Origin of the sequence: Chitinophaga flava (genome assembly GCF_003308995.1) — a bacterium.
GTDB lineage: Bacteria > Bacteroidota > Bacteroidia > Chitinophagales > Chitinophagaceae > Chitinophaga > Chitinophaga flava.
Genome location: NZ_QFFJ01000002.1, coordinates 634,387 through 1,557,132 on the forward strand (window position 1 = coordinate 634,387; position 922,746 = coordinate 1,557,132).

Annotated in this window: 702 protein-coding genes, 8 tRNA genes and 1 CRISPR repeat array (2 of these 711 cut by a window edge); of the genes, 390 read left to right on the top strand and 320 right to left on the bottom strand. The window is 47.2% G+C overall.

All coding sequences use genetic code 11. The annotated features are described in order from the left end of the window. From DF182_RS18990 to DF182_RS19010, 5 genes are all read left to right on the top strand, one after another. Window positions 1-599, top strand: the 3' portion of a protein-coding gene (locus DF182_RS18990; RefSeq protein WP_113617403.1) for a hypothetical protein. 124 nt of this gene lie to the left of the window's left edge; only the last 599 of its 723 coding nucleotides appear in the window; its start codon lies off the left edge, out of view; its stop codon occupies window positions 597-599. 634 nt (window positions 600-1,233) lie between these two features. Next, complete coding sequence (locus DF182_RS18995; protein WP_113617404.1) at window positions 1,234-4,485, top strand: SusC/RagA family TonB-linked outer membrane protein; 3,252 nt, start codon at window positions 1,234-1,236, stop codon at window positions 4,483-4,485. 24 nt (window positions 4,486-4,509) lie between these two features. Continuing rightward, entirely contained in the window at window positions 4,510-6,228 is a 1,719-nt protein-coding gene (locus DF182_RS19000) for a SusD/RagB family nutrient-binding outer membrane lipoprotein (RefSeq protein WP_113617405.1), read from the top strand. Between the two features lie 152 nt (window positions 6,229-6,380). After that, window positions 6,381-9,098, top strand: a complete 2,718-nt coding sequence (locus DF182_RS19005; protein ID WP_113617406.1) for a GH116 family glycosyl hydrolase — start codon at window positions 6,381-6,383, stop codon at window positions 9,096-9,098. Between the two features lie 127 nt (window positions 9,099-9,225). Next, window positions 9,226-12,219 carry a sensor histidine kinase gene (locus DF182_RS19010; RefSeq protein ID WP_113617407.1) on the top strand — a complete coding sequence of 998 codons (2,994 nt, stop codon included), beginning with the start codon at window positions 9,226-9,228 and terminating at the stop codon, window positions 12,217-12,219. Here DF182_RS19010 and DF182_RS19015 read toward each other — a convergent pair. After that, window positions 12,137-12,832, bottom strand: a complete 696-nt coding sequence (locus tag DF182_RS19015; protein ID WP_113617408.1) for a response regulator transcription factor — start codon at window positions 12,830-12,832, stop codon at window positions 12,137-12,139. The two genes, DF182_RS19010 and DF182_RS19015, sit on opposite strands and share 83 nt — an antisense overlap. 295 nt (window positions 12,833-13,127) lie before the next feature. Between DF182_RS19015 and DF182_RS19020 the strand changes: the two genes are divergently transcribed. From DF182_RS19020 to DF182_RS19030, 3 genes are read left to right on the top strand one after another with little or no spacing between them, the layout of a single operon-like run. Then, complete coding sequence (locus DF182_RS19020; protein ID WP_113617409.1) at window positions 13,128-21,815, top strand: Ig-like domain-containing protein; 8,688 nt, start codon at window positions 13,128-13,130, stop codon at window positions 21,813-21,815. 37 nt (window positions 21,816-21,852) lie between these two features. Next, window positions 21,853-22,863, top strand: coding sequence for a PorP/SprF family type IX secretion system membrane protein (locus DF182_RS19025; protein ID WP_161964185.1), 1,011 nt, complete (start codon window positions 21,853-21,855; stop codon window positions 22,861-22,863). 11 nt (window positions 22,864-22,874) lie between these two features. Beyond that, the gene (locus DF182_RS19030) at window positions 22,875-24,854 is read left to right on the top strand and encodes an OmpA family protein (protein WP_113617411.1); all 1,980 of its coding nucleotides are present in this window, start codon (window positions 22,875-22,877) and stop codon (window positions 24,852-24,854) included. A 68-nt stretch (window positions 24,855-24,922) separates the two neighbouring features. Here DF182_RS19030 and mutS read toward each other — a convergent pair whose 3' ends face one another. Beyond that, window positions 24,923-27,532, bottom strand: coding sequence for a DNA mismatch repair protein MutS (gene mutS / locus DF182_RS19035; RefSeq protein WP_113617412.1), 2,610 nt, complete (start codon window positions 27,530-27,532; stop codon window positions 24,923-24,925). Window positions 27,533-27,578: 46 nt separating this feature from the next. Here mutS and DF182_RS19040 point away from each other — a divergent pair, with 46 nt between their 5' ends. The 9 genes from DF182_RS19040 (at window position 27,579) to DF182_RS19080 (ending at window position 34,414) form a co-directional block, all read left to right on the top strand. Further along, window positions 27,579-28,124 (top strand): RNA methyltransferase, encoded by a 546-nt coding sequence (locus DF182_RS19040; protein WP_245957488.1) that lies wholly within the window; start codon window positions 27,579-27,581, stop codon window positions 28,122-28,124. Window positions 28,125-28,171: 47 nt separating this feature from the next. Further along, window positions 28,172-29,038 carry a UbiA-like polyprenyltransferase gene (locus DF182_RS19045; protein ID WP_113617414.1) on the top strand — a complete coding sequence of 289 codons (867 nt, stop codon included), beginning with the start codon at window positions 28,172-28,174 and terminating at the stop codon, window positions 29,036-29,038. A gap of 21 nt (window positions 29,039-29,059) precedes the next feature. Beyond that, window positions 29,060-29,473 carry a Holliday junction resolvase RuvX gene (gene ruvX, locus DF182_RS19050; RefSeq protein ID WP_113617415.1) on the top strand — a complete coding sequence of 138 codons (414 nt, stop codon included), beginning with the start codon at window positions 29,060-29,062 and terminating at the stop codon, window positions 29,471-29,473. A 114-nt stretch (window positions 29,474-29,587) separates the two neighbouring features. Beyond that, window positions 29,588-30,166, top strand: coding sequence for a peptide deformylase (gene def / locus DF182_RS19055; protein WP_113617416.1), 579 nt, complete (start codon window positions 29,588-29,590; stop codon window positions 30,164-30,166). Window positions 30,167-30,236: 70 nt separating this feature from the next. After that, the gene (locus DF182_RS19060; protein ID WP_113617417.1) at window positions 30,237-30,788 is read left to right on the top strand and encodes an RNA polymerase sigma factor; all 552 of its coding nucleotides are present in this window, start codon (window positions 30,237-30,239) and stop codon (window positions 30,786-30,788) included. Window positions 30,789-30,794: 6 nt separating this feature from the next. Further along, window positions 30,795-31,670 (top strand): anti-sigma factor, encoded by an 876-nt coding sequence (locus tag DF182_RS19065; protein ID WP_113617418.1) that lies wholly within the window; start codon window positions 30,795-30,797, stop codon window positions 31,668-31,670. Window positions 31,671-31,865: 195 nt separating this feature from the next. After that, window positions 31,866-32,423 (top strand): RNA polymerase sigma factor, encoded by a 558-nt coding sequence (locus DF182_RS19070; protein ID WP_245957489.1) that lies wholly within the window; start codon window positions 31,866-31,868, stop codon window positions 32,421-32,423. Window positions 32,424-32,437: 14 nt separating this feature from the next. Next, the gene (locus DF182_RS19075; RefSeq protein ID WP_113617420.1) at window positions 32,438-33,310 is read left to right on the top strand and encodes an anti-sigma factor; all 873 of its coding nucleotides are present in this window, start codon (window positions 32,438-32,440) and stop codon (window positions 33,308-33,310) included. A gap of 153 nt (window positions 33,311-33,463) precedes the next feature. Further along, entirely contained in the window at window positions 33,464-34,414 is a 951-nt protein-coding gene (locus tag DF182_RS19080) for a hypothetical protein (protein WP_113617421.1), read from the top strand. Here the strand turns inward: DF182_RS19080 and DF182_RS19085 are convergent, their stop codons facing one another. Together DF182_RS19085 and DF182_RS19090 are read right to left on the bottom strand one after the other, a co-directional pair. Continuing rightward, the gene (locus DF182_RS19085) at window positions 34,415-36,088 is read right to left on the bottom strand and encodes a gliding motility-associated C-terminal domain-containing protein (protein WP_113617422.1); all 1,674 of its coding nucleotides are present in this window, start codon (window positions 36,086-36,088) and stop codon (window positions 34,415-34,417) included. It abuts the gene before it with no gap. A 250-nt stretch (window positions 36,089-36,338) separates the two neighbouring features. Then, window positions 36,339-37,406, bottom strand: a complete 1,068-nt coding sequence (locus DF182_RS19090; protein ID WP_113617423.1) for an RluA family pseudouridine synthase — start codon at window positions 37,404-37,406, stop codon at window positions 36,339-36,341. 216 nt (window positions 37,407-37,622) lie between these two features. On the opposite strand from DF182_RS19090, the gene lipB reads away from it, so the two are divergent. Next, window positions 37,623-38,321 (top strand): lipoyl(octanoyl) transferase LipB, encoded by a 699-nt coding sequence (lipB, locus tag DF182_RS19095; protein ID WP_113617424.1) that lies wholly within the window; start codon window positions 37,623-37,625, stop codon window positions 38,319-38,321. A gap of 79 nt (window positions 38,322-38,400) precedes the next feature. Here the strand turns inward: lipB and DF182_RS19100 are convergent, their stop codons facing one another. From DF182_RS19100 to DF182_RS19115, 3 genes are all read right to left on the bottom strand, one after another. Continuing rightward, on the bottom strand, window positions 38,401-39,078 hold the full coding sequence (locus DF182_RS19100) for a hypothetical protein (RefSeq protein ID WP_113617425.1): 678 nt from the start codon (window positions 39,076-39,078) through the stop codon (window positions 38,401-38,403). 141 nt (window positions 39,079-39,219) lie between these two features. Then, window positions 39,220-40,101: a 1-aminocyclopropane-1-carboxylate deaminase/D-cysteine desulfhydrase gene (locus DF182_RS19105; protein ID WP_113617426.1), complete on the bottom strand. Its 882-nt coding sequence runs from the start codon at window positions 40,099-40,101 to the stop codon at window positions 39,220-39,222. A 339-nt stretch (window positions 40,102-40,440) separates the two neighbouring features. Further along, window positions 40,441-41,781, bottom strand: a complete 1,341-nt coding sequence (locus DF182_RS19115; RefSeq protein ID WP_113617428.1) for an alpha-L-fucosidase — start codon at window positions 41,779-41,781, stop codon at window positions 40,441-40,443. Between the two features lie 131 nt (window positions 41,782-41,912). Between DF182_RS19115 and DF182_RS19120 the strand changes: the two genes are divergently transcribed. The 8 genes from DF182_RS19120 (at window position 41,913) to ilvA (ending at window position 52,047) form a co-directional block, all read left to right on the top strand. Further along, window positions 41,913-42,815 carry a nucleotidyltransferase family protein gene (locus DF182_RS19120; RefSeq protein WP_113617429.1) on the top strand — a complete coding sequence of 301 codons (903 nt, stop codon included), beginning with the start codon at window positions 41,913-41,915 and terminating at the stop codon, window positions 42,813-42,815. Beyond that, the gene (locus DF182_RS19125) at window positions 42,806-43,897 is read left to right on the top strand and encodes a phosphotransferase enzyme family protein (RefSeq protein WP_113617430.1); all 1,092 of its coding nucleotides are present in this window, start codon (window positions 42,806-42,808) and stop codon (window positions 43,895-43,897) included. Before DF182_RS19120 ends, DF182_RS19125 begins: the two co-directional genes overlap by 10 nt. Window positions 43,898-44,395: 498 nt before the next feature. After that, window positions 44,396-45,298 (top strand): branched-chain amino acid transaminase, encoded by a 903-nt coding sequence (locus DF182_RS19130; protein WP_113617431.1) that lies wholly within the window; start codon window positions 44,396-44,398, stop codon window positions 45,296-45,298. 248 nt (window positions 45,299-45,546) lie between these two features. After that, on the top strand, window positions 45,547-47,226 hold the full coding sequence (gene ilvD / locus DF182_RS19135) for a dihydroxy-acid dehydratase (protein WP_113617432.1): 1,680 nt from the start codon (window positions 45,547-45,549) through the stop codon (window positions 47,224-47,226). Continuing rightward, the gene (gene ilvB, locus DF182_RS19140; RefSeq protein ID WP_317048428.1) at window positions 47,192-48,940 is read left to right on the top strand and encodes a biosynthetic-type acetolactate synthase large subunit; all 1,749 of its coding nucleotides are present in this window, start codon (window positions 47,192-47,194) and stop codon (window positions 48,938-48,940) included. Before ilvD ends, ilvB begins: the two co-directional genes overlap by 35 nt. A 108-nt stretch (window positions 48,941-49,048) precedes the next feature. Continuing rightward, window positions 49,049-49,579: an acetolactate synthase small subunit gene (ilvN, locus tag DF182_RS19145; RefSeq protein WP_113619639.1), complete on the top strand. Its 531-nt coding sequence runs from the start codon at window positions 49,049-49,051 to the stop codon at window positions 49,577-49,579. 95 nt (window positions 49,580-49,674) lie between these two features. After that, window positions 49,675-50,718, top strand: coding sequence for a ketol-acid reductoisomerase (ilvC, locus tag DF182_RS19150; RefSeq protein WP_113617434.1), 1,044 nt, complete (start codon window positions 49,675-49,677; stop codon window positions 50,716-50,718). A gap of 69 nt (window positions 50,719-50,787) precedes the next feature. Then, window positions 50,788-52,047, top strand: coding sequence for a threonine ammonia-lyase IlvA (gene ilvA / locus DF182_RS19155; protein ID WP_113617435.1), 1,260 nt, complete (start codon window positions 50,788-50,790; stop codon window positions 52,045-52,047). A 474-nt stretch (window positions 52,048-52,521) separates the two neighbouring features. On the opposite strand, the gene DF182_RS19165 is transcribed toward ilvA, so the two are convergent. From DF182_RS19165 to DF182_RS19175, 3 genes are all read right to left on the bottom strand, one after another. After that, window positions 52,522-53,454, bottom strand: coding sequence for a hypothetical protein (locus tag DF182_RS19165; RefSeq protein WP_113617437.1), 933 nt, complete (start codon window positions 53,452-53,454; stop codon window positions 52,522-52,524). A gap of 8 nt (window positions 53,455-53,462) precedes the next feature. Next, on the bottom strand, window positions 53,463-57,554 hold the full coding sequence (locus tag DF182_RS19170) for an RHS repeat-associated core domain-containing protein (RefSeq protein ID WP_113617438.1): 4,092 nt from the start codon (window positions 57,552-57,554) through the stop codon (window positions 53,463-53,465). Between the two features lie 185 nt (window positions 57,555-57,739). After that, window positions 57,740-58,789 (bottom strand): NAD(P)-dependent alcohol dehydrogenase, encoded by a 1,050-nt coding sequence (locus DF182_RS19175; RefSeq protein ID WP_113617439.1) that lies wholly within the window; start codon window positions 58,787-58,789, stop codon window positions 57,740-57,742. Window positions 58,790-58,862: 73 nt separating this feature from the next. Between DF182_RS19175 and DF182_RS19180 the strand changes: the two genes are divergently transcribed. The 6 genes from DF182_RS19180 (at window position 58,863) to DF182_RS19205 (ending at window position 66,656) form a co-directional block, all read left to right on the top strand. Further along, window positions 58,863-60,005: an NAD(P)/FAD-dependent oxidoreductase gene (locus tag DF182_RS19180; RefSeq protein ID WP_113617440.1), complete on the top strand. Its 1,143-nt coding sequence runs from the start codon at window positions 58,863-58,865 to the stop codon at window positions 60,003-60,005. A 194-nt stretch (window positions 60,006-60,199) separates the two neighbouring features. After that, entirely contained in the window at window positions 60,200-61,876 is a 1,677-nt protein-coding gene (locus DF182_RS19185; protein ID WP_113617441.1) for a sodium/sugar symporter, read from the top strand. Between the two features lie 20 nt (window positions 61,877-61,896). Next, entirely contained in the window at window positions 61,897-63,387 is a 1,491-nt protein-coding gene (locus DF182_RS19190; RefSeq protein WP_113617442.1) for a xylulokinase, read from the top strand. A gap of 23 nt (window positions 63,388-63,410) precedes the next feature. Continuing rightward, window positions 63,411-64,739: a xylose isomerase gene (xylA, locus tag DF182_RS19195; RefSeq protein ID WP_113617443.1), complete on the top strand. Its 1,329-nt coding sequence runs from the start codon at window positions 63,411-63,413 to the stop codon at window positions 64,737-64,739. Window positions 64,740-64,818: 79 nt separating this feature from the next. Beyond that, window positions 64,819-65,763: an aldose 1-epimerase gene (locus DF182_RS19200; protein WP_113617444.1), complete on the top strand. Its 945-nt coding sequence runs from the start codon at window positions 64,819-64,821 to the stop codon at window positions 65,761-65,763. 176 nt (window positions 65,764-65,939) lie between these two features. Continuing rightward, window positions 65,940-66,656 (top strand): carboxypeptidase-like regulatory domain-containing protein, encoded by a 717-nt coding sequence (locus DF182_RS19205; protein WP_113617445.1) that lies wholly within the window; start codon window positions 65,940-65,942, stop codon window positions 66,654-66,656. A 75-nt stretch (window positions 66,657-66,731) separates the two neighbouring features. On the opposite strand, the gene DF182_RS19210 is transcribed toward DF182_RS19205, so the two are convergent. Together DF182_RS19210 and DF182_RS19215 are read right to left on the bottom strand one after the other, a co-directional pair. Further along, window positions 66,732-67,826: a S1C family serine protease gene (locus DF182_RS19210; RefSeq protein ID WP_113617446.1), complete on the bottom strand. Its 1,095-nt coding sequence runs from the start codon at window positions 67,824-67,826 to the stop codon at window positions 66,732-66,734. A 12-nt stretch (window positions 67,827-67,838) separates the two neighbouring features. Further along, on the bottom strand, window positions 67,839-68,414 hold the full coding sequence (locus DF182_RS19215; protein ID WP_113617447.1) for an RNA polymerase sigma factor: 576 nt from the start codon (window positions 68,412-68,414) through the stop codon (window positions 67,839-67,841). A 135-nt stretch (window positions 68,415-68,549) separates the two neighbouring features. On the opposite strand from DF182_RS19215, the gene DF182_RS19220 reads away from it, so the two are divergent. From DF182_RS19220 to DF182_RS19255, 8 genes are all read left to right on the top strand, one after another. Next, window positions 68,550-68,789 (top strand): hypothetical protein, encoded by a 240-nt coding sequence (locus DF182_RS19220; RefSeq protein ID WP_113617448.1) that lies wholly within the window; start codon window positions 68,550-68,552, stop codon window positions 68,787-68,789. A 638-nt stretch (window positions 68,790-69,427) separates the two neighbouring features. After that, complete coding sequence (locus tag DF182_RS19225) at window positions 69,428-70,252, top strand: prephenate dehydratase (RefSeq protein ID WP_113617449.1); 825 nt, start codon at window positions 69,428-69,430, stop codon at window positions 70,250-70,252. Between the two features lie 21 nt (window positions 70,253-70,273). After that, window positions 70,274-71,437, top strand: coding sequence for a pyridoxal phosphate-dependent aminotransferase (locus tag DF182_RS19230; protein WP_113617450.1), 1,164 nt, complete (start codon window positions 70,274-70,276; stop codon window positions 71,435-71,437). Continuing rightward, window positions 71,434-72,276 carry a prephenate dehydrogenase gene (locus DF182_RS19235; protein ID WP_113617451.1) on the top strand — a complete coding sequence of 281 codons (843 nt, stop codon included), beginning with the start codon at window positions 71,434-71,436 and terminating at the stop codon, window positions 72,274-72,276. Before DF182_RS19230 ends, DF182_RS19235 begins: the two co-directional genes overlap by 4 nt. 35 nt (window positions 72,277-72,311) lie before the next feature. Next, window positions 72,312-73,415, top strand: a complete 1,104-nt coding sequence (locus DF182_RS19240) for a chorismate mutase (protein ID WP_245957490.1) — start codon at window positions 72,312-72,314, stop codon at window positions 73,413-73,415. A gap of 29 nt (window positions 73,416-73,444) precedes the next feature. Next, window positions 73,445-74,470 carry a 3-dehydroquinate synthase gene (gene aroB, locus DF182_RS19245; protein WP_113617452.1) on the top strand — a complete coding sequence of 342 codons (1,026 nt, stop codon included), beginning with the start codon at window positions 73,445-73,447 and terminating at the stop codon, window positions 74,468-74,470. 39 nt (window positions 74,471-74,509) lie between these two features. Then, window positions 74,510-75,778 carry a 3-phosphoshikimate 1-carboxyvinyltransferase gene (aroA, locus tag DF182_RS19250; RefSeq protein WP_113617453.1) on the top strand — a complete coding sequence of 423 codons (1,269 nt, stop codon included), beginning with the start codon at window positions 74,510-74,512 and terminating at the stop codon, window positions 75,776-75,778. A gap of 36 nt (window positions 75,779-75,814) precedes the next feature. Next, a complete protein-coding gene (locus tag DF182_RS19255) occupies window positions 75,815-76,840 on the top strand; it encodes a chorismate synthase (protein ID WP_113617454.1) in 1,026 nt (341 codons plus the stop codon). A gap of 162 nt (window positions 76,841-77,002) precedes the next feature. Here the strand turns inward: DF182_RS19255 and DF182_RS19260 are convergent, their stop codons facing one another. After that, window positions 77,003-77,719: an FKBP-type peptidyl-prolyl cis-trans isomerase gene (locus DF182_RS19260; protein ID WP_113617455.1), complete on the bottom strand. Its 717-nt coding sequence runs from the start codon at window positions 77,717-77,719 to the stop codon at window positions 77,003-77,005. A 165-nt stretch (window positions 77,720-77,884) separates the two neighbouring features. On the opposite strand from DF182_RS19260, the gene DF182_RS19265 reads away from it, so the two are divergent. Next, window positions 77,885-79,069: an acyloxyacyl hydrolase gene (locus tag DF182_RS19265; RefSeq protein ID WP_113617456.1), complete on the top strand. Its 1,185-nt coding sequence runs from the start codon at window positions 77,885-77,887 to the stop codon at window positions 79,067-79,069. Between the two features lie 156 nt (window positions 79,070-79,225). Here the strand turns inward: DF182_RS19265 and DF182_RS19270 are convergent, their stop codons facing one another. The 4 genes from DF182_RS19270 to DF182_RS19285 all read right to left on the bottom strand — a co-directional run bounded on the left by DF182_RS19270 (window position 79,226) and on the right by DF182_RS19285 (window position 83,193). After that, window positions 79,226-81,118, bottom strand: a complete 1,893-nt coding sequence (locus DF182_RS19270; protein WP_113617457.1) for a CocE/NonD family hydrolase — start codon at window positions 81,116-81,118, stop codon at window positions 79,226-79,228. A gap of 74 nt (window positions 81,119-81,192) precedes the next feature. Then, entirely contained in the window at window positions 81,193-81,543 is a 351-nt protein-coding gene (locus tag DF182_RS19275; RefSeq protein ID WP_113617458.1) for an MmcQ/YjbR family DNA-binding protein, read from the bottom strand. A gap of 118 nt (window positions 81,544-81,661) precedes the next feature. Continuing rightward, window positions 81,662-82,546 (bottom strand): hypothetical protein, encoded by an 885-nt coding sequence (locus DF182_RS19280; protein ID WP_113617459.1) that lies wholly within the window; start codon window positions 82,544-82,546, stop codon window positions 81,662-81,664. Between the two features lie 134 nt (window positions 82,547-82,680). After that, window positions 82,681-83,193 (bottom strand): hypothetical protein, encoded by a 513-nt coding sequence (locus tag DF182_RS19285; RefSeq protein WP_113617460.1) that lies wholly within the window; start codon window positions 83,191-83,193, stop codon window positions 82,681-82,683. Window positions 83,194-83,468: 275 nt separating this feature from the next. Between DF182_RS19285 and DF182_RS19290 the strand changes: the two genes are divergently transcribed. Together DF182_RS19290 and DF182_RS19295 are read left to right on the top strand one after the other, a co-directional pair. Further along, entirely contained in the window at window positions 83,469-84,728 is a 1,260-nt protein-coding gene (locus tag DF182_RS19290; RefSeq protein WP_211327165.1) for an alkaline phosphatase family protein, read from the top strand. A gap of 258 nt (window positions 84,729-84,986) precedes the next feature. Further along, window positions 84,987-85,388, top strand: coding sequence for a RidA family protein (locus DF182_RS19295; RefSeq protein WP_113617462.1), 402 nt, complete (start codon window positions 84,987-84,989; stop codon window positions 85,386-85,388). Window positions 85,389-85,452: 64 nt separating this feature from the next. Here DF182_RS19295 and gcvP read toward each other — a convergent pair whose 3' ends face one another. Beyond that, window positions 85,453-88,317 (bottom strand): aminomethyl-transferring glycine dehydrogenase, encoded by a 2,865-nt coding sequence (gene gcvP, locus DF182_RS19300; RefSeq protein ID WP_113619641.1) that lies wholly within the window; start codon window positions 88,315-88,317, stop codon window positions 85,453-85,455. A gap of 162 nt (window positions 88,318-88,479) precedes the next feature. Between gcvP and DF182_RS19305 the strand changes: the two genes are divergently transcribed. Further along, the gene (locus DF182_RS19305; RefSeq protein WP_113619642.1) at window positions 88,480-88,974 is read left to right on the top strand and encodes a YkgJ family cysteine cluster protein; all 495 of its coding nucleotides are present in this window, start codon (window positions 88,480-88,482) and stop codon (window positions 88,972-88,974) included. Here the strand turns inward: DF182_RS19305 and DF182_RS19310 are convergent, their stop codons facing one another. Further along, a complete protein-coding gene (locus tag DF182_RS19310; RefSeq protein WP_113617463.1) occupies window positions 88,975-90,231 on the bottom strand; it encodes an MFS transporter in 1,257 nt (418 codons plus the stop codon). 108 nt (window positions 90,232-90,339) lie between these two features. Between DF182_RS19310 and DF182_RS19315 the strand changes: the two genes are divergently transcribed. After that, the gene (locus DF182_RS19315; protein ID WP_147243482.1) at window positions 90,340-91,566 is read left to right on the top strand and encodes a PQQ-dependent sugar dehydrogenase; all 1,227 of its coding nucleotides are present in this window, start codon (window positions 90,340-90,342) and stop codon (window positions 91,564-91,566) included. A gap of 227 nt (window positions 91,567-91,793) precedes the next feature. After that, window positions 91,794-93,917: a carboxy terminal-processing peptidase gene (locus tag DF182_RS19320; protein WP_113617465.1), complete on the top strand. Its 2,124-nt coding sequence runs from the start codon at window positions 91,794-91,796 to the stop codon at window positions 93,915-93,917. Window positions 93,918-94,108: 191 nt separating this feature from the next. Here DF182_RS19320 and DF182_RS19325 read toward each other — a convergent pair whose 3' ends face one another. Further along, window positions 94,109-95,716 (bottom strand): S41 family peptidase, encoded by a 1,608-nt coding sequence (locus tag DF182_RS19325; RefSeq protein ID WP_113617466.1) that lies wholly within the window; start codon window positions 95,714-95,716, stop codon window positions 94,109-94,111. Between the two features lie 212 nt (window positions 95,717-95,928). Here DF182_RS19325 and DF182_RS19330 point away from each other — a divergent pair, with 212 nt between their 5' ends. From DF182_RS19330 to DF182_RS19355, 6 genes are all read left to right on the top strand, one after another. Further along, the gene (locus DF182_RS19330; RefSeq protein ID WP_113617467.1) at window positions 95,929-96,780 is read left to right on the top strand and encodes an N-acetylglucosamine kinase; all 852 of its coding nucleotides are present in this window, start codon (window positions 95,929-95,931) and stop codon (window positions 96,778-96,780) included. A gap of 22 nt (window positions 96,781-96,802) precedes the next feature. Beyond that, window positions 96,803-97,621, top strand: coding sequence for an N-acetylmuramic acid 6-phosphate etherase (gene murQ, locus DF182_RS19335; protein WP_113617468.1), 819 nt, complete (start codon window positions 96,803-96,805; stop codon window positions 97,619-97,621). Between the two features lie 32 nt (window positions 97,622-97,653). Beyond that, on the top strand, window positions 97,654-98,217 hold the full coding sequence (locus DF182_RS19340; protein ID WP_113617469.1) for a hypothetical protein: 564 nt from the start codon (window positions 97,654-97,656) through the stop codon (window positions 98,215-98,217). A 194-nt stretch (window positions 98,218-98,411) separates the two neighbouring features. Then, window positions 98,412-99,095: a succinate dehydrogenase cytochrome b subunit gene (locus DF182_RS19345; protein ID WP_113617470.1), complete on the top strand. Its 684-nt coding sequence runs from the start codon at window positions 98,412-98,414 to the stop codon at window positions 99,093-99,095. A 19-nt stretch (window positions 99,096-99,114) separates the two neighbouring features. Continuing rightward, window positions 99,115-101,088, top strand: coding sequence for a fumarate reductase/succinate dehydrogenase flavoprotein subunit (locus tag DF182_RS19350; RefSeq protein WP_113617471.1), 1,974 nt, complete (start codon window positions 99,115-99,117; stop codon window positions 101,086-101,088). 63 nt (window positions 101,089-101,151) lie between these two features. Beyond that, on the top strand, window positions 101,152-101,916 hold the full coding sequence (locus DF182_RS19355) for a succinate dehydrogenase/fumarate reductase iron-sulfur subunit (RefSeq protein WP_113617472.1): 765 nt from the start codon (window positions 101,152-101,154) through the stop codon (window positions 101,914-101,916). A 109-nt stretch (window positions 101,917-102,025) separates the two neighbouring features. Here DF182_RS19355 and DF182_RS19360 read toward each other — a convergent pair whose 3' ends face one another. The 3 genes from DF182_RS19360 to DF182_RS19370 all read right to left on the bottom strand — a co-directional run bounded on the left by DF182_RS19360 (window position 102,026) and on the right by DF182_RS19370 (window position 107,264). Then, complete coding sequence (locus DF182_RS19360) at window positions 102,026-103,042, bottom strand: phytase (RefSeq protein WP_245957492.1); 1,017 nt, start codon at window positions 103,040-103,042, stop codon at window positions 102,026-102,028. Between the two features lie 67 nt (window positions 103,043-103,109). Further along, the gene (locus DF182_RS19365; protein ID WP_113617473.1) at window positions 103,110-104,477 is read right to left on the bottom strand and encodes a hypothetical protein; all 1,368 of its coding nucleotides are present in this window, start codon (window positions 104,475-104,477) and stop codon (window positions 103,110-103,112) included. A gap of 12 nt (window positions 104,478-104,489) precedes the next feature. Next, window positions 104,490-107,264 carry a TonB-dependent receptor gene (locus tag DF182_RS19370; RefSeq protein WP_113617474.1) on the bottom strand — a complete coding sequence of 925 codons (2,775 nt, stop codon included), beginning with the start codon at window positions 107,262-107,264 and terminating at the stop codon, window positions 104,490-104,492. 226 nt (window positions 107,265-107,490) lie between these two features. Here DF182_RS19370 and DF182_RS19375 point away from each other — a divergent pair, with 226 nt between their 5' ends. Both DF182_RS19375 and DF182_RS19380 read left to right on the top strand, forming a co-directional pair. Then, complete coding sequence (locus DF182_RS19375; protein ID WP_113617475.1) at window positions 107,491-108,879, top strand: Gfo/Idh/MocA family protein; 1,389 nt, start codon at window positions 107,491-107,493, stop codon at window positions 108,877-108,879. A 143-nt stretch (window positions 108,880-109,022) separates the two neighbouring features. Continuing rightward, window positions 109,023-111,065, top strand: coding sequence for a S9 family peptidase (locus tag DF182_RS19380; protein ID WP_245957493.1), 2,043 nt, complete (start codon window positions 109,023-109,025; stop codon window positions 111,063-111,065). A 183-nt stretch (window positions 111,066-111,248) separates the two neighbouring features. Here DF182_RS19380 and bioB read toward each other — a convergent pair whose 3' ends face one another. Together bioB and DF182_RS19390 are read right to left on the bottom strand one after the other, a co-directional pair. Then, window positions 111,249-112,229, bottom strand: a complete 981-nt coding sequence (gene bioB / locus DF182_RS19385) for a biotin synthase BioB (RefSeq protein ID WP_245957494.1) — start codon at window positions 112,227-112,229, stop codon at window positions 111,249-111,251. Window positions 112,230-112,270: 41 nt separating this feature from the next. Then, on the bottom strand, window positions 112,271-112,882 hold the full coding sequence (locus tag DF182_RS19390; RefSeq protein WP_113617478.1) for a hypothetical protein: 612 nt from the start codon (window positions 112,880-112,882) through the stop codon (window positions 112,271-112,273). A gap of 142 nt (window positions 112,883-113,024) precedes the next feature. Here DF182_RS19390 and DF182_RS19395 point away from each other — a divergent pair, with 142 nt between their 5' ends. Next, window positions 113,025-114,506, top strand: coding sequence for an aminotransferase-like domain-containing protein (locus DF182_RS19395; RefSeq protein WP_113617479.1), 1,482 nt, complete (start codon window positions 113,025-113,027; stop codon window positions 114,504-114,506). An 11-nt stretch (window positions 114,507-114,517) separates the two neighbouring features. On the opposite strand, the gene murI is transcribed toward DF182_RS19395, so the two are convergent. Next, window positions 114,518-115,345, bottom strand: a complete 828-nt coding sequence (gene murI / locus DF182_RS19400) for a glutamate racemase (RefSeq protein WP_113617480.1) — start codon at window positions 115,343-115,345, stop codon at window positions 114,518-114,520. An 11-nt stretch (window positions 115,346-115,356) separates the two neighbouring features. Then, window positions 115,357-116,022, bottom strand: coding sequence for a carbonic anhydrase (locus DF182_RS19405; RefSeq protein ID WP_113617481.1), 666 nt, complete (start codon window positions 116,020-116,022; stop codon window positions 115,357-115,359). Between the two features lie 159 nt (window positions 116,023-116,181). Between DF182_RS19405 and DF182_RS19410 the strand changes: the two genes are divergently transcribed. Then, window positions 116,182-117,825: an ABC-F family ATP-binding cassette domain-containing protein gene (locus DF182_RS19410; protein WP_113617482.1), complete on the top strand. Its 1,644-nt coding sequence runs from the start codon at window positions 116,182-116,184 to the stop codon at window positions 117,823-117,825. Window positions 117,826-117,975: 150 nt separating this feature from the next. On the opposite strand, the gene DF182_RS19415 is transcribed toward DF182_RS19410, so the two are convergent. Next, window positions 117,976-118,374 (bottom strand): response regulator, encoded by a 399-nt coding sequence (locus DF182_RS19415; protein ID WP_113617483.1) that lies wholly within the window; start codon window positions 118,372-118,374, stop codon window positions 117,976-117,978. Window positions 118,375-118,951: 577 nt separating this feature from the next. Further along, window positions 118,952-119,914, bottom strand: a complete 963-nt coding sequence (locus tag DF182_RS19420) for a coiled-coil domain-containing protein (protein ID WP_113617484.1) — start codon at window positions 119,912-119,914, stop codon at window positions 118,952-118,954. Between the two features lie 103 nt (window positions 119,915-120,017). Between DF182_RS19420 and DF182_RS19425 the strand changes: the two genes are divergently transcribed. The 3 genes from DF182_RS19425 to DF182_RS19435 are packed head-to-tail and all read left to right on the top strand — an operon-like array spanning window position 120,018 to window position 122,063. Further along, window positions 120,018-120,743: a ribonuclease H-like domain-containing protein gene (locus tag DF182_RS19425; RefSeq protein ID WP_113617485.1), complete on the top strand. Its 726-nt coding sequence runs from the start codon at window positions 120,018-120,020 to the stop codon at window positions 120,741-120,743. Between the two features lie 25 nt (window positions 120,744-120,768). Further along, window positions 120,769-121,764 carry a DNA polymerase III subunit delta gene (gene holA / locus DF182_RS19430; RefSeq protein WP_113617486.1) on the top strand — a complete coding sequence of 332 codons (996 nt, stop codon included), beginning with the start codon at window positions 120,769-120,771 and terminating at the stop codon, window positions 121,762-121,764. Between the two features lie 8 nt (window positions 121,765-121,772). Further along, on the top strand, window positions 121,773-122,063 hold the full coding sequence (locus DF182_RS19435) for a hypothetical protein (protein WP_147243483.1): 291 nt from the start codon (window positions 121,773-121,775) through the stop codon (window positions 122,061-122,063). Here the strand turns inward: DF182_RS19435 and DF182_RS19440 are convergent. Continuing rightward, entirely contained in the window at window positions 122,060-123,001 is a 942-nt protein-coding gene (locus tag DF182_RS19440; RefSeq protein WP_113619644.1) for a bifunctional riboflavin kinase/FAD synthetase, read from the bottom strand. The two genes, DF182_RS19435 and DF182_RS19440, sit on opposite strands and share 4 nt — an antisense overlap. Window positions 123,002-123,138: 137 nt before the next feature. Between DF182_RS19440 and DF182_RS19445 the strand changes: the two genes are divergently transcribed. Then, window positions 123,139-124,317: an AIR synthase related protein gene (locus DF182_RS19445; RefSeq protein ID WP_113619645.1), complete on the top strand. Its 1,179-nt coding sequence runs from the start codon at window positions 123,139-123,141 to the stop codon at window positions 124,315-124,317. Window positions 124,318-124,392: 75 nt separating this feature from the next. On the opposite strand, the gene DF182_RS19450 is transcribed toward DF182_RS19445, so the two are convergent. Next, complete coding sequence (locus tag DF182_RS19450; protein ID WP_113617488.1) at window positions 124,393-126,033, bottom strand: M56 family metallopeptidase; 1,641 nt, start codon at window positions 126,031-126,033, stop codon at window positions 124,393-124,395. 3 nt (window positions 126,034-126,036) lie between these two features. Next, window positions 126,037-126,402 carry a BlaI/MecI/CopY family transcriptional regulator gene (locus tag DF182_RS19455; protein ID WP_113619646.1) on the bottom strand — a complete coding sequence of 122 codons (366 nt, stop codon included), beginning with the start codon at window positions 126,400-126,402 and terminating at the stop codon, window positions 126,037-126,039. A 190-nt stretch (window positions 126,403-126,592) separates the two neighbouring features. On the opposite strand from DF182_RS19455, the gene DF182_RS19460 reads away from it, so the two are divergent. The 3 genes from DF182_RS19460 (at window position 126,593) to DF182_RS19470 (ending at window position 130,177) form a co-directional block, all read left to right on the top strand. Beyond that, window positions 126,593-127,288, top strand: coding sequence for a cell division ATP-binding protein FtsE (locus DF182_RS19460; protein ID WP_113617489.1), 696 nt, complete (start codon window positions 126,593-126,595; stop codon window positions 127,286-127,288). A gap of 142 nt (window positions 127,289-127,430) precedes the next feature. After that, window positions 127,431-127,703, top strand: a complete 273-nt coding sequence (gene rpsO, locus DF182_RS19465) for a 30S ribosomal protein S15 (RefSeq protein WP_113617490.1) — start codon at window positions 127,431-127,433, stop codon at window positions 127,701-127,703. Between the two features lie 128 nt (window positions 127,704-127,831). Further along, window positions 127,832-130,177 carry a polyribonucleotide nucleotidyltransferase gene (locus DF182_RS19470; RefSeq protein WP_113617491.1) on the top strand — a complete coding sequence of 782 codons (2,346 nt, stop codon included), beginning with the start codon at window positions 127,832-127,834 and terminating at the stop codon, window positions 130,175-130,177. A 93-nt stretch (window positions 130,178-130,270) separates the two neighbouring features. Here the strand turns inward: DF182_RS19470 and DF182_RS19475 are convergent, their stop codons facing one another. Then, complete coding sequence (locus DF182_RS19475; protein ID WP_113617492.1) at window positions 130,271-130,846, bottom strand: hypothetical protein; 576 nt, start codon at window positions 130,844-130,846, stop codon at window positions 130,271-130,273. Between the two features lie 138 nt (window positions 130,847-130,984). Between DF182_RS19475 and prmA the strand changes: the two genes are divergently transcribed. From prmA to DF182_RS19490, 3 genes are all read left to right on the top strand, one after another. Then, the gene (gene prmA / locus DF182_RS19480; protein WP_113617493.1) at window positions 130,985-131,806 is read left to right on the top strand and encodes a 50S ribosomal protein L11 methyltransferase; all 822 of its coding nucleotides are present in this window, start codon (window positions 130,985-130,987) and stop codon (window positions 131,804-131,806) included. Window positions 131,807-131,926: 120 nt separating this feature from the next. Then, on the top strand, window positions 131,927-132,568 hold the full coding sequence (plsY, locus tag DF182_RS19485) for a glycerol-3-phosphate 1-O-acyltransferase PlsY (RefSeq protein ID WP_113617494.1): 642 nt from the start codon (window positions 131,927-131,929) through the stop codon (window positions 132,566-132,568). A 108-nt stretch (window positions 132,569-132,676) separates the two neighbouring features. Continuing rightward, window positions 132,677-133,477, top strand: a complete 801-nt coding sequence (locus DF182_RS19490) for a M48 family metallopeptidase (protein ID WP_113619647.1) — start codon at window positions 132,677-132,679, stop codon at window positions 133,475-133,477. A 94-nt stretch (window positions 133,478-133,571) separates the two neighbouring features. Here DF182_RS19490 and DF182_RS19495 read toward each other — a convergent pair whose 3' ends face one another. Then, window positions 133,572-134,513: a hydrogen peroxide-inducible genes activator gene (locus tag DF182_RS19495; RefSeq protein WP_113617495.1), complete on the bottom strand. Its 942-nt coding sequence runs from the start codon at window positions 134,511-134,513 to the stop codon at window positions 133,572-133,574. Window positions 134,514-134,636: 123 nt separating this feature from the next. Then, on the bottom strand, window positions 134,637-135,965 hold the full coding sequence (locus DF182_RS19500) for a hypothetical protein (RefSeq protein ID WP_147243484.1): 1,329 nt from the start codon (window positions 135,963-135,965) through the stop codon (window positions 134,637-134,639). A gap of 185 nt (window positions 135,966-136,150) precedes the next feature. Between DF182_RS19500 and DF182_RS19505 the strand changes: the two genes are divergently transcribed. The 3 genes from DF182_RS19505 to DF182_RS19515 are packed head-to-tail and all read left to right on the top strand — an operon-like array spanning window position 136,151 to window position 138,547. Further along, window positions 136,151-136,888, top strand: coding sequence for a glycosyltransferase family 2 protein (locus tag DF182_RS19505; protein WP_113617497.1), 738 nt, complete (start codon window positions 136,151-136,153; stop codon window positions 136,886-136,888). Window positions 136,889-136,903: 15 nt separating this feature from the next. Next, window positions 136,904-137,701, top strand: coding sequence for an O-methyltransferase (locus tag DF182_RS19510; protein ID WP_113617498.1), 798 nt, complete (start codon window positions 136,904-136,906; stop codon window positions 137,699-137,701). A 33-nt stretch (window positions 137,702-137,734) separates the two neighbouring features. After that, window positions 137,735-138,547, top strand: a complete 813-nt coding sequence (locus tag DF182_RS19515; RefSeq protein ID WP_113617499.1) for a carboxylesterase family protein — start codon at window positions 137,735-137,737, stop codon at window positions 138,545-138,547. A 208-nt stretch (window positions 138,548-138,755) separates the two neighbouring features. Here DF182_RS19515 and DF182_RS19520 read toward each other — a convergent pair whose 3' ends face one another. The 11 genes from DF182_RS19520 to hemA all read right to left on the bottom strand — a co-directional run bounded on the left by DF182_RS19520 (window position 138,756) and on the right by hemA (window position 152,415). Then, complete coding sequence (locus DF182_RS19520) at window positions 138,756-140,189, bottom strand: TolC family protein (RefSeq protein WP_113617500.1); 1,434 nt, start codon at window positions 140,187-140,189, stop codon at window positions 138,756-138,758. Further along, window positions 140,182-143,322 carry an efflux RND transporter permease subunit gene (locus DF182_RS19525; RefSeq protein ID WP_113617501.1) on the bottom strand — a complete coding sequence of 1,047 codons (3,141 nt, stop codon included), beginning with the start codon at window positions 143,320-143,322 and terminating at the stop codon, window positions 140,182-140,184. Before DF182_RS19525 ends, DF182_RS19520 begins: the two co-directional genes overlap by 8 nt. 27 nt (window positions 143,323-143,349) lie before the next feature. Continuing rightward, entirely contained in the window at window positions 143,350-144,468 is a 1,119-nt protein-coding gene (locus DF182_RS19530) for an efflux RND transporter periplasmic adaptor subunit (protein ID WP_113617502.1), read from the bottom strand. A gap of 145 nt (window positions 144,469-144,613) precedes the next feature. Continuing rightward, a complete protein-coding gene (locus tag DF182_RS19535; protein ID WP_113617503.1) occupies window positions 144,614-145,042 on the bottom strand; it encodes a hypothetical protein in 429 nt (142 codons plus the stop codon). A 138-nt stretch (window positions 145,043-145,180) separates the two neighbouring features. After that, entirely contained in the window at window positions 145,181-146,476 is a 1,296-nt protein-coding gene (gene hemL / locus DF182_RS19540; RefSeq protein ID WP_113617504.1) for a glutamate-1-semialdehyde 2,1-aminomutase, read from the bottom strand. Between the two features lie 54 nt (window positions 146,477-146,530). Next, on the bottom strand, window positions 146,531-147,502 hold the full coding sequence (gene hemB / locus DF182_RS19545; RefSeq protein WP_113617505.1) for a porphobilinogen synthase: 972 nt from the start codon (window positions 147,500-147,502) through the stop codon (window positions 146,531-146,533). 44 nt (window positions 147,503-147,546) lie between these two features. Beyond that, window positions 147,547-148,473 (bottom strand): oxygen-dependent coproporphyrinogen oxidase, encoded by a 927-nt coding sequence (gene hemF, locus DF182_RS19550; protein ID WP_113617506.1) that lies wholly within the window; start codon window positions 148,471-148,473, stop codon window positions 147,547-147,549. Window positions 148,474-148,477: 4 nt separating this feature from the next. Next, the gene (hemE, locus tag DF182_RS19555; RefSeq protein WP_113617507.1) at window positions 148,478-149,506 is read right to left on the bottom strand and encodes a uroporphyrinogen decarboxylase; all 1,029 of its coding nucleotides are present in this window, start codon (window positions 149,504-149,506) and stop codon (window positions 148,478-148,480) included. Continuing rightward, entirely contained in the window at window positions 149,503-150,246 is a 744-nt protein-coding gene (locus tag DF182_RS19560) for a uroporphyrinogen-III synthase (protein WP_113617508.1), read from the bottom strand. The genes hemE and DF182_RS19560 overlap by 4 nt, the downstream gene beginning before the upstream one ends. Beyond that, entirely contained in the window at window positions 150,236-151,156 is a 921-nt protein-coding gene (gene hemC / locus DF182_RS19565) for a hydroxymethylbilane synthase (RefSeq protein WP_113617509.1), read from the bottom strand. The genes DF182_RS19560 and hemC overlap by 11 nt, the downstream gene beginning before the upstream one ends. Before the next feature lie 5 nt (window positions 151,157-151,161). Then, entirely contained in the window at window positions 151,162-152,415 is a 1,254-nt protein-coding gene (gene hemA / locus DF182_RS19570) for a glutamyl-tRNA reductase (RefSeq protein ID WP_161964186.1), read from the bottom strand. A gap of 298 nt (window positions 152,416-152,713) precedes the next feature. On the opposite strand from hemA, the gene hemH reads away from it, so the two are divergent. The 7 genes from hemH to DF182_RS19605 all read left to right on the top strand — a co-directional run bounded on the left by hemH (window position 152,714) and on the right by DF182_RS19605 (window position 160,971). Next, the gene (hemH, locus tag DF182_RS19575) at window positions 152,714-153,757 is read left to right on the top strand and encodes a ferrochelatase (protein ID WP_113619648.1); all 1,044 of its coding nucleotides are present in this window, start codon (window positions 152,714-152,716) and stop codon (window positions 153,755-153,757) included. An 11-nt stretch (window positions 153,758-153,768) separates the two neighbouring features. After that, window positions 153,769-155,118: a protoporphyrinogen oxidase gene (gene hemG, locus DF182_RS19580; RefSeq protein ID WP_113617511.1), complete on the top strand. Its 1,350-nt coding sequence runs from the start codon at window positions 153,769-153,771 to the stop codon at window positions 155,116-155,118. A 62-nt stretch (window positions 155,119-155,180) separates the two neighbouring features. Continuing rightward, on the top strand, window positions 155,181-156,320 hold the full coding sequence (locus tag DF182_RS19585; protein WP_113617512.1) for a Re/Si-specific NAD(P)(+) transhydrogenase subunit alpha: 1,140 nt from the start codon (window positions 155,181-155,183) through the stop codon (window positions 156,318-156,320). A 43-nt stretch (window positions 156,321-156,363) separates the two neighbouring features. Continuing rightward, window positions 156,364-156,675 (top strand): NAD(P) transhydrogenase subunit alpha, encoded by a 312-nt coding sequence (locus DF182_RS19590; protein WP_113617513.1) that lies wholly within the window; start codon window positions 156,364-156,366, stop codon window positions 156,673-156,675. Between the two features lie 19 nt (window positions 156,676-156,694). Beyond that, window positions 156,695-158,260 carry an NAD(P)(+) transhydrogenase (Re/Si-specific) subunit beta gene (locus tag DF182_RS19595; RefSeq protein ID WP_113617514.1) on the top strand — a complete coding sequence of 522 codons (1,566 nt, stop codon included), beginning with the start codon at window positions 156,695-156,697 and terminating at the stop codon, window positions 158,258-158,260. A gap of 134 nt (window positions 158,261-158,394) precedes the next feature. Then, window positions 158,395-159,798, top strand: a complete 1,404-nt coding sequence (locus tag DF182_RS19600) for a methyltransferase RsmF C-terminal domain-like protein (RefSeq protein ID WP_113617515.1) — start codon at window positions 158,395-158,397, stop codon at window positions 159,796-159,798. A 210-nt stretch (window positions 159,799-160,008) separates the two neighbouring features. Next, the gene (locus DF182_RS19605; protein WP_113617516.1) at window positions 160,009-160,971 is read left to right on the top strand and encodes a LysM peptidoglycan-binding domain-containing protein; all 963 of its coding nucleotides are present in this window, start codon (window positions 160,009-160,011) and stop codon (window positions 160,969-160,971) included. A 72-nt stretch (window positions 160,972-161,043) separates the two neighbouring features. Here the strand turns inward: DF182_RS19605 and fmt are convergent, their stop codons facing one another. Both fmt and DF182_RS19615 read right to left on the bottom strand, forming a co-directional pair. Further along, window positions 161,044-161,970: a methionyl-tRNA formyltransferase gene (gene fmt, locus DF182_RS19610; protein WP_245957495.1), complete on the bottom strand. Its 927-nt coding sequence runs from the start codon at window positions 161,968-161,970 to the stop codon at window positions 161,044-161,046. A 20-nt stretch (window positions 161,971-161,990) separates the two neighbouring features. Continuing rightward, on the bottom strand, window positions 161,991-163,163 hold the full coding sequence (locus DF182_RS19615; protein WP_113617518.1) for an exo-beta-N-acetylmuramidase NamZ family protein: 1,173 nt from the start codon (window positions 163,161-163,163) through the stop codon (window positions 161,991-161,993). Between the two features lie 101 nt (window positions 163,164-163,264). Here DF182_RS19615 and DF182_RS19620 point away from each other — a divergent pair, with 101 nt between their 5' ends. Further along, window positions 163,265-163,693, top strand: coding sequence for an FKBP-type peptidyl-prolyl cis-trans isomerase (locus tag DF182_RS19620; protein ID WP_113617519.1), 429 nt, complete (start codon window positions 163,265-163,267; stop codon window positions 163,691-163,693). A 75-nt stretch (window positions 163,694-163,768) separates the two neighbouring features. On the opposite strand, the gene DF182_RS32710 is transcribed toward DF182_RS19620, so the two are convergent. Both DF182_RS32710 and metE read right to left on the bottom strand, forming a co-directional pair. Beyond that, window positions 163,769-164,374 carry a cysteine-rich CWC family protein gene (locus DF182_RS32710; protein WP_113617520.1) on the bottom strand — a complete coding sequence of 202 codons (606 nt, stop codon included), beginning with the start codon at window positions 164,372-164,374 and terminating at the stop codon, window positions 163,769-163,771. 28 nt (window positions 164,375-164,402) lie between these two features. Beyond that, a complete protein-coding gene (gene metE, locus DF182_RS19630; protein WP_113617521.1) occupies window positions 164,403-166,691 on the bottom strand; it encodes a 5-methyltetrahydropteroyltriglutamate--homocysteine S-methyltransferase in 2,289 nt (762 codons plus the stop codon). Window positions 166,692-166,887: 196 nt separating this feature from the next. Here metE and pepT point away from each other — a divergent pair, with 196 nt between their 5' ends. The 3 genes from pepT (at window position 166,888) to DF182_RS19645 (ending at window position 169,374) form a co-directional block, all read left to right on the top strand. Then, on the top strand, window positions 166,888-168,135 hold the full coding sequence (pepT, locus tag DF182_RS19635; RefSeq protein ID WP_113617522.1) for a peptidase T: 1,248 nt from the start codon (window positions 166,888-166,890) through the stop codon (window positions 168,133-168,135). 115 nt (window positions 168,136-168,250) lie between these two features. After that, complete coding sequence (locus tag DF182_RS19640; RefSeq protein ID WP_113617523.1) at window positions 168,251-168,967, top strand: MotA/TolQ/ExbB proton channel family protein; 717 nt, start codon at window positions 168,251-168,253, stop codon at window positions 168,965-168,967. Between the two features lie 11 nt (window positions 168,968-168,978). Beyond that, window positions 168,979-169,374 carry an ExbD/TolR family protein gene (locus DF182_RS19645; RefSeq protein WP_113617524.1) on the top strand — a complete coding sequence of 132 codons (396 nt, stop codon included), beginning with the start codon at window positions 168,979-168,981 and terminating at the stop codon, window positions 169,372-169,374. A 72-nt stretch (window positions 169,375-169,446) separates the two neighbouring features. On the opposite strand, the gene prmC is transcribed toward DF182_RS19645, so the two are convergent. Next, window positions 169,447-170,304, bottom strand: coding sequence for a peptide chain release factor N(5)-glutamine methyltransferase (gene prmC, locus DF182_RS19650; protein WP_161964187.1), 858 nt, complete (start codon window positions 170,302-170,304; stop codon window positions 169,447-169,449). Window positions 170,305-170,410: 106 nt separating this feature from the next. Between prmC and ribD the strand changes: the two genes are divergently transcribed. Together ribD and DF182_RS19660 are read left to right on the top strand one after the other, a co-directional pair. Continuing rightward, on the top strand, window positions 170,411-171,463 hold the full coding sequence (gene ribD / locus DF182_RS19655) for a bifunctional diaminohydroxyphosphoribosylaminopyrimidine deaminase/5-amino-6-(5-phosphoribosylamino)uracil reductase RibD (RefSeq protein WP_113617526.1): 1,053 nt from the start codon (window positions 170,411-170,413) through the stop codon (window positions 171,461-171,463). A gap of 25 nt (window positions 171,464-171,488) precedes the next feature. Continuing rightward, window positions 171,489-172,088, top strand: a complete 600-nt coding sequence (locus DF182_RS19660; protein ID WP_113617527.1) for an IMPACT family protein — start codon at window positions 171,489-171,491, stop codon at window positions 172,086-172,088. Between the two features lie 380 nt (window positions 172,089-172,468). On the opposite strand, the gene DF182_RS19665 is transcribed toward DF182_RS19660, so the two are convergent. Both DF182_RS19665 and DF182_RS19670 read right to left on the bottom strand, forming a co-directional pair. Continuing rightward, a complete protein-coding gene (locus tag DF182_RS19665; RefSeq protein ID WP_113617528.1) occupies window positions 172,469-173,365 on the bottom strand; it encodes a 3-hydroxyacyl-CoA dehydrogenase family protein in 897 nt (298 codons plus the stop codon). A gap of 117 nt (window positions 173,366-173,482) precedes the next feature. Next, a complete protein-coding gene (locus DF182_RS19670) occupies window positions 173,483-174,139 on the bottom strand; it encodes a carboxypeptidase-like regulatory domain-containing protein (protein WP_113617529.1) in 657 nt (218 codons plus the stop codon). Between the two features lie 126 nt (window positions 174,140-174,265). Between DF182_RS19670 and DF182_RS19675 the strand changes: the two genes are divergently transcribed. Both DF182_RS19675 and pyrF read left to right on the top strand, forming a co-directional pair. Then, window positions 174,266-175,363, top strand: coding sequence for an Mrp/NBP35 family ATP-binding protein (locus DF182_RS19675; protein ID WP_113617530.1), 1,098 nt, complete (start codon window positions 174,266-174,268; stop codon window positions 175,361-175,363). A gap of 280 nt (window positions 175,364-175,643) precedes the next feature. Next, entirely contained in the window at window positions 175,644-176,465 is an 822-nt protein-coding gene (gene pyrF, locus DF182_RS19680; RefSeq protein ID WP_113617531.1) for an orotidine-5'-phosphate decarboxylase, read from the top strand. A gap of 147 nt (window positions 176,466-176,612) precedes the next feature. Here pyrF and DF182_RS19685 read toward each other — a convergent pair whose 3' ends face one another. Continuing rightward, complete coding sequence (locus DF182_RS19685; protein WP_113617532.1) at window positions 176,613-177,050, bottom strand: YciI family protein; 438 nt, start codon at window positions 177,048-177,050, stop codon at window positions 176,613-176,615. 167 nt (window positions 177,051-177,217) lie between these two features. On the opposite strand from DF182_RS19685, the gene DF182_RS19690 reads away from it, so the two are divergent. Beyond that, window positions 177,218-178,396, top strand: a complete 1,179-nt coding sequence (locus DF182_RS19690; RefSeq protein ID WP_113617533.1) for an acyl-CoA dehydrogenase family protein — start codon at window positions 177,218-177,220, stop codon at window positions 178,394-178,396. Between the two features lie 246 nt (window positions 178,397-178,642). Beyond that, entirely contained in the window at window positions 178,643-179,653 is a 1,011-nt protein-coding gene (locus tag DF182_RS19695) for an FAD:protein FMN transferase (RefSeq protein ID WP_113617534.1), read from the top strand. An 83-nt stretch (window positions 179,654-179,736) separates the two neighbouring features. On the opposite strand, the gene DF182_RS19700 is transcribed toward DF182_RS19695, so the two are convergent. The 4 genes from DF182_RS19700 to DF182_RS19715 all read right to left on the bottom strand — a co-directional run bounded on the left by DF182_RS19700 (window position 179,737) and on the right by DF182_RS19715 (window position 183,181). Further along, the gene (locus DF182_RS19700) at window positions 179,737-180,357 is read right to left on the bottom strand and encodes an outer membrane beta-barrel protein (protein WP_113617535.1); all 621 of its coding nucleotides are present in this window, start codon (window positions 180,355-180,357) and stop codon (window positions 179,737-179,739) included. A 31-nt stretch (window positions 180,358-180,388) separates the two neighbouring features. Further along, a complete protein-coding gene (locus DF182_RS19705) occupies window positions 180,389-181,030 on the bottom strand; it encodes a DUF4136 domain-containing protein (RefSeq protein ID WP_113617536.1) in 642 nt (213 codons plus the stop codon). Between the two features lie 234 nt (window positions 181,031-181,264). Further along, window positions 181,265-181,894 (bottom strand): HAD family hydrolase, encoded by a 630-nt coding sequence (locus tag DF182_RS19710; RefSeq protein ID WP_113617537.1) that lies wholly within the window; start codon window positions 181,892-181,894, stop codon window positions 181,265-181,267. 39 nt (window positions 181,895-181,933) lie between these two features. After that, the gene (locus DF182_RS19715; protein ID WP_245957496.1) at window positions 181,934-183,181 is read right to left on the bottom strand and encodes a DUF2130 domain-containing protein; all 1,248 of its coding nucleotides are present in this window, start codon (window positions 183,179-183,181) and stop codon (window positions 181,934-181,936) included. A gap of 318 nt (window positions 183,182-183,499) precedes the next feature. Here DF182_RS19715 and DF182_RS19720 point away from each other — a divergent pair, with 318 nt between their 5' ends. Continuing rightward, on the top strand, window positions 183,500-184,081 hold the full coding sequence (locus DF182_RS19720) for a TetR/AcrR family transcriptional regulator (protein WP_113617539.1): 582 nt from the start codon (window positions 183,500-183,502) through the stop codon (window positions 184,079-184,081). Window positions 184,082-184,155: 74 nt separating this feature from the next. Further along, the gene (locus DF182_RS19725; RefSeq protein WP_113617540.1) at window positions 184,156-185,169 is read left to right on the top strand and encodes a cyclase family protein; all 1,014 of its coding nucleotides are present in this window, start codon (window positions 184,156-184,158) and stop codon (window positions 185,167-185,169) included. A 54-nt stretch (window positions 185,170-185,223) separates the two neighbouring features. Here DF182_RS19725 and DF182_RS19730 read toward each other — a convergent pair. Beyond that, window positions 185,224-185,310: transfer RNA gene (locus DF182_RS19730), tRNA-Leu, on the bottom strand. Window positions 185,311-185,417: 107 nt separating this feature from the next. Then, window positions 185,418-186,566: a sensor histidine kinase gene (locus tag DF182_RS19735; protein ID WP_113617541.1), complete on the bottom strand. Its 1,149-nt coding sequence runs from the start codon at window positions 186,564-186,566 to the stop codon at window positions 185,418-185,420. Between the two features lie 127 nt (window positions 186,567-186,693). Between DF182_RS19735 and DF182_RS19740 the strand changes: the two genes are divergently transcribed. From DF182_RS19740 to DF182_RS19765, 6 genes are all read left to right on the top strand, one after another. Continuing rightward, the gene (locus tag DF182_RS19740) at window positions 186,694-187,704 is read left to right on the top strand and encodes a glycosyltransferase family 2 protein (protein WP_245957497.1); all 1,011 of its coding nucleotides are present in this window, start codon (window positions 186,694-186,696) and stop codon (window positions 187,702-187,704) included. Between the two features lie 76 nt (window positions 187,705-187,780). Beyond that, window positions 187,781-187,981, top strand: a complete 201-nt coding sequence (locus DF182_RS19745) for a hypothetical protein (RefSeq protein WP_113617543.1) — start codon at window positions 187,781-187,783, stop codon at window positions 187,979-187,981. A 286-nt stretch (window positions 187,982-188,267) separates the two neighbouring features. Then, window positions 188,268-189,500 (top strand): PepSY-associated TM helix domain-containing protein, encoded by a 1,233-nt coding sequence (locus DF182_RS19750; RefSeq protein WP_245957498.1) that lies wholly within the window; start codon window positions 188,268-188,270, stop codon window positions 189,498-189,500. A gap of 214 nt (window positions 189,501-189,714) precedes the next feature. Further along, window positions 189,715-189,790, top strand: a tRNA-Gly gene (locus DF182_RS19755). A 51-nt stretch (window positions 189,791-189,841) separates the two neighbouring features. After that, window positions 189,842-189,917: transfer RNA gene (locus DF182_RS19760), tRNA-Gly, on the top strand. A 51-nt stretch (window positions 189,918-189,968) separates the two neighbouring features. Further along, window positions 189,969-190,041: transfer RNA gene (locus DF182_RS19765), tRNA-Gly, on the top strand. Window positions 190,042-190,423: 382 nt separating this feature from the next. Here DF182_RS19765 and DF182_RS19770 read toward each other — a convergent pair. Together DF182_RS19770 and DF182_RS19775 are read right to left on the bottom strand one after the other, a co-directional pair. Next, window positions 190,424-191,593 carry a hypothetical protein gene (locus DF182_RS19770; RefSeq protein WP_113617545.1) on the bottom strand — a complete coding sequence of 390 codons (1,170 nt, stop codon included), beginning with the start codon at window positions 191,591-191,593 and terminating at the stop codon, window positions 190,424-190,426. After that, a complete protein-coding gene (locus DF182_RS19775) occupies window positions 191,590-192,564 on the bottom strand; it encodes a DUF2157 domain-containing protein (RefSeq protein ID WP_113617546.1) in 975 nt (324 codons plus the stop codon). The genes DF182_RS19770 and DF182_RS19775 overlap by 4 nt, the downstream gene beginning before the upstream one ends. A gap of 88 nt (window positions 192,565-192,652) precedes the next feature. Here DF182_RS19775 and DF182_RS19780 point away from each other — a divergent pair, with 88 nt between their 5' ends. Together DF182_RS19780 and DF182_RS19785 are read left to right on the top strand one after the other, a co-directional pair. Beyond that, window positions 192,653-193,525 carry an SMP-30/gluconolactonase/LRE family protein gene (locus tag DF182_RS19780; RefSeq protein ID WP_113617547.1) on the top strand — a complete coding sequence of 291 codons (873 nt, stop codon included), beginning with the start codon at window positions 192,653-192,655 and terminating at the stop codon, window positions 193,523-193,525. Between the two features lie 183 nt (window positions 193,526-193,708). After that, on the top strand, window positions 193,709-194,002 hold the full coding sequence (locus tag DF182_RS19785; protein ID WP_161964188.1) for a GNAT family N-acetyltransferase: 294 nt from the start codon (window positions 193,709-193,711) through the stop codon (window positions 194,000-194,002). 124 nt (window positions 194,003-194,126) lie between these two features. Here DF182_RS19785 and DF182_RS19790 read toward each other — a convergent pair whose 3' ends face one another. Then, window positions 194,127-194,624 (bottom strand): OmpH family outer membrane protein, encoded by a 498-nt coding sequence (locus tag DF182_RS19790; protein WP_161964189.1) that lies wholly within the window; start codon window positions 194,622-194,624, stop codon window positions 194,127-194,129. 277 nt (window positions 194,625-194,901) lie between these two features. Between DF182_RS19790 and DF182_RS19795 the strand changes: the two genes are divergently transcribed. The 4 genes from DF182_RS19795 (at window position 194,902) to DF182_RS19810 (ending at window position 199,492) form a co-directional block, all read left to right on the top strand. Next, window positions 194,902-195,477 carry an RNA polymerase sigma-70 factor gene (locus DF182_RS19795; RefSeq protein WP_113619649.1) on the top strand — a complete coding sequence of 192 codons (576 nt, stop codon included), beginning with the start codon at window positions 194,902-194,904 and terminating at the stop codon, window positions 195,475-195,477. Between the two features lie 10 nt (window positions 195,478-195,487). Continuing rightward, complete coding sequence (locus DF182_RS19800; protein ID WP_113617550.1) at window positions 195,488-196,465, top strand: FecR domain-containing protein; 978 nt, start codon at window positions 195,488-195,490, stop codon at window positions 196,463-196,465. 14 nt (window positions 196,466-196,479) lie between these two features. Next, window positions 196,480-198,282: an LA_2272 family surface repeat-containing protein gene (locus DF182_RS19805; RefSeq protein WP_113617551.1), complete on the top strand. Its 1,803-nt coding sequence runs from the start codon at window positions 196,480-196,482 to the stop codon at window positions 198,280-198,282. Between the two features lie 73 nt (window positions 198,283-198,355). Beyond that, on the top strand, window positions 198,356-199,492 hold the full coding sequence (locus DF182_RS19810; protein ID WP_147243485.1) for a hypothetical protein: 1,137 nt from the start codon (window positions 198,356-198,358) through the stop codon (window positions 199,490-199,492). A gap of 69 nt (window positions 199,493-199,561) precedes the next feature. Here the strand turns inward: DF182_RS19810 and DF182_RS19815 are convergent, their stop codons facing one another. Together DF182_RS19815 and DF182_RS19820 are read right to left on the bottom strand one after the other, a co-directional pair. Then, window positions 199,562-200,449 carry a hypothetical protein gene (locus DF182_RS19815; RefSeq protein WP_113617553.1) on the bottom strand — a complete coding sequence of 296 codons (888 nt, stop codon included), beginning with the start codon at window positions 200,447-200,449 and terminating at the stop codon, window positions 199,562-199,564. Window positions 200,450-200,510: 61 nt separating this feature from the next. Further along, window positions 200,511-201,404: a helix-turn-helix transcriptional regulator gene (locus DF182_RS19820; protein WP_147243486.1), complete on the bottom strand. Its 894-nt coding sequence runs from the start codon at window positions 201,402-201,404 to the stop codon at window positions 200,511-200,513. 78 nt (window positions 201,405-201,482) lie between these two features. On the opposite strand from DF182_RS19820, the gene DF182_RS19825 reads away from it, so the two are divergent. The 3 genes from DF182_RS19825 (at window position 201,483) to DF182_RS19835 (ending at window position 206,412) form a co-directional block, all read left to right on the top strand. Next, on the top strand, window positions 201,483-201,890 hold the full coding sequence (locus tag DF182_RS19825) for a hypothetical protein (RefSeq protein ID WP_113617555.1): 408 nt from the start codon (window positions 201,483-201,485) through the stop codon (window positions 201,888-201,890). 185 nt (window positions 201,891-202,075) lie between these two features. After that, window positions 202,076-204,613: a phosphocholine-specific phospholipase C gene (locus tag DF182_RS19830; protein WP_113617556.1), complete on the top strand. Its 2,538-nt coding sequence runs from the start codon at window positions 202,076-202,078 to the stop codon at window positions 204,611-204,613. Between the two features lie 218 nt (window positions 204,614-204,831). Next, window positions 204,832-206,412, top strand: coding sequence for a L,D-transpeptidase family protein (locus tag DF182_RS19835; protein ID WP_113617557.1), 1,581 nt, complete (start codon window positions 204,832-204,834; stop codon window positions 206,410-206,412). On the opposite strand, the gene DF182_RS19840 is transcribed toward DF182_RS19835, so the two are convergent. Then, complete coding sequence (locus tag DF182_RS19840; RefSeq protein ID WP_245957499.1) at window positions 206,409-207,167, bottom strand: murein L,D-transpeptidase catalytic domain family protein; 759 nt, start codon at window positions 207,165-207,167, stop codon at window positions 206,409-206,411. The genes DF182_RS19835 and DF182_RS19840 overlap by 4 nt on opposite strands. A gap of 242 nt (window positions 207,168-207,409) precedes the next feature. Between DF182_RS19840 and DF182_RS19845 the strand changes: the two genes are divergently transcribed. After that, complete coding sequence (locus DF182_RS19845; protein ID WP_113617558.1) at window positions 207,410-209,122, top strand: DUF885 family protein; 1,713 nt, start codon at window positions 207,410-207,412, stop codon at window positions 209,120-209,122. A gap of 28 nt (window positions 209,123-209,150) precedes the next feature. Next, complete coding sequence (locus tag DF182_RS19850) at window positions 209,151-209,927, top strand: DNA-formamidopyrimidine glycosylase family protein (protein ID WP_113617559.1); 777 nt, start codon at window positions 209,151-209,153, stop codon at window positions 209,925-209,927. Between the two features lie 67 nt (window positions 209,928-209,994). Here the strand turns inward: DF182_RS19850 and DF182_RS19855 are convergent, their stop codons facing one another. The 13 genes from DF182_RS19855 to DF182_RS19915 all read right to left on the bottom strand — a co-directional run bounded on the left by DF182_RS19855 (window position 209,995) and on the right by DF182_RS19915 (window position 226,740). Further along, window positions 209,995-210,807, bottom strand: coding sequence for an SDR family NAD(P)-dependent oxidoreductase (locus DF182_RS19855; protein WP_113617560.1), 813 nt, complete (start codon window positions 210,805-210,807; stop codon window positions 209,995-209,997). A gap of 10 nt (window positions 210,808-210,817) precedes the next feature. Continuing rightward, window positions 210,818-211,711: a phytanoyl-CoA dioxygenase family protein gene (locus tag DF182_RS19860; protein WP_113617561.1), complete on the bottom strand. Its 894-nt coding sequence runs from the start codon at window positions 211,709-211,711 to the stop codon at window positions 210,818-210,820. A gap of 290 nt (window positions 211,712-212,001) precedes the next feature. After that, the gene (locus DF182_RS19865; RefSeq protein WP_113617562.1) at window positions 212,002-212,586 is read right to left on the bottom strand and encodes a nucleotidyltransferase family protein; all 585 of its coding nucleotides are present in this window, start codon (window positions 212,584-212,586) and stop codon (window positions 212,002-212,004) included. Continuing rightward, the gene (locus tag DF182_RS19870; RefSeq protein WP_113617563.1) at window positions 212,586-213,743 is read right to left on the bottom strand and encodes an XdhC family protein; all 1,158 of its coding nucleotides are present in this window, start codon (window positions 213,741-213,743) and stop codon (window positions 212,586-212,588) included. Before DF182_RS19870 ends, DF182_RS19865 begins: the two co-directional genes overlap by 1 nt. 40 nt (window positions 213,744-213,783) lie before the next feature. Then, complete coding sequence (locus tag DF182_RS19875; protein WP_113617564.1) at window positions 213,784-215,967, bottom strand: xanthine dehydrogenase family protein molybdopterin-binding subunit; 2,184 nt, start codon at window positions 215,965-215,967, stop codon at window positions 213,784-213,786. Next, on the bottom strand, window positions 215,964-216,944 hold the full coding sequence (locus DF182_RS19880) for an FAD binding domain-containing protein (RefSeq protein WP_113617565.1): 981 nt from the start codon (window positions 216,942-216,944) through the stop codon (window positions 215,964-215,966). Before DF182_RS19880 ends, DF182_RS19875 begins: the two co-directional genes overlap by 4 nt. Then, window positions 216,941-217,570, bottom strand: coding sequence for a (2Fe-2S)-binding protein (locus tag DF182_RS19885; RefSeq protein ID WP_113619651.1), 630 nt, complete (start codon window positions 217,568-217,570; stop codon window positions 216,941-216,943). Before DF182_RS19885 ends, DF182_RS19880 begins: the two co-directional genes overlap by 4 nt. A 161-nt stretch (window positions 217,571-217,731) precedes the next feature. Then, a complete protein-coding gene (locus DF182_RS19890) occupies window positions 217,732-219,315 on the bottom strand; it encodes a RagB/SusD family nutrient uptake outer membrane protein (protein ID WP_113617566.1) in 1,584 nt (527 codons plus the stop codon). A 19-nt stretch (window positions 219,316-219,334) separates the two neighbouring features. Then, the gene (locus tag DF182_RS19895; RefSeq protein ID WP_113617567.1) at window positions 219,335-222,751 is read right to left on the bottom strand and encodes a TonB-dependent receptor; all 3,417 of its coding nucleotides are present in this window, start codon (window positions 222,749-222,751) and stop codon (window positions 219,335-219,337) included. A gap of 170 nt (window positions 222,752-222,921) precedes the next feature. Beyond that, on the bottom strand, window positions 222,922-224,097 hold the full coding sequence (locus DF182_RS19900; RefSeq protein WP_113617568.1) for a FecR family protein: 1,176 nt from the start codon (window positions 224,095-224,097) through the stop codon (window positions 222,922-222,924). A 119-nt stretch (window positions 224,098-224,216) separates the two neighbouring features. Beyond that, window positions 224,217-224,816 carry an RNA polymerase sigma factor gene (locus tag DF182_RS19905; protein ID WP_113617569.1) on the bottom strand — a complete coding sequence of 200 codons (600 nt, stop codon included), beginning with the start codon at window positions 224,814-224,816 and terminating at the stop codon, window positions 224,217-224,219. Between the two features lie 153 nt (window positions 224,817-224,969). Further along, window positions 224,970-225,533, bottom strand: coding sequence for an SMI1/KNR4 family protein (locus DF182_RS19910; RefSeq protein ID WP_113617570.1), 564 nt, complete (start codon window positions 225,531-225,533; stop codon window positions 224,970-224,972). Next, window positions 225,526-226,740, bottom strand: a complete 1,215-nt coding sequence (locus DF182_RS19915; RefSeq protein WP_113617571.1) for a tetratricopeptide repeat protein — start codon at window positions 226,738-226,740, stop codon at window positions 225,526-225,528. Before DF182_RS19915 ends, DF182_RS19910 begins: the two co-directional genes overlap by 8 nt. A 102-nt stretch (window positions 226,741-226,842) precedes the next feature. On the opposite strand from DF182_RS19915, the gene DF182_RS19920 reads away from it, so the two are divergent. Beyond that, window positions 226,843-227,226, top strand: coding sequence for a hypothetical protein (locus DF182_RS19920; protein WP_113617572.1), 384 nt, complete (start codon window positions 226,843-226,845; stop codon window positions 227,224-227,226). Between the two features lie 5 nt (window positions 227,227-227,231). On the opposite strand, the gene DF182_RS19925 is transcribed toward DF182_RS19920, so the two are convergent. Continuing rightward, complete coding sequence (locus tag DF182_RS19925; protein WP_113617573.1) at window positions 227,232-228,209, bottom strand: sugar phosphate isomerase/epimerase family protein; 978 nt, start codon at window positions 228,207-228,209, stop codon at window positions 227,232-227,234. Between the two features lie 205 nt (window positions 228,210-228,414). Here DF182_RS19925 and lepB point away from each other — a divergent pair, with 205 nt between their 5' ends. Beyond that, window positions 228,415-229,623: a signal peptidase I gene (gene lepB, locus DF182_RS19930; protein ID WP_113617574.1), complete on the top strand. Its 1,209-nt coding sequence runs from the start codon at window positions 228,415-228,417 to the stop codon at window positions 229,621-229,623. Window positions 229,624-229,753: 130 nt separating this feature from the next. Here the strand turns inward: lepB and DF182_RS19935 are convergent, their stop codons facing one another. Then, complete coding sequence (locus DF182_RS19935) at window positions 229,754-230,947, bottom strand: MFS transporter (RefSeq protein WP_245957500.1); 1,194 nt, start codon at window positions 230,945-230,947, stop codon at window positions 229,754-229,756. Window positions 230,948-231,034: 87 nt separating this feature from the next. Next, window positions 231,035-231,853: a helix-turn-helix domain-containing protein gene (locus tag DF182_RS19940; protein WP_161964190.1), complete on the bottom strand. Its 819-nt coding sequence runs from the start codon at window positions 231,851-231,853 to the stop codon at window positions 231,035-231,037. A gap of 156 nt (window positions 231,854-232,009) precedes the next feature. On the opposite strand from DF182_RS19940, the gene DF182_RS19945 reads away from it, so the two are divergent. The 5 genes from DF182_RS19945 (at window position 232,010) to DF182_RS19965 (ending at window position 237,696) form a co-directional block, all read left to right on the top strand. Continuing rightward, entirely contained in the window at window positions 232,010-232,975 is a 966-nt protein-coding gene (locus DF182_RS19945) for a YheT family hydrolase (RefSeq protein ID WP_113617576.1), read from the top strand. Between the two features lie 181 nt (window positions 232,976-233,156). Then, the gene (locus DF182_RS19950; RefSeq protein WP_113617577.1) at window positions 233,157-234,302 is read left to right on the top strand and encodes a FecR family protein; all 1,146 of its coding nucleotides are present in this window, start codon (window positions 233,157-233,159) and stop codon (window positions 234,300-234,302) included. A gap of 81 nt (window positions 234,303-234,383) precedes the next feature. After that, on the top strand, window positions 234,384-234,971 hold the full coding sequence (locus DF182_RS19955; RefSeq protein WP_113617578.1) for a TetR/AcrR family transcriptional regulator: 588 nt from the start codon (window positions 234,384-234,386) through the stop codon (window positions 234,969-234,971). A gap of 51 nt (window positions 234,972-235,022) precedes the next feature. After that, the gene (locus DF182_RS19960) at window positions 235,023-237,071 is read left to right on the top strand and encodes a HelD family protein (RefSeq protein WP_113617579.1); all 2,049 of its coding nucleotides are present in this window, start codon (window positions 235,023-235,025) and stop codon (window positions 237,069-237,071) included. 67 nt (window positions 237,072-237,138) lie between these two features. Further along, the gene (locus DF182_RS19965) at window positions 237,139-237,696 is read left to right on the top strand and encodes a DUF1543 domain-containing protein (RefSeq protein WP_211327166.1); all 558 of its coding nucleotides are present in this window, start codon (window positions 237,139-237,141) and stop codon (window positions 237,694-237,696) included. A 41-nt stretch (window positions 237,697-237,737) separates the two neighbouring features. On the opposite strand, the gene DF182_RS32545 is transcribed toward DF182_RS19965, so the two are convergent. Beyond that, complete coding sequence (locus DF182_RS32545; protein ID WP_147243487.1) at window positions 237,738-237,974, bottom strand: hypothetical protein; 237 nt, start codon at window positions 237,972-237,974, stop codon at window positions 237,738-237,740. 128 nt (window positions 237,975-238,102) lie between these two features. Here DF182_RS32545 and DF182_RS19970 point away from each other — a divergent pair, with 128 nt between their 5' ends. Further along, on the top strand, window positions 238,103-239,263 hold the full coding sequence (locus tag DF182_RS19970; protein ID WP_113617580.1) for a TlpA disulfide reductase family protein: 1,161 nt from the start codon (window positions 238,103-238,105) through the stop codon (window positions 239,261-239,263). Between the two features lie 5 nt (window positions 239,264-239,268). Here DF182_RS19970 and DF182_RS19975 read toward each other — a convergent pair whose 3' ends face one another. The 3 genes from DF182_RS19975 to DF182_RS19985 form a co-directional block, all read right to left on the bottom strand. Then, window positions 239,269-240,531, bottom strand: coding sequence for an acetyl-CoA C-acetyltransferase (locus DF182_RS19975; RefSeq protein WP_113617581.1), 1,263 nt, complete (start codon window positions 240,529-240,531; stop codon window positions 239,269-239,271). 129 nt (window positions 240,532-240,660) lie between these two features. After that, entirely contained in the window at window positions 240,661-241,626 is a 966-nt protein-coding gene (locus DF182_RS19980) for a 2-hydroxyacid dehydrogenase (RefSeq protein ID WP_113619654.1), read from the bottom strand. 31 nt (window positions 241,627-241,657) lie between these two features. Continuing rightward, window positions 241,658-244,165, bottom strand: a complete 2,508-nt coding sequence (locus tag DF182_RS19985) for a cation-translocating P-type ATPase (protein WP_113617582.1) — start codon at window positions 244,163-244,165, stop codon at window positions 241,658-241,660. Between the two features lie 187 nt (window positions 244,166-244,352). On the opposite strand from DF182_RS19985, the gene DF182_RS19990 reads away from it, so the two are divergent. From DF182_RS19990 to DF182_RS20000, 3 genes are all read left to right on the top strand, one after another. Then, entirely contained in the window at window positions 244,353-245,858 is a 1,506-nt protein-coding gene (locus DF182_RS19990) for an ArnT family glycosyltransferase (protein ID WP_113617583.1), read from the top strand. A 297-nt stretch (window positions 245,859-246,155) separates the two neighbouring features. Next, window positions 246,156-246,710 (top strand): hypothetical protein, encoded by a 555-nt coding sequence (locus DF182_RS19995; RefSeq protein WP_147243488.1) that lies wholly within the window; start codon window positions 246,156-246,158, stop codon window positions 246,708-246,710. Between the two features lie 11 nt (window positions 246,711-246,721). After that, window positions 246,722-247,108 carry a hypothetical protein gene (locus DF182_RS20000; protein WP_113617585.1) on the top strand — a complete coding sequence of 129 codons (387 nt, stop codon included), beginning with the start codon at window positions 246,722-246,724 and terminating at the stop codon, window positions 247,106-247,108. A gap of 229 nt (window positions 247,109-247,337) precedes the next feature. Here DF182_RS20000 and DF182_RS20005 read toward each other — a convergent pair whose 3' ends face one another. The 4 genes from DF182_RS20005 to DF182_RS20020 form a co-directional block, all read right to left on the bottom strand. Next, a complete protein-coding gene (locus DF182_RS20005; protein WP_113619655.1) occupies window positions 247,338-248,396 on the bottom strand; it encodes a response regulator in 1,059 nt (352 codons plus the stop codon). A gap of 5 nt (window positions 248,397-248,401) precedes the next feature. Next, window positions 248,402-249,922, bottom strand: a complete 1,521-nt coding sequence (locus tag DF182_RS20010; RefSeq protein ID WP_113617586.1) for a sensor histidine kinase — start codon at window positions 249,920-249,922, stop codon at window positions 248,402-248,404. Window positions 249,923-250,100: 178 nt separating this feature from the next. Beyond that, window positions 250,101-250,814: a pirin family protein gene (locus DF182_RS20015; protein WP_113617587.1), complete on the bottom strand. Its 714-nt coding sequence runs from the start codon at window positions 250,812-250,814 to the stop codon at window positions 250,101-250,103. An 89-nt stretch (window positions 250,815-250,903) separates the two neighbouring features. Continuing rightward, window positions 250,904-251,860, bottom strand: a complete 957-nt coding sequence (locus tag DF182_RS20020; protein ID WP_113617588.1) for a hypothetical protein — start codon at window positions 251,858-251,860, stop codon at window positions 250,904-250,906. Between the two features lie 218 nt (window positions 251,861-252,078). Between DF182_RS20020 and DF182_RS20025 the strand changes: the two genes are divergently transcribed. Then, window positions 252,079-254,190, top strand: a complete 2,112-nt coding sequence (locus DF182_RS20025; RefSeq protein WP_113617589.1) for a catalase — start codon at window positions 252,079-252,081, stop codon at window positions 254,188-254,190. A gap of 34 nt (window positions 254,191-254,224) precedes the next feature. Next, window positions 254,225-255,775: a sulfatase gene (locus DF182_RS20030; protein WP_113617590.1), complete on the top strand. Its 1,551-nt coding sequence runs from the start codon at window positions 254,225-254,227 to the stop codon at window positions 255,773-255,775. A gap of 180 nt (window positions 255,776-255,955) precedes the next feature. Here DF182_RS20030 and DF182_RS20035 read toward each other — a convergent pair whose 3' ends face one another. Then, complete coding sequence (locus DF182_RS20035) at window positions 255,956-256,381, bottom strand: hypothetical protein (protein ID WP_113617591.1); 426 nt, start codon at window positions 256,379-256,381, stop codon at window positions 255,956-255,958. Between the two features lie 104 nt (window positions 256,382-256,485). Next, window positions 256,486-257,370 (bottom strand): helix-turn-helix domain-containing protein, encoded by an 885-nt coding sequence (locus DF182_RS20040; RefSeq protein ID WP_113619656.1) that lies wholly within the window; start codon window positions 257,368-257,370, stop codon window positions 256,486-256,488. A 90-nt stretch (window positions 257,371-257,460) separates the two neighbouring features. Here DF182_RS20040 and DF182_RS20045 point away from each other — a divergent pair, with 90 nt between their 5' ends. From DF182_RS20045 to DF182_RS20095, 11 genes are all read left to right on the top strand, one after another. Next, window positions 257,461-257,865 carry a hypothetical protein gene (locus tag DF182_RS20045; protein WP_113617592.1) on the top strand — a complete coding sequence of 135 codons (405 nt, stop codon included), beginning with the start codon at window positions 257,461-257,463 and terminating at the stop codon, window positions 257,863-257,865. A 173-nt stretch (window positions 257,866-258,038) separates the two neighbouring features. Then, window positions 258,039-258,341 carry an urease subunit gamma gene (gene ureA, locus DF182_RS20050; protein ID WP_113617593.1) on the top strand — a complete coding sequence of 101 codons (303 nt, stop codon included), beginning with the start codon at window positions 258,039-258,041 and terminating at the stop codon, window positions 258,339-258,341. An 18-nt stretch (window positions 258,342-258,359) separates the two neighbouring features. After that, entirely contained in the window at window positions 258,360-258,734 is a 375-nt protein-coding gene (gene ureB / locus DF182_RS20055) for an urease subunit beta (protein ID WP_113617594.1), read from the top strand. Further along, window positions 258,731-260,452, top strand: a complete 1,722-nt coding sequence (ureC, locus tag DF182_RS20060; protein WP_113617595.1) for an urease subunit alpha — start codon at window positions 258,731-258,733, stop codon at window positions 260,450-260,452. Before ureB ends, ureC begins: the two co-directional genes overlap by 4 nt. A 14-nt stretch (window positions 260,453-260,466) precedes the next feature. Beyond that, window positions 260,467-260,979 carry an urease accessory protein UreE gene (gene ureE, locus DF182_RS20065; RefSeq protein WP_113617596.1) on the top strand — a complete coding sequence of 171 codons (513 nt, stop codon included), beginning with the start codon at window positions 260,467-260,469 and terminating at the stop codon, window positions 260,977-260,979. A gap of 14 nt (window positions 260,980-260,993) precedes the next feature. Continuing rightward, entirely contained in the window at window positions 260,994-261,683 is a 690-nt protein-coding gene (locus DF182_RS20070) for an urease accessory protein UreF (RefSeq protein WP_113617597.1), read from the top strand. 25 nt (window positions 261,684-261,708) lie between these two features. Next, a complete protein-coding gene (ureG, locus tag DF182_RS20075) occupies window positions 261,709-262,347 on the top strand; it encodes an urease accessory protein UreG (RefSeq protein WP_113617598.1) in 639 nt (212 codons plus the stop codon). A 69-nt stretch (window positions 262,348-262,416) separates the two neighbouring features. Further along, the gene (locus tag DF182_RS20080; RefSeq protein WP_113617599.1) at window positions 262,417-263,241 is read left to right on the top strand and encodes an urease accessory protein UreD; all 825 of its coding nucleotides are present in this window, start codon (window positions 262,417-262,419) and stop codon (window positions 263,239-263,241) included. After that, a complete protein-coding gene (locus DF182_RS20085; protein ID WP_113617600.1) occupies window positions 263,238-263,939 on the top strand; it encodes a hypothetical protein in 702 nt (233 codons plus the stop codon). Before DF182_RS20080 ends, DF182_RS20085 begins: the two co-directional genes overlap by 4 nt. A gap of 37 nt (window positions 263,940-263,976) precedes the next feature. Next, complete coding sequence (locus DF182_RS20090) at window positions 263,977-264,846, top strand: urea transporter (RefSeq protein ID WP_245957501.1); 870 nt, start codon at window positions 263,977-263,979, stop codon at window positions 264,844-264,846. A 4-nt stretch (window positions 264,847-264,850) separates the two neighbouring features. Next, entirely contained in the window at window positions 264,851-266,869 is a 2,019-nt protein-coding gene (locus tag DF182_RS20095) for a TonB-dependent receptor (RefSeq protein ID WP_113617602.1), read from the top strand. Here the strand turns inward: DF182_RS20095 and DF182_RS20100 are convergent, their stop codons facing one another. From DF182_RS20100 to DF182_RS20120, 5 genes are all read right to left on the bottom strand, one after another. Further along, entirely contained in the window at window positions 266,870-267,766 is an 897-nt protein-coding gene (locus DF182_RS20100) for a PorP/SprF family type IX secretion system membrane protein (RefSeq protein WP_113617603.1), read from the bottom strand. It abuts the gene before it with no gap. 8 nt (window positions 267,767-267,774) lie between these two features. Then, the gene (locus DF182_RS20105; protein WP_113617604.1) at window positions 267,775-273,183 is read right to left on the bottom strand and encodes an Ig-like domain-containing protein; all 5,409 of its coding nucleotides are present in this window, start codon (window positions 273,181-273,183) and stop codon (window positions 267,775-267,777) included. 87 nt (window positions 273,184-273,270) lie between these two features. Next, the gene (locus DF182_RS20110; protein ID WP_113617605.1) at window positions 273,271-274,167 is read right to left on the bottom strand and encodes a PorP/SprF family type IX secretion system membrane protein; all 897 of its coding nucleotides are present in this window, start codon (window positions 274,165-274,167) and stop codon (window positions 273,271-273,273) included. An 8-nt stretch (window positions 274,168-274,175) separates the two neighbouring features. Beyond that, a complete protein-coding gene (locus DF182_RS20115; RefSeq protein WP_113617606.1) occupies window positions 274,176-279,608 on the bottom strand; it encodes an Ig-like domain-containing protein in 5,433 nt (1,810 codons plus the stop codon). Between the two features lie 95 nt (window positions 279,609-279,703). After that, window positions 279,704-280,741, bottom strand: a complete 1,038-nt coding sequence (locus DF182_RS20120; protein WP_113617607.1) for a helix-turn-helix domain-containing protein — start codon at window positions 280,739-280,741, stop codon at window positions 279,704-279,706. Between the two features lie 100 nt (window positions 280,742-280,841). Here DF182_RS20120 and DF182_RS20125 point away from each other — a divergent pair, with 100 nt between their 5' ends. Genes DF182_RS20125 through DF182_RS20140 form a run of 4 tightly spaced genes read left to right on the top strand, consistent with a single transcriptional unit; the run spans window position 280,842 to window position 283,047 of the window. Next, complete coding sequence (locus DF182_RS20125) at window positions 280,842-281,528, top strand: NUDIX hydrolase (protein WP_161964191.1); 687 nt, start codon at window positions 280,842-280,844, stop codon at window positions 281,526-281,528. Then, window positions 281,525-281,728: a hypothetical protein gene (locus DF182_RS20130; RefSeq protein ID WP_113617609.1), complete on the top strand. Its 204-nt coding sequence runs from the start codon at window positions 281,525-281,527 to the stop codon at window positions 281,726-281,728. The genes DF182_RS20125 and DF182_RS20130 overlap by 4 nt, the downstream gene beginning before the upstream one ends. 36 nt (window positions 281,729-281,764) lie before the next feature. Further along, on the top strand, window positions 281,765-282,310 hold the full coding sequence (locus DF182_RS20135; RefSeq protein WP_113619657.1) for a 2OG-Fe(II) oxygenase: 546 nt from the start codon (window positions 281,765-281,767) through the stop codon (window positions 282,308-282,310). A gap of 8 nt (window positions 282,311-282,318) precedes the next feature. Further along, window positions 282,319-283,047 (top strand): metallophosphoesterase, encoded by a 729-nt coding sequence (locus DF182_RS20140; RefSeq protein WP_113617610.1) that lies wholly within the window; start codon window positions 282,319-282,321, stop codon window positions 283,045-283,047. Window positions 283,048-283,419: 372 nt separating this feature from the next. On the opposite strand, the gene DF182_RS20145 is transcribed toward DF182_RS20140, so the two are convergent. From DF182_RS20145 to DF182_RS20165, 5 genes are all read right to left on the bottom strand, one after another. Beyond that, the gene (locus DF182_RS20145; protein ID WP_113619658.1) at window positions 283,420-285,984 is read right to left on the bottom strand and encodes an outer membrane beta-barrel family protein; all 2,565 of its coding nucleotides are present in this window, start codon (window positions 285,982-285,984) and stop codon (window positions 283,420-283,422) included. A gap of 97 nt (window positions 285,985-286,081) precedes the next feature. Next, window positions 286,082-286,789, bottom strand: coding sequence for a LytR/AlgR family response regulator transcription factor (locus DF182_RS20150; RefSeq protein ID WP_113617611.1), 708 nt, complete (start codon window positions 286,787-286,789; stop codon window positions 286,082-286,084). A 38-nt stretch (window positions 286,790-286,827) separates the two neighbouring features. After that, entirely contained in the window at window positions 286,828-287,871 is a 1,044-nt protein-coding gene (locus DF182_RS20155; RefSeq protein WP_113617612.1) for a sensor histidine kinase, read from the bottom strand. 94 nt (window positions 287,872-287,965) lie between these two features. Further along, window positions 287,966-289,279: an ABC1 kinase family protein gene (locus tag DF182_RS20160; RefSeq protein WP_113617613.1), complete on the bottom strand. Its 1,314-nt coding sequence runs from the start codon at window positions 289,277-289,279 to the stop codon at window positions 287,966-287,968. A gap of 5 nt (window positions 289,280-289,284) precedes the next feature. Further along, window positions 289,285-289,911, bottom strand: a complete 627-nt coding sequence (locus DF182_RS20165; RefSeq protein ID WP_113617614.1) for a TetR/AcrR family transcriptional regulator — start codon at window positions 289,909-289,911, stop codon at window positions 289,285-289,287. A 504-nt stretch (window positions 289,912-290,415) separates the two neighbouring features. Here DF182_RS20165 and DF182_RS20170 point away from each other — a divergent pair. The 3 genes from DF182_RS20170 (at window position 290,416) to DF182_RS20180 (ending at window position 293,775) form a co-directional block, all read left to right on the top strand. Next, on the top strand, window positions 290,416-291,816 hold the full coding sequence (locus DF182_RS20170) for an RtcB family protein (RefSeq protein ID WP_113617615.1): 1,401 nt from the start codon (window positions 290,416-290,418) through the stop codon (window positions 291,814-291,816). Window positions 291,817-292,047: 231 nt separating this feature from the next. After that, window positions 292,048-292,389, top strand: a complete 342-nt coding sequence (locus DF182_RS20175; protein WP_211327167.1) for a ubiquitin-like protein — start codon at window positions 292,048-292,050, stop codon at window positions 292,387-292,389. A 294-nt stretch (window positions 292,390-292,683) separates the two neighbouring features. Next, the gene (locus DF182_RS20180; RefSeq protein WP_113617616.1) at window positions 292,684-293,775 is read left to right on the top strand and encodes an acyltransferase family protein; all 1,092 of its coding nucleotides are present in this window, start codon (window positions 292,684-292,686) and stop codon (window positions 293,773-293,775) included. 72 nt (window positions 293,776-293,847) lie between these two features. Here DF182_RS20180 and DF182_RS20185 read toward each other — a convergent pair whose 3' ends face one another. Then, a complete protein-coding gene (locus tag DF182_RS20185; protein ID WP_113617617.1) occupies window positions 293,848-295,005 on the bottom strand; it encodes an MFS transporter in 1,158 nt (385 codons plus the stop codon). Window positions 295,006-295,076: 71 nt separating this feature from the next. Beyond that, on the bottom strand, window positions 295,077-295,964 hold the full coding sequence (locus DF182_RS20190) for a cyclase family protein (RefSeq protein WP_113617618.1): 888 nt from the start codon (window positions 295,962-295,964) through the stop codon (window positions 295,077-295,079). 51 nt (window positions 295,965-296,015) lie between these two features. On the opposite strand from DF182_RS20190, the gene DF182_RS20195 reads away from it, so the two are divergent. Beyond that, window positions 296,016-297,320, top strand: a complete 1,305-nt coding sequence (locus DF182_RS20195) for a bactofilin family protein (RefSeq protein WP_113617619.1) — start codon at window positions 296,016-296,018, stop codon at window positions 297,318-297,320. Here DF182_RS20195 and DF182_RS20200 read toward each other — a convergent pair. Beyond that, the gene (locus DF182_RS20200) at window positions 297,304-298,305 is read right to left on the bottom strand and encodes a quinone oxidoreductase family protein (RefSeq protein ID WP_113617620.1); all 1,002 of its coding nucleotides are present in this window, start codon (window positions 298,303-298,305) and stop codon (window positions 297,304-297,306) included. The two genes, DF182_RS20195 and DF182_RS20200, sit on opposite strands and share 17 nt — an antisense overlap. 87 nt (window positions 298,306-298,392) lie before the next feature. On the opposite strand from DF182_RS20200, the gene DF182_RS20205 reads away from it, so the two are divergent. After that, complete coding sequence (locus DF182_RS20205) at window positions 298,393-298,749, top strand: winged helix-turn-helix transcriptional regulator (protein ID WP_113617621.1); 357 nt, start codon at window positions 298,393-298,395, stop codon at window positions 298,747-298,749. On the opposite strand, the gene DF182_RS20210 is transcribed toward DF182_RS20205, so the two are convergent. Beyond that, window positions 298,733-299,410 carry a Crp/Fnr family transcriptional regulator gene (locus DF182_RS20210; RefSeq protein WP_113617622.1) on the bottom strand — a complete coding sequence of 226 codons (678 nt, stop codon included), beginning with the start codon at window positions 299,408-299,410 and terminating at the stop codon, window positions 298,733-298,735. The two genes, DF182_RS20205 and DF182_RS20210, sit on opposite strands and share 17 nt — an antisense overlap. 111 nt (window positions 299,411-299,521) lie before the next feature. On the opposite strand from DF182_RS20210, the gene DF182_RS20215 reads away from it, so the two are divergent. Together DF182_RS20215 and DF182_RS20220 are read left to right on the top strand one after the other, a co-directional pair. Next, the gene (locus DF182_RS20215; protein ID WP_211327168.1) at window positions 299,522-301,315 is read left to right on the top strand and encodes a chloride channel protein; all 1,794 of its coding nucleotides are present in this window, start codon (window positions 299,522-299,524) and stop codon (window positions 301,313-301,315) included. 18 nt (window positions 301,316-301,333) lie between these two features. Continuing rightward, window positions 301,334-302,389: an MBL fold metallo-hydrolase gene (locus DF182_RS20220; protein ID WP_245957502.1), complete on the top strand. Its 1,056-nt coding sequence runs from the start codon at window positions 301,334-301,336 to the stop codon at window positions 302,387-302,389. Window positions 302,390-302,480: 91 nt separating this feature from the next. On the opposite strand, the gene DF182_RS20225 is transcribed toward DF182_RS20220, so the two are convergent. After that, the gene (locus DF182_RS20225; protein ID WP_113617624.1) at window positions 302,481-303,311 is read right to left on the bottom strand and encodes a class I SAM-dependent methyltransferase; all 831 of its coding nucleotides are present in this window, start codon (window positions 303,309-303,311) and stop codon (window positions 302,481-302,483) included. A 147-nt stretch (window positions 303,312-303,458) separates the two neighbouring features. Here DF182_RS20225 and acnA point away from each other — a divergent pair, with 147 nt between their 5' ends. Then, on the top strand, window positions 303,459-306,185 hold the full coding sequence (gene acnA, locus DF182_RS20230; RefSeq protein ID WP_113617625.1) for an aconitate hydratase AcnA: 2,727 nt from the start codon (window positions 303,459-303,461) through the stop codon (window positions 306,183-306,185). A gap of 69 nt (window positions 306,186-306,254) precedes the next feature. On the opposite strand, the gene DF182_RS20235 is transcribed toward acnA, so the two are convergent. Next, the gene (locus tag DF182_RS20235) at window positions 306,255-308,492 is read right to left on the bottom strand and encodes a cation:proton antiporter (protein WP_113617626.1); all 2,238 of its coding nucleotides are present in this window, start codon (window positions 308,490-308,492) and stop codon (window positions 306,255-306,257) included. 282 nt (window positions 308,493-308,774) lie between these two features. On the opposite strand from DF182_RS20235, the gene DF182_RS20240 reads away from it, so the two are divergent. Further along, on the top strand, window positions 308,775-309,518 hold the full coding sequence (locus DF182_RS20240) for a class I SAM-dependent methyltransferase (RefSeq protein ID WP_113617627.1): 744 nt from the start codon (window positions 308,775-308,777) through the stop codon (window positions 309,516-309,518). 7 nt (window positions 309,519-309,525) lie between these two features. On the opposite strand, the gene DF182_RS20245 is transcribed toward DF182_RS20240, so the two are convergent. Next, window positions 309,526-310,305 (bottom strand): response regulator transcription factor, encoded by a 780-nt coding sequence (locus DF182_RS20245; RefSeq protein ID WP_113617628.1) that lies wholly within the window; start codon window positions 310,303-310,305, stop codon window positions 309,526-309,528. Next, the gene (locus DF182_RS20250) at window positions 310,287-313,433 is read right to left on the bottom strand and encodes a ligand-binding sensor domain-containing protein (RefSeq protein ID WP_113617629.1); all 3,147 of its coding nucleotides are present in this window, start codon (window positions 313,431-313,433) and stop codon (window positions 310,287-310,289) included. Before DF182_RS20250 ends, DF182_RS20245 begins: the two co-directional genes overlap by 19 nt. A gap of 187 nt (window positions 313,434-313,620) precedes the next feature. Between DF182_RS20250 and DF182_RS20255 the strand changes: the two genes are divergently transcribed. Next, window positions 313,621-315,465 (top strand): glycoside hydrolase family 2 protein, encoded by a 1,845-nt coding sequence (locus DF182_RS20255; RefSeq protein ID WP_113617630.1) that lies wholly within the window; start codon window positions 313,621-313,623, stop codon window positions 315,463-315,465. Between the two features lie 10 nt (window positions 315,466-315,475). Next, the gene (locus tag DF182_RS20260) at window positions 315,476-317,521 is read left to right on the top strand and encodes a beta-L-arabinofuranosidase domain-containing protein (RefSeq protein WP_113617631.1); all 2,046 of its coding nucleotides are present in this window, start codon (window positions 315,476-315,478) and stop codon (window positions 317,519-317,521) included. 31 nt (window positions 317,522-317,552) lie between these two features. On the opposite strand, the gene DF182_RS20265 is transcribed toward DF182_RS20260, so the two are convergent. Both DF182_RS20265 and DF182_RS20270 read right to left on the bottom strand, forming a co-directional pair. After that, on the bottom strand, window positions 317,553-318,077 hold the full coding sequence (locus DF182_RS20265; protein WP_113617632.1) for a dihydrofolate reductase family protein: 525 nt from the start codon (window positions 318,075-318,077) through the stop codon (window positions 317,553-317,555). Between the two features lie 154 nt (window positions 318,078-318,231). Continuing rightward, window positions 318,232-319,050, bottom strand: coding sequence for a helix-turn-helix domain-containing protein (locus tag DF182_RS20270; protein ID WP_113617633.1), 819 nt, complete (start codon window positions 319,048-319,050; stop codon window positions 318,232-318,234). A 120-nt stretch (window positions 319,051-319,170) separates the two neighbouring features. Here DF182_RS20270 and DF182_RS20275 point away from each other — a divergent pair, with 120 nt between their 5' ends. From DF182_RS20275 to DF182_RS20295, 5 genes are all read left to right on the top strand, one after another. Beyond that, window positions 319,171-320,106 carry a YihY/virulence factor BrkB family protein gene (locus tag DF182_RS20275; RefSeq protein WP_113617634.1) on the top strand — a complete coding sequence of 312 codons (936 nt, stop codon included), beginning with the start codon at window positions 319,171-319,173 and terminating at the stop codon, window positions 320,104-320,106. A gap of 64 nt (window positions 320,107-320,170) precedes the next feature. Beyond that, window positions 320,171-321,562 (top strand): MFS transporter, encoded by a 1,392-nt coding sequence (locus tag DF182_RS20280; protein WP_113617635.1) that lies wholly within the window; start codon window positions 320,171-320,173, stop codon window positions 321,560-321,562. Between the two features lies 1 nt (window position 321,563). Next, window positions 321,564-322,739, top strand: a complete 1,176-nt coding sequence (locus tag DF182_RS20285; protein ID WP_113617636.1) for an AGE family epimerase/isomerase — start codon at window positions 321,564-321,566, stop codon at window positions 322,737-322,739. A gap of 150 nt (window positions 322,740-322,889) precedes the next feature. Beyond that, the gene (locus DF182_RS20290; protein ID WP_211327169.1) at window positions 322,890-324,983 is read left to right on the top strand and encodes a TonB-dependent siderophore receptor; all 2,094 of its coding nucleotides are present in this window, start codon (window positions 322,890-322,892) and stop codon (window positions 324,981-324,983) included. Between the two features lie 2 nt (window positions 324,984-324,985). Continuing rightward, complete coding sequence (locus tag DF182_RS20295) at window positions 324,986-325,780, top strand: DUF4198 domain-containing protein (RefSeq protein WP_113617637.1); 795 nt, start codon at window positions 324,986-324,988, stop codon at window positions 325,778-325,780. A gap of 69 nt (window positions 325,781-325,849) precedes the next feature. Here the strand turns inward: DF182_RS20295 and DF182_RS20300 are convergent, their stop codons facing one another. Beyond that, entirely contained in the window at window positions 325,850-327,217 is a 1,368-nt protein-coding gene (locus DF182_RS20300; RefSeq protein ID WP_113617638.1) for a polysaccharide lyase 6 family protein, read from the bottom strand. A 281-nt stretch (window positions 327,218-327,498) separates the two neighbouring features. Between DF182_RS20300 and rpiA the strand changes: the two genes are divergently transcribed. The 3 genes from rpiA to ligD all read left to right on the top strand — a co-directional run bounded on the left by rpiA (window position 327,499) and on the right by ligD (window position 331,263). After that, window positions 327,499-328,209, top strand: coding sequence for a ribose 5-phosphate isomerase A (gene rpiA / locus DF182_RS20305; RefSeq protein WP_113617639.1), 711 nt, complete (start codon window positions 327,499-327,501; stop codon window positions 328,207-328,209). Window positions 328,210-328,344: 135 nt separating this feature from the next. Then, window positions 328,345-329,292, top strand: a complete 948-nt coding sequence (locus DF182_RS20310) for an MBL fold metallo-hydrolase (RefSeq protein WP_113617640.1) — start codon at window positions 328,345-328,347, stop codon at window positions 329,290-329,292. 12 nt (window positions 329,293-329,304) lie between these two features. Then, window positions 329,305-331,263 (top strand): DNA ligase D, encoded by a 1,959-nt coding sequence (gene ligD, locus DF182_RS20315; RefSeq protein WP_245957503.1) that lies wholly within the window; start codon window positions 329,305-329,307, stop codon window positions 331,261-331,263. 58 nt (window positions 331,264-331,321) lie between these two features. Here the strand turns inward: ligD and DF182_RS20320 are convergent, their stop codons facing one another. The 4 genes from DF182_RS20320 to DF182_RS20335 all read right to left on the bottom strand — a co-directional run bounded on the left by DF182_RS20320 (window position 331,322) and on the right by DF182_RS20335 (window position 336,659). Continuing rightward, window positions 331,322-332,332 carry a hypothetical protein gene (locus DF182_RS20320; protein ID WP_113617641.1) on the bottom strand — a complete coding sequence of 337 codons (1,011 nt, stop codon included), beginning with the start codon at window positions 332,330-332,332 and terminating at the stop codon, window positions 331,322-331,324. Window positions 332,333-332,388: 56 nt separating this feature from the next. Further along, window positions 332,389-333,405 (bottom strand): hypothetical protein, encoded by a 1,017-nt coding sequence (locus DF182_RS20325; protein ID WP_147243489.1) that lies wholly within the window; start codon window positions 333,403-333,405, stop codon window positions 332,389-332,391. Window positions 333,406-333,419: 14 nt separating this feature from the next. Next, entirely contained in the window at window positions 333,420-334,460 is a 1,041-nt protein-coding gene (locus tag DF182_RS20330) for a hypothetical protein (RefSeq protein WP_147243490.1), read from the bottom strand. Between the two features lie 132 nt (window positions 334,461-334,592). Then, entirely contained in the window at window positions 334,593-336,659 is a 2,067-nt protein-coding gene (locus DF182_RS20335) for a type IA DNA topoisomerase (protein WP_113617644.1), read from the bottom strand. 213 nt (window positions 336,660-336,872) lie between these two features. Between DF182_RS20335 and DF182_RS20340 the strand changes: the two genes are divergently transcribed. Then, the gene (locus tag DF182_RS20340) at window positions 336,873-337,460 is read left to right on the top strand and encodes a TIGR04282 family arsenosugar biosynthesis glycosyltransferase (RefSeq protein WP_113617645.1); all 588 of its coding nucleotides are present in this window, start codon (window positions 336,873-336,875) and stop codon (window positions 337,458-337,460) included. Between the two features lie 148 nt (window positions 337,461-337,608). Here DF182_RS20340 and DF182_RS20345 read toward each other — a convergent pair whose 3' ends face one another. The 4 genes from DF182_RS20345 to DF182_RS20360 form a co-directional block, all read right to left on the bottom strand. After that, a complete protein-coding gene (locus tag DF182_RS20345) occupies window positions 337,609-337,962 on the bottom strand; it encodes a hypothetical protein (protein ID WP_113617646.1) in 354 nt (117 codons plus the stop codon). 1 nt (window position 337,963) lies between these two features. Beyond that, window positions 337,964-340,603, bottom strand: a complete 2,640-nt coding sequence (locus DF182_RS20350) for a sugar-binding domain-containing protein (RefSeq protein ID WP_113617647.1) — start codon at window positions 340,601-340,603, stop codon at window positions 337,964-337,966. Between the two features lie 101 nt (window positions 340,604-340,704). Then, entirely contained in the window at window positions 340,705-341,829 is a 1,125-nt protein-coding gene (locus DF182_RS20355) for a FecR family protein (RefSeq protein ID WP_113617648.1), read from the bottom strand. Between the two features lie 46 nt (window positions 341,830-341,875). After that, the gene (locus DF182_RS20360) at window positions 341,876-342,424 is read right to left on the bottom strand and encodes an RNA polymerase sigma-70 factor (protein ID WP_113617649.1); all 549 of its coding nucleotides are present in this window, start codon (window positions 342,422-342,424) and stop codon (window positions 341,876-341,878) included. Between the two features lie 380 nt (window positions 342,425-342,804). Between DF182_RS20360 and DF182_RS20365 the strand changes: the two genes are divergently transcribed. The 12 genes from DF182_RS20365 (at window position 342,805) to DF182_RS20420 (ending at window position 354,707) form a co-directional block, all read left to right on the top strand. Continuing rightward, window positions 342,805-343,218 (top strand): STN domain-containing protein, encoded by a 414-nt coding sequence (locus tag DF182_RS20365; RefSeq protein WP_147243491.1) that lies wholly within the window; start codon window positions 342,805-342,807, stop codon window positions 343,216-343,218. 84 nt (window positions 343,219-343,302) lie between these two features. Beyond that, window positions 343,303-344,544, top strand: a complete 1,242-nt coding sequence (locus DF182_RS20370) for a TolC family protein (RefSeq protein ID WP_113617651.1) — start codon at window positions 343,303-343,305, stop codon at window positions 344,542-344,544. Between the two features lie 6 nt (window positions 344,545-344,550). Further along, window positions 344,551-345,465 (top strand): efflux RND transporter periplasmic adaptor subunit, encoded by a 915-nt coding sequence (locus DF182_RS20375; protein ID WP_113617652.1) that lies wholly within the window; start codon window positions 344,551-344,553, stop codon window positions 345,463-345,465. A 3-nt stretch (window positions 345,466-345,468) separates the two neighbouring features. Further along, window positions 345,469-348,486 carry an efflux RND transporter permease subunit gene (locus DF182_RS20380; protein ID WP_113617653.1) on the top strand — a complete coding sequence of 1,006 codons (3,018 nt, stop codon included), beginning with the start codon at window positions 345,469-345,471 and terminating at the stop codon, window positions 348,484-348,486. 41 nt (window positions 348,487-348,527) lie between these two features. Beyond that, on the top strand, window positions 348,528-349,664 hold the full coding sequence (locus tag DF182_RS20385) for an NAD(P)/FAD-dependent oxidoreductase (protein ID WP_113617654.1): 1,137 nt from the start codon (window positions 348,528-348,530) through the stop codon (window positions 349,662-349,664). Further along, window positions 349,661-350,374 (top strand): methyltransferase domain-containing protein, encoded by a 714-nt coding sequence (locus tag DF182_RS20390; RefSeq protein WP_113617655.1) that lies wholly within the window; start codon window positions 349,661-349,663, stop codon window positions 350,372-350,374. The genes DF182_RS20385 and DF182_RS20390 overlap by 4 nt, the downstream gene beginning before the upstream one ends. Continuing rightward, window positions 350,371-351,423 carry a type III polyketide synthase gene (locus tag DF182_RS20395; RefSeq protein ID WP_113619663.1) on the top strand — a complete coding sequence of 351 codons (1,053 nt, stop codon included), beginning with the start codon at window positions 350,371-350,373 and terminating at the stop codon, window positions 351,421-351,423. Before DF182_RS20390 ends, DF182_RS20395 begins: the two co-directional genes overlap by 4 nt. Then, window positions 351,417-352,208 (top strand): enoyl-ACP reductase FabI, encoded by a 792-nt coding sequence (locus DF182_RS20400; protein WP_113617656.1) that lies wholly within the window; start codon window positions 351,417-351,419, stop codon window positions 352,206-352,208. Before DF182_RS20395 ends, DF182_RS20400 begins: the two co-directional genes overlap by 7 nt. Before the next feature lie 3 nt (window positions 352,209-352,211). Beyond that, complete coding sequence (locus DF182_RS20405) at window positions 352,212-352,646, top strand: 3-hydroxyacyl-ACP dehydratase FabZ family protein (protein ID WP_113617657.1); 435 nt, start codon at window positions 352,212-352,214, stop codon at window positions 352,644-352,646. A 27-nt stretch (window positions 352,647-352,673) separates the two neighbouring features. Then, entirely contained in the window at window positions 352,674-353,951 is a 1,278-nt protein-coding gene (locus tag DF182_RS20410; protein WP_113617658.1) for a beta-ketoacyl-[acyl-carrier-protein] synthase family protein, read from the top strand. Window positions 353,952-353,955: 4 nt separating this feature from the next. Continuing rightward, window positions 353,956-354,213, top strand: a complete 258-nt coding sequence (locus DF182_RS20415; protein ID WP_113617659.1) for an acyl carrier protein — start codon at window positions 353,956-353,958, stop codon at window positions 354,211-354,213. Next, window positions 354,210-354,707, top strand: coding sequence for a 4'-phosphopantetheinyl transferase family protein (locus tag DF182_RS20420; RefSeq protein WP_113617660.1), 498 nt, complete (start codon window positions 354,210-354,212; stop codon window positions 354,705-354,707). The genes DF182_RS20415 and DF182_RS20420 overlap by 4 nt, the downstream gene beginning before the upstream one ends. 27 nt (window positions 354,708-354,734) lie before the next feature. Here the strand turns inward: DF182_RS20420 and DF182_RS20425 are convergent, their stop codons facing one another. Genes DF182_RS20425 through DF182_RS20435 form a run of 3 tightly spaced genes read right to left on the bottom strand, consistent with a single transcriptional unit; the run spans window position 354,735 to window position 355,727 of the window. After that, complete coding sequence (locus tag DF182_RS20425; protein WP_113617661.1) at window positions 354,735-355,031, bottom strand: helix-turn-helix domain-containing protein; 297 nt, start codon at window positions 355,029-355,031, stop codon at window positions 354,735-354,737. 4 nt (window positions 355,032-355,035) lie between these two features. Further along, on the bottom strand, window positions 355,036-355,251 hold the full coding sequence (locus DF182_RS20430; RefSeq protein WP_113617662.1) for a hypothetical protein: 216 nt from the start codon (window positions 355,249-355,251) through the stop codon (window positions 355,036-355,038). Window positions 355,252-355,283: 32 nt separating this feature from the next. Then, window positions 355,284-355,727 carry a hypothetical protein gene (locus DF182_RS20435; protein WP_113617663.1) on the bottom strand — a complete coding sequence of 148 codons (444 nt, stop codon included), beginning with the start codon at window positions 355,725-355,727 and terminating at the stop codon, window positions 355,284-355,286. A gap of 303 nt (window positions 355,728-356,030) precedes the next feature. On the opposite strand from DF182_RS20435, the gene DF182_RS20440 reads away from it, so the two are divergent. Genes DF182_RS20440 through DF182_RS20450 form a run of 3 tightly spaced genes read left to right on the top strand, consistent with a single transcriptional unit; the run spans window position 356,031 to window position 359,064 of the window. After that, the gene (locus DF182_RS20440) at window positions 356,031-356,738 is read left to right on the top strand and encodes a PIG-L deacetylase family protein (protein ID WP_211327170.1); all 708 of its coding nucleotides are present in this window, start codon (window positions 356,031-356,033) and stop codon (window positions 356,736-356,738) included. After that, window positions 356,735-357,877, top strand: a complete 1,143-nt coding sequence (locus DF182_RS20445) for a glycosyltransferase family 4 protein (protein ID WP_113617664.1) — start codon at window positions 356,735-356,737, stop codon at window positions 357,875-357,877. The genes DF182_RS20440 and DF182_RS20445 overlap by 4 nt, the downstream gene beginning before the upstream one ends. Beyond that, entirely contained in the window at window positions 357,874-359,064 is a 1,191-nt protein-coding gene (locus tag DF182_RS20450; RefSeq protein WP_113617665.1) for a glycoside hydrolase 100 family protein, read from the top strand. Before DF182_RS20445 ends, DF182_RS20450 begins: the two co-directional genes overlap by 4 nt. Window positions 359,065-359,068: 4 nt before the next feature. Here DF182_RS20450 and DF182_RS20455 read toward each other — a convergent pair whose 3' ends face one another. The 3 genes from DF182_RS20455 to DF182_RS20465 are packed head-to-tail and all read right to left on the bottom strand — an operon-like array spanning window position 359,069 to window position 361,193. Next, window positions 359,069-360,337, bottom strand: a complete 1,269-nt coding sequence (locus tag DF182_RS20455; protein WP_113617666.1) for a serine aminopeptidase domain-containing protein — start codon at window positions 360,335-360,337, stop codon at window positions 359,069-359,071. A gap of 11 nt (window positions 360,338-360,348) precedes the next feature. Continuing rightward, window positions 360,349-360,897 (bottom strand): YIP1 family protein, encoded by a 549-nt coding sequence (locus DF182_RS20460; RefSeq protein WP_113617667.1) that lies wholly within the window; start codon window positions 360,895-360,897, stop codon window positions 360,349-360,351. Continuing rightward, window positions 360,894-361,193 (bottom strand): DUF2089 family protein, encoded by a 300-nt coding sequence (locus tag DF182_RS20465; protein ID WP_113617668.1) that lies wholly within the window; start codon window positions 361,191-361,193, stop codon window positions 360,894-360,896. The genes DF182_RS20460 and DF182_RS20465 overlap by 4 nt, the downstream gene beginning before the upstream one ends. Before the next feature lie 131 nt (window positions 361,194-361,324). Between DF182_RS20465 and DF182_RS20470 the strand changes: the two genes are divergently transcribed. The 6 genes from DF182_RS20470 (at window position 361,325) to DF182_RS20495 (ending at window position 370,809) form a co-directional block, all read left to right on the top strand. Next, window positions 361,325-362,338 carry a cyclic nucleotide-binding domain-containing protein gene (locus tag DF182_RS20470; protein WP_211327171.1) on the top strand — a complete coding sequence of 338 codons (1,014 nt, stop codon included), beginning with the start codon at window positions 361,325-361,327 and terminating at the stop codon, window positions 362,336-362,338. Between the two features lie 97 nt (window positions 362,339-362,435). Beyond that, entirely contained in the window at window positions 362,436-365,657 is a 3,222-nt protein-coding gene (locus tag DF182_RS20475; RefSeq protein ID WP_113617670.1) for a S41 family peptidase, read from the top strand. A 118-nt stretch (window positions 365,658-365,775) separates the two neighbouring features. After that, entirely contained in the window at window positions 365,776-369,000 is a 3,225-nt protein-coding gene (locus DF182_RS20480) for a S41 family peptidase (RefSeq protein ID WP_113617671.1), read from the top strand. Between the two features lie 62 nt (window positions 369,001-369,062). Beyond that, window positions 369,063-369,632 carry a Crp/Fnr family transcriptional regulator gene (locus tag DF182_RS20485; protein ID WP_113617672.1) on the top strand — a complete coding sequence of 190 codons (570 nt, stop codon included), beginning with the start codon at window positions 369,063-369,065 and terminating at the stop codon, window positions 369,630-369,632. Window positions 369,633-369,691: 59 nt separating this feature from the next. Next, window positions 369,692-370,384, top strand: coding sequence for a class I SAM-dependent methyltransferase (locus DF182_RS20490; RefSeq protein WP_113617673.1), 693 nt, complete (start codon window positions 369,692-369,694; stop codon window positions 370,382-370,384). 2 nt (window positions 370,385-370,386) lie between these two features. After that, window positions 370,387-370,809 (top strand): LIC_13387 family protein, encoded by a 423-nt coding sequence (locus tag DF182_RS20495; protein ID WP_113617674.1) that lies wholly within the window; start codon window positions 370,387-370,389, stop codon window positions 370,807-370,809. A gap of 41 nt (window positions 370,810-370,850) precedes the next feature. On the opposite strand, the gene DF182_RS20500 is transcribed toward DF182_RS20495, so the two are convergent. Further along, window positions 370,851-371,375: a hypothetical protein gene (locus DF182_RS20500; RefSeq protein ID WP_147243493.1), complete on the bottom strand. Its 525-nt coding sequence runs from the start codon at window positions 371,373-371,375 to the stop codon at window positions 370,851-370,853. Window positions 371,376-371,527: 152 nt separating this feature from the next. Then, entirely contained in the window at window positions 371,528-372,937 is a 1,410-nt protein-coding gene (gene aspA, locus DF182_RS20505; RefSeq protein WP_113617676.1) for an aspartate ammonia-lyase, read from the bottom strand. Window positions 372,938-373,120: 183 nt separating this feature from the next. Between aspA and tkt the strand changes: the two genes are divergently transcribed. The 3 genes from tkt to DF182_RS20520 all read left to right on the top strand — a co-directional run bounded on the left by tkt (window position 373,121) and on the right by DF182_RS20520 (window position 376,780). Continuing rightward, window positions 373,121-375,151 carry a transketolase gene (gene tkt / locus DF182_RS20510; protein WP_113617677.1) on the top strand — a complete coding sequence of 677 codons (2,031 nt, stop codon included), beginning with the start codon at window positions 373,121-373,123 and terminating at the stop codon, window positions 375,149-375,151. Continuing rightward, window positions 375,129-375,875 (top strand): HAD-IIB family hydrolase, encoded by a 747-nt coding sequence (locus tag DF182_RS20515; protein ID WP_113617678.1) that lies wholly within the window; start codon window positions 375,129-375,131, stop codon window positions 375,873-375,875. Before tkt ends, DF182_RS20515 begins: the two co-directional genes overlap by 23 nt. 125 nt (window positions 375,876-376,000) lie before the next feature. After that, a complete protein-coding gene (locus tag DF182_RS20520) occupies window positions 376,001-376,780 on the top strand; it encodes a porin family protein (protein WP_113617679.1) in 780 nt (259 codons plus the stop codon). A 4-nt stretch (window positions 376,781-376,784) separates the two neighbouring features. On the opposite strand, the gene DF182_RS20525 is transcribed toward DF182_RS20520, so the two are convergent. Continuing rightward, window positions 376,785-377,090: a hypothetical protein gene (locus tag DF182_RS20525; RefSeq protein ID WP_113617680.1), complete on the bottom strand. Its 306-nt coding sequence runs from the start codon at window positions 377,088-377,090 to the stop codon at window positions 376,785-376,787. Window positions 377,091-377,256: 166 nt separating this feature from the next. On the opposite strand from DF182_RS20525, the gene DF182_RS20530 reads away from it, so the two are divergent. Continuing rightward, the gene (locus DF182_RS20530) at window positions 377,257-379,638 is read left to right on the top strand and encodes a glycoside hydrolase family 95 protein (protein WP_211327172.1); all 2,382 of its coding nucleotides are present in this window, start codon (window positions 377,257-377,259) and stop codon (window positions 379,636-379,638) included. 75 nt (window positions 379,639-379,713) lie between these two features. On the opposite strand, the gene DF182_RS20535 is transcribed toward DF182_RS20530, so the two are convergent. The 3 genes from DF182_RS20535 to DF182_RS20545 form a co-directional block, all read right to left on the bottom strand. Further along, a complete protein-coding gene (locus tag DF182_RS20535) occupies window positions 379,714-380,856 on the bottom strand; it encodes an efflux RND transporter periplasmic adaptor subunit (protein WP_113617681.1) in 1,143 nt (380 codons plus the stop codon). A 1-nt stretch (window position 380,857) separates the two neighbouring features. Beyond that, window positions 380,858-385,222 carry a CusA/CzcA family heavy metal efflux RND transporter gene (locus tag DF182_RS20540; protein WP_113617682.1) on the bottom strand — a complete coding sequence of 1,455 codons (4,365 nt, stop codon included), beginning with the start codon at window positions 385,220-385,222 and terminating at the stop codon, window positions 380,858-380,860. 222 nt (window positions 385,223-385,444) lie between these two features. Beyond that, a complete protein-coding gene (locus tag DF182_RS20545; RefSeq protein ID WP_113617683.1) occupies window positions 385,445-385,840 on the bottom strand; it encodes a hypothetical protein in 396 nt (131 codons plus the stop codon). Between the two features lie 134 nt (window positions 385,841-385,974). Between DF182_RS20545 and DF182_RS20550 the strand changes: the two genes are divergently transcribed. Beyond that, entirely contained in the window at window positions 385,975-386,664 is a 690-nt protein-coding gene (locus DF182_RS20550) for a VIT1/CCC1 transporter family protein (protein ID WP_113617684.1), read from the top strand. Window positions 386,665-386,669: 5 nt separating this feature from the next. Here the strand turns inward: DF182_RS20550 and DF182_RS20555 are convergent, their stop codons facing one another. Continuing rightward, the gene (locus tag DF182_RS20555) at window positions 386,670-388,178 is read right to left on the bottom strand and encodes an ADP-ribosylglycohydrolase family protein (protein ID WP_113617685.1); all 1,509 of its coding nucleotides are present in this window, start codon (window positions 388,176-388,178) and stop codon (window positions 386,670-386,672) included. A 65-nt stretch (window positions 388,179-388,243) separates the two neighbouring features. Here DF182_RS20555 and DF182_RS20560 point away from each other — a divergent pair, with 65 nt between their 5' ends. The 6 genes from DF182_RS20560 (at window position 388,244) to DF182_RS20585 (ending at window position 397,316) form a co-directional block, all read left to right on the top strand. Then, window positions 388,244-388,816, top strand: coding sequence for an RNA polymerase sigma factor (locus tag DF182_RS20560; RefSeq protein ID WP_113617686.1), 573 nt, complete (start codon window positions 388,244-388,246; stop codon window positions 388,814-388,816). Between the two features lie 69 nt (window positions 388,817-388,885). Further along, the gene (locus DF182_RS20565) at window positions 388,886-390,037 is read left to right on the top strand and encodes a FecR family protein (protein WP_113617687.1); all 1,152 of its coding nucleotides are present in this window, start codon (window positions 388,886-388,888) and stop codon (window positions 390,035-390,037) included. A 205-nt stretch (window positions 390,038-390,242) separates the two neighbouring features. After that, on the top strand, window positions 390,243-393,680 hold the full coding sequence (locus tag DF182_RS20570) for a SusC/RagA family TonB-linked outer membrane protein (protein ID WP_161964192.1): 3,438 nt from the start codon (window positions 390,243-390,245) through the stop codon (window positions 393,678-393,680). 22 nt (window positions 393,681-393,702) lie between these two features. Further along, the gene (locus DF182_RS20575; protein WP_113617689.1) at window positions 393,703-395,133 is read left to right on the top strand and encodes a RagB/SusD family nutrient uptake outer membrane protein; all 1,431 of its coding nucleotides are present in this window, start codon (window positions 393,703-393,705) and stop codon (window positions 395,131-395,133) included. Window positions 395,134-395,152: 19 nt separating this feature from the next. Then, window positions 395,153-395,878 carry a DUF4843 domain-containing protein gene (locus tag DF182_RS20580; RefSeq protein ID WP_161964193.1) on the top strand — a complete coding sequence of 242 codons (726 nt, stop codon included), beginning with the start codon at window positions 395,153-395,155 and terminating at the stop codon, window positions 395,876-395,878. A 19-nt stretch (window positions 395,879-395,897) separates the two neighbouring features. Beyond that, entirely contained in the window at window positions 395,898-397,316 is a 1,419-nt protein-coding gene (locus tag DF182_RS20585) for a PKD-like family lipoprotein (RefSeq protein WP_113617691.1), read from the top strand. Window positions 397,317-397,390: 74 nt separating this feature from the next. Here DF182_RS20585 and DF182_RS20590 read toward each other — a convergent pair whose 3' ends face one another. After that, window positions 397,391-398,470, bottom strand: coding sequence for a serine hydrolase domain-containing protein (locus tag DF182_RS20590; RefSeq protein WP_113617692.1), 1,080 nt, complete (start codon window positions 398,468-398,470; stop codon window positions 397,391-397,393). Window positions 398,471-398,628: 158 nt separating this feature from the next. Between DF182_RS20590 and DF182_RS20595 the strand changes: the two genes are divergently transcribed. Then, complete coding sequence (locus DF182_RS20595) at window positions 398,629-399,804, top strand: TlpA family protein disulfide reductase (RefSeq protein WP_161964194.1); 1,176 nt, start codon at window positions 398,629-398,631, stop codon at window positions 399,802-399,804. Here DF182_RS20595 and DF182_RS20600 read toward each other — a convergent pair. Further along, window positions 399,799-400,137, bottom strand: coding sequence for a winged helix-turn-helix transcriptional regulator (locus DF182_RS20600; protein ID WP_113617694.1), 339 nt, complete (start codon window positions 400,135-400,137; stop codon window positions 399,799-399,801). The two genes, DF182_RS20595 and DF182_RS20600, sit on opposite strands and share 6 nt — an antisense overlap. Window positions 400,138-400,252: 115 nt before the next feature. Between DF182_RS20600 and DF182_RS20605 the strand changes: the two genes are divergently transcribed. Beyond that, complete coding sequence (locus tag DF182_RS20605; protein ID WP_113617695.1) at window positions 400,253-400,702, top strand: hypothetical protein; 450 nt, start codon at window positions 400,253-400,255, stop codon at window positions 400,700-400,702. Between the two features lie 54 nt (window positions 400,703-400,756). On the opposite strand, the gene DF182_RS20610 is transcribed toward DF182_RS20605, so the two are convergent. Further along, window positions 400,757-402,364: a hypothetical protein gene (locus DF182_RS20610; RefSeq protein WP_113617696.1), complete on the bottom strand. Its 1,608-nt coding sequence runs from the start codon at window positions 402,362-402,364 to the stop codon at window positions 400,757-400,759. 104 nt (window positions 402,365-402,468) lie between these two features. On the opposite strand from DF182_RS20610, the gene uvrA reads away from it, so the two are divergent. Both uvrA and DF182_RS20620 read left to right on the top strand, forming a co-directional pair. Continuing rightward, window positions 402,469-405,006: an excinuclease ABC subunit UvrA gene (uvrA, locus tag DF182_RS20615; protein ID WP_113617697.1), complete on the top strand. Its 2,538-nt coding sequence runs from the start codon at window positions 402,469-402,471 to the stop codon at window positions 405,004-405,006. A 60-nt stretch (window positions 405,007-405,066) separates the two neighbouring features. Continuing rightward, window positions 405,067-406,380, top strand: coding sequence for a sulfatase-like hydrolase/transferase (locus DF182_RS20620; RefSeq protein ID WP_113617698.1), 1,314 nt, complete (start codon window positions 405,067-405,069; stop codon window positions 406,378-406,380). On the opposite strand, the gene DF182_RS20625 is transcribed toward DF182_RS20620, so the two are convergent. Further along, complete coding sequence (locus DF182_RS20625) at window positions 406,381-407,046, bottom strand: Crp/Fnr family transcriptional regulator (protein WP_161964195.1); 666 nt, start codon at window positions 407,044-407,046, stop codon at window positions 406,381-406,383. A gap of 67 nt (window positions 407,047-407,113) precedes the next feature. Here DF182_RS20625 and DF182_RS20630 point away from each other — a divergent pair, with 67 nt between their 5' ends. Together DF182_RS20630 and DF182_RS20635 are read left to right on the top strand one after the other, a co-directional pair. After that, entirely contained in the window at window positions 407,114-407,806 is a 693-nt protein-coding gene (locus DF182_RS20630; RefSeq protein WP_113617700.1) for an HAD family hydrolase, read from the top strand. Next, the gene (locus DF182_RS20635) at window positions 407,803-408,426 is read left to right on the top strand and encodes a chloramphenicol acetyltransferase (protein WP_113617701.1); all 624 of its coding nucleotides are present in this window, start codon (window positions 407,803-407,805) and stop codon (window positions 408,424-408,426) included. The genes DF182_RS20630 and DF182_RS20635 overlap by 4 nt, the downstream gene beginning before the upstream one ends. Window positions 408,427-408,444: 18 nt before the next feature. On the opposite strand, the gene DF182_RS20640 is transcribed toward DF182_RS20635, so the two are convergent. From DF182_RS20640 to DF182_RS20660, 5 genes are all read right to left on the bottom strand, one after another. Continuing rightward, window positions 408,445-408,837: a VOC family protein gene (locus DF182_RS20640; RefSeq protein WP_113617702.1), complete on the bottom strand. Its 393-nt coding sequence runs from the start codon at window positions 408,835-408,837 to the stop codon at window positions 408,445-408,447. Window positions 408,838-408,855: 18 nt separating this feature from the next. Further along, a complete protein-coding gene (locus DF182_RS20645) occupies window positions 408,856-410,232 on the bottom strand; it encodes an efflux transporter outer membrane subunit (protein ID WP_113617703.1) in 1,377 nt (458 codons plus the stop codon). A gap of 39 nt (window positions 410,233-410,271) precedes the next feature. Further along, a complete protein-coding gene (locus DF182_RS20650; RefSeq protein ID WP_113617704.1) occupies window positions 410,272-413,403 on the bottom strand; it encodes an efflux RND transporter permease subunit in 3,132 nt (1,043 codons plus the stop codon). An 18-nt stretch (window positions 413,404-413,421) separates the two neighbouring features. Then, on the bottom strand, window positions 413,422-414,597 hold the full coding sequence (locus DF182_RS20655) for an efflux RND transporter periplasmic adaptor subunit (protein ID WP_113617705.1): 1,176 nt from the start codon (window positions 414,595-414,597) through the stop codon (window positions 413,422-413,424). A gap of 191 nt (window positions 414,598-414,788) precedes the next feature. Then, window positions 414,789-415,130 (bottom strand): hypothetical protein, encoded by a 342-nt coding sequence (locus DF182_RS20660; RefSeq protein ID WP_113617706.1) that lies wholly within the window; start codon window positions 415,128-415,130, stop codon window positions 414,789-414,791. Window positions 415,131-415,270: 140 nt separating this feature from the next. Between DF182_RS20660 and DF182_RS20665 the strand changes: the two genes are divergently transcribed. Then, a complete protein-coding gene (locus tag DF182_RS20665) occupies window positions 415,271-418,336 on the top strand; it encodes an endopygalactorunase (RefSeq protein ID WP_211327173.1) in 3,066 nt (1,021 codons plus the stop codon). Here the strand turns inward: DF182_RS20665 and DF182_RS20670 are convergent. The 3 genes from DF182_RS20670 to DF182_RS20680 are packed head-to-tail and all read right to left on the bottom strand — an operon-like array spanning window position 418,285 to window position 420,743. Continuing rightward, window positions 418,285-419,580 (bottom strand): hypothetical protein, encoded by a 1,296-nt coding sequence (locus tag DF182_RS20670; RefSeq protein ID WP_113617707.1) that lies wholly within the window; start codon window positions 419,578-419,580, stop codon window positions 418,285-418,287. The two genes, DF182_RS20665 and DF182_RS20670, sit on opposite strands and share 52 nt — an antisense overlap. A gap of 7 nt (window positions 419,581-419,587) precedes the next feature. Beyond that, window positions 419,588-420,343, bottom strand: coding sequence for an ABC transporter ATP-binding protein (locus DF182_RS20675; RefSeq protein ID WP_113617708.1), 756 nt, complete (start codon window positions 420,341-420,343; stop codon window positions 419,588-419,590). 7 nt (window positions 420,344-420,350) lie between these two features. Then, the gene (locus DF182_RS20680; RefSeq protein ID WP_113617709.1) at window positions 420,351-420,743 is read right to left on the bottom strand and encodes a hypothetical protein; all 393 of its coding nucleotides are present in this window, start codon (window positions 420,741-420,743) and stop codon (window positions 420,351-420,353) included. 127 nt (window positions 420,744-420,870) lie between these two features. Here DF182_RS20680 and DF182_RS20685 point away from each other — a divergent pair, with 127 nt between their 5' ends. Continuing rightward, window positions 420,871-422,634, top strand: a complete 1,764-nt coding sequence (locus DF182_RS20685) for an ATP-binding response regulator (RefSeq protein WP_161964196.1) — start codon at window positions 420,871-420,873, stop codon at window positions 422,632-422,634. A gap of 47 nt (window positions 422,635-422,681) precedes the next feature. On the opposite strand, the gene DF182_RS20690 is transcribed toward DF182_RS20685, so the two are convergent. Beyond that, on the bottom strand, window positions 422,682-423,641 hold the full coding sequence (locus DF182_RS20690) for a terpene synthase family protein (RefSeq protein WP_113617711.1): 960 nt from the start codon (window positions 423,639-423,641) through the stop codon (window positions 422,682-422,684). A 209-nt stretch (window positions 423,642-423,850) separates the two neighbouring features. Next, window positions 423,851-423,973, bottom strand: a complete 123-nt coding sequence (locus DF182_RS32775; protein WP_262511103.1) for a hypothetical protein — start codon at window positions 423,971-423,973, stop codon at window positions 423,851-423,853. 129 nt (window positions 423,974-424,102) lie between these two features. On the opposite strand from DF182_RS32775, the gene cas6 reads away from it, so the two are divergent. Genes cas6 through cas3 form a run of 5 tightly spaced genes read left to right on the top strand, consistent with a single transcriptional unit; the run spans window position 424,103 to window position 430,866 of the window. Further along, window positions 424,103-424,903 carry a CRISPR-associated endoribonuclease Cas6 gene (cas6, locus tag DF182_RS20695; protein WP_113617712.1) on the top strand — a complete coding sequence of 267 codons (801 nt, stop codon included), beginning with the start codon at window positions 424,103-424,105 and terminating at the stop codon, window positions 424,901-424,903. 22 nt (window positions 424,904-424,925) lie between these two features. Continuing rightward, the gene (locus tag DF182_RS20700) at window positions 424,926-426,908 is read left to right on the top strand and encodes a hypothetical protein (RefSeq protein WP_113617713.1); all 1,983 of its coding nucleotides are present in this window, start codon (window positions 424,926-424,928) and stop codon (window positions 426,906-426,908) included. 11 nt (window positions 426,909-426,919) lie between these two features. Beyond that, window positions 426,920-427,942: a type I-B CRISPR-associated protein Cas7/Cst2/DevR gene (cas7i, locus tag DF182_RS20705; RefSeq protein ID WP_113617714.1), complete on the top strand. Its 1,023-nt coding sequence runs from the start codon at window positions 426,920-426,922 to the stop codon at window positions 427,940-427,942. Further along, a complete protein-coding gene (locus tag DF182_RS20710) occupies window positions 427,935-428,627 on the top strand; it encodes a hypothetical protein (protein WP_113617715.1) in 693 nt (230 codons plus the stop codon). Before cas7i ends, DF182_RS20710 begins: the two co-directional genes overlap by 8 nt. Then, on the top strand, window positions 428,617-430,866 hold the full coding sequence (gene cas3 / locus DF182_RS20715; protein ID WP_113617716.1) for a CRISPR-associated helicase Cas3': 2,250 nt from the start codon (window positions 428,617-428,619) through the stop codon (window positions 430,864-430,866). Before DF182_RS20710 ends, cas3 begins: the two co-directional genes overlap by 11 nt. A 157-nt stretch (window positions 430,867-431,023) precedes the next feature. Here the strand turns inward: cas3 and DF182_RS20720 are convergent, their stop codons facing one another. Beyond that, on the bottom strand, window positions 431,024-433,852 hold the full coding sequence (locus DF182_RS20720; RefSeq protein ID WP_113617717.1) for an FAD-binding and (Fe-S)-binding domain-containing protein: 2,829 nt from the start codon (window positions 433,850-433,852) through the stop codon (window positions 431,024-431,026). Window positions 433,853-434,022: 170 nt separating this feature from the next. Here DF182_RS20720 and DF182_RS20725 point away from each other — a divergent pair, with 170 nt between their 5' ends. The 8 genes from DF182_RS20725 to DF182_RS20760 all read left to right on the top strand — a co-directional run bounded on the left by DF182_RS20725 (window position 434,023) and on the right by DF182_RS20760 (window position 443,269). Next, complete coding sequence (locus DF182_RS20725) at window positions 434,023-436,191, top strand: outer membrane beta-barrel protein (protein WP_161964197.1); 2,169 nt, start codon at window positions 434,023-434,025, stop codon at window positions 436,189-436,191. Window positions 436,192-436,436: 245 nt separating this feature from the next. After that, a complete protein-coding gene (locus tag DF182_RS20730; RefSeq protein ID WP_113617719.1) occupies window positions 436,437-437,051 on the top strand; it encodes a TetR/AcrR family transcriptional regulator in 615 nt (204 codons plus the stop codon). 68 nt (window positions 437,052-437,119) lie between these two features. Beyond that, a complete protein-coding gene (locus DF182_RS20735; protein WP_113617720.1) occupies window positions 437,120-438,388 on the top strand; it encodes a TolC family protein in 1,269 nt (422 codons plus the stop codon). A gap of 14 nt (window positions 438,389-438,402) precedes the next feature. Then, window positions 438,403-439,347, top strand: coding sequence for an HlyD family secretion protein (locus tag DF182_RS20740; protein ID WP_113619667.1), 945 nt, complete (start codon window positions 438,403-438,405; stop codon window positions 439,345-439,347). 4 nt (window positions 439,348-439,351) lie between these two features. Further along, the gene (locus tag DF182_RS20745; protein WP_113617721.1) at window positions 439,352-440,320 is read left to right on the top strand and encodes an ABC transporter ATP-binding protein; all 969 of its coding nucleotides are present in this window, start codon (window positions 439,352-439,354) and stop codon (window positions 440,318-440,320) included. Continuing rightward, the gene (locus DF182_RS20750; RefSeq protein WP_113617722.1) at window positions 440,295-441,038 is read left to right on the top strand and encodes an ABC transporter ATP-binding protein; all 744 of its coding nucleotides are present in this window, start codon (window positions 440,295-440,297) and stop codon (window positions 441,036-441,038) included. Before DF182_RS20745 ends, DF182_RS20750 begins: the two co-directional genes overlap by 26 nt. Window positions 441,039-441,047: 9 nt before the next feature. Beyond that, window positions 441,048-442,154: an ABC transporter permease gene (locus DF182_RS20755; protein ID WP_113617723.1), complete on the top strand. Its 1,107-nt coding sequence runs from the start codon at window positions 441,048-441,050 to the stop codon at window positions 442,152-442,154. Further along, window positions 442,151-443,269, top strand: a complete 1,119-nt coding sequence (locus DF182_RS20760) for an ABC transporter permease (RefSeq protein WP_113617724.1) — start codon at window positions 442,151-442,153, stop codon at window positions 443,267-443,269. The genes DF182_RS20755 and DF182_RS20760 overlap by 4 nt, the downstream gene beginning before the upstream one ends. Here the strand turns inward: DF182_RS20760 and DF182_RS20765 are convergent. Both DF182_RS20765 and DF182_RS20770 read right to left on the bottom strand, forming a co-directional pair. Then, complete coding sequence (locus tag DF182_RS20765; protein WP_245957504.1) at window positions 443,266-443,535, bottom strand: Ada metal-binding domain-containing protein; 270 nt, start codon at window positions 443,533-443,535, stop codon at window positions 443,266-443,268. The genes DF182_RS20760 and DF182_RS20765 overlap by 4 nt on opposite strands. Then, the gene (locus DF182_RS20770; protein ID WP_211327174.1) at window positions 443,535-444,248 is read right to left on the bottom strand and encodes a 2OG-Fe(II) oxygenase; all 714 of its coding nucleotides are present in this window, start codon (window positions 444,246-444,248) and stop codon (window positions 443,535-443,537) included. Before DF182_RS20770 ends, DF182_RS20765 begins: the two co-directional genes overlap by 1 nt. A 182-nt stretch (window positions 444,249-444,430) precedes the next feature. Here DF182_RS20770 and DF182_RS20775 point away from each other — a divergent pair, with 182 nt between their 5' ends. From DF182_RS20775 to DF182_RS20825, 11 genes are all read left to right on the top strand, one after another. Beyond that, complete coding sequence (locus DF182_RS20775) at window positions 444,431-445,438, top strand: c-type cytochrome (RefSeq protein ID WP_113617725.1); 1,008 nt, start codon at window positions 444,431-444,433, stop codon at window positions 445,436-445,438. Between the two features lie 10 nt (window positions 445,439-445,448). Next, window positions 445,449-445,913, top strand: coding sequence for a DsrE family protein (locus DF182_RS20780; protein ID WP_113619670.1), 465 nt, complete (start codon window positions 445,449-445,451; stop codon window positions 445,911-445,913). 4 nt (window positions 445,914-445,917) lie between these two features. After that, window positions 445,918-446,838, top strand: coding sequence for a molybdate ABC transporter substrate-binding protein (locus DF182_RS20785; RefSeq protein ID WP_113617726.1), 921 nt, complete (start codon window positions 445,918-445,920; stop codon window positions 446,836-446,838). A 185-nt stretch (window positions 446,839-447,023) separates the two neighbouring features. Then, on the top strand, window positions 447,024-447,947 hold the full coding sequence (locus tag DF182_RS20790; RefSeq protein ID WP_113617727.1) for a leucine-rich repeat domain-containing protein: 924 nt from the start codon (window positions 447,024-447,026) through the stop codon (window positions 447,945-447,947). Window positions 447,948-448,033: 86 nt separating this feature from the next. Continuing rightward, the gene (locus DF182_RS20795) at window positions 448,034-448,627 is read left to right on the top strand and encodes an RNA polymerase sigma factor (RefSeq protein ID WP_113617728.1); all 594 of its coding nucleotides are present in this window, start codon (window positions 448,034-448,036) and stop codon (window positions 448,625-448,627) included. Between the two features lie 130 nt (window positions 448,628-448,757). After that, entirely contained in the window at window positions 448,758-449,948 is a 1,191-nt protein-coding gene (locus DF182_RS20800) for a FecR family protein (RefSeq protein WP_113617729.1), read from the top strand. Between the two features lie 129 nt (window positions 449,949-450,077). Further along, a complete protein-coding gene (locus tag DF182_RS20805) occupies window positions 450,078-453,461 on the top strand; it encodes a SusC/RagA family TonB-linked outer membrane protein (protein ID WP_113617730.1) in 3,384 nt (1,127 codons plus the stop codon). Between the two features lie 17 nt (window positions 453,462-453,478). Then, window positions 453,479-454,942, top strand: coding sequence for a RagB/SusD family nutrient uptake outer membrane protein (locus DF182_RS20810; protein WP_113617731.1), 1,464 nt, complete (start codon window positions 453,479-453,481; stop codon window positions 454,940-454,942). 14 nt (window positions 454,943-454,956) lie between these two features. Then, window positions 454,957-455,724: a DUF4843 domain-containing protein gene (locus DF182_RS20815; RefSeq protein WP_113617732.1), complete on the top strand. Its 768-nt coding sequence runs from the start codon at window positions 454,957-454,959 to the stop codon at window positions 455,722-455,724. An 18-nt stretch (window positions 455,725-455,742) separates the two neighbouring features. Next, the gene (locus tag DF182_RS20820) at window positions 455,743-457,278 is read left to right on the top strand and encodes a PKD-like family lipoprotein (protein WP_113617733.1); all 1,536 of its coding nucleotides are present in this window, start codon (window positions 455,743-455,745) and stop codon (window positions 457,276-457,278) included. Between the two features lie 21 nt (window positions 457,279-457,299). Beyond that, window positions 457,300-458,664: a TlpA family protein disulfide reductase gene (locus tag DF182_RS20825; RefSeq protein ID WP_113617734.1), complete on the top strand. Its 1,365-nt coding sequence runs from the start codon at window positions 457,300-457,302 to the stop codon at window positions 458,662-458,664. 54 nt (window positions 458,665-458,718) lie between these two features. Here DF182_RS20825 and DF182_RS20830 read toward each other — a convergent pair whose 3' ends face one another. Next, window positions 458,719-459,594, bottom strand: coding sequence for an NAD(P)-dependent oxidoreductase (locus tag DF182_RS20830; RefSeq protein ID WP_113617735.1), 876 nt, complete (start codon window positions 459,592-459,594; stop codon window positions 458,719-458,721). Between the two features lie 390 nt (window positions 459,595-459,984). Here DF182_RS20830 and DF182_RS20840 point away from each other — a divergent pair, with 390 nt between their 5' ends. From DF182_RS20840 to DF182_RS20850, 3 genes are read left to right on the top strand one after another with little or no spacing between them, the layout of a single operon-like run. Continuing rightward, window positions 459,985-462,351, top strand: coding sequence for a TonB-dependent receptor (locus DF182_RS20840; protein ID WP_113617737.1), 2,367 nt, complete (start codon window positions 459,985-459,987; stop codon window positions 462,349-462,351). Window positions 462,352-462,377: 26 nt separating this feature from the next. Beyond that, window positions 462,378-463,619 carry a DUF4374 domain-containing protein gene (locus DF182_RS20845; protein ID WP_113617738.1) on the top strand — a complete coding sequence of 414 codons (1,242 nt, stop codon included), beginning with the start codon at window positions 462,378-462,380 and terminating at the stop codon, window positions 463,617-463,619. An 8-nt stretch (window positions 463,620-463,627) separates the two neighbouring features. Next, window positions 463,628-464,842, top strand: a complete 1,215-nt coding sequence (locus DF182_RS20850; RefSeq protein WP_113617739.1) for a PepSY-associated TM helix domain-containing protein — start codon at window positions 463,628-463,630, stop codon at window positions 464,840-464,842. Window positions 464,843-464,927: 85 nt separating this feature from the next. On the opposite strand, the gene DF182_RS20855 is transcribed toward DF182_RS20850, so the two are convergent. After that, window positions 464,928-466,547: a DUF6345 domain-containing protein gene (locus tag DF182_RS20855; protein WP_113617740.1), complete on the bottom strand. Its 1,620-nt coding sequence runs from the start codon at window positions 466,545-466,547 to the stop codon at window positions 464,928-464,930. Window positions 466,548-467,000: 453 nt separating this feature from the next. Between DF182_RS20855 and DF182_RS20860 the strand changes: the two genes are divergently transcribed. Continuing rightward, entirely contained in the window at window positions 467,001-467,954 is a 954-nt protein-coding gene (locus DF182_RS20860) for a hypothetical protein (RefSeq protein WP_113617741.1), read from the top strand. Between the two features lie 87 nt (window positions 467,955-468,041). Here DF182_RS20860 and DF182_RS20865 read toward each other — a convergent pair whose 3' ends face one another. From DF182_RS20865 to DF182_RS20895, 7 genes are all read right to left on the bottom strand, one after another. Then, window positions 468,042-469,151, bottom strand: a complete 1,110-nt coding sequence (locus DF182_RS20865) for a DUF4855 domain-containing protein (RefSeq protein WP_113617742.1) — start codon at window positions 469,149-469,151, stop codon at window positions 468,042-468,044. Window positions 469,152-469,172: 21 nt separating this feature from the next. After that, window positions 469,173-469,850 (bottom strand): DUF4998 domain-containing protein, encoded by a 678-nt coding sequence (locus tag DF182_RS20870; RefSeq protein ID WP_113617743.1) that lies wholly within the window; start codon window positions 469,848-469,850, stop codon window positions 469,173-469,175. Between the two features lie 20 nt (window positions 469,851-469,870). Continuing rightward, window positions 469,871-471,076, bottom strand: a complete 1,206-nt coding sequence (locus tag DF182_RS20875; RefSeq protein ID WP_113617744.1) for a DUF5000 domain-containing lipoprotein — start codon at window positions 471,074-471,076, stop codon at window positions 469,871-469,873. Window positions 471,077-471,111: 35 nt separating this feature from the next. Continuing rightward, on the bottom strand, window positions 471,112-473,037 hold the full coding sequence (locus DF182_RS20880) for a RagB/SusD family nutrient uptake outer membrane protein (RefSeq protein ID WP_113617745.1): 1,926 nt from the start codon (window positions 473,035-473,037) through the stop codon (window positions 471,112-471,114). Between the two features lie 16 nt (window positions 473,038-473,053). Then, on the bottom strand, window positions 473,054-476,530 hold the full coding sequence (locus DF182_RS20885) for a SusC/RagA family TonB-linked outer membrane protein (protein ID WP_211327175.1): 3,477 nt from the start codon (window positions 476,528-476,530) through the stop codon (window positions 473,054-473,056). Between the two features lie 175 nt (window positions 476,531-476,705). Next, a complete protein-coding gene (locus DF182_RS20890) occupies window positions 476,706-477,845 on the bottom strand; it encodes a FecR family protein (RefSeq protein ID WP_113617746.1) in 1,140 nt (379 codons plus the stop codon). 80 nt (window positions 477,846-477,925) lie between these two features. Beyond that, complete coding sequence (locus DF182_RS20895) at window positions 477,926-478,519, bottom strand: RNA polymerase sigma factor (RefSeq protein WP_113617747.1); 594 nt, start codon at window positions 478,517-478,519, stop codon at window positions 477,926-477,928. A 336-nt stretch (window positions 478,520-478,855) separates the two neighbouring features. On the opposite strand from DF182_RS20895, the gene DF182_RS20900 reads away from it, so the two are divergent. Next, window positions 478,856-479,224 carry a hypothetical protein gene (locus DF182_RS20900; protein WP_113617748.1) on the top strand — a complete coding sequence of 123 codons (369 nt, stop codon included), beginning with the start codon at window positions 478,856-478,858 and terminating at the stop codon, window positions 479,222-479,224. A gap of 34 nt (window positions 479,225-479,258) precedes the next feature. Here the strand turns inward: DF182_RS20900 and DF182_RS20905 are convergent, their stop codons facing one another. The 7 genes from DF182_RS20905 to DF182_RS20935 form a co-directional block, all read right to left on the bottom strand. Continuing rightward, entirely contained in the window at window positions 479,259-480,545 is a 1,287-nt protein-coding gene (locus DF182_RS20905) for an erythromycin esterase family protein (RefSeq protein ID WP_113617749.1), read from the bottom strand. 30 nt (window positions 480,546-480,575) lie between these two features. Further along, the gene (locus tag DF182_RS20910; RefSeq protein ID WP_113617750.1) at window positions 480,576-481,379 is read right to left on the bottom strand and encodes a hypothetical protein; all 804 of its coding nucleotides are present in this window, start codon (window positions 481,377-481,379) and stop codon (window positions 480,576-480,578) included. A gap of 88 nt (window positions 481,380-481,467) precedes the next feature. Continuing rightward, on the bottom strand, window positions 481,468-482,283 hold the full coding sequence (locus DF182_RS20915) for a hypothetical protein (RefSeq protein ID WP_113617751.1): 816 nt from the start codon (window positions 482,281-482,283) through the stop codon (window positions 481,468-481,470). 147 nt (window positions 482,284-482,430) lie between these two features. Further along, a complete protein-coding gene (locus tag DF182_RS20920; RefSeq protein ID WP_211327176.1) occupies window positions 482,431-484,671 on the bottom strand; it encodes a CocE/NonD family hydrolase in 2,241 nt (746 codons plus the stop codon). Between the two features lie 25 nt (window positions 484,672-484,696). Then, window positions 484,697-485,416 (bottom strand): LytR/AlgR family response regulator transcription factor, encoded by a 720-nt coding sequence (locus DF182_RS20925; RefSeq protein WP_113617752.1) that lies wholly within the window; start codon window positions 485,414-485,416, stop codon window positions 484,697-484,699. Further along, a complete protein-coding gene (locus DF182_RS20930; protein WP_113617753.1) occupies window positions 485,413-486,471 on the bottom strand; it encodes a sensor histidine kinase in 1,059 nt (352 codons plus the stop codon). Before DF182_RS20930 ends, DF182_RS20925 begins: the two co-directional genes overlap by 4 nt. An 83-nt stretch (window positions 486,472-486,554) precedes the next feature. Further along, entirely contained in the window at window positions 486,555-487,739 is a 1,185-nt protein-coding gene (locus tag DF182_RS20935; RefSeq protein ID WP_147243494.1) for a glycosyltransferase family 87 protein, read from the bottom strand. A gap of 222 nt (window positions 487,740-487,961) precedes the next feature. On the opposite strand from DF182_RS20935, the gene DF182_RS20940 reads away from it, so the two are divergent. The 11 genes from DF182_RS20940 to eco all read left to right on the top strand — a co-directional run bounded on the left by DF182_RS20940 (window position 487,962) and on the right by eco (window position 505,710). Next, entirely contained in the window at window positions 487,962-488,528 is a 567-nt protein-coding gene (locus DF182_RS20940) for an RNA polymerase sigma factor (protein WP_161964198.1), read from the top strand. 115 nt (window positions 488,529-488,643) lie between these two features. After that, window positions 488,644-489,609, top strand: coding sequence for a FecR family protein (locus DF182_RS20945; RefSeq protein WP_113617756.1), 966 nt, complete (start codon window positions 488,644-488,646; stop codon window positions 489,607-489,609). Window positions 489,610-489,695: 86 nt separating this feature from the next. Next, window positions 489,696-493,178, top strand: coding sequence for a TonB-dependent receptor domain-containing protein (locus DF182_RS20950; protein WP_113617757.1), 3,483 nt, complete (start codon window positions 489,696-489,698; stop codon window positions 493,176-493,178). A gap of 27 nt (window positions 493,179-493,205) precedes the next feature. Next, window positions 493,206-494,909 (top strand): DUF4397 domain-containing protein, encoded by a 1,704-nt coding sequence (locus DF182_RS20955; RefSeq protein WP_113617758.1) that lies wholly within the window; start codon window positions 493,206-493,208, stop codon window positions 494,907-494,909. Window positions 494,910-494,920: 11 nt separating this feature from the next. Then, window positions 494,921-496,087, top strand: a complete 1,167-nt coding sequence (locus tag DF182_RS20960) for a hypothetical protein (protein ID WP_147243495.1) — start codon at window positions 494,921-494,923, stop codon at window positions 496,085-496,087. 23 nt (window positions 496,088-496,110) lie between these two features. Next, window positions 496,111-497,190 carry a fasciclin domain-containing protein gene (locus tag DF182_RS20965; RefSeq protein WP_161964199.1) on the top strand — a complete coding sequence of 360 codons (1,080 nt, stop codon included), beginning with the start codon at window positions 496,111-496,113 and terminating at the stop codon, window positions 497,188-497,190. Window positions 497,191-497,215: 25 nt separating this feature from the next. Next, window positions 497,216-498,439 carry a fasciclin domain-containing protein gene (locus tag DF182_RS20970; protein WP_113617761.1) on the top strand — a complete coding sequence of 408 codons (1,224 nt, stop codon included), beginning with the start codon at window positions 497,216-497,218 and terminating at the stop codon, window positions 498,437-498,439. 30 nt (window positions 498,440-498,469) lie between these two features. Continuing rightward, a complete protein-coding gene (locus DF182_RS20975; RefSeq protein ID WP_113617762.1) occupies window positions 498,470-499,447 on the top strand; it encodes a fasciclin domain-containing protein in 978 nt (325 codons plus the stop codon). Window positions 499,448-499,477: 30 nt separating this feature from the next. After that, complete coding sequence (locus DF182_RS20980) at window positions 499,478-502,750, top strand: TonB-dependent receptor (RefSeq protein ID WP_113617763.1); 3,273 nt, start codon at window positions 499,478-499,480, stop codon at window positions 502,748-502,750. 10 nt (window positions 502,751-502,760) lie between these two features. Next, the gene (locus DF182_RS20985) at window positions 502,761-504,947 is read left to right on the top strand and encodes an IPT/TIG domain-containing protein (protein WP_161964200.1); all 2,187 of its coding nucleotides are present in this window, start codon (window positions 502,761-502,763) and stop codon (window positions 504,945-504,947) included. 298 nt (window positions 504,948-505,245) lie between these two features. After that, window positions 505,246-505,710, top strand: coding sequence for a serine protease inhibitor ecotin (gene eco, locus DF182_RS20995; RefSeq protein ID WP_113617766.1), 465 nt, complete (start codon window positions 505,246-505,248; stop codon window positions 505,708-505,710). A 35-nt stretch (window positions 505,711-505,745) separates the two neighbouring features. On the opposite strand, the gene DF182_RS21000 is transcribed toward eco, so the two are convergent. The 7 genes from DF182_RS21000 to DF182_RS21030 all read right to left on the bottom strand — a co-directional run bounded on the left by DF182_RS21000 (window position 505,746) and on the right by DF182_RS21030 (window position 516,246). Beyond that, window positions 505,746-507,497 carry a family 43 glycosylhydrolase gene (locus tag DF182_RS21000; protein ID WP_211327177.1) on the bottom strand — a complete coding sequence of 584 codons (1,752 nt, stop codon included), beginning with the start codon at window positions 507,495-507,497 and terminating at the stop codon, window positions 505,746-505,748. Window positions 507,498-507,503: 6 nt separating this feature from the next. Continuing rightward, window positions 507,504-508,841 (bottom strand): glucoamylase family protein, encoded by a 1,338-nt coding sequence (locus DF182_RS21005; RefSeq protein ID WP_113617767.1) that lies wholly within the window; start codon window positions 508,839-508,841, stop codon window positions 507,504-507,506. Between the two features lie 10 nt (window positions 508,842-508,851). Beyond that, a complete protein-coding gene (locus DF182_RS21010) occupies window positions 508,852-510,336 on the bottom strand; it encodes a RagB/SusD family nutrient uptake outer membrane protein (protein ID WP_113619674.1) in 1,485 nt (494 codons plus the stop codon). 16 nt (window positions 510,337-510,352) lie between these two features. After that, a complete protein-coding gene (locus DF182_RS21015) occupies window positions 510,353-513,583 on the bottom strand; it encodes a TonB-dependent receptor (protein ID WP_161964201.1) in 3,231 nt (1,076 codons plus the stop codon). Window positions 513,584-513,811: 228 nt separating this feature from the next. After that, window positions 513,812-514,876, bottom strand: coding sequence for a FecR family protein (locus DF182_RS21020; RefSeq protein ID WP_113617769.1), 1,065 nt, complete (start codon window positions 514,874-514,876; stop codon window positions 513,812-513,814). Between the two features lie 73 nt (window positions 514,877-514,949). After that, window positions 514,950-515,528: an RNA polymerase sigma-70 factor gene (locus tag DF182_RS21025; RefSeq protein WP_113617770.1), complete on the bottom strand. Its 579-nt coding sequence runs from the start codon at window positions 515,526-515,528 to the stop codon at window positions 514,950-514,952. 67 nt (window positions 515,529-515,595) lie between these two features. After that, on the bottom strand, window positions 515,596-516,246 hold the full coding sequence (locus DF182_RS21030; protein WP_113617771.1) for a helix-turn-helix transcriptional regulator: 651 nt from the start codon (window positions 516,244-516,246) through the stop codon (window positions 515,596-515,598). Between the two features lie 221 nt (window positions 516,247-516,467). Here DF182_RS21030 and DF182_RS21035 point away from each other — a divergent pair, with 221 nt between their 5' ends. The 3 genes from DF182_RS21035 to DF182_RS21045 all read left to right on the top strand — a co-directional run bounded on the left by DF182_RS21035 (window position 516,468) and on the right by DF182_RS21045 (window position 522,265). Further along, complete coding sequence (locus DF182_RS21035) at window positions 516,468-517,613, top strand: efflux RND transporter periplasmic adaptor subunit (protein ID WP_113617772.1); 1,146 nt, start codon at window positions 516,468-516,470, stop codon at window positions 517,611-517,613. A gap of 84 nt (window positions 517,614-517,697) precedes the next feature. Next, a complete protein-coding gene (locus tag DF182_RS21040; protein WP_113617773.1) occupies window positions 517,698-520,859 on the top strand; it encodes an efflux RND transporter permease subunit in 3,162 nt (1,053 codons plus the stop codon). Between the two features lie 26 nt (window positions 520,860-520,885). Next, a complete protein-coding gene (locus DF182_RS21045) occupies window positions 520,886-522,265 on the top strand; it encodes an efflux transporter outer membrane subunit (protein WP_113617774.1) in 1,380 nt (459 codons plus the stop codon). A 163-nt stretch (window positions 522,266-522,428) separates the two neighbouring features. Here DF182_RS21045 and DF182_RS21050 read toward each other — a convergent pair whose 3' ends face one another. Continuing rightward, on the bottom strand, window positions 522,429-524,102 hold the full coding sequence (locus DF182_RS21050) for a DUF6138 family protein (RefSeq protein ID WP_113617775.1): 1,674 nt from the start codon (window positions 524,100-524,102) through the stop codon (window positions 522,429-522,431). A 143-nt stretch (window positions 524,103-524,245) separates the two neighbouring features. Here DF182_RS21050 and DF182_RS21055 point away from each other — a divergent pair, with 143 nt between their 5' ends. After that, a complete protein-coding gene (locus DF182_RS21055; RefSeq protein WP_161964202.1) occupies window positions 524,246-524,665 on the top strand; it encodes a DUF3995 domain-containing protein in 420 nt (139 codons plus the stop codon). Between the two features lie 116 nt (window positions 524,666-524,781). On the opposite strand, the gene DF182_RS21060 is transcribed toward DF182_RS21055, so the two are convergent. After that, window positions 524,782-525,291 carry a hypothetical protein gene (locus DF182_RS21060; protein WP_113617777.1) on the bottom strand — a complete coding sequence of 170 codons (510 nt, stop codon included), beginning with the start codon at window positions 525,289-525,291 and terminating at the stop codon, window positions 524,782-524,784. A gap of 106 nt (window positions 525,292-525,397) precedes the next feature. Between DF182_RS21060 and DF182_RS21065 the strand changes: the two genes are divergently transcribed. The 6 genes from DF182_RS21065 (at window position 525,398) to DF182_RS21105 (ending at window position 542,593) form a co-directional block, all read left to right on the top strand. After that, on the top strand, window positions 525,398-526,135 hold the full coding sequence (locus tag DF182_RS21065; RefSeq protein ID WP_113617778.1) for a MarR family winged helix-turn-helix transcriptional regulator: 738 nt from the start codon (window positions 525,398-525,400) through the stop codon (window positions 526,133-526,135). A 4-nt stretch (window positions 526,136-526,139) separates the two neighbouring features. Continuing rightward, a complete protein-coding gene (locus tag DF182_RS21070; protein WP_113617779.1) occupies window positions 526,140-527,081 on the top strand; it encodes a helix-turn-helix domain-containing protein in 942 nt (313 codons plus the stop codon). Window positions 527,082-527,152: 71 nt separating this feature from the next. Continuing rightward, window positions 527,153-527,869 carry an SDR family oxidoreductase gene (locus DF182_RS21075; protein WP_113617780.1) on the top strand — a complete coding sequence of 239 codons (717 nt, stop codon included), beginning with the start codon at window positions 527,153-527,155 and terminating at the stop codon, window positions 527,867-527,869. A gap of 417 nt (window positions 527,870-528,286) precedes the next feature. Continuing rightward, window positions 528,287-539,224: a T9SS type B sorting domain-containing protein gene (locus tag DF182_RS21085; RefSeq protein WP_113617782.1), complete on the top strand. Its 10,938-nt coding sequence runs from the start codon at window positions 528,287-528,289 to the stop codon at window positions 539,222-539,224. A 535-nt stretch (window positions 539,225-539,759) separates the two neighbouring features. Then, on the top strand, window positions 539,760-541,919 hold the full coding sequence (locus DF182_RS21100; protein WP_113617785.1) for a TonB-dependent receptor: 2,160 nt from the start codon (window positions 539,760-539,762) through the stop codon (window positions 541,917-541,919). Between the two features lie 20 nt (window positions 541,920-541,939). Beyond that, window positions 541,940-542,593 (top strand): hypothetical protein, encoded by a 654-nt coding sequence (locus DF182_RS21105; protein WP_113617786.1) that lies wholly within the window; start codon window positions 541,940-541,942, stop codon window positions 542,591-542,593. On the opposite strand, the gene DF182_RS21110 is transcribed toward DF182_RS21105, so the two are convergent. Then, a complete protein-coding gene (locus tag DF182_RS21110) occupies window positions 542,590-543,462 on the bottom strand; it encodes a LytR/AlgR family response regulator transcription factor (protein ID WP_161964203.1) in 873 nt (290 codons plus the stop codon). The two genes, DF182_RS21105 and DF182_RS21110, sit on opposite strands and share 4 nt — an antisense overlap. Window positions 543,463-543,693: 231 nt before the next feature. Between DF182_RS21110 and DF182_RS21115 the strand changes: the two genes are divergently transcribed. Further along, window positions 543,694-544,779, top strand: coding sequence for a serine hydrolase domain-containing protein (locus DF182_RS21115; RefSeq protein WP_113617788.1), 1,086 nt, complete (start codon window positions 543,694-543,696; stop codon window positions 544,777-544,779). Between the two features lie 58 nt (window positions 544,780-544,837). Here DF182_RS21115 and DF182_RS21120 read toward each other — a convergent pair whose 3' ends face one another. Beyond that, on the bottom strand, window positions 544,838-545,986 hold the full coding sequence (locus tag DF182_RS21120) for a serine hydrolase domain-containing protein (RefSeq protein ID WP_161964204.1): 1,149 nt from the start codon (window positions 545,984-545,986) through the stop codon (window positions 544,838-544,840). Between the two features lie 288 nt (window positions 545,987-546,274). Continuing rightward, window positions 546,275-547,420, bottom strand: a complete 1,146-nt coding sequence (locus DF182_RS21125; protein ID WP_113617790.1) for a serine hydrolase domain-containing protein — start codon at window positions 547,418-547,420, stop codon at window positions 546,275-546,277. 210 nt (window positions 547,421-547,630) lie between these two features. Between DF182_RS21125 and DF182_RS21130 the strand changes: the two genes are divergently transcribed. Continuing rightward, window positions 547,631-548,659 carry a sensor histidine kinase gene (locus tag DF182_RS21130; protein ID WP_113617791.1) on the top strand — a complete coding sequence of 343 codons (1,029 nt, stop codon included), beginning with the start codon at window positions 547,631-547,633 and terminating at the stop codon, window positions 548,657-548,659. After that, window positions 548,656-549,381, top strand: a complete 726-nt coding sequence (locus DF182_RS21135; RefSeq protein WP_113617792.1) for a LytR/AlgR family response regulator transcription factor — start codon at window positions 548,656-548,658, stop codon at window positions 549,379-549,381. Before DF182_RS21130 ends, DF182_RS21135 begins: the two co-directional genes overlap by 4 nt. Here the strand turns inward: DF182_RS21135 and DF182_RS21140 are convergent. The 3 genes from DF182_RS21140 to DF182_RS21150 form a co-directional block, all read right to left on the bottom strand. Then, entirely contained in the window at window positions 549,363-550,595 is a 1,233-nt protein-coding gene (locus tag DF182_RS21140) for an RNA polymerase sigma factor (RefSeq protein WP_113617793.1), read from the bottom strand. The genes DF182_RS21135 and DF182_RS21140 overlap by 19 nt on opposite strands. 47 nt (window positions 550,596-550,642) lie before the next feature. Then, complete coding sequence (locus tag DF182_RS21145) at window positions 550,643-550,996, bottom strand: YciI family protein (protein WP_113617794.1); 354 nt, start codon at window positions 550,994-550,996, stop codon at window positions 550,643-550,645. Window positions 550,997-551,134: 138 nt separating this feature from the next. Then, window positions 551,135-552,472 (bottom strand): TIGR00341 family protein, encoded by a 1,338-nt coding sequence (locus DF182_RS21150; RefSeq protein WP_113617795.1) that lies wholly within the window; start codon window positions 552,470-552,472, stop codon window positions 551,135-551,137. A gap of 139 nt (window positions 552,473-552,611) precedes the next feature. Here DF182_RS21150 and DF182_RS21155 point away from each other — a divergent pair, with 139 nt between their 5' ends. Continuing rightward, window positions 552,612-553,529, top strand: a complete 918-nt coding sequence (locus tag DF182_RS21155) for a sugar phosphate isomerase/epimerase family protein (RefSeq protein ID WP_113617796.1) — start codon at window positions 552,612-552,614, stop codon at window positions 553,527-553,529. 163 nt (window positions 553,530-553,692) lie between these two features. Beyond that, window positions 553,693-554,775 (top strand): DegT/DnrJ/EryC1/StrS family aminotransferase, encoded by a 1,083-nt coding sequence (locus tag DF182_RS21165; protein ID WP_113617798.1) that lies wholly within the window; start codon window positions 553,693-553,695, stop codon window positions 554,773-554,775. Window positions 554,776-554,842: 67 nt separating this feature from the next. Here the strand turns inward: DF182_RS21165 and DF182_RS21170 are convergent, their stop codons facing one another. Further along, on the bottom strand, window positions 554,843-555,274 hold the full coding sequence (locus tag DF182_RS21170; RefSeq protein ID WP_113617799.1) for a VOC family protein: 432 nt from the start codon (window positions 555,272-555,274) through the stop codon (window positions 554,843-554,845). A 116-nt stretch (window positions 555,275-555,390) separates the two neighbouring features. Next, on the bottom strand, window positions 555,391-555,960 hold the full coding sequence (locus DF182_RS21175) for an RNA polymerase sigma factor (protein ID WP_161964205.1): 570 nt from the start codon (window positions 555,958-555,960) through the stop codon (window positions 555,391-555,393). 190 nt (window positions 555,961-556,150) lie between these two features. On the opposite strand from DF182_RS21175, the gene DF182_RS21180 reads away from it, so the two are divergent. From DF182_RS21180 to DF182_RS21200, 5 genes are all read left to right on the top strand, one after another. Continuing rightward, on the top strand, window positions 556,151-557,137 hold the full coding sequence (locus tag DF182_RS21180) for a FecR family protein (RefSeq protein WP_113617801.1): 987 nt from the start codon (window positions 556,151-556,153) through the stop codon (window positions 557,135-557,137). Window positions 557,138-557,181: 44 nt separating this feature from the next. Further along, entirely contained in the window at window positions 557,182-560,631 is a 3,450-nt protein-coding gene (locus DF182_RS21185) for a SusC/RagA family TonB-linked outer membrane protein (protein ID WP_113617802.1), read from the top strand. Between the two features lie 18 nt (window positions 560,632-560,649). Next, complete coding sequence (locus DF182_RS21190; RefSeq protein WP_113617803.1) at window positions 560,650-562,008, top strand: RagB/SusD family nutrient uptake outer membrane protein; 1,359 nt, start codon at window positions 560,650-560,652, stop codon at window positions 562,006-562,008. A gap of 20 nt (window positions 562,009-562,028) precedes the next feature. Further along, window positions 562,029-563,219, top strand: a complete 1,191-nt coding sequence (locus DF182_RS21195) for a TlpA disulfide reductase family protein (RefSeq protein ID WP_113617804.1) — start codon at window positions 562,029-562,031, stop codon at window positions 563,217-563,219. Window positions 563,220-563,349: 130 nt separating this feature from the next. Then, window positions 563,350-564,609 (top strand): hypothetical protein, encoded by a 1,260-nt coding sequence (locus tag DF182_RS21200; protein WP_147243496.1) that lies wholly within the window; start codon window positions 563,350-563,352, stop codon window positions 564,607-564,609. Here DF182_RS21200 and DF182_RS21205 read toward each other — a convergent pair. The 14 genes from DF182_RS21205 to DF182_RS21270 all read right to left on the bottom strand — a co-directional run bounded on the left by DF182_RS21205 (window position 564,560) and on the right by DF182_RS21270 (window position 580,034). Further along, window positions 564,560-565,327, bottom strand: a complete 768-nt coding sequence (locus DF182_RS21205) for an ABC transporter permease subunit (protein ID WP_113617806.1) — start codon at window positions 565,325-565,327, stop codon at window positions 564,560-564,562. The genes DF182_RS21200 and DF182_RS21205 overlap by 50 nt on opposite strands. Continuing rightward, on the bottom strand, window positions 565,311-566,033 hold the full coding sequence (locus DF182_RS21210) for an ABC transporter ATP-binding protein (protein ID WP_113617807.1): 723 nt from the start codon (window positions 566,031-566,033) through the stop codon (window positions 565,311-565,313). The genes DF182_RS21205 and DF182_RS21210 overlap by 17 nt, the downstream gene beginning before the upstream one ends. Next, entirely contained in the window at window positions 566,030-567,262 is a 1,233-nt protein-coding gene (gene nosD / locus DF182_RS21215; protein ID WP_245957505.1) for a nitrous oxide reductase family maturation protein NosD, read from the bottom strand. The genes DF182_RS21210 and nosD overlap by 4 nt, the downstream gene beginning before the upstream one ends. A gap of 1 nt (window position 567,263) precedes the next feature. Next, window positions 567,264-567,701: a nitrous oxide reductase accessory protein NosL gene (locus DF182_RS21220; RefSeq protein WP_161964206.1), complete on the bottom strand. Its 438-nt coding sequence runs from the start codon at window positions 567,699-567,701 to the stop codon at window positions 567,264-567,266. A gap of 1 nt (window position 567,702) precedes the next feature. Further along, on the bottom strand, window positions 567,703-568,272 hold the full coding sequence (locus DF182_RS21225; protein WP_147243497.1) for a hypothetical protein: 570 nt from the start codon (window positions 568,270-568,272) through the stop codon (window positions 567,703-567,705). Window positions 568,273-568,325: 53 nt separating this feature from the next. Next, window positions 568,326-570,296, bottom strand: a complete 1,971-nt coding sequence (gene nosZ / locus DF182_RS21230; RefSeq protein ID WP_113617810.1) for a Sec-dependent nitrous-oxide reductase — start codon at window positions 570,294-570,296, stop codon at window positions 568,326-568,328. A gap of 24 nt (window positions 570,297-570,320) precedes the next feature. Then, window positions 570,321-570,818 carry a c-type cytochrome gene (locus DF182_RS21235; RefSeq protein WP_113617811.1) on the bottom strand — a complete coding sequence of 166 codons (498 nt, stop codon included), beginning with the start codon at window positions 570,816-570,818 and terminating at the stop codon, window positions 570,321-570,323. A gap of 119 nt (window positions 570,819-570,937) precedes the next feature. Next, on the bottom strand, window positions 570,938-571,456 hold the full coding sequence (locus DF182_RS21240; protein WP_113617812.1) for a flavodoxin domain-containing protein: 519 nt from the start codon (window positions 571,454-571,456) through the stop codon (window positions 570,938-570,940). Window positions 571,457-571,757: 301 nt separating this feature from the next. After that, entirely contained in the window at window positions 571,758-572,216 is a 459-nt protein-coding gene (locus DF182_RS21245; protein ID WP_113617813.1) for an RrF2 family transcriptional regulator, read from the bottom strand. A gap of 45 nt (window positions 572,217-572,261) precedes the next feature. Then, entirely contained in the window at window positions 572,262-572,693 is a 432-nt protein-coding gene (locus tag DF182_RS21250) for a 6-pyruvoyl trahydropterin synthase family protein (protein ID WP_113617814.1), read from the bottom strand. A gap of 194 nt (window positions 572,694-572,887) precedes the next feature. Continuing rightward, complete coding sequence (locus DF182_RS21255) at window positions 572,888-573,595, bottom strand: basic secretory protein-like protein (protein ID WP_113617815.1); 708 nt, start codon at window positions 573,593-573,595, stop codon at window positions 572,888-572,890. A 15-nt stretch (window positions 573,596-573,610) separates the two neighbouring features. Beyond that, entirely contained in the window at window positions 573,611-575,320 is a 1,710-nt protein-coding gene (locus DF182_RS21260) for a RagB/SusD family nutrient uptake outer membrane protein (protein WP_113617816.1), read from the bottom strand. 28 nt (window positions 575,321-575,348) lie between these two features. Further along, window positions 575,349-578,747, bottom strand: coding sequence for a SusC/RagA family TonB-linked outer membrane protein (locus DF182_RS21265; RefSeq protein WP_113617817.1), 3,399 nt, complete (start codon window positions 578,745-578,747; stop codon window positions 575,349-575,351). A gap of 288 nt (window positions 578,748-579,035) precedes the next feature. Next, window positions 579,036-580,034 carry a FecR family protein gene (locus DF182_RS21270; RefSeq protein ID WP_147243498.1) on the bottom strand — a complete coding sequence of 333 codons (999 nt, stop codon included), beginning with the start codon at window positions 580,032-580,034 and terminating at the stop codon, window positions 579,036-579,038. 184 nt (window positions 580,035-580,218) lie between these two features. On the opposite strand from DF182_RS21270, the gene DF182_RS21275 reads away from it, so the two are divergent. Next, window positions 580,219-580,782, top strand: a complete 564-nt coding sequence (locus tag DF182_RS21275; RefSeq protein ID WP_262511117.1) for an RNA polymerase sigma-70 factor — start codon at window positions 580,219-580,221, stop codon at window positions 580,780-580,782. A gap of 129 nt (window positions 580,783-580,911) precedes the next feature. On the opposite strand, the gene DF182_RS21280 is transcribed toward DF182_RS21275, so the two are convergent. Then, window positions 580,912-581,223: a helix-turn-helix domain-containing protein gene (locus DF182_RS21280; protein WP_113617820.1), complete on the bottom strand. Its 312-nt coding sequence runs from the start codon at window positions 581,221-581,223 to the stop codon at window positions 580,912-580,914. 177 nt (window positions 581,224-581,400) lie between these two features. Beyond that, a complete protein-coding gene (locus DF182_RS21285; protein ID WP_113617821.1) occupies window positions 581,401-581,670 on the bottom strand; it encodes a hypothetical protein in 270 nt (89 codons plus the stop codon). Window positions 581,671-582,054: 384 nt separating this feature from the next. Between DF182_RS21285 and DF182_RS32350 the strand changes: the two genes are divergently transcribed. Further along, window positions 582,055-582,204: a hypothetical protein gene (locus DF182_RS32350; RefSeq protein ID WP_153260009.1), complete on the top strand. Its 150-nt coding sequence runs from the start codon at window positions 582,055-582,057 to the stop codon at window positions 582,202-582,204. Window positions 582,205-582,571: 367 nt separating this feature from the next. Here DF182_RS32350 and DF182_RS21290 read toward each other — a convergent pair whose 3' ends face one another. The 10 genes from DF182_RS21290 to DF182_RS21335 all read right to left on the bottom strand — a co-directional run bounded on the left by DF182_RS21290 (window position 582,572) and on the right by DF182_RS21335 (window position 595,214). Beyond that, entirely contained in the window at window positions 582,572-585,061 is a 2,490-nt protein-coding gene (locus DF182_RS21290) for a YfhO family protein (protein ID WP_161964207.1), read from the bottom strand. A gap of 87 nt (window positions 585,062-585,148) precedes the next feature. Continuing rightward, entirely contained in the window at window positions 585,149-586,681 is a 1,533-nt protein-coding gene (locus DF182_RS21295) for a DHA2 family efflux MFS transporter permease subunit (protein WP_113617823.1), read from the bottom strand. Window positions 586,682-586,710: 29 nt separating this feature from the next. Beyond that, window positions 586,711-587,451: an SDR family oxidoreductase gene (locus tag DF182_RS21300; protein ID WP_113617824.1), complete on the bottom strand. Its 741-nt coding sequence runs from the start codon at window positions 587,449-587,451 to the stop codon at window positions 586,711-586,713. A 45-nt stretch (window positions 587,452-587,496) separates the two neighbouring features. Continuing rightward, on the bottom strand, window positions 587,497-588,081 hold the full coding sequence (locus DF182_RS21305; protein WP_113617825.1) for a TetR/AcrR family transcriptional regulator: 585 nt from the start codon (window positions 588,079-588,081) through the stop codon (window positions 587,497-587,499). Window positions 588,082-588,137: 56 nt separating this feature from the next. Then, window positions 588,138-588,719 carry a hypothetical protein gene (locus tag DF182_RS21310; RefSeq protein WP_113617826.1) on the bottom strand — a complete coding sequence of 194 codons (582 nt, stop codon included), beginning with the start codon at window positions 588,717-588,719 and terminating at the stop codon, window positions 588,138-588,140. A gap of 98 nt (window positions 588,720-588,817) precedes the next feature. Continuing rightward, window positions 588,818-589,390 (bottom strand): hypothetical protein, encoded by a 573-nt coding sequence (locus tag DF182_RS21315; protein WP_113617827.1) that lies wholly within the window; start codon window positions 589,388-589,390, stop codon window positions 588,818-588,820. 70 nt (window positions 589,391-589,460) lie between these two features. Beyond that, window positions 589,461-592,583, bottom strand: a complete 3,123-nt coding sequence (locus tag DF182_RS21320) for an efflux RND transporter permease subunit (protein WP_113617828.1) — start codon at window positions 592,581-592,583, stop codon at window positions 589,461-589,463. Next, a complete protein-coding gene (locus DF182_RS21325) occupies window positions 592,580-592,885 on the bottom strand; it encodes a DUF190 domain-containing protein (RefSeq protein WP_113617829.1) in 306 nt (101 codons plus the stop codon). Before DF182_RS21325 ends, DF182_RS21320 begins: the two co-directional genes overlap by 4 nt. An 11-nt stretch (window positions 592,886-592,896) precedes the next feature. Further along, window positions 592,897-593,955 carry an efflux RND transporter periplasmic adaptor subunit gene (locus DF182_RS21330; RefSeq protein ID WP_113617830.1) on the bottom strand — a complete coding sequence of 353 codons (1,059 nt, stop codon included), beginning with the start codon at window positions 593,953-593,955 and terminating at the stop codon, window positions 592,897-592,899. An 8-nt stretch (window positions 593,956-593,963) separates the two neighbouring features. Next, complete coding sequence (locus DF182_RS21335; RefSeq protein WP_113617831.1) at window positions 593,964-595,214, bottom strand: TolC family protein; 1,251 nt, start codon at window positions 595,212-595,214, stop codon at window positions 593,964-593,966. Between the two features lie 489 nt (window positions 595,215-595,703). On the opposite strand from DF182_RS21335, the gene DF182_RS32885 reads away from it, so the two are divergent. Genes DF182_RS32885 through DF182_RS21350 form a run of 3 tightly spaced genes read left to right on the top strand, consistent with a single transcriptional unit; the run spans window position 595,704 to window position 597,172 of the window. Further along, a complete protein-coding gene (locus DF182_RS32885) occupies window positions 595,704-595,913 on the top strand; it encodes a helix-turn-helix transcriptional regulator (RefSeq protein ID WP_113617832.1) in 210 nt (69 codons plus the stop codon). Then, entirely contained in the window at window positions 595,906-596,244 is a 339-nt protein-coding gene (locus DF182_RS21345; protein WP_113617833.1) for a HipA N-terminal domain-containing protein, read from the top strand. Before DF182_RS32885 ends, DF182_RS21345 begins: the two co-directional genes overlap by 8 nt. Continuing rightward, window positions 596,219-597,172 (top strand): HipA domain-containing protein, encoded by a 954-nt coding sequence (locus DF182_RS21350; RefSeq protein ID WP_245957507.1) that lies wholly within the window; start codon window positions 596,219-596,221, stop codon window positions 597,170-597,172. Before DF182_RS21345 ends, DF182_RS21350 begins: the two co-directional genes overlap by 26 nt. Window positions 597,173-597,234: 62 nt before the next feature. Here the strand turns inward: DF182_RS21350 and DF182_RS21355 are convergent, their stop codons facing one another. From DF182_RS21355 to DF182_RS21380, 6 genes are all read right to left on the bottom strand, one after another. After that, window positions 597,235-597,834 (bottom strand): TetR/AcrR family transcriptional regulator, encoded by a 600-nt coding sequence (locus DF182_RS21355; protein ID WP_113617835.1) that lies wholly within the window; start codon window positions 597,832-597,834, stop codon window positions 597,235-597,237. Between the two features lie 20 nt (window positions 597,835-597,854). Continuing rightward, complete coding sequence (locus DF182_RS21360) at window positions 597,855-599,138, bottom strand: TolC family protein (protein WP_113617836.1); 1,284 nt, start codon at window positions 599,136-599,138, stop codon at window positions 597,855-597,857. Between the two features lie 52 nt (window positions 599,139-599,190). Next, window positions 599,191-602,310, bottom strand: a complete 3,120-nt coding sequence (locus tag DF182_RS21365; protein ID WP_211327178.1) for an efflux RND transporter permease subunit — start codon at window positions 602,308-602,310, stop codon at window positions 599,191-599,193. 31 nt (window positions 602,311-602,341) lie between these two features. Then, window positions 602,342-603,364 carry an efflux RND transporter periplasmic adaptor subunit gene (locus tag DF182_RS21370; protein ID WP_161964208.1) on the bottom strand — a complete coding sequence of 341 codons (1,023 nt, stop codon included), beginning with the start codon at window positions 603,362-603,364 and terminating at the stop codon, window positions 602,342-602,344. Between the two features lie 244 nt (window positions 603,365-603,608). Next, window positions 603,609-604,517 carry an AraC family transcriptional regulator gene (locus DF182_RS21375; RefSeq protein WP_113617838.1) on the bottom strand — a complete coding sequence of 303 codons (909 nt, stop codon included), beginning with the start codon at window positions 604,515-604,517 and terminating at the stop codon, window positions 603,609-603,611. Window positions 604,518-604,697: 180 nt separating this feature from the next. Then, window positions 604,698-605,777, bottom strand: coding sequence for a linear amide C-N hydrolase (locus DF182_RS21380; RefSeq protein WP_113617839.1), 1,080 nt, complete (start codon window positions 605,775-605,777; stop codon window positions 604,698-604,700). A gap of 217 nt (window positions 605,778-605,994) precedes the next feature. Between DF182_RS21380 and DF182_RS21385 the strand changes: the two genes are divergently transcribed. After that, window positions 605,995-606,783 carry a PepSY domain-containing protein gene (locus DF182_RS21385; RefSeq protein ID WP_113619677.1) on the top strand — a complete coding sequence of 263 codons (789 nt, stop codon included), beginning with the start codon at window positions 605,995-605,997 and terminating at the stop codon, window positions 606,781-606,783. A 59-nt stretch (window positions 606,784-606,842) separates the two neighbouring features. Here the strand turns inward: DF182_RS21385 and DF182_RS21390 are convergent, their stop codons facing one another. Further along, entirely contained in the window at window positions 606,843-607,547 is a 705-nt protein-coding gene (locus DF182_RS21390) for a hypothetical protein (protein WP_113617840.1), read from the bottom strand. 13 nt (window positions 607,548-607,560) lie between these two features. Beyond that, entirely contained in the window at window positions 607,561-609,192 is a 1,632-nt protein-coding gene (locus DF182_RS21395) for a hypothetical protein (protein ID WP_113617841.1), read from the bottom strand. A gap of 130 nt (window positions 609,193-609,322) precedes the next feature. On the opposite strand from DF182_RS21395, the gene DF182_RS21400 reads away from it, so the two are divergent. Then, a complete protein-coding gene (locus DF182_RS21400; RefSeq protein WP_113617842.1) occupies window positions 609,323-610,819 on the top strand; it encodes a LamG-like jellyroll fold domain-containing protein in 1,497 nt (498 codons plus the stop codon). Window positions 610,820-610,891: 72 nt separating this feature from the next. Here the strand turns inward: DF182_RS21400 and DF182_RS21405 are convergent, their stop codons facing one another. The 3 genes from DF182_RS21405 to DF182_RS21415 all read right to left on the bottom strand — a co-directional run bounded on the left by DF182_RS21405 (window position 610,892) and on the right by DF182_RS21415 (window position 613,921). Continuing rightward, entirely contained in the window at window positions 610,892-612,379 is a 1,488-nt protein-coding gene (locus DF182_RS21405) for an amino acid permease (RefSeq protein ID WP_211327179.1), read from the bottom strand. A gap of 69 nt (window positions 612,380-612,448) precedes the next feature. Then, window positions 612,449-613,651: a lanthionine synthetase LanC family protein gene (locus DF182_RS21410; protein WP_161964209.1), complete on the bottom strand. Its 1,203-nt coding sequence runs from the start codon at window positions 613,649-613,651 to the stop codon at window positions 612,449-612,451. A gap of 66 nt (window positions 613,652-613,717) precedes the next feature. After that, entirely contained in the window at window positions 613,718-613,921 is a 204-nt protein-coding gene (locus DF182_RS21415; protein ID WP_113617844.1) for a hypothetical protein, read from the bottom strand. Between the two features lie 179 nt (window positions 613,922-614,100). Between DF182_RS21415 and DF182_RS21420 the strand changes: the two genes are divergently transcribed. Continuing rightward, window positions 614,101-614,751, top strand: a complete 651-nt coding sequence (locus DF182_RS21420) for a hypothetical protein (protein WP_147243499.1) — start codon at window positions 614,101-614,103, stop codon at window positions 614,749-614,751. A gap of 5 nt (window positions 614,752-614,756) precedes the next feature. Here DF182_RS21420 and DF182_RS21425 read toward each other — a convergent pair whose 3' ends face one another. Next, complete coding sequence (locus DF182_RS21425; protein WP_113617846.1) at window positions 614,757-615,803, bottom strand: glycoside hydrolase 5 family protein; 1,047 nt, start codon at window positions 615,801-615,803, stop codon at window positions 614,757-614,759. A 63-nt stretch (window positions 615,804-615,866) separates the two neighbouring features. After that, window positions 615,867-617,333: a hypothetical protein gene (locus DF182_RS21430; RefSeq protein ID WP_113617847.1), complete on the bottom strand. Its 1,467-nt coding sequence runs from the start codon at window positions 617,331-617,333 to the stop codon at window positions 615,867-615,869. A 372-nt stretch (window positions 617,334-617,705) separates the two neighbouring features. On the opposite strand from DF182_RS21430, the gene DF182_RS21440 reads away from it, so the two are divergent. The 10 genes from DF182_RS21440 (at window position 617,706) to DF182_RS21485 (ending at window position 644,452) form a co-directional block, all read left to right on the top strand. Next, complete coding sequence (locus DF182_RS21440) at window positions 617,706-620,069, top strand: hypothetical protein (protein WP_147243500.1); 2,364 nt, start codon at window positions 617,706-617,708, stop codon at window positions 620,067-620,069. Between the two features lie 9 nt (window positions 620,070-620,078). Then, the gene (locus DF182_RS21445; protein ID WP_113617850.1) at window positions 620,079-621,161 is read left to right on the top strand and encodes a hypothetical protein; all 1,083 of its coding nucleotides are present in this window, start codon (window positions 620,079-620,081) and stop codon (window positions 621,159-621,161) included. After that, window positions 621,151-621,669: a hypothetical protein gene (locus DF182_RS21450; protein ID WP_113617851.1), complete on the top strand. Its 519-nt coding sequence runs from the start codon at window positions 621,151-621,153 to the stop codon at window positions 621,667-621,669. Before DF182_RS21445 ends, DF182_RS21450 begins: the two co-directional genes overlap by 11 nt. A gap of 13 nt (window positions 621,670-621,682) precedes the next feature. Then, window positions 621,683-628,372 (top strand): hypothetical protein, encoded by a 6,690-nt coding sequence (locus DF182_RS21455; RefSeq protein ID WP_113617852.1) that lies wholly within the window; start codon window positions 621,683-621,685, stop codon window positions 628,370-628,372. Window positions 628,373-628,394: 22 nt separating this feature from the next. Further along, a complete protein-coding gene (locus tag DF182_RS21460) occupies window positions 628,395-629,093 on the top strand; it encodes a hypothetical protein (RefSeq protein ID WP_147243501.1) in 699 nt (232 codons plus the stop codon). Window positions 629,094-629,103: 10 nt separating this feature from the next. After that, complete coding sequence (locus tag DF182_RS21465) at window positions 629,104-637,773, top strand: RHS repeat-associated core domain-containing protein (protein WP_113617854.1); 8,670 nt, start codon at window positions 629,104-629,106, stop codon at window positions 637,771-637,773. Between the two features lie 17 nt (window positions 637,774-637,790). Next, on the top strand, window positions 637,791-638,576 hold the full coding sequence (locus DF182_RS21470) for a hypothetical protein (protein ID WP_147243502.1): 786 nt from the start codon (window positions 637,791-637,793) through the stop codon (window positions 638,574-638,576). Between the two features lie 93 nt (window positions 638,577-638,669). Beyond that, window positions 638,670-641,555 carry a carboxylesterase family protein gene (locus DF182_RS21475; RefSeq protein WP_113617856.1) on the top strand — a complete coding sequence of 962 codons (2,886 nt, stop codon included), beginning with the start codon at window positions 638,670-638,672 and terminating at the stop codon, window positions 641,553-641,555. A 2-nt stretch (window positions 641,556-641,557) separates the two neighbouring features. Next, the gene (locus DF182_RS21480; RefSeq protein WP_113617857.1) at window positions 641,558-642,166 is read left to right on the top strand and encodes a hypothetical protein; all 609 of its coding nucleotides are present in this window, start codon (window positions 641,558-641,560) and stop codon (window positions 642,164-642,166) included. 225 nt (window positions 642,167-642,391) lie between these two features. Then, the gene (locus DF182_RS21485; protein ID WP_113617858.1) at window positions 642,392-644,452 is read left to right on the top strand and encodes a TonB-dependent receptor family protein; all 2,061 of its coding nucleotides are present in this window, start codon (window positions 642,392-642,394) and stop codon (window positions 644,450-644,452) included. Between the two features lie 69 nt (window positions 644,453-644,521). Here DF182_RS21485 and DF182_RS21490 read toward each other — a convergent pair whose 3' ends face one another. Next, entirely contained in the window at window positions 644,522-645,421 is a 900-nt protein-coding gene (locus tag DF182_RS21490; RefSeq protein WP_113617859.1) for a helix-turn-helix domain-containing protein, read from the bottom strand. A 10-nt stretch (window positions 645,422-645,431) separates the two neighbouring features. Between DF182_RS21490 and DF182_RS21495 the strand changes: the two genes are divergently transcribed. The 11 genes from DF182_RS21495 (at window position 645,432) to DF182_RS21545 (ending at window position 663,593) form a co-directional block, all read left to right on the top strand. Beyond that, window positions 645,432-645,767: a hypothetical protein gene (locus DF182_RS21495; protein WP_113617860.1), complete on the top strand. Its 336-nt coding sequence runs from the start codon at window positions 645,432-645,434 to the stop codon at window positions 645,765-645,767. Window positions 645,768-645,787: 20 nt separating this feature from the next. Then, window positions 645,788-646,978 (top strand): (R)-mandelonitrile lyase, encoded by a 1,191-nt coding sequence (locus tag DF182_RS21500; protein ID WP_113617861.1) that lies wholly within the window; start codon window positions 645,788-645,790, stop codon window positions 646,976-646,978. A gap of 11 nt (window positions 646,979-646,989) precedes the next feature. Further along, window positions 646,990-648,048, top strand: coding sequence for an NAD(P)-dependent alcohol dehydrogenase (locus DF182_RS21505; RefSeq protein ID WP_113617862.1), 1,059 nt, complete (start codon window positions 646,990-646,992; stop codon window positions 648,046-648,048). 642 nt (window positions 648,049-648,690) lie between these two features. After that, window positions 648,691-649,632 (top strand): hypothetical protein, encoded by a 942-nt coding sequence (locus DF182_RS32550; protein WP_170148843.1) that lies wholly within the window; start codon window positions 648,691-648,693, stop codon window positions 649,630-649,632. Window positions 649,633-650,104: 472 nt separating this feature from the next. Further along, window positions 650,105-653,155 (top strand): SusC/RagA family TonB-linked outer membrane protein, encoded by a 3,051-nt coding sequence (locus DF182_RS21515; protein ID WP_113617863.1) that lies wholly within the window; start codon window positions 650,105-650,107, stop codon window positions 653,153-653,155. A gap of 21 nt (window positions 653,156-653,176) precedes the next feature. Then, a complete protein-coding gene (locus DF182_RS21520) occupies window positions 653,177-654,580 on the top strand; it encodes a SusD/RagB family nutrient-binding outer membrane lipoprotein (RefSeq protein WP_113617864.1) in 1,404 nt (467 codons plus the stop codon). A 101-nt stretch (window positions 654,581-654,681) separates the two neighbouring features. After that, complete coding sequence (locus DF182_RS21525; RefSeq protein WP_113617865.1) at window positions 654,682-655,944, top strand: outer membrane protein assembly factor BamB family protein; 1,263 nt, start codon at window positions 654,682-654,684, stop codon at window positions 655,942-655,944. Between the two features lie 123 nt (window positions 655,945-656,067). Then, a complete protein-coding gene (locus DF182_RS21530; protein WP_113617866.1) occupies window positions 656,068-658,278 on the top strand; it encodes a peptidase domain-containing ABC transporter in 2,211 nt (736 codons plus the stop codon). Window positions 658,279-658,288: 10 nt separating this feature from the next. Then, window positions 658,289-660,880 carry a lantibiotic dehydratase gene (locus DF182_RS21535; protein WP_113617867.1) on the top strand — a complete coding sequence of 864 codons (2,592 nt, stop codon included), beginning with the start codon at window positions 658,289-658,291 and terminating at the stop codon, window positions 660,878-660,880. Between the two features lie 3 nt (window positions 660,881-660,883). Next, complete coding sequence (locus tag DF182_RS21540) at window positions 660,884-661,762, top strand: thiopeptide-type bacteriocin biosynthesis protein (protein ID WP_113617868.1); 879 nt, start codon at window positions 660,884-660,886, stop codon at window positions 661,760-661,762. Next, complete coding sequence (locus DF182_RS21545) at window positions 661,746-663,593, top strand: lanthionine synthetase LanC family protein (protein ID WP_161964210.1); 1,848 nt, start codon at window positions 661,746-661,748, stop codon at window positions 663,591-663,593. Before DF182_RS21540 ends, DF182_RS21545 begins: the two co-directional genes overlap by 17 nt. Window positions 663,594-664,098: 505 nt before the next feature. Here the strand turns inward: DF182_RS21545 and DF182_RS21550 are convergent. The 9 genes from DF182_RS21550 to DF182_RS21590 all read right to left on the bottom strand — a co-directional run bounded on the left by DF182_RS21550 (window position 664,099) and on the right by DF182_RS21590 (window position 672,957). Continuing rightward, the gene (locus DF182_RS21550) at window positions 664,099-664,284 is read right to left on the bottom strand and encodes a pinensin family lanthipeptide (RefSeq protein WP_113617870.1); all 186 of its coding nucleotides are present in this window, start codon (window positions 664,282-664,284) and stop codon (window positions 664,099-664,101) included. 78 nt (window positions 664,285-664,362) lie between these two features. Then, window positions 664,363-666,495 carry a TonB-dependent siderophore receptor gene (locus DF182_RS21555; protein ID WP_113617871.1) on the bottom strand — a complete coding sequence of 711 codons (2,133 nt, stop codon included), beginning with the start codon at window positions 666,493-666,495 and terminating at the stop codon, window positions 664,363-664,365. A 21-nt stretch (window positions 666,496-666,516) separates the two neighbouring features. Further along, window positions 666,517-667,968 carry a DUF3526 domain-containing protein gene (locus DF182_RS21560; protein WP_113617872.1) on the bottom strand — a complete coding sequence of 484 codons (1,452 nt, stop codon included), beginning with the start codon at window positions 667,966-667,968 and terminating at the stop codon, window positions 666,517-666,519. Further along, a complete protein-coding gene (locus DF182_RS21565) occupies window positions 667,952-669,331 on the bottom strand; it encodes a DUF3526 domain-containing protein (protein ID WP_161964211.1) in 1,380 nt (459 codons plus the stop codon). The genes DF182_RS21560 and DF182_RS21565 overlap by 17 nt, the downstream gene beginning before the upstream one ends. 16 nt (window positions 669,332-669,347) lie before the next feature. Next, on the bottom strand, window positions 669,348-670,055 hold the full coding sequence (locus DF182_RS21570; RefSeq protein ID WP_113617874.1) for an ABC transporter ATP-binding protein: 708 nt from the start codon (window positions 670,053-670,055) through the stop codon (window positions 669,348-669,350). Between the two features lie 53 nt (window positions 670,056-670,108). Next, the gene (locus DF182_RS21575; protein WP_113617875.1) at window positions 670,109-670,429 is read right to left on the bottom strand and encodes a hypothetical protein; all 321 of its coding nucleotides are present in this window, start codon (window positions 670,427-670,429) and stop codon (window positions 670,109-670,111) included. A 209-nt stretch (window positions 670,430-670,638) separates the two neighbouring features. Further along, entirely contained in the window at window positions 670,639-671,724 is a 1,086-nt protein-coding gene (locus DF182_RS21580) for an NAD(P)H-dependent flavin oxidoreductase (RefSeq protein WP_113617876.1), read from the bottom strand. Between the two features lie 10 nt (window positions 671,725-671,734). Next, complete coding sequence (locus DF182_RS21585) at window positions 671,735-672,187, bottom strand: nuclear transport factor 2 family protein (protein WP_113617877.1); 453 nt, start codon at window positions 672,185-672,187, stop codon at window positions 671,735-671,737. A 170-nt stretch (window positions 672,188-672,357) separates the two neighbouring features. Further along, window positions 672,358-672,957, bottom strand: a complete 600-nt coding sequence (locus tag DF182_RS21590) for a Crp/Fnr family transcriptional regulator (RefSeq protein WP_245957508.1) — start codon at window positions 672,955-672,957, stop codon at window positions 672,358-672,360. Between the two features lie 64 nt (window positions 672,958-673,021). Here DF182_RS21590 and DF182_RS21595 point away from each other — a divergent pair, with 64 nt between their 5' ends. From DF182_RS21595 to DF182_RS21615, 5 genes are all read left to right on the top strand, one after another. Next, on the top strand, window positions 673,022-673,711 hold the full coding sequence (locus tag DF182_RS21595; protein ID WP_113617878.1) for a DUF4304 domain-containing protein: 690 nt from the start codon (window positions 673,022-673,024) through the stop codon (window positions 673,709-673,711). 62 nt (window positions 673,712-673,773) lie between these two features. Then, on the top strand, window positions 673,774-674,013 hold the full coding sequence (locus DF182_RS32610; protein WP_262511105.1) for a TlpA disulfide reductase family protein: 240 nt from the start codon (window positions 673,774-673,776) through the stop codon (window positions 674,011-674,013). A gap of 273 nt (window positions 674,014-674,286) precedes the next feature. Next, on the top strand, window positions 674,287-674,679 hold the full coding sequence (locus tag DF182_RS21605) for a VOC family protein (RefSeq protein ID WP_113617879.1): 393 nt from the start codon (window positions 674,287-674,289) through the stop codon (window positions 674,677-674,679). A gap of 352 nt (window positions 674,680-675,031) precedes the next feature. Beyond that, complete coding sequence (locus tag DF182_RS21610) at window positions 675,032-675,835, top strand: helix-turn-helix domain-containing protein (RefSeq protein WP_211327181.1); 804 nt, start codon at window positions 675,032-675,034, stop codon at window positions 675,833-675,835. Between the two features lie 65 nt (window positions 675,836-675,900). Continuing rightward, complete coding sequence (locus DF182_RS21615) at window positions 675,901-676,749, top strand: DUF5694 domain-containing protein (RefSeq protein WP_113617880.1); 849 nt, start codon at window positions 675,901-675,903, stop codon at window positions 676,747-676,749. Between the two features lie 73 nt (window positions 676,750-676,822). On the opposite strand, the gene DF182_RS21620 is transcribed toward DF182_RS21615, so the two are convergent. Then, window positions 676,823-677,158, bottom strand: coding sequence for a DHCW motif cupin fold protein (locus tag DF182_RS21620; protein WP_113617881.1), 336 nt, complete (start codon window positions 677,156-677,158; stop codon window positions 676,823-676,825). 155 nt (window positions 677,159-677,313) lie between these two features. On the opposite strand from DF182_RS21620, the gene DF182_RS21625 reads away from it, so the two are divergent. From DF182_RS21625 to DF182_RS21640, 4 genes are all read left to right on the top strand, one after another. Continuing rightward, on the top strand, window positions 677,314-677,874 hold the full coding sequence (locus DF182_RS21625; protein WP_147243503.1) for a sigma-70 family RNA polymerase sigma factor: 561 nt from the start codon (window positions 677,314-677,316) through the stop codon (window positions 677,872-677,874). A gap of 100 nt (window positions 677,875-677,974) precedes the next feature. Beyond that, entirely contained in the window at window positions 677,975-679,138 is a 1,164-nt protein-coding gene (locus tag DF182_RS21630; RefSeq protein ID WP_113617883.1) for a FecR family protein, read from the top strand. A 132-nt stretch (window positions 679,139-679,270) separates the two neighbouring features. Beyond that, the gene (locus DF182_RS21635; protein ID WP_113617884.1) at window positions 679,271-682,681 is read left to right on the top strand and encodes a TonB-dependent receptor; all 3,411 of its coding nucleotides are present in this window, start codon (window positions 679,271-679,273) and stop codon (window positions 682,679-682,681) included. A gap of 40 nt (window positions 682,682-682,721) precedes the next feature. Then, window positions 682,722-684,356: a RagB/SusD family nutrient uptake outer membrane protein gene (locus DF182_RS21640; RefSeq protein WP_113617885.1), complete on the top strand. Its 1,635-nt coding sequence runs from the start codon at window positions 682,722-682,724 to the stop codon at window positions 684,354-684,356. Between the two features lie 96 nt (window positions 684,357-684,452). Here the strand turns inward: DF182_RS21640 and DF182_RS21645 are convergent, their stop codons facing one another. Beyond that, on the bottom strand, window positions 684,453-684,818 hold the full coding sequence (locus DF182_RS21645) for a winged helix-turn-helix transcriptional regulator (RefSeq protein ID WP_113619680.1): 366 nt from the start codon (window positions 684,816-684,818) through the stop codon (window positions 684,453-684,455). A 113-nt stretch (window positions 684,819-684,931) separates the two neighbouring features. Between DF182_RS21645 and DF182_RS21650 the strand changes: the two genes are divergently transcribed. Further along, the gene (locus DF182_RS21650) at window positions 684,932-685,540 is read left to right on the top strand and encodes an FMN-dependent NADH-azoreductase (protein WP_113617886.1); all 609 of its coding nucleotides are present in this window, start codon (window positions 684,932-684,934) and stop codon (window positions 685,538-685,540) included. An 85-nt stretch (window positions 685,541-685,625) separates the two neighbouring features. On the opposite strand, the gene DF182_RS21655 is transcribed toward DF182_RS21650, so the two are convergent. Both DF182_RS21655 and DF182_RS21660 read right to left on the bottom strand, forming a co-directional pair. Continuing rightward, window positions 685,626-686,579 (bottom strand): amidohydrolase family protein, encoded by a 954-nt coding sequence (locus tag DF182_RS21655; RefSeq protein WP_113617887.1) that lies wholly within the window; start codon window positions 686,577-686,579, stop codon window positions 685,626-685,628. Window positions 686,580-687,116: 537 nt separating this feature from the next. Continuing rightward, a complete protein-coding gene (locus DF182_RS21660; RefSeq protein ID WP_113617888.1) occupies window positions 687,117-688,481 on the bottom strand; it encodes a Fic family protein in 1,365 nt (454 codons plus the stop codon). Between the two features lie 210 nt (window positions 688,482-688,691). On the opposite strand from DF182_RS21660, the gene DF182_RS21665 reads away from it, so the two are divergent. The 5 genes from DF182_RS21665 to DF182_RS21685 are packed head-to-tail and all read left to right on the top strand — an operon-like array spanning window position 688,692 to window position 696,495. Continuing rightward, window positions 688,692-690,254, top strand: a complete 1,563-nt coding sequence (locus tag DF182_RS21665; protein WP_113617889.1) for a type I restriction-modification system subunit M — start codon at window positions 688,692-688,694, stop codon at window positions 690,252-690,254. Between the two features lie 46 nt (window positions 690,255-690,300). Beyond that, on the top strand, window positions 690,301-691,551 hold the full coding sequence (locus DF182_RS21670; protein WP_113617890.1) for a restriction endonuclease subunit S: 1,251 nt from the start codon (window positions 690,301-690,303) through the stop codon (window positions 691,549-691,551). A gap of 33 nt (window positions 691,552-691,584) precedes the next feature. Further along, entirely contained in the window at window positions 691,585-694,776 is a 3,192-nt protein-coding gene (locus DF182_RS21675; RefSeq protein ID WP_113617891.1) for a type I restriction endonuclease subunit R, read from the top strand. Next, a complete protein-coding gene (locus tag DF182_RS21680) occupies window positions 694,769-695,464 on the top strand; it encodes a M48 family metallopeptidase (RefSeq protein ID WP_113617892.1) in 696 nt (231 codons plus the stop codon). The genes DF182_RS21675 and DF182_RS21680 overlap by 8 nt, the downstream gene beginning before the upstream one ends. A gap of 26 nt (window positions 695,465-695,490) precedes the next feature. Further along, window positions 695,491-696,495, top strand: a complete 1,005-nt coding sequence (locus tag DF182_RS21685) for a hypothetical protein (protein ID WP_211327182.1) — start codon at window positions 695,491-695,493, stop codon at window positions 696,493-696,495. A gap of 121 nt (window positions 696,496-696,616) precedes the next feature. Here DF182_RS21685 and DF182_RS21690 read toward each other — a convergent pair. The 3 genes from DF182_RS21690 to DF182_RS21700 form a co-directional block, all read right to left on the bottom strand. Then, window positions 696,617-696,702 (bottom strand) — tRNA-Leu (locus DF182_RS21690). 16 nt (window positions 696,703-696,718) lie between these two features. After that, a tRNA-Gly gene (locus DF182_RS21695) sits at window positions 696,719-696,791 on the bottom strand. A 148-nt stretch (window positions 696,792-696,939) separates the two neighbouring features. Continuing rightward, window positions 696,940-697,788, bottom strand: coding sequence for a hypothetical protein (locus tag DF182_RS21700; protein WP_113617893.1), 849 nt, complete (start codon window positions 697,786-697,788; stop codon window positions 696,940-696,942). Window positions 697,789-697,937: 149 nt separating this feature from the next. Between DF182_RS21700 and DF182_RS21705 the strand changes: the two genes are divergently transcribed. The 3 genes from DF182_RS21705 (at window position 697,938) to DF182_RS21715 (ending at window position 700,381) form a co-directional block, all read left to right on the top strand. Beyond that, window positions 697,938-698,861 (top strand): DUF3667 domain-containing protein, encoded by a 924-nt coding sequence (locus tag DF182_RS21705; RefSeq protein WP_161964212.1) that lies wholly within the window; start codon window positions 697,938-697,940, stop codon window positions 698,859-698,861. 45 nt (window positions 698,862-698,906) lie between these two features. Further along, the gene (locus DF182_RS21710; protein ID WP_113617895.1) at window positions 698,907-699,686 is read left to right on the top strand and encodes an enoyl-CoA hydratase-related protein; all 780 of its coding nucleotides are present in this window, start codon (window positions 698,907-698,909) and stop codon (window positions 699,684-699,686) included. 146 nt (window positions 699,687-699,832) lie between these two features. Beyond that, entirely contained in the window at window positions 699,833-700,381 is a 549-nt protein-coding gene (locus DF182_RS21715; RefSeq protein ID WP_211327183.1) for a hypothetical protein, read from the top strand. Window positions 700,382-700,532: 151 nt separating this feature from the next. Here DF182_RS21715 and DF182_RS21720 read toward each other — a convergent pair whose 3' ends face one another. Next, on the bottom strand, window positions 700,533-702,827 hold the full coding sequence (locus tag DF182_RS21720; RefSeq protein WP_113617897.1) for a Tex family protein: 2,295 nt from the start codon (window positions 702,825-702,827) through the stop codon (window positions 700,533-700,535). A gap of 214 nt (window positions 702,828-703,041) precedes the next feature. Between DF182_RS21720 and mazG the strand changes: the two genes are divergently transcribed. Next, complete coding sequence (gene mazG, locus DF182_RS21725) at window positions 703,042-703,809, top strand: nucleoside triphosphate pyrophosphohydrolase (protein ID WP_113617898.1); 768 nt, start codon at window positions 703,042-703,044, stop codon at window positions 703,807-703,809. 286 nt (window positions 703,810-704,095) lie between these two features. Next, the gene (locus DF182_RS21730) at window positions 704,096-707,902 is read left to right on the top strand and encodes a sensor histidine kinase (protein WP_113617899.1); all 3,807 of its coding nucleotides are present in this window, start codon (window positions 704,096-704,098) and stop codon (window positions 707,900-707,902) included. Between the two features lie 149 nt (window positions 707,903-708,051). Here the strand turns inward: DF182_RS21730 and plsX are convergent, their stop codons facing one another. The 3 genes from plsX to DF182_RS21745 are packed head-to-tail and all read right to left on the bottom strand — an operon-like array spanning window position 708,052 to window position 709,796. Continuing rightward, the gene (gene plsX / locus DF182_RS21735; RefSeq protein WP_113617900.1) at window positions 708,052-708,999 is read right to left on the bottom strand and encodes a phosphate acyltransferase PlsX; all 948 of its coding nucleotides are present in this window, start codon (window positions 708,997-708,999) and stop codon (window positions 708,052-708,054) included. 47 nt (window positions 709,000-709,046) lie between these two features. Continuing rightward, a complete protein-coding gene (rpmF, locus tag DF182_RS21740) occupies window positions 709,047-709,241 on the bottom strand; it encodes a 50S ribosomal protein L32 (protein ID WP_106528459.1) in 195 nt (64 codons plus the stop codon). 12 nt (window positions 709,242-709,253) lie between these two features. Further along, on the bottom strand, window positions 709,254-709,796 hold the full coding sequence (locus tag DF182_RS21745; RefSeq protein WP_113617901.1) for a YceD family protein: 543 nt from the start codon (window positions 709,794-709,796) through the stop codon (window positions 709,254-709,256). 251 nt (window positions 709,797-710,047) lie between these two features. On the opposite strand from DF182_RS21745, the gene DF182_RS21750 reads away from it, so the two are divergent. Next, the gene (locus DF182_RS21750) at window positions 710,048-712,465 is read left to right on the top strand and encodes a PAS domain-containing hybrid sensor histidine kinase/response regulator (RefSeq protein ID WP_113617902.1); all 2,418 of its coding nucleotides are present in this window, start codon (window positions 710,048-710,050) and stop codon (window positions 712,463-712,465) included. Here the strand turns inward: DF182_RS21750 and DF182_RS21755 are convergent. Then, window positions 712,459-713,337 (bottom strand): fructosamine kinase family protein, encoded by an 879-nt coding sequence (locus DF182_RS21755; RefSeq protein ID WP_113617903.1) that lies wholly within the window; start codon window positions 713,335-713,337, stop codon window positions 712,459-712,461. The genes DF182_RS21750 and DF182_RS21755 overlap by 7 nt on opposite strands. A 14-nt stretch (window positions 713,338-713,351) precedes the next feature. Here DF182_RS21755 and DF182_RS21760 point away from each other — a divergent pair, with 14 nt between their 5' ends. After that, entirely contained in the window at window positions 713,352-714,434 is a 1,083-nt protein-coding gene (locus DF182_RS21760; protein ID WP_113617904.1) for a DUF3810 domain-containing protein, read from the top strand. Here the strand turns inward: DF182_RS21760 and DF182_RS21765 are convergent, their stop codons facing one another. Then, the gene (locus DF182_RS21765) at window positions 714,435-715,382 is read right to left on the bottom strand and encodes an arginase (protein WP_113617905.1); all 948 of its coding nucleotides are present in this window, start codon (window positions 715,380-715,382) and stop codon (window positions 714,435-714,437) included. A gap of 246 nt (window positions 715,383-715,628) precedes the next feature. Between DF182_RS21765 and DF182_RS21770 the strand changes: the two genes are divergently transcribed. The 4 genes from DF182_RS21770 to DF182_RS32460 all read left to right on the top strand — a co-directional run bounded on the left by DF182_RS21770 (window position 715,629) and on the right by DF182_RS32460 (window position 719,490). Further along, window positions 715,629-716,768 (top strand): acyl-CoA dehydrogenase, encoded by a 1,140-nt coding sequence (locus DF182_RS21770; protein ID WP_113617906.1) that lies wholly within the window; start codon window positions 715,629-715,631, stop codon window positions 716,766-716,768. Between the two features lie 92 nt (window positions 716,769-716,860). Beyond that, a complete protein-coding gene (locus tag DF182_RS21775; RefSeq protein ID WP_113617907.1) occupies window positions 716,861-717,547 on the top strand; it encodes a YggS family pyridoxal phosphate-dependent enzyme in 687 nt (228 codons plus the stop codon). A 13-nt stretch (window positions 717,548-717,560) separates the two neighbouring features. Further along, window positions 717,561-718,796 (top strand): TlpA disulfide reductase family protein, encoded by a 1,236-nt coding sequence (locus DF182_RS21780; RefSeq protein ID WP_113617908.1) that lies wholly within the window; start codon window positions 717,561-717,563, stop codon window positions 718,794-718,796. A 391-nt stretch (window positions 718,797-719,187) separates the two neighbouring features. After that, window positions 719,188-719,490, top strand: coding sequence for a YtxH domain-containing protein (locus DF182_RS32460; RefSeq protein WP_161964213.1), 303 nt, complete (start codon window positions 719,188-719,190; stop codon window positions 719,488-719,490). Between the two features lie 72 nt (window positions 719,491-719,562). Here the strand turns inward: DF182_RS32460 and DF182_RS21790 are convergent, their stop codons facing one another. Together DF182_RS21790 and DF182_RS21795 are read right to left on the bottom strand one after the other, a co-directional pair. Beyond that, entirely contained in the window at window positions 719,563-720,282 is a 720-nt protein-coding gene (locus DF182_RS21790; protein ID WP_113617910.1) for an SRPBCC family protein, read from the bottom strand. 153 nt (window positions 720,283-720,435) lie between these two features. Next, window positions 720,436-721,032, bottom strand: coding sequence for a hypothetical protein (locus tag DF182_RS21795; protein WP_113617911.1), 597 nt, complete (start codon window positions 721,030-721,032; stop codon window positions 720,436-720,438). Window positions 721,033-721,180: 148 nt separating this feature from the next. Between DF182_RS21795 and DF182_RS21800 the strand changes: the two genes are divergently transcribed. Together DF182_RS21800 and DF182_RS21805 are read left to right on the top strand one after the other, a co-directional pair. After that, a complete protein-coding gene (locus DF182_RS21800; RefSeq protein WP_113617912.1) occupies window positions 721,181-722,029 on the top strand; it encodes a 3-keto-disaccharide hydrolase in 849 nt (282 codons plus the stop codon). Between the two features lie 258 nt (window positions 722,030-722,287). Then, window positions 722,288-723,508 (top strand): DUF4272 domain-containing protein, encoded by a 1,221-nt coding sequence (locus DF182_RS21805; protein ID WP_161964214.1) that lies wholly within the window; start codon window positions 722,288-722,290, stop codon window positions 723,506-723,508. Between the two features lie 57 nt (window positions 723,509-723,565). On the opposite strand, the gene DF182_RS21810 is transcribed toward DF182_RS21805, so the two are convergent. Continuing rightward, window positions 723,566-725,317 (bottom strand): DUF885 domain-containing protein, encoded by a 1,752-nt coding sequence (locus tag DF182_RS21810; protein ID WP_211327184.1) that lies wholly within the window; start codon window positions 725,315-725,317, stop codon window positions 723,566-723,568. Between the two features lie 309 nt (window positions 725,318-725,626). Between DF182_RS21810 and DF182_RS21815 the strand changes: the two genes are divergently transcribed. From DF182_RS21815 to DF182_RS21850, 8 genes are all read left to right on the top strand, one after another. After that, window positions 725,627-726,340, top strand: a complete 714-nt coding sequence (locus DF182_RS21815; RefSeq protein ID WP_113617914.1) for an RNA ligase family protein — start codon at window positions 725,627-725,629, stop codon at window positions 726,338-726,340. Then, window positions 726,306-727,427 (top strand): ATP-binding protein, encoded by a 1,122-nt coding sequence (locus DF182_RS21820; protein ID WP_245957509.1) that lies wholly within the window; start codon window positions 726,306-726,308, stop codon window positions 727,425-727,427. The genes DF182_RS21815 and DF182_RS21820 overlap by 35 nt, the downstream gene beginning before the upstream one ends. Window positions 727,428-727,544: 117 nt before the next feature. After that, the gene (locus DF182_RS21825; protein ID WP_113617915.1) at window positions 727,545-728,090 is read left to right on the top strand and encodes an RNA polymerase sigma-70 factor; all 546 of its coding nucleotides are present in this window, start codon (window positions 727,545-727,547) and stop codon (window positions 728,088-728,090) included. A gap of 59 nt (window positions 728,091-728,149) precedes the next feature. Continuing rightward, window positions 728,150-729,280, top strand: a complete 1,131-nt coding sequence (locus tag DF182_RS21830; RefSeq protein WP_113617916.1) for a FecR family protein — start codon at window positions 728,150-728,152, stop codon at window positions 729,278-729,280. A gap of 91 nt (window positions 729,281-729,371) precedes the next feature. Beyond that, complete coding sequence (locus tag DF182_RS21835) at window positions 729,372-732,716, top strand: SusC/RagA family TonB-linked outer membrane protein (RefSeq protein WP_113617917.1); 3,345 nt, start codon at window positions 729,372-729,374, stop codon at window positions 732,714-732,716. 18 nt (window positions 732,717-732,734) lie between these two features. Then, window positions 732,735-734,156 carry a RagB/SusD family nutrient uptake outer membrane protein gene (locus DF182_RS21840; RefSeq protein WP_113617918.1) on the top strand — a complete coding sequence of 474 codons (1,422 nt, stop codon included), beginning with the start codon at window positions 732,735-732,737 and terminating at the stop codon, window positions 734,154-734,156. 14 nt (window positions 734,157-734,170) lie between these two features. Continuing rightward, complete coding sequence (locus DF182_RS21845; RefSeq protein WP_113617919.1) at window positions 734,171-734,935, top strand: DUF4843 domain-containing protein; 765 nt, start codon at window positions 734,171-734,173, stop codon at window positions 734,933-734,935. A 68-nt stretch (window positions 734,936-735,003) separates the two neighbouring features. Beyond that, window positions 735,004-736,407, top strand: coding sequence for a PKD-like family lipoprotein (locus tag DF182_RS21850; protein ID WP_161964215.1), 1,404 nt, complete (start codon window positions 735,004-735,006; stop codon window positions 736,405-736,407). A gap of 90 nt (window positions 736,408-736,497) precedes the next feature. Here DF182_RS21850 and dcd read toward each other — a convergent pair whose 3' ends face one another. Further along, window positions 736,498-737,034: a dCTP deaminase gene (gene dcd, locus DF182_RS21855; RefSeq protein WP_113617921.1), complete on the bottom strand. Its 537-nt coding sequence runs from the start codon at window positions 737,032-737,034 to the stop codon at window positions 736,498-736,500. A gap of 107 nt (window positions 737,035-737,141) precedes the next feature. On the opposite strand from dcd, the gene DF182_RS21860 reads away from it, so the two are divergent. The 7 genes from DF182_RS21860 (at window position 737,142) to lpdA (ending at window position 745,156) form a co-directional block, all read left to right on the top strand. After that, window positions 737,142-737,762, top strand: coding sequence for a 4'-phosphopantetheinyl transferase family protein (locus DF182_RS21860; RefSeq protein ID WP_113617922.1), 621 nt, complete (start codon window positions 737,142-737,144; stop codon window positions 737,760-737,762). Window positions 737,763-737,800: 38 nt separating this feature from the next. Then, the gene (locus tag DF182_RS21865; protein WP_113617923.1) at window positions 737,801-738,304 is read left to right on the top strand and encodes a shikimate kinase; all 504 of its coding nucleotides are present in this window, start codon (window positions 737,801-737,803) and stop codon (window positions 738,302-738,304) included. Then, window positions 738,297-738,689, top strand: coding sequence for a DUF423 domain-containing protein (locus DF182_RS21870; RefSeq protein WP_113617924.1), 393 nt, complete (start codon window positions 738,297-738,299; stop codon window positions 738,687-738,689). The genes DF182_RS21865 and DF182_RS21870 overlap by 8 nt, the downstream gene beginning before the upstream one ends. 12 nt (window positions 738,690-738,701) lie before the next feature. After that, window positions 738,702-740,117, top strand: a complete 1,416-nt coding sequence (locus DF182_RS21875; protein WP_113617925.1) for an alpha/beta hydrolase family protein — start codon at window positions 738,702-738,704, stop codon at window positions 740,115-740,117. 21 nt (window positions 740,118-740,138) lie between these two features. Next, window positions 740,139-742,802 (top strand): FtsK/SpoIIIE family DNA translocase, encoded by a 2,664-nt coding sequence (locus DF182_RS21880; RefSeq protein ID WP_113617926.1) that lies wholly within the window; start codon window positions 740,139-740,141, stop codon window positions 742,800-742,802. A 131-nt stretch (window positions 742,803-742,933) separates the two neighbouring features. Continuing rightward, window positions 742,934-743,593, top strand: a complete 660-nt coding sequence (locus DF182_RS21885; protein WP_113617927.1) for a LolA family protein — start codon at window positions 742,934-742,936, stop codon at window positions 743,591-743,593. A gap of 156 nt (window positions 743,594-743,749) precedes the next feature. Then, a complete protein-coding gene (gene lpdA / locus DF182_RS21890) occupies window positions 743,750-745,156 on the top strand; it encodes a dihydrolipoyl dehydrogenase (protein WP_113617928.1) in 1,407 nt (468 codons plus the stop codon). A 64-nt stretch (window positions 745,157-745,220) separates the two neighbouring features. On the opposite strand, the gene DF182_RS21895 is transcribed toward lpdA, so the two are convergent. Continuing rightward, window positions 745,221-748,031: a S8 family serine peptidase gene (locus DF182_RS21895; RefSeq protein WP_113617929.1), complete on the bottom strand. Its 2,811-nt coding sequence runs from the start codon at window positions 748,029-748,031 to the stop codon at window positions 745,221-745,223. 518 nt (window positions 748,032-748,549) lie between these two features. On the opposite strand from DF182_RS21895, the gene DF182_RS21905 reads away from it, so the two are divergent. After that, window positions 748,550-749,374, top strand: coding sequence for a M57 family metalloprotease (locus tag DF182_RS21905; RefSeq protein ID WP_113617931.1), 825 nt, complete (start codon window positions 748,550-748,552; stop codon window positions 749,372-749,374). Between the two features lie 142 nt (window positions 749,375-749,516). Here DF182_RS21905 and DF182_RS21910 read toward each other — a convergent pair whose 3' ends face one another. Continuing rightward, a complete protein-coding gene (locus tag DF182_RS21910; protein ID WP_161964216.1) occupies window positions 749,517-750,266 on the bottom strand; it encodes a sensor histidine kinase in 750 nt (249 codons plus the stop codon). Window positions 750,267-750,465: 199 nt separating this feature from the next. Between DF182_RS21910 and DF182_RS21915 the strand changes: the two genes are divergently transcribed. Beyond that, window positions 750,466-752,631, top strand: a complete 2,166-nt coding sequence (locus DF182_RS21915) for a S46 family peptidase (protein WP_113617933.1) — start codon at window positions 750,466-750,468, stop codon at window positions 752,629-752,631. A 176-nt stretch (window positions 752,632-752,807) separates the two neighbouring features. On the opposite strand, the gene DF182_RS21920 is transcribed toward DF182_RS21915, so the two are convergent. Then, on the bottom strand, window positions 752,808-753,698 hold the full coding sequence (locus tag DF182_RS21920) for a class I SAM-dependent methyltransferase (RefSeq protein ID WP_245957510.1): 891 nt from the start codon (window positions 753,696-753,698) through the stop codon (window positions 752,808-752,810). Window positions 753,699-753,814: 116 nt separating this feature from the next. Further along, a complete protein-coding gene (locus DF182_RS21925) occupies window positions 753,815-755,365 on the bottom strand; it encodes an acyl-CoA mutase large subunit family protein (protein WP_113617935.1) in 1,551 nt (516 codons plus the stop codon). Window positions 755,366-755,459: 94 nt separating this feature from the next. Between DF182_RS21925 and DF182_RS21930 the strand changes: the two genes are divergently transcribed. Then, a complete protein-coding gene (locus DF182_RS21930; protein WP_113617936.1) occupies window positions 755,460-756,368 on the top strand; it encodes a M23 family metallopeptidase in 909 nt (302 codons plus the stop codon). Here DF182_RS21930 and DF182_RS21935 read toward each other — a convergent pair whose 3' ends face one another. From DF182_RS21935 to DF182_RS21950, 4 genes are all read right to left on the bottom strand, one after another. After that, the gene (locus DF182_RS21935; protein WP_113617937.1) at window positions 756,369-756,887 is read right to left on the bottom strand and encodes a DUF7935 family protein; all 519 of its coding nucleotides are present in this window, start codon (window positions 756,885-756,887) and stop codon (window positions 756,369-756,371) included. A 110-nt stretch (window positions 756,888-756,997) separates the two neighbouring features. After that, window positions 756,998-758,191, bottom strand: coding sequence for a pyridoxal phosphate-dependent aminotransferase (locus tag DF182_RS21940; protein WP_113617938.1), 1,194 nt, complete (start codon window positions 758,189-758,191; stop codon window positions 756,998-757,000). A 179-nt stretch (window positions 758,192-758,370) separates the two neighbouring features. Continuing rightward, window positions 758,371-759,102, bottom strand: coding sequence for a DUF4397 domain-containing protein (locus DF182_RS21945; RefSeq protein WP_113617939.1), 732 nt, complete (start codon window positions 759,100-759,102; stop codon window positions 758,371-758,373). 26 nt (window positions 759,103-759,128) lie between these two features. Continuing rightward, the gene (locus tag DF182_RS21950; protein ID WP_113617940.1) at window positions 759,129-760,343 is read right to left on the bottom strand and encodes a serine hydrolase; all 1,215 of its coding nucleotides are present in this window, start codon (window positions 760,341-760,343) and stop codon (window positions 759,129-759,131) included. A 215-nt stretch (window positions 760,344-760,558) separates the two neighbouring features. On the opposite strand from DF182_RS21950, the gene secDF reads away from it, so the two are divergent. Beyond that, window positions 760,559-763,723, top strand: a complete 3,165-nt coding sequence (secDF, locus tag DF182_RS21955) for a protein translocase subunit SecDF (RefSeq protein WP_113617941.1) — start codon at window positions 760,559-760,561, stop codon at window positions 763,721-763,723. Window positions 763,724-763,844: 121 nt separating this feature from the next. On the opposite strand, the gene DF182_RS21960 is transcribed toward secDF, so the two are convergent. From DF182_RS21960 to nusB, 5 genes are all read right to left on the bottom strand, one after another. Beyond that, window positions 763,845-764,144 (bottom strand): HesB/IscA family protein, encoded by a 300-nt coding sequence (locus tag DF182_RS21960; protein ID WP_113617942.1) that lies wholly within the window; start codon window positions 764,142-764,144, stop codon window positions 763,845-763,847. A gap of 70 nt (window positions 764,145-764,214) precedes the next feature. Then, on the bottom strand, window positions 764,215-764,814 hold the full coding sequence (gene coaE / locus DF182_RS21965; RefSeq protein WP_113617943.1) for a dephospho-CoA kinase: 600 nt from the start codon (window positions 764,812-764,814) through the stop codon (window positions 764,215-764,217). A 92-nt stretch (window positions 764,815-764,906) separates the two neighbouring features. Next, window positions 764,907-765,251 (bottom strand): preprotein translocase subunit YajC, encoded by a 345-nt coding sequence (yajC, locus tag DF182_RS21970; RefSeq protein ID WP_245957511.1) that lies wholly within the window; start codon window positions 765,249-765,251, stop codon window positions 764,907-764,909. A gap of 36 nt (window positions 765,252-765,287) precedes the next feature. Continuing rightward, window positions 765,288-765,737 (bottom strand): DUF1573 domain-containing protein, encoded by a 450-nt coding sequence (locus tag DF182_RS21975; RefSeq protein WP_211327185.1) that lies wholly within the window; start codon window positions 765,735-765,737, stop codon window positions 765,288-765,290. Between the two features lie 36 nt (window positions 765,738-765,773). Beyond that, window positions 765,774-766,670 carry a transcription antitermination factor NusB gene (gene nusB, locus DF182_RS21980; protein WP_245957512.1) on the bottom strand — a complete coding sequence of 299 codons (897 nt, stop codon included), beginning with the start codon at window positions 766,668-766,670 and terminating at the stop codon, window positions 765,774-765,776. A gap of 354 nt (window positions 766,671-767,024) precedes the next feature. On the opposite strand from nusB, the gene DF182_RS21985 reads away from it, so the two are divergent. The 6 genes from DF182_RS21985 to DF182_RS22010 all read left to right on the top strand — a co-directional run bounded on the left by DF182_RS21985 (window position 767,025) and on the right by DF182_RS22010 (window position 774,660). Beyond that, complete coding sequence (locus DF182_RS21985) at window positions 767,025-767,306, top strand: co-chaperone GroES (RefSeq protein WP_113617945.1); 282 nt, start codon at window positions 767,025-767,027, stop codon at window positions 767,304-767,306. A 50-nt stretch (window positions 767,307-767,356) separates the two neighbouring features. Beyond that, window positions 767,357-768,994 (top strand): chaperonin GroEL, encoded by a 1,638-nt coding sequence (gene groL / locus DF182_RS21990; RefSeq protein ID WP_113617946.1) that lies wholly within the window; start codon window positions 767,357-767,359, stop codon window positions 768,992-768,994. A gap of 143 nt (window positions 768,995-769,137) precedes the next feature. Beyond that, window positions 769,138-769,620 carry an FKBP-type peptidyl-prolyl cis-trans isomerase gene (locus DF182_RS21995; RefSeq protein WP_113617947.1) on the top strand — a complete coding sequence of 161 codons (483 nt, stop codon included), beginning with the start codon at window positions 769,138-769,140 and terminating at the stop codon, window positions 769,618-769,620. A gap of 37 nt (window positions 769,621-769,657) precedes the next feature. Next, complete coding sequence (locus DF182_RS22000; protein WP_113617948.1) at window positions 769,658-770,137, top strand: FKBP-type peptidyl-prolyl cis-trans isomerase; 480 nt, start codon at window positions 769,658-769,660, stop codon at window positions 770,135-770,137. A 163-nt stretch (window positions 770,138-770,300) separates the two neighbouring features. After that, on the top strand, window positions 770,301-771,728 hold the full coding sequence (locus DF182_RS22005) for an L-serine ammonia-lyase (RefSeq protein ID WP_113617949.1): 1,428 nt from the start codon (window positions 770,301-770,303) through the stop codon (window positions 771,726-771,728). Window positions 771,729-771,855: 127 nt separating this feature from the next. After that, window positions 771,856-774,660 carry a TolB-like translocation protein gene (locus DF182_RS22010; RefSeq protein ID WP_147243504.1) on the top strand — a complete coding sequence of 935 codons (2,805 nt, stop codon included), beginning with the start codon at window positions 771,856-771,858 and terminating at the stop codon, window positions 774,658-774,660. A 567-nt stretch (window positions 774,661-775,227) separates the two neighbouring features. Continuing rightward, window positions 775,228-777,031: direct repeats of the CRISPR family, unit length 30 nt; unit sequence ATTTCAATTCCTCAATGGTCCAATTAAAGC. Window positions 777,032-777,264: 233 nt separating this feature from the next. Here the strand turns inward: DF182_RS22010 and DF182_RS22020 are convergent. Beyond that, window positions 777,265-777,744, bottom strand: a complete 480-nt coding sequence (locus tag DF182_RS22020) for a hypothetical protein (RefSeq protein ID WP_113617952.1) — start codon at window positions 777,742-777,744, stop codon at window positions 777,265-777,267. A gap of 55 nt (window positions 777,745-777,799) precedes the next feature. Then, window positions 777,800-780,445, bottom strand: a complete 2,646-nt coding sequence (locus tag DF182_RS22025; protein ID WP_113619686.1) for a valine--tRNA ligase — start codon at window positions 780,443-780,445, stop codon at window positions 777,800-777,802. 193 nt (window positions 780,446-780,638) lie between these two features. Between DF182_RS22025 and DF182_RS22030 the strand changes: the two genes are divergently transcribed. Next, window positions 780,639-781,244, top strand: coding sequence for a hypothetical protein (locus DF182_RS22030; RefSeq protein WP_113617953.1), 606 nt, complete (start codon window positions 780,639-780,641; stop codon window positions 781,242-781,244). A gap of 75 nt (window positions 781,245-781,319) precedes the next feature. On the opposite strand, the gene DF182_RS22035 is transcribed toward DF182_RS22030, so the two are convergent. After that, on the bottom strand, window positions 781,320-782,333 hold the full coding sequence (locus tag DF182_RS22035; protein WP_113617954.1) for a threonine aldolase family protein: 1,014 nt from the start codon (window positions 782,331-782,333) through the stop codon (window positions 781,320-781,322). A gap of 328 nt (window positions 782,334-782,661) precedes the next feature. Between DF182_RS22035 and DF182_RS22040 the strand changes: the two genes are divergently transcribed. The 5 genes from DF182_RS22040 to DF182_RS22060 all read left to right on the top strand — a co-directional run bounded on the left by DF182_RS22040 (window position 782,662) and on the right by DF182_RS22060 (window position 786,827). Further along, window positions 782,662-783,519, top strand: coding sequence for a sigma-70 family RNA polymerase sigma factor (locus DF182_RS22040; protein WP_012793808.1), 858 nt, complete (start codon window positions 782,662-782,664; stop codon window positions 783,517-783,519). Window positions 783,520-783,677: 158 nt separating this feature from the next. Beyond that, window positions 783,678-784,562 (top strand): DUF4249 domain-containing protein, encoded by an 885-nt coding sequence (locus tag DF182_RS22045; RefSeq protein ID WP_113617955.1) that lies wholly within the window; start codon window positions 783,678-783,680, stop codon window positions 784,560-784,562. An 18-nt stretch (window positions 784,563-784,580) separates the two neighbouring features. Then, window positions 784,581-785,528, top strand: coding sequence for a thioredoxin-disulfide reductase (gene trxB / locus DF182_RS22050; RefSeq protein WP_113617956.1), 948 nt, complete (start codon window positions 784,581-784,583; stop codon window positions 785,526-785,528). 93 nt (window positions 785,529-785,621) lie between these two features. Then, entirely contained in the window at window positions 785,622-785,972 is a 351-nt protein-coding gene (locus DF182_RS22055; protein WP_113617957.1) for a dihydroneopterin aldolase, read from the top strand. Window positions 785,973-786,071: 99 nt separating this feature from the next. Further along, window positions 786,072-786,827: a hypothetical protein gene (locus DF182_RS22060; protein ID WP_113617958.1), complete on the top strand. Its 756-nt coding sequence runs from the start codon at window positions 786,072-786,074 to the stop codon at window positions 786,825-786,827. Here the strand turns inward: DF182_RS22060 and DF182_RS22065 are convergent, their stop codons facing one another. Further along, on the bottom strand, window positions 786,828-788,159 hold the full coding sequence (locus DF182_RS22065) for an MATE family efflux transporter (protein ID WP_113617959.1): 1,332 nt from the start codon (window positions 788,157-788,159) through the stop codon (window positions 786,828-786,830). Window positions 788,160-788,299: 140 nt separating this feature from the next. Here DF182_RS22065 and DF182_RS22070 point away from each other — a divergent pair, with 140 nt between their 5' ends. Genes DF182_RS22070 through DF182_RS22085 form a run of 4 tightly spaced genes read left to right on the top strand, consistent with a single transcriptional unit; the run spans window position 788,300 to window position 790,677 of the window. Beyond that, the gene (locus tag DF182_RS22070) at window positions 788,300-789,175 is read left to right on the top strand and encodes a DUF3822 family protein (RefSeq protein ID WP_113617960.1); all 876 of its coding nucleotides are present in this window, start codon (window positions 788,300-788,302) and stop codon (window positions 789,173-789,175) included. 44 nt (window positions 789,176-789,219) lie between these two features. Continuing rightward, window positions 789,220-789,720, top strand: coding sequence for an RsmD family RNA methyltransferase (locus DF182_RS22075; protein ID WP_245957513.1), 501 nt, complete (start codon window positions 789,220-789,222; stop codon window positions 789,718-789,720). Window positions 789,721-789,750: 30 nt separating this feature from the next. Then, window positions 789,751-790,227, top strand: coding sequence for a pantetheine-phosphate adenylyltransferase (gene coaD / locus DF182_RS22080; protein ID WP_113617962.1), 477 nt, complete (start codon window positions 789,751-789,753; stop codon window positions 790,225-790,227). 18 nt (window positions 790,228-790,245) lie between these two features. Next, window positions 790,246-790,677, top strand: coding sequence for a hotdog fold thioesterase (locus DF182_RS22085; protein ID WP_113617963.1), 432 nt, complete (start codon window positions 790,246-790,248; stop codon window positions 790,675-790,677). 54 nt (window positions 790,678-790,731) lie between these two features. On the opposite strand, the gene DF182_RS22090 is transcribed toward DF182_RS22085, so the two are convergent. Next, window positions 790,732-791,355 carry an NUDIX hydrolase gene (locus DF182_RS22090; RefSeq protein WP_161964217.1) on the bottom strand — a complete coding sequence of 208 codons (624 nt, stop codon included), beginning with the start codon at window positions 791,353-791,355 and terminating at the stop codon, window positions 790,732-790,734. Window positions 791,356-791,442: 87 nt separating this feature from the next. Here DF182_RS22090 and pyrE point away from each other — a divergent pair, with 87 nt between their 5' ends. The 3 genes from pyrE (at window position 791,443) to DF182_RS22105 (ending at window position 793,151) form a co-directional block, all read left to right on the top strand. After that, on the top strand, window positions 791,443-792,078 hold the full coding sequence (gene pyrE / locus DF182_RS22095) for an orotate phosphoribosyltransferase (RefSeq protein WP_113617965.1): 636 nt from the start codon (window positions 791,443-791,445) through the stop codon (window positions 792,076-792,078). A gap of 48 nt (window positions 792,079-792,126) precedes the next feature. After that, on the top strand, window positions 792,127-792,501 hold the full coding sequence (locus DF182_RS22100) for a heavy-metal-associated domain-containing protein (RefSeq protein ID WP_113619687.1): 375 nt from the start codon (window positions 792,127-792,129) through the stop codon (window positions 792,499-792,501). Window positions 792,502-792,563: 62 nt separating this feature from the next. Next, the gene (locus tag DF182_RS22105; RefSeq protein WP_113617966.1) at window positions 792,564-793,151 is read left to right on the top strand and encodes a hypothetical protein; all 588 of its coding nucleotides are present in this window, start codon (window positions 792,564-792,566) and stop codon (window positions 793,149-793,151) included. On the opposite strand, the gene DF182_RS22110 is transcribed toward DF182_RS22105, so the two are convergent. Further along, on the bottom strand, window positions 793,137-793,592 hold the full coding sequence (locus DF182_RS22110; RefSeq protein WP_113617967.1) for an LEA type 2 family protein: 456 nt from the start codon (window positions 793,590-793,592) through the stop codon (window positions 793,137-793,139). The genes DF182_RS22105 and DF182_RS22110 overlap by 15 nt on opposite strands. 247 nt (window positions 793,593-793,839) lie before the next feature. Between DF182_RS22110 and DF182_RS22115 the strand changes: the two genes are divergently transcribed. Together DF182_RS22115 and DF182_RS22120 are read left to right on the top strand one after the other, a co-directional pair. Then, window positions 793,840-794,472 carry a WbqC family protein gene (locus DF182_RS22115; RefSeq protein WP_113617968.1) on the top strand — a complete coding sequence of 211 codons (633 nt, stop codon included), beginning with the start codon at window positions 793,840-793,842 and terminating at the stop codon, window positions 794,470-794,472. A gap of 243 nt (window positions 794,473-794,715) precedes the next feature. After that, a complete protein-coding gene (locus tag DF182_RS22120) occupies window positions 794,716-796,116 on the top strand; it encodes a type III PLP-dependent enzyme domain-containing protein (protein ID WP_113617969.1) in 1,401 nt (466 codons plus the stop codon). 384 nt (window positions 796,117-796,500) lie between these two features. Here the strand turns inward: DF182_RS22120 and DF182_RS22125 are convergent, their stop codons facing one another. Beyond that, entirely contained in the window at window positions 796,501-797,334 is an 834-nt protein-coding gene (locus tag DF182_RS22125) for a hypothetical protein (protein WP_113617970.1), read from the bottom strand. Between the two features lie 158 nt (window positions 797,335-797,492). Continuing rightward, window positions 797,493-797,933, bottom strand: a complete 441-nt coding sequence (locus DF182_RS22130; protein ID WP_113617971.1) for an Hsp20/alpha crystallin family protein — start codon at window positions 797,931-797,933, stop codon at window positions 797,493-797,495. A gap of 240 nt (window positions 797,934-798,173) precedes the next feature. Between DF182_RS22130 and DF182_RS22135 the strand changes: the two genes are divergently transcribed. The 15 genes from DF182_RS22135 to DF182_RS22210 all read left to right on the top strand — a co-directional run bounded on the left by DF182_RS22135 (window position 798,174) and on the right by DF182_RS22210 (window position 812,440). Further along, the gene (locus DF182_RS22135; protein WP_113617972.1) at window positions 798,174-798,587 is read left to right on the top strand and encodes a BrxA/BrxB family bacilliredoxin; all 414 of its coding nucleotides are present in this window, start codon (window positions 798,174-798,176) and stop codon (window positions 798,585-798,587) included. Window positions 798,588-798,711: 124 nt separating this feature from the next. Then, window positions 798,712-800,010, top strand: coding sequence for a prolipoprotein diacylglyceryl transferase (locus DF182_RS22140; protein WP_113617973.1), 1,299 nt, complete (start codon window positions 798,712-798,714; stop codon window positions 800,008-800,010). A gap of 9 nt (window positions 800,011-800,019) precedes the next feature. Next, window positions 800,020-800,448 carry a hemerythrin domain-containing protein gene (locus DF182_RS22145; protein WP_113617974.1) on the top strand — a complete coding sequence of 143 codons (429 nt, stop codon included), beginning with the start codon at window positions 800,020-800,022 and terminating at the stop codon, window positions 800,446-800,448. Window positions 800,449-800,700: 252 nt separating this feature from the next. Continuing rightward, on the top strand, window positions 800,701-801,588 hold the full coding sequence (locus DF182_RS22150; protein ID WP_211327186.1) for a DUF2167 domain-containing protein: 888 nt from the start codon (window positions 800,701-800,703) through the stop codon (window positions 801,586-801,588). Between the two features lie 592 nt (window positions 801,589-802,180). Next, window positions 802,181-804,655, top strand: a complete 2,475-nt coding sequence (locus tag DF182_RS22155; protein ID WP_113617976.1) for an outer membrane beta-barrel family protein — start codon at window positions 802,181-802,183, stop codon at window positions 804,653-804,655. Between the two features lie 351 nt (window positions 804,656-805,006). Next, complete coding sequence (locus DF182_RS22160; protein WP_161964219.1) at window positions 805,007-805,552, top strand: RNA polymerase sigma factor; 546 nt, start codon at window positions 805,007-805,009, stop codon at window positions 805,550-805,552. Further along, window positions 805,552-806,106, top strand: coding sequence for a hypothetical protein (locus DF182_RS22165; RefSeq protein ID WP_113617978.1), 555 nt, complete (start codon window positions 805,552-805,554; stop codon window positions 806,104-806,106). Before DF182_RS22160 ends, DF182_RS22165 begins: the two co-directional genes overlap by 1 nt. Continuing rightward, a complete protein-coding gene (locus tag DF182_RS22170; RefSeq protein WP_113617979.1) occupies window positions 806,090-807,169 on the top strand; it encodes a hypothetical protein in 1,080 nt (359 codons plus the stop codon). The genes DF182_RS22165 and DF182_RS22170 overlap by 17 nt, the downstream gene beginning before the upstream one ends. A gap of 53 nt (window positions 807,170-807,222) precedes the next feature. Next, window positions 807,223-807,954, top strand: coding sequence for a head GIN domain-containing protein (locus DF182_RS22175; protein ID WP_113617980.1), 732 nt, complete (start codon window positions 807,223-807,225; stop codon window positions 807,952-807,954). A gap of 94 nt (window positions 807,955-808,048) precedes the next feature. Then, window positions 808,049-808,540, top strand: coding sequence for a YajQ family cyclic di-GMP-binding protein (locus DF182_RS22180; RefSeq protein ID WP_113617981.1), 492 nt, complete (start codon window positions 808,049-808,051; stop codon window positions 808,538-808,540). Between the two features lie 74 nt (window positions 808,541-808,614). After that, the gene (locus DF182_RS22185) at window positions 808,615-808,866 is read left to right on the top strand and encodes a type B 50S ribosomal protein L31 (RefSeq protein WP_113617982.1); all 252 of its coding nucleotides are present in this window, start codon (window positions 808,615-808,617) and stop codon (window positions 808,864-808,866) included. A 68-nt stretch (window positions 808,867-808,934) separates the two neighbouring features. After that, window positions 808,935-810,116 carry a putative sugar nucleotidyl transferase gene (locus tag DF182_RS22190; protein ID WP_113617983.1) on the top strand — a complete coding sequence of 394 codons (1,182 nt, stop codon included), beginning with the start codon at window positions 808,935-808,937 and terminating at the stop codon, window positions 810,114-810,116. 21 nt (window positions 810,117-810,137) lie between these two features. Beyond that, a complete protein-coding gene (tpiA, locus tag DF182_RS22195) occupies window positions 810,138-810,899 on the top strand; it encodes a triose-phosphate isomerase (protein ID WP_113617984.1) in 762 nt (253 codons plus the stop codon). 196 nt (window positions 810,900-811,095) lie between these two features. Then, window positions 811,096-811,692, top strand: coding sequence for a 2'-5' RNA ligase family protein (locus DF182_RS22200; RefSeq protein ID WP_113617985.1), 597 nt, complete (start codon window positions 811,096-811,098; stop codon window positions 811,690-811,692). Between the two features lie 454 nt (window positions 811,693-812,146). Beyond that, on the top strand, window positions 812,147-812,440 hold the full coding sequence (locus tag DF182_RS22210) for an acylphosphatase (RefSeq protein ID WP_113617987.1): 294 nt from the start codon (window positions 812,147-812,149) through the stop codon (window positions 812,438-812,440). Window positions 812,441-812,846: 406 nt separating this feature from the next. Here DF182_RS22210 and DF182_RS22215 read toward each other — a convergent pair whose 3' ends face one another. Together DF182_RS22215 and DF182_RS22220 are read right to left on the bottom strand one after the other, a co-directional pair. Continuing rightward, on the bottom strand, window positions 812,847-814,988 hold the full coding sequence (locus DF182_RS22215; protein WP_113617988.1) for a M56 family metallopeptidase: 2,142 nt from the start codon (window positions 814,986-814,988) through the stop codon (window positions 812,847-812,849). Window positions 814,989-815,006: 18 nt separating this feature from the next. Further along, window positions 815,007-815,396, bottom strand: a complete 390-nt coding sequence (locus DF182_RS22220; protein ID WP_113617989.1) for a BlaI/MecI/CopY family transcriptional regulator — start codon at window positions 815,394-815,396, stop codon at window positions 815,007-815,009. 264 nt (window positions 815,397-815,660) lie between these two features. Between DF182_RS22220 and DF182_RS22225 the strand changes: the two genes are divergently transcribed. Next, the gene (locus DF182_RS22225; RefSeq protein ID WP_113617990.1) at window positions 815,661-818,036 is read left to right on the top strand and encodes an ABC transporter permease; all 2,376 of its coding nucleotides are present in this window, start codon (window positions 815,661-815,663) and stop codon (window positions 818,034-818,036) included. Here DF182_RS22225 and DF182_RS22230 read toward each other — a convergent pair. The 4 genes from DF182_RS22230 to DF182_RS22245 all read right to left on the bottom strand — a co-directional run bounded on the left by DF182_RS22230 (window position 818,022) and on the right by DF182_RS22245 (window position 822,651). Further along, window positions 818,022-818,879 carry a sterol desaturase family protein gene (locus DF182_RS22230; RefSeq protein ID WP_113617991.1) on the bottom strand — a complete coding sequence of 286 codons (858 nt, stop codon included), beginning with the start codon at window positions 818,877-818,879 and terminating at the stop codon, window positions 818,022-818,024. The two genes, DF182_RS22225 and DF182_RS22230, sit on opposite strands and share 15 nt — an antisense overlap. Window positions 818,880-818,963: 84 nt before the next feature. Continuing rightward, the gene (locus tag DF182_RS22235) at window positions 818,964-819,824 is read right to left on the bottom strand and encodes a DUF4249 domain-containing protein (protein ID WP_113617992.1); all 861 of its coding nucleotides are present in this window, start codon (window positions 819,822-819,824) and stop codon (window positions 818,964-818,966) included. 20 nt (window positions 819,825-819,844) lie between these two features. Continuing rightward, the gene (locus DF182_RS22240; RefSeq protein WP_113617993.1) at window positions 819,845-822,223 is read right to left on the bottom strand and encodes a TonB-dependent receptor; all 2,379 of its coding nucleotides are present in this window, start codon (window positions 822,221-822,223) and stop codon (window positions 819,845-819,847) included. Window positions 822,224-822,438: 215 nt separating this feature from the next. Further along, window positions 822,439-822,651 (bottom strand): hypothetical protein, encoded by a 213-nt coding sequence (locus DF182_RS22245; RefSeq protein ID WP_113617994.1) that lies wholly within the window; start codon window positions 822,649-822,651, stop codon window positions 822,439-822,441. Window positions 822,652-822,760: 109 nt separating this feature from the next. Here DF182_RS22245 and DF182_RS22250 point away from each other — a divergent pair, with 109 nt between their 5' ends. Further along, entirely contained in the window at window positions 822,761-823,756 is a 996-nt protein-coding gene (locus DF182_RS22250) for a helix-turn-helix transcriptional regulator (protein WP_113617995.1), read from the top strand. A gap of 189 nt (window positions 823,757-823,945) precedes the next feature. Here the strand turns inward: DF182_RS22250 and DF182_RS22255 are convergent, their stop codons facing one another. The 8 genes from DF182_RS22255 to DF182_RS22290 all read right to left on the bottom strand — a co-directional run bounded on the left by DF182_RS22255 (window position 823,946) and on the right by DF182_RS22290 (window position 834,963). Further along, the gene (locus tag DF182_RS22255) at window positions 823,946-824,575 is read right to left on the bottom strand and encodes an NAD(P)-dependent oxidoreductase (RefSeq protein WP_113617996.1); all 630 of its coding nucleotides are present in this window, start codon (window positions 824,573-824,575) and stop codon (window positions 823,946-823,948) included. A 219-nt stretch (window positions 824,576-824,794) separates the two neighbouring features. Continuing rightward, window positions 824,795-826,984 (bottom strand): sodium-translocating pyrophosphatase, encoded by a 2,190-nt coding sequence (locus DF182_RS22260; RefSeq protein ID WP_113617997.1) that lies wholly within the window; start codon window positions 826,982-826,984, stop codon window positions 824,795-824,797. Between the two features lie 169 nt (window positions 826,985-827,153). After that, window positions 827,154-828,671, bottom strand: a complete 1,518-nt coding sequence (locus DF182_RS22265) for an NAD(P)H-hydrate dehydratase (RefSeq protein WP_113617998.1) — start codon at window positions 828,669-828,671, stop codon at window positions 827,154-827,156. A gap of 103 nt (window positions 828,672-828,774) precedes the next feature. Continuing rightward, window positions 828,775-829,299, bottom strand: a complete 525-nt coding sequence (locus tag DF182_RS22270) for a hypothetical protein (protein WP_113617999.1) — start codon at window positions 829,297-829,299, stop codon at window positions 828,775-828,777. 126 nt (window positions 829,300-829,425) lie between these two features. Beyond that, a complete protein-coding gene (gene nhaA, locus DF182_RS22275; protein WP_245957514.1) occupies window positions 829,426-830,622 on the bottom strand; it encodes a Na+/H+ antiporter NhaA in 1,197 nt (398 codons plus the stop codon). Between the two features lie 102 nt (window positions 830,623-830,724). Further along, entirely contained in the window at window positions 830,725-832,605 is a 1,881-nt protein-coding gene (locus DF182_RS22280) for an OstA-like protein (RefSeq protein ID WP_113618000.1), read from the bottom strand. 6 nt (window positions 832,606-832,611) lie between these two features. Next, window positions 832,612-833,616 carry an MlaD family protein gene (locus DF182_RS22285; protein WP_113618001.1) on the bottom strand — a complete coding sequence of 335 codons (1,005 nt, stop codon included), beginning with the start codon at window positions 833,614-833,616 and terminating at the stop codon, window positions 832,612-832,614. A 126-nt stretch (window positions 833,617-833,742) separates the two neighbouring features. Continuing rightward, window positions 833,743-834,963, bottom strand: a complete 1,221-nt coding sequence (locus DF182_RS22290; RefSeq protein ID WP_161964220.1) for an N-acetylmuramoyl-L-alanine amidase family protein — start codon at window positions 834,961-834,963, stop codon at window positions 833,743-833,745. A gap of 184 nt (window positions 834,964-835,147) precedes the next feature. Here DF182_RS22290 and DF182_RS22295 point away from each other — a divergent pair, with 184 nt between their 5' ends. Beyond that, window positions 835,148-837,922, top strand: coding sequence for a putative LPS assembly protein LptD (locus tag DF182_RS22295; protein ID WP_113618003.1), 2,775 nt, complete (start codon window positions 835,148-835,150; stop codon window positions 837,920-837,922). 314 nt (window positions 837,923-838,236) lie between these two features. Here DF182_RS22295 and DF182_RS22300 read toward each other — a convergent pair whose 3' ends face one another. Continuing rightward, window positions 838,237-838,980, bottom strand: a complete 744-nt coding sequence (locus DF182_RS22300) for a lysophospholipid acyltransferase family protein (protein ID WP_113618004.1) — start codon at window positions 838,978-838,980, stop codon at window positions 838,237-838,239. A 36-nt stretch (window positions 838,981-839,016) separates the two neighbouring features. Further along, window positions 839,017-839,688, bottom strand: coding sequence for a uracil-DNA glycosylase (ung, locus tag DF182_RS22305; protein WP_113618005.1), 672 nt, complete (start codon window positions 839,686-839,688; stop codon window positions 839,017-839,019). A gap of 133 nt (window positions 839,689-839,821) precedes the next feature. On the opposite strand from ung, the gene DF182_RS22310 reads away from it, so the two are divergent. Next, a tRNA-Arg gene (locus DF182_RS22310) sits at window positions 839,822-839,895 on the top strand. A 131-nt stretch (window positions 839,896-840,026) separates the two neighbouring features. Here the strand turns inward: DF182_RS22310 and DF182_RS22315 are convergent. After that, window positions 840,027-841,511, bottom strand: a complete 1,485-nt coding sequence (locus tag DF182_RS22315) for a caspase family protein (RefSeq protein ID WP_113618006.1) — start codon at window positions 841,509-841,511, stop codon at window positions 840,027-840,029. 112 nt (window positions 841,512-841,623) lie between these two features. On the opposite strand from DF182_RS22315, the gene DF182_RS22320 reads away from it, so the two are divergent. The 3 genes from DF182_RS22320 to DF182_RS22330 all read left to right on the top strand — a co-directional run bounded on the left by DF182_RS22320 (window position 841,624) and on the right by DF182_RS22330 (window position 845,176). Then, the gene (locus tag DF182_RS22320) at window positions 841,624-842,076 is read left to right on the top strand and encodes a protein-disulfide reductase DsbD domain-containing protein (RefSeq protein WP_113618007.1); all 453 of its coding nucleotides are present in this window, start codon (window positions 841,624-841,626) and stop codon (window positions 842,074-842,076) included. A 163-nt stretch (window positions 842,077-842,239) separates the two neighbouring features. Then, window positions 842,240-843,319, top strand: coding sequence for an AI-2E family transporter (locus DF182_RS22325; RefSeq protein WP_113618008.1), 1,080 nt, complete (start codon window positions 842,240-842,242; stop codon window positions 843,317-843,319). A 63-nt stretch (window positions 843,320-843,382) separates the two neighbouring features. Next, window positions 843,383-845,176: an outer membrane protein assembly factor BamB family protein gene (locus DF182_RS22330; RefSeq protein ID WP_245957515.1), complete on the top strand. Its 1,794-nt coding sequence runs from the start codon at window positions 843,383-843,385 to the stop codon at window positions 845,174-845,176. Window positions 845,177-845,240: 64 nt separating this feature from the next. Here the strand turns inward: DF182_RS22330 and DF182_RS22335 are convergent, their stop codons facing one another. From DF182_RS22335 to DF182_RS22345, 3 genes are read right to left on the bottom strand one after another with little or no spacing between them, the layout of a single operon-like run. Then, entirely contained in the window at window positions 845,241-847,721 is a 2,481-nt protein-coding gene (locus tag DF182_RS22335) for a leucine-rich repeat domain-containing protein (protein WP_113618009.1), read from the bottom strand. Window positions 847,722-847,725: 4 nt separating this feature from the next. Next, entirely contained in the window at window positions 847,726-848,859 is a 1,134-nt protein-coding gene (locus DF182_RS22340; RefSeq protein WP_113618010.1) for an AAA family ATPase, read from the bottom strand. Between the two features lie 20 nt (window positions 848,860-848,879). Further along, window positions 848,880-850,127, bottom strand: coding sequence for a vWA domain-containing protein (locus DF182_RS22345; protein ID WP_113618011.1), 1,248 nt, complete (start codon window positions 850,125-850,127; stop codon window positions 848,880-848,882). Window positions 850,128-850,312: 185 nt separating this feature from the next. Between DF182_RS22345 and DF182_RS22350 the strand changes: the two genes are divergently transcribed. The 3 genes from DF182_RS22350 (at window position 850,313) to DF182_RS22360 (ending at window position 863,369) form a co-directional block, all read left to right on the top strand. Next, on the top strand, window positions 850,313-854,956 hold the full coding sequence (locus DF182_RS22350; protein ID WP_113618012.1) for a DUF3320 domain-containing protein: 4,644 nt from the start codon (window positions 850,313-850,315) through the stop codon (window positions 854,954-854,956). Window positions 854,957-855,119: 163 nt separating this feature from the next. Continuing rightward, on the top strand, window positions 855,120-857,519 hold the full coding sequence (locus DF182_RS22355) for an ABC transporter permease (RefSeq protein ID WP_113618013.1): 2,400 nt from the start codon (window positions 855,120-855,122) through the stop codon (window positions 857,517-857,519). A 165-nt stretch (window positions 857,520-857,684) separates the two neighbouring features. After that, the gene (locus DF182_RS22360; protein ID WP_113618014.1) at window positions 857,685-863,369 is read left to right on the top strand and encodes a YCF48-related protein; all 5,685 of its coding nucleotides are present in this window, start codon (window positions 857,685-857,687) and stop codon (window positions 863,367-863,369) included. 65 nt (window positions 863,370-863,434) lie between these two features. On the opposite strand, the gene ygiD is transcribed toward DF182_RS22360, so the two are convergent. The 4 genes from ygiD to msrA form a co-directional block, all read right to left on the bottom strand. Further along, window positions 863,435-864,259 carry a 4,5-DOPA-extradiol-dioxygenase gene (ygiD, locus tag DF182_RS22365; protein ID WP_113619690.1) on the bottom strand — a complete coding sequence of 275 codons (825 nt, stop codon included), beginning with the start codon at window positions 864,257-864,259 and terminating at the stop codon, window positions 863,435-863,437. Between the two features lie 16 nt (window positions 864,260-864,275). Beyond that, entirely contained in the window at window positions 864,276-864,686 is a 411-nt protein-coding gene (locus DF182_RS22370) for an Rrf2 family transcriptional regulator (RefSeq protein ID WP_113618015.1), read from the bottom strand. Window positions 864,687-864,769: 83 nt separating this feature from the next. Next, window positions 864,770-865,204 (bottom strand): hypothetical protein, encoded by a 435-nt coding sequence (locus DF182_RS22375; RefSeq protein WP_147243505.1) that lies wholly within the window; start codon window positions 865,202-865,204, stop codon window positions 864,770-864,772. A 121-nt stretch (window positions 865,205-865,325) separates the two neighbouring features. Further along, window positions 865,326-865,970 (bottom strand): peptide-methionine (S)-S-oxide reductase MsrA, encoded by a 645-nt coding sequence (gene msrA / locus DF182_RS22380; protein WP_113619691.1) that lies wholly within the window; start codon window positions 865,968-865,970, stop codon window positions 865,326-865,328. 461 nt (window positions 865,971-866,431) lie between these two features. Here msrA and DF182_RS22385 point away from each other — a divergent pair, with 461 nt between their 5' ends. From DF182_RS22385 to DF182_RS22420, 8 genes are all read left to right on the top strand, one after another. Beyond that, complete coding sequence (locus DF182_RS22385) at window positions 866,432-868,552, top strand: endonuclease MutS2 (protein ID WP_113618017.1); 2,121 nt, start codon at window positions 866,432-866,434, stop codon at window positions 868,550-868,552. Window positions 868,553-868,574: 22 nt separating this feature from the next. Then, window positions 868,575-869,459: a helix-turn-helix domain-containing protein gene (locus DF182_RS22390; protein WP_113618018.1), complete on the top strand. Its 885-nt coding sequence runs from the start codon at window positions 868,575-868,577 to the stop codon at window positions 869,457-869,459. 345 nt (window positions 869,460-869,804) lie between these two features. After that, on the top strand, window positions 869,805-870,986 hold the full coding sequence (locus tag DF182_RS22395; protein WP_113618019.1) for an efflux RND transporter periplasmic adaptor subunit: 1,182 nt from the start codon (window positions 869,805-869,807) through the stop codon (window positions 870,984-870,986). A 111-nt stretch (window positions 870,987-871,097) separates the two neighbouring features. Then, window positions 871,098-874,292, top strand: coding sequence for an efflux RND transporter permease subunit (locus tag DF182_RS22400; RefSeq protein WP_113618020.1), 3,195 nt, complete (start codon window positions 871,098-871,100; stop codon window positions 874,290-874,292). A 41-nt stretch (window positions 874,293-874,333) separates the two neighbouring features. Further along, complete coding sequence (locus DF182_RS22405; protein WP_113618021.1) at window positions 874,334-875,749, top strand: efflux transporter outer membrane subunit; 1,416 nt, start codon at window positions 874,334-874,336, stop codon at window positions 875,747-875,749. 283 nt (window positions 875,750-876,032) lie between these two features. Beyond that, the gene (locus DF182_RS22410; protein ID WP_147243506.1) at window positions 876,033-877,826 is read left to right on the top strand and encodes a hypothetical protein; all 1,794 of its coding nucleotides are present in this window, start codon (window positions 876,033-876,035) and stop codon (window positions 877,824-877,826) included. Between the two features lie 13 nt (window positions 877,827-877,839). Further along, complete coding sequence (locus DF182_RS22415) at window positions 877,840-883,239, top strand: T9SS type A sorting domain-containing protein (protein ID WP_113618023.1); 5,400 nt, start codon at window positions 877,840-877,842, stop codon at window positions 883,237-883,239. Between the two features lie 59 nt (window positions 883,240-883,298). Then, window positions 883,299-883,383, top strand: a tRNA-Ser gene (locus DF182_RS22420). 535 nt (window positions 883,384-883,918) lie between these two features. Here DF182_RS22420 and DF182_RS22430 read toward each other — a convergent pair. Then, the gene (locus DF182_RS22430) at window positions 883,919-884,605 is read right to left on the bottom strand and encodes a hypothetical protein (protein WP_113618025.1); all 687 of its coding nucleotides are present in this window, start codon (window positions 884,603-884,605) and stop codon (window positions 883,919-883,921) included. 536 nt (window positions 884,606-885,141) lie between these two features. Here DF182_RS22430 and DF182_RS22435 point away from each other — a divergent pair. Beyond that, window positions 885,142-885,954: an alpha/beta fold hydrolase gene (locus DF182_RS22435; RefSeq protein WP_245957517.1), complete on the top strand. Its 813-nt coding sequence runs from the start codon at window positions 885,142-885,144 to the stop codon at window positions 885,952-885,954. A gap of 71 nt (window positions 885,955-886,025) precedes the next feature. Here the strand turns inward: DF182_RS22435 and DF182_RS22440 are convergent, their stop codons facing one another. Both DF182_RS22440 and DF182_RS22445 read right to left on the bottom strand, forming a co-directional pair. After that, the gene (locus DF182_RS22440; RefSeq protein ID WP_147243507.1) at window positions 886,026-886,400 is read right to left on the bottom strand and encodes a hypothetical protein; all 375 of its coding nucleotides are present in this window, start codon (window positions 886,398-886,400) and stop codon (window positions 886,026-886,028) included. 17 nt (window positions 886,401-886,417) lie between these two features. Further along, a complete protein-coding gene (locus DF182_RS22445; protein ID WP_113618028.1) occupies window positions 886,418-887,986 on the bottom strand; it encodes a DHA2 family efflux MFS transporter permease subunit in 1,569 nt (522 codons plus the stop codon). A gap of 49 nt (window positions 887,987-888,035) precedes the next feature. On the opposite strand from DF182_RS22445, the gene DF182_RS22450 reads away from it, so the two are divergent. Continuing rightward, on the top strand, window positions 888,036-889,091 hold the full coding sequence (locus DF182_RS22450) for a helix-turn-helix domain-containing protein (protein WP_161964221.1): 1,056 nt from the start codon (window positions 888,036-888,038) through the stop codon (window positions 889,089-889,091). Between the two features lie 11 nt (window positions 889,092-889,102). Here the strand turns inward: DF182_RS22450 and DF182_RS22455 are convergent, their stop codons facing one another. The 8 genes from DF182_RS22455 to DF182_RS22495 all read right to left on the bottom strand — a co-directional run bounded on the left by DF182_RS22455 (window position 889,103) and on the right by DF182_RS22495 (window position 897,651). Continuing rightward, window positions 889,103-890,038: a hypothetical protein gene (locus DF182_RS22455; RefSeq protein ID WP_113618030.1), complete on the bottom strand. Its 936-nt coding sequence runs from the start codon at window positions 890,036-890,038 to the stop codon at window positions 889,103-889,105. 126 nt (window positions 890,039-890,164) lie between these two features. Next, a complete protein-coding gene (locus tag DF182_RS22460) occupies window positions 890,165-891,310 on the bottom strand; it encodes a hypothetical protein (RefSeq protein ID WP_113618031.1) in 1,146 nt (381 codons plus the stop codon). 1 nt (window position 891,311) lies between these two features. Beyond that, window positions 891,312-892,613, bottom strand: a complete 1,302-nt coding sequence (locus DF182_RS22465; protein WP_113618032.1) for an HlyD family secretion protein — start codon at window positions 892,611-892,613, stop codon at window positions 891,312-891,314. Further along, complete coding sequence (locus DF182_RS22470) at window positions 892,603-894,828, bottom strand: peptidase domain-containing ABC transporter (RefSeq protein WP_211327187.1); 2,226 nt, start codon at window positions 894,826-894,828, stop codon at window positions 892,603-892,605. Before DF182_RS22470 ends, DF182_RS22465 begins: the two co-directional genes overlap by 11 nt. A 13-nt stretch (window positions 894,829-894,841) precedes the next feature. Then, window positions 894,842-895,861 carry a grasp-with-spasm system SPASM domain peptide maturase gene (gene gwsS / locus DF182_RS22475; RefSeq protein WP_113618033.1) on the bottom strand — a complete coding sequence of 340 codons (1,020 nt, stop codon included), beginning with the start codon at window positions 895,859-895,861 and terminating at the stop codon, window positions 894,842-894,844. Between the two features lie 191 nt (window positions 895,862-896,052). After that, the gene (gwsG, locus tag DF182_RS22485; protein WP_113618035.1) at window positions 896,053-897,045 is read right to left on the bottom strand and encodes a grasp-with-spasm system ATP-grasp peptide maturase; all 993 of its coding nucleotides are present in this window, start codon (window positions 897,043-897,045) and stop codon (window positions 896,053-896,055) included. Between the two features lie 76 nt (window positions 897,046-897,121). Beyond that, the gene (locus DF182_RS22490; protein ID WP_113618036.1) at window positions 897,122-897,331 is read right to left on the bottom strand and encodes a hypothetical protein; all 210 of its coding nucleotides are present in this window, start codon (window positions 897,329-897,331) and stop codon (window positions 897,122-897,124) included. A 98-nt stretch (window positions 897,332-897,429) separates the two neighbouring features. Further along, window positions 897,430-897,651 (bottom strand): hypothetical protein, encoded by a 222-nt coding sequence (locus DF182_RS22495; RefSeq protein WP_113618037.1) that lies wholly within the window; start codon window positions 897,649-897,651, stop codon window positions 897,430-897,432. Window positions 897,652-898,038: 387 nt separating this feature from the next. Here DF182_RS22495 and DF182_RS22500 point away from each other — a divergent pair, with 387 nt between their 5' ends. Beyond that, complete coding sequence (locus DF182_RS22500) at window positions 898,039-899,322, top strand: aldo/keto reductase (protein WP_113618038.1); 1,284 nt, start codon at window positions 898,039-898,041, stop codon at window positions 899,320-899,322. On the opposite strand, the gene DF182_RS22505 is transcribed toward DF182_RS22500, so the two are convergent. The 9 genes from DF182_RS22505 to DF182_RS22545 form a co-directional block, all read right to left on the bottom strand. Beyond that, window positions 899,319-900,005 (bottom strand): DUF6624 domain-containing protein, encoded by a 687-nt coding sequence (locus tag DF182_RS22505; protein ID WP_113618039.1) that lies wholly within the window; start codon window positions 900,003-900,005, stop codon window positions 899,319-899,321. The genes DF182_RS22500 and DF182_RS22505 overlap by 4 nt on opposite strands. Window positions 900,006-900,085: 80 nt before the next feature. Then, on the bottom strand, window positions 900,086-900,313 hold the full coding sequence (locus tag DF182_RS22510; RefSeq protein WP_113618040.1) for a hypothetical protein: 228 nt from the start codon (window positions 900,311-900,313) through the stop codon (window positions 900,086-900,088). A gap of 232 nt (window positions 900,314-900,545) precedes the next feature. Further along, window positions 900,546-901,379, bottom strand: coding sequence for a tetratricopeptide repeat protein (locus tag DF182_RS22515; RefSeq protein ID WP_113618041.1), 834 nt, complete (start codon window positions 901,377-901,379; stop codon window positions 900,546-900,548). Window positions 901,380-901,559: 180 nt separating this feature from the next. Beyond that, window positions 901,560-903,266: a hypothetical protein gene (locus DF182_RS22520; RefSeq protein WP_113618042.1), complete on the bottom strand. Its 1,707-nt coding sequence runs from the start codon at window positions 903,264-903,266 to the stop codon at window positions 901,560-901,562. Window positions 903,267-903,277: 11 nt separating this feature from the next. Then, a complete protein-coding gene (locus DF182_RS22525) occupies window positions 903,278-904,120 on the bottom strand; it encodes a hypothetical protein (protein ID WP_113618043.1) in 843 nt (280 codons plus the stop codon). Between the two features lie 12 nt (window positions 904,121-904,132). Continuing rightward, window positions 904,133-907,507 (bottom strand): TonB-dependent receptor, encoded by a 3,375-nt coding sequence (locus tag DF182_RS22530; protein ID WP_113618044.1) that lies wholly within the window; start codon window positions 907,505-907,507, stop codon window positions 904,133-904,135. Window positions 907,508-907,649: 142 nt separating this feature from the next. Continuing rightward, window positions 907,650-908,624 carry a FecR family protein gene (locus DF182_RS22535; protein ID WP_113618045.1) on the bottom strand — a complete coding sequence of 325 codons (975 nt, stop codon included), beginning with the start codon at window positions 908,622-908,624 and terminating at the stop codon, window positions 907,650-907,652. A gap of 101 nt (window positions 908,625-908,725) precedes the next feature. Continuing rightward, window positions 908,726-909,304: an RNA polymerase sigma-70 factor gene (locus DF182_RS22540; protein WP_113618046.1), complete on the bottom strand. Its 579-nt coding sequence runs from the start codon at window positions 909,302-909,304 to the stop codon at window positions 908,726-908,728. A 130-nt stretch (window positions 909,305-909,434) separates the two neighbouring features. After that, a complete protein-coding gene (locus DF182_RS22545) occupies window positions 909,435-909,839 on the bottom strand; it encodes a hypothetical protein (RefSeq protein ID WP_113618047.1) in 405 nt (134 codons plus the stop codon). Between the two features lie 261 nt (window positions 909,840-910,100). Between DF182_RS22545 and DF182_RS22550 the strand changes: the two genes are divergently transcribed. Continuing rightward, entirely contained in the window at window positions 910,101-911,864 is a 1,764-nt protein-coding gene (locus DF182_RS22550; RefSeq protein WP_113618048.1) for a M57 family metalloprotease, read from the top strand. A gap of 100 nt (window positions 911,865-911,964) precedes the next feature. Here the strand turns inward: DF182_RS22550 and DF182_RS32465 are convergent, their stop codons facing one another. Then, entirely contained in the window at window positions 911,965-913,257 is a 1,293-nt protein-coding gene (locus DF182_RS32465; protein WP_161964223.1) for a DUF748 domain-containing protein, read from the bottom strand. A 1,018-nt stretch (window positions 913,258-914,275) separates the two neighbouring features. Here DF182_RS32465 and DF182_RS22560 point away from each other — a divergent pair. Then, window positions 914,276-915,394 carry a transglutaminase domain-containing protein gene (locus tag DF182_RS22560; protein WP_113618050.1) on the top strand — a complete coding sequence of 373 codons (1,119 nt, stop codon included), beginning with the start codon at window positions 914,276-914,278 and terminating at the stop codon, window positions 915,392-915,394. A 47-nt stretch (window positions 915,395-915,441) separates the two neighbouring features. Here the strand turns inward: DF182_RS22560 and DF182_RS22565 are convergent, their stop codons facing one another. From DF182_RS22565 to DF182_RS22575, 3 genes are all read right to left on the bottom strand, one after another. Further along, a complete protein-coding gene (locus DF182_RS22565) occupies window positions 915,442-917,166 on the bottom strand; it encodes a GH25 family lysozyme (protein WP_113618051.1) in 1,725 nt (574 codons plus the stop codon). A gap of 11 nt (window positions 917,167-917,177) precedes the next feature. Beyond that, the gene (locus DF182_RS22570) at window positions 917,178-918,674 is read right to left on the bottom strand and encodes a hypothetical protein (protein ID WP_113618052.1); all 1,497 of its coding nucleotides are present in this window, start codon (window positions 918,672-918,674) and stop codon (window positions 917,178-917,180) included. A gap of 72 nt (window positions 918,675-918,746) precedes the next feature. Next, on the bottom strand, window positions 918,747-919,208 hold the full coding sequence (locus DF182_RS22575) for a hypothetical protein (protein WP_113618053.1): 462 nt from the start codon (window positions 919,206-919,208) through the stop codon (window positions 918,747-918,749). A gap of 209 nt (window positions 919,209-919,417) precedes the next feature. Between DF182_RS22575 and DF182_RS22580 the strand changes: the two genes are divergently transcribed. Together DF182_RS22580 and DF182_RS22585 are read left to right on the top strand one after the other, a co-directional pair. Further along, on the top strand, window positions 919,418-920,308 hold the full coding sequence (locus DF182_RS22580; RefSeq protein WP_113618054.1) for a helix-turn-helix domain-containing protein: 891 nt from the start codon (window positions 919,418-919,420) through the stop codon (window positions 920,306-920,308). 74 nt (window positions 920,309-920,382) lie between these two features. Then, the gene (locus tag DF182_RS22585) at window positions 920,383-921,105 is read left to right on the top strand and encodes an SDR family NAD(P)-dependent oxidoreductase (protein WP_113618055.1); all 723 of its coding nucleotides are present in this window, start codon (window positions 920,383-920,385) and stop codon (window positions 921,103-921,105) included. Between the two features lie 74 nt (window positions 921,106-921,179). Here DF182_RS22585 and DF182_RS22590 read toward each other — a convergent pair whose 3' ends face one another. Beyond that, window positions 921,180-922,746, bottom strand: the 3' portion of a protein-coding gene (locus DF182_RS22590) for a LysM peptidoglycan-binding domain-containing protein (protein ID WP_113618056.1). The gene runs 10,484 nt beyond the window's last position; the window shows 1,567 of its 12,051 coding nt (coding positions 10,485-12,051); its start codon lies beyond the right edge, outside the window — the gene reads right to left on this strand; the stop codon is at window positions 921,180-921,182.

Sequence of the window (922,746 nt, forward strand, 5' to 3'; positions counted from 1 at the left end):
TAAGATTTGCGACCGCACTTACATTCAACCCGAAAGAGAATACAGTTGGCACTCCTTATCTGTACGCTGATTGGGGCCGCATGTGGCTCGACTCTCTGGAGCATAAAAGGGTAGGCCGCTCTATAGTATATGATGCTAATATAGACCTGGAAAAAAACATGCTGATCGTAAAAGGTGGCGACGGCAAAGCTTATGCACCGGAAACCAAAGACATACAGGCTTTCCATCTTAAAAAAGGAGATGTGGAAACAGCTTTTGTAGCGATCAACCTGAATGGTGCGCCCCGGTTTGTGGAACAGCTGGCTGGTGGCAAATACGGGCTGGTACGGGATGTGAAGGTCGTCTTCAAACAGGCCGACTTTGTAAATAAAGGAATGGTGCAGTCCGGCAAAAACTATGATGAATATAAAAAAGAATATACCTACTATCTGGTGAAAGACCAGGTGCCGGTAAAGATTTCTCTTCGTAAAAAAGCATTTCTGGAGGCACTGAATCAGGATCCGCAGGCCTATGCAGCCGCTAAAGGATTTCTGGACAGTTATAAGGAGTCCTTCGATGAAACTGCTGCCAGGCTCGCACTGGAAGCGGTAAATAAATAAAAGTTCTTTTAATGGGAAAGCCCGTCTGACTTACTCAGACGGGCTTTCAATACATCAAACATTTCCGGACTGGCCTTTCATTTCGTCCTATCGTTGCGTATACTATCTCTATTTGGATATTTAGATATTTAAATATTTCTGCTTCAATCTCTTCCCACTCTTCGCTCTATTTATATCTCCGATTTAATCTCCGCCCATCAGGAACATCACAGATATCATCCTTCATCACAGTTCTGATAGTATTTTCTTCGTGAGCTATATTATTTTAATACTTTTAACGAGTTGTTAACCAAACATCAAAAAATTGTTAAATCTTTTTTGCACTTCTCATAATTATACCTAAGTTTGAAACCATTATTTCTGTAGAGGAAAACTTGTTGGTGAAAATGAAAAGACGATGTGAGGCCGAACAGGTTTTTTTTATAGTGGCTTGCTAAAACGTTTTACTACTGTAGCAAAGCAGAACAGTGAACAATGAAATTGTCAGTGGAGTAATTCCATGATTTATTACGGGAACGGAAACTATGTCTTACCTGCCTCTGGCTGCCTCATGCAGCGATGCCTCGGTAAAGGCCTTGCCGTGCATTTTTTATCATGTGACTGATCACTAGTTATAATTTAAACCTAAGGAAGTATGCGAAGATCATTTCTTCTCACCACGTTGCTTTTCTTATGCTGCTGCATCGCTGTATGGGCGCAGGATAGGAAAGCTGTTACGGGAACTGTAAAAGATGAAAAGGGAACGCCTTTGCCAGGTGTTACGGTAAAAGAAAAAGGAACTGCCAACGGCGGCATGTCCGGTGCTGATGGTACCTTTAAAGTACAGGTAGCTCCTAATGCTACACTGGTACTGTCTTATATCGGTTTTATCAATCAGGAAGTACCTGTAAACGGACAAACCACCATAACAGTAGTTCTGAAAGAAGATAACAAAAACCTGAACGAAGTAGTGGTTACCGCCATGGGCATGAAGCGTGAACAGCGTAAGCTGGGTTATGCGGTAACAGAACTGAAGGGTGCGGATGTAGCTAAAACGAACTCCATCAACCCGGTATCTGCATTGCAGGGTAAAGTAGCTGGTCTGGATATCTCCGCCGCTGCCGGTGGTCCTGCTGCTGCTCCCCGTATCGTACTGCGTGGTGCTAAATCACTGAATGGTAAAGACCAGCCTATCTTCATCGTAGATGGTGTGATCTTCGAAAATGACGAGAGTGCCGCAGACGTTAACTTCGGTAACGTACTGAAAAACCTCAACCCTGATGACTACGAATCTGTAACAGTACTGAAAGGTGCTGCTGCTACTGCATTGTACGGCTCCCGCGCTATCAATGGCGCCATCCTCATTACCACCAAAAAAGGTAATGCAAGAAAAGGTATAGGCGTTACCGTTAGTCAGACTGCCCAGATAGAAAAAGTATACCGCGGTGCGATCGACCTGCAGAATTCCTACGGTCAGGGTACTGATGGTGTTTATGCCAACAACGTGGGTGGTTATAGCTTCGGTTCCAAAATGGACGGTAGCATGGTAGAACTGGCCAACGGCATGAAAGTACCCTATACTGCTAAACCTAACAACGCTAAAGATCTTTACCAGACCGGTAAATACTTCAATACCAACGTATCCACGGAAGGTGGTAGCGATAAAGGAACTTTCCGTCTCTCTTACTCCCACCTGGACAATAACAGCGTTTCTCCCAACAACACCTTCGGCAGAAATACCTTCGCTTTCCGTGGATCTTCCCAGATCTCCAAAGTGTTGAGTGCTGATGCGGGTGTAACCTATGCCACTTCTAAAACACTCAACCCAGACCGTCAGGGTGGTGACTACACCAACTATAACATCGGTCGTAAATGGGTATATGTGTTCCCACGTAACTACGATCCTTCCATCTGGAGCAAACCAGAAAACTATCTCGGACCCAATGGTGGCAGGGCTAACCTGAGTACCAATCCGGGTGCTGACTATTTCTACCAGCAGGCTTACAACAGCTGGACCCGTAAAGAATCTCTCATCACCGGTAACTTCTCCCTCACAGCAGTTGCTACCGACTGGCTGAAATTCATTGGTAAAGCCAACTTTAGTAACGAACAATCTACCGACGAACGTAAAGAAGTAGCTACCAGCGCCTTCTTTAAAGGTTCCGATGGTTTCTACTCTGTTGCAGGTATTAACAAATCACAGTATACCTTCACGGGTATGGCTCAGATCACGCCTAAGCTGGGTAAAAAATTTGAGGGTACTCTGAACCTGGGTGCTGAAACCTGGAACAGCGGCATCGGTAAACAATACAACAACTCCACAGATGGTGGTCTGCGTATTCCTTTCCTCTACGATATCAGCAACAGTATCAATGCGCCTATCGTAAAAAATGATCCGCTGCTGCGTAAAGTAATTAACTCTGTATTCTTCGCTGCCAGTGTTTCCTATAACAACGAGTTGTTCCTGGATGTAACCGGCCGTAACGACTGGTCTTCCGCACTCACCTATCCTAAAGGTAGCCTCGGACACACCACCAACTCTTACTTCTATCCTTCTGTAAGTACTGCCTGGGAATTCACCCGCACACTGAAAAATGATTTGCCTGAATGGATCAGTTATGGTAAACTGCGCGCTTCCTACGCAATGGTAGGTGGTGACCTCGATCCATATCAGATCAATACCGGATACTATACCTCCGGCCTGTTCCAGGGTTCTTCCACTGGTGCCAACCTGCCGCTGGTAAATATCTTCAACTCAGATATCCTGCCGAACATGAACCTGAAACCTTCCATCTCCAAAAGCTGGGAACTGGGTGCTAATGTTCGTTTCTTCAATAACCGTTTAGGATTTGACTTTGCCTGGTACCGCACCAACATCACCAACCAGATCATCAATCTGCCCACGCCGATTGAATCCGGTGTTACCTCCCGTTATATCAACGCTGGTAGCATGATTAACAGAGGTATCGAGCTGTCTATTAACGGTACTCCTATCCAGAACAAAAACTTCACCTGGGATATTAACCTCAACGGTAGCCGCAACAAAAACAAAATCGTTAGCCTCACACCTGGTGTAGACCAGCTGCAGCTCAACGAAGACCAGGGTGTTAGGGCGATCGCTTCTGTAGGCGGTAGTTATGGTGATCTGGTAACTGACTACGGTTATACCCGCGATGCCAACGGTAAACCTGTTATCACCCTCGGTGGTAGCGATTACCCTTACAAATTTGTACGCGGAAAAGCTGTAGTAGGTAACATTATGCCTGACTTCAACCTGGGTCTGCAGAATACGTTCAATTATAAAAACTGGAGCCTCGGTGTACTGATTCAAGCCCGCATCGGTGGTGACTTCTTCTCTGCTTCTCACCAGTATGGTACCGGCAGAGGTACTACTGCCAACACTATGTATGGCCGTGATACAGAACATGGTGGTATCACCTTCAAAGACGGTTCCGGTGTTACCCGCAACGATGGTATGATCCCAGATGCCGTATTCCAGAAAGGTACTACCATCTCCAAAGATGGTCTGGATATTGTACTGGATGGCCTCACTTACCAACAGGCTTATGAAAAAGGTTATGTAAGCCCGCTCACTCCATATCAGTACTATAGCATGGTCGGTGACTGGAACATCGGTATCCGTGAAGCATCTGTATTCGACGCTTCTTATATCGCCCTGCGTGAAGTAGCACTCGGATACTCCCTCCCAACTGAAATGGTACAACGCTGGAGACTCAACAGCCTCCGCGTATCACTGGTAGGCCGTAACCTGGGTTACCTGTTCAACAACCTGCCGGACCATATCAACCCGGAAGCAGTACGTAACAACAAAACATCTGCCTTCTCCGAATATGGCGCCGTTCCATTTGTTCGTAACATAGGTCTGACAGTACAGGTAGGATTCTAATAACCGTTTAACAAAAAATTGAACATGAAAGCTATTAATAAATGGAGTATAGGCGTTGCCGTAGCAGGTATGATGCTCAGCTCCTGTACAAAAAACTTTGAGGATATCAACAAAAGCCCGGTCATCAGCGATAATGCACCTCCTGAGCTGCTGATTACACAAGCTGTTAAAGGAATTGTGGACCGCGATTTTGACTGGTTTTATGATGCCTATACCTACCAGATGCAGTGGATGCAGTTTGGGGTAGCATCACCGGGATCTTCTTCCACAGGACTTTTCAGCCCTACCAATACCAATGATTTTTATAACGCTTTTTATAAAAACATTGGCCGTAACCTGGTTGAAATTGAGAACGTAGTAGCTAAAAAGCCTGCTGCTGAACAGGGACAGTATGCCAATGTAGTGGCTGTTGCCAAAATCCTGAAAGCATACAGTGCCTGGAGAGTGTCTGATGCCAACGGTAGCATTCCTTACAGCGAAGCCTTCGCTGCCCGTTCGGATGCTAACTACACACCGGTTTATGATGGCCAGGAAAAACTGTTCGGTTTGTGGGAAGCGGAGCTGAAAGCTGCGATCACCACCCTGCAGAGCGGTCTCTCTGGTCAGGCTGCGCTGGGCAACAACGACATCTTTTACACCGGCGACGTGTCCAAATGGGTAAAAGCTGCCAACGTGCTGCGTATCAAACTGGCTATGCGCCAGCTGAAAAGAGCACCTGAAAAAGCTACCGCTATCATTAAAGATGCGATGGCCGTTAATGATGGACTGTTTAAGAATAATAGTGAAGAATGGAAATTCCTCTCTGCTGATAACAGTTTCGCCCGTAGCAACAACTGGTCTATGAACGGCAGCCCGCTGTCTGCAGGCAAAAATATGGTGGATTACATGTACAATAACGCAGATCCCCGTATTGGCATCTTCTATGAAAAAACCAGCTATACAAAAGCACTGGTAGACAGCCTCATCAAAGGTGGTGTTTTCCCTGCCGATTACCAGTATGATGAGCGTCGTTATTATGGACTGCCATCCAACCCCGACAGAAGAAGCGTTGCGGCGGATAGTATCATCTTTAAGGTGAAACGCTATGAAATGGTCTTCACCGATGCTAATGGTAAAAAGGTAGTTGTCAGAAGAGAAGTAGATACCGTATCAGCTGTACAACGTCGTCTGTTCGACCTGGATGCTGAAAATGGCAACAATAACGGTGCCCGCTATACGCAGCCGATCCTGTCTTATGCTGAACAATGTTTCATGCTGGCAGAACTGAGCGTAAGAGGCATTATCAGCGGAGACGCGGCTACCTATTATAAAAACGGGGTAGAAGCTTCCATCAATGCTTATGATGCAATGGGCCGCGAAGCTAAAATCCAGGACTACACGCCGCTGGACCAGGCTACTGTAGTTGCCTACCTGGCTAAACCAGATATCGCTTTCACTGGTAGCACTGATGTACTCCTGGAAAAAATCAATATCCAGAACTTCCTCAACCTGCTCAAATCCCCCTGGGAAGCATGGGGAGCCTGGAAACGCAGTGGTATTCCTAAAGTAGGTGGTATCCTGGCTTTTGAACGTATGCAGGTGTCCGGCCAGTACGTAGCAGTTCCACGCCGTTGGGCTTTACCTCAGCCATCCCTCGCTAACCAGGTTAACTGGAGAAATGCGATCATCGAAATGGGGCTATCCGGCGAATACGGCAATGAGGACAACGATTTCACCGGACGTGTATGGTGGGATAAAAAATAGGTTTTGTAACCAGTAACCATATATAGCAACCTTTGCTAAACAAGAGGCCGTCTCCTGCTGGGGACGGCCTCTTGTCTTATATGTTTTTCTCCTTTTGCATTTCTCTGGTATATTTTTTATTTTGGTTAAACCACGTGTTTAACGGATCAACAATGAAAAATAATCTACCCAGAAGGCATTTTCTGAAAAATGCCGGTATACTCACTGCAGGCCTCTCCCTTGTACGTTTCCCTGTTTTAGGAAAATCACTGTGGCAGCACCAGACCCCCTGGCATAATATCCCACTAAATAAAAACATTGATAAAAACTGGCTGGAGTCACTGTATGAGCGGGGAGAACCGGGCCGTTATCTTAAAAGCAGGAACGAGCTGAAATATATTGGCATGCCGGCAGGAGGGCTTCATACTGGTACTGTTTATGTCGGTGGAGATGGCCGTTTATGGCTTTGGCAGGTGTACAACGAAACGATGGAATCTGTACATGAAGGTATTTCTCCGCAGACTGTTGATTGGAATGACGGCACGAGGCTGCAAAAAATACGTTCCCGCGATGGCGCCGCCTATGTAGAACCGGTTATCGCAGATAATATGCGGGTACTGGAACAGGGCTTTGCTATCAGCGTTAAGCATGGAGAAAAGATATGGATCAAAGAACTCAAGGAGAGTGATTGGGATGAAATTGTTTTTGAACCTTCTTATCCTACCGCACTCGTAAGATATAGCAGTAAAGACTTTCCGGTAGAAGTATTATTGAAGATATATACCCCTTACATACCATTGGATGCAGCCAATTCCTCCCTTCCTGCTACCATACTACGGGTAGAAGTAAAAAATACCATGGATGTCACGTTGGATATCGCCCTGACAGGATGGCTGGAGAATGGGGCCAATAAGTTGTCAGCCCTGCCGGGAAAGGGTAAAAAACGGTGCAGGACATTTGCTAAAGAAGGACATACAGCCTTGTTCTTTGATTACCTCACACAAGATCCTATCCTGCAAACAGCAACAGATGCAGGCAGCATGTGTTTATCCTTTCATGGAGATTATGCAACGGTGAATACCTCACTGACGCCCTGGCCGGTTACAGCGGTCTGCTTTGAGAAAGAAGATACTGCAGTAGCAGAACTGGATGCCCCACAAAATCAGGTGGGCGGTATTACCATAAAAAAACAGATAGCAGCCGGAACGTCCCTGCAGGCGGACTTTTCCATTGCCTGGCATTTTAACAATCCTCATCCAAAGTTGAAGCAGCTGGTAAAAGAGGCAGCAGGTGGTTATTATTATGGCGCACGTTTTAAAGACGCTCTGGCCGTCGGTGAATATCTTGCCTCACATTTCCGGCAGCTCACTACTGCCACAGAATTGTGGCAACAAACCTGGAATGATGCTTCCCTTCCGCATTGGCTGCTGGAGCGGACTTTCATCAATATCGGTACTCTGGCCACTGCCAATACCTATCGTTTTGCAGATGGTCGTTTCTGGGCATGGGAAGGAGTAGGGGCCTGTGCGGGCACCTGTACACATGTATGGCAATACGCCCAGGCCATGGCCCGTATTTTCCCAGAACTGGAAAGAGAGCTGCGGGAACGGGTAGACCTGGGAGCCGGATTTGAAGCGGATACCGGCGCCATTATTTTTCGCGCTGAAAATGAAAACAGACCAGCCATCGATGGGCAGGCCGGAACCATTCTGCGGTTTTACCGGGAGCATCAGATGAGTGCGAACCATTCTTTCCTTAAAAGAAACTGGCCCCGCATCAAAAAGGCGACACAGTTTCTGCTGGCCCAGGACAAAAACGGTGATGGGATGACTGATACACCCATGGAAAATACACTCGATGCTGTATGGGATGGGGAAATATCCTGGATCGTAGGGCTCTGTATCGCCGCTGCCTGCGCAGCGCAGGCCATGGCGGAAGAACTGGGCGATCATGCTTTTGCTGCCACCTGTGCGAACTACGTGCAAAAGGGAAGCCGCAATATGGAAACACAGCTCTTTAACGGTGAATACTTCATTCATAAGCCAGACCCGGTGAAAGGCCGGAAAAATCTGGGTTCATACAATACCTGTCACATAGACCAGGTGTACGGACAAAGCTGGGCTTTCCAGGTAGGACTGCCCCGGATACTGGCAAAGGAGAAAACAGTATCGGCTTTAAGAGCATTGTGGAAGTACAATTTTACGATGGATGTAGGACCCTATATTAAAACACATACCGGCGGACGTCCCTATGCTGTAGCGGGAGAAGGAGGGATGATCATGAATACTAATCCTTTAAACGAGCCTAAACCCTATGGTGAAAATGTTACCTGGCAACTGGGCTATTTCCATGAATGTATGACGGGATTTGAGCATCAGGTAGCGGCTCATATGATGGCAGAAGGTTTGGTGGATGAAAGTCTGGTGCTTACCCGTGTTATTCACGATCGTTATCATCCTTCCAAAAGAAATCCTTTTAATGAAATTGAATGCAGTGACCACTACGCACGTGCCATGGCCAGTTACGGGACTTTTATCAATGCCTGTGGATTCCAGTATCACGGACCCAGAGGGTATATTGGTTTTGCACCCCGCCTTCAACCGGAAAATTTTAAATGTGCTTTTACGGCTGCCGAAGGATGGGGAAGTTATCAACAGGTAAAAAATACTAACGGTCAGGAACATACGCTGCAGGTGTTATTCGGAAAGTTGAAATTGCAGGAAATACAAATGGAACAAATAAAAGGGGTATCGGCATCTTCCGTAAAAGTAATGCTCAACGGCGTCACTGTACCCGCCAGATATGCGATAGCAGAAGGAAATATCCATATTTCACTAAAAAAAGAAACCCAGATTCAGACAGCAGGAAAGCTCGAAATCATCATTGTATAGTTGTTTGTTGCAACTAATTTTTAAGTTGCCGCGCCAAACCTGGCACAAACTTCGTATATAGGTTAACGTTGAATGTTATTTTATCTGTCTTTTACCTATGTGCACGCACTGGAAACCCTGTCTTGTTATGTTACTCATGCTGTCTGCGATGGCGAATGTCTGTCTGGCCGGGACAGATACGCTTCCTTCAGGCTATTACATGCAGCATTTTGATAATACAAATGGATTGCCTCAGAACACTGTTATGGCCATCGCCGCTGATCCCTGCGGCTTTATATGGCTCAGTACACAAGATGGGCTGGCCCGCTTTGATGGCCTGCGGTTTATCACCTTTGGCATGAATAGCCTCCCGGTTGCTTCTAACCGTTTCCTGGCTTTTTACAGAAATATGCAGGGAGGGCTGTCGGTATACAATGAATGGAAGGAACATGTACGCATTGTTGATGGCTGGCCTCACCGTGATACGGTGGCAGCCAATTATCCTGGCAGTTACCTGCAATGGCATGCCATCAATGACAGACTGGATTCCGGAACAACGGGCCTCCTGGGACTTCCGGAGAACATACAGGTGATGGGAGGGGTCATCAAAAGACTGGTGTTGTACGACAATATTAAAGGTGTTTATAACATTGTCCAGGGGAAGATGAGTTTTTATGAGAAAGGTGTACTCCGTTATGAAGTGCCTTTTCACCACGGAAAAAAATGCAACTTTTTTTTATTATACAACCGGTTATACTATTTACATGATAATGGTACCTATTCTGCCATAACTTCAAAAATCCATACTGGTTTCCTGGAAGGGGATATCCGTGCTGATCCGGCATTTCCCGGAGCTATGCATAACAGTACCTTCTTCTGGAATGTATATACTGCTGACCAGGCGATACTGTATTTCAACCAGTCATTTTACCTTGTGAAAGCCACCAGCCAGGGCCGGCTCACCACTACTCGCATCATTTCCGGCTTTAATACCGCTGATCTGGGCATCCAAATTGCCTGGTACAACGAACAGCAGGGAAAGCTTTACCTGGGCAGTAATACTAAAGGGCTGTTTATCCTTTCCAAACAACGTTTTTACGCGCTGAAAACTTTGACTGGTGGTGATTCCTATTATGGCCAGACGGCTTATACAAAAGATAAAATACTGACGGCGCAGGGAGATATGATCAGCACACATGGGGAAGTTCACAGTATACCCGCCATCAGACAGCGGATGTCCTCAGACTGGTATAGCGTGTTCACCGATAGTCTGCATCACATCTGGCTAAAATGGGGCCCCTGGGTGCACAAACATGATGGTAAGTCTTTTCAACTACTCAACAGATGGCGCTTTCCTGCCAAAATAAGTATAATCTACGATGGAGGAGACGGAAAAATGTGGATCGGCTTAAGAGGAAAAGGGATCGCTCTCATGGACCTATACCAGAAGAATGCGCAGCCGGAGTTGTTTCTGCCATTGAAAGAGGATGTGAGCTACTTCGCCCGCTATCATAATACGATGTTCATGAGTACCGACAAAGGTTTCTACCGTATTGACATTCCCTCGCGGCGTATAGATACCATAGCTCCCCTACAAAAAATATACGTGCGCAGTCTGTATGTTTCAGGGCCGGATGACGTATGGCTTACTACCTATGGCAAAGGCTTCTACCGCTATTACAAAGGGAAGGTAACAGCCTTCCCGCTGGATGCTAACAAAGCACTCGCCACCGCCCATTGTATCATCCCCGACAATAAAGGTTTCTTCTGGATCACTACCAACAACGGCCTTTTCCAGGTGAGTCAAGCCGATCTCAGAGCTTATTCAGCCGATACCACCAATACCCTGTATTATCACTACTATGATAAAAAAGAAGGTTTTCTGACCAATGAATTTAACGGCGGATGTCAGCCCTGCGCTATAAAGCTCGATAATGGCACCATTTCACTGCCTTCGCTGAATGGTCTGGTGTTATTTAATCCGGATAGCATCCATCCTCTGTTGCCCAACAATGATCTTTTTATTGACAAAATTCTGGCAGATAAGCAGGAAATGCCTGCCGCCGGGCATTTGGACCTGCCTCGCAAACTCAGTCAGCTCAATATTACCGTTAGTTCCCCTTATATGGGTGACCAGAAAAATCTTCAGATGAGTTATGTACTGGAAGAAAGTGGGCATCAGTCTATGTGGCTGCCGGTACCGGAAGATGGTACCATTTCGCTGTCTATGCCCTCTCATGGCGACTATACGCTGCTGATACGTAAACAAAACGGTTTCGGAAAAGATAATTACCAGGAAAAAAGAATCACTTTCAGTATTGCGGCCGCATGGTACCAAACCTACTGGTTTATGGTATGTGCGCTGGGATGCATTGTCGGTGGCTGTTTTCTGCTGATGCGGCTACGCCTGCGTTACATCAGAAAACGTAATACCCAGCTGGAAGCCGCGGTGGCCCTCAAAACCCGGGAACTGCAACAACGTACCGATGTACAGGAAAGGATTATTCGTTCCGTCAGTCACGATATTCAAACACCACTCAAATATCAGCAGTTCCTGTCGAAAAAAATCTATGAAGGACTGGTCGCGGAAAATAATCCTACCCTCACAGACATCGCCAAGGTAATGCATGAACATACCTATCGTCTGCACTACATGACAGAAAACCTCCTGAATTATCTGAAGGTACAGGTGGCAGAACAACCTTGCCGTACAGAAAGATTTTCCCTGAAGGAAGTAGTGGATGAAACGCTGCTTATTTTTAAAGATATCGCACGCGAGAAAGGAACAGCTATCGATAATCATATCCCGGCAGATCTGGAATGGGTAGGCAACAGACAGTTGTTGTCTGTAGTGCTGCACAATCTGGTGGACAATGCAGTGAAGGTAACCCGCAACGGCACTATTATGATTGCCGCCCGGGCACAACATGGCAAAACCGCTATCTTCATAAAAGACACTGGCCCCGGCATGAAACGGGAGCTGGTGGAGTGGTTGAATACAGGAGAATCTCCTATACCATTAAGGAACGGCATCGGATTGATGATCGTCAGGGAACTGATCACCCTTCTTCAACTGGATTTGTTTGTTTCATCCTTGCCAAATGATGGTTGTTGCTTTTGTATACAGGACCGGCCATCTTGATTTTTTCCGCCAGCTCAATCACATTGGTTACCTGCATCTTTTCAAAGATCCGGGTTTTGTAGGTGCTGATAGTAGAGTCGTGGATGTTGAGCGCCTGCTTGATTTCCTTGGCACTAGCGCCTTTTATCAGCAGGTTCATGACCTCTGTTTCCCGCTGAGACAAAGGCGCCGGTTCGCCGGTCAGCACGTTTTTGGGCTTCAGGAGTTCACTCACCAGCTTGTCCTGTAAGGCTTCGCTGATATATTTCTTACCCCTGAATATTTTCTGGATGGCAGACTTAAACTCCTCCGGAGGAGCGGATTTTGAAAGATATCCATCTGCACCGGCTTTTAAATATTCCGGCGCATATACCACTTCATTGTAACTGGAAAAAATCAGAATAGCAGTCTGTGGCTGTCTGAGTTTTACAGAGGGTACCATCAGAATCGTATCGCCGCCGGGAATATGTATATCCAGCAACAGCATATCAAAAAACTGCTTCTCCAGCTTTTTAATGGCTTCATCAAAAGTTTCTGCTTCTTCAATTTCTGCGTGCGGATAGAGCTCTTTGATCATGAGCATAGCGCCCATTCGGACTACACCGTGGTCTTCAGCTATAAGGAACGATGGCATGGTAAATAGGTATGGTTACGGCAAAAGTCTCCTTCTTTTCTGATACTTTCTGTAGTAATATTTCTACAAAATAGTAATATTCTGATAGTGGTTTTAGAATTCTTGTTACAAAAGTCCCCGGCCAACACTGCTAATTTTGATTGGCGCTATTGCTTTTCAACCATTTCCTGTAAAACGAATGTTCTGTCATAGAGAGGGTCTATGAAAATACCTGAATTCTGTTGAATGCTGTTGATACCGGACGTTTATCGCCTTCCGTCAGGAGGCTCAAAGGAAATGCAAAACCAATCCCCCAATGATGAAAAAACTTTTACTGTCATGTTTATTTGTACTGGCTGCATTATTGTCGCAGGCACAGAGTACCTACTATTGGGTAAAAGGCTCCGGCGCCTGGGAAGATATTAACCACTGGTCTTCTACCTCTGGCGGAACCCCTAATAAGTCGATCATACCTGGCCCGGACGATGACATTTACTTTGATGCCAACAGTGGTTTGGTAAACGGTACTGTAGTAACCCTGCCGGTAGGCAGTCATGCTTACTGCCGGAATATGTCATGGGTGGGGGTTACAGGTAATGCAACCTTCAGAACTACATCTACCGCCTCCAAGTACACGCTTTATATTTCAGGAAGTGTTGAATTGGCTTCCAGTGTTGCTTATGGTATGATGTCGATAGTGTTTAACGGGCCAACTCCGGCAACCTTCAAGGCGAATGGGGCCGCCCGTGTGAATGCGGCCGGATGGTACAACCCCTTAACGGTTGATAAGCCAGGAAGTTCCCTGAAGATATTGGGGGATATTCCTGGGTCTTTTGCTCTGCGTAATCTTTACCTGACCAATGGAAAGCTCGACTTGTCCGGTGGTACACACACTTTTGGCAGCTTTATCAGCAATAACAATAATGTCAGGGAGGTGGATATTACCAATGCCACGATGATTTTGTCCACTGTGTCGCAGCCAAGTACCTGGGATCTGGAGGGTACCAATTATACGCTTTATGCTACGGGCTCCTATATCCAGACCGTTAATTTCGGGTCGAATGGGGGCAATTACCCCAAGGTCGACATTACCGGTACGGACAATGGTATGGTCATTAATGGTACCACTTTCAGCACGCTGACGTTTACCAGTACCGCCTCCACGCCGGGGATGGTGAGGATCGGAATGAATAACATCATTGATCAGCTGGAGTTTAAAAGCCATGGTAATATCCGGGCTGGCGGTAACCAGATTGCACGCCTGCTGATGGCGCCAGGCAAACAGCTGCTCGTGTGGGGAGCAAGTACGATTACAGCATTGCTGCGAATGAACGCACAGGACTGTGCTGGTCTGAGCGAATTATTGGGCGCTGATTCCCAGGCAGCCCTCAATTTTGGTGCTGGTGCAACAACGGATCTGCGCAATGTTTATGCAAAAGATGTGACCTTTGGTGGAAGTATTGTTTTGCCAGTGTCTTTCCAGGGGCTTGATGGGGGCGGTAATACGGGTATGGATATACAACCACTCAGCGGTGGAACGACCATGTATTGGGTCGGTGGTGCCGGCGACTGGAATGATCAGAACCACTGGAGTGCCACCAGTGGCGGCACCGGTGGCTATTGCGTTCCGCTTTCCGCCGATAATGTAATATTTGATGCCAACAGTGGTTTTGCTGCGGGTAACAATACTGTGAGTACCACAACTAATACCTGGTGTCACAATATGACCTGGACCAACCTGTCCACGCCAGTCACTTTTACTACCAGTGCGGGTTATACAGCAGAAGTTTGGGGCTCCCTGAGCCTGGATCCCAATGTGACCATGACTGCAACCCTGACAATGAAAGGGGCGGAAGATGTTACCCTCACTACCAATGGCTCTTCTCAGGGAAAACTTACACTTACCATCACGAAACCGGTAGGTTCTGTCACCCTCACGGATAATTTCACCAACCCTCAGGCATCGATTGTGTTGAACAGTGGCAAGCTCTATATGGCTAGCCGTAAATTGGATATTTACCAATTTAAGAGTAACACTAACAATGCACGAACAATAGATATTACCAATGCAACCATCACTACTAGTTACAACTGGGAGCTGACTGGTACCGGACGCACGTGGGTCAATAATGGTGCAGGTTCTTTTATTACCAGTAATGACTATTTTTTGGTATCTGGTCTTACTTATCCCAAAGTATATTGTACCAGCGATCTGGACCATTTCAACATCTCCGGTGCTACAATTGATGAACTGATATTTACCAATCCTAATCCTCTCTCCAAAGCAGATATCAGCGGCAATAATATTATCGGTACCCTGGAGTTTAAAGGGGCAGGAGACATACGAGGGGGCGGTAATCAGATCGCACGGCTGTTGATGTCCCCATCCTCTATTAACAAGTTTGCAGGAAATAATACCATTAAAGAGCGGATACGACTGAACAGTGCTACCTGTTCCGGATTGGGAGAGATGAGGGGGCCTGGTACCTTAAATTTTTCTCCAGGTGTCACTTTTGATCTGGCCAACGTGTATATACAAAACATGACAGCTACTGGTAGTGGTATACCTATACCTGTAACAGGCGTAGATGCCGGCGGAAATACAGGGTTCTCGATTACCGCCACAGCCGGAGGTAATCGTTATTGGATAGGTGGTAGTGGCGACTGGAATGATCCTTCACATTGGTCTGCTTCTAGTGGAGGACCAGGCGGGGCTTGTGTTCCTACCGCTATTGATAATGTATTTTTTGATGCCAACAGTTTTACCAATGGTAGCAGTACGGTGAGTGTTGCGGCAGGAAACGCTTATTGCCGTAACATGGACTGGACCGGTGCAGGCTTTAATCCGGAATTTAACCATACCACCAGTTTTAGTATGGAAATCTGGGGCAATCTGGTCATGAATCCGGTAGTGACGATGAACGCCTCACCAGTCTTTAAAGGACCTTCCGATGTTACGATTACCACCAATGGCAGTGGTAAGGGCTCCTTGGTGATATCAATTGATAAACCTGCTACCAATACGGTACGTTTCCTTGATAATTTTATCAATCCCGCGGGAGGAACCATTTCACCAAAAAGTGGAATAGTAGACCTGACTGGCCTTACTATAAAGCTGTCCTCGATTTCTGATTATTATTCAACAGGACCGACTACCATTAAGATTACAAATGCCACTATTAATGTTACGGAGTGGTATTATGCCAAAAGTACCTCCAGAACATTGGAGGCTAGTGGATCTTCTATTACAGCGATCAGTTTCTATACCAGTGGTAGTGTTTACAACAAGGTGGACGTTCAGACGAGTGATGGTAACAAAATAGCCATTAGCGGGGCCACCATTACAGACCTGTTGTTTAGTAATACCACAAATCCATCAGGTGCTTTTATAAATGCGAACAATACCATTGGCAGGCTGGAATTCAAGAGCAGTGGAAGGATAACTGGTATCAATAATACGATCGGTACCTTGATTTTTACGCCAGGTAAAATATATACATTCACAGCCAACACAAATACCACGATTACCGGAGACTGGTTTGGGAACGGAACGCCCTGTCGCCTTACTGAAATTAACACTGGCGGCCCAGGTAATGCTACGGTTACTAAAACAACCGGTACTGTAAATTTCGATTATGTAAGGGTAAAAGGTATCACCGCTGCTGGTATTACACCATTTAAAGCCGGCGAACATAGCCTGGACCAAGGTAGTAATGTGAACTGGAGCTTTAAACCCTACAACAGTTCTGCGCCTATCACCGGTCTGGGACCTGATCTCATCCTGTGCTCTGATAAATTTCCCTATACACTCACCACAGACGGCTTTTTTGGCTCGCCGATGTGCCAGTATAAATGGAATGATGGTAGCACCGATCCCACGCTGGTGGTTACCAAAGGCGGAACTTATAGTGTGTCCGTAACTTTCCCGGATGGATGCTCCTCTTCCGGTACCATCAAGATTACAGAGAGCAAGGTAGTGGTGCCTGCTATTACTGGTAATTTAAATGTCTGCGAACAGGTTACCACTTTACTCGCCAATACTACTCCCGGTGGTATCTGGAGCAGCAATGCCACTACTGTGGCCTCTATTGATGCCACCGGCCTGGTAACTGGTATCAAAGCCGGTACAGCAGATATGATGTATGAAGTAACCAATGCAGATGGTTGTAAAGCCAGTCAAACCGCTACCGTTACTGTAAATGCTTTACCGGTCGTATCCCCGATTGCTGGTACTACCAGTGTATGCGTTGGCGTTACCACTGCTTTAAATAGCACCACTACCGGTGGCGTATGGAGCAGCAACAACAACGCTATCGCTACAGTCAATGCATCCGGCGTGGTAACCGGTGTTGCCGCAGGTACTGCAGATATTATATATGAAGTGACCAATGCCAATGGTTGTAAAGCACAACAAAAGGCCACTGTAACCGTAAAAGCCCTGCCGGTAGTATCTCCCATTACCGGTACAACCAATGTGTGTGTCGGTTCTACTACTACCTTAAACAACGCCACCACCGGCGGTACATGGAGCAGCAGCAATACAGCTGTCGCTACAGTAGATGCCAATGGTCTGGTAATGGGTGTTGCCGTAGGATCTGCCAATATTAAATATGAAGTGACTAACGCAGATGGTTGTAAAGCGCAACAAATCGCTACTGTAACGGTGAACGCACTGCCGGTCGTATCTCCGATCACCGGTACTACCAGTGTATGCGTAGGTGTTACCACTACTTTAAACAGCACCACTACGGGTGGTATATGGGGTAGCAGCAACACGGCTGTTGCTACAATAGACGCCAATGGCTTGGTAACAGGCGTTTCTGCTGGTACCGCAACGATTACGTATGAAGTAACAAACGCTAACGGCTGTAAATCAAAACAAGCTGCCACAATAACTGTAAATGCCCTGCCGGTAGTATCTCCGATTACAGGCACAACCAGTGTATGCGTTGGGGTTACAACTACCTTAAATAACACCACTCCCGGCGGTGTCTGGAGCTGCAGCAACGCGGCTGTCGCTACAATAGACGCCAATGGCTTGGTAACAGGTGTTTCCGCCGGCACTGCAACGATTACTTATGAAGTAACCAATGCCAACGGCTGCAAATCAAAACAAACTACTACCGTAACTGTAAATGCACTGCCAGTAGTATCTCCAATTACAGGAACTACCAATGTATGCACCAGTTTCACTACAACCTTAAGTAACACCACTCCAGGCGGTATATGGAGCAGCAGCAACACTGCTGTCGCTACGATAGATGCCAATGGTCTGGTAACAGGCGTTTCCGCTGGTACTTCAACGATTACTTATGAAGTAACCAATGCCAACGGCTGTAAAGTGCAACAAACTACTACCGTAACCGTAAATGCACTGCCGGTAGTATCTCCAATCACCGGTACTAATAGTGTATGCGTTGGAGTTACAATCACCTTGAATAGCACTACGCCAGGCGGTATATGGAGCAGCAGCAACACTGCTGTCGCTACGATAGATGCCAATGGTCTGGTAACAGGCGTTTCTGCTGGTACCGCAACGATTACGTATGAAGTAACAAACGCTAACGGCTGTAAATCAAAACAAGCTGCCACAATAACTGTAAATGCCCTGCCGGTAGTATCTCCGATTACAGGCACAACCAGTGTATGCGTTGGGGTTACAACTACCTTAAATAGTACCACTCCAGGCGGTGTATGGAGTAGCAGCAACACCGCTGTCGCTACAATAGACGCCACAGGCGTTGTGACTTGTGTTTCTGCTGGTACCGCAACGATTACGTATGAAGTAACAAACGCCAACGGCTGTAAAGCACAACAAACTACTACCGTAACCGTAAACGCCCTGCCGGTAGTAACTCCAATCACTGGTGCCAATAGTGTATGCGTTGAGGTTACCACTAGCTTAAATAGCACCACTCCGGGCGGAGTATGGAGCAGCAGCAATACTGCTGTCGCTACAATAGACGCCAGTGGTGTTGTGACAGGTATTTCCGCCGGTACATCAATAATTACTTATGAAGTAACCAATGCTAACGGCTGTAAATCGAAACAAACTGCCACTATAACTGTAAACGCTTTACCGGTAGTATCTCCAATCACCGGAACCAATAGTGTATGCGTTGGAGTTACAACCACCTTAAATAGTACCACCCCAGGCGGCATATGGGGCAGCAGTAACACGGCTGTCGCTACAATAGACGCTAGTGGCCAGGTAACCGGTGTTTCCGCAGGTACTTCAACGATTACTTATGAAGTAACCAATGCCAACGGCTGTAAATCAAAACAAACTACTACCGTAACTGTAAATGCACTGCCAGTAGTATCTCCAATTACAGGAACTACCAATGTATGCACCAGTTTCACTACAACCTTAAGTAACACCACTCCAGGCGGTATATGGAGCAGCAGCAACACTGCTGTCGCTACGATAGATGCCAATGGTCTGGTAACAGGCGTTTCCGCTGGTACTTCAACGATTACTTATGAAGTAACCAATGCCAACGGCTGTAAAACACAACAAACTACTACCGTAACCGTAAACGCCCTGCCGGTAGTATCTCCGATTACAGGCACAACCAGTGTATGCGTTGGGGTTACAACTGCCTTAAATAGCACCACTCCAGGCGGTGTATGGAGTAGCAGTAACACCGCTGTCGCTACAATAGACGCCAGTGGCCTGGTAACTGGTGTTTCCGCTGGCACATCAACGATTACCTACGAGGTAACCAACGCCAGCGGTTGTAAATCACAACAAACTGCAACCGTAACCGTAAACGCATTACCAGTAGTATCTCCGATCACCGGTACCAATAATGTGTGCATCGGCCTTACGACTAATTTGACTAACACCACCCCAGGCGGTATATGGAGCAGCAGCAATACTGCTGTCGCTACAATAGACGCCAGTGGTGTTGTGACAGGCATTTCCGCTGGTACTTCAACGATTACTTATGAAGTAACCAATGCCAACGGTTGTAAAGCACAACAAACAACAATAGTAACTGTAAACGCTTTACCAGTAGTATCGCCTATTACAGGTGCCACTAGTGTATGCGTTGGTGTTACCACTAGCTTAAATAGCACCACCCCAGGCGGTATATGGAGCAGCAGCAACACTGCTGTCGCTACGATAGATGCCAATGGTCTGGTAACAGGCGTTTCCGCTGGTACATCAACGATTACGTATGAAGTAACAAACGCCAACGGCTGTAAAACACAACAAACTACTATCGTAGCTGTAAACGCATTACCAGTAGTATCTCCGATCACAGGCACTACCAATGTGTGCACCGGTTTCACTACTAGCTTAAATAATACCACCCCAGGTGGAGTATGGAGCAGTAGTAACACGGCTGTCGCTACAATAGATGCTAACGGCCTGGTAACGGGCGTTTCCGCTGGAACAACAACGATTACTTATGAAGTAACCAACGCCAACGGCTGTAAAGCACAACAGTCATTAGCTATAACCGTATATGCGTTACCGGTTGTATCACCCATCACTGGTACTACTAATGTATGCGCCGGTTCTTCTACTACTTTGAGCAACACTACTGCCGGTGGCATATGGAGCAGCAGCAATACCGCTGTCGCTACAATAGATGCCAGTGGCCTGGTAACAGGTATTTCCGCCGGCACTGCAACAATTACTTATGAAGTAACAAACGCCAGCAACTGCAAATCACAACAAACAGTAACCATAACCGTATATGCACTGCCGGTAGTATCTCCGATTACTGGTACTACCAGCTTGTGCAACGGTACCACCACAGCCTTAAGTAATGCTACCCCGGGTGGCCTATGGAGCAGCAGCAACACAGCTGTCGCTACCATAGACGCTAATGGCCTGGTGACTGGCGTTTCAGCCGGTACAGCAACGATTGTTTATGAAGTAACAAATGCTAACGGCTGTAAAACACAACAAACCGCTATCGTGACTGTAAAAGCACTGCCGGTCGTTTCACCTATTACAGGCGCAACCACCGTATGCTTAGGCGGTACAACAACTTTAAGTAACAACACTCCGGGTGGAACCTGGAGCAGTAATAACCCCAATTTGGCAAGCATAGGATCCGATGGAACAGTGAACGGAGTGGTAGCCGGGACTGTTATCATCACTTATCAATTAACAGCGGCTGGCTGTTTCAACAGTACCAGCATTACCTTGACTGTCTCCGACTGCACCAACACTGCACCGCCGGTAGCACAGAATGATGTGGCAGAAACCTATGCAGATACGCCAGTTGATATTAACGTACTGAATAATGATTCCCAGCAGAATGGTACTATCAATCCGGCTTCCGTACAGATTGTACGACAACCGGCACACGGCAGCGTGACCATTAAACTGGATGGCACTGTAACGTACACACCGGCAGCGGGTTATAACGGTACAGACAACTTCGTGTATACCGTGAAAAACATGGCCGGAATGGAATCCAATCAGGCTACCGTTCAGATTACCATCCTGGAAGGGCCTGTAGCGGTAGACGATGATGCTACTACCAGCTCCGATAAGCCTGTCTCCATACCGGTGCTGGCTAACGATCGCGGTAAAATTGATCCTTCAACTGTCGTAGTAACATTGCAGCCTAAGCAGGGCAGTGTTACCGTAAATGCAGACGGTACAATAACGTACACGCCTGCACGTAAATATGCCGGAAAGGATAATTTCCGCTACCAGTTTAAAGATAAAAACGGGAAGGTGTCCAATGAAGCGACTGTTAATATTGAGGTAGAAGCAGAAGAACTTTACATTCCAAATGCTATCACACCTAATAATGACGGTAAGAATGACCGCTTCGTGATCCCTGGTATTTCAAAATATCCGGGCACTACACTCACCATCTTCAACCGTTGGGGCAATGAGGTGTATTATTCTCCCAACTATGATAACCGCTGGGATGGTACAGGTCTGAGTGGCGGCACTTATTACTATATCCTTAAACTGAATACCGGACAGGATAGTAAAGTATATAAAGGTTGGATTCAATTATTACGTTAATCAGGCATCGTACAGCATGCACAAAATATTCAGCAATATGTATTCGAAAATATTGATCTTTTTCATCCTGTTAAGTTGCCTGGGCCAGATGGCTCAGGCCCAACAGGAGGTACAGTTTAGCCAGTATGTGTTCAACGGATTAGCGGTCAATCCGGCATACGCAGGCTATCGTGGAGATACCCACCTGGGTGCCAGCTTCCGTAAGCAATGGACCAGCCTGCCCGGTGCTCCGCAAACAGGTGCCGTTTCTATTGATGGCGCTCCTTCCTGGGCCAACGATGAAACAGTAGGATTGGGCGCCCAGGTACTCTGGGATAAACAAGGCCCGCAGGAATATCTTTCCTTCACCGGTTCCTACGCCTACCGTATACGCCTCGACGAAGAAGGTGTCAGCCGCCTGTGTCTGGGTATTGGCGCCAGCCTTTCCCAGTATGCTGTAAAGGGAGATATGATATCAGTACTGGATGAAAATGATCCCAATGTACCGGTAGGTAAAGTCAGCACATTCCAACCAGATGCCAGCTTCGGTGTCTACTACTATAACCCTCATTTTTATGCCGGTGTTTCCGTGATGCAACTGTTTACCCGGGAACTGAACAACAGGATCATTATTGCGGGTGTAGATAAAGAATTTCTGACCATCCGTAAAACGAAACACATGTATTTCACAGCGGGCGGTTTGTTAAACCTCTCCGGTGATGTTAAACTGAAGCCTTCCATTATGATCAAGGATGACTTCAACGGTCCTACCAGCCTGGATTTTAACCTCTTTGCCCTGTTGTCCGAAAAACTATGGATCGGTGGTTCTTACCGTACTGCCGTGAATATATGGGACCACAATAACCTGAAGTCCGGCCTCACTAAAACCAATGCAGCCAGTGCTATGATAGAATATTTTGCAACCGACCGGCTCAGAATCGGATATGCCTACGACGTGATGACCAACAGGTTAAGCGGCTACCAGGGCGGTTCGCATGAAATATCCATCGGCTTCCTGATCCCTAACAGAAAGATGAAGGAAAGAATCATCAGTCCAAGGTATTTCTAAATCATACAACAATGGCAATAAAACATTTCACTATAGGAAGCCTGTTGTTATTGATGGCAGCAGGAATAAAAGCACAGGAGCAGAAATCGGTGCTGGCAATCGCCGATGAACATTATACCCGCTATGAATATAAACCTGCAGCCGTATTGTATAGCAGACTGGCGGCGAAAAAGAATGTACAGCCGGAGGTGCTGAAAAAGCTGGCGCAGTGTTATCGTAAGATCAATGCTTATCAGGAGTCTGTTGACATCTTTCAAAGGATTGCGAGTCTCCCCGATGCACAGCCGGAAGACTTTCTTCACTATGCAGATGCCCTGAAGAGTATGGAACAATACGAAGCAGCCAAAACACAATATACCCGCTATGCGGAGCTGTCAAAACACGATGTTGGCTTGCAACTGGCAGGATGTGACTCCGCATTGCTGTGGAAAGCTTTACCGGCCGCTTTTAAAGTAGTAAACAGAACAGAACTCAACACCGCCTCTTCTGATTGGGGCGCGGTCTGGTATGGAAATAAACTGGTGTTCAGCTCCGACAGTCTGCGATATACGATGCTGGATCCGGGTACCAAACCTGGTCATAAAAAGTTTCCGGCAACAGACCGCCCATACCAGAAACTGTATTTTGTAGACACAGTTCAGGGCCAGCCAGCTGTGGCGCTGATACGGGGCATCGAAACTACGTTTAACCGATACCGTTTTCATATCGGCCCGGTTGCTTTTTCTGCCAGCCTGGATACAGCGTATCTAACGGTTACCAACCCTGATCAGATCACGCATAAAAAGGAAAAATCAAAAACTTTATACGGTACCCGCAGGCTGCAATTGTTTATCAGCATAAAAAAAGATGGCAAATGGCAAACTCCTGAACCATTTACTTACAACAACCCTGAGGCATATTCGCTCGGACATGCCACACTGAGCAGGGATGGCCGTTATCTCTACTTTGCCAGCGATATGCCGGGAGGTATTGGTAAAACAGATATCTGGTACAGCGAAAAACAACAGGACGGTTCATGGGGCACACCGGCCAACTGTGGCCCTGTAATCAACACCCCGGAAGAAGAAGCGTTTCCGGTAGTGAACGGACAACAGGAATTGCACTTCTCCAGCAAAGGCCATGTCGGTATGGGAAGTCTCGACATCTTCCTCACAAAAGGTGCCGCCGGCAACTGGACGGCTCCTGTTAATATGCATTCCCCGGTTAATTCCGCCGGTGATGATTTCCTGCTGGAGCAGAAAGGTCCACAGTGGTTCTTTGCTTCCAACCGCCAGGGTGGGAAAGGAGAAGATGATATTTATTCTCTGGAGCAGTTAACTATTCCCGAGCCATACCAGGCAGCCAGCAAGCCAGTGAAGATATTGCAGACACTGGTGATGGACGCCCAAACCCGGAAACCACTGGAAGACGCGGTAGTAACGTTGTTCCATAAACGAAAAGAAATAAGTTGGACGCAACAGGTGAATTCTGGCGGAAGAAATTATAATGTGCTGGAAGAAGCTGCGCCCTATATGGTGTTTGCTGCCAAGGATCGTTATGCTTCTTCAGCGATGTATGTTTTCTCTTCTGATACGTTGTCTGCAGATACCCTTCGCGTAACACTTTATCTCACCAAAGAAACGCCATCAGTCAACGATGTGATAACACTACAAAACATCTATTACGACCGCGATAAATACGATATCCGTCCTGAGGCTTACCCAGTGCTGGATTCACTGGTAGCATTCATGTTACGTTATCCCAATATGAAAGTAGAAGTTGGTGCCCATACCGATAGCCGTGCCACAACTGCCTATAACCTGGAGTTATCCAACAACAGAGCTGCTGCAGTTGTCAACTATCTCATCAAACATGGGATAGCGGAAGAACGAATGCAGGCCAAAGGCTACGGTGAGTCAAAACTGGTGAACCGATGTGCAGATGGGGTAGAATGTTCTGAAGAAGAACATCAGGTGAATAGAAGAACAGAAATCCGGATATTGCGCAGATAACATGTTTGTATAAAAAAATAAAGGAGCAAAGATTATTCTTTGCTCCTTTGTTTTTTATAATCGTTTCATTAGTTAATCATCTCCTTGATTTCACTCAGTTTAAGCAAGGCCTCCACCGGTGTCAGACGGTTGATGTCAACAGCGCCCAGTTTATCCCGGATCTGCTGGAAGGTATCACTGTGTGCATCAAAAATATTGAGCTGCAGCTTTTGTGTAGGAGTCGCAATATTCTTGATGTTTTTCTGCAGGGAAGTATCGATATGTTTTTCTTCCAGGTTGGCCAGTACTTCGTTGGCTCTTTCTATCAGTTCGGGTGGCATGCCGGCCATGCGGGCCACATGAATACCGAAACTGTGACGGCTGCCGCCTGGTGCCAGTTTACGCAGGAAGATGATTTTATTGCCGGATTCCATATTGGTGATATGGAAGTTCTTCACTCTTTCATGTTTATTCTCCAGTTCATTCAACTCATGATAGTGGGTGGCGAACAGTGTTTTCGGACGATGGGTAGTCATATCATGCAGATATTCTACAATACTCCATGCAATGGAGATACCATCGTAGGTGCTGGTACCACGGCCTATTTCATCGAGTATGACCAGGCTGCGTGAGGTGATGGTATTGATGATGCTGGCTGTTTCATTCATCTCAACCATGAAGGTGGATTCGCCGCCACTCAGGTTATCAGAAGCGCCTACGCGGGTGAAGATCTTGTCGGTAAGCCCGATCTCTGCACTGGTGGCGGGTACAAAGCTACCCATATGTGCCATGAGGGTGATGAGGGCGGTTTGCCGCAGCAGGGCCGATTTACCGCTCATGTTGGGACCTGTCAGGATGATGATCTGCTGATTGTCTTTGTTGAGCTGTATATCATTGGCTACATAAGCTTCTCCGGCAGGCAGTCCTTTTTCGATAACAGGGTGCCGGCCTTCACGGATGTCGAGCTGGTAACCGTCGGTGATGACCGGACGACGGTATTTGTATTGTACGGCGTTCTGGGCAAAGCAGAGCAGACAGTCGAGTTGTGCGAAAGCCTGTGCATTGCGTTGTACCGGTTCAATAAATGGTTGCAGGGCAGCCAGCAGTTCGTCAAACAGTCTTGTTTCCAGCGTCAGGATTTTGTCTTCGGCGCCGGTGATTTTTTCTTCGTATTCTTTCAGCTCCGGTGTGATATATCTTTCAGCGTTGGCTAAGGTCTGTTTGCGTATCCACGTATCGGGCACCTTGTTTTTGTGGGTGTTGGTCACTTCCAGGTAGTAGCCGAAAACGTTGTTGAAGGCTATCTTCAGGGAAGGGATGCCGGTGGCTTCGGATTCTTTCTGCTGTATTTGCAGCAGGAAGTCTTTGCCTTTGGTGGCGATGCCGCGCAGTTCGTCCAGTTCGGCGTTCACGCCTTCGCGGATCACACCGCCCTTGTTAACCAGTACCGGCGGGTTTTCCATCACCTCATTCAGTATCTTGTTGAGGATAGGAGCGCAGGGATCCAGTTTTTCGTTGAGGCGTAACAGGTAGTCATTGTCGCTTTTGGAAAGCAGCTCCTGTACGGCCTGTACTTGTTCGAGAGAGTGGGCCAGCTGCATCACTTCCCGGGGATTGATCTTACGGAGTGGTATTTTGGATACCAGCCTTTCCAGGTCGCCGGTGAGTTTGAGGTGATGTGTCAGTGTTTTGGACAGTTCCGCTTCCTTGATGAAGAAGGCTACGGTGTCCAGCCGCTCATTGATCGGAGCGATGTCACGCAGGGGGAATACCAGCCAGCGTTTCAGCAGGCGGGCGCCCATCGGGGTGACGGTATTGTCGAGGACTTTGAGCAGGGTATGGCCGTTTTCCACGCTGCTGTTGAGCAGTTCCAGGTTGCGCACGGTAAAGCGGTCCATCCAGAGGAAGTCTTCCTGGCTGATACGTTGCAGACGGGTGATATGCTGCAGGTTCGGATGTTCTGTGTCCTTCAGGTAGTGAAGGGTGGCGCCGGCCGCTATGATGGCTGTGTCCATGCCGTCTACACCGAAACCTTTCAGCGAGTGGGTTTGAAAATGTTTCAGTAGTATCTCTTCTGCATAAGTAGAAGTAAAGATCCACTCATCCAGGTTATAGGTATAAAAGCGGGAGCCGAAGGTGGCTTTAAAATGTTTCTGTTGCTGACGGGCAAACACTACTTCAGCCGGACGGAAGCTCTGCAGGAGTTTATCCACATATTCGGTACTGCCTTCGGCGATGATAAATTCGCCGGTGGAGATATCGAGGAAGGAAACGCCGGTAATGTCTGCTCCGAAATGTACGGCGGCCAGGAAGTTGTTGCTGGTATTCTCCAGCAGTTTATCATTAACGGCCACGCCGGGGGTTACCATCTCCGTAACGCCGCGTTTGACAATGCCTTTTACTGTTTTCGGGTCTTCCAGCTGATCACAAACGGCCACACGGTGACCTGCTTTTACCAGCTTGTGAAGGTAGGTGTCGAGTGAATGATGGGGAAAGCCTGCCAGGTCTACATATGAAGCAGAGCCATTGGCCCTTTTGGTTAACACAATGCCCAGCACTCTGGACGCTATCACAGCGTCTTCATTAAAGGTTTCGTAAAAATCGCCTACACGGAACAATAGTACTGCATCCGGGTACTTATCCTTGATAGCCTTATGCTGTAGCATCAGTGGCGTTTCTTCTGATTTACTTTTTGCCATGGCGCAAATATATAAAACTCATCCGATCCGGTTATCTTTGCAGATCATGAGAAAGTTAAGCATGGATGAACTGGGCCGTAAAACGGTGGACGAGTTCAAGGCAGCAGATAAAACACCGCTGGTGCTGGTGTTGGATAATGTGCGCAGTATGCACAACGTTGGGTCGGTGTTCCGTACCGCAGATGCCTTCCTGTTACAGGGCATCGTTTTATGTGGTTATACGCCCGTGCCACCCCACCGGGATATCAATAAAACTGCCCTCGGCGCCACCGAAACGGTGGAATGGCAATATTTCCCCACTACTATGGAGGCTGTCAATGCCCTCAAATCCGCCGGATATCTTATAATAACTATAGAACAGGCCGCCGGTAGTGTGATGCTGGATGCTTTTGTTCCTCCTGTCAATCAGCCTGTGGCGCTCGTTTTCGGGAATGAAGTGAGCGGTGTGGATGCAGAAGTAATGAAGATGGCAGATGGCTGTATCGAGATACCACAGTCCGGAATGAAACACTCCCTGAATATTTCTGTCAGCACTGGTATTGTGGTTTGGGATATCTTTGTAAAACTGCGGGCCGTTACAAACCGTGGTTGATTTAAAAGAAAATAATTTATAAGAGCTGTTAGCTCAACTGCTTACATATGATTACTGCTATTAACAAGTATCTGTCACTGGTAAAGTTCAGCCATACCATCTTTGCCATGCCTTTTGCCCTGACGGGTTATTTTATGGCCACCACCAAAGGTGGGGGCAGCTTCAGCTGGACTACCTTCGGACTGGTGGTGCTTTGTATGGTGTTTGCCCGTAGTGCGGCCATGGCGTTCAACCGCTGGCTGGATACGGACATCGACAAACTCAACCCACGTACGGCCAAACGGGAAATACCCGCCGGCGTGATCTCTCCGCAGAACGCCATGTTTTTCATCCTGATCAACGTGATGCTGTTCGTACTGACTACCTGGTTCATCAACCGTATCTGTTTTTTCCTGTCACCCGTTGCACTGCTGGTAGTGCTGGGATATAGTTATACCAAACGTTTTACAGCCTTGTGCCATATGGTGCTGGGGGTAGGGCTTTCACTGGCGCCAATCGGGGCTTATCTGGCCGTTACAGGTGAATTTGCCGTGCTGCCGGTACTGGTATCGGTGCTGGTACTTTGCTGGGTATCTGGTTTCGATATTATTTATTCCCTGCAGGATGAGGACTTCGACAAGTCACAGCAGCTGAATTCAATTCCGGCCTGGCTGGGTCTTTCCGGAGCCCTGCGTTTCTCCGAGCTGCTGCATGTGGTGGCTGCTGCACTGGTGATCACCATCGGTATCACCGGTCATTATCACTGGCTGTTCTGGATAGGAGCCGCTGCATTCATATCCATGCTGGTGTCTCAGCACCTGCTGGTAAAGCCACACGACCTCAGCAAGGTGAATGTGATGTTTATGACGACTAACGGTATCGCCAGCGTGGTGTTTGCCATTTTTGTAATAGCAGATATGCTGCTGTTCTCCTAACCAAACAAACCACTCTATATTATGGCACGTGTGATGGCAATAGATTATGGAAAAAAACGAACCGGACTGGCCGTGACAGATCCGCTGCAGCTGATTGCCAGCGGACTCACCACTGTCCCTACCCATGAACTGGTCCCTTTCCTGAAAAAATATTTTGCCACTGAAGAAGTGGAGATGATGATCATCGGAGAGCCCAAAAATCTGGATGGTAATGATACCCACGCCACCCCACTGGTGGCAGAATGTATCCGGGTACTCCAGAAGAACTTCCCTCATATTCCTGTCAAAAAAGTAGACGAACGCTTTACCTCCCGTATGGCTTTTCAGAGTATGATCGATAGCGGACTGAAGAAAAAGGACCGCCAGAATAAAGGCCTGGTCGATGAAATCAGCGCCACTATTATTCTACAGGAATATTTACAGAATAAAATGTAAATACTTTTTCATTTAAATAATTTATAATTTGATAAGAGGAGAACCCTTGCTGCCATGACCCTTTGGGGCAAATGTTGTACCTTTGCAGATTAAATAAAAACTAAGAACTACATCATGATATTGCCAATAGTAGCTTATGGGCACCCGGTGCTGAGGAAAGTAGCAGATGATATCACGCCCGACTATCCCAATCTGAAAGAGTTGATCGCAAATATGTGGGAAACCATGTATGGCTCCAATGGAGTAGGTGTTGCAGCTCCACAGATAAATAAGTCTATCCGCTTGTTTGTGGTAGACAGCAAACAAATCATCGACAATCTGGAAGATGATGAAAAGAACGATTATCCTGGAGATAATGGTATAAAGGAAGTGTTTATCAACGCACAAATCGTTGAAACCGGCGGAAAGGAATGGGCTTATAACGAAGGCTGTCTGAGCATTCCCAAAGTAAGGGAAGATGTGAACAGGGCAGAGACAGTGACTCTTTCTTATGTGAACGAAAATTTTGAGCCACAGCAAAAAACGTTTACCGGTGTTACCGCCCGTGTGATCCTGCACGAATACGACCACATCGATGGTAAGCTGTTCATCGACCACCTGAAGCCGCTGAAACGCAGAATGTTAAAGAGTAAGCTCGAAGATATAACCAAAGGAAAAGTAAGGGTAGACTACAAAATGACGTTTCCTAAATAGGAAATAATTTTGTAATGTAAAGAAAACCCATTATTTTGGTATTGTAAAGATTAACGCATCCGTATCCATTTTGGGAACTACCGTATCATATACTGAAATAGAGCTCATTCAAGGACTTCAGGCCAGGGATGAAAAATTATTCAGTTATTTATATGACCATTATTCACCCGCGTTATATGGGGTAGCGCTCAAAATAGTTACGGATGATGCTTCCGCAGGAGATGTACTCCAGGAAGTGTTCATCAAGATCTGGAAAAATATTGACCGATACGATCCCACCAAAGGCCGCCTATTTACCTGGATGCTTAATATTGCCAGGAACACCGCTATCGATAGTCTGCGATCTAAAGCGCACAAACTTGATCAGAAAGTACAGGATGTAACCAGCACCAATCTGATGTATGAACCGCAACTGGCCGTACACCTCTCCGTAGACCACCTTGGATTAACGAAAGTAATTGAAGGTCTTCCCAAAGACCAGCGTATTATTATCGATCTCGCCTACTTCAAAGGTTGTACACAGGAAGAAATAGCCAAAACACTGGACATACCGCTGGGTACAGTGAAAACCAGAATGCGCAATGCGATTATGCAGTTGAGAATCCTACTAAAACAATTATAACATAAAGTGGATGTACAACGTTACATATCATCCGGTATTCTAGAGAGTTATGTGTTTGGCCTTCTGCCTGAATCAGAACAGGGAGAAGTGGAAACCATTGCTGAACAGTACCCTCAGGTGAAAGCTGCCGTACAGGCTTTGCTGTTTGACCGGGAGAAGTTTGTGCAGTTGTATGCCATCGCGCCTCCTCCCGGAATAAAAGACCGGCTCCTCAACATTCTGCAGGAAGAAGATACACCGGAAGGAAATATCATCCTTCCCCAGGAACTGCGCGACCCCGCTCTCCCTTCTTCCAAAGAAACACCGGTAAAAAAAATGTCCGGTCGTAAAACAGCAACAGACCGCATCTGGAAATATGTCGCCGCTGCCATCATCGCATTATTTATCGGTAGTTTAATCCTGAACTTTATCTTCTTCCAGGGATCTACTGATTATAAAAGCCGCTATGAATCGCTGATCGCTGCCAAACAAAAACTGGACGGCGAAAAGGAAAACCAGTCACTGACCGCTCACGCAGAGCTGCAGAAAGAACTGGACATGCTCAAAGATCCCGCTTTCAAATGGATTAAAATAGAAGGCGCTGGCGCCAATGCAGGACAAGTAATTACCGTATGCTGGAACCCCGTTTCCCATGCGCTTTTCCTGATAGCACAGGTAATGCCTTTACCTCCTGTCGGAAAACAATATCAGTTGTGGGTTATCCGCAATAAAAAACTGGTGGATGCTGGTATCTTCCAGAGTGGTGCTCCGCTTGCTCAGAAAATACAACATATGAAGCCGGTGGAATCAGCCGAAGGCTTTGCTGTTACCCTGGAAAAGGCCGGTGGCAGCACCGATCCCAGTATGGACCAGGTACAGCTGTCAGTTAAAATACAGAAATAGTAAGGACTTGTAACTTGTTATAAACTTTATCCGTAACTTACCGGAATTACCGAAAATACCCCGTTAGACCATTAGGAACACGCTCGATACGATTTAACCTTACCAGTCATGTAGCCTTTTGATTACTCAGAAGCAGGATACGTTTGTCTGTGGATATCATCGTACAATTAAAAAACAAATATCAACCATACTTATTTGTCTGTTTTGGAATACCCTGTAACATATACAGAAGCTGAACTGATTGATGGGTTGCGTGCCCGTGATCAGAAAGTCTTCGCATACCTGTATGATCATTATTCTCCCGCTCTCTTCGGCGTGATCGTAAAGGTATTGAATGACAACCACTCGGCCGGAGATGTGCTCCAGGATGTATTTATGAAGATTTGGCGTCATGCCGACCAATACAGAAACGATAAAGGCCGTCTGTTTACCTGGATGCTGAATATTGCCCGGAACACAGCGATAGATATACTTCGGTCCAAAGCCTGGAAACTCGGACAAAAAATCCAAAACATCTCGGAGGACGTACGTTTAAACGATGGTAAGTTAGCCGTGTACCAGTCCGTCGATCATCTTGGTTTTTCCAAAGTCCTGGAAAAACTAACTAAAGAACAACGTGTCCTTATCGATCTGGCTTATTATAAAGGTTGTACCCAGGAAGAAATTTCCAGGTTACTGGGTATACCCCTGGGAACTGTTAAGACCAGATTACGCAATGCCATTATTCAGTTGAGGAACATATTGAACAAATAAACTTTCTTTTTCTCGTGGACGCCCAGTATTTCATATCGTGCGGACTCATTGAGCTGTATGCCGCAGGCATGACTTCTGAAGAAGAAGCACATGACCTGGAAGCCGCTATGCGCCGGTTTCCAGAAGTCGCCGCTGCCGTTGCAGAGTGCCAGCGCGATATGGAAGAGTATGTGCAGCTACAGTCCATCATCCCACCTTCTGCTATCAAATCGCATTTACTTCACCTGATCAATAACGATTCCTTCATGCAGGAAAATTCAGAACCACCTGCACACCCCTTACTACAAACTAAAATCTTATCCATGGAACAAACCAATGTCCTGGCCGTTCCGGAAACCAAAAGCGTTTCCTGGAAGTGGATTGCGGCCGTCGCCTTTGTACTGCTGATTGGCAGTATTATTCTCAATTTCCTGTACTTCAACCGATGGAAGGAATTCCGGGAGTACAAAGACAAGTATCAGTCATTACTACTTTCTCAAAACTCCATCATCTCCAAAACCAATGAGTACAAAACAAGGTTAGAACAACTGCAGGAATCCATGCAGGTTATGGAAGATCCTAAAGTGATGAAAGTGGCCATGCCAGGTACTCAATCCTTCCCGACAGCAGTAGCTACTGTGTTCTGGAATCAGGATAACAAACAGGTATACCTGAAAGTCAACAACCTGCCAGAACCCACTGCCGACAAACAATACCAGCTCTGGGCTATCGTAGATGGCAAACCAGTGGACATGGGCGTGTTTGAAATGGGCGATACAGCAAGCCTGCTGCAGAAAATGAAAGTCACCGGCAAAGCACAAATGTTTGCCGTAACTCTGGAAAAGAAAGGTGGTGCCGCTTCTCCAACCATGGAGCAGATGTACGTAGCCGGAAAAATACCAGGTTGATAACATAATCCGCCGGCAACCACGGTTGCCGGCCCTCTCCCAAAGCTTACCACAGCGGAGATAACAGAGAACACCCGCGTCCCTGTTGTCTCCGCTGTTTTTTTAACGAATTCCTAACAGCTGAAAGCTTACAGCTTTTCCCTAAATTGCAGCATGTCACATTTTTGGAAATGTATAGCCGCAACCGTTGTTGCGGGATGCCTGCAACTATCTAACCTGGCGGCCCAGGACACTGCCCGGTACAAAGGAATGACCGTAAACCTGGACGAAGTAATCGTGGAAGCAAAACGTATAGGCTTCGACGTTAATAGTTTTATTAAAAGAGTAGAAGAGGATACTACCTTCTACCGCGCATTTAAAAACCTTCATATCGTAGGCTTCAACGCCGACAATGATATCCGCATACTGGATAAAAAAGGAGAAACACAGGCTTCTCTCAAAAGTATCACCCGCCAGCATATCAATGGCCGCTGCCGCAATATGGAAGTCACCAGTCAACAGGTGACCGGCGATTTCTTCACCCGCAAAGGCAACTATAACTACTATACCGCCGAATTATATGGCAACCTGTTCTTTACCAACGGCACCGTATGTGTGGACGGCAACGGCGAAACACCTGAAAATGCCGGCGGTAGCATGGCTCGCCATAAAGCACAGCTTAAACAACTCATCTTCAACCCCGGCAAACCCGTTAAAGGAGTGCCCATCGTGGGTGGCAAAGTGGCCATCTTCGACAGAGATGTGATGCGGTTTTATAACTTCTCCATCAGCGCCGAAAACTATGTAGACGGTACCCCTTGTTATGTGTTTACCGCCAAAGCCAAACCGGACCTGAACCGCATCGACCGCGGAGACGTTGTGATCGATGAACTGATCACCTGGTTTAACAAGGATAACTTTGAGATTGTAGGCCGCAAATACGCCCTGTCCTATAAAACGATGCTGTTTGATTTTAACGTGAAGATGAATGTACAGATGACCAAACAGTTTGGTCTGCTTATACCCGCACTGGTTACCTACAACGGTACCTGGAATGTACCGTTCAAAAAACGGGAAACAGCCATTTTTACCGCTAAATTCTTTGATTTTAAGGCGAGTGAATAACTAATACAACAACGTGACTGTGCCGGTCTTATGTACCGGTATCCTGGTATATACTTCCCGGTAATCAACAATCCATACGTAGGTAGCCATATCTGCCTGCAGGCCCTTTACACGCCCTGTCCAGCCTATCTGCGGGTCGTTGGTGAAAAACACCCGTTCACCCCAGCGGTTGTAAATACTGAGCGTATACTGTTCTATCGGACATCGGTACCGGGGCCGGAAGTAGTCGTTACGCCCGTCCCCGTTGGGGGTGAAGGCATTGGGGAAATGCACGGTACATTCACAGTCATGGAAGTCCACCACTACTGAATCCACACTCTTGCCACAGGTGTTCCAGGCCGTTAACGAGTAGATGCCGGGCTGCCGCACAATATACTGTGGGATGCTGGTACTGTCCTGCCATTTGAAAGGAGCCCCGCCGGCACCAAGGACTGTCAGCGGGTATACCTCGTTGCGGCACAACAGGGTATCCGGTCCGAGATTCACCCGCAGCGTATCATCATAAGACACACGGATGGTATCGGAAGATTCGCAGCGGCCTATCTGGGCATGTACAAAGTAGTTGCCGGGTTTGACCACATAATAAGTAGCCTGGTCCGAACCATCCTGCCAACGGTATTGCCCGTTGCCGAAATCGGCCGTCAGTACCAGAAAATTACCTTTACAAATTGTAGTATCGTTACCCAGGTTGAGTTTGCGCAACCGGTTGTAGTTCACAAAGATGGTATCTACCACATTACAGATGTGATTGATCTCTACCAGCGCCCATATATTCGCTTGCGAACTGACGGTGATAGCCGGTGTAGTGGCGCCTGTACTCCATTTCCAGGCGGTGGCTTCCGGCACTACAGGTGCTAGCCGGATTGATTCGCCGGGGCATAACAGTGTATCGGGGCCCAGGCTGAAAGGGTAGGGCGGACCGGTAAACGTGATAGTGATCTGGGCGTCTATTTCTGCACAACCTTTAGGAAACACCCTTACCTGGTAGGTGCCAGATGTTCGTACGTCCTGCGTGGGCTCTGTATTGCCGGTATTCCACAGATAGGTACAGTTCTGGGCGGTGGCATCGAGGGCCAGCTGTTCACCTGTACATAATACCAGGTCTGGCCCCAGATCTATCTTGGGAACAGGCGTATAAAATACATTCACTGAATCCGGTATCAGACAACCATTGATCTTGACTTTATACGTAGCAGAAGTGTCCACCAGGATGTCGGGTGCGGTAGAACCATTCTGCCATTCGTAGGTGGCGCCGGGTATCACCGGTGCACTGAGGGTCATGGTGCTGCCTTCGCAGAGCGTGATATCCTGTGGCCCCAGGTCGTAGATTACAGGCGTTACAATGGTAATAGGCAGGGTGGAGATATCGGGCTGCCCGCCGCGCCAGGCTACCAGGGTAACGGTGTAGGTGCCGGTAAGCTGGTATGCATGGAAAGCCCCTTTTATTTTATCAGAAGAATCTTTTTCAGCAGAAGCAGGGTCCCCAAAGTACCATTTGACGGAATCTATCCCGGTAGTATTGCCAATTACGAAGAAAACGCTGTCCTGCACACAGGTAGAGGAAGCCTTAAAAGGGGTAGCTCTCCATACCCCGGCATTTGCCCGGGTATGGCCTGGCAGCATGGCCAGAAACAGTAAAATCAGAAAAGAACAGTGTATATAAAGGGTCCTCATGTGTTGACATGGTAATAGACGCTAAGATAATGAAATATATAAAATATTGTTAATAATAACTGTGATTTAACAGTAACTGTGATTAATGCTGATGATGTTGATGATGATGATAGATAGGATGAATGACAGACCAGGTGCATAAAAAAGAGCATCCGGATAAAATCACGAATGCTCTTTTAAAATCTTTCAAAACGCTCAAAACACTGTTATCATACCCATCAGTATCATCAGTATTCATCACAGTTCAGTATTAATCCTCCGTGTTCGGGCGGGCAGTAGAATATCTCCGCCATTTTTCCAGCACCTGGGAGAAATCGTCCGGCAGCTGGCTTTCGAAGCGCATCTGCTTGCGGGTGCGGGGGTGGATAAAGCCGAGTTGCTGGGCATGCAGGGCATGACGGGGCATAATATCAAAGCAGTTGTCCACAAACTGTTGGTATTTGGTGAAGATGGTCCCTTTCCGGATGCGGTTACCGCCGTAGGTATCGTCATTAAAAAGGGAATGGCCGATATGCTGCATGTGTACGCGGATCTGGTGGGTACGGCCTGTTTCGAGGCGGCACTCAATTTTGGTAACGTAGTTAAAACGTTCCAGTACGCGGTAATGGGTGATGGCTTCTTTGCCATACTCGCCGTCGGGATAGGCGTCCATGATTTTTCGCAGGCGCTGGTGGCGGCCTACGTGTGCTACTACGGTGCCTTCTTCTTCTTCAAAATCACCCCATACGAGGGCTATATAGCGACGGTGAACGGTGTGGTCAAAAAACTGTTTGGCCAGGTCGGTCATGGCTTTTTCTGATTTAGCCACTACCAGCAGGCCGGAGGTGTTTTTATCGATACGGTGTACCAGCCCAAAGCGTGGGATGACAGGCGTAGTAGCCTGGGTTTTGTCGCCCAGATACCAGGAGAGGCCGTTGACCAGTGTGCCGGTGTAGTTGCCACAGCCGGGGTGTACTACCATACCGGCAGGTTTATCTATTATCAGCACGTCATCATCCTCATAAACGATATTGAGCGGGAGTTCTTCCGGCAGCACTTCTGTGCTTTCCGGGTTTTTATTGGAAAAAACAACGATTTTGTCCAGCGGTCTGATCTTGTAATTGGCCTTGACAGGTTTGTCGTTGACCAGCACCATCTCAGTATCCAGCGCGTTCTGTACCTTGTTACGGGTGGCTCCTTCGATACGGGCGGTGAGGAATTTATCGATGCGGACAGGCTCCTGGCCTTTGTCTACCACCATGTTGATCTTCTCATACAGTTCCTCGCTGCCTTCTCCGTTTTCCAGCTCGTCTTCCAGTTCCAGCAATTCTTCAGCCATTAATATATAAATTTTGGCAAAGGTAAAATAAATTACCCGTAGCACGTAAAGCCACGTGTAAAGCACCGGAGTGGACAGTGGAAGGTATGGCTGAGCTTTCCGGATAAAGCCTTCATACTGGCTTCCGGAGCGTTGGTCCGGTTCTTACCGGAAGTCAAAAGATTCAACTACCTTTGTGTCTTTGAAAAAATACGCGTTAACGCGCCACAGTTCAGTATGGATAAGCAGGAGATCATCATCAGAGACCTTGGAAAAATCGATTACCAGGAAGCCTGGGATTACCAGGAACAGTTGTTGAAGGAAAATGTACAGCTGAAAGCTCAAACGCCCAACCTGTGGCCCAAGCCCACCACCAATTACCTTCTTTTCTGCGAGCATCCGCCGGTATATACCCTTGGTAAAAGCGGACACATGGAGAATCTGTTGCTGAGCAGGGAAGAACTGGATGAACAGGGAATTGGCTTTGTACCTACCAACAGAGGCGGTGATATTACCTTTCACGGCCCGGGGCAGATAGTAGGATATCCGATTCTAGACCTTGAAAATTTCTTTACAGATATTGGAAAATACCTTCGTTGTCTGGAGGAAGTAGTGATCCGTACAATCGCGGAATACGGTGTTATTGGCGACCGTTCCCCCGGAGAGACCGGCGTATGGCTGGACCCGACGGACAAAACAAAAGCCCGCAAAATATGTGCAATGGGGGTTCGTTGCAGCCGCTGGGTGACCATGCATGGTTTTGCCCTCAACGTCAATACACCAATGAACTATTTTGATAACATTATTGCCTGCGGAATTGCAGATAAACAGGTGGCTACACTTGACAAAGAAGTAGGTAGGGAAGTGGATCTCGACGAGGTGAAGGCCAAACTCAGCAAACACTTTGCGGAGGTATTTGGTGCTACTATGATTTAAGCTGCTTTAGCATATAAACGATAAAAAGAAAAGCGGAGACCACCTGGTCTCCGCTTTTCTTTTTATCATCTTTTTCAGATTACATTCTGTAGTTGAGTGGGATGAAGAAGTTCCATTTCTCCTTGAGTTTCCCATCTTCAAACAGTTCAAAGTTAAACCAGCCGGCATGCAGGAAAATGGCTTTTTCCAGGATGAGGGAAGCTGCTTTCACATGTTCTATTTCAAAGAGGAAAGAACCGTTGGGTTCGTAAAACTTAACTGAATATTTTTTATGCTGGGCATCTGCCAGTTTGATATTGACATTACCATCCGCAGTGGTATAGATGTAGTTGGAGGGGCGCCACATTACTTTCTCCGGCTCCTTGTTTTCCTGTTCAGTAGTGGTGGGTTTTCCTGTTCCTGTTGTTGGTTTCAGGGCACGGGAAGCTTCCTTGATATCAGCATATTGCAGCTTCATATCGGCTTTAATAGTACTGTCAGGCAGGGCGAGCATGACTTTGCTGTATACATACCGGCCGTTGTTGAACAGGATGAAAAGGCGGTAATAGTTGCTGCCTGGAAGTGGTTTGCTGTCGATGTAGGCATTCCGGGTTTGCGTGGGATAACTGGCGTAACCAATGGTGTTAAAATTGAGTACGCTGTCCAATGAGCGCTGAACCCCGATCTCCTTAACTTCCATAAATCCGGTGATCCAGTCCAGCTGAATTTTACCGGTTTTAATGGTAGCTGTGAAGTTCGGCAATACAGGAGGCAACATTTCCTGCGCTTTTCCTGTGAATGCTATCGATAAAAAAATTCCTGTTGCGAATATTAAACGCACGACCTGCTTCATACAAAAAATCCCTAAGCTCTTAAAGTTGGCAAAAATACGCTTCGGTTCAAATATAATGAACTGTTTTTACAGTGTAAGAACGCCGGGAGGTAGGGAAAGATTGCCCTGTAGTCCGCCAGTATGTATTAATAAAATTTTGCTTTTGTCCGGAAAGTAGCCCTGATGGATTAATTCATGGAAAGCCTTGATAAGTTTGCCGGTATAAATAATATCAGTGGGAATACCGGTTTCTTGGTAAAAAGTATTGATAAAATCTATAAGTTCCGGTTTTACTTTAGCATAGCCTCCTCCATGGAAGTCATGTAACAGTTGCCACTGGTGGGGCTTGCCCGGATGTAGCAAGGCTCTTACTTCTTCTTCGAGATAAGCAGCGCCTTTTAATACTGGTATGCCAAGGATAGTCTGATGAGGTGCGGCACTATTGATAAGGCCGGCGAGGGTAGTTCCGGTGCCGGTGGCGCATAACACATGCGTGAAATGGTGGGTGGGGAAGAGGGAGAGTATCTCTTCGCAGCCTCTGGCGCCGGCCGCATTATGTCCCCCTTCCGGGATGACATAGGTATCCGGTGCTGCGTTGTATTGCTGGCGGCTGTTGCGATAATCTTCCCTGCTGATAAACTCCAGCAGCATCCCCTTGTCCATGGCCTGTTGCAGTGTATGGCCATATACAGGAGGGCGTTCACCCCGGATCACGCCGGTACACGTTAAGCCGGCCAGCTGGCAGGCTGCTGCAGTAGCAGCAATATGGTTGGAATACGCACCCCCAAAAGTCAGGATATGTTTTTTTCCCTGCTCCTTTGCCGCCTCCAGATTGTATTTGAGCTTGAACCACTTATTGCCGGAAATTTCAGGGTCCAGTTTATCCAGCCGCAGCATAGCCGCTTCCATCTGAGATGGCAGCCAGGAGAGTGTTAAAGTATCCAGCGTAATATGATCCGTAGGCAGCATAAGCCGCAAAGTTAAGCAGGATAAAATAAATCAGCCCGGCGCTAAAGCATCTGATTTCCCAGGGCTGAAGCCCTGGGCTATAATTGATTGCTGTGTTAAAATAGGCTGCAATACCGCCTGATGGATCCTTGCCGCTTTCATGCTCCAAAAAACAGATCCACAAAAAGCAGGTCCATAATACGATTCTCCGGCTAAAAAACCGGCCCCAATTTCTGCTAGCCCCCGATCTTCACTCATCAAAATTAGCCCAGGGCTTTAGCCCTGGGACTTGTTAAAATTCGCTTCAATCTTGCTAATTATCATCAGCTTAATCGGCTCATATTGTGCGTTATTTGCGGTTTATTCGTTTGTCAGAAATCCGCCTTTGCCGCGATAGAGTTTAACGGTTTTATCCAGTTTTACTTTCAATACGGTTACGTATTTATCCTGTACGTTTTCGGGTACATCGATGTAAACGAGGCCTGGTACGGGGCTCCAGGAAATTTTGCCAACAACTTTATGAGTCAGTGGTGTTCCGTTGCCTACTACGCTGATGGATTCAATTTTATTGCTCAACCCTTTGATCGCAACCTGGCCGCTGGTTTTACCGGGCAGGAAGAGGTAAAGGGTGGTGGAGTCTTTGGAGAGGGTGGTAGGGCCATAGAAGTGGCCTTGTGGTAAACCGGCGATGGTGTTGAAGATGGCTTCACCATTCTTTTGGTTCCAGGCGCCGAGTTCTTTGAGCATATGTACTTCTTCTGCGGGGATGGAGCCATCGGCTTTGGGGCCTATGTCGAGCAGGAGGTTACCACCGTTGCTGACAGCGTCCACGAAGATGGTGATGATTTCAAAAGGTGTTTTCCAGTTGGTATCTTGTGGTTGCCAGCCCCAGTTGTTATTGATGGTCATGCACAGTTCCCACCAGTGATAGTGAGGACGGGTAACCGGAAAGTTTTGTTCAGGAGTATCGTAATCGCCATAACCCTGGAGACGGCCGTTGATAATGGTGTTAGGGTTGTGGGTGGTGAGCATTTTGCGCATTTTGGCAGCTTCCCATTCGTCGGCGGAGTGTTCCCAGTCGCCGTCAAACCACCAGAGGTCTGGATTAAATTTGGTCATGACTTCTTCCATCTGTCCTTCGTAGAACTTGAGGAAACGCTGCCACCTGGCGGGTTGGGCTTTGATGTCGTAGCGGTTACTGTCTTTCAGAAACTGTGGATAGTCGGGATAACTCCAATCTATCAACGAAAAATAGGCACCACATTTGATACTGTCGCGCCGCAATGCCGCATAGAAGGGGGTGAGCACGTCTTTTTTAGCGGGTGTACTGTTGACAACATCCAGTTTACTGTATTTACTGTCCCACAGGGCTACGCCATCGTGGTGTTTGGTGGTCATAACTGCATATCGCGCGCCGGATTCTTTGATAAGATCAGCCCAGGCTTGCGGGTCGTAATTACTGGCAGTAAAGCCTTTCAGCTGCTGCATGTAATCGGGATAGGAGATTTTTTTGTTGTGGAAAGACCAGGATTCGTCGACTCCTTTTACAGAATAGATGCCCCAGTGAATGAAGATGCCGAGTTTGGCGTCGGCAAACCACTGCATTTTTTCTTTAATGTCTTCCGGTTTGGTCTGCTGCTGAGCATTGGCAGTTGTAAAAAGCTGCATGGCACAGGCTCCCAGCACAAGTAATCTTTTCATCGTTCCGATTAAATTAGTTCTTAAAATATGTGTTGTCCACAAAAAGAAAGCGTGAAAATAGGTTTAATGATTATATTTAGCGCCGATATTTTCAGGTAAATCATTGAAAATTATAAAATAATATCAGAAAAATGCAACCGACTTTATTGATTTTAGCGGCCGGTATGGCCAGTCGATACGGCAGTTTAAAGCAAATCCAGTCTTTTGGGCCAAGCGGTGAGACTATCATTGACTACTCTATTTATGATGCTATCCGTGCAGGATTTGGCAAGATCGTATTTATTATCCGTGAGAACTTTGCTGAAGAGTTCAAGGAAATCTTTGAGCCCAAGCTGAAAGGCCGTGTAGCGACTGATTATGTATTTCAGGATATGGATTCCTTTACTGGTGATTACCAGATCCCGGCTGACAGGACTAAACCCTGGGGTACTGCACATGCGATCCTTTGTGCTAAAAACGCCATCAATGAACCATTTGCAGTGATCAACGCAGATGACTTCTATGGAGCGGATGCTTTTGTGAAAATGGCTGCTTTCCTGAATGGTGAAACCAAAGCTGATATCTACAGTGTTGTAGGTTATGAGCTGGGTAAAACAGTGAGCGAGCACGGTTCTGTGTCCCGTGGTGTTTGTGCTGTGAATGGTACTGGTTTCCTGTCTGCTATCAACGAGAGAACAAAAATTTATACTGACAATGGTCAGATCGTTTATGAAGAAGCTGATGGCAGCAAACATCCGCTGTCTGCTGATACACCGGTGTCTATGAACTTCTGGGGTTTCCATCCCAGCGTATTTGACCTGAGCCAGACGCTGTTTAACGAGTTCCTGCAGAAAAGCGGCACCAACCCTAAATCGGAGTTCTTTATTCCGATTGTGGCTGACGAGTTTATCCGCCGGGATATCGGTAAGGTAAAAGTACTGCCTACCACAGCGAAATGGTTTGGTGTTACTTACAAAGAAGATGCACCGGGTGTGCAGGCCAGCTTGTCGGCATTGGTTAAAAATGGAGAATATCCCGACAATTTATGGAAATAATACCCAACAAATTAATCCTTCAGGCTTTCGGACTGGAGCCTGAAGGATTAAACGTCCGAAAGTTCGGATCAGGACACATCAACAACACTTTTCTGCTCGAAAAGAAAGAGGACGGCAGCAAATATGTTTTACAGAAAATCAATGTAAACGTATTTAAGGAACCTGGAGTAATTGCCGCCAACCAAAGAATGGCAGCCGATTATCTCGCAGCACATCATCCGGAGTATCTGTTCATTACGCCCATACCCACTGTTACCGGGGAAGAGCTTTTTGTAATGGACAACGAGTACTGGCGAATGATTCCGTTTATTGCCGGATCCGTGACGGTAGATCAGGCCGACAACCCAAAGCAGGCATTTGAAGCAGCCAGACAATTCGGCCGCCTTGCTAATTACCTTTCGGGCATCGACCTGAAGCCGTTTAAAGCTTCGATTCCAAACTTTCACAATCTTACCTTGCGCTACAGTGCTTTTCAGGAAGCTATCCGCAACGCCAGGGAAGACAGGAAAGCAGCAGCAGAAGAGATGATTGAAGAATTCCTCCGCTACTCCGATATCGCAGTCACGTATGAACAGCTGAAAACAAATCCCGAATTCAGAGACCACCTGATGCACCATGATACCAAAATCAATAATGTGCTGCTCAACAAAGACACATATGAAGGTATCTGCGTCTGCGATCTGGATACACTGATGCCGGGAAAAATCATCTCAGACCTCGGAGACATGGTACGCACTTATGTTTGCCCCGTTTCTGAAGAAGAGCCGGATGTCAGCCAGATCATTATCCGCGAAGAATATTTCGAAGCACTCATGCAGGGATATCTCGGAGAAATAGGCAGCACTTTAACCAAAGTGGAAAAAGAACAACTCTTTTTTGCAGGAAAGTTCATGATCTACATGCAGGGGATACGATTCCTCACCGATTATCTCAACGGCGATGTCTACTACCCGATTAAGTACGACACCCACAACTACGACCGCGCACATAACCAGCTGGTACTGCTGCAGCGGCTCATCGAAAAACAAGAAACATTGCAGGCTATCATCGATAAATGCCTCCTTGTCAGTGAACAGGTTTAGACTAGTGAACAATCAAATGAAATCATTCTGAAATCCCGATGCGCTCCTGCATCGGGATTTTTTTTACACCTTCCACCACCTCTCCCTGCTTTATGCTCTCACCAGACCTTTAGTATTTGGTGACCGGTTTTGGTCGTTTGTTAGAAATGAATTAATAATCGACTTCTTTTTTTGAATATTTTCAAAAACACATAAAGGGATTAATTTTTGACGAAAAATTTTATGCTTTGTTGTTTTTTATTTTTTTCACGAATACATTTGTACTGATACAATAACAATCACCTCCTATGTGGGAAAATAAAGACAACATAAAACTTAATCACATCGTACCTCAGCTCAACTGGGCTATCACGAAGGTCGTGATTATCGTCGTTGTCATTATTAGCCACCATTATGGAGGATAGGTCCACGTGTATAATCAAAACGATATAACGCCTTCCTCCGCAACGAGGAAGGCTTTTTTTTTGACTACTATTTTGACGCTAATAATTCAATTTTATGTATAGCTATTACAACAACGACACCATTCTCTATCTCAACGGCGAGTATCTGAAAGCAACTGCGGCCACCACTGATCTGTTCGGCCAATCATTACACTACGGTTACGCCGTATTCGAAGGAATCCGCGCTTATAAAACAGCAAACGGACAAGTGAAGGTCTTCAAGGCCAAAGAACACTTTGATCGTTTGAAGCGTTCCTGCGAATTGATCCACATCCCCTACGACTTCAACAACGACGAGCTGATCGCCGCATGCTACAAAGTGCTGGAGATGAACAATATGGAAGAAGCCTACATCAGACCGCTGGTATTCTGTCCACCCAACATGACCCTGAAAGCAGCGAGTGAATCCAACATCCTCATCTGCGCCTGGGAATGGGGTGCTTACCTCGGTGAAAAACTGCTGCGCATCATGACTTCCTCCTTCGAGCGACCGAATCCTAAAGCATTCAAGATAGAATCCAAATCGGCCGGCCTGTATGTAAACTCGATACTGGCATCACAGGAAGCCAAACAAAAAGGATACGATGAAGCACTGTTAATGGACATGAATGGTTATGTGGCAGAAGGTCCGGGCGCCAACATCTTCTTCGAAAAAGACGGCAAACTCTTCACTCCTCCAGCCGGTAATATTCTTGCAGGCATCACTCGCGCCACTGTTATCGAACTTTGCCAGGAACTGCAAATCCCTCTCGAAGAAAAACTCTTTACCATCGATGAATTAAAACAAGCCGACGCTGCTTTCTTCTGCGGTACTGCTGCAGAAGTGGTAGGCCTCGAATCCATCGACGGACAGCCTTTCGCCAAAACATGGGCCTCTTCTCTCGGAAAAGTATTACAACAAGCCTACAAAGCAAGAGTGCTCGAAAAATCCTTTCAACGCGAAGCACAATTAGCATAGCCTTTAGCTGTTAGTATTTTAGCTGTCAGTGCTAAATGCTGACAGCTAAAAGCTAAAAGCTCCCTTGGACTCTGTAAAACGAAAAATGCAGAATCCTCTGTAGTAAAGGGTTTGAAAGACCTTGGGGCAGATTTGAAGACCGGTTTATTAAAAATTCTTGGTTTGAATTTGCCAGCCTCACCGGGTAATTTGTGACGGATTTTAAAATAGGATTACTATCAACCGTAATCCGGGAAACATCAACTGCAATGGAATTAAATAAATACAGCAAAACGATTACACAGGACCCTACGCAGCCAGCTGCGCAGGCGCAACTATACGGTATCGGCCTTACAGAAGAAGACCTGAAAAAAGCCCAGGTAGGTATTGCCAGCATGGGTTATGATGGTAACACCTGTAACATGCACCTCAATGACCTCGCACAGGATGTGAAAAAAGGCGTCTGGGCCAATGATCTGGTCGGACTCACTTTCCACACCATCGGCGTCAGTGACGGTATGAGCAATGGTACGCCTGGTATGCGTTACTCCCTGGTAAGCCGCGATCTGATTGCAGATTCCATTGAAACTGTTTGTGGTGCTCAATACTATGATGCACTCATCACCGTACCTGGCTGCGATAAAAACATGCCCGGTTCACTGATGGCTATGGGGCGCCTCAATCGCCCGTCCATCATGGTTTACGGCGGTACCATCGCACCCGGTAAATACAAAGGCCAGGACCTCAACATCATCTCTGCTTTCGAAGCACTCGGTCAGAAAATGGCCGGTACACTGGACGAAGGTGATTTCAAAGGTATCGTAATGAATTCCTGCCCCGGCGCCGGCGCCTGCGGTGGAATGTACACTGCCAATACCATGTCTTCCGCTATCGAAGCATTGGGTATGAGCCTGCCTTACAGCTCATCCAGCCCCGCCCTGAGCAAGGAAAAAAAGGAAGAATGTGCCAACGCCGGCAAATACATCCGCCTGCTCCTGGAAAAAGATATCAAACCCAGAGATATCATGACGAAAGAGGCATTTGAAAATGCACTCACCGTGATCATGGCACTGGGTGGTAGTACCAACGCAGTACTGCACTTCATCGCTATCGCAAAATCAGTAGGCGTGTCCGTTACACTGGAAGATTTTCAGCGTTCCAGCGACAAAACCCCGCTGATAGCCGATCTTAAACCCAGCGGTAAATACCTGATGGAAGACCTGCACAATATCGGCGGTGTTCCGTTAGTGATGAAATACCTGCTGAAACAAGGCCGCCTGCATGGTCATTGCATGACCGTGACTGGCAAAACCATCGCTGAAAATCTGGAGTCTGTTCCGGATATCGATTTCGGCACACAGGATATTATCGTTCCCGTGGAGAAGGCGCTGAAAGCCAACGGCCATATCCAGATATTATATGGCAACCTCGCCGAACAAGGCTCTGTTGCTAAAATCACCGGTAAGGAAGGCGAACAGTTCAAAGGACCTGCCCGCGTATTTGACGGTGAATTTGAACTCATCGCTGGTATTCAATCCGGCAGAGTGAAAAAAGGCGATGTAGTGGTAATCCGCCAGGTAGGCCCTAAAGGAGCACCTGGTATGCCGGAAATGCTGAAACCTACCAGTGCCATCATGGGCGTAGGACTGGGTAAAAATGTGGCGCTGATTACTGACGGCCGTTTCTCCGGTGGTACGCATGGTTTCGTGGTAGGACATATCACACCGGAAGCTTTCGAAGGTGGTAACATCGCCCTCGTACAAGACGACGACATTATCGAAATAGATGCAGTGAACAATACAATCAATATGGAAGTTAGCGCGGAAGAACTGGCTGCCCGCAGGGCCCGGTGGACCGCTCCGGCATTGAAGGTATCCAATGGAATCTTATTTAAGTACGCAAAACTTGTTAAAAATGCAACAGAAGGATGTGTTACCGATGAAGGCTGAGGAAGCTGATAAACGGTTGGCCGCTAAACCTGTTATCTCCGGCGCAGAAGCCGTAATCCGTTCCCTCATCGCTGAAGGAGTAGATACCATCTTCGGATACCCCGGCGGTGCCATCATGCCAATCTATGATGCACTGTATGATTTCCAGGACCAGGTCCATCATATACTGGTGAGGCATGAACAGGGTGCTACACACGCGGCCCAGGGTTATGCCCGCAGCTCCGGCAGAACAGGAGTGGCCTTCGCCACTTCCGGTCCGGGCGCCACCAACCTGGTCACCGGGCTGGCAGATGCTTATATGGATAGTACACCGATGGTGTGCATCACCGGTCAGGTAGGTGCAGCCCTGCTGGGTACAGACGCTTTCCAGGAAACAGACGTGATTGGTATCACCATGCCTATCACCAAATGGAATATTCAGGTGACCCGCCAGGAAGATATTCCGGGCGCTATCGCCAAAGCTTTTTATATCGCCCGCAGCGGCCGCCCAGGCCCTGTACTGGTGGATATCACTAAAAATGCACAGTTCGGCGAATTCGAATATGAATATATACCGTGTACGGCTATACGTAGTTATCAACCGGTACCGCAACTGAATCTGGATGCTGTAACAGCTGCTGCTGCACTGATCAACGAAGCGAAAAAACCTTTCCTGCTCGTAGGCCATGGCGTACTGTTGTCAGGCGCTGAAAAAGCCCTGATAGCACTGGCAGAAAAAGCACAGATACCGATGGCTTCTACATTGCTGGGTCTCTCTGCTGTTCCGGTAGACCACCCGCTGTATGTAGGTATGCTGGGCATGCACGGCAACTACGGCCCCAATGTGCTCACTGGCGAATGTGATGCCCTCATCGCCGTCGGCATGCGCTTCGATGACCGTGTAACCGGCGACGTGGAAACCTATGCCAACAAAGCAAAAGTTATTCACATCGAAATAGACGCTGCCGAGATCAACAAAATCATCAAGGCTGATGTGGCCGTGTATGCAGATGCTAAAACAGCCCTGGAAGCGCTGCTGGAAGAAGTAAACCCTGCCAGCCATGAACAATGGATCGCAGAATTCCAGGCTGCACATCAGAAAGAATACGATAAAGTACAACACCGCGAACTGTATCCGGAAGCAGGTGAACTGAAAATGGCGGAGGTAATACGGCTCATCTCCGAAAAAACAAAAGGAGAAGCAGTCTTGGTTACAGACGTTGGTCAGCATCAGATGGTAGCTTCCCGTTACTATCGTTTCAAAAACCCGAACACCAACATCACCTCCGGTGGTATGGGTACGATGGGCTTCTCCCTGCCGGCGGCCATGGGCGCTAAAATGGGTACACCCGAAAAAGAAGTGGTAGCCATTATCGGTGATGGTTGTTTCCAGATGACCTTACAGGAACTGGGTACTATCTATCAGTCCAAAATAGGTGTGAAAATCGTGATCCTGAACAACAACTTCCTTGGCATGGTTCGCCAGTGGCAGCAACTGTTCTTCGACAAACGTTATTCCTCTACCGAAATGGTCAACCCGGATTTCGTTCAGATCGCCAAAGGATTTTATATTCCTGGCAAAAAAATTACCGCGCGCGAAGATATTTCAGCAGCTATCGATGAAATGCTGGCCCACGACGGCGCTTACCTGCTGGAAGTTGTGGTGGAAAAAGAAGACAACGTATTCCCTATGGTACCGGCTGGTGCCCCTGTTGCCAATATCCGACTGGAGTAGTACCATCAGATTATAACAGACAAGCAATTAATTTTTTTATAAGACATGCCTCTCCCTTTTGGCCCGCTGCAAGCAGGATTCGAGGGAGGGGACGCCCAAGCTGTTTTTATGCAAAAAGAATATACAGTTACGGTTTATACGGAAGACCGTATAGGTATTACCAACCGTATCACCATAATCTTTACCCGCAGAGGGATCAATATCACCAGTCTTACCACTGCTGAAACCGAGATCCCTGGCGTGTATAAGTTCATTATAACGGTGATGTCTACACGTGAAAAACTGGATAAGGTGGTTGGTCAGATTGAAAGACTGATTGAAATTCACCGTGCCTTTGTACACGAGGAAGAGGAAGTGGTGTACCAGGAACTGGCATTGTATAAAATTTCTACACGGTCACTGGATACCGGTGATATCGAAAGACTGATCCGTGAAAATCAGGCACGTATCCTGACTATCACGGCAGACTATTTCGTGATCGAGAAAACCGGCCACCAGCAGGAGCTGACAGACTTCATCAAAAAGCTGGAACCCTATGGTCTGATCGAATATTCCAAAAGCGGAAGAGTAGCGATCGTCAAATGGAGCCGCCGCTTCCACGAACATCTGAAAGAACTGCAGGCAGTACCGGAATCATAACCAGCTGCTGCAAACATTAATAAGCCTTTATTCATTTACTTAAAATTTACAGCTAATAGCTAATGGCTAGTAGCTAAAAGCTAAAAACACAAAACATGGCAACCATCAATTTTGGAGGTGTACTCGAAGAAGTAGTAACCAGGGAAGAATTTCCAATGGAAAAAGCAAGGGAAGTCCTGAAAAACGAAGTGATCGCAGTTATCGGCTATGGTGTACAAGGCCCCGGCCAGGCACTGAACCTGAAAGATAACGGCTTCAATGTTATCGTTGGTCAGCGTAAAAATTCCAAAACCTGGGATAAAGCGGTAGCTGATGGCTGGGTTCCGGGCGAAACTTTATTCGATATCGAAGAAGCTGCTGCTAAAGGTACTATCATTCAGTTCCTGTTGTCTGATGCAGGTCAGATCACCCTGTGGCCTACACTGAAACAACACCTGGCTCCTGGTAAAGCGCTGTACTTCTCCCATGGATTTGGTATTACCTATAAAGAGCAGACTGGTATTATTCCTCCTGCTGATGTAGACGTAATCCTGGTGGCTCCCAAAGGTTCCGGTACTTCTCTGCGCCGCCTGTTCCTGGCTGGTCAGGGTCTGAACTCCAGCTTCGCTATCTTCCAGGATGCTACCGGCCGTGCTAAAGAACGCGCAGTAGCACTGGGTATCGGCGTAGGCTCCGGTTACCTGTTCGAAACAGATTTCAAAAAAGAAGTATTCTCCGACCTCACCGGCGAACGTGGTTCACTGATGGGCTGTATCCAGGGTATCTTCGCTGCTCAATACGAAACACTGCGCAGAAATGGTCACTCCCCTTCTGAAGCATTCAACGAAACAGTAGAAGAGCTGACTCAGTCTCTGATGCCACTCGTTGCTGAAAACGGTATGGACTGGATGTACGCTAACTGCTCCACTACTGCACAACGTGGTGCACTCGACTGGTGGAAGAAATTTAAAGATGCTACCCAGCCTGTATTTGACGAGCTGTATGCCAGCGTTGCCGCTGGTAAAGAAGCTGCCCGTTCTATCGCTTCCAACAGTACTCCTGACTATCGCGAGAAACTGAACGAAGAACTGAAAGAACTGCGCGAAAGCGAAATGTGGCAGGCTGGTGCAGCTGTTCGCAAGCTCAGACCTAATGCATAATATTTTATGATTTGGTTATTTGATTATTGAACAAATAATCAAATAACCAAATCTCCCAAATGAATTAATATGTCCTCTAATCTAATAGCTGGTGTTAACCCGCTCAATATCCTCGATGCATCGGTGAAATTGAAGCCTGTGGTTAATCGCACTCCGTTGACTTATAGCGCTACGCTTTCCCGCCGCTATAACTGTGATGTATATCTGAAAAGAGAGGATATGCAGATTGTACGCTCTTATAAACTGCGCGGAGCCTACAACCTGATCAGCAGTCTGCCTGCCGATCTGCTGGCAAAAGGCGTAACCTGCGCCAGCGCCGGAAATCACGCACAGGGCTTTGCCTATGCCTGCAAAGCCTTAAATATCAAAGGCGTGGTTTTTATGCCCATCATCACACCAAAACAAAAAGTAAATCAGGTGAATATGTTCGGCGGTGACAATATCGAAATACGCCTCATCGGCGATACCTTCGATGATTGTTCTGCTGAAGCCCAGGCTTTCACTGCAGCCAGCGGCATGACTTTCATCCCTCCCTTCGACAACGCTAAAATCATCGAAGGCCAGGGGACCGTAGCCGTAGAAATTCTGGAAGATCAAACCAATATCGACTATCTCTTTGTACCCGTAGGCGGTGGCGGACTGGCCGCAGGCGTAGGCACCTACTTCAGGACCTATAGCCCCAAAACCCGCATCATCGGCGTAGAGCCCGAAGGGGCTGCTTCCATGCAACGTGCCCTCGAAAATGGCGGCCCTGTTACCCTCGAAGAAATTGAACGTTTCGTTGATGGCGCAGCTGTAAAAAGAGTAGGTGCCCTCAACTACGAGATCTGCCGGGAAGTGCTGGACCAGATGCACCCCGTGCCGGAAGGCATGGTATGCTCTACCATCCTGAAATTATACAATGAAGACGCCATCGTGGTAGAACCCGCCGGCGCCCTCTCTATCACTGCCCTCCAGGATTTTGCAGCAGAAATCAAAGGAAAGAAAGTAGTCTGCATCATCAGCGGCAGCAACAACGATATCGACCGTATGCAGGAAATAAAAGAACGTTCCCTGCTCTACGAAGGACTCAAGCATTACTTTATTGTACGTTTTGCACAACGTCCCGGCGCACTCAGAGAATTCCTCAACCATATTCTCGGGCCCAACGATGATATCACCCGCTTCGAATTTATTCAGAAACATAATAAGGAAACAGGCCCTGCACTCGTAGGTATAGAACTGAAGTGCAGAGAGGATTATGATACTCTCATCGCCAATTTCCGGAAATATAATTTTCAGTTCACCGAACTGAATAAAGACGATAACCTGTTTGGTTATCTGGTTTAACGTTTGACAAATAGTTGTTTTAAGAGTAATACAAGCCTGATCATTTTTATGAGCGGGCTTTTTTATTGGTTAACCACCGCGTGCAATGTGGCCAGATATTCCTCCTTTAAATAGGGATGCAACTCTTCATCCTCCAATCGGAACTGATTTTTTTGATGATAGCCTGTTTTATCTCCAGTGGTACCATGTCAGATCGCTCCTGCTGCCGTTTTACAGTGTCATAAAAAACAACAAAAGATTTTTTCTTTGGTGCGATGTCCGGAACAGACAGCAGATACTCCCATTTTTTGCTCCACGACTGATACTGTGGGAAAACAGGCATATGCAGGGCAGCATAAAAGTCCGCTTTTTTATTACCAGTAGCAGTTACCAGAAAATCTCTGGCTTAATTGCTTTCTCTGTTTAAGCTGCTCTTGAATATTTTCAATCTGCTTGTTGTCAGTTTTCATGTTTTTATTTACCGCAATGGGTGAGCTAGTAAAAAAACTCGCCACTATCGCCATATTCCTGGCGTATGAAATGTTCTATATCTGTATAAGTATATTGTTTCTGTGTTTTCGCTGTCTGCATGATCAGTTGATATTTAACATCAAAACGCTGGTCATAACCGGTAGGAATCTGTGGTTCAACGGCCATAGGGGTGTCAAAAAGCGGGTGGCTGATAACCGGTACATCCAAGCCTAGTTTTCGGCGCACCTTAAACAGATTGATAAACTCCATCGGAATTAATCCGGGGCCCAGAAACTCCTCGTATTCCCATTTTTCTCCACGCTGTATACCTACGCTGTTCAGATGATGATCACACAATTCATTCCAGTAGGAGGTTGGAAGGTTGCTATAGTCATCCCAATGATCAATCAGGTTTTGATAGATGCCATACCCTTTCCCGAAGGCAAGCACTCTTTCTTTAACAGGGTTGTGTCCCAGCCATTTTTCCACCAGGAAATGCAGCAGTTGGGTACTGGGATAAACCTTTTGTGTTTTATGTTCCTTGCTGGTTTTGTACTCATCCATGTTGAGATAGTCCACAGATTTTCCGATCAATATTTCCAGCAGGTTGTTTCTTTCCGTGTATAGCGCATATTGAAACTCATCGCGGATATGATCAATATATTCGTCAGCCATTTGGGACATAGTAAAGAAAAGGGCGGTCCGCTCCATGTACTTCCAGCAAATGGGATTACCCTGAAAGAGCAGCTTTTTTGCAGCAATATGATGGGAGTCATTTGACATGACATTGGTTAGTACACTAATAAACAGGCGGAAGTCGTACTTATTTTTTTTAAAGTTTTTGAAGGAAAATATATAACCTTCCATAAAGTCCCTGTTGGCTTGGTCAAGGTCAAAAGGCTGATTATATCCGTAATGGTCAATAATTTTCTGAATCACTTTGTTGTATACATGCATTATAGGAACTATTTACATTTTATTCTGATGGAACGCTGGTCTACATTAATTTGTACCAATTTGTTTTCAAGTGTGCCTGCCAGTCTTGCTTGAGCGATTGCCATCATCAAGCGGTTCTGATAGGCTGGCATGCCTCCCCAGTGGCCATTGCTGTTCCTGGTTATTTTGCGGATATTGTTGTTGGTCCAGGTGGACATATTGCTTTTGCTCCTCCAGTAGCTTTGACTGCTTTTTACCTCTATCACATTGATATTACCATTGGGCCCTTTGGTGACAAGATCAAAGCCATGTCCCGAAATGTTCTGGACTGACCCCAGGATGGTATGGCCCTGTTGGGCCAGGTATCTGGCCGCAACTTTTTCACCCCATGCACCCAGTACTCCATTGAGTCCGAATGGATCAATCCATAAGTTAGGGTCTCTAATATAAGCATAAAAATTAAGCTCTTCAGAAGCCAGCCCTATAGGGTCCTGGCTGATGTATATACCTGTTTCGGCATCATAATAGCGGAAACGGTTATATGCTAGCCCTGTTTCCGGGTCTTCATATTGTCCTGGATACCGGAAGGGAATGAAATTCTTTTCTCCATGTACTAAATTTATTTTGCCGTAAATATCCAGATTAGCGGCCCATACTTTATTTCCTGCTTCATTATAGGCTTCGCAGGGAGTTCCCAGGTAATCTGTGATAATCGAATAGCGCTGATCACCGGTGATCCTGGCAGAGAGTCTGAAATTGCCATCCTCAAATACCCACGTGGTAAGGCTGTTCGGAGGTACCGGCTCTATATGGCTCCATCCCATTTCACCGTATTCATTGATCGTTATCTGCGGCCGTTCTGCTTCCGGATAGGTCCATTCATGAAGTGGTACATCAGCATCCCATACAAACCGGGTAATATGGCCTCTCATTGTTTTTTCCGTCCTTCGGCCGAGCGCATCATAGCGGAAGGAGACGATGGAGTTGTCCGGACGGGTTACAGCTTTTAAAAGGCCGTTGGCATACCAGCTATATTCCCATGTGGCGGGAAAAGTGTCAGTGGTCACCATTTTACGGATAAGGTTACCTTCATCGTCATACACATAGCGGGCCTGGTCTGTTTCCGCAAGCCGGCCACCCTGGTTATACTTTCTATCCTGACGGGCAGGCGATTGGAAGAGGTTACCGGTACGATCGGGGTTACGGTGACTGGTTGGACCGTTTTCATACTGTGCCCAGGATAGCTGGTCCTGTATATTGTAACCAAACTTTGTTAATCCCCCGTTGAGGATATTCAGTATCTGTTTCAACCGGTTCTGGCTGTCCCACAGATACTGTTGGTTGCGGCTTATCTTACCATTAACGGATATTTTATGTTCGGATGGCATTCCATTGCCACTACGATATTGCCAATAGCTACAGATATTACCCGGAAGATGACGTGTAGTTTCCAGCCCCAGCAAATTTCGCTGTATGCGCATAGTCCAGTAGTCTTCCTGGTGGCTGGTACGAGCGGAGATACCAGTTAGGTCGCCGGTATGGCTCCAGTCAAAACATATGTCAGCACCCAGGCTACTGGTGATGGATGTTCGCTGGCCTGCGGAATTGAAGTTACTGCTAACACGGTACCCATCCTGCCATTCCTCCATCACCCGTCCTAGTTTATCGCGTAGGAACTGAACAGTAGCATGCTGGTTGATGGCTTCTGTCAGGTTCCCATTGCGGTCGTAACTAAATACCTCCCAGCTGCCATCGTATTGCTCTACGCGGATAATTTTTCCGTTATTATCATATTCCAGCCGCGTCCATTTGTTACCTGGCCGGAGTATCCGGATGATTTTTCCGGAACTGTCTCTTTCATAATACCTGACAAGACCATCAAAACCGCTATCGCTGGTGATGTTGCCATTGGCGTCCCGAATGATACGGTATGTTTCACCCCGTTCATTCACTACGCTGGTGAGCTCTTCTTCCCGATCGTAGAGGAAATGAATACTGCTACCGTCTTCTTCCCGTTGTTGTATATTTCCCATAGGAGTATAGGAAAAGCGTATCTGGCGATCTTTATCCTTTATAGAGATTACATCTTCATAAGCGTTGTATTGCAGTTGAATGTGATTGCCTTCTGTTAGCCACACATCAGTAACTCTGCTCAACGGATCATAACGGAGCTGTTGTTGTTCTTTTATTGGATTAACTGTTTCCACGCACCTGCCCCAGATGTCATAAACCCAGGAGGTCATGCTTTCATCTGGCATACGGATACTGCTAAGATTAAAATCTTCATCATAGCTCAGGACAGTAACTTGTTCTTCTTCTGTTTCGATTTTATGCAGCAGCTGCAGTTCGTCATACCGGTAGATACTGATGCGTCCATCGGCTTCTGTGATAGTATGTACCTGACCATTATTTTCGTAATACGTATAGGTACGTCCGTTCCCGGTACCATCTTCTTCCAGTACCGGTCTGCCGGCTTCATCAAACAGATTTGTACGTGTAGTCCCATCCGGCAATACCACACTGGTCTTGTTCCCCAACTCATCATACGTATACCCGGTAACGTTACCTTCCGGGTCTATCACCCGGTACAACTCCATATCTTCCGTATATTCCAGGAAAGTGGAATTACCCAGTGCGTCTGTTATCTGCGATACCACAAAATCCGGTGTATAGTGGTAGGTGGTAGTACCTTTGGTATTGGTGATACGATTAAAACCCTCTGCCGGCTGATATTCCAGCCATCCTTCCAGTAGTCCGTCATCACCGGTGGTATGGATGCATCTTCCTTTCTTATCATATTCCCAGTAGAAGGAATTACCATTGCGGTCTGTTTTCTTTACCATCAGATGGTCCTGGTACTGGATATAGGTGGTCTGACCAAGCGGGTCTATGAGTTCACAAAGGTCGCCGGCCTCATTATAAGCATACCGTACCAGTTCTCTTTTCTCTCCTTTGTGGTGAGCCGTAACACAGGTGATGCGGCCGGAACCATCATTGTCGATAGCCAGGTATCTGCCGGCGCTGTCAATAACCCGCAGCAGGTGCCCGGCACTGTTGTAATGAAAGCTGATCATAAATCCTCTTTCATCTGTGATGCTGATCAGGCGGTATTGCTTGTCTGCAGGATGTAGCTTACGGAAAGTACTGGTTTGCCTGTTTTCATAACTGAAAAGCGTGTATTCTTCTATGTTAGCTCTGGTAAGTAATAACTGTTCATGTCTGTTATATTCACTGTTGCCGGAGTACGGCAATGCATCAAATACTGCGCTGCGGCCATCTCCCAGCAGTACCACTGTAGCATCTTCTTCAGGAAATTCCTGTATACGAAGATCATAACTCAGATGAGTGCCATGTCCCAGCAGCCCTTCAAAAGGACTGTCACTGTTCCAGGACCGTTCCCATTTCAGTGGAATAGGACCAGGCAATTCAAAGTCGCAACCATCATAAATAACAATGCCTTGTACCAGGTCTACTGGTTCAAAACCTTTCTTGCAGAGCGCTTTGCTGAGTTTATTGCTGCCGATCTTATTTTTCAGGGCATGATTGAATTTTGTAAGAGCCTTCTTGCCAGCTTTTCCCAGTCCCTTCATCAGTGCACCGAAGCCATATGACATCAGCAGGTTTAGTAACACACCTGCCCAGTCCGGAACGTAAGGGCCCCCAACCATCACAGGCTTTCCGAAAGAAAGCGGTATGGAATAGGAAGTAGGCAGATACAGGCTGGGAATAGGAATGAATTTTTTACCGGGAGAAAGCGACAAAGGCATGCCGATATCATTGCAGGTCATCAGCATATGTCCGGAAGGGCTCATGAGGTTACCCTCCACTTTTACTTTTTTACTGCCGTAGAAATTCACTGAATCATGTCCTATCATCGGGGCCATCAGGAAAGGGCCTCCCATGGGGATATGGACCAGAAATACCAGCTTTCCGCTGGTATCACTTTTGCCGCGGGGCACATGGTTTATTTTAGTGCTGGCGCCAATGAAAGGCACATAATCCATCGGATCTATCACCAGTCCGATGTAGGGGTGAGGCAGCGGAACAGGAAAACCCAGCAGGATGACAATATGGATGTCGAGTCCAATCACCGGGGTAAAGTGTTTATTACTGACAAGCATGTTGAGATGGTTTACATGCCATGGGGCAAGGGTCTAATAATAAAGAAACGGTAGAATAAATATAAGAAATGCCCGGCGCTTAAAAAATTAAAACCAATGATTTTTCATGAACTCAAAAATGTGGAAAAACAAAAGGAGGCAGGCTATTCACCTGCCTCCGTATAGGCGCTGTAGTATTTTGAAGATTATTTTTTCAGACTCGCGATATCGATCACAAACCGGTATTTCACATCTCCTTTCAGCATTCTCTCGTAAGCTTCATTAATATCTTTGATATCAATCACTTCCACATCACTGGTGATATTATGTTCCGCACAATAGTCCAGCATCTCCTGTGTTTCGCGGATACCACCAATCAGAGATCCTGCAATACTACGGCGGCCCATGATCAGGTGGAAAGCCGGTACGGCAGAAGGTTCTGGCGGCACGCCCAGGCAGATCATCACGCCGTTCAGGGTCAGCAGGTTGAGGAAGGGGCTGTAATCATGCGGCGCAGACACAGTGTTGATGATGAAATCAAATGTGTTGCGCAGCTGTTTCATCTGTTCTTTATCCTTTATCAGGGCAAAGTGATGAGCGCCCAGTCTTTTGGCATCTGCTTCCTTGGAGGGAGAGGTGCTCAGCATAGTAACTTCGGCGCCGAGGGAAGCGGCCAGTTTTACAGCCATATGTCCCAATCCGCCAAGGCCCAGTACAGCTACTTTATGGCCTGGGCCTACTTTCCAGTGACGCAGTGGAGAATACGTGGTGATACCCGCGCAGAGGAGGGGAGCTACTCCTTCCAGTGGCAATTTATCAGAAACTTTCAGGGTATATTTTTCATCTACTACGATCTCGGTGGAATATCCGCCGTAGGTAGGTGTCTGACGGTCCATCTCGGTACCATTATAAGTGCTGGCGTTACCCTTGTGGCAATACTGTTCCTCACCAGCTACGCAGGGGTCGCATTCCCGGCAGGAATCCACAAAACAACCGATACCGGCCAGGTCCCCTACTTTAAACCGTGTCACGTGTTCGCCTGTTTTTACGATCCTTCCTACGATCTCATGGCCGGGTACCATCGGATAGATGGAGCCGCCCCATTCATCTTTTACCTGATGTATATCTGAATGACAAACGCCACAATACAGGATCTCGATTTGTACATCATGCGGACCTACTGCTCTTCTTTGGAAATTCCAGGGTCCCAGCGGGGTGGTAGCACTCTGTGCCGCGTAAGCTTTGGTTTCAATCATGGTCAAATTGATTTTTGTGTTTCTAAGCTACTGCTTTTTAAGGAGGATTATGATGATTGATTAACTTAGTAGTATGTTAAGTTATTGGGAAAAGCAAAGTCTGCTTCAATACGACTACATCATCGCCGGAAGCGGTGTTGTCGGGCTGTCGGCCGCTATCAGCCTGAAAGAGCGTCAGCCCGCGGCCCGTGTGCTGGTACTGGAGCGGGAGGTGCTGCCTACCGGCGCCAGTACTAAAAATGCAGGTTTCGCCTGTATCGGCAGCCTCACGGAAATACTGGCCGATCTGCAAGCGATGCCGCCGGAGACGGTGCTTAATCTGGTAGCTATGCGCCTGGCGGGTCTGCGGCTGTTACGCCACCGCCTGGGTGATGAACGTATCGGCTACCGGGAAAACGGCAGTTATGAGTTGATAGGCACCAGGGAAGAATGGGCACTGGGCCAGCTGGAGGTGGTCAACCAACTGCTGGCTGGTATACTGGATGAGGCCCCCGCTTTTTCTCCTGCCAATGAAAAGATCAGCGGCTTCGGCTTTGCCACCGGCCATGTAAAAGCCATGGTCCGCAACAACTACGAGGGAGAAATCCACACCGGTAGCATGATGCGGGCGCTGATAGACAAAACTATCGCCATGGGCGTGGAGATAAAGACCGGCTGCCGGATTGAACGCATGGAAGATCTGCATACAGGCGTCAACGTGATAGTGACCAACCATACCCTGAAAGAAGATATTATCTTTCAGGCCCATAAGTTACTGGTATGCACCAACGCTTTTACCGGACAGCTGCTGCCGCAGCTGGAGGTAACACCCGGAAGAGGGCAGGTGCTCATCACCGAACCCGTACCCGGACTACCTTTCAAAGGAATTTTCCACCTGGAGGAAGGGTATTTTTATTTCAGGGAGCTGGATGGACGGGTATTACTGGGCGGTGGCCGCCAGCTGGACTTCTCCGGGGAAACATCCACCGATTTCAGGTTCAACGACCGCATTCAGCACGAACTGGAAGAAATGCTCCGCCATATTATCCTGCCGGGACGGCCTTTTATCATCGCCGACCGCTGGACCGGCATCATGGCCTTCGGCAATACCAAACAACCTATCGTCCGCGCCTATACGGACAATATCATCCTCGGCGTCCGCATGGGCGGCATGGGCGTGGCTATTGGCTCCATTATCGGGGATAAAATTGCCACCATGGCCCTCGAACAAAAATAAAAACCCTTTGCCCCCCGTTTTTTTGTTAATGGACTTTGATAGGAAATTTAAATGTATAGATTTGATTTTCGGGAACCGCGGTAAATGGCTGCGGTTTTTAGTTTTAGCATTTTTATAGTGTCATAAGCGTAATAAATACATTTATTTCACTATATTGATCCGCTAAATTTATTTAAAACCACGTTTGAACGTTTATGCAACCAAACTTACTTCACTACGTTGATTACCTGGTATTCCTGGTATATTTTGTAATAGTGGCCGGCTACGGGTATTATATCTATCAAAAGAAAAAGAAGGCAACAACAGATTCCAAAGACTTTTTCCTGGCTGAAGGCTCGCTCACCTGGTGGGCTATCGGTGCTTCGCTGATCGCTTCCAACATCTCGGCAGAACAGTTCATCGGTATGTCCGGTTCCGGTTTTTCTATGGGTCTGGCTATCTCCACCTATGAATGGATGGCTGCTGCCACGCTCATTGTGGTGGCGGTGTTTTTCCTGCCCATCTACCTGAAAAACAAGATCTATACCATGCCTCAGTTTTTGGAGCGCAGGTATAATCAAACAGTAAGTACTATCATGGCAGTGTTCTGGTTGCTCCTCTATGTGGTGGTGAACCTGACTTCTATCCTGTACCTGGGTGCGCTGGCTATCAACAAAATTTCAGGCATCAACTTCTACGCCTGTATGGTGGCATTGTCCTTCTTTGCAGTGCTGATTACACTGGGTGGTATGAAGGTGATTGGTTATACAGACGTTATTCAGGTGTTTTTCCTCATTCTGGGCGGTCTGGCCACTACTTATCTGGCACTGGACCTGGTGGCACAGCATTTCGGCCAGAGCGGTGTGCTCAAAGGTTTCAGTCTCCTGCATCAGCATGCCGATGATCATTTCCACATGATCTTTAAGAAAGACCAGCCACATTATCTCGACCTACCGGGACTCAGTATACTCGTTGGCGGTATGTGGATCGTCAACCTGAACTACTGGGGCTGTAACCAATACATTACACAACGCGCACTGGGCGCCGATCTCAAGACTGCCCGCAGTGGTCTGCTGTTTGCCGGTTTCCTGAAACTGCTGATGCCCGTGATCGTGGTATTACCGGGTATTGCTGCTTATGTGCTGTACCAACAGGGATTGTATCATGGTGAAATGCTGAAGGATGGCTCCCTGAATCCGGACAATGCTTACCCTGTATTGCTCAACCTCCTGCCCATGGGCCTGAAAGGTCTGGCTTTTGCTGCCCTGACCGCCGCTGTGGTGGCCTCTCTCGCAGGTAAAGCCAACAGTATTTCCACCATTTTTTCATTGGATATTTATAAGAAGATATACAACAAAGACGCTGACGAAAAGAAAATCGTAAGTGTAGGGCGTACAACTGTTATCATCGCTATGGTAATCGCTATCGTATTGTCCAACTTCCTGGGTATCGATAAAAAAGGCGGTTTCCAGTTCATTCAGGAATATACCGGTTTCGTATCTCCTGGTGTTTTCGCCATGTTTGTGATGGGTTTCTTCTGGAAACGCACAACTTCCAATGCGGCCCTGTTTGCGATGATAGCTGGCCTGGTGATGTCTTTTGTGTTGAAATTCCTGCCGATGTGGGTAAACCTGGAGCCACTGTATCAGTTTGGCTGGGCTGCCCCCAATGCGGCCGGTGTATATGAAATGGCCTTCATCGACCGTATGGGCGTAGTGTTTGTTATTTGTGTGGTAGGTATGATCATCATCTCCCTGGCTGATCCTTCCAGCAAAAACAATCCAAAAGGACTGGCAATAGACGGCAGCATGTTTAAAACAGCGATGCCCTTTACCATTGGTGCATTGTTTATTATAGGTATCCTGATTGCCTTGTATACCGTATACTGGTAATCGCAAATCCCGTAGTTCCCATGTATTTCATCGGTTATGATATTGGTTCCTCTTCTATAAAAGCAGCTTTATTGGACGCCGATAGTGGCAGATGCCTGGCATCTGCCACCAGCCCTTCCAGGGAAATGCCCATACAGGTGCTGCATCCGCAGTGGGCAGAGCAGGACCCTGACAGCTGGTGGCTGGAAGTTATACATGCCACACAGCTGTTACAACGCCAGTATACATTTGATCCGGCCATGGTAAAAGGAATAGGCATCGCCTACCAGATGCATGGCCTGGTTTGTGTAGACAAAGACCTGCAGGTGCTACGCCCGGCCATCATCTGGTGCGACAGCCGCGCCGTAGATATCGGCAACAGCGCTTTCACCGCATTGGGCAAAGAGTATTGTCTCTCGCATCTGCTCAACTCCCCCGGCAATTTTACCGCTTCCAAACTGCGCTGGATACACGAAAAAGAGCCTCATATCTATGAACGGATACATAAAATAATGCTGCCCGGCGATTTTATCGCCATGAAGCTTACCGGAGAAGCCTGTACCACCGTGTCGGGCCTCTCCGAAGGCACTTTCTGGGATTTTCCGGGCAATACCGTCAATACCAGGCTGCTCGAATATTACGGCATAGACAGGCAACTGCTCTCCGATCTTGTACCCACCTTCGGAATACAGGGAGAACTGACTACCGCCGCCGCCACAGTCCTGCAGCTGAAGGCTGGTACTCCGGTCACCTACCGCGCCGGAGACCAGCCCAACAATGCCTTTGCGCTCAACGTGCTCCAGCCCGGCGAAGCCGCCACCACGGCCGGTACCTCCGGTGTGGTATACGCTGTGCATGATAAACATACCTTCGACCCTAAAAGCAGGGTCAACACTTTTGTACACGTGAACAACGATGTACACCATACCAGAGACGGCGTACTCATGTGCCTCAACGGTACCGGTATTGCCAACAGCTGGCTGCGCAACATGATCGGAGAGATCAGTTATCCCGATATGAATACCATCGCCCTTCAGGCGCCGGTAGGATCAGATGGACTGCTGGTATTCCCTTTTGGAAACGGCGCAGAAAGGATTCTGGGGAATAAAAGTACAGGCGCTACCGTTAGCCATCTCGATTTCAACCGGCATAGCCAGGCGCATATGATGAGAGCCGTACAGGAAGGGATCGTATTCGGACTGAACTATGGCCTGGATATTATGACTGAAATGGATCTCACTATCCATCGGGTAAGAGCCGGCAACGCTAATATGTTTCTCAGCCCGCTGTTCCGCGAGGCGTTTGCTAATACGGCCAATGTGGTCATCGAACTGTATGATACAGACGGAGCACAGGGTGCTGCCCGCGGTGCCGCCGTTGGAGCGGGTTATGTGCCCCTCAAAGAAGCACACCGGGGCATGCGCTGCCTGGCGGTAATAGAACCAGATGACCAGCTGCTGTCACAGTACCGTGATGCATATGGTCACTGGCTGGCAGGACTGCGGGCACTCATGTGTAACGGTGATCTGTGAACGATATTTTAAAATCCACTTTTATGAGCATTACACTTGGAAACCACGAGTATTTTAAAAACATCGGGAAAATAAGTTACGAAGGGCTGCAGTCAGACAATCCGCTGGCTTATCGCTGGTACGACGAAAACCGCCTCATAGCAGGTAAAACCATGAAGGAACTGTTCCGCTTCGCGGTATCCTACTGGCATACCTTCTGTGGCACCGGCGGCGATCCTTTCGGACCCGGCACCAAACACTTCCCCTGGCTGGTATCGCAGGACCCTGTGCAGAGCGCCTTTGATAAAATGGATGCTGCTTTTGAATTCATCACCAAAATGGGCCTGCCTTATTATTGTTTCCATGATATAGACCTCGTGGATGAAGGCGCTACCATCGCTGAATATGAAAGCAGAATGCAGCAGATCGTTGACTACGCCAAACAAAAACAGGATGTCAGCGGTGTGAAACTCCTTTGGGGTACCGCTAATGTGTTTAGCCATCCCCGTTATATGAACGGCGCAGCTACCAACCCCGATTTCGCCGCACTGGCCCATGCCGGCACGCAGGTGAAAAACGCGCTGGATGCTACCATCGCTCTGGGCGGTGAAAACTACGTGTTCTGGGGGGGTAGAGAAGGATATATGACCCTGCTCAATACCAATATGAAACGCGAACAGGAACACCTGGCCCGCTTCCTCTCCATGGCCCGTGACTACGCCCGTAAACAAGGCTTCAAAGGAACGTTCTTCATTGAACCCAAACCTTGTGAGCCTACCAAACACCAATACGACTACGACAGCGCCACAGTGATCGGCTTCCTCCGCCACTATGGACTTGACAAAGACTTCAAGCTGAATATTGAAGTTAATCACGCTACACTGGCGGGTCATACCTTCCAACATGAACTGCAGGTGGCTGCCGATGCCGGCATGTTAGGCAGCATCGATGCCAACCGTGGCGATTACCAGAACGGTTGGGATACCGACCAGTTCCCCATCAACCTCAATGAGCTGGTGGAAAGCATGCTTGTTATCCTCGAGGCTGGCGGATTTGCCGGCGGTGGTGTTAACTTTGATGCCAAAACACGCCGCAACTCCACCGATCTGGAAGATATCTTCCATGCACATATCGGTGGTATCGATACTTTTGCCAGAGCGGCGATCATCGCAGAAAAGGTACTGACGCAAACAGCCTATAAAAAATTCCGTGCCGACCGTTACGCTTCCTTCGATTCCGGCAAAGGAAAAGCTTTTGAAGAAGGCCAGCTGACACTGGAAGATCTTCGCAGCTTCGCTATCTCCAACGGAGAGCCGGCACAGACCAGCGGTAAACAGGAATGGCTGGAGAATATTATCAACGGATGTATATAATCTCATAAAGCCCCGGCACAGCAATAGAACGCAGCTACGGGGCTTTACAAGGAAACCTTACGCAACAAAACAATGAACAATGACAATTAAAAATTTTCACGAAGCAGGATTTGACATCATTGCACTCACAGATGACAACACCGGTACCCAGGTAGAAATTGTGCCGGCCCATGGTGCATTGTTACATGCTTTTAAAGTACAGCGTGAAGGCAAAACCATCAACCTGATAGATAGTTATAGCAGCCTGCAGGACCTGGAGGATAACCTCCGTGTCAGCTTCAAAAGTGTAAAACTGAGCCCTTTTGCATGCCGCATAAAAGATGCTGCCTATCAATGGGAAGGCAGCTCCTATAGTATCGAAAAAACAATTGCTCCCGGCAATGCCATCCATGGACTGCTATACGATGCAAAGTTTACGGTGGCTGCACAGCAGGCTTCCGAACAGCAGGCTTCTGTAACGCTGACTTATAGTTTTAAGGAAGAAGATACAGGTTATCCCTTCAGCTACGACTGCCTGGCCACTTATACACTGCATGCCGGCAATGAGCTGGAGATCAGCACGAAGGTGATCAACCGAAGCCAGACATCCATTCCGGTAATGGACGGATGGCATCCGTATTTTACCACCGGTACTCCAGTAGATGAGCTGACGCTGACATTCGCTTCCAAAGAAATTGTGGAGTTCGACGCTAAATTGATTCCTACCGGCAGAGTGCTTCCCTTTACGGAATATGTGAATGGTAAAAAGCTGGCCGGTGTAGAACTGGATAACTCTTTTGTGCTGGATTTTTCTCATGCCCAGCCATTGGCTTCACTTCATGATTCGGTGAAAAATATTCGCATCGACTTTTTCCCGGGTAACAGCTATCCGATTCTGCAGATATACACTCCACCACACCGCAACAGTATTGCGGTAGAAAACCTGAGCGGAGCACCGAATGCCTTTAATAATGGTCTCGGGCTCGTAACACTCGCCGCTGACGAAAGCAAGGCTTTTGATACCAGAATTAAGGTAACTGTCTGATGTTTAACCTGAAATAAAAATAAATCAGTCCTCCGGTAAATAGCCGGAGGATTTTTGTTTTCACAACCCATCAATTTATTTAATTTGTGGGCTGGAAAGGATATGAACAATGTATACACTGTAATGGTTGTTCAGGTAGAGGAAGGATAGTCAGGAATAAAAACATTTTCAATTTTATGAAGGTTCTCTTACGTACACTGGTGCTGGGCTGTATCGCAGGCTTTTTGTTTCCCTCTCTGGCAAAGGCGCAGGTGATTGTAACCGGGCAGATCGCAGACAGTAATAAGCTGGTGCTGCCGTTTGCTACCGTTACCAATCTCACTACCGGCAAACATTCATTATCTGACCAGGGTGGTTTTTACAGGATTGAAGCTTCCCGGAACGATAAAATAGCTTTCTCATTTGTAGGGTATCTCTCAGATACTGTCAAGGTTACCCTGGCCACCGGTACACAAACGATCAATGTCAAACTGGTAGTAGCCAGCCGTTTTCTGAAAGGGGTGGAGATATCATCGCAGTATACACCGTATCAGATGGACTCCGTCGAACGCCGCCGGCAGTACGGTTATCTGCTGGACCAGCCTAACAAGCCGCTTGCTGGTGGAAGTACTCCACAGGGAGCTGGTATTGTGTTCAGCCCCATTACCCGTTTCTCTAAAGGAGAAAGACAAAAACGGCAGTTCAAGAAAAATTACGAGGATATGGAGCGGGAAAAATATATAGACTCCCGTTTTACACCGGTGCTGGTAAACCAGGTGACCGGCCTCAAAGGTGATTCGCTCCAGCTGTTTATGCGGGATAATTATCCGGACTACAATACCCTGAGGGCCCTGGGTCACAATGACCTCCTGTATTGGATCACAGACAGGTATAAGGCATGGGGCAAAAAATAAATGCAAAGAAAAAGGGTGAAGAACAAGCCGAAGTCTTCACCCTTTTGATTGATATATGCTATTGTGTTGAAAACCTTAGTTATACACCTTCACCATATACACAAAGTCTTCCAGTTTCTTGATCTGGTCTACTCTGTTTAAGCCTTCCAGATGGCTTTTATGGCCCCATTCCTTTTTAACGCCTTTCTCTTTGGGCATTTCATCCAGGAGGCGTTTCAGATGAGCTGATTTTACTGCAAACGCGATACCATCGGAAGTGGTTTGTTTGCCTGTAACGATACCTACCACATCGCCGGCATTGTCTAACAGCGGTGCGCCACTGTTGCCGGGATTAACCGGGATAGATACCTGATAGGCAGTTGTGTCGCCGTTGAAACCGGTTTTGGCGCTGATATATCCTTTGCCGTAAACGATTTCATCGCGGGGGAAGCCCATGGTGAATACTTCTTCACCCAGCTTTACACTTTGGGGTTTTAAAGCGTAGGGGAGAGGCTGGCTTTTGAAGCTGGAATCTGCGATTTTGAGAACGGCCAGGTCGCTGGAGATATCTTCAAAGACGCTGACTGCTTTAAAAGCTTCACCTTTATTGTTTTGTACGTATACGGAATCCGCGCCGGATACTACATGGTAGTTGGTTACGATATAACCATTGCCGGATACAGCGAAGCCGGTACCGCCATAAGTGCCGGGATTTACCGGTGCTTTATTCTTATTATTAATATCGTTGATGAGTGCATTCTGGGAACGCTGAATATTGTTCAGGACCCTTCTTACATCTTCATATTGGGCAGTAGATTTGTTTTTGGCTGCGTTCTGCAGTACGGCAATGGTAGACAAGGATGTCACCAGGGCGATGCAGGCTGCGGCAGCCAGATTGGTGATAGTTCTGCGACGGATAGATATCCTTTTGGCAGTAAGGGTAGCCTCCTGTGCCTGTTTACGCAGGGTAGGCATATCCAGTTGTTCATGTATTTTATTCATTTTAGCCTGGAGCGACTGGCGCTGGCCAAAATGTTGCAGCTGCTGCATAAAAAACTGCTGCTCTTCTACCTGACGGTTGATTTGCGGATTGTTTTTACGCAGTTCATCGAAAACGGCTTTCTCCTGTCCGCTCATCTCCCCTTCGAGGTAACGTTCAATTTCACGTAGTAGATTCATATCTTCTTTCATGGCCGTTGCTGCTTATAATGATGTATTGTACTTTTCAAAAAATAACTTCTTCAGTCGCATCAGACATTTATACTTCTGGTTTTTGGCATTTTCGGCATTGGTATATCCGAATTTGTCTGCTATTTCCTGCATGGATTTCTTACGCAGATAATAATCTTCCAGAATTGTTTTGCAAGGCTCTCCGATACTTTCCATCGCACCTTCCATAATACGGAACTGTTCGTCTTTGGCGGAGTGATCGTCTAATGCTTCTGTAGCCGGAATAACTTCTTCCATTTCCGGAGGGATGGAATAAAGCCCATATGTGCTTTGTACCTTCTTTAACCAGATATGGCGGCAAACGGAGTAAAGAAAAGTTTTTAACCGGCTGGTCAGATTAAAACCACCTTCGCAAGCCTTTTCATATAAAACGATAATCGCTTCCTGGAAAACATCCTTTGCATCATCTTCGCTGCCATTATGTTGTAAAATCATGCGCAGCACAGCCGGAAAATTCTCTGAATAGATGGTTTCCAATGACTTATCATCGCTCCTTGCCAGTCCCAGCAATAATTCCCTGTCTCTTGTTATGTCTTGATGTTGCTTCACTCTTAATACTATTATTAGGCATTTGGTAACCCAAAGTACCGAAAAAAAAATTTTTTAAAAGTTTGGGTTACCTTTTGGGTGATCCCGGTATAAAGGTTAAATCATTCAAAAAAAACACCTTAAATTATTTGTACGATGAAGAACGTAATTAAACTCGGTTTCCTGGCTCTCTCTTTCGGTCTGTTCGCTGTAGCTTGCGGTGGTGGCGAAACTAAAACTGCTACTGACTCTACTGCTACTAACGCTGCTGCTATCGATTCAGCTGCTGCAAAAGTTGACACTGCTGCTGCAAAAGTTGACTCCGCTGCTGCTAAAGTTGACTCCGCTGCTGCTGCTGCTGCAACTAAAGTTGACTCTGCTGCTGCTCACCACTAATCAGACAATTCTGACTTAAAAACCGCGAGGTTTTATATAAACCGCTATGGTTCAAGCCATAGCGGTTTTTTTATGCCTTTTATTTTGTACTGATGAGCTAGCTATTTTGTTTTTTTCAGAATAATGCTCTTTCTCCCGTTTTTATAGAACCACTGCCCCTGCTTTTCAGTGAAATTAGAATTATTTTAATAAATGGCCCCTATTATTTAAAAATATGTATTTTTTGTGTCTGCCGCTTGGATAATTAAAACCGTGATGTATTTTTGTAAGGCATTCAAAGCAACATCAAATCAGATCATGACTACACAAACGACTTTTGGATTTTTTGGCTTTTATTATTTCTGGTACCAGGAATAGGGAGGTCGTTTGTAAGTAGAAAACATAAAGAAACTACAAAAAGGCCTCCCGAAAGTCGGGAGGCCTTTTTAATTACTCAATAATCGTATATGTTAAATCGCAACTTTAGTACTTATTATTTTTATTACTTCTTTTATGCGAAGAAGACAGGGACTCGTTTGCAATAAACATACTTTATATAAAAAGTTTACCAGGCAAAGGGTCCCGCAAACGGGACCCTTTCTGTTTTAAATAGCTAGTTGCTACAGCAACTATAAATAAATAAAATCAATTCAATACACATGAAAATTGCCATACAAGGGTTTGAAGGTGCTTTTCACCAGATCGCAGCACAGAGCTTCTACGGAAAGAATACCAGCATTGAAGCTTGTGCTACTTTTAGCGAGCTGGTACGTAAGGTTAAACAGGACCCGGGCGTGGATGCCGGTATCATGGCCATCGAAAACTCTATCGCAGGCAGCATTTTACCCAATTACAGCCTCCTCAAAAACTCAGGCCTGCACGTAACCGGTGAAGTGTACCTGCAGATCAACCAGCACCTGATGGTGCTGCCTGGTCAGACTATGGAAGATATCCGTGAGGTACATTCCCATCCCATGGCTCTTTTACAGTGTATCGACTTTCTGGAAAAACACCCGCATATCAAACTGGTGGAAACCGAAGATACCGCCCTCAGCGCCAAACACATCCGTCAGAAAAAACTGAAAAGTGTAGCTGCCATCGCTGGCAAACTGGCTGCTGAAATCTACGAACTGGATATCATCGAGCCCAACATCCAGACCAACAAAAACAATTATACCCGTTTCCTGGCGCTGTCCCGTACTGCTGTACCCACCGCGCCGGATGCCAATAAAGCCTCTGTTTATTTTCATACCAGCCATGAGCGCGGCTGCCTGGCAAAAGTGCTGACCAAAATAGCCGACGCCGGTATTAACTTATCCAAGCTGCAATCCTTTCCCATCCCGGCAAAAGAATGGAACTATTACTTCCATGCCGATATGGAATTTGATTCTCCGGCACACTTCGAAAAAGCGCTCGAAAAAATAGCGCCACTCACAGAAAATCTGAAAGTGCTGGGCATCTACAAAAAAGGAAAAACACATTAATCAGTTTCAGAAATCAGGATTATGCAGATACAGGTTGCTAAAAGATTACAGGGAACAGAAGAATACTACTTCTCCAAAAAACTGCGGGAAATAGATGAGATGAACCAGAACGGTACCAGGGTCATTAATCTCGGTATCGGAAGTCCGGACCTGCCTCCACACCCTTCTGTGGTGGCGGCTCTCCACGAACAGGCTGCTTTGCCCAATACCCACGCATATCAGGGCTACAAAGGCATCCCCGCCTTACGCAAAGCCATGGCCGACTGGTATCAGCACTATTATCAGGTGACATTAAATCCCGATACGGAAGTGCTCCCGCTCATCGGCTCCAAAGAAGGTATCATGCACATCTGCATGACCTATCTCCAGGCCGGCGATGAAGCACTGATCCCCAACCCGGGATACCCCACCTACCGCTCTGCTGTCAACCTCAGCGGCGCTACCGTGGTGGATTACGACCTGGTAGAAGCCAACGGCTGGCTCCCTGATCTGGACGCCCTGGCGCAAAAAGACCTCAGCCGCGTAAAACTGATGTGGGTCAACTACCCGCATATGCCCACCGGCGCCAAGGTCAACAAGGCTTTCGCAGCAAAACTGATTGCCTTCGCCAAACAGCATAATATCCTGATCTGCCACGATAACCCGTACAGCTTCATCCTCAACGAACAGCCTGAAAGCCTGTTGCAGTTTGAAGGTGCACGCGATGTGGTACTGGAACTCAACTCACTCAGCAAATCCTCCAATATGGCCGGCTGGCGAGTAGGAATGCTGGTAGGCAAAGCCGAATGGATCGCTGAAGTGCTCCGCTTTAAAAGCAATATGGACTCCGGTATGTTCCAACCTTTACAGATGGCTGCTGTTAAAGCACTGCAACTGGGTAAGGACTGGTACGATGGTCTTAATAATATCTACCGCGCACGCCGCGAAAAAGTATTCCAGCTGCTGGACCTGCTGCAATGCATCTACGATAAAAACCAGGTGGGCATGTTTGTGTGGGCCAAAATACCGGATACTTACGATAACGGCTACACGCTCAGTGATGAAGTGTTGCACAAAGCCCGGGTATTTATCACACCAGGCGGCATTTTCGGAAGTAACGGCAACGGCTATATCAGAGTAAGTCTCTGTCAGGATGAAAAAGTTTTCCAGGAAGCCATTGACCGTATTAAAACAGCAATAAAATGATTGTAACAATAATAGGAACAGGTTTAATAGGCGGCTCGCTGGCCATCACCCTTCGGGAAAAAGGAGTGGCAGAGCGGATCATCGGGGTAGATCAGCACGAATCACATCTGCAAAGGGCTAAAGAGCTGAACATCATCGATGAAGGTATGACGCTCGACGATGCCATGCAATGCTCTGACCTGATCATACTGGCTATCCCTGTAGATGGTGTGTTGCAGGTGCTGCCCACCCTCATGGACAAGGTACGGCCCAACCAGGTGATTATGGACGTAGGTTCCACCAAACAAAAAATACTGCAACTCGTTGCCGGTCATCCTAATCGTGGCCGTTTTGTAGCAGCCCACCCGATGGCCGGCACCGAGTATTCCGGCCCCGATGCTGCTGTACGCAACCTGTTCGTAAATAAAACTATGGTGCTCTGTGATGTTAAAAACAGTGATGAAGATGCCCTCGAAATGGTAGAGGATATGGTCGACAAACTGCAGATGCGCACGGTATATATGAATGGAGAAGAACATGATCTGCATACTGCTTACGTGTCGCATATCTCCCACATCACCTCTTTTGCACTGGCACTCACCGTGCTCAAGAAAGAAAAAGAGTCAGGCCGCATTTTTGAACTGGCCAGCGGTGGTTTCGAATCCACTGTACGTCTCGCTAAAAGTTCACCGGACATGTGGGTGCCCATCTTCAAACACAACCGTGGCAATGTGCTCGACGTATTAGACGAACATATTCATCAGCTGCAGCAGATGAAAGCATTGCTGGAAGCAGAAGACTACGACACCTTTTACAAACTGATTCAGAAATCCAATAAAATCAGGAAAATCCTGAAATAAACATAAATTCTAACAATCTACTTAACTTCAATACTATGGTACAGACAATGGAAGAAATATTATCCAAAACCAAATTCTCAGATCCTTCATCTGACAAAAAGCCGCTGATCATCTCCGGTCCCTGCAGCGCTGAAACAGAAGAGCAGGTACTGGCTACCGCGCTGGAATTGCAAAAAACCGGTAAAGTAGACGTACTGCGCGCCGGCATCTGGAAACCCCGCACCCGTCCGGGCTCTTTCGAAGGTATCGGTACCAAAGGCCTCGCATGGCTGCAGAAAGCCCGCGAACTCACTGGTCTGCCGCTGGCCGTAGAAGTAGCTACCGCTAAACAGGTGGAAGATGCACTGCACTTTGGTGTGGATATCCTGTGGGTAGGAGCCCGAACCACAGTAAACCCCTTCTCTGTACAGGAAGTTGCTGATGCGCTCAAAGGGGTGGACACTACCGTGCTGATCAAAAACCCGATCAACCCTGATCTGGAACTGTGGATCGGTGCTGTGGAAAGAATCCAGAAAGCCGGTGTTAACAAAGTTGGTCTTATCCACCGCGGTTTCTCCAGCTATGGCAATACCCAATACCGTAATGCTCCCATGTGGCACCTCGCTATCGAACTAAAACGTCGTATGCCGGAACTGCCGATGATCTGCGACCCCAGCCACATCTCCGGCCGCCGCGATATCCTGCAGGAAGTATCTCAGGAAGCAATCGATCTGGATTACGATGGTCTCATGCTCGAAACACACGTAGATCCGGACAACGCATGGAGCGACGCCAAACAACAGGTAACTCCTTCCAAACTGGCTGAACTGCTCGATGGCATCGTTTGGAGAAGAGAACATACAGATAAAAAAGACTTCAATACCGCTCTGGAAAAACTGCGCGCTCAGATCAACCAGGTAGACGATGAAATCATGCTGTTGCTGGGCAACCGTATGAAAATCGCCGAAAAAATCGGTATGTACAAAAAGGAAAACAACATCACCATCCTGCAAACTAACCGCTGGAATGAGATCCTGGACCGCAACATCGCAAAAGGTGAAAAACTGGGTCTGACCAAAGAATTCATCCTGAAATATTTCGATGCTGTGCACCTGGAATCCATCAACCGCCAGAACAGGGTGATGAACGAAGAAAAATAACAGCGTACGCTGACAGCTAAATTCAATGAATGAAAAAGCTTACCAATAACTTTCAGCAGCAGGCCACTACCTATCTCATGGGCGAGAGCCTGCTGCAGTTGGGAAACCATGTAGACCGCAACCGGTCAGTACTGGTGATAGATGAAAATGTGGAAAGACTGCATGGTCATCACTTGCACGACTGGAAAAAAATTGTGGTGCCCGCAGGCGAAGAAGTGAAAAACATGGCTACTGTGGAAAAGGTCATCGACGGACTGATTGCCCATGAGGCAGACCGTAAGACCACCCTGGTAGGCATCGGCGGCGGCATGATCACCGACGTGGCCGGCTTCGCTGCCAGCATCTACATGAGGGGCATCCCCTTCGGGTTCGTGCCCTCCACCTTACTGGCACAGGTAGATGCCTCTATCGGCGGTAAAAACGGCGTAAGTCATGGTAAACATAAAAACCTGCTCGGCACTATCCGCCAGCCGGAATTTATCCTCTTTGACTATGCACTGCCGCTGACCATGCCCGATGCGGAATGGCACAATGGCTTCGCGGAAATCATCAAATATGCCTGCATCATGGATGCCGGACTGTTTGACTATCTCGAAGTGAACCGCGAAAAGGCACTCGCCAGAGATGTGGCAGTACTTGAATACCTCGTGGAGAAATCAGTAGAGGCTAAAACCAAAGTGGTGCTGGAAGATGAGTTTGAGACAGGCCCACGCCGCTGGCTCAACTTCGGGCATACCCTCGGACATGCGGTTGAAAAGCTGGAACATATGGACCATGGTAAAGCAGTGGCTATCGGCATGGTAGCAGCTGCGCGCTTTTCTGAAAAACTGATGGATTTCCCCAACGAACAAACCCTGCGGCTGATAGAGCTCATCAGCGCTTACCAGCTGCCAGTGGCGTTTACTTCTGATAAAGAAGCTGTGTTTGACATCTTCAAGCTGGACAAAAAGCGGGAAAAAGACGCCATCCATTTTGTACTGCTGGAGAAAATAGGTAAGGCTACTACCATGCCTGTTCCTATTGCAGACCTGAAACTGCTGCTGCAGGAGTTGTAATTATTTTTCTAAACATTTAAAGGCGGACTACATATACATATGCAAGTTACTGTATCACCAGGCATCATTAAAGGCACGGTTACGGCCAACCCTTCCAAAAGTGCGATGCAGCGTGCTGTTGCGGCAGCGCTGCTGGCAAATGGCACCAGTATCATCCGTAATCCCGGCCTGAGCAACGATTGCCTGGCAGCACTCGAAGTAGCGGAAAACCTCGGTGCCCGAATAAAAAGAACAGACGATCATTTCGAAATCACCAGCAACGGCATAAAACCGTTTTATGATGAAATCAACTGCGGAGAGTCCGGTCTTGGTATCCGTATGTTTACGCCAATAGCCGCCCTGGCTGCTATTCCCATCACCATTGTCGGACATGGTAGTCTCACTACCCGGCCTATGCATTTCTTTGAAGAAGTGCTGCCACAGCTGGATGTAAAATGTACTACCCAGGAAGGTAAATTGCCGCTGCATATAAAGGGTCCGTTACAACCTAAAAATATTACCATCGACGGTTCCCTGAGCTCTCAGTTCCTCACCGGCCTGCTGATGGCCTATGGCGCTGCTGCAGAAGATGTGACCATCACCGTTAAAGATCTTAAAAGTAAACCATACATTGCGTTGACCCTGCAATTGATGGCACACTTCGGCGTACAGGTGAAGGAAGAGAACTTCGAAACATTCAGTTTTGGTAAAAAACAGTCCTATAACGCTACCGACTATACGGTGGAAGGTGACTGGAGCGGTGCCGCCTTTTTGCTGGTGGCAGCTGCTGTAGCCGGAAAAGCGGAAGTACAGCATCTGAATACCGCTTCTGCCCAGTCAGATAAGGCTATCCTGGAAGCGCTGGAAAAGGCTGGCACTTCTATACTGCCAGGTATGTTTACAGTGAATATTCAGAAAAACGGCCTCAAAGCCTTTGAAATAGATGCTACAGACTGTCCCGACCTGTTCCCGCCACTGGTAGCACTGGCGGCTAACTGTAACGGTACTACGAAAATAAAAGGCGTGAGCCGCCTCGCACATAAAGAGAGTGACCGCGGTCTTACCCTGCAGCAGGAGTTTGGTAAAATGGGCATCCGGATAGATCTTCAGGGCGACGACATGCTGGTGCATGGCGGTACCGGCATCAAAGGTGCACAGGTACATTCCCACAACGACCACCGCATTGCCATGGCCTGCGCCGTAGCGGCTCTTACCGCAGACGGTCCCGTAGTCATCGAAAATGCAGAAGCTGTCAACAAATCCTATCCGGAATTTTACGACCATCTGCAACTGCTGGGCGGCAAAATAGCTGTGGAAGCTAACAGCTAACGGGTACTTTTTTCATTCAATTTAAATCATCAGCGTGTGAACAGTTTTGGCAGAATATTCAGGGTTAATGTTTTTGGAGAATCTCATGGTGCCAGCGTAGGTGTCAATATCGATGGCATACCTGCCGGCATACCGCTCAGGCAGGAAGACTTTTTACCTGACCTGGAACGGCGTAAAGGCGGCTCCAGAGGCACTACACCCCGTAAAGAGGAAGACCTGCCCTTTATCAAATCCGGTGTTTTCAACGATCATACTACAGGCGCTCCGGTGACCATCCTCTTCGAAAATAATAATACCCGCAGCACCGATTATGAGAAGCTGCGCGAGTTTCCCCGTCCCGGCCACGCCGATTTTGTGGCAACACAAAAATTCGGGGGCTTCGAAGACTACCGTGGTGGCGGCCACTTCAGTGGAAGACTGACACTTAACCTGGTAGCAGCCGGTGTGATCGCTAAAAAAATATTGGGTGACAGCATTCAGATAAAGGCTGTTATCACGGAAGTAGGTGGATATACCAACCCCGAAGAAGGCCTGGAAGCAGCCATTGCAGCCAAAGACTCCGTAGGCGGTATTGTAGAATGTGTGGTAGATGGTCTGCCGATAGGATTGGGCGAACCTTTCTTTGATTCGTTGGAATCCTCACTAGCTCACGCTGTGTTTGCCATCCCGGCTGTGAAAGGAATTGAATTCGGCGCTGGTTTCGCTGCCGCTAAAATGAAAGGACTGGAGCATAACGATCCGATCATAGACACAACCGGTAAAACGGCCACCAACAACGCCGGCGGCGTGGTAGGCGGTATCAGCAACGGCAATCCGCTGGTTTTCCGTATCGCTGTCAAACCTACTTCCAGCACACCTAAAGAACAAAAAACCCTTAATATCACTACCGGTCAGGTAGAAACTTTCAGTGTTAAAGGTCGTCATGATCTTTGTATCGCCCTGCGTGTGCCTGTAGTACTGGAAGCCGTAACAGCCATGGTGCTGGCGGATTTCATGCTGCTGGAGCAACGTAGACCAACTGTGATGCATGTGATAAATGCTGATGCTCCTGATGAAGCGTAACTGTGATGTATGTGATGTTACTGATGCTCCTGATGACAGGTGTGATAATATGAATAAAAGCAAAAAGCCCATTGATTACATCAATGGGCTTTTTGCTTTTATTTTAATTCGCTGTGATCTTCGCTCCTTCAGGAGCATCAGCATTTATCACATGCATCACAGTTATGGTACGATTTCGAGCAGCTCTACATCAAAAACGAGTGCGCTGGCAGGTCCGATTTTCGGGCCGGCTCCGCGGTCACCGTAAGCAAGATCAGCAGGAATGAAGAGGCGCCATTTGGAGCCTACAGGCATTAACTGCAGGGCTTCTGTCCAGCCTTTGATCACACCGCTGACAGGGAAGGAGATGGGTTCACCTCTTTCTACAGAGCTATCGAATACAGTACCATCGATGAGGGTACCGTGATAGTGTGTTTTTACTTTATCGTTGAGGGTAGGTTTAGTACCAGTACCGGCTTTCAGGATGAGGTACTGCAGCCCGCTGGGCAGTGTTACCACACCTGGTTTAACTTTATTTTCTGCCAGGAATTTCTCGCCGGCTTCGCGGTTTTTGGCAGATTTTTCAGCTTTCAGCTGCTGGAGATAGTTGCTTATGCTCATTTCACTCTGTTCTTTAGATAATGTTAACGATTTATTGGTCAGCGCGTCCTGGATAGCTTTAGCCAGCACGACGGTGTTCACGTTGCTTAATCCCTGTGCTTTCAGGTTTTCAGCGATGCTGACGCCGATACCGTAGCTTACTGAGTCCATACGGTTTTTTAAAGCGGCCTTCGCTGCTGTCTGGGCTGCTGGTTTGGCTTTGGCAGCGGGTTTAGCCTGGCTGAAACCCTGGATGGCCAACAGGCCCAATACACCTGTAAAGAAATATTTTTTGTACATAATTTTGTGGTTGTCAATAATATTGAAACAAATAAGGTTTTATTAAGCCCCTGCAAGTTAAGGAATTAACTACTTACAGCAGAAGCCTTTTGCTTTGGTACAACAAAAGGAACCCCTGCTTTGTTGGGCGTATAATAATTCCGGTATGTAACCCGTTTGGCGATTATGAAAGCAAGTATTATAACAATGGCATTGTCCCTGTTGGCAATAGGTCTGCAGGCTCAGGATTCAACAGATTTATGGACAAAAGCAAAAGCTAACCCCAACCTCGGCCGGCATAAGTTTATAGAGCTTAAACTACATACTGGCGGGCACATCTACAACGGTGAGGATATGGCCAGTGTCCTCGAACATGGTTATCAGGCATTGGAAGTAAGGATGGCATGGATGTCTACCGGTAAACAGGTGTGGCAGCGTGCGCTCAACTATCCCAGTTATGGTATTGGATTTTATACTGGTAATATCGGTAACTCCACTATCCTCGGTAATCCCAGCGGGATATACGGCTTTTTTTATGCACCCTTTCATCGTCGTAAAAGACATCATTTTGAAGCAGGCCTCGCACTCGGTTTAACCTACGATCTGAATACCTACAACCCCGAAACCAACCCGCTCAACAATGCCATCAGTTCCAAGCTGGATGTATATTTTAACGCGAGTGCGACTGGTGTGCTGCGATTATCGGAACTGTTCGATTTTGTATATGGTGTAGACCTTACCCATTTTTCCAATGGCCGTACACACACGCCCAACCTGGGCCTCAACATGGCTGGCGTACATGCCGGACTGCGTGTGCATTACAATACGATACGAAATATTGTCGTACAACAGATAGACCCCAACTACGAAGCGCCCATCAGACCTACCTTACTCAGAGATCCGTTGCCCAAAGTAAAACATACCAATGAGCTGAGTATTTATGGTGCATTCGGAGTGGTGCAGATTGATAACTCTTCCGGTGTGGATGCTTACTATGGTACAGCATCTCTTGTGCTGGACTGGAATCATAAATACACCCATGTATGCAGCTTTGGTGCTGGTCTTGACGGTTTTTATGATGGTTCCCTCGGCTGGGGCTATGCCCGTCAGTACGGTAAAGTGACCTCCTTAGATAAAATGCTGATGGGCGCACATATCGGACATGCGGTTCATCTTCAGCGCTTCGATCTTGTTACACAGGTGGGTACTTATCTATGGCGCCGTGATGGTACAAAAGGGGATTGGTTTCTTCGCCTGGGCATCCGTTATAATATCAATAAGTACGGCTTTGTTCAGGTGGGCCTGAAAACCCAGAATGGTGCGGCAGCGGACTGGATTGAATGGGGAGGCGGGGGCCGCTTGGAACTGTGATGGATGTGATGAATGTTGATGTTCCTGATGAGCGAAGATAAAAGTGTATAAAAAGCGGAAACCCATTGATTTTATGTCAATGGGTTTCCGCTTTTATATTATTCGCTCTTGTCTTCATTCCATCAGGAGCATCAGCATTCATCACATAAATCACAGTTACAGTTCTATTGGTAGTACAACACTGGAAGTATGGCTGGCATCGTGATAGATACGGATATCGGCTTTTTTGAAGTCTTTATCGGTAGCTTTATAGATGTCCATAAACTGTTGCGGGTTGCGGTCTACCAGTGGGAACCAGCTGCTCTGGATCTGTATCATGATACGGTGGCCTTTCTGGAAGGTATGTGCTACATCGGGAAGTGTAAACTTCACCGGAGTAGGTTGGCCAGGTACAAAGGCTTCCGGTTTCTCGAAGCTGTTACGGAATTTGCCGCGCATTACTTCGCCACGTACCAGCATCTGGTATCCACCCATAGGATAAGTAGAAGAAGGAACACGGCGGTGCTCTGAAGGTGCATCTTCTTCATACTTGAAATCATCCGGGAAAACATCGATCAGTTTAACAACAAAATCGGCATCAGTACCGGTGGTGCTGGCAATGATATCTGCGATCACCGGACCTGCAAGGGTAATGTCTTTATCGAGTACTGCGGATTCAAACGCCACCACATCAGGTCTGCGGGAAGCAAAGCGCTGATCATCTGTCATGTAGTTGATGGTGCGGCTGAAGTGCACATCTTCTGTATAAGGTACTGGTTTGGCAGGATCACTGATATATTCGCTGAAGCTGTTGGCTGCAGTGGGTTTGTCGAAGGACAGTTTGCCATCAGGTTGCAGGAAGATAGCCTGCCCTTTTGTATCAGCAGGAGGCCATTGCGGAAGGCGTTTCCATTTATTTTCACCGGTGAAGAAGATGGTAGCTTCTGCAATATCCGGTGCCTGACCTTTACCTTTCAGGTAATAGTTGAAGAAAGGAACTTCGATATTGTTGGCATAATATTCAGAAGTGTTGCTTCCAAAGCGCACATTACCCAGGTGTGTACCATCGTTGGAAGCCCATTGTCCATGGTACCAGGGGCCCATTACGAGGCGGTTGTTGGTATTGGGACTTTGTTTTTCTATAGTCTGATAGGTGTTCCATGCACCGAAGCAGTCTTCTGCATCAAATACACCACCTACTACCAGCATGGCTGGTTTTATGTTCTTCAGGCTGTTGCGTACGTTACGCGCCTGCCAGAAGCTGTCGTAGGTAGGGTGTGCATACATCTCCTGCCAGAAGGTAACGCTGTCGCCAACGATTTTGGCAAAGTTGGGCAGGGCACCGGTTTCGAGATAATATTTGTAGTTGTCGCGGGTATAGTAGTCGATACCTTTAGGCCCAACTGTAGTAGGTTTGGGATGAGGATGATCAAATACAGTATAGAAGGAGAAAGCGTCAGACAGCATAAAGGCGCCGTTGTGATGGAAGTCATCTCCGATGAACCAGTCTGTTACGGGTGCCTGCGGGCTTACCGCTTTCAGTGCGGGATGGCCACTCAGTGCGCTCATAGAGGAATAGAAGCCGGGGTAGGAGATACCGAATACGCCTACATTGCCGTTGTTGCCACTGAGGTTTTTAACCAGCCAGTCTATGGTGTCATAGGTGTCGCTGGCTTCGTCGATCTCGTTTTTGCCCTTTTTGCTGGCATTGAAAGGACGTACGTTTACGAACTTACCTTCGCTCATCCAGGTACCTCTGACATCCTGTATAACCATGATGTAGCCTTCGTGCAGGTACTGGTTGTAATGGTTTTTGTAGAGCGGACGGAATACCTTTTCTCCATAAGGAGCGCAGGAATACGGCGTGCGGGACATCAGAATGGGATGTTTCTCAGACTGATCCTTAGGCAGATAGATGGAAGTAAACAGTTTTACACCATCCCGCATAGGGATATACACTTCTTTTTTAGTATAGTTGGTGTACATCCAGAGGGAATCCTGGTTTACCGCTTTGGTAACTGCAGGAAAGACGAACAGTGCGGCATAGGCCAACAACAGCCATTTTCTCATAAACGGTTATTTTATTAATGGGGGCTAAAGTAGCAAAAAAATCAGGTAACGCAGGCATAGAAATGGGTGAGCGGTTATTGAGACAGCTTTTCCCTTTCTTTTTTGGGTAAACTGGCTACCACCAGATCATAGGAGTTTTTGATCCACTGCAGTAATAGTTTATTGGGAATGTTGGAATGTATGTCTACAGTATTCCAGTGTTTTTTGTTCATATGATAACCCGGGGTCACACCTTCATAACGCTCGCGTAATTCCACAGCCTCCTCAGGATCACATTTCAGATTGATACTGTTAAACTCTTCCAGGCCGCTAAGGGCAAACATTTTCCCGGCTACTTTATACACCAGCGTTTCTTCTCCGAAAGGGAACTCTTCTGTGACGCCCGGAAGGGAAAGGCAGTATTCGCGATATTGTTCGATGTCCATATACAGATTTTAACAGACAGCAAATATAATAAAAAGCATGAGCCACCGGATCATGCTTGCAGTGTAGTATCTGTTCTTTATCGTTGTGTATAGGAGGGGATTTTTAAGCTGAACATTCTTATGGTGCTTTGATGATTTTGTATCGATAGCTTATTTTATTGGAAGAAGGCAGTATTTGTTCCAGCGGGTATTTCAGTGTGTCTGGTGTGTAGTAGGTGACAGGCATGTCTGCAGCAGCAGAACGGATGCTGGTCACATAATGTTCGCTGGCGAGGAAGGGATATCCTCTGCGGACAATGTCCTGAAGATCTGCCGTTACTTTGCGGAGCAGGATAGGATTTTTAGCCAGATAGCGGAATAGTGGATTGATCTGACTGTTGTAGCGCATATCATAACTGTATGCATCCTTTACAAGCTGGCCGCCGCGGATGTTGATATAATTGAGTCCGGTGAAATGACTGATATCCTGCTGCTGGTAAAGGTATTCTTCATATTCGACCTTCTCTCCGAAGACACCGATATTAAGGTAAAAAGTGTCTTTGGAACCGGCGAGGGAAAGCAAACGGCTATTGTTTATTTGCAGGGTGCTGGTGTCATAACCGGATACAGCTTCGCCCAGCTCCCGGTAATAGGTGGTATAGATGGTGACTCTGCCTGCAGTCCATGCCAGCGAGTCTTTTTGACTGCGGCTCTTCAGTGAGTTATCATTTTCATTATAATACAAAGCTGTTTTCAGATAGCCATCAGCTGCATAAATGAAGGAAATATAATTCTGCCATTGATGGAAAGAGGTGTTGTAATCCCATCTTTCTATCAGCTGTTGCTGATTATTGTATACAAGACTGTCTTTGGGAATACCATTGATGCGGATGGATGTTACAAGATAAGTATCCTGTGGTGGAGCTGGAGGGGCCGGTGGGTCAACGTTTTCTTTTTTACATTGACAGGCAGATACTGTAAACAACAGTGCTATCAGCACATACTTTTTAAGGGTGCCATACATGGACAGCCGGTTTATCTGAAGGTAATTATTAATGCGGAAAAGCTGCCGGAATGATCAGGGTTGATAAGTTGGGGCTGATATATACCTGTACGCCGACAGTGGCCAGCGTACAGGGTTTTGTGATAGGTTAAAGCTTATTTTTTGTTGATGGAGATGATCACACGGGAATAACGGGCATAGGTAATTTCTACCTCCTGGCCGGCACGGTAACCTTCGAGTGCTCCGCGCATCCAGTAAAAGAGCCGTTTTTTCCTGTTTTCCAGCAATATCATGATATTTGTCTGTGTATCGTTGTTTTCAAGATACACGGCTTCCATAGGAGCCTGTAAGGTGCCTTTCTGCAGGGCTACCAGGTCTTTTTTTAATGCCCAGTAACGGATATCAGTCACTTTGATCAGCGCAAAAACCAGGGCAATCACAAAACTGACCATCCATACCCAGAACCAGATGTTCTTGTAGGATAACAGGGAATCATCAGCATCTCCCAGGGTATTATGTGTATACAAATAAACCTGCGGTATGATGGCCGCCACTAATAACACGATAAAACCTATTAACGCAAATTTCCTTAACTGCTGTTTGTTCCGCTTCAGTGCTTGTTGTAATAAAAAGTTCTCCTCGGTTGTAATAAAGGTGTAGTCGGACATAGTTCGATGGTTTTTCAGTTGGCTAATATATAGATAAACAGTCAATTAATTAAATTTATATATATAATTTTTAAATTAATGATTGTTATTTTGCCAGAATGATAATTAAATGATAATTTTTATGAGAAAATATTATCATATGTTTATATGGTCTTAACGAATATATAATTACCCGCACATCTTCCGGAATGGAAATAGTTTTCTAATTTGCGCATCCTGACCCATCCTGCTGTTATCTTTCCCCATCAAAAAATGTAAATCTTAAAACAACAATAGTGAAGCGGATTATTATTTTATTGGCAGCGATAGTCCTGACAGGAACAGGCCTGCACGCACAAGACACGGCTCAGCTGATAGTGGAAGGACGTAAAAACACCGCCTCCCAGCAATCCAAGCCGTATGTGATCATGATCTCGATTGATGGTTTCCGTTATGATTATGCTGAAAAATATCATGCAGAGAACCTGCTCAGACTCTCCGGCCAGGGTGTAAGGGCTACCGCCATGCAACCATCCTTTCCCTCACTGACGTTCCCCAATCACTATTCACTGGCGACTGGTATGTACCCGGCCCATCACGGTCTGGTAGACAACACCTTCTATGATCGTAAACGCGATGCTATTTATAAAGTGGGCAACCGCGATGCAGTGGAAGACGGCACCTGGTATGGCGGCATACCTCTGTGGGTACTGGCCGAAAAACAACACATGATCAGCGCCAGTTACTTCTGGGTAGGCTCTGAAAGTGCTATCCAGAACATCCGTCCAACCTATTACTTTAAATACCAGGAAAAAACCGGCATAGACCAGCGTATCCAGCAGGTGGTGGACTGGCTCCGGTTGCCGGAAGACCAGCGTCCTCACATCATTACCTTCTACTTCCCTGAAGTAGATCATATGGGCCATAGCTACGGTCCGGAAAGCGACAGTGTACGCAAGGCCGTACAATTTGTGGATGCCGCCATTGGCCGTATGCAGGCTGCTGTCAGCAAATTAAATCTGCCGGTCAACTTCATCGTTGTATCAGATCATGGTATGCTCCGGGTAGATACGGAACGTACGCTGTCATTACCAGACAGCCCGGTGTTAAAACCACTGCGTATTGTACCGGGAGGCGAAAAAATAATGCTTTACGGCAACAACGAAGCTGAGATCAAAGCAGCCTACGACTTCCTCAAACAGCATGAAGACCATTACACCGTTTACCTGAAAAAGGAAACACCGGAAAGATGGCACTACGGACAGGAAGATGTGTACAGCCGTATCGGGGATATTATCGTGCTGGCGGAAGCCAACTATGCTTTTGGCAGCCCTAACAAAAAAATGCATCCTGGTCATCATGGTTTCGACAACAATCTCACCGACATGAATGCGATCTTTATGGCCTGGGGACCTGCGTTTAAAACCAATACCCGTATTGCTACCTTCGAAAACGTACATGTGTTTCCGTTAGTAGCCCGCATTCTCGGTCTGGATATCACCCAGCCGATAGATGGTAAGCTGGAAGTACTCGAACCGATACTAAACCAGCGATAATGAATTTATAACAGATGCAGGAGCTGCTGCTGCAACATGTGGCAGACATATTCAGCTCACCGCTGCAGAACGTTATGATGCTTTCGTTCAGAAATATCCGGCCATTGCAGCCCGCGTACCGCAAAAACACCTGTTTTTGTGAGCCAGCTCCGCAACCGGCAAGCGAAAAAGTTAAAATAGTTTAACGGCATTTATTCAGTTAGTTGAATTTTCAACCCAATGGAGTGGAGTAGTTTTGCAGGGTAAATATCAAACATCATGAAAGTATCCAGCATCAACATCCATCCCGATCCTTATAAGGCTTTTCATCTTTCACAAGGTTACCGTGCCGGTGATCTGTTGTTTATCAGCGGGCAGACTGCCATCGGTGACGATGGTATACTGACAAGCATCGGCGACTTTGATATACAGGCAGAGAAAGCCTTTCAGAACCTGGAAAAAGTACTGAAGGCAGGTGGCTCCAGCCTGGGCAACGTTATCAAGGTAACTATCCTACTGCGTGATATGGCCAACTTCTCCAAAATAGTGGAACTGCGCAAACGTTATTTCACGCCGCCTTATCCGGCAGATACCATTATGGAAGTGTCTTCCCTGTATTCGCCGGACGCTTTGATAGAGATTGAAGCGGTAGCAGTGGTAGACGAAGCCGTGGAAAAGTAATCTCCATCTGCATAAAAAAAGGGTGTACCGTCCGGTACACCCTTTTTTATATTGAGTTGATCAGTTATGCAACGGATTCCTCATAAGCACTTACTGGTTCGCAGGTGCAGATCAGGTTTCTGTCGCCATGAGTATTGTTAACACGGCTTACAGAAGGCCAGAATTTATTGGCTTTCACGTACTCCAGCGGATAAGCTGCCTGTTGACGGCCGTATGGACGGGTCCATTCGTCGGCAGTGATTACAAACTGTGTATGCGGTGCATTTTTCAGTACGTTGTTCTGTTTGTCGGTCTTACCTTCTTCAATAGAACGGATCTCTTCGCGGATAGACAGCAGGGCATCGCAGAAGCGGTCCAGTTCACCTTTGTCTTCACTTTCAGTAGGCTCGATCATGATGGTACCAGCTACCGGGAAGCTCATGGTAGGAGCGTGGAAACCGTAGTCCATCAGACGTTTGGCCACATCTTCCGCTTCAATGCCGGCAGTAGCTTTGAACGGACGCAGGTCCACGATGAATTCGTGAGCGCAGGTGCCGTTTACGCCGGTGTAGAGGATGTCATAAGCTTTTTCCAGTCTTGCCTTCATGTAGTTGGCATTCAGGATAGCATATTGAGAAGCCAGTTTAACGCCGTTGTCACCGAGCATGCGGATATAAGCGTAAGAGATCAGCAGGATGCTGGCAGAGCCAAACGGTGCTGCAGATACAGCGTTGGAAGGTTTACCATCATTCAGTTCTACGTGACCAGGCAGGAATGGAGCCAGGTGTTTTGCTACGCAGATGGGGCCCATGCCGGGACCACCGCCACCGTGAGGGATAGCGAAGGTTTTGTGCAGGTTCAGGTGGCAAACGTCAGCTCCGATGATACCGGGAGCAGTCAGGCCTACCTGGGCATTCATATTGGCACCGTCCATATATACCTGGCCACCGTGTTCGTGGATGGTAGCGCAGATTTCTTTCACTGACTCTTCATAAACACCGTAGGTGGAAGGATAAGTGATCATGATACCGGCGAGGTCTTTAGCATGTAAAGCAGCTTTGGCTTTCAGGTCAGCTACATCGATGTAACCGTTTTCCAGTGCTTTTACTACTACTACCTTGAAACCAGCCATTACCGCAGATGCAGGGTTGGTACCGTGAGCGCTGATTGGGATCAGCATGATGTTACGATGTCCTTCGCCTCTGCTTTCGTGGTATTCGCGGATCACCAGCAGACCGGCATATTCACCCTGTGCACCGCTGTTAGGCTGCAGGCTGCAGGCGTCGAAACCAGTGATTTTGCTGAGGTATTCGCCCAGTTCGTTGGTCATCTGTAAGTAACCGCCAGCCTGTTCTTTAGGCGCAAAGGGGTGCATTTTGCTCCAGTGTGCCCAGCTCAACGGAATCATTTCGGTAGCTGCATTCAGTTTCATGGTGCAGGAACCGAGGGATATCATGGAGGTGTTCAGGGAAAGATCTTTGTTTTCCAGCATTTTCAGGTAGCGCATCATCAGCGATTCGCTGTGGTGGCTGTTGAATACCGGGTGCTGCAGATAAGGAGAAGTACGCTCCAGATTTGCAGGGATAGCAACTTTACCATTGGAAATACCAGCTGCATCTACTTTACCGGCACCGAATACCTGGAGTACATCGTTCACGTCGGCAATAGTTACGGTCTCATCGAGGGAGATACCTACATGGCCATTGGCAAAGTAACGCAGGTTGATACCAGCTGCTTCTGCAGCGGCTTTGATGTCGGCGGCGCCTTCTACTACGATAGTATCGAAGAAGGAAGTGGCGCTCAGTTTCAGGCCTTTGGCCTGTAATTTATCTGCCAGTGTGGCGCTGAGCAGGGCTACGCGGGTAGCGATGTCTTTCAGTCCGGCAGGACCGTGGAACACAGCATACATAGCAGCCATATTGGCCAGCAGGGCCTGAGCTGTACAGATATTGGAAGTGGCTTTTTCACGTTTGATGTGCTGCTCGCGGGTTTGCAGCGCCATACGCAGTGCGCGCTGTCCTTGTGCGTCAATGCTCACACCGATGATACGGCCAGGGATGGAACGTTTGAAGTCGTCTTTCACGGCAAAGAATGCAGCGTGAGGACCACCAAAGCCCAAAGGAACACCAAAACGCTGTGCGGAACCGAAGGCTGCATCGGCACCCAGTTCACCCGGAGAAGCCAGCAGGGTTAATGCCAGCAGGTCAGTAGCTACACCTACAAAGGCACCTGCAGCATGCACTGCATTGATGAATTCGTGGTAATCTTCTACCGCACCAACATTGTTGGGATACTGTATGAGCGCACCGAAATAAGACTCATCAAACTGGGCAGTTTTGTAATCGCCCACTACTACTTCGATTTGCAGCGGAGTAGCACGGGTATAGATAACATCCAGCGTTTGTGGGTAAACGTTAGTGTCTACAAAAAACTTAGGCCTGGTTACGTGGTCGTGGTCTTTGTTCAGCGCATTGAAGAACATGGTCATGGCTTCAGCGGCTGCAGTGGCTTCGTCCAGCAGGGATGCGTTGGCAATCGGTAAACCTGTCAAGTCACTTACCATGGTCTGGTAGTTCAGCAGGCTTTCCAGTCTACCCTGTGAAATCTCAGCCTGATAGGGCGTATACTGCGTATACCATCCTGGATTCTCAAACACATTGCGCAGGATCACACTCGGTGTGATGGTGTCAAAATAACCCTGACCAATGTAGTTACGCATAACCTTGTTTTTCAGAGAAACCTCCTTGAGATGGCGCAGGTAGTCGTTTTCGCCCATGGCTGCCGGGATGGCCAGCGGGTGCTGCATGCGGATGGCACCGGGAACGGTTTTGTTAATCAGCTCGTCCAGATTGGAAGTCCCAATAGTCTCCAGCATCTGGTTCGTCTCAGCTTCATTCGGCCCTATGTGACGGTGCACGAATTCAATTTGTTGAATATCAAAAAGATTCATGATGTAAGCAGGTAGTTTGAAATAGATGCGCAAAGCTATGCAGATTTTAAGCAATCGCCAAACAGCCGGTGGTGGACAAGGAAAACAGTGATAAATGACTGATACCTGTTACTTGTTTATGTCATGGTTTTGTCCAACTGGTATTTGCTTATCTTTGCGCCAATGAGCAAGATATTAGAAGACTGGGAACAGAAGGCCAAAGACAAACAAAAGGCCAATAAACAATTTCTGCAGAAGTTGCAGACGCGCCGTGGGAAAGGAGTGGAGAAGCTGCTGCCCGACCTGCATGAAGAAGCATTCACCCATGTAGATTGTATGGACTGTGCCCGCTGCTGCAAATCTATCAGCCCACGCTTTAAAGCACCCGATATCAAACGTATCTCCAAATATATGGGTATGAAGGAAGGCGCCTTCATTGATACCTACCTGCGGATAGACAAAGACGAAGACTATGTGGTAAAGTCAAGCCCATGCCCGTTCCTGGGAGACGACAATGCCTGCGGCATCTACGATGTGCGTCCCGGAGACTGTGCCAACTACCCGTATACAGACAGTTACGACTTCTTTAAACGTCCTAATATCACCTACGAAAACAGTGTGGTCTGCCCCGCAGTGTTTTATGTACTGGAAAAGTTGAAGGATAAGATGGATTTGTAATCAGGGTTTGAGATCCAGTTTACGCATGGCCGGGCTGACAATGTAAGTGGTGATTACCACTCCTAGTGTCACACAACCACCAAATACCACGGAAGTGACCAGCCCCAGCTGCCTGGCCATGAAGCCACTTTCAAAAGCACCCAGCTCATTGGATGAACCCACAAACATCGAACTTACGGAAGCTACACGGCCTCTCATATCGTCCGGTGTTTTTAATTGCAGGATGGTCTGACGGACGATCACACTGATCCCGTCCAGCAAACCGCTCAACAGTAAGGCGCCCATCGACAGATAAAAGTTGCGGGATAATCCGAAAATAATAATGCATAGCCCGAAACCAAATATTGCGGCCAGCAGTTTAATCCCCGGTCTGTGTACCAGTGGGCGGTGTGCCAGTATAAACATCGTCACAAGAGAACCGATAGCAGGCGCAGAACGCAGCAGGCCATAACCCAGGGAGCCTGCATGCAGAATATCTGTAGCGTAAGCCGGCAACATGGCCACAGCACCGCCAAACAATACCGCAAACATATCCAGTGCCATCGCTCCCAACACCACCTTGGTGTCCCACACAAAACGCATCCCGCTGGTCAGCCCCTGGAAAAATGTTTCCTCCTTTTTCTGATAGTGAATAGGCTTGGGTTTTATCTGTATCAGACTGAAGAGCGGAGCCAGGAAAATGCAGACTACCAGCAGCATAGACCAGTGTACGCCAAACCAGTAAATACACAGTCCTCCCAATGCGGGCCCCACCACGCCACCTATCAGCCAGGCAGAGCTACTCCAGGTAGCGGCGTTGGCATACAATTCCCGGGGTACCAATAAGGATAACAGAGAAAAGTTGGATGGACTTACAAAAGCGCGGACTAGCCCTCCTACAAACACCAGTAGATAGATCATATTCAGCACCCACTGTGTGGAGATGCCCGTCACCGCCCGGTCCCAGGTAAGGAGGAAGAGCCCGGTGCTGATGAAAATATAGGCCGTCACGGATTTTAACAGAATACCTCTTTTCTCCCGTTTGTCTACCAGGTGCCCTGCAAAAGGCGCCAGCAGAACCGCCGGGATCACCTCAGCCAAACCAATAAGCCCTAATGAAAAAGGGTCATGTGATAAAGCATACACTTTCCACTCTATGATGGCAAACTGCATGGTCAGCGCAAACACTAAAGCAAAGCGGATGACCAGATAGTAGTTGAATTCCTTGAATCGTAACGAAGCGTATGGGTCGTTTTTGGGAGTAGCCGTCTTGTCCAACCTGATGTAATTTCCTGCTAAGGTAAAAAGCAGGAGGGAAAAAGCAAAAAGTCATCAGTACAGGTGGAAGAATCTATTATTTTTATTTTTGATAAATTCCACTCTATTATGAAAATACAAGGGTTGTTATGTGGGATGTTGTTCCCGCTTTTATTTGCCCAAACTACCTTGGCCGGCGAACCAGATGAAACGGCCGGTCAGCCTGCCCGGAAAGCCAGGCTGGTACTGGTAACAGACAAATTCATTTCCCCTGTTAACATGGCTGTGCCCCGCGATGGTACCGGCCGGCTGTTTTTCTGCCAGAAAGAAGGCAAGGTCTGGATCGTTAATAAAGATGGTAGTCAGCAGCCCCAGCCCTTCCTGGACGTGAGCGCCGATATGGTAAAAATAAACCCGGCCTATGATGAAAGAGGACTGCTGGGCATGGCTTTCCATCCCAATTTTAAAAAGAACCGCAAATTTTATGTCTACTATAGTGCACCCGTACTCAACCCGGTAAAAAAAGTGCTGGATCACAAAAGCCAGCTGGTGGAATTTATCGCCTCTGCCGCCAACCCCAACATGGCAGATCCGGCTTCCAAAAGGGTACTGATGGAAATAGATCAGCCTGAATCCAATCATAATGGGGGCCAGCTGGCCTTCGGTCCCGACGGATACCTGTATATAGGCCTCGGTGATGGCGGTGGTGGTGGCGACAAACACGGCACCATCGGCAATGCACAGAACATGGGCACCGTACTGGGCAAAATTCTCCGGATCGATGTAAACGCAACTCCCTATAAAGTCCCAGCAGACAACCCCTTCGTGAAAAAAGAAGGAGCAAAGCCTGAAATATGGGCCTATGGCCTGCGTAACCCATGGCGTTTTTCCTTCGACCGGAGTACAGGCAGAATCTTCGCCGGTGATGTAGGACAAAACAAATATGAGGAAGTAGATATCATCACCAAAGGAGGGAACTATGGCTGGCGTATCATGGAAGGTTATCATGATTTCAACGTGCCGGCTGATGAAGATAAGAACAAACTGGTGGCTCCCATACACGAATATGACCACGATCTGGGGATCAGTATCACCGGTGGTTACGTGTACAGGGGTAATGCGATTCCTTCTCTGAAAGGAATGTACGTATTTGGTGACTACAATGGAAAAACATTTGTGTTGGTACCTAAGGGTAATAAATGGGAACGCGCAGATCTGCAGTTATCCAACCGTCCCGCGGATAACCCATTCATTCTCAGTTGGGGAGAAGATGAACAGGGCGAACTGTATATGCTCACCAGCAGCTCCACCAAAAATGGTTTCAAAGGAGCTGTTTATAAGCTGGTAAAGGAATAGCACGCAAAGAGATACTGTAAAAGTGCAAAGTGGTAAAACACCAGGGATACACGTTTGATCCTTCCGGAGGCTTGCTATTTTGCACTTTTTTTTCCGCAGAAATTACCTTCTGCGCTGTAGCTTAACCGTTTGGCCCAATTTTTTGTTAAAAGGAAATAATTTCAAGTAGCAACGGACGATTTTATTTTATATTTGGTCAGACAACGTTTACGTTAATAGAGATATATATGAGACTGAAAGTGATAATCCCGGTTGTGCTTCTAAGCATCTCTGCCGGCGTGTTGGCTTTTAATAAGCTGGGACATTCGGAAGATCCTCCCGGCCGTTATGAGGTCATCATGAACCTGGTAGGCCAGATGCTGAAAGAAGGACATTACCAACCCAAACCCATCGACGATGCCTTCTCCAAAGAAGTTTTCAATAAATATGTGCGTAGCCTGGATGTGGAAAAGAAATTTTTCCTGAAATCCGATATAGACCGGCTGGCTCCTCTTGCCACACATATCGATGATGAATTAAAAGGAGCTCCGGTGGATTGTTTCCGCAATATCAACACCCTGATCAAACAAAGGGTGGCTGAAGCTGCCAGCATCTATCCCGAGATCCTGTCCAAACCCTTCGATTTCACAGCAGATGAAAAAGTAGTGCTGGACCCCGAGAAGGTTGACTATCCCGTTGACGAGACTGCCCGTAAGGAAGCCTGGCGTAAGGTGCTGAAATACCGCACACTCGAAAAGTTGACAGACCTGCAGGACCTCAGAGAGAAAGCCAAGGAAACAGACAGCATCAAAACCAAAACAGACGCCCAGCTGGAAAGCGATGCGCGTGTAAAGGTGAAACAGCTGTATGACCGCTACTTTGAAAGACTGAAAAACAGACAGAACGACAATGATCGTTTTAACTTATACGTGAATGCCATCACCACCACGATGGACCCGCATACAGACTACTTCCCGCCTGATGAAAAACGTGCCTTTGAAGAACAGATGGCCGGTAAATTCTTCGGCATCGGAGCTCAGCTTAAAGAAGAAGGCGACAGAATTAAAGTTGTCAGCATCGTTACAGGCAGCCCCAGCTGGAAACAAGGTCAGCTGAAAGCCAATGATGTAATCCAGAAAGTAGCTCAGGGCAACGGTGAATCGGTAGACATCACCGGTTACCCTGTGGAAGATGCAGTAAAACTGATCCGTGGTAAAAAAGGTTCTCCGGTAAAACTCACCGTGAAAAGTGTGGATGGTACCATCAAAGACATTACCATCGTAAGGGATGAAATCGTTACTGAAGAAACGTTCGCTAAATCTGCCATTATCAATGGTCAGCATAAGATTGGTTATATCTACCTGCCTGAGTTCTACGCCGACTTCAACGACCGTAACGGTGCACGCAGCGCCGAAGACGTTGCTAAGGAAGTAGCCAAACTCAAAGCAGAAAAAGTAGAAGGTATCATCCTCGATCTCCGCTTTAATGGCGGTGGCTCCCTGCAGGACGTGGTACAGATGGCCGGCCTGTTTATTCCGGAAGGTCCTATCGTTCAGGTACGTTCCAGAGGTGGTGATGCCGTAGTACTGCGCGACCGCGATAAAAATGTACAATACGACGGCCCGCTGGCCATTATGGTTAACGAATACAGTGCCTCTGCTTCCGAAATCATGGCAGCCGCCATGCAGGACTACAAACGCGCTGTTATCATCGGTAGCACACAAACCTTTGGTAAAGGTACCGTACAACGCCTCTTCAATCTGGACGATTTCTATCCGGTGAAAGACGGCGGCAGCCTCGGTGCCCTGAAACTCACCCAGCAGAAATTCTACCGCGCCAATGGCGGTTCTACCCAGCTGAAAGGAGTTGCCTCCGATGTAGTGCTTCCGGATCCATACTATGATGTAGCTGAACGTAAAGACACCGATGCACTGATATGGGACGAAATTCCCCGTGCTGCCTTCACACCATGGATCAACCCAGTGAATACAGAAGCCCTGAAAAAAAGCAGCGAGAAAAGAATGGCTAACAGCCCTGCTTTCAAACTGCTCAACGAGAACCTCAGCACACTGAAAAAACTCGAAAAACAGGAAACCTATTCACTCAATCTGCAGACCTTCAAATCTGAGCAGAAATCCAATACTGCCGCCCTTAAAAAGTATGACGCAGTAAACGATAAAGTGAAAGAACTCAGCATCGTCAACATTAAGTCTGATATGGACAAACTGGGCAACGACTCTTCTAAGATCGCCCGCAACAAAGACTGGCTCAAGGTAAGAACCAAAGATATTTACCTCGACGAAGCCGTAAATGTGATGAATGATCTGATTGTTATGTCGCTGCCTAAGATGGAACGCAAAACGAACCGCTGATAAATGCTGATGTTTTTGATGTTCCTGATAAGCGAAGATCATAGCGAGAAAATGATGTAGCTTAAAAGACAATATTATAAAAAGCGAATCGCCCATGATACAATATCATGGGCGATTCGCTTTTTATAATATAAGGTCAATCTTCGTTATAATCTCCACTCATCAGGAGCATCAAAAAACATCAGCAGTCATCAATGTTTGTTATTGTGCTCTAATGTTTCCAGCGCTTTCTTAATCACCGGATCGTTGGCATTGACGGTCTCATAGAAACCTTCCGTGCGGTACAGCTGACGGGCCAGTACAGCTTTCAGCCTTGTTTTGATTTCCTCTTCGTCATGGATGCTCAGGCGGTTGAGGCCAGGAACACTGTCTTTCTGGGCGAAGGTTTTGAATTCGCTGAACAGCTCAGGCGTGGTGTGGAAGTTTTTGGTGAAGTCTTCCGCATCCTTGTAGCGTTTGAAGGTTTCTCTGTTGCTGGTATAATACTGGTAGGCGAAGTTGCCCAGTGCATTACGTGTATAGATGGCCGTTAGTGCCGGTGAGAAACGGGAAGTATCAAACGGTACGAAGATATCAGGGGTGATACCACCGCCTCCGTATACGCGGCGGCCGGAGTTGGTTGTATATGGAACGGTATCAGTGATTTTGATACTGTCTTTATTGACCAGTTCGCCGTGATGGTAGCGTTCCAGGATATCATCATCGTAGGAAGTGCCATCGCCGTAAGGTTTCTGGATGCTTCTGCCGGAAGGGATGTAGTAGCGGGCAACGGTTAGGCGCAGCGCACCACCGTTGTCGAGGTCGTATTGTTCCTGTACCAGTCCTTTACCGAAGGTACGGCGTCCGATGATGGTACCGCGGTCCCAGTCCTGGATGGCGCCGGCGAGGATTTCACTGGCGGAAGCGGAGCCTTCATCAGTGAGGATAGCCAGTGCACCGGTTTCAAACATTCCCGGACGTTTGGTTTTATAGTCGGTGCGGGGATAGGCTTTTCCTTTTGTATAGAGTATGAGGCGGTTGTCGGGCAGCAGTTCGTCGGCGATGCGTACGGCAGCGTCCATAAATCCGCCTGGGTTCTGGCGTACATCGATGATGAGTTTTTGCATGCCTTGTTTTTCCAGCTTACGCATGGCTTTCATGAACTCATCAAAGGTGGTGGCTGCAAATTTGTTGATCTTGATATAACCTACGCCAGGAGCGGCCATATAACTTGCATCGATGCTGTACAGAGGAATAACACCTCTTTTAATAGGCACCTGTATTTTTTTCTGCTGGCGTAACAGCACAGTATTGACAACAGAGCCTGCCGGGCCGCGCAGCAGTTTGCGTACTCTTTCGGGGGTGATACCATTACCTGCAACGAGCGTATCGTTTACCCGGAGGATTTTATCACCGGTTTGTAAGCCGGCTGCTTCGGAAGGGCCTCCGCTGAGTACAGACACTACGTTAACGGTATCTGCAGTGATATTAAACTCTACGCCGATACCTTCAAAGTTGCCTTCCAGGTCTTCATTAACCGATTGCAGCTGAGAAGGGGGGATATAGATGGAGTGCGGGTCCAGATGTGCCAGCAGGCCTTCTATGGCTTCCTGTTGTACTTTATCGGCATCGAGTGTATCTACATATTTAGTTTTAATAAGATCCATTACCTCCTGCAGAGCGCCTTTGCTGGGCTTGGTAAAGAAGACCGTGGTGCCGCCGGTATTGGAACCAGGCATTTTATGGCCGAGGAACATTCCGATGGCCAGCACTACTGCAAAGAGAAGAGGTAAGAAAACATTCAGCTTCCTGTTTGACATAATTTGTTTGTTAACCCGCTAATTTATGACCAATCTTTTAACCATGTAATATAAGCCGCAGGCGGAAGGAAATCTGCTGCGCGCATGCATCATCATAGCCTAAACTCAGGGGTGGCATTTGTTTTTATGAAACCCTTTTGTTTAAATTGTGACAAAAATAGCATAAATCAGGAGCAAACGCTTACGATTCTTTAATTTCATAATTTACAGGGATGGCTGCAAGAACAAAGCTGATAGCTGACAGCGGATCTACAAAAACAGAATGGGCCCTGTTGGGAAACCATGAGCCAGGGATCTACAACACACAGGGTGTGAGCCCGTATTTTCAAACCGCTGACCAGATCCGGCAGATTCTGGAAGTGGAGCTGATACCACAGCTGCCGGCCAACACAACGATAGACGAGGTGTATTTCTATGGTACCGGCCTTTCCCAGCAGAAGAATATTCAACTGGTAACAGACAGCCTGAAAGCAGTATGGCCACAGGCGCTGATAGATGTGAACCACGACCTGATGGGCGCGGCCCGTGCATTGTGCGGCCGTGGACCTGGGATTGCCAGTATTCTGGGCACCGGTTCCAACTCCTGTTATTTCGATGGAGAAAAAATTGTTAAAAATAATCCGGGCCTGGGATATATCCTCGGTGATGAAGGCAGTGGTGCCTACCTGGGCAGAAAGGTGCTGCAGTACTATCTGTACAACACTTTCGATGAAGAACTGATGGCCCGGTTTGACCTGAAGTATAATACCAATAAAGACGAAATACTGGAAAACGTATATAGGAAACCCCTTGCCAACCGTTATCTGTCAAAATACTCGACCTTTCTTTCAGAAAACAGAGGCCATTTCCTGATTGAGAATATCCTGGAAGACGGCCTGAATGATTTCTTCTTTAATCATCTTTACAAGTACCGGGAAAGCTGGACCACCGCCCTGCACTTTACCGGTGGCATCGCCTGGCATTTTCAGGATATCCTGAAAGAGCTGTGCGAGCTCTATGAGCTGCCTATTGGCAAAATATTACGTACGCCAATGGAAGGACTCATCGTATATCATAATAGTTAAAAACATCTACAACAGATCATATATGGCATTTGAAAAAGTAACTGAACAGACTTCTCACTATCGTCATCTCGAAAAGATGAGCCTGACGGAATTGTTGACCAATATCAATAAAGAAGATCGCTCAGTTCCCTTAGCAGTGGAAAAATCTATTCCTCAGATTGAAAAACTCGTAGCAGCAATAGCAGACAAAATGCTGGCAGGAGGACGTTTGTTTTATATCGGCGCCGGTACCAGTGGCCGATTAGGTATTGTAGACGCCTCTGAATGCCCGCCTACTTTTGGTGTGCCGCAAGGTCTGGTAATAGGCCTGATTGCCGGTGGTGACAACGCTATCCGTAAAGCAGTGGAGTTTGCGGAAGATGATCGCGAACAAGGCTGGAAAGACCTGCAGGAGTTTAATATCTCCGATAAAGATGTGGTGGTAGGTATCGCTGCCAGCGGTACTACACCTTATGTTATCGGTGCGCTGGATAAATGCCGCAGCAACGGCATCATTACCGGCAGCATCAGCTGTAATCCCGGTTCACCGGTGTCTGCGTCTGCCGATTTCCCGGTAGAAGTAGTGGTAGGGCCCGAATTTGTTACCGGTAGCACCCGCATGAAAAGCGGTACCGCACAGAAGCTGGTGCTCAACATGGTCTCTACTTCCGTGATGATCCAGCTCGGCAGAGTAGAAGATAACAAAATGGTAAACATGCAGCTGAGTAATGAAAAACTGGTGGACAGAGGCGTGAAAATGCTGATGGAGAAACTGTCTATCACTGATTACGAACAGGCACATCAGCTGCTGCTGAAAGCCGGTAGCGTGAAAAAGGCTGTTGATGATTTTGCCAAAGCCTGATTAAATCTGAAATTTGTAGCGAAGACTACAACATGCATACAATCGAACCATATTATAACTGGAGGCACCTGTACGCCGCTGAAGAAGATGAACTATCACCCTTCTATGGGAGGGAGTACAGTGAATTTGAATTTACCAATACAGTTTATAACTACTACGTTCACCCGCAGTGGGATGATTTCGGCTCCCGTAACCTGTACCTGAAAATCCTTTTCGCTGACTACCAGTACAATTTTGCTATCATAGAATTATTGGGAGAATGGAATGATGCCATCGACAATGATATCATGACCCTCAAGCGGGAAGTCATCGATGTGCTGATTGCTGAAGGGATCTACAAGTTTATCCTCATCACCGAAAATGTGATGAATTTCCATTCTTCAGATGATTGTTATTACGAAGAATGGTGGGAGGATATCAAAGATGAAGGCGGCTGGATAGTCAGTCTGAATATGCCCGAACAAACCAGACAGGAGTTCGAGAAAGCCCGGCTGCATCATTATATCCATCTGCTGGATGATGATAAATGGCGAACATATCAACCCCTGCATTTGTATAATATGATAGACAACATCATGTTGAAACGGTTGGAATAATTTATATTATATTTTCAGTACGAAATGAAAGATATTATGCATAAAATGATTGATTTTCAGTTGTTTTATGCATAATTTTTTATTGTAATGTTTAAGAAAACCTGATAAATATCATTTGGTTTTTATTTTTCCTGCCCTAAATTTGCGCGACATTTCAATCATCTTTTTATACAAGGAAGCTTAGAATTTTACTTATGAAGTGGTCACAGTTATTTAATACCTCTATCGGTAAGAAGTTATTGGTAGGTGCTACCGGTTTGTTTCTTTGCAGTTTTGTTATAGTGCACCTGGCAGGTAACGTCCAGCTGCTTTATAACGATGAAGGCAAGGCTTTTAACTCTTACGCCCAGTTCATGGGGCACAACAGTCTGGTCCAGTTCATTGCCTGGGGACTGAAAATATTGATCGTGATCCACGCGTTGGTCGCGCTGAAGCTCACGTTCGCTAACAGGGCTGCCCGTCCGGTGAAATATGCCGTTAATCCCGGCAACCAGACATCTTCCTGGTTCAGCCGCCAGATGGCTATCATGGGTAGCATTCTTTTTGTCTTCATTGTGATCCACCTGGTTAACTTCTGGGGCGCGTTCCACTATACCAACATGCCTACCCATACCTATCCCGGTGTGGAAGAACCGTTGAAAGACCTGTATGCGCTGACTTATGAAACCTTCAAAAACGGCTTGCTGGTTGTATTGTACGTAATCGGTATGATAGGCCTGTCTTTCCACCTGATCCACGGTTTCAAAAGCGCTTTCCAGACCTTCGGTTTAAATCACAAAAAATACAACGGCCTGATCAGTTTTGTAGGGGTATGGATCTTCGGTATCCTCATCCCGCTTGGTTTTGCTCTGATCCCGATTGTAATCTATTTCAAATAATTCTGTAAAGTAAGGATATATGTTGAACGCAAAAATTCCTGCCGGACCATTAAACAGTAAATGGGAAGACTATAAAGGACATTGTAAGCTGGTGAACCCTGCCAATAAGCGCAGCCTCGAAGTAATCGTGATTGGTACTGGTTTGGCCGGCGCTTCAGCAGCGGCTTCATTGGGTGAGTTGGGGTATAAAGTTAAAGCATTCTGCTTTCAGGATAGTCCGCGCCGTGCGCACAGTATTGCTGCCCAAGGTGGTATCAATGCGGCCAAAAACTACCAGAACGACGGTGACTCCGTTTTCCGTTTGTTCTATGATACAGTAAAAGGTGGCGACTACCGCGCCCGCGAAGCTAACGTGCATCGCCTGGCAGAGGTAAGTGGCAATATTATAGACCAATGCGTGGCGCAAGGTGTGCCTTTCGCCCGTGAATATGGTGGCCTGTTAAGTAACCGCTCTTTCGGTGGTACACAGGTACAACGTACTTTCTACGCCGCCGGCCAGACTGGTCAGCAGCTCCTCCTCGGTGCCTACTCCGCCCTGGAACGCCAGGTAGCATTAGGCAACGTGAAAATGTACTCCCGCCACGAAATGCTCGAAATCGTGAAAATCGATGGTAAAGCACGCGGTATCATCGCCCGCGACCTCGTGACCGGTGAACTGGAACGCCACTTCGGCCATGCCGTGCTGATCTGCAGCGGCGGTTATGGTAACGTGTTCTTCCTCTCTACCAATGCGATGGGCTCTAACGTGACTGCAGCCTGGAAAGCTACCAAAAACGGTGCTTACTTCGCTAACCCTTGCTTCACACAGATCCACCCTACCTGCATCCCCGTATCCGGCGATCACCAGTCCAAACTGACCCTCATGTCAGAATCACTGCGTAACGACGGCCGTATCTGGGTGCCTAAAAAACAAAACGATACCCGCAAAGCCAGCGATATCCCTGAAGATGAAAGGGATTATTATCTGGAAAGAAGATATCCTGCATTCGGTAACCTCGTTCCCCGTGACGTGGCTTCCCGTGCAGCAAAAGAAAGATGCGATGCCGGCTATGGCGTAGGTACCTCCAAACAGGCGGTATACCTCGATTTCGCCGCTGCGATCGAACGCTATGGTAACACTGAAGTAGGTAAACGCCAGCTCTCCAACGTTTCCAAAGAAGAAATTATTAAACTCGGTAAGGAAGTAGTAGCAGAAAAATATGGTAACCTGTTCGATATGTACGCCAAAATCACCGGCGAAAACCCATACGAACAGCCAATGCGTATCTACCCTGCTGTACACTATACCATGGGTGGCCTGTGGGTAGATTACGAACTGCAAACAACTGTTCCCGGTCTGTACTCCCTCGGTGAAGCCAACTTCTCCGACCACGGAGCTAACCGCCTCGGTGCATCTGCACTGATGCAGGGCCTGGCAGATGGTTACTTCGTAATCCCTTACACACTGGGTAACTATCTCGCAGATGAAATCCGTACCAAAGCCATCCCTACCGATCACCCTGCCTTCGTAGAAGCCGAAAACAGCGTGAAAGGAACTATCAGCAAACTGATGTCTATCAAAGGCTCCAAATCTGTTGATCATTTCCACAAAAAACTCGGTAAGATCATGTGGGACAAGTGCGGTATGGCACGTAACGAACAAGGTCTGAAAGAAGCCATCGAAGAAATCAAAGCGCTCCGCACTGAATTCTGGAAAGAGGTACGCATACCAGGCGATGCAAATGAATTCAACCCTGAACTGGAAAAAGCTGGCCGTGTAGCCGACTTCCTCGAACTGGGTGAACTGATGTGTATCGACGCGCTGCAACGCCGCGAATCCTGTGGTGGTCACTTCCGCGAAGAATCTCAGACACCGGATGGTGAAGCACAACGTGATGATGAAAACTTCAGCTATGTGGCTGCATGGGAATACAAAGGCAATGGCCAGTATGAACTGCACAAGGAAGCACTGACATTTGAAGAAGTGAAACCTACTCAACGTAGCTACAAATAATGGTTATTGGTTGATTGTATAACGGTTAACCAGGATTATAAATCAAATAATTGTCCAGGGAATATGGAACATTATAACATGAACCTCACATTAAAAGTGTGGAGGCAGAAAAACAAAAACGATCAGGGTAGATTTGAAACCATCCAGGCAAAAAACATTTCTTCTGAAATGTCATTCCTGGAGATGTTCGACGTGGTAAATGAAGATCTGATCAATGAAGGCAAAGAGCCTATCGCATTCGACCACGATTGCCGTGAAGGTATCTGTGGTATGTGCTCTATGCATATTAATGGCCGTGCACACGGTCCATGGGAAGGTACCACTACCTGCCAGCTGCACATGCGCGCTTTCAAAGACGGTGAAACTGTCACTGTTGAACCCTGGAGAGCAGGCGCTTTCCCGGTACTGAAAGACCTGACAGTAGACAGATCTGCTTTCGATCGTATCATCGAAGCAGGTGGTTATGTCTCCGTTAACACCGGCAACGCTCAGGACGCCAACTGTCTCCCTGTAGATAAACACAATGCTGACCTCGCCTTCGCAGCTGCAGCCTGTATCGGTTGCGGTGCCTGCGTAGCAGCTTGTAAAAACTCTTCTGCGATGCTCTTCGTGTCTGCTAAAGTTTCTCAGCTGGCACTGTTACCACAAGGCCATCCTGAAAGAAAAACACGTGCACTCAACATGGTGGCACAGATGGACAAGGAAGGTTTTGGTAGCTGTACCAACACCGGCGCCTGCGAAGCAGAATGTCCGAAGGAAATCTCCCTGACCAACATCGCCCGCCTGAACAGAGAGTTCATCGGCGCAGGTTTTACTTCCGAAAAATAAATCAGAAGTTTTTCTTCATAAATAAACGAGGGTGTATCAACCGATACACCCTCGTTTTATTTTAGTGCCAGATAGCACGTTTAGATAGATTTTACTTCAGCATTATTACTTACAGCTTCTCTTTGATCCTGGCTGCAATATCACGCCAGTCGTAATAATGGAAAGTTTTGTCGGTGCTCATCACTACAAAAATCCCTTGCGGATATTGTGGACCCAGATTCACATTCACGATATCTGACCCGTCGCTGTTGATAGCAGAAACCGGTATCCTCGACAACAGTACAGGATTCGCAGCTTCTCTGCGATATACATTAAAACTGTTGGCATCCTGATCAGATACCAGAATATAACCTGTGCTGTCACTGGTTTTGTAAATACTGATACCTTCATTGTCTGCTTTAAAATCACCATGTCCAAACAGAGACAGCTCGCTGTCTCCTTTGGCCGGATCGGCATGGTAGCGGCGTATGCCGGTCTGCTCATCTGAATAATAAACATAACCCAGCTCATTGTCTACCGCCACACTTTCGATTTCTTTTTTACCGCTGTAGGCGCCAAATTTACGTACAACCATTCCCGTTACCTGGCCCTTACCGTTGTCGGTCAACTGGTACTGCCACAGGTAACCCTGTGCAGGACCTGATTTGCGGCTTACGATGGCAAATATAGCCTTGTCGGATGGACGGGTGTATAAGCTGATACCCATAGGACTACGCTCTTTTTCTCCGGCGAATACTTCGAGGCCGCCGTTGTCTATCGGCTCCATGTCGGGTAAACGATAAATACGGAGTTTGTTGGTTTCCCGCTCGGTGGTTACTGCAAAGTCTACAGGCTGGTTGTTGAGCAACAGCCCGTAAGCGATATCCACATTATTAGGCCTTTTAAGGCCTCCAATTTTCTTTACTATCTTACCTTCCAGGTTGTATACGTACAGGGCGCCATCGGTGTTTTTATCGGTACCAATGATCAGGCTTTTGGAACTGTCTGCCTTATTGATCCAGATGGCAGGATCATCGCTGTCGTATTGGGTGGCGGTAGTTATGGCTACCGGCTTTACGGCATCTGCTGCCGGCGCCGGAATGGTTTTGGTCTGTTTACCTTTACAGGCTGTTAATCCAGCTATCATAAGGGCAACAGGTATTATCTCCCTGTATCTCATCAAAAAAAAATTAAAATCAATATAATCGTTATCATCAATGCTGGTTGCCACTTCCGTCCAGCTGGTAAGCTCCCAGGTCTTTACCGGGTTTCATCACATCAGCAGCCGCTTCTGATCTTACGGTGGTGCGGTTTAATGGTTCAAAACCAGTGAAGCCTTTTCCTGCAGCTGGTGAAGTGCCACGGATACGGAAGTTGGAAGTGCCTTGCTGCAACAGCGCCAGTGGTTGTTGTTTCCAGGTTACCGGCGGTGTTTTGATAGTGCCGCCCAGTGTAGTGTAATCAAACTGGTCTACATCGTACGTGTAAAAAACGGGACTGTTTTGTTTTACGTCGCCGTGGATATCACTAGCACTAAAGGTAGATACACCATCGGTAGAATTGAACTGGCTGATTAGCGTAGGTGCGTTACCGTAGTAAAGGTTACTGCCATAGCTGAGGTTGGGAAGGTCGGCGCCGGTGCCGGCTCCGCCTACTACGCGCATGCTTACACGACAATTGATGAAGAGATTGTTGTAGGCTTTCCCTTTTGCAAATGCTTCGTAGTTGATACCACCACCGCGGCCTTCTTTCGTCTGGCGGAAACCGCAGTTAACCATGGTATTGTTGTAGATATATACATTGGCTTGTACAGTTTTGTCACCGGAGTTGGATACCTTGAAAGCGTTGGTAGCAGCGCCGATGGCCACATTGTAAGCTACGTCGCCGATAGTGCCGGATTTCATATTCAGGGCTTCACCACCTTTTTCACCACACAGTTCGAAGGTATTGCGCAAGATGCTGATACGGCCGCCGTCGGTGCGGATAGCATCGTCTTTGCTGCCTCTGATCCAGGAGTCTTCCAGGATAAAGTTTTTATCTACGTTGGCAAAATAAATCAGGTAGCGCGGATCGCCGGCTTTGTAGATATCATTACCGGCAGCTGCAGGACCACCGGCAAATTCAACATGCGTCCATTTCAGAATGAGATCGCCGCCTTGTTTGTCTTTGGCGGGTGTGCACTGAATACCGCCCCAGATGCCTTTAAAAGCATTATCAACGGTACGCTTGTCATCTGATACGGTGATGTAGTTGGGCGCTTCTTTGGTACCCAGGCTGATCAGGCTTCCGTTAACAGTGATCTGCGGGCTTTTCAACTGACTGCTGCCATCTCCCAGTGCAATCAGCTTTACACCACTCTGAAGGAACAGGGTATCACCATCATTGATAGTAATATCGGTAGCAAAATAATAGGTCTTGCCGGCCAGCAGCGTGCCTTGTATACTGCCGGACAAGGTGTCGGAGGTAATGGGTTTGCTGGGGGTTATTACTGGCTTTGAAACAAATACATCAGCTTCCTTGTGACAGGAACTGAACGTGATACCGGTACAGATGGCTGCGAATATATAGTGGTAAAATTTCATGATCGGTAGGTTTTAGAGTTTGAAACGAAGGCCCAGCAGGTAAGTCTGGCCATAGGTGTTTTTACGTACGGAAATGTTTTTGCCTACTTCCTGCTGTGGTACGCCGGCAGCAGATTTTTCCGTGTTGGCGCTCTTGATGAACAGCTCATAAGGAGTGTTCAGCAGGTTGCCGATTTTGGCATAGGCATACAGGTTTTTCCATATTCTTTTTTCAGTGGAGAAGTCCAGCTGAACGAAACCTTTCTGCCAGATATCGTTGTTGAGATACTGGGATACGATATCGATACGTTCACCGGTGTAAACCATGGCCAACTGTGCATCGAAGCCGGAGTGGGTGTCTTTGTACAGCAGAGAGAGATTGCCGATATGTTTGGACTGGCCCTGCAACGGACGTTGCTGTGTTACTGTGCGTTGAGTGATGTTACCATCATCTTCACGATACCACAACGCTTTGTTGCTGGTGATGGAAGAATTGGTGAAGGTATAGTTGAAACGGATACCAAATTTGCGGATGTATTTGGTGGCTTCCAGTTCAAAACCATAGTTGGTAGCGGTACCGAAGTTGCCGCTCATGAGATAGATATTACGGCCTGTTTGTACCAGGGCTGATTCAATCGGATCTTTGATACGTTTGTAGAATACGCCTGCCAACAACTGGTCCAGTGCTTTAGGGAAGTATTCATAACGCAGGTCGAAGTTATCGGAAGTAGCTCTTTTCAGGTAAGGGTTGCCTACTTCGGTATAGTCCTGGTCCGGATCTCCGCCATGGTGCGGGATCATTTCATAGAAGCCCGGACGGCTGATGGCAGAGTAGTAGGAGAGACGGATGTTTCTTTTGTTATCCGGCATGTATTTGAAGTGGATGCCAGGTAATACATCAATGTATTTAACCTTACCTGTTTTGCCTTCCACATTGGGTGTTACAGCGGATTCCCAGCTGGCGTTGGTATGTTCCACCCTTACGCCGGCCAGTGTCTGCAGGCGACCTATCTGGAATTTCACCTGACCATAATAAGCGATTACTTTTTCGGTGAAATCGTAGTTAAGAGCGTTGTCGGAGGTACCGATTTTATTGAAGAGCGTGAGCTTATGTGCGTCGATGTCACCGGTGAAAGCCTGTGTGGTAGAGTCAGGGCGCAGCGTGTATTCGTCATAGTAACTATGGCGTTGTTTATGCCGGTACATGCTACCTACAGAGATTTCTGTTTTAGTACCGAAGATTTTGGGAGAATAGATAAAGTTGAGATAACCGCTTTTGTCTTCGTCTGAGTTACGGGCCCATTCGTGGGTAACACCTTCCAGGGCGTCGAGTAGTACGGGTTCCTGTTTGAGGCTGTTGTCCTTCTGTGGTGTTACGCCGGTGTTGACATTGAGCTCAGTACGATTCGGTACATTGGCGCTGGCTTTGGAGTATACAGCAGACCAGTTCATATGCAGGTGGGAGGCCAGTTTATGATCACCTTGAAGGGTGAAGTTGCTGACTTCCTGTACACTGCGTTCGCTGCGGTAGTTGTTGCTCACCCTGCCGGAGCCGGGCACAGTACGGCCCAGCTCCAGGCTGGTGTCTGAGCTGAAGCGGAACAGGTTCTGGCCCAGGTTCATGTAGGCCGCATACAATGACACTTTTTGGTCATCGTTGAACTGATAGTCCACTTTGGCGTGCATGCCAGCACGTTGTTGCTGGATGGAGTACTGCCTGTTTTTGGCGGCAGTAAACGCCGGATTGTTGTTGGTCTTATCTACTTCAGTTTGTAGGTATAGGGATTGATTGGAGCGATAAGTATTTTGATAGCTGATACCTGCGATGGCACCGAGCTTACCATTTTTACTGCGACCACCGGCACTGATACCAAAAACGCTTGAAACAGGCGCTTTGCCAGTATTTAAATGCAGTGGGTTGTTGGTGAAATCCTGTCCGTTAGCTTCATAGTTATTGCCATTACGGAAACGGGGAGAGGTTTTAGCAGAACCGCTTTTATCGAAACGGGTGAAGTCGTTGTTAAAGAGCGTTTGTGCGTAACCGATAGCAGCATTGGCATTCAGCATAAAACGTGCTGGCGCATCTTTCATGACCATATTGGTGGCGCCGCCGATCGCATCGCCTTCCATATTGGGTGTAATAGCTTTATATACTTCCAGGCGGTCTACCAGGTCAGCAGGAAAGATGTCGAGTGGTACATACCTGTTTTTGTTATCCGGACTGGGTATTTTGATACCGTTGATCAACGTATATTGGTAACGTTTATCCATACCGCGGATGATGGCGTACTGGCCGTCTCCGTTGTTGCTACGCTCCAGGGAAACACCGGATACACGCTGCATTACGTTGGCGATAGTGATATCTGGAGATACCTGAATAGCATTGGCAGATACAGCATTCAACACCATATCCGCTTTCTGTACGGTTTTTATTGCCGTTTTTTCACTGCCTTTGTCACCTTTACCTGTAACAGTCAGTGTTTGCAGGGACACATCTTTGGATTCCATCGCGATCATCAGTGTTTTTACCTGGCCTTCGCAATGAATTTTCTGCTCTACTTCATGATGTCCTAAATCTTTGATCTTGATTTGATAGTCACCTGCAGGAACATTACGGAAGATGAAACTACCATCCAGGCCAGTGGTGCTGGTAGCACTGTAATGTTCGTTTTTCAGTTTCACCGATGCGCCGGTTAGTGGCTGCCCCGTTTGTTTATCTGTTACATTTCCTTTCACGCCGGTTGTCGTTTGCGCGATGGCTCCGATTCCCAACATGATAAAAATAAATAGTGGTAAAAATGTTTTCATGCTACAGTCTGAGTTTTACTGGCGAAATAACCGCTCTTCCAGCAGTAGTGCACTATAGAAGGCATTAAGTCTTTATGAAGGAATTATGAAGTTTGTATTAAGTCTTGTCATGCCTGCTGAAGTCTTTTTGCAGGCCATAAAAACACCCTATTAACCGTTCGTAACACGTTTAAGTAATTCCTGATTTTTTTTATTATCATGGAGTTCCTTTTAAAAACCTTTTAATATGTCAGATCAATCCCGTAGGAAATTTATCAAGCATATAGGCAGCACTGCAGCATTGCTGGGTGTGGGGCAACTGGCCGCTCTGGCCAAAGAACGTGAACAGGTAACCTTATTGCAGCCGGATAATCATTATTCAGCCAACGACAAGATCCGCATTGCCTGCGTAGGCATGGGTATCATGGGCTTTGGAGATGTAGACACCGCACTGAAAGTGCCAGGAGTAGAGTTGGTAGCAGCTGCTGATCTGTATAACGGACACCTGACCCGTGTAAAGGAAGTATATGGTCCTAACGTATACACTACCCGCGACTACCGCGAACTGTTACATCGTAAAGACATCGATGCCATCATCGTAGCTACTCCCGACCACTGGCATGATACCATCTCTATCGCTGCCATGGAAGCAGGTAAAGCAGTGTATTGCGAGAAACCAATGGTGCAGCAGATTGAAGAAGGACATAAAGTAATTGCTACCCAGCAACGTACCAAAGCTGTATTCCAGGTAGGTAGCCAGCGGGTGAGCAGTGTAATGCTGGCAGAAGCACGCAAACGTTACCAGGCAGGTGAAATAGGACAGCTCAATATCGTGGAGGCCCGCATGGACCGTCACAGTGCCCTCGGCGCCTGGCAATATTCCATACCAACCGATGCTTCGCCTGCCACCGTTGATTTTGACGCCTTCCTGAAAGACACCGCCAAAGTACCATTCGACGCTAAACGTTTCTTCCGCTGGCGTAACTATCAGGCTTATGGCACCGGCATCCCCGGCGATCTGTTCGTTCACCTGATCTCCGGATTACACTTCATCACCGGCTCTCTGGGGCCTACCAGCATCTATGCCAGCGGCAACCTGGTACAATGGAAAGATGGTCGTGATGTACCTGATGTAGTAGTAGCCATCTTCGACTACCCGGAAACCAAAGAACATCCTGCATTCCAGATGACGCTCCGCGTCAACTTCGCTGACGGCAGTGGTGGTGGCGAATACACCCGCCTCATCGGCACAGACGGTGTTATGGAACTGGGATGGAATGACTTTAAAATCAAAAAACATAAACTGCCGGAGGCACCCGGCTATGGCGGATGGGATACCTTCCGGACTTTCCCTGAAGCACAACAGGCCCAGTTTGTACAGAACTATAATGCACAATATGGCTCCGAAAAAGGTAAGGCTGTAGAAACATCCAGCTCCTTTGCGGCTCCTGCAGGCTACGACGACAGACTTGATCACTTTAAGAATTTCTTCGAGTCAATGCGTACAGGCAAGCCCGTAGTAGAAGATGCCACCTTCGGCCTCCGTGCCGCCGGCCCTGCACTCGTAACCAATCAGAGTTACTTCAGCAAAAAACTGCTGCGCTGGGACCCTATGAAAATGCGTGTAGTGAGTTGAGCCGTAAAAAAATCTCCGGTAATCACTAAAATCAGTCTAATCCTGGTATCAAATCCTTAAATTGGGTAAAACCTATTTCTATGCAAAGGGTATTTTTACTTTTAGGAATTGTGTTAATGTCTTGTCACGAAACGAAAAAAGAAATGAATAAGGAGAACATTCAACCTCCCGTAGCAGAAAAAATTGAGAAGAAACTGACGATACACGGGGATACCAGGATTGACAATTATTACTGGATGAACGAACGGGAAAACCCCAAAGTACTGGCATGGCTACACGCAGAGAATGCATATCTCGATACGGTAATGGCTCCCGAAAAGGAACTGCGGGAAAAACTGTTTGAAGAGATGAAAGGGCGTATCAAGGAAACAGACATGAGCGTACCTTACCTCAAAAACGGTTACTATTACTATTCCCGCTTTGAAAAAGGTAAGGAGTATCCGATATACTGCCGCAAAAAGGGAAGCCTGGAAGCAGATGAACAGATTATTCTGAATGTCAATGAACTGGCCGCCGGCCATGCCTATTGCCAGGTGGCCGGACTCAACATCAGCGAAGACACCAAACTGCTGGCTTATGGTATTGATACGGTTAGCCGTCGCCGTTATACTATCCATGTGAAAAACCTGGAAACGGGCGAAATGTTTTCCGATATCATCCCTGAAACAACCGGCAGCTCCTGCTGGGCCAGCGATAATAAAACCCTGTTCTATAGCCGCAAAGACACAGTAACACTGCGTCCCGACCGTGTTATGAAACATACGCTGGGTATTTCCGGTGAGAAGGAAGTATATCACGAGAAAGATGAAACCTTTAGCCTGGAAGTACATAAAACCAAATCCGGCAAATACATCGTTATCCACAGCGGTAGCACGCTCTCTTCTGAAAGCCGTATCCTGGATGCATCAAAGCCTGACGGAGAATTCAGCGTTTTCCAGCCCAGAACAAAGGATTTGCTGTATCATATCGATCATAAAGGTGATAAGTTTTACATCGTTACCAACCTGGATGCGTTGAACTTCCGGCTGATGGAAGCCCCGCTGCAGCAAACCGGCAAACAACACTGGAAAGAAGTGATCCCTCACCGCAGCGATGTACTGCTGAGTGGAATAGAGTTGTTCAAGGATTTTATGGTAGTGGAAGAACGTAAAAACGGTCTTACACAAATACGGGTCATCAATGATAAAACCCATCAGGACAAATACCTGTCTTTCTCAGAACCAGCTTATGATGCATACGTAGGCCATAATCCGGAGATGGACAGCAAAGAACTGCGCTATCATTATACTTCTATGATCACGCCTAATTCTGTGTATGATTATAACATGGAAACCGGTAAACAGGAGTTAAAACGACAGCAGGAAGTCCTGGGTGGATATGATCCTAAAGATTATACGACAGAACGTTTGTTTGCCACCGCTACAGATGGTACCAAAATACCCATCTCCATCGTCTATAAAAAAACGTTCCATAAAAACGGAAAAGGGCCGTTGTTGCTCTATGGCTACGGTTCTTACGGACATAGTCTGGATGCGACCTTCAGCTCCAACCGTATCAGCCTGCTGGACCGTGGTTTTGCATTTGCCATCGCTCATATCCGTGGTGGCCAGGAAATGGGCCGGCAGTGGTATGAAGATGGGAAAATGTTTAAGAAGAAGAATACCTTCACAGATTTCATTGATTGTGCTACCTATCTCATAAAAGAAAACTACACTAATCCCGGACAGTTATACGCTATGGGCGGTAGCGCCGGTGGTCTGCTGATGGGTGCGGTGGTTAATATGCGTCCTGATTTGTTCCACGGTGTAGTGGCACAGGTACCTTTCGTAGATGTGGTCACTACTATGCTCGATGAAAGTATTCCCCTCACAACCGGCGAATTTGATGAATGGGGTAATCCAAAAAATAAGGACGCCTACGAATATATGAAGTCCTATTCACCGTACGACAATGTAATAGCCAAAGCATATCCCAATATGCTGGTCACCACTGGGCTGCATGATTCACAGGTGCAATACTGGGAGCCGGCCAAATGGGTGGCTAAATTGCGGGAGTTGAAAACAGATCATAACCTCCTGCTATTGCATACTGACATGGAAACAGGCCATGGTGGTGCTTCCGGTCGCTTTTCGGCTTTAAAGGAAATAGCGTTGGAATATTCTTTTCTGCTGAAACTCGCTAAATAATAATCAAAAGCCCAGGACTAAAGTCCTGGGCTAATATAGTCTTGGGCATTAATCCATTGAGTGATTTAGCCCTTGCCTAATATATCTATAAGCCAGGGCACAACGAAGCTTTAATCCAGTCCATTAGCCTCGATATCAGCCCAGGACTAACCCAGGCCATCACATCGAATTTAGCCCAGGACTTTAGTCCTGGGCTTCCTTTTTAAGCTTGGGCTTTAACCCCAGATTTTGCAGCATCTGCATATCTTCTGACACGCCGGGATTCGGAGTTACCAGTAATGTCTGACGTTCGCCGGTGAAGATGGAATTGGCGCCGGCCATAAAGCACCAGGCCTGTTCGGATTCTGTCATTTCGATACGGCCTGCGGTGAGGCGTACGGTGGATGCAGGCATAACGATTCTGGCGGTGGCGATCATCCTGACCATATCCCAGGCATCTACTTTCGGATTGTTTTCCAATGGAGTGCCTTTTACTCTTGCCAGTGCATTGATGGGCACGGATTCCGGATGTTTGGGCATGGTAGCCAGTGTCAGCAACATAGACATACGGTCACGGTGGGTTTCTCCCAATCCGATGATACCGCCTGAACATACGGTGATGCCGGCTTTACGGACATTATTGATCGTATTGATCCTGTTGTCGAAATTCCGGGTGGAAATGATTTCGTTATAGTATTGTTCGGAGGTGTCGAGGTTGTGGTTATAGGCATGTAATCCGGCTTCCTGAAGACGGATGGCCTGTTCTTCGGTCAGCATGCCCAGTGTGCAACAAACTTCCATGCCCAGTTCATTTACGCCTTTTACCATATCGATTACACGGTCAAAATCGCGGTTGTCTCTTACTTCTCTCCAGGCTGCGGCCATACAAAAGCGGGTAGATCCTGTGTCCTTGGCTTTTTGAGCGTGTGCAATAACGGTTTCAGTGGGCAGTAACGCCTGTACTTTGATATCGGTATGGTATCTGGCTGCCTGACCGCAGTAGGAGCAGTCTTCAGGGCATCCGCCGGTTTTAATGGATAAGAGGGTACATACCTGTATTTCTTTGGCGGAATGCCATTGGCGGTGTACGGTGGCTGCCTGGTATACCAGTTCCAGCAAAGGCTGATCGTATATGGCCTGGATTTCTTCCAGGGTCCAGTCATTTCTGATAGCTGATGTCATCATTGCGGATTAAGTGGGTGATAAGTAGTATAGCGCTTCCTGTATTATGCAAAGACTTGTAATTCCTGTCCGATGGCGGCAAGCCATCCTTCAAACAGTTGTTGTTCCAGTAGCCGGACATGTTGAGCATGTTCCTCCCAGCGGGCATCGAATCCTTGTAGCTGGTGGATCATTTCTTCAAGATGACCTTCTTCTTCCACGATGATGGAACGTACCATCACCTTGCTGCCGGTTTGGTCCAGTACCTGCTGGTATACCGGATAAAGCTCATCGGCACGCACTTCTATGGCGTAAGTCACAAAGAGGTAGGCTGCATGTTTCAGCTGACTGCCTTCAAGTCCAAATGCTTTCTTCAGGTAACGGCAGGTCTGCATGTCCAGCTGGTGCAGATAATGCCTGGTCTGCTGTGCTGCCAGCAGTTCATGGAGCTGGTAGGTTTTGCAGGTATCGGTGCTGACTTTAGCAATCTGTTTTTTCAGGTAATAGGCATGCCGGTGTTCTTCTGCGGCATGTTTCAGCTGGATAAAGTCCACCAGGCTTGGATGTTCGCAGGCGGATATCTTTCTGGCTCCGGCGTTCTCCATAAAGGAAAGAGTGTTGAGCCATTTGGCATGCAGGTGGTCATGCCCAACAATATGTTGTAGTAAAGCTTCCATTTACGACTTTGTTTCCGGTCAAAAGTAACAGCTTGCCGGATTGGTGATATGGGCCGGTTTTGATATAGTTGCTGGTCCGGTTGGTGTTTTTGCTGACTTGTGTTAATTTGCCGGACTGTTTTTGTTGATTTATTTTTGATATATGAGTAGTCCGGTTCCTTACAAAAGCTTTGTCCAGATAGACCGACAGTCTGGTACGGCCATCTATCTGCAGATTGCCCACCAGCTGATCAACGCCATCCAGCGCGGGTTTCTGGTTACAGGGACCAAACTGCCGGGTACCCGCAGCTTCAGCGAACTGCTGGAAGTGAACCGTAATACCATCGTAGCGGTGTTTGAAGAACTGGACACACAGGGCTGGATAGAAACACGCCCCAATAAAGGCACTTTCATCATCGGGAAAATAGATGCCAGACCGCAGAAGATCAGGATCGAACAGGAAAACCAGCTGGCGCATTATCCCAAAGAGACCGGTTTCTCTTTTAAAAAGTCAAGTCTGCTCGATAATCCCTTCGAACACTCTTCCTGTGAATATGTATTCAATGATGGCACACCGGATATCCGGCTTACACAGGTAGACCACCTGTCGAGCCTGTACAGTGGTCATCTCAAAAGAAAGAGCAACCGCAGTAAGCTGGGTTATTATAATCACGATGGCAGCGAATTCTTTAAAAAACATCTGTCTAATTACCTCAATCAAACCCGTGGCCTGCATATATCAAAGGATAATATCCTGATCACCAGGAGCACGGAAATGAGCGTGTATATCACCTCCGAGATCCTCCTGTCTCCAGGGGATACTGTATTGGTCGGAGATCTGAGCTATTTCTCTGTCAATATGATTTTCCAGAAATCGGGTGCCCAAATCATGTCCGTGCCCATTGACGAAGAAGGGATCGATGTAGAAGCCATTCGCAGCATCTGCGAAAAACATACGATCCGCATGCTGTATATCACCCCGCATCACCACTATCCGACTACGGTTACGCTGGCGGCTCAACGAAGAATTGAGCTGCTCAACCTGGCTGCGGAATTCGGGTTTATCATTCTGGAAGATGATTATGATTATGATTTCCACTATGACAATGCGCCTGTACTGCCTCTGGCCAGTGCCGACAAAAGTGGGATGGTAGTGTATATCGGCGCATTTGGTAAATCACTGGTACCCGGGTTCAGGACTGGTTTTATCATAGCACCGGAAAACCTGATGACAGAGATGCGTAAATACCTGGGTATCATCGACCGGCAGGGGGATGTAATGATGGAGCAGGTACTGGGGGAGATGATTGAAACGGGAGAGATACACCGTTATCTGAAAAAGTCCCTTAAAATATATCGGGAAAGGCGGGACCATATTGTAGACTTGCTGCAAAGGGAGCTGCAGGAATTTATAGACTTCAGGAAACCTGCCGGAGGACTGGCCGTCTGGACCCGCTGGAAAGAGCCACTTAACCTGCTTCAATTGAGCAGGGCCTGTTCCAGAAATAATCTGTTTATTCCCAAAACACTGCTCTATCAGCATAAAAACCTCACCGCTATGCGGCTGGGTTTCGGGCATTTTACCCTCGATGAGGCGGAGGCCAGCATTCAGATTCTCCGGCAGGGCGTGTTGCAGCAGTTATAAGCTGCTGTGCACTATTCGTGTTGTTTCCAATCTATTTTTTCTGACGGTACTGCTTTCCCGAAGAAGATTTCAGCCATACGATCAAAGATGGCTGTGTCATCGGTGGTGAAGAAGCGGCGGCTGTCGTTCTGGCTAAGCCTTGACTCCATTTCAGGATGACGTTTCAGATAATCTTTCAGGCTGTGGGCCACAAGCTTACCTTGTGATAACACCGTGATGCCACCGGGCAGGTATTGTTTGATTTTTTTCATGAGCAACGGGTAGTGGGTGCATCCCAATACCAGTGTGTCAATACCGGGTGACTGCGAAAGGATCTTGTCAATATATTCCTTTACGAAGAAGTCGGCCCCGGCATTTTCATGTTCGTTGTTTTCCACCAGCGGCACCCACATGGGGCAGGCCAGCTGGTAGGTTTGTACATGAGGAAAAAACTTTTTGATCTCTATCGGGTATGACTCGGAGGCCACGGTACCATTGGTGGCCAGGATGGCCACTTCACCGGTCTGGGTGATGGTGCCAACCATTTCGGTGGTAGGGCGGATGACGCCCAGTACCCGTTTATCGGGTGCTATTTTGGGAAGGTCATGCTGCTGGATGGTACGCAATGCTTTGGCAGAGGCAGTATTACAGGCAAGTATGACCAGCGGGCATCCCATATCGAACAGTTTTTGTACACATTCCAGCGTATAGGCATGGATGGTGTCGAAACCGCGGTTACCATACGGGGCGCGGGCATTGTCGCCCAGATAGATATATTCGTATTGTGGTAATTCTGCAATAATTTCCTTGAGGACAGTCAGTCCTCCGTAGCCGGAGTCAAAAACACCGATTGGGCCCATAGTTGCTGACTTTATTGGTTATTATCTTTCTGCATCAGACCGGAGCCGGTGAGGTCGTAGATCTTCTGGATCTCGTGCAATACGCCTTCGAAGTCGATTTCCAGGTCTTTCAGCAGGCCGTTTTTAAGGTCATACACCCAGCCGTGTACGGTAGGGTAGCCTTTGGCCAGATATGATTTCTGTACGGCAGCAGTTTTGATGACGTTGATGGCCTGTTCCTGGGTGTTGAGCTCTACCAGTCTGTTATAGCGGTCATGCTCGTCAGTGATGGCGTTCAGTTCGTCCATATGAAGACGGTACACATCGCGGATGTTACGCAGCCAGGGGTTGAGGATACCCAGGTCTTTGGGTTGCATGGCAGCTTTAACCCCACCGCAGTTGTAGTGTCCGCAAACGATGATATGTTTTACCTCCAGGTGTACTACGGCATAGTTGATCACTGCCATGACATTGAGGTCAGTATTGGGTACCAGGTTGGCAATATTGCGGTGTACAAATACTTCACCGGCTCCCAAACCCATGATTTCGTTGGTAGGCACCCGGCTGTCACTACAGCCGATATAGAGGTAGGCAGGCGTCTGTGTGTCCGCCATCTTCTCAAAGAAGTCCGCATCGGTGGCTCGTTTGGATGCTACCCATTTGCGGTTGTTTTCAAATACCTGGTTATAGTCTGTCATGCCGTAATAAATTTTGCGCTAAAGATACGTATTGATTATTTACATGGATACAAGCCATTAAAAATCAATCGTTAAATGTTGAGCCAGCTAGCAATCTGTTAACTTGGAAAGCCCGTATAGTATTCGTACCTTTGCAGCTTCAAAATTTACATAGCCAGCATGATCAGTGTTAAAAACGTGACGCTCTCTTTTGGTAAGAGAGTTTTGTTTGACGAAGTAAACCTCAATTTCACGAAAGGGAACTGTTATGGTGTGATTGGGGCCAACGGGGCAGGTAAATCTACCTTCCTGAAAATATTGTCCGGAGAGATAGATCCGAACAAAGGTACCGTGGAAATCACTCCCGGCGAGCGTATGAGCGTACTGAAACAGAACCACTTTGAGTTTGATGAGGTTACGGTACTGAATGCAGTATTGATGGGTAACAAGAAGCTCTGGGAGATTGCGAAAGAAAGGGATGCCATCTATGCCAAAGAAGATTTTACTGAAGAAGATGGTATACGCGCAGGTGAACTGGAAGGAGAATACGGTGAGATGGGTGGTTACACCGCGGAAAGCGATGCTGGCGTACTGTTGGGCGACCTGGGTGTAAAAGAAGAGATGCATGGCATCCTGATGAAAGATATCGCCGGTAACCTGAAAGTAAGGGTACTGCTGGCTCAGGCACTGTTCGGTAACCCCGATATCCTGCTGCTGGATGAGCCCACGAACGACCTGGACGTGGAAACGATCGGCTGGCTGGAGAACTTCCTGGCCGACTACGAAAATATCGTGATCGTAGTATCCCACGACCGTCACTTCCTCGATGCTGTATGTACACACGTAGCCGACGTAGACCGCGCCAAAATCCAGATTTTCAGCGGTAACTACTCCTTCTGGTACGAGTCTTCCCAGTTGATGGCCCGCCAGATAGCCGATAAAAACAAGAAAATGGAAGATAAGCGTAAAGACCTCATGGACTTTATCGCCCGCTTTAGTGCCAACGCTTCCAAAAGTAAACAGGCTACTTCCCGTAAAAAAGCCCTCGAAAAACTGGTTATCGAAGATATTCAGCCTTCCAACCGTAAATACCCTGGTATCATCTTCAAACAACAACGTGAAGTGGGTAACCAGATCCTGAACCTGGAAAAACTGGAAAAATCAGTAGATGGCCGCAAACTCTTTACAGACGTGACTTTCTCTGTCAACAAAAACGACAAGATCGCCTTCCTGTCTAAAGACCACCTGGCCCTCACCACTTTCTTCCAGGTCATCAGCAATGAAATGGAAGCAGATAATGGTAAAATAGAATGGGGTACCACCGTTACCAGCGCTTACCTGCCTAACGATAACGCCACTTTCTTTACCGATGCCAGCGTAAACCTGATGGACTGGCTGCGTCAGTACGTGCCTGCGCATGTAACAGACGTAGACGAACCATTCCTGCGTGGATTCCTGGGTAAAATGCTGTTCAGCGGTGATGAAATCATGAAAAAGACCTCCGTACTGAGTGGTGGTGAAAAAGTACGCTGCATGATCAGCCGTATGATGCTCCAGGACCCTAACGTACTGATCCTGGATGAGCCTACCAACCACCTGGACCTCGAGTCTATCCAGTCTTTCAACGAAAGCATGATCAACTATAAAGGTATTGTACTGTTTACTACACATGACCATACCTTCATGCAGTCTGTGGCCAACCGTATCATCGAGCTGACACCGAAAGGTATCATCGATCGCATGATGACCTTCGATGAATACCTCGCTGATGAGCGTGTGAAAGCATTACGTGAAGAAATGTATGGCATAGCAGTACCAGCATAACTTTGATTTATGTGATTTTTCTGATGCTCCTGATGAGCGAATTATAAAAACAAAGCAGCCCATTGATCAATGGGCTGCTTTGTTTTTATAATTCGCTTTAATTTTCGCTTCTGTCTTCGCTCATCAGGAGCATCAGAAAAATCACATAAATCACAGTAGGTATTCCCCAATCACCTTCATCTTGTTTTTATCCAGTGGTTTGGTGATGTAAGCCATTAGTTCAGGTGTATGTTGTACTTTCTGCATATCCCGCACATCCACGGAGGAAGAACACATAATAATAGGAATAGTGTTTTTCAGGGATGGTTTAAGCCCGCGGTATGCTTCAATGAAGTCCCATCCGTTCATTCTTTGCATATTCATATCCAGGATAATAAGAGAGGGCAACGTCAGCTGGGGGGTGCTGGATAGCTGTTCAATGGCTTCTTCTGCACACAGGAAAGAGGTAATTACAAGATTATCGTCCTGTTGCCCCAACATTTTTTTGATAATGAAGTGAAAAATTTCATCATCATCTACAACGTACACTATTTTATTCATGTCTTCCATGCTTATGGTTTATTTGGGCTTCTGAACTACTGAACTTATCCGGTAAATAGCATCAGGCACGCGAAAGGAGGGGGATGAAATTCCATGTATCAGTGTTCCTGTTCACAATAAATGATCACGCTTCAGGGTTGAACAAAATACTGAAATCGCTGATCGTTTATGACTTTAAACGGGTTAAATCTGGTACAAAAATAATCTGGTCACATCCTCGTTCTCAAAGCATTAGTTTCCGATTACCCACCAGTACGGCTGGCCCTTAGGCTATTTGTAATTATAGGCGCAAAGAACGTTAATTTAATTTTATTTTTATATATAACTTTTTATCAATAACTAATCGTTAACAATTCTAATAAGCGAAAAAAACATCAGAAATGCGGCCTGTACAGCCTTTTCCGAAGCAATGAACGATAGGGGAGAAGGGGAGGGGTAATGGCACTGTTTTATCTTGATGGATATTGCGCGGTAAAGGAGTTTAAGGACCACAGGGCTGATAGTGATAATAGCTTATTTCAGCAGATACAAAAAAGGCTGATCAGATGATGATCAGCCTTTTAGGTTAATATTTTATCGGAATGGATTAAAACAGACCGCCTTTTCTGAGGGTTACTTTACCCTGGCCGATTTTAAAACCATTGTGGTAGATTTCAACTGTATAATCACCTACTTTATAGTCAGAGTTCTGTTTCCAGTCCATAGTAACAGACTGTTTCTGACCGGTTACATAAGCGACAGTCTTTTTGGTAGTATACAGTTTTTCTGTACCATCTTCCAGTGTAAATCTGCCGGAACCCAGTGCTTCTACTGCCAGTGGTGTATTGTCAGGGGCAGTGATGGCTACAAAGATTTCCTTGTCACCGGTAGGAGCAATTCTGTTGTCATCCAGGTCAAAGCTTACACGCATCATATCAGCACGTTTAGCTTTGGTAGTTTCGATTTCTTTGCCGTTGTGTTTGATACGGATAGGCTGTAACTGAATATTGGAGGCATGCAGTACAGAACCCAGGTCTACCTTTTTGTTCAGGCTGTCTTTTACAACTGAAACGGAATCCCTTTCTTTGCGGGCAAAATCACGTTCTCCGGCCAGCACAATTTTTTCACCTTCCAGGCGCTCGATGGTTTGTTGATAACCTTCAATGCTGGATTTCAGTTGTTCAATCAAACGACGGGCTTCAGCCAGCTGTGCCTGAGTGGCATTTTTATTAGTCAGGATGCTGGAAATACGGGCTTTCATATCCTGAATTTCCTTATCCTTGGTTTTTACCAGGCTGTCCATACGGGTGTTCTGAGAAATCAGATCGTCCAGACGAGCATTGGCTGCATTATATTCCTGCTGTAATGCGTCACGGGATGAAGAGATAGAATCTATCTGAGTGGTCTTTTGTACGATTTGTTCGCTGGTTTTATTTTTGTCATACAACATGTAAATCCATGTTCCTGCCAGCGCCGCAATTAAAATACCGTAAATTAGACCATTGCGGCTCCGTGGTTTTTCTGATCCGGGTGAGCCCGGTGCAGGTGTGTTAAAAGTGTTCTCAGTCATAGTCGTTTGTTTTATGTTTAATTGTTATATGGTTAAAAAACATTATTCAAAAATACTACAATAATATTTTTCTTTTATAAAATATATAAAACAGTTTTCACACGTGTTACCCACTATTGCATTAGATCAGTTATTGTTGTTGGACATAGAAACAACTCCGGCCACTGCGGCCCTGGAACAGTTACCGGCAGATATGCAACGGCTCTGGATCGAGAAAATGGCAAAAACTGCGCCAGAATCAGAAAATGAAGCAGAAGCCTATGAAGACAGAGCCGGTATCTACGCTGAATTTGGGAAAATAATATGTATATCTGCCGCTTTCTTCAGCCTGGAAAATAATGCCTATCATCTGAGGATGAAATCCTTTTATAATGATGATGAAGCAATTGTGCTCAATGGTTTTTTAGGATTGGTAAATAAATTTTATTCGAAGTATCCGGCCTTCCAGTTTGCCGGCCACAACATAAAAGAATTTGATATTCCTTTTATTTGCCGCCGGTCTGTTATTCATCAGTTATCTTTGCCCAAACCTTTACAGCTATATGGCTTCAAACCATGGGAAATGCCCATGCTTGATACCCTCCACCTCTGGCGTTTCGGGGATATCAGGCATTATACCTCCCTGAAACTGCTGACCGCCGTCCTGGGCATAGAAACGCCCAAAGATGATATAGACGGCAGCATGGTAGGCAAAGTATACTGGAAAGATCATAACCTGGAAAGGATAGCAGCCTACTGCCAGAAAGATGTGATCGCAGTAGCCCAGCTCCTGCTCCGCTTTAAAAGGATACCCCTGTTAAAAGAAGAACAGGTCATCCTGGTAAAATAAACCTTACCAAACACAAGCACAACAAATGGAATATCAGGATATTATACGCGATTGGAAACAAAAAAAATTCCGGTCCCTCTACTGGCTGGAAGGTGAAGAAGACTTTTTTATAGACCAGGTAACCAACTACGCCGAACACCACCTCCTCGACGAAGCCGAAAAAGGTTTTAACCTCACCATATTATATGGTAAAGATACCGACTGGACCGCCGTAGTCAACACCTGCCGCCGCTACCCCATGTTCGCCGAAAGGCAGGTAGTCGTACTCAAGGAAGCACAAGCCATGCGCGACCTGCTGAAACTGGAAGCCTATATCGAAAACCCTCTCGCCTCTACCGTATTTGTGGTGGCCCATAAACAGGGAAAAATCGACGGCCGCAGCAAACTCGCCAAACTGATCAAAGAAAAAGGCGTCCTGCTGTCTACTAAAAAAATGTACGACAACCAGCTGCCCGCCTGGGTTGAATCCTACGTGAGCAGCCGTGAACTGGCCATCTCCCAGAAAGCTGCCATCCTCCTCGTAGACCATATCGGTAACGACCTCTCCCGTATTGCCAATGAAATCGATAAACTGCTGGTCAATCTTCCCGCAGGAAAAAAAATCGATGAAGGCGATATCGAAAAATATGTAGGCATCAGCAAGGAATACAACGTATTTGAACTGCAAAATGCCATCGGACAGAAGAATACCGCTAAAGTATTCCGCATCATCTCCTACTTCGCGGCCAATCCCAAAGCAGCTCCCATCCAGATGACCCTGCCGGCTCTGTACAACTTCTTCGCCAAGGTGAACCTCATCTTCGGTGTAAAAGGCGGGGAAAAGGAAGTGGCTGCCGCATTGGGTGTACATCCGTTCTTCGTGAAAGATTATATGAACGCTGCCCGCCAATATGGCCCGGAAGGCACTGAAAAAGCCATCCTGCTGTTACATCAGTATAACCTGCGAAGCATCGGTATCAACGATAGCGGCGTGGAAGACGGGGAACTGATGAAGGAGCTGATGTATAAAATGATGAACTAATAACTACCGTGAAACGAATATTCTTAAACCCTATAGTCCGTGGTACCTGCGGCATTCTGTTGCTGATGTTCGGATTTGTGATGATATGCCTCAGTGCCGGAATTGTATATGCACTATATTATCTAAGCAAAGGGCCTATATGGGACGAGCCTGGTTATAAGTCGGCCTGGATCATTGGTTTTTTCATCATGGGATTTGTGGCCGTACTCACATGGCTGAGCCTCTACAAAGGATATAAGCTTTGCAGGCCGCCGGAAGAAAAAGAAAAAGTAATTGAATTGCTGGGAGAAAAGTTCTAGGCTTTTTCTCCCAATATTTCCCTGGACTGGGCAGAATCCTTGTCCATCTGCACAATCAGGTCTTTGATATCATCAAATTTCTGGTTGGCGCGGATATATTCTATGAAATAAACGGTCAGCTCCTGATTGTAGAGATCTGCATTAAAATCAAACAAGTGTACTTCCAGGCGTAGGTCTGTACCATTAAAGGTAGGCCGGAAGCCAATGCTCATCACGGCGGGTAACAGGCCCTCCTGATCGGGTATCTGTACCCGTACAGCATAGATGCCTTCTGCAGGAATAAGTTTTCTTTCGTCTTTCAGGTGGAGATTGGCAGTAGGATACCCCAGCTGTCTTCCCATTTTGTCGCCGTGCACAACGGTACCACTCAGGAAATAGGTGTAGCCCAGCAGCTCATTGGCTAGCAGTACTTCGCCTTCCTGCAGGCTCTTACGGATTTTGGTAGAGCTTACGGTAAGGTCGTTGACAACCTGTTGCGGGATTTCCAGCAGCCGGAAACCATACCGTTGTTGTTCCATTTCCAGCAGCTCCAGTCCGCCTTCGCGGTTGTGGCCGAAACGGTGATCGTAACCGATAATGATGGTATGAGGCTTGAAACGCGCTATCAGAAAGTCTTCCAGGTATTCCCGGGCTGATAGTTCAGAAAAGGCTTTGGTAAAAGGCACTACTACCAGATGGTCTACGCCGGCCTCTTCCAGTAGTGCGATTTTTTCCGGCAATGTGGTGAGCAGCCGGATATTATTGGGTTTGGGCATTAATACCTCTCTCGGATGCGGATCAAAAGTGATAATAACCGTTTCTCCGTTACACTCCGCAGCAGCCTGCTCCAGTTGTTGTATAATGAAGCGGTGTCCTTCATGTACGCCGTCAAAAGTGCCTATCGTGATAACAGCATTACGGATCTCCGGTAATTGCTTTAAGTCCCTGTGAACCTGCATATAATTCAATAACGTCAAAAATGCCATGCAAATCTAACACATTCGGCGGGCATTATGCAGGGAATCTGTTACTTTTGCAGCCAGAAGAAGCATATTTTATCTGATTATTTCTTTATTTAAATACTTATTTGTTTCCGGTGGATAATAATATTTACGCCAAGCGTGGTGTTTCAGCTGGTAAGGAAGATGTGCACAATGCCATTAAAAACATTGACAAAGGCCTGTTTCCAAAGGCATTCTGTAAAATAGTGCCGGATATCCTGGGCGGCGACGAAGCCTGGTGCAACATTATGCATGCCGATGGCGCGGGTACCAAGTCCTCCCTGGCATATATGTACTGGAAAGAAACCGATGATCTCAGCGTCTGGAAAGGAATTGCTCAGGATGCCATCATCATGAACATGGATGATCTCCTCTGCATAGGTGCCACCGATAACATCCTGTTGTCTTCTACTATCGGCCGTAATAAACAGCTCCTGCCTGGTGAAGTAATTGCTGCTATTATCAACGGTACCGAAGAGATCCTGGCTGAGCTGCGTAAACATGGTATCAGCATCTATTCCACCGGTGGTGAAACAGCAGATGTGGGTGACCTGGTTCGCACCATCATCGTAGATTCTACCGTGACTGCCCGCATGAAACGCAGCGATGTGATCTCCAACGATCGCATCCAGGCTGGTGATGTGGTAGTAGGCCTGGCTTCCTACGGACAAGCCTCCTACGAAACAGAATACAACGGCGGTATGGGCAGCAACGGTCTTACCAGCGCCCGCCACGACGTATTCAATAAGGCTATGGCCGAAAAATATCCGGAAAGTTTTGATCCCGGTATTCCTTATGAACTGGTGTTCAGCGGTAAAAAAGCCCTGACCGATAAAATTGATATTCCTGGCTTTGGCGCTGTAGATGCGGGTAAACTGGTACTGTCACCTACCCGTACCTATGCTCCGGTGATCAAAAAAGTGCTGGAACAGTTCCGTCCGCAGATTCATGGTATGGTGCATTGCAGCGGTGGTGCACAAACCAAGGTGTTGCATTTTATCGAGAACCTGCACGTGATCAAGGATAACCTGTTCCCTATCCCGCCGCTGTTTACCCTGATACAGGAACAGTCCGGCACATCCTGGAAGGAAATGTACCAGGTGTTCAATATGGGCCATCGTATGGAACTGTATGTTCCGGAAGCGATCGCGGCAGATATCATCAGCATCTCCAAAAGCTTTAATATCGATGCACAGATCATCGGAAGGGTAGAAGCAGCCGAACAAAAACAGGTAACTGTAAAAGCACCGGCAGGTACTTTTATCTATCAATAAAAATATTGTTCAAAAAGGAGCGGGCTGACTGTATTGCACAGTCAGCCCGCTCTTTTTTATGATGATGATGATAGCTTATAGCTGCTGTATGGTAAATCTGATTGGCAGATTAAACAGTACGTTAACTTTTTTATTGCGATGTGTGCCCGGATTCCATTGTGGCATAGCCATTACTACCCGGATGGCCTCTTCTTCCAGACCATAACCTTTTTTAGCCCCAACAGTTTTTGCCTCCTTCAAATGACCTTCAGTATCTATTACAAACTGAACGAAAATAGTGCCGCTAACGTTATTTGCCTGAGCTTCTTTTGGATACCGGATCGTTTTCGAAAGATAACGGGCCATGGCTTCTTCACCGCCAACAAAGGTAGGTGGGTGCTCTACAAAAGTGTATACTTCTGGTTGTACGATGCTGACTGGCTGGTCGCCGGTAATGGAAAACTTGATTGGGAGGGTTTGCATTACAGCTAGTTTTTTGCCCTTGTATTCAGCCGGAGTCCATCGGGGCATAGCTTTCACAACCCTAAGGGCTTCTTCTTCCAACCCATCGCCCAATAGTTTGTTCCCTCTTATTTTTGCGTCCTTCACCTGCCCCTGTTCATTTACCAGAAACACAATGGTCACCTGGCCTTGTGTGCCTTTTTGGGCAGCTACCTTAGGATAGCGGATGTTTTTGCTCAGGTAGACTGCCAGGGAATCTTCGCCACCCGGGAAAGTAGGGCCGGCAGTCAGTACCTGTACATCTCGTTTTTTCACAGGTATGCTGGTATCGGCTGTGGGAATATTGTTTGCCATCAATTCTGGGAGCGTGCCGGGTGGTACAAGCGCCCGAATGGCGGATGGGCGCTTGTCGGCCACAAAGGCAAGTGAGCAGAAGATAAAGGCTGCCAGCGGCAACACCAGTATCCTGCGCAAATAACTGAAACGGGGTTGCCGGAATTGGGTAAGCATCAGGATCCTGCGTTTGATGGGCGGATGAAAGAAGTTGTTGGTAATAGAGAACTGATTGCTTTCAAAGGTCATGCGGAGAATGTTTTCGGCATAACCAGCCACTTCTTCGCCAGCCGCTTTCTGATCGGCGATGAACTCATGTACCAGTGTCAGTTCTCTTTTGATAAGATGGAAAAAGGGATTAAACCAGCAGATGGCGGTGAGCACTTCCATCAGCATTTTGTCGGTACTGTGTTTTTCCCGGACATGTACCAGTTCGTGCTGCAGCATCTGTTTGCCGGAGGGACTGTCGAGGCTGGAGTTCGGGTCCCAGAAGATATACCGGAAAAAGGAGAAAGGAGCTGTCACTTTGTGGTGGCGGGCAAAGTGATAGGGAGGTATGGGCTGGATTTCGCTGCTGCGTACCAGTTGCCGGATGCGGTGAATGCTGACCATCAGCCTGCACAACAGGAAAAATGCGATCAGCGCGTAGATAACGATAACGCCTGTACGAAGATAAAAAGAAGGGTCGGCTGCAGGAGTGGCCACTGTTTCCCGCAGGGTGATCATTTTGCTGGTGTAGGTCACCATGGCGGTTGGAACGGTTTGTCCGCCTGCGGGAAGGGGTATTTTTACCAGGGGGGTGATCAGCGACACGATGGTGATCAGCAGCAGATAATAGCGGTTCCAGTGATGGAAGCGGTTGTTGCGCAGGGCCAGGTGGTAATAGGTATACAATAGGGCGCTGCACAGTATTACTTTCGCGGAATAGATCAGTAATAGCATAAACTATTTCTTTTGAGTGTCCTTGATTTTTTGCACCAGTTGTTCAAGGTCGGTCAGGCTGAGATCTTTTTCTTTTACAAAAAACGAAACCATATTGCTGAAGGAGCCACCGAAGTAGCTTTTGGCAAGGTTGTTCAGGGTTTTGTGGCTGTAGGCTTCTTTAGTGACCAACGGAAAATACTGGTGTGATTTGCCATATGCCTTGAAGTCGATAAATCCTTTCTCTATAAGTATTTTGACAAGGGTAGAAACGGTGTTGTAGTGAGGTTTGGGTTCTGGCAGGGCTTCAATAATGTCTTTTACAAAGGCGGGCCCGGTTTGCCAGAGTGCCTGCATGATCTGCTCTTCCGCTTTGGTGAGTTGTTTCATGTTGTTATTGTTTTCCAGTAACAAGTTATAACTAATTTTTTAGTTGAACAACTATTTTTTTAGTTTTATGGCGATGATGACCGGGTTTGAGAGGTGTGAAGATTTTGTTGCGGGAAGACGCAACGAATTATTTTTTAATTGGTTATTTTTGCCGCCGTAACGTAGTTTGCAATAAACAGAAACAAAGTACATGACGTCTGAACAACCGATCATCCAATTAACGAATGCCAGCATATATCAGGGAAACTCATTGATTTTATCGGATGTGAACATCACGGTAAACAAGGGGGAGTTTGTGTATCTTATTGGTAAAACGGGCACGGGTAAGTCCAGCCTGTTAAAAACCCTGTATGGCGATTTGCCGTTGAAGGATGGCACCGGCCAGGTAGTGGGTTTTGACCTGAAAAAGATGGACTGGAAGAAGGTGCCTTATCTGCGTCGTAATCTGGGCGTGGTATTCCAGGATTTTCAACTGCTGACAGACCGTAATGTGCACGACAACCTGAAGTTTGCGCTGCGGGCTACGGGCTGGCAGGACAACAAGCAGATGGAAGACAAGATTGCGGATGTACTGGACAAGGTAGGGCTGAGCACCAAAGGGTTTAAAATGCCCTATGAACTGTCTGGCGGAGAGCAACAGCGTATTGATATTGCGCGTGCTATGCTCAATTCACCCCGGCTGATCCTGGCAGATGAGCCTACCGGTAACCTGGATCCTGAAACTTCTGATGGCATTATGCAACTGTTGTTCCGTATCTGCCGGGAGGGTACTGCTATTGTGATGGCGACCCATGATTATATCGTATTACAGAAATTTCCGTCCCGTGTATTGCGTACTGAAAATGGGCATGTGACAGACAATGCAGCGCTTAATTTCTCTGCATAACTGATTTAGTGTAGTTTACAGATATGGATTATTCGGTATTAATTATAAATTAGGGCTTTATTGGTAATTCGTATTTTTTAAATTACCTTTGCCCCGGAAAAATAGCGACAAAAAAAATTATTATTACTTATTATTATTAAAGATGTCTTACTTAACTGTTGAAAAGAAAGCCAATATTTTTAAGGAATTTGGTGGAAGCGAGAAAAATACAGGCTCTGTAGAAGCGCAAATTGCCCTGCTGACTGAGCGTATCAACAGCATTTCCGGTCACCTGAAAGCAAATAAAAAAGATTTCTCTACCCACCGTGGTCTGATGAAAATGGTAGGTCAGAGAAAGCGTTTACTCGCTTATCTGTCTAAAACCAACCTCTCCGGCTACCGTGCCCTTATCGAGAAGTTAGGTCTCAGGAAGTAACCATGACTTAATTATAGCGCTATTCCCAACTTTTATGTTGGGAATAGTTTTTTTGTATGTATACGTTTTGTTATCCTTGTGATTGTAAATAAAATGGATAACATCATCTCATTAATCCTCACTTTATTATGAATCTGACACCTATCTCAGTGAAATTTGATATAGGAGACGGTCGTATGGTGACCATCGAAACCGGTAAATTGGCCCGTCAGGCTGATGGTGCGGTTACGGTGCGTTTAGGGAATGCAATTCTGCTGGCCACTGTGGTAGCGAATAAAGAACCCAAACCAGGCCAGTCCTTCTTCCCGCTTACTGTTGACTACCAGGAAAAATTTGCCTCCGCCGGCCGCATACCCGGTTCCTTCTTCAAACGTGAAGGCAGACTATCCGATTCTGAGGTCCTGATCTCCCGTCTGATAGACCGTGCATTACGCCCTCTGTTCCCCGATAACTATCTCTGCGAAGTACAGGTACTCGTAACCTTGATTTCCTCCGATCTCGAAGTAATGCCCGATGCACTGGCTTGTCTGGCAGCTTCTGCAGCACTCGCCGTTTCTGACGTTCCCATCCAGGAGATCATCTCTGAAGTAAGGGTAGCGCGCATCAATGGTCAATATGTAATCAACCCTAACCGTTCCGATCTGGCTAATGCCGATATGGACTTCATCATCGGTGCTACTGAAAAGAACATCATGATGGTGGAAGGGGAAAGTAAAGAATGCCAGGAAGAAGACCTGATCGCCGCAATCGAGGCTGCACACGCTGCCATCAGAATTCAGGTGAAAGCTCAGGAAGAACTGCGCGATCTGAAAGGTGTTAAAGGCAAACGTGAATACACCCTGCCACACCAGAACGAAGAACTCAAAGCAAAAGTGATTGCTTTTGCTAAAGATAAAATCTACCAGGTAGCTAAATCTGCTTCTGCCAAACATGACCGCAGCGATGCGTTCAAAAAGATCGGAGAAGAGCTGAAAGAGCACCTGGGCGAACTGCCGGAAGAAGATGCGCCACTGGTAGGCGAATACTTCCACGACCTGGAAAAAGAAGTGATCCGCAACATGATCCTGGACGAATCCATCCGCCTGGATGGCCGTTCCCTGGACCAGGTACGTCCGCTGGCAATGGAAACAGATATCCTGCCTTCTCCGCACGGATCTGCCCTGTTTACCCGTGGTGAAACACAGTCACTGACTACCGTTACCCTGGGTACTCCGGAAGATGAGCTGCTGATCGAAAGTGCTGCTGTCTCCAATTATACCAAATTCATCCTGCACTACAACTTCCCGCCTTTCTCTACTGGTGAAGTAAAAATGATGCGCGGCCCCGGCCGTCGCGAAGTAGGACACGGTAACCTGGCCATGCGTTCCCTGAAACAAATGATGCCAGGATCTGAATATCCTTACACTGTAAGGGTAGTGTCCGATATCCTCGAATCCAATGGTTCTTCCTCCATGGCTACCGTATGTGCTGGTTCACTGGCACTGATGGACGCCGGTGTTCCGCTGCCTAAGCACGTTTCCGGTGTGGCAATGGGTCTGATCTCCCGTGCCTCTGATGGTAAATGGGCAGTACTGACCGACATCCTGGGCGATGAAGACCACCTGGGTGATATGGACTTCAAAGTAACTGGTACCCGCGATGGTATCGTTGGTATCCAGATGGATATCAAAGTTGACGGTCTCAGCATGGACGTTATGCGCTCCGCACTGGCACAAGCCCAGAAAGGACGCCTGCACATCATCGAAGCGATGTATGCTGCCGTACCAACTGCCCGTCCTGAACCTAAACCACATGCACCACGTATGGAGAAGATCATCATCGACCGTGAATTTATCGGTGCGGTGATCGGACCAGGTGGTAAGATCATACAGGAAATCCAACGCGAAACCGGTACTACCATCAACATTGAAGAGGTAGGCGAAACCGGCGAAGTAAGCATCTTCTCTGCTCAGAAAGAAGGTCTGGATAAAGCCGTGAAATGGGTTAAAGGTATCGTGGCCGTTCCTGAAGTAGGAGAGGTGTACGAATCTGTGGTTAAATCCATCATGCCTTATGGCGCGTTCGTAGAGTTCATGCCTGGCAAACAAGGATTGCTGCATATCTCCGAAGTTTCCTGGAAACGTCTGGAAACGATGGAAGGTGTACTGTCTGAAGGTGAAGTGGTAAAAGTGAAACTCACTGGTACCGATCCTAAAACCGGTAAGTTCAAACTGAGCCGCAAAGTGCTGATTCCTAAACCAGAAGGTTATGTAGAAAGACCTGAAAGGGAAGAAGGTGACAGACGTGAACACCGTGGTGATCGCGATCGTGATCGTGGTGGTGACCGTGGACGTGACCGCGGTCCTCGCGATGACAGACGTGGTGGCGGCGACAGACGTGACCGTGGTCCTCGTGATGACCGTGGCGGAGACCGTGGCCCTCGTTTCCAGGACCGTCCTGAAAAACCACAGGAGCCTACCTTCGACGAAGAATAAACATTCCCTCAGTGTTTATAACTGAAATTAGATAAATGAAAAAGCAGCTATTTTCTAATAGCTGCTTTTTCACTTTATACACTTTGTATGTGCTTATCTGTGGGAGAGTTGTTGTTCTACACAAAAAGTGCTTTCGCGGAAAATCTCCTTACCATTATTCATCCGGAAAACACGGTAATTATTTCCATTGATCGGTTCAGCGATCAGTTTGTAGGCCGGTTGTGCGATTTTACTGCCTTTCTCCACTACTTTCAGATTGCCGGTGGCCAGCAGGTCAGGCAATATTTCTTCCACATAGGGCATCAGAACACCGCAGTCTTCCGCCCATAACAGGTTCATTTTATCAGTACGGAAGGTGATTTCCTTATTCAGCGTGTCTTCCAGAAAGCAGTAGGCTTTCCGGAAGTGGTTGGCCATGTCTACATTGTTCAGTTTAGAGAACTGGATATTACGGAATACCTTGTTGCTGTTTTTATTATTGCGGAGCGTGGTGTCCATGCCAATCATATAATCGAGCAGGTGCTGACGGTCGAAAATAAGAATGGCATTGTCGCCCTGGTAAATGATAGAATCCTTCAGGGGCTCGGCAGGCGGTTGTACTTTGATCACTTGTGCCATAGTGGCCAATGAGCAGGCTATGCCTGCCAGCAGGAGCACGAATGTTTTCATAGGTAATATTGGTTAATTTTTATATGTCAAATATAATGATATTGATATAATTTGTTATAAATTGGCCCCAGAGAAATATTTTGTTGTATCAGATGCGGCCTAATGGATGTTTACAGCAAATGATTATATTTGCCACATATGTCACATATTGCTATTACGCTGCAGGCGAGTGAAGAACAGACTGACCTGTTGATTGCACAGTTGTCCGAGATTGGTTTTGAGGGTTTTGAGGAGCAGCCGGCCCAGTTGGTTGCCTATATTCCGGAAGCAGATTTTGATGAAACAGCATTGCAGGCGGTAATACTACCTTACGGTATCACCTATACGAAAGAAACAATTCAGCAGACTAATTGGAATGCACTGTGGGAGAGCAATTTTGAACCTGTACAGGTAGACGCTTTTTGCGGTATCAGGGCCTCTTTTCATCCGCCGTTTACACCGGCGCCGGCCTATGAAATAGTGATTACACCCAAGATGTCGTTTGGTACAGGGCATCACGCGACTACTTCTTCCATGATCCGGCTGATGCAGGACATATCATTTGAAGGGAAACGTGTATTTGACTTTGGCACTGGCACCGGTATCCTGGCTATCCTGGCAGACATGATGGGCGCGGCTGAGGTAGATGCCATTGATTATGATGAATGGGCAGTGAACAATACCGTAGAGAATATAGCAACCAACCATACCCAACATACAAAGGTATGGCAGGCAGATAACCTGGATGCTGTGACTGGCCCTTATGATATTGTGCTCGCTAATATTAACCTGAATGTGTTGCTGCGGTTTATGAGTGATATGCGCCGGTTGCTGGTACCCGGTGGTATACTGTTACTGAGCGGTATTATGCCGTCTGATGAAGAACAGATCCTTGCATCAGCAATCCCCGCTGGCTTCTCCCTGAAAGAAAAAATAGAGAAGAACAACTGGCTGGCCCTGCAATTGGAAGCAAATCAGTAGAAATAGTTTTAAACTTTATATGAAAAGTACTGATAATCCAACTTTTGTGTTACAATCTTTTCTAATGTTTGCTTAATTTTAACACAGAAATTGTTATCTTAGCAATCCTAACTTATAGTGATGACAGAAATTTTATTGCTTCTTTGTGCTTATCTGATAGGTTCTGTGCCTACGGCGGTATGGGTAAGTAAAGGCGTTTTCGGAATGGACATCAGGGAATATGGCAGCGGCAACGCCGGTGCTACCAACACATTCCGGGTCTTAGGCCCTAAAGCAGGAACTTTTGTGATGGTGGTAGACATGTTGAAAGGTGTACTGGCTGTACGGTTAGCATATCTCGTTTCTTACTATCATGACCCCGAGCACTTAACCCAGCTGGTAAATCTTCAGATCGGACTGGGACTCACGGCCGTGGTTGGACATATCTTCCCTATCTGGGCAAACTTCAGAGGTGGTAAAGGCATCGCAACACTGTTTGGACTGGTACTGGCTATTCAGCCACTGGTAGCATTGTGCTGCGTAGGTGTATTTCTGATGATCCTGTTTCTTACCAGGTATGTATCACTGAGTTCGATTATCGCAAGTATCGCATTTCCTATTTTAATCCTCTATATCTTCAACGAGCCCGAAATATTTTATCGCATTTTTGCAATAGCCGTGGCCTTGATGGTAGTTTTAACGCACCAGAAAAACATTACCCGCCTGTTGAAAGGTAATGAAAGCAAAGTGCCGTTATTCAGGAATAGAAAAGAAAAGCATTAATTCAGCTTATCATTATAAACATCAAAGCATAAAGTAAAAAGCAGGGCCAGTATGAAATGTGCACGCTTTTTGCCTTATGCTTTTCTGCATTATAAATTAGATTCACCCATGAAAAAGATCGCACTTATCTTTACTGCCGGCATCGGACTGTTAGCCGCGTGTTCACGTGTGCCCATTACAGGTCGTAGTCAGTTAAACCTTCTCCCCGAAAGCACCATGCAATCCATGGCACTCCAGGAATATCAGTCTTTTCTTTCTTCTAACAAAGTCGTGTCACAAACCTCCAATAAAGATGCGGATATGGTGAAAAGGGTAGGGCAGCGTATCGCTGGTGCCGTTACTACCTACATGAACCAGCATAATATGGGTAATCAGATCGCCGATTACAAATGGGAGTTTAACCTGGTAGATAGTAAAGATGTGAACGCCTGGTGTATGCCGGGTGGAAAAGTAGTAGTATACACTGGTTTATTACCGGTAACACAAAACGAAACCGCACTGGCCTGTGTAATGGGACACGAGATTGCCCACGCTATCGCCCGTCATGGTAACGAACGTATGAGCCAGGGCCTGATTGCACAAGGTATCCAGGTAGCAGGTACAGTAGCGCTGGGTAAAAACCCTACCGCTGTCAATGTCTTTAACCAGGCCTTCGGTATAGGTGGCAACCTGGGCGTCCTGGCCTTCTCCCGCCAGAACGAGCTGGAAGCAGACCACCTCGGCGTTATCTTCATGGCTATGGCCGGATACAATCCACAGGAATCCATTCCTTTCTGGCAACGTATGGCTAATATGAGCAATGGTCAGAAACCACCTGAGTTCATGAGTACACACCCCAGCGATGCCAGACGTGTACAACAGCTGCAGCAACTGATGCCAGAGGCTATGCAATATTACAAACCGAGATAATCAGCATTCGTTGAATAAAAAAGGCCCAGGGCTTTAGCCCTGGGCCTTTTTAGATAAATACGTTGTTTGAAGCCCTTTTATCTTCTTATCTGATCTAGAGCTCTATTTCAATTACTTTTTTGTTCTTCTGTATTTTGGTTTTCTCTGGCACATGCGCCAGGATTTCTTTCTTAAAAGCCTCTATCAACGCCTGTTTGATAAAGTGACGATGGGTCACCAGGCTGATCTCCCGCACCGGTTCAGGTGCTTTGAAATACCTTACCATATTGAGCTGGCGCGTGGATAGGTCTTGCAGCGACAACTCCGGTAAAATCGTGTATCCTTCATTCAGGTCTACCATCCGCTTCAGCGTTTCCACACTACCGGTATTATATTCCAGATTTTTATGCTCACCCATGGTGAATTTATCCTTGCAGATATTAAGCACCTGATTACGCATACAATGTCCTTCGTTCAGCAACCATACATCTTTCAGCTCCAGCTCATCGGTACGGACTACTTTTTTATCGTAGAGCGGATTGCTTTTGGCTGCGTATACCACAAATGATTCATAAAACAGGGGATGTTCCTCCAGATGAGGATTGTGCAGGGGAGTGGCCAGCAGGCCGCAGTCCAGCAGTTCCTGTTTCAGTTGCTGAATAATCTGTTCGGTAGGATATTCCCAGATTTCAAGTTTTACTTTCGGGTATTTTTTCATGAAACCCGTGAGGATGCGTGGCAGCAGATAGGGCGCCAGGGTAGGGATGATACCTACTTTCAGGTTGCCCTGTACTTCTTTTTTCTGATCGGCAATGATTTCCCGGATACGGGCATTTTCCTTTATGATGATCCTTGCCTGTGCAATGACGGCAACTCCTATTTCGGTAGGTACTACGGGCAGTTTGCTGCGGTCAAACAATTTAACACCCAACTCATCTTCCAGCTTCTGAATCTGCATACTCAGGGTAGGCTGGGTTACAAAGCATTTTTCCGCTGCAATTACAAAACTCCGGTAAGTTTCTACCGCAACAATATACTCCAATTGAACCGTTGTCATGCTGCAAAGGTATTGATAAAATCTATAGGAAAAGTATCTGTGATTATAGATTCAGGGGCAGTAATAAGCGATTTAACATTGCTTACAACTGCCCCTGAAAACTTGTATTACGATGGTATCTTTTTAGAAGATTCTGTAACGGTATTTGATTTTTTCGGTGTTGGCATACAGCTCCCGGATATTGATGGAGGCCTGTATTTCCTGAACGGCATCTGTTTTCAGACTGCGGAACTCGGCCTGTTTGTTATCGATAATGCTTTTATCGGCCAGTCCGTTGTCCTGGGCTATCTTCAGGGAGTTGTTCACCTTATTGTAGTACGAATCCAGCAGGGTGAAGTATTCGTTGTAGAGGTTTTCGTACCGTTTGGTTTGCAGCACCAGGTCTTCCAGTTGGTTGTTAACCTCTTTCAGGTTGGGATTTTCCCGGAGCAGTGATTCGTAGTCGATACGTTTGTTTTTTGTGTACTTGGCTTCCAGCTGAGCGAAATAGTCTACTACTTTTTCTTTTTTGAAGTCGTAGAAATATTCGTTCATGGTTTGGCTCAGTGGTTTGTTTCCTTTCTGCGGAGCCGGGAACTTCAGGGAAGTAGCGGTAAAGGAAAGGTGGTCGTACAGATTGTCCTGTAGCAAGCTGAGCTGGTCTTTGTTGAAGTTGAGGCCATACTCAAATTTCTGGTTGGCATCATTCAATGCGGTATAATATACCACATATTTATTCAGCTCTTTTTCAAACTCCTGCAGGGATTTCTGATTGATCTGTTTATTGTTGACACTTACGCTGTGCAGGAAGTTCATCACTGAATTAGCGATGGCCAGTGGTGGCGTAAGTGAAGTAAAACTCTGGAAGATTGGGCTGTTGATAATGGATTTGGTGGACTCTACTATCTTGGAATTTTTTTCACCCTTATCTGATTTGTTTTTCAGGATGATTTTTTCCACCAGCTCCACGATGCGGTCACTCAGGGAAAACCCTAAAGCCTTGCTTTCAGGGTTGTTGAGCGAGGTAATAAATACATCGAGGTTGTTGGTGGTGGTACGCGATTTCAGGTCGATGATCTTCTTGTTGAGTAGATAATACGTTTCGCTGGCATTGATGATATTGTATTTAATGAGATCATATTTACTCATGTTATCGATCTCTTTACCCTGCAGCAAAGCCTGAATGGCGTTGGAATTTGTTTTGTCGTTGTCGGTGATGCGCTGCATCTCCTCCACGAGTTTCCGGATAGTAGTGTCTTGTGTTTTGATGACAGGAGACGAAATGGCTTTCAGTTCCGGGTCCTGGGCTTGTGCGGCCTGAAAGGTTAACAAAAAGATAAAGGGTGCAGGCAGCACTTTCATCCATTTTGAAATCCGGGATTTTTTCCCGGGCTGTACTAACGGTAATGAGTTGTTGCAAAGGGCATCCAAACCTTTGTAGTGCTGCATTTCCGTTGGTAAGTGTTTTAACATGTTCTTTTTGCTTTTTGTTAACAAAAATTTTAGAAAATATGATGCCAAAATCATCAAGCTACAAAGATAAATAATTAATAATAGTTAAAATTAAATCATGATAGATGGTACGAAGAGCATTTGCGCAATATATTTTGAATTATCAGCAGGTGACTTACCTTTGCACCCAAATTTGATCCACTTTCATGCTGAATAACAAAAAGATAGTGGTTGTACTACCAGCTTACAACGCAGCACTAACACTGGAAAAGACGTTCCGGGAAATCCCTTTTGACATCGTAGATGATGTGGTACTGGTGGACGATGCCAGTAAAGATGAAACCCTTGAGGTGGGGAGAAAATTGGGCATCAAACATCTGATCCGCCACGATCAGAACAAAGGTTATGGCGGTAACCAGAAGTCCTGCTACAACAAAGCGCTGGAGCTGGGAGCTGATGTGGTGGTGATGCTTCACCCCGACTATCAGTATACGCCCAAGCTGATTACGGCCATGTGCAGCATTATTGCGAATGAACTGTATCCGGTGGTTTTCGGCTCCCGTATCCTTGGAAAAGGTGCGCTGAAAGGTGGTATGCCGTTGTACAAATATGTTTTCAACCGTTGTCTCACACTTACACAGAATATACTGATCGGGCAGAAACTGAGCGAGTACCATACCGGTTACCGTACATTTTCTGCTGAGGTATTGCGGAATATCAACTACATGGCTAATAGCGATGACTTTGTATTTGATAATGAAATGATTTCGCAGATATTCATGAAAGGGTTCGATATTGCGGAAATAACCTGTCCGACCAAATATTTTGAGGAAGCGTCCAGTATTAACTTCAAACGGAGTGCTATCTACGGCCTCGGTGTACTTAGAGTATCCCTGCAGCATCGTCTGCATATGTGGGGTATGTTTAAAGGAAAAATCTATTAAAAAATCGTATAGTCAGTGAGTTTAGCGCAGCAGTATAAATTAGCCACCAAATATCTGCGGTATTATTTTACCGCCGGAAACCGTCATGATGTTCACTCTCCTTTTGTATTTTCTTTGGTAGAGGACGTATTACGGGATAAGACCCCGCATGCCGCATTCGGCGAAATTGAGCAGCTGCGCAAACAATTGCTGGCCAGCCAGGAAACCCTGCAGGTGACCGACCTGGGGGCTGGCTCCCTGATATCAGCCGGTAATGAACGAAAAGTCAGCGACATCACACGATATGCTGCCAAACAGCCCAAATTCGGGCGTTTGTTCTACCGGCTGGTACAATACCTCCAACCGAAGGTATTGCTTGAATTAGGCACTTCTATGGGCCTTTCCACGGCTTATATGGCCAAGGCAGCACCGGATGCCAAAGTGTATACCATTGAAGGCTGTCCGAATATCGCGGCCAGAGCCCGTAAAAACTTCGAAACCCTTCATCTGGATAATATTGTTCAGGTGACAGGTAACTTTGATACAGTATTGCCTGATGTGCTCCGCGAGATAAAACAGCCAGACTGGGTGTACATAGATGGTAATCACCGCAAAGAGCCTACCCTGGCCTATTTTGAGCAGTGCTTGCAGCATGTGCACGAATACTCCCTCCTGATCTTCGATGATATCCACTGGACACCGGATATGGAAGCCGCCTGGCACACCATACAGCAGCATCCGCAGGTGACCATGACCATCGACCTGTTCTTCATCGGCCTGGTATTTTTCCGGAAGGATTTTAAAATCAAACAGCATTTCACCTTGAAATACTAGTCTTCACGTAGTATATTGGTACAAATTCCCAATATGAACTACCTCAGACTACTATTTTATTGCTGCCTGCTGGCAGTAGGGTTACCTATGTCTGCCCAACAAGCCCAGGCCCAGGATCTCAGCGCTTACAGTTCCCAAACTTATTATTACAAAGGTGATACCCTGCGTTATCGTTTGTTGCTGCCGGCCAACTACGACCGCCACAAAAAATATCCGCTGATTGTGTTTCTGCATGGTATAGGAGAAAGAGGATATGATAACAATGCCCAGCTTTTGCATGGTGGGACCATGTTCCTGCGCGACAGCCTGCGTAACAAATACCCCGCCTTTGTACTGGTACCTCAATGCCCGTCGACTGCCACCTGGGCACCCATGATCCTGAAAACGGACAGCAATCACAGAATCGTCAGCGGCACCTACCCGGTAGATGGAGAGATGCCGACACCCACTGCATTGTTGAATAGAGTGCTGGACAGCCTGCTGGCCTCCGGCAAAATAGACACCAAAAGAGTATATATCGGTGGCCTTTCTATGGGTGGTATGGGCACTTATTACCTGATCACCAGAAGGCCGGAACTGTTTGCTGCCGCTTTTCCCATCTGTGGTGCCGGCAACGTAGATGCCGCCAACCGCTTCGCCGGTAAAGTCCCCATCTGGATCTTCCATGGCGCCGCCGACGCAATAGTACCTGCAGAAGCCTCTCGTGCCTATGAAACAAAACTGAAAGCCCTCGGTGCTGATGTTAAATACACCGAATATCCTGGTGTAGGCCATAACAGCTGGGATAATGTTTTTGTGGAACCGGAGCTGTTTCAGTGGCTGTTCACACACAAACGGAACCGCTGATTTGTTTGATGCTTCTGATGCTGCTGATAAGCGATGACAGAAGCGAGTGATTAAATGCTTTGGAACAATAAACAGATTAAAGGAGAAGCCCCTGGCAACTTAATTGTTTGCCAGGGGCTTCTCCTTTAAATTTTCCAATATCTATCTCTGGTATTTTCCGTCCTCTCTAAATCTTCGCTTATCAGCAGCATCAGAAACATCAAAAATATCATCGGTTACCGCCAAGGGCTCTATACAACGACACCAATCCCTGGTATACGTTCCTGCGGGTGGTCACCAGGGCCAGTTCTGCCTCCAGCACGTTTTTCTGGGCGGTGATTACTTCGAGGTAGTTGGCGTAACCGGTGGTAAACAGAATATTGGCGGTGGATACGGCCTGCTGCAACACCTGTACTTCTTTGGTTTTAAGCGCAAAGGTTTGTTGCTGGTTCTCTACTTTGTTGAGGGCTGTGGCCACTTCCTGGTAACCGTTTACGATGGCCTGCTGGTAATCGTAAAAAGCCGTATAGGCGCTGGCGGTAGAGATGTTGTATTGTGCTTTCAGTTGTTTTTTGTTGAAGACGGGCGCTGTGAGGCTTCCCAGGGCTCCCCAGGCCATAGAGGCAGGTGTTTTAAAAAGTAATCCTGCTTTGAAGGCATTAAAGCCAGCGTAGGGGGTGATGGTGAGTCCCGGGAGAAAGGCGGCCCTGGCGGCTTTAACATCTGCCTGGGCGGCGCTCAGCTCCAGTTCTGCCCGTTGTACATCGGGCCGGAGCAGCAATAAGTTGCCGGGTATGGCAGTGGGCACTGAGGGTGGGAGTGTTACGGAATCCCGCGTGGTGCTGCGTGTGATCGGCTGCGGCAGGCGTCCCATCAGTGCATTAAGTTGATTTTCGAGGGAAGTGATTTCCTGTTTGACACCGTATTCCAGTGCCTGTGTGCTCAACAGCTGCGCGGTGAACTGCTGAACGGCCAGTTCGGTGGCGCGTCCGGCTTCTTTCTGTATGTTGACCGTAGCCACGGCAGCTTCCTGCAGGCGGATATTTCGCCGGATGATGGTCAGTTCGCTGTCCATGGCCAGCAGTTCATAATAGAGTCCTGTTACGCCGGCTGTGATTTGTGTGGTGAGCAGGCGTCGTCCTTCCTGGCTGGCGAGGAAGCGCGCGTAGGTGGCTTTACGCTGTTGTTTCAATTTACCCCAGAGGTCTATCTCCCAGGAGCTGCGGATACCCGCGAAATATTCCGGGGTGGGGTCCGGAGCCCGCTGATCGTTGTTGATATTGGGCGATTTGTTGGTGTCGAAGTTACCGACGCCGGTCATGGTATAATCGGCGAAGTGATCTACGCCTGCTGTCAGCGACAGGTTGACGGAAGGTAGCCAGGCATTTCTGGCCATCATCAGATTGGCCTGAGCGGCGGCCACACGGCGGGAGGCGGAGAGCAGGTCGTAGTTGTGGAGCAGGGCACTGTCTACCAGGGTCTTCAGATGAGGGTCCCGGAATACCTGGTCAAAGCTCTGCAGTGACAAGGTATCGGTGCCAGGCGCAGAGGTAACGGGAACGGACACACGCTCCGGCATCTGCAACTCCTTTTGTGTGGTACAGGCGCCGGCCCCTGTGAGTAAACAGGTAGCCAGCGCGTAATGATATATTCGTTTATTCATTGGTGTAAGCTTTTAGTTCAACTTTCTTTTTCGGGATCATGGAGGCAAACAGCACATAGAGTCCGGGTATGATGAGTACGCCGAAAACAGTTCCTATCAGCATACCGCCTGCAGCGGCTGTACCAATGGAACGGTTGCCCATGGCGCCGGCCCCGGAGGCGATACACAACGGTATAAGACCAGCGATGAAGGCAAAGGAAGTCATGAGGATGGGCCTTAACCTTGATACAGCTCCTTCTCTGGCGGCGGCAAGTACGGAGGCGCCGTGTTTATTCCGCAGGATGGCAAATTCCACGATGAGGATGGCGTTTTTGCCCAGCAAACCTACCAGCATGACCAAGGCCACCTGGGCATAGATATTGTTCTCCAGCCCAAACAATTTGAGGGAAATGAAAGCGCCGAAGATACCTACCGGGAGCGACAGCAATACCGGTAATGGCAGCAGGAAACTCTCGTATTGAGCAGCCAGCAGCAGGTATACAAATATCAATACGATGATGAAGATGTATACGGCCTGGTTGCCGGAAAGGATCTGTTCGCGGGTCATACCGCTCCATTCGTAACTGTAGCCTCTGGGCAGTTCTTTGGCTGCTACCTCCTGTACGGCCTGGATGGCCTGGCTGCTACTGTAGCCGGATGCTGCGTCGCCGTTGATCATAGCGGCGGTATACATGTTGTAGCGGGTGAGCTGTTCAGGTCCGTATACCCGTTCCAGTTTGACGAAGTCAGCGTAGGACACCATTTCTCCGCGGTCATTTTTTACGTGTAGCCGCAGGAGATCGTCGGGTTTGGCCCTGAAGGCAGGATCTGCCTGTACCATCACTTTATACATCTGTCCGAAGCGGATAAAGTTAGAGGCGTAGAAGCTACCCATCAGTGTTTGCAGATTACTCATTGCATTCTCGATGCTCACGCCCTTTTTGGCGGCCATGGCCTGATCTACATGGATGAGATATTGAGGGAATTCGGCGTCGAAGCTGGTGAAGGCGCTGCCTATCTCCGGCCGTTTTTTAAGTGCGTCGATGAAATTGTTGGTGATTTGGGCTGTCTGGCGCAGATCACCACTACCGCTACGATCCAGTAACCGCAATTCGAAACCGCTGGAGTTACCGAAGCCGGGTACGGTAGGTGGCGGGAAAAATTCGATGCTGGCGTCTGCGATGCCTGCGGTGAGCTTCTGAAGGCTTGCGATGATATCTTTTACAGATGCTTTACGATCATCCCATGGTTTCAGGTTGACCATGCCCATGCCGTAGGAAGCACCAGCCACCTCGTTTACCAGGCTGTAGCCGGCGAGGGTAGATACGGATTCTACTTCCTCCAGCTTTGCGGCGATGGCCTGTATCTGGTCCAGCACTTCTTCTGTACGCTCTACAGTGGCGCCGGGAGGTGTGGTTACGTTTACATAAATCATACCCTGGTCTTCTGTGGGGATAAAGCCGGAAGGCAGGATAGCACTGGCTCCCCAGGTGGCTACGAAGAAGAAGGCCAGTGCCGCGAGGGTGATGATCCTTCTGCTGGCGATAAAGCTCACCAGTTTGGCATATTTATTTTCAGTAGCGGTATAACCTTTGTTGAAACCGTTGAAAAACCGCTGTAGCAAGCTCTTTTTGCCGGTCTGGCCATGGGTGTTTTTCAGCATGATGGCACAGAGTGCAGGCGTTAACGTTACTGCGTTGATACCGGAGATCACGATGGAGATGGCCAGTGTGAGGGAGAACTGCCGGTAGAACACGCCCACAGGGCCGGAGAGGAAGGCTACCGGAATAAATACGGCAGACATCACCAGCGTAATGGCTACCAGTGCCCCGCTGATTTCACGCATGGCGGCAATCGTAGCTTCGAGTGGAGGCAGATGATCTTCGCTCATCTTCACGTGTACTGCTTCTACCACTACAATAGCATTATCTACCACAATACCAATGGCCAGTACCAGCGCGAAGAGGGTAAGCAGGTTGATGGAGAAGCCCATCATCTGCATAAAGGCCAGTGTGCCGATCAGGGCTACCGGTACGGCCAGCGCGGGTATCAGGGTAGAACGGAAGTCCTGCAAAAAGATAAACACCACAATAAACACGAGGATAAACGCTTCGAAGAGTGTCCTCACCACTTCATGGATGGAGGCGTCGAGAAAGCGCGATACGTCGTAGTTGAAGTTGTAGGTCATACCTGGAGGGAAAGAGGCGTTTTTCATCTCTTCCATCTTTTGCTTCACATTGTTGATAACCTCGCGGGCATTGGAACCGGGTCTTTGTTTGAGCATGATGGAGGCAGAGGGTTTGCCATCTGTTTTAGACACCATGCTATAGGTGAGTGCGCCAAATTCCACGTCTGCCACGTCTTTGAGGTGTAGCACGGAACCGTCGGCGCCGGCTCTCAGGACGATCTGTTTGTATTGTTCGGGCTCGAAGAACTTACCGGTATAACGGAGCACGTATTGCAGCAACAGGGGATTTTTATCAGAGCTTTCGCCGGTTTTACCGGGAGCTGCTTCTATGTTCTGTTTGCGGATGGCGGCGATGACTTCGTCTGAAGACACGTTGTAGGCCAGCATACGGTCGGGCTTGAGCCAAATACGCATGGCGTACTCCTTGGCGCCCATAATTTCGGCGCGGCCTACACCGTCAATACGTTTCAGTTCCTGCAGCACGTTGATATCGGCAAAGTTGTAGATGAACTGCTCGTTCAGCGTGGTGTCTTCACTCATCACGTTGAGGTACAACAGCATACTGTTTACTTCCTTTTCGGTGGTAACACCGGCCTTGATAACCTCTTCCGGCAGTTCATCGAGGATGGTGGCCACCCTGTTCTGAACGTTAACGGCGGCCTGGTCCGGGTCGGTACCTACCTGAAAGAATATCTGAATAACGGTGATACCGTCGTTACTGGAAACAGACGACATGTATGTCATGCCAGGAACCCCGTTGATAGCGCGTTCCAGTGGTGTAGACACTGCCTTGGCAGATACTTCTGCGTTAGCACCGGTATACTTGGCTGTTACCGTAACTGAAGGAGGTACGATATCGGGAAACTGGGTGACCGGCAGCGTGAATAGCGCCAGCAGGCCTACCAGTGTGATAATAAGCGATATGACCAGTGACAGCACCGGTCTTTTTATGAATGTTTCAAACATTGATCTCGTTTTCTGCTATAAGCGTGATTATAATATCAGTAAACTGTCCATGGGCACGGTCCGTGGTGCTATCTGCACACCATCGCGAATATTGCGTACTCCTTCACATACGATGCGTTCTCCGGGTTGCAGGCCGGATTTCACAATGTAGAAATGGGAGAAACGGGCCTTGGGAACGAAGTTTCTCATCTTCACCTTATTGGATGCATCTACCACAAAAACATAGTTTTTGTCCTGCATTTCGAAGACAGCTTTCTGCGGAATGATGATAGCGCTGTCCATTTCGCTGGTGAGCCGCACCTTGCCGCTGGCGCCGTGTTTGAGCAGTTTGGCAGGATTGGCGAAGCGGGCGCGGAAAGCGATGGAACCGGTGTTTTCTTCAAACTCGCTTTCCATGGTTTCTATCTGCCCTGTCTGATTATAATCACTACCATCGGCGAGTACGAGATGTACCTGGCGGTAGCTGTTGTCTCCTTTAGCAATCGCTTTACTGTATTGGAGATATTCTGTTTCTGATACGTTGAAGTAAGCATATACTTCGCGGGTGTCTGACACGGTGGTCAGCAGGGTTCCTTCACTGATAAGGCTTCCGGTTTTCAGTGGTATACGGTCGATGATGCCGTCAAAAGGAGCTCTGATACTGGTGTAAGAGAGATGCATGGCAGCGTTGCTTTCTGCGGAACGGGCTTCATCAATTTTGGCCTGTGCGGCGGAGAGGCGGGCGGTAGCCACTTCCAGCTCGGAGGCAGCCACTACTTTTTTCTCTACCAGCATTTTCACACGCTCCAGTTCCAGCGAGGCTGATTTGGCTTCTGCCACCATATTGCTCAGCACTGCTTTGGCTTTGGCCAGCTCGGAACGGTATTCCGCATCGTTGATGCCAAACAGCAGTTGTCCTTTTTTGACCTCCTGTCCTTCATCTACATATACTTTATCCAGGAATCCGTTTACGCGGGCGCGTATTTCCACATTCTGAACAGCCTGTATGTCGGTCACGTAGGTACGATGCAGCAAAGTATCTTTTGCTACCAGACTGGTGACAGGCAATGATTTCAGTTCCTCGTTCTGAGTACTTTCTCCTTTGGTAACGCAGCCGGCTACAAACAATGTGAGTAGCGACGCGTAAATCCCTGTATTTTGACGCATATATATAACGATATTGTTCCGGTATCGCACCGGAAAAGTGAGTGTAACACATAGGAAGGCTCATTCCGCGATAGTGGCGGTTATGGTTGTCATCTTCCTGAAAAAAGTGAAAAGAAAAAAAGCAATAACTAAAGGAGAACTATACTCAGAAGGGAGTAAACCGGAATAGAAAACTATAGTAAGCGGGTAAAAAGGCTTTTTGCCGGACATATTCGCCGGTTTTGCCTTCGTTGATATGACAACTTTGGGAGAGGTAGTCGCTATCGATATAGGCTACACGGGTGGCAATACTGAACTGTTGTGAAGATGCACTGAGATAGTACCGTGTTTTACGGCGGTGTTTGGTGGCATGAATTACTTCGTCAACATCTTCAGGTTCATCTGTATTTAGCTGGGGTGGTAATTTGGCCAGCAGGCTCTCGAGGTAATCTTCACGGGCAGCCTGTATTTTGATTTCCTGCAATAACAGGCGCTGATGGGCAGCAAGCGAGGGTATGACGCCTGTTGTAAGCTGCAGTAGCAGCAGAAAACAGACATACATCCATCGTTTCAGTATGTGCCTTTGTGTGACCATGAGGCACAAAAATAATTTTATTTTTTGATTTGGCTCTCTGCTTATTTGATGGCCGGTTTGAAGGGATGAATAACCACAGCATAAAAAAAGGGTTGGCATATGCCAACCCTACCACTCCGCACAGGATTTAATTGTTAACTATTGTTTGATAGCTTGCATAGCAGCTTTGGCGGCAGCTATGGTAGCATCGAGTTCTTCAGTTGTGAGCGCCTGGGACATGAACCAGCTTTCGAAGGCTGATGGCGGCAGGTATACGCCGCGTTCGAGCATGGCATGGAAGAAACGTTTGAACAGTTCATTGTTGGCAGCGGAAGCGCCGGCAAAGTCAATGATCGGGTATTCGGTGAAGTGTACGCTGAGCATAGAACCCAGGTTGTTGATCTGGTACACAACTCCGGATGCGCCGAATGCTTCGCGCAGGCCGTTTACCAGGTATTCTGCTTTTTCCCGCAGCTGTTCGTAGATGACAGGGTTGTCATTCAGCGTTTGCAGCAGCGTATAACCGGCGATCATTGCGATCGGGTTGCCGCTGAGGGTACCAGCCTGGTATACTTTTCCGGCGGGAGCGAGGTTTTCCATGATGGACTTAGGTCCTGCTACTGCACCTACCGGCATACCGGCGCCGATGATTTTTCCGAAGGTAACGAGGTCGGCACGGATACCGAACAGTTCCTGTGCACCACCACGTGCGAGACGGAAACCGGTCATCACCTCATCAAAGATGAGCAGGATGCCGTTGGCATCGCAGAGCTGGCGCAGTCCTTCCAGGAAGCCTGGCTGGGGCAGGATACAGCCCATATTACCGGCCACCGGTTCTACGATGATGGCGGCGATCTGGTCCGGATTGTCTGCTATCAGCTGTTCTACAGCGGGCAGGTTATTGTAGGGGGCTGTGAGGGTATCATCTGCCACGGTAGCAGTAACACCGGGTACAGACTGGATGCCGAGGGTGGCTACACCACTGCCGGCACTCACGAGAAATGCGTCTGCATGCCCATGGTAACAGCCTTCAAATTTGATGAACTTATTACGTCCGGTATAGCCTCTGGCCAGCCTGATGGCGGTCATACAGGCTTCGGTGCCGGAGTTGACCATACGGACCATATCGATGTTAGGCACCATGCCTACGATGAGTTCCGCGATTTTTATTTCCAGTTCTGTAGGCGCACCAAAGGAAGTAGAGAAAGCAGCATATTCCTGAATGGCCTTTACTACCGGTTCATAAGCGTGTCCCATGATCATGGGGCCCCAGGAGTTGATATAATCGATATACCTGTTGCCATCCACATCGTACATGAAGGGGCCTTTGGCGTGTTGCATAAATACCGGAGTGCCTCCTACGCTTTTGAATGCACGCACGGGAGAGTTAACACCGCCAGGGATGACGTGCTTTGCTTTCCCGAATAACATTTCACTTTTGCTGTAGCTGTACATGAAAGGAAATTATTTAAAATTTACTGAGATAGATATGGGTTGCAAGATACTGAATTAAGCATTCAGCAGTCTTACAGCGTCTTTTGCGAAATAAGTAGCGATCAGGTCGGCGCCGGCACGTTTGATGCTGGTCATGCTTTCCAGGATAGCCTTGTTTTCGTCGAGCCAGCCGTTTTGTGCAGCAGCTTTGATCATGGCATATTCGCCACTCACATGGTAAGCACTCACGGGAACGGTTGTACTGTCTTTGATGATACGCATGATATCGAGGTAGGCCATCGCTGGTTTTACCATCACAATGTCTGCTCCTTCTTCAATGTCCATCAGTGTTTCCTTGATGGCTTCGCGGGAATTGGCGTAGTCCATCTGATAGGTTTTTTTGTCACCGAAACCGGGGGCGGAGTCGAGTGCATCACGGAACGGACCATAGAAGCAGGATGCATATTTGGCGCTGTAAGACATGATACCGGTTTTATCGAAACCATGTTGTTCGAGGATGTTCCGGATAGCGAGGATACGGCCGTCCATCATATCGCTGGGGGCTACGAAATCGGCGCCGGCTTGTGCATGGCTGAGGCTCATACGGGCCAGTACTTCCACGGTAGGGTCGTTAACGATTTCCGTGCCTTCCACGATACCGTCGTGACCGTAGGAGGAATAAGGATCGAGGGCTACGTCTGTCATCACCACCATTTCAGGAATGGCGTTTTTGATGCCACGGATAGCGCGCTGCATCAGTCCCTCAGGGTTTACAGCCTCGGTGCCTTTATTGTCTTTCACGCTGTCGGGTGCTTTCACAAAAAGCAATACACTTTTGATGCCCATGCTCCACAGTTCTTTGGCCTCTTTGATGGTGAGGTCCAACGAATACCGGAAATAGCCGGGCATTGAGCTGATCTCTTCCTTCACATTTTCTCCTTCAGTTACAAACAGGGGAGCGATAAAATCGCTGGGCCTCAAAATTGTTTCTGCTACCATCGCGCGAATGGCGGGGGATACTCTTAAAATTCTGTTTCTTCTGATCATCTGATGTAAGTTTTTGTGTTAGTTATCTTGAGATGATGTTTTGATCATCCTTTATCCTGAACATTGATCCAGTCGCGGGGTTTGAGCCATTCCACCAGCTGAGCCTCAGGGCTGCCGGGCTCCGGATGGAAGTCGTATTCCCAGCGGGCTACCGGCGGGAGGCTCATGAGGATAGACTCGGTGCGGCCGTTGGTTTTGAGTCCGAACAAAGTACCTCTGTCGTGGATCAGGTTAAACTCCACATAACGTCCGCGTCTATACGCCTGCCAGCTGCGATGGGCTTCTGTATAGGGGATGTCTTTTGTTTTCTCCACGATGGGCAGGTAGGCTTTCAGGAAAGCTTTACCATTGGCCTGGGAGAAAGCAAAGAGTTCTTCCGCTGTTTTTTCTGCATTGGGACGGAGGTAGTCATAGAAGATACCGCCGATGCCCCTTGCTTCGTTGTCACGATGTTTGTTGACGAAATATTCGTCGCAATGTTTTTTGTATTTCGGATAGAGGTCTGTTCCGAAAGGATCACTGGCCTCTTTAAAGGTGCGGTGGAAGTGGCTGCCATCCTGTTCTTCGAGGTAGTAGGGCGTGAGGTCTGCGCCGCCGCCAAACCAGCTGTCTTTCAGGTTACCGTCCTGATCATACAGTTCAAAGTAACGGAAGTTGGCATGTACAGTAGGAACAAAAGGATTGAGCGGGTGTATCACGAGGGAGATGCCACAGGCCATGAATTTGCTGTTGGTAACACCAAACTGCTGGGCCATTACTTCGGGCAGGTCGCCGTGTACGACAGAGGTGCTGACACCGCCTTTTTCGAAGACGTTACCGTCGGCGATCACACGGGAGCGGCCACCGCCGCCACCGGGGCGTTCCCAGTGGTCTTCACGGAAAGTGGCTTTGCCGTCTATTTTTTCCAGGGCGCTGCATATTTCATCCTGCAGGTCCCGTATAAAAGTGATAAAATTATTTTTGATGCTCATGGTATTAGCCGTGTGCTTTAACTGTTTCAACAAATGCTTTGGCATGATCTACCGGTACGTTCGGCAGGATACCATGGCCGAGGTTGGCGATATAACGCTGGCGGCCGAAGCCTTTCAGCATTTCCTTCACAGATTTTTCAATTTCAGGGATAGGAGCCAGCAGTTTAGCCGGGTCGAAGTTGCCCTGCAGGGTAATGTTGCTACCTGCAAACTGACGGGCCAGTTCCGGTTTGATACACCAGTCGATACCCAGGCCATGAGCGCCGGTAGCGGCCATATCTTCAAGGGCGAACCAGGCACCTTTGGCGAATACGATTGTAGGGCATATCTCTTTCATGGCAGCCACGATCTGACGGATATACTGGAGGGAGAACACTTCAAAGTCCTGTGGACTGAGCAGGCCGCCCCAGGAATCAAATATCTGTACGGTATCGGCACCGGCAGCCACCTGTGCTTTCAGGTAAGCGATGGAGGTATCGGTGATCATCTGCAGCAGCTGATGGGCTACTGCGGGTTGCTGGTAACAGAAAGCTTTGGCTTCATCAAAAGTTTTGGAGCCTTTGCCCTGTACCATATAGCAGAGCAATGTCCAGGGTGCACCGGCAAAACCGATCAGCGGCACACGGCCAGCCAGGGTTTGTTTGGTGAGCTTCAGGGCATCGAATACATAATGCAGTCTTTCGTGTACATCGGGAACGCATAAACGTTGCAGGTCCTGTGCACTTTTCACCGGCTGTGGCAGCAGCGGGCCTACTTTCTCAATCAGCTGTACTTCCATGCCCATGGCCTGTGGTACTACCAGGATGTCGGAGAAAATGATGGCAGCGTCTACACCTACCTGGTCTACCGGCATAACGGTGATTTCGGTGGCCAGCTCAGGATTTTCGCAGCGTTCAAAGAAACTATATTTATCACGCAGTTTGATGTAATCCGGTAAATAGCGGCCTGCCTGACGCATCATCCATACTGGTGTGCGGGAAACAGTTTCGCCTCTAAGGGCCTTCAGCAATAAATCGTTCTTCAAAGCGCTCATTCGTAGCAGTTAATATTGTTAAAGTAAAATATAGCTGTTTGTACCATGGACTCCTCTCTTGTAAGAGGGCTCATGATGATTTTATTGTTTGTGTAGTCTTCCAGTATGGAAGCAGTGGTGGTGCCGATGGCAAAACAAACGGTTTTGGATGGCAGCTTGTTGACGGAGAAAAAACTTTTCACCGCGCTGGGACTGAAAAACAGTATGCCGTCGTAATCATCGGTTATCACAGCGGGTGTAGACACGTTTTCGTAGATTACAAATTCATGTACGGTGATACCCGCTTTGCGTAAGCCTTCGGGGAGATCGTCCCGACGTTGGTTACCGCAGAAAAAGATCACTTCGGATATATTGCCCAGTGCTATGATAGCTGCTGCAAGGTCTTTACCATAGGAGGCTTCCGCCACTATGGGATTGTCGGGCAGCAGTTGTTGTACCGTCTTTTTGGTGTTTCCGTCGATACAACATATCGGATGAGGGATTATATAATAATCAGCACTCTGGTGAAGGTAATCAGCAAAAGCTTTTACGGCATGTGCGCTGGTGAATACCAGGGCTGTTGCCGGTTTGCCGAATACCTTTATCATGTTTTCTTCTCCCAGCAGGTCTTTATTGACCAGTGGTTTTATCTGAATGAAGTCCAGTACGTCGATGGCAATACCGTTGTCACCAGCTGCAGCGATTAAGCTGTCTGTAAGTGGCCTGGTGCATAATATGCGGTATTTGACATTATCCGGCATTTCTGATCGCTGCTACAATTTCATCACCACCGCGGGCCATGATGTCCTCGGCGGCGGCTTTGCCCAGGTGTTGTGCCTGTGCTACGGTTACTTCGCGGGAGATATCGAGGAACTGAGTGCCATCGAGGCTGCAGAGTTCACCGCGGAAGTGTACGGTATCATTGGTTATCTGAGCGTAAGCGCTGATAGGGGTGGTGCATCCGCCCATCAGGGTACGTAGGAATTCACGTTCTATATGTGTGGAGAGGGCTGTTTCCGCATGGTTAAAAGCGGCACAGGCTTCACGACAGAAGGCATCGTCTTCACGGCATACGGCTACTACGGCGCCTTGTGCAGGTGCCGGCAGCATCCAGTCGAGGTCGATGGAGTTAGCCGGACGTATGTTGATCCTTTCCAGGCCGGCAACGGCGAAGATGGCGCCATCCCAGTTTTCAGCGGCCAGTTTCTGCAGGCGGGTGTTGACATTGCCACGCAGGTTGTGTAACTGGTGCTGTGGGTATTTCCTTAACCACTGTGCTTTGCGGCGTACGCTGCTGGTGGCGATATTGGCCACATAACCAGGCTCGCCGAGGAAGGCAGTACTGTTTTTGTATACCAGCAGATCCTTCACCGGACCGCGTTGCAGCACAGCGGCCTGCACAATTTGTTGAGGCAGCTGGGTGGGCACGTCCTTAAAGGAGTGTACAGCGATATCAATACGGTTGTTGAGCAGTGCGAGGTCAAGGCTTTTGGTGAAGATGCCCTGTACACCTATCTCGTACAGTGGAGTAACGAGATCGATGTCGCCTTCGCTTTTAATGGGCACCAGCGTGGTTTTATAACCCTGTGCGGTGAGCAGGTCGTTGACCTGATGTGCCTGCCAGAGTGCCAGCTGGCTTTCTCTTGTACCTATCCTGATAATTTTGTCCATGATAATTAGTCCTGCTTAACTCCGGTCTCGAAAATATCGTTGATCATAGCGATGTACAGGTCACTCTTATCGGTTTCCTTGCGTACTTTTCCTGCCATGAGGTTGATCATTTTCTGGATGATACGGGAAGACACTTCTTCCATATCTTCCACTTTATAGCCGGAGCCGTTTTTCTGTTGTTGTATTTCGCGGGTGTGGATCTCCTGAAGTTTGTCTTTAACGGCTTTGAGTACAACGGCATGTTTGCGCATTTTGTACCAGTACAGGAATTCAGCCATGTGCTCATCGATGATGGCAAGGGCTTTAGGTACTTCACCCAGCCTGTTTTGCAGGGTTTCGTCCTGTACTTTTGAGAGCTCGTCTACATTCACGAGGGTGACGTGCTCCAGATCACCGACAGCCGATTCCACGTTGAAAGGGATGGAGAGGTCGATGATCAGCTTGGGAGATGATTGATGGAAGTGGGAGGCCAGTACAGTAGGTTCCGGTGCATTGGAAGCTACCAGTACCACATCGGCGGCCTGCATTTCACTTACCATGTTTTCGTAGGGCGCATAACGCAGGCCATGCTGGCCGGCGAAATCAGCGGCTACCTGAAGGGTACGGTTAATGAGGGTGACCTCTTTCACGCCCAGGTATTCAATCATATTCTTGCAGGTGTTGCGGCCTATTTTGCCTACACCCAGTAATACGATTTTTTTATGACGGATATCCGGGCAGTGGCGTTCGAGCATCCGTACGGTGGCGAAGGCCACGGAAACGGTACCTTTACTAAGGCCGGTTTCTGTTTTGATGAGTTTGGAAACCTGCAACACACTGTTGACAAGTCTTTCCAGGAAACTGCCCAGGCATTGCTGCGCTTTGGCAAACTTGGCTGCATTACGGATCTGGCCGATGATTTCATAGTCGCCCAATATCTGGGAGTCGAGGCCGGTACCTACCTGATATAGGTGGCGGATGGCTTCCTCGCCGGATTTGGAATAAGCCAGTTCTCCCAGCTGTGCCCTGTCACCGTGTGTTTCACGGGACAACAAGTCCAGCAGGTCCTGCGGGCTGTCCGCGAAACCGTATAATTCCGTTCTGTTACAAGTGGAGAGTACAAAGAGATCATCTAATTGCACAGTCCTGGCATGCTCCAGGAGTTGTTGGTATTGGGCCGGATTAATGGCGTATAATCCCCTGATAGCAGCGTCTGTTTTCTTATAGTTGATCCCAACGATATGAAAATTTGCTATTTCTTTTGAGTGACTGACCTGCATGTTTTTGTATAAGCTTCCGGCTGCAAAAATACTTGGATACGCCGCAAACAAACGGGATAAGGCTGTCATTAGTGTGTCATTTCTCCTACTGGTATCCAATACGACGAAAAAATGATTTTTATCAGTTTTTGCGGGTCCTCTGTTTTGTGGTTAGAGGATTACACGAATATACGAAATAATAGTGAACAATCATTACAAACACATGACAAAAGGCCCTGTGGAAGGGACAATAGCGGCCTTCCTGAAAAAGCACTTTGTGTGAATTTGTTATTTACTTTTGCAGCAATTTATTAAGCTCATGGTATCTAAATCTGATGTTGGCATTATTCTGATGAACCTGGGTTCGCCCGATTCTACGGCGGTCCCTGATGTGAAGCGTTATCTGTCGGAATTTCTGATGGATAAACGCGTGATCGACTACCCCTGGCTGTTCCGCAAGATACTGATTGAAGGGATCATCGTACCCCGCCGTGCAGAAAAATCGGCGGAAGCTTATGCTTCTATCTGGTGGAAGGAAGGGTCCCCGTTGATAGCACTCACCAAACAGCTGCAGACCGCTGTTCAGCATGATATGGACGTGCCGGTGGAGATTGCGATGCGTTACGGCAATCCACACCCGGAAGAGGCTTTCGACAACCTGCTGAAAAAAAATCCGGGACTGAAGGAAGTAATAGTATTGCCACTATATCCGCATTATGCCATGTCTTCCTATGAGACAGCGGCAGAATATGCGAAAGAGATCTACAAAAAGAAAAAATACAAGTTCAAACTTTCAGTAATACCTCCATTCTATGACGAGCCTGCATACATCGATGCTGTAGCAGAGAGCATGCGGCCCTATCTGCAACAGGAGCATGATTATGTGCTGTTTAGCTATCACGGTGTGCCTGAAAGGCATATCCGTAAGGGAGACATCACCGGACATCATTGTATGAAAGTAACCGACTGTTGTCATGTGCAATCACCGGCACATGAATACTGTTACCGGCATCAGGTGTTCATTACCGCAGAGCTGGTGGCGGCTAAACTGGGTCTGCCCCGCGAAAAATGGGGAATCTCCTTCCAGTCAAGGCTGGGCCGCGAAGAATGGTTGAAACCCTACACCGCCGGACTGCTGGAAACACTGCCAAGAGAAGGTAAGAAAAAACTGCTGGTGGTATGCCCGGCATTTGTTTCTGATTGCCTTGAAACACTGGAAGAAATTGCCGTAGAAGGAAAACATTCTTTCATGAACAACGGAGGGGACAGCTTTACCATGATCCCTTGTCTGAATATTCATCCTATGTGGGTAAAAGCGGTGGTTAAATACTGCCATCAGATCATGGAGGAGGAAACCGTATAACCTTGAACCATATGCCACAGAAACCCGTTTTGATCATCGGGGCCGGTATTTCCGGCCTGAGCATCGCCTACGAGCTGCAGAAAAGACAGGTGCCTTATCTGGTGCTGGAAGCAACCAGTCATAGCGGCGGTGTGATACACTCTTTCAACAAGGATGGTTATGAGCTCGATGCAGGGCCCAACACCATTGCGGCTACACCGGAAACCCTGGAGTTCCTACAGGAGCTGGGCCTGGAAAAGGAGATGCTGTATGCTTCCGCTGTCAGCAAAAACCGTTTCCTGGTAAGGAATAACCGGTTACATGCCATATCGCCTCATCCGTTGAAGATCATGGGCTCCGATTATATCAGCCGTGGCAGCAAATGGCGCCTGTTTACGGAACGTTTCCGTAAACCAGCACCAGCAGCGGGAGAAGAAACGGTTTCTCATTTTGTGGAGAGAAGGTTTAACAAGGAAATTGCGGATTATGTATTTGATCCGGTATTGTCTGGTATCTATGCCGGCAATCCCGATCTGATGAGCATCGCAGAAGTGTTGCCTGCCTTGCCGCGCTGGGAGCGTGAATACGGCAGTATCACCAAAGGACTGATGAAAGAAAAGGGTGGTATGGCCGGACGTAAGATCATCAGTCTGTCGGGCGGCAATCAAAGGCTTACCCGCCGTTTGCAGGAATTGTTACAAACACCGGTACGGTTCAACTGTTCCGTGAAACATATCAATAAAGCCGTTGATGGTGGTTATACACTGACTTGTGAAGAGCAAGGCGGAGAACATATCATCACGGCAGATCAGGTGGTGATCACTACGCCGGCCAATGTGGCGGCCAGACAACTGGCAGGCCTGGATGCCGGAGTAGCGGCCCTGCTACAAGAGGTATATTATCCGCGTATGGGCGTGTTGCATCTGGGATTTGAGGGCAGTGCGCTTCCTCAGCCACTGGAAGGTTTTGGGTTCCTGGTGCCGCATGCAGAAAAACTACATTTCCTGGGTGCTATCTGTAATTCAGCCATCTTCCCTCACAAAGCCCCGCAGGGCAAATTACTGCTCACAGTATTTGTGGGAGGCGCCCGTCAGGAGCAATATTTCGATGAGCTGGGAGCTGCAGGGCTGCAGGAGATCGTCATAAAGGAAGTACAATCGCTGCTGGGATTGAATGCAGCTCCGGTAATGCAGCATTTCAGTTATCTGGAGAAGGCCATTCCGCAGTTAAATGTAGGACATGCAAAGTTGCGGGATGCTGTTGCTGCCATGGAAAACCAGCACCCCGGCCTTTTGCTGAAAGCCAACTATGTGCAGGGCGTGGCATTGCCTGCGCTGATACAGCACGCGGCTACACTAGCTGATTCACTCATGAAAAATTAATCATCGGAATTGTTTTCTTTGTTGCCGTTTTTTCGTTAAATTCCATTATAAATTTCCACCAGATGATTGCAGGAATTTTAAAAGAAAAAAACGGCGAAACCCGGGTTTCACTCACGCCTGAAATAGTGAAGCAGCTGCAGCAGATGTCGGTAACCGTGTGGGTGGAGCAAGGGGCCGGAGAACAGGCGTTTTATAACGATGACGCCTATATGCAGGCAGGCGCGCTGATCAAAACAGCGGCCGAAGTGCTGTCGCAATCGGATATCATTTTTACTATACAGCCTCCGTCAAGGGAGCTGGCGGAGCAGATAGCTGCCGGGAAGATCCTCCTCGGCGTGCTGCAACCCTTATTTCGGCCTGAAGAGGTTGGTTACTGGGCCTCCCAAAATATCACCACTTTCAGCCTTGATTCCATCCCGCGTACCACCCGTGCGCAGGTGATGGACGTACTCAGTTCCCAGGCCAATATATCCGGTTATAAGGCTGTATTGCTGGCAGCGTATAGCTATTCCCGTTATTTTCCCATGTTTATGACAGCAGCGGGCAGTATAGCCCCCGCCAAAGTACTGATACTGGGTGCGGGCGTAGCCGGACTGCAGGCCATCGCCACCGCCAAAAGGCTGGGGGCCGTGGTAGAAGTATTTGACACCCGCCCTGCCGTAAAAGAAGAAGTGATGAGCCTCGGTGCCCGCTTTGTGGAAGTGGAAGGCGCTGCCGATGCTTCTGCCGGCGGCGGTTATGCAGTAGAACAGAATGAAGAATATCAAAAGAAACAACAGCAGAAGATCGCAGAAAGTATCGCCAAAGCAGATATTGTGATCACCACTGCACAGATACCGGGGAAACCCGCTCCGGTGCTTGTTACCCAGCCTATGCTGGACCAGATGCACAGTGGCGCCGTGATCGTAGACCTGGCTGCTGCTACCGGTGGTAATACCGCCCTTACCCGCAACAATGAAACCGTGCATTACCGCGGCATCACCATCATCGGTAATTCCAACCTCCCCGCAACCATGCCGGCTGATGCCAGCAAACTATACGCAAAAAACGTTTTCAATTTCCTGAAACTCATATTGACAAAAGAAGGAAACCTGCACTTGAATTTTGAGGATGATATTGTGAAAGGTGCCTGTATCACCCACAACGGAGAAATCGTCAATGAACGCCTGAAGAGCGCTAAACCAGCTACCAGCACTATCTAGCGCTGTAGATCATTGTTGTCCGACTAATCAAAATACCGCAAGCATGGAACATATTCTATCTTTTTTTCATCAACATACGGAGCTGATCTATATCGTGATTTTATCCGTTTTCCTGGGGGTGGAAGTTATCTCCCGTGTGCCTTCCGTACTGCATACGCCGCTGATGAGTGGCGCCAATGCTATTCACGGTGTAGTCATCATCGGTGCGATCATCGTCATGGGAAAAGCAGAACAGGACAACTATCTGGCGCTGATCCTCGGCTTCCTGGCCGTTATCCTGGGCACGGTCAATGTAGTAGGTGGTTTTGTGGTGACAGACCGTATGCTGGAGATGTTTAAAAAGAAAAAGCACTAATGGTTTAAAGCGCAATTTTATGGGATCCAGTGTACTATCAATCATTTATCTGATCGGCTCTGTTACGTTTATCCTGGGCCTGAAAATGCTCAGTAAACCGGATACTGCCCGCAAAGGCAACCTGGTGGCGGCCGCTGGTATGGCGCTGGCTATCCTGGGCACTATCTTCCTCTATAAATCCGATGATGGTCATCATTTACATAACTATGGATGGATCACTGCCGGTCTGCTGATAGGTACCGTCATCGGTGTGTTGTCTGCCAAAAAAGTGAAGATGACCGCCATGCCAGAAATGGTCAGCATGTTCAATGGTATGGGAGGCGCCTGTGCGGCCCTTATCTCCATAGTGGAATTCGACCACCTGATACATTCCCGTTTTAATGTTAATCAACTGCTCTCTACTGCAGGGGAACAACTGATCATAAAAATGCAGAAGCTGTTGCAGGCCCGGCTGGAAGACGGTGCCGGCTCACTCAACTTCAGCCTTGATACCAACATCGACATGCGGGGGCACCTGCTTATCATTCTGCTGGGACTGATCATCGGGGCCGTTTCTTTTGCCGGCAGCGTGATCGCCTGGGGAAAACTGAACGGACGCATCCGTGATTTCTCCTTCAAAGGCCAGCATTATGTAAACCTTGCGGTGATGGCCATGATCCTGATGGGTGCTATCGTACTGGTAGTGACAGTGAATAATCAGGTGGATGCTGCCGTTTCAGCCGGTACTCCCCATTCACTACTGAGCTTTCAACTGCTTTTTTACCTGGTACTGTTATGCTCCCTGTTATACGGCATATTGTTCGTATTGCCAATTGGCGGAGCGGATATGCCGGTAGTGATCTCCCTGCTGAACTCTTTTACCGGCGTAGCGGCCGCATGTGGCGGCTTCCTGTACGATAACCCGGTAATGCTGACCGGTGGTATCCTGGTAGGTTCTGCCGGTACCATCCTCACCATCCTGATGTGTAAGGCCATGAACCGCTCTCTTAAAAATGTACTGATCGGCTCCTTCGGCAATGGCACCACTGCTTCCGGTACTGTCAAAGATCATGGTACCTACAAGGAAGTGAGCCTGTCCGACGCTGCCGTAGTTATGGCATATGCCAGTAAAGTGATGATAGTACCGGGTTATGGCCTGGCTGTAGCCCAGGCTCAGCATGCTTGTCATGAACTGGAGAAGTTGTTGGAAGATAAAGGCGTAGTCGTAAAATATGCTATTCATCCGGTAGCCGGCCGTATGCCTGGTCATATGAACGTGTTGCTGGCTGAAGCTGATGTCCCCTATGAAAAATTACTGGAGATGGAGGGTGCCAACGCTGAGCTGCCCACCACAGACGCTGTGCTGGTGCTGGGTGCCAACGATGTGGTAAATCCTGCCGCCAAAAATGATCCTTCCAGCCCTATTTACGGAATGCCGATACTGGAAGTCGAAAATGCCAAACTGGTGATCGTGAACAAACGAAGCATGAAACCAGGTTATGCCGGCATTGAAAACGATTTGTTTTTTCAACCAAAGACTTCCATGTTGTTTGGTGATGCCAAACAGGTATTGCAGCAACTGGTGGCAGAAATCAAACAGGTATAAAACCACCTGTCAAGCACAGAAAAGAGCGCAGTGATTTTTTCAGGATTAGAAAAAATTACTGCGCTCTTTGCGTTCCCTGAAGCCTTTACAACAACTTTTCCACGATCCTCCTTATTTTTGCGAAAAAAAGAGCATTGTCCAATCATTTACCAGCGGCACTGATAGATTCTTTGGAAGGACTTTCCGGTTTTAACCGGACTTCATTTGAACAAGTGCACACAGCAGCAGAAAAAATTACTTCACTCCGGTTAAACCCAATGAAGGTGCGTACAGCAGCAGAACAGGAAAATATTCTATCCTCGCTGTCCGCTACCGGTGCTCAACGGGTACCCTGGAGTACTACAGGGTATTACCTCCCACAGCGTCCGTCTTTTACATTCGATCCATATTTTCATGCCGGTGCTTATTATGTACAGGAGGCTTCTTCCATGTTCCTCGAACATGCGGTTCGGTCTACTGTAGCGCTGGACCGTCCGTTGAAAGCGCTGGACCTCTGTGCTGCGCCAGGAGGGAAATCTACTTTGCTGCAATCGCTCCTCAATAGTAACAGCATGTTGGTGGCCAATGAAGTGATTAAGGCCCGTGCTGCATTACTGGCAGACAATATCAGCAAATGGGGCGCTGCAAACGTGGTGGTGAGTAATAACGATCCCCGCGATTTTGGTCGCCTGCCCGGATATTTCGATCTGGTAGTCATTGATGCACCCTGCTCCGGATCTGGTTTATTCCGTCGTGATCCTGAACTGGTAACAGAATGGTCGCCTGAAAATGTGATGCTCTGCAGCCAGCGCCAGCAGCGTATTCTGGCCGATGTGTTGCCTGCCCTGAAAGAAGATGGTGTACTGATCTATTCTACCTGCTCTTTTTCAAAAGAAGAAGATGAAGAAATTCTCGATTGGCTGGCAGATCATTTTGAACTGGAAAATATACCACTGGAAATTCCTGATGATTGGAATATTGTTACAACGGTAACGCATAAACGTAATTGCAGCGGATACCGTTTTTATCCTGACAGACTGAAGGGAGAAGGTTTTTTTATTGCCTGTTTCCGCAAGCGGAGTATGGCAGATACGGTGAAGCGTAAGGAAGCGAAAACTGCCGCCATTGGGGCAAAGGAGCGGGAGCTGTTATCGCAGTGGATACAATTGCCGGAAGGCTATACGTATCAGCCGCATCAGGAAGACATCCTGATTTTATCTTCCATGGTATCATCAGAAATAGCAATGCTGCAACAACATTTGTATATTCGCAAAGCTGGTGTGAAAGCAGGGCAGCTCGGAAAGAAAGAGCTGATACCAGATCATCAGCTGGCTTTGAGCAATCTGCTTGTGGACCAGGTGCCGGTGATAGATCTTGATCTTAAAGCTGCCTTACAGTATCTTCGCAAAGAAGATCCGGGTATAGACACTACCGTGAGAGGCTGGGCGCTGATGCGTTATGAGCAAATGGCGCTGGGCTGGGCAAAAATACTACCTAACCGGATGAATAATTATTATCCTAAAGAACTCCGTATTTTGAAAGATATCAGCGGGCTGTAAAAAGTTGCTGCGCTATTTGTTCCCTCTGTTACATATTTGTGAAATAAGCTGCCAACGGGAGTTTTATCTGCATGTCGAACTATGGCGTACATGCAGTGAATGACAACAAAAAGCATGTTTTTTCGTTTGTTTTATTAAATATTTTTGTCAATTTTATCGCATATATTCGTTGCCCTAAAAAGGACGGTAATTCACATAAAAAGAGTTAGTATGGTAAAATCGATTCTATCAATTGCCTTGTTTGGTTTAAGTGCAGGAGTGGTAAAAGCGCAGGACACGCTGCAGGTACAGGGTACCTCACCGGCTCTTTATATCTCCCACATCGTTAAAAAGGGAGAAAACTTCTATAGCCTCAGCCGTGCTTATGGTGTGCCCCCAAAAGAAATTGCCGCCGCCAATAAGATCACCATGGAACAGGGATTACAGCTTGGACACAACGTGCATATTCCTCTCTCCGCTTCCAACTTCTCCCAGCAAGCGGAAGCTACAGGAACACCGGTATATCACAAAGTAACGGAGAAAGAAACGTTGTACCGTGTGAGTGTTAACTACAACAAAGTACCGCTGGACAACATCCGTCAATGGAATAACTTCCAGGGTGATGGTCTGAAGAAAGACAGCTACGTTATCATTGGTTATCTGAAAACCGGTAACAGCCCTGCTCCTCAGCCCCGCACGGAAGTAGTGAAAAATGAACCTAAACAGGAAGCGCCTGCACCGGTGGTAACAGAAGCTCCCCGTAAGGAAGTAAAGAAAGAAAAGGAAAAAGAAAAGGAACCGGAAGCGCGTCCTGTGACCGAGTCTCCTGAAACAGCGCCAGCCACTGCACCTGCTACAAAACCAGCACCTGTGGCGTCTAGCGCTGATTTCGAAAAATTGTATGATCAGCAAACCGGTGGCGGTAAAAAAGTGGCTACCGAAAAAGGCCCTGGTACCTGGTTTAAGAGCAATGCTGTGGGTAAATACTATGCGCTGCACAACACCGCTGCCCGTGGTACTATCATCAAAGTTACCAACCCGCTCAACGGCAAAGCTATTTACGCCAAAGTGCTGGATGTGATTCCACAGATGAAGCCCAATGCAGGACTGATCGTTAAACTGAGCGATGGCGCCATGCAGGCATTAGGAATGACAGATGCGCGTTTCTATTGCGAACTGAGCTACGAGAACTAATCTACTGAAATAGTAAAAACAAAAAAGCGAAGATCACTATGATCTTCGCTTTTTTGTTTTTATCATCATTGGTTAAAACCGGTATCCTCTGAGGAAGGTGGTTATATCCATTCTTTTTTTCCCTTCGAGTTGTATTTCATCGAGGTAAAGATAACCATCAGGAGCAGCGATTCTGACATAGGTTTTTTGATCAGTATCGAATTCTCCAGGCGCTATGGAAGGTTGTGCATACTGTTTATGCGCCTTATAGATTTTAAGGCTTTTATCCTGTAAGGTGGTCCAGGCAGCAGGATAGGGGCTCAGGCCACGTACCAGGTTGTATATCTTATCCAGTGGCTCCTGCCAGTTGATCATGCAGGTGTCCTTGAATATTTTAGGCGCATGTTTAACATCTTCAGCGGCGATGCTGGCCTGTGGCGTTTCTTGGGTTGTACCGGCAGCGATGGCCTGTACTGTTTTGAGCAGCAGGCGGGCACCGGTTTGCATGAGTTCATCGTGTAGTTCGCCAGCGGTTTCATCTTCGCGGATAGTCACTGTATCATTGAAGAGTATATCACCTGTATCGATTTCGTGTTGCAGTTTGAAGGTGGTTACACCGGATTCTTTTTCTCCGTTGATGATAGCCCAGTTGATCGGTGCGGCGCCTCTGTAGTTGGGCAACAGGGACGCATGTACGTTGATGGTGCCTTGTGGCGGCATGTTCCATACGATCTCGGGCAACATACGGAAGGCTACTACCACCTGCAGATCTGCTTTCAGTGCAGCCAGCTGTGCAATGAAATCCGGATTCTTCAGTTTCTCCGGTTGCAGCAACGGCAGCCCTTTGCTGACAGCATATTTTTTGACAGCACTTTCCTGCAGCTGTAATCCTCTGCCGGCGGGCTTATCAGGCGCGGTGACTACCCCTACCACATTAAATCCGTTTTCAACAAGTATATCCAGTGACGCTACTGCAAAGTCAGGCGTCCCCATAAAAACGATACGAAGCTGTTTGTTCATAGTACGCAAAAGTAAAGCAATTATTCCTCGTACAACAGGTATTTCGCTCTGATAGCTTTGAACTGCTGCAGTCCGGGTTCCCAGCTTTTACGAATAGCTGCTTCAGAAAGACCGCTTTTGATCTGTTGTTGCAGTGTGGCATTACCGGCCAGTTTATTAAAGAAGTTACTAAAGAACTTATCTTTTTCCGGGTAGAGTGCATAAGCCTGTAACAGCCATTTGAGGGCTATTTTGCGGCCTTTTGCAGGTCTGGCTTCCGGTGCATTGCTCAGGTCGAAGCCATAGCAGCGCTGATCTTTCAGCGGTGGATTCTTAGCGCCAGGTACGCTGAGTGGCGTGAAAGAGAATCCTTTTTTCGGAAACAGCGGAGATCCGAAGAGCTGGAAAGGCTTGCTGGTACCGCGGCCCAGGCTGACAGGTGTGCCCTCAAAAAAACAAAGGGAGGTATACAGGTTTACTGCAGCCATATTTGGTAAGTTGGGTGATGGCGGTATCGGCAGCTGATAAAAAGTGTGGTGGGTATAGTTTTCACAGGTGATCACTTTCAGCTGGCATTGTACTCCTTTGCTGAGCCAGTGTTCACCGTTGAGCATTTGTGCGTATTCTCCTACAGTCATACCATGAACGATGGGGATAGGCTGCATGCCTACAAAAGAACGGAAGGCGGTGTCCAGGATGGGACCATCTACATAGTCTCCATTGGGGTTAGGCCTGTCCAGTACCAACAACAGTTTGTTGTTTTCGGCAGCGGATTCCATCAGCTCCTGCAGGGAAGAGATGTAGGTATAGAAGCGGGCGCCTACGTCCTGTACATCGAAGATGAGGACGTCTACATCCTGCAGGTCGGCGGCCGTAGCTTTGCGGTGCGAACCATAGAGCGATACTACAGGCAGTCCGGTATTAGGATCGGTGCTGTTGCCTACTTTTTCGCCTGCATCAGCGTTGCCGCGGAAACCGTGTTCAGGGCTGAAGATTTTGGAGATGTGTACCTGCAGTTTCAGCAGTGTGTCTACAAGATGTGTTTGGCCGATAGTGGCGGTTTGGTTGACCAGCAGGGCCACCCGCTTGTCTTTCAGCAGTGGAAGATATTTGCTGGTTTGCGCAGCTCCCGGTATTACGTGGGACGCATACTGTGCCTGTGCAGCAGCAAACAGGCCACAAAAAAATGTACAGATGATCAATATACGGTTCATGCCGGTAAGATACGGTAAAACCTGTATGGGAGGCAGAAAAAATGGTGAATACGTGCTGTTTTATTATCTTGCGCTTATTATTAACAATAAACAACTAAATTATGCAAGCTGTTAAAAACGGGGATACTGTGAAAGTGCACTACCAGGGCCGTTTAACCAACGGAACTATGTTTGATTCCTCAGAGGGCAGAGCACCCCTGGAATTCAAAGTAGGCGCACACATGGTTATCAAAGGTTTTGAGAATGGAGTGCTGGATATGAAGCCGGGTGAGAAAAAAACTATTCATATCCCTGTTGATCAGGCATATGGTCCCAAGAATGAAGAGATGATCATGGATTTTCCTAAAGCGAATATTCCTCCTGATCTGAATCCTGAAGTTGGTATGGAGCTGCAGATGAGCAATCCGGAAGGCCAGGTTTTCCAGGTGAAAGTAGCAGCTATTGGTACTGATTTCATCACCCTCGATGCTAACCACCCACTGGCTGGCGAAGATCTGGTGTTTGATCTGGAACTGGTGGAAATCCTCTAATATTTATACTCAGATTTATTGATTTACGGATTTCTGATGTGGAAGTAATTCTAACATTGGAAATCCGTAAACTTTTTAAGCCGGTATCCTGATAGGTATCGGTTTTTTGTTTTCATCTATTGCCACAAATGTAAAGGTCCCGCTGATCGCTTTCTCCCGGTGATCGAGGTACATCTGTTCTACAAACACGTCTACCTGCACTTTCAGGCTTGTGTTACCCACATGTACTACGGTTCCTACCAGTTCGATGATAGTACCATGGGGGATAGGTTTTTTAAAGTCGATTCTGTCTGATGATACAGTAACAGTACGCATTTTCGTAAAACGGGTGGCGGTGATAAAGGCCACTTCATCCATGAGATGCATGGCGGTGCCACCAAAGAGCGTATCGTAATGGTTTACTGTATTGGGAAATACTGCTTTAAAGATCCTGGTAACGGATCGTTCTATCTGTTCTTCGTATGCCATGGTTTTTGTATGTTGAAGCGCGGGCTGTTGCAGCGCCGTCTTCATTTCGTGTAAACAATCTGCACAGAGGCAGCCCTGATATTGTTCGCCTATCTGAAACCTTTCTTCCGTGGTGAGTAGCACCCCGCTGCACTGGCAGTTGCGGATATTGTTGACCCGGCATTCAAAAGGCCGTTGACAGCGGGGGCAGGAGATGGTTTCATGTTTTTGCATGAAACAAATATACGGAATAGGGGATGAATCACGCGAGCTCCTTCCTCACCTCGCGGGCAGCCTGCACCATGTTGCGCAGGGCCATTTCTGTTTCCGGCCATTTGCGGGTTTTCAGCCCGCAGTCAGGGTTTACCCACAAGTTGCGGACGGGTAATAGTGCAGCTGCTTTATGCAATAATTTGCTCATCTCTGTCACGCTGGGCACACGGGGAGAGTGGATATCATACACGCCGGGGCCGGTTTCATTCGGATAACGGAACTGTGCAAATGCCTCCAGCAGCTCCATCTGGGAACGCGAAGTTTCCATGGTGATCACATCGGCATCCATTGCTGCGATGTGTGCGATGATATCATTGAATTCTGCATAACACATGTGGGTATGTATCTGTGTGCTGTCCTGCACCTGGCTGACAGACAGTCTGAAGGCATTGACTGCCTGTTCCAGATAAATGCCCTGTTGTTTTTTGCGCAGTGGCAGCCCTTCCCGTAGTGCAGGCTCGTCTACCTGGATGATGGCGATGCCTGCTTCTTCGAGGTCTTTTACTTCGTCACCGATGGCCAGCGCTATCTGAAAAGCAGTGTCCATGCGGGGTTGGTCATTTCTGACAAAAGACCATTGCAGGATGGTGACAGGGCCGGTGAGCATGCCTTTGACTGGTTTGTCGGTAAGGGACTGTGCATAACGGCTCCAGTCAACGGTCATAGGGTACGGACGCCATACATCGCCATAGATCACTGGTGGCTTTACGCAGCGGGTACCGTAACTCTGTACCCATCCGTTTTGTGTGAATACAAATCCTTCCAGCTGTTCGCCGAAATATTCCACCATATCATTGCGCTCAAACTCTCCATGTACCAGTACATCCAGTCCCAGGGCTTCCTGCCAGGTGATGGCTTCCCGGATGGCAGTGCTGATGTCGTGGTCGTATTGTTCCTGGGTGATATGTCCTTTTTTGAGATTGGAGCGCAGCTGCCGTATTTCCACGGTTTGCGGGAAAGAGCCGATGGTGGTGGTAGGCAACAGTGGCAACTGCAGCTTTTCCTGTTGAAGGGCCTGGCGGGCGGCAAAGGCAAGCGGTCGTGAGAAGTCTGCTTCTGTAATGGCGGCCAGTCTTGCTTTTACAGCCGGTACATGGATGCCTGGCGCTGTACGGCGACTATCCATCACCTGCCGGTTAATGGTCAGCAGCGTTTCATCACCGGCGAGGATTTGTTTTAATGCGGCAACTTCTTCCACTTTCTGTTGTGCATAAGCCATCCATTGTTTGATCGCCGGGTCCAGAGCGGTTTCATCATCGAGATTGTAGGGGACGTGTAACAGTGAGCAGGAAGTGCCCAGCATAACACGCTGTTCGCCGATGGCGGCTGTTGCGCGCCGGATCAGCGCTGTGGATACGGTATAATCATTTTTCCAGATGTTGCGGCCATCTACTACTCCCAGTGATAACTGCATGTTTTCCGGTAATGCGGCCAGCACGTCATCGAGTTGCTCCGGAGCACGTACCAGGTCGATGTGCAGGGCGTCAACAGGCAGCTGTAATGCCAACTGGGTATTGTTTTCCAGTCCGCCGAAATAGGTGGTGAGTAGCAGTTGCTGATGGGGGAGTGCCTGGCGGATGGCTGTGTAAGCCTGTTGGAAAAGTGCTGTGTCAGCGGGTTCCAGGTCAGTTACCAGAGAGGGTTCATCCAGCTGTATCCATTCGGCGCCAGCTTCGCGGAGCGCTGTCAGTAGTTCGATATAGGCCGGCAGCAGGCGGGAAAGCAGTGCCTGACGAGTAATGCCTGCAGATTTTATTTTGCCGCAGAGGATATAGGTAACAGGGCCTATCAGCACGGGTTTGGTGCGGATGCCCAGCTGAAGGGCTTCCTTAAATTCATGAACGCTCTTGCGGCACTGCAGGCCATAGGTCTGGCTTTCATCAAATTCAGGTACCAGGTAATGATAGTTGGTGTCAAACCATTTGGTCATCTCCAGTGCTGTCAGATCAAATCCATTCTTCTGATAACCTCTGGCCATGGCGAAATACAGCTCCAGGCAATGCGGATTGGCAAAAGAACGTTGCAGTTCCTGAAAACGTGCAGGAATCACTCCAAGAGCCATGCTCATGTCGAGCATCTGATCATAAAAAGAAAAGTCGTTGGAAGGGATCAGGTCTATGCCCGCCTGATGGAGGGTTTCCCAGTGTTGTTTTCGTAGTTGCCTGGCCGTTAGCTCCAGTTTCTCCAGGGATATTTTCCCAGCCCAGTAGTTTTCACAGGCTTTCTTCAATTCTCGCTGGCTGCCTATTCGCAGGTAGCCTGGAATATTGGTAATCATATATAGGATGGTTTTTTGTTCCAGGCAAACCTATTATTATTGTGTGTTTGTTCGATCAATATTAATAAATTTGGTTTTTTGTATTAAAAAATGTGCTTTCTGTAGAATATTTTACTTTGAATGATATTGTGAGCGATGGTAAAACAGAATATTCTACGGCAAAAGGGGACACGGGTTTTTTCCTTACGTTTGCAATATGTTTACAAATTATCAATACACCGTTGACACGCGTTTTATTCGTTACGCGCAGATAGATACACAATCAGATCCTCAGAGTACCAGCTTTCCGACCACAGAAAAACAGAAAGACCTGTCCCGGTTGCTGGTAAAGGAATTACACGAGATGGGCATCACAGATGCTGAGATGGATGAACATGGTTATGTATATGCTACCATCCCTGCCAATACAGATAAACAGGTACCTGTAATCTGTTTCTGCTCTCATGTGGACACTTCTTCAGACAGTAGTGGCACTGGTGTAAAACCTATTGTTCACCGTAATTATGATGGTGGAGATATTGTATTGCCTGACGATCAAACGGTGGTGATCAGCTCCCGTGAGCATCCTTATCTGGCCAGCAAAAAAGGAGATGATATCATTACTGCCAGCGGTACTACACTGCTGGGTGCAGACGATAAAGCCGGCGTGGCAGAGATCATGGATGCGGCCAGCTACCTCATGACTCATCCGGAAGTAAAACATGGTGCTATCCGCATTCTGTTTACCCCTGATGAAGAAGTAGGCCGTGGTGTGGAAAAGGTAGACATGAAAAAGCTGGCTGCACAATTCGGCTATACTATGGATGGTGGTGAACTGGGCTCTCTGGAAGATGAGAACTTCTCTGCAGATGGCGCCAAGATCACTGTTTATGGTGTGAGTGCCCACCCTGGTGCTGCCAAAGGAAAGCTGATCAGCGCAATTAAAATTGCTGGTGAAATCGTAGATGCTTTACCGAAAGACGGCCTCTCTCCGGAAACAACCGAAGACAGGGACGGATTTATACATCCCGTTCGTATAAGCGGTACCGTGGAGAAAACGGAAATAGACTTTATCATCCGTGATTTTGATACGTCCAGCCTCGAAGCGCACGAAAGCTTCCTGCGCCGGGTAATGGACAAGGTGCTGGACCATCATCCCGGTGCCCGTGCCACTTTAAAGGTAACAGAACAATACCGCAATATGAAAGAGGTGCTGGACCAGTATCCTCAGGTAACGGCCAATGCAGCGGAAGCTATCCGCAGGGCCGGTGTACAGCCGCTGAAAATGAGTATCCGTGGCGGTACCGATGGTTCCCGTTTATCATTTATGGGTTTACCCTGCCCCAATATTTTTACCGGTGAAATGGCCCTCCACAGCAAACATGAGTATGTAAGTATACAGGATATGCAAAAAGCTGTTCAAACAATTGTATATCTGGCACAGGTTTGGGAGGAAAAGGCCTGAAAATGGAATTACGAATCAGGAATTACGAATGACGAATGAAAGATCGGATCGTAATTCCTAATTCGTAAATCGTAATTATTTTACTATTTTAACCGTTAATAGAAGAAAATCCATCATGCTACTAGGGCTCATTACACTCTTACAGGATCCATTATTAACACCGAAGGCCGACACGGTGGCGCAGGGCATTAGTGTTGCTGCCGCGCCACAGCAACAGATACACCTGATTGATATGCTCATGAAAGGGGGCGTGTTGATGATTCCGCTCGGTATCCTCTCTGTGGTTGCTGTATTTGTTTTTGTGGAACGGTGTCTCACAATTGCCAAAGCAGGCCGTCTGGAAGATAATTTTATGCCGATGATCCGTGATCAGATCACCACCGGTAATATCCAGGGTGCACGTTCACTGGCTAAAAACACACAGGGTCCTATTGCCCGTATGATCGATAAAGGCATCCAGCGTCTCGGTAAACCGATCGATTCCATCGAAAAATCTATGGAGAACGTTGGAAAACTGGAGATCTACCGGATGGAGAAAAATCTTGTTATCTTATCTATCATAGCCGGTATCGCGCCTATGTTCGGGTTTCTGGGTACTATCGCCGGGATGATCCAGACCTTCTTCAATATCTCCATTACTTCCGATATTACCCTGGGCACTATTGCTGGCGGTATCTATGTAAAGATGATCACTTCCGCTACTGGTCTGATCATTGGTATCGTGGCCTTCATTGGCTACAGCTTCCTGAATGCCCAGATAGATAAGGTTGTTAACAAGATGGAAGGTGCTGCTGCAGAATTTACCGATATCCTGCAGGAACCAACCCGATAAATCAACAGATAATGAATTTACGCAGGAGAAATAAGAAACATGTGGAAATGCACAACTCGGCATTGAACGATATCCTGTTCATTTTGCTGTTGTTCTTCCTCATTGTTTCCACACTGGCCAATCCCAACGTCATCAAACTGATGTTGCCGAAAGCTCAGAGTAATACCAAAGCCAAACAAACCGTGGTAGTCAGCATCAACGAAAAACATGAGTTTTTCGTGGGTACTACCAAAGTACCTTTTGAAGGCCTCAAACAGGCCCTGGCTCCGGCTATTGGCAATGAAAAAGTAGATCCTACCATTGTAATCAATGCTGAAAAGCTGGTGCCGATTGAAGAGGTGGTGAATGTGATGGAAGTTGCCAAACAACTGGGAGCGAAGGTAGTGCTGGCCACAGCAAAGAAATAATCATAGTTATAAAAGGCAGGGAGCAAAGATTACGTTGTAGTCTTTGCTCCCTGCCTTTTATGTGATAGTATATTACTTCGTGAATGTTCCTTTCACCATGCGGTCTTTGCCAAACATGTCTTGTTTGAGCACCACAGCTGTAAATCCCTGCTCTTCCAGCAGGGCTACTACCTCTTTCCCCAATGATTCATTGATTTCAAAATAGAGGGCGCCTCCGGCGTTTAGTTTGTGTTGTGCCAGCTGCGCGATATACCGGTAAAACAGCAGCGCATCGTTGTCTGGCACAAACAGGGCGAGCGAAGGTTCGAAGCCCCATACCTGTTGTTGCATTTCGGCCTTTTCACTTTGTGTGATATAAGGCGGATTGCTGACGATCACGTCAAACATAGGCAGGGTGTCGGTTTGCCGGGTGTTTAAGGTGTCCATATGCCAGAAACTGACATCCAGGCGTTGTTTGGTGGCATTGTCGCGTGCCACTGTCAGCGCATCTTCGCTGACATCTATGCCGGAAACCACTGCTGCCGGAATAGATTTTTTCAGGGCCAGCGGGATACATCCGCTGCCGGTGCCGATATCGAGCAGATGAGGGCGTGGTTTGCCAGCAAGTTCCTGTACAATCCATTCTACCAGTTCTTCCGTTTCCGGCCGGGGGATGAGCACACTTTTATTGACCAACAGCTCCATACCATAAAACCAGCTGGTGCCGGTAACATACTGCACCGGTTCCAGGCGTAACAACGCTTCTATGGCTGTTTTCAGGCGGGCGTTCTGATCAGGCGTCAGCAGTTTTGTTTTATGGACCAGGCGGTCCAGTTTATTCATGCCCGTGATATATTCAAGTACGATATGGGCGATATTGGCCGCTTCGCGCTCGTCATATAAGTCACCTATAGCACCTGTGATATAGGTAAAGGCTGTTTGTATTGTCAAAATTGATAATTTAAGAAATGACCGAAAAATGCAAACCGGGGGTTGATTGGCATTTTCCGTTGGCTAAAACCGTAATTTTGGCAAAAATATTACTTAACAGGGTATCATGAATAGCACGGACCATGAAATTTTTATGCGGCGGTGCCTGGAGCTGGCGGCCATGGGCCGCGGTAATGCGGCACCCAATCCGATGGTAGGCGCGGTGCTGGTGCATCAGGGCCGTATTATCGGCGAAGGTTACCATCAGCAGTATGGTCAGGCTCATGCTGAAGTAAATTGTGTCAATAGTGTGGTGGAAGAAGACAGACCGCTGATATCAAGGGCTACCATGTATGTAAGTCTGGAACCTTGTGCCCATCACGGTAAAACACCTCCCTGTGCCGACCTGATCGTATCGCAACAGATTCCCGAAGTTGTGATCGGTTGTATAGACACCTTCTCGGCGGTAGCCGGAAAAGGGATCGAAAAGCTGAAAAATGCCGGTATCAAAGTGCATACCGGCGTGCTGGAAGCAGCCTGCAGAGCTATCAACAGCCGTTTCTTTACTTTTCATGAGCAACAACGTCCTTATATAATTCTTAAATGGGCTCAGAGCGGCAACGGCTTTATGGCCGGTAGCGACGGCACACCCGTACGGATCTCCAATGCCTGGAGTAACCGTCTGGTACACCGCTGGCGTAGTGAGGAAATGGCCATTCTGGTGGGTACCCGCACCGCTATGCTCGACAACCCCCGCCTCAATACCCGCCTGTGGCCGGGAAAAGATCCTATCCGCCTGGTGATAGACAGGACCCTGTCTGTTCCCCGTACCCATCATTTGTGGGATGGCAGTATCCCTACCATCTTCCTGACAGCGGAAGAAAGCAGTCCTCATGGCCTTACACAGACCCTGCAGCTTGATTTTCAGCGGGAACTGCTGCCGCAGCTGATGGAAAGCCTCTACAGGCAACAGATACAGAGCGTACTGGTAGAAGGAGGCCCTTATGTATTACAGCGTTTCCTGGAAGCCGGTCTGTGGGACGAAGCCCGTATTATAACGGGAACGGTTACACTACCTGATGGGCTGTCAGCACCAGCCATATCTCATGCGGTGCCGGACAATACAGTATACCTGGAAGGCGATCGCATCGATTTTTACCATCGTAGCGGAGATAAATAGTATTTGGTTTTTCTAAAATATTTTGATGGAGGTTTATTTTACGATTGATAAAACAGCTGTCGCTGAGTTTAAAGACAGGGGCAGCAAGTTTCTGGCTTATGTATTTCCTGTCAAAACCCCGGAGGCGGTGAAGGAATGCCTGCTGGAAGTAAAAAAGGAGCATCCGAAAGCTACCCACCATTGTTATGCCTACCGGCTGGGAACAGACGGACTGCAGTTCAGGGCCAACGACGACGGAGAACCTTCCGGTTCTGCCGGCAAGCCTATCCTGGGGCAGATAGACAGTAAACAACTGACGGATGTACTGATAGTGGTGGTGCGTTATTTCGGGGGTACACTGCTGGGCGTACCGGGGCTGATCAATGCCTATAAGGCAAGTGCTTCCATGGTATTACAACTGGTGCCTGCCATCCAGAAAAACATAGAATCCAGGTACCATCTCAGTTTCGACTATACGATTATGAATGATGTCATGATCGTGGTAAAACAGCTCAGCTGTACAGTACTTTCCCAGGAGCTGCAGCTCTTCTGTGCTATGGACATAGGCGTGCCCAAATCGAATGAGGAGTTGTGCCTGCTGCGTCTCCGTGACATTCATGGGTTGGAGATAAAGCCGATGAAGTAGCCTGTTTCCCGATCAGCGGAAATTCAGCGATCAGTTCAAAACAGATATCAGGAGACCGGGAAGGTCCGGGATTGTCCATTTTAAGGCATTCTCTCTTTAAAATCATCAGCATAGCTACCACAACAGCCACAGTGATCAGAAAGATTTTATAACGCTTCAACATGGTAGTAAAGTTTCAGGGTGATACCGGAGAGTGATAAAGAATATGCCAGAAACAGGATGTTTGATAATGAGGAAGTTAGGATTTGCGGGAGAGGAAAAATTGTTCGGAAGTGGAGGGAAGTGTTCATTATCGGACACTGTAACCGTGATGATGTATGTTTTTTGCGGAAAGATATAAAATCAGAAGGCCCATTGCAAGTGCAATGGGCCTTCTGATTTTATCCGCGGTTCTGATGCAGAGGACTCACTACTAACTCCTTGCTTCCGGGTGTATACTGATAGAACCCTTCTCCGCTTTTCACGCCGAGATAGCCGGCGGTGACCATATTGACAAGAAGAGGACAGGGAGCGTATTTAGGATTACCGAATCCGTCGTGTAATACGTTGAGGATGGAAAGGCATACGTCGAGGCCGATGAAGTCTGCGAGTTGCAGAGGCCCCATAGGGTGTGCCATACCGAGTTTCATAACGGTATCGATTTCTGCTACGCCAGCTACGCCTTCAAAGAGGGAGTAGATTGCTTCGTTGATCATGGGCATGAGAATACGATTGGCGATGAAGCCGGGGTAGTCGTTCACTACGCAGGGTACTTTGCCCAGTTTTTCGGAGAGGGCAACGATTTGTTCGGTGACATTTTTGTCGGTAGCATAACCGTTGATGATCTCTACCAGTTTCATGACAGGCACGGGATTCATGAAGTGCATGCCGATCACTTTGGCCGGCCGTTTGGTGGCGGCGGCAATTTTGGTAATGGAGATGGAGGAGGTGTTGGTGGCCAGGATGGCATCGGGATGCGCATGCTGGTCCAGCTCCTGGAATATTTTCAGTTTGAGGGCTATGTTTTCAGTGGCTGCTTCTACTACAAGGGAGGCTTCTTTCACACCATCTGCCAGGGCAGTATGGGTGGTGATATTGGCCTGGGTTTGTGTTTTATCTGCTTCGGAGACAGTGCCTTTGGCAATTTGTCTGTCGATGTTTTTGGAGATGGTCTGTAATGCTTTCTGGAGGGCTGTTTCTGAGATATCTATCAGGTTTACGCTGAAGCCATTCTGAGCAAATACGTGTGCGATACCGTTACCCATGGTACCTGCGCCTATTACCGCTATTTTTTGCATGGAGATTATTTTGGTTCTGATAATAGGGCAATATAAGCTGAAATTATGAATTGTATAAAAAGACAAAGACCTGAGCAGGTGATGATTGCCCAGGTCTTTGTCTTTTTATCGTGATAACTAGTAGTCGTCTTTTCGTTTGAAATCGCCTCTTTTCCAGGCCTGGATGAACTGTGCCCAGGCGAGGGGGTTGAAGATATTTTGTGGCGGTGGTTGCCCTGCATAATAGAGCGACTGCGCCTGTTTATTGAGATAATGATTTACGCCTTCTGCGCCATCAACGGGGGTGAAGCGTGACATGGCCCGTATGCGGGCATTTTCCGTGTTTTTACGGGCAATCTCGTAGGCATCGTCGGGGACGTCCATAGAGGCGAAAGCCCTTTCAAACTCCTGCCGGGAAAGGTAGGGTTTGATAATAGTGACGGGGAGATAGGTGGTATCTTCCACCATTAGTTGTATCAGCGAGAAATTGTTACCTTTAAGGGTGGTCGGAATCTTATAATCCTTGCGTTTAAAGCCAACCGCACTGAAGGTGAGGGTATCACCTTTGAATACAACGATCGAAAAAACACCGGCGGTGTTGGAAATAGTACCTCTGCCTTGTCCTCTTACAATAATACTTACTGCCGGGATGGCTCTGAGACTGTCAGCTGTCATGGTTACACCTGAAATCTGAATAACGCTGTCGCGGAAATCTGCAATCTGAGCCTTCAATAGGAAAGGTGATAACAGGAACGCAAGTATGAGTGACAGTATGTAGGATCTTTTGTGATGCATGCCGGCCCTAAGATATAGAAATTTAGTTTACTTGTTCCCTTACAATGGATGACCGCAAAGGAGTTTGTAAAATAACTTGCAATTGGGTTAACTTTGCAGGCAGCATTCAAATTTTAACAACAATTTATGATGACGAAAGAGCAGATTTTACAGGCCCTGAGCAACGTCGAAGAGCCCGATCTGGGAAAGGATCTGGTGACGTTGAACATGGTAAAAGATATAGAGATAGACGGTAATAAAGTGAAGTTTACGGTGGTATTGACGACACCAGCCTGTCCTTTGAAAGATCTTATCAGAAATGCGTGTGTAAACGCTATTCACATGATGGTCAGCAAAGACGCGGTAGTGGAAGTGGTGATGACGGCTAACGTAAGCTCCAGACGTAAAGATGGCGGAGCTGTATTGTCGAATGTGAAGAACATCATCGTAGTGGCTTCCGGCAAGGGAGGTGTGGGTAAGTCTACCGTGGCTGCCAACCTGGCCCTGGCCCTTGGTCGTGATGGCGCCCGTGTAGGTCTGATGGATGCCGATATTTACGGCCCGTCTGTACCTATCATGTTTGGCCTTCGCGGAGAAAGACCACTGATGGTTAATGTAGATGGTAAAGGCATGATAGAGCCTATGGAGAGATACGGTATCAAAGTGATGTCTATCGGTTTGCTGATTGATGAAAGAGATGCTGTGGTTTGGCGCGGACCAATGGCCAGCAGTGCTTTGAAACAATTTGTTACAGATGTACATTGGGGTGAACTGGACTACCTGGTGATCGATATGCCTCCCGGAACCGGTGATATCCACCTGACACTGGTGCAGACCGTACCGGTTACCGGCGCTGTAATCGTGACCACTCCACAGGATGTGGCCCTGGTAGATGCCAAAAAAGGTATCGCTATGTTCAGCGGTAAACAGATCAATGTACCGATCCTCGGTCTGGTAGAAAATATGGCTTACTTCACGCCGGCAGAACTTCCGGAAAACAAATACTACATCTTCGGAAAAGAAGGTGGTAAAAAACTGGCTGAAGACCTGGAAATTCCGTTCCTGGGCCAGATTCCGCTGGTACAAAGCATCCGAGAAGGTGGCGATACCGGCGTACCGGCTATGGCCAGCGATGATAAAATCACCCGCAAAGCCTTCCTGGACGTGGCTGGTGCCGCCGCCAGAAGCATTGCTATGCGTAATGCCAATATAGCACCTACTAAAATCGTAGATATTATCGCCTGATCCGGGATACCGGAAAACAGCTACTCAGCGAAGACAATGTGGATGAAACCGCTTTGTCTTCGCTGTTTTTTTTAGAAAAAGCAGTGCTTTAATTTGAAATTCTTCATCCATTTTTTCCTTACCTTTAATCGAGTCATCCTCCGTATAGATTGTCGGTAAAAAAACATAACAACCACAACAAATACATCACAGTAATTAGATCATAAGTAATCATAATATGTGTAAAACAGCTGCAATGCTTAAGTTTTGCTTAACTTTGCGCCCCAAATAAAAACCGACTATGAATCGACAGGAATTGGTGAATCTTATCAAGGAAAAACAATCTTATCTCTGTATAGGATTGGACACTGACATACAAAAGATTCCGAAACACCTGCTGTCTCACGCAGATCCGGTGTTTGCCTTTAACAAGGCAATTATTGATGCTACCAAAGACCTTTGTGTAGCCTATAAAATCAATACCGCCTTTTACGAAAGTATGGGCATCCGTGGATGGGAAAGCCTGCAGCGTACGGTAGAATATATCCCTTCCGGTATTTTTACCATTGCTGACGCCAAACGAGGCGATATCGGCAATACCTCTACACAATACGCAAAAACTTTTTTTGATACGTATAAGTTTGATTCCGTTACGGTAGCACCTTATATGGGCAAAGACAGCGTGTTGCCATTCCTTCAGTTCCCTGAGAAGTGGACCATCCTGCTGGGACTCACATCCAATGAAGGCAGCCAGGATTTTCAGCTGCAGCAGGCAGGTGAAGAGCTGTTGTTTGAAAAAGTAATAAAAGCAGCGATGCAATGGGGTACACCTGATAATCTCATGTTTGTGGTAGGAGCCACTCAATCAGCCCAGCTGGCGCATATCCGTGAAATGGCGCCTGATCATTTCTTCCTGGTGCCAGGAGTAGGTGCACAAGGCGGCAGTCTGCAAGAGATCTCCACACATGCCATGAACAAAGATTGCGGACTGCTGGTAAATGCCAGCCGCGCTATTATCTATGCCGGTAACGGAGAAGATTTTGCTGTGGATGCCCGCAACGCGGCCCTGCAATATCAACAGGAAATGGCCACTTATCTGAACCAGGCAGCTGTAAGCCTCTAAACGCAGTTGCAGTTGGCGTTAGCTTTTAGTCGCAGCCCGGAAAAATTTCTACTGGGGCTAAAAGTTAACCGCTGACAGGTTTACAAAAAAATATCTGCACGAAAAGAAGAACATCTGTCTAAAAAATAAAAGTTAACCCCTCAGCAATTATTTAAACAGACAATTCCGCTCTGTCCACCAGGGAAGCACTTCAAAACACAGCCGTCCTGCTTTTATAGCAGGATCACTTTCCACCAGCTGCACCGCCTCCAGACTATCTTTACAATTGAGGATAAACATGCCTTTCAGATCACCATCGTTGCCGAAAGGACCGGCAGTGATCAGTTTGCCGGCTTTGGCCAGCCGGGTAATATTTTGCAGGTGGGCAGACTGAATTTTCGCGGCATCTTCCATATTTTGGTCCCGATGCGGGCCCGTTTTAAGAAAAACCATCCAGTAACACTTGATATCCGGGTTCGGTACCGTTTTTTTATGCGTCACCACTCCCGAAAGAGAAACAGATCGTAATGGCGTAGGATTGAAAGTTAGGATCACAAGGAACATAAACCCCATCAGCAGCAGTGCAGGAATAATTTTGCTTGCCATAACCCTGAATTTAAACCGAAGATAGGGAACTTGTTATGAATTGTGAATGACGAAATATGAATTACGAATTGAGAACGAATACTTTAGTAATATCCCTTCTGTTTACAGTTCGTAATTCGTATTTCGTAATTCGTAATTGGTTATATTGGGTTACTAAACCCAAATAGATGTCTAAAGATTTATTCCAGTCACCCGATTATTTTGCTGTAGATGGTTTGTTAACGGAAGAGCATCTGTTAATTCGTGATACAGTAAGGCAATGGGTAAAAAAAGAGATTTCACCTATTATTGAAGACTATTGCCAACGCGCGGCTTTCCCTTCGCAGATTCTGAAAGGCCTGGGTGACCTGGGCTGTTTTGGCCCTACCGTCCCGCAGGAATACGGAGGTGGCGGTATGGACCATATTGCCTATGGACTGATGATGCAGGAGCTGGAAAGAGGAGATAGCGGTATCCGCTCTACCGCATCAGTACAGGGTTCGCTGGTGATGTATCCGATCTTTACTTTTGGCAGCGAAGCCCAGAAAAGAAAATATCTGCCCAAACTGGCCACCGGTGAATGGATGGGCTGTTTCGGCCTCACAGAACCAGACCACGGTTCCAACCCTGCCGACATGATCACCAACTTTAAAGAAGATGGCGATCATGTGATCCTCAACGGCGCCAAGATGTGGATATCCAATGCACCTTTTGCACAGATTGCCGTAGTATGGGCCAAAGATGAAGAAGGTGTTATCCGTGGCATCATCGTGGAAAGAGGTATGGAAGGATTTACCACCCCCGAAACAAAAGGTAAATGGAGCCTGCGCGCCAGTGCTACAGGTGAACTGGTATTTGATAATGTAAGAGTTCCCAAAGAAAATATATTGCCCGGCGTAAAAGGGTTAAAAGGCCCCCTCAGCTGTCTTTCTTCCGCACGTTACGGCATTGCCTGGGGCGTGATCGGAGCAGCGATGGACTGTTATGATACCGCCCTCCGTTACTCTAAAGAACGTACGCAGTTTGGCCGCCCTATCGGTGGTTTTCAGCTCACCCAGAAGAAACTGGCAGAGATGATCACAGAAATCACCAAAGCACAGTTGCTCAACTGGCGCCTGGGCGTACTCAAAAACGAAGGCAAAGCCACACCGGCACAGATCTCCATGGCCAAACGTAATTCCTGTGAAGTGGCTACCAAAATTGCCCGCGATGCCCGCTCTATCCTGGGCGGTATGGGCATCACCGGAGAGTTCCCGGTTATGCGCCACATGATGAACCTGGAGAGTGTACTTACTTATGAAGGAACGCATGAAATTCATCTCTTAATCACCGGCATGGACGTGACGGGGATGGATGCTTTTAAATAATCCCCGGGCTGAAGCCCGGGGCTAAATTTGATATAAGCTTTCCCGGGTTGTATCCGGGACTAAAGCGCTGAACTTTGGTTTCAGACAAATTTAGTTATGGGCTTCAGCATCAAATAATCTTAGCTCTGGGCTTCAGTTTCCAACAAACTTAGCCCCGGGCTTTAGCCCGGGGACTTTCAAAGGCCATCACAAAATATTATCTTACTCGCTGGTTGTTATTTCCAATTAAAAAGGGACCAGCTTACCATGAGATTTTTATTACTGCTGACAGGTTTGTTCCTGGCTACTGTGGCCAGTGCGCAGGAGTTACCGCTTAAACTGGCCGCCTGCGAAGGAAAGGCGCAAGGCACTTATTACATTGTAAAATACCTGACAGCAGACACGACATCGCTGCAAAAGCGGATAGACTCCGTATTTGCGGTGATAGACCAGTCATTGTCGTTGTATAAGCCGGGTTCGCTGATCAATCAGTTTAATGCTACCGGCCAGGTGACCATGGATGAGCATATGCAGGCCGTGGTAGACAAGGCCCTGTTTGCCAGTAAAGCTACCCACGGTGTTTTTGATATTACCGTAAAGCCGCTGGTATATCTCTGGGGATTTGGTGTTACCAAACCAGGCTTCAAAGGTGTGCCACCAGCCGATAGCATTAAGAATGCATTATCGTATGTGGGTTACCGTTATCTGCGGGTAAAAGGGGAGCATCTTTCTACCACCAAAAAAGGAGTTCAGATCGACTGCAATGGTATTGCTCAGGGCTATACGGTAGATGTGCTGGGAAAATTCCTGGAACAGCAGGGAATTCACAATTACCTGGTGGATGTAGGCGGAGAGTTGTGTGCTAAAGGCGTGAATCAGCAGGGAAAAACATGGCGGGTAGGTATAGAACGACCAGCTCCCGGAGATACCACCTACGAACCGATTCAGGGGATGGTACAGCTGGAGAACAAGGGAATAGCTACCAGCGGTAATTACCGTCGTTTTTTTGACCAGGGACGCACCCGCTTTGCCCATACCATCGACCCTGCTACTGGTATTGCTCTACACAACAATATCATCAGTGTGACGGTGATCGCAAAAGATTGTTTTACCGCAGATGCATTTGATAATCCGCTTATTCTGATGGGAGTGGAAAGAGGACTCCGTTTTATTGCAGAGCATCCGGGGCTTGGATTGGAAGCATTATATATTTACAAGGCTGCGGATGGCAGTATTAAAGAGTCTTACAGTAAAGGATTTGCCGACTATTTTATTTGATGTAGATAAAAAAATCCCGCTCCGTTTAATACGAAGCGGGAGACATCCTCACTTTTCCTCTTTCATGAATATGGATAAAAAGCTTAGTGGATATGGATTCTAAGCCCAATGTTTGCCTGAATGGAACTGTAGTTGGTGATATCGTTGAACTTATACGGTGAGTAGTTGTAACGCACATTAGCGTTAAACATCACCGGAGAGTAGGCGCCAAAAGGCACGTTGATGCCTATTTCGGGGCTTACGATAAACTGCCAGCTGTTATTTTTCTCCACAAATTCACCCCAGTATTTTTCGTAGTTCATATTAGCGGCACCGATGCCGAGCAGGCCGTAAGGTATTACGGGGCTGGTGGCTTTGGTGAAAGCATAACCGACAGTGGCCTGGAGGGGAATCACCTGCAGGGTGCGGGACTGTACGGCAGAAATATCGCCTTGTTTGTCGGAGTATATGGCACGTGGCAGCCTTTCGTAATAGTCCTGGAAGCCGCTGCGGAAGCCTACTGACAGGCGGTCGTTCAGCATATATTGCAGGCCGGCACTCCATCCGCGGAAGCTGGTTTTATTGCTATAATCTTTCAGGGAGCCCAGTGGCTGGGCAATGGAATAGTTCAGGTCTAAAGAAAGCGGCGGACGGCTTTGTGCAGATACCACTTGAACAGCCACACATCCTGCCAGCACCAGCAGCCAGTTTTTTATCTTTTTCATCTTCTAATCAGTTTAAAGTTTTAGAATCAGCTTATTTGCTTTTGCTCAGATAGGCAGACTGGGCAAATGAAGCCTGAACCATTGCATCCACATTGTTGGTATTCCATACGCCGGAACCGCGCCAGAGCGAGTTCCAGATGACATTGAACTTGTCGTTCTGCGCATTTTTCAGATCGAAGAGATCGATAGCAGTTTGTTTTTCGTTTACCTGGAACACGTTATAGTAGGAAGGCCAGTACCAGCCACCACCGGGATATCCCCAGTAGCCGGCATCCCAGTAGCCGGGACCGCCCCACCATCCAGGGTTCCAGCTGATAGACGTATAAGAGTTGTCTATCCTGGTGAGGTTGATGCCAAGGTCTGGTTTGGCAGATTTATCTACCAGCGTGTAGCCACGTTGTTTCATGGCAGCGGTAACAGAAGCGATCAGTTGTTTGTCGTAGGTAGTCAGCGCTTTTTTAGCAGAGTCGCTGTTTCTGCTCAGCACCACCACTGAATCTACTATGCTGAAAGTGGAATAGGAGGTGAAGTCAGCTTTGGCGTCGTGGTTGGTGATATAAATCCGTGACTCCTCATCTGTCATATCTTTCAAGGGGTCTTTACGACAGCTGCTGAATGAAAGTATTGCCATCACAACGGCAACAGTACTTAGTAAATACATTGTTCTTTTCATATCCTCGCGTATTAATTTTTAAGGAATGGTCTCTTCCGTGTACAGGTTAACAGCGGAGTGCGTGTCAAATGTTAACAAATTTAACGCCGGTTGGCACGCGGCTGCAGGAAGTTTCCGTATCTCTTCTTGTTCAACGCTTTGGATGGGAAGATGTTACAAAAAGTTTAGTGAGGAATTGTTAAGGTAATCTTAAAATGGAATTGGGTTAACAAAATGAGCTTTTAACAAAGATGACTAATTTAATATGTTTTTTGTGATTAATGCATCTTTCAATTGCTCCGGGTGGATGAAGTGGATACTGTCAATACCTTGTTGCTCGGCTGCTTTCACGTTACGCAGGTTATCATCGATAAACAATGCTTTTTCGGGAGATACCTGGTATCTGTCGAGCAGCAGCTGGTAGAAAGTGGGAGAGGGTTTGCGCTGTTTTTCACGGCCTGATACCACAATACCATCAAACCATTGCAGGAAAGGGAATTCGACCAGTGCGAGCGGGAAAGTTTCGTTAGACCAGTTGGTGAGTGCATAGAGTTTGTATTTGCCACTCTCTTTCAGTTGGCGCAGCAGCGTTACAGAATCGGCGATTTCGCCAGCCAGCATTTCTTTCCAGCGGCCGTAAAATGCGCGTATATGCGCTTCATGTTGCGGATAAGTGGCTACCAGCATTTCGGTGCCTTCCTGCAGGCTTCTGCCCGCATCCTGTTCTTCGTTCCAGTCGGGTGTACAAATGTTTTGCAGGAAATCATCCATTTCTTCTTCAGTGGCAAATATCTTACGGTAAAGATAACGAGGATTCCAGTCTATCAATACAGACCCCAGATCAAAAATGATCGTGTTGTATTCGTTGTTTATACGGCTTTTCATAGGTTAGTGAGACGATTTGAAAACAATTTGGTTTAAAGGTTATTCCAGTATTTCATCAGCGGCGTCTTCCAGTAGTTTGAGATCTACGGAGTCGCTGCCGGCGATACCTTCGATAGAGCCTTTTATATGGGCAGCGTTGAGTAATACTTTTTCAAGTTGTTTTTCGCGGGCTTTCCAGAGTTTTTCCATGGCATCGCGTTCGCGCTGTATCGATAATTTCATCGACATAAAACCTTCTCTGATGGCTTTCCATTGTTCAGCAAATTCAATGCTGGTAAGGTAACCGTAGAGCATGTGCATTTTGTCGCCTTTATTTTCCTGGGTGCGTACACTGGCAGCGATCTTAATAATACTATCCCGCAGGATATAAGCCAGTGCTTTTACTTCGGAGAAGGTACAGATCCATACACCGTCTTTTTCTCCGAAACGTTCCATGTCTTTAGGCATTGTCTGTGTAACGAGAATGGCCACATCCACACCCTGGCTACGCATATCGGCTTTCAGTTTTTCCACCCAGTCGCGTGCAAATTCCTTGGTTCTTTTACTTTCGTAGATGATGCGGCCACATTCCTGACCCACGGAGTTGCGTACCAGCTGAACACAATCGGCTCCTCTTACGCCTTTGCCTACAGGTGTTACTTCGTCGAAAGGGAAAGTGCTGCGGAGCATTTCTTCCAGAACCAGCTCCTGTACTTCGCCTTGCAGCTGAGAAGAGCCTTGTTCGGCGCGGCGTTTCATCTCTTCGGCCAGTTTACGCTGGTCTTCCAGTTGTTTTTCCAGCTCGCGCATACGCAGCTGGTATTCGGTATCTTTAAGGCTGTTGCGTTCTGCTTCTTCCCGGCGGATTTTTTCTGCCAGTTCACTGCGTGATTCGAGCAGTTTTTTCTGAAGCTGGAGTTCCATTTCCTGTTCCTTGCTTTTCATTTCCTGTTCTTTCCGGAGAAATTCCAGTTCCTGTCTGCGGGCTTCTTTCAGCCTGGCTTCCTGTTCCTGGTTGGCTTCACGGAGCAGGGCCATCTGATTGTCAAAATCAGCGGAGATGGATTTGCGCAGGTCTTCCGCCAGGGTGTCCTGCAGATGTTTTTTCTCTGCCTGCACCCTTTTGCTGATCTCATCTTCCTGCTGAAGTCTGAGCGTTTCTATCTGCTGGCGTTCCTGCGCCATTTTTGTTTTTTCGGAAAGCAGGGAGTTTTTTTCGGCCTGCAGGGAATCCAGGCGCCTGCGCCATTCAGCTTCCATTTTCCCCCTCATCTCCTTTTCAATGTCTGCTGCAAAAGCATCCTCCATGACAAACTGGTGTTTGCAATTGGGACAGGTAATAGATGTTCCCATAATCTCAATACAAAAATTATGTAAAGATAGGGTTTAGAAAGTTTGCCCGGCGGGAATAAAAAAATGGAAGGAATACTACTTCCTTCCAGTATGTACGGTAAACAAACAATGGTAAAAGGGATAGTCTCTTTTTTTCTTGTCTGGGGTATAGCTAAATTCAGATTTTACTATTAGCCGGCTGTTAAGAAAAGATGAAGGAATTGTTAAGAAGCGGAGGATGGTTTTGCTAAAATATTTTGAATGATCGTTCAAGAATTATAACTTTGTGTTGATATGGCAAGAAATAAGGAATTCATACCCGCAGAAAGGCTGGAAAAGGCGATGGAAGTATTCTGGCAGAAAGGCTATTATGCAACATCCATGAAGGACCTTGTTAAAGCGATGTCGCTGAACCCAGGCAGTATTTACGGGGCTTATGGCGATAAACTCCAGCTGTTTCTGGCCGGGCTGAAAATGTACTGTGACATGAGTGAAAACGGCTACAGGGCGGCCGGAATATCCGCCACTTCTCCGCTGGCGGCTATTAAAGCAGTTATTCACAAAGCGGTGCAGCGTTCTTTTATCGAAGACAGAGCCTGCATGGTGGTACGGTCCAGTTTTGAGCTGGCGCAAACGGAGCCCGAAGTTCTTAAACTGCTGAAAGCACATAACCTGGTATTGGTGTCTATATTATCGGATTGGATAACAGAGGCCCAGGCCGAAGGTGCCATCTCCGGTACAAAGGATCCCCGGACCATGGCGGCGTTTATTACCGCAAACTTCGCCGGCATCTGGCAGCTGCAGCTGATCCACCACGACCGTAAGTTATTGGATGCCATGGAAAAGACGCTGACTGATACGCTGTTTTCTACATAAAATTTAATGCCCTTTAGTGGGCATTTTTTTATGTCTAGTTATTGAATGATCGTTCAAAAATAAAATCAAATACAATGGCAAAAGAAACAATTGAAGTATTAATCAAAAAGGCTGTTACCGGCATCACATTCGTATTATTCAGCAGCGTTACTGCGCTGGGGCAGGAAGTGGGCAAGAGTCCCTGGGGCCCGGCAGATGAAATCGGATCGCTGAATATGATGAGCGACAGTTTAAATGTCCGGCTGTTTTCAAACATCAGTTCAGGGAAAATATACGACCTGGGTGTGGAGTACTTTGTTGGCATGCCCGGTTTCACTGAGCTGGGAGACCCTGCGTATCAATACTGGCTCACACATACGCCACGCGGTACGGTAGTGGGCAATACCACGCATCAGGGTGAGGCGGTCAATAAAAAAGTCAGTTATACCGGTGATGCCATATCGATGTACACTCATACTGGTACCCATATCGATGCGTTGAATCATTTTGGTTTGAACGGCAAAATATGGAATGGCGTTGCTGCCGATGAACATCTGAGTGATCGTGGCTGGGATAAGTCGGGCTCGGAAAAAATACCACCGATCACTGGTAGGGGCGTATTAATTGATCTGGCAGGTTATAAAGGAGAAGATGTGCTGCCGGGCAATTACGTGTTTAGTTTGAAAGAGTTGAAGGAGCTGATCAGGAGTCAGCAGCTTCAGATCAACCGCGGTGATATTGTATTTTTCAGAACAGGGCTGATGAAATATTTCTACCACGACAAGGCGAAATTTATGAGTAACAGTCCGGGTCTCAGCGTGGAAGCGCTGCAGTGGCTGGTAGAGGAAAAAGGAGTGATGTTACTGGGTGCTGATAATCTGGGGCTCGAAGCTTTGCCTTCAGGGGATAGTAGCAACTGGCTTCCAGGGCACACTTATCTGCTGGCACAGAAAGGGATTGCTTTTATTGAGTTGCTTTATCTGGAGGAGCTGGCAGCCGCCCATGTAAATGAGTTTCTGTTTATCGGTCTTCCTTTGAAAATAAGAGGCGCCAGTGCTGCGCCTATGCGGCCGATTGCCATTCCGCTGAAAACGTATAGGCGGGGTTGATACATGAAGTGTATACGCAAAAAAAAAGTGGAAAAGTCTTATGACTTTTCCACTTGGTGCGAAGGAAGAGATTCGAACTCTCAAGCCCTTTCAGGCACTACCACCTCAAAGTAGCGCGTCTACCAATTTCGCCACCTTCGCATCGTTTCTGGTAGAATGGGCTGCAAAAATAAGGGCTTTTTAGAAATAAGCAAATTTATTTATGCTTTTTCTCAAAAATGTATTTTCTATAGTGTGGTAAAAATCGGCTACTTCCTAAGCAGGATGCGGAAAGTAGTGCCTTTATTTATTTCTGAAGATTTTACAAAAAGTCTTCCTTTATGGTATTCTTCGATGATTCTTTTGGCTAGAGAGAGGCCTAAACCCCAACCTCTTTTTTTGGTACTGAAGCCTGGCTTGAACACTTTTTCGAAGTTCATTTTAGGAATGCCCTTACCGGTGTCTGAGATATCTATGGTTACGAAAGTGGAATGATTTTCTATGTAGATATCTATTTTGCCGCTGCCTTCCATGGCGTCCAGCGCGTTTTTTAGGAGGTTCTCTACTACCCAGTCGAAGAGCGGGGGAGAGATCATCACTGGTAATTCCTTTTCGGTGGTATGTGTAGCGAAGAATACTTTCTGTGGTGCTCTTTTGCGGATATAGGCCACCATGTTTTCCAGTTGTTCGAGTACATCTCTTTCTTCCAGTTTAGGGACGCTGCCTATTTTGGAGAAGCGGTCGGTGATCAGTTTGAGGCGGTCTACGTCTTTGGCCAGTTCGGTGACCATCATCTGGTTGGCTTCATTTTCCCGGAGTATTTCCAGCCATGCTTCCATAGAGGACAGCGGGGTGCCCAGCTGGTGGGCTGTTTCCTTGGCAAGGCCTACCCACACCTGGTTTTGGGTGGCTCTGTTGGTGCTGGAGAGCGCAAATAATACGAGGGCGATGAAGAGCGTTACTACCAATAGCTGAACGTAGGGGTAGTACCGCACTTGTTTGAGAATAAGGGAGTCGCCGTAGTAGATGTAGTTGTACAGTTTATGGCGGGCATCCACTTCCATGATAAAGGGAGGATGTTGTTTTTTGAAGGCGATTAATTGTTCTTTCAGGTATTGAGGATTTTGTGCGATGCGGATGGAGTCGAGGTTACGGCTGTCGAGGATGGTGCCTTGTTCGTCGGTGAGGATCAGCGGGATGGTGGTGTTGGTGGTCACGATTTCCACGGCGAGGTTGAGATTGGCGTCCGGATCGGATTTGAGGAGTTCCCGGTTGGCTTCTACCCAGGTGGCTACTTTTTTTCGTTCTTCATCCTGAATTTTTCTCGACAGGCTGCTGACAAACCATATTGTGGTCACGATGATGAGCACTGCTATGGAGGCCAGTACGAACTTCCACCCGATATATTGTCTAAACATAAATCTAATTTAAGCCTTATTCCGCTTTGATGATTCTGTATGATTAGCAAATATTAAAATCCTTTGTTGCATATTTGCATCTCTTAAATTAATTGTTCACGCATAAACGTAATATCCGTTGCCCATATTGCCGTCAGTTGCAGTTGTTATTTTAAATTGGAACGGGAAGGCTTTCCTGGAGAAGTTCCTGCCCTCGGTGTGCCACTCTACGTATGGTAATCTGCAGCTGGTGCTGGCCGACAATGCTTCTACAGACGACAGTGTGGCGTTTGTACAGGAGCATTATCCTACGGTCAGTATTATCCGAAACCCTGCGAATGATGGTTTTGCTGGTGGTTATAATGAAGCCCTGGCCCATGTGAAGGCCGATATATATGTGTTGCTGAATCAGGATGTGGAAGTAGAGCCGGGATGGATAGAGCCGGTGGTGGCCCTGATGGAATCAGATCCGCGTATTGCTGCCTGTCAGCCTAAGATGCGGGCCTATCATCAGCCCGATGAGTTTGAGTACGCCGGTGCTGCTGGTGGCTGGATGGACGTGCTGGGCTATACTTTTTGCCGGGGACGTATTCTGTATACTACCGAAAAAGATAAAGGCCAGTACGACGATGTACAGGATATTTTCTGGGCTACCGGAGCGGCGTTGTTTATCCGTTCGGCCTGTTTTCATGAGGTAGGCGGATTTGACCGCGACTTCTTTGCTCATATGGAAGAGGTGGACCTGTGCTGGCGTCTGCAGCGGGCCGGTTACCGGATCTGCTACTGCCCCGGTTCCAAAGTATTCCACGTAGGTGGTGGCAGTCTGCCGCAAGGTAATCCCCGTAAACTATATCTCAACTTCCGCAACAATCTGATGATGCTGTGGAAGAACCTGCATAGTGAAGACCGCTGGATCGTGCTTTTTCAGCGTTTTTTCCTGGATATCCTGGCGGCTGTAAAAAGCCTGGTGTCCGGCAAACCCAGGGATATGACCGCCATCTACCGTGCCTACCGCGACTATTACCGGTGGCGGAAAAAATATGTTAAACAGGATAACCTGCCGGAAATGAAACTCATGCGGATGAAAGGAGTGTTCCATGGTATCATGATCTGGCGGTATTATTTCCTGAGACACAAAAAATTCTCCGAGCTGATATGATGTTGACAAAATATCTGTTTTGGCGAATAGATAAATCCAAAATATTTATTAGGTTTGCACCGGAAATAATCTGAATATGGAACATAACACTATAGAAAACAAGAATGACATCACCCGTAACAGGGTTTCCCGCTCCCGCTTCCTCTATTACGTGGGCCTGTTTTGTATCGTGGCATTCACACTGGGAGGTTGCTACAATCTTTACAAGCACAAATATCAGGGTAAACCTGAAGTGACCGTGCAGGAAAGTTCCTTGTACAATCCAAAATATAAATAAGCATACTGCTTTTACATAATTATCCGGGGCTGACCATTGGTCAGCCTTTTTTGTTGGTATCTCCCTATGATTGGGTGCCGGAAGCAAGGCACCTTTGGATTCATGAGAGCGGCAGAATAATCTGTATACTCCCGACAGCCGGGCTTTTAAAGACATGCCGGACTGTCTTCGTTACTCCCTTCCTTCGTTTCTTTTCCTCATTGCGCAAATAATATTCCCGATAAGAGCAGTTCCGGAGCTGATAACCTGTGATTTTTGTAACGCCGGATATTCCCGGCCAGCCTTTATGAAAACAATGACCCAACGGAAAAAGAAGGAAGCAGGGAAACCCGGCAAAAAAAAATCCATGGTACGAACGGTGGTAGACAAGCTGCATTTGTGGCTGGGACTGGCTTCCGGTCTCATCGTACTGATTATCAGCATTACCGGATGTCTGTTTGTTTTCCAGCGGGAAATCAATGAGCTGGTGTATCATCGGCAAATGCATGTGGTGCCGCAGGAGCAGACCTTGCCGCTGAGTGTGCTGCGTGACCATGCCCAGCAAGCCCTGGGAGCCGATAAACCGATACTTTCCATGACCACCTGGCGTCTTCCGGACCGGGCCTGGGAGTTTATGGCATATAAAGCTAATGATACGGCACTCACCTATTTTGGGGTGATGGAATACTATGAATCTGTATTGGTGAATCCTTACACAGGGCAGGTGACCGGAAGAATAGATTACAAGTATAATTTTTTCAGCATTGTGAAGTATATCCACTGGAGCCTGTTGCTAAACACAAAGTACGGGCAGCCTGTAGTGGGATGGAGCACTGTTATCTTTGTAGTGCTGCTGATTACGGGATTGATTATGTGGTGGCCCAAACGCTGGACCAAAGCAACGCGCGATCAGAGTTTCAAAATCAAATGGAAGGCTGGTTTCAAAAGGATTAATTACGACCTGCATAATGTACTGGGCTTCTATTCACTGCTGGTGGCCCTGGTAATTGCGCTCACAGGCATGGTATGGGCGTTTAAATGGTTTGAAACTGCCGTATATGTGGCTGCATCCGGTACTACTACCGCTCCGGTATCGCCTGTTTATACTTCCATCAAAACAACTGCAGGTGCCGGCAATCCGCCACTGGACATGGCTTTTGATGCAGCTCAGCCGATGCTTAAAAATGTGGACCGTGTTTTCGTATATCCGGCATCGTATCCGGAAGGTGTACATACGATTGGGGGATATAAAGGAAAGGATATTTATTTTGGTGCAGACGAACTGAAGTTTGACCAATATACCGGAAAGCTGCTGGGGCGCGAGGAATACAGGAAGAAGAACAGTGGAGAGAAACTGATTGCGATGAATTATGATATACATGTAGGCGCTATCGGCGGGCTGCCAGGCAAAATACTGGCTTTTATCATCAGTTTTATTTGTGCATCTCTGCCGGTTACCGGCTTTTACATATGGTGGGGTAAACAGCGAAAAGCCCGAAAAAAGGCAGCAAAGCCGGTGGCGAGATTGAATACGATATAAATTCTATAATATTTTTTGTTGCCTTGTGGGCGGCTGTGGTATTGTGTTTGAGCGTGTTGTGTACAATAGTGTGCAATAATTTTTTTAAAAAACGGGTGAAAAAAATTTTGTGTTTTCACTCTGTTTCCTATCTTTGCAACCCAATCAAAAACGATACAGGGTAAAACAACACGCTGGAATCGTTATCAGAAAGGGAAAAAGATCTTTATTATCAGCGGAAGTAGCTCATTTGGTAGAGCACGACCTTGCCAAGGTCGGGGTGGCCGGTTCGAGCCCGGTCTTCCGCTCCAGGCTGAAATGATCAATGATCGTTTTAGCAATTACAGTTCTTAGTCATTTTTGCGGAAGTAGCTCATTTGGTAGAGCACGACCTTGCCAAGGTCGGGGTGGCCGGTTCGAGCCCGGTCTTCCGCTCCAGGCTGAAATGATCAATGATCGTTTTAGCAATTACAGTTCTTAGTCATTTTTGCGGAAGTAGCTCATTTGGTAGAGCACGACCTTGCCAAGGTCGGGGTGGCCGGTTCGAGCCCGGTCTTCCGCTCAAAGCCTGATCCAACGATCAGGCTTTTTTTATGCCTTGTACTGAAGGTTTCTCCTCGATGGGCGTTGGATATGATACCCTTTCCTAACCACCTTTTTGTTTGTCAGATTGAAAAATAGAACCGGCCTGAGGCTGCGTTGTGTAGCATACAGCCGTATTTTCTCGTTTATCAGATTGTAATATAGATTAGCCTGAGGTGGGATTGTGTAGTATACATCTGCATTTTTCTTATTTATCAGATGGGATACAGACCTGTTTGGGGGTATTTTCTCGTATATGTTGACTAACCCGGAAGCCGCGTTATACCAGCTGTAGGGTAGCTGGAAGCCGCGTTGTGCAAGATGAAACAGCGTTACACAACGCGGCGTTAAGGAATGTTTTGCTAAAACTCGCCACTGGAGCCACCACCACCACCGGAGCCTCCGCCAAAGCCGTTCTGGGGAGGCTGGCTTTGGCCAGGTGTAAAGGTTTGAGCGATGATCAGCGATTCTATTCTCATACTGTCTGCCATGTTGGCTTCGTCGGCCTCTTTGTAGGTAAAGCCGTATTTAGGCGTATGGAGATATTTTATGAGTGCCCAGGCGCCGCCGGTGAGCATGATACCGGCCAATACCATGGCTATTTCCACCGGAGCGAGATGATGATAGTAGCGCACCGTGAATACAACGATAGAGACCAAAATAAGCCCGGTACGCAGCAGTACTGCATCTTTTTTCCGGATGCCGGAATAGAGATACAATAGTGGAATAGTCACTGTCAGTATCCAGAAAATCCATCCACCAGGAATGCCTTGCCCGGGAGGAAGTTGCAGGTCAAACATGGTGTTGCTGGTTTCACGTACTACATAGTAGTTGCCTGCCAGATACAGGGTGATTAGTGAAAGAATACGGAGGAGGGTCAGACTGTTCCGGTAATGCCGCAGGGCATGGCGTTTCATCTGTTTGGTCACAATCAGATAAATAACAAGGGAGACGCCCATGATCACAAAAGGCATGATCATTTTGCCGGTACTACCCAATTTCAGCACCTGTATGAAAATCAATGCCAGCAAGGAAATATAAGCACCTGTTGCAGATAACATGTCTGCAAAGCGGAGGGTGGCCAGTGTGGTGAGTAACAGCATCACCATCGCGATGGTGGTGGGACTGGGCATCGTAGAACTGAAATCAACGAGAAGACCGGTGCTGATTAAAGAGGTGGCCATCCATAACAGGGCTTCATTGATACCGGAATTGTAGCATTTTTTCTCACGAACAGCGAATTCGAGTATGCCATAACAGACGAGTCCACAGAATACCATACCACCGCGCAGTGCACCTTCGTTGTTGATACCGATAGTAAGCAATATAAATCCCATGCTGAAGTTGACGCAGATAACGGTGAGTATAAAGAGGCCGATCCGGATGATGGGATTGGGTGTATACAGATTGACCGGATGCGCCTGGCGGATTGTTTCCAGCGTTTCATTGCTGATACAGTGCTGACGGTGCGCTTTGGCCGCCTCTGTTTGTATGTCGAGATTGTCGAGCGTAGTGGAAGACCAGGCGATCATTGTTTGATTTTTTTGTTGAGATTGATTAACAGGAGGATGACAGCTATTGCTGAGCATACAGTATAAAACAGGGCCAGTATAAAGCCATCACCATTACGGATTGAAAAGAGTAATCTGAAGATCAGGATACTTAATCCGAAATACACATACAGTATTGCAAGCAATGCGAAGTAAAAGGAGCGGTCGCGGAAAGCCCAGGTGTAACAGCGGTATCCGGCGCCGGCTATCAGCAGGAACCATAACATATAGATAGGGCTGTCGAAGACGCACATGGCCGCAATGGCCGAGATGAAAAAGATATTAACCCCAAAGTTGTTGTACGTGAAGGCAAAATGGGCCTTGAAGTTTCTGCGGGCAGACAGTTCCGCCAGTAATATCAATGCCGCTCCCAATGCAATACCGGTGTAGATCAGCGTATGGTCGCTGAAATCATTTTTCGATAGTATCTGCATAGGTGTGATGGCAATACCAGCCCAGGCGGCCAGGTTGGTGATAGCCATAGACAGGATACCCAGATGATCAAAGTAGTAGGCTGTAAAAAACAACACCACCAGCGGAATGAAGGTAGCCAGGCCATAGGCGGTGCCAAATGCGGTGTACTGGAACTGCAGGTAACCGATGAAGGTAACGAAGGTGAGGCTGCCTAACAGCAACGCATAATCGTAGAATGTGTTGGGCGAGACTGTTTTTTCATGGGAAAACGGAGGGCGATGTTTGAAGCAGTATACATAGCTGCCGATACATACCAGTGCAATGAACAGTAGAATCACCTGGTGTCCGATAGTGTCTATGTTTTTGTAGATCAGGATGCCCAGGCCTCCACTGAGGAGTAATACGCCCAGATAGAGGATTGTTTTGATTTCCCAGTGCAGGGAAAAAAGCCGGTTGTTTTCTGCGGTGGTAATGCGTTGCATTTCCTCGTCGCTGATCAGTCCTTCTTTTTGGAGTTTGGATAAAGTGTTAATATTCATGTATGATAGTTACGAAGTACGAATTACGCTTATTTCTGCTTAAAACGCAATGTTTCCTTATTCATAATTTCTTTTCTATTTTGGAACTATGCAGATTTATCAATCAGAACTATTTTCCCAAGGGCCTTTTGAATTGGGGGAAGGCGCTTTCTGGTGGCCGGAGCGGTCATCCTGGTGTTGGGCGGACATCCTGGGACATTCCCTGTATATGATGGACAAAGAAGGACATCGCACAAAATATCATATAGGCGAGTACGTGAGTATGATGGTGCCGGTACAAGGCAGCCAGGAATTGTTGCTGGGCTTACAGGGCCGGGTGGTGCGTTTTTCGCCGGAGCAGGGGCTGGGCCGTACTTTGGCTGTCCTCGATGGTAATCCGGGTATCCGCTGTAATGATGGTAAATGTGATCCTGCAGGTCGTTTGTGGATAGGGACCATGCATCTGATCACGCAGAAAGACAACGGAGCGCTGTATTGTGTGGAGCGTAACCAACCGCCGCTGATCAAGATAGCGCAGGTAAGCATTTCCAATGGAATCGTTTGGTATGGTGATAAGATGTATTTTAATGATACTGCTACTGGCATGGTAAGGGAATATGCTTATGAGGTGAATTCGGGAGAGATCCGTTTTGTGAGGAATGCAGTGATAATACCCGGAGAGCTGGGTTGTCCGGATGGTATGACGATAGATGAGGAAGGTATGTTGTGGGTAGCACACTGGGGCGGTGGTGGCGTATATCGCTGGAATCCGGTCACTGGGGAGCTGCTGGGCAAGATTGAGGTGCCGGTATTACAGGTGTCTTCCTGTGTTTTTGGTGGCCCGGATATGCAGGAGATGCTAATTACTACCGCGCGGGAGCATATGACGGCTCAACAAATCGAGGCTTATCCATTGAGTGGGAGTGTGTTTCACGCAAGACTTCCTTTTAAAGGCCTGCCTGTCAATTATTTTAAATATTAATTATTTTTACATGTAAGTGTTCCACGGTTTTCTGCTACATTTTTAGTATCTTTGCGATTATGATTGAGCTTTCAAGGGTATTTTAATACCACACATGCTATCTTATTTCAACTTCCCTTATTGAGATACTTTCCCTTTAGTACGCTACGAGAACATCACAAGTGTAAAAACTAATGAATGATCATGAAGGATTTCAAAATTATTGACAACAAGGAGGCCAGGCAGTTTGAGGCGCATATTGCCGGACAGCTGGCCAAGGTTATTTATGAAAAAAATGGCAGCCGTATTTTCCTGACGGGCGCAGAAGTGCCGCCTACATTGGAAAAACAAGGTGTATTGCCGTTAATGCTGGGAAAAGTGATGGAGGAGATTTCTGCACAGAATATCCGTATGGTCCCTTCCAGCAAAAAAGTAGCGGAGTTTGTGCGTAGCAATCCGCAGTGGAAAACACTGCTGGCGCACGGTCTGCACATATAGTTTGAACGTTTTGATCTGGTGATGGATTATCCGGTTGTATGAAGATGCATACTTATCCTGAATGGCGAAAGGAGAGGTAGCAGTTGATATTACAGACAACCGGAAAAGCCCATCACCAGATTTTTTATTTCAGTCCCAGTTTGGCTTTTACAGGAGCCATCAGATCATCGGCATCCGAACCAATCAACACTTCATCTTTGGAATTATCGATTACCAGCGTGTAGCCTTTTTCGGTAGCTATCGCTTTCAGCGCCTTTTTAGCTTTGTCCATGATAGGAATCAGCAGCTGTTGATCTTTGGCGCCCAGTTTCTCCTCCATCCGCTGGCGGTAGTCCTGTATAGCGGCCTGCGCATCCTGCAATTCCTTCTCTTTCATCGCTTTAATCTGTTCGGTCCATTTAGCGCCCAGGCTGTCGTATTCCTGTAATTTGCGGGTATATTCCGCTACAAGATACTGACCATCCTTAGCCAACTCCTGCTGGTATTTCTGTAGGGTATCGGTGGCCTGTTTGGTTTCAGGCATGGCTGCGATCAGTTGCTGAAAATTGATGTACGCGGTCTTCTGCGAAAAAGCAGCAGTGCCCATAAACAGCAGTGCGACAGTGGTGTACCAAAATTTCATAATATTCTTTTGAACAATATTATGGAATAGTTGCATAAGATAATGTTAAATTGCATGTTCAAAGCGGCAAAACGCGCAAAAAAAAGAGACACAATAGCCGTCTGACAAGGGAAATTTGCGGAAACAAACGGAATCCAGGCACAGTGGGCCAGCTTTATTCTTTACTGGAAAATTTTATTCCTTCGCGTAGGGGTATCCTTTCCTAATGGTGTCGTTTAGAAAAGCATTTCAATTGGCAGAAGGAATTATCTTTGATTTAAGTTATCAAAACCTCAGCATGGAGTTGCAATATCCAGGTAATACCTCGTTACTGGAAAAAGAAGACACATTAACCTTTGAGCAGGCATTTAAAACTCATTTTAAAGGTCTGCATGCCTATGCCTGCACCATTTTGAAAGATGATGTAATGGCAGAAGAAATGGTTCAGAACGTATTCTGTAAACTGTGGGAGAAATCCGGAGAAATAAAGATCAAACAGTCCATCGCCGGATACCTCTACAGAGCAGTATATCATGAAAGCATCAATTATCTGCGACATCAGAAAGTTAAAGCCAACCACCAGGCGCATACACAGTATCAGATGAGCAACAACAGGGACACCGGCAATACCTCCGGTAAAGTTACCATGAGGGAACTGGAAGAAAAACTGGACAAAGCACTCCGCGAACTGCCGGAGAAATGCAGGACCGTATTTCAGTTGAGCCGTTTTGAGGAATTAAAATACCAGGAAATAGCAGACCGGCTGGACATCTCCATAAAAACAGTGGAAAATCAGATGGGAAAAGCATTACGGTTGCTCCGACTCAACCTGGTGGACTTCCTTCCCCTGTTACTTATATTGCTCCATCTCTAAACTTTTATCAGTGAATACAAACAAAGACCATATAAATGATGATCTCCTGGTAAAATATATGTTGGGCATCACCACCCCGGCAGAGCAGGAAGAGATAACAGCCTGGATAGCAGCAGATCCGGCCCACCAGCAGTATTATGAACATTTCCGGCTGATATGGGAACAAAGTAAAAAACTGGCCGCGGTAAGCACGGTAAATGAAGATGATGCCTGGCAACGTTTTCAGCAACGGGTAGGCGCCAGTGAACAACAGTCTGAAGCCCGCATCATCAAACCTAACTTCTCCTACTGGCGCCGTAACCTCAGCATTGCTGCCACACTCCTGGTATTGTTGGGAGCCACCGGTTTCTGGTATATGAAAACCCAACAGCAGCACGTGATATATGCCAACAACAGCGTAACACAGAACGTTCTGCCTGATGGTTCTCAGGTAACGCTCAACAAACAATCTTCCGTCTCCTATGCTGGCTCCTTTAACAAGGACAGACAGGTGAAACTGGAAGGAGAGGCTTTCTTCAATGTAGCCCAGGACCCCGGCCATCCTTTTGTGATCAGGGTAAACGATGTAACAGTAAAAGTATTGGGCACTTCCTTTAACATCAAAAGTGCCAATGGCAAAACAGAAGTGATTGTAGAATCCGGCTCTGTAGAAGTAAGCAAACACCAAAACAGCATACAGCTGCAGAAAAACGAAAAAGCCGTGGTGACCGATAATGACGCTGCTCCTGTAAAACAGCAGAACACCGATGATCTGTACAACTACTATCGTACAAAATCATTCGTATGCAACAATACACCGCTGTGGAAACTGGTGGCCATCCTCAACGAAGCCTACGGGGTGAATATCGTGATCGCCGATAACGACAAGCGTGAACAGCCCATCAGCGTGACTTTCAGCAACAGCTCACTCGATAGCACCCTTCAGATCATCGGTATTACCTATGGTATTACCATAGAGAAAAACGGGTCTAACATCACATTGAAATAACGCCACTATACAGTATGTTACTTAACAGAATATTTTTATCGATAGTATTGGCGTTTTTTCTTTCCGTGCAGGTACAGGCCCAGAGCCTGCTCAACAAAACCGTCACGGTAGAAGCCAGAAAACAGAAACTATCGGATGTGCTGAACATCATCTCCAAACAAGGGAATTTTTACTTTTCCTATATCAGTACCATCCTTCCGCAAGACAGCCTGGTCAGCATCTCTGCAAAAAATAAAACAGTCCGGCAAATACTCGATCAGTTGTTTGAAGGAGAGTATATGTATAAAGAGTCGGGCAACTATATCATTCTTTTCAAAAAAACATCGGGACAAACCTATTATCAGATAACGGGTGTCGTCACGGACACGAAGACAGGGCAGCGGGTACCCAATGCCAGCGTGTATGAACGACAGCAACTCATATCTACTTTAACAAACAACGACGGTTACTTCAGGCTGCGGTTACGGGACAAAAGTCCCACCGCAGCCATCAGCATTAGTAAGGAGCTGTATTCAGATACGTCTCTGCTGATTAATACCGGCCATGACCAGGAGTTGAGTATTACAATTTCACCGGCCAGTTATCAGTTGAAAACGGTGGAGGTCACCGGGCATATGCAGGTGGAAAGGACCTGGCTGGGCAAAATGATGTTATCTTCCCGTCAGAAGGTGCAGAGCCTTAACCTGGGCGCATTTCTGGCTGATAAGCCTTATCAGGCTTCACTGGCTCCGGGACTGGGCACCCATGGCAGAATGAGCGGACAGGTGATCAATAAGTTCTCCATCAATGTGATAGGTGGTTATACTGCTGGTGTAGACGGTTTTGAGCTGGGCACCGTGTTTAATATTGTGAAAGGTAATGTACAGTACGTACAGATCGCTGGTGTGACGAATATAGTGGGGGGGAAAACCAAAGGTGTACAGGTAGCCGGTATACACAACAATGTGCTTGACTCTATGAAAGGCGTACAGTTAGGAGGTGTCAGCAATGTAGTGGAAGGCAGTCTGCAAGGAGCACAGGTAAGCGGTGTTGTTGGGGAAGTAGGCGGTAATATGGACGGTGCGCAGGTGAATGGTGTGGTAGGTATTGTGAAAGGAAATACCCACGGTGTGCAAGTGGCCTCCATCGGCAGTTCTACCCACAAGGCATTGGAAGGCTGGCAGGTGAGCGGTGTCTATAACTACACCGCCCAGGACGTAAAAGGAGCACAGATTTCTACTGTCGGTAATATCAGCCATGGAACCGTGAGAGGGCTGCAACTGGGTACTGTCTTTAACTATGCCAGACATCTTAAAGGTGTACAGATAGGGCTGGTCAATATTGCCGATACCTCTTCCGGCTACAGCATAGGACTGGTGAACATCGTGAAACACGGTTATCATAAATTATCTGTTTACAGCAATGACCTGGTTAACTATAATGTTGCCTGGAAAACGGGATACAGAAAGTTCTACAGTATTTTGTTTGCAGGATTCAGTCCTGGCGATAAAAAAGTATTTACTGTCGGTTATGGCATAGGAAGAGAGATGAATTTTAATCAACATCTTTTTCTGACTGCAGAAGCAACCGGACAGACACTTTTTGTTGATGGTGGTGACTCACAGGTATATCGTTTACAACCATTACTGAACTATAGAATTACCCGTTGGCTCTCTGTATTTGCAGGACCATCACTGGCTTTCCATATTTATGATGATCTGTGGAAACCCAAAGAAGGTTATCTGTCTCAGATACCTGCAGCAGGTTATCCTTCCTTTAGGATTGCTGATGGAGCCACTGGATGGTTAGGATGGCAGGCTGGTATCAATATTTTCTGATTTTTAAAAAAATGGCATAGGGGTATCGGTTTATTGACGTGTCGTTATTCTATACGAATTAATATACACTGATATGAGAACAACGACCTTAGCCAGAATTATTATTTTATCCCTCATCGCCATTTCTAACCTTACCACAACAGTATTGGGACAATCTCCGTTGACAAGGCCCGCGCATGTGGGCCTGGTATATCCAATCAGTACCAATGGTAAGGATGCGCCTCTTTATACGAACCAGTTTTCGCTGCATATTATTGCCGGAGTATCCAAAGCAGAGACTGGTGCAGCGTTGGCCGGTATTTCAAACATTGTCAAAGAAAATGTTAGCGGTGCTGCGGTAGCCGGTTTCTCCAACCATATCGGCAATATCACCAAAGGAGCCAGTGTTGCGGGTTTTATGAATACCGTACATAACAAGGCCCAGGGTGTAATGGTAGCTGGTTTCATAAACTCAGCCAAAGAGTTGAAAGGCTATCAGGTATCCGGTTTTGCCAATTTTGCTACTAAAGGAGATACCAGTTCCGGACAGCTGGCAGGTTTCCTCAACAAAGGAGATACAGTGCAACTCAGTATTTCCGGATTTGGAAACATGCACCGCAATGCTAAAGTACAGCTCGCCGGTTTTATCAATACTAACGGCAATGCACATACGCAGGTGGCCGGTTTAATGAATGTGGCCAAAAAAGTAAAGGGTGTGCAGGTAGCGGCGTTTCTTAATATCGCCGACAGCAGCGATTATCCTATTGGTATCATCAACATTGTGAAGAAAGGTGAAAAACAGTTGAGCCTGAGTGTTGATGAAACTTCAACTACCATCCTGTCATTTAAATCCGGCGGCCGTGTGATGTATGGTATCATTGGCGTGGGTTATAATTTTAAAGATGCAGACACGCGATATGCCATTCAGGCGGGTATTGGAGCACATGTGTTTGAGCGGCCACGTTTCCGTATCAACGTAGAAGCTACTTCCACCGCACTTACTGATGTCAAGAAATGGGAATACCACAAACAAACACTGGCCATTCTTCCGGCCTGGCGCCTGGGTAGCAGGGTAGAAGTGTTTGCAGGCCCTACTTTCAATCATGTGAACACGAAAAATGGTATAGGAGAGGACTTGTCAGGATACTACCTCTGGTCTGGACACTATCGCAATAATAAATTCTGGGGTGACTATATTGGGGGAACAGCAGGTGTGCAGGTGAAACTGTAGTCCTGTTGATTCAGAAAGTTGCGAAAACAGCAAAGACGTATCATACATTACGTCTTTGCTGTTTTTTTATTAGTACTTCTTTGATAATGGTATCAGCAGTACATTGCCTTCCATCATGGCAGGTGTGATGATATTACCGTTGTTATCCAGCGTGAAGTCTGCCGGGCCTGCAATGAGTTCGTGGTTCAAGGTGGTGATCTCTTTGCTTTTCAGGTCCAGCTGGAGGATGACACCTTTCTTTTCGAAAGCAACCCAGTCGGATATCAGCAGCGCCGTTTTCTGGCGGTTTAATACGATGCCATCGTAATAACCGGTGCGGTTGGTGAGCGGCACAAATTTTTTATCGGCAGGTGTCAGGTCTATATAACCGATTTCTCCGTTGGGCTTGCCGGCAGCGCCGAAGCCGCAGGCATACAGCCGGTTTTGTTTGTTATCGTATATCACGCCATTGGCTCCTTTTACCGGGTTGGAGAAAACCAGCTCTTCATAGCGGGGAGACTTGCCCAGGTGAATGATAAATATTTTACTGATATCAGAAGCAGATACAAAGAGGGTAGAGTCGTCTTTGGCAGCCATATCGTTGAGCAGCACGGTACCGGTAGTGGCCATATCGAGTGTAAAGACCTGTTTGCCGTTGTTGAGATCGAAGCCTTTGATCTGGTCTACATCTGTTACATAGAAGATATTGTTCAGTACCCAGCTGCCTTTGGGGGCGTCCAGTCCGCTGGCAAACACGCTGATATTGCCCTGGCCATCCATTTTATAGATAAATCCGTCGCCATCTTTTTTGGAAGGATCTCCGCCGGTATCGCTGATGTAGTAGTTTTTACCACTGATATAAACACTTTCAGGGGCTTTCATCGGAGTGCGGTTGAGTTTAAACTGTTGTGCGAAACCTGCCGTAGCAGCTGTCAGCAAGGGGAACAGAAGGGCTACTGCCCTGTGGATTGTTTTCATGTATTTGTTTGTTTATGACAAAGGTAATAGGCATCGTTGCTGGCGTGATAACAGAAACCGCTCAGAAAATAGCACTTTTAGTCCGTTGGGTATTTTTAGGTGTATCACCAAAGCGGGCCTTATATTGTTTAATGAAATAGGAAGTGTTTTCAAATCCGCATTCATCGGCCACTTCATTTACATTTTTGGAAGTGTGTTGCAGCAGATACGCGGCGTGTTTCAGCTTTTCTTCGTTGATCCATTTTTTAGGTGGTGCGTTGTATAGTCTGGCAAACTCGCGTTTGAAGGCGGAGAGGCTTAGTCCGCATATTTTGGCGTATTCTTCCAGTGATAAGGGTTTGAGTAGATGTTCCCGTATGGTGAGTGTCAGGTTTTCGCTGCTGGTATCGAAGAGGTGATGGAGGAAAGCCAGTACCTGTGCACGATGCGGGCCTGCGAGCAACAACAGCAGTATCTCCCGGATTTTCAGTTCCAGTAGTTTGGGTGTGTTTGCATGCGGGTGCTGCATATAGTCGATGATGCTGTTGCGTATGTTGATCAGCTGATCATTACAGGGTAACACCATGGGGATATTCATACGCGCTTTTTTGATGTCATCCATTTCTTCCAGAAAAGCACGAAGGATATGATCATGTACGCAGAGCATCAATCCCTGAAAAGTACTCTCTTCAGTGAGGAAGGCAGACATGAAGTAAGTGCCTCTTTTAAGCATGATGAGATCGCCGGCATGTGCGATGATCTCTTCATCTGAAAGGTGAATATGTTTGCTGCCTGAAATGATGAATACCAGCGTGTTTTCAGTAAGAAACCCTTCTGCCTTGTCCTGATGCCTGAGCAGGCGGAACCAGGCCAGTGCACATTTTCCGGTGTGGCTGACTTGCATCTGAGGGTTGGGATGAAATTCCTGCGGTAAACGATACAACATATGAGAGCGATGTTGGATAATGGTTTTCACAAATATCAGCAATTCTTTATTTGTGATGAATAATATTTATGGCACCGTATTTGAATATCTTGGACAAACAGCTTCTTTATGAAAACATGGCTATACTTACCATTGTTACTGCTGGGTCTTGTTTTTTCCAGCTGTACCAAAACCACCAATGAGGTTATCCCCAACAATACGTTCCTTTTTGATGTTCAACCCAGCGGCTGGACATTGGATAATCAGGGGGTATATTTTGTGCAATTTAATATACCATCACTGGATCGTAATGCCAACCAGCTGGATGGTGTGATTGTATCGCTTGCACGTCAGCAGAATGGTAACTTTGAATTGTATGAGATGTTGCCTGAAGTTTTCAATAATGAAAACTACAACGTGATACATCAGACGGGTACGTTACTGGTAGAATTGCGTGGACCCAACAACACCAGGGCCAACGCACCGAATGTGCCGATGCGGTTTAAAATTGTAGTGATACCGTCCAATCAGCGTTAACAAGGGCTTACCATTTATTTCAACATAGAGGGCTTCTGCATTTTTGCGGAGGCCCTTTTTGCTGTGTTATTGTACCATTCTTCCATTGTTAATTGTGGCGTAACATACTTTTTGTTATTTTATGGCGCTTTAAGCATACCCACTGTTGGTGGGCATCATCAGCGAACAATAAAAAAAGTATTTACATGAATACCAGAAGAGACTTTATCAAAAAAGCAGCCCTGTTATCTGGTGCCGCCGGCGTAGCAGGGACCCTGCCGGGTTCCATCCAGCGGGCATTAGCCATAGATCCCCATCCCGGTACCACCTTTTATGATGCAGAACATGTTGTGATCCTGATGCAGGAAAACCGTTCATTTGACCACTGCTACGGTACCCTGAAAGGAGTAAGAGGATATAATGATCCCCGTGCCATCCGTTTGCCCAACAACAACCTGGTATGGCTGCAGACCAATGATAAAAACGAAACATACGCCCCTTTCCGGCTGAATATAAAAGATACCAAAGCTACCTGGATGAGCAGTCTGCCGCATTCCTGGAGTAATCAGGTTGATGCCCGCAACAATGGAAAGTATGATAAATGGTTGCAGGTAAAAGCCTCCGGCAATAAAGACTGGGCACCCATGCCACTCACACTGGGATATTATAACAGAGTAGATATCCCGTTTTATTATTCGCTGGCAGATGCTTTTACCGTATGTGACCAGAACTTCTGTTCTTCCCTCACCGGTACTACTCCTAACCGGCTTTACCTGTGGACCGGCACCCTGCGCGATGAACAGAAAGCAAGCGCCAAAGCCAATGTATGGAATGAAGATGTGGATTACGGCGCAGAAGCACATTGGACCACTTTCCCTGAAAGACTGGAAGACAATAACATCAGCTGGAAGATATACCAGAACGAAATCAGCGCCGCCGGCCTGGAAGGCGAAAAAGACGGCATGCTGGCCAACTTTACCGATAATCCGATCGAATGGTTCAGCGCCTTTAATGTACGTTTTGCCAAAGGACATATACAGTACCTGCAGCGTCGCATTGAACAGCTGCCTGCAGAGATAACCGCTGTGCAGGACAAACTCGCCAAAGAAACACCCGGTAGTGATAACGCCCGGAAGTTGCAACAGCAGCTGGACGAGAAAAAACAGGAACTGGAAAAGTGCAGGAAAGATGCCGTGACTTTTACCGATGCTAATTTTGCAAAGTTGCCGCAACGTGCGCAAAACCTCCACAACAAAGCATTTACTACCAACAGCAAAGACCCGGATTATCATGAACTGGAAACGCTGCGTTATAAAGATGGTGATGTTGAAAGGACCGTACAGGTACCTAAAGGCGATATCCTGCATCAGTTCCGCACAGATGTAAATAACGGTCAGTTGCCTACTGTATCCTGGCTGGTAGCACCGGGCGAATTCTCCGACCACCCTGGTTCTCCCTGGTATGGCGCCTGGTACGTATCTGAAGTACTGGACATCCTCACACAAAAAGAAGAAGTATGGAAGAAGACGATCTTCATCCTTTGTTATGATGAAAATGACGGTTACTTCGATCACGTACCGCCTTTTGTGGCTCCTTTCAAACCCGGTACAGGACTGGTGTCCAAAGGAATCGATACTGCGATGGAATATGTCTCCAGAGAGCAGGAAGCTGCCAAAGGTCATGTTGAAAAAGACTCCGTGCGTGAAAGTCCGATAGGGCTGGGATACCGTGTACCACTGGTGATCGCATCACCCTGGAGCCGCGGTGGTTATGTGAATTCACAGGTGTTTGACCATACTTCCATCATTCAGCTGATGGAAGATTTTCTGCAACACAAAACAGGCAAAAAAATTCAGGAAACCAATATTTCCGCATGGCGCCGTACCGTTTGCGGTGACCTGACTTCTGTATTCCGTCCGTTCAACGGCGAGAAGGTGAAAGTACCTTTCCAGGAAAGAAACGAGTTTATAGAAAGTGTGTATAATGCACGATTTAAGAAGCTGCCGGATGAATTTAAAAAGCTGACAGCCGCCGAAATAGAAAAGATCAATGCAAACCCTGCCAAGGCAGAATGGATGCCGCGTCAGGAGCCAGGTACCCGCGTTTCCTGTGCACTGCCTTATCAGCTGTATGTAAATGGCAAACTGGGCGCCGACCGCAAAAATTTTGAAATCAGCTTTGCTGCTTCCAACGAAGTATTTGGCAAAAAGGCTGCAGGATCTCCCTTCAATGTATATGCACCCGGCAAATACCTGCAGGCAGATACCCGGCAGATGGAACCTGTACGTACCTGGTCTTACGCCGTGACAGCAGGGGACCAGCTGAAAGACACCTGGCCGCTGCATGCCTTTGACAATAATCGTTATCACCTCTGCAGCTATGGCCCCAATGGCTTCTACCGCGAATTTGCCGGTGATGCCAATGATCCGCAGGTAGAAATCAGTTGTGAATACCAGCGCAGTCTGCGTAACCGCAAGAGCCTGACCGGCAATGTAGACCTGCATATCGTTAATCGCAGCAACAAAGCTATTACCCTTGTAGTAACCGACATGGCCTACGGTAAAGCCGCGATCCGGAAAACCATTGCTGCCAATACACAAGCAGTTATCATTGTGGACAACAGCAAGAGTCATCAGTGGTATGATTTCTCCGTAAAAGTGGAAGGTCATGGCCAGTTTGAGCAACGTTTTGCCGGCAGAGTGGAAACCGGGAATGAAAGCATCAGCGATCCGGCTATGGCTTAAATTAATCATAGAATTCCCAGGGCTAAAGCCCTGGGCTAAATTCGATTTAAGGTTGTTGATTATCAGGTCAGGGCTTAAGCTTAATGCTTTTAAGTTCTGACCTGATTCGTTGTAGCGCTATATGCACATTGTGTGACCTTGCAGCCACAAGCAAAATACCTATTTGTTCCCTGATGTCCTATTTCTGGCTCTGGTGCTTATTTTGATGGGATAAAAGTATGAGATACCTAATCCTGTTTGGCTTGTTGATGTACATCCTGGCAGGTTGCAGTTCACCCTCTGCCCCGGATGAGTCTAAAGAAAAAAAAGTGGTGGCCGCTGTTGTGATCACACCGAGAAACACAGCGATCACACAGAACAATGCCTATAACTACCTTTTCCTTGATAGTGCCGCCCTGGCAGATTTTATAGTCAAATACCAGCTGAATGATACTGTTGCCAACCAGATGCGGAGCTTTTATAACGCCCGTAATTATGAGTTTGCGTGGGTAGATAGTAGTGGGCTCACTGAAGAGGCAGCTGCTTTTCGCAGTCTGTTCAACTATAGTAAGGATACCAGTGGCGACAAGCCGCTGAATGCCAAGCTGGACCGTCTTCTGGAAGAAGATAGTATGCATGTGAAAGCTACCGACCCCGATATGATAAAAACAGAGCTGATGCTCACTTGGCGGCTGGTTCGTTATTTCAGAAAAATGGATGGTGATTTTTCGAAGCTCGAAAATATGGTGCCTATGCGCAAGTATGGGATCATGGAAATGACTGATTCTATGCTGCAGGCTGATGACAAGCTGTATCCTGTCGTTGCAGCTATGAAGCCGGCGCTGCAGAAGTACCGTGATATCGTCAAAAAGGGTGGGTGGCCTATGGTGGACACGTCGAACAAACATCTGAAAAAAGGGCAGTCATCTCCCGAAATTATTGGTATCAAAAACCGGCTGGCCCTCACAGGAGAACTATCTCAAAATGACAGCACTAAGGAGTTTACGGAAGAACTGGAAACAGCAGTCAACCGCTTTCGTAACGAACACGGCTATACGGAAAACGGTATCATCAATGATACGGTGATTCATGCTATGAACATACCGGCAAAAGACCGTCTGCAGCAGCTGCTGATCAATATGCAGCGGATGAAATGGATGCCGGCATCTCCTGAAGGAAAACTAATCCTGGTGAATATTCCCGCTTTTATGCTGCATGTTACCAATAACGGTAACAAAGTGTTTGATATGCCTATTGTGGTGGGGAAGGAAGGGCATAGCACAACCATGTTTTATGGTCAGTTAAATCAGGTGGTGTTCAGCCCATACTGGAATATCCCCCGCAGTATTGTGCGTAAGGAAATATTACCTGCTATCAGCCGAAATCCTAATTATCTGGCGCGGAAGAACATGGAGGTAACCGGCCATGTAAACGGGCTGCCGGTGATCCGGCAACGGCCGGGGGCGAAGAATGCGCTGGGACGGGTAAAATTCCTGTTTCCCAACAGCTTTAATATCTACTTCCATGATACGCCGGAAAAACGGCTGTTTAGCCGCGATAACCGCGCCTATAGCCATGGCTGTATCCGTTTGAAAGACCCTGTGACAATGGCACGCTTCATTCTGGAAGACTCGCCCGAATGGACCGATGAAAAAATAGATGCCGCCATGAATGCCGGCAAACAAAGGTATGTGGCGGTGAAACATCCGGTACCGGTGATCATTACTTATTTCACCGCCTGGGTAGATGATGATGGCACACTGCACATGGTGCCCGACGTATATGGCCACGACGCTATCATGAAACAGAAAATGTTTTAACTGTTGATACTGTCTTTGGCCACCATCTGGCTGTGCATGGAATAATATTTATCCGGGCTGTAGAAAAAGAGAACGGTGCCGTTGCGGATGCGTTCAATCACTTTACGGTGAACGTTCTCCGGGATAGCAGGGCATCCAAGGCTGCGGCCGATATATCCCTGGCTTTTGATCAGGGCTTCGTTGACATAAGCGGCACTATGCATCACAATACCTCTGCTGAGGGCGTTGTCGTTGATGCCGGCTTCTTCTCCGATCAGGCGCAGTGAGTAGCCATGCTCACCATTATAGGTGTCGCCGGTTACATAAAATCCGAGGCTGCTTTTATAGCTGTTGCTTTTGTTGGAGAAAGCATTGGCTACCAGGGTACCGGAGTTCCGGCCATGGGATACCAGTGTATTAAACAGCAGGAGTTTATTTTTCATGTCAATCACGAACAGCCGCTTTTTGCTGGATGGCAGCGAAAAGTCGATGATGGAAAGGATGTCCGGATTTTTGATGCGTCCTTTTTCTTCCAGCTGGTCGTAACCTTGTATGGCATTTTCAAATGCTTCCCTGGAGAGTCCTGTAGTATCCAGCCGCATACTGTCGTAAAGGCTTTCTTCCTGCAATGAATCACTAACTGCCGGTATAAGGGTGCGTTGGGCGCTGGCAGGATTTTTTTCCGCAGAGGTAAGAGTGGTAATCAGGAATACAAAAAGACTAATTGTTACAATAAAAATTAACGGTTTAAAAAACTTCTTCACTTTCAAATTCACTTCCGTAAAATATTTAACAGTTAGAAATAAAAACAGACTAGAACGAAAATAACGATTATACGCCTGAAATAGTATCCCGGAAAGTTGTCTGTGATCGCTTGTCAGACCGATTTAACATTATGTTTACATAGGAGAAAAATGTTGATATGGACCAATTTTGGTGAAAAACCAGACAATATCAGCATAGTATTACATTTCCTGGTGAGTATCTTTAAAGTCAGTCCAAAAGCTGTTTTTGCGTTATGAAAAAACAATATTTGATCATTATCCCTTTTTTTCTCCTTTTTCTGCGCGCCAGTGCCGGCACAGGAGAGCCTGTTAAAGAGTTGATACAGCAGGTTTCGGCCGATGTGGAAGATCTGAACAAGGTATATATCTTCCGGTACAGTCCGGAGTATTTCGGACGTTTGCGCAACTATTACGGGCAAACCCTGGATAAGTTGAAAGCCTTGCCCTTTGCGTCGCTGACAACAGGAGAACAGGTGGATTATATCCTGCTGAAAAGGAAAGTAGCGCAGGAGCTCCGGCAAATTGATGAAAATGAAGTGCTGTATAAGAGCTTGCAGCCAGTGATCCCGTTTGCGCCCGCTATTATGACAATGCAAGTCAACCGCCGCCGGGGCGATAATCCCGACGTACCCCGGATAGTGGCTGCGCTGGCTACTGTACAGCAGCAGATTGGTAACGCCAGGATTGCGCTGCAACAGAAAAACACCCTCACACCCACTGCCGCCCGCAGAGCCGCCGATATTGTAAACGACCTGCGCAGCGGCCTCAAAAACGTATATACTTTTTATTATGGCTATGAACCGGCTTTTACGAAACAGGTAAAACAACCATATCAGCAAACGGATTCAGTGCTGGAACAATATGCCCGTTTCCTTGAAAAAGAACTGGCAGATAAAAGTGATAAAATGCTGGATGCCTCCGGTATCAAAGGCACACCTATCGGAAGGGAAGCACTGATCGCACAGCTTCAGTATGAAATGATTCCCTATTCTCCCGAAGAACTGGTGGAGATGGCCAACAAGGAATTTGCCTGGTGTGATGCAGAGATGCTGAAAGCTTCTGCAGCACTGGGTTTTGGCAAAGACTGGAAAAAAGCGCTGGAGAAAGTGAAAGAGAATCATGTGGCGCCTGGTAAACAGCCTGAACTAATACATCGGCTGGCGGACGAGGCTATCAGATTTGTGGAAGACAGCAACCTGGTAACGGTGCCGCCACTGGCCAAAGAAGTATGGCGTATGTTTATGCTCACCAAGGAACAGCAGCGTTTTGCACCTTTTTTCCTGGGCGGGGAATCCATTCTGGTAGCTTATCCTACCGAAGATATGGATGAAGCCACCAAAGCCATGAGCCTGCGTAGCAATAACTATGCTTTCGCCCATGCCACTGTGTTTCATGAACTGATACCCGGCCACAACCTGCAGGGTTTTATGAACAAACGCAACAAACCTTATCGCCGTATGTTCAGTACACCTTTCTCCGTAGAGGGGTGGGCGTTATACTGGGAGATGCTGTTATGGAATAAAAATTTTCACAGCACGCCTGAAGAGAAAGTGGGGGCGTTGTTCTGGCGCATGCACCGTTGCGCCCGCATTATCTTCTCCCTGAATTATCACCTGGGAAAATGGACACCACAACAATGTATTGATTTCCTGGTAGACCGGGTAGGACATGAACGTTTCAGCGCTACTTCCGAAGTACGCCGTTCGTTTGAAGGTGACTACGGACCTTTGTATCAGATTGCCTATATGATGGGTGGCCTGCAGCTGCGTGCCCTGCATCACGAACTGATCGATAGTGGTAAGATGACCGAACTGCAGTTGCACGATGCTTTCCTGCAGGAGAACGCTATTCCGATAGAGATGTTCCGTGCCATCATCACCAGGCAGGCCCTGACACCGGATTTCAAGACCCAATGGCGTTTTGCGGACCAGTTGTTGCAGCAATAAGGAATCATTATTTTTATAAAAAAAAGCCATGCCTGAATTACCCGACCTGCAAGTATTTAGCCGCAATCTGGAGAAAGCCCTGCTGCATAAGGAACTGGAGTCCATTGATGTGTTTGTAAAAAAGAAACTGCATAACACAGAACAGGAATTGAAATCAGCCCTCGAGGGGCAGCGGCTGGAAGCCATACAGCGTGTAGGGAAAGAGCTGCATTTTACATTTAAAAACAAACATGTGCTGGGCATGCATTTGATGCTGCACGGCAAACTTTATTTGTTTAAGGACCAGAACGAGCAGAAGTACACCATCTGCACCTTGTTGTTTAAAGGTGGTACCGGGCTGGCACTGACGGACTTTCAGGGACAGGCCGCGCTCACACTGGACCCTGCTCCTAAAGAAGCTCCCGATGCTTTGTCTGATGAGATGACGCTTTCCTGGCTGAAGGCGGCACTGGCTAAAAAGAGGACGGCCATTAAAAAATTTCTGGTAGATCAGCATAATATGCTGGGCATTGGTAATGCTTATGCAGATGATATTCTGTGGGAGGCGCGTATATCTCCGTTTTCTGTATGCAACAAAATTCCGGAGCCGGCCGTGAAAGCCTTACACAAGGCCATCGGCAAAGTGCTGAAAGATGCAGAGACGAAGATATTAAAACATCATCCTGATATTATTCAGGGCGAAGTACGTGACTATATGCTGGTGCATCATGCCAAGCTGGAAGAAAGCCCTGGTGGTGCTGTTATACACCATGTTGCTTCGGGTGGAAAGACCTACTACACTGACGAACAAGTGGAATACAAATAAATAAGTAAATAAATAGAACAGCGGCCCTAAACAAGGCCGCTGTTTTTCCCCTGTTATTGCATGTCCTCTAACCCGGTGTGACAGCGACGACCGGCGTTTTCTCGCGCGGCTCGTAGATATTCCCCGCAATTTTTTCTACTAGTGATTTAGGGAAGAATTTGGGCAGAAACGCATTTAATTTATTGATGAACCCCGGGACGATTTCTGCTTTTCCTCTAAACAGCCCATTGATGGCTGTTCTGGCCACACTTTCTGGTGTCATGTTAAAACGGTCTGCTAATTTGCGGGTGCTGTCACCCATGCGGGCACGATTCACAAAATCGGTGTCTGTGCTGCCGGGACTGAGTGCGCTCACGGAGATGGGCGAGTGTCGCAGTTCGTAGCGCAGTCCTCTGGTAAATGACAAGGCAAACGCTTTGGTAGCAGCATAGATATTCAGATAGGGCACTGTCTGGTAGGCCGTTGTACTGGCAAGGTTGAGCAGATAAGCTTTTGGAAACCGGCGCAGCACCGGGATATAGGCATATGATAACCCTACCTGTGCTTTAATATTCACATCGATGATGTTGAACTGCTCTTCCAGGGAGATGTTTTCAAATGCGCCATTCAGGCCATATCCGGCATTGCTGACTACCACATTGAGCTGATCATGCCACTCACTTGTCCAGGTGGTTATTTTCTGTAATGCATCGGGGTGTGACAGGTCCTGATGGAGCGTGTGCACGTTGACGTGATACTGTGCAGCTATCGCTGCAGCGGTATCGTAGAGCGATGCTTCGTTGATATCGATCAGTAGCAGATGATAGTTTCTTTGCGCCAGTTCGGCTGCAATGGCTTTACCAATTCCTTTGGCTGCGCCGGTTACCAATGCGTAAGACATAGTATTGTATTTAAATGGATGAACTGTTGACTTCTGCCAGTTTGCCGGTAGTCCCTTTGGTGGCGGCCCATTGCGGTTTGCCACCGTAAAGGTGTTGTTTCAGTTGAGCCAGTTTGTGATAAAAAGGAGTAGGCGATTGTGCCGTTTTAGGTTGATAGGCACCCGTGATGACCGGAATGTACATCACTCTTCTCCGGCTTTTTTCGCCGATATAAGGTGATTGTTGTACGCGGTGCCATAACCGGCCATCATGTACGGTGAGGTCACCGGCTTCAATGTCGAAGCCTGTTTCCCGTTTGTCGGGAGTATGGTCTATGAAGTATTTTTTTCTGAACAGCAGCCGGAGAATGTTTTGGTGATGTGTGCCGGCGAGCACGCGGAGGCCGCCGTTTTCCAGCGGACAGTCATCAAGATGGATGCCTACATTGAGCATAGGCATGATCCTGGTGCCCAGGAACAGATCACGTGGGCTGTCGGTATGCCAGCCCAGTTGTCTGAACTGGCTGTCGTCGGTGTTAACGTAGTGGTTGATCACCAGTCCGTCTTTTTCATTTTCTCCGATGCGACCATCATAAGGAGCCAGGAGTTGCGTGAGCAACAGCAGGCGCTCATCTTTCAATATTTCCCGCAGGGTATTACTATAATGGGAGGCAAAGGCAATTCGTTGTATTAATGGTGTTCCGTCTGTATCCGTTCCAAACTTTAAAGGAATACCATTCACCTTCTGTACATGGTTGCGCAAGAGGAAATCCTGTACCTCGCTCACTTCCCCTAATACCTGGGAGAGTGTTCCTCTGTCGAAAAAGTTTTTAAACTGGATGATACCATGTTGATGAAAATAGTTCAGTTGTGGCGCTGTGAGCGTTTTCCCCAGTTGGAAAACGGGTTGGTTGTTCGTAGTCATGACGAGCAGTTTTGTGGGCAGTTTAAAAATGGTGGTTGATGAGTGCTAAGGTGTGCGGAAATTGGTGGGGTGACCGCAGCAGAAGAGTGGGAGATTAACAACAACAGGAGCAGGCCGCTGTATGGCTGGCAGTAAAGAAGCCGTGTTGGCGCAGGTTTAGATCTTGAAGACGACTTTCCATAATTATATGTTTTATTAGTCTACTAATTCTGTAGACAAATATAGGGGAAAAGATTTGATAAACGACCAGCATAGGAGATGAATTTTTTTGTTCATTGAAAATGATGGATTTACAGCAGTTTGCGGAGATCGTCGGGGGTATCGATATCGATAATCCCATTGGGAAAGGGGATGGTTGTCACCTCATCCGGGTGCTGCAGGATAATTTTTTTAGCGCCTTCCTGCCCCGAAAGTGCCATCAGTTGCGGGAAATACTTTTTATGGAAGAGCACGGGAGTGCCGGTGGTATTGCCATAGGCACAGGCCGTGATGTTGTCATGTTGCTGCTGATGAGTTGAAATCAGATCGCGAAGCAGGTGACTGGTTATAAAGGGTTGGTCACAGAGTAGTAATAATGCATCACTCGCGTTATCGTATACACGTAACAGGTGTGACAGTCCGGTTTGTATGGTACTGCCCATACCAGTATACCAGTTTGTATTCACAATAATATCTGCGCCGCTACCGTCGATATCGGGGCGGATATTGTCTGCATAAGCACCCAGCACCACCACAACAGGTGCAGCATCTATAGAGAGCGCGGTATCAGTGATCCTTTGCAGGAGGCTTTGTTGCTGATAGATGACCTGTTGCTTCGGTGTTCCCAGGCGCTGTGAAGCGCCGGCGGCGAGGATAATGATACCAGTGTGCAGCATTACAGTTGTTTTTGAATGATATGCTGCAGGGAACGCTGATGGATATACGTATCGCTGTTACGGAGAGAGAGGCCGGTGGCGCCGGTCATCACCGTTTTGATTTCACTGATGATGGACAGGGCTATTTCTTCCGGTGTATCTGCACCTATATCGAGGCCGGTGGGGCCGTATATACGTTCCAGTTGTTCCTGGGTGATATGGGCACCGGTGTCTTTTATTTCATCGAGCATGCGCTGCAGCTTTCTGGCCGGTCCCAGGATGCCCGTGTAGGGCAGGCAGTGGGGAAGCAAAGCTGTGAGTAGGGCAATATCATAATTGTAATTGTGGGTCATCAGCACAACGGCAGTATGTTCATCGGGTTGTATATGATCCAGTACATTGGCTGGTTTGGCAACAATCACCTGGTTGGCTTCCGGGAAACGCTGCGGCTGCGCATAGGCCGGGCGGCCATCTACAACGATGGTTTGCCAGCCCAGTGTGGAGGCTATTTTCACGACGGGCATCACATCATTGCCAGCGCCGGCGATGAGCAGCTGCAGTGCAGGCGGATGCCAGGCGATGAGCGCTGAAATCTGTTCCGTACCGGAATGATAGTTTTTAATAGCAGACCGTCTGTTGGTAAATGCTTCGCAAACGTCTGGCAGTACTGCTTTCCGCAGTGTATCATCGTTGAGATGTACCTGCCGTTCTCCGTTGTTGGTGACCAGTATACAGGTGCCAGGTTGGGGAGCGTTGCGCTGCTGCATATTAAACAGTGTAACCATCACCGTAGTTTCCCGGGTGCCGGTGTATTGTTGCAATAACGTCAACGGATTGAAGGCACAGTGCGGGCCCAACGGCTCCAGCAGTATATGTATGATGCCGTTGCAACCCAGGCCTACACCAATGGTAGCATCATCTTCATCTGTGGTATCGTAGGTAACGAGCATGGGCTGTTGTTGCAGCATGGCCAGCTGTGCTTTTCTAAGGGCATCGCCTTCCAGGCATCCACCGCTGATGGCGCCGGTGAGTGCGCCGTTTTCGGTTATCAGCATACGGGCGCCGGGTTGCCGGTAGGCAGAGCCGTCTACATGTACTACAGTGGCCAGGGCACAGTGAATGCCCTGCTCCTGGGCGGTATGATAGGCCTTCACAATATCTTCCAGTTCTTTCTGCATGGTCGTATATGGGTTTGCCGGTAGTGATACCAGTCTTACATCAAATCAGTTTATCGGGCGTGATGGGTAAGTCACGCACCCTTTTGCCGGTAGCGTTGAACACCGCGTTGGAAACGGCGGCGGCGAAGCCTATCAGCGAAATTTCACCCAGTCCTTTGGAGCCCATCGGGTTAATGACAGGATCTTTTTTATTGATGAACAGTACATCCGTAGGTGGTGTGTCTGCATTCACCGGTACGTGATAGTCTGCGTAGTTGTTGTTTACGAAACGGCCGAAGCGGTGGTCCAGTAGCGCTTCTTCCGTGAGTGCCATACCGATGCCACCCACTACGCCGCCGATCATCTGGCTGCGGGCTGTTTTAGTGTTGACGATAGTACCGGAATCGGCCACACTTACAATATGTTTGATTCGTACTACACCGGTAGCCGGGTGAACATGTACTTTGGCGAAATGGACGGAGAAAGAATACATCGCGTATTTTTTTCTTTCCTCACCACCCTGTGAGGTAGTGGTGACAACCACTTCGGGCAGCTGCTGTTGTTGCAGCAATTCCGTATAGCCGATCCTGGTAGTGCCGGCTACCAGTTGTCCGTCTTCATATTTTATATCAGCTATCTGCACGTTTTTAAAGGCCGGATGACCAGTGGTGGCCAGTTCTCCCAGTTTATGCTGCAAGGCCAGGCATACATCATTGACTGCACTGCCTACAGTAGACACGGTAGAAGATCCGCCCTGGCGGGGGGCTTCCGGATATGCAGATTCCCCCAGCAGGAATTTTATTTTTTTAACATCGATGCCGGTGGCATCTGCAGCTATCTGTACCATGGCGGTGGCGGTGCCCGGACCGATATCCGCAGCGGCACTGCGTACGATGAGGGAGCCATCTGCTTTGAACGTAGCGCTGGCAGTAGCTCTACCACGGCCGGCGCCGAATACGCCGCTACTCATACCATAACCTACGAGCCAGCCGTTTTCCTGCAGCTGACGCGGTGTATTGCTGCGTTGCTGCCAGCCTATTTTAGCGGCTCCCATCTCATAGGCCTCTTTGAGGTATTTGCTGGAATAAGGCAGATTTTTTTCCGGATCGATATCAGCATGATTGAGGATACGTAATTGCAGCGGGTCCATGTTAAGCTCATGGGCAAGCTCATCGAGGGCCGATTCGAGCGCGAAAGCGCCGGTAGCTTCTCCGGGGCCCCGCATCCATACCGGTGTGCTGAGGTTGAGTGGTACCAGCTGGTAATGTGTGTTGACATTCGGACAGGCATACATCATACGGCTCATGCTTACGATGGCCTCGGTGAAGTCTTCATAAGGCGAAGTAACTGCTACCGCTTCATGTGTGATGCCGGTGAGCTTTCCATCACTGGTAGCGCCGATACCTATTTTCTGCATGGCAGCAGGACGGTATCCTACCAGGGTAAACATTTCCTTGCGGTTGAGCACCAGCTTTACCGGTTTGCGTATTTTTTTTGCAGCCAGTATAGTGGCCACTTCCATGGGCCATACACGGAGTGCCATACCAAAGGCACCACCTACAAACTGCGAATGAACGGTAATATTTTCTTCCGGTAGTTGAAACAGATTTTTTAGTGTCTGTTGGACACTCTTTACGCCTTGTGTTTTAGCATAAAGGGTGAGTTTATCCGGTGTTTCCCAGTGGGCGATGATACCGGCCAGCTCCATGGGGTTGTGTACTTCGATGGGAATATTGTATGTTGCTTCAACAGACACCGGTGCTTTTTTCCAGGCATCAGCCTCACCACGGAGGTAGTCTTTCATGTTTTTATTCTGAAAGGCTTTGTCCATGTTGGCGGCCATGTCTGTTTGATGTACTTCCTGGTTGTAGCTTACTTTTACCAGGGAAGCGGCGTGTATAGCGCGTTCCAGGGTGTTGGCCACCACGATGGCCACCGGTTGGCCATTGGAATAAATACGATCGTCGTAGAATATTTTAAGGCCTTGTTTGGGATTGGGATTTTCCAGCTTGTATCCCGGAACGGGCGGCGCGTTGAGATGTGATACGACATCGGCCACACCAGGTGCGCGTAAAGCTTTGGTGGTGTCGATGGCGGCAATGCGGCCGCTGCTGATAGTGCTGCATACCAGCGCAGCATACAACATACCTTCGGGTTGATGATCGGCGAAATAACGGGCGGCCCCGGTCACTTTCAGCCGGCCGTCAACGCGGTCCATGGATTGTCCTACGGCTTGCTTTTTCATATGGCAGCTGCTTTTTGTAAGGCGGTGACGATACTGTTTTGTGCCAGCGGCACTTTGAATGCGTTATGTTTATACGGTCGGGCAGACTGGGTAGCAACGGTAGCGGCTATACGGAAATTTTCCGCTGTCGGTGCTTTTCCGATGAGTGTTTTCTCTGCTTCCTGCAAACGCCAGGGTTTGTGGGCTACACCGCCCATGGCCAGCCGGGCAGCACGGATGGTATTATTGCTGATATCCAGTGCTGCGGCCACAGACACCAATGCAAAAGCATAGGAGGCGCGGTCGCGTACTTTCAGGTAATATACATTTTTAGTGAAGGGACTGGCAGGTATCTCTATACCCGTGATCAGCTCATTTTTAGCGAGGTTGTTGTCTTTGTCGGGTGTATCTCCCGGCAGGCGGTGGAAGTCGCCGAAAGGTATACGGCGGTTGCCTTTAGGACCGGTTACCAGTACCGTTGCATCGAGGGCTACCAGCGCGATACACATATCGCTGGGATGTACAGCGATACATTGATCGCTGGCACCAAAAATGGCATGCATACGGTTGATACCACCAATTGCACCACAACCACTGCCGGGCGTTCTTTTGTTGCAGGGCATGGAAGTATCATAAAAATAACTGCAACGGGTACGCTGCATCATATTACCACCAATGGTGGCCATATTGCGCAGCTGCTGTGAAGCGCCGGCCAGCAGGGCCTGCGATAACAGCGGGTGATGTGTTTTCACGAGCTCGTGGGCGGCCACCTCACTGTTGAGTGCCATGGCGCCTATATGCAGGCTATTGTTTTGCAGGATGATGTCTTTGAACGGAAGCCTGTTGATATCTATCAGTCTTTCCGGTGCCAGCACGCCGCTTTTCATCAGGTCGAGCAGGTTAGTGCCACCGGCGATAAAACGGGCATTTTTGTCTTTGCTGATAGCATCGATGGCTGCTTTAGCAGTGGTAGCGCGTACGTAGGAGAACTGGTTCATACGGTATACCCTCCTTTTTTTACTTCCATAACAGCGTCCACGATATTATCATAAGCGCCGCAGCGGCAGATATTACCACTCATGAATTCCCTGATTTCCTCGGGTGAACCGGCATGTCCTTCGCGGATGCAGGCCACGGCCGACATGATCTGGCCAGGTGTACAGTAACCACACTGGAAGCCATCATGTTTGATGAATGCTTCCTGCATGGGATGCAGGGTGTCTCCCTGTGCCAGTCCTTCAATAGTGGTGATCTTTTTCCCTTCCTGCATCACAGCAAGCGTCAGGCAGGAATTGATCCGCTGCCCGTTGATATGTACTGTACAGGCGCCGCATTGTCCGTGGTCACAGCCTTTTTTGGTACCGGTAAGGGCCAGCTGTTCCCGCAGTAGATCGAGCAGGGTGACCCTGGGTTCTACGGAGAGATGGTAAGCTTTGCCATTGATATCCAGGTTGACTGGTATCTTTTCGAAGGCGCCGGCGATGGCTTCATCGTTTTCCCCTGCCTTTACTACCAGCGGAGGCGTGAGTGCCAGCGCCATAAGGGCGGAGGACTGTTTCAGAAATTCACGCCGGGATTCCTGTTTACCCGGACAAGAGGGTTGTTCTTTAGGTGCTTGTGACATGCTACACAAGGTTTTATTGGGCAAAAGGTATAGTTTTTCCGAGAGATGTGCAAACCTTTGGGAGCTTTGATGGATGAGCGGTACAAGGGTTTTACCTCGATTAAAATAAAAAGCCAGGGAGCGGAACTCCCTGGCTGTCATTACTCCATATCTTTTATCTGCTAGTATCCCGGGTTTTGCGCCAGGTTTTTATTGATATCTCTTTCTTTCTGTGGTACAGGCCACAGGTAATCGCGCAGCGGATTAAAGGTACGCTGGTCGGCCACTACGTGGTCGCCGGTGAAGACAGTGGCACCTGTAACGGCATCTACTGTGCCCAGGCGGGTACCATAAACAGTACCGGACCTTACGGTAGTGCCTATCTGCCAGCGCTGGATATCAAACCAGCGGAGACCTTCCAGTGCGAGCTCTGCTCTGCGTTCGCGCCTTATCAGGTTACGCAGGGAAGTAACATCGCTATACACAGTTCTGTCTACCAGCGGCATACCAGCGCGGGCCCTTACTGCATCGATGGCTGCATATACAGTATTATCGATTACACCGGATTCAATCTGTGCTTCTGCATAGGTGAGCAGGATTTCGGCATAGCGGATCACGATGATATTAAGACCAGTGTTCCACATATCCGGATAGTCAGACAGGAAAGCGGTGAATTTTTTCTCGATATAGCCGGTAGGAGAGTTGTTGCCTTCGCTGTAAAAGTCAGCAGCTTTAGGAGAAATCGGATCATAGAATTTATTTTCATATTTCAGTCCCGGGTACACGATACTGGCGGCCAGCCGTGGGTCTCTGTTGCTGAAAGGATTGCTGTCATTGTAACCGGAAGCTGGGTCGTCAATGGTTTTGCCATTGGTCATCTCATAGGCGTCTACCAATGATTGGGTAGGGCTGAGTGAAGCCCAGCCACCAAAGGAAGAAGAAGGCATGATCCCTACATCACCGTTATTGTTGTCTTTTTCATTGGCTTTGTACTGTACATCCAGGATTACTTCCTGATTGTTTTTAAAGGCCTGCCGGAAAAGGTCGGTGTAGCTGGGATACAGGCTGTAACCTAAAGCCATTACCTTTTTACAATCATCGATGCAGGCAGCATAATTTTTATCATACAGTTCCATTCTGGCTTTGAGCGAGAGGGCTGCGCCTTTGGTGATACGACCTACATCACTGCCTTCGTATTTTTCGGGCAGTATCTGAGCAACAGCGGTCAGCTCATCTGCTACAAACTTACGCACATCTGCTCTGGGCGTCCTACTTACGCTGTTGGCTTCCTGCACTGTGAGTGTTTTGATTACCAGGGGCACATCACCGTACAACTGCGACATGTTGAAATATTTGTATGCCCGCAGGAAACGTGCTTCTGCCTTAAAACGTGTTTTCAGTGCTTCATCCATCGGCACTTTATCCACATTCTCCAGAAAACTGTTGCATCGCTGGATGGTGGTATAATCCCATTTGTTCACGGTCTGCGGATCCGCAGGGGAGGAGGTACCATTACCGAGGTGCTGGTAGTTGTCCCATGGCCACTGGCTGTAGGAATTGTCGCTTACAGCATCCATATAAAAAATGTTGAAACTGGTTTCCCAGTCTTTGTAACAGCCGCTGAGTGCCGCGGTGGCTGCGGCCTGACTGGTCCATAGTGATTCATTAGTGTAGGCATCCAGCGGGCCTTTTTCCAGTAAGTCTTTCTGGCAGGCTGTCTGCAGCAATGCAGCAGCGATTAATATGTGGAGGAGGTTTCTTTTCATGATCTTGATTGCTTAATGGTTAAAAACTAACATTTACCCCAAATGTGTGCACTTTCACTTGTGGATAGTAATAGATGCTGCTTCTGATGGAAGCTTCAGGATCTATCCAACTGTAGAGGTGATCAAATGTGAGGATGTTTTGTCCGCTATAATAAAAACGCACTTTGCCAATTCCAGCCCTTTTGGTCAGCTTCTCTGGCAAAGTGTAACCTATCTGCAGGTTTTTCAGGCGCAGATAGGAGCCATCTTTCACCCAGAAAGAGGAAGGAGTATTGGAAGGATCGTTTTGTTTGTAGGTATACCAGATGCGGGGCATAGATGCATTAGGGTTGTCAGCTGTCCAGGTGTCGAGCAGAGCAGAGGTAGGTTTGTTAGCATCGCCACCCACAGCGCCGATTTTGCCGGCATCGATATAGGTTTTAACACCGGCAGCACCCTGAAGGAAAACGCTGATGTCAAAGTTTTTCCAGGAACCGCTGAGGTTGAGGCCGAAAGTCACTTTCGGGAAGTAGTTGCCCAGGTATTGTCTGTCGGCTGCATTGATGGTATCGTTACCGTCTCTGTCGCGGTATCTGATATCGCCGGGACCTGTTCTGGTAGATTGGAACGGACCCTTCTTCACTTCGTCTTTAGACTGGTAGATACCATCCGCGATATAGCCATAGAGGGCATTAACGGGATAGCCTACCTGTTGAAACGTATATCCGTCAATGATAGGACCAGCTCCATGGAGATCGGTGATCTCATTATGAATAAAGGCGGTGTTGAAAGATGCGCTGTAGCTGAAATCTCCCTTGCGGTTGTTGTATCCCAGCACAAATTCCCATCCGCTGTTGAGAACGGCACCTGCGTTCTGGATAGGCTGGTTAAGGCCATAGGTAGCAGCTACAGGTATGGCCAGCAGGATATCAGAGGTGAGTTTGTGGAAGTAGTCGGCGGTGAAGCTGAGTTTACCGTCCAGGAAGCCGGCATCGATACCAACGCCGGTTTCGGTGGTTGTTTCCCATTTGATGTCAGGGATAACGCCATTGATCTGTGCTACACCTGGAGAGACTACTGCAGCGGGGCCACCAAATACATAGTTCTGGTCTCCGTTATAGGTAGGGATGTAAGGGTAATAAGGGTAGGTGGGATATTTGGTATCGTCTTTCCCTTTTACATACTGGTTGCCCAGCTGGCCCCATGAAGCTCTCAGTTTAAGGTTAGACACTACCTGTTTCACCGGCTCGAAGAAAGCTTCCCTGTCGATGTTCCAGCCGGCAGAGAAGGAAGGGAATACGCCCCATCTGTTGCTGCTGGCGAAACGGGAAGCACCATCGTAGCGCAGGTTGGCTTCCAGCAGGTATTTGCCGTCGTAGTCGTAGTTCAATCTGCCGAAGAAAGATTCCAGCCCCAGTTCATAGGAGTAACCGCTGGCTGTTTGGCCGTCGGTGGAGCCGAGGTTGAGGTCTGTCAGCTGGTTGTTGAGATACCCTTTGCGATAGCCATCATTGAAGGTGTATTTCGTTTGTTCACGGGAGTAACCACCCAGTATTTTAAAATTATGTTTGCTGAAGGATTTGCTGTATTCCAGCAGGGCCTGTTGGGTGATGGTGTTACCGAAAGTGTTTTCATCGGTCACGGAGCTGGGGCCCTGATAGAAGGTTGGGTCACCATCAGCATTATAGTATTGCTGATCGGCCCTGAATTTTTTATTGTGGTTGATCTTCATCACATAGGCCAGGGATGGTTTGAAGTGGAGATCTTTAACGATTTCCCAGTCTACGCCCACATTGCCTACGAGGTCGTAATAGGCATACTGGTTGAGGCTGTTGCCTTCGAGCCATGCCATGGGGTTACCGTCGCCGATGGCGCCGTATTGCCCATTGGCATATTTATAGGGGATGCGTGGATTGATCCTGTTGATCTGTCTTACCAGCTGGGAAAAGTCGCCGGTATATGGGTTGGACGGCTCTTTCTGACCGGTGGAGGTAAAGCCGATGTTGGCATTTACTTTTACATGGTTGGCAACTTCGGAAGTCAGGTTGAGGCGCGTCGTATATCTTTTGGCGTTAGTTTTCTTTACCACACCGTTTTGATCGAAGAGGCCGAGTGAGAGGGCATATTGTGTTTTTTCAGTGCCTCCTGTCATGCTCAGGTAGTGGTTTTGCTGGATATCATTGCCTTTATAGAACAGGCCGAGCCAGTCGGTATTGGGGTAGTTGAAAGGATCAGAACCGTCTTTAAATTTTGCGATCTGGTCCGGGGTATATTTAGCCGTTTTACCTTCATTGAGCGCAGCCTGGTTTTCCAGGGTGGCTACCTGCCAGGAGGGCAGGAAATCGGGCAGGCCGGTAGGTTTCTGTTTACCTACGTAGGCGTTGTAGGAGAGCTGGGCTTTTCCCTTTTTACCTTGTTTGGTAGTGATGAGGATAACGCCGTTGGCTGCACGGGAACCATAGATGGAAGCGGAAGCTGCATCTTTCAGCACAGACATGGAAGCGATATCATCAGGGTTGATGTTATTAAGGTTGCTGACGTTGGTGATCACCCCGTCGATTACGATTACGGGATCAGCATTGTTGAGCGTACCGATACCACGGATGCGGATTTTAGCCTGGTCAGCACCTGGCTGGCCGCTGACAGCAGCGGTGACAGTCACGCCGGGCATGGTGCCCTGTAAGGCGCTACTGACGCTGGAGACAGGCCTGTTGGCCAGTTCTTTGCTGCCGACGCTGGCCACGGAACCGGTGAGGTTGGCTTTCTTCTGCGTGCCGTAACCTACGACAACCATCTGTTTCAGGGTGCTGACATCTGCAGCGAGAGAGATGCTGAGATGTGTTTTGCCATTGAGACTGATTTCTTTGGATATATAACCGATGCTGGTAACAGTTACTACAGCGTTGTCATCTACATTGGCCAGTTGAAATTCGCCGCTGGCGTTGGTGATAGCGCCTTTAGTGGTTCCTTTTACCATGATGGAAGCACCAGGTACGGGGGTACCATTTTCGTCCACTACCTTACCGCTGATGGTTACCGGCGGTGGTGGAGGGGTGCTAAGGGTGGTGATATGGGCCGGTTTATCATTACGGGTGATAAAAACGGTATTACCCTGTATTTCGTAGCTGAGGGTTTGTCTCTGCATTACCTGTTCCATAGCGGATTGCAGGGAGGCGTTTTTCAGTTCTACGGTTACAGGCTGTGTATTTTTCAGGTCTTCTTTGTCATAAAAGAAGGCGTAGCCTGTTTGTTGGCGGATAACGTTGAACACTTTCTGCAGGCTGGCAGATCTGGCAGACCAGGTAATGGTCTGGGCGCTGCTGTTGGCACTTACCTGTAATACTGCCATCAAAAGGAAAAAAGAAGTTAGTTTCATCACTAACAGGAGTTTGTTGGGTAGCCCCGCCTGCTTCCAGTGTCTGCGGGGACCGGAATTACCAATAGCTTTAAGTTGCATACTTTTGCAATGTTTGGTTGAATGAATAAATAGTGGTTTAACTGAACTAAGGCCGGGGTAGGACGCCAATCTTTATCCCCGGCTTATTTCATTATAGTACATGGGAATGCCTCTTGGTTAGCCTGAATTAATCATTGTTCCTGATTGTTTTTCATTGTTCATTTATAAAGTCATGGCTGGATGATAATCCTTCGGCCATCTTCAATCCTGTATTTAATTCTTGTTCTGGAAAGTCCTTTTAATACTTGTGAAAGGGAGAGGCTGCGGCCTATTTCCCCGCTGAATACGCGGTCGGGTATTTCGCCTTCGTATGTCACTTCTACATTATACCAGCGTGCGAGCTGCCGCATCACGGTGGGAAGGTCAGCATCATTAAAAGAGAAATAACCTTCTTTCCATGCCACGATGGAGGAGAGGTCTACATTATCAGCTACGTGTACATCGGTATTGAGTACGCTCACCCGGGCCTGCTGGCCGGGTTTGAGCAGCAGTTGCCGGTTGTGCGCATGCAGCCGTACAGCACCTTCCAGCAGCGTGGTGTTGATGCTGGTCTCGTCCTTATAAGCATTAATGTTGAAGTGGGTACCCAATACTTCCACAGTGGTATTATTAGCTGTTACGCGGAAGGGCATGTCCGGATTTTTTGTGACCTCAAAGTAGGCCTCACCGGTGACGGAAACTTTTCTTTCGGCGCCGGCAAAGGCGGTAGGGTAGGTGACAGAAGAACCTGCATTGAGCCATACGGTGGTGCCATCCGGTAGTACCAGCTTGTACTGGCCGCCGAGCGGAGTGCTCATGGTGTTGTACAGTATTTTACCCCGGCTGTTGCCGGAAGCATCATATACAAGCTGGCCGTTGGCCAGTTTGGTGATTTTACTGTTTCCCTGTTGTGCCAGCACGCCGTTGCCGGCGCTGTCCAGCGTGATCTGTGATCCATCGCCGAGGGTGAGCATGGCCTTGTTGCCACCGGGAGCTACATCCGGCGTGGTGCTAACTACCACCTGAGGAACAGGTGCAAGGGAGGGCCGTTGCCAGAGATAGATGGTGCCGGCAAGTAGTAGAACACATGCTGCTGCAGTCCATCTCCAGAACAGTGGAACCACACGGCCTGGCGCCGGCGCTGGTTTATCGGCAGCCAGTATAGCTGCGATAACGGGTTGCCATACAGCAGGGTCCTCATCTTCCGTTGACGGAATGGCCGGGCCATGGAATGCCTCCAGCCGGGCGTTGACAACGCCGGTATCATCCGCCTGGATCATGTCCAGCAGTTCAGTGTATTCCTCATCGGTAGCGAGGCGTTGCCGGGCTCTTGATAGTAAATATGTCAGTCTCTCAGTATCTGGCAATGACGTGGTTTTTGCGATAACGTGAAAAAACGATTCTGGTGGGGAAAGCCCGGTTGCAGGGGACCCCTGCCTATACGTACTGCGAGCGGGGCAGTAGTACCTATCTTCCTGAAAAAAAATTAAAAAAAGTTGCAAAGGCAGCAGGAGAGCACCAAAAGAGGAAGTATGATACCATGTTTGACAAGATATTCCCGGATCGTACGCAGTGATCTTACCAGGGAATTTTTGATGGTCTGGCTGGAGAGGTTTAGCTGTTCCGCTATTTCAGCGATTTTAAAACCGCCGTCACGGCTAAGGGTATATATTTTCCGGGCCTGGGGCGGCAGTTGAGCGATGGCTTCCTGAATCAGCCGGGCTGTTTCCGTGAGTGACAGGCTATCTTCGGTAATATTAGTGTATTCATCTTCTTCCCGGGACAGCAGATGGCGGGCCTTTTCGCGGACACCCTGTTTTTGCAGCCAGCTATAGGAGCGATGATAGGTCATTTTAAAGATCCAGTTACGAGGACTGGTGACCTCCGGGAGCTTATCACGGCCCATCCAGAGGCCCAGGAAAATCTCCTGGACGATGTCTTTTACGGGGGCTTCCTCCTGTATGATCTGGCGGATAACAGGACTGATCCGGGGCACATACAGGTGAAACAAAGCTTCAAAGGCAGCTTCATCTCCTTCTGCAATCCGGTTGAATAAAACAGTCTCCTGTGCTAAATCATGCTGCATTCTGAAAGGTCCAGATACTAAAACTAAAATTGGTTTATTGTCCCCCCTGGCATATGGTTTAACGGGTACAACAATGTAATGGAAGAATGGCAACCGGGGTTGTCAAAGATAACATGATAAATTAGAAAAAGGCAGCGAAATATTGACGGATGGCTATAAGCGGTAGCGCTTGCCGGCATGTTTTACTTCAAAGTCCTGCATTTCCTTTTGCAGATCACGTTTGCGGCGTAAGTAGGTTTTGAGGTCTATTTGAGGTCTTTCCGTTTCCAGGACGGAGAGGGCTTTGTGCAGCGCCATCCAGGAACTTCTGAGCCGAAAGGTTTCTGTTTCCCGGAAAGCAAGTACACCAGGGGATTCCCGGATAATGTTCAGTGAGTATCCTTGTCGTGTCCACTCGGTAAAATCGTCATTCAGTACCTCCATACAATCGGGGTCCAGCGCGCCATAGCCGGTGGTGTATACAGTGGCCTGTGTGGAAGAAGTGTCCAGAAAGATGCCCTGTCCGCCGCTGTCATCTCCGATGCTGATATAGGAAGGAAGATACTGTTGTACTGCATAGGTCTGGTTTCTTTCTATGAGATCGTCAGTACCGTATAGTGTTACCAGATCTGTTACCAGCAAGCTTTCAGAGCTTTGTTGTGTTTCCAGGAAACGGATATAAGCACCCGGCAGGGTAATGCCGAGTGCTGTTTCAATATGTTTAAGCTGCTTATCCATTACTTTTCAGGTGGGTGAGCCACTGTTGTGCAAACTCATTGCCGGGTTCCAGTTGCAGCACTTTCTCAAAGGAAGCGATGGCCTGGGGCATATCTTCCATATGATAAAAGAGGATGGCGCGGTTGAGATGTACGAAAGTATTGTCGGGCGCTATGGCCATGGCTTTATCGTAGCAGGCCAGTGCTTCCGGATAACTTTGTTGCAGCAGGTAAAGGGAACCTTTGTTGACCAGCATTCCCGGCTCATTGGGAGCCAGCTCTATTCCTTTCTGCGCATATTCCAGTCCCATTCTCAGTCGGCCTTCCACGCTCCGCTGGATATCGTCATTGTAACCGTTGTCTTCCATGAAGGTAATGCTGTGGTTGATACTTTCCAGCAGGGTCCTTACCTCATTATCGTACCAGGCGGCACTTTTATCTACCTGCTGAGTGAAGGGAACCGCTTCCAGGTCGATGTCAGCATCCAGCTCAGCAGTGGATTTCATTTTGTCCTTAGCAGGCGCATACCACCACTCGCAGAACTTGCCCAGTTCACCTCCTTCCGGCAGTTCGTCTGCAGGAGGAAGTCCTTCTTCAAAGATGGCATCATTGGTCACTACGAGCTCCAGTATCGTTTCCAGTGCTTTATAGTCAATGGGTTCTTCTTCCTGTTCGGCAGCCATCACCATGAAGGGCAATAGGAGATACCAGCTGTTGAGCAGGTCTTTGTTTTGTTGTTGTGCTGCGGCTTTAGCAATGCAGAGCGCAAGGGAGAAGACGTCCTTTTTTTCAGGTGCCACTGCATCGGCTCCCTGCAGGGTACCATTGGCTACCATGGCCTCCCATAAAGAAGAGCCTGCATCGCAGTACAGGATATAAGTCTGTTGCTGATGATCATAGTTGGCATATCCGGCTACCGGGTTGTTTTCTTCATCCCATTCTGCTTCGGGTTGTGTATAGATGAAGCTGAACTTCTGTGTGGCTGCCAGCGTATCAAAAAAAGCTTGATGCTGTGTATAGGCAGGGTGTGCTGTTATCGGGAAAGTATATACGAAATGGTGCTGAATCAGCAGGTCCATTACCCGGAAATGGGTAAAGCCGGTATCAAACTGTGATTGCAGATCATACAGGTTGTAAAAAAGGCTTCTGCGGTCCAGTGAATCATCCTGGCTTTCGTGCAGGCAATAAACGGACAACTCCACCAGGGATTCTATTTCATGCATCGACATATAACTGCGCTTTAATTTAAAGTGCGAAAATACGGGATATTGTTTATTGGGATGTATTTGTGGAAAATGGAATATAGGACATCTGATATAAAATGATTACCTATGAATAATGTGGTTCTTCCTATTGCCAAATTATGCTTTGTGCTGAGTAGTCTGATGATAGTTCACAACAATGGTTATGAACTATATTTATATGACCTGGAAAGATTATGGTTGTCGGCTTTAGTGAATGGGAAACTACAGGTGGAATGGTGGATAAATGCTGACATGGGCTTTTTAATCCTGGCACAGCTGTCTTTACTGTTAAGTATTTTTATCCGTGTACGCTCTCTTTGGATAATAGGGCTTGCCAGCGGAATAGTATTGTGTTTATCACTGATTAGCGTGACTGGTAGTTTTATGCTGAATCAATGGTGGATGGCACTGGCCATTGTATATGGTGTACTGCTGGCGGTTATGTTTCCCCGGGCCGGAGCCCGGGGATGACTGCTCTATTTCAGCAATACATTCTTCACATAATTATAACTCTTCGTAATACTTTCAAACGGATCAATAGTGATTTTATCCTGTTCTACGAAGATGTGCTGTACGCCGGCTTCGCGGGCTTTGGCGAATATCTGACGGAAGTTGATACTGCCGGTGCCTACTTCGGCGAAGCTAACGCCGGACAATAACTGCATGGATGTTTTATTTTCATTGCCGGGGGCTGTGAGGCTGGCAGTGTTCTTTTTATCCATGTCTTTCACATGCCAGGCCACAAATCTGCCGGGGGCCTTTGCAAACAGTTTCAGTGGATCTACTCCTGATTTAACGGCCCAGAAAAGATCCAGTTCAAACGATACCAGCGATGGGTCGGTGTTTTTGAGCATCACCTCATAACCGGTGGTATTGCTGCCAGCCAGTTTTTTAAACTCCCAGTGATGATTATGATAGCCGATTTGCAGGTTATGTTTTTTGCATATTTCACCGGCTTTGTTCAGCTGCTCTGCCATGAACTTGTAGTCATCAGCGGTGAGTTTTTTATCCCATAATGAAAGTGGCAGTACGGGTACGATAAAGTATTGTTGTCCGAGCTGGTTGGCAAGATCTATCTGTGGCTGCAGTGCGGCATCGTTGCCATTACCTGGAGTGAGAAAGTCATTGAGTTGATAGTGTCCGCTGGGTGTGGTAAGCTGATATTCCTGAAACAGGGCTTTGAGTTCAGCAGGAGTGAGGCCCCAGAAGGTTCCTTTGTCTTTGTCGCCCTGATAGCCGTAATAGGTTTCCACTTCCTGATAGCCGATCTGTGCTACCCGGGTGATAGTACCTTTTACATCGCGGTCCAGCAGGTCACGCAGGGTATATAGCTGGAGTCCTATTTTACGGGCGAACGCTTTTTTCTCTGTCTGAGCGAAAAGGCCGCCGGGAAGCATCATGCCTGCCGCGAGTAATCCGGCCTGCTGAATAAAGGAACGTCTTGAGTTCTGCATTTTATCGTAAAGTTTGTAACGTGGATAATGATCGGTATCCATTTAAGAACAGATGCCGGGGCATGAAAATAATAAATCAGATGCATCTGGTGAAGAAAATGTTGCTGCGGCTTTACTGCAGCGGATTTCAGCCAAATAAATTTTACTGGATGTGGTTTTATTTAGTTAAATTGTTAAGACAACTTTTTATCCTAAAGCCAACTCGATGAAGCTATTTTTCTGGAAGAGAAAAGGAGCTGGAGGCGTTCAGAAAAAAAAATCGAAGATAAGGGAGTGGGTGGATGCTGTTATATTTGCCGTAGTAGTGGCTACACTGCTCAGGACTTTTATCTTTGAGGCTTTTATGATCCCCAGCGGTTCTATGGAAAGGACCCTTTTAATCAATGATTATCTTTTTGTAAGTAAAATCAGCTATGGTCCTCGTATTCCCATGACCCCGCTGGCATGGCCTTTTACAAATCATACCCTGCCTTTCACCAAACGAACGAAAGCCTTTTCCACTGCGATACAATGGCCTTACATGCGATTGCCCGGTTTTAGTCATATCAGCCGTAATGATGTGATTGTGTTTAATTACCCTTGCGGCGATACGGTATTGTATAGCAAATTTGGTAATGACGAAGATTATTATCCTCAAAAGCGTAATCTTCATCCGGATTCCCTGAAGAAGTTTTATGGCGACCCTTTCTATCGTCCGGTAGATAAACGGGAAACCTGGATTAAACGCTGTGTAGGCATCAGCGGAGATACTATCCTGATAGCAGACGGGAAACTTTACGTGAATGGTAAGCCAGGATTCATTCCACCCAATTCACTTTCCGGCTACCAGGTAAAAACAAGGTCCGGTAAGCCTTTCGGCGATAAAGAAGAGCATGCCCTCAGCCTGGACCCCGGGCATGGTATGGGAATGGACTCTTCCACATGTTCCACCTATTTAACCTATAACCTAACGCTTGATAACGTAAAAACGATCCGTAAATGGGGAGACACGATCAACCCTGACAAGAAATTGCGTGTCCGCAACAGTATCTTCCCTGCAGATCCGGATAAATATCCCTGGAGTGAGGATGTCTTCGGGCCTGTGTATGTTCCTAAAAAAGGAGCGACCGTTCAACTGGATACCTGTGTGCTGCCATTTTACAGACGCGTCATTGAAACTTATGAAAACAACAAACTGGTAGTAAAAGGAGACAAAATATTCATCAACGGACAGGAAACTACATCTTATACTTTTAAGATGAATTATTACTGGATGATGGGCGATAACCGGCATGAGTCCATCGATTCCCGGTTCTGGGGATTTCTACCCGAAGACCATCTGATCGGCAAGGCCTGGATAATTTGGTTTAGTTATCATAAAGACTATAAGGAACGTTATATCCGATGGAACAGGTTTTTTTCGCTTATCAAATAAAAACTGTGATAGGCGCGATTTTGATGATTCTCCTGATGTGAGAAGATGGAAGCGAAGTTTGTCAGATGAGAAGAGATTGGAGCGAAGTGTTTGGCTTGAAAATATTGAAGCGAAGCGCAAAGCGCTTCGCTTATTTTTTTTGTTGTTGCAGATTGAGAAGAAGGGCGATCATTACAAAGGTTCCTCCCAGGAAACATACACCCGTCCAGTGCCAGTGGCTCCATACCTGGGCGCCCAGTAAAGATCCGATGGCGCCGCCAGAGAAGGCGCTCGACATATAAACCGTATTAAGCCGGCTGCGGGCTGCGGGCAATAAGGCAAATACTTTTGATTGATTGGAGATATGTGTCACCTGCATGCCTATATCGAGCAGTATAACACCTGCGATGAGTCCGGCGAGTGAAGTAGCAGATGCCCCCATGATCACAAACGATACCAGCGTAGCGATAATACCCAGTCTGATTGCAAACTGCGGTCCCTTGCGGTCGGCTGATTTTCCGGCCATGGGTGCTGCCAGCGCACCACAGGCACCTATCAGTCCAAACATGCCTACGGCATCGCTTTTATAAAAAAATGGAGCTCCTTCCAGCAAAAAAACAAGCGTTGTCCAGAATATGCTGAAGGCGCCAAACATCAAGAAACTGGTTATGGCAGCCTGCCGCAGCGGAGGAAAGTTTTTTATCAGCGAGAACAGTGACCGCATCAGGCTACCATAGCTGCCAGAGAAAACAGGTGGGTCCGGCGGCAGCTTACGATACAGTACCATTAATAAGATAATCATTATTGCAGCTCCGATCAGGAATACGGCCCTCCAGCCCAGGTGTGCTCCTATCAGGCCACTCAGGGTGCGCGACAACAAAATACCTATCAACAGGCCGCTCATCACCTTACCTACTATTTTTCCGCGGGCTTCATCCGGCGCCAGCGTAGCGGCCATAGGCAGCAACAGCTGCGGGACAGCAGAAAAAAATCCTATCAGCAGGCTGGCTGCTACCATCATGTAGTAGTTGACTGCAACAGCTGCCATCAACATACTGATTACTGCTCCTGCAAGCTTCCATAATATCAGTTTGCGTCTTTCTGTTTTATCGCCCAGCGGCACTACAAAAAACAATCCCAGCGTATAACCCACCTGTGTGATCGTGGCTATGACACTTACTTTTCCTTCACTCACGCGAAATGTTTCCGCGATCATCAGTAACAGTGGCTGATTGTAATAAATATTGGCTACTACCATTCCACAGGTGACTGCCATCAACAACACCAGGGTGCTGTTCATCAGGCCGTCCTTCCTTTTGATGGACGGCTGCATCACATTTTTCATACTATTATTTGTTTGCGGCAAAATTACACCTGTTGACAAGCAGGAGATGGTACTGATTATTAGATGGCAGGTACTTTTTATAAGTAGTTAGATCTGCCGACGGAAATTGACCGGTGTCTGTCCGGTATATTTCCGGAAGAAGCGCGAAAAATAGGAGGTATCGTTGAAGCCGAGGGAGAAAGCGATCTCCTTGATATCCATATCAGTGAGGGTAAGCAGGCGTTTAGCTTCCAGCAGCAGTCGTTCGCGGATGTATTCACCGGCGGTGGTGGAAGATTCTTTTTTGCATACCAGATTCAGGTAGCTGGCTGTTACATGTAGTTTGGCGGCATAGTAGCTGACTTCGCTATGCTGAGCGTAATGTTTTTCCAGGAGCTGCAGGAACCGGTTGATGAGCCGGTGGCCGGAGGCCGCTGTTTCCGATGGATAAGCACTGGCATACCAGCGTTGCAGGAGTAAGAGTATTATTTGTAACCGGTGTTGTGTAATATTGGCGGCGGTTTCAGCAGACATCAGCCGTAATTCGGTGGCCAGCTGTTCATACTGCGCAATGGTGAGTTTGAGCAATGGCGGCGCGGAAGGCGTGAAAAAAGGCCATAATGGCCCTTTATGCAGCATAAACCCACCTGCAAACATCACCTGATAACCAGTCGTATTCCTGGAGAGATGCCACTGATGGGCCTGCCCGGGTGCCAGAAAAAAAACGGTGTAGTTACTTACCTTATAATCATGGAAGTCGATAGTATGGGTACCACTACCTTTTTCCACCATCAGCAACATAAAAAAATCATGTTTGTGCGCTTCCTCAATCACAGGCTGGTTGATAGGCTGATGCTGTATCATTCTGAAATCTTCCTGTCTGTAGGGAAGATTAAATATTTTTTCTATGCCGAAAGTAGGTAACAATGATGAGTATGATTTTGCTGATGCTCCTGATATGCGAAGATAAGCGAGAAGATAGAAGCGATAAATATATATATTGAAATTAAATAAAATACTCATACTGGATCTTCACACTTATCTTCGCATATCAGGAGCATCATTAAAATCATAGAGATCACAGTGCCAGTAGCTAATCAGTCCGACTATAAGCCGCCTTTTTTATTACGAAACCGTCATATGGTGACGATCTATCCTTCTTTGTTCCGGAAGATCAGGCCGGCTGATTATCAGCGTCGGCGGATTACTACACGGGACGGGGATTTTCTGGATCTGGATTTCAGTGAAAAAGGAAGCGACCGGATAGTAGTGATATTGCATGGGCTGGAAGGGGACTCTACCCGGAAATATGTATTGGGAATGGTACATATTTTTAATGGGGCAGGCTTTGATACTGTATCCATGAATTTCAGAGGTTGCAGTGGGGAGCCTAACAAATTGCTGCGCTTTTATCATAGCGGGGAAACGGGCGATCTGCACAGTGTGGTGCAGTATCTTCTTTCACTGGGAAAATATAAATCCATTCATCTGGTGGGCTTTTCCCTGGGAGGAAATGTGACCCTCAAATACGTAGGAGAACAAGGGACTGGTATTGCTCCGGAAATCAGGTCGGCAGTAGCCATTTCAGTGCCGGTAGACCTGAAAAGCAGTTCTGCAGAGCTGGAGAAGCGGCATAATATCGTTTATATGCAGCGGTTCATTCGGAACCTGGAGGAGAAACTAAGGCTTAAACAACAGCAGTATCCCAACGACATCAACCTGGAGGGTTACAACAATATCCGGAGTTTCAGACAATTTGACGACCGCTATACCGGCCCTATGCATGGGTTCCGGGATGCACTGCATTACTGGGAGCAATGCAGCTCCCGGCGTTATCTGCACCAGATCAGTATTCCCACCCTGCTGATCAATGCTAAAGATGATCCGTTTCTGGGATCGGACTGTTTCCCTTACGAAATAGCTAACGCCAGCAATACGTTTTTTCTGGAAACTCCGTTATATGGCGGACATGTGGGCTTTGTCCGGTTCAATAAAGAATTTTACTGGTCAGAACAGCGGGCCCTGGACTTCATAAAGCAGTACATATAAGCAACGCCAGGAGGAAAGAATTCAGTGCGGCGCAGCTTATTTTTTACTATTTTTAAATCCAGTGCCGGAAAAGCTGATGCCAGCCAGTACACAAACTTATCTCGACCTGATAAAAATATCAGATTGAAAAACCACTAACCCGGTTCACCTGAAAGAACATTTTAATCGTATTATACCTGTAATGACCACCAACCGCGATCAAATACGGATATTGTTCAAAGAACAGCTTACGGGCGCCCTTTCGGAGTCTGCTGCACAGCAGCTGGAGCAGCTGCTTCAGGAGGACCCTGCTGCCCGTGAAGAGTGGGCTGCCCTGCAGGAACAGGAGACAACACTGACAACCATGGATACGCGGCGCAGAAGGAATGCTACGGAACTGACTCCAGATACGGGGACTGCCCGGCCGCATCGGATCATTTCCCGCCAGTGGTTTGCCTGGGCGGCAGCCGCATTACTGTTGCTGATCGCTGCCGGTAGTTATTTTATCTATCACACTCACCAGCATGTTCCGGGAGACAGGCAGATTTCCCGCAATTATGTGCCTGTCAAGGCCACTGTACAGCTGCTGATTCCGGGAAGGACTTCACTGGCCCTCACCGGAGATAGTGCCGTACAGATATGGCAGGAAAGAGAGGTACGCCTGTACAACGATGCCGGCTTACTCCGATACAGCGGCTTGTCCAGGGGTTATGGACTAAATACACTGTTGGTGCCCGCTGGTGCTGATTACCGTCTTATCTTGTCGGATAGCACGGAGATATGGCTGAATGCCTCTTCCCGCCTACGTTTCCCGTTCAATTTCTCCGGTAATAAAAGAGAGGTATATCTGGAAGGAGAAGCCTGGTTTAAAGTAAACGCCAACGCAGAACATCCTTTTGAAGTACATACGCCCAATACTACTGTTACCGTGCTGGGTACCACTTTAAATATCAATACCTACGACGATGAAAGAGTACGGGTGTCTCTGATAGAAGGTGCCGTCAATGTAAAAGGTACCACCGATGAAGTCGTGACGCTGAAAGCCGGTACTGAATCGGTATACGGCGATTACAACGGTATACGTACCGCCCCCTTCGATACTACGGAAGTGCTGAGCTGGATGAAAGGTGTCTCTGTTTATCAGGATAAAAAATTAAAAGAGCTGAAACCCATGCTGGAACGCTGGTTTGGCGTACAGATAATCTTTGATAAACCTGAAATAGCCCACATCACAACCTCCGGTCAACTGGAAAAAAATAAATTAACAGCTTTCCTGCACCATCTCGAAACAACCAGTCGTATCCGCTATTATTTCTCCGGTAACGAATTACACTTTAACCTGCCCTAAAATTCTGTTTGAAATTGACTGGTATTGTTGATTCCTTTGTAATAATTTTTAAATGAGCGACTGTTCATTTATATTTGTGCCATGAGACCAAGGGATGAAAACAAAGCTACCCAGTTAAAGCAGACAGCCATCAGCATGATTGTGCGGGATGGCATCGAGGAATTTGGTGTAAACAAACTCGCCAAAGCGGTAGGGGTATCGCCTGGTACCATCTATATCTATTTTAAAGATAAGGAAGCATTGTTGCTGACACTTTGTGAAGAAGTAAGTGCCACTATGCTGGAGTCAAGCCTGAAAGACCTGCATCCCGGAATGCCCTTTGAAGCTGGCATGCGGCTGCAGTGGAAAAACCGTTACCACTTTTCCCAAAAACATCCCGAACTGGTGGCGTTCATCGAAAAAGTACGCTATACCTATGTGTATGAATCTATTGAGGAAAAACTGACTGCCACCTATGGCAAGTTGCTGGGTGCTTTTATTAAAAAAGCGATAGCAGATAAAGCACTGGCGGAAATGCCATTTGAAGTCTACTGGTCACTGGCATTTGCACCTTTATACCAGCTGATTAGTTTCAGCCGGCAACAAGGTGATCGCAAACGGAAGTTTGTACTGACAGACACTGTGCTCGAAAAAGCGCTGGCGCGTGTGCTGAAGGGCCTGAAACCATAAAAATTTTTTGCTCTTTTAAATGAATGAGTGCTCACTAAATAATAAAAAAATATGTGTTTAATAACTGAACAAGAAGAAAGAGAACATCTGGAGGTTATTAAATCAGGAATAACCCAAACGATTCAGGCTGGTCAGCAGCTGGCTAAAAGGAAAGCGGCTGAACTGCTGGAACAGAAAACCTATTTGCGGGACAATAAAGAAGAAAAGGCCATCCTGCACCAATCAGTTACACAGATGGCTGGCAGCGGAGAAGCCGCTCTGGCGAAAGTAAAACAGTTACAGCGACTGTTGCAGACACCTTATTTTGGAAGAATAGATTTTAAAGAGAAGGAACATACGTCTGCACAACCGGTATATATCGGAGTTTGCGCGCTGAAAGACCCTGATTCCCATTCCAATCTTGTATATGACTGGAGAGCGCCGGTCAGCAGTATGTTCTATGATTTTGAGACCGGCACCGCATTTTATCAGGCACCTGCCGGTGAAAGAAAAGGTGAAATCACACTTAAAAGACAATACCGGATCAAAGACGGACAGCTGGAGTTTATGATAGACACTGCTGCCCATATTTATGATGAACTGTTGCAGCGGGAGCTGAGCAATCGTTCTGATGAGAAGATGAAAAACATCGTAGCTACCATCCAGAAAGACCAACATGCGGTCATCCGTGAAGAAGAAGCTCCGGTACTGGTGATCCAGGGTGTGGCTGGTTCCGGAAAAACCTCCATCGCGCTGCATCGTATCGCTTTCCTGCTCTATAAACACCGGGAAAACATCTCCTCAAATGATATCCTGATTTTATCTCCCAATAAAATATTTTCCGATTATATTTCTAATGTTCTTCCGGAGCTGGGTGAGGAAAATATTCCTGAAACAAGTATAGGCAGACTGGTGAATGAACTGTTGAATAATAAATATGTTTTTCAAACCCTTTTTGAACAAACCAGTACTCTGATGGAAAACAAGGATGCAGGTTTGAGTGAACGAACCAACTTCAAATCATCCTTTGACTTTCTTCATTCGCTAAATGAATATGCAGTATACCTGAATAATCATTTTTTTCAGCCGGAAGCCTTGCCAGTAGGGAGATATCTCATACCGTCAACAGTAGTGGCAGAACAATACGCATCTTATCACCGGCTTCCCTTATTGAAACGAATCCCGGAAACTGCCGGCGCAATCGTGCGGTATTTACAATATAAACATGGATATGAAGCAACAGCGGCCGACAAATCGCTGATTAAAAAAGCGCTTACCGCTATGTCGGGAAGTACCAACGTGTTGCAGTTATACAAAGCTTTTTTTACCTGGTGCGGAAAACCAGGCCTCTTTAAAATGTTGCCGGGGAAAGTATTAGAGCACCCCGATGCTTTTGGCCTGGCTTATCTCAGCATCTGCCTGGAAGGTGTCCGGCACAACCGGAAAGTAAAACACCTGCTGATAGATGAAATGCAGGATTATATACCGGTGCAATATGCGATCATATCCAAGCTGTTCAGCTGCAAACTCACGTTGCTGGGAGATATCAACCAGTCGCTGAATCCGGCTGGTAAAATGGGGCTTGATATCTTTAAGAAACTTTTTCCTCAATCACAGCAGGTGAAACTGAATAAAAGTTACCGCTCTACTTTTGAGATCATTTGTTTCGCGCAACAAATTGCCCCCAACAGTGAGCTGATCCCTGTAGAAAGGCATGGCAAGGTACCGGGGATTTACATCGAAAAAGACCCTGCTGCTGAAGTAACGCGCATCCATACACTGATAATGGAGTTTGCAAAAAACAATAGTTATAAGTCCCTGGCCATTATCTGCAAAACAGAAAAAGAAGCCGCTGCCATGATGGAGACCTTGACGCATTTACGAGTCCCGGTGTCCTTGTTGACTGCTGCCAGTAACAAATTCACAGACGGGGTGATGGTGATCAGCGCCCACCTGGCCAAAGGGCTTGAATTTGATAAGGTGATCATTCCCATGGTTACAGAAAAAAACTATCAAACAGATATGGACAGAAGTATGCTGTACATTGCCTGTACAAGGGCGATGCACGAGCTGGATATCACTTGTTCGGGCCGGATTGCAGCCTGTTTACAGGTTCTGTAAAATGAATGGCGGGAATTGCGCGCAGGAAATTTTATTTTTGTTGTTATGACCGCTAAACCGTTTTTTAATGGAAGATTTAAAACTTTATATGCTGTTGCTGGGCTGTGATTTGCCTGGCCGTCATACAGAACAACATGATGTATTTTTTGGTGTTGCACGCAAGGTGAGCGACCTGGTGCCGGACCTGAAGGCTTTCTGGCCGGAAGCCGGTGAAAAGCTGCATGTTGACGGATGGAGGGAAGTATCACATGTGAACAACTACCGCATCACCGTAGTGCCCAGAACAGAAACAGTGGACAATCCCGAACAACTGTACTTCCTGAATCTGGGAGGTTATAAACCGGGAGAAATGGAAGAGTTTCACTATAAGCTCCTGAGTGTTAACAAAGATATTGGTGCTGCCATCCGGGATGCCAAAGAAACCACTTTCTACAAACATACCGCCTTTGCTACCGCTACTTCCCATGTAGATGATAAGTACGGCGTAGACGTAGATGATATTATACCGGTGAAGGATATACTCCCTGCCCATGTGAGGGCACAGTATCAACTGAAACTAACACCTGTGGAAGATACCGTTACAGATGAATTGTATCTGGGGTATTTTCAGTTGCACAAATTATAATCCCATCAGTTACGAATTACGAATCCGTAATTCGTAACTGACTATGAGTTTTCTTCATCTTTGTCTTCATCTTCTTCATCACCCATATCTTCATCAAACTCCAGTTCTTCCTGGTCTTCCTCATCTTCCTGCTCTTCCTGTTTATCCAGTTGATCATCATCTTTGCTCACATCATAATTACTGGTCTCTTCCGTTTGTTTGAATTCACCGGTTTCTTCCCGTTCGGTATGATGTTGTTCTCCTTCCGGTTGCCCGGCGGGTTTGCGTTTTTCTGTCATAGTATCCGTTTTATAAAATGTTGCACAAAGACCAGGCCGCAGCACTTATAACCTTTTATCAAATATTTGTCAGCGCGCCGCTATTTTTTTGATACTTTGCCAGCCACAACCAACCAACCATTCATCAAATGAAAAAAGTTTTTCTTATTTGTGCTGCCCTGACAGCCATGAACCACCTGTATGCGCAGAAGGCCGGTGTGACCATTACCGGTAAAGTACCAGCTATCTTCAACGGTGAGTATATTTTTCTGAGCAAAGGCGCCGGTTTTAAGAGTAACGTACTGGATTCTGCTAAAGTAGAGAAGGGTTCTTTCGCCCTTGCATACCCGCTGGAAGACACCATCCAAGGCAGTATACGTGTAAGCAAAAAGACAGATGGTAAGTTTTACTATGGAAGCAGGACTTTATTCCTGAAGCCCGGTGACAACGTATCACTGACCGCGAAAGACACTTCTGTTGCCAATGTATTTGAAAGCATTGCGCTGAAAGGCACTCCGCTGACCCAGCAGTATGACCAGTTACAAGGCTCCCTTAAAAAAGTGAATGACAGCCTGCAGGTGGTAAGGGGCGCAGCGATGAGCCGGATGCGGGCATGGCAAGAAGGTAAACTGATTGACACCGCTGCGGAAATAGCTTCCAGACAGGTGATGGACAACCTGTTGAAACAAAAGTCTGATATCACCGATGTTTTTATTGATGCACATCCTGATTATTATATCAGTCTGCTGGCTTTCAAGGAAAGCCTGGGTTCCCGCGTAAAAGACGTTCCGGCAGCGCAGCAACGTCTGAGCAAGTTTACACCGGCACTGCGTAATTCCACTTTCGGTCTGGGTATTAAAGACTTACTGAATGCTTCTGCCAAACTGGGCATCAACCAGCAGGCGCCGGATTTTGCGTCTAAAACACCCGATGGGAAAACGCTGAAGCTGTCTGATCTGAAAGGTAAATATGTGCTGCTGGATTTCTGGGCCAGCTGGTGCGGACCTTGCCGGGCTGAGAACCCTAATGTGGCAAAGGCTTACAACCAATATAAAGACAAGAACTTTACCGTGCTGGGTGTTTCCCTCGACCGTGAAGGTGCACATGATAAATGGACAGAAGCTATTGAGAAAGATGGTCTTACCTGGCACCATGTGAGTGATCTGAAATGGTGGAATGCAGATGCGGCTAAACTGTATCTTATTCATTCCATTCCTCAGAACTTCCTGATAGACCCCAATGGCCGTATCATTGCGCAAAACCTGCGTGGAGAGGCTTTACAGCAGGAGCTGGAGAAATTAATCCACTAAAAATATTACCGCTCCAGGATCGCGACCACGCCCATTCCACCGGCGGTGCAGATCGATACCAACGCTCTGCCTTCACCGCGTTCCTGGAGTATTTTAGCTGCCTGGGCCACTATTCTGGCCCCGGTGGCTGCAAATGGATGTCCTATCGCTACACTGCCCCCTTTTGTATTCAGTTTGCTGCTGTCTATGCTTCCAAGTGGAGCGTCATATCCCAGTTTTTTACAGTAGGCTGCATCTTCCCATGCTTTCAGGGTACATAATACCTGTCCGCAGAAAGCTTCGTGTATTTCATATACATCAAAATCCTGCAAGCGCAGGTTGTTTCGTTTCAACAGGCGGGCTACTGCGTAGGTGGGTGCCATGAGGAGTCCTTCTCCGTGAACATAATCCACTGCAGCTGTTTCCGCATCTAACAGGTACGCCTGTACGGGCCATTGCCGGTGTTGTGCATATTCTTCGGAGGCCAGCAGCAGGGCGGCGGCGCCGTCGGTATAGATAGTGCTGTTGCCGGCGGTGAGCGTGCCTTTGCCGCTGAAGTCGAAGGCTGGTTTGAGGGTGGCTAACTTTTCGGGTGTAGTGTCTGAGCGGATGATGGTATCACGGCTCACATTTTTGAAGGGAAATACCAGTCCTTCGAAGAAGCCTGCAATATAGGCGCGGGTGGCGTTCATATGGCTGTTGTAGGCGAGGGCGTCCTGCTCTTGCCGGCTGATGCCCCATTCCTGTACCATACGTTCGGTATGTTGTCCCATAGACAGACCTGTGCGGGGTTCTACGATAGACGGAAATACAGGAGACAGATCGCGGAAGCGGAGGGAGGCCAGTATTTTAAGCCGCTCACCCAGTGTTTTGGCGCCTTTGAGGGCGGTGAGCTTCCAGGAAAGTTGCTGTTGCAGCTGGAGTGGCAGATCGCTGTTGGTATCGCTGCCCCCGGCGATGGCGGATTCTATCTGCCCTGCTGCGATGCGCAGTCCCAGCTGTATGATGGCGTCCAGGCTGGTACCGCAGGCTCGCTGTACGTTATAGGCCGGCGTATGCGGATCGAGGGAAGTACCCAGTACACATTCCCTGGCAAAGTTCCATTCGGTAGAACGGTTGAGTAATGCACCCAGGGCTACGTCGCCGATACGGACACCTTCCAGCTGATAGGCTTTGATAAGGGTATTTAAACAGGCTGTCAGCATTTCCTGGTTGGACACCCTGTTGTATTCCCGGAAGGATTTTACGAAGGGGATGCGTTTGCCGCCAATGATAGCCACCTTTCTCATAACTGTGATGCTTGTGATGGGTTATGATAATTATGATTGATTACGATGATGATGACTGAGGTAATGACTTTTTGTATTAACCCGGCTGTCTTACGGGACAGCCGGCTTGTAATGTAGACTGCGATGCTGTTACAGGCTGGTCACCTGGTTGGGCAGTGGCTGGCCGTTGAAGGCAGCTAATATATTTTTTGCGGCCATTACAGACATGGCGTTTCTGGTTTCTACGGTGGCAGAGCCAATATGTGGTAATACTGCCACAGTAGGCATGTTCAGCAGCGGGTTGTCAGGATGCATGGGCTCGGGATTGGTGACATCCAGCCCGGCGCCCCAGATGATGCCCTGTTCGATAGCTGCGGTGAGGTCGGGTTCGTTGTGTATGGCGCCCCTGGCGGTATTGATGAATATAGCCGAAGGTTTCATCCGTTTGAAGGCGGCCATATCAAAGGTGTCGGCTGTTTCCGGCGTGAGGGCCGTATGAACGGAGAGTACATCACTTTGGGCCAGCAGCTCATCGAAAGATACTTTCACTGCGCCGAGTTTTTTTTCTGCGGCTTCGTTGTGGCCACGGTTGTGATAGATCACCTTCATATTAAAAGCGCTGACACAACGGTGCGCCATTACATAACCGATATTGCCCAGTCCCCAGATGCCCAGGGTTTTGCCTTCCAGGTCCATGCCCAGGTTGGCTGTAGGCTCGGAGAAGTTCCAGTCGCCGCGCAATATTCTCTTGTGCTGATAAAAGGCTTTCCGGGCTGCAGACAGCATCAGCAGAAAGGCGGTGTCTGCAGTGGCTGCACTCAGCACACCGGGCGTATTGGTAACAGGCACACCCAGCTCATTGGCAGCGGCCACATCTACGTGATTATATCCCACAGATAACAGCGCCACTACTTTCAGATGCCGGCACTGCTCCAGGAAAGGTCGGTCAATTGGATTGTCGCTGGCCAGCAGCAAAGCATCATACTGACGGCAGTGGGCGATCAGTTCTTCTGCAGAAAGGGCACGTTTTTCAGTCCATTGGGTAACGCTGATGCCTGCACGTTCCAGTAATTCCAGTCCATTGGGAGGGATGACCCTTGTAGCAAAAACCTTCATATTGATGTATAATTTTTTATGTTTTGATGTATCAGACAATCCGTTTGTTTCTCCATCGTTTTCTCATCTTCCACAGTTCAAACCACCATACAGATATTGCGCCAACAGCAGCACAGGTGAGCAGTGAGCGTATATCCAATGCCGTTATACTAAAGAAACCAGCTACCGGCGGGATATAAAGCATGCATGCCAGCAGCACCAGGGTGAGCAGAATGACGCCTACCATCAGCCGGTTGTGGTTGCGCATGCTGGTGATGAATGAAAAATAAAAGGAGCGGTCTACCTGTGTCAGAAACACGTTGGCCAGCACCAGCGTGGTAAATACCATACTGCGGGTATATACTTCGGTATGGCCCAGGGATACGCTCCACTGGTATACACCCAGCACACCGGCGGTGATGGCCAGTCCCTGCAGGATGCTGATGTTCATCTCCCGGAAGGAGAGGAAGGTTTGACCGATAGGCCGTGGTGGCACCTGCATGGCATTGGGTTCCATCGGCTCGTTTTCATAAACGATGGAGCAGGTAGGCCCCATGATCAGCTCCAGGAAGATCACATGCACGGGCGTGAAAATAAAGGGATACACCCAGCCCAGGAATAAGGGAAGGGATACGGTGAGTATGATAGGTATATGAATGGAGATAATGTATTGTACTGCTTTTTTGATGTTGGTATAGATCCTTCTGCCCATGGCTACGGCGTCTACCATGCCGGAGAGATCGTCGTTGACAAGGATAAGGGCTGCGGCTTGTTTGGCGATCTCTGTGCCTTTTTTGCCCATGGCGATGCCGATATGTGCTGCTTTTAAAGCGGGGCCGTCGTTCACGCCGTCGCCGGTCATGGCCACTACCTGACTGTCGGCTTTCAGTGCATTGATGGCTGCCAGCTTGGCTTCAGGGAACATCCGTGTGAAGATGTTGACATTCAGCAGTTCGGACTGCATATTTTGCAGCGGCATCTTCATCAGTATTTCCCCATCGGTGGCTTTGTCGGGATGTCGCAGCCCTGCCTGCTGAGCAATCGCTTTGGTGGTGATGCTATTATCACCGGTGATAATTTTGATCTCAATACCGGCCCGATAAAACTGCTGGAAAATATGGCTGATATTGGATTTGGGAGGATCGTAAAAAGCTACCAGCCCGGAGAACTGAAAGGGCAGCTGCTGTTGTTGTGCCGGGAAATCGTTGCCGGTAAAGGGAGAGGTGGCCACACCCAGTATCCGGTAACCTTTGAGTGCCAGGGTATTGATCTGTTGCTGGAGAATGTTTTTTTCTGCCTCCGGCAGATGACAAACCTCCAGAATCGCTTCTGGTGCGCCTTTGGCGGCAATGATGCGTGACCCGTTTCCATTTTCGAAGATATGCGTCATCATGGGCGGCTTGCCATCCAGCGGATATTCATGGACCATCTTATACAGTGAACGTTCATCCGTTTCCGTTAGGCTGGTATATACTTGATGCAGTGTTTTCTCCATCGGATCGAAAGGCACCGGTTCGCTGGCCCACATCGCATCGCGGATGACGGCTGCGGGCCAATGATCGTTTTCATATAACGTATAGTCGGCGGCGTTATATACAGCTTGCAGGCTCATTCTGTTTTCGGTGATGGTACCGGTTTTGTCGGTGCAGATGATGGTAGCACTGCCCAGGGCTTCCACGGTACGTATTTTTTTGACGATGATACCCAGCTGCATCAGACGCCTGGAACCCAGCGCCATAAAGGTGGTGAAGGCTACCGGTATTTCTTCGGGCAGGATAGACATGGCGAGGGTAAGTCCTTTCAGCAGACTGTCGGTGAGGCTGCCGCTGCGGATGAAGTTGAAGAGCCATACGGCCAGGAAAACACCGATGCCGATAAAAGCCATCCACTTCACAAACTGTTGTATCTGCAGTTGCAATGGGGTAGCTTCTTCCCGGATATCGAGGATGGCCCTGCCCAGCTGACCGATCTTGGTGGACTCGCCTACCTGTTCTACCCGGCAGATAGCGAGGCCGGATACGACTACCGTGCCACTATATACGTAGTTATCCTCACTGTCGGCATCCTTAAAAACGGCAAAGGCCTCTCCTGTAAGGGCAGATTCATTGACAGAAAAATCATTGCTGTGTACAATCACGCCGTCGGCATTGATGGTATTACCTTCTGATACTACCAGCATATCACCTTTCACGATATCGGCTGTAGGGACAGACAACAGTGTCCCGTTGCGGATTACTTTGCTAAGGGGTTCGTTTATTTTTTGCAGGGCTTCGAGCGCTTTGCGGCTGCGGCTGTCCTGATAAAAGGAGATGCCCGATACCAGGGCGATGGCGGCCAGCATAAAGTAGGCTTCTCCCCATTCTCCCAGTATAAAATAGATGGCAGTGACCGCGATAAGCAACAACAGCATGGGTTCCTGCAGTATTTCCCTGAGCAATGCCAGCACCGGGTTAATAGAAGGCTCCGGCGGCACATTACGACCGTTTTCCAACCTCGATGCTTCCACTGCGGCATCATCGAGCCCCTTGATATTTTCCGGAAGATTGATTTTTACCGCCATAGGACCTGCTGTTTAGTGGATGCGCTGTTATGCATTGATTAACACCGCGATAAGGATAAAAGTTATGGGAAGACTATTGTCCCCAAGATAATAATAGTGCAGCAATGAACAAAAGTCTTATCTTTCAAACAGCCTTTCCAGCCGGAATGGTTCTTGCGGGCATATTTTATCCAACAGTCTACTACTCATGCGGAAACCTGGTGCGAACAATACTTTTATCGCTTATATCTCAGCAAATAAATGGTTGGCATTGGCCATCTGTGTGGTTACGGTATTAAGGTTGTCTTTTATTGAGTTGATGGGGCTGATGCCACAGGATGCCTATTATTATTTTTACGGGCAGCATCTGGCGTTGTCTTATTTTGATCATCCACCTGCTATTGCATATATATTACGTTTATTCACTACCGTATTAGGCAGGCATGCTTATGTTATCAAGCTGGCGGATACTGTAGTGACGGCCTGTATGTTACTGGCTTTTTACCGGCTGGCTACCTGTTTCCTTTCGCGGCGCCGTGCCTGGAATGCATGGCTGCTACTGTATTCCACGCTGATGGTTACTTTGCTATCGCTGGTGTCTACACCGGATGTGCCGCTGATGTTGTGCTGGTGTCTTTCGCTGATAGCGTTGTACAAGGCGTTGTTTGAAAGCAACCGTATGGCCTGGATATGGGCGGGCATCGCCATGGGACTGGCTTTTGACAGTAAGTATACGGGCATATTACTGCCTGCAGGCGGTGTTTTGTTTTTGTTGCTGTCGTCTCGTCACCGGCATTATCTCTGGTCACCGTGGTTGCTGCTGGCTGTTGCTTTCTTTTTCCTGACGATATCTCCTGTGGTGATCTGGAATGTAGAACATCAATTTGCTTCTTTCCGCTTTCAGTCATCTGGCAGGGTAAGCGGGGTGGAGGTGCATCTGCTGGATTTTTTCGGGGTAATAGGCCATCAGGCAGCGGTGCTGATACCGGTGTTGCTGGGAGCGTTGTTTTATTATCTGTACAAGGCTTTCCGGAAATACCGGTTACATATCGGACAGGTGCCGGTAAAACAACTCTTTCTGCACTGCTTTTTTCTGCCCTTGTTCCTGGTTTTTCTGTTGATATCTCCTATATATTGGGTAAAGATCAACTGGATGATGCCTGCCTATATCACGGGTATTATCTGGGTGAGCACATGGATGGGGATGAAGTTTATACGCTGGCAGTGGATGGTTTCGCTGGTGATACATCTGGTGCTGGCGGTGGAGATTATTTTTTACCCGGCCCCCATTCATTCTGATGATACGATGATTGGCTGGGAGGGACTGGGCAAAGCGGTGAAAACCTTGCACAAGGCTTATCCTGATGATTTTATTTTTTCTGCAGATGATTATAAGACCAGTGCTATGCTCAATTTTTATTTGGGGGAGATGGTATATTCGAGAAATGTCATTGGGCAACCGGCGCTGCAGTTTGATTATATAGGTACCGATTTACGGCGTCTGGAAGGCAGGAATGCCATCTTTATCAATTCGCTTACAGATGTGAATGACGATAGCGACGAGCGGCTTTTTGTGGCTGAGCTGCGTCCCTTTTTTGTGTCGGTGGAGCTGCTGCCACCGATAGTCGTAAAAATGCAGGGCCGGGTGGTGCGTAAATTCCTGGTTTACCGTTGTATGGATTACCGGCCACCGACCGCTGAAATAGCTAAATAAGCCACCGTATTGATTTTGGGCTCCCTGTTGACGGCCGTCATCGTTCTCGTTGATGACAATCATTAGATGTTACCACGGATATCATTGTCCAGAGATGGAGGTGGAGATACCTTTGTGATGTCGGGAATATTTAATGGTTTTCTTTTTTTAATATGAACGCATATGTTTACCGGTTTTTTTTCCTCATCGCTGCAACGGAGATTTTGTGAAGGTTTTCTGTTTTATCCGATCAGAAGGTTGCGTCAGTACGGAGGATTTATCTTTAAACAGTATAAAACAAAGTCTGGAATAAAAACTTTGCTGGATAATCAGCGTCAACTGTTTGACTTCAATGGTTATTATGCAGCGGAGCTGGCCCGGCAGATAAAGGACAGGGCAGTGCCTCATGCAGAGCGCCTTTCCCGTAAGCTGGAAGCGTTGTACGTGGCCAGCCGTCAGGAGATGAAGCAACATGCAGTAATCTTCATGGAGTTTAATGATGTGATCATCAGTTATTACAGGGAGTTGAGCACTTATCGGTCTGTAGTGCTGGAGAGCCTGGAGAAGGAACTGAAACCGGCCCTGAAAATTAAGGCGGATGAAACGATGCTGCAGGCTTTCAGGCCCGACTATCACGGTAATGTAAGAGAAGTAATGAAAGCATTTGTAAAAGAGAGCAATACTACTGCAAGATTTTTACAGAAATGCGTTGATAATGACAATAATATTAATGATATTTGTGCAGATAGGAAAATGCAGGACCTGATCAACTGCATCAAGGAGATGTCACTGATCCAGCGTGGTATGGTCACCTTGCTGCAACACTGGGAAGACCAGCAACGGCTGAACGGCCTGCAGATGTATTACAATTAGTTTCACTAACCATGAACAACCAGGAAGAAATCAGGGGTAAAAATCTGCAAGACCAGCAGATATGCAGAGGATGGCTGAGTATACTGGAAGCACTACGAAAAGAAAATACTGCCCTGTTGGACAGGCTGACAGACTCGCTGCGCTTTGTAAATTCCCGTGCCTTTCTGGACCAGGCGGAAGCCTTTCAGGAGAAAATGATCAGCAAAAATGAATCCCTGAAATTGCTGCGTCATGAAGTTATGGAACAGCTGGACTGGCTGGACATCGTACCACAGCCACGTGAAGAAGCACCACATGATTGGCCTGTATTAACGCATGATATGCGGAAAATGCAGGAGGAGTTTGAAAAAATGAAAACAGCATTTAATAACCTGTTGCGTAACTGGCAAATAGAGTAAACCTTGGATAATTGATAAATTTTGGAAGGAATTAATGTAAAAGATTGCGCAGAGAATCAAAAAAGAGGTACCGTGAAGAGAACAGTGGAGACTGTGAAGAGAACAAGTGGGGACTGTGAAAGTGGAATGTAGAGATTGTGCATGTGAAATGTGGGGAATGTGAAGATGGTAGTGTAGAAAAATTTTTGGCCCCGGGTATCTGCCCGGGGCCAAAAATTTTTACCAGTTGTTAGTTGCGCATGGCAGCAATCCTGTCTTTCTCTACGAGGATAATGGTGCCATCTTTCAGTGAAATCAGTTGTTCATCCCTGAAATCGCCCAGCGTACGGATCAGTGATTCTTTTGCTACGCCGGCCACAGCAGCCAGATTCTCACGGCTGATGTCTATTTCAAAATGTGGATTTTGTGTGGTATTGTATTTATGTTCCAGCGTGATGAGCGCTGAGGCTACTTTTTTGCGCAACGAGCTGTAAGCGAGTGCAATCAGCTGTTGTTCCTTCTCCGCGATATTTTTGGCGAGCAGCTGCACAAACCGGCTGAGTACTTCCGGATTGTTGCCTACCAGTTCTTCAAAATCCTGGTGCGGTATAATGGCCAGGGTCGTATCTTCGATGGCTTCTGCACTTTCCTGATAGGCGCCTGCTTCCAGCAGTGCGGTGTAACCCAGAAAATCCCCTTCATTGTACAGTCCAGTGATCAGCTCTTTCCCATCATCATTCCGCTGATAGGTTTTTACTTTCCCTTCCAGGATATAATACAGGCAATCGGGCCTGTTACCCGCTGCATATATCTTTTGTTTCTTTTTGTAGTGGTTGGTGTTACGATCTTCTTTCAGGGAAGATAACAGGTCTTTGCCGGAAGTGCTCGACAGCAGGGTATGAAGGCCATTGATGCCTATATTGTCCTGTTGCCGGATCTCCGCGCATCTTTTGAGACGGCTTTCGATGGCGCTGAGTAGCTCAGCACCTTCGAATGGTTTGGTGATGTAGTCATCAGCGCCCATTTCCATTCCTTTCCTGACATCGGTGCGCTCTGTTTTAGCGGTCAGGAAAATAAACGGAATAGGGCGCAGGCTTTCATTTTTATGCAACATATGCAATACGCCGTAGCCGTCCAGCACGGGCATCATGATGTCGCATACGATGAGGTCGGGCTGTTGTTCCAGCGCGATGGTCACACCTTCTTTGCCGTTGGCAGCTGTCAGTACATTGTAGTTGGCCAGTGCCAGGATCTCCGCCAGGTTATCGCGGATGTCTTTGTTGTCTTCGATTAGCAGGATTGTTTCCAAGATGGTCAAATTTTGGGGATAGGAATGTGAACGATGAATTCGGTGCCTTTGTCTGGTTCACTGTTGCACGTGACTTGTCCTTTCATCAGCTCTGCATATTTGGATACGATATGCAGCCCAAGCCCGGTGCCTTGTATACTTTCCACGTTGCTGCCGCGGAAAAATCTTTCATACAGATGTTGCTGGTCTTCGGCTGTGATGCCAATCCCCGTGTCCCGGACCGAGAGGTTAAAATAGCCGGGTGCCGACAGGGTATGTATATAAACGATACCGTTGTCCGGTGAAAACTTCAAGGCGTTGGAAACGAGGTTGGTGAGGATATGTCGTAGCAAAGTTCCGTCGAGTGTGCTTTCTATAGGTCCTTCATGAGTGTATATGAGTTGTTGTTGTCCCCGTTTTAGTCCTTCCGTTTCGGTCAGGATTTTTTCAACATATTTTTTGATTTCCACAAGGGAAGGTCTTACCAGTATTTTTCCTTCTTCAATTTTTCCCAGTGATAAAAAGTCATTCAGGATATCTGTCAGCATATGTACGGCCGAAGAGATCTTTTGTATATGTGCCATTCTCTTGGGCTGGTCTTCCGTGGTGGTATACTTTTCCAATAGATAGGTAGATGACAGTACGGTGCTGAGCGGTGTCCGGAATTCGTGTGAGGCGATCGATACGAATCTGGATTTGAGCACGTTCAGTTCTTTTTCCTTGTCCAGCGCCTGCCGTAGCTCTGACTCTGATTTACGGCGTGCGGAGATATCGAGGCCGATGGCGATATAACCGGTGATACGGTTGGCATCATCGCGTATGGCCGACACCGTTAATGCTACCGGGAAGCGGGTACCGTCTTTGCGGATAAAAGTCCATTCGTATTCATTAGACATATTGAGCCTGGCGCGGATGGTGAGGGCATCGATACCCGGGTCTACCGTTTGTTGCAGCTCTTTGGAGAGCATGGCAGCGCGGCGCACCAGTTCCTGGCGGTCGAGAAACTGCAGCAGGGACGCGGTGTCTGTCACTTCCCGGGCCGGATATCCCAGCATTTTTACCGCAGCCGGATTAAAAAAACGGATATGCCCCAACGGTTCTGTAACGATGAGTATCGCATCCAGGTTGGTCCAGATACTGTTGAGGAAATTGCTGACTCTTTTGTAGGCTGATTCTTTGCCCGCCATGATATGGGCTTCCAGCTTCTGCTCATTCACTCTTCTTTGCAGGGCATGAACAGCCTGTTGCTGCGCAGAAACGTCAGTCAGAAAATAAATCCTGCAGGAAGGGTTATAAGTAGTGCATCCTGCATTAACGGGCAACAGGCTTCCGTCTTTACAGTGCAGAAGTGCTTTTTCCTCACTGCCGGAGAGTAACCCGGCGATCGGCTTCCCCTGTAACTCTTCGGACTGGTGACCACTCCACTGCAGTAAACATGGATTGACAGCCAGTATTATACCGGCTTCATCTGCCAGCAGGATGCCCTGGGTAGCGTGATTAAAGATGATTTCGAAACCTGGTGTATGGACTGAATTCAGAATGGTCATGGATCAACGGTCTGTTATAAAAATAAGCATTCCCGTGTTATAAAAATAGTCCTTGCACGAAATGTGCTATTTCGATTTTTCAAAATGATAAAGTAAGGATGTTTTTAACAGGCAAATGATTATGCTAACATACCGCAGGAGCGGTTATGAGCTGCATATGCGGTAAGGCGGGGAGGGATTATTTCTGGTTGATAGGGGTTTCCAGGATCAGAAACTCCGTTTCTTCTCCATGTTGCAGGCTGATCTCGCTGGCTTCCCATATACCAAAGGCGTCGCGGGGATGTAATACCTGGTTGTTGACTTTAAGGGTACCAGAGATCAGGAAAATAAACAGGCATTTGTTGACCGGTTGGAGGGAATAGGGCACAGAGCCGGGGAGGTCGTAATATCCGAGGGAGATACGGGTATTCTGATTAATCCAGCAGTGGTTCAGGCCTTCCTCGGGAGAAACGATGGTAGTCAGGCGGTTTTTTCTTTTGGCCCGCGGAAAGCTGCGCTGCTGGTAACGAGGCGTGATATTCTGTAATTTGGGTGTTATCCATATCTGCAGGAAGTTCACATCACTATCACCGATATTGTGTTCTTCATGCCTTAATCCTTCGCCGGCACTCATGATCTGTACACCGTCGGCTTCTATTTTAGTACTGTAGCCCATGGAGTCTCTGTGGTTCATCTTCCCTTTGAGCAGTATGGAAATAATTTCCATGTTGACATGAGGATGGGTGCCGAAACCTTTGCCGGGCATTACATAGTCATCATTAAAAGCCACCAGCGTGCCAAAAGCACTGCGCAGGGGATTTTGGTAATCACTGAAACTGAAGAAGAAATTGCTTTTCAGCCATCCAATGTCTTTGACCCCTCTTTCACCGGCAGGGAAATACTCTGTTTTCATGGTTTATCGGATTAAGATTTTTCCCGCAAATACAAAGCCACAAAGCAGCAATATATTTTTTTCTGCTGCTTTGCGGCTTCACGTGAAAACTAGTTGTTGAAACTATTGTATCGTTCGATAAGGTAATCATAGTTGCGGCTCAGGTTTTCAACCTGATTTTCTGTCAACTTACCTTTTTCGGCACCGTCTCTCATGGTTTTTTTAGTTTCCAGGAGGATCTCATGAAAACGGTCGTAGAACAATTTGTAATAGCTGTCTTTGTGTTCTTTTTTAGCATTGTCGAGGCTCAGCTGGCTATGTTCGCCGTAGGCTTTTTCCAGGGCTGCATAGGCGGCGTCAGCTTTGTCTTTGATGCTGTTGTAATCGGCGCCGCCATTTTCCATCAGTCCTACAAATTCGCGGACAGATTTCAGATCGGCTTTCATGGCGATGATGTAGTCTTTCAGCGGGCTGTCTTTCAGTACGATGGCTTCGCTGGCATCAGCGATCTCATTTACTTTTTTTATCAGCACCGCTTTTTCGGCTATCAGCAGTTGGGTGCTGGAGCGGATGGAATCTACCAGGGCCAAACCTTTTACGCTTTTGTCGTCTTTGTAGTCTTCTGCTTTCAGGTAGTCCTGCAGTTGTTTGTAGTAGTCCTGAATTTTAGTGAAGGCTTTGGAGGAACTGGCAACTTTTTCCTTGAAGAATTTTTTATCGTCACTGCTCAGTTCATCTACGGGTTCATCCGCTTTTACTTTGCTGATCCCTCTGGATCTTTCAAAATAAGTAGCAGGGAAGATGCCGAAGAAGGCGAATCTGTCGGAAGGATTTTTCAATCCTTTTTCAATTTTGTCTGCATTCTCCATCACACGGGTGATATAGTCGTTTTGCTGATTGGCTATATCGATCAGGAGGTTAGTGTACTCAATGACATGGCTGGCCTTTTCGGCGGAGTTGTTTTCATAGGCTGCGGCCGGGCCTTTGCCGCTCTTGCTGTTGTCGCATGATACAGTGGCAGAAAGCATAGCCATACTGATGGCTGTGTAAAGGAACGTTTTGTTCATAATGAAATGGTGATTATATATCTGGATTAAACAAATGACCGGGGCAATTTGATTTGAACACCGCAAATATAATTACGAATTGCGAATTACAAGTTACGAATTGTATAAAATTTATATATTAAGAAGGGGTCTCTTCTTGCATTCATACTGCGTAATTGATCGGCATAATATCTGTGACCCGGATCTGTATTGTTGTTCATCATTAAATCAGCATCACCATGGCAAGAAAAAAAGCGGAACAGCTGAATAAAAAAGCGGAGCAGCTTGCACCGCATACCGAAGATGGAGCAGACCAGTTTCTCACCACCAACCAGGGCCTGCGGATCAATGATAATCAAAACTCACTCAAGGCGGGTGAAAGAGGACCTTCACTGCTGGAGGATTTTATACTGAGAGAGAAAATTACCCACTTTGATCATGAACGAATACCGGAGAGGATTGTACATGCCCGTGGAGCAGGGGCATACGGATATTTTCAGGTATATGAATCCCTGTCTGATTATACCAGGGCAGGTTTCCTGACAGACCCAGCGCGGCGTACACCGGTGTTTGTCCGCTTTTCCACGGTGGCAGGCTCCCGCGGCTCTACTGACCTGGCCCGGGATGTAAGGGGATTTGCTGTGAAGTTTTATACCGAAGAAGGTAACTACGACCTGGTAGGCAACAATGTGCCGGTGTTTTTTATTCAGGACGCCATGAAATTCCCCGATTTTGTACATGCTGTAAAACCGGAGCCACACAACGAAATACCTCAGGCTGCTTCTGCTCACGATACCTTCTGGGACTTCATTTCCCTGGCACCTGAATCCATGCATATGATTATGTGGGTGATGAGCGATCGCGCCATTCCCCGCAGTTACCGTATGATGGAAGGTTTCGGCGTTCATACTTTCCGGTTGATAAATGCTGCCGGCAAGGGCTGCTTCGTAAAGTTCCACTGGAAGCCTTTGTTAGGCGTGCATTCGGTAACCTGGGAAGAAGCCCAGCTGATCTCCGGAAAAGATCCCGACTTTCATCGCCGCGACCTGTGGAATGCCATTGAGAGCGGCAACTACCCCGAATATGAACTAGGTATACAGATCGTGCAGGAAGAAGATGAACATAATTTTCCCTTCGATCTGCTGGACCCTACCAAGATCATCCCGGAAGAAGTGGTGCCGGTGAAGCGTATTGGTAAAATGGTGCTGAATCGTAATCCGGACAATTTCTTTGCAGAAACGGAGCAGGTGGCTTTTCATCCTGGCCACCTCGTGCCAGGTATCGATTTTACCAACGACCCGCTGTTGCAGGGCCGGCTGTTTTCTTATCTCGACACCCAGCTGTCCAGACTCGGAAGCCCCAACTTCCACGAGATCCCCGTCAACCGCGCTATATCACCGGTACATAACAATCAGCGGGACGGACATATGCGGCAAACCATCAACCGGGGCGGTACTTCCTACGAGCCTAATACACTGGGTGCCGGTTGCCCGTTCCAGGCCGGCACAGCTGATCGCGGCTTCTCTTCTTATGCAGAAAAGATAGATGCACACAAGGTACGGGGCCGGAGCTCCGGTTTCTTCGATCATTTCAGCCAGGCTGCCCTGTTTTACTACAGCCAGTCGGAAGCCGAAAAGCGCCACCTGATCAATGCTCTGTGCTTTGAACTGGGCAAGGTAACGATCACGGATATACGGTTACGGATGCTGGGCTTGTTGTCACAGGTTAACAAAGACCTGGCCGCTGCCGTAGCGGAAGCGTTGGGCCTCGCTGTGCCTGCGCAGCCCGAACACCCCGTCAACCGTATCATCCCGGCAGATGGAGCTCCTGAACAATTTCAGCCACATACCGTAGAACAGCCGGTAGAAAAATCGGAAGCCCTCAGTATGGCCAATACCATAAAAGATACTGTGAGGTCCAGACAGGTTGCTTTTCTGGTGGCCGATGGTGTGCTTTCGATGGAGATAACAGAGATGAAAGAGGCGCTGCTGAGAGCTGGCGCACAGGTAGAACTGATCGCGCCGCATCTGGGTACCGTGAAAGCGTCTACCGGTAGCGGCTTTGAAGCCGATGAGAGTTTGCTGGGTGCTGCTTCCGTATTATTTGATGCTGTTTATATTCCGGGAGGTACCGATAGCACAAACACGTTGCAACAACATCCGGAGGCGCTGCGGTTTGTCAGCGAAGCTTACCGGCATTGTAAGGCGATAGCTGTTTCCGGTGATGGTGCAGCGGTGCTGAAAGCTGCCGGCGTGCCCGCCGCAGAAGCACCGGGCATCCTGCTCTCCGGTCCTCCGAAGGCCTTTATAACCGCCATCGCGCAGCACCGTTTCTGGGAGAGAGAACGATAGTACACCTTTGTACGATCGTGATTATATTAGCTGCATGAAACCAATACAACTTTCACGCTGGGGCTGTATATGCCTGATCATATGCAGTATCAGCAGTATGGCACAGTTCAGGGATCCACGCCCGGTGAAACCTCCACCTAACATTATTGTTTTCCTGGTAGATGATATGGGCTGGGAAGACACTTCGGTACCTTTCTGGGACCAGCTAACGGATAGGAATAAACGTTTCCGTACACCTAATATGGAGCGGCTGGCCAGAGAAGGGGTGAAGTTTACCAATGCCTACGCCACGCCGGTATGTACGCCTTCCAGGGTGAGCATGATCACCGGAATGAATGCGGCGCATCATGGGGTTACTAACTGGACCTCTCCCCGCAAGGATATAAATGCCGATGCACCCGACCCTGCGCTGGACACTGCGCCGTGGAACTGGAACGGTTTCAGTCCGGTACAGGGAGTGCCGCATACCGTATATGCCACACCGTTACCTGCGTTGCTGAAAACAGCCGGATATTATACCATTCACGCTGGTAAAGCACATTGGGGCGCAATGGGTACTCCGGGTGCCAATCCTTACAACATGGGCTTTCTGGTAAATATAGCCGGTCATGCTGCTGGTCATCCCCAGAGTTACCTGTCTGAAGAGAACTATGGTAATATGCCAGGCAAAGCCACGCCACAGGCGGTGCCCGACCTGGAAGAGTATTATGGTACTGGTACCTTCCTAACGGAAGCGCTTACACGGGAGGCGCTGAAAGCACTGGATGAGCCGGTGCGGCGCAAGCAGCCTTTTTATCTCTATCTGGCGCATTACGCCGTACACGTGCCGTTGCAGGCCGACAAAAAATATATACAGCACTATCAGGATATGGGCCTGGACGAGGCCGAAGCCAGGTATGCTTCCCTGATTGAAGGCATGGACGCGAGCCTTGGAGAAGTGATGGACTACCTTGCTGCCAGAAAAATAGCAGACAATACCATCATTATGTTCATGAGCGATAATGGAGGTTTGAGTCTGGTGCCGCCGCGTGGTGGCACACCACATACGCAGAACCTGCCGCTGCGCGCCGGTAAGGGATCGGTATATGAAGGTGGTATCCGTGAGCCGATGCTGGTAAAATGGCCGGGCGTGACAAAGGCAGGCAGCACGGTGGCGCAGTATATAATGATAGAAGATTTTTTCCCTACCATCCTGGAGATGGCGGGTATTCAGTTGTATGAGGCCGTGCAGACGGTAGACGGAAAGAGTTTTGTACCACTGTTAAAAAATCCGGGACAAACAGATTCCCTGCGAACACTGATATGGCATTATCCCAACAAATGGATTGCAGAGGGAGGCCCTGGTATCAATTACAGGAGTGCCTTGCGGCAAGGCCGCTGGAAGCTGGTTTACGACCAGCAACAAGGGTATACTGAACTGTATGACCTAGTAGCGGATATCGGCGAAAAGCAGAACCTGTCGGGCGTTTACCCGAAAAAGGTGAGTGCATTGTTATCGTTGTTGTCTGAGCAGCTGCAGCATTGGAATGCCCCGATGCCGGTACTGAAAGCGAGTGGGAAACCTCTGCCATGGCCGGGAAAGTAAGTGCTAACCTGGAGGAAAGCACACTGTCTTTTTTAGCAGATGGAGCTGTACCTTTGTGACTTGTTACTAACAGTGTAACAGTTGTAGGTTATATAGTGGCTGGAATAATCTTATCCGAGTCTCGATAGAAGAGGCTATCACCAAAAACACGGGATAGCCTCTTTTATTTATGTCAGCAGTTTATTGGTCACCTGCATCATCGGCTTCTTTGCCTTTTTTCTGCTGATGCGCGGCATTCAAATTTTTGAGTTGTGTTTGTTGATCCGGTGTAAGGATGGTTTGGAACTGTTGTTTGCGGTAGGCAGCTATTTCTTTGTGTCCCTGACCACCTTTTTGTCCGCTTGCACGCAGCGCGTCTTTGCGGCGGATACATTCCGTATTCACAGCCAGCACTTTTTTATACTGGTCGTCAGTAAGGTGCAGTTTTGTTTTTAATTCATCTGAATAGGCTTTTGCGCGTTCTTCCGGCGCAGGCAGTGTTTTCTGGACGTTTGCTTTTTGGGTAGCAGGCGCCTGTTGCTTGGCAGGAGCAGTAGTAGTTGCATTCTGTGCGAAAGCAGGAGATACGGCCAGCATAATGGCGAAAGCTGCGATTAACTTTTTCATGTGTTTTAAATGTTTTGTATGCCTGAGAATTCAATTACCTTGCCAGCACAAAAAAATATGGCTGGAAGGAGCTTAAAATTTCCTTAAAACAAAAAATACGGCAGTTAGTTCACTTTTATTTTTTTTCTGTAGGTAGAAGGAGAGAAGCCTGTCACCTGTTTGAACAGGCGGGTGAAATAAGAGGCAGATTGATAGTTAAGTTCTGCTGCAATGCCGGCAATGTCTCTTGCAGGGTCTCTCAACAGGATCTGGCTGTGGAGGATACTGATTTCATTGATCCATTGTTTGGGTGGTTTGCCCGTAGCTTCCTTCACACATTTATTAAGATAGTTTTCAGAGATGTTGAGTTGCCTGGCGTAGTATTCCACTGTTTTTTCACGGAGATGATGACGTTGTACCTTTTCCCGGAAAAGCAGGGATATTTCCAGGCTTCGGTTGAGTGGCACCGGATGCTGGTTTTCCTGTAACAGTATTTTATTCAGCAACGCCCTGAAAAGTGGTATACATATTTCCATGGAGCCGTTGATCATGCTCAGCTCTTCTTCCAGCAGCGCACTGAGATGGGCCAGCCATTTAACCGCTTTGGCAGGAAGGGATACAAAAGGTGCAGTGAAGAAAAAATTCAGCAGACTGTTATTAAGTGACAGCCCGTTGACGATTTCATTTTCATAGACGATGAAGAAGCCGGTGGCATCAGGTGATATTTCCAGTGTAGCGGTGATGCTGCCCTGTTTGATCAGCAGTACGGAATTGGCTTCCAGTTTAATGGGAGATATTTCCAGTTGTTGTACAATGGTGCCTTTGGTGACAAACAGGAGAAAGTTGAAGGAGGTGCGGTAGGGTGGCACTGGTATCACGATGTTGCGCAGGTAGTTTTCGATGCGGTATACCTGTAGTTTGGCATCGTTGAACAGTACCTGCCTGGACACGCCGGGAAGGAAAGATTTTTTATATTCGAAATTGGTAAATAGTTTAACAGATGATTTCATATACATCACTAAGGTAGCGTGATTTGTGAAGAAAAATGCGTGATTTGTGCTATTCCGGGTTTGTTTTAACATATACCTTGCACGCTGTAAATGAAAGCCATCGTTCGGTACATATTATTTCTTTTTTTCCTCATCGGATTCACTTTCACCGGTCACAACAAAACACCGTTATTGCCGGGAAGGGCCATCCATCCGTCTTTTGAGGCAGCGAAAGGTTGTTCGGATACCTTGCTGTCCACGAAGGATCTACTGGGTTTTCCGCAGTTGTTTTCTTTCATCAATAATGAAAATACCGACGACGAAAACGATATCTTTCATACCTCACAGTTTCAACGTTTTACTACTCTTTTCGCAGCCTATTATCAGGCATTGTTTCTCACTACAGAAAAAAACATACTGACCGGCAACCGGTTCAACCATCCGGATACTGCCGTGAAGCGGGTCCCGCGTTTTATCTTATTTCACACCCTTATTATTCCTTCGCACAACGCGTAATCAGCCGTGTTTTCTTTAACGATTAATGTGACAACGCCGGTTATACGGCTGTATAGGCACTCTGGTGTTTATATATGTTGTTAATTAATATGTGAAGAAGATTCGACTTTTTGCGCGATCAACTGTTTCTGTAAATAAAAGTTCTTGTTTTTATACATATTAAAATTTGTTATATGCATTTAACTCCGCGAGAAACGGAAAAGCTGTTGTTGCACCTGGCTGGTGAGCTGGCTGCCAAACGCAAGGCACGTGGCCTCAAACTCAACTATCCCGAGGCAATCGCCTTCATCAGCAGCGAGCTGCTGGAAGGCGCCAGGGACGGCAAATCGGTGGCAGAACTGATGCACTACGGCGCTACTATCCTTACACGGGAAGATGTAATGGAAGGGATACCCGAGATGATCCATGACGTACAGATCGAAGCCACCTTCCCGGATGGAACCAAACTGGTCACTGTCCACAACCCTATCCGTTAACATGTAAAACGATCCACCATGATTCCAGGAGAGTATTTTTTAGCAGCAGGAGACATCACCCTCAATGAAGGCCGCAACACCGTGACCATCAAGGCTGTCAACACAGGTGACCGCCCCGTACAGATAGGGTCACACTACCACTTCTTTGAAGTAAACCGCCTCATGAGCTTCGACAGAGCCAAAGCATTTGGCAAACGCCTTAACATCCCCGCCGGCACAGCCGTACGTTTTGAACCGGGAGAAGAAAAGGAAATCACCCTGGTAGAACTCGGCGGCGCCCGCCGCGCTTTCGGCCTCAACAACCTCGTAGATGGCGACACTTCCCTCGACGCCAGCAGAGAAAGAGCCATGGTCAAACTCGCTTCTTCCACCTTTAAAAACCAGCAATCATGAGCCTGAAAATAGACAGAGAGAGATACGTCAATATGTACGGCCCTACTGTAGGCGACAAAGTACGTTTAGGCGACACCGATATTATCGTAGAGATAGAACAGGATTTTAACCGTTATGGTGATGAAAGCAAATTCGGCGGCGGCAAAACCGTACGCGACGGCATGTCCCAGTCCAGCACCGCTACCCGCGATCAGGGCGTGCTCGACATGGTAATCACCAACGTGATCCTCATCGACCACTGGGGCATCGTAAAAGGTGACCTCGGTATCAAAGACGGCAAAATCGTAGGATTCGGCCGCGCCGGCAACCCCGACACTATGGACGATGTAGAACGTAACATGGTGATCGGCGCCTCTACCGAAGTACATGGCGGCAACGGCCTCATCGCCACTGCCGGCGGTATAGATACCCATATCCACTTCATCAGCCCGCAACAGATAGAAACAGCCCTCTTCAGCGGCGTTACCACCATGATCGGTGGCGGTACCGGTCCGGCTGATGGTACCAACGCTACCACCGTCACCCCCGGTAAATGGTTTATCGAAAAGATGCTGCAGGCTGCAGATGATTTCCCGATGAACCTCGGCTTCTTCGGCAAAGGCAACTGCTCTACCGAAGCTCCTATCTCAGAACAGGTGGAAGCCGGCGCGCTGGGCGTAAAAATACACGAAGACTGGGGCGCTACCCCTGCCGTTATCGATGCTGCCCTTAAAGTGGCCGATAAATACGATGTACAGGTAGCTATCCATACCGATACACTCAATGAAGCAGGTTTCCTGGAAGATACCATCAACGCCATCAACGGCAGAGTGATCCATACTTTCCATACAGAAGGTGCCGGCGGCGGCCACGCTCCCGACATCATCAAAGCTGCTATGTATCCCAATGTACTGCCTGCTTCCACCAACCCAACCAGACCGTATACTGTCAATACCATCGATGAACACCTGGATATGCTGATGGTATGCCATCACCTGAGCAAAAGTATTCCGGAAGACGTGGCGTTCGCGGACTCCCGCATCCGCCCGGAAACCATTGCTGCAGAAGATATCCTGCACGATATGGGTGTGTTCAGCATCATGAGCTCCGACTCTCAGGCTATGGGGCGTGTAGGCGAAGTCGTTACCCGCACCTGGCAAACCGCCGACAAGATGAAAAAACAACGCGGCTACCTGGAAGAAGACGGTAACAAACAAAGCGATAACTTCCGCGCTAAACGTTACGTTGCCAAATATACCATCAACCCGGCCATCGCACATGGCATCGCCCATTACGTAGGTTCCGTTGAACCCGGCAAAATGGCCGACATCGTGCTGTGGAAACCCGCACTGTTCGGAGCTAAACCGGAAATGATCATCAAAGGTGGTATGATCATCGCCAGCAAAATGGGTGACGCCAACGCCTCTATTCCCACACCACAGCCCATCATCATGCGTACCATGTTCGGCGCTCATGCCCGGGCCATGCATAAAACCTGCGCCACCTTTGTATCTAAGGTTTCGCTGGAAAAAGGCATCGTGGAAGAATATGGCCTGCAGAAAATGGTCCTTCCCGTTTCAGGTTGCCGTAACATCTCCAAAAAAGATCTCATACACAACGACAAAACACCGGAGATCACCGTGAATCCCGAAAACTATGAAGTACGGGTAGACGGACAGCACATCACCTGTGAACCGGTAGCAACGCTGCCTTTGGCACAACGTTACTTCCTGTTTTAAAAAAGAAACAGACAATGATTATCGATAAAATCATCGGCAATATTGACACCCTGCCTGTTGGCGGTCGTACCATCGATCCGCTGATGCTGGAGTGGTTTGAAACAACCAAACGTATTCAGCGCAAACATACACAGCAGGGCATGGAAATAGCCGTCCGCTTTCTGAAAGAGGGACAACGGCTCCATATCGGGGATATCCTGTATATGGACAATGAAAAAGCGGTTGTAGTAGATATTATCCCCAGCGATGCGATCGTGGTAACACCACGGTCGCTGCTGGAGATGGGAAGTGTATGTTATGAGATCGGCAACAAACACCTGCCTGTGTTTATACAAAACGATCAGGTGCTGTTGCCTTTTGAAGAACCCATCTTCCACTGGCTGCAAGCGGCCGGCTATCAAACCGTGAAAGAGCATACCAAACTCACCAATCTGCTGAATGCTAACGTACAGCCGCATTCACATGGTGGTGGCGGTGGTAGTTCCCTCTTTTCAAAAATTATGAACATCGCTTCCAAAGAACGATAAAGAACAGACAGATCATGGCATCAAATTTTTTGGGAAGTCTACTGCATCTCAGTGATCCTACTTTGCCGATAGGTGGCTACTCCCATTCCAACGGCCTTGAAACCTATGTGCAACAGGGACTGGTGAACAATACAGCTACTGCGGAAGAATTTGTCCGGCATATGCTGGCCAACAATCTGCACTACAACGATGCGGCTTTTGTATGCCTGGCTTACCAGGCCGCCGCAGCAGATGACCTTGGCACTTTGCTGGCATTGGACGAAGAAGTAGCGGCCCTCAAAATACCGAGGGAAATCAGGCAGGCCAGCCTCAAACTGGGCATCCGGCTGATGAAGATCTTCACCCGTCATGAGCCCTATACGCTGGCGAAAAAATTTGAGGCGGCCACTACTGCGAAAAATGCAGAAGGTCACTACTGCATCGCCTTCGGTATGTATGCCTGTCTGATGGGCATCCCACTACAGGAGGCATTGTACGCCTTTTATTATAATGCTGCCGTGGGGATGGTCACCAATGCCGTGAAACTGGTGCCTCTCAGCCAGCTCGACGGACAAGATATCCTGTTCCGTACACAACAACTTATACAAAGCCTTATTTCTACAACCATAGCGCTGGACCGTGAACTGGTGGGTGTATGCAACATTGGTTTTGATATCCGTTGCATGCAGCATGAACTGTTGTATTCCAGGCTATATATGTCATAATTATTTTTTTAAAACTGATTTTACCATGAGCGAAAGAAAATATGTAAAGATTGGTGTAGCCGGCCCTGTGGGCTCCGGCAAAACCGCCCTGATAGAAAGATTATCCCGTGCACTGATGAACACCTACAGCATGGGAGTGATCACCAATGATATCTACACTAAAGAAGATGCGGAGTTTTTAACCAAAAACAGCCTGTTGCCCAAAGAAAGAATCATTGGTGTGGAAACAGGTGGTTGCCCGCATACCGCCATCCGTGAAGATGCCAGTATGAACCTGGAAGCTGTGGATGAAATGGTGGCCCGTTTTCCGGAAGTGGAACTGGTACTCATCGAAAGTGGTGGTGATAATCTGTCTGCTACTTTCAGTCCTGATCTGGCAGATGTGACCATCTTCGTGATTGATGTAGCGGAAGGTGATAAGATTCCCCGCAAAGGCGGTCCTGGTATTACCCGCTCCGACCTGCTGGTGATCAATAAAATAGATCTCGCTCCTTATGTGCATGCAGACCTCGGTGTGATGGAAAGAGATGCCCGCAAAATGCGTCAGGGCAAGCCTTTTGTGTTTACCAACCTGATGTCGCTGGAAGGTCTTGATACCGTGATCGGATGGATTAAAAAATATGCATTACTGGAAGAAGCAACAGAGCCTGCGCTGGTAAGGTAGGATGTAATTCAATTGTAAAACACATATAGCCCAGGGCGTTAGCCCTGGAGGCAAAAAAGGCTGGCAAGGATGATCAACAAACTAACGTTAACAAGTGGGTATAAAAACGGACGTTCATGGCTCAAAGACACCTTTTATACAAGGCCGTTTAAAATAGCCAACGTTGGTATATACAAACAGGATCCTGCCTTATATCTGATGGTTATGAGTTCTTCACCCGGTATACTGGACGGAGATCATTATGAAATAGATATACGGCTGGAAAAAAACAGTCATCTGCAACTGCAGTCACAATCCTATCAGCGCCTGTTCAATATGAAGAGCGGAGCATTTCAGCAGCAACGTATTACCATGGAAGAACACAGTGTTTTCAGCTATGTTCAGCATCCGGTGGTGCCGCATGAAAATGCCATCTTCAAAACACATACGGTAGTGCAGATGGCAGACAACTGCCATCTGACGCTGGGAGAGATCATCACCTGTGGCCGTAAACACTCTGGTGAAGTATTCCGTTTTTCGAAATTTCACAGCATAACGGAAATATTTCAGCGGCAGAAACTGATCGTAAAAGATAACCTGCTGTTGCAACCACAGCTGTTGCCCATGTGGGCTGTCGGACAAATGGAGGGTTACACGCATCAGGCTACTTTGTTGCATGTGAATACCGGCGCGTATGATATGGAAGCACTGCCGGCGAAACTCCGGCTACTGCTGGAACACGAACAGGACATGGCTTTTGGTATATCTCTTTCAGGCACTAAGTGTGTGGTGGTGAGAATACTGGGCAATGGCGGAGAGCAGCTGTACAACTGTTTGCGCAGGGTACAGCGCTATCTGTGGGAAGAAGCCGGCAACGCAGTTGCAGCAGAAAAATTAAAAACAGTGATGGCATGAACATAGGATTAACAACATTGGCATTGTCGGCTGTAACCATCAGCTGTCTGCATACGGCCACCGGCCCGGATCATTATCTGCCCTTTATTGTGCTGTCCCGTTCCAAAAAATGGACGATGACCAAAACGGTGTTCTGGACAGTGTTGTGCGGCCTGGGCCATATTCTCAGCTCGGTGCTGATAGGCTTGCTGGGTGTATTGTTGGGCTGGCAGCTGTCTAAGCTTACCTGGTTCCAGGATATGAGAGGTAATATGTCGGGCTGGTGCCTGCTGGGCTTTGGGTTGGTATATCTCTTGTGGGGATTACGGCAGGCTTATCTCAACAAACCGCATAAACATTTTGATGTATACGAAGGCGGCGACATATACGTGTATGAACATCGCCATGGTGAAGTAGTGTATCCGCAAAACAGGGTGAAAGTAACTCCCTGGATATTGTTTGCCATTTTTGTGATGGGCCCCAGCGAGCCATTGGTGCCGCTGTTGTTTTACTCCGGCGCTCACCGTTCCGTGCTGGAAGTGGTGGTCCTTATCAGCGCTTTCACCATCACAACTGTATTGACCATGCTGGCCATGGTACTGATTGGTTGTTATGGTTACTCATTTCTGAAGACAGACAGACTGGAAAGATATGTACATGCCATCGGAGGCGCTGTAGTTACGATGTGTGGGATTGGTATGGTGTTTCTGGGGTGGTAAAAACATGATTTAATCATCTTCATTTAAATAACTAAAAGTGATACAAAAGAAATCATCGTATCTCCCCTTTCTGAGGGGAGTAGGGCAGATCATGCTCCAAAACAACGCCTGGACCGGCGTCCTTTTTCTGGCAGGGATCTTCTACGATTCCATCATTATGGGTGCAGCCGCGTTGCTGGCAGTAATTACCGGTACACTCACAGCCAAGGTGCTGAAGTATGATGAGGCTGATATAGATGCCGGGTTGTATGGTTTCAGTCCTACACTGGTAGGTGTCGCACTGACATTTTATTTTAACCCGGTGCCGGTGGTATGGATCGCAGTGGTGGTGGGCTCTGTGGCAGCCGCGATGTTGCAGCACTTTTTTATTAAAAGGAAGCTGCCGGGATTTACGTTTCCGTTTATCCTGGTAACCTGGATAGTGCTGTACTTATTTCACCATGTATTTGCACCGGGAGCTGCGGTGGACGTAGTGGGCAGTATGCCCGTGAAAGATGATTTTACACTGGCCACCCACGGATTTGGAGAAGTGATATTTCAGGGTAGTGTGATTGCCGGTATTATCTTTTTTATTGCCGTGTTTGTCAATTCACCAATAGCTGCCCTTTACGGCGTATGTGCGTCACTGTTAGGTGCCTTCATTTCACTGGAATGCTCAGAGCCAGCTCCGGATATACATATGGGCCTTTTCAGCTTTAACGCTGTACTCTGCGCCATCGCCTTTTCCGGCAACAAACCCCGTGATGGTATATGGGTACTTTTCTCTGTTGTATTGTCTGTGTTCATTGATGTATGGATGCTGCAGATGCATATGGCCGTTTTAACTTTTCCCTTTGTAGCCGCCTCCTGGATCACCTTGATTGTGCAGCATTTGCTGCAAAAAGCAGGATTGAAGATTAAAGAATGATAGCATGAAAAAAGAATCAGTACTGATAGCACTGCTGTGTAGTGCGCAGTCTCTGCTGGCACAACAGCCTGAAGATACAGCGCATACACAGCTGAAACAAATAGTAGTAAGCGCACCCCGCATAGAAACGGCGATGATGCGCATTGACCTGAAAAAGATACCGGTCAACACCGCTCAGGACCTCCTGAGAAAAGTGCCCGGATTGTTTATTGCCCAACATGCCGGTGGCGGTAAAGCCGAACAGATATTCCTGCGCGGCTTCGACTGCGATCATGGAACTGATGTGAATATTTCTGCTGATGGTATCCCGGTGAATATTGTTTCTCATGCACACGGACAGGGTTATTCCGATCTGCACTTCCTGATACCGGAAACCATTGAAGGTATTGACTTCGGGAAGGGTGCCTATTATGCCGATAAAGGTGATTTTAATACTGCGGGTTATGTTAACTTCTCCACTTTTGATCATCTGAATAACAGCATGATCAAACTGGAAGGAGGTGCTTTTAATACCATGCGCCTGGCTGGTATGTTTAATCTGCTGGCGGATAAAAGCGCTGCCAAACGCAATGCTTATATCGCTACGGAATACAATTATACCAATGGGCCTTTTGATGTACAGCAACAGTTCAGCCGCTTTAATATATTTGGTAAATACAATCAGTGGCTGAATGATAAAGACTATCTTTCCTTTCAGCTCTCTACTTTTACTTCGGGCTGGAATGCTTCGGGCCAGATTCCGGAAAGAGCCGTGGAGCAGGGATTGATCAGCCGCTGGGGATCTATTGATCCTACGGAAGGTGGCAATACTTCCCGCACCAATGCTGCACTGACTTTTATTCATCACTCCAATGCACAGGAATACTGGAAGAGTTTCTTCTTTTATAGTCGTTATAAATTCAACCTCTATTCCGATTTTACTTTTTTCCTGAAAGATCCTGTTAATGGAGATGAGATACAACAGAAAGATGACCGCAGCATCTACGGATTTGAGCAACAGTATATCCGTGATTTCACCATGGGTAACAGTCGCTTAACCTGGCAGTCTGGTGTGGGCCTGCGGCTGGATGATATATACGATCTGGAACTGAACCATGTATATCGCCGTGATTCGTTGTTGAACCGTGAAGCCTGGGGCAGCGGACGGGAGACTAACCTGCATGCCTATACGGGATTAACCTGGCATATTGGTAACTGGCGTATCAATCCGGCAGTAAGGATAGATCAGTTTATTTTCAATTATCAGGATAAACTTAAACCTGCTTCCGGAGAGCCGGGAGTGACGGCTGCGAGAGTAAGTCCCAAGCTGAATTTTGCCTATGCTTCCGGTGATGTTGCGCAGTGGTATCTTAAAACCGGTATGGGTTTCCACTCCAATGATATGCGCGTAGTAATAGCACAGAAAGGTAAAGACATATTACCTTTTTCGGCTGGCGCTGATTTGGGTGTGGTGTTGAAACCTACGCCCAACCTGCTGATACAGCCTGCGCTCTGGTACCTTTATCTGCAGCAGGAGTTTGTATATGTGGGAGATGACGCCGTAGTAGAACCTGCCGGAAAAACAAGAAGAATGGGTGTAGATGTGAGTGTGCGTTATCAGCCGTTAAAATGGCTGTATCTGGATGCGGACGTTAATTATGCGAATGCAAGGGAGATAGGCGCGCCCAAAGGAGAGAACTATATTCCGCTGGCGCCGGTACTGACCAGCACTGGTGGAATTGGGGTCAACCTGCCGATGGGTTTTTCTGCCAATCTGCGTTACCGCTATATGAAGGACAGGCCAGCCAATGAGGACAACAGCCTTGTTGCCAAGGGCTATTTTGTGAACGACCTCCTGCTGGCCTATACACATCATCAGTTTCAGTTTACGGTGCAGGCACAAAACGTGTTCAACACCAACTGGAACGAAGCACAGTTTGAAACAGAAACGAGGTTACAGCATGAATCCCAGTCTGTGACAGATCTGTGTTTTACACCGGGTACCCCGTTTTATCTCAAAGCGGGTATCTCCGTGCGTTTCTGATTATTGAAAGAGATTGATTTTCAGATGCAGCTCCATCCCTCCGTTGCTATAGTTGCGGAATCCTCCGGTCTGTGTGTTGTACATAAACTGTAGTGTACCGAGGGATGGATAGCTGAATCCTGCGCCGGTGCTGAAGGAGCCGCTGCTGTGATAGATGCCGGTGACATCAAGCCAGTTGCGCAGGAAAACTACTTTAACCCCTAAGTCAGCAATATCCTTCATACCCTGTATTCCCCGCCAGGCTACTTTAGGAATGATATAGGGAATAGCTTCGCTTACTTCAAATTTATACTCCGCTGCTGCGTAAAACGTCTGTGTGCCGGCCTCTTTATCTTCTGCATGGAGGTGGCTGATCATGTCGGGCAGGGCAGCTTGCAGGCCCAGGCGTTTATTGGTATAGGCCACTCCGAAATCACTTTCGAAGTAGTTGTCCCGCCTGTTGAAGGCGTTGGCAGCAGGGTCGTTCATATCCCCGTTGATATCTTTTAAGTTGAGCCTTTTGTTGTAAAGTACACCGGAGATACCGAAGTGCAACGTGTGTCCGTTGTCGTTAAGCGGCAGGTGGTAGGCATAGGTGAGGGCGATGCGGGTGTTGGAGATCAGCCCGGCCATGTCGTTGTAGACCTGCAGACCTACGCCTACCCGGCTACCCACAAAGTAGTCTGCTGTCAGCAGTTTTGTTTGCGGGGCGCCTGGTATGTCAGTCCATTGCTTGCGGTAGGCGAGGTTGATGTGCAGGCCGCTGTCCGCGCCTGCATAGGCGGGATTGGCTAGATAGGGATTCAGATAATATTGTGAACCCAACGGGTCGGTGACAGCGTTGGCATTGCCTGCTGTTTGTGCATAAGTGTATGCACAAAACAGCAGGCTGGCTATAGATAAAATACTTTTTTTCATATGATCTTTTAACGAACGATAGTGATATAACCCTTGAATGTTTTGATGTTCTGGCCTACGGTGATGATGTAGTAGTAGGTACCTTCACTGAGTGGCTGACCATTGACAGTGCCGTTCCAGGTGTTGTTATAGTTGCGGGCCTGGAATACGAGCCTGCCGGCGCGGTCAAACACTTTTACCTCATTGTCGGGGTACATATCTATATTTTTTACTACCCAGTTGTCGTTGATGCCATCACCATTAGGTGTGAGGATGTTGGTACCTGTCACTTTGAAATCGTCTTCCAATGTAATGTCGATCTGTTTACGTACGCTGCATCCTGCAAGGTTGGTGATCACCACTTCGTAGCGGATGCTGGCAGCAGGTCTGGCTACCGGTGTGGCACTGGAAGGGTTGTCCAGCCACTGGGCAGGTGTCCAGGCGTAGCTGTTGCCACCGGAAGCCTGCAATTGTATGGAGGCGCCTTTGCTGATAGTAGTACTACCGGCAGCGGCTACACGACCATCTGGCAGCGGATGAACAGTTACCGGAATGGTATTGGATGTTTTAGTGAAACCGTTGGCAAATGTTACAATGGCGTTGTAGTTGCCGGAAGCAGTGGGCCTGAAGTTTTGCTGGCTGGCGCCGTTGACAGGAGCGCCATTCAGGAACCATTGGTACCTGCCGGCGGTAATGCCCTGTAATGTCAGGTTTTCATTTTCGCAGATCGTGGTGTTACCATTGGCACTGATGGCTGCATCGGGCCATGCCAGCACTTTAACGGTAACGGTTACAGGTGTTGCCGCTGTATAGTTCACATCACCGGGTTGTGTGATGGTAATAACGGCAGTGCCGGGGACCCCGGGTGTGGCCTGGTTGCCATTCATTGCAACAACAGCCGGATTGTCGGACGTGAATTGCAATGGCAATCCTGCGTTGCTGCTGGCCTGCAGGGTGAAGGTGGCATCACCCTCGTACTTGTCGGCAACGGCTGGAGCCGTGATGCGCTGGTTACCCTGTAGGACGGTCACCGTGAAGGTGGTGGTAACGTCCATCCGGTTGTTAGTGTTGGCATCAGGCATCAGGCTGCCGCGCAGTACGTAGGTGCCTGGAGTGGAACTGTTGTAGGTAGAGGCATCCCATTGAACAGAGGTCTGGCCATTGGTATTGTCGGTATAAACGGCTGGTACGGTGGCGGGCAGGCCTATGTTGCCAAATGGCGTCAGATAGGCTACCTGTACCGCAGCAGGTGTGGTAACGGAAACGATACTACGTTTATTGACAATGATATTGGTGCTGATGATCATGCTCTGACCAGTTACATCGGTATTGTTATCGGCGGTGAGTATACCGGTGATGGTATAGGTACCCGCTACAGCAGGGTTGTAGTTGCCTGTCAGCCAGGTTACATTCAATGGGGCTGTGTTGGCAGTGGCTGGTGCATAGGTGGCTGCTACCTGTGATGGCAGGCCCACATCGACGAAGCTGGTGCCATAAGACACTGTTATAGAAGGTACTGGTGTAATGCTGGTGATGATACGTTTGCTAACGGTGACGCTTACACTGGTTGTCATCGGCTGGCCGGTGACATCTGTGTTGTTGTCTGCGGTCAGTGTGCCGGGAATGTTGTAAACGCCGGCTGTGAGCGGATCGTAACTGCTGTTGTTCCAGGTAACGTTCAGCGGTGTTTTGTTGCTGGTCACTGGTGCATAGTCCGCAACTATCTGCGATGGGAGACCTATCGCTGCAGGTGCAGTGCCATAAGGCACGGTGATGGCCGTTGCCGGGGTAATACCAGTGATGGTACGTTTGCTAACGGTAACGGTTACACTGGTTGTCATCGGCTGACTGCCCGGATCAGTATCAGTATCGGCAGAGAGTGTCCCGGTGAGGGTATAGGTGCCGGCTATGAGCGGATTATAGTTGTTGGTGTCCCAGAAAACGTTCAGCGCTGTTGTGTTGCTGGTGGCCGGAGTATAGGTCGCTGTTATTTGTGATGGGAGACCTATTGCTGCCGGAGCGGTGCCATAAGGTACGGTGATGGCCGTTGCTGGCGTGATACCTGAGATTGTACGTTTGCTAACGGTTACGGATATACTGGTTTCCATCGGTTGGCCGGTGATGTCCGTGTTGTTATCTGCTGTCAGTGTGCCGGAAAAATTATAGGTACCTGCTTTCAGCGGATCATAACTGCTGGTGTTCCAGGTAACGTTCAATGGTGTTGTATTGCTGGTGGCAGGCGAATAGATGGCTGCTATCTGCGATGGCAGGCCTATTGCTGCAAGAGTAGTGCCATAAGGCACCGTGATGGCCGTTGCCGGCGTAATACCAATAATGATACGTTTACTAACGATAACGGTTACACTGGTAGTCATCGGCTGGCCGGTGATATCGGTGTTGTTATCTGCTGTCAGTGTGCCGGGAATGTTATAGGTGCCTGCTTTCAGCGGATCGTAACTGCTGGTGTTCCAGGTAACATTCAGTGGTGTTGTGTTGCTGGTGGCAGGTGTATAGGTGGCTGCTATCTGCGATGGGAGGCCTATTGCTGCCGGAGCGGTACCATAAGACACGGTGATGGTTGTTGCCGGTGTTATACCTGCGATAGTACGTTTGCCTACGGTAACGGTTACACTGGTGGTCATGGGCTGACCGTTGGTGTCGGTATTACTATCTGCACTGAGTGTCCCGGTGATGGTCTGGGTACCGGCTTTCAACGGATCGTAACTGCTCAGGTCCCAGCTGATGTTCAGCGCGGGATTATCCGGGCTGCTCACTGCATAAGTGGGCATAATACTGGTGGGCAGGATGCTGCCCGGCGTACTGCCGTATGCAACAGAAACCGGATTGATGGCCGGTATGCTGCTGATGACACGTTTTTTCACCACTACGGTAATATTAACGGTTTGCAGATCGGCAGGCAGATCGGTGTTGGCATCTGGAACGATGGTACCGGTGAGTGTATAAGTGCCGGCTACAGCAGGGTTGTAGCTGCCGGTTTGCCAGGTGACGTCCACTGGGTTGGTATTGGTAGTAACCGGAAAATAGGTTGCTGGTAAAGTGGACGGCAGGCCCAGCGCGGCAAAGTCAGTTCCCAGCTCAGTGATGACCGTTGCAGAAGGGCTAACGCTGACAACTATACGTTTACTGACGTTGACGGTAGCATTCACTTTCTGCCCGGCGTTTATCCAGGTGGAATGCAGTACCGGAGCAGCCTGCAAGGCATAAGAGCCGGCGACAAGGGCATTGTAGGGGCTGTTGTCCCAGTTGAGTGCCACGCTGGTTTGGCCACCATCCTGCCAGTTAACAGTGGTGGTGGCAGGCAATAATCCTGTGAGGGCAGTTCCGTAAGGTACTGTGAAGGTCGCCGGACTTAGTGGCACCAGGCTGCTGACAGAACGATTGGCAAGAGTGACCGTGAAATTTTTGGTGGTAATATTTCCGGCTTTGTCGGTGGCTGTCAGGGTAAAGGTATTGTCTCCCATATTGGAGATGTTCAATGTACGCGGGGTAAAAGAGATCGTCACCAAATCATTGAGGGGAGGATCTGATACCAGGTAATTTAACATGCTCTGTGTGATGGTAGCGTTGCCATTTATATCAAGCCAGGTGGTGAGTGGCTGCACCGTCAGTTGGGGAGGTGTGTTGTCGATATAAACAGGCTGGCCTGCGGCGATATCAGCAGGGATGTTATAGACAGTGCTGTTCCCGGCCATGTCGGTCAATGTGACTTTTGCAGTCACTGGTCCATCCGGATCTGTATCGGCTACAGTGATCCATTGTTGGGGCCGGGTAGGAGGCAGAAGTGTTACTGTGGCTGTTTTGCCGGCAATGGTTGCAATGACAGTTTTGATATCCTCACTGGCAGTCAGGTTTAGTTGAATTTTGTCACCTGTTTTAGCGAGTGTAGGAACTGCATTGTTTGAGTAAAGATTAGCCGAGGTGATTTTCGGTGCCGTTTTGTCGATAGCATATCCGGGAGAGCTTGCCGGGATATTGAAAAGGTTCACCGGGAGGCCGGTCTGGTTATCCAGTTGTAAAGTGAAGTTATCACTTTCCACTGTTTTAACCGTTACTGTCCATTGCTGGTTGTTGGTGCCGGTAACGGGGGTGACAGACAGGATAGTACCTCCTCCGGGTAAGCTGAAATTGGCAGCCGTTAACCCGGGCACACTTTGGGCAAAGGAGACTGTAAAATGTACCTGGTCGTAGTTATTCAGTAATGGATCAGTAGTGGTTATACCCAGTACAGAAACAGTGCTGATGGCAGCCTGGTACTCGTAGGCGCCGATGTCAACGGTGCCGTTGTTATAGATGCGCGGATTACCGGCAATATCCGTGATGAAAGCCGAAAGGTCGGGATTATTACCTGCGCTGTAAAGTGTGTTGTTGCCTGTATTGATGGCAATGGAAGTGGGTTTTAGCGATAGATTTGAGGAACTGACAAAACCTGGGTCTTGTCCTACCGTATTATTAACCCCGGTCAATGGCAATGCCACGTCAGATATATTATTGGAGGAATTGCCGGTGACGCCCATTATCGCAAGGTCAGACGGAATACCTGCCAAAATATTATTGCGGAAAATACAGTTGTGAATGTTAACGTTTCCAAGCATGGCCTGATATCCTGTTCCCGTATTGTTGGCAATGGTACAGTTGATCAGGAACGTGGTGCCATCTCTTGTATAAATGGTAGTTCCGCCAACAGAGGTGTTATTTACAATAGCACTGCTGACAGCCAGGAAAGTCGATGATGCTGATGCCTGGTCTATTACAATGCCGCCGCCCATGGGGGCCCTGTTGTTTTTAACCCAGGTATTGTTCAGTGTGATGTTGCCTCCTAACAGGTAAATTCCACCACCCTTTTTTTCTGCTATGTTGTTAACAAGTATGACATTATTCAACCTGAGATTGGTGTAAAGACTTAAGATCCCCCCGCCATAGGCTTCGGGCTGGTTCGAGGAAGTAGGTAACACGGCATTGCCGTTGGTAATCGTCAGGCCATCCAGTGTAACAGTTCCCGCACTATTAGCAACTATCACATGTTGGGCATCGTCATCTGTCATCCCGGGAGTATGCGCATAGTCTCCATCCAGGATGGTGGGATAGAGGGCCGGATCGCGGACTTCCAGCGCTGAACTGGATCCCGGCTTGTACCCGCCTTTGATAGTGACCCCTTTTTTTATCCAAAAGGAGGTGGAAGTAATGATGCCATTGGTCGCTTCTAAAAAAGGGTTGTAAGTGCCGGCCAGCATTCTTATTTCATTGAATTTGCCCATATTCACAGCATCGATAGCCAGATCCAGGTCTGGAAAAGCATTTTCCCAGGAGGTGCCGTCAGCGTATGTTCCGCCGGGTTTCACGTAGCAGACCTGGCTGCTGGCCCTGAAGGTGATTAATAACAGAAAGGTACTGAGGATAAATAGGTAGAATTTTTTCATGCAGTAATTGGTTCAAGTACAGGGATGAGGTATAACGGATCTGAAAAATACGCAGGAGCACCTATATACATTATTGGTGCGTTCTGATTATTGAAAGAGGTTGATTTTAAGATGTAGCTCCATTTCTCCGTTGCTGTAGTTGCGGAGTCCGGCGGTCTGTGTATTGTACATGAACTGTATAGTGCCAAGGGATGGATAGCTGAACCCTGCGCCGGCACTGAAGGAGCCGGTACTATGATAGATGGCGGTGGCATCTAACCAGTTGCGCAGAAAAACTACTTTGGCCCCGGCGTCTATAATATTCTGCATTCTCTGTACCCCACGCAAGGCTACCTTAGGAATGATACAGGGAATAGCTTCGCTGACTTCAAACTTGTACTCTGCTGCTGCGTAAAATAACTGTGTGCCGGCTTCTTTGTCTTCTGCATGGAGGTGGCTGATCATGTCGGGCAGGGCAGCCTGCAGGCCCAGATGTTTGTTGGTATAGGCTACGCCGAAGTCGCTTTCGAAGTAGTTGTCCCTCCTGTTGAAGGCGTTGGTTGTAGGATCGTTCATATCCCCAAAGATATCTTTTATGTTGATTCTTTTGTTATACAGCACACCGGAAATACCGAAATGTAACGTATGTCCGTTGCCGTTAAGTGGCAAGTGGTAGGCATAGGTGAGGGCGATGCGGGTGTTGGAGATCAGTCCGGCTACGTCGTTGTAGACCTGCAAACCTGCGCCTACGCGGCTACCCACAAAATAGTCTGCTGTCAGCAGTTTGGTTTGTGGGGCGCCTGGCATGTCAGTCCATTGTTTACGATAGGCGAGGTTGATGTGCAGGCCGCTGTCCGCGCCTGCATAGGCGGGGTTGGCGAGATAGGGATTCAGATAATATTGTGAACCCAACGGGTCGGTAACAGCGTTGGGGTTGCCCGCTGTTTGTGCATAACTATATGCACAAAACAGCAGGCTGGCTATGGATAAGATATTTTTTTTCATGTGATTTGTTATCGAACGATAGTGATATAACCCTTGAATGTTTTAATCTGCTGGCCTACGGTGATGATGTAGTAGTAGGTACCTTCGGCGAGTGGCTGACCATTGATAGTGCCGTTCCAGGTGTTGTTATAGTGGCGGGTCTGGAATACGAGTCTGCCGGCGCGGTCAAACACTTTCACTTCATTGTCAGGGTACATGTCTATATTTTTTACTACCCAGTAGTCGTTGATACCATCGCCATTAGGCGTGAGGATGTTGGTTCCTGTCAGTTTGAAATCTTCTTCTACGGAAATATCGATCTGTTTACGCATGCTGCATCCGGCGGGGCTGGTGATCACCACTTCGTAGCGGGTGCTGGCAGCAGGTCTGGCTACAGGTGTGGCACTGGACGGATTGTCCAGCCACTGTGCAGGTGTCCAGGCGTAACTGCTGCCACCGGAAGCTTGCAGTTGAATGCTGGCGCCTTTGCTGATAGTGGTACTACCGGCAGCGGCTACACGACCATCCGGCAGCGGATGAATAGTCACCGGAATGGTATTGGATGTTTTAGTGAAACCGTTGGCAAAGGTTACAGCTGCATGGTAGTTGCCGGAGGCTGTGGGTCTGAAGTTTTGCTGGCTGGCACCGTTGACAGGAACGCCATTCAGAAACCATTGGTACTTGCCGGCGGTAATGCCTTGTAATGTCAGGTTTTCATTTTCGCAGATCGTGGTGTTACCATTGGCACTGATGGCTGCATCGGGCCATGCCAGTACTTTAACGGTAACGGTCACTGGTGTTGCGGCTGTATAGTTCACATCACCGGGCTGTGTGATGGTAATGACTGCAGTGCCGGGGACACCGGGTGTGGCCTGGTTGCCATTCATGGCAACAACAGCCGGATTATCGGACGTGAATTGCAATGGCAATCCTGCGTTGCTGTTGGCCTGCAGGGTGAAGGTGGCATCACCCTCGTACTTGTCGGCAACGGCTGCAGCCGTGATGCGCTGGTTACCCTGTAGGACGGTCACCGTGAAGGTGGTGGTAACGTCCATCCGGTTGTTAGTGTTGGCATCAGGTTGCAGGCTGCCGCGCAGTACGTAGGTGCCTGGGGTGGAACTGTTGTAGGTAGAGGCATCCCATTGAACAGGGATCTGGCCGTTGGTATTGTCGGTGTAAACGGCTGGTACGGTGGAAGGCTGGCCGATGTTGCCAAATGGCGTCAGATAGGCTACCTGTACCGCAGCAGGTGTGGTAACGGAAACGATACTACGTTTATCGACAATGATATTGGTAATGATGATCATGTTTCGTCCGCTCACATCAGTGTTATTATCAGCGGTAAGTATACCGATGATGGTATAGGTGCCAGCAACCGCAGGGTTGTAGTTGCCTGCCTGCCAGGTTACATTCAGCGGGGCCGTGTTGGTGGTAGCTGGTGCATAGGTGGCAGCTACTTGTGATGGCAGGCCCACATCGACGAAGCTAGTGCCATAAGACACTGTTATAGAAGGTACTGGTGTAATGCCGGTGATAGTGCGTTTGCTAACGGTGACGCTTACACTGGTAGTCATCGGCTGGCCGGTGACATCTGTGTTGTTGTCTGCCACCAAAGTGCCGGGAATGGTGTAAACGCCGGCTGTGAGCGGATCATAACTGCTGGTGTTCCAGGCAACGTTCAGCGGTGTTGTGTTGCTGGTCACAGGTGTATAGTCCGCAACTATCTGCGATGGGAGACCCATCGCTGCAGGTGCAGTGCCATAAGGTACCGTGATGGCCGTTGCCGGGGTAATGCCAGTGATGGTACGTTTGCTAACGGTAACGGTTACACTGGTTGTCATCGGCTGACTGCCCGGATCAGTATCAGTATCGGCGGTGAGTGTTCCGGTGAGGGTATAGGTGCCGGCTATGAGCGGATTATAGTTGTTGGTATCCCAGAAAACGTTCAGCGGTGCTGTGTTGCTGGTGGCCGGTGTATAGGTCGCTGTTATTTGTGGTGGGAGACCTATCGCAGCCACAGCGGTGCCATAAGGCACAGTGATGGCCGTTGCCGGCGTAATACCGGAGATGGTACGTTTACTAACGGTTACGGATATACTGGTTTCCATCGGTTGGCCGGTGATGTCCGTGTTGTTATCTGCTGTCAGTGTGCCGGAAAAATTATAGGTACCTGCTTTCAGCGGATCATAACTGCTGGTGTTCCAGGTAACGTTCAATGGTGTTGTATTGCTGGTGGCAGGCGAATAGATGGCTGCTATCTGCGATGGCAGGCCTATTGCTGCAAGAGTAGTGCCATAAGGCACCGTGATGGCCGTTGCCGGCGTAATACCAATAATGATACGTTTACTAACGATAACGGTTACACTGGTAGTCATCGGCTGGCCGGTGATATCGGTGTTGTTATCTGCTGTCAGTGTACCGGAGATGTTATAGGTACCTGCTGTAAGCGGATCGTAACTGCTGGTGTTCCAGGTAACATTCAGTGGTGTTGTGTTGCTGGTGGCAGGTATGTAGGTCGCTGCTATCTGCGATGGGAGGCCTATCGCTGCAGGGGTGGTGCCATAAGGCACGGTGATGGCTGTTGCCGGTGTTATACCTGCGATAGTACGTTTGCCTACGGTAACGGTTACACTGGTGGTCATAGACTGACCGTTTGTGTCGGTATTACTATCTGCACTGAGTGTCCCGGTGATGGTCTGGGGACCGGCTTTCAACGGATCGTAACTGCTCAGGTCCCAGCTGATGTTTAGTGCCGGATTATCCGGGCTGCTCACTGCATAAGTAGGCATAATACTGGTGGGCAGGATGCTGCCCAGTGTGCTGCCGTATACAACAGAAACAGGATTGATGGCCGGTATGCTGCTGATGACACGTTTTTTCACCACTACGGTGATATTAACGGTTTGCAGGGCGGCAGGCAAATCGGTGTTGGCATCCGGAATGATGCTACCGGTGAGTGTATAAGTGCCGGCTACAGCAGGGTTGTAGCTCCCGGCTTGCCAGGTGACGCCCACCGGATTAGTATCGGTGGTGGTTGGTGAATAAGTGACCGGCAAGGTGGATGGCAGACCGAGTGCAGCAAAGGCTGTTCCCAGCTCCGTGTTGATGGCGGAAGGAGTAGGAACGGTAACGACTATACGTTTACTTACGTTAATGGTAGCACTTACTTTCTGACCAGTACCTATCCAGGTGGAATGCAGTACAGGAACTGCCTGTACGGTATAGGAGCCGGCTACGAGCGGATTATAGGGGCTGCTGTCCCAGTTGAGTGCCACGCTGGTTTGACCACCATCCTGCCAGTTAACAGTGGTGGCAGCAGGTAATATTCCCGCGAAGGGAGTGCCATAAGCAACCGTGAAAGTGGCCGGGGTTAACGGTTGCAGGCTGCTGATATAACGATTGGCGATGGTAACAGTAAAGTTTTTGGTGGTAATGTTTCCAGCTTTATCTGTAGCCGTCAGTGTCAGGGTATTGGCGCCCATATTGGCGGCGCTCAGCGTACGGTCTGTGAAAGATACGGCTACAGGGGCCAGCAGCGGCGGGTCTGACGCCTGATAGTTTAACATGCTCTGTGTGATGGTGACGTTGCCGTTTATGTCAAGCCAGGTGGTCAGCGGATTCACCGTCAGCAGCGGTGGTGTATTATCTATGTAAACAGGCTGGCCTGCGGCGATATCAGCAGGGATGTTATAGGTAGCGCTATTGCCTGCCAGATCGGTGATAGTCACTTTTGCAGTCACCTGTCCATCCGCATCGGTACCGGCTACCAGTATCTTCAGTTCGGAGCGGTCGGGAGGAAACGGGGTTACAGTGGCTGTTTTGCCGGCGATAGTGCCGGTAGCATACTGGATGGCCTCATTGGCAGTGATGCTCAGCTGTATTTTGTCGCCTGCTTTAGCAAGTGTGGTGACAGGGTTGCTGGTGAAAAGACTGGCTGTACTGATTTGCGGGGCTGTTTTATCAATAACATATCCGGAAGAGGTATAGGGTATGTTGGTCAGGTTTACGGCGAGTCCTGTCTGGTTGTTTAATTGCAGGGTGAGGTTGTTGCTCTCAACAGTCGTAACGGTTACCAGCCATTGCTGGTCGTTGGAGCCTGCGATGGGCATCACATCCTGGATGGTGCCACCATTGGGTAAAGTGAAGTGGGAGGTGGTGAGCCCGGTGACAGGCTGGGAAAAGTTCACAGTAAAATTAACCACGTCACTGTTGGTGGGGGAGGCATCCGCTTTGTCGATGCTGTTGACAGTCGCATCAGGTGTATAATTCCCCTGGAATTCATAGGCGCCGATATCAACGGTGCCGTTGTTATAAAAGCGGGGATTGCCGGCCATGTCTGCCATAATACCAGAAAGTTCGGGATTGCCGCCGGGTTGGTAAGGGGCATTGGTGCCGGCATTAATGGCAGGAGAGCTACTTCGTAAGGATACATCTGAAACGCTGACCAAACGGGCGTCTGTATTAGTCTTATTATTGGCACCGGAAATAGAGAGAGCAGCGTCAGACAGATTGTTGGCGCTGGATACAGTGGCGAATGAGGTGACGTCGTTTTTTCTATTCGTCGCCACCGTGATATTATTCTGGAAGATACAGTTGTAAATATTGGCGCTGCCTGATTTTGCGAGGTATCCCGGACCGTAGTTGGATGCCTTGTTTCCGACAAAAGTATTGTTGACAAGCGTTATGTTGGAAGTGGATGATACCAGTGCTCCTCCATTATATTTACTCGAATTGTTCAGAAAAACGCAGTTGCTGGCTACAACGGTAGATGAAACTTCTGCGACAATACCGCCGCCTTCATCGGCAGTATTGGATTGGATGAGTACTCTATCCATTGTTAGCCGACTTTGGTATAGATAAACACCACCACCACTTCCCATGTTGCCGGTGCTATTATTGATCAGTTTTACATTGCGCAGTGTCACATTACAGTTGCTGGCCAGGATGGCTCCGCCGTATCGGGCCATGGTACCGGGATTGTCTGCGCTTTGTTCTGCATAGCCTCCGGTGATGGTAAGACCATCCAGCATAACAGTTGAGCCGTTATTTACATATACTACGTGACCGGCATTATCTGCGGCGTTTCCCGGTGTTCTCCGGTAGTCGCCATTAAGTACTGTGGAATAAAGCGCGGGGTTACGGATTTCATTGGAAGAGGTGGCATCAGCACGGTAGCCACCCAGTATGGTAACCTTGTAAGCCTGTATCCAGAAGGTGATGGTAGGGGCATCATCCCCAGCTAGCTCGGAAGGATACCAGGTACCTTCCGTTATTCTTATTTCGTTGAAGGAGCCTTGACTTACAGCTGTCAATGCATCATCAAGGGAATTGAAAGCCCTTTCCCAGGAGCGGCCGTCACCATTGGGAGCAGCATAGGCCCTTACATAGCAGACCTGGGCGGAAGCCCGGAAGGCTGTCAATAGCAAAAAGCTACTGAGGATAAACAGGTAGAATTTTTTCATGCAGTAATAATTCAAAGCGCAGGGATGAGATATAACGTATCAGGATATACGCAGATGCGCAAAATTACTGCAGGAGACTACTCTACTATGTCCAATCACTTATCATTCATGATCATTTTCTTTCGCATATCCGCCGGCGTTATACCATAATATTTCCGGAAAAGCCGGGTGAAATTGGCCGGATTACGGATGCCCAGGGAGTGGGCTACTTCCTTTACAGGAATTTTGCGTTGCAGCTGCTCTGTTGCAAAGTTCATCTGCCTGTGCTGAAAGTACGAGAAAGGGGTATATCCTATTTGTTGCTCAAACTGCCGCCGCATAGTGGTAATGCTCATATTACCGATGTCTGCGAGGGCAGACAGGCCCGGAAAGCCCTTCTGGAAATGTTCATCCAGGTAATCTGCGATCCGGTTGATACCATTTTGATGATGCGTGGGATAGTTTGCTGGTACTGACTCCGGAGCAAGGAATACATTTAAACCGTTACTGATCAGGCTATAGGAGATTTTTTTGAATTCCAGCAGGAACAAAGGAGAACGAAAACCGGCATCCATCAGCGTATCCAGTTCTTCCAGCAACTTTGATTGGAAAGGTCCGGTATTGATAGTCACTTTTTCTGTTTGTTTCTGCAGGATACGCATCAGAGGGCTGTCAGCTGGTAGCTGGGAAGTATCGAGGTGCTCCTGCAGCCACTCACGGGTGAAGGCAAAAAAACGCGTGCGGGCAACGGTGCCGGCAGACAAATGGCTCTCATCCCCATACAGGTTGTTGTAGAAGCTGCACACCTTTTGTCCACTGATATACTGCTCGGTGGAAACTCCCCGGTGCCTGAGCACGATACCTCTCTCATATTGCGTATAGGACAGGTAGAGGAAATCATTGCTGGTATTGGGTTCCAGATGGTAAATGGTATTTGTTTTGGCTTTGATGTACACATTTACCAGCGTACATCCTGGTTCCAGGCTTTCGTACTGGATGCGCTCATAGCGCTCGGGCGTATCAGAGATACGGGGCTGCAGCCGGGCATGGGAAGCAGAGAAATCTGCGGGTGCCGGTGCTGTTCGTTGCTCCGAAAGATGCTGGAGGTTCCCGACGTTCCAATCGTATCTGGACATCTGTGTTTCTGGAGGCATAGTATAATGTTGTGGTAGAGATCCACAAAGATAAGCATCCGTTTTTTTAGGCTATCTCAAAAAAAAACCGTTACTTCACGTTAAAATGACGCAAACGGACATGAAACAATTTCACGAATACAAAAATCCATCACTGGCAGTAGATCTGGTCATATTCGGCTATCATGACAACACCTTGTCTGTGCTCCTACTCAACAGAAAAGAAGAGCCCTTCAAAGACTGCTGGACCTTGCCTGGTGGCTTTCTGCAGATGGATGAAACGTTTCGTGATACCTGTTCCCGCATTCTTAAAACAAAAACAGGGATAGATGATGTATTCCTCGAACAGCTCTATTCTTTCGATGACCCGGCCCGTGATCCCCGTGGCCGAGTAATCGCCGTGGGGTACTACGCCCTCATCAACCCTGCCCGTTTTAATATCATTGTGGGTAGCATGGCCAATGATGTAAAATGGTTTAACGTCCTTAAAATGCCCAGACTGGGATTCGATCACCAAGACATCTTCCAGATAGCGCTGCAGCGGCTTCGTTCCAAGATCCTGTATTATCCGGTAGGCTTCGAATTGCTGGATGAACTGTTTACTATCACCGAGCTGCACGAACTGTACGAATGCATTCTGCAAACCACACTCGACAGACGTAATTTCAGGCGCAAAATCCTGGACGCCAATTATGTGATCAACACCGGTACCAAAAGGGAAGGGCTCCAAAACCGTCATCCCGACTTATATAAGTTCAATAAAAAACTGAAAAAGAACAGTTTTCAGATCAATGTTAACGCCTCATGAAACTAAAAATCGTTTCCTGGAAAAAATTACAGGAAACACTACCCACATCCGGCAAACATATAGTTGCCCAGCAAACAGATGATTCCCTGGTGGTATACCAGGCCTTCCAACCCGCCATTGCCAACTACGCCGTTGCTGGCCGGCTTGAAGACCTGCTGGTGCCGGAAGAAAGCCTTTATTTCTGCAAAACAGTGCATTAAAAAACAGTATTGATCTTCATTAAAAACCAGGTTATCATGGAAAAACATAACTATACCCCGCAGATTTTTACGATCAGCAATTTTCTCTCTGTTGCGGAATGTGAAGAATTGATCACCCGCAGTGAGGCCATGGGTTATGAAGAAGCCACGGTAGACGTGGGCAACGGCGTACAACGGATGATTAAAGGTGTCCGGAATAATGAAAGGGTCTTGTATAAAGATCCGGCTTATGCTACCTTTATGTGGGAAAGGCTGAAAGCCTTCGCGCCGGAAGGCACAGATAACCGCTCTGCCTGCGGATTGAACGAGCTGTTCCGGTTTTACAAGTACAGCCCGGGACAACGCTTTAAAATGCATAAGGACGGTAGTTTTGAACGCAACCGGTTTGAAGCCAGCCAGTATACTTTCATGATTTATCTGAATGAAGGTTACACCGGTGGCAGCACTGTGTTTAAATCAGGAGAAGAAATTCTCCCCGAAACGGGCATGGCGCTCGTATTTTATCATCCGTTGCTGCACGAAGGAACCTTGCTGACAGAAGGTACCAAATATGTGCTCCGGACGGATATCATGTATAAATAAAAGAAATCATGCCTGCCACATATGTTATTGGCGATATTCACGGTGCGTTAAAAGCGCTGCAGCAACTGATCACGCGGATCGCACCGGAAAAGGACGACCGGTTTATTTTTTTAGGGGATTATGTTGATGGCTGGTCTGAATCAGCAGAGCTGATCCGTTATCTGATGGAGCTGTCTGCACAGTATACTTGTATTTTTATCAAAGGCAACCATGATGCCTGGTGCGAGATGTGGCTGGCCGGCGAACAGCCTGTTGCCAGCTGGCTGCAGCATGGAGGCAGAGCTACTGTAGCCAGTTATCTTAAACTGTCTGATCATGAAAGGATTCACCATCTTGCTTTTTTCAACAGGATGCTGAATTATTATGAAGAAGATGACCGCCTGTTTATACATGCCGGATATGCTTCCATGCATGGCCCTGCATATGAACGTTTTGAAGCCATGTGTTACTGGGACCGCACCCTGTGGGAGCTGGCGCTGGCAATGGACAAACGGCTGAAAAAGGATTCACAGTGCTATCCCAAACGGTTACTACTATACGAAGAAATTTACATCGGTCATACACCTACGTTGAATTATGACGAAGAACTGCCGATGGTGAGGGTAAATGTGCATAACATCGACACCGGTGCTGCTTTCACCGGTAAACTCTCCGCCATGAATATTGATACAAAGGAAGTATGGCAGAGTGATCCCGCATATTTGTTGTACCCTGACGAAAAAGGCCGGAATCCCTGACCCGGCCTGCTCTCTAACCAAATATTCCTGAACGCTAATATTCTGATACTGATAAAATCAATTTCATTCACAACCCTTTTCACGGCCACCACGGCCTTCCCGTAGTCATCGGGTTTACCATTTACAGGACCACTATTGTCATCGGGTGTAGGCACTCTTTTTTCTGCTGGAAAAAAGTAGACACAATATTAACAGGGGCATTACTATCCTTTGTATATGACTGGTATTGTGACCGCAAAAGTAGTAGGGGAGAAGGGGCTGGAGATCGGTAGAAATATGGGAAGAAAAAAACAGGGGTAACTACGTAACTGATGGATTTATGATTTAGGGATTTTGAGTAACATAAATACTCAAAATCCCTAAATCATAAAATTATTGTACAACCTCTGACATGCCTTGCATGCCGCCGGCCATGTTCTTACGTTTGAACAGGGTGGCGTCAATTTTACCAAAGCGGTAAGCAAAGTTGAGGCGGATCATCTGCGGATCACGGAGACGATTGTAGTATTGTGTGAAATACTCACTGGTAGAGTACTGATCTGTTTTACGGCTTCTGAAGATATCGCTGAAGCTCAGTGTTACAGAGGCAGCATTGTTTTTCAGGAAGCTCTTCTTGATGGCTGCATCCACTGCATAGAAGGAAGCGATGTAACCCTGGGAAGCGTTCTGTGACTGCTGCATCGAAGGGCCGTCCTGTCTGCCTTTGTTATCGTTGACAGGCAGGTTGGTTTTAGACTGATAAAGACCGGAAAGCTGTACTTCGAAATTGAGCGGCAGCTTAAAGGTGTTGTTCAGTTTACCAAACCAGCTCCACATGGCATCCTGCGAAGGTTGTCCTACATTGTCTGTATTGATCTTCGAGTTATAGATGTTCACATTGGTAGACATGTTCCACCATTTGGTGATGGTATTCATGGCAGTGAGTTCTGCACCCATAGAGTAGCTGGAGTTGGCGTTGATATAGGTGTTTACCAGCATTTCGCTACCACTGACCGGATCGGATTCCTTGGTGAGGAAGCGGGTGATCAGGTTGTTGGTATGTTTGTAGTACACAGATCCCATGAAGGTGTTGTTGCCTTTGAATGTTTTCAGGTAAGACAGTTCCACAGACTGGGTGAATTCCGGTACCAGGCCGGGATTACCTTTGGTGATATTCAGTTTGTCAGTTGAATCGGTGAACGGAATCAGCTGGAAGAAATTGGGACGGTTGATCCTGCGTGTATAGCTAACCTGCAGTTCCTGTGCATTTTTCAGCTTCTGGCTGAGGAAGATGGACGGGAAGAGGCTCACCGGATAATTGTTTTTGAAATATTGTTTTACGTTGATCAGCTCACCGCTGTAGTCGGAGCTTTCAGCGCGCAGCCCTACTTTATAACCAAAGTCTTTGATGCTGTGGGAGATACTGGCGTAGGCAGCATATACGTTGTCCGTGTTTTTGAAATTGTTGGATGCGCCTTGAATCAGTTTATAACCGTCCTGTCCGAACATGTAGTTATCGAAATTGCTTTCAGTACGGCGGCTGGACATACGGAGACCGGTTTCCAATTTCAGCTTGGGAGTAAACGGTTTTACGTAGTCTGTCTGCACCGTGATAAAGGTGATTTTACCATTACCCAGTATCTGTTGTTTGCTGGTGTGGCCCACTGGGCTACCCTGTCCGTTGGTGTAGTAGTCGGTGGTATAATCTGCGTTGTTGTTGCTTTTGCCACCGAAGTAGTTCGCATCTACGGTGAGTTCTTCTCCTTCTTTAGGGAACAGGTGTTTCATACCGAGTACCAGACCATTCGCATCGAATTGCATGTGGCTGGCGGAGTTACGCTGGCTGTACATGCTGGTTGTGAGGTTTCTGATCGTGTCGGTATTGATATCGATGACTTCAGAAGGGTTGAATTCACCGTGTACTTTGATACCGGAGATGGATAATGTGGTACGGTTGGTAGCAAACCAGTCAACACCTACTTTGCCGAAAGCGAAGCCGCCATTGGTTTTGTTGCTATTGGACTGCAGAATGCGTGTTACGGGATTATCACCGAAGTTGTTACGGTCGGTGGTACCATTGGTGCGGCTTTTCATCTGGTTGCCCATAGCGCTGGCAGAGAAGTTGATTTTACCCTGACGCAGGTTGAAGTCGGCGCCGCCATTGAGTGCACCGCGTTTGTCTACACCAGCACGCAGATTACCGTTGTAGCCTGTTTTGCGGTTTTTCTTCAGAACGATGTTGAGGATGCCCGCGTTACCGCCGGAAGCGTCATATTTAGCGGAAGGGTTGGTGATTACTTCCACGCTTTCGATCGCATCGGCAGGAATCTGTTCGAGGGTGAGGGTAGTGGGGCGACCGTCGATAAACAGCTGGGGATTACCGTTACGTACGGATACATTACCATCGATGTCTACATTCACGGAAGGAACGTTTTTCACCACGTCGAGGGCAGTACCGCCTGCGCTGACAATATTTTTTTCCACGTTGAACACCTTTTTATCGATGTCCATCTGCATGAGGGGTTTGGAACCGGTAACGGTTACGCCTTGCAGCTCGGTGGTGCTGGTAGCCAGTTTGATATTGCCGAGATCTTTGTCTATCGGAGGGAATACTACGGCCTGGGTATATGTTTTATAACCGGTGCCGGAAGCCTGCAATTTGAGCGGGCCTCTGAGGGGTAGTTCATCGAGGCTGAATTCACCGTTGGTTTTGGTGAGCACACCTTTTACCAGTACGTCCTTCATTTTTTTGGTGGCTGTGTCCATACGGCCCTGCAGGATGATGACGGAGGCATAACCGATTGGTTTACCTTCGGAATCGATCAATTTCCCATATACATGTCCGATATTGCCTGGTCCTTTGCCGGCCATGCCGCCCGGTCCTTTGGCGCCCGGAGCTTGCGCACTGGCCTGCATTGCGAGCAGGAAGAGCATGATAAACGAGTAGATTTTTCGCATTGTAAATAGTTCTTGAAGATGCAAAAATAGATTTGCCGAATCGATTTTTTCGGCAAATGAGATGAGCGGTTGAAATTTTGATACAAAACCGGTTTTATCAGGGTTGACTTTTTCCGGCGATGGCATAGAGTGTGTCACGGTAGGTATCGCCTACGGGCAACTCGGTTTCCTCAAGGAACACGCTGTTCTTGCGGATGGCCGTGATAGCAGCCACGGATACGATATATGACTTATGTACCCGGATAAATTTCGCAGGCGGCAGCTGTTCTTCCAGTCCCTTGATGCTCATGCGCGTCACCACCGGTTTGGCTGAACCTTTCAGGTGGATTTTGACATAATCCTTCAGCCCTTCTATCCAGATGATATCGGAGAAGACAATTTTAAAAAGACTATAGTCCACATTCACAAAGAAAAAGTCGCTTTGCTCCTTACCGGTTTTGCCGGCGGCTTTGAGCTGAAACAGTTCATGGGCTTTGTTACAGGCTTTGATAAAACGTTCCAGGGATACCGGTTTTACCAGGTAGTCGGTCACATCAAGATTAAATCCTTCCAGTGCATATTTTTCGTAGGCAGTAATCAGGATCACCAGGGGTTTGCTGGACATAGACTGTAAAAACTGCAGCCCGGTAAGGCCGGGCATCTGAATATCCAGGAAAATAAGATCTACCTGCTGGGTACGCAGCACTTCCATAGCCTCAAAAGCATTGTTACATTTCGCTATCAGTTGTAGATATGGCACCATGCTGATGTTGTCTTCCAGAAGATCCAACGCCAGTGGTTCATCATCAATGGCAATACATCTCATCGATATCTCTTGATTTTAACAGTCTCAGATTTTGGCATTCAATGTAGGTTCAACTGCAATGTTACGTAAAACCAGTCATCTTTTGAATTTATCTGCAGCACATAATCATTTCCATAAAGCAGGTTGAGCCGGCGCTTTACGTTGGCCAGTCCTATTCCGCTGGTTTTGTCTTTCACTTCTTCCGAAAGATGATTGTATTTGTTTCTCACCGCAAAAAAAAGTTTATCGGCGGTGGTAAACAGGTTGATATCGATCTGGGCATGCATAATGAAACCGGTACCATGTTTAAAGGCATTTTCCACAAACGGGATCAGCAGCATGGGTTCAATTTCATAATGGTTATGCGGCACATTCATTTCTACATTGATTTCCACATTTTGACCAAAGCGCTGACGCTGGAGGTCGATATAACTCTGTAAGTACTCTACTTCCCGCTGCAGGGGCATTTTTTCCTCGTCGGCTTCGTACAACATGTAACGCATGAGGGAAGACAACTTGATCAGCGAAGGTTCCAGCAGATCAGATTTTTTCCGGGCCAGCGACACCATGTTATTGAGTACATTAAACATAAAATGCGGGCTTACCTGAGAACGTAGCAGCGATAGTTCCGTTTTCAGATTTTCATTTTCCCGGGCGCTGACTTTACGTTCCAGCATAATCCGCTCCCGTATCATCTGATAAGCCGTGCTGGCAGAGAGTATAAACAGAAAGGTGAAAAAGCTGAAGAGGATGGTGGGCTTCGGGTCTACCGTTGTCCGCTGGAGATAAAACCGCTCAAACGTATAACGGCTGACAAAATAAAACGTCAGCATCAGCATCAGCACGCCCACATATTCCACTATCCGTTTTTTCTGCACCAGGGCAGGTATCAGCAGAAAAGCATTGATATAAAAGAAAACTACCTGTATCAGGTAAAATCCCATCAGAAAATAAAACCAGGCTTCACGCTCTGCCTGTTCACTGGAAGAAACCGGCTTTTCATAAGTAGGTTTCAGCAGGAAAGGAAGGGAAAACAACAATGCCCACACCAATGCATGCGTAGCAACAATTGCCCATTTGCGGTTATACCATTCGTTAGCCATGCCGCAATTTAGGCATTAATGGGCATCCCGGGGATTTGTTGCGACCAACGGGCGTATTTGCACGATGATCACACAGTGCATTCTTGGCGTGATCTTAATGTTTGGGTGAAAAATAGCTGGCTCCTGTTGTGATATTAGCTTTCAGGTCACTGAGAATAGAATATAGCCCGAAGTAAGTACGGTTGATGTACAGGCTGTGCCTGGAACCTCTGGCTACCTTGGATTCCCTGATTTCCTTCATATTGTAAAGCTCATCCATGTACGCATAGATTTCATTGAAATAAACTTCATTGCCGAAATCAAAGTTATCTACGGTAAAAGGCAGGGTGAGCAGATCGATCATATGCTGGAAAAGCCCGCTGAAGAAAGCTATTTCTTTGGGCGTATCGCTGGGATGGATCATTTCCAGGTTGGTATATATTTCATGCCGGCGTTTTTCATCTTTCAAGACTTCCTTATCGGTGAGCAGGAAGTAGTTGTAATAGAAATCTTCCGGTATTTCTTTCACACAACCGAAGTCGAAGATACCTACGGTACCATCGGTCCGCATCAGGAAGTTGCCGGGATGAGGATCTGCATGTACCTGTTTAAGCTGGTGTACCTGGAACTGGTAAAAGTCCCACAGTGCCTGGCCTATTTTATTACGGGCTTCCTGGGATGGATTACTCTGCAGGAATTCCTTGAGATGCTGGCCGTCGAGCCAGTCCATGGTGATGATTCTTTCGGATGACAGTTCCGGATAATATTGCGGAAACTGCAGATGAGGAATATGGGCACATTGCTGTGAAAGGGCCATGGAACGGGATAGTTCCAGTTTGTAGTCTGTTTCTTCCAGCAGTTTGCTTTCTATCTCCTCAAAGTATTTATCCATATCCACTTCGTTCATGCCTACAATGCGGATGGCGAAGGGTTTTACGAGACGGAGGTCAGACTTGACACTGTTGGCCACGCCGGGGTATTGTATTTTCACGGCCAGCTGTTTTCCGTCTTTCCAGGCTTTATGTACCTGGCCGATGGAAGCAGCGTTGGAGGCGTGCATATCAAATTTATCATACAGCTGGGACGGAGATTTACCCAGTGTTTTAACAAAGGTGTTGACTACCAGCGGCCCGGACAGTGGCGGGGCGCTGTATTGTGACATAGCAAATTTTTCGGTGTAGGCTTTGGGCAGCATACCTTTATCCATACTGAGCATCTGCGCCACTTTGAGGGCGCTGCCTTTGAGGCTGCTCAGCGTATCGTAAATATCAGAAGCATTGTCCTGGTGCAATGCATCCTTGCTGACAGAAGGATCTATCAGTTTACGGGTATAATGTTTAATATAATTGGTGCCTACTTTAAGACCAGTGCTTACAAATTTTCCAGCCCTCTCCACTTTCGTGGTGGGGATATTGGATTGTTCTTTCATAAAACCTATTTCCGCGTAAAGATGAATTTCCCGAAGTCCAGCAAAGAGTCCAGTGTGTTGGATTTAATCAGCTGGAAGCTCAGGTTGACGGCTTTTTCGATAGCAGCGTCTGTCATTTCGAAATTGGCGCTGGAATCATTGAGCCAGTATTTCAATACAAAAAGAGCCTGTACCCAGAAGCCATGTACATATTGGTCGGAAATATATTTCCGTTCCTTGATTTCGTTGGAGGTATAACCTTCTTTAATAAGTTCTCTTACATAGGCATAAAAGGCCTGTTTAAAGGTCTCCAGTTTATTGCGATAGAGGTCGGGCAGTCTGAATTTTTCCCTCTGCAGGAGGAAGTAGCTGCGGTCGTCCTTTAATTTCTGTACCCAGAGGAAGTAGAAGGCCAGCAGTTTTTCCTGTGCGGAATATTGCTGATAGATTTCATCCTGGACCAACTGATCGAGTGTTACCTGGAATACAGACAACCAGATATCTTTTTCAATGGCTTCGAGAGAGCTGTAGTCTTCATAAAAAGCGGATTCGCTGATGTCGAGCTGTTTACACAGGCTAAATACAGAAACAGGGGCTTTACCGTTTTCCAGCCAGTAAAGTTTATAAGCGTTGCGGATAAGTTGTTTGTCCATACGTGCAAGGATTTACTATGTTGTAATACCCCGCCCGGAAAGGCCCGGAGGTTATCATGTGCGGGGAAAACCACTATCACAAATTTACGCTTTAGCTGATTATCAACGTTGATTTTAACACCACCTTTGCATTTAAATTTTATGCTTTTTATTATTTTTTTAGAGAGATGTGAATGCAATTGACTGATTTATAATGCAGATCTTTTTTGGCGAAAAACGGAACTATAAAAAAAATATATATCTTTGCGTCGTAATTCCTTTTTCTCATCTCTTTAAATACAAAGGAATCATGAAAGAACATACCTACATATCGCCTCTTGTAAGCGTTGCCTAACAGGCATCCGCCGGTTTATTCCCTGAACATTTCTGTAATACCCGGTCTATAGCATGCTGCGTTTTATAACGCCGTAATGTTGTGCCCTGCTGTATGCTGTGATATCGTCTCAGCGGATACCCCGTGCTTTTCACATTCATTTTTACTACAACATATTAAATACACATATTTTGTCTGGTTTAAAAACAAAAGAACTCAGTAAAATAGGCTATACAGATGACAGGGCGAGGAGCCTGGTGATCAATATTATTTCCCGGCATTTCAAACATCATCAGAAAGCCGATATTATACAACTGCTGACCGATATTAAAGCCCGTCCGGCAGATTATTTACAGGACGAGGTATTGGGTCCGATCGCTGCCGTTTTCGCGGAGCAGCCTAAGGAATGTAATTTCCAGTCTTATCAGTTGCTGGAAAAAAGCGGTCAACTTAAAATCTATGGTGCAAAGGAGATAGAGTCATCGGCGCGTCAGCAGATGGAACTGGCTATGTCTTTACCGGTGACAGTGCAGGGTGCGCTGATGCCTGACGCTCACATGGGTTATGGCCTTCCGGTAGGAGGGGTGCTGGCCACCGAACAGGCGGTGGTACCTTATGCGGTAGGAGTCGATATCGGCTGCCGCATGGCGCTCACACTTTTTGATGAAGGCGAAAGTTTCCTGAAGCGTTATAGTTATCAGCTGAAGGTAGCTTTAAAAGATTATACCCATTTTGGAATGGAAGGCGGCCTTGATTTTTATCAGGAGCATGCGGTGCTGGACAGTCCTGATTTCCGTGCTACCACGCTGCTGAAAAGTCTGCATGGCAAGGCAGTAAGACAGCTCGGATCTTCCGGCAGCGGCAACCACTTCGTAGAATTCGGGTTGCTCACCTTATCGGAAGACAACTCGTTGTCGTTGCCGCCCAAACAATACCTGGCGCTGTTGTCGCATTCCGGCAGCCGTGGTCTGGGGGCCACTATCGCGCAGCACTATACGAAAATAGCGATGGACACCTGTAAACTGCCCCGGTCCGCACAACAGCTGGCCTGGCTGGATATGAACAGCGAAGCAGGACAGGAATACTGGCTGAGTATGAACCTGGCCGGTGATTATGCCCGTGCCTGTCATCAGCGGATACATCACAACCTGGCCCGGGCTATGGGGCTGAAAGGGCTGGTGACGGTGGAAAACCATCATAACTTCGCCTGGGAGGAAACGCTAACGGATACACGTAAAGTGATCGTGCACCGTAAAGGCGCTACACCGGCTCATGCCGGCGAACTGGGCATCATCCCCGGCAGTATGACTACCGCGGCTTATCTGGTACGTGGCAAAGGTGTGGAAGAAGCGTTGTACTCCGCCTCCCATGGCGCCGGCAGAGCGATGAGCCGCTCCAGGGCACGGGAGAAAATGACTATGTCTGCCCTGAAAAAAATAGTGTCGGAAGCAGGTGTAACACTGATCGGTGGCAGCGTGGAAGAAAATCCGCTCGCATATAAGGATATCGAAAAAGTAATCGGCGCTCAGCAGGAGCTGGTAGATATCGAAGGACGGTTTATGCCGGTTATTGTACGGATGAACAAAGAGTAGCCGTTAAACGGCACATGATAAGTGAAGGCAGGCCTATGTGTAGTTTTCCCAAAAAGTATCCAACTTTTTTGGAGGACACTATACATAAAGGGTCTGCCTTTGTTTTCTGTAATTAAATATTAGGTAAAGTCTTCTAATTAATTATCTAGTAAATATTTATGTTGTTTTATATAAGTTGTTCAGTATATATTACAGCCATATTTAACCCATAACCCATAAAAACCTATAAGTATGAAGGTATTATCCTTTGCATGTATGTTCTCAGTGATGGCAATGACAACAGTATCATCATTTGCTAACTCAGTAGCACCAACAGCAACAAACACGATCAACAAACGTCCATACGCTCAATATTTCGTTAAGTACGCGACTCAAATTGGGACGATAACGCTTGAAGCAGATTTTTCTGATACTATTGAGAATATAAAGAGTAAGATATACGATAAAACGGGTATACTTCCGGAAAAGCAACGATTAATCTATGCTGGCAAACAGTTAGAGGATGGAAGGACGCTCAGTGATTATAATATTCTGCCCGGATCAACAATGCATTTAGCTATTCGTGAAATTTAAAAATATGGGCAATCTGATACAAATCAGATTGCCCATATTTTTTGAACCACCAACATCAGTTTAGGCTGCCCGAAACTAATCAAAACCCTGCCCCGTCCTCCATTCTCCATTCTCTCTGATAAAAGAAGCCCATTTATAAACTAGCCTTTTGATATCATCTATTTTTCAAACGCTGTCCGGATCTCTATTGCAAAATGAAACCGGTTATATTCAGTATGCTTAAATATTGGCCGCCTGGAAAATTACCGGACATTCTTAAAAAGAATGATTATTTTATGGGTATATCTTCTACCTATGAACCAACGACTCCTTTCGCTGGACGTTATGCGGGGTGTAATCATGATCCTGCTGGCAGCAGAAAGTGCTCATCTGTACTGGTCACTCGACAGTTTGTCATCCACGGGTTTCTTTCATGAAATCGTGCAACAATTTTTCCACCACCCCTGGAATGGTTTGCGGGCCTGGGACCTGGTGCAGCCTGCCTTTATGACCATGGCCGGCGCTGCCCTGTATATTTCCTGGCATTATAAGTCGTTACAGGGTGTCACCTGGCGGCAAAATTTTAAACATATTGCATTGCGTTGCGGGAAATTATTTATATTCGGTACCGCATTGCATTGCGTATATGCGGGCAGGTTAGTCTGGGAGTTGTGGAATGTGCTTACGCAGTTGTCTGTCACCACAATCATTGCATATCTTATTATCCGCCGTCCTATTGTTTTTCAGTTGGTAGTTAGCCTGTTGTTGCTGATTGCCACCGAGTGTATGTATCGTTGTTTCCTGTTACCGGGTTTTGAAGCCCCATTTGCCCAGGGACATAATTTTGGTGCCTACATGGATACTGTATTGATGGGAAAGATCAATCCGGATGGATGGGTAACGATCAACTTCATCCCAACGGCCGCACACACCATCTGGGGGGTACTGGCAGGCAGGCTTCTGATCAGTGGAGCATCCTGGCGCCGTAAGATCACCTGGCTGGTTATCGCAGGTATCATCGGCCTGATCGCCGGTTATGGCCTGGATGCTGCTGGTGTTACTCCCATCATCAAACGTATCAGCACATCTTCTTTTGTGCTGGTATCAGGAGGTTGGGTAATGCTGTTGCTGGCGCTGATATACTGGCTCACCGATGTCAGAGGACATGTGCGGTACGCCTGGATAGCCACAGCAGTAGGCATGAATGCGATCTTTATATACCTGTTTTTTGAAACCGTAGGCGTGCAATGGGTCAATCCCACCACCGGCATTTTTGTGAAAGGGTTTACTGCCATGATTGGCGTACCCGAAGAGATTAGAGAGGTGCTGTCTGCCCTTACCGTACTGGCCCTCGAATGGGGACTCTGTTACGGACTGTATAAAAAGAAGATGTTTTTCAAAATTTAATAGCTATCTGAGAAACCCTTGTGGACACAAAAAGCCGTCTTAAAAAGGCGGCTTTTTCTTTTGCCCTAATCGTTAATCCTGTTTCAAACCCTGTACCATCAGCACTATCAGCAAACCGCATATTGCCATGATGCCAAAGGAAACTCGCAGGCTGGTAGCCTGGGCTACAAAACCTACCAGTGGTGGTACTACCAGAAACCCCAGATATCCGATAGTGGAAATGGAGGCCAGTGTCTGGCCACTGTTGGTGGTTTTGGATTTTCCTGCCAGACTGAACACCAGTGGCACAATACAGGATACGCCCATACCGGTGCACATAAACCCAATGGTGGTGATCACCGGATGAGGCAGGAAGATGGCCAGCAGCAGCCCGATGAGGATGAGCCATCCACTGTAGAATAATATGTTTCTGATGCCAAGCCGGGCTACGAGCCGGTCGCCAACAAAACGGCCGGTGGTCATAGCGGCCATGTACAGCATAAAAATGGCGGTAGCCGCGATGGGCGTGCCACCGGCTACCTTATGAAAATAGATACTGCTCCAGTCGTACATCGTGTTTTCGGTGGCCATACAGGCAAAACAGATAAAGGAAAAACGCAGCAGTGATTTGTCGGGTAGCGAAAATGCCGGCTTACGGGTGGTTTGCGGGATGGGTTGATCAGGATAGGTCTTCGGCCCGTAATACAGTGTGAAGGCGAGCAACAACACACTGACGATCAGCATATGCCAGGAGGGAGCAACGTTCATAGACACCATCAGGTAACCGATACCTGCACCGGTAGAACCGGCGATGCTCCAGATACCGTGAAAGGTGGTCATGATGGATTTGGAATACTGATGTTGCACCTGCACGGCCTGTGCGTTCATAGAGAGGTTCATCAGGTTTCGGGCAGAACCGAAACAGAACAGGGTGAGCGCCAGCTGCCACAGGCTGGTGGTAAAGCCGGGCACACTCAGTACCAGGTTAAAGATCAGCGCACCTATCACCATGATCTTACGGCTGCTGAAACTGCCCAGCAGTTTGCCTGTCACCGGCATGGTCAGCATCAGCCCTATGGGCAGTGCCAGCAGCACCAGACCCAGCTGGGCTTCGTTGAGATGAAGCTGCTGTTGTATGGATGGTATCCGGGATGCCCAGGTGGAATAACCCAGGCCGGAGATAAAGAAGAATACTGAAACGGCAATCCTGTATTGCCTGGCATCGGTTGTCTGCGGGATCTCTATGAACATCTGCTATGAAACATACCTCTTTGAAGAGCCATGAGGAACGCAAAATTAGATAAATCCGGATACTTATGCTATCATTTTGACAACCTGGCCATAGCCCTGACAGGGAAAGTGCCGGCGCCTTTGAACTTAGGTGGCACTGCGCTGAAGGTGAAGCCGTCTTCCGGCAGCAGGCTCAGGTTGCAGAGATGTTCCACAATCAGGATCTCCGCGCCCAGCAGGATGCTATGTACCGGCCTCGTACGACCCTGGGTATTGTCAATGTTATGGGAATCGATGCCTACCAGCTGAACGGCACAGTCACGCAGATAGATGGCAGCATCTTCTGTGAGATAGGGATGGTTTTCGTAATACACAGGTGTGTTCCAGTGGGTGTCCCAGCCGGTATGTACCAGTACCGCGCGGTTGCGGATTTCATGGTTGCGCAGCATGTCGGCAGTTACGGCCAGTGACTGCGTATAAGGAACACGTATCACAACAGCGTCCAGGTCGGCAAAGCGTTCCAGCGGCACCTCCGACAGATCTTTGCCATCAGCATAACGATAGAAAGGGCAGTCAATGTACGTGCCGGTATTGGTAACCATTTCTATCTTTCCGATCTGGAAAGTGGTGTCACCATCATAAAATTTTGCGGAATCTTCCCGGCTCAGATAGTCGCAAATGATAGGAGCGGGCAGCCCTTTGTAGGTCACCAGTCCATCTTCTATGGTATGGCTCAGGTCTACCAGGTAACTTTGTCCGCCGGTATTAATAGGTTTACGTTTATGCGGTTCCGTGATAATTTCCTTGTTGAGGATATGGGTTTCGCCTACCATGAGCAAACGCATGTCAGCCACAATATAGTCTGCCAGCTCTTTGTCAGATATGTCATCACCGGCGATATCGAGCCGGAAATCCTCGCCCCGGATGCCTCCACCGTTGGTAAAACGGATATCGAAATCAAATTTTACTCTTTTGTTCATAGGTGAATAATTTCCTGTTTTGTGCGTTTATAAATGTACGATATTAGCGCCATGCATAGAGAATTTCAGCTTATCACCTGCGAGGATGCCATCAGCAGGTACCAGGTACATACGAAGATCTACGAGAGTGAAGCCGCTTTCCTGGATATAGAAAGTAAAGACAGCTACTTTTACCTCCATACCGGCGACCTGCACCTGCAGGGCGATTTTATGCTGGACACCGATACCCTGGAAGATGCGCCCGATGGTAAACCTATCCTGGGTTTTCTCGTAATCGGCAACTTGGAAGTGGAAGGCAGCATCCTCAATGAAACCGGCGATTATGGCCCTATCCTCTATGTAGCAGGCAATGTGTCCTGCCGGCATCTGCTCATTGGTGGCTCCCCTACAAGGGTGACCGGCAATATCATTGTTACCGAAGTGATCATACTGCATTATAATCATGGATGGATGCAGTGTGATGGTACTTTCATCGCTCCTGTGATGATTGTGGAAGATTATTACCTGATGCCTGCTGCCAAAAACATCAGCCTTTTCTATTACAACGACCGTGATCCCGAAAGCCCTGCAGACAATGCCTGCGAGGAATCGGAAGATGGTGATGATATCATCTCCCACAAACTGCGTGCACTGCTCAACAATACCCTTACCACCGACTTTGAAGAGCTGCGCCGTGATCTGGCTGCCGGAGAAAGTGTATTGCAACGGCAGGAACAGCCGGCCAGCTACTGGCAGCAGAAAGTCCGCAAAAGCTGGCGCGACCTGAAACGGGTGCCGCTGGAACTGCGTACGGCGGAGTTATGCCAGGAAGTGTTGCGTGAAAGCGTAGGTGCGTTGGCGTATTTTCCTGAGGATATGCTCACACCTGAACTGGCAGCTACAGCTGTTGCAAAAGACGGCAAAGCCCTGCGTTATCTGCCATCAGAGATGATCACACGCGAACTCTGTTATGCCGCCGCCCGCAACGGAGCTATCTTACGCACCGATATCCCGGAATCATTTTACGAACATGCCTTGTTATGTCTCATCATCAAAAGCGCCGACTGGCAAATGGAACAGGTACCCAGGGCTTTTATGACAGAAGACATGTTTGTGCTGTACGTGAAAGCCGGCCGTGGCGCCTGGCTGGACCGTTACTGTGAAGAGGCCGGCTTGTCCAAACAACGTATACTCGAGCGCGTGATAGCAGACGATATCGCATACCTGGAAAATATTTTCAACTGGCATCTGTCGACTGCTACCTACGCCTTTGCCCGGAAACGTTACGACTGTCCTGAATACGAGGAAGCCTGGAAAAATATCACCGAAAGGTTTGCCCGTAAAATAGCGCGGCTGAACGTTAGTCCATCGTCATAACCAGTTTACGGCCATAGGTCTGATTATTCTCCATCAGCAGGTGTGCCTGCTTCACAGTATCAGCGCTTAAACTGCCTACCACCTGTACGGCAGGAGGGGTGACTATCTGATCGTTGATCAGTGCGGTGAGCTGTTGCAGGTTTTGTCCGTACCATTCGACCTTGCCTGCTGCCATATACGCGTAGTTGGAGATGTTCAGGACATGGCAACCTTTGTCGAACAGCAGTTCCCGTGTGCGCTCAGTACCCAGAAAGGTGATGTCCGCATAGTTTTTGTTGAGCCCTAGCACTTCCGCCGCTGTTTCCGAAATACTTCCTCCTACGATATCCACGGCCCAATCGAAAAAACGCTGTCCGTTGGCGGCCAGTATCTGCTGTGTCAGATCGGGCTGCCGGTAATCGATGATCTGCGCGGGTTTCAGCCCCAGCTCCTGCAATGCAGCGCTGCTTTGTTCATTGCCTGCTGTGGTGAACAGCTGATCTATATGATGTGCTTTCAGCAGTTTTATCAGGAAACTGCCTACTGCGCCGGCACCACCGGTGATGAATATATGATCCTGCTGCTGTGGCTGCATACGCCGGAAGGTTTGCAAGGCGGTAAGACCGGAAGCCGGGATGGCAGTAGCTGTGCTGAAAGATAAGGATGCCGGCTTGTGCGCCACCATCCGGTAATCGAGGGCGATATGGGTGGCATAGGTACCGTTGGAACCTTTGCTGCCGGCAGCTGCGATCACTTCATCACCAGCCTGGAAGCCCTGAGTGTTTTTACCGGCTGCTATCACGATGCCGGCGAACTCCCGTCCGAGTATAGGAGAATGCATATGCAGACTTTCCCTGCGGCCCTGCCGCATCTGATAATCGATGGGATTAAAGGCAGCGGCTTTTATCGCTATCAACAGCTCATGTTCCTGAAAGGCAGGTATATCAAAGCTGTTCATGCTGAACTGGTCTACATTTCCAAATCCGTTCAATACAATTGCTTTCATCTCAGTAATTTTGGCAAAACTAACCCGATGAGTATCCCGCTACAATAACCGTGAATATTGGGAGTTACTCATTAAAAACTGAGTAGCATGATAAAAGAAACATCCTCCAATGCATCCAACCGGCAGTTCCTGCACAGCGTATGCCGGATCAACGGAGCGCTGGAAACCATTGCTGGCAGATGGAAAGCCCTTATCCTGATACATATTTCAGAACAGCAGAACCGTTTCAGTTTGTTGAAGCAGATGATGCCCACTGTGTCAGATCAGGTGCTGGGCAAACAACTGCGGGATCTGGAAATGGATGGGCTGATTAGCAAAACGATCATCCCGGAAGTGCCGGTACGCGTGGATTACAGCCTGACCCCCAAAGGAGAGGCGTTGTTACCGATACTCGAAGCATTGGCGCATTGGTATAATCCGCGTGGTGTTAGTGAGCAGCAGTAAGTAGTTGCTGTAATTTTTTTTCCTGAAGGATGGTGATGGATTTCCCTTCTGCCGTTATCAGCTGTTGCTGGATGAAGTCCTGCAGTATGCGATAGATGGTTTCATAGGTGGTGCCGGCAAAAGAGGCGAGGTCTTGCCGGTTGATGGTAAATTGTTTGTGCCCGTATACCCGGCTTATTTCCAGCAGAGCGTCCGCCAGTCTGCTTTTCACGTCCATGTGCACGAGGTTGCGCATTTTCTTTTCTGCCTCCTGTAATTCTGCCGCATAAAACTGCATCAGCCGGTAGGTGAGGTCGGGGTTTACTTTAAGAGAGGCTTCAAAAAAAGTATTGTCTATATAACAAACGGTGCAGTCTTCCAGGGCGGTGGCGGATACGGGATACAGGCGTTGTTCGCTGCCAAAGCCACGGTGGCCGAGGATGTCGCCCTTTTTGGCAAAACGGATGATCAGTTCTTTATCTGGTCCCCATTGTTTGTGCACTTTTACTTTCCCATCATACAAAAAATAAATGCCGGTGGCCGGAGCACCTTCCTGGAACAGTGTTTCCCCTTTTTTACAGGCAAGATGCTGACGATGGGCAGCTACCGCTGTCAGCCATTCCGGTATGGAATAGCGGCACAAAAAACATGTCTTCAGATCGCAGGCCCTGGCTTTTTTCATGGTTGCAATAGTAATACTTTTTTGATTTTTCCTGACCAAAAATGCTGTTTAATATGATTTGAATCATATTTTTGTGGTGATTTGAATAGTTTTGACGTTATTTTTTGTTTCATGGATCATATAAATAGGCCTAAAAAGGCTGGAAGTGTATCAAAGAGGGTTTTTTATCTGAGCATGCAGGCATTGCTCAATGCAGTACTGGTAGGTTGTGTAGCCAAAGGGCTGGTATTGCTGATCAGCCTGTTCACCAATCTCTCTTTTTACGGAAAGTTTTCATTTGAAGAGCGGGGTCCTGCAGGTAATCAGCTGGGTTGGGCGGTAGTGCTGGTGCCTATCATCGGTAGTATCATAGTAGGATTGATGGCTCGTTTCGGTAGCAAGGCCATCAGAGGGCATGGCATACCCGAAGCGATGGAAAACATTATTCTGAATGAGAGCCGGATACCGCCGGTGATCACTTTGCTGAAACCATTGTCGGCAGCTATTTCTATCGGTACCGGTGGGCCTTTCGGAGCAGAGGGTCCTATCATCGCCACGGGTGGTGCAATGGGATCTTTTACCGGGCAGGTGATTCATATTTCATCTGCAGAAAGGAAGGTGTTGCTGGCGGCAGGGGCCTGTGCCGGTATGTCGGCGATCTTCGGCAGCCCGCTGGCAGCGATACTGCTGGCGATAGAGTTGTTATTGTTTGAATTTTCTCCCCGTTCAGTCATTCCGGTGGCATTGTCCTGTATTACCGGAGCGGGCATGCACCTGTTGTTGTTTGGTAATGATCCGGTGTTTGCGATGCCGGAAATACCGGTGGTGTCTGACAGGGCGCTGGTGGTATATGTGTTGATGGGCGCCGGTATAGGTGTGGTGGCGGCTTTGGTGTCGCGTTCGGTTTATTGGGTAGAAGATCTTTTTGAGCGGCTGCCGCTGCACTGGATGTGGTGGCCGGCTATTGGCGCGGTGGCGGTAGGTGTGATCGGTTATTTTGCGCCGCATACGATGGGCGTGGGATATGATAATATTAAAACCCTGCTGACCGGTCAGGCTGCGCTGTCGCTGGTAGTTTCGCTTTGTGTACTGAAATATCTTTCCTGGGTAATGTCGCTGGGTAGCGGTACTTCCGGTGGTACACTGGCGCCGTTATTCACTATCGGCGGGGCTTTGGGCGCGCTGATAGGCATAGTGGTACTGCATTGGTTTCCCGGTAGTGATATCAACATAGCCACGGCTGCGCTGATAGGTATGGCAGCGATGTTTGCCGGAGCTTCCCGCGCATTGCTGACAGCGATTGTATTTGCGCTGGAGACAACCGGTCAGCCGCATGGGCTGTTACCGCTGATCGGCGCTTGTACTACTGCTTATTTTGTTTCTTTCTTCCTGATGAAAGGATCGATCATGACCGAGAAGATACGGCGCAGGGGCGTTACTGCACCGGATGAATATACGCCTGACGTATTACAGCAGCTCAATGCGTCAATGGTGCTGGTGCAACCATCGCTGATGGTGTCCGGATCGCTTACGGCTGCGCAGGTGAGCATGCTGCTGGATAATCATTCATATTATCACCGGCATCTGCTGGTAACGGATGCTGCGGGCCGTTTCACGGGTTACCTGGACCGTGAAAAACTCACGGGGCATGATAATACTACAGTAGACAAACTGATGCCTGCCGCTGCTCCTTTTGTATGGGAGGAAGATGATATTACAATGGCGGTGCAGCTGCTGGAGCGTTATCAGCTGAGTGTGCTGGCGGTGATGCGGAAGGAGGAGCTGAGCGGAATGATGACAGCGGATGCAGTATTGCGTGTTTATAGCAGCCGGCAGCGGGAAGCGGCGAGGTATCATTCTGCCTTTTTCGGCAATACCCGGCTGCTCCGGTTGATGGCGAGAGGAAAACGTTTGCTGGCGAGGTAGCCGGCCTGCGTTTTTCCTATGTTGAAATGTGGTATTTTTGCGGTGGAATATACCACCATGCAGCATAAATCATTGACTTCCAGAGAGCGTATTTTACGGTCCCGGAACTTTAAAGAAGGAGCGTTCCAGAATCTAACGCTCACCCCCATCAAAGCGGATGATGTCACTTATTTCACCATGTTGAAAGAGGCGATGAACAGACCGGGCAATGTAAAGCCGGAGGTGCCGTTGCCTGTTGTAAAAGCTCCGCTTCGTGCCGTGTCTGGTTATAAGCCGGTGGTTACCTGGTTTGGTCATTCTTCTTATCTGATACAGATCAAGGGCCTCAATATATTGGTAGATCCCGTTTTCAGCGGCAATGCTTCACCCATGCCTTTCACCGTGAAGGCTTTTCCTGGTAGTGATGCCTATACAGCCGCTGATATGCCGCCTATCGATATACTGATCATCACCCATAACCATTACGATCATCTGGATAAGAAAACGATTGCACAACTGTTGCCTTCCACCAAAGCGATATACACCGGACTAGGGGTAGGCAAGGATATACGTACCTGTGGTAGTTATCCGGCAGACCGCATCACGGAAATGGACTGGTGGGAAACCATACAGATATCTGATGAAGTGTCGCTAACAGCAACGCCTGCACGTCACTTTTCCGGCAGAGGGTTAAAAAGAGGCGGCAGCCTCTGGGCTTCTTTTGTATTACACCTTCACGGCTATACGCTTTTTCTGGGTGGTGATTCAGGATATGATACACATTTTAAGCAGATAGGAGCGGAATACGGTCCATTTGACCTGGCCATCCTGGAATGTGGGCAGTATAACTATGCATGGCCTTTTATTCACATGGCACCAGAGCAAACCGTACAGGCCGCCCTGGACCTGGACGCTAAAGTGCTGATGCCTGTACACTGGGCTAAATTTGTACTTTCTAATCACGCCTGGAATGAGCCACCAAAGCGGGTTACGGCTGCAGCTGCGGAAAAAGGACTGGCCGTCACCACTCCCATGATCGGCGAACAGGTAATCGTCGGCGAAAGTTACCCACACCAGCAGTGGTGGAACCTCTAGTTTACAACAGCCATCCGCTGGCGAAAATTATCAGCATCAGCAGAACCTTTAAGCTTATAACCGCCGCTCGCCGGCAGAAGCTCCCAGGAACCTATAAACTGAATACTGCCATTTCTACTGAACCATGCCCGGGCTGATGAAAAGCCCGGTTGGTACCAGTGAGTCTTTTCTCCGTTTCAAACAACGGCTCCAGATAATCCAGTTGCCCAAAACGGGCCACCAGGTCACTAATCTGCTGACGCGTATTCAGATTGACTGTAATGTTGAGCTGGGCTTCCATAGCCTTTAGCAGATTCCGGTGATACACGAGGTAATTGTCGGGTATGTCTGAATACGCCAGCGCATAATCCACGATACCCTGATTCTGACGGCCTGGTGAACTAAACAGCTGCATGACCAGCACAAATTCTTCATTACTGATATAAGGAATCACACCCTCCAAAATGATAATGGTAGGCTCATCAGCACTATAGCCATGTTGTTTCAGCAGGGCTTCCAGCAAAACAATATCCGTCAGGTCACAATGGACAAACTGCAGTCCCTTTATATGTAATATTTCTTCATAAATTTTTTTCTTCACATCGATATACCCGTTGTCTACCTCTATAATCCGGCTAAGACGCCCCGGATAGGTTTCCAGCAGGTAAAGCGACAGCGGGTCCAGCCCTGCGCCCAGTATCACCATCTGTTGAACGGGAAATTGTTCCATGCGTAACCGGATCGTCTCCCGGATAGCCTGTTTACGATAATATATCATATCTGCGCCAGGTGGATAAGCGCGCGTCATATCGCGCGAAGCCTGGCTTACCTCACTGAAATCTATCGCGTTGATATATGTCTGTTGCAGAGGGCTGCCATACAGGGGTATCGCTTTTTCCAGCACCAAGAGGGAAGTGGCGGGAACTTTTAACTTCTGCGTCATCAGAAATGGTTATTTTTATTAAATCTAAGCCTGATGTGTGCATTGGTCATGCAGTTGAATCCATTACATCTGGCGCGCCTGTAACAGGCCGCCATTAAACAAAAAGTATATACCATTGTTTCATTAGGAATGTCAACAATATAGCATATGCAACAACGTACAGCTTCTCTCAGCAAACTGGAAAAGGATGGAAAACAGATATCACGTTTACCTTTTTCCATCAGAATCTTACTGGAAAATGTATTGCGCAACCACGACAACTTTGCGATCACTGACGAACATGTGGACACGCTGGTTAACTGGCAGCCTAAGCCTGCCGATAAGGAAATACCTTTTAAGCCTGCCCGTGTACTGATGCAGGACTTTACCGGTGTGGCCGCCGTGGTGGACATTGCTTCCATCCGCGCCGAGGTGATCAGAAAAGGAAAAGACGGCGCCCGTATCAACCCGGCCATCCCTGTGGATCTGGTGGTGGACCACTCGGTGCAGGTTGATTTTTTTGCCACAGACTATGCCTACACCAAAAATGTGGCCTATGAATATGAGCGTAACAAAGAACGTTACCAGCTCCTGAAATGGGCGCAGCAGGCTTTTGATAATTTTACGGTCGTGCCGCCAGGTATGGGCATCTGCCACCAGGTTAACCTGGAATACCTCGCACAGGGCGTTATCTCCCGCGATGGCTGGCTGTTTCCGGACACACTGGTAGGTACTGACTCGCACACGCCGATGGTCAATGGTATTGGTGTGCTGGGTTGGGGTGTAGGTGGTATAGAAGCAGAAGCCGCTATCCTCGGACAACCTATTTATTTCTCCTGCCCGGAAGTGATAGGCCTCAAGCTCAGCGGCCAGCTGATGGAAGGTGTAACGGCAACGGATATGGTGCTGGCCATCACCCAGCTGTTGCGTAAATACGGTGTGGTAGACAAATTTGTGGAAGTATTCGGCGACGGCCTCGATCATCTTTCTGTGCCTGACCGTGCCACCATCTCCAATATGTCCCCTGAATTTGGTTGTACTGTCACTTATTTCCCTATCGATGCACAAACCCTTCAGTATATGCGGCGTACCAACCGCTCAGAAGAGCTGGTAGCCCAGGTGGAGAACTATTGCAAGGAAAACATGTTATGGCGTCATGGTAATGAAAGTATCAGCTATTCTGATATAATAGAACTGGACCTCTCTAAGGTGCAGTCTGCCGTGGCAGGCCCCAAACGCCCGCAGGACCGCATACTGGTGAAAGACCTGCATGCTGAGTTTCAGACACTGCTCAAGAAGGAATTTAAAAGGATGTACACGCCGGAAGGCAAACGCCGCGATACAGCCTGGTTGTACGAAGGAGGCTCCGGCACATCGTTTACCTACGAGATACAGAAACATGCGGAAGATGTGGCAGTGGAAGTGGACTACCTGAAATCGGTGCGCATCAAACTAAAAAATGAAGAATATGTGCTGAGCGATGGTGCTATTACTATTGCTGCGATCACTAGCTGTACCAATACTTCCAACCCCAGCGTGATGATAGGTGCGGGCCTGGTGGCTAAAAAAGCGATCAGCCGTGGCCTGTATGTGAAGCCCTGGGTGAAAACCAGTCTGGCGCCGGGTTCCAGGGTGGTAACGGAATACCTGCAACGTTCGGGGCTGCTGACCGAACTGGAAGCATTGCGTTTTCATGTGGTGGGTTATGGCTGTACTTCGTGTATTGGTAACAGTGGTCCGCTGCCGCCAGCTATCGCGGAAGCGGTGGATAAAGGCAGTCTGATTGTGGCTTCGGTGTTGTCGGGCAACCGCAACTTTGAAGCGCGCGTGCATCCGCAGGTGAAGATGAACTTTCTGGCATCGCCGCTGCTGGTAGTAGCTTATGCTATCACCGGCCGCGTAGACGTAGATCTGTTCAACGACCCGCTGGGTTATGATCCCAACGGAGAGCCGGTATATCTGCGTGACATCTGGCCCACACAGGATGAAATCAATGAAGCAATGGCCGCAGCTGTTAAACAGGAAGATTTCCGCGATACCTATGCGGTGATCTTTGATGGTGATGATCAGTGGAAAGGGCTGATAGCGCCTACCGGCAAGGATTATCACTGGAGTAATGATTCTACCTATATCAAGGAAGCACCCTTTTTCTATGATCTTCCGGATACACCTCCGGCAGTAGAAGATGTCCGGAATGCCCGTGTATTGCTGATGCTGGGTGATTCCGTGACAACAGACCATATCTCACCGGCGGGCTCTTTTAAAGCAGATACTCCTGCCGGCAAATACCTGCTGGACAGAGGCATTGATCCGAAGATGTTTAACTCTTACGGTTCCCGCAGAGGCAATCATGAGGTGATGATACGGGGTACTTTTGCCAATGTGCGCATCAAAAATGCATTGTCTCCGAAGGAAGGTGGTTTTACTACGCTGATGCCGCAGGGTATGGTATTACCAATTTACGATGCAGCCACGCAATATGCCGCTACTAAAACACCTTTGATTGTACTGGCAGGAAAAGAGTATGGCAGCGGTTCTTCCCGTGACTGGGCCGCCAAGGGTACCAATCTGCTGGGTGTAAAAGCGGTGATCGCGGAAAGTTATGAGCGGATTCACCGCAGCAACCTCGTTGGTATGGGTGTATTGCCACTGGAATATGTAAACGGAGATACAGCTTCCTCTTTAGGGTTGTATGGTACAGAAACATATACCATTACAGGTATTGCAGAAGATCTGACACCAGGCAAGATGGTAACGGTAACGGCTACCCCGGCCAGTGGGCCTGAAATTGTGTTCCAGGTTAAATGCCGCCTGAATTCAGCTATCGAAATAGAATACTATAAAAACGGTGGTATCCTGCAATATGTGCTGAGAGCATTCCTGAAAAAAGCATAAAACTGCTCATATCGTTGAAGGCTGACTATTACAGATGGTAATAGTCAGCCTTTTTCTTTTATACGAATACTAGGGTCTGTTAAATGCAGCGATCTTTTTGCGATCACCTACCAGCCATACCACATCTTCCCATTCAAAAGGCATATCAGAAGGGGGATTGAGGATACGGTTGCTGCCGCGTGCGATGCCTACTACAAGGGCACTGGTTTTTTCACGGATACCGGAGCTGCGGATGGTTTGTCCTTTCAGGCCATTGTGTTCGTCTACCACGATGCTGGTAAGACCTACATTATCGTTGGCCACATCATCACTTCTTTCCACATTGAGGGTATTGACTACCCGGTTAAACTCTTCCAGCTGTGCTTCTGTGCCGATGGCGGTGATGATATCGTGTGGGAATAGTTTTTCATCACGGGTAGGGGCATAGATGGTGACATTGCCTCTTTTGATAGCGCCTACATTGATGCCGTATTTTTCCCGCAGCTGCAGATCCGCCAGGGGCGTGTCTATCAGGGTAGACCATGGATTGATTTCCAGTTCGGATACCTGCGCATCCCAGGGAAGCAGATCGGCAGCCTGAGCTTTTTTAGCCGCGGCCACAGCCTCTTCACGGGCATTCAGGTTAGACAGAAAGCGATGTTCGATACGGCCGTAATATTTCTGCAGCTGTTGCCTTAATGCCAGTAATACCACCAGCATCACCAGCGATGTGCCCAGCAATGCGGGCCAGAAAGGGAAGAACTGTCTCAGCAGGAAACCGACCAGCAATACAGCGATCACGTTACGGATCACTTCCACCACTACCAGCGGGCCCCGGTTGTATTTGGAGTCGAGCCAGAGCGCTTTATAGGCGATGCTCTGCACCTTTTTGATGGTAAGTGCTGAAATAAAAGGCCCCATCATAGCAATGGCAATGACTACCGCTATCAGTTTGGCCAGCAGCTGGTTGTTCACATATTTGGCAACGAATGGCCATACATAGTAGGTATTCAACAGGATGATGGCGATGAGGATCACACTGTTGAGGATAATAACTTTCAGATAAGCATTGAGTACCGCACGCCAGTCACTTTCACCCTGCAGGGTTTGAGAACTGGCAGAGTAGCGGTTGATCGCTGTCAGCCATTTTCCCGGGATGATCTTTTCCAGCCAGTTGTACAGCGGTGTGGAAAACTTGATCATGTAAGGCGTGGTGAAGGTAGTGACAGCAGAAACACCTACAGCTACGGGGAACAGGAACTCGCTGGTAACGCCCAGCGTTACGCCCAGTGTGGCAATGATAAAGGCAAATTCGCCTACCTGTGCCATACTCATGCCCACCTGCACGGATTCTTTGAGTGGGCGGCCGGATACCAACGCACCGAAGGTCGTGCTGAAGAATTTACCGAAGATAGTCAGCAGCGTGATCCATAATACGGGCCAGCGGTATTCCACGATCATCTCCGGATTGATGAGCATACCTACAGACACAAAGAAGATAGCGCCAAAAAGGTCCTTTACAGGCTGAATAAGGTGCTCTACTTTTTCGGAGGAGGTAGTCTCCGCAATGATGGAACCCATGATAAATGCGCCCAGCTCTGCTGAAAATCCTACCTGTGTGGCCAGGATCACCATACCCAGGCAAAGGGCAATACTTAAAATGAGCAGTGTTTCACTGTTCATATATTTCTCCATCTTCTTCAAAAAGGTAGGCAGCAGGAAAATGCCTGCGAGGAACCATACCGCCAGGAAGAACATTAGTTTGGCGATGGTAAACAACATCTGAGTGCCTTCAAACTGTTTACTGACGGCCATTGTGGAAAGCAGCACCATCAGCAGGATTACCACAATATCTTCTATCACCAGTACCCCGAAAACAATTTTGGTAAAGGGTTTTTGTTTGATACCCAGTTCTTCAAAAGCCCTGATAATAATGGTGGTGGACGAACTGGCCAGCAAACCACCCAGGAACAGGCTGTCCATCGTACTCCAGCCCATCAGCTGCCCGGTGAAATAACCGGCCACTGTGATACAGGCAATTTCCACAAAGGCAGTAATAGCGGCCGTGCCTCCTACACGCATCAGCTTTTTAAAACTGAATTCCAGTCCCAGTGAGAACAACAGGAAGATCACACCGATCTCAGACCATATTTTAACACTCTCCCCGTCACTGATGGAGGGGAAAAGATGGAAGTTAGGCCCCACCAGAAAGCCGGCGATGATGTAACCTAATACCATAGGCTGCTTCAGTCGCCTGAATAATAAAGTAATAATACCCGCCGCTCCTAAGATCAATGCCAGGTCAATAATCAATTTCGGTAGATGCATACAGTAAAAATCGATTTATAGATTTGCGAAATGTACAGTTATGCCCAACGTGTAAACGCCCGGACATATGTGTTAAAGCCAGTTTCCTTGAATCGCTGAACGTCGCTAATATATTATTTTTTCAGGGTGTTGGCAAGAGAAATATTGAGAAATTTCGTCATCATAGGTGTCTGGTTTTAAAATTCGTATATACGACATCGTTAGAAATGACTGAAGTGGCCTACTGTGGCCACAGTGCAGCTATATAGGCTATATTCGGAGTATACCAACACATACCAGACCATGAGCCAGTATGATCATATTGCCAACTCCTACAGGGCTATTGCCGAGTCCATTCCCTACCGTGGCCCTGAATGGTATTCCCTGTATACAAGACTGGGCAGCCTGAGCGGAAAATCGGTACTGGACCTGGGTTGTGGCGATGGTATGAGCAGCCGCCGGCTTAAAAGCTGGGGCGCTGCGCGGGTAGTGGGGGTGGATGTTTCGGAAGAAATGATCCGGTTGGCACGCCTCACCGAACAGGAGCAGCACGATGGAGTAGAATATGTACTCGCAGATGTAGCCACCATGGGCCGTATCGGCACCTTCGATGTGGTAACCGCTTCTTACCTGCTGCATTATGCAACCAGCCGTACACAACTGGAACAAATAGCCCGGTCTGTTTATGAGAACCTCCGGCCAGGGCAAAGTTTTATCACCAGCAATTTAAATCCGCAGGAACCAGCTGTGCCTTCCCTGTTTCTGCCGGAACATAAACTGCATTTTAAGTTGATATCCGGACTATTGGTGGAAGGGGCCACTATTCGTTGTACCCTCCTCAGCGAGGGCCAGGAGGTCAGCTTTGATACCTACTGGTATAGCTGGAAAACCTACCAGGAAGTTTTTCGTGCCGCTGGTTTTGCATCCTGTGAACTGGAGCCCTACATCATTTCAGCCGAAGAAGAAAAAAAATATCCGCCGGGGTTCTGGGATGTTTACCGTGCCCGGCCCTGGGTGATACAACTGGTCTGCAGAAAAAACGGATAATCTTTTATTAACTATTATTTTTTGTGATATAGGCTGAAGGCAGCATCCCGAACTGCTTTTGGAAATTACGACTGAAATTATTGAGCGAGGCAAATCCTGTCATTTCTGCGGCCTCATTGACTTTATAGTAGCCACTGTCGAGCAGAACAGCTGCTTTTTTTAAGCGGGTGAGGTTGATCAGTTCATGAGGGGTGAGGTCGGAGATCACTTTTATTTTACGGTATAGCGTGGGGCGGCTCATATTCATTTTATCAGCCAGCACTTCCACGTCCAGGTTGACATCAGTGAGATGCTGAAGGATGATCTCCTGCAGCTTGTCGAGGAAAGCCTCATCGGCCTTGGAGATGGCCATACTGCGGATATGGACCGCCGGTGAACTGGCAAAGTAGTCTCTTATTTTTTTCCGGTTGTTCAGTAGGCTGGCGATCTGTGCTTCCAGATGTGCAGGGGAGAAAGGTTTTTCGATATAGGCGTCTGCACCCAGTTCCAGGCCTTCTATTTTGGATTGCAGGGTATTACGGGCTGTCAGCAGGACCACAGGAATATGACTGAGCGCCACGTCAGACTTGATGCGGCGGCAAAGTTCGAAACCATCCATCACCGGCATCATCACATCACTGACCACCAGTTGTATCACGGTATCCTGCAGGATACGCAGGGCAGCGGCGCCATCGGGCGCCGTAGTGATATGATACTGATCTCCCAGATCGTCGGCAATGAAGTCGAGTATCTCTTCGTTGTCATCTACCAGTAGCAGCGGTACTTTGGTTAGGGTTGTCTTTTCCATTTGCTGAGATTAAATTCTATTTCCTGATGTACTGGCAGGGTCAGTACAAATACATTATGTCCTGCATCGGTGTATTGCAGTTCCAGTGTGCCCTGGTGCAGCAGGGCGAGCGACCGCGCAATAGACAGTCCCAGGCCGGTGCCCGGCTGATTGGCTGTTGCTTTGCCCCTGAAAAAAGGTTCAAAGATCTTTTCTTTCATCTCCGGAGGAACAGGAATTCCATCATTACTAATCCTGATGATGAATGTTTCGGCGGTATCTGCTGCAGACAGCAAATCGATGTGTACCGCCTCTGCTGCGTATTTGAGAGCATTGCTGACAAGATTGCTCAGTATCTTGTTAAACGCTTCTATATCTACATAGGCAAAAAAGGATTGCACGGGAACGGCTATATGAAAATGGATGTCCTTTTGTTCGGCTGCGGGAATAAACTGCAGATGTATCTCCTGTAATAACGCAGGGATGGCCGCTTTCACGAAATTGAGCCGGTAGCCGTTGATTTCGGTGCTACGGAAATCGAGCAGCTGATTGGTGAGATCAAGCAGGCGATTGGTATTACGTTCCATAATCTGTAGGTTTTTTTGCACCTGCGGTACAGCGGCCGCTTGTCCGATAACCTTTTCCATAGGGCCTTTGATAAGGGTCAGTGGTGTCCGGATCTCGTGGGCGATATGGGTGAAGAATTCTATTTTAGCCTGATACAGTTCTTTTTCCTTCTCATGTTCAAACAGCTCCATCCTGCGCTGCTGCCGTTGTTTGGAACGACGGTGGAAATAAACAATGACACCGCAGATAAGACCGCATAGTGTAAGGAGATACAACGCATAGGCCGGGTAACTCGCCCAGAAGGGCGGCAGCACCCGGATAGTCAGCTGCCGGGGAGTAGTACTCCACTGTCCGTTGCTGGTAGCAGCTTTCACCAGAAAATGATAAGTGCCGGGCGCCAGTTTGGTAAAAACGGCCTTGCGATTGGTTTCCAGGTAGATCCAGTCCTGATCCAGCCCTTCCATTTTGTAAGCGTATTGTGTCATTTCGGGAGAAGTGAAACACAGTGCGGAAAAGTCGATGCTGAAGGAAGACTGATCGTAGGCCAGTGTGATAGTGTCGGTATAGTTGATGGCATGCAGCAGTATAGATCCTCCGGGCAGTAATGGTTTGTTGTATACCTGTATGCCGGTGATGTAAACTGGTGGCAGATAATCGCCTGTTTTTACACTGCCGGGATTAAAGCGGATCATACCTTTTACACTGCCGAAATACAGGTTGCCGCAGCTGTCTTTATAGGCGGAGTTATAGTTGAACTGATCGTTGAGTAATCCGTTAGCTTTGGTATATACTTTTATAGCGCCGGTGGTAGGAGTGAGGCGGGCAAGCCCTTTGGAAGTGGTAATCCACAGGTGGTGTTCATCATCTTCCAGAAGATTGTAAGTCATGTTGCTCAGCAGGCCGTTGCGGGTGGTATAGCGGGTAAAGTGGCCGGAGGTTTTGTTCAACCTGCAAAGGCCGGCTTCAGTGGTAAACCAGAGCTGGCGTTGGCTGTCTTCGAGTATATGGTCTACGCGGTTGTGAGCGAGACTGCTGGTATCCGTAGCATTAAACTGATAACTGCCTGTACGGCCAGTACGGGGATGAAAATAATACGCGCCATTGCGTACCGTGCCCGCCCAGAGCATGCCTTCGCTGTCTTCATACACACAGGTGTAGAAAAGATTTTCTGGTACAGCTGTTATCGGAGCAAAGCCATTTTGTGCACGATCATAACGGTAAAGTCCCCTCGAAGTACAGAGCAACACCTCTCCCTGCCTGGTTTGCATAATGCTGTAGATAAAATTGCTGTGCAGGTCCAGCGGGCCATTGCCGGCGGCGTAGTGTCGCAGGAATTTACCGGTGCGAACATTCATCAGGTCCAGTCCATGTTCGAAGGTGCCGATCCAGAGGGTGTCGCCGGTGACGAGCAGTCCGTGCAGGTTGTTATGCGACAACCCACCACCACCTGGTATTGGCTGAATGTGGGTGATATTGCCACTGCGGACATCCATTTTATTGAGACCTCCATCTTCTGTACCTATCCATAGTTGCCCATATCTGTCTGGGCATATCTCCCTCACTGCATTACCACCCAGAGAGTTTTCACCGGTACGGGGGAAAAATTTTTCAAAGGCGGTATAAGACTCTGTAAAATAGTTGACACCACCAAAGTAAGTACCCGCCCAGATACCGCCTTCACGGTCGCGGTAAAGCGTGTATACGGCGTTGTCTGAGAGGGAGTAGGGGTCGTTGTATTTTTTCCGGAGGTTGATATATTTTCCGTTGGATGGATGATAGATGTAGATACCGCTTTCGGTGGCCACCCAGTATTCATCGGCGCTGCGGCGAAGGAAATCACGTACATACGTGCCCGTGAGTATGTCCTGATAGGTATGGGTACGGGTGTTAAAGAGTTTAACACCCTGGCTGGTGGTACCCACCAGTATGGTATCGGCGCCGGTAGCGGTGATGGTAGTGATCCAGGTGGAGGTAGGTACCGGAGAATGGTCGAACAGGGAAAAGGAAATAAACCGATCGGTTTGATGATCGTATTGAGCGATCTGCCCTTGTGGAGTGGTGATCCATATGCGGCCATCAGCGGCCCTGCACAGGGAATTGGCCGAAGGGTAGTGAGATGGAGCTTCCAGCCCCCCGGTACGCGGATGGTAACGGTATAATTTCAGATCGTCGATGATCCAGATGTTGCCGTCCAGGTCTTTGTCTATCGCTATGATAATACCCTGTTGCAGGGGAAGCATCCGGAACTGCTCCGTAGCCGGATGATAAACATATAAGCCTTTATCGGTGCCTGCATACAGCAAACCATCATCATCTTCCCATATCACCGATATATAGTTGCTGCCGATACTACCCGGTTGTTGCGGATCGTGGCGGAATACCCGGAAAGTATATCCGTCAAACCTGTTGAGACCATCTTTGGTGCCAAACCACATAAAACCCTGCCTGTCCTGCCAGGAACAGATCACCGCATTGTTGGAAAGCCCGTTCTCCACCTGATAGTGGATGAAATTAACAGACTGACCAGATACATATAAGCCGGCAAATAACAGTAATAATAAGGCGATATAACGTGGCCGCAAGTACGAGGATTTTTATAAAGATAATAATCCAGTGTCCGAATTACACCCAATATGCGACGAACTGGAATAATGAGACGATTTATAAAAAGAATGAGACGATTTAGTGCACTATCAGCCCTGCTATTTGCTTTCTTTGAATAAGAATTTTAAGTGTTGACGATACGCTTAAAATTAAAATATTCAACCCATGATGAAAAACAACCTGTTACTGGCTTTATCCCTTGGATTGGTGTCAACAGTCTATGCACAACAAAACGAATGGAAAATCGCCGGCGGAAAAATTACCTCGCCCTGGAGTGAAAAAGTATCTCCGGCGGAAGTATTGCCTGAATACCCAAGGCCACAGCTGGTCCGCGACAATTGGAAAAATCTGAACGGCCTGTGGCAGTATGCTGTCAGCGAAAAAAATGCGGCTGTTCCGCAAAGCTGGCAGGGAAAGATACTGGTGCCTTTTGCGATAGAGTCTGCACTCTCCGGCGTAGGCCGTACGGTGGGCAAAGACAGCCTGCTGTGGTATCATACCAGCATCACGCTGCCGGCTGCCATGAAAGGCAAAAAAGTGCTGCTGCATTTTGGCGCCGTAGATTGGCGTGCAACCGTGTACGTGAATGGTAAAGAAGCAGGCAGCCATGAAGGCGGCTTCGATCCGTTTTCTTTCGATATCACATCTTTCCTGAAAAAAGGTGCGCAGGAAATCACGGTCCGTGTATGGGACCCTACTGATGATGGTCCGCAGCCCAGAGGCAAACAGGTGAAGAAGCCCGAGAGTATCTGGTACACGCCAGTTACCGGTATCTGGCAAACGGTGTGGGTGGAAGCGGTAGCAGATACCTATATCGCCGCTACCAGACAAACACCTGATATTGATCAGGAAGAGCTGATGGTAACAGCAGACATCGCCGGCCGTCAGCCGGGCGATATCGTGAAAGTGACTGCCCTCGATGGCAATAAGGAAATCGCTTCCGGTAATCTCGAAGGACAGGCTTTGAAACTGAAAGTGCCTGCACCCAGGCTGTGGTCACCGGAATCGCCTTTCCTGTATGATCTCCGCTTTACCATCACCCGTAAAGGCAAAGTAATCGATGAAGTGAAAAGTTACTTCGCTATGCGTAAATCATCGATCGGAAAAGACAATAATGGCGTGCAACGTATGTTGCTCAATAACCGCTTTGTATTTCAGTTTGGTCCGCTGGACCAGGGCTGGTGGCCCGACGGCCTGTATACCGCGCCTACAGATGAAGCGCTGCAATACGATATCGCACAAACCAAAGCTATGGGCTTTAACATGATCCGCAAACATATCAAAGTAGAGCCGGCCCGCTGGTATTATTACTGTGATAAACTGGGCATGCTGGTATGGCAGGATATGCCTAGCGGCGATCTGGGCAACGGCTGGGAAACCCGCCCCGGTATCATCGGCAGGGCTACCGATAAAGACCGCTCTCCTGCTTCAGAAGCTTATTACCGCAAGGAATGGAGCGCGATCATCAATACCCTGTACAATCATCCTTCCATCATCGTATGGACTCCATTCAACGAAGCCTGGGGCCAGTTTAAAACCATGGATATCGCAGCATGGACGATGCAGAAAGATCCTTCACGCCTCGTGAATACCGCCAGCGGTGGCAACTTTTTCCCCATCGGACCTATCATCGATCTGCATAACTATCCGGAACCTGCTATGCCGGATCCGGCCATCTACGGGCATGACAGAGCTATTGTACTGGGAGAATACGGAGGCCTGGGTTTAGCGGTAGATGGGCATGTATGGCAACAGAAAGATAACTGGGGGTACCAGTCCTTTAAAAATGCAGATGAGCTGTTTAAACGTTACACCGTTTTTACAGACCGGCTGGAAACATTGATCAGACAAGGACTCTCTGCTGCTGTATACACACAAACAACCGATGTGGAAGTAGAAATAAACGGCCTGATGACCTACGATCGTAAAATACAAAAAGTACCGGTAGAGAAATTGAGAGCAGTGAACAATAGGTTATACAACCCGGCATTGGTGACTCTTAAACCATAATCCGTAAACCATGCGATACTTACGTTTACTGGCGTTAATATCCATTATAGTTGGTTTTACCCCGGCGAATGTTCATTCGCCGGTTCCTTCCGTTTTTACGCCGCCGGTGTATCATGAATTACCACTGGGAGCTGTAAAACCCACCGGATGGCTGCTACATCAGCTGCAACTGATGCGTGATGGCAGTACCGGGCACCTGGATGAAATACACGATAAAATAAAAAAAGACAACGGCTGGCTCGGCGGCCAGGGCGACGGCTGGGAAGAAACACCGTACTGGCTGGATGGTGCTGTACCACTGGCTTATCTCCTGCAGGACGAAACCCTTACCCGTAAAGTATTGAAGTATATCAACTGGACATTGGACCATCAGCGTCCTTCCGGATACTTCGGCCCCATTACCCACGCCGAACGGGAGAAAAATATATCCATTACCGTTAGTAATCCGCAGGATGGTGAAGACTGGTGGCCCAAAATGGTGATGCTCAAAGTGCTGCAGCAGTACTATACCGCCACCGGTGATGCCCGTGTGGTGCCCTTTATGACACGCTATTTTAAGTATCAGTTACAGGTACTGAAAAAATGCCCGGTAGGCCACTGGACAGAATGGGCTACCTCCCGGGGCGCAGATAATGTGCTCGTCGTGCAATGGCTCTATAACAACACCAAAGAGCCGTTCCTGCTGGAACTGGCCAGCCTCCTGCATCAGCAAAGTTATCCATGGACTACCTGGCTTGGCAACCGCAGCTGGGTGATAGATGCAGCCACCCAGCAAAATGATGACCACTGGATGCGCCGCCATGGCGTAAATGTAGGCATGGCGCTAAAAGATCCTGCCATCAACTACCAGCGTTCCGGCAGTAAAAAATACCTGGACTCCCTGTATACCGGCTTCCATGACCTGATGACGCTGCACGGCCTGCCCATGGGCATCTTCTCTGCTGATGAAGATCTTCACGGTAACGCACCTACGCAGGGGACCGAACTATGTGCGATCGTGGAATCTATGTTTTCGCTGGAAGAAATTATCAGTATCACAGGAGATATCCGTTATATGGATGCACTGGAGAGAATGACGTTTAACGCGCTTCCTGCACAAACTACAGACGACTACAACAACAAACAGTATTTCCAGATCGCCAACCAGGTACAGGTGAAAAAAGGAGTGTTTAATTTTTCGCTGCCTTTTGAGAGGGAGATGAACAACGTGTTTGGATTACGCAGCGGATATACCTGTTGTACCGCCAATATGCATCAGGGATGGACCAAGTTTACTTCACACCTCTGGTACGGTACGGCTGGCAACGGCCTGGCTGCGCTCACTTACAGCCCCTGTGAAGTAAAGGCAAAGGTGGGAAAACAACAGACGCCTGTCATCATCCGGGAACTAACAGATTATCCTTTCGATGATCAGATCAGTTTTATTATTCAAACAGCAGGTGTTGCTGAATTTCCTTTACAGCTGCGTATTCCAGCCTGGTGCAGTGAGGCCGTTATCACCCTCAATGGGCAACCACTGCAAAAAGAAAAAGGAGGACAGGTGATTACCCTGCACCGCAGCTGGAAAAACAACGACCATCTTACACTGCAGTTGCCTATGGAAGTGCGGATATCCAGCTGGGGCCGTAACTCCAGGGCTGTGGAAAGAGGCCCGCTCGTATATGCGTTGAAGTTAAAGGAACGTTGGGTACAAGCAGTGGATGAGCGTGAAGGCCCTTATTACAGCATATTCCCCGAAGGTCCGTGGAATTATGGTCTGCTTGAAAAAGCGGTGAAAGCACCAGTACAATATTTTACCGTCAACAAAGAAAAGCCTGTCACGGCTGGTTTTGTATGGAACCTGGAACATGCGCCGTTGAGCATTACCACTACCGCCAAACAGCTACCAGCCTGGCAAATGGTGGATGATGTGGCTCCGCAGCCGGTCACCAGCAGGGAAGGCGTCTACAAAGGAAAAACCACCGATCAGGAAACAACCATTACCCTGGTTCCTTACGGCTGTACCAAGGTGAGGGTTGTTGCATTTCCGACTGTGATGGATGTGATAAAACCATGATGGGGATGATAGAAATATAATAGATATACAATTATCGTTCGTAGCGGGTTTCCACCACGCCGGTATCATACAGTTTGATATCCTTTACCTTAAATGTTTTTTGCACAGTACCTGCAAACAATGGTCTTCCGCTACCCAGTACTACCGGGATCGTATGAATGATCATTTCATCAATCAGGTCATGTTGCAGGAAAGCAGTGTTCAGTTCACCACCACCTACCAGCCAGATGTTTTTACCATCCTGCGCTTTCAGTCGCTGAATCAGTCCCGGAATATTGTCTCCATTTGTGAAAGTGACGTAAGGAGCCTCCGGTTTCGGACTGCGGCTGAATACATAATTGGTGGTATCAGGATAAGGAAAAGTATCTGCAAGGCGTAACACGTCCTGATAGGTTTTATAGCCCATCAGCGTGGTGTCTACGGTAGCAAAGAATCTGGCATAACCATAATCATTGTTTTCAGGATTGGGGTATCCATTGAGCCAGTCTATCCCGCCATCTTCAGCAGCAATATATCCATCGAGGCTTACGGCAATGTATACAATCAGTTTCCGCATATATATTTCTTTTTTACAAAGGTGAAAGAATGCAGAGAAGAAAAATTGTACAAAATTTTCCGATTGGTATTCAGAAGAATTTCCTATGCAACTTAAGCAATTAAAGGCATACTTATGGTAGTGCTGGCCAGTTGGCGGGGGCGAGGTCTTTTCATTAATGATGAAGAATAGTATTTGGAAAAGTAGTGGACACTTTTCCTGCCTGTACGGCTTTTTTGTATTGTAGTGGTGTAATGCCCGCGAAGGATTTGAATACGCGTATAAAATGCGCCTGATCATAAAACCCATGTTCATACGCCACTTCAGTCAGTGACAGATCGGGCTGTTGGGCAATTTGTGCCAGCGATGCGTTGATAAGATGCAGCTGTGCATATCTTTTGGGAGTGCTGCCCACAGTATGATGAAACTGTTGTATATATTTTTTGGCAGATACCTGCTGCGCATATTGTAATGACCGGATATGTCCTTTTTCCAGTGAGGTGTGCAGGCGGGTGTCGGTAATAATGGAAGGCACTTGTTGCGGCCGTGCATGGGCCAGCAGAAACCGTTCCAGCGTCTGCAGCTTTTGTATGGGAGAAGGTTGTTGTTCCAGCTGGTGTATAAGATCAGCGGTTTTGTTATCCCACAGCTGATCTGTTTGTATCAGGCCATCCCTGAACTGTGCGGCAGAAAAGCCAAACAGCCGGTATAGTCCGAAAGGCTTGAAGATAATACCGATCGCCTTGTACTGCCCGCTTACCCTTGTTATAACAGGCCCCGAAAAAATACCGGATATACTTCCTGCTGTGTCGTAGCCAAACATTTTCTGATGCTGATTAGTCACCGTAAAAGCATCACCGAAGTTGAAAACCAGTTCCTGATGCAGGAATGGAATATTATAGGAAGTCTGTTGCAGCTGGTCTGTTTCGTGATACCAGTAGTAATCGATTGCTTCCCTTAACTCCGCAGTTGGTATTTGGACAGTCGCATTCATATGGTTACTGGTGCATCAGATTTGATATTAGCTGCTAACCTGTTGCCTGTTATGCTGATATTTTATGCTTTATATTTGCAATGTTGGCGAAATTAAGCATTAAGCGGCGAATATTCAAACATGAGTCATTCTACAACAAAACAAAAGTTGCCACACTGGCAGCTCTTCCTGCTATCCTTTAAAGACGCCTATAAGTCTTTACAGGCTAACGATCCCCTACGCCTGGCGGGAGCCACCGCCTTTTTTACCACTTTCGCCCTTCCGGCTATCCTCGTTATTCTGATACAGTTGTTGCGCCTGATCTTCCGGATGAACCATCCGGGAAGGAGACTATCCATGCAGCTGGAATCGATGTTTGGTATTGAAACAGCCGAAGCGATTGTACAAACGCTGCGGGCCTTCCGGAGCATCGCACAAAACTGGGTGATCGGCATCGCCGGATTTCTGTTTCTGCTGTTTGTGGCCACCACGCTGTTTAAAATTATCAAAGGATCTATCAATGAGTTGTGGAGGATAAGACCGGTGCATAGTGCTGATTTCAGACAGATCATGTTATCACGGTTACGGGGTGTGCTGGTGATTGTTTTTGCGGGAATATTATTTTTGATAGATGTAGTGGCAGAAGCAGCCCAGGCTTTTCTGGGAAAATACATCAGCGCTTATCTGCCGGCCCTGGATGCATATTATAACAGCACGCTCAACTACGTGATGTCGGTAGCGCTGGTGACCATCTGGTTTTATCTGGTGTTTTACTTTATCCCGGATGGACGGCCACGGCTCAAACCAGGACTGGTGGGCGCACTGGTGACTGGTATCCTTTTTACCATCGGAAAAATTGTACTGAAAGTAATGCTCACCTACAGTAGTATCAATACGCTCTATGGTGCTTCCGCCTCTACGGTACTGTTGCTGCTCTTTATGTTTTATTCTTCCATCATTTTTTATTTCGGGGCTGCTTTTACCAATGAATGGTCTTCTCATATCGGACAACCTATCCGTACCATGCATCATGCGGTGAGGTATGAGTTGAAGACAACAGAAGAAGAAGCCAGATAAAAAAATAATCTGTACATTGTGTGGATAGTATTGCTGGCTGCCAACTGCCGGGCTAATTCCACGTATGCATAATTACATAACACTCAGGGAAAAAATCGGTTACGGTTTTGGAGACATGGCATCTTCTATGTTCTGGAAGCTCTTCGGCATGTACCTCCTCTTTTTTTACACAGATGTGATGGGTATTACAGCCGCAGCTGCTGGTACCATGTTGCTGGTTACACGTATATGGGACACTTTTTTTGATCCGGTAGTGGGTACTATGGCTGACAGAACGCAGTCCCGATGGGGGAAATTCCGGCCTTATATACTCTATATGGCAGCCCCTTTTGGTATCATCGGTGTACTCACTTTTACAACACCTGGTTATGGTACTTCCGGTAAACTGATATACGCCTATATTACCTACTCGGCCATGATGATGGTCTATTCTCTCATCAACGTACCTTATGCATCCTTACTGGGAGTGATGTCTGCGAATGCTAAGGAGAGAAATACGCTGGCTTCTTTCCGCATGTCGTTTGCATTTGGTGGAAGCCTGCTGGCGGTGACGCTTATAGAGCCGTTGGTATCCGCTTTCAGCGGAGGAAGTCTGCAGCCGGCTAATTTGCAAAGAGGCTGGCAGATGGGTGTTGCGGTGATTGCCCTGATTTGTGTACTGCTGTTTTTACTTTGTTTTGTTGGAGTGAAGGAGAGAGTGCAGCCTATACAGCAACAAAGTACCTCTCTGAAAGATGATCTGAAGGACCTCTGGGGAAACAGGCCCTGGTGGATACTTTTGGGAGCAGGCGTAGCGGCGCTTCTTTTTAATTCCATCCGTGATGGAGCTACCTTATACTACTTTAAATATTACATACAACAGGATACCGCTTTTCTGCTGGCAGGTACCAAAGTCTCCTATTCCATGTTATACCTGCTGGTTGGTCAGAGTGCCAATATGCTGGGAGTAATGCTTGCCTCTCCGGTGGGTAATCGCATCGGCAAAAAAAGCACCTACCTGTATGCTATGGTCCTGGCTTCGTTGTTCAGTATGCTGTTTTACTGGCTGGATAAGGAACAGCTGGTACTGATATATCTGTTTCAGTTTATCATCAGTATATGTGCCGGTATTATCTTTCCATTGTTGTGGTCTATGTATGCAGACATTGCAGATTATTCTGAATGGAAAAACAATCGTCGTGCTACAGGTCTTATTTTCTCTTCTTCTTCCATGGCACAGAAATTCGGCTGGACCATCGGTGGCGCGCTCACCGGCTGGCTGCTGGCTTGTTTCGGTTTCCAGGCCAACAGCATACAGGAACATTCTACCCGCCAGGGTATTGTACTGATGCTGAGTTTCCTGCCAGCAGCAGGTTCGCTGCTCTCCATTCTTTTTATTGCTTTGTATCCATTATCCGAAAACCGTATAGCTGCTATTACCCTCGAACTAGCGGCCCGCAAAAAACAAATTAACTGATATGCAACAGGAATTAAAACAAGCGCTTCATAGTGAGTTATTCCATATTCTTCACTATTGGATGAAGCATACAAAAGATGAACAGCATGGTGGTTTTTATGGCAGGTTGAACAATGCCAGCATACCGGATGTATTGGCTCCTAAAGGAGCCGTGCTCAATGCCCGTATCCTCTGGACTTTCTCTGCAGCGTATAACCTTACCCGTGATCTTTCTTGCCTGACCATGGCCCGCCGTGCACAGGACTATTTCAGAAACCATTTCCTGGATACGGCCCATGGCGGTGTTTACTGGACCGTGGATTATAAAGGGCAACCGCTGGAAACAAAAAAGCAGGTGTATGCCATCGCTTTTGCCATCTATGCTTATAGTGAATATTATAAGGTCACAAAAGAAGAACAGGCGAGAAATATTGCCGTAAAGTTGTACAACAGTTTACAACAACATAGTTATGATCCGCAGTACGGCGGCTACTTTGAAGCATTTACCCGCGAATGGAAACCACTGGCAGACCAGCGCCTCAGCGAAAAGGACGCAAATGAAAAAAAGACGATGAATACCCATCTGCATGTGCTGGAAGCATATACCAACCTGTATACCATCTGGCCGGAAAGCACGCTGAAAAAGAATATCCATGATCTGCTCCGTTTGTTCTGCGATAAGATCATCGATAAAAGAAGTGGTCATCTGCATCTCTTTTTCTCAGAACAATGGCAGGTGAAAGGTAACCTCGTTTCTTATGGTCATGATATAGAAGCCAGCTGGCTGCTGCTGGAAGCGGCTACTATTATACAGGACGAGGAGCTGATAACCACCTGCAAGGCGATGGCGCTGAAAATGGCGCTGGCCACACAGGAGGGGCTGGACCGCGATGGTGGTTTATGGCATGAATATGAGCCAACAGAACGGAATACGTTGCCTGAAAAACATTGGTGGCCACAGGCAGAAGCGATAGTAGGATTCCTGAATGCCTGGCAGTTGCAACCCGCTGGTAACTATCTGCAACGTGCCAGTGACTCCTGGCGATTCATAGAAAACAAACTCCGTGATCGTTCCCATGGTGAATGGTTCTGGGGTGTTCATGAAGATGATTCCATCATGCAGGAAGATAAAGCTGGTTTGTGGAAATGCCCCTATCACAGTGCCAGGGCCTGTATGGAGGCTGTCAAACGTCTGTAAAATGCCTGTTGTAATGGGCCTGCGCTGTTAACATTAAAATTAATTTCCTAGGTTTGTGCTTTCAATTGTGCTGTAGCAGGCCCTTATTTTATCATGTGTTTTAAGAGAAGATCAATTACAATAATGATCGCTATACTGCCGTGCGCAGTAATGGCGCAACATGCAACTCATTCCGATACGCTGCGCCACCGGCGCGAATTACAGGAAATCGTAGTGGCAGGAAAACAAAATGCCTACAAACAGGATATCTCTGCTTTATCTACCCGTATGCCAATGGCTCCGCTGGAAGTGCCGCAATCGGTACAGGTGGCCGGACAAGCGGTGATCAGAGACAGACAGGCATATACACTCAATGATCTGACACCGGTGCTCACTGGCGTAAAGGCCAACAATAGCATGGGCGCTTTCAGTATGCGCGGTTTTACCGGATATAATCCGTTTGACGGAAATTTTATTACGTATAATGGTGTCCGTGGTAACCTGTATTTGTGGAACCAGGCTCCCCTGTTATACAATGTAGATCGGGTGGAGGTGCTGCGTGGACCAGCTTCTGTGTTATTCAGTGAAGGTTCTCCGGGTGGACTGATTAATATCATCACTAAAAAACCACAGGCCGAAAAACAAGTGAGTGCAGATATTGCCTGGGGAAGCTGGAACTATGTAAGGACTGCGATAGATGCCACCGGTCCGCTATCGAAAAATAAAAAACTGTTGTATCGTGCTATCGGCGGATACGACCGTCGCAATAGCTTCCGTGATAACCAGTTTGCGGAAAATATTTTTCTAGCCCCATCGCTGACTTATCTTTTCTCATCAGCCACCAATCTTCATCTGGAACTGAACCACAGCCGTACCAATGCCGTCCAGACATACGACAGGGGCACTTTTGTGAAGAAGCGGGATGATGGTAGCTATGATTTCAACTTTTATCCAAATAACCTGACGGTGCAAAGCCCGGATGATTACGGCCATAATATCAATACGGCCGCCACGCTTACCTTTGATCACCGTTTTAGTGACCGTCTGTCATTGGCCGTGGTGCAACGTTACGTCCGCAGCCAGCTGGAATTTGCAGACCATTTTGTAAAAGGAGATATTACCAACGACGCTATTGATCGTACCTACCAAACCTGGGATTATGATCAGTTCAGTTATCAGACTACCGCTTATGTCAACTATCGTCTGAAAACGGGTGCACTACAGCATCATATCCTGGGAGGGATCGATTTTAACCACTATGGGTGGTCTAAAAATCTTTACCGCGATGCAGTAGGTACTCGTATCAATATTTTCCATCCTGACGATCGTAATGATGTGCCTGCACCAGATCCGGCTAATGATTATTACGATGACAATAAACAAACCAATCGCCTGCTGGGAGCTTATGTCCAGGACCAGATCAGTTTGCTGAAACAGTTAAAAGTACTGCTGTCTGTTAGGTATGACGACTATCATCTGTTACAAACGCCCTTATCCGCGAAAGACGATCTGCAGGGTGATACCTCCAATGCCAGTGCATGGGTTCCTCGTATAGGCGTAGTGTTTATGCCCACCACCAATATGTCTGTATATGCAAGTTATACTACATCCTTTAATCCGCAGTTATCCAACGCGGGTAGCCGTGGAGGCCCTTTCCCACCCAAAACAGCCAGGCAGTATGAGGTTGGCTTCAAAGGAGATTTGTTAGATAACCGCCTGTCTGCCATGGTAGCACTGTATCAGATAGATTACCGCAATGTGCTGGCACCCGCACCTACCCAGGAAAGCCCGAGGCAGCAGACTGTAGTGCCGGGAACCCGGAGCCGCGGCGCTGAATTCACCCTGCAGGGAAATCTGAAAAATCTGAATATCATCGCAGGATATGCTTACAATGATCATGTACTCGTCAGCAACAGTACCATCGGCAAGGATGGTGACCGGTATATGAACGCTCCCCGTCATAATGGCAATATATGGGCAAAATACACCTTTGCCCGTACTTGTGTGAAAGGGCTGGGGCTGGCCGCTGGTGGCCGGTATGTCAGTGATCAGGTAGGGAATATGAAGACGCAGGACTTTATCATTCCGGAAGCTGCGGTGCTGGATGCTGCGCTGAGTTACGATATCAGCCGCTACAGCTTTCGTTTTAATCTCAATAATCTGACTAATGCCCGTTATTTTAATGGCGGACTTTCACGGACAACGGTTGCCTCCCTGGGTGAACCGATTAATTTCAGGATAGGCGTTAACGTTATAATACTGTAGATATGAAAAAAATTGTTTTAGCCGTTGTTATACTTGGGAGCAGCATTATTGCCTTTAGTCATGAGTTCTGGCTGCAACCGGCGAAGTTTATGCTGAAAGTGAATGAGCCGGCAAGGGTGAATATTATGGTGGGAGAGAACTATAAGGGCGAACGCTCTGATGGTCGTCGTTATCAGGTATTGCAATTCAAACATTTTGCAGCAGGAAAGGAAGAGGTAGTACAACAGCCATTGACAGGGAAGAAAAAATCATCGTTGACGATGGCGTTTTCCACGGCCGGGAATCATATGCTGGCATTCAGCAATACCGGGAAATACATTGGTTTGGATGCGAAGAAATTTAATGAATACCTGGTGGAAGAAGGATTGAACAATGTAAAGGAATGGCGGGAGCAACATGAACTTACAGAGAAACCTGGCCGTGAGTTTTTTCAGCGTTGTGCCAAGACGCTGTTTCAGGTGGGAGAAGGGCAGGATGATACCTATGCACGCAATACTGGTATGCGGATAGAACTGATCCCGGCTGTCAATCCTTATGCGATCAGGAATGGAGACGCAGTTACCTTTAAAGTGCTGTTTGATAATCAACCGGTGAAAAATGCATTGGTACTGGCCTGGCAGGTAAAGAACGGAAAAACTACCGTCAGCAAAATCAGAAGTAATGAGGCTGGGGAGGTATCTTTCCCGCTGGAAAGAGCCGGCCGCTGGATGATCAGCAGTGTACACATGGTAGCTGATCCTACCGGCGAGAAAGCAGACTGGCAGAGTTTCTGGGGAAGTTATACTTTTGGATACTGATATTGTAATTTATAAAAGAAAAGGCCGGAATGATTCATCATTCCGGCCTTTTCTTTTATGCGTTTATACTCATGGTGCATTATGCCCAACCATAGCAGGACTGAGGATGACAGTCTTTACAGGAGCAGTAGACACCTGGTCTGCGCCCGCATCCAGCGGAGTGCTGCGGGGTTGTCCATCCATGTCTGTTTGCACACCCGGATAAGATGTAGTGATCATACCGACAGCAGGGCTTCCGGCCTGAATATGGTAGGTGCCGCTGCTATTGCGGGAGAGCATTGGATTGTTGGTTACATAGCCGCTGGAAGGAATGGCGCCGGCGCTGGCGTTATTCAGCATATTGTTTTTCCAGACAGGGTTGGGGTAGGGCCCTGCAATCTGAGCGGCGGTACCGCCTCCCTGAACGATGTTGGCGGCAACAGTGGTGGCGGTGGCGCCTAGTCCGTTGGTGCGTCCGGGTTGGGTGATATTGCTAACGTTGTTGACGAGGGTGTTGAATACGATCATGGTGCGGTCGGGCCGGTCGTGGCAGGTGAGTGGCGCGCCGTCGGCTACTTCTCCGTCACCGTTGCCGATAGTGATGGCCGGATCGCAGTTTTCAAAATAGTTGCTGTGGATAACATGATCGTCGCCGAAGATACGAATGCCGGGCGTGTTCACGAAGTAGTTGCCATATACCTGGCAACGATTGCCATGCCGCAGGGTAAACTGCGCGGGACAGTCACGGATGGTATTATAGCGTAGTACTACTGCAGATGATTTTACAGAGATCATTTCATTTTCTCCGTTGCATTGTTCAAAAAGATTGTATTCCACAATACTGTTGCTGGAAGAGAGGCTGAAGCCGCTCAGTCCGAACTGCAGTGTTTCAATGCCGTTGCCTGCCTGATGTTGCTGATCGAGGAAATAGTTGTGGTGTATCCACAGTCTTTCCGCTATCTGGCTGCCGGAGCCGCGGATGGCGAGGAAGCGGCCCATTGCATTTTTATGTTGAAAGGTGTTGTAGTCAATCTGATGGTCGCTGCCGGCGATGGTAAGGTTTTCACCGTCGCCCGGTGTTTCGAAGATATTGCGGGTAAACCGGCAGAAGCTGGTGCCACTGGCTGTTTTGGCTTTGCTGGCTTTGTGGGTGAACTTAAATCCGCGGATGACGATGTATTGAGCGGGGCTAACGATGTTGAAGCCGCCGTTGCCGCTGATTTCCGCACTGCCAGTGGATTGAGTGGTGATGGTGATAGGTTTGGCAGCAGTACCTTTTTGTTTGATGGTAATGTCGGTGGTGGCGTTGTATACGCCGTTGGCCAGGATGATGACAGCACCGGGTTGGGCGTTGTCGATCGCTGATTGCAGAGCAGACAAGGAGTTAACAGTTGTCTGGCCTGCTGATAACAATGCTGGCAACAGGTAGAGCAAAAACAGTGGTAGTAGCTTTTTCATGTGGATGTTTTAAAAGATGGATGTTTGATCGCTCCGGAAACTGCCTGTTAGTGCATGGATGAGTGCACCATATCTTCAGTGGTCCGGAAGATAGGGAATATTTATGCAAACGATTGCATATGCAAGAAAGAAAAAAATCGGGAATAAAAAAAGTACTTTTTTTCAACTGCTATAGGCTGTCAGTCCCAAACAGACGGGTGTTTATTCACTGTCATGATTTTTAATACTTATCCTGTGGTAATGAAGGAATTTGGTTTTACTTTTATCGTATAACTGTTTGTATGGAAACGATTGATTTTAAACTGGAGGCGGCGAAGGAAGCGCTGAAATATATCCGTGAAGGGGATACTGTAGGATTGGGTGCCGGAAGCACCATTGCTCACCTGGTACGTTTGATAGGGGAGATGCCTGCCTTGAAGCAGGGTGTTACGGTAGTGACATCTTCTTTTAACACCCGGCAGTTATTGCTGGAACAGGGTTTCTGGGTTACCGATACCGCATTGCTCTCAACCCTGGACATCTACTTCGATGGCTGTGATCAGTTTGACAGAGAATTGAACGCACTCAAGAGCGGAGGAGGCATTCATACCCAGGAGAAACTGCTAGCTGCCATGGCACAACGTTTTATACTGATCGGCGATGGCTCCAAGTATGTGGACCGTTTGCTGGTAACGGTTCCGGTAGTGATAGAACTGATACCGGCTTCCCTGTTGCTGGTACAACGCGAACTGCAACGGCTGTATCCTGATGCACGCCCGCAACTCCGGATCAGCAATAAAAAAGATGGCGCCGTCATCACTGAAAACGGTAACCTCCTGATAGATATCTGGTTTGCCGCATTTCCCCCGGTTGCAGAAATAAATCCACAGTTGAAGGCCATTCCGGGAGTACTGGAAACCTCCCTCTTTTATCAGATGGCCCAGGAAGCGATTATAGCCGGCAAAAACGGCGTAACAACTGTACGGCCAGCCAGAGAGCGCGCTGCCGGCTGAGCAGCGTTTTTACGTAGCCGTATGGCTGAACAAACATCAGGACCTGGTATGCACATGACTGCACTGTTTTTCAAGACAGGCTCATGCCTCAGGCGGGAACGGGAATTGTGGTAAGGATTTCCAAAAGTGTACACTATGGAAAAGGAGCACACATTGCAAAGCCTGAAAGGTAAGGGATGGTTTCAGGTAGCACCGGGTGTATGGGGCATCAGGGATGTTTTTGTGAACATGTATCTGATACAGAATGTCCGTACCCGGTCCTGGGTATTGGTAGATGCCGGGCTGCGCACGTCGGCCCGCAAAATTAAAAGGCTGGCGAAGGAGTTGTTTGCCCCGCATTTTGCCCCGGCAGCGATCGTATTAACACATGGTCATTTCGACCATGTAGGAGCTTTGCCTAAATTGCTGAGAGAGTGGGAAGTGCCTGTGTATGCACATTATCTGGAAGCACCCTATCTCACCGGAAGGTCTGCTTACCCGCCACCAGACCCCTACGCCGGCGGAGGACTCATCAGCATCATGTCATGGACTTTTCCCCAGGACCCCATCGACCTCAATGGTCATCTGTTATTGCTACCAGAAGATAAATCAGTCCCCGGTCTGGAAGGTTGGCGTTATATAGAAACGCCCGGCCATACGCCCGGTCATATCAGCTTGTACCGGGAATCAGACGGGCTGCTGCTGGCAGGCGATGCCTTCGCCACTACCAAAGCCGAAGCACTCACCTGTACCCTGGCTCAGGCTAGGCATATATCCGGACCTCCCCGCTATTTTACCACCGATTGGGTGGCTGCAGAAACCAGCGTGAAAAAACTCGCCGCACTGCAACCGTCTACCGTAGCCACCGGACATGGCCGCCCACTCCATGGCAAAACCATGCAACACCGCCTGCAATGGCTGGCAGATCATTTTAAATTAATAGCCAAACCCCATTTTGGAAGATATTCCAAAGAATCAGCTGTAGCAGGTATCAACGGTGTGGAATACGTACCATCCCCTCCTGCTTCCCGCTGGGTAATCCTGGCAGGCGTCATTGCACTGGTGGCTACTAGTGCGTTGATATACAACAGAAGAAAGTCCTAAAAACAACTATACATGCGCGCCCCGCATACTGCTGCCACTCAGGCCATGCCCCTGCCTAAAAACACCACCCCCATGCTGGCCACCCTGGCCACTACCGCCACCGACAAACCCGGATGGCTATACGAAATTAAATGGGACGGCTATCGGGCACTCGCCTTCCTCAATAAAGGAGAGGTAGAACTGCGGTCGCGCAACAATGCATCTTTCAACAAAAAATATTTTCCGGTATATCAGGCATTACAACAGTGGAAGGTAAACGCAGTAGTAGACGGTGAAATCGTTGTCATCAACGAAGAAGGAATGCCCATCTTCAGCGCCCTGCAAAACTGGCGCAACGAAGCAGACGGTATCCTCGTGTATTATCTCTTCGACATGTTGTGGCTCAATGGTAAAAACATCACCATGCTCCCATTGCTGCAACGAAAAAAACTGCTGGAACAGCTGATGCCCGTCGATGACAGCATCCTCCGCTTCAGCGAAGGATTCATTACTGAAGGCACCGATTTTTTTAAACAAGCACAGAAACTAAATCTGGAAGGTATCATCGCCAAAAAAACAGATAGCAGTTACTATCCCGGTACCCGCTCCGGAGAATGGCTCAAAATAAAAACCAGCTCCCGCCAGGAAGTAGTGATCGGTGGCTATACAAAAAATGAAGGTTCCTCCAAACCTTTCAGCTCCTTACTGGTAGGGGTATACGAAAAAGGTAAACTACAATATACCGGCAAAATAGGAACAGGTTTTTCTATTACACAGCAACGGGAACTGCTGCAACGTTTTAAACCACTGGAAATAAAAAAAACACCTTTTGCTGCAGAGCCGGATGTCAACAAAGCTTCTCTTTTCCGTCCTCATCCACCTAAAGCTACAGCGGTATGGTTAAAACCACAGCTGATCTGCGAAGTGAGCTTTCGTGAAATGACGCCCGATGGGGTGATGCGGCATCCTTCCTTTGAAGGAATGCGTAACGATAAATCTCCTGCACAGGTAGTAGCCGAAAAACCTGTAAAGGTATCCAATGTTAAAAAGACCGATATCCTGCTCAATCCCGGAGAAGAAACACAGGTCCGTACTATCAAAGGACACGCACTTAAATTTACCAACCTCAGCAAATTATACTGGCCCGAAGACCATATCACTAAAAGGGATATGATCAACTATTACTATGCGATAGCACCCTATATGGTACCTTATCTGAAAGACAGGCCACAATCGCTCAACCGTTTTCCCAACGGCATCCATGGTGCCAGCTTCTATCAGAAAGATGTTTCCGGCAAAGCACCTTCCTGGGCTTCTACCTTTCCTTATCGCAGTGATGATGATAACCGGGAAAAAGAATACCTGGTGGGAGATGATGAGGCCACGCTACTGTATATGGCTTCGCTGGGCTGTATTGAAATCAACCCCTGGAGCAGCCGTCGTCAGCAGCCGGACCATCCCGACTGGTGTATTATTGATCTCGATCCTGACCAGACAACCTTCGACCAGGTGATTGAAGCAGCCCGTGTTACCCACGATATCCTGCATGCAGCTGGTATTCCCGGTTATTGCAAAACATCGGGTTCTGCCGGTCTGCATATCTATATTCCGCTCGGCGCCCTTTATACTTATGAACAGTCCCGGGAATTCGCCCGCGTGATTGCTACCATGGTACATGCCCGTATACCGGATATTACCAGTATTGAAAGAGCTACCTCCAGGCGTAAACGAAAAATGTATATCGACTTTTTGCAAAACAGGCCCAAAGCTACTGTGGCGGCTCCTTATTCCCTTCGGCCCAAACCCGGTGCTACTGTGTCAATGCCACTGCATTGGGAAGAAGTGAAAAAGGGAATGAAGATGAAAGATTTTAACATACACAATGCGGTTGAACGGCTACTGAAGGAAGGAGATATCTTCAAACCCGTACTGGGAAAAGGAATTAACATGAGAGTCGCCGTCACAAAGCTGGAGAAACAATTGCGTGGTTAGCAATATACAAAAACTGAAACGTCCCGTTTAAAACAACGGGACGTCGGAAATATTCAAACTACAGATCTTCCGCCACAATTTCAGCAGACTGCCAGGAATCGTCTAACCGGAGCTCTGCTATATTCTCTGTGGACTGCTGGAACAGCTGTCCGTTTTTATATACTTTGAACAAAAAAGGAAGGGGAGGCTTTACATTGGGATACAGCGATGCTGAATAGGGTATTCCTCGCCGGTCTATCATTTGTTTTTGTACCCAGTAATAATACCATAGGTTAACAGAAGGTTTGTCGATCCTGCTGCCGGGTGGCAATACAGTTTCAGTATCTGTATTGGTATAGCCCAATTCCAGAAAATTTGTTTTACTATTATTTCTGATAGTAACCGGAATATATGGGTCACTCCAGGGCTGATCTGATAAATCCCGCAAGGCTAAATGAAACATATGGGAAAGGTTGCTGAAGTGGTAGCCGGCGGTACCGAGAGGAGGTACAAAGTCATTTACCGTTGGTCCTCCTGGCATTCTAAGCGTTTCCCTCCTATAGTTGCTGCAATACACTTGTAATAAATTGACGGAGTCACGATTGTTTACGGTGACCTTAACGTTAAACGGAGGTTTTCCCATAGCTATAAATTCCTGTAGTTTATCGTTACCTGGAATGATGGTGGTTACTACACGGTCGGCACTTAACACCTGGATACGTACATCATGCATTTTTGTGATATCGGATGCAACCTGTACAGTCAGGTATTGTTTGTTGACATAAAGCCAGTAATTGAGGTTCGGAAGTTTTACTCCGCCAAAAGGAACCATTGCAAACTCCTGGCGATTGTTAACTAACGTGAGTACGCTATCAGAACGGGTACCGCTGCCAGTATGCAACTTTGTGTTCGCGGTCCGGAGATAGGAAGATACCGCGGAATCCGTTATCAGTAGATTACCTCCGGCATCGGCAACAGTGTTACTGTTCAGGATACCGCGTAGCCAGGTATTCCCCAGTAGCAGGGAGTCCTGTACAATCAGCCTGCTGCTGATCGTATGGGTTTGAGCAGTACCTCTGAATAGGATCATTAACACGAAAATATTTAAGCACGAAATAAATTTCATAAAGTAGTATTTGAGGATAATTAGAACATGGGTTCAATAACAAGAAGAAGATCACCATTACCAGGAGGCAGTGGAATGTTCCAGGGACCGGGCGTCATCAAATACTGACCGGAATAAAAGGAATCAGCAATATATACGGTAAACTTTGCTGCAACCGGCTGGATGGACATCGGGTGGTACTCAAAGGAAAATGAATCGATTGTTCCTGATGTCGAAGTGATAAGCGTATCATTTGGACCGCAGGTCAAATATAGTCCATAGGGAACAACGGAGAGCCATCCGTCAGGGAGTTTGTTCACCATTGTAATTTTTCGTCTGGACTGATAGATGATATCATTTTCCAGCCTACAGCTAATTACAAAAGGTCCACTAAGCCCGGGCAGCATCATCGACAGGCTGTCCTGGTAAGAAATCCTGGTACTAAATGTATAGTTAGTATGTTTATCATTCTTAAAAAGATCATCATTCTGTTGCATCGATATCATATACCTGTATCCTGAATGACTATTATTAATAGCCAGCTTCAGGTCAAATGGCGATTTCCCCGGGATGGTTGTTTTACTAAACTGATTCGGATCGGTCCGGAATTCACTTCTTATTCCGTCTGCGCTCACAGCAATAACTGTCAAGGAATCGAATCCCTCAACCGGTATGTTCTGGATGGATGGTGACATGATTATCTCAAGTGGTGGCCGCGCAGATATGATACTATCTAAACTGCCCTCGCCTGTCTGGCCTGCAGGGTATGGAGTCATCGCCAGTTCACGGGTTTGCTCGTTGAGGGTTAGGATACTGTCGGCATTGGTAGAAGATGCTGTGTGACGAAAGTGGTACTTGTCAATATAGTCCTTCACCGCTTTTGCAGTAGGCAACGTAGTACCGGCTGCCGGAATATCAGATAAATGCTGCATTACACCTTTGACCCATACATTCTTTAAGCGTAAGGAATCTGTTTGCACACGTTTGGCGGTTATTATCTGAGCGTGTGCAATGTGCAACATCAAAGCAGAAATCAAGGTTAACAAAAATGTTCTCATAAAAATTAATAGGGTTAAATGTCTTCTAAGAGTAATAAAATATTAGTATCCTGTTCGCTGATAGGAATAGATGGCAATTGCATGCCCGGTTCAAATAATTTTACAGGTTCAGCAACACCGTTCCGGAAGAAGGTACATTTGATTTTTTTCCGGCGGGCCGACTTGAGGTATTCACCATTAAGTGTGGAAATGGGGTAGGATAATGATACAGTCACGGAGCCGGAAGTACCTGATGGAACGAAAGCCAGGAATTGTGCGTCAGGACCGTGATAAACCTCTTCAAGCTGTGTTTTTGCACCAATCACACGTATGGTCACCAGATTTTCGCTGGTAAGGTTACGAACAGTTACATTCACTTTTTTACCTGGATTATTTACCTGGGAATTGACAGTTGCTGAAAGATTGAGCATTCCTGCGAGGTTATTCATCCGGAGAATGATCGTGTCGTTGTAATTTGCATTCTTGTCAAAAAGAAAGCCGGTACTACATCCGTTTTTCCAGTATGGTTGGGCTTTTAATAAACAAATTTTGTCGGGATCTTTGTTTACCCAGGTAATGTAAGCGGTGAACGGTGGTTTGCCAAAAGCGAAGTCCATATCATTTTCCGTAGGCGTGAAATAGAATATGGTACGGATACTGTCGCTGCTGGTGATCTCCATTCTGATAGAATCTTCTGTAGACTGGGTGATGCCATAAAAGCTGCGAAAAGCTATCTGCAGGAATGGAGTGCGGGTGTTGGCGGCTCCTCCCTGCGCAACCGGTACCAGTATGGGCTGTCGGGTATTCGCGTCCAGCGTCAGCACACTATCCATTCTTGAAGAAGTAGTAACAGGTGGGATCGTGCTATGCTGGTCGATATACTGCTTCACTACAGCAGCAGTGGATACGGTCCGGTCATTGCCCGCCGGTGATGCGGGATTATCACGAATGGTGTTGATCCATTGTCCTTTCAGTGATAGCGAGTCTTTTACCTGTAAGCCTCCGGTGACAATCGTTTGCTGTGCCTGCAGGGCAGGGCAGCACAATAATAATGGTAGTAGGAAAATCAATTTCATATTCGGGTTAACGTTCAGTACACCACAAAATTGAAAACTTCCTACTCCCTTTCCAAATCCGCTACTGGCAACACTTTCACAGGAGAAGTATCATACCCCTCCTTATAGTGTATCATCTTGCAAAACCTAACCTTAGCTGATCTCAAAGCTGTCTGTCAGCTTTAGTTTGCCGGCTTTCCCTTTGGTCACTAGATCGTGGACCTGTTTATCAGTCAGTTTTTTGCCATTCACTTCAAAAGGCAGTTTAAATCCGCATACTTTGAAGTTGCTGCAGCCATAGGCGTTGTTACCTTTTAACAAAGCATGCTCTTTGCACTTGGGGCACTGCATGGTGGCCAGGTCCACCGGTGGCTTCTCTGCTTTGGGTTTACGTTCCTTTTTAGGTTTTTCCGGTGGCGGTGGTGGTGCATCCGGTGCGATGGTGATGGTTTTGTAGCTGGCGGTCTTTACTTCTTTGGTGAGCTCTACCACCATGGTGATCAGTTCTTCCTTGAAGGTGTCCATGGTATATTCGCCTTTTTCGATAAGCCGAAGTTTTCGTTCCCACTGGCCGGTGAGCTCGGCGCTTTTGAGTAGTTCGGATTGAATGGTATCAATCAGGTCCATGCCCGTTTGTGTGGCAAAGATGTTTTTTTTCTTTTTGTCGATGTATTTGCGGCGGAACAGGGTTTCTATGATATTGGCGCGGGTAGAAGGCCGGCCGATACCGTTGTCTTTCAGCAGCTCGCGCATTTCTTCGTCATCCACCTGTTTGCCGGCTGTTTCCATGGCCCTGAGCAGACTGGCTTCTGTAAATGCTTTGGGCGGACTGGTTTTGCCCTGATGTATGCGGGGTGTATGTGGCCCGCTTTCGCCAACTACAAAATCAGGAATGAACTTCTCTTCTTCTTCGCCTTCTTTTTTGATGCTGGTATCATTGGCATATACTTCCTTCCAGCCTGGTTCGATGATTTGTTTGCCTGTTACTTTAAAAGGTACCTGGCCTACTTTTCCCAGTACGGTGGTGTTGGAAATTTTACATTCCGGGTAAAACGCAGCGATGAAGCGGCGTGCAATGAGATCATATATTCTTTTTTCATCCAGCCCCAGGCCGCCGGGATGTACACCGGTGGGAATGATGGCATGGTGATCTGTTACTTTCTTATCGTCAAAAACGGTTTTCAGTTTAGGGATGGGGTTGGCCAATACGGGGGCAGTGAGGGCCGCGTACGGTGTCATGTCCTGTAAGATGCCAGCCACTTTGGGATGCAGGTCTTCTGAGAGGTAGGTAGTATCTACGCGGGGGTAGGTGACCAGTTTTTTCTCATAAAGATTCTGTACATATTTCAGCGTATCATCGGCGGAGTAGGCGTACTTCTTATTGGCGGCCACCTGCAGGGAGGTGAGGTCAAAGAGGCGGGGATTACCTTCTTTACCATCTTTTTTCTCAAAGGAGGTGACTTCAAACGGATGTTGCTGCAGATAGTCCAGCCCCTTCTGTGCTTTTTCCACACTGCCGAGACGATCTATGGCAGCTGTGAACTCTACATCACGATACAGGGTTTTTAACTCCCAGTAATCTTCCGACACAAAAGCATTGATTTCTTTCTGTCTGGCCACGATCATAGCCAGGGTAGGGGTTTGTACCCTGCCGATAGACAATACAGCCTTGCCCATACCAAATTTTTTGGTGAACAGGCGGGTGGCGTTCATGCCCAGGAGCCAGTCGCCGATGGCGCGGGCGCTGCCGGCAGCATATAGATTGTTGTACTGGTCTGCATCCTTGAGTTGCTGAAATCCATTACGTATAGCCTCTTCCGTGAGAGAAGATATCCACAGTCTTTTTACAGGGGCGGCGCATTTGGCTTTGAGCAGCACCCATCGTTGTATAAGCTCTCCTTCCTGCCCGGCATCCCCGCAGTTGATCACTTCGTCACATTGTTGTATCAGTCCTTCTATGACTTTGAACTGTTTCTGTACACCCTCATTCTCGATGAGTTTGATGCCAAAGCTGGGAGGGATCATGGGGAGGTCTTCCAACCGCCAGAACTTCCATTGTTCATAATAGTCGTGTGGTTCCTTCAGTGTACAAAAATGGCCGAAAGTCCAGGTTACCTGGTAGCCATTGCCTTCGTAGTAGCCATCCTTGCGTTGCTTCGCACCGATTATTTCTGCTATATCTCTGGCCACACTTGGTTTTTCTGCAATGCAAACTTTCATAAAAAGTTGAAATAGGGTAACAAATATCGGACAATTTACTGTTTTTACCGGATTTTAATAGGGAGATAGCAGACGGGTTAATAAGAAGTTATCCTGGAAAGATTAACAAAAATAATGAATGCTAAATGCTTTTATTAACAATCATCAGACAACCTTTACCCTCCAAAACGCGTAGATTGTTGGTACGCTAACCTCTAAAAAATCCTGGCCCATATGATAGAGTTCAACCAGGCACTGATCGTTCTTGCGAGAGACAAGGAATCCACTGTGGCTAATACCCGGCTCAAAGCCACTGTAGGTGATTTTAAAACACGCGAGATATTTCACCATTTGCTGATTCACACACAGGAAATAGCATCCTATACTACTATGGATAAATATGTGGTGCTGGAAGATAAAAGTGATTTCGGACTATGGGAAGAATATATCATTTTTCCCCGGCTGGCTCATAACCCCGGAGAGTCTATGTCCCTTGCCTTTAACCTGGCGTTCGCGACGGGCTATCAGGAAGTAGTGATGATTGGTATGGACTGCCCGCATCTTTCCCCGGAGCTGCTGAATGAAGCTTTTGCCATCCTGAAACGGAATGAGGTGGTCATAGGTCCTGCACAGCATGGGGGTTTTTATTTGCTGGGCATGCGGCGGTTTTATCCGGAATTGTTTGAGTTCATCGATTCCAGCTCGTCTCACTGGTTACGCCGACTGTTGACAGCCATCAACAACCTGCGGCTGCGTTTTACTTTTTTACCCACCCTGAATATTGTACAGGAACTGGCAGATGTGCCGGAGGAATGGCTATAACCAGGATGACCGAAGGGATTGTTTTGATTTATTTTGATTCCCCTTATGAGCGAAGAATAATTTGCATTTATCAGAAACAAGGCAAACATTGACTTCATTCATCAGGAGAATCATCAATAAATCAAAACAATCCCTTCGGTCATTGTGGTTACAGGCCCCAGTCTTTATACTGAGCTCTGATTTTGTTCAGGATGGGACCTTCAAAGGGGACGGAGCCACCGGCAAAGAATTCGGTCCAGGTGATATCGCTGTTGAAATGAGCGAGCGTATACCCGTTTTCGAAGCTGAGGTATAGTTGCCTGCGCTCGTCTGTCACCCGGAAGTGCCCCAGGGTGTTGAGTAACAACCTCCTGAGGGCACCTTTTTCCATATAATGTGCGGCGGTGTCATAACACAGCGGGAAAAGCGTGTGTACCATGACATAATCCGCCAGAAAGGGCTGGACGTTAAAATGAGCAGCGGCCAGTAATGACATCTCATAATATGCTGCTGCAGGTTTCATTTTATTTCCAGGTTTTTTCACCTTTTTTCATTTTATCCAGGACATCCTGATAGTTCTTTTTTTCATCGGAAGGAGCCAGCTGAACAGCTTTTTCTTCATTGGCGATCGCGTCTTCCTTTTTGCCGGCTTTATAGAGCACCTGGGCATATGTGTCGATGTAGGCCGGATTATCGCCTGCTTTCAGCAGATGCTGACACCAGTTGGCCGCATTGCTGAGATGAGTTGGATCAGAGAGATTTTCAAACACGGTCCATGCGTAGGTGTTGAGCTCATTGGCTGAAATGTATGCTGCACATTTCCCCACGTATCGGTCTGCTGTGGTAGCAAAGTTGTCGTAGTCTTTCTGATTTAGCAGATGAATGGTTTTGGCGCGCAGGAATATTTCTTCTCCGGGGGCGCCGTATTGTTTGGTCTTTGCTTCTATTTTGCTCCAGTCGGGTTTGGCGGCGGCATCCTGTACATATGGCTGAATTTCTTCGCCAAAGATGATGCCCATCAGTTTCCTGTCTGCCTGGCGTTGTCCCAGTGCCTTGTTGATTTGGTCACGATTGGCCAGGAGTAGTGGAAATCCTTTGTCACGGGTGCTGGTAGTGAATTTATTGATAAATGCCAGCTGGCTGTTGGTGTAAGGAGCTTTCAGCTGTGCGATGTAATCATTGGCGATTTTAACCGCATTGGATTTATCATTTACACTGGCAGCCATTTGTGCCAGTTGCTGCAGAAATGCCGGATCTTTTTTGCCTTTCTGGTATTCTTCGAGCAGGGCGGCGTAGTTATTGTTGGGGTTGGTGGTATCGATATCTTTTACGATAAAGGCAGCTGCCACGTCGCTGGTAGGAGGTACGATTGCACCATGTATCTGTCTTAACCGTGCCACGGGTATTTTAACTACCTCGCGGTCGTAGGAGATGAGACCGTTTTCTTCTGTTTCCACATCAAAGGGTTCTGTGTAGATAGAGCCGCTTAATCCTTCTTCTTCATATAGTTTCAGGTGTTTGTTCATGAGTTCGTATTTGCGGGTAAAGCCGGCTGCTGTGCTGGTGATATACCCCCATCCATCTGCGGCGTTCCATTGGTGGTTGGGTGTTCTTACCTGTACACCGCCCCATTCACCGAGTACTCTTGCTTTGCCGGGGAGGGCTGGTGAGATACCAGGGCCTGGATATTCATGAATGTCGGTGAGGTCGCTGCTTTTCCATTTTTCGTTGGGATCTTTAGGAGATTCCCGGTCGTAGTTTTCACCGGTGTGGCCGTCAATCAGACGGGAGGGGTCCATCTGTTTCATGGCTTCGGTGAGTCGTTGCTGATCGTAACGTGCCCAGCCTTCGTTGAACAGTACCCAGCATACAATGGAAGGGTGGTTATAGAGTTGGGTGACGGTAGCGATATTTTCCTTTTCAAAGTTTTTTCTGGCGCCAACGGTAGTATTGGGACAAGTGACCATATCCTGCCATACGAGGATCCCTTCGCGGTCGCAGTGATAGTACCAGCGGTCAGGCTCTACTTTTACGTGTTTACGGATGGTGTTGAAGCCCATGGACTTCACTGCGAGGACATCAAATTTGAGTGCTTCGTCAGTAGGGGCGGCATAGAGTCCGTCGGGCCAGAAGCCCTGGTCGAGTACGCCGAGGTTGTAGGTATATTTACCGTTCAGGAAGATGCGTTCCTGGCCGTTTTCATCTTTTTTGATTTCTATTTTGCGCATACCGAAGTAGGATGCTACTGTATCAACTACTTTATTGTTGTAGAGCAGTCTGACGGAGAGATCGTAAAGGAAGGGGGTGTTGGGAGACCAGAGTTGAGGATTGGGTACTGACAGTTGAAGGTCGGTGTTGGGTTTACCTTTTATGCTGCCGATGACGTTTCCTTTGCTGCTGGCGATAGCTTCCACCGTATAGCCGTTGGCGTTACCATCGGTGCTAACGCGGATATCGAGTCGTTGCTGATCTATCTGGGGCACCATTTTCAGGTCGGCTATATATACAGGGGGTACGGTTTCAAGCCATACGGTCTGCCAGATGCCGCTGCTGCCGGTGTAGAGGATATTGCGTGGTTGCAGTACCTGTTTGCCATGGGGGTTGTCACCCTGGTCGGTAGGGTCGAGTACAGACACTACCAGTTCATTATTTTTATCTTTCAGGTGTTCGGTGATATCGATGTTGAAGCCGGTATATCCGCCGTTATGTTCACCGATTTTTTTTCCGTTGAGGAATACGGTGGTGTTATAGTCTACTGCACCGAAGTGGAGTATGGTTTTGTCTTTTCCTTTGGAGGCTGGTTTGTTGAAAGTCCGTTTATACCAGAGGCGCTGGTCGGGCAGTAATGTTTTGCCGACACCAGAAAGGGCAGATTCCAGTGGGAAAGGGACGAGTATCTGGTTGCTGTAGGTGGTGGGAGGTGTTTGCTCAGCGGCGCTGGTGATGGTATAGTTCCAGAGGCCGTTAAGGTTCTCCCAGCCGGACCGCACCATTTGGGGGCGGGGATATTCAGGCAGGACGCTGGATGGTTTGACATCTTTGGCCCACCTTGTTTGCAGCGGGGAAGGTTTCATTTTCCAGGAATCGGACGTCTGGCCGGACGTGAGGATACTGAGGGTCGTGCATCCGATAACGAGGAATGCAGTGCTAATTTGTCGTAACATGTTTAAGGTCGGTTAAGGTCTTACATTAACGATGTATATAAAATATACGCTTTGCGGGGTGTTAAGAGGCCGCAGCAGGTTATTTTGGCTGGTATGGATATCTACTCAAAGTGGAGGATACCATTTTGATCATAATGGGATTTTACACCGTCTGCAGCTTCCAGGTTGTGGAGGAAAGCCTGCAGGGGCTGGTTCCTGTCTATGATTCCGAAGAAGCGTCTGCTACTAACTCTTTGGTTGTCCATCATTACGGTAATGCCGTACCACCGCAGTATGACAGGGGCTAGTTCCTGCAGGGAGGCATTTTCGAAAGTGTATACGCCTGTGCGCCAGCTCAATACTTTATCCGGGTCGAAAGCTGCTGTTGTCATACCCGTATGGCTGCTGGTGATTTCAAAGCCTGGTTTGAGTATTTCGTTCTGCCGGGAGGAGGCTACTTTCACGGCACCTTCAACCAGGGCTACTTTTATGGAGCCGGAGTCGTAGGTGTTGATATTAAAGGCTGTTCCCAACACACTAATCGTATTGCCTGGCAGATGCACGATAAAAGGCTGGTCTGCTTTGGCGGCGATCTGAAAGTAGGCTTCCCCGTTAACGGTCACTTCACGTTTGCTGCCGTTGAAGCTGAACGGGAAGCTGATGGTAGTACCTGCATTCAGTTGTACCTGGGTACCATCTGCCAGCAGGAGATTGTAGTCTTTTCCACGGGGAACGGTGAGTGTATTCATCCCGCTGCCGGTTTGGTGGCGGGCATCGAAGCTCAGCGTTTGATGAGTGTTGTTTAAAACGGTATGACCTATCTGTATGCCGGACGAGTCAGCACTGAGGTCTATGGTTTTACCATCTGCTGTTACCAGTCGGATGGTAGAATCCATGTTGTTCCCGAGTGCAGCAACAGGCTGGTGCTCATTGGTTGTGTTATGCCTGAGCAGATACCAGCTGCCGGTGATGGCCAGCAGGCAGGCGGCTGCAATACTGCAGGCTTTTCTGATATAACGAAGCCTGCTCCGTTGGTGGAGGTTGGTCAGGACCTCTTCAACGGGGTGTTGTGCAAAGCTTTCGCTTGCATCAGCCAGCAAACGGGACCTGTCCCCGTGTATGCTTTCCCAGATACTGCGTGCTTGGGAATCTGCTTCAATAGCGTTGTAAAGCAATGCCTTCTCTTCGTCGCTGATAGTGCCCAACAGCTCGTCAAAAGTCAGTTCCCGTATTTTTTCATAATCCATCTTGATCCGGATATTACCATATTAACGGAGTACACGACAAAAAGTACTATAGGTCGTGGGAAGATTTTAATTTTTTCCTGAGAATTCTGAGGGTAGTACTCATCTGGTTTTTGACAGTTTGCAGCGATAGGTGTTTTTCTGCTACAATTTCACGTTGGGTTTTATCTTCCAGGTAGGACATTTCAAATACTGTACGCTGCCCCACAGGCAACGCGTTAATGGCATTCGCCATCTGAAGCGACAGCTCCTTCCGCTCCATTGGATTGAAGTTGACCGTCATCTCCTTCAAATGCATATACATATGTACGTTCCGGTCCTTTACCGCATTACGCCGTATCCGGTCCATACACTTATTCTTAATACAAGTAATCAGATAACTCTTCAGGTGGAGATTGTCAGCCAGCTTATCCCTCCTGTTCCAGATGATAATCAGTACATCATGTACCACATCGGCCGCCTCCTCGGAATCTTTCAACAGGAAGTTGGCTTCCACATGCAAACGCCGGTAGTAACGGTTGTAAATCTGCGTAAATGCCCATTCGCTCCCGATCTTCAGATCAGTTACCAATTGCACATCAGTGTATGATTCCATCATTTCCCCCTTTAAAATGTAGTAGTTGTTTTACATAACATTCCGGTCAAATTAAGTCTCCACGTATCAGTAACGGTTATCCGGGAAGTTTTTCAGTCAAAAAGGTCAGGGGTTTCGCAGATAGCTGCTATATTATTTTTTTGTAAAATCCTGTTAGCAAGTTAAACTATTATCACAACCTCAAAACAGGCACTACCTCATCACGTTTGTTAAGCAATTGTAAAGCATTATTTAGTTACCCGAACTTGGGGACACAACAAAATCATCTCCCTTCATAGTACTTTTTACCGGTCAACTCGTTCAAAAGGATGTGATGAATTTCAGTCTGATTGTATAAAGATTATATTGAAACCCTTGCCGGTATTTTTCCAGCTCCTAACAATATGCTCAAATATTTACCTCACCAGACTTCCCTCCGCAAGACGACCTGGTTCGTCCTCATCTGGCTTCCCCTCGTAGCCTTCTCTCAACAACACTCCTCAGACCAGGCAGAAAAAATAAAAGTCCGTGTCAACGTCCATAATACACCCCTCAAAGATGTCTTTAAACTCATCAGCAGACAAACCGGCCTCACCTTCTTCGGTAGCAACTCCGGCTCATACGACATGAAGGTATCCCTCCACTCTGCCGATACCGAACTCACTAAACTGCTCGATGACCTCCTCAGCCCCCTCAATTTCTCCTGGGAAATATCAGGTAAAGTCATCATCATCAGAAAAAAAACAGATCCCCCCATCACTCCACAATCCATGGAAATAATCTCCAGCACCCCCACACGACCTGTCATGGCAGAATAACTGCCTCAATACCCATCTTCCATTAACCTTTAACCAATAACAGCGTTATTGTTATAGTCTCAACGTATTTCCCAATGCCGCGTCATGAAAAAAATCAGGACAACGCTCCTGCTACTGTTGATACTAACCCAGATACAGGCGCAGGAACGGAACATACAATACTTCCTGGAACAGGGGATGGTCAACAGCCCCCTGCTAAAAGACTATCAAAATCAACTGCTGTCTGCCGCTATAGACAGCATGCGCCTCCGTGCCAGCTACGGATTCCTGGTAAACGGTAACAGCATCAACACCTATGCTCCCGTTATCCACGGCTACGGCTATGACAACGCCATCAGCAACGGCGCCCAGGTAAGCGCCCTCGTTTCGGCCTCCCGCCTGTTCGTGGGAAAACGAAACATCGAAAACCAGTTCCGCGCCATCTCCCTGCAAAATGAAACGACCCGCAACACTGCCGCCATTACCAGCCAGGATCTGAAAAAAAATATCACCGCACAATATATTACCGCCTACGGCGACTGGGCCCAGTACCTGTTCAACCAGGACGTACTGAAACTCCTGCAGGAAGAATCTTCCCTGCTGATTCAGCTCACCAGAGCAGGGACCTACAAACAAACCGATTACCTCACCTTCCTCGTCACGCTGCAACAACAGGAATTACTGGTGAAACAACTGCAGGCACAGTATCAGAACAACTATGCCCTGCTCAATTACCTTTGCGGCCTTACCGATACCGCTTTTCATGAACTGCCGGACCCCGTCCTGCAGCCGGAAAATATACCTGGACCGGAATACACCATCTTCTTCCGGAAATTTCAACTCGATAGCCTGCAACTGAAAAACAGCGATGCACAAATCGATTATAACTACCACCCCAGAATCAGCCTTTTCGCAGACGGAGGATATAACAGCTCCCTGGCAGTGGACCCCTATAAAAATATAGGCGTCAGCGCCGGTGTCAGCCTTACTGTACCCATCTACGACGGTAAACAACGAAAAATGCAACACGATAAAATAACCCTCTCCGAACATACGCGGAGAGGATACCAGGATTTTTTTATGCAACAATACCGGCAACTGATACAGCAGTTAACGCAACAATTGCAGGCCGCCCAGCAACTGATAGATCAGGCAAGCGCCCGGATAAAATATGCAGAAGGGCTGATACAGGCCAATCGTAAACTGCTTATGAGTGGAGATGTTAGGATTGCAGATTATATCATCGCTATTAATAATTATCTCAATGCAAAAAATATCATCACCCTCAACACTATTAATAAATATCAGCTGATTAACCAGCTGAACTACTGGAATCGCATTAATTAGGCTGCTATGAATATCAAAACAGGACTGGGCATATGGATGATCATGATGGTTACTGCCTGCCACAGCAGGCTTCCGGAGGAAACACCGGCCAACACCGGTACGCCCGTTACCGTAGCGTCCCCCGTCACGGGTACCGTGGAGGATACCGTAGTCCTCAACGCTACCGCTACCTTTCTGCTTAAAACCTTTGTCAAGGCCGTGGCTAACGGTTTTCTGCAAACAGCCAATGTAAAACTCGGACAACATGTTTCCAGAGGGCAGGTGCTCTTCTCCCTCAAAACAAAAGAAGCAGTTAACCTGGGTAATACCATCAACCGGCTTGACTCCTCCTTCCGCTTTACAGGACTGATACCCATACGTGCCACTGGCAACGGGTATATCACCCAGCTGGCCTATCAGGCAGGCAACTACGTACAGGACGGCGAACAACTGGCCACTATTTCAGATGACAGAAGCTTCGTTTTTATACTGAACCTGCCCTATGAGCTCACACCTTACCTGCAGGATAACCGCATGATGCAGTTGCAGTTGCCGGATGGACAAAGGCTGGCAGGACGCCTGGGAGAAGCCTTGCCTAGTGTTGATTCAGTGGCACAAACACAACATTATGTAGTACGCATCACCTCCCGTAAACTGATACCGGAAAACCTGGTCGCCAAAGTAATACTGATCAAATCGAGGAAAACAGGTGCAGTACTGCTGCCTCGCGCAGCACTGCTCACCAATGAATCCCAAACAGACTACTGGATTATGAAACTGAAGGACAGTATAACAGCCGTGAAGGTACCGGTACAAAAAGGATTGGAAGCCGGCGACAGGGTAGAAGTGTTGTCACCCATCCTCACAGCGCAAGACAGGGTGCTGGTGAGTGGTAACTATGGACTGCCGGATACGGCCAGGGTCATCATCATTAATCACTAGCGCATGAAACAGTATTTTGTTGCTTACAGAAATCCGATAGCGGTGATGACAGCCATCATCATCCTGGGAGGTCTGTTTGCCTACGGCAAAATAAGGTCTGCGCTTTTTCCCGAAATCACTTTCCCAAAAATTAAAATCATTGCAGAGGCAGGACAGCAGCCGGTCAATAAAATGATGATCACCGTTACCCGGCCGCTGGAGCTGGCTATCAAACAGGTACCGGACCTGCAAACGATCAGAAGTGTTACCAGTCGCGGCAGTTGTGAAATAGCTGCTTTTATGGACTGGAGTGCGGATATCGATATCAGTCAGCAACGTATATCTTCCAGGATCGAAGAAATAAAAAACACGCTGCCACCTGATATCAGCATCCGTGTGGAAAGAATGAACCCTTCCATCCTTCCCGTCAGCGGCTATACGCTGGAAGGTACCGGTCTCTCGCCGATAGACCTTAAATACCTGGCCACCTATACGATAAAACCGTTTCTGTCGCAGGTGGAAGGGGTGGCTGAAATCCGTGTTATTGGTGGCAAGAACAAAGAATACTGGGTGGAACTGGACCGTGGCAAAATGAATACGCTGGGTATCACTCCGGAAATGATCGGCAATGCATTGAATCAGACCAATTTTATTAAGTCTAATGGTTACCTGACCGACTACCGTTTGTTGTACCTGACGGTCACCGATGCGCTGGTCAGCAACCGGCAGCAGCTGGAAAATATCGTGATCAGCAACAACGGCCAACGCATCGTTTTGCTGAAAGACATCGCAGCGGTGGGTATCCGCGAAGCCAAAGAATATATCAAGATTAACGCTAATGGCCATGAAGGGGTGCTGATAGCTGTGATCAAACAGCCCAATGCCAATCTGGTAGATGTGTCTGACAGAATGGAGCGGCAGCTTGCTGTACTGCGAAAGACTTTGCCTGCTCAGGTGAAGATAGCGCCCTACTATGTGCAGGCTGATTTTGTGCAGGACGCTATTCGCAGCGTGACAGACAGTTTATGGGTAGGGCTGTTGCTGGCTATCCTGGTGGCGGTAATATTTCTGCGTTCGGCCAAAGCGAGTTTCACCATTATGATCAGCATACCGGTCACCTTGTTGCTGACGCTGATTGTGTTGTATACAACGGGTCAGACTTTTAACATCATGACGTTGGGAGCCATAGCAGCAGCTATCGGCCTGATCATCGATGATGCGATTGTGGTAGTGGAACAGCTGCACCGGACACATGAAGAACATCCGGGAGAGCCTGGTAATATGGTGGTACATAAGGCTATTGATTATCTGCTGCCTGCGATGGTAGGATCATCCCTGAGTACCATTGTTATTTTCCTGCCTTTTGTGCTGATGACCGGCGTAGCTGGTGCTTATTTTAAGGTGATGACGAACACGATGATCGTTACGCTTATTTGTTCTTTTCTGGTCACCTGGCTGGTGTTGCCGGTCATCTATCTGTTGCTGGGCAAAAAGCATATACCACAAAAGCTGCCGCCAGGTCATACCTTAAAACGCCAGCGCTGGGTGACGTTTTTTATTACGCGTCCCTGGCTGAGTGTATTGCTGGTGCTGGTGCTGATTATTGCTGCAGTGCTGATATTACCAAGGCTGGAAACGGGATTCCTGCCGGAGATGGACGAAGGGAGTATTGTGATGGACTACAGTTCGCCGCCGGGAACTTCGCTGGAGGAGACAGACCGGATATTACGGGAGGTGGAAAAAATCATCACCGCCACGCCTGAAGTAGCCGCTTACTCGCGGCGTACCGGAACACAGATGGGCTTTTTTATCACGGAGCCTAACAGGGGAGACTATCTTATTCAGTTGAAGAAAGACCGGCGTGTTAGCACCAACGAAGTGATCGACAAGCTGCGTCAGAAGATAGAAGCTTCGCAGCCGGCATTGCGGGTGGATTTCGGGCAGGTGATCGGTGATATGCTGGGAGATCTGATGACTTCGGTGCAGCCGGTGGAGGTGAAGATATTCGGGAATGATCCGCAGGCTTTGCAGGTACTGGCCAGGCAGGTGGCAGCGGTGGTGAAGGGTGTGAAAGGTACTGCAGATGTGTTTGACGGAATCGTAATTGCGGGGCCGGGTATCAACATTACCCTGAATACCGTTGCCCTGGCACAATATGGTATTACACCTGCCAGCCTGCAGTATCAGCTGCAGGCGGCGCAGGAAGGTAATGTAGCGGGAAGTGTGTTTGAGAAGGAGCAGTTGTCGCCTATCCGGCTGGTATATCCTGGCAACAGCCGGTTGAAAGTAGCGGAGATAGGGCAGTTGCAGGTATTTCTTCCGGGAGGCAAGCTACGTCCGGTGACAGATTTTGCCCGTATCGAAATGCAGGGCGGCGATGCGGAAATCAACCGGGAGAACCTGCAGTCCATGGGGCTGGTGACTGCTAGACTGAACAACAGCGGGCTGGGTACGGTGATGAAGAAGGTTGACCAGGAGATACACGCCCGCATACAGCTGCCACAGGGTTACAGTATTATGTACGGCGGCGCATATGCTGAGCAGCAGCAATCATTCCGCGAGCTGTTGATGATATTGATAACTGCTTCCCTGCTGGTGTTTGGGGTGATCCTTTTTCTGTACCGCAGTGTTCAGGATGCGCTGATTATTCTGCTGGTGGCGGTATTGGGTATTACAGGCAGTTATATCGCCTTGTATATCACCGGTACTCCGCTGAATGTAGGGAGTTATACCGGTCTGATCATGATTGTGGGGATTATCGGGGAGAATGCCATTTTTACTTTTTTACAGTTCCATGAGTCGATGCTTCATACGGAAGATGCAGATGAGGCTATTGTGTACGCTATTTCCACGCGGCTGCGTCCCAAGCTGATGACAGCTCTTGGCGCTATTGTTGCGCTGATGCCTATTGCGCTGGGCATTGGTACCGGGGCGCAGTTGCACCAGCCGCTGGCGATTGCGGTGATAGGTGGTTTCCTGGTGGCGATGCCGTTGTTGCTGATTGTATTACCTGCGTTTATGCGCTGGCGGTATAAGCGATAGCACAACCGTACTTCCAAATATGTCGTATATTGCTAATGTACATGGGTTTACAGCATCACATTATCATTATCGGCGGGGGGCTCGCCGGACTGACAGGAGCTATCCACCTTTCCCGTGCGGGATTGCCGGTGACCCTGATCGAGAAAAACAGATTTCCGAAACATAAAGTCTGCGGGGAATATATCTCCAATGAAGTATTACCTTATTTGCAATGGCTGGGGGCAGACCCTGCAGAACTGAGGCCTGCAGACATTTCCCGGCTACTGCTTTCTGCGGCCAATGGAAAAACGCTTACCGCCTCCCTGCCGCTGGGTGGTTTTGGTATCAGCCGTTATGCTATAGATGCTTTCCTGATGAACAAAGCGCTGGCTGCCGGCGTTAGGTTGGTGACCGACACTGTTACCAGTGTGGATTATGAAGATAACCGTTTTACGGTGGAAACGCAGGGACACGGTAGTTTTGAAGGGACGGTAACGTTGGGTGCCTATGGAAAACGTTCTATACTCGACCAGCGTCTGTCGAGGAACTTTCTGCAGCAACGGGCGCCATGGCTGGCTGTCAAAGGACATTACGAAGGTGATTTCCCTGATGACCTGGTAGCCCTGCACAATTTTCCGGGTGGTTATTGCGGCGTTTCGAAAATTGAAACCGGACACCTGAATATCTGTTATCTGGTAAGTACAGACAGTTTCCGTCAGTATGGAGATATTCAGCAGCACCGGGAAGAAGTGATGTACCGGAATATACATCTCAGGGAAATTTTTTCACATAGCCGTGCGTTGTTTGAGCAACCGCTTTCTATCAGCCAGATATGTTTTGATGAAAAGACGAAGGTAGAACAGCATATGCTGATGACGGGGGATACCGCCGGACTCATTCATCCGCTTTGTGGCAATGGTATGGCGATGGCCATAGACAGTGCGCGGATGGCGGCAGAAGGAGTGTTGCGGTTTTGCAGGGAAACAGACTATTCCCGCCGGCAGCTGGAAGATGATTACAGCAAACGTTGGGAGCGGGCTTTCAGCAGACGTATGAAAACAGGGCGGCTGTTGAACAACCTTTTCCTGAAAGACAGGCTTTCCACCTGGCTGATACAGCAGATGGCATCTTTCCCGGCAGTATTGCCATTTATCATCCGGCAAACACATGGCCGGCCATTAAAAGTGATGAACACATGATACTCAATACCAGAGAACGTGTGCTGGCGCCTGAGATCATGGACGATTTTTCCATGGAAGGAGAACGCTTGCAAAGGGCATTGGACAAAATAGCAAAGATCAACCGGAAACTGGGAGGCAACAGGATTACACTGAAAGGCGTAGCGACACTGATGCGGCAACTGCCTCCCGAAAAAACAGTGACTATCATGGATATCGGGTGTGGTAACGGTGATATGCTGCGGGCACTGGCGGATGAAGGACGTCAACGTGGATGGAAGTTGCATCTGGTGGGAGTTGATGCCAATCGTTTTACAGTACATCATGCAGCAGCACTGTCGGTGGATTATCCGGAAATCAGTTATGACTGTATCGATGTGACACATGATTCTTTTGCGGAGATGGAATATGATATTGTGTTATTAACACTGACCCTGCATCATTTTACTGATGCAACCATATTGGCGCTGATGCAACATTTTTGCAGGTGTGCTACGGTTGGAATTGTGGTGAATGATCTGCATCGCAGCAGCATCGCCTACCGGTTGTTTCAGCTGTTGTGTTACGTGCTGGGACTAGAGGAAATGACCCGTTATGACGGGCTGACCTCTATTATGCGTGGGTTTAAAAAGCCGGAGCTGATAGAGCTTTGCCGGCAACTGAATATCAGGAATTACAGTCTGCGTTGGCGATGGGCTTTCCGTTACCAATGGGTTATATCAAATTTATGAGCGTAAAAATTCAATCAGTAGCAAAGGCATTACCAGCGTATACCAGGCCTACCAGCGAAATAATGCCATACCTTGACCTATGGCTTGCCGGACAGGAAGAACGGTTTGTAAAAAAGGTAAAGAAGATTTTTGAGAATGCAGCAGTAGATCAGCGGTATTCTATCATGAATGCAGAGGAAGTATTTAACAGTACCTCTTTTGAAGAGAAGAACAATATTTACATCCGGGAATGCACGGCGCTGGGGAAAAAATGTTTGCAGGGTGCACTGGAAAAGGCCGGTCTGAAAGGAGAGGAGATAGACTATATCATCACTGTCAGCTGTACCGGTTTTATGATCCCTTCTATGGATGCATATCTGATCAATGCGTTGCAGCTAAGGCAGGATATTGTTCGTTTACCCGTTACCGAGATGGGGTGTGCGGCAGGTGTTTCGGGGATGATCTACGCATATCAGTTTCTGAAGGCCAATCCCGGAAAAAGGGCTGCGGTAGTGGCGGTTGAATCACCCACGGCCACCTTTCAGCATAACGACTACTCCATGGCCAACATTGTCAGCGCCGCTATTTTCGGAGATGGTGCTGCCTGTGTGATATTATCCTCCCATGAAGATGATAAAGGACCTGCTATTGTGGGAACAGAGATGTATCATTTTTATGAGGCTACCCACCTGATGGGTTTCCATCTTTCCAATACCGGTTTGCAGATGGTGCTGGATATTGCGGTGCCGGAGCAGATCGCGAGTCATTTTTCTGATATCATTTATCCGTTCCTGGAGCGGCATGGTACTAGCATGGAAGAGGTGAACCAGCTGATTTTTCATCCCGGAGGAAGAAAAATTATTCAGACGGTGGAAGAGATTTTCAGTGGGTCCGGTAAAAATATTGATGATACCAAAGAAGTGTTAAGGTTATACGGTAATATGTCCAGCGCCACGGTGCTGTATGTTCTGGAGCGTGTACTGGACAAAGCCGTGCCGCCGGGAGATAAAGGGTTGATGCTGAGTTTTGGTCCTGGTTTTTCTGCACAAAGAATACTATTGCAATGGTAAGGGATTTTGCATCACAACAATACTGGGCACTCATTCTGGGCGGTAGCAGCGGGCTGGGACTGGCATCGGCCCGCAAGCTGGCGGAGAAGGGTATGCATCTCTGCATTGTACATCGAAATGCGGGTATGGAAATGGAGCAGGTGAATGCTGATTTTGAAGCGTTGCGGGCAACAGGTGTGCAGGTAATATCGTTTAATGTGAGTATTACGAACACAGAAAAACGGGCCTTTGTTTTACAGGAGCTGCAACAACAAATGGGAGCAGCAGGACGGGTGCGATGTTTGTTGCACAGCATAGCTAAAGGCACGTTAAAAGCGATGACCGGTGATCAGGCATTACAAACAGATGATATGATGATCACGCTGGAACATATGGCGGTGAGTTTGCATGACTGGACACAGTCGGTATGGCAACAGGGGCTTTTTGCCGGTGATGCGCGTGTATTGTCATTTACCAGTGAAGGCAGCAGCAAAGCATGGCAGCACTATGCGGCTGTATCGGCCGCCAAAGCCTCCCTGGAGGCTATTAGCCGTAGCATTGCACTGGAGTTCGGACCTTATGGTATCAGAGCCAACTGCCTGCAGGCGGGGGTAACAGATACCCGTTCCCTGCGTATGATCCCGGGGCATGAACAGCTGTTGGCCCACAGTATTGCCCGTACTCCTTTTCAACGGCTTACCACACCCGAAGATGTGGCAAATATGGTGTATCTTTTATGTAAAGATGAAGCGGCCTGGGTAACCGGCGCCGTGATCCCGGTAGACGGAGGTGCACATATACATTGACAGATGACGACAGCAGCTATATTAGCAAAACTACCATACAGCGAACCTTTTTTATTTGTAGATACGCTGGAATATATTGATGAAAAAAAAGTGACAGGCAGCTTTACTTTCCGGCCTGATATGGACTTTTACAAAGGGCATTTCAAACATTATGCTGTTACGCCGGGTGTATTGCTCACCGAAGTAATGGCACAGATAGGGCTGGTATGCCTGGGCATCTATCTGACCGGAGGCGCGGAAGATCTGGCATTTGGCCTGACTGCTACAAATGTGGAGTTTATGGCGCCTGTGCTGCCAGGTGAAAAAGTGACCGTCACGGGTGAAAAGGAATATTTTCGTTTTGGTAAACTGAAATGTAAAGTAGTAATGACCAATGAGCGGGGACAGGAAGTGAGCAGTGGTGTGATGGCCGGGATGATCATCCCCCGTAAATCGTAATCCATAATTTGTAATTCGTAATTGTCTATGTCTGTTCGGGTAGTTATAACAGGACTTGGTGTGATGGCGCCCAATGGAGCTGGTGTTCCTGCTTTCCGTGAGGCGGTCATCAATGGTGTTTCCGGTATCCGGTATGATCCGAAGCTGGCAGCACTGGATTTTTCCTGTCGCATTGCTGGGACGCCGGAAGTAACGGAAGCTATGAAGCTGCGTTATTTTGAGCCGCTGGAGCTGAAAGGCTTCAACAGCGAAGCTGTCCTTTACGGAGTGATGGCAGGTATCGAAGCCTGGCAGGACGCGGGGTTGCCGCTGGCCAACGGAGCAATGCAGCCTGACTGGGACAGCGGGGTTGTATTTGGCACCGGTTCTTCCGGAGTAGATAAATGGCGGGAAGCAATTTATCAGGTAGATGAAGGAAAAGTACGTCGTTTAGGCAGTACCGTTATTTCACAAACCATGGCCAGTAGTATCAGTGCCTGGCTGGGGGGAAAGCTGGCGCTGGGCAACCAGGTGACCACCAATTCGTCTGCCTGTACTACTGGTGCAGAGAGCGTGATGATGGCCTATGACAGGATACGGTCGGGTAAGGCTCTGCGTATGCTGGCTGGCAGTACTACCGATGGTGGTCCTTATGTATGGGCAGGGTTTGATGCTATGCGGGTATGTACTTTTAAAAATAACGACCGGCCGGAAGCGGGTTCCAGGCCTATGAGTGCCAGTGCCAGCGGTTTTGTGCCGGGGGCAGGTGCAGGTGCGCTGGTAGTGGAGTCGCTGGATAGTGCCCTGCAAAGAGGGGCTACTATTTATGCAGAAATCGCCGGCGGACATGTTAATTCCGGTGGTCAGCTGGGAGAAGGAAGTATGACGGCACCCAACAGTGAAGCGGTACAACGCTGCATCCGGGAAGCTGTCCGTGAAGCAGGTATTCATCCCGATGAGATTGATGTGATCAATGGTCACCTTACAGCTACCAGCAAAGATGCTACGGAGATCCTCAACTGGAGCCAGGCACTCAATAGAAAAGGAGCAGACTTCCCTTATGTAAATGCCCTGAAATGTATGGTGGGACACTGTTTGAGCGCTTCGGGCAGTATTGAACTGGTGTCCGCAGTGCTGCAGTTGAAAGAAGGTTTTCTTTTCCCCAATATAAATAGTGAAGACCTGCATCCGGAGATAGCGGCTATCGTACCACGGGAACGCATTCCTTTGCAGTTGATGAATAAAACGCTGCAGGTAGTGGCCAAAGCCAGTTTTGGTTTCGGCGATGTAAATGCCTGTATCATTCTTAAAAAATATAAACCCTGATATCATGGATAAAACAGCTTTGATGGCCACTATCAAGGAAGTGGTGCAGCCTTACACCAAAAATCCTGAGGCGCTGGCAACCCTCAATGAAGACACGGACTTTATCCGTGATCTGAAAATAAATTCCGCTAACCTGGTGGATGTGGTGCTGGACGTGGAAGAAAAATTCAACATCGTAATTGATAACGATTCCATGGAGAAAATGATCAATGTAAGATCCGCTATGGAAGTGGTGGAAAACAAATTGGCCGCTACCTCATGATTGGCAATGATGTGGTAGATCTGGAGTTGGCGGCTGCAGAAAACAACTGGCGGCGGGCAGGTTATCTGGAGAAGATATGTACGCCGGCAGAGCGGCAGCTGATACAGGATGCTGTTGATCCGGACCGTATGGTGTGGCTGTTGTGGAGCGCCAAGGAGGCTGCCTATAAGATGGTACACCGAACCACCAGAGAACGTATCTATGCGCCACATCGTTATGCTGTACAGCTTTCCGGCATGGATACAGGAACCATTTGTTATGAAAACATGGTTTTTCATTTTCGTACAACCGTTGACGGTAGTAAGTTACATACCATCGCTGTGCCTGCTCAGTATTTATGGTATCAGCTTTCCTGTGGTGTTGAAGCAGGTGAACTACTGCAGAAAGATGAACAGGGATTACCGTTTGTCAGGGAAGAAAGTAGTGGAAAACGACGGCCTGCGTCGGTCAGTCACCACGGAAAATATTACGAGGTGGTAAGCCTGAAGATATGAAGAGGAGCAGCGAGGGCTGCTCCTTTTTTATTTATGGAAAATGAGTGTCCATACATTTTCTTCAAAATCCGGGAATAGCTCTTTAAACAGTTTTCTTTTGCCGGGAGGAACGTCTTTCTCTACTTCGATGGCCGCCATGGTAATGATGGCTGTTCTTGTTTTGAATTTTTCAGCGATCCTGTTGAGGGTGGCATCTGTGGGTTTTGTTTTCCCGCTTTCAATGAGAGAAAGACTTGTCTGGCTGATGCCAATGTCATCAGCGAATTCCTGCTGACTCTGATTGCTGTGTTTGCGTAATGTTCTGATTGCTTTCCCGAAGTTCATGGTGTTATTCTTTGGAGAGGCCTAACCTTTCCAGAATGTCCCACATGAAACTTAGCCATAGATCGAATTCTTCTTCGGATTGGGATTCTTCAATGCCTTTGCCCAACACTACAAATGCCATATGCATTTGTTTTTCGAAGGGAGTTTTAGTTTTCTTGGCAGCTAATATCGCCGTAGGATGTTCCAGAATTTTTAAAAAGGCTGATTTTAAATTTATCATACTGATTGGTTTTAGATAGTTATGAATACATTTTAAACTTTTGTTCTTTCAGTTAAAAAATATTCCTGGTAACTATCCTTACCATCATCAGGATATATCTTCAATATACGAAATATAGCGCATAATTGTAATGTTATTTTGTTTTTTATGGGAAGTTTGATGTGGAGATTGACAGCAGAAATATATTGTGCGGCCTTTATAGTTTTTATGCGGAGGATATCGTTGGTATTTTTTTTCAGTGTTTTACGATGTCGGGAAATGATACCTCCACGTGACGGTTGAAGCGCAGGTGTTTTTTCCAGATGCTGTGTGGATACAGTGTGATAGTCGTTTTTTTCAGTTTCCTTCTGCCGTTCATAGATAAGTAAAACCAGCCCACCGTAGGAAACAGACGCGCTACAATTCTCCATAGCACAGGTACGCTCCTGTACTTCCTGAAAATGTACGTTTGTACAAACGGGTGAGTGTTGGGTCATTGCCCGGGTTAGGGCTTCCCAACCTTTTTTGGTTGAGTTTGTGTATCTCATAGTACACTGTCGATATTAAGGTATTACCTGGGTTCTAAAGGTTGAAATGTGTTGTAAAATTAGTATGAATCCCGGGAATGGATGAGGTAGTAGTATTAACCATTGGTTAATGAAATGTTATGTTGGTTATTTTAATAATAATAGTATTCGGATGATTTTTATTTCCTCCGGGAGTCTCTTCCGTATTGGTTTATAGCGGAGGTTGTTATATTGTTTTGTGGTTGGAATTCTTAATTATTTGTAAATGGGTCGATGTTTCTTTCAGGTACGTTTCTTGATGCCCACCTCAACGGTGCTGAAGCACCGGAAGATACCATGCAATATCCCCATAAAAAAAATGTAGCCATTATTGTGGCACATCCGGATGATGAAACCCTTTGGGCTGGCGGAACGATCATAAGCCATCCCGAATGGCGTTGTTTTGTAGCGTGTATCTGCAGAGCCGGAGATGAAGACAGGGCACCCCGTTTCGCTGCTGCACTCAAAGCATTGGGAGCAGCAGGCAGTATGGCAGATATGGACGATGGCCCTGAACAAACCCCGTTACCGATTCCGGCTGTGGAGGAACAGGTACTGCAACTGTTGCCACATACCCAGTTTGACCTGATCATTACCCATAATATAGCAGGAGAGTATACACGACATCGCCGGCATGAAGAAGTAAGCGAGGCTGTTTTCAGATTGTGGAAAGCTGATCTTCTTACAAGTCCTGAGTTATGGTTGTTTGCCTATGATGACGGCGGTCATACTCATTTTCCGGTAGCAGATCCCACAGCTGGTATTTACCTGTCTCTTCCGGCGCCTGTATTTCAACATAAAAAAGAACTGATCACCGGTATATATGGATTTAGTCAGGATAGTTGGGAAGCACAGATTACACCACCCGCGGAAGCATTCTGGACGTTCAGCACGGTGGCGGGAGCCGAGCAATGGCTGAACAGTAACCGTATTACACCATGAGAGTATTAGTATTATTTGATTATCCGGCAGGCCCCGGCGGCCTTGCCACACAAGGAGACCTGCTCTTCAAAGGGTTGCAGGAGCTGGGCGTAGATGTACACGCCGTACATTATGAATCCAATCAGGAAAAGGAATGGTATTACCGCTGGTTTAAGCCAGACGTGGTAACCGGTGTAGGGTATTGGGGATATGTTCCACACCTGGTATTACATGCGCAGCAATTTGGGGTTACGGCGGTGCCCTGGCTGGTAGCCGACGGTTACATCGCCAATTATCAGGAGGTGCTGAACACACTGCCACTGATCCTCGTTACCTCCAACTGGGTAAAAGAGATGTACGTGCGCGATGGTATCAGCGGACGTAATATCGAAGTGTTACCGGTGGGCTGTGATACAGACAGGTTCCGTCCTTTTGCGGCTGATGATCCCAAAGTGGCCGCTGTGCGCAATGCGCTGGGCATACATCCGGATGAACTGATGATCCTGACGGTAGGCGGTGATGCTGCTTCCAAAGGAGCTCAGGAAGTGATGCATGCACTGGCACGGCTCAACGGAAGAATGCCCCAATGGAAATATGTTTGCAAGGTATGGCCGCAGGAACGGACTGATAGTCAGAACCAGGCTGACTTCCAGCTGGCACACCAGCTGGGCATATCCGATCATGTGATCTATACCAAGTACAAGATATCCCGCAATTTTATGCCTTACCTGCTCAGCGCCTGTGATATCTATGCGGCGCCGTCCCGTCTGGAAGGCTTTGGAATGACACAGGTAGAAGCCAATGCCTGTGGAAAACCGGTGGTAAGCCTCCGGGCCATGGGTATGCTGGATACAATGGTACATGGAGAAACAGCCCTGCTGGCCAGTATCGCGGATGAAATTGTGTTGAAAGAAGTGGTGGTGGGCGCTGAATCCGGCTTTGATGGCCGTCGCACTGTGGTGTTTGATACACCCCGTACGGTAGACTATCGTGCCAGCTCGGAAGATATCGCCGCTCATCTGGGCGAACTGATGGTCAATGAAGACCTGCGCCTGCAGCTGGGCGCGGCAGGTCGCTCCAGAGTGATGCAACATTTCGACTACCGTGTAGTGGCTAAACGTTTTTTGAAGATTGTAGAAGAAAAACTGGGAATTATATGAAAGCCTATACCATCAGCGGGGAAGTTGAACAGGCTATGCAAGCGGCTATAGCAGTCCTGCAACACAACCGCCGCGGTCCTTACAACGGATTGCCCCGTACCGCCGGATGGGGATATCCGGAGCCCTATACCCGTGACCTCGTGTTTACCTTTTTCGGTATCGCCGTTTCCGGTGATGAACAGCTGATCGGCAGCATGCGCAAAGTACTGGAAACACTGGCCAGCAATCAGACCATTCATGGCCATATTCCTTCACTGGTACATGATGGGGAGAACCTCGGCGCCAGTGACACTACGCCCTTGTTTTTAGTAGGCATCAGTATTTATCGGCAGCTGACAGGAGAAAAGGATTTTTTGCAGGAGGCGGTGGTGAAATCACTGAGCTGGCTGGCTCATCAAAGTCCTTCCGACCGGCTGCTGGTGGCTCAGTTGCCTACTACCGACTGGCGTGATGAACAGTGGGTGCTGGGTTACGGTTTGTATGTTAATACCCTGGTTTATGCCTGCCTGCGCATGTTTGATGAACATGAAAGAGCCGACGATTTTTTGCAGGAAATGAGACATTTTACGATTACCAGCAATGTCATGAATCGTCATGTACATGAAGGTCTCACTGTAAAAAACAAACCCTATTACGCTTTCTGGTCTTTCAAAGTATACAGCAGTGAGCGGTTTGATCTGTTGGGCAATAGTCTGGCTATTCTTACCGGCATTGCCTCGCCATCGAGGGCTGAAAGAATGATAGCCTGGATTGAAGAGGAGTGTCGTGTGATGCGTGAAAAAGGAGAGCTGGCGGCTGATTTGCCTCCCAACTTTTTCCCGTTTGTCCAACCCGGTGATCCTGACTGGCGCTCACGGGATGAGCAGTTTAACAAACCTGGTGACTATCATAACGGAGGTATATGGCCATTCATTTGCGGTGTTTACGTTGCTGCGCTGGTAGCTGCCGGTAAATACCAGTTGGCCGAAAAAAAGCTGCTGGCACTGACTGCATTGGTGAAAGCTGTCAACGCACAGCAGCTGGATTATGGCTTCAATGAGTGGCTGCACGCACAGGATGCGCTTCCCAAAGGACAGAACTGGCAGTCCTGGTCTGCTGCGTTGTACATCTATGCCGTAAAATGTGTGGCGGAAAGGAGAACACCTTTTTTTGAAGAGATGCGTAAAAAAAGTTCCCGGGAAAAATAGCGGATTATTGCTGTCTGTAAACAATCACACCTTTTACAAATTCTTCTATATCCTTTACCAGTTGAAGGTTTAATGGTTGTGTAGGGTCTCTGTAACTGGGGCCATTTATGCTTTTATCACCGGTAGGATTTTTCAGCACATGGTTCATTCCATTTATCTCCTTCAGTATGGCGGGGGCTCCGGCCTGTTGTAACATACGGGCGTCGTTGAGGCTTACCTGTATATCTTCTGTTCCCTGAATGATGAGCTTCGGTATTTTCAGTTTGGGGATTTCTTCAGTGGGGGTGTATTTCATCCAGGAGATAAAATAAGGTTGAATGCCCGGATGGAATATTGTTTGCAGGGCTGGTTCTGTATTATGAATGGTTTGTCCTTGCCGGAGGCTGTCGAATAATAATTTAGCCTTTTGCGCTAATGGCGGAGACTGTACGGCCAACTGCCTTTCGATAATGAGATCAATCCGTTCTCCGGGCCCGGCGATGGAGATATACCGGTCTGCATGTTCTCGCTGAGCGGCCAGCATTCCTATCAGGGAGCCTTCGCTATGGCCCGCAACAACGATCGTGGAAAAACGCTGATCTTCCTTCAGCATTTTTAGTAAGCCGGATGCGTCATCCACCATCATGTCAAATGTAACTTCCGATTGTAGCTGGCTGGTCACACTGGCGCCTACACCGCGTTTGTCGTATCGCAGGCAGGCGATACCATCGGCCTGCAGGGCTTCTGCCAGCATTTTGAAAGCGTTGGTATTGAGGCCTAATTTACTGTTGCAATTACGGTCGGTAGGGCCGGAGCCTGCTATAAGCAGTACTACAGGCACCTTGTTGTTGTTAACGGGCATCGTGAGTGTGCCCACAATGTCGGCTCCCGCGGCATGTAAAACAAAATTGTCAGGGTCTTTCTCCGCTACCGCTTTCTCCTGGTAAGGCATAAAACGGAAACCTTCCAGCAGGTTGTCCTTATTGAGTGCGAGGATCATGGTCAGGGCGCCTTTGGAGAAGGTTGCTTTCCAGGTCTGATAAGTAGCGTCACCTCCGGAAGGCGTGAGCTGCTGTAGCTCTCCCAGCTGGCTATGCAGCTGACTGAGCATCGCACGCGTCTGATCTGCTGGCAATGCGGCTTTTATCGCAGGGCCAAACATGGCATATAAACTATCAGCCTGTTGCTGATTATAATACCGCTGCACCTTTGCGGCGGCAATGGGATAGTTGACCTGCGCCATCATGTACAATGAAAATGACAGCAACAGGGTCAGTAAACAGCTCTTTTTCATATCGGTATTTTTTAATGTAGAAGTGGAAGTGAAAGCGGGGGCAATATTTTGGACACTATCTCTGCCACCAGCAGCGCCGAAATAAAGATAATAACAGCCTTATTCCCTTTCAGGTTGGTGGAGATGCTGAAGGCTTGATACAGCAGGACCAGCATCCATCCTACGAATGGCGCTGCTATCAGTCCTATGGCCATTGCCTGTGGAGTGATGTCGGCGGGTGTTCTTACCACCGGCATGGCGAAGTTGACCAATGCAAGGATCAGCAGTGGAGCCCTTGCCAGGGCCAATGTGCCAGCCAGGTCTATGAGGCGGAATGATGACTTTGAAAAGATCTTTGCTGCCACATAACAGATGATAACCGTACAAAGCCATGCTATCAATGGTTCCAGCAGATAGTGATAATAAGGGGCGGGCCAGGTTGCATGTGCATCGATGGCGCCGTCAAAATGGGTACCGGAAAAATATGCTGCCACAGCGGTGATCAGCATGATAATCCATCCTGCCAGCAAGGCTTTGCCGCCGGCGATGTAGGTAAACGGTCGGAATAACCAGGTAGTCATCGGGAGGTTTTTATGTTTTTTTCAATCGTTTCTATGTTGCTGATAATATCATCGAGCCTATTGCGTACGGTGGGATAACTCAGCCCCAGCTGCTGTGCCATCACTTTCAGACTGCCGCTGCTCTTTACAAAATCGATCACAAACTGCAGGTCTTCTGCCGGCAATCGGGCCAGCAGGGGCAGCTCAAAGCTGCCGGAAACACTGGTGTCGCAGGCTTCACAAGCCAGAGATGTCACTTTCAGTGGAGAAGCACAGCTGGGACATGCCAGCGGAAGAGATTTTTTTATTATTTTCATTGTTCAATAAAGTTAATTCAATTTTCAATAAAATTAAATTTATGTTTAATAAAATTAAAGCAACAAAAACATTTAGTAACAATAATTGAGTCTCTTCTGTTAAATATTATATGTATAACATCCTGCTGATTATGACCAGAAAAGTAGCGGCAACGGCTACACGCGATATGCTCGCATTACATGGCTATGAAGTGATGATGGCATATGACGGAAAAACCGGTATTGAAACCGCCAGAATATACCTGCCAGACCTGATTCTTTGTGAAGAAGCCATGGCCGGCACCGACGGCCTGGCGGTGATGGAAATATTAAGGCAGGACCCCCGCTTTCAGCTGACCCCCTTTATTTTACTGGCAGACAAATACCGGCAGCACACATTTCGTACCGCTATGAACCAGGGCGCAGACGACTATCTGATAAAACCATATACCAGCCATGATCTTGTGGAAACGGTCCGCAACCGGATCAGGAAAAAAGAGGCCTATGCAGCGTTGCAGCCAGAAGCGGAGCGCGATTTTAAAACTATTGTGTCCCGTTTTCTGGAAGATCGTAACACCATCCGTGCCGCTGCACATGAAGAGATATATCACGAAGGAGGCATGCCGCGCTACCTGTATTATCTCCTTTCGGGAAAAGTGAAAACCGTCAAAACCCATGAAGACGGAAAAGATCTGGTGATAGGGCTGTATAATAAAGGTGATTTTTTCGGATATATTGCCCTGCTGGAGGAAGAGACCTACAAGGCTACCGCTATTGTGATGGAAGATGCAGAGATAGCCCTGATCCCCAAAGCAGATGCGGAAGAACTGTTCGACCGGAGTCCGATGATGATGCAGCGTTTTGTGCGGCTGCTGGCCCGTAATGTGACGGAAAAGGAAGAACGCCTGTTGGGCATCGCCTATAATACCCTGCGTAAAAAAGTGGCCAGCGCCCTGATACATCTGCGCAACAAATACCAGGTAGACCGCTCCACTCATTATACCATTGCCATCTCCCGTGATGAGCTGGCTGCATTGGCAGGCACAGCCACCGAATCCCTCATACGCACGCTGAGTGAATTCAGAAATGAAAACCTGATTACTGTGAAAAGCGGCAGTATTACATTGCAAAACCCCGGCCGACTGGAGGAGATAGCCTACCACTAGTCATCACCCGAATGTGCCATTTATCACTAATAGGGTTTGACAACGTCGGCTTTTTTATATTTTGGCATACTTACCACAACAAATCTGCTTTAGGCTTATGAAGAAATTTTTATTCAGCTGTGCAGCATGGCTGATGACCACTGCCTCCTATGCTCAGGAAAGTGCGCTATGGCTGCGTTATCCGGCTATTTCTCCGGATGGAAAGACCATCGCCTTTGGTTATAAAGGAGATATTTACCGTGTAGATGCCAATGGTGGCGTGGCGGTACCACTCACTATCCATGAAGCGCAGGACATGATGCCCGTGTGGAGCCATGATGGTAAATATATCGCTTTTGCCAGCGACCGCTATGGTAACTTCGATGTGTTTGTGATGCCTGCAGAAGGCGGCACACCTGTAAGGCTTACCAGCAACAGCGCTGCAGACTTTCCCTATGACTTCACACCAGACGATAAACAGGTACTGTTTGGCAGCGGACGCAATGCGCCTGCTTCCAGCATCCGCTTCAGCTCTCCCCGTTTGTTCAATAACCTGTACACGGTACCGGTCACCGGCGGACGCGCTGTACTGGTGAGTGCTGCCGGCGCCGAATCTGCACACTACAACAGTAAAGGTGACCAGATCATCTTCCAGGACCGCAAAGGCTACGAAGATCCCTGGCGTAAACATCACGTTTCTGCCGTTACCCGCGACATCTGGGTATATGACCTGGGTAAAAATACCTATCAGCAGGTGTCCGGCTATGAAGGCGAAGACCGTGAACCACTCTATGGTAATGATAACTCCATCTATTACCTGAGTGAAAAAGGCGGTATCACACAAAACCTCTTTAAAGCCTCTCTGACAGACAAAGGAAAGATGGAGCAGCTGACCCGGTTTGATAAACATCCGGTACGTCATCTTTCCCGTGCCACCAACAATACTTTCTGTTTTAGCTATAACGGAGAAGTATATACGTTGAAAGAAGGCGATAAACCACAGAAAATAAACATCCGCATCTTCAACGATGGCCGCGACGCTATACAGAAGCCGCTGGCGGTAAATGGCAACATCACTGAGTTTGCCATGAGCCCCGACGGAAAACAAATGGCTTTTGTGGCCAGAGGCGAAATATTTGTGTCCAGCGTGGAAGGTAATATGACCAAACGCATCACCAACACTCCTCAGCAGGAACGTATGGTGGGATGGTCTCCCGATGGCAAAAAACTGGTTTATGCTGCTGAACGCAACGGTAACTGGGACATCTATCAGTCTACCATCGTTCGCAAGGAAGAACCTTATTTCTTTGCAGCCACCATACTGAAAGAAGAACCCCTGATAGCTACCGCTGCTGAAGAGTTCCAGCCTGTGTTCTCTCCTGATGGCAAAGAAATCGCTTATGTGGAAGACCGTAACATCCTGAAAGTGTTTAACATCGCTTCCGGTAAAAGCAGAATGCTGTTGCCCAAAGGCCACAACCATTCCTACTCCGACGGCGACTGGCACTTCTCCTGGAGCCCCGACAGCAAATGGGTGGTAACCGGCGATGAGAAAGGTTATTTCTTCTCTGAGAATGCAGCTATTATCCCTGCTGATGGAAAAGGTGAAATCCTTTATCCTGTCAATAGCGGCTTCGGCGAAAACAATGTTAAATGGAGCGCTGATGGTAAAATGCTCACCTGGGAAAGCTCCCGCGAAGGCCGTAAGTCACTGGCTAACCAGGGCAGCCGTGAGACAGATATCTATGCTGTATTCTTCGACCAGGAAGCATTTGACAAATTCAAACTGTCAAAAGATGAATTTAATCTCCTGAAAGAACAGGAAGACAATAATAAAAAAGGCGCGAAGGATTCTACTAAAAAAGATACTACCGCTAAAAAAGATTTCCGTCCTGATTTCAGCAACCTGGACAACAGGCAACAGCGCCTGACCATCAACAGTGCTTCTATCGCTGACTATGTGCTCAGCAAAGATGCCAGCAAGCTGTATTACATGGCTGCCTTCGAAAAAGGTTACGACCTGTGGGTAACAGAACCTCGCACCGGCGAAACCAAAATACTCGCCAAACTGAGTGGCACCCCCGGTGATATTGAGCTGAGCAAAGATGGCAACAGCCTGTTTGTAAGCAACAAAGGCAGCGTTGTAAAAGTAGACGCCAGCTCCGGCAAAATTACACCTATCAGCATCAGCTCTGAAATGGTGCTCAATGCGGCCGCTGAACGTGCTTATATTCTTGATCACGCATGGAAACAGGTGAAAGAAAAATTCTACGATCCTACCATCCGCAACATGGACTGGAAAATGTATCGTGACAACTATGCCCGTTTCCTCCCGCATATCAGCAATAACTACGACTTTCAGGAACTGCTGAGCGAAATGCTGGGTGAACTGAATGGTTCACATACCGGTGGTCGCTATTCACCTTCACGCCCCGAAGGCGATAACACCGCTTCTCTGGGTCTGCTGTTTGATGAACGTTTCACCAAAGATGGTCTGAAAGTAGATGAAGTGATTGCAGGCGGACCTTTTGATAAAGCTGGCAGCAAAATGAAACAGGGCGCCATTATCAATAAAATTGATGGAGAACCGGTTACTGTTAAAATAGACTGGGCTGAACTGCTCAACCGCAAAGTTGGCCGTAATGTGTTGATCAGCTTTACAGACGCAGAAGGCAAAAGCTGGGAAGAAACCATGAAACCCATCTCCAGAGGAGAAGAAGGTGACCTGATGTACAAACGCTGGGTAAGCAGCATGCGCAAAATGGTAGATAAACTCAGTGGTGGTAAAGTTGGATATGTGCACGTACAGGGAATGAATGATGGCAGCTTCCGTACCGTATATGATGAAATACTGGGTAAAAACAGGGAGAAACAGGCGCTCATCGTAGACACCCGCTTCAACGGTGGTGGATGGCTGCACGACGATCTGTACAACCTTCTTAGCGGTAATAGATATCTGCAGTTTGCTCCGCAAGGCAACCTGTTGAAAGGTGGTGAGCCAACGACCAAATGGGCAGCCCCCAGCTGTGTGCTGATCAGTGAAGGTAACTACAGTGATGCCTTCATCTTCCCGTATGTATACAAACAAGGTAAACTGGGCAAACTGATTGGTATGCCTGTTCCTGGTACTGGTACTGCAGTATGGTGGGAAACACAGATCGATCCGACCCTGGTATTTGGTATTCCGATGGTAGCTACCATTGGTAAAGAAGGCCGTCCTACTGAGAATCTCCAGGTGGAGCCGGACGTCCGTGTACCATTACGTTATGAAGATTTCCTCGTAGGTAAGGACGATCAGCTGGAAGCGGCTGTGAAGGAAATGCTGAAAGAAATCAAATAAAGAATCAGGAAAATAGTTTTATTGCACGCAAAGGAACAGAGAGGAAGAACTCTGTTCCTTTGCGTTTTTTATAGGTGTATATTTGTGGACCGAAAAGACCAGATCTAAATTTTTGCTTATGAAAATGTTGCTTATGTCCTGTACTGCATGGCTGCTATCTGTTACTGCCTATGCACAGGAAAATGCGTTATGGATGCGGTATCCGGCCATATCGCCCGATGGTAAAACGATAGCCTTCGGATATAAAGGTGATATCTACCGGGTAGATGCCAATGGTGGGGTCGCTGTACCACTAACTGTTCACGAAGCACAGGATATGATGCCGGTATGGAGCCGTGATGGTAAGTCCATCGCTTTTGCGAGCGACCGTTATGGAAACTTCGATGTATTTGTAATGCCTGCACAGGGCGGAACACCGGTGAGACTCACCAGTAACAGCGCTCAGGACTATCCGTATGACTTCACGCCGGACAATAAAAAAGTACTGTTTGGCAGCGGGCGTACAGGACCGGCCTCCAGTGTGCGTTACCACGATGCCCGTCTGTTTTACAACCTGTACACGGTGCCGGTAAGCGGTGGCCGTGCGGTATTGCTCAGCGCAGCAGGCGCTGAATTTGCCCGCTACAACAGTAAAGGAGATCAGTTAGTATTCCAGGATAGGAAAGGACTTGAAGATGCCATGCGTAAACACCATGTGTCTGCTGTTACCCGCGACATCTGGACTTACGATATCGCCGCTAAAAGTTACCGGCAGCTGTCTACCTACGGCGGAGAAGATCTCAACCCTGTATTCGGCAATGGTAATGAAGTATACTTCCTCAGTGAACAAAATGGTACTTCCATCAATGTATACAAAACGTCGCTGACGGAGAAAGGGCAGGCACAACAGCTCACACGTTTTGACAAACACCCGGTGCGACACCTGTCAAAGGCTGCTGATAACACACTTTGTTTTACCTATAACGGAGAAGTATATACGCTGAAAGAAGGTGCAGAACCCCAAAAAGTCAAAATTACCGTTCTCAATAACGACAGAACCAATACCGTGAAAAATATGCCGGTAAATGGCAATATCACGGAGTTTGCCATGAGTCCCAATGGTAAGGAAATCGCCTTTGTGGCCAGAGGTGAAGTGTTTGTGTCCAGTACAGATGGTAACATGACCAAACGCATCACGAGCACACCGCAACAGGAACGGATGGTACGCTGGTCTCCCGATGGTAAACACCTGGTATACGCTGCAGAACGCAATGGAAGCTGGGATATTTATCAGTGTTCCCTGGCCCGCAAGGAAGAACCTTACTTTTTTGCTGCTACCGTGCTGAAAGAAGAAGCCCTGATTGCTACAGCTGCAGAGGAGTTTCAGCCACTGTATTCTCCGGATGGCAAAGAAGTCGCCTACCTCGAAGACCGGAATATTCTGAAAGTATTTAACCTTGCCTCCGGCCAGAGCAGGACCGTATTACCCAAGGGACATAATCATTCTTCCCTGGACGGTGACATCAATTTTAACTGGAGCCCCGATAGCAAATGGCTGGTGGCGGAAGATCAGCAGGGACATTTTTTTCCCACCAATGCTGCATTGATACCAGCAGATGGCAAAGGTGCTATTGTATATCCTGTCAACAGCGGTTTTGGTGAAACCAACCCCAAATGGGGCATGGGTGGCAAAGTGATGACCTGGTGCAGTATCCGCGAAGGACGCCGTTCCTGGGCCGCACAAGGCAGCAAGGAAGCAGATATCTTCGCCGTGTTCCTCGATCAGCAGACTTATGACGAATACAAACTTTCCCGCGATGAGTTTGCCCTGCTGCGTGAAACCAATAAACAGGCAGAAAAAGATGCCGATAAATCCAAAACGAAGGATACTGCTGCCTCAAAAGATTTCCATCCCGATTTTAAAAACCTCCGCAACAGGCGGCTGCGCCTCACCGTCAACAGTGCCTCTGTAGGCGATTATGTATTAAGTGAGGACGGTAGCAAGCTGTATTACATGGCTGCCTTTGAAAGTGGTTATGATCTGTGGATGACAGAGCCACGCACCGGCGAAACCAGAATACTGGCCAAACTGGGCGGTTCTCCAGGTAGTATGGCCCTCAGTAAAGATGGTAACACCCTGTTTGTAAGCAACAGAGGTGGAGTGGTAAAAGTAGATGCTGCCTCCGGAAAAGTTTCTCCCATCTCCATCAACAGTGAAATGCAGCTGGACCCTGCCGGTGAAAGGGCTTATATTTTAGACCATGCCTGGAAACAGGTGATCGGTAAATTTTATGACCCTACCATCCGCAACATGGACTGGAAGATGTACCACGACAACTATGCCCGCTTCCTGCCGCATATCAGCAACAACTACGACTTTCAGGAGCTACTCAGCGAAATGCTGGGAGAACTGAATGCTTCCCATACCGGTGGCCGTTATCGCCCTCAGCGTCCTGACGGGGATAACACTGCTTCGCTTGGGTTATTGTTTGACGAAACATGGCAACAGAACGGACTGAAGATTGATGAAGTGTTGGCTGGTGGCCCCTTCGACCGTGCTTTCAGCAAAGTGAAGAAAGGGAATATCATCGAAAAAGTAAATGGCGAAATCATTACCGATCAATTTGACTGGGCCATTTTGCTGAATCGCAAAGCCGCTCAGCCGGTGTTGGTAAGCATCTTCAACCCCGATACCAAAGCACGCTGGGATGAAGTGGTGAAGCCCATCCGCGCAGATGAAGAGAACCGCCTGATGTACAAACGCTGGGTGGACAGAATGCGCAGTATGGTGGATAAACTCAGTGATGGCAAAATAGGATATGTGCATGTGAAAGATATGAATGATGAAGATTATCGTAACGTGTTCGAAGAATTGATGGGTAGCTGCCGTGACAAGGAAGCGCTGATCGTAGATATCCGTTTTAATGGCGGCGGCTGGTTGCATGAAGACCTGCGTAACTTACTCAGCGGCAAACAGTACCTGGAGTTTGCTCCGCAGGGAGAAAAGGTGAAAGGCGGAGAAACGGTACAGCTGTGGTCTCGTCCACATTGTGTTCTGATCAATGAAGCAGACTACAGTGATGCCCATATCTTCCCCCTGATATATAAACAGGAAAAAATGGGTAAACTGATTGGGATGCCTGTGCCGGGCACTGGTACGGCTGTATGGTGGGAGCAGCAAATCGATCCGACCATTATATTCGGTATTCCGATGATCGCCAATATAGACAGGCAGGGTCGCATTGCAGAAAATATGCAGGTAGAGCCGGATATAAAGGTACCTTTGCGTTATGAAGATTTCCTGTCTGGTAAGGATGACCAGCTGGAAGCGGCTGTAAAAGAGATGTTGAAAACGATTCAATAAAAAATAAAACCCTGGAAACAGCTGGCAGTTGCCGCCTGTTTCCAGGGTAACTACGGTGTGTTATGGAGCTTATGCATCAATACCTGCGGAAGCAGGTAGATATCTCAGATGAAGACTGGCGCGTTTTTTCTTCGCGCTTCGAGCAGAAAATTTATCCCGCAAAAACATTTTATCTGAAAGCCGGCGAAACGGAAAACTATCTATCGTTTGTAGACCGTGGATTGTTGCGCTTTTATTTAGAAGACACGGAATGTAATGAAACCACTATTGGTTTTTCAATCCAAGGTTGGTTTATGTGTGTCTTCAGTTCCTTTTATACCCGAAGGCCATCCTTTTATTATGGTGAAACGCTGGCTGAAACAGTTCTCTGGCGTATTCATTATGATGATCTGCAGGAAATGTACAGCCGTTTAAGCATCGTGGAAAGAATAGGCCGGCTGGCCACAGAACAGATGCTGCTATGGAAATCTGAAAGGGAACTTTCCTTCCTCACCAAGTCTGCCGAAGAACGTTATCTCGACCTCTTTAATAAAGTCCCTCACTTACTACAGCAGGTTCCCCTCAAATATCTGGCTTCTTATATTGGTGTTACTCCCCAGGCGCTGAGCCGGATCAGGAAGCGCATTTCTTAACCCAGGTTCATTTATCGGAAGGAGTTTGTCCGCTAATTTTGCAGAGAACCGTACGCAAAATGAGCTATTCACACAAATTCAAAGCCATCGATCAGGGTATTTATTCATCTCTCGAAAATACCCGCGGAGCAGCATATGATAATAAGGCGAAGTACTATGAACGTCTTGTTGGTACTGAATCATTCAACCGGATTATCTGGGATTGCAGCCGGGATGATTTATGGCAGTTTGCCGCCAATGCGATTCTGCATTCACAGGGGCGTGTACTGGACATCGGTTGTGGCGGCCTTGCACAAACGGGCACCTTATATGCCGCTACCGCTAACGAATGTACGCTTTTCGACCGGTCTGCGGAGATGCTGAAAATAGCCAGATCCAGGCTGGTGAAACAAAGCGGTTATCTGCCTGCCAATATCAGCTTATTACAGGGTGATGCCTTTCATCTGCCTTTTGAAAACAATACTTTTGATATTGTGTGCAGCTTCGGCACCATTCATCTTTTCGATAACAAACAGGACTTTGTGAATGAAACGTTGAGGGCATTAAAACCTGGCGGAAGATTCTTCTTTTATACCATGACCGGCGAGAAGCTGATCAGCCGGTACTTCATGTCTGCGCTTCGTGTAATCAATGAATTCGGAGAGGTGTATTCCAGACAGCAAACCCTGTCGCTGTTTGACAGTGCAGTATTGCAGACGAGCAGCTATATGAAAGGCAGCGTATTGTTTATTTCCGGACAGAAAATATTATAATCATGATAGCCAGATATCTCTGGGAAGCCGGTTCGGCTATTATCGGGCTGATGGGACTTTCCCACTTCCGCGCAACGCTTTTTACCAATAAGCTGTTCCCCCGTAATGCAGCACTGATAGAGGAGATGAAAAAATCTTCTGTGGTGCTGACAGAAGAACTGACCATGTGGAAAGCCTGGATGGGATTCAATGCCACCCATAGCAGTGGTGCTATGTTTATCGGGATAACAAATTTTTATCTCGCCCAGACGAGTTTCGCGTTTTTACAGTCCAGTCAGTTTTTGCTGATATGTACACTGCTGGCCATGGGGTTTTATGTATGGGTGGCGGCAAAGTATTGGATGAAAATAGTGATGGGGATGCTGTCGGTGGCAACGGCCTGTTTTATCGTTGCCTATATTTTAATGATGATGAACAAAGGATGATAAATAATGAGCGCAACAGATATTACTGTTGCGCTCATCATTTATTGTTTCTTTATATAGGTTTTGTGACCGTTTTTGTTGATATAATATTGTCCGCCTTTAGGGCCCTGATAGATGGTCCTGCCTTTATCATCGGTGCCTACTGCCTTATCACCGCTTTGTACAGTGGGTTGAGCAGGAGTGGCAACTGGTGTTTTAACCTTAGAGACAGCCGGAGCGGGCGTTGGAGTGGGAGCTGGTGAAACTGGTGCAGCAGCTGGTGTTGTGGCTGTTTTAGTCTTGCTCTTTGGCGTATGGGCTGTGGCAGGGGCAGCAGCAGGAGCAGCTGATGGAGGAGCCGTGGTAGCCGCTGGTTCAGCAGCCTTGGCTTTTGATTTTTTCTCAGTGGCTGCGGGTTTTTTCTCTTTCATGGAAGTAGTATCGGCGGCAGATTTCTTTTTCTTTTTTTCTGCTTTGGGAGCTTTTTCAGTAGGTTGTTGTGCAGGATGTCCGGGCGCTTGTGCAAATCCTAATGTACTTCCGAATGAAAAAGCGCATACCAATAATAGCAGGATGATCCTTTTCATGGTAGAGTAGTTTTGGTGTACATTTAATTTAAGCATTTTCTGCGAAAACACCTAAAAACAGGATCGCGTTTCTTGTTATGGTTGTATCTGTTTGTGAGAAAAAATAAGGGCTAACCAGATCTGATTAGCCCTGTTATGTTCCCTTGTTTGTATTAATTGATGTATTGCGGATGAATCATGTTTTCGAATGAATATATTTCATTCCATTGTTCTTCTGTGATATATCCTTTTTCTGTTACCACGATCTGATGAATGGATTTGCCGGTGCTGAGTGCTTCTCTGGCGATGGTTGCACAGGTTTCATAACCCAGCAGTGGGTTGAGTGCTGTTACGATGCCGATGCTGTTCATGACCATTGCTTTGGAAGCTGCTTCATTGGCGGTGATACCGTCTACACATTTGAGGCGTAAGGTATCGAAGGCTCTCTGCAGATAAGTGATCATGGAGAAAAGACTGTAAGCGATCACAGGTTCCATTACGTTGAGTTGCAGTTGTCCGGCTTCTGCGGCCATGGTGATGGTAAGGTCGTTACCGATTACATAATAGGCGGTCTGGTTCACTACTTCCGGGATTACCGGATTTACTTTGCCGGGCATGATAGAAGAACCGGGCTGCAGCTGAGGCAGATTGATTTCGTTTAGTCCTACCCGTGGTCCGGAAGAAAGCAGGCGTAAGTCATTACATATCTTGGATATTTTTATGGCGGTACGTTTGAGCATGCCGGAGAGCAGCACGTATGCGCCGGTATCGGAAGTAGCTTCGATGAGGTCGGATGCGAGTACGATTGGCATGCCGGTGATCTGACCGAGATACTGAGTAACGAGTTCAGGGTAACCGGCAGGTGCGTTGATCGCGGTACCGATGGCGGTAGCGCCCATGTTGACTTCCGTCAGCAGCGCCTGCACTTCGCGGAGGCGTTGTACATCTTCCTTCAGTGTTGTAGAAAAAGCGTGAAACTCATCACCCAGGCTCATGGGTACTGCGTCCTGCAGCTGTGTACGGCCCATCTTCAACACACCGGCAAATTCTTTTCCTTTACGGGCAAAAGACTGCTGGAGTTTATCCAGGGCTATGAGCAGATCATTTACTTTAAGATATAGCGCGATGCGGAAAGCGGTAGGATAAGCATCATTGGTGCTTTGTGAACAATTGACGTGATTGTTGGGGTGCAGGTAAGTATAGGCTCCTTTTTCATGGCCCATGTATTCCAGCCCTATATTAGCGATGACTTCATTGGCGTTCATATTCACAGAAGTACCGGCGCCACCTTGTATCATATCTGTAGGGAACTGGTCGGTGAACTCACCGGCTATCAGCCGGTCGCTGGCTTTCATAATGGCAGCGGCGATATCAGGTTGTAATACGCCCAGTTCCATGTTAGCCATGGCAGCCGCTTTTTTCACATATCCCAGCGCTTTGATAAAAACGGGCTCCTGTGAAACAGGGGTACCGGTGATATAAAAGTTCTCTATGGCCCGCAGTGTCTGAATACCATAGTATACGCTGTTATCTATTTCTCTTTCTCCGAGGAAATCATGTTCTGTTCTGCATACTGGTTTCATATATAAAGCATTTTAATTGTTGTTGTATCAATATCGACAACACAAAAGTAGAAAGCCTGTAGAGGGCCATAAATGATACGTGTCAGACAGCGGATGATTTACGTCAGTTGGTACCTTATTTGTGGATCTGTTTACCTCACCGGGCCTGGCCCCGATACTTTCTCCAATTTCAAAAAGGCAATTATGAAAACAATGACCATCGAAGAAAAGTGTATAGACACCATTCGTTGCCTGGCAATGGATGCGGTACAGAAAGCCAACTCAGGGCATCCGGGTACGCCTATGGCGCTGGCACCGGCAGCTTTTGTACTATGGACAGAGCACCTGCGTTTTAATCCGCAGCATCCCGGATGGCTGAACCGCGACCGTTTTGTGTTGTCTAATGGCCACGCTTCGATGCTACAATATGCGGTATTACATCTCACCGGATATGATATATCCCTCGACGACCTGAAGCAATTCCGGCAATGGGGCAGTAATACTCCCGGACACCCGGAATACCGGCTGACACCAGGTATTGAAACCACCACAGGGCCGCTGGGACAGGGTATCATGACTGCCGTAGGTATGGCCATGGCAGAAGCACACCTGGCCGCGCTCTTTAACCGCGACGATGCAAAAATCATTGATCACTACACCTATGTTTTCTGTAGCGATGGAGACCTGATGGAAGGTGCTTCCCATGAAGCTGCCTCCATAGCCGGACACCAGGGATTAGGTAAGCTAATATGTTTGTATGATAACAACCATATCACGATAGAAGGGAACACATCCCTGACTTATTCCGATGATGTGGCCAAACGGTTTGAGGCTTACCACTGGCATGTACAGGACCTGGGCGACAATGCCAACGACCTGAAGGCCATCTCGGCAGCCTTCGAAGCAGCCAGGGCAGTGACAGACAAACCCTCTATGATCCTGTTGCGTAGCCATATCGGTTATGGTTCTCCTCACAAACAGGACACACCGGAAGCACATGGGTCTCCGCTGGGAGCGGATGAGATACGCCTTACCAAGGCTTTCTATGGATGGCCGGAGGATCAGGATTTTCTGGTGCCGGAAGATGTAAAAGCATATATGGGCAAGGCTGTTAATAAAGGAAAGGACACCGAACAGGCCTGGAATGCACTGCTACAGGAATACAAAACGAAATACCCCGACCTGTATCAGCAGCTGGAGCAGTTTATTACGCAGAAACTGCCTGCAGGCTGGGACCATGATGTACCGGTTTATAAACCCGAAGACGGCCCAAAAGCCACGAGGGAAATATCTTCTGCCTTTCTGAATGCAGTGGCCTCCAAAGTGCCCTGGTTGATAGGTGGCAGCGGAGACCTGGAGCCTTCTACCTTAACGCTGATCAAGTCTTCAGGGTATTTTGAAAAAGGGAATTATGCTAACCGGAATATTGCCTGGGGCATCCGTGAACATGTAATGTGTGCGGCCACCTCTGGTCTTCAGTTACATGGTGGTGTACGGGCATATGCTGCCACTTTTTTCATTTTTACAGACTATGCCCGTCCGGCCATCCGGCTGGCCTGTATTATGGAGCTGCCGGTGATTTATGTGATGACGCACGACAGTATCGGGCTGGGAGAAGATGGAACTACTCACCAGCCGGTGGAGCACCTGGCCTCTTTGCGGGCGATGCCGCATATGTGCGTGATCCGTCCGGGCGATGCCAATGAGGCTGCATGGGCCTGGCGTACAGCTATCACCCGTACAGGCGGCCCTACCATGCTGGTGCTTACCCGGCAGAAACTGCCGATAGCAGACAGAAGTCAGCTGGCGCCGGCCAGCGGATTACAGCAGGGCGCTTATATCCTGGCGAAAGAGAATGGTGACATGCCGGATATTATTTTGATCGCTACCGGCTCGGAAGTGTCACTGGTGCTGGAAGCCCGGGAACGGCTACAGCAGGAAGGTATCGATGCCAGGGTGGTGAGCATGCCCAGCTGGGAGCTGTTCAGGGAGCAGTCCGAAGATTACCGGCAACAGGTGTTGCCACCGGCGGTGAAAGCCAGGCTTGCAGTAGAGGCCGGGTCTCCTGAGGGCTGGGAACAATGGCTGGGAGAGAAGGGCACGATGATCGGTATTAGCCATTTTGGCTCCAGCGCACCGGCCAAAGAACTGTTTAAACATTATGGTTTTACGGTGGAAAATATACTGGACAAAGCCACTAAACTGGTAAAACATGAGAAAGCTCATCGTATTTGACCTCGACGGCACCCTCGCGGTAAGTAAGTCGCCTATCGATACGGAAATGGGGGCCCTGTTGGGGGGCCTGATAGAGACCGTACGTGTGGCGATCATCTCCGGCGGAAAATGGGAACAATTCGAAAAACAGGTAATCCGTTTGTTGCCCCAGGGTATACCACTATCCCGGCTTTTTATACTGCCTACCTGTGGTACACAGTTCTATCATTACAAACAGCAATGGGAACTGCTCTATGCAGAGAATTTTTCATCTTCAGAAAGGGAAAAAATTCTCCGCTCACTGAATACCGCCATTGCAGAGGCGGGGTTTACCATCACACAAACCTGGGGCGATCAGATAGAAGACCGCGGCAGTCAGATTACCTGGTCTGCACTCGGACAGGAAGCTCCCGTAGATGCCAAAAAAAACTGGGATCCTGACTTTTCCAAACGTAAGAAAATCCAGGCCCTGCTTGATAAATTGATTCCCGGATTTGCGGTGAACCTGGGCGGAATGACTTCCGTGGATATAACCAAAGATGGAATCGATAAAGGATATGGTATCCGTAAACTGAGGGATACGCTGGGCATAGCGATAGAAGAAATGTTGTTTGTGGGAGATGCCTTGTTTGAAGGAGGTAATGATTATCCTGCGAAAGAGGCCGGGGCACTGAGTATAGCAGTAAGAGATCCTGATGAAACCAAAAGGGTAATTGAAACAGCGCTGGCCTGTTTACATGCTTAACAAATCGCCGTTTGTAAAATTAGTAGTTTGCATTTAATGGTATAGTTGTAGCTTTACCGGATCAACCGGTATTAACCAAAATTTACTGGTGTCATTAAACTATTCTTTTTACAACACAAAACCTTATGAAAAGCAAATTACGTTTAGTCGTTGCCGTGGCGACGTTTTTTATGTGTCCGTTCGTGGTAAAGGCTCAGGTTGATCTCGGTATTAAAGCAGGTTTGAGTATCCCTAATTTAACTTCCGGTAATTCTTCCAATCCTATTAACAGTGGTTACAGCTCCAGACTGGGCCTCGATGCAGGTGTTCATGCTGAATTTCATCTTACCAAACGTTTTTCTATCCAGCCTGAACTGAGATACTCTTCTCAGGGTGGTAAAAAAGACAAAGGCCAGGCATTTCCTCCTACACCGGAATTGGCAGCAGGATTTCAGGCTCAGGGCATACCGGTACCTCAGTATGTATACGCTGACTACAAAAGCGTAGCTAAATTCAACTACCTGATGATTCCTGTGCTGGCCAAATATCACTTTGGATTCAGCCCTAAATGGGATCTTTATGTAGCTGCCGGTCCGTTCGTAAGTTTCCTGCTGAATGGAAAACAGGAGATGAGCGGTACCAGCCCTATTTTCCTGGACCCTGCACACACACAGCCGGTGACTCCTCCACAGGATTTTAACAGAACCCAGGATATTAAAAATGACCTGAAAAAGGCCAACTGGGGTATCGACGGTCATATCGGTCTGGCTTACCACCTCAACAGCAGAAGTGCGATCTTCGTTGAAGGTGGTGGTAACTACGGTTTCGTGAAAATCCAGAAAGACAAAACCAACGGTGAAAACAACACCGGCGCTGGTGTGGTAGTACTGGGTTACTCTTTCCGTATCTGCGATAAGAAAAAATAACTGCTCACGCTAGCAGATTAAATGAAACGATTATAATCGTTACACTAATGCATACCAGAGACAGGAGGAAGATGTAATCTGCAGCTTCCTCCAGTTTCTCACTCCTCCTTCGTTGTTTCGACCGCATCGACAGAAAAGACAGTATACAGCTTCCCATCAGCAATATCGCAGCAACCCCCGTAGAGTCATCGATAATCGTTACCTGGTTAAAATGTGCCACTTTAATAGATGTCAGCACAATCAGACAAAAGCCCAACAGATTGGTGGAAGTATTGAGAATATGTGGTGATTTGTTGCTCTCATTTGCCATAAGCCATCGTTTCAGAAGGTCAATTTAAATAATCAATCCTGCCGAAAAAAGTTAAAATACAATTACCCCGGATCAAAATTGAATTAACAAGCAGAATAACTGCCTGCAGGCATACGGATAGCCAATAATAATATTATCTTTCGAGTCATGTAAAACAGTAGAGCATATGAAATATATGATTACCTGTCTGCTGACCGTGGTAGTAGCTACCAGTGGTTTTTCGCAGGAGCAGTCATTAAAATTATGGTATACTTCCCCTGCCAGCGCTACCGCCAAAGATGGAACTTCTCCCTGGAAAGATGATCCTGCCTGGTTACAGGCTTTGCCGATTGGTAATGGTAATATCGGCGCCATGGTTTTTGGTGATGTCAACCAGGAGCGGATACAGCTCAATGAAAAAACATTATGGAACGGCAGCCGCGATGACAACGACAATCCGGAAGCTTCCCGCTACCTGCCGGAGATACGCAGCCTGTTGTTTCAGGGCCGGTTTAAGGAAGCTACCGCGCTGACCAATAAAACCCAGATCTGTAAAGGGGCCGGCTCTGGCACCGGTAATGGTTCTAATGTGCCATTCGGTACTTATCAGACGCTGGGCGACCTGCGCATCGATTTCGGTAAAAGCAGCCCCTACGAAGCTTATCAGCGCAGCCTGCAATTGGATGATGCTATTGTCAGGGTCAGCTATCAACAGGAAGGAGTACACTATACCCGTGAATATTTTATCAGCGCGCCAGCCAATGTGATGGCCGTGAAATTTTCTGCCGATAAAAAGGGGGCACTTAGCTTCACCGCCACACTGGACAGACCAGAACGTTTTACCACCAAAGCTGCCAATGGTGAGCTGGTCATGAGTGGTGCACTCAACAACGGCAAAGGTGGTGATGGCATGAAATATATCACCCGGCTACAGGCCCGCCACAAAGGCGGTCAGCTGAAATACAGCGGCAACCAGCTGATTGTAAAAGACGCGGACGAAGTGGTGTTATACCTTGCCGCTTCTACAGATTACCTGCCCAACTATCCCGTATACAAAGGAAGAGATTATGCAGGGCTGACAGCCGCCGCATTAAAAGCGGCTACCGCCATGTCCTATACACAATTAAAGCAGGCGCATGTAAAAGATTACCAGCGGCTGTTTAACCGGGTGTCTTTACAACTGGCTCCCATAGCAGACGATATCCCTACAGATGTCCGTTTGCAAAAAATGAAGGAAACTGGCAACGATAACCACCTGACACAGCTGTACTTCCAGTATGGCCGTTACCTGCTGATATCTTCGGCCAGAAAAAACACGCTGCCGGCTAATCTGCAGGGTATATGGGCCAATAAGGTACTCACCCCGTGGAACGGCGACTATCACACCAATATCAATGTACAGATGAACTATTGGTTGGCTGAAAATACCAACCTGGGAGAACTGCATCTGTCGTTGACCAATTTCATTCAGGGTATAGAGAAACCCGCCGCACATTCTGCCGCTGTACAGTTTGGCGGTTCGGGATGGTGTGTGAACCCTATCGTGAATGTATGGGGCTTTACATCACCAGGTGAAGATCCTTCCTGGGGGCTGACTACCGGTGCCAGTGGCTGGATCTGTGAGCATCTGTGGGAACATTATGCTTTTACGAAGGATACTGCATATCTGCATAAAGTATATCCGACGCTGAGAGAGGCCGCCCGTTTTTACCTGGGCTGGCTGGTAAAAGATCCGTCAACAGGTAAGTTGGTATCCGGACCAGCATCTTCTCCGGAAAATGCCTTCGAAGCACCTGATGGTAGCAATGGTACCATCAGTATGGGCCCTTCGCATGACCAGGAGGTGATACACGAATTGTTTACCAATGTGCTGCAGGCTGCGGGCATCTTACATCAGTCAGATCCCTTGCTGGACAAACTCCGCGAAGCCAAAGCCAATCTGCTGATGCCGCAGATAGGCGCTGATGGCCGTATTATGGAATGGGCACAGCCTTATCCGGAGAAAGAACCCGGGCATCGCCATATGTCGCATTTATATGCGCTCTATCCCGGTTATGCCTTTAACGAGGCCCAGGCCCCGCAATATGTACATGCTGCCCGTAAATCGCTCGAATACCGCCTGCAACACGGTGGCGGACATACCGGCTGGAGTGCGGCATGGTGCACCAATCTGTGGGCCCGGTTAAAAAATGGTCCTGAAGCCTTAAAAACCTTTAACGATATTCTCCTGCACAAATCAGCCGCGAATTTGTTTAACCTGCATCCGCCTTTCCAGATAGACGGTAACTTCGGCGCTACCGCCGGTATCGCTGAAATGCTGTTGCAGAGCCACGAAGGGATGGTGACATTATTGCCCGCCCTGCCACCGGAATGGAAAGACGGCGCTGTAAAAGGACTCTGCGCCCGTGGAGCTTTTGAAGTAAGTATGTCCTGGAAAGATGGAAAGCTGTCTGCCGCTACGCTGCGGGCCCTCAAAGGTGGTGGTTGTCAGGTGCGTTATGGCGACCAGATTGTGGTGATGAACACCGAAGCGGGAAAAGAGTATCCGCTGGACGCACTATTACGATGATGTAGCTATTGGGTTATTTAGACATTTAGTTATTAATCAAATGACTAAATGTCTAAATAACCAAATAACCCAATGTTATTCTTCTTCTCCTTTATTTTTCAGTTTGCCTAACAGTGAATAGGCGCCTTCCACTACAATTTTCTCATTCCGCAGATCTTTTCCACCAGGAAGCAGCTGTACCATTTTATTTTCTTTCAGGCCGGTGTTTACAGGCGTGAAGGTAAAGGTATGGCCATCCTGTGTGGTGAAGATATATTCCTTGCCCATATAGCGTACGACGGCATTTTCGGGCACTGCCAGCGCTTGCTGGTTATCCATCTCGAAAGTAGCGTTGAGGAACATGCCCGGCAGCAGATCGTGGCCGGGTTTTTCGAAGTGGCAGTGGATCAGGCCACTGCGGTTGTCGTTGATGTTTTTGGTGACGAGGATTGTTTCTATTTCATATTCCTGATCCGGTTTTTCTACCAGTGTCACTTTACCTTTTACGCCCTTCCGGAAGGAGGTGATATCTTTTTCAAACACGGTAACGGCTGCATGGATATCTTCCGGGTTGACCAGCTCAAACAACACATCGGAGGGCATTACATAACGGCCGATGTTGACATTGACTTTGGTCACATAACCGTTGATGGGAGAGTAGATGGGTGCTGTGCGGGAGATGCTGCCAACAGTGAGTTTATCCGGATTGATGTTGATGATACGCAGTTTTTCCCCGACAGATTTAAGGGTCACCTGAGCGGTTTTGTATTCATTGAGTACCTGTTGATATTTCTTTTTGCTGATGGCATCTGCTTCGCTGAGGGTCCGTTGTCTTTCCATATCGGCGGAGAGATATTCCATGTTGGCTTTGGCTGTGAGGTAGTCTTGCTGAAGCTGTATGTAGCTCTGATCTTCCATGATACCCAGTACTTCCCCTTTTGATACCTGGCTGCCTGGCAGCAGGCGGGTGCTTTTGAGATAACCGCCTAAAGGAGAACTGATGGAGATCAGGTTCTGCGGAGGTACGTCTACTACGCCGGTGGCTCTCAGGGTGGCGTGCATGTTGATGGTACGGGCAGTGTCGAGTACGATGGCTGCATTTTTCCGCTGCAGGCTGTCGAGTGTCACGATGTTTTCTGCTTCTCCTTTAGTGCTGGCGTTGGTGTTTTCTGTGGCCTGTTTGTTTTTGCAGGCAAATAATAATCCTGTGAAGGCGAGGTATATGAATATCTTCCGCATGCTATTGCTGATTGAATTGTAATAAATATTCCAGTTCTGTTTTCCGGATGTTGAGTTCCTTCAAAACATCGATATACTGGCTTTGCAGGGCGATGGCATTGCTGATGAGGGTACTCCATTCGATGTACCCTATTTCGCCGTTTTTATAGCTGATATTGGCCGTTTGTATGATGATATCTGATTCTTTCAGTGCCGAGCGATGATAGTAGCTGATGGCCTGTTGATATTTCAGATAGTCGTTCCAGTTTTGTTCGAGTTGGTTGTGCAGTTGTTCGGTGGCCAGTGCGGTGGCGGTGGCGGAGCTGGCCTGCATCTGTTGTGCGGCCTTTATCCTGGCTTTCTGCGCAGAAGCGAAGATAGGGATGCCGATACCTACCTGGGCAATGGAAAAACGATGGCCGGGGCCGTAGTAACGTTCTACATTGTTTTTATCCGGTTGCCACCCTACGATGGACTGGTTGGAGTAGCCCAGCATCCAGTCGGGCAGCAGCCTGGCTTTTTCGAGTTGTGTTTTGCTGCTGTTGAGTTGTTGCTGCTGCTGGTATACCTGCAGATAAGGATGTTGCTGCAGTTTAGTACTGTCGAATAAAATGGGGGAGCTACCCAGTGTGTCGGCAGGGTCTATGTCTGACGGTGTTTCATGCAGCAGCATGTTTAGTTGTGCGATGGCCGTTTTCTGATCGGACTGCAACAGTTCCAGCTGCATTTTAGCCTGGTGTTCCTGGTTTTCCAGCGTTGTTTTTTCCAGGAGGTTACTTTCTCCGTTGTCGTAGCGGAGTTTGGCCACTCTGGAGTAGCTGGAAACGATGCTGTCTGTTTTTTGCAACAGTACCTTTTTGGCTTTAAGGAATTGCAGCTGAAGATAGGCCAGCTTTACCAGTCTTGTTATCTCTGTCTGTTGCAGTGTGGTTTGCAGCTTTGCTTGTTGCCATTCCTGCTCATACAGTTGTTTTTGCCGTTTGTATACGGTAGGGAAGGCAAAGCCCTGGGTGAGCGTGAATTTGTTATCAAAAGAATTACTGTTGACATTTCCCAGTTCTGCCATCACCTGTGCTTTAGGCAGGTCGGTGCTGCTGCGGGTGAGCGCCTGATAATAGGCGGCCTGTTGCTGGCTGAGTTTCAGCTGCAGGTTTTGCTGCTGTGCTGTCTGCAGGGCTTGTTGTAAGGTGAGCGGTTTTGTGGTTTGTGCCTGCAGCAGGGAAGGAGCGCCCAGCAATAACAGGAGCATCAGTGCTGCCGGTTTGGGTTTTTTCCATCCTTCTTCAAACAACAGGAAAAGTGCAGGAAGTACTACCAGCGTGAGCAGGGTAGCGGTGATCAGACCTCCGATTACAACGGTGGCCAGCGGTCGTTGTACTTCCGCGCCAGCGCCATTACTGAGGGCCATCGGCAGGAAGCCGAGTGAAGCCACGGTGGCGGTCATCAGTACAGGCCTTAATCTGTCGTGTGTGGCCTGGATGATGATCTGCCGTATGTTTGTCATACCACTGTTTTTTAACTGATTCATTTCTCCGATTAATACAATACCGTTTAATACTGCCACGCCAAACAATGCGATAAAACCTATGCCTGCAGAGATACTGAAAGGCATGCCCCGCATCCACAGTGTGAATACCCCGCCAATAGCGGACAAGGGGATGGCGGAGAATATCAGCAGGCAATATTTTAATTTATGAAAAGCAAAGAACAACATCAGGAATATCAGCAGCAGTGCCACTGGCAGCGCAATACTTAATCTTTTGGTAGCATGTTGAAGGTTTTCGTATTGTCCACCATAGGTGATATAATATCCCGGAGGAAGTTTAAGGTGTTCGCTCACCTTGGTTTGCAACTCCGTCACGATGCTCTGCACATCGCGGCCACGTACGTTAAAACCAACGGTGATTCTGCGGCGGGCATCTTCCCTTTGTATCTGGTAAGGACCATCCTGAATCTCAACGTCGGCCAGAACCTGCAGAGGCACCTGCTGTCCGTTGGGTAGCCCTACCTGGAGGTTATTGATTTCGTTGATATCTTTTTTCTCATTTTCGTTCATGCGTACAACGAGATCATATCTTTTTTCGCCTTCGAATATCAGCCCCGAAGTAGCGCCGGCGTAGGCGGCCTGTATGGTGTTGTTGACATCGGTAACAGAAGCACCGTAACGGGCGATGGCCTCCCGTTTGTAAGATACTACCAGCTGGGGCACACCGGTGACGGTTTCGGTGTAGAGGTCTTTAGCACCCTGTACGGTCCTTACGATGGAGCCAATTTTATCGGCATAGGCAGCAAGGGTATCGAGGTCGTCGCCGAATATTTTACAAACCACATCCTGACGGGCACCAGTCATCAGTTCATTGAAGCGCATCTGAACGGGAAACTGAAAGCCGGTGGTGATACCAGGAATCTCTTCCAGGGCCTTGCTCATTTTGCCGGCCAGCTCAGGGAAACTGGCAGCGCTGGTCCATTCGTGTTTAGGTTTGAGGATCACCATCATGTCGGCAGCTTCCATCGGCATGGGGTCTGTTGGAATTTCACCGGAGCCTATTTTGGTCACTACTTTTTCTACTTCGGGAAACTGGCGTTTCAGTACGCCGGCCGCCTTTTCGGTGGTTTTGATAGTAGTGCTCAGCGAAGTGCCCGGCAGTAGCCGCGTATCTACGGCAAAGTCGCCTTCTTCCAGTTGCGGAATAAATTCCCCGCCCATGTTGGAAAGTACCAGCGCTGCCGCGCCAAATAATACAAAAGCAACGGCTACCACGAGTACGGGTATACGTAGTACCCGCTGTAAAAGCGGGTCGTACAGGCGTTTTATCCGCTCCATCATTTTATCCGCGAAGCTCTCTTTATGACTCAGTTTTTTGTTGAGGAAGAGTGCGCCCATCATCGGTACATAAGTAAGCGACAGCAGGCAGGCGCCGAGGATAGCGAAAGACACGGTTTGTGCCATCGGGCGGAACATCTTGCCTTCAATACCCTGCAGGGAGAGGATAGGCAGATATACGATGAGGATGATCACCTGGCCGAAGGCAGCACTGTTCATCATAGTTTTGGCGGATGATTCCACTTCCTCGTCCATCTGTTCCTGTGTGAGCTGTTTTACGCCGCTGAGGGTAGCGCCTTTGGTGAGTTTGTGCATCACCGCTTCGATGATGATCACGGCGCCATCTACCAGCAGGCCGAAGTCGAGTGCTCCTAGACTCATCAGGTTGCCGCTTACGCCGAAGAGATGCATCAGGATGATGGCAAAGAGCATAGACAGCGGTATCACAGAGGCTACGATCAGGCCGGCGCGGACATTGCCCATGAAGATAACCAGTACCAGGATCACGATCAGGGCGCCTTCCAGCAGGTTACGTTCTACAGTGGAGATGGCGTTGTCTACCATTTTTGTTCTGTCCAGAAATGCTTCTATGGCGATACCTTCCGGTAATGTTTTTTCTATGGCGGCTATTTTATCCTTGATATTGCGGATCACCTTGTTGCTATTTTCCCCTTTCAGCATCATCACTACAGCGCCGGCTACCTCTTGTTGATCATTGAGTACCATGGCACCATAACGTATAGCCGTTCCCGTTTTAACGGTGGCTACATCTCTTATCAATACCGGAATGCCGTTGTTGATCCTTTTGATGGCGATATTGCCGATGTCTTCGAGGTTTTTCACCAGCCCTTCACTGCGGATAAACAATACGCCGGGGCCTTTTTCTATATAGGCGCCGCCGGTGTTCTGGTTGTTTTCCTGAAGGCTGCGGTATACATCGGAGATGGTTACCTGGAAACTCTTGAGTTTCTCGGGGCTGATGGCCACCTCATATTGTTTGACGGTACCGCCAAAGGAGCTGACATCAGCCACCCCTTCGGTGCCCAGCAGCTGACGCCTTACGGTCCAGTCCTGTATGTCGCGCAGGGCGGTGAGATCATATTTGCCTTCATAGCCGGGTTTGGGTTTTACCACATACTGGAAAACCTCTCCCAGACCGGTTGTTACCGGCCCTAGTTCGGGCTCAGCCATACCGGCAGGTATCTGCTGGCGTACCTGTGCCAGCCGTTCGCTTACCTGTTGCCTGGCCCAGTAAACATCTGTCTGGTCATTGAAGACGATGGTCACCAGGCTTAGTCCGAAACGGGAAAAGCTACGTTGTTCGATGATCCCGGGAATATTGCGGGTGGCCAGTTCTATGGGTACGGTGATGAAACGTTCTACGTCGGGAGCGCCCAGGCTGGGCGCAGAAGAGATCACCAGCACCTGGTTGTTGGTGATGTCGGGCACTGCATCAATTGGGAGCTGGGTCACGGAATAACTACCCCAGCCTATCAGTGCCAGTACAAACAAGCCTATGATCAGCTTGTTTTTGATGGAAAAGCGGATAATACTGTTTAACAAAGCGGCAGACTTTAGAAAATAACGAATGGGGAATGATGGGCGGATGGCCTTTTCCCGGGATATACTGCCAGCCCGGGAAAAGGCGGCAATATGCCCGCATCCCCGTTTTTAAACCCGGGGAAAAGGAAAATGTTCATCACTGCCAGGAAAAGATAACGCCTGCAAACATGATGGCTCAATGTTGCATAAATTGTCTTTTCGTGACTACATCATTCTTGGATATCAGGACAGTTGTGCTGATACAGATTTGGGAGGCTGGAAAACGTTGTCGGGTAACCGGTAGGGAGGGGGACCGTCATTGAGAATAAAATAGTCTTCCTCTGGCAGCTCTATCACAGGCGTAAACAGGGTAACCGGCGCCGGTATTACTGTGGGGAGTGTCATGCAGATAATATCCACCGTTTTGAAAGGTAGCTGCATGTCTTGTTGATAATCCTTGTCAAAAGGTTGTTCATCTAAATAGTGCATTTTCAGGAAAGAGGCCAGGGTTATATGGATATTCTCCTGCTTGTGCTTCTTGAAATGCTCCACCAGCAAAGGGAATTTGAGCAACTGGCTGGCTTCTGTACTGCCAAACAGGTACACAAATAATAATAATATTGCAGTGGCCTTTTTCATATATGAATATCGGGGCCAAAGATAATCATATTTCATTATGAAGTCAGATAAAAATCCGAACGGCCGTTGCAATAATATTTACTTTTGTTGCATCATTCCCAGGAATCATCATTTTTCAAAACGCGACAAAAGTTATGACACATCAGGAAAAGCATTTTACCGGATCTGAATTATTACGTGATATCGTTATCGGAATGTCCGACGGCCTTACGGTACCTTTTGCCCTGGCTGCAGGCCTCAGCGGCACTGTGAAGGATGTAAACCTGATCGTTATTGCCGGACTGGCAGAAATAGCGGCCGGTTCCATTGCCATGGGATTGGGCGGTTACCTCGCTGGTAAAACGGAAGTAGACCACTATCAGAGTGAGTTGAAGAGAGAATATGAGGAGATAGAAACCGTGCCGGAAAGAGAAAGGGAGGAAGTGGAAACATTTTTTGCAGAACTGGGCCTGAGCCGGGACTTGCAGCAGAAGGCCGCAGCTGAACTGATAACAGACAAAGACCGCTGGGCCGACTTTATGATGAAATATGAGCTGGGCCTCGAAAAACCGGATGCTGCAAGGGCTACCAAAAGTGCGCTGAACATCGGTGTCTCCTATATCGTTGGCGGACTGATTCCGCTGTCTCCCTATTTCTTTGTGAGCGAAGGGCTTCAGGGCCTTAAAATATCGGCCCTGATCACCATCATCTGCTTATTTATATTTGGCTATTTCAAAAGCCGTATCACCGGACTTAATCCTGTTATGGGCGGAATTCGTGTAGCCGTTATCGGTACTATTGCCGCAGGTTGTGCGTTTGGTATCGCCAGGCTGATTGGCGGATAATCCTGTTATTGTTTACGGAAGGTAACGTAATAACCTGTTCGCAGTTCGTAATCCGGATGTGGATCGATGACCTGTATTTTTATGCTGTGTTTTCCTGCGGGAAGGTTAAGGTTATAGTAGATTTCATCTTTGCGTGTCAGATAATTAGTAGGCATCCTGATGGTATCTGTAAGGTGCCCGTCTATGCTGACGGTAGCGGTGATCACGCGGTCAGGTACTTCTCCTTTTTTGGCGGCATAGCCGCTTAGTACAAAACCATTGCCTTCTATCGTCAGTGTGATCTCATTGTCATTGATGTGAAAATCTTTTTTGCTCACCGGTACCAGACGGGGGAAGCTCTCTTCGAAGGCTACGGGCTCAGGTGATTGCAGTGGAATAACCACCATATTGCCCTGTTCACGTCCTCCGTGGCGTTTGATATTGGCCAGTGCATGACGGTAGCTGATATCATAGGCTTTGTTGAGGGAGATGCTGGTATATTTAAAATTGATATCTTCTGCTCCTGCTAGTCCGTCTTTCCATTTCTGCGGAATTTTTTTATATCCCAGCATAGTGCCTAGTATACCTCCGGCTGTAGATGGGTTGCAGTCTGCATCCTGGCCGGCGCGGGTGGATATCTCCAGTGTTTTTTCATAGTCGCCGTTACCATACAGCAGTCCGAGTATTACATAGGCGCAATTGATGGTGGCATCGATGTTCAGCGGATTAAAAATAGCGTCGGGGCAGCTGAGATCGGATGACCACTTTTTCTGCAGCTCAAACCAGGTCCGGTGCCAGTCGTTAGGATATTGTTGATGCCATTTGATCACATCGCTCATACACTGACGGAACTTGCTCTGTGTCGGAATGACACTTAATGCATTCACGACCACCTGTTTGATATCCGCGGTAATAAATGCCTGAGAGTACATAGCACCCACATATACGCCACCATACCATCCGTTGCCATAGTTCATGATATGACCAATCTTATGACTGATGGCGGAAGCAGCGTTGGGCAGGCCGGGGCTCATGAGCCCTGCATAGTCGGCTTCTATCTGATAGTCGATGCAGTCTGCATGCATATTGTGCTGCCAATGTCCGGAGGCAGGTGCTTTGAGACCATTGAGGATATTATAACGGGCGGCCTGATTGGCATGCCACAGTACATAACCGGCTTGTGCGAAAGCCTGTGCAAAGGAGTCTGCTGGTGCATCGAGGCCGTTGCGTTCCATCACGTCTACAAAGGTGAGGTCCATATAAAGATCATCGTAAAGGCCGGGAAAACTGTCCATCACTTCTTTTACATAACCTTTATGCCATTCGAGTGGCTGATAGTCCTGGATAAAAGTACCGTTGTACCGGAATTCATAAGGGCCGCCAAAAGTAACGCCGATGGTTTGTCCGGCCCATCCGCCTTTAATCTTATCCTGTAATACTTCTTTGGGGAGATGGACCACCGGGCCCGGAGATTGTGCAGTGGTGGCCATAGCAGCTGACAGTGCAGTCATTACCAGCAGCAAAAATGTTTTCATATCGTGTGCAAGTTGTTACAAGAGGATGAATATAGCTTTTAATTCAAAAAAACTATATTCACATCATGAATGATGATGTATCGCTTTTGGAGCGGTTGTCAACGGGCGACCGTCACGCGTTTACGGAGCTGTATCAACGCTATCAACCAAAACTATCCCGCTATCTGTTGCCTTTTACGGGTCATGCCAACGATACTGCTGATGAAATTGTGCAGGACGTATTTGTAAAGTTATGGTTAAAGAGAGAGACACTCGCCGGATTGCAGCGGCTGGAATATTATCTGTACCGGATGGCCCGGAACAGAATGGTGGATATTTTCCGCCATGAAAAAAGCCGGCGTCAGCATGATGCCCGCGCCATGGAAGCAGCAGGGGATATCTACCAGCTGGAAGATGAACTTAAATATCGTGAATATCATCAGCTGGCCCGTGAAGCTATTGCGCTGATGCCGGAAAGAAGAAGACAGATATTTGAACTGAGTACCCAGCGGGACCTCTCCTGGGCTGAAATAGCAGACAATATGAACTTGTCGGTGGCTGTTGTAAAAAAGCAGCTGCACCTGGCCAGCAGGTCTGTGAAGGAATATATAGCTCGTCATGGTGATATTATTCTCTTTCTGTTATTATGTTTTTTATAGGGAGAAAAAAAATTTTTCACCCACCGTCCCCTCCCTTTATTTTCATACGTTTATTTATACAGCAACGCGATGAACGACCACCAGGAATTATTACGCAAGATGGCCGCAGGCACCAGTACGGCGGAAGAAAGAACCGCTTTTCAGGCATGGCTGCAAACCTTGTCTGTACAGGGATACCGCCAGGTGATGATGGATTATGAAGAAATGATAGCCGAACAGGAAAGCGGGAATTATGATCCGGTGTTGCTGGAACGTGTTAATGAACGGATAGACGGGACCGCAACACCTTTGAAGAAATGGCGCAGCGGTTACCGGTACGCAGCGGCAGCTGCGGTATTGCTGGTTGCGATGCTGGCGGTATGGAGATGGATGCTTCCTTCTAAGTCCGTACAGCCACTGGCCCTGAAAACAGTACAGCCGGGCAGTACCCGGGCTACCCTGGTGCTGGGCAACGGACAAACCATTGTCCTCGACAGCCTGCAGTCTGGCTGGCAGGGACAACAAGGCGCTGCACAGGTCACTAAATCAGATAGTGGTCTGCTGTCCTATCGCGTCACAGGTAGTGGGGGAGCAGTGATGTATAATACGCTTACTACCCCACGTGGTGGTTATTTTAAAGTGTTGCTGCCGGATGGCTCACAGGTATGGCTAAACGCTGCTTCTTCGCTGCGGTATCCCAATACCTTCACCGGCAACGAACGGACCATATATCTCACCGGAGAAGCTTATTTCGATATATCATCCAATGTGCAACAGCCCTTTATTGTGAAAACCCGGCATAGTACAGTAGAGGTATTAGGTACCAGTTTTAATGTGATGGCCTATGAAGAAGAGAAGATGGAACAAACAACACTGGTGTCGGGGGCTATAAAGGCCGGCAGTGAAAACGGAATGCTGCTGTTGAAGCCCGGCCAGCAGGCAGTGATGGCAGATGGTGCAGCACAACCACAGCTGCTGTCTGCCAATATAGAAGCCGTGACTGCCTGGAAAAATGGTCAGTTCTTTTTTGAAGATACTGATATACATGCCATCATGCGCCAGGTGGCGCGCTGGTATGATGTGGAAATTGTTTACGAAAATAATCTGTCTGATATCCGGTTATCCGGCGTGGTGTCTCGAAAGGAATACATATCACAATTACTGGAGATACTGGAAGCCACGGGGAAAGTGCATTTCAACATCCAGGGAACAAAGCTTATTGTACATCTACGTAAAAACTAATATTGATAAATCAACAACCAACCAATGTAACATCAACCAATTGTCAACTGGAACAATGAAAGTTTAATTCAGTATCAACCAATCGTAAAGGCCTGAAATGAAAACCGGAAGTGCTTGGAACCACTTCCGGCGGACGTTTGGGCCTATACAAAAACAGGCATCCGTCAAAAATGCTGTGATTAACGTACCCAAACTATACGAAAGTATGAAAGAATTTCTATGTAACAAAGCCAGGTGCCGGCCCTGGCTGCCGTCAACCAAAACATTGCTGATAATGAAGTTGACTTCTGCCTTTTTACTGGTGCTGGCCATGCAGGTAAGCGCCAGTTCCTATTCGCAGTCTGTATCGCTCAGCGGTAGAAACCTACCGTTGAAAGAGGTGTTTAATACCATCCGTAATCAGACAGGCTTCGAATTCATTTATGATGCATCCCTGATCAGGTCTTCCCGTACAGTAAACGTACATGTGCATAATGCCTCTGTACAAACTGTGTTGGAGAGCTGTCTGCAAAATCTGCCACTGACCTATGAGATACGGTTCAATACCATCATCATCAAAGAAAGGCCTGCCGGCAGTAATATCATTAACCGCAGTGAAACGCAGCCTGTGGTGAATGCGCCGCCGGTAGCAGTGAAAGGTACGGTGCTCGATGAACGCACCGGTTTGCCGGTTGCGGGTGTGAGCGTAGGTGTGAAGGGTGCTTCTACCGGTACAGTCACGGACCTGGATGGGCAGTTTACCCTCATGGTCAGCGGTAATGCCGTAGTGTTGACTTTCCGTCACCTGAGCTATGAAACCGCGGAAGTAACCATCCTGCCCGGAAAAAACATAATGGTAAAACTGCAGGCCAAATCGGTACAACTCAGCAGTACCATGGTGACTACGGGTATGTTTAAACGTCCGAAGGAAAATTTCAACGGTGCTGCCACTACTATCACAGGTGATCAGCTGCGCAGCGTGAATGCACTCAACGTATTCCAAGCTGCTAAAATTTTTGATCCTTCTCTTCGTATACCCGATAACGTTCAATTTGGTAGTAATCCTAATCAGTTGCCAAGTATTAACCTACGTGGTGTTAATAATTTTCCGCAGCAAACCACCAGCCAGCTGAAAGCTGCCAGTGGGGCGGATTTTATGGCCAGCTACGCCTCTAATCCCAATCAGCCACTGTTGATACTCGATGGTTTTGAAACCAGTTTGCAGAAGCTGTATGACCTGGATATCAACCGTATCGCCAGCTTCACTATCCTGAAAGATGCGGCCGCTACCTCCCTCTACGGTTCCCGTGCAGCCAACGGCGTTATAGTTGTAGATACCCGTCAGCCACTACCAGGCAAGCTGAGAGTGAGCTACAGCGGCAACTTACAGGTAACTGCTCCGGACCTCAGCGTCTACCACCTGCTCAATGCCCGCGATAAACTGGAAACAGAAAGACTGGCTGGCCTGTACAACCAATACGCCAATGATGAGAACAATGCCAGTCTGGATGTTTTTTATAAACGGCTATACGCCCGGCGCCGCACCTGGGTGGAACAAGGCGTTAACACCGACTGGCTCGCGCAACCCGTACGTAGCGGTATCGGACAAAAACATTCCATCTACCTCGAGGGAGGCGATGATTATCTGCGTTATGGCCTCAATCTTAATTACAGCAATCTGGCTGGTGTCATGAAAAACAGCAACCGTAGCAACTATGGTCTGGAGATGAATCTCAGCTACCGTATTAAAAGATTCACTTTCCGCAATGTGCTGGCAGTTAACTATAACAAAGGCAAAAACTCCAACTACGGCAGTTTCGGTGACTATACCAAACAAAACAACTACTGGTCACCTTTCGACTCCTCTGGTAGAATGCAGCGGGTACTGGAAACGGTAGATGCTACCGTATATACGAACCCGTTATATAATACCACCCTGCATACAGTGGACCAGTCGGAGTATACGAACGTCACCAACCAGAGTGCCGTGGAATGGAATATGGGCAAAGGTTTCAAGCTGAGAGGACAGATAGCGCTGACCCGGCAGACAGACCAGGCAGATCTTTTCCTCCCGGCTATGCACACTTCCTTTGCAAAGGAAGCTGATATCGCCAAACGTGGCAGTTATACCCGCGACAACAGCAGCTTTTTTTCCTATGATGGTTCTCTTAACCTGGACTACAGTTTCCGCGCCGGACGCCACCTGTTATTTAACACTACCGGTGTTAGTGCCGCGGAAACTAACTCCAGTGGTATAGAAGTAGTAGTGACGGGGTTTCCGTCTGATAAACTGGACCAGCTGTTTTTCGGCAACGGCTATGGAGCTGATTCCAAGCCTGGTGGCAACGCAGCCACCACACGCCGTGTGTCCGGATTTACCAACGTGGGTTATAGTTATGATCAGCGTTATACGCTGGATGCGGGCATCAGTGCGGATGGTTCTTCACAGTTTGGTGCTGATAAAAGATTCGCACCATTCTGGAATATCGGCGCCGGCTGGAACGTAGCCAAAGAACATTTCCTGCCGGAAACCAACTGGCTGGACCAGCTGCGCATTCGCGCCACCATCGGTTCTACCGGTAGCAGTAATTTCCCACCCTATATGGGCATCACTACCTATCGTTATATCACCGACAAAAATTACAGAGGTCAGGTAGGCACTACCCTGCTGGCATTCGGTAATACCAATCTGCAATGGCAACAAACCCTCAAACGCAACCTGGGCGCTGATATCTCGCTGTTCCAAGGCAAGCTGACAGGTAAGTTTGAACTGTACCGCGAAAACACACAGAGCCTTATCCTCGATATTAATACACCACCTTCCAGTGGTGTGAGCAGTTATAAAGAAAACGTCGGAGAACTGCAGAATACCGGTTATGAAATCAACCTCACTGCTTTTGCGATTAAACAAGATAAAAAAAGTATCTACTGGAGCTTTTTTGTAAATGGCCTGCACAATAAATCCGTGATCAAACGTATTGCCAATTCCCTCAAAAAACAAAATGATCAAAACGATAAAAACAACCAGACACTCCCGCAGCTTCGTTTTGAAGAAGGACAGAGCCCTATGGCTGTATGGGCTGTACAGTCCAAAGGCATCGATCCTGCCAATGGCCGGGAACTGTTTGTTACCCGCTCCGGTGAACTGACCTATGAGTGGAATGCCAGAGATAAGGTGATCGTGGGCGATCAGATACCGGAAATACAGGGCCACTTTGGAACCACTGCCTCTTATAAAGGACTCACCCTGCAGATTGCGCTGGATTATCAGTACCATGCTGTTATGTACAACACTGCTCTTGCAGACCGCCTGGAGAACGGCAGTTTCTGGTATCAGATGGATGCCAGAGTGTTGTCCGGAAGATGGCAGAAACCGGGTGATGTGACACTCTTTAAAGGGCTTACCAAAGACAATGGCATCGCTGCTTCCGAGCCTACCAACGCTACCAGCCGTTTTGTACAAGATAATTCCTTTATCAACCTGGGCAGCATCTCCCTTTCTTATATAGTACCGGAAAGGTATACACGAAAATGGAAGATGAACAATACGCGGGTATCCTTCATCCTGAATGATGTGGCCAGATGGTCTTCTATACAGGCTGAGAGAGGTTTGGATTATCCTTTTGCCCGTAACATCTCCCTGAATATCGGTACAACTTTTTAATGATCCGAAAAACAATAGAATCATGAAATGGACAAATCTGTTATATACAGGACTGCTGGCCCTTATGCTGACTGTCACCGGTTGCAGCAAATGGCTGGACGTAAGCCCGAAAACAGATGTGCGGGCAAATGACCTGCTGAGTACAGAGCAGGGTTTTAAAGACGCACTCACCGGCATCTATATCAAACTGGCCGACGATGGTTTGTATGGCCGCGAACTGTCTATGGGCTTCATGGACGTCATCGCGCAGCGTTATAACAATACGGTCACCAGCAGTTATTATTATCAGGCCTCTGTTTTCAACTATATAGATGGTACCAATAAATCAGTGATCGCAGGCATATGGGGCGGATTATACACCGCTATTGCTAATGCCAATACTATCCTTGATAAAATTGATGACCGTCAGGATGTGTTTTCCTCCGGCAACTACGCGCGTATTAAGGGCGAAGCCCTGGCTATTCGCGCTTATCTGCATTTTGATCTGTTGAGAATGTTTGGTGCCGCACCGGTGGTAGATGCACAGCGTAAAGCCATTCCTTACCTGAAACACTTTGATGTAAAAGTAGCGCCGTTGCTTACCGTCAAAGCGGTGATGGATACCTGCCTCGCTGACCTGGCTGCAGCAGAAGTGTTGCTGGCCAACGATAAAAATATTCGTGAAAGACAGGCCGATGATGCTTTTCAAACCTATACCCGCAACCATATGAACTACTGGGCGGTGAAAGGATTACAGGCACGTATACAGTTGTATGCAGGCAATAAAACTGCTGCCATGGAAGCCGCCAGGGTAGTGATTGACAACCATATTGCCAACTTCCCCTGGGCAAAACCGGAAGATGTAAAACAGGTCAATTTTCCGGACCTCATCTTTTCAAAGGAACTGTTGTTTGGCGTATATAGCTATGGACAGCGGAAAGCCTCCGATTATCTGTTTACCTCCGCGCAGGGATCTCCCCGGCTTTGCCTTAGTAAAAGCAGTAACCGTCTGGAAACACTGTATGAAACCAGTGGCGTAGGAGCCACGGATATACGCCGGCTCAATCAGTTTGCGCTGCTCGGCACCAATTACGCCACCACCAAATATGCTGTCATGGATTCCACAGAGGGGTCGGCTCTTACCTATCGGTATCGTAATATTCCCATGATACGCCTCTCAGAGATGTATTATATCGCGGCGGAATGTGCGCCCTCTCCGCAGGATGGAGTGGTATACCTCGATAGCGTGCTGGTCAACCGTTCCCTGAAAGTATTACCGGGAAACATATCTGCTGCTACACTGACTGCTGAAATCAAAAAGGAATACCAGAAAGAGATGTATGCAGAAGGCCAGCTGTTCTATTATTTCAAACGCATGAACGCAGCGAAGATAGACGGCAGTACCAAAGCCACCGGCGATGCGGTGTATATCTTCCCATTACCTGATAATGAAATTGAATTTGGCAATCGTTGACCCCTTAAATCGAATCTTCATGAAACAACTGTATATATTCATCACCGGGCTGCTGGTCATCTTCAGCTCCTGTAAAAAAACTGAAGTGATGTCTTATGATGAACCGGCAAGGGCTTATTTTTTGATTCCCTACGAAGCTGATTCACCGGATACGCTGAACTATACCTTTGCCATCAAACCGGATATGCTCCTGATAGATACGGTACGCCTGCCGGTACGTATTATGGGCGCCGCTGCTACCACAGACCGGATTGTGGGTGTGCAGCCCGTTGCAGACAGTACCAGCGCTGTAGCCGGTCAGGACTATCTGTTGTTGCCAACGGTTGTTAAAGCAGGTGCTTTTACGGGCAATGTGCAGGTAGTATTAAAACGTAATGCCACGATGAAAACGAAGTTGCTTCGCTTGTCGCTGCAAATAGTGCCTTCGGCGGATTTTCAGCCGGGTGTTGATAAACTGGCGTTCAAAAACGGCTGGTCCGGCGCTAAGACTCGTTTTCGTATACGCTTCAGCGATATGCTCACCAAACCGGATATCTGGGACGCGGTAATGGCGTCTTTCTTCGGCAAATACAGCGCAACGAAATATAAGTTCATCATAGATGTCACCGGTGTCAGCGAGTTTTCACGGAGCATTCCCTATGGCGCTTTTTCTGTATACAAAACACTATGTCAGGAAAAACTGGCTGCCTACGAACTCACCAACGGACCGCTTGTCGATGAAAACGGTGAGCGGGTAAGCTTCTGATCATTTTCAAAACAGCTATATGTTACTGAAAAAATATATTCTTTTCCTGTGGGCAGCAACCATGTTGTTGCTGGCAGGCTGCTACAAAGACAAGGGTAATTACGATTATCATCCGATCAATAAAATATACTCCGGTATTGCGAAGGATACTTTTGTAGTATTTCAGTTCGATACCCTGAACATAAACACCGGCATTGTACAAACAGCGCCGGACAATGCGGGTGTTTCCTATCAGTGGCTCATGTACGCCAATTCCGGCGGTGGCAGGTATCTGCTGGATTCTACCGCAAACCTCAAACGCCTGATCACCATGACTCCTGCCTGGTATACACTTGTATTTATCATGAAGGATAACAAGACAGGTGTTACCTACGACAAGCAGCTGAGCATTAAAGTGATCTCTGCAACCAGTGAAGGATGGATGGTGCTGGAGAACAAAAACACCTACAGTGATATTTCCATGATCACACCACTGGATTCTGCGATCTATGGTATTTATTCAAAAGCCAATCCGAATGTGCCATTGTCTGCTGATGCGCACCAGTTGTATACGTATAGCCGTGGCTTCGGCCAACAGCGCATCCTGGCGCTTTCCAAAACCGGCGGAAAGGAGCTCAGCACCCTCACGTTCTCTGTGCTCACCGATATCAAGGACTGGTTCTTTGTAACGCCTGCTAGTCTTGCTCCGCAGATCTATTATGTATTCAGCACCGATGAACGGCTGATCAGCAATGGTAAACCATACGGGATATCTACTGTTATGCCGTCACCCTATAAGCTGGCCCTGCCTCCGGCAGGGAACTATTACATGGCGCCCTACAACCTGTCTTCGATATTAGGCCCTGTGTTTTATGATACCATCGGGCAACGTTTTTATATACAGGACCCCTATACCTATGAATTGATGGACTTCCGGAAGGAGGCCAACGCAGGTGCTTTTGAGTTCAATAAATCCACTGGTAAAAGCATGCTTTTTGCCGGCGCAGGCGTAGCAGACAATACCTGCTGCCTGATGCAGAAGAATAACAGTGATTCGCTGTTTGTGTATACATTTGTGTCCGCCGGACAACAGAATTCCTTTGGCCGGGATGTGAAGCCACTTCAAACAGCGCCCGGACTCAGCACTGCCAAAGCCCGGTTTTTCTCCCTGCTGCTGCCGCAGCTGTACTATGCTGTGAACAATGAACTATATCTGCTGAATTTATTGTCCGGCGTTTCCAGGCTGATCTATACTTTTCCTGCCGGTGCAGATGTTTCGAAAATAACCATGAGAATCAGTGAGCCCAATAAGCTGCTGGCGGGGGTTAATAACGGTAACGCCGGTACGGTTTATTATTTTACACTGGATGCTACCGGTGAGCCACAAGGAGGGAAATATACTACCCGCTTTGATGGATTCGGTAAAATAACGGATCTCAATTATAAGCCCGCCAGATAAGGCTTGCGAGGGAAGCACAAAAAAAGCGGTGGTCAATAGTTATATATTGACCACCGCTTTTTATATCATGTAGATTACTTTACTGCATTTCTAACAGCAGCTCTTATTTTCTGGCAGGTGGCGATGGTTCGCGGACCGTCTGTTTCCATATAGGTGAAGATAAAGCCGGTTATATTTTTAGGATGATTGATCCATGGGAAACTGCCATAGGTACCAGGGCTGCTGCTTTCTATCAGCACATCACCGGTGGCAATGATGTCGCGCCAGTGACCGATGCCATACATATTAGGCAGGTCCAGGTAGGTGGAGTAGGCTGTTTTGGTGATGGGCTGGGCCTGATTCATAGCGGTGACAGCGGCTTCGCTGAGCACCCTGTTGCCGTTGGTCGCTACGCCTTTGTTAGACAACATATCCAGGAATTTAATATAGTCGTTGGGGGTAGTACGGGCACTGCTGGCCGGAGTAGGATTACCACTGATTCCGTAATCTGTTTTTGTCATGCCACAGGGACCAAATATCTTTTGATTAGCCAGATCACTCCAGCTTTTACCGGTCACCACTTCACAGATACGGCCGGCGATATGCATGCTTACACGGCCGTAGTAGAAGGTGCCGGCGGGGTTGATCTGTTTCACGTTTTTAGCGATAGAGTCTACTGACTGCGCCATGGTGAGCAGAGGATTCAGCTCATAGTTTTTGTCTGAAGTGCCAGGGAAGCCTGAAGTAAGTGACATCAGCTCGGCGATGGTAATAGCTCCCTTGCCATAGGTAGTGAAGATCGGAAGGAAGGTACCTATCGTATCACTGAGCTTAAATTTACCTTCATCAACCAGGCTCATTACCACGGCACCTGCGAACCATTTGGAGCAGGAGGCCACGGGTTGCTGGGTTTCGCCGTCAAATCCGCCGTATCCTTTCGTATATACTTCCTTTCCATTAACATGAATAATGGCATAACATTTACCATTATACCTCACCGGAACAGAATCATTCAGAATCTGGGTCACAGCGCTGAGATCAATTGACTGCGTTGGCGTTGTCGGCTGCGTTGGTTGCGTCGGATTTACCGGCGTCGTTTCTTTTGGGTCTGATTTCGTACATGACACCATACCGATGCTCAAAAGGCATACAAACAGGTAGGGAAAATATCTCATATGAAGATGGGGATTGTGGAAACACAAGATATAGAAGATTTGAACAATTGTACTTGTCCGAAAGTGTTACTTTTTGAATAACCTTATGTGAATTAACAGTTTATTATGTTTGTGTGAATTTTTTGCATCATAATTTGGGGAGAATAATGAAAAACGCCATGACAACCCTTTTGCGAGCTATTGCCTGTCTGCTGCTGGTTTGCAGCCTACAGCGTTTTACCACCGTCCGCCATTTTCGGGTAACCGTTACCGTACCTCCCGGCACAGATTTTAAACAGCTGATTATTAGTTATCATAACGGTACTGAAACCGTCAAGGTGAAGCCCCGCCCCGAAGACAAAGTGATCATGCTGGAAGGGAGTTATAATGCGCGCTATGCCACCATTAATATCTTCTATGAGCAGCCCGGATTGGATACGATGCCTGGCGGCCGTTTTTGGGTAACAGAACAACCCGCTGCCATTCATTTTGATAACGGGTGGCAACATCCGGTTTTGACAAATGCGAAAAATATCGACAACGAAGGTGGCAACAATTATAAAAAGTGGATGGCACCGGTTATCCGGGAAAAAGATGCATACTGGGAAGCACATTCGGAAGCTATCATGGATATTAACAGCCCTGAACGTAAGGTTTTTTTTGAGAAGAAAAGGGCGGTGGAAGATAAACAGCTGGCCTTTGTAAAACAGTATAGGAGCACTTATTATGCTTTATGGCTGTTTCGTGAAGAACTGATGATAATGGGGAGTGTGGTACCATACGGATATCAGGGTACGACCGTGCCGCAGCTACGGGCTTTCCTGCAGGCTAATTTCCCTGAAAAGCCTGAAGATGCTTTTGAAAGGGCAACCATCCTGAAATGGCTGGCAGCCAGGGAAGTTAGAACAGGTGCGATGGCAAAAGATTTTACTACCCTTGATATTTACGGTAACAAAGTTACCCTGAAGGATTGCCGCGGGAAGTATGTACTGCTGAATTTCTGGGCATCGTGGTGTAAGCCCTGTGTAGCAGAGCTGCCGGCCATCAAAAAAATACACAGCAGCTATAGTGCAGATCATCTTGTCGTGATCGGTATTTCGGAGGATAAAGATTCCAGTGCTTTTCTGAAGGCAGTGGACCGGTACGGCATCAGCTGGACCAAAATATTCAACAAACCGGATATCAGCCGGGAATATGCAATACCAGGCCTCCCTTGTCTGTTTCTGATTGATCCTGACGGAAAAATTATCTACGACCGCGACGAGGAAACACCCGCACAAACCGATAGCCTGATCCTGTTGCAACAAACACTACAAAAACTGGCGGCAGATCAATGGAAACAGAAAAGCCTATAAATTGGCTTTTCCCCATTCCAGAATAGCCGCGGTAATACTCAGCATGCTGTCACCCTTTGGTGTGAGCGCATATTCCACCCGGGGTGGCATTTCTGCATACACGCTGCGGGATATAAGTCCATCTTGCTCCAGCTCCCGCAATTGTTGGGTGAGCATGTGTTTACTGATATCAGGCATACACTTTTTGAGCAGCCCGAAACGGTTCATCTCTGTACCAACAAGATGAAGTATCAGCGGCTTCCATTTGCCACCGATAATTTTCAGCGTTCTGGCTACCGGACAGATGGCCGGGTTGTAGGTAGGCGTAGTATGAAAAATATTTTCGTTTTCCATGATGATGTAATGATTTCATTGTCAGTAATGGTCTGGTTTTCCTGACCTGGTATGGCTTTGCTGACTACTTGTTTTACCGGCAATGTAAGTATAACCTTGCAGAAAATTATGGAAAATGATACCTGAAAATGTATTGAAAAAAATTACCTGGCTGGCTGTGTTGATGCTGATACTCACGGCTGTGCATCATGCATATGGTGCTGTGATTTATCATACACACTGGCGCCTGCATATGGTGTTTGTAGGCATTCCCGTGGCATTGCTGATAGGATGGCAATACCGGCTGCTGCAACGAAAGAAGTGGTATTGGTTGCGGTACACGTATCTGCTCCTGGTATGGCTGATCCCGGTGTTATTAGTGGGGCTGTATGAAGGGGTGTATAATCATCTGCTGAAAGATATCCTGTATTATGCAGGACTTTCTCCTGAAACCTTCGACAGCATGTTTCCACCGCCTGCCTACGAAAAACCCAATGACCTGATTTTTGAGATCACAGGAGTATTACAGGGCCTGCTGTATTTTCCTTTACAGCGACCATTATTATCGCTGTTATTCAAACGATAATAAAAAAGACCTGTTGAGATCTCAACAGGTCTTTTTTTATCAGTATCAAAAAAATCAGTTGCCACTATAATCCTTTGCCAGCTCTACATAACCTTTTTCGGTTTTAAAGTCATAGCTGTTGTTGGCAAGTTTACTCAACACTGCCGGAGAATCCTTAAAGTATTCTTTCATCATTTCATCTCTTTTCTTCTCCCAGTCTCTTCCCTGGTTGGCTACTTCGGTTTCACCAGGACGGATAAACAGAATCATATTCGTAGGTTCGTCACCGTAGTTTTCCTTCAGGATTTTGATTTTGGCAGATTGGTAAATCACCTGCAGCGGATAACTTTTGCTTTTCAGCAAATCGAATCCGAGGGACTTGCTTTGTCCAAAAGTGGGCTTAAACTTATGTACCTCATATGTTTTGTTGAGGTAGCCGAAAGCAAGGATATCATTGATCTTGTAGCTTTTTTCTACTGCTTTGCCTTTTTCGTTGGTGATCTCGTATTTGATATGCAGCGTAGTATTAAGGGAAACAATGGAGCCCATAAATTTCTCTTCAATATGTTTTCCTCTGATGGTATCACCCTCTGTCAGCAAAATCCAGCCGTCGGCTAGTTTCTGTCTGGACCACATCGTGGTTTTTACCGCACCGGTAGTGGAGTCCAGTGGATATTTACGCTGATTTAAGGTGGCATAATATCCGCTGAGGTTTTTCAACAGACCGCTACGTACTTCATAGTCTGTTCTTGCACCCAGGAATTTATAGGAGTTGGCATACAGGGAATCCAGGCTGGTCTTCAGGTTGGTGGTATCGCTGGTCAGATAATACAGATAAGCGAGCTGGGAATAAGCCGTGATTTTGATTGGCTTCATGTTGTAATCCTTAGGATATTCCTGTTGCAACAGCTGCTGATAAGTTTTTTCGTAAGGCTTTACCAGCTCGGAATAATCCTTTGTATTTTTTTTCTTCAGTTCATTGATGAGCGCTTCATTCAGTGAATCGATGGCTCCAAATTCAGGATATTTTTTCTTAGCCCTGTAGATAATAGGAAGAGAGATTTCTTCTTCATAAAAATCATCTACCAGTACTTTTTTTCTCTCTATGGCAACCTGTTTAATAATCTTCATCATCACACGGTACACGTCTCCTGATTTGGCATTCAGCACTTTGTTGAATGGTGTGGACACATTGTCGGCATCCGTGAGTGTGATCTGTGAAGGCAGCTTGATATCACGTTTTACATAAGGTTCGCCGCTTTTGTTGAAAACATATTCGATGACACTGCCGGTGACAGTATAAGTCATGCCGGTGTTAAAGCTGCCAAGGCCGGCAGCACCGGTATAAGCTGTCAGCGACAGATTGTCGAAAACAACGCCTACGCTCATATCCGGAGCATCTTTGCTGGTATTGAACTTCAGCTTATCAAGCTCGTCTGCGGTGGTGTTCTGAAAGAGTGTTCTGGCGGAATCCGGTTTGATGGCTCCATTGATCAGCTGACTGCAAAGTGCCGGATTGATGTCTGCCAGGAAGAAAATGTTGCGGTGGTTGCTGAAACGCTGGTCTGCAGCGGGTCTGAAAACGGGTGCCTTGTAGTTGACATAGGTGACATTCTGTGACAATCCTTGTTGTGTGACAAGTGCCAGGGCCCCTGCCGCCAGCATCATAAAGTGTTTTTTCATGGGATAAATAGTGCTTTTACGGAGTTAATATATTAATTAAAATCATATTGTATAGTTTTTTGTCAGGTGTCAACCGGCGGGCATAGTCTTTGTGCGCTCAGGGCATGCAAACAGATAAAGGGAAACCACTATCGCCGGAGAAGGCCGGCTTTATGCGTGTCCGCGGGGCACGTGAGCATAACCTCAAAAACATAGATCTGGATATCCCACGCGATGCGCTGGTAGTATTCACGGGCGTATCCGGCTCTGGTAAGTCATCACTGGCATTTGGAACACTCTATGCCGAAGCTCAGCGGCGTTATCTCGAATCAGTATCACCTTATGCAAGGCGGCTTTTTCATCAGATGTCGGTGCCGGAAGTGGATGAAATCAGTGGACTGCCACCGGCAGTAGCCCTGCAACAACAGCGTGGACTGCCAACCACCCGCTCATCTGTAGGCAGCGTAACTACTTTATCTAATCTGTTAAGGATGCTGTATTCCCGGGCCGGCGAATACCCGGAAGGGCAGCCCCACCTGGAAGCAGAAGCATTCTCCCCTAATACGCCATCAGGCGCCTGTCCGCAATGCCACGGCCTCGGAAGAGTATACGAAGTCACGGAACGTTCCCTGGTACCGGATGATACCCTTACCATCAGGGAAAGGGCCATCGCTGCATGGCCTACGGCATGGTATGGCCAGAACCTGCGCGACATCCTCATTACACTCGGTTATGATGTGGATAAGCCCTGGAAAGATCTTCCCAAAAAAGAACGGGACTGGATACTGTTTACTGAAGAACAGCCTGTAGTACCGGTATATCCTGGTTTCACCCATGAAGAGGTGAAGCGGGCTATCAAACAAAAAGTAGAACCCTCTTATATGGGCACCTTCTCCGGTGCACGCCGTTATGTATTGCACACCTTTGCCAATACAGAAAGTGCTTCCATGAAGAAGCGGGTATCACAATATATGGAAAGCACCGAATGCCCGGTGTGTAATGGAAAGCGCCTGCAACCGGCTTCTCTGTCGGTAACCTTCGCCGGTATGGATATCGGGGAGATAGCACGTTTGCCGCTCTCCAGGCTGGCCACATTAATGCGGCCTTATGCAGAAGGTAAGGCCGCTCAGTCCAAAAAGGAAAAGGCTCATCCGGAGCGGCAAATCGTAACACAGAGAATAGCAGCCGATCTGGTAGGAAGGCTGGAAGTATTGCTGGAACTGGGTTTGGGATACCTGCTCCTGGAACGCAGCACACCTACCTTGTCGCCGGGAGAGTTGCAACGTTTACGTTTAGCCACGCAGGTTAGGTCTAACCTCTTTGGGGTAGTGTATGTGCTCGACGAACCTTCTGCCGGCTTGCATCCTGCTGATACAGAGGCTTTGCTGTCGGCACTGGAAAAACTCAAAGCATCAGGTAACTCTTTGTTTGTGGTAGAACATGATCTGGATGTGATACGTTCTGCCGACTGGATCATAGATGTAGGGCCAGACGCCGGCGAACACGGTGGCCGTATCCTTTACAGCGGTCCCCCGGATGGACTGGCTGCTGTTGAGATATCCAAAACACGCCGTTTCCTTTTTGCAGAAAAAACAATCCTGCATCGTGAACCCCGCAAAGCCAGCGGCTGGCTGCAGCTGGAAGACGTTACCCGTAATAACCTCCATCAGCTGTCGGCTGCTTTCCCGCTGGGATGCATGACCACCGTAACCGGTATCTCCGGCTCCGGCAAATCGAGCCTGGTCAGCCAGGTACTGGTAGAACTGGTGGCAGCGCAGCTGGGCATGGACCTCAGCTCCGAACCGGAAGAAGGGGAGGCGCTGGAACAGGCCGCCCCAGTCACTTTGGGCGGACATATCACCGCCGGTATGGAACAGGTGAAACGATTGGTACAGGTAGATCAGCAGCCCATTGGCCGTACACCCCGCTCTAACCTGGCCACCTATACGGGATTGTTTGACCATGTCAGAAAACTATTTGCCGACACATCAACAGCCCGTGCCCGCAAATATGATGCTGGCCGTTTCTCCTTCAACGTAGCCAAAGGCCGTTGTGAAACCTGCCAGGGAGAAGGATTTGTGATGGTGGAACTATTATTTCTCCCCAGCGTATATGCGCCTTGTCCTACCTGTCATGGTGCGCGTTATAATGCACAGACACTGGAAATTACCTACCGGGATAAAAATATAGCCGAAGTGCTGGAACTCACTGTAGATGACGCCTGGACCTTTTTTGAAGACGAACCTAAAATACATCGTGCGCTGAGTGTACTACGGGAAGTAGGGCTGGGTTACCTCCGACTGGGACAGCCGGCCACACAACTGTCGGGTGGCGAAGCACAACGTATCAAACTGGCCACCGAGTTACAGCGCATGGGACGTGGTGATACCCTCTACGTGCTCGATGAGCCCACCACCGGCCTGCATCCTGCAGATATCGAAAAACTGGTGGTACAGCTGGAAGGGCTGGTGAATGCCGGTAATACCGTGATCGTAGTAGAACATGATATGCGTGTAGTAGCTGCCAGTGATTGGGTGATAGATATCGGTCCCGGTGCGGGAGAAGAAGGCGGTAAAGTAGTGGCTACCGGCACACCGACGGAAATGGCCAAAGCTAAAAACAGCCGTACAGCACCTTACCTGGCGCGATTTCTTCACACATAATTCCATTCAACTTTTACCATAAAATTTTGTAATTCGCAGTATATAAAACAGTACCCAACAATGAAAAAAACTTTTTGGTGGCTGCTGCCTGTGTTGATGGCGTTTCAGGTGTCGGCACAGCAACGGAAGCCCAATGTGATCTTTATCCTGTCCGACGATATGGGTTATGGTGATGCCAGCTGCTACGGTAGTCCGCTGATCCGTACGCCTGAGCTGGACCGCCTCGCCAGGGAAGGCTTTCGTAGCACCGGTTTTATGGTGTCTGCTCCTTCCTGCACACCCAGCAGGGCTTCCCTGCTCACTGGCCGTTACCCCGACAAGGTAAACATGCCATATGCCGTAGCTCCGGGCGATGCACATGCACTGTCCGACAGCATTTTCACCCTTGCCAGGATGTTTAAAGCCAATCATTACCAAACCATGATGATCGGTAAATGGCACCTGGGTGATAAAGCCAATAGCCGCCCGCTGTCGCATGGCTTTGATCATTTCTTTGGTATGCTGTACAGCCACGATTATCAGTCGCCTTTTGTGAATACAGACACTACGCTGGCTGTCTTTTATGATAATACCCGCGTTATCGAAAAACCAGACTACAGTAAACTGATGGGCTGGTATACTGATAGTGCCCTGGCCTATATCAAACGTGCTTCCCGCAGCCAGCAGCCCTTTTTCCTGTATCTGCCTTTCCCTATGCCACATGCGCCGCTGGCTGTGCCGTCAGAATGGAAAGGTAAATCACGGGGAGGGCTATACGGAGATGTGATAGAACAACAGGATGCCTGCATTGGTAAAATCATCGCCCTGCTGCGGCAGCTGAAGCTGGATCAACAGACCATCGTGATGTTTACCAGTGATAATGGCCCCTGGAATGATATGCCCGACAGAATGCTGCAACGTGATATCGTAAAACCCTGGGACCACGGATCTACAGGCCCTTTCAGAGGTGGCAAGGCCAATACTTATGAAGGTGGTCACCGTGAACCCTTCATCGCCTGGGCTCCCGGCCGTATTTCCGCCGGCACCGTGGCCGACCAGCCTTTTATCATCAACGATATATTACCTACACTGGCTGCAGCTACCAGCTACACACAGCCACTGCCGGCCAATGTAGAAGGAGTGAACGTGTGGCAGCATATAACAGGCCGTCAGGCTCAGCTGCCGGAAAGGCCGCTCTTTTACCTGAGTGCTATCGGTAAACTGGAAGCAGTACGCAAAGGCGACTGGAAACTGCGCATCGCCACTACTGAAAAAGGAAAAACGCCCGTGATGGAATTATATAATCTCCGCATGGATATCAGCGAAAAACATAATGTGGCCGCCAAATATGCGGAGATAGCCGCTTCGCTGAAACAGCTGATGGACAACTACTGATCACTGTTCGCCGTAGGTCTGTATCAGCCGCTCAAAAGATGCTCTGTCGAGGTATAGGTCAAAGCTGTCCGGATGGATGATACTTTTTTCCCGCAACTGCTTCAGCGTACGGTTAAAGCTACGTACAGATACTCCCAGGTAATCGGCCAGGTCTTTTTTGGAAAAAGCGGTCTGTTGCCTGGCGAGTACCGACAATAATTTAAGCATGGTATATTCAGCAGGGTACACCTGTTGATACGAAGCCCGTGCCGAAGTCTGCGCCAGCCTGTTCGCCAGCGATTCCATCAGCAATCGGTTCAACACCATGTTATGGCTGATGAGGTAGGTAAAATAATCGGTCGTAATGCACCAGGCCGTTACCGGCGTAAGCGCGGTAACAGTCGTCAGATTGCTGGATTGCTGGATCAGCTCCAGTTCTCCCAGCAGTTCCCCTTCTCCCAGAAACTGAATAATAAAATCCTTTCCGTTATCTTCCGTAATATAACATTTGGAAAGCCCCGTCTTTTGTACCAATACGTATTTGTTGCGCTGTCCTTGCGTTAACAGCCGGGTACCGGCAGGATAAGACTGTAGAAAGACCCTGTCTTTTTTTTCGGCTTCCGTAAGAGTATCTTCAATAAAGGATAATATAGCGCGATTGGTATGTATCATAGTGTGTTGGGACAAATGTCCCGTTTTTTCGCAGTTGAAGCTATTAATTTTACGGAAATTTAGAAACTTAATTACGATCACAATGACCGGTATACAAATCATTGCATTTGACGCAGATGATACATTATGGGTGAATGAGCCTTATTTCAGGGAGGTAGAACAGAAATTCTGCGGCCTCCTGGAAGACTATCTGCCCCACCATACTGTTGCCCAGGAATTGTTTAAAACAGAGATGGCCAACCTTTCCCTGTATGGTTACGGGGTGAAAGGATTTATGCTGGCCATGATTGAAACCATTCTGCGGGTAACCAACAACACCGCCAATCCGGTGCTGATAGAGAAAGTACTCGAATATGGAAAGGAACAGCTCAATAAAGACATCGAACTGCTGGACGGTGTGAAAGAGGTGCTGGAAGCCCTGAAAGGCAAATACCGCCTGGTAGTGGCCACCAAAGGAGATCTGCTCGACCAGGAAAGGAAACTCAATAAATCCGGCCTCGCACATTATTTCCATCACATAGAAATCATGAGCGATAAACAGGAGAAAGATTATCGTAAACTGCTTCGTCATCTGGACTGTCCGCCGGAAGCCTTTCTGATGATCGGCAATTCCATCAAATCAGATGTAATGCCGGTACTGGCTATCGGTGGCCATGCCATCCATATTCCGTATCATACCGTATGGGCCCATGAAGTGGTGAATGAAGAAGTGAAAGAGGAAAAATTCTATTCTTTTCAAACTATTTCGGACATTCTGCCGAAGCTATTGTCATGAAACAATTATTAGATATTAATACCTGGAAACGGAAAGATCATTTTCATTTTTTTAACCAGTTCGAGGAGCCGTTTTTCGGGGTATGTGTTAATGTAGACTGCACCAAAGCCTACGCTACTGCCAGGGAAAAAGGATATTCCTTTTTCCTGTATTACCTGCATAAAGCCATGGTGGCCATGAATGCGATAGAGCCTTTTCGTTACCGCATCGTCGGCGAACAGGTATGGATATACGATAAAATAGATCCTTCTCCTACGATTAACAGGCCCGATGGTACTTTTGGATTTGCTTATTTTGAATACCATGCGGATTTTGAAACATTTGAAGCCATAGCCCGTATTATAACAGAGCAGGTGCAAAACAGTACTGGCCTGGTACCTGCGGTGTCCGGCGAAAATGTGGTGCATTGTTCTTCGCTTCCCTGGATCAATTTTACCTCGCTCTCTCATGCACGTAGTTTTTCCTTTAAAGACAGTTGTCCTAAGGTCTCCTTCGGAAAAATGACTACCGCAGATGGTATCAGCACCATGCCGGTATCGCTGCATGTACATCATGCACTGATGGATGGTTACCATGCAGGACAGTTTTTTGAATATTTCCAGCAACAGCTGGATAGCTGATTATCCGGAGCCGGGAAGTTATTCTTCCGGCTCCAGATAGTTGCTTACTTCTATCAGGTTTTGGTCCGGGTCACGGAAATAGATGGATACAATAGGTCCGTTGGCACCGGTGCGTTTCACTTCAGATTCCAGCAGGGTGATGTTTTTGCGAAGCAGTTCTTCTTTGACTTCGCGTATAGGCGTTTCCGTTATAAAACACAGATCTGCGGAACCAGGCAGCGGATGTGCCGCTTTGGGTTCAAATTCTTTCCCTTTCTGATGAAGATTGATTTTCTGCTGTCCGAACTTTAATGCCTTTCTTCCATCTCCAAAAGTCTGTATCTCCATGCCCAGCACGTCGTAGTAAAACAAACAAGTGATATCGATATTGGCTACGGTGAGCACGAGGTGGTCCAGTCTGTTTATTTTCATAAGCGATGATTGTAAAGATTACTGCCAGCCGCCACCCAGGGCGCGGTAGAGGTTTACGATGGCCTGCAGCTGTTGCAGCCGGTCGTTAACCTGTCCCAGTTGTGCGGTCAGCAGGCTTTGTTGCGCGTTTAGTACTTCCGTATAATTGGCGGAGCTGTATCTTACCAGCTGCTGTGTGTAAGATACTGACTTCTCCAGATTATCCAGCTGGTTATCGCGGTCGCCTGTTTTGTCAACGGCCGTTTGATAGGAGAACAGGGCATCCGATACTTCCTGGCCTGCCGTGAGCAGAATGCTCTGGAAACTGTACAACGCCTGTTGTTGTTGTGCCTGTGCACTTTTCAGCCGGGCACGATTGATGCCCTGGTTGTAGATAGGCTGTGCCAAACCCGCTACGATATTACCCACCAGGGATCCTGGTTTAAATAGCTGTCCTAACGAAGCCCCTGCCAGTCCGCCGGAGGCAGTGATGGTGAGGGTGGGATAGAAGTAGGTCCGTGCCACATTAGTGAGTTCAAAAAAATACCGGAAGTTATATTCAGCTGCCTGTACATCTGGCCGGTTGGCCAGCAGCTGGGAAGGTACACCTGTTTTCAGCAAAGTAATAGGATGCTGGTCTGCCAGTTTGTTCCGGGGGATCGTATCGGGTGCCTGTCCCAGCAGGATGCTGAGTGCATTTTCTGTCTCCCTGATACGCAGACGCAGATCGTGTGTGGCCACGGCTGCTGCGTACTGGCTGGCGGCACTTTGTACAACCGCGGCACCTGTAACAATATTGGAAGCTTTCAGTGCTTTCATCACATTAACGGTGGCTTTCCAGCTTTCTACGGTTTGTTGGGTAATGACCAGCTGCTGGTCCAGCGCCAGCAGCTGATAGTAAAAATTGGCGATATTGGCTACCAGATTGGTTTGTACGGCTCTTGCTGCTGCCTGTCCCTGTAAGAGGTTGGCGAGGTTGGCCCGTTGACTGCTCCGTAGCTGGCCCCAGATATCCGCTTCCCACGAGGTGTTAAGCCCCAGTTGATAAGGGTGACTGTTACTGCTACTGCCGCTGGTGGTTTTGTTACCGCTGACAGACGCGCTGGCGCCGAGCGTGGGAAAATACGCCTGCCGGCTTTGTTCATAAGTAGCTTCGGCCTGTGTGATCCTGGCATAAGCTGTTTTCAGGTCCAGGTTTTGTTGAATACCGGTGCTGATAAGCTTTTGAAGCAGGGTGTCAGTGAATATTTCCCGCCAGTGTAGTGTGGCCAGTGTAGCCGTGTCCGTTAGCTGCTGGTTGCGGAATAAACCATTGGTATTGGCATCGGGTACTTTATAAGGATGTGTGACTGAGCAGGCCGTGATCAGCATCAGGGCCATCAGTAAACACATATAGAAATTCAATTTGTGATTCATGCTGTAAGCATTTAATTCTGTTGTTGAAAATCAGCGGTATTACTCGTCATCATCATCATCATCTGCTTTAGGTGGCCCGCTGACTTTTTCCTGTAATGTTTGAAAAAGGATAAAGAGAATAGGAGTGATGAACACGCCGAATATTGTACCGATCAACATACCACCAACGGCGCCGCTACCGATGGAACGGTTGCCATTGGCGCCTGCGCCGGTAGCAATCATCAATGGCACCAGTCCAAGGATGAAAGCGAAAGAAGTCATCAGGATGGGCCTTAACCTGGCGTTGGCGCCTTCCAGGGCTGCCTGCAGAATGTCCATGCCCCGCCGGCGCCTTTCCAGTGCAAACTCCACAATGAGAATGGCGTTTTTGGCCAGCAGGCCAATGAGCATAATGAGGGTGATCTGTACGTAGATATTATTGTTGATGCCCAGTATGCCGGTAACGATAAAAGCGCCTGCCAGCCCTATCGGCAGGGTTAGCAGGATAGCAAACGGCAGTATATAACTCTCATATTGAGCACATAAAAGAAAGTATACGAAGATGAGACAAAGCAGAAAGATGAAACCTGTTTGTCCACCGGCGGATATTTCCTGCCTTGACAGCCCCGAGAACTCATACCCATAGCCGGGAGGCAGCACCTGTGCCGCCACTTCACGGATAGCGGTGATAGCGCTGCCCGAACTGTATCCTGGCTTGGGGGTACCGCTGATCGCGATAGAGGTAAAAAGATTAAACCGCGAAATAGTCTGTGGGCCGTAGGTAGGCTGCAGCGTGGCAAAAGCGGTGATAGGCGCCATGGTGCCCGTAGTACTCCGTACATACACGGAGTTCAGGTTTTCGGGCTTGGCACGATAGCTGGGCTCCGCCTGTATCATCACCCTGAACTGCTGCCCGAACTGATTGAAGTTGGACGCATAGATACCACCAAAATAGCCCTGCATCACATTCAGGATCTGATCTACCTGAAACCCCGCATCTTTAGCCTTGGCCACATCCACGTTGAACATATACTGCGGATATCCCGGATCAAAAGGCGTGGAGGCAAACTGTATCTCCGGCCTCGCATTGAGCGCGTTGAGGAAGTCAGTACATACTTTGTTGAACTCTACGATATTGCCGCCGGTTTTATCCTGCAACTGCATAGAAAAACCGCCTACAGACCCAAAGCCCTGGATCGTGGGTGGGGCGAAGAAATTGATTTTGGCTTCGGTAATGCCGGCTGTTTTTTTGAACAGCTCATCGATGATGGCCTGTATGCTGCGTTTACGCTGGTTCCATAGTACCAGCCGCATGCTCACTTTTCCGTAGTTGCTGCCGGAACCGCCGGTGGCGCCCGAACCGGTGATAGCTACTACATTATTGATTTCAGGGATGGTTTTGGCGATATTTTCCAGTTGCCGGTTTACGGCAGCAGTACGTTCGAGCGATGCTGCTGCTGGCAGGGTCACATCGGCGGTGATCACGCCCAGGTCTTCATTAGGGACAAAGGCGGTGGAAGTGGTCTTCAGTAGTATACCCAGCGCCGCAGTGAAAAACAGGAGTATCAGGAGCGGTATCCATTTTTTGTGGGCGAGGAATGCTACAGACGACCGGTACCGGCGTGTCATAGTATCAAACGAAGTGTTGAACGCAGTATAAAAGCGTTGCAGCCAGCTGTGGTGCTGTGTTTTAGCATGTGGCTTCAGAAAGAGGGCGCACAACGCAGGGCTGAGCGTCAGCGCGTTGACAGCAGAAAGGATAATAGCGATGGCTAGTGTGAGACCAAACTGTTTGTAAAACACGCCGGCAGAACCACTGATAAAACTCACCGGCACAAATACGGCCGCCATCACCAGTGTGATGGAGATAATAGCGCCGGATATCTCGTCCATGGCGTCGATACTGGCTTTGCGGGCAGAAGTATAACCCTGGTCTATTTTGGCGTGTACCGCTTCCACTACCACGATGGCATCATCCACTACAATTCCGATAGCCAGTATCAGGGCGAAGAGTGTCAGCAGGTTGATGGTAAATCCAAATAGGTTGAGGAAGAAGAAGGTGCCTACAATAGCCACAGGCACTGCGATGGCGGGAATAAGCGTAGACCGGAGGTCCTGTAAAAATACAAACACCACAAAAAACACCAGAACAAAAGCTTCCACGAGGGTATGCAATACCTTGTCGATAGAGGCATTCAGAAAATCATTGGCGTTGGAGAGCACTACATATTTCACACCGGGCGGGAAGGATTTGGCTGCATTTTTTACCACCGCCAGTGTCTGATTGATGATATCACTGGCATTGGAGCCTGCGGCCTGCATGACGGTGATGGAAACAGCAGGGAGGCCGTTGGTGCGGGTGCCGGTAGCATAACTTTGTGCGCCCAGTTCCAGGCGGGCTACATCTTTCAGCCGCAGTACATGTTCTTTGGTGCCTACCGAGCGGATGATGATATTCCCGAATTCGGTGGTATCCGCCAGTGTGCCTTTGTATTTGATGATATACTGGAAGGATTGTTTGCCCTGTTCGCCAAACTGGCCGGGGGCGGCCTGCAGGTTCTGTTCTGCGAGGGCGGTGGTGATATCTGAGGGCACGAGGCCGTAGGAGGCCATCACGTCGGGCCTCAGCCAGATACGCATGGCATAGTCCATGGTACCGGCAGCGATGGCGTCGCCTACCCCGGAGATACGTTTTATTTCCGGTACCAGGTTGATGTCCGCATAGTTTTGCAGGAAAGTCTGGTCGTAAACCGGATTGTCACTGTAAATAGAAAAAACCAGCAGGTCGCTGGGCTGCCGCTTTCTAACGGTAATGCCTGAACGTACTACTTCCTGTGGGAGCTGGCTGGTAGCACGGCTCACGAGGTTTTGGGTGTTCACGGCATCGATATCCGGATTGGTACCGGTTTTAAACACCACCTGTATGGAGGCGGAGCCGTCGTTGCCGGAGGTGGAGGTCATATAGTCCATGTCCTGCACGCCATTGATCATCTGTTCGAGTGGTGTTACTACACTTTTAAGTACTACATCCGCATTGGCGCCGGTATAGTTGGCAGACACCTGAATTGTTGGCGGTGCTATTTCCGGATATTGTGACACCGGGAGTGCTGCAATACCCAGTATTCCCAGGGTAACGATGATGATGGAGATGACCGTTGACAGAACAGGACGTTTTATAAATCGCTTTAGCATAAATCCTGATTTAAATAATTATTGCCTGTACACACTATCTGCGCTAACACTTCTTGTTTTGATGGGCATACCATCGCGCAGACTGATAGTACCTTCTACCAGTATCTGGTCGCCGGTTTTAAGCCCGTCTTCCACTACGTAGTTGTTGCCCGAAGTGCCGGCATTCACGCTCACCGGAACGGATTTGGCTTTGAGCGTATCATGGGCGGAATGGTCTACTACGTATATAAAGAGTTTACCTTGTACCTGATAGGTGGCGCTTTGTGGTATCAGCAGGGCACTGTCGCGGGTGTAAGGCATCCTGACGATAGCACTGTTGCCACTGCGTAGCAGTCCGCCGGGATTGGAGAAGGTGGCACGCAGGGTGACGGAACCGGTTTGCTGATTCACGAGTCCGCCGATGGTTTCTATATCACCCGACTGCGCGAAGGTGGCGCCATTAGGGAGTAACAGTTTTACCGGCGGCAATGTCTTCAGTTTTTCCTGTACAGTATTGCCTTTGGCATGAGCAAAAAAGTTGAGCGACTCTTTTTCGTTGATGGAGAAGTAAGCGTAAATTTTTGTGATGTTGGATACGGTGGTGAGTGGCTGTGCGGTGGTGCTGCTCACGAGACTGCCTATTTTAAACGGCACCGCTCCGATGACGCCGTCAGCGGGACTGTAGATGGTGGTGTAGCTGAGGTTCACCCGGGCATTGACCAGATTGGCCTTTGCTTGTGCGAGGGCGGCCTTTTTAGCTTCAAGGGTGTAGCGGGCGGATTCCAGGCCGTATGGACTGATGATATCCTGGTCTACCAGTGGTTTAACCTTGTTGACTTCCATCTGGGCTGCGTTGACATCTGCTTCCGCTATTTTGATATTGGCTTCTGCCGTACGGACATTTTGTTCGTATTGTGGTGCATTGATGCGGAAGAGCAGCTGTCCTTTTTTTACTTCAGCGCCTTCGTCTACATACATGTCCTGCATATAGCCGTCTATTTTAGGCCGTATTTCTATGTTTTGTTGTCCCTGGATCGTAGCCGGGAAATCTGTGTTGATAATAGCGGTAATGGGGCGAAGGGTGATGTTGGCATATACTTTTGCCTGATTGTCGCGGCTACGGCCCTTTTTGGAAGGGTTGCCCGAACAGGCGGTCAACAGTAAGGCCAGGCTGAATATCAATGCCGGAGAGTAGTCACGGTGTGATACGTACATATGCATGTATTGAATGAACAGATAGTGATTGGATCGGTATGCCGCGCTACAGGTCTGAAACCATGTTGCTACGACAGGCTAACAGTAAATACACAGCGCAATACAATATGTTCATCATACCGGCAGGAAAGCGGTATGCTGTTTTTTTCTGCAGAAGAGAAAACTAGTGTCTGATGAGCGGAAGCGCTGTTTTATGCGATGGGAGGTGCCCGCAGGGGAAGGAGCAGGAGGCCGGGCATCGGGTAACAGACCACGGTGATGGCGCCGGTCTTTTTTTCACGAGGTGTGGTGTGTAGTGCCGGAACGGCTGCGGCCTCCGGTGGCAGTGCCAGTGGAACTATCTTCTCGGAGAAACACTGCAGTTTACAGCGGTAATACACCGATTTTATTTTGGTATCTACCTGCTGGGAGGTGGTAATGGCCGTTTTTTTGCTGAACCAGGTGGCATAACGCTCTATCGCCCTTCCCTGGAGGGCAAAGAAAATGATGACGATAAACGTTATGTTTAATATGTTGGTCAGCTTGTTGGGCACGGTGTAAAGGTAGCGGAGAAAACTGAAGCAAATCTGAATAGTGATAAATACATTGACAGCCTTGTTATTCCGTGGTTTTTCAATAGTAAATATGAAAATTTCAATCGATTGCGTATTTTGATGAAAGATTCCCTTTTGTTATGAAAAACAGGTGTACACTGATATTGACAGGTATGTTGATGGTAGCTGCTTCCATGGATGCGTTGGCTTCTCGGGCTTGTAAAAGACAACGCTCCGGCTCCGGTACTGTATCTCCCATGGATGCGCAAGTATCTTCTTCATCAATCCGCCCCGAACTCAGGCTGATAGCAGCCACTGTATCTCCTATAAATGCCTGGGCTTCTTCTTCATCAACAAGCCCGGGCCCCCGGCTGATAGCAGCCCCTGTATCTCCTCATATCGCCCGCATCAGCGGCGATACTATCCGGGTGGTGAACGGCATTACCCAGTCTTTCACCGTCGATAGCCCGGAAGACGAGGGACTGGTGCTTATCCGTCCTACAGTGGCTGATCTGCTGGCAGAAGTACAATCGGCCAGCCCTGGAAATATCAGCTACCAGATAAACACAGCCGATGGAGTCTTGAAAACCGCCGGCATTATTACTGCGGGTGACCGCCTCACCGTCACTAACGCCCAGGGGAGTACGATTTACCAGTTGTGGCCGGAAAATAAGGCGCTGACAGGGCAGCTGCAGTTACTACAACCTGCAATCAGCGCAGGAACCAGCAAAGACCTGATCCTTCAATACACCGCCGGACAAAGAACACCGGATGCTACCATCATGATTTATTTTCCCGCCGGTATCCGGATAACACCGGATAATACAACTGTCAACGTGATCGGCAGGGGAGATGTGTTGCTGAAGGACCTGGACAAGCAATCCATTGGACGCACCGGCACCCGCTATTCCTATTCCAAAGTAGGAAGCGTGGATATTCAGTCTGCGGCCGACGGAGGCAGTGTTGTCATCTTCCGTCACCTGGATCTGCGCCCGGCCAACGGCCCCGATCTGGTTCTGAAAGTCCGTAATGTAGTTCTGACAGCAACAGGGCAGTATCCCTTTAAAGCTATGTATACAACAGCAGCACCTGCTGTGCTGACCAGCTCCGGCGCCGGCACAGAAACAACCCTGCTGAATGTAGTGTCTGGCATCGCTGACTTTGAACGGATCATTGTAAACGATAAACCTTTTCATGCTCTGGAAAAGGCTACCCAGGCCCGGTTCCGCTGGACCTCCACTGCTGGTAACGTACAGTTGCTGCAATCATCGGACAGCGGTAAAACCTGGATACGGGCCAATGCCCGTATAGATGCCGCCAGCGGCACTGCCATCGTAACAGGACTGCAGCCCAACAAATTGTACCAGTTCAGGCTTTCCACCAAAGAAGGTTTTTCCAATATTGCTGCCTGTTACAGCGGCAAGCTGGATGTACAATATTTTGGTATCCATGGTGATGAGGAAACAGACCATACTGACCGGATCAACGCTGCCATCCGTTATCTGCACGATATCGGCGGTGGTACCTTATTCTTTGGCAAAGGCATCTACAACGTACGCACAGTACACCTGCAAAGTAACGTGTACCTGTATGTGGACAAAGGCGCTGTTGTCCGCGCCATTAAAGGGGCTGATGCACCGGAAGCCACCTGGTTTTCTGATAAGGCCTACCGTGCCGGCCTTTCACCAACAGATCCGGGGCCTTATCTCGATCCCGAAAACTATCTCACCAAACAGGATGTAGGGCATCATTATTTTCATAATGCGATGTTCTTCGGGGAAAGGCTGGACAACATCAGGATCATCGGTAATGGCCTCATCACCGGCAATGGTAATCTGGTGACCAGCGACAAGGTCATGAACAATCCGCCCGATAAACGCGCCGATAAAATGTTTTCACTGAAGTTGTGTACCAATGTGGAAATCGGCGGTATCGCCCGTGATAATGATCTGTGGTATGATCCGGAAAAAGATGCACCCTACTACGCCGGTAAAAACGGATCGAAAATAACAGATGATAGTAATATGCTGCAGATAGATCGTGCCGGCCACTTCGTACTGCTGGCCACCGGTACAGACACCATCTTTGTGCACGATACCTACTTCGGCAAAAACAATCAGAGCAATGTCCGCGATATCTACGACTTTATGGCCTGTAACCAGGTGACGGTCCGTAATATCTATTCCAGGGTCAGTTCCGATGATATCATCAAACCGGGATCTGATTGTGCACTGGGTTTTACACGTCCTGCACGCCATTATCGCGTGCGTAATGTGATTGGTGATACCAACTGCAACCTGTTTCAGATTGGTTCAGAAACGGCCGACGATATCATGGATGTCTGTGTGGACAATATCTATGTGCTGGGCGCCAACAAAGCGGGTTTCTCCATCTCCACCAATGATGGTGCACATGTAAAGGATATCCATCTCAACTGTGGTCATACCGGTCCGGTAAATCAACGTTCCAAAATGTTCCGTACTACTGCTCCTTTCTTTATCTCCATCTCCAACAGAGGACGTATCATCGGAGCTACAGTAGGTAAATACACGTTTACAGAAGAAGGCCATAAAAGAACAGAGCTGCTGGTGCAGAATGTGAACATCGGTCAGGTAGAAAACATTCTGATCAATGGTATTGATATCGCGGAAGTGTACAGTGGCAGCTCCTTTGGAGGAGATGTTCGCTGGAAGCCTTTTGATGGTTCGCAGAAGCGCGCCACATCCATTATAGCGGGGTATCAACTACCGGAACCGGCAGCCGTGGAGGGAGGGCTGAACTTTGCCCTGCCTGATGGACGGCATACCGGGTATATCAGAAACGTGATATTTCAGGATGTACATATTACCGACAAGGGCGGCAATCCCTTATCCGACACCAGTCAGCGACCACCGGAGCTGGGTGTTGGCCAATACAATGTCGGTAATCTGAAAGTGCAGCCGGCTTACGGGCTATGGGCCCGTCATGTGGAAGGACTTAGCATTCAGGAAAGTTCCTTCCGCTACGAAAAACGAGACAGCCGTTTTGTATTATATTTCGATGATGTAAAAAGTGCCGGCATTTCCAATATCAAAGTGGTAAAAGCTGCGGATGCTTTATCAATCATCGGACAAAACAGGTCTTTCGGCATTCAGCTGAAAAACATTGTCTGTTATCAGGACGAATGGGGCAAATCGCCGGCAATGGGGGCAGTAAGCAGCCGGTAGTAAACATAGGCGCAGATAAGGGCCGCTGCCGGAAATACGTACAAGCTGTATCCATAAAGGGTTACAAAGGCCATCGCCACACTAAGGGCCATGCTCAGCAGATTAAATCCCAGTGGTGTATTGGTCCGCAGGGTTTTGAAATTAATAGCCTGTGTAACTTCCTCCGGTTTGTCGTTGGACGCATGAAACCCCAGTATCGTCATCCATCCCAGCGTAATGAAATAAAAGATGATCATGTCCCGGAACTGAACAAGGCTTGTCGATAATGTCAGAAACAAAGGAACAGATACGATTAAATCAATACAGATCGGAATAATCAGCAGCGACAGATATATCCTGAACATCAACCGGGAATTTCTGGTCATCAGCAAATGTTGATAAGTACGATAAATATGTCCCCAGACATTGTTATGCACATACGTGAAGACCATCAGACTACTGAACAACATATAGACAATGTAACCATTGCCCGGCCTAAGTTCTTTATGTTTATGCTGTTTGGTCATCGCTATCACCAGAATCGATGTCTTAAATACCAGTCCCGCGATCAACGGAATGATGATGGGTCTGGTTTTGCAGTAAATCCTGATCACATAGCTGTAAACACTGGCTGTGCCGGAAGTTTTGTATAGTTTACTTCCTGTGTCAGCGGGTTCTTCTTTTACCTTGTTTTGCCAGGCAATCCATATCACTAAAGACAATGGCAATAAAAGGGGGGATAACGGAAAGGTATACACGATAAGTATACCAGCTAGTATAAAGATGATAAAAGCAATGCCAATATGTTTACGGGTGTAGAAGGCCGTTTGTAGCAAGAGGCAGAAAACACCCGATGCAGCCAGTACTCCGATAGTGTTGAGTGCATTTAATAAGGTGAATTGCTGGTTTATCACCGGGATGAGCAACAGGCAGAAGGTTATCAGTACATAAAACGGTGATACAAGGTGGTAGCCGGCTGCTATACAGGCCCGCTGCGTAAAACTCACCGGATCAGCAGGGCGGAATAAGTTTACCTTGGGCTGGTAGACAGGAAAAAAAAGATAACCAGGAGCGAATGCAAATATCACCAGGGTAAACCAGGTCAGTTTGGTCTGATTGAAATTCGCAAGCATCAGGCTGATGATAACAGTGTTTAATCCGGCCGCCAGTAGTATCACCAGGCGTACAACGAGGGTTGTGGCTTTGTCGCATTCACGGATAAAGTTGCCCCAATGGGCTTTCAGCAGATAAAGTAACAGTCTCATATGGAGTTCAGGTTAACCAGTTGAGCGAAGCGGTGTTGATACCGGCTGGATTGATCAGTTCAAGCAGTTGTTTGTCGAGGTCTTTGGCACCGCCATTGGTAAAGCTTTCCTTATCACCATCAAACGCTACTTTTTTGTCGTGCAGCACACAGAGACGGGTAGCAATTTTATCCACATACAACAGATCATGAGAGGAGATGAGTACCAGTTTGCCGGGAGCGGCCGCAAATTCTTGCAGGAAGCCAGCCAGCTTGTGACAGGTCACGGGGTCGAGGTTGGCAAAGGGTTCATCGAGCAACAAAATGTCAGGTTTGTGGAGAAGGGCTGCCATGATGTTGAGCTTCATGCGCATGCCGGAAGAATAACCCTTGATAAGTTGATGGATGTCGGTAGTGTTTTCAAAGAAGAAAAGGGACAGGCTGTTGATGCGTTCCTTAATATCGGCGGGAGCCATTTTGTAGAGCAGCCCGCTGAATTCCAGGTACTGGTAGCCGGTGAGCTGCTCTATCAGATAGTCGAACTGACTGACGAGGCCGATTTTTTCCTTGATAAGAATTTTGTTGTTGTCAAATACCTGGCCTTTAATCAATACTTCGCCTTTGTCCTGGGATATAAGGCGGGCAATGATGTTGATAAGGGTGCTTTTACCGGCACCGTTTTTGCCTAGCAGACAACAGATGTCATGGGGTTGAACTGTGAGATGGATGTCGTCCAGTACCAGTTTACGCTGGAAACTTTTCGAGATACCTTTTAATGTGATCATAGGCAGCTTATTTAGCCCCGCCTGCTCTTGTTGCTTTATCGATAGAGAAGACGAGATTTTTTTCGTTGATATCTTTCAGGGGAACTTCCTGGTCGTTATCAAGGCCGCGGGTGAAGTACACGTTTGTCTTCAGGGTTTGTCCTTTGTCAAGCCCTTCTTCAAACAGCGCTACACCATAGAGTTCCTTATCTTCTGAGGAAACAGCGGCGATACGCAGGATAGCAATATTGTAGAGACCGTTGTTTTTTACAGTAACAACGCCATTATGGTAGGTATAACTGAGCCCTTTGATCGTAGCAAGATAATATTGGTTCTGATTGGTTGGGGCCTTATAAGTCTGGCATCTGGCTGCAAGCGGGGAGGCCGCCAGCAGCAGGGCATAAAACAATCCTTTCTTCATGAATTAAGTTAAAAATATATTACAAAAATACATTTTATTTTTATACGACGATTTGTGTTTAATTTCGTAAAAAATAAGGATGTGATGTTTTCAGTGGAGAATGTTTTCTCAGCAAACCGATATCCCAATGACCTATTCTAGATTATTCCATCCTGTGCTTCTGGTACAGGAAATTATACATACGGGGACTGCTCAACTGGAAGGAGAAGAGAAGAAACGAGTCAGCATCATCAATACACTTAGTCTGGCTTCCATCGTATTATGTCTGATTTTTGGCACTGCGATTTATTATCTTACCGGCAACATCCGGATATTACTCCCCGCCTACGCTGAAGCCCTGTTGTTTGTGGTGGTGCTATTGTTTAACCACTTCCGGCTGCATAATACAGCAGCTATCCTCACCGCCTTGCTTCATAATACTTCCATCGTTTATTTCAGCATACTGATGGGGATGGTGGCGGAAGTTCATTTGCTGTTCTTTTTCCTCGTAGGCGCCGCTCTGACTGTTTTTCAGGGCAAACCACTGCTGATATCCGTCAGTATTGCCATCTCTGTAATATGTCTGGTACTCTGTGAACTCAATTATTATTACAACGTTATACCGCCGCTGGACCTGTCTCTTTCCGATCAGTTCCTGATCCGCTGGGTATCTATTCCTGCCATCCTGGTGCTGGACGTGATCACTATCTACATCTATGTGCGCGGGCTGCGGCGAAAAAATGTTTTATTGCAAAGGAAAGCGGCAGCCCTGGAAAAAGCAGACAAAGACAGCCGTCGTCAGGCGATGGAAACCTCTCATGAGATGAGGAATCCTTTTAACGCAGTATACGGTATCACGCAGGACCTGCTGATGAAGGTGCAGCAGAGTGATAAATATCCCGAATTAAAATCCTCTGTGGAGCATCTATATTCCGCCTCCCATAATGTGTTGCAGATTCTCAACAATAATCTTGAACATCACCGGTTAGAGGAAGGCGTTACTCCTCAACTCGAAACCAGTACTTTTAATTTGCGGGAATGGGCTGCGGAAACCACGAATATTTATCAGTATATCGCTAATGTGCGGGATGTGCAGATTGCGCTGGAGATTGAGCAGGGGATGCCCGCATTGATTGAAGGAGATAAAATTAAATTGACGCAGGTACTCAATAACCTGTTGTTTAACGCGATTAAGTTTACACATGCGGGCAGTACGGTAACCGTGCAGATCAACCAGGCGTTGCCTAACTGGCAGCTGCATGTAAAAGACAGTGGGGCCGGTATCCCGGAAGAAAGGCTCTCTACTATTTTTTCGCCGTATGTGTCTGAGCAGCATGCTTTTGGTGGCACCGGGCTGGGACTGCCTATTGTACAGCGTTTTGCGGAACTGATGGGAGGCACGGTGTCTGTAGCCAGCAAGGAAGGGGAAGGGTCTGTATTTACCTTGACATTACCGCTGGTGGCCGCAGAAGAAAAGGTGGCGGAGGCGTCTGTATCGAAACAGCTCACCATCCGTTCTTTCAAAGGGGTGAAAGCGCTGGTGATAGATGATAATGAAATGAGCAACATGATATTGTCCCGGTTTCTGGAACGAATGGAGTGTGAAGTAGTGTCGGCGCTGAGCGGGGAGGAAGGCGTGAAACTGGCGGACAGTATGCATCCGGACATTATTTTTCTTGACTCCCATATGCCGGACATGGATGGAAAGGATACGCTGGCTGTTCTGCAAAGTATGCCGGTGGTCCGCAATGCCATTGTTATCGCGGTTTCCGGCGATGCCGCCGAAACTTCCATTGGTGATTTACTGAAAGCAGGTGCCAATGGTTTCATGACCAAACCCATTGACCTGAAAGCCCTGAACGACCTCATGATAAAATACGAATCACGAATTGCGAACAAAAATGCGAAGTGAGAATTCGCAGCTTCGCCCGCAATTCGTTATTCATGATTTACTGTTTGTTATACCAACATGCCATAACGGCTGGTATCCCTGGTACTCCAGGAGATATTTCCCTCCATCATATGTTCCAGCATCAGTATATAACGGTCCAGCAGCGCGGCATCATGCCGGGAGCTGAGTGATAGCAGCATTTCCGCTGTTTGCAGAAACTGTTTCACTTCGTTGTCGTGAATGGCAGCGGCTTCGTGGACAGCGTTTTCCAGTGCCAGCTGTTTTTTGTTTTTGATCATCATCACGAGGTTGAGTTCGTCGCCCTGCTCCAGTTCCTTTGTATAGGAGAAGAGGTCGTTGGCCCAGCAGATGGTGCGGCTGCAGAGCAGGCCCAGTTCTTTGATGAGGGGATCGTGGTACCAGGCGGATGGCAGGTGTACGTTTTCCATAATTTCTGCCAGGTCGAGGAAGAAGTTGGCTCCGCCGATGCCCGGACGGTGCAGCATATAATCTTCCAGGGAGATGCCGCCGGTGGCCGTGACATTTTGCATACGCCAGCTGTTGGACATAAAAGCGGCCTGGAGGCTGGTGGTAAAGCGCTCCTGCCAGGTTACGGGGCCTATCTGCTGCATCCGCAGCCAGATGTCCTGCATGGCCAGTAACAGTGGCGGGTCCTGGTGAGGAGTGGCCACATATTTTCCTTTGAGGATACCGATCATACTGGCGGCCAGTGTTGCGAAACTGGTACCAGGGTCGTTGAGTGTGATACGGTCTATTTCATCATCCCACAAAAAGAGCAGGGTGTTAAAATCGGCTGCAATACAAAGACGGAAGAGGTCGGCATTGGGGAACATACGCGCCACCATCCAGGTAAATTTTTGTTCCTGGTAAAGATGCCATTGACCGGAGCCATTGTCCAGCCCGAATTTCCGGACCCAGGCAACGGTATGCCTGTCAGCTTTTGTTACCAATGGATTGAGTTTTCCCGGGAAAGGGCAGTAGAGCCCTGGAAGTGTTGTTGTTTCCATAAAACTGAATATTTAATTGTTATAAATGCGGGGATAGGTGCGTACGTTAGGTGCTTGGTTCCTGTACCGGTAGTAAATAGTCTTCACGGATCAATAAGCTCACACGTTGGCAGTTAAATTAAAAGCCGGGATAGTTGGCAGGGCAAAACGGGCGCACCTAAAATTAAGATTGCGCCGCAAAATAGCCGCAGTTATTCCGTTGCTGTTTTTTAAGGCTGGAAGAGGCCGCTGGTGGCTGCGGCAAAGGAACCGGCATCGGTCGGGATAGTGGTTTGCAAGTGGTAATATATGCCCGTCAGAGGGGGTAAATGACCGTTCTTTCTGAGGGTCATTGTATTGTATCACTAAATTTTTTTTGCTGACAGATAGTACTTAATGAGGGGAAACGTAGTTGGTAGAGCGTGAACTAATTGTTTAATCGTATTTGCTGTCATGGCAGCAAGCATTATTCATTTGTAAACATGCGTTTTAGAATCAAACTATTGGCAGTACACCAGGAAACAGTCATTCCCATTAACTACCCCTATGCCTTATCGGCAGTGATTTTTAAAATATTACATCAGGCTGATGAAGAATACGCCGCTTTTCTGCATGAGAAGGGCTATTCCCGGCCGGGTTCCCTCAAAGTATTCAAACTGTTTTCTTTTTCAGAGATCAGGACGGCTTTCCGGATAGAGGGCGACAGGTTTCGCCTTTTATCCAGGGAGGCGGTTTTTACGATCTCTTTTCATCTGCCGCAGGCAGCAGAGAATTTTATCCGGGGACTGTTTCTGAATGAGATCTTCGAGATTGGCGACCGGCGCAGCAAAGGCGTATTTAACGTAGCTGCGGTACAGGTGGTGCCTTCACAACTGGATGACATCCCGGATAGCGAAATCCGGGAAGTATTGCTGCAACCATTTTCTCCGTTGGTATGCGGCACTAAAAATGACCGGGGGTATTACGACTTTCTGTCGCCACACCATCCCGATTTTGTAAAACAACTGGTATACAACTGGCGGGAGAAATTTATCACCCTATATGGTGAAGAACAGGCTGATAGCGTATTTGGACCTGTCAGCGTGGAAGTGGTGATGATGGATAATCCTCCTAAATCCCGTTTGATCACCATCAAGGCAGATACACCACAGGAGACCAAAATCCGCGGTTATACCAACTTCCGGCTCAAAGTCAAGGCTGCCGGGCAGGCGCTGAGGCTCCTGGCGGATGCAGGAGCCGGCGTGTATAACAGCTCAGGTATGGGCAGTCTCCAGATAGTGTGATGCCGAAAAAATGTCTTTCGACATGAAACAAATATTCCAGACCTATACCGGGAATGCCATGCTCAATGCATCTTTGATGACCATCGAAGCCATGGCCCAGCTTTCTGCCGTAACGGACATTACCCCCGAACTGCTGTTGCAACTCTGCCAGGAAAAAAAACTCTGGCAGGTAAACAGTCGGCTGAAGAACTATTCCATGCTGTTTACCATCAACGGCCCACTGTATTACGAAGATGGAGGCGTGGTATACAATGCTTTGTTCCGGGAGATCATCAACACAATAGAGCTGGAAGGTGACAAGGTATGCGAACTATCGGGGCTTCGGTTCAACCGTTCTTTTGAAACGGTTTACCGGGATGCACTGCTACGTATAGGCCTTTCCGGTAGGGAGATAGAAAAAAGAGACTTATCCATCAACAGGGTATGGGTGCCACTGATCGGCAGCATAGGATCGGACGCACAGGCTTTGCCCCAGGCCAAGTTCATGCCGGCCATACATCCGGTATGTATTGTGCTGCTGCAGTTTCTGCCGCTTTCCTCACTGTTATACAGAGGAGGAATATTTTTGGTAGACTCTTCCGACTTTTATTTTGCACGCACTTATGTGCAGGAGAACTATAACATCCTGCTGAGGTCCATTGAAAGTACTTCTGTGGCCTCGCAGATAACTAACCAGTCCTTTTCCAAAGGACACTATCTGTTGATTGCGCTGAAGATCCTGTCTGAAAAAGAGGATGTCTCCGATGTATATGCAGACCTGAACCTGTGGAGTTTTACCAACTCCGGTACCGGCGCCGCCTGCGATATAGACCGTATCCCCTGCAGCCTGCTGCGTAAGCTATACTGGCTGAATGACACAGATATCAGGAAAGAACTGGAAAACATCCTGCGTACAGAAGCTATCAGCCATAAATTCCTCGACGCGCTGGAGGGCAATCAGGAGTGGAACCTGCTGTATCCCAATAAATTCAAGAAAGTGGTGCATAAAGGAGTATCGGTGCGCTTCTTTGAAACGTATATGCGCATCACCGGCAATGATGCGCTGCTGCCATATGCCCGTTATATAGCTACCCTGATCCGGGAATACAAAAGCATTTCATTTGACAGCTACCTGCGCAGCACCGCTGCCTGGCAGGAAAAAGACTATCGTGCAGATCTGCAGGCGGTGCTGGTGAAAGCAGCCAGGGATGGCCGCTGGAGCCTGGCCCATCATCTGCATATACTCGACAGTCAGCATCTGCCTGTCAGAAGCGGTAGTTATCAGTTGTACCGCTGCATCCATTTTTATTATCAGCGGAATGTTTCTGAAACAGTGATGCCGTCAGCCACAGCAACCACATCACCGGTAAAACAAGTCTGTGAATGGATGATAGCCCTCATACAACAGGATGAACTATCCTGGAAAATTACGGCTGATCTCACTGACCCGCAGCGGTATTTACAAGTGGTATATACAGAAATGCTGTGTCGTGCCTATGATCGGCCCGGCGTGGAACTGGAAACGATATTCCACGCTTTAATGGACCCCAAAAAATATGCGTTCAGAAGAGCCGGACTGAATGAGCTGTTAAGAGTCTTCTTCAGTCAGCCGGAACAACAGCAGTATACTGTCAGGGCGCCGGAACAACCGGCAGAATGGGAGCCTGCCACTGCTGTACAACAATGGTTCAGGGATATCCGCGCACTAGCTGCTGATTACCAGGCGTATTATTATGATGCTTATCGTCACCGGGAAACAGGAGTGCCTCCTTACGGAAAATTCTTCCGGATGGTCAACAGTATCCCACAGGAATCCGGACTTTTTTTATACCGGTTCAGGGAAATCCTGGACAACACCAACAATTATCTCAAGGAAAAGGGGCATTCGCAAAGCTGGTCTGACAGCATATTGTACAACCCCAATGGAGATTTGGCATTACTGTTTACCGGAATGGCCCTGAAGTTAAGTCTGCTTAAATTATACAAACATACACTGGAACATCAACCTGCAACTCCCATTCTTTAATCCATTACACGATGGCAATATTAAACAACATTACCGGCGCATTACTGATAGACGCCACAGCCGCCTTTTTGAACGGAGCCGGCTTAAGCAACGGAGAAGATAAGAACAAAGTCATACCCAAAACATTCTGGGAAAAAGTAAATAATCGCTCGGAAGAAGTGCCTTATGTGTCTGCCCAGGCCTGGCGCCGCTGGTTGCGTGATACCACCAACGAAGAAAATAACTGGTCTCCCAGTGAGCTGCGTGGTATCAAGGAATCTGAAAAGGGCAGTACCAATAAAATCGCTACTGAACTTAATCCTATAGATTTTCCGGAAGATGATCTGTTTGGTTATATGAGAAGCGGAAAAGGAAAAGAAGAAACACTGCAACGGACATCTCCCTTTAAATCTTCTGTTCTCAAAGGCCTTCGCAATATGCGTACTTTAAGTACAGACGAAGCTTTTGTACACCTGAAGGATGGAACACCTTTGCCTTATGCTACAAAATTCTATTCCACCCATCTGGAAGGTTTTTTTAACCTCGAATACTATCGTTTAGGCGTTTACGATAATATGGGTAGCCGGCAGGAATTATCTGCAGCATTATTGGAAAAATATAAGAGTAGTTTCCGGGAAACAACCCTGCATGGCAAGTTTAAGCGGTATGAGCTGAAAGATGCTGCCCTTACCAGAAAGGCCAGGGCTGCGGGATTACTGAAAGGGCTGGGGTATATGCGTGGTGGCGCCAAGCAGGCTGCTTTTGGTGCCGATGTATCACCTAAAGTGCTGATCCTTGCCGGTATGGAATCTGCCAACCCGGTATTCAACAATATTTTCACCGGTAGTGGTGAACGGCCGGGTATCAATCTGGATGCATTGAGAGAAATAGCAAGAGATTATCGGCATAAGTTATCGACTCCTGTATATGTTGGCATTCGGGCCGGTTACTTACAGGACGAAGAAAAAATAAAAAACCTGGGTGATGGTTTTGTGGTAGACTCGCCATTGGGTGTGGTACATCAGTTTACCGTCAAACATCTGCATAATGATTAATCTGCTGGAGGTGGAGTTTGCCGGCTGGACGGCCACACCACGGATGCCATTCGTGGTGTCTGGCAATGCTGTCTGTCTGCCGGCGCCATCCTATTCTTTGTTGCTGGGGCTGATAGGCTGTTGCCTGGGCCGGCTGGTGGAAGCAGGAGAGGTGGCTATAGGTTGTTACTACCGCTTCGACCATACTGCTAAGGATATGGAAACACGCCAGCGCCTTGCATTTGACGGCCGGCAGCTGAAACCACATCAGAAAGGCACCGATGTTCACCTGCGGGAGTTTCATGTGCAGCCCCGGCTCAGGCTGTGGCTGAACCGGCCGGAATGGGCAGACTATTTTCTGTATCCCGCCGGAACGCCTTCCCTGGGCCGTTCCCAGGACATCCTGAGGGTAACATCTGTGAAGACGGTGGTGGCCAGCAAAGTAGCCCAAGGGACCGTATCCGGCTGTATGCTGCCTTTCGGACCACAAATACAGGCAGGAGGCCAGCTGGTACAAATGGCGGAAGCCTACCAGGAAAATGACGGGATCGGTGCTGGCAGAACAGCCACCCACAGCGGCATATTCATCGCCATACCATGGGACAGCCTCTCCCCGGTGAGTATGCCAGACTTATATGAAATAGCGCAGGAAGGACAACAGGAGCCATTTTGTTTTTATCTGCATCCGTTTAAACATGAACGCTGATTTCTACCGGCAATTTATTGCCAAAGAGGATGGGACTACTTTACAGGAGCATACCCATCGCGTACGGACCGCAGGCGCCAACCTGCTGGTCCGCCTGCCACTTACACCTGAAGAAAGGAACTGGTTGGCGCCTAAACTGGATAACTGCTGTGTGTTGCACGATCTGGGTAAAATACACCTTGCTTTCCGAAACAGCTTTGTCACGCGTTTGCCTTTCCGTCATGAGATCATCTCTCTGTGGTTCTGTGAAAACTTCCTGCAATTGCCGCTGGATGAAAGGTTTGCTATCGCTACACATCATAAATCCGTCATCCCGCATCAAAAAATAAATATCTCTTCCGCACTCAATATTGATCAGCTCAAAAGAGACATGCAATACCATTATCACAGTAATGCGGAAATACTCACCGCCGATGTGCTGAAACAATGGCTGGAGCTGATGGAGCTGCCAATGGAGATCAAAACAGCGGAGATTAGTCTGGTGATCCCGAGAGAGATGCGTAGGACGTTACAGTTTAACGATCAGCCGAATGCCGTGCCAGACCTGAAGATGCGCCGGCAAATGTCGATGATGCGTGCGCTGCTGATGGCAGCAGATCATATCGGCTCTGCAAGACTGGAGGAACATATACCCACTTATACGCCTATACGAATACAGGATTTTCAGCCTCAGCGCAATGGCGTGTATTTTCCTTTCCGGCAGTTTCAACAGCGTTTGCAAAACACCTTCACAGATGCTATCGTACATGCGCCTACTGCCTCCGGTAAAACTGTGGCAGCGCAGAGCTGGGTATATGCTAATCAAACAACACATGCCCGCGTGTTTAATCTGTTGCCTACCACTGCCAGCTGCAACGCTGCGGCACTGCAATGGCAGCGTGTTTTCGGGAAAGAGAAGGTGACCGTATTACACTCCCGCACCTATAGCTTTTACTATGAACAACTGGAAACAGAAAACGGGGCAGACCGTCGCCAGGCTGCATGGTCAGCCAGCACTTTGTCTGCAGAATTGTTTTATCCTGTGAAAGTGGCTACCCTGCATCAATTACTGATGACCGCATTTAAAGATAAAGGATGGGAGTTTGCCCTGATCGACTATCGGAATGCTCTTTTTGTGATAGATGAATTTCACACCTATGATGCTTTGACGATGGGGCTGATGATAGCCACCGTTAAGCTTTTCAGGCGTGTGTTTAATGCCCGGTTTCTCTTTATGTCTGCCACTATTCCTGCTTTTATGATGAATTTTATGGTGAAGGAATTGTTTGATGGAAACGAAGACTGTATTGTTCGGCCAGACCCTGCTTTTGAATCAGACCGGCAGATACTGAACAGAAAACGGCATCAGCTCTATTGCAGGCCCGGAACGACCATCCTCAGCGATATTCCACTAATCAGGGAATATCTGCGCAGTCATACCGTGCTATTGATCCTTAATACTGTAAAGGCTGCACAGGATCTCTATGAAGTATTCAGTGATATTGCCACTGTTCAAATGCTTCATGGTGGCCTGCATGAAGCGGACAGGATAGACAGCGAAAAAAAGATCAGCCATCCTGATCCGGCCCAAAGACCAAGGCTGCTGATTGCGACACAGGCCGTGGAAGTCAGCCTGCAGCTGGATTACGATATCCTCTTCACAGAAAACGCACCCGCCGAAGATCTGATACAACGCCTGGGTCGTGCCAACCGGGAAGGTGAGAAAACAATCCATCCCATTGATTATATGACGCGGCTGAAACACCGCACAGTACCCGTTTATCTCTACGAACATTCCATTCGTAAAACACCGTTCTACGATAGCACCGTATTAGCAGATGCCTGGAAAACCTTGTACAACCTGGATACACAGGAGTTGTCAGAAGAGGACCTGGTAGAAGTATGTAACACCGTATACAGCAATGGCTACAACCCCATACAACAAGCCGATTTTGAACAGGGACTGAACAGCACCGTTATCCGTGACTTTGAAACTCAATGGGTGGCCGGCCATCACTACGACTGGATCAAATCATTTATTCAAAACGGCCATCAAAAGATAGAGGTGCTTTGCGGAAACCTGCTGGAATTATTCAATCAGAAACGCCTGGAGAAACGGTTTGTAGAAGCCAATCAGTTATTGGTGTCAGTATATTTTTATGAAGCCAAAAAGCAGGTGATGCATGATGATACTGCAGTGATCATTGCACCGGACCTGGAGTATGTGGAGGGAGTAGGGTATAAGGTGCGGGGAGCATAATCGGACCATGGTGGAATTGAAAGTTTATAGGTTAGTATTAGACACCTAATGGTATAATCGTATCACATGGAATTGAAACTTGTATTGTTTTACTGTCCCCCCTTTTATTCGTACCACAGGGATTTTTAGCCAGGGGCCTAAGCCCCTGGCTAATATGTTACAACCCTTCATCTACCAGATACAGCACAGATTCATAGTTTTTCTTCACAGCGGCAGACATGGCTATTTCGCATGTTTTGGTGGAAGAATAATAACCATCATGTTCCTCTGTTTTTATTTCTGTAGCTTCCGGACGTGTAGCCGATTCCGTTAGTTCCGGGAACAGGAATCCACGGTCACCGGCCATGCCGCAGCAACCGGCGTATTTAGGCACAATTACTTCTTCGGCGAAGTGGTTGGCCACACGAAGGAACTTGTGGCTGGTCTTCATTTTTTCCAGTGAACATACAGGATGCAGGGCGATGCTTTTTTTCTTGCGGACAGCGGTTACTTTAGGCAGTACGTAGTCATGCAGGAAGTCTACGCTGTCGAGTATACGAAGTTGATCGAATTTTTCCTTGTTCTCAGCAGTGAGGGTGGGTCTGATATGATGCAGGGTATAAGCGCAGGAGCTGACATCTATCACCACTGGCAGCGTGCCCTGGCGGGTATCGCCCCAGAGTTTTTCCACGATATGGTTAGCGGTATGCTGGTAAGCATCCTTATATCCTTTGGAAGAGAAGATCTGGCTGCAGCAGGTGCCGCCGAGATTATCGGGCACGACTACACTGATACCGGATTTCTGACATACGCTCATGAAGGTTTCCATGAGGTTTTTGGATTTCCCTTCGTAGGTGCCGAGCATACGGGAGATACAGGCCGGGAAATAAACGATGGTAGCGCTATCGCTGGTGCCAGCTGTTTGCTTTGATTTCAGGATATCCAGATTGGGAGCCTGTTGCAGCTGCTCAGACCACAGTGGCATGGCGGGCACTATTTTCCGCAGTCCTTTGGTGAGCTGCGACATAGTATGTTTGCCGAAGAGCTTATTGATACCGGTACCAGCCTGAATAGCGGTCCTGACGGCCCATTCTGTGGTTTTGAAATTTTTGGCTACATACAGTGCGACTTTATTGGCCGTGGGAGAGTGGTTTTCGCGGCGGAGTCTTTTGATAAGGTCTCCGGTGTTGATATCCACAGGGCAGGCGGTGGCGCAAAGGCCATCTACTGCACAGGTTTCCATGCCATCGTACTGGTATTGGTCGAGCAATAATTTATAGTGTTCTTTGTCGCCTGCGTTTTCGAGTTGTTTGAGTACTCTTCTGATAACGATCCTTCTGCGGGGTGTGGTGGTGATATCGCGACTGGGGCATTTGTGTTCACAATAGCCACATTCGATACAGCGGTCCACTTCTTCTTCCACGGAAGGCAGCTCTTTCAGGTTCTTCAGGTGTGCGCGGGCATCGCTGTTGATGATAACACCGGGATTGAGCAGGTTATGCGGATCTGTGGCCTCTTTGATACTTTTCATGATCTCGTAGGCTTCTCCACCCCATTCTGTTTCCACGAAGGGCGCCATGTTGCGGCCGGTGCCATGTTCGGCTTTCAGGGTGCCGTCATATTTATTCACCACAAGGGCCACTACGTCCTGCATGAAGAGGTCGTAACGGGTAATCTCATCGGGCGTGTTGAAAGACTGGGTCACCACAAAGTGTATGTTACCGTCTTTAGCATGGCCGAAGATGATGGCGTTGTCGTATTTGTATTGAACGAACAGTTGCTGTATATCGGAGATGGCGTCTCCCAGCTTGGCTACAGGGAAGGCGATATCTTCGAGGATAACGGTGGTGCCGCTGGCGCGTACGGCGCCTACGGCGGGGAACAGCCCTTTACGTATTTTCCAGAAGAAGGCTTGTTCGGCCGGATCGGTAGTGAATACCGGTGGTTCAGACATATCGAGGGAAGAGGCGGCGGCCATGAAACCGTTGACACGGGCGTCGAGAGCAGCCTGGCTTTCTTCCTGGAATTCTATCAGCAGCGCAGCGGCTGTTTCCGGCAAGGTTTTCACGATGGCGGGCATACCGTCCATATCTTCTACGGCGCGGAGGGAGGCACGGTCCATCAGTTCCACCATCAGAGCGCCTGCATTGGTAAGTGGCACGATGGCCTGGCAGGCGGCGTAGATAGTAGGGAAGTAGAGCAGTGCGGTGGATTTATAAGCGTAGTCCGGCACGGTGTCCATTACTGCCTCGGCGATGAAGGCAAGGGTACCTTCTGCTCCTATCAGCAGATGGGCCATGATATCCAGCGGATGGTGATAGTCGATGAAGGCATTCAGCGAATAACCCACTGTATTTTTAGTCTGGTATTTATACCGTATCCTGTCGTGCAAAGCAGGATTGGCGGCGATCTGGTCACGGAAGTTGGCGAGGCTCACAAACAGCGGCGCACATTCCATTTCAAAACGGGCATAGTCGCTTTTATGCTCTGTGTTGAAAGTATTGCCATCAGGCATTATGAACCGGATATAACGGGTGGTATGATAGGAGTTGAGCGCTACGCCGCAACACATACCACTGGAGTTGTTGGAGAGGATACCGCCCATCATGGCAGAGTTGATGCTGGACGGATCGGGTCCTATCTTGCGGCGGTATTTTTTCAGGTAGGTATTGACCATAGCACCGGTGATGCCGGGTTGTACCCTCACAGTATTGCCGTCTTCTTCTATCTGTATTTTGTTCCAGTACTGGCTCAGGTCTACAAGGATACCGTCGGTGATAGACTGTCCGGAGAGGCTGGTGCCTCCTGTCCGGAAAACGAGCGGTATCCGGTATTCCCGGGAAAAATGGAATAAGGCGATGATCTCTTGTTCACTCACCGGCTGTACAACGGCTTTAGGTACCAGGTGGTAAAAGCCTGCATCGGACGCAAAAGATATTACGTCTATATACCTGGACTTGATACGTTTATCAGGTAAGATCTTCTTCAGTTCATTTGCTATGTTCATGGCGAGTTTCCTTATTCCTTGACTGGTTGAATTCACTGTTACAGGAAGCAAGTTATATAATTTTATATCTTTTTATATCTTTAGCCACCGCTTTCTTAACAACCACTATTGAAACCATGTACCGTCTGCGTTATTTGTTGTCCTTTTTACACTTTACCGTTCCCTGTTTGATGATGGCAGCTACAGCCCATGCACAGCAGCCCCGGCCGGATAGTGTGCCTCCGCCAGCTGTGCGGCAGTTGTCTGAAATTTCCGTGATACAGCAAAAAGCGCTGGTGGAACGGAAAGCAGACCGTATCATTTATAATGTGAGCAGCAGTGTCAGCGCTGCCGGCGCCAATAGCCTGGAAGTGCTTGCCCGGGTACCAGGGCTGCGGGTAACGGATAATATGATAGGCCTTGCGGGAAGAGGGGCCATGAAGGTGATGGTAAATGGCCGTATGGTGCCACTGACAGGGGAAGACCTGCAACGTTATCTCAAGTCCATGTCGGCCGGAGAGATCGCCAGGGTGGAAGTGATCACCAACCCTTCTGCTGCTTATGATGCAGATGGAAATGCCGGTCTGATCAATATCGTCACACGACGCGACAGAAACCAGGGCCTCAGCGGAGAAGTGCAGGCGGGCCTGAAACGCGCTGACTACGGCGGCAAGCCGCTGTATGGTGTTTCCAACTATGGTACCGTCACCGCTGGTGGAAACTTCAGCTATAATACTAACAAATGGTCCTGGTATGGCAACCTCAATTACGACCACGGACGTTTCCTCGAAGGCTTTGGTATAGACCTGTCTTATCCGCGCCGTTACTGGACACAAACGGATACAGGCAATTACAAGGTGCGCAACCTCAACCTGGTATTAGGCACAGATTACAAGATCAGTCAGAAAACAACCATCGGCTTTAACTACAACGGCAGCCGCACAGCCTACATTGGTGATGATCATGTGAACAACCCGCTCTATAGTACAGGCCATCTGCCGGATTCTGTATTGAAGACATACGCCACCTATAAGCCCGTGGCCTGGAGCAATGGCCTGAATGTGCATCTGGTTACCCGCTTAGATTCCATCGGCCGCCAAATGTCAATAGATGCAGACTATTTCAACTACTACCGTACCGATAAATCCGATTTTGAAAGCCAGCGCTATAATCCTTACGGAGAGCTGCTTCCGGATGGCATCACCCGTTATTTTGATACCAACAAACAAGCGATCAATATCTACACACTGAAAGCGGATTTTCAATGGCCCACGCGGTTTGCGAATTACGCCTTCGGCGGAAAGCTGAGCTTTATTGATAACTACAGCAATGTATTTTATTATAACAATATAAAAGACCAGCTGATTTATAACAAAGCACTGAGTAACGAATACGACTATACGGAAAATACGCAGGCATTGTATGTCAGCGCAGCTAAGGAAATAGGTAAGTGGAAACTCAATGCCGGCCTGCGGATGGAAGCCACCCAAACCAAAGGAATTTCCCATATACAGGACCAGACCAACAGCAACGACTATGTGAAATTATTTCCTTCCTTCTCAGCTATCTGGAACTATACAACAGACAATCATCTGGCCTTTACCTTCGGCAAACGGATCAACCGTCCGGTATTCTGGGACCTGAACCCTTATAAATCGCTGACCACGGCGTATAGTTATCTCGAAGGAAACCCTTACCTGCAGCCGGAATACAATAGTAATTTTGAATTGTCGCATAGCTGGAAACAACGTTTTACCGTAGCCGCTTTTCTGAATATCACTAATAATGGTTTTAACCGGATCACCATCGCTACGGAAGATGATAACACCGTATTTACCACTCCGGTGAACTTCCTGAAGATTTACCGTTACGGCTTGTCGGCCAGCGCCACCGTGCAGCCCTGGTCCTGGCTGGAAAGCACCAATCAGCTGACTGCCTATAATACAGACGCTAATTCATCTCATCCTTTAATCGCTAATGTGAGAGGGCTGGGCATGTATCTGTCTACCAACAACAATATCTCCCTCAACAGTGATAAAACCTGGCAAGTAGCCGTGAATGGCTGGTATCAGTTCCCTGAAATAGATCATAACGGAAAATCAGATGCCTATTATAATGTAGACCTGGGCATAAAAACCCTGTGCCTGCAGAAACGTTTGAGCATAGCCCTCAATGCCGCCGATCTGCTTCGTTCCAGTGCCAGTGTAGTTCATTATACCTATGGTAATATCAAACAAACTTTCACCCACTTCCAGGTGAATCGTAATGTTCGCCTTACCCTGACTTACAAGCTGGGCCAGTCATCCCGCAAGCGTGAAGTAAGGAATACAGGGAATAATGAGGAAAGACAAAGACTATAACAACTGTGATAAATACTGATATTACTGATGTGCCTGATCTGCGAAGATGTGTGCGATCGGCTAGATAAGAATGGTTTTAAAGTAATTATTACCGATTCTTCGCTTATATCTTCGCCCATCAGAAATATCAGAGGTATCAGCATTTATCACAGTTGGTATCAGTATTTATCATCGTTGAACAAGTGTTTTAAAAAGTTGTTCAATTTCTAATTTTTCCCCTAACTTTATTGCTAAAACGTGGAATTATGGCAACCGGAAAGAAAGAAAAGGATACCAGCACGGAGGAGAAGATATTGGCGGCGGCCCGCATCGTATTCACTAAAAAGGGCTATGCTGCTACCAAAGTGCGGGATATAGCAGCGGAAGCGGATATTAACCTTTCGCTGGTGAACTACTATTTCCGCAGCAAAGAGAAGTTGTTTGAGGTGGTAATGGCGGAAGCTGTGCAGAAGCTGGTTTTTGAGATCGCGGGTGTTTTTAATGATGAACAGCTGAGCGTACTGGAAAAGGTTAGTAAAGCAGTGAATTATTATATCGATCTATTGCTGGAGAATCCTGATTTTCCGCTGTTCCTGGTGAATGAGATTATTGGAGGCGAAGATATGTTTTCACGGGCAGCGCAGCAGCATGTGTTGTTTAAATCGCATTTATTCCGGCAGTTGTTTGAGATGCAGAAGGAGGGTAGACTGAAAGTGCATCCGGTGCATATAATGATGAATGTGATAGGGATGGTAGTGATGCCCTTTCTTGCAAAGCCGCTGCTGGAGCGTAATGAATTGGTGAAGAACGAGGAGTTCAGAGCACTGATGAATGAAAGAAGAACACTTATTCCGCTTTGGCTGAAGGGAATGCTGGGGTAATACCCGGTTTTTTTTGACCCTGTATTGAACAAGTTTTTAAAACAATAATTCAAATTCATTGTTGCATCATGAAAGTATTAAGCATGCTTTGTTGTATCATGATGTTGGGCGGGCAGTTGAAAGCGCAGGAAGAAGCACTGACCATTGAAAGATGTTATACGCTGGCGAGGGATAATTATCCACTCATTAAGCAGTATGATCTGATAGTCCGCACCAATCAGTATACAGTTGCCAATGCAGGAAAGTTATACCTGCCACAGCTCACGGTTACGGGGCAGGCCAGTTATCAGTCGCAGGTGATCAACTTTTCGGATGTGTTTCCGCCTATTCCGGGTCTTCATCCGCCGGTGCTGAGTAAGGACCAGTACAAGGTACAAGCCGAAATAACACAACAGATCTATGATGGCGGGGTGACGAAGTTGCAGCAGGAAGCCAGCAGGGCCAACGAAAAAGTGCAGCAGCAGAACCTGGAGGTAAACCTGTACGCTGTGCGGGAAAGAGTGACCCAGTTATATTTTTCTATTCTGCTGATGGATGCTCAGTTGCAGCAGAATGCCCTCCGCAGGGCTGATCTGCAGACCGCTGCCGATAAAATGAAGGCAGCCCTGGCTAACGGTGTCGCCTATAGGAGTAATGTAGATGAGCTGCTGGCGGAAATTGTAAACGCGGACATGATGACCACCGAATTCAGGGCTAACCGTAAAGCCTATCTGAAAATGTTGTCCACCTTCATCAACCAACCGCTAAACGACAGTACGGTATTGACTTCTCCGGCGGCAACCAGTCCACAACAAAATATCAACCGCCCCGAACTGGCCTTATACGACTTCCAGAAAAAAACATATGATGTACAGGAGCGACAGTTGAAATCTGCTTATCTACCTCGTCTGTCTGCTTTTCTGCAGGGTGCTTATGGAAGACCGACGCTGAACATCGTGGAAAATAATTTCGGTACCTGGTGGATGGGCGGTGTGCGGCTCAACTGGTCATTGGGTAGTCTCTACTCCCTGAAGAACAATCGCCAGCTGATGGAAATCAACCGTCGTATCCTGGAGGTGAACAAACAAACCTTCCTCTTCAATACCACTCTCACTATGCAACAGCAACAGCAGGATATTGATAAGTACGTTGCATTGATGGAACAGGATGATGATGCCATCCGCCTGCGCTCATCAGTGCGCAAATCAGCACAGGCGCAGCTGGACAATGGTGTCGTTACCGTTCATGAATATATCTCCCAGCTCAATGCGGAAAATCTCGCAAAACAGTCCCGTATCCTGCACCAGCTGCAATGGCTGCAGGCACAGTATAACTATAAAAACACTTCCGGTAACTGATGAACGTATTCAATATGAAACACGCTTTAATATTAGCATTGGCCGCAACGCTGCTGACAAGTGCCTGCGGTAACAGCGGACCAGGATACGATGCCTCCGGCAATTTTGAGGCTGATGAAGTGATCGTGTCTGCACAGCAGAACGGAGAACTGTTGGCCTTCTCCGTTAATGAAGGCGATAAGCTCAGTGCTGGCCAGGTGGTAGGCCAGATTGATGTGACCATCCCCACGCTGCAAAAAGAACAGGTACAGGCCTCCATCCGCGCACTGAAAGAAAAGACCAGCAACCCGCAACCACAAACCATGCTGGTAGAACGGCAGCTGATAGTCCAGGAAGCACAGCTGCAACAACAATACCGCGAACGGAAAAGAACGGAGAATCTGGTGAAAAGCGATGCTGCCACACAAAAACAACTCGATGATATCAACGCGTTGATTGAGCAGCTGGAAAAACAACTGAATGTCACTCGTCAGCAGATGAAACTGAATAACTCCAACACCGCCACGCAAAACCGCTCTATCCTCAGTGAACAGGCTCCCCTGGAGAAATCGCTGGAACAATATTCAGAACAGGTCCGCAAAGGACAGATCGTTAATCCGATCAGTGGCGTGGTGCTGTCGCGTTATGCATTGAGGGGAGAAGTGACCGGCATCGGAAAACCACTCTATAAGATCGCCAATATTGATACGCTCAACCTGAAGGCATATGTTACCGGTGTCACACTCCCTAATATCAAACTGGGGCAGGACGTGCAGGTGCGCATCGATCAGGGAAAGAAGGACTACAAATATTATCCGGGCACCATTACCTGGATATCAGACAAGTCTGAATTCACGCCTAAAACCATCCAAACAAAAAATGAAAGGGCCAATCTCGTATATGCGATCAAGGTAAGAGTGAAGAATGATAGTTACCTGAAAATAGGCATGTATGGCGAAATGCTGATCCATAAACCCTGACGTTATGAATCCGGTTACCCTGGAACATATTACCAAAACATATGAAGCCGGCAAGGTACTGGCAGTAGACGACGTATCCCTGGAAGTGAAGGAAGGTGAACTGTTTGGACTGATAGGACCAGACGGCGCCGGTAAAACATCCATCTTCCGGATACTGACCACCTTGCTGCTGCCGGATAAGGGCACGGCCAGCGTGAAGGGATATGATTGTGTGAAAGACTATAAAGCCATCCGGCGTTCTGTGGGTTATATGCCGGGAAAATTTTCCCTGTACCAGGACCTCACCGTGTCGGAGAACCTGCATTTTTTTGCAACCCTCTTTGGTACTACTATAGACGCAAATTATAGTATGATCAAAGACATATATGAACAGATCAAACCATTCAGTGACCGTCGGGCCGGCAGATTGTCTGGTGGGATGAAACAGAAGCTGGCCTTGTGTTGCGCGCTGATCCATAAACCGGAAGTGTTGTTTCTGGATGAACCTACCACCGGTGTAGATGCCGTATCGCGTAAGGAGTTCTGGGACATGTTACAGACACTGAAACAGCAGGGAATTACTATTGTGGTGTCTACACCTTATATGGACGAAGCCGTGTTGTGCGAACGGATTGCACTGATCCAGAGCGGAAAGATCATGTCTGTAGATACACCTGAAACTATTATCAATGCTTTCCCGGTACAGCTGTATGCGATAAAAGCAGCAGACATCTACCGTTTGCTGACAACACTCCGGGAAGACCAGACTATAGACAGCTGTTATGCTTTCGGAGAATACGTGCACGTTACTTTCAGGGAAGGTACTGTTACAGACACCACCGGCCTGAAACAGCGCCTGGAACAGCAGGGGCACCGGCAGGTGGAAATAAAGGAGATCAGCCCTTCTATTGAAGACAGTTTCATCCGCCTTATGCAGGAAAAAAATCTTTCAGAAAAAAACAGCAGCGATGGACGAAAAGGTGATCATATGTAAAGACCTGACCAAACAGTTTGGCCACTTTACTGCGGTAGATCACATCACTTTTGATGTGTATAAAGGAGAGATATTCGGTTTTCTCGGTGCTAACGGCGCCGGTAAAACCACGGCCATGCGCATACTCTGTGGCTTGTCATATCCTACTTCCGGAAAGGCTACTGTAGCTGGTTTTGACGTATACAAACAGCAGGAGTCCATCAAGAGAAATATCGGCTATATGAGTCAGAAGTTTTCTCTTTATGAAAACCTGACCGTAGTAGAGAATATTGAATTTTTTGGTGGCGTATATGGACTATCGTCATCGGATATACGCAAACGGAGCGATCAGCTGGTGCAAAAATTAGGGCTGACCAATGAAGCCAAAAAGCTCGTAGGTGCCTTGCCGTTAGGATGGAAACAGAAGCTGGCTTTTTCGGTGGCCATCTTCCACAATCCTCATATTGTATTCCTGGATGAGCCTACCGGTGGCGTGGACCCTATTACCCGTCGTCAGTTCTGGGATATGATTTATGAAGCAGCTGCCAGTGGTATCACGGTATTTGTGACTACACACTATATGGATGAAGCAGAATACTGCAACCGGATCACCATCATGGTGGATGGCAAAGTGGAAGCGCTGGACACGCCATCCAGTTTGAAGGAGCGATACAAAGCAGCATCTATGGATGAAGTGTTTTACCAGCTGGCCAGGGGAGCCCAGAGGTCAGCCGACTAAAATTGTATTATGAAACAGCTTTTGGTATTTATCAGGAAAGAGTTTTTTCATGTGTTCAGGGACCAACGTACCCTGCTGATCATGTTTGGCTTGCCGGTAGTACAGATCGTGCTTTTCGGGTTTGCACTTACCAGTGAAGTGAAGAATATCACCCTCACGATTGTTGACAATGCCCGCGATGTCAACAGCACACAGATCATCCATAAAATAAAATCCTCTTCCTATTTCATCGTTAATGAATCCCATATCAACTACAAGGATATTGCCACAACTTTCAGAAACGGATCCGCCAAATGTGCGCTGATATTTCCTGCAGGCTTTGGCAATGATCTGCAGCATGTGGGCAACGCACAGGTGCAGATCATTACAGATGGCTCAGATCCCAATACCGCCAAAACAGTAGTCAATTATATTACTTCCATTCTCGCCGGTTATCAGCAGGAGATCAGTACTTCACCAGGTTTACCATACAAAATTATACCTGAGCAGCGGTTGTTGTATAATGAAGAAGGGAATGGATCGCTCAATTTTATTCCGGGTGTGATGGCGCTGGTGTTGATGATTGTATGTACTGCGCTGACATCTGTAGCAGTAGTACGGGAAAAGGAACAGGGAACGATGGAAATACTGTTGGTATCTCCCTTCAAACCCTTGCTGGTGTTGCTGGCGAAAGCGGTGCCTTATCTGGTGTTATCGCTCGCTAACTTTACCCTGATCGTGGTGCTGGCCGTATTTGTGCTTAATGTAGCTATCAAGGGCAGCATATTGTTGTTGTTTATGGAGAGTATACTGTTTATCATCACGTGTTTGTCTATCGGGCTGATGATTTCCAATACTACCAGTTCCCAGCAAACAGCTTTGTTGTTATCGATGATGGGCATGATGTTGCCAACGATCATTTTTACGGGATTTATGTTTCCATTGGAGAATATGCCCTGGATCTTTCAAATGATTTCAAACGTGATCCCTGCCAGGTGGTATTTTCTGATCATCAAGGCGGTGATGCTGAAGGGGCTTGGCCTGCGTTATATCTGGAAGGAAACACTGGTACTGCTGGGTATGGCACTGGTGGCGCTGACAATTGCATTAAAGAACTTTAAAATCAGGTTGTCATGAGGGTGTTGCGTTTTATTCTGAAAAAGGAGTTCAGGCTGATTTTCCGCGACAAGACCATTCTGGCCATGATGCTGGTGATGCCTACGATACAGCTGATCATTCTGCCGGTGGCGATGAACTTTGATGTGAAGAATGTGAATGTGGCCGTGGTAGATCATGATCATAGTACCTATTCACAACAGCTGATCAACAAAATCGGCGCATCAGGTTACTTTAGGATTATAGCAGCAACAGCTTCCTATGGAGAGGCTTTGCAATATATAGAAACGGAAAAGGCAGATGTAGTGCTGGAGGTGCCACCTGGATTTGAGCGTAATCTGGTACGGGAAGGCATGCAGAAAGTAGGAGTGTCGATAGATGCGATCAATGGTGTCAAAGCCGGGCTGGGAGGCAGTTATCTCCTGGCTGTCATTGCCGATTTTAATCAGAACATCCGTATCAACGATAGCGGCAATAATACCTTGCAAAACGATAGTAACATCGACATCACTTATTCCAACTGGTACAATCCTTTGGCAGAGTATCGTTTTTATATTGTGCCAGCGGTGATGGTGTTGTTACTGACGCTGATAGCGGGTTTCCTCACGGCGCTGAATATTGTGCGGGAGAAGGAAAGGGGCACCATAGAACAGATCAATGTAACACCAATAAAGAAATGGCAGTTTATCCTCGGGAAGATGATTCCTTTTTGGGTAGTGGGCATTGTTCTTTTTACACTGGCGTTGACGGTGGCCAAGGTCGTTTACGGCATCTGGCCGGTAGGAAGCTTTGCATTGCTGTATCTTTTCGCGGCCGTGTACCTGGTGGCTATGCTGGGATTTGGCCTGCTGGTGTCTACCTATACCAATAGCCAGTTGCAGGCCATGTTTGTAGCCTTCTTTTTTGTGATGATTTTTATATTGATGAGTGGATTGTTTACAGCGGTAGATAGTATGCCGGTTTGGGCCAGAACGATCGCTTTTTTTACGCCGCTGACACATTTCGTGAAAGTGGTGCGAATGATTATCCTGAAAGGCAGCGGGTTTGCAGATGTGCAGACAGAATTCCTGTATCTGGTGATATTCGCTGTGGTGCTCAATGGATGGGCCATCCTCAATTACCGGAAAACCAGTTAACCCTGTCCGGCTTTCCATTGTTTATATTTTTCGGGCATACAATGTCCGCAGGGACGGTAGCCCTGTGCCTGTGCCTCCGCTTCATCGGAGAAAAACACGCGGTTGTCTGTCAGCATCCTTTTGCCGGATTTACAGGAGAGGAGTCCGTATATTTTCAGTTTCCTGTTACCTCCCAGTTGTAATAGTCCGGCCTGCCGGAGCTGACAGATCCTGCGGTTGCGGGCGATAGATGTTCCGCCCAGTGCTGTATGGTAAAACATCGTCATCAGCTCAGTGCATCGTGAAAAATAATCCCCAGCGTATGCCTGTTACCGTTAGTTACCTCACTTACCCCATGTTTCATATTCACTCTGTAATAGCCTTTGCTGCCTTTTGTCGGGCGGAAGTTGGTAGTGAAGATGAGCATGTCGCCGCGGCGTGGCTTTAGCACCGTGGCTTTGGACTGTGCCCTCGGAATTTGTTCTGTGAGCACAAACTCGCCGCCGGTATAGTCTTCGCCGGGTTCATTGAGAAACAAAACGATCTGCATGGGAAAGAAGATATCGCCGTAGAGGTCCTGATGCAGTGTATTGAAGCCACCGGGGCCGTATTTCAGGATGAGGATGGTAGGCTTGTCCTGACCGGCAGCCTTACATTGCTGTAGTAGCGTTTCGTGGTTAGCAGGAAAGGTCTTGTCTATCTGCAACACTTCCATCCATTTGTTGGCTACTGGTGCTATATGGCTGTATACGGTTTGCCGGATAGCGGTGATCAGTGATGACAACGGATATTTAAAATACTTATATTCGCCGCTGCCAAAACGGTACCGCTCCATGGAGATGGTTTTGCGGTAGATGTCGGGAGTGGTGTAGTTACTGATAAGCTGTTTGCATTCTTCAGCTGATAATATATTTTCAACGATAGAAAAACCTTTGTCATGAAGGGATTCGGCGATTGTATGCCAGTCCTGCTGCTCCAGCCTGCTGATAATATTGTCCATATCACATGTATTTGATAACAAAAGTACAATGAGGGGCTTCTGCCATCAACCCGTTTCTTGCTACATTTCAGCCGTGTTATAGTGGTTATAACTTCTGGTTATCGCTCATAATTATTGGTGATTATAATACCAGTAAGGCTGATATTATCTTTGACCCATCGAATACGGAAACAACGATAGTTATGAAAACAGACTGGATTCCCGTTTTATTATTCGCCACCACGGGGCTTGTGGTGGCAAAGGAAAGTATCAGTGCCTACCGGCAGAAGAAAAAAGAGGATGCGGCTTTTTCTGTCTGGCTTGGTAACCACCGGCAGGAAGACGTGTGGAGAGGCTGGAGCAGCCTGCAGATACCCACCTCTACTGATAGTGGCCGCCTTATACAATATGGCCACGACCTCATCGCCAACACTGCCCAATATCTGGGGCCACAAGGTTCCGTCGCTCAAATCAGTAATGGCATGAACTGCCAGAACTGCCATCTGCAGGCAGGGACAGTACCTTATGGCAATAATTTCGGCAAGGTATATGCCACGTATCCATTGTTCCGCGCCCGCAACAATGGTATACAATCCATCTACGACCGCGTAACGGATTGTTTTGAAAGAAGTCTTAACGGACATGCGCCGGATACCAGTAGTCGCGAGATGCAGGCGATCTATGCTTATATTAAATGGCTCGGCGAGGATGTACCTAAAGGCTCTAAACCCAACGGTACCAGCATCATGAAAATAAAATATCTCGAAAGAAGTGCCGATCCCGGCGAAGGCATGCTGGTGTACAACAGTAAATGCAGCAGCTGCCACGGAAAAAATGGTGAAGGGCAGCCCAGTCCGGTAGGAGCGGGCTACAGCTACCCACCTTTATGGGGGCCGCATAGTTATAATGACGGCGCCGGCCTTTACCGCTTAAGTAATTTCGCCGGCTTCGTATATAACAACATGCCTTTTGGGGCAGACTATCACCAGCCACAGCTCACGGAAGAAGAAGCATGGGACGTAGCGGCCTTTGTCAACAGCCGGCCACGCCCACATCTGAATCAGGACAGGGACTGGCAGCTGATCGCTCAAAAGCCGGTCGATTTTCCTTTCAAACCATATGCAGATACTTTTTCAGAAGCACAACATAAATTTGGTCCTTTTCAACCAATAAAAGATGAACAACGAAGTCTACAAAATGTCACAAAATAAAAACCCATATATGAAGAAGCTCCTGGCAATTCCACTGATGATGTTTATGATGCAGGCAGGCTATGCACAAACCACCGATGCCCAGCTGCAGAAAAACCGCGCATTCACCGGCGCCGTAGCCAAACAACGGCAATACAACGCTATCTATCAACTGGACAAAAACGATCCTAAGGTGATTCAGAAAGCTATCCGTAATATTAATAATGCATTGAATGATCCCCGTCTGAAAGGTAAGCTGCAAATAGAGCTGGTGGCTTTTTCACAAGGCACCGATGCTTTGCTGAAAGGCAGTGAGTATGAAGAAGCCCTGAAAGCACTGATTGGCAGGGGCGTGATCGTAGCACAGTGTCGTAATACGCTGGAAGAAAGAAAGATTCCGATGGAACAGCTCTATGATTTTGTGGCCCTGGTACCTAGTGGTAATGGAGAATTGATCATCCGTCAGGCGGAAGGCTGGTCTGTTGTTAAACCGTAAAACCATGAGAAGAATATTTTTTTCCGCCCTGTTGCTCGCCGGCATCACCGGAGCGGCCAGTGCACAGGACTATCGTTTTGATCCGCCTTGGAACAAACCGCCGCAGAGCAAGGTGATGTTTACCGTGCCCGGTGTGGATAATGTGCCCGATCTGTACGGTGATATCAACGATCCGCAGCTGGTAGTATTTTTTGCAGGTAATCAGTTTATGTGCATTGATGAGCTGCTGGAAGCTTTTAAACAACAGTATCCTGCTTATCAGCGGGTATTTGCAGAAACGCTGCCGCCGGGCATTCTGGCGCAACAGATAGAAGGCGGTTCACTCACCATCGGTAATATGCGCATCACGCTGAAGCCAGACGTATATACCGCCGGTAAAACACGCATCACCGGTATGGCCGATCATTTCAGCAAGACCGTTACTTATGCCTACAACAAACTGGCGTTGATGGTCCCTTCCGGCAATCCGGCTAAAGTACATAGCCTGAAAGACCTGGCACGGCCTGGTGTAAGAGTGAGTATGCCTAATCCAGCCTGGGAAGGCATCGGCAAACGGATCGAAGAGGCTTATGTGAAAGCAGGCGGTGAACAGCTGAAACAACAGATCATGGAGAAAAAGGTAAAAGACGGCACTACCTTCCTTACCCAGATCCACCATCGCCAGACACCGATGCGTATCTTATACCATCAGAGCGATGCCGCACCGGTATGGTATTCTGAAGCTTATTACCAGCAAATGATTGGTCATCCCATATCACTGGTAAACATACCCGATCAGCACAATATAACGGCTACGTATATGGCAGGACAGCTTAAAAACGCGCCACACCAGCAGGCTGCAGCCGATTTTATGGATTTCCTTATCAGCGATACCGCCAAAAAAATATACCGGAAGTATGGTTTTAGTGTAGAGAAACCGGATTGATAACAACGATAGTGATCCTAATGGAAAGAGGCTGCCAAAGGCAGTCTCTTTTTATATTATGGATATTAAATGGCAGCCGGAGCCATCAATACTGCTCAGGATTTCTTATATTAGACGTACCACTTGCCCCAGTCAAACGCTGCCAGGGATGGCTTAGCATCATATTCATTATAAATAAATCAGGAATGTCTATCAGTTACACCGGTAAAATTATTCCTTCGGGCACCCCCCGCTGGCTTATGGGACAAACACTGCATACAGCGGAAAAGGAAAAGTTCAAAGGATATAAAGATAAGGGACTGGCCTGGGGTGCGGTGGATGAGAGTTTGCAGGCAGACATCGATTTTCTTGAACTATGGCCCGATGATACCAGCACTGCCACCATACCGCCTGTGGTAGCCACTTTACCCAATCTCAAAACACTGATCATTCCCTCCTGGTTTGTACCACACCTGAAGGCCGAAGATCTGCCAGACAGCCTTGAAGCCCTGCAGGTGGGCGTACTGAGCGATAACAAAGCCAAAGTCAACTGGAACAAGGCGCTGGTATTGCCACATATTAAAACCCTGGATCTCGGCAAAGTGATGTCTGACTTTTATGCAGCCAGCTTTCCCGGACTCACCAATACCCTCATCATCACCCTCGGTAATAAAAAGCTGGACCTTACTGAAGTCGGTAAATGCCAGCATACACAAAATCTGTTTCTTTATAAAGCAGATACCGTGGAAACACTCAGTCAGGCTGGTGCCGCTGCTTTTCACTTCGCCGGATGGATAGAAGGCAGACATGAAAACTTCAAAGGACTGAAAGGATATGAACAACTTCGCGATGCCGAAATCAGATGGAACAAAAAATTAACATCGCTCGAAGGGCTGGAACATCTGTCGGGGCTGGAACGCCTGGATATCTCCGATTGCCCTAAACTTGAACATCTGAGTCATCTGATGCAGATTAACAGCCTGCAATGGTTTCGTATTATGAACAGCGGTAAGGCATGGACCACTTATATAGAAGATGTGAAAACAAAATTTACAGAGGAGGGGTTTGAGAAAATCCGTTTTGAGCCGGACAGGCATCATGCGTTGCTGGAAATATCGCGTAAAGCTTAAATTATTCCTGATAACACCCACATTGCTTTTGTTAAAATGTTGAAAATACTAATTTTGCCAGCTGATTCCGTCAATGGCCTGTTTAAATGTCTCAAGCACTTACTGAAAATACTTTGTTGAAGGGGATCCGGGATGGAGAGGAAATAGCTGTCCGGCATTTATTTGATCTGTATTACCGTCCGCTTTGTTACTATGCCGAAAAGCTGACAGGAGATAAAGCAGAGGCGCAGGATGTCGCCGTGAATGTATTTCTGAAATTGCTTCAAAAGAAGGCAGATTTTGAGCATCTGTATGAAATCAGAGCGTTTCTTTATGTAGCTGCACGAAACGCCTGTATTGATATTTATCGTCAAAAGAAACGCCACGAACGTTCCCTGGAAGAGATACAATACCTGCTTCCCCCTGAAAATGATAAAGATGATCTCGACCTGATTGATACGAAGATCATGCAGCGGCTTTTCCAGGAGATAGAATCCCTTCCTCCTCAATGCAGTAAAGTATTCAAGCTGCTTTTCCTGAATAAGCTGGATACCAGGGAAATTGCCCGTCAAATGCGAATCAGCCCCAAAACAGTACTAAACCAAAAAGCCAAGGCCATTCGTCTGCTCCGCGTTGCCTTGTTAAAAGGGGGATCACTGGTCGCCATTCTACGGGCAGCCGTTGGTCATGTAATGAATTGATTTACACTAATATTTATTTTTTTAAAAAAAACTACCGAATGGCGTAGGCAAAATACGCGACTGTTCGTGTATATACCTGGATGCGCCCGAAGGACATCTTTCATTATTAATTTTTTGCAGCAATTGTATAATGAGTGAATTTATTAACCGAATAGCAGAACTGATCACCAGGCATCTCGAAGGGAAACTGACCGCAGAGGAGGAAGAAGAGCTACAGGCGTGGATTTCCAGGTCAGATGAGGCGCGTGCTTTTTTTGAGCGGGTGAATGAAGAAGCGTATCTGTCGCGGCAACTGGAACGGCTATACGCCTTTGATAATGAAGAGGGTTGGGAAAAGCTGAAAGAAAAATATCCTTTAAAAGAAATGCCGGTGGAGCCGGTGGTGAAAAGGTTGGTGCCCTGGTTGAGGCCTGCGGCAGCAGCGGCCATATTGCTGGCAGTGGTAGCTGGTGCCTGGTTTTGGGCACCACGGAGCAATAAAATGCAATCGGCGCAAACAATGGTAAAGAGCAACGGGATAAGTGCACCCGGTAAAAGCCGGGCCAGCATCATATTAGCCAACGGAGATATTGTTTACCTGGATAGTTTATCGCAGCGGGCCACAATACAGCAAGCCGGAACGGGCCTGGTTAAACTGGCCGATGACCAGTTGGCCTGTACAGCGGAAGCCAATGGCTCAACTTCAGCGTATACGTATAATACGCTGGTGAATCCGCGCGGCAGCAAGGTCATCAATCTTACGCTCAGCGATGGCACCAGGGTTTGGCTCAATAATGAATCGTCTATACGTTTTCCGGTCCGCTTTTCAAGCCAGGAACGAACCGTAGAAGTAACAGGAGAAGCCTATTTCGAAGTAGCACAACAAGCAACGAAACCTTTCAAAGTAAAACATGCCGATTGGGAAGTGCAGGTATTAGGTACCCACTTCAACATTAATAGTTATAGCGATGAATCAGCCGCTAAAGTAACGCTGCTGGAAGGCATGGTAAAAGTGACGAAAAAAGAGGCCTCCGGCATTATCAGGCCGGGCCAGCAGGCATGGGTTTCCTCAGCGATAACGGTGCAGCCTGCAGCAGATACCGAGGCGGTGATGGCCTGGAAGAATGGGGAATTTATACTGGATGGAATGGACCTGAAAAGCCTGATGCGGCAGGTTGCCCGCTGGTACGATGTGGAGGTTGTTTATACCGGAGCAGTGGAAAAAAGAGCGTTCGGAGGCTCGTTGGACCGGGACCTGGCACTTCCGAGAGTAGTGCAGGCCTTGCAGGAGAACGGGGTGAAATGTCGTCTGGAAGGGCGTCAGTTAATTATCGGAAACTAAGGAAGTACTGTTGTAGTAGCTCAAAAAAAACTGAGTCCCGTTGCGAGCGGGACCCAGCGGTAATTTGAGTTACATGATATAACAATTGTTGGAACTGCCATTTTATTAACTCAAAATCTACACAAAGGTATGCAAAAGAATCTTTGCGGTTTTCTGTTGCCCAAACAGAAGCTGTCAACCAAAATTCTTAGGGTAATGAAGCTTACTGTCACTCTTTTATTAGTTGCCTGTATGCAGGTAAGCGCTACGGTATACGCGCAAAAGATCACTTTGTCGGTCAAAAATGCCACGCTCAAACAGGTATTTAATCAGATCAAAAAACAAACGGGGTTTTCATTCCTTTGGGATGAAAAGATACTGAAAAGCTCTCCTATACTAAGTATAGACGTAAAAAACGTATCCATTGAAGAAGCGATGGATATGTGCCTGAAAGGTCAGCCGCTTACATACAGTATTGATCAGAACCTGGTGGTGGTAAAGACCAGGCCACCCGGAGTCGTCAAGCCACCGGAGGACACTTATATTTCCAGGCCTTTGGTAAAGCTCACTGGTCAGGTTCTTTCAGATGGTAACAAACCTTTGCCCGGAGCTACCGTAGGTATAAAGGGAACCGGGGTTGGTACTGCCACAGATGAGCATGGCCGGTTTTCGCTGGACGCTCCCGGGAGCAGCGGCGTGCTGGTAATCTCTTATCTTGGTTTTATTACGCAGGAGGTACCTTTTTCAAAAGCGGAAGACCTGCACATTGTATTGAAACAGGCAGAAAAAAAGATCAACGAAGTCGTGATCACCACTGGTATCTTCACCCGTAAGAAAGAAAGCTTTACCGGGGCGGCCACGACTGTTACAGCGGAACAACTGGCCACATTTGGCAACCGCAATCTCATCACTTCCCTGCGTAACATCGACCCTTCCTTTAACATCGTGGAAAGTAACGCTTTCGGCTCCAATCCCAACCGGATGCCGGAAATACAGATCCGCGGCAATTCCAGCCTCCCTAACGTAAATGAACTGCAGGACCAGACACGTGTAGGCATGAATACTCCGCTGGTGATCCTCGATGGCTTTGAGTCGACGCTGCAAAAAATGCTGGACATCAACCAGAATGAAGTAGAGTCCATCACCCTGCTGAAAGATGCCTCTGCTACAGCGATCTATGGTTCCCGCGGCGCCAACGGTGTCATCGTCATCAAGACCAGGGCGCCACAACCAGGCAAAATGCGCCTGTCTTACCGCGGAGACCTCAACGTGGAAATCCCCGATCTCACTGCTTATCACGTATTGAAGGCCCGGCAGAAACTGGACCTTGAATACAAAACCGGGTTGTATGATAATGTCCGCGCAGAATATGATGTACCACTAAAACAATATTACAATTATCTGATGAGTGAAATAAACCGCGGCGTGGAAACGGATTGGCTCTCCCAACCCCTGCGCACCGGTATCGGGCAACGCCACAATGTGCGCATGGAAGGAGGCGACAATACTTTCAGGTATTCTATGTCGGCCCAGCTGAACGATATACAGGGTGTGATGAAAGGCTCATCCCGCCGGACTTTCAACGGTACGATCAATCTGAGTTATTACTATAGGAATATACGTTTTACCAATAACCTGATCATTGGTCTCGGGGAAAGCCATGAATCACCTTATGGTGAATTCTCTGATTATGTGCAGATGAACCCTTACTGGGCGCCGTATGATGAAAAAGGCCGTGTCAGAAAGCTGTTGGGCGATCCAGGCTCCGACATTTATAAGAAGCGCTGGGATCCATTACCCGTTAACCCGCTGTACAACGCCACCCTGAACACTTTTCAGAAAAATAAAACCACAGACATCACCAATAATCTTTCTGTGGAATGGAACCTGCATCCGGATCTCGTATTCCGCGGGAGACTAGGACTGACGAAACTCAACTCAGACTCAGACTACTTCCGTCCGGCCGATCACACTGCTTTTGCAACCATGGAGAATATCCTCCGCAGAGGATCTTACCAGTATGGTGTGAATAAGGGGTTCAGGTATGATGCAAGCCTTAACCTCAGTTATACACACCAGTTTGACAAACATGCCGTGTTCATGGGACTGGACTATAACATTCGTGAAGCAAAAAGCTCCGGCTATAGTTTTCTGGCAGAGGGATTTACCAATCCTAATTTTGACTTTATCTCCATGGCGCTGCAATATGCACAAGGTGGTAAACCTGCCGGCGCAGAAAGTTTAACAAGAGCTGTTGGCATGACCGGAAGTATGAACTATACCTATGATGAGCGGTATTATGTAGACGCTTCGTTGCGCGCCGATGGCGCTTCCCAGTTCGGACGGCTCAACCGCTTTGCGCCCTTCTGGTCATTGGGGCTCGGCTGGAACCTGCATAAAGAGCGGTTCTTCAGTGATATACGTTTCATCAACCGCCTCAAACTGCGGGGATCTATGGGGATCACCGGTTCACAGAACTTCAATGCCTACCAGGCGCTGTCTACCTATCAGTATTACACAGACGACCGGTATTTCAGCTGGACAGGCGCTTACCTGATGGGACTTGGCAATGATGCGTTGAAATGGCAACAGAAAATGAATTATGATATCGGTCTGGAAGCAGAACTCTTTGACCGCCGGTTATCGCTCGTGGCCGACTATTATACCGAAACTACCAATGGCATGATATCTTCCGTAAATCTGCCCGCCTCCAATGGTTTCCCCAGTTATATCGAGAACATAGGGAAGCTGCAGAACCGTGGCGTAGAAATCAAAGCCACCGCTTCCCTTATCCGTAAGGCGAAAGAGAGATTTAGCTGGAGCGTAAGTGGTGCATTGGTACATAACGTGAACAAGATCGTACAGATATCTGATGCATTAAAAGCCGCGCAAAAAACAGCAGAGAATGCAGCCGGTGCAGTTCCGGGAGTCCTTTATAAAGAAGGTTATTCTTCCAATACTATCTGGGTAGTGCCTTCGCTGGGAATAGATCCCAGCACCGGCAAGGAGTTGTATATGGACAGAAACGGGCAACCGACATCTGCCTGGAACTCGTTGGACCTGCGCGCTTGTGGTATCAGCGAACCGGCTTACTTCGGCAATTTCAGCACCATGGTACGGTACAAGGATTTTTCCATGAACCTGGTATTCGGCTACCGCTTTGGGGGCCAGTTGTATAACCAAACGCTTATCAATAAAGTGGAAAATGCGGATTACCGCTATAACGTGGACACACGTGTATACGACAGCCGTTGGCAACAGCCGGGCGATATCGCCGCTTTCAAGGGCCTGATGGTCACCACGCCTACCAACAGAACTTCCCGCTTTGTGCAGAACGAAAGTACACTCACCATGCAGAATGTCAACTTCCAGTACGATTGGCGGAACGGGTTTGTAAAGAAACTGAAAATGTCCTCCCTCTCCCTCTCAGCAAATATGGCAGATGTTTTTTACCTGTCTACTGTTAGCCGCGAAAGAGGTACCAGTTATCCGTTCTCCAGACAAGCATCGTTAACCGTCACTGCATTGTTCTAATACAAAAACAACATCATATGTCAACGATAAAATATTGGGCCACGGGATTACTGGGGCTGACCCTTTGCTTCACTACTTCCTGTAAGAAATGGCTCACCGTACAACCTCGTACACAAATGCCGGCGGATATGCTTTTCACTACTGAGAGCGGCTTTCAGGATGCGCTGACCGGTGTGTATATCCAGATGAAGGCTGCTAGCGCATATGGTCAGCAAATGACCTTTGGCACCATCGAAAACCTGACCTCTTCGTGGGATGTAACCACCAATACCACTGAGCAGCGCCTCGGATTGTTCAATTACGCGGATGATGGCGCACAGCGTGCACTGGCAGCCATGTACGGACAGGAATACAAGATCATTGCCAGTATCAACGCTATTCTTGCACAGGTAGATGAGCACAGGGATGTATTTTCCGATGAAGGCGCCTACGCCATGATGAAAGGTGAATGCCTCGCCCTCCGCGCTTATTGCCATCTGGACTTACTACGGTTGTTTGGGCCGGTGCCGGGGAATATTCAAAGCGGTACCGTATTGCCTTATGTGAAAATACTTTCCAAGGCACCCAATCAGCAGATACCCTATGAACAGTACCGTACAGCATTACTGCAAGACCTCCAGGAAGCGGCCGCGCTGCAAAAGCAGGTAGATCCCTTTACACATTATTCCATAGCGGACTTGTCCAAACCCAACAATAGTTCCTCAAACTTCAGAACAGAAAATACTTACGCCGCTTATCGTTTCCTCCGTATGAACTACTATGCGGTGAAGGCGCTGCAAGCCCGCGCCTATCTGTGGTTCCAGGATAAAACATCTGCCTATGCCTGTGCAAAGGAAGTGATAACCGCGAAGGATGCTGACGGCGGTGCAAAATTCCGCCTGGGGACGTTTGCTGATATGTCTGCCGGTAACCTGAATCTCCCGGTAGAACAGATTTTCGGATTGTATGATTTTCAGCTGGGGAACAAATACCAGGATCAGTTTCTATCAGGCAATCTGAAAAAAGGTAGTAGCGCCACCACGGTAACCAGTCAGCTGTATGGTAATACGGGAACGGATATACGGGAATCCAGCCTGTGGGAAATGATTACCCTCGCGAGTAGCAGCAGGTGTTATATCCTGAAAAAATACAAAGGAAGCCTCAGCGCCGTAAGTGGCGCCATCGGACCTTTTCAGATCCCCATGCTACGGGTCAGCGAAATGTATCTGATAGCAGCGGAAACGGCTCCGGCGCAGGAGGCACAGCAGTATTGGAGCGATTTCCGTACCGCACGCAATATCACTGTAACTACATTGTCCGCCGATCCCGCACAGGTACAGCTGGAATTGGTGAAAGAATACAGGAAAGAATTTTTTGCGGAAGGACAGGCATTCTTCGCCTACAAACGTATCAATGCGCCCAAAGCCAGCTTCCTGTGGGCACCATCAGCTGCCACCGTCAACTACCTGATTCCGCTACCTCAAACAGAATTCATTCAATAATACAAGCGTAAAGCATGAAGCACCTTTTCACACTCACTTTATTGATTACTCTACTGGCTGCCTGCAAAAAAGACAGGTACTCTCTATATAATAATGGCGCACTCCTGCAGTTCGGCCCTACGCAGGACCGTTTCTACTCTGCCACCGAAGAGATGAAAGATACCATGAAGCCTTTTACTTTTTATTACCATCCAGCTACTATCACACAGGATACGGTATTCTTCGATATCTATGCCATTGGTGGTGTAAGTAGTAAAGACAGGCCTTTTACCCTGGAACAGGTAAATCTGCCAGGAGCAGGGAATGCTGTGCCTGGCGTACATTACAAGCCGTTCTCCGATCCCTCGCTGAGAGAGGTATATGTGATCAAAGCAGGAGCAGTACACGCGCTTGTACCGATAGTACTGCTTCGTGATGCCTCTTTGAAAACCCAAAATATAAAACTACAGCTGCAGATAAAAGCCAATGATCAGTTCCTGCTTGGAGAAACCCGGAAATTATGGAGGCGTGTGGAGCTGACTGATATGCTCAGCCGGCCGGCCGCCTGGAACGCTTCCGCAGCGCAGTCCTACTGGGGGGATTACAGCACGGTGAAACATGCTTTTATGATTGCACAAACAGGGGAGAAGTGGGACCAGGATTTTATGACCACCATCGGCCAGGAAACAGCCTCCCTGACTTTCTGGAGACTGAAACTCAAAACCCTGCTGGTAGATTATAACAACACGCATCCCGGTACACCGCTCATTGACGAAAATGGAAATTTCGTCGTATTCCCTTAATGCTTTAAACTGTTTACAATGAAATGGATATATACAGCGCCCGCTGTTTGTCTGCTATTGTTACTGAATGCCTGTTCAAAAGACCATGGTAACTACACCTATGATACACGGGAAAAAATCACCATCACCGGTATAGAAAATTCTTATGATAAAGTGTCACTGGTGGATAAGATCACTATCACGCCGCAGGTGAGTTCAACAGATTCCGACGCCCGGTTTTCTTACTGGTGGGGTATTTACGAGACCAATGTACTGGGAACTTCACCGAAAGTGGATACTATCGGTCACGAACAAACGCTGAACTACCTGGTAAAACAAAACGCCAAGGGCTGGGTATTGGTGTTCGGTGCAAAAAATGAACATACGGGTTACACGAAGATTGTTACCACCTCCCTTAATGTCATCACCCAATTTACCCGTGGCTGGTATGTCATGAAAGACGATGGTGGCAAAACTGATGTAGACCTCTTTCTGACACCTGCCGGGATTGCCCCTGCGTCTACGGTGGAAAATGTATTCTCGCTGATAAATAATAAAAAACTGGATGGGAAAGCCTGTCTGTTTGGTTATTTCACGAACTACAAATCCGCTGTGACCGGCACAATGGCCAATACCAATGCGTTGTTCATCCTGTCCGACAAAGACGCCAGCGTAGTGAATATCAGTACCTTTAAGGAGATACACAGCTTTGACAATCTGTTTTATGAAACACCAGCCGTGAAAAGTCCGGCTAGTATCAGCGGCGCAAATGGAAGCCTCTTATTGGTGAATGACGGTCATCTGCACGGTATTTATACCATGTCGTCCAATATGGGGTTATTTGGTGGTATCCGACTGAGAGACGACAATAACTCGCCTTACCGGTTGTCAAAATATTTTCTGTCATCGGTTTATTGGCCGAATCCTTTCTTTTTTGATGAGATGAGTTCCTCCTTTGTATCTGCCACTGGTACAGGTCCGGTGCTTTCGACAGTTACCAATGCCACAGGTTCGGATATGTCTGTCAACAAGAATAACAAGGAACTGTTGTTTATGGGGATCAAGTCATCTATCCCGTTTTCAGGTGTTGCCCTGTTCCGGGATAAAACAGATCCATCGTTAAAAATCCTTTCTTCGATTACGCCTAACAATTATGCGTTGCTCATCAAAAATGATACACTTAAAAACACCCAGCAGTTATATAATGCGCAGCGTTATGGGCTGATCGTGGCAGACGAGAATATCCTTTATTTTTCAGTAGGCAACGAAGTCTGGACCAGGAACCTGAGTAACGGGGCGGAGCAGCTGCAATTCACTGTTCCGGCAGGTGAGCATATTACGTTTATCCGTCACCGTGTGTACAGTGATGATATAGACGCAGAGAAACCTTTTTACTACAACTATATGTTTATTGGTACTACCAATGGCAGTCGCTACAAAATACGCACTTTCCGGAAATCGTCTGGTAACCTGGCAGCTAGTCCTGATTTTACGATGGAAGGACAAGGCAGTCCGGCCGATGTGATCTATATGGCGCCGCCAGTAGCCCATGAGACTTATGTTACCAGTTACTAACCCATATCTGTTGAATAAAATATGAAGAAACGATATCTGCCGGTAATAGCTCTACTCTGCCTGCCTGCTTTAGTGAAGGCGCAGGTAACAATTTCCGGCGAATGGCTGCGCCAGCATGATGGCAATATACACCTGTACCGCGTAGATCACGGAAGGTTGGAAGAAATAGCCACCTCCCGGCCGGACGCCGATTCCGCTTTTGGTTTTTATTTCCGCCCGGAGCGGGAGGCTTTCTATGTAATCGGAACAGGGATCAGACAGTCGCCGGTTGATAAATACTGCTTCTATCTCAGGAAACAGGACCAACTGAATGTCCGGGTAACGGATACCGCCTATACGCTGACAGGCAGGAACTCCAAAGAGAACCGGGCCATGGAGAAATGGCATCAGACCATATTGCCGCTGGAAAGAAAAGGTATTTACTTTAATGAGTCCCGAAGCACTTATGTAGATTTTTTCCCACAGCTGGAGTCAGTCCATCAGCAAATACAGCAAACGAAATTTGCCGCTACCGGCAATCAGCAGTTCGACAGCGAATTTGCGCTATTCAGGGAAATGAACCTGCTCAATTGTGCTACCGACATGTTGACCACACCTCGTGCTGCACATCCTGCCAAAACTGATTATACGCCGTATTTCAGGGACCTTGATGTGACGCATTTTACTACAGATACAAGGCTGCTCCGTTATCCATTCGGCATCCGCATAATGGGCACATTGCTGTCTATTCCTGCGCGTATGAACAATGGCAACTTAAAGGATTACAGCATAGCCACCCGTCTGAAAGGTATTGTTAATGATACGCTCAAAGGGGAAGTCGTACTTCAAATAATGCCGGGGCTAAAAACCTATGCCGCTTATACCGAGCTGCATAAGGAGTATGGTAAATACCTGCTCACCGCCGATCAACAGCGGCGAGCCAGACCTATTGAAATAGCGCTGGCACAAAAAGCTACCGTGAGCGGCAGTCCCGCCGTGGATTTCACTTATCCCGATATTGATGGCAAGCAGGTATCGCTCAGTGATTTTAAAGGGAAAGTCGTACTGGTGGATGTTTGGGCTACCTGGTGCAGCCCTTGTAAAGAAGAGATCCCCCATCTCAAACAACTGGAAGAGGAAATGCATGATCAGGATGTAACCTTCCTGAGCGTGTCAGTGGATGAAGCAAAAGACCACCAGAAATGGAAAAATTTCGTGAAGAAAGAGGAATTGGGGGGCATACAGCTGTTTGCCAGCGGCTGGAGCGATATCACCAGGATCTATAACATCAACGGTATCCCACGTTTCATGGTATTTGACCGGAAAGGAAACATTGTGAGCACCGACTCACCGCCGCCATCCTCTAAAGAACTGAAGCTATTGCTGGAGAATGAACTAAAAAAATAGCTACTTATTTACTAACTATTCCATAAAAAAAGGCTGCCGAAAGGCAGCCTTTTTTTAATAGGTTTTGTAGGCAGCCGCTACTTGTTCTGAGCCATAGCCTGCATCTTGTGCCCTTTTGAATATTTTTTTGATGGAAGAGGGAACTTCTGAGGAGATGCCTGCCTCTTCTGCATGTTTGATAAAGAGGTCTATGCTACCGGCACAGAGGTCCAGTGAGCTGTAAGGGACGTTGTAGCTGTCCGACTGGATGGTATCTCCCATATGTTTTAACATCTCACCCAAAGCCGGTGCTATCAGCGGTATCATGTTGCCCAGTGCACCTATCGTCAGTCCTTCTGCTTCAAATACTCTACCACCGTGGAAGAAGCCACTCATGGCTCCATAGAGGACGGCGAGGAAGCCCATGTCCCAGGTAGAAGCAGCGCCGGTATCTTCACCCATATACTGCAAAGCGCCAGCGATGGCTTTGAGCGGAGCCTCGCTGTTATCATAAGCTGTTTTGCTGCCGGATACAAATAACGATGTGTTGGGGAAGCCTATCTGGTCGGGAGTGGCTAGTATGGCGCCATCCAGATAGTGGATGTCATTTGCCTTGGCCCATGCTTCCTGATCACGGGCTTCTTTAGGTGTGCCGGAGCTCAGTTCTACCCATGTTTTACCTTTTAAGGCCGCTGCCGTGGCCTGTGTATGTATGATGCTGCGGCTGATATTATAATCTGTGATGCAGGTGATCACCACAGGACTGGCACTAATAGCTTCTGCTACCGTGGCGGCCACGATGGCACCTGCTGCTTGCAATGGTGCAGCTTTAGCGGCATTGCGGTTCCATACAGTTAGTTTAAATCCCTGTTGTAATAAAGCTTGACCCAGCGCCTGGCCCATAGCTCCCAAACCTATCAACGTAACGGCTTTTATCGTGCTTGTTGTCATAATGATATCATTTGATTTTTTGGAATGACACAAAGGTCTGCCGATGTACTACCATAAACAATAACGGAGAAAATGTTCGGATACGGAATTTTTTTTCCGGGTGGGATATATTGTTTCGTATGTTCCATCCCGTTATTGTCCGTCTGCGCAATGCGGAAAAAAAATACCTGTTTATTTTTCCTGATATCGAAAATGATTTCGTTTTGTCGTGGATATTTTTGCAGGCAGATATTACCTATATAGTATTGTACATTTCTCTCCGGCACTGTGTTGATGCCGGTTTCTGATGAATTGTGAATGTATCGTTGGTGGGCATGGTGGGGATTCCTGCCTGATACTGTATTGCCCATACCCAGGCAGCAAACTGAAACGAAATAATATATATAAACAATGCACATAAAAAAGATATTACTGACAGGCATTTTGAGTATCCTATCCCTATTTCTATATGCGCAGAGCAGCATCAGCGGTCAGCTGAAAGATGCCTCCGGCACTCCGGTGCCGGGCGCTTCCCTTAAACTACAGCATAGCGCGGCTTATGCTATCACCAACGATGAAGGTTTTTATCATTTTAAAAATATCCATCCCGGTAAACACATCCTGCTGATATCTGCCGTAGGCTATAAAAGCCAGCAGCAGGCCTTTACACTGAAAGGAGGCGAACAGCTGAAACTCAATATCAGCCTGCAAACCGCCATCAGCGAAATTAATGCGGTATCTGTGATTGGCCGTAGTACCAGCCAGGAAGTAAACAGACAGGCTTTTAATGTAACAGCCATTGATGCCAGGAAACTATACAATTCCACGCTCGACCTATCGCATGCGCTGGACCGCGTTTCCGGCGTAAGGGTGCGTGAAACAGGCGGCCTCGGCTCCCGGATGAACTTCTCCCTCAACGGATTCACCGGCAAACAGGTGAAATTTTTCCTGGATGGCGTGCCCATGGATAATTTCGGCTCTTCTTTCCAGCTCAATAATATTCCCATCAACCTCGCTGAAAGAGTAGAAGTGTATAAGGGCGTAGTACCCATCTGGCTGGGTGCTGACGCACTCGGTGGTGCTATCAACATCGTCACCAACAACAGCCGCCGTACCTATGTGGATGCATCGTATTCCTTCGGCTCTTTTAATACACACCGTTCGGCCCTGAACGCCGGTTATACCGCCAAATCCGGCTTCACTATCCAGCTGAACGCTTTTCAGAATTACTCCGACAACAACTATAAAGTATGGGTTAATGTAGCTGATATCAATACCGGTGACTATTATCCCAAACAACATATCCGGCGTTTTCATGATACCTATCATAATGAAACGGTGATTGCCAATGTGGGGGTAGTAGGAAAAAAGTATGCAGATAAACTGCTGGTAGGCATCACCCTGGGCCAGAACTATTCAGAAATACAGACCGGCGCCCGTATGGTCAGCGTTTTCGGTGACTGGCACCGCAGGGGCAGCATCGTGATGCCCAGCCTGAAATACCAGGTGAAAAACCTGTTTGTGAAAGGACTGGATTTCAGTCTCACCGGCAACTACAACTTCGGCTACGAACAAAACATTGATACGGTATACCGCCGCTACAACTGGTTTCAGCAGTATAAACAATACCCCGGCGCCGGCAGTGAAAGAGAACGTTCTATGTACAAATTCCGTAACAACAACGGCCTGGGTACTGCCAACCTCAGCTACCGCCTGAACGAGAGACACTCCTTTATCCTGAACAATGTATATAATACGTTTAGCCGTTCAGGTAAGGATGAATTGTTTCCCAATGATGAAAAATATGATCAGCCTAAAAAAGTGAGAAAAAATATCCTGGGCCTCGGTTATAAATTTGATTACAGCGAAAAATGGAACACTTCTGTATTCGTCAAAAATTATTCTCAGAAAAATAAATACGCTCAAAGCTATAACCCCAGCGGTAACTGGGGCGATGTTGCCTACAAAAACCAGGGAACCAGCTTTAGCAAACAGGGATACGGTATCGCCTCTACGTATTTTATCAAACCTTCGTTGCAGATAAAAGGTTCTTATGAAAAAAGCTACCGCCTGCCGGAAACCGAAGAGCTGTTTGGTGATCTGATCAACCTGGAAGGCAATGTGGACCTGAAGCCGGAGAGCAGCGATAATTTCAACCTCGGCATCAGCTATCAGACACATATTCAGGAGGCACATCGTTTCAGCTTTGATGGTAATGTATTGTACCGAAACGCCAAAGACTTCATCCGGCCCATGCTGAACCCCAACCAGACCAAACAAACGAATGGCAACCTGGCAGATGTGACCAACCTGGGCTTTGACGGTGAAATCCGTTACTCCTACAAACAACTGTTCACTGCCGGCGTTAATATGACTTATCAAAACCTGCGTAACAACACCCGCTTTGAAGACGGACAGAAAGAGCAAAGTCCGTTGTACCGTGACCGTATTCCCAATATGCCTTACCTCTTTGGTAACGCCGATGCTTCCCTGTTCTTTAAGGATGTGTTGAAAAAAGGCAATACTCTTTCGCTGGGGTACAATTTCCTGTATGTACATGCTTATTATCTGTCATGGCCCAGCCAGGGCGATGAGAAACTGGAGATTCCCCGGCAGTTCTGTCAGGACGTGAACCTGGTATACAGTCTGGCTAATGGAAAATACAATGTATCCGTAGAATGCAAGAACCTGGTGGATAACAGGCTATATGACAATTTCACCCTGCAGAAACCAGGAAGGGCCTTTTATGCCAAGGTGAGATATTTTTTCAGTAAATAATAAGGATAGCGGTTAAATAAATAATTATGAAGAAGATCAGCATACTTTTATTCCTTGCAGCCAGTATTACTGTTGGAATGTCTTCCTGCGATAAGGAGAACACACTGAGCGCGGAAGATTTTCAGGAATACGAACCCAAAGGATTGACAAAATATATTATAACAGCCACGCCTGTAGGAACAACCGGAATAGCCGACTACCTGCTTACTGCAGATGATATCAGCAGTGGCGCTGTTTCTACCAGTGGTAATGGTAAAGAACAGGACGGTTCTTATCGTTATTACCTCACCCATAAAGGAAGGTTCTTCAGCCTTTTATACGGACAGGGAAATCCCGGTGATGTGACGACCTATCGCCTTACCCAGGCTGGTAAACTGGTGCTCACCCGGTTTTTCCAGGCAGAAACGGTGCAGGTACTCACCAAGGTAAATGATGAACTGCTGCTGATGAAAGTGCCCCGCAGTGGTAATGAAAATGCTTCCTGCTATCGTATCGATGCGCTGAAGTCGAGAGTGAATGGTGAAAAACAGATCAACATTGTGAAACTGGCTGCCAATGGAGAACGGGCACATTTTACCTGGGCTACCCAGGTAGGCAATAAAGTATTTGCACCGTATATGAGTATCAAAGGTTGCTGTGGCGATGCTTTCGGTACCGCCTATCCCGATAGCAGCTGGATCGCTGTCTTCTCCTATCCGGACCTGAACCTGGAGAAGGTTATACGTGACAACAGGACCAGCTTTATCGGCAACTATTTTAACAACGGACTGGCTGTCACAGAAAACGGAGATGTATACGCCTATTCCCCGGCAGCTGCTAAAAACAGTTCCAAGCCTACTTCCAAAAATCCGTCTGCTATTATCAGGGTACCGCATGGTACTACTGAATTCGATCAAACCTATTTCTTTAATGTACAGGAGAAATCCGGTGGTCATCATATTGCTTCACAGCTGTACCTGGGCAATAATAAAATGTTGCTGATGATGTATGATACGCCCGGTGCGCTGAATGGTAACCTGAAAATGGCCATGGTGGATGTTGTTAACCAGTCTTTTGAATGGGTGAAAGGTGCTCCGCAGGAAATTATCAGCACTTCTGCTCCTTATAACAACAACACTTTATCAGATGATGGTAAAACCGGATATATAGGTCTGAACACTCCTTCCGGCAACTGGATCTACAAGATTGATATGGCAACGGCAACGGTTACACGTGGATTAAAAGTAGAAGGCGGCACCATCACCTCCATCACCAAAATGATTTACTAATCAGCGATATGAAAAATAAGCAGAAAAAGAAAAACGGACGGTCTTTGTTTTACCGTATCTCGGCCTGGCTGCATTTGTGGCTGGGGCTTATTTCAGGCATCATCCTGATCATCGTTTGTCTGACAGGTTGTATCTGGGTGTTTAACGAAGAGATCACCGGTTGGCTGGAACCCAAAACTGTCGTTGCCAAACAAGACAGGCCAGTGATTCAGCCTTCCACTATACTCGAAATTGCAGCACGGGAATATCCCGGCAAACAAGCAGCCTATGCTATCTATCGTGAAGGCAGGGTAGTGGAAGTGAATGTAGGAGCGCGACGCAGCGGTTCCACTCTGAAGCTGAATCCGTACACCGGCGAGGTGGTCAGCAAAGTCACCCGCAAGGAAGGAGATGTGGATTTTTTCCGCTGGATACTGAACGGACACCGCTTTCTCTGGATGCCCTACAAGATCGGCCGGCCTATCGTGAACTACAGCACGCTGGTATTTGTAATCACACTGGTAACCGGTGTGGTGCTGTGGTGGCCTAAGAAGTGGAATAAATCCACCAGGGAGCAGAGCTTCAAAATCAAATGGGGCGCCAGTTTTAAACGGGTCAACTACGACCTGCATAATGTACTCGGATTTTATTCCCTGCTTGTATTATTTGCTATAGGCGTTACCGGTATGGTATGGGGACTGGAATGGTGGAGCAATGGTTTGTATTGGGCTACCTCGGGAGGCCGCTCCCTGCCTGCTTATACAGAGTTGAAATCTGATTCCACGCAGGCGCCGCATAATAAATTCACCATGGCGGAGTCAATGGATATGATATGGCAGCGGGTAACCAACGGTAATCCACGTTCCACGGGTTTTTACATGAGTTTTCCGGATACGGCTAAAGCGGCATCGGTGATCAATATCAACGTATATCCGAGCAGAGGCCAGTATTACAACAATGTGCGTTATGTATTTGATCGGCATACGCTGGAGGAGTTGAAAGAAAATAGCGTATATGCGACCAGGTTTGAAGAAGCTGATTTTGGGACCAAACTACGGCGTATGAACTACGATATCCATGTGGGCAGTATCCTCGGGCTGCCGGGCAAGTTCATGGCCTTTTTCGCCAGCCTTATAGGCGCTACCTTACCCGTAACAGGTTTCCTGATATGGTGGGGACGGAAAAAGAAAAAGCCACAACAGACGCATGTTAAAAAGACTGCCGCTAAAGCGGCCGTTGAATAGATTTTTCAGCTGATAACCATACAGCAAAAGAAGCTGCCTCGAAAGTAATTTGAGGCAGCTTCTTAATTTATACTGTTAATTTGGATCATCCCATTACAGACACACGTAGTTTGTAACGTTTTTTAAATTGTTCGGTAAGGGCAATTTCAACGTCTTTCTGATGCGTAACCAGTCCCAGGTTTTCTGAAAAGTCATAACCAACGGCTTCACGCAATACAGTAGCCGCTTCTGCATTTGCTGTTTTTAAATGGCCGTTGTTGCTGTTGTTGGAAGCGTTTACAATACCTGAAATTTTATTCCTGAATACATCTTCAACTGAAACGGCATCTTTTTGGGGAGCTTTGGGTGATGTAATAATGGAGGAAGGCCTTTGTGCTTCGTCCAATACTTGTTTTGTTGAATTGTAGATATTAGTGATGTTTCCATCATTGTCAACAGATACCGTGATAAGGCCATGATCGGAATTAATACTTTCAATTCCTTTGTGGGCCTGCCTGAATTGTACAATAGTTTCTACCACTGACGTTTCATCTATTTTGCCAGAGCCTTTGGTAGTGCCGCCGCAAGTAAGCCGGTGGCGCATATTTCCTTCTATCAATTCAATGCCTTTGTCAAAGCCCAGGTCTTTAATTGCTTTTTGGGCAATGCTGGTTGCTTTGGATTCGGCAATAGCTTTTTTGTTTTCTGTATTGGGTGCTGCAAGATGAATGTTCAGCGCCCCTTCGCGGTTTACATTCAGATGGAGACCTTTGCCTTTTAGCATCCTGTTACCATCTGCGTCGAACAAAACAGTTTCTGCCTGGGACTTTGTAAGCCCAAGTTCGTTGGCTATTTTACTGATGCGTTTGTCGTCGAAGATATTTTTGTCGAGAATGATTGCATTTGCCTGCTTAGGCATGCTGAGTAGCGAGACTTTGGGTGCGCTTGAACGAAGAGTGCCTATCCATTGCCATTGATACCAGTTTTTTACAGCAGCAGCACGGGAAAATAGTCTTTCATTGTTAAGCATATTGATTGCTTCTGCCTGGTTGGCGCCACTAGCCATTACCGTTGCTACCTGGCCATGGCTTATACGCCAGCTGGCATCTAAAAATGCACGGGCAAACGATTTCCCCTTTTTCCATTCATCCCAAAAGTATTTACCGTAATTAGCATCATCCACACTTGTGGTTTCATAACCGAACAACATGCGAAGTCCGCCTTTATTCGGCCCCCACCATGTTTTCACCGGGTTATTGGTGCCGGATACTCTTAGCGAAAAACAGGTAGAGAAAAATAAGTAACGCAGTTCCTCATTGGCGAATGCCATTTGATTGCTAAATGCCCAATCCCTATTGTCCCATTTGGACCCAAGAGGCGCCTGAAATACGCCGTTGCCATCCATATTGCCATGTCCGGAGTGATAGAAAACAGTTACTGCATCCATGCCGTAAGTGTCTTGCCAGTTGTCATAGGTTTCTTCGTAACCCCATACCTGGACACCCGCGTCCCTGAACCAAAAATTAGCGGCTTTGCCGGCAAAGCTTGTGGGATATTCTAAAAAGCCATTTGCGTCTTCGTGAGTAAGTCCTAATGGACTTGCGCTACTGAATTTTTCCAGGCTGCATGCGCCATACCAATCATTTGATCCGCTAACAACAACTTTGAGATTTTTTAAAGATTGGGAATCGTGAGGGTCCGCATAATTTAATTTTTCGTATTTCATACGTGTTTAATTTTTTGCCTACTCTTTGGAAAATGGATTTTCGGCATACTCCATTTTAAGGGGTAAGATTTACTTTTGAAAAGTGTTTATTGATAGATGGATCTGCTTTATCCGGGGAATAGTACAGACATATATTAATAGTATGTTGGAACGAGAAATACTTACCGGGTTTACTGTATTAGTCGTAATGCTAGCGGAAAAGGGAAACAATATTCACTTTAATTTTTTATAGAAAAGCGGATCGGCTGCTATCAGGATATGATACGGCCTTTTTCTTTTTATACGACAGCTGCAACCTTTTCTATCTTCCGGCTGTTATAACAACTGCAAAATCTATTTACCATATTCAACACTATTCTTGACAGAACCCATCAACCCCAGTATGAGAAAGGGTTTGTTCCATACTATTAAACCAGTTTCCAATCTTTTAATCATTTTTAAAACCTCAACATTATGAGCATCAAACGAATCCTGTTAATCGGTAACAAATCATGGGAAGTAGAACCCATTCTGAATGCACTACTGAACGTTAGAATGCGCCCCAGCGGACTACCTGATCCTACTCATTTAAATTACCCCTGGACTTTCCTGCCTGGCTCTCCGCAGCCACGCGCTATCTGGGACTGCTTTCCGCAGGTGACCATAGAACTTTGGTGTATACAGGATATCATGGATACTCAATGGAACCCTTCCAGCTCACAGGGCAAACACGCCTGTCTGCCTAAGGCACTCTATTACAGACAGGAAAAGCCTGATCTGGTCGTTGCGCTGGGAACCGCCGCGCTGGGCCTTGACGGCGGAAATAACAATGGTTGTGTGGTGATGGGCAGCAATATCTTCATTCACAATTTTCATCCCAACGGAGAAAATATCCAAAGCCAGTGGGACGACCCCAAGGACTTTGAAAAAGTACTCCACTCCGCAGTATCCCCCGATTTCTTTCAGCTGATGGACAATACTACTGTGAAGGCTATTGAGTCCCGGTTACTGAAGCCTTATCTCCATCCTTCTGATAATATAGGGGTCATGTCTGATAAAGATTATATAGGCGTCAGCGTTGTAAATATCACTAACTATGCGGACTATAAAACCTCCGACCAGGAGGGCCTGAAAGCCCTGGCCGCTACCGGCAATACATTGCCGGTAGGTTCTGTGGAAACAACACACGGTGTTATTCGGCTGTTATGTGATGCCCCATTTGTTTTTATGTCCGGTATTACAGACAGGGAAGGGTATTTTGACGAAGATGTGAATGGCCAGGATGCAAATGGAAATGTTAAAACAGAAGCGCAGAATTTTACTGCTGCGTTTAATATCGGTGTTTGTTTAGGTCATATGATTCCTAAAATGGCATCATTTGTAACTGCCAAACAAACAAAACCAGCACAGGCCAGCGTAACGGCCTGATGCCAGCGATGTAATTGTCTTCAAAAAAACACCCGGTTCATGCAAGATGACCGGGTGTTGAATTTATAAGAGGGAAAAGACAGACCGTTATCGTTGGTCCGCTGCCGTTTGCCGCGTAACGATAATATCTGAGAGCCGTTTCACCAGACCTGTTATTACCGGGTCGGTGCTGAGTGACATGGTGAGCCATGCGCCACCGCCTTCGTAATAAGCTACCGGCAGGTTATTCCAGGCCCCAGCCTTGGTAAATTCATTGATGTAGTCTGTATACTTTTGACGGTATCCGGCCTGGTTCATCAGGCGGTCGTCGAACTCCATTTCCAGCGCCATTTTATTTTTCTGTGCGAAGTTGATCGCTCCGGTGAGGATAGAGTAAGGGGAGTTGAGATCAAAGAAATAATTGGGCTGTTGATAGGCGATATCGAAGCCCATGTTTTTCCAGTTGGCAGCTCCTGCTGCGCCATAGTAGGGTATCCAGTAAAACCGTTGTTGTTTGCTGTGGATATTGGCGGCCACGGTAGGGAGTATTTCCACAGCGCCGGTATTTTGTTCTGCTACCCAGTAAAAGCCCATCAGTTCAATATGTTTGAAATTGGCGGCCTGCCATTTGGCCAGAGCTGTTTCGATGTACCATTTACAGGCTGCTACTCTGTCGGCGGAGTCAGCGAAATTGAGGGTTTTGCCGTTGAGATCACCCCAGTTGCTCAGCGTCCGGATAGGTTCCGGTAACGTGAGCACTACTTTCCTTTTACGTTTAGGCGTTATGTTTAGTTGAGCCAGACTATCCAGCACATCATCCAATGCATGCAGGGCTTTCCCGTTTTCGAAGTTACGGTCCAGCAACCATTGCCATTCTGTTTTACCTGCTGGCAGTGGTTCGTATCCTTCAGCATATTCGTGCCCCATTCCATCTTTGAATTCGATGAACAGGAAACCATCAAAGAGCCAGTCGACGCCCGTATTGGTTTTGCGGTATATATAAGGGGTCAGCTGGTCTTTGGTCCAGGGAAGGCGCTGAATACCGCCCTGGTAGATAAGGGCCAGATCTGAGATATACCAGGCTGGCAGCGGTTGTGCGGTGGTAGTATCTTTTTTGGCAACAGCAGTTTCTGTATACACCTTCTGACAGGAGGTGCCTAAAAGTACGGTGCTGGTCATCAGCACCAGTGTGGTAAACAGCAATGAAAGCTTTTTCATATGGTATCAATTTTAAGTGAATTATTGTGGTTGACGGGTAACGGCATCTGCATAAAAAGTATCGATACAAAGTGTATCCGGGCGGAAAGAAGTCCGGTAGGAGAAAGAGCTGCCTGGTTGATAATTTTTAAGCCTAGTGCCGGCGGCGCTACGGGGCGCCTGCACCACCACGGATTGCCCGGTGTTGCTGGTATAGCTGATTTCCATTCCGGTGATGGTTTCTTCTGCGAGGCCCCAGCTGAGCTGTGCATCTGTATCTACGAGCGTAGCAGCAGTAAGGGCGCGGTTAAGCAGGCTGCTTTTATAAATAGGTCCGTAAGAACGGCCGGTGATATAGGCGGGCACGGAGCGTGAACCGCTGTTGTTCCAGGTATATACCTCGAAGCTGTAACTACCTTCCGGCATATTACTAAAGAGGTATGACATAGAGTCGATACCGGCGCTTCTTTTTACGGGCAGTATTACAGAGTCTTTCCGGCTGTTATAGTAAATGGTGACACCTGTGATTTTGGGATCAGATATGAGCAGCCAGGTCAGTTTGAGCCGGCCATCGCCGGGCAGTACTTTCAAAGAGTCTACTCTTCCGGTGTAGGCAATTTCCTGGCGGCCGGAGAGTTGCAGGTAATCGTCCATTTTGCTGCAACTGGCCAGCAATAGGATGCCCAGCAGTATATAAACAGGGATGAGTGTTTTTTTCATAGTGGAATTTTTTAAAACTGTTATTTGGTATCTCCCCAGAAAGTGATTTCAGCAAAAGACATGTTACCATTGCCCATCCAGTTCTCCAGGCATTTCACGCGGATATAACGGAAAGCGGGCAGCCCATCGGGGAAGTTGGCCATATCGCCGCGCAGCCATACTTCTGCATCTGCATCGTTGTATTGCTCGCCCTGCAGCCCGGAGGGCTTCTCCTGTTCGTAATACAGTATTTTGGTCCAGTTATCCCAGCTGCCATCTGCAGGCGGATTGTTACTGCCCCAGAGTTCATATTTACGTATAGCCTTATGCGTGAAACGATAATAATGGTTGATGCGGAAGCGGCTGATATGAGCGGTTTCTCCCAGGTCTATCGTGATATGGATAGGAGTGCCGTCGGTAGGGCCGTTGGTGGAAAGGTTCTGCCAGTTGTTGCCATTGCCGTCATAGGGATTGCTGAAAGAAGAGGAGTATTTACCATCCCAGAGGTAACGATAGGCGATGTTCCACTCAGTAGTATATACGGGGCCGTCGCCGGGAAGTTTGATCTCCCTGAACCTGGATTTGTCGAGCATCTTTTCGTATAGGGGTGTCAGTTCCTGGAAAAGGGTGTCGGAAGTATTGCCCCATTTGTCGCGGATGAAAACCCCGAACCTGGCTTTATTGGGTGGAAGCCCGCGGAAAGTATGGTTACCGTCTTTGGTAGCAGTGAAATAAGTATCGAGCAGGGAGATGTTTTTCTGCACGGAATCGGGGCCACAGAAGCCAATTTCCAGCTCCAGGCCGGTAGGATTAGTGAATTTAAGATTGACACCACCAAAGTCGGCATTCATCACAAATGATTTGAACACATCAGCAAAAGGAGGCTGCAACGGATGGATGGTGACGGTTACCGGAGCAGAGCGTACTTCGCTTTTGCTCACGGAATATAGTTTTACTTCGTAGGGAGAAGTGTCACCGAGACCTTCAATCTGCAGGGTGTTGGTATAGTGAGATGCTTTGAACTGCCGGACCACGCCTTGTTTGTTGGTCACCTCTGCCAGTATGTACAACAGGTTGTTGCTGGAGGGCAACACATAGGTCAGCCGGGAACCGCCAGGGATGGGCTCTTCGGTTATCTTGGTTATCAGGTCCGGTGCAGTAGCATCATTATAGGCAGGCTTCATCATTTCTTCCTTACAGGCGGTAAGCCATAAAACCGCCAGCAGCAAAGGGATGTATCGTTTCATAAGTTACATGCGTTTGAATGAAATAATGAATAGTATCACCATCCCGGATTTTGAACCAGGTTGGTATTAACGGTCAGGTCATATTCCCTGAGTGGCCACAGATAATCACGGGGAGCCACAAACGTTTGCTGGAAAAGGGTTCTGGGGCGATAGTATTCGCTGGCCACCCGTTGATTGACATCCCATCCCAGCACCGGTTTATTTTCGTATATCACAGCTTCTTTCCAGCGGCGCAGGTCCCAGTTGCGGGAACCTTCAAAAGCCATTTCAATCATACGTTCCTGGTGGATAATACTACGCAGACCCTCTTTGTTGGCGAATTTGCCGGGATTGTTGGAATAGTTGGTCCATGCGTTAACTACACCATCGAGGCCGGCGCGTTTACGGACTTTATCCAGCCATACGATGGCTTCGGTGCCTTTGCCTGTTTCATTGAGTGCTTCAGCGTAGAGCAGGTAGAGGTCTGCCAGACGCATTTCCGGCCAGGGATATACTTCGGTATTGAAGCCACTGTTGGTCTGCACAAATTTCCAGTTCACCAGTTTCTTGGGCCAGTAGCCTGTTTCGGAATAAAACTGGTCTGATACTTTTCCCTGTGGTTGTCCGAACTTGGCTTTGATGGTCCATGCTTTTTCATCGGTAGCGTTGCTTTGCATGAACCAGAGGCCACCATCGAAGCCCAGGCTGGCATAGAAGCGGTTTTCACGGTCGAAGTGCAGGCGTGCAGTTGTATAGCCCTGTTGTATGTTGAGGCGCTCATCATAGGTAGCGGTGCGCAACTCATAACGACGGCCATAGTCCCAGGTTTTATCTTCATTGATAGGTACGCCGTTGCTGCTGTAGAATGTTTCTGCTATACGCAGGGTGGGGGCCATGTAGGAGCTGAGATAGGTAGCGTTGGGGAAAGACGGATCTATCCTGTCTGCCATGGAATAGGTCTGTAAGGTAGCATCGGTGCGGGCAGAGAGGGCCCATATTATTTCTGTGTTCCAGCGTTCGGTAACGCTGCCGCGTATACTCATTTGTATGATGGAGGCGGGAGATAATTTGGCGAAAGGATCACTGAATTCAAACAGGCGGATACCGGCACCGGCGCAGGTTTGAATTGCAGCTTCACAGGCTGCTGCTGCTTTCTCCCATTTGGAAGCGTCGTAGCTGGTGCTAAAGAGTAACTGTCCATCTTTGTCTTTAAAGGAAGCATAGTCCGGGTTGCCATTAAACAAAGGACTGGCGGCCATTGTCAGCAGTCTGGCTTTCAGCATCTGTGCGGCTGGTTTAGTGATCCTGCCCAGCTCCGTGCCGCGATTGGGTACTTCGGCGGGCAACACAGCAATGGCTTCATCCAGCAGTCGCACAATGTAGTCTGCCACTTTGTCTACCGGGTCGCGCTTTACCTTTACCTGGTCAGGCGTAGCGGAAACAGGCAGACTTTTATCAGTAATGGGAATAGGTCCGTACATGCGTAACAGGTAGAAGTGATAATAGGCTTTGAGAAACTTCACTTCAGCGATCCATCGTTTCTGCATATCCGGACTGAGATAGGCGATATGTTTATAGGATTCCCCCTCCATCATATTTTCCAGGAAGATGTTACAGTCGCGGATAGCCCTGAAATACCCTTTACCGTGATTGCCGCCGTTCCAGAAATCCACATAGGGATTCACGATATTCTGCTCTCCCAGGGCTATTTTCCAGGGAGATTGATAGAAGTAGTTGTTGGCGCGATAGGTCCACATATCATCGGCTCCAAAAAAAAGAATGTTGGACACAGGACCCGCATCGGGCAGGTAGGAGTAACAGGTATAGAGATATTTTTCTGCTTCTGTTTTATTGGAGAAGGCATTGGCCAGTGTGACCACGTTGTCGGGCACTATATCCAGAAAAGGTTTTTTACAGGCCGAGAGCAGTAATCCGGATGCTAACGTTATTGTATATACGCTGTGTAGAAGAATTTTTTTCATGTGACAAATGTTAAGGTTAGAATCCAAGGTTGATGCCGGCGTTGAATACCCGCTGAACAGGGTAGCCGAGACCGTTACCCCCCATTTCTACATCCCAGAGTTTGAATTGGCTGAACATCAGCAGGTTGAAGCCGTTGAGATATACCCGCAGCTGGCTGAGGCCATAACGTTTAAGACCGCGCTGCGGCAGGGTATATCCGAGTTCTACGGTCTTTAGCCGGAGGAAGGCCCCGTTGCGCATCCACCAGGTGGAGGTTTGCAGATTGTTATTACGCTGGTCTACACTGAGTCGTGGCCAGAAGGCGTACAGATCGCGGTTATTTTCTGACCAGTGGTTGTCAGCAACTACCTGCAGAAGGCCATGCTGGTCTACAGTTGGAGAAACGCCGCCATCAGGATATGAATAATGTCCGGTAATAAAAGGGGCAATATCACCCGGACTGATAAAAATGGATGATCGGCCGGACCCCTGGAAAAACGCGCTGATATCGAAAGCGCGGTAACCAAAGGTGAAGCCAAAGCCGTAGTTGATTTCGGGGGTGGTGGGGTATCCGATGGGCAGCAGATCGAGGTTAGTGATTTGTCCATCGCCATTGATGTCTTTGTATTTGATATCGCCGGCCATATAACCGCCGTAGTTCTGACGGGGAGAGTTCATCACTTCATGTTCATCCACAAAATAACGTTCTGCAACGAGGCCCCACATCTGTCTGATAGGATAACCGACTCTGGAGAGATACCTGTTTTGTTCGGGGTATTTAGGTTCTTCATTGACGAGTATTTTGCTGGTGGCATAGGTGAAAGTGCCGCGTACCTGTGCCCAGGCATTTTTGCCGAAATTTCTTTTGTAGTCGAGTGACATGTCCACACCACGGCCCATCGCTACGCCCACATTGGCTTGTGGTATAACATTGAGTCCCATGGTGCTGGGGATATAGGAGCGTGACATCAGGATGTTGGACCTGTGTTCCTGAAAGAAGTCGGCTTCCAGGCGGATGTTTTTAAAGAGCTCCAGTTCAAAGCCCAGGTTGGTTTTATACGCTTTCTCCCAGGTGATGTCTCTGTTTTCATAGCGGTTGATAACTACGCCAGGTTTGGCTTCTGTGAAGTTTTCTCCAAAAACATATGCATAACCTGCATTCAGGTTTACATCAGAGAGGTAGAAAAAGCGGTCATAGGTATTGCCGATCTGGTCGTTGCCCACGAGGCCATAGGTACCTCTGAGTTTGAGGCGTGTAATGACAGGCAACAGGCCGGAGAAGAATTGTTCGTTGCTGACGTTCCAGCCGAAACCGATGGAGGGGAAGAAACCGAAGCGATGGTTTTTATCGAATCGTTCGGAACCGTTGTAACCGAAATTAAATTCCATCAGGTAACGGTTATCGTATGCATAGGTAAAGCGTCCGGATACGCCCTGGTTGCGGCGTGGCAGGGAGGCGACAAGTGAGCCGGCATTGGCGGTGAGCTGATTGTTGAGGATGGCGATCAGCATGCCGCTGACAGCATGCCGTTCACGGATAACTTTATCATAGTTCACTGCTGCTTCAAGATAAGTAAAGGTGGTGATTTGTTTATCACCCTGACTGAAGCTGAGGTATTCGGTACCATCGGTTTCATTCAGCAGATTGAGGCCTCTGAGCCCTTCTTCGGGGTCTATGCTGACGCTGTAGTAGAAGGGATTGTATTTACGGCTCATATTAAAAAGGGAATACCGTTTGGTATAGGTCATGAGCCTGGCGGAGAGTCCTTTGGTCAGGAAGTTGAAGTTTTGTTTCAGCTCCAGCTGTGCGATGAGCGTGGAGGTGGTTTCCTGCTGGAAGCCGGATACCGCATTGGCGAAGGGGTTGGTGTAGAAGGTTCCGTCTTCTGCTTTCATATTACCGAACAACGGATGTTTTTCATCGGGGGCGAAGCTGGCGGGGAAGTAGGCTGGAAAGCGCACCGGATTGGCGCTCATAGCCTGCCGGAAAATTTCACCGCCACCTCTGATAGGGCCGTTGTAATCGGAAAACCTGCCGGAAGTGCGTACGACGGCATCGGTGGTAGGTGTCAGTTTGATGTTGATATTGGAACGTATTTCGTAGTTACGGCTTTTTACGTTGCTGTTGAAGTTATTGTCAGCGATGGTGCGGAGAACGCCGTTGTCGATGTTGTAGGTGGCGCCGATATAGTACTGGGCGCGGTCTACGCCGCCGTTCAGGTTGAGATTGTAACGCTGGTTGTTGGTATTGTCTTTTACCAGTTTATCGATCCAGTTGTTGTTAGGATATAGGTAGGGATCGTCGCCATCGGCGGTATGGGCTATTTTGCTTTGCAGGTATGGCCTGGTGGTGAGTGGTTCGCGTGTGATAACGGCTTCATTGGCGAGTTTCATGTAGGTCACGTTGTCGGCCAGTTTGAAGTTGCGGGTATTGGAGGACGTAGAGTTTTCGACGCGTACGTTGAAGCGTGTTTTGCCCAGTTGGCCTGATTTGGTGGTGACGAGTATGACGCCGTTGGCGCCTCTGGCTCCGTATAACGAAGAAGCGGTGGCATCTTTGAGGATGGAGAAGCCGGCGATATCGTCTGGCTGTATGCGGGCGAGATCGGAGGGGCCCATTTCCATACCGTCTATCAGTATCAGCGGATCTACTTTGCCGCTGCCAAAAGAGGTGATACCGCGGATAAAAAATTCGGCATTGTCTCTGCCGGGTTCTCCGCTGCGCTGGTAGGAGATAACGCCGGCCAGCCTTCCGGCGAGCATGGTGGTGAGGTTGCTGGTAGGGCCTTTCAGCTCTTTGGGGTTGATGGTGGTGACAGAGCCTACCATGCTGGTTTTTTTCTGTGTGCCGTAGGCCACCACGGCTACTTCGTTGAGTTTGCTGTCTACCGGCTGTAATACAGCGTTGACGATGCCGCTGCGGGTGACAGGTATTTCCTTTTTGTCGAAACCGATATAGGTAAATACCAGTATATCCCTAACGGGCATACGAAAAGTGTAGTTGCCGGTGGCATCAGTTTGTACGCCTTTCCTGGGGTCTGAGCGGAGGGTGACGGATACGCCGGGGAGACCGAGGCCGCTGCTGTCGGTTACCTTGCCTCTGATAACGATGGCGGAGTCGGTGGTGGAACTACGTAGGGGCGTTGGCGTATCTCTGTCCCGGATGATGATGGTGTTGCCTACTATCGCCCAGGAGAGGGGAAGCCCTTTCATACAGGCGTTTATGGCTTCTTCGGTGGTAGCGTTGGCAATGGCGATATCGATGCCTTGTGTGCGCTGCAGCATCTGGCGGTCGCCGATAAAGCTGCATCCGGTTTGTTTGCGGATGGATTTAAGCACTTCCAGTAATGAGGCGTCCTTCCTGTGGAGGGTTACCTTCTGGCCGAAAGCGCCAGCGGTAACCTGCAGGGTGGCTGCGATCATCAAAATGAGCGTCAGTTTCATAAACAGCAGAATTTTGGCGGGCAGGCCACAGGCCTGCATACCACGTTTGACCTTTTGTTTAAAAAGCATAAATTTGGTGTGCTTGGTTTAATGTGATAAAAATTCAATCAGTCCACTGATGAAAAAGGATCCGGCCAGGCAATACTTTCCCCGGACGCGTCGCAACCGCGTCTGGGTTTTTCTCCGGCTCTATCCGTGGTTTGGAATTACATGTTGCTAATTTTGGTTGACGTGATAATTGGTTTTACGGTGTTACGATAATCTTTCTGTTTATTGTCCTGAAGTGTATTTTTCCTGTGAACTCCAGTATTTTCAATACTTCGCCCAGGTTTTCATTCCGTGAAATATCTCCTATAAATGCCTGGTCGCTGATATTACCTTCATATTCCACGCTTACATCGTACCAGCGTTCCAGTTGATGCATGATGTCGCGGATGTTACCGTTGAAGATAAAGCGCCCATCTTTCCAGGCTGTTTCCTGGTCAGGGTCTACCGTGCGTATACTGATCGTATGGCTGCTATGGGTGCATACCGACTGCTGGCCGGGTGTAAGTTGTTGTGGGGCGCTGCCATTGGATACCGCTACTTTCCCTGCTGTCAGGGTGGTACGGATATTATTTTCTTCCGGATAGGCGCTGACGTTAAAATGGGTTCCCAGCACGTTGATTTGTGTAGTGCCGGCTTTTACAATAAAGGGTTTGCGTGCATCCTGTGCTACTTCAAAATAAGCTTCTCCTGTAATTTCCACCGTACGGTCGTTACCGTTAAAGGCTATGGGGAAACGGATGGAAGAAGCTGCGTTTAGCCATACCCGTGTGCCGTCCTGCAGAAGCAGCTGGTATTGGCCGCCCCTGGGCGTGGAGAGGGTGTTGTATACAGTGGCTCCCTGGTAAGGCCGTGGGTTGTATTGCAGTAAACCGGCTGTTATATTCAAAACGTGGCTGGGCCTTGTTTGTGTGGTGCTGTCCAGCTCCAGCGTTGTACCATCAGCCAGTTGCAGGATAGCTTTGTTGCCGCCGGCATGAATAACCGCCGCTGTGGCGGGCTGGCGGTACTGACGGACCGTATGCCAGCCGGCATAACCGGCACCTGCGATCAGCAGCGCGATCCCGGCTGCGATAGACAGCCGTTTTTTCCAGGAAGACAGTGGCACTACCCGGGCTGGTGGCCGGTCCAGTTCCCTGAGTATACGGTCCAGCAACGCTTTGTTGGCAGGCAGCCATATAGGATGTTGTTCCATCAGCGCCGTGTATTCGTCCAGCAGGACTTGTACTTCCTGCAGCGGTTGTTCATGGATCCACTGTTCAAAGGCTGCATGTTCTTCAGGGGTGGCGGTCCCGGCTGCATATCTTTTTACAAACAGGGCTGCTTCTTCATTGTTCATAAAGCTACATTTTGGTTGCACAGCTTATATAAAGACACGCATACTCCAAAATAAGACAGGTCAATTAGAAAAAAAATTTTTTAATTGTCGAAAAGAGTGAGGAAAATCAGAAGGGCGGCGGAGATATCTCCGTGTTTTTGCAGGTAGTCACGTATAAAATCGGAGGCGGCATACAGGTGCTGTTTCACCGCAGAAGAGGAAATATGAAGCTGACTGGCAATTTCATGGGTATTGAGGCCATTTTCATAACTCAACCGGAACACTTCCTGCCGGCGCTTAGGTAGTTTGCTGATTGCATCACTGGCCAGCTCGTAATATTGTTTGTATTGTAATAACTCGCCTGCATCGGCATTTTCAGGCGTATCACCGGAGGCCATTAATTGTTGCACCCGCATTTTCACCTTGGCACTCCTGAAATAATTCAGCACCTGATTGCGGGTAACCCGAAACAGAAAGCTACGCAGCGACCGGATCTCACCTAGTGTCTCCCTTTTCATCCAGATACGGGTGAATACATTCTGCAGGATATCTTCTGCATCTTCCTTCGACCGGATAAAAAGATAGATATAGCGGTATAGTTCGCCCGCATGCTGTTCGTACAGCAGTACAAAAGACTCCCTGTCTCCGCTGTACAGGCCTGTCGCTATATCCGCATCATCCGGAAGATTATTCATATCAGGTCCATGAAATTACACGTTGCTGTTGGCAGCTTTAAGATAGATAAAAGAGATTAATAATTATTGTAGGATACTAAAAAAATCCTCTAGCGGGTTTATACTTGAGCGAAAATGAGACACTATATAGACTATCCTGTACCTTTGGCCAATAGTAGTTAAAAATGATAGCGAAAATAATTAGAAAGTATGGCAATTAAAGGAGAATCCGGAATCTGATTTTGTTGTGAGATCTAAAAGTGTTAAGTATGTAGTTGTTTGATATATGAAAGAGGTAAATCCCTATTTTAAATAATCAGAGTGCGTCTTTAAGTATTGACCGTAAATGAACAAATAATGGAATTTGATTTTGATGACTGCTATTGGCATGATTCTATACTTGAAAGTATATTCATCGATAGAAGCGATCCGGGGAATAATGATAGTGTGGAAATGGTAATTGATTGGTATGACCAGCCTAGGTCCAAACTTGTTTTCAAAAAGGTCTACTTATATAAGGCTACCATGAATTTTGGAATTATTGCCAAAGAATCAATAGATATGGCTTATATAACTCCCGAAGATGACGAAGATCTGGTTGGTTTTTACAAAGGATGGAAAGGAGCTTTCGACCACGTTAAAATGAATTGCTATGTGATAAAGACGAATTCAACAGGAGGTGAGATTAAGATATTAGCGGAAGGAGTGCAGGAAGTGAAAATATAGCGTCACTGATAGCGGATAAGGGTTGCTGCGACAATTATTTTATAATTTCACATGGATACATTTTCCTTATAAAAAATACACCATCATATATCTGATTCCAGACTGCCTTATGGTTCTTATGATACCACCGGGGTCTTATGGCACCAGACATATAAAAACCTATATTATTCTGTTGCGGATTTTGGTTGTTAAATTTCTTAAAATCAACAAATGCATAATCATAGCTGCTGTTAATCCATCTTTCGAAGCTGTTGCTTTGAGGGGGCGCAACTTTATCCTTTTCCTTCCGGGTTAGGCGACCTGCAGTCCCTTCAAAAGAAGTAAACCCGATAATATAAGTTTTATGGGAAAAATCACTGTTGGTAAAAATATTCCCCATGGGATTCGCCTCATTCAGAAAACTTTCTTCAAAATGACCTGCGTATTTTGATACATGGTAGTTATGTGCCCATACAATAATCTTCTCATTTGCGTACTTATGTTTTGCCAGCCAGGTAAGGTTCATGGCCATCTGTGTGTCCCTTGTGTTAGACTCTTTCCAGTAGTTGGTGCCAATAGCCTGAAATTCGACATTTTCGGCCATCAGGTTGTCAACCAACAACAGCCAGAAATCATTTGGCGCAACCTGCTCTTTCAGCTCGGCTTTTATTCTGGTCAGATAGCCTAAGTACCGGTTGTTTAAACTGGTGTCTTTGATATTTTTACCCCAATTTTTCATCACATTTACTACTTCTGTCTGGTAGTTTTCTGACAACGTTATAGATAGTTTTAATCTTCTTATCGTACTATCCAATTTGATCATAACATTATGTATCTCCACCTGCGGATCAAATCCCGAAAGCTGTAGTGGAGATCCACTTTTAAAAGTGGAAGGAATATAATTATAGAATAATTCCTGACAAGCGGTACAGTAAGCCCAAATTGGATAAACTGTTTTTTTAATGAAAGAATCAATTACCTGATTATCCTTCTTTATTTGGTCCCAGCCATAATTCAGACCAAAAAAATCATCTTCAAAGGCGAGTACATTAAATCCTTTTTGCTCATGCAGATATTTTATGAGTCTCGTTTTGGCCAAAAATGCCGGTGCGTCACCGTGATCTTGTTCTCCCAGCATAACGATAGTTGCATCACCAATCGCATCTCCAATTACCTGAAGGTCTTTGTAATTGATAGAATCCGGGTCAACTGTATAAATCCGGTTCGCATTCTCTTTTACATATTTTTCAATATTTTCCTGAGCATAACTATTCAATCCAAATAATAAGGTAATAATAAGAATACCATTCCCGCATAAAAGTTTGGATATTACTGATTGCATACAAATTTGGTTGTAGTTATTTTTAACTCATTATTTACGATATTCAAAAGTAGTCAATTTCTCTCCCAGTGGCTGATCAAACGAATAATAAGCCTTCATTTTGCTCACCTTGTTTTTGCTGTTGTATTCGTAGCTGAAAGTGTTAACATCCGTAGTACCGTTCCCGTTAACTTGCTCTGCCTTGGTAACGTTGTTGGTGCAGAAGTATTCAACATTAAAACCACCATCCAGCAGCATAGCCTGAAAATCGGTGTAGATATGCGGTTTATCGTCGAAGGTGTAGTTATAAACGTAGCTGGTATAGAGTGGGTCTGTTTTATCTCCGTATTCCTCCACTACACAGGTGATATTGTTGCCGGTCCATACGAGGGAGTAGGTATTGGTTACTCTGGCGTTGACGGTATTATAGTCCCGGATACGGAATACTTTTTCGGCTTTACCGTCAGCGCGGTAACGGATAGAATCCACCTGTGTGGAGGTTGGATTTTCCTGGAAAATGATCTTCTGTACTTTATTGTTCAAATATACCAGTTGGGTGATGAAGGGTGTGTTGCTTCCTGACTGAATATTCCTTATTTCCTGAATTTTACCATCTGCGTATTTGATTGTCTCCACACCTGATCCGGCGGAAAGCCTGCGGTTCCACATGTAGGTGACTTTAGCGAGGGTCTTGTCATCATTGTATTGCAGTCGGGAAGTATCAGTTGGACTGTAAATGCCAACCAGCAAGCCTGACAAGGGATCGGTTTTGTCTTCAGGGGTAGTGTCGTCTTTTTTGGAGCAGGCGGCAAAAAGCAATGTTATCGCTGTTAAAGCCAGTAAATGTTTTTTCATAAACGGGGTAGGGATATGATAGATACAGTTGTAGGTTGTAAATGACAACGGCGGATGATCAGAAGATCATCCGCCGGAAATGGATTTATTATTTGTAGTATTCAAAGGTGTTCACCTCAGTACCTGATTGCTTAAAAGTATAGGTAGCTTTTTGTTTGATGACTTTGTTCTCACTGTTATATTCCAGTTCAAAGGTGTTGGTCCTGTTTGTAAGAGCTCCCTGGTCTCTGGTAACTTTTGTTACGTTGTTGGCATTGAAAGCTTCAGGATCAAAACCATCTTCTAATAGCGTCATTAATATATCACCCTGATAGTTAGGTTTATCATCGAAGGTGTAGGTATCAATGGCTGTCAGCGGGCTGCCATCCGGAGCTGCCCAGTTAGCGGTAATCTTGGTGATATTATTACCGGTCCATTCCAGGACGTCGATCTGGATATTTTTCTGTTTGGTTTTATCAGCAGGATCAGCTTCGTAATAGAATACTTTTTCTGCTTTGCCATTGGCGCCATATCCGATGGAGTCGATACGCGGCAGACCGGTTGCCTGTGGTCTCACGATCTTCTGCAATTTATCACCTGCATAAATGTACTGCGCTACCAGTGTATTAGGACCGAATACCAGTGATTCGCTGTAAGCACTGAGCCATACTTCCGTCATTTTGTTGTTGGCATATTTGTAGGTGGAAATACCTCCGCCAACATCAGCTCCGTCAATCCAACCATAACGAACGCGCGAAACTGTTTTGTCGCTGTTGTACTCATAGCGTGCGGTATCAGTGATGCTGTACTCGCCTTTTAACAAACCTTTCAAATAGTTGTCTTCGGGTTGAGTAGTATCGTCTTTTTTAGAACATGCAGTGAATAACAACGCCATGCCGGCCAGTGTGAGTAACGTTTTTTTCATAGGTTTTATTTGTATTTAATTTTCAATGGTATCAAAAGTGGGTTAATATCACATCCGTACGGCTAAGATATATTGTGTTTTTTACATGTCCAAGTATTTGTAAGTAAAATTATTACATATGTAAATGTACTTATCAAGTTCGATGGTTTAATCTTTCCATGCGGGTATACGAATGAAACTATCGTTACGCCACTGGATATGTACCGGCTCTCCGGCATCTGCAACGGTTTCTTCACTCACCTTTTTACCACTGCCATAATTGATTTCTTCAAAAGGATTTTTGTTGATGTTGATGACCACCACCAGCCGACTACCTTTGCTGATTTTTTTGCTGATCATACGGGTATTACTAAACGAAATAGTACTGACAGCTCCTGGTACCAGCAACTGCCGTTTTTCAGGATCAGCGGCATAACTGGCACGACCCAGATAATAAGACAGCTGGAAGTACCGTCCATCGGGCAACTGCTCATACAGATCTATGCCGATGTCCACATCTTTTTTATTGACAACCGCCTGCAACCGGCCCAGGAAAGAGCCATTGATATTTACAGCCTGTGTAAATGGCTCACTCACAAACACACTGCCGTTGCTGGTATTGATATCAGAGGTTATCAGCCTTGAAAGAATATAGTTGCTGGTAAATCCGCCCGCTCTGTCGGAAAGATCCACCTGCCTGCTTACAAAGCCTGTGCTGACAGGCGGTTGAAGAGACAGCCGCTGCTGATCAAGATAAAACGTTAGCGTATCATTGTTCATCTTTTCAAGAGAAGACACGTGTTTCCATTGATTGGTCCCCATTACCTGATAGTTGATTTTATCCTGCAACAAAGCCGGTTTTTTACCACCTTTTAAAATATAATCAAACCATTGGTAGATAAGTTGATGGATGCTGAGATGGGCCACTGCATCTGTTTTATAGCCATTCAGATAAGGTGCAGGCACATGCTGGCAACCTAAATGATCGAAGGGGCCGATAACGAGATAGTGATCAGCAGCGGAGTTATACCGATAATGTTCGCGGAGATAATACATGGCGCCGATCTGCGCACCATCAAAATAGCCGGTAGTACTCAATACGGGAATATGGATGCGGGAAAAATCTTCGCGGTAAGTGGTCATGTTTTGCCAGTACTGATCATAAGCCGGATGTTCCAGCCAGCGCTGGAATACAGGATTGGGCTGTCCATCTGTACTATCGAGTGTACGATAGGCTGCACCGCTGTGGTACCAACGGAACTGCATCCCGCGCCAGCGCTGCTGATCATAGTAGGTAACGTTGTCGAGGAATTTATTGTTGGTGACATAAGGAATCCACGGATATACGAAACTCAAGTATACATTGTTTTCCTTTGGCACATCAAAGCCCGGTACTACGGCTGCAGAAGGTACGATAGTCTTTAATGCAGGGTGTACGCCGTGTTTGACAGCAGCCCATTGTGTGAACCCCACATAACTGCCGCCATACATACCTATCTTGCCGTTGCACCACGACTGATGACTGATCCAGTCCAATACATCCCAGGCATCGTTGCCGTCGTGTTCATAAGGCACAGGTGTATCATTGCTCAATCGTTTGCCTCTTGTATTGGCTACCACACCTACAAAACCTTTGTCAGCGGCTTCTTTGGCGATGCAAAGGTTTTTGGCTTCCGTATAAATAGTAAAGAAAAAGATGACAGGTAAAGGATGCTGTTGTCCTTTGGGCCGTACAACGATAGCTGAAACCATGGCACCATCGCGGGTTTTCACCAGAACGCTGTCGTTGATAAGATAACGCTCTTTGTTTTCGGCTGCCAGCAATGGTTTGGCCAGCCTTGCAATCGGCAGAAGCAACTGCCATGCGATATACCGTTTGCACAACGATATGGCATCCTGCAGGCTGATACTGTCTTTTCCTTGCTGTTGCGCTAACTGCCGTCTGAAATCCGCGGTGAGAAAGGCAACATCCGGACTATACCAGTTGTCAAGATCAAAGCGGTTGCCTTGGTGCAGCCGTTGCAGCGAGGTGGTAAAAGCCTGTCGGAAAGCCTGTTCAAATGGGGCTTTGTTTAACATGGCCCTGACATATGTTTCGTATTGAATAAATTTTATACCGGCTATTTCCGGATCGTTTTGTGCAAAAGCTTTTCTGTATTGTTGGATAGTTTGTAATGCGGCTGCATATTTTTTAGCAGTGAGTTGTACCATCAGCAGTTGGCTGAGGTAAGTCCACGTGTCTTCATCGGGTTTTAACCTTGACAGTATTTTATTTGCCAGCAACGGCATTGCTGCATGTAAGGCGTTATCGTTACTGATGGCGGCCTGTGGCAGCGGAAATTGCTGCGCCGCTGCACGCAGGTATAGGCATGACAATGCCAGTAAGAAAAAATTTCTTAGTAAAATCATCTTAAAAAATAATTGAAAGAGACCGTTAAATATTATTCCATTGCTTGAATTTAACAGACTGCCGGCTGGACACTTCTACCTGTATACTATCGTGGATAGTCAGCTGTAAGCGGCCACCATCAATAGTTGTAATACGGGTAATATAACGGGCATGGATAATCTGACTTCTGTTGATTCTGAAAAAAGAAGAAGGGTCCAGTCTGGATTCCAGCTGGTTAAGGGAGGTTTTTATCAGCACCTGTTTTCCCTGAAAATGTATACGGGCGTAGTTGTCCACCGATTCTATCAGATATATCTCACCCTGCTTCAGAAAAAAACATTGATCACCTTCTTTGATGAAAAGCTGTTTATCGGCCAGGTTGTTTCCAGCCAGGGCAGCGCGTTCCATACATTTGTTGCGGTGTTTGTCCATCGCCTGTGCAAACCTTTCGCTGCGGAAGGGTTTAAGCAGGTAGTCAAGTGCGTTGTTATCAAATGCCTTTACCGCATAGGCATCATAAGCGGTGGTAAAGATCACGTCGGGTACTTCAGGCAGACTGGCCAGCAGATCGAAACCGGAAGCGCCGGGCATCTGCACATCCAGGAAAAGCAAGTCTGGCTGCATTTCCCGGATCAGCTCCAGCGCGGCACTTACATTTTTGGCTTCTCCTGCCACTGTATAATCTGTATACGGCTGTAGTGCCCGTTTGATCTCTTCCCGCGCTGCACGTTCATCATCCACAATCACTACTTGTATTTTTTTCATATAACCGGAATAGTTAGAACGGTTAAAACTTTTTCATCAGTCAATGCTGTGATATGAAAGGAGGCCTGGCCATGAAACTGCAGCTGTAGCCGTTCCTGCAGGTTACGGATACCCAGCCCGTTGGAAGTGGCAGACTGCTCCAGGCGTCCCGGATTTTGTACCGTGATACGGACAGTTGTTGCATTTTTTTCTATGTTGATGATAATGCTGCCACCATCCACCGTTTTGTTGATGCCATGTTTGATGGCATTTTCCACCATGGTTTGTATGCTCAGCGGCGGGACTAATACACCAGACAATGGTGCATCCATCCGGATGTCTGCTTCCAGCCGGTCTTCGAAACGTAGCTTCTCCAGCTCCAGATAATCACTGACCACCTGCAGCTCTTCGTGTAGGGGTATCAGTTTGTCGGACTGTTTGTACAATGCATGGCGCAACAGCTCGGAGAGCAGGTCTATGGCTCTCCTGGCCAATACCGGATCTTCCAGTATCAGTGACTTGATATTATTGAGTGAGTTAAAAAAGAAGTGAGGATTGAGCTGGGCAGAGAGATTACTAAGTTGTATTTCCCTGGTAAGCAGCTGTAGCCGGGCATTCTCCTGTGCGGTACGGATTTCCCGCTGTGCATAGTGGTACATATGCCAGGCGAGTACCCATACGGCCATGGTCCGGATGCCGGTCATAAATGGTTGCCGGCCGGTGTCTTTCAGGTAGGTCCAGTAAGACAAATCAAACGATGGATAATGCTGCTCAATATAGAACCGCAGCGATACAGTGATGGTAAAACAAACCGACAGTAATATTACAGCTGGAATAATACGTAGTATCAATGCCCGTGGCGGTAAGGCTGGCCAGCGGTGTTGTAGGGCAAACCGGCGGTAGGCATGTGTCAGCAGGATGTTGACCACAATATCCGCCGCAAAGTTGAGTATAGCCAGCCGGTAGCTGAAATACGGGCTGCGCAGAAAACCTTCCACTTCCCAGTGAAGGGCTGCTACTGTCCAGCCGCTGAGCTGGCACAGCCAGTAAGGTGATATGCGTACCTGCTTTTTCATACCATTGTATCCGGAACAAAGTAAACCGTTCCGCCGGAAATAAAAAAGTAAAGTACAGGAGCGCAGAAAACGGGGGACAGACGTTATTCCGCTACCGTTGACTGTTTAGTAAAACATAAATAATACTGGAAGTAAAACAGTATCAGCAAACAGGGCAACGCTTTCAGCTGATAACTAACTGCTATTTTGTTGATGAAGGAAGGCACCAGGTCGGTAGGACACAGAGAGGTGACTGCCACCAGTATTCCTAACAGGATAACAGACAGCGGCCTTTCCGGCAACAGCATCAAACCGGTCACAGCGCCGGCTACCGCCATGATGTAGGTAGGAGATTCTGTACTCTGGTTAAACAATACCACCCACAGCATCAGGTAAGCCGCTATAATCCACTTGTAGAAAGGAGCTTTGTTTTTCCACGCGAAAAAGAGCGCTGTGCCTAGTCCTGCAAATGCCACCACATGCATCACCTTATCTATCCCGATGGCAGGTTGCAAAGGGATGTGTATCAATGCATGTATCATACCCCGTACAGAAGCATCTTCCAGAATAATAGGACTGGTGATCATATGGAACCAGTCTTTATATGTTTGTATCAGTTCAGCCGGAGACAATATCAGCAGCGGGAGTAAGGTGCCGGTAATACCGAATAACAGGCAGTATTTGAGGTAAGTACTTTTGTTATCGTAGAAAAGAAACAGCAATCCGGTGATGGCGCCATAACCTTTGATGAAAAAACAGAGACAGGTGAAAAGCGCTGCCAGTACAGGTTTCTTTCGTTCCAGATTAATCACTGTCAGCAGCATCAATGCGGTCATGATCGGATTGGTTTGTGAAGACTGGATAGCGTTTAACAGTTCCAGTATCAGCAGCCAGCTGATGATATACCGCCTGTTGGCAGCTACCGGCAACTGACGCAGGGCGTACAGGAAAAGGCCGGAGCTGCCCATCAACCAGATAAACAAACCTACAGTGGCCGGTAAAATGGCCAGTGGTGCAAACAGGATAGGGAAAGTAGGGTGGTATAAAAAGTAGTCAAAATAAGTTTCGGGATACAGCTCATACAGCGGCATATGATGCAGCAGATGATCCCATGAGCTGCGGAAGATGATAAAATTATTGTATTTGCCTGTAAGCAGTGATTGTATATATAATATCAGTGTTCCCAGAAAGTACAATACTGTCACAATCATCGGATGCTGATACCAGGCTGGTACCCGATTGTTGGCACTGAGTGTTATTACAGGTGCAGGTTGATGAAGCTTTGGCACGATAAAAAAATTTACAGCTACAATGTCGATTCACTACCTGATAAACGCAGGATTTTCGCATCCCCTCCATTGGAAACGGAAAAAAAGACATATAGTTATTTGGTTTTATTTAAAAGAGAAGGAGTAACAGTATCACCTGATAAAAATAATTGATAACATTAAATTAAAATAACCCCGGGAATGGATTTCTTTACTTTGCAGCGCAGTGTCAAACCTGTTGCTATGCAAAACAGTGAAGATATCGAGTTGCTCCACCAGATCAAGGCCGGTGACCAGAAAGCTTTTGAAACATGTTTCAATAAGCACTGGCATCTATTATATTCCCTGGCCGGCAGAATACTGAAATCAGATGATGACGCGAAAGATGTGGTACAGCTGGTATATATCTCCCTGTGGGGCAGACGCGAACAGCTGGAGATCACCGGCTCCCTGCAGCATTACCTGTTGCAGGCAGTCAGGTTTCAGTCGTTTAAAAGATTACAGGAGATACTGAAAAGTCCCGAACACCTCGATAGGGTAGAAGAAGAGTTCCTGCCCGTATTAAACAGTATTTGGGACAAACTGCACGAATCAGACCTCTTTAATGAGATATCCACTCAGCTGGAAACATTGCCGCCCAGAACCCGGGAAATGTTTCTGATGAGCCGTCGTCAACAACTCTCTATCGCTGAAATAGCCCTGCGCATGGGCGTATCGGAAAAAACAGTCCGCAACCAGCTGCATATCGCGCTCAAAACCCTTCGTCATCATATTGCGGTAGCCATCATTATGGCCGAGATGGTTTGTTAATAATTCCTTAACCTGACCGGACGGGACAAAGCCCCTTTTCCCAGGAACATATAGGTAGAGAACAGTCAGTTTTTTTACCCGCAGGCATGTTATCTGTCTGCTTACACCGGTCATCATGAATGTAGCACAACTAAAAAGAATCATCAACAGGTATCTGGCAGGTAATGCTTCGGGTAAAGAAGCTGCGCTGATGGAAGCGTGGTATGAAGAGGCCCTGGAGGAAGCCCGGCAACAGCCTGCCACGGGGCAAAGCGAAACCCACCGGCAGCAGGTGCTGGAAAGATTACACCTCGAAATGCAGAACACACCAACGGGAAGGGTTATACGTTTTTCGGGAGCCCGGAATATTGCGGCTGCCTGTATAGTATTGCTGGGGGGGGCTTCCCTGGGATACCGCTACCAGTTCGATATTCTCGACCTGGTAGATCCGATACCCGTGGAAACCGTTACTGCTCATGCTTTCCAGGTTAAACAGGTAATACTGCCCGATAGCTCCAGGGTAGTCCTCAACGCCAATAGTGAAATCAGTTATCCTAAAAAATTCCGGGGTAAAAAAAGACAGGTACATCTGAATGGGGAGGCCTTTTTTGATGTGGTCCGTAATCCTTCGGCTGCCTTTACCATCACGGCGCCGCATCTGCAGGTGAAAGTCCTCGGTACCTCTTTTGTGATGACAGACAGCAGCCATATACAGGCTGCCAGGGTAAGTGTGAAAACCGGGAGGGTAGCGGTATCGGCCGATGTAAAAGGATTTCCGGTTACTCAGCTGACCGCCAACCAGGAACTGTTCTACGACGAAGCCGGCGGGGTGGTCAATATCAATAAACACCAGGATGTGGATATCGGCTGGACCAACAAACAGCTGGTATTTAACAATGTGGCCCTGTCCGAGGTTTTCCGTGAAATCGAAAATATGTTTCATGTAAAAATAAATGTCAGGGATACAGTTATAAATGAGATGAAATTTACTGGCGCTTTTGAACCCGGTGATCCTTTACCGGATATGCTGAAAGTGATCGCATTATCTTATAGGTTAACCATTCATAAAAACAAAGACGGAACAATAAACATCAGCAACTAACACAGAATCGAAACACAATTGCCTGTTTAAACCACTACCCGGGTAGTGGTAAGGGGATCTTTTTTCAAAAAAACAATTACAAACGAATGAAGGAAAAATTTTTACCAGGATTAAAACGGAAAGTGTGGAGATGGGCCTGTTGCCTGACGTTACTGCTAGGTATGGCAGCAACAGCAATGGCACAGGAAGGCACGTTGAACAAAAAGATCAGTATCAGCTTCAACAATGAAGGGCTGGCCCGCTGCCTGGAAATAGTACAGCAACGGGGCGGCGTCACCTTCTTTTACAACCCTGCAGAAGTAAATGCCACCATCAAAAAATACAACACACGCTTTGATAACAAAACCATCCAGGAGGTATTAACCTCTTTGTTGCAAGGCACCGGCCTTGAGTTTGAAATGGCCGACAGTAAGAAGGTGGTCATCCGCAAAGCCCAGGCGATCAAACACGAAACACCGCGCAAATGGAGATCTGTGAGCGGGGTGGTCAGAGATGCAAAGAAAAACGCACCAATAGCCGGTGCGGAAATTCTGGTGCAGAGCAGTGGGAGCCATCTCACTGCTGACGCCCATGGCCGGTTTACAGCGGAAGTAAAAGATACAGTAGACGTGCTGGTCGTATACTTTGTAGGGTATGCTACCAAAATGGTGAAAGTAGGCGCCAGCTCAGCACTCGATATCCACATACAAGCCGACAGTAAAACACTGGGTGGCGTTACCGTGGAAGCAAGACGCAGAACCAATACCGAAGCCTCTTTGCTCAACGACCGTAAAAATTCGGCCATCATCTCCGATGGTATCTCTGCACAGAATATCGAACGTACAGCCAGTATTACCACCACACAGGCATTACAACGGGTATCCGGTGTAACGATCACCGACGATAAATATGTAGCCATCCGCGGCCTCGGAGACCGCAGTGTGATCGGACAGCTCAACGGCGTGCGCCTGGCCTCCTCAGACCCCGACCGCAGCGCTATCCCGCTGGACCTCGTACCTTCCAGCCTGCTTGATAATATCACCGTTTATAAAAGTAATACCCCCGACAAGCCCGCAGACGCTTCCGCCGGTATCGTAGAGCTGAAAACAAAATCCATCCCCGACAGGGAAACATTCAACCTCACCATACAAAGCGGCTTCAACACACAGGTAGGCCTCGGCGGAAAAGTAAACAGCTTCTATAACAGTGAAAGCGGTTTTCTCGGAGAAAAAATAAAAAACAAAGGACTCACCAACGAGTTCCAGGCTTTGTCTAAACAATATCCCAACGGCCTGAGAGAAATACAGGATAAAATTTCCAACGGTCGCAACGATCCGGCCATGCTCGCAGAAGCCAACCGTATCAACGGTATCATGCACCAGTTTGATCCTGTGCTGACCACCAAATACAAATCAGCACCGCTTAATCAACTGTATGCACTGACTTACGGTAATAATTTTAAAGTGTTTAAAAAACACCAGGTGGGCATTATCGCCGGCGCAAACTATTACAGCCGCGTTACAGACACCTATGGTGGCGACCTGACACAATGGAGTATCTATCAGGGTGTACTCACCGGTAGCAACGAGGTGTACAGCCCCCGCATCATCCCCAACTACATCACACCCAACAATATCCACCTGGGCAAATACCTGACTTATAAAGAAAATACTGGTATACAAACATTGAACTACGGCTTCCTCGGAGGCGTGGCCTATCGTTTTAATCCGCAGCATGAAATCAGTATGCAATACCTGGGCAGCCGCGGCGCAGAAACCAGGGCCAGCAACCTTTACGGTGCCTATGATTATACTGGTTTACCCGGAACTGTCTCTAACATTATCTATTCACTTAAACAGAGCTACCGTACCCTTAATACTTTTAATCTCCAGGGTGAACACAAGCTGCTCAAAGGAGATTACAGTCCGCGCCTGAGTTATAATCTCGCTACTTCGTCTTCCAGTCAGGATGACCCGGATTATCGTTTTGTGAACCTGGCAGCTTATAAACCTGTTGGTGGTGGTGCTTATCCACGCCCTACGCAGCAGCCGGGCAGCCCCCCTGAATTTGTTTATTCAACAGACTTATACTCCCTGGTATCCGGCTATGTAAATGGCTATGGTCCCTACGGTATCATCCAGGCCGATCCCAACGGCCGCCGTTTCCGTAAACTGCATGAAACCAACTACAACTACAAAGCCGACCTGATGATACCTTTCAAGGTGGCAGGCATGCGTCAGGAGTTTAAAACCGGTGTCAACTATCTTCATCGTAAAAGAGATTTTACAGAAAACGTATTATTTCTGCCTGGCTCCAACTACTCTGCCAACAAGGCTTTGCCGCTGTATGAAGTAAATGGTAACCTGGACCGCCTCGTAGGATTTGACCGCATCGGTATCCGTCCGCCTTCCGGTTATAACAACGAAGGTCAACCTGTTACCGGTGGCTTTTTATACAATATCCAGAAATCACCCAACAACTATAAAGGGTTTTATGAAACCCGCGCTTTCTATGGTATGCTCGACCTGCATCTGACCGATAACCTGCGCCTCACTGGTGGCGTACGTTTTGAGCTGACCGATATACAGGCTGCCGTAGATACATCCGGCGTTTTCCTCGACCCTACCATCACCACGCCTGATAAAGACGGCAACAAAGTGAACCTGGTATATACTGAGCCTAACTCTATCTACAAAACAGACTATACACCTTACTACTCTGCTAACCTGACCTATACACTGAATAAAAAGATGAATTTCCGCCTGGGCTACAGCAATTCACTGGCACGTCCGGAGCTGCGGGAACTGACCAACGTTTTTGATTTTGACCCTTTCCAGTTTGCATTGGTAGTTGGTAACCCTAAGCTGAAGAATCAGCTCACCACCAACTACGATTTCCGCTGGGAATGGTTCCCTTCTGCTGGTGAAGTGTTGTCTGCTTCTGTATTTTATAAAGAGATCGATAACCAGCTGACGAAAATATACAAACAACATTCTACCGGACTGGATGCACGTTTCCCTGAGTTCCCGGCTATCGAATTTCAAAATGATCCCAACAAAGGACGGGTGTATGGTATAGAGCTGGAAGCAGTGAAAAACCTTGGTCCACTGGTGCCTGTGCTGAATCACTTCAACCTGGGTGCTAACCTCTTGCTGGCACAAAGTGAAATCAAAAAAAGCGCGGAAAGGATGCTGGCTTCTCAGGCACTGGATCGTCGCGCACCCGCCAACAGTCCGCTGTTTGAACAGGCTCCTTACTCTGTGAACGTTTTCCTGAACTATTTCAACAGCAAAATCGGAACAGATATCACCACCACCTTCAACATGGTAGGAGAGCGGTTGATACAGGTAAACCTCGATGGTACACCTGATCTGTACACCCGCCCCAATCCTGTGCTGGACATCGTGCTGAGCCAGCGTATTGTTAAACGCCTGCAGTTTAAAGGTTATGCCAAAAACATACTGGACAGGCCCCTGCAGGAAGTTTACGCCAACCCCAATACCGGTGGTAAATACTACGGAAAAGAGTATATCCGCAGAAGTTATAAACGTGGTACAGAGATCATGCTGGGGCTGAGTTATACTTTATAAAAATTAAACGAACACGCTAATCTGAATATGATGAAAAGATTCCTACACTATGTATGCTTGTATCTGTTGTGTGCCGGAGGACTTGCATCCTGTACCAAGAAAGAAGACTTTGCCTACGACAACAGAGTCAATCCGCAGGCAGATGCAGCTTCCAGCGTTCGTATTGTGAACATGCGGGGCGCTACGGAGCTGATGGTCAACGGTAAACAGCTGTCTGCTTTTGCCCTGCCTAATATTGAAGGCTTCTATGACCAATATACAACCAAGGCCACGCCCTGGTTTCCGGAAAACGGCCGTATGGGACTTACCTATACTATTCCACAGCAGTTTGTGGGTGCAGATGGAACGGTGAAGGATATACGTTTTGCTGCTTTTACCAGAGACTATTCCCTGGGGCTGACAAGAGGTTTCAATGCCAAAGATAATTTCAACAATCCTACAGACTATTACTTTGCTTATTTCGGGCCTAATGCCAGCCAGTATTCCGACTCTTTGTTTGCCATCCCGCGCTCTGTATCACCGCCGGCCAATCCTGCTCACTGTAAGGTGCGCCTGCTGAATCTCAGCTCTACCAACTCCGCCTTTGGCGGTACTATGCGGGTAACCTGGGCAGATGGTACAGTGATCGCGGGGCTTGATAATATTCCCGTAGGGCAATATTCTGATTATGTGGAACTGCCTTATGGCACTTACCAGTTGAAAGTAATGACTATGGACGGGCTGCTGGTACCAGGTGTAGGCGGAAGTGCACAATTCTTAAATGTGGTGAATCCGCAAACCGGTACCATGCTGCTGCCCGGTGTACAGAGCCGGCCACCGGTAAATGGTTTTGTAGATTCAAAGCTCACCTTCGCTCCGCTGAAAACCTATCAGCCTGGTGGCGTGTATACCATTGCCGTTGCCGACTGCCCTAATTTCCGTAACTCCAACGGTGGCACCAACGGTGAAACTTACCCTTCCAAAAACAATGCTTTCCGCATCATCGCCGATGCAGAGCCGCAGAATACTTCCTATGCCAGATTACAGGCTATTAACGTGGTACCGGGCAAACAGATTAAAGTGACGATGAATGGAAGATCACTGGGCAATACCCTCGGTTTCTCCGCTGCCACTGCCTTTGATCAGTATCTAACAGGAACGCATGTATTAAAAGTGACCGATGCTGCCGGAAACCCGCTGGCCGACAGTACTTTTTCCCTGCAGCCTGGAGACAACCGTACTGCATGGATATACGAAAAGAATGGAAAAACAGGTATCAGCCTGGTGGCCAACAACCTGAGCAATGTATACTATACCGGCGCCACAGAAGACGGCAGTTACAGCAACATAAAAGTGGAATTCCCCAGCTGGGTACGTTTCATGAACTTCTGTCCTGATCTGCCGGAAGCTACTTTCACTACAGATGACGGTCAGACCTTCGGAGATGGCAGTGCCAGCCAGCACCTGCTGCTGGGCATCCCCGCAGTAAAGAATCCTTATGTGATGCTGAACGCCAATTTCTACCAGAGCATCTGGGCATACGCTTCACAGTATAATGTAGTGCCGGGCAACTGGCTGCGGGAAGTGACCACGCTGAAGAGCCGCGACTTTATTGCCAATCCTGCACTCTATCCGGGCGGATTGCCCGTGAGCGAATCCGGTATCTATACGGTAGCACTGATCGGCAACATCAATACCAGCAAACCGGGGAGTGAAAAAGCCCGGATGATCATCATCAGACATAATCAGTAATGTACCAACACATGAACAACAGAATTGTCCTTTTACTTTTACTCTGTATGATGGCAGGTATGGCATGCCGGAAAACAGAATATACGACTATCGCCGAACCGGCCTACCTGCGCATATTCAATAACCTGGACTATAAGATCTCACTTGATACTAAAGATGCGCCACAGCCCTTCCTTACCTTCCTGCTCGATCCTGAACTGGATGCAGCGGGTATCCCGGTGAAAGCACTGATAACAGGTGATTACCTCGACAAACGTGCTCCCTGGGCAAGACCGTATCCGGATGCGGTGAATACGACGCTGTTTCAAACAGAGTATCCCGGTTCTGCCAAAGTACTGGCAGGTCCTGTCCTGAATGGTTACGACCTCTCCAGCTGGGCACAGATGCCTGCCGGCAAACACCGCGTGATGTTTGTAAGCCGCCCGATCAGCGATGTCCCTTTTTATGAACTGCCCAAAGATCTGCGCAGCCATATCATCATAGACACTACCATCGAGTTTGCCAGCCGGGAAGTATATACCATGCACATACTCGAAAAAGATGCTGCTACCAAAACACCCGGTATCTATATCCGTAACGAAAATTTTGTGAAGCAGCCATTCTCTGATTCACTGGTGTATGTCAACTTCTACAACCTGAGTTCAGTGGGTTATTTTGAAACAGGGAAGCCGGCCAATGAGCTTTACAACCAGAAGATCCGCGATACAATGAATGTGTATTATACACTCAATAAAATGGATAATCAGGGTTTTGCCCATCCTATCACCGGTCACTGGGGTGTGCTGATGGGGCCGGTGCTCCGCTCACAGGACCCTGCTGTACATCCCTATTACAGCTTTCCTTTGTTTGGGGATACAACTGCCAACAAGATATACGATGGTAAGGCTACACAGTCCTTCGTTTTTCTGTCACCGGGTTATTCTCCTGCCAACAATCCCTTTATGCAGACGGGAGGAGATTCCAGAGGGAACTTTAGTGAACTGCGTGTAGGCACTGACGGTTACCGTGGTGATGTGGCTTTTTCCCTGCCGGCAGATATCCTCACCGGCATGGTCGTGACGATTCGTTCCGGAAAGTATCTCAACCGCTCCTTCGCTACCATCAATACCATCGAGTATGTGAACGGGAAATTTTATTTAATGACCATACAGCGTAAATACGAACCACCTGTGTATTAACAGGTCGAAAAAAAATGATCAACATGCGATATTATACCTTGCCTTGCTTGTTTTTCTTCTTGCTGCTGATGATGGCAGGATGCAGGAAAGATAACCTGACACCACCCAGGGAAACAGCGCCCACCCGCTCGCTGGGAGAGTTTATCCGCAACAACTATGACCTGAGCCTTCTGTCGGCAGCCATGCAGAAAGCAGGCATACTGGACAGTCTTAACCAGCCAGGCCCCTTTACTTGTTTTGCGCCTGATAACAAAGCCTTTAATGATATCGGTATTACCAGCCCTCGTGATTTTGATACTATAGATGCTGAGTCGCTGCGCAGATGGGTGAAATACCACGTTTTAAAAGACAGAAAATATATCTCCGAGTTTCCGCTGCAGATGGGTAATAAGTATACAACCCTGGCAGGAGCTGACCTGTACGTGTCTTCCTCCGATGCGCCGTATATGGATAAAACGCCAACTGAAAGCAGAAGTGTATTTGTAAATGGATCGATGATATTTCCGGCGCCTAAACGAAATTTAGCACTGGCCAACGGGGTGATACACGTGATCCGTAAACCGCTCAATTATACACCGGGCACTGTACAGGATTATCTGCAGGCAGATACCAGCCTGTCAATATTTGTGGCCGCCATGAAACGTTTCGCACTGTGGGATGGCCTGAAGGAAAAAGGCCCTTTCACCGTATACGTGCCTGGCAATGAAGCCTTCCGTAAGAATGGTTTTACAGCTGACAGTATCAGCCGTATGGACCCTGAAAAATTTCAGCAAATCATCTTTGCCATCTATCCGCTGATGCTGAAGTCCAAACATATTTTCTCTACCGACTGGGGACAGATCAATGGCCAGTCTGGTGCGGTAAACACTATGATCAGTGTGCCCGGCTTTGTGATATTACCTTTTTACTCCTATAATTTTTATAACAACACGGAAGATGTCCGGATTGATATAATGATGGAAAAAGGAGGATATAATGCCAATGGCCCCCAGAGACTGAATTACCGGAACGGGTTTGCGAATGGAGCTGACCGTGTTGTATCCAATGGGATACTGCATATCCTGGATGACCTGATGCTTTACCCTCATACATTACGCAAATAAACATACAGTATAAAAGTTAATTGAAATGACCGTGTTTACATCTGTTACCACACCAGGCAGGCTGTTGAGGTCCTGGTTGCCTGTATTGTTTTTACTGGTGATGGCCTGCCGCAAGCAGGACATCGAACCGGAGCCGGTAGGAGATCCGGTGCCCTATAACGGACCTGTATTAGGGCTAAAAGAAACGCTGGAGAAATCTCCCTATACTATTTTCAGGACAGCGTGGAACCGCGCCAATATAGACGCACGTCTCAAAAAAGCCGGTACCACTTCTTTTACCATCATCGCTCCAACGGACAAAGCTTTTCAGGATGCTGGCTGGACCATGGATAAAATAAATCAGGCAGCGCCGGAAGTACTGGACACCCTGCTGTCTTATCATATCGGTGCTACCCAGATACATCCGGCTTCGCTGGCGGAACTCAATGGTAACCTACCCATCGTGACATTGCTGAAATCTACTACTATACCCACTTTTGACGATTCTCGTCCGTATAAATATGTGATTTATGCCGGCGTTTATCACGATAGCCTGTTTGTCAACGGCAAACCTGTCAGCAAATGGGGACAGGCGCTGGAAAGCACCACTGCCACCATTTATCCTGCAGATAAAGTGCTGGTGAAACCGCGACAGGACATGCTTTCCTTCCTGAAGGCAGATAACAGGTTTAGTTTTTATCTGGAAGCCTGCCGTATCAATGACAGTTTGTATGAAGATAAAAATCCCTGGGATCAGTATCTGTGGGACATGCCGATGCTTTCTGCCAATGCCCTCTCCCCGGGACAGTTTACCCTCGTCGTTCCTACCAATGACGCCTTCCGTAAAAGCGGTTTTAATTCAGTAGAAGACATCCGCCAGCGTTGCTATCAGGCGCTTCCTATCGGTGATCCGGATTACGATGAAAACTCCTATTACCGTTACCCTACCACAGCAATGGACTCTATACTGTTGCCCAACAGAATGAGCTATGTTGGATTAGACGGACCTTATGGCATGCGGGAAATGTACCCGGTATATTTTATGAATGAGCTGATGGTAAACAGAAGCGTATCCGGACTGTTGTTGAGACCAGGTTCCGCATATAGTAGTCCGCCTAAAATATATGAACTGGATTTCGCTGTAACCAATGGTAACATATGGGTTAAAAGACTGGGTTCCTCCGGACAGCGGATCCCACTGGTACAGACAGATATCAATGTGCTGAACGGGGTAATTCATATTGTGAACGATGGTCTGTTCATGCCCTAAGTATTCATCTCCCTAAAACAACAACAAAACATGAAACGCACTTTCTATACAGGCATACTGCTGCTCTTGCTGGCTGCATGCCAGAAAGATGATAAAGCAACACCGGACACGATGGACAGCAACCGCATCACTTATGTGATTGCTGACAACCTGTTCAACTTCTCCAGTTTTAATGCTGCTGTGGAACGTACCGGATATGGGCCCAAACTGGCCGGTGCTGGTCCTTTTACCGTACTGGTACCCGATAACAATGCCTTTATGAAAGCCGGTTACGGCACCACCAACGCGGTATTGCAGGAAAGACTGTCCGTATTGAACAATATAGTTGGATACCATGTACTCAGCGGTACCTGGGAACTCAATAAACTGCCCTTTACCTTCAATCAGGAACTGACCACCGCTACCGGTGCTAAAATGTATGCCACCCGCTGGGTGAAAGGAAAAGATACCCTGCTGACTATCAACGGTACACCAGTAGTGAGTTACAACCTTCCCGCCAGCAACGGTCTGATTCAGGTGCTGAGTGAAGTATTGCAACCACTGGTCAACAAAACCTTGTCAGATGCTATCGCTGCAGATACCGCACTCACTTTCCTGAATGTGGCATTACAACAGGCTGGTATGAAAGATATGATGTCTACCGGTAACGTATATACGTTTATGGCGCCATCCAATAATGCATTCCGCAATGAAGGTTTTCCGAATGCCGACAGCGTTGGTCAAACAGATCCGGCCGTACTCCGCAGGCTCCTTTATTATTCTTTCTTCGAAGGCCGCCGCTTCGTATACGACTATATCCTCACCACAGATGCCTCCAACAAAAGCCAGCAGGCAATGTACAATGGTAACAATATCACCATCAGCCTGCTGAAGAGCGGCGTGAAATATACCGGTATCACCTTACAGGGTTCCGGTAACACTTCACCGGTGAAGATTGTGAAAAGCAATGTGCTGGCAGGAAATGGCGTGGTACATACTATCGACCAGCTGTTGAAGGAAAACCAATAATCATTACATACCTAACAATAAAGCGTTACGATGAAGCAGGTATTCTACAAAATATTTTTACTGATCATGTTGATGATCGCCACACTGGGAGGATATGCACAGGAGACGAATGGTACCTGGGGTGGCCGTATCACCAGCAACAAACAGGAGCCGCTGCCCGGTGTTACCGTGGTGGCTGTCCATCTGCCCTCAGGCACTAAATATGGTACGGTCACCGGTGCCGACGGCCGTTATTATCTTCCGGGTCTTCGTATAGGCGGTCCGTATAGTATCACTGTTAGTATGATGGGCATGGAAACACAGACGGCAGAGGGTTTTACCATCCGCCTCGGTGAGCCGCTGCAACAACACTTTGTACTCACAGAAAAAGGCAAACAACTGTCAGAAGTGGAAATTAAAGCCACCAAAGCAGGAGCAAAAGCCAACACCTTCGGCGCTGGCCAGCATATCAGCCGTCTGCAGGTAGCCAATATGCCCACCATCTCCCGCAGCATCCAGGACATCACCAAAATGGTGCCCCAGGGCTCTAAAGACAACTCCTTCGCAGGTACCAACTTCCGCTATAACAACGTTACCATCGATGGCGCTATCAACAACGATGCTATCGGCTTCAGTCCCTCTATGGGCGGTATCACCGGCTCTTCCGGTATGCCCGGCTCCAGCACCCGTACCAACGCGGTATCTATGGATGCCATCGAAGATATGCAGGTATACCTGGCCCCCTTCGATGTGAAGATCGGTAACTTCACCGGCGGTAGCATCAACGCCGTTACCCGCAGCGGTACCAACAAAGTAATCGGCAGCATCTACGGTTTCGGCCGCAATGCCGCTATCACAGGAAAGGATAAAGTCGGCTCCCTCGGAAAAATGGACAAAGACTTTTATGATTACCAGGCTGGTGTAAGAGTAGGTTTCCCCATCATCAAAAACAAACTCTTCTTCTTCACCAATGAAGAAATTACCCGTCGCCAGGACCCTGTGCAGCTGCTTGCCGGCAATGCGGAAACAGCTCATATCCTGAGCACTAAAGATGCAGAAGATATCCGCAATGCCACTATCAGCCGCTATGGTAAAGACGTAGATCCAGGCACTGCAGGCGCGTATAACGCATGGTCCCGCTCCGTGAAATTCTTTAACCGCCTCGACTGGAACATCAACGATAAAAACCAGTTGTCTGTACGTAATAACACCATTCGTTCTTCCGCTATGAACATGGACCGCGACCAGCAAGACTTCCGCTTCAGCAGCATGGCTTACGAGCAAACCAACAACCAGACATCTACCGTAGCAGAACTGAAAACAAGATTCAACAACCACCTGTCTAACAGTCTGATTGCCGGTTATACCCTGGTCCACGACAAACGTGACCCTACCGCCAACCCGGCACTGCCGCAGGTACAGATCATGGGACGCGCGCCCGGCACCACCATCTACTGGGGTACCGACAGAGAAGCATCCATCTTCAATATGAAACAACGTACCATAGAAATCACTGATAACCTCACTCTGCGCAAAGGCAAACATACCCTGCTCTTTGGTACGCATAATGAGTTCTATCATATCGACTATGGTTTTGTAAACAGCTGGAATGGCCGTGTAGACTATCTCAGCATCGATGACTATCTCAATAATGTTCCATACAGAGTACGTGGTAGCTACAACTACAACAATAACGACCGCGATTATATCCTGTCAAACCCTGAGGCAAAGTTTAATGTAAACCTGCTCAGTGCCTATGCACAGGATGAAATCCAGTTGACTGATAAACTGAAACTGATACCTGGTTTGCGTGCTGATTATACCATGCTGCCCAATGCACCTGTGCTGAGTGAACAAACACGCAATGCATACACAGATGATTATTTTGGCACTACCTACACTTATACACCGCTCAACCGTATCACCAATCATTACCTGAATAAAGTACAGCTGTCTCCCCGTCTGGGTTTCCGTTACGACTGGACAGGTGACCAGCGGCTGGTGCTGCGTGGTGGTACAGGCCTGTTTACCGGCCGTATCCCGTTTGCATGGCTGGCATATGCTTATTACAACAACGGTGTTAATTATGGCTCTTTCGACCAGAAAGCGGATGCTAAAGTTTTTGTGCCTGGTACTGATCCGGTGAAGCCCGGCAAAAATGGTATCGCCGATTTTATTGCCGGCAATGGTAATGTTATCACCAATCCCATAGCCGGTAAAACACAAGTCGATGTGCTGGATAATAACTTCGTAATGCCGCAGGTATGGCGTACCAGCATAGCAGTGGATTATACAACTGTAACAGGCTACAAATTTACGGTGGAAGGTATTGTTACCAAAACCATCAAGGATGTATTATTCCAGCAGATCAATATCAAAGATAATCCGCGTTACTACGGTAACGATACTACGAAACAGCAACCGGTATTTGGTGGCGCCGTAGATCCTCATTTTTCCAATGCCTATCAGTTGAGTAATACAAAAAAAGGATATCGTTACAGCATCACCGGTAGCGTGAACCGTAACTATCCTTTTGGCTTGTATGCTTCACTGGCTTATACCTATGGCCAATCCAAAGATGTGTCTAACGGTATCAGGAACTCCATGGAAAGTAACTGGCAGCTGAACCAGGCACTGAATCCCAACAATCCGGGACTGGCCTATTCTAATTTTGATGTACGGCATCGTATAGTGCTGAACCTGAACTATACCCGCCGCTGGAACCAGCAATGGGTAAGTACACTCAGCCTTTTTGCCACCGCCCAGTCTGGCAGTCCGTTTACCTACGGTATTGTCAACAACAGCATCCAGGGACTGCCGCAGCAGGTAAGCCTGGTATACATTCCGGAGGCAGATGCAGCAGTGAAGTTCTTCCAGGACTATACCACCAAAGCGGGAGAAGCGGTGACCGCAGCAGCCCAGGCAGCCGCTTTCAATCAATATATCGAAGACGATAAGTACCTGCGTACCCGTCGTGGACAATATACCGAACGCAATGCCGGCCGCACTCCCTGGAATATACAGGCCGACCTGCACTTTGCGCAGGAGTATCATTTCTCCAGAGATCCGGGCAGCAGGTTTCTCACTTTTACCCTCGACGTGATGAATCTGACTAACCTGCTAAACAGCAACTGGGGTAAAGTATATTTCTCACCCAATACCTTCAACTCTACCGCCAGCGTTGGCCTTACACCAGCGTTCCCGGCAAAACAGAATCCGGGCAACTATCCCGTATACCTATACGAAAATCCGGGTAAGCCATATGCGATAGACTTTTTTAACTCCCGCGCACAGGTACAGCTCGGGATGAGGTATTCATTCTAAAAATATGACCATGAAAAATTTGATATATTTTCTTTTCGGATTGGCGGTGGTGTTGAGTGCCTGTAAAAGAAACAGGGATGAAGATTTTAAGGTGCCTCCTGCTATCCGTTCTTTCTGGCCCAACAGTGGAAAGCCCGGTACGATTGTTACGATTAACGGAGCAGGTTTTGTAAAGAAAGATAATGAAGTAAGCTTTAATGGTACTGCAGCCACCGTGGTGGACGTCAACGATACTGTAATGACAGTACTGGCGCCGGCCGGAGGCAGCACAGGTAAAGTAACTGTCAAAACTGCTGGCAAGGAACTGGAAGCAGGCACCTATACCTATCAGAATCTGAGCATGCATGGTGTTAGTCCGCTCAACGGGCCTGCAGGTACCAACATCGTGGTACGTGGCGAAGGCTTCGGCAGCACCGCTGCTCCTGCCAAAGTGATGATCAATGGAAAAGAAGCAGTGATCACTTCCGTCAATGATACGCTCCTGATTGCCGCAGTGCCGGTGGGCGCCGGCAGTGGCACCATCAAAGTGACGGTAGATAACAAGGAAGTAACAGGGCCATCTTTCCTCTTCCAGGACATCAGCAAAATAAAACCACTCAAAGGCGGAAAAGGCACGCAGGTGACTATTACCGGCGAAGGCTTTAATGCCGTAGCAGGAAATAACAGTGTAGCCTTCAACGGTAAATCTGCTACAGTAATCAGTGCTACCGCCACTCAGCTGGTAGTGGCCACGCCTGATGATGTAGCTACCGGACCATTGAGTGTGACCATCAACGGACAGAAGACAGTAGGGCCGGTATTTACTGTTATACCTCCGCCATTGCTGGCTACAGTGGCTCCGTTGAGCAGCCCCGCCGGGAAAGACATTACCATCACCGGCAGCAACTTCAGCAGCCTGATGGATGAAAACGTAGTCACCTTTAACGGTATCGCAGGTACGATAAAAAGTGCAGCTGAAAAACAACTGGTGATCACCATTCCCACTGGCGCCGGTTCCGGAAATATCAAAGTCTGGGTAAACGGACAGGAAACAGCCGGTCCGCTGTTTAAAGAACAGAACCTGGGTGTGGTCAGTCTCTCACCTGACAACGGTCTTGCCGGTACTACCGTAACGGTGAGCGGTATTGGTTTCAGTACCAATGCAACGGATAATATTGTCACCTTCAATGGGGTGGCGGCCAATGTGGTGAGTGCAACGGATACAGAACTGAAGGTGGTAGCACCTGCCGGCTTATCTACCGGTACCCTCGATGTGAAGGTGAGTGGCTTACAGGCCACAGGCCCGCTGTTTAGAAGGGCCGGTGTAATGACGTTGGCTGGTGGTCCTGGCTCCGGGTTGTTTACCGGCGCTCTGGGGCTTACGGGCGACCGGGCTGGTAATCTTTATTTCCTGCAGGGATATCAGGTGAAAAAAATAACACCTGATGGTACTGTTAGCACCTATGCCGGTGGTAGCACCAGCGGTTATGCTGACGGTTCTCTATCTGCTGCTATGTTCCTGGGGCCTCACACGATCACGGTCGACAGCCAGGATAACCTCTACATACAGGATGGTAACGGGCTGCGTACCTACGTTCGTAAGATCACCCCGGCAGGGCAGGTGTCTACTGTGGTGACCGTGTTCGAAAACATGCCCGGTGGCTTGGGTGTGGACCGAAACGGTACAATTTACCTCAGCAAATTCTATCAGGGGCTGTATAAGGTAGAGTCCAACGGTTCCCTGACGAGAATAGGTAATTTCACTTTTACCATCCCCGATAAAATGGCCATAGACGCACTGGGAAGAGCATACTATGCCGGAGGCGATTTTTATAATCCTTTTATCGCTATGGTAACACCGGCAGGAGAGCATAGTTTTCTGGCGGGTAGTAATCGCTATGATCCTGATTTTGTGGATGGAGATATTTCGGGGGCCCGTTTGGGATCACCATTGTGTGTGACCATCGATCCCACTTCCGGTAATTTCTTTTTTGTAGATAACATGGCTATGGCTGTGCGTTATGCTACACCTTCCGGCACCGTGAAAACAGTGGTCGGAGCTGAAGGCACCTTCCAGCCATTTAAGATGGGATACAAGGACGGTACGCTGAAAGAAGCCCTGTTCCGCTCGATGAAAGGTATACACGTAGATGCCAACGGAAATATTTATGTGATAGAGCCGGAAAATAATGCGGTTCGTAAAATTTTCCTGAAGTAAAATACCGGAAACGGTACAGGCCCTGCTGCTTATCGGGTGGCAGGGCCTTTTTATTTTGAAAAAAAGCCCGCAGTTATTTCAGGGAATCAAACATTCCCGGAACCGCATGATGAGCTGTTATGCGGTAGCAGCAAGACTTTCCGTAAAGCCATCAGCGAATATGATTTTACAGAAACGCAGCTGGGAGAAAATTTAATTTTCAGGAACAACCGGTTTAACTAAGTAGATGAAAAGCCTATCGGCAGCAAAACAATTCCGGCTCACGAATGTTAATTTTTCATACCATAAAACTTAAAGTATGAAACAATTCATCACCCTGCTACTGTTATGGAGTGCCGGCATTTCCAGCGTTTATTCACAGGATAAAGACAATCTGAAACCCTTTCCTCCGGCCTGGAAGGGCATGGAAAGGTACGTCATCGAGCTGCCTGCCAAAGACAAGGAAGACAATTTCCAGGTAGAAGTTATGGCGGGCAAAACCATGAAGGTGGATTGCAACCAGCACGGCCTGATAGGTCGGTGGGTAACCAAAGATGTCAAAGGGTGGGGCTATACCTATTACCAGTATGTTTCATCCGGCAACATGCGTTCTACCCTGATGGCATGCCCCGATAAAAAGCTGACGGATAAATTTATTTTTGACACCAGACAGGTCCGATACAACAGTAAGCTGCCTATTGTAGTGTATGTGCCCAAAGGTTTTGAGGTAAAATATAAAATCTGGGAGAGAGGAGAAGAGGAAAAGGACGCTGTGATAAAATAATCTCACACATCATAAAAACGAATTTAGCCCAGGACTTAAGTCCTGGGCTTTGTTTTAGGAGAAACCCCATTTTCATTGATGGCTTCTATAGAGAAATAGTAGGACTGTTCCTTATCCATGCCTTTGAAAAAATAATCGTTGGCATTGTGTACCATGATGCAGTTGTACAGTTTATCGGGTGCAATACCGAAGTAGATATTATACGCATAGGCGTTGTCTACCGGTTCCCATTTGATCCAGGCGCTGCGTTTATCCTTTTCTGTAGGCAGTACCACAAACGATTTCACAGAATCGGGGAGAGGTCCGTTACCATTGCCAAATACACGCAGTCCGCTGATAGCGAACTTACCGCTGGGCATATGGATGTTTTCCAGTTTGATATAACGGGCTTTCACCGGCCGTGGCAGTTCTATATAGTCGTGTGGTACATCCGACAGATTATGGCTTTTATCTGCCAGTACCTGCCATTTTTTTCCATCCAGCGAATAATGGAGGATGTACTGATGATAGATGTCTGTTTGTTTGCCCAGGAAGATGGCATCCTGATCAGCGTAGTTGATTTGCACGGCATGTACAGTGCTGACGCTACCCAGATCTGATTGCAGCCATTCCCCTTTGTTGCCGGTGGCAGCGCTCCAGTAGGTTTTGATGTTTTCATCTACTGCATTATTAGGCAGGTATCCACCCAGTGTAGACGATACCGTTACAGGTTTGTTGTAGTTGAGTAACATCCAGCCGGTAAAGGATTTCCGGTCGTTTTCAAAAGAGGCGGAGTTGTTGCCTCTGTTGAGGTAATGCGGATAGTCGCCGAATACGGTGTTGCAGTAAAGCACATCATCTTTGTCGAAACCTGCGGGCCAGATGCCGAGTCTTCTCTCAAAGCTGTTCTTCACGGAAATGACCATGGTAGACACATGCCACCAGTTGCCTTTGGTGTCCTGGAAGGTGCTGCCATGGCCGGCGCCACGGGCAAAGCCTCCGGGCTTGAAGGAAAACGGATTATGAGCCTGCGGTGTAAAAGGTCCCAACGGATGGTCTGATACCACTACGCCGTCTGCATATCCGCTGAACTCCGTTCCGGGTGCGCCATACTGCAGGTAGTATTTACCATGATGTTTGGTCATCCAGGCTCCTTCAATAAACGGATCGAGGAAAGTGTTGTCCATATATTCCCCGAAACGCTGCCATCCGTAACGTTCGTGGTTCAGCAGATAAAGTTCTTTTCGGGCGCCTTTCAATTGCAGGGTTTTGCGGTCCACCTCTCCGCCATACAACGGATAACTGTTGCTGCTGCCGTTGTACTGATACAGTTTTCCGTCATCATCCAGGAAGAAGGCGGGATCCCAGCCGCCGGCTTCAAAGGAGTCTACAGCTTCTTTCCACCGGTTGCCTTTGGGATCGGTGCTCATCCATATAGGAAAATTGCTGCTGTAGGTTGAGCCAAATACCATCATGGTATCTCCCATCACCCATACAGCGGGTGCACAGAGGTCATCATACACCTTATGCCATGGTTTCAGAAATTTACGGGACACAAAATGCCATTGGCTGAGGTCCGGGCTCCACCAGTATCCCCACTGGTTAGTGGAAAAAAGGTAATAGTCTCCTTTATAGGTGACGATGACAGGATCGGCTGTGGCTCTGTGTTTGCCCCATTCTGTAAAGTTGGGGATGGGGCAGTAGCCGTAGTCCACGTTCACCGGATTGCAATAGGTGGTCTGTGCTTGCGAAGACAACAGTACTGTGCTGAACAGCAGTGTTGTCAGTATGCGGAGCGCGGTCATCATATCCTGTTATTTTAAATACGGACTGCTGATGTCCAGTTTCTTTAATCCCTGTTGTATCTCCGGGCAGCTCATAAACAGCTTCCATAACAGTCCGCTGCGGTAGTTTTCTATCATCACGATGATCGGTCCCTGATCGATGGCCAGGTGTGACTGGGCGTACCATTGCTGTGTTTCATTGAAGGCATCGGTGAAGCCGTACTGGCTCCAGATCTTGTTGCCCAGCTGATAATAAAAATGTTTCAGCGCCTGCATAGAGTATTCCGGTGTATAAGGAAATGCTGACAGGGCTGCGGTAGGAGTGATAGTACCGTGATCATTTTCCGGTGAATGAGCGTCGTACCCGTTGTAGGTATCGCTGGCGGTGAGCCCCCAGGAATCGGGGCCAAAACCTTTAAAGCCTTTGGGGTTGCGTACGCAGTATTCCCGGTTGATGAGGGTATGGTTTTTGTTTTGCTCCCAGTAGTCGGCATAGCGATCTTTTAATCCCCGGGGATCAAGGCCCATAAAGGAATAGTGGGAGAAGAACAGTGGTCCGCCGTAATTGAATCCCAGCGGCAGTTTGATGTCGAAGTAAGAACGGTTGTTACGGAAGTAGGAGCTGTTGGCCCAGCCCTGGTGATATACTTCCGGTTTGATCGCATACTTCGGAGAGGAGGCCGCCATGATATAGGTGATAAAACATTCGTTCCATCCTCTGAGTTCATGGTTCATGCTCCAGCCGTTGTTGGGGCTCCAGTGCCAGTAAAGCACGTTGCGTCCGTCGCGGGTAAACCAGTCCCATTCGGCTTCGTTCCAGGTCCAGTTGATTTTATTGCGCAGTTCCTGTTCCTTCGGTGTGTCGCGGTTGAAATATTGCCGGGCGGAGAGTAATCCTTCAAAGAGGAAGGATGTTTCCACGAGGTCAGCACCATCGTCTTTGCGGCTGAAGGGGATGGTTTTGCCGGTGGCACCGTTGAGCCAGTGTGGAAAGACACCGTGGTAACTATCTGCTTTCCGGAGGAAGTTGATTATTTTCAACAGCCTGTCTGTCGCGGCGTCGCGGGAGATCCAGCCTCTTTCGGTGGCTACGATGATGGCCATGATACCGAAGCCGGAGCCGCCGGTGGTCACTACTTCATCACCATAATCAAATGATTTGTTGCTGCGTTCGCGGGCCAGGCCGGACACCGGATGTGCATAATCCCAGAAATAACGGAAGGTTTGTTTTTGTACAAGGTCCAGCAGGGCACTGTCGCTAAGGTTTTGCTGGATGCGGAAGTCTGTTTTTTCAGCACTTTGTTTTACCTGTGCCTGCCCACCAAAGGTGAGCAGGCATATCAGGCATATATAGGTCACAGTTCTCATGACATATTTTTTAATAGCCGGAATTCTGTGTCAGTTTACCGGAGCTAATATCAATTTCAGTTTGTGGTACCGGGAACACTTCATTTTTACCGGCTTTGAATCCTAAAGGACCGAATACCTGTGGTGCTCTGCCCTGGCGAATTACGTCGAAAAAGCGGTCGCGTTCCATCGCAAGTTCTATTTGTCTTTCGTGCCAGATGGCGAGGCGCAGTTGTGTCTGGTCGGTGGTGGTCACATCCGGGAGGATACTGTTGTCACCGCCGCGGGCTCTGGCTCTTACAGCATTGAGGGAGCTGAGGGCCTGGCCGCTGTTACCCAGTTCATTGGCTGCTTCTGCATTCATCAGCAGTACTTCTGCATAACGGATCACGCGTATGTTCTGGTCGGCGCCTTCGTTATAACCGGATTGGTACTGGGTGAAGGGAACATATGATTTGTAGTTAAAACGACGGTTGATACCAGCCATTTTGATACTGTCTCCTTCGGCGGTGATGGTACCTCTGAAGAGGATGGTACCGTTTTTCCTGGGATCACCGGGTTCATAAGCATCCACCAGCGCCTGTGTGGGGGTGTTGAATCCCCAGCCGCCGCCTACCTGGCTTTTTACGCCCTGTATCTGGGAATACTGTGAGTTGGATGCATCTTTGTTGCCGATGATCGTCTGACATTGAATCTCAAATATAGACTCTGAGCAGTTTTCGTTGGGAATACGGAACATCTTCTCATAATCCGGGAAAAGCGTATATCCGAGCGCCATTACCTGATTGGTGTAGTTGAGTACGTCCTGCCATTTTTTCTGATACATGGCTACTTTAGCGTGCATGGCCAGTGCAGCGCCTTTGGTGGCCCTGCCGATGTCGGTGGCGTTGTAGCGTTCCGGCAGTACAGCAGCAGCTTCTGTCAGGTCTTTTTCAATGGCGGCCCATACCTCTGCTTTGGGTGAACGGGGAAGATCGTATTCTTCCGGTGTTTTAGGCACTTTTAAGCGAAGCGGCACATCACCGAAGGCACGTACCAGCCTGAAGTGGGCATAGGCCCTGAGGAATTTGGCTTCTGCAAGGTAACGTGTCTTCAGGGTTTCGTCCATTTTGATACCTGGTACATTATCGAGTATCTGATTACAGAAGTTGATTTCCTGATATTGTCCTTTCCAGAAATCAGCAACCTGTCCATCGCTGGCGGTGACTGTAAAGTTGTCGAAGTTGTTGAAGAAGCTAGCATCGTTAGGATCGCTACCTTTTTCTGTTTCATCTGATCCCAGGTCTTCTACGCCCAGTGCGGCAAAGGCTACCTGCCGCCATTCGTGCAGGTTGGCATACATCGCGTTGACAGCCTTGGTGGCATCGGCATCGGATTTCCAGAATTCCTGCGCTGGTTGCTGGCCTTGTGGTGGCACATCCAGAAAACTCTTGCCACATCCGGCAGTGAGGGTCAGCAGCACCGGCAGTACGTAGCCGGCAATACGGTTTATATGTAGTGGTTTATTACTTTTCATGGTCATCATCTTTAAATTAGAAGGTCACATTTACACCAAAGTTGTAAGTAGCATACAACGGATATACGCTTTTGTCAATACCAGCACTGATGGGCTTACCACCGATTTCCGGTGAGAAACCACGGTAGCTGAAGAAGTTAAAGGCATTCTGTGCATTTACGTATAGGCGCAGACGTTGCATTCTCCAGCGGTCGGTGATGGTTTTAGGCAGGGTATAACCCAGCTGTATGTTTCTGATCCGGAAGTAGCTACCATTTTCCACAAAGAACTGGTTAGGCAGATAGTTCTGGCCGCCGCCAATATTGGCAGAGGGATAGGTGTTGGAGGTGCCTTCACCATGCCAGCGTTTGTCATAAAACTCCTTGGTGAAGTTCTCGTTGCCAAAGCGCAGTCCCAGGTTGGCGTTGTACACGTCTACACCGGCAACACCCTGGAATTCCAGTGCCAGGTCGAAGTTTTTATAGTTGAAAGTAGTGTTGATACCATAAGTGTATTTGGGATTGGGGTTTCCGATAGGTACTCTGTCTTTCGCATCTATGACACCGTCACCATTCACGTCGCGGTATTTGAAGTCGCCGGGTTTGGCTTTGGTTTGGGCAGAGGCATCTACTTCTGCCTGGTTCTGGAAGATACCATCAACAATATAACCGAAGTACTGACCGATTGGCTGTCCAACAATAGTGCGGGTAGCCAGTGCACCACCGGTAGAGGCGTCACCACCACCATAGATGGGGTTACCACCGGTATTTACAGACAATACTTTGTTGTTGTTGATGCTCATGTTGGCTCCTACTGAATAACTGAAGCCATTTTTCAGATCATCTTTCCAGTTGGCGGCAAATTCCCAGCCGCGGTTCTGAAAGTCGGCCTGGTTGGCGGTGATGGTGCTTGATTGTGTACCTACAGAGCTGGGGAAAGGCACGTCAAAAATGGCCTGTTGTGTTTTACGATTATAAAAACCGGCTTCTACAAACAGTCTGTTTTGCAGTACGCTGGCTTCTATGGCGATATCTGTTCCTACTGCACGTTCCCAGAAAAGCTGTGGCGGAACGATAGTGTTGATGCTGGCGCCTGTATTGACGATGCCGCCGAATATCGCTGTCATGAATGGATCTTGTGTAACCCGCTGCACGGCCAGGAAGTTAGGAACGGAAGCATTACCGATTTTACCCCAGCTGCCACGCAGTTTCAGGTTATCGAATATTTTGGTGTTTTTCAGAAAGGGCTCTTCACTGATAACCCAGCCCAAACCTACAGAGGGGAAGTATCCCCAGCGGTTGTCACCAAAGAATTTGGAAGAACCGTCGGCACGCATGGAGGCGGTCAACAGGTACTTATCCTTATATGAATAGTTGAGGCGTCCGAAATAGGAAGCTACGGTGTACAGATCGCCTTCATCAGTGATAGAGCGGCCATCGGTGTTACCCAGGCGGAGGTACATATCACCTTCGCTGCTGTTGGGCACATTGTCTGCGGTCGCAATCAGCTTGTAGAATTTGTATTGCTGGGCTGACTGGCCGGCCAGTACACGCAGATTATGATCACCAAATTTATTGTCATAGGTGAGCGTATTTTCCACGATCCAGCTCTGACGGTTGGAATTGGTGCGTGTCAGTTTGCTGACATTGTTGAACTGGTTGGTAGTGGCCTTGTATTGAGGCGCATAGTTCCGGATAAGACTGTCTCCGTATTCACCGCCAACGCTGCTGTGGAAAACAAAGTGTTTCGCAAAACGAAGGTCTGCATAAACACTACCAGTCACCATTTTGCGTTTGGTGGTTTGGTTATAGAAGTCCAGGCTGGCCTGAGGGTTTTTACCCGCGCCGGTACCAAGGTTCAGTTTGTCAGGATCACCATAAGACCCGTCAGGATTCCGCACAGAAAGTACGGGAGCTGAAGTATATAGCTGGCCCAGATAAAAGTCCGGGATGTCGTTTGTATTATAGGCAGTAGCGGTGACAGTATAACCTATTTTCAGCGGGTCAAATACCTGGAAATCATTTTGCAGACGGGCGGTCACACGGGAGAAATCATTGGTTTTTACCAGCCCGTCCTGTTTCAGGTAGCCCAGGGAGAAGTTATAGGTGGATTTTTCTGAACCACCGCTTACAGATATCTGATGATTGGTGACAAGGGCGTTTCTCATCTCTTCCTTAAACCAGTCAGTACCCTGGCCATAGTCGTTAGGATTCAGGCGGAGGGAGTTGTTGTTGATAGCGCTCAGCTCATTGATAATAGTGGCATATTCTTTTGCATTGGCCATTTTTACCTTGTTGGTAGCTTTCTGCATACCCACGAAACCATTATAGTTGACAGTGGCTTTTCCTGCTTTGCCTTTTCTGGTAGTGATGAGTATTACACCATTAGCTGCACGGATACCGTAGATAGCTTCACTGGAGGCATCTTTCAGGATGCTCATGTTTTCAATGTCCGCCGGGTTGAGGAAACTGATATCATTATACCAGACACCATCAACTACGTACAGTGGGCCAGAATCGCCATAAACAGAGCCTGTACCTCTGATGCGGATAGTGGGAGCCGCGCCGGGTTTACCATCGTTCACGATCTGTACGCCGGCTACTTTGCCCTGCAGGCCGCTCATTGCGTTGGCTACGGGTTGTTTGCTCACTTCATCACCCTTTACCTGGGTAATGGAACCGGTGATGTCTACTTTACGTTGTACGCCGTAACCCACTACCACTACCTGTTGTACCTGGCTGATAGCTTCTTCCAGGGCGACATCGATGGTCTGGCGGTTGTTAATAGCTATTTCCTGGGAGGTGTAACCGATGAAACTTACTACCAGCGTGCCGTTGTCGGGCACGGTGAGGGAGTAGTGTCCGTCAGGGCCGGTGACAGTGCCTTTGGTAGTACCTTTTAAGCTAACGGTGGCGCCCGGAATAGTGCTGCCGTCATTTTTGCTGGTCACTTTACCGGTTACTTTGATCTCCTGTGACATGATCACCACCAGGTTGTTTTCGATGAGTTTATACCGGAGGGAAGTACCGGCGAAGACGGTGTTCATCACCGCATCCAGACCGGAATTGGTCACATCAACATTTACTTTTCTTCTGATTTCAGTCAGAGCATTATTGTACAGAAAACGGTAGTTACCCTGCTGTTCAATACTACTCAACACTTGTGCGATCTCCGTTTTTTTCAGCTTAAGGGTGATGGTCCCTTGTCCCTTTAGTGCTGCTGATACCTGGAGAAAACACGCCAACAGTAATAACGTGGTGAGTTTCATAACTAAGAAAGCTTTTTTTAGGGCATAGGAATACCTGTCCCTAAATTTTAGCGATATTTTCATACTTTTAAATCTAGAGGTGAAATGTGATGGAAACCTGCAGCTTAGCGTGTTGGCAGGTTTTCCTTTTGATCTTCGGCGGGAAATGTTGGCGCATTTCCCGTTTTTGTTTTTTGGTTGTTATTTCAGGAGCTGTTAATCTGGTGTGACTTCATAACGTTTTTACTGTTAGTAGATAATGATTGTATCGTGCTGTATCTCGTAGTGAAAGCTGGCTGTCATCTGTAGCGCATTTAAGGCCTGCTGGACTGTTTCGAGCGCAAATACACCGGTAAACCGGAGCTGTTGCTGCTGCTCATTCCTGAACTGGATGGTTATCCCGTAAAACCGTTCCATCTGCTGTGCCAGTTCGGCAAAAGACGCATCTTTAAATACCAGTTTGTTTTCCATCCACGATGTTTCCGTGATGGCGGTAGTTTGTGCTGCATAGTAAGACACATGACTGAGCGTTATCGCACCGGAATCTGTAGTAGTGGCTGTTCCTGCCGGACGTGCTGCAGGTGTCCTGTTCAGTACCACGATTTTTTCACTGGGTTTAAGAATGATCCGGGCAGCCTTGTCTTTGACGAAAGCTTCTATGCTGCCGGATATCAATGCGGCTTCGGTGGTTTTGTCGCCCGGATAGGACCGGATGTTGAACCGGGTGCCCAATACACGGATATCCATGTTGGCGGTGTGAATGATAAAAGGATGATTTGCCTGTTTGGCGACATCAAAGAATGCTTCACCGGAGAGGGTCACACTGCGGTCGGTTTTTCCGAAATCCTTGCTGTACGTAAGTTTGCTGCCGGCATTCAACCATACGTGGGTGCCGTCGGCCAGTTGTATGGAAGTGCGGGAACCATTTTTAGTGGCCACTTCACTTTGTACAGTGGGTATGGTGCTGGAAGAAGACCACCACCAGGTGCCGAGGGCTAATACGATGCCCGTAGTGGCTGCGGCGGCCCACAGGTAACGGCGGTAGCTACGTACAGGCGTAAGCGATGTTGCAGGGATAGTTCCAATAGAGATGCCCTGGGCTTGCATACGGCTGATATGCCGGATATGTGCATCTGCGGCCTGTTCCTCATGGCTGGCGGCAGTAGTTTTTTGCCACAGTTCATCTACCAGACCGGCAGGCAGCTCCAGATCAGGGTTTTCCCTGAGTAACGACGCCAGCTCCTGCAGTTCTGCTGCAGTAGCTTCGTTGGCCAGTTTCCTTGCCATCAGTTCCCAAATACGTCTGGTATTCATAACGTGAAATAAAATGCTCTACCTATAGGATCTCTTTTTTCACAAAATCTACCAAAAGGAAATAAAAAAAATTTCAGGGCTGCAGCCGCTGTGTTTTTTTGAAGGAAGTATTGATGGCGCGGGCTATCCTGGCCAGGGCTATGGCCAGTTGGTTGTCGATGGTTTTGATGGAGATATTAAGGATTTCAGCGATCTCCTTGTAACGGAGACCATCTTCCTTGATGAGTTTGAAGATGAGTTTACAGCGGGGAGGGAGTTCGCTCACCGCTTGTTCAAAGCGGGCCAGTAGTTCGGCGCTGATCAGCTGTTCTTCCGGATTGTAGTGTGGGCTCTCCATATCCGGTGTGATCTCATCGAGTGACAGCGCTGCTTTTTTCTGCTGCCGCATCAGGTATTTGAGCGCAATATTTTTAGTGCTGACGTAAAGGTATACACGCAGATTGTCTATCTGTTCGAGCCGCTGACGGCCTTCCCATATATTGATAAACACATCGGATACTACCTCTTCTGCTATTTGTCCGGAGTGGACAAAAGAATTGGCAAACTGTACCAGTGGCTCATAGAAATGCAGAAACAGCTCCTTATAAGCGGTTTCATCGTCATATAGACTAATACGGCGCTGCAGTTCCGGTATGTTGTTGGCAGGGAGCATCTGGCATAAGCTGCTTGGCGCTCAAGATAAAATAAAAATCAATACCGGCCGTCAACAGTGATAAATGTCAGTGTTCCGCTTTGCCCGGCTGTGCTGGTGATATACGGTAAGCACAGCGTCTGGCACCCGACAGTAAATGCTCCACACGTTTTACCTGTGTGTCTTTTCCCATCACAGTGCGGAAGGTTTCCAGCTCTGCTGTACAGAAGCCCTGGCATACTTCAGCCGCTACACAGATAGGGCAATGGTTTTCAATCAGCATATAGCCGTCACCGTCTTTTTCCACACAGGCCATGTAACCTTCTGCATCACGGGCTTCTGCCAGTTTATTGATTTTACCTTCCAGTGTGTTTTCACTCCCGGTGGCCTGCAGATATTTATCCAGACTGGTCTTTTTACTGCTTTCTATCACCTGCTGCAAAGCCTCCGGCCCTAAGGTGTCCCGTATTGAATTAATCAGGCGGACGGTCAGCTCTGCATGGGAATCAGGAAAACGGCAGTGCCCCAGTTTGGTAAGCGACCATATTTGTTGTGGCCTGCCCTTGCCTTTGGATACGGAGGTGGCTTGCAGTAGCCCTTCGTTGGCCAGCTTCAGCAGCTGAAAGCGTGCACCCTCCACCGTTATGCCCAGCGCTTCCGCCACCACTGCCAGTGGCTGAGGACCTTTGGACTTTAATATCAACAACGCCTTTTCATTCTCCTGAAAATTATTATTCATAATAAACAAAGTGTTTATTTGGTTTATTCACAAATTTACTATTTTTGCATCAGATAAACAATTCAATCGCCGGAAATCCGCTCCTGCACTGACAGGGGTGGCCATTTTCAGCCTTCATTCCCGTGCCCATACAGAATGGCAAGCATACCTGCTGCAGTACCCGTACTGCGGAACGGCTGCGCCATGCTCATCCGCAACGGTGTTATTAAAATCACGAAACGATGCAAACATTATCACACAAAACTGTTGCCATAGCGGTGCTTTCTATACTGACAGCCTGCGGCAACAATAAACCGGCAGCCGATTACGCCAGTGAGCCACAGCCTTTTCAGGTAGTAACATTACAACCAGCTGCCGCCACGCTTAATACAGACTATCCTGCCACCGTACGCGGTCAGCAGAACATAGAAATAAGACCCAAGGTAGATGGTTATGTAGCACAGATACTGGTAGACGAAGGTGCTACCGTGAAAAAAGGCCAGCTGCTCTTTAAAATCAACGCACCGCAATATGAGCAGGAAGTGCTCACCGCACAGGCAGCCATCAAAAGCGCCGAAGCCGCTGTCAACACCGCCCGCATGCAGGTCCGCAAGGTAACGCCGCTGGTGAAAAAAGAGATCGTCAGCAACTACGAACTGGAAGCAGCAGAACTGGCAGTGCAGGCCCGCGAAGCCGAGCTGGCCCAGGCCAGAGCCAGTCTTCAGAATGCCCGCGTCAACCTGGGATATACTACCATCTACAGTCCTGCTGACGGCGTGATTGGCTCCCTGCCTTACAAAATCGGCAGTCTGGTGGCCAGCAACAGCGAACAGCCCCTGACCATTCTCTCCGATATCTCTAACGTACACGTATACTTCTCTTTTACAGAAAAGCAGTTTCTCGACCTGGCCGGCAACGATGCCAGCGCCTCGCTGGAAACACAACTTAAAAAACTGCCGCCTGTACAGTTGATACTCGCTAACGGTAACGCCTATCCGGAAAAAGGACAGGTGGAAGCTACCGGTGGCCAGATCAACACCGGCACCGGCGCCATCAGCATGCGCGCTACATTTCCCAACAAGGCAGGCCTCATCCGCAGCGGCAGCAGCGCTGTGGTCCGTATCTCCCAACCGGTAGCCGATGCCATCGTAGTGCCCGCTAAAGCCACTTACGAAATGCAAGGCAAAAAATTTGTCTTCACCGTGGATGCCGCCGGCACTGCCCATGTCCGAGAAATACAGGTAGGTGAACAGTCTTCCGGCAACGACTATATCGTCAGCAGCGGCCTCCGCTCCGGCGATAAAATCGTCACCGAAGGAATCGGCTCCCTGAAAGACGGTACTAAAATAAAACCAGTGGCAGCACCCACTACTACCGCCGCCAGATAAGGATTTGTCTGCAGAACATGTTATTCCGGTATCGGTATATCCCCGGTGCCATAGCTACTGCTTTGTCTTTTTAAAAATGATTGTATGCTGAAAAAATTTATCGATAACCCGGTATTGTCTACTGTCATCTCCATTATCATTGTGATACTGGGGTTGCTGGGACTGCTCTCTTTGCCCATCTCACAATATCCGGAAATAGCCCCGCCCACGGTGGAAGTAACCGCCGCCTACCAGGGGGCCAACGCTGACGTAGTCATGAAAAGCGTCATCATCCCGCTGGAAGAACAGATCAACGGGGTGGAGCACATGACCTATATGACGTCAAAAGCGAGCAACGACGGCACGGCCGTGATCACGGTCAATTTTAAACAGGGCACCGATCCCGACCTGGCCGCTGTTAACGTACAAAACAGGGTGGCCAAAGCCACTGGCCTCATGCCGGCGGAGGTGATCAAAACCGGTATCACCACCACCAAAAAACTCAATAGTGAAGTGTTTGGTTTCCTGTTGTACAGTGAAAACAAATCCTATGACGAGAACTTCCTCGATAACTACATGCGCATCAACATTATCCCCGAACTGAAAAGAATACCTGGTGTAGGAGATGTGCAGACATGGAGTGATCGGGCCTATTCTATGCGCATCTGGCTTCGCCCCGATGTAATGGCTTCCTATGGCCTGGTGCCAGACGATGTGATCGCCGCTCTCGCAGAACAGAACATAGAAGCAGCCCCCGGCAAACTGGGCGAAAACAGTAAAAAAGCATTTCAGTACATCCTGAAGTATACCGGCCGCCTCGAAAAGCCCGAACAGTTTGAAGATATCGTCATCCGCGCTACCGGCAATGGTCAGCTGCTGCGCCTCAAAGATGTGGCAGAAGTAGAACTGGGTGCTTTTAACTATACCATGAGTCTTAATGCACAGGGGTATCCTGGTTCCGGTGGCGGTGTTAGTCAGACGGCCGGTTCCAATGCACATGAAGTGGTAAAGGAAGTGGAAAGAGTATTCGAAAAAGCCAAAGCCAATTTCCCGCCGGGCGTGAAGATGGCCGTTTTCATCAACGTGAACAATTTCCTCGACGCCTCTATCGCCAAACTGATACAAACCATTTTTGAAGCTTTTATCCTGGTGTTCATCGTAGTATTCATCTTCCTGCAGGATTTCCGTTCTACACTCATCCCCGCTATCGCTGTACCAGTGGCTATTATCGGTACCTTCTTCTTCCTGAAGATATTCGGGTTTACACTGAATCTGCTCACGCTTTTTGCGCTGGTGCTGGCCATCGGTATTGTGGTGGATGATGCCATCGTAGTAGTGGAAGCGGTACATGCCAAACTGGACCAGGGCGCCAGGTCCGCCAGGAAAGCAACGATGCACGCGATGAGCGAAATCAGCACAGCCATTGTTTCTATCACCCTCATTATGTCGGCGGTGTTTGTGCCGGTAACCTTCATCACTGGTTCTGCAGGGGTGTTTTATAAACAGTTTGGTCTCACACTGGCAGTGGCTATCATCATCTCCGCAGTCAATGCACTGACGCTCAGTCCAGCACTCTGCGCCATCCTGCTCAAACCACATGATCCCGCAGCACATGCTAAAAAGACCCTGCTGCAGCGGTTTTATACTGCTTTTAATGCTGGATTTGCTGCTGTAACGGGAAGGTATATACGTATTGTAAAATTCCTGATAGCCCGAAAATGGCTGGCACTGGGCGCTATCGCCGTGTTTGCCGGTATTCTGGTGTTTTTCCTGAAAACAACACCTACCGGTTTTGTACCCAACGAAGACTCCGGCGCCATCTATGGGGATATCATCCTGCCACCCGCTTCTACCATGGATCAGACATTGAAGGTCCTGGATCAGATAGACAGCATCTCCCGTGCAATGCCTGAAGTGGCCGTTACCTCCGGCGTGACTGGTATGAACCTCATCAGCGGTACCGGCGGCTCCTATGGTGCCATGTTCATCGCCCTCAAACCATGGAAGGAAAGGACAGGGCCAGGCCAGGACATCAACAGCCTGGTAGCAAAACTGTTCCAGCAAACAGCCTCCATTAAGGGAGCCAACATCATCTTCTTTGCAGCACCTACGCTGCAGGGTTTTGGTAACAACAGCGGCTTTGAAATGCAGCTCCTCGACAAAACAGGCGGTAGTTATAAAGACTTCGGCGCAACAGTAAACAAGTTCATGGAGCAACTGAACAAACGCCCGGAAATCATGTACGCCGCTACACCTTTTAATACCAATCTGCCACAATATGAAGTGAAGGTAGATGTGGCCCGCTGTAAGGAAGCCGGTGTAGAGGTCAACAGCCTGCTCCGCACCATGCAGGGATACCTGGGTGGTATCTACGCATCAGACTTTAACCGCTTTGGCAAACAATACAAGGTGTTGTTACAGTCCAATCCCAACTTCCGCGCGGAAGAAACAGATCTGAATAAAATCTTCGTCCGCAATAACAAAGGAGCAATGGCGCCGGTATCTGCTTTCCTCACCCTGCAAAAAACCAGTGGTCCGGAATTCATCAACCGCTTTAATCTGTATACTTCCGCTGCCGTATCAGGAGCGCCCAACAAGGGTTATAGCTCCGGCGATGCTATCAGGGCTATTAAAGAAGTAGCTGCAGCCACGTTGCCACGCGGTACAGACTTCGACTTCAGTGCCCTGACAAGGGAAGAGATCTCCAGTGGTAGCCAGACCATGCTCATTTTTGCTTTGTGTCTGTTGTTTGTTTATTTCCTGCTGAGTGCTCAATATAAAAGTTATATCCTGCCTTTTGCAGTACTGCTGTCATTGCCGATAGGGCTGGCAGGCGCTTTCCTGTTTGCCCGCCTGGCAGGCCTCGACAATAATATCTTCCTGCAGATCAGTCTCATTATGCTGATAGGGTTGCTGGCCAAGAACGCCATCCTGATAGTGGAGTTTTCTGTGCAACGGCGTAACAGCGGGTTAAGCCTGGTAAGGGCAGCGATCTCCGGTGCAGCCGCGCGTTTGAGGCCTATCCTGATGACATCTTTTGCTTTCATCTTCGGCTTGTTGCCGCTGATGCTGGCATCCGGTGTAGGTGCGCTGAGTAATCGCTCCATCGGCACCGCAGCCGTAGGTGGCATGTTGATCGGTACCGTGTTCGGTGTATTTGTGATACCTGCACTCTTTGTCCTGTTCCAGGCTTTGCAGGAACGGATCAGCGGTAAAACACCCAGAGAGAAAGAAGCGGAAGAACTGCTGGAAGAAATGGCGATGTAATTTTTCTGATTTTAAAAGTAACAACGATGAACAACAAATATACCTGGCTGGTGGCAATTGTACTGCTGACAGCTGCCTGCAAGGTCACTGAGCGCTACCAACGGCCGGAACTCCCTGCTGCAGCGCAGTACCGCGATCATGCCGGTACGGATACCAACACGATTGCAGCCAAACCCTGGCAGGAATTTTTTACGGATACACTATTGCAACAACTAATTGCACGAGGTATCCGTGAAAACCTGGACCTCAAAATGGCCATGCAGCGTATTGTGGCGGCACAGGCAGCCCTGAAACAGAGTAAGCTGGCCTTTCTTCCGGATGTTAATGCAAATGCTTCTGTTAAACAGTCCAGGCTGGCCTTCCCGCAAGGGTATGGTCTGGTAAATAATGCTACACAGTATGATGTGGGTGTCACTGCCAGCTGGGAAGCGGATATATGGGGTAAACTACGTAGCAGCAAAAGAGCCGCACAGGCAGCGTTATTAAACACTGTGGCTGCACAGCAGGCCATACAAAGCAGTCTGGTGGCTGATATCGCCAGTACGTATTATACACTGCTGGCACTGGACCAGCAACTGCTGGTATTACAGCAAACGCTGGATAACAGAAAAGAAGATGTGAGCAGTATGCGCGATCTGAAAGCCTCCGGTGTGGTAAACGGTGCTGCAGTAGTACAAAGTGAAGCCAACCAGTACGCCGCTGCCGTAGCCATTCCTGATGTAAAACGACAGATCAGAGAAACAGAAAATGCGTTATCCATACTCCTGGCATTACCGCCAGGACCCGTGGTCCGCAGCGTGATGTCGGCCCAGCAGTTGCCGCAGGACCTGTCTACCGGCGTGCCCGCTCAACTGCTGCAATACCGGCCCGATGTGAAAGCCGCGGAATATGCTTTCCGTCAGGCTTTTGAAAATACCAATATTGCCCGCACGGCCTTTTATCCTTCCCTCAGCATCACTGCTGCCGGTGGTTTCTCCAGTTTCGACTTCAGTCAGTGGTTCACCAACAGCGGCCTGTTTGGTAATATCATCGGCGGACTCACACAGCCTGTTTTTAACAAAGGTCTTAACAAAGCCCGGCTGGCCACCGCCACCGCCAGACAGCAGGAGGCATTATATAACTTCAGTAAAACTATGCTGACAGCAGGGAAGGAAGTATCAGATGCCCTTTATTCGCTGGCATCTGCTTCAGAAAAAAAGGAAAGTCGTGAAAAACAGCTGGCATCACTGGAGAAAGCAGTAGACTTCACCAAAGAACTGTTGCGTTACAGCTCTGCTACCAACTATACAGATGTGTTAACCTCTGAACAGAATTTATTAAGCGCACAGATGGGCGGTATTAATGATCAGCTGCAGCAATGGCTGGCGGTGATTGCATTGTATCGTTCCCTTGGCAACGGTGATTAATACTGATTTTACTGATGTTCCTGATGAGCGAAGACAAAAGCGAAGATCAACAAGAAGATGATAAGACCAACAGCCAGGCATTTTTAAGTAAACAGGTTTTGCAAGTCTTCGCTTTAATCTTCGCTCATAAGGAACATCAGTAAAATCAGTATTAATCACAGTTTCAGGAATTAATCACAGTTATGAGTTGAGTATAATATTCAGCCAGTGGACCTTTCTTTTTGGCCAGTGCGGCGATTTTGTCTTTAGCTCCCCAAATAAACCAACACAGATGTTCTACCTCATAACCTTCCAGGGAAGCTGTGTTTTCCAGCAGTAGTGCCATGTTTTCGGCTGTTTCAAAGGCTTTCAGCTCTTTAATGGGTTTGATGTTGTCTGATGCGCATTGCAGTAAGTCCAGGAGAGTAGGGATGGTGCCTGGATGTACGCCATACTGCTGTACAAACTTCAGGAGGAAATGGTTTTGAACAGACTGGTGTTCATCGTCTACCTGTTTGAGGTACTCGCGCAAGAGCGGGAAGTAACTGTCACTGGCCAGTGCCAGGCCAAATATGGCGTAGGTACCAGGACAGCAGCATTGTTCTGCTTCCACATCATTGTACCATTCAAATTCGTGACGGATAGCCAGTCTGACATATTGCTCCAGTAGCGGGTACAGTCCGGGGTATTGCAGGGCATTGGCAAAGAAGCGCTGGGTAGATGACTTGCCCAGTCCTTTGATAGGAAGAACTTCTTTGTTTTTGGATTTGCATTTTATTTCGTAGCTGGGCGGGAAGTCTTTTTCCAGCAGGTTGCAGATGAACGTAATAGCCTTGCCATAAGATTCTTCTGTTTCATTTTTAAATGCAATGCTGAAAGTGGTAAATACATCGTTGGCGGTACAGGTAAGGTCAGCATCGCTGTATTGCATATCCTCCTTGCTGAAGGTGCCGCTGCCGGTTTTCAGGATGTTGCCGGCCTGTTTGCTGCCCAGCTCTTTGGCTTTTTCGATGAAGCCCACCCCGTTAGGCCTGCTGTAATTGGGTTCATACCGAACGATGCTGATACCTGCATAGGTTAGCAGGTCGAGCTGTGATTCGGAAGGCACCGGCCGCTGACCGGGATCTATTAAGGTATATACCGGGCCTGCCCAGCCGTTGCTGGCAACGTTATAATACACCGGCAGAAAATGTTCTTCTACCCAGCATCTGAGCGCATAGGTGATATAATGCTGATGCGTACGTTGTAAATCTTTATTGCTTTTGTTGAGCTCACGTATCTTTTCAAAAATAGCTTTGATGGCTGGCACGTCTGGCTCCGGGTATAAGGCCGGAGAAAGCAGATGCTGTGCCAGGAAGGTAGTGTCCAGATCTTTGGTGGGATGCTGTCCTTCTTTTATTTTTTGGGTGAGATAAAGATCTATTTGTTTTAATAAGGCTGTTTTTTTGACTTCGCTGGTTGTTTTCAGTGCGGTCAGTCTAAGGAATTTTTCGTCGATCCTGAATTTGGCGAATACTTCAAACTTGAAGTCCAGCAAGGGATTGTTATCGTAAGTGCGATACAGTTGTTCCAGCTGTTGCTGCAGGAGCGGCATCAATTGCGCCACATCTTCGGCGGTGAGCGGAGCATCCGGGAAATCGGTTCCTTCGTATTTCAGGTCGGGCCGGCTATCTCCTTTATCAATAAAACAATGCACGGCTCCTTTGTAATAAAAAAAACGTACATAATTGTATATGCCGGATTGCAGGGTAGAGCGGCGGGTGATATTGACAGCGTCGGTTCTCTCGTCCATCTTCTGCAGCAGTTGGCCTACGGCAGTGGTAATATCGTTGACAATCGTCTGGTGGCGGTTTTCCATGCGGGTTAAATTGAATGAAACTTTTTTATCGGCAGCAAATTAGGAAAAATACCAGTCATTCTGTGGAGTAGGAATGATTATATGATATTTATCAGGACGACGTGAAAGTGAACAGACTACCTTTGTATATATAAATGTTTGTTATGTTACTACCTATAGTTATTAATACCTGTGTTTTTATTTTTTTATCAGCAATTCATTTTTATTGGGCTTTTGACGGAAAATGGGGAGTAGGCGGTGTAGTGCCAGTGAATGCAGAAGGCCGGCAGATGCTGGACCCAGGCAAGTTTGGAACGATAATAGTGGCGCTGGGACTCCTCGCTTTTGCACTGGTAACAGTTGGGAATACGGGTGTTTTTGATGCCCTGGTGGGCAGAAGTGTGATCATCTGGGCCACCAGGGGTATTGCACTGCTTTTTACGCTGAGGGCTATCGGAGATTTCACCTATGTAGGCTTCTTCAAAAAAATAAAAAATACAACCTTCGCCCGCAATGATACCCGGATATTTTCTCCGCTTTGTGTGCTGATCGCTGTATTGAGTATCATGGCGTCTATGGCATGATAAGATGTTAACTCTCCGGAGGTAAAAAGTCATTTATCAGAGAACGCAGTGCTATCAGTAGTTCAATGATGAAAAGGAACACTCGTTCCAGCGGGTATCTTATAACCCGTCCGAAGTTATAACACTGCTCCATAGAATTTTTTGTAGTAGGCAAATTTCTGTGACATGGTTTTCCTTGTCTCCGGAAGACCTTCGTTATGTAGTTTTTTGAACCAGGTAAGTACTGTTTCACTGAATTGATTATATCCCTGTGCATAGGTGATAGCGTCTGTGAGTTTGCAAGTGGTGGCGTCGTCCTGCTGCCAGTAGGCTGCTATGGCCTGACATATGCCGGGAGTGAGGGTGGCGTCGTAGCATTTTACCAGGCAACGGGCGCTGAGGGCTGCTCTGTCGGGATAATTCATCAGCAGAAAAAACAGGAAGTGTTTCAGGGATGTTACATCGGATCCGTTCAAATGTAGGGCGGCCAGGTCCGGGCGATGGGATAGCGCCTGCTGAAAAGTTGCGTCGTCGTATTTATTCATAGCATGTCTTTCCAGGAGCAGCGCGAGATCGTTGATAGCGGTGATATGGCTGTCAGACGGGGCTTGGCAGTCTGCTGTTAACTTTTCCAGTAATGTTTGCATGTGAAATAATTAATTACGGTTTCGTTCTTTATCTTCGTAAAGAAAGTGCATTTTCGTTATAAAAAGAACGAAATCGTTTTATTTTTAACCGGAACCGTTTAATTGTATGAGCCAGTTACTGGAACTTATTGCTGAATGGGAGGCTTATTCGGAGCATGTCGGAAAACCGGCAGTAGCTGATTTTTGTGAGCATTACCTGCGCCGCCATGCTAAGAAGAAAAAAGAAAAGACCGCCATCCCCGCACACGACATGGACGGCGTAATCACCGAACTGGTAGGCCGCATGAGCGCCATGCACACCACCTACGCCAAAATGATCCTCAAAGAGCTCCCGGATATTGAGCTGGAATGGTTTTACCTGCTCAACATCATCAAATACAAAAAAGAAGCAAAAAAAACCGATATCATCAGCCTGGGACTGATGGAACAATCCACCGGCATCGATATCCTCAACAGGATGCATAAAAAAGGCTTTATCACAGAAAAAAACAACCCGGAAGACAAAAGGGCCAAACTGATCAGCATCACCGACAAAGGAAATACCCTGCTCAAAAAAATCGGCAGCTACCTGTATAAAGTGACTTACCTGTTGTACCATGATGTACAGGAAGAAGATAAACAGGCGCTGATACGCATTTTGGGCAGCTTACAGCACCGGCATCAGCAGGTATTGCTGGAAAACAAACACCGCAAAATAGATGAGGTGCTGCAACAGCTATACGGAAAAGATGCACCGGAGGAAGCGGCCGCCGCTTTCAGCAAACAGATAAAACAAAAGGAAAAGATAATGGCCTCCCAAAAAGGAGAGCAGGTAGACGATATCATTCGATCACTTTATAAATAACCTTATGCCCACCCGCGCGAATCATCCATCCATTCCGCAATATAGCCTGGAAGAATCGAGGCCCCTGCACCGCCAGCCGGAAGACACCACCACATTCGGATACAGCAATCTGGAAGAAGAGCTGAAAATAAAAGGTTTTGAGCTGTACTCCAGTGCGGGCGTACGTGCACAGATGGGGCCCCTCAAATCGGATTATTACCGTATTAGCATCTCTGTGCGGGGTGTCACAAAAATACAACTGGGGCTGGAAGACTTCACCCATGGCAATGGCACCATCAGCTTCACTTTCCCCGGACAGATATTCAGCAAACGCGGATTGAGCGATGATGCATTCGGATACTATCTGCTGTTTGAACCGGCTTTTCTGGAAGATACCATCGCACCAGACAGAATTCCTGCTGAATTTCCTTTTTTCGCCTATGCAGGAGTCCCTTTTATGCAACTGTTGCCGGCCGAACTGAATGCTGTCACCGGTTTTGTGGAACGTATCAATACAGAACTGCAGCAACACCACCACGGAAGAGATAAAGCCATACGGTTATATTTGTATCTGTTGCTCCTGGAGCTGAAACGCAGCTATCTCCGGCAGGAGCTGCACCAGACAATCCAGGATACCGCACATACCTACCTGGTGCCGCGGTATAAAAAACTGGTGAGTGAGCATTTTCTTACTAAAAGAAAAGTGGCCGACTATGCCACCCTGCTGGGGGTTACACCCAATCATCTGAACAGGGCTATCAGGGAAAGCACCGGCCACACGGCATCCGAGGCGATTACAGACATGTTGGTAAGAGAGGCCAAAGCCGCCTTACGATACTCCGATACTACCATTGCCGCCATATCTGATCAGCTTAGTTTCAGCGATCCTGCCGGCTTTAACCGCTTCTTCCGGGAAAAAACCGGACAAACACCTATGGCTTATCGTAAAAATGCAGCATTCAGTTAATATTATGCAGTATCCGGATAACAATGCTCTTCTTTTTATACCCCAATTTTACAGTCATAAAAATGAAGAAAATGTCCACCTTAGAAAACAAAAAAGTGATTATCGCCGGAGGTTCTTCCGGCATCGGACTGGCTACTGCCGCATTGCTCGTACAGGAAAAAGCACAGGTTATAATTACCGGTCGTAACCCCGACCGACTGGAGGAAGCAGCCAAAGTGGTCCCCACTGCAGGCCTTGAAGTACTAGACAGTAACAACCGCGCATCGCTGGATGCTTTTTTTGCCGCACAGGGGCCGCTGGACCATCTGGTGATAGCTCTCAGCGGTTCCAAAGGCGGCGGTATGTTCAAAGACTTATCGTTGCAGGACCTGCGGGCCGGCTTTGAAGGCAAGTTCTGGCCTCAGCTGGACACATTGCAGGCAGCTTTGCCCTATTTGAACAAGCAGGGTAGCATCACCCTGGTGACGGCTATCTCCAGTGTCAGCAGAATGCCCGGTACTGCCGGCCTGGCGGCGATCAACGGTGCGCTCGAGACCATGATCCCCGGCCTCGCAAAAGAATTCCAACCCTTACGTATCAACGCGGTTTCACCCGGTATCGTGAATACGCCCTGGTGGGACTTCCTGCCCGCTGCTGATAAAGCAGAAGCATTTAAAGGTTATGCAACACAAATACCAGTAGGTAAAGTAGCAGAACCGGAAGAGGTGGCAGCGGCCATCCTGTTTCTGATGAACAATGCCTATACAACGGGCACGGTGCTACGTTGCGATGGAGGATTAAGCCTGTAACGGGCATATACCGACAACCGTCGGAGCCCGCTTTTTTCTTCGGATCACAGGCCCCTCTGCCAGATCGTGAAATAACGCTGAAGCAAGCACGTAAAGCAGCAATGGTATCAACAAATACCGTTGCTGCTTTACGGCTTTATGAAACTTTCCCCCCCTTTGAACATAATCCCTTTTTCCACTGTTGTAATATTGCAATGATGCTACGAGTGTGGCCCCGATGTATGTAGAGTCAGGTATCATCCCCGAATCATTGGAAGTACATGTTTATGGCGCAGCAAAATTTTCGGATGCAGGAGCATGCGCAGGAATTCTTTTCTCTGGATATACCATAACAAAAAATTGTTATCTCCCAGGCAGCAGGCGGGGAGCAGTTATCACCGGTAGCAGAAAAACCAATAAAGTTCAAACCCAGCAAATATGGTAAAGAGGCTCTCCATTTTTGTAAATGTGCAGAGAGGCATGTTCCGTGTTGTTAAACAGTTATGCTACATTATCCTGCTGTTACTGGCAGGTAGTCATGTGAAAGCCCAGCAGTGTACTGGTTCCTTGGGCGATCCTGTTTTTAAGGAAACATTCGGCCAGGCGGCTACGGCAGCCAAACCTACACTCGGGCCTCCCTTGCCGGCAGGTATCACTACCTACACCTACTATGCACCTGGCGTAGGCTCCCGGCCTACCGGTCCTTACCCGGGCCAGTATACGATCAGCAACACTACCCGGGGGTACAACAATATTTATTTTGTGGACAGACCCGATCATACCAGTACGGATGGCCGGGGATTTTGTATGGTGGTAGATGCCAATGCTACCCCTGACAAGTTTTATGAACGAACCATCACAGGATTATGTGCGGGCACTACTTTCGAGTTTTCTGCCTGGATCATGAATATCAATCCCCAGGCAGGTGTATCGCAGCCCAGCCTGCGCTTCGACATTGTGGACGCTAATAACCCCAACGGGACACCGATAAAATCAGTGTCTACCGGCCTGGTACCTTTTCAAAACCCAGGCACCTGGGTACGGGAGGCTGGTATCTTTCAGATGCCTTCCACTACCAGCGCCGTTATCCTCCGTATCTTCAGTAATACACCCAGCAGCAATGGCAACGACCTGGCGCTGGATGATATCGCTTTTGCAGCCTGTGGTCCTCCCATCACCTTTACACAAACTACTGGTGTGGTATGTAGTGGTGCTACCAGCGGCTTTGCAGTAAGCCTGCCGGTAGGAAGTTATTCCAATTATTTTTTCCAGTTGCAGAAAAGAGCACTGGGAACCACCAGCTGGGCCAATGAAGGTGGTGTGATCAATAACGGGGGCAACAACCAATTCACCTTCAGCGTACCCAATGCGAGGGCCGGCTTTGAATACCGGGTACTGGCTGCCGGTGGCATAGCAGAAATTAACAATACCAGCTGCCGCGTAGTGTCTAATCCGGTAGAGCTGAAAGTGATCGACTATACCGTAGGGATCACAGGACCCACCTCTATCTGCTATAATACCAGCACCCAATTGTCAGCGGTAGTTACCCCCAAAGCGGGTACAGGTACCCCCACTACCGGTTTTAGTTATACCTGGGAAACCAGTAATAACGCTGCCACCGGCTGGACCGTTGTGCCAGGACAGAATGGCGCCACACTCAATATCGGTCCGCTGACTGCAAATAGTTATTACCGGGTAACAGCTACCATCAATGGCTGTAGCGGTGATGGCGTGTCTAATACCTTCCGGGTGACGGTTAATCCAAATATCAGTGCCACTATAGGTACGGTAATGCCCGTATGCCAAGGGACAGCCCTGTTCAGTTTACCCTATACCATTGTTTCCGGTAATGCTGATATCTACAGTATTACTTCCACCAATATGCCCGGCTTTAATCCGGTAACAGGTGCTGGTCTGGTGGGTTCTCCGATAAACGTGGTCATCCCCGGCAGTACAGCTCCGGGCACTTATCAATTTAACATCAGCTTCGGAAACAGAACCAGTGGCTGTTCATCTCCGGCTTACCCGGTCACGCTGGTGGTCAATCCTACTCCTACCACCGCTACGGTAGGTTCTGATCAGCAGTTGTGTAATGTGAGTAGTACTAACCTTACCGGTAACACGCCGGTGAATGGTACAGGTCTCTGGACACAGCTGAGCGGCCCCAATACAGCCGTCTTTGATAATCCCACTCTTCCCAACGCACAGGTATCCGGTCTGGTGACCGGCACCTATGTGTTTAAATGGACCATCAGCAGCGGTACTTGTCCGTCTTCTTCCGCCAATCTGCGGGTAACGGAATTTGGTAATACTACGCTGCCCGATGCAGGCCCGGATTCTACCCAGTATAATTCCGGTGTGTTCCACATGCAGGCCAACACTCCACAGGTAGGAACCGGCAAATGGGTGGTGATCAGCGGTAACCCCGTGATAGCCGATACTTCAGACCCGCATACCACCATCACCATCGCTCCCAATACCAGCGCCACACTGGCCTGGACCATCACCAACAATGTCTGCCCTCCGCTGTCGGACCAGGTGACCATCACCTATGTAAGCCGCGCCGACATACAGGCAACAAAGGAAATACTGGAGCTGGGACCCTATCTGGCTGGTCAGCCCCTGGTGTACCGTATGGTGATCACCAACGCAGGCCCCAGTAATGCCACTGGCGTGAGGATCACAGATGCGCTGCCTGCCGGATTCGCCAGTACCAAAATCACGGCGGCCAATACCGGTGCAGCACAAATCACCCAAAACAATTCTACTGCCACCAATATCGATCTTACTGCCAATATCCCCACTGGCAATGCTACCATCACCATTACCGTGGAAGGCAATATCCTTTCTTCCTTCGAAGGAGATCTTACCAATACTGTTACTGCAGTATCTCCGGTGGTACCCGATCCTAACGGGGCTACCGCCACGGTAACGGTACCGGTTGCACGCCGTCCTTTCTTCGAAATCATGAAGAGTGCGCCAGCTATGGCGGTGGCCGGTGAGTCTGTCACCTTCACGATTATCGCACGCAATACAGGACTGGGCGATGCACAGGCCGCCGTATTCACAGACGCGATATCCGGTAAACTGACCAACGTCAGCTGGACGGCTACAGCCACCGGCAAAGTGAATATTACTTCCGGCGCTACCGGCACTGGCAACAATGTAACGGTAGTAGCCAATTATCCCGGATCAGTGACCCCTACTGATACCGGAAAAGTATATATCAGTGTAACCGGCACCGTTAGTGCCAATGCTACTGGTACTATCGACAACGTGGCTACCGTGACTCCTACGGAGACCACAGTAGGGCCATTTACGTCCAACACCACCCATACTACTATCAGCAGCTCGCCGGGACTGGTGATAGACAAAAGCCGTACTTCGCCCGTGATCGCTATTGCTGGCACACCTATCGAATACGTCATCACCCTGATGAACAACGGGCCCAGTGATGCCATCAAAACGGTGATTACAGATGCTGTACCGGCTGCCGTACAACAGGTACAGTGGACCGCCACCTCACAAGGTGCTGCGGCCGTCACAGCCGGCAACAGCGGTAGTGGTAATCAGATCAGCGTAACCGGCAATATTCCCGTTGGTTCATCCAACCGTATTGTTATTCGTATATCCGGTATCGTTAGTGGTGACTTTAGTGGCACGATTACCAATACAGCTACAGCCACTCCTTCAGAGCCTGGCGTACCGCCGGTATCAGATACCGATGTGGCCACCGTTAGCAAAGCGGTGAAATTTACCATCACCAAAAACGGTCCGGCTACGGCTATCCCCGGAGGACAGATCTCCTATACAATAGACGTAAAGAATGAAGGTCCTTCCAACGCATCGCAGGCAGTAGTGACCGACATCGTACCGGCTTCCCTGTACAATGTTACCTGGAATACCACTGTGGCAAGCGGTGGCGCAGTCATCACCAGCGGTGCTACCGGCTCCGGCAACCAGCTGTCGGTAACAGCCAATATGCCTGCAGAGTCAGTTATACATATTATTGTCAACGGTACTATTCAGCCTCCTACCAATACTCCTATCCGGAATACAGCTGTGGTAACGCCATCAGAGCCTAATACCACACCAGTAACTTCCAATGAAGTGGTGACCAATGTAACGCCGCAGGCAGCACTCACCATCAGCAAAACAGGCCCGGATACCGCCAGGGCAGGAAGTCTGGTGACTTATGTGATTACAGTGGGTAACGATGGCCCCAGCAACGCCAGGGGTATGCAGATCAATGATAATGTGCCGGCTACCCTGCAACAGGTTACCTGGACAGCCGTGGCCAACGGCAACGCCGCTATCTCCAGCGGAACACAAGGCTCCGGAAACAATATTGTCCTGACGGGGGATATTGCTGCCGGTACAGGAAATAATATAGTCATCACCGTAACTGGTAAAATAGATCCTGCCTTCTCCGGCACTATCAGTAATACAGCAATGGTTATTCCTGCTGAGACGGGCAGTACAGGAGATACCGCTACCAAACAAACCGTTGTCAACAGGCTGCCGCAGCTCACGATCACTAAATCAGCTACCGATATGGTGCTGGCAGGGGATAGTGTAATCTATACTATCGAAGTGGGCAACACAGGCGCTTCCAACGCCCTCAATCTGGTAGTGACGGATGCAGTGCCTGCTGCATTGAGCGGAGTGAGCTGGTCAGCCAGCGCCCTCGGACAGGCTACTATTACCGGCAACAGCAGCGGTACCGGCAATAATGTACAGATCACCGGTTCTATTCCGTCCGGTAATGGCAACAAGATCGTGATTACCGTGAGAGGTAAGACAGATCCGGGCTTTGCAGGTTCTATTGTGAACAATGCTACTGCCACGCCGTCTGAACCTGCACCTCCGGTAACGGCTACACAAACGGTGCTGGTGCGTAAACTGCCAGTGATACGGGTGTCCAAATCAGGGCCTTCTACTCTCCAGGCCGGGGAGCATATCACCTATACTGTGGTAGTGACCAATACCAGCGTATCAAATGCAGATAACCTGGTCATCCAGGATATAGTACCGGCAGCGGTTACACAAACTACCTGGACTGCCGCCGTCAATGGTACCGCTACAATAGTTAGTGGTGCTACCGGTTCCGGTAATACAGTGGCTGTTACTGCCAATATTGGTGGTGGAGGCAATAATAGGGTGATCATTACTATCAATGGAGTAGTGGATCCTGCTTTTGCGGGTACCTTCACCAACGTGGCTTCCGCACAGCCTTCCGAGCCGGGTACTGTACCGGCGGTGTCTACTCCTGTGGTGACTACTGTAGTGCAACAGCCTTCACTGCACATCGTGAAAACCGGTCCGGCAACAGCCAGCGCCGGCGAAACCGTGAACTATCTGCTCACCGTCACCAACACCGGACCATCCAATGCTACCGGTGTGCTGATCACAGATCAGATACCATCTCAATTGCAGAATGTCAGCTGGACAGCTACTGCCAGCGGTGGCGCGGTGATTGTCACCGGAGCTACCGGCACCGGTAACAACCTGGAGGTGAACGCCGATGTTCCGGTGAGCACCGGCACGGTGAGTATTATGGTGACCGGCACACTGCCATCAGCTACCGTGGCAGGAACTATCGTCAATGTGGCGACTGCTGACCCCAGAATACCAGATTTGCCAGCGGTATCCGATACCGTTAGAACAGTTATCAGTCAACAGCCTAAGCTGCTGATAGATAAAATTGCACCGGCCAACCTGAATGCCGGAGAAACTATCCAGTATAGTATTAAAGTGGAGAACTCCGGTCCGAGCGATGCCAGGGCTACCGTGATTACAGACGCTATTCCGGCAACGGTGCTTAATCCTTCCTGGACAGCAGTAGCCAGCGGAGGCGCTGTCATCAGTTCCGGCAACACCGGTACCGGCAACCAGTTGAATGTGGTAGCCGACATCCCCGCAGGTACTGGTAATAGTATTACCATTACCATCACCGGTAACGTTCAATCCGATTTTGCCGGTGTGATCACCAACACGGCTACCGCCACTGCTGCTGAGCCGGGCGTGTCACCGGTGAGCTCCACAGCATCTACTAATATCAGTCGTGCAGCGAAGCTGCAGATCAATAAAACCGGTCCTGCCAGCATCACCGCCGGTAATAATATCTCTTATACGCTACAGGTGATCAACAACGGTCCGAGTGATTCCCGTAACCTGACTATCAGTGACGTGATTCCTGCGGGAGTATTAAATGCAACATGGACGGCCACTGCAGCCAATGGAGCAGCTATTACTTCCGCTGCCAGCGGCTCCGGCAATGTGCAGTTGACTGGTAATATACCCATTACAACCGGTGCGATGATTACCGTACAGGTGAATGGTAAGGTAGATCCGAACTATGCAAACCCCAGTATCACCAACGTAGCCACTGCTGTCAATGATCCGTCTTTCGCAACGCCGGTGGGCGATACCGCTACTGTGGTAACAACAGTGAACCGGGTGGCCAATCTGAGGATTGTGAAGAGCGGTCCGGCCAACCAGGGCGCCGGAGAGCCGATGCAGTACATGTTAATGGTATATAACGATGGGCCTTCCAATGTGTCCGGCGCCCATGTGCAGGATGTGCTCCCTGCGGAATTGCTAAACCCAAGCTGGGTAACCGCCGGTACAGGCGGTGTTGCCAATATCACGCCGGCCAGTGGTACCGGTAATGTGGACCTTACCGCTGATATTCCGGCGGGAGGTATATTACAGGTGGCTATTTCTGGCGTACTCAGTCCGGCTGTTGTTAACGGTGCTACCATCTCCAATACCGCAACAGTGGCCCTGCCTGCAGGCAGCCCGATTGTTGACCCTAATCCGGCAGATAATACCAGCACCACTACCATGTCGGTAGATAATGATCCTATTGTGCGCATCTCCAAAACCGGTCCGTCTGTCGTGAATATCGGGGACTCCATTTTCTACCGTATCGTTGTAACCAATGGCGGTAACGGTAATATTACCGGCGCAGTCATCACTGATGTTGTACCAGCAGATGTGACGGTAAGCTCCTGGGGAGCTGCTGCAGCGGGTGCGGCCTCCGTCACAGGACCTGTTGCCGGTACCGGTAATACGATCAGCACCACCGGCAATATACCGGTAGGCAATGGTAATATGCTGGTGATACTGGTAAGAGGTATTGTAAATAAAACAGCCCATACAACTTTCACCAATACCGCCACTGTAGTGGCCGCGGAAAACAAAGAAAGTTCCGTCACTACCACCGTCAATCAGTCTACCGATGTAAGCATCGTCAAGAGCGGACCTCAGCACATACTGGCAGGAGAAACCATCAACTATACCCTGCAGGTATACAATGCTGGTCCACATGATGTGGACTCTCTTGTGATTTCCGATGTGGTGCCGGCAACGATCACCAATGTTACCTGGAAGGCCACTGTAACCGGTACTGGTAGTGTAATCGGCAGTCAGGAAGTTGACAGCGCCGGTAGCAACATCGTCATACCGGGTAAACTGGCCGCGGGCAGTGGCAACTTCATCACTGTCCAGATCAGTGGTACCGTCAGCGGTAGCGCGGCTGCAGGTACTATTACCAATACGGCCCTTGTTGCTGTAGCTAATATCACCGACTATAATCTGGCTAATAATACCAGCAGTGTAACCACCACCATCGGGCGTAATGCCGGTGTACAGATACGGAAGAGCGGTCCTGCACAGGCGCAGGCAGGTAATACCATTACTTACCAGGTAGTGGTGACCAACGCCGGTCCGTCTGATGCTGCGGGTGTCAGCATTACAGATCTGGTGCCTGTTGCTGTGCAAAATGTAAGCTGGGTTGCGAATGTGACCGGTGGAGCTCAACTCACCGGGCCATTCTCCGGAACAGGTAATGTAAACACTACCGCCGACATCCCGGGTGGAGCAGGCAATAGTGTATCTATCACGATTACGGGTACACTGAATAATGACTTTGCCGGCAACGTCACCAACGTGGCCAGTGCCAGCAGCAGTGAAGTGCCGCAGGTGTCCGATTCAGTTACTACCGTGGTCAATAAACAATCTGATGTACAGATACGTAAATCAGGACCTGTGACCATTACAGCAGGGGATAAGGTCAACTATATCATCACTGTGACCAACAATGGTCCTGCCTTTGCACGTAACCTGCATATCACAGATACCATCGACGCCCGTATCCAGTCGGTGTCCTGGACTGCCAGCACTTCCGGCGGCGCCGTGGTAACAGCCGGTGGCAGTGGTACCGGTAATCAACTCAGTGTGAATGCCGATATTCCGCCTACAGGCCAGGCTACCGTTACCATTATGGTTACCGGTACCCTGTTGCCCGATGCCAGCGGTACACTCAGCAATACCGCCACCGTTACTTCTCCGGATCCGCAAACACCTACCGCCGTAACACCACCGGTGATCACTGAGATAGTACAACATCCGGAACTGATGATCAGTAAGAGCGGGCCGCAATCCCTGCATGCCGGAGAGTCTATACTTTACCAGTTGCAGGTGACCAATAAAGGCCTGAGTAACGCTACTGACGCAGTAATCAGCGACGTAGTGCCGGCAGCGGTAGGACAGGTGAGCTGGACAGCCACCGCAGTAAGTGGCGGCGCTGTTATCACTTCAGGAGCCAGCGGCAGCGGCAACAATGTAAATGTAGTGGCCAATATCCCGGCAGGAGCAGTCGTGCAGGTGACCATCCAGGGTAAAACTGATTCTACCTTCTCCGGTCAGTTGCTTAACACCGGTATCGCAACAGCGGCAGAACCAGGCAATACGCCGGATTCCTCGCAGGTACAGACTACGGTTACGCTGATGCCTGCCGTACAGATTACCAAAGCAGGTCCGGCAGCATTACAGTCCGGCCAGCAGATCACGTATACCCTCATCGCGAGCAACAATGGCCCGAGTGTGGCCAGCAATGCGGTGATCACAGATGCGGTGCCTGCTGCTGTAACAGGTGTGAGCTGGACCGCAGTAGCTGCGGGCAATGCACAGCTTACAGGTGCTGCTTCCGGTACCGGCAACCTGGTAAGCCTTACCGCTAATATTCCGCCAGGCACTGGTAATAATATAACCGTTACCGTTAATGGCACCATAGATCCTGCCTTCAGGGATACACTGAAGAACGTGGGCATTATTACACCAACAGAACCCGGAGCACCGGCTGATACTTCTGCATTGGTACAAACAGTCGTTACCGCCAAACCGGTATTACAGATACAGAAAGATGGCCCTGCCACCACCACTGCAGGCCAACCAATACAGTATACTATCATCGCCAGCAACATCGGGCTTAGCAATGCAGTCAATTTCTCGCTGACAGACAACGTACCGGGCACCATCACGCAGGTAACCTGGAAAGCAGTGGCTAACGGCACCGCCGTGATAAAAAGCCCTGCTACCGGCAGCGGCAATAACATCAGCCTCACTGGTGATATGCCTGCCGGCGCTGGAAATAATATAACCATCACCGTGAATGGTATGGTTGCTCCTGGCGCTACCGGCACTATTGTCAACAGCGCTACTGTAACACCATCTGAAGCAGGAGCCTCAGCACAAACAGCTACGGCTACCACTCAGGTGACAGTATCCGCCAGGGTAAGGATCAGCAAAACCGGTCCGGCTGTTATGACACGAGGAGACCAGGCCATTTATGTCATCAGCGTGGTCAATCCGGGCCCGAGCGATGCGGTGAATACTGATATCACAGATATGATACCGGGCGTGCTCACCAATGTAACGTGGACGGCTACACCGCTGCGCAGCACTGTCATCAACAGTGGCGCCACCGGCACCGGCAACCAGGTGAAAGTGAATGTGAACATGCCGGCTGCAGATACCAGCGGACTGACCATCGTCATCACCGGTACCGTACAGCCCAACGCCGCTTCCGGCACCGTTTCCAACGTAGCACATGTTATCCTCAATAATGCAGGTGGCATCGATATCGCTTCCAACACCGTTGTCAGCACTATCGGCAGCACCGCTGATCTGCAGATGGTGAAAACAGGCCCTGATGATGTGTTTGTGGGTAGTAAGGTGACTTATCTGCTTACCGTTACCAACAACGGACCATCCTCCGCAGATAATGCAACGGTAACAGATATGCTGCCGGCAGGGCTTACACAACCGGCTGTCACAGTAGCTTCGCTGAGCGGCGGTGCCGCCAATGTACAGCCAGCCATTAATGGAAGTGCGGTCAGCGCTGTTATCGGGACCTTCCCGGCAGGTGCAAAAGTGGTGTTGCAGGTGACTGCCACTGCTACTACACCAGGCAAAATAATGAATACGGCAGTTGTCGGAACTCCTGCCGGTGTTACAGAGCAGGATAGCACCAACAACAGCAGTACTGCTACCACTACGGTATTCCCCAAATCTGCCCTGCAGGTGATAAAATCAGTTAATCCGGCTAACGGGCCTTATGGCATCGGACAGGTGATCAGTTATACCTTGCAGGTGAAGAACAACGGTATCGCTGGTGTTAATCCGGTAGTAGTGATTGATACATTGCCGCCAGCCACACTGGTAAGCGATCCGGTATACAGCAACCCGCCGGTTGGCACCATCACTTACAACAGTACCACCCGTGTGCTGCAATGGAACGCCGGACTGCTGAATGGTGGCGAAACCCGCAGCTGGAGTTATGATATGACCATCACCGGTGCAGGTTCTGTCCGTAACATCGCTGTCATCAGCGGGCCACCGGATGTCAGCACTCCGGATACCAGCACTGTGATCATCAGTACCGACCGATTCGCCAACCTTAAAGTGGTGAAACAGCTGAAAACAAATCCGCCTTATAATGTCAATGACGTGTTGACATTTACCATCACGGCTACCAACAACGGCCCGGATACGGCCACCGGCGTAGTGGTGAAGGACCAGCTGCAAAACATGCTGGGCAGGCCGATTACGCTCTCCGCTTCTGCTGGTCAGGCTACTTATGATATAGCCAGCGCCACCATCAACTGGCAACTGGCCACCATGGCACCAGGTACTACAGCCACTCTAACGTTGACGGTTAAACTGGAAAGTGGTGCAGATATCGTGAATACTGCTACCATCAAGGGTAATGAAAAAGATCCGGATATGTCTGATAATACATCTACCGTGGGCCCTGTGAAGGTGACAGGATCAGATCTCTTTATTCCGAATGTGATCACACCGAATGGAGACGGTAAGAACGACCATTTTGTGATACCAGGTCTGAACCGTTTCCCTGGATCTGGCTTGTTCATCTATAACCGTTGGGGCAACCAGGTGTATCAGAACAAGAATTATGATAACACATGGGATGGAGCAGGATTGAGTGAAGGCACTTATTTCTACATACTGACAGTGCCGTCGGAACAGGGTGAGCGGAAGTTCAAAGGATGGATATTGTTACAACGTTGATTTTCTTCTCTCTAAAAAATACAAAAGACGCAAAGGCTTTTAGTCCTTTGCGTCTTTGTTTTTATATTCAGAGATTACAGTTTTGGGGCTGTTACATCCCTTTTGCAACACTTTTACAGAACCGATGCTGTTGGAATCAATATCCTTCATAAGGGTGTCTGCCTTAGTACTGGTGCTGAATTGTAATATCCTTTTCCGGAGGGGCGGGGGATGCTTAGGGTCTCTGGGTAGAGCGCGGTAGGTATCATGATCCACCAGATCCGTTTTACAATGAAGTCCATCTCACAAATATAACCGAACCGGCAGTGCGTGCAAACGTCCATTAACATTCACTAACACTATTGCAAGGGTCTTTGACGGTTACATTTTTCATCCATAGATCCTGCCTGCCTGTCCCATTGTTTAACGGCTCATCATTACGCTTAGTTGTTCGTCCCAAAGCCTTGTTGTTCGTCATAACGTATTGAAAATCAGTAATGGTCAACCTAATATTGTGCTGTGGTCCGGCCACGGATTTTGACCAAAAGCATCCGTTATGCATTTAAAAATGATACTCTTTTTTGCCCTCTTACTGACATTCCAACAGGGCTATTCCCAACAACCTGTGATCAGCGGGACCATCACCAATTATAAAGGGATGCCGGTAGAAGGCGCCAATATTTATATTACCGGCAGCCTGGAAGGGGCTACTTCCGGTAAAGACGGAAGGTTCAGTTTTGCCACTACCTATACCGGAAGTGTGACCCTCGGCGTGAGCTACATCGGGTACAAAGACTACCGGCTCACTGCCCCGGTAACGGAGATGGCTACACTGTCCATCGTTTTGCAGAGCCAGGACAAAAACCTGAGCGAAGTAGTGGTGAGGGCCAGCACCTTCAGTCTGGGTAAAAGCCGTACGCTGGAAAAGCTGGATGCGCTCGATGTAGTGATGACCGGCAGCTCCAACGGTGATATCTATGGGGCACTTATGGCCCTGCCCGGCACGCAGAAAGTAGGAGAAGATGGTAAGCTGTACATCCGCGGGGGCGATAATCGCGAAACACAGACCTTCATCGACGGGATGCATGTGCTCAACCCCTATTCCATTACAGCGCAGGACATGCCCGCCCGTGGCCGGTTTTCACCTTTCCTCTTCCAGGGCATCAATTTCTCCCTGGGCGGTTATGAATCAGAATTCGGACAAGCCCTCTCGGCGGTGTTACCCATGGACACCAAAGATGTGGCCGGCAGTACCAAAGCCGGTGTCAACGCTTCGCCCCTGAGCATAGGTGGTGGCGGCTCTGTCGCATTCAAAAAAAGCTCCCTCTCTGGTAATGTCAATTATTTGAATCTGGGATTGTACAACCAGTTCCTGCCCGACCGCTACACCTGGAAGAAACCATACCAGTCAGTATCTGCTGAAGCCCAGTATAAAACAGCGCCAGGCCCCCGCAGCCTTTTTAAGCTGTATACCGCCTACGACAGAACTGCCTTCATCCGCACTTTTGCCGATACGCTGAATGATGTGCCACTAAGGGATTTTAACCTGAACCAGGACAACTATTACCTGAATGCGACCCTTAAAACAAAACTCCGCCATAATACCCGCCTGTTCGTGGGAGCCGCCTTTTCTTATGTGGACAGTCATTACGGGAGCGCTAAGTTTCAGGGAGATGATTACCGGCAGCAGGAAAATGAATGGCATATCAAAGCAAAGCTGGAGAAGACCATTGTACCGGCTTACCGGCTGAGCACCGGGGTGGAGGCTTATCTGAAAGGCTACCGGACCATGTATCACGATACGGTGCAACAGCTGTTGCAGGACCGTCAGCTGAATAATCAGTTGTATGCCGCTTTTGTAGACAACCAGATACGGCTGCTGCACGGGTTATACGCAAATGTATCCGGACGTCTGGAATATACACAGTTCAACCATGCCTGGAATCTCTCTCCCCGTATATCCCTGAATTATCTGGCAGATAAATTCCAGGTGTCTGCCATCTATGGCAAATATTATCAAGCGCCCGACAATACTGTGTTGGCGGCTCCGCACCAGGACCTGCAGCAGTCTCTTGCCACTCATTACATCCTCGGCGCTTCCTGGGATTTTAATGGCAGACTGCTGAAGGCGGAAGCCTATTATAAGTCATATGATCAGCTGGAACTGTTGCGGCAACAGGTGTATACTTCTGATGGATATGGTAAGAGCGCAGGTTTTGATATATATTATTCAGATGAGACCAGTGTGAAACGACTGAAGTATAATGTTTCTTATTCTTTTAATGATGCAGCGCGCCTGTACAGGGATTTTCCGGTGATGTCCACTCCATTGTTTGCTTCCCGGCATAATGCGCGGATGTCTTTTAAATATCATTTCCCGCTGATAAAGACCTATGCAGGGTTTACGGGCACTTATGCCAGTGGCAGGCCTTACCACAATCCCAATATGCCGGGGTTTATGAATGCCATCGACAAAGCCTATTTCAGTCTCGATGCCAACCTGACCTTCCTGCTGAGTCCCCGGGTTATATTGTATACTTCTATGGGCAATCTCACGGGTAGGGCCAATACCTATGGTTACCGTTATGCGCCATCGCCAGATAGCAAGGGTGTTTATGCCGGAGAGCCGGTGATGGCCTCCCGTAGCCGTTTTTTCTATCTCGGGCTGTTCATCTCCCTGAAAGGCAGTTCCGCTTATGATGTGTCCAGTTTTTAATCAACATAAAAAAATATCAAATGAAAAAGTTCCTCTTTTTAATGTTCACTATGTGGTCTGTTTCCACTGCTGATGCCCAGTCGAAAGAAACAAGTGTTAACTGCCAGAACATGTTGCAGCAGGTATTAACCCGGGTAAAAGAAGAAAAAGATATCAGCAAACTATACGATCAGGTGAATACCTTAAAACGTTTGTCAGCCATGTATCCTGGCGAATGGTTGCCAGACTACTACATCGCCTATTTTGATCTGAAGCTGGTATTGAGCAAGGCAGGCGCCAAACCCGAAGACCTGCTGCAGGAAGCGGCAGATAAGCTGACGGCGCTGAAAGCCAATAACAGCGCGGATATGTCGGAAGTATATACGCTGGAGGCTTATTACTATTATGCTATGATCTCACTGAATCCGGCTGTCAATGGGCAGAAATACTATCGGGAGGTAATAGGTGGTTATGAAAAAGCTATCCGCCTGAGCCAACAGAATCCGCGCCCACAGCTGCAGCTGGCGATCTTCCAAAACAGGATGGCAGCCTTTACCAAAGCAGCAGACAACAGCTTCTGCGACAAACTGCAACAGGTGGAAAAAACATTCCACGACTTCAAACCCGCTACAGCAGTGTCTCCCGATTGGGGTTTGCCAGAGCTGTTGTATGTGAAGGAAAGCAGCTGTCACTAATGGATGATCTCCTGGAAGGCCGGCACAAAAGTCCTGGATACCGGGATGGGATAGGTTTCGTAGCCTTTCAGGATGATTTTGTAACCGTTGGAGTTGCCGTTGGCTGTTTTGATATGACTGAGGTTGACCAGAAAAGAACGATGGCACCGGAAGAGCGTCGCATCCTGGATGGTTTCGGTGATAGTGGTTAATGTATTACGTATAACCGTTGTCGTTACAACTCCATCTGCCAGATGATAAACATGGATATGGTTTTTTACTACTTCCAGAAACAGGAAATCGTGGATGCTGATATGTAATGGCTGCTCTGTTGTATTGGCAGAAGGGAATACGAGCTGTTTGGCCGTATCCGGCGGCGCCAGCTGCTGATCGCTGCGGATGATGCTGTTGAGATTGTTGCGCAGGGCGCGATTATACCGGATGGTAATAACGGCCGCCACCGGGAAGATGCCAACCGCTACTGTCAGCAGCAGCACATGCAGGAGCAGCCGTAGCTGCGTGACCGTATCAGCGGTCCGGAAAAAGTGGATATCTTCAAAAAAATAAAGAAAAACAAGCGTGTTTAAAAATGCCAGCACCAGAAAAACCGACAGGATATAACCCGCTTCCCACAAGATGGTCCATTTGATTTGTCTGTTCTTCAGCAGGGTACCTTTCAGAATGTAGTTGCAGAATAACAATCCTGAAAAAGTGGCCACACCAAAGGGAATGGCGCCCAGCAACTTGTTTTTTTGATACTGACTGAAACCGAAAGGCTGATAAACATACACTACCGCACTGATGAGTATACTGATGATCAGGATCGTTTTCATCCTGACTATTTCAAAGGGATATTTTCTGTTGAGTAATTGGTTGACCTGCTTAAGCATGTTGTAAATGTAGTGTTTTCTTGATGGAATGGGGCCAGTGGTAGATATTTCATGCGGGTTTAACGGGTTTTTATAGGGAAAGCCGTTTTTATTGCGCATCTTGTATGGCAAATAATTCCGGGGCCCTGGGCTATGATGGATATCATGGATAAATGATGCAAGACCGCATTAGTCCTCTCGCGCTTGAAGCCCTGGGCTATGATGGATATATAAATATTCCCCTGAACCTATATGAATGTACTGGAAACTAAGTCAAAACTGGAGCAGCAGTTTATTCAAAAGACAACAGCAGGACCTTGTGTTTACAATGCCTATCTGAAAGTATTTTCGGAGAAATATGCCGTGGACTGGGAGATGGCCGCCGGCAGCACAAATGGTGTAGTGGCCGATCCCAGGCAGCCCTGGCATACGGCCAGTATCGGCAAAACGTTTACAGCTGTGATCATCATGATGCTGGCGGAACAAGGCCGCATTAGTCTGGAAGATCCGCTGGTGCGTTATCTTCCGGCTTCGCTGACAGCAGGTCTGCATGTATACAAAGGCCGGGATTACACGGCAGACATCACCATTGCACATCTGCTGTCGCATACTTCCGGACTGCCGGATTTTTATGAAGACAAACCCGGCAACGGACCTTATTTCCTTCAGTTGCTGCTGGAAGTGCCAGACCGGCTTTGGACAGCGGAAGAAACCGTGAGCTGGACCAAACTGTATATAGACCCGCTTTTCCCACCGGGAGAAAAGCTACATTATACCGATACCGGCTACAACTTACTGGGATTGGTGATTGCAGCGGTTACCGGTAAACCCTACGAAAAGGTGTTGCATGAGTTTATTTTTGAACCGCTGGGTATGCAGCACTCTTATCTGTTGCAGTATAGCACTCCGGTAGTGAACAGTCCTTATCCGGTGGCGAGTGTTTTTCTGCGTAGAAAAGAGATCCGTGTAGAGGAGTACAGAAGTTTCAGCAGTATCTATGCATCCGGGCAAACCATCAGTACAGGCGGGGACCTGATCATTTTTATGCAGGCGCTTACAACAGGCCGGCTGATCAGCCAGGCATCGCTGGAAAAGATGATGGTATGGCGGAAAACCTGGACGGGCGTGGATTACGGCATGGGGCTGATGCGGGTGAGAATGCATATGTTTACCCGTAAATATGATGTATGGGGACATCTGGGCTCTACCGGTTCCTTTATGCTTTTTAATCCGGTATTCGATATTTATGTAGCGGGCAGCTTCAATCGTTCGGGCTTCCTGACGAGAGGTATTATGTTTGTGTACAAGGTTTTGAAGGCTGTTGCAAAAATAAAATAGTGGTTGATTTCGGCTGCTAGCCTCCACCCGTAATAACAGGTGGAGGCTTTTTTATGTGTTATAGGGTAAGCAGCAACTGTAACAGTTTATTGATTTCTGGTCGTTGATCATCTTCCAGGTCGCGGTTATATAGAATGATTGCGGCCCGTTTATTTTCAGGGTTGATATACAGCAGGGAATGGCTACCCCATACATCTCCGGAATGCCCGAAAATAGGACGGTTGTCCAGTTTATAACGTTCCCAGAAAAGGCCCTGGGTGGATTTGATGTCAGGATATTGCACCTGGCCCATAGCATCCAGTGAGCTGGCAGATATTATCTGTTTGCCATTCACGTTACCATTATTGACCAGCATCCTGGCGAAGGTGGCGAGGTCGGTAAGATTGCTATGAAGGCCACCGGTACAGTAATCTACCATGCTGTATTTACCCCAGGGTTGTAATGCAGGGCCATAAGGCACAGCATAGGGTTGGGATGCGAAATCCCGCAGATGCCATGTTAAAGTGGTGGTATTTAAAGGAGCGATAAACTGACGGGTGGTCCAAGTGTCGAAGTTTTCTTTTGCTGTCAGTTCCACAATATAAGCCGCCAGTGCAGCTCCCACGTTGGAATAGCTATAGACAGCCTTCTCGCGGTCATCGAGAAATGAATCAGGGCTGTAGTATTTCCCGGTAGGCTCGAGCATGCTGCGTATATATTCACTGATAGGAGCTGGATGGTCTCTTTCAGTTACGACGAAATCCTCTGCCAGGTGTCGTTCGTACGCGGTATCTATAATACCGGAGGTATGGCTCAATAAGGTCCGCAGCGTAATCTTTTTACCCGGGTTTTTGGGGTTCTGTACGGTAAACGGCAGATAGTCGTTGACGTTAGCATCCAGATTTAACTTTCCTTGTTCCACCAGCTTCATTACGCTGAAAGCGATAAAGGGTTTGGCAACGGAGCCCAGTTTAAAGACAGTCTTGTCGGTGACGGCTTCTTTTTTCTCCAGATTGGCCATACCTGCGGTTTTAGACCATACAATTCCATCGGGGCCAACCAGTGCAACTGCTACACCGGGAATTTTGATGTCGTTGATTAGTTTGTCTACTTGTTGTGATACAGCAGCTGTCTTCAGTGGTTCCTTCGGAACTACTTCATCTTTATTTTTTTTACAGGAGCTGGCCACAAAGGCGAGTAAAATTGCTAAGCAGAGGTTTCTCATCATTTCGTTTCTTTTTGGCAAAACAAAGGCATGGGCAGTAAGCATAAGGCCGGTATTATAGAAGGCCGGGAAAAATGACTGTCAACCGCTTTCCTCCGGCAACAAATGCCCAGATTGGGGTAAGCGGCTGGCAGTCACGTATTATTGGTAGACCAAATCATAGTGTTGGTTGTTCGCGCAGCGTAGTTTGTACACTACCTTTCTTTAGATCCGATGCAGCCGGCTGTTAATAGTGAAATGATACAAGGCTTGCTATGGGTGAGGAAATCCATAGCTTATACTGTTTATAGATTATAATTCGAAAAGCATTTCCTGCAGTTTGTCGATCTCCGCGCCTTCGGTGGGGTTCGCGTTACGGTTGAGAATAACAACGACACCTCGTTTTGTGTCAGGCCTGATATACAGAAAGGCATAGCCGCCGATTACACCTCCTGAATGCCCGAAAATAATCCGGTTGTTTATCTTCAGTTTTTCCCAGAACAGGCCCTGTATAGGTTCGGCATCAGGAAACTGTATTGTGCTCATGGCGTCCAGTGTAGTGGGGGAAATCACCTGTTTACCGTTGTGATTACCGTTGTTAATCAGCATTCGGGTATAAGTGGCCAGATCAGCGAGGTTGCTGTGCAGTCCGCCGGTGCAATAATCTACGATGCTGTATTTGCCCCAGGGTTGCAATCCCGGGCCATAAGGTATGGCATAGGGTTGGGACGCGAAATCCCGCAGGTGCCATGTTAAGGTAGTGGTGTTTAAAGGGGCGATAAACTGGTTGGTAGACCAGGTGTCGAAGTTTTCCTTTACGGTCAGCTCCACGATATAAGCTGCCAGCGCTGCACCCACATTGGAATAGCTGTAGATAGTTTTTTTACGGTCATCGAGGAAGGAGTCAGGGCTGTAGTATTTTCCGGTGGGGTCGAGCATGCCGCGTATGTACTCGCTGACAGGAACCGGATGATCTCTTTCCTTTACAATAAAATCTGCCAAAAGGAATCTGCTGTATACGGTATCAATAATACCGGAAGTATGACTCAATAATGTCCGCAGGGTAATCTTTTTACCGGGATTTTTTGGGTTCTGTAGGGTAAACGGCAGATAGTCGTTGACGTTAGTATCCAGATTTAACTTTCCTTGTTCCACCAGCTTCATTACGCTGAAAGCGATAAACGGCTTGGCAACAGAGCCCAGTTTAAAAACAGTTTTGTCGGTGATGGGCTCTTTTTTCTCCAGGTTGGCCATGCCTGCGGTTTTGGACCATATAATCCCATCGGGGCCTACCAGTGCAACTGCTATACCGGGGATTTTGATGTCATTGACTAGTTTGTCTACCTGTTGTGATACAGCAGCTGTTTTCAGTGGTTCCTGCGGAACTGCTTCATCTTTATTTTTTTTACAGGAGCTGACCACAAAGGCCAGTAAAATTGCTAAGCAGAGGTTTCTCATGATTTCTTTTTTTAACAAAACAAAGGCATGAGGGCAAGCATCTGGCTGGTATTATAGAAGGCCGGAAAAAATGGCTGTCAACGACTTTTCGCCGGCAACAAATGCCCGGATAGGGGTAAGCGGCAGGCAGCCGCGTATTATTGGTAGACCAAATCATAGGGTTGGTTGTTCGCGCAGCGTAGTTCGTACATCCGCCTTTTTAAAATCCCGATGCAGACTGCTGTTCATAGTGAAATGATACAACTGCCGCTATGGATAAGGAAATCCATAGTCTATAAGATACTGTGCCATGTACTGCCGGCAGTGATATTATATTTCACCGTGGGTATGGACGAATACCGGCTGGAATGGCAGGCTTTCATGAAAGTACTGGCACTTATATTTTTCCTGGCCGGACCTTATGTGAACATCTACTTTTTGGTGCCAGGCCTGTTGCTGCGATATCGTTATTATGAATATATCATGGCTGTGTTGGGGCTGATCACTTTTCTGATGTTGCTGACCGTGTGGATGGAGCCCGTGGTGACACCCTGGCTGAAGCCAGGAAAAAGTTTTAAACCTTATCACATAAAAGACGCCCTGGCCTTTTATGTGATGATGCTGGCATTGCTGTCTGCTTCCACTGCAGTAACATTATTCGGACAGTGGCTGGAAGCCGGCTATCACCGCGCTATCAGCCTACAGACAGAGTTGGAAAACCTTAAGAAACAGTTGTCGCCGCACTTTCTGTTTAATACACTCAACAACCTGGACACACTGATATATGCCGATCAGCAGCGGGCTTCGGAGGTTGTACATACATTGTCCCGTTTACTGCGTTATCAGTTGTATCTGGCTGGCAACGGCCAGGTAGGGCTGCCGCAGGAACTATCGTTTATTCATGATTTCCTCTATCTTGAAAAATTGCGACATGATGTGCTGGATGTATCAGTCAACACTACAGGCAATATACAGGCGGCATCCGTGCATGCTTTGCTGCTGATGCCCTTTGTTGAAAACGCTGTTAAACACAACGATTATAACGGTCACCCCTATATTAATCTGGAACTGACTGTTACAGCTGAACAGCTGGTATTCTGTTGTATAAACCCTGTAGCAGCCACAGGGACGGCACTTCCCGGCGGAGCTGGTCTGAAAAATGTGCGCCGGCGGTTGGCATTGTTGTACCCCGGCCGGCATTCGCTGCAGGTAGAAAACAAGGACCAGCTGTTTGTAGTAACCTTAACCTTAAGCATATGAACTGTATTGTAATTGATGATGAACCACTGGCCAGAGAGAAAATCCGGCTGCTGGTAGAGCAGGATGTATCATTGCAACTGCTGGGCTGCTTCTCCGGAGCCGCCAGGGCCGCTGATTTTATGGAGCTGAACCCGGTAGACCTGGTCTTTCTGGATGTACAGATGCCGGGCGGCTGCGGACTGGAATTTGCGAGGCAGCTCAACAAAGAAACGATGGTCGTGTTTACCTCTGCCTATACCGAATATGCGCTTAACAGTTATGATGTAAATGCCATCGACTATCTCGTGAAACCCGTGCACCCCAATCGTTTTGCACTGGCAGTGCAAAAAGCACTGGACTATGCCGACATGAAAAGATATCGTAAACAGCAACAGCAACAGGCCATTACCACACAACAGGATTATGTGTTTATCCGCTCTGACAGAAGATTACACCGGGTAGTGTTTAATGAATGTCTGTATATAGAAGGGGTGAAGGATTATTGTGTGTTGCATATGGCGGGCAGAAAACTGATGGTAGGCATCAACCTGAAAGCTTTACTGGAACAGCTGCCACAAGATCTCTTTGTGCGTATCAGTAAATCGGTGGTGGTTAATTTCCGGCATGTGACCAGCCTGAATAATCAGGATGTACAGATAGGAGAGCTGGAACTGGCCATAGGCAATGCTTACAGGGAATATCTTTTTTCTTTTTTTGTAGCGCATCATGTGGTAGGCAGATGATTAATTTTGCGCTGGATGGTTTGTTTTTCTGTTTGTGTTTTGAAGAGATGTTGGGCTGTTTGCAGATGTTGCAGTGCCTGACGGTTATCGATGCCTTGGTACAATTCTCCGAGCAGTGCATAATAATAGGGATTGTCTGTAAGTCCCAGCTTTTCTGCTTCCGCGATGGCAGCCGCTTTGCCTCTTGCTTTGGAGAGTGCGTAGGTGCGGTTGAGAGCGGCCACCGGGGAATACTGTAATTGCAACAGCTGGTTGTATAATTGAAGAATGTTCTCCCATTTTTCGCTGCTGTCTTCTTTGATAGTATGCCACCAGGCAATAGTGGCTTCCATATGGTAGCGGGTAAGTGTATTACCCTGGGATGCTGCATGCAGGTACCAGGCGCCCTGGGCAATCAGTTCCTGATTCCAGAGGGCGGGGTCCTGGTCCTGGTAAAGGATTAGTTCGCCGTGTTCGTTTTTTCTGGCGGGGAAGCGGGACGCTTGAAAACACATGAGTGCCAGCAAAGCATTGACAGCAGGAGTGTTGGTAATATCATGGTCCAGCAGTAGTCTGGTGAGCCGCATGGCTTCGAGGCAGAGCTCTTCCCTTATGATGGAATCCTGACTTTCTGAATAATAGCCCTCGTTGTAGAGCAGATACAATGTTGTTAACACAGTATCGAGATGCTCCTGTATGGCTACCGCATCGGGTATGCTGATCTGTACTTTTTCTGCCCGTAATTTCTCCCTGGCCCTGAACAGTCGTTTGTTGATTGTTTCCTTGTTAGTCAGAAACGCGTTGGCGATCTCGTCTATGCCGAAACCGCAGAGGATACGCAGAGCCAGGCCTATCTGTGCTTCGGTGGAAATAGCCGGATGACAGATGGCAAACAACATCTGCAGCTGACTATCGGTGATGTTTTTATCTGACAGGTCTATCTCTGTGGAGGGAGCGGTAGTAAGCTGTTTCAGTTCGGGGGCAATCTTCTCCTGAAACATATGAGCACGGGCGAAGTAGTTCTTCGCTTTGTTTTTGGCCACTACATATAACCAGGCGGTAGGATTTTCAGGAATGCCTTTGTAGGTCCAGGTTTCCATGGCACGCAGGAAGGTTTCGCTGGCGATATCCTCTGCCAACTGGATATGTGCTATGCCAAAATGTTTGCACAGAACAGCCGTGATTTTTGTAAACTCTGTTCTGAACAGATGTGGTATTAATTCGGGTTGTTGCATGGTCCGGATAAACAGCCCCTGCTGTGTTACAGGGGCTGTTCAACTATTTAGTGGGTGCCATCACCTTTGGCTATCCTTCTCACTTCTACGGTATTGCCTTCTCCCTGTAAAGCAGGACAGCCTTTGGCAAAAGCCACGGCTTCGTCCACAGAGTCGGCTTTCACAATCACGTATCCTGCAATGGTTTCCTTGATCTCTCCGAAAGGCCCGTTGGTGACCACTTTATCATGATGTACTACGCGGGCGTCTTCAAAAGGAAGACCGTTGCCGCCGCTGAACTTGTTTTGTGCGGCAATGCCACCGATCCAGTCCATGGTCTGTTTCATCCATATCTGCATCTGTTCGGGGGAGGCGATTTTTTTACCGTCCTGGTGGCGGAATATCAGCATAAATTCGTCCATGATGTGTAGGTTTTAATTGTAAGGAATATTTGTTTTGAACACCCCTTAACAAATGGAAATTACCGAATTGGACATCTGCCTGAAAAAATATTTTTATCCTCCGGTAGTAACCGCTATAATGCTTAATAGATAAGGCTTTTACTGGATGACCAGTTTTACGGAGTCTGCCGCCAGCCGGTATTTCAGCCAACGTTGTACCCTTGTTTTTTCTGCCTGATTTATTTTTCGGGTGAAGCCAGCCATTACTACCGTGATGGTATCCTGTGAGCTGCTGTCGGGACGCCGGAATATCATGTCGGAGGCTGCATAATACTGGCAGAATGGAAACAGGGCTTTAAATTCATTGGTAATGTCTGGCAGGGGCGGATGGACAGGAGTATTAGTAGTGGTGGTTTTCCGGCTGCTGTCCTGCCGGAAAACATCTTCCAGAATACTGGCTTTGATCTGGGAAAAATCAACTTCCTGTTTAGTGTTCAGCCCTTGATATACCACCAACTGTGTTTGTTCCAGATGATACTGCCCCATTCTTTTGCGGATACGGCTGATGGCGGAATCTGCCAGCTCTGCGCCTATCAGCAGCAGGTTGATTTCCTTTTGCTGAGGGCGGTAGATAAAATTGCGGTTCACCACCTGTGTGTTGCTGAAATTAAATTCTTCTCTCACAAAATGTCGCGCATTGTTTTCGAAAATACTTTTATCTACAATGCGGTAAGCCAGGTAAATACTGGGCACAACAGTGATAATCGTAACGATCAGAATATACCGGGATACCTTTTGCTCATATCTTTTGTCTTCAAATCTTTTTTTTCTGAATTTGAGGAAACGTACGATGAGCAAGGTGCTGAGGCAGATGAAGATACTGTTGATAAAATAGAGGTAAAGGGCGCCTGCGAAATACAACAGGTTGCCCGAAGCCAGGCCGAAGCCGGCAGTACATAGTGGTGGCATCAGGGCAGTAGCGATGGCTACGCCGGGGATCACATTGCTTTTTTCCTGACGGGTGGCGCCCACTATACCTGCCAGTCCGCCCAGGAAGGCTATAAATACGTCCCACACCGAAGGAGTAGTACGGGCCAGCAACTCAGACTGCGCATCATGTAGTGGCGTGATCAGGAAATAAAGAGTGGACGTGGCAATACTGATCATGGTAGCAATCAGCAGGTTACGGCTGCTTTTTTTCAGCAGATCAAAATCACTGATGCCGACACTCAGGCCGATGCCCATAATAGGCCCCATCAGCGGCGATATCAGCATGGCACCGATGATAACAGCGGTGGAATTGACATTGAGCCCGATAGAGGCAATGAAGATGGCAAAAATCAGGGTCCACAGATTGGCGCCCTTAAACTCCGAACTCTTGGTGATACCGATGATCACTTCCTCATCGTTGGCCTTATCAAGATAAAGATTAAATTGTCGTTGTACAGTGATACGGATCTTCCGCCACAGGCGGGATTCACGATGGCTTCTCTTCATAGCTGCAAAAATGTATTGGATTAACAACCGGGCGCCGGGTTTCGTTCACGTAAAGGTTGCTATCAGAAACAGATATATTTTATTACTTTAGGCAGATATTGAAATTTCCACGTAATCATCTTGCTAAATAACTTTTGATATGAACATTTCCAGAAGAAACTTTTTAGTAAAAGGAACACTTGCGCTGGCAGGTACCACGCTGCTGTCTAAGTCGATGTTGGCGGCTGCCGGCAAAAAGGAAGTGCTGGGTATACAGCTTTATTCTATCCGGGAAGATATGAAGAAAGACCCGCTGGGTACCCTCAAACAACTGGCTGCCATGGGCTATAAGCATGTGGAGCATGCCAATTATGTGGACCGGAAGTTTTACGGTTACACCCCTACGGAGTTCAAGAAAGTGCTGGCCGATCTGGGACTTTCCATGCCCAGTGGCCATACCGTTATGGGCCCTGCCCATTGGGATGCTGCCAAAAAAGACTTTACCGATGCCTGGAAATACACCGTGGAAGATGCCGCCACCGTAGGACAACGTTATGTGATCAGTCCCTGGCTGGACCAGAGCCTGCGTAAAAACTACGATGACTTCAAAGCCTACATGGATGTTTTCAACAAAAGCGGTGAGCTGTGTAAGAAGTCGGGTATGAAGTTCGGTTACCACAACCACGATTTCGAATTCAGTCAGGAGCTGAACGGCAAAAAACTCTTCAACCTGATTCTGGAAAACACAGACCCTTCACTGGTAGCCCAGCAGCTGGACATCGGCAATATGTATCATGCCGGTGGTATTGCCCTGGACATCGTCCGCAAATACCCGGGCCGTTTTGAGCTGATGCATGTGAAGGATGAAATCAAAACAGCCGGCAAAGGTGAGATGGGCGGAGGCTACGAAAGCACTGTTCTGGGCAAGGGCATCATCCCGGTGAAAGAGGTGATAGACCTGGGTAAAAAGTCCGGTGGTACCCGCTATTTCATCATAGAACAGGAGTCTTATCAGTCGCTCACCCCGCTGGAGGCGGTAAAGCAGGACCTGGCTGCCATGAAAAAATGGGGGTATTGATTACGGAAAGGACTGTTACCAATGGTACTTTTACCCCAAAGGTAAATTATAAAAAACTTGTATACCTTTCCGGACAACAGTACCTTTGGTACTTTGCAACAGTGGTACGCTGTGCCGCTTACATGTTGAATGGTATTAAACAGTCTTTATTAAAAATTGATCAATGATTAACGTGGCAAAGCCGAACCTACCACCTTTAGATAAGTACGTAGAGCTGTTAAAAGGCATTTGGGACCGTAACTGGCTAACCAACAACGGCCCGCTGGTAAATGAACTGGAGCTTCGGTTAAAGGAATACCTGGACGTAAAACACTTATTGCTCCTTAGTAATGGTACCGTAGCCATACAACTGGCGCTTAAAGCGCTGGGACTTACTACGGGAGAAGTGATTACCACTCCTTTTTCTTTTGTTGCCACCACTTCCAGTATCGTCTGGGAAGGCCTGACACCGGTGTTTGCGGATATTGATCCACATACGTTAAATATTTCACCGGCTGCTATTGAATCTAAAATAACCGCTGATACCGTGGCTATCCTGGCTACGCACGTATACGGCAATCCCTGCGATATTGAAGCGATTGAACAGATTGCCCGCAAACATCAGCTGAAAGTGATATATGATGCCGCCCACTGCTTCGGGTCAAAATACAACAACCGTTCTGTCTTCGACTACGGCGATATCAGTACCACGAGCTTTCATGCTACTAAAGTTTTCCATACCATAGAAGGCGGCGCTGTATTCACCCAATCTGCCGAACTGCTCAAAACACTGGCGTACATGCGTAACTTCGGTTATGATGGGCCGGAAGATTTTGCCTGTGTAGGCATCAATGCTAAGAACTCTGAATTTCATGCGGCCATGGGCCTGCTTATCCTCGACCAGGCAGATGCCAACCTCGAAGAACGGATAAAGATATCTGAACGATATGATCAGAAATTAAAAGGACTCAATGTACAGCATGTACGTATACAGTCCGGTGCTACTTTTAACTACGCCTATTATCCTGTTATTTTCCAGGATGAAGCAGCGCTGTTGAAGGCTGTAAAAATGCTGAATGACAACTGGATTTATCCAAGAAGATATTTTTATCCTTCCCTGAGCAAACTCAGGTATGTACAGCCACATGAGTGTCCGGTGAGTGAAGATATCAGTAGAAGAGTATTGTGCCTGCCTTTGTACACGGGCATTAAGGATGTAGAGGTAGACCTGATCTGCCGGCTGCTGCTGCGTGCCCAGAATAACTAAAACAGTTCAGGTATACTAAAAAGATAAGGGCCTTCCGGTATCGGAAGGCCCTTATCTTTTTATTTTATTAACCGTTGCGGCCGGCATCATAACTGATCATCCACTGTATGCCAAACTTGTCTGTCAGCATTCCGAAATAGGAGCCCCAGAACATTTTAGCCATGGGCATGGAGGCTCTGCCGCCGGCAGAAAGCCCCTGGTACAGACGGTCTGCATCCGCTTCACTATCCGCGCCAACAGAGATGGAGAAATTGGTGCCTTGCACTACCTTGCCATATTGGGCAGGGGTGTCGCTACCCATCAGCATAGAGCCGTTGCCGATAGGCAGTGCGATATGCTGAAGTTTGTTTTTCTCTGCTTCAGGTGGAGCGTAATGATCCGGTGTGCTGTCGAAACGCATCACCACAGCGAATTCACCACCAAAAACAGATTTGTAGAAATTGAAGGCTTCTTCGCAATTGTCGTTAAATGTTAAGTAAGGATTTAATACGGATGCCATGATATTTATTTTTTTTTAAGGTCAAACGAATGAATAACAAATCTACGTGTAATAAAGTTCCGGATATAGGGTGAATCCTGACATTTCAAGGGGTGGATTCCGACAGTTTTATTTTTTTATTTGTGCAGAGAAATCAACAGCAGGAGCAGGATACCTTCCCTCAATCTTTTTAAGGCCTTGCGCATATGTTGTTCTACGGTATTAACGGAGATGCCCAGTGTATCTGCAATTTCGTGGTTGGACATATGTTTGTTGCGGCTCAGGAGGAAAACGGTGCGGCATTGTGCAGGCAGTGCCTGTATTTGCTGGCTCAGGGTTTTGAGGAGATCGGTCTGATAAAGCTGATGCGAAGCGTCTTCTGTAATGGAAGGCTGTTGTTGTGCGGCGAGTGTGGTATGTTGTTCGCGTACCAACACCTTACGGAAATGATCATACGTTTTATGCCGTAATATCACTTGCAGATAAGCAGCGATATTGTCCAGCTGATATTCCCTTTTATAGTAGAACGCCAGTAAGCTCTCCTGTGCCAGCTCTTCGGCGAGGTATTGATCTTTTACTTTCTGGTAGGCCGTTACAACCAGCTGTGGAAAATATTTGCGGTACAGGCAGGCAAACGCTGTTTCATCACCTTCCCTCCAAAGTGATAATAATGATTGGTCGTCGGTATGCGTGCTGTGATGATTCAAGATAATACTCCGCAGTGGTCGGGATAAAGATATAATCTTTTGCAAAAAAATTACCGGCGAAAAAAAATATTCCATCGGAGTAACGGTGAGGCAGTTGAGATACGTCATACCCTGGTGATTCGGTTCTATTAGAATAAAAAATATTTATCAAAGGAGTAACGGTAACGCTTCGCAGCATCGTCATTACAATATGCAAAGGGAAGAACTTCATCAATTACTGGAGAAATTTCATGCCGGCCAATGTACTGACGCTGAACTGGAAGCATTGCAGCAATGGTACGACGGCCTGGGAGAAACGCCACAGACGCCCTATTGGGACGTGATGGATGAAGCTTACCTGCGTGATAAATATGCCGATTTTCAGCAGCGCTCATCGCTCCGGCCGGTGAAAAGCCGTTATCGTATATGGAAGCGCGTTACTGCCGCCGCCGCCGTACTCGCCGGGATCATGCTGCTGTCAAGATATTTGCATCCATTGTCTGTAAAGGTGATCCCACCTGCCGTCACCGGGATACATAGCCGTGCCGTAAAAGCGCCGGGTCCCGGCGAGGCAGTAACATACGACCGGCATCTGATATTGCCGGACAGTTCTATTGTATTGTTACGTGCCGGCAGTACGCTGCAGCTGGCTCCGTCTTTTAACGAGACAGACCGTCTGCTGATATTGCAGGGAGAAGCTTATTTTGATGTAAAACAAAATGCCCGCAAGCCATTTATGATACGTTGTGCCAACGTATGTACCTATGTGCTGGGAACAGCCTTCAATATCAAGGCAGATGCCGATTCCAGGCGTGTAGTGATCACCGTTGCCAGCGGTAAAGTAAGAGTGGAAAAGGAAAATAAAACCATGGCCGTGCTCACACAAAACCAGGAACTGGTATGTGGTGCTCAGCAACCGGCCGCTGCCAGCCATGTGAATGTAGCGCCTAAAGTAGAGTGGATGGCGAAAGACCTGATGTTTAATGAAACAAGCCTGGAAACCATCTGTAACCGGCTATCTGCCCGTTATCAGAAGCAATTCGTTTTCAGCCGGCAAGTCAATAAAGAAAAACGTATCACCATTACCGATACATTCTACGGTACAGAATCACTAAACGATATACTGGATATCGTCTGTACTACCCTTGGATATACCTATTCTGTTGCAGGAAATACTGTAACAATTACGATGCTATAATCATCCGTATCACGGAATTCAAAAATCAACCAAGCCTTATTATCATGAGGAGAGTATGCCTGTTGCTATTATTTGCCATGCATGTACACCTGGGGTATGCCCAGATCTTACAGAAAACCGTCAGCCTGTCGTTACAGCACCAGCCCCTGTCAGTTATGCTGACGGAAGCGGGCCGGCAGGCCGGTTGCAAAATCTCATTTCCGGCAGACGAAGTAGCTGTCTGGACAGACCTTTCCATCTCCTGTAACAGCAAACCGTTGGGAGAAGTGCTTTCACAGCTGTTGCAAAATACAGGACTGGATTACAAAGCATTACCCAATGCGGTCGTCATCTTTCACAAGCCCCAACCGGCGAGGTCGCAGGAACCTGCTGTCAACCTGCTGGGGGTGGTAAGAAATGAACAGGGAGCCCCTTTGCCTTATGTGACCATCGCTGTAGGCACCAACGGTGTAATGACCAACAGCAGCGGTTCCTATTCATTACTGCATATCGCACCCAAAGCCACTGTCAGAATTTCCTGCATAGGCTACGAGCCACAAACCATTGTGGCCGAAGTGCTGGCCGGTATGAAAGAAGTAGTGCTGAAATTCGGTCGTCATAACCTCGGCATGGTGGAAGTCAGTACGGCCTATCAGCGTATCCGCCCGGAACAAAGCACCGGCGCTATCTCCGCCATCGGCACCAAAGAATATGAAACACGTATCAGCACTGATTTCCTTTCCGGTATCCAAAACAAACTACCAGGTGTGCTGATCAATAATGATATGAAGTTTGAAGGTAACTCCCTCTTTCAGGTCAGAGGCCTGTCTACCATCTCGGCCAATAAACAGCCGCTCATTGTGGTGGATGGTTATCCTACAGAACTGACTCTCGATGCGATCAACCCTAATGAAATCAAATCCGTTACGGTGCTGAAAGATGCTGCTTCCGCCACTATCTACGGGGTACGTGCGTCCAACGGGGTAGTGATCATCGAGCGTAAACAGGCGGAGATAGGACGTACCCGCTTTGCTTTTCGTACTACCCTGGGCGTTACCGGCAAGGAAAATTACAGCACTTACCGTCTTGCTCCCAGCAATACCACCCTTAATTACCTGCGGGATACCTATAAAGACGGAACAGACCTGCCGGTAGACTGGACCCGCTACAGAACTTCATACAGCTACTACCAGCCTGGTTTTGATATCCTGCTCGACAGAAAAGAAGGCACCATCACAGCGGAACAGATGGCAGCACGTTTTGATGCACTGGGTGATTACAACAACGCCGCCGAGTACAGCCGCCTGTTTCTGCGTAGCGCCCTCAATCAGCAATACGACCTCAATATATCCGGTGGTACACAACAGGCCACTTATTATGTATCGGCCAACTATACCGGCAACCGGCTTTCAAAAATGAATAATGATGACAGCCGCTTTTTACTGTCAGGCCGTGCCAACTACCGTTTCAATAAACGCCTCTCCCTGGAACTGACCACCGATTACCTGGAAACCAAATCCAATGTGGCGCCGGTACCGGATTTTATGAATGTATACGGGTATGAACGTTTTCAAGATAAAAATGGCAATCCGCTGCCCATCTTCGATGGTTCCAATATGAACCCGGTTTTTAATGATACCATCATCAAAAAAGGATTGTACGACAACCTGCGGTATCCGCTGGTAGACATGAATGAAATCAGCGACCGCAATAAAACCGTCAGCAACAAGGTGATCGCCAATTTCAACTATCATATCGGACATGGTTTCAACTTCAGGTTTGGCGGCATATACGAAAATTCCCGGGCCGATCTGACGCACTACGCCAGCGAAAAATCATCGGAAGCCCGTCAGTATGTTAACCGCTATGCGGAACAAACAGATAAAGGCATTCTCTTCAATATACCCAAGGGTGGTTATATCAACCAGAAAAATACCAGCGCGCTCAGTTATACTGTACGGGCACAACTGGACTACAATAAAATTATTCATGACCAGCATTCCTTCAACGTTATACTGGGTGCTGAAACCCGCAAGGTGACTACATCTGCCAGTGTCAGTTCTACTTTCGGCTACAACGATCAAACGTTGCTGCAACAACCGGTGGATTATAACAAAATACTCACCGGCTCATGGGTATCACAGTTTGCCTATGGTAATCCTGCACTCAGATTCGAAAATCTTTTTTCGAAAGCGTATCAGGATGACCGTTATATCTCCGGTTATTTTAACGGTGTATATTCTTTCAGAGGCAGGTATTCCCTTTCAGGAAGTGTGCGTATAGATCAGTCCAACCTCTTCGGTACAGATCCTAAATACCGTTATAAACCGCTTTGGTCGGTAGGCGGCGCCTGGAACATAGACCAGGAGAACTTCATGAAAAATGTTAACTGGCTGGATGCCCTGAAGCTGCGCGTAGCTTATGGTATCAACGGTAACACTTCCAAAGCAAGTATTCCGCAGATTGTAGCCACGTATGCCTCCAATCTTCGTACTTCACCTGCTTCTGTAGCCCTTAACCTGGGATCGATGGAGAATACAGCCCTGCGTTGGGAAGAAACCAGCAACCTCAATATGGGAATGGATTTCAGAGTGGTGGGTAGCGTATATGGCAGCATTGATTATTACACCCGCAAAAGTAAGGACCTGCTCGCCGATGCACAGCTGGACCCTACCAAAGGTGCCAGCAGCGCCAAACTGAATGCCGCATCTATCAGCAACAGTGGCGTGGAACTGAATCTGCATGCCGACTGGATTACCCGCAAACGTTTTAACTGGAATACCGGCATTGCGTTGTCACGTAATATCAACAAGGTATTGGCGCTGTATGTCAATAACAAACAACAGTCCTATCAATATATCGGTAATAACTATGTGGTGGACTACCCGGTGGGCGCGGTGTTCAGCTACCGTTATGCCGGTCTTGATACGAATGGTTTGCCGCAGATATACGGTATAGACGGCAAGCGGAAGAATCCTGGTTATGGTGCGCTGGATGAAGGTCTCAGCGACCTGGAATATCAGGGGGCAGGTATGCCAGTTATTACTGCAGGTATCAGCAACAGAATTGACATCGGTAATTTTTATGTGTACTGCATGGTGGATTACTACGGTGGTTTTAAAACCCGGATACCAGCGCCTTCTACCGGTTCCACCCGCCCGCTGGCCGGCACAGAAAACTATTTCCGCCAGAAAGGGGATGAACAGAAAACAGATGTGATGGGCCTCTATCCTTACTGGTTGTATAATGCCTATCATGGTTATGTGTATAACTATTCTGATATACGGGTGGTGAATGGGGCTTACCTTGTATTGCGTGATATCACGGTGTCTTATAATTTCAGGAATGCAGCGGTTATCCGGCGTATTGGCTTTACCAACTTTGAAGTGAAGGCGCAGGCCTCCAACCTGATGACCATCGGTCTCAATAAATACAACTATAGTATGGCCACCGGCAGTTATGCCAGAAGACACCTGGTGCCTACCTTTACTATCGGCCTGTTCACCAATTTCTAAAGCATTAACAGCAAGAACATGAAACACAAATGGATAATATGGGGACTGGCCGGCCTGCTGACAACGGCCACTTCCTGCCAGAAATACCTGGACATAGTACCGAAAGGAAAAACGATCCTGACCAATGTAAGTGACTACGATCTTTTTCTGAACAGCCAGGACCTCACTTCCAGCGGCGCCCGTGAATTAAACCTGCTGGCCGATGATGTAGACCAGCCCGCTATACCGCAGCCTGCAGTGCTGCCAGCTGATCTGGTCTATCTATGGGCAGAGCAGTTTTCCAATGATACCAAAGTGCCGCCGTTATTCTGGGGCAAACATTACGCAAATATCTATCGTTACAATGCTGTGCTCAAAGGTATCAGTAATGCCGGCAACGGCACTGCCAGAGATAAAGAGCGGATACGTGCAGAAGCTTTGCTGGGCAGGGCTTTTGAATACCTGTATCTTGTCAACCTGTATGCAAAACCCTACAACGCGGCTACTGCGGCCAAAGACCTGGCAGTACCGTTTATGGAGTCTATTGATATCTCCGATAATACACCTCCCCGCAGCACCGTAGCTGTTATCTATGAGCATATTATTCAGGATATCAATGCCGCTATTCCAGGGCTGCCAGCCAGCAATGCGGGCAACCGTTTCCGCGGCGCGGTACCTGCCGCTTACAGTGTGCTGGCACGTGCCTACCTGTATATGGGCTTATATGAGGAAGCTGCTAAAAACGCAAGACTGGCGCTGGGCGACACTCCTCCTGTCATCCTGGATTATAATACCATCCCCAATGCCAAAGCCATCCCGGGCATGGCTATCAGAACGTATGAGCTATACGCCCGTTACTCTACTTCAGCGGCCACCAAGGAATATCCTACCATTGAATTTCTGAAACTGTTTGATGTGAACGACCTGCGGTTGAAATTCTATTATGAAAACACAGGTGACTATACCTATCCCAAACGCGGTGTGGTGACGTATAACCCAAGTGGAGCAGTCCCCAACTTCGGCACTTCTGTAGAAGAGATGAAGCTGATACTGGCCGAAGCTGCAGTCCGCGGTGGCAGGCTGCAGGAGGCACTGGACCAGTTGAACGATATCCGTAAATGCCGTATTAAAAAAGATGCATATCAGCCGCTGGTATCTTCCGATGCTGCACAGGTGCTGGACCTGGTATGGAAGGAACGCCGGCTGGAACTGGCCTACAGAGGCTTCCGCTGGATAGATATGCGCCGCCTCGATGCAGCTAATAGTATGCAGACAGTGAACCGTTATGCTGATGCAGGCAAAGTAATTGTTACCTTGCCACCACATGCGGCCAGATATACTTTACAGATACCGCTCAGCGTTTTATCCTTTAATCCGGATATGCCGCGTAATGATTAAGCCATTCTAAAATCTGATCTATGCAAGGAAAAACTATATTATACACCTGTCTGGCTTGTATAAGTCTGCAAACCGCACAGGCACAGTCTTTCACGCTGAAAGGCACGCTGCCTAAAACTACCCTGGCCACTAACAGGTACGTATATCTTTCCTATCGTCAACACAACCAGACTATCACAGACAGCTGCCGCCTGGAAAAACATACCTACCATTTCCAGGGTAAAGTGGAGTATCCCGCAGAAGCCACGCTTTATCTGAAAGTGTCTGAGGACAACGCGCAGTATTATTTCAAGACGCACTTCATCAAACCATACCAGCATGTGTTTTTTCTGGATAAAGGGGCGTTGACGGCCGTTTCCGCCAATGAATTGATTGATACCAGAGTGAGTGGTTCCGCTGCAGAAGATGATCATCTTGCGATGAAAAAAGAGCAGGATGATCTCTATCAGGAAGGAGAGAGAAATTTCGGTAAAGAAAGAAAGGCCGCTTTCGCCGGCAAGGACAGCGCTGCCATAGCAGCAGTGCTCCGCAAGTCTTATGCAGTGGACGATGCGCAGGAAGCTGCCAAACTACGTTTTATGCAGCAGCATCCGCAGACAGGTATTATGCTGAAGCTGCTCAATGAATACACCCGTACAAAGATAGACCCCGTGGTGATAGGCCCTTTGTATGATGGTATGCAACCTGCGCTGAAAGCCTCTCCGGAAGGTATTGCCTATGGCGTGCGACTGGCCAAAGCCCGGGAAACCGCACCCGGTATGCCTGCGCCACAGGTAACATTGCCGGACAGAAACGGAAATGCCATCACCCTGGCTTCGCTGAAAGGGAAAGTGGTGCTGCTCGATTTCTGGGGCAGCTGGTGTTATCCCTGCCGTATGAGCCATCCCCATTTGCGGGAAACATACGCCAGATACCACGATGCCGGCTTCGAAATATTAGGCGTTGCCAACGAAAGGGGCGATGAATCCGGCTGGAAGGAGAGCTGGACCAAAGCCCTTGATGAAGATCATATGACCTGGCTGAATGTGCTCAACACAAGTTCCAGCGCCGAAAAAGAGAAAGGAATACTGAATGCATATGATGTAAAGGCTTTCCCCACCAAGATACTGATCGATAGGGAAGGAAAGATTGTGGAGAAGCTGGTTGGCAACTCAGAAAAGAACCGGGCTGCGCTGGATGCGCTGCTGGAAAGACTTTTGGGGGCGCATTAATACAACGCCCTGCTGCTTTATGACTGCCAGCTGTACTGCCAACAGCTGGCAGTTATTTTTTTATACTGTATTTATAAAAGATATTTTTGTCTTTATTGTAACTTTGCTCCGGCAAAAACAACAAACATATATGACTCGTACAACAACAGGGAAAACAGAACGGACATGGATTACCCTATCACTGATCAACCTGGCGATTGTAGCGGTGCTGGGAGTATTGCTCCGCTCTACTGCTTTATTTTCCCTGCCGGGCATTCATTATAATAACCTGTTGTTTGGTCATTCGCATTTTGCCCTGGGTGGATGGATCACCTTATGTTTGTTTGCTTTAATGACTTACCGGCTGTTGCCGGAGAGCAGCAGTAGTAAGCCGGTATATAACTGGCTGCTGGGTGGTATATATTGTACTTCCCTGGGGATGTTGTTTAGTTTTCCGCTGCAGGGCTATGCTTTTTTCTCTATTCTGTTCTCTACTTTGTTTATTGTGTGTACGGGCATATTCAGTGTGGTTTTTATCAAAGACCTGCTGAAGGCCGGGCGGGAAAGGGCGGTGACCCTGTTGGCTGCCGCTTCGTTGATATCACTGGTATTATCGGCTGTGGGCCCATTTTCGCTGGCTTATATGATGGCTTCCCATCAGGTGAACACGGTGCTGTATCATGATGCCGTGTATACCTATCTGCATATGCAATACAACGGCTTTTTCACGCTGGCGGTGTTTGCGCTTTTCTGTTATCATCTGGGTCCGGAAAGTGCGGAGAAAATCCGTTACCGGTTTGCGTTGGCTTTGTGTGCTGCGGTATTGCCTACAGCGTTTCTGTCTTATCTGTGGCATCAGCCGCCGGTGCTGGTACGGGTGATCGGTGCTGCGGGTTGTGGGCTGCTGTTGCTGACACTGGCCCGGTTTGCGGAGATGGTCCGTACTGTAAAAGCGCAGATGAAGATGGTTAACCCGCTGATGCGTAATCTGGGTATACTGGCCCTTACAGCGTTTGTATTAAAGACGATAGCGCAACTGCTGATTATTTTTCCGGCGATAGGTGACCAGGTGTTTGTAAACAGGCCGTTGATCATCAGTTATCTGCATCTGGTGATGCTGGGTTTTGTGACGCTGTACATTTTTGCTCAGTTGCTGTATACCGGTTTTTTTGCCCGGGTGAAAATGCTGGCAGGCGCCGGCATCTGTGTATTCACCCTTGCATTGGCGGGCAATGAAATTATCCTGTTGCTGCAGGGGATGCCCGGGTTGGTAGGCATCCCCGCTGAACGTTATCCCTGGCTGCTGTTGATAGCCGCCTGGGGTTTGCTGGCAGGCGCATTACTGATAGCAGTGGCTGCTGCTAAATATCTTTTTTCCGGAAAATCCTTACCGCTGTTATCAATGGAATAATGATCCAGCATAACATACAGAGAGTAGTGTAGATACTGCCGGTAGCTGAACCCAGAAATTTTTTGAAGAGCGCACCGGAGTAACCCATCATGACCGCAGCATCGAGCTGCAACAGTACCAGTATTCTTGCCAGGTCAACAGGATTCAAAGATATCAATCCCAATAAAGGTTTGTCTATTGGATATTCACTGAAAGAGTAGATAAAGGCCAGTAACAGGCCATCAAATAATAGTGTAAAAAACAAGGCCGTAATAATGCCGGCGCCAATCCCTTTTGTTTTGTCTTTGAACAGCACAAAAATAAGCAGTGCCAACGCGGAGAACACCAGTGTGAGCAACATGCCGCTGATAACTAAAGCAATAGCCGCCAGGTTGTTGTACAGCACAAATACGGGAACGCCTACACCGACAAAATAGGCGAGGCTCAGCGCTATGGCTACACCTGCGTAAACAGCCAGCAACATGGTTTTACGCCGGATTGGCTGTGCCAGCAGCAGCTCAGTGAATTCTGCAGAATTAAAAAAATAAATGGTGGAGAAAAGATGGCTGATGATGGGCACAAACAGCAGTGTAATATTGAGCAGGCTTAACATGCCTTTGGAAGTATTGTCACTCATGCCGGCCACGCTGATCGTCAGCACTCCCAGTACCAGGGTGTAAGCCAGCACGGTCCTGTTTTTCAATAGATCTATCAGGACGTATTTAATAATTGTCTTCATGTACATTGGTTTGCATCAGAGCCGCAATCACTTTATTCAGTTGATGGAAGCCTGTTGATTTTTTCAATTCTTCTACCGTTTTAAAGCAGACCAGTTTCCCGTCCTGCAGGTATACCACATGACTGGTAATATCATCGAGGTCACTGAGAACATGGGAGGTGATCATTACCAGTTTACCGTTGGCCCGTTCCCGTGATATCTTGTCTTTCAGGATCTCGCTGGATACCGGATCAAGACCGGCAGTGGGTTCATCCAGTATCAGGATGTCTGGTGAAAAGAGGAAAGCGAGGCAGGCGCTTACTTTCTGGCGTGTTCCACCAGAGAGGTTACGCATCAGTTTATGTTCAAAAGCGGGTACGTTAAAACGCTGAATCAGTTCCTCATCGAAATGCTGACAATCCTTTCTGACTGCACGGAGCATGGCAAACACCTGGCGCACAGACATATTTTCGGGATAGCGTCCTATCTGTGGCATATAGCCGATTTTGGACCGGTAATCCCAGTGGGTACGGATATCCTGCCCGTTGATATTGATGTCCCCCTTTTCAGGAATAACCAACCCAAGAATGGATTTGATTAATGTCGTTTTGCCGGAACCGTTAGGACCCAGCAATGAAACGGTTTGCCCTCGTTCCAGATGGAGACAGATATCATCCAGGGCTTTGAATTTTTTGAAAGACTTTGTCAGATGGGTGATGCGGATCATAGTTCAATTTTTTTCATCATCGGAGAATCATCCTTTAGCTGGTCGGGTATCATGCTGGGCATTACTTTTTCTACCTGTTCCATGATGCCGGTGAGGAAGCTGCGGTAGAGGATCATGGCGGCGGGTATTTTTTCAGAGATCACGGCGTATACGCTGACCGGATAATGTGGGACGTCCCCGATATGATCGCGGTCCAGATCATAACCATCGTATTTATCCCAATAGTTGCGGTGAAACTCGTTCAGCATCAGGGTGCCGTTGGTAACTACATCAAAGGAGTTGCTGATAAAATTATTTTCCGTGAAGCGGCTGCCGCTGGAGCTGGCCATTACGCGCAGGGCCCAGCCGTTGTCCTGAAAGAGGTTATGCAGCACATCTACGCGGGTAGTGCCTTCCATGTGAATGGCAATCGTATTTTTGATGAAACGGTTGTGTTCTATTTTGCTGTCGGTGATCTCTTTTAATAAAAGACCATAGGAGGCATCTCCCCAGTTCTGCACAAAAGTATTATCGTACATGGTTACTCCTCTGGTATACATCACGGCTACGCCGGCACCATTTTCCCGGAAGGTATTTTTCGTATAGCTGTTCTGGTGGGAAAACATAAAATGCAGGCCATAACGTTGATTGGTATACGAAATATTATTATCAATTTTTGAATCGGTCACAAATTCGAAGTAGATACCATCGCGGTGGCCGGAAACGTTATTGCCGCTTATCTGCAGCCGGTCGCATTTCCAGGCATGTATGCCGTTGCCTCCGTTGATTTCATTTTTGATGCCGGTATGCACAATATTGTTAAGGATTGTGCAGTTGTGTGCATTCTGCAGATAAATACCGTAGGTGCAGTCCAGGATACGGTTGTTGCGCAACACTACATTTTTAGCGTTGCTGATGCGGATGCCGGCGATATCGGAAATAGAAGATCTGCCGGTGCGTTGCACCTGGATTCCCTGAATGACCACGCTGTCGGCGGTGATCAGAAGGCCGGGATACTTGCTGCTGGCGTCTATCACTGGCATACCGCTTCCGACAATGGTGATGGTGCGGGTGATGTTAATATCATGTTCCTGATAAATACCTTTCTGTACCAGCAGGGTATCTCCGGGCAGAGCTTTGCCGATGGCGGTGCGCAGGGCATCCTTGCCGGGAGAAACCCTGATGGTGGTGGCATAATTTGTTAAACAGCTACCGGTCAGCCATAAAAGCAGCCATAAGTGTTTCATCATATCAGGGATTTATACGCGTGAGGTCTTCCCAGTGCAGTAGTTTTTGCTCCAGGTTATCTTTCAGAGGAACGGCGGCCTTTTCGGAGGCAAAGGCTGCATAGTTGCCGTTCATGGGTGTTTTGAAGGATGGATTGTGCAGGTAGATGGCCTTGCGTGCATCAATAAAAGGATGGGTAGCATCGCTGTGGTCGGCTATTAAAAGCCGGCTATCGGGAGAAACCTGATTGGCAGACATATATTGCAACATGCAGATGGCATCATCAAACTTATAGGCTTTCCCTTTGGGTGTGATCAATTCCGCGGCATAACGTTTATCCATGATGGTCATCCTGCAATGAGCACAGGCATCATGGCCATAGTCTACTGGTTCAAAATCCGGGCTGCAGGCAAACTGCAACATAAAAAAGCCAAGCAGGAAAATCAAAGTATTGTGCTTCATATCATTTCTTTTTCCATTCATAAAATGTGATGACCGTCAGTACCACACCTGCGGCGCAATAAAACCATCCTGCCAGGTCGGGTTGTGAGAGCACTTCAAAGTTGAGCAGCTTTTTGTACCCCAGCAGCGGCGGCTGGTAAGACATGCCAGGCACCTTGATGGGCGCATTCGGGTCCAGGTTGTGGCCATAGTTGTATTCCCACAGATAGAAATCAGTAAAGGAACAGAGGGCAATCACCAAAAAAGCGGCGGTCCATATGTAATACGCTCTTTTGCTTTTTAACAGGAATACGAGCACGCCACCTGCCATAAACAAGACGATGGCAATGGGCATGAATACAAATTCACGGAAGTCATCGCGGTGGATGGTTTTCATTCCGATATAGTGATTCAGTCCGTTGATGATGGGCACATCCCCTTTTACATCGTTGATCCATATCTGCATAGACAGTCCATCCGGGTACTGGGGAGCCCTCATGTCTATTCGCCACATGGGAGCGAGCCAGAGGGTGCTCAGGAAGAGGACTACTATAGGAATGCTGATAAGGCCTGCTTTAGTTAATCGTTTCATAATCGACAGTTGAGAACCGGTGGCGCCGGGCAGCACCACCGGTTATATAGGATTTATTTTGCTGCAACCGTTTCTGCGGTTTCGCCGGTGCCAAATTTCAGGGGCACGTTAGCTCCTTTGGGAGATACCCGCAGGTAGCCTGACATTTCCTGATGCAGGGCAGAACAGAAGTCGGTACAGTAGAAAGGATAGATGCCTTGTTTTTCCGGAACAAATTTCAGCGTAACGGTTTCGCCGGGCATGATCAGCAGTTCCGCGTTGGGATTGTTTTTGATGGCAAAGCCATGTGGGATATCCCAGTCCTGTTCCAGGTTGGTGACATGGAAGTATACTTCATCTCCAACATAAACACCTTCGATGTTGTCTGGTGTGAGGTGTGAGCGGATGGCTGTCATGTACACGTCTACACGGTTACCCTGACGTACCACTTTCGCATTTTTCTCACCCATGGCCACATAACTATGTTTGTTTTTGTTGATGTCGAAGAACTTCACCTGTTTGTCTTTGATCAGTGATGCCGCGCAGGCCTGTGCATAGTGCGGTTCCCCAAAGGTGGGGTAGTCCAGCACCAGCTGCATTTTATCGCCTGAGATATCATACAGCTGGGCAGACTGCGCCAGTTCCGGGCCGGTAGGCAGGAACCGGTCTTTCGTAATCTTGTTGTAGGCTACCAGGTATTTGCCGGCCGGTTTTTTGGTGTCGCCACCAGGGATCATCAGGTGACCTACGGAATAGTAGGTAGGTGCACGGTCCAGTACTTTAAGATCTTTAAGACTCCATTTCACTACTTCAGAAGAGAGGAACATAGACGTATAAGCGTTGCCTCTGCCGTCAAATTCTGTGTGCAACGGCCCCAGGCCTGGTTTCTGCACTTCGCCGTAGAGAGCAGATTCGTATTTGAGGATAGGGATACCTTTAAAGTCTCCTTCGAATTGTTTGTCGCCAATAGCTTTGGTGATTTTGCTGAAAGAGAATACCGGGATGAGTGCAGCCAGCTTCCCGCTACCCACGATATATTCGCCTGATGGGTCTATATCACAACCATGAGGTGATTTAGGGCAAGGGATCATGTAGACCATATCCGGACAATCTTTCGGATCGAGTAACAGCACTTCATTTTCGATCACGGAAGTGGCAGTTTGTGTGTGCTCATCATAAGTGTTGTGGGCATAGGGAGCACTTACTTTTTTACCTTTGCCGGCTTTCGCATATTCTTCGGCTTTTTTCCAGTTAACCGCTACGATATAGTCTTTGTCTTTCTGGGATGCGTTTACCTCCAGCAGGGTATAGGCTTGTTCGGTGTTGTAGCTGGAGAAGAAGAACCAGTCGTGGGATGGACCTTTACCAGCGTGGCTGAGGTCGAGGTTCATCCCTGGCAGTACGATCTGGAAGGCGATATCCATTTTACCGGAGTTTTTATCTACGCTGATAAAAGATGCGGTGCTGTGGAAGTTTTCCTTGAAGGAGCTGATGGGCACATCTTCGCTGCCGAGTGGAACAGAGAAGCGGGTGCCGGCTACTACGTATTCCGTATTTTCGGTGATGAAGGGAGAGGAGTGGTTACCAGCACTGTTGGGAATCTGGAGGATCTCCATTGTTTTGAAGGTGGTGAGGTCTATGCGTGCAATACGGGGTGTATTGTTGGCATTGGCGAAGAGCCAGCGGCCGTCTTGTTCTCCGTTGGTTTGTGACAGGTCAAGGTGGTGCTGATCATCCCACGGAATGGAACCGTTGGTAGTGTTGAGCATGGCTTTGGTTTCTTCACTGTAGCCATAGCCGTTTTCCGGGAAGACGGAAAATACAGGGATTACTTTCAGCAGGCGTCCGGAAGGGAGGCCATAAACGGATACTTGTCCGTTAAAGCCACCAGATACAAAATTGTAGTATTCATCATATTTACCGGGAGCCACGTAGGTTTTAGAGGCGGCATCGCCCTGAACGGCGGTGGCGGCAGTTTTCATTTTGCAGCTTTGCATGGCGGCAGTGGCGGCTACCAGGCCCAGCATGAGACTAAGTCTTTTCATAATAGACGGAGTGAGTGTCAGCAATTATTTTTTACCATCGTTGGCCCGCATGTATTCCAGCAGGTGTCTGGCTTCATCATCGGTCAGGTGCTGATTGGGCATACGTACCATACATTCCTGCAACATGGCCTGTGCTGCCGGATCTTTGTCGATCATCTCGTCGGTGTTGGTGACGAAGTTCATGATCCATTCAGGTTTCCTTCTTTCGGTAACACCTTTCCAGCCCGGGCCTACCAGTTTTTCGCCGCTGAGCTTATGACAGGCGGCACATTTCACTTCATAGGTGCTTTTGCCGCTGGTGACCATGGTCTGGTCCAGAGGATCGGTCAGTTTCACTTCCGCGAATTTGCCCATTCCTTTTGTTTCATCTGTAGGTGTCTGACTGCTGGCCTGTGCAGGAGCTGTCATGCTGGAATCCGCTGCAGGTGCGTCTGCTGCGGGTGGTGGTGTGCCGGAACCACAGCTGTAGACCAACAGGGCTACTGCTGCTATTGCTGTTAAAAACATTGCTTGTTTTTTCATGGCTGCGATTTTTTTGGTTTGAGTTTATACGAAGCGAAAAATTAATAAGGATGATTTTGTCCTTAATTATAGCAGGCGATAGTTTATTAGGAAGTATTGTTATGCATCGGAATGATTTATCAGGAGAGGTGATTGGAAAACTGTTGTATATCTTTTACCAGCGCAGTGGTATTGGATTCCTGCACCAGATCGAAGTCGGAGATGTTTAGCGGTTTACGGCATAATCTGGCCACCGCGCTGCCCAGGCGTATCTTGAGTTTATCGATTACAGAGAGTTTCGGGTAACAGATCCTGCCTGGAAAAAAGTAGGGATGGATGCCGCGTAACAAAGCGGCCGGTACGTTGTGTTGTATATATCCATTCAGTTTTTCCTGCTTGTCGTCACCGCGGGTGGCCGTTACAAGGAAGAGGAACAGTGGTTTGTTTGCCAGTACGGCCATATGCTGTTCCAGCCACTGTTTCATCATTAGTTTACCGATATATATACTGCTGCCCAGTACCAGGAAATCAGCGGCTGCGAGCTGGGCTGTTGTTACCTGCTCCGCATCTGTCGCTGGTAGTTGCAGTGCTTCACTTAACCACGTTGCATATTGCCGGGTAGCCCCGTATTTTGATTTGTATAGGATGATGCCGTGCATAGAACAGATTTTTTAGAACATTTCACATTTGTTTATGCCAGCAGGTAGTCATAACTCCCTGTTGCTCTCTGTATTGTTGATATTGGTATGTAGATAATAAAGGATGATTGCGTCTTTTATTATTTAAGGACAAAATTATCTTCTTTTAAATTACTTTCCAAAAAAGTTTAACAAAGTATTGATACAATCCGGTTGTGAGAGGGGGGGAAACGACCCTTCATCCGGCAAGCCTTTATAACGGCGCCGGATAAACGAATCATTTAAAAAGTTGTCAGGAGAGGGGCAGGAAGAAGGAGAGGGGCTAGCAGTGTTTCCGGGAACCTGTGATATTGTCGATAAAATAGTTGCCTTTATTCAGCTCTTCCACCAGCTGCTGGATAGAAGTTTTTTCGAACATCTGTTTCAGCTGTTTTTTGATCGCTTTATACTGCGTATGCATAGGGCAGGGCCTGGTTTCCGAGCATTCTCTCAGGCCCAGCACACATTTGGTGATGACATTGGCTTCTTCTACAGCCTCCAGAACAGCCTTCACCGGCAGCTTGCGGGCGCGGTCGGTCAAGTAGAACCCTCCATTGGGGCCGCGTACTGAACTGATCACCCGGTTGTTTTGCGTGAGCAGCTGTAGTATCTTGGCCGTAAAGGATTTGGGAGAGTCGATGCCTTTGGCTATCTCATCAATCCCCAGTTTATTATCTTCTGACCCTTTCTGCGCGATGTAAATCGTTGCTCTCAGGGCATATTCGGCTGTTTTTGAAAGCATATGAAAAATTGTATCATCCGCAAGATAGTAAGAAATGCACTATGGTCAAACGGGTGCCACCCACTCTGCATAGGAATCGCTGGTTTCATACAGGCGCAGGCTGGCCAGGGACACCTCTGCGGGCAAAACATCCTGCAACACTTTTTGCATGTATAACACCATGTTTTCCGCAGAAGGCTCCATCTCCCATACCCACAGGTTTTCCTGTGTTTCACAGAAAGGATGGGCCACCACATAGTCTGCTGATAAAATCAGCCGGTGATCAAAATGCTCCACAATATGTGACTGTACTACCGCTTTGATATCTTTAAAGTCTACCAGTATACCAGGCGCGGGTAGGTATTCGCCCTGATGCGCCTTGTCACGCACCGTCACGTGTAGCTTGTAGGAATGCCCGTGGATATTGCGGCATTTGCCATTGTACCGGTGTAATGCATGTGCCGTTTCGAAGCTGAATATTTTTGTGAGTTGTAACATAGCCTTTCTGTCGTCTTTTTTTTTAAATCATAACAAAGGTAAAATAAAAGAAGATATATTTGTCTTTTTTTAAGGGGGGATGAATAAAAAAGGCACCCGTGTAAACGGGTGCTTTTTAGTAAAACGTGCATCAGAACATTCCGAAGAATCGGAATGACATTTTTCCAGTAATGTAATTGATGTGCTGAAAACCTTTACAGTGCCGGATTTGCAGCGTAGTCATTCCACAGCTGTTCCAGCGTTTTGCCAGTCTTGGCCTGCCAGATACCGGGAGAATAAGTTTTATTACGCATGCTTTCGTCCAGCTCTTTTACCAGTTTATCATATACATGTTTTTCGAGCCATATCAGAAAACGCGCGGTGATGCGATAACTGTTGTCGTAGCGTTGTGAGGGGGTGTAATCCGGCAGCGCCCATCCGGCGCCGGCATTGTCTACCCCATAACGATAACGCACATAATCCGCGATACCTTCTGTAAGCCAGCCTGGACCTGCCCCTCCGGGATATGCCTGCACAATATGCATCACCTCATGCGTTACCACATCGATATCGCCCGGATGTTGCCTGAACCACTCCGGATTATATACTACACGGCCGCCGCTGGTGGCTGCAACACCATTGTATGATACGTCGATCACAAAAATGACGGTCTTCTGCGTATTGGTATTGTACGCATTGGCCAGTACCGGATACACTGTAAAAAAGGTGTTGATCATCCTTTCCTTTACCTGTGAGCTGAAAGCCGGTGCCTGATTGATGAATACCAGCGTATAGTCGCTACGGGTGATACTATCGGTGGTTGCCGCCAGGGGCGTGGATTCCGGCGCTATGGTACTGTTGTTATGTGCACAGGCTTGCGATAACAAACACAGGGCCAGCAGGGTAAGTTGTATGTTTTTCATGTTGATGTTTGATGTTTACCAGCCTTCGTTTTGTTTGAGCTGTGGGTTACGCAGTGTTTCGTCGGTGGTGATAGGAATCACATACATCGCGTTGCGCCACAGACGGTCTTCTACTTTAAAGCGTTCGTAGCGGTATCCTCCGGGGGCGCTGACATCGGCTACCGGTCGCATGCCCCAGATGGTTTTTTCGGTGTTCTCTGCAATCTTCCAGCGGCGTACATCCCAGAAACGATGGTTTTCGAAAGACAGCTCTATCCTTCTCTCATTATGGATACGTTTGCGCATGTCGGCCTGGTTCAGACCGGCCGGCAGGTCGGGTTGTCCGGCACGGGCACGTATCATGTTCACATACTTCAGGATATCGGCATTGCCAGGATCATATTCATTAAGCGCTTCTGCATAACTGAGATAAAACTCGGCCAGCCGGAAAATAATACCATGCACATCGCGGCCCGGGTCCTGGTTGATGGTAATGTTTTCGTTGGCCAGTTTACGACAGCTGTAACCGGTGCGGGTATGATCTGTTTGTGTGCTTTGTTCATCTTTACCTCTCTCAAAGGTTTCTATCTTACGGCCTTTCCAGGAGGCGCCGTTATAACTGATATCGGTGTAGAAGCGGGGATCGCGGCCGGTATAAGGCTGCGCAGGATCGTATCCGGAAGCAGGGTCAGTGATAGGAAGACCGTTGGCCATCTCATAGTCGTCTACCAGGTTCTGACTGGGAGAGCAGCCAGACCAGCCGTTGCTACCATAGGGGAACAGATAACGGTCGTAACTCTCATTGGTTTCCTTCATCCTTACCCAGATTACTTCACGGCTCTGGAGGGTGTTGCTGGTAAACATGTTGAGCCGGTCGGCCAGGGTGTTTTCCAGGCTGTAGGCACTACCTCCCTGGGGTGACTGTAAGTCTATCACCTCTTTGGCTGCAGCCGCGGCTTTGCGCCATTTCCCGGGATCAGAAGGAGAGGAGCCGGAGCTGATATCTGCCAGGAAGCCGGTTTTGCCGGCGATGGCCCAGAGCGGGCTGGCGCTGTACAGCAGCATACGGGCTTTCAGGGCCAGGCAGGTGCCTTTGGTAACACGGCCTATCTGGGTGTTGGGATAATTCACCGGCAGCCGCTTGAAGGCTTCGTCGCAATCGGCCAGTATCTGGGCCACACAGGCATCGTAGGAGCTGCGGGGCTGATTGAGTGCTTGCTGGTCGGACTGGTCAATCGTTTTAGTGACGATGATCGCACCACCAAACTGCCGTATCTGCTCTGCGAGATAATAAGCACGCAGAAAATACACCTCACCGAGGCGGTTGGCCAGGGCACCGGGATTGTTGGCATCATCCGGTGTTTTATACTGTGCAACTCCTTCCAGGATGGCGTTGGCCTGGCGGATGGCCACGTAGTTGTCTCTCCACGTGTTGCCGATAGGGTTGTTGTTGCCCGACCAGGAGCCGTTGTTGAAACTCATGGAGCCCATCCAGCTGGAGGCGTCTTTGGCTTCATCGGTGCCGGAAGACATGGAATAACCGCCCAGATAGGTATAGGGGCCGCGCAGCCTGGAATACAGGTTGTTCACCACCTGGTCTGTCATGGCAAAATTGGTGAAGATGTCTGCGTCCTGTTGCTGTGTGGTGGCGGCCCTGTCGAGGAATCCTTTTTTGCAGGCGCTGAAAGAGGCCGCCGCCAGCGCACAAAGGACAATCAGTTTTGTATAATGGAGTAGTGGTTGCATAACGTTGTTTTTGGGTGGAAGTCTGAGCTTAGAATCTTACATCGATACCGAAGTTCCAGATGCGCTGGATAGGGTACATGGCACCGTTACCATCGCCTATTTCAGGGTCTACCTGGTAGTCTTTGAGTTTATCCCAGGTGAAGAGGTTCATACCGTTGGCGTATATACGAACATAGGAAAGACCGATCGGTTTAATCCAGTTTTTAGGCAGCTGGTAACCTATCTCTGCGTTTTTCAGGCGCAGGTAACTGGCATCTTTTACCCAGAAGGAAGAAGCACGGTGATTGTTGCCGTTGGTATTGCTGTGCAGGCGTGGATAAGTGGCGGTAGCTGCTGTTTCCGGCGTCCAACGGCCCAGGTGGAAGGGTTTTACCTTACCACCCTGGAAAAACTCATAAACGGCTTCGTTGTTGAGCATTACATCGGTATGGGCTGCTCCCTGAAGAAGCAGGGAGACATCGAAGCCTTTGTAGTCTGCACCCAGTGTGGCGCCAAACATAATCTCCGGCGTACGGGCGTAACCGATAGCCGTTTCATCAAAATTGGACTGAATAAAATCATACTCTTTGCCGGTGAGTTTTTTGTATTTAAAATCACCAGGACCATAGGCTGAAAAATTCTGGAACGGGCTGTTATCCACATCCTGCTGATCTTTGAAGAAACCTTCGCTTATCAGGCCAAACTTGGTACCGATAGGATGACCAGTACGTTTCATCCAGGGATAGGCCTGTGCCACTTCGTCCTGGTACACAATGTTGTTGCGGGCAAAGGTCACATTGGGTTTAAAGAAATAACGTACCCGCCCGATGGTGTTTTCATGGCTCAGCTCCAGTTCAAAGCCCTTATTGTCTACAATACCGATGTTTTGTGCTTTGATATCCTGTCCGAATACGTCGGAGAGGGTATTGCGGCGGATCAGTATTTTGCTTCTGCTCTGGGTGAAAAGATCGAGGGAGATGCCTAACAGGTTTTTCCAGAAGCGGGCTTCTATGCCTGCATTGGCTTGCCTGCCCCGTTCCCAGGTAACGCCGGGGTTGCCGATGGCGCCTTGTTTCCAGCCGTTGGCCTGACTGGCGTTGGTGCCAAAATAATAAGGATCACCACCGCCCCAGGAGGTGAACCAGAGGAAACGGTCGCTGCCCGCCTGATCATTACCCACTTCTCCATAAGAACCTCTGATCTTCAGAAAACTGATGGCAGACACGTTGTCTTTGATAAAAGATTCTTCAGACAGTACCCATCCTGCAGATACAGATGGGAAGATACCGTAGCGGCTTTCTTTAGGGAAGTTCTCCGATCCCTGGTAAGAGGCGCTGATCTCCAGGAGGTACTTCTGCATATAGTTGTAGGTACCGCGGAAGAGGAGCGACTGGTATGCCCTGGGGATAGAAGAATTGGCTTCATTGAGGCGGCGGTTCCAGAGCAGCATGGCAGTTGCTTCGTGTTTGCCGAACTGGCGGTTCCAGTTGGCGGTAGCTTCGAAGTAGGTGCTGCGGTTGGCGCTGCCGCCGCTGAAGGAGCCGTTGGGATCTATCTTGGTGTCTTGTCCGGACTGTTTGTAACTGGTGATATTGCCCTGTGCATCGTATAGTGGTTCAAATACGGCATAGTTGCGGGTATAGGAAGCATTGGGCGAATTGGTATTGTCGTAGGAGAAAGACACTTTGGCTGTCAGGTTTTTGGTGATGACGTCCAGTTTGCGGGTAAGCGCGAAGGTGCCTTGTACGGTATTGTTGTACCAGCGGCGATATCCTTTCTGCGACAGCTCTCCGAGGATGTTGGACTGAAAGGTGCCGTTTCCCCAGAGGGAGCCGTCGGGGTTGACGATCGGATAAATGGGCGCCATGCGGTTGGCGAGGTTCATGATGGTGCTGGCGGAGTTGTTGCCATCCCTGCGGTCTGTCATGATACCGGCAATGTCTACACGTGCAGCGAGGGTGGGGGTGATGTCCACGTCTACGTTGGCGCGCAGGTTATAACGTTTCATATTGTTGTTGCCGGTATAGCCGTCCTGGTTTTCGGTGGTATGTGCATAGAGGCCGTCCTGTACGTTGTATCCTGCTGAAATGAAGTAGCGGGCGATGTTGTTGCCGCCGCTTACGTTGAGGTTGCCCTGTGCAACGGCAGACGGTTTCATGATGAACTTATAGTAATCGGTATTGGGTAGTTTCCCGCTTTTATATCCTTCGAGTTGTGCGGCGGTGAAGGCGGGCTGGGCGCCATCGTTTTTCAGGGCTTCATTGAGCAGGGAGGCATAGTCGTAGGAGCCGAGGTACTGTGGCAGGCGGGTGGCTTCGGTGATGCCGGTGGAGGCGCGGAAATTGACGGAAGGAGGGCCTGCTTTACCTCTTTTGGTGGTGATGAGGATGGCCCCGTTGGCACCGCGCATCCCCAGTACGGCGGTGGCGGCGGCATCTTTGAGGATGGTGAGGTTTTCTATGTCGTTGGGATCTACATAGTCCATGGGCCTTTCGATGCCATCCACCATGATGATGGGCGAGGTACCGTTGAGGGTACCAACACCGCGGATATAGAGGTTGCTGGCGTCTACGCCGGGCTCACCACTGCGCTGGGTGGTGATGAGGCCGGGAAGGCGTCCTGCCAGCGCATTGGTGAGGTTAGACACCGGGCTTTGTACCAGCTCTTTGGTACTGATAGAAGCGATGGCGCCGGTGACGGTGGCTTTTTTCTGCTGGCCGTAAGCCACTACCACTACGTCTTTCAGGCCAAGGCTGGAGGGAATGAGGGTAACATCCGTCTGGTTGGAGGCCGATATCTCTATCTCTCTTGTTTCATATCCGATGAAAGAAAAGACCAGTGTTTTCTGGTTGGAAGGCACCTGTATGCTGTAGGTGCCGTCGCTTTGTGTCTGGGTACCTCTGGTGGTACCTTTCACCTGAACAGAAACGCCCGGCAGTACCATGTTGGTTTTGTTTTCCACCACCGAGCCGATAATGGTGCGCATGGAGATGTTGCCTGCCTGGGAGCCTGGATGCACAGCGGTATCCGGGCTGTTGCTGATTTGTTCAGACGGGCGAAAAATAACAATGATGTTGTCTGCCTGCCTGAAGTTCAGATAGGTGTCTGTCAGCAGCAGCTCCAGTGTGGTTTTAACGCTGCGGGTGCCTTTGGTGAGACTGATGTTTTTGTATTTGTTCACCTGTTCCGGAGGATAGGCCAGGCGGAAGCCGGACAGTGCTTCCACTTTACTCAGTGCACTTTTTAAGGTTTCATTTTTGAGCGTCAGGGTAATCTGTTTGGTGGAAATATCCTGCGCGGGGCCAGGGGAGGCCATTAGTACAGTTGACAGTAAAATGATGTTCAGCAGGGCCAGGGTGGTGGTTTTTACCAGGCGCCGGATTTGGCGGAACATACAGGGCAATAGCAGACCTGCCAGCTGTGAAGGCACAGCTAAGAACTTTTGCATAACGGGCAATCTTTAAAATTGTTAGGAAATAGGCAGCCTGTAACTGCAGGTTGCTGCAGTTAGGGCTTTAGCGTTTTTTGTCTGTTGATGTGTTAGACCTGATGCTTGTTTTTAAGTGATTGATTCTGGTTTCATCGACGTAGATTTTAGTGATAGCATAGAATTGGTAACACAGGCTGGTGGCTGATTGTATTGCTAAATTGATTTAGCAAACCGGGCGCACTTTACCCTTTTAACCGTGGATAGTTATCAGTTTTTTTCGGTTATTGATTTCAAATACTTATATACTTAACAGCCTTTGCCTTTTATCAGCACATCATGGCCGTTTTCTATCTTATAGGTGGCATTCCTTACTGCGCAGATAACGTCCAGCACTTCTTCGAGTGATTCGGTACCTGCAAAGGACACTCTGATCGGGCATTGTTTTAATGCATCATCACTGAATTGTATGTTCACTTCGTAACGTTTGCTGAGTGTATTGGCAATGGTTTCAAAAGTTGCATTTTCAAAAACCATATCGGTGGTGGTCCAGCTGGCTTTAGCCATGGCATTCACCGCCTGCTGGATGGCAGCGGCATTTTTGGTGTTGTAAACCATTTGCTGATCTGGTGTTAATACGGCCAGTACTTTACTGCCTTCTTCCACTTTTACTTTTCCACGTGTAACCGACACCGTTATCTCCTCCTGTCCGGGGTAGGCACTGATGTTAAAAGCGGTACCCAGTACTGTTGTCTTTAGTCTGCCTGTATTGATCATAAACGGCTTGAGGCTGTCGGGACGTATATCAAAATAGGCTTCACCGGAAAGGGTGACTTCCCTCACTGCCGTGTTAAACCTGTCGGGGAAAACGAGCTTGCTGCCTGCATGCAGTATCACTGTACTGCCATCCGGCAGCGTGATGTGCCGGTTGAAATCCGTTTGCCTGTCGGCATACCGGTTCCCGGATTTACCGGCCGGCAGTACATCCGGCTTCAGTATCCGGTAACCCAGTCCGGCCAGCAGCAACACCATGGCCAAGATAGCTGCATACCGCAGCATTTTTTTCCATGCTGCTGTTTTTACTGCTTTCATCCCGCTACTGTGTGGCGCTGCAGACAACTTGGCGCGTAATGCCTGCAGTTGTTGCTGCGTCAGCTGTCTGCCTGCTTCGCTCTGCGGATCGATTGCCTCATCAGGCAAATCATGCCCCAGGGATGCATACCAGGATTCCAGCGCATGTAACTCCTCCGCATTGCAGATGCCCTGACGATATTTCTGTAACAGTACATACAAGTTTTGTTCATCCATAGCTGTAATAATGCGACTGGCTATATTAAATAACACCAAATTAATCCGTTACCGTTATCCCCCGGATAAATTTTTTTTCATGAAAAGGTGATGCGCACAAAAGGTAAACAAGCAATTAAATATTACTAGATTTGATGAAAATAGTATACCCATCGAACCAATCACGGAAAATACCGATTCTGCCCTGCTCAGATCATGGAAAAACGGCGATGAAAAAGCGTTTGATATGATTTATACCCGTCATTTTATCCGGCTGGTCAACCTGGCTTATAAGAAAACCGGTAACATGGAGGCATCGCAGGAACTGGTACAGGACGTGTTTTTATCGCTCTATCGCCAACTGTCACGGCTACCCGAACAAACCGTACTGGAAAATTATCTGTTCATCGCTACCCGAAACCGTATCTACAATTATCACCGGCATCAGTTACTGCAACTCAAAAAAGAAGCATTACTCCGCGATAACTATACTCCTTCTTCCGGCGCAAGCCCCGACAGACTGGAGCTGAAAGAGCTGGAAAGCCTGCTGCGGGATAAGATACAGCAACTGCCGGATCAATGCCGCAAGGTGTTTCTGCTGAGCCGGGAAGAACAACTCTCCAATAAAGAAGTCGCAGAACGTTTACACATTTCCGTTAACACTGTAGAACAACATATGCGGAAAGCCCTGCGTATTCTGCGGGCTAGTTTTAATGATGAACTATCGCTGATGTTATTGCTGTTGTTGTTGAAACACAGCAGTTTTTGACCGTGATTGATTATGATGTTACTGATGCTCCTGATGAATATTGCGAAGATTGGGTATTGGAAATGGATAACAGGATAGATGCAGGTGATGAGAATGAAATGACGGACTGATATTATATATACTATATCATTAAAGGGGGGATTCCTCCCTTTTTTTATTTTTCAGATCGGCTTCGATGGCTGCCATTTCGTTGATGGCCAGGTTAAGGATGCGTTCAGGAGATACATTTAGTTTTTCTGCCAGCTTTAGGATCTCTTCCACTTTTATTAACTGAGGCTCCGTTGTTTTTTTGTGAATAGTGGTTTTATGATAACCGGTCAACCGGCTGAGTTTAGTTGCGTTAATATGCTCCAGTAGTTGCCGTAAGTTATTGATTCCCTTATCGCCTCCTCTTTCGATGCCTTCAGAAACAGTGTTTAATAATGATTCTCCTATACTCATTGAAAATCAAGGTTTCACCAAATTAAATCTATAATTATCTCAATTGCTCTTTTTGTCTGCGATGTTGTCTGTTTTAGTTATAAATTTGTATATTTGGTTTACGAAAATGACTATGTATTAACCAAAACTAAATATATGTCATGTTGGCATTATTATATACGTATCGGGAGTTTCTGATCAGGAGGACTTTTTATGCATCTGATTAAGAGCGAGCGTCATGATTGTCTGGGGGGTAACTCCAAATGCTTTGGCGAGCAATTCACATTCTTCAATTTTTAATAACCCGGGATTAATTAGTTTTTTATACAGTGTAGATTTATGGATGCCCACCGCTGTTCCTACAGTGGTCATTGGAATAATATCATAAATACCCCGAAGGTCTCTGATCTTACCTGCTTCTATCAGTGTGCGCACTGCTTCGAATCTTGGGTCTTTTCCTTTTGCCATATCTGATTATTTCGGATTGGAAAAATAAACAGCATGGGGTATTTATGCTTTAAACTGATCCAATATTGAATATTATTGTATCGAAATAACATTTATTGTTTCCAAAAATGAATTTTTCTCTTTTAATGAGAATTGTTGTATCAATAATCAGTCCACTGAAAAACAACGTCCCTCAATTTGTACTGGCATGGAAGATCCTTTTTATGACGATGACGGGTCCTTCAAATGGTTTGTCATCATTTTCATCTTTTTTATCGCAATGCTCGGTTGTTTCGTATTAATCGGCATTAAAAAATAGTTCTAAGGGTTAAATACCATCGTTGAGGTATTGTTTCTACATTCTGCCTCAGCATCTCAACAAATACATAATCCAATAACTCAGCGGTGGTTTCTACCACCGCTACTATTCCTGTTTATATCTGCGTAGAGCCTTACCAGTTAGCAGCGGTTATCTGTCCTAACCGCTTGTATCCTCCTGTCAATGCTGCATTCACGGCCATACTGCTACAACCTGGCAGCTATTACCTGTATTAAACCCTTTGTATCCTCCCGTCAATACTGTAATCAAGGCTACAGCTTGTAGTAATATAACTACAACATTCCGGTAGTATTACTATAAACATACTGATAAGCGTGCGCTAATTTTGTGTCTGATGCTGTTTCCGGCCCTTCAGCCATTGTTAATAGTCCATCGCCTGCGCGGCACATGATGCAACAGGCGGTGCTATCTCGAAAAGGGCGATGCATCCACGTCAACGATTCTAATCGGTAAAGGGGATATACGGACAGTTAACCTCGATGGCCGGAAGCGAGTCACTTCCGGCCATCAACATACTGAAAGAAGATAGTTGCCCTTGTTTTGTATGACAGGGGTATACTTGGGTCATAGTTAGTTTAATGGTTATTGCCGGACCTCCACCCGTGGGTCCGGCATAATTTTTTTAGTCCGGGTGCCCGCAAACAGCTCCCATAAAAGCCCTGCAGCCACCAGTATCAGCAACAGCCAGGATGAACCAGCCGCTATTTTACGACCCGCAATAAAGTTGTCCGGGCGGAAACGGAATTCAATATCATGTTTCCCGGCAGGTATCTTTAACCCACGCAGCGCATAGTTTACACGGATAATATCAGTTTCCTGATGATCAATAAAAGCACGCCAGCCGGCAGGATAATAGATATCGGAGAACACACCAAAACCATCCTGCGTATTCTGTGATGTAAAGTGAAGATCGTTCAGGCCATAACGGACCAGTTCTATACGTGCAGCACTGTCTTTCCCGGGCGTGAAAGTGCCCAGCCCGGACTGAAACCGCTGATCGATGATCACCGTGTCTTTCGGGTTAAAAGCATCCAGAGCTTTCATTTCTTCGTTGGCATTGGCCGCCCACCGGATGTTTTGAACAAACCAGCCGTTGCCCAGCGCGTCTTCATTTTTTTGCGCTACTGGCTCACCTGTCTCAGGATTTTCAGAAATAAAATACCGGGTATTCAGCATATTCAGCACTGCAGGGTTGTTGCGGACCAGCTGATGATCAATCAGGTCCTGATAAATCCACAGCTTGGCCGGACTTTGGCCACCAATGGATTTGTGCAGATAGGAGGTGCTGGCATCCAGCCACGGGTTGGTAGTTTGGTTCAGCACACGGTAATAAAGGGTTTTGTCCTTCAGTATCTCTTTATCTGCTGCCGAAGGAGTGATGTAAGTGTCCAGTGTTTTGGTCGTTACAAAACTGTCTTCTCCCATATAATTTTTATCTACCAGAAAAAGATCAGCGACAGTCAGGATACCAACCAGGACCATGGCCAGCTGCGGTTTCAGCTTCTCTTTCAGAGAAGCCCACAGTATGCCAAAGGTCAGCAGCAGCAGGGCCAGCGTGCGAAGACCATCCATCAGCAGCAGCTGGCTCCGGTCTTTCCTTAATGCAGTCATCAGTTTGGACGCTGCTTCCTTGCCTCCCAGCCACTGCGTGTATTGTTGCAGGTGATACGCATCATTCGGACCTCTGAATGTATATACAAAAGGCCCCAATACAGCAATACCGACTACTAGTCCGGTGGTGATCACAAAGGCTTTTTTCAGTTGCAGCAGCAGATGTTCTCTGGACTGCTCTCCGCTAAGTAGCTCCTGTAATGCCCAGCAGGCCAGCACCACAAAGGTGATCTGTGGGATGATCAGGGCCATGGTAGGAGCTCTGAACCGGTTGTATAACGGCAGATGATAGAATAAAAAGTTATTGAAAGGAGCAAGGTTATGTCCCCAGCTGAGCAGGATGGCGAAGACGGAAACGGCTACCAGCCACCATTTATGCGGACTGCGGATAACCAGTAGTGCCAGCACTACCAGTAAACAGATGATGGCGCCGATATACACCGGGCCTCCGGTCATGGGCTGCCCGGCCCAATACAGTGGCCACTGGGCAGCGGTCACTTCTTTCTTCGCCTTTTCGTCCGACATACCCAGCGATTTCAGGGCTTTGTAGGTATGGGAGTTGACAGACAGCTTTTCGGAAGTGGAGTTACCAACTACGCCGGGTATCAGCATGGTAAAGGTTTCGCCGGGACCGTAACTCCATTGAAAGGCATAGCTCAGGTCCAGCCCCGGTGCTTTTTTCTGATCGGTTTTCAGTTCTGATTCACTGCCACGGATGGTATAACGGGTATACTCTTTCAGGATCATCAGGTTGTCCACATTGGGCAATAAGGCCAGGATGGCCGTTACCACCAATACCGCCGACGCACGTACGAAAGCGGGTAACTGTTTGCTGCGATATGCCTGGATAAAAGTGCTGATGATCAGTCCGGCTACCATGATCAGCGCATAATAAGCAATCTGGAGGTGGTTGTTGTAGATCAGCATGGTAGTGGCCAACGCGGTAAGGCAGGCGCCTGCTACCAGGCGGCCGCGGTAGGTGAGGATAATACCGCCCAGCATCGGTGCAATATAGGCCATGGCCATCACTTTGGTGATATGCCCCGCATCCATGCTGATGATGCTGAAGGTGGCAAAACCGTAGGCGAGCGCGCCCAGGATCCTGATCCAGTAACGGAAATTGAACACACACAACAGCACATACATCCCCAGCATATTGATAAACAACATGTCTGCCGGATTAGGAAGACTCAGGGTAAAGAGTTTGTTGAGATAAAAAGTTTTGGCCACTGGCGGTCCGGTATAGATAACGTAGGTGGGCATGCCGCCAAACATGCTGTTGCTCCATAACGGCACATCACCGGTGGCTTTGTAATAGTCTGCCGCTTCTTTTTCCATGCCTTTGAAATGCATCATATCCGACTGGAACAGTGCTTTACCGTCCAGCAGCGGACTGCAGAAAAGCATGGCAAGGCCCGCAAAGAGCGCTACCGCGCCCAGGTGCCGCAAAAGGGTGATCATCCGGTCTTTTTTCATTGAATGCTAAACACGCCATATTTTATATCTGGCGGGCCGCCAAAATAGTGAATTTGTATGACCCGGTAAAAATCAGTGGTCGGATATGACCACGTTTGTTTTCCTTTTGGCAGAAGTGGCCAGCAGCAACGGCAGCGACAACAGAAAGATAAAACCCAGCAGCATAAAGGCATCGCTGAAGCTCAGCAGGAAGCCCTGCCGGGTGACGCTGATATCCAGCAGCTGTAATGCTTTGTGATGTGCGTCTGTGCCGGTAAAACCCTTGCTCTGGAAGAATTTCGTATAGCCATGCAGGCGATTGTACACCAGTGGGTCGGCAGTATTGAGATGGCTAACCAGATCATAGCGGTGCTGCGCTTTGCGCTGCGACAGATAAGTGTTGATCATGGCGATGCCGAAGGAGCCACCCAGCTGCCGCATCATATTGTTGAGCGCCGCCCCCTGCGGGATATCAGCGGGTGACAGCGATGATACGGCCAGCGTGGTAAGTGGCACCGTTACCAAAGCCAGGCCCACAGCCCGCCAGATCAGGAAGTTGCTGATGGCCTGTGCACTGGCGTCCTGGTTGAGCTGCGACATCTGCCAGCTGAAAAAGATAAACATACCCATGCCCGCAATAATCAGGTAGATAGGGGAGATGCCCCGCTGCAGCAGACGGGCGGAAACAATCAAACCGCCGATGGCCAGGAAAGCGCCTGGCAGCAACAACATACCGGTTTGTAAAGGGGTGAAGTTGAGTAGTCGTTGCGCAAAAACAGGCGTCAGAAACACTGAGCTGTAAATGCCCAGGCCGGAAATGAAGGTAAGGGCTGCCGCAATGCTTAGGTTCCTACTTTTGAGCACCCGCAGGTTAACAACAGGATGGGCTATACGTAGCTCCCACCAGATGAAAATACTGATGCCCAGCACGGCTATTACTGTAAGCCAGGTGATATACGCCGTTTCAAACCAGTCGTCGGTTTCGCCGCGTTCCAACACGGTCTGCAAGGCGCTTACGCCTACAGCCAGCAGCAGGATACCGGTCCAGTCTATTTTCTGGCCGCCGGCTTTCCTTGCCGGCTCTTCTATTAAAAGATAACAGACGAAGGCTACAATAATACCTATCGGTACATTAATATAGAAGATCCAGGGCCAGCTGTAATACTCCGTGATATAACCACCCAGTGTAGGCCCGATGGTAGGTCCGATAAATACGCCGATGCCAAACAGCGCGCTGGCTACGTTCTGTTTTTCTTTGGGGAACTGCTCAAATACAATCACCTGAGAGATGGACAGGAGGGCGCCTCCGCCGATGCCCTGCAGAAAACGGAATAACACCAGCACCCATATATTGGTGGCCTGTCCGCACATCAGGGAAAAGATGGTGAAGGCGATGATGGAGCCTATGTAATAGTTACGCCGCCCCAGTTTGCCGGCCAGAAACCCGGTGATGGGGATGATGATCACGTTGGCGATGGCGTAGGCCGTGATGACCCAGGAGGTGTCTTCGAGGGTGGCGCCCAGGTTACCGCTCATATGCGATAGTGCCACATTTACGATAGAGCTGTCTATCAATTCCATGATGGCCGCTGCAATGACCGCCATGACCAGTATACTCTTTTTCATACCAATCGGTATATTATTGGGTAAAAAATTTAGAGACTATGGGCGTTAAAGGTTTGTACGGCCTGGGCAGGGGAGGCGGAGCGTACCAGCTGAAACACTTTCCGGGTATCGCCTACATGAATTTCGTATTCATCGTTTGCGAGGGCGGCCATAAATTCAGTGGCCACCTGCTCCGGCGGGATTCCTTTTTCACCGCCTATTTCCCGGGAGAAAGCGGTGTTTACCAGAGGCGGCATCAGTTCAAATACCCTGACGGGGCTCACTGACAGTCGCAGTGCCTGCGTATAGGAGTGGAGGGCGGCTTTGCTGGCAGCGTAGGTGGGCAACGCCACAGAAGGCACCAGGGCCGTCACGGAACTGACATTGACGATGGCCGCTTCTTCCTGGTGGCGCAGCTGGGGTAGCAGCAGCTCCGTGAGTTGTATGATCGCCAGGTAATTGGTGAGCATTTCATCTGCAGCCTTGTCAAAAGCTTGTGCATGATCTGACAGCCGGTAGGCGCTGGCCCTGCCTGCATTGTTGATGAGTATGTTCAGCTCCGGATGCTCCCGCTTCAGGGTTTGTACCAGTTGTTTTACTGACTGGTGCCGGGTGACATCAGATACGATGGGGATGAGACCGGGTACTGCGGCTGCGGCCTGTTCCAGCCTGGCTGCATCTCTTCCGGTGATAATGACTTTATTGCCTTCTTCCGCCAGGGCACGGGCCAGTGCCAGCCCTATGCCGGCACTACCGCCGGTAATCAGGACCGTGTTGTTGTATGTTCTCATAATATATATTTTATACCAATCGGTATATTTCTGTGTAAAAAAATGTCAGAGTTCCTGTATCAGTGTTTCAACAGACTGCATAATGGCATTGCGGTAATGCATCTTACCGGTCAGTTTGGTAATCATAATACAGCCTTCTATCATGGCGATAAGGGTGAGGGCAGTTTGCTCAGCATCCACACTTTTTTTGAATTCCCCTTCCTTCACACCTTTTTCGATCAGGTGAATAATACGGCTTTTCCAGAAGGTAACCGCCTCTGCAGCTTTTTGTTTCAGGGCTGGATGGGTATCATCGGCCTCTGTAGCGGTGTTGAGGATGGGGCAACCACCAGGGGGAAACGGATGTTTGAGGAAATTGCTGTATACCTGCACATATACCAGCATCTTATCCCTGCAGGTGGAATGTTTGTCCATTTCCTGCCGGATCATGCCGGCCACCTGACGGGTGTTATAATCAAAGGCAGCCAGAGCCACCTCGTCTTTATTGGCGAAGTTGCCGTAAATGCTGCCTTTGGTGAGCCCGGTAGCATTGGTCATATCCGTTAGCGAAGTGCCGGAATAACCCTTCTCATTGAACACCGGGGCGGTCTTCTCCACAATAAACTGTTTCGTTTTTTCTGCTTTGCTCATATCCGGTGATAATTGATAAGAACAAAATTATACCATTTGGTATATAATATGAAATTTTATTTGGGGGAAGAAGTGAAGAAGAAATAATCGAAACCGGAATTGCGTACATCATCTCTCAGATCCTCCAGTATACCTTTCATATTCATGTAAAAAAACACAGGACCAGCGGGATATTCATCGTATCCTTTCTTCCCGTGATAATACTCATTTATAATATACGAGGCAGGCTTTTGATATTGAACGTCCACAACTTTTTCCTGGTTAGCAGTAGCAGACAATGCCACATACCATTCTGCAATACCCAGTAACTGATCGTTACTAAAAATGTATTGTCCCCCTGTCTGGAAATTAAATTCATTCATAATGTTGCCATTTTTCCAGTCAAATCCGCATAGGAAATAATAAGCCATTTCTCCGAGATACTGGTATTCTCCAAAGAAAAAAGACGTCAGTCCGCTTTTGGCCGCCTCCACCTTTCCCAGTTTAGACGTCTCTGCGTAATAAATTTCCTTTAACTCTCCAGCCGTTAAAGGCATGGTCTGGCCCTGATACTTCTCTTTTATAGCAGCAAACTTATCAGATGTATTGGTTAAAAACTGTTCCTGATTTACGCCGTAAATGTAAATATATCCGCTCATTGGCTATCGTAGTTTTTGGAACAGGCAAAATACAAAAAGTGCCTCAAAAAAATTGAGACGCTTTGTATGTTCTAATGATGATGTGGATTCTTTTCCCATTAAAAGAAAGACGTGATAAAAAAATAATCGAAACTGGAATTGCGTACCTTATCTCTCAGGCCTTCCAGTATGCATTGCATAGACTGGTAAAATTCCAATTTGCCATCCCTAAAAGAATCAGAACATTTCGGCTCATAATAATCATTTACAATATACGCGGCAGGCTTTTGATATCGAATGTCTACACCCTCTTCCTGGTTAGCAGTAGCAGACAATGCTACATACCATTCTGTAATATCCAGTAACTGAGATTTACTAAAGACGTAATCTCCGTCGGCGTAGGATTCATATTTATCAACATGTTCGTCGTTTTGCCAGTCAAATCCGCTTAGAAAATAACCAATCATTTCTAAAAGATAATGATATGCCCGACTGAAGAGAAGACGCGTCAGTCCGCTTTCCGGTTCAGCTGCCACTTCACGCATCTCCGCATAATAAATTTCCTTTAACTCTCTGGCAGTTAAATGCAGGGACTGGCCCTGATACTTCTTTTTTATAGCAGCAAACTTATCAGATGCTTTGGCTAAAAACTGTTCCTGATTTACGCCGTAGAAGTAAATATATCCGCCCATTGGCTATCGTTGTTTTTGGTACCGGCAAAATAAAAAAAGCGCCTCAAATTTTTGAGGCGCTTTGTATGATTTAATGATGATGTGGATTCTTTTTCTTTTCCACCCAGTAATACAACGGTGGTATTACTATCGGGGTGAAGAGTAGGGTGAAGGTAAGCCCACCGATGATCACCGTGGCCAGCGGCCTTTGCACATCGGAGCCGATACCGGTGCTGATGGCAGCAGGTACCAGACCAATGATCGCTACCATGAGCATCATCATGATGGCTTTAAACTGATCTACCGCCACTTTCTGCACAGAGGCACGCAACGTAAGCGGCGATTTGTACATCTCCCGGTTTAGTGCAGACACCAGCAATACGCCGGCCATCACAGAGATACCAAAGATAGACACAAAGCCTACGCCTGCAGATACGTTGAAGTGGTAGCCTCTCATAAACAAGGCGATGATACCGCCGGCAAGTGCTACGAGTATACAGCTCATGGTTACGAAAGTATGTTTCATGCTTTTAAACAACATAAACAGGAAAACAAATACAATCACGATGGTGAGCGGAATGGTGAGAGACAGCTGTTTGCCGGCCCTTTCGAGGTTTTCGTACTGACCACCATAGATGATATCGTAGCCTTTGGGCACCTGTACCCGTGCGCCGATTTTTTCCTGCAGTTCCTTTACGAAAGAGCCCTGGTCGCGGCCGCGAACGTTTGTACGTACGGTCACCATCCTTTTACCATCGAGGCGGTAGATGTTGGTCTGGCCATCGATAAACTGGATATCGGCCAGCTGGTCCATAGGGATCAGTGCGCCGGTGGCCGCCGGTATCTGCAGGTTGCGGATAGCTTCAACGGTGTTTCTTTCCTGTGGCAGATAACGGACGATGATATCGTAGCGTTTGGTGCCGTCGTATAATGTACCGATCGGTTTTCCGCCAATGGCAGATTCGATCATACTTTGTATATCACTTACATTGATACCGAAGCGGGCCGCATTTTCGCGGTTGATGTTGATAGCCAGTTGCGACTGGGTGCCTTCCTGCTCGATATTCACGGAAGCAGAGCCCTGTGTGGCTTTTACGATGGCCGCTATGCTGTCTGCTTTGGGACGCATCAGGCTCAGATCATCGCCTACCACGGAGATGGCCAGATCGGCAGCACTACCGGTCACGATTTCCATCACCTGGTCGATGATGGGCTGTCCGGAGTTAAAAGAGGTACCCGGGATATTTTTCTCCAGGTCGGCCTGTATCCTTTTTACCAGCTCTTTTTTGGTGATGGTATCACTCCACAGTTTGTAATCTTTTAATCCTACCAGTATCTCCGTACGGTTGGCCGGGAAAGGATCGGTACCATCATCATTGCGTCCGGTTTGTGTGATCACATATTTTACCGGAGGGTAGGAGGCGATCACCTTCCGGATGATAGGAGCGATCTTGGCGTTTTCCTGGATGGTAACGCCGGCAGGCATAAAGGCACGCATAAATATAGAGCCTTCGTCCAGTTCTGGAAGGAACTCTGATCCCAGTTTGCCGCCCAGGCTGATCAGCAGTACAATGGCTACACCAGCAATCAATACAGTCTGCTTATGAAAGCGCAGGAAGAAATTGAGTGAGTGGTCATATGTTTTTTCGAGAAAATCCAGTACCACATTGCGGTGCGCTTTCATCGGCTTGTCGGTAGACAGGGCCTTTTTATAGGCAAAGGAGATGAGCACAGGTATGAGTGTCAGTGCGCAGATCATAGCGCCTATTACTGCAAATGACAGCGTAAGGGCCATAGGAGAGAAGAGTTTTCCTTCTACCCTTGTCATCATCAGGATAGGCGTATAGGCCAGGATGATGATGGTAACGGAGAAAAAAATCTCGCGGCCTACTTCCTGCGCAGCAGCCAGCGTAATGCCTACAATACCGCTTTCCTTTTCCTGCGGGGTAGCGTTGCGATAGCGCCGGATCAGGTGTTCAGCCATTACGCAGGCACCATCCACGATGATACCGAAGTCGATCGCACCGAGTGATAACAGGTTGGCTGGAATACCAGTCAGCCGCATCAGGATAAAGGCAAACAGCAGGGAAAAGGGGATGGTGGCTGTCACCACCAGTGCAGAGCGTATACTGCCCAGGAAAAACACGAGTACGATCACCACAATGCTTACACCCATAAAGAGTGTATGTGCTACCGTTTCCAGGGAGTGATCAATCAGGAAGCTACGGTCATACAGTACGCGCAGTTTCACGCCTTCGGGCAGTTCTGTGTCGCTGAGCAGTGCCAGCTTCTCCTTCAGTGCTTTCAGGGCGATACTGGGGTTTTCGCCACGGCGCAGCAGGATGATACCTTCGGGAGAACCTATCTTGTCGATGCCTTCATCGGGCACAGCATAACCCAGTACGCCGGAAGGCGGCGGAGGAGCTGTTTCTACAGTGGCCACATCTTTCACATAAACCGGCACACCATTCACGGCGGTGAGTACAATGTTGCGCAGGTCTTTTTCTGATTTTACAGCACCAAGACCTCTCACGGCAAAACCTTGTCCACCGCGGTCTATCACGTTACCGCCGGTATTCAGGTTATTTTTCTGAACGGCGTCTATAATATCCTGTAGTGTGAGGTTGTATTTACGTAGTTTATCCGGAGCGGTGAGGATATGAAATTGTTTGAGTGGTCCGCCGAAGTTGGTCACATCAGCGATACCGGGCACCTGAAGGATGGCGGGTCTTATCACCCAGTCCTGCAGGTCTCTCAGCTGCATGGGCGTGTAGCTGGGAGGGGCTTCTACCACATAACGGTAGATCTCGCCCACGGCGGTGGTGAGTGGCGCCAGTTCCGGTGTTACGCCTGCCGGCAGTGAGATGGAAGAAAGTCGTTCGATCACCTGTTGACGGGCGAAATAGTCGTCGGTACCATCCTGGAAGGTCAGCTGTACCACAGAGAGTCCGAAGATGGTACGGCTTCTTCTGTCCAGCACACGGGGCACATTGTTGAGGGCACGTTCGATAGGAATGGTCACTTGTTGTTCCACTTCTTCCGCGGCGCGTCCGTCAAACGGGGCCACAATAATAACGTTGGTATCGGCAATATCAGGATAGGCTTCAATTTTCAGCTGGGTAAAACACCAGTAACCGATTACTGATAATACCACTGCGCCGATAATGATCGCCCAACGGTTACGTAAGGAAAATACTAATATGTTGCGGATCATGCTTTAAATTGCTCTACGGGGTGTGTAATAATAAATCCGCCTTTATAGGAAGCCCTCAGCAGTGTCAGTACCTCCCGCACTTTTTCTTCTTCATCTATAAAGGTGATCATCATAGGAGGTTCATCAAAAGAAAAGATTTCATCGGGGCGTTTCATCTGCTGGTTAACGCCAAAGCCCATGATGCCGCGATATGCGGTGGCACCTCTGACATTCTGGTTGATCAGCAGCTGCATGATAAATTCATACAGAGGCCTTGTACCGAGCAAATCATCTTTATCAATAAAAATCTGTGCCTGTAGCATAACTATGATTTTTAATATCCGAATGAAATTCCTTTCAGTTGCATGGCTCCGTCGGTTACTACCTGGTCGCCGGCTTTAATGCCGCCGAATACTACCATGCGGTCGTTTACCTGTACACCGGTGAGTACTTCCCTGCGTTCGAAGGTGCTATCGTTTTTACGTACAAAGACATAGTTTTTGCCCTGAACAGTGATTACGGATGTACGGGGAACAGACAGGGTATTGCCTTCGCTGACGCCGAATTTAACAGTGGCAAACATGCCGGGCCGCAGCTTATGTTGTATGTCAGATACGGTGATTCTTAATTTCACCATGCGGGTGATGTTGTCTACTACTTCGCCTATTTTTTCGATCACGCCGGAGAAGGTTTCACCAGGGTAGGAGTTGAGCTGCAGTTTACAGGTGCTGCCTTCTTTTACTTTGGTGATCTGGTTTTCGGGCATTTCACAGATGATCCATGTTTTGTCTGGTTTGGCTGTTACGAGTGACTGTGGGTCGAAGCCGGCCAGCTTGAGTTTGGATTCATGTTCTATGATGGATGTTTTTTCGTTGGCGAGGTCTGTTTCCGCGATGGCCATTTCGGTTTGAGCGGAGATGAGGTCTGTTTTGGCATCAGACACATCTTTGCCGGTGCCGGCGCCATGTTCTGCGAGATCTTTAAAGCGGTCCAGTTCTATTTGTTTCTGGGCGGCGATCGCTTTTTTCTGGCGGATGATATTACCTTTTTCGCGGATGTTGATGATATGTTGCAACAGCTCTGTGTAACTGGCGGTGAGGTCCGGATTGTCGAACAGCACGATATTCTGGGAGGTGTTTCCGTTTGACTTTACCACGGTGGCGGCTACACGAGCCGGTGCCATCAGTTCTGCGTTAAGATCGCTCTGGGTGGCTTCCATGGTTTTGAAGAAGTGAAGGGTAAGGCTGTCGGGAGGAAGTTTGATAGTCCGTCCGCTGTCTTCCACAACGGTTTTGCTGGGGGCAGCAGCTGTTTTCTTTTCCTGGTGTGCTCCGCAAGACATGGCCAACCATGCAATGCTTGCTATTGATAAGCCCAAGGCAGTTTTTGTCATCTGATAAATTATAGTTGATTAATCAATCCGGTTACCTGTAGTAGCTGCAGGTAGCTTTTACGATAGTTGTACAATGCGTCGTAATACATTTTCTGGGTTTCGAACCAGGTCCGTTGTGCTTCCAGGAAATCTATGATGGTAGTGCCGCCTTTCGTATAGGCGTACTTTACAGATTGCAGGATTGTTTCTGCCTGTGGCAGGATGCTTTTGTATTTGTCTACGGTTTCCCTGTTGACCTGATAAGTATGCCAGGTGGCCTGTACTTCGGTGCTTACCTGTTTTTGCAGGGCGGACAATGACTGTTCAGACTGTTGCAGTACTATTTTGGATTTCCGGATCTCGCCCTGGTTGCGGCTGAATACCGGCAGGTCGATGGTGGCGAAAACACCGAAATAGGGAATGGTGTTCTGCGGGTTGTAGATAAATCCCAGCTCCGGCGTTGGTTTGGCCAGGGCTTTTTGCAGGGATATATTGCTTTTTGCAGCGCTGATGGTGGCCTGAGCCTGTTGTACATCGGGACGCTGTACCAGCGAAAGACTTACGAGGCTGTCCAGTTCCTGCGTCATCTCCAGGGATATAACAGGGTCCCGTTCGTCGATGGCGATGCTGTCGGCTTGGCCGGTGAGCAGTTGCAGGTTTTGCAGTTCATTACGATAGCTCTGGGCTGCGTTGTTGTATTGCAGCTGGTACTGTTGCAGGAGGAGCTGTGTACGTGCCAGCTCACTGCTGCTGATCACCTGGTTTCTCAGGCGTATTTCCTGGGTTTTTACCAGGCTGTCAATGTTCACTTTTGCTTCGCGGATCAGTTGCAGGTTGACTTTATTATACCATACATCCAGCCATTTGTTGCCTGTTTCGGTGAGGATGTTCCTTTCCACGTCGGCGAAGGTTTTTTCAGCGACGGTTACATTACCGGTTGCGAACTGTTGTTTCAGTCTCCGCTGACCCGATAATTGAAACTGTTTGGTCAGCTGCCACCAGGTTTGCCGGTTTTCTTTATCGTAAAACCGGGTGTTGGGAGCAAAGTTCCGCGAGTTCATCAGCTGAAGGGTCTGGTTGTTCAACACCGGATTAGGTCTTAACCCCGCAGTAATGACATCGCTCTGCGCGATAGCAGTATTCAGACTGGCAGGTTTAAGAAAAGGGTTGTTGGTTCTGGCGGCATGAAGCGCTCCTGGCAAGGTTAAAGTAGTCTGGGCCCTTGACATAAAGGGGATGCCCATCGTACAAGAAATAATCAGATAAATGGCTCTACGCATTCCTGTTAGTGCTGTTTGCTATGGATAATACTAATTTTTGCGTTTATTGTTCAATGGCTGTCAAATAACATCACTGACAAGGGATAAATCACACGGCCCTGGCGTCAAATCGGGGGCCAAGATAGTGAATATTTGAAGATGTAAAGGGAAGGGAAGAATAAAATAATATAGGGGGAAATGGGTTTTCAATTTAGCAGAACAGGTGATGAAAAGAGAATCTGACTCTGTTTTTCATAAGCTCTTCTCCAATATAGGCAGCCTCATTAAATATCGGTTTATTCGCAACATATTCTATAAAATTAATTGATTCCTGGGTCGAAGTTCTGGAAATACTTGTTGATAAAATCTCTTGATCGTAATCTTTTCTATCACTTTTCTCTGGTATACCCTTTAGGGTATAGAGTGGTTGTTATTTAAATTGATTATACCCTTTAGGGTATAAATTTCCATTGAATTTAGTATATTTATACCCTAAAGGGTATAATTAGAATGACTGTTTTATCCGAGTTAATTAAAAGTAAGCGAAAACAACATGGCCTGACACAACAAGACCTAGCCCTTAAATCGGGATTAGGCTTAAGATTGATACGGGAAATAGAACAAGGAAAAACGACCATGAGAATGGATAAAGTAAATCAGCTATTATCCTTGTTTGGAATGGAGCTTATTCCGGGGCCTAAAACATATCACCATGAGTAAGAAAGGAAAAGTTTATTACGGTGAACGGCTGGCAGGCATTGTCGCTGAAACAGATGAAGGGTATACTTTTGTCTACGATCCGGATTACCTGAGAAGCAAGGATGCTATGCCTGTTAGCCTGACAATGCCTTTAACAGATGGCATGTATTTAAGTAAAGTATTGTTTGCCTTTTTTGATGGACTAATACCGGAAGGCTGGCTGTTGGACATTGCAACAAAGCATTGGAAACTAAGGCCCAATGACCGTTTTGAGCTCTTATTGCAAACATGCAAAGATGCAATAGGGGCAGTTAGTATAATTCCTGATGATAATAATTTATACGATGGCTAATTGTTGGTTTTGTTATAAAGATGCAGGTAGCAATCAATATCATACCAGATGCTGTGAGAATTTTTTTGGTGAAAAAAAAATGCCGGAGCTAATACTGGATAAACAATTGCTTAAACAGCTGGCTGAAAAAACAATTAATAAGAGAATTGCTGTTACAGGGGTACAGCCTAAATTATCTGTTACGCTGGAGCATATAAACGGGAGTAATCAGGATTCAAGATTGACCATTGTGGGATTATGGGGAGACTATATCCTGAAACCACAGCATCCGGGATATCATATGATGCCTGAAAATGAAGACCTGACAATGCATCTGGCTACCTTATTCAAAATACAGGTATGTCAACATACCTTGCTAAAAGCAAGTGATGGTAGTATGGTTTATCTGGCGAAAAGACTTGACAGAGAAAACGGTAAGAAAATTCACATGGAGGACTTTTGTCAGCTATCGGAATTTCTGACTGAAAACAAGTACAAGGGCTCCTATGAGAAAATCGGAAAGCTGATAACAAAGTATTGTACTAACAAAGGGCTTGATTTACTTAATTATTTTGAACTGGTATTATTTTCCTATCTCACAGGAAATAATGATATGCATCTGAAAAACTTTTCAGTATTACATCGCGGAAAAGAAGTATTGCTTAGTCCGGCCTATGATTTATTGAATGTAAATCTTGTTAATCCTGCAGATGATGAAGACCTGGCATTAACGCTGAATGCCAAAAAGAAAAGACTAAAATTGTCAGATATTATTGCATTTGCGGATAGTCTGAATATCCCCGAAAAAGTCCGGCAGAATACATTTGTAAAATTTATGTCGATCAACGATAAGGTTGAATCACTGATCGATGCATCCTTTTTGGATGAGGATAGTAAGAACAGCTACAAATTAATGTGGCATCAAAAGCAACGTATTTTTGATAAGTAAAACGCTCTTTTTCCCGCAATACACTAAAATCATTAGGGCACTGGTAGATACCAGTGCCCGTTTTAATGTGCGTCTTTTTCATAGATCAGTTTCATACCTCTGAGGTTTACTAGTCCATGCAGGAAAATGGTGTTCATCTCATGGTAGATCCTGTTGACAAGACACCTCTCTATATGCCTATGTTCTGTTACTATTTGCATTGGTGTAAAGTAAATCTTCTCCATCAGTGACTGGTCGAGGTTGCGGCGGTACAGCCCTTCCTGCAATCCTCTGCAGACATTCAGCCGGATGAAAGAGGCGATTGTTTCTTCCCTGAGCTGCTCCAGCTTTTCCCAGATGTTGCTGTAATGATTGCAGATATCGATAAAAAAGATGGGCTGAATGATTTCCACCATTTTTTCCGCAGCCCTGAAAAAGTTACTGATCTCTGTGATGGCGTTGGGAGACAGGTGCCTGTTGAAAGAAAGGTACCGCTCTGTTTTTTCCAGCCATTTCGTGATGATATGGCAAACCAGTTTTTCTTTACTGTCGAAATGTTCGTAAAAGCTTTGGGTAGGCAGCTGGCAGAACCGGGTGATCTCATCTACGCTGGTAGCCCTGATACCTTTGTGGGTAAAGAGGATGATGCTGCCATGAACGAGCTGGTGCCATTCTTCTTTCATACAACAATTGTTTTAAGGAATTATTTCAATGCTCCGATCGCTTTCTGATATGCCGCTTCATTGATCTTATATTCAACCTTACTGTCTATGATACTGCTATAGGCCTGTTGCCATATGGTTTGTGCTTCCAGTACGTCCTTTCCGGTGATGGTACCTGCTTTGAGGCGGTCGTTGGCGAGTTTGAGGTTCTCGGTGGCCTGTTCCAGCGACAGCCGGGAGGTCTGGATTTTTTTGACGGACTGGTTAAGGGCCAGGTATGCCTGCTGTACTTCGAGGCCCACCAGCTCTTTGGTGTTTTCCAGTTCCTGCTGACGGGCAGCTATTTTAAAGGACTGCTCCTTCACCTTGTTGGCTTTTTTACCCCAGTCGAAGATGGGGACGCTGATGCTGGCCAGTCCGTACCAGGAGCCCATGAAGTCTTTGCCATTGCTGATATTGACGCCTTTACCACCGGTAGCCAGGCCTGCTGCGCTGACACCGATAGTGGGCAGGAAATCAGCCTTCAGCATTTTTTTCTGTAGCTGTTCTACTTCCAGCACCTGATTCAGCAAGCGGATTTCAGGTCTGCTTTCTGCAGCAGCTGTTAGTTCCTGTGCAGCCACTTCGTTGAAGTTTCCACTAACGGAGTCGACTATATTAAAATCTGTCTGGCCGGGTATGCCTGTCACCTGCGCCAGGGCCAGTTTGGCCATCACGAGGCCATCGTTGGCCTGAGTAAGTTTCAGGGCGGCGTCGTTGAGGTTCACTTCTACGCGCAGCAGGTCGTTTTTATAGATCAGGCCTGCATCGTAAGCGTTTTTAAGTTCCTGCTGCAGTCCTTGCAACATCTCCTGATATTTTTTAGCCAGGATGATTTTTTCTTTTACCTGTACTACCTGCCAGTATGCTCTGTTAACATTCAGCAATACTTCCGCGGTGGTCAGTGCTTTTTGTTCCTGCTGGATATTGACACCTTTGGCGGCGGCTGCTTTGCCGAGCTGTATTTTACCACCGGCATAAATCGGTTGGGTAACGGAAACGATTGCACTGCCGAAGTATTCAGGGATGGCGCCATTCAGTGCGCCACCAATGGGTTTGCCCAGGTAGGCGCCCATCACAGAACCATCGATGGCGGGATAGGCGTTGGCTGCAGCGGATTTAACAGCTGCATTGGCCGCATCTATCTGGTATTGTGCGGCCCTGATTTTTTTGTTTTGTTCTATGGCCATCCGCTGGCAGTCTTCTACTGTCAGCACAGGAGCCTGCGCAAAAGTATGATGAGCGGCCAGTGCAGCTGCCAGGGTGAATATTAATCTGAAATTCATGGTTGTCTTTTTAGGGCAGGTGGCAACCAGTGCCACCTGCGGATCTGATAAATCAATGGGCCGGTTTGTACATGATCTCGGCGTCGGCGTCGGGCGCTACTACGGGTTCCGGAGCAGGACGTACAAACAGATAATAAAGCACTGGTACTACAAAGAGGGTGAGTATCATGGATACAATCAGCCCTGATGCCAGTACGCTGCCCAGCGGTGCCCATAACGGCGACTTACCAACGATCATCGGCACCACACCGATGGCAGCTGCGGCCGATGTCAGGAATATTGGCCGCATACGGCGTTTGGCTGCACTCAGCGCGGCGGCTTTTATTGTATAGTGGTGGTCTCTTACCAGCTCATCTGCATAGTCTACCAGGATGATACCATTACGTACCACAATACCAATCAGACTGATGATACCCATGAAAGCGGTCATGCCCATCGGGTTGCCGGTGATATACAGGCCCAGGAAGGCGCCCAGCAGACTAAGCGGGAACGTGGCCAGGATGATCAGTGTTTTACCAAAAGTTTTGAACTGGAACAACAGCGTGAGCAGAATCAGAATAAGACTGGTGCCCAGCGCCTTGCCCATACCGGGAGCATTCTCTCCGGATGATTCGGCATCACCGCCATATTGTATGCTGATACCGGCAGGGAGCTGCAGCTTTTCGATCTGCGGCTGCGCTTTTTTCAATATCTCGGAAGCCATAATACCTTTCTGTGCTTCGGATAATACCGTGAGGGTACGGATACCATTACGGTGGGCGATCACGCCGGTATGCCAGGAAGGTGTCAGCGCTGCTACTTCTTTTAAAGGCACTTTACCACCGTATATGCTGTTGAGGTGAAGATGGCCCAGGTCGTTAAAATCCTTGCGGTTATTGGCTTCCATACGCAGGAAGATGTCCACCGGTTTGTCGCCTTCCCATATCTGTGATACGGCAAAACCTTTAAGGCCGGCGCCGATCGTTTGGGTGATCAGCTGGTTGGGTACACCCAGTCTGGCAGCAGCGTCTTCTTTTACCTGAAGATTGATGCCCAGGTAATCATCTTCATAGTCGGATCTTACCCAGTTGGTACCTGCTGTATTGCGAAGGATCTCTTTTACCTGCTCAGCCACTTTTTTCTGATCGCTCAGGTTCTCACCAATTACCCGGACGGCCAGCGGAGAACCTTCCTGCATACTCAACTGACGCAGACGTACATAACCGTTGGGCACAAAACCTTCGAACTTAGGCAGGTACTCTTTTACCAGTTCGTTGGTAGCGTCGCTGCCGGAGGTGGTGATAAATACCTGCGCGAAGTTCCTTCTCGGCATCTCCGGTGCATAGGTGACATTAAAACGGGGGGAGCTGGAACCTACAAAACTGGCAATGCCGGTCACACGTTTATCTTTCTGCAACTCCTTTTCTACTAGCTTTACCACCCGTTCTGTTTCTTCGAGGGATGTGCCATTGGCCATCCATATTTCTGCATTAAACTGTTTGCTTTCGCTCAGCGGGAAAAATTCCTGCTTCACCTTACCTGCCAATACGATGGCCAGTACTACTGCACCTACCGCGATACCCACTGTAGCACGGGGATAACGGAAGGCCAGCTCCACGCCTTTGTTGAAGGTGTCCTGCAGGAGGTCCAGCAGGCTTTTACGTTTTCTGGTGGTACTGACTTTATGTTTGAGTCCTTTTTTGATGAACACATAACAGGTATAGGGTGTAAGCAGCAATGCTACTGCCATAGAGGTGATCAGCGCTACGGCGATGGTTATCGGCAGGGCCGCGATGAAATCTTTGGAGATACCATTCATAAAGAGGGCCAGCGGTGCGAAGGCGAAAATGATGGCCAGCGTAGCCGTGAAGATAGGCAGGGAAAGCTGTTTAGCGGCCTGCCAGGCTGCCGTCCACGGTGTGATACCCTCATCCAGTTTTTCGATGTAGTTGTCCACCACCACGATCGCATTGTCTACTACCATGCCCAGCACAATGATCAACGCTGCAAGCGTTACCTGATGCAGTTCTATACCCATGATGTTGATCAGCCCGAAGGTGATCAGGATGGAGATAGGCGCTGCCAGCGATGACACGGCGGCAACCCGGAAGGGCAGCAGGAGCATCACCACAATGATTACGGAAGCAATAGCTAGTCCAAACTCTTTCATAAAGTGACGAATACTCTCATCTACTACTTCCGGCTGGTTAACAATTGTCTTGATTTTAATGTCTTCCGGGAAATCATGCCGGAGCGCTTCCAGCCTGTTTTCCACAAGATGACCGAATTGTACGATGTTGTTGCCGGGCTGCATTTCAATCGCCAGCATCATCACCTTGTCATCACCTATACGGATAAACGAAGATGGTTCTTCATACCGGCGTTCTATACGTGCTACATCGCGGAGCCTCACCACAGTTCCCTGCGGGGTGGTATAGATGATCTGTGCGCCCAGGTCTTCCGCAGTTTTGTACCGGCTGTTGGTAAATACCGGGAAGGTATTGGAGCTGATGGTCATCTCACCGGAATAACCCGTGATATTCTGCACCTGCAGGGTACGGATAATAGTAGACAGGTCAAAACCATACTGCTGCATCTTCTGATCGTCGATTGTTACGTATAGTTGTTGCTTCTGGCCACCGGACCGGTTTATTTTGGATACTTCCGGAATGGTTTTGAGCCCGTCTTCTATTTTATCCAGGTATTTTTCTATCTCGCCATAACTGCGTTGTGCGGAGGATACGGTGATGATTTGTGCGGTCACATCTCCGAAGTTGCTGTTCACCACAGGGCCTATCACGCCTTGTGGAAGTATCTGCGGCGCGGCGCTGTTGAGGCCGTGTTGCAGGGTGCTCCAGAATTTCTTCCGGTCTTTAACGGAGGTATGTAACTCTACTGTAATGAAAACCTGCCCGTCTTTTGTTTGGGATTTGGTTTTCTCTTTATTTACTTCTTCGAAGGAAAACAGGTACTGTTCTATTTTGTTGGTCACCTGTTTCTCCATTTGTATTTCATCGGCGCCGGGGTAAAAAGCATATACCATGGCCACCGGCATGTCTATCTTCGGGTTTTCCGACCTGGGCATGTTCAGGAGGGAATACAGTCCTAGCAGGAGTAACAGCACCACCACTACGATGGTCACCTGTTTGTACTGCATGGCTGCTTCTATGAAACTGATTTTTCTCTTTTTCATTCTTCCGGATTGTCACACTGATTAATTGTTGTTACAGGCTGATGGAGGCGCCGTCTTTGAGGTTGGAAAGGCCGGTGGTGATCACCTGTTCGCCGCCTTGCAGTCCTGTTGTTACCACCACTTCATTTTTGCCGGTAAGGGCTCCTACAGTGATGCGTTTGCGGATGGCTTTATGTTGTGCGTCGGCGATAAATACATAAGTGATATCATCTGCATCTCTTACCACGGCAGTAGCGGGTACCGTAAGGCTGCTCATGCTTTTACCGGTGTTGATGCTGATGTTGGCCAGCATGCCGGGCAACAGGATCCCATTGCTGTTGGGGATTTTTATTTTGATGTTATAAGTCCTCGATACAGCATCGGCCTGAGGGTTGATGATGGTGATTTTACCACTCACGCTGTCCTGCAGCGTAGGGATGTATACGTTAGCGATCGTACCCTGTTTGAAGGAACCCACTTCACTTTCCGGTATGGCTGCTTTGGCATACACCATGTCTGTTTTTACGATGGTAAAAGCAGGTACGCCGGGAGCTGCGGCACTGCCTCTTTCTATTTTTCTGGCAGCGATGATGCCGGAGATAGGGGAGTAGAGCTTGCTGTCGGCAATATGTTTGGCGCTGATCTGTTTGTTTGCCTTAGCTTGTGCGACTTTGGTCCGGATATCAATATAATCTTTGGCAGGCAGACTGCCTTTCTGATAAAGTTCGTTTAGCCGGTTGTACATGTCTTCTGCCTGTTCCAGGCCAGCAGTGGCTATTGCGAGCGCATTACTGTATTCGGTTGCATCGATGGCTGCCAGCAGCTGTCCTTGTTTTACGGTCTGACCTTCTTCTGCCAGAATACTGTTCACCACACCCGGCACTGCAAAGCCAATATCAGCGGTATTGTCCGGCTCTATGGTACCGGAGTAGCTGAATTCCCGGGGGATATCACTGGTACTGACTTTAAATACGTTCACTTTAACCGGTGCCTGCTGCTCCTGTTGTACTGCCTTGTTGCCGCAACCTGCCAGCATTGCTGCCATGATGAAGAAAGAAACTGGTTTGTACGTCATCGACATAAACTGATTTTATTACTATGATTGAATACGGGAATTTTTTCCCTGGCAAAATTACTGGCGGTATGGCCGCAGGAAAAGGTTGATAAATCGGGGAATCTGGTCAGAAAGTCGGTTTGTTGTGGTATTATTACGGTAAAGACTATACGAAAATTAGGCCCGAGCAGGAATGCTCAGGCCTGTTTTTTAAAACCTACAACTGTTACACTGTTAGTAACAAGAAATTTTCAGGGGAAAACGATCAGTGCCCCAGCGTCCTGAAGGCACGCGGCGAATAACCGGTATGTCGTTTGAAAAATTTGCCAAAGAAAGACTGATCACTGAAGTGCAGGGTTTCTGCTATCTCTGCAATACTGAGTCTCGGATTGTCGAGCAACAATTTGGCTTCCAGCACTACATAATCGTCGATGATTTCGCCGGCATTTTTGCCGGTGATCTCTTTAACAGTTTCTGTCAGGTATTTGGCGGTTACAAACAGTTGCTCTGCATACTGTTTTAAATTGCGCTGATGTCTGAACTGTACCTGTACCAGATTGGTGAAACTGATCACCAGGCTTTCTTTTCTGGAGATATTCGGGTTTTTCAGCTGTGTGTACCGATAACTCAGTGCGGCCAGTTCGTACAGGAACAGCAGAAAGGTATGCTGCAGTTTTTCCCGCGCAAAGGGTAGTTGTTGTTTCAGTTCTTCCATGCGGGCCTCCAGGTGCCGGAAATGTGTCCGCAGGATGTTGGCATCGGTAACGGAAAGTTTCCAGTGAGGGGAATATTTGGAAGTGAAATAATCATACAGCTCCATTTTGTTGGCCGGTAAACCTATTTCCACCAGGAAGTCGAGTGTGAAGTTAAGGCCGGAGCCTATACATCCCTCTCCCGTACTAATGGACTTTTTCATGGTATGAGGAGCAATCAGCAGCAGATCGTTGGGTTCCAGTGTGTATACTTCCCGGTCCAGAGAGCCTTTCATTGTCCCTTGATGGATCAGCAGGATACTGGTGAAGTCTGACCTGAAATTAAATTCTATTTTGTTGTAATCCGACATTTTTACGTCAGTGGTTACATAGAGTCCAATGCCCAGTACATCATCAAATCCATTGCTGCGCATGAATTCAGCCTGTTTGATAATCGCTCTGTGCTCTTTCCTGTGTGCCATACGTTAATCGGGTTGCTGTTTCTCCGGACGATGCGAAGTTCTGCCGATCTGTTTTGTTATCAAAGGTTAATAAGTCGGTAATGTTGGTCAGAAAGTCGGTTAGGTCCGGGCCAAAAAAATCGCTCCTGCAATCTACTTTAAAAAAGATTACAGGAGCGTATGGGGAAAGGGGGAGATCTTTTAGTTTTGTACGAGTTCCTCAGGAGCGTCCATCGGAAAAGTCAGTACTTTATTGGTGTTCACGTATTTCATCAGATCTATCACATGCGGAGTTCTGTTGTAGAACGTATGAAAATAAAACCGTTTGTTTTTCAGGTCGCTTGCACTGGTCCATAGTGTATATTCATTGTTTCTTGGTAGGGAAGCGTTTCTGATCACTCCTTTGGGGATATCAAAAGAATTAAGAATATGAAAAGCCTGGGTAACAGCCTCGTAAGCGTTGAGGCTAGGCTCCATGCTTTGTGTATAGGCTACCGCACGGATAAAACGGGAAGGAGCGGTAAAATCACCTGGTAGTCCCATCAATCCGCTGCTGTTGCCCATATTTTGGCCGTCTCCTGTCATCTTCACAAGCGATGCATTGGTTGGTTTCAGATTTACGTAGTTACGCAGATTGGTCATATGCCAGTCGAAAGTGGGGGAATTGGTCAGTACACCCAACGGGTTATTATAGGTATAGAGTTTACCGCCTACACATTCGATTACCAGCGATTTACCTTGGGCATCATGCACCTTGTAATGTAGTGGGAAAGGAATACCCCCGTTGATATATAAGGGGATGCCTTTGTTGATCAGGATACCGCTGTCCACCGCTTTTTTTACTTCATCTACGGTTGTAAAACTGGATAACAGCCAGGCAGATACGTCGGTTGCACTGATGGACTTACCTATTTTTTTTGCCGGAACATCCATGTAACCGGCATAACCTGTGAAGTAGAACAACCCTACTGACAGTCCTTTTTCGTTCATGCCTTCGGCAAGAGCATCTTTACCGAGGGCATTGATGCCTACCATGGCGTATTTTGTTTTCCAGGACAATCCTTTATTGCCACCATCGGGGCTTACTGCATTAAAAGGGTAGTTGCGGGGGAAAATAATGACCTGTGATTCCAGGTCAACAGAATATTCCATGGTGCGGGCGCATACAAAGGCACCGTCTCCGGCTTTCAGAAAAATTCCGGTACAGGCATTAACGTGAGAACAAAATAATACCTGTGTCAGGAATAGTAAGGTTAGGGGGATAATGAATCTGATCTTCATAAAAAGAAGTTGTGGGGTGATAAAAACTGAAATAAAAACAAGGATTAACAAGGTTTGTTTAAAAGATTTCAGCGCCGGATAAATCTGAAAATTATGTAAGGATTTCCTGTAAATTATATAACGATTTTTTCAAATTGCTGTTTACTTTTGGCGCCATGCGAACGAAACCCGGCGGCTGCCGGCGTTGATGCTGACTATTTTTATCAACCTGTATTTTATGGCGAAAAGCAAACACTATTACATCCGGAAGTCACACCGTTACCTGGGGCTGTTGCTGGGCATACAATTCCTGTTCTGGACCATCGGCGGACTGTATTTCAGCTGGAGCAATATGGACGATGTACATGGTGACTTCCAGAAAAAAGCGGAGCCGCTGCTGTCGGGCAACCTGCAGCTGGTATCCCCTTCCGTGGCGCTGGATAATATCCGGAAGATCCACCAGGCCGACTCCTTTGCGGCCGTGCAACTGATACAGATCCTGGGAAAACCGGTATATCAGGTGAAGGGCCGGCATATGGTGCATGAACATGAAGGACATACCAACAGGGCTGCCTACACTACCTACCTGGCTGATGCCACCACCGGTCAGCTCCGGCCGGCATTAAGCCGGGAAGAAGCCATCGCAGTGGCCAGCAGCCGGTTTAACGGAACACCTGCAGTTAAATCTGTGGAGTATCTGACATCCACCCACAGCCACCACGAATACAGGGAAAGCCCGCTGCCGGCATATGCTGTTACTTTTGAACATCCCTCCGCCACCACCGTATACGTAGCCACCGACCTGGGTACCGTGCAGAAATTCCGTAATAACAAATGGAGGGCCTTCGACTTCCTGTGGATGCTCCATACCATGGACTATCAGGGAAGGGATAATTTCGGTAACCTCCTGCTGCGTGCTTTTTCTATACTGGGACTGATAACTGTTGTATCCGGATTCCTGTTATGGGGTATCAGCACCAGCCTTTTTAAGAAAAGGAAAAAAATAGCTAAAAGAGCACTGGTATAAGCTAAAACGAAAAAGGCTGCTTCCTGTTGTGGAAGCAGCCTTTGCAAAGACAGTTTAATTTATTTCAAATCTGCGGTCATATTAAAAGAGAGTACGCTTTTAAATGAGTAGGAGCCATCTGACGCGGTTACATTGACGTTACAGAGTGTGGCGATCAATTTACCATCAACCACATTCACAATGAGTTTGGTGTAGTCTCTTACTCCCCATAACAGATTACGCGCTACCAGCCGGATACCTACGTCGTTGATGAATTCCGGAGAGTATTTAACGGTATAGATGCCGGAAACCGGCACCCTGCGGAAAGTAAGTGTCAGATCTGCCCCACTGGCATTGCCGGTAAAACTGTATTGTTTATCATAGCTGACGAAATAGAATGAGAATTTCCCCAATCCATCTAACGTAATGGTATTGGGTTGAGTGCTACAAGGCGCCTCTATGTTGTTGATAACAATGGAGTCGGAGGAAACGGTATAAATACAACCCTCTGTAGTGGCTACGTCTACCGTATAAACGCCTGCAGCGTCGCCCGTTACGTTTGGAATACTGACTTGTTGCCCGTTGGCTGCAAATTTATTGGGTCCATACCAATAGCAGGCGCTGATATCGTCTACGCCCGAAACGGACAATTGTAGCTCTTCGCCGGCTTTCAGACCCTGGTTGAAGGTGATTTTCGGATTGGCCTGCTGGTTGCATGGATTTTTTTTGACACAACCCATTAGCCATAAAGCCGGGATGATAAATAGTATAAGGTGGTATCTCATGTTTTATTGGTTGTTAATGGTTGAATCTGCCGCCGAAGATGAATCCGGCGGTTATCTGCAGGTAAGCGTTGCTGGAAATATTATTGCCTTTGATACCCGGACGGATGCCCAGTTCAAGATTGTACCGGATACCGAAATGATTGTTCATTCCCATAACACTGTAACCAAGACGTGCACCTGCTCTGCTCAGCGGCGTAGGAGAGAGATCAAGCCGCTGCGGCATATGAATGCCTTGTTCATAGAGGCTTTGATAGAAGATCATATCTTCTACCTTTAATACAGGTGCATATAACATATCGATGTAAAGATCATGCTGGGTTTTTTCTTCACTTCTACCTTTATAGGTTTCATCTTTAAAGGCCACCTTCAGATCGGTAAAGGTACTGAGCCCAATACCCACGGCTGCGATACCGGAATGTAACATCGCTGTGGAGCTGGACAAATTGCGTGATAGTTCTTCCACTTGCCCGTCTACGTGGTATTGATAGGGAGGAGTGCTGGTGACGAAAGAAGACATCTGCGTACCGCTGTTGTCGGGATCCATCACCCGGTTGTCCAGCTGGAAGCCAGTCCTCAGTGTGATACCTTTTAGTTTACGGGCTTTTATCCTACCACCCACGGTGGCTGTACTGCCTCCAATCTTTGTAGTACCGGCAACAACATGATAACTGCTTTGTTTTTCCCAGGAAGTCAGCAGCAGTTTGGTGCGTAATTCCAGTCTGTTGGCTTTGCGGTAACTGGCAGGAAGGCCCCAGCTTTGATTGGGTCCGGGTTTACCTTTATTACCACTTTTGTCGCCCATATTGTCCAGAAAGGCATAGTTGTAATCCAGACTGGCCCCGAAAAGGCTTCTGTAAGTATAAAAGACGCCGATGCCGGAACCGATGTTCAGGTTAGGTCCTATATCAACATTGGCGAGATGCAGACTGATACCGGACAGGCCTGAGGCTGCCGGCTCGTTTCTGAGCAGTTCATACAGAATGGTGTCCTGGTAATATTTTTTGGGAGATACCGGTGTATTGGTAGCACTGGTAATTACCGGGGCAGGAGTAGCGGTGGAATCCTTTACCGGCGGAATATAACAGTTGGCGTTATATGCATCCACAGATTGATGCAAGTACTCTTTGCTTTTCCTCGTTTTGGCCCAGGCTGTGAAAGTGGCCACAGTAGCCACTCCGGCGCCAATACCGAAACGTACCATAAAGGGTGAGCCGGATTTGCCTTCTCCTGCAGAGGCGATAAGGCCGCTGAACGCGGTCACCACACCAACTACACAGCCTGAAATCATGATAGCCGTGCCAGCTCTCTGCTGTTTGTGCATCTTATTAATCAGGTCCTGTGCCTGGGGACACCTGGAATAATAATCCATCAACAGCTTTCCTTTTCGGTCTATTTCTACCGGTTTTTTGTCGTTGATTCGTACAAAAGGCACATCCACTATATTCGTATACGTTGAGCCGTTAGACCTCCGTCCGGTATATTCTACGGTTTTGTATACCAGTTCCAGTTTGGTGCTGTTGGGCTTTTTCTTAGGAACCGTAATAATACGCGGGTTCTTTTTTTGTGAGCTGTCTGTTTGTGCTAATGTTGAGATGGCATGCATGACCATGCTACAGAGTAACAGATACTTCCAGAAGCGAAGCATTGCAGGTAAATGTTTAGGTTAGGGATAAAAAGCTGCAAATATATAGTTAAATTTCATGTGTTATTGCTTTATATTTAATTTGGATAAGTTCTTTGTACAGTATCTATTCCAATAAATAACAGGATGAACAATGAAAAATGTATTATTAACCATCGCAATTTCTCTTGCGGCGTTAACCCTTTCCGGGCAAACACCTGCCTATCAACAGCCCTTCAATCAGGACACCGCATGGCAGACATGCCCGGGTGTGAGCGGTACCGCTCTTAACCTCGGCAGCAGCGTGGCAGTGCGAAAGCCGGTAATGTTGCCGGCTGTATTACAACAATATGAAGGCTCCTATACGGTGCAATGTTGGACCAAAGCGGCAGCAGACAACGAAAGTTATGTCCTGCTTTCCACCACTACATCTGATGATCCTAAGCAGACCGGCTGGAAAATAGGTGTACAGGCCAATGGCGCCTGGTATTGGGAAATCAGGAACGGTAACACGGGCTACACTTACTATCCCACGCCACAGCGGCAAAGTGTCCGTGATGGCAGATGGCATCAGTTGACCTATAGTTTTGATGCCGCTAAACAGGAGGCCGCCTTTTATCTGGATGGCCGGCAAATGGCGATTTATCATATACCGGGCATCCCTGCGGCTAATTCTCCGGGGCCGCTTTATGCGGGCGGCATTCCAGGTGGTGACATCGCTGAGTGGAATACCTTTAATGGCGCACTGGACGAACTGTTGATATACAAAACCGTGCTTTCTCCGCAACAGGTCCGGAGTTCCTATGCGCGCTATTTCACTCCACAGCCGGAGATGACATTACAACCAGGAAAACAGCTCACCGTTATGAACTACAACATCTGGCATGGCGGCAATGAAACCGGTAAAGGCACAGGACCACAACGGATAACGGATATCATCCGCCAGTCGGGGGCAGATATTGTATCCATGCAGGAAACCTATGGCTCCGGAGAAAAAATTGCAGACGCGCTGGGTTATTATTTTTATCTGCGTAGCAATAACCTCAGTATCATGAGCCGTTTCCCCATCGGAGAAACGTTGGATGGTGATAGACCTTTCTTTAACGGTGGCGCCTATATCCGTTTAAATCAACAGCAAAAAATCGCTTTTATCACCAACTGGCTCAGTTACCCATTCGACTACTGGGATATGCTGGAGAAAAACCAGCCTCTTAACATAGACACCCTGGTGGCTGGCATGGAAAAACACAATGCCGCCCAGCTGAAAGCCACACTAAAGGTGATCAGACCCTATATCGATAATGCTGAAACAGTGCCGGTCATTTTCTGCGGAGATCTTAACAGTGGTTCCCATCTGGACTGGGTAGAGAGTACCCGTTCTCTCAATCATGGTTATGTGGTCCCTTTCCCGCAAAGCCGGCTTATGCTCGAAGCTGGTTTCACTGACAGCTACAGAAAGATACACCCCGACCCGCTGAAAGACAGAGGCATTACCTGGAGCCCGCAGTTCCCGCAAGCCTTTAAAGATCGCATTGATTATATTTATTATAAAGGAAAACTACGTCCGGTAAAATCATTCACCATTACCAGCCATCCGGTTCGGTATCCCTCGGATCATGCTGCGTTGGTGACCGTTTTTAGTGTGGAATAGTTTAAACTAAAAAACCTTATCAGGAGCATTAATATTACGCCTGATAAGGTTTTTAGGAAGGAGCAGTCAGGTTTAAGCCCTGGCTGCTTTTTGTTTTTTTACTATCAGATAACAGAGATACAGGAAGATGACCCAGCAAGGGATCAGTTCTACCGGGAGTTTCATGCCTGTCATCCACATCAGCACCAGGATGCCTATCAGGAATATGAGGCAGATATAGTTGGAAAGAGGATAGATAAAAGAAGGGAATTTTGTTTTTACCTGTTCCGCTTTTTTATGCTTTTTGAATTTAAGGTGCACTACACTGATCATCAGCCAATTGATGATCAGGGTTGAAACAACCAGCGACATCAGCACTTCCAGGGCTTTTTCAGGGATCAGTTTATTGATCACGATGCAGATGGCTGCAAATAATCCGGATACCAGGATAGCCTTTACAGGCACATGATTTTTATTGAGCTGTGATAAAAACGCGGGTGCGTTGCCTTGTTCTGCAAGGCCGTATAACATACGGCTGTTGCTGTACACGCAGCTGTTGTATACAGATAGTGCAGCAGTGAGCACAATCAGGTTGAGCACATTGGCGATCAGGCTGGTGAAATAGATGGTTTTGCCGAAAAGGCTGAACTGGAAGCCTTTCAGGCTTTCAAATACCATCACAAAAGGACTGCTGTCTGTGGTAATGTTTTTCCAGGGAGACAGGGAGAAGAGGATGATGAGGGCACCTACGTAAAAGATCAGGATGCGGTATATTACCTGGTTGGTAGCCTTGGGAATGGTCTTTTCCGGTTTATCTGCTTCTGCAGCGGTAATACCGATCAGTTCCAGCCCACCGAAGGAGAACATGATCATGGCAATGGCTGCAAACAGGCCCTGGAAATTGCCTTGCGCATCTTTGTCCAGCAGCCCTTTAGGGAAGAAACCACCATCATTCCAGAGGTTTTGTACGCTGGCCTGCGGGCCGCCGCTGCCACTTACCAGCAGGTAGATACCGAATACAATCATGGAGATGATAGCTGCCACCTTAACGATAGAGAACCAGAATTCTGCTTCTCCATAAACCTTTACAGAGCTGAGGTTCAGCGCATTGATAGCAATAAAAAAGAACAAGCTGGTCGTCCATAGCGGAATTTCGGGCCACCAGAAATGTACATATACACCAATAGCTGTTAACTCAGACATGCTTACCAGGATATACAATATCCAGTAATTCCAGCCGGAGGCAAAGCCAGCGAAGGTGCCCCAGTATTTATAGGCAAAGTGGCTGAAACTGCCGGACACTGGTTCTTCTACTACCATCTCGCCCAGTTGGCGCATGATAAAGAAAGCAATCACACCAGCCATAGCATAACCTAAAATAACAGAAGGTCCTGCCAGTACAGCTGCGGAGCCAATGCCCAGAAACAGGCCGGTACCAATAGCACCACCCAGGGCAATCAGCTGAATATGTCTGTTTTGTAGTCCTCTTTTGAGCTTTTGCTCAGTTGGTTGTTCTTTTGTCTTTGTCAGTTCCAAGGTAAAAACGGTGGGTAAGGTTGCAAGATGTAGTAATTTCTTCAAAAATGTAAACTTCTGCTAATTTAACCCCTGAAAAAATAGCATTTAACGGGGATTTTTTCAGCCTGTCAATCAAGACAGCAACAGGGCTTCATCCCAGGGCAGTGGCCCGGGTTGGATATGTGACAACAGGGAGAGGCCTATGCCACTGCTGCCATCCAGCAGGTCCCAGCAGTATTCCCACTGTTTGTCTATTCCTTCCCAACCACGGATGCCGTGAATATGTGGCTCTTCGGAGAAAAGCACTTTCTCCAGTGTATTGTTATGCCAATGTTCTGCTGCTGCGTAAAAAGCGGGTTCCTGGGTAGCATACCAGAACTTACGGTAGAAGGCAGCGACGCCTGCGGAGCCATGACAGAGACAGGCATCCACAATACCGGCGGTAGCATCAGTGTTTCTGTTGAGGGAATAACGCATCACGTCCAGCGCCTGCTGTTTCCATTGATCTTCCTGGAGGTAATGTCCGCAGTGCCATAAGGCCAGCGCCACATTAAAATCGCCGTAACACCACGACAGCCGGCTAAACGGCTGTTGTCCGTCTAGGATACCGGGAAAGAGGGCATGCGGAACTTCCGGCCGGCGCTCGTTCTGATGGTTCCACATAAAAGAGATACATTCTGTTATCAGCTGTTTGCAGGTGTTGGAGGCAATATCTGCTTGATACATCTTTCCCAGCAGGATCAATAAACTGCAGGTGCCATGTGCCAGGCTGAAAGTATCCACACCAGTTTCCACCGGTGTTTCAAACATTACAAAAACCGGCAGACTACGGCCTTTATCTGTCATCCGGCTTGCGGTGAGCAGGGTGTCTGCAAATTTTTCCAGGTGTGCACGAACGGCTTTCTGCTGATGATAAGCCAGCAGGTAATGACAGATGCCGGCACTTCCATGCAGCAGATCAAAGTTGTGCTGGGAGAGATGCTGATCACTTTCGCGGATAGCGTTGGCGATAAAGTCTGATGCGAGCCATTCAATATCTATATCAATAAACTGGTGATGGTGAAGATGATGTAATAACCAGAACACGCCGGTAGGGCCGCTGCAGTAGGAGTAGTCTGCCGTTGGTTGCGGTTGTAACGTATTGTATAGTGTTTGCAGCCATTTCACGGCATGCTGTTCACGATTGTCAATATATCGTTCGTAATAAAACAGATAAAACAGTGCGCCCCAGGGACCTTTAAACAAACTTTCGGCATAATAGGGGTCATAGGCCTTTGTTTCCAGCAGCCGTAGATTATCGTTGTAGATACGGGCCAGCACAGCGTGGGTTGTCATATGTTCGGACTTAAAACAGATATGGCAGGACATGGCCTGCCATATCACTTTAGTGGAAAAAACAGATCAGTTGTAACAGCCTGCGATGGTAATTCCCTGCTGGCAGCAAGGGTAACAACGTAAAGGGGAAGCCGTGGAGAGCGCAGTGTGAAAAGGAGCACTAACAGCCTGAGGTGCCTGTACTACGTCTGTATTGGCACTGGTCATTACGGCAACGGTTTGTTTTTGCAGGAAGAGTTTTTTGTCGAGGGCAAGTTTTTGTGATTGCATACAATTATAGTTTTTGGGTTCTGAAAGCTGAGGGAATAATTACAGGGACTATCGATTGATTCTTGGTGTTTAACAAATATAAGCATATTAATGCTGCGCTATTCGGCAAAAGCATACATGGAAAGTTGCTGCAGTTTGGAATGCTTTGTGCTTATGACTTCTACGTCAAACCGTTTTTTATGAACCGCTTATTGAGTATTATCACTCCCTTGTTATTATCTGTTACTGTACTGGCCCAAAACAAGGCAGACGTTATTGTGAAAAACAACGAAGAGGGGCCGGGCGAAAAATCCGACACCCGGTTGCCAGCGCCTGCAGCTGCTGGCTCCCAGCGTAAAGTGGCTATATTGCCATTTACGGTCACCCAAAACGGACATCTCCTTCCGGAAGAAACCGGCATGCAGGTGCAGAATGAATGTTATGCCATCCTGAGAGAACATGCCGGTAAGTATACCATTATGGAGCCCCGGCAAACCATTGTACTGCTCAATAAAGCAGGCATCACCCAGGCTGATATGATGAAGTACGGCATGGACGAAATCTGCAGGATACTGGGTGTAGCCTATGTCATAGATGGAATGGTGTCCATACACCAAACTACTGAAACCATTTCCAGATCATCATCTCCAGGCACCGGCGTCAATACCGGCACCAGCACGAGTTCTGTTATGTATTCCCAGGATTATCAAACCTCGCTCGATCTGAAAATATACAATGACCAAGGCGTTGCTGTGTATAGCAAAAACAGAGAGTCTCTCGGGGATACTGTAGACTCCCACAAACCTACTTTAGCGTATGTATTAAAACGCAGCCCTTTGTATTCCCGTTGATAAAATCAACGGCTGGTGATCTTCCGGATGAAGTCTGTTTCCTCCTTATCAAACGGGGTACCGTCTGTCCGGAAGATATCATGGTACCAGATTGCAGGTTCGGGTTCTCCACCTTTATTTCCCTGGGGGTAGTTGGTCTGGCTTTTGCCGGCTACCAGCCCCCAGTTGATGGCTCCTACGTTGGCTGCTTTCATCATGGGCAGATGGGTAGCGAAAGTGCTGTTGTTGGGCCGTTTCATATATTCAGAGCAGATCAGCGGTCTGTTGTAAGTCAGGAGTGTATCGATAGCTTCCCGCATGGAGGCGCTGTCCCGGTAATTATGAAAAGTGATGATGTCTGAGTTCTCTAGCTGGTATTGGTTGAAGTCTGTGAATTCCTTGTTCCAGATACCGATGGTAATAGGCTGCTTTGGTGCTTCTGCTCTGGCCCAGGCTACTACATTTTTCAGCAGGGGCCAGCTTTTGGCGCCATGTTTAAAATGCCCCGGTTCATTATACAAATCCCAGATAGCTACCCGGTCATCATCTTTAAAAGTCCGGATGATATCCTTTACATAAATACTCAGTGTATCCATGAGGGTACTGTCGCGGTCGATCAGACCACCCGGGTCTTTCAGCCATCCGCTGTTATGTACGCCGGGAATGGGCTGTGGCTGAGGGCCCGCCTGGTAACTATCTCTCCAGCAGTCATCAAAAAAAACGAACATGGTTTTGATCTGATGTTTTTGTGCCAGGTCAAGGTATTGTTGTAATCTTTTTTTGAAACCTGCTCTGTCTTGCTGCCACGCTACGTGATGTAGATAAACACGCATGATGTTAAAACCGGTGGCCTGTGCATAACCCAGCTCCCGGTCAATAGTCTGTGGATCGAAGGTAGCTTCCTGCCACATTTCCAGCTGGTTGACGGCGCTAGAAGGGATAAAGTTGGCCCCTCTGAGCCATCCCTGCTGCTGATACCAGGCATTGGCCTTTTCAGCTGACCAGGCAGCCTGGCCGTAAACGTGGCCGGACAATATAAACATAAGCGCAATAAACAGGATAGGATACCTCATGACAAGTTGTTTGTTGTTAACGGCGTCAAATATCCAATATCCTTTCTATTTGGCAATGTTAATTCATGTGAGCTGTAGCTCCTGTTTAAGTTTATCGAGCAATACCCCAATGAATACCAGGCAGATGATCATCGCAAATACCTGGTAGCGGAAAACAATAGGAGAAGCCAGGATACTGAATCCTGCATTTACCAGTAAGGTGGCCAGCACCAGCCAGAGCGCCTTTTTAGTGGAAATGTTTGCCTCTTTGTATGCCTTGGATATCAGCCACCGGATAATGATCCATATGAACAGCAGGTTCAGCAACCCGAAGAGGATGGGGAAGAAAAACAAAAGTCCCTTTTGCCCATTGAGCGAAACGGCAGATAGTTTTTTGGAAGAATAATTAAACCAAAAGATCGCTACTGGTGCTGCTTCGTCGGTCCCCAGGTTGTATTCTGTTAACTTTTCGAGTGGTGGGATAAAATAGTTGAAAGTATTGGGAAGCAGGAAGTAGCGGGCGAAGTAAAAAGGATGCTGCCGTATCATATAACTTCCATATTCTGCATATATGGGCGATACAGAGCCCCAGGACTGTATGCCGCCTGTGCTGTCAGTTTTGGTACCATACTGTTTTGCCATATAATGTTTCAGCGGCGCATTGGGATGTTTGAGGTAAACAGCTCCATCGATAGGGGATACGGGCATTGTATGGGCGGCTACACGCGTGAAGAAATAGACTACCTCCTGATGGAATGCCTTACAATCGGCAGGAGGTTCGGGAAATTCTTTCAGGTGTGGGAACATATACAGGGCATTGTTGGCCATCTGCCATCCACCAAAAACAGAAAACTGGCGAGTGCCGGTAATCTTCCTGGATTCTTCACTGGTAAAATTGACAAAGGAATAAATCAATACCAGCGGTAATATGATGCCCAGTATTTTATAATATATTTTCTGGCTGGACAATACTAATGCCAGCGCTGTTATTAAAGGATAATACATTGCATTGTAACGCACTGTAAATGCGATAGCGATGATCACCGTATGTGCCAGTATCAGCCAAAGCGTGGGCCGGTATATCAGCCAGAGTAGTTGGGTAAACCAGATCAGACTCAGCGCCAGAAACAATCCGTCACTGGAAATATAATTACAGATATACAGAATCAGCGGATTAAATACCAGTACATAAAATACCACCTTCCTGACTTGTTCGCTCATTTGGAAAAGATAACCTGCAGTAAAAAACAGGTAAAGGGCGGAGCATTGTGCCAGCAGATATTGAAAAGCCACCAATGCTGTATCGGAATGACTGATGTGATGAAACAGCCGCAGGAAATAGGTGTAACCAATAGGCCACAGGTTTACCTTCATCTTAGTAATGGCTGCATAGAGATAGCTATAGGAATCAGAGAAATAGTCACCAAAAGGATACAGAATTTTAAAAATAACCAGCTGCAGGATAAGTCCCGCTGCTGCTATTTTAAGATAACGCCGGTTATCAGCTTCCTTCATTATATATTGACGGAAGGTTTGAGGGGAAGAAGGCATAGCAACAATATTTACTTTTAATATTAAGCAATACCACTGCTTTTATTTTGTCAGTTTTAGCTAAGTTATGTTATCTTTTTACACTGCGAAAATGTAGCAGTGTAAAGGTTTTGGGAGGATTATTGTTTTTTTGTTCCTCAGTAGATGCGATTATTGTTTTCATGATAAAAAAATATCGGGACACAATATTTTCATAATAAGGCATTTAGGTTTTTTAGTATGAAATGCAGCGTAAATATTTTTTGATTTATAATGCGGCGGTTTATCTTTAGCCTAACAGAACCCTAATAAATGTTAACCAGCTCAACCCTATACCAAAGAGCTTGCAGGTTTCGTGTTTTCGCTTTGATTATTGTTAACTGTCTGTTGTGTGTGGAAAGCATAAATGCTGCTGGCCAGGTCAGCCAATTGCCCACTTTTCCCTTGCTGTCACAGGATTCTGTACCTGTTGTTGCATTGGTGAAAGATTCTATTATCCGTACAGCATCCGGTGTTGTAACGGAAACGGGTAAACGTAGTTTGTCGACTTTGTCGAACACAGTCAGGTCTCCTTTGTCAGGTGTAAAACAACGAATAAAACAAGCCATTAGTTTGCCTTCTGTCGAAAAGCCTTCCCTGAAGGAAATACTGTCCAGTCATAAGCTGGCAGTGACACAGGAAACACAAGTAGACCGTACCTATTGGGGTACCGGTTATTATATGCTCAACCGCCTGATGCTGGAGGGTAGTATACAGGTAGCCAAAATACCATTGGCTGTTAAATTTCTGCATCAGAACTATAGTTATCCTTCTGTTAGTTATACTAACAATTTTCAGGTGACTTTCGATAAGGAAGCTTTTCTGGATAATTACCGTAAACAACTGGCCGGAAAAATAAAGATAGATAAGGAGATACCGAAAGATAAGCTGTTGCAGCTGGCCAGGCAGGCCGCAGAAAAAACAGTGTCGCGTACCCTGGATTCCATGAAACAGGACTTTATGGCTGGTTTTCAGCAACGCCTGCCGGGACTGGATACCATCCGTGATTTTTCTACCCGCAACGTGGGTGGTGTATTTCAGTCTATCATAGGAAACGATTACAGCAACAAAATAGCCGAGAAACAACGTTATCTGAAACAGCTCGAGACAAACCTTTCTTCCGGAACGCTGGATGCCCGTGATACTGCCATGATTCCGGGTCTTAAAAAGGAAATAGCGATGTTTTATAAGCTGCTTTCCTATTATAAAAAATATCAGGCATTACAAAAACAGATGAATCTCGTAGATCTGGAGAATCGTTTGAACAGTGAAGAAGCAGCTAGAGCGCAACAGCTCAGCCGGATGCTGAATGACCCATCCAGCCTGCAACAGCTGGCAGCAGACCGTTTACCGCTCAGCGGACTTGAAAAAATATTCCTGTATGTCAATAGTATGAATATGGGACAACATACTATCACCCTCAGTCCTTTGTCGCTCAATGGTTATCTCACCAACGGTGTCAGCATGGAGTTTTTTAAAGAGAATAAATACCTGTTTTTGCTGGTAGGCAAAGAGCGGGACCTGCCTGCGGTGTATGACAGGCCCTACTTCTCCATGATGCGGCCCAATGATCATATAGCCAGTGGTATAAGAGTGGGGCGTGGCGCTTTAAAGGAAGATCATATACATCTGTCCATCTTTAATTTCCGCCAATCGAAGGTGCCGCATCCGGAAGGTACTTTTGAGATGCCGTCCAAATCGAGTATGGTAATGGGTTTGAGCAATCGTTTCCGTATCAATGAAACATCAGTGGTATCAGTGGAGTTGTCTAAATCTTCCGCGGTGCTCACGGATGCGTTATATGGTAATGATACGGTAGGCAACAAACGTTCTGCCCTGGCTGGTTTGGCCGATATGAAAAACTTTGGTCAAAGTGTGGCTGTGATAGCCAGTTACAGTGGAGAATTCACCAAACAGGCTTTGAATGTAGAAGCTAATGTGTCTAAGGTTGCCTCTGCGTACTATAATCCCGGCGCCGCTTTTATGCCTGGTGGCACTACGGAAGGAGCGTTATCTCTTCGTAAATCATTTATGAAAAATAAGCTGGTGATCAATGCCCGGGGCAACTGGCGGGATTATGCCTTCTCTACCATGCCATCGAGCCGCTGGCGTAATAACAGCTACCTGCTGGAAACGAGGATACGACTGACAAACAGCCAGCAGTTATCCTTCCGCTACCAGCCGGTAAGAGGAGTGCATATAACTCCCACTGAGCGCCGTAATAATAATGTAACAGACCGTATTACGGGAGAGTTTTCTTTCCAGAAACGGTTGCGGAATACTTTTTACCGCAATACCATGAGTCTTACGTATAACCGTAGCCGTTATCTGTGGGCCGGTGATAGTACTGCCAATCTGAAAGCAGCTACCATTACCTCTATGCAGTCGGTAACGATAGGACAGCAGTTGTTGTACGGTAATGTCACCTATACCTATTCGCAGAATCCTGGCGGCCCTGCCTATCTGAACAGTTTACTGAATACAGATATAGGGATTACCTATATGCTGGGTAAGAAGATCAGTTCCACGTCTGGTTTGAACTACAGCAATATGCAACGTTTTTATGAGCAGGCCGGCTTCCGTCAAAGCCTTTCAGCAAATCTGAACAGCCATCTGGCGATGAGTTTGTTTGTAGACTGCCGCTTTAATATCAAACAATATGAAACCTATTATGATGACCTGGTACGTGTAGACTGGAGCATCAAGTATAACTTCTAAATCCCTACTATGAAAAAGATTCTGGCTTTCCTGATAGGCATGCTCTGTACGATGGGTGCGGTAAGGGCACAGGTAAATATCAGTTTTGAACCTGCCCTGCACGGCCAGACCCTGGAAGGTCTGACGATGGCACAGGTGGTGAATGCCGGCCCCAGAGAGCTGATGGGTTCTTTCCGTATCCTGGTAAAAGATGGGATGGGCCGTACTGTGGTGAATGTATATCTGCAAGATTTCCCGCTGAGACAGGGCGCTAACCGCTTACAAAGAAATATGCTCAGCAACAGCACGATCCGGTTTGGTGAAAGTACCGCAGTACCGATGCTGAGCCAGACAGGCCGTTTCCCCGAAGGAGAATTTGAATACTGTTTTCAATATCTCGAAAAGGGATTCAAACCGGACCCTGAAATTCATGAAAACTGTTATCATCAGACCATACTGCCGGCCACGCCCTTGCTGCTGATTGATCCTTACAACGGAGATGAAATATGTAATACCAGACCATCCTTCAGCTGGCAGCCGCCGGTACCGGTAACACCGGATACCCGTTACCGTATTGTTGTAGCACCTATTGCCGACAAACAGGATGCTGCCACAGCACTGGCTCAGAACAAGCCACTGATCAATATTGCAGACCTGCGTCAGCAGTTTATCACTTATCCGCCACAAGTACCTGATCTGGTACAGGGACAGTCATATGCCTGGCAGGTATTTGTACACAGCCGGGACCTGGTGATCACCCGCTCTGAGATATGGCGTTTTACAGTGAAGTGTGATACTGCTGTACAGGAAAAGGATAGCTATCGCGAAGCCAAGCCTGTACTGGAAGGTAGCTACTACTTGGCTAAACAGGTGCTACATTTCTCTTTCAATAATCCTTATAAAGGTGGTAAGCTGGACTATAGCATCATCGATCTGTCGGATCCTTTGACACCGATTAAGAAACTACCCAAAGTACATATGCAGACGGGCGTTAACCTGATAGACCTGCGTCTGGAAAGCAATTCATCTTTCATCAATGGCCATCACTACCTGTTGAAAATAAATAATGTTGGAAGTACGGAGCTGGTCTTAAAATTCAACTATGCTGACTAAACGATTGTTTTACCTGCTGCTGTGTTGTAGTATCCTGTATCTGTCTTGTAAGCCCGGGCATTTCCGAAGCCCTGAGAAGTTTGTACAGTATATCAGTGATCCTGCGCATGGACTGGTGCAGCGGCAGCAGGAGCAGGATACGGTATATACGGCACAGCTGTTCCCGCTGGATTATCAGCTGTTGCTGGCTGGTTGCGGTAATGGAACCGTCAACTGCGACAGCCTCCGTCAGCAGTTTGATAGCTGTTATTATTTCCGGTTTGAGATGAATGGAAAACGTATACCCGAAAGCGTTATTTATGACATGGCTAATCAGTTTACTCTGCAGAGTGGGAAAGATACGCTGGTATGTGGTCTGTGTCAGCCTATTGCCAATGGGAAGGCCAGTTCAACAGAATATATGCTGGTGTTTTACCGGCGTAGTGCTGCGAAACATGATCTGCTGTTGAAATATAATCAGCATGCGTTCAGCTTCAGTCAACGAAATCTTGATGTTACCCTATACTAAAAAATTATTTTTCATGAACCGCTTTGTTAAGTTCAGAAAGCCTATTGCCCTGTTTTTGTTGTTTGTTTTTCTGACACAGCTGGCTACGCCAACGATTGCGTGGGCGCTTACCTCGGGGCCTGCACAGCCGGAGATGAAAGGGTTTTCGCCGGCAGGTACCTCAGATATGGTGGACCTTTTTTCCGGTGACTTCAGCTACAACCTTCCGCTGCTGGATGTAGGCGGATACCCGGTAAATCTGTCCTATCGCGGTGGTGCGGGCATGGATGAAGAAGCCGGCTGGGTAGGGCTGGGCTGGTCTTTAAGCCCTGGTGTGATGAACCGCCAGATGCGGGGTTTACCCGATGATTTTAATGGTGATGTGGTGACCAAGGAGTTTAATGTAAAAGATGATGTGACCGGTGGTGGTAACCTCGAAATATATCCGGAGTTCTGGGGGCTGGGGAAACTGTTACACCTCAGTGTGAACATTGGATTGTTCAAAAACTCCTACAGAGGATGGGGAGCAGAAGTAGGAGCCAATGTTGGTATCAAACTGACAGAGATGGCTTCCGGCTCAAATAGCGCCGGCGCTGGTAGTGGAAATACCAGTGCACCTGCTACGGGGACCGCTCCTGCTACTGGTGCTTCTTCCGGTGGATCAGCATCATTGTCGCTGGGTATTAACTCCAATTCGCAGTCGGGCGCCAGTATCAAACCATCTGTCAATCTGGCTATCAGCAATCGTTCCAAAGATCTGAAAGAAGTGACTTCCGGGTTGTCAATCGGTACATCCTACAACTCACGCAGTGGTATGCAGGCGCTGACACTGACAGGTTCTGTTACCGGTACAACCTATAAAGAAGTAGCGGATCCCAAGGACGATAAAAAAAAGATGCTGGAAACAGTGTCCAGCGGTGGTTCTTCCCAATCCTCTTCTATATCGTTTGCCCGTCAGAGTTATACGCCTATCATTAATACACCTTTTAATAATCAGTCTTATACCTTCAGTGCCAGCTTTGGACCTGCCGTTTTTGGTATACATATCAAAGGTGCGCTGAGTGGTTATTATATGCGGCAAACAGTGGCCCAGCGTATACAATCGCTGAAAGCCTATGGATTACTCAATGCTCAACGTGGCCAGCAGGATGCTTATGCGCTGATGGATTTTAACCGCGAAAATGATATTCCCTATCAGGACGGAGTACCTTATCTGCCAATACCGGTAAGCACTCCCGACCTGTTCACAGCTTCCAGCCAGAAAGGTAGTCATCAGTACAAGCTGTACCGCAATGGCTCCGGCGTTTTCTTTGATCACCGCGGTGTTAACAATAGTTTCTCCGGTTCACTTGGCGTGGAAATAGGTGCTGGTAACATTTTCCAGGGTGGTGTGGATATCTACGCCCAGAAAGTGACTACTTCCGCCGGTAAGTGGCAGGACCAGAATGATTACTTGTCAAAAGGACAATTTACTGCCGCAGATAAAAACAATCCGCTGATGGAGCCTGCTTATTTTAAACGGGTAGGTGAACAGATGCCGGTGGATGAAGATTATTATGCTTCTTTAAACAATGAAGACCCTTTCAGAGTGGACATCCGCAGGGGCCGGGATGTAAGAGCACTCAACCGGGTGATTACAGGCAGCGGCGCTGGCGTGGATCTGAATCAGCCCTGGAAAAGAAGCAAAAGAGAAGCCCGTAACCACGTGTTCAATCAGCTGAACATGCAGGAAGCAGCTACCTATGGCCTCGACAAAACCCTCAACAGCTATCCCAAAAACCAGCTGGTGGTGGCCGGTTGTGATGACAATAAAATCATCCGCTATACCCGTAATAAACCCGGACATCATATCGGAGAAATCACGACTACAGATGATCAGGGTGTAAGGACCGTGTTTGGCATCCCTGTATATAATCAGTCACAAACAGAAGCGTCTTTCAGCGTGGATCCTTCCAATGGAAACAAGGCCAGAGGCCTTGTAAAGTATCGGAGTGGAAAAGATGATACAGGTGGTAATGACATCGGGCGTGATCGTTACTGTAATAAACAGACCTTACCTCCCTTTGCTTATGCCTACCTGTTGACAGGCATTCTGTCACCGGATTATACAGACCTCACCGGTAACGGCATTTCTGACGATGATCCTGGTACCGCTGTGAAGTTTAACTATACGAAGATCGCTGATAACTTCGCCTGGCGCACTCCTTACGAAAAAGACAGTGCCAACTTCAACGAAGACCTGCTGAGTGATCTTAAAGATGATAAAGCCAACTACACCTATGGTCAGAAGGAGATCTGGTATATGCATTCCATAGAATCCAAGACCATGGTGGCCATGTTCTACCTCAAAGACAGAGAAGATGGTTTAGGTGTACTGAGCAGTGCCGGTGGAAAGAATACAGCTGTACGTCAACAATACCTGGACCATATTGATCTTTTTACCAAAGCCGATCTGCTGGAGAGAAAAGATAAAGCGGTGCCTGTTAAAACAGTGCATTTCGAATATGATTATTCGCTCTGTGGTAATATCCCTAACAATACCGGAAATGCGGTGATGGTGAACGGTGTGGACATCAACGCCCGCAAAGGAAAACTGACGCTGAAGAAAGTGTATTTCACTTTCGGAGCCAATCGTAAAGGAGCTTTACAGCCTTATGTGTTTACCTACAATGATAAAGTGAATGGTGTGGCAGTAGACTATGGGCACAAACAGGCTGACCGCTGGGGTACTTTTAAAAGCACTACAGAAAACAGCACTGGTTTACGCAACGATGAATTTCCCTATACGACACAAGATAAAGCCAGAGCAGATGAGAATGCTGCACTGTGGCAGATTAGCAGGGTAGACCTGCCCACCGGCGGACATATCAATGTTACCTACGAATCGGACGATTACGCCTATGTGCAAAACAAACGTGCCATGCAGATGTGTATGGTGGCTGGTTTGGACAATAAGGGGCAGTCTACCGGTATGATACAGGCAAATGAGGTGCTGGTGAATCTTCCGAAGCCGGTGAACAGTCAGCAGGAGCTGATGTACCGTTATTTCCAGGGAATGGAGCGGTTGTACTTCAAATGTCTCACTGACCTTGATGGTAAAGGGCATGAAGAAATGATTCCTGGTTATGGTACCATCAAAAAGGTGAGGCTGGTGGATGCCAATACAGCGGCTGTTACGCTGGACAAGGTAGAAGGCGTGAACCCCATCAGCAAAACAGCCTGGCAATATCTCCGGCTGAACCTGCCCGTGTATGCTTATCCTGGTTCTGATACAGATGATCTGGATGGTGATGCTACACAGATCATCCGTGCGCTGGTGGCGGCTTTGGGCAATGTGAAAGAACTGGTGGAGAATTTTGACAGCAGGGCAGAACGTAAATCCTTCGCCAATAAAATCAACTTAAACAAATCATGGGTGCGTCTGTATGCACCATCTTTCACCAAACTGGGCGGTGGTAGCAGGGTGAAGGCTATCCGTATGTCAGACAACTGGCAGGCCATGTCCGGAGAAAATATGCCGGAAGGTTCTTACGGACAGGATTATGGTTATACAACTACCGGCAACGATGAAAAGGGGCAGCCTATGACCATTTCCAGTGGTGTAGCGGCTTACGAGCCCATGATCGGTAATGATGAAAATCCTTTCCGTCAGCCTTTCCCTTATCAAAGCAAACCCGGATTCCTGGGGCTGAATGATTATTACTACATGGAAGATCCTATTGGTGAAGCCTATTTCCCGGCAGCCAATGTTGGATACAGTAAGGTGACGATAAAAAGTGTAGGTGCGGATAATTATAATAACAGGAGCGGCTATGCGGTAACGGAGTTTTATACAGCCAAAGACTTCCCGGTAATAGTGAAGAAGATGGACAAGGAACAGCAGGACTATCGTCCTTCTCCCATCCTGAACATCTTTAAGGTGAAAGTGGAAAATTCAGTGGGGGTTTCTCAGGGATATTCCGTAGAGCTGAATGATATGCATGGCAAGATGAAAGGTGAGGCTGTTTACAACAGAGGTGGAGGTAAAATATCTTCTGCTGAATATATTTTCAAAACAGATAATCCACTGGCTGCTCAGCAAAGGGTTAAGAATGAAGCGCTGTTATTGCAACCTGATGGCTCTCTGAAACAGGGACGTATAGGTGAAGAGATCGAAGTGTTTACCGATATGCGTGAACAGCGGACCGATAACATCGGCGGTAGTGTGCATGCCAGTGGTGGTGCTTTTATGGCCTGGATATTCCCGATCCCTTATTTCTATCCGGGTATAGGTCCTAATATCGAAACACGTCAGTTCAGATCCGCCAGCACGGTAAAGGTGATTCAGAAATTCGGTCTGATGGAAAAAACACGGGTGATGAAAGACGGCTCTTCTGTATCTACTGAAAACCTGGCATGGGACAGTGAAACAGGAGGAGTGCTGCTGACCAGGACTTACAATGAATTTGATGATCCGGTATATAACCTTATCTATCCGGCGCACTGGGCTTATAATGGTATGGGGCAAGCCTATCGCAACATAGGGCTGGAGCTGAGTGGTGTAACTACCAATGCTACCCGGCAGCTGCAGAATATCCCTGCAGGCCTTCTTAATCCAGGTGATGAAGTAATGGATGGAGCACACAATATGAAAGGCTGGATATCACAGCCGGAAGGCGGTGATGCGCTCTACGTAATTGATGCAGCCGGTAATACACAAACTTTTAGTAACGCTACATTGAAAGTGACCCGGTCAGGAAAACGAAATCTGGCTGCACTTCCGATTGGTACTGTGTTGGCGTTGCGTAATCCGATTAAGGCTGGAAAGATTGATTTAACGGCATTCAGCCAGGTGTTGAATGTGAGCGCGGTTACTTATAAAGACCAGTGGCAGGTACCACAAGCACAACCCTGCGGCTGTCCGGCTGGATATGTTAAAAGCCAGGATGGTTTGTACTGTGAAAAATATGATTCAATTCCACGGCAAAAACCGGACAGTATTATAGCCTGTGCAAAAGGACATTCGGCTTATTCCTGGGCAGGTACGCGTATTTATAAAAGTGGTGGCTACAGCCTGAATGGAATAGGGCCTGATACGGTGGTTAATAGCACTTTCTGGAGGAATGCGGCCAGGACCGATACAGATGGGCCTATGAATTACTGTGCTGTATGGTCCTGCAAGGATGAGGATATTGCATTGAATAAGTGGGTAGGTTTCAAAACTACGTTGAACGTTCCGGTTTCCAAACTCTATTACATTGGCATGGGGGGAGATAACACTATCCGGATCACTATTGATGGGGTAGTGGTGGTGAGTATGGATGCCAAAGCCATGGGCGTCCATACTAATACAAGCTATGCAGCAGCCTTTTACTGGTGGCATATATATCCCGTTATGCTAACTGCCGGCACCCACACTATTTTCCTGGAAGGAATGAATTTTGAAGATGCTGCTGGTTTTGGCGCTGAGGTTTATAACAATACTTCTCAGGAATTGGTGAATGCTACCAGTCGTAACGATCTGAATGTTATTTTCTCTACCAGAAACATGCGCGATAGATATTTCCAGGTAGGTGACGCTATCAGTGGTTGTCCCATCAACTATTTCCCCGCTGAAGATGGGCTGCATTGTATCAGATTACTGGATCGTATCCCTGCATGGCAACCTACCGCCGTCAATCCTTATGTGGCGGGTATACTGGGCAACTGGCGTCCATGGCAGCAATTCGCATATCACGATTCCCGTAGGCAGTTGCCTGAAAGTGCAGCCGAAGGTGTGACCAACATACGCCGTTCAGGTATCTTCACTTCTTTCATTCCGTTCTGGAGTTACAGTAATGGTATGTTCAGGCAGGTTGACACAAAGGCCTACCCCAGCTGGGTGATGTCGAATGAATATCTGAAGTATAATAACAAAGGGGGAACGCTGGAGTCGAAAGATGCATTGGGCCGCTACAGCGCAGCGTTATTCGGTTATCTGCAAACAACACAGGTGGCGATGGCCTCCAATGCGATGAACACTGATATCGGCTACGATGGTTTTGAGGATTACACTTATTCTCAGACCTGTGTTACAAATGCAGATACCTGTAACATCGAAGGTCATTTTGATTTCCGTAAACTGCTGCTGCGTAATATTAAACCCGTAACAGAAGCTGCCCACACAGGCCGCTATAGTCTGAAACTCTCAGCCCCGGCCGTTATCAAGCGGGATGTGAACGTACTCACAGACTTATCTTTCCTCAGTTACAATACTAATGGAGAGGCCTATACGAAACCTAATGCAGCGCTTCGTCCGTTTACACCCAAACCCGGGAAACGTTACCTGGCGAGTGTCTGGGTAAAAGACCAGTCATTGAATAGTTCTGCTTCCGGCGTGCTGGATATATTGTCGGGTGGCAACGTGTTGGTATCCTCCTCTTCTGCTGGTCCACAGGTAGAGGGCTGGCGTAAAGTGGAAGTGGTGTTTACTGTACCTGACAATGCCGCAGACATCTCTGTCAGACTAAGCCCCAGGAGCGGTACTGCCTACTTCGATGATATCCGTATACAGCCATTCGACAGCGAAATGAGGTGTTATGCCTACTATAGTAATAACATGTTCCTGGCCGCAGAGCTGGATGAGAACAACTACGCTACCTTCTATGAATACGATGACGCCGGAGTGCTGATCAGAGTGAAAAAAGAAACGGAGAAAGGTATCGTAACCATCAAGGAAAGCAGAAGTACCTACAAAATCCAATAGTTAACCGGTTAATCAGCGTATAATGAAAACAAGATGCGCCCTCATATTATGTTGCCTGTTAGTGGCTTTTGCCGCACATGCCCAAACGGATGCCTGGAAGGAAGCACGCGCGCTATTTGCCCGCTATGACGGACACGAGCCGCTATCATTCAAGGCAACTATCAGCATGTTCCCCGCTGCCAGACCCCAGGAAATCACAGACCGGCAACAGGCAATCTATTCCCTGCAGCAACAGGAATATCACTGTCGTATTGGAACGATGGAACTGGTGCGGAACAAACAATACTGGCTCACCATTGATCATGCCGACAAAACCATGCTGCTGGCCGGTACACATACCAAACAAGCGCAGTCTGCCACAGCATTTGATCTGGCCACCCTCCTGGAAAGATTGCAACAGGACAAGGTAAGCCTTGCTCTGAGTGCAAGAGGTAATCAGAAAGTACTGCAGATCACTGGTATGCCCGATCCCCGTATGGTGAAATATGAATTTGTGTATGATCCACAGTCATTCCTGATCAAACAGATGACCATGGAGCTGGAACAGGGAGTTGGAAAAAACGGGCCGGAACGGGTGAAGATGCAGATGGATTACTACCAGTATGTTACCGGTAAAACAAACCCTGATATATTCTCTGAAAAAAAATATGTGTTGGTAAACGGGAAAAAGGCAACCCTTCAAACTGCCTATGCTTCCTATCAACTGATTAATCAATTATAAGCTTAACCCTATGTACCCTGTACTCTTTGGATATAAAAACATACTCCGGCTGGTTATAGCCTTTTGCTGGCTGTTGCTGTGCAGTACAGCTGCACGTGCCGGTGATGAACACTATCTCAATGTGCTGACCGGGAAGATCAAAGCCGGACAGACCTGTCAGGTAAAAGACGATAAATACGGCAACAGTACGCAGTGGCAGAAAATAGAACGGGATATTTCAGTGAACAACATCATCACTTTTGAATTGCGTCATGATACATCGCTGTATTATTATGATAAACCATTCACCTGTGAACTGAACTACGATATCACCTATGAAGACCGGAACGGTGGCAGTCGTACCTATGCCGGTCTGAAACTGAACCTGAAGTATGATACTGCCAAAGCAGTACCCTACCAGGGAACAGCCATGTTTAAATTCAGCGGCGGGCATAAGGTGACCATCAAAATTAATAGTATCAGCAGTCCTCAACTGGGCGGAGAAGACGATCTGCCAGCTGTTTTCCGGATAAGGAATGAGATACAGATCAACCGTAGTTATCTTTTCAGTACGGCCAATACTGATGTAGCCCAACATGCTTTTACCACTGCCCCTACATTGGGCAAGCAACTGAATATCAGCTGGAGTACAGGTGCTGACAGTTATGCCGGTGCGGAAATGTATGATCTGGAGTATACTTTTTATGATGATTATAGTGATGTAGCTGACAGAATTAAAGCATTAAACAGCCCGGCGAATATTAATGCCGGCAACATTACAGTATCACAGGCTGAACTGGAAAGCTGGTTGTTACGTAACAGTACCCGCATCACTACCAGCACTCCGTCTCATATGCTGAATATGGTTTATGGCAGCGGATTTCTGCTATACCGGGTGAGAGGTGTGCGGATTAATCCATTGGATAATGAGCGTCAGGAAACAGCCTGGAGCTACCAGGCCATTGGTGGATCCGGGACAGCCAGTACAGTAGTACGATTGGATGCATCGCATGAGCCATCGCTCAACTGGCAGTATACAGCTTCTTTTTCTGAAGAAGGGAAGCATAAAGAAGTGATCACTTATTATGATGGCACGTTGCGTAATCGGCAACAGGCCACCCTGGATAATTCCAGTAACAGAACTGTTGTACAGGCACCCGTTTATGATGTGATGGGCCGCGAGGCAGCCACATTCCTACCAGCCCCTGAGCTGGATAGTTCTCTACACTTTTTCAGAAATCTGAATATGGCCAGTGATGGTAGCAAGCCCTATAGTTTCCAGCAATTAGGCATTGATACGCTTGCATGTATACCAACTCCTGAGCCGGCGGGCAATACTTCCGGTGTTTCACGGTATTATTCGCCTAACAATCAACATACAAATGCTATTCATGCCAGATATATTCCGGATGCACAAGGTTATCCATTCAGTGTTAAACAATATACTGCTGATAATACCGGCCGTATACGGTTGCAGGGGAATGTGGGCCTTGACCTGCAACCCGGTAAGGGACATGAAATACGTTACTTTTATGGTAAACCTTCCCAACTGGAGCTCGACCGCCTTTTTGGATCAGAAACCGGTGATGCTTCCCACTACCAGAAAACCATGGAGGTGGATGCCAACGGACAGGTGAGTGTCAGGTACATTAATGCAGATGGAAAAACCATTGCTACTGCCCTCGCAGGAAAAGCCCCTGATAATTTATACGCACTGCCTTCACAGGCGGAAGCTCAGGCTCCTTTCACCGCTGATCTGGCCAACCGCTATAATACGACCCGCAGTACAGCTGATTTTACCATTACTTCCAACAGTAGTCTGTTGATACCACTGCCCGGTACTTATCATTTCAAATATTCGTATGATCCCGCAACCGTGATCACCAGCCCTTGTGAGAATAATATGCAGGACCTCTGCAGCGATGGGTATTATGATTTGTGGATTACCGTGAAAGATGAATGCGGAGCTGTGAAGCACGAAGAAAAGATTGCAGCAAACCTCAGTGGTATCGAAACCAGCTGCGACCGCCGTCCAGGGCCTGTTAGCGGCACGTTTGATGCCGACCTGCCTATCGGTGAATACCAGACAAGCTTCCAGCTGCGTGTCAGCAAAGCTGCCGCTGAATATTATGATTCCGCTTATCTGAAACAGCTGACTTGTATTCTCACAGAAGATGATTTCAAACGTAACTATATCGCCAACATGGACCTGCTGGGCTGTTTCGGCGAGGTGACTCCCTGCGCCGCTACGCTGGGCAGCAAAACGTTGTTCACCGCCCGTCTTCTCAACCTGATGCAGGAAAACGGTCTGCGTCCATTACCGGCAGATACGGTGATGGCCAGCAGGATGTATGATTCCCTGTTGCTTAAATGTCAGCAGAATACCGTGGGCATGCCAGCTCCCTGCGCGGATGCTTACCTGCAGATAGTAGCAGATGTTACACCTGGTGGACAGTATGCTACCTATGACGACAATGCCCTGCAGCAAAACAGCGCTACCATATTTACAGAAAGAGATGTGAATGTGCTGACAAAGTATAAAGACATTACCGGTTTTGTAGATGATAATGACAAACTGGATTCCGTATACAACGACAACGGAGAGCTGAAAGCCCCCAAAGATCTCACAGAAGCAGAATTTATCCGTAACTGGAAACCCAGCTGGGCCAAGGCATTGATCGTCTTCCATCCTGAATACGGTTATTACCGCTGGTGTGAACTGACAGCCGCTAGCCGTCGTTTTGATGCTTCCCTGGAAGATATACATACCGGACAGGATGCAAGAAATGCCGGTTACTGGGATGGCAGCAACCCACTGCTGCTCCTGCAGAAAGATGCTTTCTTCGCTGCCGGTGGGGCTGGTGCTTCTTCCTATAGCACTATGCAGAACAAGTTGCAGCAGTTCTCCCGTTATATCCGTAATGATGCTTCGCTGCCTGTAAGCAACGTATTACAGGTGATCAACTATATTGTGTATTGTGCAAAAGATACTACCGTAAAAGGATTTAACAACTGTGCAGGACCGGCCAACTGTGCTGCCGGCAGAGATGAAGACCAGGAGTGGGAGCTATACCGTACCTTTTATCTCCAGCTCAAAGCACCGCAGATGGAGATTGCCAGAGGCAATAGTCCGATAGACACTGTTCGCAATAGCCGTAACTGTTATATCGGTGGCGGACTGGTAAAAAATGATCCCAACTTAGGAAACAGCTACGGACAGGAAAATATTATCAATGGTCGTGTGAAAACTTGTCCGGATGATCCATTGACTGCAAAGTATGCCAACAAACACCGGCTGTTTGCAGAAGATATCCAGACGGAAGATTTCATGCAATCACTGTCTGCCCAATCACTGGCACGGATGAGCGACAGCATCAAACAAATCAATGATGCAGCCCTCTATGAAAACTGCCACAAAAACTGTCTGGCCCAGGCTGATTCCTGGATGCAGGCACTGAAAGGCTGTCAACAGCTGGTTATCGGTAACGACTCTACGAAATACAAACAACTGCAAGCTGGTCTGATTGCTGTATGTGAAAAAGGCTGCGATATGAGCCATATCTTCGGCGCCAGTACCATCAGCCCTGATAGTACCAATGTGGACCGCACTTTTGAAGATGTGATGAACAGGGTCCTCGGCCCCGGTGCTATCAACAGCTCCTGTACTGCGCTGTTGATCAACTATCCGGCCACCTATGAAACAGCAACACAGGAATATGTGTCCCGCGACAGCTGTACCTGTGAAAAAATAACCGCTTTCTATGATCAATATAAACAAACAGCTTATGGCGTTTCTACTGCAGGTTTCCTGCGCTGGCTGCAACAGAAATTCGGATCTTCCTTTGTGATGACCACCGAACAGCTGGACATCCTCTTACGCAAATGTGTGGCTGGCGATTGTGTTACGCCTTCGCAGATGGCGTTCCCATTACCTTATGCACTCACCTGTAAAAGCTGTGCGTCTTGTGACGTAGTACAGGCTAAAGTGATGGATTTCCAACGCTTGTATCCTACGTTGACGCCGGCAGATAATAATTACGAAACGCTGCTGACTAATTACCTTAATAAAAAGCTGAATTTTAATCTCAGCTATGTTGAATATTATGAGTTTATTGGAAGATGTAATGGTAAGCTGGGAGATGTGCCAGTAACCAATATCTCCTGCGAAGCCTTTACCAAAGCTTATCAGCAGTTCTCCCTGCTGCAGCCGGATTATTATGCTAACCCCAACGGTAACACGCATATGGCCGACAGCTTTAAGGTATACCTGCGGGACTGGATGAATATTGTGTTCAGTAAACAGCTGCGTTATGAAGATTACGCCTCCATGGCCGCCAACTGTAACCTGGCACTGAATATCCCGCATGACAGTGTGCCGCCGGTATGTGCAGGCTCTCCTTCCACTGTTACCTGTGTTCCCGGTGTAATGGACTGTTGTGCATTGGATACCTATCTCGGGAATTTTAAATATGTATTCCCAATTCGAGCCAATGCGCGGCTGCTGGCTTATTACTTCCGTATGCAGGCATCGCAATGGTGTGCTCCTAAAGGCATTCCGGTGATAGATCCGCTGTCATCTTATGCAAGCATCACTAACTTTTATAATCACTTGTCGGTGCCACATGAAACAGTAATTGATGTGGTAGACGACGTAGCTAACTATACCAGTAACAATAATACTTCCTGCAATCTTCCGGGTATCAACTTCGGAGATGGTGGCAGTGGTCTGGTTTATGCAGATTATATGCTCTGTAACCGTCCGCTTTCACCGGTATTGCAGCCGGATACTGTACCGTGTATGCGTACCCGTATGGATATGGCGCTGATCAATGCTTCGCTGTCATACAGTACCTACCGGGATTCTGTATTAAAAGATTTCCAGGATATCTACCTGACCAAATGTTTGTCTGTGCAGCCACAGATGACAGTTTCCGGTACCCTGGTAGAATATCATTATACTTTATACTATTATGATCAGGCAGGTAATCTGGTAAAAACGATTCCGCCTAAAGGGGTTAAACTACTGACCGAGGATGAACTCGACGCAGTGCGCAGAGACCGTCCGTATAATATTGCAGAATGTTACCAGACAGTAGATACACTCAGCTTTAAAGGTAACGGGGCCTACATCCCTTATCCCACCTGGATGACAGGAGCTTATAAACCCTATTCCATAGAAACCTGGGTAAACCGTGAGGCGGGACATGATCAGGGTATCTTCTCAGATAACATCGCTGTCAGCGCTCCATCCCGTTTCATTGATAGTACCTATACCATCCCTGCTTTCAATGGAGAAAAAGGGGTGAGCTGCTTTACCCGTGGTAACCAGCTGGTGTTCCGCAGTGGCAGACATATACCTTTCTGGTGGCCTTATCCCATCTTTGAACAGGTAGAAGGTGTGGCTGCAGTACCATTGTCCACCTTATTACCTGCAGGTACCTGGTCTCATATCGTGATAACAGGTACCGGTAATCCGCTGAAACCGTTTTCTGTAGTGATCAATGGCAGGGCTATCCCTGTACAGTATGATACTACACATGCTTACCTCGGTGGTGCATTGACAGAACAAGGTACCAAACAATTCCGCTTCGGCGCCGCCTTCGTAAAAGGAAATTGGCAGTACTGGCAGGGATATATCAAACAGTTACGTATATACGATCGTTTTGTAAACTATGCAGAAGCCTGGATGAACTATAACAACATCTGCCTGAATCCTCGTAATGATGCTGGTTTGCGTACCTGGTTGCCCATGAATGAAGGAATGGGTAGTCTGCTGCACGACCGGGTGACTGAACAGGATATTGTGCTGGAAGGCGCGCCAGGATACAGCTGGATCAGGAACCATAATCCGGTGCTGGTGAAACATGACCAGCCTACGACGTATGCCTATAATACATTGAATGGTATCATACGCCAGAGTACCCCGGATGGAGGGGTTTTTAAAGCCTGGTATGACCGGTTGGGAAGGTCTGTAGTGTCTCAGAATGCAGAACAACGGCAACCATTAAACGGAGGAGAATCGAACCGGTATAGCTATTCTATTTATGATCCCCTTGGCAGGACTATTGAAACAGGAGAGAAAGGGGGGAGCCCGATTACCGATATTAATACCCTGGATACGCTGGCGCTTTCATCCTGGATGCAGCAGGGGAGCAGATCTCAAATAGTGAAGACATTTTATGACTTTCCTTTACCAGGGCTTGGGCTGTTACAGGAGAATACCCGTAAACGTGTCACTGCATCTACTGTTGATGAAGATGGTGATGGGCAATACGATAATGCTTCTTTTTACAGTTATGACCTGCTGGGCAATGTGAAAACCTTATGGCAGTATCAACAGCGGCTTGAGCTTGCTAAGACGGGACAAGGGATGAAACGGATGGATTATGATTTTGATCTTGTTTCAGGCAAGGTGAATAATCTGTTTTATCAAAAGGGACAACCTGATCAGTTTGTTTACCGGTATTTATATGACGCCGAAAACAGGATAGTAGCCGCTCTAAGCAGCCGGGATAATATGACCTGGCAACAGGATGCTACTTATTGGTATTATTTGCATGGGCCTTTGGCAAGAGTGGAGCTGGGTGAACATAAAGTACAGGGTATAGATTATGCTTATACCCTTCAAGGCTGGCTGAAGGGAATCAACGCTGCTGCACTGGATGGAAATGATATGGGTGGAGATGGAATAACAGGAAATCATAGCCTGATAGCTAAGGATGTAATGGGAGTTACACTGGGATATAATGGAAATGATTATGCGCCTATTAATCCATCGAATACCACGGCTTTTAATATGCCTTATGTTTCCGGTATTGTTCTGAGCACAGGTAATGGGCTTTATAATGGAAATATCAGCTATTCTACGCTGGCGCTTAGTAATATTTCAGGAGCTAAAACTACTGGTTATACCTATGGATATGACCAGTTAAACCGCCTCAAAGAAGCAAAACAACATACATTGCAATTGGGCCAGGCCTGGAATAGCACCAGCGCAACTGAAGACTATAGGGAAAAAATAAGTTACGATGCAAATGGTAATATACTGGCTCATTCACGCAATGCAGTAGGAGCCATGGATGATCTTACCTATCATTATAAAAAGGACAATAATCAGTTGACAAGTGTTTCTGATGCAATTGGCAATAGTCAGTATAAAGAGGATATAAAAGGGCAGCAATCAGATAACTACACTTATGATGCAATTGGTAATCTTATAAAAGATAAAAGTGAAGGAGTAGAAAAAATAGGATGGACAGTGTATGGTAAAATCAGGAACGTAATTGGCCGTAATCCGGTAAGCTTTTCTTATGGCCCGGACGGGAACAGAATAAGAAAACAATCGGGAGACTCCAGTGTTTTTTATATTCGTGATGCAGCCGGTAGACAACTAGCCATTTATAAACAAAATGGTACCCAATTCATCTGGGAAGAACAACAGTTATATGGAAGTAGCCGACTGGGTATTTTAAAGCATGAGTCTATGTTGCCACCCCGTCTGCCGTATCCTACCAGTTTGACGGATACTTTGAGTGATGCTTATAATACAGGGTTACGCAACTATGAAGTTGTTAACCATCTGGGGAACGTCATGGCGGTACTAACTGATAAAAAACAAGGAGTGTCTGCTAATACAAAAACAGTTGATTATTATACTGCAATTTCATTGTCTCAGCAGGATTATTACGCTTTTGGTATGTTGCAGCCTGGAAGAAAATACGCTCTGAAAGCTTACCGGTATGGCTTTAATGGTAAGGAAATTGATAATGAGACGAAAGGAGAGGGAAATCAGCTGGATTATGGAATGCGAATATATGATCCAAGGATAGGTAAGTTCCTGAGTACGGATCCAATAGCTCATGAATACGCAGGATTAACACCTTATCAGTTCGCAAGTAATAGTCCTGTTAGTGGAATTGATCTTAACGGATTGGAATATTATTTTGCTGCAGATGGAACTTATATCGGGGTAGGTAATCAGGCTAATAGAGCTGTTCGGGTGGTTGATGCAAACGTGGTGAAAGAGTATGGTTCTGCTGAAAAAATCCACCAGGCAGTTGAATCCAATGCAGCTAAAGCCAGGACGGCGATTATGATGACAGAAGGTCCCAGTAAGACATTTTATACTACCTATCTGACGGTGGATGTTCTACTGAATAATGCACATTCTATTTATGGCGAAGCCGGTACCAAAAGTAGCGAATATAGAAAGTTGGCACATGTAATTAATAATCGGGAAATTAAATATGCAAAGTATATAGCGGCTCTTAGGAATACAATAATTGGTGTGGACAAGAAAACAAAAGAAAATTTGTATAGTACAGAAAAAAATACTACTGTGTTAAAGTTAAACGCCCTATACGGATTTAACAGATATGTAGCATTTGGAGTATACAAACCGATGGATCCTGCGGCTGTTGATAAATTCCGGGAAACATTTGAAGTAAATGGGTATCAAATTGATGGAGGAAAACAGAACGGTAATTATGCGAATTATTTCATGTGCAAAGGAGATATTAAGGAGCTTCAACTTAACATTCCTAGCACAAAAGAAATCTTCAAGGAAATAATTGACGCAAGAAGCGGTGTTACAAAGGACCCCAATCCCAATGCTGATAGTTGGAAAGGAGATGGGAAAACTAACAATGTAAGCAATGATATGCCCAAATATAAATCTGATGAAGAACCTAAATCTAAATGATTAATCGGGTGAGTTTTATGAGAAAAATAATGATGCCTTTTATCTTTTGGTGCGTTACTGCATGTGGGCAGGATAATGATTGCAGACCATTTTGCAGCTTTGGTCAATTGAGTAACAGCCCGGTAAAAAAAATCGGGGAGGCAGTATCTGTTTCGCCCAAACTTCTGAAGGTGGAGTATCCTACTTTTGAAAAAGATACTTTTCTGGTCCTTAAAACCTGGGAATTAAATGCTCAGTTTAAAATTGAACATAAGGCTCCTACTTTTCTCCTGAGAATGTTTGACCAAAATGTTAGTGACACACTGAGTATAAATGGTAATCAGTTTGATATTGGTAAGATGCTAGAGTCGGGAATAGTGCCACTTGTCAAAAGTATTACCTATTATCACCACGATGGAGAATACCTTTTGTTCAGGATTCTAAATGGTGGGTCTGGCAGAATAATATCCAGTTATATATTGGTATTCAATATTTCAGATAGGAATAGAATTGTCTGTTTAAATGAGAAATCCAAGATACCAGGAACAACCTGGATGGTCAGGGAAAACCTTATTACAGATTTGGATAATGATGGTTTCCTGGAAATAAATCTACTTGATTCACTTAGGATAAGACCTTATATTATTTATCCGGACAAAATCGTCCCATCTTCAAAAGTGTTAATCCTGAATCAGGTTGATAACGACCGTTTTTGCATAAAAACGAAGGGCTCTAACTGGTATTTTAATCTTAAATCATTGCCTGCGAATGATACCTGTATTTTTAATTTCGATGAAGAGCTGCCTCCATCGAGTTATGACTAATCGTATAATCGGGCTGCAAAGTATAGCTCACATATTTTTAAATAAATAAGGATAAAATTCCAGACACTTGAAAATCAGTCTAAACCCTATATCATGAAAAAATTTTTTCTTTCCATTGTATGCCTCCTGATGGGTATCGCATCCTATGCGCAGCACATCTACCAGATACGCGCTGACAGTGTGCGTATCTACAATACCTGCGATACAGCGGAACTGATCCTGGAAAACCATACCCAGGACACATTGGGTTTCCTCTTCAACAAATGGAAGGGACGGACCGAATTCCGTAAGCTCCGGCTGGTGCCGGTAGGAGATACTGCAGTGGCATTACCCGGTCAGGATACCCTTTCCCTGCGGGCACTTATGTGGTCGGGTGGACTTTCCCGCGGCCTTATTATCACCGGGGATGCTGATTACCTCATCCCGCAGGAAGTAGGGGGGGTGGTGCTCCGTGATATCACCCTCAGAAGAAAGATAACGTTGCCTGCTCCGGAGAGTAACCGTAACCGTGAGATCGTGATCCTTGATAAAACCACTGGCAACTACCGCTGGTGGGTAAAGGGGGCTTTTGTGCCCCGCGATATGAAAGGTACGCCACCTTATCTGGCTAAAGACAGTCTGACCATCAGCAAAGGAGATAAACTGATTCTCTTTTCGGATGGTAATAAATGGTACGACCTGAATGTATGCGCGGCAGGTGCCAACAAAGCCCCAACTGTTAATGCAGGTAAAGATACCACGTTGCCAGCCGGTTCTACGCAAACCACCATGAATGGCTCTGTGACACCCGGTTCCAGCAACTATTACACTTCTATCTGGACAGTTATATCACAACCATCCGGATCTCCGAAAGTGAATTTTGCCGATAGCTCCAAATTAAACAGCGGTGTATCCAATCTCACCGGCGGCAGTTATGTCTTCGTGATTACCGTCACCGACCAGCTGGGACTGACAGCTAAAGATACTATCAAAGTGCTGGTGCCGATGCCTTCGCAGATGTTCTCCAGCGGCGGCCCTAATGATAACGTATACGACACTACGAACGGCAACAAAACTTGGGTATATCTGCCGGATGGCTACGATCCCAACAGCAACCCGGCTTACCCGCTGATTATCTTCCTGCACGGTGGTGGGGAGTATGGTAACGATATCAGTAAGGTGTTGAATCCTTTTGGAGGGCTGCCCATATACCTGTATAACAAAAGCTTCCCGATGCAATCCGTCGTGATTGCGCCACAGTCACCCACTGCAAACTGGACCAAAGAATCGATAAAGGCTGCTTATGATTATGCGGTGAAGAACTATCATGTGGATGTGGACAGGGTGTATGTGACCGGTCTGTCTTTTGGTGGTGGCGCGGCTTGCCTGGCAGTAGCTTCCTATCCTTCCCTGTTTGCGGCTTATATTCCTATATCGCCTACTGACAATGATCTGCAAAAAAATGGTATCATCGCCAAAAATATAGGTGCTTATTATGTACAGGATTTTATTGATCCTTATGTGCCTTCCACTATCACCTGGGATTGTATCAATACCATCAATAGTGCTAGTCCTAAAGGACTTTATCCGCCACAGATAAAGATGCTCACCATCGGTGACCACGAACCTACTATCTGGAACCAGACAGTTTACGATAAAACGAAGGCCTCTTTTGATTTTGAAAAGGATTTCTTCTTGTTATACAATCGCAAACCGGAGTTAGCAGCGGCCAACTTTGTCACCAGGGCAGAAGAGAAGGAAGACTTCACCGAATACAGCAAAGCGCTGATCCTGGTACAGAAACTTCCGGCTTCAGCTGATAAATCAGCGCTGGAACAACGTTTGCGCGTACTGTTGCAACGACTCACGGAATACTATCGTTATTACGTCATCGATCCGGGTGTGGCTTCCAATACATCGGTACCTAACACCAATAAGATCATCGACAACACACCCGGTACCATCATTAATGGACTGAAGGATATCAAAGGAAGTACTTATCCGCTCAGCTTTAAAGTGGTGAGCGCTAGTGTGTCCGCCAACTTCGACGACGGGCTGGACAACGATTACATGGGCCTCGACCATACTATCTACAGAGACGGTGCTGTGATCGATGCTACCGGCGCCACCTATGCCTTTGGCGGCTTGTCAGATAATTCCGGTTATGATATAAGGATTTATCATGCCAACAGAAACACTGATAAAACAACTTCTTCTGCACTGACTGCAACCGTCAACGGTGCGAATGTGAGCTCCGGTTATGCGGCCTGGAATACTAATGATTATGTTGATGTGACCAATGTGAAATCTACCGGTGGCGTCATCAACCTGACATTAAAATCAAGATCGCTGTCAAACCTGCCTCCAGGCCAGTCAGGCATAGTGGCTATTGTGCTGAAAGAAAAACCGGGACCTCAGCCAGGAAACAGAGCACAGTTTAATTTCAGTAAAACACCGCAGAATGTTCCGGGCTGGACTAGTGCCTACGGTAATTTCACACAGAATGTGCAAGAGTTTACAGACAACCCCACCGGTTGGGTACTTAGCACTGTCAACACCGCCAACTGGGGTACATACTACACGGGATATGGCGCTGATGATAATGGTATGAGCACTGGTGACTTCAGCACCGATTTTCCTGCCGATGTGGTACGTAGCCATGTGATGAATGGTTTCATGAAGTTTGATGGTTCCAACTACGGCCTGGAAATAAAAGGTAGCAACGGCCAGGGTTTACCAGCTGGTAAATACCAGGTGAAACTGATCTCCTCCATAAAATCTACTGTAGACCGGAAAGGACAGGCCTTTGTGAATGTGAAATTCGGCGGTACGAGCAACCAGCTGCAATACGTATATCCGACGGATAATACCAACAACTATGTCACTTTCAACGGGCAGATCAAAGCAGGAGAAACGATCAAGGTCAGCATCAACCGTAATGATAATAACTACTCTGACGTTGCATTTATATCAGGATTGATTATCGAGAAAATTAATTAGTTATGAAGAAGATATTGTTGCTTCATGTACTGATAGCCCTGTTCTTATCCGTTAAAGCGCAGCGGGTACATAAAATCAGCGCAGATAGCGTGTTGCTGACCGGTGATTGCTGCGGTACCGAGTTGATCCTGGAAAACAAAACCAGCAAAATCAACGGCTTTCTGAAAAATAACGGTAAGGGACGTACGTCGTTTACTAAGCTGCAGCTGGTGACGGTGGGCGACAGCGCTATCGCTATACCCGGTCAGGATACCCTGCGCATCAGGGATGTATGGTGGCTGGGAAATATGACCAGAGGGCTGGTCATCGCACCGGATACCAACTACCTCGTACCGGCCAGTATCCATGTAGTGCTGCTGCCCGATATCTCGCAGCCACGGCAGATCACACTGCCCGCACCAGAACAAAACAAAAACCGGGAAATCGTGATCGTCGATAAAACAAGCGGCAGCAACCGCTGGAAAATAAACGGCGCTTTCGTCAACAGAGGTGTGAACGGCACTCCGCCGTATACAGCTGACAACAATCTGACCGTAGGTCAGGGTGATAAGCTGATGCTGGTGAGCGATGGGGTGAAGTGGTACAACACACAGGTCTGTTGCGGAATGTAAAATAGTCATCGACAAAAAAGCTGGCCGGTATAACGGCCAGCTTTTTTATTGCTGCTCATTTTTTCCTGATCCGAATATCGCTTTGCTGATTATTGTATTGAATATCAATATTACATAGTTTAGTTTTTGTTGTTTGCTTGTTATCCATTTTTTCCGTGTTCGAGTAGCCGTGTCCGATGCCTCAAAATATCTTTGTGCCCTGTTTTTAAAAACACACATTGATCTATGAGAGCATTACCTACTGCTTGTCTCTTTTCAGTTTTAATCGGTTCGGTTTTAAATGGATACACACAGGACACTTCGCCACAAGGGAAGAAAACGGTGCCTGGAGACAGCCTCTGGAATATATCCCTGCAGGATGTAACGGTTACTTCCAATGGTTTAAACAATAAGATTAAAAATCTGGCGAGTACAGTCAATATCGTTAACAACCGGCAGATCAAGGAACTGGGTATCCAGTCAGTAGGCGACGCCATCCGCCTGATCCCCGGTGCCAATTATCAGGATGAAGATGGTCGTGGGTTAAAGCCGGGAATAGGATTGCGTGGTCTTGACCCCGGAAGAAACGGGTATGTGGTGGTACTGGTAGATGGAAAAATTCCATTAGGACAAAGCTATGGCCAGCTGGGAGCCTATTATATGTTGCCCATTGCTTCACTGGAACGGATTGAAGTGATCAAAGGTGCTTCGCCGGTATTGTATGGTGCTGGTTCCATCGGTGGTGTCATCAACCTGATTACAAAAAAAGGGCAGGGGAAACCCAATGCAGAAGCCAGTATTGAAGCGGGCAGCTATAACTATTTAAATGCGAATGCATCTGCATATGGGGATAATGGTAAGTTTAACTATTATGTCAACTACAACCGCCGGCAGGGTAATGGCTTCCGTACCAGTAGGGCTGCTTTTAATACCAATGATGTTACCTTTCGGGTAGGTGCCAAACTGGATTCTACCAACGAGCTGGCCGTTTCCGGAAATGTTTATACAGAAGATGCTGAAACACCGGGAGGCCTTTCCGAACAGCAGTATAAAGACAACTACAGGCAAAGTGTCAACCCATTCGATCACTTCTACGCGCAGCGTTATTCCACGGCTATCACCTATAAGAAAACCCTGGATGCTACCAACACACTCTCCCTGTCTGTTTTTGCCAATTATTTTAAACGTAACTGGTGGTATGATACCAAACGGGATAAAAAATCCATCCTGGGAGATCTGAGGGATATCTTCACCGGTGGTGCTGTATTGGAGTATAACCGTACCAATAAGTTGTTTGGATTGGATAATTCATTGATCGTGGGGCTGAAGTACCTCGGAGACCAGACCAATAGCATAAAGGTGATGGGTGATGATCCTCTGCAACATACGGGCAAAACTACTTTCTCTACCACCATTCCTACCAATGTAATGGAAGGGTATATACAGAACGAGATACATTTCTCTGATAAGTTTAGCTTCACCCCGGGTTTACGGTATACCGCTATCAACTACGGGCAGAGCGATTATATGACCGGTCAGAAGCTGTCTACTGAGACCAGTGTTTTCATATATTCCTTCGGGTTATTGTACAAACCGGTAGAAAGATTCAGGGTTTATTCCACTGTTTCCAAAGGGTACAATCCTCCGGTTTTGAATGCCGCTTTAGATCCGGGCACTGTTAAAGATGGCCGCAGCCTGGGAGCTGAAACATCCAACAACTATGAAGTGGGTATCCGTACTACGCCGGTAAACTGGCTGGACCTGAGCCTGAGTGGGTATATACTGGACTTTAACCATAAACTGACGGAAGAAGGCGGCGTTTTCTCTAATGCCGGTAAAGCTATGCACAAGGGTATTGAGTTTGAACTGAATATACAGCCTTTTAAAGGTATGCGCTTATATACTACCGGTGCTTTGCAGCGAGCTACTTTCGAAGAGGGAGCCAATAAGGGAAACCTGTTGCCCTATGCGCCACAGCAATTGCTGACGATAGGAGCCAAATACCAGACGCGTGCCGGTGCAGGTGAGTTGATTGTGAATGCCTGGAATACCTTTACCGGAAAACAGTATAATGATGCGCTGAATACAGAGGAGCCATCTGCAGATGGAGGCAACGGCGCCATTCCTTCCTATAATTTGCTGAACCTCTCTCTGAATTATAACTGGCATAACTGGGGTGTAAGCCTGACTGCCAACAATCTGCTGAATGAGCGGTATTTTACCCACCGTTATGATTTCTGGGGTGGTCTTTTCCCAGGAGCGCCAACTACGGTGAATGTGGGTCTGTCATACCGTATTCACCGGTAAATGGTATCATCCACTGATACATCAACATTTTTCCGGGAGATGATTTTTCCGGAGAAATGTTGATGTTGCTTAATTGAACATCCTGTATTCGTTGGGTGTATGCCCTACCCGTTGTTTGAATAAACGGCTGAAATGCTGAGGATATTTAAATCCCAGCTCATAGGCAATTTCACTGACTGATTTGTTGATATCGAAGATCCTTTCCTTGGCCACATCTATCAGTTTGGCCTGTATATATTCCTGCGCAGATTTACCGGTTTCTTTTTTAATTAAATCGCCAAAGTAATTGGAAGACAGATTCAACTGACCTGCACAATATCCTACAGATGGCAAACCCAGTGTCTGTGGTTTGTCTGAAAGAAAATATTCGTTGAGCAGATGTTCAAACTGTGCTAAAATGCCTTTGTGTTCATTATCACGGGTGAGGAACTGCCGGTCATAAAAACGCTGGCAATAATTAAGGAAGAGCTCAATATTAGTAACGATCAGTGTTTTACTGTGTTTGTCGATAGCATGCCTGAGTTCAAAATCAATTTTGGAAAAGCAGTCCAGCACAGTTTGTCGTTCCCGCTCTGACAGGTGCAGCGCCTCATGCACATCATAGGAAAAAAACGTATAGTCGTTCATGTGACGACCTAGTGAAGTGCCCTTTAGCAGGTCGGGATGGAAGACCAGTGCATGACCCTGAGGCTGATAATACGGACCGTGATTACATTCAATCTTGATCACCTGCCCGGGAGCCAGAAACACCAGGGTTCCTTCCTGGTAATCATAGAAATGACGACCGTACCGGATATCACCGCATCTTACATCTTTGAGAAAGACGGTATAAAACCCCAGATTAATATGGGCAGGAGGCCGGAGGCCTGCATTCGAAAAATCCACCACACTTACCAGCGGGTGCAGGGTTTCATGATTGTTGTAGTCGTTGTACTGACTGACGTGATCAAATCTCACTATTTTATCCATAAGCCACTGTTTGAATCTGCTTCAAAGATACTGCTTCCGCGGCGGTTTAGATGGTCCGTATCCACGGACCAGTGATTTTGGTAGGGAATACAGTAATCCGGATAATAACGCATTAAAAAACAGCCAGGATCTTTGCACAGTCATCGGCAGTTCGGGCCTGCCGGGGAACAAAGCATTAAAACAAATTGTTAATTATTTCAACGAAGAACAGGCAGGAGGGCCTGGTACCTTAATACAACAAGGGATATCAGTATCCAAAAAAGGAAAACAGGTGAAGGGCAGCCGGCCTGAACAAATCAATATCGCAGTAGAAGGCTCTTTAAAACGGCTGAAGACGGATAATTGATGCACAACAAACCAAGCAAAATGGGAACAACGGAAAACGGAAACATGCTTTTCCCCCAGGGGGAAAAAGCGCCGGCTGACTACTTCACTGGTACAGCCTGGGTGAAAATCCTGGTACCACAGGATGAAACAGGTACCTATTCCATTGGTGACGTGGTATTTGAACCAGGCAGCAGAAACAACTGGCATACACATCCGGCAGGACAAATCCTGCTGGTAACAGCAGGAAAAGGCTATTATCAGGAAAAAGGCAAACCAGCCAGATTACTGACCAAAGGTGATGTGGTGGTGATACCTTCCGGTGTAGTACACTGGCATGGCGCCACACGCGACAGCCGTTTCATACATATAGCGATTACCAACAACACTAAAGATGGGGCCGTGAAATGGCTGGAGCGTGTAACGGATGAAGAATATGATCGGGTACACCAAACCGGGGATGATGATCCGCCTCCGGCTGTGAAACTAACGGAAACGGCTATACATAATCATAAAATGTTATTCCCGCACGATGTGTCGAAGTTAAAGGAAACAGATCCCGAGCTGATTGAAGTGTTTAACAATTTTGCTTATGATGAAGTCGTGAGTTATGGTGGCCTCGACACCAGAACCAGGATGGTGGCGATTGTAGCGTCTACCATTGCCTGTCAGGCCCTCAGCGAATTTACCTTCATGGCCAACGGCGCCCTGAATGCCGGTGTTACACCCGTGGAACTGAAAGAGATCGTTTATCAGGCTGTCCCTTATGTGGGCATTGCCAAAGTATTGGATTTTATTCATGCTACCAACGAGATCCTGCAAAGAAGAGGGGTAACATTGCCATTGGAGAAACAAACGACTACCAGCAGGGAAAACCGCCAGGAGAAAGGATTGGCAGTACAGCGTTCTATCTTCGGCGACCGCATTGATAAAATGTATCAGGAAGCGCCAACAGACCAGCTGCATATTCAGCAATATCTTTCTGCCAATTGTTTTGGTGATTATATTACCCGTAAAGGATTGGATTTAAAAACAAGAGAACTGATCACCTATGCGATGCTCATTTCGTTGGGCGGAGTGGAAGCGCAGGTAAAAGGGCATGTCCGCGGTAATGTAAATGTAGGTAATGATAAGGCCACCCTGCTGAGTGTTACTACGCAACTACTGCCTTATATCGGTTATCCGAGGACGCTCAATGCCCTCCAGTGTTTAAATGAAGTAATACCGGATTAAAATAATAAGCAATGGAAAAATTTAAAGTAAAAGCCTTTGGCACAGAGGCCGCCGATGCACCATTAAAAGAAATCAGTATCGAACGAAGGGAAGTAACACCGAAAGATGTGGAAATGGATATTTTATTTTGCGGTGTGTGCCACTCAGACCTGCATACTGCCCGTAATGATTGGGGTGGTACTATTTACCCGACTGTTCCCGGCCATGAAATTGTAGGCAGGGTAACTAAAATCGGTGATGCAGTTTCCAAAGTTAAAGTGGGAGATCTGGTGGCAGTAGGCTGTCTGGTTGATTCCTGCAGGGAGTGTGAAAACTGCAAACAGGATCTGGAACAGTATTGTATTCCTGGTTTTACCCTCACTTACAATGGCCCCGACAAATATCTGGGAACACCAACCTATGGTGGTTATGCTGAAAAGGTGACCGTAGATGAGCACTTCGTGTTAAAGGTACCTGAGAACCTGGACCCGGCTGGCACGGCTCCTTTGCTGTGTGCAGGCATCACTACCTGGTCTCCGTTGAAGCATTGGAAGGCGGGCCCCGGCAGTAATGTGGCGGTTATTGGTTTGGGAGGTCTCGGACATATGGCCATCAAACTGGCCAAAGCGCTGGGTGCACATGTTACGCTCTTCTCCAGATCTCCGAATAAGGAAAAGGATGCCCTGGAACTGGGAGCAGACCACGTGGTTATTTCTACAGATGATGCACAAATGAAGCAGGTGAAAGGAAAGTTTGATTTAATTATTGATACCGTTCCTTATGTACACGATGTCAATCATTATATGTCTACGTTGCGGGTGAGTGGTACACTGGTGCTGGTAGGTTTCTTTGGTAATCTGGAAGAGATGATAAACACAGATCCTTTGATCATGGGCAGAAGGGCAATAGCCGGTTCTGTGATAGGGGGCATCGCTGAAACGCAGGAGATGCTTGACTTCTGTGGCAAACATAATATCACGGCAGATATTGAAATCATTAGGATGCAGGATATTAATGAAGCTTACGAGCGAATGTTAAAAAGTGATGTACATTATCGGTTTGTGGTCGATATGTCTTCACTGAAAAACTAACAGGGAGGTGGCCAATGGCCACCTTTTTTTATGATGATTGACCAACCAGACAAAGATGTACCGCTTCTGCCAGTTATCAGCAAAAAGACACCAGTTAAACAATTATTCGTTCGATCTCCGATTTTCCTCTTTGAACGCGCAGAGAGATTTCGATTTTTTACTATTTTAGCGTTGCCTGGAATGGTAATTTAGTGGTGCCAAAGCCATAATTCATGCCGATCACCAGTACCACCCCAAAGTCTTTGTTATTCGGGAATAGCAGCATGTGGAACAGATTTAGATGGATATATTCGCGTATGCGTGGTTGTAGTGGATAACCTTGCATAAACCCCAAAAAGGAAATCAGATTTTATTAAAAAAACACAACCCCAAAATGCCGGAAGCCTTATCGGTTTTCTCCGGTGGGATATGCTTGTTAAAATAACTGTCACAAAACGTCATGGAGCAATTTTTTAGAAGACACTAGTATGTAAGCCCCTGGCTTATTCCCATAATTAAATCACATCGCGGCAAATGCGGGTGGTGGTGGAGATCGTATGGCCGGTCTTTTCAGAATACCTGTTTTAAAAAAACGGGGAGGCAGACCATTGCTGCAAACAAACTAACAAATCAACTTCAATCAATACTAAAAACAAATCTAGCATGAAACAGTTATCACGTGTAACCATGTTTTTTTTAGCGCTGCTGCTGATATGGGCAGGCTGTAAAAAAGGAGATCAGGGACCATCTGGTGCGCAAGGTGTGCAAGGCGCTCAGGGAATACAGGGGCCTGCAGGGAGTAAGATTTACAGCGGCAACGGTGCGCCGGCAGCCAACATTGGTGCAAATGGTGATTTTTATCTGGACCTTTCCAGCTCAAAATTTTATGGCCCCAAAACCGAAGGCTGGGGTACGCCTATCAACCTGATGGGAGCAACAGGTGCTACGGGAACAACTGGAGCCACCGGAGCCACTGGAGCCACTGGAGCCACTGGTGCTACGGGTGCAGCCGGCAGTCAGATTCTCAGTGGAACGGGCGCTCCTGCTGCTTCATTGGGCAATAACGGAGATTATTACCTGGATAAATCTTCCTACAACCTGTATGGTCCTAAAACAGGCGGTGCATGGGGTGCGGCCTTGTCATTGCAAGGGCCCGCCGGCCCTCAGGGTCCTGCTGGTCCGCAAGGCCCTGCTGGTACAGCTAATGTGATCTATTCCACCTGGGTATATGCTACCTATTTCCGTGATACTATCATAGATGGTTCCAGCGTGAATGCGGCCAACGTACTGGCACCAAGCCTTTCCAACGCTATTCTCAGTTCAGGCACCGTGCTCGTTTATTTGAACTTTGGCGGAGGGTGTTTTACGCTGCCCTATACCAGTTATGCTGGTGGTAAACCCAATACCATTGCTTATATTCCGCAGTTGGGTAAAATACTCCTTACCCGTTTTACACACGACAACAGCAATTCCGTTAATTTAAGTACGTTCTTGCAGTACCGTTATATCCTTATCCCTGGTGGTGTGGCCGCTACCAGAGCCACACCACATCCTGATTACAATGATTATACTGCGGTATGCAGATATTATGGCATTCCTGAGTAACCGACACCACTATCATTTCCAGAAAAAATGGCTGTCTTCCCCGGCAGCCATTTTTTTTGTGTTAATATTTCTGATCATTTTTTGTAAAGAAGCTAGAATACTTAGTAGTTGTAAATAACCCTATAATCATTTGCTGTACTGTGTTTTATAGTATTCATAAATTCAACTGCGGTATAGCACGGGTTAATTTTAGCAAAGAAGTGGTTAATTATAATGTAAGCCGCTGGCATTATGTAACCTAATTTTAAGGCATAATCAGGTAATATCCCCTAAGTTGAACAGGTTGCTGTAATGCCTGCAGGGAGCGCGGTATGAGATGTGTCAACCAATGCCAGACGTTTCAGTTTTTTTATGAAAGAACTGTAGAGGAATTCTGTATTTAATATTCGAAAAGTCGGAAATGCTTGCAAGCAATCGCCAACATACCGCCGGGTAATACGCCCGGATAATCACTTTTATCAATATTACACTTATGAAAAAACAAACTGTGATAGCAGTGCTACTGCTATTGATGGTAGCTTTTGCCCATGCGCAAACTCCGTTTGTATCGGGTAAAATTACAAGTAAGGATGGCGCGCCGGTTCCAGGGGCTTCTGTCCGTGTAAAAGGCACTAAAACCGGCGTAGCAGCCAGTGGTGATGGTTCTTTTAAGATAACCGCAAAAGAAGGTGACATCCTCCTTGTTACTGCATTAGGTTATGGAACCGAAGAAATCAAAATAGGTCATGATCAAACCGTCAACGTCTCTCTTTCCGACAATTCTAAACAAATTAATGAAGTACTGGTAACAGCATTAGGTATCAAACGTGACAAGCGTATGCTGACCTATAGCGTAGCAGAAATTAAAGGTGCTGCTGTTGTAGAGGCCAAGCAGGATAATATGATCAATGCGCTGGCCGGTAAGGTAGCAGGCGTGCAGATTACCAATTCCAGTGGTATGCCGGGAAGTTCTGCTAAAATAGTGGTGCGTGGCAGTACTTCACTGGTCGGCAATAACCAGCCATTGTTGGTCATTGACGGTGTACCTGTGAACAACAACGAAGATGGCAACCCCAGTGGGGGAGCTATGTATAACGGCGGTACCACCAACAGGGGTAGTGATATCGATCCTAACATTATTGAAAATATTACCGTGTTAAAAGGTGCTGCTGCTACTGCCCTGTATGGGTCTGCTGCGGGAAGGGGTGCTATTCTTATTACCACAAAAAACGGTGTTGGTAGAGGCAATGAGGGCAAGCCCAATCTGTCGATCAGTAGTAGCTACTCATTTGCAAAACCCAATTTGCCTCAGTATCAGGACAAATTCGCTCAGGGTTATGATGGTGAATATCACGAGAATGTCTCCACTTCATGGGGACCAGCCATTGATACACTGCGTGTAGATGGAGCACCGGTAGCCAAACATAATCCCATGAAAGAATTTTTCAGAACAGGGCATACCAGCGACAATAATATTAACGTGAGCGGGTTTAGTGACCGCTCCAACTATATGCTGTCCTATTCTTATCTGAAAACCGACGGTACTATTCCCAGTACGGATTATTCCAGACATTCCATGTTTGCAAAGTATGGTGTAAAAGTGCTGAAAAACCTGCAGTTGACTACGCAGTTTAACTATATACAATCTGATAACTCCCGTTACCTGGAAGGTAACAACTTTGTCAGCCCACTGTGGACTGTTTACGGGGCGCCTATTTCATGGAATCCGTTTCCTATTACCAATGCAGATGGCTCCCAGCGCCTGTACCGCACCAACCGTAACAACCCATACTGGATACTGGAGAATACCGGTTTGCGCGACAAAACCTACCGTATAATCCCGATGGTAACACTCAGTTATACGCCATTGTCCTGGCTGACAGTTACAGAGCGGGTAGGTGCTGATATGTATGAAAGTACCTCCGATTACCACGAAGCACCGGGCGCTATCGGATGGGGAAATGGTGGCTCTACAGCTTTGACCGGACAAATGTACAAACGCGATATTAAATCATTTCGGTTCAACCATGATCTGATGGTTGAGGCGAGAAAGGATTTTAACAAAGACCTGTTTGGTAACCTGGTCATCGGAAATAATATCCAGACCAACTACAACGATAACAACAGCGTACAGGGGGTGGATATGTCTGTAGAAAAGCAATATAACATTGCCAATTTTGCGCAGGTGACTTCTGGTTACAACTATTCCAGAACGAGGAAAGTAGGCTTCTATGCGCAGGCTAACCTCGAATATAAACGAATGCTTACCCTGGGACTCACCGGCCGTTATGAGGGCAGCTCTGTATTATCAAAGGATCATCAGTTTTATCCTTACGGATCAGCCAGTGCAGGATTTATTTTCACGGAATTATTAAAGATGTCTGATAATCCTGTGTTTAATTTTGGTAAAGTAAGAGTTTCCTATTCTGTTGTAGGTAACGATAATATAGGTCCCTATTTGCTGAGTATCCCTTATTTTCAGGCAACCCCTAATGTAATTTTCCCCTTTAATGGACAGAATGGTTATACACGCACCGGTACTTATCCCTTCCCACTTACGGATGAAAAACTGAAAGAGTTTGAAGTGGGGCTGGAAACAAAATTCTTCCGGAACAGAGCTTCACTCGAAGTTTCTTATTATGACAGGAAAAGTATCGACCTGCTTACACCAAATACACCTGTTTCTGCGGCAACAGGCTTCAGTGTTGTTTCTATGAATGCCGGTTCCATGCAGAGCAAAGGTCTCGAAGTTACCCTGGGTGTTACTCCTATTAAAACAAAAGATCTTACCTGGAACCTTAGCCTGAACTATTCAAAAATCTCCAACAAAGTGGTGAACCTGGCAAATGGTATTAACTTTTTCCAGCTGGCCGGATTTACCACTCCAGGAATTTTTGCCTATCCCGGTCAGGATTACGGTGTGATTTACGGCACCCACTTTGAATACAATGATAAGGGACAGATGCTGATCGACGAAGAGGGGTATCCCATTATCAGCAATACCCCCGGACCTATCGGCAACATCTCGCCAAAATGGAGGGGCGGGATTACCAGTACGCTCAATTACAAAGGTCTTAGCTTTTCCTTCTCCATCGAGCATAAACATGGTGGCGATGTGATCAACCTGGACAATAACTATCTCTATTATTATGGCACCGCCAAAAAAACAGAGGATAGAGGCTATACCACTGTGCTGCCGGGTGTATTTGCTTCCGATGGTAAACCCAACAACATTCCTATCCTGATAGGCGAAAAATATTATAAATTTTACTCGAAAGCAGATATAAACAATGTGGAAGATGGGTCTTATCTGAAACTAAGACAGGTGTCTCTGGCATATGATCTGACTACTTCCCTGTTAAAAAGGACCAGCGTTAAATCACTGGTATTTTCTGTAACCGGTACCAACTTTATACTACATAAAAACTATACCGGCTCCGATCCGGAGGTAAGTCTGGGTGGAACAGGCAATGGAGATAGTTTTAACAATTTTATGGTGCCCTCCAATAAAAGTATCATAGTAGGATTGAAAGTTGCCTTTTAATGACTGTTTAAAGCTAATTACATGAAAATTACAAAAATATTCGTCCTCATTGGTGGCCTGGTGCTTATCAATACCGGATGCAAAAAATTCCTGGATATTAATGACGACCCTAATAATCCTTTGTCTGTAAAAGAAGTGCAGCTGCTGCCTACTATAGAAGCCGCTACCTCAACGCTGGTGGTAGGCGGAACCAGTACCAATTATACAGCTTATTGGATGCAACAGCTTTCGCAGAATCAACAGGCGCCCACAATAGAGTCTTATTTCATGACAGGTGTAGATGCTAATAATACCTGGGGTTATGAGCTTTATACATATGTTTTTGCCAATGCGAACGTAATGATATCTCAGGCTATCAGCGCAAAAAATAACCATTACGCTGCTATTGGTAAAACACTGTTTGCTTACAACCTGGCTATCGCTACAGACTTATGGAATAACATTCCTTATTCCCAGGGCTTCCGGATACCGGAAGTGATGAACCCCAAATATGATAGCCAGGAGTCCATCTATCAGAACATTCAGCAACTGTTGGACAGTGCTTTATATTATATCAACCAGCCAGCCGGCGTGAAGGTTCCGGCTGGAGATGATTACATCTACAAGGGAGATATGACGAAATGGAAAAAACTGATTTATACCCTCAAGGCAAGGTATTACCTGCGGTTATCCAGGGCGCCAGGGCGCACCGCAGCTTTGCAGGCAGATAGTGCATTGACAGCGCTGCAGAATGGTTTGGGAGATAACAGTGATAATCCATTTGTTCCTTATCCGGGAACAGGAAATAGTTCCAATCCCTGGGCTGTTCGTTTCAGACCTGCTGCCGGTGGCGTGGTACTGGCTCAGTCTTTTGTAGACTCTCTGAAAACCCGCAATGACCCCAGATTGCCGATCATTGCTACGAAAAATGTTGATGGTGTATATGTGGGACGAAAAGTGGGCGACAAACCTGCTGGTGATGCCAAGGCATATTCTGCTGTGAATAGTTTTTATGGTGGAGCAGCGGCCAATTTATACCTGGCCACCTATGGAGAGGCCTTATTTATCAAGGCGGAAGCTACGTTGATTAAACAGGGAGCAGCGGCTGCCCAGCCGGTATACCAGGCCGCTATTGCAGCACATATGTCCTTACTGGGTGTTGCTGATAATGCGCAACAGACATATATCGCTTCAAGACCAGCTCTCACAGATGCCAATGCAGTACAACAGATTATTTCTGAAAAATATGTTGCGGATTTCCTGTCACCGGAAGTGTACAACGACTGGCGCCGTACCGGATTCCCCGAATTGGTACCGTATGTAGGTACTGGTGTGAAAGGTATTCCGAGAAGATGGCCTTATCCTACAAACGAATTGCTGACTAACCCTCAGCCGGATCAAAAAGCAACCATTAATGATCGTGTCTGGTGGGATACTTCTAACTAGCCGAAATGGAGAAGAGAAAAGGCTGTCCTTTATAGGACGGCCTTTTTTTATGTGAAAAGATTACTATTTTCATCCAAATTTATGCTTCAATCCACCGCTTTATGAGATTTACTATAATCCCTGTGCTACTGGCCATGCTGGTCTCCACTGCTTATGCCCAAACCCCAAAGTTTGGTACATCACGGGTACTTTTTACGGCACAAGATAAGATCTTTGCCACACCTGTTTTATACAAACAGTCGATTCTGACAGCGAGTATGGACGGTCATCTGTATTCCATCAACAAAAAAACAGGAACACAGAACTGGAAATTCAAGGCTGCAGCCGGAATCGCCACTGAACCGGCAGTCTCCGATGCAACTGTTTTTGTAGGTAGTTATGATGGCTACTATTATGCGGTCAATGCCAACAATGGTAAGCCCGTATGGAAATTTAAAACCGGTGGTGAGCGCAGGATCGGCGGCATCGGATATTGGGGTATGGAACCAGCTACTCAGTATATGGAAGATCAGTATGATCTGTATTTGTCCGCTCCGGCAACAGATCCTTCTTCTGTATATTTCGGCAGCAGCGACAGCTGTGTCTATGCGCTGAACAAAGCCAATGGGAAAGTCCGCTGGAAATACAAAACAAACGGACCTGTACATGCGGGTGTTACCTGCAGTAACAATATCCTGCTGGCCGGCAGCTGGGATACCTATATTTATGCGCTGGATACACGCTCCGGCAAACTATTATGGAAGTTCAAAAGTAAAGACCATCCGCAGGAGCACGTGCTGGAAGGCATACAGGCCAAACCAGTAGTGGGCGACAGCACCGTGTACATCGGAACCAGAGATGCACGGCTGTATGCGCTGGACTTATTTACCGGCCGTAAAAAATGGGAATATAGTGCCAAAAATGCCTGGATCGTAGGAGCGGCGGCAGTGGCCGGCAATCATGTTTATGTAGGCACCTCTGACAGTTTCGTTATGGTAGACGTTGATGCTGCTACCGGCAAGGAACTCAACCGCCATAAAGGTGGCGGTTATATATTCGGAGCACCGGCAGTATCAGGTAATACGCTCTGTTACGGCGATTTTACCGGTAGGCTGTTTCTGGTAAATACCAACAACTGGCAGCAGGTGGATCATTTTGATACGCCCGGCAGAAATCAGTATGCCGCCACTAACCTGGACAGCCTGGGCAAGATCCGGTTCCGCCATCTGGCTGCAGGAGCTAACCCTAACCTATATACGACCTCTTTAATGGCCATGGATAAACTGTATCAGCTGGCACCTTTCGTGACAACGCCGGTGATCGATGGCGACACGATATACGCCGCTGCTGCAGATGGTAAGCTCTACGCGATCACTTTTAAATAGGTTTTCCTGATTCAATATATTAAAGGGCTGCTTGTAAGCAGCCCTTTTTCGTTTTAAGAAAAATTAACAACATATATTTTTTGAAACATTGTTGCATATTTGTTTTATTTTTAAATTGCAACAATGTTTCAAAAAATATTCAATAAAAACCCCTTTCCTTTTTACAGGCAGTCTGATGCGATGGACTGTGGGCCTACCTGTCTGAAGATGATTGCGGCATATTACGGGAAGGTATATCCGTTGCAGTACCTGCGTAATGCCTGTCATATATCCAGGCAGGGAGTCACTTTTGCGGATATGATCGCGGCAGCGGAACAGCTGGGCTTTAAGACCCTGCCGGCCGAACTGCCCTTTGCGGTGCTGGCCCAAAAGGCGCCCCTGCCCTGCATCCTGCATTGGGATAAACAGCATTTTGTAGTGCTGTACCATATTACTGAAACACAGGTGTATGTTGCCGACCCGGCATTGGGGCGGCGCAGCAGATATTCCATTCCCGAATTTATGGCCGCCTGGCAGGTCAGCGAAGAGGCCAGCTATGGCCGTGCCCTGTTCCTGGAGCCAGGACCCGCTTTCCATGAAGCAACGAAAATACAGGAACCAACGGCCTCTGTTAAGCTGCTGTGGCCTTATCTGAAGGCACATCGTAAAAGCATGCTGCCGGTGATGCTGACTTTATTACTGGCCAGCATTTTTTCATTACTCACGCCTTTGCTCACACAGGCGATCATGGACAAAGGCATTCAGGGCCGGCAGGTGCCACTGTTGTTATTAATTGGTGCGGGACTGCTGGCTCTTTTCCTGGGCAGGATGATCGCTGATTTTATCCGTGCACGACTGTTGTTGCAGGTTGGGGCCCGCATCAGCATGACCATGCTCAAGGACTTCCTGCATAAGCTCCTGCGATTGCCCATTTCTTTTTTTGATAACAGACAGGCCGGAGATAATATGCAACGGGTGACAGACAACCAGCGGGTAGAGGACTTTCTCACGGTATCACTCATCAGCTTTGTGTTGTCGGTGGTGACGATACTGGTGTTGGGAGGGGTGTTGTTATATTACAACGGACTTGTATTCATCCTGTTTATGGCAGGAGCGGCCATCGGTATGTTGTGGACCTGGGCCTTCCGCGAACGCCGCAGTCGCCTCGACCAGAAAAGATTCCGCGTACTGGCCGCCAACCAGGATATGCTGCTGGAGATGTTCAGCGCCATGCAGGAGATCAGGCTCACCGGCAGCGAAACCGGAAAAACAACACAGTGGGAAAACATACAGGAGCGTTCCATCGAAGTAAAGCTGGAGAGTCTTCGGCTGGACCAGCTCGTACAGGGCGTGGCCCTCTTCATCAATGAAACCCGTAATGTACTGGTGACCTGCTTTTCGGCGATACTCGTAGTCAACGGGCAGCTTACACTGGGGGCCATGCTGGCCATTACCTACACCTGCGGGCAACTGAGTGCGCCGGTAGCGCAACTGACAGACTTTATCCGTGCCTTACAGAATACCCGTTTCAGTTTGCGTCGCATGTCTGAAGTACATCACGAAGCAGATGAAGATAGTGAGCAGCAGCCGGAACTGTCGCTGGCAGCGGTGATAGGACAGGATATCCGATTAGAGAAAGTATCCTTCCGCTACGGCCATAAGTTTTCCCCACTGATACTGCAAAACCTGGATCTTGTTATACCTGCCGGCAAAGTCACTGCCATCGTGGGTATGAGCGGCAGTGGAAAAACCACTCTCCTGAAATTATTACTGAAGTTTTATCAGCCACCGGAAGGAACGGTATGGCTGGGAAAAACGCCGCTGCAGCAGTATTCCGCAAAATCATGGCGACAACACTGCGGCGTAGTTATGCAAGATGGATATGTGTTTCGCGATACAATTGCCAATAACATTTTTAGCGGTACCGGTACCAGAGACTACCAACGGCTATACGAAGCCTGCCGCATGGCATGCATACACGATTTTTTTACGACCCTGCCTTTCGGGTATGAGACACTGATCGGGAAAGACGGCTATGGCCTTAGTGAAGGTCAGACACAACGTCTGCTCATTGCCCGGCTCATCTACCGCAATCCTGCCGTGGTATTGCTCGATGAAGCTACTAACTCACTGGATGCGCACAACGAACGTGCAATCATCAATAACCTGCAGGAATTTTTTATCGGGAAAACAGTTGTGGTGGTGGCGCATCGTCTCAGTACCGTAAAACATGCCGATCAGATACTGGTGATGGACAAGGGTGTTATTGTGGAAAGCGGCACCCATCAAACACTGGCATCCAGCGGAGGCGCTTATTATCAACTTGTTAAAAACCAGCTTGAGCTGGGAAAATAGATATCATCCTATGGCACTGAACATATTTCCTTATGCACTGGTACGTTATGCTGCTATGTCATTCCATGAGCTGAAAGCCCTGGAAATACAGGGCCTGTCTGCGTATATGGCTGCTGCTGAACAGCTCGATGTCAGTATCCAACAACAGAAAGATACACTTTGTGATCAGTTGTATACCGCCATACAATCGGCTACAGACAACAAGTCCAGGCAATACCTGTTGCAACTCAAACGTACTGTTTACAATGGTCGTACGCCGGCAGCGGATATCCATGTTGATAACCCTGCATTAGAAGAACTGTTATGCCGATACCAGCAATTGCTGGAGAAAAAACATACGCTGCAACAGGAATGGCAACTGCAGTTTGAAGAACAGCAACGCCGGCACAGGCAACAGTTACAGCTGTGGGCACAGCAGGAGTTGTTACGCAAAGGTATCCTGCTTTCCAGTCCTGTACTATACACGCAGCTGGATAGTTTTGCCGGCACAGCCCCGGCTGCCTTCAAAATACGCGAACAGAAAAATGAGTATAGCCTGCTCCGTTATATCACCCGGATGGCTGCTAAAACGTCTCCCTTCAGCACCTTCACCTATACGGGAACGGCTACACTGGATAAAGACTGTTGCCGGATAACACAACCCTCTTCCGATATCGTTAGCAATGTCCGGCTGAACAATAGTCTGTTTGTTTATCTGCGTGCGCTGATGATACATCACCCGGTATTGAATGAGCTGCTGGAGGTAAGACTTAATACCACAGCCACAATAGATGAAACGCATATACATTTTTTGGTGAATTATTTTAATGTTGAAGCGTTTCAGCGACTGCCCGCACGTAATCTGGCCCTGTGGCTGTATCATTATCTGCAGGAACAGACCGCCCCACATACAATTGCCGCGCTCACCGCTATACTCGTACCGCAGATACCTGATGCCGACCGGGAAAGTATTAAAACTTTTCTGTTGAAACTGTCTGCCAGTGGTCTGTTGGAGCTGAACATCGGTTGCTCGGGAGTAGATCCGGAGTGGGATAGTACACTGGCCGTTTTTCTCTCTGCAGCTATGCATCAGCATCCATCCGTCACATCACTGTATAACCTGCTGATAACGTTGAAGGCTAAACGGCGGGAGTATGTGACAGCCTGTTCCGCAAATCGTTTTCTGTTGCTACAGGAGGCGGCGAATCTGTTGAATACTACCACCGGCCGGCTACAGGCAGAAGCCGGGTTGTCATCATCCGTTCCTGGAGAACCTTTACCGCCGCCTGTTGCTACCCCTTCCTTTGAGGTGAATCACTTTATACCACGGTATTTTATGCCCCAGGATATTTTTTATGAAGATGCCAGCATAGAAGAGAACAGCCTGTTGCCAGCGGAAGATCTGCAAACCCTGATAGACAAAGCCGAACGCTTATGCCGGCTGCTGGAGCCTTTCGATATGTTGCAGGAAGAAAGAAACAATATGTGTGATTTTTTCCTGCAGCATTATGGTCCTACACAAACCATCAGCATCACCGATTTCTACCATGCCTATTATCTTCAGGTGAAAAAACAACAGCCTAAACAAGTGGAATCACCGGTCATGGAAATACCGGAAACATTACAGCTGGAAACAGATGGTGTACAGGTAAACATTACCGGGCATGAGCAGATGCCAGCCTCTGGCGCAGTCTCCAGAGGAATGTTTGTACAGTTGTTTTATACCGGTGAAGACACTTTGCCACAACTGCAAGGTGTGGTAAATGCATTATTGCCTGGCATGGGAAAAGTAGCAGGCCGTTTCCTGCATCTCTTCGATCCCGCAGTGACCACGGCTTTCAGGGAATGGAACAAAGAGCTGCATCCGACGCATAAGATAATGGAGTTGAATGATGGTTCTGTTTTTAATGCCAACATTCACCCACCGCTGCTGGACTACGAGATTGCTATTCCTGGTGGAAGTAATAACTATTCGCCAGGGCAGCGTATTTCACTGAAAGCGGTGATGTTGCGATATACCCCGGAACAACATCGGTTAGGGCTATACGATATGGGTAGTGGAAAAGAAGTGTATGCCTACGATCTATGCCTGGAGTCGTTTTATAACCGGTCTCATTTTTACCGGCTGCTGGCCCATTTCAACCCGGAACCGAGGCTGCCCTTGCGTGGCCTCATTGCGGCAGTAGATCGCGGCCAGGCTGACCAGCCAAAGGCAGACGGACCCGTGAAACTGAAGCCACGTATTGTTTTTGAAGAACATCTTGTTCTGAGAAGACAAGGCTGGCTGGTAGATACCGCTGATATTCCGGTCCCGGCCAAAGGAGAAACGGAGGCCGCTTATTTCCTGCGGCTGCAGCAGTGGAGAATCAGCCATCACCTACCGGAACAGGTATTTGTTTTTCTGAAATCACCTTATATACCGGTATCAAAGGATAACGTGGGTAAGTTACACCGTGATGACTATAAACCGCAATACATCAGTTTTATACAACCATTGCTGGTAGGGGTTTTTAGAAAGATGCTTACAAGGGCCGGTGCTTACTGTTACCTGGAAGAGGTACTGCCGGATGCAGGCCAACACGGTACTGTAACAGAACATATGCTTCATTGGTATAAATATTAACGAATGCAACGCTCATGGTTATCTGTGCACTTATTTTATGCCGGTGATCTGAATCATCTTCTTCATCTGTTGGTGGCTCCTGTAGTTGCGCAGATAGAGGCCCCTTTTTTCTTCATCCGCTATTGGGAAGGCGGACCGCATATACGGCTGCGACTATACGTAGATGAAACAGCCGAAATACAGGTGAAAGAATATCTGGAAGCGGCATCCGACAGGTATTTTCTGCAATATCCATCGCAGCGCCGGGAGTTGGCTTATCAGACACCGTTGCTGCCGAATGATTCGTTGCAGTATATTACCTATGTTCCGGAAATCAGCCGCTATGGCGATGAACGGAGCATACACCTGGCGGAGCAACAGTTTGGAATATCAGCTGCTTATGTATTGCAACAAATAAAGACTACAGCCCTGAACCCATCCACTTCCCTGATACAGGCTGTTAAGTTAAATATCGTTATGCTGCAGACGTTGCAGGCCACGCCTTTCGAAACACTGGATGTTTGTTACCGTTTTGTACAGGCATGGCTGCCTCGTTTATACGATCGTAGTAAAGATTCGTCGCAAGAGGAACAGTATTACAAACAATTACTGCAACAACGTTTTGATGCTTATGCTCCTGCACTCACGAATGCAGCTGTCAGCCTCTGGCAGGAAATAGCAGAAGGCCGTACCACCGATGTTTTGCAAACATTTGCAGATGGCAACCGGATCATCTTTCAGCAATATCGCTTGTTAGGCTTTAGCAACAGACAACTCGGCGATATCACCGGCAGCTTCATTCACATGGGCCACAACCGTCTCGGAGTGTCCAATCTGGATGAAGCCTATATTATGTATTTCACTGGTAAATGTCTTGAACATATCTATGGCATCACTTACTGAAAAAGATATTCAGATTATAGAAACAGAGCTGCGGCGGATTGCAGCAGTATTGTTACCTGCCATCCAACCGGAAGCTGTGACACAACGTACAGACCTGTTCAACGGTAGTGCTGGCGTGATCCTTTTTTACCTGAGACTCTATGAACACTATCAGGACCCTGAATATCTTCAAACCTGTATAACAGCAGCGGATACACTGTTATATCATCCGGATATAATGCAGCAACAGTATTATACCCTTTATACGGGCGCTTCGGGCTTATTGTATCTGTGCATAAAAATGTATGAAACAACCGGACGGCAGCATTATCTCGATCGGGCGCTGGCTCTGGTGGTGCATTTCAAAGAAGGTATATTGCGGGGAGTAGTGCAGGATGATTTTCTTAGTGGACATGCAGGAAACATTTTTGTACTTACTTACCTTTACGCATATACGCAGGATAAAGACTTGTTGGTCATGATAAAAGCACTCACTGATATCATGGTGATTCATGCCCGCATTGCGCCACAGGGGCTGAAGTGGGGGCATGTCAAGATGAGTTATGATTGTCTGACTGGTTTTTCGCATGGTGCCTCCGGTATTGCCTACGCGCTAATGCAGTCCGCCGCCTACTTCCAGGATGAAGGGTTATATTACCTGGCCACACAGGCGCTGGATTATGAGATGCAGTATTATGATCCGGAAACCCTTAACTGGATTGACCTTCGACTTACCAGTACTCATCTCAGAGAGGAAGATATCTTCAGCTGGCAGCTGTCGCGATTCAGGGAGTATGCCAGTGATACTAACACCTGGGCGCATGGAGCGGCAGGGGTAGGGATGGCCCGGCTTTATGCCTGGCAGCAGTTGCAACGGCCAGATTGGCTGCAGCACGTGCAGTATGCGCTGCAGCGCTCCCTGGAAGATGCGCAGCTATTGAAACGGGGAGATTTTACGCTTTGCAGCGGATACGGTGGTATCTTTTTTTTCCTGTTACAAGCGGCCGTACTATTGGAGCGGCCGGACTTGCGTCTCAGCGCGCAACAGATAGCACTGCAGGCAGTACATAATTACCAGCAATATGGAACCTACAACAGCTATGTGCCTGCGGAGCCAATGGACCCCGGGCTTTTCTCCGGACTCGCAGGGGTTGGGTATATGTTGCTGTCTGCGTTGATGCCTTTCCGTGAGGATACCATTTTACATCCTGTTATCCGCGGAACGTGCCAACAGGCGATATCTCCGCTGTATGCTCCCGGTGAAATAAAACAGCGACTGTTTTCGCGGTATTACCCCAATACGGTAAAACAATTATCACAATATGGAAAAAGGCTGCCGGATGCAGCAGACATCCACACCTTGGAGATATTGCTGCAACAAGAAATAGCTGCTTTGTCATCAGCAACCCGGGACTGTTTTGCTTTTGAATACCAGCTGACGGCTATGTGGAAAGCACATCAGGGCCTGTTGTGCCATACCAGAAGAAAAGAACTGCTAATGGCCGATGCCGGTCTTTTACAGGATGGCCCGCAGGATACATGGCTGCATACGGTTTTTGTACCAGTAGAACAGGTACAGTTCTGTCATACGCAATGGCCATGGCATCTTCAGGGAGGTACAATGGATGCCGGTGATTACTATTATCTGGTGCAAAGCCATGAATATGGCATCTCTGTATTCCCGGTGGGCAAACTAGTGGCGTTTATCTTCAGTAACCTGCAACCCGGCCGTACATTACAGGATATAGTAACACTTCTTTTCGGACAGGCAGCGGGAGAACAAGCTGCAGCTGCTATTATTACACAAACTTTGATGATGATACAGCAGGGTTTTATCAAACGTTATCATTAAAAATGAGGCTGTCTCCAGAATGATTTTTCTCTGATTTTATTCGGGTGCATTACAGTACAGCCGCCGCGTTGGGATATAAATGCTGTGAGAAAAATAAACTCCCTTTTACACTGTTAATACGCTGCAGCTGCGCACCCTATGCAGATCTAAGCGCGAACTTTATATCTCATCCAAAATCAATTCCGTTATGAAAAAGAAAAAATTGAATCTCCGCAAACTCACCCTGTACAAAGAAGTGATCAGCGATTTATCCCAGCAAAAGATAGTAGGAGGAGCAACCAGGCCCTGGGAGACCTGTGTTCAAACCTGTTTGTCAAGCTGTAATCCAGTCTGTACCCCTACTGATAATTGTGTTTCCAAGGATCCTAGTGGTATTAGCTGTATCGTTACATGTATTACAATTGATGTTTGCCCCGCCTAGACAGAAATAAACCTTCATGTACTTAAAACATAAAAGGACATCTCAGTTATTTTGAGATGTCCTTTTTTTTCATCGCATCACTGTTTAGCAGATGATGGTAGTGCACAGGTGGCCTTCGTCATCTGTTTGCAGGGTGTGAGTAGGGTGACTCTGACCTGCAAGACCGCCTGCCAGGCGCATGTTCATTTCACTGTCGATGCTGGTAACGAAGCTGTCAATTTTCAGATCGTCGATGCTCAGTTTGATGCTGCTAACTTGTTGTTCTTTCATAAAATAGCATTTTTTAAAGTGAGTGCCTACTGTTAAAGGGTTTCGGCATAATCCCTATTGCGCAATATCTTAGTCCGGCTACAGTCTTATGCCTGCAAAGGCTTTGAATGAAACCGGTGCTCCTTCTATGTAGTAATAGCTTTTTACTCCCGGATGGATAGAACCGATTAGTATATCACCACTGGAGAAATATCTTTTGTTGGTAAGGTTATCGGCGATGACACGCAGATACCATTTACCGGCGTCCCAGGCGATGCCGGCATCCAGTTTCGTATAGCCTTTCAGGTAAACATCCGGCGTATAGGTGGCTGTTCTGGTGACAGTTGTTTGTCCGGCGCTGAAGCTCAGGCGGGTAGGCCCGTTCATCGGGATGGCATACTGTATCCACGTGTTGATCATCTGCTCGGGGGTGAATGCCAGTCTGTTGCCTTCATTTTCCTTGCGGCTGTCTTTGCTGGTGATAGCGTAGGTATAGGCATAGTTGGCGGATACCGTGATACGGTTGGATACACGTCCGATGATATCTGCTTCCACGCCTGTGCTGGTGGCTTGTCCTATCTGTCTGTTGAAGCGCGGATGTTGCAGATCAGATACCAGTAGGTTGTTTTTGATGATGTGATAAACAGCGAGTGTGGTGATCAGTTTACGCTGAAACCACTCGCGTTTGGCGCCTGCTTCCAGACTATTGCCACGCAAGGGTTTGAAGTTGTTGCCTTCAAAATCAGCACCTGCCTGTGGGATAAAAGACTGGTCGTATACAGCATACACGCTGGTGTTTTCGCCCAGCAGGCGGGTGATGCCCAGGCGGGGAGAAAAAGCGGTTTCATTACACAGAGGGCTTTTAGTGTTGGTGGTAATAGGGATGTTCCAGGTAAAGCGCCCGCCATAGTTAAAGTACCATTTGCCTTGTATGCGGGTGGTGTTATATACAAAGGCAGACAGCCAGTTGTTTTCCCGGTTGATGAGTGTGGATTTGCCTAATGCACTAACACTGTCGGTGTCCAGGCCGTATTGCGGCTTGTTTCGGTCAAACTGAAAGGAGTGCAGGCCATAGGCCACGGAAAAATTGTCCTTGCTGTAGTTGTAGTCAGTGCCCGCTACCAGCTGGTGGTTTATCTGCCGGCCGGTGTTGAAGGTGCCATTTACATAGGCCTGTACAGCGGCCACTTGTCCGTTAATATGGCTGTATTGCGACATGCGTCTGGTGATATCTGTATTGTCAAAGTTGACAGGCGAATAGTTATCGGATAACAAGGCCCATGTAGAACTGGGCGTGGCCGTATATTTGGATTGTATGCTTAATTTCCATTGATGATTGAATCGATGGGAGAATAATAACCGCGCACTTTGTGACATTGCGGAAGACTGCGGCAGGCCCGGATCGCCGGCGAAGTTGTTGCCGATACGATATTTCAGTATACCCTCCTCCGTGCCAACCTGTGTAACGCTGCTGCCTCCATCGGCGGTCAGGCGTATCAGGTTGTATTCTGCCAGCAACCAGGTACCTGGTTTGAAATTGTATTGTATAACGGGAGCGGCTATATATTTTTTTGTCCTTATAAAATCCTGAAAACTCTCCTGTTGCTGATAGGCTGCATTGATACGATAAGAGAAGCCTTTTGTTTTTACGGCGCTGCCAATATCTGCTGCGGCGCGCAACAAACCAAAACTGCCCCCGGCCAGCTCCAGCTGCCTGATACGTTGAGGGCCCGGCGTTTTGGTGCTGATGTTAATGCTACCACCAGGCTCTCCGGACGACAACAGGAAACCGGCGGGGCCTTTGATGAAATCTACCCGGTCTATGATAGCGGCATCGTCTAAGAGTGCGCCCATGCTACTGCGTTGTGGCATACCATTCACATAGGTGATGGCGCCAAAGCCCCGTACCATCACAGTGGTGGATGCATCAAAAACGGAACTGTTATACCCCATCTTAATGCCGCTGGCATTACGGGCAATATCTTTTATCTCCAGTCCTCCTTGTTCGCGTATCAGCTCACTGGTAACACTGCTGATGTTTTGCGGTGTTTCCAGTAGGCGTCCTTCCAGCCGCAGGGTAGATGCCATGCTGTCTGCTTTCATGCTTTTTTTCTTTTCCAGTACGATGATTTCCTGCAAGCGCTGTCTGCGCAGGCTGTCGGTCTTCTGCTGACTATAGCCATACAGTGTCAGGTTGCAGAGGCACATCAATACGGGTAATGTTTTATTCATTGTTTTATTTTATGGTGATCGTTAAAAGTCCTGCTGCAGTCTCTTCCTGAATACCAGCCAGCCTGCCACTATCCACGCGGTAGTCAGCATCAGCAGGTATAGGATGCCGTTATACCAGCGGGTCGGACTTTCCGGGTCATAGGCGGGATGATATGCTGGTAGTGTTTTGTAGCCCGCGACCGTAAGCAACCGGTCATTAAAGTGCAGCTGATAAAAGAACTGTTTCCATTGGTAGCGGAACTCCTGCACCTGTCGCTGAAAGTAGCTGTAGTCAGACATGTCAGTACGGGCAATACTATTTAGCAATAATTGCGTGTATACGGCAGGGTTATATCGCAGCGATGAAGTGACCGTTTTTAGTTCCTTGTTCCTGCTGACTTCCTGAGTGGTGATTATTCGTTGCATACGCCGGTCCACGAGTTCGTAGTATGCCATGGCATGTCTGGAACTGTTGTCACTGGTATCATAGGCTCGTGAGTTACGGTATTGTGGATATGTCTGATAGAAGCTGTCCAGTAGCTGCTTTTTGGGCAGGTCCCAGGTCGTCCATCCGATGTTGCGTTGTAAAGAAGCATTACCAGCAGTATCATCTATGTGTGAGCGGTTAATCATCAACCTGCATCCTGCAGGTAATACAATCAGCAATAAAAGCCATATGCTTAAAAGAGTCACCAGGTTGGTAGCAGCGTTAGTATTCCATGCAATCACAAACCAGATGAGCGCCATCCATAATGCCATCCATGCTGCAGCAACACCATTCCATGCTGCCCATTCCAGCCACGGGAAATGATGCAGGGGTGTATACAGCAGGATGCCTGTTGTACTGATGAATACAATACTTGTCAGTAACAGGAGGTAACGTGCCAGCAGCCGCACCAGTATTATTCCGGCGATGCCGCCTTTCTGTACCAGCAACAGGGCCAGGGTACCCTGCTCTTTATCCTGCGCCAGCAAATGATAGCTGATACAGATAGCCAGTAGTGGCAGTAGGTAGATGAGCAAAAAAGCGGTGTCGAAATTACCTGAAATCAGCTGTAGCGGATTGCTGAGCTTTTCTTCTGCTGGCGTATAGCTGCTCTTTACACTTACAGGATAATAGTAGGCAGATATATCGCTCATGCCTACGGATAATATGGAAAAAGGTGCCGGAGGGTTATATACATGACAATGCAGACGATGATCTGCTACAGCGGGCCATGCTGCACTGATGTAGGCCGCCTTGCCCTGAGCGGTAGTGGTATCACGCTGCAATTGTTTTTGCAAAACAATCTGTTGTCCTTCATAATGTTGTTGCAGGCTGTCGATGGTATGCTGGTGTTGTCCGGTCACACGTTGTCCATAGTAGAGCGCTATGCCGGATGTCAGCAATAATATGACAACCACGGCTTGTAGCAGTGCTGTGCGCCACATATGGCGCCATTCCTGTAGCAGGATGCTGCCTGCAATAAACAGATATTTATTCAGTTGGTGCATGGCGGGCAACGCTGTTTAAGAGTGATATACTGACACCTATCCATAACAACAACGACGCTAGTGGAAGCCATTGTCTGCTGAGGGTACTGCTGATGGCCGGTGGTTCAAAGTGGAATACCGGCATGTTGTAATAGAGATCGGCCGGTGGTTCCCGATCATATATCATCGCCTGGTTCAGGCGGTGAATGAAGGTATTGCGGTATTGTCTTACTTCCGTATCAAAATAAAACTGATGATCGTAATCGGTGCCACACAAGGCCATAGAGAGGCTTCGTATCGCCAGATAAGGGTCGGCCAGCATAGCATATTGATTAATACTGTTCTGCAGCCGGATGATGCTATCGGTGGCCTTTGCATATTTGTTGTACACCTGTTGTGCATAGTCTTCATCGGCCTGTAGCCGGATGGCGTTAAAGTTGACCGGCAACTGGCTAACATCAGCCACCTGGTATTGTCTCAGGGTTTCGTGCAACAGTCGTGCGGTCCTGGCTTCCCGGGGATCATTACCATCGATACCCGTTTTGATGGCCTGATCAATTTTTTGTTGCAGTGCATACTGGGAAGGAAGTGGATGAAGGGCAGCTCCGGCAGCGGTTGTAAGACGCGGGGCTATTACATTCCATATTAACCATATGCTGCATAACCATAGCAGGGCCTGTCGGGCATTTCGGGCAACAGCAGATACCCATATGCCGATGATCACAAAGATGCTGCTGTAGCAGAGATAACCCATCAGCAACAGGAGGATACGCAACGGGGAGGCTGCCTTAAAAATCACTGGCAGATATAACAATAAGGATAATAACATAGTGCCGGCTACAATGCACTGATATACGATGGTCTTACTCCACATTATTGTGCCTTTGTTTGTTCCCTGTATCATCATGAGCCGGAGGGTGCCCGATGATCTTTCCTGCGCGTAACTGTTGAAACAGAGGAAGAAGATCAGTAAGGGAAAAAATAGCTGCAGTACGGTGGCCGGTGTTAGTTCTCCGAAGCGGAGATATACGTCTGCCGGGCTTAGCGGCGGAGTGGCGGTATGGTGTTGTATATGTGCTTCTATCCGCAGGGTGCTGCCGGTAACGGGGTCCAGTCCTCTGTCGAATCCACTCAGTGCGGTAAGCGGCTTGAAGATATACGTGCCAAAATGTGCTGCACCATGTGGATCGTTTGTTTGTAACTGTTCCCATTGCCGGCGAAACTCACGGTTGGCGGCTTCCCGCTCACGCTGTTCTTCCTGTAAGGTTATGCGGCTTCCTATCGAGGCAATACCCGATAAGAGCAGCGCCGACAATAGCGCAGCAACCATCGCATGGTTACGCAGTACCATACGCCATTCTTTTATGGCTATAGTTGAAAACATATGATGATGTTTGATACTAGATGGATGTCTCCATATATTCCAGATACAGGTTCTCCAGTGTGTAATGGTCTGTGGTGGCGGCATCCATGATAGTGAGCAGGTTACCTTCCTTCATAATGCCAATACGGGTAGCTACTTCTTTGGCACGGTAAATATCATGGGTAGCCATCAATACAGCCCGTCCTTCCTGGCTGAAGCGGCGCAACAGTATTGAAAACTCATTGCTGGCCTTGGGGTCTAGCCCAGATGTTGGTTCATCGAGGAGGAGAGCACCGGCATTTTTGGCGGTAGCAATGGCAATACCTACTTTCTGTCGCATGCCTTTGGAATAAGTTTGCACGGGCCGATGTATGGCCTGCTCCTGCAAACCGGCATCCAGTAATAATGCGATATAATGATCACTGGAAAGTTGTTCTCCGGTAAGTGAGTGGAAAAAGGAAAGGTTTTCCACTCCGCTCAGATACGGATACAAGGTTACTGTCTCAGGAATATAGGCAATATGCCGGCGGGCCTCCTGTGGCTGACGGAACACGGGGATACCATTTACCAGCGCTGTTCCGCTGCTGGGAGAAAGGAATCCAAGGAAACAATTGATAGTAGTCGTTTTGCCGGCGCCGTTGGGTCCAAGCAGGCAAAATATTTCGCCTCTGTTTACCAACAGGTCAAGTGCATCCAATGCGGTATGCCGGCCGAACTTTCTGGTTAACGCAATAGCTTGCAGCATAACTTACAGAAATACGGTATACAATGGAAACTAATAGAATGTCGCGATATGGATTATGCCACAGGAGGGCCTTTGTTGGCGTGTGTGTGAGATATCCCTGGATAGGGAACTACTGTAAGTGAAACAGGAATGTGATATGGAAAGGATAGTACCGGCGGTGCTACGATCAGGTCTGGAACAGTAGCATCTTTGGCCAGCTGATAATCGCAGATGGCGCAGAGATGGGATGCCTGTAACTGATAGTCCCCCTTTGCATGTTTTCCGGTGATGGGATGATGTTGGTGGAACAGCTTCACCGCATGCACAAAGAGCAGTAAGGCCATTCCTAAAATGGCCAGGAGTCTGCGTATGTAGTGAAGCTGTCGGATGTGCATGCAACAAATATACTACATGTGTTTTAAAAATGAAACAATGTTGCAAAAAATATTTTAAGAGATTTTAATACACCGGGTAAAAAAACATCACTGGCACCTTTGCTATCAAAAATGTGGAAACAGGAATTTTTCTGCGTATCAAAGATGCGGATACACGAAGCGGAACACCTGTTGCATCCAGCTGCCTTTTTACAAGGCTCAATCCCAGTTTATACTTTCAGATCATCAAAATAGGTGGTGGTATCGTCTATCAGTGCCTGCATCAGCTGTTGTGCTTTTCTGTGTTTGAGTATGGGGGCTATCTGTCCGCCCCAGAAAAAGACCATGTCCCATTGTTGCTGATCGATGGCTGCTTTTCTGAGAGATGACATCAAGGCAGATTGCAGCGGGAAGGGAAGCGTATGTGCTTCTCCGTTGGTCAGGTCTTTGTTGATCCGGTTGGTCAACCCGCGCCCCAGCCTGCCGGTAAAAGCTTTAGTGAGAATGGTATGATGTGCGGCCTGGTCAAACAGCATCTGTTTATGAACAGGCAATGCATTTGACTCATCACAGGCTAAAAATGCGGTGCCTACCTGTACAGCCTCTGCGCCCAACGTTAATGCAGCAGCCACACCGCGACCATTGGCAATCCCTCCGGCAGCAATAACAGGAATCTTTACTTTCTCCCGGATCAGTTGCAGGAGTACAAAAGTGCCCATAGTAGACACTTCGGCAGGTTCCAGAAAAGAAGGCCGGTGACCGCCGGCTTCAAAACCTGTGGCCACGATCATATCCACACCGGCATTTTCCAGGGCCACGGCTTCGCGGACGGTAGTGGCGGCGCCTATCGTTCTGATACCTGCGCGGTGGCACTGTTCTACAACATCGGCAGACAGGGTGCCAAACAGAAAACTGAATACTTTAGGACGTATATCCAGCACGGCCTGCAGCTGGTTCTCAAACCTCGATTGAAAAGGTGCCGGCTTTTCAGGAAAGGGAAGGGCCAGCTCATCAAAATAAGGTTTGAATATCCGCTGGGCCTGTTCATATTGTTCCTCACTCACCTTGCCATCCGGAGCGTCAGTGTCTGATACCCAGAGGTTGAGATTGTAGGGCTTGTCAGTGCTGGCTTTAATCTGCCTGTCTAATTCATGGATCTCCTGAGGGCTTAGCGTATATGCCCCGTATCCTCCCAGTCCGCCTGCATCGGACACGGTCGTTACGAGTGCAACAGAGGAAAGACCGCCACCAAAAGGGCCTTGAAGGATGGGGTAGTCAATACCCAATAAACGGGTTACTTTGGTATTATGCCACATGGTTCTTCGTTTATTCGTTTACGTCACTAATCATTTTATTAACAATCAGCCATTTGCCATCGATCTTGTGAAAGGAGAGGAACTCATGGTAATTGAAGTCATACATTTTCACTTTTACCTCTGCAATAGCGATGGAGTTTACTGTCCGGATGTTCAGAATGGACCCTTTGAAGGGTTTGCCGGAGTCTTTGGGGCTCTGGCGATGTTGCACTCCGTCGAGGTACTGGTTCAGTGTTTTGGCATATGGCTGACCCTTTACATCTCCAAAAAGTAGTGTGCCGGGATAGTAAATTTCACGCAGTTGATTGATATCTCCTGTATAAATGCCATTAAAATAATGGTTTTCCAGCACCTGGGAGATCTCCAGAGAGTCTTTCTGCTGTGTTTCCATGATTGTTAGGTGTTGAGCCCTGATAACCCATGGGGAACAGGTGATCAGGGCTGTTAATAGTAATGTTTTCATATCAGTTGAGATGATGGCCGGCGCTCTCCGGCATATCCCCGGTTATCCAGCTCTACCTCCTGTATGAGATATAAGTGAGATGAGGGGCCCTGTTCAGCACCTGCGTAATTTTGTTAACGACACAAAGTAACGCCGAAAGCAGCGGGTGATTGCGTGACCTATGTCACATTCTAGCGGGTACTGTACAGCCGGCTCAATGTTTCCCGGGAAACGCCCAGGTAGGCAGCAATCAGATGTTTGGGAACCAGCTGATGCAGTTGGGGATACATCTGTAGCAGTTCTTCATAACGGGTTTTAGCATCGTCGTTCATAAAGGAGAGCAAACGCTTTTGCGCAGCCACATAGCCCTTGTTGGTACGCCAGCGGAAAAAATATTCTACCTGGTGAATCTCCCTGCAAAGCTTTTCCCTGTCAGCATTCGAAAGACTCAATAATTCCGCGTCACTGATACAATCAACATTAATAGTAGCCCTGGTCTGGGAGTACAACGCATGATAGTCGGAAGTCCACCAGGTAGGCATGGCAAACTGCAGAATATGCATTTTGACCTCATCATTAATGAAGAAGGCTTTCAGGCAGCCGGACAACACAAAATATTCATGGTCTACTTTATCACCTTCCCGTATTACCATCTGTCCTTTTTTTAGGGAGAGCGGTTTGAAATGAGCAAAGAGGTACTCAAACTCTTCCTGCGTAAGGGATGCTGTTTTAGCCAGATGCTCTTTTAGAATGGATTGTGACTGCATAGGGATAAAGGTACTTATTTTCATATAGGTACTTCCAAATGATGTATTATGTTTGCAGCAGCCCCTGGCGCTATAAATACATCTGAAAATGAATGCAAGAGAAATATTCCAAACAGGATGTCAGAAGATGGCAGAAAGGATGGCTGCCTTTGGTTTTAAACCACTGCAGAAAGGGCAGGTCCTTAGAAAATCATCCCAAAACAAAAAGCTGACCTTCGAAATATATTTTCAGTCCAGTACCAAAAACTGGAGTGGAAGTGTATCCCTGTGGCCTCACCTGTCCATTACTTCCAATGAGCTCAAAAAATGGCAAATGCAGCGGTACCAGTCAGATACCGCTACAGGGTTCATCTTCGGCACACGGTTGGAAAATTTAACGCCGTTGAAAAACAAAAACCAGGACTGGAACATGGCCATCAGTAATCAGGACCATGAAATCCCTAAATTATGTGAACTGATCACTACCTATGCGCTGCCGGTCTTTGAAAAGTTTGAAGATATTGATCAGATATTAAAAGAGATAGCCACAAACGGATTAGCGCTGAATGAACATTTTGACACCCGTCATCAAAATCTGCCGATCGATTTTTTATGTTGTTTTGGCAGCCAGGATATTGCTCAAACAGCGTTTGATAATTATTTAATGCAACAACGATTGACCGGAAATGCCAGGCGGGTTTTTGAAGAAATGGAGACAGCAGGTAACATGCCTAATAAACAGGTAACGGACGTAACAATGAAAGCAGCTTATCTGAATAATTTAAAGATAAACGGATAAAAGCCGCTGCAGCGGCTTTTTGTGTTAGATGTATCACTTTTTTAAATAAGTGATTATATTGGTTGAGATTTTTTAAAGGTAAATATGTCATGCTGGATTTCTGGGCCAGCTGGTGTGGTCCCTGCCGTAAAGGTAATCCGCATCTGAAAGCATTATACACTAAATACCAGTCCAAAGGTTTCGAAATCATCGGTATCTCCGACGACGATTCCAATCACGATGCCTGGAAGAAGGCGGTCAGCCAGGATGGTATTGGTATCTGGCGGCATGTGCTCCGCGGCCTCGACTGGCAGAAAAGATAAAAGAACCTGCCCAATCCGGAAGATGTCAGCAACTACTATGGTATTCATTCCCTGCCTACTAAAATACTCATCGATCCTGATGGTAAGATCATCGGTCGTTATGGTGGCGGCGGAGAAGATGATGAGGCAATGGACAAAAAGCTGAAAGAGATATTTGGCGTGTAGAAAGCGGTTTTAGTAAACATAATCCCCGTGGTGGTTTCACTACGGGGATTTGTTATTGGAGAATATTCTTTTTGTAAAAAAATCAATGGTTTTTTCTGAAATTACCGCATGAAGCAGCATATAGCGCATATCACTGTTGTCGTTAAAGACTACGACGAAGCCATCAGATTTTATACCGAAAAACTGGATTTCACCTTAATTGAAGACACGGTTTTAAGTGAAACCAAACGTTGGGTTTTAGTAGCACCCGTAGGTGCTACTGAATGCTGTTTATTGTTGGCCAAAGCAGCAGATGAAGAACAGACATCCCGCATTGGCAACCAGACAGGAAGGCGTGTAGCCTTTTTTTTATATACAGATGATTTCTGGAGAGACTATCATAAAATGGTGGAGCGAGGTATTCATTTTGTCCGGCTGCCTAAGGAAGAGGAATACGGTATGGTGGCTGTGTTTGAGGATCTTTATGGAAACTTATGGGATCTGTTGCAGCCGAAAAAATAGTGATAAAGATATGAAGTAAGAAAGGCATCGCTCAGCGATTCGATTTTTTCTGGATGCGCGCTGGCATGATGATTCCCTGATATCTGAATTGCAGAAAAATAGATATATATTTAGGCTGATGTTTTCCAAGCTTCTAACGGTGATGCCTATATTCTTGCCTGCGAAATGTCCGGAGTAACTAACTAAACCGATTATGCCTGCTACTGATTTTAATAAAGAACTTGCGGCCCTGATTAAAGCGCGTTTCCCTATTATTTATGTGGTAACCTGGGAAGAAAAGGAGAAATTTCTGGAGCTACAACGGTCGCTAAGGAAGATTTAATGTTAGCAGTCTTTTCAAATAATGCGATAAATGGAGGTTCAATTTTACAAACCATCTAATGAAACTTTGAGGAAATACATTGAAGGCTTCTATTTTATCAACAAAAAAAGCATTGCCAAACCTATAAAATACTGGACTTTCCCAAACAATTACTGTATCGCTGCAGTTTATCAAAACACCAACCTGATACTGGAAAAAAACAGGATTGTCGTTTCCGCTTCTGAACAGGAGAACATCGATTCAAGTTTGGTTAGCCGTTATATACTTCCGATTGAAATTATACAGAATGATGTTACTGATGAGATTACGATTTATTTCAAACCTTTGGGTTTAAATCAATTTGTGGATGATATACAGGTATTGTTCAGGGAAAATATAGTCAGCTTTAATCCTTTTGTGGATTACAAGGACGCAATGTATAAAATATTCAATACCAAAGACAGGGATTCGCAAATCAGGCAACTGGAAGATTATTGGCTATCGAAGTTAATCCTCAGGGATTTTTCTCTTGTAGATCGGCTGATTACAGATATTCAGTCCGATTTAAAACTAAATGAGGTGGCAAAAAAACATCATATCTCAAGACAATACCTAAACAAGATTTTCATTAAACATATTGGAAAATCGCCTTCAGAGTTCAGAAAAATCCAGCGATTCAGAAATTCAATTTCAGAAAAACAAAAAGCAGGCAGTCTGACTGAATTATCACATCTTACACAATTCTACGATCAATCTCATTTCATTAGGGATTTCAGGAGCTTTACCCGCTTCAAACCTTCGGACTTTTTTAACAGGGTAGATACGGAAAAAGAAAATGTGTGGCTCGTTTTCTAACGGAGTTTACATTTATACAATTTTAGTCAATTTCCTTTCTATTTCTTTGCGCTAAAAGTAAACATATGAAATTGTATTTGGTTCTTTTTGCAGTAATACTATTGTTTTCCAATAATGTAAATGCTCAGAAAGAAAACATTCAAAAAGAAGCGCTTTTGGTGGGTGTATTTCATTTTAACAATCCCGGTGCTGATCTGGCAAAAACAGAGACTTTTGATGTAATGAGTAAAAAATCACAACAGGAACTGGAACTGATAACAGACCATATTAAGAAGTTTCGGCCCACTAAAATATTTGTGGAGTGGGAATATGATAATCAGCCTGCCCTGGATACGCTGTATAACCGCTACCTGAAAGGCACCTATTTTAGCTATGTACAGGATAAATTTCCGGGTAATACATTCTATGCACAGAATGAAATATTTCAACTGGTCTTCAGAGCAGGTAAAAAAGCAGGACTGGAAAAAATATATGCTATAGATTACCCGATGGACTGGCCTTATGATAGTTTACAGATTGCCATCCAAAAAGCAGGACAAACAGGTCTGCAGCAGGAGATCGACAAACAAATAAAAGAGTTTGGTGAGCAGACAAATGCTTTAATGAAGAAACTCACACTGACTCAACTTTTACTTGAAGAGAATAAAACGAGCACACGAAACTTCAACCTGGGATTTTATATAACGTTGTTGAACAAAGGCGGCGCTTTACATGACTTTACAGGAGCTGACGTTGTGAATGCCTGGTATAAAAGGAACCTGTATATGTATTCATTAATTCAAAAACTTTCAGAAGAAAAGAATGAACGTATTATGATTATTGCTGGAAGTGGCCATGTTGCGGTGTTTAAGCAATTTATCGCTATAGACAGGAATTATAAGGCTGTTGAATTAAGTGATATTCTGAAGAATTAACTAAAGAGTGATCTATTGCAGAGCCCAATGACATAGTGAAAGCGGTGCCTTTGGGCTTTGTAATCACCACAGGTTATTTCAGAAAATCTCCGTCAATTATTAGTAGTTTAACCCCTGATTCCGTACTGGAACGATGATTACTAAGTTCATCAGAAACGACGTAAGTCATACCCTGATCCAGTACAAACTGTTCCCCATTATCCAATTCGCTGATAAAGCTGCCTTCCAGGCAATGAACAATATGCCCCTTCTTACACCAATGATCGGCCAGGTATCCGGGGGTATAGGTAACAATTCGAATTCGCAAACCAGGCAATTGAAGCGTTTGCCATAATGCACTGCCGGTTATACCGGCATGGGTTGTGGAATCAATGGTATTCCAGTCAATACATTGAAAAGGATGTTTCATATTCCTAAAAATACGAAAGTCCGGCTACCATAACAACCAGACCTTAAAAAATCAGGTTAAAGCATTGATTCTGCCTTTTTTATTACTTTTATGCGGTTTTTCTGGTAAAAAATTTGACGCTGTATAGTTCCCATACCGATAAAGTCTTGTGTGAATTGCTGAAAGAGGGCGATGAGATGGCATTTGGAGCCCTTTATGACCGGTATTGGGCGGATATCTATAGAAATGCCATGAAAATTCTGCGTTCAGAAAGTGATGCGGAAGATGTAGTACAGGAATTATTTGAGTCTGTTTGGAAAAGACGCGCGGAATTGCTGATCCACGGTTCTGTTGCCGGGTATCTTCATACGAGTGCCAGATATCTGGCTATTCACCACATAGAGAAAAAAATTGAATTACTGGATAATGATGATTCGCTGACGCTTGCTTTTCAGCAGGCTGATTTGCCGCTTATAGAGTCTCATCTGGATGCTAAAATCCTGGAAATAGCCATTGATAAGATAGTAGAAACAATGCCGGAGAAAATGAAAATGGTGTTTTTGCTCAGTCGGAAAGAACAACTTACGCACAAACAAATTGCTATAAAACTGCACATTTCCGAGGAAACGGTGAAGAAGCAGGTGTATAATGCTTTGAAGCTGATCAGGAAAAACATGAACACGATTCCATTAGCACTAATAATTGCCACTGTTTACGCATTTCCGCACCAAGGATAAAAAAAATTGAATTTTATCTACCACCAACCTTTCTTTTTTTACACATATATATAGCAGTAACTACAATTGAGAATGCATTGCTGCTATAAAAAGGCTGTTTATGCTTAATAAGGAAGAGATCCGGGAACTGCTGCAGCGTTACCAACAGGGACAATGCAGCAGGGAGGAAGTCATGATGATCGAGAGCTGGTATCAGCAACAATTGGATAAGTCGACATGGGATTTCCAACCAGGAGAGGAAGCATTGATTGGTGCGAGGATTAAGGCCCGCATCCATGAAAAGCTTCATATGGGGGCGCCAGCTGATAGCCAACCAGCACCATTACGCGCAGGCTGGAAAAAATGGTATAGCATGGCTGCTGCAAGCTTATTGCTCATGGCTGTTGCCGGAGGAAGTTACTGGCGGTGGCATCATACTGATGTAATAAAGCAGCCATCAGTAGCCAGTACACCACAAGACGTTGCTCCCGGAGGTAACAAAGCCATACTTACGTTGGGGAATGGTAGTCAAATTATACTGGATAGCGCCGCCAATGGTAGCCTGGCTCAACAGGGAAATACACAGGTACAAAAGCTGGTGAACGGGCAAATCGTTTATCACACTTTAAAAAGTGAACCGGCGGAAATTGTGTATAACACACTTACTACACCCAGAGGAGGCCAGTATCAACTGCGTTTGCCGGATGGAACGCAGATATGGTTAAATGCCGCGTCATCGATTACCTATCCCACGGCTTTTGCCGGAAAAGAGCGAATGGTAGCCGTTACAGGGGAAGTTTATTTTGAAGTGGCGCCTGATGCTGATAAGCCCTTCAGCGTTAAAGCGGGGGATATGACGGTGGATGTATTAGGAACACATTTTAATGTGAATGCCTATGCAGATGAAAAAAATAAATATGCTACCCTGTTGGAAGGCAAGGTGAAGATAGTACGCGGTGATCGGACACAGCTCCTGCATCCTGGTCAGCAAGCCAGTATAACAGCTGCCGGTGAAATGGAACTGATTAAAGAGATAGATGTAGAACAGGTAATGGCCTGGAGAAACGGAAAATTCATCTTCAGGGATAAAGAAGATATCACTGCCATCATGCGTCAGATTTCACGCTGGTATGATTTGGAGGTGGAATACAGGGGGACTGTTACCAAACATTTCTGGGGATCTGTTTCCAGACAGCTGAATGCATCGGAAGTATTTAAGGTATTGGAAGCCACCGGTGGTGTGCACTTCAAAATTGAAGGAAAGAAAGTAATTGTTATGCCATAATAAAAAAGCAAATAGAATAACCTGAAATAAAAACCGCTCCGGGGCCTAGACCGGAGCGGGGAACATGTTCAGGCTAATCAATTCACAATCTGTTCGGACCGTTTATTTTATCAACCTAAACAATGCAAAGCTATGCAATTTAAGGCTCTTTGTAACCCTGCCCGTGGCAGGACTTTTACCAAAATAATGGTGATCATGAACCTATCAGCCATCTTTCTTTTATCAACTTGTCTCACAGTTAGTGCTGCCGGATATGCTCAGGTCACACTGTCAGAGAAATCGGCTCCCTTACAAAAAGTATTCAGGGAAATACAAAAACAAAGCGGATATGACTTTGTATGTACCTACGAACTGCTTGAAAAAGCCGGAAATGTAACTGTCAACGTTCGGAATGCAACGATACAAGCTTCCATGGAAGCAGCCCTGAGAGGTAAGGAGCTTACCTTTGAAATCCAGGGGAAAACCGTAATCGTAAAACCATTGGCCGGCAATGCCGCTATACAGGCTGATACCACACGACAAGCCGGTCAGCAAATGGATATACAGGGAAAAGTAACCGATGAAAAGGGAAATCCCATCCCCGGTGCTACCATCAATATAACAGAACAAAAACGATCTGTTCCGGCCAATGCGAATGGTGTATTTGTGTTGAAAGGGGTGGTACGTGGTAATACAATTGAAATATCAAGTATTGGTTTCGAACCCAAACGCATCACTGTAAAAGATGATAGCCCAATTGTTATTGTGTTAAAAGAGGCTACTACTAAGCTGAAAGAGATTGTACTGGTAGGGTACGGACAGCAAAAAAAAGCAACACTTACAGGGGCAATCGCGACGGTAGGAAATAAAGAATTAAACGAAAACCATACTGGTGCCGCAGTATCTGATATGCTGGCAGGAAAGATTTCCGGCTTATATGTACAGAAAAGCAATGGTGTACCAGGCGCTGGGTCTGATATTAAAATTCGTGGTCTCAGTACTTTTAATAATTCCAATCCACTGGTAATCGTAGATGGTATTCCTGGTCGTAGTATTGATGACCTGAATCCAACAGATATTCAGGCTGTATCTGTGCTGAAAGATGCTGCTGCTATTGCGGTATACGGCGCAAGAGCTGCCAATGGGGTAATTCTGATTACTACCAGGAAAGGACAGGCCGGTAAACCTGAAATTACTTTCAGCAGCAATATCAGTACACAAAAACCTACATTTATCTATAAACGGGTAAATGCTTATCAGTATGCTGAGCTGCAAAATGAAGCCCTGCGAAATGAAGATACCTATAACCCATCTATCGGGCTGGGATATACGAAAGAGCAGATACAGCTGTTTAAAGATGGGTCAGATCCTAACCGCTATCCCAATACAGACTGGTTAAAAACACTCACCAAATCATCCGTACTGCAATCTAATTACAACCTCTCCGCTGCCGGCGGTAGTGAAAATACCCAGTATTTTGTTTCACTGGGATATGTGAAAAACGCCGGACTGGTACCAATTGAAGACTATAGTCGTTGGAACCTGCGTAGCAATCTTTCTGCAAATATTACCCGCAGACTCAAACTGGATCTGAATATAGCTGGTATTTTTAGTAAGCAGGAAGGGCAAAATGTGTATGGTGGTACTTATATCATGAAACAGGCTTACGGTACACCGCCTATCAGGGCAAATCAGTTCACCAATGGTTTATATGCCCAGGTTCCGGAACAAAGAGGCAATACTTACTTACAGTCTATTGGTGCTGCTGGCTTTAACACTACTTATAATAATACGCTTAACTCTACTTTATCATTGCAATATGAGCTGCCCTGGATAAAAGGATTATTTGTAAAAGGTACAGCGGCTTATGATAAAGGATATTCTTTTGGTAAGAACTTTTCAACGCCTTATGATATGTACACCATCAATAAGGCAGGTGACTATACGAAAGTGGCGGCCAACCCGCCAACGGCTAATCTGAGCGAAAGCTTCAATCAGCCACAGGCTACCACATTGGAAGGGTCACTACGGTATACCGGTGAATTTGCGAGCCATCATGTATCCGGATTATTATTATATACGCAAACACAATCGCAGACAGATAATTTTAGTGCACAGCGTAGAAACTTTGTTTCGTCAGCATTACCGCAGTTATCACTCGGAGACCCTTCTCAGGCTTCTGTTTCAGGTAATGCGTCTCAATCAGCCCGCAGAGGCGTGGTAGGAAGGGTTACCTATGATTATGATGCACGTTATTTAGTGGAGTTTAACTTCCGCTATGATGGTTCAGATATTTTCCCTCCTGGTCACCGATATGGTTTTTTCCCTTCCGTTTCGGCAGGATGGGTGATTTCAGACGAACCATTCTATAAACCACTTTCCAGAAATGTTGATTTCCTTAAAATCCGGGGCTCCTGGGGACAACTCGGTAATGATAGGGTAGACCCGTATCAATTCCTGTCTATTTATAAATTGATAGGGGCGCCTTATTATGGAGGCGGATATACGCTGGGTGGAGCAAATCCTACCTATTATTCTTCTTTGCAAACAGGTGTATTGCCCAACCCTTCTTTCACCTGGGAAAGGGCAGTAATGACTAACATCGGTGTAGAAGCACATTTTAAAGAAGATCTGCTTACACTGGAAGCTGATTATTTCCGCAAACGCACCAGAGATATTCTGGCAGCACCAGCCTTACAGGTGCCTGCTGTAATAGGACTTGGATTACCAGACTACAATAATGGAGTTGTGGATAATAGTGGTTTCGAGATCACGCTGCGTCATACCCGTCATCTGAAAAAATTCACTTATTATATTGAATCAAATGTCAGCTTTAATAAAAACAAAATAGTTTCTTTCCCGGAATCACGCAGTACCCCAGAGTGGCAAAAGATTACAGGTACCTCAGTAGCCAGTTACTCCGTAGTAGATCCGTTGGTAGGACGATTGGGATATAAGTCGCAGGGATTATATCAGACACCGCAGGAAGTAAGTGGAGGACCTTCACCTTTATATGGAACGGTAGCCCCTGGTGATATTCGTTATCAGGATGTAGACGGAGATGGTATCATTACACCGAATGACCGTGTAGTGCTCGGTGAACATTTCTTTCCTGGTGTTCAGTATGGTTTCCGCCTTGGTGGTAACTATAACGGGATAGAATTGAATGTACTGTTTCAGGGATCTGGTAATGTACAGGCTTACAACTCCACTACAAATTCCCGTGTAGGGGTTTCCGGTAGTCAGCAATTATTGGATCACTGGACACCACAAAACACGCAGGCTACGTATCCGCGCCTGTGGGTTAACTATCAAAACAATGCAGAAGTATCTGATTACTGGATTGTGAATGCCGCATATATGCGCCTGAAGAATATTGAATTGGCCTATAGTTTACGAAAAGAAATATTGCAGAAAATAGGAGTTAAAAATCTCCGGTTGTCCATTTCCGGAAATAATCTGCTCACCCTTACCCACTTTAAATTAACAGACCCTGAATCTGCCGGACAGATCACTGATCCGCTGATGAAGTCTTACACAGTGGGCGCTACCCTGCAATTTTAAGAAACACATTTTAATGGACATTTATTAAAGTAAGTACACCATGATAAAAAATATAATTACCGGATTCATCCTGCTTGCAGCAGTTGTTTTATTAGGTAGTTCCTGTAAAAAGGACTTCCTGAATAAAGGCCCGCTGGACCAGTACAGTGAAGAGAATGTATGGAAGGATAGTGCACTGGTCAATCGTTTTGTGATGGATATTTATAGTAATCTTATTACCACCTATGATTACGTAGGTTCATATAATTCCATCAATCAGGGTTTTTTACCGGCAGATATCACCGATGAAGCACAATCCAATTTTCCGGGAGGTACGGCAGATTTGATTAATCACGGACAGTATAATGCTGCTGCTAATATATTTGATGCTTTTTGGTCACTTCCCAGTAGTGGCGGGTTTCATCAAAATGGTGCTTATGAAAATATTCGTAAGTGCAATTTGTTTTTATCGCATTTGGAAGATATGCCGCTTAGTACAAAAGGTAAAGAACAGCTTACTGGTGAAGTACGTTTTTTGCGGGCTTATAATTATCAGTTACTGTATTCCATTTTCGGTCGTTTCCCGATTATCAGTAAAGTACTGAGTATGACAGATGATCTGAATATTCCACGGGGAACAGATGAAGCCTGTAGGGCATTTATTATAGATGACTTAGATGCTGCTGCGGCTGTACTGCCTGTTGCATACGGCGCTTCAGATGTAGGTAGGATCACCAAAGGTGCTGCATTGGGCATGAAATGCCGTTTACTCCTGAACGCCAAACAGTATGCCGCCGCCGCTACTGCGGCAGAAGCGGTAATGAACCTGAATGTTTATCAGTTATTCCCTGATTATGGCGCGCTCTTTTATCCGCAAAATGATGATAATGCAGAGGTAATTTTCAATAAGGAATATGGTAGCGATCAAAGCGGACAAACACATACATTAGACCTGTACGAAAACGCAGCTTTCTTTACCGGCTTTTTTAGTCCGGAAGATGTACCTACTCAGAACATAGTAGATCAGTATCTGATGACGGATGGTTTACCCTGGGATAAATCGCCCTTGTACAATGCAGTGCAGCCTTATGCTAACCGGGACCCTCGTTTTCACGCAAGCATCATTTATGATGGTACTACCTGGAAAGGACAAGTAATAGACATGCAACTGGGATCGGTATTTAACCCTACTTTTGGTAGTCCTTCGCTCACAGGTTATATGTTCAGAAAGTTCCTGAATCCTGGTTATGTTTTTTATGGTAACAATACCAATTATCAGAATTGTGTGGTATTGAGATTGGCCGAAATTTATCTGAACTATGCAGAATGTCAGTTGAAACTCGGTAATCCGGAGGAAGCACGTAAGTATGTAAACCTGCTCAGACGCAGAGCACAGATGCCTGAAATCGCTGCCGGGCAAATGACCTGGGATGCATATGTAAGAGAACGTACAGTGGAGTTGGCATTTGAAGGAGAACGTCGTGCGGATATCCGTCGTTGGGATATGGGAGCTACCTTGTTAGGGACTACCATTTATGGTGTTGGTATAGAAACAGTAGATGGTGCGCGTCAGTACACGCGTACCGTGGTAGAAAAAAGAACCTTTGAGCCTAAAATGTATTATTTCCCGATTCCGCTGGCTCAATTACAGAAATACCCTGCCGGAAAAGTACTGGAACAAAATCAGGGTTGGTAAACCGGCTTTATACCTGTCTTAACTATTCCTAACAAATAGCAGATCTGAACCAATACAGCCGTTCCCGTTAGGGAATGGCTGTACTATTAGGAGAGGTTAGTTGATAGGTGCCGTATCTTTTCCTGTAATCCTTTTTTTATGCTTTAATCCCCAGCTCCCCAGTACGGATATCACTTCCTTCAGGGTCTCTGCATAGTCGGTAGGCAAATATTCCACTACTACCGGTGTCTGATCTGCTTTAACCACTCTTTTCACCAACCCATTCAGCTCCAGGGATTTCAGTTCTGTTGATAATACCCTTGCTGAAATTCCTTGAATGGTACGCTGCAATTCGTTAAAACGATGGTAGCCGGTTACCAGCGCAATAATGATACGGAGCTTCCATTTACCCCCGAGTACGTAAATCGCATCTTCCACTGCGGACAGCTGGGCGGTACATTTCACTTGTCGTAAGTCTGGCATTTTCATGTGTTTATCCGGATTAAATAACTTTTAGGTTACTACTAACCTTTAGTATACTACTAACCTTTTATTAGCTAATGTAGGTAGTTTTGACTTACCAAAAAGTAAAAGAAATGAAAAACATATTGCACATTATTTCAAGCCCGAGAACAGATGCCTCTGCCAGCAGGAAATTAGGAAATGCTGTTGTAGAGAAGATAAAAGAAAAACATGCTGACTACATCGTGACTGTGCGGGATCTGGCAAAAAATCCGCCACCTCACCTGGATGAATCTCACATCAATTCCTTTTTCACACCCGCTGAAAACCGGACAGCCGAACAGCTGGATAGTATCAGGTATTCAGACGAAGCAATTAAGGAACTACTCGATGCCGACATCCTTGTGGTAGAGACTCCAATGTATAATTTCACCATCTCTTCCCTGCTGAAGGCGTATTTCGATCATATTGCAAGGGCAGGCATAACATTTAAGTCTAGAGGAAAAGGGTTGCTGCCTGAAGGTTTGCTGAAAGATAAGCAGGCGTATATAGCTACCAGTTCAGGTGGAGTTTATTCAGAAGGTGAACTGAAAACCTACGATTTCGGGGAACCTTATGTACGTTCCTTTCTTACTGTTATCGGGATCAATGTAGTAGGTGCTTTTAGAGCCGAGGGGCAGTCAATCATAGGACCGGAGGCGGCTCTTGAAAATGCGTTTGAAAGCATAGCCATAGCTATATAACGCATTGAATGTAATAAAAAGGCATCGACGTAAGTCGGTGCCTTTAATCTTTTTCAGAACGCCGGTTTTGATGATACACCCCGGATCAGGACAGGCCCAGCAGTCTCTCTGCATTTCCGCTTGCTATCTTCGCTACTTCTTCAGGAGGCAGTGGAATGTTTTCCAGCAGTTGTTTTCCTGCTTCATTTGTGCTGAAAGGATAATCTACGGAAAACATAACATTATCGATACCAAAAGTTCCTAGTGCGGCCATCAGCGGAGGTAAAGTAAAAATACCACTGGTAGTAATGTGTACCTGATCGCGCAGGGTTTGACTGACGGTGCGCTGGTGATACCCGGTGTTGGTAACATTGAATTTTTCATCCAGCCGAGACATCATCATGGGGATCATTTCTCCCATATGACCAATGATGATCTTTAACCGGGGATACCGGTCTAATGTTCCGGTCATAATCAAACGTAGTACCTGTAGCGCTGTTTCAGCATGCCATCCCCAACCGCCGCATGAAAGCATCACACCTAGTGATCCCGGGAGATCGTTGTAATAGGCCTGGGCCACAGTTTCAGGTGGCATGCCGGGATGCAGGTAAAGGGGCATCTGTAATTGTTCCGCTTTTTGCAGTAGTGGCCTGAATTCCGGAAGGTCCAGGAACTTACCATTTGTAAGCCCGTTGATCAGGGCTCCACAGAAATGATGTTCCTCTTTTGCTCTTTCCAACTCGTTAGCCGCCGCCTCCGGAGAAGACATCGGTAAATGTGCGAATGCCTTAAACCGGGTAGGATGGGCGGCAATTCTTGCGGCAAGGATATCATTGTACCTGACGGCAAACTTCAGTGCTTCCTGAGGTGCTAAACTTTCTGCGCCCCTACCCACTACAGACAATACCTGCATATCAATACCATTGTCGTCCATTGATTTTAAACGAATGTCACTGATGTCAGCGAGTTTCTCCACTGCTTGCTGAGGCAAAGGCCACTGCTGTATCTCATGGGCAAATTCAGGTAAGGCAATGTGCTCTTCTAATGTTATAATACGCATAGCTGATTCAATTGAGTGAGCTACAAAAGTCCGGCTATCCAATATTTATACTATTGATCCTGATCAAATAATCATATTCCGGATTTTATTCTGTTAAGTGCCTCCTGGGTAATATTGAGATAATTGGCCACCAACTTATTAGGTAAACGGAGCACCATCGCGGGTTTTATTTCAGTAATTGATAGCGCTTTCGTGAGTTTAGTGTAATAAAATCTTCTAGTCTCCTGGTATTGGTGATATAGGCAAATTCAAGATGGCTCACTTCTTTGAGCGGTGTACCATCGATAAAAGATGTAAGGGAAGTAGAAAAGGAATTAAGAGGTTAAAACAGGAAAGCACCTTCTGCAAATTAGTTTCACTTAATTAAACCCTGTCTGTAATATATTTAGTCAGCTGTTCAGGACATAAAAAAAAGTCGCTAATCTACAGTCTTTCAAATAGTCGAGACGGTTTAAAGTACTCCAGATGGGAGTTTTTTGGAAAATATTGCCTCTTTTTATCTGAAATACATGGTATCATGATTACCATTACGGATGTTTAATATCTCCATTCATCCTGCCATTTCCTAAATTCGGAAGGGCGTACCATGTACCTGGCAAAATTACCTTCATGTAACGATAGTAGTTCTGTTTCCACTACTTCGATTAACCTATCTCTATCTACCTCTGGTAGGCCTTTGGCCTGATCCTGCAGAAATGGCTCTACTTGGGGTCTGGGCATCGCCTCGGATATTATTTTCCGAATGATGGACCGGATTTGGTCCCGATATTTAAGTCGGAATGGATCAGGTTCACCCAGTGATTGTCTGAGTACAGAGTATTGTGCTGCAGAACGTTCATAAGCCCAAAGGAAGACGTCTTTCAGTAATTCAATTCTATTTAGTTCATAAACACCGATCAGGCCTTTTGTATACAATTCATTCGGTACATCAATAAAGGATAAAGGAGCCAGGTTGTGTTTATTCAGTGAAATGTTAGACGCTAATCTAGATACTCTTTTATTCACATCATCGAAAGGCTGCAAATAAGGTATATGCACCATGATGAAAAATGCTTGTTCAAAAGGATTCTTGATTTGAGACGCTTTATCAAGCATCAGATCGAACATTTCTTCGATGAGCTGAGGAACGGCAAGTGGAGTATATACACTGTTCTGGATACCTACTGGGATATGCCTTAATCTCCCTGATGCAGCAGGATTAGGTAAAAGATTGTTGGACAGCAGTGAATGAAGGTTTAGCAGGGTATACCTGTTAAATCCAATTTCATCTGCTAATTGTACAATGAATTCAATAGCATCCTTGTGATTCAGGATCATTTGAGCTTCTTTTGCGGACTTGTTGTCTGCTACATGTCCGGAAGAAATCAGTCGTTCAGTGTCCAGGAGGGAATAGGTATTGCCTTCCAGACGGCTGGAGTTCCAGGATAAGTCTATCAATAACCTGTTCAGGATTTCTTTTGCATAGGTGCCCGCTGGTTCATTTAATCTGGCCGTATTACCTAATGCAGCTAATTTTTCTAATTCTGACAGAGACAGATAATTACTAATATTAGGTTGATAGTTTTCCAGAAAGCTGCGGTTGTATCCTACTGGCCGGCGTTTTTGAATAGGGCTTTGAACGATTGTAAGAATCTTCTGAGAAGCATCGGATAATAGAGCATCCGGGAAATTGGTACTATTTTCTAATTTATTTTTATTGGTGAGATGATAGCGAAGGCCACGGGTTTTGCCTGTTGTGGTTATAAGGCCAGAAATGCGCAAATCATTCAGTCTTCTTTGCAGCGTACGTGTGTTTAATTTTAACCTACTTCGCGCAATGATTTCCTCAATGGATGCACCATTTGGAAACTGTTCCAGGGTATTTAACAATAGATCATTTGTGGTATGGCTGTTTTGGGTCATATGGCTATTCCGACATTTGGGTGTAAATTACGACATTTTTTTGTCGTAATGTTGCTTATTCCGACAAGTGAAGTTATTAAGTGGGAAATAATCAATTAGTTTAGCTTAATTTATAAATCATTACAAATTGATTCTAAATTACTAGAATGTTTGTGAGATAAAGAACCCGAAAAGAATTTATATTTACCTGATTAGATTGTTAAAATTCATATGGCAGAAAAATTAGATCTCTCCACCCTCGAATCCTGGTTATGGGATTCCGCGAATATTCTGCGTGGAAGTATTGATAGCTCAGATTTCAAAAATTATATTTTCGGATTGCTCTTTCTTAAGCGTGTAAATGACGTTTTTGAGGAAGAAGTGGAGTCAATAATGAAAACAGAAAAGGTATCTCGCGCACAAGCGGAAAGCGATACTTTTTTCAAGTTGCCAGATGTTGCTCGCTGGGAGTATTTAAAATCTATTACTGAAAATGTGGGTATAGCTCTGGATAAAGCGTTTGCAGCAATAGAAGAAAGTAATGCAAAGTTACGTATAGATGGCGTGCTTACTGCTACTAAATTTGGTGACAAGGAAAAGCTCAGCGACCCCACATTGATGCGATTGTTGCGCCATTTTAACGAACACTCTCTGCGTAATGAAGACCTGTATACGCCTGATCTCTTGGGAGACGCGTACGAATATCTCATAAAGCAATTTGCTGATGATGCCGGAAAGAAAGGAGGAGAATTCTATACACCTAGAGGGGTAGTGAAACTACTGGTTCAGTTGGTAAAGCCACAGCCAGGGAATAAAGTGTATGACCCTACCTGTGGATCTGGAGGTATGTTGATTGAAGCCGCCAGATATATTGCTGAGCAGCCCGGTGGTCTTGTTGGGAAGAATATTAATGTCTCTTTATTTGGTCAGGAAAAGAATTTAGGTACCTGGGCGATTGCAAAACTTAATATGCTACTGCACAACTATGTTGAAGCAAACCTTGAAAAGGGGGATACCCTTATAGAGCCTAAACATCAGCAGAATGGGGAATTGATGTTGTTTGACAGGGTAATTGCAAACCCTCCTTTTTCACAGGATAAATGGTGGACAATTGCAGAGGCGAATATCCCAAAGAAGGTGGGAAAAGATGGTAAGGAGAAGGAAGTAGCTTTGAATTATAATAAAGTAGTGGTAGATAAGTATGGTCGTTTTCAATATGGTATTCCTCCGCGAGGATATGCGGATTTGGCGTTTTTGCAGCATATGTTGTCAGTGTTGAAGCAGGATGGGAAGATGGCAGTAGTATTACCCCATGGAACATTGTTTAGAGGAGGAACAGAAGGGGAAATACGTCGGAAATTAATTGAAGGAGATTTGATAGAAGGGATAATAGGCTTACCAAGCGCTTTGTTTTACAATACCGGAATACCTGCTTCTGTATGGATATTATCAAAATGTAAGCCTCATGAGTTCGCTAAGAAGGTAATTGTAATTGATGCCAGTGGTGATTTTGAAGAAGGGAAAAATCAAAATGAGCTTGGAGATAGACAAATCGAACGAATTGTAAATTCGTATAGTAGTTCATGTGACATAGATAAGTATATGCGGATAATTCCAGTAGCGGAATTAAATGAGAATAACTATAATGTTAATATATCCCGCTATTTTGATAGTAGTGAAAAAGTAGAAGAATTTGACCTATTCCAAATTCAGATGGAATTGAAGGCTATAGCAGAAAGGGAGGTGAAAATAGATGCCAAGCTAAGTTCCCTTTTGGAAAAATTGGGCATATAGTTGTCTGTAGAGAATTAATAAGTAGGAAGTACAATATAAACGTCGAATGAAAATAATTGAAGATAAATATCAATCCACTTTAGATCCCACAAATTCGTGGCTTAAAGTGAGGCAGGGAGATATTGCAACATTTTACAATGGACGTGCCTATAAATTGTCAGAATGGGAGAGTTCAGGAATACCTGTTGTCAGATTACAGAATCTTACAGGCACCGGTAATAAATATTATTATTCAAATTTAAAATTGCCAGAACATCAATATTGTTATCCAGGAGATTTATTGTATATGTGGTCCGCAACTTTAGGACCTTTTTTGTGGAAGGGGGAAAAAGCCATTTACCATTATCATATATGGAAAGTGGTGGTAGATTCTTCACGGGTGGATAAATTGTTTTTTTTCTATTTACTAGATGAGAATACCAATAAGCTAATGAGGCAGTCACATGGATCGACTATGCTCCATGTGACTAAAAGTGAAATGGAGAATCAGATGATTAGCCTGCCCTCTTTGTTGGAACAACAGAAAATAGCCGAAGCATTGAATTGTGTTGATGAAAAAATTGAGTTAATCAAATCCCAAATAACTCAGACCACGCTCCTGAAGAAAGGCCTTATGCAGGGGCTCTTTACTAAAGGAATTGGGCATACGAAGTTCAAATCATCAGCTTATGGAGAAATTCCAGAAAGTTGGGAAGTGAGTTGTATTGGCAAATTAGCAATAATAAATCCGCGAAAAATTGTAATGGGAGATTCCGACGATGTTTCCTTTGTTGGAATGGTGGATGTTTCGGAGGATGCAAAGCTGATTACCTATAACGCGAAAAAGTATAGTGAAGTAAACAAGGGATTCACCTGCTTTAAAGATGATGATGTTATTCTGGCAAAAATAACTCCTTGCTTTGAAAATGGTAAAGGCGCCCTTATTGAAGGGCTTATTAATGGAGTAGGTTTTGGAAGTACAGAATTTCATGTTATTCGAGTAGGTGATAAGGTATTGAAGGAATTTATATATTACCACACAATAAGCACCGAATTTCGTCTGAAAGGCGAGCGTAATATGACTGGTAGTGCTGGGCAGAGAAGGGTTCCCAGGCAATTCGTAGAGAACTATCCGATTGGCTTGCCTCCTATACATGAGCAAAGAAAAATAGTTGAAATATTAGGTACTGTCGATGAGAAGTTAGCTATTTTAAAAGAAAAGAAAGGAAAAACAGAGTTGCTCAAACGTGGTCTCATGCAACAACTCCTCACCGGCAAAATCCGCGTCAAAGTAGATGAAGAAGTCCCAATAAGCTAACAAATCAATTACCGTCCATCTAAACCCGATTCCATGAGTAACTCCCCTGAATTCCACTATAGCGAACTACCTGCCATAGAACTACTGCAGACATTAGGCTATCACCTGATGTCTGCAGCGGAAATAAAAGAGGAAATGAATTCCACCAATCTCCTCTTAATAAATAGACTAAAAGCAGCACTACAAAGAATTAATCCTGATCTTGATGAGCTTAATATTTCCAAAGCTGTAGATGCAATAAGCAGTATTACTGGCAGTTCGCTTATGGATGCTAATCAGAAAAGTTGGGAATTAATCAGCCGGGCTGAGCTGACCCTCCCACAAGTGATCAATGGGAAGGAGGAGTATGTAGGAGTCAGATATATTGATTATGCACCGGAGAATATAGGGTTGAATGAGTTTATAGTGGTGAGCCAGATGAAGTTCACTGGTAAAGCCCGTAATTCAGTACCGGACCTTGTATTATATGTAAACGGTATTCCGCTGGCAGTGATTGAATGCAAGTCCCCTAATACTAAAGATGCTTGGGATAACGGTTATAATGACCTTATTTTTTACCAGAAAAACTCTGAGAGATTGTTTTATTATAATCAGATTTGCGCCGCTATCTGGAAAGTAGGTGGAAAGTATGGTGCAATTAATTCTCCCCAGGCATTCTATTCCAATTACAAGTCGAAAGATACAACAGTGTTGAATGCATTGGTCGGGAGGGAAACCACTGCACAGGACACGCTACTGTATTATCTTTTCGAACCGGCTCTTTTTCTTGATATCATCCGGCATTTTGTATTATTTGAATTGGAGGAAGGAAGAGTGGTAAAGAAGCTCCCGCGGTATCAGCAAATCAGGTCGGTAAACAAAGCAATAGAAAAACTACAACGGGAAGATAAGGGTGGGGTGATATGGCATACACAGGGTAGTGGAAAGAGTATAACAATGGTATACTTAACCCGTAAGCTCCAGGCGCCTGAGTACGGATTTAATAATCCTACGGTATTGATCATGACAGATCGTAATGATCTGGATACCCAGATTACCGGAACATTCCGGGCGGTAGGGTATAAAAATGTGATGCAGGCAACTTCGGTGAAGAACCTGGACAGATTACTCAGAAATGACTATGGAGGGATTATTACGACTACCATCCAGAAGTTCCAGGAGAATGAAGAGCAGGCGAAAGAAGAAGATAAAATCTCAGAACAAGAGGATGGTAATCGCTTTAAGACGGAGCGTCATATCAAAGATGGAGTTTTGACAAAGGTGACAAAAAGTAACATTGATGGCAAATGGATAGAAATAGGTAGAGAAGAAGTCGTTTTACAGGAACTAAGTGAGAAAGAGAATTTATATGTAATGGTAGACGAAGCGCATAGAAGCCAATATGGATTTTTGGCGGCTTTTATGCGAACAGTGATGCCTAAAGCTAAATTTATAGCCTTCACCGGTACCCCAATTTCCAAAGACGACAAATCCACATTGGCAGAGTTTTATGGCAATGATTACCTGGATGTATATACGCTGATGGAAAGCAAGGAAGACGGTGCCACAGTTGACCTGTTATACGATCAGGGTATTGCGTTGTTGGAGGTGAGGAAAAAAGAACTTGATGAGGAGTTTGACAAACAATTTGGTCACCTGGATGAAGATAAAAGGGAAAAACTGAAGCGAGAGGCGTTAAATAAATACGAATTATCTACAGAAAGGATTACGGCGATTTGTAAGCATTTGGTGGATCACTATCGGGGGAAAATATACCCTGATGGCCATAAAGCAATGATCGTATGTGATGGAAGGGAGGCCGCGGTGAAGTATCAAAGAATCATGTTACAGCTAAAAAATGAAGGATATCATGACTTTGAATCGAAGCTTATCATCAGCATGGGTAACGCCAAAAGTGATGAAATTGCGGCGGATTATTACGAAATAGTAGATTGGAATAAAAAGCATCCATTAGATCTCAAGGAAAATATTTATACAGATCCGGATGCAGTAAAACAGGTTACAGATAATTATAAGCTTCCATTTGGGAATGAAAATGTTACAGAGAAAAGTGGTAAGAAAAAGTATGACAATACCGCTTTTTTGATTGTATCGGATATGCTATTGACAGGATTTGATGCCCCAATAGCTTCGTGTATGTATTTGGATAAGCCATTGAAGGAACATACCCTGCTTCAGGCAATTGCAAGGGTTAATCGCGCCCGAAATGGTAAGCTGGCTGGTTATATCGTAGATTATTATGGCATTACGGATTATTTGGTCCAGGCTATTGAAATCTATGGAGGCGACGTTAAGCCGGATGAGATACTTAAGAATTTGAGTGAGGAAATTCCCTGGCTGGAAATGCATCATACAAAATTGGTAGAATTTTTTAAACCCACGGGTATTGATCGGTTCTACGAGCGGGATACCTATATTGATAAAGCCATTCAGTTTATTGAGCCTCTGGATCGTCGGGATACATTTAAGGAATTGCTGAAAAAATTTAACAAGAGTATTGCCATTTTATTGCCGAAGGTAGCAGCAATGAAGTTCAAGAAGGATTTCGATCTGTTCAATGAAATTCGGTTACAAGCCAGAAATACCTATAGGGACGATGATGGATTGGGGATTAGCAAGGATGAAAGTAAAATGTTACAGGATTTAATAGATGCTCATTTGATCGCTTCGGGAGTAAATCATTTGCTGGAGGAGCCCGTATCAATCTTGGACAAGGATAAATTTCAACTGGAATTGAAGAACGCTTCTATGGGTACCAGGGAATTAAAGATCAGGAATAATCTGAAGCATGAAATTAAGGTGGGGATGGATCGAAATCCTGCTTTCTTTAAGCCATTGGCGGATAGGTTGGAGGAGTTACTAAAACAGCGGGAAACACAGCGTATTACCCAGTTGGATTTGCTGAAAGCCTATGAAGATATTCAAGATAGCATTGCCAATGAAAAGAAGGACAGCAGAGATCATGGTTTCTTCTCCTCTATGGAGGTGGCAGTTTATAGTTTGATAAAACTTCACTATGATGGTCAATCTTCATCCGTAACCCGCAGGATTTTTGATGTAGTTGCTGGAGAGCTTAAAATAGTTGATTGGGAAATAAAATCAACTGTTCAGGATGATATGGAGAAGAAGATTGCCGTAATTTTGCGTGAGAAATTTGATCGGAGCGAAGCTAAAGATAAAGCTGCCGTGATTGTGAATCTTCTCATAAAAAACAAAGATGCCTAAAGCACAATACGGGAATACCACCATTTATTATTCACTTGAGGAGGCGCCAGGCTTGGAAAGGCACTATCTTTCTGTTGACAATAAGAAGGGGGTCGTTCTCAAAGGAAAGAACATCGGTGAGATTGAATCTGCAAAATTAATTGTTCAAAAAGGAAAATGGATTACCGAAAAACTGGAAGTAGTAAGTATAAACAAACAGGATGTCATAGTAACGGGCTCTCGAATGCCATATTTGGGGAAAACATTTTACGTTGAGGTAGTTTATAGTGAATCGGTAGTAAAGCCCATCTTGACTTTTACCTATGCTAAGTTTCTTATTTATATACATCCAGAAGGGGATGTACAAGCTGATATTTTAAAAGCATTTGATGAATTTTACAAGATTAAAGCAAGAGAAAAAATACTTCCTCGTTTATCTGCTCTTTGCCGCAGAACATTGTTGATCTATGAAACAGTACAGTTTAGAAAAATGACATCAAGATGGGGAAGCTGTTCTCATAAGAATAATCTGACTATCAACTTTGATATTGTGAAGTTGCCTTTTGCATTAATAGATTACATATTGATTCATGAACTTTGTCATACTAAGGTGAAAAATCATTCTAATGTATTTTGGAGAGAAGTAAGAAAATATCTGCCAGACTATAAAACATTAGATCACAAACTATCCAATTGGAAATTTTTATAATTGTTTAACCAGCATCACTGTTTCCTATGGGAATGACTTTAAATGACGCCATTATAACTTCTCTTGAGGAAATTAAGACGCCTGCTACTTACATGCAGGTTTATAAGAGGATTAAGGATAATAATTATTATGATTTTAAGGATGCCAAAACACCAGCGTCCACAGTTTCTGCTTTGCTTGGAAATTTTATCCGCAATCGGGATTCCAGGGTAAAAAGAATTCCGCAGAAAGGTGGAAACTACACTTATTTCCTTGCGAAGTATGAAAGTGACATTAGCATGGAAGCATTAGCCGCTGTAGATAATATGGAAGAAGTTACTTCCTCTCCTGTTACAGCCGGCATCCAGGGATTTGAAGAAAGAAGTCTACATAAACTACTAAGTAGCTTTCTTAATTCTACGCGAGTATATGCAAAGACTATTTTTCATGAACAATCAAACTCAAAGGATAATCACCAGAAATGGATACATCCTGATATGATTGGGATAAGGTTTCTGAATTTGCATACGCAAACAAGCCTGGCATTTTTGAAAGCAATTAACAGGCTCGGCACCTTTGAGCTGATGGCATATGAAATAAAAAAAGAAATTAAAACAGATTACGAACTTAAAAAGTGCTTTTTTCAGGCAGTGTCTAATTCAAGTTGGGCTAACTATGGTTACCTCGTTACATTTGAATTGAGTGATGCCCTGATGGATGAAGTTAAACGTTTGAATCAGGCTTTTGGGATCGGGATAATCCGCTTAGGCAGCAATCCTTTTGAGAGTGAAATAGTGCTTCCCGCTCAGTATAAGGAGCTTGATTTTATTACCATTGATAAGCTTTGTAAGATCAATCCTGATTTTGAGCGCTTCGTGGAGCAAGTAGAAAAATATATTACAGCAGATGCCAGGTATATTTCCGCGTTGGATAAAGAGCTGATTAACTTCTGTGATCCTTTCTTTATATCTGAAACAGAATCTACAGCATATTGTAAGGAAAAGAATATACCGTTGGATAAACCTTTTGATGAGAATATATCGGGCAACTAGTTGTTGCTAATTGCCTGCTCTGAAACATATCAAGGGATATGTAACCTGATTCCCGAAACTTCAGGACATAAAAAAACCGTCGCTAAGCTATTGTCTTTCAAATAGTCGCGACGGTTTAAAGTACCCCAGATGGGAGTTGAACCCACACTCGCATTGCTGCGAACGGGATTTTAAGTCCCGCGTGTCTACCAATTCCACCACCAGGGTTTGTAGGGAATAATCGAGCGGAAGACCGGGCTCGAACCGGCCACCCCGACCTTGGCAAGGTCGTGCTCTACCAAATGAGCTACTTCCGCTGATGTTTTAAATATAAGAACTTTTTCAACGTTTTCAGCACTGTGCTTTTTTCGTTGGGATTGCAAAGATAGCAATCTTTTTGAAGTTGCAAAATTTTTTTAGCGCTGAGACAAAATATTTTATGTATTTCAGAATTTTTAACTGCAACTAAGGGTTCTGTTCATAGATGTATTTTACCATGCCCATTAACTCTTTTCCTTTACCATAGCAGGTTTCCTTGGAGGGTAGTCCGCTGGGCTGGTATTCGTACTGCCAGATGGTGTAGGAAGACGTTTGTGCGTTCACGGTTGTCATCTTAGCCACCTGTCCCTGGGTATTGTATTCAAAGATATAGTCCGGCAACATACGTTTCTTCGCAGGCTGATAACGGTATACATCTGTCAACCGGCCGTTTTTATCGTAGTTGTAGTAGGTGCGTTTGGAGGGGGTACCTTTCTTTTGTTCCAGTTCTTCTGTAACATGACCGGCGCTGTCGGTCTTGAAGGTGACGAGGGCTGAATCGGTATTGGTACTTTTTTTCTGGATCATCTGATGCAGATGGCCGGAAGCATCATAGGTGTAGCTACGGCTTTCATCAAAACGTATTTTGCTGGCGAGGGCTATGGAGTTGCTGCTGACAGATACTAACCGTCCCTGCGCATCATAGCGGTAAAGGGTGGTAGTGATACTGGCGCTGGAGCTATCCACGGTTTTGGTCAGTTGTCCTTTGGAAGAGAAGGAGGATGTCATAGACGAATAACCGGTGGCGCTGGACTGTGTCTGTGATTTCATCTGCTGATAGGTAGGCGTCAGGCTGCGTTCACAACGGAAGTCACGATCTATTTCCATATTGGCGTCAAGGGTCATCACCCGCTGGGTTTTCACCTTATGGGTTTTAAGCATGGCCAGCGTGGCGTTGGTCTGCTCTGTATTGTAGATGTCCTGAAAATAATATTGTGTATAGGCTTTAGTGCTCAATGCCAGCACACCTAGTGCCAATAGGATCGTTTTCTTCATGAATGTAAAAATCGATGATTTTTAATGGTGACAATTTCGACAAATGTAAAACGCAAAATTCATATTAAAATTTTTTTACCCTATAACAGACATAATGATTATTATTTATCTTGGCCCCCGAATTTCACCTGTCAACCTGCTAAATCGCTTTGAAAACACAACCCTTACGTAAAGATAACCACTGTCTTAATTGCGGCAGTGAGGTCCCTGAACGTTTCTGCTCCCGCTGTGGACAGGAAAATACTGTACAACACGAAACCTTTGGCCACCTGGTAGGACACTTTGTTGCTGACATATTTCACTACGACTCCCAGCTCCTGCTGACACTTAAATACCTGGCTACCCGCCCCGGCTTACTCTCTAAAGAATACTGGGCCGGCAGAAGAGTCATGTATGTCAATCCGATCAAACTATATGTCTTCGTGTCTTTTGTATTTTTCTTCTTTTTCTTCACCCTCGCCAATGGGCCTGATCATGAAAAAAATAGACATGCTGTCAATAGACAGGCAGAGATGGAATCATCAGGTCTGACTAATATCAACGTAAATGGTCTGGACTCGGAGTATAAAAGCGTTGCGGAATATGATTCTATACAGGCTGCCCTGCCCGAAAATAAACGCAATACCGGCATGGATGGCCGCATGCAGCGTGGTATGGCAAAACTCAGGGAAAACAAAAAGGAAGCAAAGGAAGTGTTGAAAGAGATGTTTAGCCATAACCTGCCAAAGGTGATGTTCATCCTGCTGCCGCTGTTTGCACTGCTGATGAAATGGAGCCACCGCAGGAGTAAAATGGTTTACGCAGACCATGCTATCTTCACTATTCATTTTCATTCATTTTTATTCATCATTCTTTTTGTGGGCCTGGTGCTGCGGTATTTTTTCCGGAGTCAGACACCGCTGGACCTGGCATACTGGGGCGCCTTCGGATACCTGGTGCTCGGCCTTAGAAACGCTTATAAGCAGTCATTCTGGAAGTCCTTTATAAAAGCAAGCTTGCTGTCTATTACCTATCTGTTCGTCTGTGTAACTGTGTTTGTGCTGTTTGTAGTGGGAGTCCTGTCATTCTATTGATAAAGTGAAAAATCAAAATATTACCTTATTTCTTTAACTTTAGTGATGCAACCGGAATTTATCATCATACACCCCCAGGTGGCGCCCCATGTAGCCCACATCCAGTTAAACAGGCCTAAAGAACTGAATGCCCTCAATCTCCAGCTGATGGGAGAGTTGCGCGATGCGCTCAAACTCCTCGATGCCGACGACCAGGTAAGGGTCATCGTGATCAGCGGTAATGAAAAAGCTTTCGCCGCAGGCGCTGATATCAAACAGATGGCCGAGAAATCAGCCATGGATATGTACAACACTGACCAGTTCAGTACCTGGGATACCATCAAAAAAACGAAGAAGCCCATCATCGCAGCTGTCAGTGGCTTTGCCCTCGGCGGTGGCTGCGAACTGATGATGCTCTGTGATATGGTGGTAGCCAGTGAAACAGCCCGTTTCGGTCAGCCGGAAATCAAACTGGGCGTGATGCCCGGAGCTGGCGGCACGCAACGCCTTACCCGTGCAGTCGGAAAAGCCCTTGCCATGGAAATGGTGCTCACCGGCCGTTTTATTACCGCCCAGGAAGCCCTCCAGGCCGGCCTGATCAATCGTATCGTACCGGTGGAACTATTCCTCCAGGAAGCAATCAAACTGGCCCAGGAAATAGCAACCATGGCACCACTGGCAGTGAAAATGGCTAAAGAGGCCGTCCTCAAAGCCTTTGATACTACCCTCGATGAAGGCCTCCATTTCGAAAGGAAAAACTTCTACCTCCTCTTCGCTTCGGAAGACCAGAAAGAAGGTATGCAGGCCTTTATGGAAAAAAGAACTCCCAGCTTCAAAGGAAAATAATGCAAACATTATAACAGTAATACTGAAAAACCATTAAACATTTTTATTATTTGATTTGTTAACCGGAGACATTGGCTATCAAACATGTTTAATAGCAGCCGTATGGCAGGGTAGTGGTACTTGCCGGCTTTTGTAAACCCTTTACTATGAAGATTAAAAATTTAACCATGACTTTAAAGTTATTGCCTGTAGCGGCTATGCTGACAGGCATATGCATTGTTGCCTGCAACGGGCCCGCACAGGAGGTCAGGGCTATCGTACTGGCGGATGATGTTTCACCACCACCGATCGATACCATGATCGTCAATGGAGATACTATCCAGGCCGACCATATCGCCTCCTGGAATGCCTTTGAAAAATACAACGGGCGCTATGCTGTCGAAGTTGCCCTGCTGGACAGAGAACCACTGAAGTCCCGCTTGGAAACGCTCCTGGGCAAATCCCGTAAGGTCTTTATGGAACGGTTTAAAATAACCCCACCCATCGAAGTGGAAAACAAGATACTATTCAACGAAGGTTATATGCCTTCCGGCTCCGGCTCAGACGAAGCCGCCATCGCCATAGATATGGAACGGGACATCATCTACATCGGTTTCTCCGTCAATAAAAAACGCATGCTCTTCAGCGAAAAAAAGGATACTGATTATCCGGAGAAATTCCTGCAATGGCTGAACCGGAACGCTGATGCATTTTGATATTGCTGGATATGATGAGTGGAAGAAAAAATATTAAATGATAAAAGAGAATCCCCCATTGATATTAAACCAATGGGGGATTCTCTTTTATCATTTAAAACTGATCTCTGCTTTTATCTCCGCACATCATATCCAGCAATATCAAAATGCATTAGCGGTCGAATTTGTTTTTTAACGCTGCCAGCTTAGCCTGGAAATCATTCAGCGGGGCTTCTTTGTTTTCTTTGCCACGGCTGTTATCTCTGTTTCCTTTACCGGCATTACCGGCAGGGGTGTCTCTGCGTTCTTTGCGCGGACCTTGCTGCTGGCTGCTGCCGCCTTTCTCCTGATCTTTCATGGAGAGGGAAATACGCTTGCGGGCGATATCTACTTCCAGTACGGTTACCTGAACTTTCTGGTTCAGCTTCACAGCCTCATTCGGGTTGCTGATGAATTTATTGGACATATGAGAGATATGTACCAGACCATCCTGTTTTACGCCGATATCTACGAAAGCGCCAAATGCGGTGATATTGGTTACTACGCCGGGCAGTACCATACCGGATTTGAGGTCTTCAATTTTGTGGATACCTTCTGCATATTCGAAGATAGCGATTTCATCGCGTGGGTCGCGACTAGGTTTAGCCAGCTCTTTCAGGATATCTTCAATCGTGAGCATACCGGCATCTTCCCGTATAAAATCTTTAGGATTGATCTTTTTACGCAGGTCCTCCTGGCCAATCAGTTCCTGTATGCTACAGTTTTGTTTGGCAGCCATTTCTTCCACGAGTTTGTAGCGTTCAGGGTGTACGGCGGAGTTATCGAGCGGGTTGTCACCGTTTTCAATGCGAAGGAAGCCTGCGCACTGTTCAAAGGCTTTATCGCCGAGGCGGTGTACTTTCTTCAGCTGCGTACGGTTGCTGAAGGCGCCGTTTTCCTTGCGGTATTTTACGATATTTTCTGCGAGAGAAGGGCCAAGGCCGGAAACATATGCCAGCAGGTGTTTGGAGGCGGTGTTGAGGTTTACACCTACGTTGTTTACGCAGCTAACTACTACACGGTCCAGGCTCTGCTTCAGGGATGACTGGTTTACGTCGTGCTGATACTGTCCTACACCGATGGATTTAGGATCGATTTTTACCAGTTCTGCCAGCGGATCAATCAGCCTGCGGCCGATAGATACAGCACCACGAACGGTAACATCCTGGTCAGGGAACTCTTCACGGGCTACTTCGGAAGCGGAGTATACAGAGGCGCCGCTTTCATTCACCATAAACACATTGATCTTTTTGCCGAAGTCGATTTTTTTGACAAACTCTTCAGTTTCACGGCCGGCAGTACCATTACCTACGGCAATGGCAGCGGTATCATAACGGTCTGCCCATTTTTTCAGCAGGGCTTCCGCATCATCTTTTTTATAATTTTTCTCCAGCGGGAAAATCACGTCGTGGTCCAGCATGTTACCCTGGTTGTCAAGTGCTACCACTTTACAGCCGGTACGGTAACCCGGGTCGATGGCGATTACAGCCTTAGGTCCCAGTGGTGCTGCCAGCAACAGCTGACGCAGGTTTTCAGCAAACACGTCAATCGCTTCACCGTCAGCTTTATCTTTGGCTACGGATCTGAATTCATTTTCCAGAGAAGGGCGCAGCAGACGTTTGTAGGCGTCGGCGCCAGCTTTGGCTACCTGCTCGGAAGCAGCACCTCTGCCGGTAACAAACTGTTTGTCGATAATGCCCATCGCTTCTTCCTCTTCAGGTGCAATGGTGCTGAACAATATACCTTCAGACTCTGCACGCAGAATGGCCAGCACACGGTGTGACGGCACTTCGCGGAGGTCTTCTGTAAACTCAAAATAATCCTTGTATTTGTTGCCTTCCTCTTCTTTGCCTTCTGCTACTTTGGAGGTCAGCTTGCCGGTATGGGTAAATAATTTACGCAGTTTGTCACGGCATTCCGCATTTTCATTGATCCATTCTGCAATGATGTCGCGGGCGCCTTTCAGGGCTTCTTCGGAAGTGGCTACCAGCTCAGTGATAAAGGTCTCTGCAGCACTGATATCGCCATCCTGCTGGTCAAACAGCAGCTTGGCCAGCGGCTCCAGCCCTTTCTCAATAGCAATGGTCGCACGGGTTTTGCGCTTGGGTTTGTAGGGAAGATAAATGTCTTCCAGCTCTGCCAGCACCCAGGTGGATTCCAGCTTCTCCAGCAGCTCAGGGGTCATTTTCTCCTGCTCCGTAATGGTTTTGATGATAAACTCACGACGGTCGTCCACTTCCTTGTAACGCTTCTGAAGGTCTTCAATGCGACCAATCTGTACTTCATCCAGACTTCCCGTCACTTCCTTACGGTAACGGCTGATAAATGGTACCGTGGAGCCTTCGGCCAACAGGTTCATTGTATTCTCTGCCTGTTTGGCGGATATACTCAGTTCGGATGAAATAAGCGTAATGTGTTTCGGATTCATATCAATACATTTTGGGATTTTCTTATGTTGATGCCTGATTATTTGCCCTTACTGAAAACCGGCAGGAAACCAATTATCAAATATTAAAATCGCTGAATTTTTACAGCTCGCAAATGTAATTAAAAAGCCATTTAAACAGAAAGCTATTTTACCCCCTTTAAGCTACCCTTTTCAAAATGCCCAAATGACAAAATCTCTGTGTATTTTTACGGTTATGGAAAAGACAGCTACATTCAACAGATTGTTACAGATCATGGACGATTTAAGGGAAAAATGTCCCTGGGACCGCAAACAAACCATCCAGACACTGCGGCAACTGACCATTGAAGAAACCTATGAGCTGGCAGATGCCATCACAGATGAAGACTGGAAGTCCATCCGCGAAGAACTGGGCGATATCCTCCTGCATATCGTCTTCTACGCTAAAATAGCTTCTGAAAAACAACAATTCGATATCAACGATGTGATCAACGGCGTATGTGATAAACTGATCGCCAGACACCCGCATATTTATGGAGATGTGAAAGTGGAAGATGAAGAACAGGTAAAACAAAACTGGGAAAAACTAAAACTGAAGGAAGGTAAAAAATCCGTCCTCAGCGGAGTCCCCGTTTCACTGCCTGCCCTGGTAAAAGCCATGCGCCTCCAGGAAAAAGCCAAACAAACAGGCTTCGAATGGGACAATACCACCCAGGTATGGGATAAGGTAAAAGAAGAAGTAGGAGAACTCGAAGAAGTGGTCAACACCGGCAACCAGGACGAAATGGAAGCCGAATTCGGTGATGTACTTTTCTCCCTGGTCAACTATTCCCGCTTCATCAACATCGACGCGGAAAATGCCCTGGAACGTACCAACAAAAAATTCCAGCGCCGCTTCCAGCAAATGGAAGCCCTCGCCCTCGAACAGGGCCGCCACCTCAATGATATGAATCTAACGGAAATGGATACACTCTGGAATAAGGTGAAAGCCATGGAAATTTAATTTAGCCCCAGGGCTGAAGCCCTGAGCTATAATAGATTCCAGCCATGGTTTTGGAAAACTAGTCCAAGGGCACAAAACAGGGCTTCAGTTTTCGCTCCATACACAAAACGAAGGCTTCAGCTTTCGCTCAGTGCACAAAACAAGAAAAACCAGGGCTCCAACCTCCGTCCAAAAACAAAAAAGAGACTTCAGCTTATAGCTCAGCACCTAAAGCTCCTAAGCCTCCGTCTAAAACATAAAACAAATATAGCCCAGGGCTTCAGCCCTGGGACAAATAAATTTCGTTTTGATTGATATAAAAGAAATACGTCTTTTTTTCCTCCGGCATGGCTATCTCCTGATTATAGCGGCATGGCTGTTTACTTTTGCGTTTCTGTTCAGTAACTACTGGGCTTACTATTCTTCTCCGCAGGGTGTGAAGAGAAGTATCGAGAAAAGTCTGCAGAAAAGGGAGCAATCATTCGATAGGCTCCTGCAGGATACTACTATGATCAGCAGCCTTTTTCAGCGTACCTATGATGAAAAGACACTGGACAAACTGAGGCAGCGCGATTATGAAGTCTTCGCCTATGACTCCAGTGCACAGGGTTCCTGGCTTACTTTCTGGAGTACCAGCCAGGTAGAGCCTGAAGATCTTCATGATGTGCTCAAGCCTGGTACGCAGTTCCTGAAACTGAAAAACGGCTACTACGAAGTCATTACCCGCCAGCTGAAAACCTCCGGCAATCACCAGCATTTTATTGTGGCTACGATCCCTGTGCGCATGGAATACGCTATCCGCAACAGTTTCCTCATCAGTCACTTTTACAACAAGTCAGAGCTGGGGCCGGAATATTCCATCCATATGGATCTTCCTGGCCTTATACTGCCCGACCATACCATCCTCCCGGTCAAAAGCAGTAATGATCAGACTTTGTTTTTCCTTGACTACAATAAAAGTATCCGTGCTCAGCCTCCTAATACACTCAGCGTGTTGTTACGGGTATTGGGATGCATCTGTGTGCTGATTTTCTTTAACCTCTTTGCTACGTTGCTGGCTAAAACCACCAATCCGCTGTATGGGTTTGTGTTTCTTTTCCTGATGGTGTTTGGGTTGCGTGTGCTGAGTTACGCTTATCCTTTCCCGTTCAATCTGCGGGCACTCAATATCTTTGATCCGGCCATCTATGCGAAAGATGAAATCTTTTATTCGCTGGGTGACCTTTTACTCAACGTACTGCTCACATTCTGGATGATCGTGTTTTTCCGGGAACACGTGAAAACCATCAACCTGCCGGTTATCCGTAAACGCTGGCTGCAAAGCATTGTTATCATCTTTGCCAGTCTTCTGTTGTACATGGTGGAGCAGTTTCTGGCAGATCTTATCCAGAGCCTAGTGATAGACTCCAGGATATCTTTTGATGTCACCAATCCTTTCAGTCTCACAGAATACAGTCTGATCGGGTTTATCGTACTGGGTTTTATCTCCTTCAGCTTTTTATTTTTCTCTCAGATCATCAACTATCTGCTTAATGAGCTGACCAATTTCCAGTACCGGACCAAATACATCTGGCTGGCCGCCATCGGTATTATCTGGCAGCTGTGGCGTATGCATAGCCCTGAGTTGCCTTTCGCGGTAGGGATGGTCATCTGGCTCCTGTTATACATTGTGCTGCTCGATTTCCTGGCAGACAGATTTGAAAGCAGTATGGCCACAGTGCCTTTCCTCTTCTGGCTGTTCCTGCTCACAATCACCACCTCCGGTGCCCTGGTGTATTTTAATGACCAGAAAGAGCTGGCTGTCCGTGAAAAACTGGCTGCCGACCTCTCCAAGCAGCGGGATCCATACCTGGAAATGCTGCTCAATGATGTAGGTAAAAAAATTGAAAACGACGAATACATGCAGTATTTCTTCCTGGATAAAGGACATAAGCAGTCCAAATCCAGGATGGAGGAAGTGTTGTTACAAAATTATTTCCAGGGTTACCTGAGCCGCTTTGATGTATCGTTTTATCCTTTTGATGAAAACGGACAACCCATCTATTCCGGTGATACTACCAGTCTCACTTCGTTCCACCGCCGGATGTTCTATGAATCGGAAGTCTCACCTTCGGATGCCAATACCAATGATCTTTATTATTACGAGCCCAGTTTCAATGATTACAACTATATCGGTAAAAAGGAATTCCACAATCCGCTGGACCATTCCGGTACCGGCGTATTGATATATGTGGTGAAGCCCAAAACCTTCAGCACTGAGAGGTTATACCCCGAGCTGCTGGTGGAAGGTGATTTGTACGACCATAACAGGGAATCTTCGGGCAACTACTCATATGCCATCTATGACAAGGGGATACTGGTCAGTCATTATAGTGATTATCCGTTCCCTATCCGCCTGTATCCGGGGGATGTGCCTCCCGGGGAACTGACTATCAGGGATGTAAACGGGCATTCTGAAATGATATACAGAGCTTCTCCCGAAAAGGTGGTGATTGTGGTGAAACAGAGCCGCACCTTTGTAGAGTTCATCACACTGTTTGCGTATATGTTCTGTCTCTTCCTGTTGATCATTGTGGTATACAAGGCTTTCGATCTGCTGATCAAGGCAAGGATGAGGCTCAGCAATGTCAAGGCGCTGATCAATATCAGTATCCGCAAAAAAGTACATGGTACGATCATCTTTGTAGTGGTGTTTTCATTTGTGATATTGGGTATTACGACTACCATGTTCTTTATCTGGCGTTCAGAGGCGCAGAACAGGGAGAAACTGAGCAAGACGATGGGAGAGGTGGCTACTGATGTGGAAACGATTTTCCTCAATCAGCGGGATATGGACGAGATAGATAACATGTATGATCCGGTGTTTAAGGAGAAGTTGACCTCCGCCCTGGGTAATATCGCCAATGAGCGGGCACTCGATATCAATGTATACGATGCTGATGGTAACCTGCGGCTTACCACCCAGCCGCTGATGACGGAGAAAGGGCTGATCTCCGGTAAAATGGAGCCACTGGCCTATTACGAGATATCCCGGCAGCAGCACATTCAGTTTATCCAGACAGAAAAGATAGGCAGTATGCCTTTCCTGTCTGGTTATATGCCGCTCCGCAATCGTTCCGGCGATGTGATGGCCTACCTCAATGTGCCTTATTTTGCCACACAAACGGAACGTAACCAGCAGATTTCCAACTTCCTTGTGGCATTGATCAATTTCAACGCGTTTATCTTCCTCATTGCAGGTATGGTAGCGTTGCTGATCACCAATTCTATTACCCGGTCTTTCTCTCTGGTAACGGAAAAGCTGCGGCACGTGAACCTCGGACAGCGTAATGATGAGATAGAATGGGATAAAGATGATGAGATTGGTGCGCTGGTAAAAGAATACAATAAGATGGTTCGTAAACTGGAGGTGAGTGCGGCCAGGCTGGCCAAGAGCGAACGTGAAGGAGCCTGGAGGGAGATGGCCCGGCAGGTGGCCCACGAAATCAAAAACCCGCTGACACCCATGAAGCTCAGTATCCAGTACCTGCAGCGGGCTATCGCCAGTGATTCACCCAATGTGAAAGACCTGTCTACCAATGTGGCCCGTACGCTGGTGGAACAGATTGAGCACCTGTCCAATATCGCGTCAGACTTTTCTGCCTTTGCCCGCATTGGAGAATCCAATAATGAAGTGGTGTTGCTTAATGAAGTGTTGTCTTCCCTCTCCAGTCTGTATCAGACGCAGGAAGACTGTGATATCGAATATATAGAGCCGGGACGCCCGTTGTATATATTTGCCGACAAAACACAGATGAACCGGCTGTTTACCAACCTGTTGCTCAATGCCATCCAGGCTATTCCGGAAGAAACCACCGGGCATATCGTCATACGCCTGCAGGAAACGGCAGACCGCTATGTAATTGTCAGTGTGGCCGATAATGGGGGAGGGATCTCACCGGAAGTGCAGTCCAGGATCTTTGTGCCCAATTTTACCACCAAGTCATCTGGTACCGGGCTGGGGCTGGCGATGTGTAAAAATATTGCTGAACAGACAAGAGGGGAGATCTGGTTTGAAACAAAGCTCAACGAAGGCACTACTTTTTATGTGAAACTACCCCTTTATCAGGAGTAGGGATATTTTTTGTCATATGCCCCATTGATAGGAACCGTATCAATGGGGCATTGATTTGCAGGGAAATCTGACATTAATCCACTTATTCAATACCAGACATAAAAAAGCCGTCTCCGGGAAGGAGACGGCTTTTAAAAATATCTTTTCATTTAGCTATTGCTGTGGAAGCTTTCTTTGATTTCTTCCAGCAATTTGCTTTCAATCATTTGTTGTGCCAGCAGGATCATGTTTTGAAAGGCGAGGCCCTTGGAGATACCATGACCAATAATCACCGGTTTGGATACGCCCAGTACGGGAGTTCCGCCGTATGATTCTGAGTCAAACTGTTTCAGATAGTCATCCTGGATATTGCGTCTAACGGAAATATCATAGAACGATTCAGCCAGCTTCAGTACGATGTTGCCGGTGAAGCCTTCACAGACCATTACATCCGCTTTTCCAGAGAAGAGATCTCTTCCTTCGATGTTGCCAATGAAGTTGATGAGTTTGTTTTCTTTTAACAGCGGGTAAGTTGCCTGGGCAAGGAGGTTACCTTTGCCTTCTTCTTCGCCGATATTCAGCAATCCTACTTTCGGATTATCAATCTTCAGTATGTGCTTGGAATAGAGGGAGCCGAGGATGGCAAATTGTACCAGGTTTTCAGGTTTGCAGTCGGCATTGATACCTACGTCCAGTAGTAATCCTTGTGAACCGTTTTCACGGGGGACCAGAGTAGAAATAGTAGGACGTTGCACACCGTCTATGGCTTTAATGGAATAAAAGGTGCCTACCATCATGGCGCCGGTGTTACCTGCGCTGATAAAAGCATCTATTTTCTCATTTTTCAGTAAATGAAAGCCGATAGAGATGGATGAGTGTGGCTTCTCTTTCAGTGCCCTGGTAGGGTGTTCATCCATCCCAATTACTTGGGATGAATGAACAACTGAATATTTTGATTGGTCCAACTGTGCATCCGCTAATAAAGGGGCCAGTTGTGACTCGTCCCCTATTAGCACCAGATGCGCATCAGATGCAACGGCGTCTAAATATAATTTTACTCCTTTTACTGCTTCTGCGGGGGCGAAGTCGCCACCCATCATATCAAGCCCGATTCTCATGTAACTCAAGTTTGTCTTGTTAGCTCGGGTAAAATTAGTAAAATTTATTATTTAGCGCTGCTCTGTTTTTCCAATACTACTTTTCCTTTGTAGTACAGTTTGTTTTCTACCCAATGAGCACGGTGTCTCAGGTGCACTTCTCCGGTTGCGCTGTCTGTGCTTAATGTATCCGCTACCGCCTTATAATGCGTTCTTCTCTTTGCTGATCTTTGCTGAGAATGTCTGCGTTTAGGATTTGGCATTTTATTTAATTTTTAATTGTCCTTAAATTTATCCAACCCTTTCCAGATTGGGTTATCTTTTTCTTTAGCCTGCTGGTTCATACGTTCCAGCATTTCAATCACTTTGGGATCACATCCGCTTTTGCCATCGGCAGTATTGGGATGTATGCGTTGCATCGGAATGCTCAGCAGAATGAACTCATAAATCCAATCCGCCACATGAAGGTGGCTCTCTGTCTTGGAAATATAAGATACATCCGGGTCAGCATCTTCGCTGGCTAGCTCATCAGGATTGTCCACCAGTTTCACAATCTGGTTAAAATCATCCCATAGCTGCAGCTCAAAGGGCTCTCCGCAACGGTCACAGGTCACTGTTACCGTGCCTCCAATCTCAAACTTCAGCAAAAAGAAGTTAGTCTTCTTATCCAGCGTCAGATTTACTGTCGCCTTACAATTGCTGAAATCTCTCTCCCCTTCATAATGCTCAAAGAAACTTTCTCCGATCTCATAGTGAAATGAATGCACCCCTGGTTTTAATCCAACAAAGGCTATATCAAATTCGCGGAGTGGTTTCATATCAATATCAATGTCCTCACTTTTAGAGGGATGCAAAGGTAATTAAATATTTGCAATTGCAAAAATTTCATAAATTTGTTCACCATCGATAATCAAATTATATATATTTATATAATCGAATATCATCCATATTGCTGTTGCATGTCAACAGGAGTGAGCCGCAAAGGTAAGGATTTCAACCTTCATCTCATACCTGTTTTTAGCAATACAACGAAAATTGAAAACCTGAACTCCCCTGGCCACCATAAAAAATGACATCCAAAGGAAAGAATGCACGGAAAATCCTGTCAACAGAAACCGGCACTGCGGGCGAGCCTGGCATATTCTCGCTACCCATCATTGCCTGGCTCCGGCATACCAATGCCGGTATCCTCGTGACCGATGAAAAATTCCAATGGCAATGGGCCAACGAGATTTTTCTGCAACATCTGCCCGGACCTTTCCCGGAAAATGCAGCTTTCGATGAACTCATCAGCTGCTTCCGGCCTCTCATCTCCAACGTACAGGCTTTTGAGGAAAGAGTGAATATCCTCCGCCAGGAAAAAAAGCCCTTTTTCGGCTGGGAAGTAATCCTCGAAAACGGTATGATCCTGGAAGTTACCTACATGCCCGTCTTCGATAAACAAAACTTCATCGGCAGCATCTGGCAGGTAGTCAATATCACCCGCAAACACCACGTACAGGAAGAAATCAAGCGGAATGAGCACAAATTCAGGGTGATGCTCAATAATCTCAACGCGGCCATGTGCGAAACCGACCTGAAAGGCAATATCACCCGCGTATACGAAAGTTTCTGCCGCCTGTCAGGTTATGCAGAAGAAGAGCTGATCGGCAAAAATATCACGGAAGTATTTGTGCCGGAAGAAAATAAAAAATTTGCCCATGCCCTCCGCAGGAAACGCCTCTCCGAAAACGTTCCCCTGCTCTATGACATGGAAATCATGCTCAAAGACGGCTCCCGCAGATGGGTTCTCGCCAGCTCCGCCAATGTCTACGACCGAAACGGTAAAATCACCGGCGGCGCCGGTATCCACATGGACATTACTGGCCAGAAACGCCTCCAGCAGGAACTGGAAGAAGCCCGCCGCCACGCCGAAGAAGCCCGCCATGCCCAGAAAGACTTCCTGGCCAGCATGAGCCACGAAATACGCACTCCCCTCAATGCCATCATCGGAATGGCTCACCTCCTCGAGGAAACAAACCTCGACCCGCAGCAAAAAGAATATGTCAACATCCTCAAACATTCCTCTGGCATCCTCCTCGGCATCGTCAGCGATATCCTCGATATCTCCCGCATCGAAGCCGGTGAACTGCAGGTCAACCAACGGGAATTTAACCCCCGCGAAATAATTCAGTCACTCCGCCATACCTTTGAGCTGAAACTGGGCCGCCGGCCCATTATCATCAACACCGAACTCGATGCCAATCTTAACACCTGGCTGATTGGTGATGACGTGTTATTGAACCAAATACTCATCAATTTGTTAGGTAATGCGGAAAAATTCACCAAAGAAGGGGAAATAGCCATTAAAGCCACCCAGGAAAGCTGGCTGGATAATAAGTTATGGGTAAGGTTCCGTGTCTGCGATACCGGTATTGGCATCAAAAAAGATAAACTGGAACTGATTTTCCGTAACTATAAACAGGCAGAAGGAGACATCCGCGAAAACTATGGCGGCACCGGCCTGGGCCTCGCCATCGTAAAACAGCTGGTGGAACTGCTTGGCGGATCCATTGAAGTGGAAGACTATCCGGGATATAGTACCTGTTTCTCCTTTAACCTGCCGTTTATGGATAGTAGGAAACCAATTTCAGCAGCAGGAACAAAACCTGGTAAAAAGCTGAAACAACGTACCTTTGAAGATGCAAGGGTCCTCGTGGTGGAAGATAATCCGATGAACCTGCGTTATATCATGAGCCTCCTGGAAAAATATAAAATCAACTACCAGCTGGCCACCAATGGACCCGATGCGAAATGGTTCCTCAACGCCCGGCAATACGACCTTGTTCTCATGGATATCCGTATACCTGGTATGAACGGACTGGAACTGACACAGGAAATCAGAGCAGATGAAAATCAACCGAATGTGGCTACTCCAGTAATTGCCACTACCGCTGTAGCGATGGAAAACACTGCCGCCACCGTCAGAGCCGCCGGAATAACCGATATTCTGATCAAGCCATACACACCCGATCAGCTATGGCAGATCTTTAATAAATATCTCAACGAAGAAGAAACAGAACTAATAATGGAAGAAGAAGTGCAGAACATCAGCGGATTTGAGTTCCATGGGGAACTGGATGTCAGGTATCTTACAGCCCTCTATGAGAATAATATCTCCTATGCGGCTGACCTGTTTGAAATTTTTATACGAACGATTAAAGACGAAATGCAGAAGCTGGAAAATATGGTGGAGAAGGATGACTGGGAAAAAGCCAAATTCCAGGTCCATAAACTCAAACCTAATTTCGCTATGGTGGGCCTCACCTGGATCAGCGCCAAAATGCAGGAACTCGAAAATAACCTCCGCACCGGCGAACCTCAGCATCCCGAAGAGGCCACACAGCTCTTCCGCGAAGTAGTAGGGGACGTGGAAAAATACTATCCGATCGTAGATGAAGAATATGCCCGCATGCGGGAATTCATCAACTCGGCCGCTCATCAATAAGCCTGCAGTATCTCCTTGATGCTGTTGTAATAGTTTCCGCCAAACAACAACGTATGTACCAGCAACGGATATAACTGGCAAACCCCTATCCGCTGTTGCCATCCCGGCGACAGCGGCCAGGCTGCCTGGTAAGCATAATAAAACCGGGTATCAAAGCCTCCAAACAAACGTGTCATCGCCAGGTCCATCTCCCGGTGCCCGTAGTATATAGCAGGGTCAAATACACATACCTTACCATCCTGCCCAACCATAAAATTCCCCGACCACAAATCCCCATGCAACAATGCCGGTGCATCTGCCGGAAACAGCTGTGGCAACCGTTTGCATAAACGCTCCATCTGATACATCATGTTCTGGTCAATGATCTGCTGGTCATAGGCTATCTTCGCCAGCGGCAACAACCGGTTGAAGGCATAAAACACCGGCCAGTTGGTATAAGGTGTATTGTATTGTTTTAAAGTTCCAATATAATTTGGCGCCGCATAACCAAAATGTGGCTGTGTTTTCTTGTGCAGCTGTGCCAGCGAGGCCCCAAAATCTTCCCAGAAATCCTGTATGGCCACCCCTTTGATCAGATGCTCCATCAACAGGTAGGTCTGACCATTACAGGAGCCATAAGCCAATGGCTGCGGCACTGCCAGCGCATGCGTAGCATACAGCGCCTCCAGGCCGGCATATTCTGCGGCAAACATTTCAGGGTAACGTTTGGCATCATTCAGTTTCAGGAAAAAATACCCTTCGTTGGTGGCTATACGAAATGTTTGATTAATATCACCGCCGTGTACACTTTTTGCGTCATTAATATGTATTTTCACCTTTAGTTGCTCGGATAGGGCCGTGCTGAGTTGCCGTTGTAAAATTTCATCTATCATGTTTCGCCGCTTATATGGAAACGAGTGCCAAAATTAAAAAGAAGATCGTTCGTATTGTATTAACACTTGCGGTTATACTGTTGTTAAAGGGATTGTTCGCCTGGAGCCATCACTTCAGTGATTGCTACTTCCATAGGTGGTATATCTGGAGTAGTAGGGCATTTCGTCAGTTAACAGGTATAGTACCATTTAGTGTTGGGGACGTAATATATATAGCCTGGATCGGAACCGCCATATTTTTTCTGTTAAAACTATGTTATAAACTTATCCGGATGCAATGGGGTGCTTCCGGCTTGCTGGTGCTGCGTGGCATTCATTTTATACTGAAGCTTTACCTGGCTTTTCTTATCTTGTGGGGCTTCAATTATGAACGTAACACCCTCCTGCACGATACGGGCATCATTACCGGCGCCTATAACACCCAACAGCTGTACCAGTTGTCGGATACCCTGCTGAAACTGACCAATGCGGAAAAGCTTAAACTGGGAGATACATTGGGCATTACACTACCCGATACTACAGTGCCCGTCTTTAAAAAAGCGGTGATGGCGTATACTACTGCCGCAGGTCAATGGCCTGCCTTCCGTTATAAATCACCTAGTGTAAAGCCCGCCATGTTCGGCGAATGGCTCAACTATCCCGGGGTGACAGGCTACCTCAACCCCTTCTCCGGAGAAGCTCAGGTAAACACCACCACTCCATCTGTACTGCTGCCTATCATCACCTGCCATGAAATAGCCCACCAGCTGGGATATGCTCCCGAAGAAGATGCTAATTTCGTAGGATACCTGGCTGCCACCAGTTCATCGGATAGCCATTTCCGTTATTCGGCCAACTTCGATATGTTCCTTTATAGCGTTAAACAGCTGGCCGTCAGAGATACTGCCATGGCAAAAGAAGTATGGCACCGGGCCATGCCTGGCGTAAAAGCCGACTATAAGAACATCGTTAAATTCTATGAGCAGTATACCGGTAAAGTGGAAGATTACTCTACCATCCTATACGACAAATATCTGAAGGCTAATAAACAGGACAAAGGAATACGCAGCTACAGCGAAGTGACCGGCTGGCTCATTGCCTGGTTTAAAATCCGGTAATCAGTTCATCATCAGTACGTTCACACTGCGCTGCAGGATGTTGAAGGCTATCTCCGCCATCAGATTTTCCCGGTCCAGTGTAGGGTTTACCTCTGTGATCTCAAAACAGCAGATCTTGCGGTGCTGCATGAATTTGGCAATCAGGTCTTCGGCCTCGCGTTCCCTTAAGCCATTGCTTACCGGCGTGCCCGTACCCTTGGAAATGGAAGCGTCCAGACTGTCCACATCAAAAGACACATAGATATAATCACAATCACTCAGGTAGCGGAACACCGATCGGGAGATATTTTCAGGCCCTTTACGGCGTACCTCGTTGGTGGTGATCACTTTCATGCCGTACTGCTTGATCAGGTAGTCTTCTTCCTTCTCATAATCCCGCAGGGAAATGAACACAATATCCTCGGGTAACACCTTAGGGGCGATTTTTCCGATGTTTTTAAGGGCATTCCACATCCCTGTGGTTGGTTCGTCGAGGTCATGCACCTTGCAGTCGAGGTTGTCCTCTGCAATCGCGGTGGCCAGCGGCATCCCGTGCATATTGCCGGAAGGGGTGGTGTAAGGAGTATGGAGGTCGGCATGGGCATCAATCCAGATAACACCCAGCTTGGACTTGGGGTGCGCCATCTTCAGCCCGGCGATGGTGGCGCCGGCAGTGCTATGGTCACCGGAAAGGACCACCGGAAACCAGTTGGCCTTTACCGTTTCACAAACACTTTTACTGATACGCTCATACATATTGACGGTACCTTTGATCCGCTTGGCATAAGGGGATTCAATGGGTTCAAACAGTAATTTGTTTTCCGTTTCGATTGCTTCGGTGGGGAAGTGTACAAAAAAGTTGCTCATGAAGTCCAGTGCAGCTATCTTGATCGCGTCCACGCCCAGGCTGGCGCCACGGGTACCAGCCCCTATTTCCGACTTGACTTCTATTATTTTAATATTCTTCATAAAGTTTTCATTACCGGCAAGCTACAGGATTTTAAGAGAACCCCCAAAGCAGCAGGACCGGCAATGGTGAAAAAGTTCTATATAATGTATAAACCAAATCCAATACTGTTGCGTTATCCTGCTATTTTATTCAATAATTTCCGGGATATGGTTGACAACGTTGAATTTTACGAGTGGCATTTTTTTACGTCCTGATTTATAAATAATTTGGGTGGATCACTATTCATAAAACAACAACTATAAACCATGGACTATCAACTTACGGAAGAGCATCTGATGATTCAAAAGGCTGCACGTGATTTCGCCAATACGGAACTATTACCCGGGGTGATAGAGCGTGATGAGCACCAGAAATTCCCTGCCGAACAGATCAAGAAACTCGGAGAACTGGGATTTTTGGGTATGATGGTAAGCCCCAAATATGGGGGTGCCGGTCTCGATACCATCTCCTATGTACTGGCGATGGAAGAGATCTCCAAAATAGATGCCTCTGCCTCCGTAGTGATGAGTGTTAATAATTCACTGGTATGCTGGGGGCTGGAAACCTATGGTACCGAAGAACAAAAACAGAAATACCTGGTGCCCCTGGCCAAAGGCGAGATTATCGGCGCTTTCCTGCTGAGTGAGCCGGAAGCCGGTTCCGACGCCACCTCCCAGCGCACTACCGCCGAAGATAAAGGAGATCACTACCTGGTAAACGGTACCAAAAACTGGATCACCAACGGTAACTCCGCCAGCGTATACCTCGTAATGACCCAAACCCACCCTGAAAAGGGCAGCAAAGGGATCAATGCCCTGATCATCGAAAAAAACAGCCCTGGCGTGACCGTAGGCGCCAAGGAAAACAAACTGGGCATCCGCGGTAGCGATACCCACAGCATCATGTTCCAGGACGTTAAAGTGCCAAAAGAAAACAGAATAGGGGAAGACGGCTTCGGCTTCAAATTCGCCATGAAAACACTGGCCGGCGGCCGTATCGGCATCGCCTCCCAGGCGCTGGGCATCGCCAGCGGCGCTTATGAGCTGGCCCTCAAATATTCCAAAGAAAGAAAAGCTTTCGGCAAGGAAATCTCCCAGCACCAGGCCATCCAGTTCAAACTGGCGGATATGGCAACCCGTATCGAAGCTTCCCGCCTGCTTTGCCTCAAAGCTGCCTGGGAAAAAGACCAGCACCTCGATTACACCCTCAGTGGCTCTATGGCTAAAGTGTTCTCCTCCGAAACTGCGATGTGGGTAACCACCGAAGCAGTGCAGGTACACGGCGGTTATGGCTATGTAAAAGAATACCACGTTGAACGCCTCATGCGTGACGCCAAGATCACACAGATCTACGAAGGCACCTCAGAAGTGCAGCGGATCGTGATCAGCCGCTCCATCCTGGGGTAAAATCATCACCAAATATTCCAAAGGGCTGACCAGCAAACGCGGTCGGCCCTTTTTTATATGGCCCCAATCTCTAATTTTTTTATTTTTGTCAGATGGCTATCAACATCACCGCCTATAAAGAGGTGCTGTCTGCCCTGACACCTTATCATGCCAAACTGGTGGCGGTTTCCAAAACCAAACCAGTAGAGGATATAGAGGCATTTTATGCAACAGGACAACGCATCTTTGGCGAAAATTACGTACAGGAATTAGTAGAAAAACAGGCAGTATTGCCGGCAGACATCGAATGGCACTTTATTGGGCACCTCCAGTCCAATAAAGTAAAGTATCTGGCCCCTTTTGTACATACCATCCATGCAATAGACAGCCTGAAGCTGCTGCAGGAGATCAACAAACAGGCCGCCAAAAACCAGCGTGTCATCAACTGCCTGCTACAGGTACATATTGCCGCGGAAGAAACCAAGTTTGGCCTCGATGAGCAGGAATTACAGCAACTGCTCGCCTTCTGGGAATCTCACCCTGCAGATTTCGAACATATACACATCGCCGGCATGATGGGCATGGCCACCAACACCAACAATGAATCACAGGTCCGCCAAGAGTTCCACCAGCTCCACCAGTTATTCGGGTCTGTTAAAACAAGATTTTTTAACAACAAGGATTATTTCAGGGAACTATCCATCGGCATGAGCGCTGACTATCCCATCGCACTGGAGGAGGGCAGTACCATGGTACGTATCGGCAGCCTGCTGTTTGGAGAAAGGAACTATAATAAGTAACCTAGTAAAACTTATGAAGAAACTTTGGATCTATTGCCTCGCAGGTATCGGCATGGCCGCCTGCAATACCGGCAACACTAAAAAAGAACTCAGCGACGGCGTATGGAAAGCCAGCCTGCACCGGGCCGATGGCGCCAACATCGTATTTAATTTCCAGGTAAAGGATACAGCCGGCAAAAAAGTACTGTATGTACTCAACGCTACTGATAAACTGCTGGTAGATGATGTAAAAGTGAACGGTGACTCCGTATTTATCAAAATGCCTTTCTTTGATTCTGAATTTAAGGCCCGCCTTGCAGAAGGTGGCAACCTCGAAGGACAATGGATCAGGCACCTCGCAGATAAAGACGTGTCTATCCCCTTTACTGCCCAGCCTCATACAGCAGAACGTTTCAAAAAAGGCGCTGCTCCTGCTCAACAGGTGACAGGCCGCTGGGTAACAACATTTGTGGACAAGGATAAATCCAGCGAAGCCATCGGCGAATTTAAACAGATGGGCGACCTGGTATACGGAACTTTCCTCACCACCACGGGTGACTACCGCTTCCTCGATGGTATCATGGACGGCGATACACTCCGCCTCTCTACCTTCGACGGCTCTCATGCATACCTCTTTACAGGCCTGGTGAAAAAAGACAGTATCGTCAACGGCCGCTTCTTCGCTGGCATTGGCGACCATGTGGAAGACTGGACCGCCGTGAAAAACGACTCCGCCAAACTGCCCGATGAGCGTACCCTGGCCACGATGAAACCCGGCCAGTCTAAACTGGACTTCACCTTCCCGGACCTCAACGGCAATAAAGTAAACATCAACGACGACCGCTTCAAAAACAAAGTGGTGGTGATCACCCTCATGGGCTCCTGGTGTCCCAACTGTATGGACGAAACCGGCTTCCTGAGCCAGTGGTACAAGAAAAACAAAGACCGCGGTGTGGAAGTGATCGGCCTGGCATACGAACGTACGCCCGACTTTGAGAAGTCCAAAAAAGCACTCACCGGCTTCCTCCAACGTTTCGATGTACAGTATCCGGTGCTCATTACCGGCGTTACGCCAGCTGACCCGGAAAAAGGGGAGAAGACCCTGCCACAGCTGACTGGTATCAAAGGGTTCCCGACTACTATCTTCATCGATAAAAAAGGAAACGTAAAAGAAGTACATACCGGCTTCTCCGGCCCTGGTACCGGTGAACACTATGAACAGTTCAAAGCAGATTTTGAGAGATTAATCACTCAGTTGCTAGCATCCTGAAATGCTCCGTAAAATAGCGCAAATCCTTCCTGGTACACAGTTACCCGGAAGGATTTGACTTTTTAAGAAAATTTATTTTTTCATCTCTTTCAAAAAGTATTGAAAAATTGAAAAAACTGCCTATTTTACTGCTCCGTTTGACTTTATGAATTCCACCATTATCTAACACGCTTGTCGTATCCACCTGTCCGGAACAATGTCAATTTCAGGTATTGTTCCGGTAAGGTTTCTCACCTTCCTCGTTTGTCTTTGTAAATTCCACTTCTTCCTTTCACCGTATATTAACATTTGTGGTGGCTGTTATGGCCTGATATTTGGAAATTCTGCTTTCATTGTGCAGGTTTTAAACCACGCACGCAGTTTTTTGTTAAACCATAAAAATCTACACATTATGTCTACCATCAAATTTTTAGCAGGAGCAATAGCAGGGTTGACTACAGGGATTGTAATCGGTATGCTGACAGCTCCGGAAAGTGGCGATCATACCCGTAGAAAAATCAGGCATACTGCGGATGACTGGCGTAACAAAATCAATGGTATGATGAACCGTAGCGGCGAAGACCTCTCTGACCTTAAACAGGTATTTGAAAAGGAAATTGACGGTCTGCACAATGATACCCGCGAGCGTGTTTTAAGGCTGATCGATAAAGCACAGAGCAAATATTACCGCTTTAAAAAGGAAGCGCTTTCTTAATAACAACAAATTACGAATTACGAAGGGACGATTTACTCATCAATTCGTAATTCGTAATTTTTAATTTATAACTCAACTGATAATTTCTCCGGTTTCCATATAGCTTTTAAAACGTTTGATATCCCGGTCTATCATATTCTCAAAAGAGGGATTCAATAACCAGGCAAGCCCACTGCCCATATAGCCGGCCGGAGGACGGTAGGAGATGATCACATCCAGTTCTGTACCTCCGTTCAGTGTATCCTGGAAAGTTACACGCCCCGCCGTAGCAATAGACGACCCCGGCAAAGAACGCCATCCCAGCATCTCACCAGGTATTTCCTTCACTATTTCCGCATCCCATTCAAGTGTGCCAATGCCACCAGGGCCTTTCACTACCCAATGTGAATGCAGCGGGTCCAGTTCTTCAACAGACTGCAAATGTTTCATGAATACCGGCAGATTGCCCAGCTGACGCCAGAAATAATATACCTCCTCCTTCGGATTGTCAATCTTCAGGGATGTCCGGATATTGATAGAAGCGGCATGTTTATCCCGTTTTCGTCTGCCCAGCAATCCATTAATGAGGTCATTGCCGGAAATACCACGGTACAGCAAATAACCGGCGCCCAGCAGCTTTAAAAGGCTTGCCCCCGGCTTTTTATCTACTTTGCTGATAGCACTGCCCAAAAGCCATGCACCCGTGAAAATAGATACAATTCTGCCTTCCGGCGTGACATTGATGATATTGGAACTTTCGTAAAGCTTTCCTGCTTTGGGTGGTACATGACCATTTGTTGATTGTTTTATCATAGCATATATACAGTTTGGGGAGAAGCAGCGAAAACCCTGCACTTTTTGTCGTGACAATGTAAATTGTTGATTATTAATTATATATGCAGAGTTGTGACGCTGTTACGCCTGTGGCAGGATCGGTACGGTGCGTAAATATTTACACACTACCATTTACTGATAGGAAGCATTCAGGTATTCATAAATATTTTTTCCCCAGTTGGGCGCCAGTTCATCAACAGGCGTAAAGTGCGCAAACTTCTCGCCGGTTTCTACTACTGTAGCTTTCGCTCTTTTTTTACCGCCTCCAAAAATGGCCGGTGTATAGTAAATATTCAACGCTTTCACCAGAGAGGCCCTTGGATTGCTGGGATCGGCACTGATGGCCCTGTCTGCATAATGCCGGCTTTCCATACCGAGAACTGCTCCCCGTGAATGGTCCGCATTAATACGGGCAGACAGCCAGTAACTCATCAGCACCAGCGATTCCGTATTCTCCGGCTGTAACTCCAGCGCCTTTTTTACAAAAGGAGCTGCCAGCTCGCAGTATGCCTCCTTTTTCTCACCTTTTGCCCTGAACGACAGTTGTGTATAAACCCACCCGGCATAATATTGCAGCAACCATTCTCCCGGATGTTCACGCCCCAGTGTCTGCAGGGTATCTGCATGAGCAGGCCACTGCTCCAGCTGCGCTTTCTCCAGTGCCTTTAACTGCGCATGCAAAACAGTTGGCCAGGAGTAAACATTTTCCTGTGCAAGGATCGGTTTCATACACAACAGTAAAAAGATAAAGAATAGCGATAAAAGCCTCATAAATCAAGGTTTCAGATCAGGTGTCATGTACGAAATATATGCCAGTTAATCTGCTTGTATTTCTCTGACTGATCCATTATCTTAACCGGCCAAACATATTGAACATATGAAAAAGTTATTGACCACGTTATTGTTACTGTCGGGCCTGCACAGCTTTGCACAAAAAGAAATAGCCCCGAATAAATGGCTGAAACTATTTAATGGAAAGGACCTCAAAGACTGGGACATCAAAATAACCGGCTACGACCTCAATGATAATTTCGGTAATACCTTCCGCGTACAGGATGGTCTCCTAACAGTCAGCTACGATAAATACGATGAGTTTAAAGAACGCTATGGACATATCTTCTATAAAAAGAATTTCTCCGCTTACCTCATTGTGGCTGAATACCGCTTCACCGGCAATCAGGTGAAAGGTGGTCCGGGCTGGGCTTTCCGCAACAGCGGTATTATGTTACACGGACAGCCTGCTGCCACCATGACCAAAAATCAGGACTTCCCCATCTCCCTGGAAGAACAGCTGCTGGGTGGCAACGGCAAAGATCCCAGAAGCACAGCCAATCTCTGTACGCCCGGTACCAACGTGGTAATGAACGGTAAGCTGATTACCGACCACTGCATCAGCTCCACTTCCAAAACCTATCATGGTGACCAGTGGGTGCATGTGGAAGCGCTGGTGCTCCGCGACTCCGTGATCAAACACATCATGGGAAAAGATACGGTGCTCGTATACAACAAACCACAGATAGGAGGGGGAAATGTATTACATGCAGACCCTGCCGTGAAAAAAGATGGCACACTTCTCAGTGAAGGCTCTATCTCCCTGCAGAGCGAAAGCCATCCCGTACAGTTCCGCAAAGTGGAGCTGTTTGATCTTTCTCCTTATATCAATGATCCGGTGAAACTCAACAGAATCTTACAGCTGTTGCAGCAACGGAACAGTATTAAAAAATAATATAAGATCTACCTGTGGCGGCATGTGTGGCTTAGGCGGTTGCGGTGGCCGTGCTGGCCGCCTGGGTGGTACACAGCCAGCCGCTGCCATGATCAGGCATAGCAGGAGAAAGGCAAGCCGGTAATGATTATGTCTCATTGTTAGCAAGGGTTTTTACCTGAAATCGCGGCAATAACTATTCCCGAATCAGGAAAAATGAAAATTCCAAAACTGATTTTCGAGAGCTTTGGGTACATTTGCCCCCTCGAAAAAATTAGCATGGAAAATTGTACCCTCTACACGCATGAGGTAGATATGGGGAAGGTGTTGACGCGCATGCGTGCGCACTTTGATGCATCTTCCCTGAAAGTAACAGGACAGGACGATCACTGGGAGTCTATTACAGTAGTTTCGAAAAAAAGACGTTTAAGAAAGGGTAACACCCTTACTATCACTTACAGACAGCGGGCTGTACCGGGATATACGCTGGAACACAGCGATGAGCCCATCATCGTTAACCTGCATGGCATGTATGCTTTTGTACAGCAGATATCCGCCGACAATCAGGAACTGAAAGAGCGGCTGCTGGCAAAAATCCCGACCATCAACACAGAGGTGGTAATTAAGGCGGAGCCTTCTTTTAATGGCGACCTCCGTTCGGCAGTGATGGAACTCGCCTACGAGCTGGACGCTTTCTTCTTCTCCGAAGGCAATGTGATCTTTAATACCGATGTACAAGGCTTCTGGGATAAAACAGGGGCTCTGCTACTCGATGTAAACGGACATTCTACCGCCACCCATCTTACTGTCAATATCGACGCAAAATATTTCGACAGCCAGACACCACCATCTCCGGATGCACTGGAAAGAAAAGCCCGCAGCCTGCAACAGCTGCAATCAATGGGTATCCGCTCCAGCGCCATGCTGCCGGCCATTACAGACGAAAGTAATGTAGTGCTCCGCACACCCGCCGAAGTAGCTGCCCGTGTAGCCGTGCTCTCCGCTGTTAACGCCGTCGCTTTCGGATATCTCGAAGGAAAAGAAATCATCGGTTATCTGCAGCAGCATCAGTTGTGGGAACATACCACACCGGAAGAAAAATCCTTCCTGGATAATCCTACCGAAGAACTGAAAACAAAGGAAACCTGGAAATGTGAAGATATCTGGGTACTGATGTGGGCACTCAACAAAGTGCCGGAGCTGGGGTATATGAATGATCTCTGTAATCTGGATATGGTGCCACAGGAAGTATATCCCTTTAAAGGGGTTGAATCCGATCCGGCCTCCTTTTTCAGCTCAGCAAAGGAACTACGTCCTGCCACTGAAATACTGGATGCCAACGATCTTTATTACCGCGCCCACTGGTCTTGCGTGGATGCTATCCTGAAAAGTGAAGAATCACCTGCTCACCGGGGTATTGTTTACGAAAGACACTACGCGCTCAACTGGTTAATCAACTATCGTAACCAGCCATGGGACGAGGTTACCTGCGATACCTGATAAAATATATTTTAAAGAAAAGGGATTTCCTGATGAAGGAAATCCCTTTCTGTTTTATTATTTCAGCATCAGCTGGCGGATATATTTCACCGGCGCGCTGCCATAGCTCAGGAATTTCTCATTGAAAGTTTTCAGGCTGTAATCTTTGCCCATCTTCTTTTTATAAGCTTCCCGCAGGTCAATGATTTCTTTGTAGCCCGTATAATAGCTGGTGAGCTGTACACTGGTTACACTAACTCTTTTCCATTTGCCTTCAGCTTCAGCTTGTTGCTGGAAAGCCTCTTTGGTCAGCAGATGGATAGCCTCTTCGCGGCTCATGTTTTTGGCATGTACACTGTAGTCGAGGATGGTATTGCATACTGCGCGCAGATTCCATTTGTACCACATCAGCCACATTTCAGGTTCGTTGTTGCCATAGCCGTTTTCGAGCATCATCTGTTCGGTATATACGGCCCATCCTTCAATCATAGCGCCGTTGCTCATCAGTGATTTGATCAGGCTGGGCGACTGGTTGGCGTACACCAGCTGTGTATAGTGGCCAGGGATAGCTTCGTGGATGTCCAGTATCTGCAGGATGTACTGATTGTATTCGCGCAGGTAACTTTCTGCTTTGTCTTTAGGCCATCCTTCCAGGCTGCCGACGTTGTAGTAGGTATTGCCACCTTTGTCGTACGGGCCGGGAGCGCTGATGGAAGCGCCGGCTACACCGGCCATATAAGCTGGTTCTTTACGTACCACCAGCGGTTTCTTGGGATCGATATACAACAGGTCTTTTTCCTTGATGAAGGCGATCAGTGTTGGGAGCTGTTTTTCAATAGCTGCCTGGAATTCTTCTGGTTTCACATGTTTTACGGACAGGGTGTCTATCATACGTCCTATCAGTTCCAGTGAGTCGGAAGGTATCGGCTGGCTGCCGAAATATTTAGGCCACAGTTCGCGGCTGATACGGGCCATTTCTTTATGCACATAGGCTTTGCGGGCCATAGCGGAATCAAAGATCTGAGATGCCGTATAGGAAGATTGAATATCGAAGTTGAATTTCTGATCGTACAGGGGTTGTCCCAGGCGGAAGCTGCGTGGGTGGGCAGGTTTCAGCGCCTTGAGCCAGGTTGCATAGTCCTTGATAGCCTTGGTGGCGGTTTGTGCACGGGCAATCATGTTTTTCTTTTCGTCGGCGCTGAAGCTGGTTTTCTGTAAAGAGTCTACGAAATCTTTTTCGAAGACGGACAGGCCGCCGTTGTTCTGGTCTACCGCCAGTGAAGTTAGCTCCGGTACAGGGTCCTTGATCTGTTTTTTGGCGGCTTCATAGTAGGCGGGCACATTGCCCAGTCTGGCTGAAAAGCTGCGCAGACGGGATTCCAGCGGCTCATAGTTTTCATTGAGTATAAAAGCAAAAGTCTGGCTCACATTAAAAGTGGAAGGGTCCCACTCGTTGTGTTTCTGTTCTTTAATACTCCATTGTACGGATTTCAGATAGTTTTCTATCAGCTGATAGTCTATCTGGTTGGCATCAGACAGTTTGCTGAGTTCATAAGACTTGAGGGAATCCAGGTGTTGCTGCGCAAAAGCCAGGCTGGCCTGTTGAGCGGCACTGTCAGGCACAATCAGTACGGAGTCGTATTTGTGATAACCTACATTAGTGGCCCAATCGGGATTTTCTTTCCATAATTGGTCGATAAAATGTTGTGTATAGGCAGTGAATGCGTTGTTGAACGCACTGTCTGCCTTACCACCACCCTGGGAGCTGTTGCCGTTGTTACAGGCAATCATGGCTGCAGCCGCGGCGGCGCAAAGAAGTATTTTTCTCATGATGATAGATTTGTTGATTGTCTTGAAGCCAATATAAAGAATTATAGCATATGAAGCCTGAACGAACAGGATGGATGGCAATAGGATTAAAAAAGTTTGTTATCTTTGCACCTCATTCATAAAACAGATAAACCTTTGCGCCATGTAATCTCACAGGCATATTAATATGTTTCCTTCGCCGTTCCATTCCGGAACAGGCCTGTGATTTTATTTTTTCATAAAAATTACGGTTACGGATATCCAATTTCCCGATGGTTCATTTTACCATCTGTTATTCGTAGTTCGTAATTCGAAAATTCGTAGTTGAATATGGCGATTTCCCAAAAATATGGCCGTACCTATCATTATCCGTTTTCACCGGGAACTACCAGCGATGACCGCATCCAGCACGACTACTGGGAGCATCTGGTCAATATCCCGCAGTTGATACATACGGAAAAACTGGACGGAGAAAATAACTGTCTTTCCCGGCACGGAGTGTTTGCGCGTTCACATGCGGCACCCACTACTTCTGCATGGACAGAAAGCATACGCCGTTACTGGCAAAGTATTAAAAATGATCTGGGTGATCTGGAGATCTTCCTGGAAAACCTGTACGCGGTACATTCTATAGAATATAAAAACCTGGACCATCATTTTTATGTGTTTGGTGTCCGGGAACAGGATCGTTGGCTGAGCTGGGAAGAGACCTGCTTTTATGCGGCCATGCTGGATTTGCCGGTAGTGCCGGTAGTGAAGGTAGTAACGCCGCCGGCTATACGCCAGGAGTTTGAACAGGAGACGCTGTCGCTGGTGTGTGGCCGTGGCGCCTTTGATCCGCATGATGCGTTTACCGGTGAACCTACTATTATGGAAGGCATCGTGTCGCGTAATGCTGCGGGTTATGCCGTGAGTGAATTTTCCCGCAACGTGTTTAAATATGTCCGTAAAGGACACGTAAAAACAGATCAACACTGGACGCGCCACTGGCGCAGGGCCAGGTTAAATTATGAAGGAGGTAATTATGTGGCAGATTACAGATAATAAAGACTGGGCCTACCTGGAAAAAAAATTCGATTGGGTAGGAGTGATGGCTTCGGTGCCCCAGGATGCCCGGCATCATGCGGAAGGTAACGTGGCCGTACATACGCAGATGGTGCTGGCAGAACTGCAGCAGTTGCCCGCATACCAGCAGTTGCCGCTACAGCAGCAGGAGATCCTGTGGGCCGCAGCATTGCTGCATGACGTGGAAAAATATTCCACTACCGTATGTGCGCCGGATGGAAGTATCACTTCTGCGGGCCATGCCCGGAAAGGAGAGATGCGTGCCCGTCAGATCCTGTATCGGGAGGTGTCTACACCTTTTCATATCCGTGAGGAGATCGCGAAGCTGGTACGTTACCATGGGCTGCCGCTCTGGGTCTTTGATAAAAAAGACCCGCAGAAAGCGGTGATCACGGCCAGTCTGGAGGTCAATACCCGTCTGCTGGCGCTGCTGGCCCGGGCCGATGCCTTGGGCCGTATCTGTGATGATCAGGCTGACCTGTTGTACCGGCTGGACTGCTTCGAGGAGCTGTGCCGGGAAAATGAATGCTGGGGCGTGCCCCGGGCATTTGAGAATGCCGCTGCGCGGATGTACTACCTGATGAAGGAAGAAACATCACCGGACTATGTGCCTTACCAGCAGCCCAATACACAGGTGATCATGATGAGTGGCTTGCCCGGCGCAGGAAAGGATACCTGGGTGCAAAGGAATTACAAGCAATGGCCGGTCATCTCCCTGGATGATATCCGCAGGGCTATGAAAATAAGTCCCACCGATAAAAGCGGTAATGGTACTGTGATCCAGGCGGCTAAAGAACAGGCCAGGGAGTATCTCCGTAGGGGCTGTTCCTTTGTTTGGAATGCTACCAACATCACCCGGCAGATGCGTGAACAGCTGATAAGTTTGTTCACCACTTATGATGCGGCGGTAACCATCGTATATGTGGAAGTACCCGCTGCGCGGTTGTTGCAGCAAAACACACAGCGGGAACATATCGTTCCTTCCGCCGCCATGGAAAGGCTTATCAGCAAGCTGGAAGTACCCACGCTTACAGAAGCTCATGAGGTGATATATCAGGTACCTTAAAAAATAGTACGGGTAAAAAATAATGGAATGCTTATCTTGTTCGGCTTAGGAAAAATATATCCATCCGTTTTTTACCCGTATTGTTTAACTGATAAATAGGGCCAACCATATAGCAACATGCAGGAGACTCCTTTTTCTTTGGAGCAGTTTGAATTATTGTTTAAAGAACATTTTAAGCAACTGGCTTTGCTGGCATATAGTGTGGTAAAGGATAAAGATGTTGCCAAGGATATTGTGCAGGAATTTTTTGTGAAGTTTTGGGAGACACAACATACCATACAACTAAGAGGCGCTTTCGATAGCTACGCTGCCAGGGCTGTTAAAAACAGAAGTCTCAACTATCTTGCCAGCCAGGAAGTAAAAGACAGGCACCAGCAGCTCTTTGCTGCTATGACGCCGGATGATCCGGATATGGATCATGCAGACAGGGAACAGTTTTATCAACGGCTGTCACACGCTATCGACTGTATGCCGGAACAACGCCGGCGCGTATTTCTGATGAGCGCCGCAGATAATATGAAGTACGCCGACATTGCCCGGGAACTCAATATCTCTGTTAATACTGTCAAATTTCATATCAAAGCAGCCTATGTATTTCTGCGGAATGAATCTTTTGTTCCGCTATGGGCCTGTATTACATGGGCTTTGCAATCTTTTTTCTGATAATTTTTAATTTCTCACCTACCCTTTTTTTATAGTTCACTGTCTAATCATCAGAAGCTATGACAGAAAATCAACCATCACCCGATTGGGACAAACTTGCAGCCAGACCGGAACAGTCCGGGCAGGAAGGCGATGCCTTGCCGCCGGAGGAAGAAGCCATGCTGCAGGAATACCTGCTCATTAGAGAGGCTGCCCCGGGCTGGCAGGAAATAGCAACACTGGATACAGAAGCAGCCTGGCAGGGCGTTGCCGCCAGGATCACACATCATAAAAAGGCTCATTTTAATTGGTTCCGCGTGGCTGCCGCTGCGGTAGTCACCGGATTGATAGCAGGAGGAGCGGTATTCCTGTTGAAATCACCGCATCAGAAACCAACCACCACTGTGGCTGCTCATACTGCCGGAAAGAATAATCAGGTAAAACTGATTACCGGCAGTGGCGCTGCAGTTTTGCCCGATACCCTTACCAGACTGAGGGAAGAAGATGGTACCAGCATCTCCGCTACCAGCAATACAGTATCCTATAACGCAGCACAGACAGGTAAATCGCCGGTATATAATACCCTGATGGTACCGCGGGGCAAGACCTACAAAGTAGTGCTGTCTGATGGTACACAGGTATGGCTCAACGCAGACTCCCGCCTGCACTTCCCCGTTGCTTTTACCGGCAATACCCGTGAAGTGGAACTGGAAGGGGAAGCCTGCTTTGAAGCGGCGCCGCTGGCAGGAAAACCTTTTCTGGTAAAGGCCGGTGGAGTAAAGGTAGTAGTATTGGGAACCGTATTTAACGTAAATGCCTATACGGAAAAGATTCTCACTACGCTTGTCTCCGGAAAAGTAAGGGTAGACGCAGGTGCTGACATAAGGGAACTGACACCCGGTCAGCAGGCAGCTTGCCGCCAGGGAGCCATGAGCATTATAAAAGTAGATCCGGAGCAGTTTACTGCCTGGAAAGACGGCCTGCTCGTGTTCGACAACGAAAGCCTGGGTGATATCATGACCAGGCTGGGAAGAGAATATGACTATACAGTGAACTTTGAAAATACGTCTTTGCAACACCTCCGGTTAGGTGGCAATATTGAAAAATATACCGATATATCTCAGGTGCTCAACCTGCTGGAACAACTAACAGATGTACATTTTATCATTCATCAACCACAACGTGCCATCATGGTTAAACAAGGAAAATAAAAAACGGACATGTTGATCCCATGTCCGCTTTATTAACAAGCCCTGTACAAAACAGGGCCTGAATCTGTAACTATAAATCAACCTAAATGTAATGAAAAAAAATTACATACATGGCGGAGCCATGTACCTGAAAACTTTTTATCAATCTGTACTGCTCTTTCTTTTTACAGTTTTATGGACGATTAACGTACACGCACAAACGCAGCTGAAAGTAACGCTGAAAGCGGATGGTATGAGCGTTCCCGAATTTCTGAAACAACTAAACCGCCAAACCAAACTCCGTTTTCTCTACAACCAGGAGGAGATGATGCAGCTCCCGCCGGTTACACTGCATGTCCGCAATGAACAGCTGGATAAGGTACTGGAAGCCGCTTTCAAAGGACAGCGGGTATATTACAACATCACCAACGGTACCCTCGTAATCCGCTACAAGCCTGCGCTGGAGCAAATTACCACGCAGGCAGTCCAACAGCCTCCGATCACCGGTACTATTACCGATGAAGACGGTCTGCCGCTTTCGCACGCTACCATACAGGAGGTAGGCACCACCCGTGGTACCTACACCAACGATAAAGGGTTCTTCTCTTTCCCGGTTACCGAAGCTTCCATTCTCCGTATTTCATATGTGGGCATGGACCCTGTTACGATGCCCGTGAATAAAAGGAGAGAGCTGAAAGTATCCCTTAAAAGAACTGCAGCCACGAAAGAAGTAGTGGTAACGGGTATGGTTACACGTAACAAGGAAAGTTTTACCGGTGCGGTAGCCACCTTTACCGGCGCCGAACTGAAAGCCATCGGTAATCAGAACATCGTACAGAGCCTGAAAACCCTGGACCCTTCCTTTATCATCGTGGAAAATAATACGCTGGGCTCCAATCCCAACGCCATGCCTAACATCGAAGTAAGAGGTAAAACCAGCATCTCTACCTCCGACGTAAAAGACCAGTTCGGACAGGATCCTAACCTGCCCCTCTTTATCCTCGATGGTTTCGAAACACAGCTGCGTAACATCATCGATCTGGATATGAACCGCGTGGAATCCATCACCATCCTCAAAGATGCTGCTTCTACAGCCATGTACGGCGCCCGCGCTGCCAACGGCGTAGTAGTAGTGGAAACCCGCAAACCCAAACAGGGGGAGCTGCAGGTATACTACAACGGCGACTTCCGCGCTGAAATCCCCGACCTGCGCAGCTACAATCTCATGAACGCCCGCGAAAAGCTGCAGTTTGAAGTGCTCTCCGGAAGATATACCAAAACCAGCCAGCAGCTGGCCATAGACCAGCTGGAGCTGGATAGCATCTATAGTGCACACCGTGCCCTCGTAGAGCAGGGGGTGAATACCTATTGGCTGAATGAACCGCTGCACGTGGGTTTTACACAAGGGCATTCCGTATATGCTGGTGGTGGGGATGAGCAACTACGTTATGGCGTAGGCGTTAACTACAAAAAAATCAGCGGCGCCATGAAAGGCTCCGGAAGGGATGCCTGGGGTGGTACCATAGATCTTACCTATCGTAAAGGAAGATTTAATATCAGCAATAAACTCAGCGTTTCAGGATATACTGCCAAAGAATCTCCTTATGGCTCTTTCTCTAAGTATGCAGCCGCGAGTCCCTATTTCCCTAAAAGAAATCCGGATGGCTCCATCAGTAAATACCTTGACCACCCCACCGGCGATACTTTAAGTAAAACGATCAATGTGGTCAATCCTTTGTATGATGGTACCCTCAATAATTTTGATAACACTAAAAATATGGGAGTGCAGAACAATCTGCAGATGATCTGGACATTTAACTCCTTCCTTCGTTTACAGGGTAATCTGCAACTCAGCAAGGACAATACTTCCAGAGAAAATTTTCTTTCTCCCCTTAACAGTCAGTTCGATAACAGCAGCATCTATGAAAAAGGTGTTTATAACAATACCAAAACAGATGCCTTCAGTTATCAGGGAAATCTGATGCTTACTTATGCCCGTGTGATACAACAGCATTCCATCACTGGCAACTTCCGTACAGAAGCGCAGGAATCTTCTACCCGTGGCTACCGCACTGCAGCACAGGGGTTCCCGGAAAGCAGCAACGGCAACCCTGCCTTTGCTTTTTCCTATCAGACGAACAGCCGCCCTGGTGTGACTATCGATAAATACAGGCGTATCAATGCCCTGGCCAGTGTCAACTACATGTATGACGGACGGTATATGGCTGACTTCACATACAGGATAGATGGTTCTACCGCTTTCGGCAGCAACCGTAAATTTTCTCCTTTCTGGTCAGTAGGTATTGGCTGGAACCTGCATCAGGAGGAATTCTTTCAGACTATCAAATGGGTAAACCGTCTGAAGCTCCGCGCAGATATCGGCAGTTCTGGTAATCAGAACTTCAGCAGTTTCTCCTCCACTGATCTTTATCAGTATTATCAGCTGATCAATCCATTTGGCCAGGGCGCTGCCCTTACCACCATGGGAAACCCGGACCTCAAATGGCAGAACACCCTGAATGCCAACGCCGGAGCGGATATCACACTGCTGGGTAATCGCCTGAATATCACTTTTAACGCTTACGATAAAAAAACAGATCCGCTAATCGTGATCCTCACTTTGCCTTCTTCTACAGGAGTGAGTGGCTTCCCTGCCAACCTCGGCATCATGGATACACGAGGTATAGAAGCATTGGTGAACTATGCAGTCATCTACAAACCCAAACAAAGGATTATCTGGAAGCTGGGATATACCGGCAGCATGGTGCGCAGCAGGTATGAAGGCTTTAATAACGGATTGGCTGGCCTCAACAAACAACAGCAGGATGCCAAGTCACTGCAGCGTTTTTATGATGGCCGTAGTCCGGATGATATATGGGCAGTGCCTTCCCTCGGCATCGATCCTGCCTCAGGTATGGAAGTGCTGGTGAAAAAGAACGGGACCCACACTTTTGTATATAACACCGATGATATTGCCGTAGTAGGAAACTCCCGGCCTAAAATGGAAGGCGTGATCAGCAGCAATTTTACCTGGAAGGCTTTTAATCTGGGTATCAACCTGCGTTATCGCTGGGGCGGCGATGTATTTAATACAGCGCTCTTTAATAAAGTAGAAAACATCAGCAGGGGAGCGTTGGCCTACAACCAGGACAGGCGCGCACTCTACGACCGCTGGAAAAATCCGGGTGATGTGGCGCAGTTTAAAGGCATCTCCATCACAGAACAATCACAGATGTCTTCCCGCTTTGTTCAGCGTGAAAACACCATCACCGGCGAATCTGTGAACGTGGGCTATGAAATGCTGAATCAGCCATGGATACGCCGTGCAGGTATGCAAAGTCTCCGCTTCAATGCCTATCTCAACGACATCTTCAGGCTCTCTACCGTCCGCGCAGAAAGAGGTACCGACTATCCCTTTACCAATGCCGTGGCTTTCAGCGTTAGCGCTTCCTTTTAATGCTTCAAAATTGATTACATGAAAAAGATCTATTACTGCTTCTTCTTGTTGACCGCTATGCTGGCATCCTGCAATAAATACCTGGATGTGAAACCGGAAGACAAGTTCACCGAAGATCAGCTGTATAGTACCGAAGCGGGATTTAATACCGCGCTGAATGGTATATATCTGGGACTGGCCGCCAACAATCTGTACGGCTCAGAGCTTACGCTCAGCACCGTGGAAGTGCTGGCACAACGTTTTAATGTAAGTGGAGAACATAACTATGTCAACTTTGCCAATTACAAATATGAAGAAGCCAATGTGAAGTCCAGGTTCGATGGTATCTGGACTGCCGCTTACAAGCAGATCCTGAATATCAACAAAGTGATGGCTGCCCTGGACAAGCACAAAGGAGTGGTATCTGAACAAAAGGCCAGCCTGATTAAAGGGGAGTGTATCGGACTGAGAGCGATGATCCATTTTGATATGCTCCGCCTGTTCGGACCGGTGTATGCTACCGGCAAAAACCTGTCATCTATTCCCTATAATAAAACAACGACTGTCCTGCCGCAGCCATTATTGCCCGCAGCCAATATCATTGACACCGTGCTCAACGACCTTGCTGCCGCACAGCAGTATCTGAGCGCTGATCCTGTGATCAGCAAAGGAGTAGAAGAGTTTGTGGCAGATGGAAATGACTGGTATCGTAAAAGAAATGTCCGCTTTAATTATTATGCGGTGAAGGCGCTGAAAGCCCGCGTATTGTTATACAGTGGCAACAAACCGTCCGCCCTGGCTGCTGCAGAGGAAGTGATCAGGGAAGCAGGGAAGTGGTTTCCATGGGTAATGCCTGCAGATATCAATTCGGAACTGGTAAATCCCAACAGGATCTGTTCTCCCGAAATATTTTTCGCGTTGTATAACCCCGACCTCTATACGAATCAGAAAAACATATATGCCTCAGCGTTAAAGCCACAGAATATCTTGGCTCCGGCCGGCGATAAGCTGACAGCTGTTTTCGAAGGGCTGGAAGGAGATTATCGGTATAAATCTTCCTGGATAATGCCTTCCAGCGGGGGTAAAACCTACCGTACTTTTTTTAAGTATGAAGATGTGCTGGATACCAAAAAATCATTTCGTTTTCTGCAGCCGCTGATCAGAATCTCCGAGATGTATTATATCGCTGCAGAATGTACTGCTGATAAAAACATGGCACTGCAATACCTGAATACGGTCAGGAATGCCCGGGGGCTGCAGAATCTTTCCACCAATGCGGATGTGGTTACCGAAACAACCAAGGAATACCGTAAGGAGTTTTTCGGAGAAGGTCAGCTTTTCTTCTACTATAAACGAATCATGACACCCAAACTGGTAAACGGTGCAGCCACTGCCAATGATATTGTGCCAAACTACGTTGTTCCGTTGCCGTTATCTGAAACCAACCAGCGTTCAAACTAAAAAGGGATCTGCATATGAAAGCTATTCATTACCTGCTGGGGGCTGTTGTACTGTATGCCCTGGCCGCCTGTAAAAAAGATACACTGGATACCTGGAAAGGTACTGATGATATCTATTTTGAAAATAGTATTGTGGAAGATGCCAAACGGCAGAAATCTGATAGCATCGATATTTTTTTCATCTTCGCGCCTGCGTCTACTACTGATTCGGTGCTGCGTATTCCGGTAAAAACAATGGGAGCCCCGGTGCCCTATGACCGTACGTTCAAAATAGGACTCGACTCTTCCACCGCTGTTGCAGGCAAACACTTCGATGCGCTGCCGGAGGCCTTTGTAATGCGGGCCAACAGAATAGTGGACACTGTTCAGGTACGCCTGCACCGCACCCCTGATATGATCGCAGAAACTTTTGTGCTCATGCTCAATCTCAAGCCCAACGAGTATTTCACTACCTATATGGACCGTTTTATGCTGAACAACAGTGCCAATAGTTTCAGAAGATGTACCAGCCTGCGTATCCGGGTCAACGACGTGCTTTCCCGCCCCAAAACCTGGTGGGATTACATGTTTAGCACTTTCAGCCGCAAAAAATTTCAACTGATCTGTTCTGTTACCGGATATGATCCTGCAAAGCTGGCAGGGCAACCACCCATTGCAGACCTCTCTTTCCTGGGAAAAGTGACCCAGCGTTACCTGAAAGACCAGGCCAAAGCGGGCAATGTGATTTATGAAGATGATGGTAGCATCATGACGATGGGCGTGGGAGCCGGCAACATGTAAAACAGGATTATTACCTCACCACTTTTTTGTTTGCAAGTATGTATAAATACATTTTTCTTTTATTGTGCATGATAGCCATGGCAGGCTGTTATAAGGATGAAGGCAATTACGATTACCAAGAAATAAATTCCGTTGAGATCAGTGGAATCGATAGCAGTTATGCCGTTATGCAGGGTGATCCGCTGGTGATAAAGCCGGTATTATCCTTTACAAAAGATCAATCCGGGGATACCAGTAAATACAGCTATGAATGGCTGGCCATCGCAAAATATGGCGCAGGTCCCTATGGAGAACGTTTTCAGCTGGCTAACACCCGCAACCTCGATATTCATATTTATCTGGAACCTTCCAAAGATTATTATGTATACTACAGGGTTATAGACAAGGCTACCGGAGTGACTTTTAAATACCGTTTTATGCTTACCGTTTCCATTATGACCTCCAAGGGTATGCTGATATTGAGTGAGGTAAACGGGAAAGCACGGCTGGACATGTTGTCAGAATATCCGAAGAAATACACTATGTACACAGATGTGCTCACTATGCTGGGATCGCAGGTGCCCAGGGATGGAGCGCCGATTGAAATGGGAGTGGTGTCTACAGGTTATTACCTTACTACCACGGCCGGTACGCATAAGATCAATACCTCCAATTTTGGATGGCAACCGGCCAACAGTATCGCTTACGAGTTTCAGACCAATATGCCCGACAATATGGTGGCAGAGCGTCTTATTTCGTATAGTGGCGGTGCGCTGTGTTTATCTGATGGCAACCTCTATGTATATTACCAGGTTTCCAGCATCCGCTACAATGTACCGGTCAACTACATCGGTAGTGAAGGGAAGTATTTCAAGGTGTCGAAACACATATCAGTAGGCAGTTCTATCATGCCTACCATCCTTTATGATGAAACCAACCATCGTTTCATCCGGTATCAGGCGCCCAATGCGGAAAGTAACTATATGCCCGACGGAGGCACGCTCTTTAACTATCAGGACCCGACCAAAGATCTGCTGTACATGACCTGGAACAACTATAACAACGGTATGACCTTCGCATTGCTGAAAGACAGGGCTACGCAGCAGGTGATGCTGGCCCGCATGAATGTGACCAATACCTTGCTGTTACAGAACAGTTATGGGCAGGTAGTGGCGCCGGATATTGAGAAGGCTACCCAGTTTGCAGTTGATCCTGTCAATGGCTACCTCTTCTACAGTGTGGGAGGTCGTTTATATGAATACGATCAGTCGCTGAAAACAACGAAGGTAATGCTGGACAGGCCGGGTGAAGTGATTTCCTTGCTGCGCAGCACATCTGATGGCCTGGTAGTATGTTATTATAAACAGGCGGGTCCGGCAGAAACAGGTGGCACCTGGGAGAAATACACTGTACCGCCGATCAATGGTGATCTGCAGCTGAAAGAGTCTTACGGCGGTTTTGGGAGGATCGTGAGTTACGCCAATAAGTCCTGATTCTTTTTCATAAAGGCGTAAAAGCAGCAAAGACGCAAAGGTGCTTCGATGAAGTCCTTTGCGTCTTTGTTTTTAGGCAATGATGCCTGATTAAAAGTCGTTGCGCCACATCATGCTTTCCACTGGTTTGATGGTGCGGCTATTGTATTTGGCGTTGCCTTTTTTGTTATACATCGTTTCCACTTCGCCTTCCACTACAAAATAGATCAGCTGGCCGATGGGCATACCGGCGTAAATCCTTACGGGCTGTGCGCAGGATATCTCCAGGGTCCAGGTGTTGCAGAAGCCTACATCGCCTTTGCCGGCGGTAGCGTGGATGTCTATACCGAGGCGGCCCGTGCTGGACTTGCCTTCCAGGAAAGGTACGTGTGCATGGGTTTCAGTGTATTCTTCCGTTACACCCAGATAAAGGGTACCGGGTTGCAGCACATAACCTTCTTCCGGTATTTCGAAATGCTCGATTTCATTGTGTTTGCGTGCGTCCAGAATTCGATCTTTGTAGGTGGCGAGATATTTGCCAAGGTGCACGTCATAAGAGTTGGTACCAAGATACTTCCGGTCAAAAGGCGAAATAATAATAGTGCCTTTTTCAATTTCTTCCAATATCCGTTTGTCTGACAGGATCATGTTAGCTGTTTTAGTAGTAGCATAAAAGCTTCAGGCATTTTATAAAGGTGCGTTAAAAGCGAAACCTTTTCTTTTATTTATGCTTTTTTGCTTTAATTTGGCAAGATATGCCATTAATACGTACCATACAAATTGATCCGGAAACCAGGTTGGGCGTGTGGAGCATCGAAGAGCCGGAAAGTTTCTTCCGGGAGCGGGTTAATATCAGCCCCGAGATCCATCACCCACACAAGAGATTACAACATTTTGCAGGCAGATATCTGCTGGTAACGCTTTTCCCTGAATTCCCCATAGAAAAGATTCAGATATCAGGGTCCCGTAAGCCGGTGCTGACCTGCGACAGCTATCATTTTTCCATCTCCCACTGTGGAGATCATGTGGCAGCTATCGTGAGCACCAAAGCGGCTGTAGGGATAGATATAGAAGAAGTGAAAGATAAGATAGAGAAGGTTTCTCATAAGTTCCTGTCTCCTGATGAACGGGATTTTATTGATCCCACACATGCATTACCCCATAAAACCATCTGCTGGAGCGCTAAGGAAGCAATGTTTAAATGGTACGGGCTGGGAAGTGTTGATTTTAAAGAGAATCTGGTGCTGCAACCCTTTGTCTATCAGCCGATGGGCTTTATCAGCGCTAATTTTGTGAAGCCGGATTCAAATACCCGGTTATATTTGCAATATATAATAGAGAATGGTCTGTGCCTGGCATGGACACATCCGGCGTGAGGAAAGGAATTTTACTAACTGTTGCGTTATTTTGACTTATGAAAATATTCTTGCTCGGCTTCATGGGAGCCGGAAAATCCTATTGGGGCAAACAATTGGCGGATCACTGGCAGTTGCCCTACTATGATCTGGACGAAGTGATCGTAGAGGCGGAAGAAATGGCTATCAGCGATATCTTTGCCACCAAAGGCGAAGATTATTTCCGGGAAAAGGAGAGCTCGTTGCTGCGTGAACTGTCCCGGCAGGACAATTTTCTGATCTCCTGCGGCGGCGGCACGCCCTGCTTTCAGGATAACATGGACTTCATGAACGAACACGGCATCACCATCTGGATCAACCCATCCCTCGAAGCAATGGTGGAAAGGCTGCAGCGAAAAAAACATAAACGGCCGCTGATCCAGGACCTCGATGATGAAGACTTACTCGACTTTGTGGAAAAAAAGATGGCGGAACGCAGACCATTTTATGAACAGTCCATGCATATAATTTCATCCGATAATATTTCATTGGATACCTTTACAAAAAATATCGAAAATGCATAAAAGTTTTTTAGTATGGGCAGCTGCTTTGGGTGCACTGGCAGTGGTTTTAGGCGCTTTTGGCGCACATAAACTGAAAGAACTGGTACCCCCCGAAACAGTATCTACTTTCCAGACAGGCGTTACTTACCAGTTCTATCATGTATTCGCATTATTAGCTACCGGCATTCTCTTTGCTCATGTTCCGGGCACTCAACTGGAATGGGCCGGCAGATGTTTTATCATCGGCATCTTCCTGTTCTCCGGTTCCCTCTATGCACTCACCATGCTCAAAGCCACTGGTAGTGTAGGGTTGAGAGGCATCGGTATTATCACACCCATCGGAGGACTGGTGTTCATCGCAGGCTGGATTAGTCTGCTCATGGGAGTTTTGAAAATTAAAGCGTAAAGCAAATCATATATGCACAAAGGACTTTGGTTGCTGTGGTTGAGTATCAGCTTATGTACAGTAGCATGGGCGCAACAGTCAAAAGATATTACCGGTAAATGGTATGGAGTAACCAAATCCTACTATGGCGATAAACAACGCCTGACTGTAGTGTTGGAAAAAGAAGGAGATGGTTATAAGGGAGAATTACGTAATCCCGACGACGACGAAGCCATTACCCTGGATCATATCATTTATCGTCAGGATACCCTGCTGCTGCGCATAGATACTATCAAGTTTGCCTACACAGGTGTATGGAATGAAGCCAGCAAACAGTTTCAGGGGATATTCACCTGGAACGGGCAGCAGGGTGAGTTTAACCTGTCACGCAGGGAAATCAGACAGAGCGATATATACAAACGGCCACAGGAGCCAAAGCCGCCATATCCTTATTATACAGATCAGGTAAAGTTCTCCAACGAACATGACCATGTCTCCCTGGCCGGGACCTTTACCCGTCCGGCAGAGTGGGGGAGATACCCGGTGGTAGTACTGCTGAGTGGCTCCGGCCCTCAGGACCGCGATGATGAAATGGCAGGCCATAAAACCTTCCTGGTACTGGCCGACTTTCTGGCCCGCAACGGCATCGCCAGCCTGCGCTTCGATGACCGCGGAGTAGGCGCCTCCGGAGGAGCTTACGAAAAATCAAACATCTATGACTTTGCGGGGGATGCCAATGCCGCCATCACCTACCTCAAAACAAGAAAAGACGTAGATCCGTATACGATAGGTCTCCTCGGACATAGTGAAGGCGCTATCATCGCACAAATTGCTGCAGCCAACAATAAATCAGTCGCTTTTGTAGTTTCAATGGCAGGTCCGGGTATTACCGGCAGACAACTGGTAGACCAGAAAGTAATCATGGACGGCAGAATGGCCGGAGAATCCGACGCTGAAATAAAAGCCCGCGTGGAAAGTCTTAAGCCTTACTGGGATGCACTGGCCAGCGATACCAACTACGTGGTGGCCGCTACCAGAGCAAAGTCCGCACTCCGGGATATCTACCGCGCTTCACCGGAAGAAATAAAAAAGCAGGTGTCGGAAGAAACATTCGTGAATGATATACATTTTGATCGGGAACTGTCATCAATACTATTATATAAGCCACTGGATTACCTGAAACAGATCAAATGCCCGTTCATGGCCATTAACGGTACAAGAGACATGCAGGTAGAAGCCACCACCAATCTGAATGCCATAGAACGCGCACTGCGTGAAAATGGGAATATGCTGGTCACCATCCGGAAATTCGACGGATTAAATCATTTGTTCCAGCGCTGTAAAACATGCACCGTAGGAGAATATGGTGACCTGGAACAGACCATTGATCCCCTGGTACCGGAATTTATTGCGCACTGGATACTGCAGCTGCCACCCCGGGCCAGGTAATCCCAATTTTGAAGCTAAATTATGTCCAAGAATAAACTGAAAACCGAAAAACCGGAAAGCAAAAAGCCAAAGGCTCCCGCCCCCAATCCTGATGTGCTGAAGAAAGACAAGGAGCCTGAGGTGAAAGTAAAAGAACTCGTTAAAGATGAACGCACCCATAAAGTTATGGGCGTGTTCTTCCTGCTGCTGTCTGTCTATTGCTTCATTGCCTTCACCTCCTATCTGTTCACCTGGGAAGATGACCAGGACAAGGTATTCCGCTATTCCACCAAAGAACTCCTCATCGGAGATGTGAAAGTGGATAACCTGCTGGGCCGTCTTGGAGCCTACGTGTCACACAACTTCTTTTACAATGGGGTGGGCATTGCAGCCTACCTGTTTTGTTATTTCTTTTTTATCATAGGAGTTAATTTTATTGTAGGCCGCCGTGTTTTCCGCGTTTGGCGCAATGTCAAATACATCATCTTTGGGCTTCTGTTTATCAGCATGTCCATGGCTTTTGTGGCCAACGGGGCCGATTTCCCATGGGGTGGAGCACTGGGCAATGCCCTCGATAAATGGACTTCCGGCTTTGTTGGTAAAACAGGTACCGCATTACTCTTGTTGGTAGCCGGTTTCTCCTGGCTCATCTGGAAATTTAACTTCAACTTTAAATGGCCGGAGAAAAAAGTAAAACCGCCTAAACCCGCACCGGTAGCCCCTGTAGTGGCAACCAGTCCCGTGCCGGCTACGCCAGCTGCCAACATGCAGGCAACAGCTCCGGTACCGGAACCCGCCAGAGGCAACAGCCTGAAAGGCAACGTATCAATGGCCCCGCAACTGCAGGAGGAAGAAGAAGAAGTTGAAGAGATTCCCATGCAGCTGATTGAGAAGGAGGTAGAACCGGTAATGCCTGCACACGTGCCCTATATGCCCCCGGTAGCGCCAACACCGCCACCACAGCCGCCGGTGGCTAAAATGCCCGCACCTCCGGAACCGGAAATGATAGAAGAAGAAGAGGAGGAAGAAGAAGACCCGGGCCCGCTTCTGTATGTGGAAGAAGTGCTGGAAGAAGCACCAGCACCGCCTAAAAAAAGAAATCAGCCCGAAGAAGTGGCATTTGAGATAAAGGAAACATTTAAGGATGAAGAGGACGATACAGAAGAGCTGGCAACAGTGCGCCCCACTGTGCCTGTAGATCCTTATGATCCTTCCCTGGATCTGCGCGACTACCGCTATCCGGGCCTCGATCTGCTCGAAAATCACAACGCTGATAAAATCATAGTCCAGGATACCGGTGAGCTGGAGAAAAACAAAAACCAGATCATCGATACCCTCAAAAACTACGATATTTCTATCCAGAAAATCAGCGCCACGGTAGGTCCTACCGTTACGTTGTACGAGATTGTGCCTGCCGCCGGCGTGCGTATCTCCCGTATCAAAAACCTGGAAGATGATATCGCGCTGAGCCTGTCGGCTCTGGGTATCCGTATCATTGCGCCCATTCCGGGTAAAGGTACCATCGGTATTGAAGTACCCAATGTCAAAAAGAGTATTGTATCCCTTAAAAATCTGCTGGCATCCGAGAAATTCCAGTCCAGTACCATGGACCTGCCCATAGCACTGGGTAAAAAAATCGACAACGAAAACTTTATTGCTGACCTGGCTAAAATGCCTCACCTGCTGATGGCGGGTGCTACCGGTCAGGGTAAATCAGTAGGTATCAATACCTTGCTGGTATCGCTGTTGTATAAAAAACATCCTTCCCAGCTGAAGTTTGTGCTGGTAGACCCTAAAAAGGTAGAGCTGTCGCTGTATAAGCTGATAGAAAAGCACTTTCTGGCCAAACTGCCCGGAGAAGATGATGCCATTATCACTGATACCAAAAAGGTGATCCATACGCTCAATGCGCTGTGTATTGAGATGGACCTGCGTTACGATCTGCTGAAGGAAGCGGGCACCCGTAATATCCGGGAGTATAATGCCAAGTTCACCCAGCGCAGGCTCAATCCGCAGAAGGGCCATCGTTACCTGCCCTTCATTGTACTGGTGGTTGATGAGTTTGCCGATCTGATCATGACAGCCGGCAAGGAAGTGGAAATGCCGATTGCCCGTCTGGCCCAGCTGGCGCGTGCGGTAGGTATCCACCTGATCATTGCTACCCAGCGTCCGTCTGTGAATATCATTACTGGTACTATTAAAGCCAACTTCCCGGCTCGTGTGGCCTTTAAGGTGTCTTCCAAAATAGACTCCCGCACCATCCTGGATATCGGCGGCGCCGAGCAGCTGATAGGACAAGGGGACATGCTGGTGTCTTTCAACGGGGAGCTGGTCCGACTGCAGTGCGCCTTTGTGGATACACCGGAGGTGGAAAGTGTGGCCGAATTTATCGGACATCAGAAAGGCTACCCCGATGCTTTCCTGCTGCCGGAATATGTAGATGATAAAGATACTGATGGTAAGGAGCTGAGCCTTGCTGACAGAGATCCGTTGTTTGAAGAAGCAGCCCAGGTGATCGTTCAAAACCAGCAGGGATCGACGTCTTTGCTGCAACGGAGAATGAAGCTGGGATATAACAGGGCGGGTCGTTTGATGGACCAGCTGGAGGCGGCTGGTATCGTAGGGCCCAATATGGGTTCCAAAGCGAGGGATGTATTGGTGAAGACAGAATCCGAACTACAGGAAATCCTTAACGATTTGTTATAATGTATTAATTTTTTGGGAGATGTGTTACGCATTTGATAAAATAACGCGAATTTCGCACTCCATTAAAGACCTCCATTATATACCGGCATGGCATTTGACATGGCAGGTTTAGAAAATCAAAAAAATCTACAATGAAGAAATTTGTATTGACAGGATTATTGTTAAGTGGTATCGTTTTCAGCGGCATGGCCCAGTCTAAGGCAGCCAACGATCCGAAAGCCAAAACAGTCCTGGATGGCGTAAGCAATAAATTCAAATCTTTAAAAAGCGTAGTTGCGAATTTCGTCCTCAGAGTGGAAGGAGCCAAGAATGGCGTAAACGACTCCAAAAAGGGCACCGTTTACCTGAAAGGAGCCAAATATAAAGTGACCCTGCCCGGCCAGGAAATCATCAGCGATAACAAAACCTCCTGGACATATGCCAAGGATGTGAATGAAGTGACTATCAACAATGTAGACCAGAGCAGCGGCGCTATGACTCCTGCCAAGCTCTTCACCAACTTCTACGATAAAGACTATCTGTACCGCCTGGATGGAGAAACCAATGAAAAAGGTAAGGTGCTGCAAAATATAGAGCTGACGCCTACAGATAAGTCCAAGAATATTTTTAAGGTAATCGTTTCCGTAGACAAAAAGAACCAGAGCATCGCCAAGATGAAGGTGTTCGAGAAAAACGGTAACCACTATACATACGAAATCACCAGCTTTACGCCTAATGCCAATGTAACGGATGCAACCTTTACATTTGATGCTAAAAAATATCCTGGTGTAGAAGTAGTGGATCTGAGATAAAATGGTGAATCGCCGATCATAAATTGTGAATATGGGCGAAGTTGTAATCGAAGAACGGGTAAGTCCCTTCTCCGCTTACTTCTTCGCCCAAATTCGTAATTCGCAATTCCCAATTATTGTTTTACCTTTGGCAAGTTTCAATTAAAATTAAACAATATGGCATACGACGTAATCGTAATTGGTAGTGGCCCTGGTGGATATGTGGCTGCTATCCGTGCTTCGCAGCTGGGATTTAAAACCGCGGTAGTGGAAAGAGAGAGCCTGGGTGGTATCTGTTTAAACTGGGGCTGTATTCCAACCAAAGCGTTATTAAAAACAGCACAGGTATTCGAATATACGCAGCATTCAAAAGACTACGGTATCACCATCGGAGATGCGAAAGTTGATTTTGAAGCTGTTATCAAGCGCAGTCGTGGTGTTGCTGATAAAATGAGCAGGGGCGTTCAGTTCCTGATGAAGAAAAATAAAATCGACGTCCTCATGGGCGACGGTAAAGTGAAAGCGAAAGGACAGGTGGAAGTTACCGACAAAGAAGGTAAAGCTACTGTATACGAAGCTAAACACATCATCCTGGCTACCGGTGCACGTGCCCGTGAGCTGCCTAACCTGAAGATCGATGGTAAAAATGTGATCGGCTACCGTCAGGCGATGGTACTGCCTCAGCAGCCTAAATCCATGATCGTGGTTGGTTCCGGCGCTATCGGCGTTGAGTTCGCTTACTTCTATGCTACCCTCGGTACTAAAGTAACTATCGTTGAGTTCATGCCACGTATCGTTCCGGTGGAAGATGAAGACATCTCCAAAGAACTGGAAAAAATATACAAGAAAAAAGGTATCGAAATCATGACTAACGCTTCTGTTGAAGCGGTAGAAGCTGCTGGTAACGGCGTGAAAGCAAAAGTGAAAACACAGACCGGTGAAATCACCCTGGAAGCAGACGTGGTTCTGAGCGCTGTAGGTATCGCTGCTAACATCGAAAACCTCGGCCTCGAAACAATGGGTATCAAAACCGACAAAGGCCGCGTAGTAGTAGATAAATACTACCAGACCAATGTTCCTGGTATCTACGCCATCGGTGACATGGTTCCTGGTCAGGCACTGGCTCACGTAGCTTCTAAAGAAGGTATCGTTTGCGTGGAAGCGATCGCTTACAACGAGAAAAAATACGCTCACAAACCTGAAACCATCGACTACATGAACATTCCGGGATGTACTTACTGCGCTCCTGAAATCGCTTCTGTAGGCTACACTGAAAAAGCTGCTAAAGAAGCAGGCTACGAAGTGAAAGTGGGTAAATTCCCATTCTCTGCTTCCGGTAAAGCTTCTGCCGCAGGCGCTACCGAAGGTTTCGTAAAAGTAATCTTCGACGCTAAATACGGCGAATGGTTAGGTACCCACATGATCGGTGCCAACGTAACTGAAATCATCGCTGAAACAGTTGTAGCACGCAAACTGGAAACTACTTACCAGGAAGTGCTGGATGCTATCCACCCGCACCCTACTATGAGCGAATCTGTAAAAGATGCGATCGAAGTAGCTTACGGCGAAGCAATCCACCTGTAATAAACTTATATTACTATACAAAGGGCCGACCAGATAATGGTCGGCCCTTTTTTATGTCTTTAGCTTATTGTTTGACGATCTTCCCCGAATAAATGCGCTGGTTGCCCAGGAAAATGCTGCAATGATAAACACCCGGAGGCAGTCGGTCCATACTAACGGTTTCCTGCATATCGCTGAGTGTTCTCCGCATAACGGTCCGCCCACTCATATCAATCAACACCAGCTGCCTGCTACGTGGTTGGGCATCCAATATATACAACTGGCTGATAACCGGGTTGGGAAACACCAGTATATCATGCTGCAACAGGATGTTCACCACTGCCACATCCGAATAGAATATCCTGCCATCAACAGTTTCCAGTGCCACCCGGTATTGTACAATACCTTCATAGGGATGGCTGTCCATAAAATTGTAATTGGTAGCGTTACTCACAAGCTGCGTACCCAGCCGGGTCCAGCCGGTCACCGAATACCTTTCCCAGTAAATATTTTTTAACAGATAGGTGGAGCCCAGGGATAAAGACAGCCATACCTGGTTATCAGTGGTTTTGTCGGCCAGTAATGTCTGTACATAACAGCCCACTCCCTGTCGGGTATAATCCACTGCATAACTCCGCGCGCCTTCCCAGCCTGCCGGTGCAACAGGACTCACTGCATAATACACCGAAGAGACGGTTCTTTTCGGAATAAACAGGAAGCTGTCCTTCACCAGCTGATAAGGTTTCATTACACCCTGATTGTAGATATACACCTGGTATCCGGTGGCGGAGGGCAGGGTGTTCCAGTACAACTGGGCGGTGTCGCTGCAGTTAAAGCCTGTGTTCAGCGTGAGCTGTGGCGATATATAGCAGGGAGGGCTTACAAATGAAGTATCCGTTAACGTTAGTTTGAGTAACACCTGACTGAAAAGTGGTGGCACTACCCAGTTCCAGGGCTGTTGCAGCGGTACCTGCGATGCGATGGTGTTCCAGGTGGAGCCGTTGTCGGTGCTGTAGGAGAGGGCACCGTTACCACTATACGTTGTTTCCCATTGCAGAGGTGTTTGTTGCGCTGCGAGCAGAATGGCGCCTGCCACGGGGTTCTGCCAGGCAAAAGACGGCTGCGTCTCGAAGCTGTATACGATATAGAAAGACTGGCTGATGGTAGCTAGTCTGCGTTTGGTGATACTGATATGCAGATTACCGGCAGCTGGTTGATCGATGCTGATCTGTTCGGTGTTATTGAGACTGTCGATGCCTCTCTGGGCCGGCTTTTTCAGGCTGTCAAGGGAAGGGAAGGTATTGAGTACCCAGGGCCGCCAGCTTTTATTGTCTGCGGTAACAACCTGCATATCCAGATCGTTAATAAGCGCCTGTGCTGCGTTGGGCGCGGCGGGGAGATCGTTCCAGTAGAGGGTGATCTTTACCTGCTGCAGACCGGGAGGAACCTGTATATCGAAAGCTGCATCACTGCTGGTGGTGACCATCCCTTGCCGGTAATGTCCGGCGGTAAGGGTCGCCAGCGCTCCGGCCGCATGGAGACTGCCGTATCCGTGTGTATAGGCGGGCCGTACACCTGCTGGTAATGTAGCACTGTTGATCAGCAGAGCTTTGATGAGGGCAGATGAGGGAGCTACTCCATGCTGCTGACGGTAGGCATCCTGCAACAGCGTAACGATGCCGCTGGTAAGCGCTGCTGCACCGGAAGTTCCGTCCTGGCCATAGGCCACTACCTCCGGTTTGATCCTTCCGTCATAGGCCGGCCCTCTGGAAGATAATGCACTCACCTGGAAATTAGCGTCGGTACCGCCCACCACAAGCACATTTTTGGCGTGTTTATAGTTGCCCGTCAGATTAGCATAAGCGGGAAGGCCCTGGTAGCGGCCATCTCTGGCTGCAGAAGCGCCCGCATTGCCGGAAGAAAATACATGTACCAGCGTATCAGCTTCCAGTATATGCTGATCATAGGCTGCAGCCTCCGCTCCGTAACGGTTACTGGTATCCGAGCCATAGGAATGGTTCTGCACTGTGATCCCGAATTGCCGGTAATAGGTAGCATCGTCGGGGTAAAGCATGCCGTAGCCAACAGAACTGAGTCTGGCTGCGGGTGCCACACCCAGCGCTTTGATACCGCTGTTGCCGGCACCGGCAATCAGTGTGGCCATGATGGTGGCATGAGGACTATTAATATCGGAGCTGCCGGCAGACAATACATATCTTCCGACAAGGTCAATATCAGTAGTATCAAATAAATCTTCTTTAACGGAAACGGTTACACTTTTTCCACGTACCTGTGGAAACTGTTGCTGCGCTACGTTAATACGGTTTACATAAGGGTTGATGGTATTGATGATGATTTCAGAAGCCGGTTGCTGTATGATGTCCGCCGCAATGATATCGGTGCGACTGATTAGCGCCGGCCAGTCCTTTTTACTCACCTTTACGACCGCCACCCGGTAGGTGGCAATGGTACGGACCACTGTTGTGAGGGGAGAGGTAAAATGTTCGCCTGTGTAAGACAACTGCACTGTAATACTGTCTGTGGCCCTTAATGATTCCAGCTTTGCCAGTAGTGCATCGGTAGCTTTCCGGTTGGGCCCTGCGATATAACTGTACTGCACCTTTTTAAGGAGAGCACTGTCCAACGGGAGTGACTGTACGATATAATGCTGGCCGGATAAGGCCTTGATAACACCACAGCGGGCCAGGGTTTTTTCGTCCGGGACCTTGATGAATTTTACCAGCAGTGGGACCTTGGTTGGGAGTGCTGTCAAAGTATCAAGGGCATAGCGTTGTAGTATCGTTGTTTCCGCCACTCTTAGCTGGGCGGCGGCGGGTTGATAGCGGGATAGCAGTAGTGCCAGTATTGGCAAGACTTTGGTAATAATCTTTTTCATGCAGGTTAGCGGCGACAGATGATTACGATGTTAATTAAAACTACTGCAATAATTCTATCAACACAATTTTTTATGTATAACACACAAAATATTTTTTTTAAGTTAAAACGAAAGTTGTAATATTGGAAGCACGATAAATTAACTGAAAACGAGCAACGAAAATCTAAGAAAACCATATAAACCAATAAACCATTGGTTAACTGAAGAGCAAGTCTGAGTCGCCGGGTCCGCCGGAATTACTGAATCATAGCCAATCATTAAAATTTGCATGCCGGTATTTGTTAACACGTACCCCAGCTGTAATATGTCTGCTAAAAGAAGAGCACTGAGAGCCCGCTTTTTCCTGATATGTAACACCATGCAACTTGTTGTTTGTTGGTAGCATTGCACTGTTGTCAGTAGCAATGAGGCTGCAAATGAGCACTATAGTCACCATCATGAATGTATCTTAAAAGTTGGCTGTTACATAACAGCCGACCAGGGAATATTTTTTCTTTTTTATACCAAAATCCGAACTGATGAAAAAACAAATCCTCGCCGTAATTACCTGTCTGGCCGCAGGTGCCATGATTTCTTCCTGTAACAAAAACAACACACAACAGGAATCCCAACCCAACCCCGTTTCTGACCAGGTGCTGGCACAAATTAAAGCCAATGGCTTTAGCACCGACAACGTTCGTAAAACAGAAGATGGTTACCTGGTAGAAGGTGACATCCTGCTCACTGCTGATCAATTGAATGAAAAAGTTAGTACTCCTACGCTTCGCATCGCTAATAACGAACAGTATCGCACCAACCAACTGGTGACAGCATTGCCCCGCGTGATCAAAGTAAAAGTATCTAATCTGGGTACTGCTTTCATCGCTGGTGCTGATACTGCCATTGCACGTTACAACAGACTGGGGCTGCGTATTACTTTCCAGCGCATTACCAGTGGTACCGCCAACATCACGATTCAGGGCTTTAACCAGGGCCCCAGCGGTGGTTACATTACATTGGGCTCTTCCGGTTTCCCTACCAGCAGTGGAAGTCCTTATGGCACCATTAAGATGAATACTAACGCAGCTGCTTACGGTTCTAACCCTAATGTGCTTTACGTAGGTTCTGTAATCCAGCATGAAATTGGTCACTGTATCGGTATGCGTCATACTGACTACATGGATCGTTCTTATAGCTGCGGCGGTTCTGCTGTAAACGAAGGCGCTTCAACTGTAGGTGCTGTTCAAATCCCTGGTACTCCTTCCACTCCGGATGCAAATTCCTGGATGCTGGCCTGCTCCAACGGTGGCAACCGTACATTTAATGCCAATGATGTCATTGCCTTAAATTATCTCTACCACTAAGGTTTTTCCCGATACATGAGCAAAGAGAGCATTGCGCGCAAAAAAGTTTTTTGCTGCGCTTTGCTCTCTTGCTTTCGCTGCTTGCCTGTATTTGCCAATTTTACTGCACTGTGTTATTTGCCCCACACATCCTGCTCACTGTCTAAATATAGAGGTCCAGTTTCACGGTGTATATGCCGTTGTCTGCTGCAGTATGCAACAGGTGCCGCTGCGGATACAGTTGCTGCAACCGTTCCCGTGTATGGCTGATATCTTCGGCTGTTTCACCGGATGATACTTCCTGCGAAAAAAGTTTGTTACTGCAATAAAAGTGGATGCCCTGCTCCGTAGTCTGAAGCTGTATCACAATGTCAGAAGTTTCCTGACTGCTGACACCATTCCGGAAAGCATTTTCCAGAAAAGGTAACAACAACATCGGAGCAATACATTTAAATCCCGGATTGCCCGAAACGGAAAGCCTCACCCGCGTACGGGCGGAAAGCCTCAGCTGCTGCAGGTCTATATAATCATGTATACATTCTATTTCCCGCTGTAATAACACAAAGTCACGATGTGTGTCTGTAGTGGCATACCGCATCATATTAGATAGCTTCAGTATGCTGGGTGCGGTATATTCATGCTGTAATATGGCTAGTGAATAAATGTTGTTGAGTGTATTAAACAGAAAGTGCGGATGCAGCTGTGATTTGAGAAATGACAGCTCTGCCGCCGCTTTTCCGGCTTTGAGATGTAAAGCATGCTCAGATGAGCGCCATCGCCGGCAGGTGATTTCAATGGCAAGACTCAACACAACAGACAACAGCACCGCCAGCACCTGGTTGTACCAGGCCTGCCCCCTGACAAAGAGCAGCGGAAAGCTCATACATATAGCCCAGCCGGTTATATGCAACATTATGATCATCACTTTGGACCGGAGCATGCTCAACAGATATTCTGAAATTGATATGAATTTGCGTCAAATCCATTGTATGGCCTACCATATCTCTATCAATTGCAGCTTTATATCGATGAATGATGAGAAACACAGGTTTATCTTTTCTGCCCTCCCTGAATTGTAGTAAATTGCCGGTTTTATAAAAAGAATATTAGATATGTTGCAACGAATCGTGAAGCCACTCGTGATGGCAGCACTCCTGCTGCTTTCCCAGCTGACTTATGCCACTGAAGGAATGTGGTTACCTCAATTGCTGTCCGGCCTTAATGAGAAAGAAATGAAGGGAATGGGGATGAAAATCAATGCCTCAGATATCTACAACATCAATAAGGGAAGCCTCAAAGACGCTATCGTTAGCTTTGGTGGCTTCTGTACCGCAGAAGTAATCTCTTCCCAGGGATTGCTGCTCACTAACCACCACTGCGGCTATGATGCTATCCAGAAGCATTCTTCTCTGCAGAATAACTTCCTTGAAAATGGTTTCTGGGCCAAAACTGCCGCGGAAGAACTGCCTAACCCAGGTCTTTTTGTCTCTTTTATCGTTCGGATCGATGATGTTACCAAAGCCGCCCTGCAGGACGTAAAACCTGGCATGAGTGAGCGTGAGCGTCAGTCAGCCATCGATAAACGTATCAACGAAATCAGACAGAATGCCAAAAAGGAATCCTGGCAGGAAACAATGGTGAAACCCTTCTTCGAAGGCAACCAGTATTTCCTCTTTGTCACCGAAACCTATCGCGATGTACGCCTGGTGGGTGCTCCTCCTTCTTCCATCGGTAAGTTCGGCTCTGATACAGACAACTGGGTATGGCCCCGTCATACCGGCGACTTCTCTATGTTCCGCGTATATGCCGGCAAAGATGGCCGCCCCGCTCCTTATTCTCAGGACAACGTGCCACTGACACCCAAACACTTCCTGCCTATCTCCATGAAAGGTGTGAAACCCAACGATTTTACCATGGTGCTGGGCTTCCCTGGCCGCACTACTGAATACCTGCCTTCTGAGGCCGTAAAACAGACCGTACAGGTGCTGGATGCTGCCAAAGTAGAAATGCGTGATGCCGCCCTTAAAATCATGGATGGCTATATGCGTAAAGACGAACAGATCAAAATTCAATACGCAGCCAAATACGCTTCTACCGCCAATGCCTGGAAAAAATGGCAGGGAGAGATGCTGGGTATCAAACAAAGCAATGGCATCAGCAAAAAACAACAGTACGAAGCTACCTACCGCCAGCTGCTTAATAGCAACACTACACTCAAACAACAATATGCCGGCGTGCTGGACACCCTCAATGCACTGTACCGCCAGATACAGCCTTACGCCCAGACACGCGATTACTACAGCGAACTGGTAAAAAATGCAGAGATTTTCACTGCAGCTGACCGCCTGATAGATTTCCTCGCCGACGTACGTGAGAAAGGAGAGGGGCAATATGAATCACTGCGTCAGCAGTTCCTGGAGTCTATGCAGTCGTTTTATAAAAACTACAATGCCCGGGTAGACCACGATGTATGTGCCAGCCTGCTGGAACTGTATGGTAAAGGTGTTCCCAAGCAATACGCCGGCGCTGAATATGCGCAGCTGTCCGCTGAAAGCAACAATGATGGCCGCGCTCTGGCTGATAAAATATTTAACCTGTCTGGTCTTACTTCTCTGGATAAACTCAAGGCTTTTGTGCAGCAACCATATAATGCTGTTGTAGCGCAGATGTGGAAAGATCCGGCCACCCGTATGGCTATGGCTTTACGCAAAGGTTTTGTAGACAATGTCAGCAAACCACTCGCCGATTTGCAGAGCAATATCAACCGTCTTCAGCGCACTTATATGCAATCGCAGATGGACGTAATGGGCAGTAAAAAACGTTTCTATCCGGATGCCAACAGTACGCTGCGCGTTACCTACGGTAAAGTAGACGGCTACAGCCCCCGCGATGCCATCCACTATGATTTTTATACTTACCTCGATGGTGTAATGGAAAAATATGTGCCCGGCGATTATGAATTTGATGTGCCGGCCAAACTCAGAGACCTGTACAAAAACAAAGACTATGGCCGTTATGGTGTTAACGGTAGAATGCCGGTATGTTTTATTGCCAGCAACCACACCACCGGCGGTAACTCCGGTAGCCCGGCTCTCGATGCCAATGGTCATCTGATTGGTCTCAACTTCGACCGTACCTGGGAAGGCACTATGAGTGACATCAACTATGACCCATCTATCTGCCGTAACATCATGGTGGATATCCGCTATGTACTGTTTATTGTAGACAAATTTGCAGGTTGCACCAGACTGGTAGATGAAATGAAATTAGTACCGTGATGAAGGTGATGTAACTGATGCTCCTGATAAATGGAGATAAAAGCGAAGGGCTCATGAATTAAAGTTCATGGGCCCTTCGCTTTTATTCGCTTAATCACCAAAATAAAATCTTCGCTTTATTCGCTCCAATCACCAAATAAAATCTTCGCTTATCAGGAGCATCAGCATCATCAGCATTAATCAACGTTGCATTCGTATACTATCGAACTGCACCTATCCACGTTTTTCAGTCCTTTCCGGTAAGATCGGAAGCCATGGAAGAAGCCAGCAAAGAGGCGGCTTTTACCGGTTTTATATTTTTCACTCAGCAGACTCACATAAAAACCGTCAAATACCATCGGGTGTTTTTTGATCAGTTTGATGTTGTGCTGGGCCAGCAGTTGTGCCATGGAATCTGGTGAGAAATGGTACAGATGGCGGGGCACATCGTAGGCAGCCCAGTATTCACCATAATGCGTTGCATCGGAGGAGGTGTAGTTGGGAACTGCAATCAGCAAGGCGCCTCCGGGTTTCAGCAGCTGACGGATACGGTCCAGGTAACGGTGCAGCTCATGAACATGTTCGAGCACATGCCACATGGTGATAGCATCGTATTGTTTTTCCGGCAGCGTGAAAAGCTGATCGATTGGAAGCGGTGTGATGTTGTAGAGTGTCTGTGCATTATGGCGGGCATTTTCATCCGGTTCGAGGCCGGTAATGGTCCAGCCGCCTGTCTGCATATAATGAAGGAAAGCGCCGGTACCACAGCCGATGTCCAACAGGTTGCCCTGTTTGATGCGGGCTGCAGAGCGTACCCAGTTTTGTTTGGAACGCAACGTGATTTTACGGACACTGTGATAGAGGCGATTGATCAGTCCTTGTTTGGTTTCAGAATGGGAGATGTATTCTTCAGATTGATAATACCGGCCTATGTTGGCATTGTCCGGCACGTGCTGAGTAAAACGGCCGCCACAGCCTCCGCAATGAAATATGGGAAATGTTTCTTTAGATACAGTATAGTCTTTAGCGGAGAGTGCTTCGTGTATTTGTGAGGAACCACAAAGCGGACAGCTATTGTAATAGATCAAGTTCAAATTTTTTTAGACTCAAAAATATATAATTCAACTACGAATTGTCAATTACGAATTATGAATTAATGGAAAAATTATTCATTGGTCATTGATAACCCGTAATTCGTAATTGTTTAGGCATTGTATTCACCCCAAACATGACGAAGGGCATCTGCTATTTCACCCAGTGTACAATAGTTTTCCACTGCATCAATGACCAGCGGCATCAGGTTTTCGGTGGTTTGCGCCGCTGCGCTGATGCGTTGCAGGCATTGTTCAGCGACCTGGTTGTCACGGCGTGCGCGCAGGGCTTTTAGCCGGTCAGACTGCATCTGGCGTATGCTGTCATCAATGCGGAATACTTCCGGCGGCTGATTGTCTGCCGCAACAAATTTGTTGACACCAACAATGATTTTTTCATTGTTTTCCACTTCCTGCTGATATTTATAGGCGCTTCGCGCGATTTCATCCTGAATGAAACCTTGTTCTATCGCGCTGACAGCGCCACCCATTGCATCTATTTTGTGGATCAGCTCCCAGGCTTTGTTTTCTACTTCATTGGTCAGGGCTTCTACATAGTAGGAGCCTGCCAGCGGGTCAACCGTGTCGGCCACACCACTTTCATAACCAATGATCTGCTGGGTACGCAGGGCGATACGGGCAGCCTCTTCTGTAGGGAGGGAGAGAGCTTCGTCGTATCCGTTGGTATGGAGTGACTGGGTACCGCCCATAGTAGCTGCCAGTGTTTGAACCGCCACACGTACAATATTGTTATGTGGCTGTTGGGCTGTCAATGTACTGCCACCTGTTTGTGTATGAAAACGCAGCATCTGTGCTTTCGGGTCGGTAGCACCCAGTTCCCGGGTGATGCTGGCCCACATACGGCGGGCAGCACGGAACTTGGCCACTTCTTCAAAGAGGTGGTTGTGTGCGTTGAAAAAGAAAGAAAGACGTTTGGCAAATACATTGATATCGAGTCCTTTTTCCAGCGCTGCTTTCAGATAGGCCTTACCGTTAGAAAGCGTGAATGCCAGTTCCTGTACGGCATTGGCGCCTGCTTCACGGATATGGTATCCGGAAATGGAAATGGTGTTCCACTTTGGTACTTCCCGGCTGCAAAAGTCGAAGATATCGGTGATGATGCGCATGGAAGGTTTGGGAGGATAGATGAAAGTGCCTCTGGCCGCGTATTCTTTCAGGATATCGTTTTGTATAGTGCCAGAGATCTTTTTCAGGTCAGCGCCCTGTTTTTTGGCAAGGGCGATATAGAGAGCCAGCAGTATAAAACCGGTGGCATTAATGGTCATGGAAGTAGAGATCTGTTCCAGGGAAATACCTTTGAAAAGAATTTCCATATCATCCAGCGAATCGATAGCTACACCTACTTTACCAACTTCTCCTTCAGACATGGCATGGTCTGAATCATAGCCTATCTGGGTAGGGAGGTCAAAAGCCACGCTGAGGCCCATCACGCCCTGGCTCAGGAGATAGTGGTATCTTTTGTTGGACTCTTCCGCCGTGCTGAAACCGGCATACTGCCGCATGGTCCATAGTTTGTCCCTGTACATCGTGGCGTGAATGCCGCGGGTAAACGGGAAGACGCCAGGCAGTTCATCCATCGCCACAGGCTGCGTATACAGCGGTGCGATCCTGATGCCGGAGTCGGTTTGAATGATCTTTTCCATGGTTATTGAACTAGCGTTGCAATGTTACATAATTATTATCGTACTTCGCCGCCGGGAAAAATATTGATAATTTGCAGTAAAGTTTGGCCCCGTTATGATTATCTGGTCTTTATTATCTATTACTTTGGCCCTGGCCCTGTTTAGCTTGTATCTGCTTTATCGCGCAGGCCATCGCCCGCTGGCCCGCTCCTATACTATCCTTTTGCTGGGGCTGTCGCTGGGAGTTTTCCTTTACCTCTATGGTACCTGGGTATACCTGTCTGTTTATACCAAATATGTTTTTGGTGTGTTACTGATGGTGATGCTAATCATGCTGCCTTTCGGCAGAAAAAAAGATACCACTTCACGATTGCCCGTATGGAAGAGAAATGCTAACCTGCTGTTGTCAGGATTATTACTGATGATAACAGCACTTTATTTCACCGGCACTACGGGTACGCCGCATACGGTCAACCTGGCTTTTCCGCTTAAATCAGGACGGTATTTTGTGCTGCAGGGCGGCAAAGGACTTCCCACCAATGTCTTCCATTTCAGCCTGCGTGGCGCAATATACGCGATGGACATCGTAAAGATTGATGACCGCGGTACCCGCGGAGCCAGTGTCTTTTCCCACAAGCTCAGTGATTACTGGATTTTCAATGACACGGTATATGCTCCTTGTGATGGCATTGTCAGGAGAGCCTATGGCGATAACCCCGATAATATCCCGCCCGCAATGGACAGGGGACCGAAAAACACCAATCAGGTACTGCTGGAAGGAGCGGATTGTTATTTTTTTGCAGGACACCTCAAACGCCACAGCGTGGTAGTACATGAAGGACAGCATGTAAAACAGGGAGAGGCACTGGGTTGTGTCGGTAATTCCGGTTTCAGCACCGAACCTCACCTGCATATACAGGCCCACGAAAAAAAAGCAGGCGTGCCCTGGTATCAGGCCCCGCCTTTATACATGCTGTTTAATGGAAAAGGATACCTGCTGAACGAAGTGATCAGCGTAAGGTAATTATCTCATCAGTTTCTTGGCTTCTGTATTGATGATCTGGGCTGTCAGCTCAGCCGGAGATTCGCCGGCCTGCATAAATACTTCCAGCAGCTGACGGTTGAGCTCAAGTGCTGGTGCCTCTGGTGGTAACTGAATCGCTACCTGATTGATAACGGAGATGGTTTGTTCTTTCAGCGTTTTTACCGCTTCCCAGGTCATGGTAGATACGTAGATCTGCTGGGTGATATTGTGCTCATATTCCGTTTTGATGCTCTGTACCATGGATATCTGCATGTCCACGGCGCTGATGCCTGGCTGGTAGATGCGTCCTATCAGGCTTTGCGGCGTAATACGGTCTACATACAGCGCAAGTCTTTCATAAGCCTGTAATTGAAGTGGTAACACGGCCTGGTTTACAGGAGCAGGTTTGTCTTCTGCAGGTGCTTCCTTCTTTTTCTTGAACAAATCACGGACGGTCATGTATACAACGGCACAGGCGCCGATGGCAAGTGCCAGATACAATAGCTGTTGGGAATTCATCTTATCGGAACGTTTTGAAGCGCAAATGTATATAAAATAAATTTATTATGATTTACGAATTACGAATGAAGTAGCAATGATCCACGCCATTCGTAATTCGTAATCCGTAATTATTTCAATTTGCCCAACCATTCTTTTAACCTGGCAGCGCCTTTCTCCAGATTAGCCATGCTGGTGGCATAGGAGAGGCGAATGCAGGCCGGCTGCTGGAAAGCGGAACCAGTCACCACAGACACATTTGCTTTGTGCAGGAGGTACATGCAGAGATCATCTGCATTTTGGATATGGGTATCTTCATAAGATTTATTGAAGAAGGCACTGATATCAGGGAACATGTAGAAGGCCCCTTCAGGGTCATTCACTATCATACCCGGAATATTTTTCAGTGCTTCATGTATGAAGGCGCGTCGGTTTTTGAATTCTGACACCATGGCTTCTGCGGTGCTCAGGTCGCCGGTAAGGGCGGTGATGGCAGCACGCTGTGTAATAGAGCAGGTGGCGGAAGTAAACTGCGCCTGTATTTTATCACAGGCTTTGGCTATTTCCAGCGGAGCGGCCAGGTAACCAAGACGCCAGCCGGTCATAGCAAAACCTTTACTGAGGCCATTAATGACGATAGTACGGTTTTTCAGGTCACCGAACTGTGCAATACTTTCGTGTTTACCAACGTAGTTGATATATTCATAAATCTCATCGGAGATGATAAAGATCTGCGGATGTTTGGCAAATACGGCTGCCAGTCCTTCCAGTTCTTCTTTGGAATATACAGAACCGGTAGGGTTGCAGGGCGAGGAGAACATAAACAGCCTGGTTTTAGGCGTGATGGCTGCTTCCAGTTGTTCCGGTGTGATTTTGTAATTGTTCTCAATGCTGGCGGGTACAAATACTACCACTCCCTGGCACAGGGCTACCTGCTCGGAATAGGTCACCCAGTAAGGTGTTGGGATAATTACCTCATCACCAGGATTCACAATGCTCAGTACAGCGTTGGCCAGGCTTTGTTTGGCGCCGGTGGTCACAACAATCTGTTCCGGCGTATAGTCAAGCCCGTTATCACGTTTCAGTTTGTGCACCACGGCTTGTCGTACCTCGGCATAACCGGCTACTGGCGTATAATGCGTAAACCCTTCATCAATGGCCTTTTTGGCGGCATCCCGGATATGTTCCGGCGTGTCAAAATCAGGTTCTCCAATACTAAGGTCTACGATATCTATCCCCTGTGCTTTCAGCTCTCGGCCTAATTTGGCCATTTTAATTGTTTGCGGCTCGGAAATCCGTGACAGCCTTTCTGCTAATTGATTCATATCTAAACATTGGATTGACCGCAACAAACCTACATAAAAAAACTAGAAAAGCAGTGACAGTGTTCCCGTAAGGTCACGGAGGAGTGCGGGGGACAGGAAAATGGCCAGGGATCAAACAAAGGAGCGAAGACCATTCGGGTCTTCGCTCCTTTGACTTTCTGGTTTATGGTATGAAAATGTTATAAGCTGGAAGTATGTGACAGATAGCACAGCTGCAGTTTGTTGTCTCCGGTGCTGTCTTTGGCGCCGGCCAGGTAAATGGTGTAAGCATATCCGGCCTGGAAAGGTACTTGTGTAGAGCTGGCGTCCTGGCGGGAGGTACCTTTTACCAGCGGAGTGGTTTCTCCGGGCAGGGTAATGTAATATTCCACCAGGCCACTATACGGATCATCAGCATTCCAGGGGGCAACTGGTGAGAAAGCCTGATTGCTGGCAACCTTTTTCTTGTTGATGTACAGGTCTACCGGACCTACATTGGGACTGAGGTTGAGGAAGCGGAAGTTCACCTTGCTGTTAGACAGGCCGGCGAAACTTTCCTCCTGGTACCTGGCCACAAAGTTTTTAGCGGCATCGTTATAGGTGATGATGGTGTAGAACTTGGTGGAGTCAAATTGCTGAGTTACAGAGTCCAGTCCGATACCGTTGGTTTTCCGGAAGGAGAAGGTATGTACACCGGGCCGGTCCTGGAATGGAGCAGAACTACCGGTTTTGTAAGGACCAACCGCGTTCATCTTGCCGTTGTTGTTGAAGATGTCCAGGCTGGAGGGAAGGTAAGCGCCATTAATGATAGCAGCGGTATAATTCATCCGTGGGGGAGTGACATCGTTGTTCTGTTTCAAACAGGATGAAAGTCCGATTACTCCTCCCAGCAGGGCAGCTACCGCCCATATGCGATTTTTTTTGATCAGCATTAGCTCTCAGTTTTTTAGTATGTTTTTTATAAAATTTGTGTTCCACTATGTTTCCTGAAGCGGCTCAGGTCTGGTTGATTCATTTTTTTGCGTTGTAATTCTTCTTCATATATCAGTTCACCGATGGCCTTCAGAAAAGGTTTACCTGTTTCTTCAAATGATTGCTGGTCATCTCCCAGAACCCCGTTTTTGTTCACCAGAAGGCTAACAGATAGCAGGAACTCTACATGATTGGCATAATCCACTATATACGCCGTATCCGTCAAAAAACCGTAGGCCCATCCCGGTTTGTTGAATATTCTGATATGGTCGGGTATATGTGCTGTTCGTTGTCCGCCGAAAAGCAGAAATTTCACATATGCCGGATGATATTGTCCCGGGTCATACACCGGATCTGTTGATTCTCCCGGGTATTGGGACATACAACGATACAAAAAACTGTAATCATTATCCGTTAAACGGAGCTTGAAAGGATTTGTTACAGTTTCCGGAAAAAATAACTGCTGCATCATGCAGTGAAGATCTGTCAACGGTAATCTGTTGCGGTGGGAGAAGTCCATGGGGCTTTTTTCCAGTTTCCCATGATGGTTGATATGTTGTTCACCGGCCAGGTCGTGCCGGGTGGGAAAGCGGAGGCTGCTTATCATATCGGGCTGATCATAGAGCAACTTCCTTCCGGTCTGGAAATAGACCCCATTGGTATGCATATTAGCGGCGATATGAAGAGGGAGGCCTACCCGGTGCCGTATCTCTGCGCCGGTATGCCCCAGTTCCCACAGACGCCTGTTGAAGGGCTCCTGACCTATAAATTCATATAGCCGGTTAAAGGCATCATTGTCGCTGACCAAAAAAATTTTTTTGATATAATGAGATATCGATGGTAGCTTGCCAGCCGCAGAATAGTCGTGCAGCACTCCGGGATTAATACCTGGCAACGGCCGGGTAAACATGGCCGTATGACGGTCCAGCCCGGGAATACCGAGATCGTTCAGCTTTTCCAGTGCCAGTAAGGCTGCAGGGAGCTTGACCGTAGATGCCGGATAACAATAACATGGCTGGCCTATACCATAGTGAAAATCAGTAAAATGCGGTCTTTGCAGCTCGTCCCGGTCTATACGGGTGTAAAGGATCTGCAGCCGGTGACCGGTAGCATCCCTGAATACCTTATCCACAGGGCCTTTCTGACTTTTCAGCAAAGCCAAAAGGAAATTATCTCTTGTCGGATAATGTTGGGTTTGCATATATTTGTCGGTATTACTGAGTGTAAAGCAAAGATATATTCTTAAAAACAGGAAAAAACCAGGATCGCAGATTTAGAAAGAAGGGTGTCACCAAGCCCGTAAAGTCAATCACATATTGATTTTGCGCCTCTTTTAACAAGGGCTTTAATATATCAATTTAAATTCTATCTTTGCAACTCTTAAAAATTTTATATTATAAACCCGAAACAAACAACATGCAACTAAAAGGACTGGTAAGATTTTTTGCCATCGCACTGATCCTTATCTCTTTGTATCAACTGTCCTTCACGTTTTTGGTGCGGAACTATGAGAAGAAGATCGAGCAGAAGGCTGAGACCGATGTCTCCAAACAATTCCCTACCCCTGAGCAGAAATATCCTGCAAGTAAAGAGCTGCAGGCATTCTACTCAGATACGCTGAAAGGATTTATTAAACAAAGAAGACAAGAGATCGTGGACAGCACCAGCAATAAACAGATTGCCGGGTTTCCATGGTACGTTACCTACAACAAGGCCAAAGAAAAAGAGTTGAACCTCGGCCTCGACCTCGTAGGTGGTATGAACGTAGTGCTGGAAGTGAGTGTGGAAGATGTGATCCGCGCCCTCTCCGGACAGTCCAAGGATCCTGCTTTTAACAAAGCGCTGGACCTGGCTGAAGAACGCAAAAAGACTAACCAGGCTGATTTTGTTACTTTGTTCGGGCAAACTTACGCTGAAGTGGCTCCTCAGGGCCGTCTGGCAACCATCTTCGCTAACGCCTACCAGAAAGATATCAACTTTAACTCCTCCAACCAGCAGGTGCTGGACATGATTCGTAAAGAATCCCGTGCTGCCATCAAAAACACCTATATCGTACTGCAAAAACGTATCGACAAATTCGGTGTGGCCCAGCCTAATATCAGCCTGGACGAGAATAAAGGTCTGATCTCCGTGGAACTGGCCGGTGTTGACAACGCAGAACGCGTACGTAAATACCTGCAGGCTACCGCCAATCTGGAATTCAGGGAAGTTTACAAAAACAGCCCCGACTTCTTCCAGAATGTGCTGAACCCAATGAACGAAGCCATCAGGAGCGCTCTCGGTGGCGCTGCTGCAAAACCAGCTACTCCCGACACTACCAATGCCACTGCCGCTGCCAACCCTGCTGATACCAGCAAAGAAGGTAAACTGAGCGACTACCTGGCTAAAAAAGATACCGGCAAAACCGTAAAAGACAGCAGTAAAGCATCTCAGGAAAAACTCCTCAATGAACAACGTAAACAAAACCCGCTGTTCACTGTACTGTTCCCGATGATCGATCCGCAGTCCGGAACGCTGATCCCCAGCCCTTCCATCGGTCGTATCCTGCCTAAAGATACTGCCACCTTCCGTCATTACCTGCAAATGCCCGCTGTTCAGGCCATCCTGCCTAAAGACGCGGTATTCGCTTTCGGTCCTGAAAACAAGGAAGACAAATACGGTCCGCTGTCTGTATACGTGCTGAAAGTAAACCCTGCGAACCCTGCTCCCCGTGTAGGCGGCGAAAGGATCGTAGATGCACGCCAGGACATGGACCAGAACAACCAGCCGGAAATCAGCATGACCATGGACAACATCGGTGCCCATGAGTGGAAAAAACTGACCGGTGAACTGGCCCCTTCTAATCCGAAAGATCCTTCTACCCTGAATTTCGTGGCTGTAGTACTCGATAACATCGTTTACTCTGCCCCGTCTATCCAGAGTGAAATCGCCGGTGGCCGTTCTTCTATCAGTGGTAGCTTTACCATCGAAGAAGCCAACGACCTGGCCAATATCCTGAAATCCGGTAAAATGCCTGCTCCTGCACGCATCGTACAGGAACAGATCGTAGGACCTACCCTCGGTGCTGAATCTATCGCTGCTGGTGGTAAATCCTTCATGATCTCCTTCGTGATCATCTTCGTACTGATGCTGGTGTACTACAACAGCGCCGGCTGGGTAGCTAATATCGCCCTGGTTCTCAACCTGCTGTTTACCTTCGGTATCCTGGCATCTCTCGGTGCTACCCTTACCATGGCTGGTATCGCAGGTCTGGTACTGACCATCGGTATGGCTGTGGATACCAACGTAATTATCTTCGAAAGGATCAAGGACGAACTCACACATGGCAAGTCTTACCCTGACGCGATCTCCCTCGGTTACAAACGCTCTTATGCGCCTGTACTCGACGGTCACGTTACTTCCTTGCTCACTGCATTCATCCTGTTCTACTTCGGTTTAGGTCCTGTACTCGGCTTCGCCACCACCCAGATCATCGGCTTGCTCCTGTCCTTGTTCTGCGGTATCCTGGTATCCCGTATGGTAACTGACTGGTGGACTAACAAAAAGAGACACTTCGAATACTTTACGCCTATTTCCCGCAAAGTATTTAAACACGCTGCCTTCGACTTCGTTGGTAAACGTAAATATGCTTACATCATCTCCGCTATCGTAATGGTAGCTGGTGTGTCTTCCTTCTTCCATGGTTTCGACCACGGTATCGACTTCTCCGGTGGTCGCAGCTTCACTGTTCGCTTCGAAAAACCGATGAACAGACAGGAAGTAGCTGACGTGCTGAAGAAAGAGTTCCAAAGCGAAGTATTTGTAAAAACTATTGGTAACACCAACCAGCTGAACATCACTACTGCTTACAAAATTGAGCAGCAGAATCTGGCGGTTGACCAGGAAGTTATCACCAAACTGTACCACGGTCTGAAACCTTATTACGAAGCTTCTGTTACACAGGAGGTGTTCAACACCCGCTACGTAATCGGTTCCCAGACAGTATCAGCTACCATCTCCGATGACTTGCGCGCCGGAGCGGTAAAAGCTACTGTACTCTCTATCCTGGTGATCTTCGTGTATATCCTGATCCGTTTCAGCAAATGGCAGTACTCTATCGGTACTATCTTCTCCCTGCTGCACGACGTATTGCTCACCCTGGCCGTGTTCTCCTGGTTTAAGGACATCGTTCCTTTCACCCTGGAAATCGACCAGCACTTTATCGCTGCGATCCTGACCGTGATTGGTTTCTCCATGAACGATACCGTGATCGTATTCGACAGAATCCGTGAATACTTCAGAACCGGTGCTCATGGCAGAGACAGGGATACTGTGATCAACAAAGCGATCAACGATACCCTGAGCCGTACCATCATGACGTCTCTGACTGTATTCCTGACCATCCTGGTGCTGTTCATCTTTGGTGGTGAAGTAACCCGCGGTTTCGCCTTCGCTATGCTGATAGGTGTACTCACCGGTACTTACTCTTCCATCTTCGTAGCTGCGCCAGTACTGGTAGACTTCGACAAGAAAAACCAGCTGTCCAATGAGGGCGATGCTATCGCTGTCACTGCTAAAAAAGCAACACCTGCTGAAAAATAGGTAAGGGATAGCTGAAAAATATGTTTGATAGGGGCTGACCACTGGTCAGCCCCTTTTTTATGCGGTTAAATGTAACAGTAATGCCGGGAGGAGGGGGAGTGGAAAAGGAGTGTGGAGTAAATTAAAGTGATTTGTTGAATACAAATCCGCTGGTGCCGCTGTTGTCCTGGTAATCCACTTCCATGCCTACGAGGTACATGCCATGGGCTTTTTTTATGATTACGGGGATACCATCGATATCGAAGAGGTCGTCATCTTCATTGCGGGCATCAAATCCCAGCATAAACGACATGCCGGAACATCCCCCGCCTTTTACGCCGATACGCAGATAGGGTGCTTCCACATCACCCTGTAGCAGTCTTTTCAGTACAGTAGCAGCATTGTTGGTCAGTTGTACGGGAGCAATAAATCCAGTGGCCATAATCCTTTATTTTCCGCAAAGGTAGGGAAATGGCATAGGATCGGGGAGGAGTGGTATCCGGAAGGTAACCTCAGACGGTGGTAGCTGCCAGTTGAAGCAGGGTTTCGTGGAGGGTCAGTACCTGCGGGATGACCAGTTGCTGATCATCGTTGTGGATAACGTAGTCGCACAAACGCATTTTGATCCTTTCATCGATTTGTTTATGTATGCGTGCCAGTACTTCATCCCGGGTAACCTTGTCGCGTTTCATGACACGTAGTATCCGGAGGGGCTGAGGAGCGTATACACCGATGATTTTGTCGAGGTGATGAAAAGATTCGGTTTCAAAGAGGAGGGCGGCTTCCTTGAGTACGTAGGGGGCGGTTTGCTGGCTGGCCCAGATATTGGAGTCCCGGATAGTGGCAGGATGTACGAGGGAGTTGAGCAGGGCGAGTTTGTTTTTATCGTTGAAAACGATGTTGCCCAGATATTTCCGGTTAAGGGCACCGTTATCATCATACACTTCCTTGCCAAAGTGAGAGCGCACGGCTTCGGCCAGCTCCTGGTCCCTTACCAGAATGTCTTTGGCACGGTCATCTGCATAATATACAGGGACGCCGAGTAATTCAAATATTTTGCTGACGGTGCTTTTACCGGAACCGATACCACCGGTGATTCCTACCTTTAACATAAATCCGGGTACTTGATTCAACAATTAAAACCTAAGTATATAAAAAATCCCGGACGTAATGGCCGGGATCTTTATATACAGTGTGGTCTGTATTATTTTGTTTCGTTCGGTTTCTGCTGAGCGGAAGTATATTCCATGCTGATAGCAGAACGTTCGATGGTGAAGTTGGTGCCAGGGGCTACTTCAATCAGAATGGTATTGTTATCGTTTATTTTTTTCACTTTACCATGAATACCGGCGATTGTAACAATTTTGTCGCCTTCTTTGAGGTTGTCTATGAATTGTTTCTGGAGTTTGGCTTTTTTGGTTTGAGGACGGATCATAAAGAGCCACATAACCAGAATCATACCGCCAAAAAACAGGATAGAAACCATTGGGCTACCGCCTTGTGCACCACCTTGTGCCGGTCCCATCAGTAAAATGTTCATGATGTTCATCTATAAATTGATTTAAGAGTTTGCCTAGTTCAGCGCTTATTTAGTTATGATATTACACTGGATCTTAGGGCCTACCTGATAACCACCTTCCCGGTTGGTTTTGATGGATATTTCTTTTTCGGTATAGCCGGATTTCCCATGACTGTCAAATATTACCTTCATAAAACCTGATTCTCCGGGTTTGATTGGTTGTTTGGGCCATTCCGGTACGGTACAGCCGCAACTGGAGATTGCATCCTCGATAATCAGGTCCCGGGTGCCGGTGTTTTTAAATTTAAAGGAATATTCCACCTTTTCACCCTGGGTAATGTCCCCAAAGTTATGCACCTTTTCTTCAAAAGTAAGATCTGTAGCTTTACCCGCATCAGCTGAATTGCTGGTGGCGGATGACTGACCAGCAGCATTGCTGCTTTTTGCCGGTTGGTTATTGTTGCAGGCAGCCATTAAAAGGGTGCCACAGGTAAGGAAAAAGAGCAGTGTTTTCATAAAAATGTTGTTTTGCTTAAAAATACTGCTTTCCACTTACTTTTTTGGACGGTCCTGTTTTTGCACCAGCTCTTCTTTTTCCAGGTCTTTCAGGATATTGTCGAGGATACCGTTGATAAACTGTCCACTTTGAGGAGTGCTATATGCCTTGGCGAGGTCAATGTATTCATTGATGGTCACCTTGGTAGGGATGGTGGGGAAGTAGAGGAATTCACAAACACCCATTTCCATCAGCAGCATGTCTACGGCGGCTATACGTTCCGGATCCCAGTTTTGCAGTTTGGGTTTGATGAGCTCCAGGCAGTATTCCTTTTTGTCGATCACGGTCAGCAGCAGTTCTCTCGCGTAGTCCAGTTTTTCCTTGCTGATCAGCTGGAGGAAGTTGAAGAGGTGCGGTTTGTTGAAATAATTGCCGATCAGGATGGTCATCATTTCTTCATCATCGCTCCAGTGAAGGAAAGTATCTTCCATATGCTGGATGAACAGCTCGTTTTTGGCCAGTATTTCTTTATAGATAAATTCCAGCATTTCCTTTTCACCAGCTTTGGTGCGGTTGTCATCCGCAATGTAGGCTTTGTAGGTGTCTGAAGCTACCAGTATATTATAAAGCTTTCTGATCAGATCATTATCGGTCAACGGACGCATTTTCCATTGTTCCAGGTTTACCTGAAAACCTCTGTCATTTTTAATCTGATAAATGAATTCGTTTCCTGCAATCTTGGTGTTCACCTGCAGGTCCTCGGCAGAGGGTAAGTGTTTGGAAGCACGGGTCTGTGCATCGGTTTCCGCATATTGTCCTACCTGCACTACTGTATAAAGCAGGTACGTAAAGATCTGGCACGTCTGGTCCAGCTTTTCATTCAGAAGTCTGGTGGCCGTGCCCGGCTTGATGTTACTTTGCTCCATCGTTTCCAGGGCGTAAAGTGTTTGCATTACCTTTACCCGGATATTTCTTCTACTGATCATCGTATAAAAAAGAACTGGTATAAGGGCGCAAAACTAGACAAAATATCTGACATTTGATGAAGGGTTATTGCGTTGATATTTCACAATTGGTTTTGAGAGATTTACCAAAGCGATGAAGACCACCTGTCATAATTAGATGAGATTTTTTTCAAATATTTAACTGACCTGTCATTTTTTCCTGTTGCTTGTCATGATTTGTCAGTAATAAAAGCCTGCAGTACATTCGCAATCTGCCAAATTTGACGATAAAGGGCTATTGGCATAATTCTCGTGGGCGAACAGCATTCTAAAATCAACTACTTTCTTTAAATAAAAACTACTATGGCTAAGAAATTAAGTATTAAACCTTTAGCTGACAGGGTAATTGTTAAACCTGCAGCCGCAGAAGAGAAAACCGCAGGTGGTATCATTATCCCGGATACTGCAAAAGAAAAACCTGTAAGAGGCACCGTGGTGGCCGCCGGTCCTGGTAAAAAAGATGAGCCGATCACTGTTAAAGTAGGTGATACTGTATTGTATGGTAAATACTCCGGACAGGAACTGCCTATCGACGGCGAAGACTTCCTGATCATGAGAGAGTCTGATATCCTGGCAATCGTTTAATTACAGTAGGTTGTTATCGTAAACAAAATTTTTAAAATACGCTAAGAATTATGGCAAAACAATTATTCTTCAATATAGATGCCCGCAACAGAATGAAAAAGGGTGTAGATACCCTGGCTGACGCGGTAAAAGTAACCCTCGGACCTAAAGGCCGTAACGTTGTTATCGAGAAAAAATTCGGTGCTCCCGGTGTAACTAAAGATGGTGTAACCGTTGCTAAAGAAATCGAACTGGAAGATCCTATCGAAAACATGGGCGCCCAGATGGTGAAAGAAGTAGCTTCCAAAACTGCTGACCTGGCAGGTGATGGTACTACCACTGCTACCGTTCTGGCTCAGGCTATCATCGGCGAAGGTCTGAAAAACGTAGCTGCAGGTGCAAACCCAATGGACCTGAAACGCGGTATCGATAAAGCGGTTAAAGCTGTTATCGAAAACCTGAAAAAACAATCTGAAAAAGTTGGTAACGACAACAAAAAAATCGAACAGGTTGCTTCCATCTCTGCTAACAATGACTCCGAAATCGGTAAACTGATTGCTGAAGCAATGAAAAAAGTTACCAAAGACGGCGTTATCACTGTAGAAGAAGCAAAAGGTACTGACACTACTGTTGAAGTAGTTGAAGGTATGCAGTTCGACCGCGGTTACCTGTCTCCATACTTCATCACCAACAGCGAAAAAATGCAGGCTGAGCTGCAGAACCCTTACATCCTGATCTACGATAAAAAGATCAGCACCATGAAGGATATCCTGCACATCCTGGAAAAAGTTGCTCAACAGGGCGCTCCGCTGGTAATCATCTCCGAAGATCTGGAAGGTGAAGCACTGGCTACCCTGGTGGTAAACAAACTGCGTGGTACCCTGAAAGTAGCTGCAGTTAAAGCTCCTGGCTTCGGCGACAGAAGAAAAGACATGCTGCAGGACATCGCTACCCTCACCGGTGGTATCGTTATCAGCGAAGAACAAGGTTACAAACTGGAAAATGCTGACCTCACTTACCTGGGTAAAGCAGAATCCATCACTATCGATAAAGACAACACTACCGTTGTAGGTGGTAAAGGTCAGAAAAAAGATATCCAGGGCCGTATCGGTCAGATCAAAGCGCAGATCGAAGTAACTACTTCTGACTACGACCGCGAAAAACTGCAGGAACGCCTGGCTAAACTGAGCGGCGGTGTTGCTGTACTGTACGTAGGTGCTGCTACCGAAGTGGAAATGAAAGAGAAAAAAGATCGCGTAGACGATGCTTTACACGCTACCCGCGCTGCCGTTGAAGAAGGTATCGTTCCTGGTGGTGGTGTGGCTTACATCCGCGCTATCGAATCCCTGGAAAAACTGAAAGGCGAAAACGACGACGAACAAACTGGTATCCAGATCGTTAAACGCGCTGTGGAAGAGCCACTGCGTCAGATCACTGCTAACGCTGGTATCGAAGGTTCTATCGTAGTACAGAAAGTAAAAGAAGGTAAAGGTGATTTCGGTTTCAACGCTCGTACCGAAGTTTACGAAAAAATGCTGGCTGCGGGTGTTATCGACCCAACTAAAGTTAGCCGCATTGCCCTCGAAAACGCTGCATCCATCGCTGGTATGCTGCTGACTACCGAATGCGTAATCGCTGACAAACCAGAACCTAAATCTGCTGCTCCTGCTATGCCAGGCGGCGGACACGGTATGGGCATGGACTACTAATCAGTCTTATTACCATAAAGAAAAAAACTCCTGCAGGTTTTCCTGTAGGAGTTTTTTTTATCTTGTACTGTCTGCCGGTTGTAACTTTATTGCCTGTATACCGTTAAACTGGTACCCTACAGACTTAAATTAAATAACACTGAATGAAGCTATTGCTCAGAATAATAATAGCCTGTTTGCCAGTAGTACTGCTTTTCTCCTGTTCCAAAAAAACAGAGGACGCAAGCATGGCTCCGATGGCAATGGTAGATGCCACTATACAACGTTATCTCTTTGCCCACAATGAGGTCGCCATCCGCGATTCCTTCGGCCTGTACTACAGGATCATAACACCCGGTGACAGTATCCATTTTGTCAGGGATAACTCCATTGTTTCTGTAAACTATACCAACCAACTTATTGATGGCACTACCGTAGATGCCTCTTTTGATGTAACCAACTTCAATAACCGGACATTGAAGAATCATATTCCCGGCTGGCAGCTGGGCCTGCGGAAAATATCCAAAGGAGGTAGAATAAGGATGTATATACCACCTGTCCTCGCTTTTGGCTCTACAGGAGTGCCAGACATCATACCTCCCAACGCTATCCTCATCTCGGATGTGGAACTGGTAGATATCAAGTAGTCAATTATTGTATGATCATAAAATCCAAAGTCACTGAATGAAGAAAGTTTTATTACTGGTCGGAGCATGCGTCGCGCTGCTGACCGCCTGTTCCAAGAAAGACAACAATACCGACACATTCGATCCGATCGCTCAGTTTGATAAAGATAGTGTCCTGATTGTCAATTACCTGAAGGCCAACAATATTACTGCCACCCACGATCCGCGCAGTATCTTTTACAAAATCATCGACAGTGGTGTTGTGGCCAGCAAGCCTACCGTCACTAGTAATGTGACTGTAAAATACGCTGGTACCTTCCTGGATGGTAAATCTTTCGACAGCAATGATAATATCAGCTTCGACCTGAATGGTGTCATCTATGGCTGGCAGGTAGGTATACCATTGATCGGAAAAGGTGGCCGTATTCAGTTATTTCTCCCATCCTATTATGCCTACGGACAATATGGTAGATCTGGTATTCCACCCAATACAGTATTGGTGTTTGATGTGACATTGAAAGACTTTGTCAAAAAATAGCTATTTATTATCAATATATAGGTAGAAGCAGCGGAGCCTCAGGCCACCGCTGCTTTTTTATGTACGCATGGCCATGTCGGAATAATGTAAATCGTTAAATATCTGCATCGCTAAATATCCAAATACCAAAATGGCCTATTTTTACAGATAAATCAATAATGTAGTGGCACACGAATGTATTTCCGTATTTGACATTTTTAAGATTGGCATTGGTCCGTCCAGCTCTCATACTTTAGGCCCCTGGCGGGCCGCACAACGTTTCCTGCGTGATCTGGAAGCCGACGGCAAACTGGCTGCGGTTACCGGTTTACAGGTACTGTTATATGGCTCTCTCGCCAAAACAGGCCATGGTCACGGTACTGACATCGCCGTTCTGCTCGGGCTCTGTGGAGATGATCCTGTTACCTTCGATGTCAGCAAAATCAACAGCAAAATAGATGACCTGCGACGCACCCGTAAAATGATGCTGGCAGGGAAATATGAAATAGACTTCGATCCGGTGGAAGATATTGAATTCCTCTTTGAAGAATCTCTGCCTTTCCATCCCAATGCGCTGGTATTTCTTGTATCCTTCGCCGACGGCGACCAACGCGCTGCCACTTATTATTCCATCGGCGGCGGCTTTGTGGTGCAGGAAGGAGAGATCGGAGGTGGCACCACATCCGTAGATCTGCCTTTCCCGATCGATACTGCCCGTCAGTTGCTGCAATGGTGCATCAAAACCGGTTTCAGCATCTCTGAGCTCGTTATGGAAAATGAACTGGCTTGGAGGCCTGAGGCAGAAACCCGCAGTGGTGTGCTCAACATCTGGCGTGTAATGCAGGAATGTACCTATCGTGGATGTCATACTACCGGTGAACTGCCTGGTGGCCTGAAAGTGGCCCGCCGCGCCGCTGCACTCAATAAAAAACTGCTAAAAGGTCGCACTTATACCGACTATAACTCCTGGATAGAAGCAATCCGTGCCGGTGGAGCGCATTTCACCTACACACTCGACTGGGTAAGCTGTTTCGCTCTCGCTGTGAATGAAGAAAATGCTTCCTTCGGCCGTGTAGTAACAGCACCTACCAACGGTGCGGCAGGCGTTATACCCGCTGTACTGCAGTATTTTATCGCTTTCTGTGATGGACTGCAGGACGACAAAATCATCCAGTTTCTGCTCACGGCCTCCGAAATAGGCAGCATCTTCAAAAAACGTTCTACCATCTCTGCTGCAATGGGTGGATGTCAGGCTGAAATAGGTGTTTCCTCTGCCATGGCCGCTGCTGCCCTGACTGAATGCCTCGGTGGTTCCCAGCGCCAGGTACTTATGGCCGCAGAAATAGCCATGGAACATCACTTGGGCCTTACCTGCGATCCTATCGGTGGACTGGTGCAGATACCCTGCATCGAAAGAAACACCATGGGCGCCATCAAGGCCATCACGGCCTCCCAGCTGGCCCTGCAAAGCAATCCTGAGCTGGCAAAGGTTTCTCTCGACGCAGTCGTAAAAACCATGTGGGAAACTGCACTGGACATGAACTCCAAATACAAGGAGACCTCCGATGGTGGCCTCGCAGTAAACATTCCTATCAGTCTGAGTGAATGCTAATGTCATAGACACTTCACGGATATACCATACCTGTGGTACTGAGCATAGATTTAAATATGATTATATTACAAAAGAAACATATTTTCGTTCTGCGCTCAGTACCGCAACATGTAATCCGTAATTATCTATGCGTCTACTTCTTTGCCTCCTCTTATTGTCAACTTCCGTAGCTGCACAGCAGTTCGGCGGGAACCCTCCCTCCCTGAAATGGCAACAGATCAATACAGATACCGTCCGCGTTATTTTTCCCAAGGGAATGAATACGCAGGGAGAACGTGTAGTCAATATCGTTACCTGGCTCAACAAATATACCCGCTCTTCTATCGGTAATCTGGAACGTAAGGTAGATATCGTATTGCAGAACCAGACGATGCAGTCCAACGGATATGTGCAGCTCGGCCCTTTCCGTTCTGAGTTTTATCTCGCCCCGTCACCGTCTTCACAAGACCTGGGCTCCCTTGACTGGGTAGAACAGCTGTCGCTCCACGAATACCGGCATGTTCTCCAAAACATGAACTTCCGGCAGGGCGTGTCTAAAGTGTTTTCTTATCTCGGAGGACAGCTCGGACAGGCTGCTGCTACCAATGTAGCCGTACCTAACTGGTTCTGGGAGGGAGATGCCGTCATCAACGAAACAGCTTTCAGTTCTCAGGGCCGGGGACGTCTACCTGCCTTCTTTGACGGATTCCGCGCATTGTCCCTTGCTGGTAAACGATACGACTATATGAAAATACGCAACGGTTCTTACCGCGATTTCATACCAGATCATTACCCGCTTGGCTATCTGCTTTCCACCTACGGTCGTGAACATTATGGCAACGACTTCTGGAAAGGTGTCACCAGCGATGCTGTACGTTACCGGGGAGTCTTTTATCCTTTCTCCCAAAGTCTGAAAAGAAGAACCGGCAAAAACATCACAGCCTTTTACCAGGCCATGCTGCAAGAATACCAGCCACAATGGAACCAGTACGCAGCCCGTCCCGACACCACGCCGGCCGTACCTATGACAGCCGCATCCCGCACCGTTACCAACTATAAATATGTATATGCCGCCGGTAACAACGAATGGATCGTGCTGAAAGACGCCTTTAACAAAGTGCCAGGTATCTACCGTATTAACAGCACAGGAAAAGAGCATTTGCTGGTAAGGCCTGGTATTGTATATAATGATTTTTTCAGCTATCGCAACCAGCGTATCGTATGGGCTGCTGCCCGGTTTGATGCCCGCTGGGGATGGAAAGACTTTTCTGTAATACGTGTGCATGATAACGCTAACGGTACTACGAAAACTATCTCTCCCCGTGGCAAATTCTTCTCTCCCGATATCAGCGCCAACGGACAGCAGGTAGTGGCTGTAGCTACCACACCCGGTATGCAGTACAGCTTGCAGCTGATCAATGCCACCACAGGCACTATAGAAAAAGTGTTGCCCAATCCTGATAATCTGTATTATACCTTCCCACGCTTTACTGCCGACGACAAAGCCGTGATCAGTGCGGTACGCAACGGAAAAGGGGAGATGGCCCTGGTACAGCAATCGCTAGCCACCGGAGAAATCACACCGCTTACGCCCTTCAGCTTTATAGTACTGGGCATACCGGCTGTACAGGGAGATACCGTCTACTTTACAGCTTCCACTAAAGATGTAAACAACGTATACGCCCTGACATTGGCAGACCATAAAACCTATGCCATTACAGACAGGGGTAACAGCGCTCTGCATATGGCACCCGCACCACAGCAGGATAGCCTCGTATTCAGTGAGTTTACCGCCGAAGGTTACCGCCTCTACCATGCTCCGCTGAAAACAGCCCCCTGGAAGGAGATAGCGGTCAACGAGCCACAGCATAGCAAATGGTTACAGCCGCCAGCAGAAGAAGGTGCCAATATCCTGGACAAAGTGCCACACGATTCGTTACCGGTCAGAAAATATGCGCTGTTTACAAGACCCTTTAACTTCCACAGCTGGGTACCTTCTTTTAATGATCCTAACTATAGCATTTCCCTGCTGGGTGAAAATATTCTCAATACTACTAATACTTCCATCGGTTATAGCTACAACCGTAACGAAGGAAGTTCTGACCTGAACGCCAGCTTTACCTTTGCTGGCTGGTTCCCATACCTGACTACCGGCATCGATTATACGATAGACCGCAACGCACTGGTGCCCAATATGGGCCGCCTCTATTGGAATGAACTCACCTGGCACGCAGGCTTCTCTGTTCCGCTCAACCTCTCGTCTGGTCTGTATAACCGTAATATTGTTTTCGGTAGCAACTACAATATCCTGCACCGAGATCCTCAGGGTAATTTTAAGTTCAGAAACAACAACCTGCAATACCTGAGCAACCACATTGTCTTCAGCAATATGCGGATAAAAGCCCGCCAGAATATCTTCAGCCATTTTGGCCAATACATCGCTATACAGTACAACCACTCCCTGGGCGATCCTTTTGCAGAGCAGTTCTATGGCCGGCTGGATCAGTATCTGCCAGGTTTATGGCAGAACCACAACCTGGTATTGCAGGCCGCCTATCAGCAACGTGATCAGCAGTTCAACTACAGCTTTACTGACAACTTCGTTTATGCGAGAGGGTACAATACCCCCTTCTACGACCGTATTTATAAGCTGGGAGCCAACTACCACCTGCCGCTAGCATACCCCGACTGGGGCTTTGCCCAGATCCTGTATTTCAACCGTATCCGGGGCAACCTCTTCTATGACTACAGCATAGCACACGATTTCATCGCGAAGAAAGACAACCGGTATACCTCCGCAGGTGCAGAGCTATTCCTCGATACCCGGATCGGTAATACCTTACCGTTTACCTGCGGGGTGCGCTTCAGCCACCTTTTTGACAAAGACCCGTCCGATAATGCGCAAAACAGGGTGGATTTTATATTGCCGCTGCAGCAGCTGTTTAATTATTAAAGTATAACCAGAAAATTTCAATTAATTATCCTCACTTGGAAAGAAACTTGCGTTAGTAATACAATTTAAACATGGAGCAGCACTTAAATGCCGTTTGGCATTTTCCAGTAATGATTTTTGTATCATTCATTGTATTTTATTTAGTTATTTGGATAGTATTAGGCAAACAAGAGTTTACTCGTAAATTCCACCTGATCCTTATACTTTCAATTTTTACCATAATCATTGGAATGCTATTTGGAAAATATGGAGCAAATTGGGGTTTGAAATGGTGGATATATTATCCTGTACCAATGTTAATGAATGTCCTCTTACCGCCGATAGTTCTGAAAATGAGTGCTAAAAAGACAATCCTATATTTGATACTAAGCTTTTTGTCAGCACCATTTATACATTTCTTGTTTTCGTTTTTTTTAAATTGGCCAGAGTACATGCCATTTTGGAACATTCCGTATATAAAAAATCTATTACCCTGATACGATATCGGTAAACTAGAAGTATATGTTTTTATATTGGGTTATCGATTAAGGTAGCATGGAGCCATACGGATATTTATAAAAGTGTCATGTTTCAATTCCTCAATGGTCCGATTAAAGCATAGCTAATTCAAAGCCTTACCAAGTAAGTAAATTATTTCAATTCCTCCATGGTCCGATTAAAGCATGTCAAAACAGCACTTCACTCGGCCAAGAATTGTATTTCAATTCCTCCATGGTCCGATTAAAGCGAACAAAGTCCAGAAATTCCCTAATGCTTATTTTTAAATTTCAATTCCTCCATGGTCCGATTAAAGCACCGAAACGCCGAAAAGACATCCTTCATAAAGCGGATTTCAATTCCTCCATGGTCCGATTAAAGCCGGCTTACCAAATACTATCCATTCCTTTTTGAATTTATTTCAATTCCTCCATGGTTCGATTAAAGCCATTGAAGAAGGTTATGGAAAGAAGATTTCAAACTTATTTCAATTCCTCCCGGGTTCGATTAAAGCAGCTGAGAAAAAAGTTTGCCGACGATTACCAGGGCCATTTCAATTCCTCCTAGGTTCGATTAAAGCGTTATGAAATAGTGTTAAATGGGCCACAAATCCTTAATTTCAATTCCTCCATGGTCCGATTAAAGCTCCATATCTGTGGCCCGAACCGCATGGAATCTTCTAATTTCAATTCCTCCATGGTCCGATTAAAGCTGCAAACTTTTTTTCCTGTAAATGATGCATGTTATATTTCAATTCCTCCATGGTTCGATTAAATCACCAATGTCGGCCTTGAAGTTGGTGCTGGTTTTCACATTTCAATTCCTCCATGGTCCGATTAAAGCCTTTGGTATGGTTACACAGCTTGCCAGGAATGTTGATTTCAATTCCTCCATGGTCCGATTAAAGCGCTGATGCCGCGCAAAATCACGCCTTTCTGCAACGGAATTTCAATTCCTCCATGGTCCAATTAAAGCTCACGGTGCTGGTCCAGGTATGCGATATGTTCTTCTGATTTCAATTCCTCAATGGTCCAATTAAAGCATGAAAAATTTTCTCAAAAACCTGTTCGACGGCTATTTCAATTCCTCAATGGTCCAATTAAAGCTTTCTCAGGAAGGTGTGAGGGAAAAAACGAATAGAAAATTTCAATTCCTCAATGGTCCAATTAAAGCTCTCGTAGGTGTGGTTCTCCCCGCCAGCGACACACATTTCAATTCCTCAATGGTCCAATTAAAGCAGCAGACAACAGCAGTGATATGGCCCTTGAAGTACCATTTCAATTCCTCAATGGTCCAATTAAAGCAGCGTGTCATACGCGGTAAGTAGTACGCAACGATATTTCAATTCCTCAATGGTCCAATTAAAGCTTAGCCGGGCCAGTTTGTCTTCTGGTATTTCCAGTAATTTCAATTCCTCAATGGTCCAATTAAAGCATGTAACACGGGTATCTCCCCGTCATGCTATAGAAAATTTCAATTCCTCAATGGTCCAATTAAAGCTGTATATACTTACTGTCGTCATGCTGCTACTTCGTTCATTTCAATTCCTCAATGGTCCAATTAAAGCCACTATAAAATACGCAGTTTCTAAAGACGAGCAGCATTTCAATTCCTCAATGGTCCAATTAAAGCAGCAACAAGCGTGTCCTTTTCTTTCTGACCATTCCATTTCAATTCCTCAATGGTCCAATTAAAGCTTCTTATCATGTGGCAAGAAAGATGACCAGGCTCCATTTCAATTCCTCAATGGTCCAATTAAAGCTTTGCCGAGTGTAAAATGGATGCAGGGAAAGACGAATTTCAATTCCTCAATGGTCCAATTAAAGCTTAAGGATGGGGCAGTCAACAATGCTGCTATTCCCAAATTTCAATTCCTCAATGGTCCAATTAAAGCCCTCCAATTACCAGCTGCAATATAGCCTTATAATCAATGCCTTATCATTATTTAGCTTTATGCTTTTAAGTAATAAAAGTCGTCGATGTGTAATGATACGATTTCCCCGGGGGATCGATGACTAATCTTTGTGCCTGAAAATCAATCAATTATTCTTTCTAACAAAGATTAGACAGTGTATTAGTGATATTTTAAAGCATCATGGACGACTTAGAGCCTGGCTAAGATAACGTTTATTTGATATCGATCCGGAGTGAGGGTGCTTTATAGAGTTTGTCTTCGGTGTATTTGATGATGATTTCGTCGAAGTAGAGCACATCGCCTTGTTGCAGGCTTTCTTTGAGGCGGTTGCTCCAGAGTTTAGGGAGGTGGGAGGTTTTGAAGTTATCACCGGTATAGTCTTTATAGATGGCGGGTAGACCGGTGGTATCGTTGAGGTAGGGTTGATGTTGTTCGTAGGTGAAGGCGAATGAAATCACCGGGTACAGGTTATTTTTTTCATCGCGTACCAAAAGGGCGGAGTCCAGCAGTTTTACGACCTGGCTTTTGGGCAGGGTATCGCTGAGGAAAAGGCCCCAGCTACTGCGTAGTTTCATCGGACGTTTGGCAGTAGTGGTCGATTTGGCAGGAGCAGGCTTTTTGCCGGATTGTGCAAAAGTGCCCATGTTGATTATCAACAGGAAAAAAACAAATGCGGACAGGTGTTTCAGCATGATAGTGAAGGGATAAAAAATCGCCCGGTATACTAACGACCGGGCGATGCAAAAATTATAGTGATTTCAAACTTTCCGTTATTACCTGGATTTTAGCTTCAGCGTCAGCTTTTTTGCGCCGTTCCGCTTCCACTACTTCCGGTTTGGCGTTCTGAACAAAGCGTTCGTTGGCCAGTTTGTTTTCCACTGATTTCAGGAAGCCTTCCTGGTAGGCAAGGTCTTTAAGCAGACTTTCTTTCTGTGCAGTAGTGTCCAGTACTGTTTCTGTACCCAGGTAGAATTTATCTTTCTGAACTACCAGGGTGATACAGCCGGCAACTGGCTCCTGTACGTAGTGTACTTCTTTGGCATTTACCTGTTTGGCGATGGTGTCTTCAATCTGTTTGAAGGCATTCTCGTGTTTGGTTTCTATATGCAGTACGATCGGATCTTTTGGTTTGATCTGGTTTTTAACACGGGCATCGCGGATGCTGGTGATCACTTCCTGTGTCAGTACGCCCTCTAACAGGGTGGCTTGTACTGGTGCGGCAGGGGTAGTGAACTGTTTCATCATCAGCACATCGGATTCATCGCGTGTTTTCAGCAATTGGTATATCTCTTCGGTGATGAACGGCATGTATGGGTGAAGCAGTTGCATCAGTTGTTCGAAGAAGGATACCGTTTGTGCGTATACCGCAGAGGAGATCGGTTGTTCGAAACCGGGTTTTATCCATTCAAGGTACCAGCCGCAGAAATCATCCCAGATAAGGCTGTAGATGGCTTTCAGACCTTCGCTCAGGCGGAAGTCTTTGTGCAGGGTGGCTACTTCAGCCTGTACTTCGTTCAGGCGGCTCTGGAACCATCTGATGGGGAAGAGGCTGGAGGCATCCTCGTTATCGGTAGCCTGACGGGCCTCCCACATTTTCACCAGCTTCAGGGCGTTCCAGATTTTATTGTTGAAGTTACGACCCTGGTCACAGCTGGAAGTATCGAACAGCAGGTCGTTACCAGCCGGAGAACTGATCATTACACCAAAGCGTACAGCGTCAGCGCCATAACTGTGGATGAGTTCCAGCAGGTCAGGAGAGTTACCCAGCTGCTTACTCATCTTACGACCTTCCTTGTCTCTTACCATACCGGTAAAGTACACGTCACTGAAAGGTTTCACGCCCTTGAATTCCATACCGGCCATGATCATACGGGCTACCCAGAAGAAGATGATATCCTGACCAGTTACCAGTACAGAAGTAGGGTAGTAGTAGTTCACATCGGCATTGTTGGGAGAAGAGACACCGTTGAACACTTCCATAGGCCACAGCCAGGAAGAGAACCAGGTATCCAGACAGTCTTCATCCTGTTTCAGGTCGGCAGCAGCGATGGTAACGCCTTTCTGCGCAAACTGTGCTACCGCTTCTGCTGCAGTGGAAGCTACTTCGAAAGTGCCATCCGGTGCATACCAGGCAGGAATCTGCTGGCCCCACCAGAGCTGGCGGGAGATACACCAGTCTTTTACGTTCTCCATCCAGTATTTATAGGTGGCCAGGAAGCGGTCGCCGGGATGTATTTTTACATCACCACTAACTACCGCGTCCAGTGCGGGTTTGGCCAGGTCGGCCATTTTCACGAACCACTGGGTGGAGATACGGGGTTCTACTACCGTGGTAGGGTTACGTTGACTGTATCCCAGGCGGGTAGTGTATTCCTCTTCTTTTATCAGCAGGGCGGCTTCTGCAAGCGCGGCTACTACTTTCTTACGGGCAACGAAACGGTCTTCGCCAACAAATACAACAGCGGCAGCACTCAGTGTACCATCGTCGTTGAGGGTGTCGATGATTTCCAGGTTATGTTTCAGACCCAGGTTATAGTCGTTGATATCGTGTGCTGGCGTAACTTTCAGAGCGCCGGTACCAAATGCCTTGTCTACATAAGTGTCAAAGATAATGGGCACGCGACGGTTTACCAGCGGAACGGTGGCGAAATGTCCTTTCAGGTGGGCATATCTTTCATCTTCCGGGTTCACGCAGATGGCAGTATCGCCCATGATGGTTTCAGGGCGCTGGGTAGCGATGGTGATAAATTCACCGGTAGCATTGCCGGCTGCATCGGTGATAGCGTATTTCACGTGATACAGATGGCCCTGGATATCTTTATATTCTACTTCCTCGTCGCTCAAAGCTGTTTTGGCTTTGGGGTCCCAGTTGATCATACGGGCGCCGCGATAGATCAGGCCTTTATTGTACAGTTCCACAAACACACTGATTACTGCTTTGTAGTAGTGGTCGTCCATGGTAAAGGTAACCCTGTCCCAGTCGCAGGAGCAGCCGAGTTTTTTGATCTGATGGTAGATGATGCCGCCATATTTGTCCTTCCATTCGAAGGCATGTTTCAGAAATTCTTCGCGGGTGAGTTGGGACTTTTCAATGCCTTTCTCCCTTTTCAGCATATCTACCACTTTGGCTTCGGTGGCGATGGAAGCGTGGTCGGAACCGGGTACCCAGCAGGCGTTGAAACCGCTCATACGGGCGCGGCGCACCAGTATGTCCTGGACAGTTTCATTGAGGGTATGGCCAAGATGCAAGACCCCGGTGACGTTAGGAGGAGGGATCACTACAGTAAAGGGTTGGCGGCTATCCGGCGTAGAGCGGAAATAACCTTTGTCCATCCAGTGTTGGTACCATTTTTCTTCAACCGTTGCAGGCAGGTAATTTTTCGAGAGTTCCATGCTATTCATAATATAAGTCTGCAAAAATAAAGGAGATTGACCAGAGAAGGAAATTATGGGAAAGAATAGTTACTACTGCCGCAGTCAGTTATCCGGAAATAATGGCCGGTTACTAATTTTTTGCCGCCAGGTAGCATTTTGAAGACAAAATGGCGGAAGAGACAGCTATTTTAGAAAGTAAAAACAACCCCATATGTTTCAGTTATCTATCAAACCTGTATTCTACCTCTTTGTTTTTACACTTGTTTTATCTGCCTGTAAAAAAGGAGATACAGGGCCTGCTGGCCCGGCCGGGCCACAGGGGCCGGCCAATAATGCCAATGTGGTATCCGGTACTTTTACCCTTACCAATGCAGATTATGTAAATGGTTATTGGGCAATGTCCACCGGACCGGGATCTTCAATGGGCTATGGCGCCAAAGTCGCCACTAAAAACCTTCCGGACCTGACGGCTGGTATTGCCGGCAATGGCACTGTGCTGGTATATCTAAAGGTTCCCGATGGAGTAGGAGGCAACGTGAACCTCTGGACACTATTGCCTTTTGATATCCCGAACATAAATGTGGGATATTTTATTGCTATCCGTAATACGGTGGATGTTGGGAAGGTCAAGGTGTACTATCTGTACATGCCAACAGACAAGTCTGTTGTGGTGCCCAACATTTTTACAGCAACATTACCGGATTATACTTTCCGTTATGTATTGATCGCAGGTAATGCCAATGCCCGTCAGGCTGCGCCACCGGTGGATTATGCAGATTATGAGGCGGTGAAAAAATATTATAGATTGAAAGATTAGGCAGAAAAATAAAATGGGTTATTGGATGAACGATACCGTATTTCCAATAACCCATTATTAATGATTTGATCAATATTACATAGCCTCTATGACCTGACAGGTTTTTTCCACCATGTCAGGAGTTACATCCAGATGGGTGACCATTCTGACCTGTGTAGGGGAGATGGCCATAGCCAGGATGCCTTCATTTTTAAAATGTGCTGTCAGTGTTTTGGGTGTCCAGTCACCGGTCACTTCAAAAATGAGGATATTGGTTTCCACCGGGAGCATATGGCCGGTGAAGCTCTTTTTGAGCAAAGCCGCTGCGATCTGCTTGGCATGACGATGGTCTTCTTCCAGGCGCTGGATATTATGTTCCATGGCATAGATGCCGGTGGCGGCCATGTAACCGGCCTGCCGCAGACCGCCGCCCAGTTTTTTGCGGATCCTTCTGGCCTCTTTGATGAAGGAGGCGCTGCCCAGCAGTACGGAGCCCATAGGGCAGCCCATACCTTTATTGAGGCAAACAGAGATACTGTCAAATGCCTGTCCGTATGTTTTGGGATCCTGTCCGGTGGCTACGAGAGCATTGAAGAGGCGGGCGCCGTCCAGGTGAAGTGCAAGACCATGCTGGCGGCAAACAGCCTGTATCTTCAGTATCTCTTCCCAGTTGTAGCAGCATCCGCCGCCACGGTTGGAGGTATTCTCCAGGCATACGAGACTGGTGCGGGCTTTGTGTACATCGTCAGGGTTGATGGCAGCTTCCACCTGGGCGGCGTTGATCATGCCCCGGTCGCCGGCGATGGCGTGTACCTGGGCGCCGGCGTTGAATGCGATGCCGCCGCCTTCATAAATATAAACATGTGCGGTGTTGCTGCAAACCACTTCATCCCCTGGCAACGTATGTACTTTGATGGCTATCTGGTTACTCATTGTGCCGGAAGGGCAGTAAAGGGCTGCCTCTTTGCCAAAGTAATCTGCCATCATGGCTTCCAGTTTATTGATACTAGGGTCTTCACCAAAAACGTCGTCTCCTGTTTCGGCTTGTAACATGGCCTGTAACATGCCAGGGCCGGGGCGTGTAAAAGTATCGCTGCGATAGTCTATCATATTATTGGAAAATTTGCAATGTGGGTGTGGTTAAATTAGTTAAGATGCTAATTTAATAATGATTATTTATCAATTGTTAAAATTTGCATAAAGCATGGCGCAACAGGGACTAAAGCACTATAAAATTTCGTTATAAAACTGTACTTTGTTATAGCGGAAGACGTAAAAAGAAGGATTTGGTAGAGTGAGAGCTTAGCACGATCTTTGCAGGCTAATTAAAACAAACGAATAAGGTGTAGGAAATTTTGTAAGTTAATTAAATTTCAAATTTCAAACAAAATATTTCTTCCACTGTTATTCTTATTTATAAACCAATACAATTTTTCATATGAGGCAACTTAAAATTGCCACCCAGATCACCAATCGTGATTCGCAGGCGGTAGAAAAGTACCTGCAGGAAATCTCGAAGATCCCTTTGTTAACACCTGAGGAGGAGACCGTTTTGGCGCAGCGCATAAAAATGGGCGATCAGAAGGCTCTTGAAAGATTGACTACAGGAAACCTGCGTTTCGTGGTTTCCGTTGCAAAGCAGTATCAGCACCAGGGGCTTAGCCTCAGCGACCTCATCAATGAGGGCAATTTAGGCTTGATCAAAGCAGCGCAACGTTTCGATGAAACGAAGGGTTTCAAATTCATCTCTTATGCTGTATGGTGGATTCGCCAATCCATCTTGCAGGCGTTAGCCGAACAGGGTCGTCTTGTTCGTCTGCCGCAGAATAAAATTGGCACCTATAATAAAGCGAACAAAGCTTACATGGCATTTGAACAGGAAAACGAACGTGAACCTTCTACCGAGGAGCTCGCTGAAATCCTGGAAATGTCTGAATCGGAAATCAACAACATCTTCCAGAGCAATACCCGTCATATGTCACTGGACGCGCCAGTACATGAAGCTGAAGACGTAGCTATGGGTGATCTGCTGGAAGGCGGCGACATTACCGACGATGACGTGATGAGAGATTCCCTTCGCGAAGAAATCCGCCGGGTATTAAAATCCCTGAGCCCCCGCGAAGCGGAAATTGTGAATGCCTATTTCGGTCTGGATGGTGAAAACGGCGCAACAATCGAACAAATCGGACAGAAGTACGATTTGACCAAAGAAAGAATCAGGCAAATCAAAGAACGCGCTATCAAGAGGCTGCAGAAAGCCCGCTATAGCGGTGCCTTGAAATCCTACCTGGGTTAAAATTTCGATTTTGTGATTTACAGATTTTCGTTTTTAATAAATATGTAAATCCATAAATCAAGAAATCAGATTATAAATCCTCTTATTCTATAAGAACACCGGCCTTGTAAATACATGGCCGGTGTTTTTATATTGATCACACCCCTTATTTTTGCAGTATGCGCAACCCCCTGATGATCATAGTGGCTGCTGTTGTTTGCCTCCTCGCATGCGAGAAGGATATCAGCGTCAACCTGCAACAGCAGGAGGAAATGCTCGTAGTGGAAGGTAAGTTCGAAAGTAACCGGTACCCGCAGGTAATACTCACCCACAGCCTCGGTTACTTCTCTCACATAGATCCCGCCATCTTACTGGCCTCCTTTGTGCATAAGGCCGTGGTTACGGTGTCCGACAGCACCCGAACCATGACACTCAGGGAAGCTGTGGTGAATGTCCAGGGTTTAGGTAACATTTTCGCCTATATCCCGGATACATCCATCCCCTTCGCCGCTTTCAAAGGAAAACCCGGCAATAAATACACTTTACGCATCAACGCTGACAATAAGTCATATGAGTCAGTGACAACCATTCCGCAGACTGGATTCCAGGTAGACTCCATCTGGTGGAAGCTCGTTAGAGTAGATGATAGTATCAGAGCCCGTCTATACGCCAGGATTACTGATCCTCCTGAACTGGGCAACTATGCACGGTATTTCACCAGAAGGAACAGTGACCCCTTTCTGTCAAGCCTCAACTCCACTCTGGATGATCAGGTGGTGAACGGCACAACATTTGAAATCCTTGTGGACGCAGGCATTGAGAGGAATAAACGTAATATAAATCTGGATACTGCCAGTCTTTTTAATAAAGGGGATACGGTAACATTCAAATTCTGCAACATCGATAAAGCTACCTTCAGCTTCTGGCGAGCCATCGATTTTGCATACAACAGCAACGGTAATCCGTTTTCATCTCCCATCAAAGTACAAGGAAATGTACCGGGAGCCCTCGGTTACTGGGGCGGTTATCAGGTAACCTATAGAAGAATCATTGTCAAGAAATAATTATACAGCAAACAAAGTATGGAAAACAAGCAACAAGAACATGTGCATTTATTGATCATCGGTTCCGGCCCCGCTGGTTACACCGCTGCCATATATGCCTCAAGAGCCAACCTTAAACCAGTATTGTATCAGGGTATCCAACCAGGAGGCCAGCTGACTATTACCACCGAAGTAGAGAACTATCCAGGCTACCCAGAAGGAATTCAGGGCCCGGAAATGATGGTGGACTTTGAAAAACAGGCTACCCGCATGGGCGCCGATATCCGCTACGGTTTGGCTACCTCCGTGGACTTCAGCAAACAGCCCTATAAAGTGACGATCGACGAAGAAAAAGAAATCACTGCCGACGCCATTATTATCGCTACGGGTGCCTCCGCCAAATGGCTGGGCCTTCCCTCCGAACAACGCCTCAATGGTAGCGGCGTTTCTGCCTGCGCCGTATGCGACGGCTTCTTCTTCCGTGGAAAAGAAGTGGCAATCGTAGGCGCCGGAGATACTGCTGCTGAAGAAGCACTGTACCTCTCTAAAATGTGCAGCACCGTTCATATGCTCGTACGTAAACACGAAATGCGCGCTTCTAAAGTAATGCAGGACCGTGTACTCAAAACATCCAACATCATCGTGTACTGGAACAGCGAAACCGATGAAGTACTGGGCGACAAAAAGGTAGAAGCCGTAAGAATAAGGAATAACCAGACCGGTGAGAAAAAAGATGTCGCTGTCAGCGCATTCTTCGTTGCCATCGGCCACCAGCCTAACTCTGCTATCTTCAAGGAATACCTGCAGCTGGATGAACAGGACTATATCGTAACTGTTCCCGGCACCTCCCGTACCAGCATTGAAGGCGTATTTGCCTGCGGCGACGTACAGGACAAAATTTACCGTCAGGCTGTTACTGCAGCCGGCAGCGGTTGTATGGCCGCCCTCGATGCAGAAAGATACCTGTCTGCTAAAGAACACCAATAATTAACTGAATTACGAATTGCGAATTACGAATTACAAGGATCAAACGGATCACAATTCGTAATTCGTAATTCGTAATTCGTAATTGATAAACTCATGCTGACCATCGCCCTCGAACAAGCGGCCTTCCGTGCCTACCATGGCTATTTCCCGGAAGAAGCTGTGATAGGCAACGATTTCCTCCTCGATATCATTGTACGTATACCCGGTACCGTAGCTATAGACGACCTTTCTGAAACAGTCAACTACCAGGGCCTGTATGAAATCGCCAAAGAAGTAATGGCCGTACCCAAACCCTTGCTGGAAGAAGTGGTATATGCTCTTTCCGATGCCCTGAAGGAACGTTATCCTTCTATTCTCAAAAGCACCGTCACCCTGCGCAAACTGAATCCGCCCATGGGTGCTCCCATCCGAAATTCATTGGTGTCGCTGGAAAAGGAATACTGACAAACTTTTACCGTCAGCCCTTGTTAATTATTTGCGTTTTTTCGTAGATTTATATCTATAAGCTAATCAATAATTTCTTACCCTGTAAAAACCAGTCCTATGATCAAGCGGATTTTGGCAATTTCATTCCTGCTCAGCGCTGTATTATTTGTAAAAGCCCAGTCAGTGGATGAAATGGTAGAACAGGCCAGACAACTGGAGTTACAGATGAAAGAAAGTGACGCGCTTGAAAAAGACAAGGACATCCTGAAAATACAGCCCAATGAAATAAGAGCACTCAACCAGGCCAGCCAGATGTGCTCCCGCATAGGCAACCGCCAGAAAGATAAAAGCTCCAAAGCCAGTTATTTCAATCAGGCAAAAAGTTTTGCAGAACAGGCACTGAAAGTGAATCCCAGTAATGCAGACGCCAATCTGGCCATGGCCGTGGCGATGGGACGTATGGCCCTGATCTCCGGCGCCAAGGAAAAAGTAGCTTCTTCCAAAGACGTTAAAAAATATGCGGAACTGGCCATCAAGTTCAATCCTAACCTGGCCCAGGCCTATCATGTGTTAGGTAAATGGAACTATGAGGTAGCCAACCTCAACGTGTTTGAAAGAGGTGCGGCTAAAATGCTGTTTGGCGGCCTGCCCGACGGCTCCCTTAAGAACGCCATCGCCAATTACGAAAAATGCCGCCAGCTCGACCCGTCTTTCCTCCTCAATTATATCGAACTGGCACGCGCCTATAAAGCCGATGATCAGCAGGAAAAAGCGATCGAAGTACTGAAAAAAGCCCTCACACTTCGTCCCATCTATCAGGACGACCCCGGAATCAAAGCCGACTGTAAAAAAATGCTGGACGACCTGCAGTAGCTAAATCACTTTCCCTTTCCATTTACCGCTTTTCAGATACCATACGCTCAGTCCGAATATGACTGCCCAGTAGATGAAATCAGCTCCCCATGCCAGGTGTAGCGGACTATGCATCCGTTCTATCACAATATCACAATAGACCAGGTAACCGGCTACTGCCAGGCATTCGGTGAAAAGGTTCATTCTGGTATTGCCGGTGCCGGTGACGCCGCTAAGCACTACCGCCGCTATGGCCATCAGCAGCGTACTGAGAGTGATGATCCGGATAGAAGGAATCGCCGCTGCAATCAGCGATGCATCGTTGGTATAAATATGCAGGAGTGTATAAGGGAAAAGGTTGACCAGTATACAAATAACAGTGGCGCAGCACAGACTGATAACGGATATCCGTGTGATCACCCCAAACACCAGGTTCTCCTTACCCTGCCCGATAATGTTGCTGACCATGGTATTGCAGGTGGCGGCAAGTGCCCAGGTGAAAATACCGAAGAAGCCGAATATGCTGCGGAGCATGTTAGAGACGGCCAGCGGTCTTTCTCCCAGGTGTTCTATAAAAATAAAAAAGATAAACCAGCTGCCTGTGCTGAAGAGAAACTGGAAAATCAGCGGAGCAGATACATTCAGGATGTTTTTAATTATCTGCCAGTTCGGACGCAGATAGCTAAAAAGGCTGTAGGTAATATGATATCGTTTTAAAAAGAGGATACTGAAAGCTACGGAGCAGCCGGTCACTTCGGCGATGATGGAAGCTGTGGCAGCGCCGTTCAGGCCCATTGCGGGCAGGCCCAGTTTACCAAATATCAGCGTATAGTCGAAGAAGATATTGATCACTTCCTGACACAGGGAAGTGATGGCCAGCACACGGGAATGGCCACTGCCTATATAAAATGCATTGGCCATACTGAGCATCATGAGGAAAGGCAGTCCCCATATACGGATACGGATGAAGGAAATGGCTGCGGCCAGGATGTCCGGATTGTGCAGGTTTTTGGAGAAAAACCAGGGTGCAACTGCCAGCGTGAACAGGATGGCCAGCAACGCAAAAAAGATACCTGTTTGCAGACCGTTGGAAAATACCTGACCAATGCCTTCATAATGCCGTTGTCCTGCCCGCCGGGCTATCAGTACCTGCATGCCGTTGTTGAGGCCGTAGGCAATCATATACATCACCAGGTAATAAATGCCGGCGATGCCGTTGGCCGCCAGTTCCAGCTCGCCCAGTCGGCCCAGGAAGGCCGTGTTGGTCATATGGTTAAACTGAGGGATAATCAGTGCCAGGCATATAGGGGCGGCAATTTTTATGATCTGCCGGTTATGAACTTCCAGTTGCATCGTAAAGTGTGTCTGATAATCATCAAAAAACAAAGATATAGTTATCTGCCAATCCTCCCTCTGCTATAATATAATCATAACAAAACCCGTTGCCAATCCAGTAAAAAGATTATTATTGTGTTTCATTTGAAATGTAAATTATGCCCGTGGCTTACAACATCCATCCTGCATTTACAGTAGATGATGAAACATTACTGGAGACAGATCTTACTGCCTGCCACCTGCTGGTACTGGTAGGGAATGGTACGTTCAGTTACGTGGTGTTTGAACCGGGAGCTAAAAAATTCCTGGCATTAAAATCCTATCATTTCGAGCCACAGAAGCTGGCCCTGGCCGATCTGGAGATGATAGAGGAGGTGTTTGACGCAGACAAACTGCTGTTTACTGCCTTTAAATCCGTGCTGCTCGCCTTTGATACCGGGAGCGGAGCACTGGTACCACATCTGTATTATATGCCTTCCCTTAAAAAGGAATACCTGCACCTGTCACAACCGGAAAAGATGCAGGAAGCTGTTATGTCAGATCTGCTGCCAGGACTGCCAATGGTGAATATCTACAGCGTAGATAAGGATTTGCTGGGATTTCTGCGTAAGGAATTTTCGACAGACAGAGTGGTACATGCCCATTCTGCCTTGTTACAGGCTTATCCGCAGGACCTGGATTACCGGGCTGCAGAAGGTATTGCTTTCGTTCAGGTACAACGACAAACGTTTAACATCACGCTTTATATAGATGGTAAACTGATCATCCAACAGGAAGGGGAGTACCTGGCCGGTCTTGACGTGGTATACCAGCTGGTAAACACACTGCGTCAGCTGGGACTCAACGAGCAACAGGTGAAAGTGAAGCTGGGAGGGATTGTGAATATTGACAGTCCGGTGTATCAGGAGATGTATAAATTTATTCCGCGCCTGGAATGGGTGCAAAGACTTCCGGGCTTCCAATATATTGCAGCCATGCAGGAAACGCCCGGATATTATTTTTATAACTTGTATGCGTTAGCATTATGCGTATAATTGGAGGAGAACGTGGGGGCCGAAAGATACAACCGCCTGCAAAAATGCCTAATACCAGGCCTACTACAGACATTGCCAAAGGTGGACTGTTTAATATCATTGAGAACAATCTGGATATTCCTTCCTTAAAAACACTGGATATTTTTGGCGGTACCGGCAGCATCACCTATGAACTGGCTTCCAGAGGGGCTACGGACATGACAATCGTGGAGAAAGACCCGGCCATGGCCGAGTTTATCACCAAAACCGCTCAGGTGCTGGAGATCACTACCCTGAAAGTGATCAGGATGGATGTGTTTAAATACCTTCAGCAGTGTACAGAAAAGTTTGATTTTATCTTTGCCGACCCGCCTTATGCCATGGAGGCCATGTATAAGCTGCCGGGAATTATTTTTGAACAACAGCTGCTCAACCCGGAAGGGTGGCTGGTGATAGAGCATACCCGACAGAACGATTTCCGGGACTATAGTTACTTCCGCTCAGAGCGCAGCTATGGCGGTACCACCTTCTCGATCTTTATCAACCGGGAAGAGCTGAAACGTTGATCCATCAATTACTAAATTCATCGAACTTCCATGAGGACTTGTTTATTTCCAGGCACCTTCGATCCTATTACCCTGGGCCATACCGATGTCATTGACCGCGGGCTTACCCTGTTTGACCGCGTAGTGGTAGGTATTGGCACCAACAGCAGTAAAACACCCATGTTTACGCTGGAGGAACGTATTGCCTGGATCAGGGAAATATATAAAGATGATCCCAGGGTAGAAGTGGCTGCCTATGAAGGACTGACCATCGATTTTTGTAAAAAGATGGATGCTGCCTTTATCCTGAGAGGAATAAGATATGTGAGCGATTTTGAATATGAAAAAGCGATTGCTGATGTAAACCGTACCATCGCGCCGCATATAGAAACGATTTTTCTGACTACCACACCTCAGTATTCCAGTGTGGCTTCTACCCTGGTACGGGATATTTACCGCCACGGGGGAGATGTGAAACCGTTTTTACCGGCAGTGGTGCTGGAAGGAATCAAAAAGCACAAGCGATAACTCTTTAAAGTTTTTACTATGAAAACGATCTGGCACTCCCTTGATGTTTCATTGGATACGCTGAATGAAATAGGAGAAACGACTATGGCCTCCCACCTGGGTATGGAGTTTACAGAAATAGGCCCGGATTACCTGAAGGGGATGATGCCGGTAGACCACCGCACCAAACAGCCTTACGGGCTGTTACACGGAGGGGCATCCGTAGCGCTGGCAGAAACAGTAGGAAGTATGGCATCCGCGCTGATCATCAACCCGGAAAAACAAATATGTGTGGGCATGGAAATCAGTGCCAATCACCTTCGCTCAGTAACAGAAGGATATGTGCATGCCTGCGCCAAACCATTGCATATAGGCGCCACCAGCCATGTATGGGATATCCGGATTACAGACGACCAGCATAAGCTGGTTTGTGTAAGCCGGCTGACAATGGCTATACTGGCTAAAAGATAAACTACGAATTACGAATGACGAACTTCAGATTCATCATTCGTAATTCGCAATTCATTAAATCAACTTCGCTGCCTTAAATACCTCCCGGATGTTTTCGTAGGAGTATTTCAGGAATTTCTCCAGGTTCTGCGGTTTCACCCATTCAATATCCTGGATATCTTCTTCAATCTGCGGAACGGTGAGTTCTGTACCAGTGAACTGCATCCGGTACCAGTATGTATGTTTCAGCACCTTTTTAGCTTTCATGGGGTAGTAGTGGAACGTTTCAGTGATCTTGTGTTCCAGGGAGATGGTGTGCAGGCCCGTTTCTTCGGCTACTTCACGGATGGCGCAGGTTTCGAGGTCTTCGCCCGGGTCCTGTTTGCCTTTGGGAAGGTCCCATTTGCCTCTGCGGAACATCATCAGCACCTCACCACTGGGATTGGTGATCAAGCCACCGGCCGCTACCAGCACGGTAAAATGAAGAGATACCCGTTTAAAAAGCTGCTTTACATCTTCGGTAATAAAAACTGCCGCTTCTGTTTTGCCTGACTCCATTTTCTCCAGTATCTTTTCGATCTTCTCTGTGTCAGGGTTCTGGTAAACCTTGGCCCCATTGATTCCTCCCGGGATATTGTTTTCATTTTCACTGATAATGAGGGGGCGCTCATTCAGGTAAATAGTAATGTTTGCTTGCATAGTTGCAAATGTAATAAGCATTTGATATTTGATTGTGACCAAATAACTAAATACTCAATCTTTAAATGGATTAACTTTGGCGCTTGTATGAGTACAATAAGCGAAAAACAAGTTGCAGAAAAATTACTGCAGGTGCAGGCCGTAAAACTGAGCCCTGCCCAGCCTTTCACATGGGCTTCCGGATGGAAATCCCCGATCTATTGCGATAATCGGAAGATATTATCGTATCCTTATGTACGGGATTATATCAAATCCGAACTGTGTAATACCGTGTTTGAAACTTACCCGGACGCAGCTGTGATTGCAGGGGTGGCTACCGCTGGTATTCCTCATGGAGCACTGGTGGCAGACCAGCTGAAGCTTCCTTTTATCTATGTTCGTTCCAAACCGAAAGAACATGGCATGGGCAACCAGATCGAAGGTGTACTGCAACCTGGTCAGCAGGTAGTAGTGGTGGAAGACCTTATCTCTACCGGCAAAAGCAGCCTGGAGGCTGTACAAGCTATACGGGCCGCTGGTGGCGAAGTGGTTGGGATGGTATCTATCTTCAACTATGGTTTTGATGTGGCGGTGAAAGCCTTCGAAGCTGCAGGCGTACCATTCAAATCATTGAGCAACTACAACGCTATGATCACCCTGGCTGAAGAGAAAGGTATTGTGTCTGCAGAAGAAATCAGCACACTGCAAGCTTGGAGAAGCGCTCCCGACCAATGGGGTAAATAGAAATTGAATATTACTTTTTTTGTATATTCGGATGTCAAAATCTATATTATGCGTATCGTAAAATTAGTCATGCTGTTGTTGATGGCCAGTGTTGGTATGGCCGTGGCACAGCAGAAGAAAAAAGCGCTGGTGACTGCTAAAATCAGCACACCAACCGTACAATGTGAGTCCTGCAAAAACCGCATTGAAAGGTATATGGCTCGCGAAGAAGGTGTACAGTCTACCAAAGTGGACTTTAAAAAACATATCACCACCGTTAAATACTGGGACGACCGTACGAATATCGAAAATGTCAAAACCGCTATTGCCAATGCCGGTTATGATGCAGATAACGTAACTGCCAACAAGGAGAGCTACGATAAACTGCCTAAATGCTGCAAAAAGCCTGAAGATGGCGGCGGCATGGAAAAGAAAAAGAACTAAATTATTATATCATTGCGCGGGAAGGGCCTGGCTCTTCCCGTGGTAATGAGAACTTGTCATGTTTGTTGTTCCCCTGTATTCTTCAATTTAATCTTCCTGCCATTTCCAGCATTCTTTTTAACCCTTTCAAGCACCATCTGGGTGTATTACAGCAGTTGCTGGATGAAGTACTGCCGGCAGATCTTCCTGCAGCACTCAAAAAAATAGGTACTTCCCAGATGGACATGTACACCGGCAATCTCACGCCGGAAGAGATTTATCAACAGATACTAACGTCATTGCAGGGACAGGGCATCGAAGCTCCGGAGGCATTTGCTGCTTATCTGAATATAAGGAAGGGGTATATGGACATTGTGCTGACCGACACTTCCCGGTGGATACTAAGATTGGCAGATGACCCGGTGCGGTACATCCACCTGCATCCCGGGCGGTACAGCCCTCATTCACTACGCATCAAGGCTGCAGCGTTGAAAACAGCAATGGCCTATAAAGCAGCTGCCCGCATGGGACAGTTGAGCGGAATACTGCTTGATGATATCAACCAGGTAAGAACAATAGCAGCGCTATCTCCCGTCAGAAAGCTGGAAGATCTTCAACACATCAAAAAAATACTGACACTGATAGGTTGTAAGGTATCAGAAGAAATTTAAAGCCTGTTTGGTTTCACATTTAATCGGGAAGGGCAGGTAGATACCGCCTTTGCCGACTTTACAGTTACCGGTGGCTTTGATGGTCACTTCTTTATTGGAGAAAGCAGTAAAGGCGTTTTTGAGCACGTTGGCCATATTTACTTCCAGTTTTACCGGGAAATAAAAAGTATCCTTTGCCGGAATATTGATCATTGTGTCCTGTAAGGAATGACCCACTTCGGTATCATCAAAAAATACGTTGAAGTTGGCATCTTTTAATTGCAGACGGTAATTGTTGGGGTTGTAATATGCCAGGGTGAGCCGTACGATGCTTTTGGACATACCCATCTCATCCATTTGAAGATTGGCAACTCTGACAAACTGCAGATCTTTCATTTTTTCGCATGAGCTTGCTAATCCCCAGATGGCAAATATGATGACGAAGAGTCGGATTATTTTCATTGTGATCGGTGAACTTTTATTCTCAAACCTACTGCAAAGGTTTTATTTATCAAAAAACCGGGCCTGAATTGGGAAACATTTAACGGCAGTTTTTACAAAAGCAGGTGAGAGACCAGGTGTCCTTCATGGGGCTGCTTAAATTGATCTGCCAAGCAACTAATATCTTTAGTATTTTTGCGTTTGCCTGATATTTTGCTTTAACTGGCTGGGTACTAACTTTATTAGGCGGTTTAAAATTTTTGATATTATGACAGAGCATGCAAAAAGCGAGGTATTACTAATTGAGACGCAGTATTTTCCGCCTATTAGCTTTTATAAAACATTAGCCCAACACGATACATTACAGATTGAAAAATATGAGCACTATCAAAAGCTCAGTTTCAGAAACCGTTGTTACCTCGCCGGTCCGAATGGGCGCATGATTTTAAGTGTGCCATTGACCCGGGGAAAGAACCAGCGTACCGTTATCAAAGACGTGCGGATCAGTAATGAAGAGAAATGGCAGGCGTTGCACTGGAAAACGCTGGTGTCTGCTTACCGCCGTTCTCCCTGGTTTGAATATTATGAGGAGGATTTGCAGGGATTGTTTGAGCAACCTTTTAACTTTTTGCTGGACTGGAACATGGCCTGCTTTGAATGGGTAAACAGCAAGCTCGGCATTAACCCCACGATTACCTTTACGGAAAATTACCAAAAAGAGGTCCCCGGTGTTACCGATGCCAGAGATCGTATTCTTCCTAATGCAGCTGCTGGTGAAGATGCACTTCAGTATACCCAGGTTTTTCAGGAAAGAATCGGTTTTCTCCCCGATCTCAGTATCCTGGACCTGCTTTTTTGCGAAGGAAAACAGGCAATAAACCTCATTAATGATGAGAAATAAATATTAACTAAATATATTCAATCTGTTGATTTGTAATTGTTTGTATATTTGTTCCAGTGTTCGTCTGTTCCAAGGGGGCACCACTTGAAAAAAATTACCGGAGCAATCAACAAAATATTTAGCTTTGCAACCAATTTTGCTGGGTTTCGAACTGACGTAGGTGTGTAAACCAGGAGTTTCCAGCGAGGAAAAGGAGCATTTATCCTGTAGTTTATTTTATTACTAATTCATTTGCAGATTTAAATGAACAACACCTACACCGACCTCGTTAAACAGACTTTTGAATTCCCTCAGGAGGGCTTTGAAGTCAAAGACAATTACCTGGAGTTTAACGGTTTGGACATTAAGGCGCTGATTGACAAGTACGGAACGCCATTTAAGTTGACCTACCTTCCCAAGATCGGAATGCAGATCAACAAAGCCAAGAAGATGTTCCATGATGCCATCAAGAAGAACAGGTATGACGGAAAGTATTTTTATTGCTATTGCACTAAAAGTTCGCATTTCTCCTTCATTATGGAGGAAACCCTGAAACATGGTGTACACATCGAAACATCGTTTGCTTACGACATCGATATCGTAAACAAACTGTATGAAAAGAAAAAGATCAACAAGGAGACCTTTGTACTCTGTAATGGTTTTAAGACCAAAGCCTATACCAGAGCCATTTCCAGACTGATCAACAGCGGGTTTAAAAACGTAATCCCTGTACTGGACAACAAAGAGGAGCTGGAAGACTACAAACGGAATATCCGGATTAAAGATAAGGTGAAACTCGGTATCAGGGTGGCGGCAGAAGAAGAGCCCAGCTTCGACTTCTATACCTCCCGTCTGGGTGTACCTCCCCGCGATATCCTGGAGTACTATGTTGACAAAATCAAGGGTAATGAGAAGTTTGAGCTGAAAATGCTACACTTCTTTATGAACAAGGGTATCAAAGATGATATCTTTTACTGGTCCCAGTTCAACCGTGTGATCAACCTGTACTGCCAGCTCAAAAAGATCTGCCCTGAACTGGACAGCATCAATATCGGTGGTGGTTTCCCGATTAAACACTCACTGGGCTTTGATTATGACTATAATTATATCGTTAACGAGATTGTAGCCAATATCAAAAGTACCTGTAAAAAGAATAAAGTACCGGTACCGGACATCTATACAGAATTCGGTTCCTTTACTGTAGGTGAGAGCGGTGCCGTGATCTACAGCGTAGTAGGTGAAAAAATGCAGAACGACAGGGAATCCTGGTATATGATTGACAGCTCTTTCATTACTACCCTGCCGGATACCTGGGGTATCGGGGAGAAATTCCTGATGCTGCCCATCAACAAATGGGACCAGGAATACCAGGAAGTTCACCTGGGCGGCCTCACCTGCGATGGTTACGACTTTTATACATCTGAAGAGCATATCAACGCGGTATTTTTGCCTAAACAGCAGCCCAGCGGTGAGCCATTGTATATCGGATTTTTCCATACAGGCGCTTACCAGGATCAACTGAGCGGATATGGCGGTATCAAACACTGTCTTATTCCTTCACCCAAACATGTGATCGTGGGTTACGACAAAAATGGTCAGCTGAAAGATTGGTTGTACGCAAAAGAACAAACCTCTCAAAGTATGTTGAAGATATTGGGTTATTAAAAAAATGGGTTAGTAATCCTACAGGGGCTCTGGGAAACCAGAGCCCCTTTTTGTTTTATACCACAAATAAAAAAGGCTTTCATTACTGAAAGCCCAATCCATGGCATAGGTTAGATGATGTCCACTAGCATAAGGACAATAGGAAATAATTTGATATCACAAATATAGGGTAGCCGTGTACGATAGATAAGCCCTAATAGTTGTAATTTTTTTTAAGCAGTTCTTGTAAAGTTGGTGCTTTTTAAAGCCAATTTATTATTATGACATTTACAAATTATTAACATTTACGGGGACTTGCACAAAATGAAGTTCGGGGCTTTTCCGGGTTAAAAGGGGGATTTTGAAAAACAAAAAAATGTTATATCTCACACGGACGTGTAGGTGTTAGTCTTCCTGGGCTTCATTAAGGTATCCGATAGCTGCACCACATTGTTTTTCTATTTCAGTAAAACAGGCCTCCAGCAGCTCCATTTCTCCTTTTATGAAGGCCGATTTTCCTGATCTGGAGAAGCCTTTCACCAGCAGAAACTGTTTGGTGAGGTTCTGGTTGATCAGCGACAGGTGCTGTTTTTGCTTTTCGTGGGTGCGTTGCTGTTCCATCGATATAATATTACGATAATACTGGCCCAGCGCCCGGATCAGAAACAGCATATAGAGGATGACCGTGATCGGGTTGGATAGGTACTGAAAGGAATCGGAATAGCCGGAGCTGACATATATCGAGATGTCATTGATTCGGATATACGCCACTCCGCTGAGGTATACACAAAGTAAGCCACAGAGGATCAGGGAGGTACGCAGGTTGACCGTAATATAAGCCAGTAGTATGCTCATGGCCCATGCAATGGCATATCTGGGGGATAGGTCCTGATGATTAAAGAAGGAGGAGGAAGCTGATATTAATAAGGTACCGAAGGAGGCGGTCATGCCTATGATGCCGGCCGGGACACCTCTTTTTAACAGATACAGACAGCCCAGCAAGACGCCGGCCAGACAGGGAATGAGTATCAGGTTGACTTCATTCTGGCTGATCATGGCCAGTAACAGGATGGGAAACAACAGCAGTATGTAAAAAAAGAGATAATCAAAGAGGAGCCGGAGTTTTGCCTGTTCGTAAGTATCGTCTGTACGGAGCAATACCTGTCCAATCACTGCTTTCTCTGAGCTGAGGTAAATGTTTTTAGTGAATAACCAGGCGTTCCTGAAATGCTTTGCCATTAGCGCTATGCTTAAGGAAGCAAATTATCGTATTAATAGGCTTCGCTGGATTCAACGTTTGTGTGAATTATACACATAAAGAAAGGAGGCACCTTTCGGTGCCTCCTCTAAACCCCCATGTTATTCCCGGCTTCCTCCGGGAAGCCGATATGTATCCCTTATTCTACTACGATGTCTTTGGGAGCATCCTGTTTGTTTTCCTTTTTGGAAAGGGTCACTTTCAGAACACCATTATCATATTTTGCCTGAATCCTGTTCGTGTCTACTGCATCGGTGATGCTGAAGGAACGTTTAAAGGATTTGAAGTTAAACTCACGGCGTACTTGTTTATCGCCTTCGTTTTTGGCTTCGGCTTTCTTTTCAGCGCTGATGGTAATAGCTTTATCGTTGGCACTGATTTTAAAATCTTCTTTGGAGAAACCGGGCGCTACTACGTCGAGCAGGTAGGCGTCTTTGGTTTCTGTGATATTTACCGGCGGATGGGTGGTAAAGAAGTCGCTGGTCAGGAAATCATCTTTTACATATTTATTCCATCCATTGTTAAAAATATCTTCAACTAATCTGGGGAGCGGGCTGTTGTTAAATTTTACGTGTGTCATAGTTTTTTATCAATTTTTTTGTGTGAAATCAAATTTTTGTTCAACACTGGTTACAGATCAAATGGGATACCATGCCAGTAAAACTGCTATTTTGTTAGTAAAAAGGTTACAGATAATGACGTTTTGTCATTTTAATTGTTTGGTTTGTGTCAAAAAGTCTTTTTGAGAGGTCGTTTTTTTACTTTTTGCTCCTATATCTTTAACTTTGTCGAAAATCTTAACAGAAAAAACTATAATTATATGTATCCAGCGGAATTAGTTATGCCTAGAAAGGCAGAGTTAACGGATAACGGGTTCGAAGAGTTGCTGACTTCATCCGGAGTAGAAGAAACCTTGAAAAAAGAAGGGACCACTTTGGTTGTGATTAACTCTGTATGTGGTTGTTCAGCCGCTACAGCCCGTCCGGGTGTGCTGATGGCACTGGCCGGCAGTGAAAAAAAACCAGATAGACTGACAACCAGCTTTGCCGGTTTTGATGTGGAAGCTGTTCAGCAGATCCGTACCCACCTGCTGCCTTATCCTCCGTCTTCTCCTTCTATTGCCCTCTTTAAAGATGGACAATTGGTACACTTTATCGAACGTCATATGATTGAAGGTCGCTCAGCACAGATGATTGCTGCTAACCTCAACGACGCGTTTGAACAATATTGCTAATACTTTAATTTCGAAATTCAAATTTCGAATTTCGAAATTGCATCGTACTTTGGTGGTTTGATTTTCCTTTTGATAATTCGGCTTTGTTCATAGGAAAACTCAGATCACCAATTTTTTTTTGGCTATGTATCCTAATTTATATTACGCTTTCAGAGATCTGTTCGGTCTGGAAATACCCCTGTTTAAAATCCTGCAAACATTTGGCTTTTTTGTAGCCATTGCTTTCCTCGCAGGTGCATATGTGCTGACAAATGAATTGAAACGCCGGGAAAAACTGGGTTGGCTGAAGCCTGTTACAGAGAATATCCTGGTAGGTGGCCCTGCTACTACCGGTGAATATATTGGCAATGGTATACTGGGTTTTTTATTGGGATGGAAAGGTATTGGGTTGATGTTGAACTGGGCTACTGCTTCCCAGAACTTCCAGGGTTTTATCCTCTCCGGTGACGGAAATTTCCTGGCCGGCCTGGCAGGAGCCGCTTTGTTGGTTTTCCTGAAATACAACAGCACCAAAGGTAAAAAAGGAACACCTGCCAAAAAAGAAGCTGTGAGCATCTGGCCTCATCAGCGGGTACCGGATATTATAGTGATGGCTGCCATCGCCGGATTGTTGGGCGCCAAAGTATTCCATAATCTGGAGAACTGGAACGATTTTGTACAAAACCCAATAGATGCCCTGCTGTCTTTCAGCGGCCTTACCTTTTATGGTGGCCTTATTGTGGCTACCATCGTGATCCTGCGATATGCCCGTAAAAAACAGGTGAGCATCAAACACCTGATCGATAGTGCTGCCCCAGCGCTCATGCTGGCTTACGCAGTAGGTAGAATGGGCTGCCAGTTTGCAGGTGATGGTGACTGGGGCATATACAACAGTGCCTACGTAACCGATAATACCGGACATATGGTACAGGTGTCTCCTACAGAATTTAACAAAGCAGTACAACAAAACATCGGCTTTTTCCAGCAACAATACAGTGATACCGCCCATATCCCACATGCACCTTTTGCCAAACCTGCTGCCCTGAGCTTCCTGCCGGACTGGTTTTTTGCTTCCGGATATGCACATAACGTAGTGAATGAAGGCGTGCCATTGCCAGGCTGTGACGGACAATACTGCCGTGTATTACCCGTGGGCGTTTATCCCACACCGTTGTATGAGATTATCGCCTGTCTTATACTGTTTGGCGTATTGTGGGCCATTCGTAAACGAATAACTGTACCAGGCGTCATCTTCGGTATCTATCTTGTATTAAACGGTCTGGAAAGATTCTTCATTGAAAAGATCCGCGTAAACACGAAATACAACATCTTCGGTTTTCACCCTACTCAGGCCGAGATCATCTCTGCCCTCATGGTGATAGGAGGTGTTATCTGGATCATGTACTGCCGTAAAAAAAATGCACCTGTAACTACGACTTCCTGATAATCATTTATGCAACGTCATTCAGCACTAATACCCTTATCGCATGAGCATAAGCGTCTGTTATTTGTATGCCGCTACCTGAAAAAAGATGCGGCACCCTATGAAGGGTTTCCGCTGGAAACACAGGCCCGGTTTGAATATATGGTGAAAGTGTTTCAGGAACTTATGGTTCCCCATATTCAGAAAGAAGAGTATCTTTTTGAAAAATGTGCCGGCAGAAATACAGCAGTAGATGCCCTCATCGCTGAGTTGCAGCAAGAACATCGTGCTATCTCTTCTATGTACAGCGCTATTACGGAAAGCACCAATCTGGAAGATGATATGGATAAAATAGCCACGAGCCTGGAAATGCATATCAGAAAAGAAGAACGGGTGTTTTTTGAGCTGTTGCAGAAAGAATTACCTGATATGCTCCAAAATATTCAATTGGAGAAATAAATTTTTTTTTATCTTGTTGTACCTGGAACAATGAACGCATTACAGCAGGTAAAGTAGTCAACTTATTTTACCTGCTGTAACAAAAGCACTAAAATGCTATCCGCTTCATTTTGTAGTTGCCTATATTATTTTAACCTGATCCTGTTAACAACCTTTGCCACTATCCATTTTTGTTGAGCTGTTAATCACAAATCTGAAACCTTTCAATCCGGTTTTATGCGGATGTATTTTACATGCTTGTTATTAATCTGTTTGTCGGGAGCCCCGAAGGCTATAGCCCTTGCCCGTGAAGACAGTTTGAATAAATATGACAAACTGGATCTCAAAGAAAAGATCAGCGCCTCATTTTCCTATCAGGAAGGAGCTGTAGTATTAAATAATGGCGCCTTGCTGAAAGTGCCGGAGGGTTTTCGTTTTCTGGATGCTGGTCAGGGAAGCATCCTGGTACAACGAGTCTGGGGAAATCCTGAAAACCCCGGTTTCCTTGGATTATTGCTGCCAAAACAATCCAGCCCCCTAGATAAAGACGTGTTGGGAATAGAGATTTCCGCCGATTCTGCCGGATATGTAAGTGAATTAGAAGCCCGACAGCTTAATTATACCGCCCTTTTGCAGGAAATGAAACAGCACCTGGATGAACAAAACAAGAGGAGAAAACGGAATGGCTTCTGTGTGGTGACTGCCATGGACTGGGCCATCCCCCCATATTATCAGCCGGAAAATAATACCCTGCACCTGGCCCGCCTTCTGTTTGTGGATCGTGGCGAGCCGCTGCTGAATTATGAAATGCGTATCCTCACCCGCAAAGGAGCCTTGTGCCTTACTGCCGTAGCAGACGCCGGCCAGTTAAAAATGATACATCAGCTGATGCCAGCCCTGGTAAAAAAAATCACGCTGCCCGCAGGACAAAACTATCACGATTTTAACCCCCGTACCGACGCATTGGCTTCCTGGTCCAACAAGGTACTGATGGTAGGCAAGATCCTGAGTGCCCGTTACTTTTTTCAGTCGGTACTCAATACCTGGTTATTTGTTCTAGTTTCCCTAATGATTGTATTATTTATATATACCATGCAATATTTTCATCGCCGGAGGCATATTCCCAAACAATTCTTTCGGATTGACGAGCGTTTAAATTAATAACCGTTCGCGCTGATATGTCGGTGACCCTGGCCTTCAGTTTTGTCCTTCCTTTTCTGAAGATGTTTACCACCCGTTTTGTCTCTTTTGGGGAGATATCCGCTTTTTTTGTCCTTTGGGTAGTGATGCCGTAGGGGTAAAGGGGGAGATATCCGTCTTATTTGTTTTGCTTATAATGTCAGGTGATGTATGCCAATAATGCCCAAAAGGGGTATTTCCCACTTGTATTTGTGCTTTTGGGCCGGTCGATGTCTTATTTTGACCGCCTGTGCCCGCCGTTTTACCTTTAAAACCAGTCTGTGCTTTTTAGTCCGCTTTTTTTGAAACATTTCCTTTTATCCGTCGTCTTCTTGTTGTTTCTGTTGCACTTTACCGTTCATCACTTCCTACAAACCGTCTGTGTAAAGATTTGGTACTATGTAATGCATGATACCTACTTTTGCAATGTAGTTGATAAGCTACTGTAGTATATGAACTACTGTAGTATATTAACCAAGGTTCTTTAAGAAGGGATTCAAAATCGTCGTCAAAGAGAAAGCAACCAGGAACAAAAAATCTAAAAAACCACTAAATAATCTAAATCCGCCCTTATATGAAATCAATTTTTAAAGCGTTTACCTTAACAGCAGGAATAGTAGGCGCTGCGTTAACTTCCCAAGCACAAAACGGAACCAAAGTAGCAGGTAAGATTGTCCGTACCGGAGACCAACCGGTAGAGTTTGCTACAGTTACCTTATTAAAAGCCGGTGACTCTTCACTTGTAAAAGGAGCCATCGCAGACATCAGCGGTAAATATGAGTTCGAACAGATTAAACAGGGTAAATACCTCATTGCTGCCGCAGCAGTAGGTATGTCAAAAGCCTACAGCAAACCTTTTGAAGTGAACGGTTCCACTGTAAACGTTCCGGCTATCGCCATGGAAGGGGCTTCCAAAAACCTGAAAGCTGTAGATGTGACTGCCCGCAAGCCTTTTGTAGAACAGAAAGCCGATAAAATGGTGGTAAACGTGGAAAGCAGCATCACCGCTGCTGGTGGTACCGCCATGGAAGTACTGGAAAAATCCCCGACCATCAATGTAGACAAGGATGGTAACATCTCTATGAAAGGTAAAGGTGGGGTAGTGATCATGATTGATGGCAAACCCACCAACATGTCTTCCCAGGAAATCTCTGAGCTGCTCAAAAGTATGCCTAGTTCCAACGTGGAACAGATTGAGCTGATTGCCAATCCTTCCGCCAAATATGATGCTGCCGGCAATGCGGGTATCATCAACCTGAAACTGAAAAAGAACAAAAACTACGGAACCAACGGTAGTGTGAACCTGGCGGCTGCCTACGGTATCAGAGGCCGTGCCAGTGGTGGGCTTAACCTCAACCACCGGAATGAAAAAATGAACATATTTGGTTCGTATAACTACAGCAACCGCGATAACTACCAGGAGTTGGGCGTTTATCGTACCCTTAACAGTGAAGGGGGCTCTCGGGTGTTTGATCAGCTGAATGTCATGATACCTAATAGCGAGTACCATGGTGGAAAAATCGGTATGGACTACTTTGTATCCAAAAATCACACTCTGGGTGCGATGGTAGATCTGACCAGCAATAATCGTAAAATCCCCAGCGATGCTACCACCAAAATCAGTACTGCAGGCATGATTGACTCTATTCTGCATACCAACATGAATAACCCCAGTAAATGGAAACGGGGAGCTTACAACCTTAACTATCGTGGTATCCTCGACAGCACAGGCAAAGAACTGAACATTGATCTGGACTATGCCCGCAACTCCAATCAACAGCATTCATCCATTATCGCCCTTACCAAAGATGCTGCAGATATGAAACGACTGAGCAGCGATACTTCCCGTAACAATCAGCCGTCTACCATCGAAATCAAAACTGCAAAGATAGATTATGTACATCCGTTGAAAGGCCAGGCCAAACTGGAAGCCGGTTTGAAGCTGAGTTTCGTAACCACCGACAATGATGCCCGTTTTGACTCACTGCGCAATGATAGCTGGATCAAGGACGAACGTCGCTCCAACCACTTTATCTATAAAGAAAATGTGAATGCGGCCTATATCAATTTCAATAAACAATTCAAAAAACTGAATGTGCAGTTAGGTTTGAGAGGTGAGCAGACAACCATCAGCGGTAATTCCCAGTCTACCAGAAATAACGAAGAAAAGATTGTGAAGAATGATTCCAGCTATTTTAACCTGTTCCCTAGCGCTGCCCTGACTTATGAGCTGAACAAAGACAACACCTTTGGCTTTACCTACAGCCGCCGTATTCAGCGTCCGGACTATGAAGAGCTGAACCCGTTTGAATTTTATCTGGACCGCTATACTATGCAGGCCGGTAACCCAAACCTGAAACCTCAGTATTCCAACAACTTTGAGATCAGCCATACCTTCAAACAGTTCCTTATCACTTCACTGGGTTACACTCATACTACCGATATGATGACCAAAATTCTGGAAGCGGCCGTAGATCAGGCTACCGGAGATACCACCGTTACCCGTTACCGTTATCAGAACGTGGCTAAGGCTAATAACTTCAACCTGAACATCTCTGTGCCAATGCCTATCACCAAATGGTGGACCTCTTTCACCACTCTGACCGCTTCCTACAATATGTTTGAAACAGTGGTAGACAAAAACGACGTGAAACTGTCTTCTATGGCCTTCTTTGGCCGGACCCAGCAGTCTTTCACGATCACAAAGGACCTGAGTGCAGAAGCAGTCTTGACTTATGTTTCTCCGCAGGTGACTGAAGAAGGATTGTTCAAGATGAAATCTATGTTCGGTTGTGACCTGGGTATACAACAGAAAGTGCTGAAAGGAAAGGGGATGGTGAAACTGGGCGTATCAGACATCTTCCGTACCAACTACTTCCGCGCCAACTTTGAAAATGCAGGCAGAACCATCGCACTGTTTAACTCATGGGATTCAAGACAGGTACGTGTTTCCTTTAACTACCGCTTTGGTAATACCAATGTAAAGGCAGCCCGCAACCATCAGACCGGACTGGAAGCAGAACAGAACCGTGTAAAATCAGCACAATAACAATATAACCTTGCATTAAGATGGTTTTTTAGGTATATATAAGGATGGAAAAACGCGGCCCTTTTCGTCAGGGCTGCGTTTCTCTCCCTCAAAAAACATCATTTCGTCACAAAAAAGCAGGGTTTGGTGGATTTTACAGCAGAAAAGGTATCGCTCCAATTAATTTTACAAAAAAAATTTCAAGAAGCATAAAAGGTATTTATCTATATAAATAATTAATAATTAAATATTTAATAGCTTTTTGTCAACAGGCCCTATTCCAAAGCAGAACAAAAATTCCAGAGAACGGCCCAACCACATGCAACCTTTTTTACAATCATTGTCTTTATAATGAAAGCATCAGCCAGTAACTTGAATCAGACGCAAATAGACGGGAATGTCATAGACCGCTGCAAAAGAGGGGATGTTCGCGCATTTCGCGAACTGTATAATGCTTATGCTGCAGCGATGTACAACATTTGTTTGCGTATGACCGGTAACGTTAGTGATGCGGAAGATACGCTACAGGAAGCCTTCATACAGGTACACCGGAACATCGGTAAGCTGGAAAGTAATACCAGTGTAACCGCCTGGATTAAAAGGATTGTGGTGAACCACTGTCTGAATAATCTCAGAAAGAAGAAAGTGTACTTTGAAGAAGTGGAGGAAGTAGAGGTCGCGGAAGAACCAGGTATCGATGAAGATTCCTTTACCTGGACCGTATCAGCCGTAAAGTCAGCCATTCACGGGCTGCCACAGGGTTACCGTACGGTGCTGAATCTCTATCTGTTTGAAGAGTATTCTCACCGGGAGATTGCGGAGATGATGGGTATTACCGAATCTACCGTCAAAACGCAGTATATGCGGGCGAAGGAAAAGGTAAGACAGATTGTAAAACAGCAAAATTTAATTCGTTAATGCCGGACAATTTCGAAAGTTTTATCCAACAGCACCGGGATGCCTTTGAAGGCCCAGGTCCCTCACCAAGAGTATGGGAAGCGTTGGAAAAAGAGTTGGGAGGAAGCCGTAAAGGCAAGGTGGTACAGCTTTTGAGCAAAAACTGGTTCAAAGCCGCCGTCATAGCAGTATTACTGGTTAACGCCGCCGTACTGTTTTATATGACCAGACATAAACAACATCAGCAGGAACTGGCCAACATCCTGCCTGAGATGCAGGACGCCAAATTATACTATACTTCACGCATCAACGAAAAACTGGAGCTGATCAATGCCTATCCGGCCAATCAACTGGGTCTGGACAGCGCAGCCCGCCAGGAACTGCAGCTCCGTAATGATACCTACAAAACACTGGAGAATGAACTGAAAAATAATCCGGGTAATGAAAGAATCCGGGGCGCCATGATACGCTACTATCAGCTCAAACTCGACCTCCTCGATAAAATTCTCGAAGAGCTGCAGGATAAACACGCAGCTCCCACTCACCTAAAAAAACGATATGAAGCTGAGATTTAATTTCTTGTTCTGCTTGTTATTTCCGCTGCTCGCATGTGCAGAAAAGGGTGAACTTACCTATAAAAAAGTCATCACAAAAGAATTTACCGTTAACGCGGGTGCTTCGTTTAACCTGAGCAACAAATATGGTAAAGTGGTATTTCATGCCTGGAATAAAAATGAAATTAAAGCCGTGGTAAGCGTTACAGGCTTTGGTAAAAATGACCAGGAAGCGCAGGAGATAGCAGAGATGGTGGAAATTACCACCCAGCAAAGCAGTTCGGCAGTCTCCCTGACTACCGTGTACAATTCCTCCAAATCAGGTTCCTGGTTTTCCTTTGGAGGGAAAAAAGACTCCAGGGAATATGTGAACATCGATTATGATGTGTATATCCCGCAAAGTCTCTCCCGCCTGAAGGTAGACAACGTTTTCGGCGATGTGATTGCAGATAAATTCAGTTTCCCGGCAGAGCTGACCATGAACTATTGTTCTTATGATGTTCGTGATGCCCAGGACCTGACCCTGCGTATCAACTTCTGTGACAAGGGCCGTATCGGCAAAGCCAACAAGGTAGTGGTGAAGGGGAACTATTCAGAGCTGCGTGCAGAACAGCTGGAAACCCTGGACGTATCTTCCAACTATAGTAACTATACCGTCACCAATCTGGGAGACCTGAAACTGTCTGCCAACTATGACAACTATAAAATTCAACGGGTAAACAGTGTAGCCGGTCACGTTACTTTCTCCGATACCAACCTGGGTGAGATCGTACAGGACATCAATATGAAAATCACTTATGGTGACCTGATCATTAAAAAAGTGGTACCTGGGTTTAAAGGTGCCGACCTGGTGCTGACCTTTTCGGACCTGAAAGTAGCGGTACCCCGCAAACTGCCGCTACAGCTGGATATTCTCCTGGTCAATGGTGGGCTCCGTACCGGTGGGTTGGAACTGAAAAACGTAGTATCCAATAAAACGTCTACCTCACTGAGCTATACCGCCCAGGCAGGTAATGGCAGCGAAAGTTCGCCCCGTATCAAAATAAAAGGTACCAACGCAGACGCCAGCCTTGACACTTATTAATAATATTCGGCCATTCTAAAACCTTCATTATAAATCTTTCTAAAAAAATCCGCATGAAAACGATCAAGTATGTAGTATCCGCCACTTCTTTTATGGTTCTCTTCACGTTACTGGTATCTTTTACCATCCATCGCTCAGAGAGAGTCAGAGGTAATGGAAATATAAAAACAGAGAACAGAACAGCCGGCAGCTTTACCGACATCAGCACTTCCGGTGTTTTTAAAGTAGTGGTGCAGCAAGGCAGTTCCAACAGTATAAAAGTAGAAGCAGAAGAAAACCTGCTCCCTTATATTAAAACCGAAATTTCCCATGGAGAACTGCAAATTTTCACCGGCAACAATGTGAGCCTTAATCCTACAAAGGATATGGTAGTATACGTTACCCTGCAGGAAGTGAAAAAGCTGACTGCGAGCGGCGCCAGTTCTTTCAATGGTGTGGGGACGCTTAAAGCCAACAACCTGGCTCTGTCTTTTAGCGGGGCGGTTCATGCCAATCTGGACCTGAATATCAAAGACCTGGAAGTAGGTTTGTCCGGTGCCAGCAAAGTAATGCTGAAAGGTACGTGCGACAAGGGAGTATATACGATTTCCGGTGCTGCCAACGCAGATGCGCTGGATTTGCAGACAGAGCAGGCAGAAGTTGGGGTTTCCGGTAGTGGCGAGGCCAGTGTGCAGGTAGATAAAAAACTGAATGCCAACGCGTCCGGAGCGGGCCGTATAAAATATAAAGGCGAGCCTTCCATTACCCAGTCTGTTTCTGGTATGGGAAGAGTTCGTAAGCTCTAATTTTTTTAGATTTAGATTTATATATCGGCAGGTAGTTCACTACCTGCTTTTTCTTTTTTATATTTGTCGTCCGAATATAAAAAAAAGTTGCGTTATGCCGTCCTTTGATATTGTTAGCAAAGTAGATTTACAGACACTGGATAATGCCATTAACACAGTGAAGAAGGAGATCACCAACCGGTTTGATTTCAAGGGGTCTCATGTGGTAATAGAGCTGAATAAGAAAGATCTGGTGCTGAACATAGAAGTAGACAGTGATATGAAGCTGGGTCAGGTGTTGGACGTGCTGATTTCCCGTTCCATGCGTCAGGGCCTGGATGCTGCTATTTATGACCAGAGCAAGGAAGCTTACCAGAGCGGAAAAGCGTATAAGAAGGATATTCCTATCCGTAACGGGATCAAGCAGGAAGATGCCAAAAAGATCATAAAAATGATCAAAGATTCCGGTTTAAAGGTGCAGGCCGCCATTATGGACGATATGGTACGGGTAACCGGCAAAAAGATAGATGAATTACAGGATGTTATACAAAAGTGCCGGGAAGCCAACCTGGGTATCGCTTTACAGTATGTAAATATGAAATCCTGATTTTTTTACAATAAACTTTGGGTGTTAAAGATTTTTGGTTACCTTTGCACCCTGTATTTACAATAATATTTGATATGAAACAGGGAATCCATCCAGAAAGTTACAGATTTGTGGTATTTAAAGATATGTCAAACGGATACAGCTTTTTAAGCCGTTCCACTGCTCCTTCCAAAGAAACCGTTAAATGGGAAGACGGCAATGAATATCCGTTGATCAAGTTGGAAATTTCCAATACTTCTCACCCTTTCTATACTGGTAAGAACGTATTGGTGGATACCGCAGGACGTATCGATAAATTCAACAAACGCTACGCTAAGAAAGCATAGGTGTTTGCAGAGATATTTTTTAAAGAATCCCATCGGCTTATCGATGGGATTTTTTATTTTTAACCCCTATGGAGCGTAACTACATTCTTTTCGACACGCCCGTACGTGACTTGTTATACCCCTTTACATATACAAGACCCATTGCCGCCTGCAGAGTAGGAATACTTACCATACAGGAGAAATGGGCGTACTGGCTGGGTACGGGAGTAAGTCATTTCACTGTACCGCATTTACAGGATAAGTTTCCGTTGAACCGTGCCAGTGAGGGCGGAATAAACGTGTTATTAAATGGACATATCCTGCCGGATGAGGAGCTGGTGGCAGCGGTTGCTGCCCTGAAGCCAGACCAGGAACTCTATAAAGACAATCACCTTATTGCTAAAGCGAGCCAGGGCAGTGAAGTACATCTGCTGGCATCTGCTGATCGTAAAAACTATAATGGGCCGGTAAAAGGGATTTTTAAGCCCTGGGACATATTTATGTTGAACGACCAGGCTATCCGGGAGGACTTTGTGCTGCTGACGCGGGGGAGGACCTCTGCCCCGTTGCCGGAAGGCAACCAGGTAGTGGCGCCGGAGAATATTTTCCTGGAGCCGGGAGCTTCGGTGAACTGCAGTATCCTGAATGCATCTACAGGGCCTATTTATATCGGGCGTAATGCGCTGGTGATGGAAGGGTGTGCTATGCGGGGGCCTGTGGCACTGGGAGAGGGAGCTGTTTTGAAGATGGGTGCAAAAGTATATGGGGCCACTACGCTGGGTCCATATTGTATTGGAGGCGGAGAGATCAAGAACAGTGTCTTTTTTGGGTATTCCAACAAGTCACATGATGGTTATGTGGGTGATGCGGTGATTGGTGAATGGTGTAACCTGGGGGCTAATACCTCCTGTTCCAATGTGAAAAATAATGCAGCCCCTGTAAAGATATGGATGGAAGCCTCGCAGTCAACTGCTATAGCAGGGCAGAAATGTGGTGTGTTGATGGGGGATTACAGCCGCTGTGGTATTAATACCATGCTCAACACCGGTACGGTGGTGGGTGTATCCTGTAATATTTTTGGTGCGGGTTTCCCGCCGGTGTTTTTGCCGTCATTCAGCTGGGGGCATCAGGTGGGTATGGCCGCATACCGGCTGCCGGAAGCACTGCGTGATGCTGCTGCATGGATGGCCTTTAAAGGCCGGCAGCTGGAAGATACAGACCGGAAAATACTGGAGGCGGTGTTTAACGAAACCAATGCAAAACGACCTTAAAACTTAATATCACAATAATCTATGAGAAAGAAAATTGTTGCAGGTAACTGGAAGATGAACCTTACACTGGCGCAGGGTGAACAGCTGATCAACGACATTCTGCAGGCCGGGCTGAAACTGGCGGAAGGGCAGGAAGTAGTGGTAGCCACTCCGTTTCCTTATCTGACCAGGGCTAAATCCCTGCTGAAGAACTATCCGGGCTTTTATGTGGCGGCACAGAACTGTGCCAGCGAAAAATCCGGCGCCTATACCGGCGAGGTTTCCGCAGAGATGCTGCAGTCTGTAGGTGTGGATTACGTGATCCTGGGCCATTCTGAGAGAAGGGAGTATTTTCAGGAGAGCAACGGGGTGCTGGCCCGGAAAGTAGATCAGGCCCTGGCAGCCGGCATCAAGCCTATTTTCTGTTGCGGTGAGCCGCTGGATATCCGGAAGGCAGAAACCCAGAATGCTTATGTAGCCAAACAACTGGAAGAAAGCCTGTTCCACCTCACAGCAGAACAGTTCAAAGATGTGGTGATTGCTTATGAGCCGATCTGGGCTATTGGCACCGGTCTTACCGCCAGTGCAGCACAGGCACAGGACATGCATGCGTTTATCCGTTCCCAGATTGCTGCCAAATATGGCCGTGAGGCTGCACTGCACCTGACTATCCTGTACGGTGGCAGCGCCAAGCCAGGCAATGCCGGTGAACTGTTTGCCAACCCCGACGTGGATGGTGGCCTGATTGGAGGCGCTTCCCTGGTGGCCGGCGATTTTGTGGCTATCATTCAGCATCTGAGTTAGTATTTTTAGCAAAGAAAAATAAACGCGTAGATACATCGAAAGGTGTATCTACGCTGCGTTTGGGGGTATTTTGGCTGTGCGCGGAAGATATTTCTGCGTATTTTTTTAGTATAAAATGCTAAAAAAATTAGTATTTCTGAAAAAAGGTTGTATATTCGTATTGTCATTCTAACAGGAAGAATTAAAATATCAGGTTATGAATACGAATTATGAAGTTTCGGAAGCGTTATTTGATTATTTACTGGTGGTGAATCCGGATGTAGTAGTATCGAAAGATGTAAATCGGATCCGTCAGTTTATAGCGACCTCTTTGAAGGATGCAGCTGCAATTACGGCGCCGGTATATATCCCATTATTCAGATCTGAGTTTCCGCAACGTTTTGAAGATGACTTTATTGACATGGTGGAAGCGATAGCAAAGCGGCAGTCAGGTTTTGCGATCTATACCTCCCGGCTGGAAGCGCTGAAACATGCAGACGGACGGCAGAGTATCTGTGTAAATGTAGCCAATCCCAAACCACTGATGGAGCTGCACAAAAGCATCATGCAGTGTTTTGATCTGAAGCCACAGCATTTCAAACCTTACATGACAGTAGCCAGAGGCCTGGATGATGCGGCAATAGCCAAGGTTTTACCGGCTTTAACACAGCGACTGTTTGTACGGAGTTTCAATTGCCATTGTTTGACGCTGATGAGAAGACCAGTGACAGGCGGCAAATACGAAAGAGTGAGAGACATTGTGTTTGGTGATATCGAACATATGACCGGATCATTATTCAACTATGCTGCATAGGCAGTTGAATCAATTATATTGTATCATGTAGATCATTGTCTGAATCGGGAAGGACGGTTGGAGATGCATTGGATGAAAATTGAACGAATCACATTATGAATGCTGCAGTAAAGATTGCAGATACTATTTTGTTGCCCCTGTTTCTTCAATTCTCATCTGTAGTTTGTTTCCCCCAAGTTAACCATTCTCTGTCTTTTCTTTCTTTACTACGCTGTTACGCGATTATCTGTGTGCAGGTACAGATGATATTCCGGATAAAATGATTATTCGCTGGGATATCGGCCATAGTAGCTGTATGCGCCGGGCGTTGAGTACCGGACTGATAAGCGTAAATGTATTTCAGTGCCACAGGATTAATCGTTACATTCGTTTGATCATCGGCAGATATGCCAATGAATCTTACCAATCTGTATTATCCTGATTCAGACATTTTTTAGCGATAACCATTGATATTATGACAACCAAATCAATCGTGCATAAAGAAATTATTGTGAGAGGCCGCGTACAGGGAGTTGGTTACCGGGCTAATGCAAAACATATGGCAGACCTGCTGGGAGTGCAGGGACAGATCAAAAATATGCCGGATAAGGCAGTATGGATTCTGGCAGAAGCGGAAGAGACGGTGATGGAAGAATTTTTGACATGGTGCCGTAAAGGTCCTGCCATGGCTAAAGTTACGGAAATGGAAATCATCGTGGGGCCAGTGTTGCAAGTAGTCGGTTTTACCATTTTACATTCAGCGGATTAATAGCGCTCAATTGTTGGTGTTTGTTCGTCTCATCAGATTCATCTTTATCATCTAAGTCATCATTAATACAAGCCTGCAGTTTTTAGTCTATAGATGTTCATATGCTCATCTATCAGGCAATCTATGTTGGTCACCCTGTCATCAGCGGGTATCAGTATCTGATAGATACTCAGTTGTTGAATTTGGTGCCAATACTTGAAACAGCCTATAGTAGTTGTTGTTACTATCCTTCTATATAAACCTGGTTAAATAACAGGTTATGGTGTTCGTTCCTATGCCTGGATTACCTTAGCGTCCTTATTCCGGTAATCCTGAAATGCAGAAAGCGCAAAGAATACGACGGGCCGCTGTTAGCAACTCCAGCCGTATCATTCTTTGCGCTTTCTTATTTGGTACGAACGAACGATTAGTTTTCTACATTAATATTAAGATTGCCGGGAGCCTGCTGTTTGATATTCATTCTTTTGCTCTGCATGTATCCGCGGTATTTGTCGGCTACGTTGTCTGGTTGTTTGACACCGTTGATATAGAGACCGTTTTCATTCTTCTCGATAGAGAAAGACTGTTTGGTATCAATCAATTTATCATCAGCCATTTTGTTGATCATTTCGCGGTACATTTTGGAAGTGTTGGCAGCTCTTTCGCTGGCACTATGAGCGTTTCGCATCGCGTTTTCGGCCTGCATTTTAGCGTGTTCAGCTTGCCTTTGAGAACGTTCGGCGATTCTTTTTTCGTTCATCGCTCTGTGCATTTCTTCTCCGTGGGCTCTGGAAGAGTCGCGTGTGAAGATCATCCGTTGCTGATTGAGGGCCATCAGTTTATTGTTGGTGTCGCGCATACTTCTCTGTAGGATAACCTTGTTTTCTTCCATTCTTTTATGCATAGTTTCACGAGCCTTCTTCCATTCCTCACTGTTTCGGGTATCGTCGTAGGCAGCCTTGATATCCTTCTGGATCTGGGCCCAGTCGATGCTTTTCAGTGCTTCGCGGGCAGCTTGCTGGGCAGCCTGTGATTCCTGGGCCAGCGCTTTCCAGTCAATCTTGTCGGTGGCAGCTTTGGCTTCTGCCTGTATCTTCTTCATGTCCACCTCTTTAAGCTGCTGCATGGCTTTTTCCACGCTTCTTTGTGCGGCCTGCAGTTGCTTTCTGATCATCAGTGAATCGCTGGTGCGAGAACGGCCAGGAACGCTGTCAGTAAAGAAGTTTGATAATGGTGATATGTGGGCAGCTGTATTGGGAGCCATTATCATCGGACCCACGGTATTGTAGACAAACGCAAGCACATCAGAATCTGATAAATCGGGAGCATCCGGCGGTGGCGGCGGAGCATCTGGTGGTGGTGGTGCATCCGGTGGCGGTGGTGGAGCATCTGGAGGAACAGGCTGGCCTGGTTCGGGTGTGGTGGAAGGAGCCGGTGGTGGAGGCGGAACAGGTGTTGCTGGCCCCGTATGAATAACCGTTTGGCGGATGCTGGTATCAGCAGTAGCTTTTTCCTGATGCTGTTTCTGGTCCTGGCTTTTTCCTTTGGCAGGGTTGAGCCATGCAATGGAAACGAGTGCAGTAGCAATGATCAGGACTGCCATGAGTTTCTGGCTATAATTAAGATGTTTTGTTTTCATCTCCATGATTCTTTTGATGCGGTAAAACAGATGTTGTTTGTCATCTGCAGCAGCCATGGCCAGGGGATTGGAATTTAACCGGTACTCTTCCAATGCAACCAGTGCCCGGGCATAATGCAGCGGTTGAACGGTCCCCGAGATAACGAGGTCGTCGCAACAGTGTTCCCTTTCCTGGCGGATGATACGGGAAATCAGCCATACGAAGGGATTGAAGAAAAGAATGGTTTCAACAACGGATTGGAAGATATTCAACAGATAATCATTGCGTTTAACGTGTGCCAGTTCGTGCAGCAGGATGGCTTCCAGCTGTTCTTCCGACAGGTTATTGACCATGGCCACCGGCAGCAGGATCACGGGTTTAAGGAAACCCAGCATCACAGGCACCTGGACATAACGGGACACCAGTAGTTGCACCTTACGGGATAGCTGCAACTGAGCCATCAATTTGTGGAGATGTTTTTCCCATGCTTCACCCATGGGTTCTACCATGGTAGTACGTATCCGGTGCAATTGCAAAAGGTCGGATGCCAGCTTGATCGCCATGATCAGCATGCCAGCAAGGTATAAGGTAACCAGTATAGGAAAACACAGCTCCAGGCTGGGAAACAACATTGCCATCTTAGCCTGCCCGGGATAGGGGGCTGTGGGCTGACCGGCCAGTAAGGCCAGATCAGTGGCGGTATATTGTACTGCCAGCTGGCGGGTCGCAGAAATAGTTTGTAACTGCTGGTAAAAGGTGATCAGAAACCAGGCGAATATCCCGGTGAGTGCAAAAAACGACAGATTGTATTTGATCCTGGCACTGGCCATGGGCCATAGTTTCAATACTACTTTCAGGCAGGCATATACGAAAAAAGCTTGCCAGATGGCATGGAGAATGCTCCAGCCCAGCGCCCGTACCAGATCGCCGGTAATAGGTAATAAGTGCATAGTCAGTTTTTTTACCTGTTATCGTTTTTGTTGTTTTTCCATCTCAGACAAATATTGCCGGATCTGATCCAGCTCCGCTTCGGAAGAACGGTGATGTCCCAATGCTTGTAATACCAGTTTGGACGCCGATCCGCCAAAGACAGTATCAATCATTTTATTCAGCAGTTGTTGTTGCGTTTTTTCCTGCGAAACAGCCGCTTTGTATACATGTGTTTTGCTGCTGGTATCTCGTTCCAGCAACTCCTTCTCATGCATGATCTGCATTAACTTCAGCGTAGTGGTATAACCGGCATCTTTGGTTTCAGATAAGATATCATGCACTTCCCGTACAGTGCAGGGACCTTTCTCCCATAGGATGCTCAGAATCTCAAGTTCGCTTTCAGTAGGCTTTATATGTTTCCCAGTCATGGTTTGATCAGAATGATTATTGTTGTACGAATATCTTCGTAAACAAATGTACGATTGTTTTCGTAATTCCAAAAAAATCGCAGGGGAAAGTGATAAAGTAGTTTTTAAACGGGATGAACGGAAAGCGGAAAAAGTCAGCGAAACCGAACAACTTATGGTTTGAAATCGAACAAAGATGAAAATAGTATATGTGTATTGTTTTGTCTTTTAGATATATATTTATTGGCATTTCCTTGGTGCGGATAGAAAACTCATTAACAGCATATGATAAAAAACTATATCAAAATAGCCTTCCGCCATTTTTTTCATCATAAACTGTATACCGGTATTAACATGATCGGATTGGCCATGGGTATGGCTGTAGCTTTAGTGATCGGTTTGTGGGTATGGGACGAATGGTCGTTTGATTATTATCACGAACGCCACGACCACCTGGCCCGTATTGTGAGTACAGAACAAAACAACGGGGCGCTGGTCACCAGTCCGGGTGTCCCCATTCCACTGGCAGACGAGTTGCGCAGTAAATACGGGGCTGACTTTAAACGGATCGCAGTAGCATTTCCCAATTATACCCATACCCTGGCTAACGGGGATACTAAAATTGCTGCTGCCGGTAGATGGACACAGCCTGATCTTCCGACCATGCTGTCACTTAAAATGGTTGCCGGCCGCCAGGATGCGCTGAACGATCCTTCTTCTGTACTACTGACTCAATCACTGGCGAAAGCACTTTTCGGGGAAACAGATCCCATGAACAAAATACTGCGCATGGACAACCGCATGGATCTGAAAGTGGCTGGTGTTTATGAAGACCTTCCCAATAATACCACCTTCCATGACACCCGGCTATTCCTTCCCTGGACTAAAGCGGAGCGTGAGCTGGTATGGCTGAAAGATGCTGAAAAAGACTGGAGCTCTCACCACTGGGACCTGATCGTGGAGCTGAATGATCAGGCTTCGTTGTCAACAGTATCAGCCAAAATAAGAGACCTGGCGCAGGGACATGTTAAGGCTGGTAAAGAGATATTTTCACTGCATCCGATGAACAAATGGCACCTTTATAGTGAATTTATCGATGGTTTTAATACTGGTGGCCGTATTCGTATGGTCAGGCTGGTAGCTACCATCGGGTTGTTTATATTGCTGCTGGCAATGATCAATTTTATGAACCTGGCGACCGCCAGGAGTGAGCATCGCGCGAAGGAAATAGGATTACGCAAAGCCATTGGCTCCTTGCGTAGCCAGCTGATAGGGCAGTTTCTGACAGAATCCGTACTGGTGGCTTTGTTTGCACTGATGCTGAGTATATTGTTTGTACAAGGTGGCCTGTCTGCTCTGAATACACTGACAGAAAAGGACATGGTGCTGCCATGGGGGAATCCGCTTTTCTGGGCTGGTATGCTGCTTTTTACACTGGTCACAGGTTTGCTGGCAGGTAGTTATCCTGCTTTTCTGTTATCCCGCTTTGAGCCTGTCAAAGTGCTGAAAGGCAACTTCGCAGCTGGTAAAACATCCAGGCTGCCCAGGCAGGTGCTGATAGTCTTACAGTTTACAGTATCTATCACACTCGTGATTGGCACTATGGTAGTTTTCCGTCAGCTGCAATATGCACGCAACCGGCCTGCGGGTTATACCAGGGAAGGTTTGATCACATTGGGCATAAATACACCGCAATTATATCAGGCAGATTATAACAGACTGCGGCAGGATCTCCTGGAAACCGGTGATGTAGCGGATATGGCTTATTCTTCCGTAGCCGCTACGGAAGTGCCGGAAAATATAAAGGATATCAGCTGGAAGGGTAAAGACCCCAATATGGTACCACAGTTGAAATGTATAGCCGTTACACACGACTATGGTAAAACCATGGGCTGGCAGTTACTGGATGGACGGGATTTTTCGCGGGAATACGCTACCGATACCAGTTCTCTGGTGATCAATGAAACAGCAGCCCGGTTGCTGGGCTTTGCCCATCCTGTGGGAGAGACGGTACTTTATGGAGGAAAACCTTGTCTGATCCGGGGCGTCGTGAAAGACATGATCATGGAATCTCCCTATCAGCCGGTGGCTCCTACGCTTTTTATACTGGGGTACGAATGGCATAATTTTATCACCGTGCGAATCAGGCCTGGAGCTGGTATAGTAGCGGCACTGGCCGAAATAGAACAGGTGTTCAGACGATACAATCCTGCGGCTCCTTTTGAATTTAAATTTATTGATGACAACTATGCCCGGAAATTCTCTGATGAGAAACGCCTGGGCCGTTTGGCAGCTATATTTGCGGGGCTTGCCGTGTTTATTTCCTGTCTGGGATTATTTGGATTATCAGCTTTTATCGTATCAAGCCGGACCAAAGAGATTGGTATCCGGAAAGTATTAGGGGCCTCTGTTTTTAATCTCTGGGCCTTGTTATCCGGTGATTTTATCCGGCTGATTTTCATTGCTATTCTCATTGCCATGCCATTGGGGTACTATGGCATGACGCGTTGGCTGGGGCAATATGTTTACCATACCACCCTTGCCTGGTGGATCTTTGCGGCAGCCAGCATGGGTGCTGTGCTGGTGGCAATGCTGACGGTCAGCATACAAAGTATGAAAGCGGCGAGAAAAAATCCGGTCAACAGCCTAACGGTTTCTTAGCTGCCGGGTGGTTTGACGGCTTCCGTCAGGGCTCCAGCCGGGAGCTCCCAGGACATAGTTCCATATCTCCCGTAAAGACCGGGCATGACGGATGTCCCGCCATATGTCCAGCCACTCGTGAGTGGCGATGCGTAAAGGATTGTAGGTATGGATATTTTTGGTAAGCCCGTATGCCGGTCGTTTTCCTTCCGGTGTAAAAGTACCGAACATCCTATCCCAGATGATGAGGATACCGGCGTGGTTACGGTCCAGATATTCGATATCAGAGCCATGATGCACGCGATGATGAGAAGGTGTATTGAAGATGTATTCCAGTGGTTTAGGCAGCTTATGTATTACTTCTGTGTGTATCCAGAACTGGTAAATGAGGCTGATGGCCTGCATACTCAGTACCATTACCGGATGAAAGCCTGCCAGCGGCATCCAGAGCCAGAAGACAAAAGTGCCGGTGAGGTTACCGGTCCAGGTTTGGCGCAGGGCTGTAGCGAGTGTATATTTCTGGGAAGAATGGTGAATTACATGTGATGCCCAGAAAAAGCGCACGGTATGGCTACAGCGATGAAACCAGTAGTAGCTGAAGTCGTCTGCAAAAAAACATAGTAACCATGCCCACCAGGTAAAGCCAAGGGTAAAAAACCGGTATTGATAGAGAAAAAGATAGATGCCCAGAATAACACCTTTGGTGAACAGGCCGATGAATACGTTGCCAAGTCCCATCGCAATGCTGCTGAGGGCATCTTTGGGCTCATAAAGGTGTCTGTGATCTATGGTGGTAATGATAATCTCCAGCAGTATCAACAGCACAAAACCGGGAATGGCATACATAATCAGGTTAGGAGGCATACGGATTTTTTCTTTCTCCTTAAATTACAAAAAAAGGGGGATTTCCGCTGTCGGAAATCCCCCTTTTTAATAAAATATATCGGTTTACTTCACCAGTTTCTCCGCTCTGCTGACGGCGGAAGTACCAAACCAGCCCAGTATTTTGGTTTTGCCGGAAGGCGTAACGTTATTGACATTGGACCTTACATTCTCCAGCACTTTGGCAAAGAGACCGCCGGCATTCACCTGCTGGTCTACCTGTCTGAGAAAGTCGAAGCTGCGGTGGGTAACGGACATCAGCCTCACAATCACTTTTTCATTGGCCTGGAATGGTTTGTTCCAGTCGGTGATTCCTTCTGCGATGGGAATGATAAAGGTGGCGCCATCGGAAACCCCTTCGTCGTAGGAACCGTCGATGGAGAAGTTATCTTTCAGGCGTCTGAGCGTATCGTTGCGGTAAGAGCGGATCCAGTAATAATCGGTAGCTCCTTCTATATCTTTAGCGTGCATAGTAGCGTAGAAGCCTTCTTTGCCATTCATCGTTTCCTCTTTGGTTTTATACTTCAGAGTGATGGAATCGATGGTGGTCACTCTTTTGATAGTATCGTATGCTTCAAATATCTCTCCCTTATATTCCACATGCAATTTGTAGGCGTGGCCTACTACGCCGATAGGCTGGCTGGTGGCATCATAGCTGTACATGCCATCTTTAAAACCAAATGGATAAGATTTGCCGGCAGTTTCATCAAACAGGGTGATGGCGGCATCGTTGATAATTGGTGCAGGGTTGTTGTCTGTAAAAGGTACAGACATGGTGAATTTAATTTTTTGTAGTCCCGCTTCTGTAGTGATCCAGGCATCCAGCACCGGCAAAGATTTACCCTGGGCGATGTCGAGATCTATTTTGTCTTCGCAGGCGCTAAGACCTACTAATGCTGATATAATGAGCAATGACAGTTTTTTCATGTAATTACTTTTTAGACAGATTAAAATTTGAAGTTGTACGTGATGCCCGGTATGATGGAACCGATGATAGAGAGGCGAACAGCTTCCCGTTTGTTGGGATCATCTTCATTTTGTTTGAAGTAGATGCTGTAGGCGTTTCTGCGTGCATATACGTTATACAGTGAAAATACCCATTCTCCTTTCCAGCGTTTCAGCTGTTTGCCTTTGAGGGTGAAGGAGAGGTCCAGGCGGTGAAACGCGGGCAGACGGTAGTTATTACGTTGGTCAGTGCTGTTATACGGGATGTCCCAGTCCTGGAACTGCAGCCTGTTGTCGGCATAAGTGCCGGGCGTACCGGAAGCATATACCCAGTTGGCAGACAGGGAAGACCTTTTGTTAATGGTATGTGTGAGTACCAGGTTGAGGTTGTGTGTACGATCGTAACGGTTCAGGAACCATTCATCCAGGCTGATACCAGGTGTTCTTCTTTCTGAGCGGGAAAGGGTATAGCTGATCCAGCCGGTGGTTTTACCGATATCTTTTTTAGCGTACAGTTCAATTCCGTAGGCGCGTCCTTCTGAAGGGAGCAGGTCCGCTTCAATGAGCTGATTGAGCTGCAGGTCGGCGTTGTCTATATAGTCCAGCTGGTGTTTGGTGGTTTTATAGAAAGCTTCTGCAGAGAACTCATAGGAGTCGTTGGGTGAATTGTAGAAGTATCCCAGGGTATACTGGTCAGACAGACTAGGCTGTATATTGTTGGTGCTGGGTGTCCAGATATCCAGTGGGGTAGGGGATGCGGTGTTGGAGAGCTGGTGCATGAACTGGGTAGTTTTGCTATAAGCTACTTTCACTGCATTTTGCTCATTGAATGCATAACGGGCACTGAGGCGAGGCTCAAAGTAGTAGTAGCCTTTGATCAGTTCATTGGCGCCATAGGTTTTGCTGCCGATGAGGGTTTTGCGGATACCTGGTGTGGTATCGTTGAAATAATAGGCAGTGCCTTTACCAATCAGCTGATAGGCAGAGAAGCGGCCGCCGTACTGAATACCGAATTTTTTTGAAGGCTTCCACTCATGATCTAAATACACGCCGGATTCAAGTGCATGTTTATCTGTCAGTTCCTTCAGCCTTTTGATATCACCTTCAACACTTGAGCCGGTACCCGGACGGAAGGTATAATAGATACCCTGTACGCCGAAATGCAGGATGTTGGCGGAGTTGAGGTAGTAGGTAAAGGATGGTTTCAGACCGTAGTTGACAATGTCGGAAGTCCATTTATAGCCCTGCAGCTGTTCGTTATCCTGTTTTTTGGAAGCGTTGCTGAAGTTGAGGCTATAATCATATTTAGAGTAGTAGGTGGTGAGGTTGAGGAACAGGCGGTTGGAAAACACGTGGTTCCAGCGCAGGGTAGCGGTAGCATTACCCCAGTTCATATCAACGTCTTTGCCCAGGCCGAACTTGTCTCTGCCGAAGTAACCACTGAGGAAGAGGGTATTGTTTTTGTCGAATTTGTAGTTGGCTTTGGCGGTGAGGTCGTAGAAGTTCAGTTTGGTATCCTTCATGTCACCTTTTACAAAGGGCTTCATGAGGATGTCGATGTAAGATCTTCTGGCAGCCACAATAAAGGATGATTTGTCTTTTACCAGCGGACCTTCTACAGACAGGCGGCTGAAGATATTGCCGATACCGCCGTTAACATTGAAGTTCTGGTTGTTACCGTCTTTCATACGAATGTCCAGTACAGAAGAAGTACGGCCACCATATTCAGCGGGGAAGCCACCTTTAATGAGGTTGATGCCTTTTACCGCATCCGGATTGAATACGGAGAAGAAGCCGAGCATGTGGCTGGAGTTATAAACAGGTGCTTCGTCCAGCAGGATGAGGTTTTCGTCGCTGTTGCCACCGCGTACGTTAAAGCCGGAAGAGCCTTCACCCACGGTAGTTACGCCCGGCAACGTCTGGATAGAGCGGATTACATCCACTTCTCCCATAAAAGCGGGCATTTTTTTCACTTGCGCGATGTCCAGTCTGTTGATGCTGGTATTGAGGGTATTCACCGCTCTTTCCTGTTTCTGTCCGTTGATAGTGACTTCATTGAGCTGACTGCTGCTGCTTTCCAGCTTGATGTCGAGTGTTTTGTTGCTATGAAGACTTACCACTGTTTTAACAGGGGCATATCCCATATACGAAAACTGAAGTTCATGTTCCCCGGCAGGGAGGGTGAGAGAGTAAAAACCGTATTGGTTGGTAACAGTACCAACAGCGGTACCAGTTTTACCTATAGAGATCCCAACCAGACTTTCTCCATTTTGTTTGTCTTTTACATAGCCACTAACCGTAAAACGTTGTTGTGCTATCGTTGGACGCGTTGCCAGCATAAGTACCAGCAAGGTCATCAACATGGTGACCGTAGTTTTCATAAAAGGTAAATCGTGATTTTGAAATGATTTATTCCAGATTTGTCTGACATTGCTAATAAGACGTGACTGCGAATCTATACCCCTATTCGGGATAGATTATTTTTTTTGGTAATAATTGGGGCTAAGATAGTGGGGAAAATCGAAAAAGGAATATTGAGATTGAAGTAGGGGTATCTTCAAGCTCAATATTCGCTATAATTTTATGTTTCGGGGGATCAATCAAGAATATCGCAATAGAAGCCCAGCCGGGTCACAAATTCGATAATGGATTTTTCTGCCACCTGTTGGAGGCTGATCACCCGCAGTACTTTGTCACAATCCTCAATATCCACACTGCATGCGTTTACGGAAAAAGCACTTGAAATAGCCTGAATAACGTTGTCTTTATCCTTAACAGTGTTAATATTTGTACGGAATATCCCAATCATGGCGTTTTAAATTTGAGTTTTGCGGAATATATTTGTGCAAATTTGCTACTGTTTATCCGTATAGCTGTTACACGAAAAGGATTATAACTTATACGAAACGGATTATTTTATGACTGTGGTGATAAAAAATGAGCTCAGGGAGATATTGCTGCAGGAAGAGTTTCCTTTTTCTCCCGGAACTTTGTCCACATCAAGGACTATTATCGAGGAAAGTACCGAACGGAAACTGGAATTTGGTACTTATAATATACAGGAGTCAAAATTTGATGGCATTCATCTGGTGATATGCGAAGCAGAAGTATATGAAGATCTGTTTGTTGACACTGATGATGTGATCCCCCATGTGACTATGCTTTTCATGGAAAGGGGTAATATCTGTACTTCGGTGGAAGGTGTCCGGCAGAATTTCACGTTTTCCTCGCTGCAACATAACATTGTCTATTCTCCTTACCAGGAAGAATCTGCCGAGCTGAAGAAACAGCCGGGGATTCAGGTGATGGGACTAAATTTCATACCTGAGCGTTTTCTGGAACTGGCCGACAATAATGTACAGGTGCTGGGTAAACTGGCTGACCGGGTGGCCAATAACCAGAGCGCTATCCTGACGGATAAAAGGAACCCGCTGATCACACCAAAAATGAAAACAGTACTGGCCGAGATACGCCAGTGCCAATATAAAGGAGGTTTGAAAAAGCTGTTCCTCCAGTCCAAAATCATGGAGCTGCTGGCCCTGCAATGTGACCAGGCAGAAAGTGATATCGGTATTACTGTCAGAGGCCGTAAGATTCCAGCCAGGGAAATAGAGCAACTGCACCATGCCCGGCAGCTGCTGCTGGACAATATGCATAGCCCTCCCAGTCTGGAACAGTTATCACGTTTGACCGGCCTGAACGAGTTTAAGCTAAAATCCGGTTTCAAAGCTATTTTTGAAACGACAGTCTTCGGTTATCTCAACGATCACCGGCTGAACCTGGCCAGGGAACTGATTTTAGGCGGTGGTAAATCACTGGCCATCATCGCGGATGAAGCTGGTTATTCTTCCCCTCAGCACTTCAGTAATGCGTTTAAGAAGAAGTTTGGTGTGAGCCCAAGGAACTATGATTAATGCTGATATTGTTGATGTTCCTGATGGGCGAAGATATTAGTGAAGATAAAGGAGAGAACATTTTTAAGTGATATAAAGAAATAAACATAAACGAGAAGGGCCTGCTGATATAAGTCAACAGGCCCTTCTCGTTTTATAGTCTTCTATCATCTTTGTCCATCAGGAGCATCAGAAGTATCAGTATTAATCTCAGTAAGCTACCGTAAACCTTTGCTGGATATGCTGTGGTTTTTCCAGCTCGTCGATCAGGGCTACAGCGTAGTCGGCGGTGGATATTTTGCTTTCGCCGTTGGCGTCAGCCAGCAGCTGGTCGCCGCCGAGGCGGAATTTGCCGGTACGTTCGCCGGGAGCGATCATGGCAGCCGGACTTAATACGGTCCATTCCAGGTCTTTATCCTGTTTGATGATTTTAAAGGCTTCCCGGGTGGCAGAGGCTCCTTCTTTCCATTCTGCCGGAAATCCAGGCGTGTCGATCAGTTGAACGCCGGGCTCCACTTCCAGGCTGCCTGCGCCGCTTACAGCAATCAGTCTTTTGATACCGGCTTGTTTCAGGCCGCCGATGATAGCACGGATGGCTGTTACATAAGTAGCAGTATCGTAAGCGTTGAAAGCGCTGATAACGGCCTCATTGCCGGCTACCAGGTCAGCTACTTCAGCTTCATTGGTTACATCCCCTTTTTTGATAGTCAGATGGTCGTTTTTAAGCTGGATTTTTTCAGGATGGCGTACGATGGCAGTTACCTGATGGCCTCTGTTGAGCGCTTCGTTTAAAAGGGCGGAGCCGATGAATCCGGATGCTCCGATGATGGCTACTTTCATGTCAATGCGTTTTTGTAGTGATATAATTACAGCCCCGCAGGACTTATTGTTTAACTGTTTTGTTTTTTATTACAGTTTGTAGGACAAAAGTACAGTTCTTTTTTACTGTAACAAAAAAAATTACAGTAAAATATAAAAAATTAGCGGACAACGAACCGGAGAAGCAGTTAAACAGCATGTTTTCGCTGCAATGACCGGGTTTGTTGTCCGCTATTTAAATTATTTCATTACATAAACGGAAGCTTTGGCTGCCGGAGGGGTGACGGTTTTCATTTTCACCACCGGAGGCACTTCCTTAGTATGGAATTTTTCAGACAGGGTAGGAGCGATTACCAGCGAAACGATGGACATCAGTTTGATCAGGATGTTCATAGACGGGCCGGAAGTATCTTTGAAGGGATCTCCTACGGTATCACCGGTAACAGAAGCTTTATGCGGCTCTGATTTTTTGTAGTAGGTTTCGCCGTTGATTTCCACGCCTTTTTCAAAGGATTTTTTAGCGTTGTCCCAGGCGCCGCCGGCGTTGTTCTGGAAGATACCCATTAATACACCGCTAACGGTAGCACCGGCGAGGAATCCGCCCAGTACTTCGGGGCCTGCGAGGAAACCTATGAGCAGCGGGGAGATGAGGGCAATAGCACCTGGCAGGATCATCTCACGGATAGAAGCCTGTGTGGAGATGGCCACACATTTGTCGTACTCAGGTTTGCCAGTGCCTTCCATGATACCAGGTATTTCCCGGAACTGACGGCGCACTTCTTCCACCATGGCCATGGCGGCACGTCCTACGGCTGCGATGGCGAGGGAAGAGAAGATAAAGGGGATCATACCGCCAATAAACAGGCCAGCCAGCACGTCGGCTTTATAGATGTCGATTCCCTGGATACCGGCCACGCCTACAAAGGCAGCAAAGAGTGCCAATGCGGTGAGGGCTGCGGAAGCGATGGCAAAACCTTTACCGGTAGCTGCAGTGGTGTTACCCACAGCGTCCAGGATATCCGTTTTTTCTCTTACATCTTTAGGCAGTTCACTCATTTCCGCAATACCACCGGCATTGTCGGCGATAGGGCCAAACGCATCGATGGCCAGCTGCATGGCTGTAGTGGCCATCATACCAGCTGCTGCGATAGCCACACCATAGAGGCCTGCAAATGCATAGGAGCCGTAGATACCGCCGGCCAGTACCAGGATAGGCAGGGCAGTGGATTCCATACCAACAGACAAACCACCGATGATATTGGTAGCTGCACCGGTAGCAGACTGCCGGATGATGGAACGTACCGGGCGTTTACCCATGGCCGTATAATATTCAGTGATAATGCTCATCAGGGTACCTACAACCAGACCTACCATGATAGCACCAAAAACCTGGCCTTTGGTGAACTCATGGCCACGCAGTACCATAGGGCCGTCGGGCAGTATCCAGTTAACCAGGAACCATGAAGCGATGGCGGTGAGCACGATAGAACCCCAGTTGCCCATATTGAGGGCCCGCTGTACCACGCCGGTATTGAGGCCTGAGCTATCGCTTATTTTTACGAAGAAGGTACCGATCATAGAGAAGATGATACCTGAGCCTGCGATCAACATGGGAAGCAGGATAGGAGCGATACCGCCAAACAGGTCCTGGGAGGTGGTTTCAGAGCCGAGTACCATGGTAGCCAGTACGGTGGCCACATAAGAACCGAAAAGGTCGGCGCCCATACCAGCCACGTCACCTACGTTATCACCTACGTTATCGGCAATGGTAGCAGGGTTGCGGGGATCATCTTCCGGAATGCCTGCTTCTACTTTACCTACCAGGTCAGCGCCTACGTCGGCTGCTTTGGTATAGATACCACCACCTACACGGGCAAAGAGAGCTATACTTTCTGCACCCAGTGAGAAACCGGTAAGCACTTCAATGGTCTTTACCATTTCTGCAGTATTGGCAGCAGCGCCGAAATACGCTTTGAGAGCAATAAACAGGGAACCGAGGCCCAATACTGCCAGACCAGCAACACCCATGCCCATCACGGAGCCACCGGTAAAAGATACTCCCAGTGCTTTGGCCAGACTGGTGCGCGCGGCCTGCGCTGTACGTACGTTGGCTTTAGTTGCGATTCTCATTCCAATAAATCCGGCCGTAGCGGAGAAAATTGCGCCCATCACAAAGGCTACACCAATAAACCAGTGGGAGGTATGGTGCGACGATCCCATGTATCCTAATAACAGGGCGATAACGACAACAAAATAAATAAGGACTTTATACTCCGCTTTTAAAAATGCCATAGCGCCTTCTGCAATATGTTGCGCTATTTCTTTCATCTTTTCATTACCCGCATCCTGGCGGGCAACCCAGGAACTTCGGATAGCAGTAAATAACAAAGCCAGTAATCCAAAACAAGGAACGAGGAAAACAATATTCATAGAAGCGTATTTAAATTGCTCGGTTGAAAAAATAGCGTATTGAGTAAATGTTATCCAATAAATATAAATAATAAAATTTTGAATTACGAATTACGAATCATGAATTAAAGGGGAGGGGGAGATATTTGTTAATATCTGCTTATAGAGGTGTGATTTACACTTTTGGCTATCAATAAAAGCATTCCATAAAGGCGCTGCCAAGGTTGGAAATAATGTCTGCCGCGCTCATGGCTTCCTGCGAAAGATGTGCTGCGGCCAGGTCGCCGGCATAGCCATGTATCCAGGCGCCGAGTAATACAGCTGCTTTGGGGGAATAGTCCTGGGCCAATAAACCAGTAAGGATCCCTGTCAGTACATCGCCGCTGCCGCCAGTGGCCATACCTGGGTTGCCTGTGGCATTAAAATAAACTGCTCCATCGGGACAGCCGATAGCAGTATACCTGCCTTTGAGGAGGATATACAACTGCAGGCGTACGGCCTGTTTGGACAATAATTCCAGTCGTTCTACATCATTGGCGGAAGGACCAAAAAGACGCTCAAACTCTTTGGGGTGAGGTGTGAGGATAGAACCTGCCGGCACCTGGTATAACAGGGAGGGATATACGGAGAGTATGTTTAGTGCGTCGGCATCAATGACCATAGGGCGTTTGTAGGTGGCCAGCAGTTTTTCGAGGGAGCTGGCCGTAGCTGTAGCGGTGCCCAGCCCCGGGCCAATTCCGATGGTTTTATAACGGGCATCGGCCTGTTCGTGAAAATGGGCACTGTGGTCGGGTAGTTCATCAGTAATACACATGGCACAGGGCTCGCTGATCTGCATAATATCATACCCACAATCAGGTATATGACAGGAGAGCAGTCCTGCACCCACCCGGATACAGGCTTTGGCGCTGAGCACTGCGGCGCCCATCTTGCCCCGGCTGCCGGCTATCAGCAACGCATGACCGTAAGTGCCTTTGTGCGAAAATGGCGTCCTCGGCATATAAATGGTACGCATCATGTCCAGATCTGTCAGATGGTAACGTGTAGACGTATGCGTTATATACTCCGGTGACAGGCCGATAGGCAGAATATGTACCTGCCCCGCCACGGCTGCATTTTCCGGCAGGAGAAAAGCCAGTTTGTAAAATTCGAAGCTGAGAGTATGATGGGCCTGTATGACCGGTGTGTTACGGGAACTGGTATCCGCCTTCAGCCCGGAGGGCATATCAATGGCCACAATAGTATGACGGGGATGCTGATCGTTTATCTTGTGAATAACACCCGCCAGCCAGCCTTCTATCGGTTTGTTGAGACCGGTGCCAAAGATGGCATCCACAATCACAGCGGATGGGGGCAACTCCGGAAAGCCGGTTACATCGGCGATTTCACGGATACGGCCGGCGTATTGCTGTTGCAGCCGCCGGTAATAATAGATATAATCTTCGCTGGCTTTGCTGCCATATTCCAGCAGACAAACCGTTACCACATAACCTTCATCCAGCAGCTTTTGGGCTATCACCAGCCCGTCGCCACCGTTGTTGCCTTTACCACAGAAAATATAAAAAGGATGAGAAGGAGGATAGTGTTCCATCAGCCAGTCAGCACACTTGCCCGCAGCCCGTCCCATCAGGTCGGTGCTGCTCACAGGCTCATGCGCTATCGTAAAAGCGTCGGCCTCGCGGATCTGGGCAGCTGAGAAGATTTTCATAGCCAGCAGTTGAACATTAAAAGTACTTCAAAATGGGCGAACATAAAAAACGGATCATGGTAAGCCATGATCCGTTTATGGGTTATTAGTATTTTATTGCCTATTAGAAAGTATATCTTGCAGATATACCACCGATTTCTTCACCAATGAAGTTGGTTGGTCCAACAAACTGTACATAAGGCTTGAGATCAGCACTCAGGTTTAACGGAATATTCTTGAAGGTATATTCGATACCGATGATACCATCCAGACCCGGAGATACGTAAGTACCTTTGCCTTTGTCTACATAACGGTCCCAATCATAGTCACGGCGGTCGTAGAAACCTATGTGTGCACCACCACCAGCGTACATGTTCAGCTCAGGCTTACCGATGTTCCAGTGGTATTCGTACAGACCTGTAATGGTAACATTGGCCCTGTGTTCGTGGTTGGTGGTTACCAGACCTTCAATGGCGTGAGGTCCCTGTATAAAATGCTTAATGGTGAAACCTACTACCCATGGGTTTACACGGATACCGAGTGCGGTATTGTAGTTTTCTACGCTGCTACTGTAACTTTTCTTTTTCTGCGCGTTAGCCTGTACTGCCAGCAGGGCAATCAGACTGAATAATAACACGACTTTTTTCATAGATTGTTGCTATTTGAATTGATACAAAAAATGTATGGGTCTATTAACGTTGGCTAATCACTCCAAAGTATATACGACTATCCAAAAAATTCGGAGTAGGCTTACAATAACAGTGCCAATAAGCTATCAAGTACCTTTTTTGATGAAAGGGGCTGGTTTCAGCATCCGGAGGAAAATAAACCCTGCAATGCCCGCTATCAGCGAAGCTGCGATAACAGAAATAATGGCAATGATCTGATATTCTCTTTCTTCATAAGCCAGAGAAGAAATAAAAATAGACATAGTGAACCCGATGCCGGCAATAAGACCTACGCCGATTAGCTGCATCCAGCCGGATTTGGAAGGAAGACTGGCCAGTTTCAGTTTTACAGCTGTAAATGACAAGATAAAAATACCCAGGGGTTTGCCCAGCACCAGGCCTGCAATAATACCATAACTGATATTATTGTGCAGTGCACCCATTACGTCTGATGGCAGTTGTATTGCGGTATTGGCCAATGCAAAGAGAGGCATGATAATAAAGTTCACCGGGTCATGCAGATCATGTACCAGGTCGGCAATTTTTTCCTGCGGGATACAGAAGGCCAGCAGAACGCCGGCAATGGTGGCATGCACACCGGAATTGAACAGGCAATACCATAATACCACACCGGGTATATAATATAATATCAGACGTTTTACTTTCAGGACATTGAGCAGTATCGGAATCAGCAACACGCCTCCGGCCATCAGCAGGTAGTGCATGTCCAGATGCGGGGTGTAGAAAATGGCGATGGTAAGGATGGCGCCCAGGTCGTCGATAATGGCCAGTGCCATCAGGAATATTTTCAGGGATACAGGTACTCTTTTGCCGAGCAGGGAGAGGATACCCAGGGAGAATGCAATGTCGGTGGCCATGGGAATACCCCAGCCATGGGCATAGTCGGAGCCGGCGTTAAATAGGGTAAAGATGAGTGCGGGGAAGAGCATACCGCCGATAGCCGCCAGTACGGGGAGTATGGACTTACGAAGAGAGGAGAGTTCACCTACGGTCAATTCCCGTTTGATTTCCATGCCTACGAGAAAAAAGAACAGTACCATCATACCGTCGTTTATCCATAACAGATAGGAGTTGGGAAGAAAAAGGGAGCGATATTGATAATGGTGTCCGCCGGTGGGGTTGAAGAGGGCATTCCAGAAGTTGACATAACCTTCCTGCAGTGAAGAATTGGCCAGTACCATAGATATGACCGTACAGAGGATCAGTATGATGCCTACGGCGCGGCTGTCTTTTAAAAAGGTGTGGAGTGGGGACAGGAGGGTTTTGAATGCGCTTCTGATCAAGATAAATATATTTGTGATCTGGTTATTTGATTATCTGGCTATCGGGTAATAACCAAATAATCAAATAGTCAAATAATCAAATAACCTGATCGGTGAAAAAATTTATTGCATTAGCTCGTACTTCGTTTTGGGCTTCCGTTTGATATCCCAGTGGAAGTTTTCCAGCTGCAGTTGTTCTTTAGGTCTTTGGGTGAAAGGATATACTGTTCCTTCCGGATCTTTAATCATTACTACTTTATCGACTTCTCCCTTTTTAAAGAAGATGTTGATGATAGCACATTGTGCTTTGTTGACGCTCATATATGCGCCCGACTGGTCTTTTACGTAGTTGATAGTTTCCGCGTTTCCTTCCACATGCATCCAGTCGATAGATTCGCCAGCCACGTAGCCGGTGATGGTGTTGCCTTTCACCTGGTTATACATTTCAGGGCCGGCTTCGTTGATGATAAAAGCGTTTTTGATCATCAGCACTTTATCGGCCGTCTGATTTTTGGTGAACATCAGTATGGTGTCTGCACTGAGCTGTGAGGTATTGTTGGACCATAATACCGGATCGCGGAAGAACCGGAAGATGGAGTCTTTGGTAGAGTAATATACACTGTCGGCCACGCCCTGGAGGGAGTCGGAGAACATGCGTACATGGTGGTAGGCCAGGATATAACGCTGGTCTGCGGTGTCCTTCGGTGCGGAGAGGGCTATACTGTCTGCATGGTGTTTGAGGCCAGGCAGGGAGTCTTTCGCGATAATATCGGGTGCGGGCGCCATTTTAACCAGTTTGACCCGGTTGGAGTCGAGTTTGTTTTTGGTTTTGGCGAGCACACTGTCGGCCACAAACATCATGATCGCTCCGGGGACGCTGTCCAGTTGTTTTTTGGCGAGGGAGTCGCCTTTATTGACCGGGGAGATGTTGATGGGTATATGATCTTTGGGCCGGATGGTTTTAAGTGGGTGGAGCTGTTCCTTGACCGGTTCTTTTTTGAGGCCGCTCACGGAGGGGATGGAGAGGCTGTCGCCGGGCCGGATAATACCGGAGAAAAGGGTGTCGGCAGCCAGGTACATGGTGTCCTTGTTTTTCTCCATGATCAGCAGCGGTTTTTGTGTGGCCAGGATGGTTTTTTCCTTCTGGTTCACGATGCCATGGTTGGCCAGTAGCGACATTTTGCGGACGGTATCTTTATATACCATGTTGCCGGTGGCATAGGCCATGCCGGTGATTTTGTCCATTTCTATATTGTCGGCTGTGAGTGTGCCAGTGCTGTCTTCGATGGTAGGGCGGTTGCCGAAGTTGCCATAACCTTTGTCGGTATTATAATAACCGCTGGTGGCGTACATGATGCGCTTACCTTCATTGATGGTGGTAGGAGCGATGATGTTGGCAATTTTGGTTTCCGTGTTATAGAGCAGGGCGTCTGTGGTGAGCGTGTATTCCGGGTCTACCAGTACCACGTTACGCTGGAAGTGCATTTCCTTCGTTTCGGTGTAGTAGTATCCTTCATCGCTGGTGAGGACGCTTTTACCGTTGACGAGGCGGCCAGTTTTCAGGTAGCTGCCTATTTTGGCGTTCATATCGTATTGCAGTTCCGGGCCGGTGATGGTTACTTTCCCATCGGTGAGCCGGGCATTTTCTCTGAGGATGGCGAGCCGGGTATTACCGTCGTAGTTGAGGTAGTTGCCATAGATATGAATGCTGTCGGCCTGATTGATATGTACGTTGCCGTATGCGTCAACGATATTGGTTTTGTTGTTTTTGATGGCGCTGTCGCAGAAGAAGAGGGTGTTGCCCTGTTTAAATCTGGCGTGGCCGATGAAGCGGGTGATATTGATCGTGTCTTTCTCAATGAGCTGCAGCGTATCTGCACCCAGGATTTCGATCACGGTACCTTTTTTAGGGGCGGGTTGCGCAGGGACCTGCGCGCTGGCGGGCAATATAGCTGCCAGGCAAATAACTGCCAGTAAAAGGACTGATCTGATATATTGATTCATGAGTGCTTATTGTTGTACCGCTGCAGTATCAGAAGGCAGTGGTTTCGTTTTATCTTTTTTGCCGAACAGGGAGAAATGCACATAACGTTTCGGGTTGACGCGGAGGTCTTCCAGCAGCTTGTTCAGGTTGCCGAGTGAGTTCTGGAGGTTGTTGTACACCTTTTTATCATTCAGCATGAGTCCTGCGGTACCATCGGTGGTATTGAGTTTGGCGATGGTGGCGTTGAGGTTGGTCACTGTTTGCTGGAATTGCAGCAATGTTTTGTCGAGATTGCCATTGGCCAGCGCATCGGTGGTTTTTTTAGCGTTATCGAGGATGCCGCTTATTTTTTCATTATTGTTTTTGATGTTACCGGTAACGGCGGCAAGGTTGCTGAAGGTAGCATGCACACTGCCTTTCTGTGGGTCCATGAGGGAGCTCAGAGAGGCGGAGGTGTTGGAAAAGTGGCGCATGGTGGTATTGAGGTTGCGCATGGTTTCCTGGAGGTTACCTTTGGCGGTGGTGTCGAGGATGCCGTTTACTGCGAGCAGTACGGAGTCGATATTAGACAGGGTACCTTCCAGCTTTTTGACGAGCGGGCTGATTTGTTCTTTCAGGGCATCTGTCATGGAGCCGTCTACTGTGGCGGCGTAGATGGTATCGCCGCTTTTCAGGTATTCTGTAGCGTTACCGAGTTCCATCTGTACGGTTTTAACGCCGAGCAGATCGCTGCTGATGCGGGCTACGGAGTTGCGCGGAATATCTATTTTTTTGGTGAGGATGATCGTTACCAGTATTTGGGAGGGATCATTATCCTTTACATTCAGTTCAGAAACGCTACCTACCACCAGGCCGTTTACCTGTACAGCATTAGAGGGCTGCAGTCCATTTACCTGTTTGTAAACAGCATAGATGGTTTTGTTGCGTGAAAACAGGCTCTTTCCCTTCAATACATTAAAGCCCAGTACGAGTAAGGTTATACCCAACACGGTAAGTATGCCAACCTTGGTTTCATTAGATAATTTGAGCATGAGATTCGTATACGTTCACGCAAAAATAATCAAAAAGCGTGCACGGGAAGTCGCAGACAGAAAATGTTCGAAATAAAAAGGGGAAAAGTGGGGTAGAAGGAGGGAAGTATTGGGGAGAGCGTATGGTTAGCAGGAAGTTACGAAAGCGTCTTTGAAGCCGAGCTTACGGGCTTTTCGTACAGCCGTGGTAGCCTGCTGGTCTGATTTAATATGCCGCCAGGTGTATTTGTGCATTTTTTTTTTATTCATGACAATTTGCTCTCTGGCGATATTACCGTGGAGCTTCCTGAAAATGGAAGCTCCCGGTGTATAAAGTTTATCTGATATCATCAGCTGCACGCAGTATTCGTCGTCGGGGCGGGGGGCAGCCGGTTTTTTACCGGATTTACCTGCCTTGTGGTATGCCTGCGGGCGGCTGGCGGTCTCCTCCCCCAGGGAAGAGTTGCGGCTGTTGGTGAAGCGCTCCAGTTCATCCCTGTATCGTTTGATGGCTTTGAAGATACCCATGGCCAGTTCCTGTTGTCCGTTGGTGGAGTTGAGGTAATCTTCTTCTTCCGGGTTGCTGATGAAGCCCAGTTCCACCAGTACACTTGGCATTGCAGTGGCAGACAGTACCCAGATACCTTTTTCGTTCCTTTGTCTGGCGCCGCGGCTGATGCGACCTACCTTGGTAAATTCATCTTCGATGAGGGTAGAGAGGCGCAGGCTCTGATCGAAGTAGGCGTTGCGCAGGGTATTGAGCAAAATGAATGTTTCCGGGTCGGTATCATCCATCAGCTGTTTGGTTTCCTCTGAATTGGCATCCAGTACGATCACGGAGTTTTGTTTCAGGGATTCCATTTTGGCGCTGTTCTTACTGGTAGCCCATATATACGTTTCCGTACCTTTAGCGTTGCTGGCGAAATAGCCATATACCGGTTGCTGTGTTGCTATCTTCCTTTTACCTTTCTTACGGTAAACGGTTTTGTAGCCGGTTACCTTCCGGATTTTACCGGTAGAATTACAGTGAATGGAAACGAAGAGATCCCCTTTGGCATCGTTGGCGATTTGCGCTTTTCTGCGGGGATCATCGAAGCGGTCCACTTTTCGTGTATACACCACCTTTACATCGGGGAGGTTGTCTTCCAGTATCTTGCCCAGTTTCAGGGCTACTGCCAGTGTCACCTGTTTCTCAGTAGAATAGCTTCCTTTAGCCCCGGGGTCTTCACCACCGTGTCCCGCATCAATTACAATAGTTCTGATAGGGTTTTCCTGTTTCCTGGAAACTGGATTGTTTTTTGCCTTAATAAAAAAGGTACAGGTGAATAATGTTCCCAGTCCTAAGATCCAAAATCGGTTCCAGCGCATGATTCTCATTTTAATGGGTGCTGTGATCACAAAAAATAAAAAAATAAGTTTATCTGTTAAATTAGTAATTCCTTTGCTCCATGCGTGTTTACACTACCTTTCCAACAGGGCGGCACCAAACTTTACAGGTTGTCTTTTGTAATAATTTGTATAATTTCTTGTAGGTTTGTGCCCGCCTTAACACATGAGTTCTAGCTACAAAAATAATTATAAAAAGTTTTTACGACAGACATACCTGGCATTTGCAGGTGTGGTTATTGCCGTTCCCTTTATTATAGATGCATCCGGAGGCTCCAGGCCACACGCATCACTGACTTTTAACAAAAAATTGGCAGATACTGTTCCCGCCCGGAAAGATACGGTAAAACCCAAGGCCGGCAAAGCCGCGGTTAAACCTACTTCGGATACCAACATGGTTTCCCGGGACCAGGACACCACCAAACACGTAACGGTGGATACCATCTTTGTACCCAAGGTCTCCAAAGATACACTGGACGCACCAGTAACCTACAAAGCCAAGGATTCTATCATTCTGATGGTGCCGGACAAACGTTTCTATCTGTATGGTACCGCCAATACAAAGTATAAAAGTATCGACCTCTCGGCAGAAAAAATGAACTTTGACCAGGCTACCGGCGTGCTGGAAGCTACCAATGCCAAAGATACTGCCGGTAAGTTTATCGGACGCCCTGTGATGAATGATGGAGGTCAAAGCTTCGAATCGGATACACTCCGGTACAACTTTACCTCTCAGAAAGCAAAGATCTACAATACCCGCTCTCAGTATGGCGAAGGTTACATTCATAGTGAACTTACCAAAAAAGAAGCAGATAATACCATTTTCGGCTTCAAGAACGGTTATACCACGTGTAATCTGGACACACCGCACTTTAGCTTCCGGTCCCGCAAAATAAAGGTTATCCCGGACAAACTGGTCATTTCCGGTCCGGCCAACCTGGAAATTATGGGTATCCCCACGCCACTTTATATTCCTTTTGCTATCTTCCCGATCACCCAGGGCCAGCGCTCCGGTATCCTGCCACCACAGTACGTGGTGAACCAGCAGAAAGGGATGGGCCTCGAAAACGGAGGATATTACTTTGGTATGGGGGAGCATATGGACCTGACCCTGCGGGGGGATGTGTATTCCTATGGTAGCTGGAGCCTCACCGCCAGCCCTACCTACCGGAAACGCTATAAATACAATGGCGGCCTCAACCTGAGTTTTGCCAATACCCGCTTCGGAGACCCGGCTGTTAAATCCGAGTTCCAGACCTCCAGGGACTTCCGGGTAACCTGGAACCACAGCATGGACAGCAAAGCCCGTCCTGGTGTAAACTTTGGCGCCAGCGTTAACTTCGGAACCTCTTCCTATAACAGGTATAACGTATTCGACTATAATACCCGTGTGAATAACAACATAGGGTCATCTATTACCTTTTCCAAAACCTGGCAGGGCAAGCCTTATAACCTTACCCTGGGTCTGAACCACTCTCAGAACCTGAGCACACGTGATGTATCTATCTCCTTCCCGGACGGTACCTTCACCGTGAACACCATCTATCCTTTCCAGCCAAAGGAAATGGTGGGAACTCCCAAATGGTATCAGAAAATCGGGGTATCCTATAATGCTATTTTACGTAACCAGGCTAACTTCAAAGACTCCCTGTTCGGCAAACAACAGATGTGGGACGCTATGCAGACCGGTATGCAGCACAACGTGCCGATATCGTTTTCCATCCCGATATTGAAAACACTGACCTTATCACCCGGTATCAACTATAGTGAATATTGGTACACTAAAAAGGTGGTCAGATCATGGGATCCTAAAAAACGGGTATCCATAGATTCCGTTGGTGGCGTAGACACTACTTACGTCCCTGGTTTTTATGCTGCCCGCGACATCAGTGCCAGCGTATCCCTGTCTACTGCTGTGTATGGAATGTATGCCTTCAGCAAACATTCCAAAGTAAAAGCTATCCGCCACGTAGTGCGCCCTACACTCAGTGCCAGCTATCGTCCGGATCTTTCCAGTGCCTATTATTATACATACCAGTACAGTGGCAACCCCAAGGATCTTACAAGAGTATCGTACTTTGATGGTTCCGTTATAGGAGTGCCCTCGCCCGGTGCCTTTGGTGGTCTCAACTTTGGCCTGGACAACAATCTGGAAATGAAAGTGTTTTCCAGAAAAGACACCACAGGCAACCATGAGAAAAAAGTGAAGCTCCTTGACGGTTTTGGTATCAACGGTAGTTACAACCTGGTGGCCGACTCCTTCAAGCTCTCCACCTTCAGCATTTATGCCCGTACCAACCTGTTTGATAAAATCAATATCTCTGCCAGTGGTAACATCGACCCCTATCAGGTAGATAACCGCGGGCACCGTCTGGATAAATATGTATGGCAACAGGGTAAGATCAGCCTTGGCCGCCTTACCAATGCCAGCATCTCGCTGAGTACGTCCTTCCAATCGAAGGAAAACAAGAAGAGCCAGGATAAACGTAAGACCATGGACTCTCTGGATAACATTACCAATGCAGACGCTGCACTGGCTGCCCAGCAACGACAACTGCAGATGGTACGCAACAACCCCGGAGAATATGTGGACTTCGATATTCCCTGGCGTGTGGATCTGTCGTATAGCTTGTCTTATACCAACCAGGTCATACCCGACTCGGGCGGTGTAGTACGACGTATAACCCAGTACGTTAACTTCAACGGAGACTTCAGTCTGACACCGAAATGGAAAATAGGTCTGAATAGTGGTTTCGATTTTACCAATATGCAGATTGCCTATACGAACATGTATATCTCGCGTGATCTTCACTGTTGGCAGATGTCGATTAACCTGATACCGTTTGGTACCTTCCGGCAGTTCAGTATCACGATCAATCCCAAAGCAGGTATTCTGCGGGATTTGCGAATCAACCGATCGCGACAGTTTTACGATTTTTAGCGATATCTCATAAAAAAGCAGCGAAGCAGTTAAAATGGCTTCGCTGCTTTTTTTATGGGATATTGCTGGCCGATTGGAAAAACCAGATATATTAAAACATCGGAATGGTATTCCTGCGCGTGCAGGCGTGTCCGTAGTCAATGTGGTCATTCAGATAAACGACGGGGCTGATACGCTGCGAATGAACCGCATAGCTGGCATTTGAAGGGATATTCCGGGAGAGATGATGAATGGTGCTATAAACCCGTTATTGTGAGTGGTATATAAACGAAAGAACCCGTTTGATTGATTCAAACGGGTTCTTTCGTTTATGCTTAGTCTTTATTATTTGCCTCATAATAATCCCACATCAGCCGGAATACTTTTTCTTTTAATGCGGGCAGATCATCGCGGGTCATCCCGGTGGTAGGGATGGGTGGGAGCACGTGGTACTCGATACGATGCGGCCAGGCGAAGAATGTTTTTTCGGGCGGCAGGATTTTTTTTGTATTAAACAGTACCGAAGGCATCAGCGGCGTCTGTGTATCTATGGCCAGTGCGAAGGCGCCGTCATAGAACGATTTCAGCGGGTCTGCGGTACGGTTGCGGGTACCTTCCGGATACAGGAGCATGTGGATGCCCCTGGAGAGGGCTTCTTTCATGTCCACAATACTTTGTTTACGGCTGGCTTCACTGCTGCGGTCTACGAGGATGCCGCCGATTCTGTACAGTATACCGAACAGCGGAATCTTACCCATGGAGGCTTTAGCCAGGGTTTTATTGGCACCAGGTATATAACCGGTGGTGATCGGTACATCCATCAGTGAGTTGTGGTTGCATACGATCACATAGGTTTGACCAGGGGCAAAGTTTTCCATCCCTTTCAGCCTTGTAGGGCAGCCGATCAACGGTAGGTATATGTTCATCCATCTGCGGCCTATAGCGATAAAAACACGTGTAGGTACAGGCTCAGGCCAGAACGAGGCAATCGAGACAGGGATCAGAACGATCAGCATCATACCAGCAAACAATAACAATGCGTATAGTGCGTAAATTCTTCCCAGTATATTTTTTAACATAACTGATAACTTACGGTAAAGATACAGATAGTTATTTTAGAGACGCCAGTCTACCGGTTCGATGCCAGCTTTCAGCAGGAGTTCATTGGTTTTGGAAAAATGTCTACAACCGAAAAAGCCATTGGCGGCGCTGAAAGGGGAGGGATGAGCCGCTTTCAAAATATGGTGTTTGGTGGCGTCTATCAGGATTTGTTTGTCCTGGGCAAAGCGTCCCCAGAGCAGGAATACCACATCTCTTTTTTGGTCGGATATTTTACGGATGACAGCGTCGGTGAAGTTCTCCCAGCCTATTTTGCTGTGGGAGGCAGGTTCGCCGGCCCTTACTGTCAGGAAGGCGTTTAGCAGGAGTACGCCATGTTCGGCCCACTTGGTGAGATTGCCGCTTTGCGGGATCTCCAGACCAAGGTCGCTTTTCATTTCCTTATAGATGTTAACGAGAGAAGGGGGTGGTTTAATGCCATCGGGCACAGAAAAACTGAGGCCATGTGCCTGTCCGGGACCATGATAGGGATCTTGTCCCAGTATCACTACTTTGACATCATTAAAAGGGGTTTTCTGAAATGCATTGAAGATGTTGTTTCCAGCAGGGTACAGGGTTTTACCCAATGCTCTCTCATGTTTCAGGTGCATGACAATCTCCGCAAAATAGGTCTTGTTGAACTCGTCCTTGAGTATCTCTTTCCAGCTTTCTTCGATCTGAACGTCCATGTTTGAATCAGTATTTTTAAGAAAAATTAAATTAAATTTGATTTATTGGAAAATAATTCCATAAATTTGCACTCCCAAAATGATAGATAAATATAGCAATTTATTTAACATTAGCGGGAAAAACAAAAGATAAGTCTCGGTAGCTCAGCTGGATAGAGCAACTGCCTTCTAAGCAGTAGGTCATTGGTTCGAATCCAATCCGGGACACAGAAAAGAGGAAAATTGCGAAAGCGGTTTTCCTCTTTTTGTTTTTCTATTAAGTTTTCTTATTAGTCGGAATAATAAATAGAGAATAAGTTCCCTGACCCAAACAATAAGGCAAAAATGTGAACTGGATGTTATTTGGCTCTTTGTAGAAATTTCTGAATATCCTTTCTCCGCAATTCGTTGTTCGCTATCACGATCTCTTGAAGATTCTTCATGCCATGTAATATGTCTTGTTCTACTGTTTGAATGTTACTTTCCATTAATCTATAGGAAGTGAACGAGGGAGATATAAAATCCGGGTTGATTTTTTCCTTAGTACCATCCCAACTATACAATAATTTGACACTGCAAAGTACAAATCCAAATGCAACCTGATAGCAAAGAAACACGAGGCTTGCACTGACGTTGTAAACAGAAGATGACTCAAATTTAATAACAGCCGAATGTATGAATTCATGATGGAAATTAATGCTATATGTATAGAAGGGTGAGGGTTCTCCGTACAATATATCTACCATTGATGCCAAACCTTTAGGGGTTCTTTTTTGAGGCTCATGTAAGGTTTTCTCAAAAATGTCATGAATAGCCATCAAACCAAAATTAGAAGCCCCCTCAATTATCGCTTTTTCAAGGTGGCCTTCAAGTGATGTATTGATTCCAGCCTCGGATATAGATAGGGCATTTATCGTGTGGTCATTGTACTGGGATTTGAAGTTACTTATGCAGTTTTTGAATACGCCTTGTAATGATGTTTGGAGCATCTTTCTATTTTCATACTTAAGGCTTTCCTCTAAATCAAATTTATCATCGGATTGGGCCTCCTCGGCCATATCTGTTTTTTTCTTCTGCATTTCAATATTTTTTAATGGCTGTGTTATGATGTCAGTTTGAATTTTCTGCTGAACCGGCAGATAGGAAAAGGGTTTATATCCTCTCGTCCTTGATTCACTTACAGGGATTTGGATATATTTTTTTAGTTCGCTGGCTTTTCTTTTTATATATGTGTCAATACTACTCATTGTCAAGAATCCATTACTATCATAATGTGCTTCATCGTGAATGGCTTGAATAAAGAAATGAGTGAATATGCTATTTTGGAAACCATCTGATTGTAGCGCTTTTCTGTCAGCTTCTGCGGCAAAAAGCAGATAGATTTCTTTTGAGTCATAGTAATTCTTTCTTTCAATCTTGCTATGATTTCCTTTTACATAAATATTACCTCCTGCGTGACATGCATCGATTATCAGATATTGATTTTTGGCGCTTAACGGCTCAAAGTACTCATTCATGATTTGTTTTACAGAAAGGGTGGTCTGGTCAACTAATTCAAGCACTGATTCTTCTTCAGCATCATTAAACACCCCATGTCCAGAATAATAAAATAGAAAAAGATCTTGATTGGCAACCACCTTGTTCTTAACTAATGCAATGGAGTGAGCAATTCTCTCGGCCACCGGTAAAATCGTGTCATCAATTGTATAGATATTTTCTTCTTCAAATCTACAGTGGCTAATTAGTGTTTTCCTTAGATCATTCACATCTTTATTGGAATACTTTAATGGTTGGTCATGATACTTATCTTGTCCAATTAAAATCGCATATCTTTTTTCCTTCATTTATATATGTGGAAATTAAGTTTGAAATATTTAATTAAAAATTACAAAATTTATACGTTTTTATTGACATTATTATTGAAATCAATTTTGCTGTTTAAACCGCTATTCTCTTATGAAGTACTTTATTATTTCACTACTCCTGATATGCCCTGTATTATTACATGCGCAAATAAATAATCCCGTTAAATGGACTTTCAGTTCCAAAAAAGTTTCTTCCAATGTTTACGAATTGCAGATGAAAGCTGGTATTGACCAGGGTTGGCATATATATGCACAGCAGGTTCCGGAGAATACGGTAGAGCCTACCGTTATTACCATCTCTAAAAATCCGCTGTTGAAAGTAGAGGGAAAAGTGAAGGAAAACGGTCGCCTTAAAAAGTTATTTGAAAAGGACTACAATGCCACTTTGCCGTGCTATGAAAATGAAGTAAGTTTTGTACAACGGGTAGAGGTGAAAGGTGCTGCCAAAACAAAAATAAAAGGAACGGTGAGGTTTATGGTATGTGATGATCACCAATGTCTTCCTCCGAAAGAGATTGAGTTTAACCTACCGATAGGTGGTTAAATTATACGATCGTTTTTCCCAATCATATATAAAACCCGGTGGCGATGCCGGGTTTTTGTATTCTATACCCCGACGCAGATCATTGGCAATTCCCTGATCTTTTAGTAAATTGTTAAGACCCGAAAGATGATCATCCTAGAATCACCCAAAACAGGCTTTTGATATGACTACCCGTATTCCATCTACCTCGCGCAGGATCATAGAAACCATCATTGTGCTGCTGTTGCTGCTGGGGCTGATGTATGCCCTGTATGATGTGCTGAAGATATTCTTCGGGGTTTTCACTTTTGCGATCATTTTTTCGGTGTCGTTGTCGAAGTTCTATGAACGATGCTGTGAATGGATGGGGGGCAGGCGTAAGCTGGTGGCAGTGCTTTATTGCATTGTGTTGGTGGCCATGGTCGCATTGCCTTTCGGGTATGCTGTTTCCACTATCAACGAACATCTGAAGGAAGCCAGTGATTGGGTAGATGCGGCCCGTGAAAATGGGATCCCCGACCTGCCCACATGGATTACCAATGTCCCGCTCGTTGGCAAAGACGTCGCAGTATTCTGGAAACAGCTGCAGTTGCGGCCCAGAGAAACGGCAAGTATCTATGAAAGACAGATCATGCATGCTATTCATCATATCGTTACTACGGGTGTGGGTATCCTGGGCATGGCGTTGCAGGTGGTGCTGGGTATTATTGTGTCTGCTATTTTCCTGGTGAGTGGTGAGCAGCTGATGCGTCCTGTGCGGGCCACCATGACGCATATGTTTGGGGATAAAGATGGTTATGCCCTGTTGGCGGCCACAGCCCAGGCTGTAAAAGGTGTTTCCATTGGTGTGATGGGCACGGCGCTGATAGCCGCTGCTGTTTCCTGGATTGGCTTTATCATAGCAGGTGTGCCTATTGCCCTGGCCCTGGCGGCAGTAGTATATTTTCTGGTGGTGATACAGGTGGGGCCACTATGGGTATGGGTGCCTGTGGTGATCTGGATGGCGGTGCAGGGACATACCGGCTGGGCAGTCTTTCTCGCTATCTATGGTGCAGGTGTGCTGGTGATGGACGGAATATTAAAACCGATTCTCATTGCAAAAAGCGGAAAACTTCCGTTTCTTGTGCTTTTCCTGGGAGTCATCGGTGGAATGGTGGCGTGGGGTTTCACCGGTATGTTCAAAGGTGCTATTATCCTGGCTGTCTTCTATACCATCTTTAACTCTTGGCTGGAAAAAACGAAATTCTACGCACCTAAAGACTAAATGATGAAGTATTTTTTATTGCTATGCAGCTTTACCATGCTGATCCTATGCCGAACAGTGACAATGGCACAAAACACTTTTAAGTTTGCCCTGATGACAGATATCCACGTGGGCAGTGACAACGCAGCAGAAGACGTACAGCGCAGCGTTGCAGACATCAACCAGAACCCTTCCATCACATTTGTGATTATTTCCGGAGATATTACCGAATTTGGCGCCGATGAAGAACTGAAGCTGGCCAAAAGCCTGCTCGATAAACTTAAGAAACCCTGGTACATCATCCCGGGTAACCACGATACCAAATGGTCAGAAAGCGGAGGTAACACTTTCCGCCGTGTATTTGGCAATGAAACATTTTCGTTTAAACACAGCGGTTACTGGTTCATCGGTACCAACTGCGGCCCTAATATGCGCATGGGCCCTGGCCAGGTGCCCAGAGAAAATGTGGTATGGCTGGATAATTTGCTGAAAACAAAAGATACTACTACCCCCATCATCTATATCAATCACTATCCGCAGAATGCAGATCTCAACAACTGGTACGAAGCGCTCGATCGCCTGAAACAGCATAATATCCAGCTGATCCTTTGCGGACATGGTCATACCAATAAAGTTTTTGATTTTGAAAATATTCCAGGTGTGATGTGCCGCTCTAACCTGCGGGCCAAAGACAGCATCGGCGGTTACAATATCATCACTGTTGCCAACAACCAGGCTACCTTCGAAGAAAGAACGCCTCTGATCGGTAAAAACAGGCAGTGGACTGTACAGCAGCTGAAAAATCATCATGCCCGTTATGATGCAGCTCCTTTTGAACGTCCGTCTTTTGCCATGAACGATTCTTTCCCCGGCGTAAAAGCCCTGTGGACTTTCCAGGACAACAGCGATATCGGCTCCGGCATGGCACTGGCCAAAGATCTGGTGATCTCTACCAATACGGCCGGTGAAGTATATGCGTTACAGGTAAACAACGGTAAAAAGAAATGGACTTTCAAAACCGGCGGCAAAATATATGCTACGCCTGCTGTAGCCGGTAATGATATTGTGGTGGCCTCTTCTGACCATTATGTTTACTGCATACAGGCTTCAAATGGAAAACAACGCTGGCGCTTTGAAACCGGAAAACCGGTAGTGGCCAGCGCACAGATTACTAACGGTATCGCCTATATAGGCTCTTCCGACGGGCATTTCAGGGCTATCAATGTAGCCACCGGCAAACTCGTTTGGGAGTTCACGGAAGTGAAAGGTTTTGTAGAAGATAAACCACTGTTTTATCAGGGTAATGTTTACTTCGGTAGCTGGGGCAACGATTTTTACGCACTGGATGCCGCCACTGGCACACTCAAATGGAAATGGAACAACGGTGCATCCAACCGGATGTATTCACCGGCCGCCTGTTACCCGGTAGCCGCACATGGTAAGGTGTTTATTGTGGCGCCGGACCGTTATATGACCGCTTTTGACAGTCAGACTGGCAACGTGATCTGGCGCAAAACAGTGCCCAGTATCAGAATGCGGGAGTCTATCGGCCTGTCAGCAGATAGCAGCCAGACTTTTATCAAAACCATGGAGGGAAACCTTTACGGTGTATCTGCCACTGCTGATACTATGCAGGTATTGTGGCAGTCGCCTATTGCAATGGGCTATGAGCTGAATCCTGCAGCGCCGGTAGAACGTGATGGGGTGATCTTTACACCTACTCATTCCGGAGTAGTATACGCAGTAAACCGTAACGACTATACGTTGTTGTGGAAACATAAATTATCCAATTGCCTCGTAAATGCTGTGCTGCCAATCGGCAACCGCAAAGTGTTGGTAAGCACCATGGACGGCAAACTGGCCTGTATCGGATACTAAAATATGTTTCATAAAAAAAGCAAAGCGGAAGTGTCTGAACACTTCCGCTTTGCTTTTTTTATAGTTAGAAATATTTGTCTCCGATGCGCCCGCTGGGGATAGGATTATTATGCAGCTTCCAATACAGCCTTTGATGTCTGGTTGCGCCAAACTTATGAAAGTCGGGGTGGATGGTGCTGATTTGATTGCTGCTTACATCGCAGTTGCCTACTATTACATGGGCAAAGTGAGCAGGTAGTTCTGTCAGAAGGTTGTTTTGCAGCCAGAAATGAGATAACCGGGTACCTGGCTCCAGTTCAGGGATTTCGGTGATCTGATTGTGCTGGGCATAAAAGCTATCTGGTTTTGATGCAAAGAGAGAAGGGTGCAATACCGTCAGCTGGTTGTAGGAGATGTCAAAATCACGCACTACCATTTTGAAGCTGGTAAAAGACAATTCCTTTAACTTATTGCGTGACAGATTAAATTCCTGCCAGTCTACCCGCCGGTTGCTGGTGAAAGCAGCCAGTTTATGCGTATCTACCTCCTGTATCTGGTTGGAACGCAACAGAAGGGCCTTCAGTTGGTATCGGCCAAGGAAATAGGGGAATTCACTGATCTGGTTATTACTGAAGTCGAGGTAGCTGAGATGATTCAGCCGGGCGAGTTCTTCAGGAACTGCACTCAGTTTGTTTTGTTTTAATTCCAGCCTTGTCAGCTGAGGCATGTCGAAAACAGCCAGGGGCACTTCTTTCAGCTGATTGTTATTCAGCATCAGTGTGGTCAGCCCTTTCAGGGAGCCCAGCCAGCTCCAGTTTTTTATTTTGAGTCCGGTGGCATCCAGATATTGTAGCGCATGCATGGATTGCAGGGAACTATCTGCAGCCAATGTGTTGTGGGCTATCTCCAGGGTTTGCAGCTGCGTAAGTCCGCTGATGGATGCCGGTATTTCGATATGACATCCGTTTAGCCGCAGATGTTTGAGGTTGGGCATCTCTTTAAAGATCGGAATAGCGGCTTCCAGGTTAAAGCCTTCACAGTTTTCGAAATCCCAGTCGGTGATCTGTGTGAAATAAACAATTTCCGGCGGTAAGGTAATATTGGCGATGCCTTTCATGCTGAAGGAATGGCTTATCATTTTGGCCATATTGTTGTTGGCACCACCAATCACCTGGTACATAAGCCGGAACATCACTTCGTCCACTTCTTTATTGGTCAGTGTATTGCGGAGTTTCCACTCTGTATTGCCGCCTACACGTAAAGACGGCCGGAGATTTTTTATATGTTGCCTGAAGCCCTGGGAACCGAATTTATCGTAAAGCTTTTCCGCTTTTTTCGCGATTGTTTTATCAGGATGCGCCAGCATTACTACTGCCAGCAAGGTTTGTATGGTTTTGTTGGCGCCACCGGTTTCAATAATTTGAAATGCCAGGTTGTAGTTGTCTGCGTCATTGGAAGTAAACAACCGGAGTAATTGTGTATTGGCCTCCTCATTGTCGTCCTGTAACAACCAGTGGTCGTCTTGTTGGATCAGTATTTCGTTCAGCTGGTCTACGGTGATCACCTGGCAACCGGCATCGAGTAAGGGTAACACTTCTTCCGCGACGGTTTTGGTACCTACAACAACAATCGTGTTGGTGTCCGCTGATTTGTTGTTGACAGTGATGCCATACTTCGACAGCTTTTCCTGTATGGACTTCTGGCTTTCTCCTTTAGGCTTATCCAGCAGGCGGAGAACTGGTTGCTGTTGTTGCGCGATAGCACTGGCCAGCCGGTTGTCCAACAACCTGTTGATTGCCTGGATATTCTGTAAATGCAGTCCGAACAATAGTTGCAGCTGCTCTGCTGTATAATTTTTACCAGCTGTTAATTGACGGAATTCCGGCAGTGTTTTTTCGTAGGCCCTGACGATTTTTACCTTTTGGGTAACGGCCACGCATATGGGTAATTTGAGGTGCTGGCTTCCATAGATGCCAAAGTAACCAAGATCGAGTACATTCAGTTTGTCCAGGAGTGGCATATGCTCAGGGGTGAGCAGCTCCAGTATATCTTTTTCACGAAGGGCCAGGACCAGGGTCAGCTGTGCAGATTGAGGATGTGTAGCTATCAGTGTCATGATATCCGCCACTTTTCCTGCATTTTTTTTATCGTTGCCGAGATTGAGATAGGTTAAATGGGACAGCAGGCGGAGGTTCTCCGGGAAGTCATTGCCTCTCCAATAATCGAGCTTCAAGTGGTTTAGCTGCGGGAGTGTAGCGAGCTTCAAAGCTTCCTTGTTGATATCCATATTGCCGATGCTGAGCGTGATCCTTTGCAGATTTTTTAGCAGCCCTATGTTTTCAGGTAAAGTTTTGATTTTACAATCAGACAGCCAGCAGTTGTGCAGCACCCTCAGGGTGCTGAAGGAGGATGGAAGTGTGGTGAGATTTTTGACACGTATCCGGAGAGATGTGATGGATGGATATTGCAGGAAAAAATCATCCGGCAGGCTGTCGATCTCTCCCTGAAAGTCGCTAATCTCCAGTGAATCGCTATGAAGTTGGATATATTTATTCAGATCATTCATGAGGTTACATTTTTGCGAGTAGGAGTTTGGCCACTTCTGGAATACTGTATAATTTTTTCAGGCTCTTATTGGGAGCATTCACCAGTTCCTGTGCCATTGCCAGCCGCAGATCATTAGGTATAAATGCCAGCAGGATAAATGCTTTCAGATTACCGAACTCTTTTTCTGTCAAATCTTCTTTGATGTTGAGCAGATGGTTGGTAAGCCTGGTCATCATTACAGAAAGGATGTCCATCCGCTTTGTCTGACCATCTACCAGCGCTTTTATCTGTGCTTCCATGATCTGGAATTTAGGCGCACCGAGTACTTCCTGCGGGGAGATGATTTTGTTCATGTCCATGTTCACGAAGGTGATAAACGCAGTAGTGGTGGCTTCGTCGAGGCAGCCATCACCGAGCATCTTCACCAGGTCCAGTTCTGCCTGCAGGTCTGGAATGGTTTCGAGTGACTGGAAAAACTGTACCAGGGAACGTGGTGTGGTTCTGGCTCCGGTGATGACTTCCGGATAGGTGAGGATGAAGTCGATACCACGGGGATCGATACCGGCTGTTTCGGCCCAACGAGCCCATGTTTTGACATCAAACTCCATGGTCATGTGCATCATGCGGGTGAGCATGGCATCATCCATCGTTGATACGGAATAGTCGCCACCATCGGGGTTGGCGGTAAGTATGATCATCCATCCCGGAGGGAAGCGCCAGCTGACCAGTTCATAGTTTTGCAGTAGCTGCATGATACCTCTCAGGATACGGTCATCGGCACGGTTTACGTCATCTATCAGGAAGATGCCGGGGCCTGGTTGTTTGGGTACCCAGTCGGGTGCAATAAACTGAGTGGCTGAATTGTCTCCCTGGTGTGATATTTTGGGCATCCCCAGCAAATCGCCCATCTCTTCAAATTGTGCAGGGGCTATATAAACAAACTGGTAACCTTTGTTTAGTGCAAAATCGCGCACCATTTCCGTTTTACCGATACCGTGCATGCCCCAGATACAAACGGGGGTGGGTCTGCGTTTGCCGGCATGTTCGGGGTTGTCGAAATGCTGATGGGTCACATGTTCCAGCAGTTTTTCAACCTGGCTGGCATTTACTTTTGATCCGTAGGTGATGTAGTTGAATTGCGGTGTTTTCGTTGACATACTTTTTCTCGAATAATTATTTAGGAAGCTATCAGTCTGGCTTTTCTGCCAGGCAGTTGGCGGAATGTGTCTGAATCAGGAGTGATGCCATCGCTGGAGATTACCCATAGCAGCGGAAAGCGGGGGATTACCTCCGGTAGTGGTGCAACACCATCGGTAAAGTAAATCAGCCCATCAGGCCGGAATATTTCATTACCGTATTGAATAGGCGGATTGAAGTCGGTGCCACCACGTCCTTTCACAAAATCGGGTGGTATGCCTTTATAGGTATACACCTGCTGTACTGCTGCATCGCATTCCAGCACCATGATCTCTGCACCCTGGCGCCAGATATGATGTATCTCGTTAAAAAAAAGACCCAGCTCTTTCATGTCGATACTTCCGGAAGTATCAACTGCCACCAGGAGTTTTTTCTGTTTTCTGATTTTGATGCCCGGGTTGGTGCCATAGCGTCTGGACGGGCGTTTGAGCGTGTTGCGTACTTTTGTTTTGCTGCTGCTCTCTGAAAAGAGCCGTATCACCCTGCGCCAATCTACCAGCGGTTTATTTTTTATCAGAATAGACTCCAGATAACTTCTGAAAGCGGAAGGCAGGCTGCCGTAGCCTTTTGCGCTGGTTTTTGCGCGGGCAATACGGATAAGATTATCTATTTCCACATCTGTGAGATCTTTCAGCAGTTTGTTACGGTCGTAAATCTCTTTCCATTTTTTATGTCGCTCCATGCCATGCGAGTTTTCTGTAATGGAGCAGAGGGTGCGGGCACATTCACAGTCCTTGTATTGATCCGGGTTGTCGCGCAGATGTAGCAGTTTCTCGTAGTAGTATTGCCATGTCTGACCAGCAATCATGTTTAGTTCAGGGAATTTTTCCATGAAGACAGATTCTGTGGGCAGCAATGCAGGGTCTATGTACTGGTTCACGACAATATCCATGGCGATGTTGACCAGCAGGCGGTCGGCCTGCGGTTCATTGACCAGTGTATGTTTAAATACGATATGTAATACTTCATGTTTTACTACGCCATAACGGTGACGCTTATCTGTAAAAAACTGGTCCCAGAATACAGGATTGATGTACAGGGTATGTCCTCTTTCACGAAGCCCTACAGCCATTGTTTGTACTTCTGCATCGGGGCTGGTGACTTCTTTGTTGATAGCAGCAAAAAAGTGGGAGTAAAAAGGTTCCTGCATCAGTAGTGCTATGCTGGTACGGGTGACTTCTTCCAGTATTCTTCGGTGGTCTATCGGGTTACCGGGTTGAACTTGCATCTCGTAATGCTTTGTTGATAATGCACCAAAGTATTAAAAAATATTCGATTTATTGACAGGGAGATGGTGAAAGAATGATTTCATAACATGTTATCTGATATCAAATAAGATAACCATCAAATATTTACTGTTATGCACCGTTAATAGGAGTATATTTGCAACGTTTTTATTTCTCTAGCGCTATTATGATTGCATCCATATTAACCAGACTGGAGTCTTCCCGAAAAGAGCTGCTGGATCTGGGTCTGAAAAATCCCCTGTTAAATTACAAATTGCCGGCCAGCAAAGGGTTACACATTGTTGATGAATCATCGGCAGCTGTTTATGAGCTGTTGGTGAAAGAAAACAGAACACTGACTTTCCTGGACCGTCCGGATAAAAAGACAACACAACAGGAAGTAGTATACCAGGAAGAACAGCCAGCATCTGCTGCTAAAGACGCGGTTCATGATACCCGGTTACAGACCAGCGAATCGCAGGCTAATCTCCACACCCGTTTGCTCAATACTTATTATGCAGCGAGGATCAGCATTGAAGAACAGGGTTTCAATATCCTGTATCTGTCTCTTGGCATGTTGCACTGGTATGAAGCAGATAGCAGCGGAGAAGCGCGTCAGGCACCGCTGTTGCTGATACCGGTACAGCTGGACCGTTCGGATGTCCGTGAGCGTTTCCGCTTAAAATATACTTTGGAAGAAGTGGAAGCCAACATATCGCTGGAAGCGAAGATGAGGGCGGATTTTAATATTGGGATACCAGGACTGCCGGAAACAGAAGACTTTGATGTCAACGAATATTTTACTGCCGTATCTGCGGCCATAGAAGGCATGTCTGGCTGGAAGGTGGAACCCGACGCGATTGAACTGGGATTTTTCTCCTTCGGCAAATTCATGATCTATAACGATCTGGATGCAGGCAACTGGCCATCAGACAATGGTCCGCTGACGAATCCGGTGATCAATAGTCTTTTTGGTGGCGGCTTTTTAGATAATCAGCCGGGCGTGCCGGAAGATACTTTTATCGATGATGTGCCCCGTGCAGATGAACTATACCAGGTAGTAGATGCAGACAGCTCACAGATACTGGCCATGCTGGCTGTACAGGAAGGCAGGCATCTGGTGATACAAGGTCCTCCCGGCACCGGTAAATCACAAACGATCACCAATATCATTGCAGATGCTGTAGGCAGAGGCAAAAAGGTATTGTTTGTAGCGGAGAAGATGGCTGCACTCGAAGTTGTAAAGCGTCGGCTGGACAATATACAATTGGGAGAAGCCTGTCTGGAGCTGCACAGCCATAAAGCCAACAAAAAGGAGCTGCATCAGGAACTCCGCCGTGTGCTGGAGCTGGGACGTCCTTCTGTGCATAAACTTCGGGAAGAAGTGATGCTGCTCAATACGCATCGTCAGGAACTGAATGAGTATTGCCAGTCGGTGAATGAACCGATCGGGCAGAGTGGTCTTACCGTTCACCAGATAACAGGCTATCTGTTACGGATAAACGAAGAAACAGCCGGTAAGCAGTTGCCAGCTATCAACCCACCGGATATGGCCTCCTGGGATGCTGCAGCTATGAATAAAGCTACCGCAATGGCTCTGCGAATACAGGCCTGCCTGCGGGAAGCCGGTATGCCTTCACAACTGGCATTCCGTGGTAGCCGATTGACTGTGCTGTTACCTCATCAGCAGGATGCCCTGCAAAGACAGCTGCAGGGTACTACCACAGCCTTGCAAACGCTGCAGCAGCTACTTGCTGCCATCGCCGGCAGTCTGGGAATGACGCCGCCGGCAGATATGAAATCAGCTGCACAACTGGTAAACATCTGCGACCTGCTCTCCCGTAAGCCCGATCTCAACGGACTGAATACCGCCAGTCAGTCCTGGCTAATCCGGCAGCAGGATGTCGCTGCCTGGCTGGAAGCCGGCCGCCGGCATACCGCTATTCACGCTGCCTATCAGGATACCCTGATCCCTGAAGCCTTCACACAGGACCTGATGGAAGTCCGTCAGAATCTATTGGCACATGGCGGCAAATGGTATAAGTTCCTCATAGGCGCTTACAACCGCAGCAACAAACAACTGGCAGCCCTGTGTAAAGGCCCTCTGCCAAAAGATAATACCACCAAACTGCAATATGTGGACAGCATCATGGAATATCGCCGTCATGATGCGCTGATACAGGAACATGCGGCCCTGGGCCGTGAACTGTTCGGTATCCGCTGGCAGAAACATCAAACCGACTGGGACGCACTGGATACTGCAGCTGCCTATGTAACGGACATGCATAAACGTATTGCTGCCGGTACCTGTCCTATGCAGATACTGAACTGCCTGCATCAGCAGGTAGACCCTGCTACTGTTGCCACAGACAGGGACCGTCTGCAACAACAGCTGAACAGCACGGCCTCCCTGCAGGCCGGCGTATTACAACAGCTGGATATGCCGGGTTATCAATGGCCGGAATCCTTTGCAGCCACAGCTGAACAGCTGGTCAGCTGGAAAGACCGTCTGCCTGAAATACACCATAACATCGCCTGGAACAATATAACGGAAACGGCTACACAGGAAAATCTCTCCTGCCTTATCAGCCCATCAATGGAGTGGCCAGAAGCAGCACGCCTGCTGAAGACCGTTCTGCAAAAAACCTGGTACGAATACCTGCTGGAGGCAGCGGTGAAAGCACAGCCAGCGCTTCGGCGCTTTGACCGCGCTGGTCATGAAGAACTGGTACAGCAGTTCCGCCGCCTGGACACCACGAACCTGCGATACAACCGTGCCCGCGCCGCTCTCAGCCACTGGGAGCAGATGCCCCGCATCGATGCCGGCGGACAGGTAAATATCATCCGCACTGAGTTCAACAAAAAAGCAAGGCATATGCCGGTGCGCAAACTCATGAAGGAAGCTGGACTGGCCATACAGGCTATCAAACCGGTGTTTATGATGAGTCCTTTGTCTATCGCTAATTTCCTGCCGCCGGGTTCACTGGAGTTTGATCTGGTGATTTTTGATGAAGCCAGCCAGGTAAGGCCGGTGGAAGCCCTGGGCGCCATTCTGCGAGGCAAACAGCTGGTAGTGGTGGGAGATACCAAACAGCTGCCGCCTACCAGTTTCTTCGATACGCTTACTAAAGAAGTGGAGGACGAAGAAAACATTACCGCCGATATGCAGAGCATTCTGGGCCTCTGCGACGCACAGGGAGCGCCTCAGCGGATGTTGCGCTGGCACTACCGTAGTCGGCACGAGTCGTTGATCACGCTGTCCAACCATGAATTTTATGAAAACAAACTGGTGATCTTCCCCAGCCCCGGTTCCAAAGAAAGCCGTGGCCTGGTGTTTAATCACCTGAAAGATACTGCCTACGACAGAGGAAAAACACGCACCAACCCTAAAGAGGCGGAGATAGTGGCTGATGCGGTGATGGAACATGCCCGCCGTCATCCGGCCCTGAGCCTGGGTGTAGTGGCTTTCAGCACTTCCCAGCGTGAAGCTATCACCACGGCGCTGGAAACACGCCGTCGCAACAACCCTGAGCTGGAATCCTTTTTCCGTCAACATGCTGATGAACCTTTCTTTGTAAAGAACCTCGAAAACGTGCAGGGCGATGAAAGAGATGTCATCTTTATCTCTATCGGTTACGGGCGTACGGAGGAAGGATATGTGGCCATGTCTTTTGGTCCGCTCAACAACGACGGAGGTGAGCGTCGTCTCAATGTACTCATCACCCGCGCCAAATCACGCTGTGAGGTATTTACCAATATCACTGCAGATGATATAGATCTCAACAGGGCCAAAAGCACTGGTATCATGGCATTGAAAAACTTCCTCTACTATGCGCAGTATGGAAGGCTGAACACTACGATAGAAACAGGTCTTCCGGCCGACAGCCCGTTTGAGGAAAATGTGGCAGCCAAACTGGAAGCGCTGGGATATATCGTTAGAAAACAAGTTGGTTCCCGCGGCTTTTATATCGATCTGGCTATTGTAGACCCTGACCTGCCGGGCCGCTATGTGCTGGGCATCGAATGTGATGGCGCTGCCTATCATTCCGCCCGCTCTGCCCGCGACCGCGACCGCCTGCGGCAGCAGATGCTGGAAGCCATCGGCTGGAAGATGCACCGCATCTGGAGTACCGACTGGTTCCGTAATCCCGGCAAGGAACTGGACCGTCTGGTAGCAGCCATCGAAAAAGCACGTGCCGATCTTTCCATCAACGATCAGGTGGAAGCTGATGTGATCGCAGAAGCCACCCCACTGCTGAAAAGAGAAGCCGTAGAAACAGAAGATACAGATGCGCCGTTGTATGAAATAGCTGAACTGCCGGAAGCGATCAAAGACCAGGAGTTTCATGCCACTCCGATAGGCAGCCTCTGTGACTGGATAGAACAGGTGGTGGCCGTTGAAAGCCCGGTGCATTTTGATGAAGTAGCCCGTCGTATGGTGGAAGCCGCCGGTATTACCCGTGTAGGTCCCCGCATCCGGGAGATCCTGCGTCATGCTGTCAGACACGCTGATGCCAGCAAACGGATCAAGATTAAAGGTCAGTTTCTCTGGGAGACTGCGTTGTCAGAGCCCACAGTACGCAACCGTAGCCAGCTGCCAGCTGCAGCCAGAAAAATTAGTTATATTTCCGTAGAGGAAATCGGGGTAGCCCTCGAAAAAGTGGTCAAAGATGCTATCGCCATCCAGCGCGAAGAAGCAGTGCCTTTTATCGCGAAGATGTTCGGCTATAGCCGTGTTACAGAAGAAATGAAAGAAGAGATCCTGAAAGCGATCGACGCAAATATTGCCAATAATGTAGTGCAACAGGAGGGAGAACTTCTCAAAGTATAAACGAACAACAAGTGTATCGGAAACGGACATATGTATATCTTAATTATACATATGTCCTTTCTTTTTATAGGTAGTTGCCACTGGCATGTTTTTTTGATGCAAGACTAATAGTGAGGATAGTTAAGAAGTGCAGTCGTATTCTTCAATGCTAATCTGAAGTAAGATGTTCAGTAATTTTCTGCTGATAGCCTGGCGTAACCTTGTCAGGTATAAATACTACGCATTAATCAACATTGCCGGGCTGGCGATCGGGATGGCCACCTGCTGGCTGTTGCTGTTATATGTGCTGGGAGAAACCAGTTACGAAAATTTTTTTCCGGATAAGGACCGGGTATACCGTGCGGTAAACAGTGCTACCTGGACAGGCGGCAGCCTCAACCTGGCCACTACTTCGGCACCCTTTGCACCGCTGCTGAAAAAGGACTATCCTGAGATAGAAGAAGTAACCCGTGTGTTAACGGATGGTGGTAGCATGCTTCAGTATGGAGAGAAAAAGCTGCAGGTAGAAGATATGTTTTTTGTAGACAGCACATTTCTGAAAGTTCTGCCATTTACGCTTTTACAGGGAGATGCAGGCAGCTGTTTACAGCAGCCGAATGCCATTGTGCTCACAAAGACCCTGGCGGCTAAAATATTCGGGGACCCGGCGCTGGCAATGGGCAAAACAATCCGCACAGAAGACAGCACCACCGTTTTTCTGGTGAGCGGCGTGATGGAAGATGTGCCCGCCAATTCTCACTTTGCCTTCAGCGCGCTGCGGGTGTTGCCTGCCAACTACAATGCTGACGGCTGGCAGAATTTCGACGTATATACTTACCTGTTATTACGCCCGGGCGCAGATATAAAAACGCTGGAAAACAAGTTGCCTTCTTTCGGGGAACGATATGTAAAACCGCATATGGGCGACGTGACCTATAAGATGGAGCTGCAGCCGATTACCTCCATCCACCTGCATTCCCATCTGGGATATGAAATGGGGACTAATGGCAATATCCTCTACGTATATGTGTTCCTGTTGGTAGGGCTGCTGATACTGGCCATTGCCTGTATCAACTATATGAACCTGGCTACGGCCAGGGCTGCAGGGCGTGTGCGGGAGGTAGGGGTCCGTAAAACGCTGGGGTCGGGGCGGGATGAGATAGCTCGTATGTTTCTGGCGGAGTCTTTTCTGTTGACACTGATCGCTGCAGTAGTTGCCTGGGGGCTGGTAACGCTGGCATTGCCGTATTTTAATGCTTTTGCCCACCGGCAGCTGCAGCTGTGGCAATTTGGCGTGGCCCGTACCATAGGAGCGGTATTATTGCTGGTATTGTTTACGGGGCTGATGGCCGGTATCTATCCGGCGGTGTTTATGTCGGGGTTTAGGGTGGTGTATGCACTAAAAGGGCGTTTGAGTGGAAGCAGCCATACTGGTTTCCGCAAAGGACTGGTCACTTTTCAGTTTATGATTGCCATTGTACTAACAGCCAGCACGCTGGTAGCGTATGATCAGCTGCAATATGTAATGCACAAAGACCTGGGCTTTCATAAAGAACAGATGCTGTATTTCCATCTGAATGATGTGAATGTACGCAGCAGCATTCCGGCTATCAAACAACAGCTGCTGAGCAATCCACTGATACGTGATGTATCGGCTGTCAGCAATCCCATAGGCCGGAACGACCTGGGCACCAGCGGCTTCTTCTTTGAACAAAATGATGGTAGTATTGCTGAATCATCTATCCTGGCGCAAAGTCTGATGGTAGATGCCGATTTTCTAAAAACGATGGGCATCTCTCTGCAGAGTGGCCGTAACTTCTCTGATACCGGTAACACCGACCGTTTTCATGCCGCGCTGATCAACGAAACGCTGGTGAAAAATTTCAACCTGAAAGATCCGCTGGGCAAAAAAGTACAGTTCAAAATTGATAACAAGGGCACACGGGCAGAACGTGTAATCGTGGGCGTAGTCCGGGATTTTCATACCTACTCCCTGCAACATAAGATAGCACCGCTGGTAATGGAGATGGCGCCTTTCTCTGTGATGGAAGATAATCTGTACGTGCGGATAAGCCCACAGAACATCCCGGCAGCACTGGCACATATTGAAAAAGTATATAAGCGTTTTGATGCCAATCATGCTTTCAGCTATCATTTCGCAGATGAGGATTTTGCCAGACAATATGAAGGAGAACTGCAACAGGAAAGGATTTTTGGGATGTTCACTGTACTGGCTTTGTTTATTGCCTGTCTGGGATTATTCGGACTGGCCGCTTTTATGGCGGTGCAGCGCACCCGGGAGATAGGGGTGCGCAAAACCATGGGCGCTTCTACCGGCAGTATTGTAAAGATGTTATCGCAGGACTTTCTGAAGTTGGTGTTGATAGCCGCTTTGCTGGCGTTTCCATTGTCATGGTGGATAATGGACCGCTGGTTACAGCATTTTGCCTATCGTACCGGTATCAGTATCTGGGTGTTTGTATTGACCAGTATAGGCGTTACCGTAGTAGCGCTGCTTACCGTCAGCTACCATGCATTGAAGGCGGCGCTGGCCAATCCGGTGCAGAGTCTGAGGGCCGACTGATTGCAGGAAAGCGGGATTAAACAGGTTGGGTTGATTTTCAGGATCTAAAATAGACAACATATACCTTTAGTTGTCTTGTATGTGTTTATTATAAGATTTTATGGAATAAGATTTAATTTTATATTCTATTATAATAAATATCCCTTATTCCATTTACCTATACCAATGATGACAACCGCCTGTTATCTCAAAAAATGCTGTTTTGTATCCCTGTTAATGTGTCTTTTGTTTGTCCCCGGCTATATGACTGCACAGATGCGGCAGGTATACCTGGATACCAATGAAAACAACGAAATTAGGAAAATAAGCTTTTACACACCTGCAGAAGGATTTGTAGCCTTCACTAACTATATCGGTTTTAGTAAAGACAGTGGACGCACTTTTGAAAAGAAGTATATCACTACTGCTAATGTTAACTACAATAATAACAATGTCAATCTGACTTTTGGCTTCTATATCCAGGGTGTCAAGGCATTGAATGCCCGGGAACTCTTCGTTTATGGCGATTATGGACTGGTGCCTGCTATATTGTATTCTACAGATGCCGGTAATACCTTTAAACTGATATTCCATTCCCAGTTACGGAATTTCGACCTGCTGAATGGTACAGGTATTACCGACTTCGCCTTAACGCCTGGTGGTAATACTGTTTATGCAATAGATGCTGACAGGATTATGAGGTCTACTAACAAAGGTAGTAGCTGGTCAGTATCTTCCCAGCAGTACAACAGTTATTTCAAACGTATACTGGTCATCGACGACAACACGGCCTTTATCTATAACAATGACACCAAACTGCTGAAAACCAGCAATGGAGGCAACACCTGGCAGCAATTGAACTTGCCTGCGGGTTCTATGCTGTCTGCTTCATTTCTGAATGCTGACAAGGGGTGGGTAGCTATGCGTACCGCTGATCAGGAAGGAATTATTTATGCTACCGATAATGGTGGTATTACCTGGACAAGGAAAAATGATCCCCAGGCTGCATCCTATTATTTTAGTCAGATACAGTTTGTCAATGCTACCACCGGATATGGACTGGGTGGTTTGTTCACATTGTTCTCCACCAAAGATGCCGGAAGATCATGGCAGCAGCTTCCAAGGGATAATGACTATACTTATCTGGGTTATTCCCATAACGACTTTCAGCTGTTCGGTAACAACCAGCTCTGGGCGGGTGGTGGACACGGTTTTCTGGAGCTTAGCAACAATGGTGGCGGTTCGCCGATTCCTGCTGCACGTTTCAAAATAGATACTATCGGTGTAGCACAAACGAAAGTAGTAAAGCTGGTTAATTTCTCCGGAGCGAGTTATAGTTTCCAATGGTTTAAAAACGATACCTTACTGAGCACCGCTTACGATGCCAGTTATTCCCGTGATGTTTTTAAGCTGAATGACACCATCCGTCTGATTGTTTCGGATGGTCAGCATAGCGATACCACTACACGTGATATCTCTTTTAATCCACCGGTAATTATCTATTCTCTCTCTGGTAACACTGGTACCCTGGGTACAGAGATCATCATCAAAGGTCTTAACTTTAAAGATGTGACAGCGGTAAGCTTTGGGGGGCAGCCTGCAAAATCCTTTAGTGTACAGTCATCAACGAAAATCAGTGCTGTTGTGGGGAAAGGGGCTTCGGGCGATGTAGTGGTAACTACAGCAAAAGGAACAGCTTCTTATGCCGGATTCCGGTTTATTAGCCTGCCAGCGGTCAACCTGCCGGTATCCCTTTCAAAAAATATACTCTGTAAGTCAGAACAGATAAATGTCACGCTGCAGAATACCGAAGCGAATACCCGTTACGATCTGGTAGACAGCAAAAACAATGTGGTGGGAAGCGGACTAAGCACAGGAGGTCAGCTGGTCTTCCAGACCAGCCTGATTTCGCAGTCAGATGCCTACCGGATTATAGCCAGCAGCAATGATTATCCTGACGCACGCCAGTCATTCAGCACTACTATACCGCTGACAGTTGAAAAAACAACAGCAGCCTTTGTTACTGATAGGGTCAATATCACAGCAGGGGAAACGATACGTTTTATCAGCCGTTCGAAAGAAACCCAGGATGTTATATGGAATTTTAACGGAGATGCCAGCATCACTACGGCTGCAGCAGATAAACCCGCAGTCAGCTATGGTACTCCGGGTATGAAAACATTACAACTGATCAGTACCAGCAAAAACGGCTGCCGCGATACACTCAACGGCAACGCTATATTTGTTTATGATAAAAGTGAGATCCTCGATGTGTGTTATGCAAGTCAGTTGCACCTGAACAGCCAGGGGCACCCGTTAACAAGTATGACCCTGTGTCCGGACGATGGTTTCCTGGTGAGCGCTACCAGCAGTGATACACCTGTGGTGGTAAGCCGGTATGGCTCTCCTGGTAAATTGCCGGCAAAAACCACCAGTTATCTCGCTAAATACACTACAGACGGTACATTAAGCTGGATGAATTATTTTGTGGGTCAGGGTTCGATCGTACAATCTACACTCGATAAAGATGGTAATATTTATATCATTGGAAATACCCGTACCAATAGTTATCTCCATCTCAATACCGGCGACTCCATTTCTTTTTCGTGTATTCCGGGAGATACGACCCGCCTGGACTCCCGCTCGGTTGGGTTTACCATGAAGCTGGACCCCTCCGGTAAATATTTATGGCATACCATTCTCTATGACCCTACACAATTGTATATCGGTTATAGTAATATCGGTGCAAATGTTACTCATATTACGGTGAAGGAAGATAACATTATTCTTTCCGGTGATTTTCCCGCTAAAGTGTCTTATTTCCGGAATGGTCAGATGAAAGTGATGTATGACTTCCCCAGCAGCACTGGCGATGCCAGGAATCAACGTGTCGTGATCCTGAAAATGAAGCCCGATGGAGAACTACTGTGGAATAGCTATCTTCAGAACCATTCGGTTAACTATTACAGACTGACTGGTATCGGTATCGATCAGCGGGGAAACAGTTATTACTCCGGCATTTTAGAAGGTGCAATGGAGGTGTTTGATGCAGAATCCGGCAGTGGTGCCCAAAAGATAGGTATCAAAGATCATGTGGGCTTTCCAAAGGGATACTTGCTGAAGTTTGATGTCAATGGGAAATTTCAGTGGATCGATCATTTCCTGAACGAGTCTACAGGCGGTAGGATAGACATGAACGCTATTGCGACAGATGATGCGGGCAATAGTTATATAACCGGAAATGGTGACCGATACTATAAACCATATCTGATAAAAGCGGTACAAAATAACAAGGATACTACTATTGTATCCGATAGCCTTGCTGCTTTTGTACTTTGTAAATTTGATACCAATGGTAAGTTTAGCTGGTCAGCTGGCTCTAAGTATAACAATACAAATTATGGGAGAGGGATGCAGCTCTACCTGAATGGTAGTAGTATATATGCTGTTGGTACTATACAAACCAGCACGCGGAATCCTACCGTTACCATCACTTCAACAGATTATAACCATAGGGCATTTGATATTAATGATGCTAACTTTTTTGTGGCACAGTATGATCTGAATGGCGTTTTACAGCGGATGGTGTCCAGCGGTAAAAATACCGGTGGTGGTGTGGAACCAGAACATATCGGTATGGACAGCAAGGGGAATTTCCTCATGGCGGCTAACACTGATATCTGGAACGGTGGTGGCCGCACAGCGGAAGTATTTAACAACATTGTGAATACAACCGGTGGTTGTTTTATTAAAACCAACCTTAACTTCTGTCAGGCTGGAACACCACCGTTAGCCAATGCTGGTGCGAATAAAACGATTTGTGCCGGTGACAGTGTGATGATCGGAAGTACCGCTGTTGCGGGCAACAACTACTACTGGGCATCTTCTCCTATCGGCTTTATCGCTAAAAGTGCAGGTATGAAAGTATCCCCGAAAGAAACTACCAGCTATTATCTCACAGTGACGAATGCAGATGGGTTAACTGCCAGAGATAGTGTAGTCGTTACCGTAAAAGGTGATAAAGGAGCTGCAGGCCCGAACAGGTCCATTTGTGAAACCACTGTCACTACTATCGGATTGCCGGCCAGGCCGGGAAGGGTATACAGCTGGACAGCTGATAAATCAGCCTTTTCCGCTACCATCGCCAACCCGGAAGTATCTCCGGCAACAACGACTTCCTATTTCCTGACGGTAAAAGATACAGCCGGATGTTTGACAACTACTACCGATACGGTTTTAGTGACTGTAATACCCAAAGTAGTGCCGGTTGTCAGTGTAGACTATCCTGATACCGCTGTATGTGAAGAGGCAAGTATTACCTTTAAAGCTTCCTCTGTAAACGGTGGTACTGCGCCGTTCTATTCCTGGTTGATAGATGGCCGCCTGATGAATCCCGGATGGGATACGAGAACACTGAGCAGTGTGACAACGCCTTACAAGGTACAGGCCATCGTCAAAAGCAATGCTTTGTGCGCCATCCCGGCTTCCGACACCAGTAAGGTTATACAGATTACTGTCAGAAAAAAAATTATCCCGACATTAACCATCGCAGCATCGGATACTGCTATCTGTAAAGGAAAGAAAGTAACCTTTACCGCCAATGCTTCTGAGCTGGGAGATAATCCTTCTTATAAGTGGGTAAAAAATGATTGGTACTGGTTCTCTGCACCTGATAATAAAGTGTACATTGACAATGACCTTAATGACAATGATGTCATCAAGCTGGTATTGACCACCAACACAGGTTGTGGCCCTGTTAGCGTAACCAGTAATCCTATCACTGTGAGGGTATCTACGCCCGCACCACAGGTGACCATTAAAGCAGATCCCAAAGTTATCTGTAGCGGAACTCCTGTAACATTCACCGCGTCCTATACCGGGATGGACACCGAACCTACCAGCATACAGTGGAAGAAGAATGGACGAATCGTTAACGGCAAAGGGGCTGTATATGTAGATAGTATGCTGAATAACAACGATGCGGTGGCTGTCCTGCTTACCTGGAATCTGCCATGTGGTAGTACTCAGAAAGCCAGTGAACCTTATTATATACAACTGAACAGATATAATCCGGCATTATCCATTAGTACTGCAAGAACCGCGCTCTGTGCGGGAGAAACAGCTGTGTTTCAGGCGGTGGCTACAGATGCGGGAACAATCAACGCCATAACATGGAAAAAGAACGGGCAACTTACCGGTAGTACCGGCACCACTTACAACGATAATGCGCTGCGAACCGGAGATGTTATCCAGGCGGTAATGCAGAGTACTTCCAGCTGTGGAACTACTTCATCCGTCCTGTCTAATCAGATATCCGTTACCGTGAGTGAAGTTCCAGCCCCTACCGTTGTTATCAGCGGGCAGACATCCGTTGTGGCCGGGACTCCGGTTACTATTACGGCTGTTATAGGTAATACTTCAGGTGTTACTACCTGGCAGTGGCAGGATAGTACAGATGTTGCCGGCTGGAAAGTAATACCTGGTCAGGGCGCGCCTGCACTGGTTTATACACCGCAGCGCACCGGCGTGAAAGTTCGAGGCAGGTTGCGCAGTACATTGGATTGTGGTATGGTGACGGAGGTGACCAGCAATACCCTGACTTTTACATTGCCAGGTGAACAGGCTGCAGATGTGCAGGTACGGACATATCCCAACCCGATAGCAGATGTGCTGACGGTAGAACTGAATCCTGCTGATCAATGGACAACGCTGGGGATATATGATCTCAGCGGATTTCAGCGGTATATCATTCCGGTAGCTAATAAATCAAAAGTAACACAACAGGTTTCATCGTTGTCTCCCGGTATCTATTTCATCATCCTGAAAAATGACCAGGGAACATCTCAACGGATAAAAGTCGTTAAGCAGTAATATTAGTCATCAGTATATGCCGGGTATTGCCGGCATATACTGATGACCAGATGTATCATTAGTGATTAAACGGTTTGGAAGCAGCGCATACTGATGCTGCCGTTCTGGATTTCTTCGTAAGTGAATGCGATCTGTTCGTTTTTATTGACCAGTCCCAGTGTATACAACATCGGGAGATAGTGATCGTTGGTGGGGATAGACAGCTGTGCTGCCTGTCCGAGCGTATGATAATTGATCAGGTCCTGGAAAGCTCCTTTCGCCAGCTTCTCTTTTACCAGTGCATCAAAGGAAACAGCCCATTCGTATGGTTGGGCATTATCTGTAAAGATGATCTGGCGGAGGTTATGAACGATATTGCCGCTGCCCATGATCAGCACGCCTTTACGGCGCAGTGCCTGCAGCTCGGCGGCCAGTTTAAAATGGTATGCGGGTGGTTGGTGATAGTCGATGCTCAGCTGATACACGGGGATATCCGCCAGCGGGTACATATGTTTTAAAACGGTCCAGGCGCCATGGTCGAGGCCCCACTGCTCGTCTTCCACCACCTGGGTGGAGGTGATGAGGTTTTTGGTTTCTCGGGCTACTTCCGGCGCGCCGGGTGCCGGATATTGCACCTGGTACAGCGCTTCGGGGAAGCCGCCGAAATCATGGATGGTTTCCGGTTGTGGCGCTACCAGTACGTGCGTGCCTTTGGTAAGCCAGTGGGCAGAGATGACAAGTATAGCCCTGGGCTTGTCTTTCAGGGTCTGGCCCATGTTGGCCAGTGCTTTGGTAAAGGCATTGTCGCTGATCCCGTTCATGGGGTTGCCGTGTCCGATAAACATAACGGGCATGGCTATATCAGTGGTTTTCAGGTCACTGGTGATATGATGAAATCCGTGTAAGTCCATGGTGGTAATATTATGATTATTCAAATCTTCCTGAGAAATCGGCCAGTGTGATGTTTTCCAGTTTACGTAACAGGGCTCCTTCTATGTCTGCATACAGACTGTTGAGGTGTGCGTTGATCTGTTTACCTACGCTGCAGGCGGGGTTGGGCTGGTTTCGGCTGTTACCCAGCAGGGAGGCCTGTTGTACGGCATGGTAAATGTCGGACAGCAGGATACTGGCAGCGGGTTTGGCGAGTGTGGCGCCTCCGTTTTTACCTTCTTTGCTTTCTATCAGGCCGTGGTTGCGCAGGTTGCTGATCTCTTTTCTGACCAGTACCGGATTGATGTTGATGCTGCCGGCAATGTAGTCGGAAGACAATAAAGTCCCGCTCTCCCGCGCCATGAGGGTAAGTATATGTAAGGATATGGGAAACCGGGCATTATTCATTCTGTAATTTACTTTATTACAGTACAAAAATACACCAAATCGATGGGAAAGTAAAACTTTATCCTGATGGCAGTGCTTGTCGTTTACCGTTGGCTATAGAAATAGACGATACTGGCGATAACAAGCAGTATGACGATCAGGGTGATTACACAACCATTACGGTTAGGCTTTTTAACGGCATTGGTAAGGCCACGGGCCTGCAGTAGTTCTTCCACGGCGGTTTTAGCCTGCATCAGGTCGGTGCCGGTGCTGCCGGGAAGTTTGTTCATTTCTGTATGATAATGTTTGATCCCGTGGATTTTCCCGCTGTTCAGGCATAGTTGAATGGACCGTTCGTTAATGGCTTTGACGGTGGCGTTGACGTCTTTACCAGATTTGCCGGCAGGGGTATCCTCTGAAATAACCCGTTGGCAGTGATGGCAAATAACCATTACATTGAATGGATCTTTCTCGGGAACAGTACGTATCAGTTGTGTGCTACCACAATGGGGGCAGGTAGCTGGTGGAATTAGCGTCATTAATAGTTTTTAGGACTCTTTAAAATAGGAAAAAATTACGAATTAAGGAAAAAGGAGAAGCCCCGGCAGGCCATGAATATATGCCTGACGGGGCTTCTTCTGGTTAAAGTTGTCTTGATTTTTATTGTTTTTTCAGATGGTCTTTGAACACCTTTTTGAATTTTTCCAGTTTTGGTTTGATCACAAAGGTGCAGTAGGGCTGCCTTCCATTGAGATTGTAATAGTTCTGGTGATAATCTTCCGCCTTATAAAAATTGGTCAGGGGAGCTATTTCGGTTACAACAGGTTTATCGTAGGCGCCGGACTCCTGTAGTTTCTTCTTATAATATTCCGCTTTTTCCTTCTGCTCCGGGTTATGGTAGAAGATAACGGATCGGTACTGGGTGCCCACATCGTTGCCCTGGCGGTTAAGCTGGGTTGGGTCGTGGCTTACCCAGAAGGCCTGCAACAGCTCTTCATAGCTGATTTTGGCAGGGTCGTATGTTACCTGGATTACTTCTGCATGGCCGGTATTACCTTCACACACCTGTTCATAGGTGGGGTTGGCAACATGTCCACCGGCATAGCCGGATTCTACTTTGATCACACCGTCGAGGTATTGAAACTGTGCTTCCGTGCACCAGAAGCAACCGCCTCCAAAGGTGGCTTTTTCTACATGGGTATTTTTACTTACTTCCATATCTCCGGGAACTTTATCTGTCTTGTTCTGCGCACAGGCGAACAAGGCCAATGTTACGAAAAAGATGAATATTGAGTACTTTCGCATAAAATTAAAGTTTAAAGATACTGCGTTTTTAATATATGTAAAATACAGCACTGTAGCGGCATTTCAGGGTGTTTCGGTACTTTTATAGCTGTAGTGTCAATAATAATTTACGTAAAAAATGATGCAGATAAACAACAAGTTTTTTAACTTTAACATTCTTTTGTAGCCAGAAGGTACCCATCAGGGCCCTGAAAGCCCTCAAAAAAGTAGTCAGCAGCAGCAGCAACAATATAGAAAAACCGGGCAACCGGATACTATGGATAGTATAATGACAAAACCGATGAGAAAGAATTAATAACTTTTCCCAGCATCTTCTTCACCAGCAGCTACCAGTGCATAGCGTAGCAGCATACTTATGTATTATTTATTGGCTCCGGCGTAAGCCGATGGCCGTTTCATTTTAACAGGCAGCTAACTTCTGTTGTTGTAAGTTTGTGCCGTTCAATTAAATATATTATCACTTGAAATATTTTCCTGAATCTGCGTTGATGCAGTTGGAATTCGATAAAGTACAGGCATTGCTCCAGTTACATTGTAAAACAGAACTGGGCTATCAGAAAGCAGTGAACCTCCGCCTGCACACGCATATAGATTACGTTAAAGCCGCCCTGCAACAGGCTCATGAATTTAAACAGTTGATACTGATGCAGGAGTATTTCCCCAACGATCATGTACTGAACCTGCATACTGAACTGCGTATGCTGGAGATCGAGGGCGCCTACCTGACAGGCGAACAGGCGATGAACCTGCGCAAACTGGCAGAAAGCATGCATAGCATCTTCCGCTTTTTTGACCACGATCGTCGCATTCAGTACGGCGGCCTGGCCGAGGTAATCAAAGACACCTATTACGAGAAAAAGGTCACCGCCATTATTGATGAGGTACTGGACGAAACCGGACAGGTGCGTGACAATGCCTCCCCTGAACTGTCCCGTATCCGGACTGCCCTGTTCCGTAAGCGGACAGATCTGCGCCGCATATTTGACCGCATCCTGCAGAAACTGCAGAAACTCAACTACCTGGCCGACCAGGAAGAAGCCTTCCTGAACGGCAGAAGGGTAGTGGCCATCTACGCCGAAAACAAAAGGATGGTAAAAGGTATCATCCACGGTGAGTCTGATACCCGTAAAACAGCCTTCCTCGAACCTGAAGAAACGATCGAACTGAATAATGATATCCAGTCGCTCGAAAGGGAAGAAGGACGCGAAGTATACCGTATCCTGAAAGCGATGACTGCCTCCCTGAGCGCCTATAAAGTGTTGCTCAACGGCTATCATGAGATCCTGGGTACCTACGATTTTATCCGGGCTAAAGCCAAACTGGCGCTGGACATGGATGCCAACTATCCATCTGTGGTGCCACAGGCACAACTGCACCTGGTACAGGCATACCATCCGCTGTTATTAATATATAACCGCCAGAATAGTAAGCCTACCATCCCGGTGAATATCAGCCTGGACAAAGACGCGCATATCCTTGTGATCAGCGGTCCTAACGCCGGTGGTAAAACGGTGACCCTCAAAACAGTAGGACTGATACAGCTGATGTTGCAATCCGGACTGCTGGTGCCGGTACATCCGTCTTCCCAGCTGGGTATTTTCAAACAGCTGATGATCCATATCGGTGATACGCAGTCACTGGAATTTGAACTGAGTACTTATAGCTCACATCTGAAGAACATGAAATATTTTATGGAGAATGCCAATGGCAGGACTCTGTTCTTCATCGACGAGCTGGGAAGCGGTTCGGATCCCAATCTGGGTGGCGCCTTTGCCGAGGTGATCATGGAAGAACTGGCCAAAAAACATTCCTTCGGTATTGTGACCACCCACTACCTTAACCTGAAGGTGATGGCCAACAAGGTAAAAGGAATCATCAACGGTGCTATGGGATTCAACGAAGAAACCCTGATGCCGATGTACAAATTGATGATCGGTAAGCCCGGTAGTTCCTACACCTTCTCTATTGCTGAGCGTATCGGCCTGAACCCTTCGCTCATCTCCCGCGCCAAAAAGCTGGTAGATGAAGGACACTTTCAGCTCGATAAGTTGCTCAATAAAGCAGAACAGGACCTGCAAAAAGTGGAGGCCAAAGAAAAAGATCTGCAAAAGCTGTTGAAGGAAAACGAAAAACTGAAACGTGAGTACGAAATACTGGCCGATAAAGAGAAAAAACACCAGCAGATCACTTTCATGAAACTGCAGAACCAGATCAAGGAAGCTGACCTGACCTACCTGAAAGACATGGAGCGCAAGCTGAAGCAGGTAGTGGTGGAATGGAAACGAGCCAACGACATCAATGAAAAAGAAAAGGTGATGAAACAGGCAGAAATACTGCTGTTCCGCCGCCGCGAAAAACAGATCAATGAAAAGCACAATAAAAAAGTGCAGGATAAGTTTGAGGAAGTAGGCCGTCAATGTCAGGTGGGTGATCAGGTGAAAATACTGACCAATCGCCAGGTAGGCCGCCTGATAGAGATACGTGACAAACGCGGCATTGTACAGCTGGGTAATATTCCGATCAACGTGAAGTTGAGCGACCTGGTGGTAGTACAAGAGAAGCCGACAGAATCTGTTGACTGATAACTTCATAAATGTTTAAATCATGGAAGTAACAAAAGCAGGACGCATAGCAGAAATACCATTATACCGCCTGGAAGATTGTGTTGCAGGAATGCCTTTTTTCATCGGAGAAATGAAAGGGTATGAGATGGAATGCCGGGAGATGGGGTTACCGCACCGACATAATGGTTATAGTATTGATATACTGCTCAAAGGCGCTATCCGGCAGTCTATTGATTTTAAACAATATAAAGTGACTGCGCCCGCTATCATGCTGATGGAGCCTGACCAGGTCCATCAGCATGATATGGATGCGGACGTAGAGATGATTAATATCTTTTTTTCGCAGGACTTCCTCGTGCCCGAAATGCAGGGCGTAGTGAGCTGCTGGCGTTGTGTATTTAACTCTGGCCTGGTACCGTTGAATGAAGAGCAGCTGGAAGAACTGATGGGTTATGCCGGCCTGCTGCTCAAAGAATATCAGGGCGACAAACTACGGAAGGAAGCGGTGATCCGCAATGTGCTCAACGCTTTTGTGATTGCCTGCGGACGTATATCCGAACCTACCACTGTCTGGCTGAATGCGGAGAACTCCCAGTATAATATGACACGCCAGTTTAAGGTACTGGTAGATCAGCATTTCCATGAGAAAACGCAGGTGTCAGATTATGCTGAAATGTTATTTGTGACACCCGGACATCTGAATGATACCGTGAAAAGTTTGTTGGGCAAAAATGCCAAATATGTGATTGATGAAAAGAGAACGATGGAAGCAAAGCGGCTACTGTACTGGGGAGAACACTCTGTCAAACAGATTGCTGCAAGGCTGAATTTTGAAGATGATGCTTATTTTAACCGCTTTTTTAAGAAGCATACCGGACAAACACCGGCGGCATTTCAAAAGGCAACCCGTGAAAAGTACAATTAAACCCGTAATAATTTAAACCTCCGTTAACATTATTATTATAATTTTGCGTCGTTATCAATAAAATGATGTTGCCCGTACATCATTATAAAATTTGAAAACCATGGACTTATTAGCGGAGATTCCGTAATGCCCTTCTTTTAAGTTTTTTTTTACAGTAGTAACATTTTGTTGCGTGCTTACGTATAACATGCTGTGACGTTATGCGTGGCCCGAAGCCGCGACTTTTACTGCCTGTATTTTCACACCCGTACGCTGTTTACTAAAACTGCTGCTGTGAAGCAATGTGAGTTGTATTGCCTTCACACCAGGGATGTGATTTATTGTCGTATGATTTAAAAAACAAGTATGAAATCAAAGAGATCCGTTTTTGCAAATTTGCCGGCAGGCTTGCTTTATAGTGTTATCATCCTTTCCGTTATGTCTGGTTGCGGTACATCTTCTGCCAATCAGCATCAGGAAGGACAGCAAGCCGCCGCTCTGCCCGTGCTGAAGCTGGGAGCAGTGCCTGCCACCACTTTCCGTGAATATAGCGCCACCCTCGAAGGCCGTACCAATGTGGAAATACGTCCGCAAGTAGAAGGGGTACTCGATAAGATTTTTGTAGATGAAGGCGCTTACGTAAAAGCCGGCCAGCCACTGTTTAAAATTAACGACCGCGTGTATACCGAGTTACAGAGCAATGCCAATGCATCCCTGCTGGCTGCTAAAGCTAACCTGGAAAAAGCACAGCTGGAAGTTGACAGACTTACACCACTGGTAAAAAACAATGTAGTGAGTGATGTGCAACTGAAAACAGCGCAGGCCGCCTATCAGGCTGCGAAAGCTGCTGTAGCACAGGCACAGGCTCAACTGGGAAGTGCTGGTATCAATGTCGGCTATACGCTGATCTCCGCTCCGGTAAGCGGTTATATCGGCAGGATACCGTATAAAGTAGGTGCACTGGTAGGCAGGGCTGAACCACAGCCACTGACTGTACTGTCTGATGTAAACCAGATGTACGCTTACTTCTCCATGAGTGAAGCAGACTTCCTGAAATTCAAAAATGAAACAGCAGGCAGCAGTATCGCTGAAAAAGTAAAACAACTGCCGGCAGTAGAACTGAAACTGGCGGACAACAGCATCTATACTGAAAAAGGAAAGATCGAAACCATGGAAGGTCAGTTTGACAAAACCATGGGTGCTATCAGCTTCCGGGCTACTTTCCCTAATGCGGCTGGTCTGCTGCGTACAGGCAATACCGGTAAGATCCGCATCCCTGAACAATTCTCTGATGCCGTAGTGGTTCCGACTGAAGCTACTTACGAGCTGCAGGATAAAGTGATGGTGTTTGTAGTGGCCGACAGCAACAAAGTAGCCGGTGTTCCTATTACAGTATCCGGTAAAAGCGGTAACTACTACTTTGTGGAGAAAGGTTTGAAAGCCGGTCAGCGGATCGTTTACTCTGGCCTGGACCGTTTGCAGGATGGCGTTGTGATTGCTCCTCAACAGATGTCACTCGACAGCTTGCTGAAAGTAAGACCGCTCTAATGTTTCGTGATGCATCCGCAATGCGGGGTGCCAGCCATTAATGGTGTTGCGCTTTACGGATAATCCTCATTCCATCATCTTTTTGGATGATGCTTAAATACTAATGACATTATGTTTAGAAAATTCATAGAACGGCCAGTATTGGCTACCGTTATATCCATCCTCCTGGTCTTGCTGGGAATACTGGGGCTGGTCACCCTTCCGATGAGCCAGTTCCCGGACATCGCACCGCCCAGCGTGGCTGTATCGGCCTCCTATCCGGGTGCCAACGCCGAAGTGGTGGCCCGTTCCGTGGCTACGCCTATTGAAGAGGCGGTGAACGGGGTGGAGAACATGACTTACATGACCTCCCAATCCAACAACGATGGTTCCATGACGCTCAACGTTTACTTCCGCCTGGGTACCGATCCGGACCTCGCTGCTGTGAACGTGCAGAACCGCGTGGCTAAAGCTACCAGCCAGCTGCCGGCAGAAGTATTACAGGCAGGTGTGAGCACCCAGAAAGTGCAGAATGGTATGATCATGGTGGTGAACCTGCAGAGCGACAAACCGGAGTATAATGAAACCTTCCTGCAGAACTATGCGAAGATCAACATCATCCCGGAGATACAGCGTGTAAAGGGGGTCGGCCAGGCTATGGTGTTTGGTGCTAAAGATTACTCTATGCGTATCTGGCTGCGCCCTGATCGTTTAACAGCTTACAACATGTCTCCACAGGAAGTACTGGGCGCCATCCGCGACCAGAACCTGGAAGCTGCGCCCGGTCGTTTTGGTGAAGGCAGTCAGGAGTCTTTCGAGTATGTACTTAAATACAAAGGCAAGTTCAACAAGGACAAACAGTATGAAGACATCATTCTTCGTTCGAATGCCGATGGTTCTGTGCTGCGTCTGAAAGATGTTGCCCGCGTTGAATTTGGTTCTTTCACTTATGGTAGCGATACCCGGGTAAACGGTAAATATGGTATTGGTATCGCCATTAACCAGACCGCTGGTTCCAATGCGAATGAAATTCAGGAAACGATCAACAAGCTGATGAAAAAAGCAGAAAAATCTTTTCCTACTGGTATCGAGTACTTTAACATTTACAGTACAAAAGAATATCTGGATGAGTCCATTGATCAGGTGAAACATACGCTCATTGAGGCATTTATCCTTGTGTTTATCGTAGTGTTCATATTCCTGCAGGATTTCCGTTCTACCCTGATTCCGGCAATTGCCGTACCAGTGGCTATTATTGGTACTTTCTTCTTCATGAAGTTGTTTGGTTTCTCCATCAACCTGTTAACACTGTTCGCATTGATCCTTGCGATTGGTATCGTGGTGGATGACGCCATTGTGGTGGTGGAAGCGGTCCATGCGAAAATGGAGAAAGGGGCCAATCCGCGTATTGCCACGTTGTCATCCATGCAGGAGATTTCCGGAGCGATCATTTCCATTACGTTGGTGATGTCTGCCGTGTTTATCCCGGTAGGTTTCATGGAAGGCCCTGTGGGTGTGTTTTACCGGCAGTTTGCCTTTACCATGGCCATCGCCATCCTGATCTCGGCGTTGAACGCGTTAACACTTAGTCCTGCGCTCTGTGCCCTGATCCTGAAAAACAATCATGCCGGTCACGGAGAAGAACATGGTAAACTGAATGGTCATGCGCAAAAGCCGCAGAGTTTTGGCAAACGTTTCTTTGCCGCCTTTAACGTAGGCTTTAATGCGATGACAGAAAAATATGTCCGCAGTCTGCAGTTCCTCATCAAACGCAAATGGCTGACGATAGGTGGATTGTTGATCATTGGTGGCGCTACTTTCTGGATGATGCGAAAAACACCTACCGGCTTTATCCCTACAGAAGACCAGGGTTTTGCCGTGTTTGTAGTGAGCATGCCTCCCGGTTCCTCTCTGGAACGTACCCGTCAGGTGGTAGATAAAGTGGAGCATATGATCAAAGATCTGGAAGGGACGCATGCTTATCTGAGCGTGTCCGGTTTCAATTTCATGAGCAACTCCAGCAGCTCCACTTCCGGTGTAGGTTTCATCAAAATGAAACCACATGCCGAACGTGGTAAGATAAAAGACATGGACGCGCTCATGGGCATGTTGCAGGGCAAATTCGCCACGATTCCCGATGCCAGAGTGTTTGTGATGAGCCTGCCTACCGTACCAGGCTTCAGTAATGTTGCTGGTTTTGAGGTGGTGCTGCAAGACCGTACCGGTAACGGAGATTTGAGCAAACTGGGTAACACTGCCTGGGGATTCATTGGTGAGCTGATGAAACGCAAAGAGATTGCTTTTGCCTTCACCACTTTCAATAATGGTCACCCGCAATATGAAATAGAAATTGATGACCGTAAAGCCAAACAGCTGGGTATCGCTGTGGGTGACATTCTGCAGACCATGCAGGTGTACTATGGTAGTATGTTTGCTTCTGACTTCAACCGTTTTGGCAAATACTACCGTGTGATTGTACAGGCCGATGCAGCGCAGCGTCAGGACCCGTCTTCACTGAATGGCGTATACGTAAAAAATCAGCACAATGAAATGGTGCCGATCAATACCGTAGTATCACTGAAACGCGTATACGGACCAGAGACAGTGACCCGTAACAACCTGTTCAACGCTGTTACCATTAACGGTACGGTGAAACCAGGCTACGGTAGTGGTGATGCTATCAAGGCAGTGGAAGAAGTGGCCGCGCAGTATCTGCCGAGAGGGTATGCCTACGAATGGGTAGGTATGTCCAAAGAGGAGATCAGTGCCGGTAGCCAGTCTACCATCATCTTCACCCTGTGTCTGATATTCGTATACTTCCTGCTGGCAGCGCAATATGAAAGTTATATCCTGCCACTGGCGGTGATCCTCTCTATACCGTTGGGTATCTTCGGTGTGTTTGTGTTCATCAACCTCTTTGGCATTGAAAATAATATATATGTACAGGTTGGTTTAATCATGTTGATAGGGCTGCTGGCGAAAAACGCTATCCTGATCGTAGAATATGCGGTACAGAGAAGACGCAGTGGCATGGGACTGGTAGCATCCGGTATCCGTGCGGCCCGCCTGCGTCTGCGCCCTATTTTGATGACCTCTTTTGCCTTTATCGCAGGTCTGTTGCCGCTGATGCGTGCTACCGGATCGTCTGCGTTGGGTAACCGTTCCATCAGTACTGGCGCCGCCGGCGGCATGCTCACCGGTGTGATATTGGGTGTGTTTGCGATACCGGTATTGTTTGTGATCTTCCAGTACCTGCAGGAGAAAGTAAGCCGTAAACCGATAGTGGAGAAAAAAGAACAGGAAGAGTTTGCAGAAATGGTGCACTAACGGACCTGTAACATCAATTATCAGAAACAGAAAAAAGACAGATGAAAACTAGATATAGCTCATTTTTATTTTTGTTGTTGTCCTTAGTTGTAGGGTTAGCAGCTTGCCGGGTAGGCCGCAATTATCAGCGGCCCCCGGTGACGCTGCCCTCACAATTCGGAAATGTGGCCCCCTCAGACAGCAGCATCGCAGAAATGGAATGGAAGAAATTTTTTACGGATGCCACCTTGCAACAGCTGATCGACAAAGCGCTGACAGGCAATTATGATCTGCAACTGGCCGTAAAACGGGTGGAAACAGCACAGGCCTATCTGAAGCAGGCCAAAGCAGCATGGCTGCCGGCATTTAATGCACAGGCTACTGCCAACACCAACTTCCCGTCCAAGAAAAGTTTTACCGGTATGAACCTGGCCAACTTTGGTATGGGTGATCATATCGAAGATTATAATCTCGGTGTGGGTATGTCATGGGAGATAGATGTATGGGGTAAGATCCGCCGTCAGCGTGAAGCTGCCCAGGCTACCCTGTTACAATCCTACGAAGGACAACGTACCGTACAAACAGGACTGGTGGCCGCTATTGCCAGCAGTTATTTTAACCTGCTGATGCTCGACAACCAGCTGGCCATCGCCAAACGCAATGTGGAACTTAGTGACACGATTGTGCAGATGATCAGCTTGCAGAAAACTGCCGGTGAAGTAACAGAACTGGCGGTACAACAAGCCATCTCCCAGAAACAAACAGCAGCCCTGCTGGTGCCACAACTGGAACAGGGTATTGCCATTCAGGAAAATGCGATCCGTATTCTGACAGGTGAACTTCCTGCTCCAATAGGCAGAAACAGCCAGCTGCATGATTTCCAGGTAAGTGATTCCCTGCCAACCGGTATTCCGGCTGCCATGGTGAGCCGCCGTCCGGATGTGAGAGCCGCGGAAATGGGACTGGTAGCAGCTAACGCCCATGTAGGTGCAGCACAGGGTAATATGTATCCATCTCTGAATATTACCGCTAACGGTGGTGTGAATGCCTTTAAAGCCAGCAACTGGTTTAGCCTCCCGGCTTCCCTGTTTGGTACAGTGGCTGGAAGCATTACTCAGCCTATCTTCCAGCACCGTGCCCTCAAAACACAGCTGGAAGTGGCCAAAATACAAAGAGAACAGGCCGTGATCCAGTTCCGCCAGGCTACTCTCAATGCTATCGGTGAAGTAAGCGATGCCCTTGTGAAACTGGACAAGCTTAAATCACAGCAACAGATTGCCGGTGACCAGGTGAAAACAACCCAGCTGGCCGTACAACAGGCACAGATGCTGTTCCGCAGCGGTATGGCTACCTATCTGGAAGTCATCACTGCGCAGGGTCGTGCCCTGCAGGCCGAACTGGGACAGGCAGATGTAGACCGCCAGCGCCTGAGCGCTATGGTTGACCTGTACCGCTCACTCGGTGGCGGATGGAAATAATGATCAAAGAGTATATACTATAGACCGGATTTAGCCGATCGAAAGGAAGTAGAATCCAGCGATGATTGCAGATAAAACAACAACAAGATTAATATAGGAATCAACAGATGAATAAAGACTAACCGCAAGAACAGTAAGCCAAAATAGAAAGAGGGGCCTCGTCCGGTGTTTACCGGACGGGGTTTTCTTTTTTAGGAAAAATCTGAGTATTATTATTTTTCATAAAATGTATAATGTTTATATATTTGATGAATATAATGTATTCAAGGCCCTATCCCTATATATGTGTAGAAAACGCTGTTGCCCGACGACGTGGTTTATCCTTCTGTTGCTGTTAGTGTCATCCATAGCCTATTCCCAGGCATTGGACCAGCTGGGCATCAAAAAAGGAGTGAGCATGAGTGGTTCTGTCAGTGCCAGTACAACAGCCTACAGTGCCAGCGGTATTGACAGCCGCCGTGACCCTCTTGCCTGGTATCTCAACGGTAATCTTAATATCAACCTGTTTGGCTATGATATGCCTTTCTCCTTCAGTTATAGTAATCAGGGGAGAAATTATTCCCAGCCATTCAATCAGTTTCGTTTTGCACCTTCCTATAAATGGGCCAGGGCTTACATCGGCACTACCAGTATGAACTTCAGCAACTATACGCTGGCCGGGCATATGTTTGACGGATTAGGTGTAGAACTGACACCCGGCAAATGGCGTCTGTCTGCCATGTATGGTAAACTGCTGAAGGCAGTGCCTTTTGATGTGTTGAAGCCTGAAAGTTACAACCGTGCTGCCTTTGAGCGTATTGGTTATGGTGTGAAGATGGGATATGAAAATGAAGGTAACGCCTATAGTATTTCCTTGTTCAAAGCAAAAGACAATGCAGGCTCTATTCCCTATATCCCGGATGATGCCACCATCACACCCCGGGAGAATGTGGCCATGGCCTTCAATGTAAGACAGACTATTCTAAAGCGTGTATTCGTGGACGTAGAGTACTCCGTATCAGCCCTCAACCGTGATACCCGTTCTGAAAAAAATGCTTTCGACAGCAGTCGTGGTACCTCCAACTTACTGGGTAAGTTCCTTGCACCTACCGGCAGCACCCGTTATTTTGATGCCATACAGGCCGGGCTGGGTTATACCGGCAGTTTTTATACGATACAGTTGCGTTATGAAAGAGTAGCCCCCGATTATGTAACGCTGGGTGCCTACAACGTGGTCAATGATATGCGTAACATCACGATCGCACCGGCTTTTCAGTTATTCGGCGGCCGGGTGAATATCGCTGCCAACGCCGGTATGCAGGTCAATAACCTGGACAACAGCAAAAACAGTGATGCCAAACGGCTGGTGGCCAACATTAACATGAATGTGGTGCCCAACGATCACTGGGCTATCAACGGCGGTTATTCCAACTTCAGCAACTATACCCGCATCCGTCCGCTGGTAGATCCTTATTTCACCAACCCACTGGATACACTGGATTTTTATCAGGTCAACAACAACTATAATGGGATGATCATGTATCGCACCGGTAACAAAAAGGTGCAGCATTCCATCTCCCTCAATACTTCTTATCAGTTTGCCAGCGATAAAAGCAGCGCCAAAGACGCAACAGAAAATCTCAACAAATTTTTTACCTCCAATCTGAGTTATTCCTATAGTCTGCAACCACAGGCCTTGTCGTTGGGTGGTGCGGTGAACTACTATCGCAATACAGCTGCCGGACTGAACACCTCTTTCATGGGGCCGAGTGTAAACATCAATAAACAGTATTTCGATAAAACACTGCGCACTGGCCTCACAGCTACCTACAACATGACGCAGGCTACTTCACAACAGGCGGGCGTTGCCACCACTACTAACAGTACGCTTTTTAATACTGGTTTCAACATCAATTATTCTCCCAAAACAAAACAGAAAAATGAAAGTACAGGAGGAGAGGGGAAGAAGAAATTATTCAACAACAAACAATCGCATAACATCGGAGCTACTGTGATGTGGCTGTTGCGCAGTGCCAGCGGTACACAGCCGGGGTACAATGAATTGACCAGCACCGTGAACTATACCTATTCATTCTGATAATCAGTTGGAGATGAAAAAATGTTTGTACCTCGTTTCATGGCTTTGCCTTGAGCTACTATCCTGCATTTCAGGATATGGGCAGTACACAACTTCTTTCGAGTTGCCACAGCCTGTAAGGTTTTTCCTCAGTTTGCCTGATAATGGTTCCAACCTGGGTACAGTCCGATGGTATAGTGATTTAGATCCCGCATATAATGGTTTTTTAGGAGTAATTAACCAGGGACCAGGTTATATGTTATCCGGATATACCAAATATAGTCCGGGCCTTATTATTACCTCAGATCTGGGTGTTGGCGTCTTAGGAGAGTTTGATGCTTATCCTGTTGACTCAAGATGGTATAATAGAGATGGAGCTTTTCCGCCAGCTTTTTTTAGTTTTAATATAGGTTTTCCTACGCAGGCAGTGTACGAAATGATTGCTCCAAGGGACCCGGTACCTTCCCAAAGCAATACATCGAACCAGATTTGTGCTAACGAGGGTTTGGGACTTGAGTCGCGGAACAACTGGCGGCTTTTTGAGTATTTGGGTTACTGTAGCCCTTATACCAGTTGGGAGTTCAGTGTTGGTAATACCAATGTCTGGACTGAATTCTATCGGTGTCCATCAGCGTATTATTGCGGCTTTGATCCGCTGGTATGGGTGCCATCCGTGAAGACCGCTCCCGTGAACGTGCGCTTTAGATGCAGGGTGGTAGCGGTTTATAGCGATATTACCTACTATTCTCCTTATTCCAATCCAACCAATTTCTATACTTTTTTACCACCACCACCAAAGGTAGATGTCAGTAGGATACAGGTTACCCGTACCTGTAAAGGCTTGAATACCGCGAGAATCATCGTTCCCTCCGGAGCTGTTTCCAGCAACTTTGCCAATATGAGATGGATGCTGCGGCCCGGCAATGTTACGCAGCCCTGCGACCCCGGATTGGGAGGAGGTACAGGCTCCAACTGCGGAGATATCGTTGACTGGAGTAATGGAGTAATGCCTGTAACAGGTGTTATCGACATCAAAAATATTGCTAAAGGCGTGTATACCCTTTGGGTGATCAACGAATCGGGATCAGCAGGAAACTGTTACAAGCCGATACAGATTGAGATAAAGGAATATGATGCGCTGACCGTAAGCTCTAATGATACCCAACTGACGCCGGTGAGCTGCTTCGGCGGCAGCGATGGTAAAATTACGGTGTTGGGCGCTGGTGGAGCAGGAGACAGTACCGGCTATTTTTTTACGTTAAGAAATAGTACCGGCATTGTAAAAGCAGAACAGCATGGTACCGGTAACACCATTACCTGGACAGGTTTACCCAAAGGAACTTATGTGGCAGAAGTGAGGGATGGACTTTGTGGTGCGGTGCAGTCGGCACCTATTAACATCACTGAACCAGCGCAGGTGAAAGGAACTGTACTGCCAACAGCCCCCACCTGTACCAGCCCGGGTAATGGCAGCATCACAGTGGTGCCCGATCCTGGTATCGTTAACTATAAATACAATCTGTATAAAGATGGTACGCTCATACAGCAAACTGGCGGAATTCCCTTCAGCAACTATACTTTCAGCGGACTAAACGGAGGGAACTATACGGTAGAAATACTGAATAATGACAAACTTTCCTGTCCCGGCTGGAGTACCGCTATTACCCTGGATATGGTACCGTCACTCACTCTTTCCATGGATGCCCGCAACATGGTGACCTGTGCAGGCGGCAACGACGGTTCATTACAATACACCGCTGCCGGTGGCTCCGGTGGATATATTTTCACCCTCACCAAATCTGGTGGTAGCCCGGTCAGCAATAGCAACGGTATTTTCAGCGCATTAACCGCCGGTAGTTATACTATCAAAGTACAAAACAGCGTGCCGGGTTGTAACGACGTACTCACACAAACAGTGACTATCGCAGAACCGCTACCGCTGCAGGTAAGTCTTCAGAAAACAGACATCACCTGTAACGGCGCCCGGGATGGTATGGTGAAAGCCACTGCCGGCGGTGGCTCCGGCTTCTATCAATACAAGTGGGAACAACTGAAAGGAGGTGTGTGGGTGACAGATCCTTTCTGGTATGATACCGATATTAAGATCGACGCATTAGCTCCGGGTACTTATCGTGTAACCGTTTCCGATAGTAAGTCCGCCAACTGTTCGGTACTTTCAAATACAGTTACCATCACTGAGCTGCCGGCCCTGCAATCCGGCGGAGTGACTATCAAAGAGGCTACCTGCCTGGCGGATGGTGCTGCCGTTACCCTCTCCGCCAGCGGTGGTGACAACATTTATACCTATGCCTGGACATTGGACGGCACCAATTACATCACGTTTACTTCGGGTACAGCCCTGCATACGGCCGGTACTTATTATTTCAGGATCAAAGACGGTAAAGGTTGTACACTGGAGCTGCCGGATGCGTATAATGTTGCGCTGCCAGCTACTGCGCTGGCGTTTACAACACAACTCTCTTCCTACAACGGCTTTAATATCTCTTGTAATGGTGCAGCAGACGGTAAAATCACCGTGCTGGCAACCGGTGGTAACGGTGGTGCCTATACGGGATATCAATATAAACTGGATAATGGAGCTTATCAATCCGGGAATGTGTTTTCAAACCTTGGCCCTGGTACATACGGTATTAGTGTGAAAGATGCCCGTGGATGTGTGGTTACCGGCAGTGTAACATTGGTACAGCCTTCTCTCCGCATCAATGCCACCCACCAGAATATTGACTGTTATGGTCTTGCTACCGGTAGCATTACCACGAGTATTCAGGGGGGCGCTGCGCCATATCAGCTCTATGTGAATGGTGCCTTGATGGCTGCTACCACGATCAGTAATCTGGCACAGGGAAGTTATGCGCTGCACGTGACAGATGCCAATGGCTGTACCAAAGATACCTCTATTGTGGTTGACTATCTGTATCCGGCATTAGATATCACTACAGCTACGGTAGCGGATATCCGTTGTTTTGGTACTCAGGGTAGTGTTGCACTCAATGCTGCAGGTGGTGATGGGGTTTATCAGTACAGCATGAGCAACGACAATTGGTCCACATCCCGTACGTATAGCAGCGGTGCTGGTCTTGATGCCGGCGTGTATGCGTTGAAGGTAACAGATGGACGCGGTTGCAGCCTTATCTATAACAACAAACTCACACTGACAGCTCCACCTGCTGCAGTCAGCTTTTCAGCCACGCTTTCAGATTATAATGGTCATAATATTTCCTGTGCGGGCGGTGACAATGGTACCGCGCAGATAACCGCTACCGGTGGTAATGGTGCCACTTACAGTGGTTACACCTATGCACTGGATAACGGTATTTTTAGTAGTGATCCCTTGCTCACCGGTATCAAAGCAGGCCAGCATACGCTAAAGGTGCTGGATGGCCGTGGTTGTGTTACATCGCAGAGTTATACCTTTACCGAATCCGCTCAGGCGCTGAGTGTGCAGTTGGTAAGTAAGCGGGACGTACCCTGCGCAACGGCTGCTACAGGTATGATCACCGTGGCGGGTAGTGGCGGCACTGGCACTCTCCAGTACAGTATAGACAACACCAACTGGAGTTCCAGCCCAGTGTTTACCGGACTGACGGTCGGAGATTATATTGTTACGGTTAGAGATGCCAATACTTGTGGTATCAGTTTGCCGGTGAAAGTGGTCTCTCTGAATACGCCTATTGTGATTGATAATATCGCCCGTCAGGATATCGTTTGTTTTGGTACGGCAGGAGCCATCCAGGTGCAGTCCCATGGCGGCACTGGCAGTCTGGTGAATGAATACGCCCTGAACGGTGGCGCCTATACGTCTTTTAATAATAACACTCCGCTGGGAGCGGGTAATTATACGATAAGGGTGAAAGATGCCGCTGGTTGTTATTCTCCGGAAAGTGCTGTGTTTAGTATTACAGCACCGGCAGCGGCTTTGAATGCAACTGTTAGCACATCCGATTATCATGGTATGCAGGTATCCTGTTATGGCCTGACTGATGGGGAAATTAACCTGGCTACCAGCGGTGGCAATGGCGGCAGCTATCAGGGGTATCAATACAGTGTTAACGGTGGCGCTTACACGAATAGAGCTCAGTACAAAAACATAGGCGCCGGTAATTATATCTTCAAAGTCCGGGATGGACGTGGTTGTGAAATCACTAAAAATGTTGTCTTACAACAACCCACAGCACCGCTGTCACTGGTGATTTCCGACATCACGCATTTGCCCTGTGGTGGCAGTCCTACCGGTGAAATCACCTTGCAGGCTGCAGGTGGTACTTTACCTTATCAGTATACACTCAACAACGAAGCGGCACAGACGAATACCGTATTTACAGCATTGCCGGCTGGTGACTATTCCCTTCAGGTAAAAGACGTGAATGGCTGCGCCGCATCAGCTACGGCGGCTGTAACGGCTATGTTTCCACCTGTAACCGCTGATGCTACGGTAACGCCCATACGGTGTTATGGAGAAGCCAGCGGAGCGATACTGTTACAAACAACCGGTGGTGATGGCAGTTACAGTTACCAGTGGAGCGGCACCGGACTGAATGGTGCGCAGGTGCAACAGCTCAAAGCCGGCAGCTACACCGTGAAAATTACAGATGGCAAGGGTTGCAGCCAGTCCTATAGTTATAACATAACTCAGCCGCCGGTACTCGCCATGACCGTGGCCGGCTCACAAATATGTGATGGCATCGATGATGGCACCATCACCACCACTGTTCAAGGTGGCGCTACTCCTTACCAATATGTACTGGGCAGCGGTACCTGGGGTAGTGACAATGCCTTCGGCAACCTCACTGCCGGCGACTATACTGTGAAGGTACAAGATGCAAATGGTTGCAGTGTTAGTCAGCAGACCGCCATTACCAAACGCAATGTTAAGCCGGATGTCAACTTCCTGGTGGCCTCCCGCAAAAACGCCTACGATACGCTGGTTATCAAGGAAATCAGCCTGCCGGCGCCAGACTTCGTCAGCTGGACCTTCGATCCGCAGGCCATCCTGCTGGGCTATGACAGAGGCACGCCGCTGATAAAATTCACTAGTCCGGGTACCTATTGGGTGGAGATGCAGGGGTCCTTCGGCGAATGCAGTTATAAAGTACGCAAAGACATCCAGATCAGCGCCTACGATCCGTTGGCGGGCCCGTCCAACAGTCTGCCGGTACGTGTAATAGATACCTTGATACTATCACCCAACCCCAATGACGGTAACTTCCACCTCCAGATTAAAATGAGCCGCAGGCAACAGGTGATCGTATCGGTGTTTGACCTGAATGGCAGGGTGCTGGCCAAACAACAGTATAGCCCCGCTTTGGTGATAGACTCCCAATGGGCACTGGGGAACGCTAATGCAGGCATCTATATTCTGCGGGTGGTGGCCGAAAATGAAAGCAGGGATATCCGGTTTATGATCAGCCGCTAATATTTATTGAGAAATATTTTTGTGGTTTAAAATTTCTTACATACCTTTGCGCTCCACTTGGAGAGTTGGCAGAGCGGTCGATTGCGGCAGTCTTGAAAACTGTTGACTGTAACAGGTCCCGGGGTTCGAATCCCTGACTCTCCGCAGAAAAGTAAAAAGCCTTCAAATCGTTAGATTTGAAGGCTTTTTTAGTTCGAAGAATTTTGCCTCCTGTGCCCTATAAATTAATTGTCAATTATTTACAGGGTCGAAATGCCCTTGTTTTTCCCCTTTTTTATTGCCTTCGACATTAAATTGAATCCCACACTTTGTATTATTGCACCCAATAAAAGCCAGCAAAAGAAATATATCCCCATTTCAAACGTAAACATAAAATAGAAAGACGGACTAAACTGATAGACACAAACTGCAGTAAAAATTATCATTGTCAAAATAGCAAATGTCAATGCATACAGTATTAAGCGGCTTCGGGACTGATCACTTTTGAAGTAAATAAAGTTTAATACAAAGGAGCCAATTATATAAGAGACAGGGAGTATCAAATAGTAGTCTCCCCCAGCTATCATAAACCGACCAGCCGGCCTATGAAATGGGAAATAGTTATAAAATACACGATACAGGAAAAAGAATAACACAATTTCCACTATGCTCGTAAGGATAGTATTTAAAATAGGCTTTTTCATTTGACTAATCTAAAAAATTTCCATTCGGGAATACTTACATATCTGTCCGCTGTTACTCCCCATCCGCATCTTTCCTCTCCCTGTTCACCTGTACTATGACCAGCACCACGGGAACAAAATGACAAATTTCCAAAAATGCTTTTACTATCGTCGACGCTCGTTACAATTTCTACGTGTTCACCTTCTTTATATGTACATACATCTCCTCTTTTTACTCCTTTATCCTTATCTACCAAGTGAAATCCGTTTACCCTTCCCATCCAGAAATCTTTAGCAGAACGATATTTACCGTTAACACTGGTAAATCCGCAATAAAACATACAATCACCCACAAACACACTACAGGTATACGCTTCTGCGTCGCCGCCGCCCCAATAAACCGGATATAAACGCGAAGGCCATCTAAAATACGCTGATTTCAATTTTTGATAATCCTTCGGCCCGATACTCGTTTCCTTTAAATGCGCACTTTCAATAAGGAAACGTTTCTGATTTTGTGACAGGTTATTCCAATCTGACCAGGAACTAAACCGTATTGGCTTTGCTGTAGCACCAGCCAGAGTTCCATTAGGTGAAAAGAACCAGGGTTGCTTTTTTTTCTGGAATCTTGTGTAGTTGTCCATTATTTCGGGTTGCTTTGCCAAGTACTCTGCTGCCTCTGCCAAATTGTTGAAATGGGGCATAATATCAGTTATTCTATGACGGATTTGGGTTACTTAAATATACTGTTTTTTTCTTTACCGGATATCGTTAAAAACACTCCAATTGTGGGAGGCACTATTGCTATGCCATCCCCAATTTTGATATTATACTAACATTTTGTAGGGTATTTCACTTAAAACTAGACCCTGGGTTTTCTTTCCAATATTTTTCAATAAATACCGATATGGCGGTCAGGTCATGGGCAAAAAGTGTCGATTCAAGTAATTTATACCTCCTGATCATTTATACTATTCCTCAAACAAGATACTGACCCGAATCGGCGGCTGCGTCTGGAACGACTGTTCAACAACAAATTATTGATGGAAAACGTGAATCACAGGTCTTCTCTATTTCGACGGAAATAACCCCTAAATTGTCGTTTCTACACTGCATCAAATTCTGTAAGGAATTCCATCTTTGTATTGTCAATAAAATTTGAACTGGATCTGATTGGCGTATGAAAAATCTATTCAAAACATATGATTTCCTTCAATTAATAATACTAATTTCAATCGTTATGTCTACAACATTTCAATCTTACGGACAAGACATCAAGCCTTCTGAAAATGGCTATGCACCTGTCAATGGCATCAAAGTTTATTACGAAGTGTATGGCGAGGGTCAGCCTATTGTTTTATTACATGGTGCTTATATGACAATAGATTTGAACTGGGGCCAGATAATCCCTGAGCTATCAAAATCAAGAAAAGTAATTGCTATTGAACTGCAGGGGCATGGACATACACCGTTTTCAGATAGGAAATTATCTCTTGATACCCTGGCTAGTGATGTAGAAGAAGTAATGGATTACCTGAAAATTGACAGTGCGGATATAGTAGGATATAGTTTTGGCGGCAAAGTGGCTTACCAGTTCGCTATACAAAGCCCGAAACGGCTAAAAAAATTAGTTATCATTTCTTCTTCTTATAAGAGTAGTGGTTGGGAACCCGAGGTAATCAATGCGTTTAAAAATATGAAGCCTGAGCTTTTTACGAACACGCCTATGAAAGCCGCATACGATGCAGTAGCACCTGATAAAACAAAATGGACAAAGTTCTTAGAGCAGATGATTGCTTCAGGTGCGACGCCATTCGACCTGGGTGACTCCAATATTTCGAAAATTGCTGCACCGGTATTGATCATAGCCGGTGACAATGATGGCCTGGATAAAATTGAATTGATAAAAACCTATAAATTATTAGGAGGTGCTGTTACTGCAGATTTTGGTGCAATGCCCAAATCGCAATTGGCCATTGTTCCTGGACAAGGACATGTTAGCCTAATGAAGCAGACGACAATAATTTTGACCTACTTAAACAGTTTTTTGTAAAAAAACTAAAGGATCTGCATATCTCGAAGAAACCCCACACATTGTGCGGGTTTCTTCTTTTTTAGCCGGGTTCAACCCCTTTTAGCGTCTGCATTATCAGCTCGCGGCAGATGAACCGTAAGGCTATGTTCGGATGACTCTTCACAATGGTAGCAGAGATAGCCGGCGCATGCCTGCGCATGATGCCACCAGATCGTTTCCCAGGGAATATTATCCGGGTTAAAACTGATAGGCGATGCATAAAATATTTGTGTTGCTACAGGGGTGCAGGCTATAATCCGCCACAGTTCTTCATCTGATCTGACTGAAAAAATAATGAAGTAAGTCTGTGATGATGGTATAGTACGCTGCATTACCACTTGTTGCTGATGTATTTGATAGCGATCATCTGCCTTCCTGAAAAAGGCAATCACAAAATGAGGTTGCTTAAAATCGAAATTTCTCATCTTCCAGTATTTAAGAATCAATGTACATCTGCCACTATTGCTTTCTTTTTGTTCTTTATCAGTAAGACAAATGGAGCGCATACCAGAAATAATAAGCCAATGGTCGTATATACGTCCATGTATGATAACAAGGTGGCCTGCTTGTTCACAATGGTATCCATCAGTTTATAACTATTTTTCCATGCCATATCATGCGTGAATCCTTTGGATAAAAAAGAGGTATGTATATGGTGCAATCGGTCAGATACTACGGGATCGGCTATATGAAGATGGCTGACGAGATCTGTACGATGTACAGCGTTGCGTCGGGTAATATAGGTGGTGATGATAGCGATACCAAAGGAGCCGCCCAATTGTCGCAGCATGCCGGTGAATGCCGCGCCATCCGCAATTTCATGTGTCTTTAATGTGGAGAAGGCAATAGCACTCACAGAGAGCAGTATCATATTCAGTCCGAAATACCGGAATACCAACACAAAGAAGAATACGTTGAAACCCGTATCCGGCGTAAGTATCTTCGAGCTCATGTAACAGTTGCCGAAGAAAAGTATCATGCCGGCAAACATCACATACTGTGGCTTGATACCGGATTTCAATAATCGGGTGGTAAGTGGAAAAATCAAGAGGCTCGATAACGAGGTAGTACATACCAGCAAACCTGCATCTGTAGCAGGCCATCCCAGCTGCGACTGTGTGAACAACGGTACAATGAAAGTAGAACCATAAGAGCCAAAACCATAAATGAAAGAGAACAAAGTGCCTGCTGCCAGCGTACCATTTTTTAATACACGCAGCGCCACAATAGGGTGATCATATGTCCACTCTCGCCAGATGAAGAAAAACATGCCCATGCCCGCCACTACCGATAATATCGTAATGAGCTGGCTGCTGAACCAGTCTTCTTCCTGCCCTTTCTCCAGCACAAACTGCAACGCGCCTACTGCAACCGCGAGCAATAGGATGCCCATCCAGTCTACTTGTCTGGCGGACATCTTATTGCCATATTGCGGTGAGCGTACAAATTGCAGGGTAAGTAAAGCCGCAAGAATACCAAGTGGTATATTAATGTAAAAAATATAAGGCCAGCTATAGTTATCGATGATATAACCACCGATTAATGGACCCATAGCAGGACCTATAATAACTCCCATCATGTAGATGGCGTGCGCCTGTCCTCTTTTTTCGATGGGATACGATTCTGTGATAATAGTCTGGGAAGTGGCCAGCAACGCACCTCCGCCCATACCCTGGAAGAAGCGGAAGACAGCGAGAGTCCAGATATCGTTGGCCTGGCCGCAGAGCAGCGAGCATGCAGTGAAGATGAGGATGGAGCCGGCAAAATAATTCCGTCGTCCAAACTGCCGTGATAGCCAACTGGTCATAGGTATGATGATCACGTTGCCGATACCATAGGCCGTTACTACCCAGCTTACTTCTGATAATGTTGCCCCCATGTTGCCCTGCAGATCATTCAGCGCTACATTCACGATAGTAGTATCCAGCAGTTCAAGTATAGAGCAAAGCATGGCCACCAGCGTGATCACCACTCTTCTGTAGCCGTATTCTGTCATGGAGTCTGTGTACATCTTTGTTGATTTAGATGGCAAAGTTGAAGCAGTGATAACAGGATATAGTATGAAGAAGGGATTAAAAAGTATGAGAGAAGTATTTTCGGAATATTACCGACCTTTGATAATGAGTAAAGGAAGAACTATGTATGTAACCACATTGGAGCAGTACGGAAACCTGACAGAAACCCACCATACGAAAGGCATGAAGGAACAATATTATACCATGAAGCCGGAAGATGGATGGGTAGGTAATGGCTCTTATACTTCACTTGGCGGAATTGATGTGCATTACAGCCAGGTGTCTGCATTACAGCCTATGCAGGTGGACCTTGTTTCGCCGGATGATTTTGTGGAAATGCACTTTTCTCTTGGCGGCAGGCTTACCGCGAAAAATACAGTATTGCAGGATCTCAGCATGTTTGATCAGTTGCAGCATAACCTGTTTGCTGTGCCGGCTAATAGTATCACTAATTATCATTACAGTGCATCCAATGAGCCAGTGGTGATGCTGGAGATACTTTTCAGGAAAGAGTATTTCGAAGGTATCATGCATGAGCAATCTGCGTTGCATAATATTATGCTGGATCACATCTCCCGCAAGGAGATAATGGCTGCGGAACAGCGGCATGCAGGCATTAGCCCCCAAATGTTGTCTGTATTGAGCGATATTATTTATTGTAAGCGTACCGGCTACTATAAGAAGCTATTCCTGGAAGCCAGGATCATGGAGCTTTTCCTGTTGCAGACAGAATCGCTTGAAGAAAGATCAGGCCGGGGTGGATGTAGTTTTCTATGTGATTTTTCTGCCGATGTGGATAAAATATATTTTGTGAAAGAGATGATCGATAAAGATCCTATCGCAGATTATTCTCTGATAGGTCTCAGCAAAAAAGCGGGTCTTAATACCTTTAAGCTCAAGAAAGGATTTAAAGAAATTTTTGGAGAAACCGTATTCGGATATATACAGGAACTGAAAATGGAGAAAGCCCGGAGAATGTTGCTGGATGAAGGAATGCAGGTGAATGAAGTAGCATATATGCTGGGCTACAACAGTCCTAATAATTTCAGCACCGCTTTTAGAAAAAAATTTGGTTTAACCCCCGGAAAAATGAAACAATAGGACAGAAAGTGCTACTGCATGTACCTGGAAGCTGCCAAAAACTTATCTAATTCAGCAATCTGTTCATTGTCTAAATTTATTATATAATCGATCGCTTTGGCCTTGTCTGTAGCATGCTCGTAATAAGACTTGCAGATGGCATATCCAACAAAGTATCCCAGATCAACTCCATTATACAACCAGTCTTTTAACTCAGTCCCGTACATTTCCTGTTTAAATTTTTGCCATATTTCCTTTTCATGTTCCTTACCATAACGAATGTACGGAGTTTTTAACGGGTACTGTAACAACAATTCCGCTATAAAATCGCATGAGCCTTCCGCAATACAATATCCAAGCAGGTTGGAGTGGACTCTATCCTCCATATCCCCTCCTTTGTGTTGAGTGTGAGTGAGTTCATGCGCCACAACATGCAAAATGCCTTTGCTGTCTTTAAAAATGCCTTGTAAAAGAGGATTCAGTCCCATTGAGTTAGTGGTGCTGTCTGCTGCTCCGATCTCTGTTCCTATTAGTACCTCCGTTTCTGTGGTAGTCCCGCCTGTTCCAAGATATCCAATTGTAAAATAGATGGCCGGTATTTTAAATGAGGGATATAACTTTTTATATGCTGCTATTAATTTTTCAATACCTGCTCTGGTCTCTTTTACTTTCAGTGTGTTAGGTCTGACAGATGCCCAGAAATCCGGATGAGCAAAAATGCTTTTCTGAAATTTTTGGGGTGTCCAGTTTCTGATGTGGGCCAGTTCTTTTAATCCTTTGGTCCCCTTATCAAGATACATGGTCTGTATCAATTGTATTTGCTGTGCAGAGTCATTAACAGTATGTAGGCGATCGAATGTTTTCCAAAACAGATCTATGTCTGAATAGTAAATATTCGTTTGTGCGCAGAGCGTGGTTGTAACAAATGATGTTAGCAATAGAATGATAGATTTTTTAATAAAGTGCATACGATAAATGGTTAAAGGGTATATATAAATATACCAAAAAAAGGAGAAGTAATTATCATGTGGATGTAGAAATGAATTTCGGATTTTTGATGAACGTATTTCATTCAGTGCAAACCAGCAGCATAATTACTGTAAATCGTTAACAGCAGCGAAGATTTTACTGTTGAAATCATATGGTTGTCCGCTGAGATTATACAGGGGAAGCAGGGCCTGAAACTGCTCCTCAAATTCAAGGTACTGCTCCTGAAACAGGGAAAACCACTGCCGGCCTTCTTCCTGGAAGATGTTCATCCCGGCAAACATATCCAGCGATAATTTAAACCGCTGCATATGGAAAATGAAACGCCCTTTTATATCATGCTGCTGCCTGACAGAAAATTCCGGTTGCGAAATACATCGCTGCAATGTTTTGGTGATCTCCACAAAAGTAAACAGCCCATGAAAAAAGAGATATACGGCAGGGTACCGGCCTGGCTCTCCGATGAGATCACCTAAAGGGGTATTGTAATGGCAATCAAATAACCTGGATTTCGATTCATAGGTGAGTGTAAAATAAGTCACATGGCCACCTTCATGGGAAATATGATCAGCGAAAAATACTTCATCATCCCAGGTGTTGACATTTAAAAATATCATGTTGTGGGCAGATAAAACCGCGAATGAATTCTGCCTTTCTGAATGGAAAAGCATGGCCTTTCGCATGTTTTGCAACAGCAGCCTGAAATGCCCCGGGTTATTCCTGCTGATGATATCCATTCCTTTGTCGAATGCTTCCAGGTGATTTTTATAGATATCCGCCACCAGAATGTCGCCTGGTTGGTTGCCTTGTTCAATGAAAACGCTTTCCAGTAAAGGATGTTGCTCTTTCATCATCTCAATACCATGAGCAGAAAACAACAGTGGCTCAAAATCATAGGTTACCGGGTTATTATCCCTGGTCAGTGCCATTTCGTTGTTCGTGGTTGTCAGGAGGAGGGTGGCATTGGGAAAGCCAGTCCTTAAATATCCGACAGCCGGTAGATAAACAACACCGCCTGCATTGGTGAAAACGTTTATCTGTGCCTTCTTCTGCTGTTCGTAGCCATAAATAATACTATCCAGCCATCGTGTGTCCTGCTGATGAACATAAGTGTACAGCAATGGCTCCAGAAAAATGTTATCGTTATAGAAGTCAATCCTGGCAAAGATATCTTTATGCCTGCTGTAAAGCATTTTCTTCATAGAATCAATTACATGGGGCAGATACTTCTCAAACTCTTCGTAATAATTCATATTAATAAGTCTTTTTGTTAATGATGGCATTAAACAGTCTGTCAAAGAGGGACATGTCTTCAACAATGATATCTGCCTGTCCAATCAGTTCACTTTTATTATCCAGTTCCCGCTGCAGTGTTGTTTTCAGCTGGCCGGGGAGTTTAATTTTTACACTATAGAAGCCTGCCTGCGCTGCCGCTGATATAGATACAATGGTACCTTTCAGCATTCCGAATTCCGTGTAGGGGTAGTTGTTGAGCCGAATATTACATTGTAGTCCAACGCGCGCCTTTCCTGAATTAATGACTGGTAGTTTGGCAATAGCAAAATAATCCTGTACCCTGGCAGGTGTGATGGTGAAAACCTTTTGCTCATTGGTGAGGAACTGATCAGCGGTTCTGATATCATAAAAGTTCAGGATACCGCTGATGGGGGCGTCCAGTATATACTTGTGCTGCCATTCGGAGAGCTGAAACGAAAGATCACTGAAATGCTGGTATATATTTTTTTTGAGTGTGAACAAGGTATTGGCATGATCTGCATTCAGGGAAGCGTTTTCTTTTTTCAATACCTGTACCTGCAGCTGGTTGTTGACGATGTTGTTATGCAGTTCTTCCAGGTTGTTTTTTGTGTTCAGATAGGTGATTTCTTTTTGCTCCACTTCAGTTCTGGCAACCACCTTCTGGCTATCCAGACTTCTGTTTCTATCCAGGTCTGATTTGGATAACTGGCTTTGCCTTTGAACAATGGCTAGTTTGTTATACAGCTGTTGCTGCAGCGCTGTCATATTCTGTTCACGCCGGGAGTTGATCTCCAGCTGCCGGTATTGTAAATTCAGCTGCAGGAAGAGTTTTAGTTCCTCCACGCTTTTGTATAACTGGGCATATCCTGATTGCAGGTCACCAAGGCTGGTTAATTCCTCAAACCGCACAGTATCGATGTTATCCCAGAAGTGGGGCCCACTGAGGGTATTAAGCAGCTGTTTCAGTTTAAGCACTTCTTTGTAGTTGGCACTGTTGTATAGTACTACTACCCAATCGCCGGCAGTTACGGTATCCTGATCCCGCCGGAGCAGGTTGACTATTCTGCCGCTTACGCGGTTGTGCAGCTCCACGGGCGGTGTATTGGTAGTTACGACTGCATCTGAGGTGATAACATCCGGATATCTGACCAGTTTAAGGCCTATACAGATAATCAGGAAGATGAGCAGCATACCGGTACTTCCATAACTTACGATCCTGGAAGGTACTTTATCCAGAATGTCCTGGAAGTATTCACTCCTGATATTAATGCGGGTGATTTTATTTTCGTCAATTGGCAATTTCTAACTGATTTTTAATTAACGTATGATAATATCCTTTTTTCTCTACCAGTTCTTCATGTCTGCCTATCTCTTTTATCTCTCCTTTATCCAGCACAATGATCTGATCTGCTCTTCTGACGGTACTGAGGCGGTGTGCAATAACCACGACTGTTTTCCCTTCGAAGAACAGGTCCAGATTCTCTACGATCTTTCTTTCATTGTTGGCGTCAAGGGCGCTGGTGGCTTCATCAAAGAACAGGAACTCCGGATTTTTATAAACGGCCCTGGCAATGAGTATTCTCTGTCTTTGTCCGCCGCTCAGTGTTCTGCCGCTTGATCCTGCAGCGCCGATGATGGAATTGAAACCGGCAGGCAATGAATTGATCAGTTCTTCTATATTGGCTATTTTGGCAGCGTCCAGCAGTTTGCTGATGTCGATGTTTTCTTCGCTGGCAGATTCTGTAATATTCTGTGTAATGGTGTCCGAAAAAATATAACCATCCTGCATAACGGTGCCGCACAGAGCGCGCCAGCTGTCAGATGCAATATGACGGAGATTATAATCACCGATGGTGATATCTCCGGAAGTAGGTAGATACAATTTCAGTAGTAATTTCAGCAGGGTGGTTTTGCCACTGCCGCTGTCCCCCACAATGGCGGTGATCTTGCCTTTGGGGATAGTGAGGTTTAAATTCTTCAGTACAAGGGCATTGGTATCCCGTACATAGGAGAAATTCAGATCTTTGATATGTATGTCATAATTCTGAGGCGGCAGTTTCATCAATGATTCGTTGTTCAGTAATTCCTGCTCCGGTGTAATATGATCGATATCATTGAAGCGTTCCATACTAAGGCGGGCATCCTGGAGGGAACGGAAAAAGGAGACTAGGCCCAGCATGGGTGAATTGATCTGACCAACGATATACTGAATGGCGAGCATGACCCCCAGCGTAATCTTGCCATCCATGACGAGCAGGGCAGAGGTAAAGGTGATGAGGATATTTTTTGCCTCATTGATAACGTTACCGCCTATACTCTGAAATTGTGTGAGCTTCAGGGAGGAAACAGAAGTTTTGAAGTATTCAACACGTACTTTCTCCCAGCCGCGGATATGTTTCTTTTCTGAGCCATTCACCTTCACTTCCTGTATACCGCCAACGATCTGTATCAACTTACTGTTCATGCCGGAAGAAGAATCGAAGCGTTTGAAATCCAGTTCAGCCCTTTTTTTCATGAAAGACCATACCCAGAGGGTATATATGGCAATTCCCAGTGTGAAAATAAAGAAGATGGTCCAGCTGTAATATGCCAGTGCAAAGAGGAAGATGATGGCATTGAGATAGGAAAAGAAAGCATCCGGGGCGGAAGACAGGAAGGCATCCAGGCGGGATGATTCATTGATCCGCTGTACAATATCCCCCGGTGTTTTCGAATCAAAAAAGGAAACGGTTTTGTTCAGTAGTTTGATCAGATAATCGGATGATATCAGCATGTTGATCCTGGCCGCCACATAGAGCAGCAGCCAGCTTCTGATGGCAGCAATAAAGGACATGCTGAAGAAAAGCATCAACTGGGCTGATAACAGCACATATACAAAACTCACATTGTTCAGGTTAATGCCTTTGTCTACCAGTTTCTGGGTGAGAAAAGGGAGTATCAGCTGGATAATGCTGCCCATCAACAATCCAACGAAAATCTGTATGATGTATTTGGTGTAATTCCTTAGGTATGGAATAATACCCAGCAACCCTTTGGAAGCATCTGTATTTTTCTGTTCAAAGAAGGTGGAAGTGGGTTCCATCAGCAGTACAATACCCTGTGTGGTATCGTCTGCCAGTTTGTTATTCTGCCACGCTTCCATGAAATCCTGCTTGCTGTAGGTAATTAATCCATGCGAAGGGTCGGCTACTTTTACCTGTCCGTTTTTAAATTCATATACCACCAGGAAATGCCGGTCGCGCCAGTAGGTTACACAGGGCAGTGGTGCTTTTTTTTCCAGTACTTCATAGGTGATGGAAGCTGGTACAGTTTTGAATCCAAGGGCTTCTGCACCTTTCATCAACGACTTGATGGTAATGCCATCAGGAGTGATATTACAGATGTCGCGCAGATGTTCAGAGCTGAAGTTCCGGCCAAAATATTTGGATATAATTTTAAGACAGGCTGGCCCGCAATCGAACTGGTCTATCTGCTTAAAAAAAGGAAAAGGTTTCTTTCTTAAAAAACGCATCATCGTTGTCTACCGTTTATTTGTACCAGGTATTGTCCTGCTGGTTAAATGAGCACATGTCCACTTTATAATATTTTCCTGCTTCTTCCCGGATATCGCTGTTACTTACACAGGCGTACCTGTATTTACAGTCTTTACATATTTCGATCTTATCGTTTGATAAAAACCATTTCTCCTGAAATATTTCCTGCTGAATAACTGTATCCAGCCTGACATTGTTAATATTTCCAAATGAAGCGGTGTGTGATAAATAGTTTTTTATTTCTCCTTTGCTGTTGATACACACTTTCCTGTTCAGTCCTATGTTATGATGCAGTGCTTCCGGATAGCTGATAATATTGGGCGAAAACCTGTCTGGTCTTATTTTTTCAAAGGGATCAATTCGGATATCTTTCTGAAAGGAGATTATTTTTCTGCCAAACCGGTCACTTTCATTCAACAGAATTTCATCTGCTGTTGCGGCATAAATAAATATTCTGCGTAACCGGGGCTGCTGGTCCATGATGGCCTGCAGATCCTGAAGGGAAATAGTTTCGTCAAAGGGTAACAACAACTCTATGTAGTTCAGCTGTGCCGCTGCTATGTTATCCAGCAGCATGGTTGTCAGCTCTTCTTTGGAAGGTACATGGAGCACGCGTAGCTGTAAAGCCTGGCACAGCAGCTGATCCAATTGATACAGGAGTTGATGGTAATCAAATGCATGTGTTCCATCTGTTTCAATAACAGCATTGGTGATAAAACGCGGCATTTCCCATGTAAAATCTATAGACGGAAACCGCTCTGGTTCCGTAGTGTAGAAAGCAATTTCCTTATCAACGAATTTATCCAGAAAGGTATGGATCTGGCTAGCCTGTTCGTGGCCAAAAACAGCTTCCATATCATCAACAGGCACTGTTTCTGTTTGCTGCAGGACTTCCAGTAAATGATTGGGCAGCTCATAAATAGCTGACCGGTCAAGGTCATAAACAGCGCTGCTGTATTTTCCCGGAACAATCTGACAGGAGGCAAAAAGCCGGAACCATTTTTTAGAATCCATACAGTTATAAGATGTTTGAAATTGCCTTGTAGAATGGCATAATCACATGTGATGTTGTTTTATGTATATCGCTTTCAACGGCTGTTGGCGCAAATGTTGGGCGTTCGCTTACACTTTTGATGAAGAGAAAATAATTCACGGGAAGTTCCGAAATTAACTCTTTCGGCAGCGGCTGTGTGTCGGCTATATGTTTACTGTTGTTCATGCTGGCTGAGGAATTGAGCTATTTTTTTATCCAACTGGTAATTGCAGGGTACGGAAGTCATATCATATTGCCCTACCGGGTTTATTTCCAGAAACGCATATCTGCCGTCTTTCGTTTTCACAATATCAACGGAGCCTGTATTCAGTTGCAGGAGCTGCATAAGCTGCGTAATGTGCTGTGTGACTGTTTCCGGAAGATGGTATGGCACATTTCTGTTATTGGCGTATTTTCTGAAATCCACTTTTGTCTGATTGTTCAGCTGCGAGAAAATAGCCATGGCATAACAGGTACCATCCAGATAAAATATGCGCAGGTCCAGTTCTTTTTCCAGTTTCTCCTGGAAGAGGGAATAATAAAAAGTTTCCGGGATGGCCTCCATTATTTCCGGAGTTATTTCTTCGGTATAGCTGGTGTAGCTTTCCAGTTGTTCTTTTTGTATGAGTATGCCGGGGCTTTCCCATAACGCTTTGGTAATAACCGGACCGTGGCTGTCAATGAAGTTCCTGACATCCGCTTTTGACCGGGTTATCAGGGTGGCCGGTACATCTAGCCCTACGCCTTTGGCGAGCGCCAGTATTTCTATTTTGTTGAGCGTTGATTTACCAAAATTGCCAAGTACTTTTTTTTCTATATTTAAAAATGAATACAGGGCTTTTTTGGCGATGGAAGTTTCATTATTAAGATGCAGTACTATATCGTTGTAATAGGCTTCGTTCCTGATAGCGGCAATAGGAGCTTCCAATACGTGCCAGGTGGCATCACGCCGATACCATACAGCTGTTATTTCACTAAGATCAGCTTTCACATCTCCCATAAAGTGGACATCCAGTTTTTCCTGACTGATGGTAAGGGATGCAGGTAAATCAGGAGATAACAGGTCAACGCCGTTAATTCTACGGAAGGGAATTCCCAGATAGTAAAGCCAGTCTATTACTTTATCAGTAGATGGCTCCATATCTTTCGATATGATCAACACCATAAGCGTAGGGGTAGGTTAAATACAAAAAGTGATGTCATTTATACTGACATCACATTTAGTTTTAATCGGGGATAATTCATTTAATTGAAATATCTCCCGGCTTGAAATTGATTGGAGTGGAACTGGCTTCTGCCTCGTGATCTATCCAGTCAATAATATCACCACGATCAAGATTGCAGGTGGTATGGCAGGCTGCGGCAGCCAGGCCAAGCAGTTTGTCGATTTCATTATCGACACTGATTTCATTTAACTTGAAATCTTCCAATGATAAACGAGTATCATGCATAGGGAAAACTTTTGGGTACCAGAAGAGGATGTGAACAGGATGGAATTGACGCAGTCTCTGATAAGGGCAACGGTTTTACAGGAATCAAGCATTAGTGCTTAAAAAGTAACCTGACGCACACCAACGTTGAAATTGATCTGTTGTTGTTGTGCCATTTCCGCTTCGTAATCTACGAAGTCAATGTAGGTAGCATCCGGCATAGGGTTGCATGTTTTATGACAGGCTGCTGCTGCCATACCCATTAATTTTTCGATTTCGTTGTCGCTGTTGGCAACATCCAGTTTGAAATCATCGAGGGAGAGACGTTGAGTGTTTGACATGTGAATAGTTTTTGGGTTTAAGAATGACGAATTTTATCACTATTGTTCGGGATAAAATATACTGAATCGAATGTAGTCTATATCCTGGTGAGTGTATCTTTGGCCAGCTTGATGCGTTTAAGAGTAGTAACCCAAACGCATAAACTATTGGGGTGAAGTCTCCTTTTGTTTCTTATTGATTTATTTTATCCGGACAATACTGTGAATTTATAGTTAATTTCATACCGAGCCAATTATATTTTGAACCTGAAAAGTATTTGCATTTCCCCATGTTGATTTATAAATACCTATGTCCGTTACCATTAGGATTCCTTTTGTGAAATTCTATCTTAATTATTATCTGGCAATACATTTTAATTTTTATAATTACGCACAAAAACTAATTTGATGATACAGCTGAATGAATTAAGCCGCGTCGGACTAGGCATGTACAGGATGTCACTCCGTGTTCCTGAACATGCGGCTACACTGCAGTACGCACTTGACAACGGATGCAATCTGCTGGATACAGCTTCCAACTATGAAAACGGTGATTCGGAAAAACTGATTGGAAAGGTATTGCAACAATCTGATCATGATAATACCTTTATCGTTACAAAGGCGGGATATATCAGCAATGACAACCTGGTAGCCCTAAAAGAGCTGCATAAATCGGGTAGGGGACTAGATGACCTGGTGGTACTCAATGAGCACTTTTGCCACTCTGTTCATCCGGAATACCTCGCGTTTCAGATGGACATTTCGATGCAACGTTTAGGCAGAAACGTTATAGATGGTTTTCTGCTGCATTCACCAGAGTATTTCTTTGAGCAGCAGCAGGTAGAACCCACTGCAGATGAATATTACAGAAGAATTAAGAAGGCATTTGAATTTCTGGAAACGCAGGTGGCTGCGGGCCGGATCAGGTACTACGGCGTTAGTTCCAATACGATGAGCGTAACAGATTCCTTTAAATCAACCAACCTGTATCAGCTGATAAAGATCGCGGAGGAAGTGTCTTCCACACATCATTTCCGGCTGGCACAGTTTCCCTATAATATTATTGAGCAGCAGGCAGGTGATACTGCCGGCGATACACAGAAAAGTCTGCTGGAAGTTGCTGCGGCCCATTCTATCAAAACGTTTGGTAACCGGCCTTTGAATGCAAATTCTCCTACCGGCGTGCTTCGGTTGGTCACACATCAGATGGCCATCACAGCAGAAGAGGAGGAGGCAGATATAACTGTCCACGCGGAGTGTTTCCGGTTGCTGGAGTATAAACTACAGGAAAAGAAACCTGGCAGCACGATGAAGGATTTTACCATGCTGTCTTTTTTGAAAGACAACTGGCGCGCTATTCCGCATGAAGAAGCCTATAACAAACTTATCCACGGCACCTTTTTCCCGATGGCGCAACTGTTGTTTGATAATCATATTCCATCGGCTGAAATGGAGCTGTTCCGCACTTTTCAGCAGCTCACCTGGAAGTATTGCCGGAAAACTTCTTCTGCAAGAGTAATCACCTATCTGAAGGAGAATAACCTGGAGCAGCTGTTGGCCGCTGCTGCTACTGCTGCTTTACCAGCTGCTTTATGCCGGGAATATATCAATCAGGGAATTGATCATGTGTTGGTAGGAATGCGTAAACCGGCTTATGTAGATCAAATGAAAGCGTTGATACCTGGCCGTTAGTGAGGGGTACCGGGAGTGCGTTTGAAGAAGTCTGCTTCATTGGCGGCAGCTTCTTTTTTGAATTGTTCAACATTCCATTCGAGGCCGAAGACAGACAGGTATTCTTTAAGCGGTGGAAGACCGGCTGTAAGCCGCCTGGTATCAACATTATCCGGATCTTCGAGTGGGGCCAGCTGATACTTGTTTGTTTTCATATTCCAGATCACCTGACTACCATATAACTGCCGTTGGCCGTGATGTAGGGCTACACGGTCTTCCAGTAAGGCGAGGCTGCGTGCTTTGGCGTTGCCCTTTTGCACAGCATCACGCATCATGGGCAGGTATTTTTCCTGTGCTTTAATGTCTGAATGCTGAATTACCATAAATAATGTGGCATTGCCCTGGCTGCCAATAGCAGCTGGTCCCAGCCATCCATAGTGATCCAATATAGAAGATATTTTTATCAGGTTGATAGAATCTGCTACGGTCATTTTTCTGAGGAGTGTCTTCATCTCCGGAGAGTCTCCGCCATACTTGCTTTGTACCTCCTGCATACCAGATCTGTATCGCTGGTCTTCCGTATCTGCCTGGAATAATAAACTGATCAGCGAGTCTTTTTCCTGCTTTGACAAATCAAGGTGCTGGGCGGATACACTATGACAAACGGAGAGCAGCAGCAGGGAAATTGTTATTGTCTTTAACATGCGGCAGGGGTTTAAAATATTGAAAGACCAGGATTATTGTATTTAATCCTGGTCTTTTTAAAGTTTCAGGTAACGGATAATTACTGAATTGTCAGCGGAACATCGACTCTGCCTGGAGTTAAATTGGGAGCCTGGCTCATTGCACCCCATTCGTAGTCAATCAGGGTTACGCTGCCGTCAGGATTGGTGTGCGGACCGGTAACGTGACAGCCGGCAGCAGCCAGGCCGAGCATTTTGTCAATTTCATTTCCGCTGGTAATTTCTTCTAATTGGAAATCATCAAGGGTTAAACGTTTGGCGTTTGACATAAAACTTAATTTTGAAGGTTTAAATAATGGAGTTTACGGAGGTTTGAACAAGTTAGACTATTTTTCCAATAAAGCCATTGAGGGGTTGTGCTTGCCTGCTATCAGAATTCAGTGTTGGAAAGGGTTTTAGGCGAACGAGGCACTTGTACAACCTGATGATCAGCGTGTAGTATGAATAGTTGTCATGATGAATTTATTTGTTTACCGGACGCAAAATAGAATGCGGTAGTTATCATTTGAGAGGCTCCTGTAACCCCAGCAGATTTTTATAATAAGAGAACAGCCATGCGCGTACCTGATATGGATAAGGCTCATACACCGCATTATCTTCATTGATGGTGTAACCCTCCTTATAATCATGTATAGATTTGGCCATTGCCAGCTTTGCTTCTTCCTTTCTGTTCAGCTTAATCAGGCACAAGGCTTTGTAGTAACCGGCATCTGAGAAGTCTGGATAATGACTTAAGGCCGTGTTGAAATGCGCGATAGCAGAATCGTATTGGCCTGTTTCATAATCAGCTATGCCCATATAGAAATCATACAGGAAATGCATGGGCGCTTCTTTGTTTTGCTGTTGCCGTTCAGCCATACATTGCTGTAGGTAATACCTTGCGCTGTCATACTGATTGAGCTGCAGATAACTGAGTCCGATATAAAAATTGTAGGAGTGGTCCATTACTCCCTGATGTGCATTCAGGCGCTTCGCTGCTTCAAAGTCTGCAATAGCAGCATGATAGGATTTCTGGAAGATACATTTGATGAATGCCCTGTAATCCAGGTATGCCGCAGGATTCAGCTGAACAGCCTTATCAAGGTATACCATGCCGGCTTCATATTTCCGCTGCTTGAAATAGGGCATAGCTTTTAGTTGCCAGAACTTCGCATCATCCGGCAGTACGGCCAGTGCACTATCCAGATAAAGTTGCCATTCCTTTGAAAAGTAATGATGGCGCCAGGCTCCGTTGGTGAGATATTTTTTCTCAATGGAGTCTTTTAATGGTGGAGATTGTGTGTGGCCGGCCAGGGTCAGCAGAAGGCAGAACAGAAGGAATGGAATTCTTTTCATGATAGGGATGATATTATAGGGGAATTTACGTTTTTTTCAATAGTCTGGTAAGTTTTTGAAGGAAAACGGTTTGGGGATCAAACATCCTATCTTCAAACAAAAAAGGACAAATCATACTGATGATGATTTGTCCTTTTTTCAAAAAATTAAATACGACTACAAAGAAGAATCAACGGCAATCTACTTCCCCGGGGAGTGTAATTTATAAAAATCGATTCCATCGGTAGTCATCGCTCCCTGGCAGTAATATACTGCATTTGACTTATCCTGTCCTATTAGTGCGGCATTGGAGAAGTCCACCCATTTGGCTTTACCGGTGAGCTTATCCTGCCCTGGCGCCGGACCGCTGAGAGCATTCTCCACACCGGCATAACAGTACACTGTCCGTTGTTCAAAGTCATAATTATATAGAGATCCTCCATATACAGCCAAAATAGATCCATCTGATATTACCATCGAACTATTAAAATAATAGCCCATTGAGCTCCAGTCAATAACGCCAAGATCCATCGGACCTGCGCCCCTTGTGGCTTGCGCTGAATCATAGGAGTGGAAAGCGAAAATACCATCTATAGACCTGGCGGATGCGATAATATCTTCCTGTTGCACATCATACTTCACAATTAATGTGCGCCAACTTTCCACATTGGCCATTCCGTATACATATTTACCGGAGGGATCTACAAAACAAAAGCTGCTGGCCACGTGTATCCCTGGTCCGGTAATTGCTGGCCTATTACTTCCGAAATAGGGTGCGTTCATCAGCGGCGTTACTTTCCCTGCTACATCCAACCGGCTGATAAGTACCAGATTGCCGCGGGTGACTTCCATATTGATCGTTCCGCTGCTGATGTCACTTTTCCAACCTGCATGATTATCGGTAGTGCTGGGCGGTGCATAGTAATTGGTATAGGTGAGGTTATCCCGCAAATCGGTATTCAGGTACATGGCTACAATCTTCATACGATCGACACTGCCCTGGAATGGGCTTGCATCTCCCTTGAAAGGTGCCACTTTCTTCTGAACCAGTGTGCGGTTAAGCATAGTAATGTTTTTGGTGGGTACATCCATTTTACACAACCGGAAGATATAATTATCAGCGGCATCAGCTGATGGTTCACCATCTTCTATAGAAAAAAACAAGGTGTTGCCATCAAAGGAGATAGCGCTACCCAGCACTTCTTTGATGGTCATTGTTACTCCATTAGCATCTGTCAGTTTATCACCAGCGTTCAGAATACTGTTTACCTGACCATTGGTCACCTCATTAATACTCAGCTGATTGTCGAACCATATATTTCCGTTTCTGTCGCAGTGTATAGAGCGCACAAATGCATAACCTTTTTGGTTAAGAACACTGGCATTTGCCGGAACCCAATGTGCCAACTTATCTACTAACAGGGTAGTGTCTGTACGGCCCACACTTTCCGCAAAGTCCTGGATAGACAGCGGCGCCCCATTGATAGTAATTCCATTAGCTGTGATGGTTATCGGCCGACCTGGTCCTATTCCCATTTCCTTGGTGATAATAAAACGTGCCACATCCACTGTTTCCAGATGAATATCGGTCGTATATTGATTATTGGGATCTAATTGTATATGATCCACCAATTTCACCGGCACACCACCCACCCGGATCTCGCTTCCCGGCTTCTCCAGAAAAAACTTCCCGATCAATATGCCGGTATCGCCTACTACCCATGTTGATGGATAATTCCATTGGGATATGCCATACCTGCCAGACAGGGAATAGTGGTCTGCCAGCCAGGGTTGAGACTCTACCAGCGTTTTATGTTCATCCACCTTACGGCAGGCATTCAGCATCAAAAGCAGTACGATGAAGGAAAAACTCCACGTAGTTGTATGAACAGAAAATATCTTTCTCATGTTGTAAGCGTTTAATAATTCTTCAATGCTTTAATAGTAAAAGTGGTTTGGAGGTATATCATTTCACCGGTACGCGGATCTTTGTAGGACGCAGCATGATTATCCGGATAACCACTCATTAATAACGTATAGGCATGACCGGGAGCAACTATAAGCGATGTTCTGGACAGGGCATTGCTGCTGTCTGACGTAGAAAAAACTTTTATGGAGAAGGTATCCTGCCGGATGATATTCATCGGAACAAAACCGGTATGATCACCATAATGTGTAGCTGCTGGCAGCTCTGCCGGAATTTTTTTATTGATAGTGAGGAAATATTTTCCATCTCCTGGGCTCAGGTTAATCAGTCGCATGCCGATCTGACTATCAGTTGGCGTAAAAATATCCGTTGTCACCAGACTGCGAAAAATACCGCAACTGTCTCCATAAAACACGAGTGCCTGGTTTTTCTTGTCTATTATTATATTATCGGTAGTGAGAATTGTTCCTGAGCTATCTGTCAATCTCAGTGTATGCGTTCCTGTTTGCATAGGAAAGAAAGTAGGCCAGTCGTTGATGATCTGCGGGTAGGAAGTAATATAACGGCCATCGAAATACGGATGTTTGGAAACGTGGTCTGCATCCCAGACATAATTGCTATCCTGGCTATCAATCAGTATAAAATTGGCCTTTCTCCTGTTGGGCGATGTCAGTTCTCCCAGCAAAGCGCCAGAGGCATTATAGAAAAATATATTTCCTCTTTCAGGCTCGGGCAGCGGCGTTATCTCTTTATTGCAAGCTGGCAACAGGCTGCCTGCCAACAGGCAAAAAGCGAGCAATGGCAGTAAAAATTTTTTCCGTATATAAACGATCATGGTATTTCTTTTTTAAAATGAATAAGTAAACTGCAGCAACCAGTATCGGCCGGGCTTGTATCTTTTATAGATATTATCCCCTTCCATCAGTATTTTACCATCTGGTTTTTCCACCGGTTTCTCTGCATCATACCGCTGATTGTAGTTCAGGTCTTCCACAATACGATAACTTTGATCCAGCAGGTTTTGCACACTGAATTTTACCTGTAATGATTTCACGATACGCTGGGTAACAGACAGGTCCAGCAGATGCATAGGTAATTGTAACAGATCAGGGCGGATATAGCTATCCTGCCAGAGGGTATCTTCTTTGGTTCGCTGGCTCTTTGCATAGATACGAGGGCCGCTGACGTTATATACCAATGAAGCCTTGGTACCAATTGAAGGATTTTCATAAAACAGACCCGCATTGACTACATAAGGAGATTGGCCCTGCAATGGCTCTCCTTTTTTATGGATACTATCCACAACATAAACCGTATTAAAGCCATGGGTAACCGTACTGCTCTTTAACAGTGATCCATTCAGCACTACGGAAAAATGACGGAAGAGATTTCCGCCGATAAAAGACAGGCTTTTCTTTATTTCTGCTTCTACTCCATAAATATCTGCACTCACAGAATTGATATAGGTGATATTGGTAAAATTTAAAAAACTACCATAATCTGATGCAGACGTTTCCCTGCGCATACGCTCAATCGGGTTTTGCAGGTGTTTATAAAAGAAGCCCACATTCAGCACTTCGTTTTTATTCTTTTTAGGGTATAGCTCTGCCCGTATATCATAGTTGTCTATGACAGCGGTTACGATACGTGGGTAACCCATTATATTTTCATTGTTCTGGAAGTCGAAATCAGTATAGGGCGTCATCTCGCGGAAGTCGGGTCTGTTGACCGTACGGCCGTAACTACCACGGAATACCAATGAGGAGCTGGGGAGATAGCTGATATTCACAGATGGCAGCAATACTGTTTTATCGCGATTCACATAAATGGGTTGCAAGCTGGTGGGGCCATTGTATCCTTCTCTGGCGCCAGATAGCCTTTGACGGTCGTATTCCAGGCGCAAACCGCCATTCAGCACTAATTTTTCTCTCGCTGTTTTCCAATCGCCCATCAGGTAGCCTGCATGATATTCTTCACTGCCTACATAGGCATCTACGGGACTGGTAGCATCATAGATGGCGAGGCCGGTGTTGTCATCCTTAAAATAGGTGGAGCTCCATACATTGGGCAAATCCTGTTGACTGAAACGAAGCAGTTCAGGACTAATATTACCATGGTCATTGTACCAACCCAGATCATCCTGGCGGGCAGGCAGAAATTGATCGTTGGTGAGGCCGGCCCTGTTTACCCGAAAGAACCGGCGTCCTACTTGTCTTATTTTAAACATATTGTAGGTACCTGCCTTGAATGAAAGACCGGGTTGAACCTGGTAGGTATAATCTACTGCTCCATTGTAAATCTGTTCCAGGTTTTTGATATACAAACGGCTGATTATTCCCAGATAATTAGTTTGAACCGCCCGCCAGGTGGTATCATCTACCAGTGAGTTGTCATAGAGGTGGATTAGGCGCTGGTCCGGCAAGTTTTGCAGATCATAGGTATAGCCGGCATTCCACTCCAGCGTATGCTGTTTTTTTCCCCCAAGCAGGTGCGATCCTCCCAGATGACCGGCATATAAGGTCCTTTGCTGGAATGAAAGTACAATATCTCTGGAGCGGTATTCATTAATATTTAAACCGATTCCTTTAGGCTGATTAGGGCGGATGGTATTAACACTGGTAAAGCGGCGGCCATCATTCACAAAAAAGTTACGGAAAAACAACTGATGCCGGTCGTTTAGTTTCAGTGTAAGATTTTCCAGGATATTGATCTTGGCATTTTCGGAAGACTGCTGACCGTTACCGATTTTGTTATTATCCAGTAAGCTGCCGCCTGCATTGCCGTTCCCTTGACCGATATAGGGCTGGTCCGTATTACCTTTTTGAAGATGGAAATCATATCCGACCGTTTCTTTGGTATAGGTAAAGGCAGTGAGATCATATAATTTCGCGTTACCTACCTTCCAGCTGTTGTAGTAATTGGCAAACAGCTGCATATCCGGTAAACTATAATGGGTACCATAATCCAGTGCAGGCGACATCTCTGATAGCCAGCGTGACTCTTTTACATTTGTTACCTGCCGGTTGCTTTCAAAAATACCAGGGGAGAAAGAGGGTAGCTTACGTCCCCCGTCATCAAATCCCAGCACATCATATTTCCCACCGTTATAGCTAATGCTGTTCTTGAATGTAGCACCTTCGCGATGGGCCAATTGCAGGCCCATATCAAAGTGTTTCAGCGGCATGGCATTTTTAGTAGTGATTTTCACAGCGGCGCCGGCATAATCTGCCACGAGATCTGCCACGGGTGACTTATACACCAGGATCTTATCTATAACACTACTAGGCAGCAGGTCATACGCAAATGCCTTACTATACAGCTCCGTAGAAGGAGCCAGACTATTATTCAGAAAGGTAAGATTATAACGTTCGTTCATACCGCGTACCACAATAAAACGGTCGTCTACCACGGTCACCCCGGAAATTCTTTTTACAATTTCGGCGGCATTTCTATCGGCCGTTTTTGTAATCAGCTCACTGGAGATACCGGATACTACGCCGGTAGCACGGTGTATTTCATCGATGAGTTGCGCTTCTGTGCTATGTGTGACAGACTTTACCTTACGCGGACCTGCACCTATCACCACTTCGTTTAGTTTGTTGGAGATCTCCATTTTTACATCCAGTACTACTTCCTTTCCGGCCTGGATGCTTACGTTGTTTAAAACCGTCGGGGAATAGCCGATATAGCGTATCTCCAGGGTATATTTACCGGAGGCCAGATGCTTTAACTCATAAAAGCCCTTCTCATTACTTTGGGTACCGGTCTTACTACCACTGATTAATACTGTTGCACCGGGCAGTGGCTGGGATGTTTCAAAGTCCACTACACGTCCGCGGACCTGCCCTTCGCCCTTTCCGGCATCATTGTCTGCTACTGGTTTGGCGGGGGCGATGATGATATAATTACCTTCTTCCTTAAATGTTAGTGTGGTATTCTTTAAGAGTGCCCGTAATATCTCTGAAAGTGGTGTTTGGGTAAAAGTGGAGGCGGATACATTGTATCGTTGTACATCTGCCGGAATAAATGCAAAGTAACTTTTAGATTGTTCCTGTAATTGTTGTAAAGCCTTTCCCAGCGGTTGTTTGTTAAAGGTTATGGTTACTTTGTTGTGTAACCGGTTTTGTGCAAACGTGTTCGTCACCGGTGCTACCAGCAGTAGCAGTATCCATGACAATACAGTGCCACTTAAACGCAAGCGTTTAAGAACATTTTTTTTCATAATTTTGATCTTTGTTTTAATAGTAAAGAGAGCGACAATGCAACAGGCTGCAATCCTGTTGCAAGCTTTGTTCGGGGACGTCTGCGTCAACAGACGTCTTTTTTATTTTTTACTGGTAGTAAAGTTTTCCTGCATTTTTTATTTAATAGATTAAGAAAGTAGTATCGTTCAACTGTTTATAAGCTAATCTGTTCAGCTGTCCCAATGCATGCACCACCTCCCTGGGTGGCATGTACCTGTTCATCAGGATGTTGTATGTTTGGCGGCGTACCTTGTCCCTGGTGGTTTCCAAATGAACGCCATACATGATTTCCATGGCCGTTTTCAGGTCTGCAAAACTGGCGTTATCCAGTTGTAACTGGGATTCTTTCCAGGCAGCAGCCAGCCAGACAGGTACCTGCTGCTCCGAAAAGTGGCCTGTTTGCTGGTTGACCGTAATTTGTTTACCAGGAAGCAATACATCCAGCTGCTGCTGATGATGATCTACGGCTACCTTTCCGGCAGCTACCGTCACCAGTATTTCTTTTGTCGACGTATGACGTACACTAAAGGCGGTACCCAATACACGGGTTTGCACGGCGCCACTCACTACCACAAAAGGATGTGCAGCATCTTGTTGAATATCAAAAAAAGCTTCTCCATTTAACAACGTGATAGTACGGGATGACTTACCAAAGTGGATGGTATCAAATTCCAATCGGGTATTGGCTTTCAGCCATACTGTACTGTTATCCGGCAATACGAGCCGGTAATTTTTTCCCGCGGTAGCCACTACCAGCAGGTTATTGGGTGGTGTATGGCGTCCTTGTTGAAATATCCACCCGCCTACACAGAGAAACAACAACACGGCAGCGGCGGCAGCAGCAGCCCAGCCTATCCAGTGTCTCTTCCTGCTTACTTCCGGCGTAACGGCGCCAGCACCGGTTTGCAGGTGTGCTGCAATTGCCTGCGCCATTTTATCCGGCATCTGTACGGTCACTTCTTCTTCCCACATTTCCTGCAGGTAGTCATCCAGCAAATGTGGTGATTCCTGCAGCAACCGGGATACCTGTTCCGTTTCTTCAGGCGTACATTGATGATGAATGAAACGGTCCAGTAGTGTTCGGTCTATGGCCATTATGACAAACTTTTATTTTGATGGTTGCCTATATCACGTATGTGCGATGAGAAGGGAGTAAGCGGGAAGTGGGAGTTAACATTTTGGTAACATTGCAGGCGTCAGCGGGGTAGCTGCTCTTTGAGAAACTTGAGAGAAAGACCTATTTGTTTCTTTACGGTAGCGGCGGAAATGCCCAGCTGTTGGGCTACTTCCTTGTGCGAAAATCCCTCTTGCTTCACCATGGTGAAGATCCTTTTTCTGTGGGATGGCAGTTGGTTGATAGAAACCTGTAACTGTAGCTGCCGTTCTTTATAATCGAGTAGCTGTTCCTGGGGGATCTCGCTGATCTGTTCCTGTTGCCATTCCTGCAGGAGCTGCTTGCGGCTCGTGTTTTTACGGAGATAATCGATCACACGGTGACGGGCGTACGTAAACAATAGCGGCAATATATCCTGCTCCATGTCTACCTCATTTATTTTTTGCCAAAGGCTGACATAACAGTCCTGTACAATATCCTTTGTATCTGATTCATCTTGTGTGAGCTTTTTTACAAACTGATACATCCTGTCTTTGGTAGCCAGAAAAATCTGATTGAACCTTTCGGCAGTGGAATCCTGCTGGAGGGATGGGCCCAATCTCCCGGTATCTCCGGTGGCAGGGTTGGAATAGTTATTATTGTGCGGTTGATTAGAATGCATGTTTACAAGTCCACCGCAAAAAAACGAAACTAATGTTAGTAAATAGTTAAGAATGGGATAGAAGGATAAAAGTAAAGAGAAGTAATGGCTTCCTGGTTACAGATGATTCCTCTCTTGAATAGTTGGCATGTTAGTTCTCCTGTAAGGAAAAGCCAAATACTGATTTGTTCTTATTTTTGAATATTTTTCTGCCGCGGTAAATTTTCATTGATGAACGCCTGTCAGAACTGTCAAAAGTTCTGATAGTATTTTTTTTGAATGAAGTTGAATGGGTGTTATTGGGATTTACAACAGTTCCAATTGTACCATGGTTAACTAAAGTTGAATGTGTTCCATTAGGATTTATAATAGTTTTAATGCGGCCATGGCCGATTACAGTTGAATGCGTTCCATCAGAATTAATTGCAGTTCTGACGCTGCCGGAGCCAACTACAACTGAATGTGTTCCATTGGGATTCACAATAATGGACTGCGAAAATGTATAGCTTATTGAAAAGAAAAAGAGTATTGCTATCAGTACCAGTAATTTTTTCATATAGGTTGATTTTTTAGTCTTTTGTATATAAAAGTCGGCTGTTGAATTTACGAAAGTTCTCCTGTCATAAAATTGCAGGTCTGCAAATCAACTATTTTCCCTTTGCCGGCTGTGACACAGCAGCATTCGTATATATATTTACGTTACCATCCGGTAAACTATTCTATGGCACAGATACCGCATCCCCACGGTATTACCCTTCCCCGAAAGCCTGGCTCTGTATTCCTTATTGTTTGATGTAGCTTAAAAAATCTGTCATCTATGCTCAACAAATTTTTTCTTTTCCTATGCTGTCTTTTCCTATGTTTAAGTATTTCCTGCAGGAAGGAACATCCTGCACAGGACAATAATACCGGTCCTGTTCCGGCTTCTGTTCTTGATCGTATCAAGGCGGCAGGCTTCAGTATCAAAGGTGTACAACGTATCGATAGTGGTTATCTTGTAGAGCAGGATATCCTGTTGTATGAACGTGATCTGAACCCGGCTAGTGTCTCTCTTAAAATTGCGGAGGTGGAACAATACAGGGCCGCGCAATTGGTAACTGGTTTACCACGCACGCTGACGGTGCGTACTGTTGGGCTCAACCCTCCTTTTGTGACAGCGGTACGGCAGGCGGTAGATAATTACAATGCGCTCGACCTCGACCTGAAGTTTATGTATGTGACCACCACTACAGCGAATATTACCGTACAGGGTTCCTGTATAAGTACCGGTCAACTGGGCCTTTCCGGACTCCCCAGTAACGGTAGCCCATATCCGACTATCACCATCAGTACCTGTTCACCCCAATTGGGTAATAACGTGAATTTTATACGGCATGTGGTGGAACATGAGATTGGTCATGCTATTGGGTTACGGCATACAGACTGGTTGAATCCCACCTATAGTTGTCCTACTGGTGTTGTGGAAGGGTCTGGTCCTATATACATTCCCGGTACACCCACCGGCCCGGACTCGGGCTCTTATATGCTGACATGTTACGGCCTGAGTACCGCTGGCGATACCACAGGCAGCTTTAATGCCAATGATCGTATTGCATTGGAATATTTGTATCGTATTCCCCATGCAACACCTTGTTATTCCCCGCCTGTAGCTATTTCCAGGGATGCCAATAATATGAGTGTTTTTGTGCTGGGGCCTGCCAGTAACCTGATGCATAAATCCTGGAATAGCAGCGGTAGATGGTCTCACTGGCAGCTGCTCGGGCCTATCTCCTCTCTTCCTGCTGCTGTATCGAGGATGCCCGGTTTTATGGATGTTTTTGCCAAAGGGCCTTCCAATAATCTGCTGCACATTTCCTGGACCTCATTAAAAGGATGGGGAACCTGGGAAGACCTGGGCGGTAATATTGCCGATGCGCCGGTAGTGAATTCCAGGACATCCGGTGTGATCAGTGTTTTTGTGAGAAGCGCCAGTAATACCCTGGTTGCCAGAACCTGGACCAGTACCGGCGGATGGTCGGCCTGGGAAGACCTGGGTGGCAATCTTACATCACAGCCGGCAGTGGCCTCCAGAGACGCCAATAACCTGCATGTTTTTGCCCAGACCACAGGTAATAACCTGACTCATATAAGTTGGTCCACCAGCGGTGGATGGTCGGTATGGAACAATCTGGGCGGTAATATTGCCGGCGCGCCGGCTGTTAATTCCAGAGCACCACAGCTGTTGAACGTCTTTGCTAAAAGTACTACTAACAGCCTGGTTACACTTGACTGGCAGGGAAGCACCGGTTGGGGTGCCTGGAGTGATCTGGGAGGCTCGCTCTCGTCTGATCCTGTTGTTGTGGCCAGGGATGCAAACAATCTGCAGGTTTTTGCCAGAGACAACAATGCCCTGGTAAGTTTCAGCTGGACAAGTACAACCGGCTGGTCATCTTCTGTAAACCTTGGTGGACCTATCAACGCGATCCCTGCAGCCACTTCCCGTGCACCTAACTATATCGATGCTTTTGCTGTCAACGGCACTGTCATAACCAGTACTTACTGGATAAGTACCAGCGGATGGTCTGTTTGGGGAAATATCTAATTGGGAAAGGCACGAGGACAGTGGAGCTGCCATTGGAATTTCGGAATGATAAATTTCAATCAGTGGCCCGATCAGGGCCACTGATTGAAACTACAAATGGTTACTTGGGAAGAAGAAAACCGAATGTAAAACTTGCTTCTATACCGGATAACAAAGACCTCAAAAGATAGAAGGAAATAAAACGAGTATGATCAAACTTATAATCTATAATACCTGTACGACGGTCCACAGGCATTGATTTATCCTTATTCTTAGGAATGATCACATTTTTCAGCATGAAGGATGGAAACTTTGCTATTTTTTTTTGCTGCCCTTTTAATTTGTCCACAACAAGGTTATGGTATTCTCCTTCAACTTTTCCACTGGCCTTTTCATCATTGAGACTGAATTGAAATGACAAGTTATTAAGCAGCCCGGATTCAATATGAAATTTACCAAGATTTTCTGCGGATGAATTTAAGCTGGTAAGATCTAAATTGTCAATTGCTCCGCTGACAGAATAATCTTTACCAGGATTAAATGGTAAATAAACAGACGCCTTGATTGTTCCTGATCCCATTATAGAACCTTCCATATTCAAGTCCATATGATCCGGATCGGATGGGCCGGGATGGCTGATAAGCGGGGATAGGGAAAGCTGAAGTTTTTCAATCTTCAGCAAACCGGTTTGTAATCCGTCTTTGGGAAATTCTTCATACAACAGCGTTGACTCAGTCACCTTGAAATGATGTACCCTGATGTGAATCGGAATAGTCTTCAGAAATGCAACCGGTAACGGTTTGTATTGTGATATACGAGGTAATCTTCTGTCCCGGAAAATATTGATATTGCTTCCATTTATCCATATTTGTTCCGCTATTATTTTTTGTTGAAAGCACTTGATGATATCCAGTTTGGTGATAGTGACGCCGGAAATGGTAGCATCAACAACATCTATCTGGTGTCCTGCTTTCTGTCCCATCCCCAACTTGTCGTATTGCGGGCTAATCTTCAGCGAAGTAGCTTGCAGTGTTCCTTTATGATCAATATCCAGTTTGTTTATTTGAATGTTCTGATAGGTGCCGGGAATAACTGCATGAATATCGGATAGGGCACAGGTGAGCGTTTTAAAATGAATGTCATTATTGCTGAAAAGACTATCTGTTATATTGATTCTTACTTTATCCATTTCAGTATTACCATCTAGTTTTAATTGGGCTCCTGTTGTTTCTTCATAAGCGATGGAAGCGTGATGCATCCTGAATAAATCTGTTCGTACAGCTAAAAGAATTTGTTTTAGATCAATAAAAAGAAAAGACCGGGATAGCGCTTTTGCCTCCATAGTTTCAGTATAGATGTTAAAAGCAGGGTTATTAAAAATTACTTTTTCGGCCTCCAGCTTTTTATCAAACAATTTCCGGATATCCGGTTTTTGGATGGATATGTTAGCAATGTTTGACTCAATGTATAAGGGCTGGTTGTCTGTTTTCCTGAAAAAGTCTGATTTATTGTATTGTGGTATCAGTTTGAAGGAATTGATCTCGAGTATTCCCCGGGGGCTATCTATGGTTAACTGCTTTATCATCAGCGTATGATAAGCATTCGGTATGGCGTAATTGATTTCGGATAAACTGCATTTGATAGCACCGAAATGAAAGTTATCGGTAGTGAATGTTTTCTTTACATCATTTATATTGATATCATCAATACCAATTTTTCCCTTTAACAGTAGCTTATTGTCCTGATCAGTATGTTCCCATATATGGATAGGGGTTAGTTCAAAATGGTTGACCGATATACTTTTGAAAGGCGCCTGCGCAAACAGATGCTTTTGTGCAGTATCTTTTTTATTCATTAAGAACCGGTCCAGATTCACTTCTCCATTACTGAGTTTTACATTGTTGATGGAAAGTGTCCGGCGAAACAGCATCAGCAGAAAATTGACCCCATTCAGTTCTACTGTTACAAAATGAAAGGAATGCTGATGTTGCAGCTTGTTACTGTCCGGGATATAATCTATGGTAAGATTGTTCAATGAAAGGGATGAAGTAAGAAGATTACTTTTGATGGATGAAAAATTGACTTTTAGCTCAGGGGAAAGATGATGCAGTTTTTCACTGACCTGATGCTGAATGATCCGGTTTAAAATAACATTTGCCGTAGCCAGTATAAAAAGTATTCCGATGCCACCATATATGAGCATCAACCATTTCCGGGATATTTTAGAGGATCTTAGCATCAGCCCGTCAACATTATATGTTGTTTCTTATCTTTTACACCCGGTTGTTAATGATTGTTGAATATGTTTATTTTTATAATATGTTTAGTGTTTCAAATCAGTTTGAAAAATAAATAGAAAGTGAATGCAACTTTTATCTGCCTCAGTCGTCTTTAGAGAATAATGTATTGTCCGCGTTAAAATCGATATGCATATGAAATTATCAACTGTACTCGCCCTTTTGGGAATCTTACCTGTTTGTACTGTATTTGCCCAGCAGAAACTACCTGTTATCCGCGCCACGTCAACAACAGTCAGCATTAAGGATGGACCCAACTTTAGAAAGAATGCCTGGACCATTGAACCAGCAACCAAACCCGATATCTATCCTACAACCGCAAAAAGGGTGACTTTCTATACGGATGTGGATTCCATTTCAATCACTGTAAAGCCAGACCGTCCCCAGGACTTCTATATCCTGCTGAATGGTAAAGACTCTGCCCTGACAAGGGTCCGGTATGAGCCATCCCGGCTGGAGATATTAAAGAAGGCTAAACAATATAACAATAACGACAAAAGAGAGCTGCCTGCCTTCACCTATCAGCCAGCCAGTGATACAGCCTTAAAGCGTATCCGGCACGATCTTAAACTGGATTCCATCGCCGGCACCGGTAACGAAATCTCCCAAATGATCAACCTGATGCAATGGGTGCATAATATCATCCGGCATGATGGCGGCAGCGATAATCCCACCCTAAGGAATGCTATCGATATTATCAGTATCTGCGAGAAAGAAAACAGAGGTTTCAACTGCCGCATGATGGCTACCGTACTGAATGAATGTTATCTGGCGATGGGCTTCAAATCCCGTTTTGTAACCTGTATGCCCAAAGAACTGAAGTTTAATGACTGTCATGTTATCAACATGGTCTACTCAGAAGAACTGAAAAAATGGGTCTGGATGGACCCAACCTTTAATGCATATGTCATGAATGAAAAAGGTGAAATGCTGGGACTGAGAGAAGTACGGGAGCGGCTGATCAGCGGTCAGACACTGATCCTGAATCCAGATGCCAACTGGAACAAGAAGAATTCACAAACCAAAGAAACGTATCTGGATAATTATATGGCCAAAAACCTCTATCGCCTGGAATGTCCTGTAGGCAGTATGTATGATACAGAAACAACTGTTGCTGGTAAACAAATCTCCTATATAGAGCTGGTGCCACTCGATGCGCTTAATCAACAGGGCGAGAAATGGGAAAGTAAAAAGAAGGTTACCTATATTACCAATGTAACCAACAACCCGGACCTTTTCTGGGCCAAACCATAAATTGTTTTACAACAGCTGTGTCTCCGGGATCAGGGACACAGCTGTTGTCAGTATCCGGCAGTTCCCTGAAATCGGCTGAAAGGTTTATGTGAGCTGCTTTGATGCAGGAATTGATGAAACGCCGCCATATCTCCATTAAAGACATCAAAATCCGTATTTTTCGAATCAATCCGGTAAGTATCTTTTTTTTGCCAGAATATATATCCTTTCTCTTTCCATAAATGTGGCAGCTCCGGCTGCGTTTTTCCATTGTATTCGGCCAGCCAAAGGGAATAAACGGAGAGGTCCGGATTGATGAGATATTCATCTGCAAAGGCCAGCCCCGTATAGATCACAGGTTTTCTGCCTGTTTTGTTTTCCACATAATTAAGAAAAATAAGCAGATTTTTATTTAATGTAGGGATGTCTGTTGCTGCTTTTAAACTGCCCTGTTCAATGTCTACAATTGGTGGCATGTCCCATTGTCCGAGTTGGGGCAGCGTGGCCAGAAAGTGCCGTGCCTGCAGCACAGGGTCAACATTGTTATGAAAAAAATGATAGGCACCACAGGCGATACCCTTTTGCCGGGCTGTTTTCCAGTTTGAGTTAAAATCGGGATCGGTATATTCATTCCCTTCAGTGGCTTTGAATATCAGAAAGTGGAAAGTGTCGAGACTGTCCATTTCATTGAGCAGTTTCCCCTGGTATCTTGAAATATCCAGGCCATACACGGTGGTAACGGGTTTGGTGAGCAGCAGTGGTATGGCTTCTTCTATCAGCTGGTCATCACTTTTAATCATGCTTTCTTCAAGGATATTACCAATAGCGGTGCTGTTCCTGGTGGCAGTTTGATTGCTCCGCAAAGTGGTGAGTAGTATCAGTAGGAGTGCCAATGTTGCTTTTATCAGTACCAGGCGGTATATGGCTTTTTTGTGTGTATAGAGAAAGTTTTTGATAGGATTGTTTGACGGAAGTGGCTTGTATGGGTGAACTATTTTGATAGTCCGTGTCTTGGGGCAAAGCACACCTATCGTTCTAGCCGCCAGTTTGCAGCTGTAGGCATAATCCTGTAACCTGTTTCCGAGCAGGCTGTCGAGTTGTTGTAAATGCTGATAGGCTAACTGGCACTTTAAGGAATGTTCGTTGGTAAGCGCAGTGAAAGGTATGTTGGCATGCTGCCGGTTCAGCTGTATCACTTTTACAATGATCATATTGTAAACGGTGGCCTCGTCTTTATGTGCTCCTTTGTCAGACCATTCGGAGAAGATGCTGCAGTATTCCTGTATCCATGATCCGGCAGGACTGTTGTCTGTGGGTTTCCCGTTGAAGTGTTGTCTCAGCTGATCGTTTATTCCGCATAGGGCAGAGATACTGTTAAAGTACTGTGTTTTCAGCGTTTGGCATTCTGCTGAATAATACGACCAGAAATCGTATAGCCGGTACTGTTGGATCATGGTCTGGTCCCGTATCCGCAGTATTTTTTTGATGGTCGCCGGCTTTAAGGCAAGGCTGTGTTTCCGGAGTATGTTGTGGTCCTGCAGTTCGGGGAGCAGCAGAGATTGGGAACAGAGAAAATCAGTTTGTAATGTTTCTCTGTTCTTTATCTCCAGCTGCTCCCGGCACTGTTGCATCCGGAGATACTGTCTGTTACACCATTTCCTGACCAGCTGCAGCCATCCGATGAATTCCCGCATACGTTTTTTATACCGGGTGGTAGTAGTTATTTGGGTGATAAGCAGTATGACCAGTATAATGGCTGCTGTTGCTGGTAAAAAAAGGAATGGAATTGTCATAACAGTAGGGGTTAGCTGGTTTTGGCGCTAGTGCTGGTACTGGTGCTGGTGCCACCGGATGTGGTACTGTCATCACCGGAGATGGACAAGTATTTGTTGGGGTAATATTTGGATACCCACATTTCTGCCAACTGTGATCGGGTGATGGGTTTGAGATAATAGTTGATGGGTACGCCTATTTTGCCGGCTATACATTTGGTTACGTAATCTTCAAAAGCAGTCATCATAGAGTTGACGTCCAGCATTTTGTTTTTAGCTTCATCGATGGTGGAGAGGCCGGACATGACGCTGTTGATAGTAGATGCTTTCATGGCCTGCATCCGGGCGCCGGTTTGAGCTGTGCTGGCGGATTGTGCCACAGAGGCATTGTCTGCAGTGGTAGCATTGGCGAGGGAGGCCAGGCTGTTCATCATGTCATCCGGACTGAATTTGGAGAACTGTTTTACAGCAGCCTGCACTTCATTGGATTTAATGGAAGGAATGACCCCCATTGTCACCAGGCTGACATGAGAAGTGATATTTTGCGCACTCAGCATATTTTTGATGTCATTGGAGAAAGAAGAATCTGCTCCAAAGCCTCCGGTTTCATTGGCAATCCAGCCAGCCACCTGCCATTGTGCCTGCATACTGGCAGCGATGGAAGTCATGGATTGACTGGACTGAGTAGAAGTGGTATTCAACACATGTACCATACCGATGAAGCAGGAACCATAAGTAGCACCGGAGATGATGTTGATGGATTTTTCTTCTTCTGTGCCGGAAGCCATTGCAATCCCCTGCATATTGGCTATGCTGTCCGTTTTGATCTTGTTTTCGTCATCTGTGAATATCTTGTTCCAAACCCGTATGCCTTTGTCTACGTCCAGTATCAACGGCGCCAGCAATGCTGCATCTTTATGTGTACAAGTAGCACTGATGACAAGGGTGCCACTGATGTCGTGGCGTTCCAGCTGACTGCTCACCTGGCTGCTGACGGCTTCGGAAGCCTGACCGGAGAAATTATCACCCAGCACATTGGTAGAGTCGCTGATAAAACTTTTAATGGCAGAGACAGTGCTTTGCGCAGACTGCATATTTTCATCAAAAGAAAAATACTGGGCTTCCAGTTTCAATGAATCTGCAGAAAGTGCCATGTTTTTGATCTGAGTACGGTTGAAGTCAACCGGGCTTTCATATTCCACATGAACAGCCTGTTGTTTGCCTTTCAGTTCCTTGATTTTGGCAATATTATCTACCCAGGATTTGGCGTAGTCCTTGCCGGCATTGGCAATTTGTGTATTCAGTGTAGATATTTCACCAATAATATCAGTAGCATCCACGTTGAGATTAGTCAGTTCCTGAACGGTCATGTCCAGGCTGCGGCGAACAGAGATGAGGCTGTTGAGGCTATCCTGTGCCGCATCAATAGGAGCCTGTACTGCACTCAGCTCCTGCAGGTTTTTAAGTACTTCGCTATGTACAATACTGCCCAGTACCAACGAAGGATCGTAGGGAATAGTAGTTGGCATATGATGGGATTTTTAAAGGTGGAATAAGCCCCTGACAGATGTAAAGGGGCTGTAACATCCTGGTGGATTTAATTATTTATCGGCACTGAAAGTGTTGAACAAAGGAGTAACAAGACCTTTGAAAGACTCGCCAAAATCGTAGGATTCAAAGGAACGGCCGAAAATTGGATCATTCATGATATCATATTGCCGTTGCAAATAGGCTATTTCCCGGTTGAAATTTGCTGATCTTTTGCAAACCCAGGAAATGAATAATTTGTTGGGCACTGTCTCCTGAGGGTCCATCACATTGTTAGCCATCTCCTCCAGATCATCGGCATGCTTGTCATGACATTCATCGAGCTTCATGGTATTACTCTTATACTGATTCCAGTATCCAAGTAAATTATCCGCTACTTTTTGGGTAATAGGAAAACTATAAAACCTGAAGATTTCATTGACCGGGAATATCCGTTTGGAGAGAGAATCAGATTGATCGCGGGTTTCATCCGCAAGCTTGGCCCGTAATTCCTGTGATTGATTGTCGTCTATCATAAAATAAGTATTAAAGATTACTGCCTACTCTGTTCCGGCTTTTCAGCATCCGCCTGTCAGTTCGTTCTGACAGTACAAAGAACGCGCTGTTGCCAACCATTTTTCTGCGCTGAATCACCTGAATTTAAATCAGGTGTTTTTACGGGTATTTATCCGGGTAGAATTGTTTAGCAGGGTGCCTTGTATGAAACAAATGTTACATTTGTGATATGCACACATCGTTATCCTCTTCCGTTATTCCAAAATATTCGCTGGAGCAATCAGGCGGCAGGAATAATCTTTTTGATATTCGTCTTGTTGGTGAAGGACACAAAGAACATCCGTCTTTTTTTATGGCTCCTCACCGGAAAGACTTTTATATGCTGGTGCTTGTGGAAGAGGGTAGCAGCAAACACTGGGTGGATATGCAGCCTTATACACTGAAGCCGGATACTTTTTATTTTACGGCCCCACAGCAGGTACATGTGAAAGAACATGCAGTGCCCATGCGTGGCATCGTGCTTTGTTTTACGGATGCTTTTCTGGCTGCCGCTGCGCACCAGCCTATAAGGAAGCTGCCCATCCTGCAAAATCCGAGTAATGGACATGAGATGCTGCTGCAGCCAACAGAGGTGGCCTATATCCGGGATACGATGCGGAGGATGGCAGAGGAGTACCTGCAGCAGCCAGACTGGTACAACAGCATGTTGCAGGCATACCTGCATGTATTACTGATTTATCTCAGCAGGTTATATACCGAAAAATTTACTGCAGAAGAGAATAAACCAGACCGTATACTGCTGAAGAAATTCCTGGACCTGATAGAAACAAACTATACCATCCATCATGAAGTGGCTGCTTATGCAGACCTGTTGAATATCACAGCGGGCCACCTGGGTGATGTGATACGCCAGCAGAGTGGGAAACCAGCAATAGGGCATATTCATGCGCGTTTGCTGCTGGAAGCCAGACGCCTGCTTTTCCATACCGATCATTCCATCAAGGAGATCGCCTTCGCATTGGGTTTTGAAGATGCTTCCTATTTTAACCGTTTCTTTAAACGCGGTTCCAACGAAACCCCGCAGGCCTTCCGTAACACCACCCGGAAAATGTACCATTGATCCCGTAATGTGTGCTGTTTCAACTGCCAGCGTGTAGGTAATTTTGTGCTGTAACATTAAATCATACAGATCCGATGAAAAAAGCATTGATTACAGGAGCCAACAAGGGCATAGGTTTTGAGACAGCCAGACAATTACTGAACGCAGGTTATTTCGTATATATCGCTTGCCGTGATGCCGCAAAAGGGGCGGAAGCGGCCGCACAGCTGGGTAACACCAATATAGCAGTGATTCCGCTGGATGTGACTAATATGGATTCCATTATCGAAGCCCGGGAACAGATAGGCCGTACCACTTCTCAACTGGATGTGCTGATTAACAACGCCGGCATCAGAGGCCAGTTACCACAAACTCCTTCCACAGCGCCCCAGGCGTTTATCCGCGAAGTATTTGAAACGAATTTTTTTGGTGTCATCAATGTAACGCAGGTATTTATGGACCTGTTGAAGGCAGCTGAACAGCCAAGGATCGTCAATGTTACATCCGGACTGGCTTCACTGACTTTGCACAGCGATCCCGCATGGGTGTATTATCCGGTAAAATCAGCCGCGTATGGCCCTTCCAAAACTGCCCTGAACGCCTATACGCTGGCATTGGCCTACGAACTGAGGGATACTCCGTTCAAAGTGAATGCAGTTGATCCTGGGTATACGGCCACCGATTTTAATAATCATTCCGGTACCGGCTCTGTTGAAAACGCTGCTGCATTACTGGCGCGGTTTGCCATGCTGGAGGCAGACGGCCCCACCGGCAAGTATTTCAGTAACGATAGAAATGGCGAAGAAAGCCCATGGTAAAATAGGACCCCACTCCTTCATCAAAATAAAAAATCAGTGTTTTTCCTTTTGATGAAGGAAGGTCCGTTACCAACTCAGGAGGGCCAGTCAGTGACATCATTCAGCGATAAAAACAACCCACCCATTCTTAGCAACGGCAATGTCCGCACTGTTGCAACATCTTCATTCAGATTAGAGAAGACAGACAGTTTAAAGAACAATACACCGTTGATGATATCGGGCTGATGTGTCTGTGCCCATAGTTTGATACTATTGGTCCAGTTATCGATCATCACGTCGAGCGATTTAAACGTATCATTGCCGGCCTGCGGTATTACGCGGATGGTTTGCAAGGGCTGCATCACTACGGGCAGCTGCACGCCCGACAGTTCGTTGATATCGTTGTTCAGCTGATATGCGTAGCTGCAGCTCATCAGGAAACTGAGCAGGTCCTGTTTGTTGTTTTTCAGGAGTACGTCAAACAAGGACTTCAGCTGGCCTTTAAGCGTAGTCTTTTGTTTGCTGCCGGTAGCGGTGGCAATGTCTACTGCAAGATTGTATTCCAATAATGGATTAAAGATATCGGTAAAGCCTACTTCACCGGTGGTGTAAATGAAATCGGGAGCTGTAGGACGGCCTGGCACCAGCTCGTTATTACGTTTCATTTCAGCGACTGTACGAATATTCTGTTTGGCAAACAGATTCAGTAACGGCAGCTGTACAATACGGGCGCTGATCGTTTGACCAGTGGCAGCATCCAGCGGTTTTCCATTGGCTTCAAAATAATAGCTGATGCTATCCGGTGATGAATCACCGGTGTATATCCGGGTTGTAAAGCCTGGTATCATCACTTTGGGGTTATCCATACCAGAAGCCGGCAGGCCGGTGATGGTGACCACCAGTATATCCGTATAGGTGTCAACTGTACCGGTACCCTCCTGCAACCGGAACTGGTATACTTCGGTGGCACTATACAGCACACCTTGTGCATTAAAGATCGACAGGCCATTGTCAGAAGCTGCCTGTATGATCCGGCCGGTCATCGTATTAAAGGATTTCAGCGCAACAGCAGAACGCTGGAAGGCAGTAACATCCGTGGTGGCGGCATCTATCTTCATCAGCACATCAGAAAATACAACCGCTATCTGTGGGTAAACGGTAATAAATTCCGCCAGTTCAGCAAAGGCATCCAGCATGGCAGCGAGCCGGCTCTGATTATCTTCTATGACATTAAAACTAATGGTGAAGAATATTTCATCCTGAGGGTAGTGGAAGTTCCGGGAATAGTGAATATTATAACTCCAGAAGAGAATATCACTCAGGTCTGTATTATTTTTCACCAGATAGTCTCCCGTTTGGTCGGTCATCGCCGGCGCTACAGGGAAGGCTCGTAATATCATGGGTACCCTTGCGGTGCCCAGGTCGGCCTGTAGGCTGGCCGGAGTATTCATGAAGTTGAGCCAGCTGGATGCGCGATAGTCTGCAATGTTCGGCAGATAAGCAATCTGATGCTCTATGGAACTACCGGAGAATACCGTATCCAGATCGATGTAGGATATTACGGCTCCTGCATCATTCCGGATGAGCTGTGGCGCTGTAACCAGGAATGGTAATGGAACGGCATTACTGTTTTTGAGGTTCAACCTTGCGGAGGTGATATTA

Excerpts from the sequence above, each read along its gene's own strand:
- DF182_RS21950 (WP_113617940.1), bottom strand. The coding sequence starts at position 760,343 with ATGCAAACCCAACATTATCCGACAAGAGATAATTTCCTTTTGGCTTTG.
- DF182_RS20670 (WP_113617707.1), bottom strand. The coding sequence starts at position 419,580 with ATGAGACTGTTACTTTATCTGCTGAAAGCCCATTGGGGCAACTTTATC.
- DF182_RS19970 (WP_113617580.1), top strand. The coding sequence starts at position 238,103 with ATGAAAAAAGTTTTTCTTATTTGTGCTGCCCTGACAGCCATGAACCAC.
- DF182_RS21850 (WP_161964215.1), top strand. The coding sequence starts at position 735,004 with ATGATAGCCATGGCAGGCTGTTATAAGGATGAAGGCAATTACGATTAC.
- DF182_RS22345 (WP_113618011.1), bottom strand. The coding sequence starts at position 850,127 with ATGCAAGTTCAACCCGGTAACCCGATAGACCACCGAAGAATACTGGAA.
- DF182_RS20445 (WP_113617664.1), top strand. The coding sequence starts at position 356,735 with ATGAGAGTATTAGTATTATTTGATTATCCGGCAGGCCCCGGCGGCCTT.
- DF182_RS20240 (WP_113617627.1), top strand. The coding sequence starts at position 308,775 with ATGAGCCAGTATGATCATATTGCCAACTCCTACAGGGCTATTGCCGAG.
- bioB (WP_245957494.1), bottom strand. The coding sequence starts at position 112,229 with ATGATGACATCAGCTATCAGAAATGACTGGACCCTGGAAGAAATCCAG.
- DF182_RS20600 (WP_113617694.1), bottom strand. The coding sequence starts at position 400,137 with ATGGAAAACGAAAATATTTTTCATACTACGCCTACCTACAACCCGGCC.
- nosD (WP_245957505.1), bottom strand. The coding sequence starts at position 567,262 with ATGATGAAACACTTATGGCTGCTTTTATGGCTGACCGGTAGCTGTTTA.
- DF182_RS22505 (WP_113618039.1), bottom strand. The coding sequence starts at position 900,005 with ATGTTAAAGACAATAACAATTTCCCTGCTGCTGCTCTCCGTTTGTCAT.
- DF182_RS22010 (WP_147243504.1), top strand. The coding sequence starts at position 771,856 with ATGCGTCTACTTCTTTGCCTCCTCTTATTGTCAACTTCCGTAGCTGCA.
- DF182_RS22355 (WP_113618013.1), top strand. The coding sequence starts at position 855,120 with ATGTTCAGTAATTTTCTGCTGATAGCCTGGCGTAACCTTGTCAGGTAT.
- DF182_RS19285 (WP_113617460.1), bottom strand. The coding sequence starts at position 83,193 with ATGTCCGACTACACCTTTATTACAACCGAGGAGAACTTTTTATTACAA.
- DF182_RS19665 (WP_113617528.1), bottom strand. The coding sequence starts at position 173,365 with ATGCAAAAAATAGCGGTAATAGGCGCAGGTACCATGGGTAACGGTATC.
- DF182_RS19915 (WP_113617571.1), bottom strand. The coding sequence starts at position 226,740 with ATGTCGATGCATGAAATAGAATCCCTGGTGGAGTTGTCCGTTTATTGC.
- rpiA (WP_113617639.1), top strand. The coding sequence starts at position 327,499 with ATGGAAACGATTGATTTTAAACTGGAGGCGGCGAAGGAAGCGCTGAAA.
- DF182_RS21620 (WP_113617881.1), bottom strand. The coding sequence starts at position 677,158 with ATGAAACATCCTTTTCAATGTATTGACTGGAATACCATTGATTCCACA.
- DF182_RS19010 (WP_113617407.1), top strand. The coding sequence starts at position 9,226 with ATGTTACTCATGCTGTCTGCGATGGCGAATGTCTGTCTGGCCGGGACA.
- DF182_RS21455 (WP_113617852.1), top strand. The coding sequence starts at position 621,683 with ATGAACCGCTTTGTTAAGTTCAGAAAGCCTATTGCCCTGTTTTTGTTG.
- DF182_RS22120 (WP_113617969.1), top strand. The coding sequence starts at position 794,716 with ATGAACAACACCTACACCGACCTCGTTAAACAGACTTTTGAATTCCCT.
- DF182_RS20395 (WP_113619663.1), top strand. The coding sequence starts at position 350,371 with ATGAGCGTAAAAATTCAATCAGTAGCAAAGGCATTACCAGCGTATACC.
- DF182_RS20565 (WP_113617687.1), top strand. The coding sequence starts at position 388,886 with ATGAACGACCACCAGGAATTATTACGCAAGATGGCCGCAGGCACCAGT.
- DF182_RS20365 (WP_147243491.1), top strand. The coding sequence starts at position 342,805 with ATGCTCAAATATTTACCTCACCAGACTTCCCTCCGCAAGACGACCTGG.
- tpiA (WP_113617984.1), top strand. The coding sequence starts at position 810,138 with ATGAGAAAGAAAATTGTTGCAGGTAACTGGAAGATGAACCTTACACTG.
- DF182_RS20865 (WP_113617742.1), bottom strand. The coding sequence starts at position 469,151 with ATGAAAAAGCTTTCATTGCTGTTTACCACACTGGTGCTGATGACCAGC.
- DF182_RS20910 (WP_113617750.1), bottom strand. The coding sequence starts at position 481,379 with ATGAAAAAACATTTACTGGCTTTAACAGCGATAACATTGCTTTTTGCC.
- DF182_RS20080 (WP_113617599.1), top strand. The coding sequence starts at position 262,417 with ATGATCAACAAACTAACGTTAACAAGTGGGTATAAAAACGGACGTTCA.
- DF182_RS21935 (WP_113617937.1), bottom strand. The coding sequence starts at position 756,887 with ATGAATTCCCAACAGCTATTGTATCTGGCACTTGCCATCGGCGCCTGT.
- DF182_RS20460 (WP_113617667.1), bottom strand. The coding sequence starts at position 360,897 with ATGACTACCTGGTTATTCCGACCGTTTACCTACATCGCCGGCGGCAAA.
- DF182_RS21205 (WP_113617806.1), bottom strand. The coding sequence starts at position 565,327 with ATGAAGACAATTATTAAATACGTCCTGATAGATCTATTGAAAAACAGG.
- DF182_RS19165 (WP_113617437.1), bottom strand. The coding sequence starts at position 53,454 with ATGCATGTATACAACAAAGTGATTCAGAAAATTATTGACCATTACGGA.
- DF182_RS19045 (WP_113617414.1), top strand. The coding sequence starts at position 28,172 with ATGATTACTGCTATTAACAAGTATCTGTCACTGGTAAAGTTCAGCCAT.
- DF182_RS19490 (WP_113619647.1), top strand. The coding sequence starts at position 132,677 with ATGAAAAAGATCGCACTTATCTTTACTGCCGGCATCGGACTGTTAGCC.
- DF182_RS20210 (WP_113617622.1), bottom strand. The coding sequence starts at position 299,410 with ATGAAAAAAGCCAGGGCCTGCGATCTGAAGACATGTTTTTTGTGCCGC.
- DF182_RS22250 (WP_113617995.1), top strand. The coding sequence starts at position 822,761 with ATGACTGTGGTGATAAAAAATGAGCTCAGGGAGATATTGCTGCAGGAA.
- DF182_RS21110 (WP_161964203.1), bottom strand. The coding sequence starts at position 543,462 with ATGCTTAAGCAGGTCAACCAATTACTCAACAGAAAATATCCCTTTGAA.
- DF182_RS22180 (WP_113617981.1), top strand. The coding sequence starts at position 808,049 with ATGCCGTCCTTTGATATTGTTAGCAAAGTAGATTTACAGACACTGGAT.
- DF182_RS21360 (WP_113617836.1), bottom strand. The coding sequence starts at position 599,138 with ATGAATTTCAGATTAATATTCACCCTGGCAGCTGCACTGGCCGCTCAT.
- DF182_RS20325 (WP_147243489.1), bottom strand. The coding sequence starts at position 333,405 with ATGAGAACATTTTTGTTAACCTTGATTTCTGCTTTGATGTTGCACATT.
- DF182_RS22170 (WP_113617979.1), top strand. The coding sequence starts at position 806,090 with ATGAAGCTGAGATTTAATTTCTTGTTCTGCTTGTTATTTCCGCTGCTC.
- DF182_RS19615 (WP_113617518.1), bottom strand. The coding sequence starts at position 163,163 with ATGAACCGTATATTGATCATCTGTACATTTTTTTGTGGCCTGTTTGCT.
- DF182_RS20355 (WP_113617648.1), bottom strand. The coding sequence starts at position 341,829 with ATGGATTATGAAAAAATACGGGAACTGACTTTTGACGAGCTGTTGGGC.
- DF182_RS21755 (WP_113617903.1), bottom strand. The coding sequence starts at position 713,337 with ATGATAGATGAAATTTTACAACGGCAACTCAGCACGGCCCTATCCGAG.
- DF182_RS19835 (WP_113617557.1), top strand. The coding sequence starts at position 204,832 with ATGAGATACCTAATCCTGTTTGGCTTGTTGATGTACATCCTGGCAGGT.
- DF182_RS21015 (WP_161964201.1), bottom strand. The coding sequence starts at position 513,583 with ATGAAACTCACCACGTTATTACTGTTGGCGTGTTTTCTCCAGGTATCA.
- DF182_RS19640 (WP_113617523.1), top strand. The coding sequence starts at position 168,251 with ATGCTACTAGGGCTCATTACACTCTTACAGGATCCATTATTAACACCG.
- DF182_RS19505 (WP_113617497.1), top strand. The coding sequence starts at position 136,151 with ATGCTGAATAACAAAAAGATAGTGGTTGTACTACCAGCTTACAACGCA.
- DF182_RS21235 (WP_113617811.1), bottom strand. The coding sequence starts at position 570,818 with ATGAAAAAACAAGCAATGTTTTTAACAGCAATAGCAGCAGTAGCCCTG.
- DF182_RS20745 (WP_113617721.1), top strand. The coding sequence starts at position 439,352 with ATGAATCCGGTTACCCTGGAACATATTACCAAAACATATGAAGCCGGC.
- DF182_RS20405 (WP_113617657.1), top strand. The coding sequence starts at position 352,212 with ATGACGACAGCAGCTATATTAGCAAAACTACCATACAGCGAACCTTTT.
- DF182_RS20300 (WP_113617638.1), bottom strand. The coding sequence starts at position 327,217 with ATGAAAAAGCTACTACCACTGTTTTTGCTCTACCTGTTGCCAGCATTG.
- DF182_RS22525 (WP_113618043.1), bottom strand. The coding sequence starts at position 904,120 with ATGATCGTTTATATACGGAAAAAATTTTTACTGCCATTGCTCGCTTTT.
- DF182_RS20295 (WP_113617637.1), top strand. The coding sequence starts at position 324,986 with ATGAAAAAAATTGTTTTAGCCGTTGTTATACTTGGGAGCAGCATTATT.
- DF182_RS19475 (WP_113617492.1), bottom strand. The coding sequence starts at position 130,846 with ATGAAAACATTCGTGCTCCTGCTGGCAGGCATAGCCTGCTCATTGGCC.
- trxB (WP_113617956.1), top strand. The coding sequence starts at position 784,581 with ATGGAAAACAAGCAACAAGAACATGTGCATTTATTGATCATCGGTTCC.
- DF182_RS19450 (WP_113617488.1), bottom strand. The coding sequence starts at position 126,033 with ATGCTATTACTGATCTATTCCGCGAAAGTAATACTGTGCAGCGCCCTA.
- DF182_RS21040 (WP_113617773.1), top strand. The coding sequence starts at position 517,698 with ATGCTGAAAAAATTTATCGATAACCCGGTATTGTCTACTGTCATCTCC.
- DF182_RS19520 (WP_113617500.1), bottom strand. The coding sequence starts at position 140,189 with ATGAATAAACGAATATATCATTACGCGCTGGCTACCTGTTTACTCACA.
- DF182_RS21925 (WP_113617935.1), bottom strand. The coding sequence starts at position 755,365 with ATGGAAAAGATCATTCAAACCGACTCCGGCATCAGGATCGCACCGCTG.
- DF182_RS20215 (WP_211327168.1), top strand. The coding sequence starts at position 299,522 with ATGGATCATATAAATAGGCCTAAAAAGGCTGGAAGTGTATCAAAGAGG.
- DF182_RS21310 (WP_113617826.1), bottom strand. The coding sequence starts at position 588,719 with ATGAGCGGATATATTTACATTTACGGCGTAAATCAGGAACAGTTTTTA.
- DF182_RS21265 (WP_113617817.1), bottom strand. The coding sequence starts at position 578,747 with ATGCAAAAGTTCTTAGCTGTGCCTTCACAGCTGGCAGGTCTGCTATTG.
- DF182_RS22135 (WP_113617972.1), top strand. The coding sequence starts at position 798,174 with ATGTATCCAGCGGAATTAGTTATGCCTAGAAAGGCAGAGTTAACGGAT.
- DF182_RS20470 (WP_211327171.1), top strand. The coding sequence starts at position 361,325 with ATGACCAGAAAAGTAGCGGCAACGGCTACACGCGATATGCTCGCATTA.
- DF182_RS20410 (WP_113617658.1), top strand. The coding sequence starts at position 352,674 with ATGTCTGTTCGGGTAGTTATAACAGGACTTGGTGTGATGGCGCCCAAT.
- DF182_RS20620 (WP_113617698.1), top strand. The coding sequence starts at position 405,067 with ATGAAAAAAACTTTTTGGTGGCTGCTGCCTGTGTTGATGGCGTTTCAG.
- DF182_RS21535 (WP_113617867.1), top strand. The coding sequence starts at position 658,289 with ATGGCACTGAACATATTTCCTTATGCACTGGTACGTTATGCTGCTATG.
- DF182_RS22035 (WP_113617954.1), bottom strand. The coding sequence starts at position 782,333 with ATGATAGACTATCGCAGCGATACTTTTACACGCCCCGGCCCTGGCATG.
- DF182_RS20955 (WP_113617758.1), top strand. The coding sequence starts at position 493,206 with ATGATGAAAAGATTCCTACACTATGTATGCTTGTATCTGTTGTGTGCC.
- DF182_RS21260 (WP_113617816.1), bottom strand. The coding sequence starts at position 575,320 with ATGCAACCACTACTCCATTATACAAAACTGATTGTCCTTTGTGCGCTG.
- DF182_RS22515 (WP_113618041.1), bottom strand. The coding sequence starts at position 901,379 with ATGAAAAGAATTCCATTCCTTCTGTTCTGCCTTCTGCTGACCCTGGCC.
- DF182_RS19275 (WP_113617458.1), bottom strand. The coding sequence starts at position 81,543 with ATGGACATCGAACAATATCGCGAATACTGCCTTTCCCTTCCGGGCGTC.
- DF182_RS21880 (WP_113617926.1), top strand. The coding sequence starts at position 740,139 with ATGTCCAAGAATAAACTGAAAACCGAAAAACCGGAAAGCAAAAAGCCA.
- DF182_RS22110 (WP_113617967.1), bottom strand. The coding sequence starts at position 793,592 with ATGAAAATAATCCGACTCTTCGTCATCATATTTGCCATCTGGGGATTA.
- DF182_RS20110 (WP_113617605.1), bottom strand. The coding sequence starts at position 274,167 with ATGAAAAAAAATATCTTATCCATAGCCAGCCTGCTGTTTTGTGCATAT.
- DF182_RS19660 (WP_113617527.1), top strand. The coding sequence starts at position 171,489 with ATGGAGGTTTATTTTACGATTGATAAAACAGCTGTCGCTGAGTTTAAA.
- DF182_RS21530 (WP_113617866.1), top strand. The coding sequence starts at position 656,068 with ATGTTTCAAAAAATATTCAATAAAAACCCCTTTCCTTTTTACAGGCAG.
- DF182_RS21550 (WP_113617870.1), bottom strand. The coding sequence starts at position 664,284 with ATGAAAGAACAACAAGTTAGCAGCATCAAACTGAGCATCGACGATCTG.
- DF182_RS21845 (WP_113617919.1), top strand. The coding sequence starts at position 734,171 with ATGAAAGCTATTCATTACCTGCTGGGGGCTGTTGTACTGTATGCCCTG.
- DF182_RS21430 (WP_113617847.1), bottom strand. The coding sequence starts at position 617,333 with ATGCCTTCTTCCCCTCAAACCTTCCGTCAATATATAATGAAGGAAGCT.
- DF182_RS22300 (WP_113618004.1), bottom strand. The coding sequence starts at position 838,980 with ATGTTAAAAAATATACTGGGAAGAATTTACGCACTATACGCATTGTTA.
- DF182_RS19220 (WP_113617448.1), top strand. The coding sequence starts at position 68,550 with ATGAAGAACGTAATTAAACTCGGTTTCCTGGCTCTCTCTTTCGGTCTG.
- DF182_RS21100 (WP_113617785.1), top strand. The coding sequence starts at position 539,760 with ATGCATTTAAAAATGATACTCTTTTTTGCCCTCTTACTGACATTCCAA.
- DF182_RS20360 (WP_113617649.1), bottom strand. The coding sequence starts at position 342,424 with ATGATGGAATCATACACTGATGTGCAATTGGTAACTGATCTGAAGATC.
- DF182_RS21820 (WP_245957509.1), top strand. The coding sequence starts at position 726,306 with ATGAAGGAGGTAATTATGTGGCAGATTACAGATAATAAAGACTGGGCC.
- DF182_RS20195 (WP_113617619.1), top strand. The coding sequence starts at position 296,016 with ATGCATAGAGAATTTCAGCTTATCACCTGCGAGGATGCCATCAGCAGG.
- DF182_RS21415 (WP_113617844.1), bottom strand. The coding sequence starts at position 613,921 with ATGCAATCACAAAAACTTGCCCTCGACAAAAAACTCTTCCTGCAAAAA.
- DF182_RS20820 (WP_113617733.1), top strand. The coding sequence starts at position 455,743 with ATGAAATGGATATATACAGCGCCCGCTGTTTGTCTGCTATTGTTACTG.
- DF182_RS21580 (WP_113617876.1), bottom strand. The coding sequence starts at position 671,724 with ATGTGGCATAATACCAAAGTAACCCGTTTATTGGGTATTGACTACCCC.
- ilvN (WP_113619639.1), top strand. The coding sequence starts at position 49,049 with ATGCAAAAAGAATATACAGTTACGGTTTATACGGAAGACCGTATAGGT.
- DF182_RS22280 (WP_113618000.1), bottom strand. The coding sequence starts at position 832,605 with ATGAATCAATATATCAGATCAGTCCTTTTACTGGCAGTTATTTGCCTG.
- gwsS (WP_113618033.1), bottom strand. The coding sequence starts at position 895,861 with ATGGATTCTAAAAAATGGTTCCGGCTTTTTGCCTCCTGTCAGATTGTT.
- DF182_RS20575 (WP_113617689.1), top strand. The coding sequence starts at position 393,703 with ATGAAATGGACAAATCTGTTATATACAGGACTGCTGGCCCTTATGCTG.
- DF182_RS19845 (WP_113617558.1), top strand. The coding sequence starts at position 207,410 with ATGAAAAAACAATATTTGATCATTATCCCTTTTTTTCTCCTTTTTCTG.
- DF182_RS19700 (WP_113617535.1), bottom strand. The coding sequence starts at position 180,357 with ATGAAAAAGATAAAAAACTGGCTGCTGGTGCTGGCAGGATGTGTGGCT.
- lpdA (WP_113617928.1), top strand. The coding sequence starts at position 743,750 with ATGGCATACGACGTAATCGTAATTGGTAGTGGCCCTGGTGGATATGTG.
- DF182_RS19865 (WP_113617562.1), bottom strand. The coding sequence starts at position 212,586 with ATGCTGCACACTGGTATCATTATCCTCGCCGCCGGCGCTTCACAGCGC.
- DF182_RS20130 (WP_113617609.1), top strand. The coding sequence starts at position 281,525 with ATGAAACTAAAAATCGTTTCCTGGAAAAAATTACAGGAAACACTACCC.
- DF182_RS22285 (WP_113618001.1), bottom strand. The coding sequence starts at position 833,616 with ATGCTCAAATTATCTAATGAAACCAAGGTTGGCATACTTACCGTGTTG.
- DF182_RS22500 (WP_113618038.1), top strand. The coding sequence starts at position 898,039 with ATGATACAGCTGAATGAATTAAGCCGCGTCGGACTAGGCATGTACAGG.
- DF182_RS21035 (WP_113617772.1), top strand. The coding sequence starts at position 516,468 with ATGCAAACATTATCACACAAAACTGTTGCCATAGCGGTGCTTTCTATA.
- DF182_RS21555 (WP_113617871.1), bottom strand. The coding sequence starts at position 666,495 with ATGAATAAAACATTACCCGTATTGATGTGCCTCTGCAACCTGACACTG.
- DF182_RS20680 (WP_113617709.1), bottom strand. The coding sequence starts at position 420,743 with ATGAAGAAAGGATTGTTTTATGCCCTGCTGCTGGCGGCCTCCCCGCTT.
- DF182_RS19380 (WP_245957493.1), top strand. The coding sequence starts at position 109,023 with ATGAATAAGGAGAACATTCAACCTCCCGTAGCAGAAAAAATTGAGAAG.
- DF182_RS19745 (WP_113617543.1), top strand. The coding sequence starts at position 187,781 with ATGGAACATAACACTATAGAAAACAAGAATGACATCACCCGTAACAGG.
- DF182_RS21190 (WP_113617803.1), top strand. The coding sequence starts at position 560,650 with ATGAAACACAAATGGATAATATGGGGACTGGCCGGCCTGCTGACAACG.
- hemE (WP_113617507.1), bottom strand. The coding sequence starts at position 149,506 with ATGAGCGCTTTGAAGAACGATTTATTGCTGAAGGCCCTTAGAGGCGAA.
- DF182_RS20465 (WP_113617668.1), bottom strand. The coding sequence starts at position 361,193 with ATGAAAATAATAAAAAAATCTCTTCCGCTGGCATGTCCCAGCTGTGCT.
- DF182_RS20720 (WP_113617717.1), bottom strand. The coding sequence starts at position 433,852 with ATGAACATAGCAAATGAACTGAAGAAGATCTTACCTGATAAACGTATC.
- DF182_RS22490 (WP_113618036.1), bottom strand. The coding sequence starts at position 897,331 with ATGCATGATACTCGTTTATCATTGGAAGATTTCAAGTTAAATGAAATC.
- DF182_RS20140 (WP_113617610.1), top strand. The coding sequence starts at position 282,319 with ATGCCTGCCACATATGTTATTGGCGATATTCACGGTGCGTTAAAAGCG.
- DF182_RS19260 (WP_113617455.1), bottom strand. The coding sequence starts at position 77,719 with ATGTACAAAAAATATTTCTTTACAGGTGTATTGGGCCTGTTGGCCATC.
- DF182_RS18995 (WP_113617404.1), top strand. The coding sequence starts at position 1,234 with ATGCGAAGATCATTTCTTCTCACCACGTTGCTTTTCTTATGCTGCTGC.
- DF182_RS21610 (WP_211327181.1), top strand. The coding sequence starts at position 675,032 with ATGGAGGTTCAATTTTACAAACCATCTAATGAAACTTTGAGGAAATAC.
- DF182_RS21180 (WP_113617801.1), top strand. The coding sequence starts at position 556,151 with ATGCAAAGGGAAGAACTTCATCAATTACTGGAGAAATTTCATGCCGGC.
- DF182_RS21085 (WP_113617782.1), top strand. The coding sequence starts at position 528,287 with ATGGTAAAGAGGCTCTCCATTTTTGTAAATGTGCAGAGAGGCATGTTC.
- DF182_RS20530 (WP_211327172.1), top strand. The coding sequence starts at position 377,257 with ATGAAATATATGATTACCTGTCTGCTGACCGTGGTAGTAGCTACCAGT.
- DF182_RS20450 (WP_113617665.1), top strand. The coding sequence starts at position 357,874 with ATGAAAGCCTATACCATCAGCGGGGAAGTTGAACAGGCTATGCAAGCG.
- DF182_RS20010 (WP_113617586.1), bottom strand. The coding sequence starts at position 249,922 with ATGACCATTCTGAATTCAGTCCATACACCAGGTTTCGAAATCATCTTT.
- DF182_RS20390 (WP_113617655.1), top strand. The coding sequence starts at position 349,661 with ATGATACTCAATACCAGAGAACGTGTGCTGGCGCCTGAGATCATGGAC.
- DF182_RS21295 (WP_113617823.1), bottom strand. The coding sequence starts at position 586,681 with ATGAAAAAGAGTATACTGGTCATGGCGGTCATTGCAGCGGCCATCATG.
- DF182_RS20025 (WP_113617589.1), top strand. The coding sequence starts at position 252,079 with ATGGCAAGAAAAAAAGCGGAACAGCTGAATAAAAAAGCGGAGCAGCTT.
- DF182_RS21320 (WP_113617828.1), bottom strand. The coding sequence starts at position 592,583 with ATGATCCGCAACATATTAGTATTTTCCTTACGTAACCGTTGGGCGATC.
- DF182_RS21720 (WP_113617897.1), bottom strand. The coding sequence starts at position 702,827 with ATGAATCCGAAACACATTACGCTTATTTCATCCGAACTGAGTATATCC.
- mazG (WP_113617898.1), top strand. The coding sequence starts at position 703,042 with ATGGAAAAGACAGCTACATTCAACAGATTGTTACAGATCATGGACGAT.
- DF182_RS20730 (WP_113617719.1), top strand. The coding sequence starts at position 436,437 with ATGGCAACCGGAAAGAAAGAAAAGGATACCAGCACGGAGGAGAAGATA.
- DF182_RS21780 (WP_113617908.1), top strand. The coding sequence starts at position 717,561 with ATGAAGAAACTTTGGATCTATTGCCTCGCAGGTATCGGCATGGCCGCC.
- DF182_RS19830 (WP_113617556.1), top strand. The coding sequence starts at position 202,076 with ATGAATACCAGAAGAGACTTTATCAAAAAAGCAGCCCTGTTATCTGGT.
- DF182_RS19265 (WP_113617456.1), top strand. The coding sequence starts at position 77,885 with ATGAAAGCAAGTATTATAACAATGGCATTGTCCCTGTTGGCAATAGGT.
- DF182_RS21140 (WP_113617793.1), bottom strand. The coding sequence starts at position 550,595 with ATGCAACAACCCGAATTAATACCACATCTGTTCAGAACAGAGTTTACA.
- DF182_RS21220 (WP_161964206.1), bottom strand. The coding sequence starts at position 567,701 with ATGAAGCACAATACTTTGATTTTCCTGCTTGGCTTTTTTATGTTGCAG.
- DF182_RS19825 (WP_113617555.1), top strand. The coding sequence starts at position 201,483 with ATGAAAACATGGCTATACTTACCATTGTTACTGCTGGGTCTTGTTTTT.
- DF182_RS20455 (WP_113617666.1), bottom strand. The coding sequence starts at position 360,337 with ATGAAAAAGAGCTGTTTACTGACCCTGTTGCTGTCATTTTCATTGTAC.
- DF182_RS20105 (WP_113617604.1), bottom strand. The coding sequence starts at position 273,183 with ATGAAAAAATTCTACCTATTTATCCTCAGTACCTTTCTGTTATTAATC.
- DF182_RS19200 (WP_113617444.1), top strand. The coding sequence starts at position 64,819 with ATGACAATTAAAAATTTTCACGAAGCAGGATTTGACATCATTGCACTC.
- acnA (WP_113617625.1), top strand. The coding sequence starts at position 303,459 with ATGCAACAACGTACAGCTTCTCTCAGCAAACTGGAAAAGGATGGAAAA.
- DF182_RS20885 (WP_211327175.1), bottom strand. The coding sequence starts at position 476,530 with ATGCTTTTTAAACAAAAGGTCAAACGTGGTATGCAGGCCTGTGGCCTG.
- DF182_RS19960 (WP_113617579.1), top strand. The coding sequence starts at position 235,023 with ATGTGTTTAATAACTGAACAAGAAGAAAGAGAACATCTGGAGGTTATT.
- DF182_RS22535 (WP_113618045.1), bottom strand. The coding sequence starts at position 908,624 with ATGGCCATAGACCGAACACTACTGGACCGTTTCATTCATCATCAATGT.
- DF182_RS19235 (WP_113617451.1), top strand. The coding sequence starts at position 71,434 with ATGATTGTAACAATAATAGGAACAGGTTTAATAGGCGGCTCGCTGGCC.
- DF182_RS22415 (WP_113618023.1), top strand. The coding sequence starts at position 877,840 with ATGAAAAAATGTTTGTACCTCGTTTCATGGCTTTGCCTTGAGCTACTA.
- DF182_RS20095 (WP_113617602.1), top strand. The coding sequence starts at position 264,851 with ATGAAAAAAGAATCAGTACTGATAGCACTGCTGTGTAGTGCGCAGTCT.
- DF182_RS20710 (WP_113617715.1), top strand. The coding sequence starts at position 427,935 with ATGATTAATCTGCTGGAGGTGGAGTTTGCCGGCTGGACGGCCACACCA.
- DF182_RS20685 (WP_161964196.1), top strand. The coding sequence starts at position 420,871 with ATGACCTATTCTAGATTATTCCATCCTGTGCTTCTGGTACAGGAAATT.
- DF182_RS22430 (WP_113618025.1), bottom strand. The coding sequence starts at position 884,605 with ATGCCCCATTTCAACAATTTGGCAGAGGCAGCAGAGTACTTGGCAAAG.
- DF182_RS32885 (WP_113617832.1), top strand. The coding sequence starts at position 595,704 with ATGACTGTTTTATCCGAGTTAATTAAAAGTAAGCGAAAACAACATGGC.
- DF182_RS22540 (WP_113618046.1), bottom strand. The coding sequence starts at position 909,304 with ATGCATTCTAATCAACCGCACAATAATAACTATTCCAACCCTGCCACC.
- DF182_RS21515 (WP_113617863.1), top strand. The coding sequence starts at position 650,105 with ATGAAAAAACAAACTGTGATAGCAGTGCTACTGCTATTGATGGTAGCT.
- DF182_RS19770 (WP_113617545.1), bottom strand. The coding sequence starts at position 191,593 with ATGATCGCCTGGTCTTCCACTACGCTCGACAATCTCGACATACAAACA.
- DF182_RS20425 (WP_113617661.1), bottom strand. The coding sequence starts at position 355,031 with ATGAACTTCGGGAAAGCAATCAGAACATTACGCAAACACAGCAATCAG.
- DF182_RS20070 (WP_113617597.1), top strand. The coding sequence starts at position 260,994 with ATGGCATCAAATTTTTTGGGAAGTCTACTGCATCTCAGTGATCCTACT.
- DF182_RS20630 (WP_113617700.1), top strand. The coding sequence starts at position 407,114 with ATGACCGGTATACAAATCATTGCATTTGACGCAGATGATACATTATGG.
- DF182_RS22440 (WP_147243507.1), bottom strand. The coding sequence starts at position 886,400 with ATGAGAAATTTCGATTTTAAGCAACCTCATTTTGTGATTGCCTTTTTC.
- DF182_RS22325 (WP_113618008.1), top strand. The coding sequence starts at position 842,240 with ATGACTACCCGTATTCCATCTACCTCGCGCAGGATCATAGAAACCATC.
- DF182_RS21930 (WP_113617936.1), top strand. The coding sequence starts at position 755,460 with ATGATTATCTGGTCTTTATTATCTATTACTTTGGCCCTGGCCCTGTTT.
- DF182_RS20275 (WP_113617634.1), top strand. The coding sequence starts at position 319,171 with ATGAGTCATTCTACAACAAAACAAAAGTTGCCACACTGGCAGCTCTTC.
- dcd (WP_113617921.1), bottom strand. The coding sequence starts at position 737,034 with ATGATCCTGTCAGACAAACGGATATTGGAAGAAATTGAAAAAGGCACT.
- DF182_RS21475 (WP_113617856.1), top strand. The coding sequence starts at position 638,670 with ATGAAAAAATTTTTTCTTTCCATTGTATGCCTCCTGATGGGTATCGCA.
- DF182_RS21130 (WP_113617791.1), top strand. The coding sequence starts at position 547,631 with ATGCAGACTGCTGTTCATAGTGAAATGATACAACTGCCGCTATGGATA.
- DF182_RS22040 (WP_012793808.1), top strand. The coding sequence starts at position 782,662 with ATGAGGCAACTTAAAATTGCCACCCAGATCACCAATCGTGATTCGCAG.
- ureG (WP_113617598.1), top strand. The coding sequence starts at position 261,709 with ATGAGCGAAAGAAAATATGTAAAGATTGGTGTAGCCGGCCCTGTGGGC.
- DF182_RS20610 (WP_113617696.1), bottom strand. The coding sequence starts at position 402,364 with ATGAAAAAACACTTTATGATGCTGGCGGCAGGGGCCCTGGCACTTGTC.
- DF182_RS19955 (WP_113617578.1), top strand. The coding sequence starts at position 234,384 with ATGAGACCAAGGGATGAAAACAAAGCTACCCAGTTAAAGCAGACAGCC.
- plsY (WP_113617494.1), top strand. The coding sequence starts at position 131,927 with ATGACAGAAATTTTATTGCTTCTTTGTGCTTATCTGATAGGTTCTGTG.
- DF182_RS21395 (WP_113617841.1), bottom strand. The coding sequence starts at position 609,192 with ATGCTTCGCTTCTGGAAGTATCTGTTACTCTGTAGCATGGTCATGCAT.
- DF182_RS22030 (WP_113617953.1), top strand. The coding sequence starts at position 780,639 with ATGTTTCAGTTATCTATCAAACCTGTATTCTACCTCTTTGTTTTTACA.
- DF182_RS19925 (WP_113617573.1), bottom strand. The coding sequence starts at position 228,209 with ATGCAGAACTCAAGACGTTCCTTTATTCAGCAGGCCGGATTACTCGCG.
- xylA (WP_113617443.1), top strand. The coding sequence starts at position 63,411 with ATGAGCATTACACTTGGAAACCACGAGTATTTTAAAAACATCGGGAAA.
- DF182_RS20485 (WP_113617672.1), top strand. The coding sequence starts at position 369,063 with ATGGAGCTTATGCATCAATACCTGCGGAAGCAGGTAGATATCTCAGAT.
- DF182_RS20725 (WP_161964197.1), top strand. The coding sequence starts at position 434,023 with ATGATGGCAGCTACAGCCCATGCACAGCAGCCCCGGCCGGATAGTGTG.
- DF182_RS21135 (WP_113617792.1), top strand. The coding sequence starts at position 548,656 with ATGAACTGTATTGTAATTGATGATGAACCACTGGCCAGAGAGAAAATC.
- DF182_RS22270 (WP_113617999.1), bottom strand. The coding sequence starts at position 829,299 with ATGAAAAAAGTCGTGTTATTATTCAGTCTGATTGCCCTGCTGGCAGTA.
- DF182_RS19295 (WP_113617462.1), top strand. The coding sequence starts at position 84,987 with ATGAAAGTATCCAGCATCAACATCCATCCCGATCCTTATAAGGCTTTT.
- DF182_RS19395 (WP_113617479.1), top strand. The coding sequence starts at position 113,025 with ATGAGTAGTCCGGTTCCTTACAAAAGCTTTGTCCAGATAGACCGACAG.
- gcvP (WP_113619641.1), bottom strand. The coding sequence starts at position 88,317 with ATGAATCTTTTTGATATTCAACAAATTGAATTCGTGCACCGTCACATA.
- DF182_RS20780 (WP_113619670.1), top strand. The coding sequence starts at position 445,449 with ATGAAGAAGCTCCTGGCAATTCCACTGATGATGTTTATGATGCAGGCA.
- DF182_RS19280 (WP_113617459.1), bottom strand. The coding sequence starts at position 82,546 with ATGTATGGCACCCTTAAAAAGTATGTGCTGATAGCACTGTTGTTTACA.
- DF182_RS22570 (WP_113618052.1), bottom strand. The coding sequence starts at position 918,674 with ATGCCAACTACTATTCCCTACGATCCTTCGTTGGTACTGGGCAGTATT.
- DF182_RS19710 (WP_113617537.1), bottom strand. The coding sequence starts at position 181,894 with ATGAAAAGCCGTATAAACAACGAATACAACACGATCATTTTTGATCTG.
- DF182_RS22545 (WP_113618047.1), bottom strand. The coding sequence starts at position 909,839 with ATGAAAAAATTACTGGTACTGATAGCAATACTCTTTTTCTTTTCAATA.
- DF182_RS20815 (WP_113617732.1), top strand. The coding sequence starts at position 454,957 with ATGAAGCACCTTTTCACACTCACTTTATTGATTACTCTACTGGCTGCC.
- DF182_RS21915 (WP_113617933.1), top strand. The coding sequence starts at position 750,466 with ATGTTGCAACGAATCGTGAAGCCACTCGTGATGGCAGCACTCCTGCTG.
- DF182_RS22210 (WP_113617987.1), top strand. The coding sequence starts at position 812,147 with ATGACAACCAAATCAATCGTGCATAAAGAAATTATTGTGAGAGGCCGC.
- DF182_RS20975 (WP_113617762.1), top strand. The coding sequence starts at position 498,470 with ATGAAACGCACTTTCTATACAGGCATACTGCTGCTCTTGCTGGCTGCA.
- DF182_RS20840 (WP_113617737.1), top strand. The coding sequence starts at position 459,985 with ATGCACATAAAAAAGATATTACTGACAGGCATTTTGAGTATCCTATCC.
- DF182_RS21630 (WP_113617883.1), top strand. The coding sequence starts at position 677,975 with ATGCTTAATAAGGAAGAGATCCGGGAACTGCTGCAGCGTTACCAACAG.
- aroA (WP_113617453.1), top strand. The coding sequence starts at position 74,510 with ATGCAAGTTACTGTATCACCAGGCATCATTAAAGGCACGGTTACGGCC.
- DF182_RS20480 (WP_113617671.1), top strand. The coding sequence starts at position 365,776 with ATGAAAATGTTGCTTATGTCCTGTACTGCATGGCTGCTATCTGTTACT.
- DF182_RS20415 (WP_113617659.1), top strand. The coding sequence starts at position 353,956 with ATGGATAAAACAGCTTTGATGGCCACTATCAAGGAAGTGGTGCAGCCT.
- DF182_RS20830 (WP_113617735.1), bottom strand. The coding sequence starts at position 459,594 with ATGACAACAAGCACGATAAAAGCCGTTACGTTGATAGGTTTGGGAGCT.
- DF182_RS20175 (WP_211327167.1), top strand. The coding sequence starts at position 292,048 with ATGAAGGTATTATCCTTTGCATGTATGTTCTCAGTGATGGCAATGACA.
- DF182_RS19025 (WP_161964185.1), top strand. The coding sequence starts at position 21,853 with ATGTATTCGAAAATATTGATCTTTTTCATCCTGTTAAGTTGCCTGGGC.
- DF182_RS19975 (WP_113617581.1), bottom strand. The coding sequence starts at position 240,531 with ATGAGAAAGGTGGCTATCATTGGCGGCAAACGCATCCCCTTCGTAAAA.
- DF182_RS20760 (WP_113617724.1), top strand. The coding sequence starts at position 442,151 with ATGAGGGTGTTGCGTTTTATTCTGAAAAAGGAGTTCAGGCTGATTTTC.
- DF182_RS20165 (WP_113617614.1), bottom strand. The coding sequence starts at position 289,911 with ATGGACAAACAACTTATCCGCAACGCTTATAAACTTTACTGGCTGGAA.
- DF182_RS21255 (WP_113617815.1), bottom strand. The coding sequence starts at position 573,595 with ATGAAAAACATACAACTTACCCTGCTGGCCCTGTGTTTGTTATCGCAA.
- DF182_RS21325 (WP_113617829.1), bottom strand. The coding sequence starts at position 592,885 with ATGCTACAGGCACAGATTTTTATTGATAAAGATGATTTGCTCGGTACA.
- DF182_RS22000 (WP_113617948.1), top strand. The coding sequence starts at position 769,658 with ATGAAGAAAGTTTTATTACTGGTCGGAGCATGCGTCGCGCTGCTGACC.
- DF182_RS19780 (WP_113617547.1), top strand. The coding sequence starts at position 192,653 with ATGCAGATTTATCAATCAGAACTATTTTCCCAAGGGCCTTTTGAATTG.
- DF182_RS20845 (WP_113617738.1), top strand. The coding sequence starts at position 462,378 with ATGAAGAAGATCAGCATACTTTTATTCCTTGCAGCCAGTATTACTGTT.
- DF182_RS19170 (WP_113617438.1), bottom strand. The coding sequence starts at position 57,554 with ATGCTTGTCAGTAATAAACACTTTACCCCGGTGATTGGACTCGACATC.
- DF182_RS22140 (WP_113617973.1), top strand. The coding sequence starts at position 798,712 with ATGTATCCTAATTTATATTACGCTTTCAGAGATCTGTTCGGTCTGGAA.
- eco (WP_113617766.1), top strand. The coding sequence starts at position 505,246 with ATGAAACAATTCATCACCCTGCTACTGTTATGGAGTGCCGGCATTTCC.
- DF182_RS21480 (WP_113617857.1), top strand. The coding sequence starts at position 641,558 with ATGAAGAAGATATTGTTGCTTCATGTACTGATAGCCCTGTTCTTATCC.
- DF182_RS19225 (WP_113617449.1), top strand. The coding sequence starts at position 69,428 with ATGAAAATTGCCATACAAGGGTTTGAAGGTGCTTTTCACCAGATCGCA.
- DF182_RS19185 (WP_113617441.1), top strand. The coding sequence starts at position 60,200 with ATGCAACCAAACTTACTTCACTACGTTGATTACCTGGTATTCCTGGTA.
- DF182_RS22320 (WP_113618007.1), top strand. The coding sequence starts at position 841,624 with ATGAAGTACTTTATTATTTCACTACTCCTGATATGCCCTGTATTATTA.
- DF182_RS22395 (WP_113618019.1), top strand. The coding sequence starts at position 869,805 with ATGAAATCAAAGAGATCCGTTTTTGCAAATTTGCCGGCAGGCTTGCTT.
- DF182_RS21985 (WP_113617945.1), top strand. The coding sequence starts at position 767,025 with ATGGCTAAGAAATTAAGTATTAAACCTTTAGCTGACAGGGTAATTGTT.
- DF182_RS21240 (WP_113617812.1), bottom strand. The coding sequence starts at position 571,456 with ATGCACGGCATCATCCTATACAAATCAAAATACGGGGCTACCCGGCAA.
- DF182_RS21715 (WP_211327183.1), top strand. The coding sequence starts at position 699,833 with ATGAAGATTAAAAATTTAACCATGACTTTAAAGTTATTGCCTGTAGCG.
- DF182_RS19855 (WP_113617560.1), bottom strand. The coding sequence starts at position 210,807 with ATGTCTTACGCATTGGTAACCGGCGCAGCCAAAGGAATTGGTAAAGCC.
- DF182_RS20860 (WP_113617741.1), top strand. The coding sequence starts at position 467,001 with ATGAGCATCAAACGAATCCTGTTAATCGGTAACAAATCATGGGAAGTA.
- DF182_RS21460 (WP_147243501.1), top strand. The coding sequence starts at position 628,395 with ATGAAAACAAGATGCGCCCTCATATTATGTTGCCTGTTAGTGGCTTTT.
- DF182_RS22565 (WP_113618051.1), bottom strand. The coding sequence starts at position 917,166 with ATGACAATTCCATTCCTTTTTTTACCAGCAACAGCAGCCATTATACTG.
- DF182_RS20930 (WP_113617753.1), bottom strand. The coding sequence starts at position 486,471 with ATGAAAAAGCAGGTACGCATATCACCTTACTGGCTGTGCCAGCTCAGC.
- DF182_RS19675 (WP_113617530.1), top strand. The coding sequence starts at position 174,266 with ATGATGACGAAAGAGCAGATTTTACAGGCCCTGAGCAACGTCGAAGAG.
- DF182_RS20350 (WP_113617647.1), bottom strand. The coding sequence starts at position 340,603 with ATGTTACGACAAATTAGCACTGCATTCCTCGTTATCGGATGCACGACC.
- DF182_RS20755 (WP_113617723.1), top strand. The coding sequence starts at position 441,048 with ATGAAACAGCTTTTGGTATTTATCAGGAAAGAGTTTTTTCATGTGTTC.
- groL (WP_113617946.1), top strand. The coding sequence starts at position 767,357 with ATGGCAAAACAATTATTCTTCAATATAGATGCCCGCAACAGAATGAAA.
- DF182_RS19340 (WP_113617469.1), top strand. The coding sequence starts at position 97,654 with ATGCATACAATCGAACCATATTATAACTGGAGGCACCTGTACGCCGCT.
- DF182_RS19645 (WP_113617524.1), top strand. The coding sequence starts at position 168,979 with ATGAATTTACGCAGGAGAAATAAGAAACATGTGGAAATGCACAACTCG.
- DF182_RS20345 (WP_113617646.1), bottom strand. The coding sequence starts at position 337,962 with ATGAAACCTGCAGCAGCATATTATGAGATGTCATTACTGGCCGCTGCT.
- DF182_RS21670 (WP_113617890.1), top strand. The coding sequence starts at position 690,301 with ATGAAAATAATTGAAGATAAATATCAATCCACTTTAGATCCCACAAAT.
- DF182_RS22295 (WP_113618003.1), top strand. The coding sequence starts at position 835,148 with ATGAGTTCTAGCTACAAAAATAATTATAAAAAGTTTTTACGACAGACA.
- DF182_RS22025 (WP_113619686.1), bottom strand. The coding sequence starts at position 780,445 with ATGGAACTCTCGAAAAATTACCTGCCTGCAACGGTTGAAGAAAAATGG.
- hemC (WP_113617509.1), bottom strand. The coding sequence starts at position 151,156 with ATGGACAAAATTATCAGGATAGGTACAAGAGAAAGCCAGCTGGCACTC.
- DF182_RS20735 (WP_113617720.1), top strand. The coding sequence starts at position 437,120 with ATGAAAGTATTAAGCATGCTTTGTTGTATCATGATGTTGGGCGGGCAG.
- msrA (WP_113619691.1), bottom strand. The coding sequence starts at position 865,970 with ATGCGAAAGTACTCAATATTCATCTTTTTCGTAACATTGGCCTTGTTC.
- DF182_RS20875 (WP_113617744.1), bottom strand. The coding sequence starts at position 471,076 with ATGAAACGATACATCCCTTTGCTGCTGGCGGTTTTATGGCTTACCGCC.
- DF182_RS19305 (WP_113619642.1), top strand. The coding sequence starts at position 88,480 with ATGAGCAAGATATTAGAAGACTGGGAACAGAAGGCCAAAGACAAACAA.
- DF182_RS20265 (WP_113617632.1), bottom strand. The coding sequence starts at position 318,077 with ATGCGGAAACTGATTGTATACATTGCCGTAAGCCTCGATGGATATATT.
- DF182_RS22335 (WP_113618009.1), bottom strand. The coding sequence starts at position 847,721 with ATGAATGATCTGAATAAATATATCCAACTTCATAGCGATTCACTGGAG.
- DF182_RS21385 (WP_113619677.1), top strand. The coding sequence starts at position 605,995 with ATGGCGAAAAGCAAACACTATTACATCCGGAAGTCACACCGTTACCTG.
- DF182_RS19685 (WP_113617532.1), bottom strand. The coding sequence starts at position 177,050 with ATGGCAAGCAAAATTATTCCTGCACTGCTGCTGATGGGGTTTATGTTC.
- DF182_RS22460 (WP_113618031.1), bottom strand. The coding sequence starts at position 891,310 with ATGAATTATTACGAAGAGTTTGAGAAGTATCTGCCCCATGTAATTGAT.
- DF182_RS20235 (WP_113617626.1), bottom strand. The coding sequence starts at position 308,492 with ATGCATCTACCGAAATTGATTATTGACCTGGCATTGATCTTAGGAGCG.
- DF182_RS19455 (WP_113619646.1), bottom strand. The coding sequence starts at position 126,402 with ATGAAACAACTCACCAAAGCGGAAGAGCAGATCATGCAGGCACTCTGG.
- DF182_RS22165 (WP_113617978.1), top strand. The coding sequence starts at position 805,552 with ATGCCGGACAATTTCGAAAGTTTTATCCAACAGCACCGGGATGCCTTT.
- DF182_RS19420 (WP_113617484.1), bottom strand. The coding sequence starts at position 119,914 with ATGACTGAGAACACTTTTAACACACCTGCACCGGGCTCACCCGGATCA.
- DF182_RS19980 (WP_113619654.1), bottom strand. The coding sequence starts at position 241,626 with ATGAAGGTTTTTGCTACAAGGGTCATCCCTCCCAATGGACTGGAATTA.
- DF182_RS21150 (WP_113617795.1), bottom strand. The coding sequence starts at position 552,472 with ATGAAGAGAAGCCATCGTGAATCCCGCCTGTGGCGGAAGATCCGTATC.
- DF182_RS19365 (WP_113617473.1), bottom strand. The coding sequence starts at position 104,477 with ATGAAATTTTACCACTATATATTCGCAGCCATCTGTACCGGTATCACG.
- DF182_RS22145 (WP_113617974.1), top strand. The coding sequence starts at position 800,020 with ATGCAACGTCATTCAGCACTAATACCCTTATCGCATGAGCATAAGCGT.
- secDF (WP_113617941.1), top strand. The coding sequence starts at position 760,559 with ATGCAACTAAAAGGACTGGTAAGATTTTTTGCCATCGCACTGATCCTT.
- ilvC (WP_113617434.1), top strand. The coding sequence starts at position 49,675 with ATGGCAACCATCAATTTTGGAGGTGTACTCGAAGAAGTAGTAACCAGG.
- DF182_RS21655 (WP_113617887.1), bottom strand. The coding sequence starts at position 686,579 with ATGCGTATTATAACATTAGAAGAGCACATTGCCTTACCTGAATTTGCC.
- DF182_RS22215 (WP_113617988.1), bottom strand. The coding sequence starts at position 814,988 with ATGCACTTATTACCTATTACCGGCGATCTGGTACGGGCGCTGGGCTGG.
- DF182_RS20330 (WP_147243490.1), bottom strand. The coding sequence starts at position 334,460 with ATGAAATTGATTTTCCTACTACCATTATTATTGTGCTGCCCTGCCCTG.
- DF182_RS19785 (WP_161964188.1), top strand. The coding sequence starts at position 193,709 with ATGAAGGATTTCAAAATTATTGACAACAAGGAGGCCAGGCAGTTTGAG.
- DF182_RS20335 (WP_113617644.1), bottom strand. The coding sequence starts at position 336,659 with ATGAAAGTTTGCATTGCAGAAAAACCAAGTGTGGCCAGAGATATAGCA.
- DF182_RS19880 (WP_113617565.1), bottom strand. The coding sequence starts at position 216,944 with ATGAACCAGTTCTCCTACGTACGCGCTACCACTGCTAAAGCAGCCATC.
- DF182_RS19525 (WP_113617501.1), bottom strand. The coding sequence starts at position 143,322 with ATGTTTGAAACATTCATAAAAAGACCGGTGCTGTCACTGGTCATATCG.
- DF182_RS19590 (WP_113617513.1), top strand. The coding sequence starts at position 156,364 with ATGGAACATATTCTATCTTTTTTTCATCAACATACGGAGCTGATCTAT.
- DF182_RS20260 (WP_113617631.1), top strand. The coding sequence starts at position 315,476 with ATGCGATACTTACGTTTACTGGCGTTAATATCCATTATAGTTGGTTTT.
- DF182_RS20950 (WP_113617757.1), top strand. The coding sequence starts at position 489,696 with ATGAAGGAAAAATTTTTACCAGGATTAAAACGGAAAGTGTGGAGATGG.
- DF182_RS21410 (WP_161964209.1), bottom strand. The coding sequence starts at position 613,651 with ATGACAACCCACGCTGTGCTGGCCCGTATCTACAACGATAATCTACGG.
- DF182_RS20245 (WP_113617628.1), bottom strand. The coding sequence starts at position 310,305 with ATGGAAAAGACAACCCTAACCAAAGTACCGCTGCTACTGGTAGATGAC.
- DF182_RS21105 (WP_113617786.1), top strand. The coding sequence starts at position 541,940 with ATGAAAAAGTTCCTCTTTTTAATGTTCACTATGTGGTCTGTTTCCACT.
- ureC (WP_113617595.1), top strand. The coding sequence starts at position 258,731 with ATGAGCCTGAAAATAGACAGAGAGAGATACGTCAATATGTACGGCCCT.
- DF182_RS20700 (WP_113617713.1), top strand. The coding sequence starts at position 424,926 with ATGAAACAAATATTCCAGACCTATACCGGGAATGCCATGCTCAATGCA.
- DF182_RS19390 (WP_113617478.1), bottom strand. The coding sequence starts at position 112,882 with ATGGAAGCTTTACTACAACATATTGTTGGGCATGACCACCTGCATGCC.
- DF182_RS22390 (WP_113618018.1), top strand. The coding sequence starts at position 868,575 with ATGGAAGTAACAAAAGCAGGACGCATAGCAGAAATACCATTATACCGC.
- DF182_RS21640 (WP_113617885.1), top strand. The coding sequence starts at position 682,722 with ATGATAAAAAATATAATTACCGGATTCATCCTGCTTGCAGCAGTTGTT.
- DF182_RS20100 (WP_113617603.1), bottom strand. The coding sequence starts at position 267,766 with ATGAAAAAAAGTATTTTATCTATAGCCAGCCTGCTGTTTTGTGCATAC.
- DF182_RS21245 (WP_113617813.1), bottom strand. The coding sequence starts at position 572,216 with ATGCTTTCAAAAACAGCCGAATATGCCCTGAGAGCAACGATTTACATC.
- murQ (WP_113617468.1), top strand. The coding sequence starts at position 96,803 with ATGGCATTTGAAAAAGTAACTGAACAGACTTCTCACTATCGTCATCTC.
- DF182_RS19950 (WP_113617577.1), top strand. The coding sequence starts at position 233,157 with ATGACCACCAACCGCGATCAAATACGGATATTGTTCAAAGAACAGCTT.
- cas3 (WP_113617716.1), top strand. The coding sequence starts at position 428,617 with ATGAACGCTGATTTCTACCGGCAATTTATTGCCAAAGAGGATGGGACT.
- cas6 (WP_113617712.1), top strand. The coding sequence starts at position 424,103 with ATGCGTTTTAGAATCAAACTATTGGCAGTACACCAGGAAACAGTCATT.
- DF182_RS20690 (WP_113617711.1), bottom strand. The coding sequence starts at position 423,641 with ATGGAAACAACAACACTTCCAGGGCTCTACTGCCCTTTCCCGGGAAAA.
- DF182_RS22530 (WP_113618044.1), bottom strand. The coding sequence starts at position 907,507 with ATGAAAAAAAATGTTCTTAAACGCTTGCGTTTAAGTGGCACTGTATTG.
- DF182_RS19440 (WP_113619644.1), bottom strand. The coding sequence starts at position 123,001 with ATGCAGGTTCACAGGGACTTAAAGCAATTACCGGAGATCCGTAATGCT.
- DF182_RS19240 (WP_245957490.1), top strand. The coding sequence starts at position 72,312 with ATGGTACAGACAATGGAAGAAATATTATCCAAAACCAAATTCTCAGAT.
- hemG (WP_113617511.1), top strand. The coding sequence starts at position 153,769 with ATGCCACAGAAACCCGTTTTGATCATCGGGGCCGGTATTTCCGGCCTG.
- DF182_RS21490 (WP_113617859.1), bottom strand. The coding sequence starts at position 645,421 with ATGGATAAAATAGTGAGATTTGATCACGTCAGTCAGTACAACGACTAC.
- DF182_RS20855 (WP_113617740.1), bottom strand. The coding sequence starts at position 466,547 with ATGAAATACGAAAAATTAAATTATGCGGACCCTCACGATTCCCAATCT.
- DF182_RS20640 (WP_113617702.1), bottom strand. The coding sequence starts at position 408,837 with ATGAAAATAAACAGACTGGACCACCTCGTGCTCACCGTAGCCAATATC.
- DF182_RS21420 (WP_147243499.1), top strand. The coding sequence starts at position 614,101 with ATGAACCGCTTATTGAGTATTATCACTCCCTTGTTATTATCTGTTACT.
- DF182_RS20280 (WP_113617635.1), top strand. The coding sequence starts at position 320,171 with ATGCATAATTACATAACACTCAGGGAAAAAATCGGTTACGGTTTTGGA.
- DF182_RS21070 (WP_113617779.1), top strand. The coding sequence starts at position 526,140 with ATGCCCACCCGCGCGAATCATCCATCCATTCCGCAATATAGCCTGGAA.
- DF182_RS20740 (WP_113619667.1), top strand. The coding sequence starts at position 438,403 with ATGAAACACGCTTTAATATTAGCATTGGCCGCAACGCTGCTGACAAGT.
- DF182_RS21615 (WP_113617880.1), top strand. The coding sequence starts at position 675,901 with ATGAAATTGTATTTGGTTCTTTTTGCAGTAATACTATTGTTTTCCAAT.
- DF182_RS20570 (WP_161964192.1), top strand. The coding sequence starts at position 390,243 with ATGAAAGAATTTCTATGTAACAAAGCCAGGTGCCGGCCCTGGCTGCCG.
- DF182_RS32545 (WP_147243487.1), bottom strand. The coding sequence starts at position 237,974 with ATGACAGAAAAACGCAAACCCGCCGGGCAACCGGAAGGAGAACAACAT.
- DF182_RS21860 (WP_113617922.1), top strand. The coding sequence starts at position 737,142 with ATGCCATTAATACGTACCATACAAATTGATCCGGAAACCAGGTTGGGC.
- DF182_RS20155 (WP_113617612.1), bottom strand. The coding sequence starts at position 287,871 with ATGGCTAACGAATGGTATAACCGCAAATGGGCAATTGTTGCTACGCAT.
- DF182_RS21560 (WP_113617872.1), bottom strand. The coding sequence starts at position 667,968 with ATGCACCAACTGAATAAATATCTGTTTATTGCAGGCAGCATCCTGCTA.
- aroB (WP_113617452.1), top strand. The coding sequence starts at position 73,445 with ATGAAAAAGCTTACCAATAACTTTCAGCAGCAGGCCACTACCTATCTC.
- DF182_RS22070 (WP_113617960.1), top strand. The coding sequence starts at position 788,300 with ATGCCCGTGGCTTACAACATCCATCCTGCATTTACAGTAGATGATGAA.
- DF182_RS21940 (WP_113617938.1), bottom strand. The coding sequence starts at position 758,191 with ATGAATCAATTAGCAGAAAGGCTGTCACGGATTTCCGAGCCGCAAACA.
- DF182_RS19695 (WP_113617534.1), top strand. The coding sequence starts at position 178,643 with ATGAGATTTTTATTACTGCTGACAGGTTTGTTCCTGGCTACTGTGGCC.
- DF182_RS20030 (WP_113617590.1), top strand. The coding sequence starts at position 254,225 with ATGAAACCAATACAACTTTCACGCTGGGGCTGTATATGCCTGATCATA.
- gwsG (WP_113618035.1), bottom strand. The coding sequence starts at position 897,045 with ATGGTGTTGATCATATCGAAAGATATGGAGCCATCTACTGATAAAGTA.
- DF182_RS19115 (WP_113617428.1), bottom strand. The coding sequence starts at position 41,781 with ATGAAAAGATTACTTGTGCTGGGAGCCTGTGCCATGCAGCTTTTTACA.
- tkt (WP_113617677.1), top strand. The coding sequence starts at position 373,121 with ATGAAAACAATGACCATCGAAGAAAAGTGTATAGACACCATTCGTTGC.
- DF182_RS19935 (WP_245957500.1), bottom strand. The coding sequence starts at position 230,947 with ATGAAAAATGTGATGCAGCCGTCCATCAAAAGGAAGGACGGCCTGATG.
- DF182_RS21465 (WP_113617854.1), top strand. The coding sequence starts at position 629,104 with ATGTACCCTGTACTCTTTGGATATAAAAACATACTCCGGCTGGTTATA.
- DF182_RS20675 (WP_113617708.1), bottom strand. The coding sequence starts at position 420,343 with ATGATCACATTAAAAGGTATCTCGAAAAGTTTCCAGCGTAAACTGGTA.
- DF182_RS21005 (WP_113617767.1), bottom strand. The coding sequence starts at position 508,841 with ATGAGAACTGTGACCTATATATGCCTGATATGCCTGCTCACCTTTGGT.
- hemL (WP_113617504.1), bottom strand. The coding sequence starts at position 146,476 with ATGTACAGCTACAGCAAAAGTGAAATGTTATTCGGGAAAGCAAAGCAC.
- ligD (WP_245957503.1), top strand. The coding sequence starts at position 329,305 with ATGCGCGCCCCGCATACTGCTGCCACTCAGGCCATGCCCCTGCCTAAA.
- DF182_RS19595 (WP_113617514.1), top strand. The coding sequence starts at position 156,695 with ATGGGATCCAGTGTACTATCAATCATTTATCTGATCGGCTCTGTTACG.
- DF182_RS32550 (WP_170148843.1), top strand. The coding sequence starts at position 648,691 with ATGAAACAGTTATCACGTGTAACCATGTTTTTTTTAGCGCTGCTGCTG.
- DF182_RS21505 (WP_113617862.1), top strand. The coding sequence starts at position 646,990 with ATGGAAAAATTTAAAGTAAAAGCCTTTGGCACAGAGGCCGCCGATGCA.
- DF182_RS20920 (WP_211327176.1), bottom strand. The coding sequence starts at position 484,671 with ATGATTTTACTAAGAAATTTTTTCTTACTGGCATTGTCATGCCTATAC.
- DF182_RS21945 (WP_113617939.1), bottom strand. The coding sequence starts at position 759,102 with ATGCTGATCAAAAAAAATCGCATATGGGCGGTAGCTGCCCTGCTGGGA.
- DF182_RS22265 (WP_113617998.1), bottom strand. The coding sequence starts at position 828,671 with ATGAAAATCTTCTCAGCTGCCCAGATCCGCGAGGCCGACGCTTTTACG.
- DF182_RS20270 (WP_113617633.1), bottom strand. The coding sequence starts at position 319,050 with ATGAATGCGACTGTCCAAATACCAACTGCGGAGTTAAGGGAAGCAATC.
- DF182_RS21485 (WP_113617858.1), top strand. The coding sequence starts at position 642,392 with ATGAGAGCATTACCTACTGCTTGTCTCTTTTCAGTTTTAATCGGTTCG.
- DF182_RS20420 (WP_113617660.1), top strand. The coding sequence starts at position 354,210 with ATGATTGGCAATGATGTGGTAGATCTGGAGTTGGCGGCTGCAGAAAAC.
- DF182_RS22400 (WP_113618020.1), top strand. The coding sequence starts at position 871,098 with ATGTTTAGAAAATTCATAGAACGGCCAGTATTGGCTACCGTTATATCC.
- DF182_RS21400 (WP_113617842.1), top strand. The coding sequence starts at position 609,323 with ATGAAAAATGTATTATTAACCATCGCAATTTCTCTTGCGGCGTTAACC.
- DF182_RS19270 (WP_113617457.1), bottom strand. The coding sequence starts at position 81,118 with ATGAGAAAATGGCTGTTGTTGGCCTATGCCGCACTGTTCGTCTTTCCT.
- DF182_RS20040 (WP_113619656.1), bottom strand. The coding sequence starts at position 257,370 with ATGAAATCATCTGTTAAACTATTTACCAATTTCGAATATAAAAAATCT.
- DF182_RS22090 (WP_161964217.1), bottom strand. The coding sequence starts at position 791,355 with ATGCAAGCAAACATTACTATTTACCTGAATGAGCGCCCCCTCATTATC.
- DF182_RS20000 (WP_113617585.1), top strand. The coding sequence starts at position 246,722 with ATGAACAACCAGGAAGAAATCAGGGGTAAAAATCTGCAAGACCAGCAG.
- DF182_RS21830 (WP_113617916.1), top strand. The coding sequence starts at position 728,150 with ATGACAGAAAATCAACCATCACCCGATTGGGACAAACTTGCAGCCAGA.
- DF182_RS20490 (WP_113617673.1), top strand. The coding sequence starts at position 369,692 with ATGAGCTATTCACACAAATTCAAAGCCATCGATCAGGGTATTTATTCA.
- DF182_RS19190 (WP_113617442.1), top strand. The coding sequence starts at position 61,897 with ATGTATTTCATCGGTTATGATATTGGTTCCTCTTCTATAAAAGCAGCT.
- DF182_RS20290 (WP_211327169.1), top strand. The coding sequence starts at position 322,890 with ATGGCGCAACATGCAACTCATTCCGATACGCTGCGCCACCGGCGCGAA.
- DF182_RS21300 (WP_113617824.1), bottom strand. The coding sequence starts at position 587,451 with ATGAGAACATACAACAACACGGTCCTGATTACCGGCGGTAGTGCCGGC.
- DF182_RS21645 (WP_113619680.1), bottom strand. The coding sequence starts at position 684,818 with ATGCCAGACTTACGACAAGTGAAATGTACCGCCCAGCTGTCCGCAGTG.
- DF182_RS21335 (WP_113617831.1), bottom strand. The coding sequence starts at position 595,214 with ATGCGTAGAGCCATTTATCTGATTATTTCTTGTACGATGGGCATCCCC.
- DF182_RS19470 (WP_113617491.1), top strand. The coding sequence starts at position 127,832 with ATGAATCTGACACCTATCTCAGTGAAATTTGATATAGGAGACGGTCGT.
- DF182_RS21060 (WP_113617777.1), bottom strand. The coding sequence starts at position 525,291 with ATGCAAACATTACTGGAAAAGTTAACAGCAGACTGCCAAGCCCCGTCT.
- DF182_RS19130 (WP_113617431.1), top strand. The coding sequence starts at position 44,396 with ATGTATAGCTATTACAACAACGACACCATTCTCTATCTCAACGGCGAG.
- coaD (WP_113617962.1), top strand. The coding sequence starts at position 789,751 with ATGAGGACTTGTTTATTTCCAGGCACCTTCGATCCTATTACCCTGGGC.
- DF182_RS20635 (WP_113617701.1), top strand. The coding sequence starts at position 407,803 with ATGAAACAATTATTAGATATTAATACCTGGAAACGGAAAGATCATTTT.
- DF182_RS20650 (WP_113617704.1), bottom strand. The coding sequence starts at position 413,403 with ATGCTAAAGCGATTTATAAAACGTCCTGTTCTGTCAACGGTCATCTCC.
- hemA (WP_161964186.1), bottom strand. The coding sequence starts at position 152,415 with ATGCAGGTCAGTCACTCAAAAGAAATAGCAAATTTTCATATCGTTGGG.
- DF182_RS20915 (WP_113617751.1), bottom strand. The coding sequence starts at position 482,283 with ATGAAAAAAACGTTACTCACACTGGCCGGCATGGCGTTGTTATTCACT.
- ygiD (WP_113619690.1), bottom strand. The coding sequence starts at position 864,259 with ATGGACTTACACGGATTTCATCATATCACCAGTGACCTGAAAACCACT.
- DF182_RS19205 (WP_113617445.1), top strand. The coding sequence starts at position 65,940 with ATGAAGGTTCTCTTACGTACACTGGTGCTGGGCTGTATCGCAGGCTTT.
- DF182_RS21995 (WP_113617947.1), top strand. The coding sequence starts at position 769,138 with ATGAAGCTATTGCTCAGAATAATAATAGCCTGTTTGCCAGTAGTACTG.
- rpmF (WP_106528459.1), bottom strand. The coding sequence starts at position 709,241 with ATGCCAAATCCTAAACGCAGACATTCTCAGCAAAGATCAGCAAAGAGA.
- DF182_RS21570 (WP_113617874.1), bottom strand. The coding sequence starts at position 670,055 with ATGCTGCAAGCTATTGCGTTAACCAGAAAGTTCGGCCGGCATACCGCA.
- DF182_RS21050 (WP_113617775.1), bottom strand. The coding sequence starts at position 524,102 with ATGGAAAACCGCCACCAGACGATTGTCAACGATATTACCACTGCCGTA.
- DF182_RS20160 (WP_113617613.1), bottom strand. The coding sequence starts at position 289,279 with ATGAAAGAACAATCCAATATCCCCACCACGAAAGTGGAGAGGGCTGGA.
- yajC (WP_245957511.1), bottom strand. The coding sequence starts at position 765,251 with ATGAACATCATGAACATTTTACTGATGGGACCGGCACAAGGTGGTGCA.
- DF182_RS21710 (WP_113617895.1), top strand. The coding sequence starts at position 698,907 with ATGCAACCGGAATTTATCATCATACACCCCCAGGTGGCGCCCCATGTA.
- DF182_RS20435 (WP_113617663.1), bottom strand. The coding sequence starts at position 355,727 with ATGACCCAACACTCACCCGTTTGTACAAACGTACATTTTCAGGAAGTA.
- nusB (WP_245957512.1), bottom strand. The coding sequence starts at position 766,670 with ATGCAAACACTTTACGCCCTGGAAACGATGGAGCAAAGTAACATCAAG.
- DF182_RS20120 (WP_113617607.1), bottom strand. The coding sequence starts at position 280,741 with ATGCCTCCAGAAACACAGATGTCCAGATACGATTGGAACGTCGGGAAC.
- DF182_RS21250 (WP_113617814.1), bottom strand. The coding sequence starts at position 572,693 with ATGTTACAACTCACAAAAATATTCAGCTTCGAAACGGCACATGCATTA.
- DF182_RS20385 (WP_113617654.1), top strand. The coding sequence starts at position 348,528 with ATGGGTTTACAGCATCACATTATCATTATCGGCGGGGGGCTCGCCGGA.
- cas7i (WP_113617714.1), top strand. The coding sequence starts at position 426,920 with ATGGCAATATTAAACAACATTACCGGCGCATTACTGATAGACGCCACA.
- DF182_RS21745 (WP_113617901.1), bottom strand. The coding sequence starts at position 709,796 with ATGAAACCACTCCGCGAATTTGATATAGCCTTTGTTGGATTAAAACCA.
- DF182_RS21595 (WP_113617878.1), top strand. The coding sequence starts at position 673,022 with ATGAATGCAAGAGAAATATTCCAAACAGGATGTCAGAAGATGGCAGAA.
- DF182_RS20085 (WP_113617600.1), top strand. The coding sequence starts at position 263,238 with ATGAACATAGGATTAACAACATTGGCATTGTCGGCTGTAACCATCAGC.
- DF182_RS20965 (WP_161964199.1), top strand. The coding sequence starts at position 496,111 with ATGCGATATTATACCTTGCCTTGCTTGTTTTTCTTCTTGCTGCTGATG.
- DF182_RS19345 (WP_113617470.1), top strand. The coding sequence starts at position 98,412 with ATGAAGTGGTCACAGTTATTTAATACCTCTATCGGTAAGAAGTTATTG.
- DF182_RS20590 (WP_113617692.1), bottom strand. The coding sequence starts at position 398,470 with ATGAGATATTTTCCCTACCTGTTTGTATGCCTTTTGAGCATCGGTATG.
- DF182_RS20200 (WP_113617620.1), bottom strand. The coding sequence starts at position 298,305 with ATGAAAGCAATTGTATTGAACGGATTTGGAAATGTAGACCAGTTCAGC.
- DF182_RS20970 (WP_113617761.1), top strand. The coding sequence starts at position 497,216 with ATGACCGTGTTTACATCTGTTACCACACCAGGCAGGCTGTTGAGGTCC.
- DF182_RS22290 (WP_161964220.1), bottom strand. The coding sequence starts at position 834,963 with ATGCGCTGGAACCGATTTTGGATCTTAGGACTGGGAACATTATTCACC.
- DF182_RS21365 (WP_211327178.1), bottom strand. The coding sequence starts at position 602,310 with ATGAAAAAGAGAAAAATCAGTTTCATAGAAGCAGCCATGCAGTACAAA.
- plsX (WP_113617900.1), bottom strand. The coding sequence starts at position 708,999 with ATGAGAATCGGGCTTGATATGATGGGTGGCGACTTCGCCCCCGCAGAA.
- DF182_RS20775 (WP_113617725.1), top strand. The coding sequence starts at position 444,431 with ATGAAAACAGACTGGATTCCCGTTTTATTATTCGCCACCACGGGGCTT.
- DF182_RS22450 (WP_161964221.1), top strand. The coding sequence starts at position 888,036 with ATGAAGAAGGGATTAAAAAGTATGAGAGAAGTATTTTCGGAATATTAC.
- DF182_RS21895 (WP_113617929.1), bottom strand. The coding sequence starts at position 748,031 with ATGAAAAAGATTATTACCAAAGTCTTGCCAATACTGGCACTACTGCTA.
- DF182_RS19670 (WP_113617529.1), bottom strand. The coding sequence starts at position 174,139 with ATGCATCACAAAAGATCCTACATACTGTCACTCATACTTGCGTTCCTG.
- DF182_RS21370 (WP_161964208.1), bottom strand. The coding sequence starts at position 603,364 with ATGACGTACAAACCAGTTTCTTTCTTCATCATGGCAGCAATGCTGGCA.
- DF182_RS19460 (WP_113617489.1), top strand. The coding sequence starts at position 126,593 with ATGACGTCTGAACAACCGATCATCCAATTAACGAATGCCAGCATATAT.
- DF182_RS22175 (WP_113617980.1), top strand. The coding sequence starts at position 807,223 with ATGAAAACGATCAAGTATGTAGTATCCGCCACTTCTTTTATGGTTCTC.
- DF182_RS19375 (WP_113617475.1), top strand. The coding sequence starts at position 107,491 with ATGTCAGATCAATCCCGTAGGAAATTTATCAAGCATATAGGCAGCACT.
- DF182_RS19415 (WP_113617483.1), bottom strand. The coding sequence starts at position 118,374 with ATGGAAGACATGAATAAAATAGTGTACGTTGTAGATGATGATGAAATT.
- DF182_RS19725 (WP_113617540.1), top strand. The coding sequence starts at position 184,156 with ATGGCAAAAGAAACAATTGAAGTATTAATCAAAAAGGCTGTTACCGGC.
- DF182_RS20515 (WP_113617678.1), top strand. The coding sequence starts at position 375,129 with ATGAGAAAGCTCATCGTATTTGACCTCGACGGCACCCTCGCGGTAAGT.
- DF182_RS20190 (WP_113617618.1), bottom strand. The coding sequence starts at position 295,964 with ATGAACAAAAGAGTAAAATTTGATTTCGATATCCGTTTTACCAACGGT.
- DF182_RS21800 (WP_113617912.1), top strand. The coding sequence starts at position 721,181 with ATGAAAAAGTTATTGACCACGTTATTGTTACTGTCGGGCCTGCACAGC.
- DF182_RS19750 (WP_245957498.1), top strand. The coding sequence starts at position 188,268 with ATGAAAACAATGACCCAACGGAAAAAGAAGGAAGCAGGGAAACCCGGC.
- DF182_RS21815 (WP_113617914.1), top strand. The coding sequence starts at position 725,627 with ATGGCGATTTCCCAAAAATATGGCCGTACCTATCATTATCCGTTTTCA.
- lepB (WP_113617574.1), top strand. The coding sequence starts at position 228,415 with ATGAAGCTATTTTTCTGGAAGAGAAAAGGAGCTGGAGGCGTTCAGAAA.
- DF182_RS19560 (WP_113617508.1), bottom strand. The coding sequence starts at position 150,246 with ATGCCGGATAATGTCAAATACCGCATATTATGCACCAGGCCACTTACA.
- DF182_RS22255 (WP_113617996.1), bottom strand. The coding sequence starts at position 824,575 with ATGAAAGTAGCCATCATCGGAGCATCCGGATTCATCGGCTCCGCCCTT.
- DF182_RS19005 (WP_113617406.1), top strand. The coding sequence starts at position 6,381 with ATGAAAAATAATCTACCCAGAAGGCATTTTCTGAAAAATGCCGGTATA.
- DF182_RS21790 (WP_113617910.1), bottom strand. The coding sequence starts at position 720,282 with ATGATAAAACAATCAACAAATGGTCATGTACCACCCAAAGCAGGAAAG.
- DF182_RS20205 (WP_113617621.1), top strand. The coding sequence starts at position 298,393 with ATGATAAAAGAAACATCCTCCAATGCATCCAACCGGCAGTTCCTGCAC.
- prmA (WP_113617493.1), top strand. The coding sequence starts at position 130,985 with ATGTCACATATTGCTATTACGCTGCAGGCGAGTGAAGAACAGACTGAC.
- DF182_RS21750 (WP_113617902.1), top strand. The coding sequence starts at position 710,048 with ATGACATCCAAAGGAAAGAATGCACGGAAAATCCTGTCAACAGAAACC.
- DF182_RS21195 (WP_113617804.1), top strand. The coding sequence starts at position 562,029 with ATGCAAGGAAAAACTATATTATACACCTGTCTGGCTTGTATAAGTCTG.
- DF182_RS21115 (WP_113617788.1), top strand. The coding sequence starts at position 543,694 with ATGAATGTACTGGAAACTAAGTCAAAACTGGAGCAGCAGTTTATTCAA.
- DF182_RS19850 (WP_113617559.1), top strand. The coding sequence starts at position 209,151 with ATGCCTGAATTACCCGACCTGCAAGTATTTAGCCGCAATCTGGAGAAA.
- DF182_RS20980 (WP_113617763.1), top strand. The coding sequence starts at position 499,478 with ATGAAGCAGGTATTCTACAAAATATTTTTACTGATCATGTTGATGATC.
- DF182_RS20285 (WP_113617636.1), top strand. The coding sequence starts at position 321,564 with ATGCAACAGGAATTAAAACAAGCGCTTCATAGTGAGTTATTCCATATT.
- DF182_RS20805 (WP_113617730.1), top strand. The coding sequence starts at position 450,078 with ATGCAAAAGAATCTTTGCGGTTTTCTGTTGCCCAAACAGAAGCTGTCA.
- DF182_RS21285 (WP_113617821.1), bottom strand. The coding sequence starts at position 581,670 with ATGGCAAAAGGAAAAGACCCAAGATTCGAAGCAGTGCGCACACTGATA.
- DF182_RS19910 (WP_113617570.1), bottom strand. The coding sequence starts at position 225,533 with ATGGATAAGCAGCTTAAACATATTGAAACAGCACTCGGCATTACCCTG.
- DF182_RS21875 (WP_113617925.1), top strand. The coding sequence starts at position 738,702 with ATGCACAAAGGACTTTGGTTGCTGTGGTTGAGTATCAGCTTATGTACA.
- DF182_RS22060 (WP_113617958.1), top strand. The coding sequence starts at position 786,072 with ATGATCAAGCGGATTTTGGCAATTTCATTCCTGCTCAGCGCTGTATTA.
- DF182_RS21425 (WP_113617846.1), bottom strand. The coding sequence starts at position 615,803 with ATGAGGTATCCTATCCTGTTTATTGCGCTTATGTTTATATTGTCCGGC.
- DF182_RS20790 (WP_113617727.1), top strand. The coding sequence starts at position 447,024 with ATGTCTATCAGTTACACCGGTAAAATTATTCCTTCGGGCACCCCCCGC.
- DF182_RS20555 (WP_113617685.1), bottom strand. The coding sequence starts at position 388,178 with ATGAAAACATTTTTGCTGCTGGTAATGACTGCACTGTCAGCTGCTATG.
- fmt (WP_245957495.1), bottom strand. The coding sequence starts at position 161,970 with ATGAACAAACAGCTTCGTATCGTTTTTATGGGGACGCCTGACTTTGCA.
- DF182_RS20440 (WP_211327170.1), top strand. The coding sequence starts at position 356,031 with ATGTTTCTTTCAGGTACGTTTCTTGATGCCCACCTCAACGGTGCTGAA.
- rpsO (WP_113617490.1), top strand. The coding sequence starts at position 127,431 with ATGTCTTACTTAACTGTTGAAAAGAAAGCCAATATTTTTAAGGAATTT.
- DF182_RS21540 (WP_113617868.1), top strand. The coding sequence starts at position 660,884 with ATGCAACGCTCATGGTTATCTGTGCACTTATTTTATGCCGGTGATCTG.
- DF182_RS22580 (WP_113618054.1), top strand. The coding sequence starts at position 919,418 with ATGCACACATCGTTATCCTCTTCCGTTATTCCAAAATATTCGCTGGAG.
- DF182_RS20890 (WP_113617746.1), bottom strand. The coding sequence starts at position 477,845 with ATGAACAATGAAGAAGCAGCCCTGTTTGTAAAAAGATATGCAGCCGGG.
- DF182_RS20125 (WP_161964191.1), top strand. The coding sequence starts at position 280,842 with ATGAAACAATTTCACGAATACAAAAATCCATCACTGGCAGTAGATCTG.
- hemB (WP_113617505.1), bottom strand. The coding sequence starts at position 147,502 with ATGATCAGAAGAAACAGAATTTTAAGAGTATCCCCCGCCATTCGCGCG.
- DF182_RS19350 (WP_113617471.1), top strand. The coding sequence starts at position 99,115 with ATGTTGAACGCAAAAATTCCTGCCGGACCATTAAACAGTAAATGGGAA.
- DF182_RS22230 (WP_113617991.1), bottom strand. The coding sequence starts at position 818,879 with ATGCCTCCTAACCTGATTATGTATGCCATTCCCGGTTTTGTGCTGTTG.
- DF182_RS22455 (WP_113618030.1), bottom strand. The coding sequence starts at position 890,038 with ATGCACTTTATTAAAAAATCTATCATTCTATTGCTAACATCATTTGTT.
- DF182_RS20750 (WP_113617722.1), top strand. The coding sequence starts at position 440,295 with ATGGACGAAAAGGTGATCATATGTAAAGACCTGACCAAACAGTTTGGC.
- DF182_RS21075 (WP_113617780.1), top strand. The coding sequence starts at position 527,153 with ATGTCCACCTTAGAAAACAAAAAAGTGATTATCGCCGGAGGTTCTTCC.
- hemF (WP_113617506.1), bottom strand. The coding sequence starts at position 148,473 with ATGAGCATCAAAAATAATTTTATCACTTTTATACGGGACCTGCAGGAT.
- DF182_RS22375 (WP_147243505.1), bottom strand. The coding sequence starts at position 865,204 with ATGACGCTAATTCCACCAGCTACCTGCCCCCATTGTGGTAGCACACAA.
- DF182_RS21500 (WP_113617861.1), top strand. The coding sequence starts at position 645,788 with ATGGGAACAACGGAAAACGGAAACATGCTTTTCCCCCAGGGGGAAAAA.
- DF182_RS21805 (WP_161964214.1), top strand. The coding sequence starts at position 722,288 with ATGGAAAATTGTACCCTCTACACGCATGAGGTAGATATGGGGAAGGTG.
- DF182_RS20225 (WP_113617624.1), bottom strand. The coding sequence starts at position 303,311 with ATGACGCAGAAGTTAAAAGTTCCCGCCACTTCCCTCTTGGTGCTGGAA.
- DF182_RS22075 (WP_245957513.1), top strand. The coding sequence starts at position 789,220 with ATGCCTAATACCAGGCCTACTACAGACATTGCCAAAGGTGGACTGTTT.
- DF182_RS22470 (WP_211327187.1), bottom strand. The coding sequence starts at position 894,828 with ATGATGCGTTTTTTAAGAAAGAAACCTTTTCCTTTTTTTAAGCAGATA.
- DF182_RS20870 (WP_113617743.1), bottom strand. The coding sequence starts at position 469,850 with ATGAAAAAAACACTCATCCCTGTTTATATACTGCTGGGCATCCTATTG.
- DF182_RS19405 (WP_113617481.1), bottom strand. The coding sequence starts at position 116,022 with ATGACAGACTATAACCAGGTATTTGAAAACAACCGCAAATGGGTAGCA.
- DF182_RS20580 (WP_161964193.1), top strand. The coding sequence starts at position 395,153 with ATGAAACAACTGTATATATTCATCACCGGGCTGCTGGTCATCTTCAGC.
- DF182_RS21065 (WP_113617778.1), top strand. The coding sequence starts at position 525,398 with ATGAGCCAGTTACTGGAACTTATTGCTGAATGGGAGGCTTATTCGGAG.
- ribD (WP_113617526.1), top strand. The coding sequence starts at position 170,411 with ATGAATAGCACGGACCATGAAATTTTTATGCGGCGGTGCCTGGAGCTG.
- DF182_RS20500 (WP_147243493.1), bottom strand. The coding sequence starts at position 371,375 with ATGAAAAGGATCATCCTGCTATTATTGGTATGCGCTTTTTCATTCGGA.
- DF182_RS21665 (WP_113617889.1), top strand. The coding sequence starts at position 688,692 with ATGGCAGAAAAATTAGATCTCTCCACCCTCGAATCCTGGTTATGGGAT.
- def (WP_113617416.1), top strand. The coding sequence starts at position 29,588 with ATGATATTGCCAATAGTAGCTTATGGGCACCCGGTGCTGAGGAAAGTA.
- DF182_RS20185 (WP_113617617.1), bottom strand. The coding sequence starts at position 295,005 with ATGTTCATAGAGATCCCGCAGACAACCGATGCCAGGCAATACAGGATT.
- DF182_RS19020 (WP_113617409.1), top strand. The coding sequence starts at position 13,128 with ATGATGAAAAAACTTTTACTGTCATGTTTATTTGTACTGGCTGCATTA.
- DF182_RS19210 (WP_113617446.1), bottom strand. The coding sequence starts at position 67,826 with ATGAAAGAAGATATGAATCTACTACGTGAAATTGAACGTTACCTCGAA.
- DF182_RS20380 (WP_113617653.1), top strand. The coding sequence starts at position 345,469 with ATGAAACAGTATTTTGTTGCTTACAGAAATCCGATAGCGGTGATGACA.
- ung (WP_113618005.1), bottom strand. The coding sequence starts at position 839,688 with ATGGACGTTCAGATCGAAGAAAGCTGGAAAGAGATACTCAAGGACGAG.
- pyrF (WP_113617531.1), top strand. The coding sequence starts at position 175,644 with ATGAATCGACAGGAATTGGTGAATCTTATCAAGGAAAAACAATCTTAT.
- DF182_RS19905 (WP_113617569.1), bottom strand. The coding sequence starts at position 224,816 with ATGCAGCATGATTTAGCACAGGAGACTGTTTTATTCAACCGGATTGCA.
- DF182_RS19735 (WP_113617541.1), bottom strand. The coding sequence starts at position 186,566 with ATGTTTAGACAATATATCGGGTGGAAGTTCGTACTGGCCTCCATAGCA.
- DF182_RS21520 (WP_113617864.1), top strand. The coding sequence starts at position 653,177 with ATGAAAATTACAAAAATATTCGTCCTCATTGGTGGCCTGGTGCTTATC.
- DF182_RS20525 (WP_113617680.1), bottom strand. The coding sequence starts at position 377,090 with ATGGCAAATGAGAGCAACAAATCACCACATATTCTCAATACTTCCACC.
- DF182_RS19790 (WP_161964189.1), bottom strand. The coding sequence starts at position 194,624 with ATGAAATTTTGGTACACCACTGTCGCACTGCTGTTTATGGGCACTGCT.
- DF182_RS19320 (WP_113617465.1), top strand. The coding sequence starts at position 91,794 with ATGAGACTGAAAGTGATAATCCCGGTTGTGCTTCTAAGCATCTCTGCC.
- ruvX (WP_113617415.1), top strand. The coding sequence starts at position 29,060 with ATGGCACGTGTGATGGCAATAGATTATGGAAAAAAACGAACCGGACTG.
- DF182_RS19355 (WP_113617472.1), top strand. The coding sequence starts at position 101,152 with ATGGAACATTATAACATGAACCTCACATTAAAAGTGTGGAGGCAGAAA.
- DF182_RS21020 (WP_113617769.1), bottom strand. The coding sequence starts at position 514,876 with ATGAATACCAGACGTATTTGGGAACTGATGGCAAGGAAACTGGCCAAC.
- DF182_RS21635 (WP_113617884.1), top strand. The coding sequence starts at position 679,271 with ATGCAATTTAAGGCTCTTTGTAACCCTGCCCGTGGCAGGACTTTTACC.
- DF182_RS21910 (WP_161964216.1), bottom strand. The coding sequence starts at position 750,266 with ATGTTGCATATAACCGGCTGGGCTATATGTATGAGCTTTCCGCTGCTC.
- DF182_RS22510 (WP_113618040.1), bottom strand. The coding sequence starts at position 900,313 with ATGTCAAACGCCAAACGTTTAACCCTTGATGATTTCCAATTAGAAGAA.
- DF182_RS20925 (WP_113617752.1), bottom strand. The coding sequence starts at position 485,416 with ATGAAAAAAATACAAGTAGTGATTGTGGATGATGAACGTGCAGCGCGG.
- DF182_RS22495 (WP_113618037.1), bottom strand. The coding sequence starts at position 897,651 with ATGTCAAACACTCAACGTCTCTCCCTCGATGATTTCAAACTGGATGTT.
- DF182_RS19230 (WP_113617450.1), top strand. The coding sequence starts at position 70,274 with ATGCAGATACAGGTTGCTAAAAGATTACAGGGAACAGAAGAATACTAC.
- DF182_RS22130 (WP_113617971.1), bottom strand. The coding sequence starts at position 797,933 with ATGACACACGTAAAATTTAACAACAGCCCGCTCCCCAGATTAGTTGAA.
- DF182_RS19325 (WP_113617466.1), bottom strand. The coding sequence starts at position 95,716 with ATGTCAAACAGGAAGCTGAATGTTTTCTTACCTCTTCTCTTTGCAGTA.
- DF182_RS21545 (WP_161964210.1), top strand. The coding sequence starts at position 661,746 with ATGGCATCACTTACTGAAAAAGATATTCAGATTATAGAAACAGAGCTG.
- DF182_RS21125 (WP_113617790.1), bottom strand. The coding sequence starts at position 547,420 with ATGAGAAACCTCTGCTTAGCAATTTTACTGGCCTTTGTGGTCAGCTCC.
- DF182_RS19620 (WP_113617519.1), top strand. The coding sequence starts at position 163,265 with ATGCAAGCTGTTAAAAACGGGGATACTGTGAAAGTGCACTACCAGGGC.
- DF182_RS20255 (WP_113617630.1), top strand. The coding sequence starts at position 313,621 with ATGATGAAAAACAACCTGTTACTGGCTTTATCCCTTGGATTGGTGTCA.
- DF182_RS21840 (WP_113617918.1), top strand. The coding sequence starts at position 732,735 with ATGAAAAAGATCTATTACTGCTTCTTCTTGTTGACCGCTATGCTGGCA.
- DF182_RS22520 (WP_113618042.1), bottom strand. The coding sequence starts at position 903,266 with ATGAGAAAGATATTTTCTGTTCATACAACTACGTGGAGTTTTTCCTTC.
- DF182_RS21885 (WP_113617927.1), top strand. The coding sequence starts at position 742,934 with ATGAAGAAATTTGTATTGACAGGATTATTGTTAAGTGGTATCGTTTTC.
- DF182_RS21775 (WP_113617907.1), top strand. The coding sequence starts at position 716,861 with ATGGCTATCAACATCACCGCCTATAAAGAGGTGCTGTCTGCCCTGACA.
- DF182_RS20895 (WP_113617747.1), bottom strand. The coding sequence starts at position 478,519 with ATGAATAATCTTCCGGATGATGCGGATATAGCGACAGGCCTGTACAGC.
- DF182_RS20135 (WP_113619657.1), top strand. The coding sequence starts at position 281,765 with ATGGAAAAACATAACTATACCCCGCAGATTTTTACGATCAGCAATTTT.
- DF182_RS19795 (WP_113619649.1), top strand. The coding sequence starts at position 194,902 with ATGGAGTTGCAATATCCAGGTAATACCTCGTTACTGGAAAAAGAAGAC.
- DF182_RS22085 (WP_113617963.1), top strand. The coding sequence starts at position 790,246 with ATGAAAACGATCTGGCACTCCCTTGATGTTTCATTGGATACGCTGAAT.
- DF182_RS20545 (WP_113617683.1), bottom strand. The coding sequence starts at position 385,840 with ATGAAAAAGGCCACTGCAATATTATTATTATTTGTGTACCTGTTTGGC.
- holA (WP_113617486.1), top strand. The coding sequence starts at position 120,769 with ATGGAATATCAGGATATTATACGCGATTGGAAACAAAAAAAATTCCGG.
- DF182_RS20535 (WP_113617681.1), bottom strand. The coding sequence starts at position 380,856 with ATGCGGAAGATATTCATATACCTCGCCTTCACAGGATTATTATTTGCC.
- DF182_RS20945 (WP_113617756.1), top strand. The coding sequence starts at position 488,644 with ATGAATGTAGCACAACTAAAAAGAATCATCAACAGGTATCTGGCAGGT.
- DF182_RS20595 (WP_161964194.1), top strand. The coding sequence starts at position 398,629 with ATGACAACCCTTTTGCGAGCTATTGCCTGTCTGCTGCTGGTTTGCAGC.
- DF182_RS19920 (WP_113617572.1), top strand. The coding sequence starts at position 226,843 with ATGAATAATGTGGTTCTTCCTATTGCCAAATTATGCTTTGTGCTGAGT.
- DF182_RS20475 (WP_113617670.1), top strand. The coding sequence starts at position 362,436 with ATGAAGAAATTTTTATTCAGCTGTGCAGCATGGCTGATGACCACTGCC.
- DF182_RS20825 (WP_113617734.1), top strand. The coding sequence starts at position 457,300 with ATGAAGAAACGATATCTGCCGGTAATAGCTCTACTCTGCCTGCCTGCT.
- DF182_RS20765 (WP_245957504.1), bottom strand. The coding sequence starts at position 443,535 with ATGACGATGTTTTACCATACAGCACTGGGCGGAACATCTATCGCCCGC.
- DF182_RS22350 (WP_113618012.1), top strand. The coding sequence starts at position 850,313 with ATGATTGCATCCATATTAACCAGACTGGAGTCTTCCCGAAAAGAGCTG.
- DF182_RS19410 (WP_113617482.1), top strand. The coding sequence starts at position 116,182 with ATGATCAGTGTTAAAAACGTGACGCTCTCTTTTGGTAAGAGAGTTTTG.
- DF182_RS22340 (WP_113618010.1), bottom strand. The coding sequence starts at position 848,859 with ATGTCAACGAAAACACCGCAATTCAACTACATCACCTACGGATCAAAA.
- DF182_RS21380 (WP_113617839.1), bottom strand. The coding sequence starts at position 605,777 with ATGAAGATCAGATTCATTATCCCCCTAACCTTACTATTCCTGACACAG.
- DF182_RS19985 (WP_113617582.1), bottom strand. The coding sequence starts at position 244,165 with ATGGCGGTAAAAATCAATCTTCCGGAAAATATCAAGGGGCTCGATGAT.
- DF182_RS19690 (WP_113617533.1), top strand. The coding sequence starts at position 177,218 with ATGTCTAAAGATTTATTCCAGTCACCCGATTATTTTGCTGTAGATGGT.
- DF182_RS20880 (WP_113617745.1), bottom strand. The coding sequence starts at position 473,037 with ATGAAAAAAATTCTTCTACACAGCGTATATACAATAACGTTAGCATCC.
- DF182_RS19125 (WP_113617430.1), top strand. The coding sequence starts at position 42,806 with ATGGAAATAATACCCAACAAATTAATCCTTCAGGCTTTCGGACTGGAG.
- DF182_RS21660 (WP_113617888.1), bottom strand. The coding sequence starts at position 688,481 with ATGACCCAAAACAGCCATACCACAAATGATCTATTGTTAAATACCCTG.
- DF182_RS19120 (WP_113617429.1), top strand. The coding sequence starts at position 41,913 with ATGCAACCGACTTTATTGATTTTAGCGGCCGGTATGGCCAGTCGATAC.
- DF182_RS19180 (WP_113617440.1), top strand. The coding sequence starts at position 58,863 with ATGTTAAGTTATTGGGAAAAGCAAAGTCTGCTTCAATACGACTACATC.
- DF182_RS21010 (WP_113619674.1), bottom strand. The coding sequence starts at position 510,336 with ATGAAAAGTAATAAACCACTACATATAAACCGTATTGCCGGCTACGTA.
- DF182_RS20940 (WP_161964198.1), top strand. The coding sequence starts at position 487,962 with ATGCAAAACAGTGAAGATATCGAGTTGCTCCACCAGATCAAGGCCGGT.
- DF182_RS20605 (WP_113617695.1), top strand. The coding sequence starts at position 400,253 with ATGATACCTGAAAATGTATTGAAAAAAATTACCTGGCTGGCTGTGTTG.
- DF182_RS21290 (WP_161964207.1), bottom strand. The coding sequence starts at position 585,061 with ATGATCACCCTTTTGCGGCACCTGGGCGCGGTAGCGCTCTTTGCGGGC.
- DF182_RS21960 (WP_113617942.1), bottom strand. The coding sequence starts at position 764,144 with ATGGCCACTGGATTTATTGCTCCCGTACAACTGACCAACAATGCTGCT.
- DF182_RS20785 (WP_113617726.1), top strand. The coding sequence starts at position 445,918 with ATGAGAAGAATATTTTTTTCCGCCCTGTTGCTCGCCGGCATCACCGGA.
- ureA (WP_113617593.1), top strand. The coding sequence starts at position 258,039 with ATGCATTTAACTCCGCGAGAAACGGAAAAGCTGTTGTTGCACCTGGCT.
- DF182_RS20645 (WP_113617703.1), bottom strand. The coding sequence starts at position 410,232 with ATGAATCACAAATTGAATTTCTATATGTGTTTACTGATGGCCCTGATG.
- DF182_RS20985 (WP_161964200.1), top strand. The coding sequence starts at position 502,761 with ATGAAAAATTTGATATATTTTCTTTTCGGATTGGCGGTGGTGTTGAGT.
- DF182_RS21675 (WP_113617891.1), top strand. The coding sequence starts at position 691,585 with ATGAGTAACTCCCCTGAATTCCACTATAGCGAACTACCTGCCATAGAA.
- DF182_RS20960 (WP_147243495.1), top strand. The coding sequence starts at position 494,921 with ATGAACAACAGAATTGTCCTTTTACTTTTACTCTGTATGATGGCAGGT.
- DF182_RS21605 (WP_113617879.1), top strand. The coding sequence starts at position 674,287 with ATGAAGCAGCATATAGCGCATATCACTGTTGTCGTTAAAGACTACGAC.
- DF182_RS20585 (WP_113617691.1), top strand. The coding sequence starts at position 395,898 with ATGTTACTGAAAAAATATATTCTTTTCCTGTGGGCAGCAACCATGTTG.
- DF182_RS21525 (WP_113617865.1), top strand. The coding sequence starts at position 654,682 with ATGAGATTTACTATAATCCCTGTGCTACTGGCCATGCTGGTCTCCACT.
- DF182_RS22190 (WP_113617983.1), top strand. The coding sequence starts at position 808,935 with ATGGAGCGTAACTACATTCTTTTCGACACGCCCGTACGTGACTTGTTA.
- DF182_RS22115 (WP_113617968.1), top strand. The coding sequence starts at position 793,840 with ATGACAGAGCATGCAAAAAGCGAGGTATTACTAATTGAGACGCAGTAT.
- ureE (WP_113617596.1), top strand. The coding sequence starts at position 260,467 with ATGATTATCGATAAAATCATCGGCAATATTGACACCCTGCCTGTTGGC.
- DF182_RS21200 (WP_147243496.1), top strand. The coding sequence starts at position 563,350 with ATGACTCGTACAACAACAGGGAAAACAGAACGGACATGGATTACCCTA.
- DF182_RS19535 (WP_113617503.1), bottom strand. The coding sequence starts at position 145,042 with ATGGTCACACAAAGGCACATACTGAAACGATGGATGTATGTCTGTTTT.
- DF182_RS20310 (WP_113617640.1), top strand. The coding sequence starts at position 328,345 with ATGGAAAAGGAGCACACATTGCAAAGCCTGAAAGGTAAGGGATGGTTT.
- ureB (WP_113617594.1), top strand. The coding sequence starts at position 258,360 with ATGATTCCAGGAGAGTATTTTTTAGCAGCAGGAGACATCACCCTCAAT.
- DF182_RS20520 (WP_113617679.1), top strand. The coding sequence starts at position 376,001 with ATGAAAAGCAAATTACGTTTAGTCGTTGCCGTGGCGACGTTTTTTATG.
- DF182_RS32710 (WP_113617520.1), bottom strand. The coding sequence starts at position 164,374 with ATGCAAAAACATGAAACCATCTCCTGCCCCCGCTGTCAACGGCCTTTT.
- aspA (WP_113617676.1), bottom strand. The coding sequence starts at position 372,937 with ATGAAACCAGTATGCAGAACAGAACATGATTTCCTCGGAGAAAGAGAA.
- DF182_RS22575 (WP_113618053.1), bottom strand. The coding sequence starts at position 919,208 with ATGATAGACGACAATCAATCACAGGAATTACGGGCCAAGCTTGCGGAT.
- DF182_RS21835 (WP_113617917.1), top strand. The coding sequence starts at position 729,372 with ATGAAAAAAAATTACATACATGGCGGAGCCATGTACCTGAAAACTTTT.
- DF182_RS22550 (WP_113618048.1), top strand. The coding sequence starts at position 910,101 with ATGCTCAACAAATTTTTTCTTTTCCTATGCTGTCTTTTCCTATGTTTA.
- DF182_RS19885 (WP_113619651.1), bottom strand. The coding sequence starts at position 217,570 with ATGTCACAAGCACCTAAAGAACAACCCTCTTGTCCGGGTAAACAGGAA.
- DF182_RS21355 (WP_113617835.1), bottom strand. The coding sequence starts at position 597,834 with ATGAAAGAAGAATGGCACCAGCTCGTTCATGGCAGCATCATCCTCTTT.
- DF182_RS22100 (WP_113619687.1), top strand. The coding sequence starts at position 792,127 with ATGCGTATCGTAAAATTAGTCATGCTGTTGTTGATGGCCAGTGTTGGT.
- DF182_RS19810 (WP_147243485.1), top strand. The coding sequence starts at position 198,356 with ATGAGAACAACGACCTTAGCCAGAATTATTATTTTATCCCTCATCGCC.
- DF182_RS20560 (WP_113617686.1), top strand. The coding sequence starts at position 388,244 with ATGAATGATGATGTATCGCTTTTGGAGCGGTTGTCAACGGGCGACCGT.
- DF182_RS21575 (WP_113617875.1), bottom strand. The coding sequence starts at position 670,429 with ATGCACATCCGACAGCTTCACTACATACGCAGACTCCTGGCCATTTTA.
- DF182_RS22055 (WP_113617957.1), top strand. The coding sequence starts at position 785,622 with ATGCTGACCATCGCCCTCGAACAAGCGGCCTTCCGTGCCTACCATGGC.
- pyrE (WP_113617965.1), top strand. The coding sequence starts at position 791,443 with ATGAGTACAATAAGCGAAAAACAAGTTGCAGAAAAATTACTGCAGGTG.
- lipB (WP_113617424.1), top strand. The coding sequence starts at position 37,623 with ATGGATAAGCAGGAGATCATCATCAGAGACCTTGGAAAAATCGATTAC.
- DF182_RS22225 (WP_113617990.1), top strand. The coding sequence starts at position 815,661 with ATGATAAAAAACTATATCAAAATAGCCTTCCGCCATTTTTTTCATCAT.
- DF182_RS21345 (WP_113617833.1), top strand. The coding sequence starts at position 595,906 with ATGAGTAAGAAAGGAAAAGTTTATTACGGTGAACGGCTGGCAGGCATT.
- DF182_RS21375 (WP_113617838.1), bottom strand. The coding sequence starts at position 604,517 with ATGGCACACAGGAAAGAGCACAGAGCGATTATCAAACAGGCTGAATTC.
- DF182_RS22200 (WP_113617985.1), top strand. The coding sequence starts at position 811,096 with ATGAATACGAATTATGAAGTTTCGGAAGCGTTATTTGATTATTTACTG.
- ilvD (WP_113617432.1), top strand. The coding sequence starts at position 45,547 with ATGGAATTAAATAAATACAGCAAAACGATTACACAGGACCCTACGCAG.
- DF182_RS21225 (WP_147243497.1), bottom strand. The coding sequence starts at position 568,272 with ATGAAACGATTAACTAAAGCAGGCCTTATCAGCATTCCTATAGTAGTC.
- DF182_RS20020 (WP_113617588.1), bottom strand. The coding sequence starts at position 251,860 with ATGAACAAAACGTTCCTTTACACAGCCATCAGTATGGCTATGCTTTCT.
- DF182_RS21825 (WP_113617915.1), top strand. The coding sequence starts at position 727,545 with ATGCAGGAGACTCCTTTTTCTTTGGAGCAGTTTGAATTATTGTTTAAA.
- DF182_RS20115 (WP_113617606.1), bottom strand. The coding sequence starts at position 279,608 with ATGAAAAAATTCTACCTGTTTATCCTCAGTAGCTTTTTGCTATTGACA.
- DF182_RS21565 (WP_161964211.1), bottom strand. The coding sequence starts at position 669,331 with ATGTTTTCAACTATAGCCATAAAAGAATGGCGTATGGTACTGCGTAAC.
- DF182_RS21470 (WP_147243502.1), top strand. The coding sequence starts at position 637,791 with ATGAGAAAAATAATGATGCCTTTTATCTTTTGGTGCGTTACTGCATGT.
- DF182_RS20015 (WP_113617587.1), bottom strand. The coding sequence starts at position 250,814 with ATGAAAACAGAGTATTTCCCTGCCGGTGAAAGAGGGGTCAAAGACATT.
- DF182_RS21685 (WP_211327182.1), top strand. The coding sequence starts at position 695,491 with ATGGGAATGACTTTAAATGACGCCATTATAACTTCTCTTGAGGAAATT.
- DF182_RS19085 (WP_113617422.1), bottom strand. The coding sequence starts at position 36,088 with ATGAGGACCCTTTATATACACTGTTCTTTTCTGATTTTACTGTTTCTG.
- DF182_RS19515 (WP_113617499.1), top strand. The coding sequence starts at position 137,735 with ATGAACTACCTCAGACTACTATTTTATTGCTGCCTGCTGGCAGTAGGG.
- DF182_RS21795 (WP_113617911.1), bottom strand. The coding sequence starts at position 721,032 with ATGAAACCGATCCTTGCACAGGAAAATGTTTACTCCTGGCCAACTGTT.
- DF182_RS20220 (WP_245957502.1), top strand. The coding sequence starts at position 301,334 with ATGTTGAAATGTGGTATTTTTGCGGTGGAATATACCACCATGCAGCAT.
- DF182_RS21210 (WP_113617807.1), bottom strand. The coding sequence starts at position 566,033 with ATGATCCGCATCACCCATCTGACAAAGTCTTTCAAAAAATTCAAAGCC.
- DF182_RS22435 (WP_245957517.1), top strand. The coding sequence starts at position 885,142 with ATGTCTACAACATTTCAATCTTACGGACAAGACATCAAGCCTTCTGAA.
- DF182_RS20150 (WP_113617611.1), bottom strand. The coding sequence starts at position 286,789 with ATGAGATGTATTGCCATTGATGATGAACCACTGGCGTTGGATCTTCTG.
- DF182_RS20550 (WP_113617684.1), top strand. The coding sequence starts at position 385,975 with ATGACACATCAGGAAAAGCATTTTACCGGATCTGAATTATTACGTGAT.
- DF182_RS21810 (WP_211327184.1), bottom strand. The coding sequence starts at position 725,317 with ATGAGAAAAATACTTCTTTGCGCCGCCGCGGCTGCAGCCATGATTGCC.
- DF182_RS21270 (WP_147243498.1), bottom strand. The coding sequence starts at position 580,034 with ATGGATGAACAAAACTTGTATGTACTGTTACAGAAATATCGTCAGGGC.
- DF182_RS22045 (WP_113617955.1), top strand. The coding sequence starts at position 783,678 with ATGCGCAACCCCCTGATGATCATAGTGGCTGCTGTTGTTTGCCTCCTC.
- DF182_RS20905 (WP_113617749.1), bottom strand. The coding sequence starts at position 480,545 with ATGCAATCAGTAATATCCAAACTTTTATGCGGGAATGGTATTCTTATT.
- pepT (WP_113617522.1), top strand. The coding sequence starts at position 166,888 with ATGTTTACAAATTATCAATACACCGTTGACACGCGTTTTATTCGTTAC.
- DF182_RS21975 (WP_211327185.1), bottom strand. The coding sequence starts at position 765,737 with ATGAAAACACTGCTCTTTTTCCTTACCTGTGGCACCCTTTTAATGGCT.
- DF182_RS19000 (WP_113617405.1), top strand. The coding sequence starts at position 4,510 with ATGAAAGCTATTAATAAATGGAGTATAGGCGTTGCCGTAGCAGGTATG.
- DF182_RS22260 (WP_113617997.1), bottom strand. The coding sequence starts at position 826,984 with ATGAATATTGTTTTCCTCGTTCCTTGTTTTGGATTACTGGCTTTGTTA.
- DF182_RS19105 (WP_113617426.1), bottom strand. The coding sequence starts at position 40,101 with ATGCTGCCTACGGATCATATTACGCTGGATACTTTAACACTCTCCTGG.
- DF182_RS20795 (WP_113617728.1), top strand. The coding sequence starts at position 448,034 with ATGTCTCAAGCACTTACTGAAAATACTTTGTTGAAGGGGATCCGGGAT.
- DF182_RS22405 (WP_113618021.1), top strand. The coding sequence starts at position 874,334 with ATGAAAACTAGATATAGCTCATTTTTATTTTTGTTGTTGTCCTTAGTT.
- DF182_RS22315 (WP_113618006.1), bottom strand. The coding sequence starts at position 841,511 with ATGAAGGAAAAAAGATATGCGATTTTAATTGGACAAGATAAGTATCAT.
- DF182_RS20045 (WP_113617592.1), top strand. The coding sequence starts at position 257,461 with ATGAAAGCCATCGTTCGGTACATATTATTTCTTTTTTTCCTCATCGGA.
- murI (WP_113617480.1), bottom strand. The coding sequence starts at position 115,345 with ATGGGCCCAATCGGTGTTTTTGACTCCGGCTACGGAGGACTGACTGTC.
- DF182_RS21000 (WP_211327177.1), bottom strand. The coding sequence starts at position 507,497 with ATGATGACCGCGCTCCGCATACTGACAACACTGCTGTTCAGCACAGTA.
- ilvB (WP_317048428.1), top strand. The coding sequence starts at position 47,192 with ATGCAACAGAAGGATGTGTTACCGATGAAGGCTGAGGAAGCTGATAAA.
- DF182_RS20370 (WP_113617651.1), top strand. The coding sequence starts at position 343,303 with ATGAAAAAAATCAGGACAACGCTCCTGCTACTGTTGATACTAACCCAG.
- DF182_RS21185 (WP_113617802.1), top strand. The coding sequence starts at position 557,182 with ATGAGGAGAGTATGCCTGTTGCTATTATTTGCCATGCATGTACACCTG.
- DF182_RS21865 (WP_113617923.1), top strand. The coding sequence starts at position 737,801 with ATGAAAATATTCTTGCTCGGCTTCATGGGAGCCGGAAAATCCTATTGG.
- DF182_RS21765 (WP_113617905.1), bottom strand. The coding sequence starts at position 715,382 with ATGAAGAATATTAAAATAATAGAAGTCAAGTCGGAAATAGGGGCTGGT.
- DF182_RS22410 (WP_147243506.1), top strand. The coding sequence starts at position 876,033 with ATGTGTAGAAAACGCTGTTGCCCGACGACGTGGTTTATCCTTCTGTTG.
- DF182_RS19500 (WP_147243484.1), bottom strand. The coding sequence starts at position 135,965 with ATGTTAAAACACTTACCAACGGAAATGCAGCACTACAAAGGTTTGGAT.
- DF182_RS32775 (WP_262511103.1), bottom strand. The coding sequence starts at position 423,973 with ATGACCCTCAGAAAGAACGGTCATTTACCCCCTCTGACGGGCATATAT.
- DF182_RS19605 (WP_113617516.1), top strand. The coding sequence starts at position 160,009 with ATGGTAAAATCGATTCTATCAATTGCCTTGTTTGGTTTAAGTGCAGGA.
- DF182_RS19100 (WP_113617425.1), bottom strand. The coding sequence starts at position 39,078 with ATGTTGCCTCCTGTATTGCCGAACTTCACAGCTACCATTAAAACCGGT.
- DF182_RS20400 (WP_113617656.1), top strand. The coding sequence starts at position 351,417 with ATGGTAAGGGATTTTGCATCACAACAATACTGGGCACTCATTCTGGGC.
- DF182_RS22155 (WP_113617976.1), top strand. The coding sequence starts at position 802,181 with ATGAAATCAATTTTTAAAGCGTTTACCTTAACAGCAGGAATAGTAGGC.
- DF182_RS22220 (WP_113617989.1), bottom strand. The coding sequence starts at position 815,396 with ATGACTGGGAAACATATAAAGCCTACTGAAAGCGAACTTGAGATTCTG.
- DF182_RS21445 (WP_113617850.1), top strand. The coding sequence starts at position 620,079 with ATGAAAAAGATTCTGGCTTTCCTGATAGGCATGCTCTGTACGATGGGT.
- DF182_RS21170 (WP_113617799.1), bottom strand. The coding sequence starts at position 555,274 with ATGGCATCCGTATTAAATCCTTACTTAACATTTAACGACAATTGCGAA.
- DF182_RS19360 (WP_245957492.1), bottom strand. The coding sequence starts at position 103,042 with ATGATAGCTGGATTAACAGCCTGTAAAGGTAAACAGACCAAAACCATT.
- mutS (WP_113617412.1), bottom strand. The coding sequence starts at position 27,532 with ATGGCAAAAAGTAAATCAGAAGAAACGCCACTGATGCTACAGCATAAG.
- coaE (WP_113617943.1), bottom strand. The coding sequence starts at position 764,814 with ATGTTAAAGGTAGGAATCACCGGTGGTATCGGTTCCGGTAAAAGCACC.
- DF182_RS22370 (WP_113618015.1), bottom strand. The coding sequence starts at position 864,686 with ATGAATAATGCCCGGTTTCCCATATCCTTACATATACTTACCCTCATG.
- DF182_RS21390 (WP_113617840.1), bottom strand. The coding sequence starts at position 607,547 with ATGAGATACCACCTTATACTATTTATCATCCCGGCTTTATGGCTAATG.
- DF182_RS21145 (WP_113617794.1), bottom strand. The coding sequence starts at position 550,996 with ATGGACGAATTTATGCTGATATTCCGCCACCAGGACGGTAAAAAAATC.
- DF182_RS21330 (WP_113617830.1), bottom strand. The coding sequence starts at position 593,955 with ATGACAAAAACTGCCTTGGGCTTATCAATAGCAAGCATTGCATGGTTG.
- DF182_RS20495 (WP_113617674.1), top strand. The coding sequence starts at position 370,387 with ATGATAGCCAGATATCTCTGGGAAGCCGGTTCGGCTATTATCGGGCTG.
- DF182_RS19530 (WP_113617502.1), bottom strand. The coding sequence starts at position 144,468 with ATGCGTCAAAATACAGGGATTTACGCGTCGCTACTCACATTGTTTGTA.
- DF182_RS20145 (WP_113619658.1), bottom strand. The coding sequence starts at position 285,984 with ATGCGAAAAATCTACTCGTTTATCATGCTCTTCCTGCTCGCAATGCAG.
- DF182_RS22020 (WP_113617952.1), bottom strand. The coding sequence starts at position 777,744 with ATGCTGAAACACCTGTCCGCATTTGTTTTTTTCCTGTTGATAATCAAC.
- DF182_RS20665 (WP_211327173.1), top strand. The coding sequence starts at position 415,271 with ATGAAAAACAGGTGTACACTGATATTGACAGGTATGTTGATGGTAGCT.
- DF182_RS21650 (WP_113617886.1), top strand. The coding sequence starts at position 684,932 with ATGAAAAACATATTGCACATTATTTCAAGCCCGAGAACAGATGCCTCT.
- DF182_RS20430 (WP_113617662.1), bottom strand. The coding sequence starts at position 355,251 with ATGATAAATTTAAAATCAGCCTTTTTAAAAATTCTGGAACATCCTACG.
- DF182_RS21055 (WP_161964202.1), top strand. The coding sequence starts at position 524,246 with ATGTTACTACCTATAGTTATTAATACCTGTGTTTTTATTTTTTTATCA.
- DF182_RS19040 (WP_245957488.1), top strand. The coding sequence starts at position 27,579 with ATGAGAAAGTTAAGCATGGATGAACTGGGCCGTAAAACGGTGGACGAG.
- DF182_RS22240 (WP_113617993.1), bottom strand. The coding sequence starts at position 822,223 with ATGAAAACTACGGTCACCATGTTGATGACCTTGCTGGTACTTATGCTG.
- DF182_RS20375 (WP_113617652.1), top strand. The coding sequence starts at position 344,551 with ATGAATATCAAAACAGGACTGGGCATATGGATGATCATGATGGTTACT.
- DF182_RS19330 (WP_113617467.1), top strand. The coding sequence starts at position 95,929 with ATGGCTGCAAGAACAAAGCTGATAGCTGACAGCGGATCTACAAAAACA.
- DF182_RS19090 (WP_113617423.1), bottom strand. The coding sequence starts at position 37,406 with ATGGCTGAAGAATTGCTGGAACTGGAAGACGAGCTGGAAAACGGAGAA.
- DF182_RS19775 (WP_113617546.1), bottom strand. The coding sequence starts at position 192,564 with ATGAATATTAACACTTTATCCAAACTCCAAAAAGAAGGACTGATCAGC.
- DF182_RS19495 (WP_113617495.1), bottom strand. The coding sequence starts at position 134,513 with ATGACAACGGTTCAATTGGAGTATATTGTTGCGGTAGAAACTTACCGG.
- DF182_RS21680 (WP_113617892.1), top strand. The coding sequence starts at position 694,769 with ATGCCTAAAGCACAATACGGGAATACCACCATTTATTATTCACTTGAG.
- DF182_RS22245 (WP_113617994.1), bottom strand. The coding sequence starts at position 822,651 with ATGATTGGGATATTCCGTACAAATATTAACACTGTTAAGGATAAAGAC.
- DF182_RS21350 (WP_245957507.1), top strand. The coding sequence starts at position 596,219 with ATGATAATAATTTATACGATGGCTAATTGTTGGTTTTGTTATAAAGAT.
- DF182_RS19895 (WP_113617567.1), bottom strand. The coding sequence starts at position 222,751 with ATGCAACTTAAAGCTATTGGTAATTCCGGTCCCCGCAGACACTGGAAG.
- hemH (WP_113619648.1), top strand. The coding sequence starts at position 152,714 with ATGGTATCTAAATCTGATGTTGGCATTATTCTGATGAACCTGGGTTCG.
- DF182_RS21315 (WP_113617827.1), bottom strand. The coding sequence starts at position 589,390 with ATGGGCGGATATATTTACTTCTACGGCGTAAATCAGGAACAGTTTTTA.
- DF182_RS21280 (WP_113617820.1), bottom strand. The coding sequence starts at position 581,223 with ATGAGTATAGGAGAATCATTATTAAACACTGTTTCTGAAGGCATCGAA.
- DF182_RS20770 (WP_211327174.1), bottom strand. The coding sequence starts at position 444,248 with ATGGACAATATTATCAGCAGGCTGGAGCAGCAGGACTGGCATACAATC.
- DF182_RS19705 (WP_113617536.1), bottom strand. The coding sequence starts at position 181,030 with ATGAAAAGAACAATGTATTTACTAAGTACTGTTGCCGTTGTGATGGCA.
- DF182_RS21770 (WP_113617906.1), top strand. The coding sequence starts at position 715,629 with ATGGACTATCAACTTACGGAAGAGCATCTGATGATTCAAAAGGCTGCA.
- DF182_RS19080 (WP_113617421.1), top strand. The coding sequence starts at position 33,464 with ATGTCACATTTTTGGAAATGTATAGCCGCAACCGTTGTTGCGGGATGC.
- nosZ (WP_113617810.1), bottom strand. The coding sequence starts at position 570,296 with ATGAAAAGACTTAGTCTCATGCTGGGCCTGGTAGCCGCCACTGCCGCC.
- DF182_RS20340 (WP_113617645.1), top strand. The coding sequence starts at position 336,873 with ATGATAGAGTTCAACCAGGCACTGATCGTTCTTGCGAGAGACAAGGAA.
- DF182_RS21585 (WP_113617877.1), bottom strand. The coding sequence starts at position 672,187 with ATGAAAACATTACTATTAACAGCCCTGATCACCTGTTCCCCATGGGTT.
- DF182_RS19370 (WP_113617474.1), bottom strand. The coding sequence starts at position 107,264 with ATGAAAACATTTTTACCACTATTTATTTTTATCATGTTGGGAATCGGA.
- DF182_RS20655 (WP_113617705.1), bottom strand. The coding sequence starts at position 414,597 with ATGTACGTATCACACCGTGACTACTCTCCGGCATTGATATTCAGCCTG.
- DF182_RS21870 (WP_113617924.1), top strand. The coding sequence starts at position 738,297 with ATGCATAAAAGTTTTTTAGTATGGGCAGCTGCTTTGGGTGCACTGGCA.
- DF182_RS19030 (WP_113617411.1), top strand. The coding sequence starts at position 22,875 with ATGGCAATAAAACATTTCACTATAGGAAGCCTGTTGTTATTGATGGCA.
- DF182_RS22185 (WP_113617982.1), top strand. The coding sequence starts at position 808,615 with ATGAAACAGGGAATCCATCCAGAAAGTTACAGATTTGTGGTATTTAAA.
- DF182_RS20320 (WP_113617641.1), bottom strand. The coding sequence starts at position 332,332 with ATGATCCTATTCAGAGGTACTGCTCAAACCCATACGATCAGCAGCAGG.
- DF182_RS22125 (WP_113617970.1), bottom strand. The coding sequence starts at position 797,334 with ATGGCAAAGCATTTCAGGAACGCCTGGTTATTCACTAAAAACATTTAC.
- DF182_RS20180 (WP_113617616.1), top strand. The coding sequence starts at position 292,684 with ATGAACCAACGACTCCTTTCGCTGGACGTTATGCGGGGTGTAATCATG.
- DF182_RS19015 (WP_113617408.1), bottom strand. The coding sequence starts at position 12,832 with ATGCCATCGTTCCTTATAGCTGAAGACCACGGTGTAGTCCGAATGGGC.
- DF182_RS20035 (WP_113617591.1), bottom strand. The coding sequence starts at position 256,381 with ATGAAAAAGTTAATCGCAGCTTTCGCCATTATGCTGGCCGTATCTCCT.
- DF182_RS22560 (WP_113618050.1), top strand. The coding sequence starts at position 914,276 with ATGAAATTATCAACTGTACTCGCCCTTTTGGGAATCTTACCTGTTTGT.
- DF182_RS20810 (WP_113617731.1), top strand. The coding sequence starts at position 453,479 with ATGTCAACGATAAAATATTGGGCCACGGGATTACTGGGGCTGACCCTT.
- DF182_RS19175 (WP_113617439.1), bottom strand. The coding sequence starts at position 58,789 with ATGATTGAAACCAAAGCTTACGCGGCACAGAGTGCTACCACCCCGCTG.
- DF182_RS21700 (WP_113617893.1), bottom strand. The coding sequence starts at position 697,788 with ATGAAGAAAACGATCCTATTGGCACTAGGTGTGCTGGCATTGAGCACT.
- DF182_RS22065 (WP_113617959.1), bottom strand. The coding sequence starts at position 788,159 with ATGCAACTGGAAGTTCATAACCGGCAGATCATAAAAATTGCCGCCCCT.
- DF182_RS20900 (WP_113617748.1), top strand. The coding sequence starts at position 478,856 with ATGGAATTTGATTTTGATGACTGCTATTGGCATGATTCTATACTTGAA.
- DF182_RS32460 (WP_161964213.1), top strand. The coding sequence starts at position 719,188 with ATGTCTACCATCAAATTTTTAGCAGGAGCAATAGCAGGGTTGACTACA.
- DF182_RS21045 (WP_113617774.1), top strand. The coding sequence starts at position 520,886 with ATGAACAACAAATATACCTGGCTGGTGGCAATTGTACTGCTGACAGCT.
- DF182_RS19965 (WP_211327166.1), top strand. The coding sequence starts at position 237,139 with ATGGAAGATTTAAAACTTTATATGCTGTTGCTGGGCTGTGATTTGCCT.
- DF182_RS21760 (WP_113617904.1), top strand. The coding sequence starts at position 713,352 with ATGGAAACGAGTGCCAAAATTAAAAAGAAGATCGTTCGTATTGTATTA.
- DF182_RS21025 (WP_113617770.1), bottom strand. The coding sequence starts at position 515,528 with ATGCTCCCTGCCAACAACATACCGGAACTGCAGCGCCGTATTAGTCTA.
- DF182_RS19815 (WP_113617553.1), bottom strand. The coding sequence starts at position 200,449 with ATGAAAACAATCCACAGGGCAGTAGCCCTTCTGTTCCCCTTGCTGACA.
- DF182_RS22330 (WP_245957515.1), top strand. The coding sequence starts at position 843,383 with ATGGCACAAAACACTTTTAAGTTTGCCCTGATGACAGATATCCACGTG.
- DF182_RS22360 (WP_113618014.1), top strand. The coding sequence starts at position 857,685 with ATGATGACAACCGCCTGTTATCTCAAAAAATGCTGTTTTGTATCCCTG.
- DF182_RS22235 (WP_113617992.1), bottom strand. The coding sequence starts at position 819,824 with ATGAAAAAACTGTCATTGCTCATTATATCAGCATTAGTAGGTCTTAGC.
- DF182_RS20800 (WP_113617729.1), top strand. The coding sequence starts at position 448,758 with ATGAGTGAATTTATTAACCGAATAGCAGAACTGATCACCAGGCATCTC.
- DF182_RS19990 (WP_113617583.1), top strand. The coding sequence starts at position 244,353 with ATGCGGAAACCTGGTGCGAACAATACTTTTATCGCTTATATCTCAGCA.
- DF182_RS19585 (WP_113617512.1), top strand. The coding sequence starts at position 155,181 with ATGATTGCAGGAATTTTAAAAGAAAAAAACGGCGAAACCCGGGTTTCA.
- DF182_RS21030 (WP_113617771.1), bottom strand. The coding sequence starts at position 516,246 with ATGAATAATAATTTTCAGGAGAATGAAAAGGCGTTGTTGATATTAAAG.
- DF182_RS21165 (WP_113617798.1), top strand. The coding sequence starts at position 553,693 with ATGATTAACGTGGCAAAGCCGAACCTACCACCTTTAGATAAGTACGTA.
- DF182_RS19870 (WP_113617563.1), bottom strand. The coding sequence starts at position 213,743 with ATGCAGAAAGAACTGGAAGATATTGTGAAGGCCTATCATACCGCCCAG.
- DF182_RS19805 (WP_113617551.1), top strand. The coding sequence starts at position 196,480 with ATGTTACTTAACAGAATATTTTTATCGATAGTATTGGCGTTTTTTCTT.
- ilvA (WP_113617435.1), top strand. The coding sequence starts at position 50,788 with ATGTCCTCTAATCTAATAGCTGGTGTTAACCCGCTCAATATCCTCGAT.
- DF182_RS21590 (WP_245957508.1), bottom strand. The coding sequence starts at position 672,957 with ATGAAAATAAGTACCTTTATCCCTATGCAGTCACAATCCATTCTAAAA.
- DF182_RS21305 (WP_113617825.1), bottom strand. The coding sequence starts at position 588,081 with ATGAGCAAAGCAGAAAAAACGAAACAGTTTATTGTGGAGAAGACCGCC.
- DF182_RS19720 (WP_113617539.1), top strand. The coding sequence starts at position 183,500 with ATGGCAAGAAATAAGGAATTCATACCCGCAGAAAGGCTGGAAAAGGCG.
- DF182_RS19860 (WP_113617561.1), bottom strand. The coding sequence starts at position 211,711 with ATGACTACGAACAACCAACCCGTTTTCCAACTGGGGAAAACGCTCACA.
- uvrA (WP_113617697.1), top strand. The coding sequence starts at position 402,469 with ATGCAAACAGATAAAGGGAAACCACTATCGCCGGAGAAGGCCGGCTTT.
- DF182_RS21905 (WP_113617931.1), top strand. The coding sequence starts at position 748,550 with ATGAAAAAACAAATCCTCGCCGTAATTACCTGTCTGGCCGCAGGTGCC.
- DF182_RS22445 (WP_113618028.1), bottom strand. The coding sequence starts at position 887,986 with ATGTACACAGACTCCATGACAGAATACGGCTACAGAAGAGTGGTGATC.
- DF182_RS21120 (WP_161964204.1), bottom strand. The coding sequence starts at position 545,986 with ATGATGAGAAACCTCTGCTTAGCAATTTTACTCGCCTTTGTGGCCAGC.
- metE (WP_113617521.1), bottom strand. The coding sequence starts at position 166,691 with ATGATTACCAATATTCCAGGCTACCTGCGAATAGGCAGCCAGCGAGAA.
- DF182_RS22585 (WP_113618055.1), top strand. The coding sequence starts at position 920,383 with ATGAAAAAAGCATTGATTACAGGAGCCAACAAGGGCATAGGTTTTGAG.
- DF182_RS19890 (WP_113617566.1), bottom strand. The coding sequence starts at position 219,315 with ATGAAAAGAAACCTCCTCCACATATTAATCGCTGCTGCATTGCTGCAG.
- DF182_RS19715 (WP_245957496.1), bottom strand. The coding sequence starts at position 183,181 with ATGGAGGATGCTTTTGCAGCAGACATTGAAAAGGAGATGAGGGGGAAA.
- DF182_RS19875 (WP_113617564.1), bottom strand. The coding sequence starts at position 215,967 with ATGAAAAAGCAAGCCGTAGGACAATCCATGGACCGCGTTGACGGCCGG.
- DF182_RS20850 (WP_113617739.1), top strand. The coding sequence starts at position 463,628 with ATGAAAAATAAGCAGAAAAAGAAAAACGGACGGTCTTTGTTTTACCGT.
- DF182_RS19315 (WP_147243482.1), top strand. The coding sequence starts at position 90,340 with ATGAAAATACAAGGGTTGTTATGTGGGATGTTGTTCCCGCTTTTATTT.
- DF182_RS21450 (WP_113617851.1), top strand. The coding sequence starts at position 621,151 with ATGCTGACTAAACGATTGTTTTACCTGCTGCTGTGTTGTAGTATCCTG.
- DF182_RS21155 (WP_113617796.1), top strand. The coding sequence starts at position 552,612 with ATGAACATTTCCAGAAGAAACTTTTTAGTAAAAGGAACACTTGCGCTG.